Genomic DNA, 922,746 nt, shown 5'->3' on the forward strand with positions numbered 1-922,746 from the left:
TCCGCGATCGCTGACGCCGGGCTGACCTGCGCCGCTGGCGGTCGGGCTCGGCCACGAGACACCCGGCGGGCCCGGTCCCGCCAGGACGAGGCCTGCTCGCGCCGAAACGCGCTCACGCCGTGGAACCCCGAACAGGCCGTGGAACGCCGCTGCAGGCCCTGAGCGGTGAGCGGGCCCTGGTTGGTCCCGGCCGCGGGTGTCAGGCCCTCAGCGACGCCGTCGAGGGCTCGGCGCGGCCAGCGGTGCCATGGAGCCAGAGCGGGAGCGGGAGCTGGTGCGCGGGAGCGGGCGGGCGGGGAGGGTCATGCGCACGCCGGGTCGAGGGCAGAGGCCCGACGGCGCGGGGCAAGGCGGGCCGCCCAGGGGCCAGCCTTCCTGCCCGGAACGGGACTAGTTGCCGCGGGGGCCCACGTCATCTCGTCCCGTTCTCGTCAGCTCACGGACTCGGCTGCGGCCGGCGGTCGTCGGTCGGCAAGGACGAGGCGATGACGGGCGGGGGAGTGGGGCCCGGGGGAGCGGGGGCACAACGCCCAAGGGCCGGGGGGCGCCGCCTCAACGCCGAAGGGCCCGGCCGCTGGTGCGGCCGGACCCTCCGGGTGGTGCAGGTGGAGCTAGTGCTCGTCGTGGTGCGAGGCCTCGATCTCCGAGCGCTTCACCGGGGCGATGCGGTCCTCGAAGAAGAACGCGGACATCGACGCGCGGACGCGCTGCACGGGCGTGATCTGGCCGTTGGCGTTCGGACGGATCATGAGCGGCTCGTACTCGTTGAAGTTGAGCAGGCGCCAGCGCTCGTACTCGTCGAGCTGCTCGTGGACCTCGACGTACTCGCCGCCGGGGAGGCGGACGATGCGGCCCGACTCGTAACCGTGGAGCGCGATCTCGCGGTCCTTCTTCTGGAGCGCGAGGCAGACGCGCTTGGTGATCCAGAAGGCGATGAACGGTCCGAGGATGAGGCAGGCCTGGACGGCGTGGATCACGAAGTTCAGGGAGAGCCTGAAGTGCGTGGCCATGAGGTCCGAGCTGGCCGCCGCCCACAGCGCCGCGTACACGACGATGCCGGCGGCACCGATCGCGGTGCGGGTGGGGGCGTTGCGAGGACGGTCGAGGATGTGGTGCTCGCGCTTGTCGCCCGTGACCCACGCCTCGAGGAACGGGTACAGCAGCACGGCCAGGATGAAGACGACCAGGACCGCGATGGGAGCCAGGATGTTCATCGACACCGTGTACCCGAAGAACAGGAACTCCCAGCCCGGCGGGACGAGGCGCAGGGCGCCGTCCGCGAAGCCGATGTACCAGTCGGGCTGCGTGCCGGCGGAGACCGGCGACGGGTCGTACGGGCCGTAGTTCCAGATCGGGTTGATCGTGAACAGCGAGGCGATGAGCACCAGGACGCCGAAGACGATGAAGAAGAACCCGCCCGCCTTCGCGGCGAACACCGGCATGACGGGGACGCCGACGACGTTCTCGTTCGTCTTGCCCGGGCCGGCCCACTGCGTGTGCTTGTTGATGATCAGAAGCAGGAGGTGCACGCCGAGGAGCGCGATGAGCAGCGCCGGCAGCAGCATGATGTGCAGCGAGTAGAAGCGGGCCACCATGTCGGTGCCCGGGAACTCGCCGCCGAAGAGCAGGTACGAGATCCAGACGCCGATGAGGGGGATGCCCTTCACCATGCCGTCGATGATCCGCGCGCCGTTGCCGGAGAGCAGGTCGTCGGGCAGCGAGTACCCCGTGAAGCCCTCGGCCATCGCGAGCACCCACAGGGTGAAGCCGACGACCCAGTTGATCTCACGCGGCTTGCGGAACGCGCCCGTGAAGTACACGCGCAGCATGTGCAGCATGATCGAGGCCACGAACAGCAGGGCCGCCCAGTGGTGGATCTGCCGGAACAGGAGGCCGCCGCGGATGTCGAACGAGATGTCGAGCGTCGACGCCATGGCGGCCGACATGTTGAGGCCCTTGAGCGGCACGTACGAGCCGTTGTAGTTGACCTCGGCCATCGACGGCTGGAAGAAGAACGTCAGGAACGTGCCCGAGAGCAGGATCACGACGAACGAGTACAGCGCGACCTCGCCGAGCATGAACGACCAGTGGTCGGGGAAGATCTTGCGACCCACCTCGCGGACGAGGCCCGACATGCTCGTGCGCTCGTCGACGTAGTTCGCCGCGGCTCCGAACAGCTTGTTCGTCTTGGTGGGCGCGAACGCCGGTGCCGAGACGGTGGTGGTGCTGGTGCCGTGCGACGACGAGGCCGTCTCGGTACCCGGTGCAGGTGTGGTGGTGGTCACTTTGCGCGCTCCCAGAAGCTCGGGCCCACAGGTTCGTGGAAATCGCTCTGCGCGACGAGGTACCCGTCGGAGTCCACGGCGATGGGCAGCTGCGGGAGCGGCCGCTTGGCCGGTCCGAAGATCACTTCGCAGTTGTTCGTCACGTCGAAGGTCGACTGGTGGCAGGGGCAGAGCAGGTGGTGGGTCTGCTGCTCGTAGAGGGCCACGGGGCACCCGACGTGCGTGCAGATCTTGGAGTAGGCGACGATTCCGTCGTACTGCCATCCCTCGCGTCCTTCAGGGATGTTGAGGTCCTCGGGCTTCAGGCGCATGAGCAGCACGGCTGCCTTCGCCTTCTCCTCGAGGAGGTGCTCCGACTCGTTCAGGCTCTCGGGGATCACGTGGAACACCGAGCCCAGGGTGACGTCGGACGCCTTGATGCGCGAGCCGTCAGGATCGCGGGTGAGGTGCATGCCGTCTTCCCAGAGGGTGTGACGGAGGACCTCGTTCGGGTCCTCTGCGGGGGCGAGGTCACGGAAGATGACGACGGCCGGCAGGGGAGTGGCGACGAGCGCGCCGATGAGGCTGTTGCGGATGAGCGCCCGGCGACCGAAGCCCGACTCCTGGTTGCCCAGGGCGAAGACCTCGACGGCCTTCTCGCGCGTCTCGTCGGTGCCCCGCGTGCTGTGCCGCATCTCGGTGATCTCGCGGGCCGGCATCAAGGTCTTCGACCAGTGCACCGCGCCGATGCCCACCGACAGCAGGCCCAGGGCGATGCCCAGGCCGAGGAACAGGTTGTTCAGCCGCACGGAGTTCGAGTCGCCCGACGTGATCGGGAACGCGACGTAGGCGCCGATCGCGGCGATGCTGCCCACGATCGAGAGGAAGAACCAGATGCTGACCTGACGCTCGGCGCGCTTCTCGGCCCGAGGGTCGATGTCCGTGACGCGGTCGCGGTGGGGCGGCTCACCCGGGTTCTCGAAGACGTCCGTCGTGACGACGGCCGTGCCGGCCGACACCTGTCGAGGCTCATGCTTCTCGACAGCCGAGCCCGTGATCGGGGCCTCGTCGTCGTGCTGTGCCATGGTTGCTTGCCTTTCGTGGAGTGCGGGAGAGTCGCGGGTCAGTTGGACCGGGCGGTGAGCCAGATGGTCACCGCGACGATCGCGCCGAGGCCGAAGATCCAGATGAAGAGGCCCTCGGCGACGGGGCCGAGGCTCCCCAGCTCGAACCCGCCGGGGGACGGGTTCTTCTCCAGGTACTTGAGGTAGGTGATGACGTCGGCCTTGTCTTGGGGGGACAGGTTGAGGTCGTTGAAGACGGGCATGTTCTGCGGGCCGGTGAGCATGGCCTCGTAGATGTGCGCGCTGCTGACGCCGTCGAGGGCGGGGGCGTACTTGCCCTCGGTGAGGGCGCCTCCGGCACCGGCGACGTTGTGGCACATGGCGCAGTTGATGCGGAACAGCTCGGCGCCGTTCGTGGTGTCGCCGTCGGCCTGCAGGTACTCGTCGTCGGGGATCGCGGGCCCGGGGGCCAGCGAGGCGACGTAGGCGGCGAGGTCGTAGACCTGGTCGTCGGTGAACTGCGTCGGCTTCTCTTCAGCCTGGGGGCCGTTGGCCGCCATGGGCATGCGGCCCGTGCCGACCTGGAAGTCGACCGAGGCGGCGCCCACGCCGATGAGGCTGGGGCCCTCGCCGGTGCCGTCGGCGGCGAGGCCGTGGCAGGTGGCGCAGTTCGAGGCGAAGAGCTTCTGGCCCTCGTCGATGCTCTGCTGCGAGGCGGCGGAGGTGGTGCTCTCGTCGGCGGTGGCCGTGGACGAGAACAGGGCGTACGCCCCGCCCGTGGTCAGCAGGCCGACCAGGAGGAGCGAGGCGGTGGCCAGGGGGCTGCGGCGGCCGGTCTTGGCCGGGCGCCGCTTCGAGGCGCGGGCGTCGGACGAGGGCGAGGAGCTTTTGAGGAACATGCTGTGCGAGGGATCCAATGCCTATTTGAGGACGTAGACGACCATGAAGAGGCCGATCCACACCACGTCGACGAAGTGCCAGTAGTACGAGACCACGATGGCGGTCGTGGCCTCCTTGTGCCCGAAGTTCTTGACGGCGAAGGCACGGCCGATCGTGAGCAGGAACGCGATCAGGCCGCCGATGACGTGGGCCCCGTGGAACCCGGTCGTCATGTAGAAGGCGGAGCCGTACGCGCTCGAGCTCAGGGTGACGTGCTCGGAGATCAGGTGCGCGTACTCGAACACCTGCAGGCAGATGAACGCCGCGCCCATGGAGTAGGTGAGGAAGAACCACTCGACCATGCCCCAGGAGCCGACCTGGAAGAGCTTGCCGGTGCGCCGCGCCTGCATGCGCTCGGCCGCGAACACGCCGAACTGGCACGTGACGGACGACAGCACGAGCATGATCGTGTTCGTCAGCGCGAACGGCACGTCGAGCTTGGCGGTCTCGGCCGCCCACAGCCCGGGGGAGGTGCTGCGCAGCGTGAAGTAGATCGCGAAGAGGCCGGCGAAGAACATGACCTCGCTGCCGAGCCACACGATGGTGCCCACGGCAACCGTGCTCGGCCGGTTCACGACCGGTCCTGCAGAAGGTCTCGAGAGAGAGGTACTTGTCACGCGGTCCATTATGCCTGGTAAGTGGCCCAGGGTTTGCGCAGGAAACCCCGGGCGGTCGATTTTGCGTTGACGACGAGCTATGTCATGGGGCACCCTGTCCGCCGCTAGCCTTGGCGGCATGATGCACGACCTGACCTGGCCCTTCCTCATCGACCAGCTGCTCTCCGGGCGCGACCTCTCGATCAGCGAGGCGACGTGGGCGATGGAGCGCGTCATGGTCGGCGAGGCGTCCCCGGCGCAGCTCGGCGCGTTCCTCGTGGCGCTGCGCGCGAAGGGCGAGACGGTCGACGAGATCGTGGGCTTCCGCGACGCCGTGCTGGCCCACGCCGTGCCCCTCCCGGTCGACTCCATGGCCGTCGACATCGTCGGCACGGGCGGCGACCGGTTCGGCACCGTGAACGTGTCGACGATGGCGTCGATCGTGGTCGCCGCGACGGGCGTCCCGGTGATCAAGCACGGCAACCGGGCCGCGAGCTCGTCGTCGGGCTCGTCGGACGTCCTGGCGGCCCTCGGCATCGATCTCGGCCTGGGGGCGGACCGCGTCGCGGCCGTCCTGGAGGAGGTGGGCCTCACGTTCGCCTTCGCGGCCGCCTTCCACCCGGGGTTCGGCAACGCGGCAGCCGTCCGCCGTGAGATCGGCGTCCCGACCGTGTTCAACTTCCTCGGCCCGCTGGTCAACCCCGCGCGGCCCGAGGCCAGCGCGGTCGGCGTCGCCTCGCCCGAGAAGGTTGCCCTGATCGTCGGCGTGTTCCAGACCCGCGGGGCGACGGCGCTCGTGTTCCGCGGCGACGACGGGCTCGACGAGCTCACGACGACCGGCCACAGCCACATCTGGGAGGTCTCGGCGGGCTCCGTCACCGAGCACGACCTCGACCCCGTCGAGCTGGGCGTGCCGCGCGCCTCCATCGCCGACCTGGTCGGCGGCGACGCCGCGCACAACGCCGACGTCGCCCGACGCGTGCTGGCGGGCGAGACCGGCCCGGTGCGCGACATCGTGCTGCTGAACGCGGCGGCGGGCCTCGTGTCGTACCGGCTGGCCCGGGACCCTGCCCAGCGCGACCGCCCGATCCTCGCCCGCTTCCGCGAGCAGCTCGTCGTCGCGGCCGAGGCGGTCGACTCGGGCGCCGCCTCCCGCAAGCTGGACGCGTGGGTGGCCGCGACCCGTCGCTGAGTCGTGACGGCCGCCTCCTCGGCCTGGGGCCGGTGACCGGTGACCGGCCGGCGCCGGACACGACGGAGGGCCCGTTCCGGTCGGAACGGGCCCTCGTGCTGTCGCCTCGGGGAGGCAGGCGTCAGTTGACGTCCTCGTCGACCCAGTCGAAGGTCTTGGTCACGGCCTTCTTCCAGAGGCGGAGGGTGCGGTCGCGCTCGTCGGCCTCGATGGCCGGCGTCCAGCGCTTGTCCTCCTGCCAGTTGCTGCGCAGGTCGTCGAGCGTCTCCCAGAAGCCGACCGCGAGGCCGGCCGCGTAGGCGGCGCCCAGGGCCGTCGTCTCGGCGACGACCGGACGCACCACGGGCACGTTCAGGATGTCGGCCTGGAACTGCATGAGCGCGTCGTTCGCGGTCATGCCGCCGTCGACCTTGAGCTCGGTCAGGTCGACGCCCGAGTCGGCGTTGACGGCGTCGAGCACCTCGCGGGTCTGGAAAGCCGTCGCCTCGAGCGCCGCACGGGCGATGTGGCCCTTGTTGACGTAGCGCGTGAGGCCGACGAGGGCGCCACGGGCGTCGGAGCGCCAGTACGGCGCGAACAGGCCGGAGAACGCGGGGACGAAGTAGACGCCGCCGTTGTCCTCGACGCTCTTCGCGAGCTCCTCGACCTCGGCCGCGGACCCGATGAGCCCCAGGTTGTCGCGCAGCCACTGGATCAGCGAGCCGGTGACCGCGATCGAGCCCTCGAGCGCGTAGTGCGGCGCGGCGTCGCCGAGCTTGTAGCCCAGCGTCGTGAGCAGGCCGTTCTTCGAGTGGACGATCTCCTCGCCCGTGTTGAAGATGAGGAAGTTGCCGGTGCCGTAGGTGTTCTTGGACTCGCCCTGGTCGAAGGCGGCCTGGCCGAAGGTGGCGGCCTGCTGGTCGCCGAGGATGCCGGCGATCGGGACCTCGCGGAGGAGGCTGGACGCCTCGACCGTCCCGTAGACCTCGGACGAGCTCTTGATCTCGGGGAGCATCGAGCGGGGCACGTCGAAGGCCTCGAGGATGTCGTCGCGCCACTCGAGCGTCTCGAGGTCCATGAAGAGCGTGCGGGAGGCGTTGGTCACGTCGGTGACGTGGACGCCGCCGTCCGTGCCGCCGGTGAGGTTCCAGAGCACCCAGGTGTCGGTCGTGCCGAAGAGCAGGTCGCCGGCCTCCGCCTTCTCGCGGGCGCCCTCGACGTTCTCGAGGATCCAGACGACCTTGGTGCCCGAGAAGTACGTCGCGAGGGGCAGGCCGACGACGGGCTTGAAGCGCTCGACCCCGCCGTCCGCGGCGAGGCGGTCGACGATGGACTGCGTGCGGGTGTCCTGCCAGACGATCGCGTTGTAGACGGCCTTGCCGGTGGTCTTGTCCCAGACGACGGCGGTCTCGCGCTGGTTGGTGATGCCCACGGCCTTGATGTTGTGGCGCGTGATGTCGGCGCGCGACAGCGCCTGGCCGATGACCTCGCGGGTGTTCTCCCAGATCTCGGCGGGGTCGTGCTCGACCCAGCCGGCACGGGGGAAGATCTGCTCGTGCTCCTTCTGGCCGGTGGACACGATCGAGCCCGAGTGGTCGAAGATGATGGCTCGGGTGCTGGTGGTGCCCTGGTCGATCGCCAGGATGTAGTCGTCGCTCACGGGGTGTTCTCCTTCGTCGTTGATGGTGCGCACAGCAGAGGGCGGACACGCCCCGGCCTCGGCCGGGGCGCGTCCCGGGTGTCCCCGCGGTGCAGTCGTGGAACGGGTGTGGTGGTCCGCTGGCCCGAGGCCTGCTAGCCGTTGATGAGGGGGAGGAGCGGGTACGACAGCAGCGCCGCGAGCGCGCCGCCGACCAGGGGGCCCACGACGGGCACCCAGGCGTAGGACCAGTCGCTCGAGCCCTTGCCCTTGATGGGCAGGAAGGCGTGGGCGATGCGGGGGCCGAGGTCACGGGCCGGGTTGATGGCGTAGCCGGTCGGGCCGCCGAGGGAGGCGCCGATGCCGACCACCAGGAGGGCCACGGCCAGGCCGCCGAGGCCGCCGAGGTCGACGGGCGCCGCGCTGCCGTTCGTGAAGGCGATGATGACGAAGACGAGGACGAACGTGCCGATGATCTCGGTGACGAGGTTCCAGCCGTAGTTGCGGATCGCCGGGCCGGTCGAGAACACGCCGAGCTTCGAGGCCGGGTCGGGCTCCTCGTCGAAGTGGTTCTTGTAGGCCAGCCACACGATGACCGCACCGAGGATCGCACCGACCATCTGGGCGGCCACGTAGACCAGGAACTGCGGGAAGTCGATGTTGCCGAGGATCAGCTGCGCGATGCTGACCGCGGGGTTGAGGTGCGCTCCCGACTTGTACGAGACCGCGATGCCGGCGAAGACCGCGAGGCCCCAGCCGAAGTTCACCATCAGGGTGCCGCCGTTGAAGCCCTTCGACTTCGTGAGGGCCACGTTGGCGACCACGCCGCCACCGAGGGTGAGGAGCATGGCGGTGCCCACCAGCTCAGAGAGAAAAATCGTTCCCAGGTCCACGTCGACCTTCCTTAGTCGTCGGGCGGGGTGCCACTGTGCACCTCCGCGGTGAGCGTGTGGCATCACCATAGACCCGCGGAAGCACCCGTCCGCTAGCCGAATCACCCTGCGTGCACATATGTGCACGCGGCACGTCGCGAGACCCGCCTGCGCGTGCCCGCCCCGGAGTAGCTTCGAGTCGCGACGGTGCCGTCCGCGCACCGCGCCCGTTCCAGGGAGGGACTTCGATGAAGAAGCTCATCAACGATCCGAAGGACGTCGTCGAGGAGGCGGTGGCCGGCATGGGCGCCGCCCACCCCGACCTGCTGGTCGTCTCGCACGACCCGACCTTCGTGCGTCGCGCCTCCGGGCCCGTCGCAGGCAAGGTCGCGATCGTCAGCGGCGGAGGCAGCGGCCACGAGCCGCTGCACGCCGGGTTCGTCGGCCACGGGATGCTCAGCGCGGCCGTGCCCGGCCCCGTCTTCACGTCGCCGACCCCGGACCCGATCGTCGCCGCCACGCTGGCCGTCGACGGGGGAGCGGGCGTGCTCTACATCGTCAAGAACTACACGGGCGACGTGCTCAACTTCGAGACCGCCGCCGACCTGGCCGAGGCGGAGGGCGTCACCGTGGCGTCGGTGCTCGTCGACGACGACGTCGCCGTCAAGGACTCGCTCTACACGGCCGGTCGCCGGGGCGTGGCCGGGACGGTCGTCGTCGAGAAGACCGCGGGCGCCGCGGCCGAGCGGGGCGACTCGCTCGAGCAGGTGGCCGAGATCGCGCGTCGCACCAACGCCGCGACGCGGTCCATGGGCGTCGCGCTCACGGCGGGCGTCGTCCCGCACGCCGGCGAGCCGAGCTTCACCCTGGCCGACGACGAGGTCGAGATCGGCATCGGCATCCACGGCGAGCCAGGGCGCGAGCGCGTGCCGCTCGAGCCGGTCGACAGGATCGTGGACCGCCTGCTCGGCGCCGTCCTCGACGACCTGGGCACGGCGTCCGGCGACCGCGTGCTGCTGTTCGTCAACGGCATGGGCGGCACGCCGCTCGTCGAGCTGTACGTCGCGTTCCGTCGGGCCGCGGAGGTGCTGGCCGAGAAGGGCGTGGAGGTCGCCCGCACGCTCGTCGGCGACTACGTGACCTCGCTCGAGATGCAGGGCATGTCGATCACCGTCACCCGGCTCGACGACGAGCTCACCGAGCTGTGGGACGCCCCGGTCGAGACCGCCGCCCTGCGTCGGGGCCGCTGACCCGACCGCGGGCGGCGGCCGGCCGCCGGGGGAGCGGCACGGTGACGCATCCTGACACAGAGACCGACATCGACACCGACGAAGACACCGAAGAGAAGGACGACATGACACTGGACTCCACCTGGGCGCGCGACTTCATCGCGCGCGCGGCCGACACCGTCGCCGAGAACCGGACCGCGCTCATCGAGCTCGACCGCGAGATCGGCGACGGCGACCACGGCGAGAACCTCGAGCGCGGCTTCTCGGCGGTGCGCGCGAAGCTGGGGGACCAGCCGGTCGACGCGACCCCGGGCGCCCTGCTCAAGATGGTCGCCACGACCCTCATCTCCACCGTCGGCGGGGCCTCGGGCCCCCTGCTCGGCACGGCGTTCCTCAAGGGGGCGGGCGCCCTCGGCGACTCGGCCGAGGTCGACTCCGCGGGCGCCGCGGCCTTCGTCGCCGCGGCCCGGGACGGCGCGGTGCTCCGCGGCAAGGCCGAGGTCGGCGACAAGACGATGATCGACGCCTGGGCCCCGGCCGCCGACGCCGCGCAGGCCGCCGCCGACGCCGGCGACGACCCCGCCGCCGTGCTGCGGGCCGCCGCGGACGCCGCCGCCCAGGGGGCCGTGTCGACCGAGCCGCTCGTCGCCCGGAAGGGCCGCGCGAGCTACCTCGGAGAACGGGCGGTGGGCCACCGCGACCCGGGCGCCCAGTCGTCGGCCCTCATCCTGGCCGCGGCCGCCGACGCGGCATCCGCCGTCGCCCCGTCGGCCCGCACGACCTCCGGGGAGGCGTGACCATGGCCTCCGTCGGCATCGTGATCGTCTCCCACAGCTCCAAGATCGCCGAGGGCACCGTCGAGCTGGCCCGCCAGATGGCGCCCACCACCACCCTCGTGGCCGCCGGCGGCACGGACGCCGGCGGCATCGGCACGAGCTTCGACGCCGTCTCGGCCGCGCTCGGCACGGCCGGCCGGGGCGGCGGGGGAGTCGTCGTGCTCTGCGACCTGGGCTCTGCCGTGCTCACCTCGGAGACCGCGGTCGAGTTCCTCGACGACGCCGAGCGGGAGCGCGTCCTCGTCGTGGACGCCCCGGTCGTCGAGGGCGCGGTGGCCGCGGCCGTCGCGGCCGAGACCGGCGGCACCCTGGCCCAGGTGGCGGATGCGGCCCGCAGCGCGACGGGCGTCGCCGACCCGCACGCCGACGAGCGCGAGCTGCGCGGCGGGGACGCCGTCGAGCGCTCGGCCGTGCTGGTGAACGCCACGGGGCTGCACGCGCGACCGGCTGCCGAGCTCGTGACCCACGCCTCCCGGTTCCAGGCCGACGTCACGGTCAACGGCGTCGACGCCAAGAGCCTGCTCCGCATCATGGGCCTCGGGCTCGGCGTCGGGTCGACCGTGTCGCTCATGGCGACGGGGCCGGACGCGCAGCAGGCCGTCGACGACCTGGTCGAGCTGGTCGAGAGCGGGTTCGGCGAGGCGGGCCAGGCCTGATCTCGAGGGGACGCACGTCGCGGGCCCGGTCCGACCGGGCCTGCGACGGGGGAGCCCGCCTCAGGCGCCGGTCGTCACGCCGGACCGGTCGCGCACCGGCCGGGTGAGCGGTCCGGCCGAGGGGTCAGGCGTCGCCGTCCCCGGTCCCCACCAGGGCGATCGCTTCGGCCCGCGCGACGGGGTCGGCCAGGGCGCCGCGACTGGCCAAGGTGACCGTCGAGCTGCCGACCTGCCGCGGGCCGCGGGTCGTGACGCAGCCGTGCACGGCGTCGAGGACGACGAGCACGCCGGCGGGGGCCAGGCCCGTGACGAAGGCGTCGGCGATCTCCTCGCCGAGGCGCTCCTGCAGCTGCGGCCGGGAGGCGAGCGCGTCGACCACCCGGGGGACCGTGCCGAGTCCGACGATGCGGTCCGAGGGCACGTACGCGACGTGGGCCGTGCCGAGGAACGGCAGGAGGTGGTGCTCGCAGACCGACCGGAACGAGACGCCGCGGACGATCACCAGCTCGCCGAGCTGCCCGGGCCCGGACGGCACGGCGGACGATCGGACGAGCTCGACGGCATCGACGTCGAGCCCGGCGAAGAACTCGGCGTAGGCCTCGGCGACGCGCCGGGGGGTCGACTCGAGCCCGGGGCGGGACGCGTCCTCGCCGATCGCCGCGAGGATCTCGGAGACGGCCGCCTCGATGCGCGGGCGGTCGACGGGGGGCGGAGTCATCGAGCCAGTCTGCCAGGTGGGCCGGCGTGCCCCGGGCTGCCGGGGTCTGTCCGACGGCCTGGAGGAGGGGTCGCCGACAGATGAGTTGACATAATGTGCATTATCAGCGCCCGGCCAGGATGCCGAGAGGGGCAGCTCAGTCGCCCGTCAGGACCTCGCGCAGCAGCGCCGCCAGGTCGGCCGGCTCGACGGGGTCGTCGGTCGCCTCGAGCTCGGCGAGCGACCACCAGCGTGACTCGAGGATGTCGACGCGCTCGTCGTCGGTCCAGCCGTCGTCGACGACCTCGAAGTGCGGCAGCCGCACGACGAAGAACTCGGCGTGGCCGTGCGTGTGGTCGGCGTCGTCCCACGGGACGACGAAGTCGTCGACGCGGACGACCGGGCCCACGTCGGCGACGACCTGGCCGGTCTCCTCGAGCAGCTCGCGGACGGCCGCCTGCGGGTGGTCCTCGCCCGGGTCGACTCCCCCTCCGGGCGTGATCCAGCGGGCGGCGCCGCTCGTATCCGGCGCCTTCGTCATCATCAGCAGCAGCCGGTCGTGCTCGTCGAGCACGAGGAGGCGCGAGGTCGGTCGGACGATCCGCTCGGTCACGGGGCTCCCCCGTCTCAGCTCAGCGGGGCGAAGTCGCTCGTGTCGCCGACGTAGCGCGTGTGGTCGGCGGGAATCGGGTCGACGGCGGCGGAGGCGACCTCGGCGGCGAACTCGGCGACGTTGTAGAGCCTGCCGGCGCTCTCCTTGCGCGAGGAGATGGCGCCCGGGTTCGACCGCTCGAGCAGCGTCGCGGTGATGGTGCCCTCGATCATGTCGCCCGAGACGACGACGAACTCGACGCCCGCGGCCTCGAGCTGCGGGAGCATCTCGCGCAGGGCGTCCTCGCCGGCGCGCTTGCTCAGCGCCACGGGCAGGTACTCGGGCATCGTCTCGGTGGTGCGGATGAAGTGCGCCTGGTGGCTCGTGACGAACACGACCCGCGACCCCGGCGCCATCAGCGGCAGCGCGCTCGTGAGCAGCTGCACCTGCGCGTCGCGGTTGAGCTTCAGCGCGTAGTCCTCGGCCATGCCGCTCTCCATGCCGCCCGAGGCGTTCATGACGAGCACGTCCAGCCCGCCGAGGGACTCGCGCACCCGGGCGAACATGGCGTCCAGGCTCGCGGGGTCGGTCAGGTCGGCGCCCACGGCGATCGCCTCGCCGCCCGCGGCCTCGATCGCCGAGACGAGCTGCAGGGCGCGCTTCTCCTTGTTGCGGTAGTTGACGACCACGCGGGCCCCGGCCTCGGCGAGGTAGCGGACCGTGTCGGCCCCGATCCCCCGGGACGACCCGGTGACGAGGGCGCGCTTGCCGGTGAGCGATCCTGCGGCGAGGGGGTTGGACACGGTGGGCTCCAGACTGTGGTGAGGACGTGGTTCGGGCGGCCGTGAGGGGCCCCGTCGAGACTATCGGTCCCCGTCCCGCTGTCGGGTGCCCCTGGTAGCGTCACGACCACGGCGATCGAAGGAGGCCGACGTGGACGTCGTCACCCAGTGGGCGTGGCTGATCTGGATCGGGCTGCTGCTCGTGTTCGTGGTCGTCGAGGTCACGACGCTCGAGCTGACCTTCCTCATGCTCGCCGTGGGCAGCGTCGGCGGCCTCCTCGCGGGGCTCTTCGGGGCTCCCTGGTGGCTGCAGGTCATCGTCGCCGGCCTCATCGCCGTCCTGCTGCTCTTCACCGTCCGCCCTCCCCTGCTCCGGGCGCTGGGCAAGGGCGGAGACCCGACCCCGAGCAACCTCGACGCCCTCATGGGCATCCGCGGCACGGTCGTCGTGCCGATCGGTCCCGACGGGGGCCAGGTCAAGCTGACCAACGGCGAGACCTGGACCGCCCGCCTCCTCCCGCCTCCCCCGGCGACCGCCGGGATCGTGCTCGACACCGGCGCGCCGGTCGTCGTCACCGCCATCGAAGGGTCGACCGCCCTGGTCGTCCCCGCCTGAAGGGACTCTCCATGGACCCCGCCACCATCGTGACCGTCGTCGTCGTCGCGATCATCGTCGTCTTCGTGCTCGTCGTGCTGTTCCGAGCCGTGCGGATCATCCCGCAGGCCAGCGCCGGCGTCGTCGAGCGCCTCGGCAAGTACCACAAGACCCTCATGCCCGGCCTGAACCTGCTCGTGCCCTTCATCGACCGGGTGCGGCCGCTCATCGACATGCGCGAGCAGGTCGTGTCGTTCCCGCCCCAGCCGGTCATCACCGAGGACAACCTGGTCGTCTCGATCGACACCGTCGTCTACTTCCAGGTGACCGACGCCCGGGCGGCGACGTACGAGATCGCGAACTACCTCGGCGCCGTCGAGCAGCTGACCACCACGACCCTCCGCAACGTCGTCGGCGGCCTCAACCTCGAAGAGGCCCTGACCAGCCGCGACAACATCAACGGCCAGCTGCGCATCGTGCTCGACGAGGCCACCGGCAAGTGGGGCATCCGCGTCGGACGCGTCGAGCTCAAGGCCATCGACCCGCCCGTGTCGATCCAGGACTCCATGGAGCAGCAGATGCGCGCCGAGCGGAACCGTCGTGCCGCCATCCTCACCGCCGAGGGCACGAAGCAGTCCCAGATCCTCGAGGCCGAGGGCTCGCGCCAGTCGGCGATCCTCCGGGCCGAGGGCGACGCGCGCGCCCAGGTGCTCCGCGCGCAGGGCGAGGCCGAGGCGATCGAGACGGTCTTCAACGCCATCCACCTCGGCGACCCCGACCCGAAGCTGCTGGCCTACCAGTACCTGCAGACCCTGCCGAAGCTGGCCGACGGCACCGCGAACAAGCTCTGGATCATCCCGAGCGAGCTGACCGAGGCCCTCAAGGGCATCGGCTCGGGCTTCTTCGCCCCGAAGGACCCGTCGGCCCCCGGCTGGGTCGACCGCGGCACGACGAAGGTCTCCGAGACCGAGCAGACGCCCGACCTCGCCACCACGGTCGACCTCGGCAGCGAGCCCGACCTCGGCTTCCCGACGGTGACGCGACCCGGCTCGTCGGACGGACCGGCCGCCTCGGACGGCAGCACGGACGTGCCGCCCACCGCTCCCCCGGCTGCTCCCTAGTGGTGCCGGTCCGCGCCTCCGTCTGGTTCGACGGTCCGACGCCACGGGTGCTCGCGCACCGGGGGCTTGCCCTCGACGTGCCCGAGAACACGACCGCCGCCTTCGCGCAGGCGATCGCGTCGGGCGCCCGGTGGGTCGAGACCGACGTGCACGCCACCAGCGACGACGTGGCCGTGGTCAGCCACGACCCCGACCTCGGCCGGCTCGCGGGCCGCGACGCCTCGGTCCGTGACCTGACGCTCGCCGAGGTGAGCCTCGTGCGGCTCGAGGGCGGCTACGAGATGCCCACCCTCGAGGAGGCGCTGGCCGCGTTCCCCGAGACCTGCTTCAACATCGACGTCAAGGTCGCCGAGGCGGTGGGGCCGACCGTCGAGGCCGTCCGCCGCGCCGGGGCGGAGCACCGCGTGCTCGTCACCTCGTTCGGGCAGCGGATCCGACGGCGCGTCCTCGCCGGGCTGCCCGGCGCGGTGACGTCCGCGTCCTCGCTCGGCGTCGCCGTCGCGGTCGCCCTGGGCGTCGTGCCCGTCACGTGGCTGCGCCGACGGCTGCTGGCCCGCGTGCTCGTCGGCTGCCGCGCCGTCCAGGTGCCCGAGCGCCAAGGGCCCCTCCGGATCGTCACGAGGCGGCGCGTCCGCGACCTCGAGGCGATCGGCGTCGAGACCCACGTCTGGACCGTGAACGACCCCGTCGCGATGAGGCGCCTCCTCGACCTCGGCGTGCACGGCATCATCACCGACCGGGCCGACCTGGCCCTCGCGGAGGTGCGGGCGGCCACTGCCAGAGCACTGTGAGCGCACTGTGAATCCCGCCGGGACGAAACAGGCGAGGCCACCGTGACGTTACAACGGGAGATTGCAACGCGAGAGGAGACCACACAATGGCAGATCGCAGTTTGCGTGGAATGCGGCTCGGCAGTCAGAGCCTGCAGAGCGAAGAGGGCGTGGAGTTCTCGCCCCGGAAGCGGGCCGTCTACCAGACGGCAGACGGCCAGGAGTTCGACATGGTCTTCGCGGCCGACGCGGAGATCCCCGACATCTGGCAGTCGCCCAAGAGCGGCCAGGAGGGTCGTCTGCTCGCCGCCGACGGCAAGCCCGTCGAGATCGAGGCCGGCGACGTCAAGGTCCCGAGGAGCCACTGGGACATGCTGCTCGAGCGTCGCAGCCGTGACGAGCTCGAAGAGCTGCTCGAGGAACGTCTGACGTTCCTCCGGGCACGTCGAGGCAAGCAGGCCATCGGAGCCTGAGCCCCGGCACCGCTCCCCCACCATCGGCCCCGGTCGTCGTCGAGACGACCGGGGCCGATGTGCGTCCGGCTGCTCGGGCCGAGGGCTCAGCGCGAGCGGCGGCGGCGACGCGCGGCGTCGAACTGGCCGGGATCCGACAGCTCGTCCTCGACCGCCGTCGACCGCCGCGTCGCCGGCACGGTGGAGGAGAACTCGGCCCACGGCGCCTCGTCGAGGAGGCGACGCCGACGGCTGCGCCGGCCGCCGATGAGCACGCGCGACAGGACCAGCACCGCGAGCCCCAGGAACGAGACGAACAGCTCGACGGCCCGGCTGCCCACCGTGGCCGGCGTCGTGCCCGAGCCGAGCTCGACGGAGTGGACCATCGTGCCCGCGGTGAAGTCCCTGACCCCCGCCACGATGTGGCCCTGCGCGTCGATGACCCGGCTCGACGCGACGGTCGAGACGTTGACGACCGGGCGGGCGGTCTCGATCGCCCGGAGGCGGGCGATGGCGAGCTGCTGGGCGTTCTCGTCGGTGTCGCCGAAGTCGGCGTTGTTCGTCTGGGCGATGATGACCTGGGCGCCGTCGCGCATCATGTTCGTGACGAGCTGGTCGTCGACGATGTCGAAGCAGATCGAGATGCCGGCGGTGAAGTCGCCGATCGTCATCGCCTCCGGCCGGGTGCCGGGCGTGTAGTCGCGGGCGATGAGGTCGATCAGGTCGGGGGCGAACGGCCGCCAGAACGACCGGTCGGGCACGTACTCGCCGAACGGGATGGGGTGCTTCTTGTCGTACTGGCCCTGGACCTCGCCGTCCTGCCAGAGCACCGACGAGTTCCAGACGGTCTCGCCGTCGTCGCTCTGCGTGATGACGCCCGACAGCAGCGGGGCGTCGTAGCCGGTGGTGATCGCGTCGAAGACGTAGCGTCCGTAGGCGTCGCGGGTCGGGTCGCGGTCGCTGCCGCCCTCGGGCCAGACGATCAGGTCGAGGTCGTCGCCGGGCTGGATGCCGCTCATCGCCAGCACCTGCGAGTTGAGCAGGTCGCCCTGCTCGCGCTCGTCGAAGTAGCCGGCCGGACCGTTGCCCTGCACGCCCGCGATGCGCGCCGTGCCGCTCGACGAGGTCGGCCACGCGGGCACCGCGAGCACGGCGACGACGGCCACGGCGCCGGCCAGGACCCGGGTCGCCCGGGGCAGCGTCGCGAGCAGGGCGAGCTGGAGGAGGGCCGCGACCAGGGCGACCATGAGGAAGCTGAGGCCCGAGATGCCGACCCAGGCCACGAGGCCGGCGAACGGGCTCTGCGACTGGCTCAGGGCGAGGCGCCCCCAGGCGAAGCCGCCATAGGGCCAGTTGCCCCCGACGAACTCGCGCAGCGTCCAGAGGCCGGCGACGACGACCGGCACGACCACCGTCTGGCCGACGACGCCGGGCCAGACGCGCGGCACCCAGCGGTAGGCGAGGGCGATGAGCACGCCTCCCCCGCCGACGATCAGCGCCTCGAGCGTCGAGAGCGCGAGCCAGGGCACGAGCCCGAGGTAGAGCGTCGCCCAGAAGACGTGCACGAGGTAGAACGAGAGGCCCGCGACGAACGCCACGAGGAACGCTCCCCCGGCGCGTCGGCCGCGCAGCGACACGAGCACGAGCGCGATGCCGACGAACGCGAGCGGCCAGACGTCGCCGTCGGGGAAGCCCGCGTCGAGCACGACGCCCGAGCCCGCGGCGACGATCACGGCGGCCCAGAGCGGGAGGCGGAGATCGGTCACGCGGAGGGGCACCGTGCGATCCTACGGGGGCGAGGCTGGGAGGCGGGACGCGCCTCCTTCAGGTCGGGAGCCGTCACCGAGCCCGTCGCCTCAGACCGCCGAGTACGAGACGATGCCCCGTCGGACGGCGTCGAGCGCCCGGCGGGCGACGGGCCCGACCGGCAGGTCGGCGACCACCGAGAGCTGGTCGAGCAGGTCGATCGTCTGCTTCGTCCAGCGCACGAAGTCGCCCGCGGCCAGCTCGGCGTCCTCGAGGACGCTGTCGAGGTCGGCGCCCCGGGCCCAGCGGTGCATGGCGAGCGCGAGGCCGGGAGCCGGCGGGTTGCTGCCCGGCAGCCGGTGCTCCTGCTCGAGGTCGTCGAGCTCGGCCCACAGCTTCTGCGTCTCGTCGAGGGCCTCGCGGTACGCGCCGCGGGGCAGGAACCGTTCGCTGAGCTGCCCCTCGTCGCGTCGGGGCTCGTAGACCAGGGTGGCCGCCATGGCGGCCATCGACGGGACGTCGAGGGCGTCCCACAGGCCGAGCCGGAGGCTCTCGGCCACGAGCAGGTCGCGGTCGCCGTAGATGCGGCGGAGCGTCCGGCCCGTCGACGTGACCGCGACCTCGGCGGTGCGGTCGCCGCGACGGCCCGACGACGTGGGCGCGGCCGCGCCCGACGTCGACGACCGCGGGGCGGCCGGCTCGAGGTAGCCCCGGTCGAGCAGCACGTCGGTCACCCGGTCGAAGACCTTGGCCACGGCGCCCGTGCGGCCCCGGATCTGCGCCGAGAGCTGGTCGGTCTGCTTCTTGAGCTTCCACCAGCGCTCGGACCAGCGCGCGTGCTGCTCGCGCTCAGGGCACGCGTGGCAGGGGTGCTGGCGCAGCCGTCGACGCAGGTCGGCGAGCTGGCGCTGGCGACGGTCGTGCTCGGCCCGCGACTGCGAGTCCGCCCGGGCCGCGCCCTGCTTCTCGAGGTCGCCGAGCTCGCGGCGGATGGTCGTGTACTCGCCGAAGTCGCCGAGGTGGCACTGCATGCTGCGGGCGTAGCCGTCGAGGCTCTCTTGCTGGGTGCGGACCTTGCGCGCCAGGTCGACGACGGCACGGTCGGCCTGGAACTGCGCGAACGACGTCTCGAGGACCTCGCGCGTGCGGGACCGCCCGAACTGCTCGATGAGGTTGACGGCCATGTTGTACGTCGGCCGGAAGCTGGAGTTCATCGGGTAGGTGCGGCGGGAGGCGAGGCTCGCGACCGCCTGGGGGTCGAGGCCCTGCTGCCACTGGATCAGCGAGTGGCCCTCGACGTCGATGCCCCGGCGGCCGGCGCGGCCCGTGAGCTGCGTGTACTCCCCCGGCGTGATCGGCACCCGGGCCTCGCCGTTGAACTTCTCGAGCTTCTCGAGCACGACGGTGCGGGCCGGCATGTTGATGCCGAGGGCCAGGGTCTCGGTGGCGAAGACGACCTTGACGAGCTTCTTCTGGAAGAGCTCCTCGACCACCTCCTTGAAGGCGGGCAGCAGGCCCGCGTGGTGGGCGGCGACGCCGCGCTCGAGGCCGTCGAGCCACTGCCAGTAGCCGAGCACGGCGAGGTCCTCGTCGCGCAGGGTGCGGCACCGTGCCTCGACGATCTCGCGGATCTCCTGGCGCTGGTCGGCGGTGGTCAGTCGGATGCCCGACCGCAGCACCTGCTTGACGGCCTGGTCGCAGCCGACGCGGCTGAAGACGAAGAAGATCGCGGGCAGGAGGTTCTGGTCGTCGAGCATCTCGACGATCTTCCAGCGGTCGAGGCGGCCCTGGGCGTGCTGCGTGGGCGGCACGACGTGGCCGCGCGGGCCCCGACCGGAGAAACCGTCGCGACCGCCGCGCTCGCGCCGGCTGCCGCCTCCTCGGCGGGACAGCGACGTGGCGCGCAGCAGCTCGGGGTTGACCCGGTTCGTGGCTGCCTGGCCGCTCGAGTCGAAGAGGTCGAGGAACTTGCCGCCGACGAGCACGTGCTGGTCGAGGGGCACCGGGCGGTCCTCGGAGACGATGACGTCGGTGCCGCCGCGGACGGTCTGCAGCCAGTCGCCGAACTCCTCGGCGTTCGACACTGTGGCGCTGAGCGAGATGAGGCGGACGTCGAGGGGCAGGTGGATGATCACTTCTTCCCAGACGGCGCCGCGGAACCGGTCGGCCAGGAAGTGCACCTCGTCGAGCACGACGTAGCGGAGGTCGTCGAGCATCTCGGAGCCCGCGTAGATCATGTTGCGCAGCACCTCGGTCGTCATGACGACGATGCGGGCGCGGGAGTTCACGTTCGTGTCGCCCGTGAGCAGGCCGACCTCGGAGGCGCCGTACTCGGCCACCAGCTCTTGGAATTTCTGGTTGCTGAGCGCCTTCATCGGCGCCGTGTAGAAGACCTTGTCCCTCGGGTGCTGCATGGCGAGGTGGATGGCGAACTCGGCGACGAGGGTCTTGCCTGCCCCCGTCGGGGCCGCCACGAGCACGCTCGAGCCTTCTTCGACGGAGGCGCAGGCGGCCTCCTGGAAGGGGTCGAGCGAGAAGCCGAGCCGTGAGCGGAAGGACTGCAGCTGCGGCGTGCGCACCCGGGTCTTCGAGGCGGCGAAGCGGGCGGCCGGGCTGAGGTCGCTGCTGGTCATGGGGTCACCTTCCGGCGAGTTCGGCGTCGAGCGCGGCTGCTCGCTTGGCGACGCCGCGGTCGTGGATCCAGGCCACGCCCGCGGCGACGAAGTAGAGGACGACCATAGGGACGGCGAGGAGGAACATCGAGAAGATGTCGGCCGCGGGGGTCGCGATGGCCGTGAAGACGGTGATGAGGAGGATGGCGACGCGCCAGCCCTTGATGATGGCCTTCGCGCCGATGACGCCCACGAAGTTGAGCAGCACGAGGAACACGGGGAGCACGAAGGCGATGCCCACGGCGAGGATGAGCTTGAGGACGAAGTCGAAGTACTGCTTCGCGTCGATGATCGCGGCGTCCTGCTCGGAGACGAAGCCCGTGAGCACCCGCACGATGTTCGGGAGGACGTACACGCCGCTGAGGCAGCCCAGCAGGAACAGCGGGATCGCCGACCCGATGAACCCGACCGCGTAGAGCTTCTCGCGGCGGACGAGAGCCGGGACGATGAAGGCCCAGATCTGGTACAGCCACACGGGGCTGCTGAGGACGACGCCGACCGTGACGGCGATCTGCATGCGCAGGTCGAAGGAGCTCGTGATCTGGCCGTAGTTGAGCAGGGCCTCGTTCGCGTGGGCCCCGGCCATGGTGAGGACCGGGGCGCGGAGCAGGTCGAGCACCCACGTCGACACGAACCAGCCGGCGACGCTGGCGAGGATCAGCGCCAGGGCGGACCGGAAGAGGCGCTTGCGCAGCTCGACGAGGTGCGCGCCCAGGGACATGCGACCGTCGGCGGAGCGCTTCCTCGAGCCCCGCGGCGCCTGGTCGCCCTCGTCGGTGCCACGAGTCGTCGTCGTGGCCACGCGTCAGTTCTTCAGGTGGTCGTCGCCGCTGGTCGGGCGGACGGTCGGGGCGTCGGACGGACGGCGGGCGTCGTCGACCGACGTGGTGCGGTCGTGGACCGACGAGGAGCGCGTGACGTCGTCGTCGCCGGTCTTCTTGTCGTCGCTGATCTCGTTCTTGAAGATGCGCATCGACTGGGCGATGCTCTTCGCGAGGGCAGGCAGCTTGGGCGCGCCGAAGAGCAGCAGCACGATCGCCAGGACGAGGATCAGGTGCCAGCCGGTGAGGTTTCCGAGCATGAGGGGTGTCTCCTAGCGGGAAGGGGACGGCCAGTCTAACCCGCGGCCCGTCACCGGACCTGGTGACCCGGCCGACGTCGAACCACCGGGCCGCGCCCCGGGGACGCCCGCCCTCGGGTCAGCGCGCGTCAGTCGTCGTAGCGGGCCGCGGCCCCGGCGGCCCAGTCGGCCACGGCCTGCCGTGCCTCGTCGGGCGCCACCACGCGGGCGCGTCCGGGGAGCCCGCTCACGAGGCGCGCCACCGTGCCCACGTGGCCGACGCGGAGCGTCAGCCGGGCCCGGCCGTCGCCGGCGTCCTCGACGTCGACGGGACGGTAGTCGTCGAGCAGGGGCGCCGCGGCGGCGTCGATCTCGACCACGACGTCGAGGTCGTCGGGCGAGCCCTCGAAGAAGCCGTCGGGCAGCGAGAGGTCGGAGGCGCGGTGCGTGATGCGCACGTCGGTGAGGGCGGGCGACGCGATGCGGTCCAGGCGGAACGTGCGCAGCGCCTCCCTCAGGTGGTCCCAGCCGCGCAGGTACCAGTCGGCGTCGAGCGACTCGACCCGCAGCGGGTCGACCCGTCGACGCTCGACCAGGCCTCGGACCCCCGCGTAGTCGAACTCGAGCTGCACGCCGCGCTCGACGGCCTCCCGGACGAGCGCAAGGACCTCGCTGGTCTCGTCCTGCGCGACGGCCACCTGGCTGGGCTCGCCCGAGGCCCCGCGGGACAGCTTCGACATGAGGGAGGCGACCGCGCCCCGGTCGGCGTTCTCGGGCAGCGACGAGAGGTACTGCAGGCCGGCGATCAGCGCGGCGGCCTCGCGGGCCGAGAACCGTGGGGTGTCGTCGATGGCGACGAGGTTCGTGAGGACGATCACGTCGTTCTGCTCGAAGTCGTCCCAGGCGATGTCGAACAGGTCGGCGTGCTGGTACTGGGCGGTGTCGCCCGGGATGCCGGAGACCGCGATCAGCTCGACGGCGCGCCGGATGTCGGCGACGCCCACGCCGAAGTGCGCCGCGGCCTCGGCGACGCTCACCCGCTCGTGGTCGATGAGCCACGGCACGAGCGAGAGGAGGAACGCGAGCTTGTCGGTCGCGTGGAGCGACGGGCGGCGGTCGGTCACGAGGCGTCTCCCCCGATGCCGGAGCCGGAGGCGGCCGCGTGGTCGGAGGCCAGGTCGCGGAGGCGGTCGGCGACCAGGGCGCGGAGCTCGGCGGGCGCGAGCACGACGACCTCGGGACCGAATGCGGTCAGTTCTTCGGCGAGGACCTGGCGGTCGCTGTAGTGGACGACGAGCACGTCGTCGTCGCCGACCACGGTGCCGCGGCGCTTGCCGAGCCGGGTGCGGGCGTCCGAGCCCGGCACGGCGCGGACGGTGGCCGTGTTCTGCTCCCACAGGCGGTCGAGGCCCTCGAGGGCCGAGTCCGCCGTGGCGTCGGCGGGGCGCGGGAACGACCTCGAGGTCACCGTCACGGGGCCGACGATGCGCGACAGCAGGAAGTTCTTGCGCGACGAGGTGTCGGGCTCGACGACCGACACCATCCACCGGCCCATGTGCTGGACGAGGGCGAAGGGCGCCACCTCGCGGCGCCGGGGCGCGTCCTCGCCGGGCTTGAGGTAGTCGAACCGGACGACGACGCCGCGGTCGAGGGCGGTGCGGAGCGGCTCGAACGCCGCGTCGCGACTGCGCACGCGCGGCGCGTAGTCGAGCTCGGGGACGCTCGCGGCGCCTCCCAGGGACCGCAGCTTGAGCAGGGCCCGCCGGGACTCGGCCGACAGGGTGCCCTCGCGCCAGACCATGCCCGCGAGCGTCAGCAACGCCGTCTCCTCCGGCGAGAACGAGATGTCGAGCGGCAGCTCGTAGTCGCCCCGCAGGATGCGGTAGCGGAGGAGGTGGTTGTCGCCGGCCGCGGACGGGTCGTCCACCGTCTCGAGCGGGACGCCGAGCTCGCGGATGTCGTCCTTGTCGCGCTCGAACTGCCGCTCGAGGGCGGCGTTGTCTCCCCCGGAGACGTACTTCTGCCGGTAGCCCTGGACCGTGGACAGGATCTCGGTCTTGGTGAGGCCCGCATCGGTGGCGAGAAGGGCGAGGACCAGGCTGAACAGGCGTTCCTCGACGGGGATGCGCGGAGCGCGGACGGCGGCCACGGCTCGATCCTAGGACACGCCCGCGAGGCCGGCGGCCCCGCGGACGGGGAGCCGGGTCGACGCGGCGCGGCGGCTCAGAGGGCGCCCAGGAGGTCGAAGACGTAGACGAGGGGCGACGGGGTGCCCGCGGCCTCGTCGGCGGGCACGACGACCATCACCTGGGAGCCGATCGTCGCGCCCACCAGGGCGTCGCGGATCGAGTCGGGGATCTGGGCGTCGCCGAGCGGGAGGGACGTGGCCGCACCGCCGTTCGTCCACGACGAGGTCGCGACGGTCGACGGGGAGTCCCACGTGACGGCGGTGAACTGCACGACGGCCGTGTCGTCGGCGGTCAGCTCACGGCCGGAGCCGTCGAGGACGAGGTGCGACTCGGGCGACGTCGGGGCGGCGGACGCGGGCACGGTGATGCCCGGGGCGCCGTTCGGCGCGGTGACGACGGCGGGCATGCCCTGCTCGCCGAGCACGTGACGGCCGTTCGCCTTCGGCAGGAACGACTGGCGGATGTCGACGACGGCGACGTAGGCCGCGTCGGGCGAGTCGTCCGCCTCGCCGGCGCCGCCGTTGACCGACGCCGAGAGCTCGGAGGCCTTGATCGCCACGGCCACGCGCGAGCCGACCCGGGAGCACTCGAGGGCGGAGGCGAGCGGGGCCAGGGCGTTGCCGCCCACCGTGATGGGGCTGTTCAGGCTGCCGTCGTAGCCGCTGTCCTCGACCTCGGCGCCCGTGGTGCCGTCGTAGAGCGTGTAGTCGATGAGCACCGGCGTGCCCTCGACGACCTCGTCGCCGTCGCCCTCGATCAGGGTGGAGACCTGGGTCTCGGTCGTGACGATCGGGCTGGGCACCTTCGCGTCGGGCTTCTCGCCGAACGCGCCGGTCGCCGTGACGACGGAGGCCGCGTCGCCCGTGGGCGGGCAGCCGGCTGCTCCCGGTGCGGGGGTCGTCGCGCACGCCGTCAGCGAGGCGAGCAGGCCGACGGTCACGACGAGGGCGGAGATCTTGCGCACGGGGACTTCTTCCTGGGGCTGCGGCCGGGGCCGCGACTGGCGGGTCGCTGGTGATGCGGACGACAGCTTAGTGCGGGCCGTCCGTGGGGCCGGACAGCGGGCCGGGGCCCTGTGCGGCGCCGGGGGACTCGTCGGCAGCGGCGCCGTCGGCGAGGCTCTCGGTCGCGGCGATCGCGCTGTCGGCCGCGGACCGGGCCTGGCGGGCGGTCTTGCGGAGCTTCTTGTCGCTCGCCGTCCGGTCGCCGAGCGCGCCGGGCGTCCACAGCTCGACGTCCTCGTCCGAGAAGTCGGACTTCGACGGGCGGCGCTTGAGCTGGGGCAGCACGGCCCCGGGAGCCAGCCGACGCGCCGTGATGAGGAACCCGGTGTGCCCGATCATGCGGTGGTCGGGCCGGACGGCCAGGCCCTCGACGTGCCAGCCGCGGACGAGCGTCTCCGAGGCGTCGGGCTCGGTGAACTGGCCGGAGGCGCGCAGGGCCTCGGCCACGCGGGAGAGCTGCGTCGCCGTGGCGACGTAGCAGATCACGAGCCCGCCCGGCGTGAGGGCGGCGGCGGTCTCGTCGACGCACTCCCACGGGGCGAGCATGTCGAGCACGACGCGGTCGGCGGTGCCGTCGGGCACGACGGCGGCGAGCTCGTCGACGAGGTCGCCGACCGTGACCGTCCAGTTCTGCGGCTCGGCGCCGAAGAAGCTGGTGACGTTGCCCTGGGCGACGTCGGCGAACTCCTGGCGGCGCTCGAAGGAGGCGAGCCGCCCCTCCGGCCCGATCGCCCGCAGCAGCCACAGCGACAGGGCGCCCGAGCCCACGCCGGCCTCGACGACGGTCGCCCCGGGGAAGATGTCCGCGAACGCGACGATCTGCGCCGCGTCCTTCGGGTAGACGATGGCCGCGCCGCGGGGCATGGACATGACGAAGTCGCTGAGCAGGGGGCGGAGCGCCAGGTACTCGTCGCCGGTGGTGCTCGCGACGACCGACCCGTCGGGCAGGCCGACGAGGTCGTCGTGGGCGATCATGCCGCGGTGGGTGTGGAACACGGCGCCGGGGGTGAGCACGACGGTGTTCATCTTGCCCTTGGGCCCGGTGAGCTGGACCTTGTCGCCCTCGAGGAACGGGCCGGACTGTCGGCGGGTGGCGCTCATGGTGCTGCTGCTCTCTGTCGGAGCCCGGGGTCGGGCCTCGGTGCGGGCGGGGACGGCGCGGGGCGCCGCGGGTCAGGAATCGCTGGTGTGCGCCTCGCGGGCACGTCGGCCCGCGGCGTGCATCTCGCGCAGGTCGGCCAGGCCGACCCCGACGAGGGTGTCGCGGCGCACGTAGCCGGCGTCGTCGGCGAGCGGGGCCGCGTGCTCCACGCCGAGGGCCACGGCACCGGCGGCGACGGCCGACGCGAGGCCCGGCACGCTGTCCTCGATCGCGACGCAGTCGACGACGTCGACCCCGAGCAGCTCGGCGCCGCGCAGGTACGCCTCGGGGTGGGGCTTGCTGTGCTCGACCTCGTCGCCCGCCACGACCGCGTCGAAGGAGTCGTCGCCGATGGCGTCGACCATGAACTGGGCCATCCGGCGGATCGACATCGTGACGAGGGCGGTCGGCACCCCGGCCGCGCGGAGCTCGGCGAGGAGCTCGCGGGCCCCCGGGCGCCACGGCACGTGCTCGGCGCACCGCGTCAGCACCTCGGTGGTGAGGCGGTCGATGATGTCGTCCTCGGGCAGGTCGACCCCGTGCTGCTGCAGCACGCGGGCCGAGTGCCAGAGGCCGGAGCCGATGAGGGTGTCGCCCTGTTCCTTGGTCCAGGTGCCCCCGAAGGAGGCGACGAGGTCGACCTGGGACTCGAACCAGTAGGGCTCGGTGTCGACGAGGGTTCCGTCCATGTCCCAGAGGACGGCGGCAGGCAGGAGGTCGGTCACGGGGCACGAGTCTACGGGAGCGGTCCCGCGGTCCGTGCGGGCGCCTCCTCGGGTCGCCGGCCGTGCGGGGCCCCGCCGCCCGGGCGACGAGGGGCGGCTATCGTGGAGGACGAGACGCCGGGGACCGTGCCCGGCCGGTGAGGATCCCGTGTCCGGTGATGACGCAGTGCCCGACGAGGCCACGCCCGACGAGGCGACGCCCGACGAGGCGACGCCCGACGAGGCGACGCCCGACGAGTCGACGGCCCTAGGGGCGCGTCCCGACGGCGTGGGCGCTCCCGGCCCGGCGTCGGCGCGGCCGGCCCGGGCGTTCGGCGCGGGGCGACTGCTCGTGGTCGCCTTCGAGGGCTGGAACGACGCCGGCGAGGCCGCCAGCGGCGTCGCCCGCAGCATCGTCGACACCCTGGCGCTCGAGCCCGTGGCCGAGCTCGACGGCGAGCGGTACATCGACTACCAGTTCAACCGGCCCCAGGTCGGCTACGACGACGACGGCGAGCGGGCCCTGGTCTGGCCGCGCATCCAGCTGCACGCCTCCCCCGTGGTCGCCTCGACGCCGGCGGGTCCGCCGCTCGGCGGCGACCCCGACGTGCTCGTGCTGCTCGGGGCCGAGCCCTCGCGCAGCTGGCGGGGGTTCGCGGCGGAGGTCGTCGACCTCGTCGACGTGCACGACGTGTCGGCCGTGGTGTTCCTCGGCGCCATGCTCGCCGACGTGCCGCACACGCGCCCCATCTCGGTCTTCGTCAGCAGCGACGACGAGGAGGTGCGGGGCGAGCTGGGCCTGGAGCGCAGCACCTACGAGGGCCCCGTCGGCATCCTGTCCGTGCTGGGCGACGCCGTCGAGACGGCCGGCGTGCCGACGGTCTCGATCTGGGCCCAGGTGCCGCACTACGTGCACGCCGCGCCCTCGCCGAAGGCCACGCTCGCGCTCATCGAGAAGCTCGACGAGGTCGCCGGGGTGAGCATCCCCCGCGGCGACCTCGAGGCCGAGTCCGCGGCGTGGGAGCAGGGCATCGACGCCCTCGCCTCGGACGACGACGACATGGCCGGCTACATCGAGCAGCTCGAGCAGGCGCGCGACACCGTCGACTCCCCCGAGGCCAGCGGCGAGGCGATCGCCGAGGAGTTCGAGCGCTACCTCCGGCGCAACGACGGCAAGGGCCCGGACGACCCGAGGATGCCGCCCGCCCCCTAGGGGCGACGGAGCGGCCGCGCCGTCAACGACGGCGCCAGGCCTGGCCGAGCGACGTCGTGCCGCCGGTGCGGAGCAGCGACCCCTCGTAGAGCCGCGCCGCCGCGAGCACGACGACCACGGCGCACCCCGCGAGCAGGGCCAGCGCGACGAGGGGCTGCCAGACGGGCACGCCGCCCTCGACGACCATGCGCACCGGCATCGCCACCGGGGCGCTGAACGGGACGAACGACAGCGCCGTGAGGGCCGGCCCCGGCGCGTCGACGAAGACCGTGGCGAAGAACGGCAGCATGACGAGCAGCTGCACCGGCGTCGTGGTGGAGCCGAGGTCCTCGATGCGGGAGACGAGGGCGCCGGCGACGGCCCACAGCCCGGCAAGCAGGAGGAACCCGGCGACGAAGAACGGCACGTACCAGCCGACCGCGGCGGACAGCGCCGGGAGGAGGTCGGCGGGCAGCGCGTCGGCCCGCCCCGTCAGGGCCAGGCCGCCGAGCGCCACCGTCGCGAGCACCGCGGTCTGCGCGATCGCCAGGGCCCCGGCGCCGAGCACCTTGCCGGCGAGGAGGGTGCGCACGGGAACGGCCGCCACGAGGATCTCGACGACGCGGGTCTGCTTCTCCTCGACGACGCTCTGGGCGATGCTGAGGCCGAACAGCAGCGACGTCGTCATGAACAGGACGCCGAACGCCAGCGGCGCGAAGACCGTCACGAGGGGGTCGGCGTCGGCGGGCTCGAGCAGCTCGACGGGCGACGCCTGGCTGGTGCCGAGCACGAGCGAGGACGAGACCGACTCGAGCCCGACGACCCGCAGGCCCGTCGGCGACGCGTCGTCGGGGAGCACGGCGGCGTCGACGTCGCCCGAGCGGACGGCCGCGGTCGCGTCGTCGGCGGTGCCGACGGTGACGGCCTCGGCGCCGGCGGCCTCGACGGCGGCGGCCGAGGAGGCGTCGAGCACGGCCACCCGGTCGGGCCCGCCGGCGAGCAGCACCGGCACGACGAGCGCGGCGGCGATGAGCACGAGCATGACGACGCCGCTGACGACGAAGGCCCGGTCACGGAGCTTGACCGCCATCTCGCGCCGGGCGACCACCCAGACGAGGCCGCGCGCGGCGGGCCGGTCGGCGCCCGTCACCGCACGACCTCGTCGAAGATCTCGGCGAGCCGGGGCAGGACGGGGTGGAAGGCCCGCACGGGCCCGCGCCGCAGCCCGGCCGCCAGCACGGCCTGGTCGTCGACGCCGGGCGCCAGCTCGACGAGGGCCTCGGGCCCGTCGAGCTCGACGACGGTGACGCCGGGCTCGTCGCGCAGCCAGCCCGCGTCGTCGTCGACCACGACGCTCCACCGGGCCCGCGCGAAGCGGGCACGGAGCTCCTCTCGCGTGCCCGCCGCGCGGACCGTCCCCTCGGCGATGACCACGAGGTCGTCGCAGAGGCGCTCCACGACGTCGAGCTGGTGGCTCGAGAACAACACGGGCACGCCGGCGGCGGCCTGCTCGCGCAGCACGGCGACGACCACGTCGACGGCGAGGGGGTCGAGGCCCGAGAACGGCTCGTCGAGCACGAGCACGAGCGGCTCGTGCACGAGCGCGGCGGCGATCTGGACGCGCTGCTGGTTGCCGAGCGAGAGGGAGTCCAGCCGATCGCGGGCGCGGTCGCCGAGGCCCAGCCGGTCGAGCACCTCGAGGGCCCGGCGCCGCGCCGTCGCACGCCCGACCCCGTGCAGGCGTGCGAGGTAGACGAGCTGCGCGAGCACCGTCATCTTCGGGTACAGGCCCCTCTCCTCGGGCATGTAGCCGAAGCGGCGGCGGACGTCGTCGCCGAGCGGCCGGCCGTCCCACCGGACCTCGCCCGAGTCGGCCGCGAGCACGCCGAGCACGATCCGCATCGTCGTGGTCTTGCCGGCGCCGTTCGCGCCGACGAAGCCCGTCAGGCGCCCCTCGGCGACGCCGAACGAGACCCCGTCGAGGGCGGTGCGGTCGCCGAACGACCGACGGACCTGGTCGAGCTCGAGCACGGGGCCTCCCTCCGGGCGGCACCGGGGCGGCCCGTCGTCGACGGCGCGCGTCGGCCGTCGGCACCAGCGTAGGAGGCGGTGGTCGCGCCGTGCCTCCCGCCCACGGCCCGGCGCGTCCTCGCCCGCCCGGCGGAGGTCGACGGCGGGCTCCGGCGCACGGGCCTCGGCGCACCGGTGCCGTCAGCGCACCGCGTCCCCCGGGACGACCACCCCGTTCTCGTAGGCGAAGACCACGGCCGCCGTGCGGTCGCGGAGGTCGAGCTTGGCGAGGACGTTCGAGACGTGGGTCTTCACGGTCGCCTCGCCGAGGTACAGCTCACGGGCGATCTCGGCGTTCGAGCGACCCGCGGCCATGCGGTCGAGCACCTCGCGTTCGCGCTCGGTCAGGGCCGCCAGCCGCGGGCTCGGGACGATCGGCGACGCGGCGGCGTCGGCGAGGGCGGCCGAGACGACGCTGCGGGTCAGCTCCGGCGCGAGCAGGGCGTCGCCGCGGTGGACGACGGCGACGGCGGCGATCAGGTCCTCCGGGCTCGAGGTCTTGAGCAGGAAGCCGCTCGCGCCGGCGCGCAGGGCGCGGAACAGGTACTCGCCGCGGCCGAAGGTCGTCAGCACGAGCACGGCCGGGCCGCCCGGCGACGCGGCCTCGAGGATGCGGCGGGTGGCCTCGATGCCGTCGACGCCCGGCATCTCGACGTCCATCACGATGACGTCGGGCCGGGTCGCGGCGGCCGCGGCGACGGCCTCGAGGCCGTCGCGCGCCTCGCCGACGACCACGACGTCGGGGGCGGTGTCGAGGATGATGCGGAAGCCCGCCCGGACCAGGTCCTGGTCGTCGGCGAGGAGCACGCGCACCGGCCGACGCGCCGCCCGGTCGGCGGGGTCGCGCGTGGCGTCGACGGGGGCGTGCGGATCGTGCGGCACATCGGGCGCGTGGGGCACGTCGGGCAGGTCGTTCACGGCGTCGGGGCCTCTCCGTGGTCGGGACGACGGGCGTCGCCCGCCGGGTCGAGGGTGCGGGCGGCGGGGAGGACGGCCCGGACGCGGTAGCCGCCCCGACGACGGGGACCGACGTGCAGCTCGCCGCCGTGCAGGTCGACGCGCTCGCGCATGCCCCGCTGGCCGAGGCCGGAGCCCGTGGGCGCCCCGGCGGTCGAGCCCGTGCCGGAGCCCAGGCCGTCGTCCGTCACCTCGACCTCGACCGCCCGGTCGCGGAACCGCAGGCGGACCTCGGCGACGCCCGCCGACGCGTGCTTCAGGGTGTTGGTCAGCGCCTCCTGCGCGACGCGGAAGAGCGTGACGCCGACGCTGTCCGGGACGTCGAAGCGCTCGCCGTGGGTGCTGAAGCGCACGTCGAGCCCGAGGCGGCGGGTCTCGGCCACGAGCCCCGGCAGGGCGGCGAGCCCCGTCGGGCCGTGCGGTGCGGCGTCGTCGCGGTCGCGCAGCACGGTGACGAGGCGGTCGAGCTCGTCGACGGCGGTGCGCGCGGTCGACTCGACGGCGCTGAGCGCGCCGCTGGCGATCTCGGGCCGGTCGAGCGTGCGTCGTGCCGCGCCCGCCTGGATCCCGATGACGGCGACGTGGTGCGCGACGACGTCGTGCAGCTCGCGGGCGATGCGCGTGCGCTCCTCGCCGATGGCCCGGTCGGCCACGAGCTCCTGGGCCGCGCGGAGGTCGACCCCCGCGCGCTCGAGGGCGTGGCGGCGGACGGCCGAGACACGGGAGGCCCGGCCGGACCAGACGGCGGCGAGGAAGAACAGCAGGTTGAGGACGAACGAGTACACGACGTCGGCCACGGTCGCCACGGGCACCGGCTCGTCGAGCGGGAACTCCCCCAGCACGGCGACGCCGAGCCACGCGAGCACGGCGGCCGTGACGAGGGTGCTGCCGACCAGGGCGCGTCGGCCCGAGCGCGCCCAGGCGTTCGCCGTGTGGATGGCGAGGAACTCGACGACGGACGGCGTGAGCGCGTCCGGGTAGCCCCGCAGCTGGCTGAGGACGAACACGGCGCTGACGACGGCCATGACGGAGACCGGCGCCCGACGTCGGACCGCGAGGGGCGCGCACAGGGCGACGAGCCACGCGACCGACTCGGACAGCGGCGCGACGGGGGCGTCCGTGCCCTCGGCGGCCATCGACGCCAGCCAGAGCGTCAGCAGCCCGAGCCCGAACAGGCCGGCCGCGAGCCAGGCGTCGCCCCGGGCCTGCCGACGGGTCAGGGCGCCCCGGTGGGGCACGGTCTCGTCGTGGTCGGCGGGGCAGTCGGGGGCGGACACACCGATCAGTATGTCAGGAGCGACGTGTCGCGAGCCTTCGTCACGATCGAGGAGGCGGCGGTGCGTCAGCGCCGCAGGTCCACCCCCAGCAGCGCGTCCACCGCGTCCACGTCGACCCGCGTCGCCGGCCGTCCGGCCGCCACGTGGTCGTCGACGGCCCGGATCGCCCGCGGCGTGTCGAGGTCGTCGGCGAGGGCTCCGCGCAGGGCGGCCAGGAGGGGCGTCGCACTGCCGCCGGGCTCGTCCTCGGCCGCACCTGCGGCCCAGGCGGCCCAGCGGGCGAGGCGCGCCTCGGCGGCGGCGAGGTCGCCGTCGAGCCACTCCCAGTCGGACCGCCAGTGGTGGGCCGTGATGGCCAGCCGCACGGCCCGGGCGTCGTGGCCGGCCGAGACCAGCTCGCTCACCTTGACGAGGTTGCCGAGCGACTTGCTCATCTTCTCGCCCTGGTACGCCACCATGCCGCTGTGCGCCCACTGGCGGGCAGACGGCGCACCCGTGACGGACTCGGCGTGCGCCGTGCTCATCTCGTGGTGGGGGAACACCAGGTCGCTGCCGCCGCCCGCCACGGTCGCGGTCCCGCCGAGGTGCTGCTCGGCGATGACCGTGCACTCGATGTGCCACCCGGGCCGACCGGGGCCGACCGAGGTCGGCCAGGACGGCTCGTCGGCCCGGGCCGCGCGCCAGAGGAGCGGGTCGAGGGGATCGCGCTTGCCGGCTCGGCCGGGGTCTCCCCCGCGCTCGGCGAAGAACCGCGCCATGGTCTCGGCGTCGTACCGGCTCTCGAGGCCGAGGTGCCACGAGGTGTCCCGCTCGGCGCCGCGGACGTCGAAGTAGACGTCGTCGCCGTCCGTCGAGTCCGGGGTGTCGACCCGGTAGGCCACGCCGGCGTCGAGCAGGCCGGCGACCGCGTCGGCCACGTCGCCCACGACGTCGGTGACCGCGACGTAGTGCTCGGGCGGCACGACGGACAGGTGCTGCATGTCGGACCGGAACAGGTCGGTCTGCGAGGCCGCGAGGGCCCGCCAGTCGACCCCGGTCGCCGTGGCGCGCTCGAGCAGCGGGTCGTCGACGTCGGTGGTGTTCTGGGCGTACACGACCCGGAGGCCGGCGTCGCGCCAGACCCGGACGAGCGAGTCGAACGCGAGGTACGTCGACGCGTGCCCGAGGTGCGTCGCGTCGTAGGGCGTGATTCCGCACACGTACAGGGTCGCGACGCCGTCGACGGGCCGGGTCGTCACGAGGGAGGCGGTGGCCGTGTCCCACAGGACGGGCAGCGGACCGTCGCCCGGCAGCGCCGGGACCGCGGGCGCGTCCCAGGCCCTCACGCGGCCACCACGCCCGTGCCGAGCAGGACCAGCAGGACGCCGCCGAGCAGGATGCGGTACACGACGAAGGGCAGGAAGCTGCGCTTCGAGATGTAGTTCATGAAGAAGGCGATGACGACGAACCCGACGACGAAGGCGACCACCGTCGCCGCGAGGGTCTCGCCGAGCGAGTAGGGGCCCGGCTCGCTGAAGCTCTGGACGAGCTCGAAGAGGCCGCTCCCGAAGACCGCGGGCACGGCGAGCAGGAACGAGAACCGCGCCGCGGCCGGACGCGTGTAGCCGAGGCTCAGCGCGGCGGTCGTCGTGGCGCCCGACCGCGAGACGCCGGGGAACAGCGCCAGCACCTGGGCGACGCCGACGGCGATGCCGTGGCCGTAGGTCATCTCGTCGAAGCGGGCCTGCTTCTTGCCGAGACGGTCGGCGAGGCCGAGCAGCACGCCGAAGACGATCAGCACGATCGCGACGATCCAGAGCGAGCGGAAGACGGTGCGGATGTACTCCTGCGCGAAGTAGCCCACCAGGACGATCGGGACCGTCCCGATGATGACGAGCCAGCCCATGCGCACGTCGGGGTCGGTGCGCGGGATCCTGCCGGTGACGCCCTGGAACCAGCGCGTGACGATCCGCCTGATGTCGCCCCAGAAGTAGATGACGACGGCGAGCTCGGTGCCGAGCTGCGTGATCGCGGTGAACGTCGCCCCGGGGTCGAACGCCGCGGCGCCGTCGGGGTCGGAGAAGAACAGGCCGACGAGCCGCAGATGGGCGCTCGACGAGATGGGGAGGAACTCCGTCAGGCCCTGGACGAGGCCGAGCAGGAGTGCCTGGAGGAGATGCTCCACGCGTGGTGCCCTTCTGGTGGGGGTGTCAGTAGGTCGCCAGGAGGTCCCGGAGGACGCGACTGCCAAAGGCTAGTGCGTCGAGCGGGACCCGCTCGTCGACCCCGTGGAACATCGCCGGGAAGTCCATGTCCTGCCCCAGCCGCAGCGGGGCGAAGCCGTAGCCGGCGATCCCCAGCAGGCTCAGCGCCTTGTTGTCGGTGCCGCCCGACAGCAGGTACGGCAGGACGGGCGCACCCGGGTCGTGCCGCTGCAGGGTGGCCGTGATCGACTCGACGAGGTCGCCCGAGAAGGGCGTCTCGAGCCCGATGTCGGTGTGGACGGTCTCGATCTCGACGTCGTCGCCGACGAGCTCGCGCACCTGGGCGAGGACCGCTTCCTCCTGGCCGGGCATGCAGCGGATGTCGACCCGCGCCTCCGCCGTGTCGGGGACGACGTTGTGCTTGTAGCCCGCCGTCAGCATCGTCGGGTTCGTCGTCGTGCGCAGCGAGCCGCGGATGAACCCCTGCGCCGTCCCGGTGTGCAGCACGAGCTCGTCGGGCGCGGTCTGCGTCACGTCGACGTCGAGGATGCGCGCGACCTCGCCCAGCAGCGCCGTCGTCGTCTCGGTGAGGGCGATGGGCCACTCCTGACGGCCGAGGGCCGCGACGGCCTCGGCGAGCCGGGTCACCGCGTTGGCCCGGATCATCTGCGAGCCGTGGCCCGCGGTGCCGCGCGTGCGGAGCGTGATCCAGATCAGCGCCTTCTCGCCCGTCTGCAGCAGGTACGAGCGACGCCCGTCGATGTAGGTCGAGTAGCCGCCCACCTCGCTGATGGCCTCGGTCGCGCCCGCGAACAGCTCGGGGTGCTCCTTCACGAGGAAGTGCGAGCCGAGCACTCCCCCGGCCTCCTCGTCGGCGAAGAAGCCGACGACGAGGTCGCGGGCGGGGCGCTCGCCGGAGCGGAGGATGTCGCCGAGCGAGGTCAGCATCATCGCGTCCATGTTCTTCATGTCGACGGCGCCGCGGCCCCAGAGCATGTCGTCCTTCACGACGCCGGCGAACGGGTCGACCGACCAGTTCGCCGGGTCGGCGGGCACGACGTCGAGGTGGCCGTGGACGACGAGGCCCGGCTTCGCCCGGTCGGCGCCCTCGACGCGGGCGACCACGCTGACGCGGCCCGGCTCGGACTCGAAGAGCTGCGGCTCGAGGTCGAGCGCCCGCAGGGCCTCGGCCACGTACTCGGCCGCGTCCGCCTCGCCCTCGGACCGGCCGCCTCCGTAGTTGGAGGTGTCGAAGCGGATCAGGTCGCGCGCGATGACGGCCGTCTCGTCGAGGTCGTGGTGGTCCGGCTGCGATGCGCTCGTCGTCATGCCGTCCACGGTACCCGGCGTCCGCCTCCTGCCCGTGGTCGAGAGTGCCTCCGTGGTCGTGCTAGTGTTTCGCAGTCGGCTTCGGCAGGCACCATCCAGTCCGGGTGGCGGAAATGGCAGACGCGCTAGCTTGAGGTGCTAGTGCCCGTATAGGGCGTGGGGGTTCAAGTCCCCCCTCGGACACCGATCGTGAGATCGAGACATTGGTTGAGACAGTGTCAGACGAAGGCCCCGCTCCGGCGGGGCCTTTTCTCTGTCCCGTCGACCGGGCCGCCCCGTCGACCGGGCCGTAGGGTCGCCTCATGTCGCTCCTCATGGCCGCCACGCGCTCCCTGCTGTACCTGTTCCCCCGCACGACGCGGAGCGGACAGAGCGTGCGGCGCGAGATCGCGAGGCGAGGCACGGAGGCTGCTCCGTTCCCGCGCAGCCTGCACCGGGTCGCCGTCGTCACCGAGACCACGGTCGAGGGGCAGCGCGTCGTCCGGATCACCCCTCGCCGCGGCGCCACCGGCGCGCACCTGGTCTGGACGTGCGGCGGCGCCTACGTGTACCCGGCGCTGCGCACCCACTGGGCGCTCCTCGCCCGACTGGTCCGCGCCTCCGGCGTGACGGTGACGGTGCCGCTCTACGGCCTGGCGCCCGAGCACGACGTCGACGACGCCGTCCGGCTGCTCGACGCCGTGCACGACGGGCTCCGCTCCGAGGGCGTCGAGGTCGTCCACCTCGGGGGCGACTCGGCCGGGGGCGCGCTCGCCCTGGTCCAGGCCCTGCGGCACCGGGACGCCGGCAGGCCCGCGGCCGCGTCCCTGCTGCTCGTCTCGCCGTGGCTCGACGCGACCCTGAGCGACCCCGAGGTGCCCTGGCTCGCCGACCTCGACCCGATGCTCGGCCGTGACGGGCTCGTCGCCGCGGGCGCGTGGTGGGCCGGGGCGCACGACCGCCGCGACCCGCTGGTGAGCCCGCTCTTCGGCGAGCTCGGCGGCCTCCCTCCCGTCTTCGCCTACCAGGGCGACCGCGACCTGTTGGTCGCCGACGCGAAGGAGCTCGCCCGGCGCGTCTCGCGGGCCGGCGGCGACGTCGAGCTGCGCCTGTACCGCGGCGCGTTCCACGTCTTCGTCGGCGCCCCGTGGACGAGGGAGGCGCGGCGGGCCACCGCGCACCTGGCCGGCGTGCTGCGCGGCCGGGCCTGACCTCGCTCCCCCGCCCCGCCTCCCCACGGCCTCGACCGGGCCCGCGCCGACCGGCCCGACGTCGACCGGCATAGGGTCGGCGGCGACGAGAGGACACACACCATGGAGCACACGCGACTCGGCACGAGCGGCCTGCAGGTCTCGACGATCATCCTCGGCTGCATGAGCTTCGGCGTGCCCGACCGGGGCGCGCACGAGTGGACGCTGGACGAGGAGGCCTCGCGGCCGTTCATCCGACGTGCCCTCGAGCAGGGCATCACGACGTTCGACACCGCGGACGTCTACAGCGACGGCACCAGCGAGGAGATCGTCGGCCGGGCGCTGGCGGACTTCGCGCGCCGCGACGAGGTCGTCATCGCGACCAAGGTCAACGGGCGCATGCACCCCGGGCCCAACGGCGCCGGCCTGTCGAGGGCGCACGTCATGAGCGCGATCGACGACAGCCTGCGCCGGCTCGGCACCGACCACGTCGACCTGTACCAGATCCACCGCTGGGACCCCGAGACCCCGATCGAGGAGACCATGGAGGCCCTGCACGACGTCGTCCGCTCGGGCAAGGCGCGGTACATCGGAGCGTCGAGCATGTGGGCCTGGCAGTTCGCGAAGGCGCAGCACACCGCCGACCTCGGCGGCTGGACCCGCTTCGTCTCGATGCAGGACCAGTACAGCCTCGTGCAGCGTGAGGAGGAGCGCGAGATGCACCCGCTCTGCCTCGACCAGGGCGTGGGCGTCATCCCGTGGTCGCCCCTGGCCCGCGGCAAGCTCACCCGTGACTGGGACGCCACCACGGCGCGCACCGAGACCGACCGCTTCGGCCAGACCCTGTACCGGCAGCAGGAGGACGGCGACCGTCGCGTCGCCGCCGCGGTCGCCGAGGTCGCGGAGGCGCGGGGCGTGTCCCGGGCCCAGGTCGCCTTGGCCTGGGTGCGGCAGCAGGAGGTCGTCTCGGCGCCGATCGTCGGCGCCACGAAGATGCAGCACCTCGACGACGCGGTCGCCTCGGCCGACCTGTGGCTGACGGACGACGAGCTCGACCGGCTCGAGTCGCCCTACGTCACGCGGGAGAACGAGGGCTTCTGAGCCCTCGGGCGTCGAGCCCGTCTAGGGTGAGCCGCACGGGCGGCGAGGACGCCGACCGCCACGACGAAGACGGAGGCACCCCATGGGCACCGAGCACCACGGCACCGACGAGCACACCGAGCACGAGCACGCCGAGCACACCGAGCACCACGGCCACGACGAGACGCGGGTCACGAAGGACACCACGACCTCCAGCGAGTCGGACGGCTCGTACGTCGACAGCGACGTCCCCGAGGACGGCGGCACGACCGACGGACCGCACGACGGCGAGGCCGACGGCTCGTACACCGACTCGGACGTCCCCTCGGAGCGCTGACCCGACGGGCGACGCCGCCCGCACCGCCGACGCCCCGTGCCTGCCCAGGCCGGGGCGTCGTCTCGTCCGGCCCCCGCGGCCGGGCGTCTCGCCCCGCGTGGCCCCCGCAGAGTACGGTCGTCGCAGGGAGGAACACATCCATGACACAGCGAATCATCATCCTCGGCGGCGGTTCCGCCGGGCTCACCACCGCACTCGAGCTGCAGAAGCGTCGTCCGCCGCAGAGCGCCAGCATCACGCTGGTCGACCAGTCGCCGTACTACACGTACCAGCCGTTCCTGCCGGAGGTCGCCGGCGGGCACATCGCCCCGCGCGACGTGACCGTGCAGCTGCGCAAGGCGCTGCGCCGGACCACCGTCGTGGAGGCCGGGGTCACGGGCCTCGACTCGACGGCCAAGAAGGTCACGGTCACCACGGCCGACGGCCGTGAGCAGGAGCTGGCCTACGACCAGCTCGTCGTCGCCCTCGGCGCCGTCACGCGCACGTTCCCGACGCCCGGCCTCGCCGAGAACGGCGTCGGCTTCAAGAGCGTGGAGGAGGCGCAGTACGTCCGCGACCGCGTCCTCGGCAACATCTCGGAGGCCGCGTCGGTCACCGACGCCGCCACCCGCCGCAAGCTGATGACCGTCGTCTTCGTCGGCGGCGGCTACACCGGCGTCGAGGCGATGGCCGAGCTCGACGACGCCGCCAAGGCGGCCGTCGACCAGTTCCCGACGCTGTCCCGCGACGAGCTGCGCTTCGTGCTCGTCGAGGCCCTCGACCGCGTCGCCCCCGAGGTCGGCCCCGAGCTCTCGAAGTGGACGCTCGGCCACCTCCGCGGCCGCGGCATCGACGTGCGCCTCGGCACGACGATGCCTTCGTGCGTCGACGGCGACGTCGTCCTCAGCGACGGCGAGACCATCCCGGCCGGCACCATCGTCTGGACGGCCGGCGTCAAGCCCAACCCGGTCGTCGCCGACCTCGGCCTGCCGCTCGGCCCGAAGGGCCACGTCAACGTCAGCGCCACCCTGCAGGTCGAGACCGAGCAGGGCGAGAAGCTCGACGGCGTCTGGTCGCTCGGCGACGTCGCGCAGGTGCCGAACCTGCTGGCCGAGAAGCAGCCGGCCTACTACCCGCCGAACGCGCAGAACGCCGTCCGCCAGGCGGTCACCGTCGCGGACAACGTCATCGCCGCGCTCTCGGGCGCCCCGGCGAGCGAGTACCGCCACGAGTCGCTCGGCACCGTCGCGAGCTACGGCATCGGCAAGGGGGCGGGCGTGCTCAAGGGCGTGTCGGTCAAGAACGTGCCGGCGTGGCTCGCCCACCGCGGCTACCACCTCTACGCGATGCCGACGCTCAACCGGAAGTGGCGCATCCTCGCCGGCTGGGTCACGAACTTCGTGGGCGGCCGCGACCAGACCCCGCTCGTCGGCCTGAAGGACCCGCGTGCCGGGTTCCTCAAGGTGACCCCTGTCGTCCAGCCGAAGTCGGACCCGGCGACCGAGTCGAAGAGCGCGGCGAAGCCCGCGACGAAGACCGGCGCCGCGAAGAAGTAGCGCGACCGCCAGAGCAGAGGAGGCGCGTCCCGGGTCACCGGGGCGCGCCTCCTTCGTCGTCCCGTGCCGGGACGGGGCGGGCCGACCGGGCCGACCGGGCCTGCGGACCGCTAGGGCTGCGGGACGGGCACGCCCCGGGGCAGCCGCACGGCCACCAGGGCGCTGACCGCCAGCAGGGCCGCCGCCGTGCCGAAGGCGACCTCGAAGGACGCGACGTCGACGAGCAGCCCGGCCACCAGGGGCCCGGCGATCGCGCCCACGTCGGAGCACATCGAGAAGATCGCCACGGGACGTCCGCCGCGGGCGCCGGCCGCGTCGCCGACCAGCGCCGCCGGGGCCGTGCCCATGAAGGCCGTGGCGACGCCGTAGACGGCCAGGAGGGCGCCGAGCGAGACGAGCCCCGGAGCGAGGGGGACGAGCGCCAGCGAGACGGCGGCCACCGCGAACGACCCGATCACCGCGGGGCGGCGCCCGACGGTGTCGACGAAGCGCGAGGCCGGGGCGAGCGCGAGGGTCTGGGCGACCGCGGCGACGGCGAACAGGACGCCCGTCCACGACGTCGGCTGCAGCAGCACCTCGACGACGAGCACCGGCACGAGCGCGCTGCGGACCCCCAGCGACGACCAGCCCTGGGCGAAGCTCGCGACGCAGGCGGCCCGGAAGCGCACGTCGCGCAGCACGTCGGCGAGGGGCCGGGCGAGCTCGACGGCCGAGGCGCGCCCGCCGTCGACGCGGCGGGGCGGGCTCAGCAGCAGGATGCCGACCAGTCCCGCGACCGCGAGGGTCCCGGCGTAGAAGAAGAACGGGGCGGTGAGCGAGACGGTCGCGAGCAGCCCGCCGAGCGCCGGCCCGGCCATGCCGCCGACGAGGAACCCGCCCTGGTAGAAGCCGATCGAGCGCGCCCGCCGCTCGGGCGTGGTCGAGGCGAGCAGCAGGGTCATGGCCGAGATCGTGAACATCGCCGACCCGATGCCGCCGACCCCGCGCAGCACCAGCAGCTGCACGTAGTCGTGCGCGAGGCCGGCGAGGCCGCTCGACACGGCGACGATGCCGATGCCGACCGAGAGCACCACGCGCTCGCCCGCGACGTCGATCATGCGCCCGACGAACGGGCTCGCGACGAGGCGCATCAGGGCGAAGGCCGAGAGGACCGCGCCGACGGCCACGTAGCCGACGCCGAAGCTCGCGGCGTAGACGGGCAGCACCGGCACGACCACGCCGAAGCCGACCATGACGAAGAACGCGATCACGCCGAGGACGACGACGTCGCGCCCGAGCCGGACGCGAGGAGGGCGGGGCAGGGCTCGGCGGGTCACCGACCAAGACTAGGCGTCGCGTGTGACGCCGCGTTGCGCGGACGTGGCGGCGGTGCGGCGCGGCGGCGACGATGGCGCCATGACTCGACGCATCCGGTTCAACGCCTTCGACATGAACTGCGTGGGACACCAGTCCCCCGGTCTCTGGCGGCACCCCGACGACCGCTCGCCCGACTACACGAAGCTCAGCTACTGGACCTCCCTCGCGCACCTCCTCGAGCGGGGTCGCTTCGACGGCCTCTTCATCGCGGACGTGCTCGGCACGTACGACGTCTACGGGGGCGACCACGACGCCGCGCTCCGCAACGGCACGCAGACGCCCGTCGGAGACCCGATCCTGCTCGTCTCGGCCATGGCGGCCGCGACCGAGCACCTCGGCTTCGGCATCACCGCCGGCACGGCCTACGAGCACCCCGTGCCCTTCGCTCGTCGCATGTCGACCCTCGACCACCTCACCGACGGACGGGTCGGCTGGAACGTCGTCACCGGCTACCTGCCCAGCGCGGCCCGAAACATGGGCGCCGACGACCAGCTCGACCACGACGACCGCTACGACCAGGCCGACGAGTACCTCGAGGTGCTGTACAAGCTGTGGGAGGGGTCGTGGGAGGACGACGCCGTCGTGCGGGACCGCGAGAGCGGCGTCTTCACCGACCCGACGAAGGTGCACGAGATCGGGCACGAGGGCCGGTGGTACAAGGTGCCCGGCATCCACGTCTCGGAGCCGAGCCCGCAGCGCACCCCCGTCATCTACCAGGCGGGCGCGTCGCCGCGGGGCATCCGCTTCGCCGCCGGCAACGCCGAGTCGATCTTCGTCGCGGCCCCGACGAAGGAGCGGCTCGCCGCGACCGTGACGAAGCTCCGCGACGCGCTCGAGGAGGCGGGCCGCGACCGGCACTCCGCCCGCATCTACACGCTGCTGACGATCATCACCGACGCGACGCCCGAGGCCGCCGAGGCCAAGCACGAGGAGTACCGCCGCTGGGCGTCCCACGAGGGCGCGCTGACCCTGATGTCCGGCTGGATGGGCGTCGACCTGTCGACCTACTCGCTCGACGACCCCGTCGGCGACGTCGAGAGCAACGCGATCCAGTCGGCGCTCGCGAACTTCCAGGCGCAGGAGGGGGCCGACGAGAAGGTGTGGACCATCCGCGACATCGCCGAGGCGGCCAGCATCGGCGGCCTCGGGCCCCGCATCGTCGGGTCGGGCGAGCAGATCGCGGACCAGCTGCAGGAGTGGGTCGCCGAGACCGACGTCGACGGCTTCAACCTCGCCTACGCGATCACGCCGGGCACCTTCGAGGACATCGTCGAGCACGTCGTGCCGGTGCTGCAGGCACGCGGCGTCTACCCCACGGAGTACGAGCCGGGCACGCTGCGCCAGAAGCTGTTCGGCCGCGGCGACCGCCTGCCCGACGAGCACCACGGCGCCCGCCACAAGGTCACGGCGCCGGTGCCGCCGGCCTGACGGGAGCCCCTCGGGAGGCGCGGTGCGGGGGGCCGTGCACCGCGCCTCCGGCGTCTCGGCCGAGATCGTTACACACGGGCGGGGGCGATCGGCCCAGCCCGGCCCTGACCAGGGGTTCCCCGCCCCGGCGCAGGTAACGATCCGGGGCGCCCGGACCCCCTGACGACACCTGTCGCCTCGACAGGACCCGACGTGTCCTCGTTATGGTGGACGCCGATCGCCCGGCCAGGCCGGGCGTTCGTGCAGAGGGTCGACGAGCGTGTGACGAGGAACGGGGAACAGATGGCGTGGGACTACGTGTCGGGGCGGTGGGACCAGATCTGGTTCGCCGCGTGGCAGCACTTCTCGTTGGTGGTCCAGTGCCTCGTGCTGGCGGTCGTGATCGCCGTCGTGGTCGCCGCCCTGGTGCATCGCGTGCCCGGCCTCATCGCCCTCGCGAACGGCGTCTCGGCCGTCGGGCTCACGCTGCCGTCGTTCGCCGTCGTCGGGCTGCTCATCGTGCCCCTCGGCTTCGGCGTGGTGCCGGCCGTCGTCGTCGTGACCTTCTTCGCGACCCTGCCCGTGCTGCGCAACGCCGTCGTCGGGCTCACGCAGGTCGACCCCGCGCTGGTCGAGTCGGCCCGGGGCATCGGCATGAGCAGCTTCCGCACGCTCGTCCAGGTGCAGCTGCCGCTCGCCTGGCCGGTCATCCTCACCGGCGTGCGCGTCAGCGCGCAGATGGTGATGGGCATCGCCGCCGTGGCGGCGTACTCGCTGGGGCCCGGCCTCGGCGGCTTCATCTTCTCGGGCCTGTCCCGGGCCGGCGGCGCGAACGCGCTCGCCTCCGTGGTCACCGGGGTGGTCGGCGTCGTCGTCCTCGCCCTGGTGCTCGATCTCCTGCTCGTCGGCCTCGGCCGCCTGACCGTCTCGCGAGGCATCGTTGTCCAGAACTGACTCCCCCACCGTCCCCGACGCGACCGCCGAGGTCTCGGGCCGCAGCATCCTGCTCGACCAGGTGACGAAGCGCTACCCGGGCCAGTCCGCGCCCGCCGTGGACGGCATCACCCTCGAGATCCCCGCCGGCAAGATCGTCATGCTCGTGGGCCCCTCCGGCTGCGGCAAGACCACGACCCTCAAGATGATCAACCGGCTGATCGAGCCGACCGAGGGCCGTGTCGTGCTCGGCGGCGACGACGTCACCGACATCGACGGCGACGAGCTGCGCCGGCGCATCGGCTACGTGATCCAGGCCGGCGGGCTGTTCCCGCACATGACCGTGGCGGCCAACATCGCCATCGTGCCCAAGATGCTCGGCTGGGCCTCCGACCGCATCGCGGCCCGCGTCGACGAGCTGCTCGAGCTCGTCTCGCTCGACCCGGAGACCTACCGCGACCGGTTCCCCCGCGAGCTCTCGGGCGGGCAGCAGCAGCGCGTCGGCGTGGCCCGGGCCCTCGCGGCGGACCCGCCCGTGCTGCTGATGGACGAGCCGTTCGGGGCCGTCGACCCCATCACGCGCCAGCGCCTGCAGGACGAGCTGATCAACATCCAGCACGAGCTGCAGAAGACGATCGTCATCGTCACCCACGACTTCGACGAGGCGGTCAAGCTCGGCGACTGGATCGTCATCTTCTCCGAGGGCGCGCACATCGTGCAGTACGACACCCCCGAGCGGATCCTCGCCGAGCCCGCGAACGAGTTCGTCGAGAACTTCATCGGGTCGGGCGCGGGGCTGAAGCAGCTCACCCTCACCCGCGTGCGCGACGTCGACCTGGCGGAGGCGGTGGTCGCCCGTGCGGGCGAGACCGGCCGCGAGGTCGCCGCCCGCGTCGAGGCCGCGGGGCACGAGCACGCCGTCGTCGTCGACGACCGAGGCCGGCCGGCCCGCTGGCCGTCGCTGCGCCAGCTCTCGCGGCTCGACGTCGTGCCGGACGGCACCGACCCCGAGCTGCCCGTGATCGGCAGCGGCGCGACCCTCAACGACGCGCTCGACACGATGCTCGTCTCCAGCGCGGGCGCCGCCCTGGTGACGGGCCGCCGCGACGCCTTCGTCGGGGTCATCACGGTCGAGGTGGTCATGGAGGCCATCACCCGTGCCCGGCGGGCCGCGGCCGTGGCCCTGACCGACGCTCCCGTCGGCACCAACACGGGTCCGCTGCCCGTCGTGGGCACGACCCCGGCAGGGTCGGACGACGACGACGCCGACGACCTCGCCGCAGACGTCGACGACGAGCGCGTCGCCGACGGGGCCGGCCGGACCGGGGACCGACCGTGACGGCCGTCGCGGACGCGCCCGGCGCCTCCTCGGCACCCGCGCGCGCCCGGCGGGCCCGGCCGACGTGGCTCGGGCTCGTCGTGCAGCCGGCCGCCGTCGCCGTGGTGTTCGCCGCGTTCGCCGTGTGGCTGTCGACGGCGGACCTGACGACCGCCGAGCGCACGACCCTGAACCCGTCGGCCCTGCTGACCTACACGGGCGAGCACCTCGCGCTCACCTTCGCCTCGGCCGTCATCGTGCTCGTGCTGGCCGTGCCCCTGGGGGTCCTGCTCACCCGCCGGCCGTTCCGCCGCGCGGCGGGGCCGGTGCTCGTGCTGGCCAACGTCGGGCAGGCGGCCCCCGCGGTCGGCCTGATCGTGCTGCTGGCGCTGTGGCTCGGCTTCTCGTTCTGGACGGCCGTCGTCGCCCTCGTGCTGTACGCGGTCCTGCCCGTGCTCCGCAACACGATGATCGGCCTGCAGAGCGTCGACGCGCGCCTGGTCGAGGCGGGCCGGGGCATGGGGATGTCCGCCGTCTCCGTGCTGTTCCGCGTCGAGCTGCCCCTCGCCGTGCCCGTCATGCTCTCCGGCATCCGCACGGCCCTCGTGCTGCTCGTCGGCTCGGCGGCGCTCGCCACGTTCATCGGCGCCGGCGGCCTCGGGCTGCTCATCACGACCGGCGTCAACCTGTTCCTGCCGAAGGTGCTCGTCTCGGGCGCCCTGCTCGTCGCGCTCCTGGCGCTGCTGATCGACTGGCTCGGCCGCGTGGTCGAGCACGTCGCCCGACCGAAGGGCCTCCGATGACCCCCGCCCCCGCCTCGCGCCGCCTCCCCCGGGCGCTGCGCCGCGCCTCCCTGCTGGGCCTCGTGGCGGCCTCGTCCGCGGCCGTCCTCACGGGCTGCGGCCTGCAGCCCGCGACGGCCTTCGTGCCCGCGGTCGCCCCCGGGTCGATCGAGGCCCAGGACGACCTGCCCGACGACGCCGCGATCACCGTGACGGCGAAGAACTTCACCGAGCAGCTGATCCTCGGCAAGATCGCCGTGCTCGCCGCCCAGGCCGCCGGCTTCGAGGTGACGGACATGACCAACGTGCCGGGCAGCGTCGCCGTGCGGCAGCTCATGCTCGACGGCGGCGCCGACATGACCTACGAGTACACGGGCACCGCCTGGCTGACCTACCTGGGCCAGGAGGCGGGCATCCCGGACAAGGACGAGCAGTACACGGCCGTTCGCGACGCCGACGAGGAGAACGGCCTCGTCTGGCTCGAGCCGGCGCCGCTCAACAACACCTACGCGATGGCGGTCCGGTCGGAGGCGGTCGCCGAGCTGGGCGACGTGGCCACGCTCTCGCAGATCGCGGCCCTGCCCGTCGAGCAGCGCACGTTCTGCGTCGAGGCCGAGTTCAACTCGCGCGCCGACGGGTTCGCCCCGATGCTCGAGCGGTACGGCCTCGAGCTCGGCGCCGCCGACGGCGTGCCGACCGGCAACGTCAGCATCCTCGACACGGGCACCGTCTACGAGGCGACCGACCGGGGGCGCTGCAACTTCGGCGAGGTGTTCACGACGGACGGTCGGATCGACTCCCTCGACCTCACGGTCCTCGAGGACGACCAGGGGTTCTTCCCGGCGTACAACGTGGCACCCGTCCTCACGGACGACGTGCTGGCGCGCTACCCGCAGCTCGCCGGCGTCTACGACCAGATCTCCCCCGCCCTGACCGACGACGAGCTGCGCACGCTCAACCGACGCGTGGACGTCGAGGGCGAGGAGCCCGCGGACGTGGCCTTCGACTGGATGGTCGAGAAGGGGTTCGTGACACGCCCGTGACCCCTCGCCCGTGGGGTGATTAACACGGGCTATCCGCAGGGTGAACGGCAGGTGGGGACACCTGCCGTTCGTCGTCCCCCGTCCGTGGGGCAGGCGCCCAGGGTGACCCGTCTGTGCGACAGGTGTCGTCTAAAGGAGGGCGTGGCCCGGGGGTCGCCAGGCGGGTCGCCGCCCGCTCCGCATGCCGCTCTGACCGGCTGTTCTCGTGACAGGCGGGCAATGCGCGCCGCCTCGGCCACGGAGAGCCTGTCCGGACCTCGTGCGACTCGGGTCGAGGCCGCCCCGACGGGGGCGTCCGTACCCCGCCCGGGGTGAGTGCCCGACGTGTCCCACGTGCGGGGGGCAGCCGAGCCCCCGAACGGGGGGTCCCCTCCCGGGGGGTGCCCCGACTTAGAGTTCATACCACCGGAAGGCGGCACCCACCGCCCACGAGAGCCACACCCGAACCGCTCCACCCGAACTGCACGACCAAACCCGAACGGGCCCCGCCGACGAACCACCCGACGTCGGCGTCGCCCACGACGTCCGTCGACGCCGTGCTGCCGTACCCGCGGCAGCCGGACGACACGACGCCCGTCGACCCTCGTCGTCCGGACGAACCCGAAACTCGCCCGGACGGCTGTTCCGTTGCCCGACGCCGCCCGAAACGGCGCCGGTGTCATTCGTCGCCTACCCGAGCACGAGTCCCCATGCCCAGCAGCCCGTCGTCCCTCCGTACCCTCTCCCACTCCGGCCGCCCCGCCGGGACGGCCACCCCGGCCGCCCCTGCCCCGGTCGCACCCGCCCGTCCGGCCGGCGAGCCCGTCGACGCCGTCCGTGCCGTGCCCCGGGCGGTCGTCGCCGACCCGGCCCGCACCTCCTCCCCCCTCGTCGGCCGTGCCGCCGAGACGGTGACGGGTGCGCGCTGGGCGCTCCGCTACCGCCGTCGTCTCCGCGTGACGGACACCGCGGTCGTCCTCGCCAGCGTCGTGGCCGCCGCCGTGGTCGACGTCGTCGACGACCTCGTCTCGCAGGGCGCCGGGTCGCCGTCGGCCGTCGTCGACGGGGTGCTCGCCGCCCTCTGGCTGCCCCTCGTCGTCGCCGTCGTCTGGACGGCCGCGCTGGCCCTCTACCGCAGCCGCGACCTGGCCGTGGTCGGCAGCGGCGTGCTCGAGTACAAGCGGGTCGGCAGCGCCAGCGTCCTCGCGTTCGTCGTGGTGGCCGTCTGGTTCTCGGTCACCGGCCACGTGGGCGGCCAGGAGTACTTCCTCGTCGCGCTGCCCGTCGGCGGCGCCGGGCTCGTCGTCGGCCGCTGGGCCATGCGACGGTGGCTCGAGGCCCAGCGGGGCGCCGGCCACTACCTCTCGCGCGCCGTCGTCGTCGGCAGCCGCGAGGACATCGCCTACGTCGTCGACCGCATCGACGCCACCAGCGGGGCGGTCTACGACGTCGTGGGCGCCGTGCTCACGGATGACGAGCCCGACGCGTCCGGCGTGGTCATCGGCGACCGCGTCGTGCCCGTCGTGGCGGGGCTCGACGACGTGCCGCGGGCCGTCTGGCGGCTCAGCGCGGAGAGCGTCATCGTCGCCGGCGACGCCGGCCGCGGCCGCGACTGGCTGCGCGACCTGGGCTGGTCGCTCGAGGGCCGCGCCACCGAGCTGGTGCTCGCCTCGCGGCTGACCAACGTCGCCGGGCCGCGCATCCACTTCCGCCCCGTCGAGGGCCTGCCCCTGATGCACGTCGAGCTGCCCGAGTTCGACGGGCCGCGCCACGCGATGAAGCGTCTCTCGGACGTCGTCCTGGCCGGCAGCGCCCTGCTGGTGCTGGCACCGCTCCTCCTCGTGCTCGCCGTCGCCGTGCGCGTCGACAGCGCCGGCCCCGTGCTGTTCCGGCAGCGTCGCGTCGGCCGCGACGGCCGCACCTTCGAGATGCTCAAGTTCCGGTCGATGGTCGTCGACGCGGAGCAGCTGCTCGGCGGCCTGGGGACGGCCGACGAGGGCGCCGGACCGCTGTTCAAGATGCGCCACGACCCCCGGGTCACCCGCGTGGGCCGCGTGCTGCGCAAGTGGTCGCTCGACGAGCTGCCGCAGCTCTGGAACATCGTCCGCGGCGAGATGAGCGTCGTCGGCCCGCGTCCGCCCCTGCCCCGCGAGGTCGCCGACTACGAGCGCCACGTCCACCGCCGGCTGTACATCAAGCCGGGCCTGACCGGGATGTGGCAGATCAACGGCCGCAGCGACCTGAGCTGGGAGGACAGCGTCCGACTCGACCTGTACTACGTCGAGAACTGGTCGCTGACCGCCGACCTCGTCATCATGTGGCGCACCGTCCGGGTGCTGCTCCGTCACGAAGGGGCCTACTGATGCGCCGCCGCACCGCCCTGCTCTCCGGGGCCGGCGTCCTGGTCGTCGCGGCAGCCGCCGTCGTCGTGGGGGTCGTGGTCGCCACGAGCGCGCCCGACGCCGCGGCGACCGCCGGCGGCATCGACGCGCCCGCCTACGTCACCACCGAGACCGGGGCGCCCGTCGTCGAGCGCGACGGCGTCACCGCCCCCGACGACCGCGTCGCGGCCGACCCCGCGCCCTTCGGCGGCACCGTCGACTACGCGGACGGGCTGACCGTCCGCACGGAGGCGGTCGACCAGGGCACCGTCACCTCCACGGGCGCCGGCGTCGTCACCGGGGCCCCGTTCGTCGTCTTCTCGGTGACGGTGCACAACGGCACGGACGCCGACGTCGACCTGACGAGCGTCGTGCCGAGCCTCCGCGCCGGCTCCGACGTGGTCCCGGCCGCGCCGCTCTACGACGACGTCGACGTCGCCGACCTCGACAGCGTCGTCGCCGCGGGCGACGACGTCACGGCCCGCTACGCGTTCGTCGTCCCCGACGACCGCCGCGACGAGGCGACGCTGTACCTCGACCTGGACGGCGTCCACGCGCCGGCCACCTTCACGGGGAGCCTGCCCCGATGACCGCCACCACCCACGGCGGGCGCGGGCCCGCACGCACCGCGCCGCCGGTCGCGCCCCGTCCGCGTCGCCGCGTCCACGTGCTGGGCGCGCTCGGCGGACAGGGCACCCAGGCCCTGCTCGGGCTGGCCGGCCAGATCGTCGCGGCCCGCCTGCTCGCACCGTCCGACTTCGGCGTCTGGGCCGTGCTCTACGGCGTCGTCGTCGTGTTCGCCGCCCTCGCGAGCGGCTTCGTCGGCGACTCGCTCACCGTGCTCGACCGGGGCTCGGCCGACGTGCGACGCGGCCTCTGGGCCTGGGCCGCCGTCTGGTGCCTCGCGCCCCCGGCCGTCGCGGGCGTCGTCATCGGCCTGTCCGGCGTGCTCGAGCCCGTCGAGGCGGTGCTCTTCGCCCTCGCGGCCGGCGCCTTCGCCGCCGAGGAGGTCGCTCGTCGTCTGCTCATGGCGCAGCTGCGCTTCTGGCGCCTCGTCGTCGTCGACCTCTCCGGCCTCGGCGCGCTCCTGGCCGTCGCCGGCGTGCTCGCCGCGGGCGGCACGACCGGGCTGCCCCTCCCGCTCGGCGCCCTCGCGGCCGGCCAGGCCGTCGCGCTCGTCGTCGCCCTCCTCCTGGCCGGGCCGCGTCGCTCGGCGGCGCCCGCCCCGAGCTGGGCCACCGGCCACAGCGGGGTGCGCATCGTGGCGGCCTACGGCTCGCTGCGGGCCGCGCAGGCCGTGGTGCGACCGTCCCTGCTGACGGTCACGCGCCTCCTCGTCGTGCTCTTCGTCGGCACCGCCGCGACCGGCGACCTCGAGGCGGCCCGCGTCTTCGTGGCGCCCGTCCTGCTGCTCGTCGGCGGGCTGTCGACGTACCTGTTCGCGACCTTCGCGGTCGCCCACGCCGTGCCGACCCGGACGCTCGTGCGCCGGGCCGACCGCGCGGTCCTGCGGCTGCTCGTCGGCGCCCTCGCCGTCGGCGCCGTGGCCGTGCTGCTCGCACCGGTCGCGGGCGAGCTCGTGGCCGGGCGGCCCCTCGACACCGTCGCCGTCGCCGCGTGGGCCGCCTACGCCGTGAGCGTCGCCGCCGTCACGCCCTACGGGTCGCTCGCCGCCGTGCGCGGCGGCCAGGGGCGCGTGCTCGCCGTCCGCGTCGCGGACTCGTTCTTCTCGCTCGCCGCGGCCGTCGCCGTGCTCGGCGTCGGCGCCCCGCCGGCCGCGGTCCCGCTCGCGCTCTGCACGGGCAGCGTCCTCGGCGGCCTGCTCGTGCGGCGCGTCGTGCTCAGCCTCGGCGACGCCGTGCCGGCCCGCGACCGGCCGGGCTCGTCCGGCGCCGGGCCGGCGTCGTCGACCCGCGCCGACGACCTGGACGACGACCAGGACGACGACCGCCTCCTCGACGACCGGTCCTTCGCCCTGGCGAGCCGGCTCCGCCCCGAACACCCCTCATCCGAACACCCGACCCGAGAGACACGACCATGACCCCCACCCCTCGTCGAACGGCCCGCTCGGCCGTCGGCGTCCTCGCCCTCACGGCCCTCGTGGCCACGGGCCTCGCCTGGGCGCCCTCGGCCGCCTCGGCGGCGACGACGGCTGCCGTCCCCGGCATGACCGTCACCGGTGCCTACACCAGCAGCACCCCGGCCGGCAGCGCCGCCGCCGCGGGCACCGCCACCGTCAGCTCCGACGTCCTGCCGACCCCGCAGATCAACGGCGTCGTCTGGAGCACGGCCGTCGTCGGGAACACCGCCTACGCGGTGGGCGCCTTCACGTCCGCCCGCCCGTCGGGCAGCGCCCGGGGGCAGAACGAGGTCACGCGCAACAACGCGATGGCGTTCGACGTCCGGACCGGCGCGATCCTGCCCTGGAACCCGAACCTCAGCGCCCAGGCCCGGTCGGTCGAGGTGTCGCCGGACAAGGCGACGCTCTACGTGGGCGGCGACTTCTCGACCGTCGGCGGCGTCGCCAAGAGCAAGATCGCCGCGTTCACCGTCTCGACGGGCGCCCTGAAGACCTCGTTCTCGGGGTCCATCTCGGGGTCGGTCTGGGGCATCGCGCCCACCGCCACGACGGTCTACGTCGTCGGCTCGTTCGGCACCGCGAGCTCGAAGGCCCGCGCCAACGCCGCGGCCTTCACCGCCGCGTCCGGCGCCCTGACCGCCTGGAACCCGGGCACCGACAACATCACCCAGGCCGTCGTGGCCGCGCCCGACGACAGCCGCGTCGTCATCGGCGGCCGGTTCCAGACCCTCGGCGGACAGCCGATCGTCGGCATCGGCGCCGTCGACGGCTCGACCGGGGCGATCCAGCCCTTCGAGGCCAAGCCGATCACGCCCCAGCAGGGCACGAACCGCTCCTGGGTCACCGACATGACCCTCGTCGACGGCGTCGTCTACGCGACCGGGAACGGCGAGGGCGGCCACTGGTTCGACGGCCGCTTCGCGACCCGCTTCGACACCGGCGCCCTCGTCTGGCTCGACAACTGCTACGGCGCCAGCTACGGCACCGCGGTCATCGGCGAGGTCGCCTACGCGGTCTCCCACTCGCACGACTGCTCCTCGGTCGGGGCGTTCGCCGAGCAGTCGCCGAGCGTCTGGAAGCGCGCGACCGCCAACACGATCGCCGCGACCGGCACCGACCAGGCCGGGCCCAGCTCGGGCAGCATCTACTCGGGCCAGGCCACGCCGACCCAGCTGCCCTGGTACCCCGCCGTCAACTCCGGGTCGTACACGCGTCAGTTCCAGGGCGGCTGGTCGCTCGGCACGTCGTCGAGCACCGGGAAGTACCTCGTCATGGGCGGCGAGTTCACCCAGGTGAACGGCAAGGCCCAGGAGGGCCTCGCCACCTTCGCCACCCGCGACACGGCGCCGAACAAGGTGGCCCCGCAGTACGCGCCGATGAAGCCCACCGGGCTCTCGCTGGCCTCGGGCACCGTCCGCGTCTCGTTCCCCACCACCTGGGACTACGACGACGGCAGCCTGACCTACCAGCTGCTCCGCGACTCCGGCACGACGCCGATCGCGACGCAGGTGGCGGACTCCCGCTTCTGGCGCCTCCCGACCCTCGGCTTCGTCGACACGGGCGTCGCGCCCGGCAGCAGCCACACGTACCGCGTGTCGGTGACGGACGCGGCCGGCAACACGTTCACGGGCTCGCGCTCCGACGCGGTCACCGTGTCGTCGTCGGCCGGCGACCCCTACGAGAAGGCCGTGGCCGCCGACGGCGCCACGAGCCTGTGGACCCTCGGCGAGGCCTCCGGCTCCGCCGTGTACGACCACGTCGGGTTCGCGGACGCCACGGCCACGGACGCCGTGACGCGGGGCCGGTCGGGCCCGGTCAGCACCACCGCGGCCTCGTTCGGCGGCCAGCAGGACTCGACGGTCGCCGCGAACGCGTCGGTCGAGGGTCCGCAGACCTTCACCGTCGAGTCGTGGTTCCGCACGACGAGCACGTCGGGCGGCAAGATCGTCGGCTTCGGCGACCGCCAGACCGGCAACTCGTCGAGCTACGACCGTCACGTCTACATGGACGGCGCGGGACGCGTGACCTTCGGGGTCTACCCCGGCTACACGGCCACCGTGTCGAGCGGCCCCGGCCTCAACGACGGGCAGTGGCACCTCGCCACGGCCAGCCTCGGCTCGGCCGGCATGAGCCTGTCGATCGACGGCGTCAAGGTCGCCGCCCGCGGCGACGTGACGAGCGGCCAGGCCTACTCCGGCTACTGGCGGGTCGGCGGCGACTCCAACGGCGGCTGGCCGAACTCGGGCAGCGACTGGTTCACCGGCGACGTCGCCGACGTCGCGGTCTACCCGACCGTGCTCACGCCCGGCCAGGTCGACGGGCACTGGGTCGCCTCGGGACGCACCTCGAGCGTCCCCGCTCCCCCGACGGACGCCTACGGCAAGGCCGTGACGACCGACCAGCCGTCGCTCTACTGGCGCCTCGACGAGACCGGCACGGGCTCGACCGCCGTCTCGACGACGCCCTCGCCGGACGCGGGCCTGATCACCGGCGGCGTCACCAAGGGCGTCCCCGGCGCCCTCGGCGGCACCGGCACGGCCTTCGGCCTCGACGGCCAGCAGGGCCAGGTCGTGCAGGTGCAGGAGGCCCCGGCCCCCAGCACGTACAGCGCCGAGCTCTGGTTCTCGACGACCAGCACCTCCGGCGGCAAGCTGATCGGCTACGGCGACTCCGCCCAGGGGCTGTCGAGCAACTACGACCGGCACGTGTACCTGCAGGACGACGGCCGCATCGTGTTCGGCACCTGGACCGGCCAGGCCAACACGGTCACGACCGACCGCGCCTACAACGACGGCGCCTGGCACCAGGTCGTCGCCACGCAGTCGAGCGCGGGCATGGTGCTCTACGTCGACGGCGTCGCGGTCGGCACGAACCCGCAGGCGGGCGCCCAGGGCTACACGGGTCGCTGGCACGTCGGCGGAGACGTCACGTGGGGCTCGTCGAGCTCCTACGTGGCCGGCTCGATCGACGAGGTCTCGGTCTACCCGACGGCGCTCACCGCGGCCCAGGTCGCGGCGCACCACGACGCCGGCACCGGCGTCGTGACGCCGCCGCCCGCCCCGGCCAACGTCGCCCCGACGGCGTCCGGCTCGGCCACCTCGGCCGACCTGACCGCCAGCTTCGACGGCAGCGCGTCGTCCGACCCCGACGGGACCGTCGCCTCCTGGGCGTGGGACTTCGGGGACGGCTCGACGGGCACCGGCGCGACGGTGCAGCACGCCTACGCCGCGGCGGGGACCTACCAGGCCGTCCTCACCGTGACCGACGACGACGGCGCGACCGCCGGCACCACCGTGCCGGTGACCGTGACCGCCCCCGTGGTCGTGACGCCGCCGGTGGTCACGCCGCCGGCGACCACCGCCTACGCCGCCGACGCCTTCGAGCGCCAGACGACGGGCGGCTGGGGCACGGCGGACGCCGGAGGCGCGTGGACGACCCCGAACGCGGTCTCGTCGTTCTCGACCACCCAGGGCGCCGGCCAGATCAAGATGGCCGCCGCGGGCTCCGGGCCGCAGATCTACCTCGGCGGCGTGCAGGCCACCGACGCGGTCACCCGCGTCACCGTGGCCCTCGACAAGGTGCCCACCGGCGCCGGCGTGTACGCGTCGGTGATCGGCCGAGGCGTGACGGGCCAGGGCGACTACCGGGCCAAGGTCACGTTCCGCGCCAACGGCGCCGTCGCGGTCGCGCTGTTCCGCCAGGCGGCCGACGGCACGCAGACGGTCCTCGGCACCGAGAGCGTCGTCTCCGGCCTGACGTACGCGCCGGGCCAGAAGATCGCCGTCCTGCTCGAGGTCACCGGCACGTCGCCGACGACCGTCCGGGCGAAGGTCTGGTCCGCGGCGGGCTCCGAGCCCGCCACGTGGACCAAGACCGCGACCGACTCCACGGCCGGGCTCCAGGCGGCAGGGCGCGTGGGCTTCCACTCGTACCTGTCCGGCTCGGCCACCAACTCACCCGTCGTCTCCTCGTGGGACGACCTGACCATCACGAAGGCAGGCGACTGACCCATGACCCTCGACACCACCAGACCGACCGACCGGGGCGCGGGGGCGCCCGGGGCGTCGTCCGCGACCGCGGACGCCGCACCCGGACCCCGGCAGGCCGAGCAGTGGCTGCTCGACGTGGCGGACCTCCCGGAGACGCCCCCGCGTCGCCCCGGGGCCCGTCGCAGCAGGGTGCTCGTCGTGCACTCGTCCGACGAGATGTACGGCTCCGACCGGATCGTCCTCGAGGTCGTCGGCGAGCTCGCCGCCCGCGACGACCTCGACGTGACCGTGTGGCTGCCCACCGACGTGGCCGTCGGCCCCCTGGGGCCGCAGCTCCGGGAGCTCGGCGCCCGCGTCGAGCGCACCGCGCTGCCGATCCTCCGCCGGTCGCACCTCGGCCCGGTCGGCCTCGCGCGGCTCGCCCGCGACGCCGCACGGACCGCGGCGCGGCTCGCGGGCCGGCACTTCGACCTCGTCTACTGCGCCACCAGCGCGTGCCTCGTGGTCGCGCCCCTCGCCCGTCTCGCCGGCGTCCAGCACGTCGTCGGGCACCTGCAGGAGCCGTGGGGCGACACCGACCGCAAGGGGCTCCGTCCCCTCGCCCGGGCCTGCACCGCGCTCGTCGCCGTGTCGCGCTCGGTGCTCGGCAGCTCGGGGCTCGACGGCGACGACCGTGCCGTCGTCGTCCACAACGGCGTCCCGCGCCGGTCGCGCGACCTCGTCGCCGCTCCCGAGCACCGCCTCCCCCACTACCTGATGGCCAGCCGCTGGAACTCGCACAAGGGCCACAGCACCCTGCTGACCGCCTGGAACGCCGCGGGCTGCCCCGGCCAGCTCGTCGTCCTCGGCGGTCCGCCCGCCGTGGGCGCCGGCGTGGACGTGCCCGCCCTCGTGGCGGCGATCGTGTCCCGACCCGAGACGGTCACCGTCGTCGGCCAGGTCGCCGACGCCACCCCGTACGTGCGCGACGCCGACGCGATCGTGCTGCCCACCGACACGCTCGAGGGCTTCGGGCTCGTCGCGCTCGAGGCCTTCAGCGAGGGCCGTCCGGTCATCGCGAGCCGCAGCGGCGGACCGGAGGAGGTGGTGGTCGACGGCGAGACCGGCTGGCTGTTCGACCGCCAGGACGTCGACGCCCTCGCCGACATCTTCGCCGGCCTCGACGTCGACACCCTCGCGGCCGCCGGACGCCGCGCCCAGGCGACCTACCAGGAGCGCTACACGCCCGAGAAGATGCGGCGGCGCATCGGCGCCGTGGTGTCCCGCGAGCTGCACCGCGAGCACGGCCAGGACCTGGCGGTGGCCTCGTGACCCGGCTGGGGGCGACGCCCACGCGTCCCGAGCCGGCGACCGCCTCCTCGGCCGCGCCCCGGACGCCCGTGCCGCACGAGTTCCGGGCGGCCCTCTCGGCCCTCGCCTCGGCGCAGAAGTCGTCGAGCGGGGCGCCCGCCTACTCGCGCTACGTGAACCGGCGGCTCGGCCGCTGGGCCGCCGCCGCCGCGCACGTGCTGCGCGCGACGCCGAACCAGGTGACCGCGGTCAGCGCCGCGGCGACGTTCGCGGGCATCGCCGTGCTCGCGACCGTGCCCGCCGGCTGGCTGCCCGCCGTGCTGGTGCCCCTGCTGCTCGTCGTCGGCTACGCGCTCGACTCGGCCGACGGCCAGCTGGCCCGCCTCCGCGGCGGCGGCAGCCCGGCCGGCGAGTGGCTCGACCACGTCATCGACGCCACGAAGATCGCCGTGCTGCACCTCGTGGTCTTCGCGTCGTGGATCCGCGAGCCCGAGGGCAGGGAGGCGGTCCTCGCGCTGCCCCTCGCCTACCAGGTCGTCGCCACGGTCGCCTTCTTCGCCATCGTGCTCACCGAGCAGCTGCGGCGCGCCGAGTCGGTGGCCCAGGGGTCGCCCGTGCTGGTGCGCCGCCAGACGGGCACCCTCTACTCGCTCGCGGTCGTCCCGACCGACTACGGCCTGATGTGCCTCGTCTTCGTGCTGCTCGCGTGGCCCGGGGCGTTCACGGTGGCCTACCTCCTGCTCTTCGCGGCCAACGCCGCGTACCTCCTCCTCGCCCTGCCCAAGTGGTTCCGCGAGCTCCGCACCGACCCGATGAGGACCTCATGACCAGCACCGCCCGCGCCGTCGTCGTCGACGACCGCCTCGACCTCGGGGACTACCTCCGCTTCGTCGCCCAGCACCTCGTGGTCGTCGTCGTGGCCGCCGTCCTCGGCCTCGCCGCCGGGGTGGGGCTGTCCCAGGTGGCCCCTGCCTCGTACACCGCCCAGGCCACCGTGTTCGTCCGGGCCGACGCGCCCGGGTCGAACCTCGACGAGCGCTCGTCGTTCGCGCTCCGCCAGGTCGCGTCGTACGCCCAGCTCGGCACGAGCGCCCAGGTGCTCGGGCCCGTGGCCCAGGCCGAGGGCGTCTCGCTCGCCGACCTGGGCGAGCGAGTCGCCGTCACGAACCCCGTCGACACCGTGGTGCTGCTGGTCTCCGCGACCGACTCCACCGCCACCGGCGCGGCCGACCTCGCCGACACCGTCGCGGGCCGCCTCTCCGACACGGTCGACCAGATCGAGTCGTCCGAGGGCGCCGACGGCCAGACCGTCGCGCTCGACCTGACGGCGCCCGCCCCGGTGCCCACGTCGTCCACCGGCCCGAGCACGGTCGTGCTGGGCCTCCTCGGCCTGCTCGTCGGCCTCGGGGCGGGCGTCGCCCTCGCGATCGTCCTCGCCCGCACCCGCCCGCGCGTCAGCACGGTCGACGACGTGCGCCGCGCCACGGGCCTGCCCGTGGTCGGCCAGCTGCCGACCGTCGTGCGCCGCTCTGACGACCCCGACGGCCGCGGCGCCTCGGCGTCGACCCGGACGGCGCTCCGCGAGACGGTGCAGAACGTCCGTGCACTCCGCGGCGGCGAGCTCCCCCGCGTGCTGCTCCTGGCCCGCACCGACACGGTCGCCGAGGCGGCGGGCGTCGACGGCGGCCTCGCCCGGGCGGTCGTCGAGCTGGGCTCCACCTGCGCGCTGCTGCAGTCCGACTACGACACGCGCACCGTGTCGCGTCCGTCGACCGTGCCGGTCGACGCGCTGCCCGAGCTGACGGAGGCGGACCTCGCCGGCTACGACCGCGTGCCGGTCCCCGACGTGGTCGAGGCCTCGACCCGGTCGTTCGTGCGCTCCGGCGTGGAGCAGTTCTTCGCCCAGCTGCGCGGCACCTACGACGTGACCGTGGTGCAGTCGGCCTCGGACTCGCAGCCGCTCTCCCTGCGGACGGTCACCTCCGAGTCCGACGAGGTCGTGCTCGTGGTGCGGGCCGGGGCCACGCGCCTCGAGTCGCTCCGCAGCCTCGCCGCCGAGCTGATGAGCCTCGACGTCGAGCCGATCGGCGTCGTCCTGGCCGGCGTCCCCCGCTGGCGCCGCGTGCTGCTGCGCGCGACCTGGCGCGACGAGGACTTCCGCCACGTCGGCCGCACGGGCACCGCCCTCGCCGCCCCCGCCCGCACGACCGCCCCGACGAGCGACCGCGCGTCCGGCGAGCGTTCGACGGGCGAGCGCGTGACGGGCGACCGTCCGACGAGCATCGCCGGTCTGGTGCAGGACCCGTTCACGACGACCGCCCCGATCGTCCCCGCCGAGAAGGCGACGGAGGTGCGGGAGGCATCCGAGACGGCGTCGCCCGCCGAGGCCCCGGCCGCCGCCCCTGCCCGCAAGCCGCGCGGCAAGGGCCGTGTCCCGCGGCCGAGCCGCCCGGCGCGTCCTGCCCGCGGCACGGACGACGGCGCGGACGACGGCGAGTGACCGTGCCCTCCCCCTCGCGGCTCGCCTCCGCCCCCGTCGTCCTGCCCGCGGCCTCGCCGCGCGCGGCGGCGTGGCGGGGCGCGACCGCGCTCCACGACGACCTGCCGTCCGCACGACACCTGGTGCGCCCGGCGGTCGTCATGACCGTGCTGGTCGCCTCCGTCGTGCCGTGGCGCACCGGCGTGATCTACGACGGCGGCCTCGACCCGATCGTCGCGGCGAAGGCCGTGCTCGCGGCCGTCGCCCTCGTCCTGGCCCTCACGGGCTCGCCCGCGGGACGCGACGGCCGGCACCTCGCCAACCGGGTCGGACCCGTCGCCGTCGCGTTCCTGCTCGCCTACCTCGGGATCGCGTTCGTCGGCGGAGTCTCCGCCGGGCTGACCTCGTCGACCGCGGTGCTGGTCGTCCGGGTGCTCATGGTCGCGGCGACGATCGTCGCGGTCGTGCACCGCAGCGAGCCGCGCGTCGTGGTGCGGTCGCTGCTCCTCGCCCTGGGCATCGTCGGGGCCGTCTCGGCCCTGTCGGGGCTGCAGGTCTACCTGGCCGGGGGGCGCCTCGCCGGCACCCTGCCCGCCCTGAGCCCGAACGAGATCGCCCTGCTGCTCGGGCTGCCGCTCATCGGGGTCGTCCACCGCCTCCTCGTCGAGAAGGCGACGCCGGCGTCGCTGGCGCTCCTGGCCGTCCTCGTGGCGCTCTTCGTCACGACGGGGTCGCGCGCGGCGTTCCTCGCGGCGCTCGTCGCCGTCGCCGTGGCCGTCGTCGCGGCGCGGCGGGTCCGCCCGTCCGTGGCCGTCGTGGTCGCCCTCGGGGTGCCCGTCGTCGTCGCGGTCCTCGCGACCACCGACCTGCTGACCCGGGTCGTCGAGCGGGGCGGCGACAGCGCGAGCATCGCCACGCTCAACTCGCGCACGATCGCGTGGAACACCGTGCTGCAGGCCGATCCCGCCACCTGGGGCCGCTGGATCGGCTCCGGGCTCACCGTCAAGCAGGTGCCCGTCGCCGGCCAGTACTGGGCCGAGCAGGTGCTCGACAGCAGCTGGATCTCCGCGCTCGCGCAGGCGGGCGTCGTCGGCGCCGCCCTGCTCGCCGTCTGGGTCGTGGTCGGCCTCGTGACGGCGGGCCGTGCCAGCCTCCGCGTCGTCGGGTTCGGCGCCGTCCTGCCCGCGTTCGTCTTCATCGTCATCAGGAGCGTCGTCGAGAGCGGGCTGGTCGACTCCAGCAGCGCCTTCGTCGCCTTCTTCACCCTGGTCGTGCTCGCCGAGTCGGCCCCTCGTCCCCGGAGCGTGACCCCGTGACCTCGTCCCCCGAACTCCTCGACCCCGCCACCTCCCGACCGGGAGGCGCAGGCCGCGTCGGCTACGCGGCCGGTGCCTTCGACCTGTTCCACATCGGCCACCTCAACCTGCTGCGGCACGCCCGGCAGCACTGCGACCACCTCGTCGCGGGCGTCGTGTCCGACGAGATGCTCGCCCTGACGAAGGGCATCACGCCCGTGGTGCCCCTCGCCGAGCGGCTCGAGATCGTCGACCACATCGACGTCGTCGACACCGCGTACGCCGAGACCGTGCCCGACAAGCTCGACGTCTGGCGTGAGCTGCGCTTCGACGTCTTCTTCAAGGGCGACGACTGGCGCGGCACCGAGAAGGGGCTGCGACTCGAGCGCGAGTTCGCCGAGGTCGGGGTCGAGGTCGTGTACTTCCCCTACACGATGAGCACGTCGAGCACGGTCCTGCGCAGGGCGCTGCGGGCGCTCTCGGGCGGGGCGCCGGCGCAGGAGGCGGCGACCGCGGACCGAGGTCGCTGACGGTCCGCTCCCCCTCCTCCCCAGCGGGCCCGCTGGTGCCTCCTCCCCGACCTGGTCGACCTGGCCGGGGAGGCGCGCGGCACTGTGGACGACGTCCCGCGGCCCGGCCCGCGGCGACACGATCGACGCATGAAGAACGCCCCTGTCGTCCCCGACGCCGCGCCCCACGACCCCCATGCCCGCCTCTGCTCGACCGACGACCTGCTCGCCCGGGTCAGGCTCCTCGTGCCCGTCGCGGTGCGACGGCAGCTCTGGACGCTGTTCCTCGACGCCGACGACGTGCAGCTGCCGATGGTGGTGCCCCTCGACGGCGTCCCCGAGGTCCCCGACGGGCCGGCGGTGGAACGGTGGGGCGATGCTCTCGAAGAGGTCGCCGCCGAGTTCGGCGTCGCCTCGCTGGTCTTCGTGCTCGAGCGTCCCGGCCCCGTCGGCCCTGGGGGCCCCACGGCCTCCGACCGTGACTGGCAGGCGGCCCTTACGGGCCTGGCGGCACCGCGCCGCTACGAGGTGCGGGCCGTGTTCACGTGCGGCACCGACGGGGTGGAACTGCTCGCCGGGTCAGGCCCCGCGGGGGTGGTCGACGCCGCGCCGGCCTCGGCCTCGGCCACGGCCTCGGCCTCGGCCACGACCTCTACCGCGACCGCGTCGGCCAGGGAGGACCGCCTCGGCGCGGTGCGCCGGGCTCAGTCCTCGCCGAGGCGCCTGCGCATCTCGGACGCGCTCTCGGTCCGGTGACCCCGTCCCTGGTCGAGGTGCCGCCACCAGGCGGTCTCGGCCAGCTCGGCCGAGGTGTAGACGCCGAGCGACTCCTGCTCGACCGCGTCGAGCGACCAGCGTCGCAGGCGCCAGCCGCTGCCGAACGCCTCGACGACGGCCTCGGCAGGCCCGTCTGGCCCGGAGCGGACGAAGAGTCGGTCGACGGAGGCGCGGTCCAGCATCGTCCGATGCTAGCCGGGCCGCGTGCTGCCCGGCCTGCCCGCCGCGGTCAGCCTCGAGCCCGGGCGCGGTCCAGGGCGAGCGGGAACACCATCCTCGTGTCCTGGGCGAGCGCCGGGTCGGGCAGGTCGCGCCGAGCGACGACGCGTCCGTCCCACTCGACCCGCCGCAGCAGCACGGGTGCGCGGTCGTCGTCCTGGGCGGCCACGACGTCCCCGACGAGGCGCCCGGTCGAGAACGTGAGCTGGTCCGCGTCCGGGACGGCCACCTCCTGCCCCTCGGCGAGCTCCGAGAACGCGTCCCTCTGGGCGGTCCAGGCCGGGCCCGTCCGGCCCCGGGGCGAGGCCTCGGCGACGGTGACGACGCCGGCCCTCAGCCAGTCGTCGCCCGTCTCCGCGGATCGGGGCCGCACGACCCAGACCCGGTCGGCCGCCGCCAGGGCGTCGTCGTCGCTCGGCGCCTCGGTGCCGGGGTCGGCCCCCGGCCACGTGTAGTCGAGGTCGTCGGGAACGTCGGGGAACCTGCCGCGGTACCACTCCGGCTCTTTCTGCACGAGCTTCGACCGGTGGCTGCGGTGGACCTCGGCGTCGCCGAGCCACAGCGGCAGGTCGGCCTCGACGAGGGCGGCGGCCCGCGCGGCGGCCGCGCCGTCCGCACCGCCCAGGGCGTCGAGCGCCGGGGCGAACTCGAGCACCTGCGGCCGGACCGTGTCGGCGTGACCCTGCGCGATCCACTCGTCCGTGACGGCCAGGGCGTAGGCGGCGAGGGACGTCCGGTGCCCCCGCCACATGGCGATCGCGGGGTGGCTCTGCCACCCGTAGCCGGGCAGCGTCACCGCCCTCAGCACCTGCAGCGCCTCGACGCGCTGCTTGCCGAGGCGGGCCTGGTCGAGCACCTGGGCGCTCTCGGCGAAGTCCGGGTACGGGAGGAACGTCTGCACCCCTGCCAGGCTAGGCGCGTCGGCTAGCCGCGGTTGCCGATGCGCCCCCGGAGCACGTCGATCCGCTTCTGGATCTGGTCGGTGCTCGCCTGCGCCACCGACGGCCCCCCGCTCACCCGGCGGAGCTCGGCGTGGATGACCCCGTGCGGCTCGTTCGACACGCGGGACCAGATCGACACGAGGCGGCTCAGCTCTTGCCGCTGCTCTTTGATGGTCTGGTAGAGCGGCCTGGCCTCGGCCACGGGCGCGGCCACGGTCGGCATCCCGGTCTTGCGCGACCGCGTCGCCTGCTTGGCCTGCCGCTGGCGCAGCAGGTCCCGCACCTGGTCGGGCTCGAGCAGCCCGGGGATGCCGATGAAGTCGAGCTCTTCGAGGCTGCCGATCTCGCCGCCCGTGCCGAACTCGCCGCCGTCGTAGAGCACACGGTCGAACGAGGCCTGCGAGTCGAGCGCCTCGAAGGGCTGCTGCTCGAGCAGGCTGGAGGCCTTCTCCTCGCGGTTGGCCGCCGCCATCATGTCCTCCTCCGGCGCGAAGATGCCGTCGTCGGCGGTCTCCGGCCGGTCGAGGGCGTGGTCGCGCTCGAGCTCGAGCTGCCCCGCGAGGGCCATCAGGCTGGGGACGCTCGGGAGGAAGATCGACGCGGTCTCGCCGCGTCGGCGGGCCCGGACGAAGCGGCCGACCACCTGGGCGAAGAACAACGGCGTCGACGCCGAGGTCGCGTACACGCCCACGGCGAGCCTCGGCACGTCGACGCCCTCGGACACCATGCGGACGGCGACCATCCACCGGCTGTCGCCGTCGGAGAACGCCTGGATCCGGTCGGAGGCGGCCTTCTCGTCCGAGAGGACCACCGTCGGCCGCTCGCCGGTCAGCTTCTGCAGCACGGCCGCGTACTGCCGCGCCGCGGTGTGGTCGGTGGCGATGACGAGGCCGCCGGCGTCGGGGACGCCCCGTCGCACCTCGGTGAGGCGCTTGTCGGCCGCGGAGAGGACGGCGGGGATCCAGTCGCCCTGGGGCGACAGGGCCGTGCGCCAGGCCTGCGCCGTGATGTCCTTCGTGACGGCCTCGCCGAGGCTGGCGCTCATCTCGTCGCCCATGCGCGTGCGCCAGCGCATCTGCCCGGCGTACGCCATGAACAGCACGGGGCGCACCACGCCGTCGGCGAGGGCGCGCCCGTAGCCGTACGAGTAGTCGGCCCGGGACGTGCGGATGCCCTGCTCGTCGGGCTCGTAGGTGACGAACGGGATCGGCGCCGTGTCCGACCGGAACGGCGTCCCGGTCAGCGACAGCCGACGGGCGGCGCGACCGTAGGCCTCGCGGATGCCGTCGCCCCAGCTGAGGGCGTCGCCGCCGTGGTGGACCTCGTCGAGGATGACGAGGGTGCGCCCGGCGGCCGTGAGGTCGGCGTGCACCTGGGGGTTCATCCCGACCTGGGCGTAGGTGACCGCGACGCCGTGGTAGTGGCGGCCGAAGGTCACGTCGGCGTTCTTGAACATCGGGTCGAGCCGCAGGTTGACGCGGTCGGCGGCGTCGGCCCATTGGCGCTTGAGGTGCTCGGTGGGCGCCACGACGACGACGCGGTCGACCTCGCCCCGCGAGAGCAGCTCGGTCGCGAGCCGCAGGGCGAAGGTCGTCTTGCCGGCGCCCGGCGTGGCCGCGGCGAGGAAGTCCTGCGGCAGGGCCGCGAAGTACTGCTCGAGAGCCTCGGCCTGCCAGGCGCGGAGCTTGCTCGCGGTGCCCCAGGCGGCCCGCTCGGGGAACGCCGGGGAGAGGTGCTCGGCGGCCGAGTTGCCGGCCGTCGCGCCGACCTCGCCCAGGTCGAGCTGGTCGTCGGTGCCGGTGCCGTCACCCCCGGCCGGGTCGTGCTCGTTCGCTGTGCTCACTCGACCCGATCTTACTCGCCGGCGGCGGCCGGTCGGTCACGCCCCGGCCGGTCGCGGTCGTGTCGCGACCGACGCCGCTCGTCGGCGCCGCCGCCGCGCAGCAGCGAGGCGGGCGTCGGCGCCGCGGACCCGAAGCGGGCCCGCAGGGCGTCCATGGTCGACTCGGCCTCGCGCCACTCGGCGTCGTCGTCCCAGAGGCCGAGCGAGAGCCCGCCGTCGTCGCCCGCGCCGAGCTGCTCGACCCGGACGCCCACCAGGCGGATGCGCTCGTGCTGCTTGCCCGTCGCCTCGTAGACGGCCCGCACCTCGTCGTAGATGCGGCGGCCGAGGTCGGTGGGGTCGGCCAGGGTGCGCGACCGCGTGATGGTGACGAAGTCGCTCGTGCGGAGCTTGAGCACGACGGTGCGGCCGCTGAGGCCGGCGGCCCGCAGCCGGGCCCCCACCTTGTCGCTGAGCCGCAGCAGCTCGCGTCGGATGACGTCGGGGTCGACCACGTCGGTCGAGAAGGTCATCTCGTGGCCGACGCTCTTCTCCTCGGTCTCGGTGTGGACCCGTCGCGGGTCCCTGGCCCAGGCGAGGTCGTGCAGCTTGGCGCCGGCGGCCGGCCCGACCGCGCGCACGAGGGTGTCGAGCGACGCGGTGGCGACGTCGCCGACGGTGCGCAGGCCGAGCCGCGAGAGCACCTCCTCCGTCTTGCCGCCGACGCCCCAGAGGGCGCTGATCGGGCGCGGGTGCAGGAACTCGATGGTCTGCTCGTGCGGCACGACGAGCAGCCCGTCGGGCTTCGAGACGCTCGAGGCGAGCTTGGCGACGAACTTGGTCGAGGCGGCCCCGATGCTGCAGCGCAGGCCGGTCTCGGCGTGCACCCGTCGGCGCAGCTCGGTCGCGATGTGCCACGGCGGCCCCATCAGCCTGATCGCGCCCGACACGTCGAGGAACGCCTCGTCGATGCCGAGCCGCTCGACGAGGGGCGTGACGTCGTCGAACATCGACATGACCCTCGACGACCAGTGCCGGTACTTCTCGCCGTGCGGCTCGAGCACGACGGCCTGCGGGCAGCGCCGCAGCGCCAGGGCCATGGGCATCGCCGAGTTGACCCCGAACTTGCGCGCCTCGTAGGTGGCCGCCGTGACCACCGACCGGTCGGAACGGTGACCGATGACGACGGGCTTGCCCACGAGGTCGGGGCGGTCGAGCAGCTCGACCGACGCGAAGAAGGCGTCCATGTCGACGTGCAGGATGGGCGCCGACACGTCGTCGGTGGGGGTCGCGGTGACGAGGCGCCCGCTGCCGTCCTGTTTGCTCACCCGGTGATCCTCACACGGACCGCCGACATCCCCCGCGTCAGCGGTGCTCGTCGAGGGGCCCGAGCAGCCGTGCCGCGATCGTGGCGTGCGCCGAGTCCGTGCTCGACGGGTGGAACCGGGAGGCCAGGACGTCGCGCTGCAGCCGCCCCAGCTCCGACGACGCCCGGAACGAGCCGCCGCCGACGACGCCGACGGCCTGGTCGACGATCGCGCGCGCGGTCTCCGTCACCCGGGTCTTCAGGCCGACGAGCAGGGGCGGCCAGTCCGCCCCGTGGTCGACGAGCCCGTCGACGTCCCGCGCGACCGCGTCGACCTGGGGCTCGATCCCGTCGACCGCCATCCGCGCGTCCGCGACGCGCCAGCGGACCACCGGGTCCTGCGAGAGCAGCGCCCCGGTGCGGAGCGACGTCCGTCCCGCCGCCGAGTCGACGGCCAGCTCGACGGCCCGCCGTGCGACTCCGCGGTAGACGGCCGCGACCAGCGTCTCGAAGACGGCGAAGACCGCGAACACGAGCAGGTCGCCGCTCGGCCCGACCGGCAGCCGGCGCACGATGCGCGAGGCGGGCACCTCGACCCCGTCGAGGCGCGTGCTGTGGCTCTCCGTCGCCCGCATGCCGATCGTGTCCCAGTCGCCGAGCGACGACCAGCCGGGCTGCTCCCGGTGCACGAAGCCGTGCACGAGCTGCGGCGCCGCCGGGTCGGTGTCGTCCCGGCCGAAGACGCCGAGGCGGGTCCAGACGGGCGAGAGCGACGTCGCGGTCTTGGTGCCGGTGAACCGCCAGCCGCCGTCGCCCGTGGGCTCGGCGCGCGTCGTCGAGTCCTGCAGCACGAGGTCGTTGCCCGGCTCGCTCACGCCGAAGGCGAAGACCTCGCCCGCGGCCGCGTCCGCGAGCACGAGGTCGAGCGACCGGTCGCCGCGCGCCCGCAGCACCGCCGCGCACCCGGTCCAGACGAGGTGCATCCCCACGGCCAGCGCCGTGGCGGGGGCGGCCGTGGCCAGGCGGGACTGCAGGGCCGCGACCTGTTCGAGTCCCAGGCCCGCGCCTCCGTCGTCCTCGGGCACGAACAGCGTCAGGTAGCCCCGCTCGCGGAGCTCGGCGAGGTCGTCGTGCGGGAACGAGCCCTCCCGGTCGTGCCCGGCGGCCCGGGCGCGGAACCGCTCGAGGAGGTCGTCCGGCAGCACCGCGTCGGCGCTCCACGAGGAGGCGGGGGCTGGGCGGGCGCCGTCGGTCATGCCCCGAGGGTAGCCACGTCGGTCCTCGGCGGTAACGTGGAGGCCATGACTCAGCTGCACCCCTGGTCGCGGTACGTCGCCATCGGAGACTCGTTCACCGAGGGCATCGGAGACCCCGAGGAGCGCTCGCCCGGCGGCCACCGCGGGTGGGCCGACCGGGTCGCCGAGGTCCTCGGCTCGTCGGCGGACGACTTCGCCTACGCCAACCTCGCGGTGCGCGGCCGCCTGCTCCGCCAGATCATCGACGAGCAGGCCGACGCGGCCCTCGCGCTGCGGCCCGACCTCATCTCGGTGTCGGCCGGCGGCAACGACATCATCCGCCCCGGCACCGACCCCGACGAGGTCGCGGCGGGCTTCGACGGCCTCGTCGAGAAGCTGCGCAGAGACGGGGCCACCGTGGTCGTCTTCACCGGCCCCGACATCGGGCTGACCCCCGTGCTCGGCAGGCTGCGCGGCAAGGTGGCCATCTACAACGAGCACGTGCACGCCATCGCGCTGAAGCACGACGCCGTGGTCGCCGACATGTGGGCGCTCCGCCAGCTCGGCGACTCGCGCATGTGGGCCCCCGACCGGCTGCACTTCAGCCCCCTCGGGCACCACACGATCGCCCGGGCCGTGCTCGGCGCCCTCGCCGTCGAGAACGACCTCGAGCCCTGGCGTCCCGAGCCCCTCGAGCGCCGCCCCTGGCGCCAGGCGCGTGCGGAGGACGTGGGCTGGGCCCGCGAGTACCTCGTGCCCTGGGTGGTGCGTCGCATCCGCCACCAGTCGTCGGGCGACGGCCTGCAGCCGAAGCGCCCCGACGCCGTCACCGTCCTCTACCGCGACGGGCAGTAGCCCGGCCGAGGCCGCGGCCGAGGGCCGAGGGCCGAGGAGGCGGCGGCCGGCTCGCGCAGGCCGCCCGGCCTCCGGGTTCAGTCGCCCCGGCCCAGGACCTCACGGGGGTGCGTGAGCCGCCACCACGCGCCGGGCTCGGGGATGGCGGCGTCGAGCACGAGCGGCACCTCGACCTCGTCGCCCTCGACGTCGAAGCGCACCGTGCCGACCTCGCTGCCGGCCTCGGCGGGCCCGACCTCGTCCGTCTCGACCGACGAGGTGACCGCCGCGTCGCCCCAGACGAGCACCTCGGCGTCCTCGGCCGCGACCGCCTGGGCCGAGGCGCCCCAGGGCAGGTCGTACCGGGCCCAGACGTCGTCCCGGGTCGCGAGCTGCACGGTGCGGAACTGGCCCGTCACGCTCTGCAGCAGGCGCTGCACGTCCGCGTCGAGGGCGTCGTGGTCGACGCCGCCGAGCACCACGCCGACCACCGTGACCGTCCGCCCGGCGACCGTCTGGTCCGCGGCGAAGAGCAGGCAGGCGCCGGCCTCGTCGAGGGTGCCGGTCTTGATGCCCTTGACGCCGTCGAGCCCGAGCAGCTCGTTCGAGTTGTCGATGACGCCGACACCGGGCACGGTCGTCTCGTCGGTGCCGACGATCGCCGCCACGTCGGGATCGGCGAGGGCCAGCGCGCCGAGCGCCACGAGGTCGGTGGCGGTGCTCGTGTTCCGGGGCGACAGGCCGGTCGGCTCGACGATGGTCGTCTGGCCGAGCCCGTGCTCGGCGAGCCAGGCGGAGGCGGCGGCCACGAAGGCCTCGTCCGAGCCGAACGCCCAGCGCGCCAGGGTCGTCGCGTAGTTGTTGGCGGACTCGATCAGGGTCACCTCGAGCAGCTCCCGCTCGGTGAGCACGGTGCCCGCCGACATCGGCACGACCTTGCCGTCGACGGCGCGGTACGTGTCGTAGAGCGCGGCGTCCGCCGCGCTGAGGGTGACGGAGGGCCCGTCGCCGCCCGCGAGCGGCTTCGCGTCGAGGACGACCAGGGCCGTGACGACCTTGCTGATGCTGGCGATCGGCCTCGGCTGGGCGTCGCCGCTCGTCGTGAGGCTGTCGTCGAAGCCCAGCGCCTCGACCGCGGTCGCCCCGTACGCCGGGAACGAGAGGGCGGCGTCCGGCTGGGGAGGCGCCTCCCAGGTGGACGCGGAGGCGGCGGCGGGGGCCAGCGGACGAAGGAGCGTGAGCGGCAGGTACGTGCCGACGGCCAGCACCGCCACGACCACCAGCGCGACCGCCGCCCGTCGTCGGCGCAGAACGGCCCGGCGGCGCGCGGCCCGCGCGTCGGGTCCGTCGGTCACGAGCCCGCCCCTCCCCCGGTGCCGGACGCCGTGGGCGGCACCCGCAGCGCCCACAGGGCGACGGCGGAGGCGGCGGCCACGTTGAGGCTGTCGACGCCGTGGAGCATGGGGATCGTCACGACCCGGTCGGAGGCGCGCAGGGCGTCGCGGCTGAGGCCGTCGCCCTCGGTGCCGAGCAGCAGGGCGACGCGCTCGGGCGCCGACGCGGCGTACTCGTCGAGGGGCACCGCGTCGTCGGCCAGGGCCAGGGCCGCGACCTCGAAGCCGGCCTCGCGCAGCAGGTCGGCGCCCGCGGGCCACTCGGGCAGGCGGGTCCAGGGCACCTGCAGCACCGTGCCCATGCTGACGCGGACGCTGCGGCGGTAGAGCGGGTCGGCGCAGCGCGGCGTGACGAGCACGGCGTCGGCGCCGAGCCCGGCCACGGCACGGAAGATGGCGCCGACGTTCGTGTGGTCGACGATGTCCTCGAGCACGACCACCCGTCGCGCCCCGGCCAGGAGCGACTCGACGCTCGGCAGGGCGGGCCGGTGCATGGCCGCGAGGGCGCCCCGGTGCAGGTGGTAGCCCGTCAGGGTCTCGAGCAGGGCCGCGTCGCCGACGAAGATCTCGCCGTCGAGGTGGGCCACGAGCGGCTCGACGTCGGCCAGCCACCGCTCGGTCATCAGCACCGAGCGGGGCACGTGGCCGGCGCGCAGCGCGCGCTCGATCACCTTGCTCGACTCGGCGATGTACAGGCCGCCCTCGGGCTCCGAGACCCGGCGCAGGGCGACGTCGGTCAGGCGCGCGTAGTCCGCGAGGTCGGGGCGGTCGAGGTCGGTGATGCGGGTGATGCGCACGGCGCTCCAGGGCAGGACGTCCGGTCGGCGACGACGCGGGAGGGACGAGGTTCGGGACGGGGTCCAGGGTAACGTCCCTCCCGATCGGCCCCCGGGCCGCCGTGCCGCGGCCGCCCGGCGCGCCCGACGGATCGTCAGCCCCCGGCCCTAGGCTGACGTCGACCCGTCCCGAAGGAGACCCGATCGTGACCGACCCGGCCACCCCGCCGGCCGCAGCCGGCCCCGCCCAGCCGGCCCGCGCCTCCTCGGCCGGTCGCGGCGACACCGTCGAGGCGGCCGTCGACGTGCTCGGGGGCCGTCGCGTCGCCGTCCTCACCGGCGCCGGCATCAGCACCGACTCCGGCATCCCCGACTACCGCGGCGCGGGCGCCCCGCCCCGCAACCCCATGACGTTCCAGCAGTTCCTCTCGAGCGAGCGGTACCGCAAGCGCTACTGGGCCGGCAGCCACGTGGGCTGGAAGACCTTCAGCGCCTCCGCCCCGAACGCCGGTCACCGGGCGCTCGCCGAGCTCGAGCGGGCGGGCGTCGTCAACGGCGTCGTGACGCAGAACGTCGACGCCCTGCACGAACGTGCGGGGTCGCGTCGCGTCGTCGACCTGCACGGCACCGTCGACCGCGTCGTCTGCCTCACCTGCGGGCAGTCGTTCGCCCGCGACACCGTGGCCGCCCGGCTCGCCGCCGACAACCCGTGGATCGACGAGCCCGAGAGCGTCCGCCTCGCCCCCGACGGCGACGTCGAGGTCGCCGACATCGACGCGTTCGTCGTGCCCTCGTGCACGGTCTGCGGCGGCCTGCTCAAGCCGGACGTCGTCTTCTTCGGCGAGTTCGTGCCCGTCGAGCGCTTCGCCGAGGCCCGGTCGCTCGTCGTGGGCGCCGAGGCGCTGCTCGTGGTCGGGTCGTCCCTCGTCGTCAACTCGGGCATCCGGCTGCTCGACCAGGCGACCCGCCGGCGCCTGCCCGTCGTCATCGTCAACCGCGGCGACACGAACGGCGACTCGCGGGCGGCGGTGAAGATCGACGGCGGCACGTCCGAGACCCTCGGCGCCCTCGTCGAGCACCTCGTGCCCCTGGCGGCGGCCTCGGCGACGGCGGCGACCCTGCGTGCCGCCCCGGGCCCGACCCCGCCGTCGATCCCGACCGGCCCGCGGGGGCCCGCCGCCCCGGAGGCCTCGTGACGCTGCTGTACCTGGTCCGCCACGGCGAGACCGACTGGAACCGCGCCCGCCGCATCCAGGGGGCGACCGACATCCCCCTGAACGACCTCGGGCGGCGTCAGGCCGCCGAGGCCGGCGACCTGCTGGCCCGCCGCAGGGTCGAGCGCGTCCTGGCGAGTCCCCTCTCGCGGGCGGCCGAGACCGGCTCGATCATCGCGCGACGGCTCGGCCTGCCCGCGCCCGAGCTGGTGCCCGCGGTGGCCGAGCGCCGCTACGGCGACGCCGAGGGGCTGACGGGCTCCGAGGTCGAACGGCGCTTCCCCGCGGGCACGCCGGTGCCGGGCCGCGAGGGGCGGCGCGAGCTGCTCGCCCGCGTGCTGCCGGTGCTCGTCGACGTCGGGCGCTCGGCGGGCGAGGGGCCGGTCGTCGTCGCGACGCACGGCGCCGTCATCCGGGCGGTGGTCACGCACGTCGCCGGCGACGACGTCCTGCACCTCGGCGTCCCCATCCGGAACGGGTCGATCCACTCCTTCGACGTCCGCGACGACGCCCTCGTGCTCCGCGAGTTCGACGACCCGATCGAGCTCGAGTCCGAGCAGGCCGGGTCGGCCGCGTTCGACCGACAGAACGCGCTCGAGGGCCGCTCGCGCGACTAGCGGCCGCGCCTCCTCGGCGACCGTCCCGTCGCGAGCAGCAGCTCGAGCAGCACCTCGGCCGATCCCGCCCAGCTGAACTGCGACGCCTGCCGCACGGAGGCCGCGGAGCGCTCTGCCCACTCCCCCTCGAGGCGGCGCACGGCCGCCGCGATCGACGACGGCGACTCGGGATCGAAGTAGAGCGCGGCGTCGCCGCCGATCTCGCGGAAGATCGGGATGTCGCTCACCACGGCGGGCGTCCCGAGGGCCATGCCCTCGACGAGCGGGATGCCGAACCCCTCGGCGCGGCTGGCGGTGACGACTGCGGTCGCGCCCAGCAGCACGTCGCGGTACTCCTCGTCGGTCGCGCCGTCGTGGAACACGAGCGACCCGGCCGGTGCCAGGGCCGACAAGGAGGCGCGCTCCCGCTCCGACACGCGGCTCATCAGGTGCAGGCGGTGGCCGTCGAGCAGGGGCAGCGCCCTGACGAGGGCGGACACGTTCTTGTACGGCATGAACGAGCCCATGTAGACGAGGTCGCGGCCGTCCGGCGCCGTCCGGGGCACGGCGTCGACCACGGGGTCCGCCGCGTTCGACACGACGGTGACGGGGCGGCGGGTGAGCCGGTGCCGCGCCATCTCGTCGCGCGTGGTGCGGCTGACGGTGACCACCGCGTCGGCCCGGTCGAGCAGCAGCCGCTGCGGCCACCAGGCCAGGTGGTAGAGGCGCCACAGCAGGCGGAGCGGCAGGGCGAACTCGGGCGGCGGCGTCCGGTTCGTGTAGTAGATCAGGTCGTGCAGGGTCAGCACGAGCCGGTGTCGTCGGCCCCACGACCCCATCGTCTGCATCGGCGACCACACCACGTCCGGGCGGGCGGCGGCGACCTGCCGGGCCACGAGCGGCTCGAGCGGGCTGGTCGGGTCGCCCACGAGCAGGTGCGGCAGGTCCGGCAGCTTGTCGAGCTGCCGGGGGTCCGAGACGAGCATCGTCAGCTCGACGTCGTCGCCGTCGCGGGTCAGCTCGGCGAGGGCCCCGACCACGCCGGCCGTGAAGCGGCTGATGCCGTCGTGCCGGCCGGTGCGGACGTAGCGGCAGTCGACCGCGATCCTCACGCGACGAACCCCTGGACCGCGGCGGCCGCCTCCTGCGGCTTCTCGTAGTGGACGAGGTGGCCGACCCCCTCGATCACCGTGAGGCGTGCGTCGGCGAACACCCGCTGCAGGCGACGCTGCGCCGGCAGCGCCGTGATGTCGTCGCGGTCGGCGGCGATCAGCAGGGTGGGCACGCCGACGCGCGCCGCGTAGCTGCTGACGTCGCTCGACACGGAGGCGCGGAACGCGTCGAGCACCACGCGCCGGTCCGCGAACCGCGAGAAGTACGAGTCGTGCTGGTCGTGGATCCAGCGGCGGAGGGCACGGTCGCCGGTCTTGACCATGGCGAGGCTCGTGAACCGGACCACCGCGCCGTTCTGCAGCACCGACAGGCCGGCCGCCTCGGGCAGGGCCGCGCCCGCCCAGTAGTAGAAGACGGCCAGTCGCGTCACGACGCCGCGCGGCCCCGACAGCGCGGGAGCGGCGATCGGGTTGACGAGCACGAGCCGGGAGGCGCGCAGGCCGTCCGCCAGGGCGGCCGACGCCACGATCGAGCCGAACGAGTGCCCGAGCACGACCACCGACTCGTCGAGCCCGACGGCGGCGGCGAAGGCGGTCAGCCAGGTCGCGTAGGCGGCGACCGAGTGCTCGCCCTCGAGCGGGCCGGACTCGCCGAAGCCGGGCAGGTCGGGCATGACGACCCGGACGCCGGTCAGGTGGGCGACGACCGGCTCGAGCCCGTGGTGGTCGCCCCGGAACCCGTGCACGGCCAGCACGACCGGGCTGTCGTCGTCGGCTCCCGGCGTGTCGTAGGACCACCAGTGCGTGTCGCTGCCGGCGACCCGGACGACCTCCTCGCGGACTGCGACGGCCTCGAGGAGGCGGCGGTACGGCGACGGGACACGGGGCTCTCTGACGATCACGGGCCGAGTCTACGGAGCCGGTCGTGGCGAGGGGCGCGCGCTCGGCCCCGTGCGGTCCTAGAGTTGGCCGGGTGAGCTTCACTGCCCCGATCCAGCAGCCCGGTCTGACCCTCGATCCCGCGTGGCACCGTCGTGCCGTGTTCTACGAGGTGATGGTCCGCTCGTTCGTCGACAGCAACGGAGACGGGGCCGGCGACCTCCAGGGGCTGCTGTCGCGGCTCGACTACCTGCAGTGGCTCGGCGTCGACGCGCTGTGGCTGCCCCCGTTCTTCCAGTCGCCGCTGCGCGACGGCGGGTACGACATCCAGGACTACAAGGCGATCCTGCCCGAGTTCGGCACGCTCGACGAGTTCCGCGACCTCGTGACGAAGTCGCACGAGCGCAACATGCGCATCGTCATCGACATGGTGCTGAACCACACCTCCGACCAGCACGAGTGGTTCCAGCAGTCGCGGGAGGACCCGGAGGGCCCGTACGGCGACTTCTACGTCTGGCGCGACACCGACGAGGAGTACTCGAACATCCGGGTCATCTTCGTCGACACCGAGGAGTCCAACTGGACCTTCGACCCGGTCCGCCGCCAGTTCTTCTTCCACCGCTTCTTCTCGCACCAGCCCGACCTCAACTTCGAGAACCCGGCCGTGCAGGAGGCCGTCTTCGACGTCGTCCGCCACTGGCTCGACCTCGGCGTCGACGGGCTGCGGCTCGACGCCATCCCCTACCTCTTCGAGACCGAGGAGGGCAACGGCGAGGGCGAGCCCGCCACGCACGAGTTCATCAAGCGCCTGCGCCGGATGGTCGACGACGAGTTCCCCGGGCGGGTGCTCATCGCCGAGGCGAACCAGTGGCCCGCCGAGACGGCGGCGTTCTTCGGCACGGAAGACGAGCCCGAGTGCCACATGGCCTTCGACTTCCCGGTCATGCCGCGCATCTTCTACTCGCTCCGGGCGCAGAACGGCTCCGAGCTGAAGCGCATCCTGTCCGAGACCACCGAGGTGCCGCCGGGCGCCGCCTGGGCCGTGTTCCTGCGCAACCACGACGAGCTCACGCTCGAGATGGTCAGCGAGGAGTACCGGCAGGCGATGTACGGCTGGTACGCCTACGACCCGCGCATGCGCTCGAACATCGGCATCCGCCGTCGCCTCGCGCCCCTGCTCGACAACTCCCGCGCCGAGCTCGAGCTCGTGCACGCCCTGCTCTTCGCCCTGCCCGGCAGCCCGTTCCTGTACTACGGCGACGAGATCGGCATGGGCGACAACATCTGGCTGCCGGACCGCGACTCGTCGCGCACGCCGATGCAGTGGACGCCCGACCGCAACGCCGGGTTCTCGACGGCCGACCCGGGCAAGCTGTTCCTGCCCGTCGTGCAGTCGCTCGTCTACAACTACAACCTCGTCAACGTCGAGAGCCAGCTGGCCCAGTCGCGGTCGCTGCTGCACTGGGTGCGCAACGTCATCCACGTCCGCAAGGCCCACCCGGTCTTCGGCCTCGGCACGCTCGAGGTCGTCGAGACCGACCAGGAGTCGGTGCTCGCGTTCCTGAGGTCGTACGAGGGCGAGGGCACCCAGTTCGGCGCCTCGGCCGAGGACGTCCTGTGCGTGTTCTCGTTCGCGCACAACCCGTCGTCGGTGACCATCTCGGCGCCGCACCTCGCCGGGCGCACGCTCTTCGACCTCTTCGGCGGCGCGCAGTTCCCGTCGTTCGACGCCGAGGGCAAGGTCACGATCACGCTCGGCACGCAGCAGTTCTTCTGGCTCCACGTCGGCGACGTGCCCGTGGAGCAGCCGGCGGCTGTCGGCGGCGCCTCCTAGGCTCGGGGGCGTGAGCCAGATCGACCGCACCGACGCCGTTCCCCTCGTCCCCTCGTCCGAGGGCACCGACGAGGGCAGGGTCGGCGGCGCCGCCGCGGTGCCGGCGGGCGACGTCCCCGCGGCCTGGTGGAAGGCACTGGGCGTCTTCGACCTCGAGACGACGGGCATCGACGTCGAGACGGCCCGGATCGTCACGGCCCACGTGGGCCTGATCGACGCGTCCGGCGCCAGCATCGCGCACGGCGAGTGGCTCGCCGACCCGGGCGTCGAGATCCCCGAGCAGGCCAGCGCCGTGCACGGCATCTCCACCGAGCGGGCGCGGGCCGAGGGGCGACCCGCGGCCGAGGTCGTCGCCGAGATCGTGGCGGCGCTGCGGGCCGTCTTCGCGCGCGGCGTGCCCCTCGTGGTCTACAACGCCCCCTACGACCTCACCCTGCTCGACCGCGAGGCGCGGCGCCACGGCATCGAGCCGCTCGGCGACGTCGGCGAGATCGGCTGCGTCATCGACCCACTGGTGATCGACAAGGCCGTCGACCGCTTCCGCAAGGGCAAGCGCACCCTCGAGGCCGCCGCCTCCGTCTACGGCGTCGTCCTCGACGACGCGCACGACGCGGGGGCCGACGCCGTGGCGGCGGGGCGGGTGGCCCAGGCCATGGCCCGGCGCTATCCCGAGCAGCTCGACGTGCCGACCACCGACCTGCACGACCTGCAGATCGGCTGGTGCTCGACCCAGGCCGCGTCGTTCCAGGAGTACATGCGCCGCAAGGACCCGACGTTCACGACGTCGGGCGAGTGGCCCCACCGCTCGCTGCCCGGGGCCTGATCCGGCGACTGCCCGTTCCGGCGGTCGCCGAGACGCAGAAGAGGCGGCCCACCGTGGTGGACCGCCTCTGTCGACGTCGGGGCCGGAGCCCCTGCGCGCTCTGGCCCTCTGGGGGCTCTGGCCTACTTGCCGAAGTTCTTGTAGCGCGAGTTGAACTTCTCGACGCGACCGGCCGAGTCGAGGATGCGCTGCTTGCCCGTGTAGAACGGGTGCGACTCGGACGAGATCTCGACGTCGATGACCGGGTAGGTCTCACCGTCGAGCTCGATGGTCTTGTCGCTCGTCGTCGTGGAGCGCGTGAGGAACGTGGCGCCCGATGCGAGGTCGCGGAAGACGATCTGCTTGTACTCGGGGTGGATGTCGGTCTTCATGATCGTCCTAGGTCTAGCGGTGGATGGTGGTGTGAAGTTCGGGAGGCAGGTCGCACGAGTGCTCCGGGCCAGCTGTCAACGATACCAGACCACGGGGCCGGATCGAAGGAGGCGAGGGGTCAGCGAGCCGACCGTGCCGTGTAGCGGCCGTCCTCGGCCGTGACCTCGAGCTCGACGCCGAACGTGGCGCCGAGGGTCTCGGCCGTGACCACCTCGTCGATCGGACCGGAGGCGACGACGCGGCCGCGGTCGAGGAGCAGCGCGTGGGTGAAGCCCCGCGGGATCTCCTCGACGTGGTGGGTGACCATGACGATGGCGGGCGCGCCGTCCGACTGCGCGTACCCGGACAGCATGCGGAGCAGTTCTTCGCGGGCGCCGAGGTCGAGGCTGGCGGCGGGCTCGTCGAGCAGCAGCAGCTCGGGGTCGGTCATGACCGCGCGGGCGATCTGGACGCGCTTCTGCTCGCCGTCGCTGAGCTCGCCGAAGGTGCGCTCCGACAGGTGGTCGAGGCTCCACTCGTCGAGCACCCGGTGGGCCCGGCGCACGTCGACCGTCTCGTACTCCTCGTTCCAGCGGCCCGTGACGGAGTACGCGGCGGTGAGGACGACGTCGACGACCTTCTCCTTCGCGGGGATGCGTCGAGCGATGGTGGTCGAGGCGAACCCGATGCGCGGCCGCAGGTCGAAGAGGTCGACCTGGCCCAGGTCGCCGCCGAGCACCTCGGCGCGGCCGGAGCTCGGGTGGGTCTGGGCGGCGGCCACCTGCAGCAGCGACGACTTGCCCGCGCCGTTCGGGCCGAGGACGACCCAGCGCTCGTCCGAGTCGACGGTCCAGCTCAGCGAGTCGACGACGGGGACGCCGCCGCGGACGAGGGAGACATCGGTCAGCTGCAGGACGGTAGGCATGGTCGACAGCCTAGCGACGCAGGGTCTCGTAGACCTGGAGGGTGCGGCCCGCGATCCGCGACCAGGAGAACTCGCTCTCCGCGCGCATGCGCCCTGCCCGGCCCATCAGCCGGGCGAGCGCGGGGTCGGACACGACCTCGGTCAGCGTCCGGGCCAGGTCGGCGACGAACTTCTCGGGGTCGAGGGGCGTGCCGGTGCCGTCCTGCGCCTGCTCGAGGGGGACGATGCGGCCGGTGAGGCCGTCGGCCACGACCTCGGGGATGCCGCCCGTGTCGGAGCCGACGACGGGGACGCCGCAGGCCATCGCCTCGAGGTTGACGATGCCGAGGGGCTCGTACACGGACGGGCAGACGAAGGTCGTGGCGGCGCTGAGCACCGCGCTGAGCTCGTGACGGGGCAGGACGCGCTCGATCCAGACCACGCCGGTCCGCTCCTCCTGCAGCTCATGGACGAGGCCGCTCACCTCGGCCATGATCTCGGGGGTGTCGGGAGCGCCGGCGCAGAGCACGAGCTGCACGTCGGCGGGCAGCAGCTTCGCGGCGCGGAGCAGGTAGGGCAGGCCCTTCTGGCGGGTGATGCGGCCGACGAAGACGACCGACGGGCGATCGGGGTCGATGCCGAGCCCGCGCACGACCTCGGCGTCGTCGACGCGCTGCCAGGCCTCGAGGTCGATGCCGTTGTAGACGACGCTGACCTTCTGCTCGTCGATGCCCGGGTACGACCGCAGGATGTCGCGGCGCATGCCCTCGCTGACGGCGATGACGGCGTCCGCGGTCTCGTAGGCCTGTCGCTCGATCCAGCTCGAGACGCGGTAGCCGCCGCCGAGCTGCTCGGCCTTCCACGGGCGCAGGGGCTCGAGGCTGTGGGCGGTGAGCACGTGGGGGACGTCGTGCAGCATCTGGGCGAGCTGCCCCGCGGCGTTGGCGTACCAGGTGTGGCTGTGCACGATGTCGGCGCCCGCGACGTCCTGCGCGATGCGCACGTCGGTGCCGAGGGTGCGCAGGGCGCCGTTCGCGGCCGACAGCTCGGCCAGGTCGGGGTAGCCCGTCGTGTCGGGCTCGGGGTCGACGTCGCCGAAGGCACGGACCTGCACCTCGATCGACTGCCTCAGCGCCTTCGCGAGCTCGACGACGTGGACGCCGGCGCCTCCGTAGACGTTCGGCGGATATTCCTTGGTGATGACATCGACTCGCACGAGCATCACCGTAGTCGTGCGGCTCGGAAACGTGCCATTCTGGCCGCATGGCATCAAAGAAGATCTTCGGCATCGTCCTGGCGGGGGGCGAGGGCAAGCGCCTCATGCCGCTCACCGCCGACCGGGCCAAGCCCGCGGTCCCCTTCGGCGGCAACTACCGCCTCATCGACTTCGCGCTCTCGAACCTCATCAACTCGGGTCTGCGCCAGATCGTCGTCCTGACGCAGTACAAGTCGCACAGCCTCGACCGCCACGTCTCGCAGACCTGGTCGATCGAGGGGCTCCTGGGCGCGTACGTGGCCTCGGTGCCGGCCCAGCAGCGCCTCGGCAAGCGGTGGTTCGCCGGCAGCGCCGACGCCATCCTGCAGAGCCTCAACCTGCTGCGCGACGAGAAGCCCGACATCGTCGTCGTGGTCGGCGCCGACCACGTCTACCGGATGGACTTCGAGCAGATGGTGGAGGCGCACATCGCCTCGGGCGCCGGCGTCACCGTCGCGGCCATCCGCCAGCCGATCTCGCTCGCCGACCAGTTCGGCGTCATCGAGGTCGACGGCGACGACCCGACCCGCATCGGCCGGTTCCTCGAGAAGCCGACCGACGCGACCGGTCTGCCCGACTCCCCCGACGAGATCCTCGCCTCGATGGGCAACTACGTCTTCGACGCCGACGTGCTGATCGACGCCGTGCTGCGCGACGGCGAGAAGCCGGACTCGAACCACGACATGGGCGGCGACATCGTGCCGGACTTCGTCTCGCGGGGCGACGCGGCCGTCTACGACCTGAACCGCAACGACGTCCCGGGCTCGACCGAGCGCGACCGCTACTACTGGCGCGACGTCGGCACCATCGACTCGTTCTACGACGCGCACCGCGACCTCATCTCGGCGCTGCCGATCTTCAACCTCTACAACACCGACTGGCCGATCTTCAGCCAACAGCTCAACTCGCCGCCCGCCAAGTTCGTCCGCGACGGCCTGGGCAACCTGGGCACGACGATCGACTCGGTGGTCTCGCTCGGGTCGCTCCTCTCCGGCGCCCACGTCGAGCGCAGCGTGCTCGGCCCGTGGTGCACCCTCGACTCGGGCTCCCGCGTCGTCGACTCGATCGTCTTCGAGCGGGCGCACATCGGGCCGAACGCCACGGTCAACCGCGCGATCCTCGACAAGGACGTCGTCATCGCCGAGGGCGCCTCGGTCGGCGTCGACGCCGAGGCCGACCGGGCGCGAGGCTTCACCGTGACGCCGTCGGGCATCACCGTCGTGGGCAAGGGCGTCCGCGTCGACCGCTGACGCCGCCGGGCCCGCCTCGTCGCCGTGACGCACGGTGACGTCGCGGGCCGGTCGCGTCTCGGCCGGACGTTAGGGTGATCGCGTGCCCCGCTTCCTGACCGTCCTCGACGTCGACTCCACTCTCATCGAGGACGAGGTCATCGAGATCCTCGCCGAGGCCGCCGGCTCGCGCGACGAGGTCGCCGCGATCACCGAGCGGGCCATGGCGGGCGAGCTCGACTTCGCCGAGAGCCTGCACGCCCGGGTCGCCACGCTCGCCGGGCTGCCCTCGTCCGTGTTCGCGGACGCCGCCTCGCGCATCCGCGTCACCGCCGGCGTCCCCGAGCTGGTCGCCGGGCTGCACGCCCACGGCAGCGTCGTCGGCGTCGTCTCCGGCGGGTTCCACGAGGTGCTCGACCCCATCGCCGACGGTCTCGGCCTCGACTTCTGGCGGGCCAACCGGCTCGAGGTCGTCGACGGCACGCTGACCGGCCGCGTCGAGGGCCCCGTCGTCGACGCCGCGGGCAAGGCCGCGGCCCTCCGCGAGTGGGCCGAGGAGGCGGGGGTCGCCTCCGCCCACACGGTCGCCGTCGGCGACGGGGCCAACGACCTGCTGATGATGGAGGCCGCCGCGCTCTCCGTGGCCTTCAACGCCAAGCCCCGCGTGCGGGACAGGGCCGACGTCGTCGTCACGCACTGCGACCTGTCGCAGGTGCTGCCCCTCCTCGGCCTGCGCGGCTGAGGCGGCCGGGCCGACGGCCTGCCGGCGGGCTGCCGGCCTAGTGGCCCATGCCCAGGCCGCCGTCGACCGGGACGACCGCGCCCGAGATGTACCCGGCGTCGTCGCTCGCCAGCCAGGTGATCGCCTTGGCGACCTCGGCCGCGGTCCCGAAGCGGCCGGCCGGGATGCTCTTCTTGTAGTCGGCCTGCTGCTCCTCGGGGAGCACCGCCGTCATGTCGGTCTCGACGAACCCCGGGGCCACGACGTTCGCGGTGATGCCGCGGGCGCCCACCTCCCGCGTCAGCGACCGGGCGAAGCCGACGAGGGCCGCCTTCGACGCCGAGTAGTTGGCCTGTCCGGCCCCGCCGAGCAGCCCGACGACGCTCGACACGAGCACGATGCGGCCGAAGCGGGCCTTGAGCATCCCCTTCGAGGCGCGCTTCACGACGCGGAACGCGCCGCCCAGGTTGGTGTCGACGACCGAGGTGAAGTCGTCCTCCGTCATGCGCATGAGGAGGCCGTCCTTGGTGATGCCGGCGTTGGCCACGACCACCTCGACGGGACCGAGCTCGGCCTCGACGGCGGTGAATGCCGCGTCCACGCTCGCGGCGTCGGTCACGTCGGCGACGACCGTGAGGGTGCCCTCGGGGCCCTGTCCGCTGCGGGCGGTGACGGCCACGCGGTGTCCCTGGGCGACGAACTCCTCGGCGATGGCGAACCCGATGCCTCGGTTGCCGCCGGTGACGAGGACGGTGCGGGGGGTGGTCATGGTGGTGCTCCTCGGGATCGACGACGGGGGTGCTCTGGTCCGGGGACCGCGTGCCAGCCTACTGTCGGTCGTCGGAGTTACGATCGTGCTGCGCGCCGACCCTCGGCGTCCCGAGCCCGTGAGGCCATGAAGACATCGAACCCGATCACCACGCTCCCCCCGTCGCCTGCTGACGACCGTCACGCGCGCATGCGCCGTTACCTGCTGGCGACGGGCATCCGCATCGTGTGCATCGCCCTCTGCTTCGTCATCCCCCTCAGCTGGTGGACGCTGATCCCCGTCCTCGGCGCCGTCGTCATCCCCTACGTGGCCGTCGTGCTCGCGAACGTCGGCCACGAGACGGGCCAAGATGTCGAGCGCCCCGGCGGCGTCGAGGTCTGGCGCGCACCGCAGCAGCCGTGGTCGCCGCCCGCCCCGCACGACCCCGACGACGACCCCGTGGTCGGCGCCGACGGGGTGCCGCGGTGATGCTCGGCATCGGGCAGCCGGGCCCCGGCGACGTCCAGTGCTCCCGAGCGGGCTGCACCGAGGCGGCCGTGCACGCCGTCAACTGGCGCAACCCCAAGATCCACGGCCTCGAGCGCGTCAAGGTCTGGTCGGCCTGCGACGAGCACGTGGGCTACCTCGCCGAGTTCCTCCGTGCCCGCGACTTCCCCGTCGTCCTGACGCCCGCGGGCGAGACGGTCGAGCGGGTCGAGCAGGAGGCGCGGTGAGGGCGCCCGGGTCGGTCACGGCCCGCACCACCCCCGCCACGAAGTGGCTGGGGTACCTCGCGGTCGTCGTCGTCTTCGCGACGATCTGCGGCCTGCTCGCCCACTGGCAGTGGAGCAGGCACGAAGAGAAGGCCGCCGTCGTCCGCCAGCTCGAGCAGCGCTACGACGCGACGCCCGTCCCCCTGCAGGAGGCGCTGCCCGAGTTGTCCTCGTACGACCCGGCCCTCGAGTGGCAGCCCGTCTCGATGACCGGGCGCTACCTCGTCGACGACGAGCTGCTCGTCCGCAACAGGCCCCTCAACGGCCAGCCCGGCTTCGACGTCCTCGTGCCGTTCCAGGTGACCGGAGGCGACGTCTTCGTGGTCGACCGCGGCTGGGTGCCGACGGGCAACGACCAGGACGCCCCCGACGAGGTGCCGGCTCCCCCGACGGGCGAGGTGACCGTCACCGCCCGGCTCAAGCCGGGCGAGCCCGCCCTCGGCGACCGGACCGGCGTCCCGGGCACGAACCAGATCGCGACGATCCAGCTCAGCGAGGTGCAGAAGCGCGTCGACGGCGACATCTACCGGGCCGCGTACGGCGAGCTCGTCTCGGAGGACCCTGCCCCTGCCGAGGCGCCCGTCAAGGCCAGCGCGCCCGAGATCGACACGGGCCTGAACCTGTCGTACTTCGTGCAGTGGATCATGTTCGCGGTCGGTGCCTTCGGGTTCCTCTTCTACGTCTTCCGCCAGGAACGCCGCAACCGCCTGCTCGACGAGGCCGACGACGAGACCCCGGAGGAGGCGGCCGAGCGAGAGCGCCGACGAGCGTCGCGCCCCCGCGCCGACCACGAAGAAGAGGACGAGCTGCTCGACGCCGCCGGCCGCTGAGCCGCACCGAGGCCCGTGCACGACGACGCCGCCCGGAGGTGTCCGGGCGGCGTCGTCGTGTGCAGGCCCGCGTCAGGCCAGGTTGATGAGGTCGGAGTAGTCCTTCGTCCAGTGGTCCTCGGTGCCCTCGGGCATGATCAGCACGCGCTCGGGGTTCAGCGCCTCGACGGCGCCCTCGTCGTGGCTGACGAGCACGACGGCGCCCTCGTAGTTCGCCAGTGCGTCGAGGATCTCGAGGCGGCTGGCGGGGTCGAGGTTGTTCGTGGGCTCGTCGAGGAGGAGGACGTTCGCGCCCGAGACGACGATCATGGCCAGGGCCAGTCGTGTCTTCTCGCCGCCGGAGAGCACGCCCGCCGGCTTCGCGGAGTCGTCCCCGGTGAACAGGAACGAGCCCAGCACGCGGCGCGCCTCGGTCTCGGTGATGTTCGGGGACGACGAGACCATGTTCTCGAGCACGCTGCGCTTGACGTCGATCGTCTCGTGTTCCTGCGCGTAGTAGCCGACCCGGAGGCCGTGACCGGGCTCGAGCTGCCCGGTGTCGGGCTCGTCGACGCTGGCCAGGATGCGCAGCAGCGTGGTCTTGCCGGCGCCGTTGAGGCCCAGGATGACGACCTTCGAGCCGCGGTCGATGGCGAGGTCGACGGCCGTGAAGATCTCGAGCGAGCCGTAGCTCTTCGAGAGGTTCGAGGCCATCAGGGGCGTCTTGCCGCAGGCGGCGGGCGTCGGGAACCTCAGCTTGGCGACGCGGTCGACAGCACGCACCTCCTCGAGGCCGGACAGCAGCTTCTCGGCGCGGGCGACCATCTGGTGGGCGGCGGCGGCCTTCGAGGCCTTGGCCCCGAAGCGGGCGGCCTGCTTCTGCAGGGCGGAGGCCTGCTTCTCGGCGTTGCTGCGCTCCTTCTTGCGGCGTTCCTCGTCGGCGGCGCGCTGGCGCTGGTAGTTGCGCCAGCCCATGTTGTAGACGTCGATGGACTGGCGGTTCGCGTCGAGGTAGAAGACCCGGTTGACGACCTCCTCGACGAGCTCGATGTCGTGGCTGATGACGATGACGCCGCCCTGGTACGTCTTGAGGTACTCGCGCAGCCAGACGACGCTGTCCGCGTCGAGGTGGTTGGTGGGCTCGTCGAGGATCATCGTGTCGGCGGCCGAGAAGAGGATCCGCGCGAGCTCGATGCGTCGCCGCTGACCACCGGACAGGGTCGACAGGGGCTGGTCGAGGATGCGGTCGGGCAGGCTCAGGTTGCTCGCGATCGAGGCGGCCTCCGCCTCCGCGGCGTAGCCCCCGAGCGCGTTGAACTGATCGTCGAGGTCGCCGTAGCGCTTCATGGCCCGCGCCGCGACGTCGGGGTCGGGGTCGCCCATCGCGAGCGACGCCTCCTGGATGCCCAGCAGGAGCTGGCCGAGGCCGCGGGCGTCCAGGATGCGGGTGCGCGCAAGGTCTTCGGGGTTCCCGCTGCGCGGGTCCTGGGGCAGGTAGCCGATCTCGCCCGAGCGCTCGATCTTGCCGCCCGTCGGCATGGTCTCGCCGGCGAGCGTCTTGGTCATGGTCGTCTTGCCGGCGCCGTTGCGACCGACCAGACCGATCTTGTCGCCCTTGTCGACGCGGAAGCTCACGTCGGCCATGAGCAGGCGCGCTCCGACGCGGATCTCGAGGTCGTGCACGGAAAGCACAGCAGAAGTCCAATCGATTGGGGAGATGTCCACAACGGGGCCCGGTGGAGGGCCGCCTCTAGGATGAGGACGTCGCGTGGAGAGGGGTCGCAGCACTGCGCTGCCGACCAGCCGCTCGGCCGATCAACCTACCCATTCTAGGAGACTCGCATGACTGACACCGCCGCAACGATCTCGCGGCCGGTCCTCGCCGACCGGCTCGTGGCCCGCAGCTGGGCGACCGACGTGGCCCTGGTGCTCGGCGGGGTCGGCTTCACCGCGGCCCTGGCGCAGGTGCAGGTGCCGATGTGGCCCGTGCCCATCACGGGTCAGACCCTCGCGGTGATGCTCGTGGGCGCGACGCTCGGCGCCCGTCGGGGCGCCCTGTCCATGCTGACGTACCTCGTCCTCGGCGTCGCCGGGCTCCCGATCTTCGCCGAGTTCACCGGCGGCCCGCTCAGCGTCCTGCGCCCGAGCTTCGGGTTCGTCCTCGGATTCGTCCCCGCCGCCCTGGTCATCGGCTGGCTCTCGCAGCGCGACTGGGACAAGAAGTGGTGGCTGTCGGCGGTGGCGTTCTTCCTGGCGAGCCTCATCCCGTTCGCGACAGGTCTCCCCTACATGGCCGTCGTCCTCGCTCAGCTCGGCGTCGACGCGTCCCTCGGCAACGTCCTGGCCCTGGGCGTCTACCCGTTCATCGTGGGCGGCGTCGCCAAGTGGCTCATCGCCGCGTCGGCGCTGCCGCTGGCCTGGCGCGCCCTGGGGCGTCTCGGCCGCTGACGCCGCCTCCCCGCGCACGACGAGAGCCCCGGTCGATCCCGACCGGGGCTCTCGTCGTGCGTGCGGCGTCCTAGATGGAGAAGCCGATGGCCCGCATCATGTCCCGACCGTCGTCGGTGATGCGGTCCGGGCCCCACGGGGGCATCCAGACCCAGTTGATGCGGAACGCGTCGACGACGCCGTCGAGCGCGTTCGCCGTGTCGGCCTCGATCACGTCGGTGAGCGGGCAGCCCGCCGACGTCAGCGTCATGCTGATGATGAGGGCGTTCTCGTGCTCCTCGTCCATGGCGAGGTCGTAGATGAGGCCGAGGTCGACGATGTTCACCCCGAGCTCGGGGTCGACGACCTCCTTCAGGGCCTCGATGGTCGCGTCGAACTTCTCGGGGGCGAGAGCGACGGCCATGGTCAGCCGACCGCCGGGGTCGTCTCGCCGGCCGCGGCGGCCGCCGCGCTGACGTAGCGGTCGTAGCCCTCGTCCTCGAGACGGTCCGCGAGCTCGGGGCCGCCCTGCTCGGCGACGTGGCCGTCGACGAAGACGTGGACGAAGTCGGGCTTGATGTACCGGAGGATGCGCGTGTAGTGGGTGATCATCAGCAGACCGAGGCCCGTGTTGGCCTTGGCGCGGTTGACGCCCTCCGACACGATCTTCAGAGCGTCGACGTCGAGGCCGGAGTCCGTCTCGTCGAGGACGGCGAACTTGGGCTTCAGCAGCTCGAGCTGCATGATCTCGTGGCGCTTCTTCTCGCCGCCCGAGAAGCCCTCGTTGACGTTCCGCTCCGCGAAAGAGGCGTCCATCTTGAGGTCGCTCATGTGGGTGCGGAGGTCCTTGATCCAGGTGCGGATCGCGGGGGCCTCGCCGTCGAGGGCCGTCTTCGCCGTGCGCAGGAAGTTCGCCACGGTGACGCCGGGGATCTCGACGGGGTACTGCATGGCCAGGAACAGCCCGGCCTTCGCGCGCTCGTCGACCGACATGTCGAGCACCTCGCGCCCGTCGAGCAGGATGCTGCCTCCGTCGACGTTGTAGCGGGGGTGCCCGGCGATCGTGTACGCGAGGGTGGACTTGCCGGAGCCGTTCGGGCCCATGACGGCGTGGATCTCGCCCTCCTTGATGGTCAGGTCGACGCCCTTGAGGATGGGCTTGGTGCCCTGGTCGGTGTCGATGCTGACCTTGAGGTCGCGGATCTCGAGAGTGGACATGCGTTCTTTCCTTACTGTGCGACGTCGGCGGACGACGCGGCGGTGTCGACGTACACGTCACCGTCGACGACGGTGACACGGAAGACCGGGACAGGTTCGTAGGCGGGGAGGGTCTTCGGCGTGCCGGTCGTCAGCTCGAACTTCGAGCCGTGCGCCCAGCACTCGAGCGAGTCGTCCTCGACGAAGCCCTCGGAGAGCGAGATGTCGCCGTGCGTGCACGTGTCGCCGATGGCGTGGATGTCGCCCGCGCTGTCCTTGACGACGGCGACGGCGATGCCGTCGACGACGACCCTCTTGGCCTGGGCGGGCGCGACGTCGTCGACGCCGCAGACCCTGACGCCGGCCATCAGGCGACCGACCCGGCGGTGGGGAGGCCCTCGCCCGCGGTCAGCTCGACCTCGAGGGCGTCGATGAGGCGCTCCTGGAGCTCGGGCTCGCCGATCTTCTGCACGACCTCGCTGAGGAACCCGAGGACGACCAGACGCCGCGCCTCGTGCTCCGAGATGCCGCGCGACTGCAGGTAGAAGAGGTGCTCGTCGTCGAACCGGCCCGTGGCGCTGGCGTGGCCGGCACCGGCGATGTCGCCCGTCTCGATCTCGAGGTTCGGGATGGAGTCGGCGCGGGTGCCCTCGCTGAGCACGAGGTTGCGGTTCTGCTCGTAGCTGTCGGTGCCGGGCGCCGAGCGTGCGATGAGCACGTCGCCGATCCAGACGGTGCGGGCCCCCTCGCCCTGCAGGGCTCCCTTGTAGTTGACGCGGCTGCGGCTGTTCGGCGCGTCGTGGTGCACGTAGACCTGCTGCTCGAGGTGCTGGCCCGCGTCGGCGAAGTAGACGCCGTAGAGCTCGGCGTCCGAGCCCTGCCCCGCGAGGTGGGCGGACGGGTTGACGCGGACGACCGAGCCGCCGAGCGACACGACGAAGTGCTTGAGCTGCGCGTCACGGCCGATCGTGGCGAAGTGGCTCGCGAGGTGGATCGCGTCGTCGTCCCACTCCTGCAGGGTCACGACGGTGAGCTGTGCGCCGTCGTCGACGACGATCTCGACGTTCTCGACGAGCTGGGCGGATCCGGTGTTGCGGAGCACCACGAGCGAGCGGGTGTTCGCCGTCGCGTGGATCAGCGTGTGACCGGCCCGGGGTTCGCGGTCGAGACCGGAGCGACCGATGGTGACGGTCGACGGCTCGTCGCCGGTGAGGGTGACCGCCAGGACCTTCTCGGTGGCGGCCCACGCGTTCGAGGAGGCCTTGTCCTCGGGCGAGCCGGCCGTGCCGACGCGCGCGTCGTCCCGACCGACCCAGTCGACGGCCGCCCCGCCGGTCTCCCGGGCCAGGTAGGCGTACGGGGAACCGTCGAGGACGCCGTCGATGAGGGGACGGAGGCGGTCGACCGGACTGAGCTTCCAGTCGACCTCCCGGCCGGTCACGTCGGCGAAGGCCGCGGGGTCGGTGGAGCGGAAGCGGGCAGAGCGGGTCTGGACGGGCACGAGGCCCCATCCGCCGTCGCTGTGCGCCGCCGCGCCGTGCTGGACGCCCTGGGGCGCGGGATCTGTGGTGGTGGGTGCTGCGGCGGACATCTAGCCGACGGATCCTTCCATGCTCATCTCGATGAGCTTGTTGAGCTCGAGCGCGTACTCCATGGGCAGCTCGCGGGCGATGGGCTCGATGAACCCGCGCACGATCATGGCCATGGCCTCGTCCTCGGCCATGCCTCGCGACATCAGGTAGAAGAGCTGTTCCTCACTGACGCGCGAGACCGTGGCCTCGTGGCCGAGCTGCACGTCGTCGACGCGGATGTCGATCGCAGGGTAGGTGTCCGACCGCGAGACGGTGTCGACCAGCAGCGCGTCACAGCGCACCGTGTTGGCCGAGTGGTGCGCGGCGTCGTCGACTCGGACCTCGCCGCGGTAGCCGGCACGGCCGCCGCCTCGGGCGATCGACTTCGAGACGATCGACGACGTCGTGTACGGCGCCATGTGGATCATCTTCGCGCCGGCGTCCTGGTGCTGGCCGGGACCGGCGAAGGCGACGGACAGCGTCTCGCCCTTGGCGTGCTCGCCGACGAGGTAGATGGACGGGTACTTCATCGTCACCTTGGAGCCGATGTTGCCGTCGATCCACTCCATCGTTGCGCCCTCGTGGGCGATGGCCCGCTTGGTGACGAGGTTGTAGACGTTGTTCGACCAGTTCTGGATGGTCGTGTACCGCACGCGGGCGTTCTTCTTGACGATGATCTCGACGACGGCCGAGTGCAGCGAGTCGCTCTTGTAGATCGGCGCCGTGCAGCCCTCGATGTAGTGGACGTAGCTGCCCTCGTCCGCGATGATCAGCGTCCGCTCGAACTGGCCCATGTTCTCGGTGTTGATGCGGAAGTACGCCTGGAGGGGGATCTCGACGTGGACGCCCTTGGGCACGTACACGAACGACCCGCCCGACCACACCGCCGTGTTCAGCGCGGCGAACTTGTTGTCGCCGGCGGGGATGACGGTGCCGAAGTGCTCCTGGAAGAACTCGGGGTGCTCGCGCAGGGCCGTGTCCGTGTCCATGAAGATGACGCCCTGCTCCTCCAGGTCCTCGCGGATCTGGTGGTAGACGACCTCGGACTCGTACTGCGCGGCGACGCCGGCGACGAGGCGGTTGCGCTCGGCCTCGGGGATGCCCAGCTTCTCGTACGTGTTCTTGATGTCGTCGGGGAGCTCGTCCCACGTCGTCGCCTGCTTCTCGGTGGAGCGGACGAAGTACTTGATGTTGTCGAAGTCGATGCCGGAGAGGTCGGCGCCCCAGGTCGGCATCGGCTTGCGCTCGAAGAGCGCGAGGCCCTTGAGGCGGTTCTTGAGCATCCACTCGGGCTCGCTCTTCAGCGCCGAGATGTCGCTCACGACCTCGGGAGAGATGCCGCGGCGGGCGGATGCGCCCGCAGCGTCCGAGTCGGACCAGCCGAACTCGTACTGCCCCAGGCTCTCGAGCTCTGGTCGGTCGATCAACACGTCTGACATGACTACCTCTTTCTCTGCTGGGCCGAACACGGGTCGGGTCGTGACCATTCCCCGGTCGGATGGTGGCCCAGCCGCTCGCGCTGCGAGACGGACGCCCCGACGAGCCTCGACGACCTGCCTGCGTGGAGCGGAGGCGGAGCCGGCGTTGCTTAGGATGATGCGAGGTCCGCGCACCGCTTCTGCGGATCTCACGGCCCTCGGGCGTCGTCGTCGACGCCTGAGTCGGGTGTGTCCCTGAACTCCTCGATTCTACAGGGCCGAGCGGCGGATGTGACGAAAGGCAGCAACTCGTGAGCAACGCACAGGTGACCCGGCCCGGCCCCGCCACGCGCCTCTGGCGGTGGCTGCCGACCACGACCGACCGTCGCGTCCGCTTCGTCGCCTGGGCGTCGCTCGTCTGCCAGGTCCTGCTGATCGGCACGGGAGGCGCGGTGCGGCTCACCGGGTCCGGGCTGGGCTGCCCGACGTGGCCGCGCTGCACCGCCGACTCCTTCGTGAGCACTCCCGAGATGGGCGTGCACGGCGTCATCGAGTTCGGCAACCGCCTCCTCACGTTCGTGCTCACCGCGGTCGTCATCCTCGCGTTCCTCTTCGTCCTCCGCATGCGCGCGGTCCGCCGCGAGCTGTTCTGGCTCACCTTCGCGCAGGGCATGAGCATCCCCCTCCAGGCCGTGCTCGGGGGCATCACGGTCCTCACGGGCCTCAACCCGTACATCGTGGGCGCGCACTTCCTCGTGTCCATCGCGCTCGTCGCCCTCGCGACGACCTTCGTCTGGCGGGTGCTCCGCGGGCCTCGGGGCGGCCACGCGGCCACTCCCCGTGGCTACGCGCGCCTCGTCCACGTCCTCTCGGGCGTCGTGCTGGTGACGGTCGTCGTCGGGGTGCTGACGACCGGCTCGGGCCCGCACGCCGGCGACGCCGCCACGCCCCGCAACGGCCTCGACCCGGCGGTGATGGACCACGTGCACAGCTGGCCGGCCTACGCCACGCTCGCCCTCACCGTGGCGCTGGTCGCCTGGACGCTCCGCACGGGGCTCCCCCGGCGGTTCCCCCTGGCGCTCCTCGCCGTCGAGCTGGTCCAGATCGCGGTCGGCATCACGCAGGCGCGCACCGGTCTCCCGCCGCTCCTCGTGGGCAGCCACATGGTGCTCGCCGCGCTCCTGGTCGCCGCCACGACGGCCGTGGTGCTGTCCCTGCGCGAGGACCAGAGCCCCTCGGAGGCCCAGCTGCCGCTCGGCTCCCCCGAGGCCGTCCGCGCCTGAGGCGTCGTGCCGGCCGCGGGTCGGTGCGCGCCGGACCGTCGTCGAGGTCGAGGTCGAGGTCGAGGTCGTCGTCCCCGAGGGCGACGGACCCGTGACGTGCGTCGAGGTCGGTCAGCCGGCCGTCGACAGCCCGTCGCGGAGGAGCGGCTGCCGGTCGCACGAGCCGGACGCCTCGGGGGCAGGGGCGTCCAGGTCGACCCGACCCGCGCCTCCTCGGGCTCTCGGTCGGCCAGGGCCACGAGGTCCTCGGGCACGCCGATCCGCACGGACCTCGGCGGGGCCCGGCCCGACAGGGCCCCAGCCGCCCTGGGTGACCGCCCTAGAAGGGGAGGAGGGGGTCGATGCCGACGGCGAGGAAGAGCAGCGTCAGGTAGGTGATCGAGCTGTGGAAGACGCGCATGGGGCGCACCTCGGCGACCTGCTGGATGGCGCGGCTGTAGAGCCGGTGGGACTCCCACACGAACCACGTGCCGCTCGCCAGGGCGACGACGGTGTACAGCACGCCCATGTGGGCGACGGGCACGAGCAGGAGCGAGCAGGCGACCGTGGCCCAGGCGTAGAGGACCACCTGGAGGCCGACCAGCGAACGGCCCCGGACGACGGCCAGCATCGGGACGGAGGCCGCGGCGTAGTCGGCGCGGTACTTCATCGAGAGGGGCCAGTAGTGCGGCGGGGTCCAGAGGAAGATGACCATGAACAGGATGACCGGCGGCCAGCTCAGGTCGTTCGTCACGGCGGCCCAGCCGATGAGCACGGGCATGCAGCCGGCGATGCCGCCCCAGACGATGTTCTGAGGCGTGCGGCGCTTGAGCCACAGCGTGTAGACGAGCACGTAGAAGAGGATCGCGCCGAGGGACAGGGCGGCCGAGAGCAGGTTGACCGTGAGGGCCAGCCAGACGATCGACGCCAGGCCCACGATCCACGAGAAGGCGAGCGCCTCGCGGTCGGTCACCTCGCCGGTGACGAGGGGGCGCCCCTGGGTGCGCTTCATGATGCGGTCGATGTCGCGGTCGATGTAGCAGTTGAACGCCGACGCCGAGCCGGCGCTGAGGGCGCCGCCGATCAGGGTGGCGGCCACGAGCCACAGGTTCGGCACGCCGCCCTGGGCCAGGAACATGGTCGGGGCGGTGGTGACGAGCAGCAGCTCCATCACGCGGGGCTTCGTCAACGCGACGTAGGCGCGAGCCTTGCGACGGATGCCCCGGGGTCCGGCGGTGGGGCGGGTGTCGATGGCTGCGGTCATGGGTCCCTCTGACGAGATGTACGGTTCGGCCCGGAGAGTCTAGGCGAAGACCGGCGACGCTGACGGCGGAACGGGGCGCCTCCTGCGGGCGGGGCGACCCCTTTCGTCCCTATACTTGCAGGTGCTTGCCAGTCGCACGCCCGCACGGCGACGGAATCCTCGACATCGAACCATCCGCTCCCTGTCCTGTGGCCTCCACCTCGTGCCCGAGCGGCCGCAGCCGACGACGTCTCGGCAGGCGCACGTCAGCGCGGGAGCGAATCGACCCCGCGCAGTTCGCAACAAGAAGGGTCATCTTCCAGTGGCAGATCTGCAGTGGGAATCCATTGACAACAAGGCCGTCGACACGGTCCGCGTCCTCGCGGCCGACGCGGTCGAGAAGGTCGGGAACGGCCACCCGGGGACGGCGATGAGCCTCGCTCCCGCCGCGTACCTCCTCTTCCAGAAGGTCATGCGCCGTGACCCGAGCGACGCCGAGTGGATCGGTCGCGACCGCTTCGTGCTGTCCGTGGGCCACAGCTCGCTGACGCAGTACGTCCAGTTCTACCTCGGCGGCTACGGCCTCGAGCTCGACGACCTCAAGGCGCTCCGCACCTGGGGCTCCAAGACGCCCGGCCACCCCGAGTACGGCCACACCGACGGCGTCGAGATCACCACCGGCCCCCTCGGCCAGGGCCTCGCCTCCGCCGTGGGCATGGCCTACGCCGCCCGCTTCGAGCGCGGCCTCTTCGACCCCGAGGCCGCCGTGGGCACCTCGCCGTTCGACCACTTCGTCTACGTCATCGCCGGCGACGGCGACCTGCAGGAGGGCGTCACCAGCGAGGCCTCCTCGCTGGCCGGCCACCAGCAGCTCGGCAACCTCGTCGTGATCTACGACTCCAACCAGATCTCCATCGAGGACGACACCAACATCGCCTTCACCGAGGACGTCCAGAAGCGCTACGAGGCCTACGACTGGCAGGTCCAGGTCGTCGACTGGAAGAAGACCGGCGAGTACGTCGAGGACGTCGCCGCGCTGAACGACGCCGTCGAGGCGGCCAAGGCCGAGACGAGCAAGCCCTCGCTCATCATCCTCAAGACCATCATCGGCTGGCCCTCGCCGAAGAAGCAGAACTCCGGCAAGATCCACGGCTCGGCGCTCGGCGCCGAGGAGCTCGCGGGCCTGAAGGAGGTCCTCGGCTTCGACCCCGAGAAGACCTTCGACGTCGACCCCGAGGTCCTCGAGCACACCCGCAAGGCCGTCGAGCGCGGCCAGGTGCAGCACGCCGAGTGGCGCACCTCCTTCGACGAGTGGGCCGCGGCCAACCCCGAGAAGAAGACGCTCCTCGACCGCGTCCTCACCGGCGAGCTCCCCGAGGGCCTCGACGAGGCGCTGCCGGTCTTCCCGACCGACAAGGAGGTCTCGACCCGGGCCGCCTCGGGCAAGGTCATCAACGCCATCGCGGGCGTCGTCCCCGAGTTCTGGGGCGGATCGGCCGACCTGGCCGAGTCGAACCTCACGACCATCGCCGGCGGCGGCTCGTTCGTGCCGACCGAGTGGTCGACGCACGAGTGGCAGGGCAACCCCTACGGCCGGGTGCTGCACTTCGGCATCCGCGAGCACGCCATGGGCTCGATCATGAACGGCATCGCCCTGCACGGCAACACGCGCGTGTTCGGCGGCACGTTCCTCATCTTCAGCGACTACATGCGCCCCGCGGTGCGCCTCGCTGCGCTGATGAAGTCGCCGGTCACCTACGTCTGGACCCACGACTCCGTGGCCCTCGGCGAGGACGGCCCGACGCACCAGCCGATCGAGCAGCTGGCCGCCCTGCGTGCGATCCCCGACTTCGACGTGGTCCGTCCCGCCGACGCCAACGAGACCGCCTGGGCCTGGAAGACCATCCTCGACCGCCACAGCGGCCCCGCGGGCCTGGCCCTCAGCCGCCAGAACCTGCCCGTCTTCGAGCGTGGTGACGGCGACGCCGAGGGGGACGTCTTCGCCTCGGCGAAGAACGTCGCCAAGGGCGCCTACGTCCTGGCCGAGGCTCCCGGGGGCACGCCCGACGTGATCCTCGTGGCCACCGGCTCCGAGGTCCAGATCGCCGTCGAGGCCCGCGAGGTCCTGCGCGGCGAGGGCGTGAACGCCCGCGTCGTCTCGGCCCCGAGCCTCGAGTGGTTCGACGAGCAGAGCGCCGAGTACAAGGAGGCGGTCCTCCCGGCCGCCGTCAAGGCCCGCGTCTCGATCGAGGCCGGAGTCGCGCTGCCGTGGCGCGGCATCGTCGGCGACGCCGGACGCAGCATCTCCATCGAGCACTTCGGCGCCTCCGCCGACTACAAGACCCTCTACCGCGAGTTCGGCATCACGACCGAAGCCGCCGTGGCCGCCGCCAAGGACTCGCTGGCCGCTCTCTGAGCGCCGGCAAGAAAGAGAAGAACGACATGACCGACACCAACACCGCACAGCTCTCCGCCGCGGGCGTCAGCATCTGGCTCGACGACCTCTCGCGTGAGCGAATCAACGCCGGCGGCCTCGAGAAGCTGATCGCCGAGCGCAACGTCGTGGGCGTCACCACGAACCCGACGATCTTCGCCTCGGCCCTCGCCAAGGGCGAGGCCTACGACGACCAGGTCGCCCTGCTCGCCAAGACCGGCGTCAGCGTCACCGACGCGGTCTTCGAGATCACGACCGACGACGTCACCCGCGCCTGCGACATCTTCCGCGGCATCTACGACGACTCGAAGGGCTTCGACGGCCGCGTGTCGATCGAGGTCGAGCCGGGTCTCGCCCACGACGCGAAGGGCACCATCGACCAGGCGGTCAAGCTCGCCGCCAAGGTCGGCCGCCCCAACGCGCTCATCAAGATCCCCGCGACCGTCGAGGGCCTCGAGGCCATCACCGCGGTGATCGCCAAGGGCATCAGCGTCAACGTCACCCTCATCTTCAGCCTCGAGCGCTACCGCGCGGTCATCAACGCGTACCTCACCGGTCTCGAGCAGGCCAAGGCCGCGGGCATCGACATCAGCGAGATCCACTCGGTGGCCTCGTTCTTCGTGTCGCGCGTCGACAGCGAGATCGACAAGCGCCTCGAGGCCGTCGGCACCGACGAGGCCAAGGCGCTCAAGGGCAAGGCGGGCGTCGCGAACGCCCAGCTCGCCTACGAGGTCTACACGCAGGCCTTCGACACCGAGCGCGCCAAGGGCCTCCTGGCCGCCGGTGCGAACGTTCAGCGTCCGCTCTGGGCCTCGACCGGCGTCAAGGACCCGGCCGTGCTCGACACCACCTACGTGGTCGAGCTCGTCGCGGCCGACGTCGTCAACACCATGCCCGAGAAGACCCTCGAGGCGACCTTCGACCACGGCGAGGTCCGTGGCGACACGATCAGCTCCTCCTACGCCTCGGCCAACGAGGTCATGGACGCGGTCGCGGCCCAGGGCGTCTCGTACGACGAGGTCACCGAGCTGCTCGAGAAGGAGGGCGTCGAGAAGTTCATCGTGTCCTGGAACGAGCTGCTCGACACCGTCACCGCGGCCCTCGAGTCGTCCAAGCCCACCGCCGAGGACGCCAAGTGACCATCACGATCGCCGCGAGCGGCGACGCGGCCACGGCCGTCGAGACCGTCGTGCCCCAGCTGGTCAGCGACCTCGTCGCCTCCGGCATCACGGCGCAGAACCCCACGCTGTGGGGCCCGGACGCCGAGGAGGAGTCGGCCAAGCGGCTCGGCTGGACCGAGGCGGTCGTCGTCTCGACCCCCCTCCTCGACGAGATCGACGCGCTCCGCGAGGAGCTCGCCGCCAAGGGCGTCGACCACGTCGTCCTCGCCGGCATGGGCGGCTCGTCGCTCGCCCCCGAGGTCATCACCCGCACCTACGGCGTCGAGCTGACCGTGCTCGACGCGACGGAGCCGGGCCAGGTGCTCACCGCCCTGCACGACCGCCTCGAGCGCACCGTGCTCGTGGTGTCGTCGAAGTCGGGCTCGACCGTCGAGACCGCCAGCCAGCGGAAGACCTTCGAGAAGGCCTTCCGCGACGCGGGCATCGACCCCGTCGAGCGCATCGTCGTCGTCACCGACCCGGGCTCGCCCCTGGACGGCCAGGCGCGTGAGGCCGGCTACCGCGTCTTCAACGCCGACCCCAACATCGGCGGCCGCTACTCGGCCCTGTCGGCCTTCGGCCTCGTGCCGTCCGGCCTCGCCGGCGCCGACGTGCGCGAGCTGCTCGCCGAGGCCGACGCGGTCACGGTCGAGCTCTCGCAGGACAGCGCGGACAACCCCGGGCTCGTGCTCGGCGCCGTCCTCGCGGGCACCTCGCCCCTGCGCGACAAGATCGCCATCGTGGCCGACGGCACGCACATCATCGGGTTCCCCGACTGGGCCGAGCAGCTGATCGCCGAGTCGACCGGCAAGCAGGGCCGGGGTCTCCTCCCCGTCGTGCTCGGCACGGACGCGCCGGAGATCAGCCTCGGACTGCACGACGTGCAGGTCGTCCGCCTGGTCGCCAACGCCGCCGAGACCCGTGAGGTCGCTCCCGGCGAGGTCGAGATCTCCGGGTCGCTCGGCGGCCAGATCATGGTGTGGGAGTACGCGGTCGCCGTGGCGGGCCGTCTGCTCGACATCAACCCGTTCGACCAGCCCGACGTCGAGTCGGCCAAGGTCGCCACGCGTGCGCTGCTCGACGACCGTCCGGCCCCGACTCCCCCGGCGTTCACCGCCGAGGGCGTCGAGGTCCGCCAGGTCGGCGGCGTCGAGCTCGGCGACTCGCTCGAGTCGGCCGTCTCGGCCCTGCTGTCGGCCCTGACCGACGACGGCTACCTGTCGGTCCAGGCCTACGCCGACCGGGTCGCGTTCCCCCAGCTCGAGGAGATCCGCGACGTCCTCGCGGCGCGCACGCAGCGGCCCGTCACCTTCGGGTGGGGACCGCGGTTCCTGCACTCCACGGGTCAGTACCACAAGGGCGGTCCCGCCAACGGCGTGTTCCTGCAGATCACCCAGACGGCGTCCACCGACCTGGAGATCCCGGAGAGCCCGTTCACGTTCGGCCAGCTCGTCCAGGCGCAGGCCGCCGGAGACGCCGCCGTGCTGGCGGACCACGGCCGTCCGGTCCTGACGCTGACCGTGGCCGACGTCGCGGGCGTCCTGCCCGCGCTGCTCGCCGCGGTCCGCTGAGCCGGAGGGGGTCGGCGTCCGAGAGGACGCCGGCCCCCTTCGCCGTGGTCGGGGAATCCCGACCGCACCGAGAACGACCCGAAGGAACAACCACGATGCCTCCCGTCGAGATCACTCCGGAGCACAACCCGCTGCGCCTCCCCTCCGACCGACGCCTCAACCGCATCGCCGGACCGAGCGGCCTCATCATCTTCGGCGTGACCGGCGACCTGTCGCGCAAGAAGCTCATGCCCGCCGTGTACGACCTCGCTCACCGCGGTCTGCTCCCTCCCGGCTTCGCGCTCGTCGGCTTCGCCCGGCGCGAGTTCGAGGGCCAGGACTTCGAGCAGGTCGTCTACGAGGCCGTCAAGCAGCACGCCCGCACCCCCTTCGACGAGGACGTCTGGCGTCAGCTCAAGGAGGGGTTCCGCTTCGTGCAGGGCACCTTCGACGATGCCGAGGCCTTCACCCGCCTCAAGGACACGATCGAGGAGCTGGACCGGGAGCGGGGCACGATGGGCAACCACGCCTTCTACCTGTCCATCCCGCCGAAGGCGTTCCCGATGGTGACCGAGCAGCTCCGCTCGAGCGGGCTCGCCGAGGAGAAGGACGGCGCGTGGCGACGCGTCGTCATCGAGAAGCCCTTCGGGAGCGACCTGCGCACGGCCCGCGAGCTCAACGCCGTCGTCGAGAGCGTGTTCGAGCCCGACTCGGTGTTCCGCATCGACCACTACCTCGGCAAGGAGACGGTCCAGAACCTCCTGACGCTGCGCTTCGCCAACCAGATGTACGAGCCGCTCTGGAACAGCAACTACGTGGACCACGTGCAGATCACGATGGCCGAGGACATCGGCGTCGGCGGTCGCGCCGGCTACTACGACGGCATCGGAGCCGCTCGGGACGTCATCCAGAACCACCTCCTCCAGCTGCTGGCGCTGACCGCCATGGAGGAGCCCGTCACGTTCGCCGCCTCGCACCTGCGGGCCGAGAAGGAGAAGGTGCTCTCGGCCGTCCGCATCCCCGAGGACATCGCCGCCGGCACGGCCCGTGGCCAGTACTCCGGCGGCTGGCAGGGCGGGGAGAAGGTCCTCGGGTTCCTCGACGAGGAGGGCATGAACCCGCAGAGCGTCACCGAGACGTTCGCCGCGGTCAAGCTCGAGATCGCGACGCGACGCTGGGCGGGCGTGCCGTTCTACCTGCGCGCCGGCAAGCGCCTCGGGCGTCGGGTGACCGAGATCGCCGTCGTCTTCAAGCAGGTGCCGGAGAACATCTTCGGCACCCAGAGCTCCCTGGGCCAGAACGCCTTGGTGATCCGTGTGCAGCCCGACGAGGGCGTCACCCTGCGCTTCGGCTCGAAGGTGCCCGGCATCGGCACCCAGGTCCGCGACGTCACGATGGACTTCGGCTACGGGCACGCGTTCACCGAGGCCAGCCCCGAGGCCTACGAGCGTCTCATCCTCGACGTCCTGCTCGGCGACCCGCCCCTCTTCCCGCGTCACGAGGAGGTCGAGCTGTCCTGGAAGATCCTCGACCCGATCGAGGAGTTCTGGGCCACGCAGGGCCAGCCCGAGCAGTACCGCCCCGGGACCTGGGGCCCCCAGTCCGCCGATGAACTCATGGCCCGAGACGGCCGCACCTGGAGACGCCCGTGATCGTCGATCTGCCCGCCAGCACCATCAGCCGAGTCCAGAAGGCGCTCGTCACCATCCGCGAGGAGGGCGGCGCGGTCGCCCTCGGTCGCGTCCTCACCCTCGTCATCTCGACCCGGCACGGCGAGGAGGAGGAGGCCATCGAGGCGGCCAACGACGCCTCGCGCGAGCACCCCATGCGAGTCATCGTCGTCTCGACCGCCGACGACGACCAGGCCGAGGAGGCGCGGCTCGACGCCCAGATCCGCGTCGGCGGCGACGCCGGCGCGAGCGAGGTCATCCTCCTCCGTGCCTACGGCGACACCGCGAGCGACGAGGAGGGCCTGGTCACGGGGCTGCTGCTGCCCGACGCCCCCGTCGTCGTCTGGTGGCCGGGGACGGCGCCGGAGGTCGTGGCCGAGTCGGCCCTGGGTCGCATCGCCCAGCGGCGCATCACCGACGCTGCGAGCCAGTCCGATCCCCGCCAGACCATCGTCGACCTCGCCGACACCTACCAGCCCGGCGACACCGACTTCGCCTGGACGCGTCTGACCCTCTGGCGCACCCAGCTCGCCGCGGTGCTCGACCAGCCGCCGTACGAGCCCGTCACCGAGGTCCGCGTCGACGGGGCGCCCGACTCGCCGTCGACCCTGCTCCTGGCCGCCTGGCTCAGGCTGCAGCTGCAGGTGCCCGTCGTCTACGAGCTGACGACGGGCGGCACGGGGTCGAGCGGCATCCACGGCGTCCGTCTCGTGCGCCCCTCGGGTCCCATCGTGCTCGAGCGTGCCGTCGTCGACGTGGCGACGCTGACCCAGCCCGACCAGCCGACGCACGACCTGTCGCTGCCACGCCGGTCGCTCCGGGACTGCCTCGCCGAGGAACTCCGTAGACTCGACCCCGACGACCTCTTCGGTGACGTCGTGAAGCACGGGGTTCGCCAGCTGGCCGAACCCGTCGAGAGCAACTAAGGCAGACTGAGACAGTGAGCAACGAACGCCGGGTGCTGGTGCACCCCGACAAGGAATCGCTGGGCGCCTCGGTCGCCGCGCGCTTCATCACCAAGATCATCGACGTGCTCGAAGAGCAGAACTACGCGTCCGTCGTCGTCAGCGGGGGCTCCGTGAGCACCGTCGTGCTGGCGGCGATCAACGCCTCGCCGGCCCGCGACAGCGTCGACTGGTCGAAGGTCTCGTTCTGGTGGGCCGACGAGCGGTGGGTCGAGGCCGGTCACGCCGATCGCAACGACCGTCAGGCCGGGCTCGACCTGCTGTCGCACATCGGGGTCGACCCGCAGAACGTGCACCGGTTCGGCGCCGTGGGCGAGTTCGACGACGTCGAGGCGGCCGCCGTCTCCTACCGTGCCGAGCTCCTCGAGCACGCCCAGGGCGACGACGAGGCTCCCCGCTTCGACATCACCCTGCTCGGCGTCGGTCCCGACGGCCACGTGGCCTCGCTCTTCCCCGACGCCCCGCAGGTCCGCATGAGCGGCCCCACCGTCCTGACGGTGGACGACTCCCCCAAGCCGCCGCCCGTGCGCCTCACCCTGAGCCTGCCCGTCATCAACAACTCGCAGCGGGTCTGGATGATCCTCGCGGGTGCGGAGAAGGCCTCCTCCCTCGGGCTCGCCCTCGCCGGCGCCGGCGCCGACCAGGTGCCCGTGGCCGGGGTCAAGGGCCGCAAGCGGACCGTCTTCTTCGTCGATCGCGACGCCGCCGCCGAGGTGCCCGAGAACCTGATCGCCTCGACCTACTGAGCCCGTGGGCGTCGACTCCTGACGCACGGACGAGAGAAGCCCCGCAGCAGTGCTGCGGGGCTTCTCTGGTGCGGGGGCCGGTCGAGGCCGGCTCAGCCGTGACGCGGGGGTGCTACGCCTTGCCGCGCCGGACGCGCAGCTGCTGCAACGCCTCTTCGAGGAGCTGTGCCGCCTCCTCTTCGGAGCGACGCTCCTTCACGTAGGCGAGGTGCGTCTTGTAGGGCTCGAGCTTGGCGACGGTCGGCGGGTTGGCCTTGTCGCGACCGGCGGGCAGGCCGCTGGACGGCGAGTCGACGGTCTCGGGGATCTCTTCGTCGGGCACGTTGGCCGCGAAGTGGCGGACGACCTCGTTGCCGAGGGCGTCCCAGTACGAGATGGTCACGCGCTCGGCGTGGTACCCGCGGTCCTGCTCGCCCATCGGGCCGGCACCGACGCGGGAACCGCGGATGGCGCTGCCTCCCGAGGCCATCAGCTGACCGCCGAGAACTTGGTGATGAGGCCGAGGACCACGATGCACGTGATCCAGACCAGCCCGAGGAACACGGTGATGCGGTTCAGGTTGCGCTCGGCGACCCCGGACGCGCCCAGGTTGCTGGTCACACCGCCGCCGAACATGTCGGACAGACCGCCGCCGCGACCGCGGTGCAGGAGTATGAGGAGGGTCAGCAGGAGGCTCGTGATGCCGAGCAGCACCTGCAGGATGACCTGCAGAATTTCCAAGGGGGACCTTTCGATGCGGTGAGACCGTTGACGAGTATAACTGCCGGACGCGCCGACGGGTCCCTCACCCGCGGTGGAGGGAGGGACCCGTCGGACAGGCGGCGTCAGACGCCGACGTGGGACTCGAAGCGCACGATGCTGGCGAACTCGTCGACGTCGAGGCTCGCGCCGCCGACGAGCGCGCCGTCGACGTTCGGCTCGCGCATGAACGACGCGATGTTGGACGACTTGACCGAACCGCCGTAGAGGATGCGGGTCGCGGCCGCCCGGTCGGCCCCGACGATCTCGACGAGCGCCTCGCGGAGAGCGGCACAGACCTGCTCGGCCTGGTCGGCCGTCGCGGCCTTGCCGGAGCCGATGGCCCAGACGGGCTCGTACGCGACGACGATCTCGGCCGTGGCCGGGACGTCGGCGAGGGAGGCGCGGAGCTGGGCGACGGGGACGGCGCTCGGACCGTGCGTCTCCAGGTCGTCGGCCGTCTCGCCGACGCAGATCACGGGGACGAGGCCGTGGCGGTGGGCCGCCGCCACCTTGCTCGCGACGACGGAGTCGTCCTCGGCGTGCAGGGTGCGGCGCTCGGAGTGGCCGACGAGGACGTAGCGGACGTCGAGCTTCGCGAGCGACGCTCCGGAGACCTCGCCGGTGTACGCGCCGGAGTCGTGCGCCGACAGGTCCTGGGCGCCGAGCACGAGCGAGAGGCCGTCGGCGTCGAGCAGCGTCTGCACGCTGCGGAGGTCGGTGAAGGGCGGGAAGACCGCCGCCTCGACGGACGAGTGGTCGTGCTTCGCGTCCTTGAGGCTCCAGGCGAGCTTCTGCACGAAGGCGATCGCCTGCAGGTGGTCGAGGTTCATCTTCCAGTTGCCGGCGATGAGGGGCGTGCGTGTGGTCACCATCCGAGGACCTCCAGTCCGGGGAGTCGTTTGCCCTCGAGGAACTCGAGGCTGGCTCCACCACCGGTGGAGATGTGGCCGAACTGGTCGTCGTCGAAGCCGAGGGCACGGACGGCCGCGGCCGAGTCCCCTCCCCCGACGACGCCCAGTCCGTCGACGCGCGTCAGCGCGTCGGCGACCGTCTTCGTGCCGTGGGCGAAGGCGTCGAACTCGAAGACCCCCATGGGCCCGTTCCAGAAGACCGTCTTCGACGCCGCGACGATCTCGGCGAAGCGCGCCGCGGTGTCCGGGCCGATGTCGAGGCCGATGGCGCCCTCGCCGAGGTCGGACGTCTCGATGCCGTCGGCGGGGACGACGGCGTGGTCGGCGTCCGCGGAGAAGGCCGAGGCGACGACGACGTCGGTGGGCAGCACGATCTGGACCCCCCGGTCGGCGGCGTCGGCGAGGTACCCCTGCACCCGCTCGATCTGGTCCTTCTCGAGGAGGCTGCCCCCGACGGCGTGGCCCTGCGCGGCGAGGAACGTGAAGAGCATCCCGCCGCCGACGAGCAGCGAGTCGACGCGCGGCAGCAGGTGCTCGATGACCCCGAGCTTGTCGGACACCTTCGAGCCGCCGAGCACCACGGTGTACGGACGCTCGGGCGTCTCGGTGAGCTTCTCGAGGACGGCGAGCTCGGACTCGATCAGCGAGCCCGCGGCGCTCGGCAGCAGCTGCGGCAGCTCGTAGACGCTGGCCTGCTCCCGGTGGACGACGCCGAAGCCGTCGGAGACGAACAGGTCACCGTGGGCGGCGAGCTGCTCGGCGAACGCACGTCGCTCGTCCGCGTCCTTCGAGGTCTCGGCCGGGCTGAAGCGGAGGTTCTCGAGGACGACCACCTGTCCGTCGGCCAGGCCGGCCACCGCCTCCTCGGCCTCGTCGCCGACCGTCGACGGGAGGAACGAGACGTCGGCGTCGAGCAGCTCGCCGAGGCGCTCGGCGACGGGGCGGAGGCTGTACTCGGCCACGGGCTCGCCGTCGGGTCGCCCGAGGTGCGAGACGACCACGACGCGGGCGCCGTCGGCCACGAGGGACTGCAGGGTGCCGACGGAGGCGCGGACGCGGCCGTCGTCGGTGATCACGCCGTCCTTGAGCGGGACGTTGAGGTCGCACCGGACGATCACGCGCTTGCCCGACGTCGAGCCGAGGGACTCGAGGGTTCGGAGGGTCATGGCACTCATTTCTCTGGGGAGGGTCGTTGCAGTGACGAGGAGGCGGCCAGGCCGAGGGCCTGACCGCCTCCGGGGTCGATCGTGGTGCCGGTGCCTAGAGGCGGTCGGCGACGTACTTCGTCAGGTCGACGAGACGGTTGCTGTAGCCCCACTCGTTGTCGTACCACGAGGTGATCTTGACCATGTTGCCGATGACCTTCGTGAGCCCGGAGTCGTAGATCGACGAGTGCGGGTCGGTCGTGATGTCGGACGAGACCAGCGGGTCCTCCGAGTAGAGCAGGATGCCCTTGAGGTCGCCCTCGGACGCGGCCTTGTAGGCGGCGTTGATCTGCTCGACCGTGACGGGCGTGCTGGTCTCGAGGGTGACGTCCGTGATCGAGCCGGTCGGGACCGGGACGCGCAGCGCGTAGCCGTCGAGCTTGCCCGACAGCTCGGGGATGACCAGGCCGATGGCCTTGGCGGCGCCCGTCGAGGTGGGGACGATGTTGACGGCGGCGGCGCGGGCACGACGCGGGTCCTTGTGGGGGCCGTCCTGCAGGTTCTGGTCGGCGGTGTAGGCGTGCACCGTCGTCATGAGGCCGCGCTCGACGCCGAAGTTGTCGAGGAACACCTTCATCAGGGGCGCGAGGCTGTTCGTGGTGCACGACGCGTTCGAGATGATGTGGTGGTTCGCGGGGTCGTAGATGCCCTCGTTGACGCCGAGGACGATCGTGGCGTCGTCGCCCGTGGCCGGAGCCGAGATCAGGACCTTCTTCGCGCCGGCGTCGATGTGCTTGCGGGCGTCTTCTGCCTTCGTGAAGAAGCCGGTCGACTCGACGACGATGTCGACGCCGAGCTCGCCCCAGGGGAGGTTGGCGGGGTCGCGCTCGGCCAGCACCTTGATCGGCTTGCCGTCGACGACGATGGAGTCGCCGTCGAGCTCGACGGTCGCGTCGAGGCGCCCGGTGATCGAGTCGAACTTGAGCAGGTGCGCGAGGGCGGCGTTGTCGGTCAGGTCGTTGACGGCGACGATCTCGATGTCGGTGCCCTTGGCGAGCGCCGCACGGAAGTAGTTGCGGCCGATGCGACCGAAGCCGTTGATGCCGATCTTGACGGTCAAGGGAACTCCTGTTGATCAGGCGTCGCGGGGACGCGTGGAGGGGGCGGGCGACCAGGCCCGTGGCGCTCGATCCGGCCAGGGCGACCGGGCTTCGAGTCCGTCTACGACAGTACCAGCCGACCGCCTGGGTGACGCGGGTCCGCTCCCGCCGTGCGCGAGCTCAGTCGAGGTCGAGGTCGGACGGCAGGCTCGCCTCGGTGCCCGGCAGGCCGAGGTCGGACGCCTTCTTGTCGGCCATGGCGAGGAGGCGGCGGATGCGGCCGGCCACGGCGTCCTTCGTCATGGGCGGGTCGGCGTGGTGCCCGAGCTCGTCCAGGCTCGCGTCGCGGTGCGCGAGCCGGAGGTCGCCGGCGTACTTGAGGTGGTCGGGGATGTCGTCCCCGAGGAGCTCCATGGCGCGTTCGACCCGGGCGCACGCTGCGACCGCGGCCTGGGCGCTGCGGCGCAGGTTGGCGTCGTCGAAGTTGACGAGGCGGTTCGCGGTGGCCCGCACCTCGCGGCGCTGGCGCATCTCCTCCCACTCGCTCACGCTCTTGTGGGCGCCCATGACGGTCAGCATCGCGCTGATGGCCTCGCCCTCGCGGACGAGGACGCGGTGCACGCCGCGGACCTCGCGGGCCTTCGCCGAGATGCCGAGGCGGCCGGCGGCGCCGACGAGGGCCATGGCGGACTCGTTGCCCGGGCAGACCACCTCGAGCGAGGCGGACCGACCGGGGTCGGTCAAGGTGCCCTGGGCGAGGAAGGCGCCCCGCCAGATGGCGGCGAGGTCTTCTCGGGAGCCCGTCGTCAGCCGGTTGGGCAGGCCGCGGACCGGTCGGCGCCGCGCGTCCATGAGACCCGTCTGCCGGGCCAGGGTCTCGCCGGCCTCGTGCACCCGCACGAGGTACTGGGCCGTGCGGCGCGTGCCCGAGGCCGACACCATCGAGACGTCGCTGCGGGCGCCGTACAGCTCGGCGAGGTCCTTGCGGACGCGCCGGGCGATGACCGGGCTGTCGAGCTCGGCCTCGACCGCGATGCGCCCCGAGATGACGTGCAGACCGCCCGCGAAGCGCAGGATGGTCGCCACCTCGGCGGCCCGGACCGTCGTCCTGCTCACCTCGACGCGAGCGAGTTCTTCTTTGACGTCGGCCGTCTGTGCCACTGGTCGTTCCTCTTTCATCAGTCGTTGTCGGGCGTGCGGGACGAGGCCCCGCTCAGCCGGAGGGCGCACCCGTGCGACGGCCGGATCACTCCCGGCCCAGGTCGCGGTGCTTCACGGCGACGGCCACCCCGGGGAGCCCGCGCAGATGCGCCGCCAGCTCGCCGACCAGGGTGACGGAACGGTGCTTGCCGCCCGTGCAGCCGATGGCGATCGTAGCGTGTCTCTTGTTCTCGCGCTGGTACCCGGCGAGCACCGGCTCGCAGGCGGCGCCGAACGCCCGGACGAAGTCGTGCGCCCCGCTCTGGGCCATCACGTAGCTCGTCACCGGCTCGTCCAGCCCCGACTGCGCCCGCAGCTCGGGCACCCAGAACGGGTTCGGCAGGAAGCGCGCGTCGCCCACCATGTCGGCGTCCGCCGGCAGACCGTACTTGAAGCCGAAGCTCAGCACCGTCACCTGGACCCCCGCCCGCTCCGACTCGGCGAACTTCTCGGTGATGGTCGTGGCCAGCTGGTGGATGTTCAGCTCGGACGTGTCGATGATGACGTCGCTCGTCTCGCGGAGCTCCTCCATCCGGGAGCGCTCGGCGACGATGCCGTCGAGCAGCGTGCCGTCGCCCTGCAGCGGATGCGGCCGCCGCACCTGCTCGAACCGGCGCACGAGGGCCGCGTCGGTGGCGTCGAGGAACAGGACCCGCACCTTGCTCGGCATGCTCTCGCGGAGCGTGCGCACCGCCTCCTGGGCCTCGGAGAAGAGGCGGCCGCCCCGGACGTCGACGACGGCCGCGATCTTCGGCAGGGAGTCGCCGGCGCGCTCGGCCAGGTCGAGCAGGGGGCGCAGCATCTGGGCCGGGAGGTTGTCGACGACGTACCAGCCGAGGTCTTCGAGGGCGTTGCCCACCGTGGACCGGCCCGCGCCGGACATGCCGGTGACGATCATGACCTCTTGCTGCTCGTGTGCGTCGCTCATGGTGGCGTGGCCTTCGCTGGTGACGGGTCGGGACGGGACGGGCGGATCGATTCTAGGCGGGCGCCCGGGCGTCGTCGGCCTCGCGGTCGGACGCGGCGGCCTCAGCGGAGCCCAGCTGGCCCACGATGGCGGCGGCGAGGGTCGGCCCGATCCCACGGATCGAGGAGATCTCGTCCGGCGTCGCCTGCTTGAGGCGCTTCACCGAGCCGAACTCCTTGAGGAGACGGGCCACCCTCGACGGCCCGAGCCCCGGGATCTCCGCGAGCTGCGTGGTGATGTCGCGCTTGCGGCGCTGGCGCTGGTGCGTGATGGCAAAGCGGTGCGCCTCGTCGCGGATGCGCTGGATGAGGAACAGCGCGTCGGAGTTGCGGGGCAGGATCACCGGGAAGTCGTCGTCCGGGAGCCAGATCTCCTCGAGGCGCTTGGCGATGCCGCAGAGCGCGACGTCGGTGACGCCGGCGTCGTCGAGCGCGCGCCGCGCGGCGGCGACCTGGGGCTGCCCGCCGTCGACGATGAGCAGGTTCGGCCGGTACGCGAAGCGCTTGCGCTCCTCGCCGACCTCGGCCACGGGCGCGAGCTCGTCGTCGAGACGGGCGAGCCGACGGCTCAGCGTCTGGTAGATGGACTCGGTGTCGTCGGTGGACTGCGGGATGTTGAAGCGCCGGTACTGGTCCTTGCGGGGCAGGCCGTCCTCGAAGACGACCATCGACGCCACGATGTTCGTGCCGGAGAGGTGCGAGACGTCGTAGCACTCCATCCGGAGCGGGGCGTCCGTCATGCCCAGCGCCTCCTGGATGTCGGCGAGGGCCGTGGACCGCGTGGCGAAGTCGGCGCTGCGCCGCGTCTTGTAGAGCATGAGGGACTGCTGGGCGTTGAGGGTGGCGGTCTGCATGAGGGCGGCCTTCTCGCCGCGCTGGGCCGTCCGCACCTGGACGCGGCCCCTCCCCCGGATCTCGCTGAGCACCGCCTCGAGGGCGTCGTTGTCGTCGGGCACCGTGGTGACGACGATCTCCCGCGGGACCTCGGCGCCCGCGGTGTACCGGCCCTGGAGCACCTGCTCGACGAGGTCGCCCGTCGAGATGTCGATCTCCTTGTCGACGACCCACCCGCGGGATCCGCGGATGCGGCCGCCGCGCACGGTGAACAGCTGGACCGCCGCCGCCAGCTCGTCCTCGACGAGCGCGTAGAGGTCGAGGTCGACGGAGTCGCGGAGGACCACGGCGGACTTGTCGAGGACGGCCTCGAGGGCCTGCACCTGGTCGCGGTAGCGGGCGGCGTCCTCGTAGCGCTGCTCGAGGGCCGCCGTCTTCATGGCCTTCTGCTTGTCGGCGATGACCTTCTTGTCGTAGCTGCCCATGAACCGGACGAACTCGTCGACGACGACCCGGTGCTCCTCGATGGTGACCTTGTGCGAGCACGGCCCGCCGCAGCGCCCGATCTGCCCGGGGAAGCAGGGCTTGCCGGTCTCCATCGCCTTCTTGTAGCTGCTGTCGGAGCACGTCCTGATCGGGAACACCTTGATCATCTGGTCGATGGTGTCGTGCACGGCCCAGATCTTGGGGTACGGGCCGAAGTACTTGGCGCCCTTGATCTTGGGGTTGCGCGTGACCATCACCCGCGGTGCCTCGTCGCCGAGCGTGACGGCCATGAACGGGTAGGTCTTGTCGTCGCGGAACTTGACGTTGAAGGGCGGGTCGAATTCCTTGATCCAGGTGTACTCGAGCTGGAGGGCCTCGATGTCGCTGCCGACGACCGTCCACTCGACGCTCCGCGCGGTGAGGACCATGCGCCGCGTCCGCTCGTGCAGGGTCGGCAGCGGGGCGAAGTAGTTGCTCAGCCGGGCCCGGAGGTTCTTCGCCTTGCCGACGTAGAGGACCCGACCGCGCTCGTCGCGCCAGCGGTAGACGCCGGGGTCGGTCGGGATCTCGCGTGCCGGAGGTCGCCAGGAGACGGTGTTGCTCATCGAGCCTCGACGGCCTCCCGCCGCCGGGTGCCCGCCGCGCCGGCGCCCTTCTTCTTGCGGGCGGCCGCCGGACCGGGCGCCGCGTGTCCGGACTCGAGGATCTCGGCCAGGAACACGCCGGTGTGGCTCTCGGGCACCGTGGCGAGGTGCTCGGGCGTCCCCGTCGCGAGGACGGTGCCTCCCCCGGCGCCGCCCTCGGGCCCCATGTCGATCAGCCAGTCGGCCGACTTGATGACGTCGAGGTTGTGCTCGATGGTGATGACCGTGTTGCCCTTGTCGACGAGGCCGTCGAGGACGAGGAGGAGCTTGCGGACGTCCTCGAAGTGGAGGCCCGTCGTCGGCTCGTCGAGCACGTAGACGCTGCGCCCGTTCGAGCGCTTCTGCAGCTCGGTGGCCAGCTTGACGCGCTGGGCCTCGCCGCCGCTCAGCGTGGTCGCGCTCTGCCCGAGCCGCACGTAGCCGAGGCCGACGTCGACGAGGGTCTTCATGTATCGCGAGATCGCGGAGATCGGCTCGAAGAAGTCGGCCGCCTCGCTGATCGGCATGTCGAGCACCTCGGAGATGTTCTTGCCCTTGTAGTGCACGGCCAGCGTGTCGCGGTTGTAGCGCGCGCCGCCGCACACCTCGCAGGCGACGTAGACGTCGGGCAGGAAGTTCATCTCGATCTTGATGGTGCCGTCGCCCGCGCAGTTCTCGCAGCGACCGCCCTTGACGTTGAAGCTGAACCGGCCCGGCAGGTAGCCGCGCGCCTTGGCCTCGACGGTCTCGGCGAACAGGTTGCGGATGCGGTCGAAGACGCCCGTGTACGTGGCCGGGTTGGACCGCGGCGTGCGGCCGATGGGGGCCTGGTCGACGTGGACGACCTTGTCGAGGTGCTCGAGGCCCGTGACGCGGAGGTGCTTGCCAGGGATCTGCCGCGCCCCGTTGAGCTTGTTGGCCATCACCTTGTACAGGATGTCGTTGACGAGCGACGACTTGCCCGACCCGCTGACGCCCGTGACCGCGACGAAGACGCCGAGGGGGAAGTCGACGGTCACGTCGCGCAGGTTGTTCGCCTTCGCGCCGACCACGGAGACGACCCGGCCGCGGTCGACCGGCCGCCGGGTGGTCGGCGTCGCGATGGACCGCCGCCCGGCCAGGTAGTCGCCGGTGTACGACTCGGTGTTGGCCAAGAGGTCTTCGTAGCTGCCCGAGTGGACGACCTTGCCGCCGTTCACGCCGGCGCCCGGTCCGATGTCGACCACCCAGTCGGCGGTCTTGATGGTGTCCTCGTCGTGCTCGACGACGATGAGCGTGTTGCCGAGGTCGCGCAGCTTGACGAGGGTGTCGATCAGCCGTCGGTTGTCGCGCTGGTGCAGACCGATGCTGGGCTCGTCGAGGACGTAGAGCACGCCGGTCAGACCGGACCCGATCTGCGTGGCGAGCCGGATGCGCTGGGCCTCGCCGCCCGAGAGCGAACCGGCCGCCCGTCCGAGGGACAGGTAGGTGAGCCCGACCTCGAGCAGGAACTCGAGGCGCACGCGGATCTCGCGCAGCACCTGCGCGGCGATCCGCGCCTGACGCGGGGTCAGCGTCAGCCCGTCCATGAAGGCGAAGGCGTCGCTCAGGCTGAGCTCGGCGACGTCGGCGATGCTTCGGTCCGCGACCGTGACCGCCAGGACCTCGGGCTTGAGCCTCTTGCCGTCGCAGACGGAGCAGGGGATCTCGCGGAGGTACTCGGAGTAGCGCTGGCGCTGGGTGTCGGTCTCGGCCTCGGCGTACTTGCGCTCGATGTAGGGCATGACGCCCTCGAAGCCCGTCGAGTACTTCATCTCGCGGCCGAACCGGTTGCGCCACTTGACGGTGACCTCGAAGTCGTTGCCCTGAAGGACGGCCTGCTGGATGCGGGCGGGCAGGTCGCGCCACGGCGTCCTGAGGCTGAAGTCCAGATCGGCCGCGAGGCCCTCGAGCAGCTTCTGGAAGTAGTTGTAGAGCCCCTTGCCGGAGTTCGTCCACGGCAGGATGACGCCCTCGGACAGGCTGAGGTCGGGGTCGCCGAGCACGAGGTCGGTGTCGACGGACATGCGGGTGCCGAGCCCGGAGCACTCGGGGCACGCGCCGAACGGGGCGTTGAACGAGAAGGTCCGCGGCTCGATCTCCGTCAGCTGGACGGGGTGGCCGTTGGGGCAGGAGAGCTTCTCGGAGAACGTGCGGTACTTGCCGGCCGCGCCGGCGTCGGTGTCGACGAAGTCGACCGTGACGAGGCCGTCCGTCAGCCGGAGGGCGGTCTCGAGCGAGTCGGTGAGGCGCGTCAGGCCGTCGTCGGACGCCACGAGGCGGTCGACGACGACGGAGATGTCGTGCTTGACCTGCTTCTTGAGCTTGGGAGGCGAGCTCAGCTGGATCTGTTCGCCGTCGACGATGGCGCGTGAGTAGCCGCTCGACGCGAGCTCGGCGAAGAGGTCGACGAACTCGCCCTTCTTCTGCGAGACGACGGGGCTCAGCACCTGGAACCGGGTGCCCGACTCGAGGGTCATCAGCTGGTCGGCGATCTGCTGCACCGTCTGGCGGCTGATCACCTCGCCGCACACGGCGCAGTGCGCGGTGCCGATGCGGGCCCAGAGCAGGCGCATGTAGTCGTAGATCTCGGTGATCGTGCCCACGGTCGACCGCGGGTTGCGGTTCGTGGACTTCTGGTCGATCGACACCGCGGGGCTGAGGCCCTCGATGAAGTCGACGTCGGGCCGGTCGACCTGCCCGAGGAACTGCCGGGCGTAGGCGGACAGCGACTCGACGTAGCGCCGCTGCCCCTCGGCGAAGATCGTGTCGAAGGCCAGGGACGACTTGCCCGAGCCGGAGAGGCCGGTGAAGACGACCATCGAGTCGCGGGGGATCTCGAGGTCGACGTTGTCGAGGTTGTGGACACGGGCACCCCGGACGCTGAGCACGGAGGAACCTTCTACAGGTGAGATTGACACTCTTGCCATTCTACGGAGGCCTCCGACATCGAGGTCGGGCAGACGACGAGGTCGGAGGAAGCGTCCGCGCGCTAGAGGACGGGTTCGGTGGTGGTGAGGTCGGCGGAGACGGTCCACAGCCGCTCGGCCGCGGAGCGGTCGCGGGCGTGCGGCTTGGCCGCGACGACGGCCGGGGCGCCGGTCAGCTGGAACCATCCGGCCGGGCCCCAGTATTCCCCGCCCTGCACGGCGCCGTCGACCGTGGCGTGGACGAGCGGCTCGGCACCGGCCTCCTTGCCCTGCGAGAAGGTGTGGAGGGCCGAGGTGACGACGGCGGGCGGGCGGCGCGGCTCGACGACCGGAGGTCGGGGGTCGCTGAGCGACTCGAGGGACAGGCCCGGGTGGGCGACGACGCTGCGGACGGACGACCCTGCCGCCCGCAGCCGACGGTCGAGCTCGAAGCCGAAGGTCATGACGGCCAGCTTCGACCGCGCGTAGGCGACCGCGCCGGAGTAGCTCGCCACCATCATGGGGTCGTCGAGGTCGAGCCGGACGAATCGGTGGCTGATGCTGCCGAGGTGGACGACGCGGCCGCCAGGGGCGGCGGCGAGGGCCGGGAGCAGGTGCGAGACGAGGGCGAAGTGGCCCAGGTGGTTCGTGCCGAACTGGAGCTCGAAGCCGTCGGCGGTCGTCTGCCGCCGTCGCGAGCCGACGACCCCGGCGTTGAGGAGCACCGCGTCGACGCCCCCTGCCGCGGTGAGCGCGTCGGCGCCCGACCGGACCGAGGACAGGTCGGCGAGGTCGAGATCAACGGTGGAGACGTCGGCGCCGGCCACGCGGTCGCGCACGGCGTCCGCAGCCCGGACCGCGCGCTCGGGGCTGCGGGCCGCGATGACGACCTGATGGCCGAGCGAGGCGATGCGCTCGGCCGCGTAGTAGCCCAGCCCTGCGGTGGCGCCGGTGACGACGACCCGCAGCCGACGATCAGCGGGCATGGCCGGCGGCCTCCATCTGGCGCAGGTCCTTCTTGAGGTCGGCGACCTCGTCACGCAGTCGACCGGCGAGCTCGAACTTGAGCTCGGCAGCGGCCTGGAGCATCTGCTCGTTCAGGTCGGCGATGATCGACTCGAGGCCGTTCGCCGCGGCGGCGGCCTTGCCCTCGCGACGGAGGTTGGGCGTGGGCGCCCGCTTGCCGCCCTGACGGCCGGCCAGGAGCTCGGCCGTGTCGGCGCCCTCCCGGGCGAGGACCTCGGTGATGTCCGCGATCTTCTTGCGGAGCGGCTGCGGGTCGATGCCGCGCTCGAGGTTGTACGCGACCTGCTTCTCGCGGCGACGGTCCGTCTCTTCGAGGGCGTTGCGCATGGAGTCGGTCATCACGTCGGCGTACATGTGCACCTGCCCGGAGACGTTGCGGGCTGCGCGCCCGATCGTCTGGATGAGCGACGTCGACGAGCGGAGGAACCCCTCTTTGTCGGCGTCGAGGATGGCGACCAGGGAGACCTCGGGCAGGTCGAGGCCCTCGCGGAGCAGGTTGATGCCCACGAGCACGTCGTAGACGCCCTGCCGGAGCTCGGTCAGCAGCTCGACCCGGCGGAGGGTGTCGACGTCGGAGTGGAGGTAGCGGACGCGCACACCGGCCTCGGTCAGGAAGTCGGTCAGCTCTTCGGCCATCTTCTTGGTCAGGGTGGTCACGAGCACCCGCTCGTCCTTCTCGACGCGGACGCGGATCTCGTCGAGCAGGTCGTCGATCTGGCCCTCGGAGGGCTTGACGACGATCTCGGGGTCGACGAGGCCGGTCGGACGGATGATCTGCTCGACGACGCTGTCCGTGATGCCGAGCTCGTACTTGCCGGGGGTCGCCGACAGGTAGACCTTCTGGCCGACCCTGTTCAGGAACTCCTCGAACTTCAGCGGCCGGTTGTCGAGGGCGCTGGGCAGGCGGAAGCCGTGGTCGACGAGGGTGCGCTTGCGGGAGGCGTCGCCCTCGTACATCGCCCCGATCTGCGGCACGGTCACGTGGGACTCGTCGATGACGACGAGGAAGTCGTCGGCGAAGTAGTCGAGGAGGCAGTGCGGCGCCTCGCCGGGCCCCCGCCCGTCGATGTGGGCCGAGTAGTTCTCGATGCCGTTGCAGAAGCCGATCTGCTCCATCATCTCGAGGTCGAACGTGGTGCGCATGCGGAGCCGCTGGGACTCGAGCAGCTTGCCCTGCCGGTCGAGCTCGTCGAGCCGCGTGGCGAGCTCCTCCTTGATGGTGCCGATGGCGCGGTGCATCACGTCGGTGCCGGCGACGTAGTGCGACCCGGGGAACACGGAGACCGCGTCCATCGTGCGGACCACGTCTCCCGTCAGCGGGTGGAGGGCGTAGAGCGCCTCGATCTCGTCGCCGAACATCTCGATGCGGATGGCGAGCTCTTCGTACATCGGGATGATCTCGATGGTGTCGCCCCGCACGCGGAAGTTGCCGCGCGAGAAGTCGATGTCGTTGCGCTGGTACTGCATCGAGACGAAGCGGCGGATCAGGGTCTCACGGTCGATGCGCATGCCCACCTGCAGGGCGATCATGGCCTGCATGTAGCCCTCGGGGGTGCCCAGTCCGTAGATGCACGAGACCGTCGAGACGACGATGACGTCGCGACGGCTGAGGAGGGAGTTGGTGGTGGAGTGTCGCAGGCGCTCGACCTCGGCGTTGATCGAGCTGTCCTTCTCGATGAAGGTGTCGGTCTGCGGGACGTAGGCCTCTGGCTGGTAGTAGTCGTAGTACGAGACGAAGTACTCGACGGCGTTGTGGGGGAACATCTCGCGGAACTCGTTGGCCAGCTGGGCCGCGAGCGTCTTGTTGTGGGCGAGCACGAGGGTCGGGCGCTGGACCTGCTCGACGAGCCAGGCGGTCGTCGCGGACTTGCCGGTGCCGGTCGCGCCGAGCAGCACGACGTCGGTCTCGCCCGCGTTGATGCGCCCGGCGAGCTCGGCGATGGCCGCGGGCTGGTCGCCGCTGGGCTCGTACTCGCTGACGACTTCGAAGGGGCGGACGCTGCGGGTCGGTTCCATGTCGTCGAGTCTAGGAGCGACCCCTGACACTCTCCCCCGGCGAGCCCGCCGCCTTCGCCGCTGACAGCGAACGCAGCACCTCCCAGACCTCGTCGGCCCTCTCGAGCGTCGCCTCGAGCGAGCCCGAGGAGTCGACGACGAGGTCCGCCACGGCCAGGCGGGCGTCGTCGTCGGCCTGCGCGTCCACCCGCCGGACGGCCTCGTCGCGGGTCATCCCCCGCAGCCGGACGAGGCGGTCGACGCGCACCTCCCGGGGCGCGTGGACGACGACGACCACGTCGAACTCCCCCGCTCCCCGGGTCTCGACGAGCAGGGGGACGTCGTAGACGACGACGCGGGCGGGGTCGTCGGCCACCGCCTCCTCCATGCGACGGCGGGAGAGCTCCCGGACGGCAGGGTGCGTGATGGCCTCGAGGTCACGGCGTGCGGCCGGGTCGGAGAAGACCACGGCGCCGAGGGCCGGTCGGTCGAGCTCGCCGGCGGCCGTGAGCACGCCGTCGCCGAAGCGACGGCGGACCGCCTCGAGGCCCGGCGTGCCGAGCGCCACGACCTCGCGCGCCAGTCGGTCGGCGTCGACGTGGGCCGCGCCCCTCTCGGCCAGTCGACGGGACACGACGCTCTTGCCGGCGGCGATGCCGCCGGTCAGGCCACAGACGAACATGCGTCGAGGCTACCCGCCGCCGTGGACGGAGGGCCCCTCCTGACGGAGCCCGGGAACGCCGAACGGCGGCCCCTTCGAGGAAGGGACCGCCGTTCGGAGGGCGCGGCACCAGGGTGCCGACGACCTAGTTGCTGCTGGAGAGCTTCTCGCGCAGAGCCGCGAGCGACTCGTCGTCGGCGAGGGTGCCGGCGCCGGCGGTCTCGCTCGAGAAGGTCGAGCCCGACGGAGCCTCGAAGGAGGCCTCTTCGGTGAGGGACGCAGCGACCTGCTTCTTGTGCGCCTCCCAGCGAGCCTGGGCGGCAGCGTAGTCCTGCTCCCACTTCTCGCGCTGCGAGTCGAAGCCCTCGCGCCACTCGTTGGTCTCCGGGTCGAAGCCCTCGGGGTACTTGTAGTTGCCCTGGTCGTCGTACTCGGTGAGCATGCCGTAGAGCGCCGGGTCGAACTCGGTGCCCTCGGGGTCCACGCCCTCGTTGGCCTGCTTGAGGCTCAGCGAGATGCGGCGACGGTCGAGGTCGATGTCGATGACCTTGACGAACACCTCGTCGCCGACGGCGACGACCTGCTCGGCCAGCTCGACGTGCTTCGCCGACAGCTCGGAGATGTGCACGAGGCCCTCGATGCCGTCCGCGACGCGGACGAACGCGCCGAAGGGGACGAGCTTCGTGACCTTGCCCGGCGCGACCTGACCGATCGCGTGGGTACGGGCGAAGACCTGCCACGGGTCCTCCTGGGTGGCCTTGAGCGAGAGCGACACGCGCTCACGGTCGAGGTCGACCTCGAGGATCTCGACGGTGACTTCCTGACCGACCTCGACGACCTCGCTGGCGTGCTCGATGTGCTTCCAGCTGAGCTCGGAGACGTGCACGAGGCCGTCCACGCCGCCGAGGTCGACGAAGGCGCCGAAGTTGACGATCGAGGAGACGACGCCCTTGCGGACCTGGCCCTTGTGCAGGTTGTTGAGGAAGGTGGTGCGGCTCTCGGACTGCGTCTGCTCGAGGAGCGCACGGCGCGACAGGACCACGTTGTTGCGGTTCTTGTCGAGCTCGAGGATCTTGGCCTCGATCTCCTGGCCCAGGTAGGGCGTGAGGTCGCGGACGCGGCGCAGCTCGATGAGCGACGCGGGCAGGAAGCCACGGAGGCCGATGTCGACGATGAGGCCGCCCTTGACGACCTCGATGACCGTTCCGGTGACGACGCCGTCGGCGTCCTTGATCTTCTCCACGTCGCCCCAGGCACGCTCGTACTGGGCGCGCTTCTTGGACAGGATCAGACGGCCTTCCTTGTCCTCCTTCTGGAGGACGAGGGCCTCGACCGTGTCGCCGACCTCGACGACCTCGGTGGGGTCGACGTCGTGCTTGATCGAGAGCTCGCGCGAGGGGATGACGCCCTCGGTCTTGTAGCCGACGTCGAGGAGGACCTCGTCGCGGTCGATCTTCACGACGGTGCCCTCGATGAGGTCGCCGTCGTTGAAGAACTTCAGGGTCTTCTCGACCGCGGCCAGGAAGTCATCAGCGGATCCGATGTCGTTGATGGCGACCTGCTTGGGTGCCTTGGTCGTTACGGTTGTCATGTAGTTAGTGCTCCAGTGAAAGCATGTATCGGGCCGTGGTCGTCCGGAGGGCGGGCCTTCTCGGGGGTGTCGACCGCGGCGTGCGGACAGAACGGCGCAGATAGCGCTGGTACATAGTACCCACGCACCGGGCCCCCGGGCAACGATCAGGAGAGCAGGGCGCGGCGCAGCGTGTCGAGCCCGACTCCCCCGAGCTGGAGCGCCTCGCGGTGGAACGCCCTGAGGTCGAAGTCCGCCCCCTCGCGACGGCTGCGCTCGGCCCTGAGCTCCTCCCAGATGCGCTGCCCGACCTTGTAGGACGGCGCCTGGCCCGGCCAGCCGAGGTAGCGGTCCACCTCGAAGCGCACGAACTCGTCGTCCATGTTCACGTTGGCCCGCATGAACGGCAGGGCGTTGGCGTGGCTCCACGTCTCGGTCGAGCCCGGGAACCTCTTGCCCAGGTGGACGCCGATGTCGAGCACCACCCTGGCGGCGCGCATGCGCTGGCCGTCCAGCATGCCGAGACGGTCGCCCGGGTCGGAGAGCCAGCCGAGCTCGTCCATGAGCCGCTCGGCGTAGAGGGCCCACCCCTCGGCGTGCCCCGACGTCCCGGCCAGCTGTCGGCGCCACGTGTTGAGCAGGGCGCTGTTGTAGACGGCCTGTCCGAGCTGGAGGTGGTGCCCCGGCACCCCCTCGTGGAACACCGTCGTCGTCTCGCGCCACGTCCCGAACCGGGTGACCCCCTCGGGCACGGACCACCACATGCGCCCGGGGCGCGAGAAGTCGTCGCTGGGGCTCGTGTAGTAGATGCCGCCGTCCTTCGTCGGGGCGATCCGGCACTCGAGGCGGCGGACGGGCTCCGGCACGTCGAAGTGCGTCCCCGCCAGCTCGGCCACGGCCCGGTCGCTGAGCTGCTGCATCCACCGCTGCAGGGCGTCGGTGCCCTCGAGCTGTCGCGCGGGGTCGGCGTCGAGGACGGCGATGGCGCGCGCGACGTCAGCGCCCGGCTCGATCTGACGGGCCACCGCCTCCTGCTCGCTCGTCATGCGCGCGAGCTCGTCCAGGCCCCACTCGTAGGTCTCGTCGAGGTCGATCGTCGCGCCCAGGAACCGCCGCGAGTGCAGGGCGTAGGCGTCGCGCCCGACGCCGTCCTCGGCGGCCGCGGCGGGCAGGAGCTCGTCGAGCAGGAACCGCCGCGTCGCCAGGTAGCCCTCGCCGGCCGAGGAGGCGCCCCTCGCCAGGTCGGACGCCAGCGCCTCGGAGGGGGCCGACCCGTCGGCGAGGCGGGCCCCGGACGCGAGCTCGGCGAAGAACCCGTCGGGAGCCCCGATGCGGGCGCACTGCTCGGCGACGGCCTCGACCTGACGTCGGGCGGGGACGACGCCCTGCGCGATGCCCTCGCGGAGCGTCTCGACGAGCCCGTCCAGGGCACGGTCCACCCGGCCGAGCCGGGAGGCCACGTGCGTCCAGTCCTGTTCGGTGTCCGTGGGCATGAGGTCGTAGACGTCGCGGATCTCCTGCACCGGCGAGGCCAGCACGCTCAGGTCGCGCAGCTCGAGCCGCTGCTCGGCGTGCTCGAGGTCGAGCCGGAGCTCGGCGCCGAGGTCGTCCTGCGTGACGCGGTCGACGTCGTCCGTCGGCCGGGCGGCCTCCAGCTCGGCGAGGACGCGCCGCACCGCCTCGACGCGGCGTTCGTGGCCGGCGGGCGAATAGTCGCCGTACTCGCCCGTGCGGCCCTCACGGCCGATCCACGTCGCGACGGTCGGGTCGAGGTCGACCATCTCGTCGACCCAGCGCTCGGCGATGCCGTCGATCGGGGTCTGCGGGCGGACGGGAGGCGTGGTGGGCTCGTCGGTCATGCACCGAGGCTAGCGAGGGCGTCGGGTGCGCGCCTCCCCTGCCTGCCCGGACCGGCAGACGAGGGCCGGTCCCGCAGGCCGGGACGACGAACGGGGCGCCGCGTCGACCGGGGTCGACGCGGCGCCCCGCGGGACGGGACCGTGCTACTCGGCGTCGAGGTCGGTCTCGAGCAGCGTCGCGAGCTCGTCGAGGGCCGCGTCGGCGTTGTCGCCCTCGGTCGCGAGGACGACCTCGTCGCCGTGGCCGATGCCGAGCGAGAGCACGCCGAGGATGCTGGCGGCGTTGACGCTCTTGCCGGCGGGCGAGGTGAGCGTGACCTTCGCGCCGCTCTTGCCCGCTGCCTGGCTGAACAGCGAGGCGGGGCGCGCGTGCAGGCCGACGCTCGAGGCGATGGTGACGGTGCGTTCTGGCATTTCTTCTCCTTGGTCGGGACCGGTCTGGTCGGGGTGCGGGCCGGGGCCCGGGGCTGTGTCAGTCGTGCGCGTGCGGCTCGACGGTCACCTTGATGGCCTCGCCGCTGGCGATGGCCTCGAGGGCGTCGTGCAGGCGCTCGAGAGGGAAGCTGTGGGTGACGAGGTCGGCGACGACCACCTCGCCCGAGGCGATGAGCCGGAGGGCCTCGCGGTTGTGCGCCGGGCTCGACCCGTTCACGCCCACGACGGTCAGCTCACGGTAGTGCACGAGGTTCGAGTCGATGCTGATCATCGAGTCGCCGCGGGCCAGGCCCCCGAAGAGGCTGAGCCGCCCGCCCGGCGCGAGCAGGGCGAGCGCCCCCTCCTGGGCGGGGCGGGAGGCCGCGGCCGTGACGACGACGTCGACGCCGAGACCGCCGGAGGCGGCGCGGACCTGGTCGAGGACGCCCTGACGGTCCGTCCCCGCCTCCACCGCGATCGCCAGGTCGGGCCGGACCAGGGCGGCGGCCCGCTCGAGGCGCTCCGCGTTCGCGTCGAGGAGGAACACCTGCCGGGCTCCCCTCGCCCGGGCCAGCCGCACGTGCATGCAGCCGATCGGGCCGGAGCCGATCACGAGGACGCTGTCGCCCTCGCCGACCCGGGCGAGCTCCTGGCCGTTCAGGACGCAGGCGAGGGGCTCGACGAGCGATGCCTCGACGGACGTCACGTGGTCGGGGACGCGGTTGACGCCGTCGACGGCCAGGACGGCGGCGGGGACCACCATGTACTCGGCGAAGCCCCCGGGGTACTGGTAGCCGATGCTCGTCTGACGGGGGCACACGCTCGGTCGCCCGGCGAGGCACACCTCGCACGTGCCGCACGGGACCGCCGCGATGACCTGGACACGGTCGCCCGGGACCCAGCCGTCGACGTCCTCCCCGACCTCGACCACCGTCCCGGCGACCTCGTGGCCCATGACCTGCGGGCCCGTCATGTTGGGGTGGCCCGACCGGAGGATCTTGAGGTCGGTGCCGCAGGCGGAGCAGTTGTCGACACGGAGGAGCAGCTCACCGCGAGCGGCCCCGGGCGTCGTCACGTCGTCGAGACGCACGTCACCCGGGGCCCACCACTTCGCTGCTCTCACGCGGAGACCGTGCCGCCCGTCACTCGTCGTCGTCGGTCGACGCGAGCAGCTCGTACACCTCGGCGGTCGTCGTGGCGCCGCGCAGGGCGGCGGCCGCGTCCGGGTCCATGAGGATGCTGGCGAGCTGGCTGAGGATCGCGATGTGGCCGTTGCCGGCCGCGGCGATCCCCACGGCGACCGAGACCTCGTTGCCGTCCCAGTCGACCGGGGTCGGGAAGCGGAGCACGACGAGCGCGTCCTTCTTCACCGAGTCCTTGCCGGCGAGGGTGCCGTGCGGGATGGCCACGCCCTCGCCCACGTAGGTCGAGACCGAGTTCTCGCGCTCGAACATCGCGTCGACGTACGACTCGTCGATCGCGCCTGCCTCGATGAGCGCCTGGCCGGCGGCCCGGATGGCCTCGTCACGGCTGGCGGCCTTCTCGTCGAGGCGGATGGAGGACTCGGCGAGGAGAGCGGTCAGCTCGGGTGCCTGCTGGTCGGCCATCGTCAGACCTCGACCGTCGAGCCGTCCTGGATCGCCTTGACGACCTTGGCGACGGCGGGGTCGCCCATGAACAGCTGGAAGGGCACGACGGGGATGTTCGGCACGACGCCGCGGGCACGCTCGGCGAGGTTGTTCTGCGTGACGACCACGTCGGCGTCGGACGGGATGTCGGCGACGGGCGAGTGCTCGACGGTGACGCCGCTCTTCTTGAGCTGCTTCTTGAGGGTCGAGGCCAGCATCACGCTGCTGCCCATGCCCGCGTCGCACGCGACGATGAGCTTCTTGATCGAGGAACCGTCGAGGGTTGCCATGTCAGTCTCCTTGTGTCTCGGGGGTGGGGGGCCGACCGTGGTCGGCCCCCCGAGTCAATCAGTTGGACGCTGTGGGCGCGGCCGTGCCCTTGCTGGTCGCCTTGTTGGCCGCGGTGGCGGCCTGGGCGTCGGCGAGCTGGCGAGCGGCGTCGTCCTCGGCCGCGGCCTCGCGCTTCTCCTTGCGGCCGAAGCCCATGAGGAACGAGCAGACCACGAACGAGACGGCGGCGGACAGCAGGATGCCGACGAGGATCAGCGGGAAGTCGCCGGGGGCGGAGACCAGCGCGTAGGCGATGATGCTGCCGGGCGACGGGCTGGCGACCAGGCCGACGCCCGTGAGGAGGAAGAAGCCCACGCCCGTCGCGCCGCCGAGGACGGCGCCGATGAGGAGGATGGGCTTCATCAGCACGTACGGGAAGTAGATCTCGTGGATGCCGCCGAAGAACTGGACGATGATCGCCGCGGGCGCGGACGGACGGATGGCACGCGGTCCGAAGAACAGGAACGCGAGCAGGATGCCGAGGCCCGGACCGGGGTTCGACTCGAGCATGAAGAGGATCGACTTGCCCGAGTCCGCTGCCTGGTCGATGCCGAGCGGCGTGAGCACGCCCTGGTTGATGGCGTTGTTGAGGAACAGGATCTTCGCGGGCTCGATGAGCAGCGAGGCCAGCGGCAGCAGGCCGCGCTCGACCAGGAAGTCCACGCCGTTGCCGAGGATCGTCGTCAGGCCGGACGTCAGCGGCGCGATGCCGAAGTAGGCGCCGATGGCCATGGCCCCGCCGAAGATGCCGAGCGAGAAGTTGTTGACGAGCATCTCGAAGCCGGACTTGATGCGGCCGTCGAGGGCGCGGTCGAACTGCTTGAGCAGCAGCGCGGCCAGCGGGCCGACGATCATGGCGCCGAGGAACTGCGGCTTGTCGGTCGCGACGATGACGCCCATGACGGCGATCGAGGCGATGACGGCGCCGCGCTGCCCGTGGACCATGCGACCGCCGGTGTAGGCGATGAGGATCGGCAGCAGGTACAGGATGATCGGGTCGACCAGCGACGCGATCGTCTCGTTGGGGGTCCATCCGGTGGGGATGAACAGGGCCGTGATGAGGCCCCAGGCGATGAACGCGCCGATGTTCGGCATGACCATGCCGGCGAGGAAGCCGCCGAAGCGCTGGACGCGCGCGCGGGCACCGGTGCCGGTGACCGCGGGGGTGAATTCGGACATGAGAGCAGGTACTCCTTCGTACTCAGTGGTGAGTCTGGGTGAGGGGGGTGGGCAGGGACGTGGTGCGTCGGGTGGAGATCGAGGAGGCGGCGCCCGCGTCCCCGACGAGCGGGGCCGTCAGGTCGGGGTGCGCCACCAACGACGCCTCGGACGCGTCGAGGTCGTCGGGGCACGGGACGGTGGTGCCGGGCAGCCGGGTGGCGGCGGCACCCCAGGTGAGGGCGGCGAGGAGAGCGTCGCGAGGGGCGCCTCCTGCGGTCTCGCTCGCCAGGTAGCCGGCGAGGAAGCTGTCGCCGGCGCCGACGGTGCTGCGCGGCACGTCGACGCGGGAGGTGCCGACGACCACGCCGTCGGGACCCACGAGGACGCCGCCCTCGGCCCCGAGGCTCACCAGCACGGTCGGGACGCCGGCGGCACGGACGGCCTCGGCCGCGGAGACGACGTCGGCGAGGGTCGCGAGGGTGCGGCCTGCGAGCTCGGCCAGCTCGGCGAGGTTCGGCTTGAGGAGGTCGGGACGGGCCTCGACCGCCGCGGACAGGGCGTCGCCGCTGGTGTCGACCGCGAGCCGGGCACCGCTCCGCCGGACGTCGGCGACGAACCGGGCGAAGGTGGCGGTGCTGATCTCCGGCGGCAGGCTGCCCGACACGACGACCCACGTCGCCGCCTCGGCCGTCGCGCGGACGACGGCCGTGATCGCGGTCAGGTCGTCGTGCCCGAGCGCGAGCCCGGGCTCGTTCAGCTTGGTCACGGTGCCGCCGGGCTCGGCCACGGTGAGGTTCGAGCGCGTCCGGCCCGAGACGGGCACGTAGCGGGCGCTCACGCCGGCCGCGTCGAGGAGGGCGCTGAGCTCGGCGCCCTCGCGTCCGCCGACCGGCAGGACGGCGACGCTGTCCACGCCGTGCGCGGTCAGCGCGCGGGCGACGTTGACCCCCTTGCCTGCGGGCTCGAGGAGGGGCGCCCCCGTGCGCAGGACGTCGCCGCGGTCGAGGCGGTCGACCTCGACCGTGCGGTCGAGGCTGGGGTTGAGGGTGACGGTGACGATCACACGATCACCACCCGGGGGCCGGAGCGCTCGACGTCGTCGGCGAGGTCGGCGTCGACGCCGCTGTCGGTGACGACGGTGTCGACCTCGGACAGCGGGGCGACGCGGGCGAAGTCCTCGCGGCCGAACTTCGAGTGGTCGGTGAGGATGACGGTGCGCCGGGAGGCCGCCATGAGGGCCTTCTTGACCCGGGCCTCGGCGAGGTCGGGCGTGGTCAGGCCCCTCTCGGCCGAGAGGCCGTTCGTGCCCATGAAGGCGACGTCGGCGAAGACCTCGGCGATCTGCGTGCGCGTCCACTCCCCCACGGCGGCGAGCGTGCGACCGCGGACGACGCCCCCGAGGAGGTGCAGGGTCACGTTGGGCCGGGACACGAGCACGTTGGCCACGGGCAGCGAGTGCGTCACCACGGTGAGCTCACGGTCGACGGGCAGCAGCTCGGCGAACCGCACCGTGGTCGTGCCGGCGTCGACGATGATCGAGCCGCCGTCGGGCAGCTCGTCGAGGGCGGCTCGGGCGATGCGCTCCTTCTCGCCGGCGGCGGAGCTCTGTCGGTCGGCGACGTGCGGCTCGATGCCGAGGCGCTCGACCGCGATGGCACCGCCGTGCACCCGCCGGAGGACCCCGCGCCGCTCGAGCGCGGTCAGGTCGCGCCGCACCGTCTCGGGCGTGACCGACAGCTCACGGGCCAGCCCGGCGACCTCGACACGGCCGCGCGTGCGCGCCGAGTCCAGGATCTGCTGGTGGCGCTCGGGAGCGTACATGCGCGGAGACTCCGTCGTCAGTCGTGCGGCTCGCCCGGCCGCGAGGCCGGACGGGGAGAGCAGGGGGCGGGCAGTGCGGGAGATCGGGTGGTGCAGAACGGATGTTGTTCCGCGCTTATATAAGTCCGTTCCGTCCCGCCGGTCAAGTCGGGCGCGCGTGTCGCCCCCGTTCGTGCCCGTTCGGGGGTGGCGGACGCCGGCCCGCGTGCCCGTCCGTCTGCGTCCGGCGGTCAGGGCGCAGCGGTCAGTGCGCGGCGGTCAGTGCGCGGCGGCGTCCCAGCTCTCGCCGAGTCCGACGCTGACCTCGAGCGGCACGCGGAGGTCGGCGGCGCCGCTCATGCGGCGGCTCACGATGTCGCGGACGTCGTCCACCTCGCCGGGGGCGACCTCGACGATCATCTCGTCGTGCACCTGCAGCAGGACGCGACTGGCCATCTCGCGCTCGTCGAGCTCGCTGCGCACGCTGAGCATCGCCCGCTTCATGATGTCGGCGGCCGAGCCCTGGATGGGCGCGTTCAGCGCCGCCCGCTCGGCGTTCTCGCGGAGCACCCGGTTCGGCGACTTGAGATCGGCGAAGGGACGGCGACGGCCGAAGATGGTCTCGGTGTAGCCGTCCTCGCGCGCCTTCTCGACGACGTCGCGGAGGTACTGGCGGACCGCGCCGAACCGCTCGAAGTAGTCGGTCATCAGCTGCTTCGCCTCGGAGCTCTCGATGCGCAGCTGCTTCGACAGCCCGAACGCGCTGAGGCCGTAGGCGAGGCCGTAGGACATCGCCTTGACCTTGGTGCGCATCGCCGGGCTGACGTCGGCGGGCTCGACTCCGAAGATGCGGGCGCCCACGAACCGGTGCAGGTCCTCACCGACGTTGAACGCCTCGATGAGGCCGGCGTCGCCGGACAGGTGCGCCATGATGCGCATCTCGATCTGCGAGTAGTCGGCCGTCAGCAGCGTCTCGTACTCGGGGCCGTGGACGAACGCGGCGCGGATCTCGCGCCCCACCGCGGCCTTGACGGGGATGTTCTGCAGGTTCGGGTCGACGGACGAGATGCGGCCCGTCGTCGTGCCCGTCTGGTCGTACGTGGTGTGGATGCGCCCGTCGTCGGCGATCGACTTCTCGAGGGTGTCGATGATCTGACGGAGCTTGGTCGCGTCGCGGTGCTGCAGCAGCAGCCCGAGGAACGGGTGGGGATGCTTCTCCTGCAGGTCGGCCAGGGAGGCCGCGTCGGTGGAGAAGCCCGTCTTCGTCGCCCGCGTCCGCGGCATCTCGAGCTGGTCGAAGAGGACCTCCTGCAGCTGCTTCGGCGAGCCGAGGTTGACCTCGCGGCCGATCTCGGCGAAGGCGTCGGAGGCGAGCCCGGCCGCGGTCTCGCCGAGCCTGGTCGACAGCTCGGCCAGGGCGGGGCGCGCGGCGGCCACGCCCGTGAGCTCCATGTCGCCGAGCACGGGGACGAGCGGCAGCTCGAGGTCGACGAGCACCGACCGGGAGCCCTCGTCGAGCGCTTCCGTGAACGACTCGGAGAGCCGCAGCGTGTACCAGGCCTCCGTCGCGACCCCGACCTGCTCGTCGGCGGGGACGAGCTGGTTCGGGTCGGCCACGGGGAGGGTCTCGCCGAGCTGCTCGTAGACGAGGTCGGTCAGGGCGAACGACGTGCGGCCCGGTCGGAGCAGCCACGCGGCGACCCGCGTGTCGCCCACGATGCCCGTGAGCGCGAGGCCCGCCCGCGAGAGGGCCTTGTACGCGCGCTTGGCGTCGTGCAGCACCTTCGGGGAGTCGGCGTCGAGCCACGCCTCGAGGGCGACGTAGTCGCCGCGCCCGGTCGCCCAGGGGACGTAGGCCGACTCGTCGTGCGACGAGATGCCGAGGCCGACGACGCCGTCGGGGCCGTACTCGACGCTGAGGCCGACGGGCGACGCCGGGTCGGAGGCGTGCTTGCGCAGCCAGAACGCCAGCTCTTCGTCGACGAGGGTGCGCACGACGGGCAGGCCCTCGGGCGCGGCGACGACGGCGGCCTCGCCCGCCGCCTCGCCGGGCGCGGAGCCCCCGGCGTCGGCGAGCGTCAGCACGCGCTCGAGGAGGGTGCGGAACTGGAGCTTGTCGAACAGCTCGCGGACCGCGTCCTGGTCGACGGGGCGGCGCTCGAGGTCGCCGGGCGCGACCGGCAGCTCGACGTCGGTCACGAGGCGGTTGAGGCGACGGTTGCGGATCGCCCGCTCTTTCTGCTCGCGCAGGTTGCCGCCGACCACGCCCTTGATGTCGTCGGCGTGCGCGAGGACCTCGTCGAGGCTGCCGAACTGGGTGATCCACTTGACGGCCGTCTTCTCGCCGACCTTGTCGATGCCGATCAGGTTGTCGCTCGTCTCGCCGACGAGGGCGGCGATCTCGGGATACTGGTGGGGCTCGATGCCGTAGCGCTCGAAGACCTTGTCGCGGTCGTAGCGCGTGAGCTCGCTCACGCCCCTGGCCGACGGGTAGAGCAGCGTGACGTCGTCGTTCACCATCTGGATGGCGTCGCGGTCGCCCGACACGATCAGGACGCGGTAGCCGTCGGCCCGCCCCCGCACGGCCAGGGTCGCGAGGATGTCGTCGGCCTCGTAGTCCTCTTTGGTGATGGTCGTGATGCCCATCGCGTGGAGGGCCTCCTGCAGCAGGGGGATCTGCCCCACGAACTCGACCGGGGTCTCGGACCGCGTGCCCTTGTACTCGGGGTACTCGCGGGTGCGGAACGAGAACCGCGAGATGTCGAATGCGACGGCGAGGTGGGTCGGCTTCTCGTTCTTGACGAGGCTCAGCAGCATCGAGATGAAGCCGTGGATGGCGTTGGTGTGCTGCCCCTCCCGGTTCACGAAGCTGTCGACGGGCAGGGCGTAGAACGCCCGGAACGCGAGGGAATGGCCGTCGATGACCAGGAGGGTAGGCTTCGTTTCGTCCGACACCCCGTCAGCCTAGCGGGCGCCCCCGACAGTCGATCCGGAGCAGCGATGACCGACGCGACCACCCCCTCCTCGGCCCCGGCCGGCCCCGACGAGACGACGCCGGGCCCGGCTCCCGCCCCCTCCGACGACGCGGGACGGACGGTGCGGCCCGACGCGGTCCTGAGCGACGCCGCCGCCGAGCTCTTCGGGCGGCGCGGCGTCGGGGCGCTGGCCGAGAAGATGGGCATCGAGATCCTCGAGATGAGCGCCGAGCGCGCCGTCGGACGGATGCCGGTCGAGGGCAACACCCAGCCCGTCGGCATCCTGCACGGCGGGGCGCACGTCGTGCTGGCCGAGACGCTCGGCTCGGTCGCGGCCAACGTCCACGCCGGCGCCGGGCGCCTCGCGATGGGGATCGAGCTCAACGCGAGCCACAGCCGCTCGGCGGCGACGGGCTGGGTCACCGGCACCTGCACCGCCGTGCACCTCGGGCGGACCCTCGCCACGCACCAGGTGGTGATGACGGACGACCGGGGCCGGCTGCTCTCGACCGTCCGCATCACGAACTACCTCACCGACGCCCGCGGCTGACGACGGCGGCCGCGGCCTGGGGCCAGGGCCCAGACCTGACGCCGCACCCACCGGACGACGAGGAGAGGCCCGCCCCCACCGGGGACGGGCCTCTCTCTGGCGGTCTCGCTACTTCTTGACGCTGAGCTGCTCGATGATCGCCTGCGCGACGTCGTGCATGGTCAGGCGGCGGTCCATCGACGCCTTCTGGATCCAGCGGAAGGCCTCGGGCTCGGTCAGGCCCATCTTCTCGTTGAGCAGGCCCTTGGCCCGGTCGACGAGCTTGCGGGTCTCGAAGCGCTCGACGAGGTCGGCGACCTCGGCCTCGAGCGTGATGATCTGCGTGTAGCGCGAGAGGGCGATCTCGATCGCGGGCAGCAGGTCGTTCGGCGTGAACGGCTTGACGACGTAGGCCAGGGCGCCGGCCTCGCTGGCCCGCTCGACCAGTTCTTTCTGGCTGAAGGCGGTGAGCAGCACGACGGGGGCGATGTGGTTCTTGCTCAGGGTCTCGGCCGCGGAGATGCCGTCGAGCTTCGGCATCTTGACGTCCATGATGACGAGGTCGGGGCGGAGCTCGGTGGCGAGCGCGACGGCCGTCTCGCCGTCTCCGGCCTCGCCGACCACCTCGAACCCGTTGTCGCGGAGGATCTCGACGATGTCGAGACGGATGAGGGACTCATCCTCCGCGACGACGACGCGACGGGGTGCTGCTGGTGTTGCTTCCTGGTCACTCACGAAGCAGAGCCTACGGTATTCTCGCTGCGATCGTCGTGAGCCGGATTGGCGGAATGGCAGACGCGGGGCACTCAAAATGCTCTGTCCGAGAGGGCGTGTGGGTTCGAGTCCCACATCCGGCACGGTCGACCGTGGCTCCCCGGCGTGTGGGCCGTGCGGCCCCGTCAGGGAGGTCGTCCCGACGTGCCGCACCGAGCGGATCTCGACTTCCTGTGCCGAAACAGTGGACACGGGCCTCTCGTGCACTACGCTGGGGTGACTGGTTGTTGTGTTACGCATTTGTATCTCGCGACGTGCCAGGTCGGTGGTCCTCGGACCACGGGCCAGGGGGCGTCGTTCTCAGAGGGAGCGGACAAAAAGGCACCGCGACGAGCGATCTCGAAATCGAGATCGACAACTCTGATTGAAGGAACAAGAAAAATGGCAACAGGCACCGTTAAGTGGTTCAACTCCGAAAAGGGCTTCGGCTTCATCACCCCCGACGACGGATCCACTGACGTCTTCGCGCACTTCTCCGCGATCGCCGGCGACGGCTACCGCAACCTGGAGGAGAACCAGAAGGTCGAGTTCGACACGGCTCAGGGCAACAAGGGCCTCCAGGCCGAGAACATCCGCGTCATCTGACTCGGCGGCGTCCTCGAGACGCCGACAGGAGACGGTCTGACCGTCCCCGACCACAGGCCCCGATCTGCTCCGGCAGATCGGGGCTTCGTCATGTCCGGAGCGATCGGCGACCAGGCGCACCGGTCCGTCAGCGAGGACGAGGCAGGCCGAGGAGGCGCGCCACCGGTTCGTAGTCGGCCACCGCCTCCTGGTACTCACGGTCCGTCTCGTCGCCGAGCTCGCCGTCGGACAGCTCGGGCCCGGGGACCCGGGCGTCCCTCGCGGTGCGCGCCGCCCGCCACCGCACGGTCCTGCTCGACCACAGCGCGAGTTCGTCGCCCGTGGCGTCGTCGGGTGCCGACGCAGCCACGTCCCACGGCACGCGGACCGCGGGCAGCACCTCCCCCGGCTTGGGGGCGACGGTCCGGTCCGCGGCGGCCGCGTCGACGAAGAGGCGCCGGGTGCCGGCGGCCACGACCGCTCCGACCAGCCCGCCCGAGACGACGAAGGCCGCGAGGTCGACGAGGCCCTCCACGTGCCAGACCGCCCCGGCGACCGTGCCCATGAAGAAGGCGCCCGTCGCTCCCCCGGTCAGCGTCCACGCGTCGACGAGACGCGCCCGGCGCGAGGACCCGCCTCCGTCGTCTCGGACACGACTGCGCCGGGTGGCCTCGACGTCGTGGCCCGTGTCGCTGGGGACCACCCAGAGGACGCCGTCCACGACGAAGCAACGGGGGTGCGACGCGCCGACGGACATGCGGTGAGACTACGCCCGGCTCCCCGGGGCGAGCGCAGGGACGACGACGGCCGGGCCCCTCCGAGGAGGTGCCCGGCCGTCTGCCGCGCGGGGTGCCTGCTACTTGCTGGCGTAGGCGGGCGCCGCCTCGCCGTGGGCGTCGCCGACCCGGTGCACGCGCAGGTCGTTGGTCGACCCGGCGATGCCGGGAGGGGACCCGGCGATGACGATCACCTTCTCGCCCGAGAGGGCGAGGTCGTTGCCGAGCAGGATGTCGTCGACCTGCTCGAACATCGCGTCGGTGTGCGTGACGTTCTCGACCAGGAACGACTGCACGCCCCAGCTGACGGCCATGCGTCGGCGGGTCGCCTCGTTGGGCGTGAACGCCAGGATCGGGATGGAGTGGCGGAGGCGCGACATGCGTCGGACGGAGTCGCCCGACTCGGTGAACACGCAGAGGTAGCGCGCCTGGACGAACTCGGCCACGTCGGCGGCGGCCAGGGTGATGGCCCCGCCCTGCGTGCGGGGCTTCGTGCCGAGCGGGGGGATGCGCTCGAGACCGTGCTCTTCGGTGGAGGCGACGATGCGGGCCATGGTCTGCACCGTGACGACCGGGTACTCGCCCACGCTCGTCTCGCCGCTGAGCATGACCGCGTCGGCGCCGTCGAGGACGGCGTTGGCGACGTCGGACGTCTCGGCGCGCGTCGGGATCGGGCTCGAGATCATCGACTCGAGCATCTGCGTCGCGACGATGACGGGCTTGGCCATGCGACGGGAGAGCTCGACCGCGTGCTTCTGCACGATCGGGACCGCCTCGAGGGGCAGCTCGACGCCGAGGTCGCCGCGGGCGACCATGATGCCGTCGAACGCGTCGATGATGGCCTCGAGGTTGTCGACGGCCTGCGGCTTCTCGATCTTGGCGATGACGGGGACCCTGCGGCCCGCCTCGGCCATGATCTCGTGCACCCGCGTCACGTCGTCGGCGTCCCGCACGAACGAGAGGGCGATGAGGTCGGCGCCGAGGGCCAGGCCCCAGCGGAGGTCGGCCTCGTCCTTCTCGGAGAGGGCGGGGACGCTGACCGCGACGCCGGGCAGGTTGATGCCCTTGTTGTTCGAGACGGTGCCCGCCACGACGACCTCGGTCGTCACGGTCGTGCCGTCCGTCTCGAGCACGCGCAGCTTCACGCGGCCGTCGTCGATGAGGAGCGGGTCGCCCGCGGCGACGTCGCCGGGGAGGCCCTTGAAGGTCGTGCCGCAGATCTCGCGCGTGCCGAGCACGTCGTCGGTGGTGATCTTGAAGACGTCGCCGACGGCCAGGTCGTGCGGCCCGTCGGCGAACTTGCCGAGCCGGATCTTCGGCCCCTGCAGGTCGACCAGCACCGCGACGGGACGGGCCGCGTCGTCGGCCGCCTTGCGCACGTTGGCGTAGACGGACTCGTGCACGTCGTAGCTGCCGTGGCTGAGGTTCATCCTGGCCACGTCGACGCCGGCGTCGATGATGGCCCGGATGTCGTCGTAGCTCGACGTCGCCGGCCCGAGGGTGGCGACGATCTTTGCGCGTCTCATGTGTTCCTTACTGTGGGGATGAGGGTGGGACGGCTGAGCGCCTGTCCCGTCAGCCTATTCCCGGCGGGAGCCGGGTCAGACCGAAATCGCCCGATCCGTCGGCTTGACCGGGAAGGGCAGGATGGTCTCGCCCTCGAGCCAGGCGTCGACGGCGGACGCGGCGGCCCGCCCCTCGGCGATGGCCCACACGATCAGCGACTGCCCGCGGCCCGCGTCGCCAGTGACGAAGACGCCGGGCTCGGAGGTCTGGTAGTCGCCGCCGCGGTCGAGGTTGCCCCGCCCGTCGAACGGGACGCGCAGCTGCTGCTCGATGGCGTCGCGCTCGGGACCGGTGAAGCCGAGGGCCAGCAGCACGAGGTCGGCGGGGATTTCGCGCTCCGTGCCCGCCTTCGGCACGCGGCGGCCGTCGAGGTACTCGGTCTCGGCCACGCGCACGGCGCGGACCTCGCCGAACTCGTTCCGGAGGAACTCGACCGTGGAGGCGAGGTACATCCGCTCGCCGCCCTCCTCGTGGGCGCTCGCCACCTCGAAGAGCGTCGGGAAGGTGGGCCAGGGCTGGGACTCGGTCCGCTCCCCCGGGGGCTGCTGGCCGATCGCGAGGTTCGTGACGGACAGCGCGCCCTGACGGTGCGCGGTGCCGATGCAGTCGGCGCCGGTGTCGCCGCCGCCGAGGACGACGACGTGCTTGCCCTCGGCCGTGATCTGGTCGTCGACGCGGTCGCCCGCCCCGGCGCGGTTCTGCTGCACCAGGTACTCCATGGCGAAGTGGATGCCGGAGAGGTCGCGTCCGGGGATGTCGAGGTCACGGGGCACCGTGGCGCCCGTGGCGACGACGACGGCGTCGTAGCGGGCCCGGAGGTCGTCCCAGGCGATGTCGCGGCCGATCTCGACGCCGGCACGGAAGCGGGTGCCCTCCGCGCGCATCTGCGCGAGGCGCTGCTCGATCTGCTTCTTCTCCATCTTGAAGTCGGGGATGCCGTAGCGGAGCAGCCCGCCTATGCGGTCGTCGCGCTCGTACACGGCCACCGTGTGGCCGGCCCGGGTGAGCTGCTGGGCGGCGGCGAGGCCGGCCGGCCCGGACCCGACGACGGCGACGGTCTTGCCCGTCAGGCGCTCGGGAGGGTGGGGCGTGACCCAGCCCTGCTGGAAGGCCTGGTCGATGATGCTGACCTCGACCTGCTTGATGGTCACCGGCGGCTGGTTGATGCCCAGCACGCAGGACGCCTCGCAGGGCGCCGGGCACAGCCGTCCCGTGAACTCGGGGAAGTTGTTCGTCGCGTGCAGCCGCTCGCTCGCCTGTCGGCCCTCTCCCCGCCACATGAGGTCGTTCCACTCGGGGATGAGGTTGCCCAGCGGGCAGCCCTGGTGGCAGAACGGCACGCCGCAGTCCATGCACCGGCCCGCCTGCCGGCGGAGCTCGCCGCTCTCCTGCTGTTCGTAGACCTCCTTGTAGTCCATCAGTCGGACCGACACGGGACGTCGTCTCGGGAGCTCGCGCTTCTGGGTCTTCAGGAACCCCTTGGGATCAGCCACCGGTCACCTCCAGGATTCGCTTCCAGGTCTCGTCGCCATCGGGGTCGAGACCCTCGTCGACGGCCGTCTGCCGGGTGGCGAGGACGGCGGCGTAGTCGCGCGGCAGGACCTTGACGAACTCGGACGCCGCGGCGTCGAGGTCGGCGAGCAGGCGCTCGGCGACGGGCGAGCCCGTCTCGGCCAGGTGCCGCGACAGGAGGTCGGACAGGATCTCGACGTCGGCGCTGCCGAGCGGGTGCAGCTCGAGCTCGCCCGAGGCCAGCGACTCGGCGTTGACCCGCTCGCGGCGCAGCCGGTGCACGTAGGCGGTGCCGCCGGACATGCCTGCCCCGAGGTTGCGGCCCGTCTCGCCGAGCACGACGGCGAGCCCGCCCGTCATGTACTCGAGCGCGTGGTCGCCCACGCCCTCGACGACGGCGCTGGCCCCGGAGTTGCGCACCAGGAAGCGCTCCCCCACGATGCCGCGGATGAAGAGGCTGCCCTGCGTGGCGCCGTAGCCGATGACGTTGCCGGCGATGACGTTGTCCTCGGCGACGAAGGTGCTGTGCCGCGGGGGTCGCACGACGACGACGCCTCCGGAGAGCCCCTTGCCGACGTAGTCGTTGCTGTCGCCCTCGAGGCGGAGGGTGATGCCGGCGGGCAGGAAGGCGCCGAGCGACTGGCCGGCCGAGCCGGTCAGCGTGACGTCGATGCTGCCCTCGGGCAGTCCGTGCTCGCCGTGCCGCACGGTCACCTCGTGGCCGAGCATGGTGCCGACCGCGCGTTCGGTGTTGCGGATGGGCAGCGAGATGCGGACCGTGCCGCCGTTCTCGAGCGCGTCCGTGCTGCGGGCGATGAGCTGGACGTCGAAGTGCGACTCGAGGTCGTGGTCCTGCGCGCGACGGTTGCGACGGGGCTCGTCGTCGTCGAAGTGCGGGCCGACGAGGACAGGCGCCAGGTCGAGGCCGGACGCCTTCCAGTGCTCGAGCGCACGGTCGACGTCGAGCGCGTCGGTCCGGCCGACGGCCTCGTCGAGGCTGCGGAAGCCGAGGGACGCGAGGATCTCGCGCACCTCCTGCGCCAGGAACTCGAAGAAGTTGACCACGAACTCGGGCTTGCCCGAGAAGCGCGCCCGCAGCTCGGGGTTCTGCGTCGCGACGCCCACGGGGCAGGTGTCGAGGTGGCAGACGCGCATCATGATGCAGCCCTCGACGATGAGGGGCGCCGTGGCGAAGCCGAACTCCTCGCCTCCGAGCAGCGCGGCGATGACGACGTCGCGGCCCGTCTTCATCTGACCGTCGACCTGGACGACGACGCGGTCGCGCATGCCGTTGAGCATGAGGGTCTGCTGCGTCTCGGCCAGGCCGATCTCCCACGGGGTGCCCGCGTGCTTCAGCGAGTTGAGGGGGCTCGCGCCCGTGCCGCCGTCATGGCCCGAGACGAGCACGACGTCGGCGAGGGCCTTCGTCACGCCCGCCGCGACCGCGCCGATGCCCGACTGGCTGACCAGCTTCACGTGCACGCGGGCGGCGGGGTTCGCGCGCTTCACGTCGAAGATGAGCTGCTTCAGGTCTTCGATCGAGTAGATGTCGTGGTGGGGCGGGGGGCTGATCAGGCCCACGCCCGGCGTCGCGTGACGGGTGCGCGCGACCCAGGGGTAGACCTTCGTCGGGGGCAGCTGGCCGCCCTCGCCGGGCTTCGCGCCCTGGGCCATCTTGAGCTGGATGTCGGTGGCGTGCGTCAGGTACATGCTCGTGACGCCGAACCGGCCCGAGGCGACCTGCTTCACGGCGCTGCGCCGCTCCGGGTCGAGCAGACGGTCGACGTCCTCGCCGCCCTCGCCCGTGTTGGACTTGCCGCCCAGCCGGTTCATCGCGACGGCCAGCGTCTCGTGCGCCTCCTTCGAGATCGAGCCGTAGCTCATCGCGCCGGTCGAGAAGCGCTTGACGATCGCCTCGATCGGCTCGACCTCGTCGAGCGGCACGGGCTGGCGGACCCCGTGCCGGAACGAGAAGAGCCCGCGCAGGGTCATGAGGTCTTCGGACTGGTCGTCGACGAGCTTCGTGTACTCGCGGAAGATGTCGTAGCGGCGCGTGCGCGTCGCGTGCTGCAGCCGGAAGACCGTGTCGGGGTTGAACAGGTGCCGCGGGCCCTCTCGGCGCCACTGGTACTCGCCGCCGGTCGCCAGGCGCTCGTGCGCGACGACGGAGCCGTCGGTCGGGTAGGCGCTCGTGTGCCGCTGCTGGTTCTCGGCGGCGACGACGTCGATGCCCACGCCGCCCAGCACGCTCGACGTGCCGGTGAAGTACGTGTCGACGAACTCCTGGCTGAGGCCCACGGCCTCGAACGCCTGGGCCGCGGCGTAGCTCGACACGGTCGAGATGCCCATCTTCGACATGATCTTGAGCACGCCCTTGCCGAGCGCCTTGATCAGGTTGTGGACGGCGTCCTCCGGCGTGACGCCGGTGATCATGCCCGACCGGACGAGGTTCTCGCAGGTCTCCATGGCGAGGTACGGGTTGACGGCCGACGCGCCGTAGCCGATCAGCGTCGCGACGTGGTGCACCTCGCGGACGTCGCCGGCCTCGACGATGAGCCCGACCGACATGCGCTTCTCGGTGCGGATGAGGTGGTGGTGCACCGCGGCGAGCATGAGGAGGGAGGGGACGGGGGCGAAGTCCTGGTTGGAGTCGCGGTCCGACAGCACGATGAACTCGGCGCCGGCCTCGATGGCGTCGTCCACCTCGTTGCACATCGCCGCGATGCGCTTCTCGAGGGCCCGCGGGCCCTTGTCGGCGCGGTAGAGGCCGCGGATGGTCGACGTGACCCGCGAGCCGGGGCTGGGGTCGATGTGCTGGATCTTCGCGAGCTCGTCGTTGTCGATGACCGGGAAGTCGAGGACGACCTGTCGGGCGTGCTCCGGGGTCGCCGACAGGAGGTTACGCTCCGGGCCGAGCCCGAGCGAGAGCGACGTGACGACCTGTTCGCGGATGGAGTCGAGCGGCGGGTTCGTCACCTGGGCGAACTGCTGCGTGAAGTAGTCGAAGAGGAGGCGCGGGCGCTCGGACAGGACCGCGATCGGCGTGTCGCTGCCCATGGCGCCGAGCGGCTCCGCGCCGGTCTTCGCCATCGGCGTGAGCAGGATGCGGACTTCTTCTTCGGTGTAGCCGAAGGTGCGCTGACGACGGATGACCGAGGCGGGGGTGTGCACGATGTGCTCGCGCTCGGGCAGCTCGGAGAGCCGGATGCGGCCCTGGGCGAGCCACTCCCCGTAGGGCGCGGAGGCGGCGAGGTCGCGCTTGATCTCGTCGTCCTCGACGATGCGGCCCGCCTCGGTGTCGACGAGGAACATCTTGCCGGGGCGCAGCCGGCCCTTGCGCACGACCTTGGCCGGGTCGATGTCGGGCAGCACGCCGATCTCGCTGGCGAGCACGACGAGTCCGTCGTCGGTGACGAGGTAGCGCCCGGGGCGCAGGCCGTTGCGGTCGAGGGTGGCCCCGACGAGGCTGCCGTCCGTGAACGTGATGGCGGCAGGGCCGTCCCACGCCTCCATGAGCATCGAGTGGTACTCGTAGAAGTCGCGGAGGACGGGGTCGATGTCGACCTGGTTCTCCCACGCCTCCGGCACCATCATCATGATGGCGTGGGGCAGCGAGCGGCCGGTGAGGCTGAGCAGCTCGACGACCTCGTCGAAGGAGGCCGAGTCGCTCGCGCCGGGGCTGACCACGGGCAGCAGGGGCTTGAGGTCGCCCAGCAGCTCGGACTCGAGCTGCGACTGACGGGCCCGCATCCAGTTGCGGTTGCCGCGCACCGTGTTGATCTCGCCGTTGTGCGCGATCATCCGGAACGGCTGCGCCAGCGGCCACGAGGGGAACGTGTTCGTCGAGTAGCGCGAGTGGACGACCGCGAGCTTCGAGGCGAAGCGCTCGTCGCTGAGGTCGGGGTAGAAGGGCTCGAGCTGCAGCGTCGTGACCATGCCCTTGTAGACCATGGTGCGGCTGCCGAGCGAGGTGAAGTAGGCGCCCAGCTTCGACTCGGCGCGCTTGCGCAGCCGGTAGGCCTGGCGGTCGAGGGCGACGCCGGCCAGGAGCTCGCCCTCGGCGTCGCGACGACGGCTGCGGACGAAGAGCTGCTCGAAGGCGGGCATGGCGCCGCGTGCCAGCGAGCCGAGTTCGTCGGGGCGGACCGGGACCTCGCGCCAGCCGAGCACGTCGAGCTGCTCGAGGTCGGCGATGCGCTCGACGCCGGTCTTGAGCTCGGCGCGCTCCTGCTCGTCGACGGGCAGGTAGGCGATGCCCACCGCGTACCGGCCCGCCTCGGGCAGCTCGAAGTCGACGACCTCGCGGAGGAACGCGTCGGGGACCTGGCACAGGATGCCGGCGCCGTCGCCCGTGCCCGCGTCGGACCCGATGGCGCCGCGGTGCTCGAGGTTGCGCAGCGCGCCCAGGGCCGCGTCGATGATGTCGTGGCCCGGCGTCCCCCGGAGGGTGGCGACCATGGCGAGGCCGCAGGCGTCCTTCTCGTTGGCCGGGTCGTACAGGCCCGCAGCAGCGGGGACGGTGCTGAACTGCTGGTGAACTGGCGTGAGCGCCATGTGATCCGTCCTCAGGGGGAGATCCGATGGGGGTCGGGACGTCGTCGGCCCGTCGTCGTGTCGGCGGCGCCGGGGCGACCGTCGTCGGCAGGTGCTGTCCGGGCCGTGGTTCGGGGCCCGGGTGCGGCGCAGCGTGTCTTCCCGTGGCTGCTTGTGGCAGTCGTGAGGCGGTGCTCGTCGCGGAGGGAGCCCCTGGGTGACCGGGCCGATCCGTCGGTGCTGACGTCGGTGCCCGTCGGCCTCAGGGGCGAGGCGTGGTCTCGGTGTTGTGGTCCGATGATGCCACGGTGACGAGTTCGGGTTCGTCGTCCTCCGTGTACGTGTCGCGCGAGTCTACCTCAGCCGCGCGGTCCGACGGCGCACGGCCGGGGACGTACGGACCGGGCAGGAGGCCCGTGTGCCGACGCGACGCGACGACCCAGATGACGACACCCAGGACGATCGCCGCGAACGACGCCCACACGTTCGTGCGGATGCCCAGGAAGAGCAGGCTGGGGTCGGTGCGGATCGACTCGAAGACCGAGCGGCCGATGCCGTACCAGACGAGGTAGAAGGCCAGGGCGCGGCCCCACTGGAGCGGCGTCTTGCGCTCGATCAGCAGGAGCACGGCGACGCCGGCGAGCATCCAGACGATCTCGTACAGGAACGTCGGGTGGAAGAGCGTGCCCTCGGGCAGGCCGACGGGGTAGGCGGGGTTCGTGGACTCGATCTCGAGGCCCCACGGCAGGTCGGTCGGCAGGCCGAAGAGCTCGTGGTTGAACCAGTTGCCGAGACGACCGAAGGCCTGGGCGACGAGGAGACCGGGAGCCAGGGCGTCGGCGAACACCGAGAAGCGCAGGCCGGAGGCGCGGCAGCCGAGCCACACGCCGAGCGCGCCGAAGAGCAGGGCGCCGTAGATGGCGAGGCCGCCCTCCCAGATGAAGAGGATGTGGACCATGCGCTCGGCCGAGGAGAAGTAGTCGGCCGGGTGCGTGACGACGTGGAACAGGCGGCCCCCGACGATGCCCAGGGGCACGGCGAAGATGGCGACGTCGACGACGACCCACCGCTCGGCGCCACGGTCGACGAGACGCTTGTTCGTGAGGAGGACCGCGGCGACGATGCCCACCAGGATGCAGATCGCGTAGGCGTGGATGCGCAGCGACCCGGGCAGCTCGGCGCCGAACGTCGAGTTGATCCAGCTCGTCAGGTCGAAGTACTGCCAGTCGACGGAGGGGCTCGGGATGCTCAGGGGGACGAACACGGTCGGGGCGCCTTTCAGGGGGGACTACGGGACGCCGGCGGGCCGACGCGAGGACGACTCTAGCGCGGGCGGGTCGTCAGCTCGGGACGGCTGCGCCGGTCGACAGGTCGGCGGCGACCTCGGCCAGCCGCGGCAGCCCGCCCTCGGCGAGGGCACGCACGAAGGCCGAGCCGACGATCGCTCCGTCGGCGTACTCGAGCACCTCGCGGACCTGCTGGGCGGTCGAGATGCCGAGCCCCACGCAGGCGTGCTCGACGCCGACGGCCCGGAGGCGGTCGACCAGCGTGTGCGCGGCGGCGTCGACGTCGGTGCGGGCTCCGGTGATGCCCATCGTGGACACGGTGTACACGAAGCCCCGGCTGCGCTCGACCGACTGCCGGAGGCGGTCGTCGCTCGACGACGGAGCCGCGAGGAACACGCGGTCGAGACCGGCGGCCTCGGAGGCGGCCAGCCACGCGCCCGCCTCGTCGGGGATGAGGTCGGGCGTGATGAGGCCCGCTCCCCCGGCGGCGGAGAGGTCGTCGGCGAACCGCTGCACGCCGTACTGCTCGACCGGGTTCCAGTAGGTCATCACGACCACGGGGGCGGACGTGCGGGAGGTGATCTCGCGGACGGCCGTGAAGACGTCGCGCACGCGGAAGCCCTCGGCCAGCGCGCGCTGCGTCGCGGCCTGGATGACCGGGCCGTCCATCACCGGGTCGGAGTAGGGCAGGCCCAGCTCGATGACGTCGACGCCGTTCTCGGCGAGGGTCACGGCGGCGTCGATGCTCGTCGCGAGGTCGGGGAAGCCGACGGGGAGGTAGCCGATGAGGGCGCCGGTGCCGGCGTCTCGACGGGCGCGGATGGCCGCGGACACCTTGCTGGCGGCCTGCGGGGCGGGTGCGGTGTCGGTCACAGCTGCTGCGCCTCCTCGTCGAGGACCCCGAAGTAGCGGCTCGCGGTCGCGACGTCCTTGTCGCCGCGCCCGCTCATCGACACCAGGATCGTCCAGTCGGGGTGGCGCTGGCCGAGCTTGATGGTGCCCGCGAGGGCGTGCGCCGTCTCGATCGCCGGCAGGATGCCCTCCGTCTGGGTGAGCAGGCGGAACGCGGCCATGGCCTCGGCGTCGGTGACGGGCTCGTAGTGGGCGCGTCCGCTCTCGGCGAGCCAGGCGTGCTCGGGGCCGACGCTCGGGTAGTCGAGGCCGGCGGAGATGGAGTGGCTCTCGAGGGTCTGGCCGTCCTCGTCTTGCATGAGGTACGACTTCGTGCCCTGCAGGTTGCCGATGCGGCCCAGCGTGATCGAGGCCGCGTGACGGCCCGTCTCGACGCCGTCGCCGCCGGCCTCGTAGCCCCAGAGCTCGACGGTGGGGTCGTCGAGGAACGCGTGGAAGATGCCCATCGCGTTGGAGCCGCCGCCGACGCAGGCCGTCACGGCGTCGGGCAGGGCGCCGGTGAGGGCGAGGACCTGCTCCCGGGCCTCTTCGCCGATGATCTTGTGGAAGTCGCGCACCATGGCCGGGAAGGGGTGCGGCCCGGCGACCGTGCCGAGCACGTAGTGGGTCGTGTCGACGCTCGCCACCCAGTCGCGCATGGCGTCGTTGATGGCGTCCTTCAGCGTGCGCGAGCCGGTCGTCACGGAGACGACCTCGGCGCCGAGCAGGCGCATCCGCGCGACGTTGAGCGCCTGGCGCTCGGTGTCGACCTGGCCCATGTAGACCACGCACGACATGCCGAAGAGGGCGGCGGCCGTGGCCGTGGCGACGCCGTGCTGGCCCGCTCCGGTCTCGGCGATGAGGCGGGTCTTGCCCAGCTTGCGCGCGAGCAGGGCCTGGCCGAGCACGTTGTTGATCTTGTGCGAGCCGGTGTGGTTGAGGTCTTCGCGCTTGAGGAGGATCCGGGCTCCCCCGGCGTGCTCGGCGAACCGCGGCACCTCGGTCACGATCGACGGGCGACCGGTGTAGGTCGCGTGCAGGGCGGCCAGCTCGGCCTGGAACTCGGGGTCGACGGCGGCGGCCTTGTAGGCCGCGTCGAGCTCGTCCAGGGCCGCGACCAGCGACTCGGGGACGAAGCGCCCGCCGAAGGAGCCGAAGTACGGCCCGGTCTCGTCTCGCAGTGCCACGGTCAGACCTCCAGGAAGCGGGTGAGCGCGTCGACGGGGTCGCCGTGCGTGACGAGGGCCTCGCCCACGAGCACGACGTCGGCGCCGGCGCGACGGTAGTGCGCCACGTCGGCGGGCGACATGACGGAGGACTCGGCGACGCGGGTGACGCCGGTCGGGATGGAGTCGGCCAGACGCCCGAACAGGTCGGGGTCGAGCTCGAAGGTGGAGAGGTCGCGGGCGTTGACGCCGAGCAGCTCGGCCCCCGCGTCGAGCCCGCGCGACACCTCGTCGGCCGAGTGCGTCTCGACGAGGGCCGTCATGCCGAGCTGGCGCACGAGGTCGTGCAGCTCGACCAGGCGGGCCTGCTCGAGGCCGGCGACGATGAGGAGCACGAGGTCGGCGCCCGCGGCACGGGCCTCGAGGACCTGGTACGGGTCGGCGATGAAGTCCTTGCGCAGCACGGGCACCTCGACGGCGGCGCGGACGGCCTCGAGGTCGGCCAGGCTGCCCTTGAACCTGCGGCCCTCGGTCAGGACGCTGATGGCGCTGGCGCCGCCCGTCGCGTACGACGAGGCCAAGGAGGCGGGGTCCGGGATCGCGTGCAGGTCGCCTCGCGAGGGACTCGCCCGCTTCACCTCGGCGATGATCTTGACGCCCGCGGCCGGGGCCAGGGCGGCGCGGGCGTCGAGCGCCGGCGCACGGTCGAGGGCCGCGGCCTCGACCACGGCGGCGGGCACGACGGAGCGTCGGGCGTCGGCGTCGGCCAGGGCGCCCGCGTACAGGTCGTCGAGCACCTAGTTGTGCGCCTTCGGCACGTAGCGGTGGCCGCCGACGCCGTAGCCGGCGCGCTTGAGCACGAGGCCCACGACGAGGCCGACGAGCAGCAGCGCGGCGGAGGCCCACACGACCCAGACGACGGCGAAGAAGAACGCGACCGTGCCGATGGAGAACGCGACGAGCATGATCACGACGGCCGTCCAGGCCGCCGGGGAGTTGCCGTGGCCGAGGTCGTCGGCGGTCTCGGTCTCGGCGGCTTTCGTCATCTGCTGGCTCACGGTGCTCCTCGGATCAGTGCGGTACTGGCTGAGTCTACCGGCCGGGACGACCGTCGGCGTCCGAGAGCGGGTCCGTGCCCTCGACCGGCGGGGCGGGCTCGTCGGGGTCGGTCGGGTCGTCGCCGACGGAGAGGCTGTCCCAGGTGGCGCTCGGGTCGCTCGTCGGGTCGGCGGGCACCAGGCGGGTGCTGGTGTACTTGCGGCCGGCCTGCGGCCACGAGCCCGAGGTGACGACGATCGCGACGCCCAGGAGCGCGGCCAGGACGCCGACGACGAGGGCGAGCCACGGCCACGGCGTCGCCGCCGTCGACGAGACGAGGGCCCGCAGGCTGTCCTGTCCGTCGACGCCGGTCGCGTCGGTCACGACGCTCCCGGAGGCGCGGACGGGGTCGGCCAGGGCCGTGCCCGCCGTCAGCGCGACGCTGGCGCCGAGGGCCACCTGCAGCAGACCCAGCACGACCCGGAAGACCCGGCCCGCGATGGTGAGGGCGCCGACGAGGGCGAGGGCCGCCAGGGAGAGGGCGGACACGGGCGAGCCGGCCACGTCTCCCGCCGCCGTCAGGTCGAGCCGGCCGCCCTGGGGCGAGTCGACCACGACGCCGAACCAGGGCTGGGTCCAGGAGAGCAGCCCGAGGCCCGCGAGCACGACGCCCACCAGGATCGTGACGAGCTTGAGCCGGCGCGGCGTCATCGCCCGAGCCTCGTCATGGCGTTGGCCACGGCGACGGCGCGCAGGGGGGCCGCGGCCTTGTTGCGCGCCTCCTGCGCCTCGGCGACGGGGTCGCTGTCGGCCACGAGCCCGGCGCCGGCCTGCACGCGGGCGGTGCCGCCCTGGAGCAGCACGGTGCGGATCGCGATGGCGACGTCGGCCGAGCCGGCGAAGTCGAAGTAGCCGACCACTCCCCCGTAGACGCCGCGTTGGGCGGGCTCGAGCTCGTCGATGATCTCGAGGGCGCGGGGCTTCGGGGCCCCTGAGAGCGTGCCCGCCGGGAACGTCGCACGGAACGCGTCGATGGCGTTGCGCCCGGGGGCGAGGTCGCCCTCGACGCTCGACACGAGGTGCATGATGTGGCTGAAGCGCTCGACCTGCATGAACTCGGTGACCTCGACCGTGCCCGGCGTGCACACCTTCAGCAGGTCGTTGCGGGCGAGGTCGACGAGCATGAGGTGCTCGGCGCGCTCCTTCTCGTCGCCGAGCAGGCGGTCGGCGTGCAGGCCGTCCTCCTCGGGCGTGGCTCCGCGGGGGGCCGAGCCCGCGATGGGGTGCGTGAAGGCGCGCCGCCCGTCGACCTTGACCAGCGCCTCGGGCGACGAGCCGACGATCTGGTAGGGCTCGCCGTCGGCGTCCTCGAGGCTCACGAGGTACATGTACGGGCTGGGGTTGAGCGTGCGCAGCACCCGGTACACGTCGAGGGCGTCGGCGGTGACCTCGTGGTCGAACCGCTGTGACACGACGACCTGGAAGACGTCGCCGTCGCGGATGAAGCGCTTGGACCGCTCGATCGCGGCCGCGTAGTCGTCGACGGTCGTCCGGTCGACCGGTGTCGGCTGCACCCCGAGGTCGACGTCGGAGAGGTGGGCCTCGCTGGGCGCCGCCAGGTCGGACTGCAGCCGGTCGAGCCTGGCCTGGGCGTCGGCCCAGAGGGCGTCGCCGTCGTCGACGCCGTCGTTCAGCACGGTGGCGATGAGCATGACCGCCCCGGTGCGGTGGTCGAGGGCGACGAGCTCCGACACGAAGCTCAGGGCCTGCGAGGGGACGGAGAAGTCGGCGGGCGGGACCTCGGGCAGGTGCTCGAGCTCGCGCACCGCCTCCCAGCCGACGAAGCCGACCAGGCCGCCCGTGAGGGGCGGCAGGTCGGGGATGCGGGGCGTCGCCCACCGCTCGTGCAGGGCCGACAGCACCTCGAGGGGCCGGCCCGTGGCGCCGCCGAGGGCCCGGTCGGCCTCGAGCCCGTGGGCGAGCCAGCGCGCCTCGCCCTCGTGCGTCGTGAGCACGCCGAACGACGACACCCCGACGAACGACCAGCGCGACCAGATGCCGCCCTGGCCGGCCGACTCGAGCAGGAACGTGCCGGGACGGCCCGCGGCGAGCTTGCGGTAGATGCCGACCGGCGTCTCGCCGTCGGCGAAGAGGTCGCGCACGACCGGCACCACGCGGTGACCGGCGAGCAGGGCGTCGAACGCCGGGCGCGTCGTCGAGGAGCGGTCAGCCACGGCCGGCCTCCCCTGCGGTGTCGTCCCCGGCGTCGTCCGCCTCGGACGTCGCGTCCGCCGCGTCCGCCCCGACCGTCGCCGAGGAGGCGGTGGCCGGGCTGAGGGGGTCGACGTCGAAGCACGAGCGCGCCCCGGTGTGGCAGGCGGCGCCGATCTGCTCCACCGTCACCAGCAGCGCGTCGTCGTCGCAGTCGAGGGCGGCGGCCCGGACGAACTGGGCGTGGCCCGACGTGTCGCCCTTGCGCCAGTACTCCTGCCGGGACCGCGACCAGAAGGTCACCCGGCCCTCGGTCAGGGTGCGGCGGAGCGCCTCCTCGTCCATCCAGCCCATCATGAGGACGTCCTTCGTGACGACGTCCTGGATGACGGCCGGCAGCAGGCCGCTCGCGTCGAAGCGGGCGCGGGCGACCACGGGCTCGACGGTCTCGCGGGTCAGCGTCTGGTCGGTCACGGTGGGCTCCCTCGTCATCGGACGACGGCGCCGGACGCCGCCAGCTCGCGCTTCACGTCGGCGACGGTCAGCTCGCGGTTGTGGAACACGGAGGCGGCGAGCACGGCGTCGGCCCCCGCCGCGACGGCCGGGGCGAAGTGCTCGAGCGCGCCGGCGCCTCCCGACGCGACGACGGGCACCCGGCTGTTCTCGCGCATCAGGGCCACGAGCTCGAGGTCGAAGCCCTGCTTCGTGCCGTCCGCGTCGATGCTGTTGACGAGCAGCTCGCCCGCGCCCCGCTCGATGGCCTCTCGGGCCCACGCCACGGCGTCGACGTCGGTCTCGGTGCGGCCGCCGTGGGTCGTGACCACGAAGCCCGAGGGCATGCGCGTCGACCGCTTGACGTCGAGCGAGAGCACGACGCACTGGGCGCCGAAGCGGTCGGCGATCTCGCCCACGAGGGCCGGCCGGGCGATCGCGGCGCTGTTCACGCCGATCTTGTCGGCGCCGGCAGCCTGCAGGCGGGCGACGTCGTCGGTCGTGCGCACGCCGCCGCCGACGGTGAGCGGGATGAAGACCTGCTCGGCGGTCGCCCGGACCACGTCGTAGGTCGTCGCGCGGTCGTCGACGGTGGCCGTCACGTCGAGGAACGTGATCTCGTCGGCGCCCTGCTCGTAGTAGGTGCGCGCGAGCTCGACCGGGTCGCCGGCGTCGCGCAGGTCGAGGAAGTTGACGCCCTTGACGACGCGGCCGGCGGCCACGTCGAGGCAGGGGACGACCCGGACGGCGAGGGTCGCGTCGGCGGTCGTCACGGTCAGAGCCTCGCGGCGTGGATCGGGCTGACCAGGATGGCGCGGGCCCCGAGGTCGTAGAGGGCGTCCATCACCTGGTTCGTGTCGCCGCGGGGCACCATGACCCGGACGGCGGCCCAGTCGGCGTCGTGCAGGGGCGCGACCGTGGGCGACTCCATGCCCGGCGTGACGGCCGTCGCGGCCTCGAGGGCCGTCATCGGCACGTCGTAGTCCATCATCACGTAGCGGCGCGCGACGAGGACGCCCTGGAGGCGGCGGTGCAGCACGTCGATGCCGGCGGCGTGGGCGTCGGAAGCGATCAGCACGGCCGTCGACTGCAGGATGACCGGGCCGAAGACCTCGAGCCCCGCGGCCCGCAGGGTCGTGCCGGTCTCGACCACGTCGGCGATGGCGTCGGCGACGCCCAGCTTGACGGCGCTCTCGACGGCGCCGTCGAGCCCGACGAGTTCGGCCGTCACGCCCGCCTCGCGGAGGAACGCACCGACCAGGCCGACGTAGCTCGTCGCGACGCGCAGGCCCTCGAGGTCGGCCAGCTCGCGGAACCGGCCCGCGGGACCGGCGAAGCGGAAGGTGGAGGAGGCGAAGTCGAGCGGCGCGATCTCGCCGGCGGTCGAGCCCGAGTCGAGCAGCAGGTCGCGGCCGGTGATGCCGACGTCGAGCGCGCCCTGGCCGACGTAGGTCGCGATGTCGCGCGGGCGCAGGTAGAAGAACTCGACGCCGTTGCGCTCGTCGGCCTGGTACAGGGACTTGGGGTCGCGGCGGCCCTGGTAGCCCGCCTCGTGGAGCATCTGGCTGGCGGTCTCGCTGAGGGAGCCCTTGTTGGGCACTGCTACGCGGAGCATGGTGGGGAGCTGTCCGTTCTGGGGCCGCCGGTCGGCGGCGTCGCGTCGTGAGGTGGTGGAGACGGGCTCAGAGATGTCGCCACACGTCGTCGGGCGTCAGGCCCTTCGCGACCATGAGCACCTGCACGTGGTAGATCAGCTGCGAGATCTCTTCTGCCGTGGCGACGTCGCCCTCGTACTCGGCGGCCATCCACACCTCGGCGGCCTCCTCGACGATCTTCTTGCCGATCTGGTGGACGCCGGCGTCGAGCTCGGCGACGGTGCCGCTGCCCTCGGGACGGTCGCGGGCCTTGAGCTGGAGCTCGGAGAACAGCTGGTCGAAGGACTTCACGACGACAAGGCTACCGTCGCGGCGGCGGCCCGGAGCGCGGCGATGCGCTCGGCGGGCTCGCCGCCGTAGACGGCCGAGCCGGCGACGATCGTGTCCGCGCCGTTCGCGACCGCCGTCGTGATGGTGTCGGGGCCGATGCCGCCGTCGACCTCGAGCCAGACGTCGAGGCCGGAGGCGCGCACGGCCTCGCGGGCACGGGCCAGCTTGGGCATCGTCTCGGGCATGAAGGACTGCCCGCCGAACCCCGGCTCGACCGTCATGACGAGGATCATGTCGAACGCGTCGAGCGTGCGCAGGTACGGCTCGACGTCGGTGCCCGGCTTGACGGCGACGGAGGCGCGGGCGCCGTTGCTGCGGATCGCGCGCGCCGTGGCGACGGGGTCGGCGGCGGCCTCGGCCGAGAACGTGACCGAGAAGGCGCCGAGCTCGGCGTAGCGCGGGGCCCAGCGGTCGGCGTCGTCGACCATGAGGTGCACGTCGAGCGGCACCGGGCTGACCTGCTGGATGCGCTCCACGACCGGGAGGCCGAGCGTCAGGTTCGGCACGAAGTGCCCGTCCATGACGTCGACGTGGACGAGGTCGGCGTCGGCGATGCGGTTCAGGTCGCGCTCGAGGTTGGCGAAGTCGGCCGAGAGGATGCTGGGGCTGATGCGAACGGGCACCGGGCGATCCTACCGGCGACGCGCCTCCTCGATCCTCAGGCCCGCTTGCGCACCAGGGCGACGAACATCGCGTCTGTGCCCTGGCGGTGCGGCCACAGCTGCACGTACGGGCCGGACGCGAGGTCGACCTCGCCCAGGGCCACCCGCGAGACGGCGGCGGGCCCGTCGAGCAGCTCGGCGTCGTCGCGGCGACGCAGGCCCGACTCGACGATCGCCCGGGTCTCGGCCAGGTGCGGCGAGCAGGTGACGTAGGCCAGGAGGCCGCCCGGCGCGAGGGCGTCGAGGGCGCTCGCGAACAGGTCGGCCTGCAGGCGCGTCAGGTCGCCGACGTCGGCCGGCTTCTTGCGCCACCGGGCCTCGGGTCGTCGGCGGAGCGCGCCGAGCCCGGTGCAGGGGGCGTCGAGCAGGACGCGCTGGTAGGCGCCGGGCTCGTCGACGCCGAAGCGCACGGCGTCGCCCTCGCGGACGTCGACCTCGCCCGGGACCGCCTCGAGCGCCTGCCGGACGAGGCCGGCGCGCGCCGGGACGAGCTCGTTGGCCACGAGCCGGGCGCCCACGCGGGCCGCCTCCGCCGCGAGCAGGGCCGCCTTGCCGCCGGGACCGGCGCACATGTCGAGCCAGCGCTCGCCCGGTGCGGCCTCGTCGTGACGGCTGAGCAGCAGCGCGGCCAGCTGCGAGCCCTCGTCCTGCACGCGGGCGCGGCCCTGGCGGACGACGGGCTGCTGGGCGGGGTCTCCCCCCGAGCTGACCCGCGCCACGGGCGAGAGCAGGGCGTCGTCGCCGCCGAGCTCGGACGCGTCGGCCAGCCCGGGCAGCGCCACGAGGCTGACCCGCGGCGGCACGTTGTCGGCGGCGAGCAGCTGCACGAGCTCGTCCTGCCGGCCCTCGGCCGCGAGCGAGCGCCGCAGCGCGCGGATGACCCAGACGGGGTGGGACCACTCCGCGGCGAGGCGGTCGTCGTCGCTCGTCGCCGCGGCGAGGACGCGCTCGCGCCACTCGTCGGGCGTGGACCGGCCGACGGTGCGCAGGACGCCGTTGACGAAGCCCGTGCCGGCGCGGCTGCCGACCTGCCGGGCGAGCTCGACCGACTCGTCGACGGCGGCGTGGGCCGCGACCCGGGTCGAGAGCAGCTGGTGCACCCCGAGCCGGAGCACGTCGAGGAGCGCCGGATCGATCGCGTCGGCCGGGCGCCGGGCCGCGAGGGCGACGACGCGGTCGTAGTAGCCCGACATGCGCAGGGTGCCGTACGTCAGCTCGGTCGCCAGGGCGGCGTCCTGGGCGTCGAGGCCGGCGCGCACGATGCGGGCGGGCAGGAGCAGGTTCGCGTAGGCGTCGTCGTCCTGGACGGCGCGGAGCACGTCGAGGGCGACCTGCCGGGCGGGCTGGACGCGGCTCACGCGCCCGCCTCCCGGCCTGCGGCGGACAGGAGCGACAGGTCGTCGGCGTCGGCGAGCCCCCGGCTCCAGTCGGCGCCCGGCATGGGCCTCTTGCCCGGCGGCTGCACGACGACCAGCTCGAGCGGCTCGGTGCCGGTGCCCACGAGGAGGCGCCGGCCGCGGAGCTCGAGCCGGCCGGGCTGCAGGGGCGCCTCGCCGGCCTGTGCGGGGCGGAGCTCGAGCACCTTGAGGCGCCCGTCGCCGAGGGGCAGGTGGGCGCCCGGTTCCGGCGTCGTGCCGCGCCACCGGTCGAGGACCCGGCGGGCGGGCTGCCCGAGGTCGAGCGCGCCGTCCTCGAGCCCGAGCTTGGGCGCGAGCGTCACCTCGCCCGTCTGCACGACGGGCACCGCGCTGCCGGCGGCGATCCGGTCGATCGTCTCGCGCAGGAGGACCGCGCCGTCGACCGCGAGCTCGCCGAGGAGCGCGCCCGCGGTCTCGGTGCCGTCGAGGGGACGCTCGAGCAGGCCGAGCACGTCGCCGGCGTCGAGCTCGGGCACGAGCTGGAAGACGACGGCGCCCGTCAGGTCGTCGCCCGCCACGAGCGCGCGCTGCACCGGGGCGGCTCCACGCCACCGCGGGAGCAGCGAGAAGTGCAGGTTGACCCAGCCCAGCCGGGGAGCCGACAGCACGGGCTCGCGGAGGAGGGCCCCGAAGGCCACGACGACCCCGAGGTCGGCGTCGAGGCCCGCGATCTGCGCGGCGACGTCGTCGGTGACCCGGCGCGTCTTGACGACGGGCAGGCCGAGTCGCTCCGCCTCGACGGCGACGGGGGTCGGCGTGAGCACACGGCGCCGCCCCTGGGGCGTGTCGTCACGGGTGACGACGGCCACCACCTCGTGCTCGCTCGCGGCGAGGGCGGTCAGGGAGGGGACGGCGGCCGACGGGCTGCCGGCGAAGACGAGGCGCACGGGATTCCTGGGGGTCAGTCGGTGAAGGGCTCGACGTCGTCGAACCGCACCCTGAGTGTAGGCAGCCCCCGACCACGCCGTGAGCCGATCGCCCGGCGGCGTTCCGTGGCGGCACGGATCACCTGCGACCGCAGCACCTGGGCGACGTCGTGACCGCTCGCGTAGTCGAACCGGACGATCGCCCGCACGCCCGCGTCGGGCACGTCGACCGGGCCGAGCGTCTCGCGGCGCACGCCCTCGGGCAGCTCGTCGAGGGCGCGGGCCACGGTCTCGACGCCGCCCGTGACGGTGGCGACGCGCACGGCCGGCGGGAAGCGCAGCTCGCGTCGGTCGGCGAGCTCACCGGAGGCGTAGCGGGCGAGCTCCCACGTGGCGAGGGCGGAGGCGATGGCCCCGCCGACGCCGACGAGCACGACCGGCGCGCGTCGAGCCGCCAGGGCGGCGGCGTTGGCCCACCAGCGGAGGCAGTCCTCGGCCACGCGGAGGCTCTCCCGGGCGAGCATGCGTTCGCCGTCGAGCAGCAGCACCGCCCTGTAGCCCCCGGGCGCGAGGGGCTCGGCCCCCCGGGTGGCGACCACGATCGCGGGCTCGGCGTCGACGTGCGTGACCAGGCGCTGGCCGTCGGACACGATGACCCGCACCCCGGGGAACGCCTTTCCCAGCTCGTCGGCGGTGCGGGAGGCCCCGGTGCCGACGGCCTTGACGTGCGTCCCCTCGCAGGTCGAGCAGCGCCAGCCGACGGCGAGGGCGCCGCACCACGAGCAGGCCGGCTGGGCGCCCTGCGCGCGCTGCACGAGGGGCCCGCCGCACCGCGTGCACCGGGCCGTGTCGCCGCACTCGGTGCAGGCGAGACGGGGCGAGTAGCCCGGGTGCGCGACCTGGACGAGCACCGGGCCGTGCTCGACCGCCGCGCGCGCCTCCGTCCACGCGGTCGACGGGATGCGGGCCATCGCGGCGAAGCCGTCCTGGGCGGCCTGCTGGGAGGTGGGGACGACGTGCGGCTGGTACCGGGGGTCGGGACGCACCTCGGCCAGGAACCCGATCTCGACGAGCCGCTGCACGTCGGTGCTGCGGGCGTGCCCGAGGAACACGAGCGCCGTCTGCTGCTGCGACTGCCGCACGAGCGCCGTGTCGCGGGCGTGCACGTAAGGGCTGAGGGGCTCGCCCAGCAGGGGGTCGCCGTCGTCGAAGACGACGATCAGGCCGAGACGGGCGGAGGGGGCGAGCAGGACCGACCGGTTGCCGACGAGCACGAGGGGCTCATCGCCGCGGGCACGCAGGACCGACCGGTAGCGGTCGGCGTTCGACTGCTTCGAGTCGAGGCGCACGACGCTCTCGGGCGGGAGCAGCGCGGCCAGGGCGCGCAGGACCTGGTCTTCGTCGCGGTGGTCGGGGACGGCGACGATGGCGTTCTCGCCCGCCGCCAGGGCGACCGAGGCGAGCTGCGCCACGGTGAGGGCCCACCGGCCGACCCACGCGCCGTCCGGCAGCTCGACCAGGAGGGGGATCGCGTCGACGGCCGCACGGCCGCGCGCCGCGACGATGCCCGCCAGCTGGTCGGCCCGGTAGCCCGTCACCTCGCTGGCGACGACGGTCGGGGGCTCGACGGTCTCGCCCGACTCGGCCGCCGCGACCGCCGCCGCGAGCAGGGCCTTCTCGACCCGGGCCTGACGGGGCGGCACCGCCAGGCGCAGCACGTCGCTGGCGGAGCCGCCGGCACGGTCGGCCACGGCCCGGGCCAGCGCCCACACCTCGGGCGCGAGCACGGACGCCGTCGAGACGACCGCCTCGACCTCGCTGAGCTCGCCCCCGTGGGCCGACGACTCGACCACCTCGACGACGAAGCCGTCGGCGATGCGGCCGGCCGACCGGAGGGGCACCTTGACGCGGATGCCCGGCGCCACCTCGTCGCGGAGGGAGGCCGGCACGGCGTAGTCGAACAACCGGTCGAGCTGGGGCAGCGGCGACTCGACCAGCACCCGTGCCACGGCCCGGGCCGGGGTCCGTTCGCTCGGGACGGGCACGGTCATGCTCGCCGGGTCAGAGACCGGCGGCGGCCCGGAGCGCGTCGACGCGGTCGAGGGCCTCCCACGTGAACTCGGGCAGCTCGCGGCCGAAGTGGCCGTACGTCGACGTGGCGGCGTAGATCGGCCGGAGCAGGTCGAGGTCGCGGATGATGGCGGCCGGGCGCAGGTCGAAGACGCGGCCCACGGCCTCGATGATGACCTCGTCGGGCACGTGCCCCGTGCCGAACGTCTCGACGTACAGGCCGACGGGAGCCGCCCGGCCGATGGCGTAGGCCACCTGCAGCTCGATGCGGTCGGCGAGGCCCGCCGCGACGGCGTTCTTGGCGACCCAGCGCATCGCGTAGGCGGCCGACCGGTCGACCTTCGACGGGTCCTTGCCCGAGAAGGCGCCGCCGCCGTGCCGGCTCGCTCCCCCGTAGGTGTCGACGATGATCTTGCGGCCCGTGAGGCCCGCGTCGCCCTGGGGGCCGCCGATCTCGAAGCGGCCGGTGGGGTTGATGATGAACCGCGTGGCCGAGGAGTCGAGCCCCGCCTCGTCGAGGACGGGCCGCACGACGTGCGAGATGACGTCCGCCTCGAGCTGCTGGGACGAGACGCTCGGCGAGTGCTGGGTCGACACCACGACCGTGTCGACGGTCGTGGGGACGACGCCGTCGTAGCCGACCGTGACCTGGGTCTTGCCGTCGGGTCGGAGGTACTCGAGCTCGCCGCTCTTGCGGACGTGGGCCAGGCGCTCGGCCAGCCGGTGCGCCAGCCAGACGGGCAGCGGCATGTACTGGGGCGTCTCGTTCGTGGCGTAGCCGAACATGATGCCCTGGTCGCCGGCGCCCTGGCGGTCGAGGGCGTCGTCGGACGAGCCGCCCCGCGCCTCGAGCGCCGTGTCGACGCCCTGCGCGATGTCGGGCGACTGCGCCCCGATCGAGACCTCGACGCCGCAGGTGCGGCCGTCGAAGCTGACCGCGGACGAGTCGTAGCCGATGCCCACGATGAGGTCGCGGACGATCGTGGGGATGTCGACGTAGCCCTTGGTCGTGACCTCGCCGGCCACGTGGACGAGGCCGGTCGTGACCATCGTCTCGACCGCGACCCGGCTCTGCGGGTCGACCGCCAGCAGCGCGTCGAGGATGCCGTCCGAGATCTGGTCGCAGATCTTGTCGGGGTGGCCCTCGGTGACCGACTCGGACGTGAAGAGCCGCAGGCCCTTCGGGGTCGTCGCTCTGGGGGTGGGCGTCGTGTCGGTCGAGGTCACGTGTGCTCCGGGGTCGAGGGCGGGATGTCGCGGGAGGGCAGGCGTCGTCTGACGCGACGAGGCCCCGCGGGATGGACTCCCAGGGGGCCTCGGCCGATGGTACGGGCGACCACCGTCACCGGTGGTCGGGCGGGAGGAGCTACTCGGCGGTCGCCGCGAGGGGCTTGGCCTCGAGCTTGTCCTCGTTGATCTCGTGCATCGCGACGGAGAGCGGCTTGTCGTCGATGGTGCTGTCGACGAGCGGGCCCACGTTGTCGAAGAGGCTGCCCTCGTGCAGGTCGGCGTAGTAGTCGTTGATCTGGCGGGCGCGCTTCGACGCGAAGATGACGAGCGCGTACTTCGACTCGACCTTCGACAGCAGCTCGTCGATGGGCGGATCGATGATGCCCTTGTTCTTGTCGGCCATGGTCACTCCTCGTTGTGGGGTTCTGTCAGGCACCGGCAGGTGCAGAGCTCGGGGGCGCCGGTCACGCGCGGGGGCGTGCGTCCTCGGGCGCAGTCATCAATTCTACGACCTCTCGGGCCGCTTCGGGCACGTCGTGGTTCACGACCCTCACGTCGAACTCGTCCTGGGCGGCGAGCTCGACCTTCGCGGTCTCGAGTCGACGCTGCTGCTCGGCCGCGTCCTCCGTGCCCCGGCCGATGAGACGACGGACCAGCTCGTCCCACGTCGGCGGCAGCAGGAACACCAGGACGGCCTCGGGCATGGCGGTCCGGACGAGCCGTGCGCCCTGCAGGTCGATCTCGAGCAGCACGCTGCGGCCGGCCTGCAGCGCGGCGTCGATGGGCGGCCGCGGCGTGCCGTACCGGTAGGAGTTGTGCACCGTGGCCCACTCGAGCAGGTCGCGGTCGCGGATCATGCGGTCGAACTCGGCGTCGTCGACGAAGTAGTAGTGCACGCCGTCGACCTCGCCAGGACGCGGAGCCCGGGTCGTGGCCGAGATCGAGAGGTGGACGTCGGGGTAGTTCTCGCGGATGTAGGTCGAGACCGTCCCCTTGCCCACGGCGGTCGGCCCGGCGAGGACCACGAGACGCGAACGGAGGCGCCCCCTGGCCTCGCGCACGGCGAGCCAGTCGCCGAGGGTGCGACGCTGCCGCACCCCGAGCCCCCCGACCCGCTTGGACTCGGCGATGCCGAGGTCGGCCATGATGCGGGCCACGCGGGTGGGGCCGATCCCGGGGATGCTCGTCAGCAGCTCGCGGACGCGGAGGGTCGCCTCGGGGGCGGTGGGCTCGCCGGCCCAGGCGGCCTCGGCCACGTCGAGGGCCGTGCGGCGGCGTTCGGCCACGGACGACTTGACGGCGGCGCGGGCACGACGGGCGGCGACCGCGGCGCGCGCGGCGGCGGCCCGGTCGACCGGGGGCGGGGTCATGCGAGGCACGCCCGCACCTCCTCCGCCGCGTCGCGGACGGCCGAGGCCATGCCGTCGGGGCCGGCCGAGAGCACGCCGCGCGAGGTCGAGACGAGCACGTTGTGCGCCGCGGGGCCGTAGATCGACACCAGGTCGGACACGCGGGCGCCCTGGTGGCCGAAGCCGGGGGCCAGCACGGGGACGCCCGTCAGGGACGCCGTGTCGACGCCGTACGACCCGAGGTCCACGGTCGCCCCGAGCACCACGCCCACCGAGCCGAGTCGGGTCTCCCCCGCTGCCTGGTCGTCGTCTCGCACCTGGTCGACGATACCTGCCGCGAGGGTCCTCGACGTGCCGTCGGCCCCCGCGACACGCGCGGTCTGCCCGGCCCGCGCCTCCGGGTTGGACGTCGCGGCGAGCACGAAGACGCCCGCGCCCGCCCGTCGGGCCCGGTCGACGGTGCCCCGCAGCGAGCCGAAGCCCAGGTACGGGGACACCGTGAGCGCGTCGACCCGCAGGGGCGAGTCCGGGGAGAACCAGGCCTCGGCGTAGCCGTCCATCGTGCTGCCGACGTCGCCGCGCTTGGCGTCGCCGACCACGAGCAGGCCGGCGTCGCGGGCGGCCGCGAGGACGTCCTCGAGCGCGGCGAAGCCGGCGGAGCCCCAGCGCTCGAAGAACGCCACCTGGGGCTTGACGATCCCCGCCCAGCCCGCCGTCGCCTCGACCGCGCGCAGGCCCAGCTCGCGGACGCCGGAGGCGCTGGTCGGCAGCCCCCACTCGTCGAGCAGCCAGGGGTGCGGGTCGATGCCGACGCAGAGCCCGCCGGAGGTCGCGAGGACGGACTCGAGCCGTGCGCCGAACGACGACGCCGAGGGGGCCGGCGCCGCCGTCACCGGCGGGCCGCCCTGGCGAGCCCGTAGTCCTGCAGGCTCGTCACCTCGAAGGGCGCGTGGATGGCCTCGATGGAGGCGACCGCGGCGCCGAGCTGCGCGATGGTCGTGAACAGGGCCTTGTCCGCCGCGACGGTCGCCGCGCGGATCTCGTACCCGTCGGCACGGGCGCTCGAGCCGCTCGGCGTGTTGATGACGATGTCGACCTCGTCGCGGTTGATCAGGTCGACGACGCTCTCGCCGCCGGCGCTGAACTTCGCCACCGTGTCGGCAGCGATCCCGTTGCGGACGAGCACCGTGGCGGTGCCCTCGGTGGCGAGCACCCGGAAGCCGAGCTGCTGCAGCCGCAGCACGGGCAGCACGATGGCGCGCTTGTCGCGGTCGGCGACGCTCACGAACACCGTGCCCGTCGTGGGCAGGCCGCCGTACGCCGCGGTCTGGCTCTTGGCGAACGCGCGGGGGAAGTCGCGGTCGATGCCCATCACCTCGCCGGTCGAGCGCATCTCGGGGCTGAGGACGCTGTCGACGACCTGGCCCTCCTTCGTGCGGAACCGCTTGAACGGGAGCACCGCCTCCTTGACCGAGATCGGGGAGTCGAGCGGCACGTCCGAGCCGTCCTGGGCCGGCAGCAGGCCGCTCTCGACGAGCTCGCGGATGCTCTGGCCCACCATGACGAGCGAGGCCGCCTTGGCGAGCGGGATGCCGAGCGCCTTCGAGACGAACGGCACCGTGCGGCTCGCCCGCGGGTTGGCCTCGATGACGTAGAGCACGCCGGCCGCGATCGCGAACTGGACGTTGAGCAGCCCGCGCACGCCGACGCCCTCGGCGATGGCCAGCGTGGCCTCGCGGACGCGGTCGATCTCGCCCTTGCCCAGGGTGACCGGGGGCAGGGTGCAGCTCGAGTCGCCGGAGTGGATGCCGGCCTCCTCGATGTGCTCCATGACGCCGCCGACGTAGAGCTCGGTGCCGTCGTAGAGGGCGTCGACGTCGATCTCGACGGCGTCGTCCAGGAACCGGTCGACGAGCAGGGGCGCGTCCGGACCGATGATGGCCTGGTCGCCGACGCGCACGAAGTAGTCGGCGAGCGACGGGCTGTCGTAGACGATCTCCATGCCGCGGCCGCCGAGCACGTACGACGGACGCACGAGCACGGGGTAGCCGATCTCCTCCGCCACGGCGACGGCGCTGTCGTAGTCGGTGGCCGTGCCGTTGCGCGGCGCGAGCAGGCCGGCCTCGTCGAGGATGGCCGAGAACAGCCCGCGCTCCTCGGCGGAGTCGATGGCGTCGGGGGTCGTGCCGAGGATGGGCACCCCGGCCGCCTCGAGCCCCTTCGAGAGGCCGAGGGCGGTCTGGCCGCCGAGCTGGACCACGACGCCGACGAGCTCGCCGCTCGCCGACTCGGCGTGGACGACCTCGAGGACGTCCTCGAGGGTGAGCGGCTCGAAGTACAGCCGGTCGCTGGTGTCGTAGTCGGTCGAGACGGTCTCGGGGTTGCAGTTGACCATGATCGTCTCGTAGCCGGCGTCGCTCAGCGCGAAGCTCGCGTGCACGCACGAGTAGTCGAACTCGACGCCCTGGCCGATCCGGTTGGGGCCCGAGCCGAGGATGATCACCTTGCGCCGGTCGCTCGGCGCGACCTCGGTCTCGAGGTCGTAGCTCGAGTAGTGGTAGGGCGTCAGGGCCGGGAACTCGCCGGCGCAGGTGTCGACGGTCTTGTACACGGGGCGGACGCCGGCCGCCCAGCGCAGCTCGCGCACCTCCTGCTCGCCGAGGCCGCGCAGCTCGCCGATCTGGGCGTCGCTGAAGCCGTGGTCCTTGGCGTGGGCGAACAGCTCGGCGTCGAGGTCGGCCGCGGCCGCGATCTCGTCGGCGACCTCGTTGACGAGCACGACCTGGTCGATGAACCAGGGGTCGATGGCCGTCGAGGCGAAGACCTGCTCGGCCGTCGCGCCGGCCCGCAGGGCCTGCTGCACGGTGACGATGCGACCGTCGGTGGGCGTGTGCGCCAGCGCGAGCAGCGCCTCCGCGTCGCCCGGCTCGCCCTGCCAGTGGAAGCTCGAGCCGCGCTTCTCGAGCGAGCGCAGCGACTTCTGCAGGGCCTGGGCGAAGTTGCGGCCGATGGCCATCGCCTCGCCGACGCTCTTCATGGTCGTGCTGAGCGTCGTGTCGGCCGCCGGGAACTTCTCGAACGCGAACCGGGGCACCTTGACGACGACGTAGTCGAGGGTCGGCTCGAAGGAGGCGGGCGTCACCTTGGTGATGTCGTTCGGGATCTCGTCGAGGCGGTACCCGAGGGCGAGCTTCGCGGCGATCTTGGCGATCGGGAAGCCGGTCGCCTTCGACGCGAGCGCGCTCGAGCGCGAGACGCGGGGGTTCATCTCGATGACGATGACCCGGCCGTTCGACGGGTCGACGGCGAACTGGATGTTGCAGCCGCCGGTGTCGACGCCCACACGACGGATGATGTCGATCGAGATGTCGCGCAGGTTCTGGTACTCCCGGTCGGTGAGGGTCAGCGCCGGGGCGACGGTGATCGAGTCGCCCGTGTGGACGCCCACGGGGTCGACGTTCTCGATCGAGCAGACGACGACCGTGTTGTCGGCCGTGTCGCGCATCATCTCGAGCTCGTACTCCTTCCAGCCGAGGATGCTCTCCTCGAGCAGGACCTCGGTGGTGGGGCTCTGGTGCAGGCCGTCGGTGACCATGCGGACGAGCTCGTCGCGGGTGTACGCGAAGCCGGAGCCGAGGCCGCCCATCGTGAACGACGGCCGGATGACGAGCGGGTAGCCGAGGTCCTCGGCGAAGTCGATCGCCTCCTCGACGGTGTGCGCGATGTGGGAGCGCGCGACGTCCGCGCCGGACTCGAGCACCAGCTCCTTGAAGAGCTGGCGGTCCTCGCCCTTCTGGATGGCCTCGACCTTGGCGCCGATGAGCTCGACGCCGTGCTTCGCGAGGATGCCCTCCTCGTCCAGGGCGATGGCGGCGTTGAGCGCCGTCTGCCCGCCGAGGGTCGGGAGGATGGCGTCGGGGCGCTCCTTGACGATGATCGCCTCGAGCACCTCCGACGTGATGGGCTCGACGTAGGTCGCGTCGGCGAAGTCGGGGTCGGTCATGATCGTCGCCGGGTTCGGGTTGACGAGGATGACGCGCACCCCCTCTTCGCGGAGGACGCGGCACGCCTGGGTGCCGGAGTAGTCGAACTCGGCGGCCTGGCCGATGACGATCGGGCCGGAGCCGATCACGAGTACCGAGTTGATGTCGTCGCGCTTGGGCATCAGTTGCTGCTTTCGAGGTCGGAGCCGAAGTCGACGGGCTGGCCGGACTTGCGGGCCACGACCGCCTCGCGGAAGCGGTCGAAGAGGTGGTTGCTGTCGTGGGGGCCGGCCGCCGCCTCGGGGTGGTACTGCACGGAGAAGGCCGGGATGTCGAGGGCGCGGAGGCCCTCGACGACGTTGTCGTTGAGGCTGAAGTGGCTGACCTCGACGCGGCCGAAGCCGGCGGGCGAGTCGAGCACGCCCTCGACCGGGGCGTCGACCGCGAAGCCGTGGTTCTGGCTCGTGATCTCGACCCGCCCGGTCGTCTTGTCGAGGACGGGCTGGTTGATGCCGCGGTGGCCGAAGGGCAGCTTGTAGGTGTCGAAGCCGAGCGCGCGGCCGAACAGCTGGTTGCCGAAGCAGATGCCGAAGTAGGGCAGGCCGTCGCGCAGGGCGCCGCGGAGCAGCTCGACCTGGGCGTCGCTCGCCGCCGGGTCGCCGGGCCCGTTCGAGAAGAAGAGGGCGTCGGGCGCCAGCTCGCGGAGCTGCTCGGGGGTGGTGTCCTGGGGCAGCACGTGCACCCGGAAGCCGCGCTGCGCGAGGTAGCGGAGCGTCGAGGTCTTGACGCCGAGGTCGAGCACGGCGACCGAGCCGACGGGCTCGCCCTGGGCCTCGAGCACGTAGGGGTCGACCGTCGACACCTGGCTCGACAGGCTCAGCCCGCGCATGTCGGCGGAGCCGCGCACGAGGTCGAGCTGCTCGTCGTCGGCGAGCTCGGCGTCGGGGCCGCTGAAGACGCCGCCGCGCATCGAGCCGACGTCGCGCAGGCGGCGGGTCAGGGCGCGCGTGTCGATGCCGCGGATGCCCACGACGCCGTCGGCGACGAGCTGGTCGTCGAGGCTGCCCTGGGCGCGGTGGTTCGACACGACGCGGCTGGCGTCGCGCACGACGAAGCCCGAGACCCAGATGCGACGGGACTCGGGATCTTCGTCGTTGACGCCCGTGTTGCCGATGTGCGGGGCCGTCATGACGACGATCTGCCCGGCGTACGACGGGTCGGTCAGGGTCTCCTGGTAGCCGGTCATGCCGGTCGCGAAGACGGTCTCGCCGAGCGTGCGCCCGACGGCGCCGTAGGCGCGCCCGACGTAGCGGGTCCCGTCTTCGAGCACGAGGACGGCCCGGGTGGTGGTGGACGCGTCAGTCAATGGTCTGCTCTCCTGTGGTGGTGCCGGCCGAGGGGGCCGTGGTCGTGATGGTGCGGACGGCGTCGACGAGCGGGCGGGGGTCGTCCGTGACGCGCAGGTAGGTGTCGACGTCGGTGTCGCCGAGGCTCCAGGCGACGAGCACGAGCCCGTCGGTCTCGACCACGCGGTCGATGGTCCAGGTCGCGCGCCCGACGTCGCGGATCGAGGAGGCGCGGATCAGCTTGGCGGGCTCCCCCGCGATCTCGAGGCGCACGCCCTCGCGGTGGACCGACACGACGGCGCGGCCGCGGAAGCCGAGGCCGCCGACGACGATCCGGTCGAGGGGGTCGCCCGCCCGTGTGGTGGCGACGTAGAAGCCGTCGTGCTCGACGAGGGCGGGCGAGAGGCCGTCGGGCGCCGTCTCGGGCAGGGCGATGTCGGCCTGCCGACGGCCGCGGGCCCGCCAGGAGCGGACCATCAGCAGCACGAGGAGGACGAGCAGGACGAGGATGCCCGCTCCGATCACCCAGCGGTTCACGGGGCGGCCGCCGGCCGGGGCGCGGCGAGCACCGCGGTCGCCGCGACGCGCGCGGCACGGTCGGCGATCTCGTGCTCGTCGACGACCGCGCCGCCGAGCACCGTCGCGTAGCCCTGGTGGAACGTGGCGACGACCTGGCCCGGGAGCGCGCGCCCCAGGTAGGGCGAGTTGCGGCTGCGGCCCGCGAGGTGCTCGGTGCCGAAGGTCCTGCTCACCCCTCGATCGTAGAGGGTGAGCTCGGCGGGCTCCCCGACGGCGAGGGGCCGGCCGTGCCCGTGGACCCGGCCGATGCGGGCCGGGGCGCTCGAGAGCACCCGGGCCACGCCGGCCCAGTCGAGCAGCCCGGTCTCGACCATGGTCTGGTGGACGACCGAGAGCGCGCTCTCGAGGCCGACCATGCCGTTGGCGGCCGCGTCCCACTCGCAGTCCTTCGCCTCCGACGTGTGCGGGGCGTGGTCGGTGGCGACGATGTCGACCGTGCCGTCCGCCAGGGCCTCGCGCAGCGCCGCCACGTCCTCCGCCCGGCGCAGCGGGGGGTTCACCTTGTACCGGGAGTCGTAGCCCGCCACCAGGTCCTCCGTGAGGAGGAGGTGGTGCGGCGTGACCTCGGCGGTCACATCGATGCCGCGCGACTTCGCCCAGCGGACGACCTCGACGCTGCCCGCGGTCGAGACGTGGCAGACGTGGAGGCGGGCGCCGACGTGGTCGGCGAGCAGGACGTCGCGGGCGATCACCGATTCTTCGGCCACGGCGGGCCAGCCGCCCAGGCCGAGCTCGGCCGACAGCGCGCCCTCGTTCATCTGGGCGCCCTCGGTCAGCCGGGGCTCCTGCGCGTGCTGGGCGACGACTCCCCCGAAGCCCTTGACGTACTCGAGGGCTCGGCGCATGAGCAGCGGGTCGGAGACGCAGTGGCCGTCGTCGGAGAAGACCCGGACCGCCGCGCGGGAGCGCGCCATCGCGCCGATCTCGGAGAGCCGTCGGCCCTCGAGGCCCTGCGAGACGGCGCCGATCGGACGCACCGTGACGTAGCCGGCGCGGTCGCCGAGCGACTGCACCTGCTCGACCACCCCGGCCGTGTCGGCGACGGGCGACGAGTTCGCCATGGCGTTGACGGCCGTGAAGCCGCCCGCCGCGGCGGCGCGGGAGCCGGTGAGGACGGTCTCGGCGCCCTCGCCGCCCGGCTCGCGGAGGTGGGTGTGCAGGTCGACCAGGCCGGGCAGCGCGAGCAGCCCGTCGGCGTCGTGCACCTCGGCGCCCGCCGCGCTCAGGCCGGAGCCGAGCTCGACCACGACCCCGTCGCGGACGAGGACGTCGGTGCGGGTGCCGTCGATCGTCTCGACGGCGCGGATCAGGTGCGTGGTGGTCACAGGGAGTCCTCCCGGTCGCCGGCGAGTGTGAGGTAGAGCACGGCCATCCGGACGGCGACGCCGTTGCCGACCTGCTCCCGGACGGTGGAGCGGGGCGAGTCGGCGGCCTCGTCGCCGATCTCGAGCCCGCGGTTCATCGGGCCGGGGTGCATGACGAGCGCCCCCTCGGGAAGCGAGCGGAAGCGCGCCGCGCCCAGCCCCCAGGAGCGGGCGTACTCGCGCGCGTTGGGGAAGAACGCCTCGGCCATGCGCTCCTGCTGGATGCGCAGCATCATGACCACGTCGGGCCGCACCTGCGCGATGGCCTCGTCGAGGTCGTAGTGCACGTCGACGCCGAGGCGGCTGACGTCGACCGGCAGCAGCGTGGGAGGCGCCACCACCGTCACGTGGGCGCCCAGCGTCCGCAGCAGCCACGCGTTCGAGCGGGCCACGCGCGAGTGCAGGATGTCGCCGACGATCAGCACCTCGAGGCCGTCGAGGTCGCGACCGCGGCTGCCCGCGCCGTGGACGCGGCGGCGCATCGTGAAGGCGTCGAGCAGGGCCTGGGTGGGGTGCTCGTGCATGCCGTCGCCGGCGTTCACGATGCCCGCGTCGACCCAGCCGCTGTCGGCGAGGACGCGCGGCGCACCCGAGGCGGGGTGGCGGATGACGATGCCGTCCGCGCCCATCGCGGCCAGGGTCTGCGCCGTGTCCTTCAGGGACTCGCCCTTCGAGACGCTCGACCCCTTCGCGGCGAAGTTGATGACGTCGGCGCTGAGCCGCTTGGCGGCGGCCTCGAACGAGATGCGCGTGCGGGTGCTGTCCTCGTAGAAGAGGTTCACCACGGTGGTGCCGCGGAGCGTGGGGAGCTTCTTGACCTGCCGCGTGGAGACGTCGGCCATGTCCTCCGCCACGTCGAGGACCCGGACGGCCTCGTCGCGGCCGAGGTCGGCGGTGCTCAGGAGGTGCCTCACGAGCGGGTGCCCCCCGTCTCGTGGGCGGGACGGTCGCGGTCGTCGCCGGGGGCGCCTCCGTCGGCTCCGCCCTCGATGGCGACGAGCTCGTCGTCGTCCACGCCGTGCAGGCGGACGAAGATGCGCTCGGCCGCGGACGTGGGGAGGTTCTTGCCCACGAAGTCGGCGCGGATCGGCAGCTCGCGGTGGCCGCGGTCGACGAGCACCGCGAGGCGCACGGCGCGGGGCCGCCCCAGGGCGCTGAGGGCGTCGAGCGCCGCCCGGATGGTGCGCCCGGAGTAGAGCACGTCGTCGACGAGCACCACCGTGGCGCCGTCGATGCCGCCCTCGGGGAGGGTCGTCGGCCGGCTCGCGCGGGTGGGGTTCCGCCGGAGGTCGTCGCGGTACATGGTCACGTCGACGGCGCCGGTCGGGACGGTGACGCCCGCGATGGACGACAGCTGCGCGCCGATCCGCTCGGCGAGGACCACGCCGCGGGTGGGGATGCCGAGGACGACGAGGCCGTCGGGGCCCCGGTTCGACTCGAGGACCTCGTGGGAGATGCGCGTCAGGGCGCGCGCGATGTCAGCCTGACTCAGCACGGTGCGTGTGCTCAATCGGACCTCCTTCCCCGCCTCTCGGGACGGAACTTAAAGGACGTCGGTGGTGGTGCCGGCGGCGGGAGCACCCGCCGCCGGGATCGAGCCTAGCCGCTCGTGGCGATGCGCCCGAGCAGTCCGTTGACGAAGGGGGCCGAGTCGTCGGTGCTCAGCGACTGGGCCAGCTCGACCGCCTCGCTGATGGCGACGTGGTCGGGGATGTCGTCGGCGTGCAGCAGCTCGAACACGCCGATGCGGAGGATGCCGCGGTCGATCGTGGGCATGCGGGCGATGGTCCAGCCCTGGGCGTAGGTCTCGATGAGCTCGTCGATCTCGGCCTGGTGGTCGATGACGCCCTGGACGAGGTCGCGGGCGTAGCCCCAGCTCGAGCTGCGCTCGGGCTGCTGCTGTGCCCGGGCGGTCTCGGCGGCCAGGGCGTCGCCCATGCTGATCTGGCGGATGTCGGCGACGTAGAGGACGTCGAGGGCGCGCTTGCGCGCCTTGGTGCGTGCGCTCACTGTGCGGGGGGCCGCCGACTACTCGTTGACGCGGCCGAGGTAGCCGCCGTCGCGCGTGTCGACCTTGACCTTGGTGCCGGTCTCGAGGAACAGCGGCACCTGGATCTCGTAGCCGGTCTCGACGGTGGCGGCCTTGGTCCCGCCGGTCGAGCGGTCGCCCTGGAGGCCGGGCTCGGTGTAGGTGACCTCGAGGACGACGGAGGCGGGCAGCTCGATGTAGAGCGGGTTGCCGTCGTGCAGGGCCATCTGCACGTTCTGGTTCTCGAGCATGAAGTTCTTCGCGTCGCCGACGATGGTGGCGGGGACGTTGATCTGGTCGTAGTCGGTCGTGTCCATGAACACGTAGCCGTCGGCCTCGGCGTAGAGGTAGGTGTACTCGCGGCGGTCGACGTTGGCGAAGTCGATCTTGGTGCCGGCGTTGAACGTCTTGTCGACGACCTTGCCCGAGCGCACGTTCTTCATCTTGGTGCGGACGAAGGCGCCGCCCTTGCCCGGCTTGACGTGCTGGAACTCGATCACGTTCCAGAGCTGGCCGTCCAGGTCGAGGACGGCGCCGTTCTTGATGTCGTTGGTGGTCGCCATGCGTGCGAGGTCCGATCAGGAGTGGGGTGTGGGGGCCGGATCTGGCCGGGTTCGAGTGTAGCGGACGGGTCGCGCCGCCTCAGGAGCGTCCCTCGGGGACGCCGCGCCAGGAGCGTCCCCTTGGACGGTCCGTGCCTCAGCGCAGCCCGCGTCGGCGCCGTCGGGCCGGCCGGGACACGAGACTGCCGAGCACCGGCAGCCCGAGCCACGAGACCAGGGACAGGCCGAAGGCCGCGGCCGTGGCGACGCCCGCGACGACGTCCGCGGCATCGGCCGGGTCGGCGTCCGTGCCGGACGACCACGCCGCCGTCCAGGGCTGCACCGCGCACGCCAGGACGAGCAGGAGCAGGACAGTCGCCTGGAGCCCGAGCCAGCCGAGGTGCGCAGGGCTGACGTCTCGCAGCCGATCTCGCAGCGCGGAGGTCGTGAGCCCGGACCGCCCGGCGAAGCGCGCGACGAGGGCCCACCACCAGCAGGCGCCCGCGAGGGCCGCCGCGAGCAGCAGGAAGCGCAGGCCGAAGGGCACGACCGCCGACGAGCCCTCGTCCGAGGAGAAGGTGAGGCCGAGCAGGACGACGACGAGCCCCCACGGCAGCAGGGCCGGGAGCACGCCGAGGCTGGTGACGGCCTGGTGGACGACGGACCGGAGGTGCACGAGGGCCTCGGCGGACGTCGGCGCGTCGGCGAGCTGGGCCAGGGCGCCGAGAGCCGCCCTCTCCGGCCGTCCCGCCGTGATCTCGAGGTCGTCGATGCCTCGACGCGCCTGGACGTGCTCCGGGTCGAGGGCCAGGGCGGCGCGGTAGGCCGTCCGTGCGTCGGACAGGCGCCCGTCCTCGACGGCGACGGCGGCGGACACCAGGTGCGCGTCCGGGTCGTCCGGCGCCAGCCTGAGGCACTCGGCCGCGTGCCGTCTCGTCTCGTCCCGTGGGAAAAGCCCGAGGCGGACGGCCGTCGCGTGCACGTGCCAGTCGTCCGGGGCGAGGCGGAGCGACTCCCTCATCCCGGCCCTGGCGTCGTCGACGTCGCCCATGCGGAGGGACGCCTCGGCCCAGAGCCGCCAAGCCCACTCGGCACCGGGATCCAGCGCACGGGCGCGGAGGGCGGTCTCCCTGCCGGCCATGCGCCTGCCTGTCCGCAGCTGCGCGCAGGCGAGGAGCTGGAGGGCCCAGGGGTCGTCGGGCCGGGTCGCGAGGTGCAGGCGGACCGAGGCCGCCGCCTCCCCCGGTCGGCCGGCTGCCAGGTGCTCGGACGCGGCCGCGAGGTCGTCGGCGCTCACCGGCCGCGTCGCATCCCGAGGAACTCCCTCAGCTCGGCGAACGTCCCGTCGTCGACGCCGTAGGTCACGACGCTCCGCGCGCTGGCCGCCCACTCGCCGACCGAGGGGGTGACGGACGAGCGGGCGCGGCGCAGGTCCTTGTCCGTGACCGGGCGCGGCGTCCCCGTGGCGACGCTGTCGGCGAGGGCGCGTTGGAGGGCCAGGTCGCAGACGTAGCCCACGTCCGCCCCCGACATGCCGGACGTCGCGCGCGCGAGCGCGTCGAGGTCGACGTCGCCGACCGGCCGGCCCTCCAGTCGTGTGCGCGCGATCTCCCGACGGGCGGCCTCGTCCGGAGGCAGCACCAGGAGGGTGCGGTCGAGTCGGCCGGGCCGTCGGGCTGCCGGGTCGACCTCCCACGGCCGGTTGGTCGCCGCGAGCACGAACAGCCCGTCGTTCCGCGAGTCGACCCCGTCGAGCTCGACGAGCACCTGGTTCACGACGGCCCGCGCCCAGGCGCTGTCCGTCGACGACCGGCGGGGCGCGACGGCGTCGACCTCGTCGAGGAACAGCACGCAGGGCGCCGCGCGCCTCGCGGCCTCGAAGACGTCGGTGACGGCCCGGGCGGGCGAACCGCTCTCGTGGTCGAGCAGGTCGGCCTGCGAGACGCTCAGGAACGAGGCGCCGAGCTCGCCCGCGAGGGCTCGCGCGAGGTGGGTCTTGCCGCAGCCCGGCGGCCCGTAGAGCAGCAGGCCGCCCCGGAGGCTCGCCCCGTAGGCCTCGCGCAGCTCGGGGTTGCGCAGCGGGGCGAGGAACGCCTGCTCGAGCGCGGCCTTGACCCGCGACATGCCGCCCACGTCGGTCAGGCGCAGGTCAGGACGGTCGATGCGGAAGGAGGCGGCCCTGAGGTCGTCCTCGGCCGTCTCCCAGTCGAAGGCCGCGGCGTCGGCGGTCACGGCGGGGTGCGGGCCGGACCAGGACCCTGGGTCGTCGTCACCGGGCTCGCCGTCACGGGGCCCCTCTCGGGGCTCGGCCCCGCCGGAGGAGGGCCCGACGGCGGCCGACACCGGTGACGCGGCAGGGTCCGCGAGGGCGCGCGCCATCGCGGCCCGCGCCTCCTCGTGACGCGGATCGAGCACGAGCGCCGCCGCCAGCGAGCGGACGGCGGCGTCGACGTCGCCGTCGTCGAGCTCGAGCACGCCGAGGTGGACCCGCAGGGGGACGTCGTCCGGGGCCTGCTCGACGGCGAGCCGCAGCGACCGGATCAGGGATTCGCGCACGGACGGATCATAGTGATCCGTGAGGTCTCGTCAGGACCCGATCTCCTGGTAGGCGGCGAACAGGAGGCTCGAGTCCGGCCCGGTGAGGACAGTCGGCTTGCCGATGTCGTCGAGCACGATGAACCGCAGCATCCCCGCACGGGCCTTCTTGTCGCGCTGCATGGTGGCGAGCAGGGTGTTCCAACGGCCGAGCGGGTAGCTCGTCGGCAGCGTCAGCGACCCGAGGACGCGGCGGTGGCGGTCGACGGCCTCGTCCGAGAGCCGGCCCGTCAGCCGCGCGAGCTCGGCGGCGAAGACCATGCCGACGGACACCGCGGCGCCGTGGCGCCACTGGTACCGCTCGGCGTGCTCGACCGCGTGGCCCAGCGTGTGGCCGTAGTTGAGGATCTCGCGCAGGCCCTGTTCGGTGAAGTCCTGGCCGACGACGCGGGCCTTGAGGGCGATCGACAGCTCGACGACGCGACGGAACTCGGGGGTGGTCGGGTCGACGGCCCGGTCGACGTCCGCCTCGACGATGTCGAGGATCTCGGGCTCGGCGATGAACCCGGCCTTCACGATCTCGGCGAAGCCCGCCAGGATCTCGTTCCGCCCGAGCGTGTCGAGCACGTCGAGGTCGGCCACGACGGCCGTCGGCGCCCAGAACGCGCCCACGAGGTTCTTGCCCTCGGCGGTGTTGATGCCCGTCTTGCCGCCGACGCTCGCGTCGACCATGCCGAGCACCGTCGTCGGCACCTGGACGAGCTGGACGCCCCGGAGCCACGTCGCGGCGACGAACCCGGCGAGGTCGGTCACGGCTCCCCCGCCGAGCCCGACGACCGCGTCCGTCCGGGTGAAGTCGGCCTGGCCGAGGACCTGCCAGCAGAAGGCGGCGACCTCGACGCGCTTGGCGTCCTCGGAGTCGGGCACCTCGGCGATGAGGGCCTCGAGGCCCGCCTCGACCAGGGCGTCGCGGAGCTCGTTCGCCTTGCGGCCGAGGGTCGGCGCGTGGACGATCAGCACCTTCTTCGTCTGCGGCCCGAGCAGGGACGGGATGCGCGAGCGCACCCCGTGGCCTACGAGCACGTCGTAGGGCGCGTCGCCCTCGACGCGGATGGTGGTGACGTCGGTGGTCTCGTCGGTCATGAGTCGTCTGCCTCTCGGTGGCGGCGGTCGGTGGGCACGGGTGCGGGGGCGGCCTCGGGGGCGCGCGTGGACAGCCACGCCACCACGTCGTCGACCACGTGCGACACGGGTCGGCGCGAGGTGTCGACGACGAGGTCGGCGAGGCTGCGGTAGACGGGCTCGCGCTCTCGGGCTATCGCCCGCCAGGCGTCCATCCCGCCGTCGGCCAGGAGGGGCCGGGACGAGCCGGCGAGGCGGGCCGCGACGGCCTCCGGCGAGACGGTCAGGAGCACGACGTCGGCCTGCTGCAGGCGCGAGCGCGTCTGCAGGTCGAGCACCGCGCCTCCCCCGAGCGACACGACCCTCGCACCGGCCAGCGACTCGGCGACGACCTCTCGCTCGAGCTCGCGGAACCGCGGCTCGCCGTCCCGGGCGAAGATCTCGGCGACGGGTCCGTGCCGCTGCGCGAGCAGGCGGTCGGTGTCGACGAAGGGGACGCCGAGGCGCCGCGACAGCTTCTTGCCGATGCTCGACTTGCCGGCGCCCATCGGGCCGATCATGACCACGGGCCGGTCGAGCAGGGGCGGGACGTCGGCGCCCGGATCGGTCGAGGTCACTCGCCGGTCGCGGCCTGGGTGCGCAGGTTCTCGGGGATCGCCTCGAGGTAGGCGGCCAGGTTGCGGGCCGTCTCGGCGACGGAGTCGCCGCCGAACTTCTCGAGCACCGAGTTCGCGAGCACCAGGGCCACCATCGCCTCGGCGACGACCCCCGAGGCGGGGACGGCGCAGACGTCGGAGCGCTGGTGGTGAGCACGGCTCTCGTCGCCGGTCGCGACATCGATGGTCGCGAGGGCGTGCGGGACGGTGGCGATGGGCTTCATGCCGGCCCGCACGCGCAGCACGGTGCCGGTCGTCATGCCGCCCTCGGTGCCGCCGGCGCGGTCGGTCTGCCGCGAGATGACGCCGGCGTCGAGCCTGAGCTCGTCGTGGGCCACGGAGCCGCGACGCCGCGTGGTCTCGAAGCCGTCGCCGACCTCGACGCCCTTGATGGCCTGGATGCCCATGAGCGCCGCCGCGAGCTGGGAGTCGAGTCGGCGGTCCCAGTGGACGTACGAGCCGAGGCCGGGCGGGACTCCGTAGGCGAGCACCTCGACGACGCCGCCGAGGGTGTCGCCGTCCCGCTTCGCCGCGTCGACCTCGTCGACCATGAGGGCGGACGTCGCCGGGTCCGCGCAGCGCAGCGGGTCGGCGTCGAGCCGGTCGACGTCGGACGGCAGGGGCACCGGGGTGCCCTCGGGCACGCGGACGGGGCCGATCGACAGGGTGTGGCTGACCAGCTCGATGCCGAGCTCGCCGAGGAACGCCCGCGCGACGGCGCCGAGGGCGACACGGGCGGCGGTCTCCCGCGCGCTGGCGCGCTCGAGCACGGGGCGGGCCTCGTCGAAGCCGTACTTCTGCATGCCGACGAGGTCGGCGTGGCCCGGCCGGGGACGGGTCAGGGGCGCGCTGCGCCCGCGCGAGGCGTCGCTCACCTCGACCGGCTCGGAGCTCATCACCTCGGCCCACTTGGGCCACTCGGTGTTGCCCACGCGGAGGGCGACCGGGCCGCCCATCGACAGGCCGTGGCGGACGCCGCCGGAGAAGGCCAGCTCGTCCTGCTCGAACTTCATGCGCGAGCCCCGGCCGTAGCCGAGCTTGCGCCGGGCGAGGTCGGCACGGACGGTGTCGAGCGAGACGGGCACGCCCGCGGGCAGCCCCTCGAGGACGGCGATGAGCTCGGGGCCGTGAGATTCCCCTGCGGTCAACCAACGAAGCATGGGGTCGATCCTCCCACAGGACGACGGGCCGCTCCTGCGCGCGGCCCGTCGCCCGGTGGGCTACTGGTACTCGGGGTGCTCGCGCATCCAGGCCTGCCACACCCGGACGGCGGCCTCGTGCTCGGCGAGCGTCGTCGAGAAGGTCGTCTCGCCCGTGTCGAGGTTGGTCGTGACGAAGTAGAGCCAGGTGCCGTCGGCGGGGTGGAGCGCCGCGTTGATCGCGAGGTCGCCCGGGTTCGAGATGGGCCCGACCGGCAGCCCGACGTGCTGGTACGTGTTGTAGGGGTTCGACTCGTCGCCGCGCTCCTCGTCGGTCGTCGTCACCCGGTGGGTCTGGCCCGTGCCGTAGGCCACGGTCGCGTCGGACTGCAGCAGCATGCCGTCGTCGAGGCGGTTCTGGAACACCCGCGCCACCTTCGGGTAGTCGTCGGCCAGGCCGGCCTCGCGCTGGATGAGTGACGCGAACACGATGGTGTGCTGCTGGTCGGCCGGGGCGACCCCGGCGTCGACGAGGCGCTGCTTCATCGTGTCGACGAGCAGCTGCAGGTAGCCTCGCGCGTCGAGTCCGGGGTCGAGCTCGTAGGTCGCCGGGAACAGCCAGCCCTCGAGGGAGGTGGCCTCGGCGGGCAGGCCGAACGAGGCCACGTCCGCGGCGGCGGCCTGCACGTCGGGCTCCGGGATGCCGGTCGCCGACGAGACGAGGCTGTAGACGTCGGCCGCCGCCGTGCCCTCGGGGATGACGAGCTTGTCGGTGACCCGGTTGGCGCTGTCCTGCAGGGCGCTGACGGCCGAGGTCGCGCTCATCTCTTGCTGGAGCGTGTACGTGCCGGGCTGGAAGGTGAGGCTCGTGTCGGCCACGAGCATCGAGTAGACGGACTCGAAGCTCGCCGTCACCCCGCTGTCGACGAGGTTCGTCGCGATGTCCGAGCCGTTCTCGCCGCTGGTGATGGCGAACGAGACCTCGGTGCCGTTGCCCGTGCCGGGGTAGTCCTCCGGCGCGTCGTTCCCGCTGATCGCGGCGACGAGGGGCGCCACGGCGCCCCAGGCGGCGACCACGCCCGCCGTGCCGCCGGCGACGACCACGAGGGCGATGACGAGCAGGACGACGCCGCCCTTGCGGCTGCGGCGGGGACGGTCGCCGCCGTCGCCGCGGGAGGCGCGTCGCTCGGCACGTCGGGGCGAGCGCTCGCGTTCGCGGGTCTCGCGTCGCGACGCCGGAGCCTCCGCCGGCGCCGGGGCGCTCGGCCGACCGGCGTCACGGCTCGGGTCGGTGGGGGGCTGGGAGGCGAAGATGTCGTCCCAGTTCGGATCGTCGGCCACGCGTCAGCGTCCTTCGTCGGTGTCGGGTCGGTCACCGGCGCCGTCGTCGACGACCGGGGCGCTCACGAGGTGACCGGGCGGCAGGCCGCTCGATCGCTCGAGGTCGAGCGCGTGCTGGACGATGATAACAGCGGCCACTTGATCGATGACGGATCGTTGTCGCTTGCCCTTGCGCCCCGAGGCCCGGAGTGCAGTCTGAGCGCTGACCGTCGAGAGTCGCTCGTCGACCAGGCGCACCGGGACGGGCGACCGGGCCGCGATCGTCGCGGCGAAGTCGCGGGCGTCGCTCGTGGAGGGGGTGTCGCCGCCCGAGAGCGAGAGGGGCAGCCCGACCACCACCTCCATGGCGCCCAGCTCGGCCACGTGGCCGAGGATGGCGTCGACGTCGGCCGTGCCCGTGGCGGCCCTCGGCACGGTCTCGACGGGCGTCGCGATCATGCCCGACGGGTCGGTGCGGGCGACGCCGATGCGGGCCTTCCCCACGTCGACGCCGACGCGGACGCCGCTCCTCACGCGGCGCTCAGCCCTGGAGGGCGGCGACGATGCCCGTCAGCGCCGCCGGGATCGCCGCCACGTCCGAGCCGCCGCCCTGGGCGAGGTCGTCCTTGCCGCCGCCGCCGCCGCCGAGCACGCCCGCGGCCGCACGGGCCAGCTGCCCCGCCTTGACGCCGGCCGAGCGAGCGGGCTCGGTCGTGGCGACGATCACCGCGGGCTTGCCCGACACGTCGGCCGCGAGGGCGACCACCGAGGCGGACGCGCTGCCGAGGCGCTCACGCACCGAGAGCACGAGCGAGCGCAGCTCGTCGGTGGACTTCACCGTGCCCACGGACTCGGCGACGACCGTGAGCGACCCCACGGACGCGGCCTTCTCGACCAGCGACGGGACGCGCAGCGAGAGCTGTGCGGACTCGAACTCGGCGATCTTCTTCTCGGCCGCCCGGAGGCTGGACACGAGGTCGCCGATCCGCTCGGGGAGCTGTTCGCGGGGCGTCCGCAGCGACGACGTCAGCTGCGACACGATGGCGCGCTCGGCGGCGAAGTCGCGGAACGCGTCGAGGCCGACGAGCGACTCGACACGGCGGTTCGTCGACCCGACCGAAGTCTCGCTGACCAGGTTGATCAGGCCGATCTGCGCGCTCGTCGCGACGTGCGTGCCGGCGCAGAGCTCACGTGACCAGGGCCCGCCGATGTCGACCATCCGCACGGTCTCGCCGTACTTCTCGCCGAAGAGCGCCATGGCGCCCATCGAACGGGCCTCGTCGAGCGGCAGGACCCGGGTGGTGACCGCGAGGTCGTCCCGGACGGCGGCGTTGGCGACCTCTTCGACCTCGCTGCGCGTCGCCGGGCTCAGGGCCTGGCTCCAGTTGAAGTCGAGGCGGAGGTACCCGGCCTTGTTGTACGAGCCGGCCTGGTGCGCCTCCGGCCCGAGGACCTCGCGGAGCGCCGCGTGCACGAGGTGGGTGGCGGAGTGCGCCTGGGTCGCGCCCCGGCGGTAGGCGGGGTCGACCACGCTGGTCGCGGCGTCGCCGACGCCGACCTCGCCGGAGCGCACCTGGACGCGGTGGCTGACGAGGCCCTTGACGGGCTTCTGGACGTCGAGCACCTCGAGGTCGAAGCCCGTGCCGACGATGCTGCCGGCGTCGGCCTCCTGGCCGCCCGACTCGGCGTAGAGGGAGGTCTCGGCGAGGATGACCTCGGCGATGTCGCCCGCCACGGCGCGGTCGACGCTCGCGCCGTCGACGATGAGGCCGAGCACCGTGGTGTCCGTGTCGAGCAGCTCGTACCCGGTGAACACGGTCTCGCCCTGGGCGCGGAAGGCGCTGTAGACGCTGAGGTCGGCCAGGGCCACCTTGCGCGACTTCGCGTCGGCCTTCGCCCGTGCACGCTGCTCGCTCATGAGGCGGTCGAACGCCTCGCGGTCGACCGTCAGGCCGCTCTCCTCGGCGATCTCGAGGGTGAGGTCGATCGGGAACCCGAACGTGTCGTGCAGCAGGAACGCCGTGTCGCCGGCGAGCCGGGGCGCGGTGCCGGGCGCCGCCTCCTTGACGGTGTCGTCGACGGCGATGTCGAGGATGCTCGTGCCGGCCGCGAGCGTGCGGAGGAAGGTCTCCTCCTCGGCGAACGCGAGCTGCGAGATGCGGTCCCAGTCGCGCTCGACCTCGGGGTAGGCGGACTTCATGGCGTCGCGCGAGGCGGCGAAGAGCACGGGGAAGGTCGTCCCCTCGACCCCGAGCAGGCGCATCGAGCGGACCGAGCGGCGCAGCAGGCGACGCAGGATGTAGCCGCGGCCCTCGTTGGACGGCCGGACGCCGTCGCTCATGAGCATCAGGGCGCTGCGCACGTGGTCGGCGATGACCCGCATGCGGACGTCGTCGTCGTGCACGGCGCCGTAGCGGCGGCCCGACAGCTCGGACGCGGCGTCGAGGACCGGGCGGACCTGGTCGATCTCGTACATGTTGTCGACGCCCTGCTTGAGGAACGCGACGCGCTCGAGGCCCATGCCGGTGTCGATGTTCTTGTTCGGCAGCTCGCGGACGATGTCGAAGTCGACCTTCGAGCGGACGTTCTCGATCTGGTACTGCATGAACACGAGGTTCCAGATCTCGACGTACCGGTCGTCGTCGGTCGCCGGACCGCCGTCGGCGCCGTAGGCCGGGCCCCGGTCGAAGAAGATCTCGGAGCAGGGGCCCGCGGGGCCGGGCTGCCCCGTGTGCCAGTAGTTGGTGTCCTTGCCGAGTCGCTGGATCCGCTCGTCGGGCAGGCCGGCGACCTTCTTCCAGAGCGCGATGGCCTCGTCGTCCTCTTCGTAGACGGTGACCCAGAGGTCGTCGGGCGAGAAGGCGAGGCCGCCGTCGGCCTCGCTCGAGGTGAGGAGCTCCCAGGCGTAGCCGATCGCCTCCTCCTTGAAGTAGTCGCCGAACGAGAAGTTGCCGTTCATCTGGAAGAACGTGCCGTGACGCGGGGTCTTGCCGACCTCTTCGATGTCGTTCGTGCGGATGCACTTCTGCACGCTCGTCGCCCGGGCGTAGGGCGTCGGCACGAGGCCGGTGAGGTAGGGGATGAACGGCACCATGCCGGCCACGGTGAAGAGCAGCGACGGGTCGTCGCTCACGAGGGAGGCGGACGGGACGACGGTGTGGCCCCGCTCTCCGAAGTAGTCGAGCCAACGGCGGCGGATCTCGGCGGTCTGCATGGTTCTCCTGAGGGAGGGGTCGGTCGGTGGGGCTGCTGACGAGGAGGCGCGGGGGCCTCGCGCGGTCAGCTCGCGCTGGTCGTCCCGCCGGGGCGCGGCTCGGGGTCGCCCGTGCCCGCGTCGCCCGGCTCGGAGCCGCGCAGCTCGGCGTCCCGCGAGCGGTAGCCGTCGACGACGGCGGCGCGGAAGTGGTCGAGGCCGCCGTCGAGCTCGCCGAAGAAGCGGCGGCCGCGCGGCGTCGAGTTGAGCAGGTGCGCCCCGACGAGGCCGAGGACGACGCCGACGGACAACAGGACCAGGTTCTTCACGGGTGCTCCTCACGACCTGCCTCGTGACGAGCACACGAGACGACACGTCAGCTTACTTCGTCGCCGGCGCACGCCGCGGACGACGAAGGGAGCGCACCACGGGCGTGGTGCGCTCCCTCCGGGGCGGTGCAGGTGTCAGCGAGCCGCGTAGTACTCGACGACCAGCTGGACCTCGCAGGTCACGGGGACCTCGGCGCGCTTCGGGCGACGCACGAGGCGGGCCTGCAGCTTGTCGATCTCGACCTCGAGGTAGCCCGGGGTCTTGGGCAGCACGTCGACGTGGCCGCCGGCCGCGGCGACCTGGAAGGGCTCGGTCTTCTCGCTCTTGGCCTTGACGTGGATCATCTGACCGGGCTTGACGCGGAACGAGGGACGGTCGACGAGCTTGCCGTCGACCAGGATGTGACGGTGCACGACCATCTGGCGGGCCTGCGCCGTGGTGCGGGCGAAGCCGGCACGCAGGACGAGGGCGTCGAGACGGGTCTCGAGCAGCTCGACCAGGTTCTCACCGGTCAGGCCGGACGCCTTGCGGGCCTCGTTGAAGACGATCTTGAGCTGGGCCTCGCGGATGCCGTACTGGGCGCGCAGACGCTGCTTCTCGCGCAGACGGACGGCGTAGTCGCTGTCGGTCTTGCGCTTCGTGCGGCCGTGCTCGCCGGGAGCGTAGGGACGCTTCTCGAGGTAGCGGGCGGCCTTCGGGGTGAGGGCGATGCCCAGAGCGCGCGACAGGCGCGTCTTGCTCCGGGTGCGGGACTTGGTGGACATGTGTCTACTCTCAGGTTCTTGTCGGTGGTGGTGTCCGCCAGCCAGGCGCGCGAGCGCCGGCGAGCATGACAAGAGGGATGTGCGCCGCGGCGGCGACCGGCTACAGGTCGTCTCGCCTTGGTCGGGTCGTCGTCAGCAGCCGCGCGTCGACGCCCGAGTACAGGCAACCCCGCGAGCATACAGGAGAGGCGGCCGCACGGCGACCTCAGCCGCCCCGGGTGATGCGGCGCAGCTTCTCGAGCCGGGCCGCGACGTCGCGCTCGTTGCCGTTGGCGGTCGGGTCGTAGTAGGTGTGGCCGACCAGCTCGTCGGGCAGGTACTGCTGCTGGACGACGCCGAACTCGGAGTCGTGCGCGTACTTGTAGCCCTTGCCGTGGCCGAGGCGCTTGGCCCCCGGGTAGTGCGCGTCGCGCAGGTGCTTCGGCACGGGGCCGGCGGCACCGGCGCGCACGTCGGCGATCGCCGCGTCGAGGGCCCGGTACGCGCGGTTGGACTTGGGCGCCGTCGCGAGGTAGACGACGGCCTCGGCCATCGGGATGCGTCCCTCGGGCATGCCGATCATCTGGACGGCGGTCGCGGCGGAGACGGCCACGGTGAGCGCGTTCGGGTCGGCCATGCCGATGTCCTCGCCGGCGGACACGATGATGCGGCGACAGATGAACCGCGGGTCCTCGCCGGCCTCGATCATCCGGGCCAGGTAGTGCAGCGCGGCGTCGACGTCGGACCCCCGCACCGACTTGATGAAGGCGCTGATGACGTCGTAGTGCTCGTCGCCGTTGCGGTCGTAGCGCAGCAGCGCCCGGTCGACCGACTGCGCGACGGTCTCGGCCGTGATGACCGGTCGGTCGTCGGCGTCGGCCGGGTCGTCGTAGTCGGCGTCCGGGTCGTAGTCGGCGTCGGCGTCGGCAGAGGGGTCGTCCGGCCGGGCCGCCCGGGACTCGGCCGCCGTCGCCGCCGCGGACTGGGCGGAGGCCTCGAGGGCCGTGAGCGCCCGGCGCGCGTCGCCCGAGGCGAGCCGCACGATCGTCGCCAGCGCCTCGTCGTCGAGCACGACCCGGTCGGCGAGGCCGCGCGGGTCGACGACGGCCCGCCGGACGAGGTCGCCGAGGTCGTCGTCGCTGAGCTGCTCGAGGGTGAGCAGCAGGGACCGCGACAGGAGGGGCGTGATGACCGAGAACGACGGGTTCTCGGTCGTCGCCGCGATGAGGATGACCCAGCCGTTCTCGACGCCGGGCAGGAGGGCGTCCTGCTGCGCCTTGGTGAAGCGGTGGATCTCGTCGAGGAACAGCACGGTCGTGGTGCCGTAGAGGTCGCGGTTCGTCAGCGCCTTCTCCATCACCTGGCGGACGTCCTTCACGCCGGCGGTCACGGCGGACAGCTCGATGAACTGGCGGCCCGAGCTGTGCGCGATGGCCTGGGCGAGGGTCGTCTTGCCCGTGCCGGGCGGGCCCCAGAGGATGACGGAGACCGCGCCCTGTTCGCCCGACGTGTCGCTCGCGAGCGTCACGAGCGGGGACCCCGGTCTCAGCAGGTGCCGCTGGCCGGCGACCTCGTCGAGGCTGGTGGGGCGCATGCGGACCGCGAGAGGGGTCGAGCTCTGCGGCAGAGGGCTCATGGGGCTCCATGGTAGACCGGGCCACCGACACGGACGGCGGCTCGGATACAGTCGAGCGGGACATCACCGGCATGGAGGACACGTGGCACCGAGCAGGAACCAGGACCGTGAGGCACGCGACCGGCTGAGGGCGTACACGGCCCGGCAGAGGGTGCACGAGACGCAGGTTCGCCGTCGTCGGCGCGACAACCTGCTCGCCGCGGCGGGCGTCGTGGTCGTCGTCTCCCTGGCGGTCGTGACGCAGGTCGTGTGGGTCTCGGACGGCTCGGACGTCGAGGCCGCCGCCTCCGCCAGCCCGTCCCCGTCGGAGACGGCGTCGGCGAGCGGCTCCGTGCCGAGCGCCGACATCGCCGAGGGCCGCACCTGGACGGGGCAGCTCGACCTGAACGACGACGTGCAGCTCGGCGTCGAGCTCGACGGCGCCGCGGCCCCGCAGGCGACGTCGGTCATCGTCGACCTCGCGCGGCAGGGCTTCTACACCGACACGACGTGCCACCGCATGAGCGACGCCGAGACGGCGAAGTTCATCCAGTGCGGCTCCGCGAACGGCGACGGCACGGGCGACGCCGGCTTCACCTTCGGCCCCCTCGAGAACGTGCCCGAGGACGGCCTCTACCCGACGGGCACCATCGCGATGGCCCGCGGGGCGGCGCCCGACTCGCAGTCGACCCAGTTCTTCGTCACCTACGGCGACACCTACCTCGACGCCTCGACGGGCGGCTACACCGTCGTCGGCCGCGTCACCAGCGGTCTCGACCAGCTGACCTCGCGCATCACGGACGCCGGGCTGACCCCCTCGACGCCGGACGTGCCGAACGACGGCGCGCCGGTCGTCCCGACCACGATCAGCTCGCTCACCCTGCAGTAGTCCCTCCCGGGTGCTCGTGCAATAGGCTGGGGACCCATCGCCGGAACCCGTCCTGGGCTCCGCGACGAGCACCTCCAGCAAGGGATGACAGTGGCTACTGACGATCAGGCACCCTGGGGCCGCGTCGACGACGACGGAACCGTCTACGTTCGCGAGGGCGACGGCGAGAGGGCTGTGGGCCAGTACCCCGACGCCACCCCCGCCGAGGCCCTCGCCTACTACGAGCGCAAGTACACCGAGCTGAACGGGCAGGTCACCCTGCTCGAGCAGCGCGTGAAGCGGGGCGCCTCGGCGTCCGACGTCGCCAAGACGGTGGCGCACCTCAAGCAGCTGCTGGTCGAGCCCAGCGCCGTGGGCGACGTCGCGGCGCTCCGCACCCGGGTCGACGCCCTCGACAGCACGGTGGGCGAGCTCACCGAGAAGCAGAGCGCCGAGGCGCAGGAGGCGCTGGCCGAGGCCGTCGCGTACCGCACGTCCCTCGTCGTCGAGGCCGAGACCCTCGCCGCGCAGGATCCCGCCCGGGTGCAGTGGAAGCAGGTCACGGCGTCCGTCGACGACATCTTCGCCCGCTGGCAGAAGCACCAGTCCGAGGGGCCCCGCATCCCCAAGGGCGAGGGCAACGACCTCTGGAAGCGCTTCCGGGCCGCCCGCTCCACCATCGACCAGCACCGCAAGGCGTTCTACGCCGACCTCGACGCCACCCACCGCGAGGCACGCCAGCGCAAGCAGGCCCTCGTCGAGGCGGCGGACGGCCTCGCCGCCAAGGGCGCCGACGGCATCCCCGAGTACCGGCGGCTGCTCGACGACTGGAAGCGCGCCGGTCGTGCCGGCAAGAAGTACGACGACGCGCTGTGGGCCCGCTTCAAGCGCGCCGGCGACGTGCTCTACGCGGCCAAGGGCGAGATCGTCGCGCAGGACGACGCCGAGTACCAGGGCAACCTGACGCTCAAGCTCGAGCTGCTCGACGAGGCCGAGAAGATCCTCGCGAACGACGACCGGGTCTCCGCCCGCGAGGCGCTGACGACGATCCAGCTCCGCTGGGACGAGATCGGTCGCGTGCCCCGTGACCAGGTGCGTCCCGTCGAGGACCGGCTGCGCAAGGTCGAGTCGCACGTGCGGCAGCTCGACGAGACGCACTGGGAGAAGAACAACCCGGAGCGCAAGGCACGCTCCGAGGGCCTCGCCAGCCAGCTGCAGGACGCCATCACCAAGCTCGAGGACGAGCTGGCGGCGGCCGAGGCGGGCGGCGACGCACGCAAGGTGAAGGACGCCCGCGAGGCGCTCGACGCGCGTCGCGTGTGGCTGGACGCCCTCGGGTCCTGACCCGCTCCTCCCCCGGCACGCACCGCCCGTCGCTCTCCACAGGAGGCGGCGGGCGGTTCGTCGTCCCGGGCCGTCTCGGGCAAGCTGGGCCGGTGCCACCGACCCTGCCGCGCCTCCTCACCGCCCGCGACCTCCCCGAGGTCGAGCTGCAGGCGGCCGCGCTCGACGGCGAGCTCGTCCGGGTCGTCGACAGCTGGGCGTCGGTGGCCGACCCCGACGACCCGGTGCGCCGCGCCTCGGCCCTCGCCGACGCGTTGGGGACGACCGTCATCGCGGCCCGCGAGACGGCGGCGTGGATCTGGGGAGCGAGGGCCGCGCCTCCCCGTCGGCTCGACGCCGTCGTCCCCTCGTCGGCGCGCCACCACGACGCGGGGCCCGATGTCCGCGTGGGCGAGGTGCTCATCGACGACGACGAGACGATGCGACTCGGGGGTCTGCGGGTGACCTCCCCGACCCGGACGGTGCTCGACCTGCTGCGGGGCGACGACTGGTCTGCCGCCGCCGAGCGGCTCGTCCGCACCCTGATGGCCGACCACCAGGTCGACCCGAGGCGCGTCACGGGGCTCGTGCGGCGGCACGGGCGCCTGCCGCACCGTCGCCGGGCTGCGCTGCGCCTGCGGACCCTGGTCGATCCCCTCGTCAGCTGACAGGCCGACGAGGTCCGCCCCGCCGGTGTCAGCCCGCGCTGACCCGGTAGACGTCGTACACGGCGTCGATGCGACGGACGGCGTTGAGCACGCGGTCGAGGTGCGTGGTGTCGCCCATCTCGAAGACGAACCGGCTGATGGCCAGTCGCTCGTTCGACGTCGAGACGTTCGCCGAGAGGATGTTGACGTGGTGCTCGGAGAGGACGCGCGTCACGTCGGACAGCAGGCCGCTGCGGTCGAGGGCCTCGATCTGGATCTGCACCAGGAACACGCTCTTCGACGACGGGGCCCACTCGACCTCGATCATCCGCTCGGGCTCCTGCATCAGGCCCTGCACGTTGTGGCAGGTCGCCTGGTGGACGCTGACGCCCTGGCCGCGCGTGACGAACCCGACGATCTGGTCGCCCGGCACGGGAGTGCAGCACTTCGCCAGCTTGACGAGGATGTCGGGGGCGCCGCGCACGAGGACGCCCGAGTCGCTGTTCCGCAAGGGGCGCGAGACGCCCTTGCTCGGGAACTCGTACTCGCCCTCGACCTCGGTCTCCTGCTGGACGGACGCGACGACCTTCTCGATCACGGACTGGGTCGACAGGTGGCCCTCGCCGACCGCGGCGTACAGGCTCGAGACGTCGTCGTAGCGCAGCTGCGAGGCGACCTCGGTGATGCTGTCCTGGTTCATCAGCTTCTGCAGCGGCAGGTTCTGCTTGCGCATCGCCCGCGCGATCGCGTCCTTGCCCTGCTCGATGGCCTCGTCGCGACGCTCCTTCGTGAACCACTGGCGGATCTTGTTGCGCGCACGAGGGCTCTTGACGAAGCCCAGCCAGTCCTGGCTCGGCCCCGAGTCGGGGTTCTTCGACGTGAAGACCTCGACGACGTCGCCGCTGTTGAGCACGCTCTCGAGCGGGATGAGCCGGCCGTTCACCTTCGCGCCCATCGTCCGGTGGCCGACCTCGGTGTGCACGGCGTACGCGAAGTCCACCGGCGTCGCCCCGGACGGCAGCCCGATCACCTTGCCCTGGGGCGTGAAGACGTAGACCTCCTTCGCGCCGATCTCGAAGCGGAGGCTGTCGAGGAACTCCCCCGGGTCGGCAGTCTCGGCCTGCCAGTCCGAGATGTGGGCCAGCCACGCCATGTCGGTCTCGGTGCGGGCGCCCGTCGCGGGGTCGTCCCGACCGCCGTTCATCCGCTGCTTGTACTTCCAGTGCGCGGCGACGCCGAACTCGGCGCGCTGGTGCATCTCGTGGGTGCGGATCTGGATCTCGACCGGTCGTCCCTTCGGGCCGATCACGGTGGTGTGCAGCGACTGGTACAGGTTGAACTTCGGGGTGGCGATGTAGTCCTTGAAGCGGCCGGGGATGGGGTTCCAGCGCGCGTGGATCGACCCGAGGACGGCGTAGCAGTCCCGCAGCGAGCCGACGAGCACGCGGATGCCCACCAGGTCGTAGATCTCGTCGAACTCGCGCCCTCGCACGATCATCTTCTGGTAGATCGAGTAGTACTGCTTGGGCCGGCCGACGACCTCGCCGCGGATCTTCGTCGACTTGAGGTCGGACTTGACGGCGTCGATGACGTTCTGCACGAACTGCTCGCGCTGCGGCGTCCGCTGCCGCACGAGGTTGTCGATCTCGACGTACAGCTTCGGGTGCAGCACGGCGAACGAGAGGTCCTCGAGCTCCCACTTGATCGCCTGGATGCCGAGGCGGTGCGCCAGGGGCGCGTAGATCTCGAGGGTCTCGGTGGCCTTGCGCGACGCGGAGGCGGACTCGACGAAGCCCCACGTGCGGGCGTTGTGCAGGCGGTCGGCGAGCTTGATGACGAGCACGCGGATGTCCTTCGACATCGCCACGACCATCTTGCGGACCGTCTCGGCCTGGGCGCTGTCGCCGTACTTGAGCTTGTCGAGCTTCGTGACCCCGTCGACGAGCATCGCGATCTCGTCGCCGAAGTCGCCCTGCAGCATGGCCAGCGTGTAGTCGGTGTCCTCGACGGTGTCGTGCAGCAACGCGGCCGCGATCGTCTTGGAGCCGATGCCGAGGTCGGCGAGGATCTGCGCCACGGCGACCGGGTGGGTGATGTACGGCTCGCCGCTCTTGCGGAGCTGGCCGCGGTGCGCCTTCTCGGCGACGGTGTAGGCACGCTCGATCACGACGAGGTCGGCCTTGGGGTGGTGCATCCGGACGGTCTTGACCAGCCGGTCGACGGCGCCAGCGGGCTGGCTGCGGGAGAAGAGCCGCGGCAGCAACGTGCGCAGCGACGCCGTTCCGCCCTGCTCCGGCGTCGCGGGGGTCTCTCTCGTGGTGATCTCGGTCACGACCGCGCCTCCTCGTCCTCGCCCGTGCGGCACGCGCGTCCTCGGGGAGCGGACGTCGGTGCGTGCACGAGTCGGGACAACGCTACTCGCTCCTGGTCAGTCGACCGACGCCGGCCGTTCGCCGTCGCTGACGACGTCGCCCCGCGCGTCGCGCCAGGCCAGCATGCCGCCCTCGACGTTCACGGCCCGCAGGCCCGCCCGACGCAGCGCGGCCGTGGCGCGCATCGAGCGCATGCCCGAGTGGCACACCACGAGCACGTCGCGGTCGTCGGGGACCTCGTCGACCCGGTCGGCGAGCTCGGAGAGCGGCAGCAGCACCGCCTGCGGCGCGTGGCCCTCGTCCCACTCCGACTGCTCGCGCACGTCGAGGAGGTACGCGCCGTCGCCCACCAGGGCCACCGCCTCCTGCGCGGTCACCTCGGGCATCGAGGAGGCGTCGCCTCCGCCCAGGGGCGCACTCACGACGTCACCGCCGCGGCCTCGGCCTCGCGGGCACGGTCGGCCCGCTTGCGGTCGTCGCGCTTGGCGATGTCGCTCTCGCCGATGCGCAGGGTGGCGTAGAGCGGCGAGGCGATGAAGATCGTCGAGTACGTGCCGACGAGGATGCCGATGAACAGGGCCAGCGAGATGTCGCGCAGGGTGCCCGCGCCGAGCACGAAGGCACCGATGAAGAGGATCGCCGCGACTGGCAGCAGGGCGACCACCGAGGTGTTGATCGACCGGACGAGCGTCTGGTTGATGGCCAGGTTGATCGACTGCCCGAAGGTGCGCCTCGAGCCCTCGCCGTCCTCTGCGGTGTTCTCACGGATCTTGTCGAAGACCACGACGGTGTCGTAGAGCGAGTACCCGAGGATCGTCAGGAACCCGATCACGGCGGCCGGCGTGACCTCGAAGCCGACGATGCCGTAGATGCCGGCGGTCAGCACGAGGTCGTGCAGCAGGGCGGTCATGGCGGCGAGCGACATCTTCCAAGTGCGGAAGTAGAGGGTCATGCCGATGGCCGCGAGGATCAGGAAGATCACGAGGCCCTTGATCGCCTGCGCCGTGATGTCCGCGCCCCAGGAGGCGCCGATGAACGACGACGTCACACGGTCGGCCGGCACGTCGTAGGCGGTCGCCAGGGCGTCCGCCACGTCGTTCGTCTGCGCCGCCTCGAGCTGCGAGGTCTGGACGCGGATCGTGTCGGAGCCGACCTGGGTCACCCGCGGGTTCGAGCCCGGCGCGACCTCGTCGACCGTCTGGGACGCCACGTCCTGGTCGAGCTCGGCGGGCTGGGCCACCTGGAACTCGGAGCCGCCGGTGAACTCGATGCCGAAGTGGTACCCGCCGCGCAGGAACGGCACCGTGGCGCACAGCACGATCACGATCGCGGCGATCAGGTACCACGTGCGCCGTCGGCCCACGAAGTCGAACGAGCGCGCCCCCGTGTAGAGGTCGTTGCCGAACTTGGAGAAGCTGGCCATCAGCTGTCCTTCCCTTCACCGCGCGCGGAGTCGTCGACCCGTGTGCTCGCGCTCTCAGCCGCCTTGCGTTCGGCGATGGTCTGGCGCTTGGCCGCCTCGCGGCCGCCGGCGCCCTTGCGGGCCGCCGCGGCGACCGGGGTGCGGAACTGCGCACGCCCGCGGTAGACGGCGCCCAGCGCCTTCGGGTCGAGGCCGCTGAACGCGTGGCCCTCGCCGAAGAAGCGGGTGCGCGCGATGAGCTGCAGCATCGGGTGCGTGAAGAGCGCCACGACGATGAGGTCGATGACCGTCGTCAGGCCGAGGGTGAGCGCGAAGCCCTTGACGTTGCCGACCGCCAGGATGAACAGCGTGATCGCGGCGAGGAAGTTCACGGTGTCGGAGGCGATGATCGTGCGGATCGCGCGCTTCCAGCCCGACTCGACGGCGCTCTCGAGGATGCGTCCGTCGCGGAGCTCGTCGCGGATGCGCTCGAAGTAGACGATGAACGAGTCGGCCGTGATGCCGATGGCCACGATCAAGCCGGTCACCCCCGCGAGCGACAGGCGGTACCCCTCTCGCCACGAGAGGATCGCGATCACCAGGTAGGTGAGCAGCGCCGCGATGAGGAGCGACAGCACCGTCACGAAGGCGAGCGCACGGTACTGCACGAGCGAGTAGATGACCACGAGGATGAGGCCGATCAGGCCCGCGATCAGGCCGCTGACGAGCTGGGTCTGGCCCAGCGTCGCGGTGATGTTCTCGTTGCTCTGGACCGAGAAGCTGATCGGGAGGGCGCCGAACTTCAGCTGGTCGGCGAGGGTCTTCGACGAGTCCTGCGTGAACGACCCGGTGATCTGCGCCTGGCCGTCGGTGATGGCGGCGTTGGCCGACGGAGCCGTGATGACCTGGTTGTCGAGCGTCACGGCGAACTGGTTCTGGGGCGCCTGGAGCGCGACGAGCCGCGACGTCACGTCGCTGAACTGACGCGTGCCCTCGCGGTCGAACTCGAGGTTGACGGCCCAGGTGTTCGTGGAGTTGCCCTGGGAGTCGGTGGCGAGGCCGTTGGTGGCGTCGCTGATCTCGCTGCCCTGCACCTCGACGGGGCCCAGGATGAACTTCGACGTGCCGTCGGTGGAGCAGGTGACGAGGGGCTCGTCGTCCCGTGCCGTCGACAGGTCGTTGTCGGCCGCGCACTGGTAGTTCGTGTACTCGTCGGCGAGCTGCTCCGTGATCCAGGCGAGGTCGGAGGCGTTCGTCGGCGACGCGGTGGGCGTCGAGTTGAGGTCGGGGTTCGGCGTGTAGGGCGTGGCCGAGGGGCTCGCCGTCGCGTCGGCGTCGCCGCCGACGGCCGCGTTGCTCACGGCCTCGGTGTAGAGCACCGGGCGGAACGTCAGCTTGGCCGAGGCCTCGATGCGCTCGAGAGTCTCGTTGTCGGGACGGCCCGGGATGGACACGACGATGTTCTGGGCGCCCTGCCGCGTGATCTCCGACTCGGAGACGCCGGCGCTGTCGATGCGCTGGCGGATGATCGTCACGGCCTGGTCGAGCTGCTGGCTCGAGACGGATTGGCCGTTGTCGAGCTGCGCGGCCAGGGTGATCTGCGTGCCGCCCTGGAGGTCGAGGGCGAGCTCGGGGACCCAGCTGGCCCCGTCCCACCAGCCGTCACGACCGGAGTCGTTGAGCGCGGTGGCCGTGCCGTTCAGCGCGGCGAGGCCGGCGATGATGACGAGCAACCACGTCAGGGAACGGATGGCCTTCTTGACAGGCGTCGAACGTGCCACGGAGGATCTGCTTTCTCATGGGAGCGCGCGCCCCGTGGGGCGCGCGGCGGCGTCTGGGCCGGGGCGCCCGTCGGTGCCCCGGCTGTCGGCGGGTCAGGCCTTGCGGGGCTCGTCCGTGTCGGTGGCGGCGTCGAGGCGCGTCTCGTCGACCCGCTCGCCGTAGGCCGGCGAGGTGGTGTCGACCACCGTGTCGTCCGCGGTGCGGGCGTCGCCGGCACGGAGGGAGTCGACCTCGTCGGCGTCGGAGACGACGGCGTCGTCGTCGGCCACGACGGGCTCGACGACGCGGCCGAGGGTCTGGCGGTGGACGCGGATGACGGTGCCGGGGGCGACCTCGACCTCGGCGACGTTCGCCTCGTCGTCGATCGAGACGACGGTGCCGTAGACGCCGAAGCTCAGCATGACCTCGACGCCGGGGACGAGCTTCGACTGCAGGTCGGCCTGCTGGGCGTCGCGCTTGCGCTTGTTGCGGAACATGAAGAAGACGAGGACCACCAGGAGGAGGATCATCACGACTGTTGTGGCGTCCATGAGGAACTGCCTTTCGGAGCTAGAGGGATGGGCGGCTGAGGCGGGGGTGAGGGTGCCTCGTGCCGACTGGCCTGTCGGCGATCATAGTTCATCGCCGAAGAGGGTCCCCGTCGCCGGGTCGGCCAGGCCGAAGTGCCGCCACGCCTCGGGCGTCGCGACACGGCCCCGGGGCGTTCGGACGAGCAGCCCGATGCGCACGAGGAACGGCTCGACGACCGACTCGACCGTGTCGGCCTCCTCCCCGACCGAGACGGCCAGCGTGCTCAGGCCCACGGGGCCGCCCCCGAAGCGCTTCAGGACGGTGGAGAGCACCTCGCGGTCGAGCCGGTCGAGCCCCAGGTCGTCGACGTCGTAGAGGCTGAGGGCCGCGCGCACGGTCTCGAGGTCGGCGTCGCGTCCGTGCACGAGGGAGTAGTCGCGGACGCGGCGCAGCAGGCGGTTCGCGATGCGGGGGGTGCCGCGGCAGCGGCCCGCGATCTCGGCCAGCGCGTCGCCCGAGACGGGGATGCCGAGCAGGGAGGCGGCCCGCCGCAGCACCTCGGTGAGCTCGTCGGCGTCGTAGAACTCGAGGTTCGCGGTGAAGCCGAACCGGTCGCGGAGCGGGTTGGGCAGCATGCCGCTGCGCGTCGTCGCCCCGACCAGGGTGAACGGCGAGAGCTCGAGCGGGATGCTCGTCGCGCCGGCGCCCTTGCCGACCATGATGTCGATCCGGTAGTCCTCCATGGCGAGGTAGAGCATCTCCTCCGCCGAGCGCGCCATGCGGTGGATCTCGTCGATGAAGAGGACCTCGCCGGGCACCAGCGCCGAGAGCACGGCCGCGAGGTCGCCGGCGTGCTGGATCGCGGGGCCGGACGACATGCGGAGCGGGCGGCCGCTCTCGTGCGCGACGATCATCGCGAGCGTCGTCTTGCCCAGCCCGGGCGGCCCGGCCATGAGGATGTGGTCGGGGGTGCGGCCCTGCATCGAGGCCGCCTTGAGGAGCAGTTCGAGCTGGCCCCGCACCTTCTTCTGGCCGACGAACTCGTCGAGCGAGGTCGGTCGCAGCGCTCCCTCGAACGCCAGCTCCGCCTCGGACTCGACGACGGGCCGCGTGAGGTCGTCGCTCACGCGCGCGCGCCCAGCGACTTCTGCGGCCCGAGGTGGCCGAGGGCCGCCCGCAGCAGCAGCGGCACGGCGACGGCGACGTCGGGACCGCGGTCGGCGACGACCGAGTCGATGGCGGCCTGCGCCTCTTTCTCGGACCAGCCCAGCCCGACCAGGGCGGTCAGCACGTCGGCCGAGGTCGAGGAGGCGGCGGTCACCGTGGGCGCGGAGGCCCGGACGTCGAGCTTGCCCGTCAGCGACAGCACGATGAGCTTCGCGGTCTTCGGGCCGATGCCCGACACGCGCCGGAACGGGGCGTCGTCGTCGTCGGCGACGGCCTGCGCGACCTGGGCGGGCGTGAGCGTCGACAGGACGCCCTGCGCCGACTTGGGGCCGACGCCCGTGACGCTGCGGAGCAGGTCGAAGACCTCGAGCTCTTCGAGCTCGGCGAAGCCGAACAGCGAGAGGTCGTCCTCGCGGACGATCAGCGTGGTGAACAGCTGCAGGGTCGTGCCGGGCGACGCCGTGAGGGCGAGCTGCGGGGTGACGCCGACGCGCAGGCCCACTCCCCCGACCTCGACGACGACGCTCGTGCCGGAGGCGGACAGCACGGTGCCGCGGACGCTCGAGATCATCTGCCCAGCCTAGGAGTCCGCGCCGACTTCTCTGCCTCGCGCCACGCCTTCTGCGCGGCCGTGAGGCCTCCGCCGGAGGGAGCCGAGGGGACGCCGCCGCGACGCCACGCGTGGCAGATCGCGAGGGCCAGCGCGTCGGCCGCGTCCGCCGGCTTCGGCACCTCGGCGAGGCCGAGCAGCCGGGCGACCATGGCGCCGACCTGCGCCTTGTCGGCGGAGCCGTACCCGGTCACCGCCGCCTTGACCTCGGACGGTGTGTGCATGGCGACGGGCACGGACCGCTCGGCCGCGGCCCGCAGCGCGAGACCGCTCACCTGGGCCGTGCCCATGACGGTCGACAGGTTGTTCTGCGCGAACACCCGCTCGATCGCCATGGCGTCGGGCCGGTGCTCGTCGACGAGCTGCTCGATGCCGCGGCCGATGGTGAGGAGGCGCTGCTCGAGGGGCATGTCGGCGGGCGACCGCACGACCGTCACCGCGACGAGCGTGGCCCGGCGGGTGGCGTCGACCTCGACGACCCCGACCCCGCAGCGGGTCAGGCCGGGGTCGATGCCGAGCACCCGCAGCGTCACCGGGTCAGTCGTCGTCGTCGTCGAGCACGGCCTGGACGTCGGCGGGGACGTCGTAGTTCGCGTAGACGTTCTGGACGTCGTCGTCGTCGTCGAGCGCGTCGACCAGGCGGAACACCTTGCGGGCGGTGTCGGCGTCGACCTCGATCTTGAGGCCGGGGACGAACTCGACGTCGGCGGAGTCGTAGTCGATGCCCGCCTCCTGGAGGGCCGAGCGGGCCGGCACGAGGTCGGACGGCTCGGTCACGATCTCGAAGCCCTCGCCGCGGTCGGTGACCTCTTCGGCGCCCGCGTCGAGGACGGCCGAGAGGACGTCGTCCTCGGTGAGGCCGTCGGTCTTCATCACCGCGATGACGCCCTTGCGGCTGAAGTTGTAGGCCACGCTGCCCGGGTCGGCCATGGTGCCGCCGTTGCGCGACATGACCGTGCGGACGTTGGCCGCCGCCCGGTTCTTGTTGTCGGTGAGGCACTCGATGAGCAGGGCGACGCCGTTCGGGCCGTAGCCCTCGTACATGATGGTCTGGTAGTCGACGGACTCGCCGCTGAGGCCCGCCCCGCGCTTGATCGCGCGGTCGATGTTGTCGTTGGGGACCGAGGTCTTCTTGGCCTTCTGGACGGCGTCGACGAGCGTCGGGTTGCCGGACATGTCGGCCCCGCCCTGCTTCGCCGCGACCTCGATGTTCTTGATGAGCTTGGCGAACGACTTGGCGCGGCGGCTGTCGATGACGGCCTTCTTGTGCTTGGTCGTTGCCCACTTGGAATGCCCGGACACGGTGCTCCTCACTTCCGGTTGACGATCCGGACCATCCTACCGGCCGGGCCGCCGCCGGGCAGCCCGCCGGCGGCCGCCGCGCCGGGGACGGGCCCGCGGAGGCGCGGGTCGCGTCAGCGGGCCGCCCAGGCGCGCGCCTTGTCGAGGAACCGTGCGTGGAACCGCAGGTCGGCGGTCATCTCGGGGTGGAACGAGGTGCCCATGAGGTTGCCTTGCTCGACGGCGACGACCCGGCCGTCGTCGAGGACGCCCACGGCCGTCGCACGAGGGCCGACCTCGTCGACCACGGGGGCCCGGATGAAGACCGCGTGCACGGGAGGGCCGGCGAGGACGGGGACGTCGACGTCGGTCTCGAACGAGTCGTTCTGGTTGCCGAAGGCGTTGCGCCGCACGGCGACGTCGAGCCCGCCCAGGGTGCGCTGCCCGGCGGCGCCGTCGACGACGCGGTCGGCCAGCATGATGAGGCCGGCGCACGTGCCGTAGACGGGCAGGCCGTCGTCGATCGCGGCACGCAGCGGCCCCGCCATCCCGAAGGTGCGCGAGAGCTTGTCCATCACCGTCGACTCGCCGCCCGGGAGCACGATCCCGGACACGGCCGCGAGCTCGTCGGGCCGCCGCACCGGGACGGCGACCGCCCCGAGCGAGGTCAGCACCGCGAGGTGCTCGCGGAAGTCGCCCTGGAGGGCGAGCACCCCGACCCGCGGGACCTGCGCCTCCTGGTTACCAGCCACGCTCGGCGAGGCGGTGCGGTGCGGGCAGGTCGGGCACGTTGATGCCCACCATCGCCTCGCCCAGCCCCCGCGAGGCGTCGGCGACGACCTGCGGGTCGTCGTAGAACGTGGTCGCCTTGACGATCGCGGCGGCGCGCTCGGCCGGGTTGCCGGACTTGAAGATGCCGGAGCCGACGAACACGCCGTCGGCGCCGAGCTGCATCATGAGCGCGGCGTCGGCGGGGGTCGCGACGCCGCCGGCGGTGAAGAGGACGACGGGCAGCTTGCCGGTCTCGGCGATCTCCTTCACGAGCTCGAACGGCGCCTGCAGCTCTTTCGCGGCCACGTAGAGCTCGTCGGCCTTGAGCCCCTGCAGCTGCGCGATCTCCTTCGAGATGGTGCGGATGTGCTTGGTCGCCTCGGAGACGTCGCCCGTGCCGGCCTCGCCCTTGGAGCGGATCATGGCCGCGCCCTCGGTGATGCGACGGAGGGCCTCGCCCAGGTTCGTCGCGCCGCAGACGAAGGGCACGGTGAAGTTCCACTTGTCGATGTGGTTGACGTAGTCGGCGGGGCTCAGCACCTCGGACTCGTCGACGTAGTCGACGCCGAGGGTCTGCAGGATCTGTGCCTCGACGAAGTGGCCGATGCGGGCCTTGGCCATGACGGGGATCGACACGGCGGCGACGATCTCGTCGATCATGTCGGGGTCGCTCATCCGTGCGACGCCGCCCTGCGAGCGGATGTCGGCGGGCACGCGCTCGAGGGCCATGACCGCGACGGCCCCCGCCTCTTCAGCGATCTTCGCCTGCTCGACGTTGACGACGTCCATGATGACGCCGCCCTTGAGCATCTCGGCGAGACCGCGCTTGACGCGGTCCGATCCGGTCGTGGTGCCGGCGGACGGGACGGAGGTGGGGGTGCTGTCGCTCATGATGGCCTCAGTTTAGGCGCTGCCGGGAGGCGTGCGTCGCCGATGTGCCGCCGGTCACCGAGTGGCCTGGTCTCCCCCGTCGGGCCAGGCCGCCGCCAGCGCCTCCCGCACGTCGCCGAGCAGCTGGGTCACCGCCTTGGTCTGCGCGATGATCGGGAAGAAGTTCGAGTCGCCCCCGTAGCGCGGCACGACGTGCTGGTGCAGGTGCTCGGCGATCCCCGCGCCGCCGACCGCGCCCTGGTTCATGCCGAGGTTGAACCCCTGGGCGTGCGACACCTCGCGGGCGACCCGCATCGCGATCTGCGTGAGCGACCCGATCTCGGCGACCTCGTCGGGCGTGGCGAGGTCGTAGGTCGAGATGTGGCGGTAGGGGCAGACGAGCAGGTGGCCCGGGTTGTACGGGTACAGGTTGAGCAGCACGAAGGCGTGCCGGCCCCGGGCGACGATCAGGGCCTCGTCGTCCGGTCGCGACGGCGCCGCGCAGAACGGGCAGGCGTCGTCGAGCGCCCCCTGCCCCTGCCCGACGTACACGGCGCGGTGGGGCGTCCAGAGTCGCTGGAACGCGTCGGGCGACGCGGCGAACCCCTCCGCCGACTCGAGGCCGGCGGGCAGGTCGTCGTCGCCGACGGGCACGCTCAGACCTGGGCCTTCGTCTCGATGGCCTCGAGGATCTTGGCCACGGCGTCGGCGACGGGCACGCCGTTCTCCTGCGAGCCGTCCCGGTAGCGGAAGCTGACCGCTCCCGCCGCGCGGTCCTCCTCGCCGGCGATCAGCTGGAACGGCACCTTGGCCTTGGTGTGGGTGCGGATCTTCTTCGGGAACCGGTCGTCGCCGTGGTCGACCTGGGCGCGGACGCCCTTCTCGCGCAGCTGCGCCACGACGCCGTCGAGGTAGTCGCCGTACTCGTCGGCGACGGGGATCGCGACGACCTGCACCGGCGACAGCCAGACGGGGAACGCCCCGGCGTAGTGCTCGGTGAGGACGCCGAAGAACCGCTCGATCGTGCCGAAGAGGGCCCGGTGGATCATGACCGGCCGCTGGCGGGTGCCGTCGGCGGCGGCGTACTCGAGCTCGAAGCGCTCGGGCAGGTTGAAGTCGAGCTGCACGGTCGACATCTGCCAGGTGCGCCCGATGGCGTCGCGGGCCTGCACCGAGATCTTCGGCCCGTAGAACGCGGCTCCGCCCGGGTCGGGAACGAGCTCGAGGCCGGACTCCTCGGCCACCTCGCGCAGGGTCTGCGTCGCGGTGTCCCAGATGTCGTCGTCGCCGACGTACTTGACCGGGTCCTTCGTCGAGAGCTCGAGGTAGAAGTCGGTGAGGCCGTAGTCGCGGAGCAGGGACAGCACGAAGTTCAGGGTGCCGGTCAGCTCCTCCTTCATCTTCTCCCGCGTCGTGAAGATGTGCGCGTCGTCCTGGGTCATGCCGCGCACGCGCGTCAGGCCGTGGATGACGCCCGACTTCTCGTTGCGGTAGACCGTGCCGAACTCGAACAGGCGCATCGGCAGGTCGCGGTACGACCGGGGCTGCGAGCGGTAGGCGAGGATGTGCATCGGGCAGTTCATCGGCTTGAGGTAGTAGTCGGCGCCCTGGCGGGTCACCTCGCCCTCGTCGTTCCGGGCCTCGTCGAGCTTCATCGCCGGGAACATGCCGTCCTTGTACCAGCCCAGGTGCCCCGAGGTCTCGAACAGGCTGGCCTTGGTGATGTGCGGCGTGTAGACGAAGTCGTAGCCGGCGGCCTCGTGGCGACGCCGGGAGTAGTCCTCCATCTCGCGACGGATGATGCCGCCCTTGGGGTGGAAGATCGCGAGGCCCGAGCCGATCTCGTCGGGGAACGAGAACAGGTCGAGCTCGACGCCCAGCTTGCGGTGGTCGCGCTTGGCCGCTTCTTCGAGGCGGGCCTGGTACTCGCGCAGCTCGTCCTTCGTGGGCCAGGCGGTGCCGTAGATGCGCTGCAGCTGCGGGTTCTTCTCCGAGCCCCGCCAGTAGGCCGCGGCGACGCGCATGAGCTTGGTGGCGTTGCCGAGGACGCGGGTGCTGGGCACGTGGGGACCGCGGCAGAGGTCGGACCAGATCACGTCGCCGGTCTTGGGGTCGACGTTGTCGTAGACGGTGAGCTCGGCGCCGCCGACCTCGACGGACTCGCCGTCGTCGCCGATCTCGTCCGACGAGCCGCCTTTGAGGCCGATCAGCTCGAGCTTGTAGGGCTCGCCCGCGAGCTCGTCGCGGGCCTCCTGCTCGGTGACGACGCGGCGGCGGAAGCGCTGGCCCTGTCGGATGATGCGCTCCATGCCCTTCTCGATCGCCTTGAGGTCGTCGGGCGTGAAGGGCTCCGCGACGTCGAAGTCGTAGTAGAAGCCGTCGGTGACGGGCGGGCCGATGCCGAGCTTCGCCTCCGGGTTGATGGCCTGGACGGCCTGGGCCATGACGTGGGCGGCCGAGTGGCGCAGCACGGCGAGCCCGTCGGGAGACCCGACGGTGACGGCCTCGGCCACGTCGCCGGCCTGCAGCTCGGAGGCGAGGTCGCGCAGCTCGCCGTCGACGCGCATCGCGACGACGCCCCGGTCGGTGAACAGCTCGAGCCCCGTCGTGGTCTCGGCGGCCTCGATGGTCTGGGGGCCGTCGACGGCGGGGGCAGGCTGGTCTGACACGGTGGTGGGCTCCTGACGTTCGGGGACGCGGGCCAGTTTAGTGCCGACCGGACGGCGGTCGGGTGCCCGTCAGCGGGCGGCGAGCTCGGTCGCGCAGGCCTCGGCCGCGACCCAGGCGAGCATGCCGCACTTGACGCGCATGACGAACTTCGAGACCCCGTGCAGCGCGACCGCGTCGCCGAGCACCTCGTCGTCCGGCTCGCCCACGCCGCGGGACCGCATCATCGCGCGGAACTCGCCGACGAGCTCGGCGACCTCGGGCAGCGTGCGGCCCGGGGCGAGGCCGGAGAGGACGGACGCGGACGCCATCGAGATGCTGCAGCCCGCGCCCTGCCAGCGCAGGTCGGCCACGCGGTCGGTGCCCGGCTCGAGCCGGACGCGCACCGTGATCTCGTCGCCGCAGGTGGGGTTGCGCTCGAAGTGCTCGGCGTCGGCGTCGGGGAGCTCGCCGTCGCCGTGCCGGGCCTTCGCGTGGTCGAGGATCACCTGCTGGTAGAGCGAGTCGAGGGAGGCGCTCATCGGGCGTCCTCCGCCCCGAAGTAGCCGCGGACCCCGGCGACGCCGGCGACCAGACGGTCGACCTCGGCGGCGGTCGTGTACAGGTAGGTGCTCGCCCGCGTCGTCGCCGTCACGCCCAGCCGCCGGTGCAGGGGCTGAGCGCAGTGGTGGCCGACGCGCACGGCGATCCCCTGGGCGTCGAGGTACTGGCCGACGTCGTGCGCGTGCACGCCGTCGACGGCGAAGCTGGCGAGGCCTGATCGCGGCACGCCGGCCGGCGGGCCGACGACGCGGACGCCGGGGAGCGCGGACAGGCCGACCACCAGCTGCTCGGCCAGCGCCTCCTCGTGGTCGCGGACGCGCTCGAGGCCGACGGCCTCGAGGTAGCGCACGGCCTCGGCGAGGGCGACAGCTTGCGAGACCGGCTGCGTGCCGGCCTCGAAGCGCTGCGGCGCGGGCAGGTACTCGGCCGAGTCCACCGTGACGGTCGTGATCATCGAGCCGCCCGTGCGGAACGGCGGCAGGGCGTCGAGGAGCTCGCCGCGGCCGACGAGGACGCCGACGCCGGTCGGCCCGAGCATCTTGTGGCCGGAGAACGCCGCGAAGTCGACGCCGAGGGCCGCGAAGTCGAACGGCCGGTGCGGCACGGACTGGCACGCGTCGAGCACGACGAGCGCCCCGACGCCGTGGGCGAGCTCGACGAGCTGCTCGACGGGCGCCACGAGCCCGGTCACGTTCGACACGTGGGCGAAGGCGAGCACCCGCGTGCGCTCGGTGACGGCGGCACGGGCGTCGTCGAGAGTCCAGACGCCGTCGTCGTCGACCGGCACGACGCGGAGGACCGCGCCGGTGCTCGCCGCGACCTCCTGCCAGGGCACGAGGTTCGCGTGGTGCTCGGCCTCGGTGACGACGATCTCGTCGCCCGGGCGGAGCGCGAAGCGGCGGGCGGACTCGCCGCCGCGGCCGAGGGTCGCCGCCGTGAAGCCGTGCGCGACCAGGTTGATCGCGTCGGTCGCGTTCGCCGTCCAGACGACCTCGTGGGAGGCGGCGCCCACGAAGCGCGCGACGGTCTCGCGCGCCTCTTCGAACGCCTCGGTCGCGAGGGCCGCGAGCGTGTGGGCGCCGCGGTGCACCGCCGAGTTGTCGGCCTCGAGGAACCGGCGCTCGGCGTCGAGCACCTGTCGGGGACGCTGAGCCGTGGCCCCGGAGTCGAGGTAGGCGAGCTGCTCGCCGGAGACCTGCTGGGCGAGGATCGGGAAGTCGGCGCGGAGGCGCCCGACCTCGGCGTCGTCGAGCGGCGCGCGGGTGTCTGTCTGGGTCTGTGTCACGGTGTCCTTCCCCGGTCGGTGGTGGCCGGCGGGGCCGGCGGGCCTGGGCGGCACGGCCGGCGCCCTGCGTCGTGGGCGGTCAGTCGTCGAGCGGCTTGAGCACGCGGCGGAGGAACTGCTGCGTGCGCGGCTCGCGCGGGCGGTTCAGCACGTCGGCGGGCGCCCCTCGCTCGACCACGACGCCGTCGTCCATGAACACGACCTCGTCGGCGACGCGGCGGGCGAACTCGAGCTCGTGGGTGACGACGACCATCGTCCAGCCCTCGTCGGCGAGCTCCTTGACGACGGAGAGGACGTCTCCGACCAGCTCGGGGTCGAGCGCGCTCGTGGGCTCGTCGAAGAGCATCAGCTCCGGTCGCAGCGCCAGGGCACGGACGATGCCCACGCGCTGCTGCTGGCCGCCCGACAGCTCGACCGGCCAGGCGTCGGCGCGGGAGGCGAGGCCCACCCGGGTGAGCAGGTCGCGCGCCTCGGCCCGCGCCTCCTCGGGGTCACGGCCCTGGACGCGGATCGGCCCCTCGACCACGTTCTGCAGCACCGTCAGGTGCGGGAACAGGTTGAAGTGCTGGAACACCATCGACGACCGGTCGCGCAGGGCGAGCAGGTCGCGCTTGGCGACCTTGCCGGCGAAGTCGACGACCCGGCCGTCCGACAGCGTGACCGTGCCGCCGTCGGGCACCTCGAGGCTGTTCAGCGAGCGGAGGACGGTCGTCTTGCCCGAGCCGGACGGGCCGATGATCGCCACCACGCGGCCGCGTCGCACCTCGAGGTCGATGCCCTTGAGCACTTCGGTCGCGCCGAACGACTTGCGGAGGCCCTCGACGCGGAGGACGAGCTCGGCAGCCTGGCCGGGGCGGGCGGGACGGGAGGAGGCGCCGGACAGGGGCGGGTCAGCGGGCGACATGCCGGTCCAATCTCTTCTCGAGGGCGTCCTGGCCGAACGACAGGGCGAGGCAGATGATCCAGTAGATCAGGGCGGCCTCGAGGTAGATGAGCAGGAACTGGTTCGACACGGTCGCGATCTGCTGGGCCTGTCGGAACAGCTCGACGACGAGGATGACGCTGGCGAGCGAGGTGTCCTTGACGAGGCTGATGAACGTGTTCGACAGCGGGGGCACCGAGACGCGCGCCGCCTGCGGCAGGATGATGCGCCGCAGCGCCAGGGTGCGCGACATGCCGATCGTGTGCGCGGCCTCCCACTGGCCCTTGGGCACGGAGAGGATCGCGGCGCGGATCACCTCGGCCGCGTAGCCGCCCACGTTGAGCGAGAACGCGATGATGGCGCTCGGCCACGGGTCGATGCGCAGGCCGATCGAGGGCAGCCCGTAGAAGACGACGAAGAGCTGCACCAGCAGGGGCGTTCCGCGGATGACCGAGGTGTAGAACCGGGCCAGCCCGGACAGCCAGGCACGCCCCGACAGGCGCATCATCGCCACGACGAGCGCGATCACGAGGCCGATCGCCATGGAGGCGAGGGCCAGCGGGATCGAGGCCACCAGGGCACCCGACGCGATCGGCCAGAACGCCCGGCCGAAGAGGTCGAGTGAGGACTGCACGTTACTCGCTGACGTCCTGGCCGAAGTACTTGTCGGAGATCGTGGAGAGGGTCCCGTCCGCCGCGAGCTCGGCCAGCGCGTCGTCCATGGCCTGCACGAGGTCGTCGCTGCCCTTCGTCGTCACCAGCGCGGAGCGCGAGACGTCGTCCGTCGTCGCCGCGATCTTGATGGCGGCCGCCTGCTCGGGGTTGGTCTTCACGTAGTCGAGGAAGGTCAGCTCGTCGTTGACCGTGGCGTCGATGCGCCCCTGCTCGACGAGGGCGACCGACTGGGCCCAGCCCTCGACGACCTGCACGTCGGCTCCCGCGCCCTTCGCGGTGTCGTAGAAGTTGCTCGACTGCGACTGCGCGGTGGTCTTGCCCGCGAGGTCGGCCAGCGACGTGATCGAGGTGTCGTCGGCGGCCGTGACGACCACGCCGCGGCTCACCGTGTACGGGGTCGAGAAGTCGAAGGTGGCCTCGCGCTCGTCGGTGATCGAGATCTGGTTCGCGACGACGTCGAAGCGCCCCGCGTCGAGCCCCGCGAGGAGGGCGTCGAACTGGGTCTCCTGGAACCGCACCTCGACGCCGAGCTTCTCGGCCACCGCCGTCGCGACGTCGACGTCGTAGCCCGTGAGGGCCCCCGAGCCGCCCTCGTGGTAGGTGAAGGGCTGGTAGGTGCCCTCGGTCCCGACGACGAGCTCGCCCGCGTCCTGGATGTCGGACAGGCTCTTCGCGGCGCTCGTGTCGGCCGTCGCGTCGCCGGTCTGCGAGACGACGTCGTCGGTCGAGGCGGGCGCGCACCCCGTCAGCACGAGGGCCGCGGCGGAGGCGACGCCGACGGCGATGAGGCGGGTCGTGCGGGAGAGGCGGGGGGTGGAGAACGTCACGGGTGATCTTCCTGGTCGATGAGCTGCCCGGGTCTGCCGGGCCTCCGACCCTAACCGCGCGACCGCGGCGGTGATTCCCCGTGTCGCCCCGTGACGCGCCGGGCCCCCTGCGCGGGTCGTCAGCGGGCGGCCAGCGCCCCCGGCAGGTCGACGCCCGAGCCCGCGTCGAGCCGCAGGTGCTCGTGCGCGACGCGGTCGGCGGAGAGCGCCACGACGCTGAGCGACAGCGAGCCGAACCAGGTGCCCTGCAGCAGGTCGGCGCGGACCAGCGCCTCGTCGTCGGACAGCGCCAGCGCGCTGCTCTCGCGCAGCAGGTCGAGCCAGGGCCGCCAGCTGCCCTCGCGGTCGTCCGGGTCGGGCGCGCGGCCGTCGTGCCCGGGCCGGGCCGCCGGTGCGTCGAGCGACATCGGGCCGGGCAGCGGCCCGGTGGGGGCGGCGGCCGCCCGGAACCGCGGCGCCCACCGGGCCACGCGCGGCACCGACTCGTCGTCGGGCGCCCCGTGGGTGAGGACGTGGACGCCGGCCGCGAGCGGGGCGCTCGACAACCGCTCGCCGTCCCAGCTCGTGTGGACGGCCCCGGAGGCGTCCGCCGAGAGCAGGTTGAAGGTGCGGGTCAGGGGGCGGCCCGTCGGCAGCCGTCCGGCCGAGGCGGCGTCGAGGGGCAGGGACCCCCGGGTGTGCCAGCCCCCGGCCGGCGCCGCGGGCTGCTCGCGGCGGTTGAGCACGACGGCGGCGCGGGCCGGGCCGCTCGCGGTGGCCAGCCAGGCGCCGCCCGCCTCGCGGTCGTGCAGCCCCTCGACCCGGTCGCCGAGCTCGGGCCACCACGCGGCGGGCGGGTCCCACGGCCGGTCGGCCGACTCGTCGCGGAGCCCGAGGAACACCACGGGCCACTCCTGGCCCGGCGCGACGGACACGACGACGGTGCACACAGGGGCTGCCTCCTCCGCCACGATCCGCCGGGATGAGGCATCGTGGTGCGTGCAACGCTACCCGCCGCGGCGTCCCCGTCGGCGGCCGACCGACAGGGGCACCACCGTGACCGACACCGCCGACTCCCCCGCCGCCTCCCCGGCCCCCGCCGACCGGCGGCTCACCGTCGTCGTCGGCATCTGCGGCGGGATCGCCGCGTACAAGGCCGTCTCCGTCGTCCGCGAGCTCGTGCTGCGGGGCCACGACGTGCACGTCGTCCCCACGGAGGCGGCGCTGCGCTTCGTGGGCGCGCCCACGCTCGAGGCCATCAGCCGCAACCCCGTGCACACCTCCGTCTTCGACGACGTCGCCCAGGTGCGCCACGTCGCCCTCGGACAGCAGGCCGACCTCGTCGTCGTCGCGCCCGCCACCGCCCACACCCTCGCCAAGCTCGCCCACGGCCTCAGCGACGACCTGCTCGGCACCACCGTCCTCGCGAGCACCGCGCCGCTCGTCGTCGCCCCCGCCATGCACACGCAGATGTGGCAGGCGGCGTCGACCGTCGACAACGTCGCCCTGCTCCGGTCGCGCGGCGTGCTCGTCGTCGGCCCGGACGACGGGCCGCTCACCGGCGGCGACAGCGGACCGGGACGCCTCAGCGAGCCCGACGTCATCGTCGACGCGGCGCTCGCCGCGGTGGCCGCGAGCCCCGAGGAGGCGCCCGCCCGCGACCTCGCCGGCCGGGTCGTCGTCGTCACGGCCGGGGGCACGCGCGAGCCGATCGACCCCGTGCGCTGGATCGGCAACCGGTCGAGCGGCAAGCAGGGGCTGGCGATCGCGCAGGCGGCGACGGCACGCGGCGCCCGCGTCGTGTTCGTCGCGGCCCACGTCGACGACGACGTCGCGGCCGCCGTCCGCCGGCTGCCCGGCGTCGAGGTGCGACCGGCCCCCACGGCGGCGGACCTCGACGCCGTCACCACGGCGGCGGCCGAGACCGCGGACGTCGTGGTGATGGCGGCCGCCGTCGCGGACTGGGCCCCCGCCTCCGTGTCTCCGTCGAAGCTCAAGAAGGACGACGCCGGCGACCGCCTCGCCCTCGAGCTCGTCCGCACCGTCGACGTGCTCGCAGGACTCGTCGAGCGCCGCCGTCCGGGCCAGGTCGTCGTCGGCTTCGCCGCCGAGACGTCGACGGGCCGGGACGACCTGCTCGCCCTCGGCCGCCGCAAGCTCGCCCGCAAGCCCGCCGACCTGCTCGTCCTCAACCAGGTGGGCTGGACCGAGGGCTTCGGCCGGGACGAGTCGGTCGCGGTCGTGCTCGGCCGTGGCGGAGACGTCGTGGGCGAGTCGAGCGGCACGAAGTCCGACACCGCCCACGCCCTGCTCGACGCCGTCGTCAGGCTGCTCGGCTGACGGTCCCGTCCCGGTCTCCCCGCTGCTTCAGCCACAGCACCAGGGCGAAGCTGAAGACCACCAGCACCGTCCACGAGCCGATCTTGCTGGGGTGCACGAGCGACCACCCGTCCGCCTGCGAGGCGTAGGTCCACGCGCCCATCAGCGTCGCCGCGTTCTCGGCGACCCAGATGAACGACCCGATCAGGGCGAAGGCGACGAGCAGGGGCATCCGGCGGTCGCGGCCGCGCACGCGGTAGGTGACGCACGTCCGCCCGAGCAGCACGACCGCGACCCCGAGCAGCGCCCAGCGCAGGTCGACCACCCAGTGGTTCGTGAAGAAGTTCACGTAGAAGGCCACGGCCAGCGCGAGCGTGGGCAGCATCCGCAGGCGGTCGACCCGGAGGTCGAGACGACGCCAGGCCTGGCAGACGTAGCTGCCCACGGCCGCGTACATGAACCCGCTGTAGAGGGGCACGTCGCCGATCCGCAGCACGCCGGGCTCCGGGTACGACCACGAGCCCACGGCGACCTTGAACACCTCGAGGCCGAGCCCCAGCAGGTGGAACAGGCAGATGACGACCAGCTCGTCCCGCGTCTCGAGGCGCGTCGCCACGAAGACGACCTGCACCACGACGCACCAGACGAGCATCGCGTCGTAGCGGGGCAGGCCGAGGTCGACGACGGAGGTGACGGCGAGGCCGGCCAGGACGGCGACGGCGAAGGCGCACGAGAGCGCCTGCTGCACGCCGAACGCGACGAGGTCGCGACCGGCCTCGAGGAGGCGGGCGGCGCCTCCTGCGGGACTGCCCGCGACGATCCTGGCTCCGGTCACGACCGCCTCCCTCGGCGCCGGGGGTCGGCGCCCCGTCGACGCTACGAGCGGGGCAGGGCCGCGCGCGTCGTCCTCGGGGAGCACCCGGGTCGTCCGCCGTGGGGACATCGGCGCCGGACGGCGCCCGCCCGCCCGCGGGGAGCGACGGCTTGCGCGTTAACCTCCGTGCGCCACAATGCCCTCGTGAGCAAGAAGATCGACGCAGCCCTCAAGTCCCTCCTCAAGGCCCTCGAGCACCACGGCGAGGTGATGAGCGACCGTCCCGTCTCGGCCAAGCGCGCCGGCCGGGCGACCGAGAAGGTGCGCCAGGCCGCCTCGGCCTACTCGCAGGTCGTCGCCGACAAGACGGGCCAGCCCAACCCGTTCGTCGACTTCCTCGACCCGGAGACCGTCCAGTCGCTGCGCGGCGAGCGGGACGCCCTCGTCACCAAGACGTCGAAGAAGCACGCCGACTAGCGGGGGCGCCGGGGCGCGTCCGTCGTCGCGTCGTCGGCCGTCGACCCCGCGCCCCGCAGCCCGGCGACGGCGTCAGCCCCAGCCGCCGAGGTAGGCGGCGAGCGAGGGCTCGCCGAGCACGGGCTCGCACCACGCCGCCGGCCCGCGCCGGGTCTCGAAGAGGTCCTCGGTGCCGTGCCGGGCGGCACGGGCCTCGGCCCGGCTCGAGCGGACGCGCACGATCGCCCGCGCACCGGCCTCGTCCGTGACCTCGACCGTGCCGAGCACGCCGACCCCGACCGACGCCACCGCCTCGACGAGCGGCGCCGCGTCCCGCACCCGGACGGGCGACGGCAGGTCCACGGCGACCCGCGCCCGGCCCGCGGCGACGGACGCCGCCGGATCGGACGCGGCCACGACCCGGGCATCCGTCGCGAACAGCGCGAGGTGCTCGTCGGGCACGACGACGACGGACGCCGGGAGCGCCGCCAGCACCGTGTCGACGCAGAGCCACGCGGCCCCGGCCGAGTCGGCCGCGGCGAGCCGGACCACCGTGTCGGGGGCGCCGCCGATCAGTCCGCGCGGCCGCGAGCCCGCGACGGGCACCAGCCGGCTCAGCGCGACCGTCTCGTCGTTCTTCTGCCGCTGTCGGTCCTCGGGGTCGCGCCCGGCCCAGTCCGGGCCGTCGTGCCAGGCCACGGCCCGGGGCTCGTGGGCGAGCAGCGCGCCGCCGCGCCAGGCCCGCCAGGCCCACTCCCAGTCCTCGCCGCCGTAGGTCGTGAAGCCCTCGTCGAACCCGCCGACGGCCTCGAGCAACGACCGGCTGCAGGCGACCACGGCACCGATGAGGTGCCGGTACGAGCGGTCGTCGGCGTCGAGCAGGTCACGGCTCGCCCGGTAGGCGTCGTCGAGCCAGCCCGGGGAGGGCAGCTCGTGCCGGGGGCCCTCGTGCTCGACGGGCGCGTCGTGGGCGACCCCCGTGAAGTCCGCGTGGCGACGCGTGCCGACGACGACCGCCTCGGAGGCGAGCGCCGGCAGGCGCGTCATGGCGCTCACCCAGCCGGGCTCGGGCGCGGTGTCGGCGTCGAGGAAGCACACCACGTCGCCGGTCGACGACCGCACCCCGAGGTTCCGCGCCGCGGACAGCCGGAACCCTTCGTCGGCCTGGACGACCAGCCGCACGCCGTCCGGGACCGTGGGCGGCTCGGGCGAGCCGTCGTCGACGACGACGACCTCGAGCAGCTCGGCGGGGTGGTCCTGCCGGGCGAGCGCCGCGAGGGTCCGGTCGAGCTCGGCCTGTTGCCGGTAGTGGGCCACGACGACGGAGACCGTCGGCAGGGGGTCGGGGACGACGCCGTCGAGGAGGTCCCAGCGGTTGCCCGGGACCCCTCCCGTCGGCCGTGCCGGCGCCTCCTCGTGCCGTCCGCCGACGGTCACGACGCCGATCCCGTCCACCAGGCGAGGTAGGCGGCCGCGACGTCGTCGAGGTCGGGCGCCGTCACCGCGTCGGGGGCGAGCCAGGTCGACGCCGGGTCGGCGACGGCGCGGGCCAGCGCGGCCGCGAGGGCCTCGGGCCCGTCGTCGACCAGCGTCAGCGTGCCCGGCCGGAGCGCCGCCATCTCGCGCGAGTACCGGGTGTCGGGCACGATCGGGCGGCGCCCGGCGCCGATCCAGGTCGTGATCGACCCGGAGGCGGACACGTGGCGGTGCACCGCGACGGGAACGGAGGCGCGGCGACAGCGGTCGAGGAGCACCGCGTCGTCGAGGTAGCCGGTCACGTCGAGCACGACGCCCGCGGCGGCGGCGTCGGCCACGAGCTCGGCGGTCTCGGCCTCGTGCCCGGCGCTGGCGCGCCCCAGCGCCACGACGCCGAGGCCGCCGGCGGGTCCGTCGCCGCGCAGCCGCGCGACCGCGTCGACGACCTCGGCGTGGCCCTTGCCGGGGTAGACGAAGCCGATGACGGCGGCGGTGCCGTCGGGCTCGGGGCGCTGCCCCACGGGCGGCGCGGACTCGACGGGCAGGGGCACGACGGCCGGGTCGGCCCCGGCGACGGTGTGCTCGGCCAGCAGGAGCGCCTCGTGCGCGCTGTTCACGACGACGCCCGCCGCGGCCTCGACGACCCGGCGGTAGCAGTCGCCGCGCCGCCGCAGGTTGCGCTCGCCGTCGGACGGCTGGGGCAGGTCGTGCAGGGTGACGGTCAGCCGGGTGCGGCCGGCGAGGTCGACGAGGCGGTCGGCGGCGGCCTCCGGGGTCGGCCCCCAGAGCCGGTCCGTGAAGTGCAGGTGCGCGGCGGCGGGCGGCCGTGCCCCGGCCAGCTCGTCGGGCGTGGTCGTCAGGTCGCGCCCGACGCGGGAGGCGACGGCCTCGGCCACGTGTCGGGCGAGCCCGCTCACGCCGTGCTCGGCGTCGCCCGTGACGACCAGGGCCGGGACGCCGCGCGTGGCGGCGGTCACGCGAGCCCCAGCAGGGCCAGCGAGTCGGCGTGCCGGGCCAGCCCGGCGTCGACGACGGCGGGCTCCCGTTCGTACCACCGGAGGTGCGCCTCCCTGACCTCCTCGCCGGGCACGGGCGTGCCCCCGACGACCCAGTGGTCGGTCGGCGCGTCGTCGAGGTCGAACGCGTCCACGACGGCCTGCAGGCGGGGTGCGTGCACGCTGTCGAGCAGGGGCCGGCCCGGGTCGACGACGTGCTCGGGCAGGCCGAGCCGGTCGCGGACGCGCGAGGCGAGCGCCGTCCAGATCGGGTTGCCGGGGTGGTTCAGGGTGCGCATCTGGGCGAACGACGGGTCGTCGAACACGTCCGAGACGACGACCGCGTCGTGCGCCTCCTCGCGTCGGCGCAGCTCGTGCAGCGACAGCGCGGCGACGGCGCGGACGGCGTCGACGTCGAGCCGCGGCAGGGGCCGGGTCGTGCCGTCGCGCCGCGCGCCGGCCTCCGCCAGCACGACGAGGTCGTGGTACTCGACGACCGGCGGCACGAGCGACGGGTCGTGCGGCGGCCGCACGATCGCCGACGTCGGGTAGAGGCCCGCGAACCGGATGACGGGCACGGCGACGGCCCTCGCCCCGGGGCCGAGACGGGCGGCCAGCTGCCGCGAGCCGAGGGGCAGGTCGAGGTAGTCGTCGCGCACCGGCTGCGAGACGAGCAAGGAGGCGCGGGCCAGCCACCTGTCCAGGTGCGGCAGGTCGGCGGTGACGAGCTCGTGAACAGCAGGTGTCCTGACGGTGCGGAGGCCGCCCCCGTCGAGGGCGATCCGGAGGGACTCCGCCTGGCAGTTGCCGACGACGAGCGCGACCGGTCCGTCGCCCTCGGGCTCGTCGAGGCCGTAGAAATGCCCGTAGTGACGGGTGCGGCCGTCGACGGCCGGGGTGGGGTGGGTCATGCTGCCTCTCCGTCGGCCCCGCGGACGGCGGGCGCGACGACCCCATCGTGCTGGATGAGGCGTCCCGAGGGCCACCTCGGGCGACCGGGCACGACGGCCCGTCAGCTACTAGTGTGCAAGCAGGCCGCTCCCATCGGCCCCCTCCCTCGACGCGAACCGGTCACCCGGTCTCCCCAGGGTCACCCGAGTCGCCCCGGCTCACCCCTCGACGGTCCCCGGACCGTCGTGTCCCGACTGAGCCGAGGAGGCCCGATGACCCAGACCCCGCCGCCCCCCGGCGACGCCCTCCGCGTCGCCTCGGTGCCCGCCGGTCACCCCTACGTGCGCCACCTGCAGCCTGCGGACGAGTCCGCCGTCGCCCGCCCCGTCGTGCGCCTCGTCGATCCCCTGCCCGACCCCGCCGAGCCCGCCCGCTGGTGGCCGCCGGTCGTGCTCGACGCCGGCTGGCTCGCCGAGCACGCCGACGAGGTCGACCTGCTCCACGTCCACTTCGGCACCGAGTCGTACGACCTCGAGCACCTGCGCCGCGTCGTGGACGCCGCCCACGCCGCCGGCCTCCCGCTCGTGCACACCGTCCACGACCTCGTCAACCCGCAGCTCGTCGACCAGGGTCCGCACCGCTCCCACCTCCGCCTGCTCGTCACGGAGGCGGACGAGCTCCTCACCCTCACCGAGGGCGCGGCCGACGAGGTCGAGCGCACCTACGGACGCCGCCCGGTCGTCGTGCCGCACCCGCACCTCCTCCCCCTCGACGCGGACGCGCCCGTCGGGACGGCCCGTGACGGGGCCGTCGTGGGCGTCAGCCTCCGCGACCTGCGCCCGAACGTCGACGGCCCCGGCACGGTCGCGACCCTGCTCGCGGCCGCCGAGCTGCTCGCCGAGGCCGGCACGCCCGTCTCGGTGCGCGTCGACGTCAACGAGCGCGTCCGCGACGCCCCGGCGCTGGCCGAGGTGCGAGTGCTCGTCGCCGCCGCGCCCGGGCACCTCGCCGTGTCGCTGGTCGAGCACCCCCGGCTCGACGACGACGAGCTCGCGTCGGCCCTCGCCGACCTCGACGTCGTCGTGCTGCCCTACTCGCACGGCACGCACTCGGGCTGGGTCGAGCTGAGCTGGGACCTCGGGGTCCCCGTCGCCGCTCCCCGCGTCGGCCACGTCGCCGACCAGCACCCGGACCCCGCCGACACGGCGTCGTTCACGGCCGGGGACGCCGCCGACCTGGCCGCCGCCCTCGGCGGCCTCCTGACCGCCCGGGAGGGCACGTCGGCCCGTGCCGGCTCGGCCGAGCGCCGCGACCTCGTCGCCCGGCGACGGGACCTCCGTCGTGCGCAGCGCGACGAGATCGCCCGGGCCCACCTGGCCGCCTACGAGCGGGCGGCCTCCTCGGCGTCGGCTCGTCGGCCCGCCGGCCCGGCGGGGTCCGACGCGGTCGCGAGGCCCTCGGAGCTCGTCTCGTGACCGTCGTGACCGACCGCGCCGCCGCCTCCTCGTCCCCCTGGCCGGACGAGCCCGTGCGCACCGCCGAGCGCCCGCGCCGCATCGTCGTCGTGGCGCCCCTCCGCTACCCGATCGCCGAGCCGCACGCCGGCGGCCTCGAGTCGAGCGTGTGGCACCAGGTGCGCGTCCTCCGCGCCCGGGGCCACGAGGTGCTGCTCTGCGCCGTCGAGGGCAGCGACCACCTGCCCGGCGGCCCCGCCGAGTTCTCGCTGCCCGCCGTGCACTGGGACGACCCCGCCGACGCGACCGACTCGACCTACCCCGCCGGCTACCTCGAGACGGCGCTGCCCGCCCTGCACCGCGCCCTCGACTGGATCCGCGACCACGCCGACGAGATCGACGTCGTCGAGAACCACTCCCTCAGCGGCCACGTGCTCTCGCGGGCGGGCGAGCTCGGCGTGCCCGTCGTGTCGACGCTGCACACCCCGACGCTGCCCGACCTGCTCGAGCACCACCGCGCCGCCGTCGAGCCCCGGAGCGCGTTCCTCGCCGTGAGCGAGCACACCGCCGCCGTCTGGCGGGCCGAGGGCGTCGAGGCGCGGGTGCTGCCGAACGCCGTCGACACCGACCTGTGGCCGCTGGGCCCGGGCGGCGACGACCTCGTGTGGAGCGGCCGCATCGTCCCCGAGAAGGGTCCGCACCTGGCCATCCAGGCCGCGCGTCTCGCGGGGCGGCGCATCGTCCTCGCCGGCCGCGTGGGCGACGTCGACTACCACGAGTCCATGGTCGTGCCGTTGCTCGGGGCCGACGCCGAGCACGTCGGCCCGCTGCGTCAGCCCGAGCTGGCGGACCTCGTCGGGCGGAGCGCCTGCGCCCTCGTCACCCCCTGCTGGGAGGAGCCCTTCGGGCTCGTCATCGCCGAGGCCCTCTCGACCGGCACGCCCGTCGCGTCGTTCGCGACGGGCGGCGTGCCCGAGGTCGTCGGGTCGAGCATCGGCGCCGGGCTCGTCCCCCGCGACGACGTCGCCGGGCTGGCGCACCTGGCCGCGGGCCTCGCCGACGCCGCGTCGACGACGCCGGGGTTCCGTCGCCGGGTCCGGGCCGACGCGCTCGCCCGCTTCTCGCTGCACCGTCGCGCCGAGGTCGTCGAAGAGGTGCACGAGGCCCTCGTGGCGCGCCACCGGGCCGCCTCGCAGCGCGGGCGCCGACCTGCGCGGGCCGTGGTGTCGCCGGCACGGCCGTCGGCGACGACCGGTCCTCCGGCGCCCGCGGTGCCGGAGCCCGCGGCGTGAGCGCGCGCCCGGTCGTCGGCTGGTACGTGCACCACCACGGCGCCGGCCACCTGACGCGGCTGCTGGCCGTGCGTCCCCACCTCGACGCCGACGTCGTCGTCTTCAGCTCGCTCGCCCCGCCGGCCGCGCTGCCCGAGGCCACGACGTGGGTGGAGCTCCCCCGGGACGACCACGAGGTCGTCGCCGCCGACGGCACGTCGCGCCGCCCGGGCGATCCTGGCTCGGGCGCCGATCCGACGGTGCGCGGTCTCCTGCACTGGGCTCCGCTGCACCACGACGGCCACGCCGGACGCCTCGCGACCGTGGCCTCCTGGATCGCCGACGCGCGGCCGCGGGCCTTCGTGGTCGACGTGTCCGTCGAGGTCGCCCTGCTGGTGCGCCTCCTCGGCGTCCCCCCGGTGGTGGTCGCGCAGCCCGGCGACCGCTCCGACGGTCCGCACGCCCTCGGCTGGCACGCCGCCGAGCGCGTGCTCGCGCCCTGGGCGGGCGGCCTGCACGCGTCGCCCGCGCTCGACCGCGTCGGCGACCGCCTCCGCGCCGTAGGGGGCGTCTCGCGCCACGACGGCAGGGTCGACGGACCGGCGGTGCCCGAGCCGGGGACCGTGCTCGTCCTGGCCGGCGGCGGCGCCGAGGGCCGTGCCGGGCTGGCGCGCCGCGTGGCGGAGGCCGCCGCGGCGACGCCGACCGCGCGGTGGTCGGTGCTCGGCGCGTCGCCCGAGACCTGGACCGACGACCCCTGGCCGCTGATCCGCGCCGCCGAGGTCGTCGTGTCGGCCGCGGGGCAGAACAGCGTGGCCGACCTGGCCGCCGCCTCCTCCCGGGCCGTCGTCGTGCCGCAGCAGCGGCCGTTCGACGAGCAGCACTCCACCGCGCGCCTCCTCGCCGCTCACGGCCTCGCCGTCGTGCCCGGCACGGAGGGAGCCCCCGGAGGCGCCCCCGACGACGGCGGGTCGGCGACGTCCGCGGACGCCTGGCCCGCTGCCGAGGCCTGGCCCGGCCTCCTCGAGCGTGCCCGCGCGCTCTCCCCCGACTGGGACGTCTGGCAGGTCCGGGGCGCGGCCGCTCGTGCCGCCGCCGTCGTCGCCGAGGTGGCCCGGTGACCGCGGCCGGCGCGACCGTGGCCGTGACCCTGTGCTCCGCGGCCCGTCTCGACCACCTCCTGCCGCAGCGGGCTGCCCTGGCGCGCCTCCGTCCCGCGGTGCCGCACGTCGTCGTGTGGCTCGACCCCGAGCCCGCGCCGGACCTGCCCGAGCTGGCCGACGCCCACCTGCTGCACCTGCCCCCGGGACCGGACGGCCTGCGCCTCGCCGCGGGGCGGAACGCCGGGGCGGCCCGCGCCCTCGAGCTCGGGGCCTCCCTGGTGGTGTTCCTCGACGCGGACTGCGTGCCCGGACCGGAGCTCGTCGAGCGGTACGAGTCGGCGGCGGCCCGGCACCCCGGCGCGCTGCTCTGCGGGCCGGTGACCTACCTGCCCGAGGGGCACGACGACCTCGACCCTGCGGCGCTCGAGGCGGCCACGCGGCCGCACTCGGCCCGGCCCTCGCCGGCCGACGGCGAGACCGTCGTCGCCGGCCACGACGAGTACCCGCTGTTCTGGTCGCTGTCGTTCGCCCTGTCAGCCGAGACGTGGACGACGAGCGGCGGCTTCGAGCCCGGCTACGAGGGCTACGGCGGCGAGGACACGGACTTCGCCTTCACCGCCCGGTCGCTCGGCCTGCCGCTCGTCTGGGTCGGCGGCGCGCACGCGTACCACCAGTGGCACCCGACGACGTCGCCGCCGTGGCAGCACCTCGACGACATCCTGCGGAACGGCCGGCGCTTCGCCGAGCGGTGGGGCGAGTGGCCCATGGTCGGCTGGCTCGAGGCGTTCCGCCGAGGAGGCGGTGTCCGGCCGGCCGAGGACGGCGGCTGGGAGCGCGTCCCCGCCTGAGCGTCCGTGCCGCCGCGTCGACTGCCGTGCGACGGCGTCGTGGCCGGGTCGGGCGGTCGTGTCCCCCGCCGTCGGGTCCCCCGCGTGTACCCCCGTCCAGGGGGCACGGCGCAGGGTTGACGGAGGCCCGGGGCTCCCCCGGCCGCGACGCAAGGAGGAACCATGTACTTCCACGCACAGACCTGGATCAACGACATCGCCGACGGCGAGCCCGACCCCGCGGCGGCGAACGCCCTGCAGGAGGGACTCGGCGGACAGTTCGGCGAGATGCGCACGATGATGCAGTACCTCTTCCAGGCGATGAACTTCCGCGGGCCGGCGGCGAAGCCGTACCGCGACCTCATCCAGGGAGTCGGCACCGAGGAGATCAGCCACGTCGAGCTCATCGGCACCACGATCTCGCGCCTGCTCGACGGCAGCCCGCAGTACACGGGCAAGCTGACGGACCCGCTCGACACTCCTGGTGCGGGCGGCGCCACGCCGCTCAACATCGCCCTGGACACCGGCAACATCCACCACTACCTCGTGGGCGCCCAGGGCGCGCTGCCGGTCGACTCCGTCGGCAACCCGTGGAGCGGCAGCTACGTCTACAACTCGGGCAACCTGCCGCTCGACCTGCTCTACAACCTCATGCTCGAGTCGACGGGCCGACTGCAGAAGAGCCGCATCTACGAGATGACGGACAACCCCGTCGCCCGCAAGACCGTCGCGTACCTCATCGTGCGCGACCAGGCCCACGAGAACGCGTACGCAAAGGCGCTCGAGACCCTCGGGGTCGACTGGGGCAAGCTGCTGCCGATCCCGAAGACGAACGCCGAGTCGTTCCCCGAGGTGAAGGAGCTCCTGGACCTCGGTCTGCAGAGCAAGCAGTACACGTTCGACCTCGACGGCAAGTCGGAGGCCGGCAAGATCTTCCAGGGCGCCTCGCCCTCCGGCGACGGCACGGACCTCACGTCGACGGAGCAGGCGCCGAAGGGCACGCCGTCGACCATCTCGCCGGAGCGCCTCGAGGAGTTCTCCCCCGGCCTCGACAAGGACCTCCTGGCACTGATCCAGGAGACGGCCGAGATGGAGCTCGCCGACATCGAGGGCTTCTACGGTCCGACCGGCAAGTAGCGCGGGGCGTCGGATCGCGCAGGAGAGCCCCGGGGTGCGCCCCGGGGCTCTCTCGTACGGACGGGGCGGATGCTTCGCAGGACCCCGTCACGGCGCAGGCGCAGCCGGCGGCGGCACGAGGCACACGGTGAAGATGTAGACGGCGCCGTCGACGCCGGCGTGGGCGGAGCCGTCCTCGAACCAGGGGGCCTCGGCCTCGAGCAGTCCCTCGACGTCCGGCACCTCCTTCGCCGCGAACCCTCGGGCAGTCCAGGCGGCTCGGACCCCGTCGAGATCGCCCGTGGCCGTCGCGAGCTGGGTCTCGTCCTCGCCGAGGAGGGGCTGCCCGCCGATGTCCTGCAGGTACTGCGGGTCGAAGATGTATCGCCACGAGACGCCGTCGTCGGCGTTGCTGAGCTCGCAGTCGGTGGTCGTGACGACGTCGTCGGGGTCGACCGCGTCCGGGTCGCCTCCGAGCAGGCGCACGGTCTCGTCGCCGACTCGTCGCAGCTCGGCCCCGACGTCTCGGTCCTCGAACTGCCTCTCGGCGTCGGTGGGCGGCGCGGTCCGCCGTGCGGCGTCGGCGATCCCGGCCGGTGCGGCGCTGACGACCGCCGGCACCACCGCGGGCAGACCGAGCAGGACGACGACGATCGACGCCACCACGGCGTCGGGGATGCTGACGCCCGGTCGGCGGTGCCGCACGTGCGTCACGAGCACGGCGAGCGGGAGCGCCAGGCCGAGCACCCCGGCGCCGACGTACGTCGCCGCCAGCTGCAGCTCGCTCGATCGGCCGGCGGGGCCGGAGAAACCGTGGTCGAGGAACGTCCAGGCCGTGATGGCCAGGCAGACCAGGAGGAGGAGGATCACCAGGGCGACGACGCCGCCGCGGTCGATCCACAGCCGGTGCGGCGAGGGGGCAGCCTGCGGCTCGCCCTGTCCACTGCCCGTTCGCCCACCGTGCGGACGGGTCTCTTCCTCGTCGTCCTTCGTCATCGCTCAGCCCCCTCCGTCATCGATCCTCGCTCATCGTGCCGCGTCGACCTGATGGCTGGCGACCGAGCGCCGGGCTCCTCGAGGATCCGCGCACGGACGGGACCAGCGCGATCGGACGTCCCCGCAGGGACACCCTGGGTACGAAGAAAGCCCCGGAGGACCGGGGCTTGACTTGTGGGCGATACCGGACTCGAACCGATGACCTCTTCCGTGTGAAGGAAGCGCGCTACCAACTGCGCCAATCGCCCCTGATCGGGACTCGTCAACACTAGTGGATCGAGGGCCTCGGACGCCATTCGAGGGCCGCTCCGTCATCCGCGTCATCGCCCGCCAGAGGGGCTCGAAGACACGAACATCCCTCGATTTGTTTTCTGCCCGGTGTCTGGGTAGTGTTCTTTCTGTTCGCAGGAATGCGAAACGAAATGCGGATGTGGCGCAGTGGTAGCGCATCACCTTGCCAAGGTGAGGGTCGCGAGTTCGAATCTCGTCATCCGCTCGAGTGTAAAGCTCACCAGAGGGAGTCCACCGATGGTGGCTCCCTCTGGGAGTATCTCATGTGGTGGAGTGGCCGAGAGGCGAGGCACCGGCCTGCAAAGCCGTTCACGCGGGTTCAAATCCCGTCTCCACCTCCATGGACCACCCTCTGGGTCTATGATCGTCTTGCCTCATCGGCGAGCACGAAGACAAACTGAACAAGCATGAGCGATTGGCGCAGCGGTAGCGCGCTTCCCTGACACGGAAGAGGTCGCTGGTTCGATCCCAGTATCGCTCACACACACGAAGGCCCCCGAGAGATCGGGGGCCTTCGTCGTATCCGGGCTGAGCTCGATCCGGAGCCAGAGCCAGAGCCTGAGATCGAGCCCGAGCCCGAGCCCGAGCCCGAGGTGAGAGGCGCGGGGCCGGATCGATCTCGCGACCCGGCCCCGCCCCTGTGTGCACCCTCGGCGTGCGTCCTCCGGCGAGGTCAGCCGACGCGACGGCGCGACAGGCGCCGCAGGACGAGTCCGGCCGTCACGAGGCCGGCCGCAGCGAGCACGAGCACCCCGGCCCAGTCCGACCCGGTGAAGGCGAGCGGTCCGCTCGCGGTCGCGGAGGGGCGCGCCGGCCCGTTCCCGACCGAGCCGGCGTCTCCGGGCGTCGCGCCCGGAACCGTCCCGCCGGCCCCGGGGCCTGCCCCCGGGTCGGGCGCCGTGCCGCCACCGGGCACCGGCGCGGCGACCGCGGTCGTCGAGAACTCGACCCGGGTGGCCTGGCCGACGGACTTGCCGGCCACGGGGACGGTCACGCGACGTGTCGCCTCGTCGTAGGTCCAGGAGGCATCAGGCACGGGCTCGCCGTCCACCCGAACGGTGACGGGACGGTCGGCGTCGGTGAAGACGGCCGTCAGCGTGCGCTGCGCGACCTGGCCCGGGAACGAGCCCTCGACCGGCGCCACGTCGAGCGCGCCGCCGTCGACGGACTGCGTGAAGGTCACGGCCGTGGTGGCCGACGCCGTGGTGTCGGTGCTCTCGCCGTCGTCCTCGTAGAGCGAGAACGAGCCGTCAGCCCCGGTCGCCGTCGTGAGCGTCAGCTCCGACAGCGGAGCCGAGTCGTTGGCGACGTCGGAGCTGCGCGTGGCCACGATCCCGCCCGACCGGACGAAGACGGGCATGGCGTCGAGGCCGGTCGTCACGTCGGCGGTGCTGCCGCCGGCGTGGGTCTCGCCCGTGAACCAGTCCGTCCAGTCGCTGCCCGCCGGGAACCACACGCGGGTCGTCGCCGTGTCGCCGGGCTGCGTCGCGGGGGCGACGAGCACGTCCGGCCCGAAGAGGTACTCGTTGCCGGCGGTCGCGTACGCCTCCTGCTGGCCGGGCTCCTCGAGGTAGACGGGCCGGACGACGGGCACGCCCGTGCTCGTAGCCTCGGCGGCGAGCGTGTAGGTGGTGGGCATCAGCCGCTCACGGAGGTTGAGGAACGACGTCGCGGAGGCGTCGGCCGCCTCCCCGTACTGCCACGGCAGACGGTCGCTGTGGTTGCTGTGCAGCCGGTCGATCGGTTGGAACGTGCCGAACTGCACCCACCGTGCGTAGAGGTCGTCGTCGAGCTGCGTGCTCTCGGGCTCCGCGCCCGGGCTCGTGACGCCTCCCGTGTGCCCGCCGATGTCGTGGCTGACCGCCGAGAGCCCCGTCGAGGCGGACTCCCCCGGCGTGTAGCCGACCTGGGCCTGGAGCATCTGCCACGTCGACGTCGTGTCGCCCGTGAAGTGCAGCGTCGTGCGCTTGTCGGCCCAGGGCCCGGTGGGAACGGCCTGCGGGTTGCCGTAGCCGCCCGCGGTGAGGGCGCCGTAGGCCCGCGAGAACGCGAAGCCCCGGCCGTCGACGCGGTCGGCCATGCGCGTCGCGTACTCCTGGTTGATGAACGCGTCGGGGGTCACGCCGGGCAGCGAGTAGCGCGACTCGTCGCTGCAGCACCAGTCCAGCCAGAACGAGTCCACGCCCTGGTCGGCGATGTCGTCGTGCAGGTCGAAGTAGGCCTGCAGCTGGGCCGGGTCGGACCAGTCGAAGAGGAACCGGTCGTCGCCGTCGGGGATGAGCGCCCCGCCCGCGGTGGCCTCCGCCGCGTCGAGCGCGGGGTCGCCGCGGCTGATGCTCGGGTGCACGTTGAGCGTGTTGTGGACGCCCTGCGCCTCGAGGCCGGAGAGGAACCCCGCCATGTCGGGGAACCGGGTCGTGTCGACCGACCAGCCGTTCCACTTGTCGGGTGCCTTGTAGTCGGTGTCGACGGCGAGCACGTCGAGCGGGACGCCCTCCTCCGCGAAGCGGGGCACGATGACGTCCTCGAACTCCGCCTGCGTGCGGTCGTAGTACTCGCTGTACCAGACCCCGTACGCCCAGCGGGGCAGCAGCACCGACGGGCCGGTCAGCGTCGCCAGGTCGCCGAGGGCGGTGCGGGGGGTGTCGCCCGCGGCGAAGAGGTAGCCGTCCTGGCGGACGCCGTCGCCGGGGCGCGGCGACAGCGTCTCGGTGGCCTCGTCGTAGGTCGCCGACGCGCTGTCGTCGAGCAGCGACCAGCCGTCGGCGTACAGCAGCCCGGGGTTCGTGCGCACGGTGCCGTTCGCGGTGTCGAGGTCGCGCCGGTACCCGCCGAGGGCGGCGTGCGGCGCGAGCAGCGGGGTGCCGGGCTCGACGAGGGCGACGGTGTCGACGTTCACGGCGCAGCTCGCGTCGTCGGGGCAGCTGATCGTCACGTCGTCCTCGCCGGCGGCGAGCTGGACGGGCACCTCGACGGTGCGCCAGAAGTCCCAGCCGCTGGTCGGCTCCAGAGGCACGGAGACGGACCCGCCGGAGGCGGTGGTCACCGTCACGGGACGCGCGGTCGGCTGCCCGCTCGCGTACCGCACCTGCAGCACGTGCTCCCCCGCCGTCGGGACGCCCGTGACGTGGGTCGTCTGGGTCGCCCCGCGGACGAGCCCCGCCGCGAACGCCTCGCCCGAGGCGCCGTTGTGGTCGCCGGCGGCGTCGGCGCCGCCGGCGAGCCGGGTCGTCTCGGCCTCGCAGAGGGCGCCGAAGGCGCAGTCCACCGACGTGTCCGTCGCCGACGGCTCGGGGAACACGGCCCCCGGCGCGACGACCGCGACCCCGTCGAGGTTCACGTTGCCCGAGTCGTCGGGCCCGCGGGCGACGACGACGTCGTGCTCCCCGGCGGTGAGCTCGACGCTCGTGCGGGCGAGTGCCCAGTCGTCCCAGCCCGTGGTCGGCGGCAGGGTCACGGTCCGGGCGGCTCCCCCGTCGACGGTAACGCTGAGGGTCCGCGTCGTCACCTGCGCGTCGCCGCCCTGCGAGTTGGCGTAGCGCAGCACCACGTCGCGGGCGCCTGCCTCGTCCGCCGTCACGCGGAAGCTCGCCGCGTCGCCGACGCGCTCGTAGCCGGCGACGAAGCCGTCGCCGGTGGCGCCGGTGTGGTTCGTGGCCGGGGCGAGGCCCGCGAGGTCGAGGGTCTCCGCCTCGCACCGGACGCCGATCTCGCAGGTCGCGACCGCCGCCTCCTGCCAGGGCGCGGCCGTGACGCGCTGACCGGAGTCGAGCGCGAGGCCGAGGGTCAGGGAGTCGGCGTCGAAGCGGCCCGAGCCGATCTCGTAGCGGAGCTGCGCCTCCCCGGTGTCGATCGTGAGCCAGCCGTCCTCACGGGTCGTCGTGAACTCGGTGGGCGCGAACGCGTCGCGGCCCACCGCGTTGAAGGTCGCCTCGTCGGTGAAGTCGCCGTCGGGCGCCCACTCGGTGCGGACGAGCGTGGGCGACAGCACCTGGAACCGGGCGTCGCCCTCTACGACGGTCTGCGCGGCGGCGACCTCGCCGGCGGCCGGGGCGGCCTCGGCGGGCGGTGCGCTGCCCAGGGCGGCGAGCCCGGCGAGCAGGCCCGCCGAGAGGATCGAGGTGGTCGCGACGACTCGTCGTCGGGCAGGTGCGCGCATGCAGGGACTCCGTCGTCCGGGGATGGGGGATGCCCCTCCGGGGTACGTCGGGGTACGGATTGCAGCCTGGCGATCTTTGCGCACCCTGTCAAGCACGGGCTCGGCGACGTCCGGGCGCGCAGGACGGCCCCGGTCGAGGTGACCGGGGCCGTCCTGGCGGTGCGGGCGGCGGAGCCTAGGCGCGCGAGTTCTCGAGCACGTAGCCCTCCTCGCCGTGCAGGGCGAGGTCGATGCCGGCGACCTCGTCCTCGTTCTTGACGCGGAACCCGATCGTCTTGTCGATGACGAAGCCGATCACGAAGGCGAGGACGAACGAGTAGAGCATGACGGCCACGGCCGAGAGCGCCTGGATGCCGAGCTGGCGGAACGAGCCCGAGAAGAGCAGGCCGCTGCCCGTGGCGAAGAACCCGAGGTACAGGGTGCCGATGAGGCCGCCGACGAGGTGGATGCCGACCACGTCGAGCGAGTCGTCGAAGCCGAGCCGGAACTTGAGGTCGATCGCCAGGGCGCAGACGGCGCCGGCCACGACGCCCAGCACGATCGCCCAGAAGGGCGACAGGGCCGCGCAGGCGGGGGTGATGGCGACGAGGCCCGCCACGGCGCCGGAGGCGGCGCCGACCGACGTGGCCTTGCCGTCCTTGATCTTCTCGACGACGAGCCAGCCGAGGATGGCGGCGGCCGGGGCGGCGATCGTGTTGAGGAACGCGAGGGCGGCGACGCCGTCGGCGGCGAGCTCCGAGCCGGCGTTGAAGCCGAACCAGCCGAACCAGAGCAGCCCGGCGCCCAGCAGCACGAAGGGCGGGTTGTGGGGCTTGTCGGCGCCCTTGGCGAAGCCGACGCGCTTGCCGAGCACCAGCGCGAGGGCGAGGGCCGCCGCGCCGGCGTTGATGTGGACGGCCGTGCCGCCCGCGAAGTCGATCACGCCCATGCTCGCGATCCAGCCGCCGTCGACGACCGATCCGTCCTCGCCCAGGGTGAAGTTGAAGACCCAGCTGGCCACGGGGAAGTACACGACCGTCGCCCAGACGCCGGCGAAGACCATCCAGGCCCCGAACTTGGCCCGGTCGGCGATGGCGCCCGAGATCAGGGCCACGGTGATGATGGCGAACGTCGCCTGGAACGCCGCGAAGGCGATCGTCGGGTAGGCGCCCTGGGGGTCGGCGCTCTCGGCGAAGAGGGAGTCGAGGCTGAACATCGACGGGTCGAAGCCGAAGACGCCGTCCCAGCCGATGTAGGTGTCCGTGCCGGCCGGCCCGTCGGGGCCGTTCGAGAACGCGATCGAGTAGCCGTACAGCACCCAGAGGACGCCGATGAGGCCCATGGCCCCGAAGCTCAGCATCATCATGCTGATCACGCTCTTGGCCTTGACGAGGCCTCCGTAGAAGAACGCCAGGCCTGGCGTCATGAGCAGCACGAGCGCCGCGCAGATCAGCATGAAGGCGGTGTTGCCTTGATCCATGGGTGGTACCTCTCGAGTTCGGGAGCCAGGGGCGCACCGGTCCCGATCCGTCCGCGCGGGTGCACGGGCTGTGATCACGGTCCTCGGGCGGTGCGGTCCCCAGTGTCGCGGCGCCTCGTTTCCGACCGGGTGCACCCGTGTTTCGGCGATGTAACAGGACCGGGCCCCGTGTGAACAACGCGTTTCCCGAGCCCGGGGGCCCTGCCTCAGGACGCGGTGAGCGCCACGAGCCTCGACGTCGCCCGGAGGTACTTCTTGCGGTAGCCGCCCGCGAGCATGTCGGCGCCGAACACCTCGTCGAGGGGCGTGCCGTCGGCGATCACGGGGACCTGGGCGTCGTAGAGGCGGTCGACGAAGGCGACGAAGCGCAGGGCGTCGGTCTGGCTCGTGAGGGGCGCGACGCCGCGCAGCGCCACGGCGTCGAGGCCGGCGACGAGCTTGACGTACCGGCTGGGGTGCACGGTCGACAGGTGCTGGACGACGGCGGCGAAGTCGTCCGCCGACACCGTCCCGCCGTGTGCCGCCACGGCCGCGTCCAGGTCGTCGACGACGACGGCCCTCGCCTCGACCTCGCGACGGCGGTAGTCGTTCCCGTCGATGCGCAGGGTGCGGAACCGGTCGGAGAGCCCCTGGATCTCGCGCAGGAAGTCGGCCGCCGCGAACCGCCCCTCCCCCAGGGCCCCCGGCGGCGTGTTCGACGTGGCCGCGATGCGGGTGCCCGCGTCGGCGAGGTCGCCGAGCAGCCGGGTCATCATCATCGTGTCGCCCGGGTCGTCGAGCTCGAACTCGTCGATGCAGACCAGCGCCGCGCCCTCGAGCTGCCCCGCGGCCCCCGCGTAGCCGAGCGCGCCCACGAGCGCCGTGTACTCGATGAACGTGCCGAAGTAGCGGCGCCCGGCCGCGCGGTTGTACGTCGCGGCCAGCAGGTGCGTCTTGCCGACGCCGAAGCCGCCGTCGAGGTACAGGCCGGGAGGCGCCTCCTGCGCGTCGGGTCGACGCCGGAACAGGCCGCGGCGGGCCGGTCGCTCGGCGGCCGCCCAGAACCCGGCCACCGCCTCGACGGCCTCGGCCTGCGACGGGAAGGCGTCGTCCGGACGGTAGTTCTCGAGCGACGCCTCGGCGAACTGGCGGGGCGGGACGAGCTCGGCGACGATCTCCGCGCCCGTGATGGTGGGCGCACGGTCGAGGAGGGACACGACGGGACGGACGGGATCGGTGGGCATCGGTGCGACCTCGCAGGCGTCGGGACGGGCGCCCGCGGGAATGCCGGGGGCACGATGTGTGTCAGAGTCGGAGGGCACCCGGCCGGGGCGCACCGATGGTGCGTAGCCTCGACGGGGCCGCGCGGCGATCCTAGCCGCCGTCCCGACCGCACCGCCCGCACGCCCGCCACGGCACCGTCCGCCGTCGGCGGCGGCGGCACCTGCCCCTCGCGGGGCCGACCCAGGAGGTACAGCAATGGTCGTCGAGCACGACACGTCCGCACGGTTCAGCGAGTACGCGCACCCCGAGCGCCTCGTCAGCACCGACTGGCTGCAGGAGCACCTCGGCACCCCCGGCCTCGTCGTCGTCGAGTCCGACGAGGACGTCCTGCTCTGGGACACCGGCCACATCGCGGGCTCCGTCAAGATCGACTGGCATCTCGACCTCAACGACCCCGTGCAGCGCGACTACGTCGACGGCGAGGCGTTCGCCGCGCTCATGTCGCGCAGCGGCATCGCCCGCGACAGCACCGTCGTCATCTACGGCGACAAGAACAACTGGTGGGCCGCCTACGCGCTGTGGGTCTTCTCGCTCTTCGGCCACGAGGACGTCCGCCTGCTCGACGGCGGGCGAGCAGCCTGGGAGGCGGAGGGCCGCGAGTACACCACCGACGCCCCCGAGCCGGTCGCCACGGACTACCCCGTCGTCGAGCGCGACGACAGCCGCATCCGCGCCTACAAGGACGACGTGCTCGCCCACCTCGGCGCGCCCCTGATCGACGTGCGGTCGCCCGAGGAGTACTCGGGTGAGCGCACCACCGCGCCGGCCTACCCCGAGGAGGGCGCCCTGCGCGCCGGCCACATCCCGTCGGCGCAGAACGTGCCCTGGGGCCGGGCGGCGGCCGAGGACGGCCGGTTCCGCAGCCTGGGCGAGCTCGACGCGATCTACCGCGACGGCGCGGGCCTCGCCGAGGGCGACGACGTCGTCGCGTACTGCCGCATCGGCGAGCGGTCGAGCCACACCTGGTTCGTGCTGCACCACCTGATGGGGTTCGAGAACGTCCGCAACTACGACGGGTCGTGGACCGAGTGGGGCAGCGCCGTCCGCGTGCCGATCGTGCAGGGCTCGGAGCCCGGCACGGTCCCGGGGCGCTGAGCGCCGTGCCGGGCCCGCTGCCGCGCGCCCTCGCCGACACCCGCGAGGACTTCCTGGCGCTCGGCGTCAAGGACCGCCTGCAGCTGCTGCTCGAGTTCTCCGACGAGCTGCCGGCGCTCCCGGCCGAGTACGAGGGCCACCCCGACCTGCTCGAGCGCGTCGAGGAGTGCCAGTCCCCCGTCTTCATCTTCGTCGAGGTGGTCGACGGCGTCGTCACGATGCACGCCACGGCCCCGCGCGAGGCGCCGACGACGCGGGGCTTCGCCTCCATCCTCGCCCAGGGGCTCAGCGGCCTCTCCGTCGGCGAGGTGCTGGACGACGTCCCGGACGACTACCCGCAGACCATCGGCCTCGGCGAGGCCGTGAGCCCGCTCCGCGTGCGCGGCATGACGGCGCTGCTCGCCCGGGCGAAGCGCCAGGTCCGAGAGAAGTCCGCGGCGTGACCCTGCGGGTGCTGCACGGCGACGTGGCGGGCGACGCCGGCACGGGCTTCTCGGCCGAGACGGACGACGGGCGGGCGCTCCTGCGGGAGCTCTACGCGCCTCCGGCGGTCGACTGGCTGCGCCTCAACCTCATCGCGGCCGTCAGCGGCGACGCGGCCGGCGAGGACGGCACGTCCGACACGCTGAGCAACCCCGACGACCGCGCCGTGCTCGCCGCCATCCGCGACCTCGCGGACGGCGTGCTCGTCGGCGCCGCCAGCGTCCGGGCCGAGGGCTACCGCGTGCCGCGCTCGTCGAAGCTGGTCGTCCTCACCGCCGGGGGCGACCTCGGCGGACACCGCATCGACCCCGATCGCGCCGACCGGGTCGTCGTCGTCTGCCCCGCCGCGGCCGTCGACACGGCGACGGCGACCCTCGGCCCCGACGTCGCCCGGCGGGCGACCGTGCTCGTCGTGGACGACGTCGACGGGCGGGTCGCCCCGACGGCGCTCGTCGCCCGCCTCCGCGACCACGGCCTGCGCTCGCTCGTCTGCGAGGGCGGCCCGTCCCTGGCCGGTCAGCTGCTGCACGACGGCCTGGTCGACGAGCTCTGCCTCTCGACCTCGCCCGTCGTCATCGGCAGCGGCCTCCCGGTCTTCGGCCGCGAGCGGTTCGACCCCTCGCGCCTCTCGCTCACCCGGCTGATGATGGACGACCAGAGCGCCCTGTACGCGCGCTGGCTCGTGGCAGACGGCCCAGCCAGTCGCCGATGACGGCCTCGAAGCGCTCCGGGTCGTAGTTCCAGATCTTGGTGTGCCGCGCGACCTCGAAGACCTCGAGCTGCACGATGTCGGGCCGCGCCGCGGCGAGGGCGTGCGACGCCGTCGAGGGCACGAACCCGTCGTCGTCGCTGTGCAGCACGAGCACGGGCACCCGCAGCTGCCCGGCGCGCTCCACGAGGTCGAGCCGGTCGAGGTCGAGCGGCCCCTCGCGCCCGGTGAGCCGGGAGGCGCGGGGAGCCTGCAGGAGGCGCATCGCGAGTTCCTGCATCACCCGCGGCACGCGCATGGCCGCGCCCTGGTAGCGCAGGGTCGTGCGCCAGTCCACGACCGGCGACTCGAGGACGACCCCGACGACGTGGTCGCGGCCCTCGGCCCGCGTCACGGCCTGCAGCACGGCGGCGCCGCCCATCGACCACCCCATGAGCACGATCGAGGTGGCCCCGTGGTCGAGGGCCCAGCGCATCGCGGCCTCGACGTCGGCCCACTCGGCGTCGCCGAGCGCGTACCGGCCGTCGTCCGAGCGCGGCGCCTCGGTGTCGTTGCGGTACGAGACGAGCAGCGAGGTGACGCCGGCGCGGTGGAAGACGGGCGCGGCGCGGACCGTCTCGGCGCGCGTGACGCCGCGTCCGTGCACGCCGATCATCCACGGCCCGTCCGTGCCGTCGGGCCCGGGCACGAGCCAGGCCGGCGCGGGCCCCACGGGCGTCTCGACCTCGACGTCCTCGACGACGAGCCCCGCGTCGCGGGGCGTCCGCCACAGCCAGCCCCCGATGCGCCCGGCGCGGGCCGTGGCCAGGTCGCCCTCGTCGACGGACTCCACGCGGCGGACCACGCGGCGGCCGTCCGACTCCACGACCTCGCCCAGCCGGGCGTGGCCCCGGCCGTGGTCGAACCAGAAGCTGTACCGGCCCGGCAGCCGCGTGTCCGCGTTCGCCGAGAGGGCGACGGTGCCGGCGACCGGGTCGTGCCCCAGCACCCGCACGTCGTCCGAGCGCCGTCGCGCGGGGGTGACGACCTTGCGCGCCATCGTCACGGCCCCGGCGGCGAGGGCGACCGAGGCGGCCACGACGGTGCCGCCGACCGACACGGAGACGACGAGCCCGGCGACGGCGGCTCGGGGGCGACGGGGACGAGGGCTTCGGGACAACGGGACCTCCGGTGGGTCGGGGAGCGGCCGGTCGGCACCTGCGGCGTGCCGCCCGGCTGTCAGTCGGCTGGGAGCCTAGTCTGCTGAGGTGCCCGACACCTCCTCGCCGACGGTCCCGCCCGCGTTCGCCGCCGCGTGCGCCGCCGTGCGCGAGGCCATCTCGCGCGACGACCTGGCCGTGTCCGAGATCCCCGCGCCCGGCGGTCTGGCGCCGCACGCCCTGGCCTTGGCGGGCGACGTGGTGGGCGCCTCGGGCCGCGCCGACGCCGAGCTCGGCACCGGCCGGTTCGTCCTGCTGTACGACGAGAGCGCCCCGGAGGCCTGGGGCGGCGTGTTCCGCGTCGTCTGCTTCGCGCAGGCGCCCCTCGAGACCGACCTGGCCCTCGACCCCTTCGTCGCCGACGTCGCGTGGTCCTGGCTCGTCGACTCCCTCGACGCGGGAGGCGCCTCCCGGCACTCCGCGTCGGGCACCGCCACCAAGGTGCTCTCGACGGGCTACGGCGAGCTCGCCGCCCAGGGAGACGGCGCGCAGCTCGAGCTGCGCGCCTCCTGGACCCCCACCAGCACCGATCTCGCCCCCCACGTCGCGGCGTGGAGCGAGCTCGTCTGCACCCTCGCGGGCCTCCCGCCGACCGTCGAGGGCGTCACGCTCCTCGCCTCGCGTCGCGTGGGCCGCGACTGACCACACGGAACGACGGAGACATGACCGCCCCCACCACCGAGCCCACGCCGGCCGACGAGTCGTCGACCGCCCCCTCCGTGACGGTCGCGCCGACCGTCGTCGTGCCCCGCGCCGCGACCGCCGACTCGGTCCACGGCGAGGTGCACGTCATCGACGACCGCGACGAGTACCTCGCCGCCGTCGAGGCGATCGCGGCCGGCCACGGGCCCGTGTCGATCGACGCCGAACGAGCCTCCGGCTACCGGTACTCGCAGCGCGCCTACCTGATCCAGGTGTTCCGGCGGGGCAGCGGCGTGTTCCTCTTCGACCCGCCCGCCATCGGCTCGTTCGACGAGCTGCAGGCCGTGATCGGCCACGAGGAGTGGGTCCTGCACGCCGCCAGCCAAGACCTGGCCTGCCTCCGCGAGGTCGGCCTCGACCCCGACCTCGTCTTCGACACCGAGCTCGGGGCGCGCCTCGCGGGCCTGCCCAAGGTCGGCCTCGGCGCCGTCGTCGAGCAGCTCCTCGGGGTGCACCTCGCGAAGGAGCACTCGGCCGCCGACTGGTCGACGCGCCCCCTGCCCCAGAGCTGGCTCGTCTACGCCGCGCTCGACGTCGAGCTGCTCGTCGACCTCCGCGACGCGATGGCCGAGCTGCTCGAGGGCGCGGGCAAGCTCGACATCGCCCGGCAGGAGTTCGCCGCGACCGTGGCCCGGGACGCCAAGCCCCCCAAGGCCGAGCCCTGGCGGCGGCTGACCGGCCTGCACACGGTCCGCGGCGCCCGCTCGTTGGCCGTCGCCCGGGAGCTCTGGCTGGCGAGGGACGAGTACGCACGCCAGGTCGACACCGCGGCCGGGCGCCTCGTGCCCGACCAGTCGCTGGTGGCCGCGACGAAGGCGCAGCCCGCCGACAAGCGGGCCCTCGCCGGCCTCAAGGAGTTCGTCGGGCGGGCGAGCCGCAGCGAGCTCGACCGGTGGTGGGCCGCCATCGAGCGCGGGACGACCACGCGCGACCTGCCCTCGTCCCGCGGCCCCGCCAGCGACACGCTCCCCCCGCCCCGCAGCTGGGCGGACAAGAACCCGATGGCCGACGCCCGCCTCCGTCACGCCCGCCCCGTCGTCGCCGAGATCGCGGAGGGGCTCGACCTGCCCGTCGAGAACCTGCTCACGCCCGAGCTGCTCCGGCGACTCTGCTGGGAGCCGCCCATCCCGTTCGACACGGCGACCCTCGCGTCCGCCCTCGTCGAGCTGGGCGCCCGGCCGTGGCAGGTCGAGGCGGTCGCGGCCCGGCTCGCGGACGCCTTTGTCGACGCCCACCAAGAGCCCGAGAGCGACCCTGCCGACGCTTCGTAGCAATCCGCGAAGGATTCTCCCCCGAGGTGGCGCCTCCCTAGGATCGGACCAGTTCCGAGCACTGGAGGCACTGTGGCCGAGAGATCAGACGTCGTCTTCGTCGACGGGGTACGCACCCCGTTCGGCAGGGCGGGCGACAAGGGGATGTACTGGGGCACCAGGGCGGACGACCTCGTCGTCAAGGCCATGAAGGGGCTGCTCGAGCGCAACCCCTCGCTGCCCCTCGACCGCGTCGACGACGTCGCCGTCGCGGCGACCACCCAGCAGGGCGACCAGGGGCTGACGCTCGGCCGCACCACGGCCCTCCTCGCGGGGCTCCCCCGCTCGGTGCCGGGCTTCGCGGTCGACCGCATGTGCGCCGGCGCCATGACGAGCGTCACGACCCTCGCGGGCGGCATCGCCTTCGGCGCCTACGACGTCGTGGTCGCCGGCGGCGTCGAGCACCTGGGCCGGCACCCGATGGGCTTCGCCGCCGACCCGAACCCCCGGTTCCTCACCGAGAAGCTCGTGAGCGGCGACGCCCTCAACATGGGCTCGACGGCCGAGCGGATCCACGACCGGTTCCCCCGGCTCACCAAGGAGCGCTCCGACCGGTACGCGATGCGGTCGCAGCAGAAGCTGGCCGCCGCCTACGAGTCGGGCGACATCCAGCCCGACCTGGTGCCGGTCGCCGTCCAGACCCCCGAGGGCTGGGGGCTGGCCACCCGCGACGAGGCGCCGCGGCCGGAGACCACCATGGAGGGGCTGGCCGGGCTGCGCACGCCCTTCCGGCCTCACGGGCGAGTCACCGCGGGCAACTCGTCCGGGCTCAACGACGGCGCCACCGTCAGCCTGCTCGCCTCGCGCGAGGCGGCCGACGAGCTCGGGCTGGGCGTCAAGATGCGGCTGGTCAGCTTCGCGTACGCCGGCGTCGAGCCCGAGATCATGGGCATCGGCCCGGTGCCCTCGACCGAGAAGGCGCTGCGCAAGGCAGGGCTGACGATCGACGACATCGGCCTCTTCGAGCTGAACGAGGCCTTCGCCGTGCAGGTCCTGTCGCTGCTCGACCACTTCGGCATCGACGACGACGACCCGAGGGTCAACCCCTGGGGAGGCGCGATCGCGGTCGGCCACCCGCTCGCCTCGTCCGGCGTGCGGCTCATGATCCAGCTGGCGCGCCAGTTCGAGCAGCACCCCGAGGTCCGCTACGGCCTCACGGCGATGTGCGTCGGGCTCGGCCAGGGCGGCAGCGTCATCTGGGAGAACCCCCACCACACCAGGAAGGCGGGGCGCGCATGAGCACCGCACTCGACCAGCTCACCGCCCTCAGTGCCGACGAGGTCGTGACCCACTCGTTCGTCCGCGACGTGCCCCTGCCCTCGGGCGGCGTGCTCGCCCTCGTGACCCTCGACAACGGGCGCGACCACAAGCGGCCCAGCACCCTGGGGCCCGCGACGCTCGTCGAGCTCGGCGAGACCCTCGACGGGCTCCGCGGCCGTGCCGCCCGGGGCGAGGTCCAGGCGATCGCCGTCACCGGCAAGCCGTACTTCCTGGCCGCCGGGGCTGACCTCAGCAAGGTCAGCCAGATCCCGAGCCGCGACGTGGCGCGAGAGCTCGCCCGCCTCGGGCACGCGACGCTGGGAAAGCTGCACGAGGCCGGCGTGCCCACCTTCGTCTTCGTCAACGGGCTCGCCCTCGGGGGCGGGCTCGAGATCGCCCTGCACGCCGACTACCGCACCGTCGACTCCTCGGCGGCGGCCATCGCCCTGCCCGAGGTGTTCCTCGGCATCGTCCCCGCCTGGGGCGGGGCCTGGCTGCTGCCCAACCTGATCGGGATCGAGGGCGCCCTCCGGGTCGTCGTCGAGAACCCGCTCAAGAACAACCGCACGCTGAAGCCCGCCCAGGCGCTCGAGCTGGGCATCGTCGACGCACAGTTCGGCCCGGCCGCGTTCCTCGAGGACTCGATCCGCTGGGCCGACGGGGTCGTCGCGGGGCGGACGACCGTCTCCCGCCCGCACGTTCCCGGCAAGCTCGAGCGCGCCGTGAAGTGGGGCGCCGCGATCTCGATCGCGCGGAAGTCGCTCGAGTCGAGGGTGGGCACCGTGGCGCGCTCCCCCTGGGTCGCGCTCGACCTGCTCGAGGCGGCCCGGACGACCGACCGCGCGACGGGGTTCGCCGCCGAGGACGAGGCCCTCGCCGAGCTCGTGGCGGGCGACCAGTTCCACGCCAGCATGTACGCGTTCGACCTGGTGCAGAAGCGGGCGAAGAGGCCCGCCGGCGCTCCCCCCGCCGAGCTCGCCCGGACCGTCGGCAAGGTCGGCGTCGTCGGGGCCGGTCTCATGGCCAGCCAGTTCGCCCTGTTGTTCGTCCGGCGGCTGCAGGTCCCGGTCGTCATCACCGACGTCGACCAGGCCCGGGTCGACGCGGGCGTCGAGCGGATCCGGGGCGAGATCCTCCAGCTCGCCGAGAAGGGCCGCATCTTGGGCGACGAGTCGAACCGGCTCGTCGCGCTCGTGACGGGCACGACCGACCTCGCCGACTTCGCCGACGCGGACTGGGTGATCGAGGCCGTCTTCGAGGAGCTCGGCGTGAAGCAAGAGGTCTTCGCGAACGTCGAGGCGGTCGTCTCCGAGACCACCGTGCTCGCGACGAACACGTCGTCGCTGAGCGTCGAGCAGATCGGGGCCCGCCTCGCGCATCCCGAGCGCCTCGTCGGGTTCCACTTCTTCAACCCGGTCGCGGTCATGCCGCTCATCGAGGTGGTGAAGGCCCCGGCGACGGACGACGCCACCCTGAGCACCGCCATGGTGACCGCGGCCGCCCTGCGGAAGAACGCGGTCGTCACCGCCGACGCCCCGGGGTTCGTCGTCAACCGGGTGCTCGCGAAGCTGCTGGGCGAGGCCATGCACGCCGTCGAGACGGGCACTCCCCCCGAGACCGTAGAGCGCGCCACCGCGCCCTTCGGGCTGCCGATGACCCCGTTCGAGCTGCTCGAGCTCGTCGGCCTGACGGTCGGCGCGCACGTGCTCGACACCCACCACGCCGCGTTTCCCGATCGCTTCCACGCCAGCGAGGGCCTCCACCGCCTCGCCGAGCACGGGCGCGTCCTCGACCGCGACGCCAAGGGGCGTCGGAAGGGCTTCGACAAGAAGGCCGTGGCGCTCATGGCCGGCGAGGGCACCGCCCTGAGCGCGGACGAGCTGCGGCGGCGCATCGAGGACGGCCTCGCCGACGAGATCGGCCGCATGCTCGACGACGGCGTCGTGTCCGCCGCCGAGGACGTCGACCTGTGCCTCGTCCTCGGCGCCGGCTGGCCGTTCCAGATGGGCGGGGCCACTCCCTACCTCGACCGCGTCGGGGCGTCCCGGCGGGTCCGGGGTCGGCCGTTCCACGACCCCCTCGTGGTCGGCCCCGAGCACGAGGAGCCGACGACGGCCTAGACGTCGGACGAGGAGGCGCCCCCTGCGCCCGAGGGCCCCGGCGACCTGGTCGCCGGGGCCCTCGTTCGTCGCGGTGCGGGTCAGTCGTGCTGGGCGTCGACCCGTCGCGCCGTGCTCTCGTCGAGGGGCCGGGCGACCGGGATCTTGCTCCCGAGGACCTGGGCGACGACGTCGCGGGCGATGTGCTGGGGGGTGAGTCCCGCCTCCTCGAGGATCTCGGCACGCGATCCGTGCGCGAGGAACTCGTCGGGCAGGCCCAGCTCGGTGAGGGCGGTGTCGACGCCGGCCTCGCGCAGGTCCTGGCGGACGCGCGTGCCGATGCCGCCGACCCGGACGCCGTCCTCGATGGTCACCACGAGACGGTGCTCGGCGGCGAGCTCGACGATCGAACGCGGCACGGGCACGACCCATCGGGGGTCGACGACGGTGGCGCCGATGCCCTGGGCCGCGAGGCGCTCGGCGACGTCGAGGCCGACGGTCGCCATCGGCCCGACGCAGACGAGCAGCACGTCGCGACGCTCGTCGCTGGCGAGCACGTCGACGCCGTCGGCGAGGCGCTGCTCGGCCTCGTGCTCAGTGCCGACGCTCCCCTTCGAGAACCGGACCACGGTGGGCGCGTCGGTGACGGCCACGGCCTCCCGGAGCTCCTCGCGCAGGCGCGACGCGTCGCGCGGGGCGGCGAGTCGGATGTGCGGGACGATCTGGAGCAGCGCGAGATCCCACATGCCGTGGTGGCTCGGACCGTCGGGGCCCGTGACCCCGGCGCGGTCGAGGACGAACGTCACGCCCGCCTGGTGCAGGCCGACGTCCATCAGCACCTGGTCGAAGGCGCGGTTGACGAACGTGGCGTACAGGGCGACGACCGGGTGGAGGCCGCCGAAGGCGAGGCCGGCCGCGCTCGTGACCGCGTGCTGCTCGGCGATGCCGACGTCGAGCACGCGCGAGGGGAACCGCTCGGCGAGCTTGTGCAGCCCGACGGGGCGCAGCATGGCGGCCGTGATGCCCACGACGGTCTCGTCGGACTCCGCGATCGACACGATCTCGTCGGCGAAGACGCTCGTCCACGAGGGGGCGTTCGTGGTCTCGAGCGGCTCGCCGGTCTCGGGGTCGATCTGTCCGACGGCGTGGAACTGGTCGGCCACGTCGGCTCGGGCCGGGTCGTAGCCGCGGCCCTTCTCGGTGATGGCGTGGACGATGACGGGCGCGCCGTAGCTCCTCGCCTGCGTGAGCGCCTCCTCCATCGCTTTCTGGTCGTGCCCGTCGACGGGGCCGAGGTACTTGATGTCGAGGTTGGAGTACAGGGCCTCGTTGTTCGTGAAGCGGCTGAGGAACCCGTGCAGGCCCCCGCGAACGCCCCTGTAGACCGCCCGCCCCGGGTGTCCGAGGTGGTCGAAGACGGCCTTCGAGCCGCGGTGCATGTCGCGGTAGGTGCTGCGGGTGCGCACGGTGTTGAGGAACCGCGCCATGCCGCCGATGGTCGGCGCGTACGACCGGCCGTTGTCGTTGACGACGATGATGAGGCGACGGCCGTTGTCGTCGCTGATGTTGTTCAGGGCCTCCCACGTCATGCCGCCGGTGAGGGCGCCGTCGCCCACGACCGCGACGACGTGCCGGTCGGACTGGCCCGTGAGCTGGAAGGCGCGCGAGATGCCGTCCGCCCACGACAGGCTGCTCGACGCGTGCGAGCTCTCGACGATGTCGTGCTCGGACTCCGACCGCTGGGGGTAGCCGGCCAGGCCGCCGCGAAGGCGGAGGGCGCTGAAGTCCTGGCGCCCGGTGACGAGCTTGTGCACGTACGACTGGTGCCCGGTGTCGAACACGAAGGCGTCGCGGGGCGAGTCGAACACCCGGTGCATGGCCAGCGTCAGCTCGACGACGCCGAGGTTCGGCCCCAGGTGGCCGCCGGTCTTCGAGACCTCGGTGACGAGGAAGCGGCGGACCTCGGCGGCCAGGGCCACCATCTGCTGGTCGGTGAGGTGATCGAGGTCGCGGGGACCCTGGATCGTCTCGAGGATGCTCATCGGGATTTCCTTCCTGGCAGCCCGGAGGCGGCGTGCCTCAGTTTAGGCGTGCTCCGGGGAGAACGCCGGGAGGCCCCCGGCGCCGTGCGGACACGGTTCCGGGGGCCTCCCACGCAGGCTCAGACCAGGCTGCGCAGCACGTACTGCAGGATGCCGCCGTTGCGGTAGTAGTCCGCCTCGCCGGGGGTGTCGATGCGCACGACGGCGTCGAACTCGATCGTCGTCGCCCCGGCGGCCGAGTGCTCCGTCGGCTCGGCGGTGACCCGGACCGTCTTGGGCGTGGTGCCCTCGTTCAGCTGCTCGAGGCCGTGGATGCTGATCGACTCGGTGCCGTCGAGGCCCAGCGACTCCCAGGTCTCGCCCGCCGGGAACTGCAGCGGGACGACGCCCATGCCGATGAGGTTCGAGCGGTGGATCCGCTCGAAGCTCTCGGTGATGACCGCCTTGACGCCGAGCAGGCTCGTGCCCTTGGCCGCCCAGTCGCGCGACGACCCGGAGCCGTATTCCTTGCCGCCGAGGATGACGAGGGGCGTGCCCTGCTCCTGGTAGCGCGCGCTGGCGTCGTAGATGAACGACTGGGGAGCGTCGGCCTGGGTGAAGTCGCGCGTGTAGCCGCCCTCGACGCCGTCCAGCAGCTGGTTGCGCAGGCGGATGTTGGCGAAGGTGCCGCGGATCATGACCTCGTGGTTGCCCCGACGCGAGCCGTAGGAGTTGAAGTCCTTGCGGTCGACGCCGTGCTCGGCGAGGTAGTGGCCCGCGGGGCTGTCGACCTTGATCGAGCCGGCGGGGCTGATGTGGTCGGTCGTGACCGAGTCGCCCAGCTTCGCGAGCACGCGGGCGCCGACGATGTCCGTCACCGGCGTCGTCTCGAGGGTCATCCCCTCGAAGTACGGGGGCTTCCGCACGTAGGTCGACTCGGCGTCCCACTCGAAGGTGGCGCCCGTCGGCGTGGGCAGCGACCGCCAGCGCTCGTCGCCGTCGAAGACGCCGGCGTACTCGTGGGTGAACATGCCCGTGTCGATGGACGAGTCGATGGTCGACTGCACCTCGGCGGCGTCGGGCCAGATGTCGCGCAGGTAGACGTCCGACCCGTCGCTCGACGTGCCCAGGGCGTCGTTCTCGAAGTCGAAGTTCATCGAGCCGGCGAGGGCGTAGGCGATGACCAGCGGCGGGCTCGCCAGGTAGTTCATCTTGACGTCGGGGTTGATGCGGCCCTCGAAGTTGCGGTTGCCCGACAGGACGGCCGTGACGGCCAGGTCGGACTCCTGGACCGCCGACGAGATCTCGTCGAGCAGCGGCCCGGAGTTGCCGATGCAGGTGGTGCAGCCGTAGCCGACCGTGTAGAAGCCCAGGTCTTCGAGGTAGGTGGTGAGGCCGGCCTTCTCGTAGTAGTCGGTGACGACCTTCGACCCGGGGGCGAGCGTGGTCTTGACCCACGGCTTTGCCTTGAGGCCCTTCTGGCTGGCGTTGCGGGCCAGCAGCCCGGCGGCGAGCATGACGGACGGGTTCGACGTGTTCGTGCACGACGTGATCGCCGCGATGGCGACCGCGCCGTGGTCGAGCGTGAAGGACGAGCCGTCGTCGAGCGCCACGCGGGTGGGGTTCGAGACCTTGGCCGGCGCGTGCGACGTGTGCGAGTGCTCGTGGTCGAGCCCGTCGCCGTCGTCCTCGGCCGTGAAGCCGACCGGGTCGGAGGCGGGGAACGTGCCCTCGACCGCGACGTCGACCACCGAGTGGTCGGTCGTGGCGTAGTTCTCGAGGTCGACCTCGAACTGGGTCTTGGCCTGCGTCAGCTCGATGCGGTCCTGCGGGCGCTTCGGCCCGGCGATCGAGGGGACGACCGTCGCGAGGTCGAGCTCGAGGTACTCGCTGTAGACGGGCTCGACCGCGGGGTCGTGCCAGAGGCCCTGGAGCTTGGAGTAGGCCTCGACGAGCGCGATCTGCTCGTCGGAGCGGCCCGTGAGGCGCAGGTAGTCGAGGGTGACGTCGTCGATCGGGAAGATCGCCGCGGTCGAGCCGAACTCGGGGCTCATGTTGCCGATGGTGGCGCGGTTCGCGAGCGGGACCTCAGCCACGCCCTCGCCGTAGAACTCGACGAACTTGCCGACGACGCCGTGGGCGCGCAGCTGCTGCGTGATGGTGAGCACGACGTCGGTGGCCGTGACGCCGGTGGGGATGGAGCCGCGCAGCTTGAAGCCGACGACCTTGGGGATGAGCATCGACACGGGCTGGCCCAGCATCGCGGCCTCGGCCTCGATGCCGCCGACGCCCCAGCCGAGCACGCCGAGGCCGTTGACCATCGTCGTGTGCGAGTCGGTGCCCACGAGCGTGTCGGGGTAGGCCTGGAGGGCCCCGCCGACCTCTCGCGTGTAGGTCACGCGGGCCAGGTACTCGATGTTGACCTGGTGCACGATGCCTGTTCCCGGCGGGACGACCTTGAAGTCCTCGAAGGCCGTCTGGCCCCAGCGCAGGAACTGGTACCGCTCGCCGTTGCGCTCGTACTCGATCTCGACGTTGCGCTCGAGGGCGTTCGCGCTGCCGAAGAGGTCGGCGATGACCGAGTGGTCGATGACCAGCTCGGCCGGCGCGAGGGGGTTGATGCGCGTCGGGTCGCCGCCGAGCTCGGCCACGGCCTCGCGCATGGTGGCGAGGTCGACGATGCACGGGACCCCGGTGAAGTCCTGCATCACGACGCGCGCGGGCGTGAACTGGATCTCGGTGTCGGGCTCGGCGGTGGGGCGCCAGGACCCGAGCGCGGTGATCTGGTCGCTCGTGACGTTCGCGCCGTCCTCGGTGCGGAGCAGGTTCTCGAGCAGGACCTTGAGGCTGAACGGAAGGCTCTGGGAGCCGTCCACCGCGCCGATGCGGTAGACCTCGTAGTCGGTCCCGCCGACCGTGAGGACGTCCTTCGAGCCGAAGCTGTTGATTGCAGACACGTGCCGTCTCCCTTGCTGGACTACGCCCTCATCATGACCGGACGACGCAGGGCCGCACCAGCGAGGCCAGCCTAAGTCGTCGACCGCTCACGGGCGGAGGCAGTCGATCTCTCTTGATGTCGAGACAAACCTACCACCGGCGGAGGCGAGCTAGCTGACGGCGCCCTGCGCGTCGGGTGCGTCGCCCGACGCCGACCGAGCCCGGTAGACCGTGCGGACGAGCAGCCACGTGACCCAGAGGACGCCCGCGTAGAGGGGCACGCCCATGACGAGCTTGAGGGCGGCGAGGGCCGCCACCTGGCCGCTCAGCAGGAGGGGGACCTGCACCGCGAGCCGCGCCGCGAAGAGGCCGGCCCAGAGCCAGGTCACGAGCACGAGCACACGACGCTTGGCGCGGTCCTGCCGCCACGCGCCTCCTTCGTTGGTGAGGAGCCCGACGACGACGCCGACGAGGGGCCAGCGCACCGCGATGCTGACCACCATCGCGAGGAGCGAGACGGCGTTGATGACGACGCCCGGCACGAAGTTGCCCTCGGCACGGCCGCTGAGCAGGGCGATGCCCGCCGAGAGCGCGATGCCGAGCACCCCGGCCAGCGCCTGGGCCACCGGGCCGCGCTGGACGGCGCGGGCGACCACGAAGAGGACGGCGAGGACGACGGGGATGAGCACCGACGGCAGCAGCTCGCCCGTGAGCGTGTAGACCACGACGAACCCGAGGCCGGGCACGATGGACTCGACGAGGCCGCGCACGCCGCCGATGGCCGACAGGAGCGCGGAGGCGGTGGGCACCTCCCCCGGTGCGACCTGGCCGATGCCGGCCTTCTGGGCCGCCGCGCGCAGCTGCGCCGCCAGCGACACGCGAGGGTCGTCGAGCGGCGACTCGTCCCCGGGCTCGGGTCGACGGTCGTGCGGCGGCCCCGCAGGCTCGTCGTGCTGCACGAGCGGGTCAGGCCTGGTCGGGCGCGGCGGCGGGCGACTCGACGGCGCTGGGCTTGGGCATGCTCAGCGGGATGAGCTCGCGGGGCGGCATCGGGGTCGTGCCGCGCACGACGACGATGCTGCGGAAGAGCTCCTCGATCTTCTCGGCCGCCTCGTCGTCGACCGTGGCGTCGCCCGCGATGACGCCGCGGAGGAACCAGCGCGGGCCGTCGACGCCGATGAAGCGCGCGAGGCGCGTGCTGCCCGGGTCGCCGCCCATCAGGGGGATCTCGGCGCGGACCTCGGGCCCGAAGGGACCGTCCACCTCGGTGGTGGTGCCGCCCTGCTTCTCGATCTGCTCGCTGATCTGCTCGCGGATCTCGTTCCACAGCCCGGTCGTGCGGGGCGCCGCGAAGGGCTGCACCTGCAGGGTCGACTTGGCGAAGTCCAGCCCGACGGCGACCACGCGCTTGCTGCCCTCCTCGACCTCGAGGCGGAGGTGGAGCCCGTCCCGGGGGACGATCTTGACCCCGCCGAGGTCGACGTAGGGACGCACCGGGTTGGCCTCGGTCTCGTCGAGCGGACCCTCGTCGGCCCGGTCGGCGGGCGCCGACTTGGAGTCGTCGAACACCTCGACCTGGGCGTCGTCCAGGGCCTCGATGTCGACCTCGACGTCGGCCAGGTCGGCGGTCTCGACCTCGATCTCGGCCAGCTGCCGCGCCTCGCGCTTCGACTTCCTCATGATGCGGTGCCTCCGGTGGTGTGTGCGTAGCCGGTCGAGCCGAACCCCCCGGTGCCGCGGCTGCTCTCGGGCAGCTCGTCGATGGGCACGAAGCGCGCCCGGACGACGGGCACGACGACGAGCTGGGCGATCTTGTCGCCCACCTCGATCCGGTGGTCCGACTCGAGGTCGGTGTTCAGGAGCGTGACCTTGATCTCGCCGCGGTAGCCGGCGTCGACCGTGCCGGGGCTGTTGACGACGGTGATGCCGTGCCGGGCGGCGAGTCCGCTGCGCGGGACGACGAACGCCGCGTGCCCGTCGGGCAGGGCGATCGACACGCCGGTGCCCACGAGGGCGCGGTGCCCGGCCCGGAGGACGAGGGCCTCGGACGAGAGCAGGTCGGCGCCGGCGTCGCCCGGGTGCGCGTAGCGCGGGGCGAGGTCGTCCGGGGACGAGGAGGCGCCGGCTCGGTCGGCCGTGAAGAGGACGTCGAGGGTCGGGGTCACGTGTCGAGGGTAGTGCAGAAGTCTGGTCGAATGGACCCATGAACCCGTACCGCGAGCGGCTCACGCCGCCGGCCACCGTCTTCGTCGCGACCGCCCTGGTCGTCCCGGCGACCCTGCTGGTCTTCCTGCCCATCGACCAGCTCGTCGGCGTGGTCGTGGCCGTGCTCTTCTACGCGGCCGCCGTCCTCGCCCTGGTCTTCACGTCGCCGGTGCTGACGATCGACGACCAGGGCTTCACGGCCGGCCGGGCACGGCTGCACCCGCACGAGATCGGCGAGGTCCGGGCGTTCCGCGGGGCGGACGCCACACAGCAGAGAGGGCCCGGGCTCGACGCGCGAGCCTGGACCCTCTTCCGTGGCTGGGTGAAGCCGGTGGTGAGGATCGCCCTCACCGACGAGACGGATCCCGCACCCTATTGGTTGGTGTCGACGAGGCGACCCGACGAGGTCGTCCGTCTGTTGGAGGCGCTCAGGCAGCGCACTCCCGGCAGATAGCGCCGAGCTTCGTCTCGTGGTCGAGCTGCGAGCGGTGCTTGACGAGGAAGCACTCGACGCAGGTGAACTCGTCGACCTGCGGGGGCAGGACGACGACGTCGAGGTCGAGGTCGGAGAGGTCCTGACCGGCGAGCTCGAACGAGCCCGGGTTGTCCGCGTCGTCGTCGATGACGCCGGTGGTCTTGTCGGGGACCCGCTCCTTGAGGCCCTCGATCGACTCCGAGCCGTCGTCGTCGTTCTTGCGAGGTGCGTCGTAGTCGGTGGCCATGCCCATCCAGTTCTTCAATAGTTCGTGTACCAAATTCGGCGGGCACAGTTTGCATCACTCGTTGTCGAATAGCAAACCCGTCGAAGGGGCCTGTCGGCCGCCTCTGAGGAACTCGCGGCACGCCCGTTCCATTCCCGGGAACAGGCCTCTGACGTGGGACCCTTCTGGGCAGGACACGACGGCGGAAAGGCGTGCGACATGCAGGATCTGAGGGTCATCGGGGTCGAGGGCGGAGCGCTCCTCGTGGCCGCCGACGGCGGCGCGCAGTACCGGCTTCCGGTCACCCCGTCGCTGCGGTCGCAGCTCCGCGCCGCGGCGCCCGAGTCCGCCCCCGTCGAGCGCAAGGCGCCGCCCCGTGAGATCCAGTCGCTCATCCGCTCCGGCCTCTCGCCCGAGCAGGTCGCCGAGCGCACCGGGGCCGACCTCGCCTACGTCCGCCGGTTCGAGGGCCCCGTCCTCGCCGAGCGTGCGCACGCCCTGCGCAACGCCCTCGCCGTGGCCGTCACCGTCGCCTCCGACGTCCAGCCCGACGGCGACTCGTCGTCCTTCGGCGGGGTCATCGAGTCCCGTCTCGACACCGCGGCCGCGACCGACCGCCGCTGGACGAGCTACAAGGACGCCGAGCACGGCTGGCTCGTCTCCGTCTCCTACGTCACGCAGGACGTCGAGCGCGACGCCACCTGGCGCTTCGACCCGAAGGCGCTGTCGCTCGCCCCGCACGGCGGCGACGCCCTCGTGCTCTCCCAGCACTCCGAGGACGTCGGCCCCCTCGTGCCGCGGCTCCGTGCCGTGGGGCACCGGCCGGACGACTCCACGCCGGGCCGCTTCGACAGCGGCGCGTTCCTCGTCGACTCGTCGCCCGACGACGACGACGACCCGTGGGCCCGGCACGACCAGCGCGTCGAGGCTCCCGCCGACGCCCCTCGCCAGGACGTCCGCTCCCCCGCCTCCCTCGCCGCCACGAACCGCGACCCCGACTCGGCCGCCGTCGACCCGCACGCACAGACCGCCGACCTGCTCGAGGCGCTGCGGCGACGTCGAGGCGAGCGCGAGGCCGCCCGCTTCTCGGACGACACCTCCCGTGAGCAGCACCCGACCAGCTCCATCCGGGTGATCGACGTGCCGCTCGACGACTTCGGCCTGCCCGAGGGCGAGACGGCGTCCCCGCCCGCCGCGCCGGACCGACCCGCAGGAGGCGACCAGCGCCTCCGTCCGGCCGGCCCGGGTCGCGGCGGTCGACGCCCGATGCCGGGGCCCGACGGCGTCGTGCCCGGCCAGGCCGGCGCCAAGAAGCCGCGGGGCCGTGCGTCCATGCCGAGCTGGGACGAGATCGTCTTCGGCGCCCGGTCGGACGACGACCCGGCCTGACCGCCGCTCAGCCCGCGAAGGCGCCGAACCGCCGCAGGGGCACCTGCGTCTCGTCGCTCGACCACGAGCCGTGCTGGCCGACCATCGAGCCCGCCTGGCCCCCCGTCGACCGGCCGTCGTACCAGACGATCCCCTTGCGGGCGGCCACGACGACGTCGCCGATGCGCGGGGCCACGACGGGGTCGACCGGGCCGAACCAGCCTGCCTCGACCGCCTCCTGACGGGTGAGCACCCAGGCACGTCCGCTCTCGGCCGAGCGCCACGCGTCGAGCACCGCCCCCCGCACGGCCTCGGACGCGTCCGGCTCGAAGTGCAGCTGCAGGCACCTCGGCTCGCCCGCGACGTGCCGCACGCCGTCGACCAGCTCGGCACGGTGGCCGAAGACGACGCGGCCGCGCTCGCCCACGTCGAGGACGCCGTGGTCGGCCGTGACGACGAGCCCTTCGTCGCGACCCAGCGACGCAGCCAGCCTGCCCACCTCGCCGTCGACCTCCTCGAGGGCGTTCGTCCACTCGTCGCTCTGCCAGCCGAGGCGGTGGGCGATCATGTCGAGCTCGGGCACGTACAGGTAGACGAGGGAGCGGCCGGGAGCCGCCACGATCTCACGTGCCCGGCGGAACCGGTCGGCCACGGACTCGGCGGCCTCGTAGCTCGCGCCGCGGAGGATCGCCTCGGTGAGGCCCGACCGGGCGTAGCGGGCCGGACCGACGGCGACGCTGCGGACGTCGAGCGCGGCGGCCGCGGTGAACACCGTCTCGCTGCGCTGCCAGGTGTCGGGGCGCATGCCGTCGTCCCAGCCGGAGAGCTGCTTGACCACCCGGTCCCGGGCGGCGTCGAGCACCGAGTAGCCGACGAGCCCGTGCTCGCCGGGCAGGCGCCCCGTCGTGAAGGTGGTCAGGGCAGCAGCCGTGGTGGTCGGGAAGCCCGAGAACAGGGTGCCGGCGGCACCGGCCAGGTGGCGGGCGTGGCCGCGGCGCGCCCCGAGCACCGACGACCCGAGGCCGTCGACGAGGAGGACGATCGCCGACCTCGCCGGCGGGAGGGGCAGGGCTCCGACCGTGCCGGTCAGTGCGGCGAGCACGGACGGGAGCACGTCGGCCAGGCTCGCGGCGCCGGGGGGACGCGCCGGTACGATGGTCGTCATCGCCACCATCCTGGCACAGGGGCTCCCGAGGGACCCTGCCCCCGGCCGCTGACGCCCCCTCCCGAGAACCCCCGCCCGCCCAGGTGCCCTCCGCACCTCCTGCCCCCGAGAAGCGCATGACGACGACCGAGAACACGACCGGCTCCGACCACTCCGGAGAGCGCATCGAGGACATCGACGTCTCGCTCGAGATGCAGGGGTCGTTCCTCGAGTACGCCTACTCGGTCATCTACTCCCGGGCCCTCCCCGACGCCCGGGACGGCCTCAAGCCGGTGCAGCGGCGCATCCTCTACCAGATGTCCGAGATGGGCCTGCGGCCCGACCGCGGCCACGTCAAGAGCGCCCGCGTCGTCGGCGAGGTGATGGGCAAGCTGCACCCCCACGGCGACACGGCCATCTACGACGCCATGGTGCGCCAGGCCCAGGCGTTCACGATGCGGGTGCCCCTCATCGACGGCCACGGCAACTTCGGCTCGCTCGACGACGGGCCCGCGGCGCCGCGGTACACCGAGGCGCGGCTGGCCGAGGCGTCCCTGGCGATGACCCGCAGCCTCGACGAGGACGTCGTCGACTTCGTGCCCAACTACGACAACCAGCTGATGCAGCCCGAGGTCCTCCCGGCGGCCTTCCCCAACCTGCTCGTCAACGGCGCCAGCGGCATCGCCGTCGGCATGGCGACGAACATGGCCCCCCACAACCTCGTCGAGGTCGTCGGCGCCGCCCGCCACCTCATCGACCACCCCGACGCGAGCCTCGACGACCTCATGGCGTTCGTGCCCGGCCCCGACCTGCCCACGGGCGGGACGATCTCGGGCCTGGCGGGCGTGCGCGACGCCTACGCCACCGGTCGCGGCTCCTTCCGCACCCGTGCGCGCGTCCAGGTCGAGAGCATCACCGCCCGCAAGTCCGGGCTCGTGGTCACGGAGCTGCCCTACCTCGTCGGCCCCGAGAAGGTCATCGAGAAGATCAAGGACGGCGTCCAGGCCAAGAAGCTGACGGGCATCACCGACGTCACCGACCTGACCGACCGCACGCACGGGCTCCGCCTCGTCATCGGCGTCAAGACCGGCTTCAGCCCCGAGGCCGTGCTCGAGCAGCTCTACCGCTACACGCCCCTCGAGGACGGCTTCAGCATCAACAACGTGGCCCTCGTCGAGGGCCAGCCCCGGACCCTCGGCCTCAAGGAGATGCTGCAGGTCTACGTGGGGCACCGCGTCGAGGTCGTGACCCGTCGCACCCGCCACCGCCTCGGCAAGAAGGAGGCGCGCCTCCACCTGGTCGAGGGCCTCCTGATCGCCATCCTCGACATCGACGAGGTCATCCAGGTGATCCGCTCGAGCGACGACACGGCCGCGGCCAGGGCCCGGCTGCGCGAGGTGTTCGACCTGAGCGAGATCCAGGCGGAGTACATCCTCGACCTCCAGCTGCGCCGGTTGACGAAGTTCAGCCGCGTCGAGCTCGAGACCGAGCGCGACGAGCTGCGCGCCGCCATCGCCGAGCTGCAGGCGCTGCTGGCCGACCCGGCCCGGCTGCGCGCCCTCGTGTCCAGCGAACTGGCGGACATCGCCGAGCAGTTCGGCACGCCCCGCCGCACCCTCCTCACGGAGGCCGCCCCGAGCATCGCGAAGCAGGGGCGGGGCAAGAACGCGCCCGTGCTCGAGATCGCGGACACGCCGACGCGCGTGTTCCTCTCGACGACGGGGCGCCTCCTGCGGGTCGACCACCAGGATCCCTCGGCGGCGACGCCGGCTCCCCCGTCGCGGCGCACGGCGCACGACGCGGTCCTGTCGTCCATCGACACGACCACCCGCGCCGAGATCGGCGCGGTCACGACCACCGGCAGGCTGCTGCGCTTCACCCCCGTCGACCTGCCCGCCGTGCCGCCGACGTCGGTGCAGCTCGGGGCAGGGGTCCCCGTGCGCGACTACCTCGGCCTGGCCGACCGGACGGAGCGGGTCCTCGCCCTCGTCTCGCTCACGGCCGACCGTCCCATCGCGCTCGGCACGGCGCGCGGCGTCGTCAAGCGGGTGGCCACGGGGCAGTACCCGGCCAAGCCCGAGTTCTCCGTCATCACCCTCAAGAAGGGCGACAGCGTGGTCGGTGCGGCGCAGGGGGCCGACGACGACGAGCTCGTGTTCGTCACGTCGAGCACCCAGCTCCTGCGCTTCCCTGCGTCGTCCGTGCGCCCTCAGGGCCCCGCCGGCGGCGGCGTCGCGGGCATCTCGGTCGCCGACGACGCCCGTGTCGTGTTCTTCGGTGCCGTGCCCGAGGGGCAGGAGGCGGTGGTCACCACCATCTCGGCGGTCGCCGGCGCGCTCGAGGGCACCGACCCGGGCCGTGCGAAGACCAGCGCGTTCTCGGAGTTCCCTGCCAAGGGCCGCGCCACCGGCGGCGTGCGGTCGCACGCGCTGCTCAAGGGCGAGTCGGAGCTCTCGCTCGCCTGGGTCGGACCGGCCCCGGCACGGGCGGTCGCCGCGGACGGCGGTGTGCGGTCGCTCCCCGAGGCGCTCGTGCGTCGCGACGCCTCCGGCACGCCGCTCGAGGCCGTCGTCGGGAGCGTGGGGGCCTCGCTGGCGCACGTGACCGACGCGGCGACGGGAGAGCCCGCCGGCGCGGAGCCCGACCCGGCCGAGACCGCCTGAGCCACGGGCGTCGCGGGCGCGACGGGCACGCGCCCGATCGCCTCCGACACCCGACCCCGGGCGCCCGACCTCGGGGCGCCCGGGCTCGAGCGGTCAGACGTCGATGCGGTCCCGGCTGAGACCCGCTCCGTCGATGATGAACTCCTTGCGGGGAGCGACCTCGTTGCCCATGAGCAGCTCGAAGACGCGGGCGGCCGCCTCGGCGTCGTCGACGCGCACCCGGCGCAGCATGCGACCCGAACGGTCCATGGTGGTCGAGGCGAGCTGCTCGGCGTCCATCTCGCCGAGGCCCTTGTAGCGCTGGATCGGGTCCTGGAACTTCTTGTTCGACCGCCGCAGCTTGGCCAGGAGCGTCTGCAGCTCTTTCTCGGAGTACGTGTAGATGGTCTCGTTGGGCTTGCTGCCGGGGTTGACGACGACCACCCGGTGGAGGGGCGGCACGGCCGCGAAGACCCGGCCCTCCTCGATCATCGGGCGCATGTAGCGGAAGAACAACGTGAGCAGCAGCGTGCGGATGTGCGCCCCGTCGACGTCGGCGTCGCTCATGATGATCACCTTGCCGTAGCGCGCCGCGTCGAGGTCGAACGATCGACCCGACCCTGCCCCGAGCACCTGGATGATGGAGGCGCACTCGACGTTCGACAGCATGTCGCTGACCGACGCCTTCTGGACGTTGAGGATCTTGCCCCGGATCGGCAGGAGCGCCTGGTACTCGCTGTTGCGTGCCAGCTTGGCCGTGCCCAGGGCCGAGTCGCCCTCGACGATGAAGAGCTCGCTGTTCGCGACGTCGTTCGAGCGGCAGTCGACCAGCTTCGCGGGCAGGGACGAGTTCTCGAGCGCGTTCTTGCGGCGCTGCGTCTCCTTGTGGGCGCGCGCGGCGATGCGCGACTTCATCTCGGACACGACCTTGTCGAGCACGAGGGCGGTCTGTGCCTTGTCCTCCCGGCGCGTCGACGCGAAGAGCTCGCCGAACCGGGAGGCGACGACGTTCGCCACGATCGCCCGGACCGCCGGGGTCCCGAGGATCTCCTTGGTCTGGCCCTCGAACTGCGGCTCGGGGAGGCGCACCGTCAGCACGGCGGTCAGCCCGGCGAGGACGTCGTCCTTCTCGATCTTGTCGGTGCCGACCTTCAGCCGACGCGCGGCCAGCTCGACCTGCTGTCGCATGAACTTGAGCAGCCCCGCCTCGAAGCCGGCCTGGTGCGAGCCTCCCTTCGGGGTCGCGATGATGTTGACGTAGCTGCGCATCACGGTCTCGTAGCCGCCGCCCCAGCGAAGGGCGATGTCGACCTCGCACTCCCGCTCGAGCTCGGTCGCGACCATGGCGCCGCCCTCGGTCAGCACCGGGACGGTCTCGGTGTACGTGCCCGTTCCCGTCATCCGCCACGTGTCGGTGACGGGGGCGTCGGGCGCCAGGAACTCGACGAACTCGCTGATGCCGCCGTCGAAGCGGTAGGTGCTCTCGAGCGGGAAGCCGCCGTCGGTCAGCGAGCCGGGTCGTTCGTCGCGGATGCGGAGCGTCAGGCCGGGGATCAGGAAGGCCGTCTGGCGGGCCCGACCCGACAGCTCGTCGGGCTGGAACGAGGCGCCGCGCGTGAAGATCTGCCGGTCGGCCCAGTAGCGGATGCGGGTGCCCGTCACGCCCCGCTTGACCTTGCCGACCTCGCGCAGGACGCTGCCGGAGACGAAGGGCGTGAACGGCGCGTCGGGGGTCGGCTCGCCGTCGTCGGCGAACGTGCCGGGCTCGCCCCTCCGGAACGACATCGCCCAGGTCTTGCCGCCGCGGTCGACCTCGACGTCGAGGCGCTCGGACAGGGCGTTGACGACGGAGGCGCCCACGCCGTGCAGACCGCCGGACGACGCGTACGAGCCGCCGCCGAACTTGCCGCCCGCGTGGAGCTTCGTGAAGACCACCTCGACGCCGGTCAGGCCCGTCTTGGGCTCGATGTCGACGGGGATTCCCCGGGCCGTGTCGCGCACCTCGACGCTGTCGTCGGCGTGCAGGACCACGTCGATGGCGTCGCCGTGGCCGCCCAGGGCCTCGTCGACGGAGTTGTCGATGATCTCCCAGAGGCAGTGCATGAGGCCCCGGGAGTCGGTCGAGCCGATGTACATGCCGGGCCGCTTGCGCACGGCCTCGAGCCCCTCGAGCACGGACAGGTGGCGGGCCGAGTAGTCCGACGTGGCGATGGTGTTCTCCTGACGCGATGCGATCACGACCGGCGGGAATCCCCGAGCCGGTCGTCTGGTTCGATTCTACGAGGGTCCACGGACAGTCCCCGTGAGGCGCTCTCCCCTCCTCGTCGCTACGCGATGAGCGAAATCCGCGCGAATGCAGCCCGATCCGCGGGAGCGCGTGTTTTGATGAGGGACACACATCCACTGCACCACCGTTTGGAGGAGCATCACATGACTCAGATGGCCACCGACCACACCGCCGTCGACGAGCTCGGCTCCCGTTACCAGCTCACCGCGGCCGACCGTTGCGACAGCTGCGGGGCCCAGGCCTACGTCCGCGTCACCATGGCGAGCGGCGAGCTCCTCTTCTGCGCCCACCACGGCGCGAAGGTCAAGGACAAGCTGCAGCCGACCGCCGTCGAGTGGCTCGACGAGAGCTCGCGACTGCACCAGGACTGACGCCGGCGCCGGGCCTCGCCGCCCGGACCGGCCGAGACGAAGGGCCCGCATCCGTCGAGGATGCGGGCCCTTCGTCGGGCGGCCGCGAGGTCACATCGCCTTGAAGGCGCGCTCCAGGTTCTCGCGGATGACCCGCTGGGACTGCGCGGCGTACTCGTCGAGCTTCGCGTGCGCGGCTCCCGGGTGGTACGAGATGCTGCGCCGCGTCAGCGCGGCGCGCAGCACCCGGTCGCTGAGGGCCGGGTTGAGCGGCAGGAGCGGCCCCTTGAGCTGGGTGCCGAAGGAGGCGCCCCGCAGGACGCCCTCGGCGCCCGCGGTGCCGTTGCCCCCGCCGTGCACCACGTGGCCGAACGCCTGCACGCCGTCGCCGAGCTCGAGGTGGGCGGCGTGGTCCTCGAAGCCGAAGAGGGTCAGCTCGTCGCCGCCGTAGGAGGTCGTCACCTGGAAGTAGTTGGTGCGGCGGGGAGCGCCGCGTCGGACGAGCGCGTCGAAGAACCCGATGCCCGGGACGGTCTCGCCCTCGTCGGTCACGACGCCCTTCGTCAGCAGCTCCATGCCGCCGCCGACGCCCACGACCGGCACGCCGGAGGCCGCGAAGCCCTCGAGGGCGGGCAGCAGCCGCTGTGCGTCGGCGCTGACCGCGCGCACGCCCGAGAGCGGCCCGTGGCCCAGCAGCACGACGTCGGCGACCGTGGGCACGTCGTCCCCGACGCGGTACTCGACGACCTCGGTCTCGAGGCCGGCGCGGCCGGCCCGGGCCACGAGCGTCGACACGTTGCCGCGGTCGCCGCTGACGCCGAGCTGCTCGGGGTAGAGGTGGACGAGACGGAGGGTGTCGGCGCTCACGCGGTCTTCTCCAGGTCGGGGTGCCCGAGGATGCGGCGGGCCAGCATCATCTGCTCGTAGTTGGTGACGAAGTGCTTCGTACGGTCGCCGGGCGACGGCAGCGCGCGCATGAGCTTGATGGCCTTCGCGATGTCCTCCTCGATGACGTGCACCGGGATGCCCTCGTGCTCGAGCCGCAGCGCGAGCTGCCAGGCCTTGGCGCCGGCGAGCACGTCGACGTGGTCGAGGTGCGAGAAGTCGATGTCGTAGATCCACGAGATGTCGGGCGTGCCCTCGTCGATCGCCAGCATGACCTGCTCGACGTCCTGCGGCAGCGCGTCGAGGTTGAGCTGGAGGCTCGCGGCGTTCTTGAACATGATGAACTCCGCCTCGTCCGTGCCGAGGGACATGCGCTCGCCCCGGCCGTAGGCGGGCTTCATGGTCTCGAACGCCTCGGCGACCGACGCCGGGTCGACGGGACGGCCCAGGACGACGGAGGCCGTCTGCAGGGCGGCGGCCGCGTCGACCGCGTAGTGCAGGCCGCGCGCGGGCAGGCGCACGTCGACCTCCTCGTCGCCGACACGGATGCGTGCGCGGTCGCCCGTCAGGGAGACGACCTCGGACTCGGCCCGGCGGGTGCCGTCCGCCTCGCGGGTGAAGTCGTTCGCGTTCTGCAGCCCGTTGGGCGCGGCCGCGACGACGTCGGGCGCCGCGCCGAAGCGCGTGACGACCTGGCCCGGTCGCGCCTCGTAGGGCGCCAGGTGCTGGTCGTCGCGGTTCGTGACGACCGCCGCGGTCGCGAGGGCGGCCGTGTCCGTCATCATCGTGCCGACGCGCTCAGTCTCGAAGAACCGGTAGAGCTGGTCGACCTGCACGTTGAGCATGAGCACGGTCGACGGGTGCAGCGACCGGGTCAGCTCGACCGCGAAGGCCTCGTCGACCTCGATCACGCCGATGTCGTGCTTCACACGACCGAAGGGCGTGACCTCGCGGAGGAAAGCCGAGGCGATGCCCTGGGGCAGGTTCGCCCCCGTCGGGTTGGTGAAGACGCGGAGCCCATGGGCCCGGAGCGTCTCGGTGAGCATCATCGTCGTCGTGGACTTGCCGTTCGAGCCGAGGACGAAGACGACCCCCTGGTCGAACTGCGACGACACGTGCGTGAGGAAGTCGGGCGCCAGGGCGAGGACGGTGCGGCCCGGGTAGGCCGACCCGCCGCCGCGGAGGCGTGCGACGGCGCGGACGAGACGGCCCGCGAGGACGGGCACGAGGTACTTCACGGGCCTACTCGAGGTAGTCGCGGAGCGACTGCGACCGGGACGGGTGACGGAGCTTGGCCATCGTCTTCGACTCGATCTGGCGGATGCGCTCGCGCGTGACGCCGAACGTGTCGCCGATCTGGTCGAGCGTCTTGGGCATGCCGTCGCCCAGGCCGAAGCGCATGCGGATCACGCCCGCCTCGCGCTCGGACAGGCTGTCGAGCAGGGACTCGAGCTGCTTCTGCAGCATGGTGAAGCCGACCGCGTCGGCCGGGACCACCGCCTCCGTGTCCTCGATGAGGTCGCCGAACTCGCTGTCGCCGTCCTCGCCGAGCGGGGTGTGCAGCGAGATGGGCTCGCGACCGTACTTCTGGACCTCGACGACCTTCTCGGGCGTCATGTCGAGCTCGCGCGACAGCTCTTCGGGGGTGGGCTCGCGCCCCAGGTCCTGCAGCATCTGCCGCTGGACGCGGGCGAGCTTGTTGATGACCTCGACCATGTGCACGGGGATGCGGATCGTGCGGGCCTGGTCGGCCATGGCCCGGGTGATGGCCTGACGGATCCACCAGGTGGCGTAGGTGGAGAACTTGAAGCCCTTGGTGTAGTCGAACTTCTCGACGGCACGGATGAGGCCGAGGTTGCCCTCCTGGATGAGGTCGAGGAACTGCATGCCCCGGCCCGTGTAGCGCTTGGCCAGGCTCACGACGAGACGGAGGTTGGCGCCGAGCAGGTGGCTCTTGGCGCGCTGGCCGTCACGAGCGACCCAGCGGAGCTCGCGCTCCAGCTCTTTGCTGAGGCCCGTGCTGTTCGAGAGCTTGTCCTCGGCGAACAGGCCGGCCTCGATGCGCATCGCGAGCTCGACCTCCTCGGCCGCGTTGAGGAGGGCGACCTTGCCGATCTGCTTCAGGTAGTCCTTGACGGGGTCGGCCGTGGCGCCGGTGATGGTCGTCGAGTAGACGGGCATCTCGTCGTCGTCGTCCTGCGAGATGACGAGCGCACCGGTCGGGAGGACCTCGGGGACCGCGCCGGCCTTGTCGCCCTCGCCGTCGGACTCGGTGTCCGCCGCGTCGGCCTCGACGGGCTCGACCTCGTCGTCGCCCTCGGGCTCGGCGGCCTTGGTCGCCTTCGCGGCGGCGGCCTTCTTGGCGGCGGGCGCCTTCGCCGTCGCCGTCTTGGTCGCGGCCGCCTTCTTGGCGGGGGCGCGCTTCGCGGGCGCCTTGGCGGGCGCCGCCTCGGTCGTCGTGGGCTCGGTCTCGAGCGCCGCGCCGTCGGTCACGGCCTCGTCGGCCGTGGTCGCCTTGCTGCGAGTAGCCATGCGGACACCTTCCAGTTCGTCTTCGTGCACCTGTGTCGTCATCGTGCACCTGTGCGCCGGGTGACGCCGCCGGGGAGGCGGCACCGTCCCGAGGGCAGTACGAGGACCCATGTCAAGTCCTCGCAGCTGAGCGCGCCGACGAGGGTCGAGCACCTGCACGGGACATGAACGGGTCCGACTCCGATTATTGCACGTCCCGCCGGGAGCTCGGACCACCGGGGTCGGAGCCGCGGTCAGGACCGCCGCGGACGTCGGCGCTGCCAGCGCCTGTTCAGTGCAACCCACAAGGGGGCCACCTGGATTCCCTCTTCGAGGTGCAGCCGCCGTCTCGTCCGTCGGCGTTCGAGCAGCAGCCCGACGACGCCTCCCCCGACGATCACGTACTGCACGAGGAACGCGATGCGGAACGACTCGAACGAGAAGAGGTCGCCGGCCTGGCCGGAGGCGACGCGCGCCGCGTCGAGGTGGTCGAGCACGACGCCGATGAGGAACATCATGACGAAGCTGGCGAGGAAGCCCCCGACGTTCACGATGCCGTTGGCGACGCCCAGGCTGCGCATCGGGTTGAAGGACCGGGCGAAGTCGAACCCGATCAGGCTGCCGGGCCCGCCGACGCCCAGGACCACGACGAGGACGTAGGCCATCCAGTGCGGCGGCTGGCCCGGCCACGCCAGCAGCACGGTCCACGTGACGCCGAGGGCGGTCACGATGCCGAGCACCAGGTTGGAGCGGCGCAGCGGGAAGCGCGCCGTGAGGAGGCCGAGGACGGGCCCGGCCACGACGCCCGAGGCGACGAGCAGGGTCAGCATGCCGGAGGCCTCCGTCGGCGAGAAGCCGAGGGCGCCGACGAGGAACGGCACGCCCCACAGCAGGCTGAAGACGGTGCCCGACGACTGCGTGACGAAGTGGGACCAGAAGCCCAGGCGGGTGCCGGGCCGCCGGACGCTCTCGCCGAGCTGCCTCCCCGCCTCGCGCCACGTGGTGCCCGGCGACCCGGCGGCCCGCCCCAGGGGCGAGTCGCGCACGACCAGGAGGACGAGGACCGCCGCGACCACGGACAGGCCCGCCGCGCCCAGGAACGCGGGACGCCAGCCGCTGCCGTGGAGCACGAGGGACAGGGGCACGGCCGAGAGCACCTGGCCGAGCTGGCCCACGTTGCCGGTCCACTGCGAGATCTGCGGCAGGACGGGACCGCGGAACCAGGCCGGCAGCAGGCGGATGACGCTGATGAAGGTCATCGCGTCCCCCGCGCCGACGAGGACGCGGCCCACGATGGCGACGCCGATGTGGGGAGGAGCGAGGGCGACCACGGTCTGGCCCACCACGAGCAGCAGGCCGCCCGTCGCGATCAGCGCGCGCGGGCCGACCCGGTCGAGCAGCACGCCGACGGGGATCTGGAGCCCGGCGTACACCACCAGCTGGACGACGGCCAGCGTCGAGAGCGTGGAGGCGGAGATCCCGAAGATCTGCTGGGCCTCGACCCCCGAGACGCCCAGGGACGACCGTTGCAGGACGGCCACCACGTAGGCCGTGACGGCGACGCCCCAGACGATCCAGGCGCGCGACGAGTTCACCCGACGACCCTAGCCGCCCGGGCGGCCTCCACAGGACCCCGGGCGAGCCGTGCGACGCGGCCGGTCAGGACTCGTCGTCGGGACGCCGGCCGGCCAGGAACCGCTCCAGCTCGGCCGCGAGGACGTCGGCCGAGGGCACCTCGCCGTCCTGGTCGGTGAGCGGCGACGGGAGAGGGTTGCCCTCCATGTAGGTGTCGTGCCGTTCTTCGAGGGTGGAGACGAGACGGGAGAGCTCGTGGTTGCCGTGCACCTGCTCGTCGACCTTGGCCAGGAAGTCGCGGCCCTCGGACCGGAGCCGGTCGGTGGGGAAGATGAGGCCCGTCGCGGCGCTGATGCTCGAGAGCGCCGTGACGGCCGCGTCGGGGAACTCGGTGTCGGAGAGGTAGTGCGGCACGAGCAGCACGAAGCCCGCCGTCGGGTGCCCGGAGTCGCCGAGGCGCTGCTCGACGAGGTGCAGGGCGTTCGCGGGGGCCTGGGTCACCGGACGCCAGACGGAGAGCGACTCGACGAGGTCAGAGCGGTTGCCGCTGACCGTGACGCCGATGGGCCTGGTGTGCGGCACGGGCATGGGGATGGCGTGGACCCACGTGGTGGTCGACACGCGGTACCGCTCGACGAGCTGCACCACGGCCGCGGTGAAGCGCTGCCACTGGAAGTCGGGCTCGAAGCCCGACAGCAGCAGGAACGGCTGCCCGACGTCGTCGGTCACGAGGTGCAGCGACAGGGTGGCCGTCGCGACCTCGGAGATGTGGTCCTGGTCGAAGGTGAAGACGGGGCGTCGCGCCCGGTAGTCGAGCAGCTCGTCGGCGTCGAAGGAGGCGAGCAGCCGGTGGTCGAGCTCGCCGACGAGGAACTCGGCCAGCTGGCCGACCGCCCCTCCGGCGTCGGTCGAGCCGGTCAGCCCGGCGACCAGGGGCAGCCCCTCGGGGACGTCGGAGGCGTCGGGGGCGAGGTCGTAGAGTCCGGCGGGGTCGTGCATGCCCCAAGCCTAGGCAACGCCCCCGACGCCCGCCGACGGCGGCCGCATGCCCTGAGCGAACACCCGCACTGGCTACGATCGGTGCATGACCGAGCTCTTCCTGTCCACCACCCGCACCCCCGCCGCCGAGGTCGAGGCCGACGTCCTCGTGGTCGGCGTCCTCTCCGGGGCCGACGGTCCCTCGGTCACCCGCGACGTCCCCGGCCTGCCCGCCGACCTGGCGGTGCTCGGGGTGACCGGCGCCCGTGACGAGCTCGTGCGCCTCCCCGGCGCGGGCGCCGCGGCCGTCACCGCCCTCGTCGGCCTCGGCGGCTCCGTCGACGCCGAGTCGCTGCGCTACGCCGCGGGCGCGGCCGTCCGCCAGCTGACCGGCGTCGACCGGGTCGTGCTCGACCTCCCCGTCTCGACCGAGGCCGAGGCGCTGGCCGTCCTCGAGGGCGCGGGCCTCGCCTCCTACGAGTTCGACGCGTTCCGCGGCTCGTCGGCCTCCGAGTCGCGTCGCCACGCGCGCACCCTGGTCCTCTCCACCGAGCTCGACGTCGAGGAGGCGACGGTCGCGCAGGCGGCCGTGGTCGCCCAGGCGGTCCACACCGTCCGGGACCTCGCCAACACGCCCCCGCAGCAGATGTTCCCGCAGGCCCTCGCCGACCGGGCGGTCGAGCTCGCCGCCGACCTCCCGCTCGACGTGACGGTCCTCGCCGAGGACGAGCTGCGCGAGGGCGGCTTTGGCGGCATCCTCGGCGTCGGCCAGGGATCGAGCCGCGGGCCGCGCCTGGTCAAGGTCGCCTACGCCCCCGCCGGGGCCTCGAAGCACCTCGCCCTGGTCGGCAAGGGCATCACCTACGACACCGGCGGCCTCTCCCTGAAGCCCGCGGGCAGCATGCTCGGCATGAAGGACGACATGACCGGCGCGGCCACCGTGCTGGCCGTCGTGGTCGCCGCCGCCCGTCTCGAGCTGCCCGTGCGGCTCACGGCGTGGCTCTGCGTCGCCGAGAACATGCCCAGCGGCACGGCGATCCGCCCGGACGACGTCCTCACCATCCGCGGCGGCACCACCGTCGAGGTGACCAACACCGACGCCGAGGGCCGGCTCGTGATGGCCGACGGCCTCGTCGCGGCCAGCGAGGAGCAGCCCGACGCCGTCGTCGACGTGGCCACGCTCACCGGCGCCCAGGTCGTCGCGCTGGGCACCCGCACCGTCGGGGTCATGGGCAACGACGACCTCGCCACGCGCGTGGTCGAGCTCGCCGACCTCGCCGGCGAGGCCGCGTGGCGCATGCCCCTCCCGGGCGAGCTGCGCAGCCGCCTGTCGTCGGACGTCGCCGACCTGGTCAACGCGACGCCCGGCAACACCGCCGCGGGGATGCTCCTCGCCGGCGTCTTCCTCTCCGAGTTCGTCGGCGAGCAGGAGGGGACGGGGCGGCCCCTCCCCTGGGCCCACCTGGACATCGCGGGCCCGTCGAACAACAAGGGCGGCGGCTGGGGCTTCACCGGCAAGGGGTCGACCGGCGTTTCCGTGAGAACCCTGCTAGAGCTGGCCCGCGACTTTTCGGCCGCGTAGTAGGGTCGAGGAGGCGGGAGTGACCCGCCGAGATCGGTCCCCCGGGCGACGCCGCCTCCTCCTCACCGAGGTGGACGCGGACGCGACGCCGACGTCACCACGACGGCGCCTCCTCGCCTCGGCGGGTACCTCCGAACGCACGAGGGAGTTGCTGGGTGTCGGAACAGAATTTTGACCTGGTGGTGCTCGGCGGCGGCAGCGGCGGATACGCCGCCGCCCTGCGGGCCACCGAGCTGGGGCTGAGCGTCGCGCTCGTCGAGAAGGACAAGCTCGGGGGCACCTGCCTCCACCGGGGCTGCATCCCGACCAAGGCCCTGCTCCACTCGGCCGAGGTCGCCGACGTGTCCCGCGAGTCGGCCAAGTACGGCGTCTCCGCCGACTTCCACGGCATCGACGTCCCGGCCGTCACGGCGTACCGCGAGGGCGTCGTCGCCAGCAAGTACAAGGGCCTGCAGGGCCTCGTCAAGGCCCGCGGCATCACCGTCGTCGACGGCGAGGGCCGGCTCACGTCGCCCACGACGGTCCAGGTCGGCGACACGACGCTCACCGCCAAGAACGTCGTCCTCGCCACGGGCTCGTACTCGCGCAGCCTCCCCGGCCTCGAGATCGGCGGCCGGGTCATCACCAGCGAGGCCGCGCTCGCCCTCGACCACGTCCCCGAGCGGGTCGCCATCCTCGGCGGCGGCGTCATCGGCGTCGAGTTCGCCAGCGTCTGGAAGTCCTTCGGCGCCGACGTCACCATCGTCGAGGCCCTCCCCCACCTCGTCCCCAACGAGGAGGAGTCGATCTCGAAGCAGTTCGAGCGGGCGTTCCGCAAGCGCGGCATCGGCTTCTCGCTCGGCGTCCGGTTCCAGGGCGTGACCCAGGACGAGAACGGCGTCGTCGTCACCCTGGAGGACGGCAAGACCATCGAGGCCGACCTGCTGCTCGTCGCCGTCGGCCGCGGCCCGTCGACCCAGGGCCTGGGCTTCGAAGAGGTGGGCGTGACGGTCGACCGCGGCTTCGTCATCACCGACGAGCGCCTGCACACGAGCGTCCCCGGCGTCTTCGCCATCGGCGACATCGTCCCCGGCCTCCAGCTGGCGCACCGGAGCTTCCAGCACGGCATCTTCGTCGCCGAGGAGATCGCCGGCCTGGCGCCCCAGGTCATCGAGGACACCAACATCCCGAAGGTGACCTACTCCGACCCCGAGGTCGCGTCCGTCGGCCTCACCGAGGCCAAGGCCGTCGAGAAGCACGGTGCCGACAAGGTGACGAGCTACGACTACAACCTCGCGGGCAACGGCAAGAGCCACATCATCGGCACCAGCGGCTCCGTCAAGGTCGTCCGCGTGGTCGACGGCCCCGTGGTCGGCGTGCACATGATCGGCGCCCGCGTCGGCGAGCTCATCGGCGAGGCCCAGCTCGCCGTGAACTGGGAGGCCTACCCGGAGGACGTCGCGCCCCTGGTCCACGCCCATCCCACGCAGAACGAGGCGCTCGGCGAGGCGATGCTGGCCCTGGCCGGCAAGCCCCTCCACGCCATGTAGGCAGCACCCCGGGGGCCGTGCTCGCCGAGCACGGGAGCACGGCCCCCCCGGACCTCGGTCCGCCCACAGCACCACCCGATCACATCCGCAGCACACACAGACACACCATGTCGTCAAAGGAGTCCCCCGCATGAGCGAATCCGTCAACCTCCCGGCACTCGGAGAGAGTGTCACCGAGGGCACGGTCACCCGCTGGCTGAAGAACGTCGGCGACCGGGTCGAGGTCGACGAGCCCCTGCTCGAGGTCTCGACCGACAAGGTCGACACGGAGATCCCGTCGCCCGTCGCCGGCGTCGTCGAGGAGATCCTCGTGCCCGAGGACGAGACCGTCGAGGTCGGGACCCCCCTGGTGCGCATCGGCGACGGCAGCGCTCAGGGCGGCGACTCCGCCGACGGAGCACCGCAGGAGCAGCAGGCCGAGGCGTCCGCCGAGGGCCAGCAGGACGACGCGGACGACGCCGTCGTCGCCTCGTCCGCCGCGCCCGCGCCCGGCGAGGACGCCGACGCCGAGGCACCGGCCCCTGCCGAGGACGTCGACCCGGCGCCCGCCGCCGAGCAGCCTGCGCCCCCGGCGCCGGCAGCTGCGGCGCCCGCCGCCGCCGCTCCCCCTGCCGCGGCTCCGCCCGCGGCCGCTCCCGCCCAGGCGCAGGCGGCCCCGGCCGCCGCGGCGCCCGCCGCAGCCGCGCCTGCGGCCTCGGCCGCCCCGACGACCGCGTCGACCTCCGAGTCGTCCGCTCCCACGGGCTACGTCACGCCGCTCGTCCGCAAGCTCGCCAACGAGAAGGGCGTCGACATCTCGACGCTGACCGGGAGCGGCGTCGGCGGGCGCATCCGCAAGGAGGACGTCCTCGCCGCGGCCGAGGCTGCAGCGTCGACCACGTCCGCCCCGGCCTCCTCGTCGGCGACCCCCGTCGAGGTCTCGCCCCTGCGCGGCACCACCGTGCCGATGACCCGTCTGCGCAAGGTCGTCGCCGAGCGCGCCGTCCAGTCCATGCAGGCGATGGCCCAGCTGACCAGCGTGGTCGAGGTCGACGTCACGGCCGTCGCGACGTTCCGCGACGCCCACAAGGCCGCGTTCCTCGAGAAGACCGGCAACAAGCTGTCGTTCCTGCCGTTCTTCACGCTGGCCGCCGCCGAGGCGCTCAAGGCGCACCCGAAGCTGAACGCGACCGTCGACGGCGACTCGATCGTCTACCCGGACCACGAGAACGTCAGCATGGCCGTCGACACCGAACGCGGTCTGCTCACCCCGGTCATCAAGGACGCCTCCGAGCTCGACCTCGCCGGCATCGCCGCCCAGATCGCCGACCTGGCGCAGCGCACGCGCGACAACAAGCTCAAGCCCGACGAGCTGGCCGGCGGCACGTTCACCGTCACGAACACGGGTTCGCGCGGGGCGCTCTTCGACACCCCCGTCGTCTTCCTGCCCCAGGTCGCGATCCTCGGCACGGGCATCGTCGTCAAGCGTCCCGTGGTGGTCTCGGCCGGCGGGACCGACGCGATCGCCGTGCGGTCGATGGTCTACCTGGCCCTGTCGTACGACCACCGCATCGTCGACGGCGCCGACGCCGCGCGCTTCCTCGTCGCGGTCAAGGACCGCCTCGAGGGCGGCGACTTCGCCGGCGTGCTCGGCATCTGACCCTCCGCGTCACCGCGTCACCACCTCTCTGAGGCGCCAACCGGCCTCGGTCCTCGTCACGAGGACCGAGGCCGGTCCGTCGTCCACGGTGCTGCAGTCGAGCAGGACGCTCTCGCCGAGCCGCTGGACCTCGGCGACCACGTGCACGGGCAAGGCGAGCTCGGCCGTGACGGAGGGGTCGTCGAGCACACGGGCGTCGTCGAGGGCGACGGGCGAGCCCGCCTGGTCGACGGCCGCGAGGCACGATCTCGAGGGCTCGCGCAGGCACGCGACCCTCGCGGTGAGCAGGATCTCCGTCGCCGCCTGCGCATCGTCGCCCCGCACGGTGTCCGTCGCCTCGTCCCTCGACGTCGTGACCGGAGCCAGGGCCGACGCGTCCGAACCGCGCTCGGAGGCGACGGGCGTGGGGACCCTCGTGTCGGTCGACGCGGCGTCGGTCCCGCCCTCGGCAGCCTCCGAGGGCTCGGCGGACCGGGCTGACCGTGCGGACTCCGGCGGCGAGCCCGTCGGCAGGAGCACCAGACCGCCGACGACCGACAGCGACACCAGGCCCCCGAGCACCCAGAAGCGGGCCCGGACCTGTCGCACGCGGTCCCGCCAGGGCAGCGTCCGCGCCGCGTCCCACCAGTCCGCCAGGAGGTCCGCCACCGCCGACTCGGGCAGGACGGCGGTCCACCCCGCCCGCGGCGGCGGGACCGGGGGCGGCTGCCACGCGACCCGCACCTCCTCGGCCGGGTCCGCGCCGTCGGCGATCGTGGGCAGCGGCACGGCCCGCGCCAGGTCGTGCACCCGCTCGACGAGCTCGTCGAGGCTCGCGCCGTCGAGGGCCGTGCCGTCGACGCCCACCAGCCGCTCCCGGTCGGCCGTGGTCAGGTGCCGGGCGACGGCGAGCACGTACGACCGCGCCGTGCCCGACGCCACGTCGCGGCCGGGCCCGGGGCCGGGCCGGAGGTCGCCGCCCACGAGGACCGGAGCCCCGCGGTCGTCGAGCTCGACGTGCTCGAGGCCGACCGACGAGGGCACCGGTCCCCGTCGGGCCAGGTGCGCCAGGGCGGCGAGCACCGGCAGCAGGACGGTCACCGCCTCGCCCGTCGGGAGCGTCCCCCGACGGCGGAGCCAGGAGCCGAGCGACTCCCGGGCCGGCCCCGGGGTCACCAGCACCACCTCGCCGTCGTCGTCCGTCAGCACGTCGACGGGGCGCACGAGGTGCTCGTGGGCCGACCCGGCGAGGCCTGCGACGAGGCCGGCGGCCCGCTCGTGCCGGTCGCCGCCCTCGACGGCCGGCCGCCGGAGCACGACCCTGCCCCCGTCGGGACCGGTCGCCTCGGCCGTGCCGGCAGCGCCCGGCGGCCAGGACGAGCCGGGGGCGAGCACGTACGGGCCGACGGCGGAGCTGGTCATGCGGCCATGGTGACCGGGTCCGGCGTGCCGCACCGCCCCTCCTCGGGGTCCTGGGGACGGGCGACGCCGCCCCCGGCTCCGGGGAGGGCCCACGGACGCCGCGAGACCCCGTATCCTGGTCGACATGGCACGACGCACGTCACCGGAGAACACGTCCCCGAAGCCGCCCAAGGAACCGGGCCGCTTCTCGCAGATGTGGCAGGTGTTCACGATGACCCGCCGCGTCGACAAGTCGGCGCTGCCGCTGATGCTGCTGGCGCTGCTGCTGCCGATCGCGGCCGGCGTGCTGGCCGGCGTGTTCCTCACCGGCGGCAACGTCCTCGCGCTCGTGCTCTACATCGTCGTCGGCGTCATGCTCGGCGTCCTGCTGCTGCTGCTCGTGCTCGGCCGCAAGGCAGAGCGCGCCGCCTACTCGCAGATCGAGGGGCAGCCCGGCGCGGTCGGCGCCGTGATGAAGAGCGGCCTGCGTCGCTCGTGGCGCGCCGCCGAGATGCCCGTCGCCGTGCAGGCCCGCACGCAGGCGGCGGTCTACCGGGCCGTCGGCAAGGGCGGCGTCGTCCTGATCGGCGAGGGCTCGGCCACGCAGACCAAGCGGCTCGTCGACGAGGAGCGCCGCAAGGTCGCCCGCATCCTGCCCAACGTGCCCATCACGGTGCTGCACGTGGGCCCCGACGCCGACGCCGTGCCGCTGCACAAGGTCGCGGGCCGCATGAACAAGATCAAGTCGTCCCTCAACCGCAACGAGGTGCTCGCCGTCAGCAACCGCCTGCAGTCGCTCGGCAAGAACGGCCTGCCCATCCCCAAGGGCGTCGACCCCTTCAAGATGCGCGCGGGTCGACCGCGCTGAGCGCTGTCGCCCGATGACGGAGGCGCCCGTCCCCTCGAGGGGGACGGGCGCCTCCGTGCGTGGTGCGGTCGTGCCTCAGACCCGCACGAGCAGGGTCCCCGCCCCGCGGTCGTGCAGGCCGCGCTGGTCCTGGTCCCAGATGACGGCGGGCACGACGAGGGCGAGCAGCACGGTGCGGACGAGCGGGCGCCAGACGCCGAGTCGGCCGCCGGCCATCGGCACGAGGCGCATGCCGAGCGCGAGGTGCCCGACCGTGCCGCCGAGCGTGACGAGCGCCAGGGCCTGCACCAGCGCGAAGACCAGCGTGATGGCGAGGCCGCGGCCGTCGAAGAAGGCGAAGGCGACGACGTAGGCCAGGGCCCAGTCGATCGACACACCGGCGACGCGCCGCCCGACGCGGGCGACGGAGCGCGGCCCCGTGCGCGGCAGTCCGAGCCGCTGCCCGGGCCAGTCCTGGCGGGGACCCGGGCCGCCGTCGGAGGGGTCGGACGGGAGACGGGATCGGTCGTCGGGCATGGGACGAGCCTATCGACGCGGCACCCGTAACATCTCTGAAACAATGGGGACACCGCGACGAAACGGGTCCCCCCTAGCGTCGTGGGAGGCTGCGACCGGCAGTCTGACCGCTCAGAGCCCATTGGAGAGACACCTAGATGTTCACCGATTCTTCCGAGGTGCTGAAGTTCATCACGGACACCGACGTCAAGTTCCTCGACATCCGGTTCACGGACCTCCCCGGCGTCCAGCAGCACTTCAACATCCCCGCGTCCACCGTCGACGAGGAGTTCTTCTCCGTCGGCCAGCTCTTCGACGGCTCCTCGATCCGCGGCTTCGCCTCCATCCACGAGTCGGACATGCAGCTCATCCCCGACGTCACCACCGGCTACGTCGACCCGTTCCGCGCCGAGCGCACGCTCGTGCTCGTCTTCGACATCTTCAACCCGCGCAACGGCGAGCTCTACAGCCGCGACCCGCGCCAGGTGGCCAAGAAGGCCGAGAAGTACCTCGCCTCGACCGGCATCGCCGACACGGCGTTCTTCGCCCCCGAGGCCGAGTTCTACATCTTCGACGACGTGCGCTACGAGGTGAAGCAGAACGCCAGCTTCTACAGCGTCGACAGCGAGGAGGGCGCCTGGAACACCGGTCGCGTCGAGGAGGGCGGCAACCTCGCCAACAAGACCGCCTACAAGGGCGGCTACTTCCCCGTGAGCCCGGTCGACAAGACGGCCGACCTGCGCGACGACATCAGCCTCAAGCTGATCGACTCGGGCCTCGAGCTCGAGCGCGCGCACCACGAGGTGGGCACCGGCGGCCAGCAGGAGATCAACTACAAGTTCGACACGATGGTCCACGCGGCCGACGACATCCTCAAGTTCAAGTACATCGTCAAGAACACCGCCGAGCAGTGGGGCAAGGTCGCGACCTTCATGCCCAAGCCGCTCTTCGGCGACAACGGCTCGGGCATGCACACGCACCAGTCGCTGTGGAACGACGGCAAGCCCCTCTTCTACGACGAGAACGGCTACGGCGGCCTGTCCGACCTCGCCCGCTGGTACATCGGCGGCCTGCTCAAGCACGCCCCCGCCGTGCTGGCGTTCACCAACCCGTCGATCAACTCGTACCACCGTCTGATCCCCGGCTTCGAGGCCCCCGTCAACCTGGTCTACTCGGCCGGCAACCGCTCGGCTGCCATCCGCATCCCGATCACGGGCACGAACCCCAAGGCCAAGCGCATCGAGTTCCGCGTGCCGGACGCCGCGTCGAACCCGTACCTCGCGTTCGCCGCGCAGCTCATGGCCGGCCTCGACGGCATCCAGAACCGCATCGAGCCGCACGAGCCCGTCGACAAGGACCTCTACGAGCTCCCCCCCGAGGAGGCGAAGGGCATCCCCCAGGTGCCGGCGTCGCTCGAGGGCGCCCTCGACGCGCTCGAGGCCGACCACGAGTTCCTCACCAAGGGAAACGTCTTCACCGAGGACCTCATCGAGACCTGGATCGCGTACAAGCGCGAGAAGGAGATCCTGCCGATGGCCCAGCGCCCGCACCCGTTCGAGTTCGAGCTCTACTTCGGCGTCTAGCCGCTGCCGACCCGGTCGATCGACGGAAGGCCCGCACCCCTCGGGGTGCGGGCCTTCCGCCGTGCCGGGCGTGCCGTCTAGGCCGGGACGCTGCTCGGGGTGAGCACGCGACGCTGAGCCGGGACGCGGCGGCCGCCCAGGGGGCGCACCTCCCAGCCCGCGCTCGACCACACCTCGGCGTCGAGCGCGTTCCGCGCGTCGATGACGACGGGGTTCGCCGCCAGCTCGGCGAGGGCGGAGGGCTCGGCGCCGACGAACTCGGGCCACTCGGTGAGCAGCAGCACGGCGTCGGCGTCGGCCACCGCCTCCTCGATCGTGTCGGCGAACGAGAGCGTCGGGAAGCTGCGCTGGGCCGTCTGCGTCGCCTCGGGGTCGACCACGAGCACCTGGGCGCCGCGCAGGTGCAGCGCGGCCGCCACGTTCAGGGCGGGCGAGTCGCGGACGTCGTCGGTGTGCGGCTTGAACGCCGCCCCGAGGACGGCCACGCGCCGGTTGAGGACGGAGCCGCCGCAGGCGTCGATCGCCTGGTCGATGACGCGCTGCCGCTGAGCCATGTTGATCTCGTCGACCTGCTGCATGAGGCCGACGGCCCGGTGCGCGCCGAGCTCGTTCGCCCGGTACATGAGCGCACGGATGTCCTTCGGCAGGCAGCCGCCGCCGAAGCCGAGGCCGGCGTTGAGGAACTTCCGGCCGATGCGGTCGTCGAAGCCCAGGGCGTCCGCGAGCGTCGACACGTTCGCCCCCGCGGCCTCGCACAGCTCGCTGACGGCGTTGATGAACGAGATCTTCGTCGCGAGGAACGCGTTCGCGCTCACCTTGACGAGCTCGGCGGTGGGCAGGTCGCACGAGATGACGGGCGTGCCCGTGGCGATCGGCTCGGCGTACACCTCGCGCAGGATCGCCTCGCTGCGCACGTCCGTGCCGCCGAAGACGATCCGGTCGGGACGGAGCGTGTCCTCCACCGCGTGGCCCTCGCGCAGGAACTCGGGGTTCCAGACGACGTCGGCCGAGACGCCGTCGGGGAGCACCCCGGCGACGATCTCCCGGAGGCGCGCGGCCGTGCCGACCGGCACGGTCGACTTGCCGACGATGAGGCCGTCGTGGCTGAGCGACCGGGCGACCGCCCGGGTCGCCTCCTCGACGTAGGTGAGGTTGGCCGCGTGGCTCCCCCGACGCTGCGGGGTGCCGACGCAGATGAAGTGCACGTCGCTGAGGGCCACGGCCTCGGCGATGTCGGTCGTGAAGACCAGTCGGCCCGACTCGACGTGCCGCAGGATGAGCTCGGGCAGCCCGGGCTCGAAGAACGGCACCCGGCCCTGGCTGAGGGCCTCGACCTTCGCCGGGTCGGTGTCGACGCCGACGACGTCGAAGCCCATCTCGGCCATGGCCGCGGCGTGCGTGGCGCCGAGGTAGCCCGTGCCGATGACGCTGATGCGGGGCCGGGTCGAGGCCGGCCTCGTCGTGTCGCCGGTCGAGCGGGGGTCGGTGCCGAGGTCGTCGGCGTGGTCGGTGGTGTCGCTCATGATGCGCTCCTCGTGATCGGGGGTGCTGCCGTGGGGGATGCTGCCGTGGGGGGTGCCGCCGCAGGGCGGGCCAGGACGGCTGGGATCTGGTGACGGGGCGAGGCGGCGGCCCCGGTCACGGCGAGGACCTCAGGGCGAAGCCCGTGTCGGTCCTGGCGATCCCCGTGCGGAAGGCCTCGAGGGAGTCGCGCCGCGACACGATCCGCCAGTCGTTGGTCAGGTACGAGCCGCTCGACACGGTGGTGGCCGTCAGGTTGAACCAGGAGAACCCGACGATGTCGTCGTTCTCCGGCAGGGCCAGCTCGTCGAAGAGCGAGTCGATCCAGCGTGGCTTCTGGGCCTGCCCCGTCGTGCCGAGCTCGGCCGCGCCCATCTCGGCGAGGACGATCGGCTTCGTCGTGATCTGCCGCAGCTGGTCGAGGGTCTTGCCGAACGTGCCCCGGAAGTCGCCGCTCTGCGGCGTCTCCGGGCTGTTGCGCAGGTAGCCCGTCATGCCGACCCAGTCCACGTAGTCGTCTCCCGGGTACAGGCTCGCCGTGTACTCGAGGCTGCGGTTCTTCGTCGGCACGCCCTCGACCCGGGTCGGCGCCCACACCCAGGCCACGAGCTCGTTCGCGCCGCGGGCCTCGAAGAGGTCGTGGACGTGCTGCCACATCTGCACGTACTCGGTCTTCTCGTTGCCGTTGACCCCCTCCGCCCAGGGGTACCAGTTGCCGTTCATCTCATGGTCGAGGCGGATGGCCATCGGCAGGCCGTTGGCGACGAGCGCGTCGGCCCACCGCGTCAGGTAGGCGTCGAAGTCGCCGTCGATGATCTTGCTCAGCTCGTAGTCCGGGTCGACCACCGCGTCGTTGCCGGCCGCGATGGGGCGAGACTCCCAGGTGAGGAACGGCAGGTCGCCCTTCGCCCACGACCGGTTGACGGCCGTCGCGTTGAACTCCTGGTCGAAGCCCTGGAAGTAGCCGGCCATGTTCGGCTGCGCGCCGACTTTGGTGCTGACGTCGTCGAACTCGGACCAGCTGAAGGGGGACTGCGTCGTGTAGAGGCCGAAGTACCGCGACTCGGGCGAGACGATCTCGGCGAGGGACGGGGCCTGGATCGGCACCGGACCCGTCGCGCCGCCGCCGGAGCCGCCGCCGGAACCGCCGCCGGTGCCGTCGCCGTCGCCAGCACCGGCACCGCCGCCGGAGCCCTGGCCGCCGCCGCCGTTCCCGGCACCTGCGTCGCCCGACGTCCCGGGCGACACCGCCGCCGAGCCGCCTCCCCCGCCACCGGTGCCGGAGCCGCCGGCGGCCGACGAGCCGGCGCCCCCGCCGGTCGCGGAGCCGCCCCCGCCGCCGGTCGCGGCCTCGGCGTCGCGCAGCGCGTCCTGCGCCGACGCGAGGCGGGCCTGGGCGTCGGTCAGCTGCCCCTCCGACGTCCACGCCTGCTGCTGCACGTCGGCGAGCTGGGTCTTGCTCTCGGCCAGCTGCTCCTTGGCGGCGACGAGCTGGTCGAGCAGCGCCGACCGGTCCTGCTTCAGGGTCGCGACCTGGGCGGGCGAGGCGCCCACCACCTCCTGCACCGCGGTGCGGACGGGGTTCTCGGTGGGCGAGATCCAGATCAGCCACGAGATCATGGCCAGCAGGACGACCGTGGCCGTCGCGCCGAGTGCGGTGCGGCGGGCGTTGCCGTGGGACGAGGCCCACCAGGCTCCCGACTGCACGTGCAGCGGGGCGACGAAGGTCTGCGGCGACTCAGACAATGAACAGCACCTCCAGGGTGATGATGAGGGCACCGATCAGGTACGGGAACCCGGCTTTGGGGTTGAGGCGACGACGAGGAGGCGCGACCGCGGCGACGGGGGCCGATGCGGCCGCGTAGGCGGTCGCCGACGAGGTCGTGACGGTGTCGTCGGCGGGCGTGGCGTCGACCGTGGTCTCGGCACGGTGGCTCCGCACGAGCACCACGCCGGAGTCCTGGGCCCGGACGGTCGTGGCGTCCGAGGTCGGCCCGACCGGGGTCGTCGAGGGGCCGACGTCGAACAGGGCGTCCACGCCCGGGTCGGTCTCGTCGTCGAACTCCCGCTCGAGCACGCGCAGCGAGTCGTCCCCCGTCGCCTCGTGCGCCATCTGCTGCGCGGCGTCGTCGGCGGCTCCCCCGGCGTAGGCACCCGCCCGGGTGCCCCAGCCGCTCGCGTGGCCCATGCGGAAGAAGCCGATGACGCGGATGGGCATGAGGAAGAACGTCGACACGATGATGAAGACGGGCAGCCGGAAGAAGTCCGAGGGCTTCTCGGCGAGGTGGCGCATCTGACGGATGGCCATGCTCAGCACGGAGGACAGCACCATGAGCACCACGATGCTGACCATCCCGGTCGAGACGCCGTACTCGGCCAGGATCCCGCGGTAGAGGTTGATCCCCTGACCCGTGATGCCCCGGTAGATCCAGCCGCCGATCACGCCCATGAGCAGGAACGGGAGGATGATGTCCATCGCGAAGAAGAACGCGAGCAGGGGGGCGTGCCCGAGCATCCACGGCATCATGCGGAAGGTGTTGTACTGGCTGCCGCGAGCCCAGCGGAGCTGCTGCTTGAAGAGCTTCTTCACCTGCAGCGGGGCGTCCGTGTAGACCAGGCTGGTGTGCTGGTACACGGTGCGGTAGCCCTCCTTCAGCGTGAGGTTCGTCAGGGTGCGGTCGTCGCTGACCTCGAGGAACACCCCCATGAACTTCTCCGTCATGAAGCGGTCCATGACCCGGACGAGGATGTCGCGCCGGAACGCGATGGTCCGGCCCGGCAGGCAGCCGATCTGGCCCAGGACGCTCTGCGCGGGCATCGAGTACAGCGCCCGCGAGTTCTCGAGCCAGTCAGCCCAGCGCGTGATCCAGCTGCGCTCCGGCTCGAGGATGCGCTGGCGGGTCGTCACGCCGCCCACGTTCTCGTGGGCGAAGGGACGGACCAGCTCGGAGAGCGTGCCGGGCGTCCAGACGGTGTCCGAGTCGACGAGCACGGTGATGTCGCCCCGGCTGAGCTCGGTGCCGATCATGACCGCGTTGCGCTTGCCCGGGATGGGGGTGTGCACCCAGCGCACGAGCGGCGCGTACTCCTCGCAGACCGCGGCGAGCTCGGGGTTCGGCGCACCGTTGATGACCACGATGATCTCGCCCGGCCGCTGCTCGACCATGCGGCCGATGACGTCGCGGAACAGGTCGAGGGGCTCGTCGACCACCGGTACGACCACGCTCGTCGAGCCGGTGAACTCGCCCGTGAAGGGCCGGTAGCGGCGCGACAGCAGCACCTTGATGATCCAGAGGATCCAGATGAACGCCGAGTAGACCGCGAACAGGTACAGCTCGGCGTGGCCGCCTGCCATCGATCGGATCTGGAGGATGAAAGTCAACACGAGGGCCGCCTCACGGGGGTGGGAAAGGGAAGATTCCGCGTCGTCGAGGAAAGGGGGTCTGTCGGGTCGGTGCAATCTTGAGGCGATCTGGAGGTCGCTCACAACGGGTCACCCGGACGGGGGCAGGCGAGCTCGCCGAGGGGTACACGGGTGTCCTCCGTTCGGTGTCGCACGAAATGCCGACAGACCGAGGAGGCGCGGCGACGGCGGTCCGACCGGTCACGGATGGTCGTCAGCCTCTGGACGCGGACCCCGGCTGCTACCTGAGGAATATGCCGGTCACACCGTGAGTGCTGCGCCCGGGAAGGAGCACGTGCCCCGACCCGCAGGCGCTCGCCCTGCGACCGGCCACCGACCCGACGACCACCTGGTGGTCACGGCGCCGAAACACGCCCGTCACGCACCCCGGGGTACATGCCTCTTATTCGGGGTACGACAAAATCACCCGTGACCGATTCGGGCATCACCCGCCGGGTGATGTCGTCCCGGGCGTGTCGGGCGCGGGGAGGCCCCGGTCACGCCCTGGGACGCAGGGTCAGGCGGTGGGCTCGGGCGCCTCGTCGAGACCGTAGAAGCCCCGCTCGAAGACGGCCCGGGCCCGACGGGTGACGGCGAGGTAGTCCTCCTCGAGCCGGGTGGCCGAGCCGGGCGGGTACTCCATCAGACGCGCCACGCCCTCCAGCTGGCGGCGGTCGCTCGGGAGGACGTCGGAGGTGCGCGACGTCCACAGGACGACGGCGGAGCGGGCACGCGAGGCCATCAACCAGGCGTCGTGCAGCTTGGTCGCGTCGTCGGGGTCGACGAGCCCGGCGGTCGTCGCGGCCGCCAGGGCGTCGAGGGTCGAGGTCGTCCGGAGGCCGGGGACCCGGTGCGCGTGCTGGAGCTGGAGGAGCTGGACGAACCACTCCACGTCGCTGAGCGACCCGCGGCCGAGCTTCAGGTGCCGCGACGGCTCGGCGCCCTTCGGGAGCCGTTCCGCCTCGACGCGGGCCTTGATGCGCTTGACCTCGCGCACCTCCTGCTCCGACAGCGCCGTCGGGTAGCGGACCTCGTCCGCGAGGGTCGTGAAGTCCGCGCCGAGCGCCTCGTCGCCGGCGACGACCCGTGCGCGCAGCAGCGACTGCGCCTCCCACGTCAGCGACCACCGCGCGTAGTAGGCGCGGTACGAGGCGAGCGACCTCGTGACCGGCCCGTTGCCGCCCTCGGGGCGCAGGCCCGTGTCGAGGTCGAGGGGCACCAGGGCGTCCGACGTGAGCCGGCCCATCTCGGCCACCACGCCGGCCGCTCGTCGCTGCGCGGTGTCGTCGCCCTCGACGCCGCGGTGCACGAACAGGACGTCGGCGTCGGACCCGAAGCCCAGCTCGCGCCCCCCGTAGCGCCCCATGGCGACGACCGCCATCTCGACGTCCGGAACGTCCCTCCGGGCCAGGGCGAGCGCGCCCGTGATGGCCGCCGTCGTGACGTCGGTGAGGCCCCGGGCGAGCTGGTCGATGGAGACGAGCCCGAGGATGCCCGCGATGGCCAGCCGGAGGATCTCGCGTCGGCGCGCCTGCCTCAGCACGCCGGCCGCCCCCTCCTTCGACTCGTGCCTGCCCACCGTCGCGCGCGTCTCGTCGAGCAGGCTGGACAGCGTCCTCGGCTGCAGCTCGGCGTCGGACTCGAACCAGGCCGCCGCCTCCGGCGTCCGGTCGAGCAGGTCGGCGACGAACGTCGACGACGACAGCACGGTCGTGAGCCGGTGGGCGGCCCCCGACGAGTCCCGCAGCATGCGGAGGAACCAGTACGACTCGCCCAGGCCGTCGCTCAGGCGGCGGAACGCGAGCAGCCCCAGGTCGGGGTCGGTGCCGTCGGCGAACCACTGCAGCATGGCGGGCAGCAGGTGCCGCTGGATGCTCGCGCGGCGGGAGACTCCCCCGGTGAGCGCGGCGATGTGCCCGAGCGCGCCGCGGGGGTCGGCGAAGCCGATGGCGGCGAGCCGGGCGGCGGCCTGGTCGCTGCTGAGCGCCAGGTCCTCCTCGGGCCGGGCGGCGACGGCGGAGAGCAGGGGCCGGTAGAAGAGCCGCTCGTGCAGGGTGCGGACACGTCGCTTGACGGCGTGCCAGGTCTCGACGAGGCCGCCCCCCGACGTCGCCAGCCCGGTCGAGCGGGCCAGCACGCGCAGCGCGTTCTCGTCGGTCGGCATGAGGTGGGTGCGGCGCAGCCGGGTCAGCTGGACGCGGTGCTCGAGCACGCGCAGCACGCGGTAGTCGCGGTCGAACTCCGCCGCCTCGACGCGGCCGACGTAGCCGCGCCGGGCGAGCGCCGCCAGGGCGTCGAGCGTGCTCCGCTGCCGGACGCCGTCGTCGGCCTGGCCGTGCACGAGCTGGAGCAGCTGGATGGTGAACTCGACGTCGCGGAGCCCGCCGGGCCCGAGCTTGAGCTGCCGGTCGACCTCGTCGGCGGGCAGGAGGGCGGTGACCCGCTCGCGCATGGCCTGCACCGACTCGACGAAGGCCTCGCGCTGTGCCGCCGACCAGACGAACGGCGCGATGCGCTCGACGTAGCGCTCTCCGAGGTCGGCGTCGCCCGCCAGCGGGCGCGCCTTGAGCAGGGCCTGGAACTCCCACCCCTTCGCCCAGCGCTCGTAGTAGGCGACGTGGGACTCGAGGGTGCGCACCAGGGCGCCGTCCTTGCCCTCGGGCCGCAGGGCCGAGTCGACCTCCCAGAGCTCGGGCTCCGTGGCGAGGTCGGTGATCGTGCGGACCGTGTGCACGGCGAGGCGGGTGCCGATCTCGACGGCGCGCCCGTTCTCGAGGTCGTCGGCGCCCTCGGCGACCCAGACCACGTCGACGTCGCTGAGGTAGTTCAGCTCGCGCGCACCGGCCTTGCCCATGCCGATGACGGCGAGCCGGGTGCGGGCCACGTCGTCGGCGGGGAACGGCACCTCGCGCCGGGCCACGTCGAGCGCGGCGTGCAGGGCGGCGCCCGCGAGGTCGGCGAGGGCAGCGGCGACGACGGGCAGCGCCTCGACGGGGTCGGGGCGGGCGAGGTCCCAGGAGGCGATGCGGAGCAGGTGACGGCGGTAGCCCACACGGAGCGCGACCCGCGCCTGCTCGTCCACGAGACCGGCCACGTCGGCCGTCAGGTCGTCGACGTACTCCTGCCCGGACAGGGGCGAGGGCGCGGGCTCGGCGAGCAGCCCCAGCTCGGCCGGACGCCGCACGAGGAACTCGGCCAGCCCGGACGACGACCCCAGCAGCCGCAGCAGCCGTTCGCCGGCGCCGTGCTCCAGGAGCGACGCCACGCCCTCCGGCGACCGCTCGACGAGCCGCTCGAGGTGCAGCAGCGCCTCGTCGGGGTCGGGGCTGCGAGCGAAGGAGGCGACGGCCGACGCGAGGGACGGGGTCGCCTCGACGAGACGGTCGAGCCGGTCCCGCGCCGTGCCCAGCTCGGCGAACCCGAGCCGCGCCAGGTCGGACAGCGCTGTCGCGGCTCGGGGCATGACGGTGCCGGCTGCTAGAGGATCTCGAGGTTGGAGCGCAGCTCGAACGGCGTGACCTGGGCGCGGTAGGACTTCCACTCCTGGCGCTTGTTGAGCAGCACGTAGTTGAAGACCTGCTCGCCCAGGGTCTCGGCGACGAGCTCGCTGTCCTCCATGATCGAGAGGGCGTGGTCGAGGCTCGCGGGCAGCTGCTTGTAGCCGAGGGCGCGACGCTCGGCGTCGCTCATGCCCCAGACGTTGTCCTCGGCCTCTGCGGGGAGCTCGTAGCCCTCCTCGATGCCCTTGAGGCCGGCGGCAAGCATCAGCGAGAACGCCAGGTACGGGTTCGCGGCGGAGTCGATCGCGCGGTACTCGACGCGGCTCGAGTTGCCCTTGTTCGGCTTGTAGAGCGGCACGCGCACGAGGGCCGACCGGTTGTTGTGGCCCCAGGTGACGAAGCTGGGGGCCTCGTCCCCGCCCCAGAGGCGCTTGTAGCTGTTGACGAACTGGTTCGTGACCGCCGTGATCTCGGGCGCGTGGCGCAGGAGCCCGGCGATGAACTGGCGTCCGATCCGCGAGAGCTGGTACTCGGCGCCCGCCTCGTAGAAGGCGTTGCCGTCGCCCTCGAAGAGCGACATGTGGGTGTGCATGCCGGAGCCGGGGTGCTGGCTGAAGGGCTTGGGCATGAACGTGGCGTACACGCCCTGCTCGATCGCGACCTCCTTGATGACCGTGCGGAACGTCATGATGTTGTCCGCGGTCGTCAGCGCGTCGGCGTAGCGCAGGTCGATCTCGTTCTGGCCGGGGCCGGCCTCGTGGTGGCTGAACTCGACCGAGATGCCCAGGTCCTCGAGCATGCGCACGGACCGGCGACGGAAGTCGTGCGCCGTGCCGCCGGGCACGTTGTCGAAGTAGCCCGCCGAGTCGACGGGCTGCGGGCCGTCGGGGCCGCCCTGGGCGTCCTTGAGCAGGTAGAACTCGACCTCGGGGTGCGTGTAGAAGGTGAAGCCGCGTTCGCCGGCCCGGGCCAGCGTCCGCTTGAGCACGTTGCGCGGGTCGGCGACGGCGGGCTGGCCGTCCGGCGTCGTGATGTCGCAGAACATGCGGGCGGTGGGGTCGATCTCGCCGCGCCACGGGAGGATCTGGAAGGTCGTCGGGTCGGGCTGCGCGAGCACGTCGGCCTCGTACGACCGGGTCAGGCCCTCGATGGCCGAGCCGTCGAAGCCGATGCCCTCGGCGAAGGCGCCCTCGACCTCGGCTGGCGCGATGGCGACCGACTTCAGGGTGCCGATCACGTCGGTGAACCAGAGCCGGATGAACTTGATGCCGCGCTCTTCGATCGTCCGGAGGACGAAGTCCCTCTGCTTGTCCATCGACAGCCTTTCTGCTCAGCACCGAGGCTAGTGGACGTCAGTCGTCGGCGGCGTCCTCGGCGTCGAGGCGGGCGTTGCGCTCCTGGATGATCCGGATCGCGTCGGCGGCCTCCTCGCGCGTGGCGTACGGGCCGGCACGGTCGACCGCGGGCGACACCTTGCCCTCCTCGACCTCGTGCGTGCGGGTGTTGAACCAGAACTCAGCAGTCATGCGAGCAGGCTAGCCCCGCCTGCCCGGCGACCGCCGCGTGGCCCGGCGAGGCCGCCCTCCCCCTAAGCTGGACGGCATGCCCCGGGACCCTGACGGATCACTGACCCCGGGCCGGGTGTCCGCACTCCGCCCGGTCCCTTCGTCCATCGCCCGACCCGAGTACGTCGGCAAGGCGGCGCCGGCGCCCTACTCCGGCGGCGACGTCTACGACAGCGCCACGGTCGAGCTGATCCGCGAGAGCGGACGCATCGCCTCGCAGGCGATCGACGCCGTCGAGGCCGCCATCCGCCCGGGCGTGACGACCGACGAGCTCGACCGCGTGGCGCACGAGTTCCTCGTGGCGCACGAGGCCTACCCGTCGACCCTCGGGTACCGCGGCTTCCCGAAGTCGGTCTGCACCTCGGTCAACGAGGTCATCTGCCACGGCATCCCGGACGACACCGTCCTCGTCGAGGGCGACCTCGTCAACATCGACGTGACGGCGTTCAAGCACGGAGTGCACGGCGACCTCAACCGCACCGTGGTGGTGGGCGAGGCGGCCCAGGCGACCATCGACCTCGTCGACCGGACGCGCGAGGCCCTGCGACGGGGCATCAAGGCGGTCGCGCCCGGCCGCGAGGTCAACGTCATCGGCCGCGCGATCCAGTCGTACGCCGCGCGCTTCGGCTACGGCGTCGTGCGCGACTACACCGGCCACGGCGTGGGCCGCGCGTTCCACTCCGGCCTCGTCATCCCCCACTACGACGCCCCCCAGTTCGACGACGTCATGGTGCCCGGGATGGTCTTCACCATCGAGCCCATGCTGACCCTCGGCGGCGTCGAGGCGGACATCTGGGCCGACGGGTGGACGGTCACGACCCGTGACAAGTCCCTCACGGCCCAGTTCGAGCACACCCTCGTCGTCACCGAGCGCGGTGCCGACGTCCTCACCCTCAGTTGACGACGAGCAGCACCAGGAAGGCGGACGACCCGTGGCACAGAAGGCAGTGGGCATCGACATCGGCGGCACCGGCATCAAGGGGGCGATCGTCGACGTCGAGTCGGGCGAGCTCCTGACGGACCGCCTCAAGAAGGCCACCCCCGAGGGCGGCGAGCCCGACGACATCGTCGCGGTGGTGAAGCAGATCGTCGACGAGCTCGGGCTCGACGACGACGCGATCCCGGTGGGCGTCTGCTTCCCCGCCGCCATCATGGACGGCAAGACCCTCTCGGCGGCGAACGTCTCGAAGAAGTGGATCGGCTTCGAGGCCGAGGCCCTGTTCGAGCGCACGCTCGGGCGCTCGATCCACTTCGTCAACGACGCCGACGCCGCCGGCTACGCCGAGACCCGCTACGGCGCGGCGAAGGACGTCCCCGGGCTCGTCGTCATGACGACGCTCGGCACCGGCATCGGCACGGCGCTCATCAACGACGGCGTCCTCATCGTCAACGCCGAGCTCGGCCACCTCGAGATCGGCGGCAAGGACTACGAGACGAAGGCCTCGTACGCCGCCAAGGAGCGCGACGACCTGAGCTGGAAGCACTGGGCCAAGCGGCTCCAGAAGTACTACTCGCACCTCGAGGCCCTGCTCTACCCCCGTCGCATCATCGTGGGCGGCGGCGTGTCGAAGCACCACGAGGAGTTCCTGCCCCTGCTCGACCTCCGGGCCGAGATCGTGCCGGCCGTGCTGCGCAACAACGCGGGCATCCTCGGCGCGGCGGCCCTCGCCGCGGGCTCGCAGCCCTCGGCGTAGGCGCAGGGCAGACGACGAGAGGGACCCTGGGTCGGGAGGCGCGCCTCCTGACCCAGGGTCCCTCTCGTCGTGCGGTCAGCCGCGTGCACGGCTGAGGCGGATGGGCCGGCTGATACGCCGGGTTCTGTCCCGGTGCGTGAGCACCATGGACGGCCATCTCTCTCGGGACTGCGTCGCCGCAGCCCTCTAGCGGTCTACCCGAGGACTCGGCGAGCCGCCTCGACGTCCTCTGTCTGACCTTGCTCCGGGCGAGGTTTACATAGCCGGTCGGTCACCCGAACCGCTGGTGGTCTCTTACACCGCCGTTTCACCCTTACCCCGGCGCCGCCTCTCGGCGACGACCGTGGCGGTCTGCTCTCTGTTGCACTGTCTCGCGGGTCGCCCCGGGTGGGTGTTGCCCACCGCCCTGCTCTGTGGAGCCCGGACGTTCCTCGGCGCCGCGGGGCGGACCCCGTGGCGACGCGACCGTCTTGCCGACCCATCCGCGTCGACCATGCTAGCGCGCGACGGGCACCCGGCAGGTCGTGCCGCTCAGATGCCCGACTCGCCCGTCCGTACGAGGATCGCGTCGCTGTCCGGGCAGAGCACGACGTCGTACGCGGAGGCGGCGCGCACGGCCGCGAGGTCGCTGCCGGTCAGCGTGACCCCGCTCGCGCTCGAGACGCCGCCGCGCAGCAGGGAGGCGCCGACGCCGTAGCGCGAGCGCTGGCGCTCGTAGAGGGCCAGGAGCTCGTCGGGCACGCGCGCGGCGATGGCCGCCCGGTCGGCCTCGACCTCTCGGCGCTCGACCTCGAGGCGGCCGAGCCCCGCGTCGCGACCCTCGGCCGCCTCCTGGCGGCGGGTCTCGATCTGGTCGAGCTCGGACTTGGTCAGGGCGGCGACGGCGCCGAGCGACTCGACGCGGTCCATCACCTCGAGCTGGGCGTCCTCGAGGTCGCCCTGGCGGCGGGCCAGCGCGGCGAGCTCGCCCTCGAGGGCCGCGACGTCCTTGACGGACGAGGACGACGCCAGGCGGGTGCGGTCGCGCTCGGCACGGGCGACGACCACGGCCACGTCGGACTCGATGCGCCCCAGCTCGGCCTGGGCGTCCTCCCACGCTCCCTGCTCGGACGCGAGACGGCTGCGCAGGCGGGAGGCGTCGCCGTCGACGGTGGCGAGCACGGCGATCTCGGGGAGGTTGCGGGCACGGTGCGCGAGCTGCTGCAGCGTCGTGTCGAGGGCCTGGAGGTCGAGGAGGAGAGCCTGGTCGGCGGGGCTTGCTTGGAGGGCCATGGTGCCTGCTTCGTGGTCGTGGTGCTGCGGTCGTGGCGGCGTCGCCGGGCGGCCCGGCGGCGAGGAGGCGGGGGTCGGCTACTGCACGACCGTGAAGTCCCAGGGGTCGGTGCGCAGGTCGCTGAGGGTGACCTCGACGTCGTCGAGCTCGCGTCGCAGCTGGGCCGCGGCGGTGTCGAGCCAGAGCCACTCGCTCGCCCAGTGGGAGACGTCGACGAGGGCGGGGCCCCGCCCCAGGAGCATCAGGTCGCGGGCGTCGCTCGCGGGGTGGTGCCGGAGGTCGCTCGTCAGGTAGACGTCGGCCGCCCGCACGTCGGGGTGGTCGAGCAGGGAGTCGCCCGCCCCGGCGCAGAGCGCGACGGTCTCGACGACGCGCTCGGGGTCGCCGGCGACGCGGACGCCGGAGGCGGTGGGCGGCAGGAGCTCGCCCAGCTGGCGGGCGAACGAGACGAGGCTCGTCGGACGGGGCAGCCGGCCGAAGATGCCGAGGCCGGTCGACTCCGTGGCGCCTCGCGTGACGGGCCGCTGGTCGACGAGGCCGAGCTGGTGGGCGACGGCCCGGGACGTGCCCGTCTCGACGACGTCGGCGTTCGTGTGCGCGGCGATGAGGCCGCACCCCGCTCGCACGAGCCGGGACACCACGGCCCCCTTCGTGGTGCTCTCGGCCATCGTCGTGGCGCCGCGCAGCAGCAGGGGGTGGTGGACGAGCAGGAGGTCGGCCCCGATGTCGACGGCCTCGTCGACGACCTCGAGCACGGCGTCGACGGCGAGCCGGAGGTGCGTCACCGGCTGGTCGGGATCACCGACGACGAGACCGGGGGCGTCCCAGGACTCGGCGCCCGAGAGGGGCCAGAGCCGTTCGACGACGGCGTTGACGGAGGCGAGGGTGGACACCCCGCCAGCCTAGCGGCGGGAGCTCGACCGCAGGCCCGTCGCGAGCACGGCGACGACGAACGCGGCGACGGCGGCGACGAGCAGCGCCGCGACGACGGCGACCTCGGGCGTCATGCCCGTGAAGCCCACGAGACGGACGAGCCAGCCCTGCCAGGCCAGCGAGGAGGCGGTGGTCACGAGGACGCCGTAGCCGAGCACGGCCGCGACGACGACGCCCGCCACGACGGCGGCGGGGCCGCGCGACGCGACGCGCTCGAGGTCGGCGGGCCGGTGCGCGACGGCCGACAGGGCCGCGGCTCCCCCGAGGCCGCCCGCGACGGGGACGGCCACGGTGGCGAGCACCGCCGAGACGAGCAGGGCGGAGTCTACCAGGGTGAGCACGACGGCGGCGAGGACGACGAGGAGGGCGACGGCCAGGCCCGCGAGGACGAGCCGCCTCGGGAGTCGCCCCGCCGCGGGTGCCTCGCGGGGCCCGGGTGCGGACTCGGACGCGACCGGCCGGACCGGGGCCCCGGGCACGGCGTCGGTCGTCTCGGCGCGGGCCGTGGACTCGACGGCGGTCCCGTCCGCCTGGACGGGCACGGGGCGCGACACGGCGTCGGCCAGGACGCCGTCCTCCGGCGCGGGCGGCTCGACGAGGGCGGCCGGGACGCGTGCCGGGGGCGCGACACGCGCCTCCCGGTCGCTGCTCGGCGCCGACGCGGGCGAGTCGTCGTCGTCGAGGTCCCGATCCAGGTCGAGGTCGAGGGGCAGCACGACGTCGATGACGCCGGTGAAGCGGAGGCGGGTGCGCTCGAGGGCGTCGGCGGCCTCGTCGGTGCCGACGCGGTCCATCTCGCGCGCCCAGGAGGCGAACCGGGCGGCCTCGACGCGTCGGGCCTGCAGCTGGGCCTGCACGACGGCCATCAGGTCGACGGTCGCCGTGTCGTCCAGCCGCCGCTCGACCATGCGCACGAGGACGTCGTCGTCGAGCGTGACCCGCTCGGGCGGCTGAGGGAGGGAGGGGTCGACCTCGGGGGCGAAGACCGGGAGCGTGATCGCCGACGTGTCGACGGAGTGCCGGGCGACGCTGGCGGGCCGCGGCTCGGCCGGGTCGGTGGGCACGACGTCGGCGGCGGCGTCGGCTCGGTGCGTGGGCGCGGACACGGGCCGAGGGTCGAGGCGGGCGACGCGCGGGGCGACCGCGGCCTCCGGCGCGAGGATGGTTGTCACGGGGTGGTGCTCCTGCTCGCCCGCCGGCAGGAGCGGCGACGGGGTGGGGACGACGGGGGCGGGCGACGGCGTCCGGGCGGGCCCGGCGGGTCGCGGCGAGGGCAGGCTGTCGACGGGGAACAGGTGGGCGTCCCGCTCCGTCGTGCTCGTGCTCTCGCTCATGGTCGGATCGTACGTCGGCCGCGGGCCGGCGCCGGGCGGACTCGCCGGTGCGACCGGGACATCTGGCGCCGGAGCACCCCGCCGGACGCCCCGGGCCGACCGCGTGCGCCCCCTCCGGGGGACGTCGCGCCGGACCCCGCCCCCTCCTCCGGGTCGCTCAGGGGCGATCGCGTCGGTGGTCGCCCTCGCCGGGCGGCGTCTGCCGGTCCGCAGCGGACTCGGTGACCCGCCTCGGGGCCAGGCCCCGCGCCTCCTCGTCGAGCCGTTCCGCCTCGTCGCCCGACACCGCCTCGCCCCGGGCCACCATGCCCGCGACGTCGCTCAGCGCGATCTGGGGCAGGAACAGGGCGAGCACGAAGGCGGCGGCGATGAACGGGATGAGGTAGGCGAAGACGGGTGCGAGCGCGTCGGCGTAGCCCTCGACGACCTGGCGCCGGACCGCCTCGGGCAGCTCGCCCAGGGCGGCGGGGTCGAGCGTCGCGGTGGCCTGGGCCGCGTCGCCGTTCGTCGCCCCCGCCCCCGTGAACACGCTCGTGAGGTTCTCCGTGAGCCGGCTCGTGAAGAGGGCTCCGAAGATCGCGACGCCGAGGGCCGCGCCCACCTCGCGGAAGTAGTTGTTGGTGCTCGTCGCCGTGCCGACGTCGCGGGCGTCGACCGAGTTCTGCACGACGAGCACGACGACCTGCATGATGAGCCCGAGCCCCGCCCCGAAGACCAGCAGGAACACGCAGATCAGCCAGAGGGGCGTGTCCGCGGTCAGGGTGGTGAAGAGGGCCATGGCCACGCCCGTCAGCAGGGTCCCGACGATCGGGAACACGCGGTACCGACCCGTCTTCGTGATGAGGTTCCCGGACAGGATCGACGTGCCGATGAGGCCGGCCATCATCGGCAGCAGCAGCAGGCCCGACACCGCCGCGGAGGCGCCCGACGACATCTGCAGGAACGTCGGCACGAACGCGATGGCCGAGAACATGCCGATGCCGAGCACGAAGCCCACGGACGTCGCGATGACGAACACGCGGTTGCGGAAGAACGAGAGCGGGATGATCGGGTCCTCGGCGCGCGACTCGACGAGCACGAACAGGCTGACGGCGACGAGCGCGCCTGCGCCCCAGGCCCAGGTCTCGGGGGCGCCCCAGCCGTGGTCGGCCTGGCCGCCGAACTCCGTGAAGAAGATCAGGCAGGTCGTGGCCGCCGAGAGCAGGACGACGCCGAGCCAGTCGACGCGCTTCACCGCCTTCTTGCCGGGCAGGGTGAGGGCCGTCCAGGCGATCACGAACGCCGCGACGCCGACGGGCACGTTGATGTAGAACGCCCACTGCCAGGTCAGGTGGTCGACGAAGAACCCGCCGAGCAGCGGTCCGCCGATCGCCGAGAGGCCGAAGACGGCGCCGAGCGGGCCGAGGTACTTGCCGCGTTCCGACGCGGGCACGATGTCGGCGATGACGGCCTGCGACAGGATCATCAGGCCTCCCCCGCCCAGCCCCTGGACCGCCCGGAACACCACGAAGGTCCAGAAGTCGGTCGCGAACGCGCAGCCGATGCTCGCGAGCGTGAAGATCGCGATGGCGGCGAGGAACAGCCTGCGGCGGCCGAGCACGTCGCCGAACTTGCCGTAGATCGGCATCACGATCGTCGTGGCGAGCAGGTAGGCCGTGGTGATCCAGGCCTGGTGCTCGACCCCGCCGAGCTCGCCGACGATGGTCGGCATCGCCGTCGAGACGATCGTCTGGTCGAGGCTCGACAGCAGCATGCCCGCGACGAGCGCGCCGAAGATGATCCAGATCCGTCTCTGGGTGAGGAGGAACGGCGCGTCGGCCGTCGTCGTCGTGGTGGTCATGGGCAGGTCACGGGGCCTTCCGGTCGAGCGGGGGTGCGGGGAGGACGAGGGCCCGCACCGTGGCGAGCTCCTGGTCGAGGACGTCGTCGAAGCGGTCGCCGTCGGCGCCGTCCTCGACGAAGAAGCGCTCGCAGGCGCGGCCGACGACCGCGGTGAGCAGGCCGACGACCGAGTGGAGGCGCCGGTCGTCGGGGTCGAGCGACTCGTGCGCGGCGATCGCGGCGACGAGGCGGAGGCGGTGGGCCTCGCCCTGGCGCATGACGGCGGCGAGCAGCCGCGGCTCGCGCTCGAGGGCGGCTCGGAAGGCCGCGGCTCCCTCGCGGGTGAGCCCCACGTGCCGGATCTGCGCCACGGCCAGGCGGGCGAGGTCGTCGACGACGGTCGAGAGCGGGGGGAGGCGCGGGTCGCGCCGGGAGGCCGCGTAGGCCTCGAGCACGGCGTCGTCCTCGTCGACCGCGACCCCCACGACGACGTCGTCCTTCGAGGCGAAGTGGTTGAAGAACGTGCGGCGCGAGACCCCGACGGTCGTGCAGAGCTCGTCGACCGTGAAGCCGCCGAGGCCGGACTCGGCGGTGCGCCGACGCGCCTCGTCGACGAGCGCGGCGCGCGTGCGCCGGAGGCGGTCCGCGGTCTTGCCCGTGCGGGGGACGGGGGTGGTCTGCGTGCTCACGGGGCGCCTCCTCTGCTCGTCGCGCTGTGCGGCGACGTCGCCGGAGGAGCGTGCTGCCCCGCGACGATGATTGCACCATGGGCCGGATGGTGCAACTTCACGTGTCCGGGCTGCGAACCCCGGCGGCGGAGCGGCCCCCGGGCTGACAGGATCGACCCATGACGTGGCGCAAGATCTTGAAGGCATTCCCGACGGTGATCCTGGTCGTCGACATCGTGATCAGGGTGGTCGCCGTCGTGGCCGTGCCCCGCAACCGCCGCCCGAGCTCGGCGATGGCGTGGCTGCTCGCGATCTTCGTCTCGCCGATCCCGGGCAGCGTGCTGTTCGGCCTGCTGGGCAGCTCGAAGCTGCCCCAGGACCGCCGCGACAAGCAGCGCGAGATCAACGACCGCATCCTCGCCGCCACCAAGGGCATCGACGAGGCCCACGCGGTCACGAACCCGCGCCCGCCGTGGTTCGGCACCGTCGTCACCCTCAACCGCACCCTCGGCGCGATGCCCCTGCTGCCCGGCAACACGGCCACCCTGCTGCCCGACTACGCGGAGTCCATCGCGGCGATGGCCGAGGCCGTCGACCAGGCCCAGCGCTACGTGCACGTCGAGTTCTACATCTTCACCCGCGACGAGTCGACGTTCCTCTTCTTCGAGGCCCTCGAGCGCGCGCACGCCCGGGGCGTCGCCGTCCGGGTCCTCTACGACCACTGGGCCACGATGCGCAACCCGCAGGGGCGCGTCACGCGGCAGTGGCTGCGCGACACGGGCATCCGCTTCGAGGAGATGCTGCCGTTCCGGCCGTTCCAGGGCAACTGGCGCCGCCCCGATCTGCGCAACCACCGCAAGATCGTCGTCGTCGACGGCGACGTGGCCTTCACGGGCTCGCAGAACATGACCGACCCCAGCTACAACAAGCGCGGGAACATCAAGCGCGGCCTGCAGTGGAAGGACCTCATGGTCCGCCTCGAGGGCCCCGCCGCGGTCGGCCTCAACGCCCTCTTCATCACCGACTGGTACAGCGAGACCGACGAACTACCCACGGACGCCGAGGCCGAGCCCCTGATCGAGCAGCGCCAGGGCCCCGACAGCCTCGAGTGCCAGGTCGTGCCCAGCGGACCGGGCTTCGAGGGCGAGAACAACCTCCGCCTCTTCAACGCGCTCGTCTACGGCGCGCAGGAGAGACTGATCATCGCCAGCCCGTACTTCGTGCCCGACGACTCGATGCTCTACGCCATCACCACGGCGGCCGAGCGCGGCGTCGAGGTGCAGCTCTTCGCCTGCGAGGTGGCCGACCAGTTCATGGTGTACCACGCCCAGCGGTCGTACTACGAGACGCTGCTGCGCGCCGGCGTGCGGATCTTCCTCTACGAGCGTCCCATCGTGCTGCACTCGAAGCACTTCACGGTGGACGACACCGTGGCCGTCATCGGGTCGAGCAACATGGACATGCGCTCGTTCAGCCTCAACTTCGAGGTCTCGCTCATGGTGCACGGCAAGTCGTTCGTCGACGAGGTCCGCCTCATCGAGGACGACTACCGCCGCAAGTCGCGCGAGATCACGCTCGAAGGGTGGCTGTCCCGCCCCGCCGGCCTGCAGGTGCTCGACAACGTGGCACGCCTCACCGCCTCCGTGCAGTAGCGGCGCGCCGCCGCGCCGCCCCGCCGCCCCGCCGCAGGGACGGGGCGGCAGGCCGCCGCCCGGCTCAGAGCAGGCGCTTCTCCCCCGGCCTCACGACGCGCAGCCACCGGTGCCCGTAGCCCTCGAGCTCGATCTCGACGCCGCCGCCCTCGAGAGGTCGGGCGGACCCGTCGCCGCCGAGCACGTCGACGACCTGCCACTCGTCGCTCGCGCCCGCCAGCTCGACCCGGAACGCCCGGCCGTCCGGTGCGAAGTTGTGCGCGGCGACGAGCAGGCCGAGCTCGCTGTCGACGCTGTGCGCTAGGACGCACGAGTGCGGCTGGTCGAGCACGGTCAGCTCGCCCCAGCCGATCTCGGGTGCCGCCCGGTACGCCCGCGTCAGCGACGACACGAACGCCAGCAGCGAGCCGGGGTCGTGGCGCTGCTGGGAGACGTTGACGTGCTCGGGCCCGTTGCCGCCCGTGACCACCGCCGACACGAGGGCCTCGGGAGCGGCTCCCGAGAAGCCGCCGTTCGCCTCCGCGCTCCACTGCATGGGGGTGCGGACGGCGCCGCGGCTGCCCTCGACCCCCGGGTGCTCGCCCATGCCGATCTCCTCGCCGTAGTAGAGCACCGGAGCGCCGGGCAGCGAGAACAGGAGGCTGTAGACCATGCGGACGCGGCGGGGGTCGCCCTCGAGCATCGGCGGCAGGCGGCGCGTGATGCCGCGGCCGTGGATGCGCTGGCCCTCCCGTGGCGCGAACGCCGCGAAGACCTCGCCCCGCTCGGACTCGCTCAGCTGGTCGAGGGTGAGCTCGTCGTGGTTGCGGACGAAGTTGCCCCACTGGTTGCCGCGGGCCAGGGCAGGCCGCGCCAGCAGCGCCTCCCGCAGCGGCGTCGCGTCCTGGCGCGCGAGCGACAGGTAGAGCGCCTGGTTGCCGACGAAGTCGAACTGCATCGTCAGCTCGTCGCCGTCCTCGTCGCCGAAGAAGGCGAGCTGCTCGTCGTAGGGCAGGTTGACCTCGCCGAGCAGCACGCCGTGGCCGCTGCGTCGGGACACGAAGCGCCGCAGCGTCCGGAGGAAGTCGTGCTCCGGGCCGTCGTCGCCCTCGATCAGGTGCGGCACGGCGTCGACGCGGAACCCGTCGACGCCGAGCTGCAGCCAGAACCCGATGACCTTCGCGATCTCCTCGCGGACGACCGGGTCGTCGGTCGCGAGATCGGGCTGGTGCCGGTAGAAGGAGTGCTTGTAGTACTGACCCGCCTCGTCGTCGTGGCGCCAGACGCCGTCCTCCACGTCGGGGAACATGTTCTCGGGGGCGTCGTCCGGGACGTCGTCACGCCACTGGTAGAACCGTCGGTACCGGTTGTCGGGACTGCTCCGCGCCTCCCGGAACCAGGGATGCCGGTCGGACGTGTGGTTGACCACGAGGTCGACGATCACGCGCATGCCCCGGTCGTGGGCGGTGCGCACGACCTCGACGAGGTCGCCGAGGTGGCCGTAGCGGGGGTCGACACCGTAGTGGTCCTCGATGTCGTAGCCGTTGTCCCGCTGCGGAGACGGGTAGAAGGGCGCCAGCCACAGGCAGGTCACGCCGAGCTCGGCGAGGTGGTCGAGCCGGTGCGCCAGCCCGTCGAGGTCCCCCACGCCGTCGTCGTCGAGGTCGAAGTACGTCTCGACGTCGAGGTTGTAGAAGACCGCGGTCTTCCACCACAGGTCGCTCGTGTCCGTCAGCCTCATCGTGTCTCCCGTCGTCGTCGCGCCGGCGGGACGGCGCGGAGGTCGACGGTAGGGGCCGAGCGGACGGCCTCGCCTGGCAGGCCCCGGCGAGGACCCTGCACATCCGCCTGCTCGCTGCAGGCACTGCAGGAGGTGCGGGTGCGGTCAGAGCACCCGCGACGGCGGCGAGGCGCTACCCCTGGGCCGGCAGGGCGGCCGTCTCGTCGGCCTGCGGAGACACGGCCGGCGCCCGGTCGAGGGGCTGGCCGAACGGGCGGACGTCCGCCCCGAGCCGGGCGAACAACGCGGCGAGCTCGTCGATGCGCGGGCTGTCGGGGCCCGGCCGACGGCGCCGGACCAAGTCCTCGACGTGGGCCCTCAGCTGGGCCTGGCTGGCGATGACGACGGTGCTCGCGCCCTCGTCGTCGGCCCGGGGGTCCGCGTGCACGTCGGCGTCGGGGTGCGAGTAGAGCACGGCGGTGTCGAACCACGGCTTGCGGTGCGTCTCGGCCCGGACCAGGTCGGAGATCCGCTGGGCCTGGCGTCGGACCTGCTTGCGGGGGGCGTGGCCCTGGTCGTGCGTGCGCAGCTCGAGCGACGTCAGGGAGTCGCGCTTGACCTGGACCGCGAAGGGCGGCTCGAGCGTGAGGTCGCCGAGCAGGGTCGCGAACGACGAGCCCGCGTCGCGCGGGTGCACGCCGTCGAGCACGACGCCCTTCCACCCCTTGTTCTCGATCACGAGGGCGACCGTCGGCAGGAGGAGCACGTGGTCCACCTGGGCGACGAACCGACGGGTCTTCGTGGCGTCCACGGGGACGAACACGAGATTCGTCACGAGCACGCCGTCGAGGCCGAGGTCCGTGACCGCGTCGAGCACCATCCGCCGGGAGGTCTCCTCCCACTTCGCGCCGGCCGCCACGAGCGCGCGGCTCTGCTGGGCGGAGGTCTCGGCGTCGACCCGACGCGCCTCGAGCTCGGCGAGCTCGCGGGCGTGGGCATCGGCCGCGTCGCGCGCGGCACGCTCGCGCTCGGCCGCCGCCTCCTCGAGGGCCTTCCGGTGCGCGTCCTCGCGGGTCCGGAGCGCCTCCCGCGCCGCCGCCGCACGACGCCGGAGCAGCACCAGGAGCACGATCAGCACGATGAGGAGGACGGCGGCGACCGCCCAGGGCAGGTACGTGGTCAGCTCGCTCGTGTCAGGCATGCGCCCAGGAGAACACGGCCGACGGCGGGGACGGAGGAGGCGCACCGCACCCGGGCGAGGCGGCGGCGCCCGGCGCCTAGGGACCGCCGAGCCAGTGGTCGATGCGGTGGTGGTCGGGGCTGAAGCCGTTCTGCACGCCCCAGAGCACGGCCTGGGTGCGGCTCGTCGCGCCGATCCGGCGGTAGACCGAGCGGATGTACGACTTGACCGTGTTGGGGCTGAGGTACGTCAGGGCGGCGACCTCGGCGTTGCTCTTGCCCTGGGTGATGAGGGCCAGGATCTCCGACTCCCGGTCGGTGATGCCCTCCTGCCGGCCCGGCCAGTCGAGGCCGGGCGCGCTCGGCGCCCGGCCGCGCACGTCGCTGACGACGCGCTCGCCGCGGTGCACCGCCTCGAGCGCCTCGACGAGCTCGCGGGCGGCGAGGGTCTTCGACAGGTACCCCTGCACGCCCTGGGCGAGGGCCGCCTCCACCAACTCGGGATGGAAGTTCCAGGTGTAGACGACGACCTTGCCGGCCGCGGGGTTCGCCACGAGCTCGGCGAGCTCGTGGTGGTCGGACTCGGGCTGGGCGAAGGAGTCGTACAGGACGATGTCGACCGGGTCGGACAGCGGGGTCGTGGCGTCGATCTCGGCGACGACCACCCGGTCGCGGTGCCGGTCGAACATGTGGGCGAGGCCGGCGAGCACGACGTCGTAGTCGTCGACGAGCGCGACGGTGATCGACCGGGGAGGGGCGAGGGGCATGACGTCACCATCCCACCCCGAGGGGTGTGCCGCCACACCTCCAGGGGTGGTCTGCTGAGCTGTGCGACGCCGCGGCACCGACGGTGCCCGTCGCTCACCTCTCCCGGAAGAAGAACACCGTGATCGGTCTCATCATCAGCCTGCTCGTCGTCGGCCTCATCGCAGGTTTCGTCGCCCGCGCCGTCGTCCCGGGGCGCCAGGGCCTCTCGATCGCCATGACGATCCTGCTCGGCGTCATCGGGTCGTTCGTCGGCGGGTTCCTCGGCTTCCTGCTGTTCCAGCACGACCCGACCGACGGCTTCTTCCAGCCCGCCGGCATCATCGGCTCGATCATCGGCGCGATCGTGGTCCTCGCGATCTGGGTCGCCGTCTCGGGACGCCGCACCGCCAGCCGCCGCTGAGCCCCGCCGCCCCGGTGCGGCGCCGGTCGTCGGCGTCGCATGCCGGGGTGGGCCCTGCCGGGCTCGAACCGACGACATCCACGGTGTAAACGTGGCGCTCTACCAACTGAGCTAAAGGCCCTCGCGCCGGACGGGCCGGGCGAGCAGGAGACAGGATATCGGCACGGTGCCCGCACCGCGCCTCCCGCGGGCTCAGGCGGGGACGGAGACCAGCTGGTCGAGCGCCGCGCGGTAGTCGTCGAGCGACCGAGCCTGGCCCGGCTCCGTGAGGAAGTGCTCGCGGATGACCCCGTCGACGTCGATGAGGAACGTGGCCCGGGTCGCGAAGCCCTTGTGCTCGAGGAACACGCCGTATTCCTTCGACACCTCGCCGTGCGGCCAGAAGTCGGCGAGCAGGGTGAAGTCGTAGCCCTCCTCCTCGGCGAAGGCCCGCAGCGTCGCCTTCGAGTCGACCGAGACGCCGATCAGCTCGACGCGGGCGTCCTGGAACATGGCGAGGTTGTCGCGCAGCGTGCAGAGCTCGGCGGTGCAGGTGCTCGAGAACGCGAGCGGGAAGAACACGAGGGCGACGGGTCGCACGCCGCGGTAGTCCGCCAGGCGCACGTGCTCGCCGAACTGGTTCGGCAGATCGAAGTCGGGAGCCTGGATGTCGTTCTCCAGCGCCATGAGCACGTTCCTTCCGCGTCGGTCCGGGCGACCGACGACAACACGAGCACAGATGCTACGCCTCGCGAGGGGGTCCGCGAGGACGTTCTCCCAGGGCGTGCCGAGCCACCGCCTGCGGAGGCAACTAGACTCGGCGGGTCAGTCCGTGACGACGACCCGGGACCCGGACCGCGTCGGGCTGACCGTTGCCTGCCCTCGTGGGGCGGCAGCAGTTGTCCACCACACACGAGTGATAGAGGTCAAGGGTGACGGTAAACGATCAGGATCCTTACACGGTCGACACGACCGACCAGGATCCCGAGGAGACCGCCGAGTGGAGGGAGTCGCTCGACTCCCTCGTCGCGGCACAGGGCCACGAGCGCGCACGTCAGATCATGACGAGCCTGCTGTCTCGCTCCAGCGAGCTGCACCTCGGCGTCCCGATGGTCCCGAAGACCGACTACGTGAACACGATCGCCCCCGAGGACGAGCCCGCGTTCCCCGGCGACGAGGAGATCGAGCGGCGCTACCGCCGCTGGATCCGCTGGAACGCGGCGGTCACCGTGCACCGCGCCCAGCGCCCCGGCATCTCCGTCGGCGGCCACATCTCGACCTACGCGTCGTCCGCGGCGCTCTACGAGGTCGGCTACAACCACTTCTTCCGCGGGCAGGACCACGCCGGCGGCGGCGACCAGGTCTTCTTCCAGGGGCACGCCTCCCCCGGCATGTACGCCCGGGCGTTCCTCGAGGGCCGTCTCGGCACCGACCAGCTCGACGGCTTCCGCCAGGAGAAGTCGCACCCCACGGGCGGGCTCAGCTCGTACCCGCACCCCCGCCTCATGCCGCAGTTCTGGCAGTTCCCGACCGTGTCGATGGGCCTCGGCCCCATCAACGCGATCTACCAGGCCCAGGTCGCGAAGTACCTCACGAACCGCGGCATGAAGGACGCTTCCGACCAGCAGGTCTGGGCGTTCCTCGGCGACGGCGAGATGGACGAGGTCGAGAGCCGCGGACAGCTGCAGGTCGCGGCCAACGAGGGCCTCGACAACCTGAACTTCGTCATCAACTGCAACCTGCAGCGCCTCGACGGCCCCGTCCGCGGCAACGGCAAGATCATCCAGGAGCTCGAGAGCTTCTTCCGCGGCGCCGGCTGGAACGTCATCAAGGTCGTCTGGGGCCGCGAGTGGGACGACCTGCTCGCCCGCGACACCGAGGGTGCACTGCTCAACCTCATGAACACGACGCCCGACGGCGACTTCCAGACGTACAAGGCCGAGAGCGGCGCCTACGTCCGCGAGAACTTCTTCGGCCGGGACCCGCGCGCCCTCGAGCTCGTGAAGGACTTCACGGACGACCAGGTCTGGAACCTCAAGCGGGGCGGCCACGACTACGCGAAGGTCTACGCCGCGTTCAAGGCGGCCTCGGAGCACAAGGGCCAGCCGACCGTCATCCTCGCGAAGACCGTCAAGGGCTACGGCCTCGGCCCGGCCTTCGAGGGCCGCAACGCGACCCACCAGATGAAGAAGCTGACGCTCGACAACCTCAAGCAGTTCCGGGACGAGATGCGCATCCCGATCAGCGACGCGCAGCTCGACGAAGATCCCTACCTGCCGCCCTACTACCACCCGGGAGACGGCGACGACGCGATCCAGTACCTGCACGAGCGCCGCCGCGCGCTCGGCGGCTACGTGCCCGAGCGCCGTAGCAAGTACACCCAGGTCGCGGTGCCCGAGGCGAAGTCGTACGACGTCGTCCGCAAGGGCTCGGGCAAGCAGGAGGTGGCCACCACCATGGCCTTCGCCCGCCTGCTCAAGGACCTGCTGCGCTCCCCCGACTTCGGCCACCGCATCGTCCCGATCATCCCGGACGAGGCGCGCACGTTCGGCATGGACGCCTACTTCCCGACGTCGAAGATCTACAACCCGAACGGCCAGCACTACACGTCGGTCGACCGCGAGCTGCTGCTGGCCTACAAGGAGAGCCCCCAGGGCCAGCTCCTGCACGTCGGCATCAACGAGGCCGGCGCGTTCGCGGCCTTCACGGCCGTCGGCACGTCGTACTCGACGCAGGGCGAGCCGCTCATCCCGGTCTACGTCTTCTACTCGATGTTCGGGTTCCAGCGCACGGGCGACGCCATGTGGGCCGCGGGCGACCAGATGGCCCGCGGGTTCATCATCGGCGCGACCGCCGGCCGCACGACGCTGACCGGCGAGGGCCTGCAGCACGCCGACGGCCACTCGCTGCTGCTCGCGTCGACCAACCCCGCGGTCGTCTCGTACGACCCAGCGTACGGCTACGAGCTCGGCCACATCGTCAAGGCCGGCATGGACCGCATGTACGGGACGAACGAGGACGGCACGCCGGCCCACGACGACCCGAACGTCATGTACTACGTCACCGTCTACAACGAGCCGATGCAGCAGCCCGCCGAGCCGGAGGACCTCGACGTCGACGGCGTCGTGCGCGGCATCTACAAGCTCAAGGGCGCCGAGAACCTGGGCCCCCGCGCCCAGCTGCTCGCGTCCGGCGTGGGCGTCCGCTGGGCCCTCGAGGCCCAGCAGCTGCTCGCCGACGACTGGAACGTGGCCGCCGACGTGTGGAGCGTCACCTCGTGGAACGAGCTGCGCCGCGACGGCCTCGAGGCCGAGGAGCACAACTTCCTCAACCCGAGCGCCGAGCCCCGCACGCCCTACGTCACCGAGAAGCTGCGCGGCGCCGAGGGCCCCGTCGTCGCGACGAGCGACTTCATGGCCGCCGTGCCCGACCAGATCCGCGAGTTCGTGCCGGGCGACTACCTGACGCTGGGCGCCGACGGCTTCGGCTTCTCGGACACGCGTGCCGCCGCCCGTCGGTTCTTCAAGATCGACGGCCCCTCGATGGTGGTCCGCACGCTCCAGGCGCTCGCGCGTCGGGGCGACGTCGACCGTAGCGTCGTCCAGCAGGCGATCGATCGCTACCAGCTGCACGACGTGACGGCCGGCACCAGCGGCACCGCCGGCGGGGAGAGCTGACGACCGCGTGAGCGCAGAGCGGGTGCCCGCCTCGCCCATGGAGCCGTCCGCGGCCACGAAGGAGCGCACGCTCGCGTGGCTGCGGACGGTCTCGGGCGAGCTGTCGACGGCGACCATCAAGCGCCTCGAAGAGACGCTGCCCTGGTACGGCGACATGCCGCCCGGGCGGCGCTCCGCCGTGGGGCTGGTCGCACAGGCGGGCATCACGTCGTTCATCAGCTGGTTCGACGACCCGCGGTCGACCCCCTGGATCGCGGCCGACGTCTTCGGCGCCGCCCCCCGCGAGCTGCTCCGCTCGATCAGCCTGCAGCAGACCCTGCAGCTCATCCGGGTCACCGTGGAGGTGGTGGAGGAGCGGGTCAAGGACGGCGACGACAGCCTCCGCGAGGCGATCCTGCTGTACTCCCGCGAGATCGCATTCGCCTCGGCCGACGTGTACGCGCGGGCGGCCGAGGCCCGCGGGCTCTGGGACGCCCGTCTCGAGGCGCTCGTCGTCGACTCGATCCTCAGCGGCGAGTACGACGACGAGCTGCCGAGCCGCATCGCCGCTCTCGGCTGGCACGGGCACGGGGAGGTCTCCGTGCTGGTGGGGACGGCCCCGCGCATGCTCGACGTCGACCAGCTGCGGCGCACCGCCCGCCACCTCGACGCCGACGTGCTCATCGGGGTCCAGGGCAGCCGTCTCGTCCTCGTCATCGGGCGTGCCGAGCAGGAGACCGACGAGAACGGCCGGTCGACGTCACAGCCCCCGTTCACCGACATCGCGTCGGCCCTCGAGCCCGGCTTCGGCGAGGGGCACCTCGTCCTCGGCCACGAGGTGCCGAGCCTGGTCGAGGCGTCCCACAGCGCGAAGGCCGCCCTCGCGGGCTTCGCCGTGGCCCGGTCGTGGCGGAACGCGCCCCGGCCGGTGCTCGCCGACGACCTGCTCCCCGAGCGGGCCCTCGCCGGCGACCCCCTGGCCCGGTCGACGCTCGTCAACCGGATCTACAAGCCGCTCAAGACCCACTCGACCGAGCTGCTCACCACCCTGTGGTGCTACCTCGACAACGGCCGGTCGCTCGAGGCCACGGCCCGGGAGCTCTTCGTGCACCCCAACACCGTGCGCTACCGCCTCAAGCGCGTCTCCGACGTGATCGGGTGGGACGCCACCGGGTCGCGGGAGGCGATCGTGCTGCAGTCCGCCCTCATCCTCGGGTCGATCTCCGATCCCGACGGGCAGGCCACGCGACGACGCTAGGGGTCGCCCGACTGTGGTGACCGACAGTGTCCTCGACGATCTTTGGTCGAGTTGCTCCACACGACGGGCCCGGGTCGTTGGCATGATGGACCGGTGATCGTCGTCGTAGCGCCCGGACAGGGCTCCCAGTCCCCCGGATTCCTCGAGCCCTGGCTCGAGGACCCCGACCAGCGCCGACTCCTCGAGTCGCTCTCGGCCGCGGCGGGCGTCGACCTCGTCGCCCACGGCACGACGTCCGACGCCGACACCATCCGCGACACGGCCGTCGCTCAGCCCCTCATCGTCGCCGCGGGGGTCCTCACCGCGAACGCCCTCTTCTCGCGGGTCGACCGCGCCAGGGTCGGCGGTGTGGCCGGCCACTCCGTCGGCGAGTTCACCGCGGCGGCCGTCGCGGGCGTCCTCGCCGACGACGACGCCGTCCGGCTCGTCGCCGAGCGCGGCCGCGCCATGGCCGAGGCCGCCTCCGTCGTCGAGACCGGCATGAGCGCCGTCCTCGGCGGCGACGAGGCCGAGCTCACGGCCCGCCTCGAGGCGCTCGGCCTCACGGCCGCCAACCACAACGGCGGCGGCCAGGTCGTCGTCGCCGGCGAGCTCGAGGCGCTCCGTGCCCTCGCGGCCGACCCGCCCGCCAAGAGCCGCGTCGTGCCGTTGCAGGTCGCCGGCGCGTTCCACACCCGCTTCATGGAGCCGGCCGTCGAGCGCCTCCGCACCGCCGCCTCCTCGGTCACCGCCTCCGACCCGTCGCTGCGGCTGTGGACGAACGCCGACGGCGGACTCGTCGAGTCCGGCGACCGGTTCGTCGAGCTGCTCGTCGGACAGGTGTCGTCGCCCGTCCGCTGGGACGCCGTCATGGCCTCGTTCGCCGACGCCGGCGTCACCGGCATCGTCGAGCTCGCCCCCGCGGGCGCCCTCACCGGCCTCGCCAAGCGCGCGCTGCGCGGAGTCCCCTCCGTCGCCGTCAAGACACCCGACGACCTCCAGGCCGCCGTCGACCTCCTCGAGGGAGCAGAATGACCACCCCCCAGCTCAAGCAGAACCACGGCGCCGAGTACACGCGCATCCTCGGCATGGGAGCCGCACGCGGCGACCAGGTCGTGCCGAACGCCGACATCGTCGAGCCGATCGACTCGTCCGACGAGTGGATCCAGCAGCGCACCGGCGTCGTGACCCGGGTCCGTGCGTCGTCCGACGTGAAGGTCGTCGACCTCGCCGAGACCGCCGCCCGCGAGGCCATCGAGAAGGCCGGCATCCGGGCCGAGCAGATCGGCGCCGTCCTCGTGTCGACCGTCACCAGCGGCGTCGCGACCCCGTCCGTGGCCTCGCTGCTGGCCGAGAAGATCGGGGCGAAGCCCGCCGCGGCCTACGACATCTCGGCCGCGTGCGCCGGCTACGCCTACGGCATCGCGCAGGCCGACTCGTTCGTCAAGTCGGGTCTCGCCGAGTACGTGCTCGTCGTCGGCGCCGAGAAGCTCAGCGACTTCATCGACCCGACCGACCGCACCATCTCGTTCCTCCTCGGCGACGGCGCCGGGGCCGCGGTCGTCGGCCCGAGCGACACGCCCGGCATCGCCCCCACCGTCTGGGGCAGCGACGGGTCGAAGTGGGACGCGATCCGCATGACGAACACCATGCAGGAGTACCGCGCCGGTGCCGGCGACGTCGCCTGGCCCACCCTGCGGCAGGAGGGCCAGACGGTCTTCCGCTGGGCCGTGTGGGAGATGGTCAAGGTCGCCAAGGAGGCGCTCGACCGCGCCGGGGTCACGAGCGACCAGCTCGCCGCCTTCGTGCCCCACCAGGCGAACATGCGCATCGTCGACGAGTTCGCCAAGCAGCTCGGCCTGCCCGACACGGTCGTCATCGCGCGCGACATCGCGACCACCGGCAACACGTCGGCCGCCAGCATCCCGCTCGCGACCCACCGCCTGCTCGAGGAGCACCCCGAGCTGAGCGGCGGCCTGTCGCTGCAGATCGGCTTCGGCGCGGGCCTCGTCTTCGGCGCCCAGGTGGTCGTGCTCCCGTAGCGCGCCGCGACGGCCCGCCGCCACCGCCCTGTATAGGCTTTACCCCGGTCACCACGACACCCCCTCAAGGAGAACACACCATGGCACTGTCCACCGAAGAAGTCCTCGCCGGCCTGGCCGAGCTCGTCAACGACGAGACGGGCATCGCGACCGACACCGTCGAGATGGACAAGTCGTTCACGGACGACCTGGACATCGACTCCATCTCGATGATGACCATCGTGGTCAACGCCGAGGAGAAGTTCGACGTGAAGATCCCCGACGACGAGGTCAAGAACCTCAAGACCGTCGGCGACGCCGTCACCTTCATCACCAAGGCACAGGACTAGACGTCGGCGGCCCGGCCGCCCCTCGGGGCGGCCGGGCCCGTCCGTCCCCCTCGCGACGAGGTCCTGTCGCGGGACGTACCGTCTCTCCAGGAGAATCGTCATGACCAAGAAGATCGTCGTCACCGGCCTCGGTGGCACCTCACCCCTCGGCGGCACCGCCGCCGACAGCTGGACCGCCCTCCTCGCCGGCGAGTCGGGCATCACCACCCTCGAGCAAGAGTGGGTCGCGAAGTACGAGCTGCCCGTCACCATCGCCGGCCAGGCCCGCGTGCCGTCCGCCGACGTGCTCGACCGTCGCGAGACCAAGCGCCTCGACCCGTCGAGCCAGTTCGCCCTGACCGCGGCGCGCGAGGCCTGGGCCGACGCCGGGTCGCCCGACGTCGTGCCCGAGCGCTTCATCGTCGACTGGGCCACCGGCATCGGCGGCGTCTGGACGCTGCTCGACGCGTGGGACACCCTGCGCGAGAAGGGCCCGCGTCGCGTCCTGCCGATGACCGTCCCGATGCTCATGCCGAACGGCCCCGCCGCGGCCATCTCGATGGGGCTCGGCGCACGGGCCGGCGCCCGCACGGTCGTGTCGGCCTGCGCCTCCAGCACCGAATCCATCGCCATGGCCTACGAGCACCTGCAGTCCGGTCTCGCCGACATCGCCGTCGCCGGCGGCTCCGAGGCCGCCATCCACCCGATGCCGCTCGCGTCGTTCGCCGCCATGCAGGCGCTCTCGAAGCGGAACGACGACCCGGCCACCGCCTCCCGCCCGTACGACGTGACGCGCGACGGCTTCGTGCTCGGCGAAGGAGGCGCGGCGCTCGTCCTCGAGACCGAGGAGCACGCCCTCGCCCGCGGCGCCCGCATCTACGCCGAGCTGATCGGCGGAGCGGTCACGAGCGACTCGTACCACATCACGGCACCCGACCCCGAGGGCACCGGCGCCGCCCGGGCGGTCATCACGACCCTCGAGAACGCCGGGGTCGAGCGCGACCAGGTCGTGCACGTCAACGCCCACGCCACGAGCACCCCCGTCGGCGACATCGCCGAGTACCACGCCATCAAGCGCGTCTTCGGCGACCACACGTCGAAGCTCATCGTCTCGGCCACGAAGTCGTCCACGGGCCACCTGCTCGGCGGTGCCGGGGCCATCGAGGCGCTCTTCACCGTCAAGGCGCTGCACGAGCGCCTCGCCCCGCCCACGATCAACGTCACGCAGATGGACGACGAGATCGACCTCGACGTGGTCGTCGGCGAGCCCCGCCGTCTGCCCGACGGCGAGATCGTCGCGATCAGCAACTCGTTCGGCTTCGGCGGGCACAACGCCGTCGTCGCGTTCCGTTCGGTCTAGGTTCCGCGCGTCCTGGGCGACGCACGACGAAGGCCGGTGCCCCTCGGGGCACCGGCCTTCGTCGTCCGCCTTGGGCGCCGAGACGGGTGTCACCGTCCGGCCAGGCGGTCAGCCGACCTTGTGCAGCCAGACGACGGGGTTGCCCTCGCCGCTGTAGCGGAACGGCTCGAGCTCGTCGTCCCACGCCTGCCCGAGTGCCAGGCGCAGCTCGCGGTGCAGCTCGAGGGTGTTCGAGCCCGCGATGTCGAGCGCGTAGCGGATGCGGTCCTCGGGCACGACCGTGTTGCCGGCCGTGTCGGTCTGGGCGAAGAAGACGCCGAGGTCCGGGGTGTGCATCCACCGGCCGCCGTCGTTCGCGGGGCCGGGATCTTCGGTGACCTCGTAGCGGAGGTGCTCCCAGCCGCGCAGGGCCGAGGCGATGCGGGCGCCCGCGCCCTCGTCGCCCTGCCACGAGAACTCCGTGCGCTGGGCGCCGGACAGCACGGGCTGCGCCACCCAGGCGAAGTTCACGGCGTGCCCGAGGGCTCGACCGACAGCCCACTCGACATGCGGGCACAGTGCACGAGGGGACGAGTGCACGAAGAGCACTCCCCTAGCCGTTGCAGCAGCCACGATTCCTCCATCCGTTAGGTGCGACTTCCCCATCGACCTGTGGACACGTGGACCGTGTGCGTGCTCTCGTGCGTGTTCGGTTGTGGCAGACCTGGGCCTGCACCCTCGATCATGACAGACGCCACCTGGACGTCACAACCGTGCAACTGCTGTCAAAGGAGGCGGCGGCGCCTCCCCGAGGCCTGCCCGCCCTTCGTCACTTCGCCTGGGAGTAGTCGTCGACGACGGCGACCGTCAACGGGAACCGCACCGGGGCGTCGCCGAAGAGCATGCGACCGGCCGCCGCCGCGGCCTCGACGACGAGGACGGCGACCTCGTCGGCCGCGTCCGCCGGCGCGTGGACGACGACCTCGTCGTGCAGGAAGAACGTGAGGTGCGGCGCGTCGTCGCCACGCTCGCCCCAGCGGCGGTGCAGCGACTGGCGCAGCGCGCCCATCCAGCACAGCGCCCACTCGGCCGCGGTGCCCTGCACGACGAAGTTGCGCGTGAACCGCCCCCAGGAGCGCGCGTCGCGCCCCACCTCTGCCCGGGGCATCTCGGGCGGCAGGTCGCCCCGCGCGGCGTCGGCGGGCGACGGCGACGTGCGGCCCAGCAGCGTGCGCACCACCCCGCCCTGCTCGCCCGTGCGGGCGGCCTCTTCGACGAGCGCCATCGCCTGCGGGAACCGACGGGCCAGCCGGGGCACGAGACGACCGCTCTCGCCCTGCGTCGCCCCGTACATGGCGCCCAGCATGGCGACCTTGGCCTCGGCCCGCGTCGCGACGGCGCCGCTCGCGACGATCCCCTCGTACAGGTCGCCCTCGCCGGCGGCCGCCATGGCGCGGTCGCCGGACAGCCCGGTGAGGATGCGCGGCTCGAGCTGGGAGGCGTCGGCCACGACCAGCTTCCAGCCCGGGTCGGCGACGACGGCGGCCCGCACCGCGCGGGGCAGCTGCAGGGCACCGCCGCCGCTGGTCGCCCAGCGGCCCGTGACGCTGCCGGCGGGGACGTAGTCGGGGCGGAACCGGCCGTCGCGAACCCAGGCGTCGAGCCAGGCCCAGCCGTTCGCGACCAGCAGCCGCTGGCGCTTCTTGTACCGCAGCAGGGGCTCGACAACGGGGTGCTCGTGCCGCTGCAGCTCCCACTTGCTCGTCGACGTGACGAAGACCCCCGCCGAGTTGAGGGCCCGCACGAGCTCGGCGGGCGAGTCGGGGTTGAGGTCGGGCGCGTCGAGCAGGCCGCGGACCTCGTCGACGTCCTCGCGCATGCGGGCCGGACGCTCGCCGACCGGCGGGCGGGGGCCCAGCGCCTGCGCGAGCAGGTGGTCGTGCACGTCGGCGGACCACGGCACGCCGCGGTGCCGCATCTCGACCGCGATCAGCGCGCCCGTCGACTCCGCCGTCGTGAGCAGCTCGAGCCGGGCCCGCTCGGGGCTCGCCTCGATCGCGGCCCGCTGGCGCAGGAACTCGGCCCCCGGGTCGGGCAGCGACTCCGGCAGCACGTCGAAGAGGCCGTCACGCGGACCGTCCGCCCCCTGGGGGACGTCCCACGGGCCGGCGGGCGCCCCGTGCAGCTCGGAGCCGCCCGTCGACACGGCGGCCCGCAGCAGGGCGTGACAAAGCCGCAGGTCGACGCAGCGCGCCACGCGCACGCCCGCCTCGAGGAGGCGCGGGTACCACCGCGGGGTGTCGTCCCAGACCCAGCGGGGCCCGGACGCGCCCTCGGGGCCCGACTCGCGCCTCCGGACGGCCTCGACCAGGTCGGCGTCGCGGACGACCTCGCTCGCGACCACGGCCGGCAGGTGCTCGGGCCCCGGCCGTGACCAGGTCGTCAGCTCTACGTCGCCGTCGGGGAGGCGACGGACGAGCAGGAACATCCGTCGATCATCTCACCGACGACCGACGACCGACGCCGGTCCCCCGGCGGCCGCCCCTCAGTGGAGCAGGGCGCCCGTCGCGTCGAGCACGTTCTTCTCGCCGGCCTCGACGGGCACGGCGAGGCGGTTCTGCGGCGGCGGGATCGGGCAGTTGAACGCGTACGAGAACGCGCAGGGCGGCAGCACCGCCTGGTTGAAGTCGAGCACGATCGTGCCGTCGTCGCCCGGGGTCGGGAACAGGAACCGGCCGACCGAGTACGTGCTGTCACCGTTCGTGGCGTCGCCGAAGACGAGCTGGAGGCGGTCGCCGATGCCGCTCGGGAACGCCGCCAGCTCGTAGTCGGTGCCGTCGCGGGAGAAGCGGATGAGGCCCGGCAGGGGCTTCGGCCGGCTCAGGTCGAGGTCGGCCTGGTGGCGGACGTCCAGCTGGGCGCCCTCCTCGGTCGGGACGAAGTCGGCCGTGACCACCCAGCCCGGGTCGTGCTCGAAGGCGTCGATCGACCCGAAGCGCCGGATGCCCTCGGAGTCGGCGTCCCAGACGCGCAGGCCCCAGCTCGTGCGGTCGTCGTTGGCGATGACCGTGCCCGTGAGGGTCTCCGAGAAACGGACGGCACCCGGGGTCACCGCGTCGTCCCCGGCCACGAGGACGCTGCCGTCGACCAGCTCGCCGTCCACCGAGACGCCGTCCGCGGCCGCCGCGGTGACCATGAGGCCCGCGAGGCCGTCCGGGGCGGGCGCCCAGGTGCCGGGGACTCCCCAGACCGGCTGGGCGGAGTCGACCCACTGGGTGTTGACGAGCGCGAGCGGGCCGCGGGCGCTCACGGCGCGGGCGCGTCGGGCGTCGTGGAACCGGGCGAGCTCGTCGGCGGGGCGGCGGGTGTCGGTCATGGGGCCTCCTCGGGGTGCCTGCGGGTCGAGGCCCGGGGCCCGTCCATCATCTCCCTCCCGACGTCGCGACCGCCCGGGCCACGGGCCGGAGTGCGCATCCCGCTCCCCCGGGCCGTGCCGCTCGGTCGTGCCGCACCCGGTGCTCAGACGCCGTCGTCGGCGGCGAGGCGTCCGAGCTGCTCCTCGAACGAGACCACGTCGGCGAACGGGTCGCGCCGCGAGGTGCTGCGCAGAGCGACGAGGGCGGCGAACTCGTCGGCCGCCCGTGTCACGCGCTCGGGCAGCCCGGTCGTCGTGGCGTCCCCGGCGCCCCAGTCCTCGGCTGCGGCGAAGACGCCGGTCGGCACGACGACGGCGCGCAGGTACGAGAACAGCGGTCGCAGCTCGTGGTCGAGCACGAGCGAGTGCCGAGCCGTCCCCGCCGTGGCGCCGACCAGCACGGGCGTGCCCGTGAGGGCCGTGTTGTCGAGCACGTCGAAGAACGACTTGAACAGCCCGCTGTAGGAGGCGGTGAAGACCGGCGTCACGGCGATGACGCCGTCCGCCGACCCGACCGCCTCGAGCACGTCGGTCAGGGCCTCGGACGAGAAGCCGGTCAGCAGGGCGTCGGTGACGTCGTGGGCGAGGTCGCGCAGCTCGACGACGCGGAACTCGGCGGGCGTCCCGCCCTCGAGCAGCGCGCGGGCGCTCGCCTCGGCGAGACGGTCCGCGAGGAGTCGGGTGGAGGAGGGCTGACCCAGCCCTGCGGAGAGGACGACGACGGTCTTGGTGCTCACGGCGCGCCTCCTACAGGCTCGGGACGGACGCGGCGTCGGCCGTGACCGACGACGTGACGGACGAGGAGGCGGCGGCCACCAGGGACGCGTGCGTCGGCGCGTCGGGCACGCCCGCGGCGCGGCGCGACGCGAACTCGCGACGCAGCACCGGCACGACCTCCTCGCCGAGGATGTCGAGCTGGTCCAGGACGGTCTGCAGGGGCAGGCCGGCGTGGTCGATGAGGAACAGCTGGCGCTGGTAGTCGCCGACGTAGTCGCGGAAGCCGAGCGTGCGGTCGATGACCTCCTGCGGGCTGCCGACCGTGAGCGGCGTCTGGCTCGTGAAGTCCTCCATGCTCGGCCCGTGGCCGTAGACCGGGGCCTCGTCGAAGTAGGGGCGGAACGCGCGCTTGGCGTCCTGCGAGTTCTTCGCGAGGAACACCTGGCCGCCCAGCCCGACGATCGCCTGGTCGGCGCGGCCGTGGCCGTGGTGCTCGAAGCGGCTGCGGTAGAGCTCGACCATCTGCTTCGTGTGCGACGCAGGCCAGAAGATGTGGTTGGCGAAGAAGCCGTCGCCGTAGTACGCGGCCTGCTCGGCGATCTCGGGGCTGCGGATCGAGCCGTGCCAGACGAACGGCGCGACGCCGTCGAGCGGCCGGGGCGTGGCGGTGAAGCCCTGGAGGGGCGTGCGGAAGTGGCCCTTCCAGTCGACGACGTCCTCGTCCCAGAGGCGGCGCAGCAGCGCGTAGTTCTCGATGGCGAGGTTGATGCCCTGGCGGATGTCCTTGCCGAACCACGGGTAGACGGGACCGGTGTTGCCCCGGCCGAGCGTGAGGTCGACCCGGCCGTCGGCGAGGTGCTGCAGCATGGCGTAGTCCTCGGCGATCTTCACCGGGTCGTTCGTCGTGATGAGCGTCGTGGCCGTGCTCAGCTGGATGCGCTCGGTCGTCGCCGCGATCGTCGCGAGCAGGGTGGTCGGGCTGGAGTTCACGAAGGGCGGGTTGTGGTGCTCGCCGGCCGCGAAGACGTCGAGGCCGACCTCCTCGACCTTCTGGGCGATGGTCACCATCGCCTTGATGCGCTCGTGCTCGGTCGGCACCCGGCCGGTGGTCGGGTCGGCCGTGATGTCGCCGACGGAGAAGACTCCGAACTGCATGGTCTCACCTCAGATCTAGTTCATGCGTCTGCATGTAGTTGGGTGAACGACCTGCGGGGCGGATCCATTCCCGCCCGTCCTGAGGACGACCGTGCCGCGATCGGCGGGACGGGTTCAGCGAGGAGCGATCGGCGGCGCGAGCCGCAGGAACCGCTCGGCCACCTGCGCGCTCGCGACCGGGCCGTCGCCGTCGCGGTCGAGCTGCGGCGAGTCGAACTCGACCCACCAGGTCCGGGCGGAGCCCCCGATCGCCGAGACGCCCTGCCAGGCCGAGCCGCCCGCGCGGAGCACCACGCCGGTGGGGCCCCAGGGCCAGGGCGACGTCGGGTCCTCGTCGGAGTCGAGGACGTAGACCTGCGCGCCGACGCCCATCCGGGACTCGGCGCCGACGATGCCGGGCAGGTCGTCGCGGTCGTCGTCGCGGCCGCCGCCGGCGGCGCTGTCGCCGTCAGGGGCGTCGCCGCCGGGACGGGGGTTCCGCGTGAAGAACATGCGCACATCGTGCCAGACGGCGCTCGGCCCCTGCTGGGGACCGCGCCGCTGGGCCGGCCCGGGTCGGACCGCGTCGGCCGGGTGGCCGGGTCGGCCGGGCAGGCCTGGTCGGCCGTAGGGCGGACGGGACTTGAACCCGTGACCGATCGATTATGAGTCGACTGCTCTAACCGGCTGAGCTACCGCCCCGTGTCGCCCGACCGGCGCCCGGAGGCAGGGTCAGGAGGCGACGTCGGTGGTCGGAGCCACCGGCTGCCCACGATACAGGCCCTCGAAGACGTTGAGGGTGCGCTCGATGTCGTGCCCCTCGATCATGCGGAGGCTGACCCGCCGCATGGCCCGGTACTCGTCGTCGCCGGCCGCGAAGACCCGGGTGAGCTTCTCGGCGAGGTCGGCGCTGTCGCCCGGGCGGAACAGCCACCCGTTGCGCCCCTCGTCGACCAGGTGCGGCAGGGCCATGGCGTCGGCGGCCACGAGCGGCAGGCCCGAGGCCATCGCCTCGAGGCTCGCGATGCTCTGCAGCTCGGCGATGGACGGCATCGCGAAGACCGTCGCGTCGGTGAGGGTGCGGCGCAGCTCGACGTCCGAGAGGTAGCCCGCGAAGGTGACGCGGCCGGCGAGGCCCAGGTCGACGCTGAGCTGCTGCAGCTGGCGCATCAGGTCGCCGCCGCCGACGATCGTCAGGGTGCTCTCCCACGACGGGTCGATCATGGTCATCGCCCGCAGCAGCACGTCGATCTGCTTCTCGGCCGTCACGCGGCCGACGAACACGATGCGGTTGCCGGCCGGCCGGTCGTCCCGGGCCGAGTAGTTCGACGCCTGGATGCCGCAGGAGACCGCGAGCACCCCCTCGACGTCGATCGCCTTCTCGAGGAACCTCGCGGCCGACTCGGTCGGCGTCGTCATCGACTCGACCCGGTGGTAGGTGCGGCTGGCGTCGGCCCAGGCCATCTTGACCGCGGTGGCGCGCAGCGCGTGCGGCAGCCCCGTGTGCTCGAGCAGGTTCTCGGGCATGAAGTGGTTCGTCGCCACGGCCCGGATGCCGAGCTCGTTCGCGACCCGGACGACGGCGCGGCCGATCACGATGTGCGACTGGATGTGCACGACGTCGGGGCGGATCTGCCGGATCACCCGCTCCGCGTTCGCCTCGGCCCGCCAGGGCGTCGCGAAGCGCAGCCAGTCGTGCAGCGGCCACCGGGTCGAGTAGAGACGGTGCACCGTCAGCGTCACGCCCGCGTGCTGCTCGAGGAACGTGCCGTGCTTGCGGCTCGCCGCGGGCGCCAGCACGTGCACGTCGTGGCCGCGGGCGGCCATGCCGACGGCGAGCCGCTCGGCGAAGTTCGCGGCGCCGTTGACGTCGGGCGGGAAGGTGTCGGCCGCGATCAGCACGGTGAGGCGCGGGGCGTCCGCCCAGGCTGCGGTGTCGCTCGGGTCCGTCGGTCCGTCGGCGTCGGTCACTGGGTCTGTCCTTGTCGTGAGGGAGGGGCGGGCCGCGGGGGCCGGTGGTGCGGAGCGGGGCCGACCGGACAGCGGGGTCCGTGCGCCTCGCGACGACCACCGTAGCTCAGGAGACCCGCTTCTTCTGCGGCTGGTGCTTGGCGAGCTGGAACACGCCCGTCACGGCGACGGCCCCGGCGGCGAGGAACGCCACGACCGCCAGGGGCGGGGCCGTGGCGGCCTCGCCCAGCACGACGATGCCGATCGTGACGGCCACGATGGGGTCGACGACGGTGAGCCCCGCGATGACGAGGTCGGGCGACCCGGACGAGTAGGCGTTCTGCACGAAGTAGCCGCCGAGCACCGCCGCCGAGACGAGCATGACGATGCAGACCACCTCGAGCCAGTCGAACGTGCCCGAGGTGATGCGGTTCAGGACCACCTTGGCGAGCGTCGCGACGAACCCGTAGAGCGCGCCGGCGCCGATGACGTAGAAGAGCACGCTCCGCCGGTGGCGCAGCAGCGCGAAGGCCACCCCGAGCACCGCCCCCACGACGAGGAGGAGCACCAGCACGGTCACGAGCTGCCGGGTGCTGATGGGGGTCTCGGTCGCCGCGAAGGCCGCGACCGTGGCGAAGAGGCCGATGCCGCCGACGCACAGGGCGATCGCCCGCTTCACCTTGCCGCTGAGCCGCTGGCCCGTCACCCGGGCGTTGACGACCGCGGTGACGACGAGCGCCACCGCGCCCAGGGGCTGGACGACGAGCAGCGGCGCGATGTTGAGGCTGGTGAGCTGGAACACGACGGCCAGCCCGAGGAGGAGCGTGCCGGCCACCCACGACGGCCGACCTGCCAGCGCCAGCACCTGGCGCACGCTCATGCCCCGGTGGGCCGAGCCGAGCCGACGCTCGACCTTCTCGACGCCCCGGCTCTGCAGCTGCGCGCCGATCGAGAGGAACACCGCGCCGACGAGGGCGATGGGGATGCCGAGCGCCTGGTACGGGGTCAACGACACCTGGGCGGTCAGGTCCCCGAGGTCAGCGCTCACGGTGACACGGTAGCGGCAGCCCGCTGGATAGTCTGGGCGAATGGCCGTACGACCCATCACCATCACGGGGGAACCCGTCCTCCACCGCCCCGCCGCCGAGGTCACCGCCGTCGACGACGACCTTCGAGCCCTCGTCGCCGACATGTTCGAGACGATGGACGCCGCCCCGGGCGTCGGTCTCGCCGCCCCCCAGGTCGGCGTCGGGCTGCGGCTCTTCGTCTACTCGTGGGTCGACGACGAGGGCGAGTCCTGGCGGGGCGTGGCGATCAACCCCCAGCTGTGGCAGAGCCCCCTCGGCACCGAGCCCCTCGACGAGGACGACGAGTCGGAGGGCTGCCTCTCGATCCCGGGTGAACGATTCCCCCTGCGCCGGGCCGAGCACGCCCTGCTCCAGGCGACCGACCTCGACGGCGTCGACTACGAGATCGAGGCCCACGGCTGGCTGGCGCGGATCTTCCAGCACGAGTACGACCACCTCGACGGCGTCCTCTACGCCGACCGACTCGAGCACCCGCTGTACAAGGCGGCCGCGAAGAGCGTCAAGCGCTCGGGCTGGGGCGTCGCCGGCAAGACCTGGCTGCCGGGGGTCGACCACCTCGACGACTGACGCGGGCGGGGCCGGCCGGCCGGCCGATCGACCGACGGACAGAGAAAAGGCCCAGCGGGTGGAGCCGCTGGGCCTTCGCTCCCCGAGTTGGACTCGAACCAACAACCTGCCGGTTAACAGCCGGCTGCTCTGCCAATTGAGCTATCGAGGAATGGCAACTGCCCGGGACCGGAGTCCCTGACAGCGGACACAACTCTAGCGCATGTCACGGCCCTCCCCGAACACGAGGTGCCCGCCGGGCGCGTCGCGCGCCGTGAGCACGTGTGACGGTGCAGCCGGTCAGTACCCGGCGGCGGGGTCGACGACGCCGACGAAGTGGCCGTCGCCCGCGAGGGCGCGCACGTTGTGCCGGATGCGCTCCGCGAGCAGGGGGGCCGTCATCTCGGGCGTGTCCGCCTGGTGCGGCGTGACGACGACCCGCGGGTCCCGCCAGAGGGGGTGCCCGTCGGGCAGCGGCTCCGGGTCGGTGACGTCGAGGCCGACCCCCCAGAGCCGCTCTTCGCGGACGGCGTCCACGAGCGCGTCGGTGTCGACGAGGCTGCCCCGGGCGACGTTGACGACGACCGCACGCCTCGGCAGGAGCGCGAGACGCCGCGCGTCGAGCAGACGTGCCGTGCCCGGCGTCGCGGCCGCGGCGACCACGACGACGTCGGCGTCGGGGAGCACCTCGTCGAGCCTGTCGACGGTGACGGTGCGGTCGACGCCCGGCACGGGCTCGTCGGTGCGGCGCACGACGGTCACGCGCACGTCGAAGGGTGCCAGCAGCCGGACGAGCTCGCGGGCGATGCCCCCGGCGCCCACGACGACAACGTGTCGCCCGTACAGCGAGATGCCGCGCTGCTCGGTCTGCCACGAGGTCGCGAGCACCCGTGACGGCAGCACGCGCAGCAGCGACAGCAGCAGCACGAGCGCGTGCTCGGCGACGGGCTCGGCGTACGCGCCCTTCGCGCTCGTCCAGAGCGGGAGATCGCGACCCCGGTGCCGGTCGAGGACGCCCGCGAACGCGTCGACGCCGGCCCAGGGCAGCTGCACCCACTCGATGCCGGGGTGCGCCTCGAGGGCGGCCTCCAGGCCGGCCACGTCGCGGTACGACAGCCAGATGAGCCCCCGCGTCTCGTCGCCGAGCGGCACGAGCCGCCCGCCGGCCTGCTCGACGGCCTCGGCGAACACGGCCGAGCTGCGCGGGCCCAGGCTGACGGCGCCCGGGCGGGGGCGGCGCTCCGGGGGCAGGTCGACGGCCTCCGTCGCCGATCCCCGGTGGCCTCGCGCGCCTCCTGCGGTCACGGCCGGCGCTCCTCCGGCCGGATGATGTCGATGGGCGTGGTCGTCGACAGCACCTTGACGTAGGGGTCGACGCCGTCGCGGAGCACCTGGTCGATCTGGCCCAGGCCGACGAGGCGCCCGCCGCGCATGACGGCGACCCGGTCGGTGATGGCCCGCGCCTCGGAGACGCTCGACGTGACGACCAGGGCCGAGAACTGGCGGTCGGCGTGCAGGTTCTTGATGACGTCGAGCACCGCCTGCCGCACGAGGACGTCGACGCCGCGCGCCGGCTCGTCGGCCACGAGGAGGCGCGGCTCCAGCACGAGGGACCGCGCCAGGGCCACCCGCTGCCGCTGCCCCGAGCTGAGCTCCCAGGTCTGCTTGAGCATCGTGCCGAGCGGCAGGTGGACCGCGTCGACCAGGGCGGTGACGAGACGCCCCGCCTCGCGACGGTCGAAGTGCCGGTCGCGCAGGTAGATGGGCTCGGCGATGGCCTCGCCCACGGTGAGGTCGGGGCTGAGGGACTCGCCGTCGTCCTGGGCGAGGTACCCCACCACGGACGACAGCCGGCCGCGCCCGCGGGCCGAGGCGCGCGTGAGGTCGAGCCCGAAGACCCGGGCCGCTCCCCCGCTGATCTGCGGGCGCCCCTCGGGCGGACGGCCCTTGCCGACGAGCCCGGCCAGGGCCAGCGCCAGCGTGGACTTGCCCGAGCCGCTCTCGCCCAGCACGGCGATGATCTCGCCGGCCCGGACGTCGAGGGTGACCCCGTCGACGGCCCGCAGCGCCGGGTGGCCGGCTCGTGCCGGATAGGTCAGCGACAGGTCGTCGGTGACGACGGGGCGGTCGAGATCGAGGTCGGGGCTCACCCGGTCACGCTACCTCGCCCGCCGCGGCGCGCGCGTCGAGCTCGGCCAGACGACGGCGACGGGCCGCCTGCTCGGCCGGGTCGGGCACGGGCAGCGACGCGAGCAGCCGCTGCGTGTACGGGTGCTCCGGCGCGCCGAGCACCTGGTCGTTCGGGCCGTTCTCGACGAGGTCGCCGTGGTACAGCACGCCGATGCGGTCGGCCAGCATGTTCACGACGGCGAGGTCGTGGCTGATGAACAGCGCCGCGAAGCCGAGGTCGGTCTGCAGCTCGCGGAACAGCTCGAGCACCCGCGCCTGCACCGAGACGTCGAGCGCGCTCGTCGGCTCGTCGGCGATGAGCAGGGTCGGCTCGAGGGCCAGCGAACGAGCCAGGCTCGCACGCTGACGCTGACCGCCGCTGAGCTCGTGGGGATAGCGGTCGCCGAACGCCTTCGGCAGCTGGACGGCCTCCATCAGCTCGTCGACCCGTCCGCGAGCGGCGCGGGCGTCCCCGGCCCGACCGTGCACGATCAGGGGCTCCGCGACGCACTCGGCGATCGTGAGCAGCGGGTTGAAGCTCGACGCCGGGTCCTGGAACACGAAGCCGATGTCGGCGCGCAGCGGCTTGAAGTCCCGCTCGTGCACGCCGTTCATCTCGACGCCGAGCACCTCGAGCGAGCCGCCCGTGACCCTCGTCAGGCCCGCGATCGCGCGGCCGATGGTGGTCTTGCCCGACCCGCTCTCGCCGACGAGGCCGAGCACCTCGCCCTTGGCGATCGAGAAGTCGACGCCCTTGACGGCGCGGAACCCGCCGCGGCCGAGACGGCCGGGGTACTCGATCTCGAGCCCCGAGGCCCGGACGACGACGTCGCGGTCGGCCTCGACGGCCTGGACCTGGGCACCCCGCGGCTCGAGCACGGGCACGCTGCCGAGCAGCCGCTTCGTGTAGTCGTCCTGGGGCGCCGCGAAGAGCGCCGCGGAGGGCGCCTGCTCGACGACCTCGCCCTGGTACATGACGGCCACCCGGTCGGCGAGGTCGGCCACGACGCCCATGTTGTGCGTGATGAGCACGATGGCCGTGCCGAACTCGTCCCGGCAGCGACGCAGCAGGTCGAGGATCTCGGCCTGGACGGTGACGTCGAGGGCGGTGGTCGGCTCGTCGGCCACGATCACCGACGGGTTGAGCACGAGCGCCATGGCGATGACGACGCGCTGCTTCTGCCCGCCCGAGAACTGGTGCGGGTAGTAGTCGACGCGGGTCTCGGGATCGGGGATGCCCACCTTCCGCAGGATGTCGACGGCCCTGGCCCGCGCCTCCTTGCGTCCGATCTTGCCGTGCGCCCGGATGCCCTCCGCGATCTGCCAGCCCACCGTGTAGACGGGGTTGAGGGCGGTCGAGGGCTCCTGGAACACCATGGCGACCTCGGTGCCGCGCAGCTCGCGGACGGCCCCGCGGCCGATCTCGAGCACGTTCTGGCCCGAGAGCACGACCGCGCCCGTGGCGACGGCCGTCTCGGGCAGGAGGCGCAGGATCGTCTTCGCCGTGACGGACTTGCCGCTGCCGGACTCGCCGACGATGGCGAGGACCTCGCCCGCCCGGACGTCGAGCGTGACGCCGCGGACGGCCGGGACGTCGCCGCCGTCGGTCGCGAAGGTCACGCGCAGGTCGGTGATGCCGACGGCCACGTCGCGCTCGTCGCGCGGCACGTCGTGCGCCGCGTGGCGGACGGGGGACGCGCCCTGGTCCATGGGTCCTGCGGTCATGCTGTCGCCTCCTGCGGGTCGACGGGGGTTGTCGCCGTCGTGGTCGTCGTGCTGCCGGCGCCGCGACGGCCGGCCTTGCTGCGTCCGGCACGTCGACGCGTGCGGAGGCGCGGGTCGGCCAGGTCGTTCAGGCTCTCGCCGACGAGGGTGATGCCGAGCACCATGAGCACGATGGCCGCGCCGGGGAACACTCCCGTCCACCAGATGCCGCTCGCCGTGTCGCTGAGCGCCCGGTTCAGGTCGTAGCCCCACTCGGCGGCCGACGTCGGGCCGATGCCGAAGCCGAGGAACCCGAGGGCCGCCAGCGTCAGGATCGCCTCGGAGGCGTTCAGGGTGAGGATGAGGGGCAGGCTGCGCGTCGCGTTGCGGAGCACGTGCTTGAACATGATGCGGGGCGTGCTGCTGCCGACGACCTTGGCGGACTCGACGAACGCCTCGGACTTCAGCCGCACGGCCTCCGCGCGCACCACCCGGAAGTACTGCGGCACGAACACGACCGTGATCGAGATGCCGGCCGAGAGGATTCCGCCCCAGAGGCTCGACTGCCCGCCGCTGATCACGATCGAGACGACGATCGCGAGCAGCAGCGACGGGAACGCGTAGACGGCGTCGGCGACGACGACGAGCACGCGGTCGACCCAGCCGCCGAGGTAGCCCGAGACGAGCCCGAGCACGACGCCGATCGCGATCGAGAGCACGACCGCGACGACCACGACGGAGATGGCCGTGCGGGTGCCCCAGACGACACGGCTGAACACGTCGTAGCCGCCGACCGTGGTGCCCCAGAGGTGCTCGGCCGACGGCGCGGCCTGGCGGGCGAAGGTGCCGTCGTCGTCGCTGAGCTGGCCGTAGCCGTACGGGGCGATGAGCGGCGCGAAGACCGCGAGCACGACGAACGCGACGCAGATGACGATGCCGGCGACGAGCATGCCGCGCTGCAGGCCGACGGACCGGCGCACGTGGGCGATGATCGGCAGGCGCTTCCACAGGGGCTCGTGGCGGTCGGACAGGACGCCGGAGGTGGTGGTCGACACGGTCAGTACCTCACTCTCGGGTCGATGAGGGCCGCGATGACGTCGACCAGGAAGTTCGTGACGGCGACGATGACGGCGAGCACGGCGACGATGCCCTGCACGGCGACGAAGTCGCGCGCCGACAGGTACTGCTGCAGCTGGAAGCCGAGGCCGCGCCAGCCGAAGGTGGTCTCGGTCAGCACCGAGCCGCCGAGCAGCATGGCGATCTGCAGGCCCATCACCGTGATGATCGGGATGAGCGCGGGCTTCAGCGCGTGCTTGCGGACGAGCCGCAGCTCGGAGACGCCGCGCGACCGGGCCGCGTCGACGTACTCGCTGCCGAGCGTGCCGATGACGTTGGTGCGCACGAGGCGGAGGAAGATGCCCGCCGTCAGGAGGCCCAGTGTCAGGGCCGGCAGCACGGCGTGGCTGAGCACGTCGAGCGTGATGGTCGAGTTGCCGAGCCGGAGCGCGTCGAGGATGTAGATGCCCGTCGGGTTCTCGATGCGCCCGAGGGCGATCGCGATGCGGGTGTCGGCCCGGCCGCTGAGCGGCAGCCAGCCCAGCCAGACCGAGAAGGTCAGCTTGAGCAGCAGGCCCGCGAAGAACACGGGGGTGGCGTAGGCGAAGATCGCGAGGATGCGGAGCACCGCGTCGGGCCAGCGGTCGCGCACGTAGGCGGCGAGCATGCCGAGCGGGATGCCGATGACGAGGGCGACGATCAGCGCGTAGAAGACGAGCTCGAGCGTCGCGGCGCCGTACGTGACGATGATGTCGCTGATCTCGCGGTTGTCGGTCGCCGTCGTGCCGAAGTCGAGGCGCACGATCTGCCCGAGGTACTCGAGGTACTGGACGATGATCGGGCGGTCGTAGCCGGCCGCGGCGAGGCGCTCGGCGAGCTGCGCCTCCGTGAGGCGGTCGCCCACCGACGCCGTGATCGGGTTGCCGACCACGCGCATCAGGAAGAACACCAACGTGACGAGGATGAACACGGTGGGGATGATGAGCAGGGCCCGGACGACCAGGTAGCGACCGAGCCCGCCGCCGCCGCCGGAGCGTCGTCGTCGGGGGGCTGCCGGGGCGGGCGGCTCGGGGGCGATCTGGTCGCCGGTGAGCACTGTCACGTCGATGTGCCTTTCTGGGTGGTGCGAGGAGCGGACACGAGGAGGTGCCCCGCCCGTGGGCGGAGCACCCCTCGTCGTGCCGCGTGGCGGCGGTCGGGCCGACTAGCGGCTGAGCGCCCCGTAGCGGAACTTGAACGACGGGTCGAGCGTGTCGTCGACGCCCTGGACGTCGCTGGCCGAGACCACGATCTGCGTGCCCTGGAGCAGCGGCAGCGTCGGCAGGTCGGCCGCGACGGCGTCCTGGATCTGGCCGATCAGCGCGGTGCGCGCCGTCTCGTCGTCCTCGGCGATCTCCTGCGACAGGAGGGCCTGGACGGCCGCCGAGTCGTAGTGGTTGCCGACGAAGTTGTCCTTCACGAAGAACGGCGACAGGTAGTTGTCGGCGTCCGAGAAGTCGGGGAACCAGCCCAGCTGGTACACCGGGTAGGCGTCCTGACGGCGCTCGGTCGAGTAGGTGTCCCACAGGGTCGACTGCAGGTTGACCGTGAACAGGCCGGACGCCTCGAGCTGCGTCTTGATGAGGGCGTACTCCTCGTCGCTCGACGCGCCGTAGTGGTCGGGGCTGTACTGCAGGTCGATCTGCACGGGCACGCTGACGCCGGCGCTCGACAGGGTCGAGGTGGCCGCGTCGACGTCCGGGCCGCCCTCGCCGTCGCCGTAGAGCGACTCGAGCGGCTTGGTCGCACCGGTCAGGCCGTCGGGCACGACCGAGTAGAGGGGCGTGTAGGTGTCGTTGTAGACCTCCTTGGCGAGGGCCTCACGGTCGACGACGCCGGCCACGGCCTGGCGCACGGCGAGGGCCTTGGCCGCGTCGGCGTCGGGCTGGGTCGCGCCGTGGGGCATCGTGTCGAAGTTGAACACCATGTAGCGGGTCTCGCCGCCGGGGCCGTTGTGCACCGTCAGCGAGTCGTCCTTCGCCAGGTCGGCGAGGTCGGTGGGGCTCAGGCTGCGGTTCGCGACGTCGACGTCGCCCTCCTGCACGGCGAGCTTGAGGTCGGTCTCCTCCGTGTAGTACGTGGCGGTGACCGAGTCGGTCTTCGCCGCGCCGAGCACGCCGTCGTACGCGTCGTTGGCCGCGTACTGGATCGACTCGTTCTCGGAGTAGTCGGTGATCGTGTACTGGCCCGAGAAGGCGTTGCCCGAGACGATGTCGTCGGGCGAGGTCAGGCTCGTCGCCGAGAAGACGTCCTCGTCGACGATGGGGCCGGCCGGGCTCGAGAGGATCTGCGGCCAGGTCTGGTCGGCGCCCTTGAGCGTGAAGACGACCGTCTTGTCGTCGGGGGCCTCGGTGCTGGCCAGGTTGCCGAGCAGCGACGAGGGGCCGTTGTCGTCGGCGATCGCCAGCTGGCGGTCGAAGGTGAACTTGACGTCGCTCGAGGTGAGCGCGTTGCCGTTCGCGAACGTCAGCCCGTCCTTCAGCGTGACCGTGTACGTGGTCGGGTCGGTGAACTCGGCCGACTCGGCGAGGTCGGGCTCGACGTCCGGGCTGCCGTAGGGCGAGTTCATGAGGAACCCGAAGACCTGGTTCTGCACCGCGAACGAGCCGTTGTCGTACGACCCGGCGGGGTCGAGCGAGGTGATGACGTCGGTGGTGCCGACGCTGATGCCGTTGAGCGCGTCGTCGGCCGCGTCGCCGCCGGACGCGCAGCCGGCCAGGACGAGAGCCGTCGCGGCTGCTCCCCCCATGACGGCGAGGACGCGTCGGTTGAGCCTGGAGTCGGATGTCATTCCGGTTGCCTCTTTCTCTGTGTGCAGGGACCCCGAGGCCGCAGCTGTGGGTGCGACAGTGCACGGGGGTAGCTATTGGTAACACACAGACGCCGCTCAGTCGCAGCTGAGACGGCATCGTTTACAAAGTCGCAACGAAGTTTGCCACCTGGTCGTCGACCGTCCCGGCCCGCCGGGGCCCGCCCGGTCACTCGGCCGTCAGGGCCCGCCGCTCGGCCTCGAGCTCGGCCAGTCGCACCTGGATCTCGCGCCACGTGTCGGGATCGGTCTTGACGTCCGTGCGGAACGACCGGCCCATGACCTCGTTCTTCTCCCGGATGAGGTCGCGCTCGACGATCGACACGACGATGCCGCGGCAGTAGGTCGTGATGTCGCGGTCGGGGCGCTCGGGGATCGGGGCGACCGCGAGCTCCTTCGCGAGCCCGTCGAACGGCGACGGGGTCTGGCCGAGCACGACGTCGAGCCACGCGGCGTCGCCGAACCGGTCGAGGCTCGCCCCGATGGCGTCGCGGACGACGGCGAGCGACGACGTCTCGAGGCGGGCCTGCACGGCCCGGCGCAGCAGGTCGAAGCCGACCGCGTCGGGGTGCTGCAGCATCGCCATGACGGCGTCCCGCTCGGTTCGCGTCGTGAGGTCGGCCGGCAGCGTCATCAGGCTCGGCCCGGCCGGCTCCTCCGGCAGCGGGGGCAGGCTCGTGATCGACTGGCGGCCCTCGGACGCGTTGGCCGGCAGGGCCCGCGGCGCCGCCGCCACGGCCGAGGAGGCGCGCCTCGCGTCGTCGACGGCGGTCGCGACCTCGGACGGGTCGAGCCCCAGCCAGCCCGCGACGCTGCGCACGTAGCCCTGGGTCGTCGAGCGGTCGCGGATGCCCGCCACGACGGGTGCCGCCGCGCGCAGGGCGCCGACCCGCCCCTCCACGGTCTCGAGGTCGTAGGCGTCGAGCACCCGCTTGATCATGAACTCGAACATGGGGCGCTTCGTGTCGACCAGGCGCCGCACCGCGTCGTCGCCGCGGTTGAGCCGCAGGTCGCACGGGTCGAGGCCGTCGGGCGCGACGGCGACGAAGGTCTGCGCCGAGAAGCGGCCCTCCTCGGCGAAGGCCCGCGACGCCGCCCGCTGCCCGGCCTCGTCCGGGTCGAAGGTGAAGACGACCTCGCCGCCGGTGGACGTGTCGGCTCCCCCGACGTCGCCCAGCATGGGCCGCAGCAGCTTGATGTGGTCGACCCCGAACGACGTGCCGCAGGTCGCGACCGCCGTCGTCACCCCTGCGAGGTGGCACGCCATGACGTCGGTGTAGCCCTCGACGATGACGACCTGCTTGCCCTTGGCGATGTCCCGCCGGGCGAGGTCGAGGCCGTAGAGCACCTGCGACTTGTGGTAGATCGGCGTCTCGGGGGTGTTGAGGTACTTCGGCCCCTTGTCGTCGTCGAGCAGTCGTCGCGCGCCGAAGCCGATGGTGGAGCCCGTCACGTCGCGGATGGGCCAGACGAGCCGGCCGCGGAACCGGTCGTAGGGGCTGCGGTCGCCCTGGCTGAGCAGCCCCGCCGTCACCAGCTCGTCGTCGGTGAACCCGGCGGTCTTGAGGTGCGAGCGCAGGGCGTCGAACGACTTGGGCGCGAAGCCCACGCCGAAGCGCTGCGCCGCGGCGGGGTCGAAGCCCCGCTCGCCGAGGAACCGTCGCGCGGGCTCGGCGTCGGCCGCCGTGAGGTGCTCGACGAAGAACTCTCGGGCCGCCTCGTTCGCTGCGATGAGCCGGGCCCGGCCGCCGTGGTCGCTCGCCTGCCCGCCGTCCTCGTAGCGGAGGGTGAAGCCGATGCGGCCCGCAAGCCGTTCCACCGCCTCCTGGAAGGTCGTGTGGTCGGTCTTCATGACGAAGCTGTAGACGTCGCCGTCCTCGCCACAGCCGAAGCAGTGGTACCGGCCGACCTGGGGCCGCACGTGGAAGCTGGGGCTGCGCTCGTCGTGGAACGGGCAGAGGCCCTTCAGCGAGCCGACGCCGGCGCCCTTGAGCGTCACGTGGTCGCCGACGACGTCGGCGATGTTCGTGCGCGACCGCACCTCGTCGATGTCGTCGCGTCTGATCAGGCCGGGCACGGCACGATCCTAGGTCGGGCCCCCGACAGGGCGCCCCGACCGAGCGAACGGGCTGGACGCGGGCTGCGGCTCAGGCGCCGGCTCCGGCTCGGGCGCCAGCCCCGGCTCCGGCGGAGTGCCGGGGACGCGGACGCCGGGGCGGACGCAGACGCGGACGCGAACGTGGACGTGGACGTGGACGTGGACGTCGTCATCGGGCGCCGACGAGGCGGTCGTGCCAGGCCACGGCGCTCTGGTCGGTCAGGGACGCGACCTGGTCGACGACCACGCGCCTCCGGCCGGCGTCGTCGTCGGCGACGGCCCAGTCGGCGGCGAAGCCGGGGTCGAGCTCGGAGTCGCCGGCCTGCCACAGGGCGTCGGCGAGCGTGGTGAGCACCTCGCGCTGTCGCTCGTAGATGGGCTGACGGTGCCCCTGGGTCATCACGAAGGCCGCCGTGATGCCCTTGAGCACGGCGATCTCGCCGATGACGTCGGGCGAGATGACCATGCTGGCGCTGAAGCGGATGAGCGACTGCTCGGCGTACGACTCGCGCGTGGACTGCGTGGCGGAGCCCGCGAAGCGGCCGATGAGCTGGCTCGTCAGGTTCTTCAGGCGCGCCTGGTCGAGCCGGCCGCCGTCGTACGACCGCAGCCAGAACGGCTGCCGACGCAGGCGCTCGAAGGCCTCGACCAGCTCGTCGCGGCTCAGCTCGCCCCCGACCCACGCGTGCATCGCGGTGACGAGGGCCTCGTGGCCGTCGAGCGATCCGAGGCTCGAGACGTCGACGTAGCCGTTGACGACCGCGTCCTCGAAGTCGTGGACCGAGTACGCGATGTCGTCGCTGAGGTCCATCACCTGCGCCTCGATGCAGCGCCGTCGGCGGGGAGCGCCGGCACGCAGCCACTCGAAGGCGGCCGTGTCGTCGTCGTAGAAGCCGAACTTCATGCGCCCGCCCGGGTCGGGCACGCCCTGCGCGGCCGGCCAGGGGTACTTGCAGCTGGCGTCGAGGCTCGCCCGGGTCAGGTTCAGCCCGAAGCTGCGACCGGTGGCGTCGATCACCTTCGGCTCGATGCGGGTGAGCAGGCGCAGGGTCTGCGCGTTGCCCTCGAAGCCGCCGATGCCGGCGGCCCACTCGTTCAGCGCCCGTTCGCCGTTGTGCCCGAAGGGCGGGTGGCCCAGGTCGTGGGCCAGGCAGGCGGTGTCGACGACGTCGGGGTCGAGGCCGAGGCTCGTGGCCAGCTCGCGGCCCACCTGCGCGACCTCGAGCGAGTGCGTGAGCCGGTTGCGGGCGAAGTCGAGCCCGGCGGTGGGGCTCAGCACCTGCGTCTTCGCGGCGAGGCGCCGCAGCGCGCTGGAGTGCAGCAGCCGCGCCCGGTCGCGGGCGAAGTCGCTGCGCCGGTTCGAGTGCTGCTCGGGCAGCCAGCGCTCGGAGTCGGCGGGGGCGTAGTCGACGCCGACGCCCTGCAGGGAGGCAGTGGTCACCGGGGGCCTCTCGGGATGGCGGGGACGGACGAGATCGGGGAGGTGCGGCGCACGGAGGGCGGGACGGGCACCGCTCAGCCGCCGCTGTGGTGCAGCTCGGCCGCGACGAGCTCGCCGCGGAACGCCTCGTCGAGCTCGCGGCTCTCGAGCCAGCGGTCGGGCAGCGACGGGCGCTTGGGGCTGCCGGCGCGGCCGCGCGGGCCCTCGGCCGCGTCGCCGGGATAGGGCTGCTCGGCGTCGAGGGTGGCGAGGAGGTCGTCCATCTGCTGCAGCGACTCGACCGCGGCCAGCGCGGCCCGGGTGTCGCCGCCCACGGGGTAGCCCTTGAAGTACCACGCGACGTGCTTGCGGATGTCCCGGCAGGCGTGCGGCTCGTCGCCGTCGTAGAACTCGACCAGGAGCTCGGCGTGGCGGCGGAACGCCGCGGCCACCTCGCCCAGCGCGGGCTCGGCCTTCTGCTCCTCGCCGCGGAACGCGGCCGCCAGGTCGCCGAACAGCCACGGCCGCCCGAGGCAGCCGCGACCCACGACGACCCCGTCGCAGCCAGTCTCGTCGACCATGCGCAGCGCGTCGGCGGCCGACCAGATGTCGCCGTTGCCGAGCACGGGAACGCTCGTGACGGTCTGCTTCAGCTTCTCGATGGCCGACCAGTCGGCCTGGCCCGAGTAGTACTCGGAGGCGGTGCGGGCGTGCAGGGCGACGCTCGCGACGCCTGCCCCCTCGGCCGCCCGGCCGGCCTCGAGGTACGTGAGGTGGTCGTCGTCGATGCCCTTGCGCATCTTGACGGTCAGCGGGACGTCGCCGGCAGCCGCGACGGCGCGCTCCACGATCTCGCGGAACAGCCCTATCTTCCAGGGCAGGGCGGCGCCCCCGCCGCGGCGCGTGACCTTCGCCACGGGGCAGCCGAAGTTCAGGTCGATGTGGTCGGCGCGGTCCTCGGCCACGAGCATGGTGACCGCCTCGGCCACCGTGTTCGGCTCGACGCCGTAGAGCTGGATGCTGCGCGGGGTCTCGCTCTCGTGGTGCGTGATGAGGCGCATCGACTCGGGAGTGCGCTCGACGAGGGCGCGGCTGGTGATCATCTCGCTGACGTAGAGCCCGGCGCCGTGCTCTCGGCACAGCCGCCGGTACGCCGTGTTCGTGATGCCGGCCATGGGCGCGAGCACGACGGGCGACGCGACGTCGATCGGGCCGATCGAGAGGCCGCGGGAGGGCAGTGTGGTGGTGGTCATCGGTACGATTCTCCCATGAGCGACGCGCCCTCGTCAGACCCTGCCGGCCCGCCTGTGGACGACTCCGCGGACGAGGGCGAGGTGCAGGGACGAGGCACCGCGCGCCTCCTCGCCGACGCCTCCGCGCGCGGGCTCGCCGTCGAGGTCGTCGGACGCCCCGCGGCGGACAGCCTCGAGGCGGCGGCCGCGCTGCTCGGCGTCGAGGCGTCGTCCGTGGTCAAGAGCCTCGTCGTGAAGCGGCACGACGGCTCGTTCCTCTTCGCGCTCGTGCCGGGCGACCGGCAGATCTCCTGGAAGAAGCTGCGCGCCGTCGTCGGCGTCAACAAGTTGTCCCTGCCCAGCGCCGACGTCGCGCTCGAGGCCACGGGGTACGAACGGGGCACGATCACGCCCGTCGGCAGCACGACGGCCTGGCCCGTCGTGGTCGACGAGCGCATCGTCGGCCGCCGCGTCGCGATGGGCGCGGGCGGGCACGGGCTGAGCGCCTTCGTCGAGGCCGACGACCTCGTGGCCGCGTACGACGCGACCGTGGCGGACATCAGCGACTGACCCGCGCCTCCTGGGCTGCCGGCGCCTGCCGCGCCCGCGCCTCCTCGGGGTCGGGCGCCTCGGCGAGCTGGGCCCCCGCCGGGTCGGCGAGGCCGGGCAGCAGGCAGGAGTCGCCCTCGCAGGCGAGCGCGTCCGCATCGCCCAGCATCGAGAAGCCGCTCACCGGTCTCCCCCTGCCGGAGCGGCGGACGCGGCGAGCTCGGAGCGCACCTGCTCGAGCGCGGCCAGGAACGCCTCCGGCGCCTGGGCGCCCGAGATGCCGTACTTGCCCTCGAGCACGAAGAAGGGCACGCCGGTGATGCCGAAGGCCTGCGCCTGCTGCTGGTCGGCCCGGACGTCGGAGAGGTAGCGGTCGCTCTCGAGCGCCTCGACGACCTCGTCGTGGTCGAGCCCGACCTCCGCGGCCAGCTCGGCCAGGTCCGCGACCCGGCCGACGTGCCGCCCCTCGACGAAGTAGGCGGCGAGCAGGCGCTCGGTCATCTCGAGCTGCAGGCCGCGGGCCTTGGCGAAGTGCAGCAGCTGGTGCGCCAGCACCGTGTTCGTGTGGTGCAGCGAGCCGAAGTCGTAGGCGAGCCCCACCTCGGCGGCGATGCCGGTGACCTGGTCGAGCATGCCCCGCACCTGGTCGGCGGGCATGCCCTTGTGCCTCGACAGGAAGTCGACCTCGTCGCCCTCGAAGTCGACCGGGGTGTCGGGCGACAGCTCGAACGAGTGGTACTCGACCTCGACCTCGCCGTCGAAGCGCGACGCGGCGTCCTCGAACTTGCGCTTGCCGATGTAGCACCACGGGCAGGCGATGTCGCTCCACACGTCGATCTTGATCGGGGCGGCGGACGGGGCGGAGGCGGTGGTCGGGTCGGTCACGACAGGGCCAAGTCCCGCGCCCCCGGCGGCATTCCCGGCGGGCCGCCGAGCCGCCATCGCCGCCTGCCCCGCGGCCCGAGCACCCGGGGCAGGGGCGACGCCGGCGAGCGAGCCGCGCGCGGACCGCCGGCCAGCTCCACGAGCGCGACGACCGCCTCCTCGACGTCGCGCCACCGGTCGCGGACCTGCCGGTAGCTGACGCGGCACGGGACGTACCCGCAGGCGATCGTGAGCAGGTCCTTGCGGCGGTCGCGCTCGAAGTGGTCGGCGTGGTGCTCCCGGCCGTCGGTCTCCAGCGACGCCATGCCGTCGACGACGTGGTCGACGGCCTCCCCGCGCGGGCCGACGACGACCTGGCGCACGACGACGTGCCCAGCCAGGCGCAGGCGGGTGCCCGCCGCGCTCTCGAGGATGCTCTGGGCTCCGGGGTCGCTCCAGTCGGCCAGCCAGGCGGCGTCGGCACGGTGCCGGCCGAGCACGGCACGGTCGTCGTCCTCGGTGATGAGCCCCTCGGAGCGGGCCCAGTCGGCGAGGACGACCGCCTCCTCGAGATCACCGGCCTCGACGACCGCGCGGGCGAGGGCGTCCCGCGGGTCCACCGTGGCCGCTCCCCCGCGCTCGGCCACGTCGGGCCCGTCCCACACGACGCGGACCCCGAGCCGACGACGCAGCCTCGACGCCGTGCGCGGCACCGAGACGACCACCGGCGGAGGCCACCGCGACCACGACCACGCCCCGAGCCGGTGCAGGGCCGACGCCCCGGTCAGCCGCCCGCCGACGGCGACGGCAACGAAGCGGGGGTCGTCCGGCGGCCACGTCGAGTACCAGCCCCGGCGCGGACGCCGCACCCGGCCCGCACGGACTGCGACGGTCAGGTGCCGGTCGGTCGCGCCGAGGGCCACGAGGTCCCGCTTGTGCAGCAGCCCGCCTGCCCCTGACACCAGGTCGCCGATCGTCGTCATGCCCCGAGCGTGGCCGACCGGCCGCGGGCGTGCCGCGACCTGGCCACCCGCTGGGGAGGGCCCGAGGCGGCGGGGCGCCTGGGGAGGAGGCATCCGCCGCGCCCCGCCGCCCCGGGGGCGCGTCGGCGACGTGCGTCGTCGGCTGCGTCCGCCTCCCGGTCCCGCCCGCTCCCTCCGGTCGGCAACTCCTGACGGGTGCCACCGCCGCGGGTCGACGACGGCGTCCCCTCCCCCGCGTCGGGCACCCGTGAGGAGTTGCCGACGCCCTGACGCGCCGCCGGGCAGACGTCAGGACGCGCGGCCGAGCACGCGCCGGGACGCGCCGCCGGGCACGCGTCGGGACGCGCGGCCGGGCACGCGCCGCCCGGGCGTCGGCAACTCCTGCACGACGCAGCCCCGAGGAGGCGCCCACCAGCCCGCCGCGGAACGGTCGGCACACCCGTCAGGAGTTGCCGACGACGGGAGGCGCCGCCGAGCAAGCGCGGGAGGCGACGAGAGGCGCAGGACGCGGCGAGCGGCGCACGCGCTCGCGCACGCGCACGCGCACGAGCTCGAGCGAAGACAGCAGCAGGGCCCGGTGCTCGGCACCGGGCCCTGCGGCAGACGCCGGTGCTCGGCACCGGCCCCTGAACGTCTACGCCCCGAGCAGCTGCTCGGCGAGGTAGCCGCGCAGCGCGGAGAGCGGCATGCGCTCCTGCGCCATGGTGTCGCGCTCGCGCACGGTCACGGCGTCGTCCTCGAGCGAGTCGAAGTCGACGGTGACGCAGAACGGCGTGCCGATCTCGTCCTGTCGGCGGTACCGGCGGCCGATGGCGCCGGCGTCGTCGAAGTCGATGTTCCAGTACTTGCGCAGATCGGCGGCCAGGCCGCGGGCGAGCGGCGACAGCTGCTCGTTGCGGCTCAGCGGGAGCACGGCGACCTTGATGGGAGCGAGTCGGCGGTCGAGCTTGAGCACGGTCCGCTTGTCGACCCCGCCCTTGGCGTTGGGCGCCTCGTCCTCCGTGTAGGCGTCGACGAGGAACGCCATGAGCGACCGGGTGAGGCCCGCGGCGGGCTCGATCACGTAGGGCGTCCAGCGCTCGTTCTTGGCCTGGTCGAAGTACGAGAGGTCCTTGCCGGACGCGGCCGCGTGGGTCTTGAGGTCGTAGTCGGTGCGGTTCGCGATGCCCTCGAGCTCGCCGAACTCGCCGCCCGCGAACCGGAAGCGGTACTCGATGTCGACGGTGCGCTTGGAGTAGTGCGACAGCTTCTCGGCCGCGTGCTCGTAGAGGCGCAGGTTCTCGGGGTCGATGCCGAGGTCGACGTACCACTGCAGGCGCGCGTCGATCCAGTACTGGTGCCACTCTTCGTCGGTGCCGGGCTCGACGAAGAACTCCATCTCCATCTGCTCGAACTCGCGGGTGCGGAAGATGAAGTTGCCGGGCGTGATCTCGTTGCGGAAGCTCTTGCCGATCTGGCCGATGCCGAACGGGGGCTTGATGCGTGACGACTGCAGGATGTTGTCGAAGTTCGTGAAGATGCCCTGCGCCGTCTCGGGCCGCAGGTACGCCATGCCCTGTTCGTTGTCGACGGGGCCCAGGAACGTCTTGAGCAGGCCCGAGAAGTTCTGCGGCTCGGTCCACGAGCCCGGCTGGCCGGTCTCGGGATCGCGCACGTCGGCGAGGCCGTTCTCCGGCGGGTGGCCGTGCTTGGCCTCGTACGCCTCGAGCAGGTGGTCGGCACGGTAGCGCTTGTGCGTGTGCAGCGACTCGACGAGCGGGTCGCTGAACACCTCGACGTGCCCGGACGCCTCCCACACCTGGCGGGGCAGGATGACGGCGGAGTCGAGGCCCACGACGTCGTCCCGGCCCTGCACCATGGTCTGCCACCACTGGCGCTTGATGTTCTCCTTCAGCGCGACGCCGAGGGGACCGTAGTCCCAGGCCGACCGGGACCCGCCGTAGATCTCGCCCGACTGGAAGACGAACCCTCGGCGCTTGGCCAGGGCGATGACGGAATCGAGACGGTTGGGTGCTGCCACGTGGTGTGCTCCTGGGAGTCGGTCCGGGCCCGGGGCCCGGCGGTCGAGGTACCCGGCAACTCTAGCCGCGCCGCCGCGGCCCGCCGCCCCGGCCGTGCTCTCGGGGTCAGCGACCCGCGGAGGCGGCCACCGCCTCCACGTCCTCGCTCGTGTTCCAGAGGTGGAACGCCACGCGCACGCGACCGGCCCGCGCCGACACGGTCAGGCCGGCACGGCTCATCGCCGCGGCGGCGGCGCCGTCGGCGTCGGCCCACGTCACGACGGCCTGCCCCTGCGGCGGCAGGTCGAGCCGACGACAGAGCTCGTCGCCGAGGCCGGAGGCGTGGGCCCAGGTGTCGGCGGGGTCGAGTCGGGAGAAGGTGTCGAGCGCCGCGGCCGCGCCGGGCCACACGGGCCACGCGGGCGACACATCGAAGGCGCGGGCGTCGCCGGCGAGGTCCATCGCGGGCCCGTAGCACGACGCCCAGACGGACCGCCCCGCGTACCAGCCGGCCTGGACCGGACGCAGCTCGGCCAGGGCACGGTCGGAGAGGGTCATGAAGGCCGCGCCCCGGGGGCAGCAGAGCCACTTGTAGGCGTGCCCGACCGAGACGTCCCAGAGGGAGGCGTCGACCGGCAGGACACCGGCCGCCTGCGTCACGTCGCAGACGGTCAACGCCCCGTGCGCCGCCGCGGCCGCGCGCACGCCGGCGTCGTCGGCCACGACCCCGGTGGCCGACTGCACCGCGGACCAGGCCACGCACCACGTCGAGGGGCCGAGCGCCCCGGCGAGCTCGTCCACCGGCACGCTGCGCACCGTCACGCCGCGGTGCGCCTGCTGCAGGAACGGGAACACGACCGAGCTGAAGTCGCCGTCGACGCAGACGACCTCGGCCCCGTCGGGTGCGGCGGCGGCGACCACGGCCATCATCGCCGACGTCTGCGACCCGACCGCGACGCGTGACGCGGGCACGCCGACGAGCCTCGCGTACGACGCCCGCGCCTGCTCGACCACGTCGCCGTAGTCGACCGGCGACCGGGACCCGGTGGCCCACCGGTCGAGGTCGTCGCGCTGCGCGGAAAGGGTCTCGGCCAGGGGCAGGCCCATCGTGCACGCGGCCAGGTAGCCGGTGGCGGGCGCGAAGCGGGCGGCGACCTCGGCGACGGTCAGGCTCGGGCTCGTGAGGTCCATCCACCCAGCGTGGGCGCGGGTCGCCCGATCGACAAGACCAGGCTGGTGACCGGAGCCATAACCGCGGGTTATGGTTCCGGGATGACCGACGACCTCGATCTGCTCACGCTGCGCATCGTCCGCGCGGTCGCCGACACCGGGACGGTCACCGCGGCCGCCGCCGAGCTCGGCTACAGCCAGCCCGCCCTCAGCCAGCACCTGCGACGGGCCGAGGCACGGGTGGGCCACCCCCTCCTGCTGCGCGCCGGGCGCGGGGTCGAGCTGACCGAGGCCGGCCGACGCCTGGCCGAGCACGCGGTCCACGTGCAGGCCGCCCTCGACGCCGCCCGCCAGGAGCTCGACCACCTGGGCGGCGCCGCCTCGGGAAGGGTGCGGCTCGCGGGCTTCCCCAGCGCCTCCTCGACCCTCGTGCCCGACGTGCTGTCGCAGCTGCGCGCCAGCCACCCCGGGCTGCAGGTCGACTACGTGGAGGCCGAGCCGCCCGAGGCGCTCCTGCTGCTGCGCGACGGCGCGGTCGACGCGGCCGTCGTCTTCCGGCACGCCGGTCGCCCGGCGCACGACCAGGAACGCGTGCCGAGCCAGCTGCGGGAGCGCTCGCTGTTCGTCGACCGGACCGTGCTCGTGCTGCCGCGCGAGCACCCCTTCGTCGAGGGCGACGACTTCGCCGGCCTCCGCGCCGAGCGCTGGATCGGCGGCTGCCCTCGCTGCCGGGGCCATCTGCTGACCACGTGCGCCGCCGCCGACTTCGAGCCCGACGTCGTCCTCGAGACCGACAACGCGCTCGCCGTGCTCGGTCTCGTCGCCGCGGGCCTCGGCATCGCGCTGCTGCCGGGGCTGTCGCTGCAGTCGGCGGCGATCCCCGCCGAGGTGCGCGTCGTCACGCTGCCCCCGGCCGTCGCGCGCGTGATCGGCGTCGCGCACCGTCGCGGCGCGCGCCGCGTGCCGAGCATCCGGGTGCTGACGGAGGCGGTGGCGGCGGTCGACCCCGGTCGCCACGGTCTCGAGACGGCCGGGCTCGAGGCCGCCGGGGCCGAGGCCGTGTCGGCGGGCCCGGCTAGGCTGACCGGACCGTCCAGGAAGGTGCCTGCTCCGTGAGAAGACGACTGACCGTCGCCGGCCTCGCCGCCGTCGTGCTGGTGGGCGTGACCGCCTGCTTCCCCGACCTGACGACCCTCGAGCCCGTCGACGGCGCCGGGTCCGGGTCGGGCTCCGGCCAGGCGGGCGGCGCGACCCAGGCACCGCAGCCGCAGGTCACCGGCGCCCCCGGCACCGGCGGCTCGTCGCCCGACGAGCTCGCGCCGGGCGGCACGCTGCTGAACCAGGTCAACTACAAGGACCTGACGATCTACGTCTACAGCGTCGGCACGCTCACCACGTCGGCACCGTCCATCTACGCCCGCCCCGACGGCACCGACCCGTACCCGGCCGGCACCACCGTAGAGGCCACGGCCTACGTGCTCGCGAACAACTCGCAGCGCCGGCTCGACCTGACCGACCTCAGCGCCGACTACTCCGCGTACGGCAACGACCTCGCCCAGCAGGACGTGTTCGCCGGGCAGGACCTGCTGACCGACGCCGGCTACTCGACCACCCTCGAGTCGGCGTTCCCGGCCGACGCGACGACCTGGTACCTGCTGCCGGGCGAGTCCGCGGTCTTCGCGAACGCGTGGTTCCACCGTCCTGCCGACGGCCCGCTGACGCTGCAGTTCCTCTGGCCGGCCGAGCGCATCTTCCTCGGCGCCAACATCCAGTTCTAGGCGACGCCCCCGCCGTCCGACCCGACCTCGACGGGGTCGGGGGCAGCCGCGGAGGCGGTGGGCGCGTCGACCGCACCCCCGAACCGACGCGAGCGGCGTGCGTAGGTGACGACCGCCTCCCACAGGTCGGTCCGGGTGAAATCGGGCCAGAGCTGGTCGAGGAACACCATCTCGGCGTACGCCGACTGCCACAGCAGGAAGTTGCTCGTGCGCTGCTCGCCCGAGCTGCGGACGAAGAGGTCGACGTCGGGCAGCTCGGGCGCGTACAGGTGCCGCTGGATGAGCTTCTCGGTCACGCCCGACGGCTTCAGGCGGCCGGCGGCGACGTCGTCGGCGATGGCCCGCACGGCGTCGGCGATCTCGGTGCGGCCGCCGTAGTTGACGCACATGGTCAGGGTGAGGACGTCGTTGTGACGGGTCAGCTCTTCGGCGAACTGGAGCTCCTTGATCACCGACCCCCACAGGCGCGGCTTGCGGCCCGCCCAGCGGACGCGAACGCCCCAGGCGTTCAGCTGGTCGCGCCGCCGGTGCAGGACGTCGCGGTTGAAGCCCATCAGGAACTTGACCTCGTCGGGCGAGCGCTTCCAGTTCTCGGTCGAGAACGCGTAGACGCTGAGGTGCTTCACGCCGAGCTGGATGGCGCCCGCGACGACGTCGAGCAACGACGCCTCACCGCGCTTGTGGCCCTCGACGCGCGACAGCCCCCGGGCGTTGGCCCACCGGCCGTTGCCGTCCATGACGATCGCGACGTGCTCGGGCACGGCGCCCCGCGGCAGCTCGGGCGGGTACAGGCCCGTCCAGTCGACGGGGCGCCAGTCGACGGCGTCGCGGTGCGTCTTCTTCACGGGGTGCCTTCCCTGGAGGCGGCGGGCAGCGCCCGGCCGGGCTCGCGGTCGATGTGCTGCAGCGACCTGAGGCCGCGCTCGAGGTGCCACTGCGTGTAGGCCGCGACGACGCCGCTGGCCTGGTTGCGCGTCGCGTCCGGGGCCGCGTCCGCCGCCTCCCAGTCGCCCGTCAGCAGAGCCGACAGCAGCGCCAGGGCGGGAGGCGCCAGGCGGGGAGCGCCCGGAGGCGCCTGCGAGTCGGCCACCACTCCCCCGAGCTGGACGACGAACGCCGAGTGCGGGCCCGGTGCGCCGGTGACGGCGCAGTCGCCGAAGCTCGGCGACCAGCCGGCGATGCTGAGCGCCCGCAGCAGGTAGGAGTCGAGGGTCAGCTGGGGAGCGTGCTCGCGACGGCTCAGCGACCGGAGCGCACCGACGAGCAGGAGGTACTGCTGCAGGCCCGCCTCGGCGTCGGTCAGCTTGTCGGCCGTCTCGACCATGACGCTGCCGGCGGTGTAGCTCGCGTAGTCGGCCGCGATCAGGGCGCCGTAGGAACCCAGGGACTCCGCCTGCGTGACGACGTCGAGCGACCGTCCCTCCCAGAGCTGCACGTCGGCGACCATCATCGGCTCGAGCCGGGAGCCGAACTTCGAGCCGGTGCGGCGGACCCCCTTGGCCACGGCGCGGATCTTGCCGTGCTGGCGACTGAGCATCGTGAGGATGCGATCGGCCTCACCCAGCTTGTGGGTGCGCAGCACGACGCATTCATCACGGTAGACGGGCACCTGCCCATGATCCCACGCGTGGTACAAGTGCAGGATGCACGCCACGGCCCTCGCCATCCCCCTCTGGGCTGATCTGCTCGCGGTCGGCGTCGGCAGCCTGCAGGGCGCGATGTTCGCCTCCGAGTTCAAGGACCGCCGACTCGACCTGCTCGGCATCGCCATCATCGGCATCGCGACGGGCCTCGGCGGCGGCATCCTGCGCGACGTGCTGCTCGGCCAGGTGCCCCGGGCCATGTCGAGCAACTGGTACCTGCTCGTCGCGGTCGGGGCGGCGCTCGTGGGCATGGCGCTGCAGCGCCTGTTCCACCGCCTCGCGGGCGTGATCACCGCGCTCGACGCCCTGACCATCGGGCTGTTCGGCGCCATCGGGTCGACGAAGGCGCTGTCGTTGGGCCTGCCCGAGATCCCCGCGGTGTTCGTGGGCGTGATCTCGGCCGTGGGCGGCTCGGTGCTGCGCGACCTGCTGATGAACCTGACGATCGCCATGATGCACGTCGGGTCGTTGTACGCGGTGGCGGCAGGGGCGGGCACGGTCGTGCTCGTCGGCATGGTGACCTTCGGGGCGCCGGTCGCCGTCTCCGCGATCGTCGGCGTGTCGGTGACGCTCGTGATCCGGCTGCTCGCCGTGCGGTTCGGGTGGACGCTGCCGGAGCAGCGCGCGCTCAGCCGGCTGCCCCGCTGGCGTCGGCCGCGCTGACGCGGCCGGGCCCGGTCCGGTCCGGGACCCGGTGCGGGTCCAGCCCGGGATTTGGTGCGAGTGCGAATGCGGGTGCTGAGGCGCATGCGGGTGCCGGTTCGGCGCCCACGCCGCGTCGGCAACTCCTGATCCGCGTCGCGCCCGGTGTGCCGGCGCCGCACGCGAGCGCCCGCGACAGGGCGGTCATCAGGAGTTGCCGACAGGGCGGAGCAGGAGCGTCGACGGACACGCCGCACGTCGGCAACTCCTGAACAGCGGCGCGCCCGGTCCGGCCGCGGCGCGCAGCGCCGCTCGTGAGCGGGCACGAGCACGCAGGGTGCAGGAGTTTCTGACCGGGCGGAGCAGGAGCGTCGACGGACAGACCGCACGTCGGCAACTCCTGAACAGCGGCGCGCCCGGTCCGGCCGCGGCGCGCAGCGCCGCCCGGGGGCGGGCTCGGAACACGCAGGATGCAGGAGTTGTCGACAGGGCGGAGCCGGGCCGCCACGACAGGAGCAGGCGAGGAGGCGGGCGGGACGGCCGGGACGGGACGGCCGGGGCGGGCAGCGTGAGCCACCCGCCCCGGCGGCGCGCTAGGCGGTGGCCAGCTCGCGGACCTGCGAGGTGCGCCGCACGGCGCGGTTCACGGCCGAGACGATGGCCTTGAGCGACGCCGTCGAGATGTCGGCGTCGATGCCGACGCCCCAGAGCCGGGTGCCGTCGACGTCGAGCTCGACGTAGGCGGCCGCCTGGGCGTCGCCACCCTCGCTGAGCGTGTGCTCGACGTAGTCGTAGAGCTCGACCTGCACCCCGTGGTCGGCCAGCACCTGGATGAACGCGTCGACCGGGCCCTTGCCGCGGCCCGAGGTCGTCTCGACCGAGTCGCCGACGCGCAGGTCGACGTCGAGGGTCGTGACTCCGCTCATGTCGCTCGACGTGCCCGTGCGGGCGAGCTCGAAACGGCCCCACTTGTCGTCGTCGACCGGGGCCGGGAGGTACTCGTCCTGGAAGATGGACCAGATGTGCGAGCTCGACATCTCGCCGCCTTCGGCGTCGGTGCGGGCCTGGACGACGCCGCTGAACTCGATCTGCAGCTTGCGCGGCAGGTCGAGCGCGTGGTCGGCCTTGAGCAGGTACGCGACCCCGCCCTTGCCCGACTGCGAGTTGACCCGGATGACCGCCTCGTAGCTGCGCCCGAGGTCTTTCGGGTCGACCGGCAGGTACGGCACGGCCCAGACGAGGTCGTCCACGCTCGTGCCCGCCGCCTCGGCCTCGGCGGCCATGGCCTCGAAGCCCTTCTTGATGGCGTCCTGGTGCGAGCCGCTGAAGGCGGTGTAGACCAGGTCGCCGGCCCAGGGGCTGCGCTCGGGCACGGGCAGCTGGTTGCAGTGCTCGGCGGTGCGCTTGACCTTGTCGAGGTCGCTGAAGTCGATCTGGGGGTCGATGCCCTGGGTGAAGAGGTTGATGCCCAGCGCGACGAGGTCGACGTTGCCGGTGCGCTCCCCGTTGCCGAACAGGCAGCCCTCGATGCGGTCCGCGCCTGCCAGGTAGCCGAGCTCGGCGGCGGCGATGCCCGTGCCCCGGTCGTTGTGGGGGTGCAGCGAGAGGATCACGCTGTCGCGCCGGGCCAGTCGACGGTGCATCCACTCGATCGAGTCGGCGTACACGTTGGGCGTCGCCATCTCGACCGTCGCGGGCAGGTTGACGATGACCGGTCGCTCGGGCGTCGCGTCGAACGCCTCGATCACCTGGTTGCAGATGTCGAGGGCGAAGTCGAGCTCCGTGCCCGTGTAGCTCTCGGGCGAGTACTCGTAGAACACGGCCGTCTCGGGGACGGTCTTCTCGGCCTCGCGGCACAGCCGCACGCCCTCGAGGGCGACGTCGACGATGCCCTGCCGGTCGGTGCGGAAGACGACCTCGCGCTGCAGCACGCTGGTCGAGTTGTACAGGTGCACGATCGCCTGCTTCGCGCCGGCGATCGCCTCGTAGGTGCGGGCGATCAGGTGCTCGCGGGCCTGCGTCAGCACCTGGATGGTCACGTCGTCGGGGATCGCCCCCGTCTCGATGAGGCTGCGGACGAAGTCGAAGTCGGTCTGCGACGCGCTCGGGAACCCGACCTCGATCTCCTTGTAGCCCATGCCGACGAGCAGGTCGAACATGATGCGCTTGCGCTCGGGGCTCATCGGGTCGATCAGGGCCTGGTTGCCGTCGCGCAGGTCGACGGCGCACCAGCGCGGGGCCTGCTCGATGCGGCGGGAGGGCCACGTGCGGTCGGGCAGGTCGACGACGATCTGCTCGTGGAACGGGCGGTACTTGTGGATCGGCATCCCCGAGGGGGTCTGTGCGTTCTTCATGTCTCAGGTCTTCTCTGGCCCGGCGACGGGGCCTCAGCGCGTGGATGGTGTCGGCCGACGACGAACTCCGCGACGAGGGAGGCCTGGGTCAGGACTCGTCGCGGCAGCTAAGGAGGAGCAGACGGGACAGCACACGCCGAATCTAGCATCCGCGTCGGGTCCGTGACGGACGAGCGCCGAGGAGGCGGTGGTCGAGAGCCGAGGAGGCGCCGGTCGGGCGGTCAGGCCCGCTCGGCCTCCGCCCCGGTCGCGCCCGTCAGCGCGCGAGACCGTGCTCGTAGGCGAAGACGACCAGCTGCACCCTGTCGCGCAGGGACAACTTGGACAGCACCCGGCTGATGTGCGTCTTGACCGTGGCCTCGCTGAGGTACTCGAGACCGGCGATCTCGGAGTTGCTGAGGCCCCGGGCCGCGAGGTCGAAGATGTCGCGCTCCCGACTGGTCAGGGTCTCGAACGAGGCGGGCACCGTGGCCGCGCGCGCCGAGCGGCCGTCGAAGTGCTCGAAGAGCTCGCGCGTCGCGGAGGCGGCGATGACGGCGTTGCCCGCGTGCACCGTGCGGATCGCGGCGAGGAGGAACTCCGGGTCGGCGTCCTTGAGGACGAAGCCGCTCGCACCGCCCCGGATGGCCCGCGTCGCGGCCTCGTCGAGGTCGAACGTCGTCAGCACGATGATGCGGGGCGGGCGCCGTGCCGCGGCGTCGGCCTGCGCGAGGACGGCGCTCGTCGCCGCGATGCCGTCCATCACCGGCATGCGGATGTCCATCAGGACCACGTCGGGCTGGGTCGCGGCGACCACGGCCACGCCCTCTTCGCCGTTGCTGGCCTCGCCGACGAACTCGAGGTCGGGCTGGGATCCGACGAGCATCTTGATGCCGGCGCGGAACAGCGCCTGGTCGTCGACGAGCGCGACGCGGATGGTGGTGGTCATCGGATCATCCCTACTTCTTGCGTGAGCGCCAGTGTCGGCACGATGGCGTGGACGACGAAGCGGCCGTCGGCGTCCTGGGTGGTGAGCGACCCGCCCGCGAGGCTCGCGCGCTCGCGCATCCCGTCGAGGCCGTGCCCGCCGCCGCGCCGGAGCTCGCCGGTCGAGCGCGTGTCGACGGCCCCGGTCGCGGGCCGGACGATGTTCGAGACCACGAGGTGGAGCGCGTCGTAGCGCCAGTCGAACAACAGGTCGACGGGTGCCTCGCGCACGCCGTGTCGCAAGGCGTTCGTCAGCGACTCCTGGACGATGCGGAACACGGCGAGCTGCCGGTTCATCCCGAGCTGCTGGGGGTCGCCCTGGACCCGGTGCTCGATGACGAGGCCGGAGGCGCGCATCTGCTCGAGGAGGCGGTCGAGATCGCCCAGCGCCGGCTGCGGCGCCTCGCCCTGGCTGTGCCGGAGCTGGCCCAGCAGCACGCGCACGTCGCCGAGCGCCTCGCGAGCCGTGCCCGCGATGGTGACGAGCGCCTCGTCGACGCTGCTCGGGTCGACCCGTGCCGCGTAGCGGGCGCCGTCGGCCTGGGCGATCACGACGGCGAGGGAGTGAGCGACCACGTCGTGCATGTCGCGGGCGATGCGGTTGCGCTCCTGTTCGACGGCGATGTCGCGCTCGGCCCGGGCGGCGTCGCCCTCGGCCCGGGCGGTCTCGCGCTCGGCCCTCGCGGTCTCGCGCTCGGCCGTCAGCTGCGCCTCGCGGCTGACCCGCTCGGCGGAGCGCGCCCGCGTGAGGAGCCCGCCGGCCCAGGGCAGGCCGAGCAGGCCGAGGAACCCGAGGAACGTGATGCCCAGCTGCAGCATGATGCGGACCACGTCGGTGATGCCCGAGATGTCGTAGTCGATGCCGAAGAGCGTGGTCTGCACGACGGCGACGTAGAAGGTGCCGACCACCGCGCCGACCGCGACCGACGCGAGGCCGGCCCACTTGGCCCGGTCGCTGCCGTAGGCGGCCACCGTGTAGAGCACGGCGCAGATCGCGAGGTTGGCGACGCCGGGCGTCAGCCGGGCGGTCATCTCGCCGACGGCGACGAGCCAGGCGATCGTCAGGGCGAGGGACGGCGAGAGCCGACGCACGGCCGCGGCGCCGACCATGCCGAGGACGACGAGGAGGCTCGCGGCCCGTTCGTCGGGGAACAGCAGCGAGACGAACCCGAGGAGGAAGGCCGCCGACACGTCGACGACCACCTGGTAGGGGGCGAGGCGGCGGAAGCTCATCCGACGAGCGTAGAGCCCGGCAGGACCCCGCGGGGCGGCTCCTGCCGGGTCGACGACCACCGACCGACGCGGATCATCCTGTGGAGGGACGGCCCCGCCCGGGCCTCAGAAGCCGAGGCGCCCCAGCAACTTCGGGTCGCGCTGCCAGTCCTTCGCGACCTTGACGCGGATGGACAGGAACACCTGCTGGCCGACGAGCGGCTCGATCTGCGCCCGCGCCCGGGCCCCGACCTCGCGGAGCCGCGCGCCGCCCTTGCCGATGACGATCGCCTTCTGGCTGTCGCGCTCGACGAAGAGGTTGGCGTAGATCTCGAGGATGTCCTTGTCGTCGCGCTGCACCATGTCGTCGATGGTGACGGCCAGCGAGTGGGGCAGCTCGTCCTGCACGCCCTCGAGCGCGGCCTCGCGGACGAACTCGGACACCCTGTCCTCCAGGACCTCCTCGGTGACGGCGTCGGACGGGTAGAGGGCAGGCGAGAGGGGCATGAGGGCGATGAGCTCGTCGGCGAGCACGTCGAGCTGCTCGTCGCCGAGGGCCGAGATGGGGATGATCGACTCCCAGTCGCGCAGCCGGCTCACCGCGAGCAGCTGCTCGGCGACGGCGGGTCGCGAGATCGTGTCGGTCTTGGTGACGATCGCGACCTTCTTCGCGCGCGGGAACGCGTCGAGCTGCTCGTTGATGAACTTGTCGCCGGGCCCGATCTTCTCGTCGGCCGGGATGCAGAGGCCGATGACGTCGACGTCGCCGAGGGTGGTCTGGACGACGTCGTTGAGGCGCTCTCCCAGCAGGGTGCGAGGCCGGTGCATCCCCGGGGTGTCGACGAGCACGAGCTGGCCGGAGGGGTGGTGGACGATGCCGCGGATGGCCCGGCGGGTCGTCTGCGGCTTCGACGAGGTGATGGCGACCTTCTCGCCGACGAGCGCGTTCGTCAGGGTCGACTTGCCCACGTTCGGCCTGCCGACGAACGAGACGAAGCCCGCCCGGTGGTCGGGGCCGGCGGCGGGCGGGGTGGGCTGGACGGTGTCGTCGCCGGTGGCGGTCATGGTGCTTCTCTCGGGGAGGGGACGGGATCGGTGTCGGACAGGGCCGCCTGCGCGGAGACCAGGGCAGGGTCACGCTCGACGAGGACGGTCTGCAGGTCGCGACGTCGCCCCTCCGTGCGGTCGGCCGTGAGCACGAGACCGGAGACGGTGACGGTCGAGCCCTTCTCGGGCAGTCGGCCGAGCTGCTTCGTGAGCAGGCCGCCGACGGAGTCGACGTCGTCGTCCTCGAGCTCGATGCCGAACAGGTCGCCCAGCTCGTCGACGGCGAGGCGTGCGCTGACGCGGAACACGCCCGGCGAGATCTCGCGGTGCTCGGCGACCGTGCGGTCGTACTCGTCGCTGATGTCGCCGACCAGCTCTTCGATCAGGTCTTCGAGGGTGACGAGGCCGGCGATGCCGCCGTACTCGTCGACGACCATCGCGAGGTGGTTCTTGTCGAGCTGCATCTGGCGGAGGGCGTCGTCGGCCTTCTTGGACTCGGGCACGAAGACCGCGGGCCGGGCGAGGTCGGACACGGGCGCGTCGTCGTCGCCCGCGTGCTCGTGGAGGCGGCGGGCGAGGTCGCGCAGGTACACCACGCCGACCACGTCGTCGCTGTCGCGGCCGACGACGGGCACGCGCGAGACGCCCCGACCGAGGAACAGGCTCATCGCCGACCGCACCGAGGCCGTGGACTCGATCGTGACCATGTCCGTGCGGGGCACCATGACCTCGCGGACGACGGTGTCGCTGAACTCGAAGATGGAGTGGATGAGCTCGCGGTCGTCCTCTTCGAGGACGTCGAGCTCGGTCGCCTCGTCGACCATGCTCAGCAGCTGCTCCTCGGACGAGAAGGAGGCGCTGCGGGGTCGGCCCGGCGTCACCTTGTTGCCGACGGCGACGAGCAGGTCGGCCAACGGCCCGAGCACGACGCGGACGGCCCGCACGAGCCCGGCCGTCGCGACGACGAGGCCGCGTGCGTGGGCCCGGCCGACGCTGCGGGGGCTGGAGCCCACGAGGACGAACGAGACGAGCGTCATGATGAGCGCCGAGAGGAGGAGGGCGACCCACCACCGCTCGACCGTGAAGGCGAACGACAGCGACACGAGCACCGCGGCCGAGGTCTCGGCCACGATTCGCATGAAGTTGACGGCGTTGACGTGGGCGCCGACGTCGGCCGCCACGGCGAGCAGCGAGGCACTGCTGCGCGGCGAGGACTCGGCCTCTTCGTGCAGGTCGCCACGGCTCAGCACGCCCAGCGCGGAGTCGACCGCCGCGAGGAGTCCCCCGAAGACGACGAGCACGACGGCCACGATGACGAACACGGTGACCATCACGGCGTCACCGTCTCTCGTCGGCGCCGGCGAAGGCGGCGAGGATCTCGCGCTGCAGCCCGAACATCTCGCGTTCGTCGTCGGGCTCGGCGTGGTCGAAGCCGAGCAGGTGGAGGACCCCGTGGCACGTCAGCAACAGCATCTCGTCGAGCGGGCTGTGGCCCGCCGTCGCCGCCTGGGCGATCGCGACCTGGGGGCAGACGACGATGTCGCCGAGCAGGCCGGCCGGCGTGGGCTCGTCCTCCGTGCCCGGCCGGAGCTCGTCCATCGGGAAGCTGAGGACGTCGGTGGGCCCGGGCTCGTCCATCCACTGGACGTGCAGCTGCTCCATCGCCGACTCGTCGACGAGGACGATGGCGAGCTCGGCCTCGGGGTGCACGTGCATCTGGTCGAGGGCGAAGGTCGCCAGCCGCTGGATGGCGGCCTCGTCGACCTCGACGCTCGATTCGTTGTTGACCTCGATGCTCATCGGTGGCCCTTCTCCGGGAGGCCGTCCCGGTCCGTGGGCGGCCGTCGTCGTGCACGGTCGCCCCCCACGGCGGCCTCGGCCGCCTCCTGCCGCTCGGCCCGCAGTGCCTGCCGCTCGGCGTCGAAGGTCGTGTAGGCGTCGACGATGCGGCCGACGAGGGTGTGGCGGACGACGTCGTCGCTCGTCAGGCGGGCGAAGTGGATGTCGTCGATGTCGCCGAGCACCTTCGTCACGAGCTGCAGGCCGCTCGTGCCCGTGGGGAGGTCGACCTGCGTGACGTCGCCCGTCACCACCATCCGCGAGCCGAAGCCGAGCCGGGTGAGGAACATCTTCATCTGCTCGGGCGTCGTGTTCTGCGCCTCGTCGAGCACGACGAAGGAGTCGTTGAGGGTGCGCCCGCGCATGTAGGCCAGGGGCGCGACCTCGACCGTGCCCGCGGCCAGGAGCTTGGGGACGATCTCCGGGTCCATCATCTCGTTGAGCGCGTCGTAGAGCGGCCGCAGGTACGGGTCGATCTTGTCGGTGAGCGTGCCCGGCAGGAAGCCGAGCCGCTCGCCGGCCTCGACGGCGGGGCGCGTCAGGATGATGCGCTGCACCTCGCGGCGCTGCAGGGCCTGCACGGCCTTCGCCATGGCGAGGTACGTCTTGCCGGTGCCGGCGGGGCCGATGCCGAACGTGATCGTGTGCTCGTCGATGGCGTCGACGTACTGCTTCTGGCCCAGGGTCTTGGCGCGGACCGACTTGCCGCGGCTCGAGACGATGGGCTGCCCGAAGACGTCGGAGGGCGTGGCCGCCCCGGAGTCGAGCAGCTTGGCCGACGTCTCGACCTCGGCCGGCGCGAGGTCGTGACCGCCGCGCACGAGCTCGATCAGCTCGTCGACGAGCCCTCGGGCGCGGGCCACGGAGGCGGTGGGGCCCTCGAGGGCCACCTCGTTGCCGCGCACGAGCACCCGGACGTCGGGGTACTGCTTCTCAACGGCGCGCAGCAGGCGGTCCTGGGGACCGAGCAGCTGGACCATGGCGACGCCGTCGACGGTGAGGTCGACGCGCGACGTGCCCTCGCCGGTGGGCAGAGGGTCGGTGGAGCGGGTCTCGCTAGTGGGCAAGGGAGCCTTCCTCGAGGGGGCCTGCGAGCACGTGGGCGTGCACGTGGAACACGGTCTGGCCGGCGGACGCGCCGGTGTTGAAGATGAGGCGGAACTCGCCGGTGCCGCCCGACGCGGCGGCGACCTCGTCGCCGAGCACCGCGGGGTCGGACGCCAGCCGCGAGGCGGTGGCGACCATCTCGGCGAGCAGCGCCGGGTCGGCGGCCGCGAGCTCGACGACGTCGCGGTGCCGCTCGGTCTTGGGGACGACGAGCACGTGGAACGGGGCCTGCGGCGCGATGTCGCGGAACGCGATGAGCCGCTCGTCTTCGTAGACGACGTCGGCCGGGATCTCGCGGGCCACGATGCGGCTGAAGACGGAGGGCCCGGTCGCTGCGGGCTGTGTCTCGGACATGCACCCCATGGTAGTCGTGGCCCCCGACACCCGGCTGGCCGACGCCGGGCTCACCGACGCCGAGCCGGCCGGCACCGAGCCGGCCGCGGCCCGGCCTACCAGCGCCCGAGCCGCACGCTGAGGACGGCGAGGGCCGCGGGCCCCGCCGTCGAGGTGCGCAGCACCGAGTCGCCGAGCCGCACCGGCACGGCCCCGGCCGCCGCGAGCAGCTCGAGCTCGGCGGGCGAGACGCCGCCCTCGGGGCCGACCACCACCAGGATCGACGACGGGGCGCCTCCTCCGGTCTCGAGGTCGACCTCGGACAGGGCCCGCTCGGCCGTGGGCTCGAGCACGAGCACCGTCTCGGAGGACGCGCGCGCGGCGACGCGGGCGGTCGTGGCCAGCTCGGACACCTCGGGCGCCCAGGGGCGCACGGCCTGCTTCGTGGCCTCGCGGGTGATCGCCCGCCACCGAGCCGTGCCCTTCGCGACCTTCGCGCCCTCCCAGCGGGAGACGCTCCGCGACGCGGACCACGGCACGACCTCGTCGACGCCCAGCTCGGTCGCGGCCTGGACCGCGAGCTCGTCGCGGTCGCCCTTCGCCAGGGCCTGGACGAGCACGAGCCGGGTCGCCGGACGCTCGACCCGGGTGACCTCGGCCGCCACGAGCACGAGGCGGTCGGGGGCCGCCTCGACGACCTCGCCGCGCACGGACGTGCCCCGGCCGTCCCCGAGCGCCAGCGACTCGCCGGCCCGCACCCGGCTCACCGTCACGGCGTGCCGGGCCTCCTGCCCGCCGACGACCACGGTGCTGCCGACGGACGCGTCGGCGAGGTCGTCGACCAGGTAGAAGTGCGCCACGATCAGAGGTGGAGGAACCGGTCGCGCAGCTTGCCGAAGAGGCCCTGCTGGAACTGCGACAGCTCGGGTGCGGCCGAGCGGCGACCCGAGGCGAACTTCTCGATCAGCTCGCGCTCCTTGTGGCTGAGCTTGGTGGGCGTCACCACCTGCACGCCGATCTTGAGGTCGCCGCGGCCCGTGCCGCGGAGCTTCGTGATGCCGCGGTCGCGGATGGTGATGACGTCGGCGCTCTGCGTGCCCGCCTTCAGCTCGACCTCGACCTCGCCGTCCAGGGTCTGCAGGGTCGTCTCCGTGCCCAGGATGGCGTCGGCCATCTGCACCTCGAGCGTCGCGAGCAGGTCGTCGCCGTCGCGGCTGTAGATGTCGTGGTGGCGCACCTTGACCTCGAGGTAGAGGTCGCCGTTGGGGCCGCCGGCCTGGCCGACCTCGCCCTGGCCGGGCAGCTGCAGCCGGATGCCCGTGTCGACGCCCGCGGGGATGTCGACGGGGATGGTGCGGCGCGCGCGCACGCGGCCCTGCCCCTGGCACGTGGGGCAGGGGTTCGGGATGACCGTGCCGTATCCGCGGCAGGTGCCGCAGGGGCTCGACGTCATGACGTTGCCGAGCAGCGACCGGACGGTGCGCTGGATCTGCCCGGAGCCGTGGCAGATGTCACAGGTCTGGGGCGAGGTGCCCGGTGCGCAGCACGACCCGTTGCAGGTCTCGCACAGCACGGCCGTGTCGACCTCGATGTCCCGGGTGGTGCCGAAGACGATCTCCTCGAGGTCGACCTCGAGGCGCAGCAGGGCGTCCTGGCCGCGCTCGCGACGCGACCGGGGCCCCTGGCGCTGACCCCCGCCTCCTCCGCCGAAGAACGCGTCGAAGATGTCGCCGAACCCGGCGGCCCCGCCCCCGCCGCCGAAGCCGGCCTGCGGGCCGAGGTCGTAGCGCTCGCGCTGCTGCGGGTCGCTCAGCACGTCGTAGGCGTGCGTGACGTCCTTGAAGCGCTCGGAGGCCTCGGGGCTCGGGTTCACGTCGGGGTGCAGCTCGCGGGCGAGCCGGCGGTACGCCTTCTTGATCTCGTCGGTCGTCGCGGACTTGTCGACTCCGAGCACGTCGTAATGATCTGCCACTTGTTCTCGTCTGCCTCTGGTGTCTGGGGGGGGGTGGTGTCGTACGGGCTGGTCAGGGGGCGCGGGGGGCGCGGGTCGTCAGCGCTCGGAGAGCAGCGACGACAGGTAGCGGGCCACCGCGCGCACGGCGGCCATGTTGGTCGAGTAGTCCATGCGCATGGGGCCCAGCACGCCGAGGCGCGCGACCTCGCTGCCGCTCGAGGTGTAGCCGCTCGCGAGGACCGACGCCTGGGAGAGGCCGAAGGAGGCGTTCTCGCGTCCGATGCTCGCGGCCACGTCGACCGCGTCGAGCTGCATCTCGCCGAAGAGGCGCAGCAGGGCCACCTGCTGCTCGATCGCCTCGAGCACCGGGTACAGGTCGCCGCTGAAGTCGTCGCCCGTGCGGACGAGGTTGGCGGCGCCCGCCATGACGAGGCGTTCTTGCCGCCCCGCGGCGAGCTGCTCGACGAGGCTCGCGACGACGAGGCCGACGGCGACGGCGTGCTCGGGGCGGAACCCCTCGTGCAGGTCGGCCAGCAGGGCGGCCGCCGCGCTCAGCTCGGTGCCGCCGACCGCCGCGTTCAGGGCCCGGCGCAGCTCGGCGAGGAACTCGTCGTCGACCGCCACGGGCAGCTCGACGAGACGCTGCTCGACCTGCCCGGCGTCGGTGATGAGCACCGTCATCACCCGCTTCTCGGCCAGGCTGACGAGCTCGACGTGCCGGACGCGCGCCCGGGAGAACGACGGGTACTGCACCAGGGCGACCTGGTTGGTGAGCTGCGAGAGGAGGCGCACCGTGCGCCCGAGGACCTCGTCGAGGTCGGCGGAGTCGCCCAGGAACGTCTCGATCGCCTGGCGCTGCGCGCCGCTGAGGGGTCGCAGGTCGGCGAGCTGGTTGACGAAGAGGCGGTAGCCCTTGTCGGTGGGCACGCGGCCCGACGACGTGTGGGGCGCCGCGATGAGCTCTTCTTCTTCGAGCAGCGCCATGTCGTTGCGGATGGTGGCCGCGGACACGCCGAAGTGGTGCCGCTCGACGATCGACCGCGAGCCGACCGGCTCGCGGGACGCGACGTAGTCGTGCACGATGACGCGGAGCACCTCGAGACCACGTTCCGAGACCACGACGCACCTCCCTCTCGCACGACCGGCGGCGGGGCACGTCACGACGACGACCCCGGCCTGCTGGCACTCGTCCTGTCCGACTGCCAATCCTACGTCACGTCGCTGCCGAGGCCTACTCGACCCGCACCTCCTGCCCTAAGCTCGCCGTGACGCCCGCCGGACGACCTCGTCCGGCCGGGGCGGCCGACACCGACCGGCGCGACGCCCGCGCGTGCGACCCGGTCGGGCCCACGACGACGAACAGGTGAGCAGATGACCGACACCCCTCCCGCCCAGCCGAACGACCCGCAGGGCGCCGGCTGGGGCCAGCAGCCCGGCCAGCCCGGCCCGCAGCAGCCCGCCTGGGGCCAGCAGCAGCCCGGCCAGGGCCAGCAGCCCGGCTACGGCGCCCCGCAGGCGCCCCAGCAGATGCGTCCCGAGGACGAGAAGCTCTGGGCCACCCTCGTGCACGTCGGCGGCATCCTGCTCAGCTTCGTCGCGCCCCTGGTCGGCTACCTCGTGCTCAAGGACCGCGGCCCGTTCGTGCGCGAGCACACGCGCGTCGCCCTCAACTTCCAGCTGACGATGCTCATCGCGTACCTCGTCGGCGGGGCCACGTCGTGGCTCGGTATCGGCGTGCTCATCACGCTGGCCGCCGGCATCGTCGTGATCGTCTTCGGCATCATCGCCGCCCTCGCGGCCAACCGCGGCGAGTACTACAAGTACCCGCTGACGATCGAGTTCATCAAGGCGTAGCCCGCCGCCGCACGTCGCCGAGGCGCGTCTCCCCCACCAGGGAGGCGCGCCTCGCGTCGTGCGGGAGACCGCTCGTCGGGACGACGTCAGACGGGCAGCAGCCGGCGCACCACGGCGTCGGCCATGAGGCGGCCCGTGCGGGTGAGCACGACCCGCCCGGCGAGGGCGTCGCGGCCCTCGACCCAGCCGTCGGCGATGAGGCCCGCGACGGCGGCCCGGCCCTCGGCGTCGAGGTCGGCGGTCGGCAGGCCCTCGCGCATCCGGACCGCGAGCAGGACGCGCTCGACCCGGCGCGTCTCGGCGTCGAGGGTCTCGCGGCCCGCCCCCGGCGACTCCCCCGCGGCCATCCGCTGGCCGTAGGCGGCCGGGTGCTTGACGTTCCACCAGCGCACGCCGCCGACGTGGCTGTGCGCGCCGGGCCCGACGCCCCACCAGTCGTGGCCCTGCCAGTACGACAGGTTGTGCCGCGAGCGGTGCTGCTCGTCACGGGCCCAGTTGCTGACCTCGTACCAGCCGTATCCCGCGGCGGCGAGGCGGTCGTCGGCCAGCTCGTACATGTCGGCGGCCGTGTCGTCGTCGGGCTGGGCGACCTCGCCGCGACGGATCTGCCGCGCGAGCTTCGTGCCGTCCTCGACGATCAGCGAGTACGCCGACAAGTGGTCGGGCTGCTGCTCGAGCGCCACGTCGAGCGACCGCGACCAGTCGTCGAGCGTCTCGCCGGGCGTGCCGTAGATGAGGTCGAGGCTCACGTCGAGCCCGGCGTCGCGGGCCCACCGCACGACGAGCGGCACGCGCTCGGGGTCGTGGGTGCGCTCGAGGGTGGCCAGCACGCTCGGCACCGCGGACTGCATGCCGAAGCTGACACGGGTGAAGCCGGCCGCCGCCAGGGCCTCGAGGTAGGCCGCGTCGACCGAGTCGGGGTTGGCCTCCGTCGTCACCTCGGCGCCGGGGACGAGGCCCCACGTGTCGACGACCGACCCGAGCATGGCGGCGAGGTCGCCGTGCGGCAGCATCGTGGGCGTGCCGCCGCCGAAGAAGACGGTCGAGACGGGGCGAGGAGGCAGGCCGGCGCCCTCGAGGACGCGACCGGCCAGGTGCACCTCGGCCACCGCCTCCTGGGCGTAGTCGTCACGGCGGGCGCCGCGGAGCTCGTCGCCCGTGTACGTGTTGAAGTCGCAGTAGCCGCAGCGCACCCGGCAGAACGGCACGTGCAGGTAGACGCCGAGGTTGCGGTCGGCGACGCCGTCGACGACCGACGACGGCAGGGAGCCGTCGACGGGCGCGGGGTCGCCGAGGGGAAGGGCCCCGGGCACCGTCAGTCGCCCGACCGGCGCGAGCCCGGCTCGCGGATCTCGTCGTCGTGCGCGGCCTCGGCGGCGGCCTCGAGGTCGACGTCGCCCTCGGCGGGCACGTCGGGCTCGGCCAGGCTCAGCGCCCGCAGGTAGCGACGGGTGTACATCGCCTGCTGGCGGCGCATGAAGGGCTCGACGAGCTTCCAGCGCCAGTTGCTCGGCCGTGAGAACGACCGGATCGACAGCCAGACCGAGCCGTCGTCGGTCTGGTCGACGACCCAGCTCTCTTCGCCGCTCTCGGGGTGCCCCTCGAGCGTGCCGTAGGCGAAGCCCTTGCGACGCGGCTCGTCGACCACGTAGACGACGCGGACGGGCGCCTTGACGCTGCGGCCGTACGCCGAGATCGAGAGGGTCGCGGTCGTGCCGGCCGTGAGGAACGGGGTGCCGTCGGGGGCGAAGCGCGTCTCGTCGCGGCCCTGCTCCCAGTGCGCCGGGTCGACGGGCACGCCGTCGTCGTCGAACGTGACGGGGTGGTACGCGCCCTGCTCGACGGGAGGGACGGAGTCGACCCGCACCTCGATGCCGCTGCGCTCCTGGATCTTCCACGTCATCGTGGCCATCCACGCCGCCTCGAAGCGCGCGTCGCCGTGGCCGACGCGGGTGCGGTACTCGGCCGGTCGGAAGCCCGTCGGCGGGTACTGCATGAGGTCGGGCGCCTGGGTCGCGCCGACCTCGCCGTAGGTCGTGCGCGTCTCGGTGTAGGACGATCGGCGCATCGGCTACTTCTTCTCTTTCTTCGCCTCGGTGTCCCCGCTCAGGGCGGCGATGAACGCCTCCTGGGGCACCTCGACGCGGCCGATGGTCTTCATGCGCTTCTTGCCCTCCTTCTGCTTCTCGAGCAGCTTGCGCTTGCGGCTGATGTCGCCGCCGTAGCACTTGGCGAGGACGTCCTTGCGCATGGCGCGGATGCTCTCGCGGGCGATGATGCGCGCGCCGATGGCGGCCTGGATGGGCACCTCGAACTGCTGGCGCGGGATCAGCTCGCGCAGGCGGCCCGTCATCAGCACGCCGTAGGCGTAGGCCTTGTCGCGGTGCACGATGGCACTGAAGGCGTCGACCTGCTCGCCCTGCAGCAGGATGTCGACCTTGACGAGGTCGGCCTCCTGGTCGCCGACGGGCTCGTAGTCGAGGCTCGCGTAGCCGGCCGTCTTCGACTTGAGGCTGTCGAAGAAGTCGAAGACGATCTCGCCGAGGGGCATCGCGTAGCGGATCTCGACCCGGTCCTCGCCGAGGTACTCCATGCCGAGGAGGTTGCCGCGCCGCTGCTGGCAGAGCTCCATGATGACGCCGACGTAGTCCTTCGGGGCGAGGATCGCCGCCTTGACCATGGGCTCGCTGACGCTGGCGATCTTGCCGCCGGGGAACTCGCTCGGGTTCGTCACCGTGACGGTCTTCTTGTCGTCGGTCGTGACCTCGTAGACCACGCTGGGCGCGGTCGTGATCAGGTCGAGGCCGAACTCGCGCTCGAGGCGCTCGGTGATGATCTCGAGGTGCAGCAGGCCGAGGAACCCGCAGCGGAAGCCGAAGCCCAGCGCCACGCTGGTCTCGGGCTCGTAGACGAGGGCCGCGTCGGACAGCTTGAGCTTGTCGAGGGCCTCGCGCAGGTCGGGGTAGTCGCTGCCGTCGATCGGGTACAGGCCCGAGTAGACCATCGGGAGCGGCTCGACGTAGCCGGGCAGCGCCTCCGTCGCGGGCTTGGCGGCCGTGGTGACCGTGTCGCCGACCTTCGAGAGCCGGACGTCCTTCACGCCGGTGATGAGGTAGCCGACCTCGCCGACGGAGAGGCCGCCGCTGGGCGTGGGCTCGGGCGACGAGACGCCGATCTCGAGGATGTCGTGCGTCGACTTCGTCGACATCATCTGGACCTTCTCGCGAGGGTGCAAGGTGCCGTCGATCATGCGGATGTACGTCACGACGCCGCGGTAGCTGTCGTAGACCGAGTCGAAGATCATCGCCCGGGGCGAGGCGTCGAAGTCGCCCGTCGGCGACGGGATGCGGTCGACGACGCGGTCGAGCAGCTCGGTGACGCCGACGCCCGTCTTGCCGCTCACCCGGAGCACGTCGGCCGGGTCGCCGCCGATGAGGCTCGCGAGCTCGGCCGCGTACTTCTCGGGGTCGGCCGCGGGCAGGTCGATCTTGTTGAGCACGGGGATGATCTCGAGGTCGTTCTCGAGGGCGAGGTAGAGGTTCGCCAGGGTCTGGGCCTCGATGCCCTGCGCGGCGTCGACGAGCAGGATGGCGCCCTCGCAGGCGGCCAGCGACCGGCTGACCTCGTAGCTGAAGTCGACGTGGCCCGGCGTGTCGATCATGTTGAGCGCGAAGGTCTGGCCCTCGCGCTCCCACGGCATGCGCACGGCCTGGCTCTTGATGGTGATGCCGCGCTCGCGCTCGATGTCCATGCGGTCGAGGTACTGGGCGCGCATCGCCCTGTCCTCGACGACGCCGGTGATGCCCAGCATGCGATCGGCGAGCGTCGACTTGCCGTGGTCGATGTGCGCGATGATGCAGAAGTTGCGGATGTGCTCGGGCGCGGTCTTCGCCGGCTCGAGTGCACGGGGTGCTTGGGGGCTCACACGGTCCTCTGGGGGTGGCGGGCGGTTGTCGAGACGATTCTCCCACGCCGCGCCCGCCGACCGCGTCCCCGTCAGCCGAGGAGGTGCAGGAGACCGACCGGGACGGCCACGACCAGGCCGACCAGCAGCACCGCGAGGCTGCCGAGCAGCATCACGGCCGACGAGATCACGCCGACGAGCGCCATCGTGCGGCCGTCGGGCTCGCGCCGGCGTGCGACGAGGCCGAGGACGAGGCCGACGACGGGGACGACCAGCGTGAAGCCGAGCGCCACGGACGCGATGCCGAGCACGAGGCTCGTGACGCTGAGCGGCGAGTGGAGCCCGCCGGTCGCGGCGGGGGCGGTGGTGGGGAGCGGTGCCTGGTTCGTCATGTCGTCGAGCCTACGAAGGAGGCGGCGGGCGGCTGAAGGGGGCTGGCCCCCGGATCGGGACGGGGGCGTCCCCGACGGCCGGCCCGGCCCCGGGCGTCAGTCGGCGGTGACGACGGTGGAGGCGGGAGCCGGCGACGCGGCCTCGCCGGGGGCGGGCAGCGCGCGCAGGCCCCGCTCGATCACCTCGGGAGCCGCGGCCAGGCAGATGCGGATCCAGCCCTCGCCGGAGCGGCCGAAGGCGCTGCCCGGCGCGACTGCGACCCTCTCCTCGAGGAGGAACCGCTCGGCCCAGCCCGCCACGTCGCCCTGGGAGGCGTGGCTCACGTCGATCCACAGGTAGAAGGCGCCCTGCGGGTCGAGGTGGGCGATGCCCCGCTCGGCCAGCAGCGCCGTCGCGAGCTCGAGGTTGCGCCGGTAGTGCTCGCGCGCCTCCGAGACCGGTCCGTGGTCGCCCGTGACGGCGGCGAGGGCCGCGTGCTGGTCGGGCTCGGCGACGCAGCTGATCATCGCCTCCTGGACGGTGCGCATCGTCGGCGCCAGCCCCCGGGGCGTGACCAGGTAGCCGACGCGGACCCCGGTCATGGCGTACGTCTTGCTCAGGGAGAACGCGCTGAAGACCCGGTCGTCGGCGTCGAGCGACGCGATGCTCACGTGGGGCGTGCCGTAGGTGAAGTACTCGTAGACCTCGTCGCTGATCACCCAGAGGTCGTGCCGCGCCGCGAGGTCGAGCAGGCCCTGGAGCACCTCGCGCGGCCAGACCACGCCGAGGGGGTTCGAGGGCGAGTTGACGACGACCGCACGGGTGCGCTCGGTGACCGACGCCTCCAGCTGCTCGAGATCGGGGAGGAACCCGCGGTCGGGCGACAGGGCGTAGGGCACGGGCACCGCGTCGAGCATGTGCGCGTTCATCGAGAAGGTCGTGTAGCCGGGGTCGGGCACGAGCACCTCGTCGCCCTTCGCCAGGACGAGGCCCATGGCCTGGTACAGCGCCTGCGTCGCGCCCACCGTGACCCAGACCTGCTCGACGTCGACGTGCATGTCGTTCTCGCGGGCCAGCTTGGCCACGAGCGCCTCGCGAAGGGGCGCGATGCCGCCGTTCGGCGTGTAGCCGGTGCGGTCCTCGCTCCAGGCCCGGCGGGCGGCGTCGCCGACGTGGCGCGGGACGGGGACGTCGGGCTCGCCGATGACGAGCATGGCGACGTCGTCCAGGCCGGCGGCGATCTCGAACACCCGTCGGATGCCCGAGGCGGGGACGGACGCGATGTGCGGGGCGAGCGAGGGCATGACGGCACCGTACTACGGGCGACACGCCAGCCCGCCGGGGGTCGGGAGCGCCCGGCCGGGACGCCCTATCATTGAGAGTCGGGCGACGTGCTGGTACCGTTGCCTGTTGGCTTGCGCGGAACGTCTGTCGTGACGGATCGCGAACGCAGCCGAGAGCCGCTCCGGTGGCACCACCGGCGGCAGTCCGGGCAGGGTCCGTCCCTCCCGGTCGGCTCGCAGCACCACCTCACAGAACCGTCCCCCGGGCGGGCGCGGCACCAGAGCGCCCCACGCCCCGACACACGAAACAGGAAGTAGCGAACGTGGCGAACATCAAGTCGCAGATCAAGCGCATCGGCACCAACAAGAAGGCCCAGGACCGCAACAAGGCCGTCAAGAGCGAGCTCAAGACCGCGATCCGCGCCGCCCGCGAGGCCATCGTCGCCGGCGACAAGGAGAAGGCCACCTCGACGCTGGCCCTCGCCTCGAAGAAGCTCGACAAGGCCGCCAGCAAGGGCGTCATCCACAAGAACCAGGCCGCGAACCGCAAGTCGGCGATCGCGAAGCAGGTCGGCGCTCTCTGAGTCCCGACACCCGAGCGCTCTGCGCTCACCGCGAAGGGCCCCGTCTCGATCGAGACGGGGCCCTTCGCGTCGTGGCCGGCCGCGCGCCGGTCAGCGGCCGACGGCGCCGCGGGTGGCGACGGTCGTGACCATGCGCTCGAGGGCGTAGATCGCGTCGCGCTGCGCGCCCTTGACGGCGGCGTCCGTCTCGGCGAGCAGCTCGATGCAGCGGCCGAGGCCGTCCTCGCTCCAGCCGCGCACGTCGCGCTGGGCCCGCTCGACCTGCCACGGTGCCATGCCCAGCCGCGACGCGAGCTGGCCCGACGGGCCGTAGACGCCCTGGACCTTGGCCATGGTGCGGATCTTCATGGCGAAGGCCGCCACGACGGGCACGGGGTCGGCCCCCGACGACAGCGCGTGCCGCAGCAGCACGAGCGCCTCGCCCTGCCGCCCCGCGATCGCCGCGTCGGCGACCTTGAAGGCGTTGGTCTCGACCCGGCCGGCGTAGTACTTCTCGACCGTCGCCTCCGTGATCTCGTCCGCCGCGTCGGAGATGAGCTGCTGGCAGGCGCTGGCGAGCTCGGCGAGGTCGTCCGAGAACGCGGTCACGAGGGCGCGCAGGGCGCCGCCGGTGACGCGTCGGCGCGCGGCGGAGAACTCGCCCGCGGCGAACTCGTGCTTCTCGGTGTCCTTCTTGAGCTCGGTGCAGACGACCTCGACGCCGCCGCCGACGCCCGCGCGGACGGTGTCGAGCAGCTTCTTGCCGCGGACTCCCCCGCCGTGGCGGAGCACGAGGTACGTGTCGTCGGCGGGCGCCTCGAGGTAGCGCAGCGTCTCGGTGAGGAACGCGTCGGTGCACTTCTCGACCGAGACCACCCGCAGGAGGCGCGGCTCGGCGAACAGGGACGGGCTCGCCAGCGTGATGAGCTCGCCCGGCTGGTAGTGGTCGGCCTCGAGGTCGTGCACCTCGAGGCTCGGGTCCTCTGCGACGAGCTGGTCGCGGAGCTGCCGCACGGCCCGGTCGGCGAGGAACTGCTCGGGACCGCTGACGAGCACGACCGGCGCGGGGCGGACGGCGTGCCAGGCGACCTGGTCGATCGCGACGCTCGTCTTCTTCGCGGTGGTCTTGCCGGTGGTTCTCGCGGCCACGGTGCTCCTCGTGTCGGGGGCTGACGCCCGACGGCCAGACTACCGGCCAGCTCCGACGCCGCCGCCGGGCACCGGCGGGTGCGTGCCGACGCCAGAGCCGGAGCCCGTCGTCGTCGGACGAGACCGCGGCGTCGCCGTCGAGGTCGGTCCTCGTGACCGTCGCCCCCGCCTCCTCGACCAGGTCGAGCGTCTCGCGTCTCGGGTGCCCGTAGCCGTTGTCCGCCCCGACCCCGACGAGGGCGACCCGGGCGCCGGCGGCCCGGTAGAGGGCGGCGTGCTGGTCCGCCGAGCCGTGGTGCGACACCTTGACGACGTCGACGCCGGTCAGCTCGGCGCCCGCGGCGGACAGGAGCCGCCGCTGCGGCGACTCGGCGAGGTCGCCGAGGTCGAGGAGGGACAGGCACCCCGCGGCGCACCCGGCCCGCGGCCGCCAGAGGGTCACGACGCTCGCGTCGTTGCCGGCCGTGACGCCGGCCGCCGACCCGGACGGCCAGAGGACCGTCCAGCCGAGGTCGCCCAGGACGCCGCCGAGGCCCGCACGGGCGTCGACCACCTCGGCCCCTGCCGCGGCGAGGGAGTCGACGAGCCGCTCGTCGGCCGGCCGGCCGGTCGGGCCGACGAGCACGCGGTCGACCCGGCCCACCACGACGGCGGCGGCGCCCACGTGGTCGGCGTCGAAGTGGGTGAGCACCAGCAGGTCGACGCGGTCGACGCCGAACCGGCGCAGGCAGCCGCGGAGCGCCTCCTCGTCGTCGCCGACGTCGACGAGCGCCGTCCGTCCCGCGCTGCGGACCAGCACCGCGTCGCCCTGCCCGACGTCGCACTGGGCGACCGCCCAGTCGTCGGGCACGGCGGCGCGCTCGCCCGCGCGCACCCCGGCGACCCCGCCTCCGGCGACCACGAGGCCCCCGGCCAGCAGGAGCGCCAGCACCCGCCGGGTCGGGCCCGCCGACCGGGCCAGCACCGCCCCGGCCGCCAGCACGGACAGCCCGACCAGCACGGCGACGCCGAGCGCTCCCCCGGGCCACTCCACCCGGGCCAGGGGCCAGGAGGCGACCGACCGGGCGACGGCCCCGATCCACGACGCGGGCACCCACGCCGCGCGGGCGGCGAGCTCGGCGAGCCCCGGTGCCCAGGGCGCGGTCGCGCAGACGACCAACCCGCCGACGGTGGCGAGGGGCGCGGCCGGCTCGGCCAGGACGTTGGCGACCACCCCGTGCACCGCCAGGTGGGGGTCGAGCAGCAGGAGCACCGGCTGGCACGCGAGCTGTGCCGCGGCGGGCACGGCGAGCACCGCCGCGAGCGGCCGGGGCAGCACGCGGCCGAGCAGGTCGGCCGTCGGCCGGGCGAGCACGACCAGGCCCGCCGTCGCCAGGACCGACAGGGCGAACGCGAGGTCGCGCGCCAGCCACGGGTCGACGACGAGGAGACCGGTGACGGCCAGCGCGACGACGGGCAGCCCGGACACGGGCCTGGCCGCGGCGAGGTGCCCCAGCACGACCAGCGCCATGACCGTGGCACGGACGATGCTCGGCTCGGGGGTGACCAGCACGACGAAGGCGACCAGGAGGACAGCCGCCGACACGAGCCGGAGCAGGCGCGGGACGCCGAGGGCCCCGCCGACCAGCATCACGAGGGCCACCAGGACGGCGCAGTTCGAGCCCGACACGGCCGTGAGGTGCGAGAGGGACGATGCCTTCATCGCCTCGTCGAGGCCCTCGTCGACGGCGGAGGTGTCGCCGACGGCGAGGCCGGGCAGGAGCCGCCCCCCGTCGCCGGGCAGCTCGGCGGCGACCGCCCGGAACCCTGCGCGCACCGAGTCGGCCAGGCCTGCGGCACCCGTGGGGAGCTCGCCCGGCTCGACCTCGCCGCGCGCCGCCGCGACGAACGCGACGTCGTCGCCCGGCTCGACGGGCAGCACCGAGACCCTGGCCGTCAGCAGCTGCCCGACCTCGATCGTCGTGCCCTCGGGCACGCGCGGGCCGAGCAGGAGGAACGACGCCCGCCCCCGCCAGACGACGGCACCGCCCACCACGACCTCGCGCACCGTGACGGGCACCGCCGTCGTGTCGCCGACGACCCGACCCCGGGCCTCGCCGCGCACCTCGGCCGCGTGGCCGGCGAGCCTGACGAGAACGTCCGGGTAGCGGACCTGCTGCCGCACGGCCGCCCCGGCGAGCACGAGTCCGGCGACCAGGGCGGCCAACGCGACGAGCGCGGCCAGGGACGCGACGGCGGGGACGGACCTCTCGGCCCGGCGTGCCCGACCGCCCGTGACGACCGCCCCGGCGGCTGCCCCGGCGCCCGCCACGAGGAGGGCGGCGACCAGGACGCCGTGCAGCCCGGGCCGCGGCAGGGCGAGGACGAGCACCAGCCACGACGCGCCTGCGGGGAGGGCCCAGCGGAGGTCGACCGGCGTCGGCGGTCTCACACCGTGACCAGGGGCCGGAGGGTCTCGAGCGTCTTCTCGCCGATCCCGCTGACGTCGAGCAGGTCGTCGACCGACCGGAAGGAGCCGTTCCGGCGCCGCCAGTCGAGGATGGCCGCCGAGGTGGCGGGGCCGACCCCCGGCAGAGCCTCGAGCTGAGCCGCGTCGGCGGCGTTGAGGTCGACGAGGCCGCCCGTCCCGCCCGCGGCCCCCGACCCCTGGGCGGCGGCCCCGCCTGCCCCCGGCGATCCCTGCCCGACGACACCCGGCACCGTCTCCCCCGCCGCGGGCACGTAGAGCTGCTCGCCGTCGACGAGCGGCCGCGCGAGGTTGACCGCACCCTGGTCGGCGTCGGCGGCGAAGCCGCCCGCGGCCGCGACGACGTCGACGACGCGGGCCCCGGGCGCCAGCTCGTAGAGCCCGGGCAGGGCCACCCGGCCGTGGACGTGCACGAACACCGCGGGCCCCGGCGTCGCGGCCTGGTCGCCGGCCGCGCCTCCGACGACGCCCTCGGCCCCCGACGACGGTGAGGGGCCCGACGTGACGGCGACCTCGCCCGCGCCGCCCCGGGTCGCGACCGCGGAGACGGCCACGACGACGACGAGCACCACCAGCACGAGCACGACCACGGCGCCGATCCCGACGCGCCAGCGGGGCCCGCGCGGCGCCGCCGGGTCGGGCGCGGAGCGGAAGTCGACGACCATGCCCCGACGGTAGGAGGCGCGGTGCGGGAACCGCAGACGACGACGGCCGCCCTGGGGAACCAGGACGGCCGGTCGGCGATGGGGAGGAGCGCTACTTCACCGCGATGTTGACGAGGCGCGGCGCCCGCACGATGACGTTCACGATCTGCTTGTCGCCGATCGCGCGCTGCACCGCGGCGGAGTCGCGCGCGAGGGCCTCGAGCTCGTCGGACGAGATCTTCGGCGAGACCTCGAGGCGGTCGCGGACCTTGCCGTTGACCTGCACGACGGCCGTGGTGCTCGTCTCGACGAGCAGCGTCGGGTCGGCCCGGCGCCAGCCGTGGTGGGCGACGCCCACGCCGTCGTAGCCGAGCAGCTCCCACATCTCGGACGCCGTGTACGGCGCGAAGAGGGAGAGCCCGAGGGCCACCGTCTCGGTCGCCTCGCGGACCGCCGGGTCGGAGGCGCCGGCACCGGTGTCGATCGTCTTGCGGACGGCGTTGACCAGCTCCATCAGGCGGGCGACGACGACGTTGTACTTGAACGCCTCGCTGAGCCCGGGCGCCTCGGCCAGGAACCGGTGCGTGACCCGGCGGAGGGCCTGGTCGCCGTCGGCCCAGACCACGTCGCGGGGGCTGTCGACGTCGGTCGCCAGGCGGTACGCGCGGGCCAGGAACTTCGCCGACCCGGCCGGCGACACGTCGGCCCAGTCGATGTCGTCCTCGGGCGGCCCCGCGAAGGCCATCGTGAGGCGGATCGCGTCGACGCCGTGCTTCGCGATCTCGTCGGACAGGCTGACGACGTTGCCCTTGCTCTTGCTCATCTTCGCGCCGTCCTGCAGCACCATGCCCTGGTTGAGCAGGGCGCTGAAGGGCTCGGTGAAGTCGACGTGGCCGAGGTCGAAGAGGACCTTGGTGATGAAGCGCGCGTAGAGCAGGTGCAGGATGGCGTGCTCGACGCCGCCCACGTACTGGTCGACGGGGGCCCACTTGCTCGCCTGGGCCGGGTCGAAGGCGCGCTCGGAGTCGGTCGGGTCGAGGAACCGCAGGAAGTACCACGAGCTGTCGACGAAGGTGTCCATCGTGTCCGCGTCGCGGCGGGCGGGCGAGCCGTCGCGCGGGTCGGGCACGTTCACCCAGTCGGTCGCCGCGCCGAGGGGCGAGCTGCCCTTCGGCTTGAGGTCGAGCCCCTCGGTCGAGGGCAGCAGCACGGGCAGCTGGTCTACGGGCACGGGCACCTCGACGCCGTCGGCGCCGTGCACGATCGGGATGGGCGTGCCCCAGAAGCGCTGGCGCGAGATCAGCCAGTCGCGCAGGCGGTAGGTCTTCGCGGCCTTGCCGGCGCCGGTCTGCTCGAGCAGCTCGATCACGCGCTTGATCGCGTTCGACTTGCTGAGCCCCGTCAGCGGCCCCGAGTTCATGAGGCGGCCCTCGCCGGTCAGCGCGACGCCGGTCGTCGCCGGGTCGAGGTCGGGCAGGTCGTCGGGCAGGATCGCCTGGCCGTCGTCGTCGAGCTGCAGCTTCGGGATGACGCCCGTCACGGGCGCGTTCGTGTCGACGACCACGCGCACCGGCAGGTCGTACTTGCGGGCGAAGTCGAGGTCGCGCTGGTCGTGCGCCGGGACGGCCATGACCGCGCCGTGGCCATAGTCGGCGAGCACGTAGTCGGCCGCCCAGACCGGCATGGGGTCCCCCGTGACCGGGTTCACGGCGACACGGCCGAGGGGCACGCCCGTCTTGGGCCGCTCGCTCGACTGGCGCTCGATCTCGGTGGCCTTCTGCACCTCGACGAGGTACGAGGCGAACGCCTCCTTGACGTCGTCCGTCGCCTCGGCGACGAGCTCGGCCGCGAGGTCCGAGTCGGGCGCGACGACCATGAACGTGGCGCCCCAGAGGGTGTCGGGCCGGGTCGTGAACACCGTCACCGGCTCGTCGCGCCCCTCGATCTCGAAGCGAACGTCGGCGCCGATCGACCGGCCGATCCAGTTGCGCTGCATGTTCAGCACCTTGGTCGGCCAGCGGCCCTCGAGCTGGTTGAGGTCGTCGAGCAGGCGGTCGGCGTAGTCGGTGATCTTGAAGTACCACTGCGTCAGCTTCTTCTTGACGACGACCGCGCCCGAGCGGTCCGAGGTGCCGTCGGCCAGCACCTGCTCGTTCGCGAGCACGGTCTGGTCGACCGGGTCCCAGTTGACCCAGCTGTCCTTGCGGTAGGCCAAGCCCTTGTCGTACATCTGCAGGAACAGCCACTGGTTCCACTTGTAGTACTCGGGGTCGCTGGTGTGCAGCACGCGGTCCCAGTCGAACGAGGGCGCGTAGAGCTTCATGCTCGACTTCTGCTGCTCGATGTTCGCGTAGGTCCACTCGCGCGGGTCGACGCCGCGCTTGATGGCGGCGTTCTCGGCGGGCAGGCCGAAGCTGTCCCAGCCGATCGGGTGCAGCACGTTGAAGCCCTGCTGGCGCCAGTAGCGCGTGACCATGTCGCCGAGCGCGTACTGCTCGGCGTGCCCCATGTGCAGGTCGCCCGAGGGGTACGGGAACATGTCGAGGATGTACTTGCGCGGCCGCACGTCGTCGGGGTCGACGGCGAAGGGCTTCGCCTCCTCCCAGATGGCCTGCCACTTCTGCTGCAGGCGCGCGGGGTCGTACGCGTGCTCCGTCTCGCCGTCGCCGGGCACCGGCGCGGTGGGCGCCGGCGACTCGGGCGCCGGGGTGGTGGGCGCCTGGTCGGCGGACGGTGTCGTGTCGTGCTCGTGGGCCACGGGACTCTCAATCGCTGCGGTGGGGAGGAGGACGCCCGAGGCGCCCCGAGGGGGACGCGCGCGCGGTCCGTCGTCCAGGGTAGCGGGCGACCGAGCCCGCCACGGCACGGTCGCCGGCGTGACGACGGGAGCCGAGGAGGCGCGTCACGGGACCGCGTCGAGCACCCGCAGCAGGGCGGCCGCCTTGAGCAGCGCCTCCTCGAGCTCGTGCGACGGCACCGACGACGCCGTGACACCGCCGCCCACGCCGACCGTGGCCCGGGCGGGCCGTCGCGGCGTCGCCCGCTCGACCACCACGGAGCGGATGGCCATCGCCAGCGAGGCGCTGCCGTCGAGCCCGAACCGCCCGACCGCGCCGGCGTAGACCCCTCGGGGCCTGCCCTCCCATCCCGCCAGCAGCTCGACGGCCCGGCGCTTCGGCGCACCCGTCATCGAGCCGGCGGGGAACGTCGTCTCGACGGCGTCGAGCGCGGTACGGCCGGGGGCGAGGACGGCGCTCACCGTGCTGACGAGCTGGTGCACGTGGCGGTACGACCGCACCGCGAACAGCTCGGTGACGGCGACCGTGCCGGGCGCCGCCACCCGGGTGAGGTCGTTGCGGACGAGGTCGACGATCATCAGGTTCTCGGCGAGCTCCTTCTCGTTCGCCCGCAGCTCCGCGGCGGCCGCCGCGTCCGTGCCCGGGTCGCTCGACCGGGGCCGCGTCCCCTTGATCGGCGAGGACGAGACCGCCCCGTCGACGTCGACCCGGAGGAACGACTCGGGCGACGCCCCCAGCACCGCCGTCGGGCCGACGCGGACGAAGGAGGCGTGGGGCGCCGGCGACGATCGCCGCAGCCGCCGGTAGACCGCGAGGTCGTCGAGGTCGCCCTCGACCGTCATGGTGGTCGTGAGGCACAGCACGTACGCGTCGCCGTCGGCGATCGCCCGCTGGCACCGGGCGACGAGCGCGAGGTACGCGGCGTCGTCGTGCTGGCGTCGGGCCCGGCGCGGGCCGTCCAGTGACGGCGCGGACGCCGACGCGTCGGCATCGACGGCCACGACCTCGGCCACGTCGTGCCAGGCCCGCGCGACGTCCGACAGCCACCGGTCGTCGCCCAGGACCACCGCCTCCACCGTCCGCGCGCCGTGGTCGAAGACCAGGGCCCGGTCGGCGAGCAGCAGGGCGAGGTCGGCCGGCCCGTCGGGGTCGACGACGAGCCCGGCCGTGACCGAGGGAGGCGCGCCCCGGCCCGCCCCGACGGTCGCGTCCCGGTCGAGCAGCCAGGTGCCGACGCCGTAGCCGAGCCAGCCGGTCGGCCCGAGCGGGTCGGCGTCCGTGCGGCCGTCGGCGAGCACGGCACGGAGCTCGGCCCACGCGGCGGGCAGCTCGTCCGGGCCCGACGCGGTCAGGGCCGGCCCCCACGCGACCACCGACCGGCCGGTCGAGGCGCCCGGCCCCGCGTCGTCCCACGACACGTCGCCCTGGCCGCCGAGGGCGACGACGACGGCCTCGGGGTCACGCCACGGCAGCGGACGACGGTGGACCGGGAGGCGCATACCCTGAGTGTATGAGCCGTGGCGAGACCCTCCGGTGGCGCGAGGGCGCCCTGACCGACCCGATCGACGACGAGGCCGCGGCCGAGGGCGACCGGCTGCTCGTCGCCGACTCGTGGCTCGTGCTCGACGGCGCCGTCCGGGCCCTCGACGTGCACCGCGACCGCTTCGTCTCGTCCGTGGCCGCGACCGGCCTCGCCGACGACGCCGAGGCGTTCTGGGACGCGGTCGTGGACCGGCTGCCGCGGGACGGCGCCTGGTTCCCCCGCGTCGAGCTCGTGCGCCCCGGCGGCTCGGACCGGCCGGAGCTGCGGGCGAGGCTGCGGCCCGCGCCCGAGCGCACGAGGTCGGTGCGCGTCGCGACCGCCGGGCACGACCCCCGCACGACGCCCGGGGTGAAGGGGCCCGACCTCGGGGCCCTCGCCGGGCTCCGGGCCGACGCCGCGGCCCGCGGCGCGGAGGAGGCGGTCATCCTCTCCCCCGAGGGCCACGTCGTCGAGGGCGCCTGGAGCTCGCTCGTCTGGTGGCGCGGCGACTCGCTCTGCACCCCCGCCGACGACCTGCCGCGGCTGCCCGGCGTCACGTCGCGCACCGTCCTCACGCTGGCCGCCGTCCTCGGCGTCGACGTGCTCCACGACCGCACCACGCCCGACGAGCTCGACGGCGCCGAGGTCTGGTCGCTGAGCGCGCTGCACGGGGCCCGCATCGTCACGGGCTGGGTCGACGGTCCCGCCACGGCGGAGCAGCCCGGGCGCCTGGCCGTCTGGCAGGGCCGGCTCGACGCCCTGCGGCGGCCGTTGCCCGCCGTGCGCTGACCGACCAGCCGCCTGCCGGGCGACGGTCGATAGGCTCGCGCGGATGAACGACCTGCTCACCGGACTGCTCGACCTCGTGCAGTCGGTCGACCCGCTCCTCCGGACCCTGCTCGCCGGGCTCGCGATGGTGCTCGAGACGAGCGTGCTGCTCGGGCTGCTCGTCCCCGGCGACACGGTGGCCGTCGTGTCGGCGACCGCCGTCGTCGGCCCGCTCGAGTTCGCGGCCCTCGTGGTCGCGCTGGTGCTCGGCGCGCTCACCGGCGAGAGCATCGGCTTCGCCCTAGGCAGGCACTTCGGGCCCGCGATCCGGCGCAGCAGGCTCGGCCGGCGCCTGGGCGAGGCCAACTGGGTCCGGGCCGAGACCTACCTCGCGCGACGGGGCGGCGTCGCCGTCTTCGTGTCGCGGTTCCTGCCCGTGCTGCACTCGCTCATCCCGCTGACGGTGGGCACGAGCCCCATGCGCTACCGGACGTTCCTCGCCTGGACCGCCCCCGCATGCCTGCTCTGGGCCCTCGCCTACGTCTCCGTCGGCGCCGCGGCCGCCGGCAGCTACCGCGAGCTCGCCGACCGCCTGCACGGCGCCGGGTACGTCTTCGTCGGCATCGTCGTCGCGTTCGCGGTCGTCGTCCTGCTCGTCAAGCGGCTCGTGCACCGCCGCGAGGAGAGGCACATGGGCGAGCACCCGGCCGACGACGAGGCCTGAGCCCGGTCGCGTCGCCCGGGACGACGGAGGGGCCGGGCACGTCGTGCCCGGCCCCTCCTGTGCTCGTCGTCGGTCAGCCGACGAGGCCCTTGCTCTCGAGGAAGTCCTTGGCGATGCTGCCCTCGGACTCCTTGTCGGTCTGGCTCTTCGAGTTCATCTCCTGCAGGTCGGCCGAGGTCAGCGCCGCGTCGACCGCGTCGATGATGTCCTGGGCGCCCTGGTCGACCTTGTCGGAGACGATCGGCACCACGTTCTGCGGCAGGATCATGTTCTCCGGGTCGTCGAGGGTGACGAAGTCGTTCTCGACGATCAGCGGGCTGGCCGAGTAGAGGTCGGCGATCTGCACGCTGCCGTCGGACAGCGCCTTGGCCGTCAGCGGGCCGCCTCCGTCGTCGATCGGGGTCGACGTCACGTCGACGCCGTAGATGCTCTTCAGGCCGGGAGGGCCGTACGGGCGGTCGACGTTCTCGGGCGGGGCGCCGAGGGCGATGGTGCCCGAGTAGTCCTTGAGGTCGGCGAGGCTCGTGATGCCGTTCTGCTCGGAGAACTCCTTCGTCACGTTGTAGCTGTCCTGGTCGGTGGCCTCGGCCGCGGTCAGGCTGGTGAGGCCGTCGGGCAGCGCGTCGGCGAGGGCCGACTCGACTTCGTCGGGCGTCTTGGCCGTCGTCTCGGCGTCGTAGAACTGCAGCAGGTTGCCGCTGTACTCGGGGAACACGTCGATGCTGCCGCTCTCGAGCTCGGGCAGGTACACCTCGCGCTGGCCGATGTCGTACTGGCGGTCGACCGTGTAGCCGCCGTCCTCGAGCGCCTGCGCGTAGAGCTCGGCGATGATCTTGTTCGAGTAGTACTGCTGCGACCCGATCACGAGTGCGTCGGACGACGACGCCGTGTCGTCGGACCCGCTGCTGAGAGGGTCGCTCGACGAGCACCCTGCCAGGGCCACCACGGCCCCGATCGCGACTGCACCGAGAACGGTGAACCGGCCTTTCTTCGCTGTGTTGATCACTGTGTTCCTTCCTGGAGGGGTGTTGCGGTGCCCGGGGCGCGTCGGGTGACGCGCGCGCGGGAGTCGGTGGGGCGCCCGGCGGTGACGCCGGCGGGCACGACGAGTCGCTGGACGACCGAGAAGGCGAGCTCGAGCACGACGGCCAGGGCGATCACGAGGATCGAGCCGGCGAGCATGGTGCCGTAGTCGTTCGAGCGGAGGCCGGTGATGATGTAGCTGCCGAGGCCGCCCGAGCCGACGATGGTGGCGAGGGTCGCCGTGGCCACGACCTGCAGCACGGCCGACCGGATGCCGCCGATGAGCAGGGGCAGGCCCAGCGGCACCTCGACCTGCGTGACGATCTGCCACTCCGTCATGCCGACGGCGCGGGCGGCGTCGACCGTGCGCCGGTCGACCGCCTCGAACCCCGCGTAGGCGCCGGCCAGCACGGACGGGACGGCGAGGATGACGAACGAGACCATGGGCGCCGTCAGGCCGATGCCGACCCAGCCGGCGATGAGCGTGATGACGCCGAAGGTCGGCAGGGCACGGGCGCCGCCCGAGACGGCGACCGCGATCGCGCGCCCCCGGCCGGTGTGGCCGATGGCGAAGCCGACGGGCACGGCCACGACGGACGCGAGCGCGACGGCGACCACGGAGTACCAGAGGTGCTCGCCCAGGCGGGTCGGGATGCCGTTCGAGCCGGCCCAGTGGGCCGGGTCGAGGACGAAGGCGAAGGCGTCGGCGAAGAAGTTCACGACCGGACCGCCTCTCGGGGCGCCGAGGCCGCGTCGGTCGAGGCGGCGCGGGCCGACGACCGCCTCGAGGAGGCGCGGCGCGGCCGTCCGGGACGGCTCCAGGGCATGAGGGCGCGGCCCAGCAGCACGAGCAGCCCGTCGAGCACGAGGGCCATGACGATGGTGAGTACGATGCCCGCGAGGATCTCCTCCGGGATGTCGCGCTGGAACCCGTCGATGAAGAGCAGCCCGAGGCCGTTGACGCCGAGCACGCCGCCGACCGTGGCGAGGCTGACCGTGCTGACGACCACGACGCGGAGGCCGGCGAGCATGACCGGGCCCGCCAAGGGGAACTCGACGCGCCAGAACCGCTGCCAGCTCGAGTAGCCGACCGCGGTCGCCGACTGTCGGACGTCGGCCTCGACGGACCCGAGGGCGTCGGCGACCGACCGGACCATGAGGGCGATCCCGTACAGCGTCAGGCCGATGACGATGTTGACCGGGCTGCGGAGCGACGTGCCGACGATCGCCGGCAGCGCGACGAACAGCGGCAGCGACGGGATCGCGTAGAACAGCCCGGCCACCGTGAGGATGCCCCGCGACGCCCGGTAGCGCGCGGCCAGCCAGCCGACGGGCAGCGACACGACGAAGGCGAGGATGACGGGCGGCACGCTCAGTGCCAGGTGCACGAGCGTCTTGTCCCAGATGTAGTCGGCGTTCGACCAGATCCAGTTCACGACGCGTGCCCACCCTGCGCCGGGGCACCCGGCGCCGTGACGGCGCCGGCCTCGCTCGGGGTGGCCTGCGGCACCGTGACCGGGCCGGTCAGCACGCCCGTCGTGCGCCCCTCCTCGTCGACGACGACCTGGCCGGTCGCGGTCTGCTCGATGTGCAGGGCCCGCTTGCCGCGGTTCGACCCGACGAAGTCGGCGACGAAGTCGCTGGCCGGGGCGGACAGGATCTCGGCGGGCGAGCCCTTCTGGGCGATCTTGCCGCCCTTCTCGAGGATGACGACCTGGTCGCCGAGCAGGAACGCCTCGTCGATGTCGTGCGTGACGAACACGACCGTCTTGTCGAGGTCGCGCTGCAGCCGGACCAGCTCGCGCTGCAGGTCGGCGCGGACGAGCGGGTCGACGGCGCCGAAGGGCTCGTCCATCAGCAGGATGTTCGGGTCGACGGCGAGGCCGCGGGCGACGCCGACGCGCTGCTGCTGGCCTCCGCTGAGCTGGCTCGGCCAGCGCTCGGCGAGCGACCGGTCGAGGCCGACCGTGTCCATGAGCTCGAGGGCGCGCGCCCGTGCCTCCCGCTTGGGGACGCCCTTGAGGACGGGCACCGTCGCGATGTTGTCGACGACGCGGCGGTGCGGCAGCAGGCCCGAGTTCTGCATGACGTAGCCGATGCTGCGCCGCAGCGCGACGGGCTCGAGCCCGCCGATCTCGTCGCCGTCGATCTCGATCGAGCCGCTCGTCGCGTCGACCATGCGGTTGACCATGCGGAGGATCGTGGTCTTGCCGCAGCCGCTCGACCCCACGAACACCGTGGTCTGGCGGGAGGGGATGACGAGGCTGAAGTCGTCGACGGCCAGGGTGCCGTCCGGGTACTGCTTGGTCACCGAGCGGAACTCGATCATGGGTGGCTCATTCCTCGTGGGCAGCACGAATCGACACTTGCCAGTCACGACATCGAACCACAAAGCCCCCCGCGGGGCCTGCCCCCGGTGGTCGGCCGTTCGCAGAACGGCCTGCCGCCGGGTCGGGAGCCGTCAGCGGACGGTGAGGTGCGCCTCGAGGTAGGCCTTCGAGACGCGCCGGCACTCGTCGACGAAGCGCTCGTCGCCGGCGCCGCCGGAGAGGAACGCCCGCGCCAGGAGCGACACGCCGATCTCGACGACGACCTGGACGGCCAGCTCGGACTCGGCGTCGCGGACCACGCCGAAGCGCTGCTCGAAGAGGCCGAGCACCGCCTCGGCGAACGGGCTGAGGGTCGACGTGGCCTGGGGCGAGCCCGCGTCGGGCGCGTCGCTGAACCGGATCGCCCGGAAGCCGGGCTCGTCGCGGTAGAGCGCCACCTTGGCGTCGACGACGAGGTCGACGGCGCGGCGCCAGTCGTCGACGTCCTCCGCCTCGAGGGCCTCGGCGACGCGGTTCGTGAGCCGCTGGACGCAGCGCAGCGCGAGGGCGTCGACGACCGCGATGCGGTCGGGGAAGTACCGGTAGACGGTCCCGATCGACGCGCCGGCGCGCTCGGCGACCATGGCCGTCGTCAGTCGCTCGTAGCCGATCTCGTCGATGATCGCCGCGGCCGCGTCGAGCAGGCCGGTGAGGCGCGCCGAGCTGCGCGCCTGGACCGGCTCGTTCCTGAGCAGAGACGAGCCCCCGGGCAGTGCGTCGTGGACGTCGGTGACGAGCAAGGGGTTCTCCTTCGTGGGGCGTCGCCGTGGCGACGTGGTGCGGGCGGCGCCGGTCGTGTCAGGGCGTCGCTGCCGACCGATGACGGTCGCAGCCGGGAGAATGGGTCGCATGTGCGGACGATTCGTGATGGCTCGTGCCTCGAGCGACCTGGTGGCCCTGTTCGACGTCGACGTCTCGGGCGACAGTCTCCCAGACCCTTCCTGGAACATCCCTCCGACCCGCCCGGTGACCGTGCTGATCGACGCAGCCCCGCGCGGCGACGACGCGGGCGGCCCGCCCGTGCGCCGTCTCGCGGCGGCCCGGTGGGGCCTCGTCCCCTCGGGCTCGGACGGCCCGTCGGCTCCCCCGGTGTTCAACGCGCGCTCCGAGACGGCGGCCGAGAAGCCGATGTTCCGCGAGGCGCTCGCCTCGCGGCGGGCCCTCGTGCCCGCCACGGGGTGGTACGAGTGGCAGACCCTGCCCGACGGGGGCAGGCGACCGGTGGCGGTGCGCCTGCCCGACGACGAGGTCCTGCTGTTCGCCGCCCTCTACGAGTGGTGGCGCGACCCCCGGGCCGAGGTGGGGTCGCCGTCCCGGTGGCTGTTGTCGACCACGGTGCTGACCCGCGCCTCCTCGGGTCCCGTCGCCGAGGTGCACGACCGCATGCCGGTGCTCGTGGGCGCCGACGTCATGGACGACTGGCTCGACCCGGAGGCCGAGGGCGACGACGACCTGCTGCAGGGCGTCGCCGGGCTGTCCGACGAGATCGCCTCGCGCCTCGTCGTGCACGAGGTCTCGCCCGACGTCGGGTCGGTGTCGAACGACTCGCCGTCGCTGCTGCTGCCGGTCTGAGGTCGCCCGCCCACGACGCCCGCGGAGACGCGGCCGGGCGACCGTGGGAGGATGACGGAATGCCCGACCCCCGAAAGCCGGCCCCCGCCGCTGTCGAGCCCCTCCTGCACCGGGCGGCGCGCATCGAGAACTCCGTCCACCGGTTCCGCGAGAAGCGTGCGCGCAAGCGCGGGCTCCTCCCCACGATCGTCCCGTACACGGGCTACGGCTCGAGCGGGTGGGTGCGGGTGCTGTCGCGCGTGCTCCTCACCCGGACCGGCACCCTCGACGGGGCCGACCGGTCGAACGTGCGCGGCTGGCGCAGCTTCACGAGCGTCCCGGTCGAGCACGCCGTCGTCGAGGTCACGATCGGGGGCCGCACGCAGTCGGTGACCACCGACCGCGGCGGCGTCCTCGACGTCCGGCTCGAGTCGGACCTCGCCCCCGGCTGGCACGTCGTGACGATCACGACCGAGGGCTCGCTGCCCGTGGAGGCGCCGGTGGCCGTGATCGACCCGGACGCGCGGTTCGGCATCGTCTCCGACATCGACGACACGGTGATGGTGACGTCGCTGCCCCGCCCGCTCCTCGCCGCCTGGAACACCTTCGTGCTCAACGAGCACGCCCGCCGCCCGGTGCCCGGCATGGCGGTGCTGTACGAGCGCCTCCACGCCTCGGCCGCGGGGTGCCCGGTGGTGTACCTGTCGACGGGCGCCTGGAACGTCGCGCCCACCCTCTCGCGGTTCCTGTCGCGCAACCTCTACCCGCGGGGCCCGCTGCTGCTCACCGACTGGGGGCCCACGCACGACCGGTTCTTCCGCAGCGGACGGCTGCACAAGCAGGGGTCGCTCGACCGCCTGGCCGAGGAGTTCCCCGGGCTGCGCTGGCTGCTCGTCGGCGACGACGGCCAGCACGACGAGGAGCTCTACGGCCGGTTCCTCCGCGACCACCCCGAGAACGTGGCCGCCGTCGCGATCCGCGAGCTGTCGCCGAGCGAGGCCGTGCTCGCCGGCGGGCGCTCCCGTTCCGAGCACGCGCTCGGCACCGACGTCGCCTGGGTGTCCGCGCCCGACGGGGCCGGCCTCTGGGACCAGCTGACGACCGCCGGCGTCGTGACGGCCCGCCGCGACTGAGCACCACCGGCAGCGTCGTCGCCCTCCTCTGACGGGAAATCCGGTTGCCAGAGGCTCGTGAGCCTCTTATCATCGGATATCCACGTACAGGAGGATCATGACCGGATCAGCAGCCCGCGACGGAGCCGTGCGGTCCACCGACGAGTGGGAGGCGCGGATCGGCGACCAGGTCAGGGCCCTGCGCCTCGACGAGGGCCTCGACCAGATCTCGCTCGCACGCCGGGCCGACGTCTCGACGAGCACGCTCCAGTCGCTCGAGAACGGGCGCGGCAGCACCGTCCGGACCCTCGTCCGGGTCCTGCGCGCCCTCGACGCCGAGGACGCGCTCGACGCCCTGGCCCCGGCGAGCGCCGTGAGCCCCGTCGACGTGCTGCGGTCGTCGGCCGTGGCCCCGCGGCGGCGGGTCTACCGACCGCGGGCCCCGCGCGGGGACGACGCCTCGTGAGCTGGGTGCCGGTCCAGGCGGTCGAGGTGACCGCCTGGGGCGAGCGGGTCGGCGCGGTCGCCCTCGACCCGTCGCTGGGGGCGTACGTGTTCGAGTACTACCCGGACTGGGTCGCGCGGGGCGTGGAGCTCGCGCCGCTGACCATGCCGGTGCGTCGTCGGCGCCACGTGTTCCCGCAGCTGCCGGAGGCGACGTTCCACCGGCTGCCCGCCGTGCTGGCCGACGCCCTGCCGGACGACTTCGGCAACGCGGTGATCGACGCGTGGCTGGCGCGCCAGGGCGTGGGCCGGGGGGCCGTGACGCCGCTCGACCGGCTGGCGTACATGGCGGACCGCGCGATGGGGGCGCTGGAGTTCCGTCCGTCGCGGGGGCCTCGGCACCGCACGACGAGCGCGGTCGAGCTGAGCGACCTGGTGGCGGGGGCGCGGAGCGTGCTCGACGCGGAGTTCACGAGCGACCGGGAGACCGAGTCGGCGATCCGTTCGCTGATCCAGGTGGGCACGTCCGCGGGCGGGGCCCGGGCGAAGGCGGTGATCGCGTGGGACCGCGCGACCGGGGAGGTGCGCTCGGGCCAGCTGCCGGCTCCCGAGGGCTTCGAGCACTGGCTGCTCAAGCTCGACGGCATGGGCGGCGGCTCGGAGCTCGGGCAGGGCGACTCGTCGGGCCGGGTGGAGCTGGCGTACTCGGCGATGGCGGGCGCGGCGGGCGTCGACATGACCGAGTGCCGGCTGCTCGAGGAGGGCGACCGGGCGCACTTCATGACCCGTCGCTTCGACCGGCTCGAGTCGGGCAAGGCGCACTCGGTGACCCTGTGCGGCACGGCGCACCTCGACTACCGGCAGCGTCAGGTGCACGACTACGGGCAGCTGTTCGACGTGGTGTCCCGCGTCGCGGGGCGGGAGGCGCTGCCGCAGGCGTTCCGGCGGATGGTCTTCAACGTGCTGGCGGCGAACAACGACGACCACACGAAGAACACGTCGTTCCTGCTGCGGTCGCCGGGGTCGGCGTGGGAGCTGGCCCCGGCCTACGACGTCACGTTCGCGCACAACCCGACGGGCCGGTTCACCGACCAGCACCTGATGGGGGTCGACGGCGTGTGGCGCGATCCGGGCCGGGACGACGTGATGCGGCTCGCCGACCGGCACCTCGTGCCGGGCGCGTCGGACATCGTCGCCGAGGTGCACGACGCGGTCGCCGGGTGGCGCGGCTTCGCGGACGAGGCCGGGGTGCCCGACCGGGTCGTGCGGCACGTGGAGGAGAGCCTGCTGCCCTGGTGACGCGGCCCAGGGGCCGGCGCCCCTGGCCGATGTCGGGGGCGCTGCCTACACTCGTGTTCGAACACAGTTTCGAACGAGGAGGCGGCATGAGGGTCGACGAAGAGGTGCCGGTCGAGACGACCGAGAACGGGGCGCCGCTGCGGTTCGAGTGGCGCGGGGTGGTCTACGGCGTGGTGAGCCCGCCCGAGCGGTGGGTCACGCGGCGCGAGTGGTGGCGGTCGGCCGCCAGGGCGCCGCGCGGTGCCGGCGAGGGGCTGCTCGAGCTGCCGGTCTGGCGGGTGGACGCCCTGCCGCTGACCGACGGGGCGCACCGGGTCGACGGCACGTTCGACCTAGCCCGCGACGCGGCCGACGGCTCGTGGCTGCTGCTCGGGGTGTTCGACGACAGGGTCGAGCAGCAGCTGTTCGCGTGACGCCGCGAGACGGGCGGCGCCGAGGGGAATGCCCGTGGTGCCAGACTCGTTCCCCCGAGTGCTTCGCGGCGCCGTCACCGCGAGAGAGGGCTCCATGACACTGATCCGCTGGCTGTTCGACGCCCAGCTCGTGCTGGGCGACCAGACCATCCTGTGGCGCGAGGTGGTCGGCAACGTCTTCGGCCTGCTCAGCGCCCTGGGCGGCATGCGCCGCAAGGTGTGGGCCTGGCCGGTCGGCATCGTGGGCAACGCGCTGCTGTTCACCGTGTTCCTCGGCGCGGTGTTCGACACCCCGAACCCGGTGAACCTCCTGGGCCAGGCCGGGCGTCAGGTGATGTTCATCGCGGTGTCGATCTGGGGCTGGTACCGCTGGTCGCGCTCCCGTGACGGCTCGGCGGGCTCGGCCGTCGAGCCCCGCTGGGCGGGGTGGAAGAACCGGGTCGTGCTCGTCGTGGCCCTGTTCGGCGGCACGGCCGTGCTGACGCCGGTCTTCAGCGCCCTCGGCTCGTACGAGCCCGTCTGGGCCGACGCCTGGATCTTCACGGGCTCGCTGCTCGCGACCTGGGGCATGGCCAGGGGCTGGGTCGAGTTCTGGCTGATCTGGGTCGCCGTCGACCTGGTCGGCACGCCGCTGCTCTTCAGCGCCGGCTACTACGCCTCCGGGCTCATGTACGTCTTCTACGGCGCGTTCACCCTCGTCGGCTTCTTCGTCTGGGCGCGCACGCGCCGGCAGAAGCCCCTCGTCGAGACGGTCTGGCCCGACCCGACCCTGCAGCGCTGACCCGCGACGGGCAGGGCGGGGGCCGAGCCGCCGCTGGTTGGATGAGGGCATGCCCCTGCCCATCGAGAACTACGCGCTCATCGGCGACCTGCACACCGGATGCCTCGTGGGCACCGACGGCAGCATCGACTGGCTCTGCCTGCCCCGCTTCGACTCCGCCTCGACCTTCGGCGCGCTGCTCGGCGACCACGACTCCGGCCGCTGGCTGATCGCCCCCCGCGACGCCGCCGCCACGTCGACCCGCCGCTACGTCGACGGCACCTTCGTGCTCGTCACCACCTGGACGACGCCCACCGGCGTGGTCGAGGTCACGGACCTGATGCCCTGGGGCGACCGACGGGCCGACGTGGTCCGTCGCGTGACCGGCGTCTCGGGCACGGTCGAGGTGCACGTCGACCTGGCCATCCGGTTCGGCTACGGCACGGCCGTGCCCTGGGTGCGGCAGGTGCGCGAGGGGGACGACACGGCCCTGGTCGCCACCGCCGGTCCGGACGCCGTCGTCGTCCGGGGGCCCCGCCTGACCGCCACCGACCACACCCACGAGGCGTTCGTCACGGTCGCCGAGGGCGAGACGGTCGACTTCAGCCTGACCTGGTACCCCTCGCACCGGGAGCCGCCGACGTCGGTCGACGTCTCCGAGCGGATCGACGAGACCGTCCGCCGGTGGCAGGAGTGGGCCGACCGCTGCGCCGTCCCGGCCGCGTACGAGCGCGAGGTGCGCCGGTCCCTGCTCATCCTGCGCGCCCTCACGAACGAGGACACCGGCGGCATCGTGGCGGCGGCGACGACGAGCCTGCCCGAGCAGCCCGGCGGGTCGCGCAACTGGGACTACCGCTACGTCTGGCTGCGCGACGCCTCCATGACGCTGCAGGCGCTCATCCTGCACGGGTACGCCGAGGAGGCCGACCGGTGGCGAGGCTGGCTGCTGCGGGCCATCGCGGGCGACCCCGCCGACGTGCAGATCATGTACGGGCTGGCCGGAGAGCGCTACCTGCACGAGAGCGAGCTGGCCCAGCTGCCCGGCTACGGGGGCGCCTCCCCCGTGCGCGTCGGGAACGCCGCGTACAAGCAGTACCAGGGCGACATCTTCGGCGAGGTCATGGTGGCGCTGCACGAGGCCCGCCTGCTCGGCGTCGAGGAGACGGAGTACTCCTGGCCGCTGCAGCGTGCCCTGATGCAGTACGTCGAGGACAACGGGACCCGTCCGGACAACGGCATCTGGGAGATCCGCGGCGAGCTGCGGCACTTCACGCACTCGCGGGCGATGATCTGGGCGGCCCTCGACCGGGCGATCCAGGGGGTCGAGCAGTTCGGCCTCGACGGGCCCGTCGACCGCTGGCGTGCCCTGCGCGACGAGGTCCGCGCCGAGATCGAGACGAAGGGCTGGGACGCCGACCGGGGCACCTTCACCCAGTACTACGGCACCGCGGAGGTCGACGCCTCGCTGCTGCAGCTCGCCCAGGTGGGCTTCGTCGCCCCCGACGACCCGCGGATGCTGGGCACCGTCGCCGCGATCGAGCAGGACCTGCTGCACGACGGCCTGCTGCTGCGCTACCGCACCGAGAGCGGCGTGGACGGGCTGAGCGGGGCCGAGAACCCGTTCCTCACCTGCTCGTTCTGGCTCGCCGAGCAGTACGCGGCGTCCGGACGGGTGGACGACGCCGTCGCCCTGATGGACCGCCTGGTCGGGTACTGCAACGACGTCGGCATGCTGTCCGAGGAGATCGAGGTCGCCACGGGCCGGCACCTGGGCAACACGCCCCAGGCGCTCTCGCACCTCGCGCTCGTGCGCGCCGCCGACGCGATCGGCGCGGCCCGGGACCGCCGGGACGCGGCGCCGTCGGAGGCCGTCCCCGGCTGAGACGGCGACGGCTGAGACGGCGACGGCCGCCCTGCTCGGTGAGCGGGGCGGCCGTCGACGGTCCGGGGGCTGCGGGTCAGGCAGGCCACTCCGACGGGCCGGTCGAGCCCGCGGCGTAGGTGTCGAGCGGCACGTCGCCGGCCTTCCAGGAGTCGATGACCGGGGCGACGATCGCCCAGCAGCGCTCGGCGACGTCGCCGCGGATCGACAGCGTGGGGTCGTCGTGGAAGATGCCGCTGAGCACCTCGCCGTAGGGGGTGAGCTCGGGCTTGCCGAGGGTCACCTGGAACGTCGACTTCTCGAGGTCGAAGGGGTTGCCGACGCCGTTGGTGGTGACGCCGAGCTCCATCGTCTCGGGGCTGATCTCGATGCGCAGGGTGTCGGGGGTCGACGAGCCGCGCAGCCCCTCGGGGAGCGCGGGCACCGGCTTGAAGGTGATCAGCACCTCCTTGCGGATCTTCGTCATGCCCTTGCCCGAGCGGAGGATGAACGGCACGCCGGCCCAGCGGCGCGTCTTGACCTCGAACTCGACCTCGGCCAGCGTCTCGGTCTGGCGCTCGTTGTCGACACCGTCCTCGTCGGCGTAGGAGGGGACGTCCTTGCCGTCGATCGTGCCGGCCGTGTACTGCGCCCGGCGGCTCGACGCGACGGGGTCGCCGCCCTTGACCCAGGTCGCGCGCAGCACGCGCGCGATCTCGCTGCGGAGCTCGACCGAGTCGATGCTCGACGGGGCGTCCATCGCGATGACGGCGAGCACCTGCAGCAGGTGGCTCTGGATCATGTCGATCAGCGCGCCGGCCTTGTCGTAGTACTGCGCACGGCCCTCGAGGCCGAGGACCTCGTCGTAGAAGATCTCGACCTTCTCGATGTTGTCGCCGTTCCAGACGGGCTCGAACAGGCGGTTGGCGAAGCGGAGGCCGATCATGTTCAGCACGGTGGCGCGGCCGAGGAAGTGGTCGGTGCGGTGGATGCGCTCCTCCGGCACGATCTTCAGCAGCTCGGCGTTGAGCTCGCGGGCGCTCTGCTCGTCGGAGCCGAAGGGCTTCTCGAGGGCGAGGCGGAGGCCGTCGGGCAGGTCGATCTCGGCGAGCGCCTGGATCACCTTGGTGCTGATGGCGGGCGGCAGGGCGAAGTACATGACGGGGGTGCCCTCGGAGGCGGCGAAGAGGGCCTTCAGGTGCTCGACCGTCGTGGGGTCGCCCTGGATGTACCGGCTCGACGCCAGCGTCTTCTTCGCGAGGTCGCTGCCGGCGTCGCCGTTGAACGCGGTCTTGACGACGTCGTCCCATTCTTCGGGGCTGCGCTCGCTGCGGCCGGTGCCGATCAGCTGGACGTCGACCCCGCGGTCGCTCTTGAGCAGGCTCGCGAGGCCGGGCAGCAGGAGGCGCTCGGTGAGGTCTCCCGATGCTCCGAGGATGATGAGGGTGGTGGTGTCTGTCACAGGTACGGCTTCCGTGAAGGCGGCGACGGGTCGCCGCTCGGTGTGTGAGGGGTACGGGCTGCCGCGCCGGGGAGGGGCCGCGGCGCTCGTGACGGGCGTCCGCGGGCCCGGCGCAGGGCGCGACAGGGCGTTCGGCGACGATGCCTCGTCCACCGTACTGCCCGCGGGCGCCGACCGCCGTCAGCGTTCGCGGGGAGCGTCCTCGGCCTCGCCGTCGGCGGCCGGGCCTTGTGCCTCCTGGCGTCGCTCGCTGTCGCGCGGGGCGGTGTCGCGGGGCGCCGCGGGGTCGTCGACCGGGTCGCCCGCCGAGCCCGCGCCCTCGGCGTCCTCGTCGTCGTCGGGCCGGGGCGCCGTGGCGTCGTCGGGGTCGAGCGCGGCGATGATCCGCCCGAGGGAGACGGCGACCGAGACGCCGCCGCTCGTGGCGACGGTCGGCAGCTCTCGGTGCTCGTCGATCGCCTGCCAGAGCTCCTCGACGTCGCGGCGGGCCGTGACGAAGACGTCCCGGTCGTCGCCGCCGCGCCTCCTCACGACCTCGCCGACGCTGCGCACGGCGCGGGCCACGACGGGGGCGAGGTCGTCGACGATGCCGATCTGGCGGCCGATGCGGCGGCCGAGGATGCCGGAGACCTCGGCGATGTCCTGCAGGTGGAACCCGACCCGCTCGAACACGACGAGGTCGGCGTACTCGGAGCCGAGGTCGCGGCGGCGCAGCACCCCGCGCGGGTTGAGGCGGCGGGACTCGTCGGCGTACTGGACGGTGTCGCGGACGTGTCGCAGGGTGCTCGGCAGCACGGCGACGCGCCGCTCCCAGTCGTCGTCCTCGATCGGCCACTCGGCCTCGAACACGGTGGCGACGTCGTCGGCGCGGTCGGCGAGCGACGCCTGGACGCGCCGCAGCCGCTGCTCGGCCCGCCCGGTGTAGAGCGGCGGGACGATCAGGAGGTTGACGGCGACGCCCACCACGACGCCCACGCCGACCTGCACGACGTAGCCGGTCGAGTAGTCGCCCGCCTCGCCTCCCCCGAGCAGCAGGACGAACAGGCCGGCGGTGAGGACCCAGTCCCGCCCCGCCCCGAGCCAGCGGATCCCCGCGATGAGCGTCCCGAGGCCGACGACGAGCGCGACGGCGAGGACGCCGGGCCTGCCCTCCTGCAGCGAGAAGACCGTCGAGGCCAGCCCGACGCCGATCACGAGGCCGAGCAGCGTCTGCAGGCCCTGCTTGAGCGAGGTCCGGATCGTCGGCCACATCGCCAGCACGGCCCCGAGGGGCGCGTAGTAGGGGTACTCGGCGGCGACGCCCGGCACGTGGGGCGCGATCCAGTAGGCGAGGCCCGCGGCGAGCGCGCCCTTCGCCGCCATGAGGAGGCGGGGCTGCGCGAGCAGCGTGCGCGTCCACCGGGTGGCCGTGCGCGCGGAGCCGTGCGCGGCGGCGGGGCGGTCGGACATGTGCCGATGATGGCACCCGGCCGCGGTCGTCGGCTGGGTCGTCGTACCCCGTCCTGCGGCCGGAGGCCGGACGGTGTCGCCCGGGCCCGTCGTCGTCGTACACTGGTCGAACACACGTTCGAACCGACCTCGGCCGGGAGGTCCGACGAGAGAAGCACCGAGGCAGCCCGATGCGTTTCACCCACCTGCACGTGGCGTCGTCGTTCAGCGCGCACTACGGCACGACTCCCCCGGCCCAGCTGGTCGAGCGCGCCGCGGCGCAGGGCGCCGACGCGCTGGCGGTCACCGACCGCGACGGCCTCTACGGGGCGATCCGGCACATCGGCGCCTGCCGGGCGGCGGGCATCGACCCGGTCGTCGGCGTCGAGCTCGGCTGCCTCGACGACACCGCCGAGGAGGCGGGGGGCGCGACGGCCGCGGCCGGTCCCGGGGGCGGGGCCCGCACCTCCTCGGTCGACCGGATCGTGGTGCTCGCGCACGGGGCGGGCGGCGGCCGTGCGGGGGCGGGCTGGGCCTCCCTCTGCCGGGTGATCAGCGCGGCGCACGGCCGGGCGACGCGACGGGTGAGCGGCAGCGCCAACAGCGTCGCGACGATCCCGCGGTCGCGGCTGCGGTCGTTCCTGCGCGGCGACGAGGGCGCCGACGCGACGGTGCTGCTCGGCCCCGACTCCGACGTGGGCCGCCTCGTGGCCGAGGGGCGGCACACGGCCGCGGCGGCGTCCCTGGCCGCGTGGGCCCGCGAGCTGCCCGGCGGGGTGGTGGTCGAGGTGGTCTGCCACCTCACCGAGCCCGGCGAGAGCCGCAGCGTGCGGCACGCCGCACGGATGCTCGAGCTCGCCGAGCACGTCGGGGTGCCCGCCGTGCTCACGAACGCGGTCCGGTACCTCGACGCCGACGGGGCCGTCACGGCCGACGTGCTCGACTCGGCGGGCCACCTGGCGCCGCTGGGGGCGTTCACGCCGCAGCCGAACGCCCAGGCGTCGCTCAAGCCGGGCGACGAGATGCGGGCGCTGGCGATGCTCGTGGCCGACGCCTCGACGTGCCCCCGCCGGGCGGCGGAGGAGATGCTGGCCGAGACCGAGCGCCTCGCCGACCGGTGCCGCCTCGACCCCGAGGCCGACCTGCGCTGGCGACGGCCGAAGACGCCCGAGCTGAGCGCGATCGGCGTCGAGGGCGACCCCGACCAGGTGCTGTTCCGGCGGGCCGAGGCGGGCGTCACCGAGCGCTTCGGGCACGCCGACCAGGCGCTGCGCCGCACCGTCGACGAGCGGATGCGCTACGAGCTCGGCATCATCACGGGGTTCGGCTTCGCCAGCTACTTCCTCACCGTGGCCGACGTCTCGGCGCTCATGCGCGACATGCGGGTGCGCAACGCGGCCCGCGGCTCGGGCGCCGGCAGCCTCGTCACCTACCTGCTGCGCATCTCGAACGTCGACCCGATCGAGCACGACCTGCTGTTCGAGCGGTTCCTCGGCAACAAGCGCGAGACCCTCCCCGACATCGACATCGACGTCGAGTCGGCCCGGCGGCACGAGATCTACCGGGCGATCTTCGACCGCTACGGCAGCAACCGCGTCACGCTGATGTCGATGCAGTCGACCTACCGGGGCCGGGGCGCGGTCCGCGACGCCGGCCAGGCGCTGGGGCTCGACGACGACCAGATCGACCTCGTGGCGAACAACGTCTGGCGCTCGAACGCGCGCGACCTGCGCACCGCGATGGCCGAGAAGCCCGAGCTGCGCGCCATCGCCGACCTCGCCCGGCAGAACGGCCAGATCGACCTGCTCGTCGACCTCACCGAGCGGCTCGACCGGCTGCCGCGGCACATCTCGATGCACCCGTGCGGGGTGATCCTCGGCGACGCCGACCTGCTCAGCACCACCCCGGTGCAGCCGAGCGGCATCGGCCTGCCGATGAGCCAGTTCGACAAGCACGACATGAACGACGCCGGGCTGCTGAAGCTCGACGTGCTCGGCGTGCGGATGCAGAGCTCGATGGCCTACGCGCTCGACGAGATCGAGCGCGTGAACGGCGCCCGGGCGGCCCTGGCGGGCGGGCTCGCCGTCGACGTGCCCTACGTCGACCGGCGGGGCCGGGTCGAGCTCGACGAGATCCCGCACGACGACGAGCCGACCTTCGAGGCGATCCGCACCACGCACACCCTGGGCATGTTCCAGATCGAGAGCCCGGGCCAGCGCGAGCTGATCGGCAAGATGCAGCCCGACCGCTACAGCGACCTCATCGCCGACATCTCGCTGTTCCGGCCCGGCCCGATGAAGGGCAACATGGTCGCCCCGTTCCTCGACACGAAGCACGGGTTCCAGCGGCCCGACTACCTGCACCCGAGCTTCGCGCCGTTCCTCGACGACAGCTACGGGGTGGTGATCTACCACGAGCACGTGCTGCGCATCCTCGAGGCGACGATGGAGGTCACCCTCGCCGAGGCCGACGAGATCCGCCGGCACATGGGCAAGGGCGACGACGACGCCCTCGAGGTCGAGTTCCGCCGACGCACGACGGCGAACGTCGACGACGACGGCCGGAGGCGCTTCACCGACGCGCAGGTCGACAAGATCTGGGCGGTGCTCAAGGGGTTCGGGTCGTTCGGCTTCTGCAAGGCGCACGGCGCCGCCTTCGCGCTGCCGACGTACCAGACCGCATGGCTGAAGACCCACTACCCGGCCGAGTTCCTCGCCGGGGTGCTCACCCACGACCCCGGCATGTACCCGAAGCGCCTGCTGCTGACCGAGGCGCGGCGGATGGGCGTGCCCGTGCTGCCCCTCGACGTGAACGCGTCGACCGACGTCTACCGGGTCGAGCGGGTGCGGGCGCCCGCGACGCCGATCGCGCCGAGCCGGCCGGGCGACCTCGGCATCCGCCTGTCGCTGTCCGACGTGCACGGCATCACCGACTCCGAGCTCGCGCGCATCGTCGTGGGCCGGCCGTACGAGTCGATCACCGACTTCTGGCAGCGGGCGACGCCCTCGCGGCGGCTGATCGAGCGGCTGGCGCAGGTCGGCGCGCTCGACTCGCTCGCCGGTCCCGGCCGCACCCGCGGCGACGTGCTCGCCCGCGTCCGGTCGCTGACGCAGCGCACCGCCCGGCCACGCGCCTCCGACGTGCAGAACCAGCTCGACTTCTCGGTCGACGACTCCGCCGAGGTGCCCACGGGCACCCCCGACGTGAGCGTGCGCGACCGGGTCGGCGACGAGCTCGACATCCTGTCGATGGAGGTCACCGAGCACGTGGTCGAGAGCTACCGGCCGATGCTCGACGACCTCGGGGTCGTCCGGGCGGCCGACCTGCGCGACCACTGGAACGGCACGACCGTGCTCGTCGCCGGCATCCGCATCGCCACCCAGACCCCGCCGATGCGCAGCGGCAAGCGGGTCGTGTTCATCAGCGTCGACGACGGGACCGGCTGCGCGGACGCGACCTTCTTCGAGGAGGCGCAGGCGCGGTCCGGCCCCCTCCTGTTCGGCACGAAGCTGCTGCTGATCCAGGGGCGGACCCGCCGCACCGGCGAGCGCGGCATCTCGCTCGAGGCCGAGGCCGCGTGGGACCTGAAGGCGATGTGGCGCGACTGGCAGGCGGGCCGCGCCGCGGCGGGGGCGACCGAGGGCCACGGGCTGCCCGACCTCTCGGACGCGTCTGCGTAGGGTGGCGGGCATGAGCGACGACCAGCAGGCGAAGGGCACGTACGTCGAGCCCGGCCAGGAGTACACCCGCGACACGAACTACATCGAGGACCGCGTGACGCGCGACGCCGTCGACGGCTGGCCCGTCGAGGCCGGCCGCTACCGGCTCGTCGCCGCCCGCGCCTGCCCCTGGGCGAACCGCACCGTCATCTCCCGCCGCCTGCTGGGCCTCGAGGGCGCGATCTCGCTCGGCCTGCCCGGCCCCACCCACGACGCCCGCAGCTGGACCTTCGACCTCGACCCCGACGGCCGCGACCCGGTGCTCGGCATCGAGCGCCTGCAGGAGGCCTTCTTCGCCCGCACGCCCGACTACCCGCGCGGCATCACGGTGCCCGCGCTCGTCGACGTGCCGAGCGGCAAGGTCGTCACGAACGACTTCCCGCAGATCACCCTCGACTTCGCCACCGAGTGGACCGCACACCACCGCGAGGGCGCGCCCGACCTCTACCCCGAGCACCTGCGGGCCGAGATCGACGAGGTGAACGCGGTGGTGTTCCGCGACGTGAACAACGGCGTCTACCGCGCCGGTTTCGCCGGGTCACAGAAGAGCTACGAGCGGGCCTACCGCACGCTCTTCGAGCGCCTCGACCAGCTCTCCGACCGCCTGGCCGACCAGCGGTTCCTCGTCGGCGACACCATCACCGAGGCCGACATCCGGCTGTTCACCACGCTGGCCCGATTCGACGCGGTGTACCACGGCCACTTCAAGTGCAACCGGTCGAAGCTCACCGAGATGCCGGTGCTCTGGGCCTACGCCCGCGACCTGTTCCAGACGCCGGGCTTCGGCGACACCATCGACTTCGCCCAGATCAAGGCGCACTACTACGTCGTGCACAGCGACATCAACCCGACCGGCATCGTCCCCGCCGGCCCCGACCCGTCGGGCTGGCTGACCGAGCACGGCCGCGAGCAGCTCGGCGGCCGCCCCTTCGGCGACGGCACTCCCCCGGCCGCCCCGCCCGAGGGCGAGCGGGTGCCGCCGCTCGTCGCGTGATCGACCCGAGCGACCGGCTGCGCAGCACGCGCGACGAGGCGGTCGCGCTGGCCGCCCGCCTGCTGCGCGACATGGAGGCGGTGGCCGAGGCCCGCGAGGGCGCGAACGTCGACGACGAGCACGACCCCGAGGGCTCGACCATCGCCTACGAGCGGTCGCAGCTCGACGCGGTCCGGCGCTCGGCGCTCGACCGCGCCGCCGACGCCGAGGCGGCGCTCGCCCGGCTCGCCGCCGGCACGTTCGGGCGGTGCGAGCGCTGCGCCGCGCGCATCGGCGAGGCGCGGCTCGAGGCCCGGCCCACCGCCCGGCTCTGCATCGACTGCGCGACCTGACCCGCGCCTCCTCGGCTCTCGGCCCCGGGCCGGCCGTGCGCCGTCGTCAGGAGGCCGGTGTCGCCCCGGCCCCGTCGCCCTCGCCCGGAGCGGGCGGGAGGGCGTAGACGCCGTGGCCCGTCCGTGCGATGACCTGCTGGCGCGCCAGCACCGAGAGGGTCGACAGGACGCTCGAGCGCCGGTAGCCGGGCAGGGCCGCGACGATCTCGGTCGTGCGCAGCGCCCCCGCCCGCAGCACCTCGGGGATGCGCTCCGCGAGCGAGTCGCCCGGCGCACTGCCCTCGGCGGTGCCCGCGACGCCGTCGGCCGGCACGGCCGCGCCCACCTCGGCGGCGTACTCGGCGCGGGCCTGCGCGAGGCCCTCGGCCGTCACGCGCGTGGTCGCGCCGTCCGGCCCGGCCGGCTGCGCGTACGGCGCCAGGGTCAGCGAGCGGCCGACGCGACCGTGCACGGCGGACGCGCTGGTGCCCTGGTGCTCGGCGATCTCCGGGTAGGAGGCGCCCCCCAGCAGCAGGACCGCCTCGCCCTCCAGCCCCAGCCACTGACCGAGGCTCGCGATCTCCCAGCCCGCGGCCGTGACGGCGGAGCCCCACACCTCGATGTCGTCCGCGTGCTCGGTGGTGAGGACGCGGAGGTCGTCGAGCAGCTCGAGCAGGCGCCCGCGCGCGTCGTCGACGATCTCGGCCGTGAACTGCGGCGGGCGTCGAAGTTTGATCGGTCGTGACATCTGTGAAAGACTATCCAAGTTGTCCGAGCGGCAACGCGACGTCGTCCGGCGATCCGGGCGTCACATCCCCCATTCTTCCCAGGAGTTCCCATGGCATTCGCAATCGTGCGCGCCGGCGGCCGTCAGGAGAAGGTCGAGGTCGGGACGATCCTGACCGTCGACCGCCTCAAGGCCTCGGCTTCCGACACCGTCTCGTTCGTCCCCGTCCTTCACGTCGACGGCGACACGATCCTCACCGGCGACGACCTCGCGAAGGTCACCGTCGAGGGCGAGGTCCTGAACGACCTCCGCGGCCCGAAGATCGTCATCCAGAACTACAAGAACAAGACCGGCTACAAGCGTCGCATGGGCTTCCGTGCCGACCTCACCCGCGTCAAGATCACCTCGATCACCACCAAGTAAGGGAGCTGAGCACTCATGGCACACAAGAAGGGCGCATCGTCCACCCGCAACGGTCGTGACTCGAACGCACAGCGCCTCGGCGTGAAGCGCTTCGGCGGCCAGGTCGTCCTCGCCGGCGAGATCCTCGTCCGCCAGCGCGGCACCCACTTCCACCCCGGCGCCAACGTCGGTCGTGGCGGTGACGACACCCTGTTCGCCCTCGCCCCCGGCGCGGTCGAGTTCGGCAACAAGGGCGGCCGCAAGGTCGTCAACATCGTCGCGACCCAGGTCGCGGTCGACGCGTAGCACCCGGTCCGCGCCCCGCGCGGCCCGTCCGACGGCGGTCGTCCCCTCACGGGGGCGACCGCCGTCGTCGTCCCCGGGGCCTCCGACGCCGCCCTCGGGCCCGTGACGGCGGCCGGGTCCCCCGCCGATGTACCCCGCCCGGTCCAGGCCGCTCCCTGGGCCCCGGCGTAGACGGGATACATGAAGGCTCTCACCTACCAGTCCATCGCCGACGTCGCCGTCACCGAGGTCCCCGACGCCGCCGTCGTCGACCCCACCGACGCCGTCATCAAGGTGACCTCCGCCGCCATCTGCGGCAGCGACCTGCACCTCTACGACGTCCTCGACTCCTACCTCGACAAGGGCGACGTGCTCGGCCACGAGACCATGGGCGTCGTCACCGCCGTGGGCTCCGAGGTCACGCGCATCCAGGTGGGCGACCGCGTCGTCGTCCCCTTCGTCATCGCCTGCCGCGAGTGCTACATGTGCCAGCGCGGGCTGTTCTCGCAGTGCGAGACCACGCAGGTCACCGAGTACGACTCGGGCGCCACCCTGTACGGCTTCTCGAAGCTCTACGGCCAGGTCCCCGGCGGCCAGGCCGAGCAGCTCCGCATCCGTCGCGCCGACGCCAACCTCGTCAAGGTCGGCCACGAACTGCCCGACGAGCGCTACCTGTTCCTCAGCGACATCCTCCCCACCGCCTGGCAGGGCGTCGAGTACGCCCAGGTGCCCGAGGGCGGCACCCTCGTCGTGCTCGGCCTGGGCCCCGTCGGCCAGTTCGCCAGCCGCATCGGCGTGCACCGCGGCTACCGCGTCATCGGCGTCGACCCCGTCCCCGAGCGTCGCGCCATGGCCGAGCGCCACGGCGTCGAGGTCGTCGACCTCACCAAGGACGTCACCGAGGTGCTGCTCGGCATGACGGACGACCGCGGACCCGACTCGGTCCTCGACGCCGTCGGCATGGAGGCGCACGACCACGGCGGCGTGAGCATGGTGCAGAAGTTCGCCGCCGCCCTGCCCGACAAGATCGGCCAGGCCGTGATGGAGAAGACCGGCATCGACGCCCTCGGCGCCATGCACCTCGCCTTCGACGTCGTCCGCCGCGGCGGCACCGTCTCGCTCAGCGGCGTCTACGGCGGCACGGCCGACCCGACCCCGTTCATGATGCTGTTCGACAAGCAGATCACCATCAAGATGGGCCAGTGCAACGTCCACAAGTGGATGGACACCCTGATGCCCCTCGTCGAGGACCCGGCCGACCCGCTCGGCACCGAGGACCTCGTCACGCACCCCGTGCCGCTCGACCGTGCACCCGAGATGTACGAGCTGTTCAAGAAGAAGGAGGACGGCTGCATCAAGGTCGTCCTCAAGCCCTGACCGGGCTGCACCACCTGCTCACCGGGCCGGTCCCGGGGTCGACGTCCGCGCCTCCTGCGCCCCGTCACCTCGGGACCGGCCCTGAGTTCGCCCAGCGTTCACCGGAACACGCAGGTCCGTTCACCCCACGAAGGGCAACCGGATGATGGACTGGTGTCGAATCAACAACGAGGGTCCCGGTCCCGGGGCCCACGTCGGTGACATCGAATGAGAGAACCCATGGATCTCCGGACGGCCGAGCACCCTCGGCCCGACCACGTCGTCCTGCACCTGAGCGACACGCACCTCGTCGGGGGCGATCGTCCCCTGTACGGCGCCGTCGACAGCGAGGCCCGCCTCGCCCAGATCGTCCGCGAGATCGAGGCCTCCGGGGTCCGCCCCGAGGCCATCGTCGTCACGGGCGACCTGACCGACAAGGGCGAGCCGGAGGCGTACCGCAAGCTGCGCGCGCTGCTCGAGCCGGTCGCCGACCGCCTCGGCGCCCAGGTCATCTGGGCCATGGGCAACCACGACGAGCGCGGCGCGTTCCGCGAGCAGCTCTTCGGCCAGCTGCCCTCCGACCGCCCCGTCGACCTCGTCTACGACGTCGACGGCCTCCGCGTGATCACGCTCGACACGAGCGTCCCGGGCCACCACCACGGCGAGCTGACCAGCGCCCAGCTCGACTGGCTGGCCGAGGAGCTCAGCACCCCCGCCCCGGACGGCACGATCATCGCCATGCACCACCCGCCGGTGCCCTCGGTGCAGGACCTGAGCGTCCTCGTCGAGCTGCGTGACCAGGCCGCGCTGGCCGAGGTGATCGAGGGCAGCGACGTGCGCGGCATCATCGCCGGGCACCTGCACTACTCGACCATGGCCACCTTCGCCGGGGTCCCCGTCAGCGTGGCCTCGGCCACCTGCTACACGCAGGACCTCAACGCGCGGCTCGGCGGCACCCGCGGCCGCGACGGGGCGCAGTCGTTCAACCTCGTGCACGTGTACCGCGACACCGTCGTGCACTCGGTCGTGCCGATCGGCACCTACGACACCGTCGGCGAGCCGGTCTCGGCCGAGTCGACCGCCGAGCGGCTCGCCGTGGCGGGCGTCCGCATCGAGCCCGCCGCCCCCCGGCGTCGACGCACCGACACGGCCCCCGTGCCGGTCGTGCGCGACCTCGCGCTGACGGGACCGATCGACACGCTCTGACCGGTCGCCGGGCCCGCCTCCGCGGCGCCGCGACGACCTGGCCGACACGACGACGCCGCCCCCGGGAGACCCGGGGGCGGCGTCCTCGTCGGTGCCGTCGTCAGCGCACGGTCGACCGTCGACGTCGGGTCGCGCGAGCGACGAGCACCGACCCGAGGAGGAGCGCCGTCAGCGCCGCCGCCACGAGCGCCGCGAGGGGGCCGGCTCCCGTGAAGGCCAGAGCGTCCCGGTCGCCGTTCGCCGCGGGTGCGGCGCCGTCGTCCGGTCCGCCGCCGGGGACCGTCGGGCCCGCTCCCGGAGCGGTGCCGCCCGGAGCGGTGCCGCCGGTGCCCGGGCCGGCCGGGTCGGCCGCGACGGCGACGGGCACCACCAGGGACTGCGCCGCGAAGGGCACGGGGGCGAAGGCCGGCAGGTCCGCCGCGCTCGTCACCGTCACGGTGGCCGCGCGGTCGCCGGCCGTGTCGAAGGACCGGGTCGTCTCGACCACCCAGGCGTCGCCGTCGGGGACGACCGTGGCCGGGGCGCTCGTGCCGTCGTCCCACTCGACCTGCGCCTCCATCGCTGTCGACTCGGGCGCGAGCACCGTCGGGGTGGGCGTCACGCCCGACGACGCGGGGAAGGCGGGGGTGACCGGGGCCAGGGACGCGCGCGCCAGCCGCAGCTCGACCGGGGCGCCGACCCGGGCCGCGACGGGCAGCCCGCCCGCGGGCTCGAGGGAGAGGTCGGCCTGGTCGGGCGAGGACACGCTCGGGACGGCGTCGCCGGGTGCAGTGCCCCAGGTCAGCCCCTCGGGCGAGTCGGCCAGGTCGAAGACGAGCTCCGCCCCGTCCTGCAGGTCGGTCGCGTCGAACCAGGTGCGCGTCTGCGCCACCCCGTCGATGCTCATGCCCCGCACGTAGCGCGGCGCGTCGCCGGACGCCGCCGGTGCGGACACCGACACCTCGGCGCCGCCGTCGAGGGCGATCGTGGCCGAGAGCACGCGCGGTGCGTTGACGGCCATGATGCCCGAGCCGGGCTCGACCGGCATCATGCCGAGCGAGGCCAGCACGTACCAGGACGACAGGGTGCCGAGGTCGTCGTTGCCGACTCCTCCCCCGGGCGTGTTCGGGAACCGGTTCAGGTTGGCCGCCAGCACGTCGTTGACCTTCGCCGGCTCGCCGACGAAGTCGTAGAGCCACGGGTCGATCAGCATGGGCTCGTTGCCCGGGTTGTAGCCGATGCTCGAGTAGTAGTCGCTGCCGCCGGCGGCCCAGCTGTCGGGCGAGACGCCCGGCTCGGCGCGGAGCGCGGCGATGTCCGTGTACTGGTCGAGGCGCTCGACGAACGCCTCGCGGCCGCCCATCGCGTCGACGAGGCCGGGCACGTCCTGCGGGGCCATCCACTGGTAGTGCCACGGGGTGCCCTCGTGGAACCCGGACTGCTGGACCTCGGCGAGCTCGGGCGCCGAGTTGAAGGCGCCGTCCGGGCCGACCGCGTTGACGATGCCGGTGAAGCCGCCCGTCAGCTCGACGTCCGGGTTCCACAGGGTGCGCCAGTTGCGGCCCCGGTCGAGGAACGGCGCCGCCTCGTCGTCCTTGCCCAGCCGCTGGGCGGCCGCGCCGATCGCCGCGTCGGCGAGGGCGAACTCCATGGTCGCGGAGCCGCCGTGGCGGTACTCCTCGAACTGGCCGCCGAGTCCGCCGCCGTCCTCGGCGTACCACGGCACGTGGCCGTTCTCGAGGTAGTACGCGGCGCTCTGGCGACCCACGGAGGCGACGCCTGCGGGAGGCGCGGTGGTCGCGTTCTCGGTCAGGTAGCCCCAGAGCTCGTCGGAGATGTCGTCGGGGACGGTGCCGAGCGCGAAGTTCTCGGCCAGCCACGGCGACACGGGGTCGCCGGCCATGATGTTCGTCTCGAGCGCCCCGAGCGACCAGCGCGGCAGCCAGCCGCCCTCGACGCGGGCGCGGTACATCGAACGCACGACGTCCTCGGCCCGGTCGTGCTCGAACAGCGCGTGCAGGGTGGCCTGCGTGCGGTAGGTGTCCCAGAGCGAGAAGCGCTGGTAGTACGTCCAGCCGTCGGCGACGTGCTGCTGCAGGTCGAGGCCGAGGTACCGGCCGTCGACGTCGCTGCCGACGGTCGGCGACAGGAGGCTCTTGTAGAGCTGCGTGTAGAAGACCCGCAGCTGCTCGTCGGTCTGCGTCGTCACGTCGAAGCGGCCGAGGGCCTCGTCCCACTCGGCCTCGGTCGCCGCGCGGACGGCGTCGAAGCCGACGGGCGCGCCGTCCGCCGTCGTCTCGGCGACCCGGTTGCCCCGGGCGCCGTCGAGGTCGACGAACGAGACGCCGACGCTGACCTCGACGGTGTCGTCGGCGGTGGTGTCGAATGTCGCCGCCGCGCCGTTCAGGCCGGTCTCGACCTCGCTCGCCAGCGAGCCCGGCACCCAGGTGCCGTCGTCGCCCCACGTGCCGCGGGTCGCGGCGGGCCGGTCGAACTCGGCGCTGAAGAAGTACCGGACGGAGTCGTCGGTGCCGCCGCAGAAGCCGCCGTTGTCGACCCAGCCCTCGAGGGTCCGGTCGTCGACCCAGGTGACGCTGCTGGCACCCGCGTCGCGCAGGGTCTGCCCCACGTTGAACGACACGTTGCCCGTGTCCGCCCCCGCGGGGAACGTGTACCGGTGCTCGCCCACGCGCGTGGACGCGGTGAGCTCGACCGTCACGTCGTCGTCGAGCAGCGCGGTGTAGTAGCCGGCCGAGGCACGCTCCGTCGTCGCCTGGTCCTTGAGGGCGATCGTCGTGCGCTCGGTGACCGGGGTCGTGCTCGTGCTCGGGGTGACGAGCACCTCGCCCGCGGCCGGGCAGCCGGCGCTGTTGACGTGCTGGTGGCTGAAGCCCCAGACCTCGCCGGCGTCCTTGCTGTACGACGTCGACGCGTAGGAGTTCGTGTTGTCGGGGCTGAGCTGCACCATCCCGAACGGGGCGGTCGCGCCCGGGAACGCGTTGCCCTCGCTCTCGGTGCCCACGAACGGGTTCACGAGCGCGGCCAGGCCGCTCTCGGGGGCGGCGACCCCCGCCGCCGGGGCTGCCTGGGCGGGGCCGGCCGCGAGGCCGGTGAGGGCGCCTCCGCCGACCGCGACGGCCAGGGCGGTGAGGGCCGCGGCGACGCGGCGGCCGCGCGGGCGACCCTGACGTCGCTCGGCGGCGGGTGTGATCTGGTGGGGCATGGGGGCGTTGTCCTCCTCGACGAACGGTCCGCGCCTCCTGCTCGCCCGGGCGCACGTCGGCGTGCGCCCGACCGGACGACGACGTCACGGTGCGGCAGGGTGCCGAGAGCGGGAGGGCAGGACTTGTCTACCATGATCCGTACCCCGGACGACACTCGTCGGGGTACGGCAGGGCCGTCCGTCGAGCCCGCGACGGCGGGTGCGCAGCCCGGCGGACCGGCCGGGACGGGCGCGCTCAGCCCCGCGCGAGCCAGGCCCGGAGCCGCCTCAGGTAGTGGTCGCGGAGCACGTGCCGCAGCCGGGCCGGCAGCCGGGGCACCACGATCCGGCAGAGCAGCAGCACGGCCCGGAACGCCGCGGCCCGCACCGGCCCCCACGGCAGCCGGAACGCCGTGCGCAGGGGCGCGGGCAGGAGTCCCGTCGTCACGAGCCGCGCCAGCGGCATGGCGAGGCGCAGCGCGACCGGGACGGCCGTCGGGTGCAGCAGCCGGTGCGCCACGTCGCGCGTGACGTCGTCGACGACGAGCTCGTCGAGCCGAGCGTCCCACCACCGGCGGAACGCCGCCCGGTCGGCGGGCCAGGCACCGGCCGGCACCTGCAGCGCCGTGCCCACGAGCTCGTAGTCGCGGTAGACGGCCTCCGGCGCGCCCACGGCCCCGTAGACGCGCTCGTAGAGGTCGATCGCCGAGTCGTACAGGGTGGCGGCCACCCAGAGCTGCAGACGCGGGTCCCGTGCGTCGTAGGCCACGGACGAGGAGGCGTCGCTGCGGACCGGCGCGTGCGCCCGGTCGACGAGATCCCGCACGGCACGGGCCTCGGCGGGGCTGCCGTAGACGATCGCGTAGAGGTACGTCATGGTGCCGTGCAGCCGCTGCAGCGGGCGGTGCACGAAGTCGCTGTGCTCCGCCACGCCGTGGCCCACCCCGGGACATGCGAGCTGGAGGAGGATCGCCCGCCCGCCGGCGCCGAGCAGCAGGGCCTCGGCGGCCATGTCGCGCATGCCGCGGACGTCACGGCCCCGTCTCACGTCGTCCTCGCGCACGCGGTCAGCCTAGGACGCGCGCCTGGGTAGGCTCGGCTGCGTGTCCGCCCCCGAGTTCGTCCTCGCCCTCCGCCGAGCCGTCGGCACCGCCCCGCTCTGGTTGTCCGGCGTCACCGCGGTCGTGACGAAGGGCGACGACGTGCTCATGGTCCGCCGGTCGGACACGGGCGCCTGGACGCCGGTCACCGGGATCATCGACCCCGGCGAGCACCCGGCCGACGCCGCGGTCCGCGAGGTGCTCGAGGAGGCGGACGTCACCGCCGAGCCCGTCCGCCTCGCCGTCGTCGGGGTCACCGACCTCGTCGTCTACGGCAACGGCGACCAGGCGAGCTACCTCGACCACACCTTCGCGCTGCGCTGGGTGTCGGGCGAGCCGTTCCCCGCCGACGGCGAGAACACCGAGGCCCGGTGGTTCGCACGGGACGCGCTCCCCGAGATGACCGCCGAGATGCGCGCGCGCGTCGAGGCCGGGCTCTCGGACGAGGCAGCCGCCCGCTTCACGGCCGGCGGCGAGCAGCGGAGCTAGGACTCGATGCTGCCCTGGCCGCCGCCTGCCCGCAGCGTGCGGCGGTCCTGCTCGGCGGTCTCGCGCGCGACCCGGTCGATCTCCGCCTGCTCCCACGGGGCGGCGAAGGGGAAGTAGCGCTCGAGGAAGTCCGTGACCGTGTCCGTGCGCTCCTCGTCGGAGACCTCGGGGAAGCTGCCGTCGTTCAGGCAGAAGAAGTCGACCGACCGCTTCTTGAGCAGCTCCGACAGCGAGGCGAGGCCCGACACCATCGTGGTGTCGATGTAGCTCACCTTCGCGTTCTCCTGCACGATCGCCCGGCCCGTCATCAGCGAGTAGTAGTGGTACAGCGAGTTCGTGACCGAGATGTTCTCCTTGGCCCGGAACGGGCTGGCGCCGGTCGCGGCGAACTCGTCGGCGAACTCGTGCTCCATCTCGAACATCACGCTGCGCCGCAGGGGGGCGGCCGTGTGCTCGAGGTGCCGGGTCGTGACGCGGCCGAAGCGCTGCTGCAGCAGCCGGCGGTTCACCCGGGCGGCGTTCTCGAAGCCGCTGCGCTCGGGGTTGTTGAGCCCGAGGCCGATCCTCGTGTCGGCCTCGATGAACTTCGTGACCGAGCCCGGGGAGAAGAACATCGACGGCGCGACCGGACGACCGAAGAACATGTCGTCGTTCGAGTACAGGAAGTGCTCGCTGAGCCCCTCGATGTGGTGCAGCTGCGACTCGACGGCCTGGGAGTTGTGGGTCGGCAGCCACGACAGGTCGGAGAAGAACTGCTCGCTGCGCACGACGCGCACCCGCGGGTGGTCGCCGAGCCACTCGGGAACGGGCGAGTCGGTGGCGATGTAGATGTTCCGCACCCACGGCGCGAACATGTAGACCGAGCGCAGGGCGTACTTGAGCTCGTCGATCTGCCGGAAGCGCGCCGGGGCGTCGTCGCCCTCGCCGACGACGTGGTTCGCCGCCCGGGCGGCCCTCGCGCGCTGGTACTCGACGGAGTTGCCGTCGACCCACGAGAAGACGATGTCGACGTCGAAGGTGATGTCGGTGGCGTGGTCGTCGAACATGTGGGCCAACGTGGGCCACTGCATGCCGAAGCGCTCCACGGTCTCCTCGACGGCCTCGGACCGAGGCAGGTCGGTGCGCATCAGGGCGTTCTCGACCGGCACGAGCACCTGGTCGTCGGTGAGGATCCAGAACTCGACCTGGACCGCCGTGCCGGCCCCGTACCGCAGGCGGCCGATCGGCTCGACGCGGGGCCGGAAGAGACGGAAGACGCGCTCGTCGTCCGCCTCGAGGCCGCCCTCGGAGACGAGCACGGCCTGGCCCTTGGGCGGCTTGGCGTAGAACGGCTCGGCGGCCGACGCCGCGGCCATCGCCTGGGTGAAGGCCGCGCGGTGCACGGTGTCGACGGCGATGACGGGACGGACGTCGTTGCCCCGGACGAGGAGGAACGGCACCTCGGCCTCGTCGAGCACCCGGCGGATGAACAACAGGTCCTCGATCATCGACTGCTGCGGGGTGAGGTGGCCGTTGAGGAGGGTGAACTGGCCCTTGCGGACCACGACGTCGTCGCGGTCCAGACCACCGGCTCGCGGACGGGGGGTCAGGAGGGGACTCTCCGTCGTTCCGGTGATCTCGGTGACCATTCAGGCTCTGCTCCCTGTGCTCGCCTCTCGCAGGCTCCGTGCACGTCGCGTCCAATTTAGCGGTCCCGAGGAGGGACCGCGTGCCGCCCGGGTCAGCGGCGGCGGCCGCCCGCGGGCACACGGCCGCCCGAGCCGCGTCCGGCCTCGGCGTTCGGCACCTTGATGCGCACCCCTGCCACGACGAAGACGACGGCCGCGGCGAACTGCATCGCCGCCCAGGGCTGCCCGTCCAGGGGCACGACGACGACCGGGTTCCAGAGCACGGCCACGGCCGCGAGCAGGGGCAGCGCCCACCACGTGCGACCGCGCCACGCGAACACGAGCACGATCAACGCGAGGATCGAGACGGCGTAGCGCACCACGGTGAAGCCGCCGGAGTCGAGCAGGAACGCGCCCACGCTGAGCACGACCGCCCCCAGGAGACCGGGCGCGAGGGCCGGTCGGAGGAACTCGGGAGCCTGGGGCGTGGGCACGGGAGCCGCCTCTCGTCGTCGCGGAGGGCCACGGTCGCGGCCCCGGGAGAGCCTAGCGGCGGACGAGCGCGCTCCCCTGGGCGTCGTCGCCCGCCCGGTCGCCGTGCCTCAGTCGATGTCGTAGGGCACGTGCAGCACCGTGAGCGGACGGCTCATGGGGGGCTCGCCGCGCAGGCGCTCGAGGCCCGGTCCGAGCTCTGCCGCCCAGGCCTTGTACCCCTCGTCGCTGAGGTGCACGCCGTCGGTGGTGAACTCGGGCCGCATCGCCTCGCCCGCGTCGTCGGCGAGGGCCGGCCACAGGTCGAGCCACTGCGCCCGGACCGTCGACGAGAACTGGCGCAGGTGCCGGTTGGCGTCCTGGATGCGCGGGGCCTGGTCGGCCGTGCGGGGCAGGATCGACTGCAGCAGGAGCCGCGTGCCCGGGAGCTCGCGGCGCATGGTCACCATGAGCGACTCGACGCCCCGCACGACCTGCTCGACGGAGCGGCGCGTCGCGAAGTCCTCGTTGCCGACGAGCAGGACCACCGAGTCGGGCTGCGCGGCCACGATCTCGTCGAGCCGCTCGGTCACGGTGGCGGTGGTGTCGCCGTCGCGGCCCAGGACGACGACGTCGTCGTCCGGGAACCAGGCGGCCCAGTCGCCGCCTGCCGTCGTGCTGTCTCCGACGAATACGAGCTTCTCGCCGTGCGCCATGGGTACCTCCGGGTGGTGTCGATGTGCCGCGGGGCCGGACGGCCCCCGGCGTGTCGTCTGCAGGGAAGCGTACCGCCCCGCTCCTGCGGGCGGTCAGACGGCTCGGCCCGCCCCGCTCCTGCGGGCGGTCGGGACGCGGCTCAGCGCCGGAAGCGCCGGGGCCGCCGGGCCGCGATCCGGTCGAGCGCGTGCCGCACGCTCGGCAGCAGCACCACGAACGACGCCACGACGACGAGCACGCCGAACGCGACGCCGAGCCAGAGGGGCACGGGCGACGAGGCGCCCGCCTCGGCGGGGTAGAGCGGGGCGGGCGTCGCGGCGAGCAGCAGGGCGAGCGTCACGACCGGGCGGCGGTGGCCGTGATGCGGCGGAGCATCCCGCTGAAGATGACGCCGTGGAACGGCAGGATCGCGAACCAGTAGAGCCGACCGCCGAGGCCGTGCGGGAAGAACACGGCCCGCTGGCGGTAGTGCGACCCGCCGCCCTCGCGGGGCGTCACGGTCATCTCGAGCCACGCGCCTCCCGGAGCCTTCATCTCGGCCCGCAGGCGCAGCAGGCGGCCGCGCTCGAGGGTCTCGACCCGCCACCAGTCCAGGGCGTCACCGACGCGCAGCGAGGTGGCGCTGCGACGGCCGCGACGCAGGCCCACTCCCCCGACGAGCCGGTCCATCCAGCCTCGGGCCGCCCACGCGAGCGGGAACGAGTACCAGCCGTTCTCGCCCCCGATGCCCTCGACGACGCGCCAGAGGGCCTCCGGCGAGGCGCTCGAGTCGGTCTCCCGGTCGTCGGTGTAGACGGTGTGGCCCGACCAGTCGGGGTCGCTCGGCAGCAGGTCGCTGGGGGCGCCGGCGACGGCGGAGTCCTGCCAGCTCGTCTCGACCTCGCCGTCCTTCTCGCGCTGCAGGGCGAGTCGCACGGCCGCGCGGTACCGCAGCAGCCCCTCGGCGGGCGGCGGCACGACCTCGTCGATGTCGTGCTCGCTGACGACGCAGTCGTACTGCAGCGACGCGATGATGGGCACGGCCAGGGCGCGCGGGATGGGCGTCACGAGGTTGACCCACTGCGAGGCGAGCCAGGGCGTGAAGACGGGGAGGGAGGCGATCGGACGCTGCGCGAGGCCCGCCTCCAGCGCGTAGCCGTTCATCATCTGGCCGTAGCGGAGCACGTCCGGGCCGCCGATGTCGAAGGTGCGGTTGACGTCGGCGGGCACGTCCGCCGCGCCGATCAGGTAGTGCAGCACGTCGCGCACGGCGATGGGCTGGATGTGGTTGCGCACCCACTTGGGCGCGGGCATGTAGGGCAGGACGTCGGTGAGGTGGCGGATCATCTCGAACGAGGCCGACCCGGACCCGATGACGACGCCCGCCTGCAGAGCCACCGTGGGCACGCCGCTCGCCAGCAGCACGTCGCCGACGTCCCGCCGGCTGCGGAGGTGCTTCGAGAGCTCGCCGTCGGGGTGCAGGCCGCCCAGGTAGACGATGCGCTCTACGCCGGCCTCGCGGGCCGCGTCCGCGAAGACGTGGGCGGCGTCGGCCTCGGCCCGCTCGAAGTCGCCCTTGCTGCCCATCGCGTGCGCGAGGTAGTAGGCCACGTCCACGCCCTCGACCGCACGGCGGACCGAGTCGCGGTCGGTCAGGTCGCCCTGGACGACCTCGACGTCGCCCGCCCAAGGCACGTCGACGAGCTTCTCGGGCGAGCGCACGAGCACCCGCACGTCCGCCCCCGCCTCGACGAGGCGCGGGGTGAGGCGTCCGCCGATGTAGCCGGTGGCGCCGGTGACGAGCACGCGGCGGCGGGTCACGGCCTGGTCGGTGTCCCGCGTCGTCTCGGACGTCGGGGTCGTCGGGTCGTTCTCAGGAGCCATGCCGTCGACCGTACGCCGCCGGGCTCACGCCAGGCCGAGCACCTCGCGCGTGCGGACCACGTCGGCGCGGATGTGCTCGACCAGCGCGTCGATGCCCTCGAACGCCACGTTGCCGCGCACCCAGTCGACGAACATCACCGTGATCTCCTGGCCGTAGAGGTCCATCGTCACGTCGAGCAGGTGCGCCTCGACCTGCTTCGCGGGCACGCCCTCGAAGGTCGGGTTGTGGCCCACCGAGACGGCGGCCGGGAACACCCGGTCGCCGACGAGCACGCGGGCGGCGTAGACGCCGTCGGCCGGCACGTGCCCCTCGCTGTCGCGGGCGAGGTTGGCGGTCGGGAACCCGAGCTCGCGCCCCCGTTGCTCGCCGTGCACGACGATGCCGCGCACGGCCGGCTCCCGGCCGAGCAGCTCGCCCGCCCGGCGTACGTCGCCGGCCTCGAGCAGCTCACGGATCCAGGTCGAGGAGGCGCGGCGTCCGCCCCCGAGGCGCACGTCGTCGATCGACACCACCTCGAGGCCGCGCTCGGCGCCGAGCTCGCGGAGCGTGTCGACCGTGCCGCTCCCCCGCACGCCGAAGCGGAAGTCGTCGCCGACGAAGACGACCCGGGCGTGCAGGGCGCCCACCAGGATGCGGTCGACGAAGTCGGTCGGCGACAGGCTGCGCAGCTCGTCGTCGAAGGTGAGCATGAGCGTCGCGGCCACCCCGGCCGCCTCGAGCAGCTCGCGCTTCTGGCGGTTGCTCACCAGCGAGGGAGGCACGGAGCCGGGCCGCAGCACGGCGAGCGGGTGGCGGTCGAACGTGACGACGGTGGGGGTGAGGCCGCGCTCGGCCGCGACCTCCTCGAGCAGGCCGATCACGGCACGGTGGCCGACGTGCACGCCGTCGAACTTGCCGATCGTCACCGCGCTCGGGCCCACGTCGGCGGGCACGTCGGCGAGGGCGTCCCAGAACTCCACGACGCCTACTCGACCCGGTCGGCGGAGCCGGCCTCGCGCGCGACCGCCGGCCGCGTGCGCAGGAGCCACACGATGCCGAGCACGGGCAGGACGAGCGGGACGAAGCCGTAGCCGCGCCCGAACCACGACCACACGGTGTCGTCGGGGAACAGCTCGGGGTCGAGCACGGTCACGAGGCCGACGATCAGCACGCCGGCGAGCTCGAACGAGATGGTGGCCCAGGCGACGGCGTACGAGGTGCGGCCGCGGGTGATCAGCGAGGCGGTGGCCACGATGTAGACGACCGCCGCCAGCGCGCTCAGCGTGTAGGCGAGCGGCGCCTCGTCGAACTGCTCGAGGATCTGGAACACGGACCGACCGGTCGCCGCCAGGGCGAGCACGGCGTACACCGCGATCAGGACCCGGCCGACGCCGACCGCGCGAGAAGACTTCTGAGTGACCATCACCGACAAGGATATGGCGCGTGGCTGTGCGCCGCCGCCAGCGCCGAGGAGGCGGTGGTCACGCGACCTGGACGGTCCAGATCTGCAGCATGCGGTAGACCATGACCGCGACGGCGAAGACCGCCGCCGCGAGCACCAGGTTGCTCCAGCGGGTGCGGTCGACGAGGGCCCACACGACGGCCAGCGGCGGCAGCAGGATCGCCGACACGAGGTAGATGTAGAACTCGACCACGTTGCCGGTCGGCGGGTTGCCCGTGAAGGGCGCGACGATCGCGACGACGAGCTGCACGAGCAGGAGCAGCAGCACCAGGGCCACGGCGCCCACCGTGATGTCGTTGGGCAGCTTGCCCGAGAACCCGGCCACGAGGCAGACGAGCCCGGCGACGCAGGCGACGACGACCTGCGCCCAGGTGAACCACTCGATCACGCGCGCACCTCGTCCGTCGGGAAGTTGACGATCGGCTTCGCCCGGCCGCCGCGGACCGAGACGAGCCCGGCGAGGTCGCCCGCCGGGGTGACCGCGGCCACCGGGCCGTCGGTGTCGGCCAGCTCGACGGCGGGCCGCTTGCCGTGGCCGAGGTCGGTCGTCTCGTCGGCCGTCATCGACCAGACGGGGAACAGCGAGGAGGCGACGGTCGTGGGGGCGAGCAGGGCCGGGCCCACCTCGACGCCCTCGAGCACCGCCGCGTCGGCGACGTCGAACGAGCCCACCCGGGTGCGCCGCAGCGCCGTGAGGTGGCCGCCGACGCCGAGGGCCGCGCCGAGGTCGCGGGCGAGCGCCCGCACGTAGGTGCCCGACGTGCAGCTGACGCGCACGTCGAGGTCGCGCACCGTCACGCCGTCGACGACGGCGTCTCGCCGGTCGAGCACGACGAACTCGGAGACGACGACGTCGCGGGCCGCCAGCTCGACCTCGACGCCCTCGCGGGCCAGGTCGTAGGCCCGGCGCCCGTCGACCTTGATGGCGCTGACCGTGGTCGGCACCTGGCTGATCGGGCCGGTGAGCGCGGCGACCCCGGCGTCGATCGCGGCGTCCGTGACGCCGGAGGCGTCGGCGGTCGCCGTCACCGCGCCGTCGGAGTCGTCGGAGGCGGTCGAGACGCCCAGCCGGACGGTGGCCTCGTAGGTCTTGTCGAGGCCGACGAGGAACGTCAGCAGACGGGTCGACGAGTTCAGCCCGAGCACGAGCAGCCCGGTGGCCAGCGGGTCGAGCGTGCCGGCGTGGCCGACCTTGCGCGTGCCCGCGGCCCGTCGCACCCGGGCGACGACGTCGTGGCTGGTGATGCCCTGCGGCTTGTCGACGAGGAGGATGCCGCTGTTCACGCGACGACGCTACCGCACCGTGTCGGGGACGAGGCTCAGCACGCGTCGTCGAAGACGCGCCGCGGGTGCTCGGCGTCGGTGACGTCGACGACGGCGGTCGCGCCGGCCCTGAGGCCGCCACGGGCCCCGCCCGCGGTCACCCAGACCGTGTAGTTCCAGAGGCCGGCGAGCTCGGGCCGGCCGAGGGCCTCGCCGTCGACGACGAGCAGGGCGTCGTCGGGGCCGGTGACCCAGCGCGGCTCGACCTCGCGCTGGCGCTCGCTGTCGAACGCCGCGGGCACCCACGCGGTGCTGCCGCCGAGCCGGAACGGCTCGACGAGCGCACGGCGCAGCAGGGACCCGTCGACGGGGGCGGGCCCCGAGGCCGCCCCGGCGCCTGCGTCGGCCCTGGGCAGGAGGAAGTCGCCGACCGAGGCCCGGAACGCCGGGTGCCCCGCCTCGACGAGGGCGGCGGCGAGGTCGTCGGCGAGGGCCGCCTGCCCGGCGTCGGCGAGGCCGTCGACGGCGACGAACGCCCGCCCCTTCGCGTAGTTGTGCAGGATCTCGGTCGCGAGAGCGCGCAGGGTGTCTTTCTTGGCGGGGGCCCAACGAGTCGTCATGCGCTCACGATAGGCCGGGCCGCCGACAGCGGGCCGGGCGCGGCGCAGGCGTCTGCGTGCCGTCCGGACGGCCGACGGGAGGCGGTCGTCGGCGCCCGTAGGATCGTCCGGTGACCATCGCCCCCGCCGTCTCGTCGTGGTTCCGCGAGCACGGGCGCGACCTGCCCTGGCGCCGGCCCGGCTTCACGGCGTGGGGCACGCTCGTCAGCGAGGTCATGCTGCAGCAGACGCCCGTGGTGCGCGTCGTGCCCCGGCTGGAGCAGTGGCTCGAGCGCTGGCCGACGCCGGCCGACCTGGCCGCCTCCCCGGCGTCGGAGGCGGTCCGCGCGTGGGACCGTCTCGGGTACCCGCGCCGGGCCCTCGCCCTGCACGCCGCCGCCGTCGTGATCACGGAGCGGCACGGCGGCGTCGTCCCGGAGACCGTCCCCGAGCTGCTCGCCCTGCCCGGCGTCGGCGACTACACGGCGCGGGCCGTCGCGGTCTTCGCCTACGGCCACCGGCACCCGGTCGTCGACACCAACGTGCGCCGGGTGCTCGCCCGCGCCGTCGAGGGCCTCGCCGAGCCGTGGGCGCCGAGCGCCCGGCGCGACCTGCCGCTGATGGAGTCGCAGCTGCCGACGGACCTGCCGGGCGCGCGCGTCGCCAGCGCGGCCGTCATGGAGCTCGGGGCCCTCGTGTGCACGGCTCGGTCGCCGCGGTGCGACGAGTGCCCCCTCGTCGACCGGTGCGCGTGGGTGCTGGCGGGGAGGCCCGAGCACGACGGCCCTCCCGTGCGTCGCCAGGCGGCCTTCGCCGGCTCGGACCGCCAGGTGCGCGGGCTCGTGATGGCCGAGCTGCGCGCGAGCGACGTGCCGGTCTCGAGCGACGAGGTCGCCGCCCTCTGGCCGGACGCCGACCAGCGCGAGAGAGCCCTCGCCGGCCTCCTCCGCGACGGGCTGGTCACGGGATCGGCCGACGAGGGCTGGTCGCTGCCGAGCTAGGTCAGCGAGTCGGTCCGTCGCCCTGCGCCGGGCCCTCGTCGACGGCGCCCGACTCCACGTCGGCCTCGTCGACCGTCGGCTCGTCGTCGAGGTCGTCGACCTCGTCGTCGAAGTCGTCCTCGTCGCGCGGCTTGACGTAGGGGTCGGCGTCCCCGGCGTACTCCGCCGTGGCGGCGATGGACTGGCTGTCCTGGTCGCGCTGACGCGCCTCCTGCAGGAGGCGGTCGATGGACGCCGCGTTCTCGGGCAGCGCGTCGAGGATGAACTCGAGGCTCGGGGTGAGGCGGGCCGTGATGTTCTTGCCCACCTCGCTGCGCAGCATGCCGGTCGCCGACTTGAGGGCGGCGCCGGTGTCGCGTCGCTCCTCGTCGGTGCCGTACACGGTGTAGAAGACGGACGCGTGCTGCAGGTCGCCCGTGACCTTCACGTCGGTGATGGTGACGAACCCGAGGCGGGGATCCTTGATGCCGCGCTCGAGTCGTCGCGCGACGATCTCGTGGATGCGGTCTGCCATCTTGCGGGCGCGCTGTGCGTCGACCATGGGGTGCTCCTTCAGTCTGGGGGCCCGGAGGCGAGAGGGGTGGGGCCCCGCCTCGACCGTGGTCGTGGCGGGGCCCCTGACGATGCGTCGCCGGGCGTCAGCCCCGCGGCTTCTCGACCATCTCGATGGTCTCGATCTCGTCGCCGATCTGGATGTCGTTGAACTTGCCGAGGCCGATGCCGGCCTCGAAGTCCGTGCGCACCTCGGTGACGTCGTCCTTGAAGCGACGCAGCGAGTCGATGGCGAGGTTGTCGCCGACCACCACGCCTTCGCGGATGACCCGGGCCCGGGCGTTCCGCGTGATCGTTCCCGACCGCACGATGACACCGGCGATGTTGCCGACCTTCGACGAGCGGAAGATCTCGCGGATCTCGGCGACACCGGACTGCTTCTCCTCGAACTCGGGCTTGAGCATGCCCGTGAGCGAGTTCTCGATGTCCTCGAGGGCGGCGTAGATGACCGAGTAGAAGCGCACGTCGACGCCTTCTCGTGCAGCACGCTCGCGCGCCTTCGTGTCCGGTCGGACGTTGAACCCGATGATGACCGCGTTGTCGACGGTCGCCAGGTTGACGTCGCTCTCGGTGACGGCGCCCACGCCGCGGTGGATGATGCGCAGCTGCACGCTGTCGTCCACCTCGATCTTGAGCAGCGACTCCTCGAGCGCCTCGACGGCACCCGACACGTCGCCCTTGATGATGATGTTGAGCGCCTCGACCTTGCCCTCTTCGAGAGCACGGGTGAAGTCCTCGAGCGAGATGCGCTTGCGGGCCTTGGCCAGCGACGCGTTGCGCTCGACGGCCTCGCGCTTCTCGGCGATCTGACGGGCCGTGCGGTCCTCCTCGGTGACGAGGAAGGTGTCGCCGGCACGGGGCACGCTCGAGAGCCCCTGCACGAGCACGGGGCGGCTCGGGAAGGCCTCGTCGACGGTGTCGCCGTTCTCGTCCATCATCGCGCGGACACGGCCGTAGGCCGTTCCCGCCACGATCGCGTCGCCCACCCGCAGGGTGCCCGACTGGATGAGCACGGTCGCGACGGCGCCGCGGCCCTTGTCGAGGCGCGCCTCGATGGCGACTCCACGAGCGTCCTTGTCCGGGTTCGCCCGCAGGTCGAGACCGGCGTCGGCCGTGAGGAGGACGGCCTCGAGCAGCGCGTCGATGTTCTTGTTGTCGCGTGCGGACACGTCGACGAACATGACGTCTCCGCCGTACTCCTCAGCGACGAGGCCGTACTCGGTCAGCTGCTGACGCACCTTGGCCGGGTTCGCGCCCTCCTTGTCGATCTTGTTGACCGCGACGACGATCGGCACGTTGGCCGCCTGGGCGTGGTTCAGCGCCTCGACCGTCTGCGGCATGATGCCGTCGTCCGCCGCGACCACGAGGATCGCGATGTCGGTGACCTGCGCACCGCGGGCACGCATGGCGGTGAACGCCTCGTGGCCCGGGGTGTCGATGAAGGTGATGGCGCGCTCGACGCCCTCGTGGGGCGCCCAGACCTGGTAGGCACCGATGTGCTGCGTGATGCCGCCCGCCTCGCCGGCGACGACGTTGGCGTTGCGGATCGCGTCGAGCAGGCGGGTCTTTCCGTGGTCGACGTGGCCCATGACCGTGACGACGGGCGGACGGACCTGCAGCACGTCCTCGTCCTCGTCCTCGAGCTCCTGCTCGAGGTCGATGTCGAAGCCCTCGAGCAGCTCCTTGTCCTCGTCCTCGGGAGAGACGACGAGGATGCGGTAGCCGAGCTCTTCGCCGAGCACCTGGAACGTGGCGTCGTCGAGCGACTCCGTGGCGGTCGCCATCTCTCCCAGGTGGAAGAGGACGGTCACCAGGTTGCCGGGGCTGGCGTCGATCTTGTCGGCGAAGTCGCTGATGGACGCGCCACGACGCAGACGGACGATCGTGCTGCCGTCGCCGCGGGGGACGCTGACGCCGCCCAGCGACGGGGCGGAGCGCATCTCGAACTCGGCCCTCTTGGTCCGCTTCGACTTGCGTGCCTTGCTCTTGCCGCCGCCGCGACCGAACGCGCCGGCCGTGCCGCCGCCGGGTCCACGACCGCGGCCACCGCCGCCGCCCGCGGGGCGGGGAGCGCCGAAGCCGGGACGGAAGCCGCCGGCCGCGCCGGGAGCACCGCCGCCGGGACGCTGGAAGCCGCCGCCGGCACCGCCGGGACGACCGCCGGCACCGGCCGGGCGCTGGCCGAAGCCGTTGGGGCGCGGACCGGCGCCGACGCCGGGACGCGGAGCGCCCGGACGGGGAGCACCGGGACGCGGAGCCATCGGGCGCGGCCCGGCTGCTCCGCCGGGGCGGGGCATGCTGGTCGCGGCGCCGGAGCCGCCGGGACGGGGCGCGCTCGGGCGGCCCATGCCCTGGTTGCTGGCGAAGGGGTTGTTGCCGGGGCGCGGGGCACCGGGACGAGGACCGCCGGGCTTCGGCGCGGACGCGCCGGCCTCGGCGGGAGCGTCGGCCTTGGCGGGCGTCGTGCCCGACTCCTTGGCGGCCGCGGCCGCGGCGCGCTCCGCCTCGGCCTTGGCCTGGCGCTCGGCCACGGTGAGCGGCGCGACGGGGGCGGGTGCCGCCTCCGTGTCGTCAGCGGCGGCCGGCGCCTCGACGGGAGCAGCGGGCTGCTCGGCGACGGGAGGCTTGGGCGCCGCAGGACGGGGCCCGCCGGGCTTCGGTGCGGAGGAGGCGGCGGGAGCCGACGCCTTCGGGGCGGCGGCGGGAGCCGCGCCTGCCTTGGGGGCCGCCGCGGCGCCGGCGAACGCCTGGCGCAGCTTGCGGGCCACGGGGGGCTCGACGCTGGAGGACGGTCCCTTGACGAACTCGCCCATCTCCTTGAGCTTCTCTAGTGCGGTCTTGCTGTCGATCCCCAGCTCGCTGGCGATCTCGTGTACGCGTGGTTTAGCCACAGTTCTCCTGTCTCGGGCCCCTTCCCGGTCAGGAGGGAGCCGTCAGTTCTGGACGGGTCTCATTTCGAGCCGCTCATTAGTTGTCCATGTGCCTGTCAGCCTGTTCTGTCGTGGCCAGTGGTCGTGGTGGGACTCGGGGTTCGTGCGCATCGGACAGCAACCGCGTCAGGTGGTCGCGGAGCTGCTCGGGGTCGGGCTCGGAGTCGAGGCGGAGCGCACGGCGGAAGGCCCTGCGTTTCACTGCCGACTCGAACGCGTCCATCGAAGGCGTCAACCACGCACCCCGCCCGGGGAGCGTGGCGGTCTCGTCGACCACCAGGCGTCCGTCACGGGCGACGACCCTCACGAGTGAGGACCGCGGAGCGCGCGCTCGAGTACCGATGCACGTTCTTACGGGTACCACTCTACCCCCTCGGGTCGCGGGCGCGTGGATCGACATCCAGGCTCGTGCCTCGAGGGTCGGATCAGTCCTCGAGGATCGAATCGGGCTGGATGGGTCATCCCTGAGACCGGGCCGCCGACGCTGGCGCGTCGTCGACCCGGCGCGCGGATCGACATCCAGGCTCAGTCCTCGAGGATCGAGTCCGGCTGGATGTCGATCCGCGCGCCCGTCAGCTTCGCGGCGAGGCGGGCGTTCTGGCCCTCCTTGCCGATGGCGAGCGAGAGCTGGTAGTCGGGCACGAGGGCGCGGACGGCCTTCGTCGCCTGGTCGATGACGAACGACGACGACACCTTCGCGGGCGACAGCGCGCTCGCGACGAACACGGGCAGGTCGCTCGAGTAGTCGACGATGTCGATCTTCTCGTCGCCCAGCTCGGTCTGCACGGCACGGACGCGCGCGCCCATCTCGCCGATGCAGGCGCCCTTGGCGTTCACGCCCGGCTCGGTGGCGCGCACGGCGATCTTCGTGCGGTGACCGGCCTCGCGGGCCAGCGAGACGATCTCGACGACGCCGCTGGCGATCTCGGGCACCTCGAGGGCGAAGAGCTTGCGGACGAGCGACGGGTGGGTGCGCGAGACCGTGATCTGCGGCCCCTTCGTGCCCTTGCTGACGCCGGTCACGTACACGCGGATGCGCGTGCCGTGGGCGTACTTCTCGCCGGGCACCTGCTCTTCGGGGGGAAGGATCGCCTCGACGGTGCCGAGGTCGACGTGCACCATGCGCGGGTTCGGCCCCTGCTGGATGACGCCGGCGACGATGTCGCCCTCGCGCCCCTTGAACTGGCCGAGCACCTTGTCGTCGCCGATGTCGCGGAGGCGCTGGTTGATCACCTGCTTCGCGGCGAACGCGGCGATGCGGCCGAAGTCGCTGGGGCTGTCGACGGACTCGCCGACGACCTCGCCCTCGTCGTCGCGCTCGATGGCGAACACGGAGACGTGGCCGGTCTTGCGGTCGAGCTCGACGCGGGCCGCCGGGACCCTGCTCTCGGGCTGGTTCGTGTGCTTGAGGTAGGCCGTGAGGATGGCCTGCTCGATGATGCGGACGAGTTCGTCGAAGGGGATCTCGCGCTCGCGCTCCATGAGCCGCAGCACACTCAGGTCGATGTCCACTGAGGGCCTCCACTGTTCAGATCTTCAGGCTGCGCGCACGGTGGCGCGCACAGCATCCCCCTACGGTACCCGAGTGCGACGGGGGCGGAGCACCGGACGCGACCCGCGCCTCCTGCGCCCCGACGGGCTCGAGGAGGCGCGGGTCGGCGCCGTCAGGAGGCGCGCGGTGCCGACAGGGCCGCGACGGCCTCGGCCACCGGGACGGGGGTGCGCTCGCCCGTGCGGCGGTCCCAGAGCTCGACGACGCCCTCGCCCGCGGAGCGGCCGACGACGACGATCTGCGGCACGCCGAGCAGCTCGGCGTCGCCGAACTTGACCCCCGGGGAGACCTTCGGGCGGTCGTCGTAGAGCACGTCGAGGCGGTGCGCCTCGAGCTCGGCGGTGAGCGCCTCGGCCACCTCGAAGACGACCGGGTCCTTGCCCGTGGCGACGACGTGCACGTCGAAGGGCGCGACGTTCTCGGGCCAGACGAGGCCCTTCTCGTCGTTGTTCGCCTCGGCGATGACGGCGAGGATGCGCGTCACGCCGATGCCGTACGAGCCCATCGTGACCGTGACCTGCTTGCCGTTCTCGTCGAGCACCTTGAGGCCGAGGGCCTCGGCGTACTTGCGGCCGAGCTGGAACACGTGGCCGATCTCCATGCCGCGGGCGGTCTCGATCGGGCCGGAGCCGTCGGGGGCAGGGTCGCCCTCGCGGACCTGGGCGGCCTCGATGACGGCGTCCGCCACGAAGTCGCGACCGGAGACGAGGCCGGACACGTGGTGCCGCGGCGCGTTGGCCCCGGTGACCCAGGCCGACCCCTCGACGACGCGCGGGTCGACGACGTACCGGATGCCCGAGTCGGACTCCGAGCCGAGCACCTGCGGGCCGATGTAGCCCTTGACGAGCACGGGGTGGCGGGCGAAGTCGGCGTCCCCCGCGGCCTCGACCTCGGCCGGGGCGAACGCCACCTCGAGGCGCTTCATGTCGACGTCGCGGTCGCCCGGCAGGCCGACGACGACGACCTCGCGGGTGCCGTCGAGGTGGGTCAGGGCGACGACGACGTTCTTGAGGGTGTCGGCGGCGGTCCACGGACGGCCGTCGGCGCGCGGGTGCGACTCGTTCACCTGGTCGACGAGGGTGGCGATCGTGGGAGTGTCAGCCGGCTCGAGCGCGACCGCCTCGGCCAGGCCCTCGAGCGGGATCGGCTCCGGGACGACCGTGGTGAAGGCCTCGACGTTGGCGGCGTAGCCGCCAGCCGTGCGGACGAAGGTGTCCTCGCCGACCTCGGTCGGGTGCAGGAACTCCTCGGAGCGCGAGCCGCCCATGGCCCCGGCGTCGGCCTGGACGATGACGTACTCGAGGCCGAGGCGCGTGAAGATGCGCTCGTAGGCGTCGCGCTGCAGCTGGTAGCTGGCCTCCAGGCCGGCGTCGTTCGCGTCGAACGAGTAGGCGTCCTTCATCGTGAACTCGCGGCCGCGCAGCAGGCCCGCACGGGGCCGCGCCTCGTCGCGGTACTTGTCCTGGATCTGGAACAGCGTGAGGGGCAGGTCCTTGTACGACGAGTACAGGTCCTTCACCAGCAGGGTGAAGGCCTCCTCGTGCGTGGGCGCGAGCAGGTAGTCGGCGTCCTTGCGGTCCTTCAGGCGGAACATGCCCTCGCCGTACTCGGTCCAGCGGCCCGTGGCCTCGTAGGGCTCGCGCGGCAGCAGGGCCGGGAAGTGAACCTCCTGGGCACCCGCGGCGGTCATCTCGTCGCGGATGACGGCCTCGATCTTGGCCTTGACCCGGAGGCCGAGGGGCAGCCAGGCGAAGACGCCCGGCGCCTGGCGCCGGATGTAGCCGGCCCGGACGAGGAGGCGGTGGCTGGTCACCTCCGCGTCGGAGGGATCTTCACGGAGGGTGCGGACGAAGAGCTGGGAGAGGCGCGTGGACACCCGCCCAGCATAGGGGCGCGCCCGCGGACCCCGGGGCCGGGCCTCACCAGGGCCGGCCGTCGTACTCCCCCGGGGCCTGCTCGTAGTAGCGCTCGCGGTCGGTGTCCTGCTGGCGCTCCTGCTGGCTGTCGTCGCCCTGCTGGCGGAGCTGGTCGAGGGGGTCCTGGCCGCCGGCCCCGCCCTCGCCCTCGTCCTCGCCGCCGCCCTGCCCGGGCTCCGAGCCGTCGCCGCCCGAGGGATCGCCCTGGTCGCCGCCCTGGGCCTGCTGCTCCTTCTCGTCGAGTCGCTCGCGGGCGTCGTCGAGGGGCTGCGACGTGTCGGGCTGCTGCGGGTCGTCGGGTGGCTGGAAGCAGCCCTCCGGCGCCTCGTCGACCGTCGTCCGTCCGAGCTCGTAGAGCTGCTCGGCGTCGGCGTACCTCAGCTCGAGCAGGGCCGCGTCGCCCTGGGCCTCGATGACCAGCACGAGGTCGGTGCGGACGACGCACGAGATCGTCTCGTCGCCCTCGGGGACCAGGTCGAGCGCCGTGAGGAACTCGGCGCGGGCCACGTCGAGCACGCCGACCCGCGCGTACGCGGTGCCGCGGTCGAAGTGGTGCACCCACGGCTCGACCAGGTTCGCGACGCCGAGCGGCTCGCTCAGCGACGCGGCACGCTCGAACGCGCGGTCGTCGTACGCGTGCTGGGTCAGCGCCGCGAACAGCGGCAGGCTCAGCAGCTTGAGCGCCACGAGCAGTACGACGAGCACCACCGGCGCGGACCAGAGGAACAGCCGGCGACGCAGACGGCGGCGGTACTGCTCGAGGCTCGGCTCGGCCGCGGGCGCGCGGTCGGCCTCGTCGACGGGCGGCGGCACCAGGGTGTCGGTCACGAGGGCGTCCTTCCTGACGGCGGGGCGGCCGCGCCGGCCGGGCCGCGACGGGCCCCGGGCCCGTCGTCACGCCGGGGCCGCACCCGGATGTCGGCGAGGGCCCGGGCGACGAGGCCGACCTCGAGCAGCGCGAGCAGGAACAACGGCACGGCCGCGATCCAGTAGAGGTCGACGACGGCCTCGGCCCGCCCCTCGTCGGACGCCACCGCGCCGTCCCGCGCGTCGGCGACCACGGCCTCGACCCCGGTGTCGGCGTCGCGGTGCAGGTAGTCGACGCCGAGCTCGGCGGCGACGGTGCGCAGCGCGTCCTCGTCGATGACCGACAGCGCGTCGGGCTCCCCCGGCTGCGTGCGGTCCTTGATGTACTCGGTGCTGCTGTAGGCGTCGCCGTAGCCGTCGAAGACCTTCATGCGCCCGCCGGCGGACGTGCCGTAGCCGAGCACGGCGCCTCCGTCGACGTCGCCGGCGGCCGCGGCGAAGGAGCCGACGGGCTCGTCCGACGTCTGCTCCCCGTCGCCGAGGTAGTAGACGACGTTGGCCCTCTCGGGATCCGCGTCGCGCGCCTCCTGCAGGCGCTCGGCGAGCAGGTCGGACGCCTCGGTGATGCTGCTGCCGCCCGAGTAGTAGGTGATCTCCTGGTTCATCACCGCGGCCGCCGTCACCACGGCGGCGGCGTCGTCGGTCAGCGGGGTGCGCAGCACGGCCGTGCTGTCGAACGAGATGAGCGAGAACCGGGCGCCGGCGAGCTCGCCGGCGATCGCGTCGACGTCGGCGCGCACGCCCTCGAGCCGGGGCCGGTCGCCGTCCCAGTCCTCTGCGGCGATGCTCGACGTCGTGTCGACGACGAAGAAGACGTTCAGCGCCGCGACCGAGGCCTGGGCGCTGCCGCCCGGCACGCCGGGCCGCACGGCCACCACGAGCAGCAGCGCGACGACGACGAGGCGGCGGACCCAGCTGCGCAGGAGGCGGCGGTCGCCCCGCTCGGCGACGACCCGCCACGCGGTGAAGGCGAGCAGCGCGACCCCGACGACGCCGAGCAGCCACCACGGCAGCACGGGCTGCGTCACGATCGCCGCGGGCAGCGCGACGGCGGCGGGCGTCACAGCCGCACCCGCCAGAGCAGGACGAGCGACGCGGCGGCCGCGAGCAGGGCGAGGACGACGGCGACCTGGGGGGCGTCCGTGACGACGAGGCGACGGGTGCCGGTGAAGAGCCCCGCCTCCTGTTCGTCGATGCTCTGCACGATCTCGGTCACGGTCGTCGCGCCGTCGAGCGCGTAGTAGGCGCCGCCCGTCGACTCGGCGACGGTGCGCAGCTCGCCCGCGACCTCGTCGGCGACCGCGTCGGCCGAGTAGTCGGCGGGGTTGAGGGCGTACACCCGGACCCCGCGGTCGACCGCCAGCTGGCCGGCGTCGTCGAGCGTCAGCAGGGCCGCGCCGTTGACGTAGTTGTCGGTCGCGAGCACGATCGACTTCGGCCGCGTGCTCTCGCTGCCCCCGTCGAAGCTGAGGACGCAGGACGCGAGGCCGTCGCCGATCAGGGAGGCGCCCTGCCCGAGGTCGGTGCCCGTCCAGTAGCGCGTGCCGTCCTCGCCGGCGCTGTCGAACGAGTCCCGGTACGAGCTCAGCTGGTCGGCCACGAAGTCGTAGTCGTCGGTGAGCGGGAACGCCTGCACGGACGAGCTGTCGAACAGCGTCAGCCCGATCCGCTCGCCGTCGAGCCCGGACGCGAGCTCGGCGAACCGGGCCACGATCTGCGAGTCGACCTCGGTCATCGAGCCCGACACGTCGAGGCAGAGCACGATGTCGCGCTTGTACGAGGGCGGCTCGACGACCTGCACCGAGCCCGGGCGGGCGACGAGCAGCGCACCGAGCCCCGTGAGGGCCACCACCAGCACGAGCGTGCCCACGAGCGCGGTGCGGTACCGGGCCACGAGGCGGCGGTAGACCGGCAGCTCGGTGAGCCGCTCGCTGTGGGCGACCGGCGTGCCCGCCCGTCGCAGACGGGCCCGCTCGCGCCGCCGCAGGACGATCCACAGCCACGCCCCCAGGCCGGCGACGACGAGGGCGGCCAGGAGGGCCCACCACCAGATCAGGACCACGAGCGCACGACCTCTCGAGCGGTGTCGACGGCACGTCGGGGGTCGCCCGGGTGCTGCGCCGCGAAGGCCGGCGGGTACCACTGCTCGACGGCGTCGGCCACCCGGGGCAGGTCGGCCTCGCGCAGGTCGGCCAGCGTCATCACGTGGGTGTCCGCCCCGGCCGTCTCGTGCACGAAGAAGCGGAGCAGGAGGCTCAGCCGGCTGTGGACCGCCCGCTCGCCGAGCCGGCCGGCGTCGGACTCGGCCTGGACCTCGTCGATGAGGCCGAGGTAGCGGAGCCGCACCGACGGCAGGTCGACCGCGGCGGCCGCCGCCGCACGGCGCGCCGACGGCGGCAGGCGCCGGGCGGAGAAGCGCAGCACGAAGACGACCCAGGCCACGACGAGGGCGAGGAGCAGGAGGCCGAGGGCGAGCCAGAGCACCCAGAGCTGGTACTGGTACGGCCCGAAGAAGCCGGTGTCGTCAAGCACGGCGGTGCTTCTCCATCAGGGTGAACAGGCCGGCCACGACGCCGGCCTGGCTCGACAGCCGCTCGCTGCTGATGCCGAGCGCCTGCAGCTGGCGGCCCGCGTCGTCGGCGCGTCGCTCCGAGGCGTCGTCGAACGCGCGCCTCAGCGCCGCGTTCTCGCGCAGGTACGCCGGGAGGGCCGTCACCTCTTGCACGTCGTAGACCTCTCTCGCGTGGCCGGAGCGCGTCATGAGGTCGGCGTCGCCGACCGTCACCCACACGACCTCGTGCTGGGCGCGGAGCCGACGCAGCAGGCGGACGAGCTCGGCGTCGACGACCACGTCGTCGGTGACGACCACGAGGATCGACCGTCGGCGCACCCCGCGGGCCACCCAGTCGAGGACGCCCCGCAGGTCGCTGCGCGGCGAGTCGAGGGAGACCCGGCGGTCGACCGCGCGGAGGAGGCGCTCGAGGTGCGCCTCGGTCGAGCCGGCCGGCAGGGCGACGGTGCCGCCCTCGTCGCCGGCCACGAGCGAGACGACGTCGCCGTGACGGGAGGCGACGTAGCCGAGGGCGCCCGCGGCCATGATCGCGATGTCCTTCTTGGTCTCGCCGCTGGCGGCCGTCGCGGCCATGTTGCGACCGGTGTCGACGACGAGGACGACCGACCGCCTCCTGCTCGCGACGTAGCGCTTGACCAGGGGCTCGCCGTGGCGGGCGGTGGCCTTCCAGTCGATGTCCTTCACCTCGTCGCCCGGCACGTACGCGCGCAGGTCGTCGAAGTCGTGGCTGCGTCCGTGGTGGACGGACGCCCACCCGCCCTCGAGCAGGTCGAGGGTGCGACGGTGCGCGAACAGGGACATCTTCGTGCGCACCCGGAGGAGGAGGCTCGCCACGGTCGTCAGGGGGTCTGCACGGAGGCGAAGACGGCGTCGATGATCGTCTCGGGGGCCACGTCGTCGGCCGTCGCCTCGTAGCCCAGGACGACGCGGTGCCGCAGCACGCCGTGCCGGAGGTGCTTCACGTCTTCGGGGATGACGTAGTCGCGGCCGTGCAGCAGCGCCAGGGCGCGGGCGGCCTGGGTGAAGGCGATGCTCGCCCGCGGGCTCGCGCCGAACCGCACGTAGTCGGCCAGGCTGCCCGGGATGTACTGCTGCGGGTGCCGCGTCACGTAGATCAGCTGCACGACGTAGTTGACGATCGACGCGTCGACGTAGACGCGCTTGGCCAGGCCCTGCAGCCACACGACGTCGTCGAGCGAGACGCCGGTCGGCGCGTCGACCCGCTGCTCGTCGTAGACGCCGGCGTCGATGCGCCGGATGACCTCGGCCTCTTCGGCGGGCGACGGGTAGTCGAGCACCTCTTTGAGGAGGAACCGGTCGAGCTGTGCCTCGGGCAGCTGGTAGGTGCCCTCTTGCTCGATCGGGTTCTGCGTGGCCAGGACGAGGAACGGCTTGGGCAGCGGGTAGACCGTGCCGCCGATGCTCGTCTGGCGCTCTTGCATGGCCTCGAGCATGGCGCTCTGCGTCTTGGCGCTCGACCGGTTGATCTCGTCGAGCAGCACGAAGTTGGCGTGGACCGGACCGAGCTGGGTGACGAACGTGGACTTCTGGGCGTCGTAGATCTGCGTGCCCGTGATGTCGCTCGGCAGCAGGTCGGGGGTGCACTGGATGCGCGTGAAGCTCGCCTCGACCGACTGCGCGAGCGTCTGCGCCGCCGTCGTCTTGGCCAGCCCGGGGACGCTCTCGAGCAGCACGTGCCCGCCCGTGAGCAGGGCGATCAGCAGGGTGTCGCGCAGCGAGGTCTGCCCGACGACCTTGCTCGAGAACGCGTGCGACACCGCGCCCACGATGCGCGCCGCGCGGTCGAGGTCGGCGGGGCTGATCGGGCCGCCCGTCGCGGCCGCGGGCGGAGGCGTCGTCGAGATGTCGGTCACGCGGCCCACTGTAACCGAGGCGTCCGACGTCACCGCCGGAGCGCCCTCCTCGCGAGGTGGTTGCCCAGGAACTGGACCAGCTGCACGAGCACGATGATGAGCAGCACCGCGCCCCAGGTCACCACGGGGTCGAACTGCCGGTAGCCGTAGAGCAGGGCGAAGGCGCCGAGCCCGCCGCCGCCGACGTAGCCGGCGACCGCCGACATGTCGACGAGCGCGACGAAGATGAACGTGTACCCGAGGATCAACGGGCCGAGGGCCTCCGGCAGCACCACGCTGCGGATGATGCGGAACGGCCCGGCACCGGCCGCCCGCGCCGCCTCGACGACGCTCGGCTGCACCGTCAGGAGGTTCTGCTCCACGATGCGCGAGATGGCGAACGAGGCCGCGAGCGACAGCGTGAAGATGATGGCCGTGTTGCCGACGCCGGTGCCCACCACGGCCCGCGCCAGCGGCTGGGCCGCCGCGAGGAAGATGATGAACGGGATCGGGCGGAAGACGTTGACGACGACGTTGAGGACGCCGAAGACGACGCGGTTCGCGAAGAGGGCCCCCTCGCGGGTCAGGTAGAGGGCGAGTCCGAGCACGAGCCCGCCCAGCCCGCCGAAGAGCAGGGTGAGCGCGACGATGTAGACCGTCTCGTAGGCGGCCTTCCAGAGCTGGGGCTGCAGGGCGATCAGGGAGTCCATGGTCAGCGCGCCTCCGCGTCCGGGGTCGTGGTCTCGGCGGGCAGCTCGGTCGCGGCGGTGCCGAGCTCGGCGACGGCGGCAGAGACGTCGCCGGGGGCGCCCGTGAGGGCGAGGGTGAGCGTGCCGAAGGTCCGGCCGCCGATCTCGTCGATGCCGCCGAAGACGATCTCGAAGCGGACGTCGTGCCGCGCGAGGACGCCGAACACGTGCTGCTGGTCGACGCCTCCCTCGGACACCCGGACGGTCACGAGTCGACCCTCGTGGCGGCGGCGCAGAGCCGCCAGGTCCTCCCCCGCCGGCGCGCCCGCGACGACGGTCGACACGAAGCGCCGCGTCGACTCCTCGCGCGGGGCGGAGAAGACGTCGAACGTGCGGCCGATCTCGACGACCCGTCCGCGGTCCATCACGGCGACGCGGTCCGCGATCGACTTGATCACGTCCATCTCGTGGGTGATGACGACGATGGTGATGCCGAGCTCGGCGTTGACGCGCCGCAGCAGCGCCAGCACCTCCTGCGTCGTCTCGGGGTCGAGCGCGCTCGTCGCCTCGTCGGCGAGCAGCACGCCGGGCGACGTGGCGAGGGCACGGGCGATGCCGACCCGCTGCTTCTGTCCGCCCGAGAGCTGGTCCGGGCGGACGTGCGCCTTGTCGGCGAGGCCGACGAAGTGCAGCAGTTCGCTGATGCGGCGTTGGTGGTCGGCCTTGGGCACGCCGGCCGCCTTGAGGGGGAACTCCACGTTGCCCCAGACGGTCTTCGACGAGAACAACGCGAACTGCTGGAACACCATCCCGATGCCGGCACGCACGCCGCGCAGCTCGCGCTCGCGCAGCCCGGTGACGGCGCGGCCGTCGATCTCGATGCGGCCGCTCGTCGTCTGCTCGAGCGCGTTGATGAGCCGCACGAGCGTGCTCTTGCCTGCGCCCGAGTAGCCGATGATGCCGAAGATCTCGCCGTCGGCGATGTCGAGGCTGACGCCGTCGACGGCGGTCAGCGGCGCGGCGCCCTTCTCTCGGGGCGGGTACGTCTTGACGACGTCGGTCAGGGTGATGGCGGGCATGGTCTCCTCGTCACGGGCGGAGGGCCCGGTCACGCGCCCTCGGGCGTGCGGCCGGGCCCGGTCAGGGCGGCAGGGGGCGTCAGCCCTCCTGGCCGACGAGCTCCTTGGTCTGGTCCAGCGACTCGCGCAGGTCGGCCACGGGCACCTTCGTCGTGAGGGCGGTGCCGCCCGAGTTCTCGACGACGCCGTCGGTCACGGCCTTCGTGTCCTGGTAGATCTCGACGAGCTTCGCGTACCGCTCGTCGTCCGCGTCGTCGGCGCGGGCCGCGAACACGTTGACGTAGGGCAGCGCCGCCGGGTCGGACGGGTCGTCCTGGGCGATGATCGAGTCGGGCGAGAGCCCCGCCTTGGTCGCGTACTCGTTGTTGATGATCGCGCCGTCGAAGTCCGGCAGCGAGGTGGCCGCCAGGTCGGCGGCGACGGGGCTGACCGTGACGGTCGACGCGTCGGTGTCGATGTCGTCGAGGCCGGAGAAGGCGTTGCCGCCGTCCTTCAGCTCGATCAGGCCGTTCGACTGGAGCACGAGCAGCGAGCGGGCCAGGTTGCTGGCGTCGTCGGGCACGGCGACCGTGTCGCCCTTGCTGAACTGCGAGAGCGAGGTGTGCTCCTGCGAGTAGAGCGGCAGGGGGTAGATCGCCGTCGAGCCGATGGGCACGAGGTCGGCGCCCGCCGAGACGTCGTACTGGGCCAGGTAGACGATGTGCTGGAACTGGTTGAGGTCGAGCTCGCCCTCGGTCAGCGCCGGGTTCGGCTGCTCGTAGCTCGCGAAGTCGACGATCTCGACGTCGATCCCCTCGTCGGCGGCGGCCTGCGTGAAGGTCGCCCAGTAGGGGTCGCTGGCGCCGACGACGCCGATGCGGACGGGGTCGCCGCCGCGGTTGGCCACCGCGATGCCGACGCCGACGGCCGCGAGCACGACGACGATCGCGACGACGAGTGCCACGAGGCGGCCTCGGCTCTTCTTCGGGGCCTCGATCAGGGGTGTTGCCTCGGACATGCGGTTCCTCTCAGACGGTGCGGCGCACGTCGCCGGCTGCTGCCGCCGGCACCACGACCGTGCACCCCACCATCGTGACGGGGCCGGGGGCCGGGCTCACAATCGGGGCGTCACACGGCGACACACCTGTCACGGCCCTGGTGCCGACCGCGTCGGTCGACCCCGGCGCACCGGGCCGGGACGCGCAGGAGGCGCGGTGCGGCCGGAGCCTGCACCGCGCCTCCTCGACGGGCCGGGGTGGTCGCTAGACGGTCAGCACCTGCGGCGAGCCGACCTCGCCCGGGGGCATCTCGGCGGCGAGGCGGTTCGCCTCGTCGATGAGGGTCTGGACGATCTCGGCCTCGGGCACGGTCTTGATGACCTCGCCCTTGACGAAGATCTGGCCCTTGCCGTTGCCCGACGCGACGCCGAGGTCGGCCTCGCGGGCCTCGCCGGGGCCGTTCACGACGCAGCCCATGACCGCGACGCGCAGCGGCACCGTCATGCCCTCGAGGCCGTCGGTGACGTCGTTCGCGAGCTTGTAGACGTCGACCTGGGCGCGACCGCAGCTGGGGCAGCTGACGATCTCGAGCTTGCGCTCGCGCAGGTTCAGCGACTGGAGGATCTGCAGGCCGACCTTGACCTCCTGCGCGGGAGGCGCGCTGAGGCTGACGCGGATCGTGTCGCCGATGCCCTCGCCCAGCAGGATGCCGAAGGCGGTGGCCGACTTGATCGTGCCCTGGAACTCGGGGCCGGCCTCGGTCACGCCGAGGTGCAGCGGCCAGTCGCCGCGCTCGGCGAGCTGACGGTAGGCCTTGACCATGATGACCGGGTCGTTGTGCTTGACCGAGATCTTGAAGTCGTGGAAGTCGTGCTCCTCGAAGAGCGAGGCCTCCCACACGGCGGACTCGACGAGCGCCTCGGGCGTGGCCTTGCCGTACTTCTGCAGCAGGCTCGGCTCGAGCGACCCGGCGTTGACGCCGATGCGGATCGAGACGCCCGCCGCCTTCGCGGCGGCCGCGATCTTGCCGACCTGGTCGTCGAACTTGCGGATGTTGCCGGGGTTGACGCGCACGGCCGCGCAGCCGGCGTCGATCGCCTGGAACACGTAGTTCGGCTGGAAATGGATGTCGGCGATCACCGGGATCTGGCTCTTCTTGGCGATGATCGGCAGCGCCTCGGCGTCGTCGCGGCTGGGCACGGCGACGCGGACGATGTCGCAGCCGGAGGCGGTGAGCTCGGCGATCTGCTGGAGGGTCGCGTTGATGTTCGGGGTGGGCGTGGTCGTCATCGACTGGACGCTCACGGGAGCGTCCCCTCCGACGAGGACCTTGCCGACCTTGATCTGCCGCGACTTGCGTCGCGGGGCAAGGGTCTCTGGGACCTTCGGCATTCCGAGATTGACTGCAGGCACGTCCCCGATCGTAGACCCGTGTGCTGGGCGCCCGATGTCGGGACCGCCGACGCTCAGCGGATCAGCGAGATCGGGTTGACGATGTCGGCGTACGCGAGCAGCAGGCCCATGCCGCCGAGGACGATCACGACGGCGAAGGTGAGCGGGATCACCTTGGCGGTGTCGACCGGCCCCGGGTCGGGCCGACGGAACAGCTTCGCGAAGCCCCGGCGGACGGCCTCGATCAGGGCACCGGCCACGTGGCCGCCGTCGAGGGGCATCAGCGGCACGAGGTTGAAGACGAAGAGGGCGACGTTGAGGCTCGCCAGCAGGCTGACGATGAACGCGGCCCGGTCGACGATCGGGACGGTGTCGAGGCTGACGACCTCGCCGGCCATCCGGCCCACCCCGACGACGCTCACGGGGCCGTCGGCGTCGCGCTCTCCCCCGCCGAACGCCGCCTGCGCGACGGCCACCATGCGCTGCGGCAGGTGGACGATCACGTTCGCGACGTTGCCGATGTTCTGCCCGACCGTGGGCAGCACGGCCGTGACCGGCTGGCGCACCGACACCGTGGCGAAGCCGATGCCGACGAAGCCGACCTCCTGGGTGACGGGGGCTCCGTCGTCGTCGACGACGGGCACGCCGGACGCGTCGACGACCTGACGGGCGGACAGGGCCGGGGTGACCTGCAGCGTCTGCTCGGCGCCGTCACGCTCGACGACGACCGCGAGGGTCTCGTCGGCGGCGGCGCGGAAGGCGCTCGTGACCTGGTCGCCGTCCTCCATCGCGACGCCGTCGATCGAGACGATGCGGTCGCCGTTCTCCATGCCGGCCGCGTAGGCGGGTGCCGGCGTCGCGTCGGCGGGGCACGAGGTCTCGGTCGAGCCGGCCGGCAGCACGCACTGGTTGACGAGCCCGACGGTGGTGCTCGACTGCGCGGTGCCGAAGCCGCAGAGCAGCACGGTGAAGAGCACGATCGCGATGAGCAGGTTCATGGTCGGCCCGCCGAGCATGATGATGACCCGCTTGTAGACGGGCAGTCGGTAGAAGGTGCGGTGCTCGTCGCCCTGGTCGACCGTCTCGGCGCTGGCCGTGCGCGCGTCCTGCACGAGGGTCTGGAAGAAGCCCGTGCTGGCCGTGCGGCCCTTCTGCCCCTCCCGGGCGGGCGGGTACATGCCCGACATCGAGATGTAGCCGCCGAGCGGGAGCGCCTTGACGCCGTACTCGGTCTCGCCGCGGCGCCGCGAGAAGATCGTCGGGCCGAAGCCGATCATGTACTGGCCGACCTTGACCCCGAACTTCTTCGCCGGCACCAGGTGCCCTATCTCGTGCAACGCGATCGAGGCGGCGAGCCCGATGACGACGACGACGATGCCGAGCAGGTAGAGCAGGACGGTTTCCACCGGGCAAGGGTAGCCGTCCGAGACGGAGAGCCGGCCCCGCACCGGCCATGGCGAGGCTGTGAGCCTGCCCGGCCCGCGCCTCCTGGGCCCGCGCCTCCGCAGCCCGCGCTCCCGGTCGTGGGCCCCGCCGGGCGTCGCCGACTAGTGCGCGAGCAGCGAGTCGGCCTCGGCTCGCGCCCAGCGCTCGGCCTCGAGCACCCCCTCGAGGGTGGCGGGCCCGGCCGTGTGCCGGTCGACGACCTCGCGCACGGTGTCGAGGATGCCGAGATAGCCGACGCGACCGTCGTGGAACGCGTGCACGGCCTGCTCGTTCGCGGCGTTGAACACGGCCGGGTAGGTCGCCCCGGCCCGGCCGACCTGCTTCGCGAGCAGCACCGAGGGGAACGCCTCGTCGTCGAGGGGCTCGAAGGTCCAGGTGGAGGCGGTGGTCCAGTCGAGGGGCACGCCCACCCCGGCGACGCGGTCGGGCCACGCCATGCCGAGCGAGATCGGCAGCCGCATGTCGGGCGGCGATGCCTGGGCGATCGTCGACCCGTCGACGAACTCGACCATCGAGTGCACGATCGACTGCGGGTGCACCGTCACGTCGATGTGGTCGTAGTCGACGTCGAAGAGCAGGTGCGCCTCGATCACCTCGAGGCCCTTGTTGACCAGGGTGGACGAGTTGGTCGTCACGACGCGGCCCATGTCCCAGGTGGGGTGGGCGAGCGCCTCGGCCGGCGTGACGCCCTCGAGCGACGCTCGCGTGCGCCCGCGGAACGGACCGCCGGAGGCGGTGAGCACGAGCCGGCGCACCTCGCCCCGGTCGCCGGAGCGCAGCGCCTGCGCGATGGCGGAGTGCTCGGAGTCGACGGGCACGATCTGCCCCGGCGCGGCGCGCTCGCGCACGAGGTCGCCGCCGACGATCAGGCTCTCTTTGTTGGCCAGGGCCAGGGTGGCCCCCGAGTCGAGCACGGCGAGCGTCGGGGCGAGGCCCACGCTGCCCGTGATGCCGTTCACGACGACGTCGGCCTGGACGTCGCGCACGAGGGCCACCGACTCGTCGGTGCCGAGGGCCGTGTGCTCGACGCCGAAGCGCCGGGCCTGCTCGGCGAGCAGGGCGGCGTTCGAGCCGGCGGACAGGCCGACGACGGTGAACAGGTCGGGGTTCGCGGCCACCACGTCGAGCGCCTGCACGCCGATGGAGCCAGTGGAGCCGAGGAGGATGACGCGACGCATGCCGCCAGCCTAGGCGGGGCCTACGCCACCGCGAGCAGGTCGATGACGAAGACGAGCGTGTCCCCGCCCTCGATGCCGGCGCTCGGCTGGCCGCCGTCGCCGTACCCCTCGGCGGGCGGCACGACGACGAGCACCTGCGAGCCGACGGTCTGCCCGATCATGGCGGCGGCGAAGCCCGGCACGACCTGCGCGGTCGAGAACGGGGTGGGCGTGCCCTTCCCCCAGCTCTCGTCGAAGACCTCGCCGTCGCGCCAGTTCACGCCCTGGTACTGCACGGTCACGTTCGCGGGGTCGGGCACGACCTCGCCGTCGCCCTTCTTGAGCACCTCGATCCGAAGCTCGGTCGGGGGGTCGGCGTCCGGGATCGTCACCGTCGGCCGGCCGTCGTCGGCGAGCTCGACCTCGGGGAACCCGGGCTGGGCGGGCTGGTCGGCCCCGGTCGCGCGGGTCGGCACGATCGAGAACGTGTCGACGACGATCACCGCGGCGGCGTTCGGCGGCGCCGTGCCCGCCTGGGCCGGCTGCATGTCGGCCGCGCTCGCCACCGTGACCGAGCGCGAGCCGGCCTGGTTGCAGAGCAGCGCGGCCTCGAGGCCGGGCACGTAGTAGTCGGCGCTGATGGTGAGCTGCTCGCCGCTGCCCCGCTCGTAGCCGGCCGAGCTGACCTTCGCCCCCGTGGTCGCGTCGAAGACCGTGACCGCGACCTGGACGACGTCGCCCGTGGTCGTCTCCGGGCCGCTGCCGGGGGTGACGACCGTCCGCTGGCTCGTCACGGCCGAGAGCGGCGCGGGCAGCGTGACGGTCGGTTCGCGCCCGACGTCGCCCGTGACCTGCACGGAGTCCGACTCCGCGCCTCCCTCGAGGCAGGCCGTCGCGGCCGCCGTCGTCGGCGCCGCCGTCGGCCCGGGCGCGGCGTCGTCCGTGCAGCCGACCAGGGCGATCGCGAGCAGGGGGACGCCCGCGAGCCCGAGGAGGCGCGCGCCGCGACGAGCAGCGGTCACGGTCAGTTCGCGGCGAGGATGTCGATCACGAAGACGAGCGTGTCGTCGCCCGCGATGCCGGCCTGCGGCTGGCCCTGCGCGCCGTAGCCCTCGGCGGGCGGGATCACGACGACGGTCTGCGAGCCCACGGTCTGGCCGACGATGCCGGCGGCGAAGCCGGGGATGACCTGGCCGGTGCCGAAGGTCGCCGGCTCGCCGCGCTTCCAGCTCTCGTCGAAGATCGTGCCGTCCTTCCAGAGCAGGCCCTGGTACTGGACGGTCACGTTCGCGCCGTCCTCGACGACGGGGCCGTCGCCCTTGATCAGGGTCTCGACCTGCAGCTCGGAGGGCGCCTCGGCGTCGGGCACGGTGACGGTCGGACGGCCGTCGGCGTCGAGCTCGACGGTCGGGAACCCGGCCTGCGGCTCCTGGGCCTCGCCGGTGGCGCGCAGGGGGCCGTCGGACGCGGCCGAGCCGGAGCTGGCGGACGTCGAGGGGGCAGGGGTCGCCGTGTCGCCCGAGCCGGACTCGGAGGCGCACGCGGCGAGGCCGAGGACGAGGACGGGGACGGCGAGCAGGGAGAGGGAGCGGCGCATGGTGGTCTCTCGGTCGAGGGTCGGTGGCGGCACGGGGCCGGGACGGCGCACGCGGCGCCGGGTGCCGTCATTCTGCCGCACTCCGTCGGAGGAGCGGCTGAGCGGTCAGGCGGCCGGGGCCACCAGCGTCGTGGGCTCGTGGCCGACGGGGAACGCGACCGAGGCCGCGATGAAGCACTTCTTCGCCGCCTCGGCGTGCAGGGTGCCCGCGAGCTCGACCATCGACTCGTCCGCCACCGTGACCACGGGACGGAGCGTCGCCGACGTGAAGCGGCCGCCGCCGTCGGCGGTCTGCGTCATCGACCCCTCGGCGGAGTCGCTGTAGGCGGTGACCACCACGCCGGCCGAGGCCGCGACGTGCAGGTAGCTGAGCAGGTGGCACTCGGCGAGGGCGGAGAGCAGCAGCTCCTCCGGGTTCCAGCGGTCGGCGTCGCCGTGGAACGTGCGGTCGGCGGATCCGCTGATGTCGTGCAGCTTGCCGGCCGCGGCGATGGTCGCGTCGCGCCCGTAGCTGCGGTACGACGTCGTGCCGACGCCCCGGTCGCCCGTCCAGTCGAGGGACACGGCGTAGTGGTGGTCGAGCACGGGATCCTCCTCGGCGGGGCGTCGATACACTCCCCATCATGACCCACCTGAGCCCTGTCGTCGCCCGCCGCCCCCTCACCGCCGAGGGCAGCACGGAGCTCGCGGTGCTGGTCCGCTCGGGGCTGGAGGAGAGCCGCCACCTCGGCGCCGGCGTGGTCGTCGGCCCCGACGGCTCGGTGCTGCGGGCCGTGGGCGACGCGGACGCCACGATCTACCCGCGGTCGTGCCTCAAGCCGCTGCAGGCGATCACCGTGCTGCGGACGGGCGTCGACCTGCAGGGCCCCCAGGCGGTGCTGTCGACGGCCAGCCACGCGGGCACGCCCGCCCACCTCGAGGTGGTCGAGGCGATGCTCGCCCGCGGCGGCCACGACGAGCACGACCTGCTCTGCCCGCCCGACTGGCCCGGCGACCGCCGCAGCGCGCGCCTGCTCGACGAGCCGCGGCGCGCGGCGATGAACTGCTCGGGCAAGCACGCCGCGTTCCTGCTGGCCTGCGACGAGGCCGGATGGGACCCGGCGACCTACACCGCCCAGGACCATCCCCTGCAGGCCGCCGTGCGCGAGACCGTCGCCGAGTTCACCGGCGAGGTCGTCGACCACGCCGGCACCGACGGCTGCGGGGCGCCCGTGTTCGCCACGACGGTCGCCGGCCTGGCGCGGGCCATCGCGCGGGTCGCCGGGTCGGCGGGCGACGTCCGGGCCGACCGCGACCCGGACGCGGCCCACCTCGTGGGGTCCGTCCTCGCGGACGCCTGGGCCATCGACGGCCCGGGACGCGACAACACGGTCACGATCGACGAGCTGGGCGTCTTCGCGAAGCTCGGCGCCGAGGGCGTCATGGTCATGGGCACGACCGACGGCGTCGGCGTGGCCGTCAAGGTGCTCGACGGCAACGTCCGTGCCGGCACGCTCGTGGCCCTGCACCTGCTCGTCGAGCAGGGCGCCGTCGACGCGGCGGCCGCCGACCGCGTCACCGAGCAGACCCTCGAGAAGGTGCTCGGCGGGGGCGTCCCCGTGGGGTCGCTGCGGCTCGGCGCGGGGCTCACGGGCCCCCGGGGCTGACCGGCCGCCCCGCGGGGGCGTCGTGCGACGAGGTCCACGACGGCCTGAGGGGCACCGCGCACGGGACCCCGTCGCGGCGCACCACCGCCACGGCGCCCGCGGCGGACACCTCGACGACGCAGGCGGCCCCGTCGTCGAGAGGCGCGCCTCCCCCGGGGTCGTCGCCCGCCCCGACCCGTAGCCACGTGACGAGGTCGACCGAGGCGCCCCGGTGCCGGAGCTGGGCCCGGTAGCCGCCCGCGAGCGACTCGACGAGCAGGGCGGGTCCGACGACGTGGACGCCCCGCGCCGCGTCGACGCACAACGGTCCGTCGTCGAGGGTCGCGAGGCGGGCACGGAGGGCCTCGACCCTCGGGTCACGGTCGCCCCTGGACGGCCCGTCGCCGGCGAGCACGAGCCCGCTCGCGACCGCTCCGGTGCCGAGGACGACGAGGGTGCGGGCGCCCGTCACCGGCGGGCGGTCACCGTGCCGCAGCCTCTCGACGAGGTCGGCCGACGTCGGCCAGCGGTGCCGCAGCGACACGAGCCGTGACTCGAGCCTGCGACCGCAGGCCGCCTCCGTCTCGTCGAGGGCCGCCCGCCAGCGGAACGCGGCGGACCGGGACCGCCGTCGCAGTGCGACCCCCGCGACGCCGTGGGCGACGAGGGCCGCGACCGCGGCGGCCAGGGCCGGGACCAGGGCGGGTCGCCCCTGGGCCGAGCTCGCCGCGACCGCCCCAAGCAGGGCGGCGGCGGGCGCGCCCGCGTCGACCCAGCGCGGGCGAGTGGGCCGAGGCGGCTCGGGAAGGGCGAGGGCCGGAGCAGAGGAGGCGGCGGGGGCGGGAGGCGGGGCGGTCACGCTGCCCAGGTCACCACGCCCACCGCCCGCCCCGCAGGGTCTCCCCCGACGTCGGTGGACCGGCCGGCCCGGTCGACGACCTGGGGAGGGATCAGCTCACGACGAAGAACTGCTCGCCGATCTCGACCCGGGTGCCGCGCGCCACGCGGACGCGCGTGCCGGGCTCGACCCGCCGGGCCGGCTGCTCCGGCGGCCGCACCACGGTGCCGTTGCCCGACCAGCGGTCGCTGACCCACAGGGCCCCGAGCTCCTGGCCGAACTCGAGGTGCGTCTTCGAGACCGACTTGCCAGGGTCGACGATCCGGACGAGGTGGACGAAGCGCTCCCCGGGCTGGGGCGAGGGCGCCCGGCCCACGAGGCCCGAGCCGTCGACCGTGACGCTCTCGCCGGTGCTGAACTGCAGCAGGTACTCGGTGCCGGCGGGGCCCCGCCGCACGAGGCGCGTCTCGTCCACGTCGTCGTCGGTGGCGAGCCGGGCGCGGGCGTCCTGCGCGAGCAGGCCCGACAGGGCGGAGGCGGCCGGCGCCGCGGGCATCGGCGGCAGGACGGGCGGCGCGACGGCCTCGCGGGAGGCGGCCGAGGCGGCCGGGCCGCTCGGGTCGCCGCCGCGGCCCGGGACCGCGTCCCGGCCGAGCGGAGGACGGCCTTCGCGGCCTGCGGAGTCGTTCCCCGGGGAGTCGTCGGCATGGCCGTCGTCGGAGGGGGCGGCCTGCGCCCCGGCCACGGAACGGGGACGCCAGGCGTCGGCCTCGTCCGGCGCGGACGCGGAGGCGGGGGCGGGGGCTCGCTCGGCCGGGGCCGGATCGGGTGCGGGTGTCGGCGCCGGTGCAGCCGCGGGCGCGGGTGCGGTGGCCGCGGCGGTCGGCGCGGGCGGCGCCTGGGCTGCGGGGCGCCACTCGGGCGGCAGGGGGGCCACCGGGCCGGTGAACGACAGGGCGACGGACTGCACGACCGCGCCGCACTCGGGGCAGAAGATGTCGTCCTCGTGCAGCTGGGCGCCGCAGTGGGTGCAGTGCTCGACGGCCTTCTGCTGGCCAGGCTCGACCAGCGGCGCCGGCGCCGGCGTGAGCCCCTCGCCGCGCTCGGCCCGGGACACGGGCGTGACGGGTGCGGTGTCGCCCGCGACGGGCTCGCTCGCACGGCCGGGAGCCCGCAGGGGCACGGGCGTCGCCGGCCCGTCGACGACGGACGACTGGGCGTCGCGACCCGGGGCCACGGAGTGGGCGGCGTCGCCGTGGGCGTGGGCGTGGGCGCCTCGCGCGGACCCGCCGTCGTCGGCGGCGTCGTGCCCGTGATCGGCGCGGTGGGCGACCGGCGACGCTGACGGCGCCTCGGACGCGCCCTCCGGTGAGCCCGCGGGCGCCTCGTCGTCGTGGCGCTCGTCGAGAGCGTGCTCCGGAGGAGCCACCGGACCGCCGGCTGCGCCGGTCTGCGACTCGACGTCTGCGGAGTCGGTCGCGCGGTCGGGCGAGGGGGCCGCGGCACCGTGCGCGGGGTCGGGCGACGCCGCCGGGCGGGCCGCGTCGGACGACTCCCCCGCGGGCGTGGCGGTCTCGTCGCTCGCCGGCTCGTCGAGCGTCGGCGTCGCCTCGCTCGCGGAAGCGGCAGCGGGATCGTCCTGCTCGGTCGGCAGCGGCGCCAGGGATGCCGTCCACAACGGGGCGGACGTGGGCCGGGGCCCGTTGTCGGCGTGCGCCCCGGGTTCGCGCAGGGGCGCAGGCCGCGGCGGCACGGGGGCCGAGCCAGGCACGGAGGCGCCCGTGACGGTCGCCGAGGACGACTCGCCGACGGGTGCCGAGCTCGTCGTCGCGGCGGCGGACGCCGCTCTCGAGGAGCGCTCCCGCGCCTCGGCCTCACGGTCGGCGATCGGAGCCGCCGGTGCCGTGGAGGCCGCGGGCGGCTCGACGGTCGCTGCGTCGCCGCCGGGAGGCGCGGTCGTCACCGGGGCGACCCACGCGGGGGGCGCCTCCTCGACGGGCTGGTCGTCGTGCGGCGCGCCGGACGGCGTGGGCTCGTCGGACCGGGGCTCGGGCGTACCCGCGTCGACCCGGCGCTCACGCACCCACCACGGGGCCTCGCCCGTCGTCGTGGGGCGGGGCGGCTGTCGCAGCTGCCACGCCGGCGGCTCGCTGCCCGCCTCCGCGACGCTGCCCTCGTCGTCGCGACGAGCCGCCGCGGCGGCGACGTCGGCGGCGGTGACGGCACGGCCGCACACTCCGCAGAACATGGCGCCGACGGGCAGCGGGCTGGCACAGGTGGGGCAGTGCATCGGGGACCTCTAACGCTCGGGACGTGTCCCGCCATGGTATCCACGGAGCGAGCGCAGCGAGACCGCGGCCCTGGCCCGCTGCCACCGGGTCAGGCCGACGTCGAGCGACCGGCGCATCTCGCCGACGGCGACCCAGACGCGGTCCGCGTCCTCGGGCGGGGGCGGCGTCGGGGCGAAGACGGCACGGTCGGCGACGCGCGCCAGCACGGCGGGGCGCGACCCGCCGACGGCACGGGCGACCTCGCTGCGCGTGCCGGACCGGGGCGTCGCGATGCCGTGGTCGACGACCGCGTCCTCGAACTCGCGCCAGCCTCCCGTGATGCGGGCGGCCGGGTCCGCGGCCCGGCGGCGTGCACGGCGGCGACGCAGCTTGAGCGCCACGACCGTGAGGAACGGGGCGGCGAGGACGCCAGCGACGAGCGCTGCCCAGCCGACCACGCGGACGACGACGAGCAGGACGGCGAGCCAGGCCGGGGGCGTGTCCGGGTCCTCCTGCTCGGACTGCGGCGGGGTCTGGTCGTCGCGCACCTGCGGCTCCTGGGGCGGCGGCTGGACGACCGACTCCGGGCGCGAGACCTGGCTCGGGTCCTGCACGACGTCCTCGGGGATGGGCCGCTCGGCGGGGACGGGGTCGAGCGCGACCCAGCCCGCCTGGGCCGTGTCGACCTCGATCCAGGCCGTCACGTCGCCGCCGCGGACGGGCACGGGCCCGGCGGCGTCGGCGAGCTCGTCGGGGTCCGGTACGAAGCCCATGACGACGCGCGAGGGGAACCCGAGGTCGTCGGCCATGAGCGCGGCGGCGGTCGCGTACTGCTCGGCGTCGCCGACCATGACGGGGTCGGTGAAGAGCTGGGCGATGCGGTCCGACCCGTGCCCCGAGAGGCTGACCGGCTCGTCGGCGCCGACGCCGTGGCTGATGTAGCCGTCCTGGGCCAGCAGGTCGAGCACGGCCTGCAGGCGGGCGCCCTGCCCGTCGACGCCCTCGACGGCCTCCTGCACCGCGGCGGTGAGCTCCTCCGGCACGGCGCGGGGCGTCGGCACGCGCGCCGTCCCCGGCGTCAGCCCGTCGAGCCCGCCCTCGGCGGGCTGCTCGGGGAGCACGGCCTCGAGCCGGTAGCGGTCGCCCTCCTCGAGCCCGCCGACGACGGCGGCGGTGCCGCTCGTGTCGTTGTAGAAGAACGCGTCGCGCCGCTCGGTGGCGGTCGCGCCGCCGAACCGGACGGACTCGAGCTTGCCGACGGTGGGCAGCCACACGCCGCGGTAGCCCTCGACCGCGACGGAGATCGACGTCTGGTCGCCGTCGACGGCGGACTGGTCGAAGACGGACGGGACCCGGTCGAACGACCCGGACTCGCTCGTCACGCGGTCGCTGCCGACCGTGTAGGCGACGCCGTCGTAGGTGTCGAGCGTGGCCAGGCGGAGCAGCTGCCCCGACCGGAGGCCCTCGACCTCGAACAGCGTCTCGTCGACCGTGGGCTCCTGCTCGTAGACCCGGTAGCGGGTGAGCGGGCTGACGACGTCCCGAGGGTCGAACGGCTGCTCGACGACCGTGCGGGCCACGGTGCGCTCCTGGCTCGGCGGCAGCACGACGGCGGCCCCCGCGGCGGCGGCCCCGGCCACGACGAGCGTGACGACGGTGCCCGCGACGGCGCGGCGGGCCACCGAGCCGTGCCCGTGCGCCCGGGAGGTCGCCGCGGCGCCGCCGAGCGCGTCGACGGCGAGCCGCCGGCGACGCAGGCGCCACCAGACGACCCACGCGATCGAGACCGCGAGCAGGGCGAGCCCCGAGGCCACGGGCAGGAACGCCTGCGCCGGCCCGAGGACGATGCCGACCAGCCACACGACGACGGGCGCCAGGGCCGCGAGCTCGCCCCGTCGTGAGCGGAGCGCCGTGGTCAGCCCGACCACCGAGGCGAGCAGCAGCAGCACGAAGGCGGGGACGAGCAAGGACTCGTAGCTGCCCACGGGCAGGGTGACCGTGACGAGCTGCTTCCAGGCGAGCGCCGTCCCGGCGACGAGCTGGCCGAGGCCGCCCAGGGTCGGGACGACGCCCCAGAGCGCCTGCGACGGGACGGCGAGCGGCACCCCCAGGAGCAGGTAGGCCACGACCGTGAGCAGCATCACCGACGAGCTCGACAGCCGCAGCACGGCGCCGGCGATCGCCACGACGACGCCGACGGCGACGGTGACGACGGCCAGCACGACGAACTCGGCGCTCTGGTAGATCGGCCAGAACACGGCGGCGGCGACGGCCAGGGCGAGGACGTGCAGCCCCGTGGCGATCAGGACGAAGGAGGCGCGGAGCCGGGGCCGACGCACCCGCGTCCGCAGGTCGCCCGGTCGCGCCCCGGCGCCCTGCTGCGAGCCGCTCATGTCGAGGCCGCCCGGGCGAGGGACTTCTGGAGGTCCTCGAGGTAGCCGATCGTGAGGACGGTCAGGTCGCTGATGCGGGTCATGCCGGGCACGGCCTCGGGGTCGCAGACGATCGCGACGGCCTCGACCCCGAGGGGGAAGTGCAGGCCGGCGGACCGCAGCTGGGTGAGGGTGGCGGTGCTGCCGACGACGAGGAAGGCGACGGACACGCCCGCGACCCGGTCGCCCGCGACGCGCGCCACGTCGACGATGCCGAGCGCGGACTCGTCGTGCTCGACGACGGCGAGGTCGTCGAGGAGGCGCGTGCGCGTCAGGGTGCTCAGCGACCTGACCTCGAGGTTCTTGCGCTTGGCGAACTCGGGCGTGCGTTCGCTGACCACCACGCTGACCTCGCGGGCGTCGCGGACGGCCCGGGCGCCGATCGACCCCGCGACGCTCACGGCCAGCTCGAACTCGTCGTCGGTGGCGAAGTCGGCGGTGGCGAGGCTCAGCGCGATGACGATGTGGCTGCGGCGGCTCTCCTCGAACTGCCGCACCATGTAGGTGCCGGTCTTCGCGGTCGACTTCCAGTGGATGTTGCGACGCTCGTCGCCCGGCTGGTACTCGCGCAGGGCGTGGAACGAGATGTCGCTCGGCGAGAGGTCGCGGGTCGGGTTGCCCTCGAGGTCGCGGATGAGCCCGGTGCTCGTGCTCGGGATGCCGATGGTGCGGGGGTGGACGAACATCTCGGTGACGCCCGTCCAGTCGAGCTCCCGGCGCACGAGGCCGACGGCGTCGCCGCGGACCGTGCGGACGGGGCCGACGCGGACCACTCCGCGCCGCTGCGTCGGGACCGAGAACGTCTCGGTGACGCTCTCGCCCCCGCGCAGGCCGGGGAGGCCGATCTCGGCGAGGCCGGCGCCCACGGGGATCTCGACGGAGACGCCCAGGATGCGCCGCTTGGTCGGGTTCTCGACCACCACGCTGCCGGATGCCGGCTCGCCCACGACGACCCGTTCGTGCGGGATCGCGAGGGAGACGCGGAACGCGTTCCGGCCGACGAGGCTGAGGCCCGCCACCAGGAGCACGACGACCGCGGCCCAGGCGACGACGACGAGCTCGAGCCAGCCGAGCAGGTAGCCGACGACGAACCCGACGGGCACGACGGCGAGCATCGCCCAGCCGACCGGGGTGACGACCCCCGAGACGACCCCGTAGGCGCGCCGCAGCCAGGCCCGCGCCGAGCGGGCGAGGCGGACGACGAGCACCAGCAGGTCGGCCACCGGCCCGGTGCGGTCGCCGACGATGCGGGTGCGGGCGTTCGTGAGGCCCTGCGTGCCGGTCGCGAACGAGCCGTCGAAGCCGGACCGCGTCTGGGTGCGGCCGCCGCCCCGGGTCTGGGTGCGGCCGCGGGCCTGGTCGCGGCCACGGGCCGTGTCGGCACCACGACGCGCGCGGCTGTCGGTGGGGCCGGGTGCGGCGCCGCTCACACGGCGATCCGCTCGGACGGCGGCGGGGTCTCGATGAGCAGCTGGCTCACGATGCTCGACGGCGTGACGCCGTCGAACTCCGCCTCGGGGTCGAGCACGAGCCGGTGCGCGAGCACGGGCTCGGCGAGGGCCTTGACGTCGTCGGGGACGACGTAGTGGCGCCCCTGGGAGGCGGCGTAGGTCTTGGCGGTGCGGACGAGCGCCAGGGCGCCGCGCACGCTCACGCCGAGCCGCACCTCCTCGGCGGTCCGGGTCGCCTCGACGAGCCGGGCGACGTAGTCGCTGATGGTCGACTCGACGTGCACGGTCCGGGCGAGCTGGGCCATCTCGGTGACGACGCCGGCCTGGACGATGGGGCTGAGGCTGCCCTCGTGCACCCGCGTGGCCGACCCCTCGAGGATCCGCACGGTGGCGGCGTGGTCGGGGTAGCCGATCGAGGTCTTCATCACGAACCGGTCGAGCTGCGCCTCGGGCAGACGGTAGGTGCCCGCCTGCTCGACGGGGTTCTGCGTGGCGATGACCATGAACGGGCTGCCGACGTCGTGGCTCACGCCGTCGACGGTGACGCGGTTCTCCTCCATGACCTCGAGCAGGGCCGACTGCGTCTTGGGGCTCGCCCGGTTGATCTCGTCGGCGAGCACGATGTTGGAGAAGATCGGGCCGCGGTGGAACTCGAACTCGCCGGCCTTCTGGTCGTAGATGCTGACGCCGGTGATGTCGCCCGGCAGCAGGTCGGGCGTGAACTGGACCCGGTTGCTCGTGCCCTGCACGCTCTGCGCGATCGCCCGGGCGAGCGACGTCTTGCCCGTCCCCGGGAAGTCCTCGAGCAGGAGGTGCCCCTCGCTGAGCAGCGCCGTGAACGACAGCCGCACGACGAACGTCTTGCCCAGGAGAACCTGGTCGACGTTCGCGACGAGGCGCCCGAAGATCTCGGAGAACCAGGTCGCCTGCTCGGGGGTCATGCTCATGCGGTGTTCGTCTCTCTCGTGGGGGTGTCAGGGGGTTTCGGGATCAGCGTCGGGTGCGGGCGTGCATTCGTATCCGATGTCTAGGAGCCTGCCTGCAGGGCGCCAATTGACATCGCTCTCCGCTCCGGCATGCCCGCGGACCTGCACGTAGCGTGCGTCGTCCGGAACCTCGATCGACTCACCGAAAGTCGTTGACGTGGCTGGCCCCCAAGCAATGCTGAGCGCGGCCCTGAATTGGACCTCGACGGAGTCGATGTTCCTCCCGCCGAGAGCTGCGCTCAAGGCAAGCACCTGTCCTACCTGGCACGCGGTGACGTCGACGCGCGTGTCCTCCGGTGTCACGGTCGTGGGATCCGAAGCCGGGCCGCACTCGACACGATCGGTCTGGGTGCACGCCCGGAACCTGACGTCCACGGCCTTGCCATCAGCCTGGTCCAGGAGATAGTCGCCGAAAGAGACAGCCTTCCAAGGACCATCCCCATCAACTTGGTACTGATACCGATACTGGGCGCCCTGTGGCGGATTGGTCGTTCCGAGCTGCGTCACCTTGGGCGCGAATCTCCCTTCGTCGCCATAGGCGACGACACCCACCGTGACGGTGCCCTTCGTCGGCGGCGTGACGCTTTCCGCCTTCGCCGTCGCCGCTGAACAGAACAGCCCGTTGGAGGCGACGACAGTGTACGTGTACGTGCCCTCGGGCGATGAGTCGTCGATCGCCGTCGCCGTGGTGCTCTCGACGATGCGCTGGCCGGACGTCGCACAGGCCTGCACGGGTGCGCCGCCGCCGGGCTGGCGGTAGACCGAGTACCGCAGGAACGAGCCGCCCGCCGCGTCGGGCGCGTCCCACCGGACGGTGGCCTTGTTGGCCGCGGCCGTCGCGGTGACCGAGAACGCGCCCGGGGTCCCGACGGCGGTGCCCCGTGCGACGCCGCTGCGCGCCCAGTCGGCCTCGCTCGAGACCTGGGCCCGGTTCTTCGCGTAGACGCGCACGTCGTAGGTGGCGCCGGGCGTGCCCGCGAAGGACGCCGCCGTCCCCGACGCGGTGATCGCCCCGGGGGCGTCGGCCGGCCCGGTGACCTCGACCACGTAGCCGCCCGCGCCCAGCACCGAGGTGCCGCGGTCGGGCTTCGGAACGGCGTTCCAGCGCACCACGAGCTCATTCGGCGTCGTGGTCGAGGGCGAGACGGAGACGCCCGTGGGGGCTGCCGGCACGAAGTCGGCGCTGTACGAGTCGCTCGCCGCGCTCGGCGCCGAGTCGCCCAGGCCGTTCGTCGCCACGACCGAGAGACGGAAGGTCTGCTCGGGGTCGAGGTCGGTCAGGGTGCAGACCGTCGACAGGCCGCAGTCCTTCGAGTACGAGCTGCCGGCGCTGCCCGTGCCGGTGAGGCGGAAGCGCGTGATGGGCGAGTTGTTGGCCTGGGGTGCCGCGTAGCTCAGCGTGAGCTGCCCGCCGGTGAAGGTGCCGGTGCGCACCGGGGCGGCCGGGGCGTCGGGGACGTCCTGCACCGAGATGGTGACGTTGCCCCAGACCTGGCGCTCGGGGTCGCCCGTGACGTCCGCGACGCGGTACTGCAGGTTGGTGTCGCCGGGCTGGGCGTTCTGCCCGACCGAGACCGCCAGGGTGCGGTTGTCGGCGCTCGGCGTGACGGACACGCCGGCGGGCAGGCCGCCTCCGCCGAGGCCGCGGATGTCGACGACGCTCAGCGGCTGGCCGGGGAACGGGTTCGTCGCCTGGTCGTTGGCGAGCACGTCGATCGACGCGGAGGTGCCCCGTCGGACGGCCTGGGTGTCGGCGGCCGGCTGGGCCAGGGGACGGGTCGAGCCGACCACGGACAACCGGATGGCGCCGGACTGGCCGGTCGCCACGGCGTCGGAGACGTTGACGGGCAGCGCCTGCGTCGTGCCCCTCGGCGTCGCGGAACCGGCGGTGACCGTGACCTCGCGGCCCGAGACGTCGACGGCGAAGCCGGGCGCGGACGCCGCGTCGGCGCTCCAGCGGAGCTCGGAGACGTCGTCGGGGTAGGGGTAGGTCGTCAGCCGCTGCAGGTCGAGCGTCCGGGATTCTCCCGGCTCGAGCTCGACCGACGCGCCGTTGAACGTGGGCGGCTGGTTCTCGCGGGGCGTGACCGTGATGGGCAGCACGAGCGTCGCCGTCCGCCCCGCCGGGTCGTCGGCCGACGAGCCGTCCGTCACCTCGAACGACACCGAGGCCGTGCCGAAGTAGAGATCCTCCGACGTGTAGGCGAGCGTCGTCGGGTCGACGACGAGCTCGCCGCCGTCGGCGTGCGTGGCGCGCACGGCGCTCGCGTCGGTGAGCCGGATGCTCTTGCCGCCGGCCGCGATGACGTAGCGGTTCAGGTCGATCGTGAGGCGGTCGCCGCTGACCACCGTGAGCGGCCGGGCGGTCTTGTCCAGCTGCGGCAGGGCGTCGCCGAACCCGGGCACGCGCACGAAGGCGTACGTGCGCACGGCCGGGTCGTCGGGGTGCGAGACGAAGAAGGGGATGATCTGGCTCGTGTCGGTGATCGTCACCCGCACCCGACGGTCGGGCGTCACCTGCGAGGTGCCGTCGTAGCCCGGCTCGATGCCGAGTCCGAGCGACGAGACGGGACCGTCGGCGAAGAAGACGTTCGTCAGCACGTTGACGTCGACCGACTCACGACCGGCGATGTCGCTGAGGTCGAGCACGGTGTCGTCGACCACGGGGTGGTTCAGCGGCGCCTCGGCGTCGACGGTCACCGTCACGAAGCTCGAGCTCGACCCGCCCTGCTCGTTCTCGACCGTGTAGACGAGACCGTACGAGCCCTCGGCGGCAGGCGGCCGCACCGCGATCATCGTGCCGTCCACGACCTCGGCGGTCGTGCCCTCGTCGTTGGCCTCCACCCCCGCCACGGACAGGGCGCCGCCGTCGGGGTCGGAGTCGTTGTCGAGCACGCGGACGGTGATCGTGCCGCCCGGTCGCATGGTCACGTCGTCGGCGACGGCGATGGGGTTGCGCGAGCCGTCGGCCCGCGCCGAGATGCCGATCCGCACCTTGCCGCTCGCACGGGCCCCGAGGCCGTCGACGACCGTGTACGTGAAGGTGTCGGTGCCGGCGCTCGTCCCGTTGGCCTGGTACTCGATCGAGTCGGCGCCGACGCTCGTGACGCTGCCCTTCTCGGGGTTGGTGCCCACGCCGAGCAACGAGACGCTGTCCCCGTCGGGGTCGACGCCGTCGAGCGGCACGGTCACGCGCACGGACTCCCCCGCGACGACGCGGGCGGTGACCGTCTGCGGCACCGGCGGGTTGTTCGTGGCGACGTCCGCCTCGCGCACGGCGATCGTCACCTGAGCCGTGTCGCGCTGGCCGTCACGGCCCTCGACCGCGTACACGGCGGTGACGTTGCCGGGCGTCGCGGGAGCCAGGAACCGGAGGATCGAGCCCGAGGCGAAGAGCAGCCCGCCGTCGCCGGGGACGCCCTGGACGAGGTCGGGGACGAGCGAGATGTCGTCGCCGTCCGGCTGCTCGTCGTTCGCGAGGACGTCGATGTCGATCGCGTCGCCGACGCGGACCGTCGCCTGGTCGTCCGTGGCGACGGGCGGCTGCGTCTGCGACCGCCGCGGGGTCTCGATCACCGTCACGGTGCCCTCCGCCGAGGCGAGCCCGTTCGTCACGGTGTACGTGAAGGTGACGGGACCGTCGTCGAGCGGCGCGGCCAGCGTGACGCGCAGGTAGCGCTGGTCGAGCGTCTCGACCCGCACGCCCGACGAGAGGGGCACCTCGGAGGTCGACGTCACCATGAGCACGTTGCCGGCGGGGTCGTCGTCCGTCGCCACCACGTCGACCGTCTGCGTGCTCAGCGTCTCGATGAAGACGGTCTTGGGCGTCGTGACGGGCGGGCTCGACGGGTCGGGCGGCGACTGCACGTCGACCCGGATGGTGCCTGTCGCGGTCTGGTCGCCGTCGGTGACCGAGTACTCGAGGTTGTGCGTGCGCACCTCGTCGCTCACGAAGCGGAAGGTGCCCGCCTCGTAGCTCGGCGTGACGGTCGAGCCGTTCTTGGCCGGCACGCTGTTGAGGCGGATCGAGCCCGACCCGCCGCTGGCGTAGGGCAGGGGCCGCACGGTCAGCTGCTGGCCGGCGTAGGCCTGGACGGAGAACGACGAGGCCGTCAGCGGCGAGGACCCGGCCACCCGCACGGTCATGGTGCCGCGCCCCTCGGCCTGGCCGTCGGAGACGACGAGGCCGACGTCGAGCGTCGTCGCCCCCGCACCGGCGTCCTGGTAGACGACGTCGCCCGCGGGCTTGTACGAGATGCCCTCGCCGCCCGAGGCGCTGACGAGGTAGAAAGCGTCGCCGTCCGGGTCGACCCAGTCGCCGAGGACGGGCGTCGTGACCCGACCGGCTGACGACACGTCGGCCGAGGTGCGGCGCACCTGCACGGGCGGGCTGTTCTCGCCGGGAGACCGCACCGTGACGGTGACCGTGGCGCTGGAGGTGCCGCCGCGGCCGTCGCTGATCGAGTAGTCGAACGCGACGGGGCCGCTCGCCTCGTCGGTCAGCGTGAGCAGCACCTGCTGACGGTCGTTGACGATGTCGAGGCGGCCGATCGACGGGTCGAGGGACGAGACCTGGTCGACGACCACGGGGTCGCCGTTCGGGTCGTAGTCGTTGAGGAGCACCGAGAGGGTGCTGGCCGTGCCGGGCCGGGCCCCGAGGTCGTCGTCGACCGCGACCGGCGGCTTCTGGTCGGGGTCGAGCTCGGGCGGCTCGTCCGTGGTGTCGGTCTCTTCCTGCTGCTGCTCGTCGTCCCGGTCGAGCAGCTCGTCCCAGTTGTCGATCAGCTGGCCACGGCTCTGCACGGCCCAGCTGCTGCCCCCCACGGGGTCGCTCAGGACCGTCCGTCGACCGTCGACCGCGAAGACGAGCCGCGCCGTCGCCGGCACGCCCTCGAGCTCGACGACACCGCCGCGCGCGGCGGAGCAGTCGCTCCAGGCGGAGCCTCCGGACCACGCCGCGTAGGTGCAGCTGCCGACGACCACGGGCCTCGCGGGCAGTCCCGACCGGTCGGCCACGACCTCGGTCGGCTCGCCGCCGTCGAAGGGGACCCGGATGAGGGCCGTGCTCGTCGACACGAGGACGCCGTCGCCGTCGTCGCTCGCCTGCTGCAGGGCGAGACCGCCGTCGGCGGAGTCGGACAGGTCGACCTCGGCGCCGTCGACGACGAGTCGCCCGGCGTCGACGTCGAGCACGGCCCAGTGCGTGCCGACGCTCGTGACCTGGTGCTCGCCCGAGCCCGAGAGGGACGTCGAGCGCGTGGACTCGACCTCGAACGAGTCGCCGGGCTCGACGCGGGACACGTCGCCGCTCGCCCCGGAGAAGACGGTGATCGTGCCGTCGGGCGCGACGCTCGTGACGGCGTCCTCGCCGAGGCTGAGGTCGGCGTCGACCTCGGCGCTGAACGACGAGAGCTCGGAGACGGGCTGGCTCCACAGCTCGCCCGTGCCGCCGGAGACGACGACCGCCCGGTCGCCCGAGAGGAGGACGTCCGGGGACTCGGGCGGCAGGGGCACGCTGTCGCCGACGGTGGCGGTCGCGGGGTCGACGATGCCCACCGTCGCGCTGCTCCGGTCGATCATCAGCACGGCGTCGGCCGACTGGGCCACCGACAGGTCGCCGCCCGTGCTCCGCACCGCCGAGTTGAGCTCGGCGACGTCGGTGTTCGCGCGGCCGACGGCCGTGCGCGACCCGTTCGCGACCCACACCGTGCCGTCGTCGAGGTCGAGGCGCTGCGCCTCGTAGCCGCTGCTCGCGATCGCGACCGTCGCGACGAGTGCGACGACGACCGTCGCGCTCACGCCCGTGGCCACGGCGGACCGGCGCGAGCGCGCCCAGGTGCCGAGGCGGCTCACTCGCCGCCCCCGGCCACGGAGCACTCCTCGGCGCTCGGCTCACCGCTCTGGCCGGCCCGGTTGACGCTCACGGTGATGCAGAGCCGCTCGCCCGTCTCGGACGCGCTCGCGACGAAGCGGTTGGAGGTCTGCTGGCTCGTGTCCGACCCCGTCGAGATGATGTAGGCGTCGCCGGACCGGAGGCCGGGGTCGGCCCAGGTGAACACCACCGACGACCCGTCGACGGTGGCCGACACGTCGGTGACCCTCGGGATCTCGGTCGACGTGGCCCGCACCAGCACGAGGGTCGCCGTCGCCCCCAGGCCGATGGCCACGACCGCCGCGGCGACGAGCGACCATACGAGCACCAGGGCGCGGCGGCTGCGCGGGGCCGGCCTGGTGCCGGTGCTGCGCGGCACGGCGCGGCTGTGGCTGAGCCCCGACCCGTGCACGGCGGCGGCCTGCGCCTCGGTCACGCGCCGACGGCGCCGGCGTCGTCGCGTCGACTGCACCGGGGCGGCGCCGCGGAGGCGCGTGCGGTCCTCGAGGTCGGCCACGGTGGCCAGTGCCCAGTCGTCGACCGCCACCTCGATGGGCGTCTGCCCCACGCCGAGCTCGGACTCGACCTGCTGCAGCTCGCGCAGCAGCTCGAGCACGCTCGCCTGCCGCTGCTCCGGCCGCCGCGACATCGCCCGCGCGAGCACGCGCTCGAGGGTCGCCGGCACGTCGGTGCGCCCGGTCGGGGCGAGCTTGGCCTTGTCGATGCGGCCGATCAGGTCGGAGGCGCCGTTCTTGTCGCTGCCGAGGATCTCGAACGGGCTGCGGCCCGCGAGCAGCGAGTAGACGGTGGCGCCGAGCGACCACACCTCGGACTCGATCGTGCCGTTCGTCTCGTCGAGCAGCACCTCGGGCGCCGACCACGGGATCGACATGCCGACGACCTCTTGCGGCTCGCTCTCGGTGAGGGAGGCGGCGATGCCGAAGTCGGACAGCACCGGGTGCCCGTAGGCCGTCATGAGGATGTTCGACGGCTTGATGTCGCGGTGCAGGACGCCCTGCCGGTGCGCGGTCTCGACCGCGCTGCCGATCTTGACGCCGATGCGGAGGACGTCGGCGACCGGGATGCGGTCCCGGCGGTACCGGTCGCTGAGCGACGACGAGCAGAGCTCCATGACGAGGTAGGGCCGGCCGTCGGCGGACACGCTCGCCTGGTAGACGGTGAGGATCGAGGGGTGGGCGCTCAGCTGCGCCATGAGGTTCGCCTCGGCCTGGAACATCTGCCGCACCTGGTCGTTGACGACCTCGCTCAGCATCACCTTGACGGCGACCTGTCGCCGGGGCATGTTCTGTTCGTACAGGAACACGTCGGCGAAGCCGCCGGAGCCGAGCACGTGGACGTGCGAGAACCCGGGCAGCACGGGCGGCGGGGACGGCAGTCGTCGCGCCACGTCACCCTCCTCCACGGTGTCCGGTCCGCGCCCCGGAGGGCGCACCGACGCACTGTCGGCCCTCGTCATCGTAGCTGGGACCCCCGTCGGCTGTGCCCCGAGGGCGCCGGACGGGGGACGGCCCCCCGGCCCCCACTTCGGGGGAGGGAGCACGGCCCCGTGCCTGGGGACGACCGACCGGGCCGGGCCCCGGACGAGCGGGGCGCCCCGGCCGGTCGCCGGGCGGCCTAGGCCTCGACGGGCTCGTCCGCCGCGCCTCGGACGTCGACCACGACGGCGGTGACGTTGTCGCGGCCGCCGGCCTCGACGGCCGCCCGCACGAGGGCCGAGGCCGCCGCCAGCGTCTCGGGCTGCTCGCCGAGCAGCCGCTCCATGTCGGCGCCCGACAGCTCCTTGGTGAGGCCGTCGGAGCAGACGAGGAGGCGGAGGCCGGCCCGGGCGGGGACGCGCCAGTAGTCGGGCCGCTGGTCGACGTCGAAGCCGACGGCCCGGGTGATGACGTTGCTGTCCGGGTGGGACTCGGCGTCCTCGGCGCGGATGAGGCCGGCGTCGACCATCTCCTGCACGACGGAGTGGTCGACGGTCACCTGCCGCAACGTGCCCTCGTCGACGAGGTAGACCCGCGAGTCGCCGACGTTGAAGATCGTGAACTCGGGGTCCCCGTCGTCGTCGGAGAGGAACGCGCCGGTCGCGGTGGTGCCGACGCCGAGCTCGGTGTCGGCGGCCGCGACGGCGATGTCGGCGGTGGCGCGACGGAGCGCCTCCTCGATGTCGTCGGTGGTGAGGCGGTCCCGCACCGCCGCCTCGGCCATGCGCCGCACGACGGCGTCGCTCGCGACGTCGCCGGCGCTGTGCCCGCCCATGCCGTCGGCCACGACGAACAGGGGCGCCTCGGCGACGTAGCTGTCCTCGTTGTGGGCGCGGCGCAGGCCCACGTCGGTGACCCCCGCCCAGTCGAGCGAGAGACCGGTCGCGCCGGAGGCGAGGGGGTGGGCGGTCGTGGGGCGGCCGAGCTCTGTCACGGGCGACGTCCTTCTTGGGCGGCGGGTCGGGGAGGCGGGAGGACCTCGAGGAGGTTGCCGTCGCCGACGTCAACTATGGTGCCTGCCAGCGCGACGGTCGACTCGCCCTGCCGGAGAGTCACGGGATGCCGCCCCGGCAGGGTGACGACGGTGCCGTTCGTCGACCTCAGGTCGATCACCACGACGGTCGAGCCGACCTGCTCGACCCGGACGTGGCTGCTCGACACCTCGCTGGTGGGCGAGGGCACGGCGACCAGCACGGCGGGCGCGCCGGTCGAGACCCGTGGCGCCGACGGGCGGCGACCGACGACGACCGGTGCGTCGAGCCGGTGCGCGGCACTGCCCACGCGCAGCAGGTGGACGCGCGCCGCCGGGGCCGGCGGCGCACCCGGCGAAGGAGGGGCCGACCCCGTCACGGCCACGGGCGGCACGGGTCGGACACGGACGACCGTGTCGTCCTCGGGCACGGCCCGCGGCGCCCCCGGCCGGCGGACCAGCACGGTGTCGTCGTCGACGCGCGCCTCGGTCGCCGGAGCATGGCGACCACGGCGCACGAGCACCGTGTCGTCGAGCTCGTCCGGCTCGTCGGGTCTGGTCACGGGGTCCTCACGGAGGCGGTGGTCGAGGAGGCGGGACTCGCCTCGCGGACAACGCTACCGGTCCCACGCGGTGCACCGCCCCTCCTCGTCGCTCCTCCCCCGCACGGCCTCGACGCGCTCCGTCCACAGGCTCACCGACGCACGCCGACAGGGCGTCCCGGACTGCCTAGCGTGGCGCCATGCCCGATCTCGCCCTCGTCCCCCCGCTGCCGCCGGGCACCCGCGACGACCCGGGCGACCTCCGGTTCGTGCGGCTGCACTCCCCCATCGGCCGGATCGAGATCCACAGTCGCCTCCGGGCCGTCGAGCGCGTCGTCGTCGACGACGGGACCGGGCTGCCGCACGACGGTCGGGAGGAGCACCAGGACGACCTGCTCGAGGCGGCGCGGCGTCAGGTGCACGACTACTTCGACGGACGCCGCCGCCAGTTCGACCTGCCCGTCCGGCTGGTGGGCACGGCGTTCCAGCAGAGCGTCTGGTCGGCGCTCGGCGAGGTCGCCTGGGGCGCCACCACGACCTACGGGCGACTGGGGGCGGCGGTCGGCAGCCCGCAGGCCGGCAGGGCCGTGGGCGGCGCCGTCGCGACGAACCCCCTGCCCCTGCTCGTGCCCTGCCACCGTGTGCTCGGCCGCACCGGCGGCGTGACCGGCTACACGGTCGGCGAGGGAGTGCCCACGAAGCAGTGGCTGCTGCGGCACGAGGGCATCGTCTACCGGGCGGGCCCCGTGCCGGTCGGCTGAGCGCCCTCGCCGAGGACCGTCTCGGACACGAGCACGAGCTCGCCGTCGGGCGACACGTCGAGGACGATGCCCTGCGCCGCGGCCCAGTCGACGAGGTCGGCCCGATCGGTCAGTTCGGGCCGGTCGGTCACGAGTCGACGGACGAGGGCGCCCTTCGACTTCTTGTTGAAGTGGTTCAGGGCCCGGCGGTGCCCGGACGCCTCGGACACGACGCGGACGTAGGCGGACCCGGGACGGGGAGCAGGTCCGAGGGCCGCGTAGCCCTCGGACCTCAGGTCGACGATGAACTCCCCCGAGTCGGAGAGGTCGGCCAGCACGGACGACACCGTGGCGGCCCAGGTCGCCCTGAGCGGCGCGCCCGGCAGACGCGAGTCGTGCGACAGCCGGTACGCCGGGATCGGGTCCGAGGCCCGGACGAGGCCGAACAGGGCCGAGTGCACGACGACGTGCCGGTGGGCCCACGAGCGCTGGGCGGCGTCAAGCTCGGGCGCGCGCACCGGGTCGAAGAGCACGCCGGTGTAGCGCGAGAGCGCCGGCATGGTCGGGGACCGTTCGAGCAGACGGTTCCGCTCGACCTCGCCGGCCAGGCGCGGACCGAGCTTGAGCCGGGCCATCGCCTCGACGGGATCCGCGGACAGCTCGAGGAGGCGGTCGGCGACCCGACGGCGCACCGCGCCCAGCGACGGGAACGAGAGGGCGTCCAGGTCGAGCCCGGACATGCCGCTGCCCCCGTCGAGCTTGGTCTCGGACGGGGGCAGCAGGAACAGCACGGTGGTTCGGGAAGAGCGTTCGACGAGGAGTCGGTCAGGCCAGCTGCGCGTTGCGCGCGACGACCGTCACGGTGTCGTTCTCGACGGACAGGAACCCGTCGTCCGCCGTCGCCTCGACGGTGGAGCCGTCGGTCAGGCGGACACGGACCTTGCCCGTGGCCAGGATCGCCAGGAGAGGCTCGTGACCCGGGAGGATCCCGATCTCACCCTCGGCGGTGCGGGCGACGATGGACGACGCCTCGCCCGACCACACCTCGTGGTCGGCCGAGACGACGCTCACGGTGAGAGCAGCCACGATCAGCCGTTCTCCTTCTGGATCTGAGCCCACTTCTCTTCGACGTCGGAGATCGAGCCGACGTTGAAGAACGCCTGCGTCGCGACGTGGTCGAACTCGCCGTCGGCGATCGCGGTGAAGGACTCGATGGTGTCCTTCAGCGGGACGGTCGAGCCCTCGACACCGGTGAACTTCTTCGCCATGTAGGTGTTCTGCGAGAGGAACTGCTGGATGCGACGGGCGCGGGCGACCGTGATCTTGTCCTCTTCGGAGAGCTCGTCGACACCGAGGATGGCGATGATCTCCTGCAGTTCCTTGTTCTTCTGCAGGATCGCCTTGACGCGGATGGCCGTGTTGTAGTGCGCCTCGCCCAGGTACCGGGGGTCGAGGATGCGGCTCGTCGAGGTCAGCGGGTCGATCGCGGGGTAGAGACCCTGCGACGCGATCTCGCGCGACAGCTCGGTCGTCGCGTCGAGGTGCGCGAAGGTCGTGGCCGGCGCCGGGTCGGTGTAGTCGTCGGCGGGGACGTAGATCGCCTGCAGCGAGGTGATCGAGTGGCCACGGGTCGACGTGATGCGCTCCTGGAGGACGCCCATCTCGTCGGCGAGGTTCGGCTGGTAGCCCACGGCGGAGGGCATGCGGCCCAGCAGCGTGGAGACCTCGGAGCCGGCCTGCGTGAAGCGGAAGATGTTGTCGATGAAGAGCAGGACGTCCTGCTTCTGCACGTCACGGAAGTACTCCGCCATCGTCAGCGCCGACAGGGCCACGCGGAGACGCGTTCCCGGCGGCTCGTCCATCTGGCCGAAGACGAGGGCGGTCTTGTCGAACACGCCCGCCTCGTCCATCTCGGCGATGAGGTCGTTGCCCTCACGGGTGCGCTCGCCGACACCGGCGAACACGGAGACGCCACCGTGGTCCTGCGCGACGCGCTGGATCATCTCCTGGATGAGGACCGTCTTGCCGACGCCCGCACCGCCGAAGAGGCCGATCTTGCCGCCCTGCACGTAGGGCGTGAGCAGGTCGATGGACTTGATGCCCGTCTCGAACAGCTGGGTCTTCGACTCGAGCTGGTCGAACTGCGGGGGCTTGCGGTGGATCGGCCAGCGCTCGGTGATCTCCACCTTCTCGTCGCCCTCGAGGTTGAGGATCTCGCCGGTGACGCTGAAGACCTTGCCCTTGGTCACGTCGCCGACGGGCACCGAGATGGGCGCGCCGGTGTCGGTGACCTCCTGCCCGCGGACGAGGCCGTCCGTGGGCTTGAGGGCGATCGCGCGGACCAGGTCGTCGCCGAGGTGCTGGGCGACCTCGAGGGTCAGCTCGCTCTTCGTGTCGCCGATCGTGATCGTCGTGTGGAGCGCGTTGTACACGCCGGGGATGGCGTCGTGCGGGAACTCGATGTCGACGACGGGGCCCGTGACGCGGGCGACCCGCCCGACGCCGGGAGCCGACGCGGTCGCGACCGGCGCGGTTGCGGTGTCAGTCATGGCTTCTCTCTCTTCGGATGATGATGCTGGGGTGCAGATCTACTTGGCCGAGCTCAGGGCGTCAGCGCCGCCCACGATCTCGGAGATCTGCTGCGTGATCTCGGCCTGGCGAGCGTTGTTCGCCAGACGGGTGAAGTCCCGGATGAGGGTGTCCGCGTTGTCGCTGGCGGCCTTCATGGCCTTCTGGCGAGCAGCGTGCTCGGACGCCGCCGACTGCAGCATCGCGTTGAAGATGCGGCTCTCGATGTAGACCGGAAGGAGCGAGTCGAGCACCTCGGTGGCGTCGGGCTCGAAGTCGTACAGCGGCAGGACCTCGTCGTCGGCGGGCGCCTCGACGCCCTCCACGACCTCGAGGGGCAGCAGCCGGACGACCTCGGGGACCTGGCTCACCATGTTCACGAAGCGGTTGTAGACGATGTGGATCTCGTCCACCCCGCCCTCGGCCGCCGGCGTGAGGAACTTCGAGACGACGGCGTCGCCGATCTCCTTCGCGGTGCCGAACTCGGGCTGGTCGGTGTTGCCCGTCCAGATCTGCTCCGAGTCGCGCTTGCGGAACGCGAAGTAGTTCTGCGCCTTCCGGCCGACGAGGTAGAACACGACGTCCTTGCCCTGGCCGCGCAGCAGCGTGGACAGCTGCTCGGCCTCCTTCAGCGTGTTCGAGCTGAAGGCGCCGTTGAGGCCGCGGTCGGACGTGAAGACCACGACCGCGGCACGCTCGACCGTGGCCGGCTCGGTGGTGAGGATGTGGTCGACGTCCGAGAACGTCGCCACGGCCGAGACGGCCCGCGTGATCGCACGCGAGTACGGCCCGGAGGCCTTCATCCGGGCCTGCGCCTTCTGGATGCGCGAGGCCGAGATGAGCTCCATCGCCCGCGTGACCTTCTTGGTGGTCTGCGCGGAGCGGATCCGCTGGCGGTAGACCCGTAGTTGGGCTCCCATGACTCTCCTGTTGTCTCGTCAGTCGTGAACGTCGGTCGAGCGCGTCAGCGCTTGGCCTTGACGATCTTCTCCTGGTTGACGTCGCCGGCGTCCGTGGCCTCGAACTGCTCGTTGCCGACCGAGGCGAGGGGCTTGCCCTCTCCGGTCTGGAACTCCTGCTTGAAGGCGTCGACGCCCGAGTCGAGCGCCGAGACGATCTCGTCGGTGAGGACGTTCTTCTCGCGCAGGTCGGAGAGGACGGACGTGTTGCGACCCAGGTAGTCGAGCAGCTCGCGCTCGAAGCGGAGCACGTCGGGGACGGGCACCTCGTCGAGCTTGCCGTTCGTGCCGGCCCAGATCGAGACGACCTGGTCCTCGACCGGGTACGGCGAGTACTGCGGCTGCTTGAGCAGCTCGGTGAGGCGTGCGCCGCGAGCCAGCTGGCGACGGCTCGCCGCGTCGAGGTCGGACGCGAACATCGCGAAGGCCTCGAGCGAGCGGTACTGGGCCAGCTCGAGCTTGAGCGTGCCGGAGACCTTCTTGATCGACTTCACCTGGGCGTCGCCGCCGACGCGGGACACCGAGATGCCGACGTCGACCGCCGGACGCTGGTTCGCGTTGAACAGGTCGGACTGGAGGAAGATCTGGCCGTCGGTGATCGAGATCACGTTGGTGGGGATGTACGCCGAGACGTCGTTGGCCTTGGTCTCGATGATCGGCAGACCGGTCATCGAGCCCGCGCCCAGCTCGTCGGAGAGCTTCGCGCAGCGCTCGAGCAGACGCGAGTGCAGGTAGAACACGTCGCCGGGGTAGGCCTCGCGGCCCGGCGGGCGACGCAGGAGCAGGGAGACGGCACGGTAGGCCTCGGCCTGCTTCGACAGGTCGTCGAAGATGATGAGGACGTGCTTGCCGCCGTACATCCAGTGCTGGCCGATGGCCGAGCCGGTGTAGGGGGCCAGGTACTTGAAGCCGGCGGGGTCGGAGGCCGGAGCGGCGACGATGGTCGTGTACTCCATGGCGCCGGACTCTTCGAGGGCGCCCTTGACCGAGGCGATCGTCGAGCCCTTCTGGCCGATGGCGACGTAGATGCAGCGGACCTGCTTGTCGACGTCGCCGGACTCCCAGTTGGCCTTCTGGTTGATGATCGTGTCGATCGCGATGGCCGTCTTGCCGGTCTGGCGGTCGCCGATGATCAGCTGACGCTGACCGCGGCCGACGGGGATCATCGCGTCGATGGCCTTGATGCCGGTCTGCATGGGCTCGTGCACCGACTTGCGCTGCATGACGCCGGGCGCCTGGAGCTCGAGGGCACGACGACCCTCGGACGCGATCTCGCCGAGACCGTCGATGGGCGCGCCCAGCGGGTCGACCACGCGGCCGAGGAAGCCGTCGCCGACCGGGACGGAGAGGACCTCGCCGGTGCGGGTCACCTCCATGCCCTCTTCGATGCCCGAGAACTCGCCGAGCACGATGGCGCCGATCTCGTCCTCGTCGAGGTTCTGGGCCAGGCCCTGGGTGCCGTCCGCGAAGCGGATGAGCTCGTTCGCCATCACGCCGGGGAGACCCTGGACGTGGGCGATGCCGTCGGCGGCGTCCGTGACGTAGCCGACCTCGGTCGTCGAGGCCTTGGACGGGTCGTACGACGAGACGAAGTCCTTCAGCGCGTCGCGAATCTCATCGGGGCTGATCTTGATGTCTGCCATTGTGATTCCTATTCGTAGCGAGGCTTCAGGAGGCCTCGAGTCTGTGTGGGGTGCGTGCCTAGCCGGCGAGCTGGAGGCGGAGCGCGCTGAGCTTGGTGGCGACGGTCCCGTCGATGACCTCGTCGCCGACCTGCACGCGCAGACCGCCGATGACGGCGGGGTCGACGACCTGGTTGATGCGGAGGCTACGCCCGAACTGGCGGGACAGACCCTGCTCGAGGCGCGCGGCGTGCGCGTCGTCGAGGACCTTGGCCGTCGTGACCGTGGCGACGAGCTGGTCCGACTGGTCGGACACGATCTCGGCTGCGGTGCGCAGCAGCTCCCCTATGCGACGGCCGCGGGGCTGGCGCACGAGGTGGCTGACGATGGTGATCGTCTGCTGGCTCGCCCGGCCGCCCAGGAGGCGCTGGACCAGGCCTGCCTTGGCCTCGGGGTCGCTCAGCTTGGTGCCGATCGCCAGTTCGAGGGAGGAGTCGGACCGGACGGCCGCATCGAAGGCGAACAGCTCGTTCGCGATCGTGCTGCCGTCGGACAGCGTGGAGGCGACGACACGGATGCTGATCTCCTCCATGCCTGCGAGCAGGTCGCGCTTCGAGGACCACCGGCTGCCGACGACGGAGAGCACCAGCGCACGCGCCGACTCGGTGAACGCGCCGAAGACGCGGTCGACGAGCTGCTTCTTCGTGGCGGCATCGACGGCGGGGTCCGCGAAGTAGGCCTGCAGCTGGACGTTGCCGCCGATGACGCGACCCGCGTCGAGCAGCTGCTCGCCCGTGGTCAGGTCGGCAGCAGCGCCCAGGTCGGCGAGGACGGACCTCGCCGAGCTGAGGGCCTCTCGGGACATGGAACCCATCGTCAGTTGCCTGCCTTCGAGTTCTGGTCGGCCTCGAGGTCGGCCAGGAAGCGGTCGACGACTGCCGACGCCTTGGCGTCGTCGGCCAGGGACTCGCCGATGACGCCCGACGCGAGGTCGATGGCCAGCGAGCCGACCTCGGCACGGAGCGACGCGACGGCCGCGGCACGCTCGGCCTCGATCTGGACGTGGGCGTTCGCGGTGACGCGATCCGCCTCGGCCTGGGCCTGCTGCTTCAGGTCGGCGAGGATCTCGGCGCCCTCGGCACGAGCAGCCTCGCGGATGCGAGCCGCCTCGGCGCGGGCGTCGGCCAGCTGCTTCTTGTACTCGTCGAGGGCCTTCGCGGCCTCGGCCTGGGCGGCCTCGGCGTGGGCGATGCCGCCCTCGATGCGCTCGGCACGCTCGTCGAGGATCTTGCGGAACCGCGGGATCGCGAAGATCCCGAAGAACGCAGCGATGACCACGAAGACGACGAAGGACCAGAGGATGTCGTAACCGGCGGGGAAGAAGACGGCTGCTCCCTCAGGAGCACCGCCCTCGGCCGCGAGGATCGTCTCGATCATCGGTGTGTCGTCCTAACTGATCAGGAGAAGATGAAGCCGGCGGCGAGGCCGATGAAGCCCAGCAGCTCGGTGAACGCGATGCCGAGGAACATCGTGACCTGGAGGCGGCCGGCGAGCTCGGGCTGACGGGCCATCGCCTCGACGGTCTTGCCCGCGACGATGCCGATGCCGATGCCGGGGCCGATCGCAGCGAGGCCGTAGCCGACGGTCGCGATGTTGCCGTTGATCTCAGCGAGGATCGTGGTGGTGTCCACTTGGGTTTCCTTCCGGTTGGGCGGGGCTCGTCGGGCGACGGTCCCCGTCGTTCATAGTGTTCGTTCGACGCTCAGTGTTCGGTCGCCGCGGCCTGTTGGATGTAGACCGAGGCGAGGAGCGTGAAGACGTAGGCCTGCAGCACGGCGACGGCCATCTCGACGATGGTCATGACGAACCCGCCGATGAGGGTCAGGGCGCCGAACGCCATGAACCCGCCGCTCATGCTGAAGAAGAAGAAGTGCGTCGCCGCGAAGCAGAGCACGAGGAGGAGGTGGCCGACCATCATGTTCAGCAGCAGTCGCAGCGCCAGCGAGATGGGGCGCACGATGAAGATGTTGATGAACTCGATGGGCGTCAAGAGGATGTACATGTACCACGGCACACCGGCCGGGAACAGTGCGTTCCGGAAGAACGTCGCTCCGCCCACCTCGCGGAAGCCCGCGTAGATGAACATGACGTAGGCGACGACGCCGAGCAGCAGCGGCATGGCGACCACGGACGTGCCGGCGATGTTGAGGCCGGGGACGATGCCCGTGATGTTCATGGCGAAGATGCCGAAGAACATCGCGGCCAGCAGGGGCAGGTACTTGCGCCCGAGCCGCTCGCCGAGGATCTCCTCGACGATCTGGACACGGACGAAGTCGAGTCCGAGCTCGGCGATGCTCTGGCCGCGGGTCGGCACGAGCCGGCCCTTGCGCAGGGCGAGCCAGAAGAGCAGCAGCATGACGGCGATCGCGAAGAGGCGGACCAGCATGATGCGGTTCAGCTCGAAGGGCGTGCCCTCGAAGAAGATCGCGGACGGGAAGAACTCGTCAAGAGTCGGGGCGTGGAATCCCCCGTCTCCGTGGCCGGTCTCGGCGGCGGAGAGCAGGTTCACAGCGTTCGCTATCAGCGCTATCTCCTGTGTCGGGGCGAGCACCCTGAAGTGTCGCGACGATTGGTGGGGTTGTCATCCGAACCCGCAGAGAATCGCGGCCGGGGTACGGTGTCCACCCTATCAAGGTAAACCTCGCGGGCACGAATCGGCAGGGCTCTTTTCACGCCCTGCAAGGAAGGTCGTCCCCCGCGACGACGACGGGGCGGGACGTGGGCGGCCCGGCGCCCGCGCCCGGACGTCAGTCCTGGGGAGCGGGCGGCAGGACGGCGTCGCTGACGTTGCCCAGACGACCGCGCACGACGACGAGCGCGTCGATGGCCAGGGTGCCGATGATCGACACCACGAGCGCCAGGAAGAGCACCACGTCGTTCACGAACGGCTGGTCCTTCACGAGCACCAGCAGCACGACGAAGATCACGAGCTTGAGCAGCCAGGCGCCCATCACGATGCCGAAGAACGCGGCCAGTCGGAACCGGATCGCGATCAGCATGCTGGCGGCGGTGATGCCGGCGAAGACGACGGCCAGGGCCACGCCCACGAGGGCGCTCCAGAGACCGTCCGTGCCGGCGAGGGCCCAGCCGAGCCCGCCCCCGACCACGGCGATCACGAGGGCCAGGAGACCGGTGTACGTCAGGATCTTGGTGAAGATCGATCGGGCGTTCATGGGCGTTCCTCCGGGTGGGTCAGTTCGGGCACCACGGCGGTCTGGGCCGTGTCGGTGTCGGACGGGTCGAGTGCGTCGGCGGCCTCGTCGAGCGGGTCGAATCGCCCGGACTCGCTCGCGGCCAGGTCGGCGCTGCGGGTGCTCTGCACGGCGACCTCGACGCGCTTGCGCCGGCTGAGGGGCGCCAGGGTGAGGACGGCGCAGGCGACGAGGCCCAGCCCGAGGAACGTCACGACGAGCCACGACGGCTTGACGAACAGGAACATGAGGCAGCCGACGGAGACCACGAGGGTCCAGGAGTAGAAGATCAGCACCGCCTGGAAGTGCGTGTGCCCCATGTCGAGGAGGCGGTGGTGGAGGTGCTTGCGGTCGGCCGTGAAGGGCGATTTGCCGGCGCTGACACGGCGGAGCACCGCGAGGCCGAAGTCGAGCAGGGGCACGACGAGGACCGCGAAGGGCAGCAGGATCGGGATGAAGGCCGGCAGCAGGGCCGACCGGGAGATGGTCGCCGGGTCGATCTGCCCGGTGACGGAGATCGCGCTCGTCGCCATGATCAGGCCGGTGAGCAGCGCGCCCGCGTCGCCCATGAAGAGACGGGCGGGGTGCCAGTTGAGGGGCAGGAACCCGAGGCAGGCCCCGATCAGGACCGCGGTCAGCAGGGCCGCGAGGTTGAAGTACTCGGTCTGCCCGATGGTGATCGAGATGACGAAGCTGTAGACGAAGAAGACGCCGTTCGCGATGATCGTCACGCCGGCGACGAGGCCGTCCAGGCCGTCGATGAAGTTGACCGCGTTCATCACGAGCACCACCGCGAGGATGGTGAGGATCAGCGACATGTAGGGCGACCCGATGGCGAGGCTGCCCCCGATGGGCAGCGAGACGAGCTGCACGCCCTGCCAGGCGAGCACGCCAGCGGCGATGATCTGACCGGCGAGCTTCGTCATCCAGTCGAGGTCGTACAGGTCGTCGACGACCCCGATGACGACGATGATGGTCGCCGCGCCGAGGATGGCGAGCGGCGGCCCGGGGTCGGCGAACACGAGCCGGAAGTAGTCGACGCCCGAGATCAGCGGGAAGACGAACCAGGCCGCGAGCAGGGCCACGACGACCCCGGCCCACATCGCCACTCCCCCGAGCCTCGGCGTGGGCGTCTTGTGGACGTCCCGCTCGCGGATGGTCGGGTACAGCTTGAAGCGGAGGCCGAGGCGCCAGACCACGACGGACAGCACGAAGCTCACGGCTGCCGCGATGACCATCGCGAGCAGGTAGTACCTCACGCGACGGCGTCGACCCCGACGACGCGCGTGATCTCGGAGTCGGGCAGCACACCGTGCCGCACGATGCGCAGCACGCCGTCGCCGGCACCCGTCGCGTCGACGATCGTCGACCCGGTGTTCGCGCCCGGGCGCCGCTCGTAGCCGGTGCCGACCGGGCCGGCGTCGAGGTAGACCGAGACGGACTCGCCCAGCATGTCGAGCGCGGCCTGCGCCGTCTCGGCGGCCGGCTGCCCCGTGAGGTTCGCGCTCGAGACGGCGAGCGGCCCGGTCTCCTCCAGGAGCTCGAGGGTCAGCGGGTGGCTCGGCATGCGCAGCGCCACGGTGCCGCGGGTGTCGCCGAGATCCCAGCTGAGGGAGGGCTGCGCCCGGAAGATGACCGTGAGCGGACCGGGCCAGAACTCGTCGAGCAGCGGTCGCACGAGGTCGGGCACGGTGGAGGTCAGCGCCGCCAGGGTGTCCTGGCCCTTGATGAGCACGGGCGGGGGCGACTGGCGCCCGCGGCCCTTGGCGTCGAGGAGCCGCTGCACCGCGGCCGGGTCGAAGGCGTCGGCGGCGACCCCGTAGACCGTGTCGGTGGGCAGGACGACGAGCTCGCCGCGCCCGACGGCGCCGCGCGCCCGGCGCAGGCCGGCGAGCAGCTCGGAGTCGACGGAGAGGTCGTAGAGGGAGGCCATGACCTGACGATGATAGTGCGGACGACCTGGAGGGGGCGTCAGCGCACCGCCGTGGTCGTCCGGTCCCGACCGGTGAGATCGGGGTGCGTGGCGGTGGACCGCCAGCCGTCGGCGTCCAGCAGGTCGCGGATGGCGCCTCCTTGCTCTTCGCCGTGCTCGACGACGAGGACGCCGTCGGGTCGCAGGAGGCGGAGGGCCGTCGCCGAGAGGTCGCGCACGACGTCGAGGCCGTCCGCTCCCCCGTAGAGGGCGAGGGCCGGGTCGTGCAGGCGCACCTCGGGATCGCGCGGGACCATGCCGACGGGGATGTACGGCGGGTTCGACGCCACGACGGAGACGGCCCCGTCGAGCTCGGGCAGGGCGTGGGCGAGGTCGCCCTCGACCAGCCTCACGTTGGCGGCACCCACGGCGTCGATGTTGCGCCGCGTCCAGACCGCCGCCTCGGGCGACAGCTCGACGGCGACCACGGACGCCCTCGGCACCTCGGTGGCCATGGCGAGGGCGATGGCGCCGCTGCCCGTGCCGAGGTCGACCGCGACGGGCTCGGCGTCGGGCGAGGCGCGGAGGGCGTCGATCGCGTGCTGCGCGACGCCCTCCGTCTCGGGACGCGGCACGAAGACGCCGGGGCCGACGTGCAGCTGCATCGACCGGAAGGCCGCCGTCCCGGTGATGTGCTGCAGGGGCTCCCGGGCGGCGCGACGGCCGACCAGGACCGCGTAGGCGGCGGCGTCGGCGTCGGAGATCACCGACCGGGTGACGGAGCGTGCCCGCACGACGCCGCGCCCGAGGTCGAGCACGTGGGCCAGCAGCAGCTCGGCGTCGACGTCGGGCGTCGGGACCCCCGACGACGACAGCACGGCCGACGCCGCCGCGAGGGCGGTGTCGACCGTGCGGGGCTGCCCGAGGGCGGCGACGACGTCCGTCACGACGCGGTGTCGCCGATCTCGGCGAGCCGGGCCTCTTCGTCGGCCTGGATGCACGACTCGACGACGGGCTGCAGGGCGCCGTCCATCACGGCGTCCAGGTTGTACGCCTTGTAGCCGGTGCGGTGGTCGGCGATGCGGTTCTCGGGGAAGTTGTAGGTGCGGATGCGCTCCGACCTGTCCATCCCCCGGATCTGGCTCTTGCGGGCGTCCGACGCGATCGCCGCCTGCTCCTCCTGCTGGCGCGCGAGGATCCGGGCGCGCAGCACGCGCATGCCGGCCTCGCGGTTCTGCAGCTGGCTCTTCTCGTTCTGCATCGCGACCACGATGCCCGTGGGCAGGTGGGTGATGCGCACGGCGGAGTCGGTCGTGTTGACCGACTGGCCGCCGGGGCCGGACGAGCGGTAGACGTCGATCTTGAGGTCGTTCTGGTTGATGTCGACCTCCTCCGGCTCGTCGACCTCGGGGAACACGAGGACGCCGGTGGTGGAGGTGTGGATGCGACCCTGGGACTCCGTGGCGGGCACGCGCTGGACGCGGTGCACGCCTCCTTCGTACTTCAGGTGGGCCCAGACGCCCTGCGACGGGTCGGTCGCGTTCGACTTGATGGCCACCTGGACGTTCTTGTAGCCGCCCAGGTCGCTGTCGTCGCTCTGGATCATCTCGGACTTCCAGCCCATGGACTCCGCGTAGTGGAGGTACATGCGCAGGAGGTCGGCGGCGAAGAGGGCGCTCTCCGCGCCTCCCTCGCCTCCCTTGATCTCCATGATCACGTCACGGCCGTCGTCGGGGTCGCGAGGGATGAGGAGGCGACGCAGCCTCTCTTGCGCCTCGTCGAGGCCCTGCTCGAGGGCGGGCACCTCGTCGGCGAACGCCTCGTCCTCCTTGGCCAGCTCACGAGCGGCGTCCAGGTCGTCGACCGCCTGCTGCCACGCCGAGTGGGCAGCCACGATGCGGCTGAGCTCGGCGTAGCGACGGTTGATCTTCTTGGCGCGCGCCGCGTCCGCGTGGACCGCGGGGTCGCTGAGCTGCGTCTGGAGGTCGTCGTGCTCCGCGAGGAGCACGGACACCGACTCGAACATCAGTGCTCTTTGTGGCCGGCGTCGTGGCCGTTCGCGGGCATCGACTTCTGGATCTGCACGAGGAACTCGACGTTCGACTGCGTCTCCTTGAGGTTGCCGAGGACGATCTCGAGAGCCTTCTGCTGCTCGAGCCCGGCCAGGGCACGGCGCAGGCGCCAGGTGATCTTGACCTCGTCGGCGCTGAGGAGCATCTCTTCGCGACGGGTGCCCGACGCGTTGACGTCGACGGCCGGGAAGATGCGCTTGTCGGCGAGGTGGCGCGAGAGGCGGAGCTCCATGTTGCCGGTGCCCTTGAACTCCTCGAAGATCACCTCGTCCATCTTCGAGCCGGTCTCGACCAGCGCGGTGGCGAGGATGGTCAGCGAGCCGCCGTTCTCGATGTTGCGCGCCGCGCCGAAGAAGCGCTTCGGCGGGTAGAGCGCCGACGAGTCGACGCCGCCGGACAGCACGCGGCCCGAGGCCGGGGCCGACAGGTTGTAGGCGCGACCGAGGCGGGTGATCGAGTCGAGCAGCACGACGACGTCGTGGCCCAGCTCGACGAGGCGCTTCGCGCGCTCGATGGCGAGCTCGGCGACCGTGGTGTGGTCCTCGGCGGGGCGGTCGAAGGTGGAGGCGATGACCTCGCCCTTCACCGTGCGCTGCATGTCGGTGACCTCTTCGGGACGCTCGTCGACGAGCACGACCATGAGGTGCACCTCGGGGTTGTTCACCGCGATGGCGTTCGCGATCGCCTGGAGCACGAGGGTCTTGCCTGCCTTCGGCGGCGACACGATGAGGCCGCGCTGGCCCTTGCCGATCGGCGACACGAGGTCGATGATGCGGGTCGAGAGCTTCTGCTGCTCGGTCTCGAGGCGGAGGCGCTCCTGCGGGTAGAGCGGGGTCAGCTTGCCGAACTCGACGCGCTTGGCCGCCTCCTCGACGGGCTGGCCGTTGATCGAGTCGATGCGGACGATGGCGTTGTACTTCTGGCGCCCCTGGCCCTGGTCGCCCTCGCGCGGCTGGCGGATGGCGCCGACGACGGCGTCGCCCTTGCGGAGGTGGTACTTCTTCACCTGGCCGAGCGAGACGTAGACGTCGCTCGCACCGGGCAGGTAGCCGGTCGTGCGGACGAACGCGTAGTTCTCGAGCACGTCGAGGATGCCCGCGACGGGGATGAGCACGTCGTCCTCGGAGATCTCGGGCTCGAACTCGTCGGTCTGCACGCCGCGGCCGCGCTTGCGGTCACGCTGACGGCCCCGGCCCTGTCGGCCGTTCTCGTCCTGCTGCTGCGGACCCGTGCCCTGCTGACGGTCCTGCTGCTGGCGGTCGCCCTGCTGGCGGTCCTGCTGCTGACGGTCCTGCTGCTGGTCCGCCTTCTGGCCGCCCTGCTGCTGGCGGTCGCCCTGCTGGCGGTCGCCCTGCTGACGGTCCTGCTGCTGCTCGGCCTTCTGGCCGCCCTGCTGCTGGCCGCCCTGCTGGTCGCCGGCCTGGCCCTGCTGGCCGGACTGGCCGTTCTTGCGGTCGCCACGGCCGCGGCTGCGGCTGCGACGGCTGCCGCCCTGCTGGCCGGACTGGTCGCCCTGGCCCTGGTCGCCCTGCGACTGGTCGCCCTGGCCCTGGTCGGCCTGGCCCTGGTCGGCCTGCGCCGCGCCCTGGTCGGCCTGCTGGGCGCCCTGGTCGTCGGCGACGACGGCCTCGGGCGCGGCGGTGGCGTCCTGGGCCGCGGCCTGGGCCTCGGCGACGGTCGCGTCGGTGGCGCGGCGCGAGCCACGGCGGCTGCGCGACGGGCGCTCGGAGGCGACGGGCGCCTCCTGCGGGGTCTCGGTCGAGGCGGTCTCGGTCGGGGCGGCCTCGACCGGGGCGGCCTGCTCGGCGACGGCCTGGTCGGCCGCGGGCGCCTCGGCGGGCGTCGTCGCGGGGACCTCGAGGACGGGCGAGACGCCCGACTCGGCGCCGTTCACGTGCTCCCCGGCGCCGCGCTGGGCGGGGGCCCCGGCGGCGGAGGTGGCACGACGCGAGCCGCGACGCGCACGGGTCGGTGCGGCGGCGGCCTCGTCGGCCTCGCCCGCGGCGGCGGCGGGCTGCGCGTCGGTCGCCTCGGGGGCGACGTCGAGGGTGGGCTGCGCGACGACGGGCTCGGCGAGCTCGACCGGGGCGGCGGCGCCCTCGGTCGACTGCGCCTGCACGGCGGCGATGGCGGCGACGAGGTCGCCCTTGCGGAGCTTGGAGAGGCCGCTGATGCCGAGCGAGGAGGCGAGGGCCTGGAGCTGCGGGAGGCGCATGGCGCTGAGTTCGGCGGTGGTGGCCGCGGGCGTGCGGCTGTCGACGTCTGACACTGGTGTTGGGTTCCTTCCGCTCCCCCGCGAGAGCCGCGAGGCTGAGCTGGTCACACCTCGTGGCCCGGGGACTGCCCTGTGGCAGGCCCTGCGCGGGTGCGCGCTGCGCGGGATGCGCAGACGAGCTCACGGAGGTGCGGCGCGCGTACGCCAGATAGGCGGACGAGCGCTGCGAGATGTGCACTACGGGATGTGCGACCCGGGGGAAGTCGAGGAGCCTGAGGACTCGTCGTGCCCACTCGAGAACCGAGGAGGCGCTGCTAGATGCCCAGGGGACCTGATTTCACAGCCGGGTGCGGCCTCACTGTAGCACCTCGGAGGTCGACGGCGAGCATCAGGGCACGCCAGTCGGACACGGAGTGCTCGGCCACGATCTCGGCCGCCAGGAGGCGCTGGCCGGGGTCGCTGCCGAGCACGAGCAGCGAGGGGCCGGCGCCGGACACGACGGCCGCGAGGCCCGCGTCGCGCAGCATCGTGATCAGCGCGTCGGTCTCGGGCATCGCGCTGGCGCGGTAGCTCTGGTGGAGGCGGTCCTCGGTCGCGGCGAGCAGCAGCTCGGGGCTCTGGATCAGCGCCGCGACGAGGAGGGCCGACCGCGAGACGTTGAACGTGGCGTCCTCGTGGGGCACCGAGGCCGGCTGCAGGCTGCGGGCCAGCTTGGTCGACAGCGTGGTGCGGGGCACGAACACGACCGGCGAGACGCCGCGGTGCACCAGGAGGCGCTTGTGCGACGGGCCGGTGGACGTCATCCACGCGATGGTGAGGCCGCCGAAGAGCGCCGGGGCGACGTTGTCGGGGTGCCCCTCCATCTCGGTGGCGATGCGGAGCAGATCGGCCGACGAGAAGTCGACGACGCCCTCGAGCAGGCCCTTGGCCGCCACGACGCCGGACACGATGGCGGCGGCCGACGACCCGAGGCCGCGACCGTGCGGGATGACGTTGCGGGCCTCGAGCCGGAGGCCGGGCAGCGGCTGCCCCGCCGAGGCGAAGGCGGCGGCGATCGCCCGCACCACGAGGTTGGAGGCGTCGGTCGGGACCTCGCCGGCCCCGACCCCGTCGACGTGCACCTCGACGCCCGGGGCGTCGGTCGCCGTCACGACGAGCTCGTCGTAGAGCGAGACCGCGAGGCCCAGCGTGTCGAAGCCCGGGCCGAGGTTGGCCGACGTGGCCGGCACCCTCACGAGCACCGACCGCCCGGCCGCCCCTGTGGTCATGCAGACGCCGGGACGAGCCCGAGCACCTCGGCGACGCGCGCGGTGTCGCTGGCGACGACCGTCGGCGCCACCTCGGAGCCGTCGGCGCGGCGGAGGGCCCACTGGGGATCCTTCAGGCCGTGGCCGGTCACCGTGAGGACGACCGTCGCGCCGGCCGGGACGACGCCCGCGTCGGCCCGCTCGAGCAGGCCGGCGACGCTGATCGCCGAGGCGGGCTCGACGAAGACGCCGACCTCGGCCGACAGGATCTTCTGGGCCGCGAGGATGGCCTCGTCGGTGATGGCGCCGAACCAGCCGTTCGTCAGGTCGCGGGCCTCGAGGGCCAGCTGCCAGGACGCCGGGTTGCCGATGCGGATGGCGCTGGCGATGGTCTCGGGGTGCTTGACGACCTCGCCGGCGACGATCGGCGCGGAGCCGGACGCCTGGAACCCGAACATGCGCGGCAGACGGGTCGCGCGGCCGGCCTCGAGGTCTTCTCGGTAGCCGCGCGTGTAGGCGGTGTAGTTGCCGGCGTTGCCCACGGGCAGGAAGTGGAAGTCGGGGGCGTCGCCGAGCACGTCGACGACCTCGAAGGCGGCGGTCTTCTGGCCCTCGATGCGGTCGTTGTTGACCGAGTTGACGAGGTGCACCGGGTAGTTATCGGCGAGGTCGCGGGCGATGTCGAGGCAGTCGTCGAAGTTGCCCTGGATCTGCAGCAGCTGGCCGTCGTGCGCGACGGCCTGGCTGAGCTTGCCCATGGCGATCTTGCCCTCGGGCACGAGCACCGCCGCCGTGATGCCGGCGTGCGCCGCGTAGGCGGCCGCCGACGCCGACGTGTTGCCGGTCGAGGCGCAGATGACGGCCTTCGCGCCGTGCTCGACGGCCTTCGAGATCGCCATGGTCATGCCGCGGTCCTTGAACGAGCCCGTCGGGTTCATCCCCTCGTACTTCACGAAGACCTTCGCCCCCGTGCGCGCGGACAGCGCGGGCGCCGGGATGAGGGGCGTGCCGCCCTCGCCGAGCGTGACGACGGGGGTCGCCTCGGTCACGTCGAGACGGTCGGCGTACTCGCGCAGGACACCCTGCCACTGGTGGGCCATCAGGCTCCTTCGACTCTCAGCACGCTCGTGACCGAGTTCACGACCGTGGTGTTGCGGAGGGCGACGACCGTGGCGGCGAGATCCGACTCGCGGGCACGGTGCGTGCCGATGATCAGGGTAGCGGTCGCGGGGGCCGCCTCCGCGTCGCGCGACGCGCCGGGCTCGAGGCCCCCGGTCTGCTCGACGCTGTGCACGCTCACGCCGTGCTGGCTCAGCACGGTGGCGACCTCGGCGAGCACGCCGGGCTGGTCGGCCACGTCGAGGGTGATCTGGTAGCGCGTGACGACGTGCCCGACGGGCAGCACCGCGAGGTCGGCCTGCGTCGACTCGGCGACGCCGGGGCCACCGACGACGTGGCGACGGGCCGCCGAGACGAGGTCGCCGAGCACCGCGGAGGCGGTCTCGACCCCTCCGGCGCCGGCGCCGTAGAACATGAGGTCGCCCGCCGCCTCCGCCTCGACGAACACGGCGTTCTTGGCCCCGTGCACCGCGGCGAGCGGGTGGTCGAGCGGCACCAGGGCCGGGTACACGCGGGCGCTGACCCCGTCGACGCCGTCGGCGTCCGTCAGCCGCTCGCAGATCGCCAGGATCTTCACGACGTAGCCCGCCTTGCGCGCGGCCTGCACCTGCTCGTGGGTGACCGACGTGATGCCCTCGCGGTGGACCGCCGAGAGCGGGACGGTGGTGTGGAACGCGAGGCTGGCGAGGATGGCCGCCTTCTGCGCGGCGTCGTAGCCCTCGATGTCGGCCGTCGGGTCGGCCTCGGCGTAGCCGAGCTCGGTCGCCGTCGCCAGGGCGTCCTCGAGCGTGTCGCCGTCGGTGTCCATGCGGTCGAGGATGAAGTTGGTGGTGCCGTTGACGATGCCCATGATGCGGCGGATGCGGTCGCCGGCAAGGCTGTCGCGCAGGGGCCGGATGATCGGGATCGCCCCGGCGACTGCCGCCTCGTAGTAGAGCTGCGCGCCGACCTGCTCCGCCGCGGCGAAGAGCTCGGGGCCGTGGTGCGCGAGCAGGGCCTTGTTGCCGGTGACCACGTCGGCGCCCGAGAGCAGCGCCTGCAGCACGTGGTGCCGTGCGGGCTCGAGGCCGCCCATGAGCTCGACGACGATGTCGGCCCCGAGGATCAGCGACTCGAGGTCGGTGGTGAGCAGCTCGCGCGGCAGGTCGACGTCGCGGGGGGCGTCGAGGTCGCGCACGCCGATGCCCACGAGCTGGAGCCCGGCACCGGCGCGGCCGGCGAGCTCGTCGCCGTGCTCGAGGAGCAGGCGGGCGACCTGCGACCCGACCGACCCGGCGCCGAGCAGGGCGACCCTCACGTCGCGGTATTCGTCCATGGTGTTCCGTTCTGTGGTGGCGTCCCGGCGGGGCGCCGTGGGCTGTCGGGCAGGAAGGGGTCGACCGTCGTCGTCCGGTGCGGCGGGCGGGCCGTCGTCAGTCGAGGCCGGCGTCGCGGGCCAGCAGGTCGGCCTCGGTCTCGCCGCGGACGATGACCCGCGAGGCCCCGTCGCGCACGGCGACGACCGGCGGCCGCCCGACGTGGTTGTAGTTGCTCGCGAGGCTCCAGCAGTACGCGCCCGTGGCGGGCACGCCCAGCAGGTCGCCCGGGGCCACGTCGGCGGGGAGGTACTCGGCGAGGACGACGAGGTCGCCGCTCTCGCAGTGCTTGCCCGCGACCCGCGCGAGGGCAGGCCCCGCCGAGGAGGCGCGGCTGACGACGCGCGCGCTGTAGTCGGCCTCGTAGAGGGCCGGCCGGGCGTTGTCGCTCATGCCCCCGTCGACGCTGACGTAGCGCCGCACGGCGGTCTCGCCCGTCTGCTCGTCGACGGTGACCGCCACGTCCTTGACCGTGCCGACCGTGTAGAGGGTCGTGCCGGCCGGGCCCGCGATCACGCGTCCCGGCTCGACGGCCACGACGGGCAGCGGGATGCCCAGCCGGGCGCACTCGCCGGCGACGATGTCGGCCAGGGCCGCGGCGAGCTCGTCGAGCGGACGGGCGTCGTCGACCGACGTGTAGGCGATGCCGAAGCCGCCGCCCAGGTTGAGCTCGGGCACGGGGCCGTCGGCCAGCAGCTCGGCGTGCAGCGCCAGCAGGCGCCGCGCGGCCTCGCCGAACCCGTCCGAGCCGAAGATCTGCGACCCGATGTGCGAGTGCAGCCCGAGGAGCCGCAGCGAGGGGCTGCGACGGATCTGGGCGACGACGCCGGGGGCGTCGGCCAGGGTGATGCCGAACTTCTGGTCCTCCCGCGCCGTGGCGAGGTAGTCGTGCGTCGACGCGTGCACGCCGCTGTTGACGCGGACCCGCACCGCCTGGACCACCCCGTGGCGTGCGGCGGCCTCCGCGACCCGGTCGACCTCGTCGGCGTTGTCGACGACGATGTTGCCGATGCCGGCCGCGACGGTGCGGTCGATCTCGGCGAGCGACTTGTTGTTGCCGTGGAACGCCATCCGTGCCGGGTCGACGCCGGCGGCCGCGGCGACCGCGAACTCGCCGCCGGTGCAGATGTCGACCCGCAGGCCCGCGTCGGCCACCCACCGGGCGACCTCGACCGAGAGGAACGCCTTGGCGGCGTAGTAGACGATCGCGCTGGTGCCGACGCGTCCCAGCTCGCGGTCGAACGCCTCCTTCGCGCCGCGGGCACGCCCTCGGAAGTCGTCCTCGTCGACGACGTAGAGCGGGCTGCCGTGCCGTGCGACGAGCTCGGGGGCGGCGACGCCGGCGACGGAGACGACGCCGTCGTCGGCGCGGTGCGCGCCGTGGGACCACACCGAGGGGGCGAGCGCGTCGACGTCGTCGGGCTCGAGCAGCCAGTCGGGGGCGAGGGGGTTGGGCGACACGGGGACCTCGGGGGTGGTGGGGAGGAGCGGGACGACGACGAGCCTAGCGACAGCCGGCGACGGTGACGGCGACCGCGACGGCGGCGACGGCGGTGACGGCGACGCATCCGGGACGCGTGGCGCCGGGGATCAGCTGCAGGCGCCCTTCGCGGCGAGGCCGGACGAGGTGAGGGGCAGGCCGTCCGACCGGAGCCCGAGCCGCACCCGGTCGGGCTGGACGTCGACCGAGGTGAGCACGACGCCCTGGGGCAGCTGCTCGGCGACGCAGACGGTCTGGGCGAAGTCGCCGAGGAACCTCGTGAGGTCGACCGAGAGCGAGGTGTCGGGCAGCGAGGCCCGGGTCGGGGCGAACGAGAGCGCCCGGCCGTCGTCGACGATCGACGGGGTCGCGGTCACGTCGACGGGCACGGCGCCCAGCACGGGCACGTCGAACGAGCGGGCGTAGGTGACCTCGCCGTCGCCGAGTGCGACGGTGGCGCCCTCGGACGAGACGCCCTCGAGCGAGCTGACGGTCGCGGAGTCGGCCGAGAGCGTGCCCGTCACCGGACCGGAGGTGCCCTCGAGGTCGGTCGGCACGTCGCTGACGTCGACGCGGAACGACACCGGGTCGGCGGCGGAGCCGGACGAGACCGTCACGTCGTCGAGCGACCCCTGCACGATCTGCCAGAGCACGGAGAGGCCGTGGACGTCGACCGTGACGTCGTCGATCCCCGTCGCGGTCTCGAGCTCGGCCGCGGCACGCTGCTCGACGAGCCCGCGGGTCACGACGTCGGCGACGACCGCGAGCAGCAGGAGCACGACGAGCAGGCCGACGACCACGAAGAGCCCGGCCGCCGCGCCCCGGGCGCGGCGACGCGGCACGGCCCGCTCGGAGAAGAAGTCGTCGTCCACGTCGCTCACGGGGTCGTCACATCCTGTCGGGCGCGGAGACGCCGAGCAGGCCGAGGCCGTTGCGGATGACCTGGCCCGCCGCGTCGTTCAGCCAGAGGCGCGTGCGGTGCAGGTCGGTCACCTCCTCGTCGCCCAGCGGGGTGACGCGGCAGCTGTCGTACCACCGGTGGTAGGTGCCGGCCAGTTCTTCGACGTACCGGGCGACGCGGTGCGGCTCGCGCAGCTCGGCGGCCTGCACGACGACGCGCGGCAGCTCGGCGAGGGCGCCGAGCAGGGCGCTCTCGGTCTCGTGCACGAGCAGGGAGGCGTCGAACGCGTCGCGCCGGACGCCCGCGGCCTCGGCGTTGCGGGCCACCGACCGGGTGCGGGCGTGGGCGTACTGCACGTAGAAGACGGGGTTGTCGTTCGTGCGCCGCGTCCAGAGGTCGAGGTCGATGTCGATCGAGCTGTTCACGGGGCTGCGGACCAGGGCGTAGCGACCGGCGTCGACGCCGACCGCGTCGACGAGGTCCTCCATCGTGACGACGGTGCCGGCGCGCTTGGACATGCGGACCGGCTCGCCGTCGCGGAGCAGGTTGACCATCTGGCCGATGAGGATCTCGAGGTTCACGCCCGGCTCGTCGCCGAAGGCGGCGCACATCGCCATCATGCGGCCCACGTAGCCGTGGTGGTCGGCGCCCAGCATGATGAGGTTGCGCTCGAAGCCGCGCTCGCGCTTGTCGAGGTAGTAGGCGAGGTCGCCCGCGATGTAGGCCGCCTCGCCGTCGCTCTTGACGACGACGCGGTCGCGGTCGTCGCCGAACGTCGTCGTGCGCAGCCAGGTGGCGCCCTCGGACTCGTACACGTGGCCCAGCTCGCGGAGGCGGGCGACGGCGCGCTCGACGGCCTTCGACTCGTGAAGGGCGTTCTCGTGGAAGTACACGTCGAAGTCGACGCCGAAGTCGTGCAGCGACGCCTTGATGTCGTCGAACATGAAGTCGACGCCGGCCGAGCGGAACGCCTCCTGCGCCTCGTCACGGGGCAGGGCGAGCACGTCGACGTCGGTCGCGGCGAGGACGCGGTCGGCGATGTCGGTGATGTACTGCCCGCCGTAGCCGTCCTCGGGCGCGGGCTCGCCCAGCGCGCGGGCCAGCAGGCTGCGGGCGAAGCGGTCGATCTGCCCGCCGTGGTCGTTGAAGTAGTACTCGCGGGTGACGAGCGCGCCCTGGGCCTGGAACACCCGCGCGAGGCTGTCGCCGACGGCCGCCCAGCGGACGCCGCCCATGTGGATGGGCCCGGTTGGGTTGGCCGAGACGAACTCGAGGTCGATGGTGACGCCGTCGTAGTAGGTGCCACGGCCGAAGTCGGCGCCCTGCTCGACGATCGTCTTCGCGAGCAGCCCGGCGGCGGCGGCGTCGAGCCGCACGTTGACGAACCCGGGGCCCGCGACGTCGACGTCGGACACGCCGTCGACCTCGGCGAGCTCGGCCGCGATCTCGCTCGCCAGGTCGCGGGGCGAGGCCCCGACGCGCTTGGCGAACTTCATCGCCACGTTGGTCGTCCAGTCGCCGTGGTCGCGGTTGCGCGGGCGCTCGAGCACAACGTCGGCGGGGGTCACGACGACGTCGTCGGCGACGCCTCGTCGCCGGAGCACCCCGTCGACGACGGCGAGCAGGGACGTGGAGAGTTCGGCGGGGGTCACGGTGGTCGATCCTACCGGCTGGGGCGCGGGCGTCCGGCGGGGCCCGGCGGGGCTCGACGCGCGGTCGTCAGGCCGCGCGGGCGGCGGCGCCGGCCTGCTCGGCGAGCAGCGACAGCAGCAGCGGGAGCTGGCCGCGGTCGGCGCCGCGGTCCTCGGGGTGCCACTGCACGCCCGTGATCGGGGCCGTCTCGTGCTCGACCGCCTCTACTTCCCCGTCGGCGGTCCGGGCGACGACCCGCAGGCCCTCGCCGAGGCGGTCGACGGCCTGGTGGTGAGCGCTGCGGACCCGCGCCGTCGTGGCGCCGAGGGCCGCCGCCACGCGGCTGCCGGGCTCGAGCACGACGTCGTGGTCGACCATGAGGCTCTCGACCGGACCCGAGCCGCGGTGCACCCCGTGGGCGTCGTCGAGGTGGGGCACCAGGGTGCCGCCGAGGGCCACGTCGATCACCTGGTGACCGCGGCAGATGCCGAGCAGCGGGGTGGACCGGGCCAGCGCCCGACGCACGAGGGCCACCTGGCCGGCGTCCGCCTCCTCGTCGTGGCGTCCCTCGCCCTCGTAGCCGCGACGGCCGCCCCAGGTCGCCGGGTCGAGGTCCTCGCCGCCGGCGACGACGACGGCCGCGGCGCCGTCCGTCGCCCGCAGCAGCTCGGCGGCCCCGAGGTCGCCCGCGGCGAAGCGCCGGGCGTCCCAGCCGAGCTCGGCCGCGGCCTCGACCAGCCGCTCGTTGAGCGTCTGCACGTACGCGTGGTACCGCGGCGCTTGGGGCCTGCGCCGCGTCACCTCGACCACGGCCAGCATCGGGGCCGCGGCGACGACGGCAGCGGACCCGGGGCGGACGAGAGAGGAAGTCATGCCCCCATGGTCGTCCGCGCCCGCCGGGGTCGCCAGCCGTGTGTCGCTCGGTTACGCCGCAGCCGCCGCGCGGGCGCGGGCCCGGACCCGGACCCGGGTCGGGGTCGTCAGGGCCAGAGGGAGGCGCGGCGCCAGTCGTCGCCGACGCGGTCGTACCGCACGCGCACCTGGTCGCGGCCGATCGTGGCCTGCCAGAACTCGACCGACACGGGCAGCACGCGGTAGGCGGTCCAGTCGTCGGGCACGAGCTCGTCGTCGGCCTCGACGCGGCTCCGCGCACGGTCGAGCGCCGCCTCGGCGGCTGCCTCGTCGTCGACCTCGGTGCTCTGCGGCACGGCGATCGCCACAGCGCGGGAGTCGGGGTGCCGGTGACGGAAGTCCTGCTCGGCGACCTCGCGCGGGCCGGCGACGGCGGACCCCGTCACGCGCACCTGGCGCCCCTGGGCGGCCCAGAGGAAGGTCAGGGCCACGCGCTCGTCCTCGGCGATCTGCCGGCCCTTCGGGCTGAGCGACGACGAGGTGAACCAGAAGGCCTCGTCGACGTCCTTGAGCAGGAGCGTGCGCGCGGTAGGACCCGACGCCGACGACGCCGTCGACAGGACGAAGGCGTGGGGCTGCACCACGCCCGCGTCGACCGCGGCGTCGAGCCAGTCGAGGAACAGCCCGACGGGCTCGGCCGGCGACGACCGCACGTCGAGCTCGGTCACGTCGGGGCGAGGCGACGCGGCGGAGCGGACACGGTCGCGGAACGACGACGAGGACGAGGAGGCGCTGGGCGCGGAGTCGGGAGGGGTCACCCGCCCAGCCTGCTCCCGTCCCGTCGTCGCGTCCGTCGGGCCGCCGAATCGCTGCTAGCCTTGTCGACGTCCCTGGCCCCCATAGCTCAGGGGATAGAGCACTGCCCTCCGGAGGCAGGGGCGAAGGTTCGAATCCTTCTGGGGGCACCGCACCTCCTGGTCGTCTGATCGGGAGCACCGCGCCTCCCGCCGCTCGGCGAGGGGCGACACGACGAAGGCCCCGCAGCTGCGGGGCCTTCGTCGTGGTGGCGGCGTCTCGTCACGCCCTGCCTGCCGAGGGAACGGCGTGACCGGCTCACGACATCGTCGTCGCGGGGACGGTCACGGACCGGGTCTCAGCTGTAGGTCAGCGCGATCACGGCGACGTCGAGCGTGCGGTACACGCCCTCGGCGCGGGTCGCCGTGCGGACGCGGCCGCGCAGCACCTCGAAACGGTCGTCGGCCTCGTGCACGAAGCCGATGACTCCTGCCGTCGGCGTCGAGACGCGGTGGAAGCCGTCGCCGAGCGGCACGACCTCCGCTCGCGAGGTCTTCTCAAGAACAGCACCCATGATGTCCTCCTCTGGTCGGGGCGGCCTCGGGTAGGCCGGTCACCGGACAGTACCCCGCGAATCCGGAGGGACGGGGTACACGACGTCCAGCCTGGCTCATGACGACGACGGGTCGACGCCCCGACGATCCGGCCCGTCAGGGTACAGCGTCAGGTCGGCGGAGCCTCGGCGACGGGATCGGCACGACGTGGCCGTCGAGCGGTCGCGGTGACGCCGACGCTCGCCGCCGTGACGAGGGCGAGGGCGAGCAGCTCCCGGGCGCCCAGCGCCTGGCCGAGCACGACCAGCCCCGCCACCGCGGCGGTGGCCGGGCCGAGGCTCGACAGCACCCCGAACACGCGCGTCGGCAGGCGGCGCAGGGCGACCATCTCGAGGGAGTAAGGCAAGGCGCTCGTGAGCACGGCGACGAGCAGGAACACGAGCAGGAGGCTCGGGTCGGCCGAGACGGCCACGGCCGCGTCGCGAGCGCCCAGCGGCACCACGATGACGGCGGCCACGGTCATCGCCACGGCGAGGCCGCCGAGGGAGTCGTCGCCCCGGCCGAGGCTCGCGTTGGCGACGATGTAGCCGGCCCAGAACGCCCCCGCCCCGAGCGCGAGCAGGATGCCGACGAGCGGCGTGGCCCCGGTCGAGTCGAGCCCGAGCACGACGACGCCGCCCAGGGCGAGGACCGCCCACGCGGCGTCGACGACGCGACGCGTCTGCACGAGCGCCACCACCAGGGGCCCGAGGAACTCGAGCGTCACGGCCACCCCGAGGGGCACGACGTCGATCGCGAGGTAGATGAGCAGGTTCATGCCGGCCAGGGCGGCGCCGAGGAGCACGACGCCCAGCCAGGTGCGACCCGACCAGCCGCGGACGCGGGGACGGAACACGGCGAGCAGGACGAGGGCGCCGAAGCCGAGGCGCAGCGCCGCGGCCCCGTGCGGGCCCAGGGCGTCGAAGTGCGTCCGCGCCAGGGCCGCGCCGAACTGCACGGACACGATGGCCGCGACGGCGAGCAGCGGGGCGGGGACGCGCTCGAGCGCTGGGGGGCGGGTCACGGTCGGCGGTCTCCGGGGTCGTCGGGGCTGGTCGAGTCTAGGACGGTCCGTGCACCGGCACCCGTCACAGTACGATCGAGCGGTGTCCGATGCCCTCTCCGTCGTCTCCCCCGTCGTGGAGCTGTTCGGCTGGTTCGGCTTCGTCGTCGGCACCCCCTTCGTGCTCGCGGGCACGCTCATGCGCGCCTCCGCCCGTCGGTGGGAGGAGACCGTGGGCGTCGTCATCCCCCCGCCCGGCTGGGCACACGCCGCCACCGCGCGCTGGATGGACTCGTCGGGCGAGCTGCACGAGACGGAGTTCGCCGACCTCCCGATCGACACCCCGGTCGAGACCGAGCTGACCGTGCACTACGACCCCGTGCGTCCTTCCCGTCCCCGGCTCGACCCGCCGCACGAGGACGGACGGGCGCTGCGCATCGTCGGCCGGGTGCTGCTCGGGGTCGGCGCCGTCTGCGCGCTCGCCTCGATCGTGCTGCTGTTCGTCGACTGAGACCCCTCCCCAGGGGCGCACCTCGGGGGCTCGGTCCCCGGGCGGCGCCGTCCCGGGCTCGGGGCAGGGCCCCGTGGCTAGACTCCAGCCATCACACCGAGGGGAGAACCGTGGTCGTCAGCGCGAGGGGTCGACGAGGCCGACGACGGGTGCGCGGCGTGGTCGCCGCCGCTGTGATCGGGCTGCTCTCGGCCGCCGTGGGCGCGGGCCTCGTGGCGTCGCCCGCCGCCGCCGCCCCGCCGGTCGACCTCGCCGGGGCGTACGTCCTCGACGAGGCGGGCGTCCTGTCGACGGCCGAGGCCTCGCAGGTGCAGGACAGCCTCGACCGGCTGTCGGCCGACGCGGGCATCGACCTCTTCGTCGTCTACGTCGACTCGTTCGACTCCCCGGCAGACAGCGCGGCCTGGGGGCTCGCGACGGCCGAGCGGAACCAGCTCGGCACCGACGACGTGCTGCTCAGCGTCGCCGTCGACGACCGCGTGTACGACCTCTCCGTGTCGTCCAGCTCGACCATCACGGCCGGCCAGCAGGAGGCCCTGCAGTCGGACGTGCTCGAGCCCGAGCTGCGCGACTCGGACTGGGCCGGCGCCGCCGTCGCCCTGGCCGACGGCATCGCGGCCGACGCCGCGGGCCCCGACCTCTCATGGCTGCTCTGGGCCCTCCTCGCCCTCGTCGTCGTCGCGGCCGCCGGGGCCGTGGTCTTCGCGGTGGTGCGGTCGCGCGCCCGACGCCGCGCGTTCCGCTCGGCCGAGGCGGCGCAGCTCCAGCTCGACCGGCGGGCGGCGGCCCTGCTCGTGGCACTGGACGACGAGCTCACCGCCGGCGCCCAGGAGGTCGGCTTCGCCGCCGCGCAGTTCGGCGACGAGGCGGTCGCCCCGTTCGCGTCCGCCCTCTCGCAGGCCCGGGAGAAGGCGCGCGAGGCCTTCGAGCTGCAGCAGCGCCTCGACGACTCGGTGCCCGACTCGCCCGAGCAGCGTCGGGAGTGGACCGAGCGGATCGTGCAGCTCTGCGACGAGGCCGGACGGTCCCTCGACGAGCAGTCGGCCGCCTTCGACGCCCTGCGGGCCGACGAGGAGCGCGCCCCGCGCGACGCCGCGGCCCTGCCCGGCGAGGTGTCGTCCCGGCGGGAGAAGGTGCAGGCGGCGCGCGCCCGTGTCGCCCAGCTGCAGCAGACCTACTCGGCCCGGGCCGTGGCCACCGTCGCCGACGACCCCGACCAGGCCGACCGACTGCTCGTCTTCGCGGACGAGTCGGCCGCGACCGCGACCGCCGCGCTGGCGCGGGACGACGCCGGCGAGGCGGTGGGCGCCGTCCGCGCCGCCCGCCAGGCGCTCGGCCAGGTCGACCAGCTCGTCACGTCCGTCGACCAGGCGGCCGAGGCCCTGCGCACCGCCGCGACGACGATCGCCGCGCTCTCGGCCGAGCTGCGGCAGGACGTTGCCACGGCCGAGTCCCTGCCCGCGGACCGTGCGCCCGAGGGCGTCGACGTCCCCGGCTCGGTGGCTGCTGCGCGGGCCGCCGTCGCCCTGGCCGAGACGCAGACCGACGACCCCCTCGCCGTCCTCGCCGGGCTCGAGGCCGCGAACGTGCGCATCGACGCCGTCCTCGCCGCGCTCCGCGACGCCGCTCAGCGCGACCGGCGGGCACAGGCGGCCCTCGACCAGGCGCTGCTCACCGCCCGCAGCCAGATCAGCGCGGCGCGCGACTTCATCGAGACACGGCGCGGGGCGGTCGGCCCGCAGCCCCGCACCCGCCTGTCGGAGGCGGAGCGGCACCTCGCGACCTCGGTCTCCCTCGCGACGACCGACCGCGACCAGGCCCTCGGCGAGGCGCACCTCGCCGTCCAGCTGGCCGGCACCGCCGCCTCCGAGGCCCAGGCCGAGGTCTCGTCGTACCAGCAGGGCATGCCGTTCGGCGGGGGCGGCGGCGGCGGCGGGCGCGGCGGCGCGGACCTCAGCGGCATCGTGACCGGCCTCGTGCTCGGCGGGCTGCTCGGCGGGGGCGGCCGCGGCGGGGGCGGCGGCGGATTCGGGGGCGGCGGCTTCGGCGGAGGCGGCGGCCTCGGCGGCCTCGGCGGCTTCGGCGGACGCAGCGGCGGAGGCGGCGGCTTCGGCGGCGGAGGCGGCGGCGGGGGCGGCGGACGCCGTTCCGGCGGCGGACGCTTCTAGGCGACGACCGGAGCTCGCAGCAGGCCTGCCCCTCCGACGGACACGGCATCACGACATCACGACACAACCCTCCGGCGGGCGCCGCCCGTCGGGACCCACGCACCACCCCACGAGAGGACACCACCATGGCGAAGCAGTCCATCTTCGGCCGGATCGCGCAGCTGACGCGGGCCAACATCAACGCCCTGCTCGACCAGGCGGAGGACCCCGCCCTGATGCTCGACCAGATGGTGCGCGACTACACGAACAGCATCGCCGAGGCCGAGTCGGCGGTCGCGCAGACCATCGGCAACCTGCGCCTGCTCGAGCAGGACCACGCCGAGGACGTCGCCGCGGCCGCCGACTGGGAGCGCAAGGCCCTGGCCGCCAGCAACAAGGCGGACCAGCTGCGGACCGCGGGCAACGCCGCCGACGCCGACAAGTTCGACGCGCTCGCCAAGGTCGCCCTCGGCAAGCAGATCTCGGCCGAGAAGGAGGCGAAGGACGCCGAGCCGACGATCGCGTCGCAGACCGTCGTCGTCGACAAGCTCAAGGCCGGCCTCACGGGGATGCGCTCGAAGCTGGACCAGCTCGACGCGAAGCGCAACGAGCTCGTCGCGCGGTCGAAGACGGCCGCCGCGCAGTCCCAGGTCGCCGACGCCCTCGGCAGCATGGACGTGCTCGACCCGACGAGCGAGATCGGCCGCTTCGAGGACAAGGTCCGGCGGGAGGAGGCCAAGGTGCTCGGCCAGCAGGAGCTCGCCGCCTCCAGCCTCGACGCACAGTTCGAGGGCCTCGAGGACCTCGACCAGCAGACCGAGGTCGAGGCCCGGCTGGCCGCCCTGAAGCTGGGCGCGCTCGACGCGTGACGACCGCCTCCGGGTCGCTCGCCCCGCCCTCCGCCGCTCCCCCGGCGGACGGCGGGGCGTCCCGCGTCGTCGCCGTCGACGTCGCCCGGGGCCTGGCCGTGCTCGGCATGTTCGCCGCGCACATGTGGCCCCGGGTCGAGCTCGACGAGCGCGTCTTCGACGGCCGGTCGGCGATCCTCTTCGCGACCCTGGCCGGCGTGTCCCTGGGCCTGTCGTCGGGCGGCGCCCGGCCGGTCGCCCGGGGCCGGCGCTCGCGGGTGGTGGGCTCGGTGCTGATCCGCGCGGCGGTCCTCGTGCTGCTCGGCCTCGTGCTGCAGGCGTGGAACGAGTACGTCCTCGTGATCCTCCCGTACTACGGGGTCATGTTCGCCCTGCTGGCGGTCGTCCTGTTCGCGCCCCGGCCCGTGCTGCTCGGGCTCGCCGCGGTGCTCGCCGTCGTCGCCCCCTGGCTGGCCGACCAGGTGCCCGTCACGACGCTGGGCAGCCCCCTGGCGGGCGGCCTCCCGGGCCTCGCGCAGGACGCGCTGCTCGTCGGGTCGTACCCGGCCCTGGTCTGGCTGCCGTTCCTGCTCGTCGGGCTCGTCGCCGCGCGGAGCGACCTGCGTCGGACCCGGACCGCCGTGCTGCTGCTGGTCGGGGGCGTCGTGGCGGCGGTCGTCGGGTACGGGTCCCGGTGGCTGCCGGGCGCCTCCTCGTGGCCTGCCCTCGACCCGGCGGCGCACGAGGGCGCCCCGGCCGAGATCGTCGGCTCGGGCGGGACGGCCCTCGCCGTCCTCGGCCTGCTGCTGCTCGCCACGCGACCCGCCTGGGCCCCGGGCAGGGTCCTCTCGGTGGCCCTGTCGCCGTTGGCCGCCGTGGGCAGCCAGCCGCTGACCGTCTACTCCGCGCACCTCGTGCTGACGGCGCCGCTCTTCACCCTGTACCGCCTCGACGGCGGACGCTACGGCCTGCCCCTCGGCTGGCTGCTCGCAGCCGTCGTGCTCACCCTCGTCTACGCCGTGCTGTGGCGCCGCTTCGTCGGTCGCGGCCCCCTCGAGCGCGTCGTCGCCCGCGTGAGCCGGCCCTGGTCCGCGCCGGTCGCCCCTGTGCCAGACTCACGCGCATGAGGTTCGTCGTGGTCCCCCAGTGGCAGGGTTCTCCGTCGTCGAGGGCCATGCGGCTCTCGGAGGGCGCCTTCGCGGTGCTGGGCGACCTGCCGGCGAAGTCGACCACGCTCGTCGAGGTCCCCGTGGGCGCCGGCGACTCGCTCGGCACGCGGGTGCACCGCCTCTCGTCGGTCGTGGGCGTCGCCCGGTCGCTGCGGCGCGAGCTCGAGGCCGAGGCGTCCCCCGCCCTCGTCGTCGGCGGCGACTGCGGGGTCGAGTACGCCGCCGTCGGGCACGCGCTCGGTCCCGACACCGCCGTCGTGTGGTTCGACGCGCACCCCGACCTGCACACCCCCCGCTCGAGCGAGAGCGGCGCCTTCAGCGGCATGGTGCTGCGGGCCCTGACCGGCGAGGGCACCGACGAGCTGGCCGCCCTCGACGACGGAGCCGAGCCCGCCCGCCTCTCCCCCGGCCGCATCGTGCTCGCCGGGACGCGCACGTACGACGACGCCGAGGACACCTGGGTCGAGAGCCGCCACGTGCGCTCGGTGTCGTCGCTCGACCTCACCCCGGAGGAGGTCGTCGAGGCGGTGGCCGCGACCGGTGCGACCGAGGTGTACGTGCACGTCGACCTCGACGTGCTCGACCCCGGGTCCGTCGACGGCCTGCTCGACCCCCAGCCCTTCGGCCTCGACCCTGCCGTGCTGGTCGCGAGCATCGCGGCCCTGAAGGAGCGGTTCACGCTCGTCGGCGCCGGCCTGTGCTCGTTCGCGCCGGTCGACGCGACGGCCGCGGCCGACGACATGGGCACGATCCTCCGCGTCGTCGGGGCGCTCGCGCGATGACCGTCGACCCGACGACCGGCGAGCGGCCCCGCGTCTCGGTCGAGCGCGACGGGCACGTGCTGGTCATCGGCCTCGACCGCCCCGAGAAGCGGAACGCGGCCGACCTGCGCATGCTGCGCGAGCTCTCGCTGGCCTACGGGCTGCTCGACCGCGACCCCGACCTGAGGGTCGGCCTGCTCGTCGGCCACGGCGACCACTTCACGGCGGGCCTCGACCTCGCCGACGTCGCCCCGGCCGTGGGCGACACGGGACTCGACGTCGTGCCCGAGGGCGGGCTGCACCCGTGGCAGGTCGACGGCCGTCAGCTGACGAAGCCGGTCGTCGCGGCCGTGCAGGGCACCTGCCTGACCCTCGGCGTCGAGCTCGCCCTCGCGAGCGACGTCGTGATCGCCGAGGCGGGCACCCGCTTCGGCCAGATCGAGGTCGGCCGGGCCATCCTGCCGTTCGGGGGCGCCACCCTGCGGCTGCCCCGTCGGGTCGGCTGGGGCGACGCGATGCGCTGGATGCTCACGGGCGACCTCTTCGACGCCGAGGAGGCGCGGCGCATCGGGCTCGTGCAGGAGGTCGTCCCCGAGGGCGAGGCCCGCACCCGCGGCCTCGAGCTCGCGCGTCGGATCGCGGCCCAGGCGCCCCTCGCCGTGCAGGCGACCCTGGCGAACGCCCGGCTCGCCGTGCGGGAGGGCGACGCGGCCGCCGAGGCGGAGCTGCAGCCGGAGCTCGTGCGGCTGATGCGCACCGACGACGCCCGCCGCGGGATGGAGGCGTTCCTCTCGAGGACGCAGGCGGAGTTCGAGGGTCGCTGACCGCCTCCTCGTGTCGACCTGACCGGCACGGCCGACCGCGGGCGCACGCAAGAGCCCGCCTCCCCGAGGGGGAGACGGGCTCGTGGAGAACGAGGCGGATCGACCTACTTGAAGACGTCCTTGACGTCCTCGCCGACCTTCTTGGCGGACGCGCCGGCCTGGTCCTTCTGACCTTCGGCCTTGAGGCTGTCGTCGCCCTTGCGGTCTCCGATGGCCTCCTTCGCCTTGCCGGCGATGTCCTGAGCGGCGTTCTTGATCTTGTCGTCGAGTCCCATGGTGACCTCCTCGCTACGGGCGCCGTCTGCGCCTTTTCCAGCACCGTACGCCCCAACCCCGCCCCCGTCCCGCGGCTCCCACCGCCCGCTCAGGAAACGGCCAGCGGCTGTCCGGGTCGTCCGCGGGACGCCGCCTGACGGGACACCGGCGCTCGACAGGGGCCCAGGACTACGGTCTGAGCCATGACGACTTATGACCTCATCGTGATCGGAGCCGGCGCGGTCGGCGAGAACGTGGCGGACTACGCCACCCGCAGCGGTCTGGAGGTGGCACTCGTCGAGGCGGAGCTCGTCGGCGGCGAGTGCTCGTACTGGGCCTGCATGCCGTCGAAGGCGCTGCTCCGGTCGACCTCCGTGCTGCGGGCCGCCAAGTCGGTCGGCGGCGCCGCGCAGGCCGTGACGGGCGACGTCGACGTCGCCGCCGTCCTGCGACGCCGCGACTCGTTCACCAGCGGCTGGGACGACTCCGGCCAGGCCGACTGGGTGGGGTCGGCGGGCATCGACCTGATCCGCGGCCACGCCACCATCACCGGCGTCAAGGAGGTCACGGTCGACGGGACGGTCCACACCGCCCGCCACGCCGTCGTGGCCGCCACCGGCTCCTCCGCCCTGCTGCCCGACGTCCCCGGCCTGGCCGAGGCCCGCCCGTGGACCAGCCGCGAGGCCACCAGCGCCCAGACCGTGCCGCAGAGCCTCGTCATCGTCGGCGGCGGCGTCGTCGCCCTCGAGATGGCGACGGCCTACCGCGGCCTCGGGTCGACGGTCACCGTGCTGGCCCGGAGCGGCCTGCTCGGCGGCCAGGAGCCCTTCGCGGGCGAGCTGGTCGGCGACTCCCTGCGCGAGATGGGCGTCGACGTCCGCGTCGGGTCGTCTCCCGCCTCGGTGCTGCGCACCGAGCACGACACCGTCGAGGTGACCCTCGACGACGGCGGCGTCGTCGTCGCCGACGAGATCCTCGTCGCCACCGGGCGGGTGCCCCGCACGTCCGACCTCGGCCTCGAGAACGTCGGCATCGAGCCGGGCGACTGGCTGCAGGTCGACGACACCCTGCTCGTGCACGGCACCGACTGGCTCTACGGCGTCGGCGACGTCAACCACCGGGCCCTGCTCACCCACCAGGGCAAGTACCAGGCGCGGGCCGCCGGCGAGGTCATCGCCGCCCGCGCGCTCGGCCGCGAGCTCCGCACCGAGCCCTGGGGCGCCCACGTCGCCACCGCGGACGACGCCGCGGTGCCGCAGGTGACCTTCACCGACCCCGAGGTGGCGAGCGTCGGCCTCACCGCCGACGCCGCGGAGAAGCGCGGCATCGACGTCAAGGTGGTCGACTACGACCTCGCCGCCGTCGCGGGCTCGGCCCTCCACTCGGACGACTACGCGGGCAAGGCCCGCATCGTGGTCGACGAGGCGCGCAAGGTCATCGTCGGCGCGACGTTCGTCGGGCCCGACGTGGCCGAGCTGCTGCAGGCCGCGACCATCGCCGTCGTGGGCGAGGTGCCGATCGACCGCCTGTGGCACGCCGTCCCCGCCTACCCGACCGTGAGCGAGATCTGGCTGCGCCTGCTCGACGCCTACGGCCGTCCGTGAGGAACCCGTTCCTCGACTCCCCCGTGTCGCGGCTCGGCTGCGCCTGGGCCACCGCCGTCGGCCTCGCCGTCGGCGTGCCGCTCAGCGTCGGCCGGGTCCGCGTCGTCGGCGACCTGATCGTCTGCCGGGGGCTCCCCCGGTGGGCGTTCAGGCGCGGAGGCACGTGCGTCGGCCGGGTCTACCTGACCCGCGACAACGACGGCCCCCGCGTGCTGCAGCACGAAGCCGTGCACGTGAGGCAGTGGCAGAAGTACGGCATGCTGATGCCGTTCCTGTACTTCCTGGCCGGCAGCGACCCGCTGACGAACAGGTTCGAGATCGAGGCTGGCCTCGAGGAAGGCGGATATCGATGACCCGCACCGTGATCATCACCGGAGCGAGCAGCGGCATCGGCCGGGAGGCCGCCGTCGAGCTCGCGCAGAACGGCGCACAGGTCGCCGTCGTGGGCCGCAACGCCGAGCGCACCCGCGCGGTCGCCGACCAGGTCGGCGGCCGGGCCTTCGTGGCCGACTACGACCGCCTCGACGACGTCCGCCGCCTCGCCGACGAGCTGCTCGAGGCGTACCCGCGCATCGACGTGCTCGCGAACAACGCCGGCGGCCTGGTGAGCGAGCGCTCGCTGAGCCACGACGGGCACGAGCGCATCCTGCAGTCGAACCACCTGGCTCCGTTCCTGCTGACGCGCCTCCTGCTGCCCCGTCTGCTCGAGAGCTCGGGCCGCGTCGTCTCGACGGCCAGCGTGGCGAACCTGTTCGGCAGCGTGCGCCTCGACGACCTCGACTGGGCGAAGCGGCCGTGGCTCGGCGGCTGGCGGCAGTACGGCACGAGCAAGATCGAGACGATCCTGTTCGTCCGTGAGCTCGCCCGGCGCACCGGCCTCGAGGCCTTCTCGTTCCACCCGGGCATCGTCAAGACGTCGTTCGGCTCGTCGTCGCCGATGTGGCGCATGGCGAACGTGCTCTCGAACGGCAACTACGGCATCTCGGCCCACGCCGGCGCGGTCCCGCTGATCCAGCTGGCCGGGCCCAGCTCGGTGAGCGTCGAGAACGGCACCTACTTCGAGCAGCTCAAGCCCCACGGGCGGCTGCACCGGCACGCCCAGGACGACCTGCTGGCCGAGGCGCTCTGGGACAGGACGAGCGAGATCGTCGGGCTCGACCCCGAGGCGTGAGGCCGCGCTACATCTCGGCGCGGCCGAGCCGCCAGTAGCCCATGAAGGCGACCTGGCGGCGGTCGACGCCGACCTCGCTGACGAGGAACCGACGCAGGGCCTTGATCGCCCCGGCCTCGCCGGCCAGCCACGCGTAGAAGTCGCCCTGCAGGGCTGCGCCGTGGGGCGCCTCGCCCTGCGGGACGTCCCAGAGCACGTCGTGCTCGATGTCGACCTCGTCGAGCTCGACGCCGCGGTGCCACGCGGTCATGTAGCGAGCGGTCCAGCCGCGCACGGCCGTCTGCAGGCGGGCGCCGAAGGCGGCGTCGCGCCCGTGGTCGGGGTCGCCCGACCGGGGCAGCCAGTGCACCGTGACGCCGGCGGGCGCCGACAACGGCAGCACGTCGTCGGCGGTCGGCACCTCGAGGAACACGCAGCCCCGGGCGTCGGCCGGCAGGGACTCGACGATGGAGCTGATCGCGGGCACGGCGGTCTCGTCGCCGGCGATCATGACCGTCGACGCGCCTCCGGGGGCCCACTCGACGCCGCTGCCCGTGACCCCGCTCGTGGCGTCGGGGCCGATCAGCATCGCCTCGTCGCCGACCCGGGTGCGGGCGAGCCAGGCGGCTGCGGCGCCCTGGTCGCCGTGGCTGACGAAGTCGACGTCCACCTCGCGCCGGTGGGGCCGGACGGCCCTGGCCGTGTAGGTGCGGAAGGCGTTCTGCTCGTGCGCGGGCAGCGCCCGCCACGACGGCCACCAGTCGTCGACGGGGAACGTGTCGTAGCCCGTCGCCTCGAGGGGCAGCACCAGCTTGATGCGCTGGTCGAGGCCGTCGACCCCGAAGTCGCCCAGGTCGTCGCCGGTGAACGTGACGCGCACGAAGTGGGGGCTGAGGGCGCGCAGCGCCGCGACGCGCACCCGGTAGGGGCGGTGGGCGGGCTTCGGGCGGGCCTGGGGCCGAGCCGGTGCGGTGATCGTCACACCAGCAGCCTAAGGCATGCCTTACCTAACCCGACCAGGGCCGTCTCGACGTCGAGCCACACCGGGCCGACGACCGTCGCCGAGGAGGGCGGAGGAGGCGCGCCTCAGACCGCGGTCGCGCCCCGGTCGCGAGAGAACACGTCGTGCAGGTCGCGGCGCAGGCCCCACGCGAACGCCTCGGGCCCGCCGATCCAGATGAGGTGCTCGGCCTCGGCGAGGGCGTCGGCGTCGACGTACATCTCGGCGAGCCAGGCCCGCACGGCACGCTCGACGGCCTCGCCGGGCGCGCACGACAGGCCGCTGCCGGGGACGCCCGACCGGCGGTCGCGGGCCAGCCACGTGACGGTCACCCGGCCGGGCGACGTCAGGGGCTCGACGTCTGCCTCGGAGGCCACCTCGACGAAGACCTGGCCGCGAGCGCACAACGGCAGCGACGCGAGCATGGCGCGGAGCGTGGGGACCGAGGAGGCGTCGCCCGCGAACAGCACGCGGATCGCGTCGTGCGGCAGGGGCGGGTCGGCGAAGTCGAGGAACATGTCCTGCCCAATGTAGGTGAGCCTCACCTCATCCGCCACTCCGGGGCGGACCTCGCGGCGGGCACACAGGAGCGGCCGCCGCCTCCGTCCCCGCGGGCAGGCCGTGTAGTAGATTCTCTGACGTCCACGGGTCCGGCAGCGACCCGGGGGCGAGGGGCGGCACGTCAGTCCGGCAGCGACGACGAGCCAGCCGCGGTCCGACGTCCACAAGCGACGACGGTCCTCCTTCGACCGGGGTGAGCAGGTCGCCACGAGCGACGACGCCCACCGACCCGAACCGCTCCCGAAAGGCACCTCCACCGCCATGCGCCCCTCCCGCCTCCTCGTCCCCGTGGTCGCCGCCGCCGCCTCCCTCGCCCTGCTCGCCGGGTGCAGCTCGGGGGGCTCCGACCAGCAGGGCACCGGCGCCGACGCGACGGTCACCGTCGGCCTCGTGCTCGAGCCGACCGACCTCGACGTGCGCACCACCTCCGGCATCGCCCTCGACCAGGTGCTGATCGACAACGTCTACCAGGGGCTCGTCGGCCGCACGCAGGACAACGAGATCGTCGACGTGCTCGCGTCGCAGCACTCCGTCAGCGACGACGGCCTGACCTACACGTTCACGCTGCACGACGACGTGGTGTTCCACGACGGGCAGCCGATGACCGCCGACGACGTGGTCTGGTCGCTGCAGCAGGTCGCCGACGACGAGTCGGTCCCCGGCCACGCCGACCTCGCGTCGGTCGCCGACATCAGCTCCCCCGCCGCCGACACGGTGCAGCTCACGCTCTCGCAGCCCGACTCGGCGCTGCTGTTCGCCCTGACCGGACGGGCCGGGCTCGTGCTCGAGCAGGCCGCCACGAACGACCTCTCGACCACGGCCAACGGCACCGGCCCGTTCCGCCTCGCGTCGTGGACGCAGGGCGACAGCCTCCGCCTCGAGCGCAACGACGACTACTGGGGCGACGCGGCCGGCGTGGCCGGCGTCGTGTTCCGCTACGTGACCGACAGCTCGGCCGCGATCAACGCGACGCTCTCGGGCGACCTCGACGTGCAGACCGCGGTCGACGCGACGCTGGCCTCGCAGCTCGACGGCGTCGACGGCATCTCGGTCGAGAAGGGCCAGACGACCGACAAGTACACGCTCGCCTTCAACAACGCGGTCGAGCCGTTCACCGACCCGCGGGTGCGGCAGGCGATCCGGATGGCGGTCGACAACGACGCGCTCATCGCCGCCGTCGGCGGCTCGGCCGTCGACCAGGGCGGGCCGATCCCCGAGCTCGACCCCGGCTACGAGGACCTCACCGACGTCGACGCCTACGACCCCGACCAGGCCCGGCAGCTGCTGGCGGAGGCGGGCCACGCCGACGACCTCGACCTCACGCTCGAGTACGCGAACTTCTACCCCGCGGCCATCGGCGACGTGCTCACCACCCAGCTCGCGGACGTCGGGGTGACCCTGAGCGTGCAGCAGGTCGACTTCACCACGTGGCTCAACGACGTGCTGGCACCGCCCGCCGACGGCGGCACGCGCGACTTCCAGCTGAGCATGGTGAACCACGCCGAGACGCACGACTTCTCGAACTGGGCCGACCCGACGTACTACTGGGGCTACGACTCCGCGCCGGTGCAGCAGCTCTACGCCGAGTCGCTCGCCGCGACCGACCCCGAGGTCGCGGCCGAGAAGCTCGCCGAGGCGGCCCGCATCGTGTCGGAGGACGCCCCGGCCGAGTGGCTGTACACGGCCACGACGCTGACCGCCGTCCGCGACGGGGTGACCGGGTTCCCGACCTCGTCGACCAGCACCCGCCTCGACCTGTCCGAGCTGGCCGTCTCGGAGTGACGAGGTTCCTGCTCGGACGGACGGCCCTCTTCGCCCTGGGGCTGGTCGTCGCGAGCGTGCTGGTCTTCGCGACCCTGCGCCTCCTGCCCGGTGACGTGGCGCAGGCCATCGCCGGCACGACGGGCTCGCCGGCCCAGGTGGCGGCGCTCCGCGAGCAGCTCGGCCTCGACCGCCCGGTCGCTGCCCAGTACCTCGACTGGGCCGGCGGGCTGCTGCGCCTCGATCTCGGGGAGTCGCTCGTCACCGGCACGCCCGTCGCCGGCGAGATCGCCGAGAAGCTCGGCGTGACCCTGCCGCTGGCAGGACTCTCGCTGGTCTTCGGGCTGCTGATCGGGGTCCCGGCGGGCGTCTGGGCGGCAGCCCGCCAGCGGCGCCCGTCCGGCCTCGTCGTCGGCATCGGGGCGCAGGTGCTCGCGGCCGTGCCCGCGGTCTGGCTCGGCATGCTGCTCATCGCCCTCTTCGCCGTCACGCTCGGCTGGCTGCCGACCCAGGGCTGGCCGCTCGACGGCTGGCAGGAGCCCGGACGCGCCCTTCGCTCGCTCGTGCTCCCGGCGCTCACCATCGGCGTCATCGAGGGAGCCGTGCTGCTGCGGTTCACCCGCTCGGCCACGCTCTCCGCCCTCGACCAGGACTACGTCCGCGCCGCCGCGGCCAAGGGGACGACCCTCGACCGTGCGCTGCTGCGCCACGGACTGCCCAACGTCGCGCTCAGCGTCGTGAGCGTCCTCGGCCTGCAGGTCGTGGGCCTCGTCGTCGGCGCGGTCGTCGTCGAGCAGCTGTTCACCCTGCCCGGGCTCGGCCGCATGCTCGTCACCGACGTCGGCCGGCGCGACCTGACCAAGGTGCAGGGCGAGCTCATGGCCCTCACGGCGATCGTGCTGTTCGTCGGGCTGCTCGTCGACGTGCTGCACCGGCGGCTCGACCCCCGGCTGCGCGAGGTGGAGCGATGAGGCGCGGGTCGTTCGTGCGTGCCCTGCTGCGTCGACCCCAGGGCGCCGCGGCCGTCGCGTGGCTCGCCCTCGTGGCCCTCGCCGCCGCGGTCAGCCGGGTCTGGACGCCCGCCGACCCGTTCCGCACGGATCCCTACTCGGCCTGGCTGCCTCCCTCGGGCTCGCACCTCTTCGGCACCGACGCGGTCGGTCGCGACATCGCGAGCTACGTGATGGCCGCGAGCGGCACGACCGTGCTCGTCGCGGTCTGCTCGGGGGCGCTCGCCCTGGTCGTCGGGCTCGGTCTCGCCGCCCTCGGGTCGCTGACGGCCCGGGCCGTGCGCGAGTCGGTCGCCGTGCTCATCGACGTGCTGGTGGCGTTCCCGACGATCCTCGTCGCGATGGCCCTCGCCGCGGCGTTCGGCGGGTCGCTCGGCGTCGTGGTCGTCGCCTCCGGCCTCGGCTACGGGGTGACGATTGCCCGGGTGTCGCGCAGCGAGATCCGCCGCGTGGCCCGCGAGGACTACGTCACGGCCGCCCGCGCCTCGGGCGCCGGCACGGCCCAGGTGCTGCTGCGGCACGTGCTGCCGAACATCGCCCCGGTCTTCGTCGTCCAGCTGTCGCTCGCGATGGCGACGTCGATCCTCGCCGAGGCGGGGCTGTCGTTCCTCGGCTACGGGGCGTCGGCCGAGACCGCGTCGTGGGGGCGCCTCCTCGCCGACCTGCAGAAGTTCCTCGGCGTGCACCCGTGGACGATCGTCTGGCCGGGCCTCGCCATCACCCTCACCGTCCTCGCCCTCAACCTGCTCGGCGACGCCGTGCGCGACGCGGCCGACCCGAGGCTGCGGCCGAGCGGCCGCGTGGCCGAGACCGGGCCCGCGGCCGCTGCCGGACCGGTCGCCGCCGTCGACCCCGCGCCCGGAGTGACCTCGTGACCCTCGACGTCGACGACCTCACCGTCACGATCGGCGGCCGCCGCGTCGTCGACGGCCTCTCGCTGCACCTCGCCGACGGCGCCCGCCTCGGGCTCATCGGCGAGTCGGGCTCCGGCAAGTCGATGACGACGCTCGCCGTGCTCGGGCTGCTGCCGCCCCAGGCCGTCGTGACGGGCAGCATCCGGCTCGACGGCCGTGAGCTCGTGGGGCTGTCCGATCGCCAGCTGGCCCCGCTGCGCGGCGCGACGATCGCGGCCGTGTTCCAGGATCCCCGCAGCGCCCTCGACCCGGTCATGACCATCGGACGCCAGGTCGCCGAGCCGCTGCGCCTGCACGGGCGCGTGAGCCGGTCCGAGGCGCGTCGACGCGCCGTCGAGGCGCTGGCCGAGGTCGGGCTCGACGAGTCGGTCGCCGGCTCGTGGCCTCACCAGCTGTCGGGAGGCCAGCGCCAGCGGGCCGTCATCGCCACGGCCCTGATCGCCCGGCCGGCCGTGCTGCTCGCCGACGAGCCGACGACCGCGCTCGACGTCACGACCCAGGCCGAGGTGCTCGAGCTGTTCCGCCGCCTCGTCGACGAGCGCGGGGCCTCGTTGCTCTTCGTGACCCACGACCTCGCGGTGCTCGCCCAGGTGGCCGAGGAGGCGTCGGTGCTGTCCCGGGGACGCGTGGTCGAGAGCGGGCCGGTCGGCCGCCTCCTCGGCTCTCCGGTCCACCCCGTGACGCGCGACCTCGTCGAGGCCACCCGCGCGACGACCTGGAGGGCCCCGTGACCGACCTCGACCCCACCCGCGCCGACGCGCCCCTGCTCAGCGGGCGCGGGCTCTCGCGCACCTTCACGCTCCCCCGACGGTCGCCGTTCCAGCCGGGGCCGGTGCGGCACGCCCTCGTCGACGCCGACCTCGACGTCGGCCGGGGCGAGAGCGTCGCCCTGATCGGCGAGTCGGGCTCGGGCAAGTCGACCCTGGTGCGCCTGCTGCTCGCCCTCGACCGTCCCACCGCGGGCACGGTGACGTTCGACGGGCGGGAGGTGCGGCCCGACCGCGCGTCGCGCCTCCGCTGGTTCCGCCGGCGCACCGGGGTCGTCCTGCAGGACCCGTACAGCTCGCTCGACCCCCGCATGCGCGTCGGCGACGTCGTGGCCGAGCCGCTGCGCCTGCTGCACCTGCCGGGCGACCACCCGGGGATGGTCGCCGAGGTGCTCGAGCGGGTCGGCCTCGACCGACGCGACGTCGACGCCTGGCCGCACGAGCTGAGCGGAGGCCAGCGCCAGCGCGTCGCCCTGGCGCGCGCCGTCGTGCACGGCCCCGAGCTGCTCGTCGGCGACGAGCCGATGAGCGCGCTCGACGTCACCGTGCGCGCCCAGGTGCTCGCCCTGCTCGCCGAGCTGCGCGACGACCTCGGGCTGTCGCTGCTGATCGTGTCGCACGACGTCGGCCTCGTGCAGCACCTCAGCGACCGCGTCGCCGTGCTGCAGGGCGGGCGCATCGTCGAGCAGGGCGTCACGGCCGAGGTGCTGGCGCGGCCGCGGCACGACTACACGCGGCGGCTCATCGCCTCGGTGCCGACGCTCGACTGACCGCGGCGCTCGTGCCCGGCCGGTGCCGGTGCCGGGTCCCGGGCCGGTGCCGTTACGGAGCGCGGGTCCCGGGCCGGGACCGCGCGTGCCTCACCAGCAGTCGGGGTGCCGCCGCTGCCAGCGCAGCCGACGTTCGAGCTGGGCGCCGATCGCGAGCAGCACGTCCTCGCGGCCAGGCCGGCCGATCAGCTGCACGCCGGCGGGGAGCCCGTCGACCTCGGCCACGGGCAGCGAGATCGCGGGGAGGCCGGCCACGTTGACGAACGACGTGAACGGCGACACGAGGCACTGCTGCTCGAACGCCCGCTCGGGGTCGTCGGCGTCGTGCCAGCCGAGCTCGGGCGGCAGCAGGGCGAGCGAGGGCGTGAGCACGGCGTCGAAGCGGTCGAAGGCCGCGATGACGGTCTGCTCGAAGGCGCTGAGGCCGGCGAGGGCCGCGCCGAGCTCGCGGGCGCCGAGCTCGCGGCCGCGCCGCACGAGCCACGCCGTCATCGGCTCGAGCAGGGCGAGGTCGTCGTCGGTCTCGGCCGGGATGCCCGCGGCCCCGGCCTGCCAGATGGTGCGGAACAGCGTCGGGTAGTCCGAGCCCGGCAACGCGGCCTCCTCGACGCCGTGGCCCATGGTCGCGAGCTGGTCGGCGGTGTCGCGGAGCACCCCGAGGAGGCGCGGGTCGACCCGGACGTCGTAGGCGTCGTCCCACGGGCTGGCCGTGAGCACGCCGAGCTGGAAGCGTCCCTCGCCCCGCACGGCCGTGCCGAGCCACGCACCGTCCGGCGACGCCGCCGCGCGGAGCGCGAAGTGGTCGCGGGGCGGCCTGCCGTCGGGCGAGACCATCGCGTCGAGCAGCATGGCGGCGTCGGCGACGCTGCGGGCGATCGGCCCGCCGACCGCGAGCCCGCCCAGGCTCGTGATGCCCGACTGGGCGGGCACCCGGCCCCGTGACGGCTTCAGCCCGACGAGCCCGGTCATCGCCGCGGGGATCCGGATGGACCCGCCGCCGTCGGAGCCGGGCGCGAACGGCAGCAGACCCGCGGCGACGGCGGCCGCCGCTCCCCCGCTCGAGCCGCCGGCGCCGAGGTCGCGCCGCCACGGGTTGCGGGTGACCGGGCCGACGAGGGGCTCGGTGTAGCCGGTGAGGCCGAACTCGGGCGTCGCCGTCTTGCCGAGGCTCACGGCGCCGGCCTCCGTCAGCACGGCCGAGATCTCGGAGTCCTGCTGGGCGACCCGCCCGCGGCTGAGCCGGGAGCCGAGACCGGTCGGCAGCCCGGCCCGGTCGGTGAGGTCCTTGTCGGCGAGGGGCAGGCCCCACAGCGGCGCGGTGCTGCGCCCGCCGCGGCCCAGCTCGTCGGCGCGGTCGCGGGCCGCCTCGGCGCCCACGGCGACGAACGCGCCGACTCCCTCGTCGCCGCCGTCGAGCCGCTCGATGCGGGCGAGGTAGTGGTCGGTCAGCTCGCGGGGCGTGACCTCGCCGCGGCGGAGCCAGTCCCACTGCTCCTGGGCGCTGAGGTGGTGGAGTTCGAACACGCCCCCGAGCCTAGGCTCGACGGCGACGCTTCTTCAGCGACTTCTGCATCGTGACCGTGCCGAGCCAGCGGCCGAACTTGAAGCCGACGCGCCCCATGCGGCCGACCTCGACGAAGCCCAGCCGGGCGTGCAGCGCGATCGAGGCGTCGGCCTTCGCGTCCGCGATCACCGCGATCATCTCGCGGATGCCGGCGTCCCTGCAGGCCTCGACCAGCGCCTCCAGCAGGGCTCGGCCCAGCCCGCGACCGGTCGCCGCCGCCCGCAGGAAGATCGACGTCTCGACCGTGTACCGGTACGCGGCCTTGCCGCCCCAGGGCGTCGCGTGGGCGTAGCCGAGCACCTCGCCGGCCGGGCTGACGGCGACGAGGAACGGCATGCCCAGCTTCTGACCGACGGCGACCTTGCGGCGCCACTCGGCGAGGGTCGTCGCCCGCTCGTCGAAGGTCACGCTCGAGTTCGCGACGTAGTGCGCGTGGATCTCGCGGACGTAGGGCAGGTCGGCGGGCTCGACGGGCCGGACGGTGAACGCGAAGGGCGCCTCGGGGACGGGCGCAGGGCGGAGCCGTCGCGGCAGCTGCCGCCTCTGCTGGTATTCCTCCTCGAGCACGGGCCCACTCTGGCACGGCCGGGCCCGCCCCGGCGAGGAGGCGCGGCGCATTCCCCCGAGGCAGGGCACTCTCCGTTCAGGACGACGAGTCCTGATCCGTGCGGCCGCAGGACCGCGGGTCCTGAGCCGTGTACGACTCAGGACCCGACGGGCGCGAGTTCCTGAACGACGACGTGCGGGTCGCGCCGACTCAGGGCTGGTCGGGCAGGCGCCAGTCGACGGGCGTGCCGCCCTGCTGCACGAGCAGCTCGTCGACGCGGCTGAACGGCTTCGAGCCGAAGAAGCCGCGCGACGCCGACAGCGGGCTCGGGTGCGCCGACTGCACGGTCGGGACGTCGCCGAGGAGGGGCGCGAGGGAGGCCGCGTCGCGTCCCCACAGCAGCCCGACGAGCGGTCCGCCGCGGGCGGCGAGCACCTCGACCGCGCGTTGCGTCACGGGCTCCCAGCCCTTGCCGCGGTGCGATCCCGCTTCTCCGGGACGCACCGTCAGCACGCGGTTGAGCAGCATGACGCCGTTCCGCTGCCACGACGTGAGGTCGCCGTGGGCGACGGGAGGGTGGCCGAGGTCGTCGTGTAGCTCGCGGTAGATGTTGGCGAGGCTGCGCGGCACGGGGCGCACGTCGGGCGCGGTGGCGAACGACAGCCCGATCGGGTGCCCCGGCGTCGGGTACGGGTCCTGTCCGACGACGAGCACCTTCACCTCGTCGAGCGGCGTCGTGAACACGCGCAGCACGGCGTCGCCGGCCGGCAGGTAGCCGCGACCGGCCCGGACCTCGGCGCGGAGGTACTCGCCCATGTCGGCGACGAGCGGCGCGACGGGCTCGAGGGCCTCGGCCCAGCTCGGGTGCACCAGCTCGGACAGCGGGCGCGCGTTCACTCCGCGCCCAGCGAGCCGACCGAGACGCCGACGACGTCGCCCTGCTCGTCGACCTGCGGCTCGACGCGCCAGACGCTGCCGCGGCCGAGCACGGTCAGCGCGCCCTCCCCGACGACGAGCGCGGTGTGCTCGTCGATGGCGACGCCTCCGCGGACCATCCCGGCCTCGGTGGCCGCGACGAGGCGGGTGAGGGTGCCCCACTGGGCCGCGTGCACGTCGACGGCGAGGTCGACGAGGCCGAGTCCCTCGCCGAGCTCGACCTCGTCGAGGTCCTCCGAGGCGTCCTGCGGGCAGACGGGCACGTCGCCGATCAGCCAGCCGCCGAGCAGGGCCCGGTCGGCGGCGATGGCGGCACCGGCGGAGAAGCCGACGTACGGCAGGCCGTCGCTGACGAGGAGGCGCACCTGGTCGACCAGCGGAGCCACCGCCTCCAGGTAGGCCGGCGTGAGCCCGCCGCCGACGACGAGCCCGTCGACGTCGCTGAGCACACGGGTGTCGAACGCCTCGCCGGCCTCGACGACGGTCGTGACGACCTCGCAGCGGCCGCCCGCGGCGATCAGCGCGGGGAAGCCCGTGCGCCACTCCTCGGAGGGCGAGTCGTCGGCGACGACCACGAGCACGCCGACGCGGGGCACGGCACGGCCGACCGCGCGGCCGCGCACGGCGGCCTCGGCGACGAAGAGGTCGTACAGGCCGGGCTCGTCGGGCGACCAGCCGCCGCCCACCAGGTGGATGCTCACGACGCGTCCCCCTGACCGGCGTCGCGCGTCACGGGAGGCAGGGCGCTCCACGGGAACGTGATCCACTGGTCGGTGCGCTTCCAGGTGAAGTCGGGCTCGAGGATCGTCTGCGGCTTCGTGTAGAGGCACACCGTGCGGACCTCGGAGGCGACCTCGGCGAGCAGGTCGCGGACGAGCGCGAGGGTGCGGCCCGAGTCGGAGACGTCGTCGACGACGAGCACGCGCTTGCCGGCGAGCGCCGGGGCGTCGAGGGTCGGCGGCAGCAGGACGGGCTCGGGCAGGCGCTCGTCGACGCCGGTGTAGAACTCGACGTTGATCGAGCCGCACATCTTGGTGTCCAGCGCGTACGAGATGGCGCCGGCGAGCACGAGGCCGCCCCGGGCGACGGCGACGATGACGTCGGGCGCGAAGTCGGCCGCGACCACGTCGCGGGCGAGGTGGCGTGCAGCCTCGCCGAACTCGAGCCAGCCGAGCACCTCACGGTCGGACGAGGAGGCGGGGGCCGCGGCGTCGGGATCGCCCGCCACGTCGTCCTCCAGAGCCACGCCCGTCCCGGTGGCCGACGAGGGGTCGAGGTCGGACGGGGCGTCGGGTGAGGAGACCATCCCGCAACCGTACCGGCCCGCGGCGCGCTCGGCGACGCCCGTCGGCCGCCCTGCGAGTGACGGCCGCCGGGCGGCGGTGCCGCCGGTGTCGTCAGCTCACGTCGTGACGGGCTTGCTGAAGAGGTTGACGACGTTCCCGTCGGGGTCGCGGACCAGCGCGGACCGGTTGCCCCACGGCATCGTCGTCGGTTCGAGGAGCACGTACCCTGCCCCGAGGCGGAGCCGGTCGACGTCGCCGTCGACGTCGGCGACCTCGAACTCGATCACCACGGATCGGTTCGTCGCGGGCCGCAGAGCTCCGTCGAGCATCGCGACGGTGGCGGAATCGGCGATCGCGAGGGTCCCGCCCGGGCCGCTGAACTGGGCGAAGACCGGCGCGGGACGCTCGGCCTGTCGACCGGTGACCCGTTCGTAGAAGGCGACGAGACCCTCGAGGTCGTCGGTGACGATGCGGATGGAGGTTAACGACATGGGGGTTCCTTCGGTGACGTCGGCGAGTGGAGAGCGCCAGCTTCTCGGGTCGTCGCGACACCGTCCTGTCGGTGTTTCCGCAGGTCGGCCGCAACGGCTCAGTCGTCGATGACCGGCCGCAGCCGTCCGTAGGGGATCGCGAGGTCCTCCGATCGGAGAGTGCGCCGCGGGGGCCGTTCGTCGGTCACCTCGACCGAGAGCATCCGGTCTCCCCGGAACGCCCGCACCCCGTCGCGCAGTCGGCACCAGGCGATCAGGTACCACTGCCCGTCCTTCCCGATCGACCCCAGGGGCTCCACGTCCCGGGTGGTCTCCGCACCGCCGGCGGCCGCGTAGCGCAGCCGCACCACGCGATCCCCGCGGAGGGCCGCCGCGAACTCGACCGGCACGACCGCGTCGTCCTCGCTCTCCAGGAAGTGCACGCGGGAGGCCAGCCCGACGGCACGCGCAGCGTCCCCGTCGGGCATCACCGCGAGCATCTTGCGGGCAGCGGTCCGGGCAGACAGCCGGAACGGTCCGCTCCGGAGGCTCCCGAGCCCGATGAGGACGGCGAGCGCCTCGTCCAGCGTGAAGCCGGCCGGTCCGAGCGACGCCGACGCGTCGATGACGTACCCACCCGTCCGGCCGGGTTCCGCCCAGATCGGCAGCCCCGACTGCTGCAACGCGGCGAGGTCGCGCTCGATGGTCCGCACCGACACCTCGAACCGCTCTGCGAGGCGTCGCGCACTCCGCGGTCGCGGCGCGACAGCCCTCAGCTCCTCCACGATGCCGTAGAGACGATCGGTGCGATTCACGGACCCATCATCCGTCAGGTCGCCGTCTCTGCCGCGCTGGACGGCCCCGCCCCGTCGACCTGCGCCTCCTCGTCAGCCGGCGCGCACGGCGGCGGGCTGGTCGATGGCCGGCGCGGATGACGTGATCGACGTGATCTCCTCTGCCGGGAGCCGTGGACGCGTCAGACCGTCGCAGGGGCCGACCGTGCTCGCCTGGAGACGCGTCGCTCAGGACGCGACCGGGACCGCGATCTCGGTCTCCGCCTCCTCAGCTGCCGGTGATGACGACACGAGTTCCAGGTGCCCGTCCGAGCGTCGACGGAACACCGGCCTGGGCTCGGCCGTGGACGTGTCTCGCTGTGGACTCGCGGCGCTCTTCGTGGGGACGCGCTCTGTCCGAAGGGAGCGGTCGTCGACGACGGCCTCCGCTGCGTGGTCGCCGGCCATGGTCGTGGTCGCGGAGACCGCGTCAGGGGCGAGGGCGCGTCCGATGATGGCCCGGGGATCGTACCGGCGCGGGTCGAGCTTCTTCCAGTCGTCCACGTCGATGTCGACGCCGAGTTCATCACGCATGCGCTGTTCGGTGCTCGTCAGGTGATGACGGAACGCCCGAACGGTGCTGCCGAGGCGCTCGGCGAGGTGGGGCAGCCGCTCGGGGCCGAAGAGGATCGCGACGAGCACGGCGATGAGCAGCAGTTTGTCTGCGGTGAGTCCGATCACGGGGGCGCTCCTTGACGAGGGTGGGTTCGGGGGGGTCAGGCCAGGTCAGCCGCCCACGACGCTGCGCGTGTCGTCGGCACGGGTCGGGGCGGGCGCACGGGTCGTGGCGGCGGCTCGCCGGGCGGCGGCACGGTCGTGGACGAGGGCGACACCGGCTGCGCAGGCGAAGAGCAGGCACAGGGGCACCGCGAGCAGGAACATCGAGGCGACGTCGGCCGACGGGGTCGCGACGGCAGAGAAGACGACGACCGCGACGATGACGACCCGCCAGCTCCGCACGATCGTGCGTCCGGACAGGACGCCGATCACGTTGAGCAGCACCACGAAGACGGGCGAGACGAACGCCACGCCTGAGACGAGCACGAGCTTGACGACGAAGTCGACGTAGTAGGCGGCGTCGAGGACGGTGCTGTCCTCGACGGGTGCGAAGCCCGCGAGCACCGAGACGATGTGCGGGAAGACGGACGACCCGGCAGCGCATCCTGCGGCGAAGAGAGGCACCGCCGTGACGGTGAAGCCGACGACCCACCGTCGCTCCGTGCGGGTCAGTCCCGGCAGGGCGAAGGCGAGTGCCTGCCAGAGCACGACGGGCCCGGCGAGGGCGACCCCGCAGTAGAGGGCGATGCGGAGCCTCAGGTCGAACGCGCTGCTGACGCTGGCGTAGTTCAACGTCGCTTCACGAGAGGTCGCGAGCGCCTCGATCGGCGCTCGGACCAGGTCGAGGACCGTGCCGGAGAGGAACCACCCGACGACGACGCCGACGACGACCGCGAGACCGGCGCGGACCAGCCGCGATCGGAGTTCGAGCAGGTGGGCGGCTGCGGGCATCGACCCTGCGGCCGCGTCCGCTCTAGGACTGTGGGTCACGTGCCGCGACGACATGCGGTTCTCCCGCGACGGGCTGGTCGTCCTTGAGCTCGGCCTTGACGATCTTCATGGACTGGCCGATGCTCCGTGCCAGGTCCGGCAGCTTCGCGGCGCCGAACAGGAGCAGGACGACGGCCAGGATGACGAGGGCGTGCCAGCCGGTGAGGTTCTGGAGGAGTCCCATGGGGTTCTTCTTTCTGGTGGGTGGTGTGCTGAGGGCCAGGTCAGGGTGCGGTGGGGGGCGTGCCCCCGGCGCCGCCCCCGGGCGGAGTGCCGCCGCCGCCGGAGGGCGCGGCACCGGCCGACGGCGTCGTGCTCGTGTCGACGCGGACGGTGAGGGACACCTGGTACCCCGAGGTCGCGTCCCCGGTGACGGTGGCGAGCTGCAGGGCACCGCTGTCGTCGCTGAAGACGTTGTCGCTGTCGAGGCTCACCTGGTCGAGGTTCGAGGTCGATCCGTCGTAGGCGTCGAGGGCGTAGACGATGCGGCTGACGTCCTCGGGCAGGGCGACCTGCGATGTCGCGACGGCGTTCGTGGAGTCGGTGATCGAGGCGACGTCGGGGTAGACCTCGAAGTGGATGTGAGGCCACCGGCCGCTGTAGCAGGCGGGGAAGATCGAGGTGAAGCCGACGACGCCCGTCGCGTCGGCGACCTGGACGCCCCGGAGGTAGGTCTCGTCCTCGATGCCGTCGGAGTACATCGAATATCCCCCGGCGGCGTCGCAGTGCCACACGTACACGGCGACGCCCTGGAAGGGCGCGTCGTCGCCGGCCGTGTCGAGGATGGTCAGCTGCAGGGCCATGGGCACGCCCTCCGCCGTCGCGCCCCCGCCGATGCTCGACCGGATGTCGCTGCGGACGATGCCGGACTGCTCGAGGACGTCGACCCCGTTCGAGCCGTCACCGGGATAGGGGCCGGCGGTCTCGTCCGGGATCTCCCCCGTTGCCGTCGTGGCGGGATCCGTCCCCGACGTGGCGGTGCCCGAGGAGGCGCCGGTCGCGGTGGTGCAGGCAGCCAAGGCCAGTGAGCCCGCCCCGATACCGATCAGACCGAGCACCGTGCGACGAGAGAGGAGAGTCCGGACGTCGAACGAGACTCCCTGGTCGACCACCTCCTCGTCGGCGCGGTCGAGCAGGCGCCCCTCGTAGGCGGGCCCGTCGGGGGTGGTCTCGGGTTCGGGGATGCGGCTCATGATGTCCTCTCGAGGTGTGGAGCTCGTGCTCTGGTCACACCCTGCAGGGAGCTCCTTTGCGCTCCCTTTGCCGTTCCGATGAGACGTCGATGAACCTTGCGGAGTGCGCGGCAGGAGGCAGCGATCGTCCGCTTCCTCTTACCGGAAGGGGGTGATGCCTGCCGGTTCGTCCTTCGGTCACGAAAGGTCCGGGCTGCCCGGGCAGGTGCTCGACGCCGACGAGTCAGACGACGATCGCCTATCGCACCGACGGGTGGGCCATCGGTCCGCCTGTGCTCTCGGTCACCGAGGGCAAGACGAGAAGGATCGCCAGCACGGCGTTGCCCAGAGGCACGGCGGCCAGGAGCGCCCACCACCCCGATCTGCCCGTGTCGTGCAGGCGTCGGACGGTGATCGCGATCCACGGCATGAGCGACGCGAGCGACAGGACCGCGACGACGCCCAGGGCGATCTGCGCCACGGGAGGCAGAGCTGAGAGGAGATAGCCCCACACCGGGAACGGGTCGAAGGCTTCGAGGGCCTGCTCGACCTGAGGCGGCGGTGCGGCGGGGCCGGACGGGTCCGTGAACGACGTCAGCACACCTGCCCCGAAAGCGATGTTGACCAGGAGGCTGATGAGGAACCACCACAGTGCCCAGAACCAGAACTCAGCCCGGGCTGCCCGCCCTCGGAAGACGGCGTAGCCACGCCAGAACCTGACGAAGGAGGCACCGAAGGTCGCCTCGTGCCACGGCGTGCCTACGGGTGGCTGGGCAGCAGCGTCGAAGTCCATGGGTCCTTCCTACCGACATCGACCACCGCAGGCTCTGCCCAGCTCTGTGGGACCCACGGCCGGATCGGCCGTCGGGCACATGGACACGGGGCCCGGAGCTACTGTGCAGTCATGACCGCGACGTCCCTCGGCACCCTGCTCGCCATCGTCGGCGCATTCGTCGTCGTCGGTGGCGTCGTGCTCCTGATCACGTCTCGCGATCTCGCCGGTGTGCCTGCTTCCTCGAGTGCCGCTGAGTGGTGCATCATCATCGCCGGCGTCTCGAACGTGGCGTCCGGCGTGATCCTGCGCCGACAGGTCTGGGCGCGAGACAGGCGCAACTCCGACGGCTGACCGGTCCCCCAGCCGGACGCGCAGGACGAGGCTCCGGTCGGAGCTCAGTCCAGCTCAGTGCTCCCGAGCGCGGCTTGCAGAGCGCGGATCGTGTCTCCCAGCACGCCAGATGCCAAGAGCCCGGAACCGAGAGGGCCCGACGGGTCCTCGCCGAGAAGGGGCAGGGATCGAAGGGCGGCTCGTACTGAGCTGCTCATGTGCTGCACCTGCCACCGGACCTCGGTCTCGCCTCGCCCCGGCGACGCCGACTCGGCCGCTCTCGCCGCGTAGGCGGCTGCGCCCAGAGCGTGCGCGCCCATGTGCGCGACACCAGACGCCTGTCCCGCGGACCACGCGGCGGCCCTCGCCGCCGGGGACGTCGCCGATCCTGCTGCCCGTCCCGCGACGAAGCGGCGCCGGATCTCTCCTGCCGCATCCAGCTCGCCTCGCGAGAAGGCTCTCGCCCGGACGATGCCGTCCCGTGGTCGGTCGTCATCGGGAACTTCCGCCTCGAAGAGGAGCAGGACCCTCTCAGCGCAGTCAGCAGCCCACGCTGCGACGAGTCGTCGATCGTTCTCGGACAGCGACTGCGGAGAGAGCATGCCAGCACTCTGGCAGACGGTCAGGTCGTCGTTCGTCCGCCCACCGCCGGGCGTGGCAGCAGCCGATGGAAGGAGATGGGACGCTCGGTCGGCCGGTCTCCGGCCTCACGGGACTTCCTCCTGGAAGGCCAAGAGCGACCACGGCGCCAACCCGTCCGTCTCGAGGTCGGGAGCGGGGATCGACCGGGTGGTTCCGAACTCGCGGGCCACGTAGTCGAGCAGATCGATGCCGTAGATGACGACGTCCGTCTGGTGGACGGAGAAGACCGGGGCCCCTGGACCGAAGGGCGCTGCCGGCAGATAGCGGTGGCCGTACAGCGGGACGAGCTGCGGCCAGGTGCCGACCTGACGCTCGACGATGTCCAGGCGCGCCGCGGCGGAGCCTGGGCGCCCGCCCCACGACCGAGGCCAGAAGACGTCGTTCTCGACGTCGAACAGGACGCCCTCGAGAGGCCAACGAACCGCTCTGCGGACGCCCTTGTCCGCTCTCGCCCGCCAGTCGTACCAGCCATCACCCACGGGGAGCGCGAGGGCCAGCAGCTCCCGGTGGTCTCGGGCGAACCGGACGCCATGTCGACGTTCAGCCCGAGCCAGCTCTGCCTCGGACAGGCCTCCTTCGAGGACGACACGTCGTTCTCGAAGGAGCTGGACGACCTCGGCAGCAGACACGTCGTCAGCATAGATTGACCTCTCGGCTGACCGGTCATGAGACCGACCAGGTGCAAGGGTGAGATCGTGCACGTGCTCAGCCCCGACGAAGCTCTCCTGATGCTGCTCGCCGACGATGCCGACGAGCAGGCCGGAGAGCCGCTGAACGAGGACCGCGAGATCGTCGTCGCCTTGTCGGCTCAGGACCTCCTCCTGATGGAGCTGTCCCTGCGCGACGTGGTCGCAGGCATGGACCGTCGAGAGTTCACCGACCACATGCCGCTCGACGTCGATGCAGCGCTGTCCTGGGCCGACGACCTCCGCCTCCTCCGGCGAGGCATCTTCGGGGAGGAGGAGAGTGCGACTCCACTGTCTCTGCCTGCGGTCCGTGCACGACGCATCGACTGGGCGGCCTGGGCCCGAGAGGACACCGGCGGCGGTGCACCGCGACAGGACGAGGCCCTGTTCCGAGTCTCCGGGGTCGACCTCGGGGTCGTCTCGTCGGCTGTCCGGCATGCGACCGACCGCGACCCGGCGGTCATGGAACAAGTCGACGAGCGCCACATGACCGACGACACGGTAGGCAGGGCACTCGACGCTTCACTCCGGAGCATCGCCTGGAACCTGCACGAGCGTGCCTGATCTGATCCGCCACGCGATCCAGCCCGTGACGTGCACGGGACAGGGCCCCAGCACGCAGGCACCACGGCGAGGCGACTCGTGCTCGCGTCGGGGACGAGCCGGGCGGCCACGGCGCTCGTTCCCGGCTCGAGCCACGTCGGCCTACGCGAAGAGCGCGAGGGGCAGCGACACCACGAAGCACATGGGCGGCACGACGGCGATGCCGCCGCAGACGCCGGCCCACCGGCCTGCGCGGCCGCCCAGGGCCCCGGCGACGACGGCGAGCACGATCGAGCAGACCAGGAGGAACGGCACGGCGAACCACGACACCGAGGTCCAGTCGGCGGCCGAGAACCAGAGCCACGAGCCCTCGGCGCAGGCCGTGACGAAGCAGACGACGAGGGTCAGCGGAGCGAGCAGCCGAGCCCGGCCAGTCGGCTCGGACTCGGCGGCGGGGCGGGGAGCGGGGTCGGCGAGAGGGTCGCGGTAGGGCAGCGCTGCCACCTCGGCCTCGGCCCGTCGGAGGAGTTCGCGGTCGGCCTCGTCCATGTCCTGACCCTAGCGGCGACGCGGCCGACGCCCGAGATACGGCCGCGCGGACCCGACGGGTCTCAGGACCAACTACAACTTTCCCGTAGACGGCGATCGGCCACCAGCCGCTCGAGCTGCGACGTCGACACCGAGCGAGGCGGACGACAGCAGCACCGGCCCCGCCCCGCACGCGACCCGGCCGACGACCGCCCTCTCAGCTCCCCGGCGCCTCCCACCGCCCGCCAGGAGGCGCGAACACCGTGTCGACCCCGTCCGACCACAGCAGCGAGTCCGGCGCCCGGTCCGTCACGCCGGGCAGGCCCGAGTCGGCGACGAGCTCGTCGTCGAGGTCGACCAGCTCGGCCCGTCGCAGCGGCCACGACGGGTGCTCGTTCGGCCAGAAGCGGGTGCGCCCGCCCCGCTCGACGTGCATGCCCCACCGCGCGGTGAGGAAGTCCGCGAGGGGGTCGCCGACCACCTCGTCGGCGAGCGGGCGCACGGCGAGCCGGCTCGACGGGCGTGGCCCGGGGCCGTGGCGGCGGGAGGCGTACTCGACGACGCCTCCTCGCTCCTCACGGGTCATCGTCGCCCAGCGGTAGGGCAGCGCGAGTCCTGCCCGGGCCGCCATGACGGGCAGCAGCTTCTGCGCCTCGAGGGTGCGGAACACGACCCCCCGGCGCCCGAGGTCGTCGACCGAGTACAGCCGCACGTTCGTCTCGAGGAACGACCCGGCCCACGGCACGGCGGGCAGCGGACCGAACGCGCTGCCCGAGAGCCGGAACGGGATCAGCCCCACCCAGGTCGCCCCGTCGTGCACGTCGGGCCGGGTGCCGGGCGGCAGCAGCGGCGCGACGCGCTCGGGCTCGACGCGCCAGTGGGCGAACGCGAGGCCGCCCCAGTGCTGACGCACGAAGGGGCGGCGCAGCAGAGGAGGCGCGGCGGCGGACACCGGGGAGGCGTCGGCCGGCCGGGCGGCGCCGACGGGCGACGAGGAGGCGGTCATGACGCCACCGTAGACAGAGCCCCGGTGCGCGGTCACAGCCTCCCGCGCGAGTGGCTAGCCTGGTGCGCGTCCACCCCGTCGTCCGTCGCTCTCGGCGCAGTCACACCAGGAGGCCGATCGTGCCCCACGGCCCAGGACGCCGTCGCCGCGCCGAGCGGAGCGCCCTCGAGCGGTCCGTCGACGAGGGGCTCCTGATCGTCCGTTCGGCCCTCGTCGTCTCGGCGACGAACCACGTCATCCGGCGAGCGCTGCAGGAGGCGCTGCCCTTCGACGTCGACGTCGCCACGCAGGTCGTCCGCGACGACATGGCCCGCCTCGCCGAGCAGCAGCTCGCCGGGGCCGCCCGCGTGCGTCGCCTGCGTCGCCAGACGGGGCGGTCGTACGGGCAGTCCCGGCACCAGTTCGACTACCGCACCGACGACGCCGGGGCGCTCAAGCTGCGCGAGGCGACCGCGAAGGCGCTCGCGGCCGAGCTGACGAGGAGGCGCGAGGACGACGCGTTCGTCGGCGGCGTCGTCGAGGCGGCCCGGTCGCGCGCCTGGGACGACGTCGGCAGCACCGTGGTCGACCGCCTCGGCTGGGCGGCCTCGCCGGCGCCCGACTACGACGACGGCCGCGAGGAGCGCATCCGCGGGCTCGTCGAGGACGACCTCGCCGCGCTGCTGCGCTCCCCCGGGCACGAGTCCGAGTCCGGCTCCGAACCCCGCCCCGAGCCCCGCCGGGCCCCCGGCGACGCCTCCGGCCTCAGCCGCGGCTGACCCGCAGCGGCCCCTTCGCGACCTTGTGCGGGGCGGCCTGCGCCACCGGCTTGATGGTCACGAGGTCGAGGTTGACGTGGGCGGGCAGCTCGACGGAGTGCACGATCGCCTCGGCCACGTCGTCGGCGACGAGCGGGGCCTCGACGGCCGAGTAGACGGCGTCGGCCCGCTCCCGGTCGCCGCCGAAGCGCACGAGCGAGAACTCCTCCGTGTGCACCATGCCCGGGGCGATCTCCACGACGCGGATCGGCTCCCCCGCGAGCTCGAGCCGCAGCACGGCCACGAGCGCGTGCTCGGCGAACTTGGCGGCGTTGTAGCCGCCGCCGCCCTCGTACGCGACGTGGCCGGCGATGGAGGTGACGGTCACGACGTCCGCGCCGCCCGCCTCCTCGGCTCCCCGGCGCAGCGCGGGCAGCAGCGCCGACACGGCGCGCTTCGTGCCGAGCACGTTGACCTCGAACATGCGGCGCCAGTCGTCGACCGAGCCCGACTCGACCGAGTCGAGCCCGAACGCGCCGCCGGCGTTGTTGACCAGCACGTGCAGGGGGCCGGTCTCGTCGACGTGCGCGCGCAGGGCGGCCACGTCGTCGTCGCTCGTCAGGTCGGCCCGGAACCAGCTCGCCCCCGTCTCGGCGGCGAGCGCCCGGAGGCGGTCCTCGCGCCGGGCGACCGCCAGCACGTCCCAGCCGTGGTCGCGGAACAGGCGGACCGTCGCCGCCCCGATGCCCGAGCTCGCTCCCGTGACCAGTGCGCGCTTCGCCATGTGCTGCCTTCTTCCGTCGTCGGTGTCGCCGTGGCGCCCCTCCTGGGCGGCCGTCGCCCACGCTAGCGCGGCGCGGGGCGCGGGCCCGTTACGCCGCGAGTCCGTGCCCGTGGACACCTGCCCCCGCCCTCCGTACCGTGGCCCGCAGCCGCACCACCCCCGACCCGGACGAGGAGCACACCGTGAGCGACGAGACGCCCGACTGGAAGTTCGAGACCCAGCAGATCCACGCCGGGGCGCGCCCCGACCCGACGACCCACGCCCGGGCGACGCCGATCTACAAGACGACGTCGTACGTGTTCCGCGACTCGCAGCACGCGCAGGACCTCTTCGCGCTCGCCGAGAACGGCAACATCTACTCGCGCATCATGAACCCGACGCACGACGTCGTCGAGCAGCGCATCGCCGCCCTCGAGGGCGGGGTCGGCGCGCTGCTCGTCTCGTCGGGCCAGGCGGCCACGACCTTCGCGGTGCTCAACGTCGCCCAGGCGGGCGACCACGTCGTGTCGTCGTCGTCGATCTACGGCGGCACCTACAACCTGTTCCGCTACACGCTCGCGAAGCTCGGCATCGAGACCACCTTCGTCGAGGACCAGGACGACGCCGACGAGTGGCGGCGCGCGGTCAGGCCGAACACCAGGCTCTTCTTCGCCGAGACCATCGGCAACCCGAAGATCAACGTGCTCGACATCGAGAAGGTGTCGGCGGTCGCCCACGCCGAGGGCGTGCCCCTGATCGTCGACAACACCATCGCGACGCCGTACCTGATCCGGCCGCTCGAGCACGGCGCCGACGTCGTGGTGCACTCGGCGACGAAGTTCCTCGGCGGGCACGGCACGGTCATCGGCGGGTTCATCGTCGACGGCGGTCGGTTCGCGTGGAGCGAGCACGCCGAGCGGTTCCCCGGCCTGACGCAGCCCGACCCGTCGTACCACGGAGCCGTCTACACCGAGGCCGTGGGCGACGCGCTCGCGTACGTGATCAAGGCGCGGGTGCAGCTGCTGCGCGACCTCGGGGCGTCGAACAGCGCCGACAGCGCCTTCTCGCTGATCCAGGGCATCGAGACCCTCAGCCTGCGGATCGAGCGGCACGTGCAGAACGCCCAGGAGATCGCCGAGTGGCTCGACGCCCGGGACGACGTCGCGACCGTCTGGTACGCGGGCCTGCCGACGAGCCCCTGGTACGCGGCGGCGAACAAGTACGCGCCGCGGGGCGTCGGGGCGGTGCTCTCGTTCGAGCTCAAGGGCGGCGTCGACGCCGGCCGTGCCCTCGTCGACGGGCTCCGCCTGTTCAGCCACCTCGCGAACATCGGCGACGTGCGCAGCCTCGTCATCCACCCGGCCTCGACGACGCACTCGCAGCTCACCCCCGAGCAGCAGCTCACGACGGGCGTGACGCCCGGGCTCGTGCGGCTGTCGGTGGGCCTCGAGAACGTCGACGACCTCAAGGCCGACCTCGACGCCGGGTTCGCGGCGGCCCGGGCGGTCACGCAGGAGGCGCTCCGCAGCTCCTGACACCGCCTCGGGGAGGCGCGGCGTCCGTAACAAAGGCACGGCGCCTCCTCGGTCCGGGCAGGATGAGCAGCACATGGACTGGCAGAGCACCCCCGAGGACACCGTCCCGTCGAGCGTCGTCAGCGAGCGCCGACGGCTCGCGATGCTGGCCCGCCCCCCCGTCACGGGCGCCTGGCGCGACGGCGACGACCCGGGCGACCGCTCGTTCGTCGCCCTCGACCGGCTCGGCCTCGAGAGCGGACAGGTGCTGGACCGCGTCCGCGTGGCCTACGAGACGTGGGGCGAGCTCTCCCCCGCGCGCGACAACGCCGTGCTCGTGCTGCACGCCCTCACCGGGGACAGCCACGTGGTCGGCCGCGCCGGCCCCGGCCACCGCACGGCCGGCTGGTGGGGCGGCATCGTCGGCCCCGGCCTCGCGATCGACACTGACCGCTGGTTCGTCGTCGCCCCCAACATGCTCGGCGGCTGCCAGGGCAGCACCGGGCCGGCGTCGTTCGGGCCCGACGCCGTCGAGTGGGGCTCGCGGTTCCCCCACCTCACCGTGCGCGACCAGGTCGCCGCCCAGGCCGCCTTCTCGGACGAGTTCGGCATCGAGCGGTGGGCCGCGGTCGTCGGCGGCTCGATGGGCGGGATGCACGCCCTCGAGTGGGGCGTGACGCACCCGGAGCGCGTCGAGCGCCTGGCCGTGCTGGCCGCGCCCGCGCTCACGAGCGCCGACCAGATCGCCCTGAACACCGTGCAGACCGAGGCGATCCTGATGGACTCCGCCTGGGCGGGCGGCGACTACCACGACGCGACCGACGGCGAGGGCCCCTGGCGCGGGCTCGCGCTGGCGCGCCGCATGGCGCTGCTCAACTACCGCTCGCCCGAGGAGCTCGCGGGCCGGTTCGGCCGTGCCTGGCAGAGCGACATCTCGCCGCTCGGCGGGCGCGGGCGGTTCCAGGTCGAGAGCTGGCTCGACTTCCACGGCGCGAAGTTCACCCGCCGGTTCGACGCCGGCAGCTACGTCGCCCTGCTCGGGGCCATGAACTCGCACGACGTCGGGCGCGGCCGCGGCGGCGTCGAGGTGGCGCTCGGCCGCGTGACGGCCCGGACCCTCGTGCTCGGCGTCGACAGCGACCGGCTGTTCCCGGTGCGCGACCAGCAGCTGATCGCCCGGCACCTGCCGAACGGCCTCGACGGCGACGAGGCCGTCGTCGTCGAGAGCGAGTACGGCCACGACGGGTTCCTCATCGAGGACGAGGCCGTGGGCCGCCACCTGCGCCGCCTGCTCGCCGGGTGAGGCGACGCGCCCGGGGCGCCCCGCGTCCCCCGTTCCGCGGCTGTCCCGGAAGCGAGGGATCCGCGAGTGCTCGGCGCGTCGCGCACGGTCGTGGGCTTCTCCTGGCCCCTACCTGTGAAAGCATGGGGCGTCGCTGTCACCCGACAGACACGTACCACTCGTCCGTACACGTTGGATCACCATGGACATCTTCGCCCAGGAGCGGGATCGGCTGCTGAGCACCACCACCCGCACGCTGGGGATCGCCTGCGCGGGGGTCACCCTCGTGGCGCTCGCGTACCCCGGGGTCACCGAGCCCGCGCACCTCGCCGTGGTCGTCGTGCTCCTCGCCGCCATGGTGGCCGCCCTCGTCGTCGTCGGCCGGAGCGGCTCGCGCTGGGCGGTGCTCGGCGGGATGGCCGCCGGCCTCGCCGCGACCGTCGTCGCTCTCCTGCCCTCCGGGGGTCCTGCCGACGCCGCCGTCGCGACCGCCGTCATCCCGCTCGCCGGCGGCGCGAACGCCTCGTTCGCCTTCGTCCTGTCGACGAGCCGCATCCGCGTCGTCACCGCCGCCGTCGCGTTCGTCGTCTCCGTGGTCTGCGTCTCGCTCGCCACGGGCTCGCTGCTGACCTTCCCCGTGGCCGCCGTCGTGCTCGGCTGGGTGCTCGTCTTCGTGGTCGGCGTCTGGCTCGGCCGGGCCGTGCCGCTGGCGGCCCGTCGCATCTACAGCATCGGCAACGCGCACCGGGCCGAGCGTCAGGCGAGCGAGACCGAGGCGCAGCGCCGACAGGGGGCGCGCCTCCTGCACGACACCGTGCTCGCGACCCTGACGCTCCTCGCCCACTCGGGCGTCGGCGTCACGGCCCAGGCCCTGCAGGACCAGGCGGCCGAGGACGCCCGTCTGCTCCGCCACCTGCGCCTCGGCGGCACGCCCCAGCCGCAGGCGTCGGGCGAGTACAGCCTCGAGACCGTCGAGGAGTCGCCGCTCGGCCAGACCCTCGAGTCGGTCAAGCAGCGCTTCGGCCGCATGGGCCTCGAGGTCAGCTGGCACGGCACCGGCCAGGTGCTCCTGCCCACCCACGTGCTCGACGCTTTCTTGCTCGCCCTCGCCGAGTGCCTCGAGAACGTCCGGCGCCACGCAGGCGTCACCGAGGCCCACGTCACGATCATCCACGACGACTCGATGGTGCGGGCGATGGTGACCGACGCCGGGGTCGGCTTCGAGCTGAACGGCGTGAGCGAGGAGCGCCTCGGCTTCAAGGAGTCCGTCGTCGGCCGGCTGCGCGAGGTGGGCGGCAGCGCCCGCCTCTTCTCGTCGCCCGGGGCCGGCACCACCGTCGTGCTGGAGGCGCCGCGATGAGCATCGACGAGAACACCCTCGGGGTCCAGCGCGGACGCCGCGCGGCACGCGGCCTGCCGATCGGCTCGACCGGCGCGCGGTCGCTGCGCCAGGCCCGCGCGGCCGGCGCGACCCTCGGCACGGGGTACCTCGGGCTGGGCGCGGCGGTCGTCGCCGGCGTCCAGGCCGTCTACGGCCTCGTGTTCTTCCTCAGCCACCTCGAGGACTACCCGATGGTCGCCCCCGCCCTGGTGGCGTGGCTGCTCTACATCGCCGCGTTCGTCGGCACCGCCGCCCTCGTGACGATCCGGGGCGAACGCCTCACGGGCGGCGTCTTCGCGGTGATCGGCGGCATCATGGTGCTCGTCGTGGCGCTCGACTTCGTCGCCATCTGGCCGCTGCACGACGTCGGCGCCTACGCCACCGCCAGCGTCGCGGTGGGCTTCGGGCTGCTGCCCGTCGTCACCCTCCGCCCGGCGCGCGAGATCGTGGTCGCCGTCGCCCTGCTGCTCGGCGCGTTCGTCGCCTTCGTCGTGGTCTCGACCCCGCTGTCGGCCGACTCCGTGCCCCAGCAGATCTCGATCATCGCGCTGGCCGTGCTGCCGAGCGCGGTGGCCGTGTCGGTGGTGCAGCGGTTCCGGCGCATGGTGCAGGTCGAGCTCGACCGCGTGCTCGTGCAGAGCAACGTGTCGCAGCCCCGCTTCGCCGTCGGCATGCTCGCGAGCGACGAGCTGGCCCGCCTCGACCTCGCCGCCGAGAAGCTGCTCGACGGCGTGGCGGGCGGCGACGTGCCCCTGCCCCTCGCGCCGAAGGTCGCCTCCCAGGCCGCCTCGCTCGCGACCGAGCTGCGCCTGCACCTCATCGAGGGCCGTCGCGAGACCTGGCTGCACCACGCCGTCACCGAGTCCGAGTACCTCGGGCGGTCGGTGACGCTCGTCGACCCGTCGTCGCTGGCCGGCCTCCTGGCGCCGCCGCAGCGCGACGGGCTGCTGCAGGCCGTCTGGCTGCTGCTCGGCGACTCGAAGACCCGCGCGCCCAGCGCCGCGATCACCCTCACCCTCGGTCCCGTGGCCGCCGTGCAGCAGTCCGTCGCGTCGCTCGCCGGCCGCCGCGTCGAGGTGCCGATCGTCGTCTCGACGACGGGCATCCGCCGCAACCGGGTGACCCCGGCCACCTGGAGCGCCCTCGAGCGGGTCGGCGAGTACTCCGCCTCGACGCACGAGTCGAGCCTCCGCCTCCGCGTCCACTGCGTCGTCGACAACCCCGCCGAGTCGTGACGCCCCTGGACGGGGCTGTCTGCCTCCCGATCCGTCCGTCTAGCATGGACCCCACCTCCTACGAAAGAAGGACCGCCCCGTGACGACACCCGACGACCGCATCCGTCTGGCCCTGGTCGACGACCACAAGATGCTGCTCGGCGCCCTGAGCGAGTGGATCCGGGGCGCCGCCAGCGACATCTCGATGGTCGCGGCCGTCGCGTCGTGGCCCGAGCTGCTGACCCACCCCGAGTTCCCCGTCGACGTCGTGCTGCTCGACCTCGACCTCAAGGACAGCATCCCGATCTCGCTCAAGATCAACACGCTCAAGACGACCGGCGTCAAGACCGTGCTGATGAGCACCTACTCCGAGCCCAACGTCGTGCGCGAGGCCCTCGCGGCCGGCGCCCTCGGCTACCTCGTCAAGAGCGAGGACGCCGAGATGATCGTCGAGGCCATCCGCTCCGCCGCCAAGGGCGAGTCGTACATCTCGGCCGAGCTCGACCTGGCCCTCAACGCCGCCGAGATCGGCGGGGTGCCCAAGCTCAGCGCGCAGGAGCGCCGGGTGATGGCGCTCTACGGCGGCGGCGAGCCCGTCAAGGCCGTGGCGTACCAGCTCGGCATCAGCGAAGAGACGGCGAAGAGCTACCTCAAGCGCATCCGCGAGAAGTACCGCGTCGCGGGCTACGACGTCGGCACGAAGGTCGCGCTGCGGAAGCGCGCCATCCAGGACGGCATCCTGCTGCAGACCGACGCACCGGCCCAGACCAGCTTCTAGCGGCGGCACGACGACGGCCCGGCACCCCTCGCGGGGTGGCCGGGCCGTCGTCGTCGGCGCCACCGGGGCTAGCGCTGCTGCACGACGAAGACCGACCCGGTGTCGGTGTCCTCCTGGTGGTCCGCCTCGCTCGCGGCGGCGCAGAGCGCGGCCTGGCGGGCGTCGCCGGTCGCCTGCAGCCGGAAGCTCACCACGGTGAGCACGACGCCCGCGAGCGCGAGGCCGACGCCCACCCAGCCCGGGGCGGCGAAGCCGAAGCCCGCCGCGATGACGGCGCCGCCGAGGTACGCCCCGGCGCTGTTGCCGAGGTTCATCGACGAGTGGTTCAGGGCGGCACCGATGACCTGGCTCTCGCCGGCCACCTCCATCAGGCGCGACTGCACCGACGGCCCGATCATCGAGCTCATGAGGCCGAGGAAGAACGTGGTCGCGAAGATCCCGACGATCCCGTCGACGAGCAGCGCGTAGGCGACGAGCGCGGCGATCAGGCCGACGAAGCCGACCGTGAGCGCGGCCTTGAGGTTCTTGTCGCTCGCCCAGCCGCCGACGACGTTGCCGATCGTCATGCCGAGGCCGACGCCCACGAGCACCCACGGCACGACGCCCTCGTCGACGCCCGCGCCCTCGGTGACCGCGTTGGCGATGTAGCTGTAGACCGCGAAGAACCCGCCGAAGCCGATGGCCCCGACGCCCATGACGAGCCAGACCTGCGGCTTGCGGAACGCGCTGAGCTCGCGCCGCATCGACGCCGACGAGTCGCCCTCCATGCGGGGCACGGCGAGCCAGACGGCCACGAAGGTGAGGGCGAAGATCGCCGCGACGGCGAGGTAGGCGGCGCGCCAGCCCTGCGCCTGGCCCAGGGCCGTGATGGCCGGCACCCCGACCACGTTCGCGATGGTGAGGCCGCTGAGCACGAGGGCGACGCCCTTGCCGCGGTTGCCCGGGCCCATGATGGTGGCCGCCACGATCGAGGCGATGCCGAAGTAGGCGCCGTGCGGCAGGCCCGCGAAGAAGCGCGCCCCGAGCACCCAGCCGAACGACGGCAGCACGGCCGACAGCACCGTGCCGACGACGAAGAGAGACAGCAGCCCCATGAGCAGCTTCTTCTTCGGCAGGTGCGACGACATGGCGGCGATGGTGGGCGCGCCGACGACCACACCGAGCGCGTAGGCGCTGACCAGCCAGCCGGCCCGCGCGATGCCCTCGTCGGACGACTGCGCGTACAGGCCGGGCAGCAGGTCCTGGGCGATGTTCGGCAGCAGGCCCATGGCGACGAACTCGGTCGAGCCGATGCCGAAGCCGCCGAGGGCGAGCGCGACGAGGGCGAGGGTCTTGCGGCGGGTGGTGAGGACGATCACGGGCGGCTGCCTCCGAGGTCGGTGGGGCGAGGTGCGGATGCGGTAGGGCAGGGTGCTCGCCGTCGAGCTCGTGCGCGGGAGGCAGCGCGCCGCGATCGGATCGATTCGATGACCACGGACGAGCGCCTGGGGGACGAGTCTACGGGCAGGAGGCGCGCGCTGCTCCTCCGGGCCGCCTGCGTCCTCGAGGCCCCCGTCCGTACCTCGCGGTATCGATAAGGACACGACCGCCTCGTGCCGCCCCACGGAGCCGGTCCGCTCCCCTAGTGTCTGAGCGTCCCACCACGGCGCGGATCGGCGATCGCGGGCGGACGACACCCCGACCCTCCTCACCCGAACGGACACCGTGAAGATCACGAAGCCCCTCGCCCTCGTCGTGGCGACCCTCGCCGCCGGCAGCTCGCTCCTCCTCTCGTCCGGCGCCGCTCTCGCCGCCGCGGACGCGGACCCGACGACGCAGTACGTCAACACGCCCGCACAGCTCACGCCCCTGGACGGCGAGTTCGCCCCCGGCACCTGGCAGTACGTCTCGGAACGGCCCACGACCGACTGGGGCCTCACCTTCGGCCCCGAGGGGCTGCGCGCCGACGGCAGCTCCGGCGCGTTCCTGCTCACGGGCACCGCCACCGCCGTCCCCGTGGCGTCGCTCACCGAACTCATCGCCTCGGCCGACTTCGTGACCACCGGCAACGCGAAGTTCGGCTTCGTCCTGGAGAACGTCCGGTTCAGCACGGAGACCGGCGCGACGGGCCTCGAGCCCGACGCCACCTACGGCCAGGACGTCACGGGACGCGGCCCGCAGACCGCCGAGCAGATCGAGGCCGACTTCGCGGGCACGGACGCCACGGTCAGCGCCTACGGCTTCCTGCTGAGCTTCCCCGAGCGGGAGCCCGCGACGGTGTCGAGCATCACGGTCGACGGCGTCACGACGCGCTTCACGCCCACCCCGACGATCGCCGTCGCTCCGGGCACCGTCTCGGCCGACGCGATCCGCACCCAGGGCGTCACCGTCTCGGCGACCGGCTTCCTGCCCGGCGAGACCGTCACCACGGGCTACGGCACCGGCAGCACCACGGACGACCTCGCCACGACCTTCGTCGCCGACGAGGACGGCGCGGTAACCGGTACCCTCGTGGTGCCCGCCGACGACGCGGGCGGCGACTACACGCTGACGCTGACCGGCACCACCTCGGCCCTGCGCCTGCAGGCCGCGGTCGCCGTCACCGCCATCGCCGCCGCCCCGGCGCCCGCCCCGGCCCCGGCTCCCGCGCCGGCGCCGGCCGGCGGCAGCGCCCCCACGGCCGTCGCTCCGGTCGCGACGCCCGTCCGCGCCGCGGCGGCGTTCGCCGGCTGACGCAGCACGCCCCGCAGACGAGACCCCCTGCTCCTCCGGTCGGAGGGGCAGGGGGTCTCGTCGTGCACGGGCGCGCGGCGGGTCAGCCCTGCTCGCCGAGCGCCTGCTCCAGCCGCGCCACCTTGCCGTCGAGCTCGCCGGTCCGCCCCGGTCGGATGTCGGCCTTGAGCACCAGCGAGACGCGCGTGCCGTACCGGCCCACCGCCTCCGTGGCCCGCTTGACGACGTCCATGACCTCGTCCCACTCGCCCTCGACCTCGGTGAACATCGAGGAGGTGCGGTTCGGCAGCCCGGACGCGCGCACCACCGCGACGGCCGCGGCCACGGCCTCATGGACGGAGTCGCCGTGCGCCTCTGGGTCGAGCGAGCCGGCGGACGGGCCGCCGCTGGGTGAGACGGAGAAGGCGACGATCATGCGGTCATCCTCGCACCGGCGGCCTGCGGCCGCACCGCCCCTGCCCGCCAGAGCTGCACGAGGGCGACGACGAGCAGCACCGCCTCGGCGGCGTTGCGCACGGTGATCACGACGAGCATCCACGGCTCGACGCCGAGCAGCGCCTGGTACTCCCACGGGTAGATGAGCTGGGTCAGCCCGGCGATCCCCAGCGCGAGGACGGCGGGCAGGGCCGCGGACGGTCCGCCCCGGCGGGCGAGCACGAGCCCGAGCACGACGGGCGGCGCGAGCCAGGCGACGAACTGGGGCGAGCCGACCTTGTTCGTGACGATGAGCGCCGTGACGAACGCCAGCGACAGCGGCGCGAGGAGGCGAGTCGCGGACGCGCCCCTCGTCACGGCCCGCACCCCCAGCAGCACCACGAGCAGCACGACGAGCGCCATGAGCACCGTCGTCAGCCGGGCGGCGACGCCGACGCCGTCGCCCTCGACCTGGTAGGTGAGGATGTCGTGGTCGTAGTACACGAATGTGCCGGGGACCCCGGCGTCGGCGCGCCACAGCCACGCGGTGGCCGTGGGCGACTCGACCTGGAGGCCCCGCCCCGCCTGCTCCCCCACGAACCCGAGCACGGTGGCGCCGCTGCCGAGCACGAGCGAGATCGCGACGACGGTGACCGTGGTCGCGACGGCGCCGACGACGACGTCGCGGCGGGCCCGGCCCCGCAGCGCCACGACGGCCGCGACGACGAGGGCGGCCGGCCAGACCTTGACCCAGGCGGCGACGGTGAGCAGCACCGAGGCCGCCCGCGGCCGGGACCCGAGCAGCAGCAGCCCCACGATCGCGAAGGGCACCGTGACGGCGTCGATGCGGCCGAGGGCGATCGGGCCGAGCGCGAGCAGGAACGCGAGCCACCACCAGGCCGCCCCGGCCCGGCGCCCCCGGTCCGCGAGCACGGCGAAGGCACCGGCGTCCAGCAGCAGCACGATCGTCAGCCACGCCTGGCCGTAGTGCTCGTCGCCGCCGACCCGCGCGAGCAGCATCGGCACGGCGGCCAGCAGCGGGTAGACCCACGGGCGGTCGACGCCCACCCAGTCGCCGCCTCCCACGCCCTGCTGCATCCAGGTGCGGTAGACGCTCCAGACGTCGCCCATCGGCTGGTTCGGCCCGGTCAGGGCCGCGTGCCCGACCACCAGGTGCACCAGCACGAAGGCCGACCAGAGCACGACCGGGTGCGCCGCGACGCGGGCGGTCAGCCGCCGGGGGCCGCCGTCCGCGCCGGGGGCACGAGGAGGCGCGGCGACGGTCATGCGGGCAAGGCTAGCCGCCCGGCGTCACACGGCGCCTCGCAGGCGGCCCTCGCGCGCGCGGACGGATATCCTGCCCCTCATGCCCCGCACCCGTCTCCGTCTCGCGGCCGCCGCCGTCTCCGTCGTCGCCGCCGTCGCCTCCCTGTCGGCCTGCGCCCCCACCTCCGGCTCGGGCGGGTCCGGCGACGGCCTCGTCACCGAGGGCAAGCTGACCGTCGCGACCGGCGAGCCGGCCTACAGCCCCTGGGTCGAGGACGACGACCCGACCACCGGCGAGGGCTTCGAGGCGGCGCTCGCCTACGCCGTCGCCGACCAGCTGGGCTACGCCGAGGACGACGTCGTCTGGGTGCGCTCGACCTTCGACGAGGCCATCGCCCCCGGCCCGAAGACGTTCGACCTGAACCTGCAGCAGTTCTCGATCACGGAGCAGCGAGCCAAGGCCGTCGACTTCTCGGCCCCCTACTACGAGACCCGCCAGGCGGTCGTCACGCTGCCCGGCAGCGCCGCCGAGGGCGCCACGAGCGTCGCCGACCTGGCCGACCTGGCGATCGGCGCGCAGAGCGGCACCACGAGCTTCACCGCAGCCGAGACGGTCATCGACCCCGAGGGCGGCGTGCAGGCCTACAACTCGAACGACGACGCCAAGGCGGCGCTCGAGGCGGGCCAGGTCGACGCCATCGTGCTCGACGTGCCGACCGCCACCTACTTCGTCGAGGGCGGCGTCGTGCTCGGCCAGCTCGCCGCCGAGGACGGCGCGAGCGACGAGCTCGGCATCGTGCTGCCCCTCGGCAGCGCCCTCACCGACGACGTGACCGACGCCGTCGAGGCCCTGCGCGCCGACGGCACCCTCGACCGGCTGCAGCAGCAGTGGCTGGCCGACTACGACCTGACGGAGCTCTCGTAGCCCCCACGGCGGTCGCCGTCGACGGCCCGCCCGTCAGCGACCTCGAGCTCGGCCGCCGCGCGTACCGCCGGCGACAGTCGGCGCGGTCGATCGCGATCGCCGCCGTCAGCACCGTCGCGTTCGCCGCGCTCGCCTGGTGGGCCGTGACGAGCACGCCCGGCTGGGACAGGGTCCGCTTCAGCTTCTTCGACGGCCCCACCCTGGTGGCGGCGTGGCCGCGCGTGCTCGAGGGCCTCTGGCTCAACGTGCGCGTGCTCCTCGTCGCCCTCGTGGGCGTGGCCGTGCTCTCCACGGTGCTGTCGGCGCTCCGCACGCTGCGCGGTCCCGTGTTCTTCCCCGTGCGTGCCCTCGTGCGCGGCTACACCGACCTGTTCCGCGGCCTGCCGCTGATCATCGTGCTCTACCTCGTCGGCTTCGGCGTGCCGGGGCTGGGCCTCGGCATCCCCCGGCTGCCGGCGGAGGTGTGGGGCACGGTCGCGCTCGTGCTCACCTACTCGGCCTACGTCAGCGAGGTCATCCGCGCCGGGCTCGACGCGGTGCACCCGTCCCAGCGGCTCGCGGCCCGCTCGCTCGGCCTCAGCCACGCCGCGACGCTGCGGCTCGTCGTGTTCCCCCAGGCGATCCGCAAGGTGACCCCGGCCCTGATGAACGACGTCGTCTCGATGCAGAAGGACGTGGGGCTCATCTCGGTGCTCGGCGCCGTCGACGCCGTGCGCGCCGCGCAGATCGAGACCGCGACGGCGGCGAACTTCACCCCGTACGTGCTCGCCGGGCTGCTCTTCGTGCTCCTGGCGCTGCCGACCGTCTGGCTGACCGACTGGCTGTCGGCCCGCCTCCGTCGTCGCGAGCAGGCAGGGAGCGTCGTGTGACCGAGCAGGGAGCCGAGCCCGGCACGACCGCAGGAGGCGCGGCGCACGACGCCGAGGTCGTGCTGCGCCTCGAGGGCGTCCGCAAGTCGTTCGGCGGCACGACCGTGCTCGACGGCGTCGACCTCGACGTGGCCCGCGACGAGGTCGTCGCGCTGATCGGCGCCAGCGGGTCGGGCAAGTCGACGCTGCTGCGCACCGTGAACCTGCTCGAGCAGGTCGACGACGGGCGCATCGTGCTCGACGGCCAGGACGTCACCGACCCGCGCGTGCGGGTCGACGCCGTGCGCGCCCGCATCGGCGTCGTGTTCCAGCACTACAACCTGTTCCCCCACCTCACGGTGCTCGACAACGTGTCGCTCGCGAGCCGGCACGTGCTGCGCCGCCCCCGGGCCGAGGCCGAGGCGCGCGCCCTCGAGCTGCTCGAGCGCGTCGGGCTCGGCGACAAGGCCCGGGCGTACCCGGACCGTCTGTCGGGCGGTCAGCAGCAGCGCGTCGCCATCGCGCGGGCGCTCGCGCCGAGGCCCACGGTGCTGCTGCTCGACGAGATCACGAGCGCCCTCGACCCCGAGCTCGTGGGCGAGGTCCTCGACCTCGTGCGCACGCTGAAGCAGGTGGGCACGACCATCCTCATGGCGACGCACGAGATGGCGTTCGCCCGCGACGTCGCCGACCGGGTGGTGTTCCTCGACGCCGGGCGCATCGCCGAGCAGGGGCCGCCCGCCCAGCTCTTCGCCGCGCCGCGCACGGAGCGGGCCCGCGAGTTCCTGTCGCGCGTCTCGGGCTGACGCCCGCCGCCTCCTCGGCCCCTCGACCGGCCGACGACGGGACGGGGCCCGGGGCGCCGTCGCGAGACGACTCCCCGGGCCCCGTGCCGCGCCGGCGCCGGGCTCAGCGGCGACGGCGCTTGCTGTAGACGTCGAAGGCGACGGCGAGCAGCAGCACCAGGCCCTTGATCACCTGCTGCCAGGCCGCGTCGACCGAGAGGATCGAGAGCCCCTGGTTGAGCACGCCCATGACGAGGCCGCCGATGACGGCGCCCACCACGGTGCCGATTCCGCCCTGCACCGCGGCGCCGCCGATGAACACCGCGGCGATGGCGTCGAGCTCGAAGCTCTGGCCGGCCGACGCGACGGCGCTGCCGGCGCGCGCCGTGCTGACGACGCCGGCGAGGCCGGCGAGCAGGCCCATGTTGACGAAGATGCCGAAGGTCACCCACTTCGTCTTCACGCCCGACATCATGGCGGCGTAGAGGTTGCCGCCCATCGCGTAGACGTGCCGTCCGAAGACCGTGCGCGTCAGCAGGAACGAGTACAGCAGCACGAGCGTCGCGAGGACGATGAGGATGATCGGCGTCCCGCGGTTGTAGGCCAGCAGGTAGCAGAGGTACATGATCGCGGCCACGGCGATGGCGATCTTGAGCACGAACGAGACGAGCCGCTCGCGGGGCAGCTCGAGCCGGCGCAGGTTCGCCCGGGCCCGCAGCTGCTGCGCGACGAGGCCCGCCGAGGCGAGCAGGCCGATGCCGAGCGTGAACAGGTCGGGCTGGCCCGTCGTCGGCAGGGTGCCCGAGCCGATCGAGTTGAACGCGCGGGGCAGGCCGCTGATCGTGCCGCCCGTGAGCAGCACGAGGGCGATGCCGCGGAACACGAGCATGCCCGCCAGCGTCACGATGAACGCCGGGATGCCGACGAACGCGACCCAGAAGCCCTGCCACGCGCCGATCAGCGCGCCGACGAGCAGCGCGAGCGCGACGGCGACGCCCCACGGCAGGCCCCAGTCGTTCATGGCGAGGGCGGCGACCGCGCCGACCGTGGCGACCACGGAGCCGACCGAGAGGTCGATGTGGCCCGCGATGATGACGATCACCATGCCGATGGCGAGGATCAGCACGTAGGCGTTCTGCTGGATCAGGTTGCTCACGTTGCCCGGGTAGAGCAGGCGGCCCTCCGTCAGCACCTGGAACAGCAGCACGATCACGAGCAGGGCGGCGAGGATGCCGTACTGGCGCATGTCGATGCGCAGCCGCCGCTTGGCCCCCGGCATCGGCTGCGGTGCGGGCGGCGGGGCGGACGGACGAGGAGGTGCGGTGGTGGTCACGAGGCTTCTGCTCCTAGGTTCCTGGTCGCGGTCATGTGGCGCATCAGCTCTTCCTGGCTGGCGTCGGCGCGCGAGAGCTCGGCCGTGAGCCGCCCCTCGGCGATGGTGTAGATGCGGTCGGAGAGGCCGATCAGCTCGGGCAGCTCGCTCGAGATGACGATGACGGCCTTCCCCTGGGCGGCCATCTCGGCGATGATCCCGTAGATCTCGTACTTCGCCCCGACGTCGATGCCCCGGGTGGGCTCGTCGAGGATCAGCACGTCGGGTCCCGAGTAGATCCACTTGCTGAGGACGACCTTCTGCTGGTTTCCGCCCGAGAGGTTCCCCACGACGGACGAGACCGACGGGGTCTTGATGTTCATCTGACGGCGGTAGTCGTCCGCGACCGCGTACTCGCGGTTCCGGTCGATGACGCCGAGCCGGGCGAGCTTGCCCAGCGCGGCCGCCGAGACGTTGACCGTGATGCTGCCGATGAGGTTGAGGCCGTAGCGCTTGCGGTCCTCCGTGACGTAGGCGATGCCGTTGCGGATCGCCTCCCCCACCGTGCGGGTCTGGATCTCGACGCCGTCCTTGTAGACGCGGCCCGAGATGTCGCTGCCGTAGGAGCGGCCGAAGAGGCTCATCGCGAGCTCGGTCCGCCCTGCCCCCATCAGCCCGGCGAAGCCGACGATCTCGCCGGCCCGCACCGTGAACGACGCGTGGTCGACGACGACGCGGTCGGCGTCGACGGGGTGGTGCACGGTCCAGTCCTCGACGCGCAGCTTCTCGGCGCCGATGTCGGGCACCCGCGGGGGGAACTGGGCGTCGAGCGGCCGGCCGACCATGGCGCGGATGATGCGCGTCTCGATCTCCGGGGTGTCCGCGACGGCGAACGCCTCGATGGTCCTGCCGTCGCGGATGACGGTGACCGTGTCGGCGATCGCGCGGATCTCGCCCAGCTTGTGGCTGATGATGATGGAGGTGATGCCCTGGTCGCGCAGCTGGTCGATCAGCCCCAGCAGGTGCGCCGAGTCATCGTCGTTGAGGGCGGCCGTCGGCTCGTCGAGGATGAGCAGCTTCACCTCCTTCGACAGGGCCTTGGCGATCTCGACGAGCTGCTGCTTGCCGACGCCGAGCTCGAGCACCTTGGTGACCGGGCTCTCGGCGAGGCCCACCCTGGCCAGCAGGGCCGTGGCCTCGAGGTTGGTGCGGTTCCAGTCGATGACGCCGCCGCGCTGCACCTCGTTGCCGAGGAAGATGTTCTCGGCGATCGACAGGAACGGGCTGAGCGCGAGCTCCTGGTGGATGATCACCACGCCGTCGCGCTCGCTGTCGTTGATCGACGAGTAGCGCACGGGCTCGCCGTCGAGCTCGATGACGCCGTCGAAGCTGCCGTGCGGGTAGACGCCCGACAGCACCTTCATCAGCGTCGACTTGCCGGCGCCGTTCTCGCCGCAGATCGCGTGCACCTCGCCGCGGCGCACGCTGACGGAGACGCCGTCGAGCGCGCGGACGCCGCTGAACTCCTTGACGATGTCGGTCATCTTGAGGATGACGTCGTCCATGTGGTCCTCGTTCCGGGTCGGGGAGCCGGCGGCGGCCCCGAGGGGGCCGCCGCCGGCACGGGGAGGTGGGATCAGAGACCGACGTCGGAGGCGTCGACGAACCCGGAGTCGACGAGGACCGACTGGACGTCGTCCTTCGTCACGACGACGGGGTCGAGCAGGTACGCCGGGACGACCTTGACGCCGTTGTCGTACGTCTCGGTGTCGTTCGTCTCGGGCTCGTCGCCCGCCACGATCGACGCGATCATCGCCTGCACCTGGGTGCCGAGCTCACGGGTGTCCTTCCAGACGGTCATCGACTGCTGGTCGGCGAGGATCGCCTTGACGTTGGCGACGTCGGCGTCCTGGCCCGTGATGATGGGCCAGTCCGACCCGGCCTGGTAGCCGGCGGCGTCGAGGCTGGCCTCGATGCCGAGGGCGAGGCTGTCGTTGGGCGAGAGGACGACGTCGACCTTCTCGCCGCCCGTGTAGAACGACTGGAGGCGGTTGTCCATCTCGGCCTGGGCGTCGTCCGAGCCCCAGCCGAGGATGCCGATGGCCTTCCAGCCGTCGTCGTCGGCCGGTGCCTTGCCGCTCGGCACCGTGAGGACGCCGCTCTCGACGTAGGGCTGCAGGACGTCCCACGCACCGGCGAAGAAGAAGCCGGCGTTGTTGTCGTCGGGGCTGCCGGCGAAGGGCTCCATCGTGAAGGGCCCCTTCTCGCCGTCGGCCAGGCCGAGCTGGTCGACGATGTACTCGCCCTGCAGCTGGCCGACCTTGTAGTTGTCGAAGGTGGCGTAGTAGTCGACCGCCTCCGTGCCGTTGATGAGACGGTCGTAGGCGATGACCTTCACGTCCTGCGAGGCGGCGTCCTCGAGCACGGGCCCGAGGGTCTGGCCGTCGATGGCGGCGACGACGAGGATCTTCGCACCGCCCGCGACCTGGTTCTGGATCTGGCTGATCTGCTGGTCGGTCTTGTTGTCGGCGTACTGCAGGTCGACGGTGCAGTCGTCGCCCTCCAGCTTCTCCTTCAGGCCCTCGCCGTCGTTGATCCAGCGCTCGAGGCTGCGGGTCGGCATGCTGATGCCGACGTTGCAGTCGGCGCCGGAGGCGTCGCCGCCGCCCGAGCCTCCGCCGGACGAGCCGGCGGGGGCACACGCGGCGAGACCGGCGACGAGGCCGACCGTGAGGGCCGCGACGGAGATCTTTCGTGCTGTGGTCATGGTGCGGATCCTTTCGATGGGATCTGCCCGGGCGACACCGGCCGCGGCTCCCCCGGGTGTCCGGGGAGCGTGGCGGCCGTGGTTCATCGTCGAACCGGTCCAGATCGAGCTGTACTGCGCTGTCCTGCTCGAGGCCGACGTGGGTGCGTCGGCTATTTGTTGGCCCTCGGAACATATAGCCGGGAGGCGGTCGACACCAGGGGTCGACGGCCTCGTTACCCAATCGAGATGAACGATGCTCGGGTCGGTGCAGATGCGAGATCTTCTGCCCGCTCTGCAATTTCACAGGCTTCGTTTAAGGTGTCGCGGGACGCTGCCCCTGGCACGCCGTGCCGACCCACGCCCAGCGCCGCAGACCGACCAGGAGACAGACCATGAAGAAGAAGACCGGGATCGTGCTCGGAGTGGCGGCCGTCGTCGTGGTGGGCGTCGGCGTCACCGCCGCCGTCGCCGGGCCCGCGTTCTACCGCGACGTGATCGTGGGCGAGCCCGAGGCCGCGCCCACCGTGTCCGTGACGCCCGGCGCCACGACCATCGACACCAGCGACCTCTCCGGCACCTGGGCCGTCGGCGACGGCAGCACGGCGGGCTACCGCGTGGACGAGGTGCTGAACGGCACCGACGTCACCGTCGTCGGCAGCACCGACCAGGTGACCGGCTCGGTCACGGTCGACGGCGACGCCGTGACCGCGGCGACCGTCGAGGTCGACGTGGCGAGCATCGCCACCGACAGCGCGAACCGCGACGGCTACTTCCGGGACGACGCGATGGAGGCGTCGACGTACCCCACGGCGACCTTCGTCCTCTCCGAGCCCATCGACGCGGGCGTGCCCGCCGACGGCGAGGTCGAGACCGTCGAGGCGACGGGCGACCTCACGATGCACGGCGTGACGAAGAGCGTGACCGTCTCGCTGCAGGCCGCCCTCTCCGGCGACGGCGTCCAGGTCAGCGGGTCGGTCCCGGTGACGTTCAGCGACTTCGGCGTCGAGGCGCCCAGCTTCGGCTTCGTCCAGGTCGAGGACTCGGGCACGGTCGAGTTCCTCGTGTCGGCGACGCCCGCCTCCTAGGTCCGGCGCAGCAGCCCCGCGATCGTCGCCGGCAGCGCGTCGACGAGACCCAGCACCGTCAGCGGCCCTCCCCCGCTCGCCCTCTCGGCGGCGAGGCCGTGCACGACGGCCGCGGTCGCGGCGAGACGGGCGAGGGCGTCCTCCTGCTCGAGCGCGACGTCCGCGTGGGTCGCGACGAGCGCGCCCAGCACGCCGCCGAGGGCGTCGCCCGCACCGGCCGTCGCGAGCCACGAGGGGGCGCTCTCCGCGACGAGCCGCGTGCCCCCGGCCGACGCCACGTGGGTGCGGTGGCCCTTCACGAGCACCGTGCAGCCCCACTCGCCCGCCGCCCGCGCCGCCGCCTCGGCCGGGTCGGCGGCGACGTCGTCGACCGACCGGCCCGTGGCCCGCGCGAGCTCGCGGAAGTGCGGCGTGACGACGACCCGCCCCGTCGCCCGCTCGCGCAAGCCGATCGCGCCCGCGTCGAGCACCAGGGGCAGCCCCGAGGAGGCGGCGGTCTCGAATCCGTCGGAGGTCTCGTCGTCGAGGTGGTCCGGGTCCACCCCGGAGCCGAGCAGCCAGGCCTGCACCCGGCCCGGGCTCGTGACGGCCTCCGGGCGGCGGTGCAGCACGAAGTCCGAGGCCCGGGCGGGCCCGAGGTAGCGGAGCATGCCGACCCCCGTGTGCAGCGCCGCCTCTACGCCGAGCACCGCGGCGCCCGGGTAGGCCGTCGAGCCGGTCACGACGCCGAGCACGCCGCGGCTGTACTTGTCGTCGTCCGCGGCGGGCACGGCGATCCAGTCGGCGGCGTCGGCGGGGGTCCAGGGGGCAGGGCGGGAGTCGGTGGTCACGCCCCGACGCTAGTCGACCGCACCGCGGCGACGTCCACGGCGCCGATACGGTGGAGCGATGAGCATCTCCCTCCCCGGCCGCACCGTCGTCTTCGACTACGGCGAGGTGATCTCCCGGTTCCCGGACGACGCCTCGCGACGCCGCATCGAGGACCTCGCGGGCGTCGACCCCGCCGCGCTGTGGGCCAGCTACGGAGCCCACCGGCACGCCCTCGACCACGGCCGCCTCACCGCGACCGCGTACTGGCGCGCGGTCGAGGCCGACACCGGCGCCTCCTGGTCGCGCACGCGCGTCCACGAGCTGTGGGCCGCGGACTTCCCGTCGTGGTTCGTGCCCGAGCCCGGCACGCTCGACGTGATCGCCGACCTGTCCGACGGCGGCACCCGCCTGGCGATCCTCTCGAACGCCGGCCTCGACTTCTCGTCGCCGTTCCGGCACTCGCCCCTCGGCGACCTGTTCGAGCACGTCTTCGTCAGCGCCGAGCTCGACGATCTCAAGCCCTCGGCCTCGATCTTCCGCCACGTCCTCGCCGAGCTCGGAACAACCGCGGCCGACACGGTGTTCATCGACAACAGGTCCGACAACGTCGAGGCCGCCCGGGCGCTCGGCATCACCGGGCACCTGTTCACCGGCCCCGAGCCGCTCCGGCTCTTCGTCGAGGGCCTCGCGGGCCACCCCACCGAAAGGCGATGACCGCTCTCGTGACCCAGACGGACGCAGCACCCACCACCTCCTCCGCCCCCTCCTCGACGACGGGCGCGGCCGCCGCGCACCTCTTCGACCCGATCAGCCTGCGCGGCACGACGTTCCGCAACCGGCTCTGGGTCGCGCCGATGTGCCAGTACTCGGCCGACGAGCAGGACGGCGTCGCCACCGACTGGCACCTCGTGCACCTCGGCTCGCTCGCCCGGGGAGGCGCGGGCGCGGTCATCTCGGAGGCCGCGGCCGTGACGCCCGAGGGCCGCATCTCGCCCCAGGACCTCGGCATCTGGAACGACGAGCAGGTCGCCGCACTCGCGCCGATCACCGCGTTCGTCCGGGCCCAGGGCTCGGTCCCCGGCATCCAGCTCGCCCACGCCGGACGCAAGGCGTCGACCTTCCGCCCGTGGAGCGAGACGCAGGGCAGCGTGCCCGAGAGCGAGGGCGGCTGGCCGACGGTCGCCCCCTCCGCCGTCGCCTTCGAGGGCTACGCCGAGCCCCGGGCCATGACGCACGACGAGGTCGTCGAGACCGTCGAGGCGTTCCGGGTCGCCGCCCGCCGCTCGGTCGAGGCCGGCTTCGGGCTCATCGAGCTGCACGCCGCCCACGGCTACCTGCTGCACCAGTTCCTGTCGCCGCTCAGCAACCGGCGCACCGACGAGTACGGCGGCTCCCTCGAGAACCGGGCGCGCCTCCTCGTCGACGTGGTCCGCGCCGTCCGGGCCGAGGTCGGCGACGACCTGCCCCTGCTGGTCCGCTTCTCGGCCACCGACTGGGCCGAGGGCGGGTGGGACGAGCAGGAGACCGCGACCGTCGCCGCCTGGTCGCGCGACGCCGGCGCCGACCTGTTCGACATCTCGACCGGCGGCCTCGTCGCCGGGGTGACCATCCCCGTCGGGCTCGGCTACCAGGTGCCCTTCGCCCAGCACGTCCGCGAGACGGCCGAGGTCGACACGGGGGCCGTCGGGCTCATCGTCTCGGCCCGCCAGGCGGAGGACGTCGTCGCCGAGGGCCGGGCCGACGTCGTGCTCATGGCGCGGGAGTTCCTCCGCGACCCGCACTTCCCGCTGCGCGCCGCGGCCGAGCTGGGCGTCGAGCTCGACTACTGGCCCGCCCAGTACCAGCGCGCCCCGTTCCGCACGGCCTAGCGGGCACACGACGACGACGGCCGCGTCGCCCCTCGGGGCGGCGCGGCCGTCGTCGTGTGCACGACCCGCACCGTGCGGCGCTACGAGCGCCGGGTCGCGTCCTGGACCTCGCCGATGAGCTCCTCGAGGATGTCCTCGAGGAACAGCACCCCGCGGGTGTCGCCCCGCTCGTCGAACGACCGGGCGACGTGCACGCCGCTGCGGCGCATGGTCGCGAGGGCGTCCTCGAGCTCGGTGCCCTGGTAGATCGAGATCAGCTGGCGGATGCGCTTCGGCGGCACCGGGTCGCCGAACTCGTCCTCGTCGAGGTCGATGACGTCCTTCAGGTGCAGGTACCCCGTGGGGTCGCCCGCGTCGTCCACGAGCACGTAGCGCGAGAAGCCGTTGACCGCCACGGCCCGCTCGACGTCGCCGGGCGTGGCGTCCTCGGGCAGGGTGACGAGGCCCGACATCGGCACGGCCACGTCGTCGACCGTCTTCTCGGTGAACTCGAACGCCGCCTGCAGCGTGCCGCTGCCGTCGCGCAGGGTGCCCTCGCGCTGCGACTGCGCCACGATCGTGGCCACCTCGTCGACCGTGTAGGCGCTGGCCGCCTCGTCCTTCGGCTCGACGCGGAACGCCCGCAGGACGGCGTTCGCCGACCAGTTGAGCGACACCACGACGACGTGCAGGAGGCGCGCCACGGCCACCAGCGGAGGCGCGAGCAGCAGCGCCGCCCGGTCCGGCAGCGAGAACGAGATGTTCTTCGGCACCATCTCGCCGAGCACCACGTGCAGGAACGACACGAGCAGCAGCGTGATGACGAACCCGACGACGCTCACGAGCTCCTCGCTGAGGCCGGTCAGGCCGAGCGGGCCCTCGAGGAGGTGGTGGATCGAGGGCTCGGAGACGTTGAGGATGAGCAGCGAGCAGATGGTGATGCCGAGCTGGGTCGTCGCCAGCATCATCGTCGCGTGCTCCATGGCCCACAACGTGGTCTTCGCGGCCCGGCTGCCTGCCTCGGCCCGCGGCTCGATCTGCGACCGCCTGGCCGAGATGACGGCGAACTCGGCCGCCACGAAGAACGCGTTGCCCATGAGCAGCACGACGAGCCAGACGATGCCCCACCAGTCGCTCATCGGGTCGCCTCCTTCGCGCGGGCGTCGGAGTCGCGCATCGACGACGGCGCCCCCGAGCGACCGGTGCGCTCGGAGCGACCGCCGCGCTCGGACCGACCGCCGCCGGCCGCGACCTCGTCGGCGACCTCGTCCTCGGGCGTCGGGGTGAACCGGACCCGGTCGATCCGGCGGCCGTCGAGGCGCTCGACGCGGAACGTGCCCGCCTCGGCCTCGACGACGTCGCCGACGACGGGCAGGCGCCCGAGCTCGCTCATGACCCAGCCGCCCACGGTCTCCCACGGGCCCTCGTCGGGGACCTTGACCGAGGCGCGCTCGAGCAGCTCGTCCGGGCGCAGCAGCCCGGGGAACGTGAGCCAGTTGCGCGAGCGGACCACGTCGACCCGGCTGCGGTCGTGCTCGTCGGAGACCTCGCCCACGAGCTCCTCGATGAGGTCCTCGAGGGTGACGACTCCGGCCGTGCCGCCGTACTCGTCGACGACGACGGCCATCTGGTAGCCGCGGCCGCGGACCTCGCCCAGCAGGTTGTCGAGGGTCATGGTCTCGGGCACGCGAACGGCGTCGGTGAGCAGGGCTGAAACGGGCACGTCGGCGCGCTTCTCCCGGGGCACCGAGACGGCCTGCTTCACGTGGACGAGGCCGACGACGTCGTCGATGCCGTCGTCGGTGACCGGGAACCGGGACAGGCCGGTGCGCCGAGCCAGCTGCAGCACGGTCTCGGCCGAGTCGGTCCGGGTGACGGTCGACAGCCGCGGCCGCGGCGTCATCACGTCGGAGGCGGTGTGGTCGCTGAAGGCCAGGGTGCGGGCCAGCAGGGTGGCGGTGTCGAGGTCGAGGCTTCCCTCGAAGGCGGACCGGCGCACCAGCGACGACAGCTCCTCGGCGGTGCGGGCCCCCGAGAGCTCTTCTTTCGGCTCGATGCCGACGCCGCGCAGGATCGCGTTGGCCGTGTTGTTGAGCAGCGCGACGGCCGGCTTGAACACGGTCGTGAAGCCGACCTGGAACGGGATCACGAGCTTCGCCGTGCGCAGCGGCAGCGCGAGCGCGAAGTTCTTCGGCACGAGCTCGCCGACGATCATCGAGAGCAGCGTGGCGACGACGATGGCGACCACGGGCCCGCCCACCGTGACGACGGGCTCGGGCACGCCGACCGCGAGGAGGGGCGGCGCGAGCAGCCGGGAGATCGCCGGCTCCATCGTGTAGCCGGTCAGCAGGGTCGTCAGCGTGATGCCGAGCTGCGCGCTCGACAGGTGCGTGGACGTGATGCGGAGGGCGCCGATCGTGGGCGCGAGGCCCTTCTCGCCCTTCGACTGTCGGGCTTCGAGGTCCGAGCGGTCGAGGTTGACCAGCGAGAACTCGCTGGCCACGAAGAGACCGGTGCCGATCGTGAGGACGATGCCGATGGCGAGCAGGATCCACTCGTTCACGACGACGGAGCACCGCCCTCGGTCGTCCGGACGGCGGACGGGGCCGGATGGTGAGGGGGCACGGCGGGCTGAGACGGAGGGTCATCCATAGGGAGGTGATCCTATCCGCTGACCGGCCCCTCCGTCACTCGTCTCGAGGTCCCGGTCACCAGCTGACGGGGAGCGCCTTGCCCTCTTCGTAGCCGGCCGCCGACTGCACGCCGACGAGGGCCCGCTCGGCGAACTCGGGCAGCGTGCGGGCGCCGGCGTAGGTGAACGAGCTGCGGACGCCCGAGGTGATCATGTCGAGCAGGTCCTCGACGCCGGGCCGCAGCGGGTCGAGGTAGATCCGCGACGACGAGATCCCCTCGGCGAACAGCGTCTTGCGGGCCAGCTCGAACGGGTCGAGCCGCCCGAACCTGCCCTGGACCGCCTTGGTCGAGGCCATGCCCCAGCTCTCCTTGTACAGGCCGCGCTCGTCGCTCGCGAGCTCGCCGGGCGCCTCGACGGTGCCGGCGAACCACGAGCCGATCATGACCGACGACGCCCCGGCCGCGAGGGCCAGCGCCACGTCGCGCGGGTAGCGGACTCCCCCGTCGGCCCAGACGTGCGCGCCCAGCGCGCGTGCCGTGGCGGCCGTCTCGAGCACGGCCGAGAACTGGGGACGGCCCACGGCGGTCATCATGCGGGTGGTGCACATCGCGCCGGGGCCGACGCCGACCTTGACGACGTCCGCGCCCGCACCGACCAGGTGGCGCACCGCCTCCTCGGTGACGACGTTGCCCGCGACGATCGGCAGGCCCAGCCGCGCACCCGCCACGGTCTTGACCGCGGCCACCATGCCGTCCTGGTCGCCGTGGGCCGTGTCGAGCACGAGCACGTCGACGCCGGCGGCGGCCAGTGCCCGGGCCTTCTGCTCGACGTCGCCGTTGATGCCGACGGCGGCGGCGACCCGGAGGCGCCCGTCGCGGTCGACCGCGGGCTGGTAGATCGTCGACCGCAGGGCGCCCTTGCGGCTCACCGTGCCCACGACCCGGCCGTGCCGCAGCACCGGCGCGAAGTCGATCTCGGCGGCGACCATGCGGTCGAAGGCCGCCCGCGGCGAGTCGACGTCGTCGGCGTCGAGCGAGGTGAGGGCGCCGTGCAGCAGGTCGCCGAGCACGGCGTCGCGCGGGGCGGTGGCGAGCCGGGAGGCGGCGATGCAGCCGAGGAACGAGCCGTCGGAGTCGTGCAGCACGATGCCGTGGCCCTCGACGGCGGGCACGCGCGTGAGGGCCGACGCGACGGTCTCGCCCGGGTCGAGCGACCAGGGCGTGTCCCACTCGACGGGCTGCGACTTGACCCAGCGGATGGCCGCGTCCAGCTCTTGCAGGGGCATGTCCTGCGGCAGCACGCCGAGGCCGCCGCGGCGGGCCAGGGTCGCGGCGAGGCGGGGGCCGGTGACGGAGTTCATGTTCGCCGAGACGATCGGCACCGTCGCGCCCGTGCCGTCGCCCGGCGCGAGCGACACGTCCAGGCGGCTGGTGACCGACGAGCGGCTCGGGACCAGGAAGACGTCGGAGTACGTCAGGTCGTGGGTCGGCGTCGTCTCGTAGAACCTCATGGCCCCCACGGTAATCCCTGCGGGTCGTCCAGACGCGGCCCGGCGGACCTTGTTAAGCTGTCTCCCGGCGGGCGCCGCTGCCCGCCGCGACATCGAACGATCAACGGAGAGTGGGCGATCGGCTGTGACGAGCCACGTGACGGGAACGACCGACGAGGGCGCCTTCGGGGCCAACGAGTGGCTGGTCGACGAGCTCTACGAGCAGTGGGTGGTCGACAAGAACTCGGTCGACGAGTCGTGGTGGCCCGTGCTCGAGGCGTACACGCCCTCCGACGGAGGCGCGGGCGCTGCCCCCGCGACCTCCTCCGCTCCCGAGGGCGCCGCCTCCTCGGCCCCCGCCCCTGAGCCCTCGTCCACCGAGGGCGGCCAGGCGCAGATCCCCGACGAGGTGACCGGCGCGCCCGGCCAGAACGAGCCCGCGGCGCCCGCCCCGGCCCCCGCCGCGCCCGCCGGCAAGAAGGCCGCCAAGACGACGTCGGTCGAGCCGTCGGAGAAGCCCATCCCCGCCGACTCTCCGGCCAAGGCCCCCGAGAAGCCCCGCACCAGCGCCGAGCCCACGCCGGAGCCCGAGGCCACCGTCGCCCCCCTGCGCGGCATGGCGAAGTCGCTCGCGACGAACATGGACGCCAGCCTCAGCGTGCCGACGGCCACCAGCGTCCGCACCGTCGCGGCGAAGCTGATGATCGACAACCGCATCGTCATCAACAACCACCTCAAGCGCGCCCGGGGCGGCAAGGTGTCGTTCACGCACCTCATCGGCTGGGCGCTCGTGCAGGCCCTGAAGGAGTTCCCGAGCCAGAACGTCTTCTACGACGAGGTCGACGGCAAGCCCTCGGTCGTCACCCCGGCGCACATCAACCTCGGCCTCGCGATCGACATCCCCAAGCCCGACGGCACGCGGGCGCTGCTCGTGCCCGGCATCAAGAAGGCCGACGAGATGACCTTCGCCGACTTCCTGTCGGCCTACGAGGACGTCGTCCGCCGGGCCCGTGACAACAAGCTCACCGCCGCCGACTTCCAGGGCAACACGATCTCGCTGACGAACCCCGGCGGCATCGGCACGGTGCACAGCGTGCCGCGTCTCATGAAGGGCGCGGGGTCGATCATCGGCGCCGGCGCGCTCGACTACCCGGCCGAGTTCCAGGGCACGTCGGCGAAGACGCTCGTCGAGCTCGGCATCGGCAAGACCGTCACCCTGACGAGCACCTACGACCACCGCGTCATCCAGGGCGCCGGCTCGGGCGAGTTCCTCAAGAAGGTCAACGAGCTGCTCATCGGCCAGCGCCGCTTCTACGAGGACATCTTCTCGGCGCTCCGCATCCCCTACGAGCCCATCCACTGGAACCCCGACATCAACGTCAACCTCGCCGAGCGCGTGGGCAAGACGGCCCGCGTGCAGGAGCTCATCAACAGCTACCGCGTGCGCGGCCACCTCATGGCCGACATCGACCCGCTGCAGTACCGCCAGCGCTCGCACCCCGACCTGGCGATCGAGAGCCACGGCCTGACCTTCTGGGACCTCGACCGCGAGTTCGTCACCGGCGGCCTCGGCGGGCACACCTCCGCGCTGCTGCGCGACATCCTCGGCATCCTGCGCGACTCGTACTGCCGCACCATCGGCGTCGAGTACATGCACATCCAGGACCCGGCCCAGCGCGCCTGGGTGCAGCAGCACGTCGAGGTGCCCTACGTGAAGCCCTCGCACGACGAGCAGATGCGCATCCTCGCGAAGCTCAACGAAGCCGAGGCGTTCGAGACGTTCCTGCAGACGAAGTACGTCGGCCAGAAGCGCTTCAGCCTCGAGGGCGGCGAGTCGACCATCGCCCTGCTCGACACGGTCATCCAGCAGGCCGCCCGCGAGGGTCTGGACGAGGTCGCCATCGGCATGGCGCACCGCGGCCGCCTGAACGTGCTCACGAACATCGCCGGCAAGACCTACGGCCAGATCTTCCGCGAGTTCGAGGGCACCCAGGACCCGAAGACCGTGCAGGGCTCGGGCGACGTCAAGTACCACCTCGGCACGGAGGGCGAGTTCACCAGCGCCACCGGCGAGACCATCCCCGTCTACCTCGCGGCGAACCCGTCGCACCTCGAGGCCGGCGACGGCGTGCTCGAGGGCATCGTCCGGGCCAAGCAGGACCGCGGCCCCCGCGGCGCCTTCAACACGCTGCCGATCCTCATCCACGGCGACGCGGCCATGGCCGGCCAGGGCGTCGTCGTCGAGACGCTGCAGATGTCGATGCTGCGCGGCTACCGCGTCGGCGGCACCGTCCACGTCGTCATCAACAACCAGGTCGGGTTCACGACTCCCCCGACCGAGTCGCGCTCGTCGATCTACTCGACCGACGTCGCCAAGACGATCCAGGCGCCGGTGTTCCACGTCAACGGCGACGACCCCGAGGCCGTCGCCCGCGTCGCCGAGCTGGCGTTCTCGTACCGCCAGCAGTTCAAGCGCGACGTCGTCGTCGACCTCATCTGCTACCGCCGCCGCGGGCACAACGAGGGCGACGACCCCTCGATGACGCAGCCGCTGATGTACAACCTGATCGAGGCGAAGCGCAGCGTGCGCACGCTCTACACCGAGGCCCTCGTGGGCCGCGGCGACATCACCCAAGATGAATACGACGGCGCGCACCGCGACTTCCAGGATCGCCTCGAGCGCGCCTTCGCCGAGACCCACGCGGCGCAGACCGGCTCGATGCCGGTCGTCACCGACGACGCGGGCGACGTCGAAGACCTGGAGCGACCCCAGTCGCAGCGCGACGACCGCTCGGGCGAGCCCGAGACCACGGGCGTCGACCTCGAGCTCGTCCACGCGATCGGCGACGCGCACGACAACCCGCCCGAGGGCTTCTCCGTGCACCCGAAGCTCTCGCAGCTGCTCAAGAAGCGCGTCGACATGAGCCGCAACGGCGGCATCGACTGGGCCTTCGCCGAGCTGCTCGCCATGGGCTCCGTGCTCACCGAGGGCACGCCGGTGCGCCTCGCCGGCCAGGACAGCCGCCGCGGCACCTTCGTGCAGCGCCACTCGGTGCTGCACGACCGCGAGAACGGCCAGGAGTGGCTGCCCCTGCAGAACATCTCCGACGACCAGGCGAACCTCTGGATCTACGACTCGCTGCTCAGCGAGTACGCGGCCATGGCGTTCGAGTACGGCTACTCGGTCGAGCGGGCCGACGCGCTCGTCATGTGGGAGGCGCAGTTCGGCGACTTCAGCAACGGCGCCCAGACCGTCATCGACGAGTTCATCTCGAGCGCCGAGCAGAAGTGGGGCCAGCGCTCCAGCGTGGTGCTGCTGCTGCCGCACGGCTACGAGGGCCAGGGCCCCGACCACTCGTCGGCCCGCATGGAGCGGTTCCTGCAGCTGTGCGCCGAGGACAACATGACCATCGCGCGTCCCTCGACCCCCGCCTCCTACTTCCACCTGCTGCGCCGCCAGGCCTACGCCCGTCCGCGTCGACCGCTCGTCGTGTTCACGCCCAAGGCGATGCTGCGCCTCCGCGGCGCGACGAGCGGGGTGGAGGCCTTCACGAGCGGCCGCTTCGAGCCCGTGCTCGACTGCACCCGCGTGCAGGACCCGTCGGCGACGAAGCGCATCGTGCTGCACTCCGGCAAGATCCACTACGACCTGACCGCCGAGCTGGACAAGCGCGGCGTGCAGGACGACATCGCGCTCGTCCGTCTCGAGCAGCTCTACCCGCTGCCGCTCGAGCGCATCCGTGAGGTGCTGTCGCGCTACCCCTCCGCCGAGCTCGTCTGGGCCCAGGAGGAGCCGGAGAACCAGGGCGCCTGGCCGTTCGTCGTGCTCGAGCTGCAGAAGCACCTCGACCGGCCGATCACGGTCGCCTCGCGCCCGGCGTCCGCCTCGCCCGCGGCCGGCTCGACCAAGGCCAGCGCCGCGCAGCAGGCCGACCTGATCGCCCGGGCGCTGACGCTCTAGCCCCGGCGCCGACGACGGCCGCCCCCTCCTCGCGGAGCGGGCGGCCGTCGTCGTCCCGGCGCACGGTCGGGAGGGTCGCACCACGTGGGTGAGCGCGCGTCAGGTGACGCGACGCGGGCGTCAGGCGCACGTCGAACCCCGCCCCGCGCCACCTGAGGTCGACTCAGCCCGGGACGAGCGAGTGAGGGCGCGTCATGTGCCGCGGCGAGGGCGCCGTCTGCACCTCGCGGCCCGTCACGCGACACATGAGCCCGACTCGCGCGGTCGTGAGAGGTCGGGTGCGCGACGGGGCGAGCGGACGCCGTCGGGGTGAGGGGGCGCTGTCGGGGCGCCGGGGCTCAGACGAGCTTCGAGTAGCGCACGCCCGCCTCGTGGTAGCCGCGCTTGCGGTAGAAGCGGTGCGCCGAGTCCGTGGCCGCGGCGGAGACGGCCTCGAGGGTGCGGGCGCCGTGCCCGCGCGACCAGTCCTCGAAGTGCTGCAGCAGGTGCGAGCCCGTGCCGTCGCGGCGGGCCGTCTCGCCGACGACGAGCAGCAGCAGCTGTGCCGTCGGCGCGTCGGCGTTGTAGGCCCAGCGCACGTGGCCGCCCGCGACGGCCGTCACGCGCCCGTCGGCGCCGCGCACGACCCAGGTCTCGTGGCCGGCGGCGGCCGTCAGGTGCCCGAGCCGGGCCGAGAGCACCTCGGCGTCGAGCGAGTGGCCGAGCAGCCCGATGAGGGCGACCAGGTCGTCGAGGTCGTCGGCGGTCGGGTTGGCGAGGACTTCCACCGTGGCGGTCATGCGACGACGCTAGCGCAGCTCGACGCCCCGTGACGTCGGCAGATAGGGTCGAGGACCATGGGTCTCTTCACACGGAACTCGACGCCCGAGCAGCAGGTCGCCGACGAGGCCGCCCGCTTCGTGCGGTCGGTCGGCAAGGGCGGGCACCGCGACGACGCGGCCGCCCTCGACTTCAGCCCGGCCTCGGTCGACTCGCTCGACGGCGTCCTCGCCCGCCACCGGGGCGACGTCGACGCCGACGGAGTGCCCGACGCGGTGTCGTTCGGCGCCGCGTGCTACTTCTTCGAGACGGTCCGCCGCGAGTACGGCGGCCGGCTCTGCTCCGGCACGGGCGACGACCCCCTGGTGCTGGTCGTCGGCGAGCCCGACTTCCGCCTCTGCGTGCCGGCCGTGTCGAAGGTCGTCCAGCGCACGGGCGACGCGGGCGACCCCTCGCTGCGGCTGCTCTGGGACGACGTCGTCGAGCACGCACGCCGCCGCGAGGACGCGACCCTGGCCTGATCCGCGCGGCCGGCCTCCCGACCGCCCGCCAGGCTCCGGGGCCTGGCGCCTAGTGCGACGCCTGCAGGTCGCGCAGGCGTGCCAGCACGGTCGAGCGCAGGTCCTCCGGCGCGGTCTCCTTGCAGGCACGCTGCACGGCCTCGGTGAGGACGACGCCCACGTGGTGCTCGCCCGAGCAGTCGGCGCAGGTGCGCATGTGCTCTCGGATGTCGGCGGCGTCCTCGCGGCAGAGCTCGTCGTGCAGGAACTCCTCGAGCTCGGCCTTCGCCTTGTCGCAACCGCAGTCGGTCATTTGTCGCTGCCCTTCGTCGTCGTGCCGGCCGGCACCGCGATCCCTCGGTCGCGGGCATAGTCGGCGAGTAGTCCCCGCAGGAGTCGGCGACCGCGGTGCAGGCGGCTCATCACCGTGCCCACGGGCGTCTTCATGATGTCGGCGATCTCCTGGTACGAGAAGCCCTCGACGTCGGCGAAGTAGACCGCCATGCGGAAGTCTTCGGGGACCTTCTGCAGCGCGTCCTTGACGGCGCTGTCGGGGAGGTGGTCGATCGCCTCGGCCTCGGCGGAGCGCGTGGACCCGGAGGCGCGGGTCGCCGACTCGGCGCCGCCCATCTGCCAGTCCTCGAGCTCGTCGATCGTGCCCTGGTAGGGGTCGCGCTGCTTCTTGCGGTACGTGTTGATGAACGTGTTGGTCTGGATCCGGTAGAGCCAGGCCTTGAGGTTCGTGCCCTGCTGGAACTGCCGGAACGCCGCGAACGCCTTGACGAACGTCTCCTGCACGAGGTCGGAGGCGTCGGCCGGGTTGCGCGTCATCCGCATCGCCGCCGCGTAGAGCTGGTCCATGAACGGCAGGGCCTGCTCCTCGAAGAGGGCCCGCAGGTCGGGCTCGCCCTCGTCCGACGCCTCGACGGCCTCGACGACGGCGGCCTCCGCCTCGTCGACGGCAGGGGCGGTCGCGCTGGTCGCGGGGGTGGGCTCGTGGCCCTCGGGGGTGCTCATCACGGCCGATTCTAGTTCGGCCACGGTGATCCGCCTCGGTGCAAGTGCTGTGGGCACGCGTCCTCCAGGTCGTCGCTGCATTACCCTGGTGAACCGATGCAGGTGTACAGGTATTCCGGGCCCGAGTTCTCTCCCTACGACGACGGCGGCGTGCCCCCGGAGGTCGACGACGGGCGCTGGGTCGCGCCCCGTGCCGCCGGCCCGCTGCGCGCCTCCTTGTCGCTGCCCGGGTCGAAGTCGCTGACGAACCGCGAGCTGGTGCTCTCGGCCCTCGCCGACTCCCCCTCGACCCTGCACGCGCCGCTCCACTCGCGCGACACCGCGCTGATGATCGCCGCCCTGCGGGCCCTCGGCACGACGATCGACGAGCTCGAGTCGGGCGAGCCGTTCGGCCCCGACCTCGTCGTCACGCCCGGCGAGCTCGCCGGCGGCGCCACCGTCGACTGCGGCCTCGCCGGCACCGTGATGCGGTTCCTGCCGCCGGTCGCGGCGCTCGCCCTCGGGCCGGTGACCTTCGACGGCGACGAGGCCGCCCGACGGCGCCCCATGCGCGCCACCCTCGACTCGCTCCGCGCCCTGGGCGTCGACGTGTCGGACGACGGCCGGGGCTCGCTGCCGTTCAGCCTCTACGGCACCGGCGAGGTCGAGGGCGGCGAGGTCGAGATCGACGCGTCGGCCTCGAGCCAGTTCGTCTCGGGCCTGCTGCTCTCGGCGCCGCGCTTCGCCCGCGGGCTGACGCTGCGGCACACCGGCGACGTGCTCCCCAGCACCCCGCACATCGAGATGACGATCGACGCGCTGGCCCGGCGCGGAGTGACGGTCGCGACGCCCGAGCCGGGCGTGTGGGACGTCGCGCCGGCCCCGATCGCCGGGCGCGAGCTCACGATCGAGCCCGACCTGTCGAACGCCGCGCCGTTCCTCGTCGGGGCCCTCGTGGCCGGCGGCACCGTCTCGATCGCGCACTGGCCCGTCGAGACGACGCAGGTCGGGGCCGACCTGATCGAGCTGCTGCCGCTCTGGGGCGCGACCGTCTCGCTCGACGGCGACGTGCTCACGGTCGACGGCGGGGTCGGCCTCGTCGGCGGCGGCTCGCTGCCCGGCGTCGACGTCGACCTGTCGCGCGGGGGCGAGCTGGCCCCCGCCCTCGTCGCCCTCGCGGCCCTCGCCTCCGGGCCGAGCACCCTGACGGGCATCGGGCACCTCCGCGGGCACGAGACCGACCGCCTCGCCGCGCTGGCGAGCGAGATCTCGGCGCTCGGCGGGCTCGTCACCGAGCTCGACGACGGCCTCCGGGTCGAGCCTGCGCCCCTGCACGCCGGCCAGTGGCGCACCTACGGCGACCACCGCATGGCCCACGCGGCCGCGATCATCGGCCTGGCCGTCGACGGCGTCGAGCTCGACGACGTGCGGGTCGTCTCGAAGACGCTGCCGCAGTTCGTCGACCTCTGGGACGATCTGCTCGGGCGTCGGGTCGTCGAGCGACCCGCCGACATCGACCTGCTCGGGTTCCTGTAGGCCCCCGGTGAGCTGGTGGAGCGACGGCGACGACGCCGCGGACGACGAGGCCTGGGGCCAGTACGACGAGAGCTCGGTGCGACAGCGCCCGAACCCGAAGGCGAACCGCCCCCGCACCAAGCAGCGGCCCGCCTACGCGGACGCCGAGGAGGGGGTGGTCTGGACCGTCGACCGCGGTCGCTACGGCGTGCTGATGGACGCCGGCACCCCCGACGAGCGCGAGATCACGACAGCCCGCGCCCGAGAGCTGGGCAAGAAGAGCGTCGTCACCGGTGACCGGGTGGGGGTCGTCGGCGACACGAGCGGGTCCGAGGGGTCCCTGGCGCGCATCGTCAAGGTGCACGAGAGAACGACGCTGCTGCGTCGCAGTGCCGACGACAGCGACGCCGTCGAGCGGGTCATCGTCGCGAACGCCGACCAGATGCTGATCGTCGTCGCGGCCGCCGACCCCGAGCCGCGCCCGAGGCTCGTCGACCGCTACATGGTCGCCGCCTTCGACGCCGGCGTCGAGCCGGTCCTCTGCATCACGAAGACCGACCTCGCCGACCCGGCCCCGTTCGCGGCGCACTTCGCGTGCCTCGACCTGCGCATCGTGACCACCACCTCCACGTCGTTCGACGCCCAGGCCGACGGCTCGCCGTCGCCCGTGCTCGACGAGCTGCGCGAGCTGCTCGACGGGCACGTGACCGTCACCGTCGGGCACTCGGGGGTCGGCAAGTCGACCCTCGTCAACGCCCTCACCGGTGCTCAGCGCGAGGTCGGCGTCGTCAACGCGGTGACCGGACGCGGGCGGCACACCTCGTCGTCGACCGTGTCGTTCAAGGTCCCGAGCGGCGGCTGGATCGTCGACACCCCCGGCGTGCGCTCGTTCGGGCTGGGGCACGTCGACCCGGAGAACATCCTCCGCTCGTTCGCCCGGCACGCCCGCCCCTCCGAGAAGCCCTCCCGCGACGGCATCCCGCTGGCCGAGGCGCACGACTGGGAGATCGTCGACCGGGTCGAGGCCGGCGAGCTCGGCGACGTCGGCCGCGAGCGGCTCGCCTCGCTGCAGACGCTGCTCGCCTCGAAGGGCGGCGTCAGCGGCCGCGAGCAGGCCGCCCGCGACGAGGACGCCCGCTCGGACGAGCAGCCCTAGCCCGCGGCACGGGGCCCGGACGAGACGAGGAGGCGCGGTGTCGGCCGGGCGCGCTCGGTACGCTGGCGAGGTGACCGACCCGACGCGCGCCTCCTCGTCCGACGCCGACCCGAGCGGGGCCGCCGACCCGAGCGGTGCCGTCGAACCGGGCGAGGCTGTGCCCGCCGGTGCGCCGTGGGCGGCCGACCTGCGGCTCGCCCTCACGCTCGCCGACGCGGCGGACGCGATCAGCACCGAGCGCTACCGCTCGGCCGACCTGCACGTGTCGCTCAAGCCCGACCGCACGCACGTGACCGACGCCGACCAGGCCGTCGAGCGGGCGATCCGGGCGGGCATCGAGTCCGAGCGCCCCGGCGACTCGTTCTACGGCGAGGAGTTCGGGGACGACTCCGCCGGGGACGACGCCGGCGACGACGCGGCCGTTCGCCGCCAGTGGATCGTGGACCCGATCGACGGCACGGCGAACTTCCTGCGCGGGGTGCCCGTCTGGGCGACGTTGATCTCGCTCGTCGTCGACGGGGTGCCCGTGCTCGGCGTCGTCAGCGCGCCGGCCCTGGGCCGCCGCTGGTGGGCCAGCACGGGCGGCGGAGCGTTCTCGACCGAGCACGGCACCGCTCCCCTGCGCGTCTCGGGCGTCCGCGAGCTCGCCGACGCGTCGCTGAGCTACAACGGCCTCGAGTACTGGCGCGAGGCCGGCCGGCTCGAGCCGCTGCTGGCCCTCACGGAGCAGGTCTGGCGCACGCGCGCCTACGGCGAGTTCTGGTCGTACCTGCTCGTCGCCGAGGGGGCGCTCGACGTCGCCGGCGAGCTCGGCCTGCAGCCGTACGACATGGCGGCCGTCATCCCGATCGTCGAGGAGGCGGGCGGCCGGTTCACGAGCGTCGACGGCGACCCGGGCCCCTGGCACGGCAGCGCCCTCGCGAGCAACGGCCTGCTGCACGACGCCGTGCTCGCGGTCGTGGCGGAGCGCGCCCCCGGGGCCTGACCGGCCCACCCGCCGCCGTGGGCAGACGCAGGAGGACGATCTGCCCCGGATGGTCGCTCCGCGCGGCACCGCCCGGCCGTCCGGGGCACATCGTCCGCCCCCGGCGTGCTCGGGCCGGCGACGCCCCACCTCATCCGCTCGGTGTAGGGCGTGTGTCGTGAACCGGTCCCTTCGGGCGATGCCGGCGAAACACCCCGTCCACTTGACTGGCCGCAGGTGGTCGCCGTGCCCCGCAGGGGTCCCGTCACGAGACGGGTCGGCGCACCAGGAGCCCCGCGGCCCGTCGCTCGACGGCGGGCCGCGCGGGCTCCGTCAACTCGACCGTCCCCCAGAGGAGAACACCATGCCCGTCGTCACCGCCGCCTCCCTCGTCGCCGCCCCCGCCGCCTCCTCCTCCACCCGCGTCGACCCCGCCGCCGTCGACCTCGCCGGCACCCACGCCGTCGACATCACGGCCTGGCTCGCGGTCGCGGCCGCGCAGTCCCCCGCCGCCTGACGCCCGGCTGCGCCGGGGCCTCGAGAGCCTAGGAGGCGTCGGCCGCCTCGCCCACCCGCCCCTGCCTGCGCGCCCGCAGGTCGAGCAGCGCCAGCACGAGCGCTCCCGCCACCAGGGCGATCGTCACGAGGAACCCGCTGCGGTACGCCTCGTGGTAGATGTCGAGGGTCGACCCCTCGCTGCGGCCGGCGATGACCGAGTAGAAGGTCGACACCGCCGCGGCCGTGCCGATGGCCGTGCCGGCGCGTTGGCCGACCTGGCCCATGGAGCCGGCGACGCCGCCCATCTCGACCGGCACCTCCGCCAGGGTCAGGGTCTGGTTCGGCGAGATCACGAAGCCGCCGCCGGTCCCGGCGACGAGCATGCCGCCTCCCATCGCCCACGGGGTGATCTCGGGCGGGGTGAGCGTCGCGGCGAGCAGCAGCACGACGAAGCCCACGCCGACGAGCACGAGGCCGAGCACGACGAGGCTGCGGCCGTACTTCTCGACGATGCGCCCGCCGTAGAAGGCCGCGACGGCGCTCGTGAGCGCGAAGGGGATGGTCACCATGCCGGCGAAGACCGGCTCGAGCCCGAGGCCCTGCTGCAGGAACAGCGTCGTCAGCAGGAACGTCGCGGGGAGGGCGCAGAAGTACACCGTCGCGATCAGGGTGCCGTTGCGGTACGACGCGACCGAGAACAGCGAGAAGTGCACGACGGGCGACTTGCCCCGGGCCTTGTAGCGCTGCTCCCACCAGACGAAGAGCGCGCCGAAGCCGACGAAGCCGACGAGGAACAGCCAGCGCAGGGGGTCGTCGCCCTGCCCGGTCGTGAGGACGAACGGGAGCATGAGCGTGAGGATCGTGAGGCCGAGCAGCACGATGCCCATGAGGTCGAGCTCGTTGTGGCCGCTGGGCGCCGTCGAGGTGCGCGGCAGCAGCTTGAGGGCGAAGACGATGGCGACGATGCCGAGCGGCACGTTCATCCAGAAGAGCAGGCGCCAGCCGTCCTGCGCCCCGCCGACGGCGATGAGGAGTCCGCCGATCGTGGGGCCGAAGGCCGTCGCGACGCCGATGACGGCGCCGAACAGGCCGAAGGCACGGCCCCGCTCGCGGCCCTGGAACAACTGCTGGATCAGGCCGAGCACCTGCGGCATCTGGATGCCCGCGGCGACGCCCTGCAGGATCCGCGCGGCGACGAGCAGCTCGATGGTGGGCGCGATCGCGCAGAGCACGCTCGCCACCGTGAACGAGCTGAGGCCCACGACGAACATCAGACGTCGCGACTTGAGGTCGCCGAGTCGGCCCGACGGCACGAGCGACAGGCCGAAGGCGAGCGCGTAGCCCGCGACGATCAGCTGCAGCGCGGTCGGTCCGGCCCCGAGCGACGCCTCGATGCTCGGCAGCCCCACGTTGACCTTCGAGAGGTCGAGGATGGTCAGGGCGGCCACGCCGACGCAGACCCAGAACGCCTGCCACTTCTGGCGTTCGGCGTCGGGCCCGTGATCAGCGGGAGTGGTGGGCACGGAGGAGGTGTCGGGCGCGTTCGTCATGGAGGTTCCGTCTTACACCTGCACGGTCTGCACGTCCTCGCCGGCATGTCCCCCGCGGCGGACGGAGCACCCTCGCGCACGACGAAGGCCCCCACCCGGAGAGGGAGGGGGCCTTCGTCGCGAGCGACGATCGAACGGAGTGTGACGACGGCCCGGTGGTGGAGATGGGGGGAATTGAACCCCCGTCCATCGCTGAGATTGCACGCATTCTACGGGCGTAGCCAGATGAGACGTTCTGCTCGGCTCCGACCTTCGCTACTGGCTTCTAGGTCGACGAGCCCAGCCCGAGTTCGAGTCCCGCGTGACCCTCAGGCGTAGTCACGCAGCGAGCCCTCTAGATGACGTCAGGCTCTGGTTAGAAGGCGGTCACCAGACTGACGGACTCCATGTGGCTCTACTGCTTACGCAGCGAGAGCGAAGTCAGTGCGCTTGTTATTGGCACTTATTGTTTTCCAGGGATCGTTCACGAGATGACCCTGGATCCTCGGCCCGCTTCTCGTTCGCACACAGGCGATGTCGAAACCGATCATCCCCATGAGGGGGCCGTCGTCACACTCTGTTGAATTGTCGTCGGTCTCAGTCTACCTGCCCGACGGCTCCGGGGCGCTACTCGCCCAGGTGCTTCCGAGCCGACATGGCGGCCTGCGCCTCGCGGGTCGCGGTGCGCTCGCGCAGGGTCTGCCGCTTGTCGTACTCGCGCTTGCCCTTGGCGACCGCGATCTCGACCTTCGCCCGGCCGTCGCTGAAGTAGATCTTGAGCGGGATGACGGTGAACCCGCCCTCCTTCGTCTTCTGCCCGATCTTGACGATCTGCTGCTTGTGCAGCAGCAGCTTGCGCTTGCGCCGCGGCGCGTGGTTGTTCCACGTGCCCTCGGTGTACTCGGGGATGTGCACCGCGTCGAGCCAGGCCTCGCCGGCGTCGACGAAGGCGTAGCCGTCGACGAGCGACGCCCGCCCCTGCCGCAGAGACTTCACCTCGGTGCCGCTCAGCACGATGCCGGCCTCGTAGGTGTCCTCGATCAGGTAGTCGTGGCGCGCCCGTCGGTTGGTGGCCACGACCTTCTCGCCGCGTTCTCTCGCCACGCTGTGCCTCCGGTCGTTCGTGGGTTGGTGCGCCTGCGATCAGGCAGCCTGTCAGTCTACACGAGGCGAGAGACCGAAGGAGGCGCGGTGCAGGGACGACCTGCACCGCGCCTCCTCGGGGCGCCCGCCCCGCGACGCCGGGGCGTCGCTACACCTTGAGGTACCGCCGGATCGCGACGTTGGCCGACAGCGCCGCCAGGGCGATGCCGATGACGATCACCAGGGGCACGACGATCGCGGTCTCGCGCAGCCCGATGAACGGGGTCGAGGCGAACGTCGTCACGAGGTAGCCCTTGACGAAGAAGTTGACGATGGCGATCAGCGCCCCGCCGGCGAGTACCGACCCCACCAGGGCGGCGATCACCCCCTCGAGGATGAACGGCGTCTGGATGAACCGGTTCGACGCTCCCACCAGCCGCATGATGCCGAGTTCGCGCCGTCGGCTGAACGCGCTCAGCCGGATCGTGGTCGCGATGAGCAGCACGGCGGCGATGAGCATCAGGACGGCGATGCCGATGGCGGTGTAGCTCGCCGCGTTGAGCACGGAGAAGATCGGGTCGAGGTAGCCGCGCTGGTCGACGACGCTCTGCACCCCCGCCAGGCTCGACAGGCTCTCGGTGAGGACGTCCGACTGCGTCGGGTCCTTGAGGTTCACCCAGAAGGTCTCGTTGAGGTACGACGGCTGCACGAACTCGGTCGCCGGGCTGTCGGCGAACTGGGTCGTGAAGCGCTGGTACGCCTCGTCCTGCGTCTCGAAGTACGAGCGGTCGACGAACGGGGCGAGCACCTGGCTGCTGAGCTGGGCCTCGACGCCGTCGATCTGGTCCTGTGTGGCCTTGGCGCCCGTGCAGTTGCCGGTCGTGTCGGTCTCGGTGCAGAGGTAGACGGCCACCTGGGCCTTGTCGTACCAGTAGCCCTTCATCTGGTTGATCTGCAGCTGCAGCAGGGCCGCCGTGCCGACGAAGGTGAGCGAGATGAAGGTGACGAGCACGACGGCGACGACCATCGAGACGTTGCGGCGGAGGCCGCTGCCGACCTCGCCCAGGACCAGTCCGAGCCTCATTCGTCCGCTCCCCTCAGGCTGAGGTCCTCGACCCCGATGGCCTGGATCGGCACCGCCTGCGTCTGGTAGCCGCCGTGGCGCTCGTCGCGGAGGATGTTGCCCGCGCTCAGCTCGATGACGCGGCGCTGCATCTGGTCGACGATCCCCGCGTCGTGCGTGGCCATGATCACCGTGGTGCCGCCCGCGTTGATGCGCTCGAGCAGCGTCATGATGCCGGCGCTGGTCGAGGGGTCGAGGTTGCCCGTGGGCTCGTCGGCGAGCAGGATCGACGGCTTGTTGACGATGGCGCGGGCGATGGCCACGCGCTGCTGCTCACCGCCCGAGAGCTCGTGCGGCAGCCGCTGCTGCTTGCCCACGAGGCCGACCATCTTGAGGACATCGGGCACCGCCTCCTGGATGAAGCCCTTGCTCTTGCCGATCACCTGGAGGCTGAAGGCGACGTTGTCGAAGACGCTCTTCTGCGGCAGCAGGCGGAAGTCCTGGAACACCACCCCGAGGTTGCGACGGAAGTAGGGCACCTTGCGGCTCGACAGCGTGCCGAGCTTCTGCCCGAGCACGTGGATCTGCCCCTTCGAGGGCTTCTCCTCCTTGAGCACGAGGCGCAGGAAGCTGGACTTGCCGGAGCCGGAGGCGCCGACGAGGAACACGAACTCGCCCTTGAGGATCTCGAGGGTGACCGAGTTCAGCGCCGGCCGGGGGTTGCCGGAATACACCTTGGTGACTTCATCAAAACGGATCATGACGGGGATCACCCTAAGCGCGCCCCGCCCCGATCGCGGGCGCGACTCGCCCCCCGAGCGGGCCTATGGAACCGCTGGGAGGACGACAGGAGGCGCGGTGCCGTCGTGCACCGCGCCTCCTCGGCCTCGGGTCTCGCCCGGCCTAGTCGTCGTCGCGCTTGCGCCAGCGGATGCCCGCCGAGATGAAGCCGTCGAGGTCGCCGTCGAAGACGTTCGACGGGTTGTTGACCTCGTGCTCGCTGCGCAGGTCTTTCACCATCTGGTACGGGGCGAGGACGTAGCTGCGGATCTGGTCGCCCCAGCTGGCCGTGATGGTGCCGGCGAGCTCTTTCTTCTTGGCGTTCTCGGCCTCCTTCTGCAGCAGGAGGAGGCGGGACTGCAGCACCCGCATCGCCGCGGCCCGGTTCTGGATCTGGCTCTTCTCGTTCTGCATCGAGACGACGGTGCCGGTCGGGATGTGCGTGAGGCGGACCGCGGAGTCGGTCGTGTTGACGCTCTGGCCGCCGGGGCCCGACGAACGGAAGACGTCGACCCGGATGTCGTTCTCGGGGATGTCGATCGACTCCGTCTCTTCCATCAGCGGGATGACCTCGACGGCGGCGAAGCTGGTCTGGCGCTTGCCCGCGGCGCCGAACGGGCTCATCCGCACGAGGCGGTGGGTGCCGGCCTCGACGCTCAGGGTGCCGAACGCGTAGGGCGCGTCGATCTCGAAGGTCGCGCTCTTGATGCCAGCCTCTTCTGCGTAGCTCGTGTCCATGACCGTGGCCGACATGCCGTGCTTCTCGGCGTAGCGCAGGTACATGCGCAGCAGCATCTCGGCGAAGTCGGCCGCGTCGACGCCGCCGGCCCCGGCCCGGATCGTGATGACAGCGGGGCGGGGGTCGTACTCGCCGTCGAGCAGGGTCTGCACCTCGAGCGTGTCCATCATCGCCTGCAGGCTCTTCAGCTCGGCCTGGGCCTCGTCGGCGCTCTCCTGGTCGTCGCCGTCGTTGGCCATCTCGACGAGCACCTCGAGGTCGTCGAGGCGCTGCTCGGTCGTCTCGAGCTTCTCGAGCTCGGACTGACGGTGGCTGAGGGCGCTCGTGACCTTCTGCGCGTTCTCGGTGTCGTCCCACAGGTCGGGGGCGGACGCCTGCTCGCTGAGCTGGGCGATCTCGGCGACGAGGCGCTCCTGCCCGATCACGGCCCGGATGTCCTCGAACGTGGCCCGGAGGGCGGCAATCTGCTCAGAGAAGTCCAGTGCGATCATGGTGCCCGAGCTTACCGGGCCGGGCCGGGCGGGGGCTGCGCGCCCGGGGGCGGGGTCGGCGGGGTCGGCGGCTCGGGCTCGGGCTCGGGCTCGGGCCGATCGGGGTCAGCGGGGCTGGGCGGCACGCGGCCGGGCGACGCCGGACTCGCGGAGGGCCACGTCGGCGAGCCGCCGCACGACCTCCGGGTCGCCCGCGCGCCAGGCGGCCACCGCCTCGGGCGACACGGCGAGCGCCGCGCGGGCGTCGGGGCCGGCGAGCGCGCGGAGGGCGAGCAGGTCGTCGCCGCCGGGCAGAGCGAGCAGGCCCCTGACCGAGGAGGCGCGGCGCACGAACGCGACGCGCCCGCGCAGCCAGACCCACAGCACCACCACGCTCGGCAGCCCGCCGACGAGCAGCCCGGCCACCACGGCGGCGCGCGCCACGTCGTCCTGCTGCCGGCGTCCGGCGTCGACGAGCGCCTGCCCCGCCCCGGACGCCCCGTCGAACGGGGCCGACGCGGCGCCGCCCAGCAGCGGGATGCCGCCCAGGACGCGCGAGGCGTCGTCCATGGTCCCCTGGAACCCGGCGCCCGCCTCCTCGATCTGTCGCCCGAGCTCGGCGAGGCCGCCGACGAAGGCGGCGACGGCCAGGCCCAGCGCGACGAACACGACGACGAGCGCCACGGCGACGACGTCGCCGGCGACCTGGCGGGCACGGACGGCGGACGACGCCGAGTAGATCTGCATCCCGCCAGTCTGCCCTCTCCCCCGTCGCGCCCTGTCTCCTTGTTGTCGGCTCGTCTTCCGCGCGAGCTCACCGTCGACGACGATCGCCGGGAGCGCCCAGCTCTCGGTCGAGACGGGCGAGGAAACGACCCCACTGCGGCGGGCGCAGGTGCCGGTCGGTCACCCGGAGGTACGCCCATCCGTCGTCGACGAACCGCTCGCGGCGGTCGACGTCCGCCTCCCACTGGCGGCGGTCGGTCCGGTGGGCGTCGCCCTCGAAGTCGACGGCGACCTTCTCGTCGGGGTAGCTCAGGTCGGGCCGGCCGAGCACGGAACCGTCGCCGGCCCGGCGCCTCACGTTGACCTCGGGCTCAGGGCGGCCCGCCCGCACGATGGCGAGGCGCAGGACGGTCTCGCGCGGGGAGTCGACCCGTTCCCGGACGTGCGTCATCGCCTCGCCCAGGAGCACGGCTCCCGGTCGGCGACGTGCTCGGGCGATCCGCACCGTGTCGGCCAGCACGGCCAGGGGCACTCGCCGCGCGGCGGCGTGCGGTGACCAACGGCCGGCCAGCGCGTCGCCGACCTGGATCAGCTCGTCCAGCCCGAGGAGACGCGCTGACTCGACCCACGCCTGGACCGGCGAGGACACCGGCATCCCCCGCACGGACCCGCGGGGCGGCTGCCGCACAGGCCTATGCCCGACGATGCCGGGACGACGGAGCTGTCGCCGGACCGTGCCGGCAACGTGCAGATCGGCGGACTCCCACCGGGTCGAGAGCGGGAGCCCCCAGAGCTGGAGCGCGGTGACGTGGCTGAACCACTCGCCCTGCTGCAGCAGGGGAAGCGCGTCGGCCGCACGCCCGGCGATCGAGGAGGTGCTGGTCGTCGATCGCACGCCGCGGTGCGGCACGAGGAGGTCGCCCGCGCGCAGCCTGTCCGGCGTGACACCGAGCTCGAGGGCACGCCGCCGGCTGAACGGCAAGGTGAGGAGTTCGCGGGGCAGGGGTCGGGGGCGCATGCCCACCACCATCGCGGACCGGGCCGTCGAGGGGGCGCGTGTGGCTGGCGGGCCTGGGGACACCTCCTCTCCCCCTCCGCCCGTGGGGGGGCCCACCGTCACCACGGCTGTGGACCGCGGCCGAGGCGAGAAGGAGTCATGTGCCGCGTCAGAGCCTCTCAGGCGCCCGCGCAACCCACGTCACGCCACATGAGTGGCCGTCAGCCCGACGGCGCCGGGCGGCGGCGCCGGGCGCCGGGCGCCGGGCGCCGGGCGCCGGGCGCCGGGCGAGGAAGCGTCACATGACGAGACGCGGGGCGTTCCGACGAAGGAGGCGCCACCACGCGACACATGACCATTCGTCATCGTGCATGGGCCCGCTGAGGACGCGTCAGGTGACGAGACTCGGGGTGCCCACACCGAAGAGGGCCCGCGACGCGACACATGAGCCGCCCTCGTGCAGGAACGCGGGGGCGCGGCACGGGCGAGGGCGCACGCCACGGGCGCGGGCGCGGGCACGCGGTGCGGGCACGCGGCGCGGGTTAGCGGCGCGCGCGGCGCGGGCTAGCGGGCGCCGAGGGTGGGCGTGCGGGCGGCGTAGCCGGCGCGGGCCGCGCGGGCCACCGCGTCGGGCAGCGCGGCGAGGAGGGCGTCGACGTCGGCCTCGGTGCTCGTGTGGCCCACGGTCATGCGGAGCGCGCCCCGCGCCTCGTCGTCGGTCAGCCCCATGGCGAGCAGCACGTGCGACGGCTCGGGGATGCCCGCCTGGCAGGCCGACCCGGTCGAGACGGCGACGCCGGCCGCGTCGAGGAGGAACAGCAACGAGTCGCCCTCGCACCCGGGGAACGTGAAGTGCGCGTTGCCGGGCAGCCGGTCGACGGGGTCGCCGCGCAGCACGGCCGACGGCACGGCGGCGCGCACGCCGGCGACGAGACGGTCGCGGAGGGGCTCGTACGCGGGGTGCGGCTGCTCGGCCGCGACGGCGAACGCGACGGCGGCGGGGGCGTCCTGCGTGCCCGAGCGGACCTGGCGCTGCTGCCCGCCCCCGTGGATCAGCGGCTCGACGGTCGCGGTGCGCGCGAGCACGAGCGCCCCGATGCCGAGGGGCCCGCCGATCTTGTGCGCGCTCACGCTCAGCGCGGCGAGCCCGCTGGCCCGGAAGTCGATCGGCACCTGCCCGTAGGCCGCCACCGCGTCGCAGTGCACGGGCACGCCGTGCGCGGCGGCGAGCGCGACGACCTCGTCGACGGGCTGCATCGTGCCGACCTCGTTGTTGGCCCAGAGCAGGCTGACGAGGGCGACGTCGTCGTGCTCGTCGAGGGCCGCGGCGAGCGCGTCGACCCGCAGGCGGCCGTGCTCGTCGAGGGGCAGCCAGGTGACGACGGCCCCGTCGTGCCGCTCGAGCCACTCGACGGCGTCGACGGTGGCGTGGTGCTCGCCGGCGGGCACGAGGAGGCGCGGGCGCGGCCGGTCGGCCTGCCTCGCCCACCAGAGGCCCTTGACCCCGAGGTTGACCGACTCGGTGCCGCCGGAGGTGAAGACGACCTCGATCGCGTCGCAGCCGAGGGAGGCGGCGACGCGCTCCCGGGCCTGCTCTAGCACGCGCTTGGCGCCCTGCCCGGCGGAGTGGATCGACGAGGGGTTGCCCACGCCGGCGAGCGCGTCGGCGTACGCGGCGATGGCCGCGGGGTGCATCGGCGTCGTCGCGGCGTGGTCGAGGTAGACGACCATGGGTGCGCCTCCTGACTCGTCCGTCTGCGTCACGGGCCCGTCTCGGCCCTCATCTACTGTAGGTGCCGTGTCCGACATCGATCCCCTCGCCGACCTCGGCGTGCGCCCGACGTCGGCGGGTCCGACCCTCCGCGTGTTCTCGTCCTCGGCCGAGCGCCTCGAGCTCGTGGTCGACGACGCCCCGCGCCCCCGCGTCGTCGAGATGACCCGTGACGAGCACTCCGTGTGGAGCGCCGTCGACCCCGCCCTGACGCCCGGGCGCCGCTACTGGCTGCGGGTCGACGGCGACGACCGACAGGCCCTGCTCGACCCCTGGGCCCGGGGCCTCGGCCGCACGGGCCGCGGCGAGCACCGGGCGACCGTCGTCGACGAGTCGTTCGACTGGGGCGGCGTCGAGAAGCCGCGCACCCCGCTCGACCGCGTCGTCGTCTACGAGGCGCACGTGCGCGGCCTCACCCGCCTCGCCCCGTTCGTGCCCGACGAGCTGCGCGGCACCTACGCGGGCCTGGCCGCCGACACGACCATCGCGTACCTGAAGGAGCTCGGCGTCACGGCCGTCCAGCTGCTGCCGGTGCACCAGCACGTCGACGAGCAGCGGCTCGTCGCGCAGGGCATCGAGAACTACTGGGGCTACAACACGCTGTCGTTCTTCGCCCCCCACGCGGCGTACGCGAGCCGGGACGCCCAGCTGGCGGGCGCCTCCGCCGTCGTGCGCGAGTTCAAGGGCATGGTGCGCCTGCTGCACGAGGCGGGCATCGAGGTCTGGCTCGACGTCGTCTACAACCACACCGCCGAGGAGGGCGAGGACGGCGGGCCGGTGACGAGCCTGCGCGGGCTCGACTCGTCGGCCTACTACCGGCACGACGCCGAGGGCCGCCCCGTCGACGTCACCGGCTGCGGCAACTCGCTCGACACGAGCCACCCCGCCGCGCACCGGCTCGTCATGGACTCGCTGCGCTACTGGGCGACCGAGATGCAGATCGACGGCTTCCGCTTCGACCTCGCGGCGACCCTCGGCCGCGACGCGGGCCACGTCTTCGACCCGGAGCACCCGCTGCTGCACGAGATCGTGAACGACCCGGCGCTGGCCGGGGTGAAGATGGTCGCCGAGCCGTGGGACGTGGGCGCCGGCGGCTGGCAGACCGGGGCATTCCCCGACGGGTGGATCGAGTGGAACGACCGGTTCCGCAACCGGGCCCGCGACTTCTGGCTGACCGACGTCGCCACGGCCCGCTCGCACGGCACGCCGCCCACCGGCGTGGGCAGCCTCGCCTCGAAGCTCAGCGGGTCGAGCAACGTCTTCGCCCACCGCCGCGGCCCCCTCGCCGGCCTCAACTTCGTCACCGCCCACGACGGCTTCACGCTGCTCGACCTCGTCTCGCACGACGCCAAGCACAACCTCAGCAACGGCGAGCAGAACCGCGACGGCACCGACGACAACCGGTCGTTCAACCACGGCGTCGAGGGCCACAGCGACAACCCGTGGATCAGCGACGCCCGCCGCCGCTCGATGCGGAACCTGCTCGGCACCCTGTTCACGTCGTCGGGCGTGCCCATGCTCACCGCCGGCGACGAACGCGGCCGCACCCAGCGCGGCAACAACAACGGCTACTGCACCGACAGCGAGCTGACCTGGGTCGACTGGGCGACGGAGCCCTGGCAGCAGGGCCTGCACGACGACGTCGCGACCCTCGCCCGCATCCGGCGGGAGAACCCCGCGCTCCGCCCCGTGCGCTTCGGCCTCGACGGCGCCTGCACCCTCAGCGCGAACGAGATCAGCTGGGCGGACGCGGCGGGCGAGGACATGCGCCCCGACGAGTGGGACGACCCGCACGTGCGCACCGTCCAGTACGTCGCCCGCTCGACGCCCGAGCACGAGGGGCCGAACACCGTGCTGGTGCTCGTGCACGGCGCCGAGACGACCGCCGCCGTCGCGCTCGCCTCCCTCGAGGGAGTGGCCCGGTGGGAGCCGCTCTGGACGAGCGACGACTCCGCCGAGCTCGTCGCGCTCGAGCCGGGCGCCGAGGTGCTCGTGTCGGGGCCCACGGTCGCCGTCTGGCGGGCCGCCTCGTGAACGCCCGCAGGTCCGGCAGCGGCGGCGGCCGGCCGGGCGACGCCGGACCGGGCACGCCCGCGACGCTGGCGCTGACCCGAGCGGGCGTCCCGTTCACGGCGCACGCCTACGAGCACCACGACACCGCGACGAACTTCGGCGAGGAGGCGGCGGCCGAGCTGGGCCTGTCGGAGGACCGCGTCTTCAAGACGCTCGTGGTCGCTGCGGACGACGCCCTCGTCGTCGCCGTCGTGCCCGTCTCCCGGCGCCTCGACCTCAAGGCCCTCGCGGCCGCCGTCGGCGCCAAGAAGGCCCAGCTCGCCGACCCCGCCGTGGCCGAGCGGCGCACGGGCTACGTCGTCGGGGGCATCAGCCCGGTGGGGCAGCGCACGACGCTCGAGACCGTCGTGGACGCGAGCGCCGCCTCCTTCGCCACCGTGTTCGTCAGCGGAGGGAGGCGCGGCGTCGACCTCGAGATCGCCCCCGACGACCTGCTCCGCGCCACCGGAGGACGGCTGTCGCCGATCGCCCGTGACTGACCCGACGACCGCGTGGGCCGTGGCGGCCGTGGTCGCCGCGGCGCTGGCCCTGAACGGCCTCACCGTGCTCGCCTACGCCCTCGACAAGCGGGCGGCCCGCCGCGGTCGTCGGCGCGTGTCGGAACGGACCCTGCTGACGCTCGGCCTGGCCGGCGGCTGGCCCGGCGCGCTCGTCGCGCAGCGCCGGCTGCGGCACAAGACGCGCAAGCAGTCGTTCCAGCGGTCGTTCCGCCTCTCGGTGGTGCTCAACCTGGCCGTGGTCGCGGTCGTCGTGCTGGTCGTGCTGTCGCCGCTCGGCTGACGCCAGGGGCGCCCCGCCGCTCGTCCGACGCCAGGGGCGCCCCGCCGCGCGGCCGATGCCAGGGGCGCCCCCCGCCGCTCAGGCCGGCACGCTCTCCTCGGCCCAGTGGCACGCCGCCGTGTGGTCCTCGCCCTCGCGGCCGTGCGGCAGCATGGCGGGGACGTCCTCGACGCAGGCGCGCTTCTTGTCGTCCGGCAGCAGCGCGAACAGCGGGCACCGGCTGCGGAACCGGCAGCCGGTCTGCTGCACGGTCGGGCTCGGCGGGTCGCCGGGCAGCAGGATGTGCTGCCGTGCCCGCTCGACGACGGGGTCGGGCACGGGCACGGCCGACAGCAGCGCCCGCGTGTACGGGTGCAGAGGGTGCTCGAAGAGCTCGTCGACGGGACCGGTCTCGACCGTGCGGCCGAGGTACATCACGGTGACGCGGTCGGCGACGTGCCGGATGACGGCGAGGTCGTGCGAGACGAAGAGGTACGACAGGTCGAGCGTCGCCTTGAGCTCGGCGAGCAGGTTGAGCACGCCGGCCTGGATCGAGACGTCGAGGGCCGAGACGGGCTCGTCGAGCACGACGAGGGCAGGGTCGGCGGCGAGCGCCCGGGCGATCGAGATGCGCTGGCGCTGGCCGCCCGAGAACTCGTGCGGGTACCGGGTCGCCGCCGCCGGCTCGAGCCCCACCATGCGCATCAGCTCGGGCACCCGGCGGCCGATCTCGTCGGACGACCGGCCGGCCGCCCGCAGCGGCTCGGCGACGATGTCGCTGACCGGCTGACGGGGGTCGAGGCTCGCCATCGGGTCCTGGAACACCATCGAGACGGTGCTCCGGAGGCGCGCGACCGTCGAGCGGTCGAGCGCGCCTCCCGAGAGGTCGGTGCCCAGCAGCTCGACGGTGCCGCCCTCGGGCGGCCGCAGGTCCATGATCTCGTGCAGGGTCGTGCTCTTGCCCGAGCCGGACTCCCCCACGAGCCCGAGGGTCTCGCCCCGGCGCACGTCGAGGTCGACCCCGTCGACGGCCCACACGGTGCCGACGCGGCGCTTGAAGACCGCGCCCTTCGTGATCGGGAACGTCTTGACGAGCCCCTCGACGTGCAGCACGCGCTCCCGGTCGCCGCGGGGCACGCCCGCGAGCGCCGTCCGCGGCGCGTCGGGCAGGTCGTAGACCTCCTCCGGCTCGGTGCCCTCGCCGACGAGCTCGTCGGCGTGCAGGCAGGCCGCCGCGTGGCCCGCCTCGACGGCGGGCGCCTGCTCGAGGGCAGGCTCGACGGCGCGGCAGTCGTCACGGACGAGGGGGCAGCGCGCGGCGAACGGGCAGCCGGGAGCGAGCGACAGCAGCGACGGGGGCGTGCCCGGGATGGGGACGAGCGGCTGGTCGCTCCGCTGGTCGAGCCGCGGCAGCGCGCCGATCAGGCCGACCGTGTACGGCATGCGCGGGTGCGCGAAGAGATCCTCGGCGGTGGCCGTCTCGACGACGCGTCCGGCGTACATCACGGCGATCCGGTCGGCGAAGCCCGCGATCACGCCGAGGTCGTGGCTGACGAAGACGAGGGCGGCGCCCGTCTCGCGCTGGGCCGTCCGCAGCACCGAGATGACCTGTGCCTGGATGGTCACGTCGAGGGCCGTGGTGGGCTCGTCGGCGAGGATCACGTCGGGGTCGTTCGCGATCGCCATGGCGATCATGGCGCGCTGGCGCATGCCGCCCGAGAACTCGTGCGGGAACGAGTCGACGCGTCGCTCGGGCTCGGGGATGCCGACGAGGCCGAGCAGCTCGACGGCCCGCGCCCGCGCGTCCCGCTTGCTGCCGCCGCGGTGGATCAGCACCGTCTCCGCGATCTGCTGGCCGACCGTGTACACCGGCGTGAACGCCGACAGCGGGTCCTGGAACACCATCGCGACGCGCGCCCCGCGGATGGCCGACATGGCCTTGTCGCCCTTGCCGAGCAGCTCTTCGCCGTCGAGCCGGATCGAGCCCGACACCTGGGCGGTCGCCGGCAGCAGGCCGAGGATCGCGGTGCTGGTCACCGACTTGCCCGAGCCGGACTCGCCGACGATGCCGAGCACCTCCCCCCGCCGCAGCGTCAGGTCGATGCCCCGCACCGCCCGGACGGGGCCGTCGGGCGTCGGGAACGTCACGTGCAGGTCGGTCACCTCGAGCACCGGGGCTCCGGAGGCGCGGGTCGGGACGACGGGATCGGCGAGGGTCATCGGGTCTCCCCCGTGGGTCGGGTCGGGACGGGTGCGGAGGCGGCGTCCTCGGACAGGGCGGCGGCGCGGCCGACGGGCGCCGCGCCTCCTCGTCCTCGACCGCCCGCGCGCAGACGGCGACGGCGACCGGTGCGACCGGCCGTCGAGGTCGGGTCGAGGGCGTCGCGGAGGCCGTCGCCGAGCAGGTTGCTGGCGAGGGCGAAGACGATGAGGGCGCCCGCGGCGAAGAAGAACAACCAGGGCTTCGTCGTCGCGACGTTCTGGTTCTGGGCGATCAGCGTGCCCAGCGAGACGTCGGGCGGCTGCACGCCGAAGCCGAAGTACGACAGCCCGGACTCGGTCAGCACCGCGGCGCCGATGGCGATCGTCGCGTCGATGACGAGGAACGAGGCCACGTTGGGGAGGATGTGCCGCGTGATGATGGTGAAGTGGCCGATGCCCATGTAGCGGGCGGCGCGGATGAACTCGCGCTCCTTGATGCTCAGGGTGAGCGAGCGCACGACGCGGGCCGTGATCATCCAGCCGAAGAGGGCGAGCAGGGCGACCAGGATCAGCCAGCCGAACTGCTTGAGCCGCGGCGACAGGATCGCGATGATGAGGAACGACGGCAGCACGAGCAGCAGGTCGACGAAGATCATGACGAGCCGGTCGACCCAGCCGCCGAAGTAGCCGGCCATGGCGCCGAGGAACCCGGCGATCGCGGTCGAGAACAGCGCCACGAGCAGGCCGATCAGCAGCGACTTCTGCATGCCGCGGGCCGTCTGCGCGAAGACGTCCTGGCCGATGTTGTTGGTGCCGAACCAGTGGGCGCCGGTCGGGGGCGACGACAGGGCGGTGTAGTCGATGTAGTCGTACGACCACGGCGACACGAGCGGGCCGAGGAACGCGAAGGCGAACAGCAGCAGCACGGTGACGAGGCCCACGGAGGCGCCCCGGTTGGCGAAGAGCCGGCGCACGGTGAGCACGAGGCGGTTCGGCGAGCTCGTCGCCGTCTCCTCGCGCGTGGCGGGCAGCACGTCGTCGGCGCCGCCGTCGAGCAGCTCGGGACTGAACCTGGTCATGGTGGCTCCCCTTACTTCTGGCTGCGCACGCGCGGGTCGAGGACGGCGTTCAGCACGTCGCTGACGAAGCCGGCGAAGAGCACGACGACGGCGCTGTAGAGCGTGTAGGCCACGACGACGTTGACGTCGTTGCCCTGGACGGCGTCGATGAACCAGGCGCCGAGGCCGTTCCAGCCGAAGATCTTCTCGGTGAAGGTCGCGCCGGTGAGCACCCCGAGGAACGCGAAGGCGAACAGGGTCGTCATCGGGATGAGGGCGGTGCGCAGGCCGTGCTTGACGATGGCGGGGCGCCTCCTCAGGCCCTTCGCCCGCGCGGTGCGGATGAAGTCGGCCTGGAGCACGTCGAGCATCGTGGACCGCTGGTACCGGCTGTAGATGGCGATCAGGCCGACCGCGATCGAGATGGTGGGCAGCAGGAGGTGCACGGCACGGTCGCCGACGACGGTCGCGAAGCCGCCCCCGAGGCCGGGCGTCGCCTCGCCCGTGAAGCTGATCAGCTGGAACCCGAGCACGCTGTTGAGCTGCGTGGCGCCGATCTTGAGCAATACCGCCGACAGGAACACCGGCGTCGAGATCAGGATGAACGACAGCACCGCGGAGACCCGGTCGGACAGCTTGTACTGGCGGATCGCGTTCCACGTGCCGACCGCGATCGCGAGCACGATGCCGATGACCGAGCCGGCGAGGAGGAGGCGGAGGCTGACCCCGAGGCGAGGCCAGAACTCGGCGTCCACCGGCTTGTCCTGGATGGTCTGCCCCAGGTCGCCGGTCACGGCGCCGCCGAGCCAGGTGGCGTAGCGCTCGACCACGGGGACCTTGTCGTTCACGCCGATCGAGTCGAGCTTCGCGTCGATCACCTGCTCGGTGGGGCGCGGGTTGCGCTCGGCGTACGCGGACCGGGGGGTGAACGTCGCCGACGCCAGGAAGTACGTCAGCGACGTGGCGATGAAGACGAGAGCGACGTAGTACACCAGCCGCCGCGCGAGATAGCGGGCCATGGAAGAACAACATAGACGTACCCCGGGGGCCGACCGTCACGTGACGTTTCGGGCGTGTAACGAAGTGGCAGAAAAGTTTGTACCGACTGCACACATCCGTAGCGTGGCACTCGTCGGTCCCGGAACAGGGGGACCCCGGCTCGTGATCACCAGCCGGGAACGCACCTCGGACACCTGGGATGACCGGCGTTTTTCACACCATCTAGTTCGGAGTGCCATGAAGAACACGAAGAAGGCCGGCGTCGTCGCGGGCCTCGCCGCACTCGCTCTCGTCGTCACGGCGTGCAGCAGCGGCGGCGGCCAGGGCGGCGACAGCGCACCCAAGGACGGCGTGCTGTCCCCCACCGGCGACATCAACGCCACGGCGGCCGCCGACGTGCAGCAGGGCGGCACGCTCACGCTGCCGCTCACCCAGCTGCCCTCGCAGTGGAACTACGGCCAGCTCGACGGCGCGCTCGTCGACGCGAACCTCGTCGAGACGGCGATCCTGCCGCAGCCGTTCCGCATCGACGAGGACGGCGTGCCGCAGCTCGACGAGGACTTCGTCACGAGCGCCGAGGCGACGAGCGACGACCCCCTGGTCGTCACCTACGACATCAACCCCGACGCCACCTGGAACGACGGCACGCCGATCACCGTCGCCGACTTCCAGGCGTGGTGGACGGCCCTCAAGGGCACGAACGCCGAGTACCTCGTCGGCAGCACGCTCGGCCCCGACCGCATGGCCAGCGTCGAGCCCGGCACGAGCGACAAGCAGGTCGTCGTGACGTACTCCGAGCCCTTCTCCGACTGGAAGTCGATGTTCGCGCCGCTCTACCCGGCGAAGATCTACAACGACCCGACGGCCTTCAACACCGCCTACGTCGACGCGGTGCCGATCTCGGCCGGCCCGTACAAGATCGACGCCATCGACCAGACGGCCCAGACCGTCACGATGGTGCCCGACGAGAACTGGTGGGGCGACGCCCCCAAGCTCGACAAGGTGATCTTCCGAGCCCTCGACGGCGACGCCGACATCGACGCCTACCTGAACGGCGAGATCGACCAGGTCTACGCGAACTCGTCCGACCGCTACGACCGCGTCAAGAACGCGGACGGCAGCGAGCTGCGCGCCGCGCCCTCGGCCCGCTACACGCACGTCGACTTCAGCACCAAGGGCCTGTTGGCCGACGAGTCGGTGCGCCAGGCGATCCAGCACGCGGTCGACCGGGACGCCCTCGGCAAGGTCATCACAGGCACCCTGCCCTACGAGGTCACGACCCTGAACAACCACCTGTACCTCAGCACCGACGGCGCGTACAAGGACAACGCGGGCGAGTACGGGAACTACGACGTCGACGAGGCAGGCAAGATCCTCGACGACGCGGGCTGGGAGATGGACGGCGACGTCCGCGCGAAGGACGGCGAGCAGCTCGCCATCTCGGTCACCATCCCGTCGTCGGCGCCCGTGTCGCAGCAGCTGGCCGAGGTCATGCAGAGCCAGCTGGCCGCGGTCGGCATCAAGCTCGACATCAACGCGGTCGGCACCGACGCCTTCTTCGAGGACAACGTCACGCCCGGCAACTACGACATGACGATCTTCGTCTGGGCCGGCACCGGCTACCAGGCGTCCGCCGTCAGCATCTACAACCAGGACGAGCAGGGCCAGAACTACGGCCGCGTCTCGAACGACGAGATCAGCTCGCTGCTCGACGAGGCCGTGGCCGAGGGCGACCCCGACACCGCCGCCGACCTGTACAACCAGGCCGACGAGGCCATCTGGCAGATCGGGCACTCCATGCCGATCATCCAGCAGCCCCTCGTCTCGGCGCAGAGCCCGGAGCTGGCGAACTACGGCGCCCGCGCCGGGGCCACCGACCTCGACTGGACGATCGTCGGCTTCACGAAGTAGCACCGTCGCCCCTCGGGGCACGACCACGAGCCCCGCTCGGACCGCGCCACGGCGCGGGACGGGCGGGGCTCCGTGCTGTCGGGCCGACGCTCTTGCCTGACCGACGTCCGCCGGGAGCCGACGATCTCCACCGGCCGGCGTTCGGCTCGAACCGTCGCGGGCACCATGCCGGGCCACGGTGGCCCCTGCTCGCGACCGGACCCGTTCGGGCCGGGTCCGGGCGCGCTGCAGCAGAGTCCCGGGGTCGGCCCCGCGGCGATCGACCGCGGGGACGGCAGGACGGTGTCCGTCCGAGGGACGAGCGTGTCGAGGGCGCCGGGCTCTCGGGGCGGATCGCACCCCGGGCGGGCAGGCCGCGTCGACGTCTCCGACACTACCGGTCCCCCACCTGGCGGACAAGACATCTCCATGCGAGTGCATGCACCCAGTTGGAGGGGCATCCGGCCCGACCGGGCTCGGCCTCAGCCCGACGGAGCCGGCGGGCTCAGGCCGAGGAGGCGGCCGACCGGCGGCCGTGACCGGTCCCGCCCTCGTGCCCGCGCCTCCTGCGTCGCAGCCCCGCCGCGAGCGCCCACACCGCGTAGAGGCAGAGGCCGACGCCCGCGGCGCTGGCGACCCAGCCGCGCCCCTCGCCCCCGACGGCCTGCGCCGCCCAGCCCACCAGCGGCAGGCTGTACCAGACGGCGCCCCGCACCTGGACGGGCATGACCGCCTCGGCGTCCGCGGCGTCGTTGGCGTCGCCCCGCATGACGAACGCGCGCGTGCCGTCGGACGACGACACGACCTGGACGACCCGGTGGGTGACGACGGCGGCCTCGCCCGACTCGAGCTGGTAGGTGAGGACGTCGCCCGGCTCGACGCGGTCGGTGTCGACCGGCCGCACGACGAGCAGGGTCCCCGGCGGGAAGGTGGGCTCCATCGAGCTCGTCAGCACCGTGAGCGGCGTCGAGCCCGTCGCCTTGGGCACGACGACGAGCAGGGCCGCGAGGCCCAGGACGAGTCCGAGCACGCCCACGCTCAGGCCGAGCGACACGGCCCGCAGGAGTCCCCCGCGGCCGGACGCGCGCGCCTCGCGACGCGAGGGCTCCCGGCCGACCCTCGCCGCGCCTCCCCCGTCGCTCACGCGCACGACACCTGACGCTGGCCGGACGCGCTCGGCCCGACGACGACGGCGCCCGTCCAGGCGACGGGACCCGGCTCGGCGCCGGCCACCGACCGGACGTCGACGGTCACCCGGCCGTCGGGCACGAGCGACGCGGGCACCATGTCGCGCGTCACGTCGTGGGACTTCGTGGGCGCCTGGCCCGACACGGTGTTGCCGACGCGTCGCCCGCCGACGAAGATCCCCCACTGGTCGGAGTCGACCGGGGCGTCCCACGAGACCGTGGCGTACGACGTGCCGTCGCCCGTGTCGACGGTCCGGCAGCTGAGCGCCCGGGCCGTGGGCGTCGTGGGGGCGGCCGTCGTGTACCGGGTGTTCTGGTAGAAGTCCTCGATGCTGGCCCAGTCGGTCCAGCCGTGCGAGCCTCCCGAGACCTCGAAGACCGGGTTGACGGTGACCCCGTCGGGCGCCGAGGAGGCGGCGGTCGACCGCCAGCACCAGGTCACCCGGGACGAGGCGGGCGCGCTGCCGGCCGCGACGGGGGGCGAGGCCCAGGTGCCGCCGGGCGAGCCCGCGGGCACGTCGGAGTCGCAGGAGGCGGTCGTCGTCGGCCACACGCGGACGTCGACCCGCTCGGAGAGCTCGCGCGAGACGGCGCCGGTCGTGCCGGCGGCGGCGGTGAGCCGGTAGTCGACGGGCACGGTGCTGCCGTTGAAGACGGTGATCGCGGTCGTGAACGACTGCCCGGGCGCCGTGTAGTCCACGGCGCGCGGGCTCGAGGACTCGAGCTCGAGGTCCACCTTGGCGAGGATCGTCCGGGCCGGCGCCTCCGCGGAGGCCGTCCAGAGCGCCCAGCCCGTGCCGGTGCCCGTGCCCACGAGGGCGACGACCAGGGCCACGAGCGCGGCCGTCCTGCCGAGCCCGCGAGCGCGCCGCGACGAGGCCGCCCCGGTCACGACGCCACCTGCGTGCCCTCGAGGCGCACGGACCAGTCGCCGACCCCGCCCTGGACCGTCTGGGGCGCGTCGGCGTCGAGCAGCACCTCGACGCACACCGTCGCCGAGGAGCCCGGCTCGAGCCGCGGCAGCACGTCGGCCCGGAACCCGACGAGGCGGGAGGGCGCGACGTCGGCGAGGGCGGACGCGCACGACCCGCCGGCAGGGAGGGGCGCGACCCTGAGCCGCAGCTCGTCGAGCGAGGCCCCGGCCGTCGGCCCGTCGAAGGCGGCGCTGACGTCGTCCGTCGTCGCCGCGACCGAGAGCGGGACGACGCCGGTGTTCCTCAGGACGAACGACCCGGCGGCGCCCGTGCCCGGGAGCAGGCCCCGGGAGCTGAGCCCCGTCGCCTGCGAGACGGCGAGCGCCGCCGTGCCGGTGGTCACGACGCCGCCGACGCGAGCCGGCGCCGACGAGCTCCAGAGGGCGTACGACCCGCCGGTGGCGACCAGGCCGAGGGCGACGGCGCCGACCACGACGGCCGTGGCCGCCCAGACACGGCGGAGGGCGCCGCGCCGCAGGGCGGCGTGGCGTGCTCCGGGGTGCGGGCGGCGCGACACGGGTGGGGCCCCGCTACTCGACCTGGGTCAGGGTGAAGACGACCTTGGTCAGGTCGAGCGTCTTGTCCTGCGTGCTGTTGTCCGCGTCGGTCGGCACCGACACCCCGAGCCGGGCGACGGCCGTCGTGCTCGAGGTGGACGGCGTCACCGAGAAGGCGTTCGCGCGGCCCGAGACGGGGGCGAAGCCGGCGGGCGACGCCGTGTCGGTCCGGCTGGTCTGGACCGTGAGGACCGGGACCACGCTGGTCAGCGTGCTCGTGGTCGCGCCGAGGTCGTACGAGAAGACGGCCTTGAGGCCGGTGCCCGAGGCGGTGACCGTGACGGGGACGGTGTACTCGAGCTGGGTTCCGGGGATCATCCGGTACGACGACAGCTCGGCGTCGCTGAGCAGGGAGCCGGTCCGCAGGTCCTTCCACTGCCCGGTGCCGGGCGTGGTCGCGAGGCTGAGCTGTCCGGTGCGCAGCACGCCCGCCGAGGCGGAGGCCGAGCTGTTCCAGACGGCGAAGGTGCCGGCGCCCCCCAGCAGGAGGGCGATGCCGGCGGCGCCGGCGACGGCGCTCTTGACGAAGGCGTTCATGATCTGTCCTGTCCGCGCTCGGGCGCGTCGAACGTCGCCCGGGTCGCCGTGGGATGCCGCCGGCTCGGGTGACGCGTGTCGGGTGCAGTGCCGCGTCGGGGAGTTCGGGCCCGCGACGCCGCCGACGGGCGCCGGGCTCGCGGGGTTCGGGTCCCGCGGCGGGCTGGCCTGTCGACTCGTGCGACGGTACCCGGTCCTCCGAAATGCCGACAGGGTTCTCATGCATCCGCATGCACCCAATCCGGGGGGCACCGGCACGGCCGACCGCTCGAGGAGCCTCCCGAGGCGGCCACCACGGGCTCCGAGCCCGAGGAGGCGGTACGCCGGGCCCGGAGACCGGGTAGCGTCGCCACCGTGGCGACAGCATACGAACCCAGAGTCGGGCGGATCCCCGTCACGGCGCTCTCCCCGACCACCCCCGACCGGGACTTCCCGACGAAGGCCTTCGCCGGAGAGGTCGTGCCGTTCGGCGCGACCGTCTTCCGCGAGGGGCACGACGTCGTCGGCGCGGACCTGGTCCTGACCGACCCCTCCGGCACCGAGTCGCGACACCCGCTCGCGGCCGGCCTCCCCGGCACCGACCGCTGGACGACGGAGGTGCAGCTCGAGACGGAGGGCGACTGGACCTGGCAGGTCGAGGCGTACACCGACGACTGGGCGACCTGGCTGCACACCGCCGAGATCAAGGTGCCCGCCGAGCAGGACGTCGAGGTGACGTTCGCCCTCGGCAGCCGCCTCCTCACGGCCGCCGCCCCCGGCTACCCGGACACGACGCTGGTGCGCGACGCCGCCAAGGCGCTGTCGAACGAGGCCCTCTCGCCCGGCTCCCGCCTGCGCGTGGCCACCGACCCGCGCCTGGCCGCCGTCTTCGCGGCGAAGCCGATGGCCAGCCTCGTCACGCGGAGCGCCCCGGAGGAGCTGCGCGTCGAGCGCACGCGCGCCGCCGTCGGCAGCTGGTACGAGTTCTTCCCCCGCAGCGAGGGCGCGAAGAAGCAGCCCGACGGCACGTGGAAGAGCGGCACGTTCCGCACCGCCGCCCGGCGACTGCCCGCCATCGCACGGATGGGCTTCGACGTGGTCTACATCCCGCCGGTGCACCCCATCGGCACGACGTTCCGCAAGGGCCCCAACAACACGCTCACCGCGGGCCCCGACGACCCGGGGTCGCCCTACGCGATCGGCTCGCCGGACGGCGGCCACGACGCGGTGCACCCCGACCTCGGCACGCTCGCGGACTTCCGCTGGTTCGTCGACACGGCCAAGAACACCGGCCTCGAGCTGGCGCTCGACCTGGCGCTGCAGTGCTCGCCCGACCACCCCTGGGTCACCGAGCACCCCGAGTGGTTCACGACGCTCCCGGACGGCACCATCGCCTACGCCGAGAACCCGCCGAAGAAGTACCAGGACATCTACCCCCTGAACTTCGACGACGACTACGAGGGCGTCAGCCGCGAGGTGCTGCGCATCGTGCGGCACTGGATCGAGCTCGGCGTCACGATCTTCAGGGTCGACAACCCGCACACGAAGCCGGTGCGCTTCTGGGAGTGGCTGCTGCACGAGGTGCGCGAGACGAACCCCGAGGTGGTGTTCCTCTCGGAGGCCTTCACGAAGCCCGCCATGATGCAGGCGCTGGCCCGCGTCGGGTTCCACCAGTCGTACACGTACTTCACCTGGCGCAACGAGAAGTGGGAGCTCGAGGAGTACCTGCACGAGCTCTCGAAGGAGACGAGCGCCTGGCTGCGCCCGAACCTCTTCGTGAACACGCACGACATCCTCACGCCGTACCTGCAGTACGGCGGCCGACCCGCCTACAAGGTGCGCGCCGCGATCGCCGCCACGGCGTCGCCGACCTGGGGCGTCTACTCGGGCTACGAGCTCTTCGAGGACGTCGCGCGGCCGGGCTCCGAGGAGAACATCGACAACGAGAAGTACGAGTACAAGCCGCGCGACTGGGCCGGGGCGGAGGCGGAGGGCGCCACCCTCGCGCCGTACCTGACCCAGCTCAACCGCATCCGTGCCTCGCACCCGGCGCTCCGCCAGCTGCGCAACCTCGACCTGCACTCGAGCGACGACGACGCCGTCCTCGTCTACTCGAAGTACCTCTCGCGGGCGCACACCCGCAGCGGCCGGGCCGACGCGATCATCGTCGTGGCCAACGTCGACCCGCACTCGGCCCGCGAGACCACCGTCCACCTCGACGTCACGAAGTTCGGCCTCGCGCCGGGCGGCACGTACACGGTGCGCGACCTCGTCACGGGCCAGTCGTGGACCTGGGGCGACGACAACTACGTCCGCCTCGACGCCTTCGTCGAGCCCGTCCACGTGCTGTCCGTCGACCTCACCCGAGCGCCGTAGGAAGGCGACCACCATGAGCATCTTCTCCCGCCACGGCGCCTCGCGCGACGAACCCGCCCGCGAGCCCGCCGCCCCGCAGCCCCCCGTCGAGGCCGACGCGGCCGTCGAGGCCGATGCGGCCGTGGAGCGCCCCGACGAGCAGCGCCCCGTCGAGCAGCCGCCCGTCGAGCAGCCGCCCGTCGTCCTCGACGAGGCCGACCCGCCGGTGACGGCCGAGCCGCCCCTCCCGGCCGACGTCCCGGCGACGACCGACGAGCCGACCACGGCCGACGAGCCGACCACGGCCGACGCCCCGACCACGACCGACGAGCCGACCACGGCCGACGGGCCGGACGAGGGCACCGACCCCGCCGAGGCCGACGAGCCCGCCGACGTCGCCCCCGTGCGGCACGAGGACCCGACGCCTCCCGACGTCCGCCGCGACCCCGTCGTCACGGCGCCGTCTCTGCCCGGCCTCGACGACGCCGAGGTCCAGGCCGCGGCCGAGGGCCGGCACTCCCACCCTCACGCGCTGCTCGGCGAGCACACGGCCGACGGCGTCACCGTCGTGCGCGTCGTCCGGCCCCTGGCCGGTGCCGTCTCGGTCACCGGCGCCTCGGGCGAGAGCGTCGTCCTCGAGCACCTCGCGCACGGCCTCTGGCAGGGCGCCGCGTCGTCGCCCCTCGGCGGCTACCAGGTCACGGCCGAGTACGAAGGAGGCGCCCCCTGGGTCGCCGACGACCCGTACCGGTTCTCCCCCACCGTCGGCGACCTCGACCTGTACCTCTTCGGCGAGGGCCGCCACGAGCAGCTCTGGACGGTGCTGGGCTCCCACGTGCGCGAGCACGAGGGCGCGAGGGGAACCTCCTTCGCGGTCTGGGCGCCGCACGCGCAGGCCGTCCGCGTCGTCGGCGACCTCAACGGCTGGTGGGGCGAGCGGCACGCGATGCGCCGCCTGGACGGCAACGGCGTGTGGGAGCTCTTCGTGCCCGGGCTCGACGAGGGCTCGTACAAGTACCAGATCCTCACGCCCGACGGCGAGTGGGTGGAGCGGGCCGACCCGATGGCGCGCCGTTCCGAGGTGCCGCCGGCCACCGCCTCCGTCATCACCGAGGCCGGCCACGACTGGAGCGACGACGCCTGGCTCGAGCGCCGCGCGGCGTCCGACCAGCACGCCGGCCCGATGAGCGTCTACGAGCTGCACGTCGGCTCGTGGCGTCCGGGCCTCGGCTACCGCGAGCTCGCCGACCCGCTCGTCGACTACGTGACCGCGCTCGGCTTCACGCACGTCGAGTTCATGCCCCTGGCCCAGCACCCGTTCGGCGGCTCGTGGGGCTACCAGGTCACCGGCTACTACGCGCCGCAGAGCACCTGGGGCTCCCCCGACGACCTGCGCTACCTGATCGACCGCCTGCACCAGGCCGGCATCGGCGTCATCGTCGACTGGGTGCCCGGGCACTTCCCCAAGGACGAGTGGGCACTCGGCCGGTTCGACGGGCGCAGCGTCTACGAGCACTCCGACCCGCGCCGGGGCGAGCAGCCCGACTGGGGCACCTACGTGTTCAACTTCGGCGACTCGCAGGTGCGCAACTTCCTCGTCGCGAACGCGCTGTACTGGTTCGAGGAGTTCCACGTCGACGGGCTGCGGGTCGACGCGGTCGCCTCGATGCTCTACCTCGACTACAGCCGCAACGACGGCGAGTGGCTGCCCAACGAGCACGGCGGCCGCGAGGCGACCGAGGCGATCTCGTTCCTGCAGGAGACCAACGCGACGGCCTACCGCCGCAACCCCGGCATCGTCATGATCGCCGAGGAGTCGACCAGCTGGCCGGGCGTCTCGCGGCCGACCAGCGAGGGCGGCCTCGGGTTCGGCCTCAAGTGGAACATGGGCTGGATGCACGACACCCTCGACTACGTCGAGAAGGACCCGCTGTACCGCTCGTACCACCACGGCGAGATCACCTTCTCGTTCCACTACGCGTGGAGCGAGAACTTCATGCTGCCGATCAGCCACGACGAGGTCGTGTACGGCAAGGGCTCGCTCTTCGAGAAGATGCCCGGCGACGACTGGCAGAAGCGGGCCAACCTGCGCGCCTACCTCGCGTACATGTGGGGGCACCCCGGCAAGCAGCTGCTGTTCATGGGCTCCGAGTTCGGCCAGCCCACCGAGTGGAGCCAGGAGCTCGGGCTCGACTGGTCGGTGCTCGACCGGCCGCAGCACCAGCAGGTCTTCGACCTCGTCAGCCGCCTCAACCAGGTCTACCGGTCGGAGAGCGCCCTCTGGGCGCACGACTTCGACACCGACGGCTTCGAGTGGATCGACGGGGGCGCCGCCGAGCAGAGCGTCGTCGCGTTCCTGCGCAAGTCGGGGTCGGGCGACTCGGTCGCCGTGCTGGCGAACTTCTCGGGGCAGCCGCAGCGCATGCGCTTCGGCCTGCCCGAGGCCGGCACGTGGGACGAGGTGCTCAACACCGACGCGACGATCTACGGCGGGTCGGGCGTGGGCAACTTCGGGGCCGTCACGGCCGTCGACAGCCCCTGGGCCGGTCGGCCTGCCTCGGCCGACGTGCAGCTGCCGCCGCTGGGCGTCGTCTGGCTCAAGCTCCGCCGCTGAGCCGCTGAGCCGCCCGCCCCGGCGGGCGGACACGGAGAGGGCCCCGACGACCAGGTCGTCGGGGCCCTCTGCTCGTGGCCGGCGTGGCCGGCGGACTCAGTAGAGCAGCATCGTGAGCCGACGACGGGCCGCCGCCACGCGGGGGTCGTCGAGGCCGACGATCTCGAAGTAGTCGAGCAGGCGCGTGCGGGCGGCGTCCTTGCCCGCGGCGTCGAGGGACGGGAACACCGTGAGGACCCGGTCGAAGGCGTCGTCGACGTGGCCGCCGCTGACGTCGAGATCGGCAACGGCGAGCTGCGCCTCGACGTCGGTCGGCGCGGCGGCCGCCGCGCCCCGCACGTCGGCGATCGTCACGCCCTGCAGCCGCGCGATGAGCGAGACCTGGGCGAGGCCCGCGACGGCCAGCTGGTCGCGCGGATCCTGCGCGATCGCCGTGCGGTACGCCGTGATCGCGGCGTCGTAGTCGCCGCGGTCGATGGCGTCGTAGGCGTCCTGGTGGTGAGGGGGCAGCGGCTCGGGCTCGGGCTCGGCCTGCTCGCCGTCGACCTCGGGAGCGCCGTCGACGACCGCGCGCCCGGTGACGCCGTTCTGGGCCGCGAGCTCGAGCACCTGCTCGAAGACGTCGCGCACCTGGGCCTCGGGGAGCGCCCCGACGAACAGCTGCACGGGGCGACCGCCGATGACGGCGGCCACGGCCGGGATCGACTGCGCCTGGAAGGCCTGGGTCAGCTGCGGGTTCGCGTCGACGTCGACCTTGACGAGCAGCAGCCGGCCCGCGTACTCGGACACGAGCTTGTCGAGCACGGGCGAGAGCTGCTTGCACGGCCCGCACCACTCGGCCCACAGGTCGACGATCACGGGGACCGTGTTGCTGAGCTCGAGCACCTGCGAGAACGTCGCGTCGGTCGCGTCGACGACCAGCGCGGGCACGGCGACGTCGCCGGGCTGCGAGCCCGCGGCCGCGGGCGGCTGCCCGGGCTCGCCGGGCGCGGCCGCGGGGGCGGGCGGGGCCGGCCGGTTCACGAGCGACGACAGGTCGACGGCCCCTCGCAGGCCGGCGGGGACGGGGGGAAGGCCGGTCACGGCAGCTCCTTCGCATTGATGAGTGCCTGGCTGAAGCCGAGCAGGACGATCTTGTCGTCGCTGCCCACGGGAGGCACCTGGAACAACAACTGGACACCGTACGTCGCCTCGATGCCCTTGGTCGACGTGTCGAGCCCGAGCAGCGACTTGACGACGCCCTGGGGCTCGACGCTGGCACCGGCGGCGGTGGGCTTGACGGTCTCGACCTCGTTCAGCGCCACCGAGACCAGGGCCCCGGCGTCGTTGGTCGCGAAGGCCACGGCCTCGTCCTCGACCGGGGTCGACGTGAAGTCGATGGAGGCGGTGGTCGGCAGCGCCGCGCGCTTGCCGTCCTTGTAGGCCTTGCCGATCTTCTCCCGCAGGGTGTCGCCCTCGGACTGGAACTGCGGGGCCCACTGGCTCTCGTCGCCGTTGCGCAGGATGTCGCCGTAGGCCTCGGCCAGCTGGTCGGGTCGCAGGGTCAGCAGCTTGACGTCGGGCGCGAGGCGCGCGGCCCCGACGGACGCGGGGGCGACCGTCGGCAGAGTGGCCTGGGCCTCGAGCGACTGCGCGTACTCGACGCGGTACGGGTCGCGCGCGGTCTCCTGCAGCAGGGTCAGCGCCACGGGGGCCTTCGTCGCGTCGGCGTCCTGCACGACGACGAAGACCGTCCGCGGCCACGTGTCGGACTGCTGGGGCAGGGTCAGCGTGACGTCGCCCGCCGGGATCGCCAGGGGCCCCGCGGCCGCGGCGTCCTTCGCGCGGATCACGTAGGCCGCCTGGCGCTGCTGCAGGGCAGGGCCGGTGAAGCGCGTCTCGGCGAGGGTCGCGTCGAGCGCGCCGTCGGCCTGGGAGGCGACCGCCGAGATGCGCTCGACGATGCGGGCGGCCTGGGCCTGCGTCACGACGGGAGGCTGCACGCTGGGCGCCTCGGCGTCGTCGGCCCCCTCGGTCGACGTGGGCGTCGGGGTGGCCGTCGCGGAGGCGTCGGCCCCCTCGGCGGGCGCGGGCCAGTAGTCGGAGGAGCAGCCCGCGAGGGCGAGGGAGCCCACCAGCAGGACGGGCAGCACGGCCACGGACCGTCGCGCCCTGCCCCGGCGGGGGCCGGAGCCGCCCTGGGGAGCGTCGATCGACGCCGGGGTGCCCGCCTTGAGCGCCCGACGGCGGGGCGGACGCGGCAGCTTCGGACGCGACCCGTCGCTCGAGGTGCGGCGGGGGCCGCGCGTGCGGCGGTGGTGGAGGATCGCCCAGACGTAGAGGAGGACCCCGATCAGCAGGACGACGAGGCCGCCCACGATCAGGGGGCCGGCGGCGGGCGTGGCGGTGGAGAGCGGCCAGGTCACCGTGATGTCGGACGGGGCCGCGGCGGTGCCGTCGGAGACGACGAGCAGCGACACCTCGTCGGGAGCGTCGAGCGAGAAGGTGAGCGGGCTGCCCGTGTACTGGTCGTACCAGAGGTCGGACTCGGCGGGGTCGGGCACGGTCGTCTCGTCGCCCGACACGGTGCGGGAGACGAGCTCGCCGGCGTCGGCGTCCCACTCGACGAGGTTGTAGTCGGCGTCGCCGACCCAGCCGAGCACGTCGGAGGTGCGACCGGTCGCCGCGAACACGGTGTCGGCCCCGTCGACCGAGACCGCCTGCCTGCCCTCGTGCCCGTGCAGCGCGCTGGCCGGGACCACGGTGACGGTCGCCTCGGACGAGCTCGTGGAGACCGACGACGACACGCTCGACGGCGGCGCGAAGACGGTGCGCTGCGCGAACCCGAGGGCCACCATCACCGCCGCGAGCACGACGACGACGACCGCGATGATGAAACGCACGTTGCTTCTCCCTCCGTGCCGCCATCCCGGTCGGGTGGGAACGCCGCGGCAGACGCCGACGGCGCTCGCGCGGGCCTGGCCGGGAGGCCGGGCACGGCGGCAGGTATTTAAGACGGCTCAGCGTATCCGACCAGGCTGGGAGCCGCACCCTGGTCCCCGAGGCGGAGGCTGCGGGGGTCCGGCGGCCGCTAAAATCGGCGCTCCGGGCACGTCGGACGTGCCCGCCACCGACGTGAAGGAGACACAGTGGCTGCTGACGAGGCGGAATTCGGGACCGAGCTGCGCGGCTACCGCAAGGACGACGTCGACCGGGCCCTCGGCGACCTGCGGCGCGAGCTCATCAAGGCCAACGCCGACCGCGCCGAGATGGCCGGCTCGGTGAAGCAGCTGCAGTCCCGCCTCGACGACCTGCAGAGCGAGCTCGAGGAGGCGGGCACACCCACCTACTCCGGCCTCGGCAGCAAGCTCGAGCGGACCCTCCGCCTCGCCGAGGAGCAGGCGACGGCCCTCGTCAGCAAGGCCGACATCGACGCAGAAGAGCTCCGCACCTCGTCGACCGCCCAGGCCCGCGAGCTGCTGTCGGACTCCCGGGAGCGCGCCGACGCGATCCTCGAGGACGCACGGGGACGCGCCGCCGCCCAGGTCGCCGAGAGCACCGGCGAGGCGGACCGGATGGTGGCCCGCGCACGCGCGGAGGCACGGGCCCTGCTCCAGGAGGCCCAGCGCGACTCCAGCGCCATGCGCGGCGCGGCCGCCACCGAGTCGGCCGAGAACGTCAGCACGGCCCGGCACGAGGTCGCGGCCCTGCACGCCACGGCCGAGCGCGAGGTCGCCGAGCTGCGCGCCCAGGTCGAGCGCGAGGTCGCCGACGCCCGCGACGGCGCCGCCGCCCTCGCCCGCGACACCGAACAGGCCCGGGCCGAGTTCGTCGCCGAGGACGAGCGGGTGCGCGCCGACCTGGCGCGCGAGTCCGAGACCGTCCGGGCAGAGCTCGCCCGCCTCGACGAGACCACGCGGGCCGACCTCGAGCTCGAGGTCGCCACGCGCCGCGACGACCTGGCCCGCGAGGTCGAGGCCGCCCGCGCCGACCTCGACGACGACGTCGAGAACGGCCGGGCCGAGCTCGCGGAGCACGTCGAGCGCACCAGGGCCGAGCTGGACGCCCACGTCGTGTCCACCCGCGCGGCCCTCGAGCGCGAGGTCGACGAGGCGCGTCGAGCCGCCCAGCACGACGTCGACGCCGCCCGGGCCGAGCTCGAGCTCGAGCTGGGCGCCGCGCGCGACGCCCTCGCGGCCGAGGTCGCGGCGACGCGCGAGCGACTCGACCGCGACGTCGAGCAGCAGCGCGACCGGCTCGACCGCGAGGCGGAGGAGGCGCGTGCGGTCGTCGAGGCCGAGACCGCGAACGCCCGCGCCGACCTCGACGCCGAGGTCGCCGAGAGCCAGGCCCAGCTGGTCGACGACGAGGAGGCCCAGCGGGTCCGGCTCGCCGCCGAGGCGGCGACGCAGCACGCCCGGCTCGTCGCGGAGCGCGAGGCCGCCGTCTCCGAGCTCGCCCGCGAGCTCGAGCAGGGCCGCAGCGACGCGGAGGTCGAGCTGCGCACGCGTCGCGACGAGGCCGAGCGCGAGCTCGTGCAGCGCCACCACGCAGCCGTGGCCGAGACGCAGGGCTACCTCGACGACGCGGCGGGGCAGCTCGAGGAGGCGCGCCAGCGGGCGGTCGAGACCCGACGCGAGGCCGACGAGCTCGAGCGCACCTCGCACGAGCACGCCCGCCGGGTCCGCTCCGAGGCCGACGCGACCGCGCACGAGGTGCTCACGAACGCCGAGGAGCGCTCCTCGAGCCTCGTCGCCGACGCGGAGCGCCGGTCGGCGGAGCTCACCGACGACGCCGAGCGACGCCTCGCCGAGATCCGCGAAGAGCGCGACGCCGTGGCCGGGTACCTCGAGAACCTGCGCGCCGTGCTGGCCCCGCAGGCGCAGGGTGCGTCAGAGTAGGCAGTCGGTGGCGCCGAGCTGAACGGCTCACCGGATCCCGACAGGAGCCGCCCGAGTGAAGATCCACGACCCGTTCCGCCTCGGCCTGCTCGCGGGCCTCGGCGTGATCGCCGCCCTCGTCATCGGCGGGGCGCTCAGCGAGCTCTCGACCATCCTCACCTACGTGGGCGCGGCGATCTTCATCGCCCTCGGCCTCGACCCCGTCGTCTCGTGGCTCGAGAACCGGTCCGTGCCGCGCTGGCTCGCCATCGTCATCGTCTTCACCGTCGCGCTCGGCGCCTTCGTGGGGGTCGTCTTCGCCATCGTGCCGGTGATCGTCAGCCAGGCCACCGCGCTGATCACGAACCTCGTCACCTACCTGCAGAGCGTCACCACCCAGGAGTTCGTCGACAACCTGCAGGCGCTCGTGCCGCAGAACGTCTTCGACGTGCAGCAGGCCCTCGACGCGGTGCTCGACTTCCTCACCAACCCCGACAACGTCGTCACCATCGGCGGAGGGGTGCTCGCGGTCGGCGTCGCCATCGGCAACGGCGTCTTCGCCACGATCGTCGTGCTGATCCTGGTGCTCTACTTCACCTCGTCGATCAACACCTTCAAGGCCGGCGTGTACCAGCTCGTCCCGGCCTCCAAGCGGGTGGCGTTCGCCGACATCGCCGAGCAGATCAGCCAGAGCGTCGGACGATACGTCATCGGCCAGTTCACGCTCGCGGCCACGAACGGCGTGCTGAGCTTCGTGTTCCTCAGCTCGATCGGCGCGCAGCAGCCGGCGGTCTTCGCGTTCATCGCGTTCCTCGGGTCGATCATCCCCCTGGTCGGCACCATCAGCGGGTCGGCGATCATCGTGCTGGCGCAGATCGTGCTGCTGCCCGACTCCCCCGCCACGTGGATCACGGCGGCGATCTGGTACCTCGTCTACATGCAGGTCGAGGCGTACGTGCTGAGCCCCCGCATCATGCGCCGTGCCGTCAAGGTCCCGGGCGTGGTGGTCGTCATCGCGGCGCTGACCGGGGGCACCCTGCTCGGCGTGCTCGGCGCGCTCATCGCCATCCCCGTGGCCGCGGCGGTGCTGCTCGTCATCCGCCAGGTCGTCGTGCCCCGGCAGAACGCCCGCTAGACGGTCGTGGCGCCGTCCGCCACGGGCGGCCAGGTGACGGGCAGCGGCAGGGCCTGCGGCGCCGCCCGCGTCACGATCTCGTCCAGCACCCGGGAGGTCTGCTTCTCGCCGACCCAGAGGTGCTTGCCTCCCTCGACCGCGACGACCTCGGCCCGAGGCACGACCGAGAACCGGGCCCGCGCCTCCTCGGGCTGCAGGTAGTCGTCGTGCTCGGGCACGACGGCGACGATCGGCACGTCCGACCCGTTCCAGGCGGCGAGCTCGGCGTCCGAGGTGCGGTGCAGCGGCGGGGACAGCAGGAGGAGCCCCGCCGTGTCGACGCTGCGCCCGTGCTTCAGGGCGACCTCGGTGCCGAACGACCAGCCGAGCAGCCACGGACGGGGCAGTCCGGCCGCCCGGACCAGGTCGACCGCCGCGCGGAGGTCGGCCGCCTCGGCCTCGCCCTCGCCGAACGACCCCTCGGACCGGCCCCGGGGCGAGGACACGCCCCGGAAGTTGAAGCGGAGCACGGCCACGTCGGCGAGGGCCGGGAGGCGCGCGGCCGCCTTGCGGATAACGTGCGAGTCCATGAACCCGCCCGCCGTCGGCAGGGGGTGCAGGGTGACGAGCGTCGCGACCGGGTCGCGGTCCAGGGGCAGGGCGAGCTCGCCGACGAGGGCGAGGCCGTCGGAGGTGTGCAGCTCGACGTCGGACCGGCGGGCCGGGAGCTCGACCCCGCCTCGGACGTCGACGGGTGCGGCGGGGGGCAGGGTCATGAGATCCTCCAGCAATGCGTGTGCCAGTGTCGGCGGGCGGCGAGGTCGTCCTGCTCGCCGAACAGGCCGTCTGCCCGCCAGACGACGACGTGCGGGGTGCCGGGCGACACGACGAGCGCGCAGCCGGGGCAGGTGTACTCCTTCAGGGCCGCCGACGCCGAGACGGTCTGGACGACGAACTCGCGCCCCCGACGGGTCTCGGTGCGGGGACCGCCGAAGATCGACCGGGCGAGGTCGCGCTCGTCACGAGCGTCTTCCGCTCGGTCGCGGGGACGACGCGGGCGGTTGCTGCGGGGCATGTCGACCAGCGTAGCCGTGACCCGGAGGTCGGGGGCTCAGTACCAGCCGGAGGACTGCGAATGGCCCCAGGCACCGCAGGGCGTGGAGTAACGACCCTGGATGTAGCCCAGGCCCCAGGTGATCTGGGTCGCCGGGTTGGTCTGCCAGTCGGCGCCGGCCGAGGCCATCTTGCTGCCGGGCAGGGCCTGCGGGATGCCGTGGGCACCGCTCGAGGCGTTGTGGGCGTTGATGTTCCAGCCCGACTCCCTGTTCCAGAGCGAGACCAGGCAGTCGTACTCGCCGGTGCCCCAGCCGCGGGCCGCCACCATCTCGGCGGCGATGGCCTTGGCGGTGCCCGGGTCGGGGACGCCCGCCACCGGCGCGGCCGCGGTGCTCTTCTTGGTCGAGGTGCCCGAGGTGTCCGACGTGGCGGTCGCGTCGTCGGCGGCCTCCTCGACGACCGGCGCGGGCGGCGGAGGAGGCGGGGGCAGGGTCACGCCGTACTGGTCGCGGTCGGCTGCGAGCACGACGCCGGCGCCGACCACGAAGGTCTGGCCCGGGGCGACCAGCGCGGCGGCGCCGCCGACGCCCGTGGTCGCGGCCTCGGCGCCCGACAGGGGGTTGACCAGGGACGCCGACAGGAACGCGAAGGTGGTGGCGAAGCCCAGCAGCGGCAGGACGTGGCGTCGACCGACTGAGGGCCGAGGACGAGGAGCGGGAGCTGCCGGGCGCACGAGCTGCGACGCCGGGACGCGGCGGCGGGCCACCGTGCGGGGTCGACTGACGACCGCCCGCTGCTCGGAGAGAGTGGAGCCCGTGGTCGAGTTCGCTGAGTGCCTGCCCATGAGTCCGTCCAGGGTAACGGATCCGTCACGGAACGGCCAGGGTCCGCCTCCTGCGTGTCGCGGGCGCGGCAGGACGGGACGTGCCGCGGACCGCCCCGGAGCGGAGCGTCAGCGGACGGCGAGCATGACGTCGACGACCGCGTCGAGCAGCACGTCGACCTGCGCCTCGCGGTACCCGCCGCGCTTCGGCCGGAAGACCGACCCACGGACGTCGTCGATGCTGAGGGGCTTGCCGTCGGTGAAGTAGCCCTGCAGGCGCCGGGCCAGCCGGTCGACGTCCTTGGGGTGGTAGCCGACGGTGAGGACGCTCACGCGGTCGAAGCGGTGGCCGAGCGGACGGTCGAGCCGGGAGACGATCTCCTCCGCCGCGCTGCGGGCCTCGCCGTACCAGCCCTCGTCGCCGGACCGCGAGACGGCCTTGTCGCGCTCTCGGCTCGCGAACGCGTCCTCGAGCCGCTCCAGCGCCTGGTCGACGTGGGCCGTCGAGTACCCGCCCTTGCGCATGGTGAAGGCCGTGCGCCGGATGCGGGCCGCGTCGATCGACGACGAGCCGTCCGCTCCGCCCGTGTAGGCGGCACGTGCCTCGGCGAGGAAGTCCTCGACCTCGGACACGTCGTAGCCGCGTCGACCCTTGGGCACCGTCGGGAATGTTGAGCTCACGGCGTCCATCATGCCGCATGCACCGGGGACCCCTGCGGCGACGCGGCCCGAGGGCCCGCCGACCGGCCTGCCCCGCAGGGCGCGGCGGGCGGGCGCGTCAGGTGACGACGAGGTACAGGGCGTACGCGGCCGCGGCCGACGGCAACGTGCTGTCGAGCCGGTCGAGGAACCCGCCGTGGCCCGGCAGCCAGGTGCTGATGTCCTTGATGCCGAGGTCGCGCTTGATGAGCGACTCGGACAGGTCGCCGATCGTGGCCGTGACGATGATGACGCCGCCCAGCACGAAGCCGAACCACCAGGGCTCGTCGAGCATCAGCCACGACGTGAGGACGGCGGCGATCAAGCTGGCCGCCACCGACCCTGCGAAGCCCTCCCAGGTCTTCTTCGGGCTGATGCGCGGGGCCATCGGGTGCTTGCCGAAGTTCAGGCCCGTCGCGTAGGCGCCCGTGTCGACCGCGATGACGATGATCAGCGTCGCCAGGGTCCAGTTCGCACCGTTGGGCTCGGCCGCGAGGACGAGCATGAAGCTGCCGAGGAACGAGCAGTAGATCTGCACGAACGCGCCGGCGCCGATGTCGCGCCAGACCACGGAGGCGGGCTTGCGGTGCGAGGGACGCACCAGCTCGACGACCCGCCACGCCGACACGAGGACGACTCCCCCGACGAGCGCCAGCCACTGGCCCTGGGCGCCGAAGTAGAAAGCCGCGGGCACCATGGCCAGGCCCACGAGCACGCTCGGCAGGCGCGGGACGTCACGCCCCGCGAAGCGGAGCGCGCTGGTCAGCTCGAAGCAGAGGGAGCCGATGAGGGCACCCGCGACGATCATGAAGAACGCCGGCTCGAAGATCAGGCTGAGCAGCACGGCCGCGCCGAGCCCGACGCCCACGGCGATGGCGGCCGGCAGGTTGCGCCCCGTCCGGGCCGTCAGCGCCTCGTTCCGGGCGCCGAGCTGGGCCCGTCGACTGCGGATCTGGCTCTCGAGGTCGTGCCGAGCGGCCTGGGCCCGGGCGTCGAAGTCGGCGCGACGGCTGCCGGGGGTGGTCTTGGGTGTCGGCACCGACTCGTCGGGACGTGCGCCGTCGGGTGCGTCGCTCATCTAGACCTCGAGCAGCTCGGCTTCCTTCTTCTTCAGGGCGTCGTCGATCTGGTCGATGTAGCCCTTCGTGACCGCCTCGAGCTCCTTCTCGCCGCGCGCCACCTCGTCGTCGCCGACCTCGGTCTTGAGCGCGTCGAGGGACTCCTTCGACTTGCGACGGATGTTGCGGATCTGCACCTTGGCGTCCTCGCCCTTGCCGCGGACGATCTTGACGAACTCCTTGCGGCGGTCCTGGGTGAGCTCGGGGATCGTGACACGGACGAGCGTGCCGTCGTTCGTGGGGCTCGCGCCGAGGTTCGGGAACGTGGCGATGGCCCGCTCGATCTCCTTCAGGGCCGACTTGTCGTAGGGCGTCACGATCATCGTGCGCGCCTCGGGCACCTGCAGCGACGCGAGCTGCGCGAGCGGCGTCGGGGTGCCGTAGTAGTCGACCGGGATCTTCTGGAACAGCGCCGGGTTGATGCGCCCCGTCCGCACCTGCCCGAAGTCCGTCTTGGCCGAGTCGAGCGCCCGGTCCATCTTCTCGCGTGTCTCGGTCAGTACGTCAGTGATCGTCACGATGCTCCCTTGGTTCGTCGTCGAGCTTAGTCGTCAGTTGCTGACGAGGGTCCCGATGCGCTCGCCCCGGATGGCGCGAGCGATGTTGCCCTCCCCCTCCATGCCGAACACGTGCATGGGCATGCCGTTGTCCATGCAGAGGCTGAAGGCGGTGGAGTCGACCACCTTGAGGCCCTGCACGAGCGCCTCCTGGTAGGTCAGGCGGTCGAGCTTGACGGCCGACGGGTCGTGGCGCGGGTCGGCCGAGTAGACGCCGTCGACGCCGTTCTTCGCGACGAGCACCTCGGCCGCGCCGATCTCGAGCGCCCGCTGGGCGGAGACCGTGTCCGTCGAGAAGTAGGGCAGTCCGGCGCCGGCGCCGAAGATGACGACGCGGCCCTTCTCGAGGTGGCGCTCGGCGCGACGCGGGATGTACGGCTCGGCGACCTGGGTCATCTCGATGGCCGACTGCACGCGGGTGGCGGCACCGGCCTGCTCGAGGAAGTCCTGCAGGGCGAGCGCGTTCATGACGGTGCCCAGCATGCCCATGTAGTCGGCCCGCCCGCGGTCCATGCCGCGCTGGCTGAGCTCGGCGCCGCGGAAGAAGTTGCCGCCGCCGACGACGATGGCGATCTCGACGTCCTTCGCCGCGTCCGCGATCTCGCGGGCGATGGCGCCCACCACGTCGGGGTTCACGCCGAGCTGGCCGCCCCCGAACGCCTCTCCCGAGAGCTTGAGCAGGACGCGTCGTCGGGTGGTCGTGTCTGTCGTCATGCGTGGTCTCCCTCGTGTCGTGGCCGTAGCCAGGGTATCGAGTCGCGGCGGACGTGCCGCTCCTCGGGGTGCCCGCCGCGCCTCCTCGACGGGGCCCCGCGCGCCGTGACGGTCAGGCGGGGACGGGGGCGGGCACACGAACGGGGCCCGGGACGCGTGCGTCCCGGACCCCGTCCTGTGGCTGGCTAGGCGCCGACCTTGATCCGGGCGAAGCCCTGGATCTCGATGCCGGCCTGCTCGACGACCTTGGCGACGGACAGCTTGCTGTCCTTCGCGTAGGCCTGGTCGAGCAGCGCGATCTCCTTGAAGAAGCCGGTGAGGCGACCCTCGATGATCTTCGGCAGGGCGGCCTCGGGCTTGCCCTCGTTCTTCGCGGTCTCCTCGACGATGGCGCGCTCCTTGGCGACGTCCTCGGCCGGGACCTCGTCGCGCGACAGGTACGTCGGCGCGGCGAAGGCCACGTGCTGGGCGATCGAGCGGGCGGTCTCGGCGTCGGAGCCGGTGTAGCCCACGACCACGCCGACCTGCGGGGGCAGGTCCTTCGAGGTCTTGTGCAGGTAGATCGCGAACTCGGAGCCCTCGACACGGGCGACCGTGCGGAGCTCGACCTTCTCGCCCATGAGGGCGGCCTCGTCGTTGACGAAGGCCTCGACGGTCTGGCTGCCGATGGCGGCCGCGTTGCCCTCGGCGGCGTCCTTCGCGCCGGAGGCCGCGACGGCCTCGAGCACGGAGTCGGCCAGCGCGATGAACTTCTCGTTCTTCGCGACGAAGTCGGTCTCGCTGGCGAGCTCGATCAGGGTGGCGTAGCCGCCCGACGCCTTGGCGGCGACGAGGCCCGCGGTGGTCTGACGGCCCTCGCGCTTGGCGACGCCCTTCAGGCCCTTGACGCGGAGGATCTCGACGGCCTTCTCGATGTCGCCGTCGGCCTCGACGAGCGCGTTCTTGCTGTCCATCATGCCCGCGCCGAGGCGGTCACGGAGGGTCTTGACGTCAGCGGCGGTGAAATTCGCCATGGTCTGACTTCCTTTCGTGGAGTCGGAAGGGGGGTGGGGTCTTACTTCGAGTCGGCGGCGGCGTCGGCGTCGGCCGGCTCCGCAGCGGTCTCGTCGCGGGGCTCGGCGACGGGCTCGGCGACCGGCTCGCCCAGGGGCTTGGCGGCGACCTGCGCGTCGGCGTCGTTCTCCTCGACCGGGGCCTCGGCGACGGGCGCCGACTCGGCGGGAGCGGACTCGGCGGCCTTGGCCTCGCCCTGCGCGAGCAGCTCGGCCTCCCACTCGGCGAGGGGCTCGACGGGGGCGTCGGCGTCCTCGGGCTTCTGGTGACGCTGCACCAGGCCCTCGGCGGCGGCGTCGGCGACGATGCGGGTCAGCAGGCCGACGGAGCGGATGGCGTCGTCGTTGCCGGGGATCGGGAAGTTGATCTCGTCGGGGTCGCAGTTCGTGTCGAGGATGCCGATGACCGGGATGCCCAGCTTCTTGGCCTCGTCGATCGCGAGGTGCTCCTTCTTGGTGTCGACGACCCAGAGGGCCGACGGCGTCTTCGTGAGGTTCCGGATGCCGCCGAGCGTCTTGTGCAGCTTGTCGAGCTCGCGCTTCTTGATCAGGAGCTCTTTCTTGGTGAAGCCCTGGGTCGTGTCGTCGAAGTCGATGTCCTCGAGCTCCTTCATGCGGGCGAGGCGCTTCGAGACCGTCTGGAAGTTGGTCAGGAGGCCGCCGAGCCAGCGCTGGTTCACGAAGGGCTGGCCGACGCGGTTCGCCTGCTCGGCGATGGAGCCCTGGGCCTGCTTCTTGGTGCCGACGAAAAGGACCGTGCCGCCGTGGGCGACCGTCTCCTTGACGAAGTCGTAGGCCTGGTCGATGTAGCCCAGCGACTGCTGCAGGTCGATGATGTGGATGCCCGAGCGCTCGGCGAGGATGAAGCGCTTCACCTTCGGGTTCCAGCGGCGGGTCTGGTGTCCGAAGTGGACGCCGCTGTCGAGCAGCTGGCGGATGGTGACGACGGCCATGGTCGTTCTCCTTGTTCTGTGGCGCGCGCGGAGGCGCACCCGGTGTCGGTTGTCCAGGACGACCGGTCGGTCGTCCGTGCCTGGTGCCCGGGCGCGCATCCGCCGCCCGTGCCGGAGCACGGTCGGACCGAGTGGATGCGGAGGCCGGTGTCACGCCGCGGGCAGCGAGGCTGCGAGGGCGAGGTGCGTCGAGACGCACGGGCACGCGAAGTCAGCCTGCTGGGCAGGCTGCGTGCTCATGGTAGCACCGACGAGGGGCGCCCCGGAGGTGCGGGACGCCCCGGTGGGTCGGGCGGCGGGGCGGGTCGTCGCCCCCGCCGGTCAGCGTGGGCGGCGCCTCGGGAAGCCGAGCGGGCCGCGGCGCGGGCGGACCGCCTCCTCGAGTCCGAAGTGGTCGCCGATGCTGTCGCGGAACTGTCGACGCTGCGCCCGCAGGAACCGCCGGTGCTCGGTGTCGAAGGCCCGGAACGTGGCGACGCAGATGCCGATCATGACGACGCTGAACGGCAGTGCCGTGATGATCGCCGCCGTCTTGAGGGCGTCCAGGCCGCCGGTGAGCAGGAGCGCGATCGCGACGAGGGCCGTGACGACGGCCCAGAACACGCGGACCCAGGCCTTCGGCTCGGTGTCGCCGCCGGTCGAGATCATGCCGAGCACCAGGGAGCCGGAGTCGGACGAGGTGATGAAGAAGAGGCCGATCAGGAGGATCGCCCCGAAGACAGCCACCGACCCGCCCGGCAGCCCCTGCAGCATCTCGAACAGGGCGCCCTCGGTGTCGACCGACCCGTCGGACGAGACCAGGCCTCCCCCGCCGAACACCTCGCGGTACAGGGCCGCGCCGCCCATCACGCTGAACCAGAGGAACGTGAGGACCGTGGGCACGACGAGCACGCCGACGACGAACTCGCGCACCGTGCGCCCCTTGGAGATGCGCGCGATGAAGATGCCGACGAACGGCGCCCAGGACATCCACCAGCCCCAGTAGAAGGTCGTCCAGCTGCCCTGCCAGGCCTCGCCCTCCGCCCCGGAGAAGGCGCTGACCGTGAAGGTCAGGCCGACGACGTTCTGCAGGTAGGCCCCGAGCGACTGCACGAAGTCGCGCAGGAGGAACAGGGTCGGCCCGCTGACGAGCACGAAGACGAGCAGCAGGGCGGCGAGCACGATGTTCGTGTTCGACAGCCACTTCATGCCCTTGGTCACGCCGCTGACGAGCGAGAAGATCGTGACGCCGGTGATGGCGGCGATGAGGACGACCTGCACCACGATGGTGGGCTCCGCGATGCCGGTGGCGGCGAGGCCGGCCGAGATCTGCAGCACGCCGAGGCCCAGCGAGGTGGCGACGCCGAAGAGCGTGCCGACGACCGACACGACGTCGATGACGTTGCCCCAGACGCCCTTGACCCGGTCGCCGAGGAGCGGCTCGAGGGCCCAGCGGATCGACACCGGCCGGCCGCGGCGGTGGATCGCGTAGGCCATGCCCAGCCCCACGACGATGTAGATGGACCAGGCGTGGACGCCCCAGTGCAGGTAGGTCTGGCTGAGCGCCTGGCCGGCGAGCTCGCTGTCGTCGCCCGTGACGCCGGGCCGGGGGCTGGCGTAGTGGCTGAGCGGCTCGGCGACGCCGTAGAAGACGAGGCCGATGCCCATCCCCGCGGCGAAGAGCATCGACAGCCACGACCCGCGGGAGAACTCGGGGTCGTCGTCGTCCTTGCCGAGCTTGATGTCGCCGTACCGGCTCAGGCCCATCCAGAGCGCGAAGACGACGAAGACCGCGGCGAGCAGCACGTAGTACCAGCCGAAGGCCCCGACGATGCCGGCCTGCACGGCGCCGAACAGGCCCTCGGCGACCGTCGGGAACGCCATGGCGAAGGCCACGAACGCGAGGATCACCCCGGCCGCGGGCCAGAAGACCCACGGGGCGAACGCGTGCCTCCTCGGGGAGGCGGCGGCCGCCTCCTCGTCCCGGGTCGCGACCGAGGTCGTGCCCTCCGTCGCGGGTCCGTCGGCAGGCTCGACCGGGGTCGAGTCGTCGGCGTGGCTCATGAGTTCGTCCTTCCACAGCGCGAACGCCCCGCCCGGGAGCCGGACAGGGCGTTCGTCGATGGTGCCACAGATCAGGCGCGGGCGCCCCCGGAGCGCCCGCCGGGCGTCGCCCCGACGGCGGAGACGCCCATCTCCTCGAGGCTGCGGCCCTTGGTCTCGGGGATCTTCGCCAGCACGAAGAAGAACGAGATCAGGGCGAAGGCCGCGAAGATGCCGTACGACAGCGTGAGGCTGTAGGCGGCCAGCGACGGGAACGACACCGTCACGACGAAGTTCGCGATCCAGTTGGCCATGCTGCCGACGCCGAGGGCGGTCGCACGGATGCTGTTCGGGAACATCTCGCCGAGCAGCACCCACATGAGCGGGCCCCACGTGGCGCCGAACGACACGACGAAGAGGTTGGCCGCGACGAGGGCGACGGGGCCCCACGCGCCGGGCAGCTGCGGGTCGCCGTTCGCGCCCGGGACGGACTGGCTGAAGGACAGCGCCGTGACGGCGAGGCTGACGAACATGCCGATCGAGCCGGCGAGCAGCAGCGGCCGGCGGCCGACCTTGTCGACGAGGCCGATGGCGACGAAGGTGACGACGACGTTGACGATGGCAGTGATCGTCGAGATGGTGAACGAGTCGCTCTCCTGGAAGCCGACGGCCTGCCAGAGCGTGGTCGAGTAGTAGAAGATCACGTTGATGCCGACGAACTGCTGCAGCACGGCGAGGATGATGCCGACCCAGACGATGGGCTGCAGGCCGAAGCGGTCGCCGCGGATGGTCGACTTCTTGTCGAGGGCGGCCTCGGTGGCGATCGAGTCGGTGATCTCCTTGAGGCTCGTGTCGACGGTGTCGGCGGGCACGATGCTCTTGAGCACGTCCTTCGCCTCGTCCTCCCGCCCCTCGCCGGCGAGGTAGCGCGGCGACTCGGGCAGGCGCCACGCGAGGAACCCGTAGACGACCGAGGGCACGATGCCGACGAGGAACATCCAGCGCCAGGCGTCGAGGCCGAAGAGCGAGGGCTCGGAGGCGCCGCCGGCCGTGCTGGCGAAGAGCTGGTCGGAGAGCAGCGCGGCGAAGATGCCGAGCGTGATGGCGAGCTGCTGGAACGACGCGAGCCGGCCGCGGATCGCCTTGGGCGAGACCTCCGAGATGTAGGCCGGGGCGATCACCGAGGCGATGCCGATGCCGAGGCCGCCGATGACGCGCCAGAGCACGAGGTCCCAGACGGCAAAGGCGAACGCGGCGCCGATCGAGCTGATGAGGAACAGGGCCGCGCCGAGCAGCATGACCTTGATGCGGCCCATCTTGTCGGCGAGACGGCCGGCGACGTAGGCGCCGATCGCGCAGCCGATCAGGGCCGAGGCGACGGCGAAGCCCGAGGCGAACTCGGTCAGCCCGAACTCGTCGGTGATGCTCTGGACCGCCCCGTTGATGACGGACGAGTCGAAGCCGAAGAGGAAGCCGCCGACGGCCGCGGCCACCGCCAGGCCCGTCACCCGTCTGTTCAGGCTCTTGGTCGTCTCTGTTGATCGCGCCGCGTTCGACACTGTGTCTCCATTCCACTGCTCGGGGAGCCGGCTCGTGTCCTCGCTCCCCCACATACGTCGTGCACAGGTGTTCGTGCACGCGTGAACAGTACGCCCGGTCCGGGATCGCTGCACACCCGGCAGAGTCGCCCCATGGACACCGCCCTCGCGCCCCGCCGGCCGACGCTCCCCGGGCGGCGGGCGCCGGCCTCACGCCGCTCCGCCCGACGTCGCGCCCGGGCCGTCTCGCGCGCCGTCGTCGGGGCGCTGTTGACGACCGGGGTGCTGGTCTCCGTGCCGACGCCCGCCTGGCCCGCCCCCGCTCCCGGCGTCGGCGCCCGCGGGTCCGTCCCGGCCGTCCCGTGGTCGTGGCCGGTCGGGGCGCCGCACCCGGTGGTGCGCGGGTTCACGGCGCCGGAGCACCCGTGGTCGCCCGGGCACCGCGGCGTCGACGTCGGCACCCCGGCGGGCTCGCCGGTGACGGCCCCGGACGACGGGGTCGTGCACTTCGCGGGCGTCGTGGTCGACCGTCCCGTGCTGTCGATGCGCCACGCCGACGGCGTCCTCAGCAGCCTCGAGCCCGTCTCGAGCGACCTGGTCGCCGGCGACGTCGTCGTGCGGGGGCAGACCGTCGGCACGGTCCTGCCGGGGCACTGCGCCGAGCTCGACTGCGTGCACCTCGGGGCGAGGATCGACGGCGAGTACGTCTCGCCCCTGCTGGCGCTCGGGCTCGGTCGACCGGCCGTGCTGCTGCCCACGCGCCGGTCGGGGTGACCGGTCGGGCGGGCGACCGCGGCGCCGTCCGGCCACGGCGCGGGTCGTCAGGCCAGGGCGCCGTCAGGCCCGGGGGTGCGCCGTGCGGTAGCTCTCGCGAAGCCGCTCGGTCGAGACGTGGGTGTAGATCTGCGTGGTGCCGAGGCTCGCGTGGCCGAGCAGCTCCTGCACGGCGCGGAGGTCGGCCCCGCCGTCGAGAAGGTGCGTCGCCGCGGTGTGGCGCAGGGCGTGCGGGCCTGCAGGGCCGCTGCCCGGCAGGTCGACGAGCAGGCCCGCCACCAGCCGGTGGACGGCCCGCGTGCCGAGCCGCGCCCCGCCCGACCCGAGGAAGAACGCGCGGCGTGCGTCGCCGTCGCCGACGCCGTCGGTGGTCGTCAGCGCGGCGAAGGCGGGCCTCGCGAGGGTGACCCAGCGGTCGAGAGCCTCGGCCGCCGGGACCCCGAAGGGCACGACGCGCTGCTTGCCGCCCTTGCCGGTGACGCGGACGGTCAGCCGCTCGAGGTCGACGTCGCCGAGGTCGGTGCCCACGAGCTCGGACACCCGCAGCCCCGACCCGTAGAGCAGCTCGACCACGGCGAGGTCGCGCCGGGCCGACGGCTCGCCCGTGTCGGCCCGGACGACGAGCGACCGGAGCAGCCCGTCGACCTGCGGCGAGGTGAGGACCCGGGGCAGGTGGCTCTCGGCCTTCGGCGCCCGCAGCCGGACCCCGACGTCGTCGGTGGTGCGGCCCGTCTCGTCGAGCCAGCGGGTGAAGGCGCGGGCGCTCGAGGCGCGGCGGGCGAGCGTGGTGCGGGCGAGGCCCGACTCCGTCGACCGCCAGAGCCAGTCGCGGAGCAGCTCGAGGTCGAGGTCGGCGGTGACCGGCGGCCTGCCCGCCCGCTCGGCCGCGTGGGCGTCGAGGGCGTCGAGGTCGGAGGCGTACGCGCGGACGGAGTGGTCGCTGAGCCCGCGGGCGTCGCGCAGGTGCGCCAGGAACCGCTCGACGTCGCCGAGGAGGCGCGTCACGGTCGTGCCTGCCTGCCCCGGTCGTCGGCGGCCGGGCTCGGCGCCCCGGGGTCGCTCGTCGTCGCTCGCACGTGGCCAGGCTACCCACGCCCCGACCGGGCTCGCCGTCGCCACCCGGCGGGCCGCCGCTCGACGAGCCCGTCGGCGTCCAGCTCGGCGAGGACCGTCCGCACCGTCGCGAGCGACAGCCCGGACGCGGCCGCCACTTCGTCGGTGCTGCGGTCGACCCTGGTGCTGAGGGCGTCGGAGACGCGGACGGCGTGGACGTCCTCCTCCGCCTGCCACGCCTGGTCGACGAGGTCGTCCTGGCCGCCGAGCAGCTCGACGACGTCGGCCGGGCTCGTGACGCACGCCGCGAGCTGAGACCGCAGGAGCGCGTGGCACCCCGCCGACATCGGCGACGTGACCGGGCCCGGCACCACCCCGACGGGACGGCCGAGCGCGTTCGCGTGGGCCGCCGTGTTGAGCGAGCCGGAACGACGACCGGCCTCGACCACGACCACTGCCCCGCTCAGGGCCGCGATCAACCGGTTGCGCGACAGGAACCGGAAACGGTGGGGCATCGTGCCGCACGGCGACTCGGAGACCATCGCCCCGTCGCGGAGGACGGCCCGCAGGAGGTCGTCGTGCCCGGTCGGGTAGAAGCGGTCCACCCCTCCCGCCATCACGGCGACGGTGCTCGCGGCCGAGGCCACGGCCGCCCGGTGGGCCATGCCGTCGACGCCGTAGGCACCGCCCGACACGACGACCAGGCCCCGGTCCGACAACCCGCTCGAGAGGTCGGCGGCGACCTGCTCGCCGTACGACGTGGCCGCGCGTGCCCCGACGATCGCGACGCCGCCGCCCTGGCGGGGCAGCCCGCCGCCTCCCCTCACCCAGAGCGCAGGAGGCGCGTGGTCGCCGAGGTCGTCGATCGCCGTCGGCCAGGACGCGTCGCCGGGCACCACGACCCGGACGCCCAGCGCCGTCGCCGACCGGAACCAGCCGGTGACCGTCCCGGACGCGACGCGAGGCGCCCACCGGCTCAGCGCCGCGTGCAGCTCGAGCCGTTCCACGTCGGGCACCCCGGCCGCGACCATCCGCTCGGCCAGGACCCCGCCGTCGGACTCCGAGCGACGGGCGGCCACCGACTCCATCACGAGGCGCAGCGAGACCGCGGGGCCGAGCGCCCGACGGCACGCCCCGGCGGCGGCGTCGCCGTCGGAGGCGACGCCGCTCCAGGCCGCGAGGCCGAAGGCGTCGATCGGGTCGCAGCGGGACGGCTCGTCGGCCCGCACGCCGGCGGCCAGGTCGACGAGGTCGGCCGTCGAGGCCCTCAGCAACGCGTTCACAGCGACCGCCTGAGGCCGAGGGCGCGCGCCACGTGTCCGTGGCCGGGCACGGGCACGTCGTCGAGGTCGGCGAGCGTCCAGGCGACCTTGAGCACCCGGTCGTAGCCCCGCATCGTCAGCGCGCCCGACTCGAGCGCCCGGTCGACGGAGCGCGTGACGGACACGGGCAGACGTCGTTCGGGCGACCGCAGCCAGGTGCCCGAGACCTCGGAGTTGAGCCGCCACGAGGTGTCCGCGAGCCGCGCGGCCGACCGACGCCGCGCCTCCTCGACCCGGGCTCTCGCCGAGGCCGTGGTCACCGCCGCGGCGGTGTCGGCGAGCCGGAACTGCGCCGAGCTGATGCGTGCCACCTGCAGCTGGACGTCGATGCGGTCGACGAGCGGCCCGGACAGCTTCGCGTGGTAGCGGCGTCGCTGGATCGGCGTGCACACGCAGTCGCCGTCGCGCGTGCCGTGCTGACCGCACGGACACGGGTTCGCGGCGGCCACGAGCTGGAACCGGGCCGGGAACCGCGCGACGGCGCGCGACCGGTGGATGACGACCTGGCCCGACTCGAGCGGCTGGCGCAGGCAGTCGAGGACCGACTGCGAGAACTCGGGCGCCTCGTCGAGGAACAGCACGCCCCGGCTGGCACGCGAGACGGCGCCCGGACGGATGACGCTGCTGCCGCCGCCGACGAGGGCCGCCGCGCTCGACGTGTGGTGAGGGTCCTCGAAGGGCGGGCGGCGCTCGAGCTCGCCGGCCACGGGGCGGCCCGAGAGGGAGCGCACCGAGCTGACCTCGAGGGCCTCGTCGACGCCGAGGTCGGGCAGCAGGCCGGGGAGGCGGGCGGCCAGCATGCTCTTGCCAGCGCCGGGCGGACCGACCATGAGCAGGTGGTGACCGCCCGCCGCCGCGACCACCAGCGCCTCGACCGCGTCGGAGTTGCCGATGACGTCGCTGAGGTCGGCGTCGTCGTGCACCGGCTCGGCCGCCCGCGGCCGACGGATCGGCTCGACGGGCTCGGGGAGCAGGTCCGCGCCGTGACGGATGGCCGCCTCGCGGAGGCTCGCGACGCCCACCACCCGGATGCCCGGCACGAGCGACGCCTCGTCGACGGCGTCCACCGGCACGACGACGGTCTCGACGCCGGCCCGCCGGGCCGCGAGCACGGCGGGCAGCACCCCGTCGACGGGGCGGACCCGGCCGTCGAGCCCGAGCTCGCCCAGGTGCACGGCCTCGGCGACCGACTCGGCCGACACCAGACCCGACGCGGCCAGGGACGCGACCGCGATCGCCAGGTCGAAGGACGACCCGTGCTTGGGCAGCGACGCCGGCGACAGGTTCACGGTGAGCTTGCGCGCGGGCAGGGCGCACCCGGCGTTGGTCGCCGCGGCACGCACCCGGTCACGGGCCTCGCCGAGCGACGTGTCGGGCAGGCCGATGATGACGAAGGCCGGGAGCCCGGGGCCGATGTCGGCCTCGACCTCGACGAGCGCGCCCTCGAGCCCGAGCAACGAGACGGACCGCGTCCGCCCGACGCTCACGCGCCCGCTCCCCGGACGTGCGAGACGACGTCGTCGGCCGGGGACCGGCCGAGCACGACGCCCACGGCGTCGATGCGGACCCGCCGCCCCGTGCCGGGATGGGCTTCGAGCCAGGCACCGGCCAGCCGCCGCAGCCGGTTCAGCTTGACCGGGGTCACCGCCTCGAGCGGGTGGCCCCATCCGGTGCCGCGTCGCGTCTTGACCTCGACCACGACCACCTCGTCGCCGTCGAGCGCGACGACGTCGATCTCGCCCTCGCGGCACCGCCAGTTCACGTCGAGCACGCGCAGTCCGCGTGCCTCGAGCCACCGGGCGGCCAGAGCCTCGCCGTGCCTGCCCGTCTCGTCCTTCTTCGCCATCTCGACCTCCTGCACGGACTGTGCCGCAGGCAGGCGCCACGACGCAGGCCACGATCGGGGACCGGTGGACGACGGGGCCGTCGCGCCCCGCCGGGGAGGGACGACGCCCGTCGACACGGGCAGACGGTGGGGACTACTCGTCGAGCGCGAGCTCCTTGGGGAGCTCGAGATCGCGAGCCGTGAGCTCCTCGACGTTGACGTCCTTGAAGGTGAGCACGCGCACGGACTTCACGAACCGGTCGGACCGGTAGACGTCCCACACCCAGACGTCGGTCATGGTCAGCTCGAAGTAGAAGTCGTGCTCGGTGTCGCGCCTGACGAGCTCCACCTCGTTCGCCAGGTAGAAGCGCCGCTCCGTCTCGACGACGTAGCGGAACTGCGACACCACGTCCCGGTACTCGCGGTACAACGCGAGCTCGACCTCGCGGTCGTAGTCTTCGAACTCGTCCTCGTCCATCGAGAGGTCATCCTACGCGGCCCCGGGCCCAGGGCGCGCCGCGTCGGCGACGACGGGTCAGTGCAGCCAGGTCAGCCGGTGCAGGGGCGAGGGACCGAGCTCGCCCAGAGCGGCGTAGTGCGCCCCCGAGCCGTAGCCCTTGTTGCCCGCCCAGCCGTAGCCGGGGTGCTCCTCGTCGGCGGCGATCATCATGCGGTCGCGGTGCACCTTGGCGATGACGGAGGCGGCCGCGACGGACGCGCAGTCGCGGTCGGCCTTCACCCGGGTGGTGATGCGCGGCGCCGTGCTCAGGGCGGGCGACAGGTAGTCGTGGTTCCCGTCGAGCACGACGACGGAGCTCATGATGCCCACCCCCGCCTCGTGCAGGGCCGTGAGCGCCCGCCGCCCGGCCAGGCCGAGCGCGGCGACGATGCCGACACGGTCGACCTCGTGGGCCTCGGCGAGACCCACGGCGTGCGCCTGGACCCACTCGGTCGCCACGGGGTAGAGCGCCTCGCGCCGCTTCTCGCTGAGCAGCTTGCTGTCGCGGAGCCCCGCGGGCATCTCGCCGCACTCCACGTGCACGGCGCTGAGGCCGACGGCGACCGGGCCCGCGATCGCGCCGCGACCGACCTCGTCGCAGCCGATCACCCAGGTGGCGCCGGCCGCGTGCAGGGCGCGTTCGACGTCGAGGGTGGGGTCGACGACCGCCATCACTCGCCGTCGCGCTCGGTGCCGCGGAACACGTCCGGGTAGTCGTCGAGCCAGGTCCACCGCGGCGAGGGCCAGCTGATGACGAAGGCCCGGCCGACGACGTCGGACATCGGCACGAAGCCCTGGCTCGGGGTCTCGCGGTTGTAGCGGCTGTCCTTCGAGTTGTAGCGGTTGTCGCCCATGACCCAGAGCGAGCCCTCGGGCACCGTGACGGAGAAGTCGTCGCCCGACACCCGGGACTCCCCCGCGGGCAGCTTGACGTAGGGCTCGGTGATCGGCACGCCGTTGACCGACATCTGGCCGTAGTCGTTGCAGCACTCGACCGTGTCGCCGGGCAGGCCGATGACGCGCTTGATGAGGTGGTCGTTGCTGTCTTGTGCGCCGAGGCCGACCTGCGTGAGGAACCACGAGAGGCCGTCGGAGAGGGCGCCGCCCGACGCCGGGGCCACGGGGGCCGTGCCCGCGAGCCAGCCGCCCGGGTCGGTGAAGACGACGACGTCACCGCGCTTGACGTCGACCAGGTCGGGCACCAGCTCGTTCACGATGATGCGGTCGTTGATCTGCAGCGTGTCCTCCATCGACCCGCTGGGGATGTAGAACGACCGGATCAGGAACGTCTTGATGAGGAACGAGATGAGCAGCGCCGCGAGGAAGATGACGACCACGTCGCGGAGGAACGTGCCGAGGCCGCGCTTGCGGTCGTCGTCACGACGGGGGCGGCGCAGACGGCGCCGCAGGGATGCATTTGTCATTTAACCGCCCGAGCTCCCTGCCATCGTATACGGCAGGGAGCTCGGTGAAGATCGTGCGACGGGGTCAGTTGTCGCGCTTCTCCTTGATCTTGGCCTTCTTGCCGCGGAGCTCGCGGAGGTAGTACAGCTTGGCGCGACGGACGGCGCCGCGGCTGACGACCTCGATGTGGTCGATGACCGGCGAGTGGACCGGGAAGGTGCGCTCGACGCCGACCTGGAAGCTGACCTTGCGGACCGTGAAGGTCTCGCGGATGCCCTCGTTCTGCTTGCCGATGACGACGCCCTGGAAGACCTGGACGCGCGAGCGCGTGCCCTCGATGATGTTCACGTGCACCTTGACGGTGTCGCCGGCGCGGAAGTCGGGGACGTCCGAGCGGAGGTTGGCGGAGTCAACCGCGTCGAGGATGTGCATAGTCGTTCGCTCTCTGCAGCCGCCACAGGTCGACTGCCGTTCGTGGTGGTGGTCCACCATCTGGTGATGAAGAAGACGTGCTCTGGTGAGGCAGACTCCCCTGAGGCAGAGTCGTGCGCAGGCACAAGCGTCAATGATGCCACAGGCTCGACCCCTCGCGCCACCGGACGACGCGCCCGGGCGACGGCACGCCGCGCCGTCAGGCTCGCGGGGTGATGCGGATGACCCGGGCCGGATCGCCGGCCGCGACGCCGCCTGCGCGGGCGTCGACCCGCGCCGCCGTGGCGACCCGGTCGAGGTCGGCCAGCGACGCGGCCACCCGACGCCGCGCCTCCGTCAGGAACTGCCAGACGGCGGCCGCGAGCAGCGCGACTCCCCCGGCGACCGTGACCACGGCGGAGAGGCCGAAGAGCGCGCTGGAGAGGTCGAGGTCGCCGCCGGGCACCACGCGGGTGAAGGCCGAGGAGGCCGCCGTCGCGGCCGAGCCGTCGACGAGGAAGAAGCCGAGCGCCAGCTGCGCGACCCAGGTCAGCGAGAGCAGCCCAGCGTCCAGCCAGGACACCGCCCGACGGTCACGGACGCTGCGCCGCGCCGTCACGACGCCGGCGGCCAGGGCCTGGGCGAGGAACAGCAGCGGGACGAGCACGAGCTGCCCCAGCACCTGCAGGCCCAGGGGGACGCCGAAGAACGCGCGACCTGCGAGGACCCAGAGGGGCAGTACGAAGGCCGCGGGCCACAGGAGGCGGTACAGGACTCGACGGATCGCCATGCGTCGAGCGTACGGGCGCCCGGCGGAGAACTGGCTGCGAGACCGCGGCCGCGGGTCGGGCCGCCGGAGCCTCAGTCGAGGAGGTCGGGACGGACGCGACGGGTGCGCTCGAGCTGCTGCTCGCGACGCCACGCGGCGATCGCGCCGTGGTTGCCGCCCAGGAGCACGGGCGGCACCTCGAGCCCGCGCCACGACGAGGGCTTGGTGTAGCTCGGGTACTCGAGGAGGCCGTCCTCGTGGCTCTCTTCCGTGAGGCTCTCGGGGTTGCCGACGACCCCCGGGACGAGCCGGCCGACGGCCTCGATGATCGCCGTGACGGCGACCTCGCCGCCGTTCAGCACGTAGTCGCCGAGGCTGACCTCGAGCACCCTGACCCGCGACGAGGCGTGGTCGACGACGCGCTGGTCGATGCCCTCGTAGCGGCCGCACGGGAAGACCAGGTGCGGCACCGCGGCGAGCTCGCGCGCCAGGGCCTGCGTGAAGGGCACGCCGGCAGGCGAGGGCACGACCATCGTCGTGGCCGCGGGGTCGGCGTCGTCGCCCAGCACGTGGTCGAGCGCCTCGCCCCACGGCTCCGGCTTCATGACCATGCCCGCGCCGCCGCCGTACGGGGTGTCGTCGACGGTGCGGTGCCGGTCGTGGGTGAAGTCGCGGAGGTCGTGCACCGCGACGTCGAGCAGCCCCTGCTGCCGGGCCTTGCCGAGCAGCGAGATGTCGAGCACGGAGAAGAACTCCGGGAAGATCGACACGATGTCGATGCGCACCGCGCCGCCGTCAGCTCTCGTCGTCGGGACGGGCAGGCGCGTCGGCCTCGACGGCCTCGGTCGACGCCTCGGCCTCGACGGCCTCGGTCGACGCCTCGGCCTCGGTCGACGCCTCAGCCTCGGTCGACGCCTCGGGCGCCTCGTCGGCCAGCTCCTCGAAGAGTCCGGCCGGAGGTGTCACCGTGACCACGCCCGCCTCGATGTCGACGGAGGGCACGAGGGCGCTGACGAAGGGCACGAGCACCTCGCCGCGCTCGGTGTCGACGGCGAGCAGATCTTGAGCGGGGAGGTGGTCGACACGGGCCACCGTGCCGACGACGACGCCGTCGCGCTCGACCCGCAGGCCGACGAGCTGGTGGTGGTACCACGCGTCGTCCTCGTCGGGGAGCTCGTCGAGGTCCTGGTCGACCCAGAGGATCGCCTTCACGAGCGACTCGGCGGCCGTGCGGTCGTCGACGCCCTCGAAGAAGCCGACGGGGTGGCCGTTGTACCAGCGCAGCTCGGCGAGGGTGAGGAGCTTGCCGTTCCACTCGCTGGTCTCGGGGACCTGGAGGGTGAAGGACGCCCCGGGGGTGAAGCGCTGCTCAGGCGTGTCGGTGAAGAGCTCGAGCTTGAGCGCGCCCTTCAGGCCGTGGGCCTTGGTGAGCCGCCCCACGCGGAGCTGGGTCTTGTCGGAGGACGCCACGGCTCAGGAATCGCTGTCGACGACGTCGACGCGCACTCGCTTGCCGTCGGCGATGGCCGTCACGAGCGTGCGCAGCGCCTTCGCGGTGCGGCCGGACCGGCCGATGACCCGCCCGAGGTCGTCGGGGTGGACGTGCACCTCGAGCACGTCGCCGCGCGGCGACGACGACTCGACGACCTGCACCTCGTCCGGGTGATCGACGATCCCCCGGACGAGGTGTTCGAGTGCAGGTGCGAGCACTGACTACGCCTCGGTGGTCTCGGCGTCGTCAGCAGCCTCGGCCGGGGCCTCGGCGGGCTCGGCCTTGGCGGGCTTGTCCGACTTCGGGACGAGCACGGGCTTCTTCTTCTCGTCGGCGACGAAGGCCTCCTTGGCGGCCTTGGTCTTGACGGTGCTGACGGCGTCGGCGTCGCCCTTGAAGCGGCCCCAGTCGCCCGTGAGCTTCAGGATGGCGGCGACCTGCTCGGACGGCTGGGCGCCCACGCCGAGCCAGTACTGCGCACGCTCGGAGTCGACCTCGATGAACGAGGGCTCCTCGGTGGGGTGGTACTTGCCGATCTCCTCGATGACGCGACCGTCGCGCTTGGTGCGCGAGTCGGCGACGACGATGCGGTAGTACGGAGCACGGATCTTGCCCATGCGCTTGAGACGGATCTTGACAGCCACAATTCTCCTGTGTGATGTGATGTGGGCGAGTTGCTAGCCGTGAGCGTGGGGGCACACTCGGCTCGAAAGCTCTATGAGGTCTGGCGGCCGCCTGATTAGAGGGTCGGACGACCGAAGACTCGACCCACCATTGTTGCAGACCCGACGCCGTATCTGCCAATCCCCCGAGATCGTGTCCGAGCCGCCGGCGCCCTCGGCTGTCAGGATGGAGCCGCCGGGACCCCCGCCCCCGTCCGACGAGAGAACAGGCACCATGCGAATCGACTTCACGAGCTCCGAGCCCTCGACCCTCGGCGTCGAGTGGGAGCTGGCCCTCGTCGACCAGCGCAGCGGCGAGCTCGCCCCGCACGCCCCCGCCGTGCTCGCCGACCTCGCGCACCTGAACGAGGGCGGGCCGGAGCGCCTGACCACCGAGCTGCTCACCAACACGGTCGAGGTCGTGTCGGGCGTGCACCGCCGCGTGGCCGACGCCGTCGACGACCTGCGCGGCACGATCGACCACGTGCAGGCCAGCGCCGAGCTGCTCGGCACCGACCTGATGTGCGCGGGCACGCACCCCTTCAGCCGCTGGGCCGACCAGGACGTCACCCCCGACAAGGAGCGGTACGCGACCCTCATCGACCGCACCCGCTGGTGGGGCCGCCAGATGATGATCTGGGGGGTGCACGTGCACGTGGGCATCGACTCGCGCGACAAGGTGCTGCCCATCCTCAACGGGCTGCTGACCTGGCTGCCGCACTTCCAGGCGCTCACCGCCTCGAGCCCGTTCTGGGTCGGCGAGGAGACGGGCTACGCGTCCAACCGCGCGCTCATGTTCCAGCAGCTGCCGACCGCGGGGCTCCCGCCCCAGTTCGGCGCCTGGGCGAACTACGAGGAGATGGTCTCGGACATGACGCGCACCGGCGTCGTCGACGACCACAGCGAGCTCCGCTGGGACATCCGCCCCTCGCCGAAGTGGGGCACCCTCGAGACCCGCGTCTTCGACGGCATCTCGACCTTCGAGGAGGTCGGCGCGATGGCCGCGCTGGTGCAGTGCCTCGTCGACGACATGTCGACGAAGCTCGACCGGGGCCACGAGCCCGCCCAGATGCAGCCCTGGTTCGTCCGCGAGAACAAGTGGCGCGCCGCCCGCTACGGGATGGAGGCGATCGTCATCCTCGACGCCGCCGGCGACGAGCGCCTCGTCACGGACGACCTGCGCGACCTGCTCGTCGACCTCGAGCCCGTGGCCGAGCGCCTCGGCTGCCTCGACCAGCTGCGCGGCATCGACACGATCGTCGAGCGCGGGGCCAGCTACCAGCGGCAGCTCACGGTCTCGGCGCAGCACGGCGGCGACCTGCGACCCGTCGTCTCGTCGCTCGTGCGCGAGCTCCGCGAGGGGATCGCGCCCGCCTCGTGAACCGCAGGAGGCGCGGGTCGGCCGACCCGCGCCTCCTCGACTCTCGACGCGCCGCGTCGCGGACTAGCCGCGGCCGAGCATCTTCTGCAGCGACGCCAGTTCGTCCTCGGTCGGGGCCTTGCCGGCACCGGCACCGGCGCCGCCGCCCAGGCCGAAGCCCGAGCCGCCGCCGGCCGCCGCGCCGCGGGGCGCCGCGCCCGTCGCGAGGGCCGCGTTCTGCGCCGCGCGCTTGGCGGGGTTGCCCGCCTTCGAGCCCTTCTTCTTGGGCTGCTGCTTCTTGCCGCCGTACGACGCGCCGGGGATCGGGCCCATGCCGGGCACCTGGGGCACGCCGCCCTTGGCGACCGTCTTCATCATCTTCGACGCCTGCTCGAAGCGCTGTACGAGCTGGTTGACGTCGGTGACGGTCATGCCCGAGCCCCGTGCGATGCGGAGCCGACGCGAGCCGTTGAGGAGCTTGGGCAGCGCCCTCTCTTGTGGGGTCATCGACTGGATGATCGCCTCGGTGCGCACGATCTCGCGCTCGTCGAAGTTCTCGAGCTGCTCGCGCATGCCCTTGGCGCCCGGCAGCATGCCGAGCATGCCCTTGATCGACCCCATCTTGCGCAGCTGCTGCATCTGCTTGAGGAAGTCGTCGAGCGTGAAGTTGTCGGTCGCGATCTTCTCGGCGACGGCGCGCGCCTCGTCCTCGTCGAAGGCCTGCTGGGCCTGCTCGATGAGCGAGAGGATGTCGCCGAGGTCGAGGATGCGGCTCGCCATGCGGTCGGGGTGGAACGGCTCGAAGGCGTCGAGGGTCTCGCCGGTGGAGGCGAACATGATCGGGCGCCCGGTGATCGACGCGACGCTCAGCGCCGCACCGCCCCGCGCGTCGCCGTCGAGCTTCGACAGCACGACGCCGGTGAAGTCGACGCCGGCCTGGAAGGCCTTCGCCGTGGCGACGGCGTCCTGTCCGATCATGGCGTCGATGACGAAGAGCACCTCGTCGGGGTCGACGGCCTTGCGGATGTTCGCGGCCTGCTTCATCAGCTCGGCGTCGACGCCGAGACGGCCGGCGGTGTCGACGATGACGGTGTCGTAGACCTTGTCCTTCGCGAACTTGATCGCCTGCTTGGCGACCTTGACGGGGTCGCCCACGCCGTTGCCGGGCTCGGGGGCGAAGACCGCCGCACCCGCCTGCTCGCCGACGACCTGCAGCTGCTGCACGGCGTTCGGGCGCTGGAGGTCGCAGGCCACGAGCAAGGGCGTGTGGCCGTCCTTCGCGAGCCACTTCGCGAGCTTGCCCGCGAGGGTCGTCTTGCCCGCGCCCTGGAGGCCGGCGAGCATGATCACGGTGGGCGGGTTCTTCGCGAACTCGAGGCGGCGCTGCTGGCCGCCGAGGATGCCGATCAGCTCTTCGTTGACGATCTGCACGACCTGCTGGGCCGGGTTCAGGGCCTTGTTGACCTCGTCGCCGAGGGCACGGTCGCGGACCGTGTTCGTGAACGCCTTGACGACCTCGAAGGCGACGTCGGCGTCGAGCAGCGCACGGCGGATCTCGCGGACTGTGCCGTCGACGTCGGCGGGCGTGAGCTTGCCCTTGTTGCGGAGGTTCTTGAACGTGTCCGCGAGGCGGTCAGAGAGGGTTCCGAATGTGGCCATGGTGCGGCCAGCTTAACCGATGCGGACCCCGGGGCGGGCAGCGGCCGCCGGGACGTCAGCCGATCAGGTTCTGCACGAAGACGTGCGGCGTGAAGCCGGTGAGGTCGCCGATGCCCTCGCCCTGGCCGACGAGCTTGATCGGGATGCCCGTCTGCTCCTGCACCGCGAGGACGAACCCGCCGCGGGCCGAGCCGTCGAGCTTGGTGAGCACGAGGCCGGTGACCCCGGCGTGCTCGATGAAGGCCTGCGCCTGGGCGAGGCCGTTCTGGCCCGTGGTCGCGTCGAGCACGAGCAGCACCTCGGCGATCTCGGTCTGCTTCTCGACGACGCGCTTGATCTTGCCGAGCTCGTCCATGAGGCCCGACTTCGTCTGCAGGCGGCCCGCGGTGTCGATCAGGACGATCTCGACGCCGGTCCGCATCGCGAACTCGACGGTCTGGAACGCGACGGAGGCAGGGTCCTGGCCCTGCTGCTGGGGCCGGACGATCTGGGCGCCCGCGCGCTCGGCCCAGGTCGCGACCTGCTCGACCGCGGCGGCGCGGAATGTGTCGGCCGCCCCGACCACGACCGACCGGTCGAAGTTGCGCAGGAACTTCGCGAACTTGCCGATCGTGGTGGTCTTGCCGACGCCGTTGACCCCGACCATGAGCACGACCGCGGGCCGCGCGCTGAGCTTGAGGGTCGAGTCGAGCCGCGACAGGCGCTCCTCGAGGGTCTCGCGCAGCATCCGACGGAGGTCGGCCGGGTCGGTGGTCGAGTAGCGCTGCACCTTCTGGCGCAGGTCGTCGACGACCTGCTCGGTGACGTCGGGGCCGAAGTCGGCGCCGATCAGCGCCTCCTCGAGCTCGTCCCACGTGGTGTCGTCGATCGTCTTCTTCGCGAACATGCCGCGCAGTGCGCCGGAGAGGGACCAGGGGGAAGCCATGCGCCCCAGCCTAACGAGCCGCGGAACCGTCGCGGACCGTGCAGGGGATGTAAGATCAGCGGGTTGAAGGGGAGTACTCCCTCGCGGTGCCATCGTCAATACGGAAGAGACCGATCTCGACCCGGTGCGCCGGTCCTCGACCGACCAGCTGGGCTGGACGGCCGCCGGGCGGAAGAGACCTTCAGTACCCGTCGCGTACTGGAGGTACACCATGGACGTCCACTTCATCACCTGGGCGATCACCATCGCCGGCATCCTCGGCCTGCTGGTCTTCGACTTCTACAGCCACGTGCGCACGCCGCACGAGCCCACGATCCGCGAGTCGGCCTTCTGGTCGATCGTCTACATCGGCATCGCGATCCTCTTCGGCGTCGGCGTCGGCGTCTTCTCGAACTGGACCTACGGCGGCGAGTACTTCGCCGGCTGGATCACCGAGAAGGCCCTCTCGGTCGACAACCTCTTCGTGTTCCTCATCATCATGACGAGCTTCGCCGTGCCGCGGATCTACCAGCAGAAGGTCCTGCTGGTCGGCATCGCGATCGCGCTGGTCTCGCGCGGCCTCTTCATCGCCGCCGGCGTCGCGATCATCGACAACTTCTCGTGGGTCTTCTACCTCTTCGGCGCCCTGCTGTTCTGGCTCGCCTTCAGCCAGGTCCGCGGCGGCCACGACGAGGGCGACCAGGCCGACAGCCGGCTCATCCGCATCCTGCGCCGCATCGTGCCGACCTCGGACGACTACGTCGAGGACCGCCTCACGACGAAGGTCGACGGCAAGCGCCTCTTCACCCCGCTGTTCCTCGTCATGCTCGCCATCGGCCTCACCGACGTGCTCTTCGCGCTCGACTCGATCCCCGCGATCTTCGGCCTCACCCAGGAGGCCTACATCGTCTTCACGGCGAACGCCTTCTCGCTGCTCGGCCTGCGCCAGCTGTACTTCCTCATCTCGGGCCTGCTCGAGCGCCTCGTCTACCTCGCCCAGGGCCTCGCGGTCATCCTCGCCTTCATCGGCGTGAAGCTGGTGTTCCACGCCCTGCACGTCAACGAGGTGCCGTTCATCAACGGCGGCCGGCCGATCGAGTGGATCCCCGAGATCCCGATCTGGTTCTCGCTCGGCTTCATCCTCCTGACGATCGCCGTGGCGACCGTCCTGAGCCTGCGCAAGACGAAGCGCGACGGCGTCCCCCACACGCTGCCGGCGTCGACCGCCGAGGCCGAGGCCGACGAGCGGTAGGGCGCAGGAGGCGGCGGGCGCGTCCCCGGGACGCACCCGCCGCCTCCTCGTCCCGCCGGCACCACGACGGCGCCGCAGCACCGCGCCGCAGCTCCACCACCACCGCGACACCAGGACGGAACCACACGCACCATGCGACTCGAACTCATCCGACACGGCCAGACCGACTGGAACAGCCAGGACAAGCTGCAGGGCTCGTCGGACGTCCCCCTCAACGACACGGGCCGCGGCCAGGCCCTCGAGGCGGCGCGCGTGCTGGCGGGCTCGCAGTGGTCGGCCATCGTCTCGTCGCCGCTGATGCGGGCCCGTGAGACGGCCGAGATCATCGCCGCCGAGCTCGGCATCGAGCTGGGCGACGCGTACGACGAGCTGATCGAGCGCGACTACGCGTCGCACGAGGGCCTCGTCGCCGACGGCGAGATCCCCGACGAGCCGAACGAGGCCTGGCCCGACATCGAGCCGCGCGAGTCGGTCGCGGCGCGGGGCATGGGCGCGCTCGAGATGATCCGCGACACCCGCCTTCCCCTCGACGGCCCCGACGCGCACATCGTCGTCGTCTGCCACGGCACGATCATCCGCTTCACCCTGTCGCAGATCATGGGCCGGGAGGCGCCGCACATCGAGAACGCGGCCGCCAACACGGTCGAGTGGGACGGCACCGCCTGGCGGGTCGTCTCGATCAACGACCGGACGGTCTAGGCGCTCTCCGCCACGGGGGCCGCGGCGCCGCCGCCGGCCGCGGGGTCGTCCGCACCCGTCGTCGCGCGCTCCGCGACGACGCGCTGGCCGACCACGGCGCTCACGCCGTCCTGGCGCATCGAGACGCCGTAGAGCGCGTCGGCGATCTCCATCGTCCGCTTCTGGTGGGTGATGACGATGAGCTGGCTGGTCTCGCGCAGGTCCTCGAAGATGGCGAGGAGCCGGCCGAGGTTCGCGTCGTCGAGCGCCGCCTCCACCTCGTCCATGATGTAGAACGGGCTCGGCCGCGCCTTGAAGATGGCGATGAGCAGCGCCACGGCCGCGAGCGAGCGCTCCCCGCCCGACAACAGCGACAGGCGCTCGATCTTCTTGCCGGCCGGCCGCACCGTGACCTCGATGCCCGTCGCGAGCAGGTCGTCGGGGTCGGTGAGGTGCAGCGAGCCGCTGCCCCCCGGGAACAGGATCGGGAACACCCGGTCGAACGCGGCCTGCGTGTCGTCGAAGGCGCTCGCGAAGACGGTCTGCATCTTCTCGTCGATCTCGTCGATGATGGCCAGCAGGTCGCGCCGGGTGCCGGTCAGGTCGGCGAGCTGCTCGGTGAGGAACGCGTGCCGCTGCTCGAGGGCCGAGAACTCCTCGAGGGCGAGGGGGTTCACGCGGCCGAGCTGCGCGAGCTTGCGGCTCGCCGCCTCGAGCCGGGCCGTCTGGGCGGCGCGGTCGTAGGGCGTGCCCGCAGGAGGCGCGGTGCGCGAGGCCTCGTCGGTCGCGTCCCCGGGGCCGGGACCGGGACCGGGGGCGGCCTCCCCCGCCGCCGCCTGGGCGTCGACCCCGGTCGGCGCGGCGCGGTCGTCCGGCACGAGCACGTCGGGCCCGTACTCGGCGACGAGCACCTCGTCGTCGAGCCCGAGCTCGGACGCCGCGCGCTCGAGCAGCTGGCCGAGGTGGAGCTTCGTCTCGTAGATCTCCATCTCGAGGCCGTGCACGGTCTCGGTGACGCCGTGCAGCCGTTCGCGCAGGGCGCGCTCGTCGCGCCGCAGCGCGGCGAGCTCGTCGTTCTGCCGCGTGCGCGCCGCCTCCTGCTCGGCGAGCCGGGCCCGTGCCTCGGCCAGCGACCGCCCGACGGCGTCGAGCACGGCGGGCAGGGCCTCGAGCACGGCCGAGGTACGGCCCATCTCGCGCTGCCGGACGACCGTGCGCCGGGCGTGCTCCTCGGCGGCGGCGCGCTGCTCGTCGAGCTGGCGCTGCAGGTCGCCGGCCCGGGCGACCTCGGCGCGCACCCGCTCGCGGACCGTCTCGAGCTGGACCCGGCGCTCGATCTCGACGGCCCGCGCCTGCTCGACCTCGGCGAGGAGCCCGTCCCGGGCGGAGGCGTCGAGGATCGGCCTCGGCCGGGCGGCGTGCTCGTCGTGCGCCGCGCGGGCCTCGTCGACGGCCCGGACGGCGGCCACGGCGCCCTCCTCCGCGGCGGCCAGCGACGCGCCGAGGCGGGCCTCCTCCGCCTCGGCGGCGTCGACCTGCGCCCGGAGGCGCCCGAGCCGCTGCTCGTGGGCGGCCGTGGCGGCCTGCTGCTCGCGGGCCGCGCGCGCGGCCTGCGCGACCTGTTCGCGGGACGCGGCCAGCGCCTCCTCGGCCTCGGCGCGCTCGTCGGCCAGGCGAGCCGCCTCGGCCTCGACCTCGCCGAGCCGCTCGGCCGCCGCGTCGCGCTCGGCGACGAGCTCGAGGCGCGACCGTTCGGCCCCGGACCCGCCGCGCAGGACGAAGTCGGTGAGCACCTCGCCCGAGCGCGTGATGACGGTGACGGGCGACGGGTGGCCGGACGCGGCGGCCCAGGCGGCCCGGGCCGTGGGCAGGTCGTCGGCGACGACGGTGCTCGCGAGCAGGCCGAGAACCCCGGCCGGGGCGTCGACGACGCTCGTCGCGAGGACGGCGCCGTCGGGCAGCTCGACGTCGAGGGCGGGGAGCACGCGCTCGGGCGCGGCCACGACCACCTCGACCCGGCCGAGCTCGGCCTCGGTCGCGTGGGCCAGCGCGCCGAAGCCGGCGTCGGGGTCGTCGACGAGCACCGAGTCGACCACGCTGCCGAGGGCCGCGGCCACGGCGGCCTCGTAGCCGGGACGCACCTGGACGTGCTCGGCGACGGGGCCGCGCACGCCGGGCCGCCCGGCGGCGACGAGGGCCGTCGTGCCGTCGGCCCGGTCGAGGGCCAGGGACAGGGCCCCGCGGCGGGCGGCGAGGGCGTCGCGCTCGCGCTCGGCGGCGTGGAGGCGGTCGCGCAGGTCGTCGACGGCCGCCTGCCGCTCGAGGGCGGCTCGCTCGGCCTCGGCTCGTCGGGCGTCGTGGTCGACGGCGTCGTCGCCCTCGTCGCCCGCGCCGCCACGGGGGGCCGCCTGCTCGAGCTCGGCCAGCTCGGCCCGGCCGGCGTCCCGGCGCGCGACCGCCGCCTCCCGGGCCGTGCCCTGTCGAAGCACCTCGCCGCGCACGGCCGCGAGACGCGACTGCGCGACGTCGAGCTCGCCCCGCAGCTGGCCCAGCACGAGGTCGTGACGCGAGACCAGGGCGCTCTGGGCCGCGATCTCCTCGTCGAGGGCGTCGAGGGAGGCGCGGGCGGTCACGACCGCGGCTCGGGCCTCGGCGAGGCCCTGCTCGGCCTGCGCCACTCCCCCCTGCAGCCGCTCCGCCTCGTCCCGGGCGTCGGCGACCATGCCGGCGCTGACGGTGCTCGGCGCCGCCGGCCCGTCCGCCTGCTGGGCGAGCAGCTGGAGGCGCTGCTGCGCGAGGCTCGCCGTCCCGCGGAGGCGCTCCTGAACCGACTCGAGCCCGAAGGCCACCCGCCGGGCCTCGTCGACGGCGTCGCCGACCATCTGCTGCTCGAGCCTGTGCTCGCGCGCCTTGGCCTGGTCGAGCTGCTCCTGGAGGACGTTCCGCTCGCTGCGGCGCTCGGCCTCGGTGCTCGACCGGCGCGCCAGCCCGTCGCGCAGCCCGACGACCTCGTCGGCGAGGAGGCGCGCCTTGGCGTCGCGGACGACCGCCGCGATGGTCTGCGCCTCGCGGGCCACCTCGGCCTGTCGGCCGAGCGGCTTGAGCTGTCGCCGGATCTCGCCGGCGAGGTCGCTCAGCCTCGTGAGGTTCGCCTGCATGGCGTCGAGCTTGCGGAGGGTCTTCTCCTTGCGGCGCCGGTGCTTGAGGATGCCCGCCGCCTCCTCGACGAAGCCGCGCCGCTCCTCCGGCGTGGCCCGCAGCACCGCGTCGAGCTGCCCCTGCCCGACGATGACGTGCATCTCGCGGCCGAGGCCCGAGTCGCTGAGCAGCTCTTGCACGTCGAGCAGGCGGCAGCCCTCGCCGTTGATCGCGTACTCGCTGCCGCCGTTGCGGAACAACGTGCGGCTGATCGTGACCTCGGCGTAGTCGATCGGCAGGGCGCCGTCGGCGTTGTCGATGGTGAGCACCACCTGCGCACGCCCGAGCGGGCCGCGGGTGGAGGTGCCCGCGAAGATGACGTCGGCCATCGTGCCGCCGCGCAGCGACTTCGCGCCCTGCTCGCCCATCACCCAGGCGAGCGCGTCGACGACGTTGCTCTTGCCCGACCCGTTCGGGCCGACGACGCACGTGACGCCCGGCTCGAAGGCGAACGTGGTCGGCGAGGCGAACGACTTGAAGCCCTTGAGGGTGAGGCTCTTCAGGTGCACGCGCGCCTCCTCACCGGTCTCGGGTGCCGTGTCCGTCCTCCGAGGATAGGCGAGCAGGGGCCTCGCCCCCGGGAGGCGCGGGCCGGGTCAGGCGACGCGCACCCGCTGGCAGCGGGGGCAGAAGTGGCTCGACCGGTTCATGAACGCCTCGCGCACGATCGCCGTGCCGCAGCGGGGGCACGGCCGGCCCTGCTGCCCGTAGGCGGCCAGGCTGTGGCTGAAGTAGCCCGACTGCCCGTTCACGTTGACGTACTGCGCGTCGAAGCTCGTGCCGCCCTCGCCGAGCGCCTTGAGCAGCACGGCGCGCACCTCGGCCACGAGGAGGCGCGCGCGGGCCCGCGAGAGGGCCTCGGTCGGCTGCTCGGGGTGGAGGCGCGCGGCCCAGAGGCTCTCGTCGGCGTAGATGTTGCCCACGCCGCTGAGCAGGCCCTGGTCGAGCAGGGCGCGCTTGACGCCCGTGCGACGGGCCAGGAGGCGGGTGACGACCGCGGCCTCGTCGAAGGCGGGGTCGAGGGGGTCGCGGGCGATGTGGGCGACCTGCTGCGGCACGCGCGTCGCCCAGTCGGCGACGGGACGGGCGGCCGCGGGGACGCCGCCGCGAGCCCGGGCGTCGGTGCCGTCGTCCGCGAGCTCGGCGTCGGCGTCGGCCGACCCCAGCAGGTGCGCGCCCGAGTAGCCCGCGGCCCGCCCGTCGGGCGTCGGCACGGTCTCGTCGAGCGCCATCGAGCCGAAGATGCGCTGGTCGACGAACGCCAGGCGGACGGCGCCGTGGCTCGGGCTGTCGACGTCGAGCCGGATGCGCATCAGGCGGTCGCCCGGGTGGTCGGAGCTGCGCAGCAGCACCTGGCCGCTCATGCCGAGGTGCGCGACGAGGGCGAGCGGGTGGTCGTGCGGCTCGGCGGGCTCGAACGGGAACCAGAGGAACTTGCCCCGTCGCACCGCCGCGTCGACCGTGCCGCCGACGAGCCGGTCGACGAAGTCGACCGACGGGCCGCGGTGCCGCTTGAGCGAGCGGTCGTCGAGCACGGTGACGCCGGTGACGACGGCGCCGGCCACGACCGGCGCCAGACCGGCGCGGACGACCTCGACCTCGGGCAGCTCGGGCACGGGGTCAGCGGTCGCCGCTCGAGAGCCGCGTCCAGGCCTCGAGCGCCGCGGCCATCTCGGCCTGCTTCTTGCTGCTGCCCGTGCCCAGGGCGACGTCGTCGGGCGAGTCGCCGAGGCGCACGGCCGCGTGGAAGCGCTTGTCGTGGTCGGGGCCGCTGTCGGTCACGTGGTAGGTCGGGGTGCCCCGACCACGGGCCGCGGCGAGCTCTTGCAGGCTCGTCTTCGGGTCCATCGCGGCGCCGAAGCGCGCGGGGTCGTCGAGCAGCGGGGCCACGAGGCGCAGCACGAAGGCGGTGGCCGCCTCGCCGCCGGCGTCGAGGTAGGTCGCGCCGATGATCGCCTCGACGGTGTCGGCGAGGATCGACGGCTTGTCGCGGCCGCCCGTCAGCTCTTCGCCGCGGCCGAGGCGCAGGTGCGCGCCGAGCCCGATGTTGCGGGCCACCTCGGCCAGGGCGACGGTGCTGACGAGGCTGGCCCGGCGCTTGGCGAGCTCGCCCTCGTCGAGGTCGGGGTTCTCGGTGAAGAGCATCACCGTGACGGCCTGCCCGAGGATCGAGTCGCCGAGGAACTCGAGCCGCTCGTTGTTCGCGATGCCGCCGTGCTCGTAGGCGTACGAGCGGTGCGTGAGCGCCAGCTCGATCAGGTCGTCGCGCACCTCGATGCCGAGCTGCACCAACAGATCAGCCCGGTCGGCACGAGGGCTCGACGCGGGCTGATCAGGGAGTGACGTGGTCACGGGAGACGGGTTCAGACGTCGGCGACCTTGCGGCCCTTGTACTCCATGTACAGGGCGGTGCCGGCGCTGTCCTCGACGACCTTGGCGCGGTGCGGGAGGCAATAGGTGACCTTGCCGTTCTCGACGGTCTTCACCAGCTGGACGGGAGTGGCCTTCCACTGCGACCGGCGGGCGTGGGTGTTCGAGCGTGACTGCTTCCTCTTGGGAACGGCCATGAGGTTCTCTTCTCTGTTGCGGCCCCCTCGCGGGGACCTGGTCTGACGTGGGTGGGTGACGCGGTGGTCTCAGCGCTGCTCGTCGTCTGCACCGGGCTCACGGGGAGCCTGGACAGGTGACTCGTCGCGCTGCGACGCGCCGTCGGCAGGTGCCGATTCAGCCTGGAACCCCGCGAGGGCCGACCACCGGGGATCGACGTCTTCACGAGGCTGGTAGTCGGGGATGTCCTCGACTCGTTCGCCCGTCACCGGGTCGAGTCCAGGGCAGTCCGGACGACAGACCGGCTGGAAGGGCAGTGACAGGACCACTGCGTCTCTGACCACTGGTTCAAGATCCACGTGATCGTCTTGAACCTGGTAGTCAAAAGCTTCGTCGACAGCGTACGCGAAAAGCTCGGCGAAATCGACTTCGACAGGCACGCTGATCGCCTTGAGGCAGCGGCTGCACTCGCCGGTCGCGGTGCCGGACACGTGCGACGACACGAGGATGCCGTCGTGCAGGCCCTCGAGCCGCACGTCGAGCTCGAGCACGTCGCCCGCCTGGACGGCGACCTGCCCCTCGCCGAGGCGCTCGGGCACCACGACCTCGATCGAGTGCTCGCGCATCTCGCCCGCACGGTGCAGGAGGTCGTAGACCGACAGCGTCCAGGGGGTCTTGGTGTAGTGAGGCACGAGGGGAGAGTCTACGCACCTGCGGCGCGTCGCGCCTCCGTGGTCGCCACGAGCGAACGGGGCGCAAGCAGGGCCGCCGCCCGTCGGCCCCGGGACGAGGAGGCGCGGAGGCCGCGGAGCACCCGGCGCGCGTCGTCCGCGACGTGCCCGCCCGCGGGGTCGGCGCCGAAGCGTTCGCCCTCGAGGGCCGCGGCCAGCGAGGCCAGGGCGACGCGCGCCTCCTCGTCCGGACGCGGCGCCGAGCGCAGCACCTCGTCGAGCGCGGCCGCCCCCGAGGCCGGCGTCGCCCCGGACGGAGGCGCGAGCCCGAGGTCGAGCGCCGTGTCGAGCACCTCGCGCCAGGCGGCCAGCGCGCGGTCGGGCGGGTCGGCGGTCAGCCGACGGCGTCGCCGGGCGCCGCGCAGTCCCGAGGGGACCACGAGCAGGGCGGCGAGGACGGCGAGCCCGAGGGCCCCGCCGACCACGGGGGCCGGGCCGGCCCCGCCCTGCTGCGCGGACGCGTCCTGCGACTCGTCGGCGCCGGGCGTCGGTCCGCCCGCGGAGGGGGCCGTCGAGGGCTCGTCGGCCGTGGGCTCGGGCGTGGCCGCGTCGGAGGCGCTCGGCGCGGCGGAGGGCTCGACGCCGGTCTCCTGCAGGTACGACTGCGGCGTGCCCAGCCCGACCGTCGGCTCGAACGGCACCCAGCCGAGGCCCTCGAAGTACAGCTCGGGCCAGGTGTGCAGGTCGTCGCTGCTCACGGCGCGGGCGGTCTCGTCGCCGAAGCCCGTCGGCGTGCCCGGCAGGAACCCGACCGCCATGCGCGAGGGGATGCCCAGCGTGCGGGCCATCACGGCCATCGCCGAGGCGAAGTGGACGCAGTAGCCGCTCTTGACCTCGAGGAACCGCTCGACCGCGTCCAGGCCGTTCCCGTCGTAGCCCTCGTCGACGGGCGTCTCCTCCGAGTAGGTGAAGTCGCCGTCGCGGAACCAGTCCTGCAGCGCGACCGCGGCGTCGAAGGGGTTGGCCGCGTCGGCCGTGACCTCGGCGGCGAGGTCGCTGACCGTGCGCGGGACGCCGTCGACCGAGAGGTAGGCCGACATGTCGGCGCCCTGGTCGCCCAGGGCGGCCACGACCTGCTCGGGGCTGGGGTCGACCGGGCGGCTCTCGACCGTGTAGTCGAGGCCCTGGGTGCTCTCGGTCGTGCTGCGCACCGTGACGCCCGACTGGTCCACGTACGACCAGCCGTCGTCGAGGCCGGTGATCGTCTGCGGCGGCACGGGCACGGGCAGGTACGGGCTCCGCAGCGCGCCGATGCTGACCTCGGTGCTGACGACGCGACGAGAGGTGCCCTCGGCGATGCCGGGGGCGTCGGGCAGGGCCTCGACGTCCAGGTCGGGGTCGACGTCGGCGTCGGCCGGGCTCCAGGTGCGGCCGCTGAAGTCGACGAGGTCGACGAGCTTGAGGTAGGTGCCGTCGGTGTCGGACGAGCGGTACGTGAGCACCGTGAGGGGCGCGCCGCGGCGCAGGTCGTCGCCGAGGTCGACGACGGGGTTGACGCCCGTCGCGAGCCCCGTCCCGGTGCCGACGCCGCTGAGCGGGGCGACGCCGCCGAACGGCACGACCGCGGTCAGGAGCGCCGCCACGCCGACGGCCGCGACTCCCCCGACGGCGGCGGACCGCGTCGGACGGCGCCCGGTGGAGACCGCGAGGAGCGCGAGCCAGAGCAGCACCGCCAGGACCACCCACGGCCAGCGGACCGCCGTGCCGGGCACGAAGGACGGCACGGCGAGCACCACGGCGGGGAACGCCCCGGTGAGCCCGGGCAGGCGGCCCACCGTGGCCACCAGGTCGCTGACGACGGCCACGCCGAGCACGGCCGCGACGACGACGGCGAGCAGGCCGTCCTGCACCTCGACGGGGGCCGTGCCCTCGACGATCGTCGTGGTGGCCTGGTCGGCGAGGTCGCGGAGGCGCTGCACGGTCGCGGCCGTCGGCACGACGCCGAGCACGGCCGTCCCGCCCGAGACGAGGGCGGAGGTGACGAGCAGGCCGGAGACGAGCCCGGCGAGCCAGCCGCCGAGCGGGCCCGCGCCGAGCGCCCTGACCCCGAGGGAGGCGCCCAGCACGACGGCCGAGACGCCGGCGCCCGCGACCCACCAGCCGACGCCCTGGAACAGCGACGAGAGGCTCGCGAGCGACGCGACGAGGGTGAGCCAGACGAGCAGGCTCACCGCCCAGCCGGTCGGCGCGGCCGCCCGCGGACGCGGCGACGGCCGGCGGTCGGCGGCGGCAGCGGGGGCGAGGGCGCGGGCGCGGTCAGCCATCGAGCAGCCCTGCCCCTCGGACGACGTCGGCGACGGCCTCGTCGGAGCCCGCCTCGACGACCCGCCAGCGCGAGCCGCGCAGCAGCTCGGCCACCTCGGCAGGGCGGAGGGGCGCGTCGCCTGCGTCGGCGGCGGACGGGCGACCCGTGTGCGTGAAGTCGAGCGCGGGCGAGACCACCACGGCGACCGCGGAGGCGCCGACCGCCCGGGACCGCACGAGGACGTCGAGGTCACGGCGGCGGAGCCCGGAGACGACGGCGACGACGGGCTCCCGCGCCGCCGCGGACGGGGCGGGGACGCCGGCGGGGTCGTCGAGGACCACGTCGGCGAGAGCCTCGAGGAACGCCCCGGTCGACTCGGGGTCGTGCCGGGCCACGAGGTCGCCGTCGGGCGTCGTGACGACCGCGACCGAGCCGGCGTGGCCCCACTCGACGGCGAGCGTGGCCACGAGCGACAGGGCCCACTCGAACGAGTCGCTGTGCCGGCCTGCTCCCCCGGGGCCGGTGGTCGCGTCGTCCCACGCCCCGAGCGCCGTCGGCAGGACGAGGCGGACGTGGGGCAGGCCGTGCTGCTCCTCCTGGCGCACCATGAGGTCGTCGTGCCGGGCCGTCGCCTTCCAGTGGACGCGCCGCATGGGGTCGCCCCGGCGGTACTCGCGCGTGACGGGGTCGTCCTCGGCGCCCGTCAGGCTCTGGCCCCGCTGGCGACGGGCGCCGTCGCCGAGCGCCCGTGACTCGCGGGCGAGGCCGAGGTCGAGCACCTCGGGCACGACGACGAGCTCGTGCATGCCGGGCACGGACGTGCGGCGGCGCCCGACCCCGAACGACTCGACGAGGTCGACGGTGAGCGGCCCCAGACGGTGACGGCCGCGGACGAGGTCGTCGTGACGGAACACGGCCGAGGAGGTGCGGCCCGGCTCGAGCGCCACGGTCGCGGACTCGGCCGACGGGCCGCCCTGCCAGGGCAGGCCCTCGCGCAGCACGACGACCTGGCCACGGCCCCTCGGGACGAGCGAGAGGGTCTCGACGACGGACCGGCCCGCGACGCCGCGGTCGGGGCCGAAGCGCCGGGCGACGTCGAGGTCGGCGCGCCGGAACACGAGGGACACGAGCACGGCCGCGACGAGCAGCACGAGCACGAGGCCCGCGAAGACCAGGGGCGTCGAGTCGAGCAGCACGCCGGCCACGACGGCGACCGCGCCCGCGCCGACCACGCCCGCCCCGCGCGCCGTGGGGCGCGGCGCCTGCCCGAGCGCCACGGTCAGCGGGCGTCGGCGGGGTCGCCGAGCGGCACGTCGGTCGCGGCGACGACGTCGGCGACGAGGTCGTAGGCCGCCGTCACCGCCCCGGCGCCGGCGCGGCCGGCCAGGATGATGCGGTGCCCGAGCACGGGGCCGCTGAGCGCGTCGACGTCGTCGGGCACCACGAACGAGCGGCCATTCAGCGCCGCCCACGACTTGGCCGCGCGCATCAGCTGCAGCGTCGCACGGGGGCTGGCGCCGAGCCGCACCTCGGGGTGCACGCGCGTGGCCTGGACGATGCGGACCGCGTAGCGCTCCACCGCCTCGGCCGTGTAGACGCCCCGGACGGCCGCGATCATGCGGGTCAGGTCGTCGAGCGAGACGAGCGGCCGGAGCACGTCGAGGGGGCTGGTGCGCTCGCGCTGGCGGAGCATGCGCAGCTCGCTCTCGGCGTCGGGGTAGCCGAGCGAGATGCGGGCCATGAAGCGGTCGCGCTGCGCCTCGGGCAGCGCGTAGGTGCCCTCCATCTCGACCGGGTTCTGCGTCGCGACGACGAGGAACGGGTCGGGCAGCGGGTGGGTCACGCCGTCGACGGTGACCTGGCGCTCCTCCAGGCTCTCGAGCAGGGCCGACTGGGTCTTGGGCGAGGCCCGGTTGATCTCGTCGCCGATGACGACGTTGGCGAACACGGGGCCGGGCACGAACTGGAAGCCGCCCCGCTCGCGGTCGTAGACCGAGACGCCCGTGATGTCGCTCGGCAGCAGGTCGGGCGTGAACTGGATGCGGGTCACCGTGGCGTCGACGGCCTTCGCGAGGGCCCGGGCGAGCTGCGTCTTGCCCACGCCGGGGACGTCCTCGATGAGGAGGTGCCCCTCGGCGAGCAGGACCGTGAGGGCCGTGCTGATGGCCCCGTCCTTGCCGTCGATCACCGTGGCGACGGCCTCGAGCACGCCACGGGCCTTCTGCTGCACCTCGTCCAGCTCCATGGGCGGCAGGGCCGGGGCGGCCTCGGGCCGACGGCGCTCTCGGCGGGCCTCGCTGCTGGGGGTGGTCGTCGTCGTCATCGTCGTCTCTCGGGTGCCGGGCGGGGTCGTGGTCGGGCCGTGCTGCGGTGCGGGATCGTCTGCTGTCGTCGTCTGTCGTCGTGGTTCGGAGCCGGGGGCCCGGCGGGCGGGGTCAGGTCGTGGCGAGGTGGTCGGCGACGGCCGCGGGCACGTAGGGCCGCACGTCGCCGCCGAGCGAGGCAACCTGGCGCACGAGCGAGCTCGAGACGTGGGCGTGTGCCGGGTCCGGCAGCAGGAACACGGTCTCGACGCCGGCCAGGCTGCGGTTCATGATCGCCATGGGGGTCTCGTAGGCGACGTCGACCTGCGACCGGATGCCCTTGACGAGCACCGACGCGCCGACCTCGGTGCAGTAGTCGACGAGCAGGCCGACGCTCCAGCTGTGCACGGAGACCGTGTCGGGCAGGCCCGCGTCGCGGAGCGACCTCTCGAGCAGGGCGACCCGCTGCGGGAGGGGCAGCAGGGCCGACTTGTCGGGGTTGTGCACGACCAGCACGTGCACCTCGTCGAAGATCACGGCGGCCCGCGCGATGACGTCGACGTGGCCCAGGGTGACCGGGTCGAACGACCCCGGGACGACGGCGATCCTGCTCATCCGGCCACCCTAGCCCGACGTCGCCCCGCCGCAGGCGACGCCTCGGCGAACTCGGAGACAGGTGCCGCGAGGAGCCCGGAGGCGCCGGTCGGGTCGGCCGGGACCGGCCGCGTGACGGGACCGGCCGGCTCAGCCCGCCGCCATGAAGTCGCGGCTCGAGTCGTCGACGCGCCGGGCGATGGCGGCGGCGAGCGCCGGGTGGCCGGCCAGGGAGGGGTCGGACTGGAGCAGCTCGGCGGCGTGCTCGCGGGCGGTGCCGATGAGGTCGCCGTCGGTCGTGACGCGGAGCAGCCGCAGGGACGACCGGCCGCCCGACTGGAGGCTGCTGAGCACGTCGCCCTCGCGTCGCAGCTCGAGGTCGACCTGGGCGAGCTCGAAGCCGTCGAGGGTCGCGGCGACGGCGTCGACGCGTTCGCGGGCCGGCGAGTCGACCGGCGCGTGCGTGACGAGCAGGCAGAGACCGGGGTGCCCGCCCCGGCCGACCCGTCCCCGCAGCTGGTGCAGCTGCGAGATGCCGAAGCGGTCGGCGTCGAGCACCACCATCGTCGACGCGTTCGGCACGTCGACCCCGACCTCGATGACGGTCGTCGCGACGAGCACGTCGATCTCGCCCCGGGCGAAGCGCTGCATCACCGCGTCCTTCTCGTCGGACGGCATGCGGCCGTGCAGCGGCTCGACCCGGACGCCGTCGAGCACGGGCAGCGACCGGGCGAGGGCCGTGACGGCCTCGACGCTGGCGCGCTCGGGGACGTGGGGCGCGGCGCCCTCCGGCGCGTCGTCGGAGCCGGCCGCCGCACCGTCGGCGGGCGCGGTCGCCTCGCCCTGCTCGACGCTGGCGGCGTCGATGGCCGGGCACACGACGAACACCTGCCGGCCCTTCGCCACCTCTTCGGCGGAGCGCTGCCAGATGCGGTCGGCCCAGCCGGGCCGCTCGGCGAGCGGCACCACGAACGACTCGATGGGCTGCCGCCCGGCCGGCAGCTCGGTGATCGTCGACACGTCGAGGTCGCCGAAGACCGTCATGGCGACGGTGCGCGGGATGGGCGTCGCGGTGAGCACGAGCACGTGCGGCGGCGCGGCGCCCTTGCGGCGGAGCGCCTCGCGCTGCTCGACGCCGAACCGGTGCTGCTCGTCGACGACGACCAGGCCGAGGTCGTAGAACTCGACGGCCTCGCTGATCAGGGCGTGCGTGCCGACGACGATCCGCGCCTGGCCGCTGACGATCGCGAGGGTCGCCCGGCGGCGCTCGGCGGTGCTCATCTGCCCGGTGAGCAGCACGGGGCGCAGCTCGGCCGCGAGGTCGGGCCCCAGCGAGCGCACGATCGAGCGGAGGTGCTGCCCGGCGAGCACCTCGGTCGGGGCCAGCAGCGCCGACTGCCCGCCGCTCTCGGCGACGGCCAGCATCGCCCGCAGCGCGACGAGGGTCTTGCCCGAGCCGACCTCGCCCTGCACCAGGCGGTTCATCGGCACGTCGGCCCCGAGGTCGCGGTCGATCTCGGACCCGACGAGCACCTGGTCGGACGTGCGCGCGAACGGCAGTGCCGCGTCGAAGCGCTCGAGCAGCCCCGCGGGCCGTGCCGTGCGCGCCGTCGCCGTGGTCGTGCGCAGCTCGGCCCGCTGCTGCAGCAGGGCGCTCTGCAGCACGAAGGCCTCCTGGAAGCGCAGGGCGTCGCGGCCGCGCAGGTGGTCGCGGTCCTTCTCGGGGCGGTGCACCAGCTCGAGGGCCTCGCGGAGCGGCACGAGCTCGAGCTCGGACCGGACGGACGCGGGCACCGGGTCGTCGACGGGCGGCAGCGTGTCGAGCACGACCTCGACCGAGCGCTGCACCTGCCACGAGGCGACGGAGGCGCTGGCCGGGTAGATCGGGATCGGCTGCCGGGCCCAGGCCTGCGCCTCGGCGTCGCCGACCCCGGCGACGGCCTCGTGCGAGGCGTCGAACAGCTCGTAGTCGGGGTGGGCCAGCTGTCGCAGGCCGCGGTAGTCGCCCACCTTGCCGGCGAAGATGCCCCGGGCGCCCGGCACCAGGTCTCGCGCGCGCCAGGCCTGGTTGAAGAAGGTGAGGGTGAGGATGCCCTCGCCGTCGCCGATGCGGACCTCGAGGATCGACCCCCGGCGTGCGCGCATCGTGCGCTCGCGCACGTCGAGCACCTCGGCGACGATCGTGACGCTCTCGCCCAGCGGCAGCGAGTCGAGCGCGGTCAGCTCGCCCCGTCGGGCGTACCGCCGCGGGTAGTGGGCCAGCAGGTCGCCGACGGTGCGCAGCCCGAAGGCCTTCTGCATCGCCTGCGCCGTGCGGCCGCCCAGCGCGCTCGACAGCGAGGCGTCGAGCGGCGACGGGTCGGGCAGGGGCGCGGGCACCTCACCACGCTACTGCGCGCCCCCGACACGGGTCGACGGGCCCGGCCTCAGAGCCGGAACGAGTACCCGCCGGAGGCGCGGGTCGCCGCCGCGAGCGCGGTCACGTGCCGGTCGTCGTCGACCTCGAGGGCCCGGAGCTGCCGCGCGACCTGACGGGCGGACTGCTTGCAGAACCCGACGGCCAGGTGACGCTCGGCGTCCGAGTCGGCCCGCGCCTCCTCGAGGGCGACCGAGGCACGCGAGAGGACGGCCGTCTGCGCGTAGATGCCGGAAGCCGCCTCGGCCAGGCGCTTCTGCACCAGCTGCGCCTCCTGCACCCGCTTGCCGTGCTTGCGGAGCGCCCCCTCGGCCCGCTCGCGCAGCCGGGAGACCTGCTCGCCGACCTCGGCGGCGGCCCGCGACAGCTGCGGGTGCACGCCCACGGGACGCTCGGGCGCGATCCGGCGCTGCACGCGGCCCGCCACGTACGGCGCCAGCACGCCGATCGCACGGCCGGGGTCGCCGAGGCTCAGGGACGACACGTCGGGCAGCTCCTCGCTGAGCGCCTTGAGCCCGTTCAGCGCGACGAAGGCCCGCATCACGTCGTTGGCCCCCTCGAAGATCGGGAAGATGCGGAAGTCGCGCAGGGCCTTCGACAGCGGGTGGGCCGCCATGAAGGCCTCCCCGCCGTGCAGCTGCACGGCGCGGTTGAGGGCGAACCAGCCGGTGTCGCTCGCCACGACCTTGGTCATGGCCGACTCGAGCGCGAAGTCGGTGTCGCCCCGGTCGACGAACCCCGTGGTCATGTACGACATCGACTCGACCCCGTAGATCTGCTGCGTCATCCAGGCGAGCTTGTCGCCGACCATCTCGAAGTCGGCGAGGGGCCTGCCGAACTGGCGGCGCGCCTCCGTGTGCTCGACCGACCAGGCGAGGAACTGCTTCATGCCGCCCGCGATCGCGGTGCCCATCGACATGCGGCCGTTGTTGAGCGTGGCCATGGCGATGCGGAACCCGTCGCCGGGCTCGCCGAGCAGGTTCTCGGCCGGCACGCGGACGTCGGTGAAGTGGACCCGCTGCAGGTCGTTGGCCCGCAGGCCGAGGGTCTCGAAGCGCGGGCCGGTGGTCAGGCCCTCGGTGCCCTTCTCGACCACGAGCGCGACGTGGCCGAGCTCGCTGCGGGCGAAGACCGTGAGGACGTCCTTGTCGCCGTTGCCGATCCAGCGCTTCTCGCCGTTGAGCACCCAGCTGCCGTCGCTCTGGCGCTCGGCCGTCGTCTCGAGGTTCCACGCGTCGCTGCCCACGTTCGGCTCGGTCAGGGCGAACGCGGCCAGCCTGCGCCCGCTCGCGAGGTCGGGCAGCCAGCGCGCCTTCTGGTCGTCGGTGCCGAACAGGTGCAGGGGCTTCGTGCCGATCGACTGGTGCACGCCCATCACCGTCGCGAGCGTGCCGTCGACCCGGCCGAACTCCTCCATGACGCGGCAGTAGGCGCTCTGGCCCAGCCCGAGGCCGCCGTACTCCTCGGCGACGAACAGGCCGGTCAGCCGGCGTTCGCCCAGGGCCCGGATCGTGTCGTCGCCCACCCAGCCCTCGCGCTCGGCCCGCAGCGGGTCGTAGTCGGCGAGGACCTCGCGGGCCGACGCGGCGATCGTCTCGACCCTGGCGGCCTCGGCGGCCGACATGTGCGGGAACGGGAAGACGAGCTCCGAGGCGATCCGCCCCGCGAACAGCGACTTGGTGAAGGAGGGCCGGACAGTACGATCCACGCTGGTCATGGGGGTGATCGTGCCCCTCGCCGAGCCGGCCGCCAACTCGCTTGTGCGGGTCCCACGACCGGGCGGGCGCCTCCTCGGCCGGGCCTTGTCGACTTGCTCGAACGGCCGCGTCGATGGGCCAGGATGGGGGCGTGTCCCGCATCATCTCCGGCTTCGCCGACAACCTGACCCTCGCCGTCCCCAAGACGGGCACGCGTCCGACGAGCGACCGGGTGCGGGAGGCGCTGTTCTCGTCGCTCGACTCCCGAGACGAGATCGCCGGCCGCCGCGTGCTCGATCTCTACGCGGGCGCCGGCGGGCTGGGTCTCGAGGCCGCGTCGCGCGGGGCCGCCACCGTCGTGCTCGTCGAGAAGGGGCCGGCCGCCGCGAAGGTGCTCCGCCGGAACGTCGAGGCCGTCGTCCGGCGGGCGCCCGTCGGCCGGGCGCCGCGCGTCGACGTCGTCGTGCAGCCCGTGCGCTCGTACCTGTCGGGCGGCGCGGGGCCCGTCGACCTCGTCTTCTTCGACCCGCCCTACGAGCTGACCGGCGCCGAGCTCGCCGCCGACCTCGAGGCGCTGCTGCCGGCGCTGGCCGAGCAGGCGCTCGTCGTCGTCGAGCGCGCCTCCCGCGACGGCGAGCCCGCCTGGCCCGCCGGGGTCACCCTCGACGCCCGCAGGTCGTACGGCGACACGACGGTCTGGTTCGCGACCCGCGACGACTGAGCGGGGCGCGGGCAGGGCCGAGGAGGCGCGGGCCGGGTCAGCCCTGTCGGCCGGACCAGAGGCGGTACGGGTCCCACCCGCCCGGCTCGCCGAGGTCACGGCCGTCGACCGCGACGCGGGGCTCGCCGCCGTCGACGTCGCGCACCGAGCCGAGCGGCCGGAAGCCCCCCGGCAGGTCGGCGCCGGCGGGGAACGTCGCGAGCAGCGAGTGGTCCTCTCCCCCGGCCAGGGCCGCGTGCGGGTCGTCGCCGAGAGCGGCGGCGTCGAGGTCGACGACGACCCCGGAGGCGCGGGCCAGGCGGGTCGCGTCGAGGGCGAGGCCGTCGGACAGGTCGAGCATCGCCGTCGCGCCGGCGAGGGCCGCCGCCGGGCCGTCGGCGATCGGCGGCGTCGGCGCCAGCTGCCAGCCGACGTCGGCGTCGCGCTCACGGACCGCACGGGCGAGGGCCGCGTCGGGCTCGCCGTCGTGGTCGACGCCGAGCCGGAAGAGCAGGTCGAGGCCCCGGGCCGCCCGGCCGAGGGGCCCGGAGACGGCGACCACGTCGCCGGGTCGCGCGCCGTCGCGGCGCACGGGCGCGTGGCCGTCGAGGTCGCCGAAGGCGGTCACGGCGACGGTGAAGACGGCCGAGACCGAGAGGTCGCCCCCGACGACGCCGCAGCCCGGCGCCATCGCCGCACAGGCGTCGCGGAGGCCGTCGGCGAACCGCTCCAGGTCGCCGACCGGCGTGTCGCCCGGCACCGCGAGGGCCACGACGAGGGCCGTGGGACGCGCGCCCATGGCGGCGACGTCGGACAGGTTGGAGGCGGCGGCCTTCCATCCGAGGTCGTGCGGGGTCGACCAGGCCCGACGGAAGTCGGGGCCGTGCACCATGAGGTCGGTCGTCACGACGAACCGGCCGTCGGGCGCCGCGACCACGGCGGCGTCGTCGCCCGGGCCGAGCTGCGTGTCGAGCCCGCGCGGCAGGCGCGGCAGGATGCGCGCGAGGGTGGCGAGCTCGCCGACGGCCGCGACCGTGTCGGCGGCAGGGGCCGCGGGCCCTGCGGTGTCGGCAGCGTCGAGAGACCCGGATGATCGTTCCATGGGGTCGACGGTAGCCTGGCGGGGATGTCCGCCCCCTCCCGCCGCCTGCGCCCCTCCCTCCTCGTCGCCCTCGGCGTCGTCGTCGCGTCCGTCCTCTCGGGCTGCACCGCCGCCGTGCCGATGGAGCCCGCCGACGCCTCGAACGACCCTGCCTGCGCCCAGGTCGTCGTGCACCTGCCCGACACCGTCGGTCCCGACCAGTCGCCCCAGCAGCGCCGCGAGACCGACGCCCAGGCCACCGGCGCCTGGGGCACGCCCGCCACGGTGCTGCTGCGCTGCGGGGTCGAGTCCCCCGCGATCTCCGACCTGCCGTGCAACAACGTCCAGGGCGTCGACTGGCTGTCGGACGACGGCCCCCAGGACGGCGACGCGTTCACCTTCACGACCTACGGCCGCACCCCCGCCGTCCAGGTCGTCGTCAGCGCGGACGTCGGCACCACGGCCCTGTTCGACCTGGCCGACGCCGTCGGCTACCTGCCGGAGGACGGTCGCGCGTGCGTCGGCGTCGACGACCTGCCGAGCACCGGGGACCCGACCGGCTCCCCGTCCGAGTCGCCCGCGTCCTGACGCGCGCCCGCGCGCTCAGCGCTCGGTCGCGAGGCCGAGCTCGATCAGCTCGGTGATGAGCTCGGGGTAGCTCAGGCCGCTGGCCAGCCAGCAGGCCGGGAACATCGAGATCGGCGTGAAGCCCGGCATCGTGTTGACCTCGTTGACGACCCAGCCGGCGTCGGTGAGGAAGAAGTCGACCCGGGCCAGGCCGCTGCCGTCGATCGACCGGAAGGCGAGCGCCGCGAGGCGCTGCATCTCGGCCAGCTCGTCGTCCGACAGCGGGGCCGGGCAGAGCAGGTCGGCCCCGGCACCGCCGAGGTACTTCGACTCGAAGTCGTAGAAGGTCTCGTCGCTCAGCACGATCTCGCCCGCGACCGAGGTGCGCGGGGCGCCCCCGTCGCGGCCGCCGAGCACCGCGCACTCGATCTCGCGGCCGACGACCCCGGCCTCGACGAGCACCTTGCCGTCCTCGGCGAAGCCCGTCTCCATCGCCGCGGCGAGCTGCTCGGGGCCGTCGACGCGCGAGACGCCCACGCTCGACCCGGCCCGGGCCGGCTTGACGAACAGCGGGTAGCCGAGCGGCGCGACGTCCGCCGCCACCTGGTCGGGCGAGGCCTGCCACCGGTCGCGGCGGACCGTGCGCCACGGCGCCACCGCGATGCCGGCCTCTCGCAGCACGGTCTTCGTGAAGTGCTTGTCCATGCCGACGGCCGAGGCCAGCAGCCCCGCGCCGACGTAGGGCAGCCCGACGAGCTCGAGGAGTCCCTGCACCGTGCCGTCCTCGCCGAAGCGCCCGTGCAGGATCGGGAACACGACGTCGACCTCGCCCAGCAGGCGCACGCCGCCGTCGGGCTCGACGACGCTCAGCTCGCGGCTCGTGGCGGTCTCTGGCCAGCGCACGCGGGTGCCGTTGTCGCGCACCTCGGGCAGCGCGTCGGCGTCGAGGGCGAAGAGCGCCGCGTCGTCGGGCTGCAGGGTGAAGGCCCCGTCGCGGGTGATGCCGACGGGCAGCACGTCGAAGCGGTCCCGGTCGATCGCGGCGAGCACGCCCCCCGCGGTGGCGCAGCTGATCGAGTGCTCGCTGGACCGGCCGCCGAAGAGGACGACGACGGTCTGCTTCTCGGCCGAGGTGGGGATCTGGGTGGTCATCGGGGGCCTTCCGGGGTGGTTCGGCGCCGGCGCCGGACGAGCGGGCAGGAGGCGCGGGTCGCGTCCGTGACGGACACCGCGCCTCCTGCCCGCTACTCGCCCTGGGGCTCGTCGGTCTCGGTCAGGTGCGGTGCGATGTTCCGCGGGTCGAGCGTACCGGCGAGCACCTCGGCGACCTGCTGCACGATGGGCATGTCGACGCCCCGCGAGCGGGCGAGCTCGAGGATGGGCGCGACGGAGGCCAGCCCCTCGGCCGTCTGGTTCATCTGGCGCACGACGTCGCCGAAGGCGTAGCCCTGCCCGAGCAGGCGGCCGGCCGTGTTGTTGCGCGACAGCGGCGACTCGCACGTGGCGATGAGGTCGCCGAGCCCGGCGAGCCCGGCGAGGGTCTCGGCCTTCGCCCCGAACGAGACCGCGAACGAGGTCATCTCAGCGAGCCCGCGGGTGATGATCGACGCCTTCGTGTTCTCGCCGTAGCCGACGCCGTCGACGATCCCGATCGCGACGGCGATGAGGTTCTTGAGCACGCCGCCGAACTCGGTGCCGATCACGTCGGTGTTGACGAACGACCGGAAGTACGGGTTGGTCGCGGTCGCGGCGACCGCCGTCGCCGTCTCGAGGCTGCGCGACGAGACGACGGCCGCGGTCGGCTGCCGCTTCGCGATCTCGAGGGCGAGGTTCGGGCCGGACGCCACGGCGATCAGGTCGGGGTCGATGTCGAGCTCCTGCTCGATGACCTGGCTCATCCGCAGCCCGGTCGCCTTCTCGACGCCCTTCATCAGGCTCACGACGGGCACGCCGGCCGGCACGAGCTCGCGCACGGCGGCGAGGTTCTCGCGGAGCGTCTGGCTGGGCACCGAGAGGTAGACCTGCTCGGCGCCGCGCAGGGCCGCGGCGACGTCGGGGGTCGCCCGGAGGGTGCGGGGCAGGTTGATGCCCGGCAGGTAGTCGCTGTTGCGCTTGCTCTCGGTGATCTCGCGCGCGAGCTCGGGCCGCCGCGCCCAGAGGGTCACGTCGGCCCCGCCCTCGGCGAGCACCTTGGCGAAGGTGGTGCCCCAGCTGCCGGAGCCGAGCACGGCCACGGTGCGCGGCACGGCGCTGCGCATGACGACGGAGATCGCCTCGGTCGTGACGGCGCCCTCCCCCAGCGCGCCGATCGCGTCCTCGCGGCTCCCGGCCGCCCGCTCGTCGGGACTGCTCACGGCGATCAGGCCTCTCTCTGGTGCTTCGTCTGGGGGTCCCACGGCACGGCGGGCGCGGGCTCGTCGCGGAGCCCGGCCAGCAGCTCGGTGATGCGCTGCATGACGAGGGCGGTGGCGGCGGCGTACTCGGCCTGGTCGAGGTGCCTCCCTCGCCACGGCGACAGGTCGACCGGGTCGCCGATCGCGGCGACGATGCGCTTGCGGGGGAACAGGCTGAGCTTCGTCGACCCGCGCCCCATCACGTGCTGGCTGCCCCAGTGGGCGACGGGGATCAGCGGCACCCCCGCCTGCAGCGCGAGGCGGACCGCGCCGCTCTTGCCCTTCATTGGCCAGAGGTCGGGGTCGCCCGTCAGCGTGCCCTCGGGGTAGATGACGACTCCCCCGCCGCTGGTCGCGAGCGCCCGACCGGCCTGCAGCGGGTCGCCGGCGTGCGTGCGCCCGCCGCGCTCGACGGGGACGTGCCCCATGGCCCGCATGAGCGACCCGAAGACGGGCACCCGGAACAGCGACGCCTTGGCGAGGAACCGCGGCACGCGCCCCAGCGTCCACATCAGGCGCGCCACGACCACGGGGTCGATGTTCGTGTAGTGGTTCGGCGTGAGCACGAACGCGCCCTCGGCCGGCAGCTTCTCGCCGCCCCGCACCTCGATCCGGGCGAGCCGGTCGAAGAGCGGGGCGCCGACGGCGGCCACGCCGCGGAACACGGCGCTCTTCTCCTTGCCGCGGCCGAACCGTCCCACGTGGCGGGACGTCTGGACGAGGGGCGCGTCGACTCCGCCGGCCGGCGGGGTCGGCGAGGAGGCGTCGCTCACGTCGCGATCAGCCCTGGAAGTCGAAGTCGGCGCCCAGCTTGCGCAGCTTCGCGATGAAGTGCTCGTAGCCGCGGCTGATGATGCCGACGTTGCTGATCTTCGACTCGCCCTCGGCCGTGAGGGCCGCGATGAGGTGGCTGAAGCCGCCGCGCAGGTCGGGCACGCGGATGTCGGCGCCGTGCAGGGCGGTCGGTCCGTTGATCACGGCCGCCTGCTCGAACTCGCGACGGGCGACGCGGCGGTCGTGGCCGGGCAGGCCGTCCTTGTGCACGGTGATGTCGGCGCCCATGTCGTTGAGCGCCTCGGTGAACTGGAACCGGTTCTCGTAGACCGTCTCGTGCACGATCGACGTGCCCTGCGCCTGCGTCAGGGCGACGATCAGCGGCTGCTGCCAGTCGGTCATGAAGCCGGGGTGCACGTCGGTCTCGACGACGACGGGCTTGAGCTCGCCGCCGGGGTGGAAGAAGCGGATGCCGTCCTCGTGGACGTCGAAGTCGCCGCCGACCTTGCGGAAGACGTTGAGGAACGTCATGAGGTCTTTCTGGTCGGCGCCCTCGACGAAGATGTCGCCCTTGGTGGCGAGCGCGGCGCTGGCCCAGCTCGCGGCCTCGTTGCGGTCGTTGATGGCGCGGTGCTGGTAGCCGCGAAGGGTCTTGACGCCCTCGATGAAGATCACGCGGTTGGGCTCGACCGAGACGACCGCGCCCATCTTCTGGAGGATGGCGATGAGGTCCATGATCTCGGGCTCGATCGCCGCGTTGCGGAGCTCGGTGACGCCGTCGGCCAGCACGGCCGTGAGCAGCACCTGCTCGGTCGCGCCGACGCTCGGGTAGGGCAGCTCGATGTTCGCGCCGCGCAGCCCGTCGGGCGCCGTGAGGTGGATGCCGTTGTACGACTTGTCGACGACGGCGCCGAACGCCCGCAGGGCGTCGAGGTGGAAGTCGATCGGCCGGTCGCCGATGCGGCAGCCGCCCAGGTCGGGGATGAAGGCCTCGCCGAGACGGTGCAGGAGGGGGCCGCAGAACAGGATCGGGATTCGGCTCGAGCCGGCGTGGGCGTCGATCTCGGCGAAGTGCGCCGACTCGACGTTGGCGGGGTCGAGGATCATCTCGCCGCGCGCCGGGTCGGTGATGCGGACGCCGTGGACCTCGAGCAGGCCACGCACGACCTGCACGTCGCTGATGTCGGGCACGTCGCGGAGGATGCTCGGGGTGTCGCCGAGCAGGGACGCGACCATCGCCTTGGTGGCGAGGTTCTTCGCGCCGCGCACCTCGATGCGGCCGATGAGCGGCTTGCCGCCGCGGATGACGATCTCGTCGGAGGTGAGGCCCACCCGGGCACCTGCTGCTGCTGCGTCTTGGACGAGGGAGTTCACTACTTCACCGGCAATGTCTTGGGGCGCCAGGCGGCGCGGCGGGTTTCGAATTCTGTGATGGCGGCCTCGTCGCGGAGAGTGAGTCCGATGTCGTCGAGTCCTTCGAGGAGGCGCCACTTAGTGTAGGCATCGACCTCGAACGAGACCGTGAGGTCGCCGACCGTGGCGGTCTGCGCCTCGAGGTCGACCGTGATCTCGATGCCGGGGCTGGCCTCGACGACGGCCCAGATGCGCTCGACGTCCTGCTCGGCGACGACGGCGCTGAGCAGGCCCTGCTTGCCCGAGTTGCCCCGGAAGATGTCGCCGAAGCGCGAACTGAGCACGACGTCGAAGCCGAAGTCGCGCAGGGCCCAGACCGCGTGCTCGCGGCTCGAGCCCGTGCCGAAGTCGGGGCCGGCCACGAGCACGCGGGCGCCCTGGTACTCCGGTCGGTTCAGCACGAAGTCCGGGTCTTGCCGCGCCGAGAAGAACAGGGCGTCCTCGAAGCCGGTCTTGGTGACCCGCTTGAGGAACTCGGCCGGGATGATCTGGTCGGTGTCGACGTTCGAGCGCTTCAGGGGCGCGGCCACGCCGGTGACGACGGTGAACTTCTGCACTAGCGCGCGCCTCCTGCGGTCTGGTCGGCGAGCTCGCCGGCCACCTGGTCGAAGATCGGGGTCTCGGCGGAGGCGGCGCCCCCGTCGGCCTCGTCGGCCTCGAGATCCCACGGGGAGGAGAGCGTGCCGCGCACGGCCGTGGCCGCGGCGACGAGGGGCGACACGAGGTGCGTGCGCCCGCCCTTGCCCTGGCGGCCCTCGAAGTTGCGGTTCGAGGTCGAGGCGCAGCGTTCGCCGGGGGCGAGCTGGTCGGGGTTCATGCCGAGGCACATCGAGCAGCCCGCGAAGCGCCACTCGGCCCCGAAGTCGGTGAAGACCTTGTCGAGCCCCTCGGCCTCGGCCTCGAGGCGCACCCGCGCCGAGCCCGGGACGACCATGACGCGGACGCCCTCGGCCTTGGTGCGGCCCCGGACGATCGAGGCGAACGCCCTGAGGTCTTCGATGCGGCTGTTGGTGCACGAGCCCATGAACACGGCGTCGACGGGGATCTGCTTCATCGGCGTGCCGGCCTCGAGGGCCATGTACTCGAGGGCGCGCTCGGCGGCGGCCCGCTCGTTCGCGTCGGAGACCGTCGCGGGGTCGGGCACGGCGTCGCTCAGCGAGACGCCCTGGCCGGGGTTCGTGCCCCAGGTCACGAACGGCTCGAGCTCGTCGGCGTCGAGGAACACCTCGGCGTCGAACACGGCGTCGTCGTCGGTGGGGAGGGTCTTCCAGTAGGCGACGGCCTCGTCCCAGTCGGCGCCGGTCGGGGCGTGGTCGCGGCCCTCGAGGTAGTCGAACGTCGTCTGGTCGGGGGCGACCATGCCGGCGCGGGCGCCCGCCTCGATCGACATGTTGCAGATCGTCATGCGCCCCTCCATCGAGAGGGCGCGGATCGCGCTGCCGCGGTACTCGAGCACGTAGCCCTGGCCGCCGCCGGTGCCGATCTGCGCGATCACGGCCAGGATGATGTCCTTCGCCGTGACGCCGGGCCGCAGCGTGCCCTCGACCGTGACCGCCATCGTCTTGAACGGCTTGAGCGGCAGGGTCTGCGTCGCCATGACGTGCTCGACCTCGCTCGTGCCGATGCCGAAGGCCATCGCGCCGAACGCGCCGTGCGTCGAGGTGTGCGAGTCGCCGCAGACGACCGTGATGCCCGGCATGGTGAGGCCGAGCTGGGGACCGACGACGTGCACGATGCCCTGCTCGGCGTCGCCGAGGGGGTGCAGGCGGACGCCGAACTCGGCCGTGTTGCGGCGCAGCGTCTCGATCTGGGTGCGGCTCGTCAGGTCGGCGATCGGCTTGTCGATGGCCAGCGTGGGGGTGTTGTGGTCTTCGGTGGCGATGGTCAGGTCGACGCGCCGCAGCGGGCGCCCCGCCTGGCGCAGGCCGTCGAACGCCTGGGGGCTCGTGACCTCGTGGAGGAGGTGGAGGTCGATGTAGAGGAGGTCGGGGGCGCCGTCCTCGCCCTTGACGACGACGTGGTCGTCCCACACTTTCTCGGCAAGCGTCCTGCCCACGGGCACGCCCCTCTCTCGCGGTGTCTCGGTCGGGATGATCGTCGAAGTCTACGCCAGCGCCTTCCCGGCCCGGCCCGGCGCGCTGAGGGGTGCAACGCCCTCGGGGAGGCGGCATTCCCGCTCCCGACGACCGCCCCGCGCCCCCCTGCCGAACGGACCGGCCCCGGGCTCCGAACACCCTCACGACGCCGGTCCACGACGTCGGTCCCGCGGCGACCCGGGCGTCCCCCGGACGCCCCGCCCCCGCCGGGTCGGACGCCACGGGGCCGGGTACCCTGACGGCACCCGCGGCACGCGGGGCCCCTCGACGAGGAGGTCGACCGAGCATGGCGCGAGACGACCGACCGTGGAGCCCGGCCCGACCGGGCGCGGGTCGGCGCGGCGACTCGTCCGCCGAGCGCCAGCCGCTCCCTGCTCACGTCGGACGCCCGGGCGGCCCCGCCTCCGACCCCACCGCGGCCGACGACGGCGACCCCGTCGGGCCGGCCGGGCGCCCCGAGGGCGCGACCCGTCGTCGTCTCCGGGCCCCCGCCTCCTCGTCCGGCCGGCTGCGCGCGGCGTACGGCGTGCTCGCCGCCGCGACCGCGCTCGTCGTCGTCGCCGGCTTCGCGGTGCTGCCCGGCTACGGCGCCTCCCCCGCGGAGGGCCCGCGGGTCGACGAGCTGCGGCGGTCGCCGTCGGAGGCCGCCTGGACCCTCGACCTCGCCGCCGCCCTCGCCCCCGACGTGCCCCCGCGGTGCGTGCACGTCTGGCCCTCGGCCGCGTCGGACGGCCTCGTCGCGGTGGGCACCTCGGTCGACCTCGAGGTCGACGACGCGGGATCCGCCCCGGACTGTCGGCGCGCCGCGGTCGCCGGGCGCACCAGCCGCATCGCCCTGGTGGAGGCCGCGACCGGCCGGGTCCGGTGGGTCCACGACCTCGCCGCCGACGTCCCCGACGCGGACGCCCTCGCGATCCCGGCGACGCAGGTCGTCCCCGACGCGCACCGCGTGCTCGTGCAGGTGCAGACCACGGGAGGCGCCGCCCAGGTGGCGCTGGACCTGGCCGACGGCAGCTCGGAGGAGGTAGCACGCGGCCGCCGTGACCTGCCCGCCGTGAGCGTCGCCGCGGTCGGACGCCTCCAGCTGCGGGCGGTCGGCGGCTCCGACGACGCGTCCCGGCGGTTCTCGCTCGTCGACGCCGCCGACCTCACGGAACCCGTCTGGCAGGGCCGCGCCGACGTCGGCACCACGCCCCAGCTGCTGCGCACGGGCGTGGTCGTGACGGCGGGCGGCGGCTCGTCGTTCGTCGACGGCCGCACGGGCACCGCCCGGCCGCTCGACCTCGGGCGCGGCACGACGGTCCAGACGGCGGCGGCCGGCCCGTCCGGCGACGCCTCGCTGTACGTCGTCGAGCGCCCCCGAAGCGGACCGCCCGCGGTCTCGGCCCTGGGCGGCGACGGCGAGCACCGCTGGACGACGCCCGCCGAGGCGGCGGCCCTGGTGGTCACGGACCGGTGCGTCCTCGCGGTCGCGCCCGACGCCTCCTCGACCACCTGCCTCGACCCGCGGGACGGCCTGCCGCGCTGGAGCCGTGACCTCGGCGGCCCCTCGCGCGTGGCCGCGGTGCCCGGGCAGTCGCCCGACGACGTCTGGGTCGTGGTGCAGCGCGCCGACGGCCCCGAGCTGACCGCCCTCGACGCCGCGGACGGCACGCGTCGCCTCGCCGTGCCGCTCGGCTCGTCCGACGAGGTCGTGGCCGCCTCGCGCACCGCGGTCTACGTCGAGACCGACGACTCCGGCACCCTGCCGCACGCGGTGACCGCCTACGACGCGTCGAGCGGACGCCGCCTCTGGACCACCGCCTCCACCGGCAGCGTGTCGTTCTGGGCCGGGTCGCTCGTCGTCGTCGACGACCGCGCCGCCGCCTCCCGGCTCGTCGACCGCACCCGCGTCGGGAGGACCTCGTGACCGCGCCCGACGACCGCTGGCTGCCTGCACGCCCCGGCGCCTCGATCGTGTGGGAGCGACCGGCCACGCCGCCGTCGGGCGTCCCCCGCGAGGGGCGGGCCCCCGAGGAGGCGCGGGCCGGGCACCCGGACGAGCCCGCCTCGCCTGCGGCGTCGCGCGCGGTCCCGGGGCGCGTCGCTCGCCGGTGGCGACGGCTCTCCCCCGGCCGCCGCCTCGGCGTCGGCTACCTCGCGCTGCTCGCCGTCGCCGCGCTCGTCGCCGGGGCCCTCGCACCCGGCCAGCCGGTCTACGGCGGCCTGTCGCCCTGGCAGGGCGCGGGGACGGTCGACCTGCGGGAGGCGCCCACCGCCTCCGGCTGGACCGCCGACCTCGCCGGCGCGCTCGCCCCCGGCGCCCCCGCGCTCTGCCTGCGGTTCCCGTCGCGGCCCGTCGGCGACGACGGGCTCGTGCTCGTGCGCGCCGCGGCGGCCTGGACGTACGGCTTCGCCAACGACGCGGGCTGCGGCAGCGACACCCGGTCGGTGGGCTCCCGGATCGGCCTGCTCGACACCCGGGACGGACGCATGGTGTGGGTGCACGACGTACGGGACGACCTCGACGGGCTCGACGACCTCGACGGGGCGGAGGTCGCGTCGGCCTCGGTCGTGGACGACGGCGGCGCGCCCGAGCGCGTGCTGCTGCGCGCCGCCGGGGGCGGGCGGGCTCGGCTCGTCGCCCTCGACCCCGCGACGGGCGCCGTCGTCGACGCGTCGGCCCCCTGGACGACCACCGACGCCGAGCAGTTCCAGGCGGAGGGGCAGGTCGTCCTCACCGGTCGGCAGCCGTCCGCGGGCGGGGCGTGGCGGTGGGAGGTGCGCGCGGCCGACGACCTCGGACAGGTCAGCTGGCGCGGCGCCGGCACCACCACGGGCGTGGTCCTGGCCCTGCCCGACCGGGCGCTCGTGTCGACCCCCGAGGGCACGCTCCAGGTCGACCCGGGCACGGGCCGGGCGCGCGCCTGGGGCGCGCGGCTCGACGCCCTCGCGGCGCCGGTCGTCCACGACGACCTGATCGTCTCGACGACCGGACGGGCGGGCGGGTTCACGGCCGTCGACCACGAGGGGCGCACCCGCTGGGTCTCGGACCCGTCGGTGCGCGGGGCGGCGAGCGCCGCCCGCTCGTGCCTCGCCGTGACCGACGCGGCGGACGACCGGGTGAGCTGCGTCGACTGGCGCACCGGGGCCACGCGCTGGACCCGGACGGGGCTGGGGGCCGTCGGGGTCGACGGGCTGCCCGGGCAGACCGACGAGGCCGTCTTCGCCTCCGGGTCGGCGGGCGACGACGGGACCACGACGCTGCGGGTGCTCGACGGCGAGGACGGGGCGGCCACCGCCGTGGCCCGGCTGCCGCGCGGGGCCGTGCCGGTCGCGACCGGGCGCACGGTCGGCTACGCCCTCGCCTACGGCAGCTCGGGAGGCCGCTCGACCGTGGTGGCGTTCGACCGCTCCTCCGGCGACCGGCTGTGGGTCTACGCGGGCCGGCTGCAGGTGTCGTTCTGGGGCGGGGTGCTCGTCGACGTCGACGTCGACGGAGTGGCGCACGAGCTGACCGGGCCTCCCCCGCCCGACGTCGTGGCCGCGACCGGCTGACCACCGTCGTTCGAACACGTGTTCGATCCGTGGGCTAGGCTCGGGAGCATGAGCACCACGTTCACCGCCTCCCTCTTCGACGGGCTCGACGACGCGGGCACCGAGCTGCGGCCCCTCGACGGGGCGGTGCAGCACCTGCCGCTCGACGACGGCGCCTGGCTCGACGTCGTGCCGGGCTGGGCCACCGGCAGCGACGCCCTGTTCGAGCGGCTCGTCACCGAGGTGCCCTGGCAGGCCGACCGCCGCACCATGTACGACCGGGTCGTCGAGGTGCCGCGGCTCGTGTCGTCGTACGGCGAGCACGACCTGCTGCCCGACTCCGTGCTCGGCACGGCGCGCGACGAGCTGAACCGCTGGTACTCCACCCGCCGCGGCGCGCCCGACGAGCAGTTGTTCCGCCGCGCGGGGCTGTGCTTCTACCGCACCGGCGACGACAGCATCGCCTGGCACGGCGACCGGGTCGGGCGCACCGTCGACCGCGACACGATGGTGGGCATCCTCTCGCTGGGCGCCCCGCGCACGCTGGCCGTCCGGTCGCGGCGCACGGGCCGGGTGCAGCGGTTCCCCCTCGGCCACGGCGACCTGCTCGTCATGGGCGGCAGCTGCCAGCGCACCCACGAGCACGCCATCGCCAAGACCCGCAAGGCCGTCGGCCCGCGCATCTCGGTGCAGTTCAGACCGGTGTGGCCCGCGTAGGCCGCCCACGGCCGCAGCGGGGCACATCGGTCTGAGCCAGACGGACGCTGCGACCGGTGTGGCCCGCCTAGGACGTCTCCTGTACGACGCGCGTCGTCTGACGCGGCCTGCGCTCGTATGCTGTGCGCACGACCGACGACGAGGTGGACGAGCATGGCAGCGACCCGCGACGACGTGGCGCGCCTCGCGGGCGTCTCGTCGAGCACCGTCTCGTACGCCATCAGCGGGCGCCGCACGATCTCCGTCGCGACCCGGCGTCGGGTCGAGGCGGCCATGGCCGAGCTGAACTACACGCCCAACGCCTTCGCCCGCGGCCTGGCCGGCTCGCGGGGCGGGATCCTCGCCCTGCACTACCCGTCGGGCAGCCGCGGCGTGACCTCCTCGGAGTACGAGTACGTGGCCGCGGCCACCGACCGGGCCCGGGAACGCGGCTACCACCTCCTGCTCTGGTCGACCCCGGTCGACGACGTCGAGGGGCTCGCGAGCCTGGTCAGCGAGGGGCTGGTCGACGGGGTGGTGCTGATGGAGCTGACCGCCGTCGACGACCGGGTGCCGGTGCTGACGGAGGCGCGGGTCCCGTTCACGAACATCGGGCGGCCGGACGACGTGGACGGCCTCTGGTTCGTCGACGCCGACTACGAGGCGCTCGGCCGGCTCGCGGTCGGGCACCTCGTCGACCTCGGGCACCGGCGCGCCTTCTTCCTCAGCCAGCGCGTCGGGCCGCGGGAGCGGGGCTCGGGGCCGCTCGCCCGGGCGTACCGCGCCCTGCACGGGGCCGCGGCCGAGCAGGGGCTCGCCCTCGACGTGCACGAGGCGGTCGTCACGGTCGCGGGCGGCCGCCGGGCCTTCGACTCGTTCTGGGCCTCGTCGTCCCGGCCCACGGCGGTGGTCGCCTTCAACGAGACCGCCCTGGCGGGGTTCGTACAGGGCGCCGCCCTGGCCGGGTGCGCCGTGCCCCGGGACGTCTCGGTGGTCGCCCTGAGCATCGGCGACCTCGCCGCGGACATGACCTCCCCGCCCCTGACGACGGTGTCGCCTCCCGGCGTGGAGCTCGCCTCCGCGGCCGTGGACCACCTGGTCGACCGGCTGGAGGGGCTCCGACACGACGCACCGCACCTCCTCGTCGCCCCTCAGCTCGTGGTGCGCGGCAGCTCCGCGGCCGCCGTGTCGACCACGGCGCGCCGCTAGCACGGGTTGTTGCGCGGCCCCTGTGCCTGTGTGACACTCATCGTCGACGCGCGTCGACGATGACGGGCGTTGCAGTGGCCGGGCTCGGCAGCACGAGCAGGCCACGTGCGTCGCAACTCGATGAGGAGAACACCATGCGAGCATCCCTGCACCGCAGATTCACGGGCCCCCTGGCGATCCTGGCGGCCTCGAGCTTCCTGATGGTCGGCTGCTCCGGCACCGCGGACCCGAACGACCCGAACGCGGGCGGCGGCTCCGGCGGATCGGTCGGCACGGCCGACGGCGTCGTCAACGTCTACGGCACCATCAACGGCGACGAGGCGACCCTGCTCGAGGAGTCCTGGGCCGACTGGGAGAAGCAGAACGACATCGACATCAAGTACACGGGCGACAAGGAGTTCGAGAAGCAGATCGGCATCAAGGTCCAGGGCGGCGACACCCCCGACCTCGCGATCTTCCCGCAGCCCGGCCTGCTGGCCGACACGGTCGCGTCCGGCAAGGTGCAGGAGCTCCCCGCCGACGCCCTCGCCAACGTCAAGGAGGGGTGGTCGGAGGACTGGCAGAAGTACGGCCAGGTCGACGGCACCCAGTACGGCGCCCCCCTGATGGCCAGCGTCAAGGGCTACATCTGGTACTCCCCCGCGAAGTTCGCGGAGTGGGGCGTCGAGATCCCGAAGACCTACGACGAGCTCGTCGAGGTCTCGAAGACCATCCAGGAGAAGACCGGCACGGCCCCGTGGTGCGCCGGCTTCAACTCGGGCGAGGCCTCGGGCTGGCCCGGCACGGACTGGATCGAGGACCTCGTGCTGCGCGGCGCCGGCCCCGACGCCTACGACTCGTGGGTGGCGGGCGACACCGAGTTCACCGACCCCGACGTGAAGGCCGCCTTCGACTCGGTCGGCACGATCCTCCAGGACCCGTCGATGGTCAACGCCGGCTACGGCGACGTGAAGTCGATCAACTCGACGGCCTTCGGCGACGTCGCGACGAACGTCGCGAACGGCAGCTGCGCGCTGACGCACCAGGCCTCGTTCTTCGAGGGCTTCCTGACCGCCGCGAACAACGCGGACGGCCAGCCCGCCACGGTCGCCGAGGACGGCGACGTCTGGGCGTTCCTCACCCCGCCGATGGAGGAGGGCGACCCCGCGGCCGTCACCGGAGGCGGCGAGTTCGTCGCCGCGTTCTCGAACGACGACGACACCGCGAAGGTGCAGGCGTACCTCGCCAGCGCCGACTGGGCCAACAGCCGCGTCTCGCTCGGCGGCGTCATCAGCGCCAACAAGGGCCTCGACCCCGAGAACGCCGGCAGCGACCTGCTGAAGAGCGCCGTCGAGATCCTGCAGGGCTCCGACACGACGTTCCGCTTCGACGGCTCGGACCTGATGCCCAAGTCGGTCGGCTCGGACAGCTTCTGGAAGGGCATGGTCGACTGGATCGACGGGACGGACACCGACTCCGTCCTGGAGGAGATCCAGGCCGGCTACACCAGCTAGCCGCAGACCCGATCGTGAGGGGCCGTCGCCGTCGGCGGCGGCCCCTCACGCCTCCCCGGCCGTCCGCCCCGGCCTCGGTCCGGCGCGCCCGCAGCCGCACCTCCCCCTGCACCTGAACGTGAAAGGGACAGCGATGTCCAGTTTCTTCCAGTGGTTGGCGGGCATCCCGCCCCTGGCCCAGATCCCCCTGATCCTGCTCGCCTTCGCGGCCCTGGTCGGCGTCGTGCTGGTCTTCGTCGAGTTCGCCCCTCGCCGTGGCCGGCTGTACACGGTCCTCCGGCTCGCGGTCTGCGTCGTCGTGCCCGTCGTGGTGCTGCTCGCCTTCGGCCTGTACAACTCCGTCATCTGGGTCGCCGCGATCGCCGCCGTCCTCGGCGGGGCGCTGTTCCTGCTCGACTACCGGTCGAAGCGGGGCGCGGGCTACTCGCTGCAGCTCATCGCGTTCATGGCCCCCGCGGTGTTCTTCCTGCTGATCGGCCTGATCTACCCGACGATCACGACCGCCGGGCAGGCGTTCATGAAGAACGACGGGTCGGGCTTCGCCGGCCTCGACAACTTCGTCTGGGTCTTCACCAGCCCGGACGGCCTCACCGCCTTCGGCAACACCCTGGTCTGGGTGCTGCTCGCGCCGATCACCGCCACGGCCATCGGCCTCGCCTACGCGGTCTTCATCGACAAGAGCCGCGGCGAGAAGTTCCTCAAGCTGCTCGTCTTCATGCCGATGGCGATCTCGTTCGTCGGCGCGTCGATCATCTTCAAGTTCTTCTACGACATCCGCCAGGGCGACCAGATCGGCCTGCTGAACGGAGTGCTCGTGGCCTTCGGCGGACAGCCCGTCGACTGGCTCGGACTCGAGCCGTGGAACACGCTGCTGCTCGTGGTCGTGCTCATCTGGACCCAGGCGGGCTTCGCCATGACCGTGCTCTCCGCCGCCATCAAGGGCGTCCCCGCCGAGCAGCTCGAGGCGGCCTCGCTCGACGGCACGAACGGCTTCCAGGCGTTCCGCCACATCACCGTGCCCGGCATCCGCACCACGATCATCGTCGTTCTCACGACGATCTCGATCGCGTCGCTCAAGGTCTACGACATCGTCTCGGCGATGACCGGCGGCCGGAACGACACGACGATCCTCGCCTTCGAGATGGTGCGCCAGTTCCAGCTCGGCAGCCGGACCGGCTACAGCTCGGCGCTCGCCGTCATCCTGTTCGTCCTCGTGCTGCCGATCGTCATCTACAACGCCCGCCAGATCCAGAAGCAGAGGGAGATCCGATGACCGCCACCCCGACCCCCATCGCGGTCCCGGTCTCGTCGGGCGCCGAGCGTCAGCTCAAGCGCGGCGCGGCCCGGATCGAGCACTCGAGCGGCAAGCTCAGGCGCGGCACCACGAGCCGGGGCGCGACCATCGCGGCCCTCGTCATCGCGGTCGTCTGGACCCTGCCCACGGCGGGCCTGTTCATCTCGTCGTTCCGCCCCGCGAACGACATCAAGACGACCGGGTGGTGGACGGTCTTCGCGAACCCGGGCTTCACGCTGGACAACTACGTGAACGCGCTGAACTCGGGCGACAGCCTCACCCTCGGCAAGGCGTTCCTCAACTCGCTGGTGATCACGCTGCCCGCGGCGCTGATCCCCATCACCATCGCGAGCCTCGCCGCGTACGCGTTCGCCTGGATCGACTTCAAGGGCCGCAACACGATGTTCGTGCTGGTCTTCGCCCTGCAGATCGTGCCGATCCAGATGGCCCTCGTGCCCCTCCTCCGCCTCTTCTCGGACGGGCTGCGCGTCGGCGGGCTGTACATCCTGCCGGGACTCGGCGTGAACGGGCTCGACGGGTCGTTCGCCAAGGTCTGGATCGCGCACACGATCTTCGCCCTGCCGCTGGCGATCTTCATGCTGCACAACTTCATCTCCGAGATCCCCGCGGAGGTGATCGAGGCGGCGCGCATGGACGGCGCGGGACACGGACAGGTGTTCTTCCGCATCGTGCTGCCGCTGTCGATGCCGGCCATCGCCTCCTTCGGCATCTTCCAGTTCCTCTGGGTGTGGAACGACCTGCTCGTGGCGACCGTCTTCACCTCGGGGCAGGGGCTGCCGATCACCAAGGCGCTGCAGGACCTCTCTGGGTCGTACGGCCAGTCGTGGGAGCTGCTCACGGCCGGCGCGTTCATCTCGATCATCGTGCCGCTGATCGTGTTCTTCGCCCTGCAGCGCTTCTTCGTGCGCGGCCTGCTCGCGGGGGCGACCAAGGGCTGAGGCCCGGTGCCGGGCCGGCCCCGGCGACGTCTGGACGACGTCGCCGGGGCCGCTCTCGTCCGCGCGTCGACGAGGTCGCGGAACGGGCGCTCCCCCGGAACGACGAAACCGCCCGGCGAGTGCCGGGCGGTGTCGTTCGGTGCTGGTGACCCCAACGGGATTCGAACCCGTGTTACCGCCGTGAGAGGGCGACGTACTAGGCCGCTATACGATGGGGCCGTATTTGCAACTCGTCGAGTATGCCACAGCTGTCGAGCCGGTCACAAATCGAGCCCGCCCCGCGTGTCGCGGCGGGCCGCGCGGGTGCCTCCGCACCGCCCCGGGGCCCCGGGCCCCCGGGCCCGACGCGCCCCGCCCGGCCGCCGACGAGCGCCCCCGCGGGCGTACAGTCGGCCCCATGCGCCTCACGAAACTGGAACACGCCTGCCTCGTCGTCGAGAAGGACGGCCGCAAGCTCGTCGTCGACCCGGGCTCGTTCACGAGCCCCCTCGTGGACCTCCACGCCGTCGACGCCGTCGTCGTCACCCACGAGCACGCGGACCACTGGACGCCCGACCAGCTCGGCCACCTGCGCGACACGAACCCGGACGCGGTCTTCTACGGCCCCCAGGGCGTCGCGGACGCGGCGGACGGCCACGAGTTCCACGTCGTCACCGACGGCGACGCCGTCCAGGCGGGGCCGTTCGCCCTGTCGTTCCACGGCACCCGGCACGCGGTGATCCACGAGAGCATCCCCGTCGTCGACAACGTCGGCGTGATGGTGGACGGCAGCCTGTTCTACCCGGGCGACCAGTTCACGGTCCCCGGCGTGCCCGTGACGACCCTCGCGGCGCCCGTGGGGGCGCCCTGGCTCAAGGTGGGCGAGGTCATCGACTACGTCGCGGCCGTGGCGCCCTCCCTGGCGTTCCCCACCCACGAGCAGACGCTGTCGGGAGCCGGCCTCGGCATGCACTTCGACCGGATGAAGGCGAGCGCGCAGGCCGCCGGCGGCGACGCCGTGCAGCTCGCGGCGCACGAGTCGATCGAGATCTAGGGCCGCCCCTCCCCCGCACGCAGCACGACGCCCCGGCGCCGGTCCCAAGGTCCGATGTCGGGGCGTCGTGGCGTCTCGCGGCGCCTACAGCGTGACGTCGATCTCGCGCAGCAGCTCGGCGTCGATGGCGGTGCGCACCTTCTCGAGCAGCTCGTCGGGCGCGGGGCTGTCGATCGTGAGCACGCTCAGCGCCTGCCCGCCCGCGCTGCGGCGGGCGATCTGCATGCCGGCGATGTTGATGCCCGCGTCGCCGAACTCCTTGCCGTAGACGGCGACGATGCCGGGGCGGTCGCCGTAGACCATGACGAGGTGGTGGGCCGCGATGGGCACCTCGACGTCGTAGCCGTTGATCTCGACGATCTTCTCGACCTGCTTCGTGCCCGTCAGGGTGCCGGAGACCGAGATCTGGCCGCCGTCGGCCAGCGACCCGCGCACGGTGAGGACGTTGCGGTACTCCTCGCTCGTCGGGTCGGTGAGGAGCCGCACGGTGATGCCGCGCTGCTCGGCGAGAAGCGGCGCGTTCACGTAGCTGACCGACTCGCTGACGATGTTCGTGAAGATGCCCTTGAGCGCCGCGAGCTTGAGGACGCTGACGTCGTGCTCGACCAGGTCGCCGCGCACCTCGACGTCGACGCTGGTGAGGGGCGAGTCGGCCAGGCCCGCGAAGACCTGCCCGATCTTCTCGAGCAGGGGGATGCCGGGTCGCACGTAGGGGTCGATGACCCCGCCGGCGACGTTGACCGCGTCGGGCACGAGCTCGCCGCCGAGCGCCAGGCGCACGGACCGCGCGACCGAGACGCCCGCCTTCTCCTGTGCCTCGTCGGTCGAGGCGCCCAGGTGCGGCGTGACCACGACGTTCTCGAGGCCGAGCAGCGCCAGGTCGACCGGGGGCTCGGAGACGAACACGTCGAGGCCCGCACCGGCGATCTCGCCCGTGGTGAGCGCCGTGTAGAGGTCGGCCTCGTCGACGAGGCCGCCCCGGGCCACGTTCACGACGTAGGCCGTCGGCTTCATGGCCTTCATCTGCGCGAGGCCGATCATGCCCGTCGTCTCCGGGGTCTTCGGCATGTGGATCGTGACGAAGTCGGCCGTCGCGAGCAGCTCGTCGAGCGAGAGCAGCGTGACGCCGAGCTGCTGGGCGCGCGCCGGGGTGACGTAGGGGTCGTAGGCGACCACGTTCACCCCGAAGGCCTGCAGGCGTGCCGTGATGAGCGCGCCGATGCGGCCGAGGCCCACGATGCCGACCGTCTTCTCGAACAGCTCGACGCCCGTGTACTTCGAGCGCTTCCACTGCCCCTGCGACAGGGCGGAGTGCGCCGCCGGGATGTGCCGCGCGAGGCTGAGGATGTGGCCGACCGTGAGCTCGGCCGCCGAGATGATGTTCGAGGTGGGCGCGTTGACGACCATCACGCCCGCCGTCGTCGCCGCCTTGATGTCGACGTTGTCGAGCCCGACGCCCGCGCGCGCGATCACCTTGAGGCCGGGAGCCGCGGCGATGGCCTCGGCGTCGACCTGCGTGGCCGAGCGCACGAGCACCGCGTCGGCCTCCGCGAGGGCCGTCAGGAGGGCGGGCCGGTCGGTGCCGTCCACCGAACGGACGTCGAAGTCGGGGCCCAGGGCCTCGACGGTGGCGGGTGAGAGTTCTTCTGCGATCAGCACGACGGGCTTGGCCACGGAGACGATGTCCTAACGAGAGAGGTCGGGGTGGGCGCCGCGACGCGCCGTGGGCGCGGCTGCTGTGCACTCTATCGACTCGTGCGGGCCGCGACGCGCAGATGACGCCCGCCCCGCGACCGGAGGTGCGCTCAGATGCTCAGCACGTACGCCGTGAGGGTCAGCGACACCGATCCGACCAGCGCCAGCGCCGCCAGGAACGCGAGCGCGCCCTGCCACAGCGGGCGCCGACGCGCCACGAGCAGGGCCCCGACGAACGCGACGACGGGCAGCAGCACGTTCGCCACGAGGGCCGCCCACGGCGGCGACGCGGCGAGACCGCCGACCCCCACCTCGCTGAAGAAGTCGTTGTTCTGGTAGCGCACGTCCTGCGGCACGAGCACGAGGTTCGTGACCGCCTCGTACAGGTCGTAGCCGAGGAGGAGGACGGCCAGGGCGACGAGCACGACGAACCCGGCACGCGGCCGACGCCGGGTCGAGGTGCCCTGTGCGCCGGTGCCGTTGCCGGGACGGACCCCGCCGGCCGTCACGCGCCGGCTCCGATGACGAGGGGCCACGGCGCGAGGGCGACGGCGCCGACGGCGAAGACGAGGAGGCGCCTCGACGACCGCGTCTGCGGCACCAGCAGGATCGTGGTCACGAACCACAGAGCGGGCGCCACGAGCGCGAGGCCGACGCCGAGCAGCCACAGGGCGGTCTGCACGTGGTCGACGGCCGAGCCCCCGAACGAGATCAGGAACTGGTCGCGGGAGACGAGCCAGCCCACGCTCGAGAGCAGCGCGACGCCGCCGAACACGCCGTGGCCCACGAGGGAGGCGCTGCTCATGGCCCCGGGGAGCCCGTCGTCGTCGTCGACGACCTCGGCACGGGACGGACCCTCGAGGTGGCTGGCGTCGCGCTCGTCGCCCCAGCTCAGGGCGGCGTCGTCGGCGTCGTGCTCGTCGGCCTCGACCTCGGGGTCGTCGTCCGCCGGACGCGACCCGCGGGCGCCGCCCGGGTCGGTCATGCCGACGTCTTCGACGAGACCGCCTCCAGCAGGGCCGGGTACAGCGGGTGGTCGCTCTCGACGCCGGTGAGGGTGACGGTCAGCTCGGAGTCGGGCAGGCCCGAGGTGAGCAGCGCCTGCAGCTCGACGCTCTCGGCGTCGTCGGCCACGTCGAAGTCGAGGGCGGCGCGGACCGCGCGGACGAGGGCGTCGTGGCCGAGGCCGCGCTCGGCGAGCTGCGTCGCGGGACCGACGAAGCGCTCGTGCCGGCTGAGCTTGCGCAGGGGGTTGCGCCCCACGCGCTCGGTCGTGTCGGGCAGGTGCGGGTTCGCGATGCGCACGAGGTTCTTCTCGACGTAGGCCTGCTGCTCGTCGAGGTCGAGGTCGTGCTTGGCCACGAGCAGCTCGGTGGTCTCGCGCAGGGCGCCGCGCACCTCGGCGAGCACGGCCTCGTCGGCGAGCGCCTCGCGGATGCTCGTCAGCCCGCGCGAGAAGCCGTGGTAGGCGGCGGCCGCGTGGGCGGTGTTCACCGTGAAGAGCTTGCGCTCGATGAAGGGCTCGAGGTCGTCGACCCAGGTGACGCCGACGATGTCGGGGCGGTCGCCGCCGAAGGGGCCGCTCTCGACGACCCACTCGAAGAACGACTCGATGGTGACGTCGAGCGAGCCCGCGGCTTGCTCGGGCACGATGCGGTCGATGGCGCAGTTGGCGAAGACGGCGTTGTCGGCCGGGTCGGCCTGACGGACGGCCTCGGCGAGGGAGTCGGTGGCATTGATGGCGTTCTCGCAGGCGATGACCGCCAGCGGCGCCAGGGACGCGTCGCGCGCGGCGAGCCCGCGGGCGATCACCGGGGCGACGAACGGGAGGATGCGGGCGCCCACGGCCGTGGTGACGACGTCGGCGGTCGCGATCTCGGCGACCAGCGCCTCCTCGTGGGTGCGGCTGTTGATCGCCCGGTACCCGTCGACGACGTTGGTGCGGTTCTCTTCGCCGACCTCGTGGACCTCGAACGACGGCTGCGTCTGCAGCATGCCGATCAGGTCGTCGTTCACGTCGGCGAACACGACCTCGTACCCGCTCGCGTGCAGAAACTGCGCCACGAATCCCCGACCGATGTTCCCCGCACCGAAGTGCACTGCCTTCTTGCTCGTCGCCATGTCGTAGATCATGCCACGACCGGCTGACGGCCCCTGACGGCCGAGGGGCCCCTCTCCGGGTGGAGAGGGGCCCCTGCGGGCGGTGCGGGCGGTGCGGGTCAGCGCGCGGCGCTGCCGTCGACGTAGTCCTCGTCGGTCTGCTTCCAGGCGAAGAGGGCGCGGAGCTCCTGGCCCGTGGCCTCGATGGGGTGCTCCTCGCCCTTCTTGCGCAGCTCGGCGAACTCGGGCGCACCGGCGTCCTGGTCGTCGATGAAGCGCTTGGCGAAGGCGCCGGACTGGATGTCGGCGAGGACGGCCTTCATGTTGTCCTTGACGTCGGGCGTGATGACGCGGGGGCCCGAGACGTAGTCGCCGTACTCGGCCGTGTCGGAGACGCTCCAGCGCTGCTTGGCGAGGCCGCCCTCCCAGATGAGGTCGACGATCAGCTTGAGCTCGTGCAGCACCTCGAAGTAGGCGATCTGCGGCTGGTAGCCGGCCTCGGTGAGGGTCTCGAAGCCGTACTGGATCAGCTGCGAGGTGCCGCCGCAGAGCACGGCCTGCTCGCCGAAGAGGTCGGTCTCGGTCTCTTCGGTGAAGGTGGTCTTGATGCCGCCGGCGCGGAGGCCGCCGATGCCCTTCGAGTACGACCAGGCGAGGTCCCACGCCGAGCCGGAGGCGTCGTTCTCGACGGCGACGATGACGGGGACGCCGCGGCCGGCCTCGAACTCGCGACGGACGGTGTGGCCGGGGCCCTTGGGCGCGACGAGGAGCACGTCGACGTTCTCGGGCGCCTCGATGTAGCCGAAGCGGATGTTGAAGCCGTGGCCGAAGACCAGGGCCTTGCCCTCGCTGAGGTTCGGGGCGATGTCGTCGGCGTAGACGTGGCGCTGCACCTGGTCGGGCGCGAGGACGACGATGACGTCGCCCCAGGCCGCGGCGTCGGCCGGGGTGTGGACCGTGAAGCCGGCCTCCTCGGCCTTGGCGCGGCTCTTCGAGCCCTCCTTCAGGCCGATGACGACCTCGACGCCGCTGTCGCGCAGGTTGAGCGCGTGGGCGTGGCCCTGCGAGCCGTAGCCGATGACGGCGACCTTCTTGCCCTGGATGATCGACAGGTCTGCGTCGGTGTCGTACACGATCTCAGTCACGGTGGTGGTTCTCCTTGTGTAGGGCGGTGGGATGGGACGTGGAGGCGGCGGGCGCGGCCCGCGCCGGTCACTGGGCCCTGGGGACCCGGTCGGTGATCGCCTTCGAGCCGCGGCCGATGGCCAGCAGGCCGGACTGCGAGATCTCGCGGATGCCGTAGGGCTCGAGCACCCGCAGCAGGGCGGTGGTCTTGCCGGTGTCGCCCGTGACCTCGATGACGAGCGAGTCGGTCGACACGTCGACGACGGACGCCCGGAACAGGGTCACGGCCTCGAGCACCTGCGAGCGGGTCGTGTTGTCCACCCGCACCTTGATGAGCATGTGCTCGCGCTGCACCGACTGCGAGTAGTCGAGCTCGACGATCTTGATCACGTTGACGAGCTTGTTCAGCTGCTTGGTGACCTGCTCGAGCGGCAGTTCTTCGACGTCGACGACGACGGTGATGCGGCTGAGGCCCTCGACCTCGCTCGCGCCGACCGCGAGGCTCTCGATGTTGAACCCGCGCCGGGCGAAGAGGCCGGCGACGCGGGTCAGCAGACCGGGCTTGTCCTCGACGAGGAGGCTCAGGACGTGGCTCATGCGTGCTCTCCTGTCATGTCTCCGTCACGGGTCGTGTCGGAGGCGCTGCTGCCGGGGGCCTCGTCGTCCCACTCCGGCGCGAGGGCGCGGGCGTGCTGGATCTCGGAGTTCGAGACGCCCTGCGGCACCATGGGCCAGACCATCGCGTCGCGGCTGACCACGAAGTCGATGACGACGGGGCGGTCGTTCGTCTCGAGCGCCAGCTGGATGGCGGCGTCGACCTCGTCCTCGCGCGTGACGCGGATGCCGAGGGCGCCGTAGGCGTCGGCGAGCTTGACGAAGTCGGGCACCATCCGCGTCTCGTGGCCCGTGTTGAGGTCGGTGAACGAGTGGCGGCCCTCGTAGAACAGGGTCTGCCACTGGCGCACCATGCCGAGCGACGAGTTGTTGATGATCGCGACCTTGATGGGGATGTCGTTGATGACGCAGGTCGCCAGTTCTTGGTTGGTCATCTGGAAGCAGCCGTCGCCGTCGATGGCCCAGACGACGCGGTCGGGCTGCGCCACCTTCGCGCCCATGGCGGCCGGGACGGAGTAGCCCATCGTGCCCGCGCCTCCCGAGTTCAGCCAGGCGTGCGGGCGCTCGTACTCGATGAACTGGGCGGCCCACATCTGGTGCTGGCCGACGCCCGAGGCGTAGATCGCCTCGGGACCCGACAGCTGGCCGATGCGCTGGATGACGGCCTGCGGCGAGAGCAGCCCGTCGTCGGGCTGCGTGTAGCCCAGGGGGAACTGCTCGCGCAGGCCGGACAGCTGCTGCCACCACGCCGAGATGTCGGCCCGGTCGGCGGCGGGGATCTCGGCGAAGGCCGCGGTCAGGTCGGGGATGACGACCTTGGCGTCGCCCACGATCGGCACGTCGGCGATGCGGATCTTGCTGATCTCGGCCGGGTCGATGTCGACGTGCACGACCTTGGCCCCGGGGGCGAACAGGTCGGCCTTGCCGGTGACGCGGTCGTCGAAGCGGGCGCCGAGGGCGACGATGAGGTCGCTCTCCTGCAGGCCGAGCACGGCCGGGACCGTGCCGTGCATGCCGGGCATGCCGAGGTGCTGCTCGTGCGTGTCGGGGAACGCGCCGCGCGCCATCAGCGTCGTGACGACGGGCGCTCCCGTGAGCTCGACGAGGGTCTTGAGCTCGTCGGAGGCGCCGGCGCGGATCACGCCGCCGCCCACGTAGAAGACGGGCTGCTTCGCCTCGGCGATCATCTGCGCCGCCGCCGCGATCTGCTTGCCGTGGGCCTTGGTGACCGGACGGTAGCCCGGCAGGTCGACCACGGGGGGCCAGACGAAGGGGGCGGAGTTCTGCTGGGCGTCCTTCGTGATGTCGACGAGGACCGGGCCGGGACGGCCGGTGCTCGCGATCTGGTACGCGGCGGCGAGCGTCGCGGGGATGTCCTCGGGCTTCGTCACGAGGAACGAGTGCTTCGTGATCGGCATCGTGATGCCGACGATGTCGGCCTCCTGGAACGCGTCCGTGCCCATCAGGGTCGAGAAGACCTGGCCGGTGATGGCGAGCAGCGGCATGCTGTCCATGTAGGCGTCGGCGATGGCCGTCACGAGGTTGGTGGCACCGGGACCGGAGGTGGCGATCGCGACGCCCACCCGACCCGAGGCCGCCGCGTAGCCCTCGGCCGCGTGGCCGGCGCCCTGCTCGTGCCGGACGAGGATGTGCCGGATCGCCGTCGACGCCATGAGCTCGTCGTAGAACGGGATGATGGCGCCGCCGGGCAGGCCGAAGACGTCGGTGACCCCGAGGTTCTCGAGCGACGCGAGGATCGCGCCCGAGCCGGTCATGACGACCGGCTGCGACGGCGTGCCCGACGGGGCAGGGGCGGCGGCGGGGCGGGCGCCGGGGCGCACGGGTGCGCCGGGCTGGGGTGTCGTTTCGTTGGGCATCAGTGCCGATTCCCTCTTCGTGGTGGTGGTGCGGTGACGACGGTGCCGGTCGGCGGCGCACGACGCGGGCGGGGTGCGGACGTCGAGGCCGGGTCGGACTCGTGGTGCGGTGCCGCACCGGGCCCCGGCGTCCCGGTCGGGACGACGGGTGACCCGGTGCCGGGCGGACCGTGCCGGTCGGGCGGTGCCGACCGGACGACGCGTGTCAGTACGTGACCGCGCCCTCGGCCGCGGAGCGGACCTGGCGCGCGTACTTGGCGAGGACACCGCGGGTGTAGCGCGGAGGGAGGGGGGCCCAGCCTTCTCGGCGGGACTCGAGCTCAGCGGCGTCGACGAGTAGGTCGATCGAGCGAGCTGCGATGTCGACCCGAATCAGATCGCCATCGCGCACGAAGGCGATGGGACCGGAGTCCACCGCTTCGGGTGCTATGTGTCCGATGCACAGGCCGGTTGTGCCGCCTGAGAATCGTCCGTCCGTCAAGAGTAGTACATCCTTGCCGAGGCCAGCGCCCTTGATGGCGGCCGTGATCGCGAGCATCTCGCGCATGCCGGGCCCGCCCTTGGGGCCCTCGTACCGGATGACGACGACGTCGCCGGCCTCGATGCGACCCGCGGTCAGGGCGTCCATGGCCCCGCGCTCGCGCTCGAAGACCTTCGCGGGCCCCTCGAACACGGAGGCGTCGAACCCGGCCGTCTTGACGACCGCGCCCTCGGGCGCGAACGAGCCGCTCAGCACGGTGAGGCCGCCGGTGGCGTGGATGGGGTCGTCGAGCGTGCGGAGCACCTCGCCGTCGAGCGGGGCCGGAGCGATGGCCGCGAGGTTCTCGGCCACCGTCTTGCCGGTCACCGTCAGGCAGTCGCCGTGCAGCAGCCCGGCGTCGAGCAGCGCCTTCATGACCACGGGCACCCCGCCCATGCGGTCGACGTCGTTCATGACGTACTTGCCGAAGGGCTTGAGGTCGCCGATGTGCGGCACGCGGTCGCCGATGCGGTTGAAGTCGTCGATGGTGAGGTCGACCTCGGCCTCGTACGCGATCGCCAGCAGGTGCAGCACGACGTTGGTCGACCCGCCGAACGCCATGGCCACGGCGATGGCGTTCTCGAACGCCTCCTTCGTGAGGATGTCGCGCGTGGTGATGCCGAGCCGCAGCAGGTTGACGACGGCTTCGCCCGAGCGGTGCGCGAAGTAGTCGCGGCGGCGGTCGGCCGAGGGCGGCGACGCCGAGCCGGGCAGGCTCATGCCGAGGGCCTCGGCGACGCTCGCCATGGTGTTGGCGGTGTACATGCCGCCGCAGGCGCCCTCGCCGGGGACGATCGCGCACTCGATGGCCTTGAGGTCGGCGTCGCTGATCGTGCCGGCCTTGTGCGCGCCGACGGCCTCGAACGAGTCGATGATCGTGACGTTCTTCTCGGTGCCGTCGCTGAGCTTGACCCAGCCGGGGGCGACGCTGCCCGCGTAGAGGAACACGCTGGCGAGGTCGAGGCGCGCGGCGGCCATGAGCATGCCGGGCAGCGACTTGTCGCAGCCGGCCAGCAGCACCGACCCGTCGAGCCGCTCGGCGTTCATGACGACCTCGACGCTGTCGGCGATGACCTCGCGCGAGACGAGCGAGAAGTGCATGCCCTCGTGGCCCATCGAGATGCCGTCGGACACCGAGACGGTGCCGAACTGCAGCGGGTACCCCCCGCCGCCGTGCACGCCCTCTTTGGCGCCCTGGGCGAGCCTGTCGAGCGACAGGTTGCACGGCGTGATCTCGTTCCAGCTGCTGGCGATGCCGATCTGCGGCTTGTCCCAGTCTTCGTCGCCCATGCCGACGGCGCGGAGCATGCCGCGCGAGGTCGTGGCCTCGACCCCGTCGGTGACGACGCGGCTGCGGGGCTTGATGTCGATGGGGGCCCGGTCGACCGGGGCCGCGGCGTCGCGGGGGGCTGCGTCCGACGACTGGCTGTCATTCACTGGCATGGGTCGAGTTTAGGGTCTGCCGCCGACGGTCGAGCCCACCGCGCGCGCAGGCCCCGTCACCCGCCTTGTCGCCGGCCGGGTGCTGCTCCCCCGGTCAGCCGAGGCCGGGGTCGGCCGGGTGGTGGTGGGCGCCCTTGACGTGCCGGGGCGCGTCGTGCTCCCGCTCGCGGGCGTCGTCGTCGTGCGCGTCGTCGTCGCCCTCCGAGTCGTCGAGGCCGTCCGCCCGCTCGAGCTCGACGGCGAGGGCGTCGGCCGAGCCGACCGGCAGCGTCGAGGGGTCGACGTCGGCCAGCGATCCCCCGTCGGCGACCAGCTCTTCGCCGGCCCGCGCCACGGCGTCGTCGAGCTCGTCGACGACGAGCATGTCGCGCCGCAGGTCGCCGTTCCGGTAGCCCGCCCGACCGATCATGTGCGCCGAGATCGGGGCGGTCAGCATCTGGAACACGAGGACGACCAGCAGCGAGGCGATCGTGCCGAGCGTGTGCTGGTCGAGGGCGATCGCCGACAGCATGAGCACGAGCCCGAAGATCTGGGGCTTCGTCGCCGCGTGCATGCGGCTCAGCGCGTCCGGGAACCGCAGGAGGCCCACGCCCGCCGCGGCCGACAGGGCCGCCCCGGCGACGAGCAGCACCGCGCTCGAGATCGTGTAGAAGGCGTCGCTCACGAGGGATCCTGCCTCGACACGTAGCGCGCGACGGTGATCGAGCCGAACACGGCCGTCAGCGCCAGCACGATGATGACCGGGAGCGTGCGGGTGTGGTGCCCGAGCACCATGTCGGCCGCGAGCACGCAGATCAGCGTGGTGAGGAGCATGTCGCTCGCGATCATGCGGTCGAGGATCGACGGCCCGCGCACGATGCGGAGCACCGAGGCGAGCGCGGCGAAGGCGAACAGCGCGCCCACGACCCAGGAGACGATCGTCACGAGGCGACCCCCTTGTCCTTCTCGTTCACGGGCACCTCGCCGGAGTGCCGGTCGGTGGGGGCGTCCTCGGTGGCCGGCGTGCCGTCGGCGATCCGGCGGAGGTCGTCGGCGCTGCCCAGGGCGCGCGCGATGCGCTCCTCGAAGCCGAGCACGCTGCGGCGGACCTCCTCGACGCCGTCGGCGTCCTCGACGGCCAGGGCGTGCATGTAGAGGATCGACCGCTCGCGGTCGGCCTCGACGACGAGCGACCCGGGCACGAGCGACACGGCCTCGGCGACCAGCGTCATGATGAAGTCCGAGCGCGTGTGCAGCTGCACGGCGACGATCGCGTTGCTCTGCACGCCGCGGGGCCGCACGGCCTTCCAGGCGACCTCGACCGACGCGACGACCAGGTCGAACACGAAGCGCCCCAGGAACACGAGGGCCCAGCCCGGGTTGAACCGGCCGCTCAGCTCGACCGGCGGCAGGAAGAACACGCGGGTCACGAGCAGCGCGACGAGCACGCCCGTCACGACCGAGAGGACGGTGACCTGGTTCCAGAGGAACATCCAGAGCACGACGAGGCCGACGAGGAGGGGCAGCTGGCGCAGCAGGCTGCGGCCGACCTCGTGGGCGGAGGGACGGGGCGTCACGGCGCGCTCCCCTCGTTCTCGGCGGTGTCGCCCTCGCCCGTCGGGAAGACGAGCTGGACGTAGGCGTTCGAGCCGTAGACCTTGCCGGCGGCCCGCTCGGCCACGCCGTAGAGCGGGCCCGCGAACACGGTGAGGGCGAGCGAGACGGCGACCATGCCCACGGTGGCGCCGATCATGGTGCGCGGGTTCGCGCGCCGGGCCTGGACCGCGGTGCGGCCGGGCGCCTCCTCGAGGCGTTCCGTGAGGGGCGACTCGTGGTCCTCGACGTCGCTGCCGGGCCGCCAGAAAGCGAGGTTCCACGCGCGCATCAGCGCGTACAGGGTGAGCAACGACGTCACCGCACCGGCTCCGATGAGCACGTAGACGAGCGGGTCGTCGAGGCGGGCCCCGGCGTCGAACAGGGCGACCTTGCCGATGAAGCCCGAGAACGGCGGGATGCCGCCGAGGTTCAGGGCGGGGATGAAGAACAGCACCGCGACCACCGGCGCGGCCTTGAGCAGGCCCCCGAGCCGCAGCACCGACGCCGTGCCGCCCCGTCGCTCGATGAGCCCGGCGGCGAGGAACAGCGTCGTCTGCACCGTGATGTGGTGCACGACGTAGTAGATGGTCGCCGCCAGCCCCGCGACGGTGCCCAGGGCGATGCCGAAGATCATGTAGCCGATGTGGCTCACGAGGGTGAACGAGAGGAGGCGCTTGATGTCCGCCTGCGCCACCGCGCCCAGGATGCCGATCACCATCGTCAGCAGCGAGATGATCAACAGGTAGACGTTGACGTTGCTCTCGACGAACAGCACCGTCTCGGTGCGGATGATGGCGTACACGCCGACCTTCGTCAGCAGGCCCGCGAAGACCGCAGTGACCGGCGCCGGGGCCGTCGGGTACGAGTCGGGCAGCCAGAACGACAGCGGGAACACGGCGGCCTTGATGCCGAACGCCGTGAGCAGCATCACGTGGATGATCGTCTGGACGTCGGCCGGGATCGTGTCCATCTTCTGCGCGATGTCGGCGATGTTGACCGTGCCGAGGGCGCCGTAGATCATCGCGATCGACGCGAGGAACAGCACGCTCGAGAGCAGGCTGACCACGATGTACGTGACCCCGGCGCGGATGCGCTGCTCGGTGCCGCCGAGCGTGATCAAGACGTAGCTCGCGATGAGCAGCATCTCGAAGCCCACGTAGAGGTTGAACAGGTCGCCCGCTGCGAACGCGTCGAAGACGCCCGCCGCCAAGATCAGGTAGGTGGGGTTGTAGATCGAGACGGGGGCGTCGCCGTCGCCGTCGGCCGAGCCCTGGCCGACGGAGAAGACGAAGACCGCCAGCAGCACCACCGACGAGATGGTGAGCATGAGCGCCGCGAGGCGGTCGACCACGAGGAGGATGCCGAAGGGCGCCTCCCAGCCGCCGATCTGGACGGCGATCGCGCCGTCGCGGTCGACCACGACGAGCAGCACGGCGCTGATCGCGACGACGACCGCGAGGGCGGCGATCGTGAGGACGGCCTGGAGCCGCGGACGGCGCGTGGCGACGAGGGCGGCGCCGGCGCCGATCAGCGGCACGAGGACGACGAGGGGAACGAGGACGTCGAAGTTCACGATCGGCCTCCTCTCGGGTCGTCTCGGTAGGTGCCGCGGTCACGGTCTCGTCGGGGGTGGGCAGGGTCGTGGTCGGGCGCGTGCTCGGGGTCGGCCACCGGGATGGTCTCGCTCGGGGCGTGGTCCCACGAGTCGTCGTCGTCGTCGAAGGTGGACTTCGGGACGGCGGCCTCGGCGGACGCGCCGAACTCGGTGTCGCCGTCGCTCTCGTCGTCGCCGTCGCCCTGGGTCTCGTCCTCGGCCGGCACCCCCCGGATGCCGATCTCGAGGTCTTCGAGGTCGTCGGCGACGTCGTCCTCCTGCGCCAGGCGCCAGGAGCGGTAGATGAGCGCGAGCAGGAACGCCGAGACGCCGAAGGTGATGACGATCGCGGTGAGGACGAGGGCCTGCGGCAGCGGATCGGCGAAGGACGGCTCGGGCACCTGCCCGTCGGCGATCGGCGCCTCGCCGCTGCGGCCGGACATGACGAGGATGAGGATGTTCGTCGCGTTCCCCACGAGCAGGAACCCGAGCAGCACCCTCGTCATGCTGCGCTCGAGCATGAGGTAGATGCCGCACGCGTAGAGCGCCGCCATCACGACGATCAACACCAGCGAGGCGCTCATGCGGGACCCTCCGCCTTGGTGGTTGCCGTGACCGAGGCGTCGCCGCGGTCGTCCTCTTCTTCTTGCCGGTCGACCTCGGCGCCGAGGCTCCGCAGCACGTCGAGCACGAGCCCGACGACCACGAGGTAGACCCCGATGTCGAAGAAGGTCGACGTGACGAACTCGACGTGCCCGAGCAGGGGCAGCTCGCCCTCGACCCAGGTCGAGGTGAGCGCGTCGGCGCCGAAGAAGAGAGGGGTGACGGCCGTGGCCACGACGATCAGCAGACCGGCGCCGAGCACCTTGCCCGCGTCGAGCGGGGCCGCGGCGCCGAGCTCGAAGCGGCCGCCCGCGAGGTAGCGCGCCACGAAGGCCATGCCCGCGACGAGGCCGCCCGCGAAGCCGCCGCCGGGCAGGTTGTGGCCGGCGAAGAGCAGGTAGATCGAGACGACCACGATCGCGTGGAACAGCAGGCGGACGACGACCTCGAGCAGGATCGAACGGTTCTGCGGCGCCAGCTTGCGCCCGGCGAGCAGCCACGCACGGCGGTCGCCCTCGGCCTCGGCGCCGACGGCCGGGCCGGACACGGCGTCGGCACGGTCGGGCTGGGCGCCGCCCCCGTCGGAGCCGGGCACGAGGGGCGCGGGCTCCAGGGCCGGGCGGACGCGGGCCAGGAAGCGCTGGGCCCGGGTGCGGCGCGCGGGACGGGGCAGCATGTCGGTGCGCGAGGTGAGGAACACGAGGCTCGCGACACCGGTGGCGGCGGCGATCAGCACGCTGATCTCGCCCATGGTGTCCCAGCCGCGGATGTCGACCAGCGTCACGTTGACGACGTTCTTGCCGTGCCCGCCGACGACGGCGAGCTCGGGGAACGCCGTCGAGATGGTGGAGCCGGAGCGGGCCCCGAGCGCGACGACGGCGATGGTGGCCATGACGCACGCGACGGAGACCGCGATGACGGCCCGCAGGGCGCGGTGCGAGCGCCCGTTGCGGTCGCCGAGGCGCGCTGGCAGGCGACGAAGCACGAGCACGAACGCGATGAGGGTGATGGTCTCGATCAGCGCCTGCGTGAGCGCCAGGTCGGGGGCGCCGTGCAGCGCGAACAGCGCCGCCATGCCGTAGCCGGTCACGCCGACCAGCACGACCGCCTGGAACCGTTTGTTCGACCGCGCCGCGGCGACGGCGCCGACGATCATGAGGCCGCCGACGGCGAGCTGCGCCGGGTAGTCCCAGATGACGGCGGCGTCGGGCCAGCTGCGGTTGGACGACAGGGTGACGACGCTCGACACCACGAAGACGACCAGGATGGTGCCGAGGTAGAACGGCAGGGAGCCGCGCTGCGTCGTCGCGGTGGTGCGCGAGGCCGTCTTGTCGATGCCCGTCATGATGCGCACGTAGCCGTCGGAGGCGCGGGGCAGGAACGAGGCCGCCTTCTGCACGGCCGAGACCCGGTCGCGCTGCCAGAACATCACGGCGCCCAGCAGGAGCGACAGCGCCGTCAGGCCGAGCGCGGGCTCGAAGCCGTGCCAGAGGGCCAGGTGGTACGGGCCGTGCTCGCCCTCGACGTGGGGCAGGGTGTCGGCGTACCGCGCGAGGACGCCGTCGAGCGGCGACGCCGCGAAGCCGAGGCCGAGGCTCAGCACGGCGAGCACGGCCGGCGCGGCGAGGAAGTCGATGTGCTCGCGGACGAAGTCGACCGGGGCCACGTCGCGCTTGCGGGCGAACGCCCCCCAGAGGAACCGCAGGCTGTAGGCGGTCGTGAGCACCGACCCGACGACGACGCCCGCCAGGGCGACGACGCCCCAGGCGCTGCCGTGCTCGGCGTCGGCGAGCAGGGCCGAGAGCACTGCCTCTTTCGCGACGAAGCCGAACGTCGGCGGCACCCCCGCCATCGAGGCGAGCGCGACGACGGTGATGACGACCAGCACGGGCGCCTGCCGCCCCAGGCCGCTGAGCTTGCGCAGGTCACGCGTGCCGGTGCGGTGGTCGACGACGCCGACGACGAGGAACAGGGTGGCCTTGAACAGGGCGTGCGCGACGAGCAGGGCGAGGGCGGCGAGCCCGGCGTCGCGGGTGCCGTAGCCGGCGACGATCGTCAGGAAGCCCAGCTGGCTGACGGTGCCGTAGGCGAGCACGAGCTTGAGGTCGTGCTGGCGCAGCGCCCGGTAGCCGCCGAGCAGCATGGTGACGACGCCGACGGTGACGACGACCTCTTGCCAGCCGGGCGAGTCGTGGTAGCCGGGCGCGAAGCGCGCGACGAGGTAGATGCCCGCCTTGACCATCGCGGCGGCGTGCAGGTACGCGCTGACCGGGGTGGGGGCGGCCATGGCCGCGGGCAGCCAGAAGTGGAACGGCACGAGCGCCGACTTCGAGAGGGCGCCCACGAGGACGAGGATCACCGCGACGGTCACCGCCGTGCCCTGCGGCGGCGACGCGACCAGCGCCTCGATCGAGGAGGTGCCCCCCTGCACGCTGAGGACGACGAGCCCGACCAGCATGGCCAGCCCGCCCGCCGTGGTGACGATCAGTGCCTGCAGGGCGGCGCCGCGGCTCGCCTGCTTGTTCGTGTAGTGGCCGATCAGCAGGTACGAGAAGACGCTGGTCGCCTCCCAGAAGACGAAGAGCACGAAGACGTCGTCGCTGGTGACGAGGCCGTACATGGCGCCGGCGAACGCGACGAGCACGGCGGCGAAGCGGGCGAGGCTCTTCTCGCCGGCCGCGAAGTACCGCGAGCAGTAGACGAGCACGAGGCCGCCCACGCCGGTGACGACGAGCGCGAGCACCCACGACAGCACGTCGAGGCGCAGGGTCAGGGTGATGCCGAGCTGCGGGATCCACGGCACCGACTCGACGAGCTGGCCCTGCGACAGCACCTGGGGGCCTTGGAGGGCGGTCATGACCATCGCCGCGAACGGCACCGCCGACGCCCAGAGGAACAGCGACGGCCCGAGGCGACGGCCGAGTGCGGCGACGACGATCGAGGCGACCGCGAAGGCCGCGAGAGCAGCGATCATCATGGTGCACCTCCGTCGGCTGGCGAGTTCGTCGGTCGTTCAGGCTGATCGGCGACGAGGAGTCGGGCGGAGAGGCCAGTTTACCTTGCGGTCACCTGAGAGGCCCGTGCGCCGGCCGGGCCGGTCGGGGGACGCATTCCCGCTCAGGCATGGCCGAGGTGCTCGCGCAGGTCGGCGAGGTCGCCGAGCAGCCGCCCGATCGCCGCCGGGTCGGCGACCCGGTGGTGCGCCGCGGTCTCTCCCGGCCCGACGCGGACGCCCACGTCGCCCTCGCCGAGCGAGCGCAGCGCGTCCTCATCGGTGACGTCGTCGCCCGCGAAGAGCACCGCCGTGGCGCCCACGGCCTCGCGCAGCCGTGCCACGCCGTCGTCCTTGCCGGTCGGGCGGACGGCGTACTCGCGCACGTTCTTGCCCTCGCGGGCGTGCACCCCCGGCTCGTCCGAGAGGCGGCGACGGACCGCCTCGCGCACCTCGGTCGTGGTCGCCTCGTCGGCGAGCCGCGTGTGCAGGGCGAGCCCGGCCGGCTTCTCCTCGACGAAGACGCCGTCGCGGCCGTCGGCCGCCGTGTGCAGGGCCTCGGAGATGACCGCCCGTCGGGCTAGCTCGTCGTCGGTGAGCGAGGTGACCTCGCCGCCGATGCGCACCTCGATGCCGTGCGAGCCCACGAGCAGCACCTCGTCGGGCATCTCGCTGATGCGGTCCAGCGACGCGAGGTCGCGCCCGGACACCAGGGCGACCGAGGTGCCCTCCATCGCCAGGAGGCGGCGGATCGCCTCCTTCGACTCCGGCAGCGGTCGGGCCGCCATCGGCTGGTCGACCTCGGGCGCCAGGGTGCCGTCGAAGTCGAGGGCGACGAGGAGGCGCGGGGTCGTGGCGAGACGGCCGAGCGCGTCCGAGAGGGCGCGGGCGTCGGCGTCGTCGCCGGGGGCGGTCGTCTGCGGGTCGGTCGTGGTCACGATGCGTCCTCCTCCTCGTCGGGGGCCTGGATCTGCTGGCCGGGTCGTACGTTCTCGAGCGCCTGCAGGAACGACGCCGACCAGCTGGCCACGTCGTTCTCGAGCACCCGCCGGCGGAGGGCGCGCATCCGGGTGGTGCGGTCCCGGCGGGGCATCTCGATGGCCCGCATGATCGTGTTCTTGAGCCCGCCGATGTCGTGCGGGTTGATGAGCAGCGCCGTCTTGAGCTCGTCGGCCGCGCCGGCGAACTCGCTGAGCACGAGCACGCCGTCGTTGTCGCGCCGCACGGCGACGTACTCTTTCGCGACGAGGTTCATCCCGTCGCGCAGCGCGGTCACGAGCATGATGTCGGCGGCGAGGTAGAGGGCCACCATCTCTTCTCGCGGGTAGCCGTGGTGGTGGTAGCTGATCGCCGTGTGGCTCATCGTCGCGTAGTCGCCGTTGATGCGCCCGACGGTCAGCTCGATCTCGTCGCGGAGGGTCTTGTAGGTCTCGACCCGCTCGCGGCTGGGGCTCGCCACCTGCACGAGCGTGGCGTCCTCCACGCTGAGGCGGCCGTCGGCCAGCAGCTCGCCGAAGGCCTTCATGCGGTGGCGGATGCCCTTGGTGTAGTCGAGGCGGTCGACGCCGAGCATGACCGTCTTCGGGTTGCCGAGGCCGGCCCGGATCTCGGCCGCCCGAGCCTGGATGTCGGGCCTGGCCGCCAGCTCTTCGTAGCTGGCCGCGTCGATGGAGATCGGGAAGTGCTTGGCGAGGACACGGCGCACCTTCGCCCCGCGGCGCGAGACGTGCGACGCCCCGGTCGGCGCGTCGTCGTCGAGGGGGACCTCGACCCAGGGCCGCGTCGTCGAGTAGCCGAGCAGGTGGCGGACCGCCCGCGAGAAGTTCGAGGCGTCGTCGCCGCGCTGGAACCCGATGACGTCGGCGCCGAGCAGCCCCTCGAGGATCTGCCGGCGCCAGGGCAGCTGCGAGAAGATGCCGAGCGGCGGGAACGGGATGTGGTTGAAGAAGCCGATCGTGACGTCGGGGCGGGCCTCGCGGAGCATCTTCGGCACGAGCTGCAGCTGGTAGTCCTGCACCCAGATGGTGCCGCCCGGCTCGGTGATCTCGGCCGCGCGGTCGGCGAAGCGCTGGTTGACCTGCACGTAGGCCTCCCACCACAGGCGGTGGTAGGTGGGCGCCGCGATGACGTCGTGGTAGAGCGGCCAGAGCGTGTCGTTGCTGAAGCCCTCGTAGTACCGCTGCACCTCCTCCGCGCTGAGCGGCACGGGCACGATGTGGATGCCCTCGTCGACGAAGGGCTCGAACTCGAGGTCGGGCTGCCCGGCCCAGCCGACCCACGCGCCGTCGTTGGCCTTCATGACCGGCTCGAGGGCGGTCACGAGGCCGCCGGGCGAGTGCTGCCACGAGGCCGAGCCGTCGTCGGCGACGACGCGGTCGACGGGCAGGCGGTTGGAGACGACGACGAATCCGTAGCGGTCAGCGGTGTCAGGCATGGCGGGTGATCAGCTCCGTTCGCCCCCGCGGAGACGGGGGACGCCCAGATTATCAGCGCGCCCGTCACGGCCCCGGCGGGAGCTGTCCCCCGGCCCGGGCCGGCCCGCGCCGCCCCGGGGGCACGGCCGCGACCTCAGGCCAGGTGCAGCACCCGGGCCGCCGCGTCGGCGAGCGCCGTGCCGTAGGCGCGCCCGTGCCCGGCGGCGTGCACGGCGAGGGGGTGCAGCTGGTGCAGGGGGACGCGGTCCTGCCAGCCGTCGCGCAGGGGCGAGCGCTGCTGGTAGCCGGCCAGCACCTCTTCGAGGAACGGGCAGCCGAACAGCTGCAGCATGGCGAGGTCGGTCTCGGGGTGTCCGCCGTGCGCCGCCGGGTCGATGAGCACGACGCCCTCGGGGCCGAAGAGCACGTTGCCGCTCCAGAGGTCGCCGTGCAGGCGGGCGGGCGGCCGGTCGTCGTCGAGCGCGCCGCCGGCGACGAGCTCGCAGGCCCGCTCGACGACCGCGAGCTCGGCGCCGGTCAGCGACCCGGCCTCGACGGCGAGGCGCGCGAAGGGCAGCACCCGCTGGGCGGCGTAGAAGGCGCCCCAGCGGGGCTCGGGGGTGCACGCCTGGCGTCGACGGCCGATGAAGACGGGGCCGTGCCAGCCCGTGGGAGGCGCCCCGAACGCGTCCGCGCCGGTCGCGTGGGTCTCAGCGAGCGCCTCGCCGAACCGCCGCGCGGCACCGGGCGTGGGGCGTGTGCCGGGCACGGCCTCGAGGACGATGCGCCGCGGGCCGACTGACTCCACGCGCACGACGCGGGCACCGCCGCGAGGCGTCGCCTCGGCCAGCCAGGCGAGGCCGGCGGCCTCGGCCTCGAAGAACCCGTCGGGGGCGTCGGCGCGCTGCTTCACGTGCGGGGTCACGTGGATAGCATGCCCCCATGAGCCAGGCCCCGACCGCCACCCGCACCCCGACGCAGACCCGGGCCTACCGCGAGGGACGGCTGGTGGCGCAGGGGTTCCCGCTCGCCGACGTCAGCGACCACCTCGCGTCCGACGGGTGCACCGTGTGGGTCGACCTCACCGACCCGACCGACGCGGACCTCGCCGAGCTCGAGGACGAGCTGGGGCTGCACGAGCTCGCCGTCGAGGACGCCCTGCAGGACGGCCAGCGGCCGAAGGTCGACCGCTACGAGAACCACCTCTTCACGGCCCTCTACGACGTGTCGTTCGACGCCGCCTCGGGCGAGCTGACCACGAGCGAGGTCAAGGCGTTCCTCACGGCCAGGGCCCTCGTCACGGTCCACCACCCGGAGTTCGACGCCTCGCGTCTCGAGCGGGCCTTCGACCAGAGCCCCGACCTCGCGGCGCACGGGGCCTCGTTCCTGCTCTGGGCCGTGCTCGACGTCGTCGTCGACCGGCACTTCGCCGCCGTCGACGCCCTCGACGACGAGATCGAGGGCATCGCCGACGACCTCTTCGACCCGACGCCGCGGACCCTGGACGTGCAGAAGCGCTCCTTCGCGCTGCGGAAGAGCCTCGTGCGGCTGCGCCGGGTCGCCTCCCCCATGCGCGAGGTGCTCACGACGCTGCTGCGCCGCGACCTGCACGACCTCGACCCCGTGATGCAGCCGTACTTCCAGGACGTGCACGACCACGTGATCCGCGTGGCCGAGCAGAACGACTCGCTGCGCGACCTGGTGTCGACCGTCCTCGACACGAACCTCAACCTGCAGTCGAACCGGATGAACTCGATCATGAAGAAGGTGACGAGCTGGGCGGCCATCATCGCCGTGCCGACCGCCATCACCGGCTTCTACGGCCAGAACGTCCCCTACCCCGGCAACGGCACGGTCGGCGGGTTCGTCACGTCGTGCGTGCTCATCGTCGCGGTGGGCGGCGTGCTCTGGTGGCAGTTCCGCAAGCGGGACTGGCTGTAGGAGGCGCGGTGCGCGGCGGCCCGACGGCGTTCGCCGGCCGTTCGCGCGACGTTCACGCCCGACCGGCTCCCCCGGCGCCGGCCCGGTCGTAGCCTGGCCGCGTGATCACGGTCGGAACGAGCACGTCCTGCGTCTTCCCCCTCCCCGTCGACGAGGCCTTCCGCCTCGCGCGGACGACCGGCTACGACGGCGTCGAGGTGATGGTGACCGCCGACCGGGCGAGCCGCGACGCCCGGCTGCTCCGCGCCTCCTCGGCTCGCTGGGGGCTGCCGGTGGTGTCGGTGCACGCGCCGGTGCTGCCGCTGGCCCACTTCGCCCTGGGCCGCGACCAGGGCGAGAAGCTGCGTCGCTCAGCGGAGCTCGCGGCCGACCTCGGCGCGCCGACCGTCGTCGTGCACCCGCCGTTCCGCTGGCAGGTGCGGCACGCCGCCCGGTTCCTCGACCTGGTGCGCGAGGTGTCCGTCCGCACGGGCGTCGAGGTCGCCGTCGAGAACATGTTCCCCTGGCGCGTCGGCCCGCTCGTCGCGGACGTCTACTCCCCCGGCCACGACCCCGTCGACCTCGACGTGGACGCCGCCGTGCTCGACTTCTCGCACGCCGCCGTCGCCGGGCGGGACGCCCTCGAACTGGCCCTCGCGCTCGGCCCGCGGCTGCGGCACGTGCACCTCTGCGACGGCGTCGTGTCGCCGAGGCCCGGCGGCCTGGTCGACCAGCACCTCGAGCCGGGCACGGGCGACCAGCCCGTGCGCGAGGTGCTCGCCCACCTGGCGGGCTCGGGCTGGTCGGGCTCCGTCGTCGCCGAGGTGCGCGCTCCCGGGCGAGGGACGGACGAGGAGGCGCTGGCCGGCCTGCTGCGCCGCACCCTGTCCCACGCCCGTGCGGCCCTCGCCCCGGAGGGCGCGACCCCGTCCGGCGAGGGTGCGACGGCCCGCCTCCGGGCGCCCGGCCGCTAGGCCGCGACGAGCACCGTCGCGACGACGGCCAGGGGCACGGCGACGACGGCCACGCCGAGGCCGCCGAGCACGACCCGGCCCCAGCGCACCTCGACGCCCATCGACGTCAGCCGGCCGTGCCAGAGCAGCGTGGCGAGCGACGCCCAGGGCGCGACGAGGCAGCCGACGTTGACGCCGACCAGCACGGCGACCAGCCGCAGCGGCGACCCGGCGACCGGCTCGAGGGCGAGGTAGGCCGGCAGGTTGTTCGCGACGTTGGCGGCGGCGGCGCTGCCGGCGGCGAGGCGCAGCAGGTCGGGCAGCCCGTCGCCCGAGCCGACGAGCACGGCGAGCGCGTCGGCCAGGCCCAGCGAGTGGGCCGCCTCGACCACGACGAACAGGCCGCTCGCGAACACGATCGTGCCCCACGGCACGAGACCGAGCCGCAGCGTCGACGGTCGGCGCACCGCGGTGGCGACGACGAGCACGAGGGCTGCGACGGCGGCGGGGATCCACACCTCGACGCCGCTGACGAGCGCCGGCACGAGCAGGGCGACGGCCGCCGCCGCCACGACGAAGAGCACCCGGTCGCCGGCCTCCTCGCGCGCCGGCGCCTCGAACCGACCGCTCAGCTCGCGGCGGTAGCGGAGCCCGACGGCGGCGACGGGCACGACGGCCGCGACGACGGCGGCCGGCGCGACGAGGGCGGCGAAGGAGGCGGGCGACGGCGACCCGAGGGCGTCCAGCGCCAGCAGGTTGGTGAGGTTCGAGACCGGCAGCAGCATCGAGCCGCAGTTGGCGAGCCACACCGTGGTCAGCGCGAAGGGCATGGGCGGCAGCCCGACCCGGCGGGCGACGAGCACGACCACCGGCGTGAGGAGCACGGCCGTCGTGTCGAGCGAGAGGAACACGGTGCAGCCGAGCGCGAGCACCACCACGAAGGCCCAGAGCACGACGACGCGCCCCCGGGCCGCCCGCGCCGCGAACCCTGCCAGCCACGAGAACAGGCCGGCCTCGGCCGCGAGCTCGGACACGACGGTCAGCGCGACGACGAAGCCGAGCACGGGCGCGACGCGCTCGACGAGGGCTCCGAGCTCGTCGAGGGTGAGCACCCCGGCCAGCAGGGCGACCGCCCCGACGACGAGCAACGCTGCTCCGAGCACGGCAGTGCGCACCAGGTCTCCTCCGGCCGACGAGCCCGGACCGGGCGAGCCGGGCAGCTCACCCTACGACCGCTCGGCCTGCACGGTCTGCACTCTCCCGTGCCGGTGCGCGGAGCGGCCTGGCGAGTACGGTGGAGCCACCGATCACCAGGAGAGAACCGTGCGCAAATTCCTTTTCAACGGAGCGATCATCAGCTCGCTCTTCTCGGGCGTCAGCCTGCTCAAGAGCCTCAGCGCGGGGCCCCGCGACTGGCGACTGCTGCTCACCGCCGTCGCGTGGGCGGCGACGACCGCGATCGCGGTCGGCAACGTCGTCGAGGCCGCGAACCAGGACGACTGACCGCGGTCCCCTCGTCGGCCTCCGGGCCGGCGGCCGGCACGAAGGAGGCGCGTCCCCGGACAGGGGGCGCGCCTCCTTCGTCTGCCGGGGCCCGTGCCGGTGAGGGCGACGGCACCGGGCACGGTCCGACGAGCAGGGCTCAGCGGTCGCCTCCACCGCCCCGTCCGCCGTCGAAGCCCTCGTCGACGCGGGGGTCGCTCTCGTGCTCGGCGCCCATCGTCGCCGCGTAGGGCCGCGGCTCGGGCGCGGCGTCGCGCTGGATCGGGATGGCCTGCGTGAACAGCTGCGTGCGCTCCGACCCGGCGTTCTCGCCCGAGAAGAGGCCGCCCGAGTCCGACGTCGAGCGGGCGGGGCGACGCGTCTCGGGCTCGGCCTCGACCGTCTGCACCCGCGTGCGGGGCACGGCCTGGGGCGAGACGCGGTGCAGCCACGAGACCAGGTCCTCGCGCACCAGGCAGCGCAGGTCGAAGAGCGTGCCGGCGTCCTTCGCCGTGACCAGCACGCGCACGCGGACCCATCCCCCGGTGGCGTCCGTGACCTGCAGCACCTTCGTGCGCCGGTCCCACAGGTCGGTGCCGGCGAGGATCCGGTCGAGCTCGGCGCGCATCGCGCCCGGGTCGACGCGCCAGTCGAGGTCGAGCTCGACCGCGCCCAGCAGCTCGCTGTTGCGGCGGGTCCAGTTCTCGAACGGCGTGGTGGTGAAGTAGGTCGAGGGCAGCACGAGACGGCGGTCGTCCCAGATGTGCACGACGACGTACGACAGCGTGATCTCCTCGATCAGGCCCCACTGGCCCTCCACCACCACGACGTCGTCGATGCGGATGGCGTCGCTGAAGGCGAGCTGGATCCCGGCGAACACGTTGGCGAGGGTCGACTGCGCGGCGAGGCCCGCCACGACGGAGACGAGGCCGGCGCTCGCGAGCACGCTCGCCCCCACCGCCTCGACGCCGGGGAACCCGAGCAGGACGGCCCCGGCGGCGATGACCACGACGACGACCATCGTCAGGCGGCGCAGGATCAGCACCTGCGTGCGCACGCGCCTCGCCACGCGGTTGTCGGCGGTGTCGACCCGGTAGCGGGCGAGCCCCAGGTCCTCGAAGAAGAGCGCGAGGGCGCCGACGAACCAGGCGACGACGACGATGACGGCACACCGGAACAGCTGCGAGACCGCTTCTTCACCCGCCCACGGCGAGCCGAGCAGGGCAGGCAGGGAGGTGCGGAGCGCGATCGTGAGGAGCACGACGAGCAGCGTCCACCGGAACGGGCGGCGCATGCGCTCGACGAGCGCCTTCGCCCAGTCCTTCCTCTTGGCGACGATGCCGACGACGAGGCCGACCACGGCCGAGACGACGAAGGTGAGCAGGACCGCCGCGGCGACCGAGACGAGCAACTGGATCCAGGGCATCCGTCCACCCTGTCGCACGAGGTGCACGCGCGTCCGGCCCCGGCGGCGTCAGACTGGGACCGTGAGTCGATCCACAGGTTCCCGTCACGACGACGCCACGTCCGCGTCACCTGCCCGACGCCGGGCGTCGCCCCGCAGCCGCACGCGTCGGGTGCTGAAGGGCGTCGCCCTCGGCCTCTTCGCCGTCGTGGTGCTGGCCGCGACCGGCTTCTTCACGTGGGCGAAGACGCCCATGGCGGCCACCGCCTCCTCGCTCGCCGCCGTCGCGGACGATCCCCGGGTCGCCGTCGTCGACCGGCCCGACGTCGTGGTCATGCGGCCGGCACGGACCGTGGCCCTCGACCAGGGCCTCGTCTTCGTGGCCGGCGCGCGCGTCGACCCTCAGGCGTACGAGCAGGTGCTCGCCGGGCTCGTCGCGACCGGCGTGACGGTCGTCGTCGAGCGCCCGGTGCTCGGCTTCGGGATCCTCGACCCGCGTCCGCTCGACCACTTCACCGACCTCGCGCCCGAGGTGACGACCTGGGCCGTCGGCGGGCACTCCCTCGGCGGGGTGCGTGCCTGTCGCTACGCCGCGGACGACCCTGCCGTCGACGGCCTCGTGCTCTTCGGCTCGTACTGCGCGACGACCGACCTCTCCGGTCGCGACGACCTGCCGGTGCTGAGCCTCGGCGGCGGCGAGGACGGCCTGAGCACGCCCGCCGACCTCGAGCGGCACCGCGACATGCTGCCGGCGGACGCGACGGTCGTCGAGATCCCCGGCCTCGCCCACGCCCAGTTCGGCAGCTACGGAGAGCAGCCGGGCGACGGCCGGCCGACCATCGACGACGAGGAGGCGCGGGCCCGGATCGACCGGGAGCTCACGTCGTTCTTCGCCGGCGTGGGCGGGTGACGCCGGCTCAGACGGGCGCCCGGTCAGACGGGGTGCTCGCTCAGACGGAGCGCTTGCGGAGGCGCAGCGCCTCGAGCGCCATGCCCTGCGTGGCGTAGCGACCGACCTCGTCGCCCCAGGCGGGGTTCGGGCCCTTGATCGCGACGTGCACGCCGCCCTCGTCGCGGACGTGACCGAGCACCCGGTCGGGCGTCGAGACCTGGACGAGTCCGGCCGAGACGACACGAGTGGTGATGCGCGTGCTGCGGCGGAGGGGCTCGAGGGCGATCGTGGTCACGGGGTGGTGCCTTTCGTGGGGGACATGCGAGATTGACGGTACCCGCGCCTCCCCTGTCTTCTCCTGGGGCTCCGCCGTGCGTCCCCGGTGGTCTGACTGTGGGGACGCCTGCGTCGGGGTACGCGGACGCCCCGCCCGGCAGAGCCGGACGGGGCGAGACAGCGCCCGCGGCAGGCGGGACACAGGGGCGCGGGTCAGCGGGTGAGGCCGTCCACGTAGTCCTGGTTGTCGGCGATCCACGCGTCGACGACCTCGGTGTAGTCGCTGCCGTCGACGCCGCTGTTGAACATGGCGTTCTCGAGCGACGAGAGCGTCTCGGTGTCCATCTCGAAAGCCTCGAGCCACTCGGTCAGCTGCGGGAAGTCCGTCGTGAAGCTCTTGCCGCCGAACGAGTGGATGCCCTCGGCGTCGCCCAGGGTGCCCTTCGGGTCGGCGAGGTCCTTGATCGGGAACGCGTCGTAGGCCCAGTGCGGGCTCCACAGCGTCACGGCGATGTCCTCGCCGGCCTCGGTCGCGCTCTTCAGCTCGGTGAGCATGGCGGCGGTGGACGACGTCTGCAGCTCGAGGGCGTCGATGCCGTAGCCGGGGATGGTCGCGTCCTGCACGGCCGTCGTCAGGCCGGCACCGGGCTCGATGCCGACGATCGAGCCGCCGAAGAGGTCGGCGTTCGCGTTCAGCTCCTCGATCGAGTCGATCGGGGCGTCGGCGTTCACGGCGACGGCGAGCTTCGCGTCCTCGTTCCAGGCGCCGAGGTCGGTGAGGTCGTCGCCGTACTCCTCGACGTAGTCCGCGTGGGTGGTCGGCAGCCAGGTGTCGAGCACGACGTCGTAGTCGTCGGTGGTGAGGCCCGAGTAGACGGGGGCGACGTCGGCCATCTGCAGGTTGACCGTGTACCCCTCGTCCTCGAGCACCGACTTCCAGAGCCAGGAGGCGGCGATGCCCTCGTCCCAGCCGTTGAAGACGGCGAGCTCGACGACCCCCTGGTCGCCGTTGTCGAGGGTCTCGGCCGACGACGAGCTGCCGGGGGGCGAGCAGGCCGCGAGGCCGAGGACGGCGGTGGTGCCGAGGGCGAGGGAGGCGGCGATGGTGCGCTTCTTCATGGGTGTCCTTCCGGGGACGATGGGTGAGTTCGAGGTGCTGCTGCTGGTGGCGGCCGTGCGGGGGCCGAGGGGCCGCGGGCTCACGCGCCGGCGCCCACGGGGACGGGCCGCTCGGCGTCGGCGGTGCGCGCCTCCTGGGTGCTCGGCGTCGGCGGGGGAGCGTCGTCCCGGCCGGCGGCGCCGCGGACCGGGCGTCGCCGTGCCCGGCGGTCTGCGCCGAGGGCGGCCGTCATCCGGTCGAGGATGATGGCGAGCACGACCACGGAGACGCCGGCCTCCGCCCCGAGCGCGATGTCGATCCGGTTGAGGCTCGCGACGATGTCGCCGCCGAGCCCGCCCGCACCGACCATGCCTGCGATCACGACCATCGAGAGCGACAGCATGATGACCTGGTTGACGCCCGCCATGATGCTCGGCTTCGCGAGCGGCAGCTGGATCTGGCGGAGGATGCGCCACGGCGACGAGCCGAACGCGTGGCCCGCCTCCACCACCTCCGTGTCGACGCCGCGGATGCCGAGCTCGGTCAGGCGGACGCCGGGGGCCATCGCGAACACGACGGTCGCGACGATGCCGGGGACGACGCCGATGCGGAACAGCAGCAGCGCCGGGATCAGGTAGACGAAGGCGGGCGTCGTCTGCATGAAGTCGAGCACGGGCCGGATGATCTGAGAGGCCAGCGACGACTTCGCGGCGAGCACACCGAGCGGGATGCTGAGCACGATGGCCACGGCGCCGGCGACGAGCACCAGGGCGAGGGTCGACATGGCGTTCTCCCACTGCCCGAGGGTGCCGATGAACAGCAGGCCGACCGCCGTGCCGAGGCCGAACTTCCAGCCCTTCGCGACGAAGGCCAGGGCCGCGACCACGACGACGACCGCCCAGAAGGGAGGCGCGCTGAGGAAGTACTCGACCCACTCGTAGAAGAAGGTCACGATCGCGCGGACGACGGAGAAGAAGCCGCCGAGGTGGGTGGTGACCCAGTCGACGACGACGGCGACCGCGTCGCCGAACGGGATGCGCAGGTACTCGTTCATCGGAGGGCTCCCTCGGTGGTGGCGGTCGGGACCCCGGCAGGCGCGGCGAGCGTCTCGTCGAGCTCGCTCTCGGAGTACCGGGTGACGGGCTCGAGCACGGGCACCGGCGAGGTCGACGTGTCGACCCCGCCGAGCGCGGCGAGGAGCGTGACGCGCGGGACGACGCCGACGAGGCGGTCCCGGTCGTCGACGACGGCGATGGGCAGCGGGCTCTCGACCGCCAGCTCGAAGAGGTCGACGAGGGCGGCGTCGGGGCCCACCTTGGCGAACTCCGCGTCGACGATCGACGCGAGGTCCGTGTCGGCCGTCTTCACCTGGCGCATGACGTGGCGGTCGCTCACCCAGCCGAGCAGGGTGCGGTCGCGGCCGAGCACGAACAGCGCCGCGGTCTGCAGGTCGCGCAAGGTGCGCAGGGCGCCTCGCGGGCCGGCCGTCAGCTGCACGACGGCGCGGGCGGGCTCCATCACGCTCGCCGCGGTGAGCACGCGGGCGCGGTCGACGTCCTGCACGAACTGGGCGACGTAGTCGTTGGCGGGATCCGTGAGGATCTCCTCCGGCGTGCCGATCTGCACGATGCGGCCGTCGCGCATGACGGCGATCCGGTCGCCGAGGAACATCGCCTCGTTGAGGTCGTGCGTGATGAAGACGATCGTCTTGCCGAGCGTCGCCTGCAGCTCGAGCAGCTGCTCCTGCATCTCCCGGCGGATGAGCGGGTCGAGCGCGCTGAACGCCTCGTCCATCAGCAGGATGTCCGTCTCGGCGGCGAGGGCGCGGGCGAGGCCGACGCGCTGCTGCATGCCGCCCGACAGCTCGGACGGCAGCTTGTCCTCCCAGCCCCCGAGGCCGACGACGGCCGTCATCTCGCGGGCCTTCGCGAGGCGGTCCGCCTTGCCGACGCCCTGCACCTCGAGTCCGTAGGCGACGTTGTCGAGCACGGTCCGGTGCGGCAGCAGGGCGAAGTGCTGGAACACCATCGACACGCTCGCCCGGCGCACCTCGCGGAGGCGCGCGGGCGACACGTCGGAGATGTCGGCCCCCGAGATCTCCACCGAGCCGGCGGTGGGCTCGAGCAGGCCGTTGAGCATCCGGATGAGCGTCGACTTGCCCGAGCCGGACAGGCCCATCACGACGAAGATCTCGCCCGGCTGCACGTCGAACGACGCGTCGATGACGGCGGCGGTGCCGAGGGAGGCCGCCTCGGCTCGGGTGGCGCCCGCCTCCAGGCGGGTCACGGCGTCCTGGGGTCGGCGGCCGAACACCTTGTACAGGTTCCGGGCGCGCACGGCTGGTCTGGTGGTCACGATGTCTCCATGCGCACGCCGACACGGGCGTCCGGCCGCTCGGGCCGGAGCCGTCGGCGGCGTCCAGGTCGGGCGGACGGGTCGACGGCGCGTGCGGGACGGACGGGCTCAAGCGGCGCGTGACCGGCGTCGTGCCTGGTCTGCCTCGCGAACCCGTACCCTGCTGGGCCGGTCACGGGACCGGCACCGGCGCCACCAGACCGTACGACGGCCGGGCCCGTGGCGGGAGCCGGCGGACGTCGCGTCCTGATGATGACGGACCCGAGCTAACGGGTCGCCCCGACGGTAGCGCGGACGACACGTGACGACCAACTCGGGACCCCCTCGCCGGGCCCGGCCGCCGACCCGCGTGACGGCGTGTCGCCCGGACCTGCGGGGTTCTCGATCGAGACGCCATCGTTACAGAGCCTGCACGGCCGGGCCGGCGCCTCCTCGGTCTGCGCGCACCGGCCACGGGAGGTGCGCATCGTGCACCGAGAGGTCTACGGTCGGTCCATGACGAGTCCCTCGAACGAGGGCGGCCGCGGCGCCGCCCCCGACCACGTCCCCCAGGATTTCTCGCACGAGCAGGAGGGGTTCCACCAGGGCCTCAAGCCGCGCCAGCTGCAGATGATCGCGATCGGCGGGGCCATCGGCACCGGGTTGTTCCTCGGCGCCGGCGGCCGTCTCGCCTCGGCGGGCCCGGCCCTCGCGATCGTCTTCGCCGTGTGCGGCGTGTTCGCCTTCTTCATCCTCCGCGCGCTCGGCGAGCTCGTGCTGCACCGCCCCTCCTCGGGGTCGTTCGTGTCGTACGCGCGCGAGTTCTTCGGCGAGAAGGCCGCCTACGCCGCCGGCTGGATGTACTTCCTGAACTGGGCGATGACGGCCATCGTCGACGTCACCGCGGTGGCGCTCTACCTGCACTACTGGAGCGCGTTCACCTCGGCGCCCGACTGGCTGCTCGCCCTCGTGGCCCTCGCCGTCGTCCTGTCGGTGAACCTGCTCGCGGTCAAGGTGTTCGGCGAGATGGAGTTCTGGTTCGCCATCATCAAGGTGGCGGCCCTCGTGGTCTTCCTCGTGGTGGGGGTCGTCTGGCTGGCGGCCTCGTTCCCCGTCACGAGCGGCGGCGAGGCCGTCGAGACCGGCTGGTCGCTCGTGGCGGCGTCGGGCATCCTGCCGAACGGCCTCCTGCCGGCGGTCATCGTCGTGCAGGGCGTGGTCTTCGCCTACGCCGCGATCGAGCTGGTCGGCACCGCCTCCGGCGAGACGCAGCACCCCGAGAAGGTTGTGCCCCGCGCCATCAACACCGTCATCATCCGCATCGCCGTGTTCTACGTCGGCAGCCTCGTGCTGCTGTCGCTGCTGCTGCCCTACACCTCGTACGAGGCGGGCCAGAGCCCGTTCGTCACGTTCTTCAGCAGCATCGGCAACCCGCAGGTCGGCGAGGTCGCCGGCTCGATCATGAACTTCGTCGTCGTCACCGCCGCGCTGTCGAGCCTGAACGCCGGGCTGTACTCGACGGGCCGGGTGCTGCACTCGATGGGCATGAACGGCTCGGCGCCGACCTTCACCACGAAGATGTCCAAGGGCGGCGTGCCGTTCGGCGGCATCCTGCTCACGGCGAGCATCACCCTGCTCGGCGTCGGGCTCAACGCCGTCGTCGGGGCGACCACCGCCTTCGAGATCGTGCTGAACATCGCGTCGCTCGGCATCCTCACCGCGTGGGGCACGATCATCCTCTGCCAGATGCGCCTGCGCCGGTGGGCGAAGGAGGGCAAGGCCGAGGAGCCCTCGTTCCGGCTCCCGGGCGCACCCGTGACGAGCTACCTGACGCTGGCGTTCCTGCTCGCGGTCGTGGTGCTGATGGCCGTCGACTGGCCGATCGGCTCGATCACGGTCATGTCGCTCGTCGTCATCATCCCGCTGCTCGTGCTCGGCTGGCACCTGCAGCGCGACCGCATCCTGGCCGCGGCGCGCCTGCGCGAGGGCATGACGGGCCCGTACCCGGTGACGGGTCGCGACCCGTCGTCGCAGCGGCCGCGCGACGACGGCCCGCGCAGCTAGGTCGGGGTCAGGAGCCGAGGAGGCGCGTCCGCGGTCAGAAGAGCGGCCACGGCACGGCGGGCGCCCGCCCCTCGGGCTCGGGGAACACGCCCCGCGTCCGCAGGCGCTCGCAGCGGGCGGCGAGCGCCGTGAGCTCGGCCTCGGTGACGAGCGGGGCGAGCGCCGCGCCGAGGTCGCCCGTGAGCCGCTGCTCGACACGGGCCACCCCGTCGAGCTCGTCGGCGCTCAGCGGCTCGCCCGCCCAGCCCCAGAGCACGGTGCGGAGCTTGTGCTCGGCGTGGAGGGTGAGGCCGTGGTCGACCCCGTGGCGGTGCCCGCCCGGCATGGCGAGCACGTGGGCGCCCTTGCGGTCGGCGTTGTTGACGAGCACGTCGAAGACCGCCATGCGCCGCAGCGCCGTCGTGTCCTCGTGCACGAGCGCCACCGGCTCGTCGTCCTCGTCGAGCCCCTCGAGCACCGTGCGCCAGCCCTCGTCGGGCACGTCGGCGGAGGGCAGCAGGTCGACCGCGTCCTGGTCGGGGTCGACGTCGCACCAGAGCTGGACCATGCCCCGGCCGAGCGGGCCGTCGCGCAGCCAGGTGCGGGGCACGACGTCCCAGCCGAGGGCCTCGGACACGTGCCAGGCGGCGACCTCACGCGACGCGAGGTCGCCGTCGGGGAAGTCCCAGAGCGGGCGTTCGCCGTCGACGGGCTTGTAGACGACGACCACGCCGTCGACCTCGCCGACGAAGGTCGCGTTGGAGGCGGTGGTCACCCGGCCCGTGAGCGTCAGCTCCCCCGTCACCAGGTCGGGCGCGGGCCCCGTGGTCACCAGGAGTCGCCGGGCCCGGCGCAGACGTGGCCCTCGGGGTCCATCGGCGCGCCGCAGAGGGGGCAGAGCGGGCGGCCGGCGCCGACGACCTCGAGGGTGCGCGCGGCGAAGGCACGCGCGGTGCCGACGGGCAGCCGCAGCGACATCATCTCGACGGGCTCGTCGTCGTCGGAGCCGTCGACGGGGTCGTCGCCGTCGGGGTCGACGAGCGGGTACGCCTCGACGACCACCTGCGAGGTCGACGGGTCCCAGCCGAGGCTGAGGGCGCCGACGCGGAACTCGGCCTCGACGGGCTGGTCGAGCGGGGCGTCGTCGACGAGCTCGACCGGGGTCGTCTCGGGCACGCTGGCGGGGTTGCCGTCGACGCTGCGCACCTCGTCGAGGATCTCGTCGATCTTGCGGGCGAGCACGGCGGACTGTTCTTTCTCGAGGGCGACGCTGACGACCCGACGGCCGTCTCGGGCCTGCAGGTAGAAGGTGCGTGCTCCCGGGCGGCCGACGGTGCCGACGACGACGCGGTCGGGCCAGTCGAACCCGTGGACGATGGTGGCCATGTCGTCATCCTACGAGCGGCGGGGGCAGGTGTCCGGGGGCGCCTCTCAGGCGGTGCCCGCGCCTCCCCCGACGGCGGCGTCGGCGACCGGTGCGGAGCCGCGGAGCCAGCTGAGGTCGCCTCCGTCGGTGTTGGTGGCGAGCACGTCGGTGCGGTGCGTGCCGTAGCGGACGATCGACACGGAGGCCGGCCCGACGGAGATGCGCTGGAACAGGTCGAGGTGCACGCCGAGGGCGTCGGCGAGCACCGACTTGACGACGTCGCCGTGGCTGACGGCGAGCCAGACGGCGCCGGCCCCGTGCTCGCGCTCGACGGCGGCGTCGTGGGCTCGGATCGCGCTGACGGCACGGTGCTGCATGCCCGACATGGTCTCGCCTCCGGGGAACGTCACGGCGCTGGGCTGCCGCTGGACGACCTGCCAGAGGTCCTCGCCGGAGAGCTCGGAGAGCGGGCGGCCCTGCCAGTCGCCGTAGTCGCACTCGGTGATGGCGTCGTCGACGACGACGTCGAACGCGGCGTCGGCCGCCTGCTGGGCGACGATCGCCTCGGTGGTCTCCCGGCACCGCTCGAGCGGCGAGGTGACGACGCGGGCGAACGGAACGACGGCCAGCCGGGCTCCGGTCGCGGCGGCCTGGCCGCGGCCCACCTCGTCGAGCAGCACCCCGGGCGTGCGCCCTGCCAGCACCCCGGTCGCGTTCGCGGTCGTCCGTCCGTGCCTGACCAGCACCACCGTACCCATGCGCCCACCCTAAGCCCCGCCCCCCAGCACCCCTCATCGCCGAAGGGGCCAGCGAACCGCCGCCCCACCGGGGCCAGCGAAGCGCCGCCCCCACCGGGCCAGCGAAGCGTCGCCCGACCGGGCCAGCGAAGCGTCGCCCCCACCGTCGCCGAAGGGGGCCAGCGAAGCGTCGCCCGACCGGGCCAGCGAAGCGTCGCCCCCACGAGCGACCAGCACCTGGCGGGCCCGCACCCCAGCCCCGAACGACGAGAGCCGCACGTCGCCGGAGGCGACGAACGGCTCGAAGAACGAATCCCCCGCGAAGAAGCGAAGCTTCGAGCACGGGGGATGAATTCGTTCGTGCACCCCCTCGGACTTGAACCGAGAACCCACTGATTAAGAGTCAGTTGCTCTGCCAATTGAGCTAGAGGTGCGCGCTGCGGGCGGTGCCGCAACGAGGAATGACTCTAGCATGAGATCCGACCCCCTGAGAACCACCGGCCGCCTGTGCGCGGCGAGATCGGAGCACCATGTCCACGAAGCTCGAGAAGGGCGCCGCGGCGCCTGCGTTCACCCTCGACGACGAGTCGGGCAGCCCGGTGTCGTTGTCGGACTTCGCGGGCCGCAGGGTGATCGTGTACTTCTACCCGGCGGCGTCGACGCCGGGCTGCACGACGCAGGCGTGCGACTTCCGGGACAACATCAACTCGTTGGCGTCGTCGGGCTACCAGGTGCTGGGGGTGTCGAAGGACGCCCCGGAGGCGCTGCGCCGGTTCAAGGACGAGCAGGGCCTGAACTTCCCGCTGCTGTCCGACCCTGAGCTGACGGTGCACGAGGCGTACGGCGCCTGGGGCGAGAAGAACAACTACGGGCGGGTCGTGACGGGGACGATCCGTTCGACGTTCGTGCTCGACGAGTCGGGTGCGGTCGAGCTGCCGCTGTACAACGTCAAGGCGACGGGCCACGTGGCCTCGCTGCGGAAGAAGCTGGGCCTGGACTGACCCGGCGGGTGGACGCCCCGCCCTGCCTCGTCAGTAGGTGCGGGGCGGGGCGTCGTCGCGGGCCGAGGTGACGGCGACGACGCTCGGGACGAGCAGCAGGACGACGACGAGCACGGCGGGCACGATGAGCCAGAGGCCGACGGACGGGTTGGCGAAGGTGCCCTGGAGGCTGCCGACGCCGACCGCGATCTGCAGCACCTGCCAGACGATCGCGGCGCCCCGGATCCAGCCGCGGCCGCGCAGCGCGCCGACGACGATGGCCCCGAGCCACACGGTCGCGATGAGCGTGAGGACGAGGATCGCGGCGGCCGAGGCGTAGGAGTCGGGACGGACCGTGAGGATCTCGACGAGCAGGTAGGCCGTGGCCACGGCGAGCAGCGTCGCCTCGGCGGCGAGCAGCAGGACGAGCAGCCAGTACAGGGCGGGCCGACGCCCGGAGGCAGACCGATCGGTCGCCGCCACGGGGGGCTCTCCGTGCTGTCCGGTCACGCTCGATCCTCTCTGGGAATCCTTGATCTGGCGGTTCCAGTATGCGACCATATTCGAGGTCGAAGTGACGCGTACGTCGTGGTGCGCGCCTCCCAATGATTCGAAGTCTTCTGGCTTTCTTCCCCCCATCCGGAACCTGGCGCTTCGCTGTGCCCGGTTCAGCATCCTAAGGAGTACCCATCGATGGATTGGCGTGACAAAGCCGCCTGCCTGACCGCTGACCCGGAGCTGTTCTTCCCTGTCGGCAACACGGGCCCCGCTGTCGACCAGATCGACAAGGCCAAGACCGTCTGCGGTCGGTGCACGGTGACCGAGACCTGCCTGCAGTACGCCCTCGAGACCAGCCAGGACTCGGGCGTGTGGGGCGGCCTCAGCGAGGACGAGCGCCGCGCGCTCAAGCGCCGCGCCGCTCGCGCTCGTCGCGCCAGCTAGGCGTCACCAGGACCTCTCGACGAGGCCGGTCTCCTTCGGGAGCCGGCCTCGTCGTCGTTCAGGCGACCGACGCGTCGGCCGCCCCTGCCCGGCCACCGCCCCCGCCGGTGGCCACCGCAGCGATCAGGCCTGGGTGAGCCAGCGGAACGGGATCTCGATGGTGACCTCGGTGCCGTTGCCGACCAGGGTGTGCCAGTCGATGGTGCCGCCGAGCTCGCCCTGGATGAGGGTGCGGACGATCTGGGTGCCGAGCCCCGAGCCGACCTTGCCCTCGGGCAGCCCGACGCCGTCGTCGCGCACCTTGACGGTGAGCTGCTCGTCGTCGCGCTCGGCCGAGATCTCGACCACGCCGTCGCGGCCGTCGAGCCCGTGCTCGACGGCGTTGGTCACCAGCTCGGTGAGCGCGAGGGCGAGCGGGGTGGCGTACTCGCTCGGCAGCGCGCCGAAGCTGCCGGTCATCGTCGGGCGGACGGTGGTCGCGTGGCTCGACGCGACCTCGGTGATGAGCATGAGCACCCGGTCGAAGACGGTGTCGAAGTCGACGTTCTGGCTGAGGCCCTCGGAGAGGGTGTCGTGCACGACCGCGATCGAGGCCACACGGCGCATGGCCTGGGTCAGCGCCTCGCGGGCGACGTCGGTGTGGGTGCGTCGCGCCTGGATGCGCAGCAGGGAGGCGACCGTCTGCAGGTTGTTCTTGACCCGGTGGTGGATCTCGCGGATCGTCGCGTCCTTCGTGATGAGCTCGCGCTCCTGGTGCCGGAGCTCGGTGACGTCGCGGCAGAGCACGACGGCCCCGACGCGCTCGCCCCGGTCGCGCAGGGGGATGGCGCGGAGGGAGACGGTCACGCCGCGCGCCTCGATGTCGGTGCGCCAGGGCGCGCGGCCCGTGACGACGAGCGGGAGGGACTCGTCGATGACGAGCTTGCCCTGCAGGAGGCCGGTGGTGACCTCGGCCAGCGACTCGCCCTCGAGCTCGCCGGCGAAGCCCATGCGGTTGAACGCCGAGAGGCCGTTCGGGCTGGCGAAGGTGACCGTGCCGTCGACGTCGAGCCTCAGCAGGCCGTCGGAGGCGCGCGGGGCCCCACGCCGGGGCCCGGTCGGGGCCCCGAGGTCGGGGAAGTCGCCCGCGGCGATCATCGAGAACAGGTCGTTGCTGCACTGGTTGAAGGTGAGTTCTTGGCGGCTGGGCGTGCGCGCCTCGCTGAGGTTCGTGTGCCGCGTGATGACGGCGATCGGCGACGCGGTGACGTCGGGGCTGTTGGCCCCGAGGCGACGGAGCACCGGGACGGCCCGGACGCGCGTCGGGGTCTCTTCGTACCAGTCGGGCGCCGCGGAGTCGACGATGCGCGTCGTCTCGAAGGCCTGCTGGATCTGCGAGCGCCACTCGGCGCGCACCTCCTGGCCGACGAAGTCGCGGTAGAAGAGGGTGGCCGAGCTGGACGGGCGCGCGTGCGCGACGGCCACGTAGCTGCCCGAGTCGGTCGGGACCCAGAGGACCATGTCGGCGAAGGCGAGGTCGGCGAGGAGCTGCCAGTCTCCGACGAGGAGGTGGAGCCACTCGACGTCCGCCTCGCTGGAGCGGCCCTGGGCGAGAACGAGATCACTGAGCGTCGACACGCGCCCAGTCTAGGTCGGCCCCCTGACGCCGCCGGACGACCCCCGGCGCCCTCCCCCGGGACCCGACTTGTCCACAGACCGATCAGCGACCCACAGACAAGTCTGAGCATGTCATATGTTGGATTCACCACGTTCCCTCACGGAAGTCCGAGCAGCATGACTCCCTCACTCGCCCGAGCGACCCCGTCCGAGCCCCGCGACCCCGAAGGGCACGGCGCACGCCCCGCCCCGGCCGCCGACCGTCCGCGCCGCCAGCCGCAGCTCGTCCTCGTCGGTGCGCCCGTGCCCGACGACCCCGCGCCCGTCCCCCGGCCGTCGTCGCCGCCCGAGCCCGCGCTCGACCCCGCCAAGGCCGCCGAGGGCCTGGCCCGGTCGGTGCTCGAGGTCCTCGCCGGGGCACGCGACCTCCAGCAGCTCACGCGCTGGGTGTCGACCGAGGTGCACGCCGTGCTCAGCGCCCGGGTGCAGGTGGCGACCCGCGCCCGCAACGTCGTCACCGCGAGGCCGATCCGGCCGGTGCTCCGCATCAGCACGGTGAAGATCGCCCGCCCGGTGCCGGGCGTCGTCGAGGCGGTCGTCGTCGTCCACGGTCGCGGCCGGGCCCGTGCGGTCGCCGTGCGCCTCGAGGTCGTCGGCACGCGGTGGCAGGCGAGCGCCCTGCACATCCTCTGAGCGGGTCGCTCGCGACGCCCGGGCCCGACACCAGGACGACGACGGGCCGCCCACCGAGGTGGACGGCCCGTCGTCGTCGTGTCGTGCTGTGCGTCAGCCGTTCTTCTTGCCGGCAGCCCGTCGCTCGGCCCGGTTCACGGGCGCGCCGCCCGTCGACTGCCCGAAGGCGCCGCGCCCCGCCGGCTTGGTCGGCGTCGTGGCCTGTGCCGCGGCGACCTCGGGCTCGTCGTCGCCGCGCTCGGCGTCGTCCTGGGCCTTCTGGGCCTTGGCGGTCGCCGCCTGCTCGAGACGGCCGCGCTGGTCGCGCACCTCGACCTCGCCGGCGATGTTCGGGGCCGAGTACTCGAGCTTCGGCTGCTGCTTCTCGCCGTCGAGCCCCTTGGCCGCGATGACCGGGGTCTCGGCCGCGCCCACCTGCGACTGGACCTCGACCTCGAGGTTGAACAGGAACCCGACCGACTCCTCGCGGATCTGGCCCATCATGCTCTGGAACAGCGCGAAGCCCTCACGCTGGTACTCGACCAGCGGGTCGCGCTGGGCCATGGCCCGGAGGCCGATGCCGTCCTTGAGGTAGTCCATCTCGTAGAGGTGGTCGCGCCAACGACGGTCGATGACCGACAGCACGACGCGGCGCTCGAGCTCGCGCATGGCCGGCTCGCCGAGGGCCTCCTCGCGGGCGGCGTAGGCGACCTTGGCGTCGGAGAGCAGCTCCTGGCCGAGGAAGTCACGGGTGGCCTTGCCCTTGGACCCGGCCTCGGTGATGACCTCGTCGATGGTGATCGACACGGGCCAGAGGGTGCGGAGCTCGGTCCAGAGCGCGTCGAGATCCCAGTCGTCGGGGCTGCCCTCGCCGGTGTGCTGGTCGATGACCTCGTTCACGACGTCCTCGAGGAACCGCTGCGAGCGGTCCTGCAGGTCGTCGCCCTCGAGGATGTGACGGCGGTCGCCGTAGATCGCCTCGCGCTGGCGGTTGAGGACGTCGTCGTACTTGAGCACGTTCTTGCGGATCTCGGCGTTGCGCGACTCGACCTGCGACTGCGCCGAGCGGATGGCACGGCCGACGATCTTGTTCTCGATGGCGAGGTCGTCGGGCACGTTGCCGCGTCCCATGAGCGACTCGGCCGCCCCGGAGTTGAACAGGCGCATCAGGTCGTCGGTCAGCGACAGGTAGAAGCGGCTCTCGCCGGGGTCGCCCTGACGACCGCTGCGACCTCGCAGCTGGTTGTCGATGCGGCGGGACTCGTGGCGCTCGGTGCCGAGGACGTAGAGCCCCCCGGCCTCGATGACCTTCTCCGCCTCGACGGCGACGTCGGCCTTCTTGGCGGCGAAGACGTCGTCCCAGGCGGCCTCGTACTCGTCGGGGGTGTCCGAGGGGCTGAGGCCCTTCGAGTTCATCTCGGCCACGGCGAGGAACTCGGCGTTGCCGCCGAGCATGATGTCGGTGCCTCGACCGGCCATGTTCGTCGCGACGGTCACCGAGCCGAAGCGACCGGCCTGGGCGACGATCGCCGCCTCCCGTGCGTGGTTCTTGGCGTTGAGCACCTCGTGCTTGACCCCGCGCTTGGCGAGGAGGCGCGAGAGGTACTCGCTCTTCTCCACGCTGGTCGTGCCGACGAGGACGGGCTGGCCCTTCTCGTGGCGCTCGACGATGTCCTCGGCGACCTGCTCGAACTTCGCGGTCTCGTTCTTGTAGACGAGGTCGGTCTGGTCGATGCGCTGCATCGGCTTGTTGGTCGGGATGGGGACCACGCCGAGCTTGTAGGTGCTCATGAACTCGGCGGCCTCGGTCTCGGCCGTTCCCGTCATGCCGGAGAGCTTCTTGTAGAGGCGGAAGTAGTTCTGCAGGGTCACGGTCGCGAGGGTCTGGTTCTCGGCCTTGACCTCGACGCCCTCCTTGGCCTCGATCGCCTGGTGGATGCCCTCGTTGTACCGGCGCCCGCTGAGGATGCGGCCGGTGTGCTCGTCGACGATCAGCACCTCGCCGTTGATGACGACGTAGTCCTTGTCGCGCTTGAAGAGGGCGTCGGCCTTGATGGAGTTGTTGAGGAACGAGATGAGGGGCGTGTTCGCCGACTCGTAGAGGTTGTCGATGCCGAGGTAGTCCTCGACCTTCTCGATGCCGGGCTCGAGGACGCCGACGGTGCGCTTCTTCTCGTCGACCTCGTAGTCGGTGCCGGCGACGAGGCGCTTCGCGATGGTCGCGAACTCGGCGAACCAGCGGTTGGCCTCGCCCGAGGCGGGGCCGGAGATGATGAGCGGCGTGCGGGCCTCGTCGATGAGGATCGAGTCGACCTCGTCGACCACGGCGAAGAAGTGGCCGCGCTGGACCATGTCCTGCGACTGCCAGGCCATGTTGTCGCGCAGGTAGTCGAAGCCGAACTCGTTGTTCGTGCCGTACGTGATGTCGGCGGCGTACTGCTCGCGGCGCTCGGCCGGGGTCTGCCCGGCGAGGATGCAGCCGGTCGACATGCCCAGGGCGCGGAAGACGCGGCCCATCAGCTCGGACTGGTAGCTCGCGAGGAAGTCGTTGACGGTGATGACGTGCACGCCCCGCGAGGCGATCGCGTTGAGGTACGCGGCGGTCGTCGCGACGAGGGTCTTGCCCTCGCCCGTCTTCATCTCGGCGATGTTGCCGAGGTGCAGGGCCGCGCCGCCCATCAGCTGGACGTCGAAGTGGCGCATGCCGAGCGTGCGCTTCGAGGCCTCGCGCACGGCCGCGAACGCCTCGGGCAGCAGGTCGTCGAGCGACTCGCCGCCGGCGTAGCGCTCGCGGAGCTCGGCGGTCTCGTTCTTGAGCTCGTCGTCCGTGAGGGTGGTGAAGTCGTCCTCGAGCTCGTTCACGGCGGCGGCGTAGGCCTTGAGCCTGCGGAGTGTGCGGCCTTCACCGACGCGGAGGACCTTCTCTAGGACGTTGGCCAACGGATGCTCCCTGGTTCTGGACGTGACCGCCCCCTCGCGGGACGGGCACGGAATGGTAACAAGACTAGCGGCCGCGGCCCTGGGAGGAGGAGGAGGGACCGGCGTGGTCCCGCCTCCTCCTCCCCGGGGCACGCGGCCGCCGGGTCGTCGGGCGTCAGCCCGCGAAGCCCGCCCTCAGCGCGGTCGCCGCCTCCTGCAGCTCGGGCGCGCTCTGGTCGAGGCCGATGACGCCGTAGTCCCAGCCCTTCCGGCGGTAGACGACGCTCGGGCGGTCCGTCTCCGAGTCGATGAAGAGGTAGAAGTCGTGGCCGACGAGCTCCATGTAGTAGAGCGCGTCGTCGACGGTCATCGGCGTCGACGCGAACACCTTCTTGCGGATGACGACGGGCGTGTAGACCTCGTCCTCCTCGTCGGCCGTCGCGTCCTGCACCGTGGGGACGCTGCCCGTGCGGACCGCGTCGAGGGTCTCGGCGGCGGCCGGGACGACCCCGAGCGCGCTGAAGTCGGCGCTCGACGCCTCGTGCAGCGACGTCGGCCGGTGCTGGCCGCGGTGCACCTTCTTGCGGTCCTTCGCCCGGCGTATCCGCTCGAGCAGCCGCGCGACGGCGAGGTCGAAGGCGACGTACTTGTCGCCTCCGGTCGACTCCGCGCGCACGAGCGGGCCGGGGCCGATGAGGGTGAGCTCGACGCGGTCGTCGCCGGCCTGCCCGCTGGCCTTCTCGTTGTGGCGCGAGACCTTGACCTCGAGCGCCAGCGCCTTGGTGGCGAGCTGCGCCACCTTGTCGGCCTTGTCAGTGGCGTAGTCGCGGAAACGATCGGTGATGCCGACGTTTCGACCCGTGACGGAAATTTCCATGACGACCTCCTATGGCTATCGACGTGCCGCCTGTCAGCCAGGCGGATGTCCGTTCACGCCTTTCGCCCCACCGTAGCCAGGTCGACACCCCCGTGTCACGTCCCGTCCACCCGCGCGTCGCCGTCCCGGGCGTCCGCGGCGGCGCCCCGGGAGGCCAGCGGCGTGGCCGCCAGGCAGACCGCGGCGACGACGACCGCGCCCGCCTCCTCGAGGGCCCGACGCGCCTCCTGCACCGTGCTGCCGGTGGTGAGGACGTCGTCGAGCACGACCACCCGGCGCCCCGCGAGCTCGCCCCGCGCGCGCATGCTGCCGTCACGGGACCGGGCGCGCTGGGCCCGGTCGAGGTGCTTCTGCGTCGGGGACCGGCCTGGCCGGACGGACAGCGCCCCGGTCGAGACCGCGACGCCCGCGGTCCGGGCCAGGACGGTCACCGGGTCCCAGCCGCGCCGGCGTCGGCCCGCGGGCGACGGCGGCACGGCCACGAGGGCCGTCGGCGGGGCGTCCCGGGGCAGCGCGACGTCGACGGCGGCCCGGAGGGCGGGCCCGAGGGCCGCGGCGAGCCGCAGGCGGCCCCGCTGCTTGTAGGCCAGCACGACCTCGCGCACCTCGAACTCGTAGCGGAGCGCCGTGACGACCGGCAGCCCCGCCTGGACGGTCTCGACCGGTCGGGGGCGCAGGAGGCGGCGGCAGCGGTCGCAGAGCTCGCGGTCGGGCTCGCCGCAGCCCGCGCAGTCGACGGGCGAGAGCACGGCGAGCGCCTCGCGCAGCGCGCGGGCGAACGACGGAGGGCAGGAGGCGGTCACGGCCCCAGCGTGCGTGCCCGTCCCCGGGGCGGCACCGCCGGGGCACAGCGGTGGGGACGAGTCCGGCCCGTGACCGCCCGGGGAGGGACGACGACGGCCCGCCGCTCCCCGCTCAGCGCTGGGTCGCGAGCAACTGCGCCGTGACGCCCGTGTCCTGCCAGCTGCTCCCCCGCGGCTCGAGCACCGAGCCCTCCGCGGTCAGCACCTCGAGGTTCGAGGTGCCGTTGCCGCCGACGATGGTCGTGGCGCTGCCCGAGGGCCGGCCGGAGCCCTCCGACGTGCCGCCGACCTCGGCCAGGGTGACGAGCGACCCGTCGCCCGTGTCGGTCAGGGAGGCGACCGTCAGCTGGTCGGCCCAGGTCGCGTCGACGGGACGTCCGGTGGGGGCCGACAGCTCGACGGGCGGTCCGAGCGCCGTCGGGACGCCGCGGGAGTCGCGCAGCAGGGCGACGACGAGGAGACGGGACTCCCCCTCGTCGTCGAGGAGGGCCAGGGCCCGGGCGCCGTCGCGCGAGACGCGGAACGACACGACGGTCGCCCCGGTCGGCAGCGTGGAGGTCACGGCGTGGGCGGTGCCGTCGGCGCTCGTCGCGACGACGGCGCCGGGGTCGTCGCGGGGCACGGTCCACACGGAGCCCGAGTCGTCCAGCGACGGCGGCGCCAGGCCCGGTCGCCCGTCGACGAGCAGGGTCGTCCCGTCGGACGAGACGAGCACGGCGCCGCGGTCCGTGCCGACCACGACCGACGCCTGGTCGTCGGCCAGCTCGGCCGACGTGGGGGCGAGGGCGGCCGCGACGGGGCCGAGGCCGGGCACGGGGCCGACGGTCGACCGGGACGCGAAGCCCAGGGTGCCGTCGGCCACCACGAGGGGGCGGGCGTCGACCGTGGGGTCGCGGAGCGGCGCCTCGCCGCCGAGGTCGGGGACGTCGAGCACCGACGACTCGACGCTGAGCTCGACGGCCGTGATGGTCGAGAGCGTCGAGAAGCTGGCGAGCAGCTGGGCCTGCATGCGGGCCCTGGCCGTCGACGACGCGGACAGCGCGTCGCTGGTGAGGTCGACCCTGGCGGTGCCGTCCTCGACCGTGATGGCGGTCAGCGAGAGCTGCGTTCCCTCGGGGAACGCCGAGACCACGGCCCCGGTCAGCCAGGTCGACGGCCCGTCGAGCAGGGCGGACGCGATGCGCGTGCTCGTCGAGGACCGGGCGAGGAACCAGCGCTGGTCGGGCACCAGGTAGCGGAACGTGGCGTCGTAGAAGTAGACCGCGTGGGCCCGGAAGATCGACTGGAACGTCGCCGGGTTCAGCACCGTCCCGTCGGGGGCGTCGCTGATGCGCCACTGCCCGTCCTCCTGCACGAACGAGTAGCTGAGGCTCGTGGGCACGGAGCTGGTGGCCGGCACGTAGTGGCCGCCCCCGTCGAGCGTGGCGGTCGCGGTGAAGGTGTACTCGAGCTGGTCGACGCCGACCCGCGTCGTGGCGCCACCGCCGGGGCGCACCGTGACGCTGGCGCGCGCGTCCCAGGCGTCGGCGAAGCCCGACGAGAGGTACTCCCGGGCCACCGCGTAGTTGTCCTGCGGGCCCGTGCCGGCCGAGACGAAGTCGCGCAGGATCCTCTCCTGCGAGCTGTCGGCCACGGGGCCCTTCGGCGTGTAGACCACCTCGGACGGCGCGTCGGCCGTGATCGGGTCGCCCTCCTGCACCGGGCCGCTGTCGGGGATGGACGCGCAGCCCGTCAGAACGAGCGCCGCGACGAGGAGGCCGCCCAACAGGGCGCGCAGGCGGACCGGGTCACGCACGGGGCGCCTCCTCGTGGCCGTCGCCGGCCGGTCGGGTCGGGGACCGGTCGGGCAGGGCGCCCGACCAGGGCTCGGCGCCGCGCTCGGCGTCGTGGTCGGCGTCGCGAGGGACCACGGGCAGGGGCGAGGAGGTGGTGGCCGCGCCCGCGACGCGGGGCAGCGTCACGACGAACCGGCTGCCCTCGCCGAGGCGCGACCAGACCTCGAGCCGGCCGCCGTGCAGCACGGCGTCCTCGAGGCTGATGGCGAGGCCGAGGCCCGTGCCGCCGATGGTGCGCCGGCGGGACGGGTCGGCCCGCCAGAAGCGGTCGAAGACCCGCTCGGCGTCGCCCGGGCTCATGCCGATGCCGTGGTCGCGCACGGCGACGGCGACGGACTCGGCGTCGCTGTCGACCTCGACCTCGATGGGCCGGCCCTCGCCGTGCTCGATGGCGTTGCCGAGCAGGTTGCGCAGGATGCGGCGCAGCCGGCGCGGGTCGACCTCGGCCTCGAGGTAGCCGCCGCGCGCGTCGATCACCACGGTGCTGCCGGCCTCGGCGGCGAGGGGCTCGAACTCGGCGACGCCGTCCTCGACCAGCGACGCCACGGTGGTGCTCTCGACGTCGAGCTCGACCGCGCCGGCGTCGAAGCGCGAGATCTCGAGCAGGTCGGCGAGCAGCAGCTCGAAGCGGTCGACCTGTGTGTGGAGCAGCTCGGCGGTCCGCGCGGTCGACGGGGCGAACGACCGACGCTGGTCGTAGAGGACGTCGCCGGCGAGGCGGATCGTCGTCAGGGGCGTCCGGAGCTCGTGCGAGACGTCGCTGACGAACCGCTGCTGCACGCGCGAGAGCTCGGCCAGCTGCGAGATCTGCCGCTGCATGCCGTCGGCCATGCCGTTGAACGACCGGCCGAGGGTCGCCACGACGTCCTGCCCCTTCTCGGGGATGCGCTGGTCGAGGTCGCCGGCCGCGATGGCCTGGCTCGTCTCGGCGGCGACGCGCACCGGCCGGACGACGGTGCGCACCACGACGTAGGTGATGACCCCGATGAGCACGACGAGCGCCAGCGAGCCCAGCGCGAGGGTGCGCTGCATCAGCGCCAGGGTCGCGGCGGCGTCGCCGAGGTCGTAGACGAGGTAGAGCTCGTACTGCCCGGCCGTCGGCACCTGCAGCGTGCTGCCGACGACGATGCCGGGCACCGACCCGCCGTCGGCCCGGGCCAGGGCGACCGGCTGCATCGACAGGGCGCCCGTGTCCGACGCGACCCGCTCGCGGAGCTCGCTCGTCAGCTGGCCGCTCGGGAAGTCGGGGCTCGCGATGTCCTGCACGGTCTGGGCCGTCGACTGCCCGGGGGTGCGGAGGATCGCGATGCTCGTGCCGCCGGGGCTCGACGTCGAGCCGAGGATGGTGCTCTGCGCCTCGTTCTGCAACGAGTCGAGCTCGACCTGGTCGGCGTCCTCCGTCGCCGTCGCCGAGTCGAAGATGGACTGCGCGAGGATGGTCGCCCGCTGCGACTCGGACTGCACCTGGTCGCGGCGCTGGTCGTAGAGGTTCGCCCCGAGGCTCACCGAGATCGTGGTGGCGATGATCGACGCACCCGCCCCGGCGAGGACGACGGTGAGGGCGACCGTGCGGAACTCGAGCGAGCGCCGCCACGCCGACAGCACCCTGGGCCCGACGTCGCGCCAGGCGCCCCGCCGGCGCCACCAGGCACCCGGTCCGAGCGCCCGGCGCAGGCCGTCGCGGGCCGCCGCGCCGTCGGCCTGCGCGACCACGGCGGGCTGCTAGGCCCCGCCGCCGGCGCGGTACCCGACGCCGCGGACGGTGGTGACGATGCGCGGGGCGTCCGGGTCGTGCTCGACCTTGGCGCGGAGCCGCTGCACGTGGACGTTGACCAGTCGGGTGTCGGCCTTGTAGTGGTAGCCCCAGACCTGCTCGAGCAGCATCTCGCGGGTGAAGACCTGCTGGGGCTTCGAGGCGAGGGCGAGCAACAGCTCGAACTCGAGGGGAGTCAGGGCGATGACGGCGTCGCCACGTCGCACCTCGTGCGCCGCCACGTCGAGGCGCAGGTCGCCGACCGTCAGCACGTCGTTCGTCGGCTCGGTCGCGGGCCGCAGGCGCGTGCGGATGCGCGCCACGAGCTCCTTCGGGTTGAACGGCTTCACGACGTAGTCGTCGGCGCCGCTCTCGAGGCCCCGCACGACGTCGACCGTGTCGCCCTTCGCCGTCAGCATGATGATCGGCACGCCGCTCTCGGCCCGGATCGCCTCGCACACGGCGAGGCCGTCCTGCCCCGGCAGCATGAGGTCGAGCAGCACCAGGTCGGGCGCGGACTCGCGGAACGCGTCGAGGGCCTCGTCGCCGTCGGCGCAGAAGTGCGGCTCGAACTCGTCGGCCCGGAGCACGATGCCGATCATCTCGGCGAGCGCGGGGTCGTCGTCCACCACCAGGATGCGCGGGGTCATGGTCTCCGTCTTCGGCTGGGCCGCTCGGGTCGCGGCACGTCGACCCAGATTAGTGCAGGAGGCGCGGATCGGCCGAGCAGGAGGCGCGGGTCGACGGACGGGACCGGCGCGCGTCGGCTGGCACCCCCGCCGCGCCTGTGGAAACATGGGCGCACGCGCGAGGACGACCTCGTCAGCGGACCACCGGGGGACGACATGACCGATCCGAACGACTGGGCGGCCCCCGGGTCGCAGGACGCACCGCGCTGGGGAGAGCGGGTCCCGCCTGCCCAGCCCGCGCCTCCTGCGTCGGCGCCCCCGGCGTCCGGGGCCCCGGCCCCGCAGCCGTGGGGCCACCAGCCCCCGCCGGCACAGCAGCCCTGGGGGCAGCAGCCCCAGCCCGCGCAGCAGCCCTGGGGGCAGCAGCCCGCAGCCCCGGCCCCCGGCACGGGCTGGACGCCTCCCCCGCGACCGGGCCTGCTGCCGTTGCGGCCGTTCACGTTCGGCGAGATCCTCTCCGGCTCGTTCCAGGTCTTCCGCCGCAACCCGCGCACGACCTTCGGCACGGCGCTGCTGGCGCAGGTCGTGCTGCTGCTCGTCACGGTCGGCGCCGCCGGCGGCAGCGCCTTCTTCGCGTTCTCGCGGGTCGAGTCGGCGCTGCCGCAGGACCGCGACGCCGTGACCGCGGGGGCCGTCGCCACGGTGGCGCTCGCCACCCTCGTGCCCGTGCTGCTCACCGTCGTGGTGAGCGCCCTGCTGCAGGGCCTGTTCGTGCTCGAGACCTCGCGGCAGCTGCTCGGCGAGCGGCTCCGCCTCGGCGGCCTCTGGACGCTCGCCCGCGGCCGGATCGGCGCGCTGGTCGGCTGGTCCGCCCTGCTGACGCTCGCGTACCTCGTCGCCGCCGGCGTCGTGGTCGGCGTGATCGCGATCGGGGTCGTCGTCGGCACCGGTCCGAGCGTGGGCGTCGGCATCGCGGTCGGCGTGCTGCTGGGGCTGGGCCTGCTCGTGCTCGGCGCCTGGCTCACGATCAAGCTCAGCCTGGTGCCCAGCGCGCTCGTGCTCGAGCGGATGCCGCTGCGCGCGGCCGTCGCCCGCTCGTGGTCGCTCGTGCGCGGCTCGTTCTGGCGCACCTTCGGCGTCGTGGCGCTCGTGTTCGTCATGATCCAGGTCGCCACGCAGGTGGTGACCGCCCCGTTCTCGCTGCTGTTCGGCGTGTTCGGCAGCCTCATCTCGCCCACCGGCGACCTCGACGGCAGCGCGATCGCCGTGGCGGCCGTTGCGTACGTGCTCACCATCGCGGTCAGCGCCGTCGTGACGGCCATCGGCTCCGTCGTGCAGGCGGCGTCCGTGGGCCTCGTCTACGTCGACCGCCGCATGCGCGCCGAGGGCCTCGACCTCGAGCTCGTGCGCCACGTCGAGGCCCGGGGCCGGGGCCAGGTCGACCTGCCCGACCCGTGGCGCTCCCCCGAGCAGCACCCGCAGCACGGCCAGCAGGCGCAGCACCCGCATCACGGCCAGCAGGCGCAGCACCCGCAGCACGGCCAGCACCCGCAGCACCCGCAGCAGGGACACGACCCGCAGGGCGGGGCACCCCGGCAGTGACCCCGACGACGACCGCGCTGGCGGCCGCCCCCCTCGATCCCGACCCCGACGAGGCGCGCGGCCTGCTGCTGCGCGAGCTCACGGGACGCGACTACGTCGCGGCGCAGCCGACGTGGCTCGACCGCGCCGCCGACGCGTTCTGGTCGTGGCTGAACGGCATCCGCTTCGGCGGCGTCGAGGGGGCCCCCGCCGTGGCGCTCGTCGTGCTGCTGGTCGTCGTGGTCGTCGCGCTGGTCGTCGTCCTCGCCGTGTACGGCGTCCCCCGTCTCAACCGGCGGTCCGCCCGCGGGCCCGAGCTCTTCGGCGAGGGCGACGACCGCGACGCCGACCGGCTCCGCCGCGCCGCGACCGCGGCCGCCGCCTCCGGCGACCTCGTGCTCGCCGTCACCGAATCGTTCCGTGCCCTGGCGAGGGCCCTCGTCGAGCGGGACGCGCTCGCCACGACCCCCGGCACGACCGCCCGCACGGTGGGCGACCGCGCCGGCCGTCGGTTCCCCGAGCTCGCCGACCGCCTCGCCGCCGCGGCCGCCTCGTTCGACGGGGTCCGCTACCTCGACCGACCCGGCACCGAGGCGGCGTGGCGCGAGATCGTCGAGCTCGACGCCGAGCTCGAGCAGAAGACCCCCGTGGCGGCGTCGTGACCGCCACCACGCCCACCGTCCGCGCGTCCGCCCGCCGGGCCCGCCCCTGGGTCGCCCTCGCCGTCGTCGCGCTGCTGGGCGCGGTGGCCGCCGTGCTGCTGAGCGGCTCGGACGCGACGGGGGGACGCGCGCTCGGACCGGAGAACGCCGCCCCCGCCGGCGCGAAGGCCCTCGTCGAGGTGCTCCGCGACCAGGGGATCGACGTCCGCGTCGTGTCGACCCTGGACGACGCCCGGTCCGCCGCCGCGCGACCCGACACGACGGTGCTCGTCGACGACGCGGGCTCGTACCTCGTCGCCGACCAGTGGGGCGAGCTCGGCGACGCGGCCTCGTCGCTCGTGCTGCTCGCACCCGGGGCGGTCGCCCTCGACGCGCTCGTCCCCGGCGTCGGCCTCGCCGCCCAGGTCGACGACGGGGTCCGTGACCTCGACTGCGACCTCCCCCCGCTCTCCCGGGTCGAGCGCGTCCACGCGGCCGGCCTCGCCTACTCGGTCGACGACGTCGACCCCGGCGCCGACGTCGTCGCGTGCGTCCGCGACCCCGAGTCGGACGCGGCGGGGCTCGTCGTCGTCGACGACGGCGACCGTCGCGTCGTCGTCGTCGGCACCACGACCGCCCTCAGCAACGGCACCGTCACCACTGCGGGGGCGGACGACGCCGCCTACGGCCTCGCCCTGCTCGGCCAGACGGACACGCTCGTCTGGTACCTGCCCGGCGTCGACGACGTGCCCGAGGGCGCCGGCACCCTCGCCACGCTCACGCCCGGCTGGGTCACGCCCGTGCTCCTCCTCCTGACCGCCACGGCCGTCGCCGCCATGGTCTGGCGCGGACGCCGTCTCGGCCCCCTCGTCGTCGAGCGGATGCCCGTCGTCGTGCGCGCCTCCGAGACGACGGAGGGGCGGGCACGCCTCTACGAGCGGTCCGGTCAGCGTCGCCACGCCCTCGACCAGCTCCGCATCGGCACGCTCGGCCGCCTCGCCCGGCTCACCGGGCTGGCGTCGACGTCGTCGGTCGACGAGGTCGTCGACCGCGTCGCAGGGCTGCTGCAGGCCGACCCGCGCGGCCTCCGCCACGTGCTGGTCGACGCCGACCCCGCCGACGACGCCGAGCTCGTGGGCCTCAGCGACAGCCTGCTCGACCTCGAGCGCGCCGTCGCCCGGGCGGCGGCTCCCTCGTGACCGGCGCCGCGCCTCCTCTCGTCCCCACGCCCTCCACCGACCCCCGCCCAGAGACCACCCCCGGGAGACCCGCCGCATGACCACCGAACTCCAGCAGACCTTCGCCCGCGTGCGCACCGAGGTCGGCAAGGCCGTCGTCGCCCAGGACGGGGCCGTCACCGGCCTCATCGTCACGCTGCTCGCCCAGGGCCACGCCCTGCTCGAGGGCGTGCCGGGCGTGGCGAAGACCCTGCTCGTCCGCGCCCTCAGCCACGCGGTCTCGCTCGACACGAACCGCGTCCAGTTCACGCCCGACCTCATGCCCGGCGACATCACGGGGTCGCTGGTCTACGACGCGAAGGTCGGCGAGTTCGAGTTCCGCGCGGGGCCGGTGTTCACGAACATCCTCCTCGCCGACGAGATCAACCGGACGCCGCCCAAGACGCAGTCGGCCCTGCTCGAGGCGATGGAGGAGCGCCAGGTCTCGGTCGACGGCGTCTCGCGCCCCCTGCCGACGCCGTTCCTCGTCGCCGCGACCATGAACCCCGTCGAGTACGAGGGCACCTACACGCTGCCCGAGGCGCAGCTCGACCGGTTCCTCATGAAGCTCACGCTGGACCTGCCGCCCCGCGACGCCGAGGTCGAGGTGCTCACCCGCCACGCGGCCGGCTTCTCGCCCCGCGACCTGCGCGCCGCGGGCGTCACGCCCGTGCTCGGCCCCGTCGAGTTGGCCCAGGCCCAGGCCGAGGTCGCCCGCGTCGGCGCCTCGCCCGACGTGCTGGCCTACGTCGTCGACCTCGCGAGGGCGACCCGCGAGAGCGCGTCGGTCAAGATCGGCGTCAGCCCCCGCGGGTCGACGGCGCTGCTGTCGGCGAGCAAGGCCTGGGCCTGGCTCACCGGCTTCGACCGCATCACGCCCGACCACGTCCAGGCCATGGCCCTGCCCGTGCTGCGGCACCGCCTGCAGCTGCGTCCGGAGGCCGAGCTCGAGGGCGTCGACGCCGACGCGGTGCTGCGCTCGGTGCTGCAGCAGGTGCGGGTGCCGATCTGATCATGGCGGTCACCGGGTGGTTCGTCCTGCTCGTCGCGCTCGGCGTCGTGCCGATCGTCGCGACGGGCAGCGCCTGGGCGCTCGTGGGGTGGCTCGTGCTCGTGCTCGCCCTCGGGGGCCTGGACGTCGCGCTGGCGGCCTCGCCGCGCCTCCTGCGGGTCCGACGTGAGCTGCCCGGACCCGTGCGCCTCGGCGAGACGACGTCGGCGCGGCTCGTCGTCGTGAACGAGGGGCGTCGCACCCTCCGCGGCGTCGTCCGCGACGCGTGGCAGCCGTCGGCCGGCGCGGCGACGACGAGACGGGCCCTCGTGGTGCGCCCCGGCCGCGCGTGGAGCGCCGAGACCTCGCTGACCCCGTTCCGGCGCGGCGAACGGCGAGCCGAGGAGGTGACGGTCCGGTCGATCGGGCCCCTGCGGCTCGCGGGTCGCCAGGCCGGGCACGCCGTCCCCGGCGTCGTGCGCGTGCTCCCCCGGTTCTCGTCCCGCCGCCACCTGCCGTCGCGCCTCGCCCGCCTGCGCGAGCTCGACGGCCGCACCAGCGTGATGGTCCGCGGCCAGGGCACCGAGTTCGACAGCCTGCGCGAGTACGTGCGGGGCGACGACGTGCGGTCGATCGACTGGCGGGCGACGGCCCGGCGCAGCGACCTGGTCGTCCGCACCTGGCGGCCCGAGCGCGACCGGCGGGTCGTCATCGTCGTCGACAGCGGCCGCACGTCGGCCGCCCGCATCGACGACGAGCCCCGGCTCGACACCGCGTTCGAGTCCGCGCTGCTGCTCGGCGCCCTCGCCTCCCGCGCCGGCGACCACGTCGACCTCCTCGTCGTCGACCGCCGCGTGCGCGGACGCGTGCAGGGGACGACCGGCGCGGCCCTGCTGTCGACCATGGTCGACACGATGGCGCCGATCGAGCCCGAGCTCGTCGAGACCGACTGGTCGACCGTGCCGGGCCTCGTCCGGACCGTGACGACCCAGCGCTCGCTCGTCGTGCTGGTCACGCCCGTCGACTCCCCCGGCGCGGCGCGCAGCCTGCTCGCGGCCGTGCCGCAGCTGAGCCGACGGCACCTCGTCGTGGTGGCGTCCGTGACCGATCCCGACCTCGACCGCGACGCCGTGACCCGCACGACCCGCGACGAGGTCTACCGGGCTGCCTCGGCGGAGCGCGCCCGGCTCGACGCGGCCCGGGTCGCCGCCGCCCTCGGCCAGGTGGGCGCCGACGTCGTGTCCGGCGCCCCGGCCGACCTGCCGCCGGCCCTGGCCGACCGGTACCTCGCCTACAAGGCCGCCGGACGGCTCTAGGCCCTCGCCCGACGCCGACTAGCCGGCGACGAGCTCCGTCGCGCCCGCCTCGAACTCGTCGAGGTCGCCGGTCTCGCCCGCCCGGTGCGCCCGGCCGCCGAGGATCCACTGGTAGGCGAGGAACCCCGCGAGCGCGACCGTGCCGATGCCGATCTTGATCGGCCAGGGCCACGGCTGCCGCGTGACGAAGCCCTCGATGACGCCCGAGACGAGCAGGGCGAGCATCAGCCCGACCGCGATCGTGATGAGCGCCCGGCCGTCCTGGGCGAGCGCCTGCCCGCGGGTGCGCGCCCCGGGGGCCACCCACGACCAGAAGATCAGCAGCCCCGCGCCGCCGGCCACGAAGATGCTGTACAGCTCGAGCTGGCCGTGCGGGAGGATGTACAGGAAGAAGTACTCGAGGCGACCCTGCTCGGCCATGAGGCCCGCCGAGATGCCCACGTTCATCGCGTTGTTGAGCACGACGTAGGGCACCCAGACGCCGGTGATGCCGAAGGCCACGCACTGGGCGGCGATGAAGGCGTTGTTCGTCCACACCTGTCCCGTGAACGACGAGGGGGCGCTCTCCGAGTAGTAGTCGACGAAGTCCTCGGTCGCGAACTGCCGCCGGAACTCCTCCGAGCCGAACGACGCGAGCACGGCGGGCGTGTTCGCCGCCCACACCGCGAACGAGGTCGCCACGACGACGGTGACGAGCAGCACGGCGACGGACAGCCACCGCACCCGCCACAGGGCGGCGGGCAGCTGGGCGACGAAGAACGTGGGCAGCTGCGAGGCGATGTTGCGCCCCGCGCCGGTGAACCGCAGCCGGGCCCGCGACAGCGTCAGCGAGAGGCGGTCGGCGACGACGGACGGGCCCGCGGCCGTCTGCAGGGCCGACAGCTCGGCGGCCCCCGACTGGTACAGGGTGACGAGCCGGTCGGCCTCGGGGCCGGTCAGGCGCCGACGGCGCGCCAGGGCCTCGAGTTCGGTCCACTCGTGACCGTGGGCGGCGGCGTAGGCGTCGAGATCCATTCTGCTTAGATACTAGGCATGTCCCGCCCGAAGACGCGTCACGCGTCGACGCCGACCCTGCGCCCCGACCAGGTCGAGTTCTTCGACGGCGCCGACGACCAGCTCGTCACCGGCGAGGCGGTCGGCCTCGACCGCCGCCCGACGGGCTTCGTCCTGCGCGTCGCGGGGGCGCTCATCGACTACCTGGCCTACGTGGTCGCCCTCGTCGGGCTCGTGCTCCTCGTCGTCTCGCTGAACGAGCGCGGCGTCGTCGACGACGCCACGTCGCAGGCGCTCACGGTCGCGTCGATCGTCGTGTGCCTGGTCGTCCTCCCGACCGTGGTCGAGACCGCGTCGCACGGCCGTTCGCTCGGCAAGCTCGCCACCGGCGCCCGCATCGTCCGGACCGACGGAGGCGCGATCGGGCTCCGCCACGCGCTCACCCGGTCGCTCGTCGGCATGCTCGAGATCGTGATGACCACGGGCGGGCTCGCGGTGGTCGTCGCCCTCCTCAACCGGTCCTCGCGCCGCCTCGGCGACCTCATGGCCGGCACCTACAGCCGCAACGAGCGGGCGCCGCACACGGGTCGCGTCGTCGTCCAGGTGCCGCCGCACCTGCTCGGGTGGGCTCCCCTGGCCGACGTCGCGCGCCTCCCCGACCCGCTCGCCCGTCGGGTCTCGTCGTACCTGCAGCAGGCGCCCGCCCTGCGGCCCGAGAGCCGGCGGCGCATCGCCGAGTCGCTCGCGGCCGAGGTCGCGCCGTTCGTGTCGCCGTTGCCCGCCACCGACCCCGAGTCGCTGCTCTGCGCCGTGTCCGCCCTCCGGCGCGAGCGCGAGGGCGTCGCCCTGGCCCGGGAGGCGGCCCTGCTGCGGCGCCTGGAGCCCGCCCTCACGGGCACGGTGCGCGGGTTCCCCCGCCGCTGACGGCCCGACCGGACGCACGGACGCCCCGACGCCCCCGTGAGGGAGCGCCGGGGCGTCCGTGTCGGACCGCTCAGTAGCGGTAGTGGTCGACCTTGTAGGGGCCGTCGACGCTGACGCCGATGTACGACGCCTGCGCCTCGGTGAGGGTCGTCAGCTCGACGCCGAGGGCGTCGAGGTGCAGGCGCGCCACCTTCTCGTCGAGGTGCTTGGGCAGCACGTAGACCTGGGTCTCGTAGTTCTCGCGGTGCGCCCACAGCTCGATCTGGGCCAGCACCTGGTTCGTGAACGAGTTGCTCATGACGAACGACGGGTGCCCGGTCGCGTTGCCGAGGTTCATGAGACGGCCCTCGCTGAGGACGAGGACGCTGCGACCGGTGGGGAGGCGCCACTCGTGCACCTGGGGCTTGATCTCGATGCGCTCGGCACCGGCGAGCGACTCGAGCCCGGCCATGTCGATCTCGTTGTCGAAGTGGCCCACGTTCGCCACGATCGCGAGGTGCTTCAGGGCGAGCAGGTGGTCGACGGTGACGACGTCGAGGTTGCCCGTGCCGGTGACGAGGATGTCGACGGTCTCGACGACCGACTCGAGGCGGGCGACCTGGTAGCCGTCCATCGCGGCCTGCAGGGCGTTGATCGGGTCGACCTCGCTGACGATGACCCGTGCGCCCTGGCCGCGCAGCGCCTCCGCGGCGCCCTTGCCGACGTCGCCGTAGCCGGCGACGAAGGCGACCTTGCCGCCGATCAGCACGTCGGTCGCCCGCATCAGCCCGTCGGGCAGCGAGTGGCGGATGCCGTACTTGTTGTCGAACTTCGACTTCGTGACGGAGTCGTTGACGTTGATGGCGGGGAACAGCAGCTCGCCGGCGCGCGACAGCTCGTAGAGGCGGTGCACGCCCGTCGTGGTCTCTTCGGTGACGCCCTGCAGCTCGGCGCCGATGGTCGTCCAGCGGTCGCCGGACTCGGCCAGCGAGCCGCGCAGCACCTCGAGGATCACCCGCCACTCGTGGCTGTCGCCGGGGGCGGCGTCGGGCACGGCGCCCGCGAGCTCGTACTCGCGGCCCTTGTGCACGAGCATCGTGGCGTCGCCGCCGTCGTCGAGGATCATGTTCGGGCCGGCGAAGGACTCGCCCGCCGCGGCGGCCTCGGCCGACCAGTCGAAGATCTGGGAGGTGCACCACCAGTACTCGTCGAGGGTCTCGCCCTTCCAGGCGAAGACGGGCACGCCGGCGGGCTGCTCGGGCGTGCCGGTCGGGCCGACGACGATCGCCGCCGCCGCCTCGTCCTGCGTCGAGAAGATGTTGCAGCTGGCCCAGCGGACCTGCGCGCCCAAGGCGGTGAGGGTCTCGATGAGGACGGCTGTCTGCACCGTCATGTGCAGCGAGCCGGCGATGCGCGCTCCGGCGAGCGGCTGGGTCGGACCGAACTCCTCGCGGAGCGCCATCAGGCCGGGCATCTCGTTCTCGGCGAGCCGGAGCTGGTGTCGGCCGGCCTCGGCGAGGGTCAGGTCGGCGACCTTGTAGGGCAGCGTGGTCGTGTCAGTGGGCATGTCGACCATTCTCGCCCACCCGTGCCCGTGTGTCGCCCAGGCTCAGGAACGCACCAGGCGCGCGATGGCGGCCGACGCCTCCGCGATCTTCGCGTCGGCGACGGCGCCGCCCTCGCGGGCGGCCTCGGCGACGCAGTGCGCGAGGTGGTCCTCGAGCAGCTGCAGCGCCACCGTCTCGAGCGCCTTCGTGGCGGCGCTCACCTGCGTCAGCACGTCGATGCAGTAGACGTCGTCCTCGACCATGCGCTGGATGCCGCGCACCTGGCCCTCGGCCCGGCGCAGCCGGGTGACGATCTGCTGCTTCGAGGCACCGTAGCCGGGAGGGGCGGCGCCGTCGGCGCCGTCGGCGGCACCGGTCACCGCGACTCCCGGATGAGGCCCAGCACCTCGTCGCGCACGGCCTCCATGCCGGAGCGGGTCGCCGCCTCGGCGTTGAGCCGCAGCAGCGGCTCGGTGTTCGACGGGCGCACGTTGAACCACCAGAACGCGCCGTCCTCCGACGCGCCCGTGATCGTCAGGCCGTCGAGCTCGTCGAGCTCGCCGCGCCCGGCGAAGGCCTCGACGATGCGCGTGTAGGCGGCCGGCACGTCGGTCACCGTGGAGTTGATCTCGCCGCTGGCCGAGTAGGGCGTGTAGCGGTCGGTGAGCGTCGAGAGGGGCTCGTCCTGGTGGCCCAGCTCGGCGAGCACGTGCATGGCCGCGAGCATGCCGTTGTCGGCACCCCAGAAGTCGCGGAAGTAGTAGTGCGCCGAGTGCTCGCCGCCGAAGATCGCGCCCGTGCTCGCCATCTCGTCCTTGATGAGCGAGTGGCCGACGCGGGTGCGGACGGGGACGGCGCCCGCGGCGACGATGGCCTCGGGCACGGCGCGCGACGTGATGAGGTTGTGGATGACCGAGATGCGGGCGTCCGGCTCGGCCGCGCGCACGCGGGCGATCTCGCGGACGGCGACGATGGCGGCGACGGCCGACGGGGTGACGGCGTCGCCCTTCTCGTCGACGACGAAGCAGCGGTCCGCGTCGCCGTCGAAGGCGAGGCCGAGGTCGGCCCCGTGCTCGACGACGGCGGCCTGCAGGTCGACGAGGTTGGCCGGCTCGAGCGGGTTGGCCTCGTGGTTGGGGAACGTGCCGTCGAGCTCGAAGTACAGCGGCACGATCTCGAGCGGCAGGCCGGGCAGGCCGGCGGCCTCGCCGAGCACCGCGGGGACGGTCATCCCGCCCATGCCGTTGCCCGCGTCGACGACGACCTTGAGGGGGCGCACGCCCGAGAGGTCGACGAGGCCCCGCAGGTGGGCGGCGTAGCCCGGCAGGGCGTCGTGCTCGCGCAGCGAGCCCGGCTCGGCCACGGCGGCCACGCCGTCGGCGAGGTAGGCCGCCGCCCGGTCGCGGATCGACGACAGGCCCGTGTCGAGGCTGATGCCCTGCGCGCCGGCGCGGCTCATCTTGATGCCGTTGTAGGTCGCGGGGTTGTGGCTGGCCGTGAACATGGCCGCCGGGGCGTCGAGGGAGCCGGACGCGAAGTAGGACTCGTCGGTCGAGCAGAGGCCGAGGGCCACCACGTCGGCGCCCCGGGCCTGCGCGCCGCGCGCGAAGGCGGCGGCGAACGCGGGCGACGAGTCGCGCATGTCGTGGCCGACGACGAGCTCGCTGCCCGCCGCCTCGACCTCGTCCGCGAAGGCGGCTCCGAAGGCCTCGACGACCTCCTCGGTCAGCTGCGTCCCCACCAGGCCGCGCACGTCGTAGGTCTTGACGAAGGCGGTCAGGTCGGGGGTGTTCTCAGTTGTCATGCCCCAAAACTACCCGGCGGAGCACCTGCCAGCCCTGCGGGACCGACAACGACGACGCGTGTCGGGCGCACAGGTCGTACCCGTGCGGCTCCACCCGGTCGCTGAGGGGGCCGACGACCACCGTCGAGTCGGCGTACACGTAGGTGAGGGTGGACACCGCCTCCTCGTGGCAGGCGACCTTGGTGCAGGGGCGAGCGTTCATCGTCCGCCACGATACCGCCGGACTACGATGGCCTGATGCCGAGGTCCCGCCGTGTGCGCGTCACCGACCGGTCGCGTCGCCGCGACCGTCACGGGCGCGGCCTGCGCTCCTCGGCCGCCGGCCCCCACCTGCCGTTCCTGCGTACCCGGGTCGAGCTCTTCGACGACCTGGTCGCCGAGACCGCCGACCACCTCCGCGAGCTCTGGCCCGACGAGCTGGCCGACGTGGCCTTCGAGGTCGCGGGCCTGCCCGCGGCCCCCGACGCCTCCTCGGTCGAGCGGTGGCGCGTCGACCGGACGGCCCGCACCGTCGTCCTCTACCGGCTGCCGATCGAGCGCCTCTCGCACGTGCCCGAGGCGCGTCGGGCGGCCGACCCCGAGTGGCAGCACCGGGTGCTCGTCGAGGGCTGGGTGCTGCAGGCGGTCGGCGACCTTCTCGGCAAGGACCCGTGGGACCTCTCCCCCGACCGCTGGCGCGACCGCTGAGCCCGGGCGGCCGACCGGCCCCGTGACGGTGGCCGCCGGCCCCGTGACGGTGCCCGCCCGCCGCGCGTGCGCGGCTACGGGTAGACGGTGACCGGGGTCGAGGCCGGCAGGGGCGACGTCACGGGCCACGACGCGAGCGCGCCGGCCGCCGACCAGCTGACGGCGGCACGGAGCCCGTCGGCGTCCGTCAGGGAGACCACGTCGCCGGCCGCGACCGCGACGTCGACGGTGCTGCCCGCCGGCACGGACACCTGCTGCGGCTCGGCGTCGCCGACCCCCACGGTCGCCGTGGCCGCCTCGGTGCCCGGGTTGGCGACGGAGAGCGTCGGCCCCTCGCCCTGGGGCACCTGGACGAGCGTGTCGCCCCGCAGGGCCGGGGCGGCCGAGGCCCAGGCGAGGTCGACCGCGCCCTCGGGCGAGATCGTGGAGGTGCGGGCGCCGGCGAGGACGGGGACCTGGGAGACCAGCGTCGCCGTCCAGGTGCCGTCGCCGAGGCCGTCGACCGGGACGTCGGTGACGCGCCCGGCCTCGGCACGGGTCTGGAACTGCACGGAGGTGCCGTCCGCGGTCGACAGGGTCACCGAGACCTGGGCGGCCTCGTCGCCGGGCACGTAGACGCGCACGACGCTCTGCAGGTCGGCCGACGAGGGCTCGGAGACGGCGCCCTCGAGCGACGCCGAGTCGCGCACGACGATGCCCGGGACGACGACCTGGCGCGCCGGGGCCGCGCCGCCGCTGACGACGTCCACCCCGCCGGGGTCGAGGGTCCGCACGACGCTCTGCTGCAGCGAGGCGACGATCCGGCCGCCCCGGCTCTGCACGTGCACCACGGGCGAGACGAGCCCCGTGGCGAAGCCCGAGAGCGGGACGACCTTCTGGCTGCGGGGCGCGACGACGATGCCGTCGATCCCGGGCCCCTGGACGCGGCCCTCCTCGGCGGCGATGCCGAGGTCGACGGTCGCGTTGACGTCGGTCGGGTTGACGAGCACCACGAGCGACACCCGACCGGTCTCGGTCGAGCCCCCGACGAGCCAGGTCGAGCTCGTCGGCTCGGCGCACGGGGCGGAGGCGAAGCCCACGAGGTCGCCCTCGGACACGGCCTGGCTCTGCGCGGCCGCGACGAGGGGCACATCGTCGCCCTGGACGGGCGTGGTCCAGACGACCGGGTCGGAGTCGCTGCCGTCGGCGCCGGCGAGCGAGTCGCTCTCGTCGTCGCCCGAGCTCGAGGTCGAGGCCACCTGGGCGCGGCCGACCGAGCTGGCGGTCGTGGCCTGCTGGCCCTCGGCGTCGGAGAGCTGGAGCAGGCTGCCGGCGCAGACGCGCTGCTGGTCGACCGGGACGGGCGTGACGACCTGCCCGGCGGGCACGGTCTGCAGGGTCGGGAGCGGCAGCACGCCGGCGGCCCCGACGACCACGGCCGCGACGGCGAGGCCGGCCGCGCCGAGGGCGACGCGGCGGGTCCTCGCGATCAGGGGGCGCTCAGTCATCTCTCTCCTCGTCGAAGGTGGTGGCGGGCTGCTCGGACTCGGGCACGCCGGTGCGCGAGCGACGTCGGCGCGGCGTCGTGGGCACCGCGAGCAGCAGGGCCGAGCCGAAGACGAGGGCCCAGCTGATCAGCACGATCGGGCGGAGCGGACCGGCGTCGTCCCGTGCGGGCTCGATGCCGGAGGCGTCGACCCAGCGCCAGAGCAGGCCGTTCGACGTCTCGCCCACGGGCTGGAACGCGGCGGTGCCGTCGAGCGCCTCGCTGGCGCGGCGCTCGAGGTCCTCGGCGTCGTCGTCGCCGTCCGCGGCCTCGCCGAGCAGAACGAAGCCCACCCCGAGCCGGTCGAGGTCGGCCGACGGGTCGAACCCGCTGATGCTCACGAGGTTGCCGGCGAGCACCGTCAGGTCGGCGTTGGTCGAGCTCAGCCGCTGCGCCGTGGCGTCCAGCGTCGACTGGTCGTCGAGGGTCGCGCCCTGCCCGTGCTCGAGCGACACCGCGAGGGAGCCGTCGGGCTGGGGCGTGAGCACGAGGGTGCCGACCTCGGGCGACGCCTCGGCCTCGGCGGTCACGTAGGCCGAGAGGATGCGCCCCGAGCTGGGGCGGATGTCGGCCGTGCCCACGTACGAGGCCACGACGAGCGGGAACGCCGCCGCGACGCTGACGACGGCCGTGACGACTCCCGCGGGCGGGGCGACGCGCGGCAGGCGGTCGAGCGTGACCGCGGCGGCGCCGACGAGACCGAGCAGGTAGAGGCTGAGGCCGCTGCCCGCCCACACCGACGTCGTCTCGCTGCCGACGCCCGAGACGGAGAGGTGGGTGGCCGCGACGGCGGTGACGAACCCGAACAGGGCGAGCGACAGGGCGGGCACCGCACGACGGGCCTGGCCGACGACCGGCGCGGCGACGGCCAGCAGCCCCAGGGGCAGGAACGCGACGGCGACCGCGATCGCGGTCGTGCCGCCCGTCACGCCGAGGCCCGAGAGCATCGACGTCCAGCCGTTCAGCCCGGTCTCGGGCGAGGCGACGAGCAGCTGCCACGGCGACGCGGGCTCGATGCGCGACGGCACGCCGGGGTCGGCGACGAGGCCCCACCAGGTGCCGCGCGAGACCTGGGCGACGGCCAGCGGCACGAAGAGGGCGACGGCGGGCAGCGGCACGGCCAGCATGCGGTGGATCCCGCGAGGGCGGGTGGCCAGCGACCCGAGCCAGATGACGACCAGGGCGGGCCAGAGCGACGGCGCCGAGGCCGCCACGAGCGCGAAGAGCAAGGAGGCGGTGGCTCCGGCCGCCCAGGACCGGGCCGACCCGATCAGGGCCCAGACGAGGAACGGCAGGGCGACGTGCGCGAGGACGGCGCCGATGTGCCCCGACTGCAACGCGGACAGGAGGGGCGACGAGATGGCGTAGACGGCGGCCACCACCGCGGGCACCCAGGCCCGGCTCGTGACACGGCGCACGGCGAACCAGGCGCCGAGGGCCGAGGCGGGCAGGGCGACGAGCCAGAGGGCCAGCACGGCCGTGGAGGGCGACCAGGCCGTGATCGTCCCCAGCACGGCGAGGACGGCGGTGAAGGGGTCGCTCGGCCCGACGAACCCGGTGCCGATCTCGTGCCGGCCCCAGCCGACGTTGTCCCAGAGCTCGGGCACGGACGTGCTCAGCGGCAGGAGGCCTCCCCCGGTGAGGGCAGGCTGCGGCAGGAACTCGAGGAAAGCCACGACGCCGACGACGGCGGCGAGGAGCACGACCCAGAGCCCGCCCGACCCGATGAAGCTCGCCCGGGGGTCGGCGGCGTCCTCGCCGTGGGCGACGAGGGCGTCGCGGTCGCTGACCCGCCGCTCGCGGACGAGGGCGAACGAGGCCCGCAGCGGCTCGACGGCCGACCAGCCGGCGGTGCGCGTGCGGGCCAGCGCCCGGCGGGCGGGCAGCACCCGGGACCCGCCGAAGGCCGCCGAGAGGGCGGTCGCGAACTCGCCGGCGACGGCCCCGGGGTTCTTGGTGAGGAGGTGCCAGATCGAGCGCACGATCGCCAGCGGCAGCAGCGAGAGCCAGTGCAGCGGCAGCGCGGCGGCGGGCGCGTAGACGAGCCGGCGGTGCAGCTGGGCCGCTCGGTGCAGGCGCGCCGCCCTGGCGTGGCCGCCGGGGGCCTGGCCGAAGTCCTCGGGCTGCCCGGCGCTCGACACGCGGGCGTCGGGCACGAGCACGACGCGGTGCCCCGCGAGGCGGGCCCGCACCGAGAAATCGAGGGCCGCGTCGACGTGCGGCAGTCCGGGGTCGAAGCCCCCGAGGGCCGCCCAGACGCTCCGCCGCACGAGCATGCCGGCGGCGGCGACGCCGAGGACGTCCTCGTGGTGGTCGTGCTGGCCCTGGTCGAGCTGGCTCTCGACGAGGGGCATCGACGCCCCGTACCGCGTCATCGTCTCGCCGAACTCGGCGATCAGCGTGGGGTCGTCGAGGCGCATCAGCTTGGGCCCGGCGACGGCGACGGAGGGCGACACCTCGACCTGCGAGAGGAGGCGGTCGAGGGCGTCGGGAGTCGGCACGTTGTCGTGCCCGAGGAACCAGAGCCACTCGTCGGGGTCGACGGCGCCGTCGCGCGGGGAGTCGCCCGGGCCGGAGACCCGGACGCCCTGCGCGAGGGCCTGGACGAGGGTGGTGCCCGCGGGGACGCTGGTCAGCTGGGCGGCGCCGCTGAGCGACAGGCGACCGGCGGCGCTGTCCTTGCCGCCCGCGTCGACGACCACGAGGGCCTCGGGCGGCCGCACCTGCCGCGACAACGCGTCGAGGGTTCGGTCGAGGTAGGTCGCTCCACCAGGGGCGACGAGGATCGCTGTGACTCTCGGCTGCATGACCTGAGCAGCCTAGGTCGGGCCCCTCGCCGGCCGCGCCGCGCCGCGCCGGTCCGCGCCTACCTGTGAGCCCCCGATGTGACGCCCCCGGGACGACGACGGCGCCCGGTCCCGTGCGGGGACCGGGCGCCGTCGGCACGTCGGGAGGAGCGGGTCAGGCCCGTTTGCGGAGCTTGCGGCGCTCGCGCTCGGACAGACCGCCCCAGATGCCGAACCGCTCGTCGTTCTGCAGCGCGTACTCGAGGCACTGGGCCCGCACGTCGCACGAGGCGCAGATCTTCTTGGCGTCGCGGGTCGATCCGCCCTTCTCGGGGAAGAACGCCTCGGGGTCGGTCTGCGCGCAGAGGGAGTCGGCCTGCCACGACAGCTGGACCTCGCCGTCCTCGCCGGACCGGCGGACACCGGGGACGCCCAGCAGGACCGGGTCCACGTGCCAGTCGTCCGGCACGCCTGCCCGGACGGGTGCGACGGGGTCTCGGTCGTCACGGCTCTCGTCGATCGCCACAGCACATCTCCCCTCGTCTCACTCGCTCCTGGACGGCTGCGATGTGCCAATTACACCGGTGTAGTTCGGCCACGTCAAGTCGGACCCCATAAACCCTGCACCCCTCATCGAGGGTCAACCGGGCTCCGGCGTGTCGCGGAAGGTCGCGCGGACCCCCGTGACGGTCACCGAGGAGGCGCCGGCCGGGTCAGGCGCGAGGGGCCGCCTCCCAGGCGCTGGTCACCATCTCGAGCAGGGTGTGGCGCATCCGCCAGTCGAGGTCGCGGGCCGCGAGGCCGCCGTCGGCGACGATGCGGTCGGGGTCGCCCGGGCGACGAGGTCCGATCTCGGGCGTGAAGTCGATCCCGGTGCCCTCGCGCATGGCGGCCATGATCTCGGCGACGGACACGCCGCCTCCCGAGCCGAGGTTGTAGGCCGCCTCGACCGGCTCGCCCGCGTCGAGCCGACGGGCCGCCGCGACGTGCGAGACGGCGAGGTCGGCGACGTGCACGTAGTCGCGCACGCAGGTGCCGTCGGGGGTGTCGTAGTCGTCGCCGTTGATGCGCGGGGCGCGGCCCTCGGCGAGCGCCGCGAACACCAGCGGGAACAGGTTGTGCGGGCTGGCGTCCCAGAGGTCGGGCGATCCCGACCCGACGACGTTGAAGTAGCGCAGGCTCGTGTGCCGCAGCCCGACGGCGGTCGCCTGGTCGCGGAGCAGCCACTCGCCGACCAGCTTGCTCTCGCCGTACGGCGAGGCCGGCGCCTTCGGCGTGTCCTCGGTGACGACGTCGGTCGGCGGCGTGCCGTAGACGGCCGCGCTCGACGAGAACACGACGGCGTCGACCCCGGCGTCGGCCATCGCGCCGAGCAGCACCTGCGTGCCCGTGACGTTCTGCTCGTAGGTGTGCAGCGGTCGCTGCACCGAGACGCCGGCGTACTTGTAGCCGGCCACGTGCACGACGCCCGTCACCCCGTGCTGCTCGAGGGCGCCCGCGACCGCGTCGCGGTCGAGGATGCTGGCCCGGACGAACGGGACGTCGTCGGGCACGAAGGCCTCGAGGCCGGACGAGAGGTCGTCGAGCACGACGGCGTCGATGCCCGCCTCGGTGAACTCGCGGACGACGTGGGACCCGATGTACCCGGCACCGCCGGTGACCAACCATGACATGTCGTCAGCCTAGCGACGCGGAGGGGCCGCCCCCGCGACGCCGGGGAGGCGCCTCAGGCGGGGGTCGCCACCCACAGCTGCCCGCCGCCGCTGACCGCGAGACGGACCTCGTCCGGGGTGACGAAGGCCGACTCGCCCCTGGCCAGGTGGATCGAGCCGTCCTGGCCCTTGACGTCGACCTCGCCGTCGGTGACGAGGAGGATGCTCGGCCCGCCGATCTCGACGACCGCACCGGCGCCTCCGGCGTGCACGCGCAGCAGCGCGAAGCCGGTGCCCTCCGGCGCGAAGCGCTCCACGCCGCGGGCGACCTCGACGGGACGCAGCCAGGGGACGGGCAGCGGCGTGAACTCGAGGACACGCAGCAGCTCGGGGACGTCGACGTGCTTGGGCGTCAGGCCCCCGCGCAGCACGTTGTCCGAGGGCGCCATCAGCTCGATGCCGAGGCCGCCGAGGTAGGCGTGCACGTTGCCCGCGGGCAGGAACAGCGCCTCGCCGGCCCGCAGCGACACGCGGTTGAGCAGCAGGGAGACGACCACGCCCGGGTCGCCGGGGTAGAGCCGGTCGAGCTCGACGACCGTGGCCGTGCTCGGGCCGGGGTCGACGACCGCCCTCGCCAGCTCGGCGACGTCGGCGACGACGCGGCGCGACTCGTCCGAGCCGTCGAAGAGCCAGGCCAGCGTCGACTCGAGCGACGCCTGGACGCTGCCGCGGAGGGGCGTCAGGCGGCCGGTGCCCGCGTCGATGACGTCGATGTCGGCGAGGGTGTCGGCGGGGTCGCGGAACCCGCACAGGGCGTCGAAGCGCTCGCTCAGCGCGACGATGATCTCGGGCTTGGGGAACCTGTCCTTGTAGTTGCGGTGCGGCGCGTCCAGGGGGACGCCCGCCGCCTCCTCGCGGGCGAAGCCCTCCTCGGCCTGCTCGGGCGTGGGGTGCGCCTGGATCGACAGGGGCTGGTCGGCGGCGAGCACCTTGAGCAGGAACGGCAGCTCGGCGCGGCCGCGGCCGAGTGCCCTGGCCGGCTCCGCCGCGAACCAGTCGGCGAGGGTGTCGGCGCCGTCGACGACGGCGGGGGCGACGACGATGCTCGGCGACCCCGGGTGCGCCCCGAGCCAGAGCTCGGCCTCCGGGCGGCCCGTCGGCGTGCGCCCGAGCAGCTCGGAGATGGCGCTGCGGGAGCCCCACGCGTAGTCGCGCGGCGTGTTGGTGATGGCGAGGAACATGGTTCTCCGAGCGTGTCGTGGATCGTGCCGCCGGGCGGTGTGCGCGACGTCCGGTCGGCGGTGCTTGGGCCCCCTCTACAAAGGAGCGAGCGGCCCGACCGGGGGGCCTTGGCCAAAACTACCAAGCCCGTTGCCGCTCCCCGTGCTCGTGCCTAGGCTCGCGGCGTCTCACCAGGGACGACGGCGCGCGGGCGCCGGTCGTCGCCACCACGACACGGAGCAACGGAGCCACCTGATGTCCACACCGACCCTCACCTCGTTCACCTCGCTCACCAGCGACTTCTACGGGTACGAAGACCTGCTCACCGACCGGGAGAAGTCGGTGCTGGCCGACCTGCGCCGGTACCTCGAGACCGAGGTGAAGCCCCTCGTCAACGACCACTGGGCCCGGGCGGAGTTCCCGCAGCGCATCGTGCGGGGCCTGGCCGACCTCGGCATCTTCGCGCTCCCGTGGGAGGAGACGCGGACGTTCGAGAACTCGGCGGTGTTCCGCGGGTGGGTGGCGCTCGAGCTCGCCCGGGTCGACGCCTCGGTCGCCACCTTCGTCGGCGTGCAGAACGGGCTCGCCATGGGCTCGATCAGCGTCGGCGGCTCCCCCGAGCAGCGGGCCGAGTGGCTGCCCCGCCTCGCGAGCGGCGAGCTCGTCGGCGCCTTCGGGCTGACCGAGCCGCTGTCCGGCTCCGACTCGGCCCAGGGCCTCCGCACCGTGGCGACCCGCGACGGCGACGACTGGGTGCTGAACGGCTCGAAGCGCTGGATCGGCAACGCGACGTTCAGCGACGTCACGATCATCTGGGCCAAGAGCGCGGAGGACGGCCAGGTGAAGGGCTTCATCGTGCCGACCTCGACGCCGGGCTACACCGCGACCAAGATCGAGGACAAGCAGAGCCTCCGCATCGTGCAGAACGCCGACATCGTGCTCGACGGCGTCCGCGTGCCCGAGAGCCTGCGCCTGCAGCAGGCGAACTCGTTCCGGGACACCGCCTCCGTGCTCCGGCTGACGCGCGCCGAGGTGGCGTGGGCCGCGGTCGGCAACTCGATCGGCGCCTACGAGGCCGCGCTCGCCTACGCCGGCGAGCGCGTCCAGTTCGGCAAGCCGATCGCGGCGCACCAGCTGGTCCAGGACCTGCTGGTCAAGTGCATCGGCAACATCACCGCCTCGCTCGGCATGGTTGTGCGGGTGTCGCAGATGCTCGACGACGGCACGCAGCGGGACGAGCACGCGTCGCTGGCCAAGGCCTACACGACGGCCCGCATGCGCGAGACGGTGGCCCACGCCCGCGAGGTGCTCGGCGGCAACGGCATCGTGCTCGACTACGACGTCGCCCGGCACTTCGCCGACGCCGAGGCCCTGTACAGCTACGAGGGCACGCGCGAGATGAACACGCTCATCGTCGGGCGCAGCATCACCGGCCAGGCGGCCTTCGTCTGAGCGACGCAGGGGTGCGGGGCCGCCGTCGTCTAGCCTGGTCCGCATGACGACGACGCTCCCCGCTCGCCGTGCCGCGCCGGCGCCTCCCGAGCGTGCCCGCACGCTCTTCGCCACGCTCGTGTTCGTCGTGCTGCTCGGCGGCGACGTGCTGCGCAACGCGACGAGCTTCTGGGGCTGGGGCGCGGTCTGCGGCGCCATGGTGGTCGCGGCCGCCGTCGTCGTGGTGCGGCACCCGCCCCGGGTGCGGACGCTCCCGCGCCTCCTCGTGCTCTGGCTGCTCTTCGCCGTCGTGTCGCTGGCCTGGTCGCAGTACCCCGCCGCCTCGGCGATCGGCATCGGGGCGACCCTCGCGACGACCCTGGGGGCCGTGGCCGTCACCTCCACCCTGCCGTGGCCGTCGATCGTGGTCGCCCTCGGCCGGGCGCTGCGCCTGCACGTGGTGCTCTCGCTGCTGTTCGAGCTCGTCGTCGGGGTGTTCGTGCGCCGGCCCGTCTGCCCCGTCTACCTCGACTGCTCGGGCGGCGTGCCCGACGCCTTCTTCTGGTCGCGCGCCGAGCTGTTCACGGGCGGGCGGATCCAGGGGCTGCAGGGCAACAGCAACATCCTCGCCGTGTTCGCCCTGCTGGCCCTCGTCGTGACGGCCGTCCAGGCGTCGGCGCGCCAGGTCACGACGAACACGGCCCGCGTCGGCATCGCCGCGTCCGTCGTCGCCCTCGTGCTCACCCGCTCGGCCACCACCGTCGCCTGCGCCGTCGCCGTGGCCCTCGTGCTCCTGCTCGTCGTGACGCTCCGACGCACCCCGCACGAGCGTCGGGGCAGGGTCTACGGCGTCGCCGGGCTGCTCGCCGTGCTCGCCGTCGGGGCCGTCGTCCTCGCGCGACAGCCGCTGCTCGCCCTCGGCGGGCGCAGCGGCGACCTGACCGGACGCACCGACATCTGGGCGGCCGTGCTCGACCTCGGCGTGCAGCACCCCGTGGTCGGCTGGGGCTGGGTCAGCTACTGGATCCCCATCTCCGAGCCCTTCATCGACCTCGCCGAGCGCAACGGCGTCGTCTACCTGCAGGCCCACGACGCGTACCTCGACGTGTGGTTCCAGCTCGGCTGGGTCGGCCTGGCGCTGTTCCTGCTCGTGGTGGTCGGGGTCGTGCTCCGCGCCTGGTCGTGGGCCACCGACCGCCGCGTGCTCGGCCGCCGGTCGGAGGCACCGTGGTCGGCCCTCGACCTGCTGCCCGTCCTGCTGCTGGCCCTCCTGCTCGTGCACGGGCTCGCGGAGTCCCGGCTGATCGTCGAGTGGGGCTGGGCCCTGTTAGTCGTCCTGGTCGTGGTGACGCGGCGCGACCCGTACGGCTGGACCGACCACGACCGGCCGCCCCCGCGTGTGGCGCGCGGAGAGGGACAGGACGGTCGATAGGGTCGACGCGATGTCCTCCTCCGCACCGTCGCCCGTCCGTCGTCGCCTCATCGACCTCGGGGGCGCGGTGGCGGCGGCGGTCGTCAGCGTCGCCGTCGCCGTCGTCGCCTTCAAGATCAGCCCGGCCGACCTGTCGCAGCGCTGGCAGGCCGGCGGTGACGACGCGATCCTGCATTACACGCTCTTCACCTCCGCGACCCAGTCGTTCTCGTTCGCCGAGAACCCCGCTCTGGGGTTCCCCGACGGCCTGAACGTGTTCTTCAGCAGCCAGGTCGACGTCGCCTCGGCACTGGTGATGGCCGCCATGGCGACGGTGCTCGACGGCGGCCTGCTGATGCTCAACCTGTACTACCTCCTCACCTTCGCGGCGACCGCCGTGACCGGGTACGCGTTCTTCCGGGCGGTCCGCGTCCGCCCGGCGGTCGCCGTCCTGTTCGCCGTCCTGTTCAGCGTCGCGCCGTACCACTTCTTCCGCATCGCGGCAGGGCACGCGTTCCTGGCCGCCTACTGGGCGATCCCCCTGGCCGGCATCCTCGTCCTCGTCGCCGCCGGGCCGTCGACGGACCCGTTCCGGCGGTGGGGGGCCCGCTTCGCCTCGCCGGTCGCCCGCCGGCTGGCCCACGGCACGCCCGTCGTCCTCCTGAGCCTCCTGATCGCCACCACGGGCGCCTACTACTTCGTCTTCGCGGCCATCGTGGTCGCGGGCACCTGGGCGGCCCGCGTCGTGACGGTGCTCGTGCGCCGCGAGGGGCTCCGGGAGCTCGCCTGGCCGACCCTCGCCTTCGGGTCGCTCGCCGCGTCCGTGGGCACCGCGCTCGTCGTCCTGGGGCTGGGCTTCGGAGAGCGGTACGCGCCCTACGTGAACGACCGGCTCGTCGGCGAGTCGGAGTACTACGCGGGCAAGCTGCTCACGCTGCTCACGCCGTGGGCGGGCTCGGACCTCAGCTTCTTCGACGAGTACGCCGCCGAGTACGCCAAGGGCAACGCGATCTCGACCACGGAGCCGCCCGGGGCCCCGGTGATCGCCTCGATCGGCCTCGTCGTGCTCTTCGCCGTCGTGTTCGTCGCCACCGCCACGTCGGGGCGCGGCCTGCAGGCCACCGCCGTCGGGCGCTTCGTGTCGCGACCGCAGGTCAGGGCCCTGGCCTTCGCGACCGCCTGGACCTTCGCGTTCTACATCGTCTCGGGGCTCGGCGTGTTCGTCGCGCTCGTCGTCGGGCCGCAGATCCGCGCCTGGAGCCGGCTGAGCATCTTCCTGATCCTGTTCGGCCTCGCCGCGATGGCGCTCCTCGTCGACGCCGTGCCCCGCAGGTACGGCCTCAAGCTCGCGGCCGTCGCGGCCGTCGTCGCGATCGCCGTCCCCGACCAGGTGACCGGGGTGGACCGGGCGTACCCGATCAGCCCGACCGACGGCACGCAGACGGCGGTCTTCGTCGAGGCCGCGGAGGAGGCGCTGCCCGACGGCTGCGGCGTCGTGCAGCTGCCCCTCAAGAGCTTCCCCGACAGCGGCAAGATCGGCCAGCTGAACGACTATGACGAGGCCCTGCCGTACCTCTACTCGACACCCGGTCAGCTCGAGTGGAGCTACGGCTCGGTCCGGGGCACGACGGGCTGGGACGTGTGGGCCGACGTCACGACCCCGCGCTCGTTCGCGTCGACGGTCGACGAGACCGAGGCCTGCGCCGTCCTCGTCGACACGGCCGGCTACAGCGACGCGCCGCAGGGCTGGCGCCCGTTCGTCGAGGCCGCCACGGGCGACGTCGACGCCGAGGTCGAGTCGGTCGACGGCCGGTACCTGCTGTTCGAGGTCGGCCGCTAGCCGTCGGTCGGCGCCGGGGCGCCGATCGTCGGGTCAGCGCCCGACGAGTCCGCGGAGGGCGGCGAGGCGGCGCCCGACGCCCCACTGCGTCACGCGCAGCATGGCCTCCACCACGATCGCCTGGCTCATCTTCGACTCGCCCCGCTCGCGCTCGCGGAACTCGATCGGCACCTCGACGACGCGGTGCCCCTGGTCGAGCACGCGCAGGGTCATGTCGACCTGGAAGCAGTAGCCCTTGGAGTCGATGTGGCTGAGGTCCATGGCCCGCACCGTCTCGGCGCGGTAGGCGCGGAAGCCGGCTGTGACGTCCTTCAGCGACAGTCCCAGGACGATGCGCGCGTAGGCGTTGCCCCCGCGGCTCAGCACCTGACGGCTCAGCGGCCAGTTGACCACGCTGCCGCCGGGCACCCAGCGGGAGCCGATGGCGAGGGACGGGGCGTCCGGCGCCTGCGAGGCGACGCGGGCGAGCATGGCCGGGAGGCGCTCCGGCGGGTGCGACCCGTCGGCGTCCATCTCGACGAGGAACTCGTAGCCGTGCTCGAGCCCCCAGCCGAAGCCGAAGACGTACGCGGCGCCCAGGCCGAGCTTGCCCGTGCGGTGCTGCACGTGGACGCGCTCGTCCGCGGCGGCCATCCGCTCGGCGAGCTCGCCGGTCCCGTCGGGGCTGGCGTCGTCGACGACGAGCACGTGCGCCTCGGGCGCGGCGGCCAGGAGCCGCCCGACGATGCTCTCGATGTTCTCGACCTCGTCGTAGGTGGGGATGACGACGAGGGCACCGCGACCGGTGTGGACTGAGGCGTTCGAGGGCAGCACGGCACGACTCTAGCCCAGGCCGCACGGCCCGTCAGGGAGGCGCGGGCTGACATGATGGTCCGATGGCACACCCGGCACGAGCGCACGAGCCCGTGCGGCGCTACGTCTCGGCGTGGATCGGGTTCTCGGCCGGCGGGCACTTGAGCCAGGCGCTCGCCGTCGCCGTCGTCCTGTACGCGTTCTCGGCCCACGCCGTCCGCGCCCTGATCGGCTGGCCGGGCTCCCTCGCCGTCCTCGTGTCGCTCGTCGCCCTCGCGGCGTGCTCCCTGCTCGGCCAGCGCCACCACATCGAGTGGCACGGCATCCTGCCCGTGTCGCTCATCGCGCTGTTCGGCTGGTGGGGCGTCTCCGTGTTCTGGAGCGACTACACGTGGGCGACGATCGGGGGCGTCGCCTACGCGGTCGCCTTCGGCGCACTCGGCCTGTACCTGGCGCTCGGCCGCGACCTGGTGCAGGTGGTCCGGGCCTCGGGCGACGCCCTCCGCATCCTGCTCGTCACCTCCCTGGCCCTCGAGGTGTTCAGCGGCCTGCTGATCGACCAGCCCATCCGGTTCCTCGGCATCGCCGGCGACCTGGCGGTCGGCGGGCCGATCCAGGGCATCGCGGGCACGCGGAACTACCTTGGGTTCCTCGCCGCGCTCGGTCTCGTCACCTTCGCGGTCGAGTACCTGACGCGCTCGGTGTCCCGGGGACTCGGCCTCGCCTCCTGCACGCTGGCCGCCCTCTGCGTCCTCTTCTCCCGCTCCCCCGTCACCGCCGCCGCGGTGCTCGCCCTCGTCGTGGCGGGCCTGGCGCTCCGATCGCTGCGGGGGGCTCCTCCGGCACGGCGCCCCGTCATCCAGGGCGTGCTGGCCGGGCTCGTCTCGCTGGGCGGCGTCGTCGCCTGGCTCAGCCGGGAGCGGATCTTCCCCGCCGTCGACGCCACGGGCGACGTCGACGTCCGCGTGGCGCTCTGGGCGCGGCTCCGCCAGCTGATCGAGGTCAACTCGCTGCAGGGCTGGGGCTTCGTCGGGCAGTGGCCCACCGAGGTGTTCCCCTTCTCGACCTTGCTGACCTCGGCGGGGCGCCCCTCCGCCACCGGCCTGGGCGCCCTCTTCGACACCTGGTTCCAGGTGGGCCTCGTCGGCGTGCTCCTGCTCGTGGCGGCAGGCGGCCTGGCCTTCGTCCGGGCCTGGACGACCGCCTCCTCGCACCCCATCGTCGCCTACGCCTGGCCTGCGCTCGTGCTGGTGCTGATCGGGGTCGTGTCGATCGCCGAGAGCTACGCGCTCTTCGAGGGCACGCTCATGTTCGTCGTGGCGGCGTCCACGATCGCCGCGCGGAAGCGCTCGTGGCGCTCACGCCTCGAGGCGCGCCCCGCCGTCGACCGACGCTGACGTCGCCGCCGACGCTCGGCGGACGGACCACGCCGCGAGCACCGTCGCGGCCGCGGCGGTCGTCGCGGTCCCGGCCACCATCGAGACGGCCACGGCCGTGCCCAGGTCGGCCGGCGAGAGCAGGTACACCGCGAGCAGGACGACGAGGCCCACGGGCCAGACGACCGTGGCGAGTCGCTCCCGGTGCAGGGCCAGCAGGGCCTGGGTGACGACCATGGTCACGATCTGCAGCACGCACGACACGGCGAGCAGCACGAGGTCGCCGGTGGCGATCTCATAGTCCTCGCCGAACCACGACACCACGAGGGCGCCCGTCAGCCAGACCAGCACCACCCAGACGACGCCGAGCCCGAGCACGGCGACGTTCCACCCGGCCAGGGACCGCACGAGGGCCGCGAACCGCCCGCGCTGCACGTCGACCGTGAACCGCGTCAGCATGAGCGACTGGACCGCGTTGAAGAGGAACAAGGGCACGCGGGCGACGGCGAGGGCGGCGACGAGGCTCGCCGTGTAGGCGGTCGCCTCTCCGCTGACGGCCACCTGCGCCAGGATCACCCCGACGTTGACGAACAGCTGCAGCAGGAGGGACCCCGTCGTGAGCGCGGCGTAGGCGGCCAGGTCGGCCGACCGGGGCGTCGGCGGCGCGGCGGGTGCCTGGCTCGCGGGGGCCGCCCGACGGACGCCGGCCAGCGCGACGGCGGCCGCGACGATCGGGGCCACGACGAGGGCAGAGCCCAGGAGGCGCGGGTCGGTCGCACCGCCCGCGGCGAGGGCCAGGACGCCCAGCACCTTGAGCACGCCCTCGAGCGACATCTCGAGCCCGTAGCGACCGAACCGGCCCGTGCCCGCCAGCCAGCCGCGCGCGGCGAACAGCGCCGTCGAGGCCACGAGGCCGACGCCGAAGAGGTGCACGAACTCGGTCTGCCCCGAGAAGAGGAGCCGCCCGATCGGGTCGGCGAAGACGAGCAGCAGCACGAGGGCCGCCGCCAGCACGACGCCGGCGAGGGCGAGCGTCCGCACCACGATCGGCCGGGTCGACGCGCCGGTGTCCCGGGCGCGGGCGATGCCGCGCGAGAGCATCTGCTCGACCGGCTGGAACAGCCCCACCGCGATGCCGGCCATCATCGTCCAGAGGACCGACACGGGCGCGCTCGCCACCCCGCCCACGATGTTCCCGACGAGGGCCAGGTACAGGTAGTTGCAGCCGCCCAGCAGCACGGTGCCGGTGCCCAGCGCGATCAGCGGGCTGCGCCCGCCGCCGCTCGCCGCGGCCTCGGCCGGCACCTCGGCAGGCGGCAGGCCGCCGGGAGCCGTCGACGCGGCGGCGGACAGCCCGTCGTCGGGCGTCGTCCCGTCCCGCCTCGTCACGCTACGCGAAGTCCCGTCGGAGGGCGGCCACGCCCTCGACCGGGTCGCCGTCGAAGATGACCTGGCCGTGCGAGAGCACCACGGCGCGGTCGCACATGTTCTCGACCGTCCCGAGGTCGTGCGTGACGATGACGATCGTGCGCCCCTCTCGTTGGAACTGCGCGATCTTGTCGAGGCACTTGCGCTGGAACGGCTCGTCGCCGACGGCCAGCACCTCGTCGACCAGCAGCACGTCGGGATCGACGTGGATCGCGATGGCGAAGGCGAGCCGCACGTACATGCCGGACGAGTAGAACTTGACCTGCGTGTCGATGAACTCGCCGATCTCGCTGAAGTCGACGATCGAGTCGAAGAACCCGGCGATCTGCTGCTGCGTCAGCCCCAGGATCGACCCGTTGAGGAACACGTTCTCGCGGCCCGTCAGGTCGGGGTGGAACCCCGCCCCGAGCTCGAGCAGCGCCGCGAGCTGGCCGCGACGGCGCACCTCGCCGGTCGACGGCTGCAGGATGCCGCCGATGACCTTCAGCAGCGTGCTCTTGCCCGAGCCGTTGGCGCCGATGAGGCCGACGGTCGTGCCGGCCTCGATGTCGAGCGAGATGCCGCGGAGCGCCCAGAAGTCGTCCTTGTGCTTGTTCGACCGGGCGAGGTTGACGATGCGCTCCTTGAGCGACTTCTCCTTGCGGATGACGAAGCGCTTCGAGACGTCGGTCATGGTGACGACGGGGACGGCGGGCGTCGAGGATGCGGGGCTCACGGGTCAGATCTCCTGGGCGAAGTTGCCCTGCAGGCGGGCGAAGACGCGCTGCGCGACGAGCAGCAGGGCGAGGCCGACGACGGCGAGGACGAGGAGGCGGAAGTCGAGGTCGACGGGGAACGGCTGCGGCGGGACCACGGTGCCGTCGGCCATCGTCGTGGTCTCGCTCCCGGCGCGCCAGATGCCCTTCTGGAACGCGAGGATGATGTCGGTCATCGGGTTGAGCTGGTACAGCGTCACGATCCACTCCTGGCCGCGGGCGGCGGCGCGGTCGACGACCATGCCGAACGAGTAGACGATCGGCGAGGCCCAGAAGAGGATGAGCAGGGCCACCTCGACGAGGTACTGGACGTCGCGCAGGTAGACGTTGACCGCCGAGAGGAACAGCCCCAGGGCGAGCCCGTAGATCACCGTGAGCACGACGGCCACCGGCACGTAGAGCAGGTTCCACGAGAGCGGGAACTGCCCCAGCACGACGACGGCGGCGAGCAGGACCACGAACTGCACCGCGAAGTTGAACAGCGCGGACCCGAGCGACGCCAGCGGGAACAGCTCCCGTGGCACGTACACCTTCTTGATCAGGCCGGCGTTGGCGAGGATCGACGTCGTGCCGCCGGCGATGACCTCGTTGTACAGCCCCCACAGCGTCAGGCCCGCGAAGACGTAGATCGCGAACTGCGGCACCGAGCGGGCGGCGCCCAGCACCTGGCCCACGGCGAAGTAGTAGATGGCCAGCATGGTGAGCGGCCGGATGAAGCTCCAGACGAAGCCCAGGGCGCTGTCCTTGTAGCGGGCCTTGAGCTCGCGCCGGATCAGCAGGTCGAGCAGGGCGCGGTGGCCCCAGATGTCACGGACGGCCGGTGCGATGCCGCTCACCAGGCCGCCCTCGGGCGCCCCCGCCTTCTCGAACGGCAGGGTCGCGATGCGCTGGATGCGCGCCTCGGATTCAGTACTCACGGATCTCCATGCCTCGCGCCTTCCGCGGCGACAGTCCAGCCGCCGGGGCGACGACGTCGCCCGGCAGGCGACGAATCATCATCACACATCGTCCCGACAGCCCGCGCGACGCTCGCCGCCCCGTCGTCGACCGCCAGTACACTGGCTCACTGATCGAGCCAGAGAGCAGCGTGCATGTCCCCCCGTCTCACCGTCGTCATCCCGTCCTACAACAACGCCGAGTTCATCGACGAGACGGTGCGCTCCGTCCTGTCGCAGGACTTCTACGACTTCGAGCTGGTCGTCGCCGACCACTCGTCGACCGACGAGACCTGGGCCCGCCTCCAGGCCTACGCCGACGACCCCCGGGTGCGACTGCTGCAGACGCCCGCAGGAGGCGGGGCACCGGCGAACTGGACGCGCGTGACCGAGGCCGCCACCGGCGAGTACCTCCGGCTCGTGCCCGGCGACGACGTCCTCCACCCGGGCACGCTCCGCGACCACGTCGAGGCGCTCGACGAACAGCCCACGGCCGTGCTCGCCTCCTCCCCCCGGTCGCTGATCGACGCGTCGAGCGCGACCGTCCTGCGCCGTCGAGGCCGCGACTGGGGCCGTCGGCTCGTCCCCGGCACGGAGGCGGTCCGCGCCACCGTGCGCGCGGGCACCAACGTCTTCGGCGAGCCGTTCTGCGTGACCTTCCGACGCTCGGCGCTCCTCGAGGCCGGGGGCTGGTACCCGGCGTTCCCTTACCTGATCGACCAGGCGAGCTACTGCCGCACCCTGCTCCGGGGCGACCTGGTCGCGGTGCCCGGGCTCGCGGGCGGCTTCCGCCTCAGCTCCACGCAGTGGAGCGTGGCCCTCTCGGCCGAGCAGTCCCGCCAGGCACGCGGCTACCACGCCGAGCTGCACCGCGAGCACCCCGACGTCGTCCGCACGGCCGACCGCCGCCTCGGCGACCTGCGGGCCCGTGTCGCCGCGCAGTCCCGACGACTGGTGTACCTCCTCCTCAAGCGCCGGATGCAGGCCGGCGAGCGCGTCGCGGGCCGTCCCTGATGACGGCGAGCCGCGGGGCGGCGGCCTCCGGGCCGGAGCGCGGCGGCCTCCTCGGTCGTGCGGCGGCCCGGTGGGGCACGACCTACCTCGTCTCCGCGCTGCTCGCCGCCGCCGGGGTCGCGTTCGCCATGAAGCTCTGGCGGGCCGACTGGTCCGTGCCGTTCTTCGACCGGAACGACGCGCTGGCCGTGTCGGCGCACTTCAAGACCGTGTCCGAGACCGGCTGGTACGAGTCGCAGCCGTTGCTCGGAGCCCCCTACGGGCAGCAGTACCACGACTTCCCGACCGCCGACAACCTGCAGTTCATGGCGGCCCGCGTCCTCTCGGCCGTGCTCGGCGACTGGGCGGCCGCCCTCAACATCTGGTACGTGCTCGGGTTCGTCCTCGTCGCGGTCACCGCCACCTTCTTCTTCCTCCGGATCGGCATGTCGCGCATCCTCGCGGTCGTGCTCGCCGTCCTGTTCGCCCTCGCCCCTTACCACTTCATCCGCAACGAGAACCACCTGGCCCTGTCGAGCTACTTCACGCTGCCCCTGGCGTTCTGGGTGGTGCACCTCATCGCGACGGGCCGCCCGCTGTGGCTGCGGCGCGCCGGGGCGCGGAACCCGGTGCTCGCGGTCGTGACCGGTCGGGGGGCCGCGGTCGCCGCCTCCTTGGCACTGGTCGTCACGGGAGCCACCTACTACGGGTTCTTCACGGTCGTCTTCGTCGCCCTGGTCGGCGTCGCGTCGTGGTGGCGCGTGCGCGACCTGCGCCGGCTCGGCGGCGCGGTCGTCGCGGGGCTGGTCGTCGTCGTGACGGCCGTCCTCAACATGCTGCCCGACCTGCTCTGGTCGTGGCGCAACGGCTCGGACGGCGGCGCCCTCGTGCGCACGCCCGTCGAGACCGAGTACTACTCGCTCAAGCTGACGCAGCTGCTGCTGCCGATGCCGGGGCACCGGGTGACGTTCCTCGCGAACCTCCGCGACTACTACGACGACTACTTCCCGTACCGGTCCGAGACCCCCGTCCTCGGCGCCGTGGCGGCGGCCGGGTTCGTGCTGCTCGTCGTGGTCGCCGTGTCGTCGCTGCTCGGACGTCGGCGACCGGTCGCCGGCTCGGCGCCCGCGAACGCGGAGCGGTTCCGGACCGTCCGCCTCATGGCCGGCCTCGCGCTCGTCGCCTTCCTGTTCGGCACGCTCGGCGGGCTGTCGAGCCTCTTCTCGTTCGTCACGAGCTCGCTGCGCGGCGCGAACCGGATGTCGATCGTGATCGCCCTCCTCTCCCTGGCGGGCCTCGGGCTCGCGCTCGACGCCGCGGTCGCCCGCGTCGTGACGTGGCGACCGCACCTGCGCCTCGCGCCGGCCACCGCGACCCTCGCCGTGGGGGCGGTGCTGCTCGTCGGCGGCACCTGGGACCAGACCAGCGCCGAGGCCGTCCCCGACTACGCCGAGCTCGACGCGAGCTGGGCCGCGCGCCAGGCCTTCTTCTCGCAGGTGCAGACCGAGGTCGGCGACGGCGCCCAGGTGCTCCAGCTGCCGTACTCGGACTTCCCGGAGGCGAGCGCGTCGACCGGCCACGACTTCGAGACGGGCCTCGACTACGCCGAGCTGCTCGTCCCCTACCTGCACACGACGACCGTCCGGTGGTCGGGCGGCGGCATCAAGGGCCGCACGGCGGCCGAGTGGCCGGCCGCGGTGCAGGACTACGACCCGGCCTCCGTCGCCGACCAGCTCGCCGTCGTCGGCTTCGACGGGGTCCTCGTCGACCGCGACGGGCTCTCCGACCGGGGCGCCGAGCTCGAGTCCGGCCTCGACGGCGCGCTCGGCGCGCCCGCGCTCACCTCGACCGACGGCCGGTGGGTGCTCTACACGGTGCCCCGCGCCCTCCGCGACGCCGCGACCGACCTGCCCGCGGCCGAGCTCGACGACCTCCGCGAGGCCGTCGAGCAGCCCCTCGTGGCGACGCCGGGCAGCACCGACCCGACCGTCGGCGGCGACAACACGATCAACAGCGTCGACGTGCAGAACGACCGCGACGTGTCGATCCCGGGCACCCTCCGGGTCGAGCTGACGACCCAGGTCGGGGTCGACGCCGTCGTCGTCACCACGCCCGACGGCGCCCGGACGGTCGTGCCCGTGTCCGGGCCGGACACCGTCGTCGAGCTGCCCGCGGACTTCGCCCCCGGCACGACCCACGTCATCCTGGCCGGCTCGGTCGACGGAGGCGCGACCACGATGGCCACGTCGCTGGCCATCGGCATCGAGCACGCCGCCGTCCTGCAGGACGACGTCGCGAGATTGGACCTCACACCGTGACGAGCGCCACGACCTCCCCGCCCACGCAGGGCCCTCGCGACACGGCCGCCCGGCCGCCGGCGAGGTCGCGGGCGACCGAGATCGCGGCCCGACGGCCGGTCCGTGCCGGGCTGGCCGCCCTGGTCGCGGTCGTCGCCGCGATCGCCCACCTGTGGCTGCAGGCAGGGGCCCTGCTCACCCGTCCCGACTTCGCGTGGAGCTCGTTCCGCGACTACTTCCCCTACGACCAGCTGTCGTACATGTCGATGGTCGTGAACACGGCCGAGGGCAAGTCGGACGCCTTCGAGCCCTTCACCGAGACGGGCGTGAACAACTACCCCCACCTCTGGTACGTCGTGCTGGGACACGTCTCGCGCCTCACCGGCCTCGATCCCCTCCAGGCATGGGCCATCTGCGGCATCGGGGTGCAGCTGGTCTTCGTGGCCGTGCTGGCCCTCGCGATCGTGGTGCTGTCCGGTCGGCTCTGGGCGGGCCTGCTCGCGCCCCTGCCCTTCCTCGTGGGCACGTTCTCGTCGTTCTCCGGCTCGCCCGACGGCTGGTTCCAGCGCCTCGACGCGCACGCGGTGCTCTGGGGCGCCTTCGGCACCCTCTTCACGATCAACGGCGAGACGGCGTCGCTCTGCCTGGGCGGCACCGCCCTGCTCGTGCTGCTCGTCACCTGGACCCGCGTCCGGACCCCGTGGGTCCGGACGGTCCTGACGGTCGTCGCGGCCGCGATGATCGGCCTGATGGCCAACATCCAGACGTACTCGTTCCTCGTCACGATCTACCTGGTGGCGTTCGTGGTCGCCGCGTACTGGCTCGTCGTGGTCGGCCGACGGTGGCTGTGGCTCGTCTCGGGCGCCGGCGTCCTCGCGGTCTTCGTGTTCGGGCCCGGCATCGCCGACTCCGCCGGCCCCCTCGTGACGCTGATGTTCGGGCTCGTGCCCGCGCTCCCCGGGCTCGTCGTCGCCCTCGTCCGCAGCCGCGGCCTCCTCGCGGTGTACGGCGTCGTCGCCCTGGCCGCGGCCGCCCCCCAGCTGACCGCGACGCTGGGCGGGGTCGCCTCGGGCGACCCGTTCCTCACCTACCGGGTCGAGTCGAGCGCGAACCTCGGCGTCGACTGGCGCGGCGTCGTGGCCGCCGCCGCGCTGTGGCTGCCGCTGCTCGGCATCGCGGCGGCCGGCGTCGCCCGGCGCCGCCCCCTCTGGGTCGCCTACCCCGTCGGCGTGCTCGTGGCCTGGTTCCTCGCCGCGTCCAACGACATCTGGGGCGCCAACCAGGAGCCCTACCGCTTCTGGCTCGACACGTTCGTGCTCGTCTGCATGACCGTCCTCCCCGTCGGCGCGATCGTGCTGCGCGACCTCCTCGCGGACGGCCCCGCGCTCGCGCCGCTCGCGCGGCGCGCCGTGGGCGCCGTGGTGACCGTGGCGGTCGGGCTCGCCGCCCTGTCGGCGGTCGACTTCGTCCGCTTCACGCAGGACGACGACTACCACCGGCTGATCGACTACAACACGACCCGCGACCAGGCGATGACGGCCGCGACGAGGTCGATCGAGGACACGCCCGGCGGCTCCGGCGACGCCACGGGCCTGCTGGTGGGCGACCCGTGCACCGAGCCGATGCAGCTCAAGATCGCCGCGGGCGTCCCCGTCGTCAACTACAACCTCGGCATGGCCTGGCCCGAGGACCGCGCGGCGATCGACCAGGTCTCGGCCGACCGGACGGCCGGCGTGCTCGACCTCGGACACCTGCGCCAGGCGAACGTCCGCTGGGTGCTCACCGACAGCGCGTGCACGGTCAACTGGGAGTCGGCGTACGGCGACCAGCTCGAGCGCGTCGACGCGGCCGGCTTCGAGCTGCCGGGCATCACCGGCACGATGACGTTGTGGCGGGTCCCCTCGTGAGCACCCCGCGGCCCGTGGTCGCCGCCGCCGGGCAGCCCGGCGAGCCCCGGCCCGGCGAAGCCGCCGTGCTAATGTCACATCCCGTGTCGAGACCTGCCGAACTCCCCGTCTCGCCCGCGCACGGCATCTCCGTGGTCGTCCCCGTCTACCAGGGCGAGACCACCCTCCCGGCCCTCGTGGACGAGATCCTGGCCCTCGCTCCCGAGCGGCTGACGCCTGACGGCCACCTGCGCCGCATCACCGAGATCCTGCTGGTGCACGACAACGGCCCCGACGCCTCCGACGCCGTCATCCGCGACCTCGAGGCTCGGCACGAGCTCGTCCGGGGCGTCTGGCTCAGCCGCAACTTCGGCCAGCACGCCGCGACCCTGGCCGGCATGGCCTCGACCGGCGGCGACTGGATCGCGACCATCGACGAGGACGGCCAGCACGACCCGGCCTACCTCGACTCGATGCTCGACACGGCCATGCGCGAGCAGGCCGCTCTCGTCTACGCGAAGCCGACGAACGCCGCGCCCCACGGCCCGTTCCGCAACGCCGCCTCCAAGGGCGCCAAGATCGTCCTCCGCACCGTCATGGGCGGGGGCGACGCGTCGCAGTTCCAGAGCTACCGGCTCGTGCTCGGCGACGTCGGCCGCAGCGTGTCGGCCTACGCCGGCTCGGGCGTGTACCTCGACGTCGCGATCGGCTGGATCACCCGGCGCATCACGACCAGCCCGGTCGAGCTGCGCGAAGAAGGCGGCCGTCAGAGCGGCTACTCGCTGCGCAAGCTGCTCTCGCACTTCTGGAAGATGGTCCTCACCTCGGGCACCCGGGGGCTCCGTCTGGTCAGCGTGCTCGGCATCGCCCTCGCGGCGGTCGGCCTGCTCTTCGCCCTCTACGTCGTCATCTCCGCCGTCGCCGGCACGCAGCTCGCCGCCGGCTGGTCGTCCACCATCGTCGTGGTGCTGCTCTCGTCGGGCGCGATCCTGTTCTCCCTCGGGGTGGTCGCCGAGTACGTCGGCGTCGCGGTGAACATGGCGATGGGCCGCCCCTCCTACCTCATCGTCAGCGACCCGGGGCGCGGCCCGCTCGGCCGCCGTCGCCCGCACGACTCCTGACGTGGTCGTGACGGGGCAGCGTCGCCACCTGGTCGTCGGAGCGGGCGGTCTGCTCGGGGGCGCCGTCTCGGCCGCGCTCGAGGCCGACGGCCGACTCGTGACGCGGGCCCGCGTGCCCTGGCGCGACCCGGGCGCCTCGGTCAGCGTGCTGTCCTCCCTCGTCCGCGACCTGATGATCGACGGAGCCCCGTGGTCGCTCGTCTGGACGGCGGGCGCCGGGGTCGTCGCGAGCGGCGCCGACGCCCTCGCCGAGGAGCGGTCGGTGATCGCCCGCGTGCTGGCCGAGGTGGCCGCAGCCGTCGCGGTCGACCCGGCCCGCGCCTCCCGCGGCTCGGTCTTCGTCGCGTCGTCCGCCGGCGGCACCTTCGCCGGCTCGAGCGGCGCCCCGTTCGACGAGACGACCGAGGCCCGCCCCTTGGCGCCCTACGGGTGGAGCAAGCTCCGCATCGAGGAGCTGTTCCGCGAGTGGTCGGCGAAGACGGGGGTGCCGGTCGTGATCGGCCGCTACAGCAACCTGTACGGCCCCGGGCAAGACCTGAGCAAGGCGCAGGGGCTGGTCTCCCAGCTCTGCCTCGCCCACCTCGAGGGGCGGCCGTCGTCGATCTACGTGCCCATCGACACCATCCGCGACTACCTCTACGTCGACGACGCCGCGGCGATGACCGTCGCCGCGGTCGACCGTGCCGCCGCCCTGCCCCCTGCCACCGTGGCGCTCAAGATCCTCGCCTCGCAGCAGGGCGTCACCATCGGCTCGCTCATCAGCGAGCTGCAGCGGATCGCCAAGAGGAAGCCCCGCATCGTGATGGGCAGCCACTTCACCGCCTCCGTCCAGGCCCCCGACCTGCGGTTCCGGTCGGTGGTCTGGCCCGACATCGACCGCCGCATGCTCACGCCCCTGCCGTCCGGCATCCACCGGACCCTCCTCGCGCTCCAGGAGGGCCGCCGATGACCGCTCCCCGCATCTCCGTGATCGTCCTCGCCTGGAAGCTCGTCGACGAGCTCCGGGCGTGCCTCGCCGCGCTCGAGGCCCAGGTCGACGCCCCCGACTTCGAGGTGGTCGTGGTCGAGAACGGCGCCCTCCCTGCGGTGCGCCGGGCGCTCGACGCCGTCGACCACGTCGTCCGGGTCGACCTCCCCGAGAACGCGGGCTTCGGCGGCGGCTGCGACGCCGGCGCCGCCGCCGCGTCCGGCTCGGCCCTGGTGTTCCTCAACGACGACGCCCTGCCCCGCCCCACCTGGCTCGCCGCCCTCGCCGCGCGTGCCGACCGGCCCGACTCCCCCGTCGCGGTGGGCAGCCTCCTCGTCGACCAGGACGACGTCGTGCAGGAGAGCGGCAGCCGCCTCCGGTCCGACGCCGGCACGGTCCAGCTCGGCTCGGGCACCGCGCACTCCGACGCGGGCCGCGACGGCCTCCTCGCGTCCCGGCCCGTCGACTACTGCTCGGCGGCCGCTCTCTGGGTCGACGCGGCGGCCTTCGACGCCGTCGGCGGCTTCGACGAGCTCTTCACCCCCGCCTACTACGAGGACGTCGACCTGCAGTTGCGGCTGCGGCTCGCCGGCGGGCTCGTCGTCGTCGAGCCGGCCGCCGTCGTGCGACACGAGTCGGGGACGTCCACCGACGACGTGCCCGACTACCGTGCGTTCCTGGGACAGCGGAACGGCCGGCGCTTCGCTGCTCGGTGGTCGGCCACCCTCGCGACCGCTCCCCCGGCCGACGCGCCCCTCGCGCAGCTCTGCACCGTCACGGCCCCCGCCCCGGTCGTGCTCGACGACGGCGGGCTCGACGCCCCGCACCCGGCCGTCGCGGCCGAGTACGTCGCGTCGCTGCTCGAGAGGGCGACGAGGGCCGAGGAGGCGGAGGAGACCCTCGCACACCGCTTCGCCGACCTGCAGCACACCCACCACGAGTCGCAGCAGGCCACGCACGCGCTGAAGCTGCGCTTCGACGAGCTGCAGCTGCGGGTCGACGAACTGGAGTCCGCGACGCTCGCGGACCAGGTCCGCGCGCGCGTGTCAGCTCGTCTCGGCCGTCGCTGACCCCGACGCGGCAGCCTCGCTCGTGCCCGTGTCCGGGCCGACGACGAGCTGCCACAGCTGAGCCGCGTAGTCGTCCCAGCTGGGGCGCGGCAGCGAGTCGCTGAGGGCGACGAGCTCGGCGTGCAGCTCGTCGTCGGTGAGGAGCCGCTCGAGCGCGTCGGACATCGCCGTCGGGTCGTGCGGGTCGACGACGAGGGCGCCGTGGCCCTCGCCGAGCTCGCGCATGCTGCCGAAGTCGCTCGTGATGACCGGCACCGAGCTGACGAGCGACTCGACGACGGGCAGGCCGAAGCCCTCGTTGACGCTGCAGAAGACCGTGCAGCGCGCGGATCGGTAGAGGCTCCACACGACGTCGTCGTCCACGCCCGAGAGCATGGTCACGGCACGCCCCTTGCGGCGCAGGGTGGCGACCATCGCCTGGAACTCGCCGTCGCCCCAGGCGTTGCCGCCGACGAGGACGAGGGAGAACTCGTGCCCCCGTCGCCAGTTCAGCTCGGCCGCGACCAGCAGGTTCAGGTGGTTCTTGCGGGGCTCGTGGCTGCCGACGGACAGCACGACGGGCGTGTCCGCCAGGCCCAGCTGTGCGCGCACGCGGGCGACGGTCGCGTCGTCGACGCTGCCCACCTGGCTCGGCAGGCCGACGGTCTCGATCCGCGGCGGCGTGAGGCCGGCGCCGGGCAGCATGGCCGCCCACCCGCTGTACTCGGTGAAGGCCGCGCTCGAGATCGGCGCGACGACGTCGGTCAGCGACAGCATCGCGAGGTACTCCGAGAACGCGCCCGGCATGCCCGGTCCGCTCGTCTCGGAGGTCGTCACCGGGATGCAGTCGAAGCCGATGGCGGCCGAGCGTCGCGTCCCGAAGCGGACCACCGAGCGCAGGGACGCCGTCCGGGCCGCGGCGACGGTGATCTCGGGCAGCACGAAGGTCGCGTCGAAGGGGATGAGGGCGGCCCCCGGCGGGACGGGGGCGACCGCGCCGGCGTCGGCGAGCAGCACGCGTCCCGTCTCGTCGTCGGTGAGGCCGTGCAGCGTCCGGCCCGACGGGTCCCAGGCGGCGAGGGTCACCTCGGCGTCCCGGGTCCAGCGCGTGACCGTCTCGCGGGCGACGCGCTGGATGCCCGTCGTGAAGCGGCTGCGGCTGGTGTCCGTCACGTCGACGACGACGCCGCCCACGATCGCCAGGGGGCGGGCACGTCGGGGCAGCGAGCGCGCGAGCCGCGCGTACTCGGCGGTCAGGGGCGTCACGAGGCCGTCGATCCGCCACTGCCGGGTGAACTCGACGACCGAGGACGCGAGGGGCACGCGCCGTTCGAGGACCGAGAGCAGCAGGTACGACAGCCGGTGGCTGGGCTCGCCGAGGTGGCGCGAGAGCGCCTCGACGAGCTGCGCCCCCGAGAGGGCGTCCCAGTCGAGCGAGGCCGAGGAGGCGGTGCGGGCGGCGAGCCGGAGGCCCTGGTCGTGGACGGGTCGCGTGATCACGCGGCCACCCCCTGCCAGATCTCGTCGGCGTAGGCACGCCAGGTCTTGGGTCGTTGACGGGCGATGTCGGCGACGAGCGAGTCGTGCAGCGCGTCGTCGGTGAGGAGGCGGCGCATCGCGTCGACGATGGCCGTGTCGTCCCGGGGGTCGACCTGCAGGCAGCCGCCGACCCGGGCGATCTCGTCCAGGCTGCCGAAGTCGCTGGTGACGACGGGCGCGCCGAGGGCGAGCGACTCGGCCACCGGCAGGCCGAAGCCCTCGTGCAGCGAGACGAAGACGCTGAAGCGGGCCCGGCCGAAGAGGCCCCAGAGGTCGTCGTCGCCCAGGCGCCGGTGGGACTCGACGTGCATTCCCTGCTTGGAGAGCGCCGCGACGCGCTTGTCGAAGTGCATGGTCGCGGTGCGGCTGCCCCCGCCGACGAAGACGATGCGGAACCGGTGGCCCTCCCGGTGCAGCAGCTCGGCGGCGAAGAGCACGGCGTCCTGGTTCTTGCGAGGCTCGTGGCTGCCCACGCAGAGGATGACGGGGTCGGCGGAGCGATCGCGCACGACGCGTCCGGCGGCCGCCCGGGCGACGGCCGAGACCTCGGTGGCGAGGCTGGTCGTGACGACCTCGGGGCCCGTCAGGCCCTGGCTCGGCAGGGCGCTCACGAAGCCGCGGAACTCGTTCGCGGCCGACTCGCTGATGCCGTGCACCCGGCGCGAGTGCTTGACCAGGGTCAGGTAGTGGGCGAAGCGCTCCGACTCGGCGTTCGGCAGGGTGTCGGCCATCACGAGAGGGATGGCGTCGTACCCGATCACGTCGACGCGGTTGCCCGAGAACCGGGCGATCGACGTGAGGGTGTCGCAGACGTGGAACGCCGGGACCTCGGCGACCAGCAGCACGCTGTCCCACGGGACGAGCACGTGCTCGACCGCGAGCTGCGCGTCGGTCAGGACGGGGTCGTCGGCCTTGGGCAGACGGCGGTCGCTCCAGTGCAGCACGCGGTCGCGCTGCAGCTCGGTGAGCTCGCGGTAGCCCGTGCTGTCCTGGTTCCAGGCGACGAGGCGGTGGGCCCGCTCGGGGTCGTCCTGCCACTCGGGCACCGTGTGCCGGACGACCCGCTGGATGCCCGTGTTGTGCTCGTACTTGGCGCAGAAGTCGACGTCGACGAGCACCGTGTCGCGGACGAGCTCGATGGTGCGCAGGCCGGAGTGCGTGCGCGACTGCACGTCGAGCGTCGTCTGCAGCACGCCGATCAGGGCCGTGGCGGGCGTCGACAGGAGCAGTGCCCGCGTCAGCTTGCCCATCTCGGCGACCGACGGGAACGTGCCCGTCAGGCCGACGTAGAGCAGCCACCGCGAGCGGTCGTCCGAGGAGGCGCGGGCGACGCGGGCGAGCGCGTCCAGCGTCCGAGAGGGGCTGAGACCGTCGACCTCGACGCCGAGCGCGTCGGCCACGACCGCGAGCCGGGCGGCGAGCGCGCGGCGCAGGTCGTCGACCTCGCCGCCGACGACCTCCGGGTCGATCGGGACGACGGTGGTCACCGGCGCACCAGGCGACGGGCCACCTCGACGGCCGCCAGTCGACCGGCGGGGACGAACCCCACCTCCTTGGCCTTGTTGGAGAAGAGCTTCGCCGACCGGAGCGGACGGGTGACGCGCCAGGACACGGTCTGCTGGATCGCCTGCAGGGCGTCGGTCACGTTCGAGGTGACCGTCAGCCAGTCGTCGAGCACGGCGTCGCGCAGTTCGTCGAGGTCGCGCTCGGCGTCCGTCCGGTCGTGGTCCATCTGTGCTTCCTCCGAGGTCGTGCCTGCTCGTCGCCCGCGTCGACGGGACGACGACGGCGTGCCCACGTGGGCGCTTGTCCCCCGAAAGGGACGGTACGGATCGCTCCAGAACGCCCTGCCCGGTCTGTCGCGCCGTTAGCATATCGTCTAACCCATCAGGCTCGGAGCAGGGTCCGTGCCGGAACGAGTGATCACATGAAGAGAGCCTCCATCATCACGTGGAGCATCGTCGGGGGCGTCGTCGTCGTGGGCGGGATCGTCACCGCCGTGGCCGTCGCGGCCTCCGACGGAGGTCCGGACGCGCAGCCGTCCGTGTCCCCCACGGCGAGCGCGGACGCCACCCCGAGCACCACGCCCTCCCCCACCGTCGAGCCGAGCGCCGAGCCGTCCGACCCCGCGGACGACGGGTCGGCGGCCCCTGCGCCCTCCCCGTCGCCCACGAGCGCGGCGCCCGTCGGCCCCGGCCAGCAGACCACCCAGGTGCCCGCGCCCCCCGCGGCGGGCACGACCCCCGTCTCGGTCACGCCGTTCGTGACCTTCGACCAGTGGTCCGCGGCCGACGGCACCCTGACGGTCGGGGCGACGGTGCCCGAGGTCGTCGAGCAGGGCGGCGTCTGCACCCTCACCGCCACCATGGGCACGGCGTCCGTCTCCGGGTCGTTCACGGCCCTCCCCTCCGCGTCGAGCACCGACTGCGGCTCCATGGCTCTGACGAGCCCCTCCTTCAGCGCCGGGACGTGGACGGTGAGCGTCGCGTACGCGTCGCCCACCGCAGCCGGCACCCTCTCCGACTACGAGGTCACCATCCCATGAGACGACACTCCCGCTTCCTCGCCCTGGCCACCTCCGTGGCCGTCGCCGCCGGGCTCCTCACCGGGGTCTCGAGCCTCGTGCCGGCATCGCCGGCGACGGCTGCGGAAGCCGCGGAGTCCGCCTCCACGGCGGACGCGCGCAACTTCGACGCCGGCAACATCGTCAGCGACGCCACCTTCTACAACGCGGCGGCCATGACGGCCGACGGCGTGCAGGCGTTCCTCAACTCCCGGGTCGTGACCTGCAAGGGCTCGAACGGGCAGGCGTGCCTCAAGGACTACCGCTCGGCGACGCCCGCCCGGGCCGCCGACGCCTACTGCGGCGCCCTCGGCGGCAGCTCGAACGAGACCGCCGCGTCGGTCGTGCACCGAGTGGGCCAGGCCTGCGGCATCAACCCGCAGGTGCTGCTCGTGATGCTGCAGAAGGAGCAGGGCCTCGTCACCTCGACGGCGCCCACCGCCACGGCCTACAAGATCGCGATGGGCTACGGCTGCCCCGACACCGCGGCCTGCGACACCCGCTACTACGGCTTCGCCAACCAGGTCTACAACGCCGCCCACCAGTTCCAGCGGTACACGAAGACGAGCTCGTCGTGGAGCTACCAGCCCGGCCGCACGAGCAACGTCCTGTACAACCCCAACGCGGCGTGCGGCACGAAGAGCGTGCGCATCGCCAACCAGGCGACGGCGAACCTCTACATCTACACGCCGTACACGCCCAACCCGGCCGCGCTGGCCGCGGGCTACGGCACGGGCGACGGCTGCAGCGCGTACGGCAACCGCAACTTCTACCTCTACTTCACCGACTGGTTCGGCAGCCCCTCCAACTGGCTGCAGGCGCCGTCCTTCGAGGGCGGCTCGGTGTCCGGCTGGCAGTGGAGCAACGGCTTCATCAACCGCGTGGCGGTGAACAACGCCGGCCAGGCGCAGTCGGGCAACTACTTCCTCGCCACGAACACGAGCGTGGGGAGCCGGGCCGTCACGCAGGACGTCCGGCGCACGACCAACGTGGGCGAGCAGGCGACGGCGACGGTGTGGCTGCGTTCCGGCGCGGCGAAGGAGTTCAAGGGCAAGGTCGTCGTCTGGGGCCTCGGCGGCACCCAGGAGGTGGCCGAGAAGTCGTTCACGGTCGGCCAGACCTGGACCAAGGTGCAGGTCGCCCTCCCCGTCCGCGCGAGCTCGCACAGCACCATCCGGCTAGACGTCTACATGGGGACCACCGGCTCCGACCTCTGGATGGACAACACCTCGCTCGCGTTCGGCCGCGCGCCGGAGCAGCAGAACGTCATGATCGACCCGTCGTTCGAGCGCGGCTCGTTCGGGGCGTGGACGCCGGGCAACGGCAACATCAACCGGCAGGTCTACAACGACCCCTCCCTCGCGCAGAACGGCTCGTGGTTCGCCGCCGCCAACACGCCCGTCGCCGGCCGCAGCTTCGCCCAGGAGGTGCCCGTGCAGGCGGGACCGGACCAGACGTGGACGGCCACGGTGTGGCTCCGCTCGACCTCGAGCACGCCCTACAAGGGCACCTTCGCCCTCTGGGGCCTCGGCGGGTCGCGCAACGTCGTCGGGCAGGCCGACTTCTCGGTGGGCTCGAGCTGGCAGAGGTTCCAGGTGAACCTCGGCACCGGGAACGTCACGCCGAAGTCGCTCAAGCTCGAGGTCTACATGAAGACCGCGAACGGCCAGACCCTCTGGCTCGACAACGGCAGCATCAGCAAGCAGCTGCTCGCGAACCCCGGGTTCGAGGGCGGCCAGACCGCGGGCTGGGTGACGAGCGGCCGCGGCATGAACTTCGCCACGTACACGAAGGCCACCAGCGGCGTCGCGCCGGCGTCGGGCACGCACTTCGCGGCGACCAACACCACCACGGCCGGGACCTCGCTGTCCCAGACGGTGGCCCGGCAGACGGCGCCCGGCGAGACCTACACGGCCGTCGTCTACGTCAAGAGCGGCACCGCCGCTCCCTTCTCGGGCCGGCTGGCGCTGTGGGGCCTCGGCGGCACCGCCGAGGCGGCGAGCACGTCGTTCACCACGACGGGTCAGTGGACACGGGTGGAGGTGGCGCTGCCGACGAGGTCGGCGCACAGCCAGCTGAAGTTCGAGGTCTACGAGGACTCCGTGAACAACACGATGTTCCTCGACGCGGGCTCCCTGTACTGATCCCCTCCGCCGGCCCCGGTGCCGCGCCGGGGGCCCGTGACACGGGTCCGCGACGCGGCACCTGGCTAGAATGTCGTGTCGGCCGGAACGAACGATAGGAACAACAATGACCAAGCGCGCCCTCATCACCGGGATCACGGGACAGGACGGCATGTACCTCAGCCGCCTCCTCCTCTCGAAGGGATACGAGGTCTACGGACTCGTCCGTGGCCAGAACAACCCGAAGATCCCCGTGATCGCCGAGTGGGCGCCCGAGGTCAAGATCCTGACGGGCGACCTGCTCGACCAGTCCAGCCTGCTGCGCGCCCTCAACAGCGCCAAGCCCGACGAGGTCTACAACCTCGGCGCCATCTCGTTCGTCGCCTACTCGTGGGAGAACGCACAGCTCACCAGCCAGGTCACCGGCCTCGGCGTGCTGAACATGCTCGAGGCGATCCGTCTCTACGCGGGCGACGACATCGGCAAGGTCCGCTTCTACCAGGCGTCCTCGTCCGAGATGTTCGGCCGCGTGCAGGAGGTCCCCCAGAAGGAGACCACCCTGCTGTGGCCCCGCTCGCCCTACGGCGTCGCGAAGGTCTTCGGCCACTACATGACCATCAACTACCGCGAGTCGTACGGCATGCACGCCTCGTCGGGCGTGCTGTTCAACCACGAGTCGCCGCTCCGCGGACCGGAGTTCGTCACCCGCAAGATCAGCATCGCCGTCGCCCGCATAGCGCTCGGCCTGCAGGACCAGCTCAGCCTCGGCAACCTCGACGCCAAGCGCGACTGGGGCTTCGCGGGCGACTACGTCGAGGCCATGTGGCGCATGCTGCAGCAGGACGAGGCCGACGACTACGTCATCTCGACGGGCGAGACCTACTCGGTCCGCCAGTTCCTCGACATCGCGTTCAACCACGTCGGCATCTCCGACTGGGAGAAGCACGTCTTCCAGGACCCGCAGTTCTTCCGCCCCGCCGAGGTCGACCTCCTCATCGGCGACTCGGCCAAGGCCCGCGAGACCCTCGGCTGGACCCCGGCCACGAAGTTCGAGACGCTCGTGACGATGATGGTCGACGCCGACATGGAGCGCGAGAAGGCCGCGCAGGGCAAGTAAGGCATGTCCCGCGCGCTCGTCACCGGGATCGCCGGTCAGACCGGAAGCTACCTCGCCGAGCACCTCGTGGCCCAGGGCCACGAGGTGCACGGCGTGGTCCGTGACGCGGGAGGCGCGGACCACGCGCCCCTCGTCGAGAACGGCGTCCCCGCCGAGGCCGTCCTGCACGTCGGCGACCTCACCGACCACGAGCGGATGCGCGCCCTGGTGCTCGACGTGCGGCCGGACGTCGTCGTCAACCTCGCCGCCCTGAGCAGCGTCGCGCAGTCGTGGCGCAGGCCGGTCGAGACGAGCCTGCTCAACGGGACCGCCGTCGCGGCGCTCCTCGCGGCGGTGGCCGAGCTCAACGCCGACGGCGGCGACGCCGGCTTCGTCCAGGCCTCGAGCGCCGAGATCTTCGGGCAGGCGGCCGAGTCGCCGCAGACCGAGTCGACCCGTGTCGCCCCCGTCAACCCGTACGGGGCCGCGAAGGCCTACGCGCACCTCCTCGTCGGCGCCTACCGCGCCGCCGGCATGCGGGCCTCGGGAGTCGTGCTCTACAACCACGAGTCGCCCCGCCGACCCGAGCAGTTCGTGACGCGCAAGATCACGGCGTCGGCCGCCCGCATCGCCCGGGGCGAGCAGGACGAGCTCGTGCTCGGCGACCTCACGGTGCGGCGCGACTGGGGCTGGGCGCCCGACTACGCCGAGGCGCTCGCCCGCGTCGCGACGTCCGACGTCGCGGACGACTTCGTCGTGGCGACGGGCGAGTCGCACAGCATCCAGGACTTCGTCGACGCGGCCTTCGCCCGCGTCGGCATCGACGACACGACGGGCCTCGTGCGCAGCGACGCCGAGTTCGTCCGGCCCGTCGACGCGACGGAGCTCCGCGGCGACGCCACCCGCATCCGCGAGGCGCTGGGCTGGGCGCCGACCCGGTCGTTCACCGAGATCGTCTCGGCCATGGTCGACGCCGACCGCTGACCCCGCAGCACCGTCGCGGTGCGACCCGCCGCGCCACCGACCGACCCGAGGAGCACCACCCGTGAGCACCACCGTCCTCCTCGACGCGACCTCGATCCCCGCCGACTCCGGCGGGGTCGGACGCTACCTCCGTGAGCTGGTGCCCGAGCTGGCGCGCCGGGACGACCTCGTGCTGCACGTCGCGTGCCAGCGGCGCGACGTCGCGTGGCTCGAGCACGACGCCCCGTCCGCCGTGCTGCACCCCGTGCCCGAGTCGACCACCTCGGTCGCGCGTCGGCTGCTCTGGGAGCAGACCGCCCTCCCCCGCCTCGCGCGCCGCGTCCGGGCCGACGTCGTCCACTCCCCGCACTACACGATGCCCCTGCTGGTGCGCGCCGCCCGGGTGGTCACGCTGCACGACGCGACGTTCTTCTCGCACCCCGAGCTGCACGGGCGCCTCAAGGGCCCGTTCTTCCGACGCTGGATCCGCGTCGCCGCCCGGCACGCCGACCGCTGCATCGCCCCGAGCCGGGCCACGGCCGACGAGGTCGGTCGCTGGGCGGGCACGCCGTCGCACCCCGTCGCCGTGTCGTTCCACGGCGTCGACACGGAGCGCTACAGCCCCGCCGGCCGCCGGCTCGAGGCCGAGATGCGTCGCGAGCTCGGCCTCGGCGACGCCCCCTACCTCGCCTTCGTCGGCACGATCGAGCCGCGCAAGAACGTGGGCCCGCTGCTCGACGCGGTGACCCGGCTGGCGGAGCGACGGCCGGATCTGGCACCGCGCCTCCTGCTGGCCGGAGGCCGCGGGTGGGACGACGCGGCGGTGGCGCGCCTCGAGGGCGCGACGCCCGACGACCCCTGGCGCTGGCTCGGCTACGTCGACGAGCGCCTGCTGCCCGCGTTCCTGGCCTCGTCGGCCCTGGTCGCCTACCCCAGCGTGGCCGAGGGCTTCGGCCTGCCGGTGCTCGAGGCCCTCGCGAGCGGCGTCCCCGTCGTGACGACCGACCGACTCGCCGCGCCCGAGGTCGGCGGCGACGTGGCCGTGTACTGCGAGCCCGACGCGGACTCGCTCGGGCGCACGCTCGAGGCGCTGCTCGACGACGAGCCGCGACGCACCGAGCTCGGCGCCCGAGGTCGCGACCGCGCGCTCACCTTCACCTGGCGCCGCACGGCGGCCGAGCACGCCGACGTCTACACGGCCGCGGCACGGAGCGCCTCGTGACGGGCGTCCTCTGCGTCACGGTGACGTACAACCCCGGCGACACCCTCGCCGCCTTCGTCGACTCCCTGCTGCCCGCGGGGTTCCCGCCCGGCCGCCTCCTCGTGGTCGACAACGGCTCGACCGACGGGGCCCCGGAGGCGGTCAGCGGCTCCCACGAGCACGTCACCCTGGTGCGCGCCCCCGGCAACGTGGGCTACGGCAGCGCGGCCAACATCGGCGCCGCCCGTGCCCAGGACGACGAGCAGTGGCTGCTCGTCTGCAACCCGGACACGATCGCGACCCCGGAGACGGTGACGCGCCTCCTCGAGGCCGCCCGGGACGCGCCGCGCGCCGGAGTGCTCGGACCGCGCATCCTCGACCCCGACGGCACCGTGTACCCGTCGGCGCGCGCCCTGCCCTCGATCCGGACGGGGATCGGGCACGCGCTGCTGTCGGGCGTGTGGCCGGCGAACCCGTGGACGCGGCGCTACCAACAGCGCGACGTCTCGTCGTCCGCCGAGACCTCGACGGTCGGCTGGCTGTCGGGGGCGTTCCTGCTCGTGCGCCGCGAGGCCTTCGAGCAGGTCGGCGGCTTCGACGACGACTTCTTCATGTACTTCGAGGACGTCGACCTCGGTCGGCGCATGGCCGCGGCCGGCTGGTCGAACCTGTTCGTGCCCTCGGCCGAGGTGATGCACATCGGCGGCGAGAGCACCGCGAGGGCGGCCGACGTCATGGTGCGGGCGCACCACGCCTCCGCCCACCGCTACATCGCGAAGACGCACCCGGGCCTGCTCTGGCGGCCCGTGGTCGCCGCCGTGGGCGTCGGCCTGCGGGTGCGGGCGGCCCTCAGCATCGCCGCCGGTCGCCGGCACGGCTGACGCGGACGCGGCCCGTCCGGGTCGAGACGGACCTGTCGGGACGGGCCGCCGTCGTCAGCGACCGGACCAGTCGGCCCCGGTCTTCAGCGCGCTCCGCGGGATCGAGAGGGAGCTCAGCGCGGCGTAGAAGCCGGACGCGTTGAGGTTCTTGTACTGCACGCCGACGGCCTGCATGGCGTTGACCATGTCCATGGTCGTCATGTGGCGCAGGCTGCGGACGCCCACCATGCAGACGTAGCCTCCGCCCACCTCGGGCAGGTTGTCGGTGCATCGGATGATCAGCATTGTCGTGTCTCCAGGGGTCGTGTGGTCGAGGACGGCGTCAGCGACGCCAGTAGTCGGCGTTCTGGGTGAGGGAGGCGCGGGGCAGGCCCAGCGAGTTGATGACGGCGTAGAACTGGTTGCGGTTGATCTCGTAGTACGGCACCCCGAGCACGCGCATCGAGTTGATCATGTCGATGGAGTTCAGGTGCCGCAGGCTCCGGACGCCGACGAGGGCCGTGTAGCCGATCGCCTGCTCGTTGAGGGCCTGCGTCGTCCGGATGATGAGGACGTCGGAGTCCTTGTCGACGCCGGTGCTCGTCGGCTTGCCCGCGTAGGAGCCGACGTAGTCGAAGTGCCACGGCTCGGGCCGGCTGAAGCCGTTCCCTGTGGGGTTCCAGCCGTAGGAGGGGGCGTTCGCGTCCATCCAGCGCTTGGCGGCGCTGCCCGCCTGGTCGACGCCGGCGCCGAAGTCGCACGAGATGCCCCAGCCGTGGTTGGACGTGCCGGGGTAGGCGGCGAGGTTGCCCGTGCCGGCCTGGTACTTGTTCCAGTACTCGACCTGGCGGGCGTAGCTGCGGTAGCCCTCGGTGATGGCGAGGGGACGGCCCACCGCGTTCGAGAACGCCAGGCTCATCGAGAGGTACTGGCGGGCGGCGTCGTCGCGGAGGTAGCCCGACCCGGCGACCGAGGCGACGACCGGGATGAGGTACGACGACGGGATCTGGCCGTTCGAGAGGCCGCCCCAGGCGTTCACCTTCGCGGCCTCGAGCGCCTCGGCGACGCTCGCGACGGAGGTGCTCGTCTCGGCGAGGGTGGTGGCGGCGCGGGCGCTTTCGGGTCGCAGGGCGAGGGCGGTGCCGGCGGTCGCCGCACCGACAGCCGCGATCGACAGCAGCTGGCGTCGGCCGAAGCCGCTCACCGCCGTGTCCCCCGGCTCTGCCTGACCAACAGAGGAGTCCATGCTCCCAACATCGCACGGACCCCCGGGGGGACACCACCCCCCGACCGGGGACCGGCAAGAAGGGGGACTAGCCCAGGAGCCCCTGCAGGTACGTGCCGTAGCCGCTCTTGACGAGCGGCGCGGCGAGGGCACGCAGCTGCTCGTCGTCGATCCAGCCGCGACGCCAGGCGAGCTCCTCGATGCAGCCGATCTTGTACCCCTGGCGCTGCTCGATGACCCGGACGTACTCGGACGCCTGCATCATCGACTCGTGGGTGCCCGTGTCGAGCCAGGCCGTGCCGCGGTCGAGCACCTGCACCTGCAGCTTGCCCGCCTTGAGGTACTCCTCGTTGATGGTCGTGATCTCGAGCTCGCCCCGGGGGCTGGGCTCGATGCGCTTCGCGATCTCGACGACGGAGTTGTCGTAGAAGTAGAGGCCGGGCACCGCGTAGTTGCTCTTGGGGTGCTCGGGCTTCTCCTCGATGGACTGCGCCGTGAAGGTCTCGTCGAAGTCGACGACGCCGTAGGCCCGCGGGTTGGCCACGTGGTAGGCGAAGATCACGCCGCCGTCGGGGTCGGTGTTCGCCCGGAGGCTCGAGCCGAGGCCGACGCCGTGGAAGATGTTGTCGCCGAGCACGAGGGCGACCTTCTCGTCGCCGATGAACTCCTCGCCGATGACGAACGCCTGCGCCAGGCCGTCGGGCGAGGGCTGCACGGCGTAGGTCAGCTCGATGCCGAGGTCGCTGCCGTCGCCGAGCAAGCGCTGGAACTGCGGTGCGTCGTCGGGCGTCGTGATGATGAGGATCTCGCGGATGCCCGCGGAGAGCAGCGTCGACAAGGGGTAGTAGACCATCGGCTTGTCGTAGATCGGCATCAGCTGCTTCGAGATGCCCTTGGTGATGGGGTAGAGACGTGTGCCGGACCCGCCGGCGAGGATGATTCCGCGCATACCTGCCTAGTTCGCAGCTCGGAGCTGCTGGTAGAGGTCCTGGCATTCCTGCCAGGTGGGCAACAGCCCGAGGGACTCGGCCTCGGCCAGCGTCGGCGCCGACGTGTCCTTGGGCGAGAGGAGGATCTCCCCGACGTCGTCGGGGAACACGAGCCCGACGTCGGGGTCGAGGACGCTCAGGCCCTTCTCCCGCTCGGGGTTGAAGGTCTCGGTGACCAGGTAGTTGACGGTGGCGCCCTCGGTGAGGGCGACGATGGCGTGCCCGAGGCCCTCGGAGAGGTAGACGGCCTTGCGGTCGACGTCGTCGATGACCACGCTGTCCCACTGCCCGAAGGTGGGCGAGCCGACCCGGATGTCGATCACGAAGTCGATGAAGGCGCCCTTGGGCGCCGAGACGTACTTCGCCTGGCTCGGCGGCACCAGGGCGTAGTGGATGCCCCGGGCGACGCCGCGGGCCGACACGGACGTGTTCGTCTGCTTCAGGGCGAGCGGGTGGCCCACCGCCTCCTGCAGGACGTCGTGGCGGTACTGCTCGAAGAAGACGCCGCGGTCGTCGCCGTGCTGCTTCGGCGTGAACTCCCAGGCCCCGGGTATGGTCAGTTCTCTCGTCTGCACCCCGAGAGTCTAGCAACGGCGGCCCCCGGGTCCGTCGGGCCCCGGACGCCGCCCGCTAGGATCGTCGGGACCGAGCGCGCGGAGGCGCGCACGACGAGCGATGGGGAGCACCGCCCGAGCATGGACGCCGCCAAGATCCGCCATCTGCTGACCGACCTGGCCCGGGTGAACTCGCGGTACGTGCGGGACGGCGACTACCGGAACACCGTCCGGGAACGGCTCGTGGCGATCGACCGCTCCCCCACCGCCGAGGCCGAGCTCGCGGCCTCGGACGCCGCCGCACGGCCCTGGGCCCAGCTGGTCGAGACGAGCACGGCGCTGGCCGGCATCCGCCTCGACCCTGCCGCCGTGCGCCACCTCGACCTGGTGGTCGGCGAGATCCGCGCCGACGCCACCTTCGCGGGCATCTCGACCGCGGTCGTCGCGGGTCGTGCGCTCGCGGACGAGCTCGGGCTGCCCCTGCGCATCGTCATGGTCGGCCACACCACGGGCGGCAACAGCGGCAGCGCCGCCGAGGCCTACGTGACCTCGCGGTTCCCCGGCATCGAGGCCCGCGTCGTGCCCCGCGAGGCCCTGCTCGACGTCGGCTTCTCCCCGGACGACACGTGGCTGGCCACCCACTGGAAGACGGCCCACGCCGTCGACGTCGCCGTCCGTGCCGGGCGCGTCGACGCCCGTCGGGTCGCCTACCTGGTGCAGGACTACGAACCCGGCTTCAGCCCGTGGTCGACGGAGTACGCCGTCGCGGCGTCCACGTACCAGCGGGGCTTCCAGCCGATCGTGAACTCGTCGCCGCTGCACGCGTACCTCCGCGAGCACCAGGGCCTCGACATCGACCCCGAGCTCGTCTTCGCCCCCGACCTCGACCTCGACCTCCTGCGGCGCGTGGCCGCGGGGCGACGCAGCGACGACGTGACCCGGGTCCTCTTCTACGGGCGTCCGAGCAAGCACCGCAACCTCTACCGGCTCGGGCTCACCGCCCTCAAGATCGCCGCCGTCCGGCTCGCCGACTCCGGCCGTCGGGTCGAGTTCGTCTCGGCGGGCGAGGCCCACGGCGACGTCGACCTCGGCTCAGGGCACGTGCTGCGCAGCCGGGGCACGCTGCCGTGGGACGACTACTTCGAGCTGCTCGCGTCGACGAACGTCGTCCTGTCGCTGCAGTACAGCCCCCACCCGAGCCATCCGCCCTTCGACGCGGCGATCTCGGGCGCCTACGCCGTGACCAACGACTTCGGCGGCACGCGGGGCGGCCTGCACGACCGCATCTCCGCCGTCGCTGCCGAGCCCGACGCCCTCGCCGACGCGCTCGTCGCGGCGGTCCGCCGCGACGCCGCGGACGGCCCCGGCGAGTTCCTCGACGTCGCCCCGGGCCTGCTCGGCGGCGACCTCCGTTCCGCCGTCGCGGCGGCCGCCGTCCGTCTGACGGCCGCCGCCGCGCCCGAGAGAGACCTCGACCGATGACCTCGTCCCGCACCGACCGCCCCGGCGTCACCGTCGTCGTCCCCGTCTACGGCGACCTGCCGTCCCTCCTCGACTGCGTCGCGTCGCTCGTCGAGCACGTCGACGTCGACCGCCATTCGGTGCTGCTCGTCAACGACTGCGGCCCGGACGCCGACGTCATCGAGCGGGCGCTGCTGCAGGCCGTCGAGGGCCTCCGCGGGTTCCGGTACGAGCGCAACGACCACAACCTCGGCTTCGTCGGCACCTGCAACCGTGCCGTCACCGAGCTCGACACGTCCGACCGCGACGTCCTCCTGCTCAACAGCGACACGGTCGTCACGGCGGGGTTCCTCGACGAGATGCACGACGTGCTGTGGGCCGAGCCGCACCACGGGGTCGTCTGCGCCCGGAGCAACAACGCCACGATCGCGAGCCTGCCGTTCCGCCAGGTCCGGCCCGCCGAGCGCACCACGGAGCGCACGCTCGAGGTCTTCGAGCAGATCTCGCCCCTGCTCCCCCGCTGGTACGTCACGCCCGTGGCGATGGGCTTCTGCTTCCTCACCCGCCGGAGCCTCATCCGCGAGTTCGGCCTCTTCGACGACGAGTTCGCCCCCGGCTACGGCGAGGAGAACGACTACTGCCTCCGCGTCAACGCCCACGGCTGGTCGTCCGTCATGGCGAACCGCGCGCTCGTGCTGCACGCGGGGTCCAAGAGCTTCGTCGGCGCGCGCCGCAACGCCCTGCGGGACGCGCACCAGAAGAAGCTGGAGGCGCGCTACCCGTTCTACGGGCAGGCCACCGGCGCCTTCCTTCGTCACGACGTGCACCCGGCCGACCGCTTCGCCGACGCCCTCGTCGACCGGCCGGGCCCGGTCTCGGTCACGCTCGACCTGAGGGGAGCCGCGGCCGCGGGCCTCGACGACGCGACCCGGGACGCCGTGGTGGCTCGCGCCTCCTCGGCCCTGGCCGCCGACGCGACGCTCGAGGTGCTCGCCGACGACGATGCCGTCGACCGGGTCTCGGCCCTGAGCCCGGGTGCGGTCGTGCGGACCGACGCCTCCGACGACCAGATCGTCGCGCTCGGGGTCCTCGTCCCGGGCCTCGTCGACGGCCACCGGCTGCTGCAGGCGAACAGGCGCTACGCAGGCTGGGCGTGCCTGGACCTCGGCCTCGTGCCCGCGGCGACCGCGTGGTCGAGCGAAGGACCCGCCGCCGGGCGCTCGGTCGTCTCGGCGGCCGTCCGCGAGCACGCCGACGTCGACGTCGCCCTCGACGGAACGGGGCGGAGCGTGGCCCTCGACGACCTCGCCGGTGCGTGGCGAGCCCACGAGGGCACGAGCCTGAGGGACCGGGTCGCCGCCCTCGAGCGGCGCACGGACAGGCTCGGGCTGGCGGACGCGGTCTCGCGGCTCACCGCCGCGCCGGACGCACGCGCCCAGGCCCTCCGCCGTGACGAGCTGGCCGCGCTCAAGGAGAGCCGGGCCTACCGCCTGTCTCTCGCCCTCGGGCGCGTCGCCCGCCGGACCGGCCTGGCGCGTCGCTGACGTACCCCGGCGCCCCGTCGTGTCCCCCGAAAGAGGAACAGCGGCGGGGGCGCAGGACACCTAGGCTCGCCGTCATGCTCGGCACCGCACGGACCCGTCTCTCCTCCGCCTCGGTCGTGGCCGCGGCCATCGCCGCCACGGCCCTGCTCGGCCCCGCGGGCGCCGCCCACGCGGCCGCCCCGGCCAGCCAGGCCGAGATCCAGCGGGCCCTCGCCGCCGCCCGCCCCGGCTCGACCGTCGTCGTCGCCGCCGGCACGATCGACGCCCAGACCCTCCGCGTCCCCGCCGGCGTGACGCTGGCCGGCCAGGACACGAACGGCGACGGCCGGAGCGACACCGTCCTCCGGCTCCCCCGTGGCGCGAGCGGCTTCGCCGATCCCGACGACTCCCGGTGGGCCAGCTCGTACGTCGTGCGGCTCGACGGCGCCGGGGCGCGCCTCGACCTCGTCGTCGTCGACGGCAACAAGGCCGGCCAGGGAGCGCTCCGGCCGAGGAGCGCCACGGAGGCGCTGCCGACGTCGCGCGTGCTCGCCCCGGTCCAGGTCCACTGCGACGGCTGCAGCGTCACCCGGTCGGTCGTCGGGAACGCGATCTACGACGGCATCGAGGTGCGCGACGACGACGTCACCGTCAGCGACACCACCGTGCACACCCCGGGCGGCACCGGCATCGTGCTGGACGGCGTGGGGACGACGCCGGTCGTCGGGACCCGTCTCACCCGGGTGCAGGTCGACCGGACGGGCCAGTGGTACCCGACCGTCGGCGCCACGGCCCCCGGCCCCGGGCCGGGCGTGGGAGGCGACTACGTCGTCGGCACCGTCATCGACGGCCTGAAGGCGACCAGGACCAACGGCGACGGCGTCGCCCTCTACACGAACACGTCGAGCAACCACGTGACGGTGTCGAACAGCACGTTCTCCGGCAACCTCAACCACTGCGTGCACCTCGGGGGCGACTACTCGGTCATGCTCTCGAACACGTGCGCGTCGCCGGGCAACCACGGGTTCTTCCTCCGCAGCAACCAGCGCGTCGCCCTGCACCCGACGACCGGCGGACGGATCGTCGGCAACGTCGTGACCGCACCGCGCAACATCGGCGTCGTGGTGCAGGGCGCCGCCTCCGACACGGTCGTCAACCGGAACGTCCTCACGGGCGGTACCTACATCGCGCTCTTCACCGACATCGCGTCCGGTGCGCTCTCGGTCGGGGGGAACACCTTCGCGGAGGGTCCAGGCAAGACCCGCTGCCAGATAGCCACCGCAGCCGTCGTGGCCAAGAGCGTCAGCTACTCGTCCGCGAACCCGAACCGCTTCGACGACGCCAACGCGACTCGGATGTGCACGGACGAACGGCAGGCGGTCGCGGGCTGAGGCGGGCGCGCTCCTTCACCTCGCTGGGCGACACGGCCCACGGCCCGTCGGCGGGTCAGACCGTCTCGGTGTAGGCGGCGATGACCTCGTCGGCGGGGCCGGTCGCGCGCAGGCGGCCCGCGTCCAGCCACGCGACCTCGTCGCAGAGGTCGCGGACGGTGCCCATCGAGTGCGAGACCAGGATGACCGTCTGCCCCTCGCGCTTCATCTCGCGGAACTTGCGGCGGCAGCGCTTCTGGAAGGTGGCGTCGCCGACGCTGAGGACCTCGTCGACGACGAGGATGTCGGGGGTCACGCTCACGGCCACCGAGAAGCCGAGCCGGACGTACATGCCCGACGAGTAGTTCTTCACGGGCTGGTCGATGAACTTCTCGACCCCGCTGAACGCCACGATCTCGTCGAACTTGCCGGTGATCTCCTTGCGGGACATGCCGAGGATCGACCCGTTCAGGAAGATGTTCTCGCGGCCGGACAGCTCGGGGTGGAACCCGGAGCCCACCTCGAGCATCGACGCCTGGCGTCCGTTCGCGGTGATGGAGCCCGAGCTCGGCTGGAGGATGCGGGCGAGGCACTTGAGGAGGGTCGACTTGCCCGAGCCGTTGCGGCCGATGAGGCCGAAGGTGGTGCCGCTGGGCACCTCGAACGAGACGTCGTTCAGGGCCCAGAAGTCCTCGTGGACGGAGCGTCGGCCCCGCATCAGGGCCGACTTCAGCGAGTTGTTGTGCTCGTGGTACATGCGGAAGCGCTTGGAGACGTCGTCGACGATCACGGCGGGTGTGGTCACAGGAGTTCTGCCAGATTCTTGTCGTTGCGGGAGAACACGAGGAACCCCAGGGCGAAGACGACCGCGGCGGCCAGGAAGCAGAAGACGAAGTCCGTCGGGTCGGGCCACCGATTGTCGTACAGGAAGTTGCGGAACACCTCGACGAAGCGCTCCATCGGGTTGAGGCGGTACACCGTGAGGATCCAGGCGCCGTGCTTCGCCGCGGCCTCCTCGACGAGCGAGATCGGGTAGATGATCGGCGTGAGGTACATCCACATCTGCAGCACGATCGCCATCAGGTGCTGCATGTCGCGGAAGTGGACGTTGATGATCGCCAGCAGCATGGCCATCCCCGCGGCGAAGAGGGCGAGCAGGACCATCATGCCGATCACCAGGGGCAGCCAGGGCAGGAGGCGCGACCCGAAGATCAGCAGGGCGACCGACAGGACGCCCATCTCGATGAGCCAGGTGAAGCCCGTGGCCCCCACCGCCGACAGGGGCAGGCTGATCCGGGGGAAGTACACCTTCTTGATCAGCGACCCGTTCGACGTGATCGAGGCCATGCCCTGGTTCACGACGCGCGTGAAGAACATCCAGGGCAGCAGGCCGGACATCAGCCACAGCGGGTAGATCGTGATGCCGCTCGGATCGCCCGTGACGATGCGAGCCCGGAAGATCACGGAGAAGACGATCGTGTAGACGAGCATCGTCGCGAGCGGGTTGATCATCGACCAGAGCTGGCCGAAGACGGTGCGACGGTATTTTCCCTTGACCTCTCTCATGGTGAGGTTCACGAGGAGCTCACGCGACGAGACGAGTTCAGAGATGTAGGTCATGCGTTCCGATTCCGGCGTGGAGGTCGTCCGAGCCGGCAGCGACTCGAGGGGTTCGGGCCCCTGAGGGTCGGGCTCCCGTGTGCTGAGACCGAGTCAGGTGAGAACACGCGAGCCTGGCCATCACTTGTAGAGTAAGCCGGTGCGCGTATTCTTCTCCAACCACAGTACCGCGCCCATCAACCTCGGAGGCGCGGAGCGGTCGCTCCTCCGTCTCGTCGAGGACTGGTCGGTGTCCCGTCCCGACCTCGAGCCCGTGTTCCTCACGAAGGCCCCCGCGGGCAAGTTCATCGAGTCCCTGCGACGCCGCGGCTGGCCGTACCACGCGTTCCGCTTCCGCGGCTGGGCGCTGCCCAGCCCGCAGCCGGCGCCCACGAGCGAGCGCACCGCCTTCGCGGCGGTCGACTACGCCGCGGTCGGCGCCATGATCGCCCTCCTCGAGCGAGAGCGGCCCGACCTCGTCGTGACCAACACCCTCGTGGCCCCCTGGGCGGCCTTCGCAGCCGCCGTCGTGGGGATCCCGCACGCCTGGTTCGTGCGCGAGTACGGCGACCTCGACCACGGGCTGCACTTCCAGATGGGCCGCGACGCCACGTTCCACGACATCGGCCTGCTCTCCGGAGCGGTCGTCACGAACTCCCACGCCGTGGCACGCCACCTCGCGGGCTCGATCGACCCCGCGAAGATCACCGTGGCCTACCCGCAGATCGATCTCGACGAGGTGCTCGCCTCGAGTCTCGAGCCGCCGAAGGCCGAGCCGTTCCCGCAGGCCGACCCAGGTCTGCGCATCACGGTCGTCGGCCGGGTCGAGGACGGCAAGGGCCAGCACCGGGTCGTCCGGGCCCTCGGCGAGCTCCGTCGCCGGGGCGTCACGGCGTCCGTCGCCCTCGTCGGCGCCTGGAAGGAGCCCGGCTACGACCTGACGCTCCGCCGGCTCGCCCGCGAGCTCGGCGTCGAGGGGAACCTGACCCTGCTCGGCGAGCTCGAGAACCCCTTCAGCGTCGCCCGGGCCGCCGACGTCTGCGTCACCCCGTCGACGATCGAGGCGTTCGGCCGCTCCACCCTCGAGTACATGGCGGTGGGGCGCCCCGTCGTCGCGAGCAGCACGGGCGGCAGCGCCGAGCTGGTCGAGCCCGGCCGCACCGGGGCCCTCTTCGACCCCGACGACATCGGCGCGCTGGCGGACGCCCTCCAGGCCTACGCGACCGCTCCGGAGCTCGTCGACGAGCACGGCAGGGCCGCCCGCGCCCGGGCCGTGGACATCGCCGCGGCCAGCTCGGGCAACGCCGCCGTCATCGACCGGCTGGAGGCGCTGGTGGGCTCGGACGCCTACCGTCTGCCCGAGATGGCCCGTTACTGGTTCGCCCTCCCCTCGGCCTACGCCTCGATGGGCGCCACGACCCCGCGCATGGTCCTCGGCCTGGTCTGGTCGCGGCTGCGGACACGCTCCGGCCTCGTCGGGCGGGTCCTGCGCCGTCCCGGCGTCGCGGTGTCCCGGCTGAGGAGGCGGTGAACGCCCCCGGGGCCCGGCGCCCCGTGACGATCGTCGTCCCCGTCTACGACGACATGGCCGGACTCGAGGCGTGCGTGTCGTCCCTGCTCGAGCACGTGGACTTCTCGATCGACCGCGTCATCCTCAGCAACGACGTGGGCCCGCAGGCCGACGACATCGAGGCGCGCCTCCTCGAGCTCGTGGGGCACCACGCAGGGTTCACGTACCACCGCAACGCGTCGAACCTCGGGTTCGTCGGCAACTGCAACCACGTGGTGTTCGACGTCGACACCACGGACAACGACGTGCTGCTGCTCAACAGCGACACCATCGTGACCGCGGGCTTCCTCGACGAGATGGCGTCCGTGCTGGCGCTCAGCGGATCCCACGGCATCGTCACGACCCGCAGCAACAACGCCACGATCGCGAGCATGCCCCTCGCCCAGCGGAACACGAACGTGGCGCGCTCGCCCGAGCGGACGCTCGCGGTCTGGACCGCGGTCTCCCCCCTCCTCCCCCGCTTCACCGTGGCCCCGGTGGCGATGGGCTTCTGCTACCTGGTGCGGCGCGAGGTCATCGACGCCGTCGGCTTCTTCGACGAGGCGTTCGCGCCGGGCTACGGCGAGGAGAACGACCTCTGCCTCCGGGCCGCCGAGGCGGGGTGGTCCTCGATCATCGCGAACCATGCGCTCGTGTACCACGTCGGCTCGACGAGCTTCAGCGGCGACCGAGGGCCCCGGCTCCGGTTCGCCCACGAGAAGGTCCTGGTCGAGCGGTACCCGCACTACGTCGCCGCCCTCCAGATCTTCCTCCAGCACGACCGCGACCCCCTCGACGCGTTCGCCGACGCCGTCGCGCCGGGCGACGACCTCGTCCGGGTCGCCGTCACGGGACCCTGGTCCGAGACGCAGTCCGACACCCTCGACCTGGCGCTGGCGCTCCGCGAGCACCTCAGCGACGCCGGCGTCGTCACGCTCGTCGTGCCCAGGCGTCGGCTCTCGGCGATCCGGCGGTCGGCCGAGGGGCTCCCCGTCGTGCCCGACACGGACCGTCGACGCGTCTGGGACGTCGCGGTGCACGCGGACGGCAGCCCCGACCTCTCCCAGCTCCTCACCATGAACTACCTGAGCCCGAGGTGGCTCGTCGCCTCGGCGCCTGCCCGCGGCGCACGGCTGACCTCGCGGACCCGGCAGCAGCGGTCTCGCGTCCTGGCCGGCCTGGCGACCTCGTTGACGACCGCCAGCTACCCTGCCGACGCCTCCTCCGCGGACGTCGCGGACGCCGTCCGCGCCGCCGCCGCTCGCCCCGTCGACGCGACCGCCCTCCGGCTCCGGTGGTCCACGGTGCTGCAGACCGCCGTGGCCGCCGGCCTCGTCACCTACCCTCGCCGGGCCAGCTGGCGCAGCCGCGTGAGCCTCGCCCTGGCAGCGCGGTCCCCGCGCACGGTGGACCGGCTCCGCGCCGGCCTGCACCGCTGACGCCCCTCAGACAGCCCCCGAGTCCCCGATCCGCGCGCACCCGCGTCGCACCACAGAGAGAGCAGAGAACTGCCCCATGGTCGATCCCCGACTGAGCAAGCTCGTCCGGAAGCTCGCGGCGGTGCGCCCCGGCGCCCGAGGCGCCGCCCCCGTGGGGACGGCCCCGGCCGAGTGGCCCTACAACATCCGCGACCTCGTCGACTCCCACTACGTCGGGCTGCAGGTCGGCCAGCTCTTCGAGAGCCGGACCGACGCCCTGCGCCGCGTCCTGGCCAGCCGCCCGCACCACGCCGTCACCATCCACCCGCTCATCGAGCCGCGCTGGATGGTGGGCCGCACGCCCCGGTCGGTGGCCCAGTGGCTCACGCTCCTCAAGACGCCCGGGTCCGTCGACGAGCTGGGGCCGTTCTTCTCGCTCGCCCGCGCCGGTCAGATCGAGGGCGAGAAGCCGTTCGACACCTTCCGTCGCTTCGTCCGGCAGATGGACGACGACACCGTGCTCCCGACGGTCGACGGCCAGGACGTCACCTGGCGGGAGGCCCGTGAGCTGCTCGAGCACCGGACCCGCCTGTTCAGCGCCCAGAACCTCCGCACGCAGCGCCGCGCCCGCGACGAGTGGGACGACGAGGTCGAGGCCGCGTTCCGGGCCGAGCTCGCCGCCTCGCCCGTCCAGCCGGCCCCGGGCCGCACGCCGGGCGACGCGCCCTTCATCTCGGTCGTCATGCCCGCCTACAACCGCGCCCACGTCATCGTCGCCGCCGTCGAGAGCGTCGTCGCCCAGACGCTCGAGGACTGGGAGCTCGTGGTCGTCGACGACGGCTCGACCGACGAGACCGCGGCCGTGGTCCGGCAGCTGGCCGAGGCGGACCCGAGGATCCGCCTGGTCTCGCAGCCGAAGTCCGGCGTCTCGGTCGCGCGCAACGCGGGCATCGCGGCCAGCCGCGGAGAGCTCGTCGCCTTCATCGACTCCGACAACGAGTGGCGCGCGGACTACCTGGAGGTGTCCTCGGCCGGGATGGCGCACTACGGCGTGCCCGTCACCTACACGGGGATCAAGCGCTACGAGGACCACGGCCGCATCCAGTACGTCGGCGTGCAGGCGGGTCGCGACTACCTCCTCGACGGTCTGAGCTTCGTCGACCTCAACGTGCTCATGGTCCGGCGCGACCTGCTCGTCGAGGTCGGCGGGTTCGACGAGTCGCTGCGGCGTTGGGTCGACTACGACCTCGTCCTGCGCCTGATGCTCGAGCACGACGCGCGGTACCTGCCGATCATCGGCGTCGACTACGAGCACGAGGAGGCGACGGTCGGACGCATCACGACGTCGGAGCGCTCCACCTGGCGCGAGGTCGTCCTGTCCAAGTACCTCGTCGACTGGGACGCCGTGGACGCGGCCGCCCCCGACAGGGTCGACGGCCGGACGTCCGTCCTGCTGAACGCCCGCGACGGCTGGCAGGACGTCGTCCCGGCCGTCCGCTCGCTGCTGACGGAGGCGGACCGTGACGGCCTCGACGTCGAGGTCGTCATCGTCGACAAGGCGTCCACCCGCGACTTCTCTGCGGTCGTGGCGGCGGTCTTCGCCCGGGACCCTCGCGTCGTCCTGGTCCGGGAGGCGAACGACCGCAAGCCCGCCCTCTCCCTGGACATCGCGTTCGCCCTCTCCACGGGGAGCCACGTCCTCGTCATGAGCCCGACGGCCGTCGGGCGCCGAGGGTGGCTGAGCGCCCTGCTCGGCGGCCTCACGCCCGAGGTGAGCGGAGCCCTCGCCGTCGTCCTCGACGCGGAGGGCGCGGTCGGGGCGTCCGGCGTCGTCTTCGCCGGCGACCGGGCCGTGCCCCGGTCGTTCCTCCGCGGCCAGCCCCTCGAGGACCTCCTCCGGTCGGGCCGCCGCGACTTCTCCGCCGGAACCGCCTCGGCGCTCCTCCTCCGGGCGGACGACCTGCGGCGCGTCCGGGGCTTCCGGCCCCACTTCGGCGGCGCCCTCTACGACGTCGACCTGTGCCTGCGCCTCGGCGGCGGCGAGAGGTCGTTCCGCCTCGTGCACGAGGCCGTCCTCCAGGACGGCGCGCTCCGCGACGACAGCCGACTCGCCGTCGACGCCGAGGCCTCCTCGGCGTTCGCCGAGTTCTGGGCGGGTCGACAGCCGGCGGCCGACCACGAGGACGGGCTGGCCGCGGCCGGCCTGACGGCGACCAGCTGGCGGGTCGACACGCAGGTCGGCCTCGACCCGCCGGCGCGCCGGCTGGTCCGCTTCGCCCCCCTGCGGGAGAGCGTCCCGCTGCTGGGCCGCCTGCCCGGCGCCCCGAGGCGGTGGGCGATCAAGATCTCCTCCCCCGCCGCTCCGCGCGGGGACGCGTGGGGCGACACGTTCTTCGCCGACGACCTCCGCCGGGCGCTGGAGGCGATGGGGAACGAGGTGGTCGTCGACCGCGTCGAGGGGCACTTCCGTCGGTCCCGCGACGTGGACGACGTCGTCCTGACGATCCGCGGACTCGCCAAGGTGCCGCCGCAGCCCGGAGCCGTGAACGTGCTCTGGGTCATCAGCCACCCGGACCTGGTCTCCGACGACGAGATCCGCAGCTACGACCTCGTCTACGCGGCCGGGGCCGAGTGGGCGCGACGAGCGGCGGACCGCACGGGCGTCGACGTCCGGCCGCTCCTCCAGGCCACCGACCCGTCGCGGTTCTCGCCCGACTCGGCCCTCCCCGGCTCCGGAGCGGACGTGGTCTTCGTGGGCACGCCCCGCAAGGCGATGCGCCCCGTCGTGGCCGATGCCCTGTCCGTCGGCGTCGAGCCCTCGATCTACGGACACGGCTGGGAGGGCTACGTCGACCCGCGGCTCGTCAAGGCCGACTTCGTCGGGCCCGCCGAGGTGGGCGCCCTGTACCGCGGCGCCGGCGTGGTGCTCAACGACCACTGGGCGGACATGGCGCGCTACGGCTTCCTGTCGAACCGCCTCTTCGATGCCGTCGCGGCCGGGGCACGGGTCGTGTCGGACGACGTCGTGGGCCTGCGGGACGTCTTCGGCGACGCCGTCTCGACCTACTCGGACGCCGCCGACCTGGGAGCGCTGCTCACGGGGGTCCGGCCCCTGCCCACCGAGCAGGAGCTGATGGCGGCCTCGGAGCTCGTCCGGGCGGAGCACAGCTTCGCCGCCCGCGCGGCGACGCTCGACGCCGACGTCAGCGAGTTCCTCTCGCGCTGACCCGGCCGCCGCGGCTCTGCGGGACGCTCAGCGGCGGAGGGCACGGAGCGGCCGGGTGACCCGCCACGACAGCGACGACCGGACGTCGGCCAGGGACGTCTGGAGCGTGCGGATGCGCGCCCGCTCGCGCCGGAGCTCGTCCTCGACGACGGCGGCCTCGCGACGGCCGCGGTCGTTCTCGGCTTCCGAGCGCGCGAGGGCCGCCTCCGCGTCGTCCAGGGACCGGCGGGCCGCGGCCAGGTCGTCCCGGAGGGCGTCGGCCTCCGAGCGCGTGCGGTCGAGCTCCCCGACGCGCTGCTCCGCCTCCGCCTCGGCGCGTCGGAGCGCACGGCGGAGCTCGGTCGACTCGACCACGTGGGACACCGCCTCGGCTCGCTGGTGGGCGACGAGGGAGGCGAGGCCGTCGACCACGTCGTCGTCACGCATGGGCTGCCACCAAGGCGCCCGTCGACTCTCGGGCCTGGTCGGCGAGACGCCGCCCCGTGCCGTCGTCGTCGCCCCGGAGACCGAGGGCGGCCTCGACCGCGGCGGGCACGTCGGGCACCGTCGCCCCGAACGGCATCCCCGCGTCCCACGTGGCCGCGTAGGCGCTCACCTTCGCGTTCTCGAGGCTGACCCGGGGAACGCCGAACGCCGACGCCACCACGCGACCGTGCAACGACGATCCGAGCCACGCGGCGGCCGACCGGACGACGCCGCAGAGGACGAGCGGATCGCGGTCGGGGACGACCTGGACGTCGACGTCGGGCGCCGCCTCCGCGAGCAGCCGGCGCGCCTCGTCGTAGGAGTCGTAGGAGTCGTGCAGGTGGGCCGTGCCGGCGGCGAACAGGGTGACCCCGAGCCCGGTCCGCCTCGCCGCCTCGGCCACCGACAGCCAGAAGGCCGTGGCGCCCACCTTCGCGAGGTGACGGACGGAGGCCTGGACGACGAGCGTGCCCGCCCACGTCTCGACGGTCGGCACGTCGGGCCGGTCGACGATCGTCTGCACGAGATCGGGGGCGAGCCGCGAGCGCACCCCGGACTCGTCCAGGAAGGCCTGGGAGTCGCGGTCGCGCACGACGACGTCGTCGGCGGCCGCCACCCGGGCGAGCAACGCGTCGCGGCGCCGCGGCTCCGTGCCCCTGAGGCCCGCGACCCCGACGCTGTTGAGGACGAGCGGCGTCCCGGACGCCAGCGGGTAGGCGCCGAGGTCGGGCACGTAGGCCGACGAGTCGAGGTCCGGGGCGCCCAGCAGTCGTCGGAGCCGGTCGCGCCCTGCCGGGTCCGCCGCCGACCAGGCCTCCCGCTCGGCCTCGGGCATGCTGAACCCGAGCGCGAGCTCGGTCGTGGTGGCTCCGACCTCGCCGCCGACGACCCACACCAGGTCGAACGACCGTCTCGCCAGCTCGGTCTCGTAGGGCACGACGTAGCGCCCGGTCAGCTCTCGCATGTCGGCGGCGATCAGCGACGCCGCGGTCGGGCCGGGGAGGAGGTCCTCGGTCAGGCGCAGGAAGAGGAGGTCGCCGAAGTTGTCGCGCTCGTAGGCGCCGATCAGCAGGCTCGTCTTCTCCGTCATCCCGCCCATTAACCCACGCCGTCCGCGGGAGACGGCTGAACGCCCCGGCGCCCGGGCCGTCGGTCCCACCGCACCCGCTACCATCGACTGACCCTTCCGAGACCGACACCCAAGGAACCAGCGTGAAAATCCTCGTCACCGGCGGAGCCGGCTTCATCGGCTCCAACTTCGTCCGACGCACCCTCGAAGACGCCTACCCGGGCCTGGAGGGCGCCGAGGTGGTCGTGCTCGACGCGCTCACCTACTCGGGCAACGAGGCGAACCTGGCGAGCGTCGCCGACTCCCCGCGGTACCGCTTCGTGAAGGGCGACATCCGCGACGGCGCCCTGCTCGACACGCTCATCCCCGAGGTCGACGCCGTCGTCCACTTCGCCGCCGAGTCGCACGTCGACCGCTCCGTCCGCGACGCCTCGATCTTCGTCGAGACCAACGTCCTCGGCACGCAGCAGCTGCTCGACGCCGCGCTCCGGCACGACCTGGCGCGCTTCGTGCACGTGTCGACCGACGAGGTCTACGGCTCGATCGCCGAGGGCTCGTGGGCCGAGGACCGCCCGCTCGAGCCGAACTCGCCCTACTCCGCGTCGAAGGCCGGCAGCGACCTGCTCGCCCGCAGCTACCACCGAACGCACGGGCTGAACATCTCGATCACCCGCTGCAGCAACAACTACGGGCCGTACCACTTCCCCGAGAAGGTCATCCCGCTCTTCGTCACGAACCTCATCGACGACGTGCACGTGCCCCTCTACGGCGAGGGGAACAACATCCGCGACTGGCTGCACGTCGACGACCACACCCGCGGCATCGCCATGGTCCTCGTCGGCGGCCGCGCCGGCGAGATCTACAACATCGGCGGCGGCACCGAGCTCACCAACAAAGAACTGACCGAGATGCTCCTCGAGGCCACGGGCAAGGACTGGTCGTACGTCGACCGCGTGCAGGACCGCCTGGGCCACGACCTCCGCTACTCGGTCGAGATCTCGAAGATCCGCGCCGAGCTCGGCTACGAGCCGCAGGTGCCGTTCGCCCAGGGCCTCGCCGAGGTCGTGCAGTGGTACCGCGACAACCGTGAGTGGTGGCAGCCCCTCAAGGAGCGCGCGGCCCTCGCATGAGCGACGCCACGACCGCCGGCCGCAGTCGCTGGCTCGTCACCGGCGCCCGCGGCATGCTCGGCTCCGACCTGCTCGAGGCGCTCTTCGGCCGTGACGTGACCGTGCTCGGCCGCGCCGACCTCGACGTCACCGACCGCGACGCCGTCTTCGCGGCCGTGCAGGGCCACGACGTCGTCGTCAACGCAGCCGCCTACACCGCGGTCGACGCGGCCGAGACAGACGAGGAGGCGGCACTCGCCGTCAACGGGACCGCCGCCGGCCTGCTCGCCGAGGCCGCCGCCTCCGTCGGTGCCGTCCTCGTGCAGGTGTCGACCGACTACGTCTTCGACGGCACGGCCACGACCCCCTACGCCGAAGACGCGCCCCTCGCCCCGGTCAGCGCCTACGGCCGCACCAAGGCGGAGGGCGAGCGCCTCGCGCTCGCCGCCAACCCCGACCGCACGTACGTCGTGCGGACGGCCTGGCTCTACGGCCAGCACGGTCCCAACTTCGCCAGGACCATGCTCAAGCTGGCCGCGTCGCGCGACACCGTCAGCGTCGTCGACGACCAGGTGGGGCAGCCGACCTGGACCCTCGACCTCGCCCACCAGATCGTCGCGCTCGTGGACTCCGGGGCCCCCGCGGGCGTCTACCACGGCACGAACTCGGGCACGGCGAGCTGGTACGACTTCGCCCGCGCGGTGTTCCAGGCCGCCGGGCTCGACGCTGCTAGGGTCGAGCCGACCGACAGCTCGACCTTCGTCCGCCCCGCACCACGACCGAGCTACAGCGTGCTCGGTCACGACGCCTGGGATCGAGCCGGTCTGGCTCCCCTGCGCCATTGGACCGAAGCCTTGACCGAGGCCGCCACCAGGGGAGTCTTGGAGAACGATGACAACGCTTCGAGTGGTCGTTGACCAGATCCTCGCACCCGTCCCCGGCGGCATCGGTCGCTACACGGAAGAGATCACCCGGGGCCTGATCGCCACCGCCCCCCGCGGCTGCGACGTCGAGGCCGTCGTCGCGGCTCACCCGCAGACGGCGTACGACGACCTCGCGGCCCGGCTCCCGGGGCTCTCGCACATCACGAAGGCTCCCATCGGCCGCCGCGAGCTCTCCCTCGCCTGGCAGCTGGGCGTCCTCGGCCTGCCCGGTGGGGGGATGGTGCACGCCACCAGCCTGCTCGCCCCGCTGCACCGCCACGACCGGCTCAACGCGCCGGGAAACCAGACCGTGGCGACCATCCACGACACGGTGCCGTGGACGAACCCCGACACCCTCACCCCCCGCGGCGTGCAGTGGCACAAGGCCATGACGAAGCGCGCCCACAAGTACGCGGACGCGGTCGTCGTGCCCACGCACGCCGTGGCCGCCGACCTCGAGGAGCACTTCCGGTTCGGCGACCGCATCCGCGTCATCGGCGGGGCCGTCAGCGACGCCCTCGTCGTTCCTGCCGATCCCGACACGGTCGCCGACGAGCTCGGCCTGCCCGAGCGCTACGCGCTGAGCGTGGGCACCGTCGAGCCGCGCAAGGGCATCGAGCCGCTCATCAAGGCGCTCGCCCACCCCGACGCCCCCGACCTGCCGCTGCTCATCGTCGGCCCGGAGGGCTGGGGCGACGTCCGCGTCACCGACATCGTCGAGCAGGCCGGCCTGCCCGCCGACCGCGTGCGCACCCTCGGCTTCGTCAGCGACGCCCAGCTCGCCGTCCTGCTGCAGCGCGCCTCCGTCTTCGTCTTCCCCAGCCTCGCCGAGGGCTTCGGCCTGCCCGTCGTCGAGGCCCTGAGCCTCGGGACGCCCTCCGTCATCTCCGACGCCCCTGCCCTCGTCGAGGTGGCGGACGACGCCGCCGTGATCGTCCCGCGGGAGGACGCCGAGGGCTACCCGGCGCGCCTCGCGCAGGCCATGTACCAGGTCGTCAACGACCTCGAGCTCTCGACCCGCCTCGGCATCGCCGGCCTCGACCGCGCACGGGCGTTCAGCTGGCGCGACTCCGCCGACAAGGTCTGGCAGCTGCACGCCGACCTCTGACGGTCGGCGCTCCCCCGTGACGAAGGCCCCGGTCGCACAGCGATCGGGGCCTCGTCGTGGTCGGCGACGCCACCGCTGCTCCGGGGCGCGTCGGACCCCCCGCCCCGTCAGTCGGTCGGGGCGACCGTGCAGACGACGAAGCCGTCCTGGCTGTAGAGGACGTCGACGCAGTCGTCCTCGAGCGCCTCGCGGTACTGGTCCGGGATCAGCTGCTGGTGCAGGGGCGAGAGCACCAGCGGTCGGCTGTCGTCCTGCGCCGGGAAGGGCACGGAGTCGACGCCCGCCAGGAACGTCAGCTCGGGGTTCTGCCAGTAGTCGAGGCTCTGGATGCCCTGCGGGAAGTTCTCTTCGATGAAGTCGGCCGCGGCGATCTGCTCGCCCCGCGTGTACGACTCGTCCGAGAACGACTTCTCGACGTGCCGGTAGGCCTGGGTCACGGCCACGACGCCCCAGGCGGCGATCAGCCCGACCGCCGCGATGCGCCCGACGAGGTGCCGGGACCGCCAGGCGACGCCCGCGGCGACGCACACGAAGGCCGCGGTGATGGGTCCGCCGAGCAACATGCCGGGGAACGACTGACGGGCGAAGAGGCTGTTCGCGAGGAAGATCCACCAGATCATGTACCCGAGGAAGATCGCGGCCACCGCGAACTCCGGCGGGCCGACCCGCCCCGGCAGGGAGGTGCCCCGACGCCACGAGACCACCGCGAGCACCAGCAGGCCGACGACGATCACGGCGGTGCCCACGAAGATGAGGGTCGCGAGCCACGACGGGATGAACCACGACAGCTGGTACTTGTCGATGCGCCCGCTGTAGTCGGTCACCCGTGTGCCGGTCACGCCGGAGCCGCTGCGGCCGAAGAAGGCGAGGTTGCCCTTGAGGTTCTGCTTGTAGGCCGGCCAGTGCAGGCCGATCAGCTTCACGACCTCCCACAGGCCGACGGGCACGATGACCCACAGCCCGAGCACGACGGCGCTGGCGAACCGACGGGCGAGCTCGGGGCCGCGGCCGATGCGCAGCCACAGGACGCCCCAGGTGTCGCGCGGCACGAAGAGCAGGGCGACGGCGAGGACGGGCACGGCGAGCAGCGCGGCGAGCTTCGCCATGGCGGCGAGGCCGAGCGCGAGACCGGCGAGCTGCGGACGGCTCCGGAGCAGCAGGATGGCGAGCAGGATCAGCGAGACGGCGGGGATCTCGCCCAGCACCTCGGCCGGGCCGAAGATGACCGAGCTGGGGAAGTCGACCCGCGTGTTGAGGGCGAGGGTCGCGAGGGCGACGGCGAGCCCGGCCCAGCGGCCGGCCATCCGGTGGCCGAGCGTCCACGCCCCGCCGACGAAGAGCCCGTACCAGAGCAGCATGACCCAGCGGGCCTGCTCGATGCCCACCCCGAAGAGGGCGAAGGAGGCGGCGACCGGCACGAGCGCGGTCGGCCCGGTCGAGGTGATCGGGTCGAACAGGACGATCGGCCCGCCGGTCTGCCAGTCGAAGGAGCCCCAGCCCCGGCCCTGCACGAAGTTGGCGGGCGACTGCAGCACGTAGGCCTCGTCGAAGTTGACCGGCGAGGCGTACAGGCCGGCGAGGAAGATCGCGACGTGGACGGACACGACCGCGACGGCCGCGAGGCAGAAGAGGACCCCCTGACGGGCGAGGAACGACCGGATGTCCGGGAGCCGGCGACGTCCGTCGTGGGGCACGGTTGTCACGCGGGGTCCTCCTCAGGGAACGGGGATGGTGCCCTCGTCCGAGCACCGCAACATTCTACTGGCCGGTCCCGGCGCGCGGGCCGCCTGCCCTCATCCGCTGGGATGAACCTGGCGCGTCGCCCTACTCCGCGGTGGCCGGCACCGTGGCGGCGGCCACCGCCGCGTGGATCGCGTCGTAGTCCGGGTACACGTTGTCGAACGTCGGGGGCACGATCTCGAGCGAGGTGATCGGCTGCCCCTTCGCCTCCAGGGCCAGCTGCACGAAGGCGGTCAGGGCGCCCTGCGGGATGTCGGTGTCGACCGTCTCGGCGCCGGCGTCGGCGACCGACTGGAACTTGGCGAGCACGGTCGCCGGCTGGAACTGCGAGAGCAGGGCGGTCTGTACCTCGCGCTGGCGGGCCATCCGGTGGTAGTCGTCGGAGCCGTGCCGGGCACGGGCGTACCAGAGGGCGTGGTACCCGTCGAGGGTCTGCTCGCCGGGCTCGATCCAGCCGTCCACGTTCGTGGGCTGGCCGTTCGCGTCGACGCCGCCGTTGATGGGGAGCCGCCCCTCGGTGTTGTCGACCTGGATGCCGCCCAGTGCGTCGATCAGGTCGACGAAGCCCTGCATGTCGATGAGCACGTAGTACTGGATGGTCAGGCCGGTGACGCCCTCGACGGCGTCGCGCATCGCCTCGACGCCGGGGTTGCTGCTGGCGGCCTCGGCGTCCGGGTAGAGGTCGGGGTGCTCTTCGCCGTAGGTGTAGAGGTAGCTGACGAGGCAGTCGTCGCCGCAGTCGTAGCCCGTCGGGAACGGGCCCGAGAGAGGCGAGCCCTCGGAGAACGGGGCGTTGTAGAGGTTGCGCGGCACGCCGACGATGGTCGTGGCGCCGGTCTCGGCGTCGATGCTCGCGACCGAGATGCTGTCGGGGCGCAGGCCCGTCCGGTCGGAGCCGGCGTCGCCGCCGAGCAGCATGATGTTGTACCGGCCGTCGACCGGGTCGGCCGCGGCCGCCTGCGACGTGAAGAGGCTGTTCAGCAGGCCGTGCTGCACGCTCGACAGGTACGCGCCGTAGGCGGCGGGCCCGACCGTCGCGACGAGCAGCAGCGCCATGACGCCGGCGATGAAGCCCCGGGCCGTCGGCAGCGTCCGCACGATCCTGACCAGGCGCAGGGTGTCCAGGGTGAGGACGAGCCAGAGCACGGCGTAGTAGACGAGGAACACCTGCACGACGGTGAGGGCCACGACGCTCGTCGCCACGGTCAGCAACGGGGTCTGCCAGAAGAGCGCGAGGGCGCCGGTGACGAGCGCGACGCCCCAGAAGACGAGGGTGGAGGCGAGGCCCCAGCGACCGAGACGGCGGCTGCCCGCGAGCACCTGGGCCGACCCCGGCACGAGCACGTTGAGCAGCACGAGCGCCCAGGCGCGCCTCGTCATGAAGGACGGCGAGCCGAGGTCCGGGTTCCGGACCGGCAGCGACGCGCTCACAGGGACCGCCGGAGGGCGGCGTTCTTCTCCTCGACGAGCTCGCCGAGGCTGGTGGCGTAGTCGGCGAGCCGCTGCGTGAGGACCGGATCAGAGGACCCGAGGATGCGAGCCGCGAGGAGCCCCGCGTTGGCGGCGCCGCCGATGGAGACGGTGGCCACGGGGATGCCCGCGGGCATCTGCACGATCGAGAGGAGCGAGTCGAGGCCGTCGAGCTTCGCGAGGGCCACCGGAACGCCGATGACGGGCAGGGTGGTGACGGAGGCGACCATGCCCGGGAGGTGCGCCGCGCCTCCTGCGCCCGCGATCACCACGCGGACGCCGCGGCCCTGCGCCTCCTTGCCGAAGCGGATCATCTTGTCGGGGGTGCGGTGGGCCGAGACGACCTCGACCTCGTGGGGCACCCCGAACTCGGAGAGGATCTCGGACGCGCTGCGGAGCGTCGGCCAGTCGCTGTCGGAGCCCATGACGATCGAGACGAGCGGCGGGGTCGACGGGTCGTTGGGCGTCGACCGCGGGCTCGGGTCGGCGCTCGTCGAGGACGCGCTCGACGGCTCGCCGTCCACGGGGTCGGCGGTCGTCGGGGCGGCGCTGTTCGGGTCGGACACGGACTAGAGGATAGCCTCAGCCCTCGAAGAACGCCGCCGCGGCACGCGCTCGTGCCGTCACGCCCGGCAGCTCGCCGCCGGTGACGGTGACGTGGCCGACCTTGCGGCCCGGCCGCGGGTCCTTGCCGTAGTCGTGGACCTTCGCCCCCGGCTCGGCGGCCATGAGGGCGGGCAGCCGGTCGGCGAGCGTGCCCGCGGCCGGGCCGCCCAGCACGTTGACCATGACGCTCCAGTCGGCGTGCGCGTCGGTGAGCCCGAGGGGCAGGTCGAGGACGGCGCGCAGGTGCTGCTCGAACTGGCTCGTGACGGCTCCGTCGATGCTCCAGTGCCCGGTGTTGTGGGGGCGCATCGCCAGCTCGTTGACCAGCAGGCGGCCGTCCGTCGTCTCGAAGAGCTCGACGGCCAGGACGCCGGTCACGCCGAGCTCGTCGGCGACCCGCACCGCGATCCGCCCGGCCTCGTCGACCAGCGGGCCGGCGTCGGGGGCGGGGGCGACGACCTCGGCGCAGACGCCGTCGCGCTGCACGGTCTCGACCAGCGGCCAGGCGACCACCTGGCCGGACGGCCGACGGGCCACGAGCTGGGCGAGCTCACGGCGGAACTCGACGAGCTCCTCGACGAGGAGGGCGCCTCCTCGGTCGTCCGCCGCCGCCGCCGCGAACCAGTCGTCGGCCTCGTGCGACGAACGGACGACGCGGACGCCCTTGCCGTCGTAGCCGCCGCGGGGCGTCTTGACGACCGCGCTGCCGCCGTGCGCGTCGAGGAACGCGCCCAGCTCGTCGGCGGTGCGGACCTCGGCCCAGTCGGGGACGGGCAGGTCGAGCTCGGTGAGACGGCGACGCATGACGATCTTGTCCTGCGTGACGGCCAGGGCCTCGGGCGCCGGGTGGACGGCGACCCCGGCCTCGACGAGGGCCCGCAGCACCGGCTGGGGGACGTGCTCGTGGTCGAAGGTGACGACGTCGACGCGGCGCGCGAAGGCGAGGACCGTCTCGACGTCGTGGTAGTCGCCGACCTGGCTCGCGGCGAGCCGGGCGGACGACCCCTCGGCCTCGGCGAGCACCTCGATCTCGACGCCCAGGTGCACCGCCGGCGGCACCATCATGCGGGCCAGCTGGCCGCCCCCGATCACTCCGACGCGGAAGGCCATCTCGTCTCCTTGACTGTGTGCGCTGCGGGTCGGGCCGTGACGCGGCCCGGACGTGGTGGTGGCCGGCTCGGGCTACGGGCGGCCGAGCCCGCGGTACTCGAAGCCGGCGGCGCGCCAGGCGGCGGGGTCGAGGACGTTGCGGCCGTCGACGACCCGCCGGGCGCCGACGAGCTCGGCCACCGCCGACGGGACGAGCTGCCGGAACTCGGCCCACTCCGTGAGCACGAGCACGAGGTCGGCGTCGCGGAGGGCGCTCGCCGCGTCGTCGACGTAGTCGAGGTCGGGGGCGACCCGGGCGGCCGTGGCGTTCGCCTCGGGGTCGAAGACAGAGACGTGCGCCCCGCCCTCGTGCAGGCGGCGGGCCACGTCGAGCGCCGGCGAGTCGCGCACGTCGTCGCTGTTCGGCTTGAAGGCCACGCCGAGCACGGCGACGCGGGCGCCGTCGACGCCGCCGAGCAGCTCGTCGGCGAGGGCGACCACGCGGTCGCGACGACGCAGGTTCACCGCGTCGACGTCGGCGAGGAACGCGAGCGAGTCGAGGCCCAGCTCGTCGGCCCTGGCCTGGAACGCCCGGATGTCCTTGGGCAGGCAGCCGCCGCCGAACCCGAGCCCGGCGTTGAGGAACTTGCGGCCGATGCGGGCGTCGTGCCCGATCGCGTCGGCGAGCTGCGTGACGTCGGCACCCGTCGCCTCGGCGATCTCGGCCATGGCGTTGATGAACGAGATCTTGGTCGCGAGGAACGCGTTGGCCGACACCTTGACGAGCTCGGCGGTGGCGTAGTCCATGACGAGGCGGGGCGTGCCCGTCGTCAGGGCGGTGGCGTAGACCTCGTCGAGCAGGGCCGTCGCCCGGTCGCCCGCGTCGCCCGCCGGCACGCCGTACACGAAGCGGTCGGGCGCGACCGTGTCCTGGACGGCGAAGCCCTCGCGGAGGAACTCGGGGTTCCACGCGAGGTCGGCCCCGGACGAGGAGGCGCGGACCAGCTCGGCCAGACGGGCGGCGGTCCCGACGGGCACCGTCGACTTGCCGACGACCAGGTCGCCCTCGGAGAGGTGCGGCAGGAGCCCCGCCACGGCCGCGTCGACGTAGGTGAGGTCGGCCGCGTGGCTGCCGGCGGTCTGGGGAGTGCCCACGGCGACGAAGTGCACCTGCGCGCCTGCCGCCTCCGCCATGTCCGTGGTGAAGCGCAGGCGGCCGCTCGCGGTCGCGCGCTCGAGCACCTCGGGCAGGCCGGGCTCGAAGAACGGCGCACGGCCGGCCGAGAGCTCGGCCACCTTGCGGGCGTCGACGTCGATGCCGACGACGTCGTGGCCCAGCTCAGCCATGCACGCGGCGTGGACCGCTCCGAGGTAACCGCATCCGACGACAGAGATTCGCATGCGGCCATCTTGTCGCCTCACGGGCCGTGAGGAAAAATCGAGCGGGTCGACCTAGACGGCGTCGTGGTGCGGGCCGGTGCCCCCGGCGCCCGGCCCGGGAGCGGACGGCCCGGCCCGCCACTGCTGGGCCGCCGACCTCGCCTCGGCCTCCATGAGGTCGTGCAGGGTCGCCTGCACGAGGTCGGCCCCCGGCACGTCCCAGAGCACGGCGGGGCGGTCGCGCCCGGTGTGCACGAGGACGTCCCCGCTGCGGAAGAGGCTCTGCACCGCGTTCTTGCGCACGGTGAGGTCGTAGCCGCGGCTGTGCATCAGCTCGTGGCGGGTCCGCACCAGGAACCCCTGCCGCAGGACGACCCGCCGCGTGGTGACGACGTACTGGCGGCCGAGCCAGACCAGCAGGGGCACGAGCCACAGCAGCACCCCGAGCAGGACGGCCGCGCCGCGGACGGCCCAGTTCTGCCACTCGACGTCGGACCAGCTGCCGAAGTACCCGCCGGCCGCGCACACGGCCACGAGGGCCACAGACGGCCAGAAGAGCGCGCGCGAGTGCGGGTGGAGGCGTGCGACCACCTCTTCGCGCGGCTGCGGGTCGGTGGTGCTCACGGGGTCATTCCTACCCTCAGGTGGGTCACGTCGGCGGAGGACACGGCGACGGCGTCGCCGGTCGCCGGCTGCACGACGAGCCGCCCCTCGAGGTCGACCGAGGTCGCCGTGCCGACGACGACCTCGCCGGAGGGCAGCTCCGCCCCGACCGGCCGGCCGAGGGTCGTGCACTCGTCGAGCACGCGGCCCCGGAGGCCGGACGCCTCGGCGTCGCCGCCCGCGTCGGACAGCGCCTCGACGAGGGCGGCGAAGTCGGCGAGCCAGGCCGACAGCACCTGGTCGGCCACCGCCTCCGTGGGCCCCTCGACGCCGTGCAGCGACAGCGACGTCGAGACGGGGGTCGGCAGCTCGTCGCGGGTCAGGGCGAGGTTCACGCCCGCGCCCACGACGACGGCCGACGAGTCGGGCCGCAGCTGCGCGAGGACGCCGGACACCTTCAGCCCGTCGACCTGCACGTCGTTCGGCCACTTGAGCCCGACCTCGCCCGAGCGGACCAGCGAGGCGACGGAGGCGCGCATCGCGACCCCGGCGGCGAGCGGCAGCCAGCCCAGGGCGGACACGGGCAGGGTGCGGCGCTCGACGAGCACGCTGGCCGCGAGCGTGCGCCCCGGGGGCGCCGTCCAGGTGCGGCCGAGGCGCCCTCGGCCGGCGGTCTGCGAGAGCGTCGCGAGCACCGCGAGGTGGGGCGCGTCGAGGTCGGCGAGCAGGTCGGCGTTGGTCGACCCGGTCTCGGCCACGTGCACCAGACGGGGGCTGTGAGCCGAGCTCACGGGGAAGGCTGTGCTCTCGAGGTCGTCCACGGCGCAAGCCTAGGCGTTGGGGCTTTCCCACCAGCCGCGAGCCGTCGCGCGCGAGGGAACCTCCAACGGCGGGCGGCAGGGCCCTCGGTAGAGTGAACGGCGTGACCTCCGAACCCGCGCCCACCGACGGCGCCCCGCAGCCCGACCTCCGCACCACGGCCGGCAAGCTCGCCGACCTGACGTCGAGGTACCACGAGGCCGTGACGGCCAGCGGCGAGGCCGCGATCGCGAAGCAGCACGCCAAGGGCAAGATGACCGCCCGCGAGCGCATCGACGGCCTGCTCGACCCCGGCTCGTTCGTCGAGCTCGACGAGTTCGTGCGGCACCGCACGCACGCCTTCGGCATGGAGGCCAAGCGGCCCTACGGCGACGCGGTCGTGACCGGCACCGGCACGATCCACGGCCGCCAGGTGGCGGTCTACTCGCAGGACTTCACCATCTTCGGCGGCTCGCTGGGCGAGGTCGCCGGCGAGAAGATCATCAAGGTGATGGAGCTCGCGCTCAAGACGGGCGTGCCGATCATCGGCATCCTCGACTCCGGCGGGGCCCGCATCCAGGAGGGGGTGGTCGCGCTCGGCAAGTACGGCGAGATCTTCCGCCTCAACACCCGCGCCTCCGGCGTCATCCCCCAGATCTCGCTGATCATGGGGCCGGCGGCGGGCGGGGCCGTCTACTCCCCCGCGCTCACCGACTTCGTCATCATGGTCGACAAGACCAGCCACATGTTCGTCACGGGCCCCGACGTCATCAAGACGGTCACGGGCGAGGACGTCGGCTTCGAGGAGCTCGGCGGCGCCCTGACGCACAACAAGGTCAGCGGCGTCTCGCACTACCTGGCGAGCGACGAGGAGGACGCCCTCGACTACGCCCGGTCGCTGCTGTCGTACCTGCCCGACAACAACCTCTCCGAGCCCCACGTGTTCGAGCAGGCCGTCGAGCTCGAGACGACCGACGACGACCGTCAGCTGAATACGCTGATCCCCGACAGCCCCAACCAGCCCTACGACGTCATGACCGTCATCGAGCACGTCGTCGACGACGGCGAGTTCCTCGAGGTCCAGCCGCTGTTCGCGCCCAACATCGTCGTCGGCTTCGGCCGGGTCGAGGGCCGGTCGGTGGGCGTCATCGCGAACCAGCCCTCGGCCATGGCCGGGACGCTCAACATCGAGGCCGGCGAGAAGGCCAGCCGCTTCGTGCGGTTCTGCGACGCCTTCGGCATCCCGATCCTCACCCTCGTCGACGTGCCCGGCTACCTGCCGGGCACCGACCAGGAGTGGACCGGCGTCATCCGCCGCGGCGCGAAGCTGCTCTACGCGTACGCCGAGGCCACGGTGCCGCTCGTCACCGTCATCACCCGCAAGGCGTACGGCGGGGCCTACATCGTCATGGGCTCGAAGCAGCTCGGGGCCGACATCAACCTGGCCTGGCCGACCGCCGAGATCGCCGTCATGGGCGGCCAGGGCGCGGTCAACATCCTGTACCGCAACGAGATCAAGGCGGCCGAGGCCGCCGGCGAGGACGTCGCCGAGGTGCGCGCACGGCTCGCCAGCGAGTACACGTACAACGTCGCGAGCCCGTTCCTCGCTGCCGAGCGGGGAGAGCTCGACGGGGTCATCGAGCCGGCGGCCACCCGGGTCGCCGTGGTCAAGGCCCTGCGGGCCCTGCGCACGAAGCGCGCCGACCTGCCCCCGAAGAAGCACGGGAACATCCCCCTGTGAGCGGCCGCCACGCCGCCCGGGACGGCGACCCCGAGGGCGCGTCGCTGCGCGTCGTCACGGGCTCGCCCACGCCGGAGGAGCTCGCGGCGGTCACCGCCGTGCTGACCGCCCTCGAGGCCGAGACCGCCGACCGGGCGCGCTCGACCCCTCGGAGCGCACCGACGACGCTGTGGTCGGCGCCGGCCGCCCGCCTCCGACGGCCGCTCGAGCGCGGCGCGGGGCGCTGGCGGGGCTTCTCGGGCTGACCGGGCTGACCCGGCGCCGGGCCGCGCCCCTACGTGGCGCGCCCGGTTGTACCCCGGCGCGTACCCCGGCCACCTCGCCGCCGACGGCGTGAAGCCCGGACTGACGGCACCCGAACGGGGGTAGACGACGTCATAGACCCCTGACTGTCCCCCTAAATGACGACTGTGCACTCCTGACGGGGCGCGCCATACTCGTTCTTGCTAGGTGCCTCTCCTTGAGTCGCACCACCGATCGAGAGCTGACTAGGGTAAGCGAGTTCTCGGTCGTGGGCAGACCACGGCGGCATTCGGGTTGCCGCCCTGGTCGGGGATTCCTCCCATGAGGGCCAGACGGGTGTCTGGCCCTCTTCCCGTTCCCGGGGGCGAGCCGGGCCGCATCCGCGGGCGCGCCTCCGTGCGGAGCTCAGCCGACGAGCGGCCGACCGCCGTCGGCGACGTCGCGCTCGTCGCCTGCGCGTCCGTGGCGCTCGTCCTCGTCCGCCCCGTCGAGCCGGTCGGGCCCGTCGTGCGCTCCCCCGCCGTCGTCGCCGTGCCCGTCGTCGCCGTGCCCCTCCGCACCCGGCGCGTGCCGCGGGATCTGCAGCCAGAGCAGCACCTCGTCGTCGTCGTCGTCCTCGTCGGCCTCCGCCGCGACGCCGCGTCCCAGGGCGCTCGAGCTGAGGTCGGGCGACCCGAGCCCGACGACGGAGACGGCGTGCTCGCCGCCCCCCACCGTGCGGACGATCAGCTTGTCGGCCTGCGAGCCGTGCAGGGCGGCCGCGAGGGCCTGGTGGATGCGCCGCAGCTCGTCGGCAGGGACGTCGTCGATGCCGCCCTCGTCGAGCAGGCTGACCTCGGCCCCCCGCCGCCGTGCGGCCATGACCTCGCGACGGACGTCGTCGTCGAGGAGGCGCCGGCCGCGGATCTCGTCCCGGATCGCGCCCTCGAGGTGGAGGCTCTCCCGCCGCTGCTCGGGCGTCAGGTCGCCCGCCTGCGAGACGATCGCCTGGAGCATGGGGCGTGCGGTGCGACCGGTCTGCAGGAGGCGGTACTGCCGTTCGTTGACATGCGCCTCCTGGGCCGCCTGCCAGTCGGCCGCCTCGTGCTCGGCCAGGATGAACTCCCGCGTCTCGCGACCCGCCCGGGTGAGGGTCGACGAGATCGCGTGCGCGAACGCCACCCAGCTCACGCTGCCGACGATGCCGAGGTCGGCGATCTCGGAGACGCCCGCCCACGAGACGCCGTGCACGGCCATGAAGCCGACCCCGAGCCAGGCGAAGCCCTGGCGCCGCCGGGTCGAGACGATGACCATCAGGGTGCCGACCGCCGCGACGTACCAGGTCGCGTAGCCGTTCTCGGCCGTGGGGTCGAGCACCGACGTGACGACGAGCGGCACGACGATGCTCACGGCGAGGGCGAACGCGGCGGCCCAGACGGGCATGACGGGCTGGCGCGTGGGCCAGAGGACGACGGTCGTCACGACCGCGTACAGGACGAGGCACGCCACGACCGGCACCGGGTCGGTCACCTGCCCGAGCGACACGGTGCCGAGCACCAGGTGGTAGGCGGAGAAGACGGCGGCGAGGGAGACGATCAGCCACCGGGGGACGGTGATCCTCACGAGTCCTCCTCCGTCGGCGGGCCGACGACGAGCCGGCTCGGCCACATGACCCTGACCACCGTGCCCTGGCCGGGCCGCGAGTCGATGCACGCCCTGCCGCCCGCGTTCGCGACGCGCTCGACGATGGACACGCGGACGCCGAGGCGCTCCTCGGGGACGCCCGCGGGGTCGAAGCCCACCCCGTCGTCGCCGACCTCGAGCAGGACGCCGTCGTCGCCCGACCGCTCGACGGTCACCCAGCGGCGCACGGGGCCGGGCCCCGCGTGCTGCGAGCTGTTGACGAGGGCCTGGGCCGCGGCACTCACGAGCGCCTCCGCGGCCGTCGCGGGCAGCACCCGGTCGTCGGCCTCGTCGGCCCGCAGCTCGATGACGACGCCCGTGGCCTCCACGGCGTCCACGAGGCGGCGGCGCAGGCTGCCGAGCGTGGTCGTCGACTCGTCGAACGGCGTGGTGGCCGCGGCGGAGGTGAGGTGGGCCATCGCGTTCCTGGCCATGGTCGTGGCCAGCACCCGCTCCTCCGGCGTGTAGGCCCGCGCGGCCTGGATGAACGTCGTGAGGACGCTGTCGTGCACGATCGCGTCGACCTGCACGCGCTCGAGCTCGGTCGCGTGCTCGCGGATGGCGCCCGAGTAGCGGGCGACGGCCGTGGCCTGGGCCGCGTCGACCGCGGCGCTCGCCTGGCGCAGGATGAGCACGAGCACCAGCACGGCGCCGCCGAGGAGGATGGCGTAGGTCGAGTCGAGGGCCGCGCGGGTCAGCGACTCCCCGCCGCCGGACGGGGTCAGCCGGATGAGGCCGTAGACGAGCGGCACGGCCACCGAGTAGCCGATGGCGATCCACGCCGAGAACGCGTACGCCGCGGCCGCGGTCGCGACCGTGCACAGGTACCAGAGCCACGGGACGCCGCGCAGCACCTGCTCGGGGTCGACGACGGCGAGAGGCCAGGTGATGAGCGCCACCAGGTACGACACGGCGAGGATCGCGCAGGTCGTCTCCACCCCGCGCACGACGACGCTCGCCACGCCGACCGCGACGAGGGCGCCCAGCATCCCCACCCCGATCAGCCAGGCCCAGGCGACCTGCATGACCCCGATCTGCTGCATCGTCGTCGGCAGCGCCTGGAGGCCGAAGATCAGCCCGGCGAGCGCGATGACGCGGCCGAGCACCTTGTCGAAGAGCGCCCGGCTGATCGGGTTGCGCGTCGACCGCGGAGGCGGCGCCGGCCCGGCCGGGACCGGGAGGGGGTCAGCGGCCATCGCCGCCGTCCGCGTCGAGGCCGGGCAGGATGCCGTCCTCGACGGCGCGACGGAGCAGGTCGACCTTGGTCGGCGCGGGGCGGCCGACCTCGACGTACTTGACGCGGATGCGGTCCAGGTACTCGCGGGCGGTCGAGTACCCGATGCCGAGCTGCTGCGCGGCCAGCTTGAGCGGCAGCCCCGACGCGTAGAGGTGCAGGATCTCGCGCTCGCGCCGGCCGAGCTGCGCCTTGGCGAAGTCGCGGTCGGCGTCGATGGCGCTGGCCCACTCGAGGTTGTTCAGCACGTCGCCGCGGGCCACCGTCGCCACGGCGGCCATGACGGTCTTCGTCGCCGACGACTTGGGGATGACCCCCGCCGCGCCCGCGGCGAGCGCCTCGCGGACGCTGGCGACGCGGTCGGCGATGCTGTGCACGAGCACGGCCGAGCCGGTGGCCTGGACGCGCTTGACGTTCTCGGTGACCGTCGACCCGTCGCCGAGCGAGAGGTCGAGCACGACGACGTCGACCTCGCGGCCGGCGAGCGACTCGACGAGCTCCTGCACCCCGGCGGCGGTGAGGACGACGTCGAAGCCCTCGTTCTGGCAGGCGGCCTGGATGCCCAGGCGGACGGACTCGTGGTCGTCGACGATGGCGACGCGGACGGGTGCGGAGGTGGTCGGCGCCGAGGCGTCCGTCGAGGTGTCGGTCACGAGTGGTCCATTCGAGGTCGCGTGCGACCCGGTCCCTGAATTCCGGGTCGTCAACGTGGTCATCGTAACGTGACGACAGGTCAACGACGGATCAGGCGGACCACCGTCTCGACGTGGTGGGTGCTCGGGAACAGGTCGAAGGCGCGGAGCGCGTCGACGTCGTACCCGCGGTCGCGGAACAGGGCGAGGTCACGGGCCAGGGCGACCGGGTCGCAGGCCACGTAGACGACCTGGGCCGGAGCGAGGTCGGCCAGGCCGTCGACCACCGGGCGACCGGCGCCCGAACGGGGCGGGTCGAGCACGACGGTCGCCGCGCGGGACCGGTCGCGCTCGGCGGACGTCGCCTGCGCGACGGCCTGCCGCACCCAGCGGTCGACCCTGGCGGTGACGGCGGAGGCGCCCAGCCAGTCGGCGAGGTTCTCCGAGGCGTGCTCGGTCGCGCGCTCGTCGCTCTCGACGCTCGTGATGCGCACCCGGCTGCCGAAGGCGTCGCCCACGGCCGCGGCGAGCAGGCCGACCCCGCCGTAGAGGTCGAGGTTGGCGGCGCCGGGCTCGAAGCGGGCGGGGTCGATCATCTGCTGCACGGCCGAGGTGAGGGTCTCGGCGGCGTGGCGGTGGACCTGCCAGAAGCCGCCGTCGTCGAGCTGGAACGTGCGCTCGCCCACCTGCTCGGTGACCGTGCTGGGGGCCTGCTTCCCGATGATCAGCCGGGCGCCTCCCGTGCTCGGCGCGAGCACGTCGACGTGCTCCTCGCCGGGGAACGCCTCGCCCAGGGGCGCCGCCTCGGCGACCTCCGGGGTCGCGAGGGGCAGGTCGGCGACGTGGACGACGCGGTGCGAGCGGGCGGCGTACTGGCCGGGTCGCCCCTCGGCGTCGAGGTGCAGGCGCACCCGCGTGCGCCAGCCGGCGCCGCCCCGCTCGTCGTCGCCCGGCAGTGCCTCGACGCGCACCGTGGCCTGGTCGGGGTCGAGGCCGCCCGTGCGGGTCAGGGCGTCGCGGACGACCTGCGACTTGAGCTCGCGCTGGTGGGCGAGCTCGATGTGGCCGAACTCGGCGCCGCCGGCGCGGTCCTCGGGGCTGCGGTCGACCGAGGCGGCCGACCACACGTGCTCGCGTCGGTGCGGGCTCGCCTCGACCACCGACACCGTCTCGGCGCGCCAGAACGACTTCTTGCGGTCGTCGGTCACCCGCGCCCGCACCGTCTCGCCCGGCAGGGTGTCCGAGACGAACACGACCCGCCCGTCGAGCCGGGCCACCGAGATGCCCCCGTGTGCGATGCCCGTCACGTCCAGTTCGACCTCGCGGCCCAGCATGTCTCCCATGCTCCGAGTCTGACAGGCTGGCGGACATGACCGTTCCCCTCTACCTGGCCAGCACCTCCCCCGCCCGCCTCGCGCTGCTGCGCGCCGCGGGCATCGAGCCCGTGCTGATCAGCCCGGGCGTCGACGAGGAGGCGGCGGTCGCCTCGGCCGAGGAGGCGGCGGGTCGGCGCCTGACCGCGTCCGAGACCGTCTCGCTGCTCGCCCGGGCGAAGGCCGAGGCCGTGCTCGACGTGAGGATCGACGGCGCGCCCCTCGACGGCCTCGTGCTCGGCGGCGACAGCGCCTTCGAGTTCGACGGCGAGGTGCACGGCAAGCCGCACGAGCCCGCCCTGGCCCTCGACCGCTGGCGCCGGATGGCCGAGGTCGGCCGGGGCGTGCTCTGGTCGGGACACTGGCTCGTCGACCACCGCGGCGGCGCGCCCCGGGCCGACGGCGCCTTCGAGGCCGGGGGCGCCGGCGCCGTCGCCAGCGCCGCGCTCACCTTCGCCGACGACCTCGAGCCGGCCGAGCTGGCCGCGTACGTCGGGACGGGCGAGCCCCTCGAGGTCGCGGGCGCCTTCACGATCGACGGCCGCGCCGCGGCGTTCATCACGCACATCGAGGGCACGCCGAGCGCCGTGGTGGGCCTCTCGGTGCCCGTGCTGCGGTCGCTGGTTCGCGGGTTCGGCGTGCCGTGGCACGAGCTGTGGACGACGCCGACCTCCGGCGCCTTGTAGGAATCGTCACGCGCCTCCTGCGGGTTTTCGTGCACGTCAGCCAAAGACGGGTGCGGGCGGCGCAATAGGGTGGGGAACTATGCCGTCCATCAGCAAGGTCCTCATCGCCAACCGTGGAGAGATCGCGGTCCGGGTCGTCCGCGCCGCTCGCGACAGCGGCATCGGCAGCGTCGCCGTCTACGCCGACCAGGACAGGGACGCGCAGCACGCCCGCCTCGCCGACGAGGCCTACGCGCTCGGCGGCACGACGAGCGCCGAGACGTACCTCGTCATCGACAAGATCCTCTCGGTCGCCCGCCGCTCCGGCGCCGACGCCGTGCACCCGGGCTACGGGTTCCTCGCCGAGAACGCCGACTTCGCCCGCGCGGTCACGGCCGCCGGCCTCGTCTGGATCGGCCCGTCGCCGGAGGCCATCGAGCAGCTGGGCGACAAGGTCAGCGCCCGCCACATCGCCGAGCGCGTCGGCGCCCCCCTCGCGCCCGGCACCCTCAACCCCGTCTCGGGCGCCGACGAGGTGCTCGAGTTCGTCGACCAGCACGGCCTGCCCGTCGCCATCAAGGCGGCCTTCGGCGGCGGCGGACGCGGCCTCAAGGTCGCCCGCACCCGCGACGAGGTGCCCGAGCTCTTCGACTCGGCGACCCGCGAGGCCGTCGCCGCCTTCGGCCGCGGCGAGTGCTTCGTCGAGAAGTACCTCGACCAGCCCCGCCACGTCGAGACCCAGTGCCTCGCCGACGCGCACGGCAACGTCGTGGTCGTCTCGACCCGCGACTGCTCGCTGCAGCGCCGCCACCAGAAGCTGGTCGAGGAGGCGCCCGCCCCGTTCCTGACGCCTGAGCAGACCACCGCCCTCTACGAGTCGTCGAAGGCGATCCTCCGCGAGGTCGGCTACGTCGGCGCCGGCACCTGCGAGTTCCTGATCGGCAAGGACGGCACGGTGTCGTTCCTCGAGGTCAACACGCGCCTGCAGGTCGAGCACCCCGTCTCCGAAGAGGTGACGGGCATCGACCTCGTCCGCGAGCAGTTCCGCCTCGCCGAGGGCGGCGTGCTCTACTACGGCGACCCCGAGCCCCGCGGCCACTCGTTCGAGTTCCGCATCAACGGCGAGGACGCCGGCCGGGGCTTCATGCCCGCCCCCGGCCCGGTGCACGTCTTCAAGGCTCCCGGCGGCCCCGGCGTCCGCGTCGACAGCGGCGTGCAGGCCGGCGACGAGATCAGCGGGTCGTTCGACTCGCTGCTCGCCAAGCTGATCGTGACCGGCTCGTCGCGCGAGGACGCCCTCGAGCGCTCCCGTCGCGCCCTCGACGAGTTCGAGGTCGCCGGCCTGCCGACGGTGCTGCCGTTCCACCGCGCGATCGTGCGCGACCCCGCCTTCGCCCCCGAGGGCGACGCGCCGTTCTCGATCTACACCCGCTGGATCGAGACCGAGTTCGTCAACGACATCCCCGCGTGGAGCGGCGAGGCCGAGGCGCCCCGTCCCGACGACGAGCGCACCACCGTCGTGGTCGAGGTCGGCGGCAAGCGCGTCGAGGTCTCGCTGCCGGCCGGTCTCGGCGCGCGCACCGCGCCTCCCGCGGCCGCCCCTCGCCGTCGCGGCGCCGGCCGAGGCGCCGTGGTCACGGCCACCGGCGCCGAGGTCAAGTCGCCGATGCAGGCCACCGTCGTCAAGCTCGCCGTCGAGGAGGGCCAGCAGGTCGTCAAGGGCGACCTCGTGCTCGTGCTCGAGGCCATGAAGATGGAGCAGCCCGTCGCGGCGCACCGCGACGGCGTCGTCTCGGGCATCTCGGCGACCGTCGGCGAGACCGTGTCGTCGGGCCACGTGCTGCTCAGCATCGACTAGCCGCCCCTCCCCCGTTCAGGAACCTCGGTCCTGATCCCCGCGAGGGCGGGAACGAGGTTCCTGGAGGCGGGGCGGGGGCGGGAGGCGGGGGTGCGGGACCTAGAGTGGACGCCATGTCCGAGACACCCACGCACCCCCTCGACGGTGCCGCCGACCCCTTCGAGGTCGCCCGCACCGCCGCCGCCGAAATCGCCGCCGCGACCGGCGTCGCCCACCACGACATCGCCCTCACGCTCGGCAGCGGCTGGGCGAAGGCCGCCGACCTGATCGGCGAGACGACCGCCGAGGTGCCCGCGACCGAGATCACCGGCTTCAGCGCCTCCGCCGTCGTCGGCCACACGGGCTCGATCCGCAGCATCGCCCTGCCCGGCGGCAAGGCCGCCCTGGTCATCGGCGCGCGCACGCACTACTACGAGGGCCACGGCGTGCGCCGGGTCGTCCACAGCGTGCGCACGGCCGCCGCCACGGGCGCCCGCACGATGATCCTCACGAACGGCGCCGGGGGCATCAAGGAGACGTGGACCCCGGGCAGCCCCGTGCTGATCAGCGACCACATCAACCTCACCGCCGACAGCCCCCTCGAGGGCGCGACGTTCATCGACCTGACCGACCTCTACTCGGCTCGGCTCCGCGCGATCGCGAAGGGCATCGACCCGAGCCTCGACGAGGGCGTCTACACGCAGTTCCGCGGCCCGCACTACGAGACCCCCGCCGAGGTCCAGATGGCGAAGGCCATGGGCGGCCACATCGTCGGCATGTCCACGGCGCTCGAGGCCATCGCGGCCCGCGAGGCCGGCATGGAGGTGCTCGGCATGTCGCTCATCACGAACCTCGCGGCCGGCATCCAGGACGAGCCCCTCAGCCACCAGGAGGTGCTGCAGGCCGGCAAGGACGCCGAGGGCGCCATCAGCCAGCTGCTGGCCCGCATCGTGGCGGCCCTGTGACCGGCGACGACGCACTGGTCGCCGCGGCACGGGCCTGGCGCGACCAGGACCCGGACGTCGAGACGCGGGACGAGCTCGACGCCGTCGTCGCGGCCGCCGAGACGGGCGACGCCGACGCGGTCGCCGACCTGCACGACCGCTTCGACACCCGCCTCGCCTTCGGCACGGCCGGCCTGCGCGGAGCCCTCGGCGCGGGCTCGGCGCGGATGAACCGCGTGCTCGTGGCCCAGGCCGCGGCGGGGTTCGCCGCGTTCCTCACCGGCCGCGAGGAGGCGCCGTCCATCGTCATCGGCTACGACGGCCGCAAGAACAGCGCCGTCTTCGCCCGCGACACGGCCGAGATCATGGCCGCCGCCGGCGTGCGCACGACGATCCTGCCCCGCGCCCTCCCCACGCCCGTGCTCGCCTTCGCCGTGCGCCACCTCGACGTCAGCGCCGGCGTCATGGTCACCGCCAGCCACAACCCCGCCCGCGACAACGGCTACAAGGTCTACCTGGGCGGCGTCGACGCCGGGTCGCAGATCGTCTCGCCCGTCGACGCCGAGATCGCGGCCCGCATCGACGACGCCGCGACCCGTCCCGTCTCCGAGCTGCCCCGGTCCGACGACTGGACCGAGTCCGGCGACGAGGTCGTCGACGAGTACGTCCGCCGCACGGCGGCCCTCGCCGGCACGGCCGCGGCGGGCTCCGCGTCGGGCCGTCAGCCCCGCGTCGTCTACACCGCGATGCACGGCGTCGGGTGGGAGGTCGCCCGGCGGGTGTTCGCCCAGGCGGGCTTCGTCGAGCCGATCCCGGTGGCCGAGCAGTCGGCGCCCGACCCCGAGTTCCCCACGGTGGCGTTCCCGAACCCCGAGGAGCCCGGCGCGCTCGACCTCGCCTTCGCCACCGCCGACCGCGTCTCGGCCGACCTGGTCATCGCGAACGACCCCGACGCCGACCGCCTCGCCGTCGCCGTGCCCACGACCGACGGCTGGCGTCGGCTCTCGGGCAACGAGGTCGGCGCCCTGCTCGGCTGGCGCGCCGCCGAGCGTGCGCGCCGTGACGACGTCGACGGCACGCTCGCCGCGAGCATCGTCTCGTCCCCCGCACTTCGCGAGGTCGCACGCCGCTACGGCCTCGACTACGCGGACACCCTCACGGGCTTCAAGTGGGTGTCCCGCGTCGGCGGCCTCCTGTTCGGCTACGAGGAGGCGCTGGGCTACCTCGTCGACCCGCAGAAGATCCGCGACAAGGACGGCATCTCGGCCGCGGTCGACTTCCTCGCCCTCGCGGCGGAGCTGGCCGCCGAGGGCTCGACCGTCGCCGAGCACCTGACGGCCTTCGACGAGCGGTTCGGCGCCTACGCGTCGTCGCAGATCTCGCTGCGCGTCGACGACCTGTCCGACATCGCCAGGCTGACCGGCCGACTGCGGGAGGCGCCCCCCGCGACCGTGGGATCCCGTCGGGTCGACCGCATCGACGACTTCCGCGACGGCTTCGGCGCGTTCCCCCCGGGCGACGTGCTGCGCCTGTGGTTCACCGACGGGTCGCGCGTGATCGTGCGCCCCAGCGGGACCGAGCCGAAGCTCAAGGTCTACGTCGACGCCTCGAGCACCGAGGGCGACGCCGCGTCCCGGCGGGCCGCGGCCGAGGCGGCCGTCGCCGACCTCGACGCCGGCATGCGCGAGCTGCTCCACTAGGGGCAGGACACGCCGAGAGGGCCGGGGCGCACGTCGCGCCCCGGCCCTCGTCGTGCCGCCGGGGCGGCGACGCCGCGTGGCGTCTAGCCCAGCGACCGCTGGAGCTTCTCGGTCAGCTCGGCCTGGTCGAAGTGGTTCTGGATGACGATCACGTCCGCGAAGGTGCGCCCGATCGCCTCGACGAACTCCTGGGACGTGAGGATCACCTGAGCGTCCTCGGCCACGGTCGCGATCGACGCGACGTCGGCGGCCACGACCTCAGCCTCGATGTCGAGCCGCGCGAGGACGCGCTCCGCGTTCACCTTCAGGATCCCGCTGCTGCCGATGCCGGCACCACAGATGGTCACGATCTTCACGCGCTCGTCCCCATCAGCCGACGGACCTCGTCGGCGCTCGTCGCGGCCGCCAGCGCCGGGATGACGGAGGCGTCGTTGAACACGTTGGCCAGGTCGGCGATCGACTCGAGGTGCCCGCCCACCGACTCGACCGCCAGGCCCAGCACGACGCTCACGGGGTCGTTGTGCGGGTGGCCGAACGGCACGGGCTCGGCGAGGGTCACGACCGCGAGACCGTCGTGCAGCACGCTCTCGTCGGGTCGGGCGTGTGCGAGCACGAGCCCCGGGGCGATGACGACGTAGGGCCCGTGCTGCTCGATCATGCGGACCATCTCGTCGCCGTAGCCCTCGCGCGTCGAGCCCGACGCGACGAGCGCGTCGCCGGCGCGGAGCACGGCCGAGCGCCAGTCGGGCGCGTCGGCCGCGATCACGACCGCGCTGTCGGGGAGGGACGGGAGGGGCACGGTCAGACCGCCCCGAAGCCCGCCGTGATGCGGTCGGCCAGGGCCTCGCGGTCCTCGAGGGGCAGGAAGCTCGACGCCGCCGCGTTCAGCTGGAACGTCTCGAGGTCGGACAGGCCGTAGTCGAACGCCTGCGCGAGCAGCGCGAGCTCTTTCGTGAGGCTCGTGTCGCTCATGAGGCGGTTGTCGGTGTTGACCGTGACGCAGTACCCGAGCTGGTAGAGCAGGTCGAACGGGTGGTCGTCGAGGTCGCGGCCCCAGGCCGCGATGGCCCCCGTCTGCAGGTTCGACTGCGGCGCGAGCTCGAGGGCGATCTCGCGGTCGCGCACCCAGGCGGCGATCGGGCCGAGCTCGACGGTCGTCTGGTCGCCGGCGGAGGCCACCACGCGGATGTCCTCGGCGAGGCGGACGCCGTGGCCGAGGCGAAGGGCGCGACCGTCGAGCAGGGCGCTGCGGATGCTGTCGAGGCCGTCGGCCTCGCCGGCGTGCACCGTCACGGGCAGGAACTCGCGCGCGAGCAGGTCGAAGGCCGGGCGCTGGTTCGAGGCCGGGAACCCGGCCTCGGCGCCGGCGATGTCGAAGCCGAGCACGCCGGCCTCGCGGTACTTGACCGCCAGCTGGGCGATCTCGAGGCCGCGGTCGGCGTGGCGCATGGCCGTGACGAGCTGCCCGGCGGAGATGACGTGGCCCTCGCCGTCGAGCTGGTCGACGGCCTCGTCGATGCCGCGCTGCACGGCCTCGACGGTCTGCTCGAGGCTCAGGCCCTTCTGCAGGTGCTGCTCGGGCGCCCAGCGGATCTCGCCGTGGACGACGCCGTCCGCCGCGAGGTCGAGCACGAACTCGCGCGCCACGCGCTCGAGGCCCGCCTCGGTCTGCATGACCGCGGTCGTCACGTCGAAGGTGGCGAGGTAGTCGGGCAGGTTGCCCGAGTCGGCGCTGTCGACGAACCAGCGGGCGAGCTCGTCGGCCCCGCCGCCGACGGGGAGCTCGTAGCCGATCTCGTCGGCCAGCTCGACGATGGTCTGGGGTCGCAGCCCGCCGTCGAGGTGGTCGTGCAACGACACCTTCGGCAGGGGGGCGATGCGGGGTCCGCCGTCAGGCAGGCGGTAGTCCTTGTCCGGTGCGCTCATGGCACAAGGCTACCGCCGCGGACCGTCACGCCGCTGGGCGGCGACCCGGAGGCGACCGGACCCGTGCCGGAGACGCGCTGGGCGCCTCCTGCACGGCCGAGGGCCGCCGCCGGCACGGCCGGCGACGGCCCGGGGGGGCTCAGGAGACGCGCTCGGCCACGAGCGGGCCGCGCTCGACCTGCTCGTCGCCGATGGCCCAGGCGCCCTCGACGGCCTCGAGCGCGCGCTCGAACCGGGCGGGCTCGTCGGCGTGCAGGGTGAAGAGCGGCTGGCCCTCGACGACGGCGTCGCCGAGCTTCGCGTGCAGCTCGATGCCCGCGGCGGCCTGCACCGGGTCCTGCTTGCGGGCCCGGCCCGCGCCGAGGCGCCAGGCCCCGATGCCGAACGGCAGCGCCTGCTGCTCGGTCAGCCACCCGCTGCGCGCGGCGGTCACGACGTGCGTCTCGCGGGCGGTGGGCAGCGCCGCGTCGGGGTCGCCGCCCTGCGCGCGGATCATGGTCTTCCAGGCGTCCATCGCCCGCCCGTCGTCGAGCGCCGCCTCGACGTCGGCGTCCGGCTGGCCGGCGAGCGTGAGCATCTCGCGGGCGAGCGCGACCGTGAGCTCGCGGATGTCGGCGGGTCCGCCGCCCGCGAGGGTCTCGACCGACTCGCGGACCTCGAGGGCGTTGCCGATGGTGAGCCCGAGGGGCACGTTCATGTCGGTGAGCAGGGCCGTCGTCGCCACCCCCGCGTCCTTGCCGAGGTCGACCATCGTCTGCGCCAGGAGGCGCGACTGCTCGATGTCCTGGATGAAGGCCCCCGAGCCGAACTTGACGTCGAGCACGAGCGCCGCCGTGCCCTCGGCGATCTTCTTGCTCATGATCGACGAGGCGATCAGCGGGATGCACTCGACGGTGCCGGTGATGTCGCGCAGAGCGTAGAGCTTGCCGTCGGCGGGCGCCAGGCCGGAGCCCGCCGCGCAGACGACCGCGCCCGAGTCGGCCATGATCTCGCGCATCCGCTCGTTCGAGATCGAGGCCTGCCAGCCCGGGATCGACTCGAGCTTGTCGAGCGTGCCGCCCGTGTGCCCGAGTCCGCGGCCCGACAGCTGCGGCACGGCCACCCCGAAGGAGGCGACCAGCGGCGCCAGGGGGAGGGTGATCTTGTCGCCCACTCCCCCGGTCGAGTGCTTGTCGACCGTCGTCTTGCCGAGGCCGGCGAAGTCCATCGTCTCGCCGCTGCGGATCATCGCCAGGGTCATGTCGCGGATCTCGCGGCGCTCCATCCCGTTGAGGAAGATCGCCATGGTCAGGGCCGACATCTGCTCGTCGGCGACGTAGCCGCGCGTGTAGGCGTCGATCAGCCAGTCGATCTGGGCGGTGCCGAGGGCGTCGCCGCGTCGCTTGACGCGGATGAGGTCGACGGTGTCGAAGGGCTCGACGGAGGGAGGGGTGGTGCTCATGGTGGTGCTCCTCGCTACGACTGTGAGTCGCGGTACTGCTCGAGTTGACGGGGCCCGAACGCGTCCGGGATCACCTCGTCGATGGTCTTGTGGCCCGACACGGTGTCGAGCACCATGTCGGCGTCGGAGTGCTCGTACAGCAGCTGACGGCAGCGCCCGCACGGCATGAGGACGCCCCCGTTGCCGTCGACGCAGGCGAACGCGACGAGCGTGCCGCCGCCTCCCATGACGAGGTCGGTGACGAGCGAGCACTCGGCGCAGAGCGTGATGCCGTACGAGGCGTTCTCGATGTTGCAGCCCGTGACCAGGCGGCCGTCCGACGTGAGCGCCGCGGCGCCGACGGGGAACCGCGAGTACGGCACGTAGGCCTTGGCCATGGCCTCGCGCGCCGCCTGGCGGAGGGCCTCCCAGTCAGTCGTCTCGACGACGCGGCGGGGCCCGTCCGCCTCGACGCCGGCGGGCGCGGTCACGACTTCACGTAGGGCTTGCCGGACGCGGCCGGGCCCCGGGACTGGCCGACGAGGCCGGCGACGGCGAAGATCGTGACGACGTACGGCAGCATCAGCATGAACTCGCTCGGCACGGGAGAGCCGATGGCGCCGAGCACGTTCTGCAGGTTCGACGCGAAGCCGAAGAGCAGCGCGGCGAGGGTGGCCCGGATCGGGTCCCACCGGCCGAAGATGACCGCGGCCAGGGCGATGAAGCCCGCCCCCGCCGTCATCTCCTTCTGGAAGTTGCCGAGCGAGCCCAGCGTGAAGTACGCGCCGCCGAGGCCGGCGACGGCGCCCGCGAGCGAGACGTTCCAGAACCGGGTCGCGTTCACCTTGATGCCGACCGTGTCGGCGGCCTGCGGGTGCTCGCCCACCGCGCGGAGGCGCAGGCCCCACCGGGTGCGGAACAGACCGTAGAAGACGACCGCGATGGCGATGTACATGAGGTAGACGATGATCGTCTGGCGGAAGAACACGGGCCCGACGATCGGGATCTGGCTGAGGCCCGGGATCGGCAGCTGCGGGAACCGGATGCCCTGGTTCAGCCCCTCCGACTTCGTCAGCACCTGCGAGTACAGGAAGCTCGTCAGGCCCGTCACCAGGACGTTCAGCACGACGCCGACGATGACCTGGTCGACGATGTAGCGGATGCTGAAGACGGCGAGCACCATCGAGACGAGCACGCCGGCGACCATGGCGGAGGCGAGGCCCACGTACGCGGACCCGGTGGCGGAGGCGACGACCGCCGACACGAAGGCGCCGGCCAGCAGCTGCCCCTCGATGGCGACGTTGACGACGCCGACCCGCTCGCTGATCACGCCGCCGAGGGCGCCGAAGATCAGCGGCGTGCTGAGGGCGAGGGCCCCGAGCAGGAGCCCGGGCACGGGGATCGTCGCGCCGGCGCTGGTCCACGCGAGGAACGCGACGAGGAACAGGACGCCGAAGACCGCGACCAGCCAGATCGGGACGGGACGGGCACGCCGGGCCAGCAGGACGGCGAGGACGGTGACGACCGCGAGGACGACCGTGAGCACCACGCCCGTCGCCGCCGAGGGCAGGACCGCGTCGGGCAGGGCGAAGAAGTCGGTCGCCGTGGCCAGGCGGAAGGTGCTGGACCCCTCGCGCGGGTTCAGGACGAACAGCACGACCGCGATGACCGTGAAGACGGCGAACGCGATGGGCGCCTTGTAGCTGCGTCGGGCGACGTGGCCGAGACCGGGGGTCGGCGCGACGGGCGCGACCGTGTCGGGGGTGAGGGTGCTCACTTGGTGACCACCGCCTCCTTCTTCGAGCCGCGGGGCACCCGGCGGGCGCCCGGCGCGGGCAGACGGAAGATGCTGCGGACGAGCGGCGGGGCCGCCACGAACAGCACGATCAGGGACTGGACGACGAGGACGATGTCGATCGGCACGCCGTTCGCCGCCTGCATGGAGTAGCCGCCGGCCTTGAGCGCCCCGAACAGGACGCCGGCGCCGAAGACGCCCCAGGGGCGGGAACGGCCGAGCAGGGCGACCGTGATGGCGTCGAAGCCGATGCCGGCGTCGATGCCCGAGGTGAAGCCGGTCGTCAGCGTGCCGAGCACCTGCGTCGAGCCGGCGACGCCGGCCAGGGCGCCCGAGATGAGCATCGCGTAGAGGTAGATGTTCTTGACGTTCATGCCGGCCGTGCGGGCCGCGTGCGGGTTCTCACCGACCGCGCGGAACCGGAAGCCGAGCGTCGAGCGGTTGATCAGCCACCAGACGACGGCGGTGATGGCGATGACGAGCAGGAAGCCCCAGTTGAGGTTGTAGCTCGGGCCGAACAGGTCGGGCAGGACGGCGCTGGGCAGCGTCGCCGGGGACTTCGGGTTCGGGCTGCCCGGCGCCTGCAGGAGGCCCGGCGTGCGCAGGGCGTACGAGATCAGGTAGAACGCGACGTAGTTGAGCATGATCGTGAGGATCACCTCGTGCGCGCCCGTCCGGGCCTTGAGCAGGCCGACGAGGCCGCCCCAGATCGCGCCGCCCGCGATGCCGGCCAGGAGGGCCAGCGGCAGGTGGACGGCGAGCGGCAGGTCGAACGAGAAGCCGACCCAGCCCGCGGCCCCGGCCGCGATGAGCATCTGGCCGCGCGCGCCGATGTTGAACAGGCCGACGCGGAATGCCAGGGCGACGCCGAGGCCGGCCGCGATGAGCGGGACCGCGTAGTTGAGCGTCTCGGTGAGGGGCCGGATGCCCGCCGCGAAGCCGTCGACGCGGAAGTTGTACACGGCGCCCTGGAACAGCGACGAGTACGAGCCGCCCACCGACGCCCAGAAGGCCTGGAAGAAGTCCGAGGGCCGCGAGAAGAAGTACCCCGTGGTCTGCTGCACGTCGGGGTCGGTGAAGCCGATCAGCAGCCCGGACACGACGAGCGCCAGCACGACGGCGAGCACCGAGATGGCCGCGTTGCCCGTCGTGATCTCGCGGAGCAGTCGCTGCCCGCGCGAGTCGGCCGTGTCGACCGGGCCGCCCGTCGGGGCCCCCTGGGGGGCCGGGGTGGTCGTGGTGGTCGCGTCGCTCACGCCGCGTGCTCCTTCGCCTGGGGTGCCTCGCCGGCCATCATGAGCCCGAGCACGTCGCGCGGGGTGTCGGCGGGGACGATGCCGATGATCGCGCCGCGGTACATCACGGCGATGCGGTCGGCGAGGGCGACGACCTCGTCGAGCTCGGTGGACACGACGATGACCGGCACGCCCGAGTCGCGGGTCGCGACGATGCGCTTGTGCACGAACTCGATCGAGCCGACGTCGATGCCCCGCGTGGGCTGGGCCGCGACGAAGAGGCGCAGGTCGCGGCTCAGCTCGCGGGCGAGCACGACCTTCTGCTGGTTGCCGCCCGAGAGGCGGCCCGCCGGGGTCGCGATGCCCTGGGTGCGGATGTCGAACTCGCGCACCTTCTCGACGGCGAAGGCCGCGAGCTCGGCGAGGCGGAGGGACCCGCGACGCACGAACGGTCCGGACTGCGACCGGTCGAGCATGAGGTTCTCGGCGACGGTGAACTCGCCGACCAGGCCGTCCTCGTTGCGGTCCTCGGGCACGAAGCCGACGCCCGCGTCGAGCACGCGTCGGACGCTGTGCCCCGTGATGTCGCGGCCGTCGAGCGAGACCCGGCCCTCGACCCGGGGCTGCAGGCCCAGGATCGCCTCGGTCAGCTCGGTCTGGCCGTTGCCCTGCACGCCGGCGATGGCGAGGACCTCGCCGCGGCGCACCTCGAACGACACGTCGTCCACGACGACCTGGCCGATCGGGTCGACGACGCGGAGCGACTCGACGACGAGGGCGGCCTCGCCGGGCTCGGCGGGCCCCTTCTGCACGGTGAGCTCGACGGCGCGGCCGACCATGAGCGAGGCGAGCTCGGCGTTGCTGGCGGTCGGCTCGGCCTCGCCGACGACCTTGCCGAGGCGGATGACGGTGATGCGCGAGGCGACCTCGCGGACCTCACGGAGCTTGTGGGTGATGAAGACGATGCCCGTGCCGGCGTCGCGGAGCTGGCGCATGATGCCCATCAGCTCGTCCGTCTCCTGAGGGGTGAGCACGGCGGTGGGCTCGTCGAAGACGAGCACCTTCGCGTCGCGCGACAGGGCCTTGACGATCTCGACCCGCTGCTGCACGCCGACGGGCAGCTCTTCGACGACGGCGTCGGGGTCGATGTCGAAGCCGAAGCGGCGAGAGATCTCGCGCACCTTGGCCCGGGCGGCGGCCAGGTCGAGCCTGCCCCCGCCCCGCGTCTCTTCGTGGCCCAGCATGACGTTCTCGGCGACGGTGAAGACGGGCACGAGCATGAAGTGCTGGTGCACCATGCCGATGCCGGCCGCCATGGCCTCGCCGGGGCCGGAGAACCGCTGGACGACGTCGTCCAGCAGGATCTCGCCCTCGTCGGCCTGGTACAGGCCGTAGAGCACGTTCATCAGGGTCGACTTGCCGGCCCCGTTCTCGCCGAGCAGGGCGTGGATCTCGCCGGGCTCGACGGTCAGGCTGATGTGGTCGTTGGCGGTCAGTGCGCCGAATCGCTTGGTGATGCCCTTGAGCTCGAGCTTCATCTCGTCAATCTACCTCGGTGTAGGCGTGGGGAAGGGCCCGGGACGGACGGTGGAGACCGTCCGCCCGGGCCCTCGATCAGGCAATGCTAATCGATGCCTGAGGTGGTGCCGACAGGCGTCAGTTCGTCAGCGACGAGGGCGACTCGACGGGGATGGAGCCGTCGATGATGCCCGCCTTGATGGTGTCCAGCTCGTCGGACAGGCCGGCGTCGACCTTGTCCTCGTAGTCGTGGAACGGCGCGATGCCGACGCCGTCGTTCTCGAGCGTGCCGACGTAGGGCTCGTTGGAGAAGTCGCCCGAGGAGGCCTGCGTCGTGACGTCGTCCGTGGCCTGCTTGATGCCCTTGAGCACCGAGGTGAGGAAGAGGTCCTTGTTGTCGGCGTCGGTCTCGTAGGTGTCGGAGTCGGCACCGATGAGCACGATGTCGGAGTCGGCGTCGCGGATGGCCGCGGCGGCGCTCTGGTAGATCGGGCCGCCGACCGGCAGGATCACGTCGGCACCCTGGTCGATCAGGGTCTGCGCGCTCTGCTTGGCGACCGTGCCGGCCTCGAAGCCGCCGGTGAAGGTGCCGGTCTGCGACGCGACGTCCCAGCCGACGACCTTGACGTCGGCGCTCTTCTGCTCGTTGTAGTACTCGACGCCGTCGGCGAAGCCGTCCATGAAGATGGTGACGGTCGGGAACTGCTGGCCGCCGAAGGTGCCGACGGTGCCGGTCTTCGAGTAGCTGGCGGCCGCGTAGCCGGCGAGGAACGCCGCCTCGGACGTGTTGAAGGTGATCGGCTTGACGTTGTCCGCCGTGATCGACGCGTCGTCGATGGTCGCGTAGTCGATCTCGGGGTTCGACTCGGCCGCGGCCTTGGTCGCGTCGGCGAGCGCGAAGCCCACGGTCACGATCAGGTTGCAGCCCTGGCCGGCGAGGTTCGACAGGTTGGCGTCGTAGACCGTCTCGTCGGCCGACTCGACCGTCTTGGCCTCGGCGCCCTCGGCCTCGGCGGCCTCGGTGAGGCCCTCGTAGCCGAGCTGGTTGAACGACTTGTCGTCGAAGCCGCCCGCGTCCGAGACCATGCAGGGCACGAAGTCGCTGCCGCCGGAGCCGCCGGCCGCGTCGCCGTCGCTCTCGGGGGCCGAGGCACAGCCGGCCAGGATGGCGACGCTGCTCGCCAGGGCGAGGCCGCTGAAGACGGCCTTCCGCGCAGTTGTAGTCAAGATGTCCTCCAAGGTGCTGCCCGACACGAGACGTCGGGCACGTCTGGCTGTGATGTTACCTACTGTGTCGGGCGCCCGACGACGAGCAGGTGTACCGCCGCAGAGGCGTTACACGAACGGGACCGACCCGAAACCGAGCCGTAACACCGTCGGGTCAGAGGACGTCGCTGCGGCCGCTCAGCTTCAGCGCGTCGACGACGCTCTTGACCCGCTGGGCGTTCGCCGTCGTCGTGACGAGCAGGGCGTCGGGGGTGTCGACGACGATGATGTCGTTGACGCCGATCAGCGAGATGAGCCGGCCGCTGTGGCCGACCACGATGCCGCTCGACGCGTCGGCCAGCACCCGGGCGTTCTCGCCGAGGATGGCGAGGTCGCTCTTGCGGCCGCCGGCGTGCAGCTTGGCGATCGAGGCGAAGTCGCCCACGTCGTCCCAGTCGAAGTCGCCCGGCACGACGGCGAGGCGGCCCGCCGCGGCGGCGGGCTCGGCCACGGTGTAGTCGATCGCGATCTTCTCGAGGCCCGGCCACACGGCGTCGACGACGGCGCCGCGACGGCTGGTGTCCCACGCCTCGGCGAGCTCTTCGATGCCGGCGAGCAGCTCGGGTCGCGTCTCGCCCAGCTGCTCGAGGAGGCGGTCGGCACGCGAGATGAACATGCCCCCGTTCCAGAGGTGGTCGCCCCCGGCGACGTAGCCCTCGGCGGTCGCCAGGTCGGGCTTCTCGACGAACGCCTCGACCCGGCGCGCGCTGGGCGCGCCCGCCACGTCGAGGCCCTCGCCGACGTGGATGTAGCCGAACCCGATCGCGGGCTCGGTCGGGGTGATGCCGATGGTCGCGATCCAGCCGGCGTCCGCGAGCGCGATCGCCTCCTTGACCGCCCGGCCGAAGCCCCGCACGTCGGCGATGACGTGGTCGGCGGCGAACGAGCCGACGATGACGTCCGGCTCGCGGCGGCGGAGGATCGCCGCGGCAAGACCGATGGCGGCGGTCGAGTCCTTGGGCTCGCTCTCGAGCACGACGTTGTGGTCGGCGAGGGCGGGCAGCTGCGACTCGACGGCGGCCCGGTGCGAGCGACCCGTGACGACCATGATGCGCTGCTCCCCCGCGAGGGGCGCGAGGCGGTCCCAGGTGCCGCGCAGCAGGGTCGACCCGCTGCCGGTGAGGTCGTGCAGGAACTTGGGCGCGTCCGCACGGCTCAGGGGCCAGAGGCGAGAGCCGATGCCGCCCGCGGGGATGATGCTGTAGAAGCGGTCGAGGCCGTCCGTGCTGGTCATGACCGCCACCCTACCGAGCGGACCCGTGGCGGCCGGGACGACCGGCCCCTGCTCCCCCACCGGCCGTTCACCCGCCCGCCACCGCGGCGCCACGACGCCGGCTCCGACCGGACACGCCCTCCCGGCAGCCTGGGACGACGCCGAGTCGAGGAGTGCCCATGCGGGTCGCCATCGTGACCGAGAGTTTCCTGCCCACCGTCAACGGCGTCACGACGAGCGTGCTGCGGGTGCTCGACCACCTGGCGCGCCGCGGCCACGAGGCCCTCGTGATCGCGCCGGCGGGGCGCGGGCACGACGAGTACGCCGGAGCGCGCGTGCACCGCGTCCCCTCCGTGGCGTACCGGCAGTTCCCCGTGGGCCTGCCCGGGCCCCAGGTCGCCGGCGCCCTCGCGGCGTTCGCCCCGGACGTCGTGCACGTGGCCTCGCCGTTCCTGCTCGGGGCGCAGGCGATCTCGGCCGCCGCCCGGCTCGGGCTGCCGAGCGTCGCCGTGTTCCAGACCGACGTCGCCCGCTACGCCGCCGCGAGCGGCCTCGGCCCGGTCACCGAGGCCGTCGCCTGGAAGCTCGTCCGACGCATCCACGAGCAGGCGACCGTCACCCTGGTGCCCTCCACCGCCTCCCTGCGCGACCTCGAGCGCGCCGGGGTGCGGCGCCTGGCGACGTGGGGCCGCGGCGTCGACGCGCAGCGGTACCACCCGAACCGCCGCCCCGGCGAGGGCGCGGCCCGCGTGCGCGCCCTCGCCGGGGCGGGGCCCGACGACGTGCTGGTCGGCTACGTCGGCCGTCTCGCGGCGGAGAAGCAGGTCGAGCGCCTCGCCGCCCTGCGTCGTGCCGACGGCGTGCGCCTGCTGGTCGTCGGCGGCGGCCCGTCGCTGCCGTCCCTGCGCCGACGGCTGCGGCACCTCGACCCCGTCTTCACCGGGCCCCTGCACGGCGACGAGCTCGCCGACGCCTACGCCGCGCTCGACGTCTTCGTGCACACCGGCACGACCGAGACGTTCGGCCAGACCGTGCAGGAGGCGCACGCGGCCGGGGTGCCGGTGGTCGCGCCGGCCGCGGGCGGGCCCCTCGACCTCGTGCGGCACGGGGTCGACGGGTTCCTGTTCGACCCGCGGCACGACCACTCGCTCCGACGGTCGGTCGGCGCGCTCGTCGGCGACGCCGCCCTGCGCGCCCGGTTCGGCGAGGCCGGCCGACGGGCCGTCGTCGGGCGCACCTGGGAGACCGTGGGCGACGCGCTGCTCGACCACTACGCCGACGCCCGTCGGGCAGTGCTCGGAGGGGCGCCGGCGACGCGCACGCGGACGCCGGGGCTTCTCTCGACATCGAAGTAGATCGACCGTTCTTAGGCGGGCCTAAGCGGCGGGAGCGACGACCCCGCTCGTATGCTGGGACAGTTCTATGAACGCACACGGCGGACGCGGCTGTCCCCACCCGGATCGCAGCCGACCGCCTCGTCCGCGAGGAGGGCCGCTCATGGCCGAGCAGTCGACGGGAACACTGGCGACACCGACGGGCGGGTCGCGCGGCACGTCGCCCCGGGTGCCCGAGCCCCGCAAGGGCCAGCGCTTCGCCGGCACGCTCTACCGCGGCCGTGAGGGCATGTGGTCGTGGGTCCTCCACCGCATCACCGGCGTGAGCATCTACTTCTTCCTGCTCGTGCACATCCTCGACACCGCGCTCGTGCGCATCAGCCCCGAGGCCTACGACGCCGTCATCGGCACGTACAAGAACCCCGTGATGGGCCTGGGCGAGACCGGCCTGGTGGCCGCCATCCTGTTCCACGCGCTGAACGGCCTGCGCATCATCCTCATCGACTTCTGGGCCCCCGCCACGAAGCACCAGCGCCTCCTCTTCTGGATCGTGATCGGCGTCGCGGTCGTCCTCTTCGCCGGCTTCGCCCCCCGCCACCTGATGAACGTCTTCTCGGAGTAACGCGATGACCACTGAGACCGTCGAGGCCCCGCGCAGCGCGCGCACCGCCCGCCGCAGCACCAACTGGGAGAAGTGGGGCTGGATCTACATGCGCGTCAGCGGCGCCGTGCTGGTGGTGCTGGTCTTCGGCCACCTGTTCGTCAACCTCCTCGCCGGCGAGGGCGGGGTCAAGGCGATCGACTGGGGCTTCGTCGCCGGCAAGTGGGCGAACCCGTTCTGGCAGGTCTACGACACGCTGCTGCTCTGGCTCGCGCTGATCCACGGGTCGAACGGCATGCGCACGATCGTCAACGACTACGTCGGCCGCCCCGCGGTGCGCCGCGTGCTGCTCGGCACGCTCGTCGTCTCTGCCGCGGTCCTGCTCCTCCTCGGCACGCTCGTCGTGTGGACGTTCGACCCGTGCCCGGCCAACGCGCCGGCCGACATGCTGCCGTCCATCTGCTCGGCCTGACCGCGCCGGGCGTGACGACCACCGCCTCCTCGACCCGTTCCGCCGCCCGCACCACCGTCCCACTGAGAGAACCGTGACCACTCCCTCCGCACCTGCCCCGTCCGACCAGGACACCGTCGTCGACGGCGTCCACTACCACCAGCACGACGTCGTCATCGTCGGGGCCGGGGGCGCCGGCATGCGCGCCGCGATCGAGGCGGGCCCGAACGCCCGCACGGCCGTCATCTCGAAGCTCTACCCGACGCGCTCGCACACGGGCGCCGCCCAGGGCGGCATGGCGGCCGCGCTCGCCAACGTCGAGGACGACAACTGGGAGTGGCACACCTTCGACACGGTCAAGGGAGGCGACTACCTGGTCGACCAGGACGCCGCCGAGATCCTGGCGAAGGAGGCGATCGACGCCGTCCTCGACCTCGAGAACATGGGCCTGCCGTTCAACCGCACGCCCGAGGGCAAGATCGACCAGCGCCGGTTCGGCGGCCACACCGCCGAGCACGGCAAGAACCCCGTCCGTCGCGCCTGCTACGCCGCCGACCGAACGGGCCACATGATCCTGCAGACGCTGTACCAGAACTGCGTCAAGCACGGCATCGAGTTCTTCAACGAGTTCTACGTGCTCGACCTGATCATGGGCGAGGTCGACGGCGTCCGTCGCCCGGCCGGCGTCGTCGCGCTCGAGCTGTCGACGGGCGAGCTGCACGTGTTCCAGGGCAAGGCCGTGGTCTTCGCGACCGGCGGCTTCGGCAAGATCTACAAGACCACCTCGAACGCCCACACCCTGACGGGCGACGGCGTCGGCATCATCTGGCGCAAGGGCCTCCCGCTCGAGGACATGGAGTTCTTCCAGTTCCACCCGACCGGGCTCGCCGGCCTGGGCATCCTGCTCTCGGAGGCGGCCCGCGGCGAGGGCGCGATCCTGCGCAACAGCGAGGGCGAGCGCTTCATGGAGCGCTACGCCCCCACCATCAAGGACCTGGCGCCGCGCGACATCGTCGCGCGCTGCATGGCGACCGAGATCCGCGAGGGGCGCGGCGGCGGCCCGCACAAGGAGTACGTCTACCTCGACATCACGCACCTCGACCCGGCCGTGATCGACGCCAAGCTGCCCGACATCACCGAGTTCGCGCGCACCTACCTGGGCGTCGAGCCGTACACCGAGCCGGTGCCCGTGCTGCCGACGGCCCACTACGCCATGGGCGGCATCCCCACCAACGTCCACGCCGAGGTGCTGAGCGACAACACGACCGTCGTGCCGGGCCTCTACGCCGCCGGCGAGTGCGCCTGTGTCAGCGTGCACGGGTCGAACCGCCTCGGCACCAACTCGCTGCTCGACATCAACGTGTTCGGCAAGCGCGCCGGCAACAACGCCGTCGAGTTCGCCCGCACGGCCGAGTTCGTGCCGCTGCCCGACGACCCGGCCGGCTTCGTGCGCGGCCTCGTCGCCGACGTCCGCAACGCGACCGGCACCGAGCGCATCGCGACCCTGCGCAAGGAGCTGCAGGACAGCATGGACCGCAACGCGCAGGTCTTCCGCACGGAGGAGACGCTCGACGAGGTCACCCACGTCATCGCCGACCTGCGCGAGCGGTTCAAGAACATCTCGGTGCAGGACAAGGGCAAGCGCTTCAACACCGACCTGCTCGAGGCGATCGAGCTCGGGTTCCTGCTCGACCTCGCCGAGGTCGTCGTCTACTCGGCGCGCTCGCGCCAGGAGAGCCGCGGCGGCCACTTCCGCGAGGACTACCCGACCCGCGACGACGAGAACTGGCTGGTCCACACGATGGCCTACCTCACGGGCGACGCGCACTCCTCGCTCGCCGGGGACCACATCCGACTCGACACCAAGCCCGTCGTGATCACGAACTACACGCCGATGGAACGGAAGTACTGACCATGAGCACCGCTGTCCTGACCCAGGAGACGCCGACCGCGGCCTCGGCCGTGCCGACCTTCACCGCCACCCTGATCATCCGGCGCTTCGACCCCGAGGTGGACGACGAGCCGCGCTGGCAGGACTTCGACGTGCAGGTGCTGCCCACCGACCGCGTGCTCGACGCGCTGCACCAGATCAAGTGGGAACAGGACGGCTCGCTCACGTTCCGTCGCTCGTGCGCCCACGGCGTCTGCGGCTCGGACGCCATGCGCATCAACGGCCGCAACCGCCTTGCCTGCAAGACCCTCATCAAGGACCTCGACCTCTCGCAGCCCATCTACGTCGAGGCCATCAAGGGCCTGCCGCTCGAGAAGGACCTCGTCGTCGACATGGAGCCGTTCTTCCAGTCGTACCGCGAGATCCAGCCGTTCCTCATGGCCTCGTCCAAGCCCGAGAAGGAGCGCCTGCAGAGCGCCACGCAGCGCGAGCGCTTCGACGACACCACGAAGTGCATCCTCTGCGCGGCGTGCACGTCGAGCTGCCCCGTGTTCTGGACCGACGGCCAGTACTTCGGCCCCGCCGCGATCGTCAACGCGCACCGCTTCATCTTCGACTCGCGTGACGAGGGCGCCCAGGTGCGTCTCGACATCCTCAACGACAAGGAGGGCGTGTGGCGTTGCCGCACGACCTTCAACTGCACCGAGGCGTGCCCTCGCGGCATCCAGGTGACCAAGGCCATCGCCGAGGTCAAGAACGCCGTGCTGCGCGGCAGCGCCTGACGCGACCCCCGCGACGCGGACGGGCCCGGCTCCACCTCGGTGAGGCCGGGCCCGTCGGCGTCCAGGCCGGGAAGAGCAGAGGAGGCGCCTCAGTCGTCCTCGACGATGCAGACGGCGTCGAGGCCGAGTGCCAGGTGCAGGGCCACGGAGACGCCCTGCTCGCCCTCGGCGCCGTGCGGGGCGACGGCGTCGACCCACCAGACCGGCAGACCGAGGGCCGGCGGGTCGGGCAGCAGGCGCTCGATCTCGCCCGCGACCGTGACCTGCTCGGAGCCGAACACGGTGAGCACCGCCTCGCCCGAGCCGCCGAAGACCTGGAACGCCGCCCCGCCGTCGATCTCGCGCACGCCGAGCGACTCGTCGACCGTCCGGGCGGCGGTGGCGAGGTCGAGGGCGTCGACGCCGTGGGGACTCAGGATCGTGATGTCACGGGGCACCGGGGCGCGCCTCCTCGGGGCTGTCGGGGTCGTCGAGGTCGTCGTGCCACGACTCGGGCGGGCCGCCCGAGACCATGTCGGCCACGCGGTCGGGGCCGACGGCCTCGAGCGTGTCGTGCAGGGCCTCCCACCCGGAGGTCGACGCGTCGCCCAGGGGGACGACCAGGGCGGGGAGGCGCGGCCGACCCACGACCGAGACGCCGCGGGGCACGGGGATCGACGTCGCCTCGATGCCGAGGCGCGCGACGGACGGCGCCCCGATCAGCAGGAGGACGGGGTTCGGCTGCGGGTAGGTGACGGCCCGGACGCTGCGGTCGGGCTCGCCGCGCCGGGCCACGACGAGGGCGAAGGTCGGCAAGGAGGTGCGGGCGATGTCCGAGAGGGCGGCGGCGAGCCTCGAGACGGCCGCGTCCACGGCGTCCCCGTCGCGCCCGTCGACCTCGCCCTCGCCCTCGGTGGGGACGGAGAGGGTCAGCGCGGTCGTCTCCTCGATGCCGTGCTCGGTCACGCGCGCGGTCACCGTGCCGGAGAGATGAGGCCCCTCGACGACGATCCGCACCAGCTCGGGGGCCGCGTGCCGCGCGTGCTGCGTGAGCACCCAGCGGTCCCACGGTCGACGGAGCGGCTCGGTCTCGCCCCAGCGGTCCGGCTGCGAGGCCGCGACGGCCTCGGCGAGAAGCTCGACGGCGCCGCCGAGGCTCGTGTCGTGGCTGGCACGGTGCAGGACGGTGAGGTCGACGGAGAGCTGCGCGGCGGTGCCCACCGCCTCCTGCACGACGGCGGCGCGGCCGGCCTCGGCGGCCTGGTCGCCGACGTCGGGCTCGGCCGACGTGCCCGCGGAGTCGAGGTCGGCCCAGGGCGAGCCGGTCAGCCCGTCACGGAGGCCGCCGTGGTCGTCGTGGACGGCCCAGGCGGCACCGGCGCCGACGAGCGCGGCGCGGGCGCCGACCGTCAGGCGCGACGCCTCGCCCGTCACGAGCACGATCCGGCGTCGGCTGCGACCACGGCCGAGGAGGTCGGCGAGCGGTGCGCTCAGCCTGACGACGCGGGCCCGGCTGTCGACCCTGACGACGTGGGAGGTCACGTCGTCGATCAACGGGTGTCGGATAGGGGTGCCCACGTCGACCAGTCTGCTCCCCCGGCCCTGCGCGTCGACCGGATCGCCGCCTCCTCGTGCGGAACAGGGCGGGAGACCGGCCGGACGCATAGTCTGTCGATGCCGTCCGCGTGGCCCGCGACGCCGGCACCGCTCCCGATCCCCGACCACGACCGAGAGGCCCCGACGTGGACGTCGCCCGACAGCAGCACCTCCAGGACCAGATCGCCGCCCGCGTCGCCGGGTCGCTGGCCGACGTCGACTGGGCGGAGGCCACCCTCTTCGTGCTCCAGGTCGCCGGCGTCCGCCGCGCCTGGGTCGACGCCCTCGACGCCGTCGGCAGCGCGAAGCCCGACCTCCCGACGCCCGACGTCGACGACCTCGCGGCCGAGCTGAGGGAGGTCATGGCCGACCCCGAGCGCGGCACCTGGTTCTCGCTCGTGCTCACGCTCACCGCGGCGGGCTCGTTCACGGCGCGCTTCAACGGCGACCGCCGAGTGTTCGACGACCCGGCGTCGCCCTTCGAGGCGACGGGCGACGAGGTCGTGCCGAGCGACGCGGACTACGCGGCCGACCTGGCGCGGTTCCCGCGTACGGAGAAGTACCGGCCCGACTGGTTGCCCGCCGCCGGCCCGGCCCCGGCCGGGTCCGCGGACCCGGCGACCGCGGGGCCTGCCGCCGACGCCGCATCCCCCGCCGGTGCGGTGCCGCCCGCCGCGCTCCCCTCCTCGCTGGCGGGGCTCGACGGTCGGTGGGGCTGGTCGGGGGTGCTCACGAGCGTGGCACGGCAGACGGCCACGTCCCCCGTCTCCTCCTCCCCCGCCGGGGCGCCGACCGACGAGCCCGACGCCCCCGAGCTCACGCTCACCCAGCTCGAGCGCCGCGTCCGCGACGCGGTCGTGCTCGACGTGATCGCGCCCCACCGCGTCGGGACGCTGCTGCGTCTGCACGCCGAGGCCGTCGACGCCGGCGTGCTCCCCGCGGTCGACGCGGTCGGGTCCGTCGACACCGACCTGGGCCTCGAGGAGGCGCGGGTCGCCCACCCCGAGGTCGTCCCGGTCGTCGAGGCGGCCGTCGCGAGCGTCGTCGACGTGGTCGTCGCCGAGCACGTGCAGGCGGTCGTCGCCGACTGACCCGTCGGCTCGGGCGCGCTGCGGCGAGGCGCGGGCGGTGCGATCGCGCTCGGCCGGCCTGCCGGTCTCAGGCCAGGCGGACGAGGACCGGGCGGTCGACGGGCGGCCGCCAGGAGGGGTCGGCCACCGGGTCGGACCCCCGGCGGACGTCGACCACCTGGCTGCGTGCCGCCCGGTCGTGCCAGCCCCTCCGCCGGCCTGAGGGGTCGAGGGACGTCGCGGAGATCAGCAGGAGCAGCAGCCAGATCCACGCCAGCCCGAGCGGGAACACGACGAGCCCACGCAGGAGCGCCCTGCCGACGCCCACCGTGCGACGCGGGTCGGAGTCGTGCACGACGCGGAGACCGAGCAGCAGCTTGCCCGGCGTGCGCCCGAGCAGGCCGACGGCCACGCCCAGGCCGACGAGCCACGCGAGCTCCGCCGAGAAGAACGCCGTCGGCACGGCCCAGGCCTCGACGGCGGGGTCGGGCACGACGAGGACGGCGGCGAAGAGGGTGCCGTAGAGCACCGCCACCGAGAGGACGACGTCGATCGCGAGCGCCGCGATGCGCCGCCCGAGGCCGGCGACCACGATGCCCGGCCACTGCTCGCCGGGCCCCAGCCGGACCAGGGGCACGGGGGCGACGATCGTTCCCCCGGCGGAGGTGGGCGGGGCATCGGTCGCGGGCACCCACGGGCTCGTCGCCCCCGGCTCCTGCCGCTCGGGCTGTCCCCCACGCGCAGGCGAGCCCGCGGCCGGCGGCACGCCGCCCACCCTGCGGGGCGCGTCGGGGTCCAGCACGAGGGCGACGATGTCGTCCGCACCGAGCCTGAGCACGTGCGCGGCGCCCACGGCAGCGCGACGAGCGTCCGAGCCGGGGAACGAGACCCGCTCGTCGCCGGCGTCCGAGCGCCACGACACCGTGACCGCACGGGCGCCCTGCTCGACGTGGACACCGGCGGGGACCGAGCCGAGGTCGTCGCCCACGGCGATCCGCTCGAGGCCGAGGACGGCGCGGACGGGGACGCGCAGCTCCCAGAGCAGCAGGCGCAGAGCGAGGTCGAGCGTGCCGGCCGTGGCCCGGACGCGCGTTCGGCCCCGCTCCGTGCTCGCGACGTCGAACGTCGCGCCGGACGCGGTGACCTGGAACCCCGTGTCGCCGCCGCCGACCGCCAGCTCCGCCCCCGGCTGCTCGACGACGCGGAGGCGGCCGCGCTCCGCGAGGGCCACGACGAGATCGCGGACGTCGACGTCCGCGTCGCCGCCGACCGGGTCGGGCTCGTCGGCCGGCCGGTCGACAGCGGCGAGCCTCGCGTCGAGGGCGGCCTCGACCAAGGTGTCGACGACGTCGCCGAGGTCCTGGAGCACGAGGTCGAGCGGCGACCCCGGGACGAGGTGGGCGCGGACGTCGGACCGAGGATCGACCGCTGCGCCGAGTGACGGGTCACGCCCCGTGGCTCGGGCCCACGGCTCCCAGAGCCCGAGGACTCCTCCGGCGTCGTGCGACAGGACCCGCTCGCCCCAGACGGCCGACCAGGCGGCTCCGACGACGTCGTCGGTCTCGGGCATCCGCGCGCGCTCGCGCGCGGACTCCGACGCGAGGAGTCGGGCCGTCTCGGGACGGAGCGCCCGGTCGAGATGCGACACCACGCTCTCCCAGACGCCCTCCCACCCAGGCAGGGCCGCGATGTCGGCCACGGAGGCCGGTGGGGGCAGAGGGCCGGCGGCCCGCTCGGGCTCGGCGACGACCGGCCGCGGCTCGACCGCCGGGAGCGCGACCGGGTACCAGGCAGGGAGCGCCTCGGGGCGTCGAGGGTGCCGCTCGAGGTCGGCGACCAGGGCGGCGTCGCCGGGCCAGCCGTCGGGGTGCACGTCGTCGCGGTGACCGTCGAGAGGGTCACCGGTGGGGGACCACGACGGTCGGCGGTCCCAGTTGTACTCAAACGTCGAGCGCCCGTCTGCCGTCACGGTGAGGAAGACGCTGAACCAGGCGCCCTCACCCGGTCGCTCCGTCTCACGGCGGAGCTCCCTCATCAGCGCGTCGACCTCGCGCGGCACGCGGATGCTCGACATTGTGCCCTCGGCGTCCCAGATCTCGAGGAACGTCTGGCTGGTGCCGGCGATCTCGGACCAGAACACGCGGACTCGCACCCACGGGCCACGAGCGGACCGCGACACGGCACGGAACACGGCGAGCGCCGCCTCCTCCTGCTTCGCCTCGACGACGGCGACGTCCATGACCCTCCCCTGTGCCGAGGCCCGGCTCCGGGCGCGTCCGACCTGTCCATCCTGGCCCATGGAGGACGAGGTGGGTGGTAAGCCAGCGCTCGGCCGACGTCAGCCGGACGACCTGGAGGGTGCTGGTGCCGGGCGCCCGGCCCGGGCCCTCAGCCGGCGGCGACGGCCTCGGCCGCCTCGCGGGCGCCGGAGGCGGTGGTCGCGGCGATCGCGGCGGTCGCGAGGGCGCGCGCCTGCTCGAGCGTGTGCTGGCCGAGCTCGAGGCGGACGTCGGCGAGGGCCGCCGGCGTCATCGACAAGGTGGTCGCGCCGAGGCCGACGAGCACGACGGCGAGCAGCGGGTCGGCCGCGGCCTCGCCGCAGATGCCGACGGGCTTGCCGGCCGCGGCGCCGGCGTCGCCGAGCGCCTTCACCAGGCGCAGCACCGCGGGGTGCCAGGGATCCTGGTAGCTGGCGACCGACCCGAGCATGCGGTCGGCGGCGAGCGTGTACTGCGTCAGGTCGTTCGTGCCGACGCTGACGAAGTCGGCCGACGAGAAGATCTGGTCGGCGAGGACGGCGAGCGACGGCACCTCGGCCATGACGCCGACGGTCTTGAGCCCGAGCTCGCGGCCGAGTGCGACGAAGTACTCGGTCTCCTCGGCGTCGCTGACCATGGGCGCCATGACCCAGAGGTCGGCGGTCGTCGCGGCCTGGGCGGCGGCGAGGGCGGTCAGCTGGTCGCGGAGGATCTGCTCCTTGACGCGGAGGGCGCGGAGGCCGCGCAGGCCCAGGGCCGGGTTCTCCTCGTGGGCGTCGTTGAGGAAGCTGAGGGGCTTGTCGGCACCGGCGTCGAGCGCGCGCACGACGACCTTGCGGCCGGGGAACGCCTCGAGCAGGGCCGTGTAGCTGGCGGTCTGGCTCTCGACCGTGGGCGCCGAGCTGTTGCCGAGGAACAGGAACTCGGTGCGGAACAGGCCCACGCCCTCGGCACCGAGCGCGACGGCGCCCGCCGCCTCGTCAGGCGAGCCGAGGTTCGCGAGCAGGGGCACCGCGTGGCCGTCGGCGAGCGCGCCGTCGGTCAGCGGGGCCGCGGCCGCGGCGGCGCGGTCGGCGATGCGCTTCTCGGCGTCGGCGACCTCGTCGGCCGAGGGGTCGACGGTGACGACGCCGGTCGCGGCGTCGGCCACGACGACGGTGCCGTCGGCGAGGTCGAGCGCGCCGGTGACGCCCACGATGGCGGGGATCGACTTCGACCGGGCGAGGATCGCGGTGTGCGAGGTCGGGCCGCCGTCGCGGGTGACGAGGGCGAGCACCTTCTCGAGGTCGAGCAGCGCGGTGTCGGCGGGGGCGAGGTCGGGGGCGACGAGCACGAAGGGCGTGTCGCTCTCGGGGACTCCGGGCGCGGGGACGCCGCGCAGCGAGGCGATGACGCGCTGGGCGACGTCGCCGAGGTCGGTGGCGCGCTCGGCCATGTAGCCGCCCATGCCGACCAGCAGCTCCTGGAACGCGGCGAAGGCGTCGAAGACCGCCCGCTCGCCCGTGGCGCCGTCGGCGATGCGCTGGTCGACGTCGTCGACGAGCGTCGGGTCCTGGGCCATGAGGGCCTGGGCGTCGAGGACGTCCTTCGCCTCGCCGCCCGCCTTCTCGCCGCGCGCCGTCAGGTCGGCGGCCACGGCGGCGAGCGCCTGCGCCACGGCGGCCGACTCGGCGGCCGCGTCGGCGGTGCGCCCCTCGGTGCCGGGCTCGGGAAGAGGCTCGGGCATCCTCAGGACCGGGCCGACGGCCACTCCACGTCCGACGCCAACGCCCTGTAGTGCCACTGTGTACCTCTTCGTGCTCGCGGTGTCTGCGGCGGGCGCGCTGATCGGCGGCGCCGCGGGGTCGACGCCATCGTACGCGAGCGGCGGCGCTCGCCCCCCGCACGCCCGTACCCTGGGTCCATGCGCCGCCGACCCGACGACGCCGAGCCCGGCGGCCCCGCCGTCCCTCGGTCCCCCGCCCCGCGGTCCGAGGCCCCGCCCCGGGCCGCCCGGGCCGCGGCGCTCGGCTCACGCGTGGCGTCGTGGCGGCCCGTCCGGGTGCTCGGGCGGCACGTCGTGCAGAAGGGCCCGCTGCTCGCGGCGGGCCTCACCTACCAGGCGCTGTTCGCCCTCTTCTCCGCCCTGTGGGTGGGCTTCAGCGTCGCCGGCTTCGTCGTCGCCGGCAACGAGGTGGTGCGCGACGAGCTCATCGCGTTCATCCAGTCGGCCGTCCCGGGCGTCATCGCCGACGAGACCGGCGCGGGCGTCGTCGAGCCCGGCGCCCTGGCGAACGCCTCCGTCTTCGGCTGGACGGGCACAGTGGCCCTCGTCGGCCTGGTCTTCTCGTCGATCCGCCTCTTCGGCAGCATGCGCGACTCGGTGCGCACCGTGTTCCGCGCACCCCAGCCCGCGACGCCGCTCCTCCTCCTCGTGGTGCGCGACCTGGTGCTCGCGCTCGCCTTCGGGGCGACGGTGCTCGTCTCCGCGTCGATCTCGCTGCTGAGCACGACGGCGGTGACCTGGGGCCTCCGGCTCGTGGGGCTGTCGACCGACTCCGACGCGTCGGCGGCCCTGCTGCGGCTCGTCGGGCTCGTGCTCGTCTTCGCGTTCGACACCGCGGTGCTCGCCGTGCTGTTCCGGGTGCTGGCGGGCCTGCACATCCCGACCCGGCGCCTCCTCGCGGGGTCGGCGATCGGCGGCGCGGGCTTCGTGCTCATCACCTTCGTCGGCGGCACCCTGCTGCGCGCCGCGGGGTCGAACCCCCTGCTGGCGTCGTTCGCGGCGATCGTCGGGCTCCTGCTCGTCATCAACCTGCTCTGCCAGGTGCTGCTGCTCGCGGCCGGGTGGATCGCCGTCGGCATGGACGACATCGGCGTGCTCGCCGACCCGCACGCCGAGGCGGAGCGGCTGCGGCTGCTCGAGGAGGCGCGACGAGCCGAGGAGGCGCGGGCCGCCACCCGCAGGACGCGTGCGGCCGAGCGGCTGCGCGGCCTGGCGTCGCGCATGCCGCGGGCGCTGCGCGGTCGCGGCGACCGCGCCGGGCACGGCGCCGGGGAGGCCGACGAGGACGGCTCGGGCGTCGGTCGCCGCCGCTAGTCTCTCTGGCATGGGTTCTCGTCTCCGTCTCGCCTCGGTCAACGTCAACGGCATCCGCGCCGCGTACCGCAAGGGCATGGGCGACTGGCTCGCCGACCGCGACGTCGACGTCCTCACCCTGCAAGAGGTGCGGGCCTCGACCGACGACCTCGAGGGGCTGCTCGGCCCCGAGTGGAACGTGCTGCACCACCCGGCCACGGCCAAGGGCCGCGCGGGGGTGGCGATCGCGTCGCGGGGCGCCGCGCAGATCCACCGGGTCGAGCTCGGCCCCGACGACTTCGACAGCGCCGGCCGCTGGATCGAGGCCGACTACGACGTCGACGGCACGATCGTCACCGTCGTCAGCACCTACGTGCACTCCGGCGAGGTCGGCACCGAGAAGCAAGACGAGAAATGGCGGTTCCTCGACGCGATGACCGAGCGCCTGCCCGAGATCGCCGCGCACTCCGAGCTCGCCGTCGTCACGGGCGACCTCAACGTCGGGCACCGCGAGCTCGACATCAAGAACTGGAAGGGCAACGTCAAGCGCGCCGGCTTCCTGCCCCGCGAACGGGCCTACTTCGACCGCTTCTTCGGGCCCGCCGGCGAGCCGGTCGAGGGCGCCGACGGCAGCACGGGCCCCGGGCTCGGCTGGGTCGACGTCGGTCGGCGTCTGGCGGGCGAGGTCGAGGGGCCGTACACGTGGTGGTCCTGGCGCGGCCAGGCCTTCGACAACGACACCGGGTGGCGCATCGACTACCACGCGGCCACCCCGGCCCTCGCCGAGCGGGCCTCCGGCCTCGTCGTCGACCGTGCCGCCTCCTACGACAAGCGATGGTCCGACCACGCCCCCGTCGTCGTCGACTACGACATCTGACCTGCCCCTTCCCTCCTGAGGACACCATGACCAGCACCACCCCCGCCGCCTCCGCCCCCACGACCGCCGCCGAGCGCCCCCGGCTCTTCTCCGGCATGCAGCCCACGTCCGACTCCCTGCACGTGGGCAACTACGTCGGGGCGCTGCTGCAGTGGCGCGAGCTCCAGACGAGCCACGACGCCCTGTTCTGCGTCGTCGACATGCACGCCATCACCGTGCCGCAGGACCCGGCCACGCTGCGCGAGCAGACGCGCCGTACCGCCGCCCAGTACATCGCCGCGGGCATCGACCCCGAGCGCTCGACGCTGTTCATCCAGTCGCACGTGCCGGCCCACGCGCAGCTGGCCTGGGTGCTCAACACCCTCACCGGCTTCGGCGAGGCCAGCCGCATGACCCAGTTCAAGGACAAGTCGGCGAAGCAGGGGGCCGACGCGGCGACGCTGGGGCTCTTCGCCTACCCGACCCTGATGGCCGCGGACATCCTGCTCTACCAGGCCGAGTCCGTGCCGGTCGGCGACGACCAGCGCCAGCACGTCGAGCTGACCCGCGACCTGGCCGGCCGGTTCAACTCGCGCTACGGCGCCACCTTCGTCGTGCCCGAGGCGGCCATCCTCAAGGAGACCGCGCGCATCTACGACCTGCAGACGCCCGAGTCGAAGATGAGCAAGTCCGCGGCGACCGACTCCGGCATCGTCTGGATGCTCGACGAGCCGTCGCGCACCGCGAAGAAGATCAAGTCGGCCGTCACCGACACCGAGCGCGAGATCCGCTTCGACCGCGGCGCCAAGGCGGGCGTGTCGAACCTCCTGACGATCCTGTCGGCCTTCTCGGGCACCGCCGTCGCGACCCTCGAAGAGCAGTACGCGGGGCGCGGCTACGGCGACCTGAAGAAAGACGTGGCCGAGGTGGTCGTCGAGACCTTCACGCCGATCCGGGCCCGCACCCTCGAGCTGCTCGACGACCCGGCCGAGCTCGACCGGGTGCTCGCGGGCAACGCCGAGCGGGCCGACGCCATCGCGCAGGCCACGCTCGACACGGTGTACGACCGCATCGGGTTCGTCCGCAGGGCCTGACCGTGCAGCCCTTCGTGCTCGAGTCGCCGGTCCTCCGGCTCGAGGTGCCGGGCCCGGCCGACGTCGAGGCGATCGTCGACGCGTGCCAGGACCCGGTGCTGCAGCGGTTCACGACCGTGCCGACGCCCTACGACCGCTCCGACGCCCGGTTCTTCCTCGACCGGATCGTGCGCCACGGCTGGTCGACCGGTCGTGAGGCGACCTGGGGCCTGCGCGGTCCCGGCTCGTCGCTGCTGCTCGGCATCGTGAGCGTGCGGCTCGGCACCCGGGACGTCGGCTTCTGGACGGTGCCGGCCGCCCGGGGCCGGGGCCTGATGACCGAGGCGCTCCGTCTCGTCGCCGACTGGGCGCTCGGCGAGGGCGGCGTCGACCAGCTGCACTGGGAGGGCTACGTCGGCAACGACGCCTCCGCCGCGGTGGCCCGCAAGGCGGGCTTCCGCTACGCCGGCGTCGGCCCGGGCATGCACCCGGGCCGGGACGGCGGCCGGCCCCTCTGCTGGAAGGCCCGCCTGCGCGCCGACGACGACCGGTCGCCCAAGGCGGGCTGGCCCGACCTCGGCGGCGGCGCCGTCCGGGAATGCCCGCCCGCCGACGACGTTGACGACAGCAGGCCGCAGACGCGCGGCGTGCCCCGCTCCCCGGAGGACTCGTGACCGACCAGACCAGCACCGGCGCCACGACGGTCGACGACGCGACCGTCGAGGCGGCCATGCGCCGAGCGCTCGAGCTCGCCGCACGGGGTCCCGCGCGCGGGGTCAACCCGCAGGTGGGCTGCGTGCTCCTCGCTCCCGACGGCCGCACCGTGGCCGAGGGGTGGCACCGCGGGGCGGGCACCCCGCACGCCGAGGTCGACGCGCTCTCCCGGCTCGGCGCGGACGAGGCCCGCGGGCTCACCGCGGTCGTCACCCTCGAGCCGTGCGACCACACCGGCCGCACCGGGCCGTGCAGCGAGGCGCTGCTCGCGGCGGGCGTCGCGCGGGTCGTGTACGCGGTCGACGACCCCGGCGACGAGTCCTCGGGGGGCGGGGCGCGCCTCCTCGGGGCCGGCGTCGCCGTCGAGCGGGGCGTCCTCGCCGACGAGGCCGCCGAGCTCGTCCGCCGCTGGCTCGTCCCCGCGCGCACCGGCCGGCCCTTCGTCACCGTCAAGTGGGCGTCGAGCCTCGACGGCCGGGCGGCGGCCGCGGACGGCAGCAGCCGCTGGATCACGGGCACGGCCGCGCGTCAGCACGTGCACGAGGTGCGGGCCGACCACGACGCGATCCTCGTCGGCACGGGCACCGTGCTGGCCGACGACCCGAGCCTCACGGCCCGCGGCGACGCCGGCGAGCTGCTCGCCGACCAGCCCGTGCCGGTCGTCGTGGGCGACCGCCCCGTGCCCGCCGACGCCCGGCTGCACCGCCACCCCCGCGAGCTCGTGCAGGTCGCCGGGCACGACCCCGCGGCGGCGCTCGACGAGCTGTGGCGGCGGGGAGTCCGCAGCGTGCTCGTCGAGGGCGGCCCGACGACCGCGAGCGCGTTCGTCCGCGCCGGGCTCGTCGACGACTACCTCGTCTACCTCGCACCGACCCTGATCGGCGGACCGCGCACCGCGCTCGACGACCTCGGGGTCGCGTCCGTCGACGACCAGCGACGCCTCCGCGTCGCCTCCGTCACCCCGCTCGGCACCGACCTCCTGATCGTGGCCCGCGACGACACCGGGAGCACCCCATGACCGAGTCCCACGTCACCTTCGAGGTCGAGACCACCGTCCCCACCACGCACGGCACGTTCCGCGTGCGCGCCTACACCGACGTCGAGACCGGCGCCGACCACCTCGCGATCGTCGCCTCGCGCCCCGACGGCACCGCCCCGGGGCCGGGCTCGCTCGTCCGCGTGCACTCCGAGTGCCTCACGGGCGAGGCCTTCGGGTCGCTCAAGTGCGAGTGCGGTCCGCAGCTCGACGCGGCGCTCGACACCATCCACGAGCACGGGGGCGTCGTCGTGTACCTCCGCGGGCACGAGGGCCGCGGCATCGGCCTGATCAACAAGCTGCGGGCCTACCGCCTGCAGGAGGACGGCCTCGACACCCTCGACGCCAACCTGGCGCTGGGGCTGCCCGCCGACTCGCGCCAGTACGGCGCCGCGGCCGACATGCTGCGCGACCTCGGCGTGACGTCGGTCCACCTGCTCAGCAACAACCCCGACAAGCGTCGCCAGCTCGTGCAGCACGGCATCGAGGTGCTCGACTCCGTGCCCCTCGTCGTCGGCGTCGGCGCGTTCAACGAGGGGTACCTCGACACCAAGCGCGACCGCATGGGGCACGAGCTGCCCGACCGGCTGCACGACGCCGGCTGACCCGGCGGCGGGCCCCCGCGACGACGGCGCCGACGAGGGGGCACCGGCGACGACGGCACCGACGAGGGCGGCACCGACGAGAGGGCATCGGCGAGGCTGCACCGGCGAGGTACGATGGGCGACGGCCGTCACGAGCGGCCGCCCCTCGCACCACGCACCACGGCCCCCGCGCGACCTGCCGATCACGGCCGACGCGTCCTCGCCTCCGACTCCCCCGTGCCCATCTCGCACCGGACTCGTCGAGGCCGCCGACCCTCGTCCGCTCCCCGCCGCCCGGAGTCCCCGCATGTCCCGCAGCACCGTCGCCTCGTCGACCTCCTCCGCCCCTCCCGTCAACAAGCGCTCGCGCGTCGTCGTCGCGAGCCTCGTCGGCACCTCCATCGAGTTCTACGACTTCTACGTCTACGCGACGGCGGCCGTGCTCGTGTTCCCGACCATCTTCTTCGCGAACGACGACCCGGCCGTCGCTCGTCTCGCCTCCTTCGCGGTCTTCGGCGTCGCGTTCATCGCGCGCCCGGTCGGCTCGATCGTGTTCGGCCACTTCGGCGACCGCATCGGCCGCAAGGGCACCCTCGTGGCGTCGCTGCTCACGATGGGCGTCGCCACCGTGCTGATCGGCTGCGTCCCCGCCGGCACCACGCCCGGCTGGGCCGTCGCGGGCCCCGCGTGCCTCGTCGTGCTGCGCTTCTGCCAGGGCCTCGGCCTCGGCGGCGAGTGGAGCGGCGCCGCGCTGCTCGCGACCGAGAACGCCCCCGCGGGACGCCGTGCCATCTGGGGCACGTTCCCGCAGCTGGGCGCCCCCATCGGCTTCATCATCGCCAACCTCGTGTTCATCGTCCTGGGCGCGAACCTGACCGACGAGCAGTTCCTCAGCTGGGGCTGGCGCGTGCCGTTCCTGGCCAGCGCCCTGCTCGTGATCATCGGCCTCTACGTGCGCTTCAAGCTCATCGAGACGCCCGCGTTCCAGGCCGTGGTCGACTCCGGCAACGTCGCGAAGCTGCCCCTGGCGCGCGTCTTCTCGACCAGCTGGCGCCCGCTGATCCTCGGCACGTTCATCATGCTGGCCACCTACACGCTCTTCTACCTGATGACCACCTTCACGCTCACCTACGGCACCGCCGAGGCGTCGGGCGACGCCCCCGGGCTCGGGATCGAGCGCACCGAGTTCCTGCTCATGCTGATCTTCGGCTGCGTGTTCTTCGGCGTCTTCACGCTGGTGTCGGGGCCCCTGGCGGAGCGATTCGGCCGCCGCGCGCTGCTGATCGGCGTGACGACCGCGATCCTGCTCTTCGGCTTCTCGTTCGCCCCGTTCTTCGCGGCCGGCCAGCTGGGGGCGCAGGCGCTGCTCATCGTCGGGTTCACCCTGATGGGCCTCACCTTCGGGCCGATGGGCGCGGTGCTCCCCGAGCTGTTCCCGACGAGCGTGCGCTACACCGGCTCGGCGATCAGCTACAACGTCGCCAGCATCCTCGGCGCGGCCGTCGCCCCCTTCATCGCCGTCGCCCTGTGGCAGGCGGCCGGCGGCAGCACGTGGCTCGTCGGCCTCTACCTGTCGTCGATGGCCGTGCTGACCCTGGTGGCGCTGCTCCTCAGCCGCGAGACGAAGCACGTGGAGTACGACACGGCCGGCTGACCCGACGCTTGCCAGCCGGGGCGCAGCCTGCCCGGGGCGGGACGAAGTACCGTGGTCGAGGCGATCCGCCACGACCTGTCCCGAGAGGCACCATGAGCTCCGACACGAGCACTCGATCCGCGTCGTCCCCCGCCCCCGAGGAGGCGCCCGGCGGCTCCCCGGCACCGGGCGCGAAGGGCGACGGGCCGGCCGGGGCCACGGGGCGGGGTCCGCGCGGCGGTGCGGGTCTCCGCGGCGGCCGCGGCGGCCGCGGCGGCCGGTCCGGACGTGGTCGCGGCGAGCCCGACGGGCCGCGCGCCACGTTCCGCCAGCTGGTCCCCTACCTCGTCGAGCACAAGGGCGTGATGGCCGTCATCATCGTGCTCAGCGTGCTCGGCGCCGCCGCCTCCCTGGGGCAGCCCCTGCTCGTCAGCCGCGTCATCACCCTCGTCCAGCAGGGCGAGACGCTCGGCCGGCTCGTCTGGGCCCTCGTCGCCCTCGTCGTGGTGGCCGGCCTGCTCAGCGGGTTCCAGCACTACCTGCTGCAGCGCACCGGAGAGGGCGTCGTGCTCTCGAGCCGGCGCCGTCTCGTCGCACAGCTGCTGCACCTCCCCGTCAGCGAGTTCGACCGTCGGCGCACCGGCGACCTGGTCTCGCGGGTCGGCAGCGACACGACGCTGCTCCGCGCCGTGCTGACGCAGGGCCTCGTCGAGGCCATCGGCGGCTCGCTCACCTTCGTCGGGGCGCTCGTCGGCATGTTCCTCATCGACCCCGTGCTGCTCGGCCTGACCGTGCTCGTGGTCGCCGTGTCGGTGGCCGTCGTCGTGCTGCTCTCGGGCCGCATCCGCGTCGCCAGCCGCCGGGCTCAGGAGAAGGTCGGCGACCTGACCGCCGCCGTCGAGCGCTCGATCAGCTCGGTGCGCACCATCCGGGCCAGCGGCGCCGCCGAGCGCGAGATCGTCGGCGTCCAGGCCGACGCCGAGGGCGCCTACCGGCGCGGCCTCGAGGTCGCCCGCATCTCGGCGCTCGTCGTGCCCATCGCCTCCGTCGCCCTTCAGGCGTCGTTCCTGGTGGTGCTCGGCGTGGGCGGGTTCCGCGTCGCCAGCGGCACCATCACCATCGCCTCGCTCGTGTCGTTCATCCTGTTCCTGTTCCTCATGATCATGCCGCTCGGGCAGGCGATGGGCGCCGTGCTCAGCGTCAACCAGGCCCTCGGCGCGCTGGGCCGCATCCAGGAGATCCTCGACCTCCCCCGCGAGACCGACGGCGACGCCGCGACGGCCGCGGGGCTCGGCGACGACGCCCGCGTCGAGACCGACGCGGCGATCCGGTTCGACGACGTGCACTTCCGCTACCCCGACGCACCGGCCGTCGCCGAGGGCGGCGCGACGCGGCCCCGGGGCGACGCCGACGACGACCTCACCGTGCTGCGCGGGGTGACGTTCTCGGCCCCGGCGGGCAAGCGCACCGCCCTGGTCGGCCCGTCCGGCGCCGGCAAGAGCACCATCCTCGCCCTGATCGAGCGCTTCTACGACCCGACCTCGGGCGTCGTCCGGCTCGGCGGCGTCGACGTGCGGGCGCTGGACCGCGTCGACCTGCGCTCGCAGATCGGCTACGTCGAGCAGGACGCCGCGGTGCTCGCCGGCACCATCAGGGACAACCTGACGCTCGGGTCGCCCGAGGCCACGGACGACGACTGCCGCCGCGTGCTCGAGGCCGTGAACCTCACCGCCGTGCTCGAGCGGGGCGAGCTCGGCCTCGACGCCCAGGTCGGCGAGGACGGCGTGCTGCTCTCGGGCGGCGAGCGCCAGCGGCTGGCGATCGCCCGCACGCTGCTGTCGGCCCCGCCGCTGCTGCTGCTCGACGAGTCGACCTCGAGCCTCGACGGCCTCAACGAGCAGCGCCTGCGCGAGGCCATCGACGCCGTGGCCGAGGGGCGCACGCTGATCGTCATCGCACACCGGCTCTCGACGGTGGTCGACAGCGACCAGATCGTCGTCGTCGACGGCGGTCGCGTCGTCGGCGTCGGCACGCACTCCGAGCTGGTCGAGAGCACCCCGCTGTACAAGGACCTCGCCAAGCACCAGCTGCTCGTCTAGCCCTCGCGGCGGCGCGCGCGGGTCAGGAGGCGCAGGTCAGGAGGCGCGGGTCAGGAGGCGCGCGCCGCCTCCCGCGCCGCCTCGATCACCTCGAGCGCCGCCACGGCGTCGCGCGGGTCGACCGGCAGCGGCCCGTCGCCGTGCAGCGCCCGGGCGAGCTGCTCGTAGAAGAGCGGGTACCGCCCCGGATCGGTGGGCTCGGGCCGCGCGTCGGCGCCCACGCCGACGAGGCCGTGCCGCCCGTCGGGGACCCGGCCGTAGCCGGGATCGCGAGGCGACGTGCCCGAGGCGAGCTGCGCCTCCTGCGGGTCGAGGCCGTCGACGACGTAGGCGCCCGCCGTGCCCAGCACCCGCAGGCGCGGACCGGGCTGCGCGTCGACGTGGCTCATCCAGAGCCGCGAGCGGACGCCGCCGGCGTGCCGCAGCGACAGGAACACGTCGTCGTCCGCGGCGCCCGAGGGCCGGCGCCGGGCGATCTCGGCGTGCACGTCGACCACGGGGCCGAAGAGCTGCAGCGCCTGGTCGACCAGGTGCGGGCCGAGGTCGAAGAGCACCCCGCCGCCCTGCTCGCTCGTCGCCTCCGACTTCCAGCCCGCGCGGTTCGCGGTCTTCCACGGCGTGAACCGCGACTCGAAGGTGTGCACGTCGCCCAGCACGCCGATGCTCACCAGGCGCGAGGCCGTGAGGAAGTCGCCGTCCCACCGACGGTTCTGGTAGACGGTGAGGGGCCGGCCGAGGGACTCGGCCAGCTCGACCAGCTGACGGGCGGAGGAGGCGGTGGTCGCCACGGGCTTGTCGACCACCACCGCGGACCCGGCGCGCAGGGCGTCGGCCGCGACGTCGGCGTGCGTCGCGTTCGGCGTCGCCACGACGACGAGGTCGAGGCCGAGGCCGTCGAGGTCGCGGGCCGACGGCACGACCTCGACCCCGGAGTGGGCCGCCCGGGCCTGCTCGGCACGGTCGGCGTCGCGGGTGACGACGGCGGCGAGCTCCCACGCGTCGTCGGCGGCCAGGAGCGGGGCGTGGAAGACGCGGCCGGCGAGGCCGTAGCCGACGACGCCCGCGCGGAGGCGGGGCCGGTCGGACGGCGTGCTCGACCGCAGCTGCTCGGCGCTCATGCGGCGAACGGGTCGGGGGTCATGAGGTAGACGGTCTCGAGGTACTCCTGGATGCCCTCCAGGCCGCCCTCGCGACCGAGGCCCGACGCCTTGACGCCGCCGAACGGCGCCGACGCGTTCGAGACGACGCCGACGTTGAGCCCGAGCATGCCGGTCTCCAGCGTCTCGGCGAGACGCTGGCCCCGGGCCAGGTCGCGGGTGAAGGCGTAGGCCACGAGGCCGAACTCGGTGTCGTTCGCCTGCCGCACCGCCTCCTCCTCGTCGGCGAAGGTGCTCACCGCGAGCACCGGGCCGAAGATCTCGGCGGTGAGCAGCTCGCTGCCGGGCTGCACCCCGTCGAGCACGGTGGGCTCGAAGAACGTGCCGGTGCCGCCCCCGCGGGAGCCGCCGGTGCGCACCACGGCGCCCCGCGACACGGCGTCGGCGACGAGGTGCTCGGCCTTGGCCACGGCCCGGTCGTCGATGAGCGGCCCGACGTCGACGCCGTCGTCGGTGCCGCGGCCGAGCGTCATGGCCTCGACGCGGTCGGTGACGCGCCGGACGAACTCGTCGGACACGGCCTCGTGCACGAGGAACCGGTTGGCGGCGGTGCACGCCTGGCCGACGTTGCGGAACTTCGCCAGCAGGGCGCCCTCGACCGCGGCGTCGAGGTCGGCGTCGTCGAAGACGAGGAACGGCGCGTTGCCGCCGAGCTCCATCGAGGTGCGGAGCACCCGCTCGGACGCCTGCGCCAGCAGCGTGGAGCCGACCGGCGTCGAGCCCGTGAAGCTCAGCTTGCGCAGCCGCGGGTCGCGGATGATCGGCTCGCACACCTCGCCGGCCGAGGTCGTCGTCACGACGTTGACGACCCCGTCGGGCACCCCCGCCTCCGCGAGGATCGCGACGAAGGCGAGGGTGGTCAGCGGCGTGAGGTCGGCGGGCTTCACCACGACGGTGCAGCCGGCGGCCAGCGCCGGGGCGATCTTGCGCGTCGCCATCGCGAGGGGGAAGTTCCACGGCGTGATGAGCAGGCAGGGGCCCACGGGGCGCTTGAGCACGATCGTGCGACCGGTGCCCTCGGGGTTCGTGCCGTACCGGCCCGAGACGCGCACCGCCTCCTCGCTGGCCCAGCGGACGAACTCGGAGCCGTAGGCGACCTCGCCGCGCGACTCGGCGAGCAGCTTGCCCATCTCGAGCGTCATGAGCAGCGCGAGGTCGTCGGCGCGCTCGCGCAGCAGGTCGAAGGCCCGGCGCAGCACGTCGGACCTCGTGCGGGGCGGGATCGCCGCCCAGGCGGCCTGCGCGGCCGCGGCGGCGTCGAGCGCCCGCAGGCCGTCGGAGGCGTCCGCGTCGGCCACGGAGGCGACGACCTCGCCGGTGGACGGGTCGCGCACGTCGAAGGTGCGGCCCGACGCGGCGGGCCCCCACTCGCCGTCGACGAACAGCCCGGTCGGGACGGCCGCGAGGACGCGCGCCTCGTCGGCGGCGCTCACGAGCGCACCGTTTCGACGCCGGCGGCCCGCAGCTCGTCGAGGGCGGCCTCGCTCGGCCCCTCGGCGACGCCGGCGACGAGGTCGGTGAGGACCCGGACGTGCAGGCCGGCACGGGCCGCGTCGAGGGCCGAGGCCCGCACGCAGTGGTCGGTGGCCAGGCCGACGACGTCGACGTCGGTGACGCCGCGGCGCGCCACGAGGTCGGCGAGCGACTCGCCCGACCCGGTGGCGGCCTCGAAAATCGAGTACGCGGGGCTGCCCGTGCCCTTGAGCACGTGCTCGTCGACGAGCGACGCGTCGAGGTCGGGGTGGTACTCGGCCCCCGTCGTGCCCCGGACGCAGTGCGGCGGCCAGCTGTCCACGTAGTCGGGCGAGGGCGAGAAGTGCCCGCCGTTGTCGCCCTCGTCGTCGTGCCAGTCGCGGCTCGCGACGACCACGTCGTAGCGACCCGCGTGCTGCCTCAAGTGCTCGGTGACCCGGGCGGCGACGCTCGCTCCCCCGGTGACGGCGAGGGCGCCTCCCTCGGTGAAGTCGTTCTGGACGTCGATGACGAAGAGCGCGGTGGTCATGCCTCCATCTTCGTCGATCGACCCCCGACGCGCCCGGCGGGTCAGCTGTTCGAGAGGGAGTTCCCGCAGCGCCGGACCGACGCGGTGAGGGTGTCGAGCGCGCTGCGCGCGTTGTCCTGCACCGGCCCGATCGCGTAGAACGCGAAGGTCAGGGGCGTGCCGTCGGCCGAGTCGATCGACCCGGCGAGGGTGTAGGCGGTGTCGATCCAGCCGGTCTTGGCGTGCACCGCGCCGCGCGCGTCGGCGTTCGACCCCGTGAAGCGGGAGGCCAGGGTGCCGGTGCGGCCCGAGATCGGCAGCGCGTCGTAGACGACCCCCAGCCCCTGGGCCCGGTCGCGCACCTGGACCATGAGCCGGGCCACGAACGTCGACGGCACGGCGTCGTTCTCGCTGAGCCCCGAGCCGTCGACGATCGTGACGGACGAGGCGTCGAGGCCGTAGGTGCCGCCGAGGACGGACCGGTACAGGGCCGTCAAGGAGGCGGCGGACCCGTCCGCGCCCGACTCGCGCGACGAGGCCCGCGCCAGCATCTCGGCCAGGGTGTTGTCGGAGGTCGGGAGCATCTGCCCGATCAGGGTCGAGACGGGCTGCGACCGCACCGAGCCCAGCACGGTGGCGCTGCTCGAGCTGCCCTGGCTCATCGACGCGGTCGCGGCGCCGGACACCCCGGCGGCGACGAGCGCCGACCGGAACGCCTCACCGGCCCGGTTCACCGGGTCGGTGCTGCGCGGGCTGGTCGCGGCCGCCGGGTCGGCCCGGTCGCCGTCGACCATCAGCGCCGTCACCTCGCTGTGGTAGCCGATGGTCTGCTCGGTGCGCTTCCACGACGGGTCCCACTTGTCGGCCTGGCTCCACCAGGTCGCGTCGAGGGTGATCTGCGAGACGGGCTGGCCGCCCAGGGAGGCCGCGACCTGGCCGGCGAGGTCGCCCAGGGTGGGCGCGCCCGCGTAGACGCTGCGACCGGTCGCGCTGAGCGTCGGGTCGCCCCCGCCCACCAGCGCGATCGAGCCGCTGCCCGGGTCGCCGGTGACCTGCGTCGTGAGGCGGTGGTCGGCGCCCAGGACGGACAGCGCGACGGCGCTCGTGAGCGTCTTGAGCACACTGCCGGTGCGGGCCGGGGTGGAGCCGTCGCGGTCGAAGAGGACCTCGCCGGTCGCGGCGTTGACGACCGTGCCCTCGAACTGCGCGAGCCGGGGGTCGGCCGCCGCCGCCGCGACGGAGCAGGTGCGCAGCTTGACGGCGGGCGGCACGGCCGCGGGGGCGGCGCGCTGCGGATCCGGGGCGGCGGTGGGGTCGGGCGTGACCGTGACGACGACCTCGGGCACGTCGTCGGCCTCGGCGGTCGGGCCCGCGACCGGTGCCCCGGCGGGCGCCGTCGCCGCGCCAGCGGCCACGGCGCCGCCGCCGAGCAGGGCGAGGACCAGCACGCCGGCCGTCACGAGGGTCGTCCGCGGGCGGTCGCGGAGGAGGCGGCCGACCGAGCCGCGGAGGCCGCGCGGCTGCCCGGTGTCGTCCTGCCGGCTCGGGTCGGGGGTCGCGTCCTGCTCGCTCATCCAGGACATCCTACGAAACGCGGGCCCGCCCCGGGGCCGCGCCCGCGCCTCCTCAGCTCTCGGGGTAGTGCACGCCGACCTGTCGACGGACCTCGTCCATGGTGGCCATCACGGCCACGACGTCGGCCGAGGTGAGCACGGGGCTCTCGGTCTCGCCGGCCTCGACGACGCGGGCGAGCTCGAGCGCCTGATGGTGCATGCCGCGCAGGCCGTCCTCGGGCGAGTCCCAGCGCTCGACGACGCCGCCGTCGGCATCGAGGACGGTGAAGCCGCCGGGCGAGTAGAAGGTCGCGTCGATCTCGATGCGGCCCTCGCTGCCGTGCAGCACCGCGTCGTTGTGCCCCGCCGTGTCCAGCGCGCAGAACAGGGCGGAGGTCGCGCCGTTCGCGTGCCACAGCGTGACGCCGGTGCGCACGTCGACGCCCTGGTCGCTCAGCACCGCGGTCGCGGCGACGGCGTCGACGGGGCCGAGCAGGTCGTGCGCGAACGACACGGGGTAGACGCCGAGGTCGAGCAGGGCGCCGCCGCCCAGGGCGGGGTCGTTGAGGCGGTGCCGGGGGTCGGTCGGCAGCGACTGCATGTGGGCCGCGGTGAGCAGGCGCAGCTCGCCGACGACGCCGCTCGCCACGACCTCGCGGAGCCGCACCTGCTGCGGCAGGTAGCGGGTCCACATGGCCTCGAGCACGACCACGCCGGCCTCGCGGGCGGCGGACAGCACGCGCTCGGCCTCGCCGACGTCGACCGTGAAGGGCTTCTCGACGAGCACGTGCTTGCCCGCCCGGATCGCCAGGAGGGCGTGCTGCTCGTGGAACACGTGCGGGGTCGCCACGTAGACGGCGTCGACCTCGGGGTCGGCCACGAGGTCGTCGTAGCTGCCGTGCGCCGTCGGCACGCCGTGCTCGTCGGCGAAGCCGCGGGCCTTGGCCAGGTCGCGCGACCCGACGGCCGTGACCGTCAGGCCCGCCCCGGTCAGGTCGTCGACGAAGGTGCCAGCGATGCTGCCGGCGCCGAGGATGCCCCATCGGATGCTCATGGTGCCTGTCTACCAGGTGGCCGGGCAGGCGGTGCGGGACGGGATGCGCGTGCCGCGACGGGAGAAGGCCCGGTCCGTGGGGACCGGGCCTTCGTGGGAGCCGCTTTGGGGAATCGAACCCCAGACCTTCTCATTACGAGTGAGACGCTCTGCCGACTGAGCTAAAGCGGCGGATCTCGACGATCTCGAGAACCCGTGCCTCGCGGCACGATCACCTACTGTAGCGGATTCTCAGACCTGTCGCGTCACGACGCGGCCGAGCTCGGCGAACGAGCCCTCCATGCGCGCGCGGAGGCCGTAGCGGTGGTCGGTGGCGTGGTCCACGTCGTCGTCGTCGATCCACTCGCCCCACGCGTGCCGCAGCGCCGCGATGGCCACCAGGGTGAGCAGGTGCGCGCTGCTGAGGTCGGACTCCTCCGTCGCGTCGGCGGCCCGGCCGGGTGCCGACGCGAGACGGCGCGCGACGATGCCGGTGAGGCGGTCCTCCAGCACACGGGTCGAGGCGATCCGGCGCGCGAGCAGGTCGGGGTGGCTGCGGAGCACCACGCGGCGTCGCTGCACGAGCTCGCGGTCGAACGTCGCCGTCACCACGGCCTCGTCGAGGAGGCGGATGAGACCGTCGAGGACGGGCTCGTCGTGCGCGCCGAGGAACCGGTCGACCGATTCGCCCTCGGGCAGCTCGGGGAGGTCGCCGACGACGGCCTCCTCCTTCGACGTGAAGTAGTTGAAGAACGTGCGCGGCGACACGTCGGCCCGTCGGCTGATCATGTCGACGGTGACGGCGTCCAGCCCCTCCTCGCTGATCAGGTCGAGGACGGAGAGCTGGATGGCCCGTCGGGTGGCCAGGCGCTTGCGCTCACGCAAGCCCGGGGCGGCAGTCGGGTCGGTCATGCCGCCATCTTGCCTCACCTGACCGCGTGTCGGCTGACGGCGACGAGCATGGCCTCGAGCGCGAGGGCCGGGGCGACGTTCGACTCGATGCGGCGACGGGCGACGGCGACCGCGTCCATCACGGCGAGCGTGCTCGCGGGCGTCGAGGTGGCCGTGGCCTCGTCGAGCCGCGGCCGGATGCTCTGGTTGATCGGCTCCTCGCCGACCCCGAGGTGCAGCAGCAGGACGTCGCGGTAGAGCGAGAGCAGGTCGACGAGGATGCGGTCGATGCCGTCGCGGAGGCTGCGGGTCGCCCGGCGCTTCTGGTCGTCCTCGAGGGCGCGGAGCTGGCTGCGGAGCGCCGGGGGCACGGTGCCGCCGGGCTCGACGCCGAGCGAGCGCAGGGCGCTCGCCCGCTCGTGGGCGTCGCGTTGCTCGGTGATCGCCTTGGCGTCGTCGCCCGCGACGGCCAGCATCGTCGTCGCCGCGTTCACCGCGTCCGACACGCTGCGGATGCCGAGGGCCGTCTCGAGGGTCCGTCGACGGCGCTCGCGCGCCTCCGCGTCCGTCGCCAGCCGATGCGCCATGCCGATGTGGCTCTGCGCCTCGCGCGCCGCCGTGAGCGCGACCTCGTGGTCGATGCCGTCCCGGCGCTCGAGCAGGTCGGCCACGTCGGCGACGCTGGGCGTGCGGAGGCGGACGCTGCGGACCCGGGAGCGGATCGTGGGGATGAGGTCGGCCTCGCTCGGGGCGCAGAGGATCCAGACCGTGCGGGGCGGGGGCTCCTCGAGGGCCTTGAGCAACAGGTTGCTCGTGCGCTCCGTCATGCGGTCGGCGTCCTCGATGACGACGACGCGGTACCGGCCGACCGACGGCGAGAACTGCGAGGACGCCACGAGGGTGCGCACCTCGTCGATGGTGATGATGATGCGCTCGGTGCTCAGCACCGCGAGGTCCGGGTGCGAGCGCGCGTCGACCTGGCGGCTCGTCGCCTCCTCGTCGTGGCCGCGCGACAGCAGCGCCGTCGCGAAGGCGTAGGCGAGGTTCGAGCGGCCGGACCCGGGCGGGCCCGTGATCAGCCACGAGTGGGTCATCGCCGACCGCGACGGGTCGGCCGACGCGGCCGCCTTGAGCAGCTCGACGGCGTCGGCCTGGCCCGTGAGGCCGTCCCAGCCGCTCACGACGCGGAGAGCAGGCCGGCGGCGCGCGAACGGACGGCGGCGGCGACCTCGGCCACCGGCAGGGTGGCGTCGACCACCAGGAACCGGTCGGGCTCGGCGCGCGCGATGTCGAGGTAGGCGTCGCGGACGCGGCCGTGGAACGCCGCGGCCTCGGCCTCGAGCCTGTCCCAGGTGGTCCGCGCCGCGTCGAGGCGCGAGCGGCCGACCTGCGGGTCGAGGTCGAGCAGGACGGTGAGGTCGGGCGTCAGCCCGTCCGTCGCCCAGGCCGAGAGCTCGCGGACCTCGTCGCCGCCGAGCACCCGACCCGCGCCCTGGTAGGCCACGGACGAGTCGACGTACCTGTCCTGGAGCACGACCTCGCCCCGGTCGAGCGCCGGCCGGACCAGCGTCTCGACGTGGTGGGCCCGGTCGGCCGCGTAGAGGAGCGCCTCGGCCCGCGGCGCGATGTGGCCGCGCCGGTGCAGCACGATCTGCCGCAGCTCGAGGCCGAGGTCGGTGCCCCCGGGCTCGCGCGTGCGCACGACGACGCGGCCCTGCTCGACGAGCCACTGCTCGAGCAGTGCCGCCTGCGTCGTCTTGCCCGATCCGTCGCCGCCCTCGAGGGTGATGAACAGACCGGCCACTACGGCGTCCCCGAGGCGTCGCCGTCCGGCGTCGCAGCAGGCGCGGCCTTGCTGCCGGCTGCGGGCTTGCGCGCCGCGGCCGGCTTCTTCGCGGCGGCGGGCTTCGCGGCGGCGGCAGCCGTCGTGCTCTTGGCCGCGGCCGGCTTCGCGGCGGCCGGCTTCTTGACCGCCGGCTTCTTGGCGGCGGGCTTCTTCGCGGCCGGCTTCTTGGCGGCGGGCTTCTTGGCCGGCCCCTTCGCCCGCTTGTCGGCGAGCAGCTGCACCGCACGCTCGAAGTCGACCTCCTCGACCGTCTCGCCGCGCGGGATGGTCGCGTTCGTCTCGCCGTCGGTGACGTAGGCGCCGAAACGGCCGTCCTTGATCTTGATCGGCTTGCCGCTGACCGGGTCGGCCTCGAACTCGGCGAGGGCGCTGCTGGCGCGCTTGGCGCCGTACTTGGGCTGCGCGTACAGCTCGAGGGCGCCGGGCAGGTCGATCTCGAAGATCTGGTCCTCGCTCGTGAGCGACCGGGTGTCCGTGCCCTTCCTCAGGTACGGGCCGTAGCGGCCGTTCTGGGCCTGGATCTCGTCGCCCGTCTCGGGGTCGACTCCCACGGTCCGGGGCAGGTCGAGCAACGCGAGGGCCGTCTCGAGGTCGATGGTGTCGACGCTCATGCTCTTGAACAGCGACGCGGTGCGCTCCTTGGGGGCCGCCTTCTTGGCCGGCGCCTTCTTGGCCGGGGCCTTCGTCGTGCCGGACGCGGCGGCAGCGGCGGGGGCGGCCTCGACGACCTCGCCCGTGGCCGGGTCGGCCTCGATCGCCTCCGGGGTGCGCTCGGTCACGTACGGGCCGAAGCGGCCGTCCTTGGCGAGCACCTCCTTGCCCGACTCGGGGTTGACGCCGACGACGCGGTCGCCGATGACGGGTGCGTCGATCAGCTCGCGCGCACGGGCCGGGGTCAGCTCGTCGGGGGCCATGTCCTCGGGCACGTTGACCCGCCGCGGCGTCTCGGGGTCGTCGCCGGGCGCCTCGAGGTAGGGGCCGTAGCGCCCGATGCGCAGGGTGAGCCCCTCGCCGAGCGGGATGGAGTTGATGTCGCGCGCGTCGATCTCGCCCAGGTTGTCGATGACCTTGCGCAGGCCCCGGTGCGTGTCGTTGCCGAAGTAGAAGCCGTTCAGCCAGTCGACGCGGTCGGCGTCACCCCCCGCGATGAGGTCGAGGTCGTCCTCCATGCTCGCCGTGAAGTCGTACTGCACGAGGTCGCCGAAGTACTCCTCGAGCAGGCGCACGACCGAGAACGCGATCCAGTTGGGCACGAGGGCGGTGCCGCGCGGCGTGACGTAGCCGCGGTCGACGATCGTCGACATGATCGCCGCGTACGTCGACGGGCGACCGATGCCGAGCTCCTCGAGCGTCTTGACGAGGCTCGCCTCGGTGTAGCGCGGCGGGGCGCTGGTGTCGTGGCCCTTGGCCTCGACCTCGTCGAGGGCGAGCTGCTGCCCCTCGGTGAGCGGGGGCAGCTTGGCCTCGCCCGCCTCGGCGGCACCGTGCCGGTCTTCGTCCCGGCCCTCCTCGTAGGCGTTGAGGAACCCGCGGAAGGTGATGACGGTGCCGGTCGCGACGAACTCGGCCGCGGTGCGCTCGACGCCCTCGGCGGAGACGCCCGCCACGGCCTGCGCGGTCGTGGCCGTGACGACGACGGACGCCGTCGAGCCCTTGGCGTCCGCCATCTGCGAGGCGACCGTCCGCTTCCAGATGAGGTCGTAGAGCTTCCAGTCGTTGCCCCGCAGGGTCGACTGCATGTCGCTCGGCGTGCGGAAGGTGTCGCCGGAGGGGCGGATGGCCTCGTGCGCCTCCTGCGCGTTCTTGCTCTTGCCCGTGTAGACGCGGGGCTTCTCGGGCACCGTGTCGGCGCCGTAGAGGGACGCGGCCTGCGAACGAGCCGCGTTGGTCGCCTGCTGCGAGAGCGACGGCGAGTCGGTCCGCATGTAGGTGATGTGGCCGTTCTCGTAGAGCGACTGCGCGACGCTCATCGTCTGGCGGGCGGAGAACCGGAGCTTGCGCGCCGCCTCCTGCTGCAGGGTCGAGGTGGTGAAGGGCGCCGCTGGGCGGCGCGTGTAGGGCTTGGACTCGACGGACGAGACGACGACGTCGACCCCGGCCGACTCGAGCGCCCGCGAGAGCGCGCCGGCCGAGGCCTCGTCGAGGGCGACGGCCTGGCCCTTGAGCTGTCCGCGGTCGTCGAAGTCGCGCCCGCTGGCGACGCGGGTGCCGTCGACGCGCACGAGGCGCGAGACGAACGGCACGGCGTCGCCCGTGGGCTCGAAGGTGGCGGTGAGGTCCCAGTAGGAGGCGGACACGAACGCCAGGCGCTCGCGCTCGCGGTCGACGACGAGGCGGGTCGCGGCGGACTGCACGCGACCGGCGGAGAGCCCGGGCCCGACCTTGCGCCAGAGCACCGGCGAGACCTCGTAGCCGTACAGGCGGTCGAGGATGCGGCGGGTCTCCTGCGCGTCGACGAGGGCCGTGTCGAGCTCGCGCGTGTTCTCCTGCGCCTTCTGGATCGCGTCCTTGGTGATCTCGTGGAACACCATCCGCTTGACGGGGACCTTCGGCTTGAGCTCCTGCAGCAGGTGCCACGCGATGGCCTCGCCCTCGCGGTCCTCATCCGTCGCGAGGTAGAGCTCGTCGGCGCCCTTGAGGGCGCGCTTCAGCTCGGTGACCGTCTTCTTCTTGGCGTCGGAGACGACGTAGTAGGGCTCGAAGCCGTTCTCGACGTCGACGGAGAACTTGCCGAGCGACCCCTTCTTGAGGTCGGCGGGCAGGTTCTTCGGCTCGACGAGGTCACGGATGTGCCCGACGGAGGCGAGCACCTCGTAGCCGCTGCCGAGGTACTGCCCGATCGTCTTGGCCTTCGCGGGCGACTCGACGATGACCAGTTTCTTCGTGCCTGGCACGGGACTCCTTGCTTCGGGGAACGTCTTGACCCGGTCGCGAGGACCGGTCAGGTGGGCGGTGGCGGGCGGTTCTCGTGGCGTCCCAGGAGAAGGACCGACGGATCGTGCGCTGCCGACAGGCACACCATACACACACCCTCCGGCGGTCCGGCTCACGGCCCGGGGGCGTCCCGGCCCGGGCCGGACGAGGGCGGGCCCGCCGTCGACGCGGCCCGGACGGCGACGCCGAGCAGGGGCGACGAACCCCTCGCGACGACCGTCGCGACGGGCCCGTCGAGCTCGCAGGAGTCGAGCTGCACGGCGTTCGCGCGAGCCAGCGACTCGGCGAGCGCGCAGGGCCCGACGCCCCCCGGCACCAGGCCGGCGGCGGCGTCGGCCGCGGCCAGGGCCGACGCGTCCGCGGCCCCCGCGACCCGGCTGCGCTCCGCCAGCGCCTGCGCCCCGGCGAGCGCCGCGACCGCGAGGACGGCCGTCACGACCAGCACCGAGACCGAGGCGAGGGAGGCGCTGCCCTCGTCGCCGGGACGGGACCGGCTCGGCCGCCGCCCTCCTCCTTCTCCTCTCATCCCCCGGCCGTCGGCGCGCAGCTGCGGGCGCTCAGCGTGACGACGCCGGACAGCGGGCCGAGCGAGACGGGCCTCGTGAGGGAGAGGCAGAGGACGGCTCCGTCGACCGAGGAGGCGACCCGGGCTCCCGGGGCCAGGGCCGCGACGGTGACGGGCACGGCCCCCGCGTCGCCCCGGGCGGTCTGCCTCGCCGCCACGGCCGCCGCGTCCGCCAGCCGGACCGACTGGGACGCGGCGCCCACGGCGCCGACCGCGAGCGCGACCACGGCGAGGACGGCGGGCAGGACGACCGCGAACTCGGCCGCGACGCTGCCGTCGTCGCGCCGCACGCCGGCTCGCACGGCTATCCCACCGTCAGGGCGGAGCGGACCAGGTCGCTGAGCACGCCGCGCACCTCGTCGGACCGCATGATGACGACGAGCAGGCCGGCGAAGCCGACCGCGGCCATGATGACGATCGCGTACTCGGCGGTGGCGGCGCCCTCGTCGTCCCGCCACCTGCGCGCGAGGGCGCCGACGGCCGAGCGTGCCCGGGCCGGGAGGGAGCGGTGTCCCGTCGCGTCGGCGGCCGTCGCCGTGGGCGGGAGGGAGGGGGCGGTGCTCGTGAGGGTGCTCATGGTCTTCTTCTCTCTCGGTGGTGGCGACCACGGGCTCGTGGTCGAGAGCGAGTCTCGGTGTCCCGGGCAGCCGGGCGCTCGTCGAGTCCCGCCGCCTGGGCACGGACGCTCAGAGGGCGACCGCTGTGGAGGAGACGAGCGACACGACGAGGGGGACGACGCCCACGACGAGGAACGCCGGCAGCACGCAGACCCCGAGGGGCAGCATGAGCGTCGATCCCAGGCGCGCGGCCGCGGACCTCGCCCTCGTCGTCGCCTCGAGGCGCCGCTCGGCCGCGGCGGCCCGCAGCAGCGCCCCCGCGGGGGCGCCCGCGCGGCGCGACAGGTCGAGCACCGACCGGCCGTCGTCGTCGTGCACGTCGCCCGCGCCGGCGTCCTCGAGGTGCGCCCGGCAGGCCTCGTCGACGAGGTCGAGCCCGGCCTGCCAGGACCCTCCCCCCGAGACCGCCACGGCGAGCAGCTCGAGCCTCAGCCCCGGCACGGAGGCGCCGGGGACGGCCGACCGCACGAGCCGGGCGTTCCACGCACGGGCGGCGGCCACGAGGCCGACGCCCACGACGAGGCAGCCCCAGCCCACCGGGCTGCCGAAGAGCACGGCGGCGGTGTCGAAGCCCAGCCCCAGGGAGAAGAGGAGACCCACCGGGGGCAGGGCGAGCACGATCCGCCCCGTCGAGCGCGGCCCGCTGAGCGCCACCTCCACCTCGCGGCGAGCGGCGTCGGCCTCGCGCAGCGCGGCGACGAACGTCCCGAGGCAGTCGGCGAGCGGAGCGCCGCTCCGTTCGGCGACGTGCCAGGCGCAGGCGACCTGGTTCCACTCCGTCGCGTGACGGCGGCCGTCCGTCGTCGCGGGGAAGGGGTCGTGCGAGAGCGCCTGCCGCAGGGAGACGGAGACCGGCACGCCCAGGGTCGCGGACCGGCCGACGTGGGTCGTCACCGCCCGCACGGGCCCCTCGGGCTCGCCGTCCCCGACGTGCAGCCACGCCGAGGCCGGGGCGACGCCGGCGGCGAGCAGCACCGCGAGTCGCTCCACCACCGTGGCCGCGGGCGTGGGCGGCGCCCGTCGGCGCCCTCGCCCGCCGGCGTCCGTCACGACGCCCCCCGCGCGGCGCGGCCCGCCCCGAGGCCCGGCTGCGCGGCCAGCTCCCCCTCCGACGTCGTGCCCAGCGAGCCGATGCAGGCGAGACGACGGCGACCCGCGACGCGCTCGAGGTGGAACACGGCGTCGAGGGCGCTGACGGCCTGTCGGGCGAGGGCCGCGGGCGTCAGCCCGGCGACGGCCCCGAGCGCCTCGAGGCGTGCCGGCACGTCGCGCAGCCCGTTGGCGTGGAGGGTGCCCGCGCCGCCGTCGTGGCCCGTGTTGAGCGCCGACAGGAGCTCGCGCACCTCCACCCCGCGGCACTCCCCGACGACGAGGCGGTCGGGCCGCATGCGGAGGGCCTCGCGCAGCAGGCGGGCGAGGTCGATCCCGCCGACGCCCTCGAGGTTGGGCTGCCGGGCCTCGAGGGAGACCACGTGGGGGTGCACGACCCGGAGCTCGGCGACGTCCTCCACGGTGACGATCCGGTCGCCGGGCGCCGCGGCCGACAGCATCGCCGCGAGGAACGTGGTCTTGCCGGTGCCGCCCGCCCCCGTGACGAGCACGTTCGCCCGCCGCTCGACGCACGCCCGCACGACGGCCTCGTCGACCTCCGAGAAGAAGCCGGTCTGGGCGAGGTCGTCGAGGGTCGGCGGCACGGCCCGGGGGAACCGGATGGACAGGGCCGTGCCGGAGGTCGACACCGGCGGCAGGACGGCGTGCACGCGGACGCCGCCCGGCAGGCGCACGTCGACGCACGGACTCGCCTCGTCGACGTGCCGGCCGCCCCGGGCGACGAGACGGACGGCCAGGTCGCGGACCGCCGCCTCAGAGAGGTGCACCCTCGGGTCGGGCGTCGCTCCGCCGCCTCGGTCGACCCAGGTGCCCGAGTCGCCCGTGACGAAGACGTCGGTGACCGAAGGGTCCTCGAGGAGCGGGGCCAGGGGCCCGAGCCACGTCCGGTCGAGCTGCGCCATCTGTACCCCGTTCTGTGCACCTGTACCCCAGTGCGTCGCGGCGCCCGGCGGAGCCGACGGGACGAACCGGCCGAGGGGTGACTCGCGGGTGACGGGCAGGTGAGGGGCCTCGGGTCCGAGGGGGGCGTCGGTCATGGGTCGGACCGTAGCCGCGACGACCCCGTCGTCACAGACAGGGCTGTCCACACCGGGGATCGAGGGGCACGATCCGAGCACCTGGGGAGGGATCACCCGGGTGGCCGCGCGCAGGAAGCGGGGTTAAACGAGAGGGGCGGCACCAGTTGGGGGGAACTGGTGCCGCCACGGCAGCGCGGGATCGGGGGGAATCGCTCGCGCTGCACACCGGGGATGAACCCGGACTCGTCGAGTGTACCCCAGACGAGTCGACGAGTGCCAGCACAGGGCCTCGGCACGGGCCGGCCACTTCGCTCTCCGGACAAGCGCCCGCCGGGGGCGCCGCCGCGAGCCGCCCTCGTGGCCCGTTGTAGTCTCGCTGGCGGGCGAAGGCGCCCGTCAACCGCAACGACGCGAGAGGACGACGATGGTCGACCGCCAGGACACCCCCACCAGGCCCGTGGCCGAGCACGAGCGAGGCGCGGACTCGCCCGCAGCCGTGTTCCCCCCGTCCGCCGACTTCGCCGCCCGCGCCGTGGCCGGGACCGACTTCGTCGAGTCCGCCGCGGCCGACCGCCTGCGCTTCTGGGGGGACCAGGCCCGGCAGCGGCTGTCCTGGCACGTCGAGCCCACCGAGACCCTCGACTGGTCGGGGGCGCCGGTCGCCCGCTGGTTCGCCGACGGCCGCCTCAACGTCGCCTACAACTGCCTCGACCGCCACGTCGAGGCAGGCCACGGCGACCGCGTCGCCCTGCACTGGGAGGGCGAGCCGGGCGACAGCCGCTCGGTGACCTACGCGGAGCTGACGCGCGACGTCAGCCGTGCCGCCAACCTGCTCGCGTCGATGGGCGTGGTCGCCGGCGACCGCGTCGTGATCTACCTGCCCCAGGTGCCGGAGGCGGTCGTCGCCATGCTCGCCGTGGCCCGGCTGGGCGCCGTGCACAGCGTCGTCTTCGGCGGCTTCAGCGGCGAGAGCCTGCGCGCCCGCATCGACGACGCCCAGGCCGTGCTCGTCGTCACGGCCGACGGCGGGTGGCGCAAGGGCGCCGTGGCCCCCCTCAAGCCGGCCGTCGACGCCGCCCTCGCCGTCGGCGGCGAGTCGAGCGTCCGGGACGTGCTCGTCGTCCGACGCGGCGGCAACGACGTCGACTGGACCGAGGGACGCGACCACTGGTGGCACGAGGCGCTCGAGGGCGTGTCCGACGTGCACGAGCCCGAGGCCTTCGAGGCGGAGCACCCGCTGTTCATCCTGTACACGAGCGGCACCACCGGCAAGCCCAAGGGGATCCTGCACACCTCCGGCGGGTACCTCACGCAGGTCGCCACCACCCACGCGACGGTCTTCGACCTGCGGCCGGAGAGCGACGTGTGGTGGTGCACGGCCGACGTCGGCTGGATCACGGGCCACAGCTACGTCGTCTACGGCCCGCTCGCCAACGGCGCCACGCAGGTGCTCTACGAGGGCACGCCCGACTCCCCCGCGCCCGGTCGCTGGTGGGACGTCGTCGAGAAGTACGGCGTCACGGTGCTCTACACGGCGCCCACCGCCATCCGGGGCTTCATGAAGGCCGGCCGCGAGATCCCCCAGGCGCGCGACCTGTCGTCGCTCCGGCTGCTGGGCTCCGTCGGCGAGCCGATCAACCCCGAGGCGTGGCTCTGGTACCGCGAGGTCGTCGGCGGCGGTCGCACGCCGATCGTCGACACGTGGTGGCAGACCGAGACCGGGGCGATCATGATCTCGCCGCTGCCGGGCGTCACCGCGACGAAGCCGGGCGCGGCCCAGACGCCGCTGCCGGGGATCGCGGTCGACGTGGTCGACGACCTCGGCACGCCGGTCGCCGACGGGGAGAGCGGGCTGCTCGTCGTGTCCGAGCCCTGGCCGTCGATGCTGCGCGGCATCTGGGGCGACCCCGACCGGTACGCCGAGACGTACTGGAGCCGCTTCGGCGACCGCTACTTCGCCGGCGACGGCGCCCGCCGCGACGAGGACGGCGACGTCTGGCTGCTGGGCCGCGTCGACGACGTCATGAACGTGTCGGGCCACCGCCTGTCGACGGCGGAGATCGAGTCGGCGCTCGTCTCCCACCCGATCGTCGCCGAGTCCGCGGTCGTCGGCGCCGCCGACGAGACCACGGGCCAGGCCGTCGTCGCCTTCGTATGTATCCGCGATTCTGTGACCCTTCAACCTGAAGGCAAGGAAGCGATGGTGCGCGAGTTGCGGGCGTGGGTCACAAGGTCCATCGGTGCCATTGCCCGTCCGCGGGACATCTACATCGTCGGCGAACTTCCAAAGACACGATCGGGCAAGATCATGCGTCGGCTCCTACGCGACGTTGCGGAAGGTCGCGAGGTCGGGGACACCACGACGTTGGCGGACACCATGGTCATGAGCAAGTTGGAGGCTCAAGTGCGTGGCAATTGAGCCCGTCTGCGGCGAGTCCTCTACCGTGGCCAAAAAGTTCAAGGCGGCGGGACGCGCGGCCATGAGCTTCACAGCCGTCACGTAGAGGCTTTGCACGGCTGAGAGAAGACTGTCATCGCGAAGCAGTTAGTGCAAGTGGCTCATGGCCCCTCAAGTGCCTTTAGGCGTCCGAGACTTTTGAGGCTTCTTTTTTCCACTCCGGTCAGTGGCGTCCGGAACCATCTGCACTCCTACGTCAACTCGCATGGCCTCCAAAGCGCGCAGGGCGCGCCGCAAAGAGATTCTCGAGAAAATAGGCAGATTGTCGGACTTTTTCTCAGGTGTGCGCTTGTGACTAACAATGGCGATGGCGATCGAGAAACGGTCCTCCTTGACAGCGGCCGATACTTTCGCCGCCGTACTGGTATCAGATTTCTTCTCAACTAGTTTGTGGAGCTTCTCGCGAGCTTCAGGGGTTGTACGCAACAGTTCTGCCGAGTTCGCAGCCTGATTGAACAGATGGCTCAAGTTCGCCGAACTCGTTCCGATTTTGACATGGATGAATTCGGGGACGTCTCCAGTTACCCTTAAAATGTCGCACGGCTCAATAGCTGACTGCCCCTTGGGACTGACATTTGTCTTGTCGAGACAGACAGACTTGGTCAGCCCACTTACCTTCTCGTTGTACGCACCCTCCGAGGACCATTTGTGCTCAGGTAGGTTCGCATCGATGAAAAAGGGATCGATGTATTCCCGCAGAGAAACAAGTAGATCAGCGGCCACCTTGAACCAGGAGCCGTCACTAAAGTGGTACGTGTAGTCCTCGTTATCGGAAACCTCAAAAACGAGCGACCTGTATATCGACCAACGTTGGCGCTGCTTCATATCTCCATCGAGAAGTACTAAGTAGTCGTGTTTGAGACCATCAACCGTTAGAGAATCCTTATCGACTTGGTGCGACTCTAGGTACTCTCGATAGTGCTTGACGTAGACGTCATCGTGGACATCGCTTCGACCTTGACCTGCAAACTGCACAAACGTCTCATCGCGGTAGTCCAAAATGTCCGGCACCGTCAAAACTACAGGCGCAGTCACGTCAAAAATTGCTTCCGCAAGCTTCATGTCCAGAGCAGATATCGTTTGAGGATCCGTGACTGGGCGAATCTTTGCCACACCAGGAAAAGTCTTCAAGTATGCATCTGACTTGTACAGTTTGTGCAACCTTGAGAGAAGCTTTGCGACATCCTCTGGTTGCGCTGGGGTCGTGATGCGCAAGCTACTCGATCCAGTCACGCTCCGAACTAGATCATTGTATTTCGGTCGAGCCTTACCGGTAAGGCTCTTCAATACGGACGCATCTCCCGCAAAGCTTAAGAGAGCCAAGTCGCCGTCGTATGGAATCTGGGTACGGCGCCTCTGAGAAGAATCTGGGTCGAGGGTTTCAGTACTCTTCAGCTTGCGTGGGTCAACAGCATTCAGGACAACTCGAGTTCCAAAGTCATGTTCATAAGCCTCATCCCGGAGCAAGAATTGACCGGAACCAAACGTCAAAACCATTAGACGCTTCCCGGACGGAACAAAGGCAGCTGCCGAATTGGAACCTTGAAGGAGCTTCGCGTCTAGGGACAGGTAGTCCTTCCACCAGGGGGCGTCCTGCGTCGCGGGCTTGATGAACACCCTAAGACCCGGAATCGAGCTGGAATGTTCTGTTGTCTCCTGATAGTCATGATCTGATCGAAGGGCCCCCTCGACCGTCATGCCGGACTTTAAGGCGTAGATAGACATCGACCTTGTTGCCACTTTTCCCCCGTTAGCTTGGATGGACTCGTGAGGGCAACGTCAACGCCTTCGCGAGGCCAGACATGGCGCCCCGTTCACCCTCGATATCCAGCGTCTGCCTCATCATGACAGGGTCATAGTGGGCGGCGATAGTGCAGAATTGGCCGATGGCGGGTCAGCAAGCAAACGGGGCACCACCGCATCAGCGCGGAAGCCGGAAACCTCCACTAGAGCGCCGAATCCCCCTCGCAACCTGGGCTTGGGGTTTCGTCCTGTATTTTCCTCAGCTCGTCTTCGTGAAGGACGGCGATGCTGGCGACTTGGATGGGCATGTCCGGGCCACGTCCACCTACGATCCTTCGGCTAAGTCTCCGGCCATAAACGAATAGCTTGTGATCCCAGAGGTCCGAGATGGCCTCATCCAGGACGCGCTGAGCATCCCGAATAACGCCGAAGCCCGCCTCCTGAACCGTGTCGGCGATCTCCCCGTAATCCTTCGCAAGCGACAGAAATTTATCGGCAGCATCTGAAGCAGCTCTATCATCGTCGCCCTCGGCAGAACGCATCATGAACATGTGCGCGCTGGCTACGACGCTCCAGACGGCCTCGCCCGTAATCAGCGGAACCATAGAAATGGAGCTTTCATCATCGTTGGCCACTACGCGCTGACGACCTTCGGACAATTTGTCCTCCGCCCATTTTTCGTGAGCGGCCTTCTTGGCTAGAAGCCACGCAACAGGGTACCGAGTCGGAAGTGAATCTATGCGCTTGTGGTCCGTTGCGCAGAGCAGAATCAGGTTCTCGTACCCGTCCACGTTCTCCCGTGATCCATCTGCACCCCGAGGCCCGTTGATGCTCCGCGCGACGATGTGCGCTTCCTCACCCAGGACGAGGCCACCACGCTCGTCCGATTCGGTCAGGGGCTGCTTGCACATGGCACATCTGTCATGAGCTCTACCCCACAACATCTTCCGGGACTGATCCGTAATTGTCACACCGTGATGGTCTCACGCGCCACGCGTCCCGTGTCCCGCGCGTCGGAGTAGCCACAGTGAATCCCTCTGGGCCGCTACAGTCCTGTCATGACCCTCAGCGCTGACCAGGCCATGGCGAAGCACGCCTTTAACGACTACCGCAAGGCAAACTACCCTGCCCTCTCAGAAGATAAAGCCTTCGAGTACTACGCGACTCACCTCGTCACGAAGCAGCTGGGGGTAAGTGCGGAGGTAGTTAGACAGAGCATTGTGGGCGAGGGGGGTGACGGCGGCCTCGACTCGGTCATGATCCTGCTGAACAAGACTGAGTTCGTGGGCAGCGGGTCCGTTCGCCTGACAAATCGCAAGGCCAGCTTGGATGGCCTTCAAAAAGGTGTTCCTCTCGACATCGTTGTGGTGCAGTCCAAGAATGTGGATAAATGGGACAGCGAAGTGTTCCCTAAGATTCGGGACGCGCTCCAACTAATGATGGACGCGTCCGTATCTGTGCAAAAGCTTCGCGAGTTTCCGCTCAATGAGGACGTTATCGAGGCGGCGCAGACCCTTCGAAAGCTCCAGCGGAAGCTGGTTCCGCTGACCCCGGATGTCACCTTTGAAGTCAGCTACGTGTGCTTTGCCAAGAAGAAAGACATCGACCAGTACCGCGTTACGAAGCGTGGTCTGCTCGAAAAATTCCTGAAAGACAAGCTGCCAACTAGAACCAAAGTCAAGGTTGAATACGTCGGCGCGGAGCGCATCAATGATTTGGACGCGCAGAGCAGTGACTTTGATGTAACCCTGGAGTTTGCTAAGGCTCCAGTTAGAGATGGACACGCGCTGGTCGGGCTGGTGCGCGTGCGTGACTACGCCAAGTTCTTGCGCCGCCCCCGGTCTGAGGCAATCCGCGAGGAGATGTTCGCGGTCAACGTGCGGGACTTCGCCGGTAAAACCGCCCGGGTCAACGCGGCGATCGGTGAGACTCTGGCCGCCGACGATAAGTCAGCCTTTTGGTGGCTGAACAACGGAATCACCATCATCGCCGACGAAACCAGCGATCCGAGCGAGACGAAATGGGTTCTGACTAACCCTCTGATTGTCAACGGCTTACAGACCTCAAACGTGGTGCATGCCTTCGCGGTTGAAAAGAAGATAACGAAGAAACGACTCAGTCAGTCGCTTTTAGTCAGGGTCATTAAGGCGCCTGAACCGGAAATCAGAGAAGCTGTTATAACTGGAACCAACAATCAGACGACGGTGAATAGCCTCCAGCTGCACGCAAATGACGACCTGCAAATACGTCTTGAGCGATACCTCCGTTCGAAGGGTTGGTACTACGAGCGTCGGCGTTACCAGTACAGGAACACCCAGCCGAAACCCCCCGCGAGCAAGGTGCGCAGCGTAACGGAACTCGCGCAAGCCATGATGGCTGTTCATCTGTTGGTTCCCGATACGGCGAGGGCGCGGCCGGCTACGCAATTGTCAACGAAAGCTGGCTTTGGCAGAGTTTTCGACCAGCAACTCCCAGAGCTGCTCTACGAAAAGTCGCTCACCGTTTTGGAGGCTGTGGAGTCTTACCTGCAAAGCGGTACCGGCAAAAGTCATGCTGACACCGCTACAAATGCACGATTCTATTTGGCCTCCGGGCACGTCATTCGCTCGGTCGGCCTCAAGTCACTGTCGACTTTTTCCGCGGCCGTGAGTGTAAAGCAGATCAAGGCAAGGCCGACCATTGTTGAGCTGGACATGCTCCACAGCATGCTCGATGCCGCGGTCGCGTCCCTCGACGACGGTAAGACTGCTCGTGATCAGATTTTCAAAGGCTCAGAGTTGAAGAAAGTCTTCTTCGATGCCATTTTGAAGCTGAACGGCCAACCTTAATCGTGCTCCATCAGGCCGCTAATTATGGGCAAAGTGTCGCCTTGACAAATTGCCGCCGATTATCGGGCACTATGGCCCATACAGACCACTCGCTTTTGCCAATCAGGTCAAGTGTCAATGCCGTGTTCTTGCGCAAACGAGACGATAACGAGACGGTCGTAGGCGTCCTCGAGGATAGCGTTAGGCCCGTGTGAGCGTCCCTCCTGCCAATCTCGATGGGCGATGAAGTTCCTGGGGTCGGTGAACTCAGACGCTGATCCGACGAGGGCTGCGAGTTCTTCGCGTTCAGTGGTGGCGACGGATTCAACGAAGTGAGACGGAACAATGGCAAGCGGGAAATCAGCCGGGGGCAGGAGATCCTTTACAAAATTCTGATCGACCAGATCAAACATTCCCAGCGTCACGAGGAGCCCAATGATTGGGCGATCTCGCGGAAGGAACTGTACGGCAGGATGTCTTTTCGCGACCAAGCTGTAGGTCGCGTTAAGTTGTCGAACTCCCTTCATCAGGGCTTGCTCGTGCGCTTCCTCGTGAGCGTATAACCCTTCCTTGATTGCCTGACTCGGGAGGACGCTCTTGCACTCGATCAAGAACACCGCCTCCGGCGTGACCACGAACCAGTCGATGGTCTTCTTTTCTTCCTTGCCGTAGGTGATCTCTGGGCGGACAACGAAATCTTTGCCTTGTCGCAGTTGGCGTCCGATGTACTGCTCAAACAGGTAGCCGAGGTCGTGAAAAAACCCTGTCGACCACTTGGCGACGCCCGCATAAACGATGCCCGCCGGCGAGACCTTTAGATTCAGGGCCGGGGGGCAGGGAGCGATCCATTCGCCGGGGAGGACACCACCGACAAGGGGTGTAGCTAGAAGCGGATTATAGGCAAACGGTTCCCTGATGAACTGGCTCCCCGGGCTGTCTTTTCCTTGAGCGAGCGCCGCAATTCGCGCCTTCTTGAATCCCGAGATGTCGGTGGCGAAGTTTCTCACAACGACTGCATCAAACTGCTTTTGGCCACCGAGCAAGTCCCGCATTCTTGCGAGCTCGTCTGACCACGGAAATGGGAAGCGAGAGCCTCGGTTCGTAGCCGCCCACAGAATTGCCCCGACGGACACGAAGGTCTCAATGGTGGTACCAAAGAGTTCTTCTTGCCACCCCGGCTTCATCGCCTCGGGTGTGTAGTTGATCGGAAGGTCTGTATCGACGAAGAGAGCGACGCACCTTGCCCAGTCGTGCTTACTGATGCGGTTGTAGGGCCACTGCTCGTACGCCCACCTCAACATTAACCCGAACGTGCCCTGCAGTTCGTCGAGTTGCTGAGGAGTCTGGATACGAGAGAACTCATGGGTAATGCGCTTGACGTCCGTTAACGTGGGGCGCTTACCACCTCTAGTGCCACGCGTTATGGCCACGGCAGCTGCACCGGCCACGTTCCACGGCAAAACTTCTTTTGCGACCGTTTCCGCGTCCTCCTCGAAAGGGCTACCATCCCAGCCCAGACAACTCTGTGACAGACCGTAAAGCAGTTCATCTCGGTCGTAGCGCCGAATCAGCGAGATGTAATCCTGATACCGCTTTAGACCTTTTGTCATCTCTTTACCAACTGACGCAACGAGTTGAGTGCACGCAGGCGCAACACGCCGCCCCCCGAGCCCAGCATCAGGCGCCAAGTGGGCGGTCGCTAGGCTCGGACACTTCGTTGAGGGCTATGCGAACGACCGCCAGGTCGACCTTGTGGTCCTGCACGATGAACCGCCCTTCAACCGTGAAGTCACTTATCGGGATGACTACGAGCGTAAGGCCATGCTTGGGCATCAGGTCGCGGCGTCGGTCGTCGTAGATCCTGCGCTGCACGCCCCGATGGACGCCGGAAACGGTCATGCGGTGCGGCTTGTCAAAGTGGGCGACGGCCTCAGTGTGCTGTTTCTCGTGGAATTCAACAACGAGCCCAAGCGTCGGCCTATAGGCGTCCACCGGGAGCGGCATGCGACGACCTGTCTTCGCGGATTCGTCACCGAGCAACCAGTCGAAGGTTCGCTGCCGTTCGCCCGCGACACCCAGGGCCTCGTTACACAGGGCAAGTACATACCGCTCGTTCTCTAGTGCCACGACGTCAGCCTAACGACCGTCCACCAGTCGGCCTGTCGCAGCCTGACGGCCGAAAGGCTGCGGGACACACGACGACCGTACCGACCGACGATGTGGCTCACATCAAATCGACGCCGCTTGAAACGCACTTCGAGCTGCCTAACCCAACGGAAGCACACCCATGTCAATTACAAACTCAGCCCCTCACGGCAGTCTTGTTCTTGCCGCTCGACGCCTACCCCGTCTCCTTCTCGATCATCACTGATGCGTGCGTAGATGGCAGCCTTCTGCGTCACGACCATGACAATTGCTCCTATTTGTCGACCCAATGCTTACACATAGTGCAACAGCAACGTGCCAGGCCGTCGTCGCCTTCGTCGTGCTCCGCGACAAGAAGAAGGGGAGCGTCACCCCCGAGGAGGCGGCGGTCGCCCTGAAGGCGCACGTCGCGCAGCAGATCGGCGCCATCGCCCGGCCCCGGTCGATCGTGCTCGTGGACGAGCTGCCCAAGACGCGCTCCGGCAAGATCCTGCGGCGACTGCTCCGCGACGTCGCGGAGGGCCGCGAGGTCGGCGACACGACGACGCTCGCCGACTCGGCCGTCATGACCGTCATCTCGGCCGAGGTGCGCTGAGCCGCCCGGAGGGGCGTCAGGCGAGCGGCGACACCTCGAGCACGAGCTCGACCTCGACGGGAGAGTCGAGGGGGAGCACGGCCACGCCCACGGCGCTGCGCGCGTGGACGCCCGAGTCGCCGAAGACCTCGCCGAGCAGCTCGGAGGCGCCGTTGAGGACCCCGGGCTGGCCGGAGAAGGCAGGGTCGGAGGCGACGAACCCCGTCACCTTCACGACGCGGACCACGTCGTCGAGCGACCCGAGCACGCCGGCCGCCGCCGCCAGGGCGTTGAGGACGCAGGTCGCGGCGAGCTCCCGTGCCCGGGCGGGGGCGACGAGCCCCTCGCCCTCGCCGACCTTGCCGGTCTCGGGCAGCACCCCCTCGACGAAGGGCAGCTGGCCCGCGGTCCAGACGGTCGTCCCGACGCGCACGGCAGGCACGTAGACGCCCGCGGGCGCGGCGACGGCGGGCAGCGCGAGCCCGAGCTCGGCGAGCCGGTCGGCGACGCGGGGCACTAGGCCTCCTGCCGGGGGCGCTTGAGCCAGGCGACCGGGCCGCCCTCCGGCCCCTGCGTGACCTGCACCAGCTCCCAGCCCTCGCTCCCCCAGTTGTTCAGGATCGCGGTGCTGTTGTGCACCAAGAGCGGCGTGGTCGTGTACTCCCAAAGGACCATTTGTGTTTCCTGTCAGCTCGGATGTCAGCGGTGTCACTTACCCTGATCCTATGTCTGCCCAAAAATCGAAGCCCACGTCCGTCCTCGGGGCGCTCTTCGGGTTCATCGGCTTCAGCGTCCTGGCCGGCCTCCTGGTCACCATCGGGGTCACCCCGGCCATCGCCGTCGCCGGCATGACGGCGTCGAGCACCATCGGGGTCTTCGAGTCGATCCCCGAGTACATCGAGATCGGCAAGCTCCAGCAGCGCAACACGCTGTACGCCAAGCAGGGCGGGCAGGACGTCCCCTTCGCGACGCTCTACAGCGAGAACCGCGTCGAGCTCGAGTGGGACCAGGTCTCCCAGTCCCTGAAGGACGCCGTGGTCGCGGGCGAGGACCGCCGCTTCTACGAGCACGGCGGGGTCGACGTCACCTCGCTCGTCCGCGCGGCGGTCGGCTCCGTCGGCGGCGGCGAGCTCGGCGCCAGCGGCGGCGGCTCGACGCTGACCATGCAGCTGGTGCGCAACATCCGCATCGCGCAGTCGCAGCTCATCGCCGACCCGGCCGAGAAGGAGGCGGCCTACGACGAGGCGATCAAGACCACGATCGACCGCAAGCTCGAAGAGATGAAGTTCGCCATCGGGCTCGAGAAGAAGTACACGAAGGACGAGATCCTCCTCGCGTACCTCAACATCGCCTACTTCGGCGACCAGACCTACGGCGTGCAGGCCGCGTCGCAGCACTACTTCAACAAGAACGCCTCCGACCTCACGACCGAAGAGGCCGCGAGCCTCATCGCGATCGTGCAGTACCCGGACACCCGCAACCTCTCGACCCCTGAGAAGTACGAGGGCAACAAGGCCCGGCGCGACGTCATCCTCAAGGCGATGTACGCCGAGGGCTTCATCGACCAGGCCCAGGAGCAGGCGTCGCTGGCGACCGACATCGCGGGCTACGTCCACCTGACGCCCCCGACCCAGGGCTGCGCCGCCGTCACGGCCTCGGGCGCCCAGTACTTCTGCGACTTCGTCAAGAAGAACATCAAGAACCTCACCGTGCTCGGCGCCACCGAAGAAGAGCGGACCGCCCGCTGGAACACCGGCGGGCTCAACGTCTACACGACGCTCAACCTCGACCTGACCGCCAACGCCAAGCTGCAGCTCGACAAGTGGGCTCCGGCCACCGAGACGCGCCTGAAGCTCGGCAGCGCCGTCGACTCCGTCGAGGCGGGCACCGGCCGGGTCGTCGTCATGACGCAGAACACCACGTTCTCCGAGATCGACACGGGAGACCGCACGCAGACCTCGATCAACTTCAGCACCGACAAGGACTACGGCGGGTCCGGCGGGTTCCAGCCCGGCTCGACCTACAAGCCGTTCACCCTCATCGACTGGATCGAGCAGGGGCACGGCATCTACGAGTCGGTCAACGCGACGCCGCGCACGTTCTACCTCACCGCCGGCGGCGACCGCACGGGCGGATGGGCGCCCAAGAACGACGCGGGCGAGAGGCCGGGCAACATGCAGGTCACGACCGCGACCGCCAAGTCGATGAACACCGCGTACGCGGCCATGGCGTCCAAGCTCGACCTGAAGGACATCGCCGGGGTCGCCCAGCGTCTCGGCTTCCACCGTGCCGACGGTCGCGAGGTCGAGTACATCAACCCGTCGTCGATCCTCGGGTCGAACGAGGTCGCGCCGCTCACGATGGCGACCGCCTACGCCGCCATCGCCGCCGGGGGCAAGTACTGCTCGCCCATCGTGGTCGACAACATCGTCGACGACGACGGCAACCAGCTCGGCGGACAGCCGCAGCAGTGCACCCAGGCCATCGAGCCCCAGGTCGCCGCGGCCGCCGCCGTGGCCATGTCCGGCCTGTGGACGGTGGGCACCGCCCCGAACGCGCTCCCCCGTGACGGCTACCCCGAGATCGGCAAGACGGGCACGACCGACGACAAGGACCAGATCTGGATCGTCGGGGCGACCACGAAGCTCGCGACGGCCGTCTGGCAGGGCAACTGGGACGGCAAGAAGGTCAGCCTGCGCAGCTACGGGTCGCCGAACACCGGCGGCCGCTACGCCACCACGCGTGCCGACCTGTTCAAGGCCGTGCAGACCGTCAACAACACCGTCTACCCGGGCACGGCCTTCCCCAAGCCCGACTCCTCGATCGCGCGTGGCTCAGGCGTCTCCGTGCCCGAGCTGGGCGGCAGCAGCGTCGAGGCCGCGCAGACGATGCTCGACAACCTGAAGCTCGACTACGCCGACGGCGGCACCCAGGCCTCGTCACTGCCGGCGGGCCAGGTCGTCGGCACCGACCCCACGCCGGGCACGGTCGTCTCGAAGGGCTCCACCGTGAAGGTCTTCACGAGCGACGGCTCCGGCGCCGCCGCCGTGCCGGACGTCAGCGGGCAGACCGTCGCCAACGCCAAGACGGCGATCGCCGCGGCCGGGTTCTCGCCGGACAAGGTGGGCATCGCCGGCTTCGCCCCGGGCGACGGCAAGAACCAGTGCCGCGTCGCCGGCACCGATCCCGCTCCGGGCACGAGCGCCGCGAAGGACTCCGCCGTCGGGCTGACCCTCTACGGCGACGAGCAGGGCGGCGACCCCGGGAACTGCAAGTGACGCCCCTCCCCCTCGGCAGGGCCACGGCCGCGACCGCTCTGGCGGGCGCGGCCGTCGGCCTGGGTGCCCTCGCCTGGGGCACCATGGTCGAGCGGAACCGGTTCACCGTGCGGCACGAGGTCCTCAGCGTCCTCGAGGCCGGGTCCCGTCCCCTCACGATCCTGCACCTCAGCGACCTCCACCTCGCCCCGTGGCAGACCGAGAAGCAGGAGTGGATCCGGGGCCTCGCGGTCTACGAGCCCGACCTGATCGTGAACACCGGCGACAACATCGGCCACGTCGATGCCCACGGGGCCCTCGAGCGCACGCTCGAGCCGTTCCGCGGCATCCCCGGGGTGTTCGTCAACGGGTCCAACGACTACTACGGCCCCGTCCCGAAGAACCCGTTCACGTACTTCGGCGGCCCCAGCACGATCCGACAGGCGCCGACCCCGCTCGACATCGGCCGCATGGAGTCCTTCTTCGCCGACCTCGGCTGGCTCGACCTCAACAACACGGCCCGGGCCATCGAGATGCGGGGATCCCGCCTCGAGCTCTTCGGCGTCAACGACGCTCACCGGGGCTGGGACCGCCTCGACCGCCTCCCCGGCGCCCTCGACGACCTCCGCGAGAACGTCCGGTGGCACGACGACCGTCGCGGGCCCGACCCCATCAGCATCGGGGTCACGCACGCGCCCTACCAGAGGGTCCTCAACTCGTTCGTGAACAACGGGGCCGACATCATCTTCGGCGGCCACACCCACGGCGGGCAGGTGCGCGTGCCCGGCTACGGAGCCCTCGTCACCAACTGCGACGTGCCCCGGGGCAAGGTCAGCGGGCTCAGCTCGTGGAGCCACGCCCGCAAGACGGCGCACCTCGAGATCTCCGCCGGCCTGGGCACGTCGATCTACGCGCCCGTCAGGTTCGACTGCCGCCCCGAGGCCGTGCTGGTGACCCTCACCGCCTGACCGCAGGCTGGCGGCCAGGTGGTGCGAGCGGGGCGAAACATCCGCTATCCTTGTCAGGTTGCTCCACTCGGCCCCCGGGCCGGGCGACACCTCGGGGTGTGGCGCAGCTTGGTAGCGCGCCTCGTTCGGGACGAGGAGGTCGTGGGTTCGAATCCCGCTACCCCGACGAGAAATGGCCGGACCTTTGGGTCCGGCCATTTCTCTTGTGTCCTTTGGCGGGGCGGTCCCCGCCCGCCCCGCGCCAAATGGCCGGACCCTTGGGTCCGGCCATTTTTCTTGTGCTTGTCGGCGGGGCGGTCCCCGCCCGCCCCGCACCGATGGCTGGACCCTACGGGTCCGGCCATTTCTCTTGTGCTTGTCGGCGGGGCGGTCCCTGCCGGCCCCGCGAAAATGGCCGGTCCCTCGGGTCCGGCCATTTCTCTCGTGCCTGTCGGCAGGGCGGTCCCCGCCCGCCCCCGCGAACGTGTGCCTGTCGGCGGGGTGGTTCCCGCCCGGACCGCAGGGCACGGCCGGAGAGGGGCCAGGGCGGCCGTGGCGGGCCTGGGGTCAGGCCAGGCGGCCGTCGCTCTCGGCGAGGTAGCAGGCGCCGCAGAGCGACTCGTAGGTGACCTCACGACCGTCGATCGCGACCTGGTCACCGTCGAACACGAACCTGTCGCCCACCTTGCGGGCGTTGAACACCGCCTTGCGACCGCACCGGCAGATGGTCTTGAGCTCCTCGAGCGAGTGGGCCACCTCGAGCAGCCGGCGGCTGCCGGGGAACGCCACCGTCCTGAAGTCGGTGCGGATGCCGTAGGCCAGCACGGGGACGCCCTCGAGCACCGCGATGCGGAGCAGGTCGTCGACCTGGCCCGGCGTCAGGAACTGCACCTCGTCGACCAAGAGGCACGAGAGGTCGGTGCCGGTCTCGTCGAGCACCCGACGCCGCGAGGCGCAGAACACCTCACGGACGTCGTCGTCGGGGCCGAAGGTCACGTCGACGGGACGCGTGACGCCGAGCCGGGACACGACGGCGTCGTCGCCCTTCGTGTCGACCTGCGGCTTCGCCAGCAGCACCCGCTGCCCGCGCTCCTCGTAGTTGTAGGCGGCCTGCAGCAGGGCCGTGCTCTTGCCGCTGTTCATGGCCCCGTAGCGGAAGTACAGCTTCGCCACTACTGCAGGTAGCCGTCCTCCGCCGCACGACGGATCAGCTCGGACTTCTTGCTCGCGGGCCGGTTCGCCTTGGCGTACTTCTCGCGCACCCGACGCAGGTACGTCTTCGCGGTCTCGTACTGCACGTTCATCTGCGCCGCGACCTCGTTCGTGCTGAAGCCGGACACGTAGAGCCGGAACGCCTCCGACTCCCCCGCGCTCAGCTTCGGCCGGCTCTGGTTCGCCGCGCCCACGGGCAGGGGGCGCCAGTCGCGCTGCGGCGACGCGTCACGGGCGACGCCCATCACCTGTCGTGCCGCGTCCATCACCTCGCGCATGGGCAGCGCCTTCGAGAGGAACGCGGACGCCCCGGCGTCGAGGGCGCGCTCGCGCGACTCGCGGGTGTCGAGGCTCGACAGGACGACCACCTTCGCGCCGGCGGCACGGCAGGTGCGGACCCGGGCCTCGATCGACACCGGCTCCTTCAGCTGGAAGTCGAGGAACACGAGGTCGGTCGGGAAGTTGTCGCTGTGCACCAGCTGCAGCCACGTGTGGGCCGTCAGCACGAGGTCGAAGTCGTACGCGTTGACGTTGATCCAGCTCGAGAGGCTGTCGAGCAGCACCTCGTGGTCGTCGAGGATCGCCAGACGCACCCGGCGGGTGGCGGGGCCCTCGGCGCCCGGCCCCACGGTGCTCCACGAGGGGGCGGCGGGACGCCCGGGGCCCGAGCGCAGGGACGAGCGACCGGTCGGTTCAGTGCTGGTCATAAGAAAACCTTAGTGTCAGGAGGGGCGGGGCCGGATCGACCTGCAGGTCGTCGAAGACGATCCGCACGACGGCGAAATAGGGGGCGAGACGGTGCCGGACGGCGGTCTCGGAGGAGGCGGTCGCGACGCTGATGCGCGCCTCGACCCGCTCCTCCTCGGTGTCGAGCTCGACCCGGACGGTGTCGGCCCGGACGGCGTCGGTCTCGCCGAACGCCACGAGCAGCGCCCGGAGCGAGGTGCGGTGAGCGGCGGTCATGCGGCCGGCCGCGCGGTCGGGGTCGACGACGACGCCGGACACCCGGGTGACCGGGTCGGCCAGCACCTGCTCGAGCCAGCTGCGGTCGGCCTCCGCCACCATCGTGCCGCGCAGGTCGGCGCTGATGCGGCGGGCCCGCTCGACGTCGGCCTCGGTGACCACGCCGGCGGCGACCACCTGCCCGAAGAACGGCACGACGTCGCGGTTGAGGATGGTCACCCTGTCCTGCTGCACGCTGCGGACCACGCTCGAGCGGAACTCCTCCGCGCTCGCCTGACGAGCCGAGGAGGCGCCTGCGATCCAGCGCTCGACCAGCGTCGTGAAGGCGGCCGAGAACGAGGCGCCGGCCAGCGACAGGGCCACGACGGGCGTGACGGCGACCACGACGAACGCCAGGACCGGGACGTGGGTGACGAACGACGCGCTCTCCGCGACGACGACCGCGGCCACGACGACAGAGGTCACGGCGCCGGCTGCGACGATGTCGACCGCGGGACGGTAGGGGGCCAAGCCGACGAGGACGAGACCGACGGCGAGCGGCGCCCAGTCGTCGCGCACCATCGAGTTCGCACCCGCCGTGCCGACCGCGGCCAGCACGACTGCGACAGAGCCCAGGAGCACCACCGCGACGACGGAGACGCGGCTGAAGGGAGCCCGGAGCGGGCTGGACGCGAGCACGAGCACGACGCCCGCGGCCGCCAGCGCCGCGAGGGCGCCCACCGCGGCGGGCGCCGACGTGATCTCGTCCCGCGTCGCGAGCGTGGACACGCCGGCGTAGACGACCGCGGCCAGGGCGGCCAGGGCGGTGACGGGCCGCGAGCTCAGGGCACCGAGCGGATCGACCTGTTGGGGGCTGCGGCGGGTCACGAGGTCGCACCCCCGGCCTGGGTGCGTTCCGGGCCCTCGGCGGCGTCGGGCAGGTCGAGCACCACCGGGGCACCCGCGGACGGCCCGGTCAGCGGGGTCCCGTCGGCGACCTGGACGGCCTCTGCCCCGCCGACCGGGACGCGGATCATCACCGAGGTGCCGCTGCCCGGCGACGACCAGACCTGCGCCGATCCGCCGACGCGGGCCGTCCGGGCCTCGACCGAGTTCTTGAGGCCGAGCCGGTCGGGGCCGGTGGCGCCGACGTCGAAGCCCACGCCGTCGTCGATGACCATGACCGTGAGGTCGGTGCCGTCGCCGTAGACGACGACCTCGGCGCGGTCGACGCCGCTGTGCACGGCGACGTTCGTGAGGCACTGCCCGACGGCGAGGCCGAGGGCACGACAGACCGCGGGGCTCAGGCCCACGAGGGCCCGGACGTCGCCCGTCACGCCGACCTCGAGCCCGCCCTGTCTCGCCCGCTCGACCGCGAGGCCGAGCTCGGTGCCGGACCAGTCGCCTCCGTCGTCCGGACCGGCGCCCGCGGCCACGGCCTCGTCGCTGAGCCATTCCTGCCCCACCAGGACCTCGAGGTCTGCGGCCATCGACGCCGCGGCCGCAGGGCTCAGCCGGCCCGGGCCACCCGCGGCGATCGACGAGAGGTGGTTCAGCACGGTGTCGTGCAGCAGGGCGGCGGCCTGCTGCTCGACGTCGTGGCGGATCGCCTGCTTCTGCTGGTCGAAGGCCGCCCGGTGCAGGCTCGGCTGGGCCCGGCGCACCCGCCCGCGCGCCAGCAGCGAGGCCGCCACGGTGCCCGACACGAGCAGCCACGCGAACGCGACGGCGACGTCGACCCGCGGCGAGGCACCGGTCTGCCACGTGGCGAGCTGCGTGACGACCTCGCCGAGCGCGAAGCCCGCCGTGGCCCAGAGCAGGCTGCCGCGGGAGCGCAGGCCGCTGCCCCCCACCATGACGAGGGCGATCTTGGGCAGGGAGAGGGAGAAGGCGTCCGACGCCTGCACGGAGGGGATCTGGGCGAACAGGGTGACGGCGTACCAGTACAGGCAGGCGGAGCCGATGGCGAGGTACGCGACGACGGCGGTGGTCGACCGGGACCGCTCGACCACGAAGAGCATGCCGAGCATCGGCAGCAGGGCCGCCAGAGCGGGCCAGAGGAGGTAGGTGGGCTCGACGACCTGGTTGACGATGAGCAGCAGACCTGCGCTCGCGAGCACCACGCTCGCAATGACGTGACAGGCCCGGGACAGGGCCCGGCCGACCGTCTGGGGGACGAGGTGCGCGGGGAGGCCGAGCAGCATAGCGGCCCCCTCTCGATCGACGTGTCGGGCACGACGATCATGGCAGAACGGGGACCGCGTCTGTACCCCGTTATGTGGGGCCACCTCGACGGAGGCGAGTGGCACGACCGGCGGGTTGTGCCCCGACCGGCGGGACGACGCGACGGCCACCGGCCGGGCGCTCAGAAGAGGCGCGGCTGCGGCGACCGCGCACCCCCCGGCAGCTCGTGCGCGATGAGCGACCGCGGCCGGCCGTCGACGCCGAAGCCCAGCGTGCCCCGGGCGGTCGCGGCGTCGTCGAGCGCGCTCGACCGGGTCGAGCCGGTGGCCGGATCGGCCGTGCCGTGCTCGAGGCCGTGCTCGGCGAGGAGGGGCCGCATGCGGGCCGCGAGCCACTTGCGGTACCCCAGCGGCGCGTAGGTGCTCGAGGCGTACATGTCGCGGTAGCGGACGACGAGCTCGGGGTGCTCGCGCTCGAGCCAGGCGAACCACCATTCCTTGACGCCGGGCTTGAGGTGCAGGGCGCTGTAGAGCAGGCTCGTCGCCCCGGAGGCGCGCACCGCCTCGAGGGCCCGGTGCAGGTGGTCGAGGTCGTCGGTGAGCCAGGGCAGCACCGGCATCATGAACACGGAGCAGCGGAGCCCCGCGTCGGTCGCCGCGCGGACGGTGGCGAGGCGCGCCGCGGTCGTCGGGGTGCCGGGCTCGACCGACTGCTGCAGCTCGTCGTCGTGGATCGCGATCGACATCGCGATGTCGACGGGCACGTGCTCGGCCGCCTCGACGAGCAGCGGCAGGTCGCGCCGCAGCAACGTGCCCTTGGTGAGGATGCTGAAGGGCGTGCCGGAGTCGGCGAGGGCCGCGATGATGCCCGGCATGAGGCGGTACTTGCCCTCGGCCCGCTGGTAGGGGTCGGTGTTGGTGCCGAGCGCGACCGGGTGGCCCTGCCAGCTGGGCCGGTGCAGCTCTCGGGCGAGCACCTCGGCCACGTTCACCTTGACGACGATCTGCTTGTCGAAGTCGTCGCCCCCGTCGAGGTCGAGGTACTCGTGCGTGGGCCGCGCGAAGCAGTAGACGCAGGCGTGGCTGCAGCCGCGATAGGGGTTGATCGTCCAGCCGAAGGGCAGCGCGGAGTCGCTACCCGGCACCCGGTTGAGCGCGCTCTTGGCGAGGATCTCGTGGAACGTCACGCCCGCGAACTCGGGCGTCGTGACCGACGCGACGAGGTTCGACAGCTTCGCGAGACCGGGCAGCGCGGCCGGGTCCGCCGTCGTCGTCGCCTGTTCGCTCCATCTCATGGAGACAGTCGAACACATGTTCGACCGGGCGTCAAACGGAGGCGACCGCTACGCGTGGATGTGCAGCGCCTCCGCGGTCGCCCCGAGGGTCGCGGCCGCCCGGGCCTCGTCGTCGGCGAGCTGATCGCCGTAGGTCGGCACCATGCGCCGCAGGGTCGGCGTCCAGCTGGCGATGCGCTCGGGGAAGCAGCGCTCGAGCACCGACAGCATGATCGGCACCGCGGTCGAGGCGCCGGGCGAGGCGCCGAGCAGGCCGGCGATCGTGCCGTCGGCCGCGGAGACGACCTCCGTGCCGAACTGCAGCACGCCGCCCTTCTTAGCGTCGCGCTTGATGACCTGCACGCGCTGGCCCGCGGTGATGCGGTACCAGTCGGCCGGGTCGGCGTCGGGCATGAACTCGCGCAGCGACTCGAACTTCGTCTCCTTGCTGGCGGCCAGCTGGCCCAGCAGGTACTTCACGAGCGAGAGGTTCGCGAGACCTGCCCGGATCATCGGGTACAGGTTGTGCGGCCGGATCGAGGCGAACAGGTCGAACCACGACCCGTTCTTGAGGAACTTCGGGCTGAAGCCGGCGTAGGGGCCGAACATGAGGCTCGCCTGACCGTCGACGACCCGGGTGTCGAGGTGCGGCACCGACATGGGCGGCGAACCGACGGCCGCCTTGCCGTACACCTTTGCGCTGTGCTTGGCGACGACGGCGGGGTCGTCCGTGCGCAGGAACTCGCCGCTGACGGGGAACCCGCCGAAGCCCTTGATCTCGTCGATGCCCGACTTCTGCAGCAGGTGCAGGGCACCTCCGCCGGCGCCCACGAAGACGAAGCGCGCGTCGACGCTCGTCGGGGTGCCGCCCACCTGGCGACGCATCTTGACGCGCCAGGTGCCGTCGGCGAGCTTGGTCAGCCCCGTCACGCGGTGGTCGAGCTCGATCCGCGCCTCGTTCTCCTCGAGGTAGGTGAGCAGCAGGCGGGTCAGGCTGCCGAAGTCGACGTCGGTGCCCGCGGCGATGCGCGTCGCCGCGATGGGCTGGTCCTTCGCGCGGCCGACGATGAGCGCCGGCGCCCACGTGCGGATGACGGAGGCGTCGGTGCTGAACTCGATGCCCGCGAACAGCGGGTGGTCGCGCAGCGCCTCGTGCCGCTTGCGCAGGTACTCGACGTTCGCCTCGCCCCAGACGAAGCTCATGTGCGGCGTGGAGTTGATGAAGGCGGAGGGCTCGGGCAGGGCGCCCTCGGCGACGAGGAACGACCAGAACTGCCGCGACACCTGGAACTGCTCGTTGACCTTCACGGCGCTGCTGGTGTCGATCGAGCCGTCGGCGCGCTCGGGCGTGTAGTTGAGCTCGCAGAGGGCCGAGTGGCCCGTGCCCGCGTTGTTCCACGGGTTGCTCGACTCTTGTGCCACGTCGCCGAGCGCCTCGTAGACCTGGATCGTCCACGTCGGCTCGAGCTGCTTGATCATGGCGCCCAGGGTGGCGCTCATGACGCCGGCCCCGATGAGGGCGACGTCGACGGGCTTCGTTGCCTTCGATGCTTCGGTCACGAGGAGCAGTCTAGGCGTCGCGTCTGGGTGCCGGACGGCCGAGCCGTCCGGTGCGTCACAGCCCGAGCGTGGTCAGCTCGGCGTCCATGCGCCGGGCCATCTCCGCGTAGCCGTCGTCGTTCGGGTGCAGCCCGTCGGCGGCCATCCACTCGGGGTGCCCCTCGAGCCAGCGCGAGGCCCCGGGCACCCAGTCCGCGCCCACGTCGAGCGCGGCGTCGTGGACCCAGCCCGCGATGACGTCGACGCTCTCGGGGCGCTCGTCGGTGTACCAGAACGGCTCGACGACGACGAGGCGCGCGTCGGGCAGGGCGCCCGCGATCCGGTCGAGGTCGGCGCCGATCTGGTCGTGGATCTCGTCGGCCCGGGCGTCGTACGAGAAGGAGTCGTTCAGCCCCATCGTGACGACCACGATGTCCGGGTCGGCGGCGACGACGAGGCCGGGCAGGTCCCCGCCCTCGAACGACGTGCGGTGGTTGACGAAGCCGAGGCCGTTGACGCTCGGGTTGTACTCCCGCCAGCCGCGCTCCTCGCTGATGATCGTCGACCAGCGCAGCGACGGGTCGGAGGCGCCCGTCCCGAGCGTGTACGAGTCGCCGTAGAACGCGACGAGCGGACCGTCCCCCGCGGGCACGGACTGCGACGCGGCGGGCTGCTCCGCCGCCGGGGCGGCACAGCCCGTCAGCACGGCGACGGAGGCGACGAGGGCGGCGAGGCCGGACGTGAGACGGGTCATGCCGGGGGTTCGGAGCCACGCCGGGCGCGGTTCGGGAGCCGCCTGTCTCGACGACCGAGGAGGCGCCGGTCGCCGACCCGCGCCTCCTCGGTCGCGGTCGCGACCCTAGGCCGTCGCGAGACGGCGGGCCGCGACGATCTCCGCGATCTGCACCGCGTTCAGGGCCGCGCCCTTGCGCAGGTTGTCGTTGCTGATGAAGAGGGCGATGCCGCGGTCGTCGGGCACGCCTTCGTCCTGCCGGACGCGCCCGACGAACGACGGGTCCTTGCCGGCGGCCTCGAGCGGGGTGGGCACGTCGGTCAGGACGACGCCGGGCGCGTCGGCGAGCAGCTCGCGGGCGCGGGCCGCGGTCAGCGGCGAGGCGAACTCGGCGTTGATCGACAGCGAGTGGCCCGTGAAGACGGGCACGCGCACGCAGGTGCCGCTGACGAGCAGGTCGGGACGCTCGAGGATCTTGCGGCTCTCGTTGCGGAGCTTCTTCTCCTCGTCGGTCTCGTCGAGGCCGTCGTCGACGATCGAGCCGGCGAGCGGGATGACGTCGAAGGCGATGGGGCGCACGTAGACGGCGGGCTCCGGCATCTCGACCGCGCCTCCGTCGTGGACGAGGCCCGCCGCGTCGCCGGCGAGGGCGGCGCGCGCCTGGCCGAGCAGCTCGTCGGCGCCCGCGAGCCCGCTGCCGCTGACGGCCTGGTAGGTGCTGACGACGAGCCGCTGCAGGCCGGCCTCGGCGTCGAGCACCTTCAGCACGGGCATCGCGGCCATCGTGGTGCAGTTCGGGTTGGCGACGATGCCCTTGACCGCCTCGTCGATGGCGTGCGGGTTGACCTCGCTCACGACGAGCGGGACCTCGGGGTCCATCCGCCAGGCGCTCGAGTTGTCGATGACGAGCGCGCCGGCCGCGGCGAAGCGGGGGGCCTGGGCGCGGCTGCCCGTGGCGCCGGCCGAGAAGAGGGCGATGTCGAGGCCGGCCGGGTCGGCCGTCTCGACGTCCTCGACGACGACGTCGACACCGCGGAACGGCAGCGTCGTGCCGGCCGAACGGGCCGTCGCGAAGAAGCGGATCTCGGCGATCGGGAACTCCCGCTCGTCGAGCAGCCGCCGCATGACCTTGCCGACCTGGCCGGTGGCGCCGACCACGCCGACGCGCAGACCTTCAGACATCTCGTGCTCCTGGGTGGTGGTGGGTGGTGGGGACTCGTCGTCGGGCGCGTCGCCGGTCAGCGACCGGTGCCGCCCCAGACGACCGCCTCGACGTCGGCGTCGAGGTCGAAGGCCGTGTGCACGACCCGCAGGGCCTCGGCCAGGGTGTCGGCGCGGGTGACGACCGAGATGCGGATCTCGCTCGTCGAGATCATCTCGATGTTGATGCCGGCCTCGAAGAGGGCCGTGAAGAGGCGCGCCGAGACCCCGGCGTTGGTGCGCATGCCGGCGCCGACGAGGGCGAGCTTGCCGATCTGGTCGTCGTACTGCAGCGACTCGAAGCCGATCTCGGCGCGGTCCGACTCGAGGGCGTTGAGGACGACCGAGCCCTCGGACTTGGGCAGCGTGAACGAGATGTCGGTGCGGCTGGTCGAGGCGGCCGAGACGTTCTGGACGATCATGTCGATGTTCGCGCCCGTCTTCGCGACGGTGCGGAAGATCTGCGCGGCCTTGCCGGGCACGTCGGGCACGCCGACCACGGTCACCTTCGCCTCGCTCAGGTCGCCGGCGACGCCGCTGATGATGGGCTCTTCCACGTTCTCTCCCTCTTTCGGGTTGACGACCAGCGTGCCCTCGCCGTTGTGGAACGACGAGCGGACGTGCAGGGTGACGCCGTGGCGTCGGGCGTACTCGACGGCTCGGATGTAGAGCACCTTCGAGCCGGCCGCGGCGAGCTCGAGCATCTCCTCGCTGGTGATGCGGTCGAGCTTGCGGGCCCGCGGCACGACGCGGGGGTCGGCGGTGAAGACGCCGTCGACGTCGGTGTAGATCTCGCAGACGTCGGCGTCGAGGGCGGCGGCGAGCGCCACCGCCGTCGTGTCGGACCCGCCGCGGCCGAGCGTGGTGATGTCGCCCGTCGTGCGGTTGAAGCCCTGGAACCCCGCGACGATCGCGACCGAGCCGGCGTCGAGGGCCTCGCGGATGCGCCCCGGGGTGACGTCGACGATGCGCGCCCGGCCGTGCTGGGCGTCGGTGATCATGCCCGCCTGGCTGCCGGTGTACGAGCGCGCCTCGACGCCCTGGCTGCGGATGGCCATGGCGAGCAGGGCCATGCTGATGCGCTCGCCCGCGGTGAGCAACATGTCGAGCTCGCGGCCGCCGGGCATCGGCGTGACCTCGGCGGCGAGGTCGAGCAGCTCGTCGGTGGTGTCGCCCATGGCGCTGACCGCGACGACGACGTCGTTGCCGGCCTTGCGCGTCTCGACGATCCGCTTCGCGACGCGCTTGATGCTCTCGGCGTCGGCGACCGAGGACCCGCCGAATTTCTGCACGATGAGGCTCACGGTGGCGACTCCAGGAGGTGGGTGGCAGGAGGTGCGGGCGCGTCGGGCTGGCGGCGCCTGCGTCCGATGATCCTACGAGGTGACCGGGGCGTGTGACGACCGGGCCGGACCTGCCGGGCGACGACCGCCTCCTCGGCGCCGGGGCCGCCCGGGCCGGAGGCGCCGCGGACCTCTAGCGTGGGGGCATGACCGACGCCGCCGCGGACGCCCGCGGATCCGCCAGCCGCCTCCAGGACAGCCGTCCCCTCCGCACGCTCGCCCGCGTGGGGTTCGCGATGAACGGCCTGCTCCACGTCCTGATCGGCGGGATCGCCCTCGGCGTCGCGACCGGTGGGGGCGGCGAGGCCGACCAGGGCGGCGCGCTCGGCCAGCTCGCGTCGCGCCCCGGCGGCGCCGCGGTGCTCTGGGTGGTCGTCGTCGGCCTGTGGGCCCTCGGACTGTTCCAGCTGCTCGAGGCCGCCCTGGTGCGGGGCACCGACAAGGAGGCGTGGGCCGAGCGCGCGAAGGAGGGCGGCAAGGGCGTCGCCTACGTCGCCGTCGGGGTGACGGCCTTCACGTTCGCCCGGGGCGGCTCGTCGGACAGCTCGGACCAGACGCAGAGCCTCAGCTCGCGCCTGATCGGCACGCCGGGCGGGGTGGTGCTGCTCGTGGCGCTCGCCCTCGCCGTCGTCGCGATCGGGGTCTACTTCGTGGTCAAGGGGGTGCGGCAGAAGTTCCGCGAGGACCTCGTCGTGCCGTCCGGCACGGCCGGCCGCGCCACCGTGGCCCTCGGGGTCGTCGGCTACGTGGCCAAGGGCGTCGCGATCGCGGTGGTCGGCGTGCTGTTCGCGGTGGCGGCGTTCACCGCCGACCCGGACGAGGCCACCGGCCTCGACGGCGCGCTCAAGGCGCTGGCGGGCCTGCCTGCCGGCGTGGTGGTGCTGTCGGTCGTCGCGGCCGGGCTGATCGCCTTCGGCCTCTACAGCGTCGTCCGGGCCCGGCGCGCCCGGCTCTGACGCTGGGCCAGGTCGGGCCGGCGGCTACTCGGAGACGAGGCGCCGCCCCTCGAACGCCCGCCCGAGGGTGACCTCGTCGGCGTACTCGAGGTCGCCGCCGACGGGCAGTCCCGACGCGAGTCGGGTGACGCGGAGCCCGAACGGGGCGAGCATGCGCGACAGGTACGTCGCGGTCGCCTCGCCCTCGAGGTTCGGGTCGGTCGCGATGATGACCTCCTGCACCGTGTCGTCGGCCAGCCGCTGCACGAGCTGGCGGATGCGCAGGTCGTCCGGGCCGATGCCGTCGATGGGGCTGATCGCCCCGCCGAGCACGTGGTACAGGCCCCTGAACTCGCGGGTGCGCTCGATGGCCTGGACGTCTTTCGCCTCCTCGACCACGCAGATCGTGGCCGGCGACCGTCGGGGGTCGCGGCAGATGCCGCAGGTCTCCTGTTCGGTCACGTTGCCGCAGATCTCGCAGAAGCGCACCTTCGTGCGCACGTCGACGAGCAGCTCGGACAGCCGGGTGGTGTCGTACGTCTCGGTCTGCAGGATGTGGAAGGCGATGCGCTGCGCCGACTTCGGGCCGATGCCGGGGAGCCGGCCGAACTCGTCGATCAGCTCCTGGACGATTCCCTCGTACACGGACTACTCGCTTCCCTGAGGCGTGACGCGGGGTGCGATCGTCTCTTCTTCGATGAACTGGGCGCCGAGGATCTCGCGCACGACGGCCTCGCCGTAGCGGGAACCGGCGGGGATGCCCCGTCGGGGGTCGCCGGCCGCGGCACGGCGCTGCCCGGCGCTCGCCCCGGTGGAGGGCGCGGCGGCGGGCTGGCCCGCCCCGCCGGTCGGGGCCGACGAGCCGGGCCGCGTCGCCGGGGTCGACGGCGCCGGCGGCGCCACGTCGACGGGCGGCGGGGCCGCGTCGACCGTGGGAGCCCCGCCGGGGGGCTCCTCGGTGATGTACTCGGGCTCGTCGGGCTCGGGGGGCGGGGTCTGCGGGATCGTCGCGACGTCCCAGCCGGTCACCGGCCCCGAGGAGGCGGGGGTCGACCCGGCGGGACGCGCCGACCTGCCGGAGGAGGAGGCGGGCGCCCGGGTCGGCGCCGCGGCGGGCGCTCGCTCGGACGTGGGCTCGGGTGCGGCCGGGCTCGCGGGCCGCGGCTCGGCCGACACGGGCTGCGGCTCGGGAGCCGACGTCGGTCGGGCGGCCGAGGACGACTCGGTCGGGGCGACCGCGGCGGCCGCCGCGGGGGCAGGGCCGTCGCCGGCGCCCTCGACGCGGGCGATGTACTTGACGCGGACGCCCAGTACCTGCTGGATGGCCCGTCGGAGGTGCTCGCTGACGCCCTCGCCGGCGCCCTCGGGCTTCTTGAACGCCTCGACGTCGTGGGCGCTCGGGAACGTCAGCGTGAGCACGTCGTCGGCGTAGCCCTGCACGCTGGCCGTGACGACCACCATCCAGGCCGTGCGACGGGCCTTCTCGACGACCTCGACGATCTCGGGCCAGGCGTCGCGCATCTGCTGCAGCGACACGGGGCCGACCGGGGACGCGGAGGCGCCCGCCGGCGGGACGGCGCCCTCGACGGGAGGCGTCCGGGCCCAGGCGGCCGAGTGCGCCGCGGTCGGGGTGGCGGGCTCCGAGGCGGAGGACCCGTCGTCGGGCGCGGCCGACGCTGGCGTCGTCGCCTGCGCGGAGACGGCCCCCGGCGCCGAGTCGCGGCCGGGCGTCGAGACGCTCTCGGCGGCGGCCGGACGCGACGGCGCGACGGCGCCCCACGCCGCCGAGGCCGCGGCGGGGTCGGACGTGCTCGTCGTCGTGGCACGGGCGGCGTCGGAGCCGGGGCTCGAGCCGGCCCCCGCGCCGGCGCGGCCGGCGGCCCCGGCCTGCGGCTGAGCGCCGGATCGCGGAGCGGCCGTCGACGTGCTCGCCGGGGCGGCGGACGCCGCCGGCAGCGGGTGGACGGTGTCGCCCGCGGCGCCGTCGACGCCGACGCGGCGCTCGAGCCGCTCGACGCGGGCGAGCGCGCCGCGCGTGGTCTCGTCGGCCTCGGGCACGAGGACGCGCGCGATCATCAGCTCGAGGTGCAGTCGGGGCGACGTCGCGCCCGTCATGTCGGTCAGGGCCCGGTTGACGACGTCGGCGGAGCGCGAGAGCTCGGCGGCGCCGAACGCGTGCGACTGCTGCACGAGCCGGTCGAGCTCTTCGGGCGTGATGCCGCGGAGCACCGCGGAGGCGCCCTCGACGGTCGCGCCGACGACGATGAGGTCGCGGAGGCGCTCGAGCAGGTCCTCCACGAAGCGACGAGGGTCTTGACCGGTCTGGACGACGCGGTCGACGGCCGCGAAGGCCGCCGCGCCGTCGCGCTGCCCGAGGGCGACGACGACGTCGTCGAGGAGGGCGGCGTGCGTGTAGCCGAGCAGGGCCACGGCGCGCTCGTACTCGATGCCGTCGTCGTCGCTGCCGGCCATCAGCTGGTCGAGCAGCGAGAGGGTGTCGCGGACGGACCCGCCGCCCGCCCGGACGACCAGCGGCAGGACGCCGGGGGCCGCGGCGACGCCCTCGCTCTCGCTGAGCTGCTGCACGTACTCGAGCATCTGCGCCGGGGGCACGAGACGGAACGGGTAGTGGTGCGTGCGGGAGCGGATGGTGCCGATGACCTTGTCGGGCTCGGTCGTCGCGAAGATGAACTTGACGTGCTCGGGCGGCTCTTCGACGACCTTGAGCAGGGCGTTGAACCCCTGCGGCGTGACCATGTGGGCCTCGTCGAGGATGAAGATCTTGAAGCGGTCGCGCGCGGGGGCGAAGACGGCGCGGTCGCGGATGTCGCGGGCGTCGTCGACGCCGTTGTGGCTGGCGGCGTCGATCTCGATGACGTCGAGCGAGCCGCCGCCGTCGCGCGCGAGCTCGACGCACGAGGGGCAGACGCCGCACGGGGTGTCGGTCGGGCCCTCGGCGCAGTTCAGGCAGCGGGCGAGGATGCGGGCCGACGTGGTCTTGCCGCAGCCCCTCGGACCGCTGAACAGGTACGCGTGGTTGACCCGGTCGGCTCGCAGTGCGGTGCGGAGCGGATCGGTCACCTGCGACTGTCCGATCAGCTCGGCGAAGTTCTCTGGCCGGTAACGGCGATACAGGGCGGTGACCACGGGACAAGAGTAGTCGGGGCCGCCGACGTCCGTGCCGGAGGACGCCCGACGCGACCCCCCATCGGGGGTGGGCGGCACCCCTGGCGCACGTCGCGACTCCGCGGTATCTTCATCGCACCGGGCGTGCCTCACCACCACGCGCCGACCCGCCTCACCAGCGGGGACGCCCCGGTCGCGACCCACCCTCGCGGCCCACCGGCCAGGATCAGGATCAGGAGACACCCGCATGTCCGCAGCCACGGCGTCCTCGCGCGCCCACCGCCTCTCCGTCTCGGGCAAGGTCAGGGCCGTGCTGGCCCTGGGCACCGTGCTCGGGCTCGGCACCGTCGCCACCCTCGCGGCGTTCACCGACACCGTCACCGCGACCGGCAGCTTCAGCACCGGCGTCCTCGACCTCAAGCTCAACGACCAGGACTCGACGACGGCCCTCACCGGCCTGACGATGACGGCCGCGAAGCCCGGGGACACGACCTACGCGCTCCTCACGGTCAAGAACGCCGGCTCGCTCCCGTTCGGCTACACGTACGCGACGACGAGCACGACGGGCACCGACCCCCAGGTGCTCGCCGCGGCGCTCAACTTCGGCGTCGCCAGCCTCGGCACGGCCGCCGACACCAGCACGGCGCCGACCTGCAACGCGGGCGCCTTCACGGCGGCGACCACGGTGGTCACCGCGGCGACGACGAAGCTCAGCGCTGGCCCGGCGACCGCCGCGCCCCGCCCCCTGGGCGTCGGCCAGGTCGAGTACCTCTGCGTCCGCGCGGAGGTCGCCCCCGACGCCGGCAACGCGGTGCAGGCCAAGAGCGTGACCGCGACCATGACGGTCACCGCCACCCAGCAGTAGCCCTCGGCCCCCGCCTCCCAGGGCGGGCGTCCCGGAGCCCCCGCCTCCCTAGGCGGACGCGGCCCGGACAGGGAGCGGCGGAGTCCGGCGTCGGGTGCCCGACTCCGCCGTTCCCCCCACGATCCACCTGCCCGACGCTCGACGAGGGGAGCCACCGATGGCGTCCTCCCCCGGGCGCGCGCGGCACGACCGGCCGCCGCTCGACCACGCCCGCCGGTCGGCACGGGCGCGCTTCGTCGCGCGCGAGGTCGTCCTGTGGGCCGGCGCCCTGACGGGAGTGGTCTGCCTGACCGCCGCGGCCCTCGCGGTCGTCGCCGGGGTGACGCCCCTCGTGTTCCGCTCGGGGTCGATGTCGCCGGGCATCCCCACCGGCGCGCTCGCCCTGGCGAAGACCGTCCCGGCCTCGGAGGTGCGCCCGGGCGACGTCGTGAGCGTCCCGCGCGCGGACGGCGTCCGGGTGACCCACCGCGTGGTCGAGGCGGACGACGCGGGCGGCGCCTCCCGCTCGCTCGTGCTCAAGGGCGACGCGAACCCGGTCACCGACCCCGAGCCCGTCGTCGTCGCGGAGGCGGACCGCGTCTTCTGGTCGACGCCGCGGCTCGGCGAGTGGGTCGACCAGGCGCTGCGTCCGGGCTGGGTGTTCGTCGTCGGGACGCTCTTCGGCATGCTGGCGATGATCGGCTTCCGGCGCCCGGGCCCCGACGAGCTCGCGGCGACCGCGCGCGACGTGCCGCCCGGAGCCGACGAGGGAGCCGAGGAGGCGCCCGCCGGTCGCGAGGACGGGCCGCGCCACGCTGCCGGCCGGCACCGGACCTCCGGCGCCGCCGTGGTCTCGGGCGTCGTCGCCCTGGCTCTCGCGGCCGCGCTCGCCGCCGCTCCCCCGGAGCCGACCCTCGCCGCCTTCGCGGACACCTCGCGCGGCACCTCGACCCTCAAGACCGGCAGCCTGGTGGCCGCGTCGACCCTGACCTGCACGGGCGGCGGGGCGCTGGGTTCCCCGACCCTGACCTGGTCGGCCCCCGCGAGCTCCGGGGGCGTCGCCCCCTCAGGGTGGCGGATCCTCAAGGACGGCGCGACGGTCGCCACGACGTCGACCGGGACGGCGACGTCGTACCCCCTGTCGGGGTCGCTGCTGGGCGGGGGCACCTCCACCTATCGCGTGCAGGCGATCGTGGGGACGGCGCCCTGGACGTCGCCGCAGTCTCCCGGGTACTCGGTGACGCTCGTGACCCTGGGCCTCGGCTCGGTCTGCAACGCCCCCGTCACCTGACCCGCAGCGCCGCAGCGCCCGTGCAGAGGCGGCGCCTCCCTCGAGTACGCGACCGGCCAACCCTGTCTCGACCAGGCAGGAGGCCACGCCGCAGTGCCGCAGGGGCGGCGGCACGTCAAAAAGAAGCAGCTCCTCACGCACCCGCCAGAGCCCGGTTGCCCTTGCTGCGTTTCCGCCCTGGGGGAGTTGGCCTGGATGGCGCCACGTGAGGAGCCTCGAGAAGTTTAGCGGGTGCTGGGCGCCTCGCGCGACCCGGGGTGTTGCCTGGGTGCATGAGAATCGTCATCGCCGGAGGACACGGCAAGATCGCCCAGCTCCTCGAACGCCGACTCGCCGACGCCGGGCACGACCCGGTGGGCATCGTCCGCAACCCCGACCACACGTCCGACCTCGAGGCGGCGGGTGCCCGTGCGCTCGTGCTCGACCTGGAGCAGACCGACGTCGAGACCCTCGCGGGCCACCTCGACGGCGCCGACGCCGTGGTGTTCGCGGCCGGCGGCGGGGGCGGCAGCGGCGCGGAGCGCAAGCTCACGATCGACCGCGACGGGGCGATCCTGTTGGCCGACGCCGCCGAGAAGGCCGGCGTCTCGCGCTACGTGATGGTGTCCGCGTTCGGCACGGACGACTTCGACCCCGAGGCGGCCCAGCTGCCCGCCGAGGACGACGACGCCGTCTACCAGGTCTACATGCGCGCGAAGAGCGAGGCCGACGCCGACCTGCGTGCCCGTGACGGCCTCGACTGGACGATCGTCCGCCCCGGCGGCCTCACGGACGACGCCGGCACCGGCCAGGTGACGGTCGGCCAGAAGGTCGAGCGCGGCACGGTCCCCCGTGCCGACGTCGCCGAGGTCATCGCGACGGCGATCGTCGAGGGCACGGCCGTCCGGACGCAGTTCGAGCTGATCTCGGGCGAGACCGGCGTCTCGGACGCGCTCGCCACCATCAAGTACTAGAGGTCGGACCGGGGCCTGCCCCGCCGTCGACGAGAGAGGCCCCGGAGGCGCGACGTGCGCCTCCGGGGCCTCTCTCGTCCCGTGACGGCCGGGTCAGCTGAGCGCCGCAGCCTGTCGCGCGATCTCGAGCTCCTCGTTCGTCGGGACGACGAGCACCTCGACGGACGCGCCCTCGGGCGAGATGCGGCGGGCGTCGCGGGAGGCGAGTTCGTTGCGGTCGTCGTCGACGCGGATGCCGAAGAAGTCGAGCCCGGCGAGGGTGCGACGACGCAGCAGCGCGTTGTTCTCGCCGACGCCGGCGGTGAACACGACGGCGTCGAGGCCGCCGAGCTGCGCGACGTACGCGCCGACGTAGTGGCGGATCCTGTGGCGGTAGACGGCGAGCGCCGACTCGGAGACGGCGTCGCCGCGCGAGGCGCTGTCCTGCACGTCGCGCATGTCGCCGCTGCCGGTGAGCCCGAGCAGGCCGCTGCCCTTGTTGAGCAGGGTCTCGAGCTCGTCGAAGCCGAGGCCGGCCTCGCGGTGCAGGTGGAACACGGCGGCGGGGTCGATGTCGCCCGAGCGGGTGCCCATGACGAGGCCCTCGAGCGGGGTCATGCCCATGCTCGTCTCGATCGAGCGGCCGCCGTCGATCGCGGCGGCCGACGCCCCGTTGCCGAGGTGCAGCACGATGATCTTGAGCTCGGCGAGCGGGCGTCCGAGGAACTCGGCGGTCTTCTCCGAGACGTACTTGTGCGACGTGCCGTGGAACCCGAAGCGGCGCACGTGGTGCTTCGCCGCCAGCTCGGCGTCGATCGCGTAGGTGTACGCGGCGGGGGCCAGGGTCTGGTGGAACGCCGTGTCGAAGACGGCCACGTGGGGCACGTCGGCGAACGCCTCCTTGGCGGCCCGGATGCCCTGCAGGTTGGCCGGGTTGTGCAGCGGGGCGAGTGCCGAGAGCCGGTCGATGGCCGCCTCGACGTCGTCGGTGACGACGGTGGCGCGGTCGAACTCGACTCCCCCGTGCACGACGCGGTGGCCGACGGCGACGGGCGGGTGCTCGTCGAACGACGGGCCCTGGGCGGCGAACGCGGTCATCATCGCCTCGAAGCCCGCGGCGTGGTCGGCGATCGGCTGCGAGTCGTTGCTGCTCTCGTCGCCGGTGAGGTGGTTGCGGTGCCGGGTCTGGCCCACCGCCTCCCCGATCCGCTCGACGAGCCCCGAGGCGAGCGTCGTCTCGCCGTCGAGCTCGATCAGCTGGTACTTGAACGACGACGAGCCGGAGTTGACGACGAGCACTGCGCTCACGGGGTGGTCCCTTCGGTGGTGGTGGTCTCGGTGCCGGCCTGGATGGCGGTGATGGCGACCGTGTTGACGATGTCGCCGACGAGGGCGCCGCGCGAGAGGTCGTTGATCGGCTTGCGGAGGCCCTGCAGGATGGGCCCGATCGCGACCGCGCCGGCGCTGCGCTGCACGGCCTTGTACGTGTTGTTGCCGGTGTTGAGGTCCGGGAAGATGAACACGGTGGCCCGCCCGGCGACCTCCGAGTCGGGCATCTTCGCCGCGGCGACGACCGGGTCGGCCGCGGCGTCGTACTGGATCGGCCCCTCGACCAGCAGGTCGGGCCGTCGCTCGCGCACGAGCGCGGTCGCGGCGCGCACCTTCTCGACGTCGGCGCCCGAGCCGCTGTCGCCGGTGCTGTAGCTGAGCATGGCGACGCGCGGCTCGATGCCGAACTGCACGGCGGTCTCGGCCGACGAGATGGCGATGTCGGCGAGCTGCTCGGCGGTGGGGTCGGGGATGACGGCGCAGTCGCCGTAGACGAGCACGCGGTCGGCGAGCGCCATGAGGAACACGCTCGACACGACGCCGACGCCGGGCACCGTCTTGATCACCTCGAAGGCGGGGCGGATGGTGTGGGCCGTCGTGTGCGCGGCGCCGGACACCATGCCGTCGGCGAGGCCCAGCTTGACCATCATCGTGCCGAAGTACGAGACGTCGGTGACGGTGTCCATCGCCATCGACGCCGAGATGCCCTTGTGGGCGCGCAGCTTGGCGTACTCGGCGGCGAACCGGACCTGCAGGCTGGCGTCGAAGGGATCGAGCACGCGGGCGTCGGCGAGGTCGAGGCCGAGCTCGGCGCCGCGGGCCCGCACGACCGTCTCGTCGCCGAGCAGGGTCAGGTCGGCGACGCCGCGCTGCAGCAGCGTCGACGCGGCACGGAGGATGCGGTCGTCGTCGCCCTCGGGCAGCACGATGTGCTTCTTCACGCTGCGGGCGCGCTCGAGCAGCTGGTGCTCGAACATCAGCGGCGTGACGACGCCGGACGGGCTGACCTCGAGCAGGCGCAGCAGCTCGGCGCCGTCGACGTGGGTCTCGAACAGCGACAGCGCCAGGTCGTACTTGCGGGGCGAGTCGGCGGCGAGGCGGCCCCGCGTCTGCGTGATCGCGAGGGCCGTGTCGTAGGTGCCGAGCTCGCTGCGGGCGATGGGCAGGGTGCTGCCGAGGCCCTCGACGAGGCGGTCGACCTGGGGCGCGAGCTCGAAGCCGCCGTTGAGCACGACGGCGGCGAGCGACGGGAACGTCTCGGAGGCGTGGGCCAGCACCGTCGCGACGAGCACGTCGGACCGGTCGCCGGGCACCACGACGACCGCGCCCTCGATGAGGCGGGGCAGCACGTTCTCCATCGACATGGCCGCCACGACGACGCCCTCGACCTCGCGGTCGAGCAGCGCCTCGTCGCCGCGCACGAAGGTCGACCCGGTCGCGTCGAGCACGGCGCGCACGGTCGGGGCCACGAGGAGGCGGTCCTCCGGCAGGGCCCAGACGGGCACGGCACCCGAGGGGCTCGCCGCCAGCGCCTGGCCGATGCCGTCGACCACGTCGTCGAGGTGCTCGGGCTCGACGCGGTTCGCGACGACGGCGAGCAGGCTGGCGTGCTCCGACCGGAGCTCGGCGGTGGTGACCTCGGCCACCTGCCGCATGTCGGCGCCGGTGCGGGCGGTCGTGCCGTCGGCGGCGCTGCGGCCGCCGAGAACGAGCAGCACGGGGGCGCCGAGGTTGGCGGCCACCCGGGCGTTGAACGACAGCTCGGTGGGGCTGCCGACGTCGGTGTAGTCGGAGCCGATGACGACGACGGCGTCGCACTGCCGCTCGACCGCCGAGAACCGGCTGACGATGGCGGCGAGCGCCTCGTCGGGGTCGCGGTGCACGTCGTCGTAGGTGACGCCGACGCACTCGTCGTAGTCGAGGTCGACGCTGTCGTGCGCGAGCAGCAGCTCGAGCACGTAGTCGCGCTCGCGCGTCGACCGCGCGACGGGCCGGAACACCCCCACCCGGCCGACCTCGTGGCTCAGGGTGTCGAGCACGCCGAGGGCGATGGTCGACTTGCCGGTGTGGCCTTCTGCGGACGTGATGTAGATGCGGGTGGACACGTCGTCCAGCCTACGTCCGGCGGGCTCCGAGGTGCCGGGGAGGGGGCGTCAGGAGTAGTCGTGCTGCGCGACGCCGAGCGACCGGTAGACGGCCTTGTCGCCGGTGGAGCTGTCGGTGTCGAGCTCCCAGTTGACGTCGTCGCCGCCGTCGGCCGCGGGGCGGACGAGGCTCTTCTGCGGCTCGCCGCCGATCGACTCGAGCTGCTCGGTGCGGGCCTCCTGGCCGTCGTCGCCGAGGAAGGATGCGGTGTAGGTGTCGTCGCTCATGCCCCGACGCTACGCGCCGAGCACGGGCCCGCGTCCAGGAGCGGACTGCGCGGCCGGCGCCGCTCCTCCTAGGCTCGGTCCATGCTGATCCGTCCTGCCGTCGAGTCCGACCTGCCCGGGGTCCTCGAGATCCACGCCGACGCGGTCGCGCACTCGACCGCCATCTGGACCGACGTCGTGCCCGACCTGCAGGGCCGCCGCGACTGGCTCGCCGCGCACAGCCGGCCCGGCACCGCCGCCCTCGTCGCCGTCGAGGGCGACCTCGTCGTCGGGTACGCGAGCTTCGGACCCTTCCACGCGAAGGACGGCTACCGGCACACCGTCGAGAACAGCGTCTACGTGCGCGAGGGCCACCAGGGCGCCGGCATCGGCCGCAGCCTGCTGGAGGCGCTGGTCGCCGGAGCCACGGAGGCGGGCCACCACGTCATGGTCGCCCTGGTCGAGGCCGGCAACGAGGGCTCGGTGCGGCTGCACCGGTCGCTGGGCTTCGAGGACGCGGGCCTGCTGCGCGAGGTCGGCGTCAAGTTCGGGCGCTGGCTCGACCTGCGGTACATGACCCTGTCGCTCGACGCGACCGCCGCCTCCTAGCCGGGAACGAGCGATGGCCCTCCCGCAGGGACGGGCCATCGCGATCGCGGCGCAGCCGCCGCGCCGCGAGGCGCCAGACGGGCACAGAGCACGAATGGCCCCTCCCGAAGGGAAGAGCCATTCTCGTGCGGAGGATAGGGGATTCGAACCCCTGAGGGCTTGCACCCAACACGCTTTCCAAGCGTGCGCCATAGGCCACTAGGCGAATCCTCCAGGGCGGGCGACGGCATGACCGGCGCTCGACCTCGTCCATGGTAGCGGACGCCGCGGGCCCTCGCGGACGCGTCCGTCGACGTAGCATCGTCGGATGGACTCCCCCGCCTCCGCCCGCGTCGACAGCTGGCTGTGGGCCGTGCGCGTCTACAAGACGCGGTCGGCGGCGACCAGCGGCTGCCGCGCCGGGCACGTGCGGGTCAACGGCGAGCGGGTCAAGGCGTCGCAGTCGGTGCGCCCGGGCGACGAGGTGCGCGTGCGGGTGGCCGGGTTCGACCGGATCCTCGTCGTGCGCACCTGCCTCGTGAAGCGGGTGGGCGCCTCCGTCGCGGCCGAGGCGATGACCGACCTGACTCCCCCGCCGCCGCCCCGCGAGGAGGCCGCCGCGGTGCCGGTGCGCGACCGCGGCGCGGGTCGCCCGACGAAGCGCGAGCGGCGCGACCTCGAGAAGCTCCGCGACCGGTGACGCGGCGCCTCCGACGCCCTCACGGGGTCGGCGGCGAGCCCGACTTTCGCGGACCGGACAGAGCGGTCGGGGCCGGGCACCGCCTCCCCTATGATCAGCGACGGCAGGTCGTCGGGGTGACGACCGTCCTCTCTGAGGGGGGAGGCAGCCGACGGCCGAGGGGGCTGACATGATGACCCGCGTCCCGCGCGACGACTTCGAGGTGATCGCCGTGCCCCGGCACACGATCGCCCGCAGCGCCGTGCTCACGGGCGTCTTCAGCCTCGCGCCCGTGCTCGTCGCCCTGCTGTGGCTCACGTGGTCGACCGGCCGCTGGCCCGCCGTGCTCTGGGTCGCCGACGTGGCGGTCGTCGCGGGCCTGCTCATGTACTGGCGGTTCCGGGTGTCGTACGCCGCCGTCACCGCGACCGAGTTCTTCAAGCGCGGCTGGTTGCCGGGCACCGTCCGGCTGCCCCGCGACTCCGTCGCGACCGTGCTCGTGGCCCACACCTACCGCGGCGCGTCGACCGAGACCGTGCCCCAGCTCGTCGCCCTCGACGACGACGGCCAGGTGCTGTTCCGGATGCGGGGCGGCTACTGGTCGGAAGAGGCGATCGCCGCGGTGACCGAGGCGCTCGGCAGCGCCGTCACCACCGTCTCGCGCCCCATGTCGGCCGCCGAGTTCTACCGCACCTGGCCCGAGAGCCGGTCGTGGTACGAGGGGCGTCGCTGGCTCAGCACGAGCCTCGTCGTGCTGGCCTTCGCCGCCGCGTCGGGCGTGCTCGTGCTCGTCTGGCGCGCCTTCACCGGCTGAGGGCCGGCGGCTGGCCACCTGGGCCGCGGCCGCAGCACCCCGCTCTCAGCGCCGGCGCAGCGTCCCGAAGATGCCCTTGACGACCTCGCGCACGATCGTCTTGCCCGCGGCCGAGCCGAGCACGTCGCCGAGCACGTCGCCGGAGCCCCGCCCCCGCGACGACGAGGACGACCGGGTCGAGCCCGCCCGACGGGCACGCGTCTGCGCGGCGGCCCGCTCGGCCTTCTCGAACTCGCGTTGCTGCCGCTCGTACTCGGCCTGGGCCGCCCGGCGCTCCTTCTCGGCCGCCTTCAGGGCCGCGGCGTCGGCCTTCTCGCGGGCCGCCGCCTCCTTCGCCTCGAGGAGGAGCGCCTCCTGACGGGCGGTGGCCTCGTCGAGCTCGCGCCGGCGCAGGGCGGCCGCCTCGAGCTTGCGGGCGAGCATCTCGCGCGCCGAGTCACGGTCGACGGGCGTGCCGTAGACCGGCCAGAGGGGCGACGCCGCGACGCGCGCGGCCATCTCGTCGGCGGGCAACGGCGACATCGAGCCCTGCGGGGCGCGCACGCGGGTCCAGGCGACCGGGCTGGGGGCGCCCTTCTCGGTCATCACGGTGACCACCGCCTCCCCCGTGCCCAGGCCGGTCAGCACCGCGCCGAGGTCGTACTCGCTGGTGGGGTACGTCGAGACCGTCGCCCGCAGCGCCTTCGCGTCGTCGGGCGTGAAGGCCCGCAGCTGGTGCTGGATGCGCGAGCCGAGCTGGGCGAGCACGTCGGCGGGGACGTCCTTCGGGGTCTGCGTCACGAACACGATGCCGACGCCCTTCGAGCGGATCAGGCGCACCGTGCGGGTGACCTGCTCGAGGAAAGCGTCGGAGGCGCCCGCGAACAGCAGGTGCGCCTCGTCGAAGAAGAAGACGAGCTTCGGCCGCTCGAGGTCGCCCACCTCGGGCAGGTCGTTGTAGAGGTCGGCGAGCAGCCACATCAGGAACGTCGAGAACACCGCCGGCCGGTCGATCACGCCCGGCAGCTCGAGCAGGCTCACGATGCCCCGGCCGTCGGCGGCCGTGCGGAGGAACACCGCCGTGTCGATCTCGGGCTCGCCGAAGAAGCGGTCGGCGCCCTGGTCGGCGAAGCCGATCAGCTCGCGCAGCACGACCCCCACCGTCGCCTTGCTCAGCCCGCCGAGGCCCGCGAGCTCGGCCTTGCCGTCGTCGCTGGTGAGGAACGTCAGCACGCTGCGCAGGTCGGCCAGGTCGAGCAGCGGCAGCCCCGCCTGCTCGGCGTAGTGGAACACGAGGCCGAGGCTGGATTCTTGCGTGTCGTTGAGGCCGAGGACCTTGCTCAGCAGCACCGGGCCGAAGCCGCTCACGGTCGCCCGCACCGGGATGCCCCCGCCGCCGTCGCCGAGGCCGAAGAACTCGGCCGGCGCCGCGAGCGGTGCCCAGTCCTGTCCGATGCCCCGGGTGCGCGCCAGCAGCTTCTCGCTCGACTCGCCCGGCGCCGCGAGGCCGGAGAGGTCGCCCTTGACGTCGGCGGCGAAGACCGGCACCCCGGCCGCCGAGAGCTGCTCGGCGAGCACCTGCAGCGTCTTGGTCTTGCCCGTGCCCGTCGCCCCCGCGATCAGGCCGTGCCGGTTGAGCATGCCGAGGGGGATGCGCACGGGCACGTCGGCGAGCGCGTCGCCGTCGACGAGCGCGCCGATCTCGAGGGCCGGGCCCTCGGTGGCGTAGCCGGCGCGCACGGCATCGACCGCCGCGGGCGACAGCAGCCCCGAGGAGGCGGTGGCCGGGGCGACGGGAGCGGGGGCGTCCTGCACCGCCTCCGCCGCCTCCTTCGCCGCGGCCTGCGCCTCGGCGGCGAGCTGCTCGGCACGGGCGAGCGCCGCCTCCGCGTCGCGCTTCGCCTGCTCCGCGGCGGCGACCGCGGCGGCGGCCTCCGCCCTGGCCTGCTCGAGGGGGTCCGTCATGGGGTCAGCCTAGGCACCCGCACCGTCACGCGTCTGCCACGCCCAGCCGCGGCCCCGCACGCGTTCCTGCTCGGCGAGCAGCCGGTGCGCCACCGGCGCCCACAGCACGACGGCGACGCCCGCTCCGATCAGCAGCCCGCCGATCGTGTCCGTGAGCCAGTGCGCGCCCAGGTAGGTGCGGCTGAGCAACATGAGCACGGTCCAGACGACGCCCGCGGCCCAGACCCACACCCGGCGCAGCACGACGCCGAGCACGACGGCGAGCGTCGCGGCGTTCGCGGTGTGGCCCGACGGGAACGAGCCGTAGTCGCTCACCACGAGGATCTCGGTCGGCCGCGCCCGGCCGAACGTGTGCTTGATCACCTGCACCACGCCGGCGCTCAGGGCGCACGCGGCGATCCAGTACAGGGCGGCCCAGGGCCGACGCCGCAGCAGGAACACGACCGCGACCCCGATCGGCACGACGAACACGCCGATCAGCCCTGCGCCGACGGTGTCGAAGACGAGGGCGGGCGCGATCCAGAAGGCGCTGCGGTGCTCGACGAGCTCGTTCATGAACCGCTCGTCGATGCCGAGCCGGCCCGCACGGGCCGTCACGACGACGCCGATCAGCAGCACGACTCCGATCGCACCGAGGGCGCTGAAGACCCACCAGCGGCGCTGCACCCGGCGGGCGACCGCCGCCTCGCGGACCGTGGGCTGCTTGGGGGCGAGGGGCGAGGCGTCCATCCGCCGACAGTACCGACGGAGGCGCGGGTCGGCCCACGCAGGTCGGCCGGGGCCTCCTGCGGTCCGGTCGCGCGCCTCCTCGTGGCCGGTCGGGCCCCGTGGCGTGCCCGGTCCGCGACCGGTCGTCGCCGGCTGCGCCCGCTGCGCGCGCTGCGCCCGCTGCGCCTATGCCTAGTGGGCGAGGGCGGGCACCGTGCGTGGACGCACCAGCAGCCACAGGCTGAGGATGGCGACCGACGAGGTGACCATCATCACGCTGCCCATCGGCACCGCCGAGTCGATGCCGAGGAACCCCACGACCGGCGAGATCAGCCCGGCCAGCCCGAAGTTGAGGGCGCCGAGCAGGGAGGCGGCGGTGCCGGCCTCCTTGCCGTGGTTCGCGAGGCCCAGCACCTGCACCTGCGGAAAAGTGAACCCGCACGCGGCGATGAAGAACCAGAGCGGCACGAGGATGCCGAGCAGCCCCACGTGCAACGAGTCGAGCAGCACGATGAGGCCGGCGGTGACGAAGAGCACCGTGGTCGAGGCGGCGATGATGTAGGCGGGCGGCACGCGGCGGGCCAGGCGCGAGCTCACCTGGACGCCCACGACGATGCCGAGCGAGTTCACCGCGAAGAGGTAGCCGTACTGCTGGGCGTCGAGGCCGTAGACGTCCTGGAACAGGAACGACGAGGCCGACAGGTACGTGAACAGGCCCGAGAAGACCATCGCGCCGATGAGCGCGACGCCGACGAAGACGCGGTCGCTGAAGAGCGCCTTGTAGCGCTGCCGGAGGGTCGTGTGGCCGGCGCCGTGGCGGGCCGACTCGGGCAGGGTCTCGACGATGAGGAACACCGCGGCGAGCAGGATCAGCACCCCGTAGGCGACGAGGAACCAGAAGATGCCCCGCCAGTCGGTGAACCGGAGCAGCTGCGACCCGATGACCGGGGCGAGCACGGGCGCGAGGCCGGTGACGAGCGCCAGGCGGGACAGCATGCGCACGAGCGGCAGCCCGCCGAAGAGGTCGCGCACCGTCGCCATGGCGACGACGCCGCCGGCCGCCGCTCCCATGCCCTGCAGCACGCGGAAGACGCCGAGCCAGGCGATGTCGGGCGCCGCGGCGGCGCCGATGCTCGCGGCGATGTGCACCGCCGTGGCCACGATGAGGGGCAGTCGCCGACCGACCTTGTCGCTCCACGGGCCGACGAGCAGCTGCCCGACGCCGAAGCCGATGGTCGTCGCCGTGAGCGTGAGCTGCACGAGGCCCGCCGAGACCGCGAGGTCGTCCTCGAGCGACGGGAACGCGGGGAGGTACAGGTCGATGGTGAGCGGGCCGAGCGCGGTCAGGGCGCCCAGCACGACCACGTAGACCAGGCGCTGACGACGGGTCAGGGCGTCTCCGGGGTGGACGACGATGCTCACGGGGTTTCCTCACGGCGGGCTGCCCGGGCGCGCTCGAATCGGTTCGATCCGACGTCGCGCACCCAGGAGGCGATGGTGGGTGGGAGGGGTGACGACACCCGACGGTGGGCGCGCTCGACGACGATCGTAGCCCCGAGGCGGCCGCTCGCGACAGGGCCGGCGTCGGCGACGCGCCTCGACACGGCCTGGTCGAGACCGACGCGTCTCGAGCGCCGCTAGGCTCAGCAGAGCTGCCGGCTCACCGTCCGGCCCGCACCGTTCCACACCGCACGACACCGAGGAGGCCTCCATGGTCGACGCCCGCATCGTCCAGACGACGAAGGCCCTGCACGGCGCCGTCGTCGAGCTCGCCTCGAAGCAGGCCGTGTCGTCGATCACGGTCGCCGACGTCACCCGCGCGGCGGGCATCAACCGCGCGACGTTCTACAGCCACGCGACCTCGCCCGGCGGGCTGCTCACCGACGTCATCACGCCCGAGCTCGACCAGATCCGGCTCGACGACCAGGCCGCCCGGGCCGCGTCGACCGGCGACGACGGCGCCGAGATCACCCGCCGCGCGGTCGAGCGGGTCGTCGACCACGTCGTCCGCTACCGCGACATGTACCGCCTCGCCCTGCCCGACGCGCTCGACGCCTCCATCCACAAGGCCCTCGCGACGCACTTCGAGACGTCGTCGTTGCAGCACATCGAGCGCCTGCCCGAGGGGTCGCTGCCCGAGGGCGTGTCGGTGCACATCGCGGCCGGCTACTTCGCACACGCCCTGGTCGGCGCCATCGAGGCCTGGCTGTGCGGCAAGCGCACGAGCCGCAAGGCCCTGCTCGACACGATCACGGCGATGACGCCGAGCTGGTGGCAGTGACGCCCGTCGCAGGCTAGCGCGCGCCGGTCGGGTCGGGCGCGCCGGTCACGGACTGGCTCGCGCCGGTGGCGGCGTCGCCCTCGGCGTCGAGCTCGACCACGGCCGGGCCGAGACGCAGCACCCCGTCGGTGAGCGGCTCGCAGCGCATGCCGCCGAGACCGCGCAGCGCCCGGAACGCGCCCGGGGCGAGCACGTGGTCCATCCACGCGCACGGGTTCGCCGGGCGGGTCGCCCGCAGCAGCACGGGGCCGTCTCCGGTGTCGAGGCTGATCACGCGGCCGCGCAGCGAGTCGACGTCGAGCCCGCGCGTCACGACGTTGCGCCGTGCCGCGACGGCGTCGAGGGGGCGGTCGAGGCCGAGGAGGCGCGCCGCCGTCTCGAGGGACTCCGCCGCGAGCAGCGTCACCGACGCGCCCCGGTGCGCGGGCTTGGCGAAGTAGCGGTCGCCGACGATGCCGAGGCCGGCGCGGACCTCGACGCTCTCGTGCAGCTCGGGGCCGGCCGGGTGCGGCTCGGGGCCGTCGGCGGGGCGGCCGACGTAGCGGGAGCGGGGCGACGCGAGCAGCAGCTCGATCGTGACCGGGGGCGCGGTCCGCACCGTCGCCTCCTCGTCCTGCTCGCTCACGGCACCACCGTACCGGCCTCGACGGCGGGTGTTCCGGGCCGAGGGCGGGTCGCCGACGACCCGCCCTCGAACAGGAACACCCGCCCTCGGCGGGGACGGCGCGCGTCTCGTGGCGCCTCCACAGGACGGCGTGGACGCCGCACGCCCCACAGTCGCCCCGCAGCGTGGCCCCACCCGGTGACGATCTCGTCGACCATCCGACGATGGACACGACGCCCCACTCCTCCCCCGCCACGCTCACCCGGGTCCACGACTTCGACCGCCGCGACCGACGGCGGGCGTCCGCCGAGGGCGTGTTGACCCGACTACGGCGGGGAAGCTACGTCGACTCCCACGAGTGGGTCGGGCTGCGCCGTGACGAGCAGGCACGCGCGTTCGTCCGGGAGGTGGTGCTGCGGCGGCCGGGCGACGTCCTGGTGAGCCACGTCTCCGCAGCCGTCCTGTACGGACTGCCCCTCGTCGGGCGTGTGGTCGAACAGGTCGATTCGCTGCGCTTCGACGTCAGCGGCGGGCGGTCGGAGTCCTCCTTGCGGGCTCACCGCAGCCGGCTCGTGTGCTCGGCGGTCGACCTCGACGGGGTGCACGTCACCCCGGCGGTCCGGACGCTCGTGGACGTCGCCCTCACCGAGCCCCTCGTGACCAGCGTCGCCGCCATCGACGCGGCGCTCGCGCGCGGCCTGGTCGACGCCGAGGAGCTGGCCGTCGAGCTGGCTCGACACGGCCGAGCACGTGGGCTCGTGCGGGCCCGCGCGGCGATGACCGTGTCCTCCTCGGGGTCGCTCTCGCCCCTCGAGTCGCTCAGCGCGGTCCGCATGTACCAGGGGCACCTGCTGAGACCGGCACAGCAGGTGCGGTTCCCGTCGCGCTGCGACGGCCACTACGAGGTCGACTTCTTCTGGCGGCGCCTACGGCTCATCGGCGAGGCCGACGGCGACGAGAAGTACTTCCTCGACGGGACCGACCGAGCCAGGGAGGCGGTGCTCGCCGAGAAGGGACGCGAGGACGACCTGCGCGATCTGGGCAACGATGTCGTCCGCTGGGGGTGGGACGAGGCGTGGCGCCCCGGTGCCCTCTGCCGGAAGCTCGAGGCCCGCGGCGTCCCGGTGGGTGCGCCGTGGTGAGCACGAGGTCGAGGGCGGGTGTTCCGGGCCGAGGGCGGGTCGCCACGGACCCGCCCTCGAACCGGAACACCCGCCCTCGGCGAGGGGTGCGCTCGGGTGGGCGGGTGCGGGCGGGGACGGCGAGAGCCGACCGCCCTGGTGCAGGGCGATCGGCTCTCGTGTTGGTGCTGGTGGTGCGGGTGGCGCTACTTCGTCAGCGGGCCCAGGGTGGGGTCGTTGGCGTACGCCTCGGCGGCGTTCTCCTTGGTGACGATCTGCGGGGGCAGCAGGTAGGCCGGGACGATCTTCGAGCCGTTGTCGTACGACTCGTCGTCGTTGGTCTCGGCCTTGTCGCCCTCGGACAGCGAGGTCACCATGGCGATGGCCTGCTTGACCAGGTTGCGGGTGTCCTTGTTGATGGTGGAGTACTGCACGCCCTCCATGATCGACTTGACCGACTCGACCTCGGAGTCCTGACCAGTGACGACCGGGACGGTCTTGCCGGCGGTCTGCACCGACGTGATGATGGCGCGGGCCAGCGTGTCGTTGGGGCTCAGGACGCCGTCGAGCTCAGCCGAGCTGTAGGTGCTGGTGAGCAGCGAGTCCATGCGGCGCTGGGCGTTCTCGGCCTTCCAGCCGTCGGTCGCCGTCTGCTTGATGTCGGTCTGGCCGGACGCGACGACGACGGTGCCGTCGTCGATGGCCGGCTGCAGGACGCTCATGGCGCCGTCGAAGAACACGGCGGAGTTGGCGTCGTCCGACGAGCCGGAGAACAGCTCGATGTTGTACGGGCCCTCGGCCTTCTTGGCCTTCATGCCGTCGAGCAGGGCCTGGCCCTGGAGCTCGCCGACCTTGAAGTTGTCGTAGGCGACGTAGTAGTCGACGTCCTCGGTGTTGAGGATGAGACGGTCGTAGGCGATGACGACGGCGCCGGCGTCGTGCGCCGCCTTGACCTGGGTGCCGAGCTGGGCACCGTCGGTCGCACCGATGATGATCACCTTCGCGCCCTTGGTCACCATCGACTGGATCTCTTCCTGCTGGTTCGCGACGGTGCCGGAGGCGGCCGCGTACTGCACGTCGGGCTTGAAGCCCGCCTCGGTGAGGCCGTCGGTGAACAGGTCGCCGGCGAGGACCCAGTTCTCGCTGGTCTTCGCGGGCAGGGCCACGCCGATGGTCGAGCCCTGCTCGAAGCCCGAGGCCGCGTCGGACGAACCGGCGTCGGTGCGAGCCGAGTTCGAGCAGCCGCTCAGGATCAGCGTCGTTGCTGCGGCGACCGCCATGGTCGCCAGCGCGATTTTGCGCATGCTGTGTCTACTTTCTTGTAGGGGGGATTGCAGGTGGGAGCGGGTGCTCCCGGGGAATGCGCGCCCGGCCGTCGGTGGACGGGCGCACGGAGGTGCGGGTCTAGTTGGGCGTGGTCGACTTGGGTCGCTGCACGTCGGTCAGGTCGCCGTTCGGCTGGACGGCGCCGGCGGGGGCGTCCGTCGTCGAGCCGACGCCGGACTGGCGCCCGGCGGTCGAGGTCTCGACCGAGGCGGCCGGGGCCGCGACGCCGTCCTTGTCGCGACGGAGGCCGCGGGTCAGGAAGCCCGTGATGGACGGGCGGCCCTGGCTCTTGTTGTAGACGTCGACGGCGACGGCGATCAGCAGCACGAGGCCCTTGATCATCTGCACCTTGTCGGAGCCGACGCCCATCAGCTGGAGGCCGTTGTTGAGCACGGCGATGACGAAGCCACCGACGATCGACCCGGTCACGGTGCCGATGCCGCCGGCGACGGCCGCGCCGCCGATGAAGACCGACGCGATCGCGTCGAGCTCCCAGTTCAGGCCGTCCTGGGGGCCGGAGGCGCCGGCGCGGGCGACGTAGATCATGCCCGCGAGAGCGGCCAGGACCGACATGTTCATCATCACGAAGAAGTTGACGCGCTTCGCGTTCACGCCCGACAGCTCGGCGGCGTGCGAGTTGCCGCCGACCGCGTAGATGTGGCGGCCGAAGATCGTGTTCTGGGTGACGAAGCCGTAGACCAGCACCAGCACGCCCAGGATGATGCCCGAGATGGGGAACGAGGTGCCGACGCGGCCGCCGCCGAAGAGCGTGGCTGCGTAGAGGATGATCGCGACGAGCACGGCGAGCTTGACGAAGCTGACCCACAGGGGCGCCATCTCGGAGCCCATGGTGCGCTGCACCCGGCGGAGGCGGAACTCGCGCCAGACGACGACCGCGGCCAGCAGGAGGCCGAGCAGCAGCGTCGCGTTGTTGTAGCCCGTGTTCGGCCCGAACTCGGGCAGGTAGCCGGCGCCGATGACGGTGTAGCCCTCGGGCACGGGCAGCGTGGTCGCGTTGCCGACGAACTGGTTCGCACCGCGGAACAGCAGCATGCCCGCCAGGGTCACGATGAAGGCGGGGACGCCCACGTAGGCGACCCAGAAGCCCTGCCAGGCGCCGATCGCCGCGCCGACGACGAGGCCGAAGACGATGGCGACGGGCCACGGGAAGTTCCACGTCGTCATGGAGGTCGCGACCATGATGCCGACGAAGGCGGCGACGGAGCCGACCGAGAGGTCGATGTGCCCGGCGACGATGACCATCACCATGCCGATGGCGAGGATCAGGATGTACGAGTACTGGCTGACCAGGGCGATCAGGTTCGTCGGCTCGAGCGTCAGCCCGCCGGTGAGGAACTGGAAGATCACGATGGCGACGACGAGCGTCGCGATCATGCCGAACTGGCGAGCGTTCGAGGTGTTGCCGCCGAACACCTTCTTCAGGTCTTTGATTCCGCTCATGCGGCCTGCTCCTTCTTCTTCGACGTCATGGTGCGCATGAGCGTCTCGGCGTCGGCGTCCGCCGCGTCGATCTCGTTGGTGACGGTGCCCTCGAAGATCGTGTAGATCCGGTCGGAGAGCCCCAGCAGCTCGGGCAGCTCGGACGAGATGACGATCACGCCTTTGCCCTGGGCTGCGAGCTGGTTGATGATGTTGTAGATCTCGAACTTGGCGCCCACGTCGATGCCGCGGGTCGGCTCGTCGAGGATGAGCAGGTCGGGGTCGGTGAACATCCACTTCGCCAGCACGACCTTCTGCTGGTTGCCGCCCGAGAGCTTGGCGACGCCCTCGTCGACGGTGGGCGTCTTGACCCGGAGGCTCTTGCGGTAGTCCTCGGCGATCGAGTGCTCTTCGTAGGTGTTCACCACGGAGGCGCGCGAGATCTTGCTGAGCTTGGCCGCCACGGTCGAGCGCTTGATGTCGTCGAGCAGGTTGAGGCCGAGCACCTTGCGGTCCTCGGAGACGTACGCGAGCCCGTGGTCGATGGCGTCGCGGACGTTCTTGATCTCGATCCGCTCGCCGTCCTTGACGATCTCGCCGGACACGAACTGACCGTAGGAGCGTCCGAAGATGCTCATGGCGAGCTCGGTGCGCCCGGCGCCCATCAGGCCGGCGAGGCCGACGATCTCGCCCTTGCGCACGGTGATCGACGAGCCCTTGCAGACGAACCGCTCGGCGGTCTGCGGGTGGCGGACCCACCAGTCCTTGACCTCGAAGAAGACCTCGCCGATCGACGGGGTGCGGTCGGGGAACCGGCTCGCGAGGTTGCGGCCGACCATGCCGCGGATGATGCGGTCCTCGTTCACGCCGTCAGCCTTGACGTCGAGGGTCTCGATCGTCTTGCCGTCGCGGATGATGGTGATCGAGTCGGCGATCGCCTCGATCTCGTTGAGCTTGTGGCTGATCATGATCGACGAGATGCCGCGGCCCTTGAGCCCGCGGATCAGGTCGAGCAGGTGCTGCGAGTCGGCCTCGTTGAGAGCCGCGGTGGGCTCGTCGAGGATGAGCAGCTTCACGTTCTTGTTCAGCGCCTTGGCGATCTCGACCAGCTGCTGCTTGCCGACGCCGAGGTTCTTGATGGCCGTGTCGGGGTCGTCCTTGAGGCCCACCCGGGCGAGCAGGTCGACGGAGCGCGTCTTCGCGGCCTGCCAGTCGATGGCGCCGAAGCGCGTCGGCTCGTTGCCGAGGAAGATGTTCTCGGTGATGCTCAGCTCGGGGATGAGCGCCAGCTCCTGGTGGATGATGACGATGCCGGCGGACTCGCTCGACTTGATGTCGCGGAACTTCTGCACCTCGCCCTGGTAGACGATGTCGCCGGCGTAGGTGCCGAACGGGTAGACCCCGGAGAGCACCTTCATCAGCGTCGACTTGCCGGCGCCGTTCTCGCCGCAGATCGCGTGCACCTCGCCCGCGCGCACCTGCATCGACACGTCGTCGAGCGCCTTGACGCCGGGGAACTCCTTGGTGATGGAGCGCATCTCGAGGATAACGGGTGAGTCAACGGCCACGGCCGGCACCCCCGCGGTTCCCGCTCATCGTGATCTGTGCTGCGCGCACGCTGACCTCCATGTATCGACCTCGTCGTCGTCACCGTCGGCCGGGGCCGTCGGGAACCTTCGTCTTCTCTCGTCGCCCTGGGCCCGAGCCCTTCGAGAGGGCCCGTGGCGCGCAGGATGTGACCGTTCACACCGCGACTGGAGCAAAGCTAATCCCGGCGGGGGTCGCTGTCAAATGCCCCGGTCCACCGCGTGTCGGCTAGAGGAACCAGGGTCGCGCGGTCGAGCCGCGGACGACCAGCTCGGGGGCGATCAGGGTGCGTCCCTGCACCGCCTCGCCCCCGAGCTCGGCGAGGACGAGCTCGACCGCCCGGCGGCCGATCAGAGCGAAGTCCTGGCGCACCGTCGTCAGCGGCGGCCAGAGGTGCGGGGCCGTGGGCGAGTCGTCGAAGCCGACGACGCTGACCTCGCGCGGCACGTCGACGCCGGCCTCCCTGAAGGCGTGCAGCAGGCCGACGGCCATCAGGTCGTTCGCCGAGAACACGGCGGTGAAGTCGCGTCGCCGCAGCAGCTCGCGGCCGGCCAGGTAGCCGAAGTCGGCCGTCAGGTCGCCCAGGATGGGCGGCTCGACGGGCAGGTCGGCCTCGGCCATCTCGAAGAGGAACCCCTGCATGCGCTCGTCCGCCTCGATCCAGTCCTGCGGACCGGCCACGTGGACGATGTGCTTGTGCCCGAGGTCGATGAGGTGACGGGTGGCCAGCCGGGCGCCGGCGTGCTGGTCGACGGCGAGGCTGCGGGCGCCGGTGCGCGGCGACGAGTCGAGCGCGACGATCGGCACCCGGAGCTCGAGCTCGTCGAGCACGGCGAAGAACTTGCGCTGGGGGGCGATGACGATGATCGCCTCCACGGCCTGGTTGCTCAGCAGCTCGATGCTGGCGCGGACGTCGTCGTCGGCCCTCGAGGTGCTGGCGATGCTCAGCCGGTACCCCGCGGCCCGCGCCTCGACCTCGATCGCGTTGACCATGGTCTGCGGCCCGAAGTGGACGTTCTGCAGCGTCAGCACGCCGATCGCCTTCGACCGGCTCGTCGAGAGGGCCCGCGCGGCCTGGTTCGGCCGGTAGCCGATCTGCTCGATCACGTCGAGGACGCGCTGCCGGGTGGCGGGCCGGATGCTGGGGCTGTCGTTGAGCACGCGCGACACGGTCTGGTACGAGACGCCGGCCAGGGCCGCGACGTCGCGGATGTTGGGAGCGCGCACCTTCTCGACCTCGTGCTTCACATCGCTCCATCGCTGATCGGCGATGTGACCGTACACATCGCGCGCTGCAGACCATTATGCAGACTCGCGCGGGTGCCCCTCGACCGAGGCACGAGGAGGCGCGCTCAGCGACCGCGCGGAGCTCCCCGACCGCTGACCAGCAGCGCCGTGAGGGCGACGACCGCCGCGACGGCGAAGCACGCGACGAAGGCGCGCGGCTCGTCGGCACCGCCCAGCTGGAGGAACGCCGCGCCCGTCACGGCCAGGGCGATCGCCGAGCCCGACGAGTCGGCGATGGTCAGCGCCGAGCTGTTGAAGCCCTTCTCGTCGTCGCCCGACCAGCGCAGCACGAGCACCGAGAAGCGCGGGTACATGAAGCCCATCCCCGCGCCGGCGAGGGCCCACCCCGCGATGACGACGGCCGGGTGGAGGTGCCACAGGGCGGAGCCGCCCGCCGAGAGCACGCCCACCAGCACGAGGACGATGCCGACGCGGATGCCGGTGCGCTGCGCGACCCGGTCGCCGAGCCTGCCCTGGGCCCAGCTGGCACCCGCCCAGGCGACGGCCCCGAGCGTCAGGGTGATGCCCGAGGCGGCCGGCGCGAAGCCGTACTGGGCCGACAGCATGTAGGGCAGGTAGACGTCGCTGCCGAGGAACGCCGCCCCGACGAGGCCGCGGAGCAGCACGAGCGCGGGCACCCCGGCCGCGGCCACGAGGGCGCCCCGGGGCAGCAGCGGGCGCAGGGCCACCACGAGCACGACGACGGCGGCCGCGAGGACGGCCGCCGCGGCGGCCAGGGGCAGCTCGGAGAGCAGGTTGAGGGCCATGACGGCCGCGGCGGCGGCCACCGACCAGGCGATGCGCCCGAGGCTCCAGGGCACGCGCCGACCGCCCTCGCCGGGCAGGGTGGGCGGGATGCGCCTGAGGCTCGGCAGGATCATCGCGAAGGCGGGCACGGCGACCACCAGCGCGCCGAGGAACACCCAGTGCCAGCTCGCGGCCTCGGCCACGGTGCCCGCGACGACGGGGCCGACGAGCCCCGGCACCACCCACGCCGCGGCGAAGCCCGCGAAGATCGACGGGTGCAGGGCGGGCGGGTAGAGCCGCGACACCATCACGTACAGGCCCACGATGACGGCACCGCTGCCGAGGCCCTGCACGAGTCGGCCGAGCAGCAGCACGGTCATGTCGGGCGCGGTGCCCACGATGCCGAGGCCCACCGCGAACAGCAGCATGGAGGCGGTGACCACGACCCGGGGGCCGCTGCGGTCGGCCCAGTTGCCGGCCACGACCATCCCGACGACGCCGGAGGCGAGGGGCGCCGCGAAGGCGACCGAGTAGAGCGCCTCGCCGTCGAGCTCGCGCGCGATGACCGGCATCACCGTCGTGATCGCCAGCGACTCGAACGCCGCGATGCCGATCAGCGCCACCATGCCGAGCGTCGCCAGCCGGTAGGCCGGCGAGAGCACGCCGCCGTCGGGCAGCGTGCTCTCGCGGGCGGTGGTCATGCCCTCACCCTAGGCGGGGCCTCCGACGTCCGAGGCGCGGCCGGGTCAGCCTTGGGCGCGGTCGAGCGCCTGCCGCACGTCGGCCAGCAGGTCGGCGACGTCCTCGATGCCGACCGACAGGCGCACCACGGTGTCGGGGACCTCGAGCTCGGTGCCGCGCACCGAGGCGTGGGTCATCTCGGTCGGGTAGCCGATCAGCGACTCGACGCCGCCGAGCGACTCGGCGAGCTGGAACAGCTCGGTCGACTCGGCGAACCGGCGGGCCGCCGCGGCGCCGGCCGAGAGCGACACGGAGAGCATGCCGCCGAAGGCGCTCATCTGGCGGGCAGCGAGCTCGTGCCCCGGGTGCGACTCGAGGCCCGGGTAGAAGACGCGCTCGATCGCGGGGTGCCCCTCGAGGGCCCGGGCGATCTCGAGGGCGTTCGACGAGTGGCGCTCGACCCGGACGGCGAGGGTCTTGATGCCCCGCACGGTGAGCCACGCCTCCATGGGGGCCGAGACCGCCCCCGCCCCGAACTGGACGAAGCCGATCTTCTCGGCGAGCTCGGCGTCGCGGACGACGACCGCGCCGCCCACCACGTCGGAGTGCCCGCCGATGTACTTCGTGGTCGAGTGCACGACGACGTCGGCGCCGAGCGACAGCGGCCGCTGCAGGGCGGGCGACGCGAAGGTGTTGTCGACGACGACGAGGGCGCCGGCGGCGTGGCCGATCTCGGCGAGCGCCGTGACGTCGCTGATCTTCATCAGCGGGTTGCTCGGGGTCTCGACCCAGAGCACGTCGGTCTCGCCGGGGCGCACGGCCGCGCGCACGGCGTCGAGGTCGGTCATCTCGACGGTCTCGAGCGTGACGCCCCAGGGCGTCCAGACTCGGTTCACGAGCCGGTGCGTACCGCCGTAGACGTCGTTGCCCATGACCACCCGCGACCCGGGGCGCAGCACGGAGCGCAGCAGCGCGTCCTCCGCCGCGAGGCCGGAGGCGAAGCTGTAGGCGGCGGTGCCGCCCTCGAGCGAGGCCAGCAGCTCCTGCAGGGAGTCGCGGGTCGGGTTCGCCGAGCGCGCGTACTCGTAGCCGTCGCGGAACCCGCCGATGCCGTCCTGCACGAAGGTGGACGACTGGTAGATGGGCTGCACGACGGCGCCGGTGCGGGAGTCGGGCTCCTGCCCGGCGTGGATGGCCCTGGTCGAGAAGCCGTGGTCGGGGGTGCTCATGGTGGTGTCCTTCGGTGGGGCCGGGTCGCGCGCGGCGCGCGGGTCAGGAGGAGCGGCGCAGGTCGGGAGGAGCGGCGCGGGTCAGGAGGAGAGGAACGCCAGCACGTCGTGCCGGGTGACCACGCCGGCGGGCTTGCCGTCGTCGGTGACGAGCAGCGCGTCCGTCGTCTCGAGCGCGGTGCGCGCCACGGCCACGGAGTCGTTGATGCCGATCAGCGGCAGCGGGGCGCCGACGACGGTCGACAGGGCGTCGCCCATGCTCGCTCCCCCGGCGAAGACGGCCTCGAGCAGCGTCTTCTCCTCGACGGCGCCGACGACCTCGCCGATGACGACGGGCGGCTCGGCGGAGAGGACGGGCATCTGCGAGACGCCGTACGTCGTCATGATGTCGATGACGTCGTGCAGGGTGTCGGACGGGTGGGCGTGCACCAGGTCGGGCAGCGCGCCCGTCTTCGAGGCGAGCAGGTCGCGCACGGTGCGCTCGTCGACCTTGTCGGCGAAGCCGTACGAGCGCATCCACGCGTCGTTGAAGATCTTGCCGAGGTAGCCGCGGCCGCCGTCGGGCAGCAGCACGACGACGACGTCGTCCGGGCCGAGCTCGCGGGCGACGTCGAGGGCAGCGGCGACGGCGAGGCCGGACGAGCCGCCGACGAGCAGTCCCTCCTCGCGGGCGAGGCGTCGGGTCAGCTCGAACGAGCGGGCGTCGGAGGCGGCGATGATGCGGTCGACGACGCTCGGGTCGTAGGCCGACGGCCAGAAGTCCTCGCCGACGCCCTCGACGAGGTACGGGCGGCCGGTGCCGCCGCTGTAGACGCTGCCCTCGGGGTCGGCGCCGATGATCTGCACGCTGCCGCCGGACACCTCCTTGAGGTAGCGGCCGGTGCCGCTGATGGTGCCGCCGGTGCCGACGCCCGCGACGAAGTGCGTCACGCGGCCGTCGGTGTCGCGCCAGATCTCGGGCCCGGTCGTCTCGTAGTGGCTCTGCGGCCCGGCGGGGTTGGCGTACTGGTTCGGCTTGAACGCACCGGGGATCTCGCGGACGAGGCGGTCGCTGACGCTGTAGTACGACTCGGGGCTCGACGGCTCGACGGCCGTCGGGGTGACGACGATCTCGGCACCGTAGGCCTTGAGCACGTTGCGCTTGTCGTCGCCGACCTTGTCGGGCAGCACGAAGACGCAGCGGTAGCCGCGCTGCTGGGCGACCAGCGCCAGGCCGACGCCGGTGTTGCCGCTCGTCGGCTCGACGATCGTGCCGCCGGGGAGCAGCAGGCCGTCGCGCTCGGCGGCGTCGACGATGCGGGTCGCGATCCTGTCCTTCGACGAGCCGCCGGGGTTGAGGTACTCGACCTTGACCAGCACCGTGGCCGTTATGCCCTCGGTGACCTTGTTGAGCTTGACGAGCGGGGTGTCGCCCACCAGGTCGAGGACTGTCTCGGCGTACTTCACGGGTGCTCCTTCACGGCTGTCCCGGTCGAGTCCGGCGCCGTCGTGGGGCGCGCGGACCGGGTGTCGGGCGGGGGTGCGGGGACTCGTCTCCCTGCCCACCCGAGTCTACCGGCGGCCCCGTCGTGTGACGGGGCGAGTCCGGCCGCCGCTCGCGACGGCCGCTCGACGTCGAGCCGGCTGTGACGGGCTTCCCAGACATGTGTGGGACAAATCGGTGACACATCCACGATGTCCGCCGCCGCACGGCGCGCGCTCTCCCCCCGGACGCGCCGACGAGGCAGACTGAGCGGGCACCGTCAGACCCCGAGATCCCCGACACCAGAGGACCCACCCGTGGCCAGCAGCGAGAAGAAGAACAAGGGCGCGACGCCCGACCCGAGCTCGATGACCGTCAAGCAGCAGCGGGACGCGCGCCGGCAGGAGAAGGTCGCCGCGCTCAAGCGCGAGCAGGCCAGGTCGAAGCGCAACCGGACCATCGGCATCGTCACCGCCTCCGTGGCGGGCGCCGCGGCGATCGCGCTCATCGTCACCGTCGTGGTGACGAGCGGCACGCCCCGGGCCGACCGCGGCGACATCGACGTCGCCGGCGTGCAGACCTGGGACGACCTCACCGCGAACCACGTCCAGGGCACCGTCGACTACGAGATGACTCCCCCGGCCGGCGGCGACCACGCCGCCGTCTGGATGAACTGCGGCGTCTACACCGAGCCCGTGCCGAACGAGAACGCGGTGCACGACCTCGAGCACGGCGCCATCTGGTTCACCTACGACCCGGCCCAGGTCACCGACGAGCAGATCGAGCAGATCACCGACCTCGCCCCGTCCACCTACTCGGTCGTGTCGCCCTACGAGGGCATGGACTCCCCCATGGCCGTCAGCGCCTGGGGTGCCCAGCTGGCCTTCGACGATCCCGAGGACGACGCCGTCTCCGACTTCGTCACGAAGTACTGGAAGTCGTCGGACGCCCCCGAGCCCGGCGCCCCCTGCACGAACGGCGTCGACGGCCCCGGCAAGGTGTCGTGACGGACGACCTCGACGACGTGACGGCCGAGGCGGGCGCGACGGGCGCCTCCTCGGGTCGTCGTCTGCGGCTGGTGCTGGCCGCCGCCGTGGCGCTGCTGCTCGTGCTCGGCACGGGCGTCGCCGTGGGCCGCCTCACCTCGTCGGCCCCCGTCGTGCCCGGCACGAACAGCGTCGAGGCCGGCTTCGCCCGCGACATGCAGGTGCACCACGAGCAGGCGGTCGAGATGTCGTTCGCCGTCCGCGACCGGTCGACCTCGGACGACGTGCGCACCATCGCCTACGACATCGCGGCGACCCAGTCGCAGCAGGCGGGCCAGATGTACGCCTGGCTCGAGGTGTGGGGCGTGCCGCAGGCCCCCTCGCAGCCGACCATGACGTGGATGACGCAGCCGACGCTCGACGGCCAGCTCTCGGGCCACGAGCACGGCGGCGGCACGTCCGGCTCGCCCGCGCCGAGCCACGTGCCGGGCGACCCGATGCCCGGGCTCGCCAGCCCCGAGCAGATGGCGCGGCTGCGCGCGGCCGACGGCGTCGACGCCGAACGGCTCTACCTGACGCTCATGATCGACCACCACCTCGGCGGCATCGAGATGGCGGAGGCCGTGCTCGCGCGCAGCGACGACCCGCAGGTCGACGCCTTCGCCACCGGCATGATCGCGACCCAGCGCAGCGACGTCGACGCGATGCGGGCCATGCTCGCGCTGCGCGGCTGAGCGGGGCACACAGTCGAGGAGGCGCGGCGCCGGCGACGAGCACCGGTCGCCTCGCCCTCGCTCAGGCCCCCAGGCGACCCAGCCCCGTCGGCGCCCCGCCGGCCGCCTCGACGACGTCCCGCGCGGCAGCCCGTCGGCGGTCGATGACCTGGCCGAGCTCGCGGGCCAGCCGCGGCCGCGCCCGGACCAGGGCGTCGAGCGTGTCGCCGGGGACGACGAGCACCGCGACCTCCGAGACCGCCACGGCCCGGGTGGTCGTGGGCTCGCGCGTGAGGGCGGTCTGGCCGACGAAGTCGCCCTGCTCGACGCGCGTCACGGGCAGCACGGCCCCGTCCGGCCGGGGCACGCCGAGCGCCACGGCGCCGCTCAGCACGAACCGCAGCGCCTCGGGCACGACGCCGAGCGGCAGCAGGACCTCGCCCGCCGCGTACCGCTCGAGCCGCACCGACGGCACGAGCGCCGGGACGTCGTCGCTGGTCAGCTGCAGGGTCGGCGCGACGGCCGCCACGGCCTGCTCGACGCGCTCCGGCGTGGGGAACGCGTCGGTGGTGTCGCCGTCGAGGCCGAGGCCCGCGCGGCGTGCGGCGTACCAGAGCCAGCCGCGCAGGGTCGCCAGAGACGACGCCTCCTGGGCGGGTCCGCGCACCTCGTACGAGACCTCGTAGGCCGCGCCGCCCAGCGGCACGGCGACGGGCGACGTGCCCGGCCAGAGCTCGGGCAGGCCGCCCGCGACCCGCTGCAGCAGCCCGACCACCTCGGCGGGGGCGTCGTCGGTGGTGAAGGTGACCGGCGCTGTGACGGTGTAGCTGCCGTCGCCCCGGCTGAGGTTCGTGAACGACGAGCCGGCGAGCGCGGCGTTCGGCGTGATCTGCACGCCGTTGCCCGTGTCGATGTGCACGGCCCGCCAGTTGACCTGGACCACCCGCCCCCGGACGCCGCCGGCGTCGAGCCAGTCGCCGAGCCGGAACGGCTGCTCGAAGAGCAGCAGCAGGCCGGAGACGACGCTGCCGACGGCGCCCTGCAGGGCGAGGCCGAGCACGATCGAGGTGACGCCGAGGGCGGTGAACAGCCCGGCGACGTCGGTGCCCCACACCGTGCTGAACAACACGGCCAGCCCGATGGCGATGAGCACGATCCGGCCGATGTCGACGAAGATCGACGGGAGGCGGTCGCGCCAGCTGCCCTTCTCGGCGTTGGTGAAGAGCGCGAGGTTCACCGCGTTCAGCACGGCCACGATGACGAGGAACCCGAAGGCGGTCGCCGCGACGCGCGTCCAGGTGAAGTCGTCCGAGTCGACCGCGAGGGTCACCTGGGCGAGCAGCACCGCGACCGCGGCCGTCGGCACGACGTAGGTGCGCAGCAGCCGGACGACGCGCGCGGCCGGGGAGCCCCGCCGCTGCAGTCCGCTCGCGACCTCGGTGAGCACGATGAGCAGCACCGGCAGACCCACCACCACGGCGAGGACGGGCCCGAACCAGGGCTGCTGCCAGAGCGGGGTCATCAGGCGGCCGGCCGCTCGAGGCGGTAGACGCGCTGCTCGCCCGTCTGGGTGGTCACGGTGCCCGAGTCGGTCGCCGGGACCGCGTCGCCGATCTTCTGCACGACGCGTTCGGTCGCGTAGATGCCCGCCTGCGACGAGACGTCCTGCACCCGGTGGGCCAGGGTGACGGCGTCGCCCCACATGTCGTAGACCATGCTCGTGCGCCCGACGAGACCGCTCGTCACCTCCCCGGTGTCGAGGCCGGCCCGGAGCGCGACGCGCGACCCGTTCGTCGCGTTGAAGCGCTCGATGATCGACTGCAGCTCGAGCGTGAAGTCGACCACGCGCCGGGCGTTGTCGATGCGAGGCACGGCCAGGCCGCAGCTGGCCAGGTAGCCGCGCTGGCTGCTGCGCACCTTCTCGACGCCGAGACGCTCGGCGGCCTCGTCGAACGACCGCCAGAGGCCGTCGAGCAACGCGAGCGTCTCGCCCGTGCGGAGGCCGCGGCTGAAGTCGTCGAACCCGACGACGTCCGCGTAGACCACGGCCACGTCGGTGTGGTCCTCGGCGATCGTCTCCTCGCCCTCCTTGTAGCGCTTGGCCAGCGCCTCCGGCATGAGGGTCAGCAGCAGGCGGTCGTTCTCGCGTCGCTGCTCGTCGATCAGGTCCTGCTTGACCTTCAGGCTGCGGCTCATGTCGTTGAAGGCGGTGCCCAGCTCGCTGAACTCGTCGTGTCCCCTGACCGGCACCTCGACGCCGATCTCGCCGCCGCTGACCCGGTTGACGGCGCCCTGGAGGCGGCGCACCGGTCGCACGAACACCTGCGCGAGCAGCAGCGAGAGCAGCGAGACGACGAGGATGATCGCCGCCGTCGACAGCAGCAGGTTCCGGGTGAAGACGTCGACCGGGGCGAACGCCTCCGAGGTGTCGACCTTGGCGACGATGACCCAGTCGAGGCCGTCGACGTCGATCGGCGCGTAGGCGGCGAGCACCTCGTTCCCGAGGTAGTCCCGGTTCACCGTGGTGCCGGTGCGTCCCTGCAGCGCGGCCTCGACGGCGGTCGTCGCGACGGGCTGCAGCAGCACCGAGCTGCCCGTGGCGACCTGCCGCTCGACGACGTCGGTCGACGTGCCCTGCGCCACGGCGTCGTCGGCGAAGTCCTCGGGCCGCTGGATCAGCTCGCGCGACGTCGAGCGCATCGTCTCGTCCGGCCCCGCGAGGTAGGCCTCGCCGGTCGAGCCGAGCCCCTGGTCGGCCCAGCCCTCGTCGCCGGTCATCACCGAGTCGATGGTGTCGGTGGGCACCTGCACCGCGAGCACGCCCGTCACGTCGGCCCCCGACCCCACCGGGGACGCGATCCAGGCCGTGGGCACGCCGAGCGAGGGGGCGTACGGCTGGAAGTCCGTGGTGAACGACGAGTCGACCGTGTTCGACTCGAGGGCCGTGGCCCAGACGTCGGCGAGCGCCGTCCGCGAGTACGGGCCGTCCTCGACGTTCGTGCCGAGGTCGACGCCCGAGTACGCCGAGTAGACGACGTTCCCGTCGAGGTCGAGCAGCAGCACGTCCTCGTAGCCGAGCTGGTCGACCATCTCGCGGAAGTAGTCGTGGTGCGCGGCCCTGGCCTGCGACCAGGCGCTGCCGTCGTCGGCCGTGTCGAGGGCGAGCGAGGCGTCGAAGTCGTCGTCGAAGGGCACCGTGTAGAGCGACTGCAGGTAGGTCTGCGCCGCAGACGTCGGCTCGAGCAGCGACGGGTCGGTCTGGCTGCCCGTGGCCTCGTCGAGGCGGGGCACGAAGGTGTCGGCGTAGTAGTCGACGACGGCCTGACGGCGCGCGTCGTCGACGGGCTGCGCGTCGAGGGCCGCGAAGCCCGCGTTGAACTCGGCCGAGGCGCTGAGCGCGCTGTCGTTGCGGCTGTCGAGCACCACGGCCTGCTGCACACCCGCGAGGGTGCGCTCGACGTCGCGGGCCCGCGACTCGCGGATGCTCGTGACCTGGTCGAAGGCCGCCGCGCGGAGCGAGTCGCGGCCGTTCACGTAGCCGACGGCGCCGATGACGATCGCCGCGAGGAAGCTCACGGCGAGCAGCATGACGAGCAGGGTCGACTGGATGTCGAGCGAGCCCCGGCCGAGGGCCCGCAGCGGCGAGCGGCGTCGTGTCGTGGTGGTCTCGTCGGTGCTGCTGGTCGACACGCGTGGCCCCGTTCCCCCGGCGTCGGTCGCGCTGGCGACCTGACGCAGTCTCAACTCGTCCCCCAGGGATACCACGAGGGCGCCACCCCGTGCACGATCCGTCACGAGTTCGTCACACGCGATGTCCCCCGAGCGAGTCCCGAGCCGCCGAGGAGGCGCCCGTCACGTCGTCGAGGCCACCTGCTGCCCGTAGAGGTCGGCGTACACGCCGCCGAGGGCGACGAGCTCGTCGTGCGTGCCGCGCTCGACGATGCGGCCGGCCGCGACGACGAAGACGACGTCCGCGTGGCGCACCGTCGAGAGGCGGTGGGCGATGGCGATCGTCGTACGCCCCCTCGCGGCCGTGTCCAGCGCCTCCTGCACGACCCGCTCGGACACGGTGTCGAGCGCGCTCGTCGCCTCGTCGAGCACGAGCACCGCCGGGTCCTTCAGCAGCACGCGCGCGATCGCGATGCGCTGCTTCTCGCCGCCCGACAGGCGGTAGCCCCGCTCGCCGACGACCGTGTCGTAGCCGTCGGGGAACGACGCGATGGTCTCGTGGATGTTGGCCTGCCGTGCCGCCTCGAACAGCTGCTCGTCCGTGGCGTCGGGCCGCGCGTACCGCAGGTTGTCGCCGATGGTGGCGTGGAACAGGTAGGTCTCCTGGCTGACGATCCCGATGTTCTCGATCAGCGACTCCTGCCGCAGGTCGCGGACGTCGGTGCCGGCGAACCGGACGCTGCCGCCCGTCGCCTCGTAGAACCGCGGGATGAGGTACGACACCGTGGTCTTGCCCGCGCCGCTCGGCCCGACGAACGCCGCGAACTGGCCGGGCTCGATGTCGAACGAGACCCCGCGCAGGGTGCGCTGGCCGGGCTCGGCGTCGGGGTAGGCGAACTCGACCTCGTCGAACTCGACGCGGCCGAGCTGCGCCTCGTCGACGGGACGCGACCCCCCGCTGTCGGTGATCGCGGGGCGCAGGTCGAGGTACTCGAAGATGCGGGCGAAGAGCGCCCCCGAGGTCTGCAGGTCGAGGGCCACCCGGAGGAGCCCCATCAGCGGGAACGTCAGTCGCGCCTGCACCGTGGTGAAGGCCACGATGGTGCCGGCCGTGACGGGCACGTCGCGCAGGATGAGCCAGGCGGCCACGAGGTAGATCAGGGCCGGGATGACCGAGAGGAAGATCTGCACGACGGCGAAGAACCACTGCCCGCTCATCTGCTGGCGCACCTGCAGCCCGATCTGGGTGCGGTTCTCGGCCGAGTAGCGCTCGACCTCGCTGCGCTGCTGGTTGAAGCTCTTGGCGAGCAGGATGCCGCTGACGCTCAGGGCCTCCTGGGTGATCGCCGTCATGTCCGACAGCGACTCCTGCGTCTTCGTGGCGATGCGCGCCCTGACCTGGCCGACGCGGCGCTGGGCGACGACGAGCAGCGGCAGCAGGACGACCGTGACGACGGTCATCTGCCAGCTGAGCACGAGCATCGACACGAACGCCGCGATGACGGTGACCGTGTTGCCGAGCACGCTCGAGATCGTGTTGCTGAGCACGTTGGCCACGCCGCCGACGTCGTTCTGCAGTCGTGACTGGATGACCCCGGTCTTCGTCCGGGTGAAGAAGGCGAGCTCCATGCGCTGCAGGTGCCCGAACAGCCGGATGCGGAGCGCGCCCATGACGCTGTTGCCGACCGTGGCCGTGAGGTACGTCTGCCAGACGCCGATCCCGGCCGAGAGCACCCAGAGGCCGATCATCGCGCCGACGAGCTCGAGCAGCACCGGCACGTCCGGCCCGCCCGCGGGGAACAGGCCGCGGTCGAAGGCCTGCTTCGTCAGCAGCGGGGGCGCCACGCTGACGGCCGCCCCGACGAGCACGAGCACGACCGTGACGACGAGCGCACGACGGTGCGGCGAGAAGAGCCCACGGATTCGCCGCAGCAGGTCGGGCACCTTCGGGGCCGCCGCGTTGGCGGCGCGCTGGGCCGCCGCGTCGCCGCTGGACACCCGGCCGCCGCGACCGCCCACGGGGGCGCCGCCCCCGCCGCCCGATCCCCCCCGACCACCGCCTCCTGCGCCGCCGCCCCGCATGCCGCCGCCCGACGCGACGGAGTCCATCCTGCTCATGCACCGAGGCTACGCCCGCGGCGTGTCCCCCCACTCCTGGGGCAATCTGTCCGGCAGGCGGGCAGACGGGAACAACGCTCATTTATGCTGGGTCCAGGGTGGCTGACCACACCCTGACGCCGCATTCCCCTACCCGACAGGGGAACTACCCGATGCGGCAGAGGTAGGACCGTGCGCACCCTAGACGATGCATCACCCGACCCGACCGGGGTCGAGCTCCAGCCCGCCGACGCGCGGGCCTCACTCGACGCCATCGAGCAGGCCTGGACGCAGATAGCCCCGCTGCAGGGCGCCCGCCTGCGCGAGGCCGTCCGCTCGACCCCCGAAGAACAGTGGAGCGGCCGGCCGCTCATCCTGCTGGCCCTGGCCGCGAGCTACCGCTCCGTCGGCTCCCGGTCGCGCAGCGCCGCCCTGCCGTGGTTCCGCGGCGTGGCCAAGGCCATCGACGCCGACCCCGACCTCTCGCTCGAGGTGCGCGCCGGCTACCACGTGCACCTCGGCGCCGCCCTGCGCACCCTGGGCAACCTCGTCGTCGCCCACGAGCACCTCGAGGTCGCGCGCACCCTCATCGAGAACGACCTCTCGGAGTCGATCACGGCGCGCATCGGGCTGAGCGCCTCCTTCTCGCTGCAGATCGGGCTGATCCGGCTGCACTACGGCGAGTACGACCAGGCGCAGTTCGCCCTCGGCCTCGCGTCCGGCCTCGCCGAGGAGCACCTCAGCATCGCCGAGCGCGTCGAGTGCCTCTCGGCGCTCGCCTACGTCGCCGTCCTGCTCGGCGAGTTCACGCTCGCCGACGAGCACCTCGAGCGCGTCGGCGAGCTGGCCGAGGGGACCGAGCTGCTGACGAGCTCGTTCGGCGCGCTCGGCAGGATCGCCCGGCTGCACCTCGCGCTCGAGCGCGACGAGTCGCCCGGGGGCCACGACGCCCTCCTCGCCGACGTGCACCTCGCCGCCCGGGGCAGCGACTGGGAGGCGCTCGGCTGGTTCGCCGAGGCGGCCGTGCTGCTCGCCCAGGGCCGCTCGATCGAGGTGCTCGACCACCTCGGCCGCATCTCGCGCCTCGTGCGCGGGTTCACGGGCGAGGTCGTCGTCGCCCGGGCCGCCACGACGGTCCGCGCCGAGACCATGCTCCAGCTCGGCCAGCCGCAGGAGGCGCGGCGACTCGCCCAGCCCCTCTCGCCCGGCGACCGCCACATCGAGTGCCCCGCCCGCGTGCTCGCCCTCATCCACCTGTCCACCGGCGAGGCCCAGGCGGCGCTCGCCGACCTCGAGCCCTGCCTCGCCCTCGGCGACCTGCACTCGGAGCGGACCGTCGGGCACGTGCACGCCGTCGCCGCAGCCTCGCACCTCGCCCTCGGCGACACCGCCCAGGCCGACATCGCCTTCGACCGCGCGCTGCTCGAGGCAGGGACCTCGGGCGCCGCCTGGGTGTTCCGCACCCTGCCCGAGCCCCTGCTCGACCACCTCGTGGCACGCGCCGTGCAGCGCGAGCAGCCGCCCCTCTCCCAGGGCGTGCTGGCCCGGCTGCACTCGGTCGACGGACCGGGCGTGCCCCCGTTGGCCGAGCCGCTCAGCGACCGGGAGCTCGTCATCGTGCGGCACCTGGCGACCGGCCAGACGCTCGGCCAGATCGGCGGCCAGCTGTTCATCTCGGTGAACACGGTGAAGAGCCACGTGCGGAGCATCTACCGCAAGCTGCAGGCCTCGTCCCGACGCGAGGCGATCGCCCGGGTGCGCCAGCTCGGGCTGCACGTCGACGACGACTGACCCGGCCGGTCGGCGAGGGGCCGCGGCCGGTCGGCCCGCGGAGTCGGCCGGACGGGCGACCGGGTCGGCCGGACGGCCTGCGACCGCGGCCGGTTGGCCGTCGGGGGTGGCCGACCGATAGCCTCTCGCGGTGCACGACGACCTCTCCCCTGCCCCCTCCCGCCCCTCGCTCGGCACCCAGCTGCTGCGTCGCAAGCCGCTCGAGGCGTTCGCCCGCGAGGCCGAGGCGGGCGACGGCCGGGGCCTGCGCCGCACCCTCGGCGTCTGGCACCTGACGGCCATCAGCATCGGGGCGACGCTCGGCACCGGCATCCTCGTCGTGCTCGGCACGGCCGTCCCCCTCGCGGGCCCCGCCGTCTGGATGGCCTTCGTGCTCGCCGGCGTCGCCGCCCTGCTGTCGGCGCTCTCGTACGCCGAGATGGCCGGCAGCGTGCCGGTGTCCGGCTCGAGCTACAGCTACGCCTACGCGACCCTCGGCGAGGGCGTCGCCTGGGTCTGCGGCTGGTGCCTCGTGCTCGAGTACGCGGTGTCCGTCGCCGCCGTCGCGGTGGGCGCCGGGCAGTACGTCGACGAGGCGCTGCGGGTCTTCGGCCTGTCGCTGCCCGACGTCGTGGCCGGGCCTCCCGCCGAGGGCGGCCTGCTCAACCTGCCGGCCGCGGCCCTCGTCGTGCTCGCCACGCTCGTCCTCGTGCCCGGCGCCCGCGAGAGCGCGTGGGTGAACACCGTGCTCGTCGTCGTCAAGGTCGGCCTGCTGGTGTTCTTCGTCGCCGTCGCGTTCACGGCCTTCAGCTCGGGCAACTTCGAGCCCCTCGCCCCGATGGGCGCGGCAGGGGTGTCGGCCGCCGCCTCCCGCCTGTTCTTCTCGTACATCGGCTTCGACGCCGCGTCCACCGCCGGCGAGGAGGCGCGGGACGCCAAGCGGGACCTGCCCCGGGCGATCGTCGCCTCGATCGTCATCATCACGGTGCTGTACATCCTGGTGGCCGTGGCCGCGGTCGGCGCACGGCCGTGGCAGGACTTCACCGACGGCGAGGCGACCCTCGTCACGATCGTGGCCGACATCACCGGCCAGCCGTGGGTGGCGTTCCTCTTCGCGGTGACGGCCGTCGCGGCCATCGCCTCCGTCGTGCTCACCGTGCTCTACGGGCAGACGCGCATCTTCCTGTCGATGGCCCGCGACGGGCTCGTGCCGTCGGTGCTGGGCCGGGTGTCGCCGCGGACGCACACGCCGGTGGCCGGCACGCTGATCGTCGGCGGCGCGGTCGCCGTGACGGCGGCGTTCATCCCGCTCGGCGCCCTGGCCGACGCCACGAGCATCGGCACGCTCTTCGCGTTCGCGCTCGTCAACCTCGCGGTGATCTGGCTGCGCCGCAACCGGCCCGAGCTCGAGCGCACGTTCCGCGTGCCGCTGTACCCGGTGGTGCCGCTGCTCGGCTTCGCGACCTGCGTGCTGCTGATGGTGACGCTCGGCTGGGTGACTTGGGCCGCGTTCGCCGTGTGGATGGTCGTCGGCGTGGCCGTCTACGCCTTCTACGGACGCCGCCACTCGGTCGTCGCCCGCGGCTGACGCCGCCCTCGGGCCCGTCGCCGTGCGGCGAGCACCGCCCGCCGCGCCTCGCGGGCCCGTTGCCGTGCGGCGGGCACCGCCCCCGGGAACGACGAAGGCGCCGCTCCCCGTGGGGAGCAGCGCCTCCGGCGTACTGTGCGACCGAGGTCGCGTGGGGCCTGCGGCCCCGGGGACTACTTGAGGGTGACGGTGGCGCCGGCGGCCTCGAGCTGGGCCTTGGCCTTCTCGGCGGCCTCCTTGTTGGCGCCCTCGAGGACGGTGCTGGGGGCACCGTCGACGACGGCCTTCGCCTCGCCGAGGCCGAGGCTCGTGAGCGCGCGGACCTCCTTGATGACCTGGATCTTCTTGTCGCCGGCGGCCTCGAGGACGACGTCGAAGCTGTCCTTCTCCTCGACCTCCTCGGCGGGGGCGGCGGGGCCGGCGGCACCGGCAGCGGCCACGGGGGCAGCAGCGGTGACCTCGAAGACCTCTTCGAACTTCTTCACGAAGTCGCTGAGCTCGATGAGCGTGAGCTCCTTGAAGGCCTCGATCAGTTCGTCCTGCGTGAGCTTCGCCATGGTGTTCTCCTTGTTGTGTTCTGTAAGTGGTGGTGGTTGCTGCGACAGCTGTTAGCTGTCGGCTTCCTGCTTCGCGCGCAGCGCCTCGACCGTGCGGACGGCCTGCGACAGCGGAGCGTTGAACAGGTAAGCAGCGCCGAACAGCGAGGCCTTGAAGGCGCCGGCCAGCTTGCCCAGCAGCACCTCCCGCGACTCGAGGTCGGCGAGCTTGGTGACCTCGGCCGCGGTCAGGGCGTTACCGTCGAAGTAACCGCCCTTCACGATCAGCGCGGGGTGTGCCTTGGCGAAGTCACGCATGCTCTTGGCGACGGCGACAGGGTCTCCGTGCACGAAGGCGATCGCAGAAGGTCCGACGAGCTCGTCGTCGAACGAGCTGATGCCGGCGTTGTTCGCCGCGATCTTGCTGAGCGTGTTCTTCACCACGGCGTACGTCGCGTCTGCACTGATGGAGGTGCGGAGCTCCTTGAGCTCTGCCACAGTGAGACCGCGGTACTCGGTGAGCAGAACGGCGGTCGAGCTACGGAAGTTCTCCGTGAGCTCGGCGACCGATGCTTCCTTGTTCGCCATGGCTCTCCTAAAACGTGGGTGTGCCGGCAGCCCCCGGGCACTCGCTCACGTCTCGTCCGAGGACGGGGCATGGAAAAAGCTCCGGCGCTGGCGCACGGAGCTGGATCTCGCAGAAGCGAGGAACGACTTCACACACCTGCGCTGGTCGCTCTCTCTCGAGAACCTTCGGTCTCTGTCGTCGGCACGTGAGTGCGAGCAGACAGGGACAACCGGCGGTCTTGGGCTGGGATCAGACTAGACGCAGGAGGCGCGCGCGCGCAAGTCGCGCCTCCTGCGGTCGTCCCGCCCCTCACCTCCCGCGCACCGCCCCTCCCCTGCTCCCCGTCTCTGCGCCCCGTCCCCGTGCCCCGTGCGTCTTCCCTCGCACCCCGGAGTGGGGGGGGGGGCCCCCCCCCACCCGGGGGGGGGGGGGGCGCCCGGGGGGGGGGGGGGGGGGGGGGGGGCGGGCCCCCCCCCCCCCCCCCCGCCCCCCCCCCCCCCCCCCACTCCGGGGTGCGGGGGTGGGGACGAGCCCGGCTCGCCTCTCCCCCCGAGGCGGGCCCGCGACCGTCTCGGCCCACAGGAGGCGCCCCGCTCCCCCGCAGGACGACCTGCCTCGACGATCGTGGCGGCATGGCAGATCCCGATCCCCTCACCGTCCCGTTGCTCTTCGCCGCCACGCACGGTGCGCAGTCGCACGAGGCCCGCGCCCTCCGCCGGGCCGTCGCCGCCGGCGCCGTCGTCCGGGTGCGCCGGGGCGTGTTCACGGCGGTGCCGGTCTGGGGCGCGCTCGACGCCCGCGGCCGACTCGTCGTGCGGACGCGGGCCGTGGTGCTCGGCTCCGCCCGCGTGGTGGCGTCGCACGGGAGCGCCGTGGCGCTGCACGACCTGCCCGCCGTCCGGCAGGCCGCGGACCGGGTCAGCGTCGTCGACCCCGGTCGGACGACGACGAAGGTCACGCCGACGCTGCGGACCCGTCCCGGCCCGCTCCGCGACGAGGAGGTGGTGGCCCTGTCGGGCGTCCGGGTCACCGGCCTCGAGCGCACCGCCGTCGACGTCGCCGGGACCGCGCCGTTCGCCGACGCCGTGATGTGCGTCGACGCGGTGCTCCGTCGACTGGTCCTGCCGCGGGGCCACCGGACCGGGGTCGAGGTCGACGCCGAGCTCGACCGGCACCGCGCTCGCCTCCTCGCCGCGGTCGGCGAGGGACACGGGCCGGGCCAGGTGGCCGCCCGTCGTGCGATCGCCTTCGCGTCGCCGTGGGCCGAGAACGGCGGGGAGTCGCTGGTCCGCGTCGCGCTGCACGAGCTGGGCGTCCCGGCTCCCGAGCTGCAGCGCGAGTTCGTCGTCGCCTCGGGCACCGTCCGGTGCGACTTCTACGATCCCTCCCGCCTGGCCGTGTTCGAGTTCGACGGCTTCGTGAAGTACGCGGACGCCGCCCTGCGGGGCGGGCGGACGCCGGCCGAGGTGGTGCGCGACGAGAAGCGTCGTGAGGCCGAGCTGCTCGAACGGCCCGACGTGCGGACGGTCGTGCGCGTCGAGTACCGCGACGTGGTCGATCCGCGTCGGCTGGCCCGGCTGCTGGGCCGGGCTGGCGTCCCCGTCGACCCGCGGCGCGTGACGGCGGCGGCGCGGGCCGCGCGCCTCCGCTTCGCGGCCTGACGCCGCCCCGCACCCCGCGCGCGCCAGCCCCGCACCCCGCGCGCGCTCGCCCCGCACCCCGAAGTGGACGATGAACCCCGAAACGACGGGGTGCATCGTCCACTTCGGGGTTCATGAGCAGCGCGCAGGTGCCGCGGCCGCACGCAGGGGCGGCAGCCCCGGGCGGGTGCGGCGGCGGGCGGGAGCGGGGAGGGGCGGGCGGGCGGGCGCGGCGGGAGCGGGGAGGGGCGGCAGGTGCGGCGGCAGCCGGGGGCACGTCAGGCGCGGTCGAGGGGCAGCCGCACGGTGAACACGGCCCCGGCGTCGCTGCTGTCGACCGAGACGGAGCCCCCGTGGGCGTGCGCCACGGCCTCGACGATGGCGAGCCCGAGCCCGGTCGAGCCGGCCTTGCGCGACCGCGAGCTGTCGGCCCGGGCGAAGCGCTCGAACAGCACCGGCAGCACCGCGGGGTCGATGCCCGGGCCCTCGTCGGCGACGGTGACGACGGCGCAGCGCGCCGCCTCGTCGACCGAGAGGCCCACGTGCACCGGGGTGCGCTCGGGCGTGTGCGTGCGCGAGTTGGTGAGCAGGTTGGCGACGATCTGGTGCAGGCGCATGGCGTCGCCCGGCACGACGACGGGCTCGTCGGGCAGGACGACGTCGACGTCGTGGGTCGGGTCGGCGACAGCCGCGTCGTTGACCGCGTCGAGCACCACCCGGGTCAGGTCGACGTCGGCCACGACGACGTCGCGGCCCTCGTCGAGGCGGGCGAGCAGCAGCAGGTCCTCGACGAGCGAGGTCATGCGCACCGACTCCGACTCGATGCGGCCCATCGCGTAGACCACGTCGTCGGGCAGGCCCGCGCCCATCCGGCGCGTCAGCTCGGCGTAGCCGCGCACCGACGCCAGGGGCGTGCGCAGCTCGTGCGAGGCGTCCGCGACGAACTGCCGCACCTTGTTCTCGCTCCGCTGCCGCGCCTCCAGCGCCGCCGCGACGTGGCCGAGCATGTGGTTGAGCGACGCGCCCACCCGGCCGACCTCGGTGCGCGTGTCGGTGTCCTGGTCGTCGACCCGTTCGGCGAGGGCGACCTCGCCGCGGTCGAGCGGCAGCTCGGCGACGCGCAGCGCCGTGTCGGACATGCGCTCGAGGGGCAGCAGGGCACGGCGCACGACCGCGTAGGCGATGAGGATGGCGACGACGAGGCCGAGCAGCGTCACGAGGGCGATCGACACGATCATGCCGGTGACCGTGCGGGTCACGCTGTCGGTCGGCAGGCCGACGACGAGGTAGCCGGACGAGACGGTGCCGCCGCTCGGCGACGTGAGCGTCACGGGGACGGCCTCGACGCGGTAGCCGCCGAGGTCGGAGCCGAGCGACACCGTGACCGGCCCGCCCGCGTCGGGCACGGTCGCCAGCGCCGAGGTGATCTCGTCGGTCAGCGGATCCTCGAGCTCGCCGGCCTCGGTCACCGTGAAGGCCTGCTGCACGACGTCGCCGACGAGCACGGCGGTGAACGTGCCCGGCGCCTGGCGGGGAGCGCCGAGGTCGTCCGCGTCGGGGCTCAGGCTCGGCCGCCCCGACGAGCCGCCGACGGAGGCGGCGGCCACGGCCCGCCCGGTCGCGCTCGCGAGGTCGTCGTCGAGCTGGCGCATCAGCGACCCGCGGAGCGCCACCACGCTCACCGTGCCGATGACGACGGTGAGCAGCACGACGATGGCCACGATGCTGAGGATCAGCCGGTTGCGCAGCGTGAGGGGGGCGGAGGCGCGGGGCACGCGCCCGAGGAGCCCGCCCGGGCGGGACCGGCCGGGAGCGGCCGCGCTCACGACGTGGGCTTGATGACGTAGCCCACGCCGCGCACGGTGTGGATCATCGCCTCTTCTCCCGCGTCGATCTTCTTGCGGAGGTACGAGATGTAGATCTCGACGACGCTCGACTTGCCGCCGAAGTCGTAGCTCCAGACCCGGTCGAGGATCTGCGCCTTGCTCAGCACCCGTCGCGGGTTGCGCATCAGGAACCGCAGCAGCTCGAACTCGGTCGCGGTGAGCTCGACCTCGCGGCCGCCGCGGTGCACCTCGTAGCTCTCCTCGTCGAGCACGAGGTCGCCCACGACGATGCGGCTGTCCCCGGCCTCGCTGACGGCCGAGGCTGAGCGGCGGATGAGCCCGCGCAGCCGCGCGACGACCTCCTCGAGGGAGAACGGCTTCGTCACGTAGTCGTCGCCGCCGGCCGTGAGGCCCGAGACCCTGTCCTCGACGGAGTCCTTGGCGGTGAGGAACAGGATGGGCGTGTCGTCGCCGCCGGCACGCAGCCGGCCCAGCACCTGGATGCCGTCGATGTCGGGCAGCATCCAGTCGAGCACGATGGCGTCGGGCTGGAACTCACGGGCCAGCGCGAGCGCCCCCTGACCGTCGGCGGCGGCCTTGACGTCCCACCCCTCGTAGCGCAGGGCCATCGAGAGGAGGTCGGTGAGGCTGTTCTCGTCGTCGACGACGAGGACGCGGAGGGGCGAGCCGTCGGCCCGGGTGAGTCGGGGAGCCGGTGCGGGGGTGGGGGTCGTCGTGGTCACGCACTCAGCTTCGAGCCGGTTCCTATGAACGGACTGTGCCGCACCGATGCGTCAGCTGCGGATGCCTCATAGGGACTTCATCGACGGCCCATCGGCTGCTGCGAGGACGCCTCCCTAGCGTCGCCTCCGTCCCGATCCCCCGGATCCCCCCTGCACCGAGGAGACCCCCTTGTTCCTGACCTACCTGTTCCGAGAGCTGAGCAACAGACGCAGGCAGACCGTCGTCGTCGCGGCGGGCATCGCCCTCGCCATCGCCCTCGTCATCGTCGTGAGCGGCGTCGCGGCCGGCGTGCGGAACGCCCAGTCGTCCGTGCTCCAGTCCGTCTACGGCGTCGGCACCGACATCACGATCACCCAGGCCGCCGAGCCCGGCGACGGCGGGCCCGGCCAGCAGTTCGCCTTCGGCTCGGGCGACGGCACCACCACCGACGACGGCAGCACCGAGGTCGCCCAGAGCACCCTCACGGCCGCCCGCGGCACGGCGACGTTCGACTCGTCCGCCCTGGCCACGGTGCAGGGCGTCGACGGCGTCTCCGCCGCGACGGCCACCCTGAGCCTGCAGTCCTCGACCTTCTCGGGCACGCTGCCCGACTTCTCCCAGGGCACAGGAGGCGCGGGCACCGACGGCGCGACCGGCGACGGCACCGGCACGGGCACCCCGCCCGCGCCTCCCACCGGCGGTGCCGACGGCGCCGGCGGCAGCTCGTTCGACGTCGACCAGTTCTCGGTCACGGGCCTCGACCCCGCCGCCGACGCCGTCGGTCCGCTGACCAGCGCGTCGGTCGTCGACGGCCGCGGCCTCGCCGCGGACGACGCCGGCGCCGACGTGGTCGTGCTCGACCAGACGTACGCGACCGGGGCCGACCTCGCCGTCGGCGACACCCTCGCCGTCGGCGGCACCGACCTCTCGGTCGTGGGGATCGTCGCGTCCACCTCGTCCGACGCGGCCACCGCCTCCGACGCCTACGTGCCCCTCGACCCGGCGCAGGCCCTCAGCGGGCTGACCGACCAGGTCAGCGACGTGTACGTCACCGCGGCGAGCGCGAGCGACGTCGACGCCCTCGCGGCGGACCTCGAGACGGCGCTGCCCGACGCCACGGTGAGCACGCAGTCCGAGCTCGCGTCGAGCGTGTCCGGGTCGCTGTCGACCGCCTCCGACCTGGTCGCGAAGCTCGGCACCTGGCTGTCGGTGATCGTGCTCGCCGCGGCGTTCCTCATCGCGATCCTGTTCACCGTGTCCGGCGTCGGCCGACGCACCCGCGAGTTCGGCACCCTCAAGGCCCTCGGCTGGAGCGACGGCCGCATCTCCCGCCAGGTGGCCGGCGAGTCGCTCGTGCAGGGCCTCGTGGGCGGTCTCGTCGGCGTGGCCGTCGGCCTCGTCGGCCTGCTCGTCGTCAACGCGGTCGCGCCGACCCTGACCGCGGCGGCGACCACCGCGGCGGCCGGGCCGGGAGCCGCCGGTGCGGGCGCGGCCGCCGGCGCAGGAGGCGGCGCCCCGACCGGGGGCGGCCCCGGCCAGCAGATGGTGCAGGCCACGACGGACGTCGTGCTGCACGCGCCCGTGACGGTCTCGGTCGTGCTGCTCGCCGTCGGGCTGGCGCTCGTCGGCGGACTGCTCGCCGGCGCCGTGGGCAGCTGGCGCGCGTCGCGCCTCCGCCCGGCCGAGGCGCTGCGGAGCGTCGCGTGACCGGGGCGGACGCCGCCGCGACCCACCCGACCACCGCGACCGACACCACCCACCCGACCACCGCCTCCGGAGGCAGCTCCCCCATGTACACGCTCACCGCCGTCACCAAGACCTACGCCCAGAAGAAGCGCACCGTGACCGCCCTCGACGGGGTCGACCTCGAGATCCCGGCCGGGCAGATGGTCGCGATCCAGGGGCCGACCGGCGGGGGCAAGTCGACGCTGCTGCAGATGCTCGGCGCGCTCGACCGGCCGACGAGCGGCACCGTGCGGCTCGGCGACGCCGACCTCTCGACGGCGGGCGACCGCGCGCTGGCCGCCGTGCGGGCCCGCGAGATCGGCTTCGTGTTCCAGGGGTTCAACCTGATCCCGACGCTCACGGCGGCCGAGAACGTCGAGACCGCGTTCGCCGACGCGTCGACCCCCCGGGCCGAGCGGCGGTCACGGGCGACGGAGGCGCTGGCCGCGGTCGGGCTCGCGGAGCGGGCGGACCACCTGCCGGGCGAGCTCTCCGGGGGCCAGCAGCAGCGGGTCGCGATCGCGCGCGCCCTGGTCGGGCAGCCGACGGTGCTGCTCGCCGACGAGCCCACCGGGTCGCTCGACGAGGCCACGCGCGACGAGATCATGGACCTGCTCGAGTCCGTCTGGCGCGACCGCGGGCTCACGCTCGTGATCGTCACCCACGACTCGGCCGTGGCCCGGCGCGCCCAGCGCCGCCTGCGGATCGCGGGCGGCACGGTGACCGAGCTGCAGCCCGCCGCGTGACGACCGGGCCGGGCTCGACGCGTGCCGATCAGCCGCGCGGGTAGTCGACGCAGGCGAAGCGCGTCGAGTCCGGCGCCCAGCACGGCACGTTGACGGTGCCCTGCCCGCCGAGCAGCCGCAGCACGTCGCGCGGCCGCTCGCCCGGCGTCGGCAGCCCGTCGGCGCCGAGCGGCAGGGTGCGCAGCACGACGTCGTGGTCCTCGGGGTGGCCGAGGGTGCCCGCCGGGTAGGCCAGCCAGAGCAGGGTCGACCCGTCGGGCGACACGTGCGGGAACCAGTCGACGAACTCGTCGTCGGTCACCTGCACGAGCCCCTCGCCGTCGACCCCGACGCGGAACAGCTGCGCGTGGCCCGCGACCCCGCCGGAGGCCCGCTCCGAGTTGAACCACAGCCACCGCCCGTCGGGCGAGAACTCGGCGCCGTCGTCGGGGTGCCCGTCGGCGGTGACGTCGGTGGCGGTGCCGTCGGCCACCGAGACCAGCGCGACGTTCGTCCGCCACCGGGCCCGCGCCTCCTCGGATCCGGGGTCGGCGACCGGGTCGGGCAGGGCGCCGACGACGACGCTGAGCGTCGCGCCGTCGGGCGAGACGCCGTGCAGGTAGTTCTTGTGGGCGCGGCCCTCGGGGTGCGGGCGCGTCACGCGGCGGGCGGCTCCCCCGGTCTCGACGCCGTCCCACGGCACCTCGTAGAGGTGGCCGTCGCGGCCGCTCACGAACACGCTGCCCTGGTCGGGCGCGACGACGTGGTCGTTGTTGATCTCGGGCACGTCGCCCATCGGCACCGGCACGAGGGCGGTCTCGTCGACGCCGCGGGCGTCGGCGGGCAAGCGCCAGAGCAGCCCGTCGGCGTTGACGACGAGCCACCGGCCGTCGGGGCTCCAGTTCGGCGCCTCGACGAGCACCGTCGCGCTCTCGAGCACGACCTCGGCGGTGCCGGCGGCAGGGTCGACGACGAGCAGGCGGCTCGTCTGTCCGGGCTGGAGGGTGCGGGGCACGGGGGTCTCTCTTCTCGTCGTCCAGGAACGGGGGCGGGCTGGTTCCTGACCGGTGCACGGTTCAGGACGCCGCCTCCTCGCCTCGCGCCGCCTCAGGACGGATGTTCCTGAACGGGGAGAGCAGCGGGGCGGGGGGCAGGGCGGGGGCTACTGGTTCGAGAAGGCGGAGTCGAAGGAGGCGGCGGGCCGCGGCCAGAGCAGCGAGCGCACGTGCGCCAGCGCCTCGGGCGCACCGTGCAGGCGGTCCATGCCGGCGTCCTCCCACTCGATCGAGATCGGGCCGTCGTAGCCGATCGAGTCGAGGGTGCGGAACGCGGACTCCCAGTCGACGTCGCCGTGGCCGGTCGAGACGAAGTCCCAGCCGCGCCGCGGGTCGCCCCAGGGCAGGTGCGAGCCGAGCACGCCGGCCCGGCCGCCGCCCGGGCGGATGCGCGTGTCCTTGCAGTCGACGTGGTAGATGCGGTCGGCGAAGTCGACGATGAAGCCGATCGTGTCGACGCCCTGCCAGAGCATGTGCGACGGGTCCCAGTTGAAGCCGAAGGAGGCGCGGTGCCCGATGGCCTCGACGGCCCGGACGCTCGTCCAGTGGTCGTAGGCGATCTCGGACGGGTGCACCTCGTGGGCGAAGCGCACCCCCTCGCCGTCGAACACGTCGAGGATCGGGTCCCAGCGGCGGGCGAAGTCCTCGTAGCCGGCGTCGATGACGCTCTCGGGCACGGGCGGGAACATCGCCACGTAGGGCCAGATCGACGAGCCGGTGAACCCGACGACCGTGTCGACGCCCATGCGGCGGGCGACCCGGGCGGCCCGCTTCATGTCCTCCGCGGCGCGCCGACGGACGCCCTCGGGGTCGCCGTCGCCCCACGTGCTCGGCCGCACGATCGCCTGGTGCCGGAAGTCGATGGGGTCGTCGCAGACCGCCTGCCCGGTGAGGTGGTTCGAGATGGCCCAGACGCCGAGCCCGTGGCGGTCGAGCACGTCGAGGCGGCTGCGCAGGTACGCGTCGTCCTCGTCGGCCCGCTCGAGGTCGAGGTGGTCGCCCGACGCGGCGATCTCGAGGCCGTCGTAGCCCCACCCCGCGGCGAGCGCCGCGACCTCCTCGAACGGCAGGTCGGCCCACTGGCCGGTGAACAGCGTGACGGGGTGCGAGCTCTCGCCCATGCGTGCCTCTCTCGTCGGCGGTGCGCCGGAGCCCGGCGCACCTCCATCCTGTCCCACGCGGCGGTCGCTCACGTGGGCACGTCGACCCAGCGCCGCTCGGCGGCGGCGAGCAGGACACTCTCGGTGACGACGACGGCCCGGCGACCGTCGTCGAAGCGGGGCAGCCCCTCCGGCTCGCCGCCGCGCACGGCGTCGTGCACGTCGCGGACGAACGCGGTGAAGGCGTCGAGGTAGCCCATCGGGTGGCCGGCGGGCAGCGTCGACAGGCGGGCGGCGTCGGGGGCGAGCAGCGCGGCGTCCCGCGGCACGACCACCGAGCCGAGCCGACGCCCGACCCAGAGCCGGTCGGGCTCCTCCTGCGAGAACTCGAGGCTCTCGGCCGTGCCGGCGACGTCGACGAGGAGGCGGTTCTTGCGTCCCGGCGCCACCTGCGACACGAAGACGGTCCCGATCGCCCCCGCGGTCGTGCGGAAGACGACGCCCGCCTCGTCCTCGGTGTCGACGGCCCGGCCGCCGCGCACGTCGTGGACGCGGTCGAGGACGGCCGACACGCTCGCGATCCGGTCGCCGAGCACGAACTCGAGCAGGTCGACGAGGTGGCTGCCGATGTCGGCGAAGGCCCGCGAGGGCCCGCCCGCGGCCGAGTCGACGCGCCAGTCGACGTCGTCGACCTCGAGCAGCCAGTCCTGCAGGTAGCTGCCGCGGACGCTGAGCACGCGGCCGGTGGCTCCCGAGGCCACCCTGGCCCGCGCCTCCCGCACCATCGGGTGGTACCGGTAGACGAAGGGCACCGCGGCGACCGTGCCCGCGGCGGCGGCCGCCCGGACGAGGGCGTCCGCCTCGACGGCCGAGACCGCGAGGGGCTTCTCGCAGACGACGTGCTTGCCCGCGGCCAGCGCGGCGAGGGCCAGCTCGGCGTGCACAGAGTTCGGGGCGCAGACGTGCACGACGTCGACGCCGGGGTCGTCGAGCAGGTCCTGCACGCTCTCGTGCGCGGTGGCGACGCCGAGGGCGTCCGCCGCGCGGGCGGCGCTGTCCGGGCCGGACGACGCCACCGCGACCACGTGGGCCCCCGCGGCCCGCGCGGCGGCGGTGTGCACGCGGCCCATGAAGCCGCCGCCCACGACGCCGACGCGGAGGGGCGCGACCCGGGCCGCGCCTCCCCCGGTCGTGGCCGAGGAGGCGCGCCTGCGGTCGGGCGCCACGGTCGCGGTCCCGGGCGGCGCCTCCCCCACGTCGGTCACGGCGATCCCGTCACTGCACCCGGTCCGGCGTCGTCACTTGACGGCGCCGGAGGACAGGCCGGTGATGAGGTGCTTCTGCACGAGCATGAACCCGATCAGCACCGGCAGCGACACGACGACCGAGGCGGCCATCAGCTGGTTCCAGTAGACGTCCTGCTGCGACGCGTAGGCCCGGAGCCCGATCGACAGGGTGCGGGTGTCCTTGCTCGTGAGCACCGAGGCGAAGAGCACCTCGCCCCAGGCCGTGATGAACGCGTAGACCGCGACGGCGATGATGCCGGGCTTGGCCACGGGGATGATCACGCGGAACAGGGCGCCGAGGCGGCCGGTGCCGTCGATCATCGAGGCCTCCTCGAGCTCCTTCGGGATCGAGGCGAAGTAGCCCGTCAGCATCCAGATCGAGAACGGCAGGCTGAACGTCATGTACGTGATGATCAGGCCCAGGTAGCTGCCCGTGAGCTGCACCCCGACCGTGCGCTGGATCTGCACGAAGATGAGGAACAGCGGCAGCAGGAACAGGATGCCGGGGAACATCTGGGTCGACAGCACGACCAGGCTGAAGCTGCGCTGCCCCCGGAACCGCAGGCGGGCCAGCGAGTACGCGGCCAGCACGGCCATCGCCACCGACAGGATCGTCGCCGACACCGTCACGATCAGGCTGTTCTTGAAGTACGACGCCAGGGGCACGGTCTGCCAGATCTGCACGTACGGCTCGAGGGTGACGCGCGAGGGGATCCAGGTGAAGAGCCCCTGCACGTCGGCCAGCGGCTTGATCGACGTCGTGAGCACCACGTACAGCGGCACGATCACGACGAGCGACAGGAACGCCAGCCCGAAGAAGCGGAAGACCTTGAAGCCACGTGTCTCAATCATCGTTCTGTTGCCCCTTCGGGAGGACCATGCGGATGTAGAACGCCGACGCGATCAGCAGCACGACCAGGAGCATCACGCTCATGGCGCCGCCGAGGCCGAAGTTCCAGTTGTTGAAGCTCTGCTGGTAGATCAACGGCGAGATGAGCGTCGCCTGCTCGGGCGACGCCGGGCCGAAGAGCACGTAGGGCACGTTGAACTGGTTGAAGATCCACAGGCTCATGATCAGCAGCAGCACCGCATTGGCCGGCTTGACCATCGGCAGGGTGATCTGCGTGAACTGCTTCCAGAGGCTGGCGCCGTCGAGGCTCGCGGCCTCGTAGACGTCGCCCGGGATGTTCTGCAGCGCGGCCAGCAGCATGAGGAACGCGAACGGCCAGAACTGCCACGCCGTGACGATGACGATGGCCCAGAACGAGTTGCCGCCGAGGAGCCAGAACGGACGGTCCTGGAGGATCCCCAGGTCGTCGACGAGGAACCGGTTGATGGCGCCGTCGCGCTGGTTGAACATGAAGGCCCAGGCGATCGTCCCGACGTAGGACGGCAGGGCGTACGGCACGAGGAACAGGGTGCGCAGCAGGCCGCGTCCCTTGAACGAGCTCGTGAGCAGCACCGCGCCGAGCATGCCCATGCTCCAGGCGATGGCGACGACGATGACGGTGAAGAGCAGGGTGCGGCCGAGGGCCCCGTAGAGCTGGCCGGCGATCGGCGAGCTCGGGTCGAGGGCCGTGACGAAGTTGCGCAGGCCCACGAAGGGCGCGTTGACCCAGTTGGCGATGCTGAGCTGGTTGAGCGTGATGAAGGCGATCCAGACGCCCAGCACCATCGGGACGATGTGGACGAGCAGCTCGGCCAGGGCCGCGGGCGCGACCAGGAAGTACGGCAGGAACGAGCGGTGCTTCTTGCGGGTCGCCGGCTCGAGCGGCGCCTGCTGGTGCGGGTCGGGCGCCGATTCCTTCTCGGCGGTGGCGGGGGGCAGAACGTTGACGGTCATGACGGTCCTCTCGGGCGGGGCAGGGGGGCCCGCCCGGCCGACAGCAGTGGGGCTGTCGACCGGACGGGTCCCCGCACGGTGGGACGGGCTACTGACCCGAGCTCATCTGGCTGTTCGCGTCCTCGAGGGCCGACTTCACGTCGGCCTCGCTGACGGAGCCGCCCTGGGCTGCGGTGGCGAGGAGGTCCTTGATCGCGGTGCCGACCAGGGTCTCCATCTGTCCCTCGGAGGGGTAGAGGGGCATGGGCTGGGCGTGGTCCTCGAGGATCGTCTGCTTCAGCTTGATGACGTCGGTCTGGAACGCCGGGTCGTCGTAGGCGGCCGTGACCACCGGCAGCGAGCCGAACGACTCGTTGAGGTACTTCTGCTCGTCGTCGCTCGTGAGGTGCTTGACGAAGTCGATCGCCGCCTCCTTGTTGCCCGAGTTCTCGAACACGCTGACGTTGATGCCGGCGACGTGGCTCTGCGTGCCCTCGAGGCCGGTGGCGTCGGCGGTCTCCATCGGCACGGGCGCGGCGGCGTAGTCGGTGAAGTCGCGCGACTTGAGGTTGTCGCCGGGGGCCTGGTCGAAGAACATCGCGGCCTGGCCGTCGGCGAACGTGGCGGCCATGTCGGCGCCGTTGACGCTCTCGGCGTCGGAGGGCGAGACCACCTTGTCGACGGCCATCAGGTCGACCCACTCCTTGACGCCGGCGACCACGCCGTCGTTGCCGAAGTCGGGGTTCCCGTCGTCGTCGTAGAGCGAGCCGCCGTTCTGCAGGCCGCGGACGAAGGCCTGGTGGGCGTTGTTCGAGATGCTCGACCCGGCCATGGTGACGCCCCACTGGTCGATCTGGCCGTCGCCGTCGGTGTCGACGGTCAGCTTCTTCGCGTCCTCGACGAACTCGTCCCAGGTCGCCGGGGGCTCGGCGATGCCCGCCGCCTCGAACATCGCGGTGTTGTAGTACAGCGAGTACGACAGGCCGTAGATCGGCACGGAGGTCGGGGCCTGGCCCTCGGCGCCGCCCGTGGCGAAGCTCGACTGGACGAAGCGGTCCTGGCCGCCGATCTGCTCGAGGGCGTCGCCCTCCCACGGCACGAACGCGCCGCTGGACTGCAGCGACACCGCCCACGTGTTGCCGATGTTGAGCACGTCGGGGCCCTCGCCGCTCGAGACGGCGGTGAGGATGCGGTTGTAGAGGTCGGACCACGGGATGACCTCGAGGTCGACCTCGATGCCCGTCTCGTCGGTGTAGCGGTCGATCGACTCCTGCAGGATCTCTGCGTCGCGCTCGACGGTCGGTGCCTGGTTGCTGGCCCAGTAGGTGATGGTCTGGTCGTCGCCGCTGCCGCCGGAGGCGGAACAGGCGGTCATCGACCCGACCGCGACGACGCCTGTGGCGAGGGCGGCGACCCAGCGGAACTTCTTCGTGTTCATGTCTTCTCCTGGTGTCTCTTCTTCGAGAGGTCTCTTCTTCGAGCGGGGGAAGTGCTGTCGTGCGGTGCTGCTGTGGTGGTGCGGTGCTGCGGGTGGTGCGGTGGGCGGGACGGGGAGGGGCGCGGGGCCCCGCGGCGGGCCGGCTCGTCGTCGAGGCCGGCCCGCCGACGGATCAGCGGAGGGTGGCGACCGACGGGTCCCAGTCCTCCGGCAGCTCGGGGGTCGCCTCGAGCGACGACTCGACCGCGACCGACTCGCCGCGCTCGGCGGACTCGGCCAGCGAGACCATGACGTCGAGCACGTGGAACGCCAGCTCGCCGGGGACCCGCTCGCGACGGCCCTCGCGGATCGCCTGGGCGAGCTCGGCCACGCCGGTGCCGCGGGTGAAGGTCGACCCCGAGGCGGGCACGACGGTCGGCTGCTCGCCGCCGGTGTGCACGACCGTGTCGCCCTCGAACTCGTTCGGGTCGGGGAACACGGCGGTGCCCTCGGTGCCCGCGATCTCGACGAAGCCGGCGCGGGCCAGCTTCGAGTCGAAGCTGAAGACGGCCTGCGCGCTCGCGCCGCTCTCGAACTGGATCAGCGCGCTGATGTGCGTCGGCACCTCGACCGGGAACTCGGTGCCCGCCTTCGGGCCCGAGCCGATGACGCGCGTCTCGCGGGCCTTCGAGGAGGTGGCGGTCACCTTCGCGACCGGGCCGAAGACCTGCACGAGGGTCGTGAGGTAGTACGGGCCCACGTCGAACATCGGCCCGGCGCCGTGGGCGAAGAGGAACTCGGGGCTCGGGTGCCACGACTCGGGCCCGGGCACCTGGAACAGGGCCAGGCCGGTGAGGGGCGTGCCGACGTCGCCGCGGCGGACGACGCGGAGCCCCGTCTGGATGCCCGCTCCGAGGAACGTGTCGGGAGCGACGGCGACCCGGACCCCCGCCTCCTCCGCGGCCCGGAGCAGCCGGGCGCCGCTCTCGCGGTCGAGCGCGTAGGGCTTCTCGCCCCAGACGTGCTTGCCCGCCGCGACGGCCTGCAGCGCGACGTCGACGTGGGCGGCCGGGATGGTCAGGTTGACGACGATCTCGACGCCGTCGTGGGCGAGCAGCTCGGCGACCGACCCGCTGCCGGGCACGCCCCACTTCTCGGCCTGCGCGGCGGCGCGGGGCTCGTCGATGTCGGCGACGAACAGCACCTCGAGGTCGGGGAACTGCGTGAGGTTGCCGAGGTACTGGTCGCTGATCACGCCGGCGCCGATGACGCCGACCCCGACCGGGCCGGTGCGGGCGTCGCGGGCGGCGACGGCGTCGGTGGTGACGCCGGTGGTGGTGTCGGTCATGCGCGGACTCCCTGGAGGTACTCGAAGCTGTCGGCGAGGGCGGTGAAGACGTCGCCGCGCGTGTCGTCGAGCTCGACGACGGCGAGGGCCTGCGGCGCGGCACGGAGGATGTCGCGCACCGGCATCACGCCCTTGCCGACGGCGACCTGCTCGGCGTCGTCCTTGCTCTTGGGGCCGTCCTTGACGTGCAGGAAGCGCACCTGGTCGCCCAGGCGGGCCAGCAGCTCGGCGGCGTCGACGCCGCCGACCTCGACCCAGTAGGTGTCGACCTCGAGCACGACGCCGGCCGGCAGGGCCGCGGCGAAGACCTCGAGGGCGGGGGTGCCGTCGATGACGGACTCGAGCTCGAACTCGTGGTTGTGGTAGCCGACGGTGAGCCCGTGCGCCGCGGCGGCGTCCGAGATGGCGACGAACTCGGCGGCGACGGCCTCGACGTCCTCGCGGGTGACCCAGCGGGTCTCGTCGACGTGCGGGTCGATGACGGTGCCGACGCCCAGGCGGACGGCCGCCTCGAAGATCGGCTCGAGGTCCTGGCCGACGAGCTTCGCGTGGGCGCTCGGCGCGGTGAGCCCCGCGGCGGCCAGCGCCTCGGCGTACTCGTCGACGCGCTCGACGAAGCCCCACGGCTCGACCTGCGTGTAGCCGATGTCGGCGAGCCGCTGGAGGGTGCCGGGCAGGTCGGCCGCGATGGCGTCCCTGACCGTGTAGAGCTGGACCGAGATCGGTGATGTCACCTGGGGGACTCCTCTTCGAGTGGGCGGACGCGGTGTCGCCGCCCCTCGCTCGGGGGTCGATCACCGCTGATCGTGACCGACCATAGGACCACTTCTGTCGGAGCGCAAGCAAAAGTCGTCACAGATCGGCGCCCTTGTCTCGGACGTCGCCCCGGGCTGTGCTTTACTGCTCCCATGTCCGACACGACGCGGCCCTCCGCGCTCGGCGGCACGGGGGCCAGCGAGCTCTTCCAGCTGCTGCGCGACGGTCGCCCGCGCACCCGGGCCGAGCTCGCCGCGATGACGGGCCTCGCCCGCTCGACCGTCGGCCTGCGCCTGGACGCCCTCACCGGGCTCGGCCTCGTCGGCCCCTTCGCCGACGCCGTCTCGACCGGCGGTCGCCCGCCCTCCCGCGTCGCGCTCGTGCCCTCGGCCCGGGTCGTGCTCGGGGCCGACTTCGGGGCCGGGCACCTCAACCTCGTGCTCACCGACCTCGTGGGCGAGGCCCTGACCGGGCGCCGCTCGCTGCTCGACATCGCCGACGGCCCCGAGGCCGTGCTGACGACCATGGTCGCCGAGGCCGACGCCCTCCTCGCCGAGCTGGGCCGCACCCGCCGCGACCTCATCGGCGTCGGGATCGGGCTGCCGGGCCCGGTGCAGTTCAGCACCGGCCGGCCCGTCGCGCCGCCGATCATGCCCGGCTGGGACGGCTTCGACGTGCCCGGCTGGGTGCGCGGCCACCTCGACGTCCCCGTGCTCGTCGACAACGACGTCAACATCATGGCCCTAGGCGAGCGCAGCTTCGCGTGGCCCGACGTCGACCACTTCCTCTTCGTCAAGGTGGCCACCGGCATCGGCTCCGGCATCATCTCGGGCGGTCGCCTGCAGCGCGGCGCGCAGGGCATCGCCGGCGACATCGGCCACGTGCAGGTGCCCCGCGGCGCGGGCATCCCCTGCCACTGCGGCAACGTCGGCTGCCTCGAGGCCGTCGCCTCGGGCCCGGCGATCGCCGCCGCCCTGCGCCGCGAGGGGATCGACGTGCCCGGCGGCGCCGAGGTCGTCGACCTCGTCCGCGCCGGCGACATCGCGGCCATCCAGGCCGTGCGCCAGGCCGGCCGCGACATCGGCGAGGTGCTCACGGCCTGCGTCAACATGATCAACCCCTCGACGATCGCCATCGGCGGCTCGATGGCCCAGGCCGGCGAGCACCTCATCGCGGGCGTGCGCGAGGTCGTCTACTCGCGGTCGATGCCCCTCGCCACCGAGCACCTCAGCATCGTGCAGTCGCGCTCGGGCGAGAAGGCCGCCGTGATCGGGGCGAGCATGCTGGCGATCCACCACGCCCTCTCCCCCGCGGCCATCGACGAGCTCGCCGCCGCGGTCTGACCCGTCGTCGCCCGGCCCGGGTCCGGCCCCCGGCCCCGGCCCCGGCCCCGGCACCGACAGGCACCGGCACCGGCCCCTTCACCGAGCCGACACGAGGAGGCGCCCTGTCGCGACCAGCCCCGCTCACGAGGGACAATGGAGGCATGTCCGTCGTCCAGCCCATGCTCTCGCTCTGGGACGACGACGAGACCCCCGCCGCGCCTCCCGTGCCTCGCCGTCCCGCGCACGAGCTGAGGGTGCTCGCCGACTCGACCGACCGCATCGCCTGGCTGCGGGCCCGCAGCCGCGGCATCACCGCCACCGACGTCGCCCGCCTCTCGAGCCCCCGTGCCGTCCAGGCCGTCGTGCTCGACAAGATGTACGGCAACGGCTTCGGCGGCAACGCGTACACCGACCACGGCCGTGCCCGCGAGCCCGAGATCGCCCGCTGGGTGCTGTCCGAGCACCGCATCGCGCCCAGCTCGAAGCTGTTCCACGCCCACGAGCAGCAGCGCCACCTCGCGACCCCCGACGGCGTCGCGGTCCGCGACGACGGCACCGTCGAGCTGTGCGAGATCAAGACCACGAAGAAGGCCTGGTCGAGCATCCCCCGCTCGTACCTGCGGCAGGTCTTCTGGCAGCAGTACGTCCTCGGGGCCGAGCGCACCCTCGTCGTGTGGGAGCAGCACCTCGACTTCGTGCCGCTCGACGCCGTGCCGCAGTGCCGCTGGGTCGACCGTGACGACGACGAGATCCACCGCCTCGTGGGGCTCGCCGACACCGTCCTCGACACGCTCGCCCGCCAGGCCCCCGTCGATCCGTTCGCGCCCGGCGTGCGGGCGTACGAGCCGCCGCCCTACGACCCGCTGCGCTGACGCCCCGCGGCCGCCTGCGCGGGCTCCGGCACGTCGACCCGCAGCACCCGGAGGCGGCTGACCGCGATCGCCCCCGCGCCGAGCGCCGCGATCACGACGGCGATCACCACGCACCAGATCGCCGCCCCGCCCGCACCGAGGCGCTCGACGTCGAGGAACGGGTACGGCACGAACGACGAGCCCCGCAGCAGCACGACGACGAGCCAGACGAGCGGGTACACGAGCAGCACCCCGAGGCGCCTCCACGCGACGGGCCGTCGGTCGCCGACGACGACCCAGTCGAGCAGCGCGAACAGCGGGACCCACCGGTGCAGCACGTCGTTCGACCACGCGACGTTGAACGAGTTGGCGAGCGCCGCGTCGACGAGCAACGTGTTGTAGACGATGCCCGTCGTGACCATGTACGTCGCGGCGGCCGCGCGCAGCAGGACGCTCCACCCGGGAGCGGGCCGACGGCGCAGCAGGAACACGGCGCCGACGACGAAGGCGACGGCGGCGACGAGGTTCGACTGGATCGTGAAGTAGCCGAAGAAGTTCGCGAACTGGTAGGTCGGGCTCTGCACGCTGCGCGCCAGCTGGGCCACGACGGCGACGACCACGGCGAGGGCCGCGAGCAGGCGCAGCACGGCGGGCACGACGGCGGGGACGGTTCTCATGCCGACACCGTAGCGAGGTTTCGCCAGACGGTGACACCCGTGAAACACGTGCGAATCATCCGCTGTCGACACTGGGGGGACGGTCGTCCCTGACGGACGACGCGGACGGACAGGGGAGCCCGATGACGCACACGACGATGCGTGCCATGGTGATCGAGAAGACGGGCGGGCCGGAGGTGCTGGTCGCGGCCGACGTGCCGAGGCCGTGCCGGGTGGGCTCGGACGTGCTGGTGAAGGTGCACGCGGCCGGAGTCGCCCGCGTCGACGCCGAGGCCCGCGCCGGCCGTGCCGACAGCGGCGGCGTCCGCTCCTGGCCCGCCGTGCTCGGCCACGACTTCAGCGGCGTCGTGGTCGAGGCGCCGTACGCGGCGCACCCGCTGCGCCCGGGCGACGAGGTGTTCGGCATGGCCGCGTTCCCGCACACGAACGGCACCTACGCCGAGTACATCAGCGTCCCGGCCACGTCGGTGGCCCGCAAGCCGGCGTCGCTCTCGCACGTCGAGGCGGCCGGCGTGCCGCTCGCCGCCCTGACGGCGTGGGGCATGGTCGTCGAGGTGGCCAAGGTGCACGAGGGCCAACGCGTGCTCGTGCAGGCGGGCGCCGGCGGCGTGGGCCACTTCGCCGTCCAGCTCGCCTCGTACTTCGGGGCGCACGTCGTCGCGACGGGCTCGCAGCGCAACAGCGGCTGGCTGCGCGACCTGGGCGCCGACGAGGTCGTCGACTACGGCTCGGCCGAGCTGGCGCGGTCCGTGCGCGACGTCGACGTCGTCATCGGCCTCGTGGACGACGACGACGTCGCCGAGCAGTCCCTGGCGGTCCTGCGACCGGGCGGGCTGGCCGTGCACGCGCCCACGCGGTCGTGGCGGACCTTCGCCGCGAAGGCCGAGGCGAGGGGCGTGCGCTCGACCGGCTTCGCGGTCTGCCCCGACGCCTCCACCCTCGGGGTCCTCTCGCGCCTGATCGAGTCGGGCGACCTGCGGGTGCACGTCGACGACATCTACGACCTCGCCGACGTCGCCGACGCGCACAGCCGGCTCGAGCAGAGCCACACCCGGGGCAAGCTCGTGCTGCGGGTCGCCGACGAGTGACCCCCGCGGCCGGCCCGGTGCGGTCGCCGGGCTAGAGGGCGCGGGCGAGCACGAAGTCGTCGTGCGTCTCGGCGCCCACGGTGAAGCGCTTCGTGCCGACGCGCTCGAACCCGTGCTTGGCGTAGAACCCCTGGGCGCGGGCGTTGAGCTGGTTGACGCCGAGCCAGATCGAGGAGGCGCCGGTCGCCTCGGCCGTCGCCAGCGTGGCCTCCATGAGCACCCGCGCCGCACCCTGCCCGTGGGCGGCCGGCACGACGTAGAACTTGCTCAGCTCCACCGTGGGGCGGGCCTCGACGGCGGCGGCCACGTCGGCGTCCGCGGGCTCGCCCGTGACGAGCAGGGCGTACCCGAGCAGCGCGTCGTCGGACCCGGCCTCGTCGTCGACGAGCACGAGCACGTGCCGCGCCGGGTCGGCGAGGTGCTCGTCGAAGCGCGCCTCGCTCAGCACCGTGGTGACGAACCGCGCGATGTCGACCAGCGACGTGCCGGGCGGGCAGGCGAGGGGGAACGTCAGGGCGGCGACGGAGGCGAGCGCCGGGGCGTCGGAGGCGGTGGCGGGGCGTGCGGTGACGGTCACCTGCCCATCGTGCCGCACCGGGGACGACGAAGGCCGCCCCGCTCGAGAGCGGGACGGCCTGTCGTGACGATCAGGTGATCGAGGCTGCTGCCTAGAAGACGTTGATGTCGAGGGGGATGCCGGGACCGAAGGTCGTCGACAGCGTGCCCTTGGTGATGTAGCGGCCCTTCGAGGAGGACGGCTTGAGGCGGACGACCTCGTCGAGGGCGGCGTCGAGGTTGGTGTTCAGCTGCTCTTCCGAGAAGCCAGCCTTGCCGATGACGAAGTGCACGTTGGCGTGCTTGTCGACGCGGAACTCGATCTTGCCGCCCTTGATGTCGTTGACGGCCTGCGCGACGTTCGGGGTCACGGTGCCGGTCTTCGGGTTGGGCATGAGGCCGCGGGGGCCGAGCACCTTTCCGAGACGGCCGACCTTGCCCATGAGCTCGGGGGTCGAGACGGCGGAGTCGAACGACGTGTAGCCGCCCGCGACCTTCTCGATGAGCTCGTCGCCGCCGACCTCGTCCGCACCGGCGGCGATGGCGGCCTCGGCCGCTGCGCCCGTGGCGAAGACGATGACGCGGGCGGTCTTGCCCGTGCCGTGCGGCAGGATGACGGTGCCGCGCACCATCTGGTCGGCCTTGCGGGGGTCGACGCCGAGCTTCAGCGCGACCTCGACGGTGGAGTCGAACTTCTTGGAGCCGGTCTCACGAGCGACGGCGACGGCCTCGCTGGTGCTGTAGAACTTGCCGGCCTCGATCTTCTCGGCGGCGGCGCGGTACGCCTTGGACTTCTGAGCCATGTTGGACCTCTTCGTGCTGGGGACGTGGTAGCGAGCCTGGCCGGCTCTCCCACTGGTGTCTGGGGCGTGCAGGCGGGTCGCCTGCACGAGGGGGGTGCGACTACGCGTCGACCGTGATGCCCATGGAGCGGGCGGTGCCGGCGATGATCTTCGCCGCGGCGTCGATGTCGTTGGCGTTCAGGTCGGCCTGCTTGGTCGTGGCGATCTCGCGGACCTGGTCCATGGTGAGCTTGCCGACCTTGTCGGTGTGCGGGGTCGACGAGCCCTTGGCGACGCCGGCGGCCTTCTTGATGAGCTCGGCGGCGGGCGGGGTCTTGAGGACGAACGTGAACGAGCGGTCCTCGTAGACGGTGATCTCGACCGGCACGACGTTGCCGCGCTGCGACTCGGTGGCCGCGTTGTACGCCTTGCAGAACTCCATGATGTTCACGCCGTGCTGACCCAGGGCCGGGCCGATGGGCGGGGCGGGGTTCGCGGCGCCGGCGTTGATCTGAAGCTTGATCAGACCCGTGACCTTCTTTTTCGGTGCCATTGTTCTTTTCCTTCTCGTGGGGTTCGAGCCGGCCGCGGTCGCGGTCCGCTCTCCCGGTGGTCCGCGGTGCGGACTCCGGTGATCTGGGGGAGCTCCGGGCTAGAGCTTGGTGACCTGGTCGAAGCTGAGCTCGACCGGGGTCTCGCGCTCGAAGAGGGAGACGAGCACCGTGAGCTTGCCGCTCTCGGGCTTGATCTCGTTGATCGTACCGGGAAGACCGGCGAACGAGCCCTCCTTGATGGTGATCGTCTCGCCGATCTCGAAGTCGACCTCGGCCGGGATGACCCGTTGGGCCTGCTTGCCGCCCTTGGCCGAGCCCTTGGCGGCCGGGGCCGCCTCCTGCACCTGGACGAGGCTCTTCAGCATCTGGAAGGCCTCCTCGAAGCGGAGGGGCGTCGGGTTGTGGGCGTTGCCCACGAAGCCCGTGACGCCGGGCGTGTGGCGCACGACCGACCAGCTGTCCTCGTTGAGGTCCATGCGGACGAGCACGTAGCCGGGGATCCGCACGCGGGTGACCAGCTTGCGCTGCCCGTTCTTGATCTCGACGACGTCCTCCATCGGGACCTCGACCTGGTAGATGTAGTCCTCCATGGTCATGGAGACCATGCGGTTCTCGATGTTCTGCTTCACGCGGCGCTCGAAGCCCGCGTAGCTGTGGATGACGTACCACTTGCCCGGCTTGCCGCGCAGGTCGTAGCGGAACGCCTCGTAGGGGTCGACCTCGTCGGCCTCGGCCTCGTCGTCGGCCTGCTCGGTGACCACGTCGAGGTCGACACCGTCCTGGGCGACCTCGGCGTCGGCGTCCTGGACGGACTGCTCGGCCTCGGCGATGACCGCGTCGGCGCCGGCGGCGTCGCCCTCGTCGGCGAGCTGCTCGGCCTCGGAGTCGGCCTCGTCGTCGGTCGCCTCGACGGCGGCCTCGGCCTCGGCGGCGTCGTCGATGTCGAGCGCGTCGTCGACGACGGCGTCGGCCTCGGGGTCGCTGGCCTCGGCCAGCGTGTCGAGCAGGCCGTCGATGTCGTCGGTGTCGGTGGTGCCCTCGTCGCCCTCGTCGACGACGGTGATCGCGGCCTCCTCGGCGGAGCCCTGGTCGCCGTCGGCGTCGACGTCCATCAGGTCGCCCTCCTGGGTCTCGGCGACCTCGGAGGACTGCTCGGCGGCGGGGGCGAGATCGATGTCGTCGCGCTCGTTGTCAGGCACTGGGGTTCTTCTTCCGTTGAGAGGCTCTGGGAGCTCAGGGGGTCTGGCCGTCCGCAGGGGCGGAGGGACGACCGCAGAGGATCGTGGGGCGGCGCGGACGAGACGGCCCGGCGCCGCGGCGGGTCAGCTGCCGGTGGGGCCGTTGCCGAAGACGTAGCCGACGACGAGGCCGAACAGCGAGTCGAGGCCGGTGACCAGCGCCATCATGATGACGACGAAGACGAGCACGACGCCCGTGTAGCTCAGCAGCTCTTTGCGGGTCGGGGTGACGACCTTCTTGAGCTCGGCGATCACCTGGCGGATGAACAGCGCGATGCGGGCGAAGGGGCTTCGACGCGCTGCGCTGTCGGCCTTCGCCTTGTCGACGACGTCCTCACTGGGGACGTCGAGGTCTTTTCTCGCCACTGTCGTACTACCTTCCGAGGTCGACCCGAGGGCCAGTGTCCGTGATCCGGGCCGCCCCGCTGGTCTCTGGTGGACCAGTCGGGACGCCCCGGCCGGGCTGCAGGGCGGACAGGACTCGAACCTGCAACCTGCGGTTTTGGAGACCGCTGCTCTACCAATTGAGCCACCGCCCTATGGGACCTGGGGCCCCGGGCCGGACGACGTGCCGTGCACGCCCTGGGGCGCACGCCGGCTCCGCGGTGTCCGACCGCCTCGACAAGTGTAGGTGAGGGCCCGCGGTGTTGCAAAGCCGGGACGCGTCCGGGCACCCCGCCGGGCCGTCGTGCACCCTGTCGGGCAGGGAGGCCGCCGGATAGGCTGACCGGCGTGACCCAGCCTGCCCGCCGCCTCTCGTCCCGCATCGCCTCCATCGCCGAGTCGGCCACCCTCAAGGTGGACGCCAAGGCCAAGTCGCTCCTGGCCCAGGGCCGGCCGATCATCAGCTACGGCCCGGGCGAGCCCGACTTCCCGACCCCCGACCACATCGTCGAGGCGGCCGTCGCGGCGGCGCGCGACCCGCGCAACCACCGCTACTCGGCCGGCGCCGGCCTGCCCGAGCTGCGCGAGGCGATCGCCGAGAAGACCCTGCGCGACAGCGGCACCGAGGTGCGGCCGGCCCAGGTCGTCGTCACCAACGGCGGCAAGCAGGCGGTCTACCAGGCGTTCCAGGCGCTGCTCGACCCGGGTGACGAGGTCCTGCTGCCCGCCCCGTACTGGACGACCTACCCCGAGGCGATCTCGCTCGCGGGCGGCGTCTCCGTCGAGGTCTTCGCCGGCGCCGACCAGGGCTACAAGGTCACGGTCGAGCAGCTCGAGGCCGCCCGCACGCCCCGCACGAAGGTGCTGCTGTTCTGCTCGCCCTCGAACCCGACGGGCGCCGTCTACTCCCCCGACGAGGTCGAGGCCATCGGCCGCTGGGCGCTCGAGACCGGCACCTGGGTCATCAGCGACGAGATCTACCAGAGCCTCGTCTACGACGGCGTCCGCGCGGTGTCGATCACCGAGGCCGTGCCCGAGCTGGCCGACCAGACGATCCTCGTCAACGGCGTCGCGAAGACCTACGCGATGACCGGCTGGCGCGTGGGCTGGATGGTGGGCCCGGCCGATGTCGTCGCCGGCGCCTCCAACCTGCAGTCGCACCTCACGTCGAACGTGTCCAACGTCTCGCAGCGCGCGGCGCTGGCGGCCCTCACCGGCCCGCAGGACGAGGTCGAGTCGATGCGCCGGGCCTTCGACGCCCGCCGCACCCGCATCGTGGCCGAGCTGAACGCCATCGACGGCGTGGTCGCCCCGACCCCCGAGGGCGCCTTCTACGTCTACCCCGACGTCAGCGGCCTGCTCGGCCGCGAGTGGGGCGGCGTGACGCCGACGACCTCGCTCGAGCTCGCCGACCTCGTGCTCGAGCAGGCCGACGTCGCCACCGTGCCCGGCGAGGCCTTCGGCCCGAGCGGCTACCTGCGCCTGTCGTACGCCCTCGGCGACGACCAGCTGCTCGAGGGCGTGCAGCGCCTCCAGCGCCTCTTCTCGTAGGAGGCGCGGGCCGGGTCCCGCAGACCCGGCCCGGCCCACGGCCCCACGGCCTGCTCCCCCCTCCGTGTTCCCCCGACGGGGTCCACCGACGGGGTCCACCGATCGGGGGATGCCGGGTCGACCGGTCCACGGTGCCGCGCCCGCGCCTCCTGCCCGAGGCTCGGAGCATGACCCCACCACCCGTCGTGCGCGTGCGCGACCTCACGAAGCAGTACGGACGGACGACCGTCCTGCACGGCGTCTCGTTCGACCTCGAGCCGGGCGAGACCCTCGGCCTGCTCGGGCCGAACGGCGCCGGCAAGTCGACGACCGTCGAGATCCTCGAGGGGCACCGCGACCGCTCGGGCGGCGAGGCGAGCGTGCTCGGCGCCGACCCCCGCGACGCGGGGCGCGACTGGCGGGCGCGCCTCGGCATCGTGCTGCAGACCTCGGCCGAGCAGGGCACGTCGACCGTGCGAGAGCAGGTCGCCCACGTCGCAGCCCTCTACCCGCGACCCCGCGACGTCGACGAGGTCGTCGCCGCCGTCGGCCTCGAGGCGCAGGCCGGCACCCGCGTGCGCGCCCTCTCGGGCGGCCAGCGCCGCCGGGTGGACGTCGCCCTCGGCATCGTCGGCCGCCCCGAGCTGTTGTTCCTCGACGAGCCGACGACCGGCTTCGACCCCGAGGCGCGGCGCGCGTTCTGGCAGCTGATCCGGTCGCTCTCCGACGACGGCACGAGCATCCTGCTCACCACCCACTACCTCGACGAGGCCGCGCACCTCAGCGACCGGGTGGCCGTGATCACCGAGGGCCGGGTCGTCGCCGAGGGCCGTCCCGACGAGATCGGCAGCGTCGAGGCCCGCACGCCGCGGGTGCGGTGGTCGGACGACCGCGGCCGACACGACGAGCGCACGGCCGACCCGGGCGGCCTCGTGGCGCGCCTGCACGGCGCGGGCTCCGAGCTGCGCGACCTGGAGGTGGTGCGCCCCTCGCTCGAGGACGTCTACCTCGAGCTCGTCGCCGGGGCGGCGTCGTGAGCGCCCGCGTGCCGGTCGCCGCCCCCGGGGGCCGGACCGCCGCCTCCTCGACCTCGGGCCTGCGGCACGTGCTCGCCCTCGGCGCCGTCCAGGTGCGGCACGAGGTGCGGACCTACTTCCGGGCGGGGGACACGGTGTTCTTCACGTTCCTGTTCCCGGTCGTGATGCTCGCGATCTTCTCGACGGCGTTCAGCGCGTCCGGCTCGTACGGGGTCAGGGCCGACGGCTCGGCCGTCGACGCGGCGGCGTACTACCTGCCCGGCATGGTCGCGGCGGGCGTGCTGCTCTCCGGCGTGCAGGCGCTCGGCGTCGACATCGCCGTCGAGCGCTCGGACGGCACCCTCAAGCGCCTGGCGGGGACGCCGCTGCCCGTCGCCTCGTGGTTCCTCGGCAAGCTGGGGCAGGTGGTCGTGACGAGCCTGCTGCAGGTGGCGCTCCTCCTCGCGGTGGCCGGTGTGCTGTTCCGGGTGCCGCTGCCCGCCTCGGCCGCGTCGTGGGCGACGCTCGGCTGGGTGTGGCTGCTCGGCCTCGCGGGCTCGGCGATGCTCGGGATCGCCCTGTCGCGCGTGCCGCGCACCGGGCGCAGCGCCACGGCCGTCATCGTGCCCGTCGTGCTCGTGCTGCAGTTCGTCAGCGGCGTCTACCTGCCGTTCGCCCAGCTGCCGACGTGGCTGCAGCAGGTCGCCTCGGCGTTCCCGCTGAAGTGGCTCGCGCAGGGCATGCGCAGCGTGTTCCTGCCCGGGTCGTCGGCGGCGGCCGAGGTGGGCGGCACCTGGGACCTCGCGGGCGTGGCCCTGTGGCTCGCCGTGTGGCTCGTCGTCGGGGCGGTCGCCGCCCGGCTGACGTTCCGGTGGGGCCGACGGGACGCCTGACGGCGGCCGCACGGGACGGTACGGTGACGGACATGACCGCGACGGCAGCCGAGGGCCCGCGCCCCGCCGGACGCCCCGCCACGCTCTGGTGGGACGTCGGCGCCGGGGCGACCGTCGTGGTCCTCACGGTGCTCGCCGTCGCCTCCGGCCCGGGCTCCCCCGGCTCCCTCGGCTCCCCCGACGGGGGCCGGGGCCTCGCCCTGCTCGCCACGGGGCTCTTCGCCCTCTCGTGGCTGCTCGTCGCGCGACCGGCCGTCCGCCGCGACGACGACCGGCTCGGCCGCGCCGAGGTCGCCGTGGTCGGCGCCTCGGCGCTCGTCGGCGGCCTCGCGGTGGCCGGCGCCCCGCAGCTCGCCGTGGTGCAGGCGTTCCTCATGCCGCTGCTCTGGACGGTGCTGCCGACCGTCCGCGCGGCGGTCGTCGCCAACGTCGTGCTCTGCCTCGCGATCTGCGCGGGCTTCGTGGCGAGCCTCGGCTGGTCGCGGGAGGCCCTCGCGACGGCCGCGACCAGCGAGGGGCTGTCGTTGGCCTTCAGCGTCGCCCTCGGGCTCTGGATCACCACCATCGCCCGCACCGGCGCCGAGCGCGGCCGCCTGCTCGACGAGCTGCGGCGCGCACAGGACGAGCTCGCCGTGCACCACCGCGAGGCCGGCACGGTGGCCGAGCGCGAGCGCCTCGCCCGCGAGATCCACGACACGGTGGCCCAGAGCCTCACCGGGCTCGTCATGCTCAGCCAGCAGGCGCGGGCGTCGCTGGCGGCCGGCGACCCGGCGGCCGGCCTCGCGCGGCTCGAGCTGATCGAGGGCTCGGCGCGCGACGCGCTCACGGACGCCCGCACGCTCGTCGCGGCCACCGCCTCCTCGGGGCTCGACGGCGGCGACCTCGCCGACGCCCTGCGGCGCCTCGGCGGACGGTTCGCGCGCGAGAGCGGCGTCGACGTGGTCGTCGAGGTCGAGCCGGGCGTCGAGCTGCCGCGCGACCAGCAGGTCGTCGTCGTGCGGACCGCCCAGGAGGCGCTGGCCAACGTCCGCAAGCACAGCGGGTCGCGCTCGGCGCACGTCACGCTCGCCCGGGTCGACGACTCGTCCTCGCACGGCTCCCCTCGGGGCCCCGCGGTCGCCCTCGCAGTGCGCGACGAGGGGGTCGGCTTCGACGTCGCGGACGCGCGCGAGGGCTTCGGCCTCGACGGCCTCGCCGAGCGGCTGCGGCTGGCCGGCGGACGCCTCGACGTGGCCAGCGGCCCGGACGGCACGGTCGTGACCGCCGTCCTTCCCGGGGAGCCGGTCTCGTGACCACCCGGACGCTCGTCGTCGACGACCACCCCGTCGTCCGCCAGGGCCTCGCCGCGATGCTCGGGGCGACGGACGACTTCGAGGTGGTCGGGCAGGCGCCCGACGGCGTGGAGGCCGTGCGCCTCGCGGCCGAGCTGCGCCCCGACCTCGTGCTGATGGACCTGCGCATGCCGCGGCTCGACGGCGTCGCCGCCACGGAGGCGGTGCTGCGGGACGTCCCGACCGCACGCGTCGTCGTCCTCACGACCTACGAGTCGGACGACAGCATCCTCGGCGCGATCGAGGCGGGCGCGAGCGGCTACCTGCTCAAGGCCGCGCCCGAGGACGAGCTCCTCGCCGGGCTCCGCTCGGTGGTCGGCGGGCAGGTCGCGCTCGCCCCGTCGATGGCCGCGCTGCTCGTCGGACGGGCACGGGGGACGACGGCCGGGGCCGCCGCGGACGACGGCGGCGGCCCGGGCGGCAGGGACGGGGCCGCCGGGCCGAGCCCGCTCAGCCCCCGGGAGACCCAGGTGCTCGCCCTCGTGGCCGAGGGCTGCTCGAACCGCGAGGTCGGGCTGCGGCTGTACGTCGGCGAGGCGACCGTGAAGACGCACCTGCTGCACGTGTTCGAGAAGCTCGGCGTCGGCGACCGCACCCGCGCCGTGACCCTCGCGATGGAGCGCGGCTGGCTGCCGCGCGGGCGAGGCTGACGGGTCGGCCCGGCTCCGACGGCGGGCCCGACCCGGCTCGGGTCGGACCGGATCAGCTCGGCTCGGCCCGGCTCTGGGTGCTCGCTGCAGGGCTCGCCCCGGGGGCTCGCCTAGAGGTCGAGCCCCAGCAGCACGGGCTCGGGCCGCAGCAGCACGCCGAACTCGGCGGAGACCCGCTGCTGCACGAAGCGGGCGAGCTCGACGACGTCGGAGGCGGAGGCGCCGCCCCGGTTCGTCAGGGCGAGCGTGTGCTTGGTCGACACCGACGCCCCCGAGCCCGGCAGCCGGAACCCGCGCGAGACGCCGGCGTGCTCGATCAGCCAGGCGGCGCTGAGCTTGACCGCGCCGCTCGTGGCGGGGGGCGGCGGGGCGGGCTCCTCGCCGAGCGGGACGACCCGTGCCTCGGGCTCGGGGTCGACCTGCCAGCGCGGCGCGTCGGCGGGCAGCACCGAGGCCGCCTGACGGGAGACGACGGGGTTGGTGAAGAACGACCCGCTCGACCAGGTGTCGTGGTCGTCGGCGTCGAGCACCATCCCCTTGGAGGCGCGGAGCGCGAGCACGCTCGACCGCACGTCGGCGACCGAGACGCGCGCCCCGAGGTCGACGGCCAGCGCGCCGGCCAGCTGCGGGTAGGCGACCTGCTCGCTCGCGCCTCCCTCGTCGCGGAGCGCGAACTCGACGGCGGTCACCACGCCCTGGCGGCCCTGCTTGAAGACGCTCGTGCGGTAGCCGAGGCCGAGGTTCGCGGCCGGCACCCGGACGAACTCGCCCGTCTCGGCGTCGACGAAGTCGACGGAGACGACGGTCGAGGCGACCTCCTGCCCGTAGGCGCCGATGTTCTGGATCGGCGACGCGCCGGTCGAGCCCGGGATGCCGCTGAGCGCCTCGAGGCCGGACCACCCCTCGTCGACGGTGCGGGCGACGAGGTCGTCCCAGGGCTCGCCGGCGGCGACCCGCAGGCGCACGCGACCGTCGACGTCGTCGAGGCGCTCGACGCCGCGGGTGCGGACGTGCACGACGGTGCCGTCGAACGGCTCGTCGGAGGCGACCGTGTTCGACCCGCCGCCGAGCACGAACCACGGCTCGTCGTCGGCCCAGACGGCCCGCACGGCCTCGATCAGCTCGTCGGTCTCGTCGGCGACGACGAGGCGCGCCGGCTCGGCGCCGACCCTCGTCGTCGTCAGCTCGGAGAAGGCGGTCACGCCAGGGTCACCACGACCTGGGCCTTGCCGAGCACGGTCTTGTCGTCGACGGCCACCGTGAGGTCGACCCGGACGGTGCCGGCCTCGTCGTCGAGGGCCGCGACCTTGGCCGTGACGACGATCTCGGCGCCGTCGACCGGGTGCACCACGACCGGGCGCGTGAAGCGCACCTGGTAGTCGGAGACCCAGCCGATGACGCCTGCGTCGTCGCCCGAGCCGTCGAGCCACTCGACGACCGGCTGCACGGCGGTGCCCATGGTGAGCATGCCGTGCGCGAGCACGCCGGGCAGCCCGACCGACTCGGCCACGTCGTCGCGGTAGTGGATGGGGTTGAAGTCGCCCGAGGCGCCCGCGTAGCGCACGAGCGAGTCGCGGGTGAGCGGGTACGTCTTCTGGGCGACCACCTGGCCGAGCTCGAGGGCGCTCACGCGTCGTCCCCCCGCACCACGAGGGTCGACACGGCGGTGACGACGTGCGCCCCCGTCTGGTCGACCATGTCGGAGGAGGCGGTCACCATCGAGTTGCCGCCCAGCGCCTTGACGGCGGTGACGGTGAGCGTGGCGGTGAGCTCGTCGCCCGCGACGACGGGGCGGCTGTATCGGAAGCGCTGCTCGCCGTGCACGACGCGCGAGAAGTCGATGCCCGCGTCGGGCTCGGCGAGGAGCTGCGCGAGGGTCGCCTCCTGCACCACGACCGGGAACGTCGGGGGCGCGACGACGTCGGCGTGGCCCGCGGCGCGCGCGGCCTCGGGGTCGAGCGACAGCGCGCTGGTCGAGCCGGTGGCGCGGGCGAACTCGCGCACCTTCTCGCGGCCGACGAGGTAGGCGGGGGCCGGCGGGAGGACCCGCCCTTGCAGATCGGGGTTCACTGGCACGGCGTCGAGTCTAGCCACGCCGTCGCTGCGTGCCGATGTCGGGGGCGCGGCGTACGTTCTCCCCATGAGCGACTCGAACATCGACCCTGACATCACGCCCGTCGACCCCGCAGCACCCGAGGGCGGCGGGGCCCCGGCCTCCGGCGCCGACGCCGGCTCCGGCGAGACCCTGGGCGGCGAGCGCCCCGACCCCTCGAACACCGCCTCGAAAGACCCCGAGCAGTGGGTCACCGGTGACGAGCCCATGACCGGCCCGCAGAAGAGCTACCTCGACACCCTGGCCCGCGAGGCCGGCGAAGAGCTGCCCGCCGACCTCAACAAGGCCCAGGCGAGCGAGCACATCGACCGCCTGCAGGCCAAGACCGGTCGCGGCCAGTAGCCGAGCCCGCTCCGTGGTCGTCCCGCCCCGAGGGCTCGTGCCCCCGGGGCGTGGGCGGCCTCAGCCCGTCCCTCCCCCCGCATCGGTGCCCGGCACCGTGAGGGGGCCCCTCCCCGTCGTCGCCGCCCTGGCCCGCTCGACGCACCCGGGCCCGACCGTCGCCGTCACCGTGTTGTCCGTCGTGCTCGCCGCCGCCGTGGGCCTCGGCCCGGGCCGCACCGTCGTGCTCGCCCTCGCGGTGCTCGCCGGCCAGATCTCGATCGGCTTGTCGAACGACCTGGTCGACGCCGGCCGTGACCGCCAGGTGGGCCGCACCGACAAGCCCCTGGCCCTCGGCCTCGTCTCTCCGACGACGGCCGCCGTGACCACGGGCGTCGTCTCCGTCGTGGCCGTCGGCCTCACGTTCGCCCTCGGCCCCGCGGCCGGCCTCGCGCACCTCGTCTTCCTCGTCTCCGGCTGGGCCTACAACCTCGGCCTCAAGCGCACGGCGTGGTCCGCCGTGCCGTTCCTCGTGGGGTTCGGCGCCCTGCCGGCGGTGGTCACCCTGGCCTCCGCTCCCCCGGCCCCGCCCGCGGCGTGGGCGCTCGTGGTCGGCGCCGCGTTCGGCGTGGCCGTCCACTTCACCAACGTGCTGCCCGACCTCGACGACGACGCCCGGACGGGCGTCGTCGGCCTGCCGCACCGGTTGGGGCGCCTCCGCGCCGGCCTGGCGGCCTTCGCCGCCCTCGGGGTCGCCGCCGTCGTCACGGCCGCGGGGCTGCTGCTCGACGACTCGCTCTCGGTGCTGCGCACGGGGCTCGGCCTCGGCGGGGCGACGGCGACGCTCGGCCTCTCCGTCGCCGGTGCGGTCGTCGTGCTCCGGGGCGGAGCGACACGGGGGCTGTTCCGTCTCGTCATCGCCGCGGCACTCGTGCTCGTCGCGTCGCTCGCGCTCGCCGGCACGGCGCTCGTCGCCTGAGCCGGCCGAACCGGCCGGCTGGGTCGGGTCGACTGGCCCGAGCGGTCCGCCCGGCCTGCCTGGCCCGGCCGCGTCGCGCCAGCCGGGTCGGCCTCTGACGGAGTCGATCTGACCTACCAGCCTCAGCACGTGCCGGACAGACCCTGCCGCACCACGTCGGAGCGGCTCAGACCCACCGCATCGCGTACACGGATCCGAGCAGGTGGCGGGTGGGCAGGCGCAGCGCCGCCGAGAGGCCGGCCCGCCGCGCGGCCAGCGCGACGGCGCCGACCGGGCGCCCGAGCGCCATGTTGATCTCCGCCTGCCGGGCCGAGCGGACCGCCGACCGGCGTCGCGCCTCCTCGTACGGCCGGAACGTCGTCGGGTCCAGGCGGCGGCCTCCCGCCGACCTCAGCGCCCGTGCCACGACGGGCGCCAGGGCCGCGGCGTCGAGCCAGCCGAGGTTCATGCCCTGGCCGCCGATCGGGCTGATCTCGTGGGCGGCGTCGCCGATGAGCACCACGCGGCCGGCGACCGTGCGGCCGGCGAGTCGCCGCTGCACCCCGAACGCGCTCGTCATCGACGCGGTGCCGGGGTCGACCTCGACGCCGGTGCGCTCGGCGACGAGACGGGCGACGAGACCGGCGTCGGGATCGCCGCCGCGGGCGTCGACGGCGGCGTCCTCGCCGAGCAGCACGACGAAGCGCCGCACGCCGCCCGGCAGCGGGAACGACTCGACCACGCCCCGTCGCTCGAGGTGCACCACCGCGTCCGCGCCGTGCCGCGAGTCGTCGGCGACGTCGCACATGACGTAGCGGTCGGGGTAGCGGCGCAGGGGCGCGTCGATGCCGAGCGCGTCGCGCACGGGACTGCGGGCGCCGTCGGCCGCGAGCACGAAGCGCGCCGCCGCCTCCACCGGGCCGCCGGGGCCCTCGCCGCGGAGCAGGACGCGCTCGGGCTCCTGCTCCAGCTCGACGAGGGCGGTGCCGCGACGCAGCGCCCCGGGGGCCAGCGTCTCGAGCCGGCCCCGCAGCAGGCGCTCCGTGCGGTGCTGGGGCAGGGCCGCGACGAACGGCCAGCGGCGGTGCACCCGGTCGAAGCTCACCGACCCGAGGGTGCGTCCGCCGCTGCGGGCGACGCCCCGTCGCACCCGGACGGCCTCGGCCACGAGCTCGTCGGCGACGTCGACCTCGTCGAGCACGTCGAGGGAGGGCGCGTGCACGCCGATGGCTCGCGAGAGGGCGGGCTCGTCCGTGCGGCGCTCCCACACCGCCACGTCGAGCCCGCGCCGGGCGAGCAGGGCGGCGGCGAGCACGCCGACCGATCCCCCGCCGACGACGACCACGTCGTGGGTGATCACGGGCGCGTCCTGCCCGGGCCGGCGGCGTCGCCGTCGACCCGCCCGGCGCCGTCCGCCCCCGGCGCAGCGCGGTCGAGCAGCGCCCACACGCGGAACGGCGGCCGACGGAGCGCTGCCCAGCCCTCGGGCAGCTCGCGCCGCAGCTCGGCGTCGGTCCAGCTGCGGCGGATCGACCTCAGCCCGTCGACCCGGACGAAGGAGGTGCCGGCCAGGGGCAGCGTGCCGACCCAGTACCCGGCGTAGGCCGCGGGCGACCGACGGATGTCGCTGTGCAGCACGAGGCGCCCGGCGAGCGCCGCGCTGTCGGCGAGCACGCCGGCGCGGGCGTCGTCGTCGAGGTGGTGCAGCACGTGGTTCGAGACGACGACGTCGAACCGCTCGCCGGCCGCTACGAGGTCGCCGCTCGAGGCGCACCGGTACCGGACGCCGTCGTCGGGCCGGGCCCGGGCGAAGTCGTGGGCGCGTCGGTCGGGGTCGACCGCGGTGACGGTCAGCTGCACGCCGTCACGGCGCGCCCAGCGCGCGAGCGACCGCGCGAGGTCGCCGCCGCCCGACCCCAGGTCGAGCAGGGTCGTGGGCTCGTCGGCCGAGAGCAGCGGCCGGATGCGCTCCCGCCAGGCCCGCCGCCAGCCGGCCACGAGGCCGTTCACGACGGGGAACACGGCGTAGGTGCGACGCAGCAGGCCCAGGTCGCACCCGGGGTCGTCCATCAGCTCGCGCAGCTCGACGGCGCGGCGGCGCACGTCGACCAACGGCCCGCGCGGGTCGGGCGAGGCGCTCGTCGCCGTCCCGGACACGGTCAGGCGCCGACCCGCCGGGTGAGCAGGGCGCTCTCGACCGTGAGCCCGGGCCCGAAGGCCATCGCGCACACGCGCCGGACCGCAGGAGGTGCCGGGTCGCCGTCCGCGCCTCCTGCGCCCTCGAGGTGCTCGCGCAGGATGAACAGGACGGTCGCGCTCGACATGTTGCCGTACTCGCGGAGCACCCGGCGCGACGGCGCCATCGCGACCTCGTCCAGGCCCACCTGCGACTCGACCCGGTCGAGGATGCTGCGCCCGCCGGGGTGCACGGCCCAGCCGTCGACGTCGCCGACGCCGATGCCGCCTGCCTCGAGCAGGGTCGCGAGGGCGGAGTCGATGTTCTCCTCGACGATGTGCGGCACGTAGCTGCTCAGCACCATGTCGAAGCCCTGGTCGCCGATGCTCCAGGCCATGTCGCCCTCGCCCACCGGCGTGAGCACCGTCTCGAGCACGTCGAGGTCGAGCACGGGCGAGCCCGGGGCCGCGGGCCGGGACGAGACGACCGCCGCGGCCGCGCCGTCGGCGAACACCGAGGAGGCGACGATCGCGTCGGGGTCGTCGGAGCTGCGCAGGTGCAGGGTGCAGAGCTCGGCGCAGACGACGAGCACGACGGCGTCGGGCTCGGCGAGGCACGTGTCGCGGGCGGCGCGCAGCGCGGGGAACGCTCCGTAGCAGCCCATGAAGCCGATGTGCAGGCGTCGGGTCGACGGCGCCAGCCCGAGGCGGCGCACGAGCAGGTAGTCGGGGCCGGGCGCGAAGAAGCCGGTGCACGAGACGGTGACGACGTGGGTGACGTCGGCGGCGGTGATCCCCGGGGCGCCGGCCAGCGCCTCCTCGGCCGCCCGGACGAAGAGGTCGGGGCTGCGGGCGACGTAGACGTCGTTGCGGGCCCCCGTGCCCGGGCGCAGGATGCGGCCCTCGGCACGGTCGTAGAACACCGGGGCGTCGGTCTGCGGGGTCGACGCGTCCGGCTCGGCGGCGAGCTCGTCGATCACGGTGTGCCGGGTGTCGATGGCGGCGCCGTCGAACACGGCGCCGATGAGGCGCGGGGCGAGGCGACCGAGACCCGGCTGACCGCGGAAGACGTCACGGATGTGGTCCTGCCCGATGATCGTCGACGGGACGGCGGTGCCGATGCTGAGGATGCTCGGGGACATCCCTAGAGCGTATGCGCCGCGGGAGGCGACCGGTCAGGAACGGCGGCCGAGCACCCGAGAACGGGCGGTGCCCCGGGGACAGGAGGGGCTCGAGGAGCCCAGGGACGAGAAGCGCCCTGGGAACGCGAGAGGCCCCGCTCGTGCTGTGCACGTTCAGGGCCTGCGGTAGCGAGGGCGGGACTCGAACCCGCGACACCACGATTATGAGCCGTGTGCTCTAACCAACTGAGCTACCCCGCCGCAAGCTGTCGGCACGAGAGACCGTGCCCAGCCGGAGCCCCGAGTCAGGATTGAACTGACGACCCCTTCCTTACCATGGAAGTGCTCTACCACTGAGCTATCGGGGCGTGACCACCGTCAGCCAGACCCTGGGGCCCGCTGCCGTTTGGCACCAGACAAGGGTAGCAGAGCCGAGGGGCTCCCGAGGACACCCTCGACCGGGCGGCCGGACCGGCGTCGCGCGCGACCGTCGAGGCCCGGTCGGACGCCGCGACGCCGGGCCATCATCGACGGGTGCACAGCATCGAACTCCTGCTCGACGGCCCCGCCGACGCCGCCGTCCGGGCCCAGTGGGCGGCCCTCACCGACGCCGGCCTGCCGTCGCAGGCCGACCACGCCAGCAGCTCGAACGCGCCGCACGTGACCCTGCTGGCGAGGCGTCGGATCGACGACACGACCGACCCCGCCCTGACGGCCCTGTTCGACGGCGCGTTGCCCGCCGCGGTCGAGCTGGGCGCCCCGCTCGTCTTCGGCGGGGGCCGCGGGCACGTGCTGGTCCGCTCGATCGTCGCGACCCGTGAGCTGCTCGACCTGCACGCGGCCGTCCACGAGATCGTCGGCGGCGACCAGGACGTGCCGCACTCGTCGCCCGGGCGCTGGGTGCCGCACGTCACGCTCGCGAGCCGGCTCGACGCCGAGGGCGTGGGCCGGGCCCTCGCCGCGCTCGGGGCGTTCGCCGACGAGGAGGCGCGCGAGGCCCCCGAGGACGCTGCGGCCCCTGCGGCCCCCGGCGCGGCCCCGGCCGCGGGCACGACCCGCCTGGTCGCAGGACGCCGCTGGGACCCGAGCCGGCGGACGATCGTGGTGCTAGGGCGCTGACGAGGCAGCGGCCGACGGGTCGGCCGGTGCCGTCGAGGCCGTCGGGGCCGACGCCGCCTCGAGCGCGGCGAGGTCGCCCTCGTCGAGCACCACGGACGCCGCACCGAGCAGGTCGTCGAGCTGGGACGTCGTGCGCGCGCTCGCGAGGGCGCCCACGACGCCGGGCCGCGAGGCCAGCCAGGCGACGGCCACGGCCGCCGGGGCCACCCCGTGCCTCTCGGCCACCTCGGCCACGACCTCGACGACGCCGAGCGCCTGGGGCGTGGAGTAGCTCGCGGCCCGGCCCCCGCGCGGCGACGAGCCCTGCTCCTCGCCCGAGCGGTACTTGCCCGTGAGCAGGCCGCTCGCCAGCGACGAGTGCGGCAGCACGGCCAGGCCGTGGTGGTCGACGACCGGGGCGATCTCGTTCTCGTACTCGCCCCTCCTCACCAGGTTGTAGGCGTGCTGCACGGCGACGAACGGGTGCAGGCCGTCGCTGTCGGCGATGGCGAGGGCCTGGCGCAGCCGGGCGGGCGAGTAGTTCGAGGCCCCGGCGAAGCGGATCTTGCCCTCGTCGACCAGCTCGCTGAGCGCGGTGACGGTCTCGCGCAGGGGCGTCTCGTCGTCGTCGAAGTGCGCCGAGTAGAGGTCGATGCGGTCGGTGCGCAGTCGCGTCAGGGAGCCCTCGACGGCGGCGCGGATGCTCGCGCGCGAAAGACCGGGGGCGTCGGGGTGCTGGCCGCACTTGGTGCTCACGACGACCCGGTCGCGGTTGCCGGGGCGCGCGAGCCACCGGCCGATGATCGCCTCCGACTCGCCTCCCGAGTTGCCGGGCAGCCAGGCCGAGTAGACGTCGGCCGTGTCGACGACGCGGCCGCCGTCGCCGACGAAGAGGTCGAGCAGCTCGAGCGCCGTGGGCGCGCCCACCGTCCAGCCGAAGACGTTCGTGCCGAGGGCCAGGGGGAACGGGCGTCGACCGTCGGTCCAGTCGCTGCTCGCGAGGTCGGTCAGGGTGTCCAGGGGTGCGCCGATCCGTGTCGTGGGAGCCCCAGGCTACCGGGCGGACGCCCCCCGGCGCTGCCGTATCGTGGCCGCATGTCCTCACACGAGACCACGGGCGACACGCTCGACTCCCCCTCCGAGACCGACACCACGACCGTCGCCGACGTCGAGTCCGCTCCGTCGTCCGGCGCCGAGCGCGGCGGCGAGTGGTGGCGCACCGCCGTCATCTACCAGGTGTACCCGCGGTCGTTCGCCGACGCGGACGGCGACGGCGTCGGCGACCTGCCGGGCATCACCTCGCGGCTCGACGCCCTGGCCGACCTCGGCGTCGACGCCGTCTGGCTCTCGCCGTTCTACACGTCGCCCCAGCGCGACGCCGGCTACGACGTCGCCGACTACACCGACGTCGACCCGCTGTTCGGCACCCTCGACGACTTCGACGCGCTGCGCGCCCGGGCCTCCGAGCTCGGCCTGCGCCTCATCGTCGACCTCGTGCCCAACCACACGTCGTCCGAGCACGCGTGGTTCCGCGCCGCCCTCGCCGCCGGGCCCGGCTCCCCCGAGCGCGCCCGCTACATGTTCCGCGACGGCAAGGGGGCCGACGGCGAGCTGCCGCCCAACAACTGGGAGGCGGTCTTCGGCGGAGCAGCCTGGACGCGCGTCGTCGAGCCCGACGGCCAGCCCGGCCAGTGGTACCTGCACCTCTTCGACACGTCGCAGCCGGACCTCGACTGGACGAACCCCGCGGTGCGCTCCGACTTCGTCGACGTGCTGCGCTTCTGGCTCGACCGCGGGGTCGACGGGTTCCGCGTCGACGTGGCCCACGGGATGATCAAGGCCGACGGCCTGCCCGACTACACCCCGCCCGCCGACGCCGGCAGCATGGGCGGCGGCGCGACCTCGGACACCACCCCGCCGTACTGGGCCCAGGACGGCGTGCACGAGATCTACCGCGACTGGCACCGCGTGCTCGCCGAGTACCCCGGCGACCGCGTCCTGGTCGCCGAGGCCTGGGTCGAGCCCCTCGCGAAGCTGGCGAACTGGGTGCGCCCCGACGAGATGCAGCAGGCCTTCAACTTCGCCTACCTCGAGACGGGCTGGTCGGCGGCCGAGATCCGTCGCGTGGTCGACCAGTCGATCGAGGTCTTCTCGAGCGTGGGCGCCCCCAGCACCTGGGTGCTCAGCAACCACGACGTCGTGCGGCACGCCAGCCGGCTCGCCCTCACCGCCGACAACCCGCAGGGCTGGGGCATCGGCCCGAAGAGCCCGGGCCTGCCCGTCCCCGAGCTGGGCCTCGCGCGAGCCCGGGCGGCCTCTGCCGTCATGCTCGCCCTGCCCGGCAGCGCCTACCTCTACCAGGGCGAGGAGCTGGGACTGCCGGAGGCGATCGACCTGCCCGACGACAGCCGCCAGGACCCGACGTGGTTCCGCACCGCAGGCGAGCGCTACGGGCGCGACGGCTGCCGCGTGCCCCTGCCGTGGGAGTCGGGAGCGCCGGCCTTCGGCTTCAGCGCGACCGGCGCCTCCTGGCTGCCCCAGCCCGAGGACTGGTCGACCTACGCCCGGGACGAGCAGCAGGGCGTGGCGGGCTCCACGCTCGAGCTCTACCGCACGGCCCTGGCGCTCCGTTCCGAGCACGAGCTGGGATCGGCCGAGCTGGCCTGGGTCGACGGCTACGGCGAGGCCGTGGTGGCGTTCCGCACGGGCGCCGTCACCGTGATCGCGAACACGGGTGACGTCGCCGTCGAGCTGCCGGTCGGCGACGTCCTGCTGGCGACCATGGCCCTCGACGGGCCCGCGCTGCCGCCGAACGCTGCCGTCTGGCTGGCCTCGGTCGACGACGAGGGCTGAGGCCGCGCGGGGCCGGCCGGGCCCGTCGGGCCTGGGCCCACGTCGGGCTGGGCCCGCAAGGCTGAGGCCCCGCCGGGCTCAGGCCCCGCCGGGCTCAGGCCCCGCCGGGCTCAGGCCCCGCACGACGAAGCCCCCGACCGCGGTCGGGGGCTTCGTCGTGCTGGGGGGCGATCGCGGCGGCGGCCGGGCCTGCCGCTCGCCCCTCCGGGCGTCAGTTCGTGTTGGCGGTCAGCCAGGGGTAGGGGTCGACCGGGACGCCGCCGAGGTGGATCTCGAAGTGCAGGTGGGCGCCCGTGCTGTTGCCGGTGCTGCCGACCTTGCCGACGAGCTGCCCCACGGTGACCTGCTCGCCGACCGAGACCTGCACCGAGCCGGTCTGCATGTGCGAGTAGGTCGAGGTGACCTTCTGGCCGTTGATGACGTGCTCGATCTCGACGTGGTTGCCGAAGGCGCCGCCGGGGCCGGTCACGGCGCTGACCGTGCCGTCGGCGATGGCCTGGATGGGCGAGCCGGAGCCGGGGATGAAGTCGAGGCCGTTGTGGAACGTGCTGCAGAAGCCGCAGTTCGAGACGTGACGCGCGCCGAAGCCGCTGCTGATCGGCACGCCGGTGGCGAACGGCCACTGCACCGTGCCCGCGACGTCGTTGGTGAAGGTGCTCGCGCTCGTCGAGGCGTACTCGCTGACGGGGGCGACCTTCATCTCGGTCACGGAGTAGCCGTCGCGCGTCGCCGCGTCCTCGGCGGCGGCGCCGGCGACGAAGGTCTGGGCGGCGGCGGCCTTCTTGGCCACCGTGCGCTCGTCGGTGTCGACGAAGAAGGCGTTGGCCGGGACGGAGGTGGACACGAGCATGGCGCCCGCGAAGAGCATGGCGCCGACGACCGTGACGCGCTTGCCCGCGCCGGCGAAGGACGCGCCTGTGCCCTGGCGACGGGCGGTGCTCGCCGTGGCGGCGGCGGGGCCGGTGCGCACGGGGGACGCGGCCGGGCTGGCCGACGGGCGCTGCTGCGACCGGCTGGCCGACCGGTTCGCGCGCGGCGTGGCGGCGACCTCGGCGACGGCGGGGCGACGACCGCGACGGCGCGTGGCCTCCGCCTCGGCGGCCCGACGGGCGGCACGCGTGGCGTGGGCCGGGGCGACGGACGCGGCGGCACGGTCGGCGGAGGCCGAGGCGACGGACGGGGCGGGGAGGACGCGGGGGGCCGGGTCGGTCACGGGGACGGCCACGGACACGGGAGCGGCGACGGAGGCGTCGGACGACGTGGCGGCGGGGGCCACGGCGGGCGCGGCCGCGAGGGCTGCGCGACGCTCGGCCTCACGGGCCTCTCGTCGAGTCGCGTACACCGGCAGGGCCGGGGTTCCGGGGGCGTCGTCCCGCTGATCGACGGGTGCGCGATGCGACCGGAGGTCGCCCTCGAGCTCGGCGATGGGGTGGGACTTCGACACGTGTAGTTGATCCTCGGGGTGCTCGGGGAAGAGGGCTGATCGGCCCTCGAGGTCAGGGTCGCGGCTGCACCGGACGAAGGTCACGGTGAAGTAACGAACCTGTCCAGGGTAGCCGCTCGTTCACCGGATGGCTACCCGCCTTCGGGTGCCACGCCCGTCCCCAGCGGCGACGGCCGACAGGAAATGCTGGTCAGCGGGCATACGACGCCGGTTCAGAACCCGGCGTCCGCCAGGAGGGCGTCCGCGTCGGCGGCGATGCCCGGAGCGGCCGCCACGACGAGCTCGCCGCTCGCGGCCGCTCCCGCCTCGCCGTGGACCACGACGCCCGCCTCCTGGGCGATCAGCACGCCGGCTGCGTGGTCCCACGGCTTGAGGCCGCGTTCGGCGTAGACGTCGAGACGGCCTGCCGCGACCGCGCAGAGGTCGAGGGAGGCGGCGCCCAGGCGGCGCAGGTCGCGCACCCGGCCGATCAGCCGGCCGAGCACCGCCGCCTGCTCGACGCGGCGGCCGGAGTCGTACGAGAAGCCGGTGGCGAAGAGCGACTGGGCCAGGGAGGCGGGGGCAGAGGGGACGAGAGGAGCCTCGCCGAGCCGGGCACCGCCTCCTCGGCTCGCGGTGAAGACCTCGCCGGAGAGCGGGTTCACGACGCAGGCGGCGAGCGCCGTCCAGGTCAGCGGGTCCGGGCCGCCCTCGACGACCGCGACGCTGACCGCCCACTGCGGGATGCCGTACAGGAAGTTGACGGTGCCGTCGATCGGGTCGACGACCCAGGTGAGGCCGGTGGACGAGTCGTCGGGGTCGCCCTCCTCGCCGAAGAAGCCGTCGCCGGGGCGCAGCTCGGCCAGCCGGTCGCGCAGGAACGCCTCGACCTCGCGGTCGGTGTGCGTCACGACGTCGACGACGCTGCTCTTCGTGTCGGCGACCTCGACGCCCTCGGCGCGGCGTGCGGCGGCCAGGCGCGCCGCCTCGGTCGTCACCCGGAGAGCGACCGCAAGCAGCGCGGCGACGTCGTGCGTCGAGTCGCGGCGGTCGTCGGCGGCGCGGTCGCCGTCGGTGCGGTCGCCGTCGCCGGCGGTGCGCTGCGGGTCGGTGCGGTCGTCGTCGCTGTCGGCGCGCTGCGGGTCAGTGCGGTCGCCGTCGCTGTCGGCGCGTTGCGGGTCGGTGCGGTCGTCGTGCACGGGGCCTCCTCGCGGCGGTGCCGGGAGCGCCGGCACGGCCTGCTCGTCTCGTCGGCGCCCGTGCTCGCACCGGAGCCGTCGCCGGCCGGGCGCGGCGTCACGGCTGCGGCGTGTGCCGCCGCCCCGACGACGAACGGACCCGATCTCTCGAGTCCGTCGCGGTGCCGCCCGCCCCGGGAGGGGCTGGGCACCTGTGGCAAGTGAGGGATTCGAACCCCCGAAGGCTACGCCAGCTGATTTACAGTCAGATCCCTTTGGCCGCTTGGGTAACTTGCCATGCACGCCCGACCCATGTGATCACCGACCGGAGGCGCCAGACAAATATACAGCCTCCCGGACCTCCCGCTGACCACCCCGCCCCTCCCCCACCTCCCTGACCGCAAATGCCGACCTGCTCGGCCACAAAAACGGGATTTCCCGTCAGGGAACGGTCGCTCGGGCGCCTCCCGGTCGGCATTTGCGGAGAGAAGTCGGAGGAGAGCCTCGGTGCCGTAGTTCCACCATGTCGACCCGGGGCGACTCCTCCCCAGCAGCACGTGCCGCGGGGAACGTCCACAGGGGCGCGCCCTCAGCTGATGTCTGACCCGAGCGACGAGGAACGTCGTCCGACATGGAACAGCCAGTCGCAGACATCGTCCGTTCACGCCACCAGGGCCTGGCCCGTCGCCGCGAGTTGCTCGAGGCCGGCTGCAGCCGGCACGACATCGACCTCGCGTGGCGGCAGGGTGACCTGCAGCGGGTCCGGCACGGGCTCTACGCCGTGCCGGGCCTGGCGGAGCCGATCGTGCGCGCTGCCAGGGTGGGAGGCGTGCTCGCGGGCGTCAGCGCCCTCACGCAGCGCGGCGCGTGGACACCGCCCGCCGAGCGCCTCGTCGTGAGCGTGCCCCACAACGCCCGAGACCTGAGAGACCCTGATGACGCTGGCCGTCGACTGGGCGACGTGCATCCCCACGTCCTCGTCCTCCGGGACGGAGCACAGCTCGCACCGGGCGAGCGCCTGTCGGTCTCCCCGAGCCGCGCCGCCGCCCAGGCCCTGCTCCACGAGCCCGTGGACACGGCCGTCGCCGTGATCGACTCCGCCCTGCGCCTGCGACGGGACGCGCGTCCGCGCATCCCGTCGGTCAGCGCCCTCCTCGACCGGCGGACCGCTTCGGGTCTCCTCCTGCTGGTCGACGCCCGCGCCGAGTCGGGCACCGAGTCGGTCGTCCGTGTCCGCTTGGTCGAACGGGGGCTGCGCCCGAGGATCCAGGTGTGGCTCACCGAGGACATCCGTGTCGACGTCCTCGTGGACGACTGGCTCGTCATCGAGTGCACGAGCCATGAGTTCCATGCATCGCCGCGGCAGTACACGAAGGACCGGACCCGCATCGCGGCTCTCACGGCTCTCGGCTACGTGGTGCTCGAGGTGTCCTACCACCAGGTCTTCGACGACTGGGAGTCGGTCTGGGAGGCCATCGCGCGCCTCCTCGCCCGCGGGCGGCCGCAGAACCCGACACACGCTGCTAGAACAACGGGAAATGCAACTACAGGACGGGCGGGCTAGGTCGTCTTGTCGGCATTTGCAGCACCGTGACCAGCGGGGGCGTCGGGCAGGAGGGCTGGGCCCGGTTGCCCGGCGCGCAGCGGCCGGGGCTAGCGGAAGTTGACGAACTGGAGGTCGACGTCGAGGTCGGCCGTCTTCAGCAGCGCCATCGTGGCCTGCAGGTCGTCGCGGCTCTTCGACTGCACGCGCAGCTCATCGCCCTGGATCTGGCTCTTGACGCTCTTGGGCGCCTCGTCGCGGATGATCTTGCCGATCTTCTTCGCGGCGTCCTGCTCGATGCCCTGCTTGAGGTCGGCCTCGATGCGGTACTCCTTGCCGCTGGCGTAGGGCTCGCCGGCGTCGAGGTGCTTCAGGCTGATGCTGCGCTTGATGAACTTCGACTCGAGCACGTCGAGGACCGCCTTGACGCGCTCCTCCGTCGACGCCTTGAGCAGCAGCTTCTCGCCGCTCCAGTCGACCGAGGCGCCCACGCCCTTGAAGTCGTAGCGCTGCTCGATCTCCTTCTGCGCCTGGTGGAGGGCGTTGTCCGCCTCCATCTTGTCGACCTTGCTGACCACGTCGAAAGAGCTGTCTGCCATGCCCACCAGCTTAGCCACGAGCTCGGACGCCGGTGACGCCCGGCCGCCACCTGCCCTTCAGACGACGACGCGCCTCCTGCGGTCAGGACGCAGGAGGCGCGGGTCGGCCCCCGAGAGGAGGCGGAGGTCGGTCAGACCGTCGCGGTCGCGCCGTCGGCGGGCTCGCGGGCGTCGCGCGAGACGCGCACCATCTCGTCGCGGGGCACGACCTTGACGCGGACGCGCTCGTGCTCGTGCTGGGCGCCGAGCGACTGCTCGTGCTCGTCGAGGCGGTGCCAGCCCTCGAGGTCGGTGTACTCGACGCCGCGCTGCTCGAGCAGGGCCGGGATCGCGCCCTCGGACGGGTCGGCCGGCTGCCACCAGCTCGCCTGGTCGTTGATGACGTGCTTGACGGTCTCCATGGCGTCGGACTTCGTGTGGCCGATGAGGCCGACGGGGCCGCGCTTGATCCAGCCGGTGGCGTAGACGCCGGGGACGATCTGGTTGTCGTCGTCCATGACCTGGCCCTCGTGGTTCGGGATGACGCCGCGACGCTCGTCGAACGGGATGCCGTCGAGGGGCGAGCCGAAGTAGCCGACCGCCCGGTAGATCGCCTGCACCGGGACCTCGCGGACCTCGCCGGTGCCCTCGACGCCGCCCTGGCCGTCGGGCCGGGTGCGCTCGTACCGGAACGCGGCGACGCGCCCCTGCTCGTCGCCGACGACCTCGAGCGGCTTCGCGTAGAAGTGCAGGTGCAGCCGACGCGACGCCGTGCCGACCTCGCGCTCGCGCCACTGGTTCAGCACCTTGTCGATGACGAACACCTGCTTGTTGGTGGCGATCGCCGTCTTGCTGGCCTCGTCGTGGTCGAAGTCCTCGTCGTGGACGATCATGTCGACGTCGCGCACCTCGCCGAGCTCGCGCAGCTCGAGCGGCGTGAACTTGACCTGCGCCGGCCCGCGACGGCCGAAGACGTGCACGTCGGTGATCGACGACTGCTTGAGCCCCGCGTAGACGTTGTCGGGGATCTCGGTCGGCAGGAGGTCGTCGGCGTGCTTCGCGAGGATCCGCGAGACGTCGAGCGCGACGTTGCCGACGCCCACCACGGCGACCGACTGCGCGTCGAGCGGCCACGTGCGGGGGAAGTCGGGGTGCCCGTCGAACCAGCTGACGAAGTCGGCCGCGCCGTAGCTGCCCTCGAGCTCGATGCCGGGGATGTCGAGGTCGGCGTCCTTGATGGCGCCCGTCGAGAAGATCACGGCGTTGTAGTGCTGGCGGAGGTCGTCGAGGGTGATGTCCTCGCCGTACCGCACGTTGCCGAAGACGCGGATGTCGCCGCTGTCGAGCACGTCGCGCAGCGCGTTCACGATGCCCTTGATGCGCGGGTGGTCGGGCGCGACGCCGTAGCGGACGAGGCCGTAGGGCGCGGGCAGCTGCTCGAAGAGGTCGATCGACACGTCGAAGGCCTTCTCGGCCTTGAGCAGGATGTCGGCGGCGTAGATGCCGGCGGGGCCGGCTCCGACGATGGCCAGTCGCAGGGTGGTCACGAGTTGTCTCTCTCCTGGTGTGCGGCTCGGCGGTGCCGGCCGTGCGGGCGGTGCGGTGTCTGTGGTGCTCGGGGCTCGGGGGGCCGTCGCGCCCGGCGGGCGGGGCAGGGCCGAGGAGGCGCGTCGCCGGTCAGGCGGACCGCTCGACGACGCGGTCGGCGAAGCGGGTGAGCGCCTTCTTGACCGGCCCGGCCGGCAGGGCGTCGAGGGCGGCCAGCGCCTCCGAGGCCCAGCGGTGCGCCTCGCGGCGCGTGCGGTCGGTCACCTCGTGCTCGCGCAGGCGGCGGACGATGTCGGCGAACTCGGCCTCGTCGACCGGGTCGCCTCCGTCGTCGACGGCACGCGTGGCGGCGACGACCTGGTCGATGACCCCCAGCAGGGCCGCCGCCTCCATGTCGGTCCGCGCCTCCTGGCGCAGGTAGAGCAGGGGCAGCGTCACGACGCCGGCGCGCAGATCGGTGCCGGCGCGCTTGCCCGTCTCCTCCGCCTGGTCGGAGAGGTCGATGACGTCGTCGATCAGCTGGAACGCGATGCCGATCTTCTCGCCGAACTCGGCCACCGGGGCGAGGTACTCGCGGGGCGCGCCCGAGAACATGACCCCGGCGCGGGCCGCGGTCGAGATGAGCGAGCCGGTCTTGTCGCCGAGCACGTCGATGTAGTGCGCGATGGGGTCGTCGTCGTCGCGGGGGCCGACGGTCTCGTGCAGCTGCCCGAGGCAGAGGCGCTCGAAGGTCTCGGCCTGCAGCAGGATCGCCTCTTGCCCGAGGCCGGACACGATGGTGCTCGCCCGGGCGAAGAGCAGGTCGCCGGCGAGGATGGCGACGTTGTTGCCCCACACCGTCTGGGCGCTGGGCACGCCGCGGCGCATCTGCGCCTCGTCCATCACGTCGTCGTGGTACAGCGACGCCAGGTGCGTGATCTCGGTCGCCTGGGCCGACGCCACGATGCCGGGGGTCGCCCCGTCGCCGAGCTGCGCGATGAGCAGGGTCAGGGTCGGGCGGACGCGCTTGCCGCCCGCGGCGAGCAGGTAGCGCGTCGTCGCGTCGGCGATCTCGTCGGCGAAGGCGATCTCGCGCAGCAGGCCCTGCTCGACGAGCTCGAGGCCGTCGTCGACCGACTGCACGAAGCGTCGCTCGGAGGGCGTGGCGAAGAGCTTCTCGCCGAGGCCGAGCGACGAGCTCAGGGAGCTGCTGCGGCGGGTGAGCGGCACACTCGGGTTCACGGGGTCACCTTTGTCTGGTCTGGTCGACCGCCCGGGGGCGGGGGCTACTTCTTCTTCGCCGCGGAGTCGCGGGTCGACTGGTCGACCGGCTTGCGGCCCCGGTGCAGGGCCACGATGCCCATCGTCAGGTCGCGGTGCGCCACCCGGGTGAACCCGGCGCCGCGCAGCCACTGGCTCAGCACCTGCTGCTCGGGCCACGCGTCGATCGAGTCGGCGAGGTACGAGTAGGCGGGCGTGTTGCTGCTGACCGCCCGGGCGAGCACCGGCATGCCGAAGCGCAGGTACGCACGGTAGGCGGCGCGCAGCGGGGCGAACGGCGGGGTCGAGAACTCGCAGATGACGAGCCGGCCGCCGGGCTTGAGCACGCGGTGCATCTCGGCGAGCGCCTGCTTGGGGCGGTTCACGTTGCGGAGGCCGAACGAGATGGTGACGGCGTCGAAGGTCGCGTCGTCGAACGGCAGCTGCTCGGCGTCGCCCTCGACGAACTCGATCTCGGGGTGGCGCTCGCGGCCCACCTCGACCATGCCGTGCGAGAAGTCGAGCGCGACCACCTCGGCGCCCCGCTTCGCGATCGCGACGGAGCTGGTGCCGGTGCCCGCGGCGATGTCGAGCACGCGGTCGGCGGGCCCCGCTCCGATCGCCTTCACGGTCGCCACGCGCCACAGGACGGCGTTGCCCGCGGAGAGCACGTCGTTCGTGCGGTCGTAGTGGCGGGCGACGCCGTCGAACATGGACGCGACCTCGTCGGGTTGCTTGTTCATATCGGCCTTGGTCACGATGGTCGATCCTACAGGCGACCCCGGGACGAACGCCGAGTGCCGAGTAGGGTCGACCAGTGGAATCCCCGATGTCCCGCACCCCGTCCCTCTCGGTCCGCACCACGCGGATCGACCACATCAGCCCGCTGCTCGACGTCGTCGACCCGCGCAGGCCCCTCGTCTTCGTCCGGGGCGGCGCCGGCATGGCGGGCATCGGCGAGGCCCTGCGGCTCGAGTTCCGCGGGCCGGACAGGATGCGCGACGCCGCCGAGGCCTGGCGCGAGGTCGCGGCCCGCGCCTCCGTCGACGACGAGGTCGGCGTCCCGGGCACGGGCCTCGTCGCCTTCGGCTCGTTCGCGTTCGACGACGAGTCGGCCGACACCAGCGTCCTGATCGTCCCGCGCATCGTGCTCGGCCGCCGCGGCGGCACCGCCTGGATCACCCGGGTCGACGGCGCCGAGCTGCCGCCGGCGTCGCCCGTGGGGGCGTCCGCCACGGTGCGCCTCGTCGACGGCGAGCTGCCGGGGCCCGCCTACGCGGCCGCCGTCGCCGAGGCCGTCCAGGCGATCCGCCTCGGCGAGGTGAGCAAGGTCGTCCTGGCCCGCGACCTCGTCGGCCGGCTGCCCGCCGAGGCCGACCTGCGCCTCGTCGCCGCCACGCTGCTCACCGCCTACCCCGACTGCTACGCCTTCGCGGTCGACGGCCTGGTCGGCGCCAGCCCGGAGACGCTCGTCCGCACCGAGCACGGCGAGGTCAGCGCACGAGTGCTCGCGGGCAGCGGCGCCCGGGGCGTCGACGCCGCGAGCGACGAGGCCGCGGCCCACGCCCTCGCCACCTCGACGAAGGACCTGGACGAGCACGCCTTCGCCCTGCGCAGCCTGCTGCTCTCGCTCGCGCCGCACGCCGACGACGTCGTCACCGGCGAGCAGCCGTTCACGCTGAAGCTGCCGAACCTGTGGCACCTCGCCAGCGACGTCCGGGGCAGGCTCACCGACGGCTCGTCGTCGCTCGACCTCATCGCCGCGCTGCACCCCACCGCCGCCGTCGCGGGGACTCCCACCGCGCGGGCGCTCGAGCTGATCCGCCGGCTCGAGCCCTTCGACCGGGGCCGCTACGCCGGGCCGGTCGGCTGGGTGGGCGCCGACGGCGACGGCGAGTGGGCCATCGCCCTGCGCTGCGCCCAGGTGCACGACGACGGCACGGTCCGGGCCTTCGCCGGCGCGGGCGTCGTGGCCGAGTCGGTGCCCGAGCGCGAGGTCGCCGAGACGACCATGAAGTTCCAGCCCGTCGTCGGCGCCTTCTCGTCGTGACCTCGTCCGCGGCGCCCGGGGCCGAGGAGGCGGCGGCCGCGCCGCGCTGGTCGCGACCGGTGGCGCTGGTGGTCGCCGCCGCGTTCTTCATGGAGAACCTCGACGCCACGATCCTGTCGACGGCCACCGCCTCCGTCGCCCGCGACTTCGACGTGCAGCCGGCCCAGCTCGGCATCGCGGTGACCGGCTACCTCGTTGCGGTGGCCGCGTTCATCCCGCTCGGGGCGTGGCTGGCCGAGCGGTGGGGCGCGCGGCGGGTGTTCCTCGCCGCGGTCGTGCTCTTCACGCTCGCCTCCGTCGCCTGCGCGCTGAGCCCCGACCTCGTCGCGCTGACGACCGCCCGGGTCGTGCAGGGCGCGGCGGGCGCGATGATGGTGCCGATCGGCCGCCTCATCGTGCTGCGCAGCACCGAGAAGTCCGAGCTGGTGCGGGCGATCGCGTACCTGACCTGGCCGGCCCTCGTCGCGCCGGTGGTCGCCCCGCTGCTCGGCGGGCTGCTCACCGAGCAGCTCGGCTGGGAGTGGGTGTTCCTCGTCAACGTGCCGATCGGCGCGCTGTTGCTCGTCGCCGCGTGGCGGGTCGTGCCGTCGCCCGAGCCGGGCGACCGCCACCCGCTCGACTGGCCGGGGCTGCTGCTGGTCGTCGGGGCGATCGTGGCCCTCGTCGTGGCCTTCGAGCTGCTGGGCGAGCCGACGACGTGGTTCCCGGGGGCGCTCCTCGTCGTCGTCGCGGGCCTGCTCGGCGTGGCGGCGGGGCGGTGGTTCCGCCGGGCCCGGCACCCGCTGCTCGACCTCGCCCCGTTCCGCGTCGCGACGTTCCGCGTGACGACCCTGAGCGGCTCGCTGTACCGGGCGGTCGTCAACGGCGTCCCGTTCGTCGTCCCGCTGTTGCTGCAGGACGGCTTCGGCTGGTCGCCGGTCGAGGCGGGGCTGATGCTGATGTGGGTCTTCGTCGGCAACCTCGGCGTCAAGCCGTTCACCACGCCCCTGATGCGCCGGTTCCGCATCGTGCCGATCGTCGTCGTCGCGACGGTCGGCCTCGCGGCGACCTTCGTCGCGGCCGCCCTCGTCGGCCCGCAGACGTCGCCGGTGCTCGTCGCGGGCGTGCTGCTCGTCAGCGGGGTGTTCCGCTCGGTCGGGTTCACCGCCTACAACACCCTGCAGTTCGCCGACGTGCCCGCGGCCCAGATCGCCCCGGCGAACGCGATCGCGTCGATCACGGGCCAGCTCGCGATCGGCCTCGGCGTCGCCCTCACGGCCCTGGCCGTCCGCGTGGCGGACGGGCTGGCCGGGGCCGGCGGCTCCCCCGCCACGGGCTACCAGGTCGCCCTCGTCGTGCTCGCGGTGCTGGCCCTGCTGAGCCTGCCCGAGGGGCTGCGCCTGCCGCGGGGCGCGGGCGAGGTGCTGCGGTCCCGCTCCTAGGTCGAGGCGAGGCGCGTGCGCTCGAGGTCGACGTCGAAGGAGGCGGCGGGCCAGTCGAGCCCGCGGGCCGACAGGGCGTCGACGAGGAGGCGCTGGACGGCCACCCTCGCGTACCACTTGCGGTCGGCCGGGACGACCCACCACGGCGCCGCGTCCGTCGACGTGCGCCGCAGCATGGTCTGGTAGGCGTCCTGGTAGTCGTCCCAGACCAGGCGCTCCTCGACGTCGCCGGGGTTGAACTTCCAGTGCTTGTCGGGGCGGTCGAGCCGCTCGAGCAGGCGATGCTCCTGCTCGTCACGGGAGAGGTGCAGCATCACCTTGACGATGGTCGTGCCGGCCTCGACGAGCTCCTGCTCGAACTCGACGATGGCGCCGTAGCGCCGCTCGATCTCCTCGGGCGGCGCGAGGCGGCGGACCTTGCCGATGAGCACGTCCTCGTAGTGCGACCGGTCGAAGACGCCGATCATGCCCGGCCCGGGCAGCTCGCGGCGGACGCGCCAGAGGAAGTCGTGGGCGAGCTCCTCCTCGGTCGGCGCCTTGAAGGCGTGGTGGGCGACGCCCTGCGGGTCGACCGCGCCGACGACGTGGCGGACGATGCCGCCCTTGCCCGCGGTGTCGGTGCCCTGGACCACGAGCAGGACGTTGCCCTGCGAGCCGCCCGACCGGCTGACGGCGAACAGCTTCTCCTGCAGCTCGGCGAGGGCGTCGCGCCCCGACTCGAGCACCTGCGCGGCGTAGCGCTTGTCGCCGGGGAACCCGGGCGTCGAGCGCGGGTCGACGTCGGCGAGGCGCACGTCCGGTCCGGCGCGCAGGATCTCGGTGGGCTGGGTCGTCCAGGTCTTGGCCATGGGGCCGAGCCTACGGCCGCGACGGGAACGCCGCCCGGGCGCCGCACGCCCTGGCCGGGCCGCACGCCCTGCACGACCCGGGCGCCGCGGCGGACGCCCTCGGGTCGCTCAGCGCGAGAGCGGCACCTCGATCAGCACCGGGGCGTCCCACGCGCGGGCGAGCGCCTGGTCGAGCTCGGCCCGGGTCGCCGCCAGCACGTGGTGCCAGCCGTACGCCGCGGCCAACCCGGCGAGCTGCACGGAGTGGGGCGTGAACTGCACGCGCCGCATGGCGTCGGCCGGTGCCGTCGCCGCGACCTCGAGGCCGTCGAAGATCGTGCCGCCGCCGTCGTTGCCGACGACGACCTGCAGCCGGGGCCGCGCCTCGCCGTCGCCGAACAGCAGCGAGCCGACGTCGTGCAGCAGCGTGAGGTCGCCCACGAGCACGCGGGTGACGCCGGGGGCCCTGTCGTCGACCTGGCTGGCGAGCGCGACGCCCGCAGCCGTGGCGACGGTGCCGTCGATGCCGGCGAGGCCCCGGTTGGCGTGCACCCGGATCCTCTTGCCCGGCACGACCTCGTCGACCTCGCGGATGAGCCGGGAGGCGCCGAGCACGAGGCGGTCGTGCGGCCACGTCACCCGCCACAGCGTCTCGGCCAGGGCGCGGCGCGTGACCGACCGCCGCAGCAGGGCGACCTCGCCGCGGAGGAACTCGGCCCGGGCCGCGCCGTCGTCGCTGGTGGCCGCGTCGAGGTCGGGGGCGGACTCCTCGTCGCCGACGAGGCGACGGCCGGCGTGGACCCAGCGCCCCACCCAGGCGCGGTGCGCGCGGTCGTCGGGCGCGCCTCCTCCTGTCTCGACCACCTCGACGGCGTCGACCACGGTGGCGGACCGACCGGGGTCGTACGCCTCGGCGGCGGCGCCGCGGACGACGAGCACCTCGACGTCGCGGCGAGCCAGCAGGGCGGGCACCTGACGGGTGAGGGTGGGGTGCCCCAGCACGACCACGCGCCGGACGGCGCCGCCGAAGTCGGTCTGGCCGAGCAGCGTGCGGTAGCCCAGAGCCAGGTTCGGCCCGAAGTGGGCGCCGCTCGAGACCTCGGCGACCAGGGGCGCGCCGAGGGCGCGGGCCAGCGCCTCGGCCTCGACACCCGCGGCGTGGCCGGCCACGACGACCGTGCCCGGCTCGTCGTCGACCTCGACGCGGACGGCCGCGGCCCGGGCCGCGGCGGACCACGACCCGGCGTCGACGTGCTCGGGGCGCGGAGCAGGCAGGGCGCCGGCCGCGGCCGACAGCGGCTCGCGGAGTGCCACGTTCAGGTGCACCGGGCCCGGCACCGCGGGGGCTCCCTCGTCACGCGCAGCGTCGGGGCCGCCGAGGGCGGTCGCCACCGCGGCGCGGGCGACGTCGCGGACGGCGGCGGGGTCGACCGGACCGTCGAGCGGGGCCTCGAGATCACGGGTGAGCCGCGCGGCCACGCCGAACATGCCGGGCTGCCGCGTGGTCTGGTTGGCGCCGATGCCGCGCAGCTCGACCGGCCGGTCGGCCGTCAGCACGATCATCGGGACGCCGGAGTGGTGCGCCTCGAGCACCGCGGGGTGCAGGTTGGCGACGGCCGTGCCCGAGGTGGTCACGACGACGGCGGGGACGCCCGACTCGACGGCGAGGCCGAGGGCGAGGAACCCCGCCGAGCGCTCGTCGATGCGGACGTGGAGCCGCAGCCGCCCGGCCCGCTCGAACTCGGCGGCGGCGAGGGCGAGGGCCTGCGAGCGCGACCCGGGGCAGAGCACGACCTCGCGCACGCCCGCGTCGGCGAGGGCGGCCAGGGCGGCGACGGCCCAGTCGGTGGCAACGCTGCCGGACGAGCCGCCGGGGGCGGCGGCGGTCGACGACGAGTCGGCCCCGCCGGGGAGCTCGGACTCGGCCGCGTCGGGCGCTGGGGGGCCGGTCAGACCCGAGCCCGCGTCGTCAGGCGTTGTTCTTGTCGTTCGTGTCGTCGCCGTCGAGCTCGGCGAGTTCTTGTTCGAGGCGTCGGATGCGTTCGTCGGTCGTCTCCCGGTCGAGGTCGCTGACGGTCGAGCCCCGGCGGCCCGAGAACTCGGGGTCGTCGTCGGGGGCGACGAAGCGTCGCGCGTCGGGCTGGCCGCTCTTGCGGGCACGGCCCAACAGGAACCAGAGCACCGCGCCGATCACGGGCAGCACGACGATGATGAGCGCCCAGAGGGGCTTGTTGAGGGCCCTGAACCGCGACGACTCGGCGAGGAGGCAGTCGATTAGGGCGTAGATGACGAAGGCAGACGCTGCGACGATCGCCACGAGCAGGAACTTCACCATGGACCGAGCATAGGCGGGCCACCAGGACGTCGCCTGATGGTCGGCCGGGAGGGCTCCCGCGACGTCGGGGAGGCGCGGGCGCCGCGCGTAGACTCGCCGGGTGAAACCCTGGGTCAAGTACACGATCGTCCGCCTCGGCGTGTTCCTCGTCGCGCTGGTCGTGCTCGTGCTCCTGCTGCCGAACCCCTACCTCGCCACGCTCGTCGCGGCGCTCGTGGCGTTCTGCGTGTCGTACCTCTTCTTCGCCCCGCTGCGGCGCCGCGTCGCCCTCGACCTGGCCGAGCGCCGGTCGCGGCCCGAGCCGCTCGACGGCGACAGCCTCGCCGAGGACGCCGAGCTGGCCGAGCGCGACGCCCGTGACGAGCGCGACGCCCGTGACGAGCGCGACGCGGGGCGCGCCTCCTAGGCCCCTCGCACCCCGGTCAGGCGAAGAGCGCGGCCCCGAGGCTGAGGCCGAACACGAGGGCCGTCAGCGACGAGAGCTGCAGCGCCAGGATCAGCTCGCGCGGCGTGCGGCCCGTGACGCCGATGACGGCCGCGGGCACCGCCGCGATCAACGTGAAGTACACGTAGGGCGCGTAGAGGTACAGCAGCCCGAAGTACGCCAGCAGCAGGAACGGCAGCAGCAGGAACAGGGCGTACAGGGCCCTCGCCACCGTGTCGCCCACGACGACGGCGAGCGTGCGCTTGCCGGCCGCCGCGTCCTGCGGGATGTCGCGGATGTTGTTGACCATCAGCACGGCGCAGGCGAACAGGCCCGCCGCGACGCCCGCGACCCACGCGTCGGCGGGGAACCGGTGCACCTGCACGAAGGCGGTGCCGACGGTGGCCACGAGGCCGAAGAAGACGAAGACGAAGACCTCGCCGAGGGCGTTGTAGCCGTAGGGCCGCTTGCCGCCCGTGTAGTACCAGGCGGCGACGACGGCGGCCGCGCCGACCGCGAGCATCCACCAGTAGCCGGTGGTGACGACGACGACGAGGCCCGCCACGGCGGCCAGGCCGAAGAAGACGAGGGCGACGCGCAGCACCGTGCGGGGCCGCACGCTGCCCGAGCCCGTCAGCCGCGCCGGGCCGACCCGGTGCGCGTCGGTGCCGCGGATGCCGTCGGAGTAGTCGTTGGCGAAGTTGACGCCGATCTGCAGGAACACCGCGACGGCGAGGCAGAGCAGCGCCAGCGGGAGGTCCCAGCTGCCGTTCGCCCGGGCGACGCCGGTGCCGAGGGCGACCGGGGCGACGCCGAGCGGCAGGGTGCGCAGGCGCGCGCCGCCGATCCAGTCGCGAGCGGTCACGCGGCGCGCCGGCTGACGCCCCGGTCGGCCGCCCGGGCGGCCGCTGCGCTTGGTGTTCTTCTTCTGGGATGTCGTCGATCGTGCCACGGCACCGATCCTAGTTCCGGGCCGCGCCGTCGCCCGCGACGAGGGCCGTGAGGGCGCGGCGGTCAGGCTTGCCGCTCGGCAGCAGCGGCAGCTCGGGCACGACGACGAGCCGGTCGGGCGCCGCGGCCCGGCCCAGCACGGCGGCCACCGCGGCCCGCAGGTCGACGAGCTCGACGCCGGCGGCGGACCGGCCGCCCGCGACGACCACCGGCACCTCGCCCCACCGGTCGTGCGGGGCACGGACGACCACCGCCTCCTCGAGTCCCGGCCGGTCGCGGACGACGCGCTCGACCAGGCCGAGCGACACCTTCTCGCCGCCCGAGACGACGACGTCGTCGAGGCGCCCGGTCACGGTGAGCACCCCCTGCTCGGAGACGCCGCCCGCGTCGCCGGTGCGGTACCAGCGCTCGCCGTCGCGCTCGACGAACGCCGCCGCGGTGCGCGCCTCGTCGCCGAGGTAGCCCACGGCCAGCGACGGGCCCGACAGCTCGACCTGGCCGTCGACGACCGCCACCCGCGTGCGCCCCACGGGCACGCCGTCGTACACGCAGCCGCCGCTCGTCTCGCTCGACCCGTAGGTGCGGACCACCCGGACGCCGGAGGCGCGGGCCCGGTCGACGAGGGACGCCGACGTCGCCTGCCCGCCCACCAGCAGCGCCGTGAACGACCGGACGGCCTCGGCCACGCCGCCGTCGCGGTCGGCGGCGTCGAGCACCGCCGCCAGCTGGGCGGGCACGAGCGAGGCGTAGCGCACGGGGTGGTCGAGCCGGCGCGCGGCGGCGGCGAAGGCGTCGGGGTCGAAGTGGCCCGGCGGCAGCAGCACCGGCTCCGTGCCCGCGGCGATGCTGCGCACGAGCACGTTGGTGCCCGCCACGTAGTGCGCCGGCAGCGCGAGCACCCACCGGCCGGGACCGCCGAGCGCCCCGTCGGCCGCGGCCGCCCCGGCGAGCAGGGCGTCGGCGCCGAGCATCACCCGCTTGGGCACGCCGCTCGACCCGCTCGTCTCGACGACGAGCGCGACCGGCTGCGGCACGGCGGCGGGCAGGTCGGCCGGCACGTGGTCGTCGGTGCGGGGCGCGACGGCAGGGCCGCCCGCCAGGGCGTCGCGCAGGGCGTCGAGCACGGCGCCCGGGCGTCGCGCGTCGACGGGGAGGAGGGGGCGGGTCACGCGCCGCGCCTCCTCGGGGCGGTCGCGGGCGCCGGGGCCGTCTCGCCCGGTGCGGCCGCCCGGGACGCCGGGGTCAGTACTGCCACGGGAACGGCGACCAGTCGGGCTCGCGCTTCTCGAGGAACGAGTCACGCCCCTCGACGGCCTCGTCGGTGCCGTAGGCGAGGCGCGTGGCCTCGCCGGCGAAGACCTGCTGGCCCACGATGCCGTCGTCGGTCGCGTTGAACGCGAACTTGAGCATGCGGATCGCGGTGGGCGACTTCGTGAGGACGACGCGGGCCATGGCCAGCGCCTCCTCCTCGAGGTCGGCGTGCGGCACGACCCGGTTCACGGCGCCCATCTCGTGGGCGCGGTCGGCGCTGTACTCCTCGGCGAGGAAGAACACCTCACGGGCGAGCTTCTGCCCGATCTGCTTGGCGAAGTAGGCGCTGCCGTAGCCGGCGTCGAACGAGCCGACGTCGGCGTCGGTCTGCTTGAACCGACCGTGCTCGCGGCTCGCGATCGTGAGGTCGCAGACGACGTGCAGCGAGTGCCCGCCGCCGGCCGCCCAGCCCGGCACGACCGCGATGACGACCTTGGGCATGAAGCGGATCAGGCGCTGCACCTCGAGGATGTGCAGGCGGCCGGCCGAGGCCGGGTCGGCGACGTTCGCCTCGGCGCCCTCGGCCTTGTAGCCGTCGCGGCCGCGGATGCGCTGGTCGCCGCCGCTGCAGAAGGCCCAGCCGCCGTCCTTCGGGCTGGGGCCGTTGCCCGTCAGCAGGACGACGCCGACGCGGCTCTGCTGCCGGGCGTGGTCGAGCACGCGGTACAGCTCGTCGACCGTGCGCGGCCGGAACGCGTTGCGCACCTCGGGCCGGTCGATCGCGACGCGGGCCACGCGCCCGTCGACGTCGAGGTGGTACGTGACGTCGGTCAGGCCGTCGAAGCCCGGCACCTCGCGCCACTCGGCAGGGTCGAACAGGTCGGAGACGGCGCGGGACATGCGCCCAGCCTACGACCGGGCGGGGCCCCGAGGAGGCGCGGCGTCAGAGCGAGGGGACGAGCCGACCCAGCAGCCAGACGAACACGAACGGGTTCGCCAGCACGCTGAGGAGCACCGCCGCGACGGCGGGCCACCGCCCCCGCCGGGTGGCCACGGCGACGAGGGCGACGACGCCCACGCCGATCGAGGCGAGCATCGTCACGAGCGCGATCGAGGCGGCGGCCGTCACGGCGTCGCCCGCGAGCAGGGCGATCGCGAGGCCGTCGAGCGCGACGAGCACGACGGCGAGCACGAGCACGACGATCCCGAGGCGCGGGCTGCGGGCCGGGACGTCGGCGTCGTCGTGGGTCTGCTCGTCGAAGATGGCGAGCCCCTCGGCGGCGTCGGGGGCGGCGGTGTCCGGGCGGGCGCCGGCGTCGGTGCCGGTGCCGGTGCCGGTGCCGGTGCCGGTGCCGGTGCCGGTGCCGGTGCCGGTGCCGGTGCCGGTGCCGGTGCCGGTGCCGGTGCCGGTGCCGTCCCGGCTCGCGCCGTCCGGGCCGTCGGCCCGCAGGGCCTCGCCCTCGGGACCGGCCCCGTCGACGTCGCGGCGGGCGCGCACCGGGGCGTGGTCGGAGTCGTCCGGGCGGGGCAGATCGGGGGCGGCCATGGGCACCGACCCTACCGGGCGCGGTGCGAGACTGACGAGGTGACGAACCCCGCCGATCCCCTCCGCCCGGCCGCCGGCTCCCCCGTCGCCGGCCCGCCCGTCGCCGACCTGCCGCCGCTCGACCTGCCGCCGCTCGACCTGCCGCCGCTCGACGAGGTGCTGGCGGGCGCGCACGTCGTGCAGCTGCCGCTGCGCACCCGGTTCCGCGGCATCGACGTCCGTGAGGCGCTGCTCGTCGAGGGCCCCCGCGGGTGGACCGAGTTCAGCCCCTTCGTCGAGTACGGCCCCGACGAGGCCGCCGCCTGGCTGGCGGCCGCCGTCGAGTTCGGCTGGGGTCCCGAGCTCGTGGCCCGCACCTCCCGCGTGGCCGTGAACGCGACCCTGCCCGCCGTCGGGCCCGACGCCGTCGCGGGGGTGCTGGCCCGGTTCCCCGGGTGCCGCACCGTCAAGGTCAAGGTCGCCGAGCGGGGCCAGGAGCTCGCGGACGACGTCGCCCGCGTCGCCGCCGCCCGCGAGCACGTGGGACCTGAGGGCCGCGTGCGCGTCGACGCCAACGGCGGCTGGACCGTCGACCAGGCCGAGGAGGCGCTGCGAGCCCTGGCGCCGTTCGGTCTCGAGTACGCGGAGCAGCCCTGTGCCACGGTGCCCGAGCTCGCCGAGCTGCGACGCCGCACGGCCGGCCTCGGGGTGCCCGTGGCCGCCGACGAGAGCGTGCGCAAGGCCGCCGACCCGCTCGCCGTCGCCCGGGCGGGCGCCGCCGACGTGCTCGTCGTCAAGGCTCAGCCGCTCGGCGGGGTGCGGGCCGCCCTCGCGATCACGGCGGCGGCGGGGCTGCCCGTGGTCGTCTCGAGCGCCCTCGACACCTCGGTCGGGCTCAGCATGGGGGCGCACCTCGCGGCCGCCCTGCCCGAGCTGCACCACGACTGCGGGCTCGGGACGGCGGCCCTGCTGGCGGCCGACGTGACGCGCGACCCGCTCGTCCCCGTCGACGGGGCGATCGACGTGCGCCGGGTCGACGTCGACGTCGACCTGCTGCGGCAGCACGCGGTGGCCGACGATCGACGCGAGTGGTGGCTGGGTCGGGTCCGCACCTCCTGGGCTGTGCTCGAGGCCCGCTGACCGGGCTCCGCTCGCTGCCCGCTGAGCGGGCTCGGCTCGCTGCACGATGAGCGGCTCGGCTCGCGGCACGCTGAGCGGGCTCGGCTCGCTGCACGGCTCAGGAAGCTGCCGACGCCGGTTCCTGAGTCGTGCACGACTCAGGACCGCGCGTCCCCCCGGTGCGCAGACTCAGGAACCCCGTTCCTGAACGAGGGAGGAGGGGTCAGAGGCCCGAGTAGGCGTGGAGGCCCTTGAAGAAGACGTTGACGACGCCGAAGTTGAACAGCACAGCGCCGAAGCCGATGATCGACAGCCAGGACGACCGGGCGCCTCGCCAGCCGCGGGTGGCCCGGGCGTGGATGTAGCCGGCGTAGAGCACCCAGATGATGAAGGTCCAGACCTCCTTGGTGTCCCAGCCCCAGTAGCGGCCCCAGGCGCGCTCGGCCCAGACGGCGCCCGCGATGAGGGTGAAGGTCCACAGCACGAAGCCGACGAGGGCGACGCGGTAGGCCAGGTCTTCGAGGCGGTCGGCCCCGGGCAGGGTGTCCATGAACCGCAGGCCGGTCAGCCGGGCCTGCTCGCGCTTCGTCTGGATGAGCTGGGCGATCGAGAGACCCGCCGCGATGGCGAAGAACCCCGTGCCGAGGATGGCCACCAGCACGTGGATGACGAGCCAGGCCGACTGCAGCGCCGGCTGCAGCGGCACGACCTCGACGTAGTAGTTGACGCTGCCGATGGCGAGCAGCACGAGGTTGAGCCCCATGACGTACGCCCCGAGGAACGACAGGTCGACGAACCGGCCGACGACCAGGTAGACCGCGACGATGATGGCGGTGCCGGTCAGCGAGAACTCGAACATGTTCGCCCACGGCACGCGGTCGGCGGCGAGGCCGCGGGTCACGACGCTGGAGACGTGGACGAGCAGGCCGAGCACCATCATGGCGGTGGCCACGCGCTCGAAGGCCGAGCCGCGACGGCGACCGGAGGTGCCTCGGCCCGACGACGCGTCGCCGCGGCCCACGCCCGGGCCGACCGTCGTCGTGCTCGTCGCCGCGCGGTCGAGCACGATCGTGCTGCCGCCCGACGCCCCGCTCGAGGCGCGGGTCGCGCCGCGCACGGCGGCCCCGCCCGTGCCCGTCGTCGCCGTGGCGGACGGGGCCGGGGCCTGCTGGGCGTCGCCGGAGCGCTTGGCCAGGTCGAGGGCGAAGGCCACGAACGAGATCGTGTAGATCGCCATCGCCGAGTACACGGCGACGAGCGAGAAGTTGGCGAGGTCTTCGGTCACGGTCAGATCCTACGTCCGGCGCGGCCCGGCGCCTCCGTCGAGGGGGCCGGGTCGTTCGAGGTCGAACCGGTGGGTCGCGCGGAGGGGCCGGCGCCGCGTGCGGCGGGGCCGCCGCCCGTCGGCCCGTCGTCGGCCGGGTCGTCGTCGCTCGTCGCGTCGCGGGCGACGTCGGCCGGGACGCCGAGGCCGGCCAGGTGGGTGCGCGCGATGTCGCGCACGGCCCGGGCGAGCGTCGGGTCCTCGCCGCGCGCGAGCCCGGCGTACTCGAGCCGGACTCCCCCGTCGGTCTCGGTCGCCTTGACCCAGATGCGCCGGCGCGGCACGAACAGCGCCGTGAGCAGGCCTGCGAAGACGAGGCCCGCGAAGAGCAGCACCCAGAGCTGCGACGGGTCGTGGTGCACGTCGAGCGACGCGAACCGCTTGACCTCCGACAAGGTGACGGTGCCGAGGCCGTCGGGCAGGTCGACCGTGTCGCCGGGCGACAGCTGCAGCGCGGGCTGGTCGGCCGAGGCGCCCGCGATCTCGGTCATGCCGTCGGTCGTGAGGGAGTAGACCGACTGCGGCACCCCGGCGTCGAGCCCGAGGTCGCCCTGGTAGACGTTGAGGCTGAGCACCGGGTTCAGCAGGTCGGGGTAGCTCGAGGCGAGGATGCCCGAGCCGTCGCCGGTCTCGACGGCCGACGGGTAGAAGAAGCCGATCATGCCGATCTGGTCGGACAGGCCGTCGGGCACCTTGATCACGCCCTGCGAGGTGAGGTCGGCGTTCTGCGGCAGGAACGGCACGGTGTCCCGGAACGCGGCCGTGCCGTCGGGCGCCGTGACGGTCACGTCGACCGCGTACCCGTTGCCGAGCAGGTAGACGTTCGAGCCGCCGATCGACAGCGGGCTGTTGACCTTGATCTCGTGCTCGCTGGTGTCGCCCGACTGCGTCGTCGCGGTGACGTCGGCCGTGTAGTCGAGGGGCTGCCCCAGGGCGTCGGTGTTCGTCTCCTCGTACGTGGTGGTGAAGCGGTCGAGGGTCAGGTTGAACGGCGAGAGCTGGGAGTCCTGGAACCAGCGGCCGGGGTTGAAAGAGTCGTACGAGACGAGGGCGTTGGTGAAGGTCTGCCCCTCGACGACCACGCGCTGGCCCGTGTAGCCGAAGCCGCCGCCCACGCCGACCGTGACGAGCACGCCGACGAGCGCCGTGTGGAACACGAGGTTGCCGGTCTCGCGCAGGTAGCCGCGCTCGGCGCTCACCGAGTCGCCGAACACCTGCGTGCGGTACCCGGCGCGCCTCAGCTGCGCGCGGGCCCGCTCGACGGCGGAGGCGGGGGCGAGCGCCGAGTCGGTGTCGCCTCCTGCGGTCTGCAGCGTCACGGACCGGTAGCCCGCGAGCCGCGAGAGGCGGGCCGGGGTCTTGGGCGGCCGCGACCGCAGGGCGTCGAAGTGGTGCTTCGTGCGCGGCACGATGCAGCCGATCAGCGAGATGAACAGCAGCAGGTAGACGGCCGAGAACCAGGGCGACGAGTAGGTGTCGAAGACGCCGAGCTTGTCGAGCACCGGGAACAGGTCGGGGTGCTCGGCGCGGTACTGCACGACGCCGTTGGGGTCGGAGGTGCGCTGCGGCACGAGCGAGCCGGGGATCGCGGCGACGGCGAGCAGCATCAGCAGGAACAGCGCCGTCTTCATGCTCGTGAGCTGCCGCCAGAAGAACCGCAGGTAGCCGACGAGGCCGAGCCGCGGCTGCACGACGTCGGCCGACCCCGCGCCCAGGTCGCCCGGCGTGCGGGCGGGGGCCGAGTCGTAGTGGTCGCTCGGACGCAGCGGGTCGGCCGAGACGTCCGTGACGTCGGCGGCGTCGTCGGCGACCGGGCCGCGGCCCTCGGGCTCAGACGACCGTGCCATAGCCCGCGATCACCGCCCCCAGGTGCGACATCAGCGAGGACCAGAGGCCCGTGACCATGAGCAGACCGATGGCGATCAGGATCGACCCTCCGACGATGTTGACGACGCGCATGTGGCGCTTGACGAACGAGATGGAGCGCGCCGCCCAGCCGAAGCCGAGGGCCACGAGCAGGAACGGCACGCCGAGGCCGACGCAGTACGCCAGCCCGAGCAGCACGCTCTGCGCCGCCGAGCCGCTCGTGAACGAGAGCGCGTAGATGGCGGTCAGGGTCGGGCCGATGCACGGGGTCCAGCCGATGCCGAACACGATGCCGAGCAGGGGCGCCCCGGCCAGGCCGGTCGCCGGGACGAAGCCGGGCTTGACCGTGCGCTGCAGGAACGTGAACTGCCCCACGAAGACCAGGCCGAGCGCGATCACCACGAGGCCCATCAGCCGCACGATGAGGTCGCGCCACTGGATCAGCCAGAACCCGGCCGCCGAGAACGCGATGCTGCCGCCGACGAAGACGAGCGAGAAGCCGGCGATGAAGAGCAGGACGCCGACGACGACGCGGCGACGGTCGTGCTGAGGAGGCGCGGCCCCGGGGGCCTGACCCGTCCCGCCCGCGCGACGGCCGCCTCCTGCGAGGCCCCCCACGTAGCCCAGGTAGCCCGGCACGAGCGGGAGGACACAAGGAGAGAGGAACGAGATGAGGCCCGCGAGCAGCGCCACCGGCAGGGCGACGGCGAGCTGGCCGCCCGCGACCGCCTCGAAGAAGGGGTTGCCCTGGTACACCTCTAGGCCTGCTCGGCGACGGCGTCGCTGATCAGCGTCTTGAGGGTGCTGGGCCCGTCGAGCCCGCCGAGCACGCGGGCGGCGATGCGGCCCTGCTTGTCGAGGACGATCGTGGTCGGCACCGCGTTGGGGGCGATCGTGCCGGCCAGCGCGAGCTGCACGGCGCCGTCGTTCGTGTCGACGATGGAGGGGTAGGTCACGTCGAACTTCTCGGCGAAGGCACGCGCCGTGTCGGCCTGGTCGCGGACGTTGACCCCGACGAACTGGACGCCCTGGTCGGCGAAGTCCTCGCTGAGCTGCTGCAGGTCGGGCGCCTCCTTGCGGCAGGGCGGGCAGCTGGCGTACCAGAAGTTGAGCACGACGACCTCGCCGTCGTGGTCGGCGCGGGAGAACTCGTCGCCCTCGTCGGTCGTGCCGGAGAACTCGACCGGCTCTTCGCGGTCCGCCGCGGGCACCTCGGTGACCGTGCCGGCCCCGCTGATGTAGTTCTCGGTGCCGCCGGCCCGGTACTGCTCGGCGAGGGGGTCGGACTGCGACGTGCAGCCCGTCAGGACCAGCGCGAGCGCCGAGGCCGCGGCCAGCGCGCCGACGGCGAAGGAGGCGCGGCGCATCAGACGGCGCCCAGGTCGACGGCCCGCTCGAGCAGGTCGGCGGCCGGGTCCTGGTAGCCGACCTCGACGAAGCGGCCGCCGTGGCGCTCGAGCGTCGTGACGCTCGACAGCGAGCACCGACGGCGGCGCGGGTCGTGGAACAGGCGGGCGCCGGTGACGCTGCGGTGCACCATCCAGATCGGCAGCTGGTGGCTGACGAGCACGACGTCGCCCGAGTCGACGCTCGACCACGCCTCGTCGACGGCGGAGAGCATGCGCGCGGCGATGCTGACGTACGCCTCGCCCCAGCTGGGCTTGAGGGGGTTGACGATCCAGGGCCACTCGGCCGGGACGGCGAGCTGCTTGGCGACGGTGAAGTCGGAGCGGCGGCCCTCGTACTTGTTCGTGGGCTCGATCAGTCGCTCGTCGACCTGCACGTCGAGGCCGTAGGCGGCGGCCCAGGGCGCGGCGCTCTCGCGGGTGCGCTGCAGCGGGCTGGCGACCACCGCGGCGACGGGGGCGCCCTGCGCCTGCAGCATCGCGGCCGAGGAGGCGGCCATGCGGTGCCCGAGCTCGCTGAGCCCGAAGCCCTCGAGTCGGCCGTAGAGCACGTGGTCGGGGTTGTGCACCTCGCCGTGGCGCACGAGGTGGATCTGCTGGGCGGGCATGGGCCCCAGTCTAGGTCGGGCCCGCGGCGGCGCCTCCCCCGCGGGCCCCGGAAAGCTCGACGTCGCGGTAAAGTCTCGCCCTGTGATCGAACGCACCCTCATCAGCGACCTCTCGCCCCTCCCCGACGGCCCCGTGACGGTGTCCGGTTGGGTCGACACGGTCCGCGACCAGAAGAAGGTGCAGTTCGTCGTCCTCCGCGACGAGTCCGGCGCCGTCCAGCTCGTGCGGCCCCGCACCGCCGCCGACGTGCTCGCCGAGGCCGGCGAGACCGACGAGATCGCCGACGCCATCTCGGGCCTCTCGCAGGGCAGCTTCGTCACCGTGACCGGGCGCCTCAAGCACGACGAGCGCGTCAAGCTCGGCGGCATCGAGGTCGCGATCGACGGCCTCGTCGTCGACAGCCTGGCCGACCCCGAGACGCCCATCGCCGCCGACAGCGGCATCGACAAGCGCATGGACTGGCGGTTCCTCGACCTGCGCGTGCCGCGCAACGCCCTGATCTTCCGCGTGCAGACCACGTTCGAGCACGCCATGCGCACCTACTGGGTCGAGCGCGGCTACGTCGAGGTGCACACCCCGAAGATCATGGCGTCGGCGAGCGAGTCGAACGCCGAGCTGTTCAAGGTCGAGTACTTCGAGGGCAGCGCGTTCCTCGCCCAGAGCCCGCAGTTCTTCAAGCAGATGGCCCAGTCGGCCGGCTTCGGGAAGATCTTCGAGATCGCCCCGGTGTTCCGCGCCGACCCGTCGTTCACCTCGCGCCACGCGACGGAGTACACGAGCGTCGACGCCGAGATCAGCTACGTCGACAGCCACGAAGACGTCATGCAGATGCAGGAGGAGCTGCTCGTCGCCGCGTTCACGGCGGTCGTCGAGAAGCACGGCGCCGCGATCAAGGAGCTCTTCGACGTCGACCTCACGGTGCCGACGACGCCGTTCCCGCGCATCCCCCTGGCCGAGGCGAAGCAGATCGTCGCCGACCGCGGCTACGTCGTGCCCCGCGCCGACGCCGACATGGACCCCGAGGGCGAGCGCCAGATCGCGTCCTACGTCAAGGAGACGTTCGACCACGACTTCGTGTTCCTCACCGACTACGACGCCTCGATCCGGCCGTTCTACCACATGCGCCACGAGGACGACCCGCAGCTCACGAAGAGCTACGACCTCATCTACAACGGCACCGAGATCACGACGGGCGCCCAGCGCGAGCACCGTGTCGACGTGCTCGAGGCGCAGATCCGCGAGAAGGGCATGAAGCCCGAGGAGCTCGGCGGCTACCTCGACTTCTTCCGCTACGGCGCCCCGTCGCACGGCGGCTTCGGCATGGGACTGGCACGCGTGCTGATGCTCATGCTGCACCAGCCGAACCTGCGCGAGGTGACGTTCCTGTTCCGCGGGCCGACCCGCCTCACCCCGTAGGGCGCAGGCCCTTCAGCGCCCGGTCGACGGGCGAACGAGGAGGCGCGGTGCAGGTCTGACCTGCACCGCGCCTCCGTCGTCCGTGCGCCGGTGAGCGGGGCGTCAGCCCAGCGCGCTGCGCAGGGCGGTGCGGAGCCGCTCGGGCTCGACGCGCCAGATGGTGTGCACGCGGTCGTCGAGGAGGACGACCGGGATCTCTTCCGCGTACTCGGCGCGCAGGGCCTCGTCGCCGAGGATGTCGGTCTCGGTGTACCCGAGGCGGGCGGCAGCGAACTCGGGCTCGGCGAGCACGGCGTCGAGGGCCGCTCGGGCGTCGTCGCAGAGGTGGCAGCCGGGCTTCGTCAACAGCGAGATGCGGGGACCAGTCACGCCCCCGACCCTACCCCGCACCCGCACACCCCCCCTGCCCGCACCGGGCGAAGCGAAGCGACGCCCCCGGGCGCGCAGCGCCCGCGCGCCCGGCAGGGCGCCAGAGGCACGGAAGTGGTCGGCGAAAAGAAAGCGGCCCCTGACCCGGCAGGGTCAGGGGCACGCGGAGTCTCGCGACTACTTCTTGTTGCGACGCTGGTGACGAGTCTTGCGGAGCAGCTTGCGGTGCTTCTTCTTCGCCATGCGCTTGCGACGCTTCTTGATGACAGAACCCATAGAGGACCTCACTGATTCATGGATCGGACGACCGGGTCCGAAACAGAACCGCGGAAAAATGCCTCGGGTCAGTGTACTAGGGCGACCCGTGATTGTCGAAGTGAGTCAGCCGACGTCGGCGACGCCGTTCTGCAGCACGGCCGCGACGGCCGACTCGGGCACGCGGAACGAGCGGCCGAAGCGGATCGCGGGCAGCTCGCCCGAGTGCACCATCCGGTAGACGGTCATCTTCGACACGCGCATCATGCCGGCCACCTCGGCGACGGTGAGGAACCTCACGTCCGAGAGATCGTGGGTCACGTCGCCTCCTGCGGCTGTCGGGTCGGCCGGTCGGGCCAGGCGCCCGACGGTGCCGTCGGGACGGGCGAGCCGGGAGGTGCTCCTGTGACTCGTGGTCACTCTAGGGGCGCGTGGGCCGCGGGGCAACGGTCGGCCGCCCCGCCCGCAGCCGCTCGTCGCTCAGCGCCCGAGGCGCTTGCGGACCGGCTCGATGACGCGCTCGTCGAGGGCGCTCTGCGCGTCGTGCAGGGCCGAGGAGGCGCGGTGCTGCGCGTCGGCCGCGGCACGACCCAGCCCGCTCGCGAGGCCGGTCGCGTCGGGCAGCACCTCGGCGGCCCGGCGGATCGGCGCGGGCATGCTCGCGCCCGCCCAGGCGGCGAAGGCGCCGGAGGCGGCGGCGTCGCCGACCGCGTCGGCCCCGAGGAACGGGATGAGCCAGTCGTCGACGACCTCGAGCGGGCCGGTCTCGATGCCGTAGTAGCGGTGCTGCCCCTCTTCGCGCACGTGCACGAGGCCGGCGTCGCGGAGCACGCGGAGGTGCTTGGAGACCGTCGGCTGGCTGAGCCCGAGGGCCGTGACCATTTCGCCGACGCTCACGTCACCGGTGCGCGAGTCGGCGGAGACGTGGGCGTCGAGCAGGACCGAGAGCAGGTCCCGCCGCGTGCCGTCGGCGATCACGGCGAAGATGTCGGGCATGCAGCCACAGTAGTGACGACGGGCCGGATGTACCATGACGACCGTGACGCGCGCCTCCGTCGCGCCTCGGCGCGGACCTGCACCTGCGCCGACGAGCGTGTTCCGGCGCCTGTCGGACTGGGTCGACGACATCGGTCGGAAGTCGCCCGCGCGCTTCGCCATCCTCATCTTCACCGGGCTGATCCTCGTCTTCACGGTGGTGTTCTCGCTGCCGGTCTCGTCGGCGGAGCGCGCGGTCACGCCGCTCGCCGACTCGCTCTTCACCGCGGTCTCGGTGATCTGCGTCACGGGCCTGGCGACCGTCGACATGGCGACCCACTGGTCGCTCTTCGGCCACGTCGTGATCTTCGTCGGCGTGCAGATCGGCGCGATCGGCGTGCTGACCCTGGCGTCGATCATGGGCCTCGTCGTCTCGCGCAAGCTCGGCCTGCGCGCCCGCCTGATGGCCGCCGGCGACAGCAACCCGCTGCGCGCGCACGCCGGCCCGGTGCCCGAGGGGCAGGCGGTGCGCCTCGGCGAGATCGGCGGCCTGCTCACGACCGTGGCGCTCAGCTCGTTCGTGATCCAGCTCGTCATCGCCCTGCTGATGATCCCGCGCATGCTCGTCGACGGCA

General features: G+C 73.1%; 826 protein-coding genes, 19 tRNA genes, 3 other RNA genes and 3 pseudogenes (1 of these 851 cut by a window edge). 275 read left to right on the plus strand and 576 right to left on the minus strand.

Going from position 1 to position 922,746, the window contains the following annotated elements:
* Window positions 1-611 precede the first annotated feature (611 nt).
* From qcrB to ctaE, 4 genes are read right to left on the minus strand one after another with little or no spacing between them, the layout of a single operon-like run.
* A complete protein-coding gene (gene qcrB, locus FHR78_RS00280) occupies window positions 612-2,285 on the minus strand; it encodes a cytochrome bc1 complex cytochrome b subunit (RefSeq protein ID WP_432207133.1) in 1,674 nt (557 codons plus the stop codon).
* On the minus strand, window positions 2,282-3,349 hold the full coding sequence (gene qcrA, locus FHR78_RS00285; RefSeq protein ID WP_166758557.1) for a cytochrome bc1 complex Rieske iron-sulfur subunit: 1,068 nt from the start codon (window positions 3,347-3,349) through the stop codon (window positions 2,282-2,284). Before qcrA ends, qcrB begins: the two co-directional genes overlap by 4 nt.
* 38 nt (window positions 3,350-3,387) lie before the next feature.
* Window positions 3,388-4,227 carry a cytochrome bc1 complex diheme cytochrome c subunit gene (gene qcrC / locus FHR78_RS00290; protein WP_166758558.1) on the minus strand — a complete coding sequence of 280 codons (840 nt, stop codon included), beginning with the start codon at window positions 4,225-4,227 and terminating at the stop codon, window positions 3,388-3,390.
* Window positions 4,228-4,248: 21 nt separating this feature from the next.
* A complete protein-coding gene (gene ctaE / locus FHR78_RS00295; protein WP_166758559.1) occupies window positions 4,249-4,893 on the minus strand; it encodes an aa3-type cytochrome oxidase subunit III in 645 nt (214 codons plus the stop codon).
* A 109-nt stretch (window positions 4,894-5,002) separates the two neighbouring features.
* On the opposite strand from ctaE, the gene trpD reads away from it, so the two are divergent.
* Window positions 5,003-6,055, plus strand: a complete 1,053-nt coding sequence (gene trpD, locus FHR78_RS00300; RefSeq protein ID WP_166758560.1) for an anthranilate phosphoribosyltransferase — start codon at window positions 5,003-5,005, stop codon at window positions 6,053-6,055.
* Window positions 6,056-6,176: 121 nt separating this feature from the next.
* Here trpD and glpK read toward each other — a convergent pair whose 3' ends face one another.
* Both glpK and FHR78_RS00310 read right to left on the minus strand, forming a co-directional pair.
* On the minus strand, window positions 6,177-7,694 hold the full coding sequence (glpK, locus tag FHR78_RS00305) for a glycerol kinase GlpK (RefSeq protein WP_166758561.1): 1,518 nt from the start codon (window positions 7,692-7,694) through the stop codon (window positions 6,177-6,179).
* Between the two features lie 134 nt (window positions 7,695-7,828).
* Window positions 7,829-8,521 carry an MIP/aquaporin family protein gene (locus FHR78_RS00310; RefSeq protein ID WP_243862027.1) on the minus strand — a complete coding sequence of 231 codons (693 nt, stop codon included), beginning with the start codon at window positions 8,519-8,521 and terminating at the stop codon, window positions 7,829-7,831.
* Window positions 8,522-8,793: 272 nt separating this feature from the next.
* Here FHR78_RS00310 and dhaK point away from each other — a divergent pair, with 272 nt between their 5' ends.
* From dhaK to dhaM, 3 genes are all read left to right on the plus strand, one after another.
* Window positions 8,794-9,795, plus strand: a complete 1,002-nt coding sequence (gene dhaK / locus FHR78_RS00315; RefSeq protein ID WP_166758563.1) for a dihydroxyacetone kinase subunit DhaK — start codon at window positions 8,794-8,796, stop codon at window positions 9,793-9,795.
* A 104-nt stretch (window positions 9,796-9,899) separates the two neighbouring features.
* Window positions 9,900-10,571, plus strand: coding sequence for a dihydroxyacetone kinase subunit DhaL (gene dhaL / locus FHR78_RS00320; protein ID WP_166758564.1), 672 nt, complete (start codon window positions 9,900-9,902; stop codon window positions 10,569-10,571).
* 2 nt (window positions 10,572-10,573) lie between these two features.
* A complete protein-coding gene (gene dhaM, locus FHR78_RS00325) occupies window positions 10,574-11,266 on the plus strand; it encodes a dihydroxyacetone kinase phosphoryl donor subunit DhaM (protein WP_166758565.1) in 693 nt (230 codons plus the stop codon).
* 124 nt (window positions 11,267-11,390) lie between these two features.
* On the opposite strand, the gene folE is transcribed toward dhaM, so the two are convergent.
* From folE to FHR78_RS00340, 3 genes are all read right to left on the minus strand, one after another.
* Complete coding sequence (folE, locus tag FHR78_RS00330) at window positions 11,391-11,984, minus strand: GTP cyclohydrolase I (protein ID WP_166758566.1); 594 nt, start codon at window positions 11,982-11,984, stop codon at window positions 11,391-11,393.
* 136 nt (window positions 11,985-12,120) lie between these two features.
* The gene (locus FHR78_RS00335; RefSeq protein WP_347877980.1) at window positions 12,121-12,576 is read right to left on the minus strand and encodes an NUDIX hydrolase; all 456 of its coding nucleotides are present in this window, start codon (window positions 12,574-12,576) and stop codon (window positions 12,121-12,123) included.
* Window positions 12,577-12,590: 14 nt separating this feature from the next.
* The gene (locus FHR78_RS00340; RefSeq protein WP_166758567.1) at window positions 12,591-13,358 is read right to left on the minus strand and encodes an SDR family oxidoreductase; all 768 of its coding nucleotides are present in this window, start codon (window positions 13,356-13,358) and stop codon (window positions 12,591-12,593) included.
* Between the two features lie 130 nt (window positions 13,359-13,488).
* Between FHR78_RS00340 and FHR78_RS00345 the strand changes: the two genes are divergently transcribed.
* The 4 genes from FHR78_RS00345 (at window position 13,489) to FHR78_RS00360 (ending at window position 16,296) form a co-directional block, all read left to right on the plus strand.
* Entirely contained in the window at window positions 13,489-13,953 is a 465-nt protein-coding gene (locus FHR78_RS00345) for an NfeD family protein (RefSeq protein ID WP_166758568.1), read from the plus strand.
* An 11-nt stretch (window positions 13,954-13,964) separates the two neighbouring features.
* The gene (locus tag FHR78_RS00350; protein WP_166758569.1) at window positions 13,965-15,053 is read left to right on the plus strand and encodes an SPFH domain-containing protein; all 1,089 of its coding nucleotides are present in this window, start codon (window positions 13,965-13,967) and stop codon (window positions 15,051-15,053) included.
* Window positions 15,054-15,100: 47 nt separating this feature from the next.
* Window positions 15,101-15,844: a glycerophosphodiester phosphodiesterase family protein gene (locus FHR78_RS00355; RefSeq protein ID WP_347877981.1), complete on the plus strand. Its 744-nt coding sequence runs from the start codon at window positions 15,101-15,103 to the stop codon at window positions 15,842-15,844.
* A gap of 86 nt (window positions 15,845-15,930) precedes the next feature.
* The gene (locus tag FHR78_RS00360; RefSeq protein ID WP_166758570.1) at window positions 15,931-16,296 is read left to right on the plus strand and encodes an RNA polymerase-binding protein RbpA; all 366 of its coding nucleotides are present in this window, start codon (window positions 15,931-15,933) and stop codon (window positions 16,294-16,296) included.
* Window positions 16,297-16,382: 86 nt separating this feature from the next.
* Here the strand turns inward: FHR78_RS00360 and lnt are convergent, their stop codons facing one another.
* The 9 genes from lnt to FHR78_RS00405 form a co-directional block, all read right to left on the minus strand.
* Window positions 16,383-18,053 (minus strand): apolipoprotein N-acyltransferase, encoded by a 1,671-nt coding sequence (gene lnt, locus FHR78_RS00365; RefSeq protein WP_347877982.1) that lies wholly within the window; start codon window positions 18,051-18,053, stop codon window positions 16,383-16,385.
* Between the two features lie 78 nt (window positions 18,054-18,131).
* Window positions 18,132-20,654 carry a DEAD/DEAH box helicase gene (locus FHR78_RS00370; protein WP_166758571.1) on the minus strand — a complete coding sequence of 841 codons (2,523 nt, stop codon included), beginning with the start codon at window positions 20,652-20,654 and terminating at the stop codon, window positions 18,132-18,134.
* 4 nt (window positions 20,655-20,658) lie between these two features.
* Window positions 20,659-21,495, minus strand: coding sequence for a twin-arginine translocase subunit TatC (gene tatC, locus FHR78_RS00375; RefSeq protein WP_347877983.1), 837 nt, complete (start codon window positions 21,493-21,495; stop codon window positions 20,659-20,661).
* A gap of 3 nt (window positions 21,496-21,498) precedes the next feature.
* A complete protein-coding gene (tatA, locus tag FHR78_RS00380; RefSeq protein WP_166758572.1) occupies window positions 21,499-21,774 on the minus strand; it encodes a twin-arginine translocase TatA/TatE family subunit in 276 nt (91 codons plus the stop codon).
* A gap of 128 nt (window positions 21,775-21,902) precedes the next feature.
* Window positions 21,903-22,877 carry a WYL domain-containing protein gene (locus FHR78_RS00385; protein WP_166758573.1) on the minus strand — a complete coding sequence of 325 codons (975 nt, stop codon included), beginning with the start codon at window positions 22,875-22,877 and terminating at the stop codon, window positions 21,903-21,905.
* Window positions 22,874-23,902 carry a helix-turn-helix transcriptional regulator gene (locus tag FHR78_RS00390; RefSeq protein ID WP_347877984.1) on the minus strand — a complete coding sequence of 343 codons (1,029 nt, stop codon included), beginning with the start codon at window positions 23,900-23,902 and terminating at the stop codon, window positions 22,874-22,876. The genes FHR78_RS00385 and FHR78_RS00390 overlap by 4 nt, the downstream gene beginning before the upstream one ends.
* A gap of 74 nt (window positions 23,903-23,976) precedes the next feature.
* A complete protein-coding gene (locus FHR78_RS00395) occupies window positions 23,977-24,906 on the minus strand; it encodes an FKBP-type peptidyl-prolyl cis-trans isomerase (protein ID WP_166758574.1) in 930 nt (309 codons plus the stop codon).
* A gap of 67 nt (window positions 24,907-24,973) precedes the next feature.
* A complete protein-coding gene (locus FHR78_RS00400) occupies window positions 24,974-26,047 on the minus strand; it encodes a tRNA (adenine-N1)-methyltransferase (RefSeq protein WP_166758575.1) in 1,074 nt (357 codons plus the stop codon).
* 72 nt (window positions 26,048-26,119) lie between these two features.
* Entirely contained in the window at window positions 26,120-26,812 is a 693-nt protein-coding gene (locus FHR78_RS00405; RefSeq protein WP_347877985.1) for an HAD family hydrolase, read from the minus strand.
* Window positions 26,813-27,080: 268 nt separating this feature from the next.
* On the opposite strand from FHR78_RS00405, the gene FHR78_RS00410 reads away from it, so the two are divergent.
* Entirely contained in the window at window positions 27,081-28,004 is a 924-nt protein-coding gene (locus tag FHR78_RS00410) for a PAC2 family protein (protein ID WP_166759625.1), read from the plus strand.
* A 22-nt stretch (window positions 28,005-28,026) separates the two neighbouring features.
* On the opposite strand, the gene FHR78_RS00415 is transcribed toward FHR78_RS00410, so the two are convergent.
* From FHR78_RS00415 to FHR78_RS00445, 7 genes are all read right to left on the minus strand, one after another.
* Window positions 28,027-29,133 carry an ABC transporter permease gene (locus FHR78_RS00415; protein WP_208392731.1) on the minus strand — a complete coding sequence of 369 codons (1,107 nt, stop codon included), beginning with the start codon at window positions 29,131-29,133 and terminating at the stop codon, window positions 28,027-28,029.
* Entirely contained in the window at window positions 29,130-30,014 is an 885-nt protein-coding gene (locus tag FHR78_RS00420; RefSeq protein WP_166758576.1) for an ATP-binding cassette domain-containing protein, read from the minus strand. Before FHR78_RS00420 ends, FHR78_RS00415 begins: the two co-directional genes overlap by 4 nt.
* Before the next feature lie 180 nt (window positions 30,015-30,194).
* On the minus strand, window positions 30,195-30,866 hold the full coding sequence (locus tag FHR78_RS00425; RefSeq protein WP_347878078.1) for a response regulator transcription factor: 672 nt from the start codon (window positions 30,864-30,866) through the stop codon (window positions 30,195-30,197).
* 101 nt (window positions 30,867-30,967) lie between these two features.
* Window positions 30,968-32,287, minus strand: coding sequence for a histidine kinase (locus FHR78_RS00430; RefSeq protein ID WP_166758577.1), 1,320 nt, complete (start codon window positions 32,285-32,287; stop codon window positions 30,968-30,970).
* Window positions 32,288-32,352: 65 nt separating this feature from the next.
* On the minus strand, window positions 32,353-33,612 hold the full coding sequence (gene mshC / locus FHR78_RS00435; protein WP_166758578.1) for a cysteine--1-D-myo-inosityl 2-amino-2-deoxy-alpha-D-glucopyranoside ligase: 1,260 nt from the start codon (window positions 33,610-33,612) through the stop codon (window positions 32,353-32,355).
* Window positions 33,609-34,451: an undecaprenyl-diphosphate phosphatase gene (locus FHR78_RS00440; RefSeq protein ID WP_166758579.1), complete on the minus strand. Its 843-nt coding sequence runs from the start codon at window positions 34,449-34,451 to the stop codon at window positions 33,609-33,611. The genes mshC and FHR78_RS00440 overlap by 4 nt, the downstream gene beginning before the upstream one ends.
* Before the next feature lie 25 nt (window positions 34,452-34,476).
* Window positions 34,477-35,799 (minus strand): M20/M25/M40 family metallo-hydrolase, encoded by a 1,323-nt coding sequence (locus FHR78_RS00445; RefSeq protein WP_166758580.1) that lies wholly within the window; start codon window positions 35,797-35,799, stop codon window positions 34,477-34,479.
* Between the two features lie 98 nt (window positions 35,800-35,897).
* On the opposite strand from FHR78_RS00445, the gene FHR78_RS00450 reads away from it, so the two are divergent.
* The 5 genes from FHR78_RS00450 to FHR78_RS00470 all read left to right on the plus strand — a co-directional run bounded on the left by FHR78_RS00450 (window position 35,898) and on the right by FHR78_RS00470 (window position 39,920).
* Window positions 35,898-35,982 (plus strand) — tRNA-Leu (locus FHR78_RS00450).
* A gap of 119 nt (window positions 35,983-36,101) precedes the next feature.
* A complete protein-coding gene (locus tag FHR78_RS00455; protein ID WP_166758581.1) occupies window positions 36,102-36,989 on the plus strand; it encodes an alpha/beta hydrolase in 888 nt (295 codons plus the stop codon).
* Between the two features lie 102 nt (window positions 36,990-37,091).
* Window positions 37,092-38,069: an aldo/keto reductase gene (locus FHR78_RS00460; RefSeq protein WP_166758582.1), complete on the plus strand. Its 978-nt coding sequence runs from the start codon at window positions 37,092-37,094 to the stop codon at window positions 38,067-38,069.
* A gap of 82 nt (window positions 38,070-38,151) precedes the next feature.
* Complete coding sequence (locus FHR78_RS00465; RefSeq protein ID WP_166758583.1) at window positions 38,152-38,385, plus strand: hypothetical protein; 234 nt, start codon at window positions 38,152-38,154, stop codon at window positions 38,383-38,385.
* A gap of 140 nt (window positions 38,386-38,525) precedes the next feature.
* Window positions 38,526-39,920, plus strand: a complete 1,395-nt coding sequence (locus tag FHR78_RS00470; RefSeq protein WP_166758584.1) for an NAD(P)/FAD-dependent oxidoreductase — start codon at window positions 38,526-38,528, stop codon at window positions 39,918-39,920.
* 110 nt (window positions 39,921-40,030) lie between these two features.
* On the opposite strand, the gene FHR78_RS00475 is transcribed toward FHR78_RS00470, so the two are convergent.
* Window positions 40,031-41,236 carry an MFS transporter gene (locus FHR78_RS00475; RefSeq protein WP_347877986.1) on the minus strand — a complete coding sequence of 402 codons (1,206 nt, stop codon included), beginning with the start codon at window positions 41,234-41,236 and terminating at the stop codon, window positions 40,031-40,033.
* A 79-nt stretch (window positions 41,237-41,315) separates the two neighbouring features.
* Between FHR78_RS00475 and FHR78_RS00480 the strand changes: the two genes are divergently transcribed.
* The 15 genes from FHR78_RS00480 (at window position 41,316) to FHR78_RS00550 (ending at window position 61,517) form a co-directional block, all read left to right on the plus strand.
* Window positions 41,316-42,704, plus strand: coding sequence for an LLM class flavin-dependent oxidoreductase (locus FHR78_RS00480; RefSeq protein ID WP_166758585.1), 1,389 nt, complete (start codon window positions 41,316-41,318; stop codon window positions 42,702-42,704).
* A gap of 282 nt (window positions 42,705-42,986) precedes the next feature.
* A complete protein-coding gene (locus FHR78_RS00485) occupies window positions 42,987-43,637 on the plus strand; it encodes an ABC transporter permease (protein ID WP_166758586.1) in 651 nt (216 codons plus the stop codon).
* A complete protein-coding gene (locus tag FHR78_RS00490; RefSeq protein ID WP_166758587.1) occupies window positions 43,624-44,955 on the plus strand; it encodes an ABC transporter ATP-binding protein in 1,332 nt (443 codons plus the stop codon). The genes FHR78_RS00485 and FHR78_RS00490 overlap by 14 nt, the downstream gene beginning before the upstream one ends.
* Complete coding sequence (locus FHR78_RS00495) at window positions 44,952-45,737, plus strand: ABC transporter permease (protein WP_166758588.1); 786 nt, start codon at window positions 44,952-44,954, stop codon at window positions 45,735-45,737. Before FHR78_RS00490 ends, FHR78_RS00495 begins: the two co-directional genes overlap by 4 nt.
* A complete protein-coding gene (locus FHR78_RS00500; RefSeq protein WP_166758589.1) occupies window positions 45,734-46,759 on the plus strand; it encodes a glycine betaine ABC transporter substrate-binding protein in 1,026 nt (341 codons plus the stop codon). The genes FHR78_RS00495 and FHR78_RS00500 overlap by 4 nt, the downstream gene beginning before the upstream one ends.
* Before the next feature lie 689 nt (window positions 46,760-47,448).
* Window positions 47,449-49,101, plus strand: coding sequence for a sugar transferase (locus FHR78_RS00505; protein ID WP_166758590.1), 1,653 nt, complete (start codon window positions 47,449-47,451; stop codon window positions 49,099-49,101).
* Window positions 49,101-49,709, plus strand: a complete 609-nt coding sequence (locus tag FHR78_RS00510; protein ID WP_166758591.1) for a hypothetical protein — start codon at window positions 49,101-49,103, stop codon at window positions 49,707-49,709. The genes FHR78_RS00505 and FHR78_RS00510 overlap by 1 nt, the downstream gene beginning before the upstream one ends.
* Window positions 49,706-51,160, plus strand: coding sequence for a hypothetical protein (locus tag FHR78_RS00515; protein WP_166758592.1), 1,455 nt, complete (start codon window positions 49,706-49,708; stop codon window positions 51,158-51,160). The genes FHR78_RS00510 and FHR78_RS00515 overlap by 4 nt, the downstream gene beginning before the upstream one ends.
* Complete coding sequence (locus FHR78_RS00520; protein ID WP_166758593.1) at window positions 51,157-55,206, plus strand: LamG-like jellyroll fold domain-containing protein; 4,050 nt, start codon at window positions 51,157-51,159, stop codon at window positions 55,204-55,206. The genes FHR78_RS00515 and FHR78_RS00520 overlap by 4 nt, the downstream gene beginning before the upstream one ends.
* Window positions 55,207-55,209: 3 nt before the next feature.
* Window positions 55,210-56,499 carry a glycosyltransferase family 4 protein gene (locus FHR78_RS00525; protein WP_166758594.1) on the plus strand — a complete coding sequence of 430 codons (1,290 nt, stop codon included), beginning with the start codon at window positions 55,210-55,212 and terminating at the stop codon, window positions 56,497-56,499.
* Window positions 56,496-57,305: a CDP-alcohol phosphatidyltransferase family protein gene (locus tag FHR78_RS00530; protein ID WP_347877987.1), complete on the plus strand. Its 810-nt coding sequence runs from the start codon at window positions 56,496-56,498 to the stop codon at window positions 57,303-57,305. The genes FHR78_RS00525 and FHR78_RS00530 overlap by 4 nt, the downstream gene beginning before the upstream one ends.
* Entirely contained in the window at window positions 57,302-58,978 is a 1,677-nt protein-coding gene (locus tag FHR78_RS00535) for a Wzz/FepE/Etk N-terminal domain-containing protein (protein ID WP_166758595.1), read from the plus strand. Before FHR78_RS00530 ends, FHR78_RS00535 begins: the two co-directional genes overlap by 4 nt.
* Complete coding sequence (locus FHR78_RS00540; RefSeq protein WP_166758596.1) at window positions 58,975-60,273, plus strand: hypothetical protein; 1,299 nt, start codon at window positions 58,975-58,977, stop codon at window positions 60,271-60,273. Before FHR78_RS00535 ends, FHR78_RS00540 begins: the two co-directional genes overlap by 4 nt.
* Window positions 60,270-60,782, plus strand: coding sequence for an adenylyltransferase/cytidyltransferase family protein (locus tag FHR78_RS00545; protein WP_166758597.1), 513 nt, complete (start codon window positions 60,270-60,272; stop codon window positions 60,780-60,782). Before FHR78_RS00540 ends, FHR78_RS00545 begins: the two co-directional genes overlap by 4 nt.
* A gap of 129 nt (window positions 60,783-60,911) precedes the next feature.
* On the plus strand, window positions 60,912-61,517 hold the full coding sequence (locus tag FHR78_RS00550; protein ID WP_166758598.1) for a hypothetical protein: 606 nt from the start codon (window positions 60,912-60,914) through the stop codon (window positions 61,515-61,517).
* Here the strand turns inward: FHR78_RS00550 and FHR78_RS00555 are convergent.
* From FHR78_RS00555 to FHR78_RS00575, 5 genes are all read right to left on the minus strand, one after another.
* Complete coding sequence (locus tag FHR78_RS00555) at window positions 61,466-61,720, minus strand: hypothetical protein (RefSeq protein WP_166758599.1); 255 nt, start codon at window positions 61,718-61,720, stop codon at window positions 61,466-61,468. The two genes, FHR78_RS00550 and FHR78_RS00555, sit on opposite strands and share 52 nt — an antisense overlap.
* A gap of 47 nt (window positions 61,721-61,767) precedes the next feature.
* Entirely contained in the window at window positions 61,768-62,658 is an 891-nt protein-coding gene (locus FHR78_RS00560; protein WP_166758600.1) for an MSMEG_6728 family protein, read from the minus strand.
* A 23-nt stretch (window positions 62,659-62,681) separates the two neighbouring features.
* Window positions 62,682-64,475 carry a DEAD/DEAH box helicase gene (locus tag FHR78_RS00565; RefSeq protein WP_166759630.1) on the minus strand — a complete coding sequence of 598 codons (1,794 nt, stop codon included), beginning with the start codon at window positions 64,473-64,475 and terminating at the stop codon, window positions 62,682-62,684.
* A gap of 77 nt (window positions 64,476-64,552) precedes the next feature.
* Complete coding sequence (gene dinB / locus FHR78_RS00570; RefSeq protein ID WP_166758601.1) at window positions 64,553-65,848, minus strand: DNA polymerase IV; 1,296 nt, start codon at window positions 65,846-65,848, stop codon at window positions 64,553-64,555.
* 37 nt (window positions 65,849-65,885) lie between these two features.
* Window positions 65,886-67,082: an acyl-CoA dehydrogenase family protein gene (locus FHR78_RS00575; protein WP_166758602.1), complete on the minus strand. Its 1,197-nt coding sequence runs from the start codon at window positions 67,080-67,082 to the stop codon at window positions 65,886-65,888.
* Between the two features lie 45 nt (window positions 67,083-67,127).
* Between FHR78_RS00575 and FHR78_RS00580 the strand changes: the two genes are divergently transcribed.
* The gene (locus FHR78_RS00580) at window positions 67,128-67,916 is read left to right on the plus strand and encodes an SGNH/GDSL hydrolase family protein (protein WP_166758603.1); all 789 of its coding nucleotides are present in this window, start codon (window positions 67,128-67,130) and stop codon (window positions 67,914-67,916) included.
* 77 nt (window positions 67,917-67,993) lie between these two features.
* Here FHR78_RS00580 and FHR78_RS00585 read toward each other — a convergent pair whose 3' ends face one another.
* Both FHR78_RS00585 and FHR78_RS00590 read right to left on the minus strand, forming a co-directional pair.
* Window positions 67,994-69,250 carry a D-alanyl-D-alanine carboxypeptidase family protein gene (locus tag FHR78_RS00585; protein ID WP_347877988.1) on the minus strand — a complete coding sequence of 419 codons (1,257 nt, stop codon included), beginning with the start codon at window positions 69,248-69,250 and terminating at the stop codon, window positions 67,994-67,996.
* On the minus strand, window positions 69,247-70,086 hold the full coding sequence (locus tag FHR78_RS00590; protein ID WP_166758604.1) for a TrmH family RNA methyltransferase: 840 nt from the start codon (window positions 70,084-70,086) through the stop codon (window positions 69,247-69,249). Before FHR78_RS00590 ends, FHR78_RS00585 begins: the two co-directional genes overlap by 4 nt.
* A 284-nt stretch (window positions 70,087-70,370) precedes the next feature.
* Here FHR78_RS00590 and FHR78_RS00595 point away from each other — a divergent pair, with 284 nt between their 5' ends.
* A complete protein-coding gene (locus FHR78_RS00595; protein ID WP_347878080.1) occupies window positions 70,371-71,261 on the plus strand; it encodes a Sir2 family NAD-dependent protein deacetylase in 891 nt (296 codons plus the stop codon).
* Window positions 71,258-71,896 carry a histidine phosphatase family protein gene (locus tag FHR78_RS00600; RefSeq protein ID WP_166758605.1) on the plus strand — a complete coding sequence of 213 codons (639 nt, stop codon included), beginning with the start codon at window positions 71,258-71,260 and terminating at the stop codon, window positions 71,894-71,896. Before FHR78_RS00595 ends, FHR78_RS00600 begins: the two co-directional genes overlap by 4 nt.
* Here FHR78_RS00600 and FHR78_RS00605 read toward each other — a convergent pair.
* Window positions 71,893-72,987, minus strand: a complete 1,095-nt coding sequence (locus FHR78_RS00605; RefSeq protein ID WP_166758606.1) for a glycosyltransferase — start codon at window positions 72,985-72,987, stop codon at window positions 71,893-71,895. The genes FHR78_RS00600 and FHR78_RS00605 overlap by 4 nt on opposite strands.
* Window positions 72,984-73,889, minus strand: coding sequence for an alpha/beta fold hydrolase (locus tag FHR78_RS00610; RefSeq protein WP_347877989.1), 906 nt, complete (start codon window positions 73,887-73,889; stop codon window positions 72,984-72,986). Before FHR78_RS00610 ends, FHR78_RS00605 begins: the two co-directional genes overlap by 4 nt.
* 71 nt (window positions 73,890-73,960) lie before the next feature.
* Here FHR78_RS00610 and treS point away from each other — a divergent pair, with 71 nt between their 5' ends.
* Window positions 73,961-75,700 carry a maltose alpha-D-glucosyltransferase gene (treS, locus tag FHR78_RS00615; RefSeq protein WP_166758607.1) on the plus strand — a complete coding sequence of 580 codons (1,740 nt, stop codon included), beginning with the start codon at window positions 73,961-73,963 and terminating at the stop codon, window positions 75,698-75,700.
* 97 nt (window positions 75,701-75,797) lie between these two features.
* Entirely contained in the window at window positions 75,798-76,523 is a 726-nt protein-coding gene (locus tag FHR78_RS00620) for an exonuclease domain-containing protein (protein WP_166759634.1), read from the plus strand.
* 122 nt (window positions 76,524-76,645) lie between these two features.
* On the opposite strand, the gene FHR78_RS00625 is transcribed toward FHR78_RS00620, so the two are convergent.
* The 3 genes from FHR78_RS00625 to glgA form a co-directional block, all read right to left on the minus strand.
* Window positions 76,646-76,894 (minus strand): type B 50S ribosomal protein L31, encoded by a 249-nt coding sequence (locus FHR78_RS00625; protein ID WP_043594989.1) that lies wholly within the window; start codon window positions 76,892-76,894, stop codon window positions 76,646-76,648.
* Window positions 76,895-77,013: 119 nt separating this feature from the next.
* The gene (locus tag FHR78_RS00630) at window positions 77,014-77,799 is read right to left on the minus strand and encodes an ABC transporter ATP-binding protein (RefSeq protein ID WP_166758608.1); all 786 of its coding nucleotides are present in this window, start codon (window positions 77,797-77,799) and stop codon (window positions 77,014-77,016) included.
* Window positions 77,800-77,809: 10 nt separating this feature from the next.
* Entirely contained in the window at window positions 77,810-78,994 is a 1,185-nt protein-coding gene (gene glgA, locus FHR78_RS00635; RefSeq protein WP_166758609.1) for a glycogen synthase, read from the minus strand.
* Between the two features lie 47 nt (window positions 78,995-79,041).
* Here glgA and FHR78_RS00640 point away from each other — a divergent pair, with 47 nt between their 5' ends.
* Complete coding sequence (locus FHR78_RS00640; RefSeq protein WP_166758610.1) at window positions 79,042-80,283, plus strand: glucose-1-phosphate adenylyltransferase; 1,242 nt, start codon at window positions 79,042-79,044, stop codon at window positions 80,281-80,283.
* A gap of 82 nt (window positions 80,284-80,365) precedes the next feature.
* Window positions 80,366-81,004: a phosphoserine phosphatase SerB gene (serB, locus tag FHR78_RS00645; protein ID WP_166758611.1), complete on the plus strand. Its 639-nt coding sequence runs from the start codon at window positions 80,366-80,368 to the stop codon at window positions 81,002-81,004.
* A 37-nt stretch (window positions 81,005-81,041) separates the two neighbouring features.
* Here serB and fabG read toward each other — a convergent pair whose 3' ends face one another.
* Window positions 81,042-81,752, minus strand: a complete 711-nt coding sequence (fabG, locus tag FHR78_RS00650) for a 3-oxoacyl-ACP reductase FabG (protein WP_166758612.1) — start codon at window positions 81,750-81,752, stop codon at window positions 81,042-81,044.
* A gap of 126 nt (window positions 81,753-81,878) precedes the next feature.
* Between fabG and FHR78_RS00655 the strand changes: the two genes are divergently transcribed.
* Genes FHR78_RS00655 through FHR78_RS00660 form a run of 3 tightly spaced genes read left to right on the plus strand, consistent with a single transcriptional unit; the run spans window position 81,879 to window position 83,334 of the window.
* A complete protein-coding gene (locus FHR78_RS00655; RefSeq protein ID WP_166758613.1) occupies window positions 81,879-82,220 on the plus strand; it encodes a DUF3099 domain-containing protein in 342 nt (113 codons plus the stop codon).
* Entirely contained in the window at window positions 82,220-82,465 is a 246-nt protein-coding gene (locus FHR78_RS14805) for a hypothetical protein (RefSeq protein ID WP_208392805.1), read from the plus strand. The genes FHR78_RS00655 and FHR78_RS14805 overlap by 1 nt, the downstream gene beginning before the upstream one ends.
* Entirely contained in the window at window positions 82,462-83,334 is an 873-nt protein-coding gene (locus FHR78_RS00660; protein ID WP_347877990.1) for an SURF1 family cytochrome oxidase biogenesis protein, read from the plus strand. The genes FHR78_RS14805 and FHR78_RS00660 overlap by 4 nt, the downstream gene beginning before the upstream one ends.
* 72 nt (window positions 83,335-83,406) lie before the next feature.
* On the opposite strand, the gene FHR78_RS00665 is transcribed toward FHR78_RS00660, so the two are convergent.
* Entirely contained in the window at window positions 83,407-85,005 is a 1,599-nt protein-coding gene (locus FHR78_RS00665; protein ID WP_166758615.1) for an ATP-binding cassette domain-containing protein, read from the minus strand.
* A 150-nt stretch (window positions 85,006-85,155) separates the two neighbouring features.
* Between FHR78_RS00665 and FHR78_RS00670 the strand changes: the two genes are divergently transcribed.
* Window positions 85,156-85,761, plus strand: coding sequence for a biotin transporter BioY (locus tag FHR78_RS00670; protein ID WP_166758616.1), 606 nt, complete (start codon window positions 85,156-85,158; stop codon window positions 85,759-85,761).
* Between the two features lie 70 nt (window positions 85,762-85,831).
* On the opposite strand, the gene FHR78_RS00675 is transcribed toward FHR78_RS00670, so the two are convergent.
* From FHR78_RS00675 to sufB, 5 genes are read right to left on the minus strand one after another with little or no spacing between them, the layout of a single operon-like run.
* A complete protein-coding gene (locus FHR78_RS00675; RefSeq protein ID WP_146900878.1) occupies window positions 85,832-86,164 on the minus strand; it encodes a metal-sulfur cluster assembly factor in 333 nt (110 codons plus the stop codon).
* Window positions 86,165-86,166: 2 nt separating this feature from the next.
* Complete coding sequence (gene sufC / locus FHR78_RS00680; protein ID WP_166758617.1) at window positions 86,167-86,958, minus strand: Fe-S cluster assembly ATPase SufC; 792 nt, start codon at window positions 86,956-86,958, stop codon at window positions 86,167-86,169.
* 11 nt (window positions 86,959-86,969) lie between these two features.
* Window positions 86,970-87,305: a non-heme iron oxygenase ferredoxin subunit gene (locus FHR78_RS00685; protein ID WP_166758618.1), complete on the minus strand. Its 336-nt coding sequence runs from the start codon at window positions 87,303-87,305 to the stop codon at window positions 86,970-86,972.
* Entirely contained in the window at window positions 87,305-88,528 is a 1,224-nt protein-coding gene (gene sufD / locus FHR78_RS00690; protein WP_166758619.1) for a Fe-S cluster assembly protein SufD, read from the minus strand. Before sufD ends, FHR78_RS00685 begins: the two co-directional genes overlap by 1 nt.
* A complete protein-coding gene (gene sufB / locus FHR78_RS00695) occupies window positions 88,529-89,947 on the minus strand; it encodes a Fe-S cluster assembly protein SufB (protein WP_166758620.1) in 1,419 nt (472 codons plus the stop codon).
* Window positions 89,948-90,237: 290 nt separating this feature from the next.
* On the opposite strand from sufB, the gene FHR78_RS00700 reads away from it, so the two are divergent.
* Window positions 90,238-91,209: a COX15/CtaA family protein gene (locus FHR78_RS00700; RefSeq protein WP_166758621.1), complete on the plus strand. Its 972-nt coding sequence runs from the start codon at window positions 90,238-90,240 to the stop codon at window positions 91,207-91,209.
* 319 nt (window positions 91,210-91,528) lie between these two features.
* Here the strand turns inward: FHR78_RS00700 and FHR78_RS00705 are convergent, their stop codons facing one another.
* Entirely contained in the window at window positions 91,529-92,452 is a 924-nt protein-coding gene (locus FHR78_RS00705) for a heme o synthase (protein ID WP_166758622.1), read from the minus strand.
* Between the two features lie 301 nt (window positions 92,453-92,753).
* On the opposite strand from FHR78_RS00705, the gene tkt reads away from it, so the two are divergent.
* The 6 genes from tkt to pgl all read left to right on the plus strand — a co-directional run bounded on the left by tkt (window position 92,754) and on the right by pgl (window position 100,956).
* Window positions 92,754-94,847 carry a transketolase gene (tkt, locus tag FHR78_RS00710; RefSeq protein ID WP_166758623.1) on the plus strand — a complete coding sequence of 698 codons (2,094 nt, stop codon included), beginning with the start codon at window positions 92,754-92,756 and terminating at the stop codon, window positions 94,845-94,847.
* Window positions 94,848-94,873: 26 nt separating this feature from the next.
* The gene (gene tal / locus FHR78_RS00715; protein WP_166758624.1) at window positions 94,874-96,004 is read left to right on the plus strand and encodes a transaldolase; all 1,131 of its coding nucleotides are present in this window, start codon (window positions 94,874-94,876) and stop codon (window positions 96,002-96,004) included.
* Entirely contained in the window at window positions 96,001-97,596 is a 1,596-nt protein-coding gene (locus FHR78_RS00720) for a glucose-6-phosphate isomerase (protein WP_166758625.1), read from the plus strand. The genes tal and FHR78_RS00720 overlap by 4 nt, the downstream gene beginning before the upstream one ends.
* 95 nt (window positions 97,597-97,691) lie before the next feature.
* Window positions 97,692-99,227 (plus strand): glucose-6-phosphate dehydrogenase, encoded by a 1,536-nt coding sequence (gene zwf / locus FHR78_RS00725; protein ID WP_166758626.1) that lies wholly within the window; start codon window positions 97,692-97,694, stop codon window positions 99,225-99,227.
* The gene (locus FHR78_RS00730) at window positions 99,224-100,171 is read left to right on the plus strand and encodes a glucose-6-phosphate dehydrogenase assembly protein OpcA (RefSeq protein WP_166758627.1); all 948 of its coding nucleotides are present in this window, start codon (window positions 99,224-99,226) and stop codon (window positions 100,169-100,171) included. The genes zwf and FHR78_RS00730 overlap by 4 nt, the downstream gene beginning before the upstream one ends.
* A 14-nt stretch (window positions 100,172-100,185) precedes the next feature.
* Window positions 100,186-100,956 (plus strand): 6-phosphogluconolactonase, encoded by a 771-nt coding sequence (gene pgl / locus FHR78_RS00735; protein ID WP_166758628.1) that lies wholly within the window; start codon window positions 100,186-100,188, stop codon window positions 100,954-100,956.
* 112 nt (window positions 100,957-101,068) lie between these two features.
* Here pgl and FHR78_RS00740 read toward each other — a convergent pair whose 3' ends face one another.
* The 22 genes from FHR78_RS00740 to polA all read right to left on the minus strand — a co-directional run bounded on the left by FHR78_RS00740 (window position 101,069) and on the right by polA (window position 127,288).
* Window positions 101,069-101,425: an RNA polymerase-binding protein RbpA gene (locus FHR78_RS00740; protein WP_123545816.1), complete on the minus strand. Its 357-nt coding sequence runs from the start codon at window positions 101,423-101,425 to the stop codon at window positions 101,069-101,071.
* Entirely contained in the window at window positions 101,425-101,676 is a 252-nt protein-coding gene (gene secG, locus FHR78_RS00745; protein WP_056054823.1) for a preprotein translocase subunit SecG, read from the minus strand. The genes FHR78_RS00740 and secG overlap by 1 nt, the downstream gene beginning before the upstream one ends.
* A 104-nt stretch (window positions 101,677-101,780) precedes the next feature.
* Window positions 101,781-102,569 carry a triose-phosphate isomerase gene (tpiA, locus tag FHR78_RS00750; protein ID WP_166758629.1) on the minus strand — a complete coding sequence of 263 codons (789 nt, stop codon included), beginning with the start codon at window positions 102,567-102,569 and terminating at the stop codon, window positions 101,781-101,783.
* Entirely contained in the window at window positions 102,563-103,774 is a 1,212-nt protein-coding gene (locus FHR78_RS00755; protein WP_166758630.1) for a phosphoglycerate kinase, read from the minus strand. Before FHR78_RS00755 ends, tpiA begins: the two co-directional genes overlap by 7 nt.
* 94 nt (window positions 103,775-103,868) lie before the next feature.
* Window positions 103,869-104,873 (minus strand): type I glyceraldehyde-3-phosphate dehydrogenase, encoded by a 1,005-nt coding sequence (gene gap, locus FHR78_RS00760; protein WP_166758631.1) that lies wholly within the window; start codon window positions 104,871-104,873, stop codon window positions 103,869-103,871.
* A 160-nt stretch (window positions 104,874-105,033) separates the two neighbouring features.
* Window positions 105,034-106,014 (minus strand): DNA-binding protein WhiA, encoded by a 981-nt coding sequence (gene whiA / locus FHR78_RS00765; RefSeq protein ID WP_166758632.1) that lies wholly within the window; start codon window positions 106,012-106,014, stop codon window positions 105,034-105,036.
* A gap of 85 nt (window positions 106,015-106,099) precedes the next feature.
* Complete coding sequence (gene rapZ, locus FHR78_RS00770; RefSeq protein ID WP_166758633.1) at window positions 106,100-106,981, minus strand: RNase adapter RapZ; 882 nt, start codon at window positions 106,979-106,981, stop codon at window positions 106,100-106,102.
* 52 nt (window positions 106,982-107,033) lie between these two features.
* A complete protein-coding gene (gene uvrC / locus FHR78_RS00775; protein ID WP_166758634.1) occupies window positions 107,034-108,944 on the minus strand; it encodes an excinuclease ABC subunit UvrC in 1,911 nt (636 codons plus the stop codon).
* Complete coding sequence (gene uvrA, locus FHR78_RS00780) at window positions 108,941-111,910, minus strand: excinuclease ABC subunit UvrA (RefSeq protein WP_166758635.1); 2,970 nt, start codon at window positions 111,908-111,910, stop codon at window positions 108,941-108,943. Before uvrA ends, uvrC begins: the two co-directional genes overlap by 4 nt.
* 62 nt (window positions 111,911-111,972) lie before the next feature.
* Complete coding sequence (locus tag FHR78_RS00785) at window positions 111,973-112,875, minus strand: SDR family NAD(P)-dependent oxidoreductase (protein WP_166758636.1); 903 nt, start codon at window positions 112,873-112,875, stop codon at window positions 111,973-111,975.
* A complete protein-coding gene (gene uvrB, locus FHR78_RS00790; RefSeq protein ID WP_166758637.1) occupies window positions 112,865-114,931 on the minus strand; it encodes an excinuclease ABC subunit UvrB in 2,067 nt (688 codons plus the stop codon). Before uvrB ends, FHR78_RS00785 begins: the two co-directional genes overlap by 11 nt.
* 10 nt (window positions 114,932-114,941) lie before the next feature.
* On the minus strand, window positions 114,942-115,592 hold the full coding sequence (gene coaE / locus FHR78_RS00795; RefSeq protein WP_166758638.1) for a dephospho-CoA kinase: 651 nt from the start codon (window positions 115,590-115,592) through the stop codon (window positions 114,942-114,944).
* A 124-nt stretch (window positions 115,593-115,716) separates the two neighbouring features.
* Window positions 115,717-117,162, minus strand: coding sequence for a 30S ribosomal protein S1 (rpsA, locus tag FHR78_RS00800; RefSeq protein ID WP_123354655.1), 1,446 nt, complete (start codon window positions 117,160-117,162; stop codon window positions 115,717-115,719).
* Between the two features lie 146 nt (window positions 117,163-117,308).
* Window positions 117,309-119,000 (minus strand): DUF885 domain-containing protein, encoded by a 1,692-nt coding sequence (locus tag FHR78_RS00805; RefSeq protein WP_166758639.1) that lies wholly within the window; start codon window positions 118,998-119,000, stop codon window positions 117,309-117,311.
* A 144-nt stretch (window positions 119,001-119,144) separates the two neighbouring features.
* Complete coding sequence (locus tag FHR78_RS00810) at window positions 119,145-119,414, minus strand: HPr family phosphocarrier protein (RefSeq protein WP_166758640.1); 270 nt, start codon at window positions 119,412-119,414, stop codon at window positions 119,145-119,147.
* A gap of 58 nt (window positions 119,415-119,472) precedes the next feature.
* Entirely contained in the window at window positions 119,473-120,537 is a 1,065-nt protein-coding gene (locus FHR78_RS00815) for an alcohol dehydrogenase catalytic domain-containing protein (RefSeq protein ID WP_166758641.1), read from the minus strand.
* A 19-nt stretch (window positions 120,538-120,556) separates the two neighbouring features.
* Complete coding sequence (locus FHR78_RS00820; RefSeq protein ID WP_166758642.1) at window positions 120,557-121,021, minus strand: PTS sugar transporter subunit IIA; 465 nt, start codon at window positions 121,019-121,021, stop codon at window positions 120,557-120,559.
* A gap of 2 nt (window positions 121,022-121,023) precedes the next feature.
* Entirely contained in the window at window positions 121,024-121,332 is a 309-nt protein-coding gene (locus FHR78_RS00825; protein WP_166758643.1) for a PTS lactose transporter subunit IIB, read from the minus strand.
* A 58-nt stretch (window positions 121,333-121,390) separates the two neighbouring features.
* Window positions 121,391-122,551, minus strand: a complete 1,161-nt coding sequence (locus FHR78_RS00830; RefSeq protein WP_166758644.1) for a PTS mannitol transporter subunit IICB — start codon at window positions 122,549-122,551, stop codon at window positions 121,391-121,393.
* 22 nt (window positions 122,552-122,573) lie between these two features.
* Window positions 122,574-123,596, minus strand: a complete 1,023-nt coding sequence (locus tag FHR78_RS00835; protein ID WP_166758645.1) for a hexose kinase — start codon at window positions 123,594-123,596, stop codon at window positions 122,574-122,576.
* Window positions 123,593-124,354, minus strand: coding sequence for a DeoR/GlpR family DNA-binding transcription regulator (locus FHR78_RS00840; protein WP_166758646.1), 762 nt, complete (start codon window positions 124,352-124,354; stop codon window positions 123,593-123,595). The genes FHR78_RS00835 and FHR78_RS00840 overlap by 4 nt, the downstream gene beginning before the upstream one ends.
* 258 nt (window positions 124,355-124,612) lie before the next feature.
* Window positions 124,613-127,288 (minus strand): DNA polymerase I, encoded by a 2,676-nt coding sequence (gene polA, locus FHR78_RS00845; RefSeq protein WP_166758647.1) that lies wholly within the window; start codon window positions 127,286-127,288, stop codon window positions 124,613-124,615.
* Between the two features lie 45 nt (window positions 127,289-127,333).
* On the opposite strand from polA, the gene FHR78_RS00850 reads away from it, so the two are divergent.
* Window positions 127,334-127,858, plus strand: a complete 525-nt coding sequence (locus FHR78_RS00850) for a PaaI family thioesterase (RefSeq protein WP_166758648.1) — start codon at window positions 127,334-127,336, stop codon at window positions 127,856-127,858.
* Between the two features lie 108 nt (window positions 127,859-127,966).
* On the opposite strand, the gene FHR78_RS00855 is transcribed toward FHR78_RS00850, so the two are convergent.
* Window positions 127,967-128,572, minus strand: a complete 606-nt coding sequence (locus tag FHR78_RS00855; RefSeq protein WP_146900783.1) for an ANTAR domain-containing response regulator — start codon at window positions 128,570-128,572, stop codon at window positions 127,967-127,969.
* A 39-nt stretch (window positions 128,573-128,611) separates the two neighbouring features.
* On the opposite strand from FHR78_RS00855, the gene FHR78_RS00860 reads away from it, so the two are divergent.
* Together FHR78_RS00860 and FHR78_RS00865 are read left to right on the plus strand one after the other, a co-directional pair.
* Window positions 128,612-128,694, plus strand: a tRNA-Leu gene (locus tag FHR78_RS00860).
* A 298-nt stretch (window positions 128,695-128,992) separates the two neighbouring features.
* Window positions 128,993-129,196, plus strand: a complete 204-nt coding sequence (locus FHR78_RS00865; RefSeq protein ID WP_055797427.1) for a cold-shock protein — start codon at window positions 128,993-128,995, stop codon at window positions 129,194-129,196.
* Window positions 129,197-129,323: 127 nt separating this feature from the next.
* Here FHR78_RS00865 and FHR78_RS00870 read toward each other — a convergent pair whose 3' ends face one another.
* The 42 genes from FHR78_RS00870 to FHR78_RS01075 form a co-directional block, all read right to left on the minus strand.
* Entirely contained in the window at window positions 129,324-129,932 is a 609-nt protein-coding gene (locus FHR78_RS00870) for a hypothetical protein (RefSeq protein ID WP_166758649.1), read from the minus strand.
* 99 nt (window positions 129,933-130,031) lie between these two features.
* The gene (pyk, locus tag FHR78_RS00875; protein ID WP_166758650.1) at window positions 130,032-131,477 is read right to left on the minus strand and encodes a pyruvate kinase; all 1,446 of its coding nucleotides are present in this window, start codon (window positions 131,475-131,477) and stop codon (window positions 130,032-130,034) included.
* Between the two features lie 75 nt (window positions 131,478-131,552).
* Window positions 131,553-133,010, minus strand: coding sequence for a glutamate synthase small subunit (locus FHR78_RS00880; RefSeq protein ID WP_166758651.1), 1,458 nt, complete (start codon window positions 133,008-133,010; stop codon window positions 131,553-131,555).
* Window positions 133,003-137,583, minus strand: a complete 4,581-nt coding sequence (gene gltB, locus FHR78_RS00885) for a glutamate synthase large subunit (protein ID WP_166758652.1) — start codon at window positions 137,581-137,583, stop codon at window positions 133,003-133,005. The genes FHR78_RS00880 and gltB overlap by 8 nt, the downstream gene beginning before the upstream one ends.
* Window positions 137,584-137,824: 241 nt before the next feature.
* Window positions 137,825-138,826: a prolipoprotein diacylglyceryl transferase gene (gene lgt / locus FHR78_RS00890; protein ID WP_166758653.1), complete on the minus strand. Its 1,002-nt coding sequence runs from the start codon at window positions 138,824-138,826 to the stop codon at window positions 137,825-137,827.
* Window positions 138,827-138,902: 76 nt separating this feature from the next.
* Window positions 138,903-139,721: a tryptophan synthase subunit alpha gene (gene trpA, locus FHR78_RS00895; protein ID WP_166758654.1), complete on the minus strand. Its 819-nt coding sequence runs from the start codon at window positions 139,719-139,721 to the stop codon at window positions 138,903-138,905.
* A complete protein-coding gene (gene trpB / locus FHR78_RS00900) occupies window positions 139,718-140,926 on the minus strand; it encodes a tryptophan synthase subunit beta (RefSeq protein WP_166758655.1) in 1,209 nt (402 codons plus the stop codon). Before trpB ends, trpA begins: the two co-directional genes overlap by 4 nt.
* A 2-nt stretch (window positions 140,927-140,928) precedes the next feature.
* Window positions 140,929-141,702, minus strand: coding sequence for an indole-3-glycerol phosphate synthase TrpC (gene trpC, locus FHR78_RS00905; protein ID WP_166758656.1), 774 nt, complete (start codon window positions 141,700-141,702; stop codon window positions 140,929-140,931).
* Window positions 141,703-141,951 carry a DUF6704 family protein gene (locus FHR78_RS00910; protein ID WP_123547220.1) on the minus strand — a complete coding sequence of 83 codons (249 nt, stop codon included), beginning with the start codon at window positions 141,949-141,951 and terminating at the stop codon, window positions 141,703-141,705.
* A 46-nt stretch (window positions 141,952-141,997) separates the two neighbouring features.
* Entirely contained in the window at window positions 141,998-142,654 is a 657-nt protein-coding gene (locus FHR78_RS00915) for a Trp biosynthesis-associated membrane protein (RefSeq protein ID WP_166758657.1), read from the minus strand.
* Entirely contained in the window at window positions 142,651-144,177 is a 1,527-nt protein-coding gene (locus FHR78_RS00920; RefSeq protein ID WP_166758658.1) for an anthranilate synthase component I, read from the minus strand. Before FHR78_RS00920 ends, FHR78_RS00915 begins: the two co-directional genes overlap by 4 nt.
* Window positions 144,170-144,646, minus strand: a complete 477-nt coding sequence (gene hisI, locus FHR78_RS00925; protein ID WP_208392735.1) for a phosphoribosyl-AMP cyclohydrolase — start codon at window positions 144,644-144,646, stop codon at window positions 144,170-144,172. Before hisI ends, FHR78_RS00920 begins: the two co-directional genes overlap by 8 nt.
* Window positions 144,643-145,419: an imidazole glycerol phosphate synthase subunit HisF gene (gene hisF / locus FHR78_RS00930; RefSeq protein WP_166758659.1), complete on the minus strand. Its 777-nt coding sequence runs from the start codon at window positions 145,417-145,419 to the stop codon at window positions 144,643-144,645. The genes hisI and hisF overlap by 4 nt, the downstream gene beginning before the upstream one ends.
* 2 nt (window positions 145,420-145,421) lie before the next feature.
* Window positions 145,422-146,261, minus strand: coding sequence for an ATP phosphoribosyltransferase (hisG, locus tag FHR78_RS00935; protein WP_166758660.1), 840 nt, complete (start codon window positions 146,259-146,261; stop codon window positions 145,422-145,424).
* Between the two features lie 67 nt (window positions 146,262-146,328).
* Window positions 146,329-146,592 (minus strand): phosphoribosyl-ATP diphosphatase, encoded by a 264-nt coding sequence (locus FHR78_RS00940; RefSeq protein ID WP_166758661.1) that lies wholly within the window; start codon window positions 146,590-146,592, stop codon window positions 146,329-146,331.
* Window positions 146,589-147,254, minus strand: a complete 666-nt coding sequence (rpe, locus tag FHR78_RS00945; protein WP_166758662.1) for a ribulose-phosphate 3-epimerase — start codon at window positions 147,252-147,254, stop codon at window positions 146,589-146,591. Before rpe ends, FHR78_RS00940 begins: the two co-directional genes overlap by 4 nt.
* A gap of 35 nt (window positions 147,255-147,289) precedes the next feature.
* Window positions 147,290-148,651, minus strand: a complete 1,362-nt coding sequence (locus FHR78_RS00950; RefSeq protein ID WP_166758663.1) for a transcription antitermination factor NusB — start codon at window positions 148,649-148,651, stop codon at window positions 147,290-147,292.
* On the minus strand, window positions 148,648-149,598 hold the full coding sequence (locus FHR78_RS00955; RefSeq protein ID WP_166758664.1) for a formyltransferase family protein: 951 nt from the start codon (window positions 149,596-149,598) through the stop codon (window positions 148,648-148,650). The genes FHR78_RS00950 and FHR78_RS00955 overlap by 4 nt, the downstream gene beginning before the upstream one ends.
* A gap of 14 nt (window positions 149,599-149,612) precedes the next feature.
* On the minus strand, window positions 149,613-151,628 hold the full coding sequence (locus tag FHR78_RS00960; protein ID WP_166758665.1) for a primosomal protein N': 2,016 nt from the start codon (window positions 151,626-151,628) through the stop codon (window positions 149,613-149,615).
* Window positions 151,629-151,638: 10 nt separating this feature from the next.
* Window positions 151,639-152,823 (minus strand): methionine adenosyltransferase, encoded by a 1,185-nt coding sequence (gene metK, locus FHR78_RS00965; RefSeq protein WP_166759636.1) that lies wholly within the window; start codon window positions 152,821-152,823, stop codon window positions 151,639-151,641.
* Between the two features lie 190 nt (window positions 152,824-153,013).
* Window positions 153,014-153,280 (minus strand): DNA-directed RNA polymerase subunit omega, encoded by a 267-nt coding sequence (gene rpoZ, locus FHR78_RS00970; RefSeq protein WP_166758666.1) that lies wholly within the window; start codon window positions 153,278-153,280, stop codon window positions 153,014-153,016.
* Window positions 153,281-153,341: 61 nt separating this feature from the next.
* Window positions 153,342-154,247: a guanylate kinase gene (gmk, locus tag FHR78_RS00975; RefSeq protein ID WP_166759637.1), complete on the minus strand. Its 906-nt coding sequence runs from the start codon at window positions 154,245-154,247 to the stop codon at window positions 153,342-153,344.
* The gene (pyrF, locus tag FHR78_RS00980; RefSeq protein WP_166758667.1) at window positions 154,244-155,119 is read right to left on the minus strand and encodes an orotidine-5'-phosphate decarboxylase; all 876 of its coding nucleotides are present in this window, start codon (window positions 155,117-155,119) and stop codon (window positions 154,244-154,246) included. Before pyrF ends, gmk begins: the two co-directional genes overlap by 4 nt.
* Complete coding sequence (gene carB, locus FHR78_RS00985; protein WP_166758668.1) at window positions 155,116-158,391, minus strand: carbamoyl-phosphate synthase large subunit; 3,276 nt, start codon at window positions 158,389-158,391, stop codon at window positions 155,116-155,118. Before carB ends, pyrF begins: the two co-directional genes overlap by 4 nt.
* The gene (carA, locus tag FHR78_RS00990) at window positions 158,391-159,575 is read right to left on the minus strand and encodes a glutamine-hydrolyzing carbamoyl-phosphate synthase small subunit (protein WP_166758669.1); all 1,185 of its coding nucleotides are present in this window, start codon (window positions 159,573-159,575) and stop codon (window positions 158,391-158,393) included. The genes carB and carA overlap by 1 nt, the downstream gene beginning before the upstream one ends.
* A complete protein-coding gene (locus FHR78_RS00995; protein WP_166758670.1) occupies window positions 159,568-160,092 on the minus strand; it encodes a hypothetical protein in 525 nt (174 codons plus the stop codon). The genes carA and FHR78_RS00995 overlap by 8 nt, the downstream gene beginning before the upstream one ends.
* The gene (locus FHR78_RS01000) at window positions 160,089-161,459 is read right to left on the minus strand and encodes a dihydroorotase (RefSeq protein ID WP_166758671.1); all 1,371 of its coding nucleotides are present in this window, start codon (window positions 161,457-161,459) and stop codon (window positions 160,089-160,091) included. Before FHR78_RS01000 ends, FHR78_RS00995 begins: the two co-directional genes overlap by 4 nt.
* On the minus strand, window positions 161,456-162,412 hold the full coding sequence (locus FHR78_RS01005; RefSeq protein WP_166758672.1) for an aspartate carbamoyltransferase catalytic subunit: 957 nt from the start codon (window positions 162,410-162,412) through the stop codon (window positions 161,456-161,458). Before FHR78_RS01005 ends, FHR78_RS01000 begins: the two co-directional genes overlap by 4 nt.
* Window positions 162,409-163,008, minus strand: a complete 600-nt coding sequence (pyrR, locus tag FHR78_RS01010; protein WP_166758673.1) for a bifunctional pyr operon transcriptional regulator/uracil phosphoribosyltransferase PyrR — start codon at window positions 163,006-163,008, stop codon at window positions 162,409-162,411. The genes FHR78_RS01005 and pyrR overlap by 4 nt, the downstream gene beginning before the upstream one ends.
* Window positions 163,009-163,097: 89 nt before the next feature.
* Window positions 163,098-163,508, minus strand: a complete 411-nt coding sequence (gene nusB / locus FHR78_RS01015) for a transcription antitermination factor NusB (protein WP_166758674.1) — start codon at window positions 163,506-163,508, stop codon at window positions 163,098-163,100.
* Window positions 163,509-163,526: 18 nt separating this feature from the next.
* Window positions 163,527-164,090: an elongation factor P gene (gene efp / locus FHR78_RS01020; protein WP_166758675.1), complete on the minus strand. Its 564-nt coding sequence runs from the start codon at window positions 164,088-164,090 to the stop codon at window positions 163,527-163,529.
* Window positions 164,091-164,226: 136 nt separating this feature from the next.
* Complete coding sequence (locus FHR78_RS01025) at window positions 164,227-165,366, minus strand: tetratricopeptide repeat protein (protein ID WP_166758676.1); 1,140 nt, start codon at window positions 165,364-165,366, stop codon at window positions 164,227-164,229.
* On the minus strand, window positions 165,363-166,625 hold the full coding sequence (locus tag FHR78_RS01030; RefSeq protein WP_166758677.1) for an AAA family ATPase: 1,263 nt from the start codon (window positions 166,623-166,625) through the stop codon (window positions 165,363-165,365). Before FHR78_RS01030 ends, FHR78_RS01025 begins: the two co-directional genes overlap by 4 nt.
* 30 nt (window positions 166,626-166,655) lie before the next feature.
* Window positions 166,656-167,747: a 3-dehydroquinate synthase gene (gene aroB, locus FHR78_RS01035; RefSeq protein ID WP_166758678.1), complete on the minus strand. Its 1,092-nt coding sequence runs from the start codon at window positions 167,745-167,747 to the stop codon at window positions 166,656-166,658.
* Window positions 167,744-168,343 carry a shikimate kinase gene (locus FHR78_RS01040; RefSeq protein WP_347877991.1) on the minus strand — a complete coding sequence of 200 codons (600 nt, stop codon included), beginning with the start codon at window positions 168,341-168,343 and terminating at the stop codon, window positions 167,744-167,746. Before FHR78_RS01040 ends, aroB begins: the two co-directional genes overlap by 4 nt.
* On the minus strand, window positions 168,340-169,542 hold the full coding sequence (gene aroC, locus FHR78_RS01045) for a chorismate synthase (protein WP_166758679.1): 1,203 nt from the start codon (window positions 169,540-169,542) through the stop codon (window positions 168,340-168,342). The genes FHR78_RS01040 and aroC overlap by 4 nt, the downstream gene beginning before the upstream one ends.
* Window positions 169,543-169,602: 60 nt before the next feature.
* The gene (gene mltG / locus FHR78_RS01050) at window positions 169,603-170,862 is read right to left on the minus strand and encodes an endolytic transglycosylase MltG (protein ID WP_166758680.1); all 1,260 of its coding nucleotides are present in this window, start codon (window positions 170,860-170,862) and stop codon (window positions 169,603-169,605) included.
* Window positions 170,863-170,865: 3 nt separating this feature from the next.
* Window positions 170,866-171,375, minus strand: coding sequence for a Holliday junction resolvase RuvX (ruvX, locus tag FHR78_RS01055; RefSeq protein WP_166758681.1), 510 nt, complete (start codon window positions 171,373-171,375; stop codon window positions 170,866-170,868).
* A 7-nt stretch (window positions 171,376-171,382) separates the two neighbouring features.
* Window positions 171,383-174,055, minus strand: a complete 2,673-nt coding sequence (gene alaS, locus FHR78_RS01060; RefSeq protein WP_166758682.1) for an alanine--tRNA ligase — start codon at window positions 174,053-174,055, stop codon at window positions 171,383-171,385.
* Between the two features lie 65 nt (window positions 174,056-174,120).
* Window positions 174,121-174,363, minus strand: coding sequence for a hypothetical protein (locus FHR78_RS01065; protein ID WP_166758683.1), 243 nt, complete (start codon window positions 174,361-174,363; stop codon window positions 174,121-174,123).
* Between the two features lie 135 nt (window positions 174,364-174,498).
* The gene (rpsD, locus tag FHR78_RS01070) at window positions 174,499-175,128 is read right to left on the minus strand and encodes a 30S ribosomal protein S4 (protein ID WP_166758684.1); all 630 of its coding nucleotides are present in this window, start codon (window positions 175,126-175,128) and stop codon (window positions 174,499-174,501) included.
* A 205-nt stretch (window positions 175,129-175,333) separates the two neighbouring features.
* On the minus strand, window positions 175,334-176,743 hold the full coding sequence (locus tag FHR78_RS01075) for a replication-associated recombination protein A (protein ID WP_166758685.1): 1,410 nt from the start codon (window positions 176,741-176,743) through the stop codon (window positions 175,334-175,336).
* An 82-nt stretch (window positions 176,744-176,825) separates the two neighbouring features.
* Here FHR78_RS01075 and FHR78_RS01080 point away from each other — a divergent pair, with 82 nt between their 5' ends.
* The 3 genes from FHR78_RS01080 to FHR78_RS01090 all read left to right on the plus strand — a co-directional run bounded on the left by FHR78_RS01080 (window position 176,826) and on the right by FHR78_RS01090 (window position 179,581).
* Window positions 176,826-177,611, plus strand: coding sequence for a peptidylprolyl isomerase (locus FHR78_RS01080; RefSeq protein WP_166758686.1), 786 nt, complete (start codon window positions 176,826-176,828; stop codon window positions 177,609-177,611).
* Window positions 177,612-177,695: 84 nt separating this feature from the next.
* Window positions 177,696-178,934, plus strand: a complete 1,239-nt coding sequence (locus FHR78_RS01085) for a DUF349 domain-containing protein (RefSeq protein ID WP_166758687.1) — start codon at window positions 177,696-177,698, stop codon at window positions 178,932-178,934.
* A gap of 92 nt (window positions 178,935-179,026) precedes the next feature.
* Complete coding sequence (locus FHR78_RS01090) at window positions 179,027-179,581, plus strand: type IV toxin-antitoxin system AbiEi family antitoxin (protein WP_166758688.1); 555 nt, start codon at window positions 179,027-179,029, stop codon at window positions 179,579-179,581.
* A 28-nt stretch (window positions 179,582-179,609) separates the two neighbouring features.
* Here FHR78_RS01090 and FHR78_RS01095 read toward each other — a convergent pair whose 3' ends face one another.
* The 19 genes from FHR78_RS01095 to FHR78_RS01185 form a co-directional block, all read right to left on the minus strand.
* Complete coding sequence (locus FHR78_RS01095) at window positions 179,610-181,892, minus strand: RelA/SpoT family protein (protein ID WP_347877992.1); 2,283 nt, start codon at window positions 181,890-181,892, stop codon at window positions 179,610-179,612.
* A gap of 96 nt (window positions 181,893-181,988) precedes the next feature.
* A complete protein-coding gene (locus FHR78_RS01100) occupies window positions 181,989-182,354 on the minus strand; it encodes a rhodanese-like domain-containing protein (protein WP_347877993.1) in 366 nt (121 codons plus the stop codon).
* A complete protein-coding gene (gene secF / locus FHR78_RS01105) occupies window positions 182,351-183,355 on the minus strand; it encodes a protein translocase subunit SecF (protein WP_166758689.1) in 1,005 nt (334 codons plus the stop codon). Before secF ends, FHR78_RS01100 begins: the two co-directional genes overlap by 4 nt.
* The gene (secD, locus tag FHR78_RS01110; protein WP_166758690.1) at window positions 183,355-185,115 is read right to left on the minus strand and encodes a protein translocase subunit SecD; all 1,761 of its coding nucleotides are present in this window, start codon (window positions 185,113-185,115) and stop codon (window positions 183,355-183,357) included. Before secD ends, secF begins: the two co-directional genes overlap by 1 nt.
* 93 nt (window positions 185,116-185,208) lie before the next feature.
* Complete coding sequence (gene yajC / locus FHR78_RS01115) at window positions 185,209-185,646, minus strand: preprotein translocase subunit YajC (protein ID WP_166758691.1); 438 nt, start codon at window positions 185,644-185,646, stop codon at window positions 185,209-185,211.
* An 81-nt stretch (window positions 185,647-185,727) separates the two neighbouring features.
* Complete coding sequence (gene ruvB / locus FHR78_RS01120) at window positions 185,728-186,753, minus strand: Holliday junction branch migration DNA helicase RuvB (protein ID WP_166758692.1); 1,026 nt, start codon at window positions 186,751-186,753, stop codon at window positions 185,728-185,730.
* Window positions 186,750-187,364: a Holliday junction branch migration protein RuvA gene (gene ruvA, locus FHR78_RS01125; protein ID WP_166758693.1), complete on the minus strand. Its 615-nt coding sequence runs from the start codon at window positions 187,362-187,364 to the stop codon at window positions 186,750-186,752. Before ruvA ends, ruvB begins: the two co-directional genes overlap by 4 nt.
* Window positions 187,361-187,936 (minus strand): crossover junction endodeoxyribonuclease RuvC, encoded by a 576-nt coding sequence (ruvC, locus tag FHR78_RS01130; RefSeq protein WP_166758694.1) that lies wholly within the window; start codon window positions 187,934-187,936, stop codon window positions 187,361-187,363. Before ruvC ends, ruvA begins: the two co-directional genes overlap by 4 nt.
* 4 nt (window positions 187,937-187,940) lie before the next feature.
* On the minus strand, window positions 187,941-188,705 hold the full coding sequence (locus FHR78_RS01135; RefSeq protein ID WP_166758695.1) for a YebC/PmpR family DNA-binding transcriptional regulator: 765 nt from the start codon (window positions 188,703-188,705) through the stop codon (window positions 187,941-187,943).
* Between the two features lie 113 nt (window positions 188,706-188,818).
* A complete protein-coding gene (gene pdxT, locus FHR78_RS01140; protein WP_347877994.1) occupies window positions 188,819-189,436 on the minus strand; it encodes a pyridoxal 5'-phosphate synthase glutaminase subunit PdxT in 618 nt (205 codons plus the stop codon).
* Entirely contained in the window at window positions 189,426-190,346 is a 921-nt protein-coding gene (pdxS, locus tag FHR78_RS01145) for a pyridoxal 5'-phosphate synthase lyase subunit PdxS (protein WP_166758696.1), read from the minus strand. The genes pdxT and pdxS overlap by 11 nt, the downstream gene beginning before the upstream one ends.
* Before the next feature lie 54 nt (window positions 190,347-190,400).
* Window positions 190,401-190,985: an HIT family protein gene (locus tag FHR78_RS01150; protein WP_208392834.1), complete on the minus strand. Its 585-nt coding sequence runs from the start codon at window positions 190,983-190,985 to the stop codon at window positions 190,401-190,403.
* On the minus strand, window positions 190,982-192,892 hold the full coding sequence (gene thrS, locus FHR78_RS01155; RefSeq protein WP_243862048.1) for a threonine--tRNA ligase: 1,911 nt from the start codon (window positions 192,890-192,892) through the stop codon (window positions 190,982-190,984). Before thrS ends, FHR78_RS01150 begins: the two co-directional genes overlap by 4 nt.
* A 171-nt stretch (window positions 192,893-193,063) precedes the next feature.
* Window positions 193,064-193,513, minus strand: coding sequence for a Fe-S cluster assembly sulfur transfer protein SufU (gene sufU, locus FHR78_RS01160; protein ID WP_166758697.1), 450 nt, complete (start codon window positions 193,511-193,513; stop codon window positions 193,064-193,066).
* Window positions 193,510-194,820 (minus strand): SufS family cysteine desulfurase, encoded by a 1,311-nt coding sequence (locus FHR78_RS01165; RefSeq protein ID WP_166758698.1) that lies wholly within the window; start codon window positions 194,818-194,820, stop codon window positions 193,510-193,512. Before FHR78_RS01165 ends, sufU begins: the two co-directional genes overlap by 4 nt.
* 79 nt (window positions 194,821-194,899) lie before the next feature.
* Window positions 194,900-195,724 (minus strand): amino acid ABC transporter ATP-binding protein, encoded by an 825-nt coding sequence (locus FHR78_RS01170; protein ID WP_166758699.1) that lies wholly within the window; start codon window positions 195,722-195,724, stop codon window positions 194,900-194,902.
* Window positions 195,711-196,376: an amino acid ABC transporter permease gene (locus tag FHR78_RS01175; RefSeq protein ID WP_347877995.1), complete on the minus strand. Its 666-nt coding sequence runs from the start codon at window positions 196,374-196,376 to the stop codon at window positions 195,711-195,713. Before FHR78_RS01175 ends, FHR78_RS01170 begins: the two co-directional genes overlap by 14 nt.
* A 1-nt stretch (window position 196,377) precedes the next feature.
* Entirely contained in the window at window positions 196,378-197,244 is an 867-nt protein-coding gene (locus FHR78_RS01180; protein ID WP_166758700.1) for a transporter substrate-binding domain-containing protein, read from the minus strand.
* Window positions 197,245-197,363: 119 nt separating this feature from the next.
* A complete protein-coding gene (locus FHR78_RS01185; protein ID WP_166758701.1) occupies window positions 197,364-198,173 on the minus strand; it encodes an NRDE family protein in 810 nt (269 codons plus the stop codon).
* Window positions 198,174-198,279: 106 nt separating this feature from the next.
* On the opposite strand from FHR78_RS01185, the gene coaBC reads away from it, so the two are divergent.
* Window positions 198,280-199,563: a bifunctional phosphopantothenoylcysteine decarboxylase/phosphopantothenate--cysteine ligase CoaBC gene (gene coaBC, locus FHR78_RS01190; protein ID WP_166758702.1), complete on the plus strand. Its 1,284-nt coding sequence runs from the start codon at window positions 198,280-198,282 to the stop codon at window positions 199,561-199,563.
* Here coaBC and FHR78_RS01195 read toward each other — a convergent pair.
* Window positions 199,547-200,377 carry a DUF817 family protein gene (locus tag FHR78_RS01195; protein ID WP_208392737.1) on the minus strand — a complete coding sequence of 277 codons (831 nt, stop codon included), beginning with the start codon at window positions 200,375-200,377 and terminating at the stop codon, window positions 199,547-199,549. The two genes, coaBC and FHR78_RS01195, sit on opposite strands and share 17 nt — an antisense overlap.
* Before the next feature lie 183 nt (window positions 200,378-200,560).
* Here FHR78_RS01195 and FHR78_RS01200 point away from each other — a divergent pair, with 183 nt between their 5' ends.
* Window positions 200,561-200,833, plus strand: coding sequence for a hypothetical protein (locus tag FHR78_RS01200; protein WP_166758704.1), 273 nt, complete (start codon window positions 200,561-200,563; stop codon window positions 200,831-200,833).
* A 72-nt stretch (window positions 200,834-200,905) separates the two neighbouring features.
* Here FHR78_RS01200 and FHR78_RS01205 read toward each other — a convergent pair whose 3' ends face one another.
* From FHR78_RS01205 to FHR78_RS01215, 3 genes are read right to left on the minus strand one after another with little or no spacing between them, the layout of a single operon-like run.
* Complete coding sequence (locus FHR78_RS01205) at window positions 200,906-202,249, minus strand: glycosyltransferase (protein WP_166758705.1); 1,344 nt, start codon at window positions 202,247-202,249, stop codon at window positions 200,906-200,908.
* Window positions 202,246-203,265 (minus strand): hypothetical protein, encoded by a 1,020-nt coding sequence (locus FHR78_RS01210; RefSeq protein ID WP_166758706.1) that lies wholly within the window; start codon window positions 203,263-203,265, stop codon window positions 202,246-202,248. The genes FHR78_RS01205 and FHR78_RS01210 overlap by 4 nt, the downstream gene beginning before the upstream one ends.
* Window positions 203,262-204,194 carry a WcbI family polysaccharide biosynthesis putative acetyltransferase gene (locus FHR78_RS01215; RefSeq protein ID WP_166758707.1) on the minus strand — a complete coding sequence of 311 codons (933 nt, stop codon included), beginning with the start codon at window positions 204,192-204,194 and terminating at the stop codon, window positions 203,262-203,264. Before FHR78_RS01215 ends, FHR78_RS01210 begins: the two co-directional genes overlap by 4 nt.
* 252 nt (window positions 204,195-204,446) lie before the next feature.
* On the opposite strand from FHR78_RS01215, the gene FHR78_RS01220 reads away from it, so the two are divergent.
* From FHR78_RS01220 to FHR78_RS01240, 5 genes are all read left to right on the plus strand, one after another.
* Window positions 204,447-205,649, plus strand: coding sequence for a glycosyltransferase (locus FHR78_RS01220; RefSeq protein WP_166758708.1), 1,203 nt, complete (start codon window positions 204,447-204,449; stop codon window positions 205,647-205,649).
* Window positions 205,646-206,920, plus strand: a complete 1,275-nt coding sequence (locus FHR78_RS15495; protein ID WP_166758709.1) for a glycosyltransferase — start codon at window positions 205,646-205,648, stop codon at window positions 206,918-206,920. The genes FHR78_RS01220 and FHR78_RS15495 overlap by 4 nt, the downstream gene beginning before the upstream one ends.
* Window positions 206,917-208,020, plus strand: coding sequence for a glycosyltransferase (locus tag FHR78_RS01230; protein ID WP_166758710.1), 1,104 nt, complete (start codon window positions 206,917-206,919; stop codon window positions 208,018-208,020). The genes FHR78_RS15495 and FHR78_RS01230 overlap by 4 nt, the downstream gene beginning before the upstream one ends.
* A complete protein-coding gene (locus FHR78_RS01235; protein ID WP_347877996.1) occupies window positions 208,017-208,850 on the plus strand; it encodes a glycosyltransferase family 2 protein in 834 nt (277 codons plus the stop codon). The genes FHR78_RS01230 and FHR78_RS01235 overlap by 4 nt, the downstream gene beginning before the upstream one ends.
* Window positions 208,851-209,012: 162 nt before the next feature.
* On the plus strand, window positions 209,013-209,966 hold the full coding sequence (locus FHR78_RS01240; protein ID WP_166758711.1) for a manganese catalase family protein: 954 nt from the start codon (window positions 209,013-209,015) through the stop codon (window positions 209,964-209,966).
* 87 nt (window positions 209,967-210,053) lie between these two features.
* On the opposite strand, the gene FHR78_RS01245 is transcribed toward FHR78_RS01240, so the two are convergent.
* Together FHR78_RS01245 and FHR78_RS01250 are read right to left on the minus strand one after the other, a co-directional pair.
* Complete coding sequence (locus FHR78_RS01245) at window positions 210,054-210,941, minus strand: hypothetical protein (protein WP_166758712.1); 888 nt, start codon at window positions 210,939-210,941, stop codon at window positions 210,054-210,056.
* 175 nt (window positions 210,942-211,116) lie between these two features.
* Window positions 211,117-211,189, minus strand: a tRNA-Val gene (locus FHR78_RS01250).
* 176 nt (window positions 211,190-211,365) lie between these two features.
* Between FHR78_RS01250 and FHR78_RS01255 the strand changes: the two genes are divergently transcribed.
* The 3 genes from FHR78_RS01255 to FHR78_RS01265 all read left to right on the plus strand — a co-directional run bounded on the left by FHR78_RS01255 (window position 211,366) and on the right by FHR78_RS01265 (window position 211,713).
* Window positions 211,366-211,437, plus strand: a tRNA-Gly gene (locus FHR78_RS01255).
* A gap of 62 nt (window positions 211,438-211,499) precedes the next feature.
* Window positions 211,500-211,573 (plus strand) — tRNA-Cys (locus tag FHR78_RS01260).
* 68 nt (window positions 211,574-211,641) lie between these two features.
* Window positions 211,642-211,713, plus strand: a tRNA-Val gene (locus FHR78_RS01265).
* A gap of 192 nt (window positions 211,714-211,905) precedes the next feature.
* Here the strand turns inward: FHR78_RS01265 and FHR78_RS01270 are convergent.
* The 3 genes from FHR78_RS01270 to zapE form a co-directional block, all read right to left on the minus strand.
* Window positions 211,906-215,391, minus strand: a complete 3,486-nt coding sequence (locus tag FHR78_RS01270) for a TIM-barrel domain-containing protein (RefSeq protein ID WP_208392738.1) — start codon at window positions 215,389-215,391, stop codon at window positions 211,906-211,908.
* Window positions 215,392-215,566: 175 nt separating this feature from the next.
* Window positions 215,567-216,850 carry an ammonium transporter gene (locus FHR78_RS01275; RefSeq protein WP_166758713.1) on the minus strand — a complete coding sequence of 428 codons (1,284 nt, stop codon included), beginning with the start codon at window positions 216,848-216,850 and terminating at the stop codon, window positions 215,567-215,569.
* Window positions 216,851-217,056: 206 nt separating this feature from the next.
* The gene (gene zapE / locus FHR78_RS01280; protein WP_166758714.1) at window positions 217,057-218,073 is read right to left on the minus strand and encodes a cell division protein ZapE; all 1,017 of its coding nucleotides are present in this window, start codon (window positions 218,071-218,073) and stop codon (window positions 217,057-217,059) included.
* 235 nt (window positions 218,074-218,308) lie between these two features.
* Here zapE and FHR78_RS01285 point away from each other — a divergent pair, with 235 nt between their 5' ends.
* Genes FHR78_RS01285 through FHR78_RS01295 form a run of 3 tightly spaced genes read left to right on the plus strand, consistent with a single transcriptional unit; the run spans window position 218,309 to window position 220,403 of the window.
* Entirely contained in the window at window positions 218,309-219,208 is a 900-nt protein-coding gene (locus FHR78_RS01285) for a sulfurtransferase (RefSeq protein WP_166758715.1), read from the plus strand.
* Window positions 219,209-219,213: 5 nt separating this feature from the next.
* Window positions 219,214-219,651 (plus strand): SufE family protein, encoded by a 438-nt coding sequence (locus FHR78_RS01290; RefSeq protein WP_347877997.1) that lies wholly within the window; start codon window positions 219,214-219,216, stop codon window positions 219,649-219,651.
* Window positions 219,648-220,403 (plus strand): dihydrofolate reductase family protein, encoded by a 756-nt coding sequence (locus FHR78_RS01295; protein WP_166758716.1) that lies wholly within the window; start codon window positions 219,648-219,650, stop codon window positions 220,401-220,403. Before FHR78_RS01290 ends, FHR78_RS01295 begins: the two co-directional genes overlap by 4 nt.
* On the opposite strand, the gene FHR78_RS01300 is transcribed toward FHR78_RS01295, so the two are convergent.
* Window positions 220,324-221,559, minus strand: coding sequence for an alpha/beta hydrolase family protein (locus FHR78_RS01300; protein ID WP_243861995.1), 1,236 nt, complete (start codon window positions 221,557-221,559; stop codon window positions 220,324-220,326). The genes FHR78_RS01295 and FHR78_RS01300 overlap by 80 nt on opposite strands.
* An 88-nt stretch (window positions 221,560-221,647) precedes the next feature.
* Between FHR78_RS01300 and FHR78_RS01305 the strand changes: the two genes are divergently transcribed.
* From FHR78_RS01305 to FHR78_RS01320, 4 genes are all read left to right on the plus strand, one after another.
* Window positions 221,648-222,241 carry a DUF3000 family protein gene (locus tag FHR78_RS01305; protein WP_166758717.1) on the plus strand — a complete coding sequence of 198 codons (594 nt, stop codon included), beginning with the start codon at window positions 221,648-221,650 and terminating at the stop codon, window positions 222,239-222,241.
* 20 nt (window positions 222,242-222,261) lie between these two features.
* Entirely contained in the window at window positions 222,262-223,572 is a 1,311-nt protein-coding gene (locus FHR78_RS01310) for an HRDC domain-containing protein (RefSeq protein WP_166758718.1), read from the plus strand.
* 72 nt (window positions 223,573-223,644) lie between these two features.
* Window positions 223,645-224,850, plus strand: a complete 1,206-nt coding sequence (locus FHR78_RS01315; protein WP_166758719.1) for an acetyl-CoA C-acyltransferase — start codon at window positions 223,645-223,647, stop codon at window positions 224,848-224,850.
* A complete protein-coding gene (locus tag FHR78_RS01320) occupies window positions 224,847-226,991 on the plus strand; it encodes a 3-hydroxyacyl-CoA dehydrogenase NAD-binding domain-containing protein (RefSeq protein WP_166758720.1) in 2,145 nt (714 codons plus the stop codon). The genes FHR78_RS01315 and FHR78_RS01320 overlap by 4 nt, the downstream gene beginning before the upstream one ends.
* Window positions 226,992-227,071: 80 nt before the next feature.
* On the opposite strand, the gene dxs is transcribed toward FHR78_RS01320, so the two are convergent.
* From dxs to dut, 5 genes are all read right to left on the minus strand, one after another.
* Window positions 227,072-229,012: a 1-deoxy-D-xylulose-5-phosphate synthase gene (gene dxs, locus FHR78_RS01325; RefSeq protein ID WP_166758721.1), complete on the minus strand. Its 1,941-nt coding sequence runs from the start codon at window positions 229,010-229,012 to the stop codon at window positions 227,072-227,074.
* A 119-nt stretch (window positions 229,013-229,131) separates the two neighbouring features.
* Complete coding sequence (acnA, locus tag FHR78_RS01330) at window positions 229,132-231,948, minus strand: aconitate hydratase AcnA (RefSeq protein WP_166758722.1); 2,817 nt, start codon at window positions 231,946-231,948, stop codon at window positions 229,132-229,134.
* A 150-nt stretch (window positions 231,949-232,098) separates the two neighbouring features.
* Window positions 232,099-232,806 (minus strand): DUF3159 domain-containing protein, encoded by a 708-nt coding sequence (locus tag FHR78_RS01335; RefSeq protein ID WP_347877998.1) that lies wholly within the window; start codon window positions 232,804-232,806, stop codon window positions 232,099-232,101.
* 88 nt (window positions 232,807-232,894) lie between these two features.
* Window positions 232,895-233,608, minus strand: a complete 714-nt coding sequence (locus FHR78_RS01340) for a DUF3710 domain-containing protein (RefSeq protein ID WP_166758724.1) — start codon at window positions 233,606-233,608, stop codon at window positions 232,895-232,897.
* Complete coding sequence (dut, locus tag FHR78_RS01345) at window positions 233,605-234,093, minus strand: dUTP diphosphatase (protein WP_166758725.1); 489 nt, start codon at window positions 234,091-234,093, stop codon at window positions 233,605-233,607. The genes FHR78_RS01340 and dut overlap by 4 nt, the downstream gene beginning before the upstream one ends.
* Window positions 234,094-234,131: 38 nt before the next feature.
* On the opposite strand from dut, the gene FHR78_RS01350 reads away from it, so the two are divergent.
* Complete coding sequence (locus FHR78_RS01350) at window positions 234,132-234,587, plus strand: DUF3093 domain-containing protein (RefSeq protein ID WP_166758726.1); 456 nt, start codon at window positions 234,132-234,134, stop codon at window positions 234,585-234,587.
* On the opposite strand, the gene FHR78_RS01355 is transcribed toward FHR78_RS01350, so the two are convergent.
* Window positions 234,562-234,855, minus strand: coding sequence for a DUF4193 domain-containing protein (locus FHR78_RS01355; protein ID WP_166759648.1), 294 nt, complete (start codon window positions 234,853-234,855; stop codon window positions 234,562-234,564). The two genes, FHR78_RS01350 and FHR78_RS01355, sit on opposite strands and share 26 nt — an antisense overlap.
* A gap of 198 nt (window positions 234,856-235,053) precedes the next feature.
* On the opposite strand from FHR78_RS01355, the gene sepH reads away from it, so the two are divergent.
* Window positions 235,054-236,223: a septation protein SepH gene (gene sepH / locus FHR78_RS01360; protein WP_166758727.1), complete on the plus strand. Its 1,170-nt coding sequence runs from the start codon at window positions 235,054-235,056 to the stop codon at window positions 236,221-236,223.
* Window positions 236,224-236,230: 7 nt separating this feature from the next.
* Here the strand turns inward: sepH and FHR78_RS01365 are convergent, their stop codons facing one another.
* The gene (locus FHR78_RS01365; RefSeq protein ID WP_166758728.1) at window positions 236,231-237,367 is read right to left on the minus strand and encodes an alkaline phosphatase family protein; all 1,137 of its coding nucleotides are present in this window, start codon (window positions 237,365-237,367) and stop codon (window positions 236,231-236,233) included.
* A gap of 116 nt (window positions 237,368-237,483) precedes the next feature.
* Here FHR78_RS01365 and FHR78_RS01370 point away from each other — a divergent pair, with 116 nt between their 5' ends.
* Window positions 237,484-240,009: a DNA gyrase/topoisomerase IV subunit A gene (locus tag FHR78_RS01370; protein ID WP_166758729.1), complete on the plus strand. Its 2,526-nt coding sequence runs from the start codon at window positions 237,484-237,486 to the stop codon at window positions 240,007-240,009.
* 93 nt (window positions 240,010-240,102) lie between these two features.
* Here the strand turns inward: FHR78_RS01370 and FHR78_RS01375 are convergent, their stop codons facing one another.
* Window positions 240,103-242,199 carry a toprim domain-containing protein gene (locus FHR78_RS01375; RefSeq protein WP_166759649.1) on the minus strand — a complete coding sequence of 699 codons (2,097 nt, stop codon included), beginning with the start codon at window positions 242,197-242,199 and terminating at the stop codon, window positions 240,103-240,105.
* Between the two features lie 219 nt (window positions 242,200-242,418).
* Here FHR78_RS01375 and FHR78_RS01380 point away from each other — a divergent pair, with 219 nt between their 5' ends.
* Window positions 242,419-242,646 (plus strand): DUF7455 domain-containing protein, encoded by a 228-nt coding sequence (locus FHR78_RS01380; protein ID WP_166758730.1) that lies wholly within the window; start codon window positions 242,419-242,421, stop codon window positions 242,644-242,646.
* Window positions 242,647-242,736: 90 nt separating this feature from the next.
* Here FHR78_RS01380 and FHR78_RS01385 read toward each other — a convergent pair whose 3' ends face one another.
* From FHR78_RS01385 to FHR78_RS01405, 5 genes are all read right to left on the minus strand, one after another.
* Window positions 242,737-243,492, minus strand: a complete 756-nt coding sequence (locus FHR78_RS01385) for a cobyric acid synthase (protein WP_166758731.1) — start codon at window positions 243,490-243,492, stop codon at window positions 242,737-242,739.
* Window positions 243,489-244,748 carry a MurT ligase domain-containing protein gene (locus FHR78_RS01390; RefSeq protein WP_166758732.1) on the minus strand — a complete coding sequence of 420 codons (1,260 nt, stop codon included), beginning with the start codon at window positions 244,746-244,748 and terminating at the stop codon, window positions 243,489-243,491. The genes FHR78_RS01385 and FHR78_RS01390 overlap by 4 nt, the downstream gene beginning before the upstream one ends.
* Before the next feature lie 4 nt (window positions 244,749-244,752).
* Window positions 244,753-246,084 (minus strand): RNA polymerase sigma factor, encoded by a 1,332-nt coding sequence (locus FHR78_RS01395; RefSeq protein WP_166758733.1) that lies wholly within the window; start codon window positions 246,082-246,084, stop codon window positions 244,753-244,755.
* 191 nt (window positions 246,085-246,275) lie between these two features.
* Window positions 246,276-247,616 (minus strand): MFS transporter, encoded by a 1,341-nt coding sequence (locus tag FHR78_RS01400; protein ID WP_166758734.1) that lies wholly within the window; start codon window positions 247,614-247,616, stop codon window positions 246,276-246,278.
* Between the two features lie 64 nt (window positions 247,617-247,680).
* Entirely contained in the window at window positions 247,681-248,595 is a 915-nt protein-coding gene (locus FHR78_RS01405) for a proteasome assembly chaperone family protein (protein WP_166758735.1), read from the minus strand.
* A gap of 85 nt (window positions 248,596-248,680) precedes the next feature.
* Here FHR78_RS01405 and FHR78_RS01410 point away from each other — a divergent pair, with 85 nt between their 5' ends.
* From FHR78_RS01410 to sucB, 3 genes are all read left to right on the plus strand, one after another.
* Entirely contained in the window at window positions 248,681-250,156 is a 1,476-nt protein-coding gene (locus tag FHR78_RS01410) for a leucyl aminopeptidase (protein WP_166758736.1), read from the plus strand.
* Window positions 250,157-250,311: 155 nt separating this feature from the next.
* Window positions 250,312-251,685 carry a dihydrolipoyl dehydrogenase gene (gene lpdA / locus FHR78_RS01415; RefSeq protein ID WP_166758737.1) on the plus strand — a complete coding sequence of 458 codons (1,374 nt, stop codon included), beginning with the start codon at window positions 250,312-250,314 and terminating at the stop codon, window positions 251,683-251,685.
* Between the two features lie 130 nt (window positions 251,686-251,815).
* Window positions 251,816-253,324 (plus strand): 2-oxoglutarate dehydrogenase, E2 component, dihydrolipoamide succinyltransferase, encoded by a 1,509-nt coding sequence (sucB, locus tag FHR78_RS01420; protein WP_166758738.1) that lies wholly within the window; start codon window positions 251,816-251,818, stop codon window positions 253,322-253,324.
* A gap of 9 nt (window positions 253,325-253,333) precedes the next feature.
* On the opposite strand, the gene FHR78_RS01425 is transcribed toward sucB, so the two are convergent.
* Complete coding sequence (locus tag FHR78_RS01425) at window positions 253,334-254,725, minus strand: hypothetical protein (RefSeq protein ID WP_166758739.1); 1,392 nt, start codon at window positions 254,723-254,725, stop codon at window positions 253,334-253,336.
* A 124-nt stretch (window positions 254,726-254,849) separates the two neighbouring features.
* Between FHR78_RS01425 and FHR78_RS01430 the strand changes: the two genes are divergently transcribed.
* On the plus strand, window positions 254,850-255,572 hold the full coding sequence (locus tag FHR78_RS01430; protein WP_166758740.1) for a DUF4191 family protein: 723 nt from the start codon (window positions 254,850-254,852) through the stop codon (window positions 255,570-255,572).
* Window positions 255,573-255,647: 75 nt separating this feature from the next.
* Here FHR78_RS01430 and FHR78_RS01435 read toward each other — a convergent pair whose 3' ends face one another.
* A complete protein-coding gene (locus tag FHR78_RS01435) occupies window positions 255,648-256,088 on the minus strand; it encodes an RDD family protein (protein ID WP_208392739.1) in 441 nt (146 codons plus the stop codon).
* Between the two features lie 137 nt (window positions 256,089-256,225).
* On the opposite strand from FHR78_RS01435, the gene glnA reads away from it, so the two are divergent.
* Window positions 256,226-257,650 carry a type I glutamate--ammonia ligase gene (gene glnA, locus FHR78_RS01440; protein ID WP_166758741.1) on the plus strand — a complete coding sequence of 475 codons (1,425 nt, stop codon included), beginning with the start codon at window positions 256,226-256,228 and terminating at the stop codon, window positions 257,648-257,650.
* A 77-nt stretch (window positions 257,651-257,727) separates the two neighbouring features.
* Here glnA and FHR78_RS01445 read toward each other — a convergent pair whose 3' ends face one another.
* The 6 genes from FHR78_RS01445 to FHR78_RS01470 form a co-directional block, all read right to left on the minus strand.
* Entirely contained in the window at window positions 257,728-259,173 is a 1,446-nt protein-coding gene (locus FHR78_RS01445) for a UDP-glucose dehydrogenase family protein (RefSeq protein ID WP_166758742.1), read from the minus strand.
* Window positions 259,174-259,288: 115 nt separating this feature from the next.
* Window positions 259,289-260,917: a glycosyl hydrolase gene (locus FHR78_RS01450; RefSeq protein ID WP_243861997.1), complete on the minus strand. Its 1,629-nt coding sequence runs from the start codon at window positions 260,915-260,917 to the stop codon at window positions 259,289-259,291.
* Entirely contained in the window at window positions 260,910-262,556 is a 1,647-nt protein-coding gene (locus FHR78_RS01455) for a glycosyltransferase (protein ID WP_166758743.1), read from the minus strand. Before FHR78_RS01455 ends, FHR78_RS01450 begins: the two co-directional genes overlap by 8 nt.
* 535 nt (window positions 262,557-263,091) lie before the next feature.
* Complete coding sequence (locus tag FHR78_RS01460; protein ID WP_166758744.1) at window positions 263,092-266,037, minus strand: bifunctional [glutamine synthetase] adenylyltransferase/[glutamine synthetase]-adenylyl-L-tyrosine phosphorylase; 2,946 nt, start codon at window positions 266,035-266,037, stop codon at window positions 263,092-263,094.
* Between the two features lie 14 nt (window positions 266,038-266,051).
* Window positions 266,052-267,389: a glutamine synthetase family protein gene (locus FHR78_RS01465; RefSeq protein ID WP_123546050.1), complete on the minus strand. Its 1,338-nt coding sequence runs from the start codon at window positions 267,387-267,389 to the stop codon at window positions 266,052-266,054.
* Window positions 267,390-267,426: 37 nt separating this feature from the next.
* Window positions 267,427-267,600, minus strand: a complete 174-nt coding sequence (locus FHR78_RS01470) for an SPOR domain-containing protein (protein ID WP_166758745.1) — start codon at window positions 267,598-267,600, stop codon at window positions 267,427-267,429.
* A 76-nt stretch (window positions 267,601-267,676) separates the two neighbouring features.
* Between FHR78_RS01470 and map the strand changes: the two genes are divergently transcribed.
* Window positions 267,677-268,540: a type I methionyl aminopeptidase gene (map, locus tag FHR78_RS01475; protein WP_166758746.1), complete on the plus strand. Its 864-nt coding sequence runs from the start codon at window positions 267,677-267,679 to the stop codon at window positions 268,538-268,540.
* Window positions 268,541-268,571: 31 nt separating this feature from the next.
* Window positions 268,572-269,333: a polyphosphate--glucose phosphotransferase gene (gene ppgK / locus FHR78_RS01480; RefSeq protein ID WP_166758747.1), complete on the plus strand. Its 762-nt coding sequence runs from the start codon at window positions 268,572-268,574 to the stop codon at window positions 269,331-269,333.
* A 97-nt stretch (window positions 269,334-269,430) separates the two neighbouring features.
* On the opposite strand, the gene rnpB is transcribed toward ppgK, so the two are convergent.
* The 6 genes from rnpB to FHR78_RS01510 all read right to left on the minus strand — a co-directional run bounded on the left by rnpB (window position 269,431) and on the right by FHR78_RS01510 (window position 275,383).
* Window positions 269,431-269,814, minus strand: an RNA gene (gene rnpB / locus FHR78_RS01485) — RNase P RNA component class A.
* A 50-nt stretch (window positions 269,815-269,864) separates the two neighbouring features.
* Window positions 269,865-270,605 carry a zinc ribbon domain-containing protein gene (locus FHR78_RS01490; RefSeq protein WP_166758748.1) on the minus strand — a complete coding sequence of 247 codons (741 nt, stop codon included), beginning with the start codon at window positions 270,603-270,605 and terminating at the stop codon, window positions 269,865-269,867.
* Between the two features lie 78 nt (window positions 270,606-270,683).
* Complete coding sequence (locus FHR78_RS01495) at window positions 270,684-271,499, minus strand: Nif3-like dinuclear metal center hexameric protein (protein ID WP_166758749.1); 816 nt, start codon at window positions 271,497-271,499, stop codon at window positions 270,684-270,686.
* Between the two features lie 9 nt (window positions 271,500-271,508).
* Complete coding sequence (locus tag FHR78_RS01500) at window positions 271,509-272,873, minus strand: hypothetical protein (protein WP_166758750.1); 1,365 nt, start codon at window positions 272,871-272,873, stop codon at window positions 271,509-271,511.
* A 157-nt stretch (window positions 272,874-273,030) separates the two neighbouring features.
* Window positions 273,031-274,713, minus strand: coding sequence for an MDR family MFS transporter (locus tag FHR78_RS01505; protein ID WP_166758751.1), 1,683 nt, complete (start codon window positions 274,711-274,713; stop codon window positions 273,031-273,033).
* Window positions 274,714-274,720: 7 nt separating this feature from the next.
* Entirely contained in the window at window positions 274,721-275,383 is a 663-nt protein-coding gene (locus FHR78_RS01510; protein ID WP_347877999.1) for a TetR/AcrR family transcriptional regulator, read from the minus strand.
* A gap of 158 nt (window positions 275,384-275,541) precedes the next feature.
* Here FHR78_RS01510 and cls point away from each other — a divergent pair, with 158 nt between their 5' ends.
* Window positions 275,542-277,014, plus strand: a complete 1,473-nt coding sequence (cls, locus tag FHR78_RS01515; protein WP_166758753.1) for a cardiolipin synthase — start codon at window positions 275,542-275,544, stop codon at window positions 277,012-277,014.
* A 64-nt stretch (window positions 277,015-277,078) separates the two neighbouring features.
* Here cls and FHR78_RS01520 read toward each other — a convergent pair whose 3' ends face one another.
* From FHR78_RS01520 to FHR78_RS01530, 3 genes are all read right to left on the minus strand, one after another.
* Complete coding sequence (locus tag FHR78_RS01520) at window positions 277,079-278,734, minus strand: alpha-amylase family protein (protein WP_166758754.1); 1,656 nt, start codon at window positions 278,732-278,734, stop codon at window positions 277,079-277,081.
* Between the two features lie 172 nt (window positions 278,735-278,906).
* Window positions 278,907-279,914, minus strand: coding sequence for a nuclease-related domain-containing protein (locus tag FHR78_RS01525; RefSeq protein WP_166758755.1), 1,008 nt, complete (start codon window positions 279,912-279,914; stop codon window positions 278,907-278,909).
* Between the two features lie 76 nt (window positions 279,915-279,990).
* On the minus strand, window positions 279,991-280,659 hold the full coding sequence (locus FHR78_RS01530; protein ID WP_166758756.1) for a response regulator transcription factor: 669 nt from the start codon (window positions 280,657-280,659) through the stop codon (window positions 279,991-279,993).
* Window positions 280,660-280,778: 119 nt separating this feature from the next.
* Here FHR78_RS01530 and FHR78_RS01535 point away from each other — a divergent pair, with 119 nt between their 5' ends.
* Window positions 280,779-281,060: a GlsB/YeaQ/YmgE family stress response membrane protein gene (locus FHR78_RS01535; RefSeq protein ID WP_166758757.1), complete on the plus strand. Its 282-nt coding sequence runs from the start codon at window positions 280,779-280,781 to the stop codon at window positions 281,058-281,060.
* A 48-nt stretch (window positions 281,061-281,108) separates the two neighbouring features.
* Here FHR78_RS01535 and FHR78_RS01540 read toward each other — a convergent pair.
* Window positions 281,109-281,181 (minus strand) — tRNA-Val (locus FHR78_RS01540).
* A 71-nt stretch (window positions 281,182-281,252) separates the two neighbouring features.
* Window positions 281,253-281,726, minus strand: a complete 474-nt coding sequence (locus FHR78_RS01545) for a peroxiredoxin (RefSeq protein ID WP_166758758.1) — start codon at window positions 281,724-281,726, stop codon at window positions 281,253-281,255.
* A gap of 245 nt (window positions 281,727-281,971) precedes the next feature.
* Here FHR78_RS01545 and aceE point away from each other — a divergent pair, with 245 nt between their 5' ends.
* The 6 genes from aceE to FHR78_RS01575 all read left to right on the plus strand — a co-directional run bounded on the left by aceE (window position 281,972) and on the right by FHR78_RS01575 (window position 289,642).
* The gene (gene aceE, locus FHR78_RS01550; protein WP_166758759.1) at window positions 281,972-284,716 is read left to right on the plus strand and encodes a pyruvate dehydrogenase (acetyl-transferring), homodimeric type; all 2,745 of its coding nucleotides are present in this window, start codon (window positions 281,972-281,974) and stop codon (window positions 284,714-284,716) included.
* Window positions 284,717-284,753: 37 nt separating this feature from the next.
* Window positions 284,754-285,953: a PucR family transcriptional regulator gene (locus FHR78_RS01555; protein WP_166759652.1), complete on the plus strand. Its 1,200-nt coding sequence runs from the start codon at window positions 284,754-284,756 to the stop codon at window positions 285,951-285,953.
* A 93-nt stretch (window positions 285,954-286,046) separates the two neighbouring features.
* A complete protein-coding gene (locus FHR78_RS01560) occupies window positions 286,047-286,967 on the plus strand; it encodes an acyltransferase domain-containing protein (RefSeq protein WP_166758760.1) in 921 nt (306 codons plus the stop codon).
* The gene (locus tag FHR78_RS01565) at window positions 286,964-287,974 is read left to right on the plus strand and encodes a beta-ketoacyl-ACP synthase III (protein WP_166758761.1); all 1,011 of its coding nucleotides are present in this window, start codon (window positions 286,964-286,966) and stop codon (window positions 287,972-287,974) included. The genes FHR78_RS01560 and FHR78_RS01565 overlap by 4 nt, the downstream gene beginning before the upstream one ends.
* Window positions 287,975-288,054: 80 nt before the next feature.
* A complete protein-coding gene (locus FHR78_RS01570) occupies window positions 288,055-288,303 on the plus strand; it encodes an acyl carrier protein (RefSeq protein WP_166758762.1) in 249 nt (82 codons plus the stop codon).
* A gap of 100 nt (window positions 288,304-288,403) precedes the next feature.
* Window positions 288,404-289,642: a beta-ketoacyl-[acyl-carrier-protein] synthase family protein gene (locus FHR78_RS01575; RefSeq protein ID WP_166758763.1), complete on the plus strand. Its 1,239-nt coding sequence runs from the start codon at window positions 288,404-288,406 to the stop codon at window positions 289,640-289,642.
* Window positions 289,643-289,750: 108 nt separating this feature from the next.
* Here the strand turns inward: FHR78_RS01575 and FHR78_RS01580 are convergent, their stop codons facing one another.
* The 9 genes from FHR78_RS01580 to FHR78_RS01620 form a co-directional block, all read right to left on the minus strand.
* Window positions 289,751-290,287 (minus strand): DUF3145 domain-containing protein, encoded by a 537-nt coding sequence (locus FHR78_RS01580; protein WP_166758764.1) that lies wholly within the window; start codon window positions 290,285-290,287, stop codon window positions 289,751-289,753.
* A gap of 163 nt (window positions 290,288-290,450) precedes the next feature.
* On the minus strand, window positions 290,451-292,109 hold the full coding sequence (locus tag FHR78_RS01585) for a bifunctional 3'-5' exonuclease/DNA polymerase (RefSeq protein WP_166758765.1): 1,659 nt from the start codon (window positions 292,107-292,109) through the stop codon (window positions 290,451-290,453).
* Window positions 292,110-292,166: 57 nt separating this feature from the next.
* Entirely contained in the window at window positions 292,167-292,997 is an 831-nt protein-coding gene (locus FHR78_RS01590; RefSeq protein ID WP_166758766.1) for a DUF1684 domain-containing protein, read from the minus strand.
* A gap of 143 nt (window positions 292,998-293,140) precedes the next feature.
* Window positions 293,141-293,773 (minus strand): CE1759 family FMN reductase, encoded by a 633-nt coding sequence (locus FHR78_RS01595; RefSeq protein ID WP_166758767.1) that lies wholly within the window; start codon window positions 293,771-293,773, stop codon window positions 293,141-293,143.
* A 10-nt stretch (window positions 293,774-293,783) separates the two neighbouring features.
* Window positions 293,784-294,908, minus strand: coding sequence for an LLM class flavin-dependent oxidoreductase (locus tag FHR78_RS01600; RefSeq protein ID WP_166758768.1), 1,125 nt, complete (start codon window positions 294,906-294,908; stop codon window positions 293,784-293,786).
* Between the two features lie 114 nt (window positions 294,909-295,022).
* Window positions 295,023-295,400, minus strand: a complete 378-nt coding sequence (locus tag FHR78_RS01605) for a hypothetical protein (protein ID WP_166758769.1) — start codon at window positions 295,398-295,400, stop codon at window positions 295,023-295,025.
* A 115-nt stretch (window positions 295,401-295,515) separates the two neighbouring features.
* Window positions 295,516-295,589 (minus strand) — tRNA-Ile (locus FHR78_RS01610).
* Window positions 295,590-295,619: 30 nt separating this feature from the next.
* Window positions 295,620-296,858, minus strand: a complete 1,239-nt coding sequence (locus tag FHR78_RS01615; protein ID WP_347878000.1) for a glycosyltransferase — start codon at window positions 296,856-296,858, stop codon at window positions 295,620-295,622.
* 106 nt (window positions 296,859-296,964) lie between these two features.
* Window positions 296,965-297,885, minus strand: coding sequence for a DMT family transporter (locus FHR78_RS01620; RefSeq protein WP_347878001.1), 921 nt, complete (start codon window positions 297,883-297,885; stop codon window positions 296,965-296,967).
* Window positions 297,886-297,925: 40 nt separating this feature from the next.
* On the opposite strand from FHR78_RS01620, the gene def reads away from it, so the two are divergent.
* The gene (gene def / locus FHR78_RS01625; RefSeq protein ID WP_166758771.1) at window positions 297,926-298,492 is read left to right on the plus strand and encodes a peptide deformylase; all 567 of its coding nucleotides are present in this window, start codon (window positions 297,926-297,928) and stop codon (window positions 298,490-298,492) included.
* A 78-nt stretch (window positions 298,493-298,570) separates the two neighbouring features.
* Here the strand turns inward: def and FHR78_RS01630 are convergent.
* From FHR78_RS01630 to dusB, 10 genes are all read right to left on the minus strand, one after another.
* Window positions 298,571-298,643: transfer RNA gene (locus tag FHR78_RS01630), tRNA-Asn, on the minus strand.
* A gap of 128 nt (window positions 298,644-298,771) precedes the next feature.
* On the minus strand, window positions 298,772-299,776 hold the full coding sequence (locus FHR78_RS01635) for an NAD(P)-dependent oxidoreductase (RefSeq protein ID WP_347878002.1): 1,005 nt from the start codon (window positions 299,774-299,776) through the stop codon (window positions 298,772-298,774).
* On the minus strand, window positions 299,773-300,621 hold the full coding sequence (locus tag FHR78_RS01640; protein ID WP_166758772.1) for an ATP-binding cassette domain-containing protein: 849 nt from the start codon (window positions 300,619-300,621) through the stop codon (window positions 299,773-299,775). The genes FHR78_RS01635 and FHR78_RS01640 overlap by 4 nt, the downstream gene beginning before the upstream one ends.
* A gap of 4 nt (window positions 300,622-300,625) precedes the next feature.
* On the minus strand, window positions 300,626-302,365 hold the full coding sequence (locus tag FHR78_RS01645) for an ABC transporter ATP-binding protein (protein WP_166758773.1): 1,740 nt from the start codon (window positions 302,363-302,365) through the stop codon (window positions 300,626-300,628).
* Complete coding sequence (locus tag FHR78_RS01650) at window positions 302,362-303,399, minus strand: ABC transporter permease subunit (protein WP_166758774.1); 1,038 nt, start codon at window positions 303,397-303,399, stop codon at window positions 302,362-302,364. Before FHR78_RS01650 ends, FHR78_RS01645 begins: the two co-directional genes overlap by 4 nt.
* A gap of 2 nt (window positions 303,400-303,401) precedes the next feature.
* Window positions 303,402-304,478, minus strand: a complete 1,077-nt coding sequence (locus FHR78_RS01655; RefSeq protein WP_347878082.1) for an ABC transporter permease — start codon at window positions 304,476-304,478, stop codon at window positions 303,402-303,404.
* 126 nt (window positions 304,479-304,604) lie between these two features.
* The gene (locus tag FHR78_RS01660; protein WP_166758775.1) at window positions 304,605-306,230 is read right to left on the minus strand and encodes an ABC transporter substrate-binding protein; all 1,626 of its coding nucleotides are present in this window, start codon (window positions 306,228-306,230) and stop codon (window positions 304,605-304,607) included.
* A 187-nt stretch (window positions 306,231-306,417) separates the two neighbouring features.
* Window positions 306,418-308,325: a DNA primase gene (dnaG, locus tag FHR78_RS01665; protein WP_166758776.1), complete on the minus strand. Its 1,908-nt coding sequence runs from the start codon at window positions 308,323-308,325 to the stop codon at window positions 306,418-306,420.
* A 190-nt stretch (window positions 308,326-308,515) separates the two neighbouring features.
* Entirely contained in the window at window positions 308,516-309,787 is a 1,272-nt protein-coding gene (locus FHR78_RS01670; protein WP_166758777.1) for a deoxyguanosinetriphosphate triphosphohydrolase, read from the minus strand.
* A gap of 74 nt (window positions 309,788-309,861) precedes the next feature.
* Entirely contained in the window at window positions 309,862-311,019 is a 1,158-nt protein-coding gene (dusB, locus tag FHR78_RS01675; RefSeq protein ID WP_166758778.1) for a tRNA dihydrouridine synthase DusB, read from the minus strand.
* Window positions 311,020-311,034: 15 nt separating this feature from the next.
* On the opposite strand from dusB, the gene FHR78_RS01680 reads away from it, so the two are divergent.
* Entirely contained in the window at window positions 311,035-311,568 is a 534-nt protein-coding gene (locus FHR78_RS01680) for an aminoacyl-tRNA deacylase (protein ID WP_166758779.1), read from the plus strand.
* On the opposite strand, the gene FHR78_RS01685 is transcribed toward FHR78_RS01680, so the two are convergent.
* The 5 genes from FHR78_RS01685 to FHR78_RS01705 form a co-directional block, all read right to left on the minus strand.
* On the minus strand, window positions 311,558-311,731 hold the full coding sequence (locus FHR78_RS01685) for a hypothetical protein (protein WP_166758780.1): 174 nt from the start codon (window positions 311,729-311,731) through the stop codon (window positions 311,558-311,560). The two genes, FHR78_RS01680 and FHR78_RS01685, sit on opposite strands and share 11 nt — an antisense overlap.
* On the minus strand, window positions 311,728-312,432 hold the full coding sequence (locus FHR78_RS01690) for a DsbA family oxidoreductase (protein ID WP_347878003.1): 705 nt from the start codon (window positions 312,430-312,432) through the stop codon (window positions 311,728-311,730). Before FHR78_RS01690 ends, FHR78_RS01685 begins: the two co-directional genes overlap by 4 nt.
* Window positions 312,429-313,394: a glycyl-tRNA synthetase gene (locus FHR78_RS01695; protein WP_166758782.1), complete on the minus strand. Its 966-nt coding sequence runs from the start codon at window positions 313,392-313,394 to the stop codon at window positions 312,429-312,431. Before FHR78_RS01695 ends, FHR78_RS01690 begins: the two co-directional genes overlap by 4 nt.
* A gap of 634 nt (window positions 313,395-314,028) precedes the next feature.
* Complete coding sequence (locus tag FHR78_RS01700) at window positions 314,029-315,414, minus strand: glycine--tRNA ligase (RefSeq protein WP_166758783.1); 1,386 nt, start codon at window positions 315,412-315,414, stop codon at window positions 314,029-314,031.
* 106 nt (window positions 315,415-315,520) lie between these two features.
* A complete protein-coding gene (locus FHR78_RS01705; RefSeq protein WP_166758784.1) occupies window positions 315,521-316,585 on the minus strand; it encodes an aminotransferase class V-fold PLP-dependent enzyme in 1,065 nt (354 codons plus the stop codon).
* 81 nt (window positions 316,586-316,666) lie between these two features.
* Between FHR78_RS01705 and FHR78_RS01710 the strand changes: the two genes are divergently transcribed.
* The gene (locus tag FHR78_RS01710; RefSeq protein WP_166758785.1) at window positions 316,667-317,680 is read left to right on the plus strand and encodes a LysR family transcriptional regulator; all 1,014 of its coding nucleotides are present in this window, start codon (window positions 316,667-316,669) and stop codon (window positions 317,678-317,680) included.
* A complete protein-coding gene (locus FHR78_RS01715) occupies window positions 317,677-318,342 on the plus strand; it encodes a hypothetical protein (protein WP_166758786.1) in 666 nt (221 codons plus the stop codon). The genes FHR78_RS01710 and FHR78_RS01715 overlap by 4 nt, the downstream gene beginning before the upstream one ends.
* Here the strand turns inward: FHR78_RS01715 and FHR78_RS01720 are convergent.
* Entirely contained in the window at window positions 318,339-319,187 is an 849-nt protein-coding gene (locus tag FHR78_RS01720; RefSeq protein WP_166758787.1) for an isoprenyl transferase, read from the minus strand. The two genes, FHR78_RS01715 and FHR78_RS01720, sit on opposite strands and share 4 nt — an antisense overlap.
* On the minus strand, window positions 319,184-319,951 hold the full coding sequence (recO, locus tag FHR78_RS01725) for a DNA repair protein RecO (protein WP_166758788.1): 768 nt from the start codon (window positions 319,949-319,951) through the stop codon (window positions 319,184-319,186). Before recO ends, FHR78_RS01720 begins: the two co-directional genes overlap by 4 nt.
* A 34-nt stretch (window positions 319,952-319,985) precedes the next feature.
* Here recO and FHR78_RS01730 point away from each other — a divergent pair, with 34 nt between their 5' ends.
* Complete coding sequence (locus tag FHR78_RS01730) at window positions 319,986-320,648, plus strand: trimeric intracellular cation channel family protein (protein ID WP_166758789.1); 663 nt, start codon at window positions 319,986-319,988, stop codon at window positions 320,646-320,648.
* A 572-nt stretch (window positions 320,649-321,220) separates the two neighbouring features.
* On the opposite strand, the gene leuA is transcribed toward FHR78_RS01730, so the two are convergent.
* From leuA to hrcA, 11 genes are all read right to left on the minus strand, one after another.
* Entirely contained in the window at window positions 321,221-322,981 is a 1,761-nt protein-coding gene (leuA, locus tag FHR78_RS01735) for a 2-isopropylmalate synthase (protein WP_166758790.1), read from the minus strand.
* Window positions 322,982-323,237: 256 nt separating this feature from the next.
* On the minus strand, window positions 323,238-323,909 hold the full coding sequence (locus FHR78_RS01740; RefSeq protein ID WP_166758791.1) for a response regulator: 672 nt from the start codon (window positions 323,907-323,909) through the stop codon (window positions 323,238-323,240).
* A complete protein-coding gene (locus FHR78_RS01745; protein ID WP_166758792.1) occupies window positions 323,906-325,180 on the minus strand; it encodes a sensor histidine kinase in 1,275 nt (424 codons plus the stop codon). The genes FHR78_RS01740 and FHR78_RS01745 overlap by 4 nt, the downstream gene beginning before the upstream one ends.
* 105 nt (window positions 325,181-325,285) lie before the next feature.
* Window positions 325,286-326,224: a GTPase Era gene (gene era / locus FHR78_RS01750; RefSeq protein WP_166758793.1), complete on the minus strand. Its 939-nt coding sequence runs from the start codon at window positions 326,222-326,224 to the stop codon at window positions 325,286-325,288.
* A complete protein-coding gene (locus FHR78_RS01755) occupies window positions 326,221-327,537 on the minus strand; it encodes a hemolysin family protein (RefSeq protein ID WP_208392856.1) in 1,317 nt (438 codons plus the stop codon). Before FHR78_RS01755 ends, era begins: the two co-directional genes overlap by 4 nt.
* 7 nt (window positions 327,538-327,544) lie before the next feature.
* Window positions 327,545-328,006: an rRNA maturation RNase YbeY gene (gene ybeY / locus FHR78_RS01760; protein WP_166758795.1), complete on the minus strand. Its 462-nt coding sequence runs from the start codon at window positions 328,004-328,006 to the stop codon at window positions 327,545-327,547.
* Window positions 328,003-329,025 (minus strand): PhoH family protein, encoded by a 1,023-nt coding sequence (locus FHR78_RS01765; RefSeq protein ID WP_208392857.1) that lies wholly within the window; start codon window positions 329,023-329,025, stop codon window positions 328,003-328,005. Before FHR78_RS01765 ends, ybeY begins: the two co-directional genes overlap by 4 nt.
* Before the next feature lie 76 nt (window positions 329,026-329,101).
* Window positions 329,102-329,506, minus strand: a complete 405-nt coding sequence (locus tag FHR78_RS01770) for an HIT domain-containing protein (protein WP_166758797.1) — start codon at window positions 329,504-329,506, stop codon at window positions 329,102-329,104.
* Between the two features lie 95 nt (window positions 329,507-329,601).
* Window positions 329,602-330,345 carry a 16S rRNA (uracil(1498)-N(3))-methyltransferase gene (locus tag FHR78_RS01775; RefSeq protein ID WP_166758798.1) on the minus strand — a complete coding sequence of 248 codons (744 nt, stop codon included), beginning with the start codon at window positions 330,343-330,345 and terminating at the stop codon, window positions 329,602-329,604.
* A gap of 2 nt (window positions 330,346-330,347) precedes the next feature.
* On the minus strand, window positions 330,348-331,457 hold the full coding sequence (gene dnaJ, locus FHR78_RS01780) for a molecular chaperone DnaJ (RefSeq protein ID WP_166758799.1): 1,110 nt from the start codon (window positions 331,455-331,457) through the stop codon (window positions 330,348-330,350).
* 78 nt (window positions 331,458-331,535) lie between these two features.
* Entirely contained in the window at window positions 331,536-332,558 is a 1,023-nt protein-coding gene (hrcA, locus tag FHR78_RS01785; RefSeq protein WP_166758800.1) for a heat-inducible transcriptional repressor HrcA, read from the minus strand.
* A 252-nt stretch (window positions 332,559-332,810) separates the two neighbouring features.
* Between hrcA and FHR78_RS01790 the strand changes: the two genes are divergently transcribed.
* Window positions 332,811-333,293 (plus strand): DUF4870 domain-containing protein, encoded by a 483-nt coding sequence (locus FHR78_RS01790; RefSeq protein ID WP_243861998.1) that lies wholly within the window; start codon window positions 332,811-332,813, stop codon window positions 333,291-333,293.
* 86 nt (window positions 333,294-333,379) lie between these two features.
* Here FHR78_RS01790 and hemW read toward each other — a convergent pair whose 3' ends face one another.
* The 5 genes from hemW to FHR78_RS01815 all read right to left on the minus strand — a co-directional run bounded on the left by hemW (window position 333,380) and on the right by FHR78_RS01815 (window position 338,873).
* The gene (gene hemW, locus FHR78_RS01795; RefSeq protein ID WP_166758801.1) at window positions 333,380-334,606 is read right to left on the minus strand and encodes a radical SAM family heme chaperone HemW; all 1,227 of its coding nucleotides are present in this window, start codon (window positions 334,604-334,606) and stop codon (window positions 333,380-333,382) included.
* A gap of 2 nt (window positions 334,607-334,608) precedes the next feature.
* Window positions 334,609-335,361 carry a DUF1990 family protein gene (locus FHR78_RS01800; RefSeq protein WP_166758802.1) on the minus strand — a complete coding sequence of 251 codons (753 nt, stop codon included), beginning with the start codon at window positions 335,359-335,361 and terminating at the stop codon, window positions 334,609-334,611.
* 3 nt (window positions 335,362-335,364) lie between these two features.
* Window positions 335,365-337,218, minus strand: a complete 1,854-nt coding sequence (gene lepA, locus FHR78_RS01805; protein WP_166758803.1) for a translation elongation factor 4 — start codon at window positions 337,216-337,218, stop codon at window positions 335,365-335,367.
* 71 nt (window positions 337,219-337,289) lie between these two features.
* Window positions 337,290-337,589: a DUF4190 domain-containing protein gene (locus FHR78_RS01810; RefSeq protein ID WP_166758804.1), complete on the minus strand. Its 300-nt coding sequence runs from the start codon at window positions 337,587-337,589 to the stop codon at window positions 337,290-337,292.
* Between the two features lie 96 nt (window positions 337,590-337,685).
* Entirely contained in the window at window positions 337,686-338,873 is a 1,188-nt protein-coding gene (locus tag FHR78_RS01815) for a pyridoxal phosphate-dependent aminotransferase (protein ID WP_166758805.1), read from the minus strand.
* A 302-nt stretch (window positions 338,874-339,175) separates the two neighbouring features.
* Here FHR78_RS01815 and rpsT point away from each other — a divergent pair, with 302 nt between their 5' ends.
* Window positions 339,176-339,436, plus strand: a complete 261-nt coding sequence (gene rpsT / locus FHR78_RS01820; protein WP_166758806.1) for a 30S ribosomal protein S20 — start codon at window positions 339,176-339,178, stop codon at window positions 339,434-339,436.
* Window positions 339,437-339,526: 90 nt separating this feature from the next.
* Here the strand turns inward: rpsT and holA are convergent, their stop codons facing one another.
* From holA to FHR78_RS01845, 5 genes and pseudogenes are all read right to left on the minus strand, one after another.
* Window positions 339,527-340,564 (minus strand): DNA polymerase III subunit delta, encoded by a 1,038-nt coding sequence (holA, locus tag FHR78_RS01825; RefSeq protein ID WP_166758807.1) that lies wholly within the window; start codon window positions 340,562-340,564, stop codon window positions 339,527-339,529.
* Window positions 340,565-341,204: 640 nt separating this feature from the next.
* Window positions 341,205-342,995, minus strand: a pseudogene (locus FHR78_RS15715) (ComEC/Rec2 family competence protein); the annotation flags it as partial.
* Entirely contained in the window at window positions 342,992-343,696 is a 705-nt protein-coding gene (locus tag FHR78_RS01835; protein WP_166758808.1) for a ComEA family DNA-binding protein, read from the minus strand. The gene FHR78_RS01835 and the pseudogene FHR78_RS15715, both read right to left, overlap by 4 nt.
* A gap of 91 nt (window positions 343,697-343,787) precedes the next feature.
* A complete protein-coding gene (leuS, locus tag FHR78_RS01840; protein WP_166759657.1) occupies window positions 343,788-346,349 on the minus strand; it encodes a leucine--tRNA ligase in 2,562 nt (853 codons plus the stop codon).
* A 228-nt stretch (window positions 346,350-346,577) separates the two neighbouring features.
* Window positions 346,578-347,972 carry an anthranilate synthase component I family protein gene (locus FHR78_RS01845; protein WP_166758809.1) on the minus strand — a complete coding sequence of 465 codons (1,395 nt, stop codon included), beginning with the start codon at window positions 347,970-347,972 and terminating at the stop codon, window positions 346,578-346,580.
* An 11-nt stretch (window positions 347,973-347,983) separates the two neighbouring features.
* On the opposite strand from FHR78_RS01845, the gene FHR78_RS01850 reads away from it, so the two are divergent.
* Both FHR78_RS01850 and FHR78_RS01855 read left to right on the plus strand, forming a co-directional pair.
* Entirely contained in the window at window positions 347,984-348,784 is an 801-nt protein-coding gene (locus tag FHR78_RS01850) for an aminotransferase class IV (RefSeq protein WP_166758810.1), read from the plus strand.
* A 43-nt stretch (window positions 348,785-348,827) separates the two neighbouring features.
* Window positions 348,828-349,487 carry a DedA family protein gene (locus tag FHR78_RS01855; protein ID WP_166758811.1) on the plus strand — a complete coding sequence of 220 codons (660 nt, stop codon included), beginning with the start codon at window positions 348,828-348,830 and terminating at the stop codon, window positions 349,485-349,487.
* A 73-nt stretch (window positions 349,488-349,560) separates the two neighbouring features.
* Here FHR78_RS01855 and FHR78_RS01860 read toward each other — a convergent pair whose 3' ends face one another.
* The 5 genes from FHR78_RS01860 to FHR78_RS01880 form a co-directional block, all read right to left on the minus strand.
* Window positions 349,561-350,493, minus strand: coding sequence for an ABC transporter substrate-binding protein (locus tag FHR78_RS01860; protein ID WP_347878004.1), 933 nt, complete (start codon window positions 350,491-350,493; stop codon window positions 349,561-349,563).
* On the minus strand, window positions 350,490-351,230 hold the full coding sequence (locus FHR78_RS01865) for an ABC transporter permease subunit (protein ID WP_166758812.1): 741 nt from the start codon (window positions 351,228-351,230) through the stop codon (window positions 350,490-350,492). The genes FHR78_RS01860 and FHR78_RS01865 overlap by 4 nt, the downstream gene beginning before the upstream one ends.
* Window positions 351,227-351,946, minus strand: coding sequence for an ABC transporter permease subunit (locus FHR78_RS01870; protein WP_166758813.1), 720 nt, complete (start codon window positions 351,944-351,946; stop codon window positions 351,227-351,229). The genes FHR78_RS01865 and FHR78_RS01870 overlap by 4 nt, the downstream gene beginning before the upstream one ends.
* On the minus strand, window positions 351,943-352,839 hold the full coding sequence (locus FHR78_RS01875) for an ABC transporter ATP-binding protein (RefSeq protein ID WP_166758814.1): 897 nt from the start codon (window positions 352,837-352,839) through the stop codon (window positions 351,943-351,945). The genes FHR78_RS01870 and FHR78_RS01875 overlap by 4 nt, the downstream gene beginning before the upstream one ends.
* Window positions 352,840-352,971: 132 nt before the next feature.
* On the minus strand, window positions 352,972-353,619 hold the full coding sequence (locus FHR78_RS01880; RefSeq protein ID WP_243861999.1) for a TetR/AcrR family transcriptional regulator: 648 nt from the start codon (window positions 353,617-353,619) through the stop codon (window positions 352,972-352,974).
* A gap of 109 nt (window positions 353,620-353,728) precedes the next feature.
* Here FHR78_RS01880 and FHR78_RS01885 point away from each other — a divergent pair, with 109 nt between their 5' ends.
* The 7 genes from FHR78_RS01885 to FHR78_RS01915 all read left to right on the plus strand — a co-directional run bounded on the left by FHR78_RS01885 (window position 353,729) and on the right by FHR78_RS01915 (window position 360,340).
* On the plus strand, window positions 353,729-354,451 hold the full coding sequence (locus FHR78_RS01885) for an SOS response-associated peptidase (RefSeq protein WP_166758816.1): 723 nt from the start codon (window positions 353,729-353,731) through the stop codon (window positions 354,449-354,451).
* Window positions 354,452-354,510: 59 nt separating this feature from the next.
* A complete protein-coding gene (locus FHR78_RS01890) occupies window positions 354,511-355,563 on the plus strand; it encodes an App1 family protein (RefSeq protein WP_166758817.1) in 1,053 nt (350 codons plus the stop codon).
* Window positions 355,564-355,660: 97 nt separating this feature from the next.
* Window positions 355,661-356,008 carry a helix-turn-helix domain-containing protein gene (locus FHR78_RS01895; RefSeq protein ID WP_166758818.1) on the plus strand — a complete coding sequence of 116 codons (348 nt, stop codon included), beginning with the start codon at window positions 355,661-355,663 and terminating at the stop codon, window positions 356,006-356,008.
* Complete coding sequence (locus FHR78_RS01900; RefSeq protein ID WP_166758819.1) at window positions 356,005-357,285, plus strand: HipA domain-containing protein; 1,281 nt, start codon at window positions 356,005-356,007, stop codon at window positions 357,283-357,285. Before FHR78_RS01895 ends, FHR78_RS01900 begins: the two co-directional genes overlap by 4 nt.
* 86 nt (window positions 357,286-357,371) lie before the next feature.
* Window positions 357,372-357,698 carry a DUF6504 family protein gene (locus FHR78_RS01905; RefSeq protein WP_166758820.1) on the plus strand — a complete coding sequence of 109 codons (327 nt, stop codon included), beginning with the start codon at window positions 357,372-357,374 and terminating at the stop codon, window positions 357,696-357,698.
* Between the two features lie 94 nt (window positions 357,699-357,792).
* Complete coding sequence (pnuC, locus tag FHR78_RS01910; RefSeq protein ID WP_166758821.1) at window positions 357,793-358,479, plus strand: nicotinamide riboside transporter PnuC; 687 nt, start codon at window positions 357,793-357,795, stop codon at window positions 358,477-358,479.
* Between the two features lie 37 nt (window positions 358,480-358,516).
* Window positions 358,517-360,340 carry a glycoside hydrolase family 15 protein gene (locus tag FHR78_RS01915; protein ID WP_279589838.1) on the plus strand — a complete coding sequence of 608 codons (1,824 nt, stop codon included), beginning with the start codon at window positions 358,517-358,519 and terminating at the stop codon, window positions 360,338-360,340.
* Between the two features lie 76 nt (window positions 360,341-360,416).
* Here the strand turns inward: FHR78_RS01915 and FHR78_RS01920 are convergent, their stop codons facing one another.
* Window positions 360,417-361,781 carry a glucose-6-phosphate dehydrogenase gene (locus tag FHR78_RS01920; RefSeq protein ID WP_166758823.1) on the minus strand — a complete coding sequence of 455 codons (1,365 nt, stop codon included), beginning with the start codon at window positions 361,779-361,781 and terminating at the stop codon, window positions 360,417-360,419.
* A 180-nt stretch (window positions 361,782-361,961) separates the two neighbouring features.
* Window positions 361,962-363,230 (minus strand): aromatic acid exporter family protein, encoded by a 1,269-nt coding sequence (locus FHR78_RS01925; protein WP_166758824.1) that lies wholly within the window; start codon window positions 363,228-363,230, stop codon window positions 361,962-361,964.
* A 170-nt stretch (window positions 363,231-363,400) separates the two neighbouring features.
* Between FHR78_RS01925 and FHR78_RS01930 the strand changes: the two genes are divergently transcribed.
* From FHR78_RS01930 to FHR78_RS01940, 3 genes are read left to right on the plus strand one after another with little or no spacing between them, the layout of a single operon-like run.
* Entirely contained in the window at window positions 363,401-366,889 is a 3,489-nt protein-coding gene (locus FHR78_RS01930) for a DNA polymerase III subunit alpha (RefSeq protein ID WP_166758825.1), read from the plus strand.
* Between the two features lie 10 nt (window positions 366,890-366,899).
* Window positions 366,900-367,922 carry a glutathione S-transferase family protein gene (locus tag FHR78_RS01935; protein WP_166758826.1) on the plus strand — a complete coding sequence of 341 codons (1,023 nt, stop codon included), beginning with the start codon at window positions 366,900-366,902 and terminating at the stop codon, window positions 367,920-367,922.
* Entirely contained in the window at window positions 367,919-368,254 is a 336-nt protein-coding gene (locus FHR78_RS01940) for a TraR/DksA family transcriptional regulator (RefSeq protein WP_347878005.1), read from the plus strand. The genes FHR78_RS01935 and FHR78_RS01940 overlap by 4 nt, the downstream gene beginning before the upstream one ends.
* A 46-nt stretch (window positions 368,255-368,300) precedes the next feature.
* Here the strand turns inward: FHR78_RS01940 and FHR78_RS01945 are convergent, their stop codons facing one another.
* Window positions 368,301-368,981 carry a hypothetical protein gene (locus FHR78_RS01945; RefSeq protein ID WP_166758827.1) on the minus strand — a complete coding sequence of 227 codons (681 nt, stop codon included), beginning with the start codon at window positions 368,979-368,981 and terminating at the stop codon, window positions 368,301-368,303.
* A gap of 90 nt (window positions 368,982-369,071) precedes the next feature.
* Here FHR78_RS01945 and rplU point away from each other — a divergent pair, with 90 nt between their 5' ends.
* The 4 genes from rplU to FHR78_RS01965 all read left to right on the plus strand — a co-directional run bounded on the left by rplU (window position 369,072) and on the right by FHR78_RS01965 (window position 372,209).
* Window positions 369,072-369,383 (plus strand): 50S ribosomal protein L21, encoded by a 312-nt coding sequence (gene rplU, locus FHR78_RS01950; RefSeq protein WP_123546218.1) that lies wholly within the window; start codon window positions 369,072-369,074, stop codon window positions 369,381-369,383.
* Between the two features lie 15 nt (window positions 369,384-369,398).
* Window positions 369,399-369,668: a 50S ribosomal protein L27 gene (gene rpmA / locus FHR78_RS01955; RefSeq protein WP_166758828.1), complete on the plus strand. Its 270-nt coding sequence runs from the start codon at window positions 369,399-369,401 to the stop codon at window positions 369,666-369,668.
* A gap of 180 nt (window positions 369,669-369,848) precedes the next feature.
* Window positions 369,849-371,024: an alcohol dehydrogenase catalytic domain-containing protein gene (locus tag FHR78_RS01960; protein ID WP_166758829.1), complete on the plus strand. Its 1,176-nt coding sequence runs from the start codon at window positions 369,849-369,851 to the stop codon at window positions 371,022-371,024.
* Between the two features lie 219 nt (window positions 371,025-371,243).
* Window positions 371,244-372,209: a phosphodiesterase gene (locus tag FHR78_RS01965; RefSeq protein WP_166758830.1), complete on the plus strand. Its 966-nt coding sequence runs from the start codon at window positions 371,244-371,246 to the stop codon at window positions 372,207-372,209.
* A 100-nt stretch (window positions 372,210-372,309) separates the two neighbouring features.
* Here the strand turns inward: FHR78_RS01965 and FHR78_RS01970 are convergent, their stop codons facing one another.
* Together FHR78_RS01970 and FHR78_RS01975 are read right to left on the minus strand one after the other, a co-directional pair.
* Complete coding sequence (locus FHR78_RS01970) at window positions 372,310-375,411, minus strand: GH92 family glycosyl hydrolase (RefSeq protein ID WP_166758831.1); 3,102 nt, start codon at window positions 375,409-375,411, stop codon at window positions 372,310-372,312.
* 235 nt (window positions 375,412-375,646) lie between these two features.
* On the minus strand, window positions 375,647-376,453 hold the full coding sequence (locus FHR78_RS01975) for an oxygenase MpaB family protein (protein ID WP_347878006.1): 807 nt from the start codon (window positions 376,451-376,453) through the stop codon (window positions 375,647-375,649).
* A gap of 40 nt (window positions 376,454-376,493) precedes the next feature.
* On the opposite strand from FHR78_RS01975, the gene FHR78_RS01980 reads away from it, so the two are divergent.
* Complete coding sequence (locus tag FHR78_RS01980) at window positions 376,494-376,979, plus strand: NUDIX domain-containing protein (protein WP_166758832.1); 486 nt, start codon at window positions 376,494-376,496, stop codon at window positions 376,977-376,979.
* Here FHR78_RS01980 and FHR78_RS01985 read toward each other — a convergent pair.
* The 10 genes from FHR78_RS01985 to FHR78_RS02030 form a co-directional block, all read right to left on the minus strand.
* Window positions 376,976-378,607, minus strand: a complete 1,632-nt coding sequence (locus tag FHR78_RS01985; RefSeq protein ID WP_166758833.1) for a stealth conserved region 3 domain-containing protein — start codon at window positions 378,605-378,607, stop codon at window positions 376,976-376,978. The two genes, FHR78_RS01980 and FHR78_RS01985, sit on opposite strands and share 4 nt — an antisense overlap.
* 92 nt (window positions 378,608-378,699) lie before the next feature.
* The gene (locus FHR78_RS01990) at window positions 378,700-379,080 is read right to left on the minus strand and encodes a DUF6804 family protein (RefSeq protein WP_166758834.1); all 381 of its coding nucleotides are present in this window, start codon (window positions 379,078-379,080) and stop codon (window positions 378,700-378,702) included.
* 108 nt (window positions 379,081-379,188) lie between these two features.
* The gene (locus tag FHR78_RS01995) at window positions 379,189-379,773 is read right to left on the minus strand and encodes a GDSL-type esterase/lipase family protein (protein WP_166758835.1); all 585 of its coding nucleotides are present in this window, start codon (window positions 379,771-379,773) and stop codon (window positions 379,189-379,191) included.
* Window positions 379,774-379,913: 140 nt separating this feature from the next.
* Window positions 379,914-380,114, minus strand: a complete 201-nt coding sequence (locus tag FHR78_RS02000; RefSeq protein ID WP_166758836.1) for a hypothetical protein — start codon at window positions 380,112-380,114, stop codon at window positions 379,914-379,916.
* Window positions 380,111-381,637, minus strand: coding sequence for an SDR family oxidoreductase (locus FHR78_RS02005; RefSeq protein ID WP_166758837.1), 1,527 nt, complete (start codon window positions 381,635-381,637; stop codon window positions 380,111-380,113). The genes FHR78_RS02000 and FHR78_RS02005 overlap by 4 nt, the downstream gene beginning before the upstream one ends.
* Before the next feature lie 24 nt (window positions 381,638-381,661).
* A complete protein-coding gene (locus FHR78_RS02010) occupies window positions 381,662-382,597 on the minus strand; it encodes a bifunctional riboflavin kinase/FAD synthetase (protein WP_166758838.1) in 936 nt (311 codons plus the stop codon).
* Between the two features lie 5 nt (window positions 382,598-382,602).
* The gene (locus FHR78_RS02015) at window positions 382,603-383,040 is read right to left on the minus strand and encodes a hypothetical protein (protein ID WP_166758839.1); all 438 of its coding nucleotides are present in this window, start codon (window positions 383,038-383,040) and stop codon (window positions 382,603-382,605) included.
* A 58-nt stretch (window positions 383,041-383,098) separates the two neighbouring features.
* Window positions 383,099-383,467 (minus strand): hypothetical protein, encoded by a 369-nt coding sequence (locus tag FHR78_RS02020; protein ID WP_166758840.1) that lies wholly within the window; start codon window positions 383,465-383,467, stop codon window positions 383,099-383,101.
* Window positions 383,464-384,363: a tRNA pseudouridine(55) synthase TruB gene (truB, locus tag FHR78_RS02025; RefSeq protein ID WP_166758841.1), complete on the minus strand. Its 900-nt coding sequence runs from the start codon at window positions 384,361-384,363 to the stop codon at window positions 383,464-383,466. The genes FHR78_RS02020 and truB overlap by 4 nt, the downstream gene beginning before the upstream one ends.
* A 35-nt stretch (window positions 384,364-384,398) precedes the next feature.
* On the minus strand, window positions 384,399-384,962 hold the full coding sequence (locus tag FHR78_RS02030; RefSeq protein WP_166758842.1) for a hypothetical protein: 564 nt from the start codon (window positions 384,960-384,962) through the stop codon (window positions 384,399-384,401).
* 110 nt (window positions 384,963-385,072) lie between these two features.
* Between FHR78_RS02030 and FHR78_RS02035 the strand changes: the two genes are divergently transcribed.
* Window positions 385,073-385,942, plus strand: coding sequence for an A/G-specific adenine glycosylase (locus FHR78_RS02035; RefSeq protein WP_347878007.1), 870 nt, complete (start codon window positions 385,073-385,075; stop codon window positions 385,940-385,942).
* A 1-nt stretch (window position 385,943) separates the two neighbouring features.
* Here the strand turns inward: FHR78_RS02035 and rbfA are convergent, their stop codons facing one another.
* From rbfA to FHR78_RS02135, 20 genes are all read right to left on the minus strand, one after another.
* Complete coding sequence (rbfA, locus tag FHR78_RS02040) at window positions 385,944-386,483, minus strand: 30S ribosome-binding factor RbfA (protein ID WP_166758843.1); 540 nt, start codon at window positions 386,481-386,483, stop codon at window positions 385,944-385,946.
* 97 nt (window positions 386,484-386,580) lie between these two features.
* Complete coding sequence (infB, locus tag FHR78_RS02045) at window positions 386,581-389,385, minus strand: translation initiation factor IF-2 (RefSeq protein ID WP_166758844.1); 2,805 nt, start codon at window positions 389,383-389,385, stop codon at window positions 386,581-386,583.
* 76 nt (window positions 389,386-389,461) lie between these two features.
* Window positions 389,462-389,824, minus strand: a complete 363-nt coding sequence (locus FHR78_RS02050; RefSeq protein ID WP_166758845.1) for a YlxR family protein — start codon at window positions 389,822-389,824, stop codon at window positions 389,462-389,464.
* Window positions 389,825-389,949: 125 nt separating this feature from the next.
* Complete coding sequence (nusA, locus tag FHR78_RS02055; RefSeq protein ID WP_166758846.1) at window positions 389,950-390,936, minus strand: transcription termination factor NusA; 987 nt, start codon at window positions 390,934-390,936, stop codon at window positions 389,950-389,952.
* Window positions 390,937-391,088: 152 nt separating this feature from the next.
* A complete protein-coding gene (locus FHR78_RS02060) occupies window positions 391,089-392,852 on the minus strand; it encodes a proline--tRNA ligase (RefSeq protein WP_166758847.1) in 1,764 nt (587 codons plus the stop codon).
* 43 nt (window positions 392,853-392,895) lie between these two features.
* Window positions 392,896-393,720 (minus strand): hypothetical protein, encoded by an 825-nt coding sequence (locus FHR78_RS02065; protein ID WP_166758848.1) that lies wholly within the window; start codon window positions 393,718-393,720, stop codon window positions 392,896-392,898.
* Window positions 393,717-394,823, minus strand: coding sequence for a vWA domain-containing protein (locus tag FHR78_RS02070; RefSeq protein ID WP_347878008.1), 1,107 nt, complete (start codon window positions 394,821-394,823; stop codon window positions 393,717-393,719). Before FHR78_RS02070 ends, FHR78_RS02065 begins: the two co-directional genes overlap by 4 nt.
* Complete coding sequence (locus tag FHR78_RS02075) at window positions 394,820-395,821, minus strand: VWA domain-containing protein (RefSeq protein WP_166758849.1); 1,002 nt, start codon at window positions 395,819-395,821, stop codon at window positions 394,820-394,822. Before FHR78_RS02075 ends, FHR78_RS02070 begins: the two co-directional genes overlap by 4 nt.
* Window positions 395,812-396,291 carry a hypothetical protein gene (locus FHR78_RS02080; protein WP_166758850.1) on the minus strand — a complete coding sequence of 160 codons (480 nt, stop codon included), beginning with the start codon at window positions 396,289-396,291 and terminating at the stop codon, window positions 395,812-395,814. Before FHR78_RS02080 ends, FHR78_RS02075 begins: the two co-directional genes overlap by 10 nt.
* Window positions 396,284-397,165, minus strand: coding sequence for a DUF58 domain-containing protein (locus FHR78_RS02085; protein WP_166758851.1), 882 nt, complete (start codon window positions 397,163-397,165; stop codon window positions 396,284-396,286). Before FHR78_RS02085 ends, FHR78_RS02080 begins: the two co-directional genes overlap by 8 nt.
* A 5-nt stretch (window positions 397,166-397,170) precedes the next feature.
* Window positions 397,171-398,205 carry an AAA family ATPase gene (locus tag FHR78_RS02090; protein ID WP_432207134.1) on the minus strand — a complete coding sequence of 345 codons (1,035 nt, stop codon included), beginning with the start codon at window positions 398,203-398,205 and terminating at the stop codon, window positions 397,171-397,173.
* Between the two features lie 29 nt (window positions 398,206-398,234).
* Window positions 398,235-398,894 carry a methionine ABC transporter permease gene (locus tag FHR78_RS02095; RefSeq protein ID WP_166758852.1) on the minus strand — a complete coding sequence of 220 codons (660 nt, stop codon included), beginning with the start codon at window positions 398,892-398,894 and terminating at the stop codon, window positions 398,235-398,237.
* Window positions 398,895-398,896: 2 nt separating this feature from the next.
* Complete coding sequence (locus tag FHR78_RS02100) at window positions 398,897-399,952, minus strand: methionine ABC transporter ATP-binding protein (RefSeq protein ID WP_166758853.1); 1,056 nt, start codon at window positions 399,950-399,952, stop codon at window positions 398,897-398,899.
* Window positions 399,953-400,031: 79 nt separating this feature from the next.
* Window positions 400,032-400,949 (minus strand): MetQ/NlpA family ABC transporter substrate-binding protein, encoded by a 918-nt coding sequence (locus tag FHR78_RS02105; RefSeq protein ID WP_166758854.1) that lies wholly within the window; start codon window positions 400,947-400,949, stop codon window positions 400,032-400,034.
* A gap of 244 nt (window positions 400,950-401,193) precedes the next feature.
* Window positions 401,194-402,342: a flavodoxin-dependent (E)-4-hydroxy-3-methylbut-2-enyl-diphosphate synthase gene (gene ispG / locus FHR78_RS02110; RefSeq protein WP_347878009.1), complete on the minus strand. Its 1,149-nt coding sequence runs from the start codon at window positions 402,340-402,342 to the stop codon at window positions 401,194-401,196.
* Window positions 402,343-402,395: 53 nt separating this feature from the next.
* Complete coding sequence (locus FHR78_RS02115; RefSeq protein ID WP_166758856.1) at window positions 402,396-403,727, minus strand: site-2 protease family protein; 1,332 nt, start codon at window positions 403,725-403,727, stop codon at window positions 402,396-402,398.
* Window positions 403,728-403,868: 141 nt separating this feature from the next.
* Entirely contained in the window at window positions 403,869-404,945 is a 1,077-nt protein-coding gene (locus FHR78_RS02120; protein ID WP_166758857.1) for a 1-deoxy-D-xylulose-5-phosphate reductoisomerase, read from the minus strand.
* Window positions 404,946-404,965: 20 nt separating this feature from the next.
* Window positions 404,966-405,946 carry an FKBP-type peptidyl-prolyl cis-trans isomerase gene (locus FHR78_RS15500; protein WP_166758858.1) on the minus strand — a complete coding sequence of 327 codons (981 nt, stop codon included), beginning with the start codon at window positions 405,944-405,946 and terminating at the stop codon, window positions 404,966-404,968.
* Between the two features lie 2 nt (window positions 405,947-405,948).
* Complete coding sequence (locus FHR78_RS02130) at window positions 405,949-406,521, minus strand: FKBP-type peptidyl-prolyl cis-trans isomerase (protein WP_166758859.1); 573 nt, start codon at window positions 406,519-406,521, stop codon at window positions 405,949-405,951.
* Between the two features lie 105 nt (window positions 406,522-406,626).
* The gene (locus FHR78_RS02135) at window positions 406,627-407,136 is read right to left on the minus strand and encodes an OsmC family protein (RefSeq protein ID WP_347878010.1); all 510 of its coding nucleotides are present in this window, start codon (window positions 407,134-407,136) and stop codon (window positions 406,627-406,629) included.
* An 8-nt stretch (window positions 407,137-407,144) separates the two neighbouring features.
* Between FHR78_RS02135 and FHR78_RS02140 the strand changes: the two genes are divergently transcribed.
* Window positions 407,145-408,167, plus strand: a complete 1,023-nt coding sequence (locus FHR78_RS02140) for an asparaginase (protein WP_166758860.1) — start codon at window positions 407,145-407,147, stop codon at window positions 408,165-408,167.
* Here the strand turns inward: FHR78_RS02140 and FHR78_RS02145 are convergent.
* The 9 genes from FHR78_RS02145 to FHR78_RS15505 form a co-directional block, all read right to left on the minus strand.
* Window positions 408,148-409,005 carry a hypothetical protein gene (locus FHR78_RS02145; RefSeq protein ID WP_166758861.1) on the minus strand — a complete coding sequence of 286 codons (858 nt, stop codon included), beginning with the start codon at window positions 409,003-409,005 and terminating at the stop codon, window positions 408,148-408,150. The genes FHR78_RS02140 and FHR78_RS02145 overlap by 20 nt on opposite strands.
* 91 nt (window positions 409,006-409,096) lie before the next feature.
* Window positions 409,097-411,274: a zinc-ribbon domain-containing protein gene (locus FHR78_RS02150; RefSeq protein ID WP_166758862.1), complete on the minus strand. Its 2,178-nt coding sequence runs from the start codon at window positions 411,272-411,274 to the stop codon at window positions 409,097-409,099.
* 9 nt (window positions 411,275-411,283) lie between these two features.
* Window positions 411,284-413,647, minus strand: a complete 2,364-nt coding sequence (locus tag FHR78_RS02155) for a DUF3488 and transglutaminase-like domain-containing protein (protein ID WP_166758863.1) — start codon at window positions 413,645-413,647, stop codon at window positions 411,284-411,286.
* On the minus strand, window positions 413,644-415,116 hold the full coding sequence (locus FHR78_RS02160; RefSeq protein ID WP_166758864.1) for a DUF58 domain-containing protein: 1,473 nt from the start codon (window positions 415,114-415,116) through the stop codon (window positions 413,644-413,646). Before FHR78_RS02160 ends, FHR78_RS02155 begins: the two co-directional genes overlap by 4 nt.
* Window positions 415,113-416,084: an AAA family ATPase gene (locus tag FHR78_RS02165; protein ID WP_166758865.1), complete on the minus strand. Its 972-nt coding sequence runs from the start codon at window positions 416,082-416,084 to the stop codon at window positions 415,113-415,115. Before FHR78_RS02165 ends, FHR78_RS02160 begins: the two co-directional genes overlap by 4 nt.
* A gap of 27 nt (window positions 416,085-416,111) precedes the next feature.
* Window positions 416,112-421,976, minus strand: coding sequence for an Ig-like domain-containing protein (locus FHR78_RS02170; RefSeq protein ID WP_166758866.1), 5,865 nt, complete (start codon window positions 421,974-421,976; stop codon window positions 416,112-416,114).
* Window positions 421,973-423,403, minus strand: a complete 1,431-nt coding sequence (locus FHR78_RS02175; protein WP_347878011.1) for a serine/threonine-protein kinase — start codon at window positions 423,401-423,403, stop codon at window positions 421,973-421,975. Before FHR78_RS02175 ends, FHR78_RS02170 begins: the two co-directional genes overlap by 4 nt.
* Window positions 423,404-423,630: 227 nt before the next feature.
* Entirely contained in the window at window positions 423,631-424,425 is a 795-nt protein-coding gene (locus tag FHR78_RS02180; protein ID WP_166758868.1) for a protein phosphatase 2C domain-containing protein, read from the minus strand.
* Window positions 424,422-425,024: an FHA domain-containing protein gene (locus tag FHR78_RS15505; protein WP_166758869.1), complete on the minus strand. Its 603-nt coding sequence runs from the start codon at window positions 425,022-425,024 to the stop codon at window positions 424,422-424,424. Before FHR78_RS15505 ends, FHR78_RS02180 begins: the two co-directional genes overlap by 4 nt.
* Window positions 425,025-425,203: 179 nt before the next feature.
* Between FHR78_RS15505 and FHR78_RS02190 the strand changes: the two genes are divergently transcribed.
* The gene (locus FHR78_RS02190) at window positions 425,204-425,764 is read left to right on the plus strand and encodes a methylated-DNA--[protein]-cysteine S-methyltransferase (protein WP_166758870.1); all 561 of its coding nucleotides are present in this window, start codon (window positions 425,204-425,206) and stop codon (window positions 425,762-425,764) included.
* Here the strand turns inward: FHR78_RS02190 and FHR78_RS02195 are convergent.
* The 23 genes from FHR78_RS02195 to FHR78_RS02305 all read right to left on the minus strand — a co-directional run bounded on the left by FHR78_RS02195 (window position 425,734) and on the right by FHR78_RS02305 (window position 449,746).
* Window positions 425,734-426,534 carry a peroxide stress protein YaaA gene (locus FHR78_RS02195; protein ID WP_166758871.1) on the minus strand — a complete coding sequence of 267 codons (801 nt, stop codon included), beginning with the start codon at window positions 426,532-426,534 and terminating at the stop codon, window positions 425,734-425,736. The two genes, FHR78_RS02190 and FHR78_RS02195, sit on opposite strands and share 31 nt — an antisense overlap.
* Before the next feature lie 34 nt (window positions 426,535-426,568).
* Window positions 426,569-426,829 (minus strand): F0F1 ATP synthase subunit epsilon, encoded by a 261-nt coding sequence (locus FHR78_RS02200; protein WP_123546308.1) that lies wholly within the window; start codon window positions 426,827-426,829, stop codon window positions 426,569-426,571.
* Between the two features lie 2 nt (window positions 426,830-426,831).
* Window positions 426,832-428,292 carry a F0F1 ATP synthase subunit beta gene (gene atpD, locus FHR78_RS02205; protein ID WP_166758872.1) on the minus strand — a complete coding sequence of 487 codons (1,461 nt, stop codon included), beginning with the start codon at window positions 428,290-428,292 and terminating at the stop codon, window positions 426,832-426,834.
* 39 nt (window positions 428,293-428,331) lie between these two features.
* Window positions 428,332-429,231, minus strand: a complete 900-nt coding sequence (locus FHR78_RS02210; RefSeq protein WP_166758873.1) for a F0F1 ATP synthase subunit gamma — start codon at window positions 429,229-429,231, stop codon at window positions 428,332-428,334.
* Window positions 429,232-429,275: 44 nt separating this feature from the next.
* A complete protein-coding gene (atpA, locus tag FHR78_RS02215; protein ID WP_166758874.1) occupies window positions 429,276-430,913 on the minus strand; it encodes a F0F1 ATP synthase subunit alpha in 1,638 nt (545 codons plus the stop codon).
* Window positions 430,914-430,971: 58 nt separating this feature from the next.
* Window positions 430,972-431,766, minus strand: a complete 795-nt coding sequence (locus FHR78_RS02220; RefSeq protein WP_166758875.1) for a F0F1 ATP synthase subunit delta — start codon at window positions 431,764-431,766, stop codon at window positions 430,972-430,974.
* A 2-nt stretch (window positions 431,767-431,768) separates the two neighbouring features.
* Window positions 431,769-432,329, minus strand: a complete 561-nt coding sequence (locus FHR78_RS02225) for a F0F1 ATP synthase subunit B (protein ID WP_166758876.1) — start codon at window positions 432,327-432,329, stop codon at window positions 431,769-431,771.
* Window positions 432,330-432,349: 20 nt separating this feature from the next.
* Window positions 432,350-432,583, minus strand: a complete 234-nt coding sequence (gene atpE, locus FHR78_RS02230; protein WP_043594505.1) for an ATP synthase F0 subunit C — start codon at window positions 432,581-432,583, stop codon at window positions 432,350-432,352.
* A 71-nt stretch (window positions 432,584-432,654) separates the two neighbouring features.
* Window positions 432,655-433,461 (minus strand): F0F1 ATP synthase subunit A, encoded by an 807-nt coding sequence (gene atpB / locus FHR78_RS02235; RefSeq protein WP_166758877.1) that lies wholly within the window; start codon window positions 433,459-433,461, stop codon window positions 432,655-432,657.
* Between the two features lie 238 nt (window positions 433,462-433,699).
* Entirely contained in the window at window positions 433,700-434,125 is a 426-nt protein-coding gene (locus FHR78_RS02240; RefSeq protein WP_166758878.1) for a hypothetical protein, read from the minus strand.
* Entirely contained in the window at window positions 434,122-435,402 is a 1,281-nt protein-coding gene (locus FHR78_RS02245) for an MraY family glycosyltransferase (protein WP_432207135.1), read from the minus strand. Before FHR78_RS02245 ends, FHR78_RS02240 begins: the two co-directional genes overlap by 4 nt.
* Complete coding sequence (locus FHR78_RS02250) at window positions 435,399-436,076, minus strand: L-threonylcarbamoyladenylate synthase (RefSeq protein ID WP_166758879.1); 678 nt, start codon at window positions 436,074-436,076, stop codon at window positions 435,399-435,401. Before FHR78_RS02250 ends, FHR78_RS02245 begins: the two co-directional genes overlap by 4 nt.
* A 38-nt stretch (window positions 436,077-436,114) precedes the next feature.
* Entirely contained in the window at window positions 436,115-437,002 is an 888-nt protein-coding gene (gene prmC / locus FHR78_RS14940; RefSeq protein ID WP_166758880.1) for a peptide chain release factor N(5)-glutamine methyltransferase, read from the minus strand.
* Entirely contained in the window at window positions 436,999-438,081 is a 1,083-nt protein-coding gene (gene prfA, locus FHR78_RS14945) for a peptide chain release factor 1 (RefSeq protein WP_166758881.1), read from the minus strand. The genes prmC and prfA overlap by 4 nt, the downstream gene beginning before the upstream one ends.
* Complete coding sequence (gene rho, locus FHR78_RS02265) at window positions 438,081-440,342, minus strand: transcription termination factor Rho (protein ID WP_243862076.1); 2,262 nt, start codon at window positions 440,340-440,342, stop codon at window positions 438,081-438,083. Before rho ends, prfA begins: the two co-directional genes overlap by 1 nt.
* A 314-nt stretch (window positions 440,343-440,656) precedes the next feature.
* Complete coding sequence (thrB, locus tag FHR78_RS02270; protein WP_166758883.1) at window positions 440,657-441,610, minus strand: homoserine kinase; 954 nt, start codon at window positions 441,608-441,610, stop codon at window positions 440,657-440,659.
* Complete coding sequence (gene thrC, locus FHR78_RS02275; RefSeq protein WP_166758884.1) at window positions 441,607-442,689, minus strand: threonine synthase; 1,083 nt, start codon at window positions 442,687-442,689, stop codon at window positions 441,607-441,609. Before thrC ends, thrB begins: the two co-directional genes overlap by 4 nt.
* Complete coding sequence (locus FHR78_RS02280) at window positions 442,689-444,023, minus strand: homoserine dehydrogenase (protein ID WP_166758885.1); 1,335 nt, start codon at window positions 444,021-444,023, stop codon at window positions 442,689-442,691. The genes thrC and FHR78_RS02280 overlap by 1 nt, the downstream gene beginning before the upstream one ends.
* 97 nt (window positions 444,024-444,120) lie before the next feature.
* Window positions 444,121-445,524 (minus strand): diaminopimelate decarboxylase, encoded by a 1,404-nt coding sequence (lysA, locus tag FHR78_RS02285; RefSeq protein WP_166758886.1) that lies wholly within the window; start codon window positions 445,522-445,524, stop codon window positions 444,121-444,123.
* A gap of 129 nt (window positions 445,525-445,653) precedes the next feature.
* Window positions 445,654-446,424, minus strand: a complete 771-nt coding sequence (locus tag FHR78_RS02290) for an LmeA family phospholipid-binding protein (protein ID WP_166758887.1) — start codon at window positions 446,422-446,424, stop codon at window positions 445,654-445,656.
* A 7-nt stretch (window positions 446,425-446,431) separates the two neighbouring features.
* Complete coding sequence (gene argS / locus FHR78_RS02295; protein WP_166758888.1) at window positions 446,432-448,096, minus strand: arginine--tRNA ligase; 1,665 nt, start codon at window positions 448,094-448,096, stop codon at window positions 446,432-446,434.
* Window positions 448,097-448,163: 67 nt separating this feature from the next.
* Complete coding sequence (locus FHR78_RS02300) at window positions 448,164-448,949, minus strand: gamma-glutamyl-gamma-aminobutyrate hydrolase family protein (RefSeq protein WP_166758889.1); 786 nt, start codon at window positions 448,947-448,949, stop codon at window positions 448,164-448,166.
* A 107-nt stretch (window positions 448,950-449,056) separates the two neighbouring features.
* On the minus strand, window positions 449,057-449,746 hold the full coding sequence (locus FHR78_RS02305) for a pyridoxal 5'-phosphate synthase (protein ID WP_166758890.1): 690 nt from the start codon (window positions 449,744-449,746) through the stop codon (window positions 449,057-449,059).
* A gap of 75 nt (window positions 449,747-449,821) precedes the next feature.
* Between FHR78_RS02305 and FHR78_RS02310 the strand changes: the two genes are divergently transcribed.
* A tRNA-Arg gene (locus tag FHR78_RS02310) sits at window positions 449,822-449,893 on the plus strand.
* A 188-nt stretch (window positions 449,894-450,081) separates the two neighbouring features.
* Here the strand turns inward: FHR78_RS02310 and FHR78_RS02315 are convergent.
* On the minus strand, window positions 450,082-450,297 hold the full coding sequence (locus FHR78_RS02315) for a hypothetical protein (RefSeq protein ID WP_166758891.1): 216 nt from the start codon (window positions 450,295-450,297) through the stop codon (window positions 450,082-450,084).
* Between the two features lie 149 nt (window positions 450,298-450,446).
* Entirely contained in the window at window positions 450,447-451,340 is an 894-nt protein-coding gene (locus FHR78_RS02320; RefSeq protein ID WP_347878012.1) for an EamA family transporter, read from the minus strand.
* 82 nt (window positions 451,341-451,422) lie between these two features.
* Between FHR78_RS02320 and FHR78_RS02325 the strand changes: the two genes are divergently transcribed.
* From FHR78_RS02325 to FHR78_RS02350, 6 genes are all read left to right on the plus strand, one after another.
* Window positions 451,423-451,830, plus strand: a complete 408-nt coding sequence (locus tag FHR78_RS02325; RefSeq protein ID WP_166758513.1) for a hypothetical protein — start codon at window positions 451,423-451,425, stop codon at window positions 451,828-451,830.
* Between the two features lie 158 nt (window positions 451,831-451,988).
* Window positions 451,989-453,998 carry a TPM domain-containing protein gene (locus tag FHR78_RS02330; protein WP_166758893.1) on the plus strand — a complete coding sequence of 670 codons (2,010 nt, stop codon included), beginning with the start codon at window positions 451,989-451,991 and terminating at the stop codon, window positions 453,996-453,998.
* Between the two features lie 125 nt (window positions 453,999-454,123).
* Complete coding sequence (locus FHR78_RS02335; protein WP_166758894.1) at window positions 454,124-454,846, plus strand: PspA/IM30 family protein; 723 nt, start codon at window positions 454,124-454,126, stop codon at window positions 454,844-454,846.
* The gene (locus tag FHR78_RS02340) at window positions 454,843-455,952 is read left to right on the plus strand and encodes a DUF418 domain-containing protein (protein WP_166758895.1); all 1,110 of its coding nucleotides are present in this window, start codon (window positions 454,843-454,845) and stop codon (window positions 455,950-455,952) included. The genes FHR78_RS02335 and FHR78_RS02340 overlap by 4 nt, the downstream gene beginning before the upstream one ends.
* Window positions 455,949-456,776 carry an arginase family protein gene (locus FHR78_RS02345; protein WP_166758896.1) on the plus strand — a complete coding sequence of 276 codons (828 nt, stop codon included), beginning with the start codon at window positions 455,949-455,951 and terminating at the stop codon, window positions 456,774-456,776. The genes FHR78_RS02340 and FHR78_RS02345 overlap by 4 nt, the downstream gene beginning before the upstream one ends.
* On the plus strand, window positions 456,773-457,579 hold the full coding sequence (locus FHR78_RS02350) for a crotonase/enoyl-CoA hydratase family protein (protein ID WP_166758897.1): 807 nt from the start codon (window positions 456,773-456,775) through the stop codon (window positions 457,577-457,579). The genes FHR78_RS02345 and FHR78_RS02350 overlap by 4 nt, the downstream gene beginning before the upstream one ends.
* 104 nt (window positions 457,580-457,683) lie before the next feature.
* On the opposite strand, the gene FHR78_RS02355 is transcribed toward FHR78_RS02350, so the two are convergent.
* Window positions 457,684-457,854 carry a CsbD family protein gene (locus FHR78_RS02355; RefSeq protein ID WP_123546355.1) on the minus strand — a complete coding sequence of 57 codons (171 nt, stop codon included), beginning with the start codon at window positions 457,852-457,854 and terminating at the stop codon, window positions 457,684-457,686.
* A 183-nt stretch (window positions 457,855-458,037) separates the two neighbouring features.
* Here FHR78_RS02355 and FHR78_RS02360 point away from each other — a divergent pair, with 183 nt between their 5' ends.
* From FHR78_RS02360 to FHR78_RS02370, 3 genes are read left to right on the plus strand one after another with little or no spacing between them, the layout of a single operon-like run.
* Window positions 458,038-459,438 (plus strand): dihydrolipoyl dehydrogenase family protein, encoded by a 1,401-nt coding sequence (locus tag FHR78_RS02360; RefSeq protein ID WP_166758898.1) that lies wholly within the window; start codon window positions 458,038-458,040, stop codon window positions 459,436-459,438.
* A complete protein-coding gene (locus FHR78_RS02365) occupies window positions 459,435-459,791 on the plus strand; it encodes a Fe-S oxidoreductase (protein WP_347878013.1) in 357 nt (118 codons plus the stop codon). Before FHR78_RS02360 ends, FHR78_RS02365 begins: the two co-directional genes overlap by 4 nt.
* On the plus strand, window positions 459,788-460,609 hold the full coding sequence (locus tag FHR78_RS02370; protein WP_166758899.1) for an SDR family NAD(P)-dependent oxidoreductase: 822 nt from the start codon (window positions 459,788-459,790) through the stop codon (window positions 460,607-460,609). Before FHR78_RS02365 ends, FHR78_RS02370 begins: the two co-directional genes overlap by 4 nt.
* 7 nt (window positions 460,610-460,616) lie before the next feature.
* Here FHR78_RS02370 and FHR78_RS02375 read toward each other — a convergent pair whose 3' ends face one another.
* Together FHR78_RS02375 and FHR78_RS02380 are read right to left on the minus strand one after the other, a co-directional pair.
* The gene (locus FHR78_RS02375; RefSeq protein WP_166758900.1) at window positions 460,617-461,570 is read right to left on the minus strand and encodes an SIP domain-containing protein; all 954 of its coding nucleotides are present in this window, start codon (window positions 461,568-461,570) and stop codon (window positions 460,617-460,619) included.
* A gap of 104 nt (window positions 461,571-461,674) precedes the next feature.
* Window positions 461,675-462,133 (minus strand): SIP domain-containing protein, encoded by a 459-nt coding sequence (locus tag FHR78_RS02380; protein ID WP_347878014.1) that lies wholly within the window; start codon window positions 462,131-462,133, stop codon window positions 461,675-461,677.
* Window positions 462,134-462,410: 277 nt separating this feature from the next.
* Between FHR78_RS02380 and FHR78_RS02385 the strand changes: the two genes are divergently transcribed.
* The 5 genes from FHR78_RS02385 to FHR78_RS02405 are packed head-to-tail and all read left to right on the plus strand — an operon-like array spanning window position 462,411 to window position 467,371.
* A complete protein-coding gene (locus tag FHR78_RS02385) occupies window positions 462,411-463,931 on the plus strand; it encodes an ABC transporter substrate-binding protein (RefSeq protein WP_166758901.1) in 1,521 nt (506 codons plus the stop codon).
* Window positions 463,928-464,881 carry an ABC transporter permease subunit gene (locus FHR78_RS02390; protein ID WP_166758902.1) on the plus strand — a complete coding sequence of 318 codons (954 nt, stop codon included), beginning with the start codon at window positions 463,928-463,930 and terminating at the stop codon, window positions 464,879-464,881. Before FHR78_RS02385 ends, FHR78_RS02390 begins: the two co-directional genes overlap by 4 nt.
* Window positions 464,878-465,795 (plus strand): ABC transporter permease, encoded by a 918-nt coding sequence (locus FHR78_RS02395; RefSeq protein WP_166758903.1) that lies wholly within the window; start codon window positions 464,878-464,880, stop codon window positions 465,793-465,795. Before FHR78_RS02390 ends, FHR78_RS02395 begins: the two co-directional genes overlap by 4 nt.
* Window positions 465,792-466,565, plus strand: a complete 774-nt coding sequence (locus FHR78_RS02400) for an ATP-binding cassette domain-containing protein (protein WP_166758904.1) — start codon at window positions 465,792-465,794, stop codon at window positions 466,563-466,565. The genes FHR78_RS02395 and FHR78_RS02400 overlap by 4 nt, the downstream gene beginning before the upstream one ends.
* The gene (locus FHR78_RS02405; RefSeq protein ID WP_347878015.1) at window positions 466,562-467,371 is read left to right on the plus strand and encodes an ABC transporter ATP-binding protein; all 810 of its coding nucleotides are present in this window, start codon (window positions 466,562-466,564) and stop codon (window positions 467,369-467,371) included. Before FHR78_RS02400 ends, FHR78_RS02405 begins: the two co-directional genes overlap by 4 nt.
* A 90-nt stretch (window positions 467,372-467,461) precedes the next feature.
* On the opposite strand, the gene FHR78_RS02410 is transcribed toward FHR78_RS02405, so the two are convergent.
* The 12 genes from FHR78_RS02410 to FHR78_RS02465 all read right to left on the minus strand — a co-directional run bounded on the left by FHR78_RS02410 (window position 467,462) and on the right by FHR78_RS02465 (window position 476,520).
* On the minus strand, window positions 467,462-468,895 hold the full coding sequence (locus tag FHR78_RS02410; RefSeq protein ID WP_166758905.1) for an amidase family protein: 1,434 nt from the start codon (window positions 468,893-468,895) through the stop codon (window positions 467,462-467,464).
* Between the two features lie 10 nt (window positions 468,896-468,905).
* A complete protein-coding gene (locus FHR78_RS02415) occupies window positions 468,906-469,502 on the minus strand; it encodes a GNAT family N-acetyltransferase (RefSeq protein WP_166758906.1) in 597 nt (198 codons plus the stop codon).
* Window positions 469,503-469,692: 190 nt separating this feature from the next.
* On the minus strand, window positions 469,693-470,379 hold the full coding sequence (locus FHR78_RS02420; RefSeq protein ID WP_166758907.1) for a uracil-DNA glycosylase: 687 nt from the start codon (window positions 470,377-470,379) through the stop codon (window positions 469,693-469,695).
* Window positions 470,376-471,119, minus strand: a complete 744-nt coding sequence (locus tag FHR78_RS02425) for a Type 1 glutamine amidotransferase-like domain-containing protein (RefSeq protein ID WP_347878016.1) — start codon at window positions 471,117-471,119, stop codon at window positions 470,376-470,378. Before FHR78_RS02425 ends, FHR78_RS02420 begins: the two co-directional genes overlap by 4 nt.
* Window positions 471,116-471,724, minus strand: coding sequence for a phosphoribosyltransferase (locus FHR78_RS02430; protein WP_166758908.1), 609 nt, complete (start codon window positions 471,722-471,724; stop codon window positions 471,116-471,118). Before FHR78_RS02430 ends, FHR78_RS02425 begins: the two co-directional genes overlap by 4 nt.
* Before the next feature lie 96 nt (window positions 471,725-471,820).
* A complete protein-coding gene (locus FHR78_RS02435) occupies window positions 471,821-472,195 on the minus strand; it encodes a VOC family protein (protein ID WP_166758909.1) in 375 nt (124 codons plus the stop codon).
* A 98-nt stretch (window positions 472,196-472,293) separates the two neighbouring features.
* A complete protein-coding gene (locus FHR78_RS02440; protein ID WP_166758910.1) occupies window positions 472,294-472,989 on the minus strand; it encodes a WYL domain-containing protein in 696 nt (231 codons plus the stop codon).
* Between the two features lie 207 nt (window positions 472,990-473,196).
* On the minus strand, window positions 473,197-473,688 hold the full coding sequence (locus FHR78_RS02445; RefSeq protein ID WP_166758911.1) for a twin-arginine translocase TatA/TatE family subunit: 492 nt from the start codon (window positions 473,686-473,688) through the stop codon (window positions 473,197-473,199).
* A 45-nt stretch (window positions 473,689-473,733) separates the two neighbouring features.
* A complete protein-coding gene (gene tatC / locus FHR78_RS02450) occupies window positions 473,734-474,516 on the minus strand; it encodes a twin-arginine translocase subunit TatC (protein WP_166758912.1) in 783 nt (260 codons plus the stop codon).
* 22 nt (window positions 474,517-474,538) lie between these two features.
* Window positions 474,539-474,739 (minus strand): twin-arginine translocase TatA/TatE family subunit, encoded by a 201-nt coding sequence (tatA, locus tag FHR78_RS02455; RefSeq protein ID WP_166758913.1) that lies wholly within the window; start codon window positions 474,737-474,739, stop codon window positions 474,539-474,541.
* A gap of 40 nt (window positions 474,740-474,779) precedes the next feature.
* Window positions 474,780-475,748 (minus strand): intradiol ring-cleavage dioxygenase, encoded by a 969-nt coding sequence (locus FHR78_RS02460; protein ID WP_166758914.1) that lies wholly within the window; start codon window positions 475,746-475,748, stop codon window positions 474,780-474,782.
* A 238-nt stretch (window positions 475,749-475,986) separates the two neighbouring features.
* Window positions 475,987-476,520: a DUF805 domain-containing protein gene (locus FHR78_RS02465; RefSeq protein WP_166758915.1), complete on the minus strand. Its 534-nt coding sequence runs from the start codon at window positions 476,518-476,520 to the stop codon at window positions 475,987-475,989.
* 111 nt (window positions 476,521-476,631) lie between these two features.
* Here FHR78_RS02465 and FHR78_RS02470 point away from each other — a divergent pair, with 111 nt between their 5' ends.
* Window positions 476,632-476,853 (plus strand): hypothetical protein, encoded by a 222-nt coding sequence (locus FHR78_RS02470; RefSeq protein ID WP_166758916.1) that lies wholly within the window; start codon window positions 476,632-476,634, stop codon window positions 476,851-476,853.
* 44 nt (window positions 476,854-476,897) lie between these two features.
* Here the strand turns inward: FHR78_RS02470 and FHR78_RS14950 are convergent, their stop codons facing one another.
* Both FHR78_RS14950 and FHR78_RS02475 read right to left on the minus strand, forming a co-directional pair.
* Window positions 476,898-477,434, minus strand: a complete 537-nt coding sequence (locus tag FHR78_RS14950; protein WP_243862001.1) for a putative immunity protein — start codon at window positions 477,432-477,434, stop codon at window positions 476,898-476,900.
* Between the two features lie 105 nt (window positions 477,435-477,539).
* Window positions 477,540-478,103 (minus strand): hypothetical protein, encoded by a 564-nt coding sequence (locus tag FHR78_RS02475; RefSeq protein ID WP_166758917.1) that lies wholly within the window; start codon window positions 478,101-478,103, stop codon window positions 477,540-477,542.
* A gap of 66 nt (window positions 478,104-478,169) precedes the next feature.
* On the opposite strand from FHR78_RS02475, the gene FHR78_RS02480 reads away from it, so the two are divergent.
* Window positions 478,170-478,724: a hypothetical protein gene (locus FHR78_RS02480; protein WP_166758918.1), complete on the plus strand. Its 555-nt coding sequence runs from the start codon at window positions 478,170-478,172 to the stop codon at window positions 478,722-478,724.
* Window positions 478,725-478,865: 141 nt separating this feature from the next.
* On the opposite strand, the gene FHR78_RS02485 is transcribed toward FHR78_RS02480, so the two are convergent.
* Window positions 478,866-479,252, minus strand: a complete 387-nt coding sequence (locus FHR78_RS02485; RefSeq protein ID WP_166758919.1) for a hypothetical protein — start codon at window positions 479,250-479,252, stop codon at window positions 478,866-478,868.
* A 196-nt stretch (window positions 479,253-479,448) separates the two neighbouring features.
* Window positions 479,449-480,237 carry a YqjF family protein gene (locus tag FHR78_RS02490; RefSeq protein WP_166758920.1) on the minus strand — a complete coding sequence of 263 codons (789 nt, stop codon included), beginning with the start codon at window positions 480,235-480,237 and terminating at the stop codon, window positions 479,449-479,451.
* A 119-nt stretch (window positions 480,238-480,356) separates the two neighbouring features.
* Here FHR78_RS02490 and FHR78_RS02495 point away from each other — a divergent pair, with 119 nt between their 5' ends.
* The gene (locus FHR78_RS02495; RefSeq protein WP_166758921.1) at window positions 480,357-480,995 is read left to right on the plus strand and encodes a hypothetical protein; all 639 of its coding nucleotides are present in this window, start codon (window positions 480,357-480,359) and stop codon (window positions 480,993-480,995) included.
* On the opposite strand, the gene FHR78_RS02500 is transcribed toward FHR78_RS02495, so the two are convergent.
* A complete protein-coding gene (locus FHR78_RS02500) occupies window positions 480,982-481,758 on the minus strand; it encodes an SDR family oxidoreductase (RefSeq protein ID WP_166758922.1) in 777 nt (258 codons plus the stop codon). The two genes, FHR78_RS02495 and FHR78_RS02500, sit on opposite strands and share 14 nt — an antisense overlap.
* Before the next feature lie 182 nt (window positions 481,759-481,940).
* Between FHR78_RS02500 and FHR78_RS02505 the strand changes: the two genes are divergently transcribed.
* The 5 genes from FHR78_RS02505 to FHR78_RS02525 all read left to right on the plus strand — a co-directional run bounded on the left by FHR78_RS02505 (window position 481,941) and on the right by FHR78_RS02525 (window position 487,906).
* The gene (locus FHR78_RS02505; protein WP_347878017.1) at window positions 481,941-483,272 is read left to right on the plus strand and encodes a bifunctional o-acetylhomoserine/o-acetylserine sulfhydrylase; all 1,332 of its coding nucleotides are present in this window, start codon (window positions 481,941-481,943) and stop codon (window positions 483,270-483,272) included.
* Window positions 483,273-483,345: 73 nt separating this feature from the next.
* A complete protein-coding gene (gene metX / locus FHR78_RS02510) occupies window positions 483,346-484,554 on the plus strand; it encodes a homoserine O-acetyltransferase MetX (RefSeq protein WP_166758924.1) in 1,209 nt (402 codons plus the stop codon).
* A 181-nt stretch (window positions 484,555-484,735) separates the two neighbouring features.
* Window positions 484,736-485,893 (plus strand): sensor histidine kinase, encoded by a 1,158-nt coding sequence (locus FHR78_RS02515; RefSeq protein WP_166758925.1) that lies wholly within the window; start codon window positions 484,736-484,738, stop codon window positions 485,891-485,893.
* Complete coding sequence (locus FHR78_RS02520) at window positions 485,890-487,149, plus strand: hypothetical protein (RefSeq protein WP_166758926.1); 1,260 nt, start codon at window positions 485,890-485,892, stop codon at window positions 487,147-487,149. Before FHR78_RS02515 ends, FHR78_RS02520 begins: the two co-directional genes overlap by 4 nt.
* A gap of 79 nt (window positions 487,150-487,228) precedes the next feature.
* A complete protein-coding gene (locus FHR78_RS02525) occupies window positions 487,229-487,906 on the plus strand; it encodes a response regulator (protein WP_166758927.1) in 678 nt (225 codons plus the stop codon).
* 68 nt (window positions 487,907-487,974) lie between these two features.
* Here the strand turns inward: FHR78_RS02525 and FHR78_RS14955 are convergent, their stop codons facing one another.
* Window positions 487,975-489,264 carry an MFS transporter gene (locus FHR78_RS14955; protein WP_166758928.1) on the minus strand — a complete coding sequence of 430 codons (1,290 nt, stop codon included), beginning with the start codon at window positions 489,262-489,264 and terminating at the stop codon, window positions 487,975-487,977.
* A 346-nt stretch (window positions 489,265-489,610) separates the two neighbouring features.
* On the opposite strand from FHR78_RS14955, the gene FHR78_RS02535 reads away from it, so the two are divergent.
* On the plus strand, window positions 489,611-490,618 hold the full coding sequence (locus FHR78_RS02535; RefSeq protein ID WP_166758514.1) for a hypothetical protein: 1,008 nt from the start codon (window positions 489,611-489,613) through the stop codon (window positions 490,616-490,618).
* A gap of 82 nt (window positions 490,619-490,700) precedes the next feature.
* Here the strand turns inward: FHR78_RS02535 and FHR78_RS02540 are convergent, their stop codons facing one another.
* Both FHR78_RS02540 and FHR78_RS02545 read right to left on the minus strand, forming a co-directional pair.
* Window positions 490,701-491,033 carry a thiamine-binding protein gene (locus FHR78_RS02540; RefSeq protein WP_166758929.1) on the minus strand — a complete coding sequence of 111 codons (333 nt, stop codon included), beginning with the start codon at window positions 491,031-491,033 and terminating at the stop codon, window positions 490,701-490,703.
* Window positions 491,030-492,319 carry a glycosyltransferase 87 family protein gene (locus FHR78_RS02545; protein ID WP_166758930.1) on the minus strand — a complete coding sequence of 430 codons (1,290 nt, stop codon included), beginning with the start codon at window positions 492,317-492,319 and terminating at the stop codon, window positions 491,030-491,032. The genes FHR78_RS02540 and FHR78_RS02545 overlap by 4 nt, the downstream gene beginning before the upstream one ends.
* Before the next feature lie 79 nt (window positions 492,320-492,398).
* On the opposite strand from FHR78_RS02545, the gene FHR78_RS02550 reads away from it, so the two are divergent.
* Genes FHR78_RS02550 through FHR78_RS02560 form a run of 3 tightly spaced genes read left to right on the plus strand, consistent with a single transcriptional unit; the run spans window position 492,399 to window position 494,877 of the window.
* Entirely contained in the window at window positions 492,399-493,223 is an 825-nt protein-coding gene (locus FHR78_RS02550) for an ABC transporter substrate-binding protein (protein ID WP_166758931.1), read from the plus strand.
* A complete protein-coding gene (locus FHR78_RS02555; protein ID WP_166758932.1) occupies window positions 493,187-494,092 on the plus strand; it encodes an ABC transporter permease subunit in 906 nt (301 codons plus the stop codon). Before FHR78_RS02550 ends, FHR78_RS02555 begins: the two co-directional genes overlap by 37 nt.
* Before the next feature lie 59 nt (window positions 494,093-494,151).
* Entirely contained in the window at window positions 494,152-494,877 is a 726-nt protein-coding gene (locus FHR78_RS02560; protein WP_347878084.1) for an amino acid ABC transporter ATP-binding protein, read from the plus strand.
* 103 nt (window positions 494,878-494,980) lie between these two features.
* On the opposite strand, the gene mmsB (FHR78_RS02565) is transcribed toward FHR78_RS02560, so the two are convergent.
* From mmsB (FHR78_RS02565) to chvE, 3 genes are all read right to left on the minus strand, one after another.
* Window positions 494,981-496,135 (minus strand): multiple monosaccharide ABC transporter permease, encoded by a 1,155-nt coding sequence (gene mmsB, locus FHR78_RS02565; protein ID WP_166759670.1) that lies wholly within the window; start codon window positions 496,133-496,135, stop codon window positions 494,981-494,983.
* Between the two features lie 50 nt (window positions 496,136-496,185).
* Entirely contained in the window at window positions 496,186-497,733 is a 1,548-nt protein-coding gene (gene mmsA / locus FHR78_RS02570) for a multiple monosaccharide ABC transporter ATP-binding protein (protein ID WP_166758934.1), read from the minus strand.
* Between the two features lie 71 nt (window positions 497,734-497,804).
* Entirely contained in the window at window positions 497,805-498,935 is a 1,131-nt protein-coding gene (gene chvE, locus FHR78_RS02575; RefSeq protein ID WP_166758935.1) for a multiple monosaccharide ABC transporter substrate-binding protein, read from the minus strand.
* A gap of 374 nt (window positions 498,936-499,309) precedes the next feature.
* Here chvE and FHR78_RS02580 point away from each other — a divergent pair, with 374 nt between their 5' ends.
* Window positions 499,310-500,002, plus strand: coding sequence for a YceI family protein (locus tag FHR78_RS02580; protein WP_166758936.1), 693 nt, complete (start codon window positions 499,310-499,312; stop codon window positions 500,000-500,002).
* Here the strand turns inward: FHR78_RS02580 and FHR78_RS02585 are convergent.
* Complete coding sequence (locus FHR78_RS02585; protein WP_166758937.1) at window positions 499,999-500,832, minus strand: NAD(P)H-hydrate dehydratase; 834 nt, start codon at window positions 500,830-500,832, stop codon at window positions 499,999-500,001. The genes FHR78_RS02580 and FHR78_RS02585 overlap by 4 nt on opposite strands.
* A gap of 58 nt (window positions 500,833-500,890) precedes the next feature.
* Between FHR78_RS02585 and FHR78_RS02590 the strand changes: the two genes are divergently transcribed.
* Both FHR78_RS02590 and FHR78_RS02595 read left to right on the plus strand, forming a co-directional pair.
* A complete protein-coding gene (locus FHR78_RS02590) occupies window positions 500,891-501,526 on the plus strand; it encodes an HAD family hydrolase (RefSeq protein WP_166758938.1) in 636 nt (211 codons plus the stop codon).
* Window positions 501,527-501,618: 92 nt separating this feature from the next.
* On the plus strand, window positions 501,619-502,680 hold the full coding sequence (locus FHR78_RS02595; RefSeq protein ID WP_347878085.1) for an NADH:flavin oxidoreductase/NADH oxidase: 1,062 nt from the start codon (window positions 501,619-501,621) through the stop codon (window positions 502,678-502,680).
* Window positions 502,681-502,760: 80 nt separating this feature from the next.
* Here the strand turns inward: FHR78_RS02595 and FHR78_RS02600 are convergent, their stop codons facing one another.
* The 3 genes from FHR78_RS02600 to FHR78_RS02610 form a co-directional block, all read right to left on the minus strand.
* Window positions 502,761-503,798 (minus strand): hemolysin family protein, encoded by a 1,038-nt coding sequence (locus FHR78_RS02600; protein WP_166758940.1) that lies wholly within the window; start codon window positions 503,796-503,798, stop codon window positions 502,761-502,763.
* Window positions 503,795-505,222, minus strand: coding sequence for a CNNM domain-containing protein (locus tag FHR78_RS02605; protein ID WP_166758941.1), 1,428 nt, complete (start codon window positions 505,220-505,222; stop codon window positions 503,795-503,797). Before FHR78_RS02605 ends, FHR78_RS02600 begins: the two co-directional genes overlap by 4 nt.
* 145 nt (window positions 505,223-505,367) lie before the next feature.
* Window positions 505,368-506,804: a GuaB1 family IMP dehydrogenase-related protein gene (locus FHR78_RS02610; protein WP_166758942.1), complete on the minus strand. Its 1,437-nt coding sequence runs from the start codon at window positions 506,802-506,804 to the stop codon at window positions 505,368-505,370.
* 124 nt (window positions 506,805-506,928) lie between these two features.
* On the opposite strand from FHR78_RS02610, the gene FHR78_RS02615 reads away from it, so the two are divergent.
* Window positions 506,929-510,744 (plus strand): multifunctional oxoglutarate decarboxylase/oxoglutarate dehydrogenase thiamine pyrophosphate-binding subunit/dihydrolipoyllysine-residue succinyltransferase subunit, encoded by a 3,816-nt coding sequence (locus FHR78_RS02615; protein ID WP_347878018.1) that lies wholly within the window; start codon window positions 506,929-506,931, stop codon window positions 510,742-510,744.
* 338 nt (window positions 510,745-511,082) lie between these two features.
* On the opposite strand, the gene FHR78_RS02620 is transcribed toward FHR78_RS02615, so the two are convergent.
* Window positions 511,083-511,523, minus strand: coding sequence for a GNAT family N-acetyltransferase (locus FHR78_RS02620; RefSeq protein WP_166758944.1), 441 nt, complete (start codon window positions 511,521-511,523; stop codon window positions 511,083-511,085).
* Between the two features lie 57 nt (window positions 511,524-511,580).
* Between FHR78_RS02620 and FHR78_RS02625 the strand changes: the two genes are divergently transcribed.
* Entirely contained in the window at window positions 511,581-512,024 is a 444-nt protein-coding gene (locus FHR78_RS02625) for a hypothetical protein (RefSeq protein WP_166758945.1), read from the plus strand.
* A gap of 49 nt (window positions 512,025-512,073) precedes the next feature.
* Here FHR78_RS02625 and FHR78_RS02630 read toward each other — a convergent pair whose 3' ends face one another.
* Complete coding sequence (locus FHR78_RS02630) at window positions 512,074-512,316, minus strand: zf-HC2 domain-containing protein (protein WP_166758946.1); 243 nt, start codon at window positions 512,314-512,316, stop codon at window positions 512,074-512,076.
* Complete coding sequence (locus FHR78_RS02635) at window positions 512,313-513,020, minus strand: sigma-70 family RNA polymerase sigma factor (RefSeq protein WP_166758947.1); 708 nt, start codon at window positions 513,018-513,020, stop codon at window positions 512,313-512,315. Before FHR78_RS02635 ends, FHR78_RS02630 begins: the two co-directional genes overlap by 4 nt.
* Before the next feature lie 96 nt (window positions 513,021-513,116).
* Between FHR78_RS02635 and aroA the strand changes: the two genes are divergently transcribed.
* From aroA to FHR78_RS02655, 4 genes are all read left to right on the plus strand, one after another.
* On the plus strand, window positions 513,117-514,535 hold the full coding sequence (aroA, locus tag FHR78_RS02640; RefSeq protein ID WP_166758948.1) for a 3-phosphoshikimate 1-carboxyvinyltransferase: 1,419 nt from the start codon (window positions 513,117-513,119) through the stop codon (window positions 514,533-514,535).
* A 7-nt stretch (window positions 514,536-514,542) separates the two neighbouring features.
* Window positions 514,543-515,670, plus strand: a complete 1,128-nt coding sequence (gene rsgA, locus FHR78_RS02645) for a ribosome small subunit-dependent GTPase A (protein ID WP_166758949.1) — start codon at window positions 514,543-514,545, stop codon at window positions 515,668-515,670.
* Window positions 515,671-515,827: 157 nt separating this feature from the next.
* Window positions 515,828-516,655: an inositol monophosphatase family protein gene (locus tag FHR78_RS02650; RefSeq protein WP_347878086.1), complete on the plus strand. Its 828-nt coding sequence runs from the start codon at window positions 515,828-515,830 to the stop codon at window positions 516,653-516,655.
* Between the two features lie 343 nt (window positions 516,656-516,998).
* Entirely contained in the window at window positions 516,999-517,151 is a 153-nt protein-coding gene (locus FHR78_RS02655) for a hypothetical protein (protein WP_166758951.1), read from the plus strand.
* Between the two features lie 28 nt (window positions 517,152-517,179).
* Here the strand turns inward: FHR78_RS02655 and FHR78_RS02660 are convergent, their stop codons facing one another.
* The 9 genes from FHR78_RS02660 to FHR78_RS02700 form a co-directional block, all read right to left on the minus strand.
* Entirely contained in the window at window positions 517,180-518,682 is a 1,503-nt protein-coding gene (locus FHR78_RS02660) for an MFS transporter (protein ID WP_166758952.1), read from the minus strand.
* Between the two features lie 156 nt (window positions 518,683-518,838).
* Window positions 518,839-519,216: a transfer-messenger RNA gene (ssrA, locus tag FHR78_RS02665) on the minus strand.
* 72 nt (window positions 519,217-519,288) lie between these two features.
* The gene (smpB, locus tag FHR78_RS02670) at window positions 519,289-519,765 is read right to left on the minus strand and encodes an SsrA-binding protein SmpB (protein ID WP_166758953.1); all 477 of its coding nucleotides are present in this window, start codon (window positions 519,763-519,765) and stop codon (window positions 519,289-519,291) included.
* A gap of 148 nt (window positions 519,766-519,913) precedes the next feature.
* On the minus strand, window positions 519,914-520,828 hold the full coding sequence (gene ftsX, locus FHR78_RS02675; protein ID WP_166758954.1) for a permease-like cell division protein FtsX: 915 nt from the start codon (window positions 520,826-520,828) through the stop codon (window positions 519,914-519,916).
* Window positions 520,825-521,568: a cell division ATP-binding protein FtsE gene (gene ftsE, locus FHR78_RS02680; protein WP_166758955.1), complete on the minus strand. Its 744-nt coding sequence runs from the start codon at window positions 521,566-521,568 to the stop codon at window positions 520,825-520,827. The genes ftsX and ftsE overlap by 4 nt, the downstream gene beginning before the upstream one ends.
* Before the next feature lie 142 nt (window positions 521,569-521,710).
* On the minus strand, window positions 521,711-522,817 hold the full coding sequence (gene prfB / locus FHR78_RS02685; protein WP_166758956.1) for a peptide chain release factor 2: 1,107 nt from the start codon (window positions 522,815-522,817) through the stop codon (window positions 521,711-521,713).
* A 105-nt stretch (window positions 522,818-522,922) separates the two neighbouring features.
* Window positions 522,923-523,543: a hypothetical protein gene (locus FHR78_RS02690; RefSeq protein ID WP_166758957.1), complete on the minus strand. Its 621-nt coding sequence runs from the start codon at window positions 523,541-523,543 to the stop codon at window positions 522,923-522,925.
* A 67-nt stretch (window positions 523,544-523,610) separates the two neighbouring features.
* Window positions 523,611-524,540, minus strand: coding sequence for a hypothetical protein (locus tag FHR78_RS02695; protein WP_166758958.1), 930 nt, complete (start codon window positions 524,538-524,540; stop codon window positions 523,611-523,613).
* A gap of 543 nt (window positions 524,541-525,083) precedes the next feature.
* On the minus strand, window positions 525,084-526,250 hold the full coding sequence (locus FHR78_RS02700) for a cysteine desulfurase family protein (RefSeq protein ID WP_166759671.1): 1,167 nt from the start codon (window positions 526,248-526,250) through the stop codon (window positions 525,084-525,086).
* Window positions 526,251-526,317: 67 nt separating this feature from the next.
* On the opposite strand from FHR78_RS02700, the gene glgX reads away from it, so the two are divergent.
* From glgX to FHR78_RS02715, 3 genes are read left to right on the plus strand one after another with little or no spacing between them, the layout of a single operon-like run.
* The gene (gene glgX / locus FHR78_RS02705) at window positions 526,318-528,324 is read left to right on the plus strand and encodes a glycogen debranching protein GlgX (RefSeq protein ID WP_347878019.1); all 2,007 of its coding nucleotides are present in this window, start codon (window positions 526,318-526,320) and stop codon (window positions 528,322-528,324) included.
* A complete protein-coding gene (gene ybaK / locus FHR78_RS02710) occupies window positions 528,321-528,842 on the plus strand; it encodes a Cys-tRNA(Pro) deacylase (RefSeq protein ID WP_166758960.1) in 522 nt (173 codons plus the stop codon). The genes glgX and ybaK overlap by 4 nt, the downstream gene beginning before the upstream one ends.
* Window positions 528,835-529,143: a DUF1294 domain-containing protein gene (locus FHR78_RS02715; RefSeq protein ID WP_166758961.1), complete on the plus strand. Its 309-nt coding sequence runs from the start codon at window positions 528,835-528,837 to the stop codon at window positions 529,141-529,143. The genes ybaK and FHR78_RS02715 overlap by 8 nt, the downstream gene beginning before the upstream one ends.
* A 78-nt stretch (window positions 529,144-529,221) precedes the next feature.
* On the opposite strand, the gene FHR78_RS02720 is transcribed toward FHR78_RS02715, so the two are convergent.
* From FHR78_RS02720 to FHR78_RS02730, 3 genes are read right to left on the minus strand one after another with little or no spacing between them, the layout of a single operon-like run.
* Window positions 529,222-531,342, minus strand: a complete 2,121-nt coding sequence (locus FHR78_RS02720; protein WP_166758962.1) for a dipeptide ABC transporter ATP-binding protein — start codon at window positions 531,340-531,342, stop codon at window positions 529,222-529,224.
* Window positions 531,339-532,403: an ABC transporter permease gene (locus tag FHR78_RS02725; RefSeq protein ID WP_166758963.1), complete on the minus strand. Its 1,065-nt coding sequence runs from the start codon at window positions 532,401-532,403 to the stop codon at window positions 531,339-531,341. Before FHR78_RS02725 ends, FHR78_RS02720 begins: the two co-directional genes overlap by 4 nt.
* A gap of 11 nt (window positions 532,404-532,414) precedes the next feature.
* Complete coding sequence (locus FHR78_RS02730; protein ID WP_166758964.1) at window positions 532,415-533,401, minus strand: ABC transporter permease; 987 nt, start codon at window positions 533,399-533,401, stop codon at window positions 532,415-532,417.
* Between the two features lie 217 nt (window positions 533,402-533,618).
* On the opposite strand from FHR78_RS02730, the gene FHR78_RS02735 reads away from it, so the two are divergent.
* Window positions 533,619-535,292, plus strand: a complete 1,674-nt coding sequence (locus FHR78_RS02735) for an ABC transporter family substrate-binding protein (protein ID WP_166758965.1) — start codon at window positions 533,619-533,621, stop codon at window positions 535,290-535,292.
* 484 nt (window positions 535,293-535,776) lie between these two features.
* Here the strand turns inward: FHR78_RS02735 and FHR78_RS02740 are convergent, their stop codons facing one another.
* The 4 genes from FHR78_RS02740 to FHR78_RS02755 are packed head-to-tail and all read right to left on the minus strand — an operon-like array spanning window position 535,777 to window position 538,526.
* Window positions 535,777-536,421, minus strand: coding sequence for a signal peptidase I (locus FHR78_RS02740; protein WP_347878020.1), 645 nt, complete (start codon window positions 536,419-536,421; stop codon window positions 535,777-535,779).
* Window positions 536,412-537,350, minus strand: a complete 939-nt coding sequence (locus tag FHR78_RS02745; protein WP_166758966.1) for a hypothetical protein — start codon at window positions 537,348-537,350, stop codon at window positions 536,412-536,414. Before FHR78_RS02745 ends, FHR78_RS02740 begins: the two co-directional genes overlap by 10 nt.
* Window positions 537,347-537,949 carry a hypothetical protein gene (locus FHR78_RS02750; RefSeq protein ID WP_166758967.1) on the minus strand — a complete coding sequence of 201 codons (603 nt, stop codon included), beginning with the start codon at window positions 537,947-537,949 and terminating at the stop codon, window positions 537,347-537,349. The genes FHR78_RS02745 and FHR78_RS02750 overlap by 4 nt, the downstream gene beginning before the upstream one ends.
* A 13-nt stretch (window positions 537,950-537,962) precedes the next feature.
* Window positions 537,963-538,526: an alternate-type signal peptide domain-containing protein gene (locus tag FHR78_RS02755; protein ID WP_166758968.1), complete on the minus strand. Its 564-nt coding sequence runs from the start codon at window positions 538,524-538,526 to the stop codon at window positions 537,963-537,965.
* 354 nt (window positions 538,527-538,880) lie between these two features.
* Here FHR78_RS02755 and FHR78_RS02760 point away from each other — a divergent pair, with 354 nt between their 5' ends.
* Both FHR78_RS02760 and glgB read left to right on the plus strand, forming a co-directional pair.
* A complete protein-coding gene (locus FHR78_RS02760) occupies window positions 538,881-540,881 on the plus strand; it encodes an alpha-1,4-glucan--maltose-1-phosphate maltosyltransferase (protein WP_166758969.1) in 2,001 nt (666 codons plus the stop codon).
* A 13-nt stretch (window positions 540,882-540,894) separates the two neighbouring features.
* Window positions 540,895-543,474 (plus strand): 1,4-alpha-glucan branching protein GlgB, encoded by a 2,580-nt coding sequence (gene glgB / locus FHR78_RS02765; RefSeq protein ID WP_166758970.1) that lies wholly within the window; start codon window positions 540,895-540,897, stop codon window positions 543,472-543,474.
* Window positions 543,475-543,570: 96 nt separating this feature from the next.
* On the opposite strand, the gene FHR78_RS02770 is transcribed toward glgB, so the two are convergent.
* Both FHR78_RS02770 and FHR78_RS02775 read right to left on the minus strand, forming a co-directional pair.
* Window positions 543,571-544,557 carry a tetratricopeptide repeat protein gene (locus tag FHR78_RS02770; RefSeq protein ID WP_166758971.1) on the minus strand — a complete coding sequence of 329 codons (987 nt, stop codon included), beginning with the start codon at window positions 544,555-544,557 and terminating at the stop codon, window positions 543,571-543,573.
* The gene (locus FHR78_RS02775) at window positions 544,554-546,356 is read right to left on the minus strand and encodes a hypothetical protein (RefSeq protein WP_166758972.1); all 1,803 of its coding nucleotides are present in this window, start codon (window positions 546,354-546,356) and stop codon (window positions 544,554-544,556) included. Before FHR78_RS02775 ends, FHR78_RS02770 begins: the two co-directional genes overlap by 4 nt.
* A gap of 246 nt (window positions 546,357-546,602) precedes the next feature.
* Here FHR78_RS02775 and FHR78_RS02780 point away from each other — a divergent pair, with 246 nt between their 5' ends.
* On the plus strand, window positions 546,603-548,354 hold the full coding sequence (locus tag FHR78_RS02780; protein WP_166758973.1) for a DivIVA domain-containing protein: 1,752 nt from the start codon (window positions 546,603-546,605) through the stop codon (window positions 548,352-548,354).
* Between the two features lie 55 nt (window positions 548,355-548,409).
* On the plus strand, window positions 548,410-549,468 hold the full coding sequence (locus FHR78_RS02785) for an AI-2E family transporter (RefSeq protein ID WP_166758974.1): 1,059 nt from the start codon (window positions 548,410-548,412) through the stop codon (window positions 549,466-549,468).
* Here the strand turns inward: FHR78_RS02785 and FHR78_RS02790 are convergent.
* The 11 genes from FHR78_RS02790 to FHR78_RS02840 all read right to left on the minus strand — a co-directional run bounded on the left by FHR78_RS02790 (window position 549,465) and on the right by FHR78_RS02840 (window position 560,054).
* Window positions 549,465-550,223, minus strand: coding sequence for an alpha/beta hydrolase (locus FHR78_RS02790; RefSeq protein ID WP_166758975.1), 759 nt, complete (start codon window positions 550,221-550,223; stop codon window positions 549,465-549,467). The two genes, FHR78_RS02785 and FHR78_RS02790, sit on opposite strands and share 4 nt — an antisense overlap.
* A complete protein-coding gene (locus tag FHR78_RS02795; protein WP_166758976.1) occupies window positions 550,220-550,522 on the minus strand; it encodes a hypothetical protein in 303 nt (100 codons plus the stop codon). The genes FHR78_RS02790 and FHR78_RS02795 overlap by 4 nt, the downstream gene beginning before the upstream one ends.
* A 36-nt stretch (window positions 550,523-550,558) precedes the next feature.
* A complete protein-coding gene (locus tag FHR78_RS14960) occupies window positions 550,559-551,347 on the minus strand; it encodes a lytic transglycosylase domain-containing protein (RefSeq protein WP_243862002.1) in 789 nt (262 codons plus the stop codon).
* A 108-nt stretch (window positions 551,348-551,455) separates the two neighbouring features.
* On the minus strand, window positions 551,456-552,016 hold the full coding sequence (locus FHR78_RS02805) for a DivIVA domain-containing protein (RefSeq protein WP_166759673.1): 561 nt from the start codon (window positions 552,014-552,016) through the stop codon (window positions 551,456-551,458).
* 88 nt (window positions 552,017-552,104) lie between these two features.
* A complete protein-coding gene (locus tag FHR78_RS02810) occupies window positions 552,105-553,103 on the minus strand; it encodes a phosphatidate cytidylyltransferase (protein WP_166758977.1) in 999 nt (332 codons plus the stop codon).
* Window positions 553,104-553,622 carry a ribosome recycling factor gene (gene frr, locus FHR78_RS02815; protein ID WP_208392901.1) on the minus strand — a complete coding sequence of 173 codons (519 nt, stop codon included), beginning with the start codon at window positions 553,620-553,622 and terminating at the stop codon, window positions 553,104-553,106.
* A 72-nt stretch (window positions 553,623-553,694) separates the two neighbouring features.
* Window positions 553,695-554,414, minus strand: coding sequence for a UMP kinase (pyrH, locus tag FHR78_RS02820; RefSeq protein ID WP_166758979.1), 720 nt, complete (start codon window positions 554,412-554,414; stop codon window positions 553,695-553,697).
* A gap of 185 nt (window positions 554,415-554,599) precedes the next feature.
* Window positions 554,600-555,427: a translation elongation factor Ts gene (gene tsf, locus FHR78_RS02825; protein ID WP_166758980.1), complete on the minus strand. Its 828-nt coding sequence runs from the start codon at window positions 555,425-555,427 to the stop codon at window positions 554,600-554,602.
* A gap of 41 nt (window positions 555,428-555,468) precedes the next feature.
* Window positions 555,469-556,419 carry a 30S ribosomal protein S2 gene (rpsB, locus tag FHR78_RS02830; protein WP_166758981.1) on the minus strand — a complete coding sequence of 317 codons (951 nt, stop codon included), beginning with the start codon at window positions 556,417-556,419 and terminating at the stop codon, window positions 555,469-555,471.
* Window positions 556,420-556,740: 321 nt separating this feature from the next.
* The gene (locus FHR78_RS02835) at window positions 556,741-558,462 is read right to left on the minus strand and encodes a BCCT family transporter (RefSeq protein WP_166758982.1); all 1,722 of its coding nucleotides are present in this window, start codon (window positions 558,460-558,462) and stop codon (window positions 556,741-556,743) included.
* 71 nt (window positions 558,463-558,533) lie between these two features.
* Window positions 558,534-560,054: a sugar porter family MFS transporter gene (locus FHR78_RS02840; RefSeq protein ID WP_166758983.1), complete on the minus strand. Its 1,521-nt coding sequence runs from the start codon at window positions 560,052-560,054 to the stop codon at window positions 558,534-558,536.
* 78 nt (window positions 560,055-560,132) lie between these two features.
* Here FHR78_RS02840 and FHR78_RS02845 point away from each other — a divergent pair, with 78 nt between their 5' ends.
* A complete protein-coding gene (locus FHR78_RS02845) occupies window positions 560,133-560,753 on the plus strand; it encodes a M23 family metallopeptidase (protein ID WP_166758984.1) in 621 nt (206 codons plus the stop codon).
* Between the two features lie 63 nt (window positions 560,754-560,816).
* Here the strand turns inward: FHR78_RS02845 and FHR78_RS02850 are convergent, their stop codons facing one another.
* The 13 genes from FHR78_RS02850 to rpsP all read right to left on the minus strand — a co-directional run bounded on the left by FHR78_RS02850 (window position 560,817) and on the right by rpsP (window position 570,172).
* Window positions 560,817-561,758, minus strand: a complete 942-nt coding sequence (locus FHR78_RS02850) for a tyrosine-type recombinase/integrase (protein WP_166758985.1) — start codon at window positions 561,756-561,758, stop codon at window positions 560,817-560,819.
* A gap of 80 nt (window positions 561,759-561,838) precedes the next feature.
* Complete coding sequence (gene dprA / locus FHR78_RS02855; protein ID WP_166758986.1) at window positions 561,839-563,089, minus strand: DNA-processing protein DprA; 1,251 nt, start codon at window positions 563,087-563,089, stop codon at window positions 561,839-561,841.
* Window positions 563,086-564,615: a YifB family Mg chelatase-like AAA ATPase gene (locus tag FHR78_RS02860; protein ID WP_166758987.1), complete on the minus strand. Its 1,530-nt coding sequence runs from the start codon at window positions 564,613-564,615 to the stop codon at window positions 563,086-563,088. The genes dprA and FHR78_RS02860 overlap by 4 nt, the downstream gene beginning before the upstream one ends.
* Window positions 564,612-564,974, minus strand: a complete 363-nt coding sequence (locus tag FHR78_RS02865) for a YraN family protein (RefSeq protein WP_166758988.1) — start codon at window positions 564,972-564,974, stop codon at window positions 564,612-564,614. Before FHR78_RS02865 ends, FHR78_RS02860 begins: the two co-directional genes overlap by 4 nt.
* 133 nt (window positions 564,975-565,107) lie before the next feature.
* The gene (locus FHR78_RS02870) at window positions 565,108-565,431 is read right to left on the minus strand and encodes a DUF2469 family protein (RefSeq protein ID WP_146899814.1); all 324 of its coding nucleotides are present in this window, start codon (window positions 565,429-565,431) and stop codon (window positions 565,108-565,110) included.
* A 57-nt stretch (window positions 565,432-565,488) separates the two neighbouring features.
* Window positions 565,489-566,124 carry a ribonuclease HII gene (locus FHR78_RS02875; RefSeq protein ID WP_166758989.1) on the minus strand — a complete coding sequence of 212 codons (636 nt, stop codon included), beginning with the start codon at window positions 566,122-566,124 and terminating at the stop codon, window positions 565,489-565,491.
* Window positions 566,124-566,876, minus strand: coding sequence for a signal peptidase I (gene lepB / locus FHR78_RS02880; RefSeq protein WP_166758990.1), 753 nt, complete (start codon window positions 566,874-566,876; stop codon window positions 566,124-566,126). The genes FHR78_RS02875 and lepB overlap by 1 nt, the downstream gene beginning before the upstream one ends.
* Window positions 566,877-566,940: 64 nt before the next feature.
* Window positions 566,941-567,288, minus strand: a complete 348-nt coding sequence (rplS, locus tag FHR78_RS02885) for a 50S ribosomal protein L19 (protein WP_043596315.1) — start codon at window positions 567,286-567,288, stop codon at window positions 566,941-566,943.
* A 199-nt stretch (window positions 567,289-567,487) separates the two neighbouring features.
* A complete protein-coding gene (locus FHR78_RS02890; RefSeq protein ID WP_166758991.1) occupies window positions 567,488-568,057 on the minus strand; it encodes a hypothetical protein in 570 nt (189 codons plus the stop codon).
* A gap of 71 nt (window positions 568,058-568,128) precedes the next feature.
* Entirely contained in the window at window positions 568,129-568,821 is a 693-nt protein-coding gene (trmD, locus tag FHR78_RS02895) for a tRNA (guanosine(37)-N1)-methyltransferase TrmD (RefSeq protein ID WP_166758992.1), read from the minus strand.
* Window positions 568,822-568,831: 10 nt separating this feature from the next.
* Window positions 568,832-569,506 carry a ribosome maturation factor RimM gene (rimM, locus tag FHR78_RS02900; RefSeq protein ID WP_347878022.1) on the minus strand — a complete coding sequence of 225 codons (675 nt, stop codon included), beginning with the start codon at window positions 569,504-569,506 and terminating at the stop codon, window positions 568,832-568,834.
* 3 nt (window positions 569,507-569,509) lie between these two features.
* Complete coding sequence (locus tag FHR78_RS02905; RefSeq protein ID WP_123546439.1) at window positions 569,510-569,746, minus strand: RNA-binding protein; 237 nt, start codon at window positions 569,744-569,746, stop codon at window positions 569,510-569,512.
* 3 nt (window positions 569,747-569,749) lie between these two features.
* On the minus strand, window positions 569,750-570,172 hold the full coding sequence (rpsP, locus tag FHR78_RS02910; RefSeq protein WP_166758993.1) for a 30S ribosomal protein S16: 423 nt from the start codon (window positions 570,170-570,172) through the stop codon (window positions 569,750-569,752).
* Between the two features lie 253 nt (window positions 570,173-570,425).
* Between rpsP and FHR78_RS02915 the strand changes: the two genes are divergently transcribed.
* Window positions 570,426-571,571 carry a glutamate--cysteine ligase gene (locus FHR78_RS02915; RefSeq protein ID WP_166758994.1) on the plus strand — a complete coding sequence of 382 codons (1,146 nt, stop codon included), beginning with the start codon at window positions 570,426-570,428 and terminating at the stop codon, window positions 571,569-571,571.
* A 63-nt stretch (window positions 571,572-571,634) separates the two neighbouring features.
* On the opposite strand, the gene ffh is transcribed toward FHR78_RS02915, so the two are convergent.
* Together ffh and ftsY are read right to left on the minus strand one after the other, a co-directional pair.
* Window positions 571,635-573,209, minus strand: coding sequence for a signal recognition particle protein (gene ffh / locus FHR78_RS02920; RefSeq protein ID WP_166758995.1), 1,575 nt, complete (start codon window positions 573,207-573,209; stop codon window positions 571,635-571,637).
* 55 nt (window positions 573,210-573,264) lie between these two features.
* Window positions 573,265-574,134, minus strand: coding sequence for a signal recognition particle-docking protein FtsY (gene ftsY, locus FHR78_RS02925; protein ID WP_166758996.1), 870 nt, complete (start codon window positions 574,132-574,134; stop codon window positions 573,265-573,267).
* Between the two features lie 211 nt (window positions 574,135-574,345).
* Here ftsY and FHR78_RS02930 point away from each other — a divergent pair, with 211 nt between their 5' ends.
* Both FHR78_RS02930 and FHR78_RS02935 read left to right on the plus strand, forming a co-directional pair.
* Window positions 574,346-575,365, plus strand: coding sequence for a TerC family protein (locus FHR78_RS02930; protein ID WP_166758997.1), 1,020 nt, complete (start codon window positions 574,346-574,348; stop codon window positions 575,363-575,365).
* Window positions 575,366-575,497: 132 nt separating this feature from the next.
* The gene (locus FHR78_RS02935; protein WP_166758998.1) at window positions 575,498-576,064 is read left to right on the plus strand and encodes a histidine phosphatase family protein; all 567 of its coding nucleotides are present in this window, start codon (window positions 575,498-575,500) and stop codon (window positions 576,062-576,064) included.
* On the opposite strand, the gene smc is transcribed toward FHR78_RS02935, so the two are convergent.
* From smc to FHR78_RS02990, 11 genes are all read right to left on the minus strand, one after another.
* Window positions 576,061-579,750 (minus strand): chromosome segregation protein SMC, encoded by a 3,690-nt coding sequence (gene smc / locus FHR78_RS02940; protein WP_166758999.1) that lies wholly within the window; start codon window positions 579,748-579,750, stop codon window positions 576,061-576,063. The genes FHR78_RS02935 and smc overlap by 4 nt on opposite strands.
* A gap of 87 nt (window positions 579,751-579,837) precedes the next feature.
* Entirely contained in the window at window positions 579,838-580,857 is a 1,020-nt protein-coding gene (gene mutM, locus FHR78_RS02945) for a bifunctional DNA-formamidopyrimidine glycosylase/DNA-(apurinic or apyrimidinic site) lyase (protein WP_166759000.1), read from the minus strand.
* Between the two features lie 4 nt (window positions 580,858-580,861).
* Window positions 580,862-581,536 (minus strand): ribonuclease III, encoded by a 675-nt coding sequence (rnc, locus tag FHR78_RS02950; protein WP_243862099.1) that lies wholly within the window; start codon window positions 581,534-581,536, stop codon window positions 580,862-580,864.
* A gap of 68 nt (window positions 581,537-581,604) precedes the next feature.
* Complete coding sequence (rpmF, locus tag FHR78_RS02955) at window positions 581,605-581,808, minus strand: 50S ribosomal protein L32 (protein ID WP_166759002.1); 204 nt, start codon at window positions 581,806-581,808, stop codon at window positions 581,605-581,607.
* Window positions 581,809-581,877: 69 nt separating this feature from the next.
* Window positions 581,878-582,480 carry a YceD family protein gene (locus FHR78_RS02960; protein ID WP_347878023.1) on the minus strand — a complete coding sequence of 201 codons (603 nt, stop codon included), beginning with the start codon at window positions 582,478-582,480 and terminating at the stop codon, window positions 581,878-581,880.
* Between the two features lie 11 nt (window positions 582,481-582,491).
* Window positions 582,492-584,783 carry a transglutaminaseTgpA domain-containing protein gene (locus tag FHR78_RS02965; RefSeq protein ID WP_166759003.1) on the minus strand — a complete coding sequence of 764 codons (2,292 nt, stop codon included), beginning with the start codon at window positions 584,781-584,783 and terminating at the stop codon, window positions 582,492-582,494.
* The gene (locus FHR78_RS15510; RefSeq protein ID WP_166759004.1) at window positions 584,776-586,041 is read right to left on the minus strand and encodes a DUF58 domain-containing protein; all 1,266 of its coding nucleotides are present in this window, start codon (window positions 586,039-586,041) and stop codon (window positions 584,776-584,778) included. The genes FHR78_RS02965 and FHR78_RS15510 overlap by 8 nt, the downstream gene beginning before the upstream one ends.
* Before the next feature lie 2 nt (window positions 586,042-586,043).
* Window positions 586,044-587,009, minus strand: a complete 966-nt coding sequence (locus FHR78_RS02975; RefSeq protein ID WP_166759676.1) for an AAA family ATPase — start codon at window positions 587,007-587,009, stop codon at window positions 586,044-586,046.
* Between the two features lie 190 nt (window positions 587,010-587,199).
* Window positions 587,200-587,682: a pantetheine-phosphate adenylyltransferase gene (gene coaD, locus FHR78_RS02980; protein ID WP_166759005.1), complete on the minus strand. Its 483-nt coding sequence runs from the start codon at window positions 587,680-587,682 to the stop codon at window positions 587,200-587,202.
* 129 nt (window positions 587,683-587,811) lie between these two features.
* Window positions 587,812-590,040 (minus strand): ATP-dependent DNA helicase RecG, encoded by a 2,229-nt coding sequence (locus FHR78_RS02985; RefSeq protein WP_347878024.1) that lies wholly within the window; start codon window positions 590,038-590,040, stop codon window positions 587,812-587,814.
* Window positions 590,041-590,087: 47 nt separating this feature from the next.
* Window positions 590,088-591,794 carry an acyl-CoA dehydrogenase family protein gene (locus FHR78_RS02990; RefSeq protein ID WP_166759006.1) on the minus strand — a complete coding sequence of 569 codons (1,707 nt, stop codon included), beginning with the start codon at window positions 591,792-591,794 and terminating at the stop codon, window positions 590,088-590,090.
* Between the two features lie 131 nt (window positions 591,795-591,925).
* On the opposite strand from FHR78_RS02990, the gene rsmD reads away from it, so the two are divergent.
* Window positions 591,926-592,495 carry a 16S rRNA (guanine(966)-N(2))-methyltransferase RsmD gene (gene rsmD, locus FHR78_RS02995; RefSeq protein ID WP_347878025.1) on the plus strand — a complete coding sequence of 190 codons (570 nt, stop codon included), beginning with the start codon at window positions 591,926-591,928 and terminating at the stop codon, window positions 592,493-592,495.
* A 37-nt stretch (window positions 592,496-592,532) separates the two neighbouring features.
* On the opposite strand, the gene thiL is transcribed toward rsmD, so the two are convergent.
* Window positions 592,533-593,576: a thiamine-phosphate kinase gene (gene thiL, locus FHR78_RS03000; RefSeq protein ID WP_166759008.1), complete on the minus strand. Its 1,044-nt coding sequence runs from the start codon at window positions 593,574-593,576 to the stop codon at window positions 592,533-592,535.
* Between the two features lie 24 nt (window positions 593,577-593,600).
* Here thiL and FHR78_RS03005 point away from each other — a divergent pair, with 24 nt between their 5' ends.
* A complete protein-coding gene (locus FHR78_RS03005; RefSeq protein WP_166759009.1) occupies window positions 593,601-594,143 on the plus strand; it encodes a DUF3515 domain-containing protein in 543 nt (180 codons plus the stop codon).
* A gap of 15 nt (window positions 594,144-594,158) precedes the next feature.
* Here the strand turns inward: FHR78_RS03005 and FHR78_RS03010 are convergent, their stop codons facing one another.
* From FHR78_RS03010 to leuC, 6 genes are all read right to left on the minus strand, one after another.
* A complete protein-coding gene (locus FHR78_RS03010) occupies window positions 594,159-595,274 on the minus strand; it encodes a D-alanine--D-alanine ligase family protein (protein ID WP_166759010.1) in 1,116 nt (371 codons plus the stop codon).
* A gap of 92 nt (window positions 595,275-595,366) precedes the next feature.
* The gene (locus tag FHR78_RS03015) at window positions 595,367-596,380 is read right to left on the minus strand and encodes an NAD(P)H-dependent glycerol-3-phosphate dehydrogenase (protein ID WP_166759678.1); all 1,014 of its coding nucleotides are present in this window, start codon (window positions 596,378-596,380) and stop codon (window positions 595,367-595,369) included.
* Between the two features lie 101 nt (window positions 596,381-596,481).
* Window positions 596,482-597,288 carry a lysophospholipid acyltransferase family protein gene (locus FHR78_RS03020; protein ID WP_347878026.1) on the minus strand — a complete coding sequence of 269 codons (807 nt, stop codon included), beginning with the start codon at window positions 597,286-597,288 and terminating at the stop codon, window positions 596,482-596,484.
* Between the two features lie 7 nt (window positions 597,289-597,295).
* A complete protein-coding gene (murA, locus tag FHR78_RS03025) occupies window positions 597,296-598,663 on the minus strand; it encodes a UDP-N-acetylglucosamine 1-carboxyvinyltransferase (RefSeq protein ID WP_166759011.1) in 1,368 nt (455 codons plus the stop codon).
* Window positions 598,663-599,259: a 3-isopropylmalate dehydratase small subunit gene (gene leuD / locus FHR78_RS03030; RefSeq protein ID WP_166759012.1), complete on the minus strand. Its 597-nt coding sequence runs from the start codon at window positions 599,257-599,259 to the stop codon at window positions 598,663-598,665. The genes murA and leuD overlap by 1 nt, the downstream gene beginning before the upstream one ends.
* A complete protein-coding gene (gene leuC, locus FHR78_RS03035; RefSeq protein WP_166759013.1) occupies window positions 599,259-600,758 on the minus strand; it encodes a 3-isopropylmalate dehydratase large subunit in 1,500 nt (499 codons plus the stop codon). The genes leuD and leuC overlap by 1 nt, the downstream gene beginning before the upstream one ends.
* 326 nt (window positions 600,759-601,084) lie before the next feature.
* Between leuC and FHR78_RS03040 the strand changes: the two genes are divergently transcribed.
* The 7 genes from FHR78_RS03040 (at window position 601,085) to FHR78_RS03070 (ending at window position 609,965) form a co-directional block, all read left to right on the plus strand.
* On the plus strand, window positions 601,085-602,707 hold the full coding sequence (locus FHR78_RS03040; protein ID WP_166759014.1) for a PQQ-binding-like beta-propeller repeat protein: 1,623 nt from the start codon (window positions 601,085-601,087) through the stop codon (window positions 602,705-602,707).
* Window positions 602,704-604,335: a hypothetical protein gene (locus FHR78_RS03045; RefSeq protein ID WP_166759015.1), complete on the plus strand. Its 1,632-nt coding sequence runs from the start codon at window positions 602,704-602,706 to the stop codon at window positions 604,333-604,335. The genes FHR78_RS03040 and FHR78_RS03045 overlap by 4 nt, the downstream gene beginning before the upstream one ends.
* 48 nt (window positions 604,336-604,383) lie before the next feature.
* Window positions 604,384-605,031, plus strand: a complete 648-nt coding sequence (locus tag FHR78_RS03050; protein WP_166759016.1) for an alpha-ketoglutarate-dependent dioxygenase AlkB — start codon at window positions 604,384-604,386, stop codon at window positions 605,029-605,031.
* Between the two features lie 153 nt (window positions 605,032-605,184).
* Window positions 605,185-606,219, plus strand: a complete 1,035-nt coding sequence (locus FHR78_RS03055) for a LacI family DNA-binding transcriptional regulator (RefSeq protein WP_166759017.1) — start codon at window positions 605,185-605,187, stop codon at window positions 606,217-606,219.
* A 134-nt stretch (window positions 606,220-606,353) separates the two neighbouring features.
* Window positions 606,354-607,712 (plus strand): ABC transporter substrate-binding protein, encoded by a 1,359-nt coding sequence (locus FHR78_RS03060; RefSeq protein WP_166759018.1) that lies wholly within the window; start codon window positions 606,354-606,356, stop codon window positions 607,710-607,712.
* A gap of 133 nt (window positions 607,713-607,845) precedes the next feature.
* On the plus strand, window positions 607,846-608,985 hold the full coding sequence (locus FHR78_RS03065; RefSeq protein ID WP_166759019.1) for a carbohydrate ABC transporter permease: 1,140 nt from the start codon (window positions 607,846-607,848) through the stop codon (window positions 608,983-608,985).
* On the plus strand, window positions 608,982-609,965 hold the full coding sequence (locus FHR78_RS03070; RefSeq protein ID WP_166759020.1) for a carbohydrate ABC transporter permease: 984 nt from the start codon (window positions 608,982-608,984) through the stop codon (window positions 609,963-609,965). The genes FHR78_RS03065 and FHR78_RS03070 overlap by 4 nt, the downstream gene beginning before the upstream one ends.
* Before the next feature lie 143 nt (window positions 609,966-610,108).
* On the opposite strand, the gene FHR78_RS03075 is transcribed toward FHR78_RS03070, so the two are convergent.
* Window positions 610,109-610,184, minus strand: a tRNA-Glu gene (locus FHR78_RS03075).
* Between the two features lie 178 nt (window positions 610,185-610,362).
* On the opposite strand from FHR78_RS03075, the gene FHR78_RS03080 reads away from it, so the two are divergent.
* Complete coding sequence (locus tag FHR78_RS03080; RefSeq protein WP_166759021.1) at window positions 610,363-610,998, plus strand: MBL fold metallo-hydrolase; 636 nt, start codon at window positions 610,363-610,365, stop codon at window positions 610,996-610,998.
* A gap of 84 nt (window positions 610,999-611,082) precedes the next feature.
* Here FHR78_RS03080 and serA read toward each other — a convergent pair whose 3' ends face one another.
* From serA to FHR78_RS03165, 17 genes are all read right to left on the minus strand, one after another.
* Window positions 611,083-612,672, minus strand: coding sequence for a phosphoglycerate dehydrogenase (serA, locus tag FHR78_RS03085; RefSeq protein WP_166759022.1), 1,590 nt, complete (start codon window positions 612,670-612,672; stop codon window positions 611,083-611,085).
* A 131-nt stretch (window positions 612,673-612,803) separates the two neighbouring features.
* Window positions 612,804-613,202 carry a hypothetical protein gene (locus tag FHR78_RS03090; protein WP_166759023.1) on the minus strand — a complete coding sequence of 133 codons (399 nt, stop codon included), beginning with the start codon at window positions 613,200-613,202 and terminating at the stop codon, window positions 612,804-612,806.
* A complete protein-coding gene (locus FHR78_RS03095; RefSeq protein WP_166759024.1) occupies window positions 613,199-613,678 on the minus strand; it encodes a hypothetical protein in 480 nt (159 codons plus the stop codon). The genes FHR78_RS03090 and FHR78_RS03095 overlap by 4 nt, the downstream gene beginning before the upstream one ends.
* Window positions 613,675-614,814, minus strand: a complete 1,140-nt coding sequence (locus FHR78_RS03100; protein WP_166759025.1) for a mannitol-1-phosphate 5-dehydrogenase — start codon at window positions 614,812-614,814, stop codon at window positions 613,675-613,677. Before FHR78_RS03100 ends, FHR78_RS03095 begins: the two co-directional genes overlap by 4 nt.
* 98 nt (window positions 614,815-614,912) lie before the next feature.
* Entirely contained in the window at window positions 614,913-615,938 is a 1,026-nt protein-coding gene (gene ilvC, locus FHR78_RS03105; RefSeq protein WP_166759026.1) for a ketol-acid reductoisomerase, read from the minus strand.
* 67 nt (window positions 615,939-616,005) lie between these two features.
* Window positions 616,006-616,515, minus strand: a complete 510-nt coding sequence (gene ilvN, locus FHR78_RS03110; RefSeq protein WP_166759027.1) for an acetolactate synthase small subunit — start codon at window positions 616,513-616,515, stop codon at window positions 616,006-616,008.
* Complete coding sequence (locus FHR78_RS03115; protein ID WP_166759028.1) at window positions 616,512-618,410, minus strand: acetolactate synthase large subunit; 1,899 nt, start codon at window positions 618,408-618,410, stop codon at window positions 616,512-616,514. Before FHR78_RS03115 ends, ilvN begins: the two co-directional genes overlap by 4 nt.
* A gap of 205 nt (window positions 618,411-618,615) precedes the next feature.
* The gene (gene ilvD, locus FHR78_RS03120; protein ID WP_166759029.1) at window positions 618,616-620,373 is read right to left on the minus strand and encodes a dihydroxy-acid dehydratase; all 1,758 of its coding nucleotides are present in this window, start codon (window positions 620,371-620,373) and stop codon (window positions 618,616-618,618) included.
* 94 nt (window positions 620,374-620,467) lie between these two features.
* Entirely contained in the window at window positions 620,468-621,037 is a 570-nt protein-coding gene (mnhG, locus tag FHR78_RS03125; protein ID WP_166759030.1) for a monovalent cation/H(+) antiporter subunit G, read from the minus strand.
* A complete protein-coding gene (locus FHR78_RS14970) occupies window positions 621,034-621,297 on the minus strand; it encodes a monovalent cation/H+ antiporter complex subunit F (RefSeq protein WP_166759031.1) in 264 nt (87 codons plus the stop codon). The genes mnhG and FHR78_RS14970 overlap by 4 nt, the downstream gene beginning before the upstream one ends.
* Window positions 621,294-621,929 (minus strand): Na+/H+ antiporter subunit E, encoded by a 636-nt coding sequence (locus FHR78_RS03135; protein ID WP_166759032.1) that lies wholly within the window; start codon window positions 621,927-621,929, stop codon window positions 621,294-621,296. The genes FHR78_RS14970 and FHR78_RS03135 overlap by 4 nt, the downstream gene beginning before the upstream one ends.
* A complete protein-coding gene (locus FHR78_RS03140) occupies window positions 621,926-623,524 on the minus strand; it encodes a Na+/H+ antiporter subunit D (protein WP_432207140.1) in 1,599 nt (532 codons plus the stop codon). Before FHR78_RS03140 ends, FHR78_RS03135 begins: the two co-directional genes overlap by 4 nt.
* Window positions 623,518-624,126: a Na(+)/H(+) antiporter subunit C gene (locus tag FHR78_RS03145; RefSeq protein WP_166759034.1), complete on the minus strand. Its 609-nt coding sequence runs from the start codon at window positions 624,124-624,126 to the stop codon at window positions 623,518-623,520. Before FHR78_RS03145 ends, FHR78_RS03140 begins: the two co-directional genes overlap by 7 nt.
* Entirely contained in the window at window positions 624,123-627,119 is a 2,997-nt protein-coding gene (locus FHR78_RS03150) for a Na+/H+ antiporter subunit A (RefSeq protein ID WP_166759680.1), read from the minus strand. The genes FHR78_RS03145 and FHR78_RS03150 overlap by 4 nt, the downstream gene beginning before the upstream one ends.
* Before the next feature lie 143 nt (window positions 627,120-627,262).
* Entirely contained in the window at window positions 627,263-628,075 is an 813-nt protein-coding gene (gene otsB, locus FHR78_RS03155) for a trehalose-phosphatase (protein WP_166759035.1), read from the minus strand.
* The gene (locus FHR78_RS03160; protein WP_166759036.1) at window positions 628,072-629,571 is read right to left on the minus strand and encodes an alpha,alpha-trehalose-phosphate synthase (UDP-forming); all 1,500 of its coding nucleotides are present in this window, start codon (window positions 629,569-629,571) and stop codon (window positions 628,072-628,074) included. Before FHR78_RS03160 ends, otsB begins: the two co-directional genes overlap by 4 nt.
* 134 nt (window positions 629,572-629,705) lie before the next feature.
* Window positions 629,706-630,476 carry a fructosamine kinase family protein gene (locus FHR78_RS03165; protein ID WP_166759037.1) on the minus strand — a complete coding sequence of 257 codons (771 nt, stop codon included), beginning with the start codon at window positions 630,474-630,476 and terminating at the stop codon, window positions 629,706-629,708.
* Between the two features lie 17 nt (window positions 630,477-630,493).
* Between FHR78_RS03165 and FHR78_RS03170 the strand changes: the two genes are divergently transcribed.
* Window positions 630,494-631,492, plus strand: coding sequence for a magnesium transporter CorA family protein (locus FHR78_RS03170; RefSeq protein ID WP_166759038.1), 999 nt, complete (start codon window positions 630,494-630,496; stop codon window positions 631,490-631,492).
* Between the two features lie 101 nt (window positions 631,493-631,593).
* Window positions 631,594-632,445: a TIM barrel protein gene (locus tag FHR78_RS03175; RefSeq protein WP_166759039.1), complete on the plus strand. Its 852-nt coding sequence runs from the start codon at window positions 631,594-631,596 to the stop codon at window positions 632,443-632,445.
* Here FHR78_RS03175 and FHR78_RS03180 read toward each other — a convergent pair.
* Complete coding sequence (locus FHR78_RS03180; protein WP_166759040.1) at window positions 632,442-633,599, minus strand: SLC13 family permease; 1,158 nt, start codon at window positions 633,597-633,599, stop codon at window positions 632,442-632,444. The genes FHR78_RS03175 and FHR78_RS03180 overlap by 4 nt on opposite strands.
* 148 nt (window positions 633,600-633,747) lie before the next feature.
* On the opposite strand from FHR78_RS03180, the gene FHR78_RS03185 reads away from it, so the two are divergent.
* Window positions 633,748-633,927 carry a hypothetical protein gene (locus FHR78_RS03185; protein ID WP_166759041.1) on the plus strand — a complete coding sequence of 60 codons (180 nt, stop codon included), beginning with the start codon at window positions 633,748-633,750 and terminating at the stop codon, window positions 633,925-633,927.
* 139 nt (window positions 633,928-634,066) lie between these two features.
* Here FHR78_RS03185 and FHR78_RS03190 read toward each other — a convergent pair whose 3' ends face one another.
* Entirely contained in the window at window positions 634,067-635,332 is a 1,266-nt protein-coding gene (locus tag FHR78_RS03190) for a mechanosensitive ion channel family protein (RefSeq protein ID WP_166759042.1), read from the minus strand.
* Window positions 635,333-635,393: 61 nt separating this feature from the next.
* Here FHR78_RS03190 and FHR78_RS03195 point away from each other — a divergent pair, with 61 nt between their 5' ends.
* Window positions 635,394-636,221, plus strand: a complete 828-nt coding sequence (locus tag FHR78_RS03195) for an alpha/beta hydrolase (protein ID WP_347878027.1) — start codon at window positions 635,394-635,396, stop codon at window positions 636,219-636,221.
* A gap of 40 nt (window positions 636,222-636,261) precedes the next feature.
* On the opposite strand, the gene FHR78_RS03200 is transcribed toward FHR78_RS03195, so the two are convergent.
* From FHR78_RS03200 to FHR78_RS03215, 4 genes are all read right to left on the minus strand, one after another.
* Window positions 636,262-636,498 carry a hypothetical protein gene (locus FHR78_RS03200; RefSeq protein ID WP_166759044.1) on the minus strand — a complete coding sequence of 79 codons (237 nt, stop codon included), beginning with the start codon at window positions 636,496-636,498 and terminating at the stop codon, window positions 636,262-636,264.
* 194 nt (window positions 636,499-636,692) lie between these two features.
* Window positions 636,693-637,598, minus strand: a complete 906-nt coding sequence (locus FHR78_RS03205; protein ID WP_166759045.1) for a glycine betaine ABC transporter substrate-binding protein — start codon at window positions 637,596-637,598, stop codon at window positions 636,693-636,695.
* An 80-nt stretch (window positions 637,599-637,678) separates the two neighbouring features.
* The gene (locus FHR78_RS03210; protein WP_166759046.1) at window positions 637,679-638,632 is read right to left on the minus strand and encodes an ABC transporter permease; all 954 of its coding nucleotides are present in this window, start codon (window positions 638,630-638,632) and stop codon (window positions 637,679-637,681) included.
* Window positions 638,629-639,933, minus strand: a complete 1,305-nt coding sequence (locus FHR78_RS03215) for a betaine/proline/choline family ABC transporter ATP-binding protein (protein WP_166759047.1) — start codon at window positions 639,931-639,933, stop codon at window positions 638,629-638,631. The genes FHR78_RS03210 and FHR78_RS03215 overlap by 4 nt, the downstream gene beginning before the upstream one ends.
* A gap of 495 nt (window positions 639,934-640,428) precedes the next feature.
* On the opposite strand from FHR78_RS03215, the gene FHR78_RS03220 reads away from it, so the two are divergent.
* On the plus strand, window positions 640,429-641,976 hold the full coding sequence (locus FHR78_RS03220) for an amino acid permease (RefSeq protein WP_166759048.1): 1,548 nt from the start codon (window positions 640,429-640,431) through the stop codon (window positions 641,974-641,976).
* Window positions 641,977-642,010: 34 nt separating this feature from the next.
* Here the strand turns inward: FHR78_RS03220 and FHR78_RS03225 are convergent, their stop codons facing one another.
* The 4 genes from FHR78_RS03225 to FHR78_RS03240 all read right to left on the minus strand — a co-directional run bounded on the left by FHR78_RS03225 (window position 642,011) and on the right by FHR78_RS03240 (window position 644,492).
* Window positions 642,011-642,787 carry an SCO1664 family protein gene (locus FHR78_RS03225; protein WP_166759049.1) on the minus strand — a complete coding sequence of 259 codons (777 nt, stop codon included), beginning with the start codon at window positions 642,785-642,787 and terminating at the stop codon, window positions 642,011-642,013.
* The gene (locus tag FHR78_RS03230; protein ID WP_166759050.1) at window positions 642,784-643,341 is read right to left on the minus strand and encodes a DUF3090 domain-containing protein; all 558 of its coding nucleotides are present in this window, start codon (window positions 643,339-643,341) and stop codon (window positions 642,784-642,786) included. The genes FHR78_RS03225 and FHR78_RS03230 overlap by 4 nt, the downstream gene beginning before the upstream one ends.
* 45 nt (window positions 643,342-643,386) lie before the next feature.
* Window positions 643,387-644,079, minus strand: a complete 693-nt coding sequence (locus FHR78_RS03235; protein WP_166759051.1) for an MSMEG_4193 family putative phosphomutase — start codon at window positions 644,077-644,079, stop codon at window positions 643,387-643,389.
* 340 nt (window positions 644,080-644,419) lie between these two features.
* Window positions 644,420-644,492 (minus strand) — tRNA-Lys (locus FHR78_RS03240).
* Between the two features lie 96 nt (window positions 644,493-644,588).
* Between FHR78_RS03240 and bcp the strand changes: the two genes are divergently transcribed.
* Window positions 644,589-645,059, plus strand: coding sequence for a thioredoxin-dependent thiol peroxidase (gene bcp, locus FHR78_RS03245; protein ID WP_166759052.1), 471 nt, complete (start codon window positions 644,589-644,591; stop codon window positions 645,057-645,059).
* 30 nt (window positions 645,060-645,089) lie between these two features.
* On the opposite strand, the gene FHR78_RS03250 is transcribed toward bcp, so the two are convergent.
* Window positions 645,090-645,548: a hypothetical protein gene (locus FHR78_RS03250; RefSeq protein ID WP_347878028.1), complete on the minus strand. Its 459-nt coding sequence runs from the start codon at window positions 645,546-645,548 to the stop codon at window positions 645,090-645,092.
* Window positions 645,549-645,731: 183 nt separating this feature from the next.
* On the opposite strand from FHR78_RS03250, the gene FHR78_RS03255 reads away from it, so the two are divergent.
* Window positions 645,732-645,980, plus strand: coding sequence for a WhiB family transcriptional regulator (locus FHR78_RS03255; protein ID WP_055796236.1), 249 nt, complete (start codon window positions 645,732-645,734; stop codon window positions 645,978-645,980).
* Window positions 645,981-646,103: 123 nt separating this feature from the next.
* Here the strand turns inward: FHR78_RS03255 and FHR78_RS03260 are convergent, their stop codons facing one another.
* The gene (locus FHR78_RS03260; protein ID WP_166759053.1) at window positions 646,104-647,597 is read right to left on the minus strand and encodes a histidine kinase N-terminal domain-containing protein; all 1,494 of its coding nucleotides are present in this window, start codon (window positions 647,595-647,597) and stop codon (window positions 646,104-646,106) included.
* A gap of 156 nt (window positions 647,598-647,753) precedes the next feature.
* On the opposite strand from FHR78_RS03260, the gene FHR78_RS03265 reads away from it, so the two are divergent.
* Window positions 647,754-648,269, plus strand: coding sequence for an Rv3235 family protein (locus FHR78_RS03265; RefSeq protein ID WP_166759054.1), 516 nt, complete (start codon window positions 647,754-647,756; stop codon window positions 648,267-648,269).
* Between the two features lie 93 nt (window positions 648,270-648,362).
* On the opposite strand, the gene secA is transcribed toward FHR78_RS03265, so the two are convergent.
* The 6 genes from secA to mtrA form a co-directional block, all read right to left on the minus strand.
* Window positions 648,363-651,188, minus strand: a complete 2,826-nt coding sequence (gene secA / locus FHR78_RS03270) for a preprotein translocase subunit SecA (protein WP_166759055.1) — start codon at window positions 651,186-651,188, stop codon at window positions 648,363-648,365.
* Window positions 651,189-651,342: 154 nt separating this feature from the next.
* Complete coding sequence (gene hpf / locus FHR78_RS03275) at window positions 651,343-652,044, minus strand: ribosome hibernation-promoting factor, HPF/YfiA family (RefSeq protein WP_166759056.1); 702 nt, start codon at window positions 652,042-652,044, stop codon at window positions 651,343-651,345.
* Window positions 652,045-652,139: 95 nt separating this feature from the next.
* The gene (locus tag FHR78_RS15515) at window positions 652,140-652,847 is read right to left on the minus strand and encodes a phosphoribosyltransferase family protein (protein ID WP_166759057.1); all 708 of its coding nucleotides are present in this window, start codon (window positions 652,845-652,847) and stop codon (window positions 652,140-652,142) included.
* Between the two features lie 112 nt (window positions 652,848-652,959).
* Window positions 652,960-654,642 carry an LpqB family beta-propeller domain-containing protein gene (locus FHR78_RS03285; protein ID WP_166759058.1) on the minus strand — a complete coding sequence of 561 codons (1,683 nt, stop codon included), beginning with the start codon at window positions 654,640-654,642 and terminating at the stop codon, window positions 652,960-652,962.
* Window positions 654,635-656,395, minus strand: coding sequence for an MtrAB system histidine kinase MtrB (gene mtrB / locus FHR78_RS03290; protein WP_166759059.1), 1,761 nt, complete (start codon window positions 656,393-656,395; stop codon window positions 654,635-654,637). Before mtrB ends, FHR78_RS03285 begins: the two co-directional genes overlap by 8 nt.
* A gap of 9 nt (window positions 656,396-656,404) precedes the next feature.
* Complete coding sequence (gene mtrA / locus FHR78_RS03295) at window positions 656,405-657,085, minus strand: MtrAB system response regulator MtrA (RefSeq protein ID WP_166759060.1); 681 nt, start codon at window positions 657,083-657,085, stop codon at window positions 656,405-656,407.
* A gap of 195 nt (window positions 657,086-657,280) precedes the next feature.
* Between mtrA and FHR78_RS03300 the strand changes: the two genes are divergently transcribed.
* The 5 genes from FHR78_RS03300 (at window position 657,281) to FHR78_RS03320 (ending at window position 662,810) form a co-directional block, all read left to right on the plus strand.
* Window positions 657,281-658,666, plus strand: coding sequence for a glycerophosphoryl diester phosphodiesterase membrane domain-containing protein (locus FHR78_RS03300; RefSeq protein WP_166759061.1), 1,386 nt, complete (start codon window positions 657,281-657,283; stop codon window positions 658,664-658,666).
* Window positions 658,663-659,307, plus strand: coding sequence for a DUF4129 domain-containing protein (locus FHR78_RS03305; RefSeq protein WP_166759062.1), 645 nt, complete (start codon window positions 658,663-658,665; stop codon window positions 659,305-659,307). Before FHR78_RS03300 ends, FHR78_RS03305 begins: the two co-directional genes overlap by 4 nt.
* Window positions 659,304-660,485 carry a DUF4350 domain-containing protein gene (locus FHR78_RS03310; RefSeq protein ID WP_166759063.1) on the plus strand — a complete coding sequence of 394 codons (1,182 nt, stop codon included), beginning with the start codon at window positions 659,304-659,306 and terminating at the stop codon, window positions 660,483-660,485. Before FHR78_RS03305 ends, FHR78_RS03310 begins: the two co-directional genes overlap by 4 nt.
* 76 nt (window positions 660,486-660,561) lie before the next feature.
* A complete protein-coding gene (locus tag FHR78_RS03315; RefSeq protein WP_166759064.1) occupies window positions 660,562-661,515 on the plus strand; it encodes an AAA family ATPase in 954 nt (317 codons plus the stop codon).
* Between the two features lie 2 nt (window positions 661,516-661,517).
* Window positions 661,518-662,810: a DUF58 domain-containing protein gene (locus FHR78_RS03320; RefSeq protein ID WP_166759065.1), complete on the plus strand. Its 1,293-nt coding sequence runs from the start codon at window positions 661,518-661,520 to the stop codon at window positions 662,808-662,810.
* 18 nt (window positions 662,811-662,828) lie between these two features.
* Here FHR78_RS03320 and FHR78_RS03325 read toward each other — a convergent pair whose 3' ends face one another.
* Window positions 662,829-663,824 carry a stage II sporulation protein M gene (locus FHR78_RS03325; protein ID WP_166759066.1) on the minus strand — a complete coding sequence of 332 codons (996 nt, stop codon included), beginning with the start codon at window positions 663,822-663,824 and terminating at the stop codon, window positions 662,829-662,831.
* An 18-nt stretch (window positions 663,825-663,842) separates the two neighbouring features.
* Between FHR78_RS03325 and FHR78_RS03330 the strand changes: the two genes are divergently transcribed.
* A complete protein-coding gene (locus FHR78_RS03330) occupies window positions 663,843-664,727 on the plus strand; it encodes an RDD family protein (protein WP_166759067.1) in 885 nt (294 codons plus the stop codon).
* Between the two features lie 70 nt (window positions 664,728-664,797).
* On the opposite strand, the gene ahcY is transcribed toward FHR78_RS03330, so the two are convergent.
* From ahcY to FHR78_RS03350, 4 genes are all read right to left on the minus strand, one after another.
* Entirely contained in the window at window positions 664,798-666,273 is a 1,476-nt protein-coding gene (ahcY, locus tag FHR78_RS03335; RefSeq protein WP_166759068.1) for an adenosylhomocysteinase, read from the minus strand.
* A 42-nt stretch (window positions 666,274-666,315) separates the two neighbouring features.
* Complete coding sequence (locus tag FHR78_RS03340; RefSeq protein WP_233569053.1) at window positions 666,316-666,567, minus strand: metal-sensitive transcriptional regulator; 252 nt, start codon at window positions 666,565-666,567, stop codon at window positions 666,316-666,318.
* A gap of 62 nt (window positions 666,568-666,629) precedes the next feature.
* The gene (locus FHR78_RS03345) at window positions 666,630-668,057 is read right to left on the minus strand and encodes a phosphomannomutase/phosphoglucomutase (protein ID WP_166759070.1); all 1,428 of its coding nucleotides are present in this window, start codon (window positions 668,055-668,057) and stop codon (window positions 666,630-666,632) included.
* A complete protein-coding gene (locus tag FHR78_RS03350) occupies window positions 668,047-668,259 on the minus strand; it encodes a DUF3499 family protein (protein ID WP_166759071.1) in 213 nt (70 codons plus the stop codon). Before FHR78_RS03350 ends, FHR78_RS03345 begins: the two co-directional genes overlap by 11 nt.
* A gap of 35 nt (window positions 668,260-668,294) precedes the next feature.
* Here FHR78_RS03350 and FHR78_RS03355 point away from each other — a divergent pair, with 35 nt between their 5' ends.
* Window positions 668,295-668,744, plus strand: a complete 450-nt coding sequence (locus tag FHR78_RS03355) for a hypothetical protein (RefSeq protein ID WP_166759072.1) — start codon at window positions 668,295-668,297, stop codon at window positions 668,742-668,744.
* A 74-nt stretch (window positions 668,745-668,818) separates the two neighbouring features.
* Here FHR78_RS03355 and FHR78_RS03360 read toward each other — a convergent pair whose 3' ends face one another.
* From FHR78_RS03360 to manA, 5 genes are all read right to left on the minus strand, one after another.
* Window positions 668,819-670,231 carry a DUF5719 family protein gene (locus FHR78_RS03360; RefSeq protein ID WP_166759073.1) on the minus strand — a complete coding sequence of 471 codons (1,413 nt, stop codon included), beginning with the start codon at window positions 670,229-670,231 and terminating at the stop codon, window positions 668,819-668,821.
* Window positions 670,224-673,076, minus strand: a complete 2,853-nt coding sequence (locus FHR78_RS03365; RefSeq protein WP_166759074.1) for a glycosyltransferase — start codon at window positions 673,074-673,076, stop codon at window positions 670,224-670,226. Before FHR78_RS03365 ends, FHR78_RS03360 begins: the two co-directional genes overlap by 8 nt.
* Before the next feature lie 154 nt (window positions 673,077-673,230).
* The gene (locus FHR78_RS03370) at window positions 673,231-673,506 is read right to left on the minus strand and encodes a WhiB family transcriptional regulator (RefSeq protein WP_347878029.1); all 276 of its coding nucleotides are present in this window, start codon (window positions 673,504-673,506) and stop codon (window positions 673,231-673,233) included.
* A 262-nt stretch (window positions 673,507-673,768) separates the two neighbouring features.
* Window positions 673,769-674,728 carry a UDP-glucose 4-epimerase GalE gene (gene galE, locus FHR78_RS03375; RefSeq protein WP_166759075.1) on the minus strand — a complete coding sequence of 320 codons (960 nt, stop codon included), beginning with the start codon at window positions 674,726-674,728 and terminating at the stop codon, window positions 673,769-673,771.
* 53 nt (window positions 674,729-674,781) lie between these two features.
* Window positions 674,782-675,948, minus strand: coding sequence for a mannose-6-phosphate isomerase, class I (manA, locus tag FHR78_RS03380; protein ID WP_166759076.1), 1,167 nt, complete (start codon window positions 675,946-675,948; stop codon window positions 674,782-674,784).
* A 235-nt stretch (window positions 675,949-676,183) separates the two neighbouring features.
* On the opposite strand from manA, the gene FHR78_RS03385 reads away from it, so the two are divergent.
* Genes FHR78_RS03385 through FHR78_RS03395 form a run of 3 tightly spaced genes read left to right on the plus strand, consistent with a single transcriptional unit; the run spans window position 676,184 to window position 680,610 of the window.
* Window positions 676,184-677,380 carry an acyl-CoA dehydrogenase family protein gene (locus FHR78_RS03385; RefSeq protein WP_166759077.1) on the plus strand — a complete coding sequence of 399 codons (1,197 nt, stop codon included), beginning with the start codon at window positions 676,184-676,186 and terminating at the stop codon, window positions 677,378-677,380.
* 43 nt (window positions 677,381-677,423) lie between these two features.
* Window positions 677,424-678,791, plus strand: a complete 1,368-nt coding sequence (locus FHR78_RS03390) for an O-antigen ligase family protein (protein WP_166759078.1) — start codon at window positions 677,424-677,426, stop codon at window positions 678,789-678,791.
* A gap of 10 nt (window positions 678,792-678,801) precedes the next feature.
* On the plus strand, window positions 678,802-680,610 hold the full coding sequence (locus FHR78_RS03395; RefSeq protein WP_166759079.1) for a hypothetical protein: 1,809 nt from the start codon (window positions 678,802-678,804) through the stop codon (window positions 680,608-680,610).
* 33 nt (window positions 680,611-680,643) lie between these two features.
* Here the strand turns inward: FHR78_RS03395 and FHR78_RS03400 are convergent, their stop codons facing one another.
* Window positions 680,644-681,423 carry a glycosyltransferase gene (locus FHR78_RS03400; protein ID WP_166759080.1) on the minus strand — a complete coding sequence of 260 codons (780 nt, stop codon included), beginning with the start codon at window positions 681,421-681,423 and terminating at the stop codon, window positions 680,644-680,646.
* A gap of 62 nt (window positions 681,424-681,485) precedes the next feature.
* Between FHR78_RS03400 and FHR78_RS03405 the strand changes: the two genes are divergently transcribed.
* Window positions 681,486-682,799 carry an exopolysaccharide production protein gene (locus tag FHR78_RS03405; RefSeq protein WP_166759081.1) on the plus strand — a complete coding sequence of 438 codons (1,314 nt, stop codon included), beginning with the start codon at window positions 681,486-681,488 and terminating at the stop codon, window positions 682,797-682,799.
* Here the strand turns inward: FHR78_RS03405 and FHR78_RS03410 are convergent.
* Genes FHR78_RS03410 through FHR78_RS03420 form a run of 3 tightly spaced genes read right to left on the minus strand, consistent with a single transcriptional unit; the run spans window position 682,761 to window position 685,878 of the window.
* A complete protein-coding gene (locus tag FHR78_RS03410; RefSeq protein WP_166759082.1) occupies window positions 682,761-684,167 on the minus strand; it encodes a hypothetical protein in 1,407 nt (468 codons plus the stop codon). The two genes, FHR78_RS03405 and FHR78_RS03410, sit on opposite strands and share 39 nt — an antisense overlap.
* Before the next feature lies 1 nt (window position 684,168).
* Complete coding sequence (locus tag FHR78_RS03415; protein ID WP_432207136.1) at window positions 684,169-684,921, minus strand: ABC transporter ATP-binding protein; 753 nt, start codon at window positions 684,919-684,921, stop codon at window positions 684,169-684,171.
* A gap of 3 nt (window positions 684,922-684,924) precedes the next feature.
* The gene (locus FHR78_RS03420; protein WP_166759083.1) at window positions 684,925-685,878 is read right to left on the minus strand and encodes an ABC transporter permease; all 954 of its coding nucleotides are present in this window, start codon (window positions 685,876-685,878) and stop codon (window positions 684,925-684,927) included.
* 174 nt (window positions 685,879-686,052) lie between these two features.
* Between FHR78_RS03420 and FHR78_RS03425 the strand changes: the two genes are divergently transcribed.
* The 6 genes from FHR78_RS03425 (at window position 686,053) to FHR78_RS03450 (ending at window position 694,230) form a co-directional block, all read left to right on the plus strand.
* A complete protein-coding gene (locus FHR78_RS03425) occupies window positions 686,053-686,910 on the plus strand; it encodes a glycosyltransferase family 2 protein (RefSeq protein ID WP_166759084.1) in 858 nt (285 codons plus the stop codon).
* The gene (locus FHR78_RS03430; RefSeq protein WP_166759085.1) at window positions 686,910-689,207 is read left to right on the plus strand and encodes a hypothetical protein; all 2,298 of its coding nucleotides are present in this window, start codon (window positions 686,910-686,912) and stop codon (window positions 689,205-689,207) included. Before FHR78_RS03425 ends, FHR78_RS03430 begins: the two co-directional genes overlap by 1 nt.
* The gene (locus FHR78_RS03435; RefSeq protein ID WP_166759086.1) at window positions 689,204-691,093 is read left to right on the plus strand and encodes a hypothetical protein; all 1,890 of its coding nucleotides are present in this window, start codon (window positions 689,204-689,206) and stop codon (window positions 691,091-691,093) included. Before FHR78_RS03430 ends, FHR78_RS03435 begins: the two co-directional genes overlap by 4 nt.
* A gap of 83 nt (window positions 691,094-691,176) precedes the next feature.
* Entirely contained in the window at window positions 691,177-692,193 is a 1,017-nt protein-coding gene (locus FHR78_RS03440) for a glycosyltransferase (RefSeq protein ID WP_347878030.1), read from the plus strand.
* 1 nt (window position 692,194) lies between these two features.
* Entirely contained in the window at window positions 692,195-693,142 is a 948-nt protein-coding gene (locus tag FHR78_RS03445) for an NAD-dependent epimerase/dehydratase family protein (protein ID WP_166759087.1), read from the plus strand.
* Window positions 693,139-694,230, plus strand: a complete 1,092-nt coding sequence (locus FHR78_RS03450) for a glycosyltransferase family 2 protein (RefSeq protein ID WP_166759088.1) — start codon at window positions 693,139-693,141, stop codon at window positions 694,228-694,230. The genes FHR78_RS03445 and FHR78_RS03450 overlap by 4 nt, the downstream gene beginning before the upstream one ends.
* On the opposite strand, the gene FHR78_RS15520 is transcribed toward FHR78_RS03450, so the two are convergent.
* The 3 genes from FHR78_RS15520 to FHR78_RS03465 are packed head-to-tail and all read right to left on the minus strand — an operon-like array spanning window position 694,207 to window position 697,480.
* Entirely contained in the window at window positions 694,207-695,709 is a 1,503-nt protein-coding gene (locus FHR78_RS15520; RefSeq protein WP_166759089.1) for a glycosyltransferase, read from the minus strand. The two genes, FHR78_RS03450 and FHR78_RS15520, sit on opposite strands and share 24 nt — an antisense overlap.
* The gene (locus FHR78_RS15525) at window positions 695,706-697,235 is read right to left on the minus strand and encodes a glycosyltransferase (RefSeq protein ID WP_166759090.1); all 1,530 of its coding nucleotides are present in this window, start codon (window positions 697,233-697,235) and stop codon (window positions 695,706-695,708) included. Before FHR78_RS15525 ends, FHR78_RS15520 begins: the two co-directional genes overlap by 4 nt.
* Window positions 697,232-697,480, minus strand: coding sequence for a hypothetical protein (locus FHR78_RS03465; protein WP_166759091.1), 249 nt, complete (start codon window positions 697,478-697,480; stop codon window positions 697,232-697,234). Before FHR78_RS03465 ends, FHR78_RS15525 begins: the two co-directional genes overlap by 4 nt.
* Window positions 697,481-697,675: 195 nt before the next feature.
* Between FHR78_RS03465 and FHR78_RS03470 the strand changes: the two genes are divergently transcribed.
* The 6 genes from FHR78_RS03470 (at window position 697,676) to FHR78_RS03495 (ending at window position 704,575) form a co-directional block, all read left to right on the plus strand.
* Window positions 697,676-698,293 carry a hypothetical protein gene (locus tag FHR78_RS03470; RefSeq protein ID WP_166759092.1) on the plus strand — a complete coding sequence of 206 codons (618 nt, stop codon included), beginning with the start codon at window positions 697,676-697,678 and terminating at the stop codon, window positions 698,291-698,293.
* The gene (locus FHR78_RS03475) at window positions 698,290-700,455 is read left to right on the plus strand and encodes a carbohydrate binding domain-containing protein (protein WP_166759093.1); all 2,166 of its coding nucleotides are present in this window, start codon (window positions 698,290-698,292) and stop codon (window positions 700,453-700,455) included. Before FHR78_RS03470 ends, FHR78_RS03475 begins: the two co-directional genes overlap by 4 nt.
* A gap of 106 nt (window positions 700,456-700,561) precedes the next feature.
* On the plus strand, window positions 700,562-701,551 hold the full coding sequence (locus tag FHR78_RS03480) for a GDP-mannose 4,6-dehydratase (protein WP_166759094.1): 990 nt from the start codon (window positions 700,562-700,564) through the stop codon (window positions 701,549-701,551).
* A 3-nt stretch (window positions 701,552-701,554) separates the two neighbouring features.
* Window positions 701,555-702,514, plus strand: a complete 960-nt coding sequence (locus FHR78_RS03485) for a GDP-mannose 4,6-dehydratase (protein WP_166759095.1) — start codon at window positions 701,555-701,557, stop codon at window positions 702,512-702,514.
* Between the two features lie 61 nt (window positions 702,515-702,575).
* The gene (locus tag FHR78_RS15530; protein ID WP_166759096.1) at window positions 702,576-703,715 is read left to right on the plus strand and encodes a glycosyltransferase; all 1,140 of its coding nucleotides are present in this window, start codon (window positions 702,576-702,578) and stop codon (window positions 703,713-703,715) included.
* Window positions 703,712-704,575 (plus strand): glycosyltransferase, encoded by an 864-nt coding sequence (locus FHR78_RS03495; RefSeq protein WP_166759097.1) that lies wholly within the window; start codon window positions 703,712-703,714, stop codon window positions 704,573-704,575. Before FHR78_RS15530 ends, FHR78_RS03495 begins: the two co-directional genes overlap by 4 nt.
* Before the next feature lie 54 nt (window positions 704,576-704,629).
* On the opposite strand, the gene FHR78_RS03500 is transcribed toward FHR78_RS03495, so the two are convergent.
* The 4 genes from FHR78_RS03500 to FHR78_RS03515 all read right to left on the minus strand — a co-directional run bounded on the left by FHR78_RS03500 (window position 704,630) and on the right by FHR78_RS03515 (window position 707,343).
* A complete protein-coding gene (locus FHR78_RS03500; RefSeq protein WP_166759098.1) occupies window positions 704,630-704,860 on the minus strand; it encodes a hypothetical protein in 231 nt (76 codons plus the stop codon).
* Window positions 704,861-704,897: 37 nt separating this feature from the next.
* A complete protein-coding gene (locus tag FHR78_RS03505) occupies window positions 704,898-705,800 on the minus strand; it encodes a M15 family metallopeptidase (RefSeq protein WP_166759099.1) in 903 nt (300 codons plus the stop codon).
* 67 nt (window positions 705,801-705,867) lie between these two features.
* Window positions 705,868-706,728, minus strand: a complete 861-nt coding sequence (gene rfbA / locus FHR78_RS03510; RefSeq protein ID WP_166759100.1) for a glucose-1-phosphate thymidylyltransferase RfbA — start codon at window positions 706,726-706,728, stop codon at window positions 705,868-705,870.
* A 6-nt stretch (window positions 706,729-706,734) separates the two neighbouring features.
* Window positions 706,735-707,343: a dTDP-4-dehydrorhamnose 3,5-epimerase family protein gene (locus tag FHR78_RS03515; protein ID WP_166759101.1), complete on the minus strand. Its 609-nt coding sequence runs from the start codon at window positions 707,341-707,343 to the stop codon at window positions 706,735-706,737.
* Window positions 707,344-707,463: 120 nt separating this feature from the next.
* On the opposite strand from FHR78_RS03515, the gene FHR78_RS03520 reads away from it, so the two are divergent.
* The 3 genes from FHR78_RS03520 to FHR78_RS03530 all read left to right on the plus strand — a co-directional run bounded on the left by FHR78_RS03520 (window position 707,464) and on the right by FHR78_RS03530 (window position 711,697).
* The gene (locus FHR78_RS03520; RefSeq protein ID WP_166759102.1) at window positions 707,464-708,804 is read left to right on the plus strand and encodes a glycosyltransferase; all 1,341 of its coding nucleotides are present in this window, start codon (window positions 707,464-707,466) and stop codon (window positions 708,802-708,804) included.
* Window positions 708,801-710,327, plus strand: a complete 1,527-nt coding sequence (locus FHR78_RS03525) for a glycosyltransferase family 2 protein (RefSeq protein ID WP_166759103.1) — start codon at window positions 708,801-708,803, stop codon at window positions 710,325-710,327. The genes FHR78_RS03520 and FHR78_RS03525 overlap by 4 nt, the downstream gene beginning before the upstream one ends.
* A gap of 74 nt (window positions 710,328-710,401) precedes the next feature.
* Window positions 710,402-711,697 (plus strand): right-handed parallel beta-helix repeat-containing protein, encoded by a 1,296-nt coding sequence (locus FHR78_RS03530; RefSeq protein ID WP_166759104.1) that lies wholly within the window; start codon window positions 710,402-710,404, stop codon window positions 711,695-711,697.
* 55 nt (window positions 711,698-711,752) lie between these two features.
* Here the strand turns inward: FHR78_RS03530 and FHR78_RS03535 are convergent, their stop codons facing one another.
* Together FHR78_RS03535 and FHR78_RS03540 are read right to left on the minus strand one after the other, a co-directional pair.
* Window positions 711,753-712,481, minus strand: coding sequence for an ABC transporter ATP-binding protein (locus FHR78_RS03535; RefSeq protein WP_347878031.1), 729 nt, complete (start codon window positions 712,479-712,481; stop codon window positions 711,753-711,755).
* Complete coding sequence (locus FHR78_RS03540; protein WP_166759105.1) at window positions 712,478-713,296, minus strand: ABC transporter permease; 819 nt, start codon at window positions 713,294-713,296, stop codon at window positions 712,478-712,480. The genes FHR78_RS03535 and FHR78_RS03540 overlap by 4 nt, the downstream gene beginning before the upstream one ends.
* Window positions 713,297-713,435: 139 nt before the next feature.
* Between FHR78_RS03540 and FHR78_RS15535 the strand changes: the two genes are divergently transcribed.
* The 3 genes from FHR78_RS15535 to FHR78_RS03555 all read left to right on the plus strand — a co-directional run bounded on the left by FHR78_RS15535 (window position 713,436) and on the right by FHR78_RS03555 (window position 719,468).
* A complete protein-coding gene (locus tag FHR78_RS15535; RefSeq protein ID WP_166759106.1) occupies window positions 713,436-714,806 on the plus strand; it encodes a glycosyltransferase in 1,371 nt (456 codons plus the stop codon).
* On the plus strand, window positions 714,803-716,263 hold the full coding sequence (locus FHR78_RS15340) for a glycosyltransferase (RefSeq protein ID WP_166759107.1): 1,461 nt from the start codon (window positions 714,803-714,805) through the stop codon (window positions 716,261-716,263). Before FHR78_RS15535 ends, FHR78_RS15340 begins: the two co-directional genes overlap by 4 nt.
* 76 nt (window positions 716,264-716,339) lie before the next feature.
* Complete coding sequence (locus tag FHR78_RS03555) at window positions 716,340-719,468, plus strand: glycosyltransferase (RefSeq protein ID WP_166759108.1); 3,129 nt, start codon at window positions 716,340-716,342, stop codon at window positions 719,466-719,468.
* Window positions 719,469-719,495: 27 nt separating this feature from the next.
* Here FHR78_RS03555 and FHR78_RS03560 read toward each other — a convergent pair whose 3' ends face one another.
* Window positions 719,496-719,894: a hypothetical protein gene (locus tag FHR78_RS03560; protein WP_166759109.1), complete on the minus strand. Its 399-nt coding sequence runs from the start codon at window positions 719,892-719,894 to the stop codon at window positions 719,496-719,498.
* Window positions 719,887-721,023, minus strand: a complete 1,137-nt coding sequence (locus FHR78_RS03565) for a polysaccharide pyruvyl transferase family protein (protein ID WP_166759110.1) — start codon at window positions 721,021-721,023, stop codon at window positions 719,887-719,889. Before FHR78_RS03565 ends, FHR78_RS03560 begins: the two co-directional genes overlap by 8 nt.
* Before the next feature lie 122 nt (window positions 721,024-721,145).
* Between FHR78_RS03565 and rfbB the strand changes: the two genes are divergently transcribed.
* From rfbB to FHR78_RS03580, 3 genes are read left to right on the plus strand one after another with little or no spacing between them, the layout of a single operon-like run.
* Entirely contained in the window at window positions 721,146-722,132 is a 987-nt protein-coding gene (gene rfbB / locus FHR78_RS03570) for a dTDP-glucose 4,6-dehydratase (RefSeq protein WP_166759111.1), read from the plus strand.
* Window positions 722,129-723,028 (plus strand): dTDP-4-dehydrorhamnose reductase, encoded by a 900-nt coding sequence (gene rfbD, locus FHR78_RS03575; RefSeq protein WP_166759112.1) that lies wholly within the window; start codon window positions 722,129-722,131, stop codon window positions 723,026-723,028. The genes rfbB and rfbD overlap by 4 nt, the downstream gene beginning before the upstream one ends.
* Complete coding sequence (locus tag FHR78_RS03580) at window positions 723,003-724,142, plus strand: glycosyltransferase family 4 protein (protein WP_166759113.1); 1,140 nt, start codon at window positions 723,003-723,005, stop codon at window positions 724,140-724,142. Before rfbD ends, FHR78_RS03580 begins: the two co-directional genes overlap by 26 nt.
* Window positions 724,143-724,249: 107 nt before the next feature.
* Here the strand turns inward: FHR78_RS03580 and FHR78_RS03585 are convergent, their stop codons facing one another.
* The 7 genes from FHR78_RS03585 to FHR78_RS03615 all read right to left on the minus strand — a co-directional run bounded on the left by FHR78_RS03585 (window position 724,250) and on the right by FHR78_RS03615 (window position 731,851).
* On the minus strand, window positions 724,250-725,845 hold the full coding sequence (locus tag FHR78_RS03585) for a hypothetical protein (protein WP_166759114.1): 1,596 nt from the start codon (window positions 725,843-725,845) through the stop codon (window positions 724,250-724,252).
* 121 nt (window positions 725,846-725,966) lie between these two features.
* On the minus strand, window positions 725,967-727,262 hold the full coding sequence (locus tag FHR78_RS03590; protein WP_208392747.1) for an LCP family protein: 1,296 nt from the start codon (window positions 727,260-727,262) through the stop codon (window positions 725,967-725,969).
* Window positions 727,263-727,309: 47 nt separating this feature from the next.
* On the minus strand, window positions 727,310-727,777 hold the full coding sequence (gene purE, locus FHR78_RS03595; RefSeq protein WP_166759686.1) for a 5-(carboxyamino)imidazole ribonucleotide mutase: 468 nt from the start codon (window positions 727,775-727,777) through the stop codon (window positions 727,310-727,312).
* Between the two features lie 157 nt (window positions 727,778-727,934).
* Complete coding sequence (locus tag FHR78_RS03600; RefSeq protein WP_166759116.1) at window positions 727,935-729,068, minus strand: 5-(carboxyamino)imidazole ribonucleotide synthase; 1,134 nt, start codon at window positions 729,066-729,068, stop codon at window positions 727,935-727,937.
* 72 nt (window positions 729,069-729,140) lie between these two features.
* Window positions 729,141-730,448, minus strand: a complete 1,308-nt coding sequence (locus FHR78_RS03605; RefSeq protein WP_166759117.1) for a UDP-glucose dehydrogenase family protein — start codon at window positions 730,446-730,448, stop codon at window positions 729,141-729,143.
* 51 nt (window positions 730,449-730,499) lie between these two features.
* Window positions 730,500-731,051: a PH domain-containing protein gene (locus FHR78_RS03610; RefSeq protein ID WP_166759118.1), complete on the minus strand. Its 552-nt coding sequence runs from the start codon at window positions 731,049-731,051 to the stop codon at window positions 730,500-730,502.
* Window positions 731,048-731,851 (minus strand): biotin--[acetyl-CoA-carboxylase] ligase, encoded by an 804-nt coding sequence (locus FHR78_RS03615; RefSeq protein WP_347878032.1) that lies wholly within the window; start codon window positions 731,849-731,851, stop codon window positions 731,048-731,050. Before FHR78_RS03615 ends, FHR78_RS03610 begins: the two co-directional genes overlap by 4 nt.
* Window positions 731,852-731,943: 92 nt before the next feature.
* On the opposite strand from FHR78_RS03615, the gene FHR78_RS03620 reads away from it, so the two are divergent.
* Both FHR78_RS03620 and FHR78_RS15010 read left to right on the plus strand, forming a co-directional pair.
* On the plus strand, window positions 731,944-733,569 hold the full coding sequence (locus tag FHR78_RS03620) for a carboxyl transferase domain-containing protein (protein WP_166759119.1): 1,626 nt from the start codon (window positions 731,944-731,946) through the stop codon (window positions 733,567-733,569).
* A complete protein-coding gene (locus FHR78_RS15010) occupies window positions 733,566-733,814 on the plus strand; it encodes an acyl-CoA carboxylase epsilon subunit (RefSeq protein ID WP_166759120.1) in 249 nt (82 codons plus the stop codon). Before FHR78_RS03620 ends, FHR78_RS15010 begins: the two co-directional genes overlap by 4 nt.
* A 403-nt stretch (window positions 733,815-734,217) precedes the next feature.
* On the opposite strand, the gene FHR78_RS03630 is transcribed toward FHR78_RS15010, so the two are convergent.
* The 4 genes from FHR78_RS03630 to FHR78_RS03645 all read right to left on the minus strand — a co-directional run bounded on the left by FHR78_RS03630 (window position 734,218) and on the right by FHR78_RS03645 (window position 738,683).
* A complete protein-coding gene (locus FHR78_RS03630; protein WP_347878033.1) occupies window positions 734,218-735,414 on the minus strand; it encodes a hypothetical protein in 1,197 nt (398 codons plus the stop codon).
* Window positions 735,411-736,670 (minus strand): sensor histidine kinase, encoded by a 1,260-nt coding sequence (locus FHR78_RS03635; RefSeq protein WP_166759121.1) that lies wholly within the window; start codon window positions 736,668-736,670, stop codon window positions 735,411-735,413. The genes FHR78_RS03630 and FHR78_RS03635 overlap by 4 nt, the downstream gene beginning before the upstream one ends.
* Complete coding sequence (locus FHR78_RS03640) at window positions 736,660-737,361, minus strand: response regulator (RefSeq protein ID WP_166759122.1); 702 nt, start codon at window positions 737,359-737,361, stop codon at window positions 736,660-736,662. Before FHR78_RS03640 ends, FHR78_RS03635 begins: the two co-directional genes overlap by 11 nt.
* Window positions 737,362-737,441: 80 nt before the next feature.
* Window positions 737,442-738,683: a class I SAM-dependent RNA methyltransferase gene (locus FHR78_RS03645; protein ID WP_166759123.1), complete on the minus strand. Its 1,242-nt coding sequence runs from the start codon at window positions 738,681-738,683 to the stop codon at window positions 737,442-737,444.
* A 26-nt stretch (window positions 738,684-738,709) separates the two neighbouring features.
* Here FHR78_RS03645 and FHR78_RS03650 point away from each other — a divergent pair, with 26 nt between their 5' ends.
* The 4 genes from FHR78_RS03650 (at window position 738,710) to FHR78_RS03665 (ending at window position 743,859) form a co-directional block, all read left to right on the plus strand.
* Window positions 738,710-739,399, plus strand: coding sequence for a Maf family protein (locus FHR78_RS03650; protein ID WP_166759124.1), 690 nt, complete (start codon window positions 738,710-738,712; stop codon window positions 739,397-739,399).
* Window positions 739,400-739,478: 79 nt separating this feature from the next.
* Window positions 739,479-741,236 carry an acetyl/propionyl/methylcrotonyl-CoA carboxylase subunit alpha gene (locus tag FHR78_RS03655; RefSeq protein ID WP_166759125.1) on the plus strand — a complete coding sequence of 586 codons (1,758 nt, stop codon included), beginning with the start codon at window positions 739,479-739,481 and terminating at the stop codon, window positions 741,234-741,236.
* A gap of 113 nt (window positions 741,237-741,349) precedes the next feature.
* Window positions 741,350-742,180, plus strand: a complete 831-nt coding sequence (locus FHR78_RS03660; RefSeq protein WP_166759126.1) for a purine-nucleoside phosphorylase — start codon at window positions 741,350-741,352, stop codon at window positions 742,178-742,180.
* A complete protein-coding gene (locus FHR78_RS03665; protein ID WP_166759127.1) occupies window positions 742,177-743,859 on the plus strand; it encodes a phospho-sugar mutase in 1,683 nt (560 codons plus the stop codon). Before FHR78_RS03660 ends, FHR78_RS03665 begins: the two co-directional genes overlap by 4 nt.
* Before the next feature lie 83 nt (window positions 743,860-743,942).
* Here the strand turns inward: FHR78_RS03665 and FHR78_RS03670 are convergent, their stop codons facing one another.
* The 10 genes from FHR78_RS03670 to FHR78_RS03715 form a co-directional block, all read right to left on the minus strand.
* The gene (locus FHR78_RS03670) at window positions 743,943-744,215 is read right to left on the minus strand and encodes a PTS sugar transporter subunit IIB (RefSeq protein ID WP_166759128.1); all 273 of its coding nucleotides are present in this window, start codon (window positions 744,213-744,215) and stop codon (window positions 743,943-743,945) included.
* Window positions 744,212-744,658: a PTS sugar transporter subunit IIA gene (locus FHR78_RS03675; RefSeq protein ID WP_166759129.1), complete on the minus strand. Its 447-nt coding sequence runs from the start codon at window positions 744,656-744,658 to the stop codon at window positions 744,212-744,214. The genes FHR78_RS03670 and FHR78_RS03675 overlap by 4 nt, the downstream gene beginning before the upstream one ends.
* 2 nt (window positions 744,659-744,660) lie before the next feature.
* The gene (locus FHR78_RS03680; protein ID WP_166759130.1) at window positions 744,661-745,785 is read right to left on the minus strand and encodes an adenosine deaminase; all 1,125 of its coding nucleotides are present in this window, start codon (window positions 745,783-745,785) and stop codon (window positions 744,661-744,663) included.
* 139 nt (window positions 745,786-745,924) lie between these two features.
* Window positions 745,925-747,226 carry a thymidine phosphorylase gene (locus FHR78_RS03685; protein ID WP_166759131.1) on the minus strand — a complete coding sequence of 434 codons (1,302 nt, stop codon included), beginning with the start codon at window positions 747,224-747,226 and terminating at the stop codon, window positions 745,925-745,927.
* Window positions 747,227-747,240: 14 nt separating this feature from the next.
* Entirely contained in the window at window positions 747,241-747,696 is a 456-nt protein-coding gene (locus tag FHR78_RS03690; protein ID WP_347878034.1) for a cytidine deaminase, read from the minus strand.
* Window positions 747,693-748,982 carry an ABC transporter permease subunit gene (locus tag FHR78_RS03695; RefSeq protein ID WP_166759132.1) on the minus strand — a complete coding sequence of 430 codons (1,290 nt, stop codon included), beginning with the start codon at window positions 748,980-748,982 and terminating at the stop codon, window positions 747,693-747,695. Before FHR78_RS03695 ends, FHR78_RS03690 begins: the two co-directional genes overlap by 4 nt.
* Entirely contained in the window at window positions 748,979-750,256 is a 1,278-nt protein-coding gene (locus FHR78_RS03700; RefSeq protein WP_166759133.1) for an ABC transporter permease subunit, read from the minus strand. Before FHR78_RS03700 ends, FHR78_RS03695 begins: the two co-directional genes overlap by 4 nt.
* The gene (locus FHR78_RS03705) at window positions 750,253-751,773 is read right to left on the minus strand and encodes an ABC transporter ATP-binding protein (protein ID WP_166759134.1); all 1,521 of its coding nucleotides are present in this window, start codon (window positions 751,771-751,773) and stop codon (window positions 750,253-750,255) included. The genes FHR78_RS03700 and FHR78_RS03705 overlap by 4 nt, the downstream gene beginning before the upstream one ends.
* Before the next feature lie 118 nt (window positions 751,774-751,891).
* The gene (locus FHR78_RS03710) at window positions 751,892-752,980 is read right to left on the minus strand and encodes a BMP family lipoprotein (RefSeq protein WP_166759689.1); all 1,089 of its coding nucleotides are present in this window, start codon (window positions 752,978-752,980) and stop codon (window positions 751,892-751,894) included.
* A gap of 154 nt (window positions 752,981-753,134) precedes the next feature.
* Window positions 753,135-754,253: a mannose-1-phosphate guanylyltransferase gene (locus FHR78_RS03715; RefSeq protein ID WP_166759135.1), complete on the minus strand. Its 1,119-nt coding sequence runs from the start codon at window positions 754,251-754,253 to the stop codon at window positions 753,135-753,137.
* Between the two features lie 158 nt (window positions 754,254-754,411).
* Between FHR78_RS03715 and FHR78_RS03720 the strand changes: the two genes are divergently transcribed.
* The 5 genes from FHR78_RS03720 (at window position 754,412) to FHR78_RS03740 (ending at window position 759,291) form a co-directional block, all read left to right on the plus strand.
* Entirely contained in the window at window positions 754,412-755,587 is a 1,176-nt protein-coding gene (locus tag FHR78_RS03720; RefSeq protein ID WP_166759136.1) for a glycosyltransferase family 4 protein, read from the plus strand.
* A gap of 142 nt (window positions 755,588-755,729) precedes the next feature.
* Window positions 755,730-756,188 (plus strand): succinate dehydrogenase, cytochrome b556 subunit, encoded by a 459-nt coding sequence (gene sdhC, locus FHR78_RS03725; RefSeq protein ID WP_166759137.1) that lies wholly within the window; start codon window positions 755,730-755,732, stop codon window positions 756,186-756,188.
* Window positions 756,189-756,192: 4 nt separating this feature from the next.
* A complete protein-coding gene (gene sdhD / locus FHR78_RS03730) occupies window positions 756,193-756,639 on the plus strand; it encodes a succinate dehydrogenase, hydrophobic membrane anchor protein (protein ID WP_166759138.1) in 447 nt (148 codons plus the stop codon).
* Between the two features lie 73 nt (window positions 756,640-756,712).
* Window positions 756,713-758,530 carry a succinate dehydrogenase flavoprotein subunit gene (sdhA, locus tag FHR78_RS03735; RefSeq protein WP_166759139.1) on the plus strand — a complete coding sequence of 606 codons (1,818 nt, stop codon included), beginning with the start codon at window positions 756,713-756,715 and terminating at the stop codon, window positions 758,528-758,530.
* Between the two features lie 2 nt (window positions 758,531-758,532).
* Complete coding sequence (locus FHR78_RS03740) at window positions 758,533-759,291, plus strand: succinate dehydrogenase iron-sulfur subunit (RefSeq protein ID WP_166759140.1); 759 nt, start codon at window positions 758,533-758,535, stop codon at window positions 759,289-759,291.
* A gap of 89 nt (window positions 759,292-759,380) precedes the next feature.
* On the opposite strand, the gene FHR78_RS03745 is transcribed toward FHR78_RS03740, so the two are convergent.
* Together FHR78_RS03745 and FHR78_RS03750 are read right to left on the minus strand one after the other, a co-directional pair.
* Complete coding sequence (locus tag FHR78_RS03745) at window positions 759,381-759,728, minus strand: hypothetical protein (RefSeq protein WP_166759141.1); 348 nt, start codon at window positions 759,726-759,728, stop codon at window positions 759,381-759,383.
* Window positions 759,718-760,935: a DUF6177 family protein gene (locus FHR78_RS03750; RefSeq protein ID WP_243862003.1), complete on the minus strand. Its 1,218-nt coding sequence runs from the start codon at window positions 760,933-760,935 to the stop codon at window positions 759,718-759,720. The genes FHR78_RS03745 and FHR78_RS03750 overlap by 11 nt, the downstream gene beginning before the upstream one ends.
* 77 nt (window positions 760,936-761,012) lie before the next feature.
* On the opposite strand from FHR78_RS03750, the gene FHR78_RS03755 reads away from it, so the two are divergent.
* Window positions 761,013-761,957, plus strand: coding sequence for a hypothetical protein (locus FHR78_RS03755; protein ID WP_166759143.1), 945 nt, complete (start codon window positions 761,013-761,015; stop codon window positions 761,955-761,957).
* A gap of 67 nt (window positions 761,958-762,024) precedes the next feature.
* Here the strand turns inward: FHR78_RS03755 and FHR78_RS03760 are convergent, their stop codons facing one another.
* Window positions 762,025-764,175 (minus strand): RDD family protein, encoded by a 2,151-nt coding sequence (locus FHR78_RS03760; RefSeq protein ID WP_166759144.1) that lies wholly within the window; start codon window positions 764,173-764,175, stop codon window positions 762,025-762,027.
* A gap of 149 nt (window positions 764,176-764,324) precedes the next feature.
* Window positions 764,325-765,977, minus strand: a complete 1,653-nt coding sequence (ptsP, locus tag FHR78_RS03765) for a phosphoenolpyruvate--protein phosphotransferase (protein ID WP_166759145.1) — start codon at window positions 765,975-765,977, stop codon at window positions 764,325-764,327.
* Between the two features lie 120 nt (window positions 765,978-766,097).
* Here ptsP and FHR78_RS03770 point away from each other — a divergent pair, with 120 nt between their 5' ends.
* The 8 genes and pseudogenes from FHR78_RS03770 (at window position 766,098) to FHR78_RS03805 (ending at window position 775,247) form a co-directional block, all read left to right on the plus strand.
* Complete coding sequence (locus FHR78_RS03770; RefSeq protein ID WP_166759146.1) at window positions 766,098-767,273, plus strand: YihY/virulence factor BrkB family protein; 1,176 nt, start codon at window positions 766,098-766,100, stop codon at window positions 767,271-767,273.
* Window positions 767,274-767,283: 10 nt separating this feature from the next.
* Window positions 767,284-768,129: an exodeoxyribonuclease III gene (locus tag FHR78_RS03775; protein WP_166759147.1), complete on the plus strand. Its 846-nt coding sequence runs from the start codon at window positions 767,284-767,286 to the stop codon at window positions 768,127-768,129.
* A 26-nt stretch (window positions 768,130-768,155) separates the two neighbouring features.
* A complete protein-coding gene (gene trpS, locus FHR78_RS03780) occupies window positions 768,156-769,202 on the plus strand; it encodes a tryptophan--tRNA ligase (protein WP_208392748.1) in 1,047 nt (348 codons plus the stop codon).
* A gap of 2 nt (window positions 769,203-769,204) precedes the next feature.
* A complete protein-coding gene (locus FHR78_RS03785; protein ID WP_166759149.1) occupies window positions 769,205-769,855 on the plus strand; it encodes a GNAT family N-acetyltransferase in 651 nt (216 codons plus the stop codon).
* Window positions 769,856-769,911: 56 nt separating this feature from the next.
* On the plus strand, window positions 769,912-770,913 hold the full coding sequence (ribD, locus tag FHR78_RS03790; RefSeq protein WP_166759690.1) for a bifunctional diaminohydroxyphosphoribosylaminopyrimidine deaminase/5-amino-6-(5-phosphoribosylamino)uracil reductase RibD: 1,002 nt from the start codon (window positions 769,912-769,914) through the stop codon (window positions 770,911-770,913).
* Between the two features lie 5 nt (window positions 770,914-770,918).
* Window positions 770,919-771,536: pseudogene (gene ribA / locus FHR78_RS03795) on the plus strand (GTP cyclohydrolase II); the annotation flags it as partial.
* Window positions 771,537-771,822: 286 nt separating this feature from the next.
* Entirely contained in the window at window positions 771,823-773,169 is a 1,347-nt protein-coding gene (locus tag FHR78_RS03800; RefSeq protein WP_166759151.1) for an MFS transporter, read from the plus strand.
* Between the two features lie 92 nt (window positions 773,170-773,261).
* Window positions 773,262-775,247 (plus strand): ABC transporter ATP-binding protein, encoded by a 1,986-nt coding sequence (locus FHR78_RS03805; protein ID WP_166759152.1) that lies wholly within the window; start codon window positions 773,262-773,264, stop codon window positions 775,245-775,247.
* Window positions 775,248-775,297: 50 nt separating this feature from the next.
* Here the strand turns inward: FHR78_RS03805 and FHR78_RS03810 are convergent, their stop codons facing one another.
* The 15 genes from FHR78_RS03810 to FHR78_RS03880 form a co-directional block, all read right to left on the minus strand.
* Window positions 775,298-776,365 (minus strand): Gfo/Idh/MocA family oxidoreductase, encoded by a 1,068-nt coding sequence (locus FHR78_RS03810; protein ID WP_166759153.1) that lies wholly within the window; start codon window positions 776,363-776,365, stop codon window positions 775,298-775,300.
* Window positions 776,362-777,837 (minus strand): aldehyde dehydrogenase family protein, encoded by a 1,476-nt coding sequence (locus FHR78_RS03815; protein WP_166759154.1) that lies wholly within the window; start codon window positions 777,835-777,837, stop codon window positions 776,362-776,364. Before FHR78_RS03815 ends, FHR78_RS03810 begins: the two co-directional genes overlap by 4 nt.
* Window positions 777,834-778,406 carry an isochorismatase family protein gene (locus tag FHR78_RS03820; RefSeq protein ID WP_166759155.1) on the minus strand — a complete coding sequence of 191 codons (573 nt, stop codon included), beginning with the start codon at window positions 778,404-778,406 and terminating at the stop codon, window positions 777,834-777,836. Before FHR78_RS03820 ends, FHR78_RS03815 begins: the two co-directional genes overlap by 4 nt.
* A 41-nt stretch (window positions 778,407-778,447) precedes the next feature.
* Window positions 778,448-779,959 (minus strand): D-alanyl-D-alanine carboxypeptidase/D-alanyl-D-alanine endopeptidase, encoded by a 1,512-nt coding sequence (gene dacB, locus FHR78_RS03825; protein ID WP_166759156.1) that lies wholly within the window; start codon window positions 779,957-779,959, stop codon window positions 778,448-778,450.
* 52 nt (window positions 779,960-780,011) lie between these two features.
* On the minus strand, window positions 780,012-780,992 hold the full coding sequence (locus tag FHR78_RS03830; protein ID WP_166759157.1) for a Gfo/Idh/MocA family protein: 981 nt from the start codon (window positions 780,990-780,992) through the stop codon (window positions 780,012-780,014).
* A 98-nt stretch (window positions 780,993-781,090) separates the two neighbouring features.
* Window positions 781,091-781,163: transfer RNA gene (locus FHR78_RS03835), tRNA-Thr, on the minus strand.
* Between the two features lie 60 nt (window positions 781,164-781,223).
* Window positions 781,224-781,883, minus strand: coding sequence for a TetR/AcrR family transcriptional regulator (locus FHR78_RS03840; protein ID WP_166759158.1), 660 nt, complete (start codon window positions 781,881-781,883; stop codon window positions 781,224-781,226).
* 14 nt (window positions 781,884-781,897) lie between these two features.
* Complete coding sequence (locus FHR78_RS03845; protein WP_166759159.1) at window positions 781,898-783,043, minus strand: DNA polymerase III subunit delta'; 1,146 nt, start codon at window positions 783,041-783,043, stop codon at window positions 781,898-781,900.
* Window positions 783,040-783,666, minus strand: a complete 627-nt coding sequence (tmk, locus tag FHR78_RS03850; RefSeq protein WP_166759160.1) for a dTMP kinase — start codon at window positions 783,664-783,666, stop codon at window positions 783,040-783,042. Before tmk ends, FHR78_RS03845 begins: the two co-directional genes overlap by 4 nt.
* A complete protein-coding gene (gene topA / locus FHR78_RS03855) occupies window positions 783,666-786,602 on the minus strand; it encodes a type I DNA topoisomerase (protein ID WP_166759161.1) in 2,937 nt (978 codons plus the stop codon). The genes tmk and topA overlap by 1 nt, the downstream gene beginning before the upstream one ends.
* 152 nt (window positions 786,603-786,754) lie before the next feature.
* Entirely contained in the window at window positions 786,755-787,168 is a 414-nt protein-coding gene (locus FHR78_RS03860) for an Rv3654c family TadE-like protein (RefSeq protein ID WP_166759162.1), read from the minus strand.
* Window positions 787,165-787,509 carry a TadE family type IV pilus minor pilin gene (locus FHR78_RS03865; protein WP_208392749.1) on the minus strand — a complete coding sequence of 115 codons (345 nt, stop codon included), beginning with the start codon at window positions 787,507-787,509 and terminating at the stop codon, window positions 787,165-787,167. Before FHR78_RS03865 ends, FHR78_RS03860 begins: the two co-directional genes overlap by 4 nt.
* Window positions 787,510-787,511: 2 nt before the next feature.
* Window positions 787,512-787,784: a DUF4244 domain-containing protein gene (locus FHR78_RS03870; protein WP_166759163.1), complete on the minus strand. Its 273-nt coding sequence runs from the start codon at window positions 787,782-787,784 to the stop codon at window positions 787,512-787,514.
* 109 nt (window positions 787,785-787,893) lie between these two features.
* Window positions 787,894-788,799, minus strand: coding sequence for a type II secretion system F family protein (locus FHR78_RS03875; RefSeq protein WP_347878036.1), 906 nt, complete (start codon window positions 788,797-788,799; stop codon window positions 787,894-787,896).
* A gap of 71 nt (window positions 788,800-788,870) precedes the next feature.
* The gene (locus tag FHR78_RS03880; RefSeq protein WP_208392943.1) at window positions 788,871-789,836 is read right to left on the minus strand and encodes a TadA family conjugal transfer-associated ATPase; all 966 of its coding nucleotides are present in this window, start codon (window positions 789,834-789,836) and stop codon (window positions 788,871-788,873) included.
* Window positions 789,837-790,377: 541 nt separating this feature from the next.
* Here FHR78_RS03880 and acs point away from each other — a divergent pair.
* Window positions 790,378-792,372, plus strand: coding sequence for an acetate--CoA ligase (gene acs, locus FHR78_RS03885; RefSeq protein ID WP_166759166.1), 1,995 nt, complete (start codon window positions 790,378-790,380; stop codon window positions 792,370-792,372).
* Window positions 792,373-792,522: 150 nt separating this feature from the next.
* On the opposite strand, the gene FHR78_RS03890 is transcribed toward acs, so the two are convergent.
* Both FHR78_RS03890 and FHR78_RS03895 read right to left on the minus strand, forming a co-directional pair.
* Complete coding sequence (locus FHR78_RS03890) at window positions 792,523-794,136, minus strand: DUF6119 family protein (protein WP_166759167.1); 1,614 nt, start codon at window positions 794,134-794,136, stop codon at window positions 792,523-792,525.
* Between the two features lie 221 nt (window positions 794,137-794,357).
* The gene (locus FHR78_RS03895; protein ID WP_166759168.1) at window positions 794,358-795,065 is read right to left on the minus strand and encodes an HNH endonuclease; all 708 of its coding nucleotides are present in this window, start codon (window positions 795,063-795,065) and stop codon (window positions 794,358-794,360) included.
* Window positions 795,066-795,212: 147 nt separating this feature from the next.
* Between FHR78_RS03895 and FHR78_RS03900 the strand changes: the two genes are divergently transcribed.
* The gene (locus FHR78_RS03900; RefSeq protein WP_166759169.1) at window positions 795,213-796,982 is read left to right on the plus strand and encodes an AIPR family protein; all 1,770 of its coding nucleotides are present in this window, start codon (window positions 795,213-795,215) and stop codon (window positions 796,980-796,982) included.
* 107 nt (window positions 796,983-797,089) lie between these two features.
* On the opposite strand, the gene FHR78_RS03905 is transcribed toward FHR78_RS03900, so the two are convergent.
* Both FHR78_RS03905 and FHR78_RS03910 read right to left on the minus strand, forming a co-directional pair.
* A complete protein-coding gene (locus tag FHR78_RS03905; protein WP_166759170.1) occupies window positions 797,090-798,571 on the minus strand; it encodes a hypothetical protein in 1,482 nt (493 codons plus the stop codon).
* Between the two features lie 67 nt (window positions 798,572-798,638).
* Window positions 798,639-799,088: a hypothetical protein gene (locus tag FHR78_RS03910; RefSeq protein ID WP_166759171.1), complete on the minus strand. Its 450-nt coding sequence runs from the start codon at window positions 799,086-799,088 to the stop codon at window positions 798,639-798,641.
* Between the two features lie 328 nt (window positions 799,089-799,416).
* Between FHR78_RS03910 and FHR78_RS03915 the strand changes: the two are divergent.
* A pseudogene (locus tag FHR78_RS03915) lies at window positions 799,417-799,701 on the plus strand (AMP-binding enzyme); the annotation flags it as partial.
* Between the two features lie 16 nt (window positions 799,702-799,717).
* Here the strand turns inward: FHR78_RS03915 and FHR78_RS03920 are convergent.
* Window positions 799,718-800,197 (minus strand): Atu1372/SO_1960 family protein, encoded by a 480-nt coding sequence (locus tag FHR78_RS03920; RefSeq protein WP_166759173.1) that lies wholly within the window; start codon window positions 800,195-800,197, stop codon window positions 799,718-799,720.
* Window positions 800,197-800,355 (minus strand): hypothetical protein, encoded by a 159-nt coding sequence (locus tag FHR78_RS03925; protein WP_166759174.1) that lies wholly within the window; start codon window positions 800,353-800,355, stop codon window positions 800,197-800,199. The genes FHR78_RS03920 and FHR78_RS03925 overlap by 1 nt, the downstream gene beginning before the upstream one ends.
* Before the next feature lie 50 nt (window positions 800,356-800,405).
* On the opposite strand from FHR78_RS03925, the gene FHR78_RS03930 reads away from it, so the two are divergent.
* The 3 genes from FHR78_RS03930 to FHR78_RS03940 all read left to right on the plus strand — a co-directional run bounded on the left by FHR78_RS03930 (window position 800,406) and on the right by FHR78_RS03940 (window position 804,071).
* The gene (locus FHR78_RS03930) at window positions 800,406-802,958 is read left to right on the plus strand and encodes a transglycosylase domain-containing protein (RefSeq protein ID WP_166759175.1); all 2,553 of its coding nucleotides are present in this window, start codon (window positions 800,406-800,408) and stop codon (window positions 802,956-802,958) included.
* Window positions 802,955-803,905 (plus strand): metallophosphoesterase, encoded by a 951-nt coding sequence (locus FHR78_RS03935; RefSeq protein WP_347878037.1) that lies wholly within the window; start codon window positions 802,955-802,957, stop codon window positions 803,903-803,905. The genes FHR78_RS03930 and FHR78_RS03935 overlap by 4 nt, the downstream gene beginning before the upstream one ends.
* Before the next feature lie 92 nt (window positions 803,906-803,997).
* Window positions 803,998-804,071: transfer RNA gene (locus FHR78_RS03940), tRNA-Pro, on the plus strand.
* 380 nt (window positions 804,072-804,451) lie between these two features.
* Here the strand turns inward: FHR78_RS03940 and FHR78_RS03945 are convergent.
* The 9 genes from FHR78_RS03945 to FHR78_RS03985 form a co-directional block, all read right to left on the minus strand.
* Complete coding sequence (locus tag FHR78_RS03945) at window positions 804,452-805,057, minus strand: thymidine kinase (RefSeq protein WP_166759176.1); 606 nt, start codon at window positions 805,055-805,057, stop codon at window positions 804,452-804,454.
* Entirely contained in the window at window positions 805,057-805,803 is a 747-nt protein-coding gene (locus tag FHR78_RS03950; RefSeq protein WP_166759177.1) for a response regulator transcription factor, read from the minus strand. Before FHR78_RS03950 ends, FHR78_RS03945 begins: the two co-directional genes overlap by 1 nt.
* Window positions 805,790-806,926: a hypothetical protein gene (locus tag FHR78_RS03955; protein WP_166759178.1), complete on the minus strand. Its 1,137-nt coding sequence runs from the start codon at window positions 806,924-806,926 to the stop codon at window positions 805,790-805,792. The genes FHR78_RS03950 and FHR78_RS03955 overlap by 14 nt, the downstream gene beginning before the upstream one ends.
* Window positions 806,923-808,242, minus strand: a complete 1,320-nt coding sequence (locus FHR78_RS03960; protein WP_166759179.1) for a sensor histidine kinase — start codon at window positions 808,240-808,242, stop codon at window positions 806,923-806,925. The genes FHR78_RS03955 and FHR78_RS03960 overlap by 4 nt, the downstream gene beginning before the upstream one ends.
* A 161-nt stretch (window positions 808,243-808,403) precedes the next feature.
* The gene (locus FHR78_RS03965) at window positions 808,404-809,516 is read right to left on the minus strand and encodes an Rv2578c family radical SAM protein (RefSeq protein WP_166759180.1); all 1,113 of its coding nucleotides are present in this window, start codon (window positions 809,514-809,516) and stop codon (window positions 808,404-808,406) included.
* Window positions 809,517-809,564: 48 nt separating this feature from the next.
* Window positions 809,565-810,995, minus strand: coding sequence for a malate:quinone oxidoreductase (locus FHR78_RS03970; protein WP_243862137.1), 1,431 nt, complete (start codon window positions 810,993-810,995; stop codon window positions 809,565-809,567).
* 115 nt (window positions 810,996-811,110) lie between these two features.
* A complete protein-coding gene (locus tag FHR78_RS03975; RefSeq protein ID WP_166759182.1) occupies window positions 811,111-811,788 on the minus strand; it encodes an SGNH/GDSL hydrolase family protein in 678 nt (225 codons plus the stop codon).
* 105 nt (window positions 811,789-811,893) lie between these two features.
* Window positions 811,894-812,949, minus strand: coding sequence for an aspartate-semialdehyde dehydrogenase (locus tag FHR78_RS03980; protein WP_166759183.1), 1,056 nt, complete (start codon window positions 812,947-812,949; stop codon window positions 811,894-811,896).
* A 56-nt stretch (window positions 812,950-813,005) separates the two neighbouring features.
* A complete protein-coding gene (locus tag FHR78_RS03985) occupies window positions 813,006-814,271 on the minus strand; it encodes an aspartate kinase (RefSeq protein ID WP_166759184.1) in 1,266 nt (421 codons plus the stop codon).
* 185 nt (window positions 814,272-814,456) lie between these two features.
* Between FHR78_RS03985 and FHR78_RS03990 the strand changes: the two genes are divergently transcribed.
* A complete protein-coding gene (locus FHR78_RS03990; RefSeq protein WP_166759185.1) occupies window positions 814,457-815,266 on the plus strand; it encodes a DUF1206 domain-containing protein in 810 nt (269 codons plus the stop codon).
* 24 nt (window positions 815,267-815,290) lie between these two features.
* Here the strand turns inward: FHR78_RS03990 and recR are convergent, their stop codons facing one another.
* Both recR and FHR78_RS04000 read right to left on the minus strand, forming a co-directional pair.
* The gene (gene recR, locus FHR78_RS03995; protein ID WP_166759186.1) at window positions 815,291-815,890 is read right to left on the minus strand and encodes a recombination mediator RecR; all 600 of its coding nucleotides are present in this window, start codon (window positions 815,888-815,890) and stop codon (window positions 815,291-815,293) included.
* Between the two features lie 3 nt (window positions 815,891-815,893).
* Complete coding sequence (locus tag FHR78_RS04000; RefSeq protein ID WP_166759187.1) at window positions 815,894-818,392, minus strand: DNA polymerase III subunit gamma and tau; 2,499 nt, start codon at window positions 818,390-818,392, stop codon at window positions 815,894-815,896.
* 226 nt (window positions 818,393-818,618) lie between these two features.
* On the opposite strand from FHR78_RS04000, the gene FHR78_RS04005 reads away from it, so the two are divergent.
* Together FHR78_RS04005 and FHR78_RS04010 are read left to right on the plus strand one after the other, a co-directional pair.
* Window positions 818,619-819,236, plus strand: coding sequence for a TasA family protein (locus tag FHR78_RS04005; protein ID WP_166759188.1), 618 nt, complete (start codon window positions 818,619-818,621; stop codon window positions 819,234-819,236).
* A 157-nt stretch (window positions 819,237-819,393) separates the two neighbouring features.
* On the plus strand, window positions 819,394-820,506 hold the full coding sequence (locus FHR78_RS04010; protein ID WP_166759189.1) for a signal peptidase I: 1,113 nt from the start codon (window positions 819,394-819,396) through the stop codon (window positions 820,504-820,506).
* Window positions 820,507-820,627: 121 nt separating this feature from the next.
* On the opposite strand, the gene ffs is transcribed toward FHR78_RS04010, so the two are convergent.
* An RNA gene (gene ffs, locus FHR78_RS04015) (signal recognition particle sRNA small type) lies at window positions 820,628-820,724 on the minus strand.
* A gap of 54 nt (window positions 820,725-820,778) precedes the next feature.
* Here ffs and FHR78_RS04020 point away from each other — a divergent pair.
* The gene (locus FHR78_RS04020) at window positions 820,779-821,459 is read left to right on the plus strand and encodes an SDR family oxidoreductase (RefSeq protein WP_166759190.1); all 681 of its coding nucleotides are present in this window, start codon (window positions 820,779-820,781) and stop codon (window positions 821,457-821,459) included.
* A 93-nt stretch (window positions 821,460-821,552) separates the two neighbouring features.
* Here FHR78_RS04020 and FHR78_RS04025 read toward each other — a convergent pair whose 3' ends face one another.
* From FHR78_RS04025 to FHR78_RS04035, 3 genes are read right to left on the minus strand one after another with little or no spacing between them, the layout of a single operon-like run.
* A complete protein-coding gene (locus FHR78_RS04025) occupies window positions 821,553-822,746 on the minus strand; it encodes an acetate/propionate family kinase (RefSeq protein ID WP_166759191.1) in 1,194 nt (397 codons plus the stop codon).
* Window positions 822,743-824,872, minus strand: coding sequence for a phosphate acetyltransferase (pta, locus tag FHR78_RS04030; protein WP_166759192.1), 2,130 nt, complete (start codon window positions 824,870-824,872; stop codon window positions 822,743-822,745). The genes FHR78_RS04025 and pta overlap by 4 nt, the downstream gene beginning before the upstream one ends.
* 48 nt (window positions 824,873-824,920) lie before the next feature.
* Window positions 824,921-825,139 (minus strand): hypothetical protein, encoded by a 219-nt coding sequence (locus FHR78_RS04035; protein WP_166759193.1) that lies wholly within the window; start codon window positions 825,137-825,139, stop codon window positions 824,921-824,923.
* 81 nt (window positions 825,140-825,220) lie between these two features.
* Here FHR78_RS04035 and FHR78_RS04040 point away from each other — a divergent pair, with 81 nt between their 5' ends.
* A complete protein-coding gene (locus FHR78_RS04040) occupies window positions 825,221-825,727 on the plus strand; it encodes a GNAT family N-acetyltransferase (RefSeq protein ID WP_166759194.1) in 507 nt (168 codons plus the stop codon).
* Window positions 825,728-825,855: 128 nt separating this feature from the next.
* Here the strand turns inward: FHR78_RS04040 and FHR78_RS04045 are convergent.
* Window positions 825,856-825,940, minus strand: a tRNA-Ser gene (locus tag FHR78_RS04045).
* 94 nt (window positions 825,941-826,034) lie between these two features.
* Here FHR78_RS04045 and FHR78_RS04050 point away from each other — a divergent pair.
* Both FHR78_RS04050 and FHR78_RS04055 read left to right on the plus strand, forming a co-directional pair.
* Window positions 826,035-826,406 carry an RNA-binding S4 domain-containing protein gene (locus FHR78_RS04050; RefSeq protein ID WP_166759195.1) on the plus strand — a complete coding sequence of 124 codons (372 nt, stop codon included), beginning with the start codon at window positions 826,035-826,037 and terminating at the stop codon, window positions 826,404-826,406.
* Window positions 826,407-826,575: 169 nt separating this feature from the next.
* A complete protein-coding gene (locus FHR78_RS04055; protein WP_166759196.1) occupies window positions 826,576-827,199 on the plus strand; it encodes a hypothetical protein in 624 nt (207 codons plus the stop codon).
* A 45-nt stretch (window positions 827,200-827,244) separates the two neighbouring features.
* Here the strand turns inward: FHR78_RS04055 and FHR78_RS04060 are convergent, their stop codons facing one another.
* From FHR78_RS04060 to FHR78_RS04070, 3 genes are all read right to left on the minus strand, one after another.
* Window positions 827,245-829,143 (minus strand): helicase HerA-like domain-containing protein, encoded by a 1,899-nt coding sequence (locus FHR78_RS04060; RefSeq protein WP_166759197.1) that lies wholly within the window; start codon window positions 829,141-829,143, stop codon window positions 827,245-827,247.
* A 9-nt stretch (window positions 829,144-829,152) separates the two neighbouring features.
* On the minus strand, window positions 829,153-829,872 hold the full coding sequence (locus FHR78_RS04065; protein ID WP_166759198.1) for a phosphatase PAP2 family protein: 720 nt from the start codon (window positions 829,870-829,872) through the stop codon (window positions 829,153-829,155).
* Between the two features lie 171 nt (window positions 829,873-830,043).
* A complete protein-coding gene (locus tag FHR78_RS04070) occupies window positions 830,044-831,273 on the minus strand; it encodes a Bcr/CflA family efflux MFS transporter (RefSeq protein WP_166759199.1) in 1,230 nt (409 codons plus the stop codon).
* A 289-nt stretch (window positions 831,274-831,562) separates the two neighbouring features.
* Here FHR78_RS04070 and FHR78_RS04075 point away from each other — a divergent pair, with 289 nt between their 5' ends.
* Window positions 831,563-832,132: a TetR/AcrR family transcriptional regulator gene (locus tag FHR78_RS04075; protein WP_166759200.1), complete on the plus strand. Its 570-nt coding sequence runs from the start codon at window positions 831,563-831,565 to the stop codon at window positions 832,130-832,132.
* 13 nt (window positions 832,133-832,145) lie between these two features.
* Here the strand turns inward: FHR78_RS04075 and FHR78_RS04080 are convergent, their stop codons facing one another.
* Window positions 832,146-832,757 carry an MOSC domain-containing protein gene (locus FHR78_RS04080; protein ID WP_347878038.1) on the minus strand — a complete coding sequence of 204 codons (612 nt, stop codon included), beginning with the start codon at window positions 832,755-832,757 and terminating at the stop codon, window positions 832,146-832,148.
* Window positions 832,758-832,960: 203 nt separating this feature from the next.
* On the opposite strand from FHR78_RS04080, the gene FHR78_RS04085 reads away from it, so the two are divergent.
* On the plus strand, window positions 832,961-833,878 hold the full coding sequence (locus FHR78_RS04085) for a hypothetical protein (RefSeq protein ID WP_166759201.1): 918 nt from the start codon (window positions 832,961-832,963) through the stop codon (window positions 833,876-833,878).
* Window positions 833,879-834,063: 185 nt separating this feature from the next.
* Here FHR78_RS04085 and FHR78_RS04090 read toward each other — a convergent pair whose 3' ends face one another.
* The 7 genes from FHR78_RS04090 to FHR78_RS04120 all read right to left on the minus strand — a co-directional run bounded on the left by FHR78_RS04090 (window position 834,064) and on the right by FHR78_RS04120 (window position 843,600).
* Window positions 834,064-835,161, minus strand: coding sequence for a substrate-binding domain-containing protein (locus FHR78_RS04090; RefSeq protein ID WP_166759202.1), 1,098 nt, complete (start codon window positions 835,159-835,161; stop codon window positions 834,064-834,066).
* Window positions 835,162-835,261: 100 nt separating this feature from the next.
* Window positions 835,262-836,635, minus strand: coding sequence for a multiple monosaccharide ABC transporter permease (mmsB, locus tag FHR78_RS04095; RefSeq protein ID WP_347878088.1), 1,374 nt, complete (start codon window positions 836,633-836,635; stop codon window positions 835,262-835,264).
* Between the two features lie 5 nt (window positions 836,636-836,640).
* Window positions 836,641-838,161: a multiple monosaccharide ABC transporter ATP-binding protein gene (gene mmsA, locus FHR78_RS04100; RefSeq protein WP_166759204.1), complete on the minus strand. Its 1,521-nt coding sequence runs from the start codon at window positions 838,159-838,161 to the stop codon at window positions 836,641-836,643.
* Between the two features lie 277 nt (window positions 838,162-838,438).
* Window positions 838,439-839,458, minus strand: coding sequence for a substrate-binding domain-containing protein (locus FHR78_RS04105; RefSeq protein WP_166759205.1), 1,020 nt, complete (start codon window positions 839,456-839,458; stop codon window positions 838,439-838,441).
* 104 nt (window positions 839,459-839,562) lie between these two features.
* Window positions 839,563-840,945: an MFS transporter gene (locus FHR78_RS04110; protein WP_166759206.1), complete on the minus strand. Its 1,383-nt coding sequence runs from the start codon at window positions 840,943-840,945 to the stop codon at window positions 839,563-839,565.
* Between the two features lie 45 nt (window positions 840,946-840,990).
* Window positions 840,991-842,154, minus strand: coding sequence for a cystathionine gamma-synthase (locus tag FHR78_RS04115; RefSeq protein WP_166759207.1), 1,164 nt, complete (start codon window positions 842,152-842,154; stop codon window positions 840,991-840,993).
* Between the two features lie 81 nt (window positions 842,155-842,235).
* On the minus strand, window positions 842,236-843,600 hold the full coding sequence (locus tag FHR78_RS04120; protein ID WP_166759208.1) for a cystathionine beta-synthase: 1,365 nt from the start codon (window positions 843,598-843,600) through the stop codon (window positions 842,236-842,238).
* Between the two features lie 333 nt (window positions 843,601-843,933).
* Here FHR78_RS04120 and FHR78_RS15345 point away from each other — a divergent pair, with 333 nt between their 5' ends.
* The gene (locus tag FHR78_RS15345; RefSeq protein ID WP_208392750.1) at window positions 843,934-844,623 is read left to right on the plus strand and encodes a DUF3105 domain-containing protein; all 690 of its coding nucleotides are present in this window, start codon (window positions 843,934-843,936) and stop codon (window positions 844,621-844,623) included.
* On the plus strand, window positions 844,620-845,336 hold the full coding sequence (locus tag FHR78_RS04130) for a DUF305 domain-containing protein (protein WP_347878039.1): 717 nt from the start codon (window positions 844,620-844,622) through the stop codon (window positions 845,334-845,336). The genes FHR78_RS15345 and FHR78_RS04130 overlap by 4 nt, the downstream gene beginning before the upstream one ends.
* A gap of 61 nt (window positions 845,337-845,397) precedes the next feature.
* Here FHR78_RS04130 and FHR78_RS04135 read toward each other — a convergent pair whose 3' ends face one another.
* From FHR78_RS04135 to FHR78_RS04145, 3 genes are all read right to left on the minus strand, one after another.
* Entirely contained in the window at window positions 845,398-846,837 is a 1,440-nt protein-coding gene (locus FHR78_RS04135; RefSeq protein ID WP_166759209.1) for a mechanosensitive ion channel domain-containing protein, read from the minus strand.
* Complete coding sequence (locus tag FHR78_RS15540; RefSeq protein WP_166759210.1) at window positions 846,837-849,005, minus strand: adenylate/guanylate cyclase domain-containing protein; 2,169 nt, start codon at window positions 849,003-849,005, stop codon at window positions 846,837-846,839. The genes FHR78_RS04135 and FHR78_RS15540 overlap by 1 nt, the downstream gene beginning before the upstream one ends.
* 162 nt (window positions 849,006-849,167) lie before the next feature.
* Window positions 849,168-851,093 (minus strand): ABC transporter ATP-binding protein, encoded by a 1,926-nt coding sequence (locus FHR78_RS04145; RefSeq protein ID WP_166759695.1) that lies wholly within the window; start codon window positions 851,091-851,093, stop codon window positions 849,168-849,170.
* A gap of 180 nt (window positions 851,094-851,273) precedes the next feature.
* Between FHR78_RS04145 and FHR78_RS15545 the strand changes: the two genes are divergently transcribed.
* Both FHR78_RS15545 and FHR78_RS04155 read left to right on the plus strand, forming a co-directional pair.
* A complete protein-coding gene (locus FHR78_RS15545; protein WP_166759211.1) occupies window positions 851,274-852,872 on the plus strand; it encodes a LuxR C-terminal-related transcriptional regulator in 1,599 nt (532 codons plus the stop codon).
* Window positions 852,873-853,002: 130 nt separating this feature from the next.
* Window positions 853,003-854,439 (plus strand): amino acid permease, encoded by a 1,437-nt coding sequence (locus FHR78_RS04155; protein ID WP_166759212.1) that lies wholly within the window; start codon window positions 853,003-853,005, stop codon window positions 854,437-854,439.
* Window positions 854,440-854,612: 173 nt separating this feature from the next.
* On the opposite strand, the gene rplL is transcribed toward FHR78_RS04155, so the two are convergent.
* Window positions 854,613-854,996 carry a 50S ribosomal protein L7/L12 gene (gene rplL, locus FHR78_RS04160; protein WP_166759213.1) on the minus strand — a complete coding sequence of 128 codons (384 nt, stop codon included), beginning with the start codon at window positions 854,994-854,996 and terminating at the stop codon, window positions 854,613-854,615.
* 51 nt (window positions 854,997-855,047) lie between these two features.
* Window positions 855,048-855,563 carry a 50S ribosomal protein L10 gene (gene rplJ, locus FHR78_RS04165; protein WP_166759214.1) on the minus strand — a complete coding sequence of 172 codons (516 nt, stop codon included), beginning with the start codon at window positions 855,561-855,563 and terminating at the stop codon, window positions 855,048-855,050.
* A 612-nt stretch (window positions 855,564-856,175) separates the two neighbouring features.
* On the opposite strand from rplJ, the gene FHR78_RS04170 reads away from it, so the two are divergent.
* Window positions 856,176-857,204: a hypothetical protein gene (locus tag FHR78_RS04170; protein WP_166759215.1), complete on the plus strand. Its 1,029-nt coding sequence runs from the start codon at window positions 856,176-856,178 to the stop codon at window positions 857,202-857,204.
* Window positions 857,205-857,461: 257 nt separating this feature from the next.
* Here FHR78_RS04170 and FHR78_RS15550 read toward each other — a convergent pair whose 3' ends face one another.
* Entirely contained in the window at window positions 857,462-859,009 is a 1,548-nt protein-coding gene (locus tag FHR78_RS15550; protein ID WP_347878040.1) for a sensor histidine kinase, read from the minus strand.
* Complete coding sequence (locus FHR78_RS04180) at window positions 859,006-859,752, minus strand: response regulator (RefSeq protein WP_166759216.1); 747 nt, start codon at window positions 859,750-859,752, stop codon at window positions 859,006-859,008. The genes FHR78_RS15550 and FHR78_RS04180 overlap by 4 nt, the downstream gene beginning before the upstream one ends.
* Window positions 859,753-859,921: 169 nt before the next feature.
* On the opposite strand from FHR78_RS04180, the gene FHR78_RS04185 reads away from it, so the two are divergent.
* Together FHR78_RS04185 and FHR78_RS04190 are read left to right on the plus strand one after the other, a co-directional pair.
* Window positions 859,922-861,439 carry an ABC transporter permease gene (locus FHR78_RS04185; protein ID WP_166759217.1) on the plus strand — a complete coding sequence of 506 codons (1,518 nt, stop codon included), beginning with the start codon at window positions 859,922-859,924 and terminating at the stop codon, window positions 861,437-861,439.
* A gap of 83 nt (window positions 861,440-861,522) precedes the next feature.
* The gene (locus FHR78_RS04190) at window positions 861,523-862,203 is read left to right on the plus strand and encodes an ABC transporter ATP-binding protein (RefSeq protein WP_166759697.1); all 681 of its coding nucleotides are present in this window, start codon (window positions 861,523-861,525) and stop codon (window positions 862,201-862,203) included.
* Between the two features lie 28 nt (window positions 862,204-862,231).
* Here the strand turns inward: FHR78_RS04190 and FHR78_RS04195 are convergent, their stop codons facing one another.
* The 8 genes from FHR78_RS04195 to FHR78_RS04230 all read right to left on the minus strand — a co-directional run bounded on the left by FHR78_RS04195 (window position 862,232) and on the right by FHR78_RS04230 (window position 870,944).
* Window positions 862,232-863,197 (minus strand): PD40 domain-containing protein, encoded by a 966-nt coding sequence (locus tag FHR78_RS04195; protein ID WP_166759218.1) that lies wholly within the window; start codon window positions 863,195-863,197, stop codon window positions 862,232-862,234.
* Window positions 863,198-863,344: 147 nt separating this feature from the next.
* Complete coding sequence (locus FHR78_RS04200) at window positions 863,345-864,358, minus strand: sugar phosphate isomerase/epimerase family protein (RefSeq protein ID WP_166759219.1); 1,014 nt, start codon at window positions 864,356-864,358, stop codon at window positions 863,345-863,347.
* A 68-nt stretch (window positions 864,359-864,426) separates the two neighbouring features.
* Window positions 864,427-865,593, minus strand: coding sequence for a Gfo/Idh/MocA family protein (locus FHR78_RS04205; protein ID WP_432207141.1), 1,167 nt, complete (start codon window positions 865,591-865,593; stop codon window positions 864,427-864,429).
* Between the two features lie 42 nt (window positions 865,594-865,635).
* Entirely contained in the window at window positions 865,636-866,475 is an 840-nt protein-coding gene (locus FHR78_RS04210; RefSeq protein WP_166759220.1) for a carbohydrate ABC transporter permease, read from the minus strand.
* Window positions 866,468-867,466, minus strand: a complete 999-nt coding sequence (locus FHR78_RS04215; protein WP_166759221.1) for a carbohydrate ABC transporter permease — start codon at window positions 867,464-867,466, stop codon at window positions 866,468-866,470. The genes FHR78_RS04210 and FHR78_RS04215 overlap by 8 nt, the downstream gene beginning before the upstream one ends.
* A gap of 88 nt (window positions 867,467-867,554) precedes the next feature.
* A complete protein-coding gene (locus FHR78_RS04220; protein WP_166759222.1) occupies window positions 867,555-868,883 on the minus strand; it encodes an ABC transporter substrate-binding protein in 1,329 nt (442 codons plus the stop codon).
* 172 nt (window positions 868,884-869,055) lie between these two features.
* A complete protein-coding gene (locus FHR78_RS04225) occupies window positions 869,056-870,210 on the minus strand; it encodes a Gfo/Idh/MocA family protein (protein WP_166759223.1) in 1,155 nt (384 codons plus the stop codon).
* The gene (locus FHR78_RS04230) at window positions 870,207-870,944 is read right to left on the minus strand and encodes a TIM barrel protein (protein ID WP_166759224.1); all 738 of its coding nucleotides are present in this window, start codon (window positions 870,942-870,944) and stop codon (window positions 870,207-870,209) included. The genes FHR78_RS04225 and FHR78_RS04230 overlap by 4 nt, the downstream gene beginning before the upstream one ends.
* Window positions 870,945-871,118: 174 nt before the next feature.
* Here FHR78_RS04230 and FHR78_RS04235 point away from each other — a divergent pair, with 174 nt between their 5' ends.
* Window positions 871,119-872,309 carry an ROK family transcriptional regulator gene (locus FHR78_RS04235; protein ID WP_166759225.1) on the plus strand — a complete coding sequence of 397 codons (1,191 nt, stop codon included), beginning with the start codon at window positions 871,119-871,121 and terminating at the stop codon, window positions 872,307-872,309.
* A 143-nt stretch (window positions 872,310-872,452) separates the two neighbouring features.
* Window positions 872,453-873,163, plus strand: a complete 711-nt coding sequence (locus FHR78_RS04240; protein WP_243862005.1) for a YqaJ viral recombinase family protein — start codon at window positions 872,453-872,455, stop codon at window positions 873,161-873,163.
* Here the strand turns inward: FHR78_RS04240 and FHR78_RS04245 are convergent.
* Window positions 873,145-873,819, minus strand: coding sequence for a Pr6Pr family membrane protein (locus FHR78_RS04245; protein ID WP_166759226.1), 675 nt, complete (start codon window positions 873,817-873,819; stop codon window positions 873,145-873,147). The genes FHR78_RS04240 and FHR78_RS04245 overlap by 19 nt on opposite strands.
* 122 nt (window positions 873,820-873,941) lie before the next feature.
* Here FHR78_RS04245 and FHR78_RS04250 point away from each other — a divergent pair, with 122 nt between their 5' ends.
* Window positions 873,942-874,907, plus strand: a complete 966-nt coding sequence (locus FHR78_RS04250; RefSeq protein ID WP_243862006.1) for an NADP-dependent oxidoreductase — start codon at window positions 873,942-873,944, stop codon at window positions 874,905-874,907.
* A gap of 31 nt (window positions 874,908-874,938) precedes the next feature.
* Here FHR78_RS04250 and FHR78_RS04255 read toward each other — a convergent pair whose 3' ends face one another.
* The 6 genes from FHR78_RS04255 to FHR78_RS04280 form a co-directional block, all read right to left on the minus strand.
* On the minus strand, window positions 874,939-875,484 hold the full coding sequence (locus FHR78_RS04255) for a GNAT family N-acetyltransferase (RefSeq protein ID WP_166759227.1): 546 nt from the start codon (window positions 875,482-875,484) through the stop codon (window positions 874,939-874,941).
* Between the two features lie 91 nt (window positions 875,485-875,575).
* Complete coding sequence (gene rplA / locus FHR78_RS04260; protein ID WP_123546697.1) at window positions 875,576-876,265, minus strand: 50S ribosomal protein L1; 690 nt, start codon at window positions 876,263-876,265, stop codon at window positions 875,576-875,578.
* A 100-nt stretch (window positions 876,266-876,365) separates the two neighbouring features.
* A complete protein-coding gene (rplK, locus tag FHR78_RS04265) occupies window positions 876,366-876,797 on the minus strand; it encodes a 50S ribosomal protein L11 (RefSeq protein WP_123546698.1) in 432 nt (143 codons plus the stop codon).
* 99 nt (window positions 876,798-876,896) lie between these two features.
* The gene (gene nusG / locus FHR78_RS04270; RefSeq protein WP_166759228.1) at window positions 876,897-877,997 is read right to left on the minus strand and encodes a transcription termination/antitermination protein NusG; all 1,101 of its coding nucleotides are present in this window, start codon (window positions 877,995-877,997) and stop codon (window positions 876,897-876,899) included.
* A gap of 123 nt (window positions 877,998-878,120) precedes the next feature.
* Entirely contained in the window at window positions 878,121-878,402 is a 282-nt protein-coding gene (gene secE / locus FHR78_RS04275; RefSeq protein ID WP_166759229.1) for a preprotein translocase subunit SecE, read from the minus strand.
* 100 nt (window positions 878,403-878,502) lie between these two features.
* Window positions 878,503-878,575, minus strand: a tRNA-Trp gene (locus tag FHR78_RS04280).
* Window positions 878,576-878,768: 193 nt separating this feature from the next.
* Here FHR78_RS04280 and FHR78_RS04285 point away from each other — a divergent pair.
* From FHR78_RS04285 to FHR78_RS04305, 5 genes are all read left to right on the plus strand, one after another.
* Window positions 878,769-879,971 carry an aminotransferase class I/II-fold pyridoxal phosphate-dependent enzyme gene (locus tag FHR78_RS04285; protein ID WP_166759230.1) on the plus strand — a complete coding sequence of 401 codons (1,203 nt, stop codon included), beginning with the start codon at window positions 878,769-878,771 and terminating at the stop codon, window positions 879,969-879,971.
* A gap of 167 nt (window positions 879,972-880,138) precedes the next feature.
* Window positions 880,139-880,987 (plus strand): ABC transporter ATP-binding protein, encoded by an 849-nt coding sequence (locus FHR78_RS04290; RefSeq protein ID WP_166759231.1) that lies wholly within the window; start codon window positions 880,139-880,141, stop codon window positions 880,985-880,987.
* Between the two features lie 59 nt (window positions 880,988-881,046).
* Window positions 881,047-881,859, plus strand: a complete 813-nt coding sequence (locus tag FHR78_RS04295) for an ABC transporter permease (protein WP_166759701.1) — start codon at window positions 881,047-881,049, stop codon at window positions 881,857-881,859.
* Window positions 881,860-881,891: 32 nt separating this feature from the next.
* Window positions 881,892-883,151 (plus strand): sensor histidine kinase, encoded by a 1,260-nt coding sequence (locus FHR78_RS04300; RefSeq protein ID WP_166759232.1) that lies wholly within the window; start codon window positions 881,892-881,894, stop codon window positions 883,149-883,151.
* Complete coding sequence (locus tag FHR78_RS04305; RefSeq protein WP_166759233.1) at window positions 883,148-883,840, plus strand: response regulator; 693 nt, start codon at window positions 883,148-883,150, stop codon at window positions 883,838-883,840. The genes FHR78_RS04300 and FHR78_RS04305 overlap by 4 nt, the downstream gene beginning before the upstream one ends.
* A 110-nt stretch (window positions 883,841-883,950) precedes the next feature.
* Here FHR78_RS04305 and FHR78_RS04310 read toward each other — a convergent pair whose 3' ends face one another.
* The 3 genes from FHR78_RS04310 to FHR78_RS04320 are packed head-to-tail and all read right to left on the minus strand — an operon-like array spanning window position 883,951 to window position 885,916.
* Window positions 883,951-885,042 carry a UDP-N-acetylmuramate dehydrogenase gene (locus tag FHR78_RS04310; protein WP_166759234.1) on the minus strand — a complete coding sequence of 364 codons (1,092 nt, stop codon included), beginning with the start codon at window positions 885,040-885,042 and terminating at the stop codon, window positions 883,951-883,953.
* Window positions 885,039-885,470, minus strand: a complete 432-nt coding sequence (locus FHR78_RS04315) for a MaoC/PaaZ C-terminal domain-containing protein (RefSeq protein WP_166759235.1) — start codon at window positions 885,468-885,470, stop codon at window positions 885,039-885,041. The genes FHR78_RS04310 and FHR78_RS04315 overlap by 4 nt, the downstream gene beginning before the upstream one ends.
* On the minus strand, window positions 885,467-885,916 hold the full coding sequence (locus FHR78_RS04320) for an FAS1-like dehydratase domain-containing protein (RefSeq protein WP_166759236.1): 450 nt from the start codon (window positions 885,914-885,916) through the stop codon (window positions 885,467-885,469). Before FHR78_RS04320 ends, FHR78_RS04315 begins: the two co-directional genes overlap by 4 nt.
* Window positions 885,917-885,980: 64 nt before the next feature.
* On the opposite strand from FHR78_RS04320, the gene FHR78_RS04325 reads away from it, so the two are divergent.
* Complete coding sequence (locus FHR78_RS04325) at window positions 885,981-886,295, plus strand: DUF3072 domain-containing protein (RefSeq protein ID WP_432207137.1); 315 nt, start codon at window positions 885,981-885,983, stop codon at window positions 886,293-886,295.
* Window positions 886,296-886,392: 97 nt separating this feature from the next.
* Entirely contained in the window at window positions 886,393-887,253 is an 861-nt protein-coding gene (locus FHR78_RS04330) for a UbiA family prenyltransferase (RefSeq protein ID WP_166759237.1), read from the plus strand.
* Window positions 887,254-887,419: 166 nt separating this feature from the next.
* Here FHR78_RS04330 and FHR78_RS04335 read toward each other — a convergent pair whose 3' ends face one another.
* The 5 genes from FHR78_RS04335 to FHR78_RS04355 all read right to left on the minus strand — a co-directional run bounded on the left by FHR78_RS04335 (window position 887,420) and on the right by FHR78_RS04355 (window position 890,896).
* Window positions 887,420-888,592: an FAD-dependent oxidoreductase gene (locus FHR78_RS04335; protein ID WP_166759238.1), complete on the minus strand. Its 1,173-nt coding sequence runs from the start codon at window positions 888,590-888,592 to the stop codon at window positions 887,420-887,422.
* Window positions 888,589-889,389 carry a class I SAM-dependent methyltransferase gene (locus tag FHR78_RS04340; protein WP_347878042.1) on the minus strand — a complete coding sequence of 267 codons (801 nt, stop codon included), beginning with the start codon at window positions 889,387-889,389 and terminating at the stop codon, window positions 888,589-888,591. Before FHR78_RS04340 ends, FHR78_RS04335 begins: the two co-directional genes overlap by 4 nt.
* Window positions 889,390-889,391: 2 nt before the next feature.
* A complete protein-coding gene (locus tag FHR78_RS04345) occupies window positions 889,392-890,549 on the minus strand; it encodes a type III polyketide synthase (RefSeq protein ID WP_166759239.1) in 1,158 nt (385 codons plus the stop codon).
* 166 nt (window positions 890,550-890,715) lie between these two features.
* A tRNA-Met gene (locus tag FHR78_RS04350) sits at window positions 890,716-890,789 on the minus strand.
* Window positions 890,790-890,824: 35 nt separating this feature from the next.
* Window positions 890,825-890,896, minus strand: a tRNA-Thr gene (locus FHR78_RS04355).
* A 166-nt stretch (window positions 890,897-891,062) separates the two neighbouring features.
* On the opposite strand from FHR78_RS04355, the gene FHR78_RS04360 reads away from it, so the two are divergent.
* On the plus strand, window positions 891,063-891,647 hold the full coding sequence (locus tag FHR78_RS04360) for a 2'-5' RNA ligase family protein (RefSeq protein ID WP_166759240.1): 585 nt from the start codon (window positions 891,063-891,065) through the stop codon (window positions 891,645-891,647).
* Here FHR78_RS04360 and FHR78_RS04365 read toward each other — a convergent pair.
* The gene (locus tag FHR78_RS04365; protein ID WP_347878089.1) at window positions 891,636-892,658 is read right to left on the minus strand and encodes an aldo/keto reductase; all 1,023 of its coding nucleotides are present in this window, start codon (window positions 892,656-892,658) and stop codon (window positions 891,636-891,638) included. The two genes, FHR78_RS04360 and FHR78_RS04365, sit on opposite strands and share 12 nt — an antisense overlap.
* 63 nt (window positions 892,659-892,721) lie before the next feature.
* On the opposite strand from FHR78_RS04365, the gene FHR78_RS04370 reads away from it, so the two are divergent.
* Window positions 892,722-894,479 carry a glycoside hydrolase family 13 protein gene (locus FHR78_RS04370; protein ID WP_166759241.1) on the plus strand — a complete coding sequence of 586 codons (1,758 nt, stop codon included), beginning with the start codon at window positions 892,722-892,724 and terminating at the stop codon, window positions 894,477-894,479.
* Between the two features lie 211 nt (window positions 894,480-894,690).
* Here the strand turns inward: FHR78_RS04370 and FHR78_RS15555 are convergent, their stop codons facing one another.
* The 3 genes from FHR78_RS15555 to FHR78_RS04385 all read right to left on the minus strand — a co-directional run bounded on the left by FHR78_RS15555 (window position 894,691) and on the right by FHR78_RS04385 (window position 897,377).
* Window positions 894,691-895,923 carry a peptidoglycan DD-metalloendopeptidase family protein gene (locus tag FHR78_RS15555; RefSeq protein WP_166759242.1) on the minus strand — a complete coding sequence of 411 codons (1,233 nt, stop codon included), beginning with the start codon at window positions 895,921-895,923 and terminating at the stop codon, window positions 894,691-894,693.
* A 212-nt stretch (window positions 895,924-896,135) separates the two neighbouring features.
* The gene (locus FHR78_RS04380) at window positions 896,136-896,921 is read right to left on the minus strand and encodes an inositol monophosphatase family protein (RefSeq protein WP_166759705.1); all 786 of its coding nucleotides are present in this window, start codon (window positions 896,919-896,921) and stop codon (window positions 896,136-896,138) included.
* 374 nt (window positions 896,922-897,295) lie between these two features.
* Window positions 897,296-897,377 (minus strand) — tRNA-Tyr (locus tag FHR78_RS04385).
* 334 nt (window positions 897,378-897,711) lie between these two features.
* On the opposite strand from FHR78_RS04385, the gene FHR78_RS04390 reads away from it, so the two are divergent.
* Window positions 897,712-898,644 carry a type IV toxin-antitoxin system AbiEi family antitoxin domain-containing protein gene (locus FHR78_RS04390; RefSeq protein ID WP_166759243.1) on the plus strand — a complete coding sequence of 311 codons (933 nt, stop codon included), beginning with the start codon at window positions 897,712-897,714 and terminating at the stop codon, window positions 898,642-898,644.
* Between the two features lie 89 nt (window positions 898,645-898,733).
* Here FHR78_RS04390 and FHR78_RS04395 read toward each other — a convergent pair whose 3' ends face one another.
* The 4 genes from FHR78_RS04395 to ubiE all read right to left on the minus strand — a co-directional run bounded on the left by FHR78_RS04395 (window position 898,734) and on the right by ubiE (window position 902,746).
* Window positions 898,734-899,222 (minus strand): YajQ family cyclic di-GMP-binding protein, encoded by a 489-nt coding sequence (locus FHR78_RS04395; protein ID WP_166759244.1) that lies wholly within the window; start codon window positions 899,220-899,222, stop codon window positions 898,734-898,736.
* A gap of 131 nt (window positions 899,223-899,353) precedes the next feature.
* A complete protein-coding gene (locus tag FHR78_RS04400) occupies window positions 899,354-900,748 on the minus strand; it encodes an FAD-dependent oxidoreductase (protein ID WP_166759245.1) in 1,395 nt (464 codons plus the stop codon).
* A 130-nt stretch (window positions 900,749-900,878) separates the two neighbouring features.
* Entirely contained in the window at window positions 900,879-901,970 is a 1,092-nt protein-coding gene (locus FHR78_RS04405) for a polyprenyl synthetase family protein (RefSeq protein ID WP_166759246.1), read from the minus strand.
* Window positions 901,971-902,014: 44 nt separating this feature from the next.
* Window positions 902,015-902,746, minus strand: coding sequence for a bifunctional demethylmenaquinone methyltransferase/2-methoxy-6-polyprenyl-1,4-benzoquinol methylase UbiE (ubiE, locus tag FHR78_RS04410; RefSeq protein WP_166759247.1), 732 nt, complete (start codon window positions 902,744-902,746; stop codon window positions 902,015-902,017).
* Between the two features lie 71 nt (window positions 902,747-902,817).
* Between ubiE and FHR78_RS04415 the strand changes: the two genes are divergently transcribed.
* Window positions 902,818-904,038, plus strand: coding sequence for an isochorismate synthase (locus FHR78_RS04415; RefSeq protein WP_166759706.1), 1,221 nt, complete (start codon window positions 902,818-902,820; stop codon window positions 904,036-904,038).
* Entirely contained in the window at window positions 904,035-905,459 is a 1,425-nt protein-coding gene (locus tag FHR78_RS04420) for an MFS transporter (RefSeq protein ID WP_347878045.1), read from the plus strand. The genes FHR78_RS04415 and FHR78_RS04420 overlap by 4 nt, the downstream gene beginning before the upstream one ends.
* On the opposite strand, the gene FHR78_RS04425 is transcribed toward FHR78_RS04420, so the two are convergent.
* From FHR78_RS04425 to FHR78_RS04435, 3 genes are all read right to left on the minus strand, one after another.
* Window positions 905,456-906,307, minus strand: a complete 852-nt coding sequence (locus FHR78_RS04425; RefSeq protein WP_166759248.1) for a PPK2 family polyphosphate kinase — start codon at window positions 906,305-906,307, stop codon at window positions 905,456-905,458. The two genes, FHR78_RS04420 and FHR78_RS04425, sit on opposite strands and share 4 nt — an antisense overlap.
* Before the next feature lie 108 nt (window positions 906,308-906,415).
* Window positions 906,416-908,089, minus strand: a complete 1,674-nt coding sequence (gene menD / locus FHR78_RS04430; protein ID WP_432207138.1) for a 2-succinyl-5-enolpyruvyl-6-hydroxy-3-cyclohexene-1-carboxylic-acid synthase — start codon at window positions 908,087-908,089, stop codon at window positions 906,416-906,418.
* Window positions 908,090-908,255: 166 nt separating this feature from the next.
* Window positions 908,256-908,621 (minus strand): PLD nuclease N-terminal domain-containing protein, encoded by a 366-nt coding sequence (locus tag FHR78_RS04435; protein ID WP_166759249.1) that lies wholly within the window; start codon window positions 908,619-908,621, stop codon window positions 908,256-908,258.
* Between the two features lie 100 nt (window positions 908,622-908,721).
* Here FHR78_RS04435 and FHR78_RS04440 point away from each other — a divergent pair, with 100 nt between their 5' ends.
* Window positions 908,722-909,027: a DUF4229 domain-containing protein gene (locus tag FHR78_RS04440; RefSeq protein WP_166759250.1), complete on the plus strand. Its 306-nt coding sequence runs from the start codon at window positions 908,722-908,724 to the stop codon at window positions 909,025-909,027.
* A gap of 16 nt (window positions 909,028-909,043) precedes the next feature.
* On the opposite strand, the gene FHR78_RS04445 is transcribed toward FHR78_RS04440, so the two are convergent.
* The 4 genes from FHR78_RS04445 to FHR78_RS14815 all read right to left on the minus strand — a co-directional run bounded on the left by FHR78_RS04445 (window position 909,044) and on the right by FHR78_RS14815 (window position 912,793).
* Window positions 909,044-909,997 carry a 1,4-dihydroxy-2-naphthoate polyprenyltransferase gene (locus tag FHR78_RS04445; RefSeq protein WP_166759251.1) on the minus strand — a complete coding sequence of 318 codons (954 nt, stop codon included), beginning with the start codon at window positions 909,995-909,997 and terminating at the stop codon, window positions 909,044-909,046.
* A gap of 10 nt (window positions 909,998-910,007) precedes the next feature.
* Window positions 910,008-911,165 (minus strand): AMP-binding protein, encoded by a 1,158-nt coding sequence (locus FHR78_RS04450; protein WP_166759252.1) that lies wholly within the window; start codon window positions 911,163-911,165, stop codon window positions 910,008-910,010.
* 73 nt (window positions 911,166-911,238) lie between these two features.
* Window positions 911,239-912,147 carry a 1,4-dihydroxy-2-naphthoyl-CoA synthase gene (locus tag FHR78_RS04455; RefSeq protein WP_166759253.1) on the minus strand — a complete coding sequence of 303 codons (909 nt, stop codon included), beginning with the start codon at window positions 912,145-912,147 and terminating at the stop codon, window positions 911,239-911,241.
* Window positions 912,148-912,190: 43 nt separating this feature from the next.
* Window positions 912,191-912,793: a hypothetical protein gene (locus tag FHR78_RS14815; protein WP_208392752.1), complete on the minus strand. Its 603-nt coding sequence runs from the start codon at window positions 912,791-912,793 to the stop codon at window positions 912,191-912,193.
* A 123-nt stretch (window positions 912,794-912,916) separates the two neighbouring features.
* Here FHR78_RS14815 and FHR78_RS04465 point away from each other — a divergent pair, with 123 nt between their 5' ends.
* A complete protein-coding gene (locus FHR78_RS04465) occupies window positions 912,917-913,912 on the plus strand; it encodes an o-succinylbenzoate synthase (protein ID WP_166759709.1) in 996 nt (331 codons plus the stop codon).
* A gap of 202 nt (window positions 913,913-914,114) precedes the next feature.
* On the opposite strand, the gene ccsB is transcribed toward FHR78_RS04465, so the two are convergent.
* Genes ccsB through FHR78_RS04490 form a run of 5 tightly spaced genes read right to left on the minus strand, consistent with a single transcriptional unit; the run spans window position 914,115 to window position 919,095 of the window.
* Window positions 914,115-915,176, minus strand: coding sequence for a c-type cytochrome biogenesis protein CcsB (gene ccsB, locus FHR78_RS04470; RefSeq protein ID WP_347878046.1), 1,062 nt, complete (start codon window positions 915,174-915,176; stop codon window positions 914,115-914,117).
* A gap of 2 nt (window positions 915,177-915,178) precedes the next feature.
* Entirely contained in the window at window positions 915,179-917,062 is a 1,884-nt protein-coding gene (gene resB, locus FHR78_RS04475; protein ID WP_166759254.1) for a cytochrome c biogenesis protein ResB, read from the minus strand.
* On the minus strand, window positions 917,046-917,780 hold the full coding sequence (locus FHR78_RS04480; RefSeq protein WP_208392971.1) for a cytochrome c biogenesis CcdA family protein: 735 nt from the start codon (window positions 917,778-917,780) through the stop codon (window positions 917,046-917,048). The genes resB and FHR78_RS04480 overlap by 17 nt, the downstream gene beginning before the upstream one ends.
* 59 nt (window positions 917,781-917,839) lie before the next feature.
* A complete protein-coding gene (locus tag FHR78_RS04485) occupies window positions 917,840-918,448 on the minus strand; it encodes a TlpA family protein disulfide reductase (RefSeq protein WP_166759256.1) in 609 nt (202 codons plus the stop codon).
* Window positions 918,448-919,095, minus strand: a complete 648-nt coding sequence (locus FHR78_RS04490; RefSeq protein WP_166759257.1) for a histidine phosphatase family protein — start codon at window positions 919,093-919,095, stop codon at window positions 918,448-918,450. The genes FHR78_RS04485 and FHR78_RS04490 overlap by 1 nt, the downstream gene beginning before the upstream one ends.
* 82 nt (window positions 919,096-919,177) lie before the next feature.
* Between FHR78_RS04490 and aspS the strand changes: the two genes are divergently transcribed.
* Window positions 919,178-920,512, plus strand: coding sequence for an aspartate--tRNA(Asn) ligase (gene aspS / locus FHR78_RS04495; protein WP_166759258.1), 1,335 nt, complete (start codon window positions 919,178-919,180; stop codon window positions 920,510-920,512).
* A gap of 102 nt (window positions 920,513-920,614) precedes the next feature.
* Here aspS and FHR78_RS04500 read toward each other — a convergent pair whose 3' ends face one another.
* The 4 genes from FHR78_RS04500 to FHR78_RS04515 form a co-directional block, all read right to left on the minus strand.
* Window positions 920,615-920,881 (minus strand): glutaredoxin family protein, encoded by a 267-nt coding sequence (locus FHR78_RS04500; protein WP_166759259.1) that lies wholly within the window; start codon window positions 920,879-920,881, stop codon window positions 920,615-920,617.
* A gap of 177 nt (window positions 920,882-921,058) precedes the next feature.
* Window positions 921,059-921,157: a 30S ribosomal protein bS22 gene (locus FHR78_RS04505; RefSeq protein WP_003792170.1), complete on the minus strand. Its 99-nt coding sequence runs from the start codon at window positions 921,155-921,157 to the stop codon at window positions 921,059-921,061.
* A gap of 105 nt (window positions 921,158-921,262) precedes the next feature.
* Complete coding sequence (locus FHR78_RS15040; protein WP_123546729.1) at window positions 921,263-921,457, minus strand: helix-turn-helix domain-containing protein; 195 nt, start codon at window positions 921,455-921,457, stop codon at window positions 921,263-921,265.
* A gap of 159 nt (window positions 921,458-921,616) precedes the next feature.
* A complete protein-coding gene (locus tag FHR78_RS04515) occupies window positions 921,617-922,132 on the minus strand; it encodes an ArsR/SmtB family transcription factor (protein WP_166759260.1) in 516 nt (171 codons plus the stop codon).
* A 34-nt stretch (window positions 922,133-922,166) separates the two neighbouring features.
* Between FHR78_RS04515 and FHR78_RS04520 the strand changes: the two genes are divergently transcribed.
* Window positions 922,167-922,746, plus strand: the 5' portion of a protein-coding gene (locus tag FHR78_RS04520; RefSeq protein WP_166759261.1) for a TrkH family potassium uptake protein. The gene runs 878 nt beyond the window's last position; 580 of the gene's 1,458 nt are visible here — the first part of the coding sequence; its start codon is at window positions 922,167-922,169; the stop codon falls past the right edge of the window.

This window comes from Frigoribacterium faeni, from assembly GCF_011761235.1.
GTDB classification, from domain to species: domain Bacteria; phylum Actinomycetota; class Actinomycetes; order Actinomycetales; family Microbacteriaceae; genus Frigoribacterium; species Frigoribacterium faeni_A.

Bases quoted from the DNA above. Each gene is read 5' to 3' on its own strand.
- FHR78_RS03465 (WP_166759091.1), bottom strand. From the start codon at position 697,480: ATGGACCACGACCGGACGGACGCCGAGCGCGACCTCGACGAACTGCGC.
- FHR78_RS03050 (WP_166759016.1), top strand. From the start codon at position 604,384: ATGAGCACCACGTTCACCGCCTCCCTCTTCGACGGGCTCGACGACGCG.
- FHR78_RS02620 (WP_166758944.1), bottom strand. From the start codon at position 511,523: ATGACCGCCACGGTGGAAGTCCTCGCCAACCCGACCGCCGACGACCTC.
- FHR78_RS04435 (WP_166759249.1), bottom strand. From the start codon at position 908,621: ATGGTGAAGTTCCTGCTCGTGGCGATCGTCGCAGCGTCTGCCTTCGTC.
- FHR78_RS01875 (WP_166758814.1), bottom strand. From the start codon at position 352,839: ATGATCGAGTTCCGCTCGGTGACCAAGCAGTACCCGGACGGCACCCTG.
- FHR78_RS04055 (WP_166759196.1), top strand. From the start codon at position 826,576: ATGATGACCCGCGTCCCGCGCGACGACTTCGAGGTGATCGCCGTGCCC.
- FHR78_RS01935 (WP_166758826.1), top strand. From the start codon at position 366,900: ATGAGCGACGACCAGCAGGCGAAGGGCACGTACGTCGAGCCCGGCCAG.
- FHR78_RS03770 (WP_166759146.1), top strand. From the start codon at position 766,098: ATGCGCCGCCGACCCGACGACGCCGAGCCCGGCGGCCCCGCCGTCCCT.
- FHR78_RS01965 (WP_166758830.1), top strand. From the start codon at position 371,244: ATGGATCTCCGGACGGCCGAGCACCCTCGGCCCGACCACGTCGTCCTG.
- FHR78_RS04060 (WP_166759197.1), bottom strand. From the start codon at position 829,143: ATGACGGACCCCCTCGAGCAGGCCAGGGCGGAGGCCGCCGCCGCGGTC.
- FHR78_RS00870 (WP_166758649.1), bottom strand. From the start codon at position 129,932: ATGTCCGTCGGCGCGTCGCACCCCCGTTGCTTCGTCGTGGACGGCGTC.
- FHR78_RS01240 (WP_166758711.1), top strand. From the start codon at position 209,013: ATGTACTTCCACGCACAGACCTGGATCAACGACATCGCCGACGGCGAG.
- FHR78_RS03565 (WP_166759110.1), bottom strand. From the start codon at position 721,023: ATGACGGAGAAGACGAGCCTGCTGATCGGCGCCTACGAGCGCGACAAC.
- FHR78_RS00485 (WP_166758586.1), top strand. From the start codon at position 42,987: ATGGCGTGGGACTACGTGTCGGGGCGGTGGGACCAGATCTGGTTCGCC.
- FHR78_RS01570 (WP_166758762.1), top strand. From the start codon at position 288,055: ATGGCACTGTCCACCGAAGAAGTCCTCGCCGGCCTGGCCGAGCTCGTC.
- sucB (WP_166758738.1), top strand. From the start codon at position 251,816: ATGAGCGAATCCGTCAACCTCCCGGCACTCGGAGAGAGTGTCACCGAG.
- ffh (WP_166758995.1), bottom strand. From the start codon at position 573,209: ATGGCCACATTCGGAACCCTCTCTGACCGCCTCGCGGACACGTTCAAG.
- FHR78_RS03300 (WP_166759061.1), top strand. From the start codon at position 657,281: ATGACCGATCCGAACGACTGGGCGGCCCCCGGGTCGCAGGACGCACCG.
- FHR78_RS01320 (WP_166758720.1), top strand. From the start codon at position 224,847: ATGAGCACCGCACTCGACCAGCTCACCGCCCTCAGTGCCGACGAGGTC.
- FHR78_RS03230 (WP_166759050.1), bottom strand. From the start codon at position 643,341: ATGGCCACCATCGTCCACGGGTTCGACTGGCCCGACCGCGTCGTCGTC.
- FHR78_RS14960 (WP_243862002.1), bottom strand. From the start codon at position 551,347: ATGGGCAGGCACTCAGCGAACTCGACCACGGGCTCCACTCTCTCCGAG.
- FHR78_RS02030 (WP_166758842.1), bottom strand. From the start codon at position 384,962: ATGACGACTCGTTGGGCCCCCGCCAAGAAAGACACCCTGCGCGCTCTC.
- sufU (WP_166758697.1), bottom strand. From the start codon at position 193,513: ATGAGCGCCTCCCTCGACTCGCTCTACCAGCAGGTGATCCTCGACCAC.
- FHR78_RS00480 (WP_166758585.1), top strand. From the start codon at position 41,316: ATGACTCGACGCATCCGGTTCAACGCCTTCGACATGAACTGCGTGGGA.
- FHR78_RS02590 (WP_166758938.1), top strand. From the start codon at position 500,891: ATGAGCATCTCCCTCCCCGGCCGCACCGTCGTCTTCGACTACGGCGAG.
- FHR78_RS01985 (WP_166758833.1), bottom strand. From the start codon at position 378,607: ATGGTCACCGAGATCACCGGAACGACGGAGAGTCCCCTCCTGACCCCC.
- FHR78_RS00555 (WP_166758599.1), bottom strand. From the start codon at position 61,720: ATGCTGGACCGCGCCTCCGTCGACCGACTCTTCGTCCGCTCCGGGCCA.
- glgB (WP_166758970.1), top strand. From the start codon at position 540,895: ATGAGCATCTTCTCCCGCCACGGCGCCTCGCGCGACGAACCCGCCCGC.
- FHR78_RS03010 (WP_166759010.1), bottom strand. From the start codon at position 595,274: ATGACCACCCAGATCCCCACCTCGGCCGAGAAGCAGACCGTCGTCGTC.
- FHR78_RS01855 (WP_166758811.1), top strand. From the start codon at position 348,828: ATGAACGACCTGCTCACCGGACTGCTCGACCTCGTGCAGTCGGTCGAC.
- FHR78_RS03645 (WP_166759123.1), bottom strand. From the start codon at position 738,683: ATGGGAGACATGCTGGGCCGCGAGGTCGAACTGGACGTGACGGGCATC.
- FHR78_RS00805 (WP_166758639.1), bottom strand. From the start codon at position 119,000: ATGACCGACGAGCCCACCACGCCTCCCGTCCGCCCGCAGACCCCGATC.
- FHR78_RS04290 (WP_166759231.1), top strand. From the start codon at position 880,139: ATGACCCCACCACCCGTCGTGCGCGTGCGCGACCTCACGAAGCAGTAC.
- FHR78_RS00360 (WP_166758570.1), top strand. From the start codon at position 15,931: ATGGCAGATCGCAGTTTGCGTGGAATGCGGCTCGGCAGTCAGAGCCTG.
- FHR78_RS02130 (WP_166758859.1), bottom strand. From the start codon at position 406,521: ATGCGCCGCTCCCTCTCCCTGCTCGCCGTCCCCGTCCTCGTCCTCGGC.
- uvrB (WP_166758637.1), bottom strand. From the start codon at position 114,931: ATGGAACCGACCCGCAGCGTCCGCCCCTTCGAAGTCGTCAGCGAGTAC.
- FHR78_RS01520 (WP_166758754.1), bottom strand. From the start codon at position 278,734: ATGAGGCTGACGGACACGAGCGACCTGTGGTGGAAGACCGCGGTCTTC.
- FHR78_RS01490 (WP_166758748.1), bottom strand. From the start codon at position 270,605: ATGGCCCTCCAAGCAAGCCCCGCCGACCAGGCTCTCCTCCTCGACCTC.
- FHR78_RS14805 (WP_208392805.1), top strand. From the start codon at position 82,220: ATGCTCGGCATCGGGCAGCCGGGCCCCGGCGACGTCCAGTGCTCCCGA.
- FHR78_RS02490 (WP_166758920.1), bottom strand. From the start codon at position 480,237: ATGACCGCCTCCTCGTCGCCCGTCGGCGCCGCCCGGCCGGCCGACGCC.
- FHR78_RS04110 (WP_166759206.1), bottom strand. From the start codon at position 840,945: ATGACCACCGCCCGCGAGAGCACGCTGCCCGACGGCGGCGTGCTCTCG.
- FHR78_RS00370 (WP_166758571.1), bottom strand. From the start codon at position 20,654: ATGACCAGCAGCGACCTCAGCCCGGCCGCCCGCTTCGCCGCCTCGAAG.
- FHR78_RS03580 (WP_166759113.1), top strand. From the start codon at position 723,003: ATGACAACGCTTCGAGTGGTCGTTGACCAGATCCTCGCACCCGTCCCC.
- FHR78_RS00465 (WP_166758583.1), top strand. From the start codon at position 38,152: ATGGGCACCGAGCACCACGGCACCGACGAGCACACCGAGCACGAGCAC.
- FHR78_RS03220 (WP_166759048.1), top strand. From the start codon at position 640,429: ATGACGAGTCCCTCGAACGAGGGCGGCCGCGGCGCCGCCCCCGACCAC.
- FHR78_RS00500 (WP_166758589.1), top strand. From the start codon at position 45,734: ATGACCCCCGCCCCCGCCTCGCGCCGCCTCCCCCGGGCGCTGCGCCGC.
- FHR78_RS01765 (WP_208392857.1), bottom strand. From the start codon at position 329,025: ATGGTCCAGCTGCTCGGTCCCCAGGACCGCCTGCTGCGCGCCGTTGAG.
- FHR78_RS02005 (WP_166758837.1), bottom strand. From the start codon at position 381,637: ATGGCTCCTGAGAACGACCCGACGACCCCGACGTCCGAGACGACGCGG.
- FHR78_RS04035 (WP_166759193.1), bottom strand. From the start codon at position 825,139: ATGAGCGACGACACCTACACCGCATCCTTCCTCGGCGACGACGGCCAG.
- mmsA (WP_166759204.1), bottom strand. From the start codon at position 838,161: ATGCGCTCCATCACCAAGGAGTTCCCCGGCGTCAAGGCGCTCGACGAC.
- FHR78_RS03235 (WP_166759051.1), bottom strand. From the start codon at position 644,079: ATGGGTACGGTGGTGCTGGTCAGGCACGGACGGACGACCGCGAACGCG.
- trpS (WP_208392748.1), top strand. From the start codon at position 768,156: ATGACCAGCACCACCCCCGCCGCCTCCGCCCCCACGACCGCCGCCGAG.
- FHR78_RS01075 (WP_166758685.1), bottom strand. From the start codon at position 176,743: ATGAGCCCTCTGCCGCAGAGCTCGACCCCTCTCGCGGTCCGCATGCGC.
- FHR78_RS04325 (WP_432207137.1), top strand. From the start codon at position 885,981: ATGAGCGACTCGAACATCGACCCTGACATCACGCCCGTCGACCCCGCA.
- ftsY (WP_166758996.1), bottom strand. From the start codon at position 574,134: ATGGCTTCCCCCTGGTCCCTCTCCGGCGCACTGCGCGGCATGTTCGCG.
- ftsX (WP_166758954.1), bottom strand. From the start codon at position 520,828: ATGAGGCTCGGACTGGTCCTGGGCGAGGTCGGCAGCGGCCTCCGCCGC.
- thiL (WP_166759008.1), bottom strand. From the start codon at position 593,576: ATGGAACGATCATCCGGGTCTCTCGACGCTGCCGACACCGCAGGGCCC.
- ftsE (WP_166758955.1), bottom strand. From the start codon at position 521,568: ATGATCCGTTTTGATGAAGTCACCAAGGTGTATTCCGGCAACCCCCGG.
- FHR78_RS00580 (WP_166758603.1), top strand. From the start codon at position 67,128: ATGACTCAGCTGCACCCCTGGTCGCGGTACGTCGCCATCGGAGACTCG.
- FHR78_RS02610 (WP_166758942.1), bottom strand. From the start codon at position 506,804: ATGAGGTTCTACGAGACGACGCCGACCCACGACCTGACGTACTCCGAC.
- FHR78_RS03060 (WP_166759018.1), top strand. From the start codon at position 606,354: ATGCGAGCATCCCTGCACCGCAGATTCACGGGCCCCCTGGCGATCCTG.
- FHR78_RS03210 (WP_166759046.1), bottom strand. From the start codon at position 638,632: ATGAACGAGTACCTGCGCATCCCGTTCGGCGACGCGGTCGCCGTCGTC.
- FHR78_RS01705 (WP_166758784.1), bottom strand. From the start codon at position 316,585: ATGGACCTCACGAGCCCGAGCCTGACCGTCGCCGAGGTCGCCGCCCGC.
- tatA (WP_166758572.1), bottom strand. From the start codon at position 21,774: ATGCTCGGAAACCTCACCGGCTGGCACCTGATCCTCGTCCTGGCGATC.
- FHR78_RS01170 (WP_166758699.1), bottom strand. From the start codon at position 195,724: ATGTCGCCCGCTGACCCGCCCCTGTCCGGCGCCTCCTCCCGTCCCGCC.
- FHR78_RS02485 (WP_166758919.1), bottom strand. From the start codon at position 479,252: ATGGACGAGGCCGACCGCGAACTCCTCCGACGGGCCGAGGCCGAGGTG.
- tsf (WP_166758980.1), bottom strand. From the start codon at position 555,427: ATGGCGAATTTCACCGCCGCTGACGTCAAGACCCTCCGTGACCGCCTC.
- rpoZ (WP_166758666.1), bottom strand. From the start codon at position 153,280: ATGGCCGACAAGAACAAGGGCATCATCGATCCGCCCATCGACGAGCTG.
- dusB (WP_166758778.1), bottom strand. From the start codon at position 311,019: ATGACCACCACCACACTGCCCTCCCGCGGCCTCTCGATCGGCCCGATC.
- sepH (WP_166758727.1), top strand. From the start codon at position 235,054: ATGCAGGATCTGAGGGTCATCGGGGTCGAGGGCGGAGCGCTCCTCGTG.
- ilvD (WP_166759029.1), bottom strand. From the start codon at position 620,373: ATGCCAGTGAATGACAGCCAGTCGTCGGACGCAGCCCCCCGCGACGCC.
- FHR78_RS01590 (WP_166758766.1), bottom strand. From the start codon at position 292,997: ATGACCGACACCCGCCGCCCCGCCGACGAGCTCGCCCGGTTCCACGAC.
- FHR78_RS03860 (WP_166759162.1), bottom strand. From the start codon at position 787,168: ATGAGAGGAGAAGGAGGAGGGCGGCGGCCGAGCCGGTCCCGTCCCGGC.
- FHR78_RS04485 (WP_166759256.1), bottom strand. From the start codon at position 918,448: ATGCGCCGCGCCTCCTTCGCCGTCGGCGCGCTGGCCGCGGCCTCGGCG.
- FHR78_RS02805 (WP_166759673.1), bottom strand. From the start codon at position 552,016: ATGGACGCCGTGAGCTCAACATTCCCGACGGTGCCCAAGGGTCGACGC.
- FHR78_RS02140 (WP_166758860.1), top strand. From the start codon at position 407,145: ATGACCCACCTGAGCCCTGTCGTCGCCCGCCGCCCCCTCACCGCCGAG.
- FHR78_RS03760 (WP_166759144.1), bottom strand. From the start codon at position 764,175: ATGGACGTCGCCGTCGTCGAGGCGAAGCAGGAGGAGGCGGCGCTCGCC.
- manA (WP_166759076.1), bottom strand. From the start codon at position 675,948: ATGTTCCTCGCCATCACCAACACGCCGCGCGACTACGCGTGGGGCTCC.
- FHR78_RS03100 (WP_166759025.1), bottom strand. From the start codon at position 614,814: ATGGCGACGAGCAAGAAGGCAGTGCACTTCGGTGCGGGGAACATCGGT.
- ybeY (WP_166758795.1), bottom strand. From the start codon at position 328,006: ATGAGCATCGAGGTCAACAACGAATCGAGCGTCGAGGTCGACGAGGCC.
- FHR78_RS04020 (WP_166759190.1), top strand. From the start codon at position 820,779: ATGAGAATCGTCATCGCCGGAGGACACGGCAAGATCGCCCAGCTCCTC.
- FHR78_RS01645 (WP_166758773.1), bottom strand. From the start codon at position 302,365: ATGACCGCAGGACCCATGGACCAGGGCGCGTCCCCCGTCCGCCACGCG.
- FHR78_RS04170 (WP_166759215.1), top strand. From the start codon at position 856,176: ATGGCAGATCCCGATCCCCTCACCGTCCCGTTGCTCTTCGCCGCCACG.
- FHR78_RS03930 (WP_166759175.1), top strand. From the start codon at position 800,406: ATGTCTGCCCAAAAATCGAAGCCCACGTCCGTCCTCGGGGCGCTCTTC.
- FHR78_RS00575 (WP_166758602.1), bottom strand. From the start codon at position 67,082: ATGACCGACGGCGCCCGCCCAGCCCCCGCCTCCTCGTGGAGCGCCGAC.
- FHR78_RS01425 (WP_166758739.1), bottom strand. From the start codon at position 254,725: ATGACCAGCTCCGCCGTCGGCCCGTACGTGCTCGCCCCCGGCTCGTCC.
- atpD (WP_166758872.1), bottom strand. From the start codon at position 428,292: ATGACTGACACCGCAACCGCGCCGGTCGCGACCGCGTCGGCTCCCGGC.
- FHR78_RS04395 (WP_166759244.1), bottom strand. From the start codon at position 899,222: ATGGCAGACAGCTCTTTCGACGTGGTCAGCAAGGTCGACAAGATGGAG.
- FHR78_RS02915 (WP_166758994.1), top strand. From the start codon at position 570,426: ATGCGAATCGACTTCACGAGCTCCGAGCCCTCGACCCTCGGCGTCGAG.
- FHR78_RS03740 (WP_166759140.1), top strand. From the start codon at position 758,533: ATGAGCACCGCTGTCCTGACCCAGGAGACGCCGACCGCGGCCTCGGCC.
- FHR78_RS00505 (WP_166758590.1), top strand. From the start codon at position 47,449: ATGCCCAGCAGCCCGTCGTCCCTCCGTACCCTCTCCCACTCCGGCCGC.
- thrS (WP_243862048.1), bottom strand. From the start codon at position 192,892: ATGCGCGTCGACGGCGAGCTGCGCGACCTCGCCTCCGAGCTGCAGGCC.
- rplA (WP_123546697.1), bottom strand. From the start codon at position 876,265: ATGGCTCAGAAGTCCAAGGCGTACCGCGCCGCCGCCGAGAAGATCGAG.
- FHR78_RS03505 (WP_166759099.1), bottom strand. From the start codon at position 705,800: ATGGACTCCTCTGTTGGTCAGGCAGAGCCGGGGGACACGGCGGTGAGC.
- FHR78_RS01370 (WP_166758729.1), top strand. From the start codon at position 237,484: ATGACGACGACCGAGAACACGACCGGCTCCGACCACTCCGGAGAGCGC.
- FHR78_RS04145 (WP_166759695.1), bottom strand. From the start codon at position 851,093: ATGGACTCCGTCGCGTCGGGCGGCGGCATGCGGGGCGGCGGCGCAGGA.
- FHR78_RS02845 (WP_166758984.1), top strand. From the start codon at position 560,133: ATGGACACCGCCCTCGCGCCCCGCCGGCCGACGCTCCCCGGGCGGCGG.
- FHR78_RS03365 (WP_166759074.1), bottom strand. From the start codon at position 673,076: ATGCAGCCGAGAGTCACAGCGATCCTCGTCGCCCCTGGTGGAGCGACC.
- rpmF (WP_166759002.1), bottom strand. From the start codon at position 581,808: ATGGCCGTTCCCAAGAGGAAGCAGTCACGCTCGAACACCCACGCCCGC.
- FHR78_RS02700 (WP_166759671.1), bottom strand. From the start codon at position 526,250: ATGGTCGTCTACCTCGACCACGCCGCGACGACGCCGATGCACCCCGCG.
- FHR78_RS03560 (WP_166759109.1), bottom strand. From the start codon at position 719,894: ATGCGTGACGACGACGTGGTCGACGGCCTCGCCTCCCTCGTCGCCCAC.
- FHR78_RS00630 (WP_166758608.1), bottom strand. From the start codon at position 77,799: ATGCCTACCGTCCTGCAGCTGACCGATGTCTCCCTCGTCCGCGGCGGC.
- gltB (WP_166758652.1), bottom strand. From the start codon at position 137,583: ATGGCGCTCACGCCAGTTCACCAGCAGTTCAGCACCGTCCCCGCTGCT.
- FHR78_RS00755 (WP_166758630.1), bottom strand. From the start codon at position 103,774: ATGACCCTCCGAACCCTCGAGTCCCTCGGCTCGACGTCGGGCAAGCGC.
- FHR78_RS01885 (WP_166758816.1), top strand. From the start codon at position 353,729: ATGTGCGGACGATTCGTGATGGCTCGTGCCTCGAGCGACCTGGTGGCC.
- FHR78_RS02095 (WP_166758852.1), bottom strand. From the start codon at position 398,894: ATGGACTCCCTGATCGCCCTGCAGCCCCAGCTCTGGAAGGCCGCCTAC.
- FHR78_RS01575 (WP_166758763.1), top strand. From the start codon at position 288,404: ATGACCAAGAAGATCGTCGTCACCGGCCTCGGTGGCACCTCACCCCTC.
- FHR78_RS04005 (WP_166759188.1), top strand. From the start codon at position 818,619: ATGTCCGCAGCCACGGCGTCCTCGCGCGCCCACCGCCTCTCCGTCTCG.
- FHR78_RS03715 (WP_166759135.1), bottom strand. From the start codon at position 754,253: ATGACCAGCACGGACGGCCTCGACCGCTTCTACAGCATCATCCCCGCG.
- FHR78_RS04010 (WP_166759189.1), top strand. From the start codon at position 819,394: ATGGCGTCCTCCCCCGGGCGCGCGCGGCACGACCGGCCGCCGCTCGAC.
- FHR78_RS03055 (WP_166759017.1), top strand. From the start codon at position 605,185: ATGGCAGCGACCCGCGACGACGTGGCGCGCCTCGCGGGCGTCTCGTCG.
- FHR78_RS02315 (WP_166758891.1), bottom strand. From the start codon at position 450,297: ATGGGTGCTGTTCTTGAGAAGACCTCGCGAGCGGAGGTCGTGCCGCTC.
- FHR78_RS02430 (WP_166758908.1), bottom strand. From the start codon at position 471,724: ATGGTCTCCTCACCCGACGCCCCGTCCGACCTCGACCCCTCGTCGGCC.
- ribD (WP_166759690.1), top strand. From the start codon at position 769,912: ATGCGCCGAGCGCTCGAGCTCGCCGCACGGGGTCCCGCGCGCGGGGTC.
- FHR78_RS03950 (WP_166759177.1), bottom strand. From the start codon at position 805,803: ATGACCAGCACTGAACCGACCGGTCGCTCGTCCCTGCGCTCGGGCCCC.
- prfA (WP_166758881.1), bottom strand. From the start codon at position 438,081: ATGTTCGAGTCGGTGTCCGTGCTCCTCGCGGAGCACGACGACCTCCAG.
- acs (WP_166759166.1), top strand. From the start codon at position 790,378: ATGGTCGACCGCCAGGACACCCCCACCAGGCCCGTGGCCGAGCACGAG.
- galE (WP_166759075.1), bottom strand. From the start codon at position 674,728: ATGTCATGGTTGGTCACCGGCGGTGCCGGGTACATCGGGTCCCACGTC.
- FHR78_RS03485 (WP_166759095.1), top strand. From the start codon at position 701,555: ATGTCCCGCGCGCTCGTCACCGGGATCGCCGGTCAGACCGGAAGCTAC.
- sufD (WP_166758619.1), bottom strand. From the start codon at position 88,528: ATGTCCGCCGCAGCACCCACCACCACAGATCCCGCGCCCCAGGGCGTC.
- FHR78_RS02540 (WP_166758929.1), bottom strand. From the start codon at position 491,033: ATGATCGTCGCCTTCTCCGTCTCACCCAGCGGCGGCCCGTCCGCCGGC.
- FHR78_RS02105 (WP_166758854.1), bottom strand. From the start codon at position 400,949: ATGTCCGAGGCAACACCCCTGATCGAGGCCCCGAAGAAGAGCCGAGGC.
- FHR78_RS01905 (WP_166758820.1), top strand. From the start codon at position 357,372: ATGAGGGTCGACGAAGAGGTGCCGGTCGAGACGACCGAGAACGGGGCG.
- FHR78_RS03190 (WP_166759042.1), bottom strand. From the start codon at position 635,332: ATGCCCTGGATCCAGTTGCTCGTCTCGGTCGCCGCGGCGGTCCTGCTC.
- FHR78_RS03330 (WP_166759067.1), top strand. From the start codon at position 663,843: ATGTCCCGCCCGAAGACGCGTCACGCGTCGACGCCGACCCTGCGCCCC.
- dacB (WP_166759156.1), bottom strand. From the start codon at position 779,959: ATGAGCGAGCAGGACGCGACCCCCGACCCGAGCCGGCAGGACGACACC.
- rpsD (WP_166758684.1), bottom strand. From the start codon at position 175,128: ATGTCCACCAAGTCCCGCACCCGGAGCAAGACGCGCCTGTCGCGCGCT.
- ruvA (WP_166758693.1), bottom strand. From the start codon at position 187,364: ATGATCTCGAGCGTCCGCGGCACCGTGCTGTCCGCCTCCGGCACGAGC.
- FHR78_RS03590 (WP_208392747.1), bottom strand. From the start codon at position 727,262: ATGACGAGGCGCGCCTGGGCGCTCGTGCTGCTCAACGTGCTCGTGCCG.
- FHR78_RS00400 (WP_166758575.1), bottom strand. From the start codon at position 26,047: ATGAGCGCCACCCGCCGACAGTCCGGCCCGTTCCTCGAGGGCGACAAG.
- FHR78_RS01970 (WP_166758831.1), bottom strand. From the start codon at position 375,411: ATGCCCCACCAGATCACACCCGCCGCCGAGCGACGTCAGGGTCGCCCG.
- FHR78_RS02435 (WP_166758909.1), bottom strand. From the start codon at position 472,195: ATGTCGTTAACCTCCATCCGCATCGTCACCGACGACCTCGAGGGTCTC.
- FHR78_RS03810 (WP_166759153.1), bottom strand. From the start codon at position 776,365: ATGAGCGCCGAGCAGCTGCGGTCGAGCACGCCGTCCGACCGGCCCCGC.
- FHR78_RS03360 (WP_166759073.1), bottom strand. From the start codon at position 670,231: ATGACTGAGCGCCCCCTGATCGCGAGGACCCGCCGCGTCGCCCTCGGC.
- FHR78_RS00785 (WP_166758636.1), bottom strand. From the start codon at position 112,875: ATGCCCGCTGATCGTCGGCTGCGGGTCGTCGTCACCGGCGCCACCGCA.
- FHR78_RS03425 (WP_166759084.1), top strand. From the start codon at position 686,053: ATGTCCCCCCGTCTCACCGTCGTCATCCCGTCCTACAACAACGCCGAG.
- rpsB (WP_166758981.1), bottom strand. From the start codon at position 556,419: ATGGCCGTCGTCACCATCCGCCAGCTGCTCGACAGCGGCGTCCACTTC.
- FHR78_RS03635 (WP_166759121.1), bottom strand. From the start codon at position 736,670: ATGGCCGCTGACCCCCTCCCGGTCCCGGCCGGGCCGGCGCCGCCTCCG.
- metX (WP_166758924.1), top strand. From the start codon at position 483,346: ATGGACTGGCAGAGCACCCCCGAGGACACCGTCCCGTCGAGCGTCGTC.
- FHR78_RS03720 (WP_166759136.1), top strand. From the start codon at position 754,412: ATGCGGGTCGCCATCGTGACCGAGAGTTTCCTGCCCACCGTCAACGGC.
- qcrC (WP_166758558.1), bottom strand. From the start codon at position 4,227: ATGTTCCTCAAAAGCTCCTCGCCCTCGTCCGACGCCCGCGCCTCGAAG.
- efp (WP_166758675.1), bottom strand. From the start codon at position 164,090: ATGGCGACCACCAACGACATCAAGAACGGCGCCGTCCTCGACCTGGAC.
- aroA (WP_166758948.1), top strand. From the start codon at position 513,117: ATGCAGGTGTACAGGTATTCCGGGCCCGAGTTCTCTCCCTACGACGAC.
- FHR78_RS03150 (WP_166759680.1), bottom strand. From the start codon at position 627,119: ATGATCGCTGCTCTCGCGGCCTTCGCGGTCGCCTCGATCGTCGTCGCC.
- FHR78_RS02155 (WP_166758863.1), bottom strand. From the start codon at position 413,647: ATGAGCGGCTCGCAGCAGGGCGCCGGGGCGCGACCGGGCGACCTGCGG.
- FHR78_RS04215 (WP_166759221.1), bottom strand. From the start codon at position 867,466: ATGACCGTCAACGTTCTGCCCCCCGCCACCGCCGAGAAGGAATCGGCG.
- rbfA (WP_166758843.1), bottom strand. From the start codon at position 386,483: ATGGTCGACGCACAGCGCGCCCGCAAGATGGCAGACCGCATCCACGAG.
- FHR78_RS00455 (WP_166758581.1), top strand. From the start codon at position 36,102: ATGTCGCTCCTCATGGCCGCCACGCGCTCCCTGCTGTACCTGTTCCCC.
- FHR78_RS00460 (WP_166758582.1), top strand. From the start codon at position 37,092: ATGGAGCACACGCGACTCGGCACGAGCGGCCTGCAGGTCTCGACGATC.
- FHR78_RS14815 (WP_208392752.1), bottom strand. From the start codon at position 912,793: ATGGCCGCCCCCGATCTGCCCCGCCCGGACGACTCCGACCACGCCCCG.
- FHR78_RS02990 (WP_166759006.1), bottom strand. From the start codon at position 591,794: ATGACCAGCGTGGATCGTACTGTCCGGCCCTCCTTCACCAAGTCGCTG.
- FHR78_RS03160 (WP_166759036.1), bottom strand. From the start codon at position 629,571: ATGCCTGACACCGCTGACCGCTACGGATTCGTCGTCGTCTCCAACCGC.
- FHR78_RS00850 (WP_166758648.1), top strand. From the start codon at position 127,334: ATGACCGACGCGACCACCCCCTCCTCGGCCCCGGCCGGCCCCGACGAG.
- FHR78_RS02470 (WP_166758916.1), top strand. From the start codon at position 476,632: ATGACCGCGACGTCCCTCGGCACCCTGCTCGCCATCGTCGGCGCATTC.
- FHR78_RS01850 (WP_166758810.1), top strand. From the start codon at position 347,984: ATGAGCCGTGGCGAGACCCTCCGGTGGCGCGAGGGCGCCCTGACCGAC.
- FHR78_RS03395 (WP_166759079.1), top strand. From the start codon at position 678,802: ATGTCCTCCTCCGCACCGTCGCCCGTCCGTCGTCGCCTCATCGACCTC.
- yajC (WP_166758691.1), bottom strand. From the start codon at position 185,646: ATGGACGCCACAACAGTCGTGATGATCCTCCTCCTGGTGGTCCTCGTC.
- pyrH (WP_166758979.1), bottom strand. From the start codon at position 554,414: ATGACGACAGACACGACCACCCGACGACGCGTCCTGCTCAAGCTCTCG.
- FHR78_RS01605 (WP_166758769.1), bottom strand. From the start codon at position 295,400: ATGTTCTTCACGCGGAACCCCCGTCCCGGCGGCGACGCCCCTGACGGC.
- FHR78_RS03805 (WP_166759152.1), top strand. From the start codon at position 773,262: ATGAGCTCCGACACGAGCACTCGATCCGCGTCGTCCCCCGCCCCCGAG.
- FHR78_RS03095 (WP_166759024.1), bottom strand. From the start codon at position 613,678: ATGACCGACCCGGGCGGCGCCCGCGGGTCGCGTCCGGCGGACGACGAC.
- FHR78_RS03990 (WP_166759185.1), top strand. From the start codon at position 814,457: ATGACCGACGCCGCCGCGGACGCCCGCGGATCCGCCAGCCGCCTCCAG.
- FHR78_RS01310 (WP_166758718.1), top strand. From the start codon at position 222,262: ATGACCGCCCCCACCACCGAGCCCACGCCGGCCGACGAGTCGTCGACC.
- FHR78_RS01085 (WP_166758687.1), top strand. From the start codon at position 177,696: ATGACAGTGGCTACTGACGATCAGGCACCCTGGGGCCGCGTCGACGAC.
- FHR78_RS00675 (WP_146900878.1), bottom strand. From the start codon at position 86,164: ATGGCCGTCGCTCTCGCCCCCGAGAAGTTCGACGCGACCATCGAGGCC.
- FHR78_RS01845 (WP_166758809.1), bottom strand. From the start codon at position 347,972: ATGCGCCTCCCGGTCCACCGTCGTCCGCTGCCGTGGCGTGACCCCGAG.
- FHR78_RS02360 (WP_166758898.1), top strand. From the start codon at position 458,038: ATGACGACTTATGACCTCATCGTGATCGGAGCCGGCGCGGTCGGCGAG.
- FHR78_RS02655 (WP_166758951.1), top strand. From the start codon at position 516,999: ATGCCCGTCGTCACCGCCGCCTCCCTCGTCGCCGCCCCCGCCGCCTCC.
- FHR78_RS02520 (WP_166758926.1), top strand. From the start codon at position 485,890: ATGAGCATCGACGAGAACACCCTCGGGGTCCAGCGCGGACGCCGCGCG.
- ahcY (WP_166759068.1), bottom strand. From the start codon at position 666,273: ATGCCCACTGACACGACCACGCTGCCCTACAAGGTCGCCGACCTGACC.
- FHR78_RS02730 (WP_166758964.1), bottom strand. From the start codon at position 533,401: ATGGCCCGCTATCTCGCGCGGCGGCTGGTGTACTACGTCGCTCTCGTC.
- pdxS (WP_166758696.1), bottom strand. From the start codon at position 190,346: ATGAGCGACAGCACCCCCACCTCCGTCCCGTCCGCCGGCACCACGACC.
- mtrA (WP_166759060.1), bottom strand. From the start codon at position 657,085: ATGACCCCGCGCATCCTGGTGGTGGACGACGACCCCGCGCTCGCCGAG.
- FHR78_RS03350 (WP_166759071.1), bottom strand. From the start codon at position 668,259: ATGAACGCTCGCCCCTGCACCAAGGTCGCCTGCCACGAGGAGGCGGTG.
- FHR78_RS04245 (WP_166759226.1), bottom strand. From the start codon at position 873,819: ATGAGAACCGTCCCCGCCGTCGTGCCCGCCGTGCTGCGCCTGCTCGCG.
- aroB (WP_166758678.1), bottom strand. From the start codon at position 167,747: ATGACCGACGAGACCACCGACGTCACCACCATCCGCGTCGAGGGCGAC.
- FHR78_RS01565 (WP_166758761.1), top strand. From the start codon at position 286,964: ATGACCACCCCCCAGCTCAAGCAGAACCACGGCGCCGAGTACACGCGC.
- FHR78_RS01930 (WP_166758825.1), top strand. From the start codon at position 363,401: ATGCGTTTCACCCACCTGCACGTGGCGTCGTCGTTCAGCGCGCACTAC.
- FHR78_RS04370 (WP_166759241.1), top strand. From the start codon at position 892,722: ATGTCCTCACACGAGACCACGGGCGACACGCTCGACTCCCCCTCCGAG.
- uvrC (WP_166758634.1), bottom strand. From the start codon at position 108,944: ATGAGCAACACCGTCTCCTGGCGACCTCCGGCACGCGAGATCCCGACC.
- FHR78_RS03775 (WP_166759147.1), top strand. From the start codon at position 767,284: ATGGGTTCTCGTCTCCGTCTCGCCTCGGTCAACGTCAACGGCATCCGC.
- FHR78_RS02580 (WP_166758936.1), top strand. From the start codon at position 499,310: ATGAAGAAGAAGACCGGGATCGTGCTCGGAGTGGCGGCCGTCGTCGTG.
- ctaE (WP_166758559.1), bottom strand. From the start codon at position 4,893: ATGGACCGCGTGACAAGTACCTCTCTCTCGAGACCTTCTGCAGGACCG.
- FHR78_RS01545 (WP_166758758.1), bottom strand. From the start codon at position 281,726: ATGGCGCTGGAGAACGACATCCAGGCTCCCGACTTCGATCTGCCGAAC.
- FHR78_RS01580 (WP_166758764.1), bottom strand. From the start codon at position 290,287: ATGGGGAAGTCGCACCTAACGGATGGAGGAATCGTGGCTGCTGCAACG.
- rplK (WP_123546698.1), bottom strand. From the start codon at position 876,797: ATGGCACCGAAAAAGAAGGTCACGGGTCTGATCAAGCTTCAGATCAAC.
- FHR78_RS03880 (WP_208392943.1), bottom strand. From the start codon at position 789,836: ATGGCGCAGCTCGACCGGACGTGGCTCGGGCCCCTGGCCCCGCTCCTC.
- FHR78_RS02165 (WP_166758865.1), bottom strand. From the start codon at position 416,084: ATGAGCATGACCCCCGAGCAGGCGACCTGGTTCTCCGAGATCTTCGGG.
- leuA (WP_166758790.1), bottom strand. From the start codon at position 322,981: ATGAAGAACGCACAGACCCCCTCGGGGATGCCGATCCACAAGTACCGC.
- FHR78_RS02385 (WP_166758901.1), top strand. From the start codon at position 462,411: ATGCGCCCCTCCCGCCTCCTCGTCCCCGTGGTCGCCGCCGCCGCCTCC.
- FHR78_RS03680 (WP_166759130.1), bottom strand. From the start codon at position 745,785: ATGAGCGCACCGGACAAGGACTACCGCCTGCCTGACGGCGGACCCCGC.
- FHR78_RS01960 (WP_166758829.1), top strand. From the start codon at position 369,849: ATGAAGGCTCTCACCTACCAGTCCATCGCCGACGTCGCCGTCACCGAG.
- qcrA (WP_166758557.1), bottom strand. From the start codon at position 3,349: ATGGCACAGCACGACGACGAGGCCCCGATCACGGGCTCGGCTGTCGAG.
- FHR78_RS01275 (WP_166758713.1), bottom strand. From the start codon at position 216,850: ATGGATCAAGGCAACACCGCCTTCATGCTGATCTGCGCGGCGCTCGTG.
- FHR78_RS02015 (WP_166758839.1), bottom strand. From the start codon at position 383,040: ATGGTCACTCAGAAGTCTTCTCGCGCGGTCGGCGTCGGCCGGGTCCTG.
- carB (WP_166758668.1), bottom strand. From the start codon at position 158,391: ATGCCCAAGCGCGACGACATCAACTCGGTACTCGTGATCGGCTCCGGC.
- FHR78_RS03345 (WP_166759070.1), bottom strand. From the start codon at position 668,057: ATGACAACTGAGAACACCCCCGACCTGACCGCCTTCGTCAAGACCTAC.
- FHR78_RS04200 (WP_166759219.1), bottom strand. From the start codon at position 864,358: ATGGGCGAGAGCTCGCACCCCGTCACGCTGTTCACCGGCCAGTGGGCC.
- tal (WP_166758624.1), top strand. From the start codon at position 94,874: ATGACCGACACCAACACCGCACAGCTCTCCGCCGCGGGCGTCAGCATC.
- FHR78_RS03525 (WP_166759103.1), top strand. From the start codon at position 708,801: ATGACCTCGTCCCGCACCGACCGCCCCGGCGTCACCGTCGTCGTCCCC.
- FHR78_RS01470 (WP_166758745.1), bottom strand. From the start codon at position 267,600: ATGACTGCTGAGTTCTGGTTCAACACCCGCACGCACGAGGTCGAGGAG.
- pnuC (WP_166758821.1), top strand. From the start codon at position 357,793: ATGACACTGATCCGCTGGCTGTTCGACGCCCAGCTCGTGCTGGGCGAC.
- FHR78_RS03390 (WP_166759078.1), top strand. From the start codon at position 677,424: ATGACGACGACGCTCCCCGCTCGCCGTGCCGCGCCGGCGCCTCCCGAG.
- FHR78_RS01995 (WP_166758835.1), bottom strand. From the start codon at position 379,773: ATGGCGCACGGCGAGAAGCTCGTATTCGTCGGAGACAGCACGACGGCA.
- FHR78_RS00310 (WP_243862027.1), bottom strand. From the start codon at position 8,521: ATGCTCCTCACCCTCGGTGGCGGCGTGGTCGCCAACGTGGCCCTCACG.
- FHR78_RS00350 (WP_166758569.1), top strand. From the start codon at position 13,965: ATGGACCCCGCCACCATCGTGACCGTCGTCGTCGTCGCGATCATCGTC.
- FHR78_RS03405 (WP_166759081.1), top strand. From the start codon at position 681,486: ATGGCACACCCGGCACGAGCGCACGAGCCCGTGCGGCGCTACGTCTCG.
- FHR78_RS04040 (WP_166759194.1), top strand. From the start codon at position 825,221: ATGCTGATCCGTCCTGCCGTCGAGTCCGACCTGCCCGGGGTCCTCGAG.
- FHR78_RS00825 (WP_166758643.1), bottom strand. From the start codon at position 121,332: ATGGCAACCCTCGACGGTTCCTCGATCAAGAAGCTCATCGTCGCGTGC.
- FHR78_RS03315 (WP_166759064.1), top strand. From the start codon at position 660,562: ATGACCACCGAACTCCAGCAGACCTTCGCCCGCGTGCGCACCGAGGTC.
- gmk (WP_166759637.1), bottom strand. From the start codon at position 154,247: ATGACCCCGCCCCCGGTCGACCGGGCCGCCGCCGCGCGCGCCGCGGTC.
- secF (WP_166758689.1), bottom strand. From the start codon at position 183,355: ATGGCCAGCTTCTCCAAGTTCGGCAACGACCTCTACACGGGGGCGCGC.
- FHR78_RS01445 (WP_166758742.1), bottom strand. From the start codon at position 259,173: ATGAGCGACACCACCGACCACGCCGACGACCTCGGCACCGACCCCCGC.
- folE (WP_166758566.1), bottom strand. From the start codon at position 11,984: ATGACTCCGCCCCCCGTCGACCGCCCGCGCATCGAGGCGGCCGTCTCC.
- FHR78_RS02790 (WP_166758975.1), bottom strand. From the start codon at position 550,223: ATGACCCTGCCCCCCGCCGCACCCGTCGACGTCCGAGGCGGGGTCGAG.
- hisI (WP_208392735.1), bottom strand. From the start codon at position 144,646: ATGACGAGGGAGCCCACCGTGACCGACCAGACGCTGACCCGCGAGACC.
- FHR78_RS04225 (WP_166759223.1), bottom strand. From the start codon at position 870,210: ATGACCGACACCACCACCGGCGTCACCACCGACGCCGTCGCCGCCCGC.
- FHR78_RS03750 (WP_243862003.1), bottom strand. From the start codon at position 760,935: ATGCGTCCGGCCGGTCTCCCGCCCTGTTCCGCACGAGGAGGCGGCGAT.
- FHR78_RS02635 (WP_166758947.1), bottom strand. From the start codon at position 513,020: ATGAGCACCCCCGAGGGCCACGAGCCCACCCCCGCGACCAGCGCGACC.
- coaE (WP_166758638.1), bottom strand. From the start codon at position 115,592: ATGTTCGTCTGTGGCCTGACCGGCGGCATCGCCGCCGGCAAGAGCGTC.
- FHR78_RS03500 (WP_166759098.1), bottom strand. From the start codon at position 704,860: ATGCTGATCATCCGATGCACCGACAACCTGCCCGAGGTGGGCGGAGGC.
- FHR78_RS03070 (WP_166759020.1), top strand. From the start codon at position 608,982: ATGACCGCCACCCCGACCCCCATCGCGGTCCCGGTCTCGTCGGGCGCC.
- mmsB (WP_166759670.1), bottom strand. From the start codon at position 496,135: ATGCCGGGGGCCAAGCGGCGGCTGCGCATCGACATGCGCCAGTACGGC.
- FHR78_RS03015 (WP_166759678.1), bottom strand. From the start codon at position 596,380: ATGCGCAGCGCCGTGCCGCGCACCGTGGCCGTGCTCGGCTCCGGCAGC.
- rplS (WP_043596315.1), bottom strand. From the start codon at position 567,288: ATGCACATCCTCGACGCGGTTGACTCCGCCAACCTCCGCTCGGACGTC.
- FHR78_RS02720 (WP_166758962.1), bottom strand. From the start codon at position 531,342: ATGACCCTCGCCGATCCCGTCGTCCCGACCCGCGCCTCCGGAGCCCCG.
- FHR78_RS01745 (WP_166758792.1), bottom strand. From the start codon at position 325,180: ATGAGCTTCCGCCGCCTCGCCCCCTACCAGGTGGTCGTCGACGTGTCG.
- FHR78_RS02840 (WP_166758983.1), bottom strand. From the start codon at position 560,054: ATGTGGGGGAGCGAGGACACGAGCCGGCTCCCCGAGCAGTGGAATGGA.
- FHR78_RS02460 (WP_166758914.1), bottom strand. From the start codon at position 475,748: ATGAGCCGCATCCCCGAACCCGAGACCACCCCCGACGGGCCCGCCTAC.
- FHR78_RS02240 (WP_166758878.1), bottom strand. From the start codon at position 434,125: ATGAACGCCCGATCGATCTTCACCAAGATCCTGACGTACACCGGTCTC.
- prfB (WP_166758956.1), bottom strand. From the start codon at position 522,817: ATGATCGCACTGGACTTCTCTGAGCAGATTGCCGCCCTCCGGGCCACG.
- FHR78_RS02795 (WP_166758976.1), bottom strand. From the start codon at position 550,522: ATGCCCCGCAGCAACCGCCCGCGTCGTCCCCGCGACCGAGCGGAAGAC.
- FHR78_RS01215 (WP_166758707.1), bottom strand. From the start codon at position 204,194: ATGACCCACCCCACCCCGGCCGTCGACGGCCGCACCCGTCACTACGGG.
- FHR78_RS00705 (WP_166758622.1), bottom strand. From the start codon at position 92,452: ATGACCGCAGCCATCGACACCCGCCCCACCGCCGGACCCCGGGGCATC.
- pyk (WP_166758650.1), bottom strand. From the start codon at position 131,477: ATGAGACGCGCAAAGATCGTCGCCACCCTCGGGCCGGCGACGTCGAGC.
- FHR78_RS01245 (WP_166758712.1), bottom strand. From the start codon at position 210,941: ATGACGAAGGACGACGAGGAAGAGACCCGTCCGCACGGTGGGCGAACG.
- FHR78_RS01355 (WP_166759648.1), bottom strand. From the start codon at position 234,855: ATGGCCACCGACTACGACGCACCTCGCAAGAACGACGACGACGGCTCG.
- FHR78_RS04090 (WP_166759202.1), bottom strand. From the start codon at position 835,161: ATGCGCAAAATCGCGCTGGCGACCATGGCGGTCGCCGCAGCAACGACG.
- FHR78_RS02190 (WP_166758870.1), top strand. From the start codon at position 425,204: ATGCCCGATCTCGCCCTCGTCCCCCCGCTGCCGCCGGGCACCCGCGAC.
- FHR78_RS03605 (WP_166759117.1), bottom strand. From the start codon at position 730,448: ATGCGAATCTCTGTCGTCGGATGCGGTTACCTCGGAGCGGTCCACGCC.
- FHR78_RS04115 (WP_166759207.1), bottom strand. From the start codon at position 842,154: ATGAGCACCCCCGACCACGGCTTCTCGACCAGGGCCATCCACGCCGGG.
- FHR78_RS02050 (WP_166758845.1), bottom strand. From the start codon at position 389,824: ATGTCGATCCACGCGCCCGCGACCCGAGGGGGTAGAGTGGTACCCGTA.
- ilvN (WP_166759027.1), bottom strand. From the start codon at position 616,515: ATGAGCCACGTCCTGAGCCTCCTCGTCGAGGACAAGCCCGGTCTGCTG.
- FHR78_RS03555 (WP_166759108.1), top strand. From the start codon at position 716,340: ATGGTCGATCCCCGACTGAGCAAGCTCGTCCGGAAGCTCGCGGCGGTG.
- FHR78_RS03530 (WP_166759104.1), top strand. From the start codon at position 710,402: ATGCTCGGCACCGCACGGACCCGTCTCTCCTCCGCCTCGGTCGTGGCC.
- FHR78_RS04235 (WP_166759225.1), top strand. From the start codon at position 871,119: ATGTCCGACACGACGCGGCCCTCCGCGCTCGGCGGCACGGGGGCCAGC.
- rplJ (WP_166759214.1), bottom strand. From the start codon at position 855,563: ATGGCGAACAAGGAAGCATCGGTCGCCGAGCTCACGGAGAACTTCCGT.
- FHR78_RS03820 (WP_166759155.1), bottom strand. From the start codon at position 778,406: ATGACCACCGCGCTCTTCGTCATCGACGTCCAGAACGACTTCACCGAG.
- FHR78_RS00910 (WP_123547220.1), bottom strand. From the start codon at position 141,951: ATGACGAAAGCCGCCGAGACCGAGACCGCCGACGACCTCGGCCACGGC.
- FHR78_RS04425 (WP_166759248.1), bottom strand. From the start codon at position 906,307: ATGGCCAAGACCTGGACGACCCAGCCCACCGAGATCCTGCGCGCCGGA.
- FHR78_RS02735 (WP_166758965.1), top strand. From the start codon at position 533,619: ATGAAGAACACGAAGAAGGCCGGCGTCGTCGCGGGCCTCGCCGCACTC.
- FHR78_RS03475 (WP_166759093.1), top strand. From the start codon at position 698,290: ATGAGACGACACTCCCGCTTCCTCGCCCTGGCCACCTCCGTGGCCGTC.
- FHR78_RS00625 (WP_043594989.1), bottom strand. From the start codon at position 76,894: ATGAAGACCGACATCCACCCCGAGTACAAGCAGATCGTCTTCCGCGAC.
- hisG (WP_166758660.1), bottom strand. From the start codon at position 146,261: ATGCTCCGCGTAGCAGTGCCCAACAAGGGCTCCCTCAGCGAGACCGCC.
- FHR78_RS03685 (WP_166759131.1), bottom strand. From the start codon at position 747,226: ATGAGCACCACCCCTCCCTCCGTCGAGCCCTTCGACACCGTCGACCTC.
- FHR78_RS00670 (WP_166758616.1), top strand. From the start codon at position 85,156: ATGACTGACACCGCCGCAACGATCTCGCGGCCGGTCCTCGCCGACCGG.
- FHR78_RS04415 (WP_166759706.1), top strand. From the start codon at position 902,818: ATGTCCCGCACCCCGTCCCTCTCGGTCCGCACCACGCGGATCGACCAC.
- FHR78_RS02810 (WP_166758977.1), bottom strand. From the start codon at position 553,103: ATGAGCGACGCACCCGACGGCGCACGTCCCGACGAGTCGGTGCCGACA.
- FHR78_RS03925 (WP_166759174.1), bottom strand. From the start codon at position 800,355: ATGGTCCTTTGGGAGTACACGACCACGCCGCTCTTGGTGCACAACAGC.
- FHR78_RS03960 (WP_166759179.1), bottom strand. From the start codon at position 808,242: ATGCTGCTCGGCCTCCCCGCGCACCTCGTCCCCCAGACGGTCGGCCGG.
- FHR78_RS00550 (WP_166758598.1), top strand. From the start codon at position 60,912: ATGAAGAACGCCCCTGTCGTCCCCGACGCCGCGCCCCACGACCCCCAT.
- FHR78_RS01430 (WP_166758740.1), top strand. From the start codon at position 254,850: ATGGCACGACGCACGTCACCGGAGAACACGTCCCCGAAGCCGCCCAAG.
- FHR78_RS00470 (WP_166758584.1), top strand. From the start codon at position 38,526: ATGACACAGCGAATCATCATCCTCGGCGGCGGTTCCGCCGGGCTCACC.
- FHR78_RS03840 (WP_166759158.1), bottom strand. From the start codon at position 781,883: ATGACCGACCCGACTGCCGCCCCGGGCTTGCGTGAGCGCAAGCGCCTG.
- FHR78_RS03385 (WP_166759077.1), top strand. From the start codon at position 676,184: ATGTCCACACCGACCCTCACCTCGTTCACCTCGCTCACCAGCGACTTC.
- FHR78_RS01365 (WP_166758728.1), bottom strand. From the start codon at position 237,367: ATGACGACCATCGTACCGGCGCGTCCCCCCGGCGCCGCGAGCCTGGCC.
- rho (WP_243862076.1), bottom strand. From the start codon at position 440,342: ATGCGCCTCCCGCAGCTCCAGGCCCTCGCCTCCTCGCTCGGCATCAGC.
- FHR78_RS02395 (WP_166758903.1), top strand. From the start codon at position 464,878: ATGAGGCGCGGGTCGTTCGTGCGTGCCCTGCTGCGTCGACCCCAGGGC.
- FHR78_RS04085 (WP_166759201.1), top strand. From the start codon at position 832,961: ATGGACACGACGCCCCACTCCTCCCCCGCCACGCTCACCCGGGTCCAC.
- sdhD (WP_166759138.1), top strand. From the start codon at position 756,193: ATGACCACTGAGACCGTCGAGGCCCCGCGCAGCGCGCGCACCGCCCGC.
- FHR78_RS02890 (WP_166758991.1), bottom strand. From the start codon at position 568,057: ATGGCGATCCGTCGAGTCCTGTACCGCCTCCTGTGGCCCGCGGCCTTC.
- FHR78_RS00520 (WP_166758593.1), top strand. From the start codon at position 51,157: ATGACCCCCACCCCTCGTCGAACGGCCCGCTCGGCCGTCGGCGTCCTC.
- FHR78_RS01695 (WP_166758782.1), bottom strand. From the start codon at position 313,394: ATGACGACGATCGGCGACCTGGTGTCAGGGGCAGGCGGGCTGCTGCAC.
- FHR78_RS02150 (WP_166758862.1), bottom strand. From the start codon at position 411,274: ATGCACTGCCCCACCTGTGCCAGCCCGCTGCCCGTCGGCGCCATGTTC.
- FHR78_RS03800 (WP_166759151.1), top strand. From the start codon at position 771,823: ATGTCCCGCAGCACCGTCGCCTCGTCGACCTCCTCCGCCCCTCCCGTC.
- FHR78_RS02660 (WP_166758952.1), bottom strand. From the start codon at position 518,682: ATGACGAACGCGCCCGACACCTCCTCCGTGCCCACCACTCCCGCTGAT.
- FHR78_RS03080 (WP_166759021.1), top strand. From the start codon at position 610,363: ATGCGCCTCACGAAACTGGAACACGCCTGCCTCGTCGTCGAGAAGGAC.
- FHR78_RS01925 (WP_166758824.1), bottom strand. From the start codon at position 363,230: ATGTCCGACCGCCCCGCCGCCGCGCACGGCTCCGCGCGCACGGCCACC.
- FHR78_RS03255 (WP_055796236.1), top strand. From the start codon at position 645,732: ATGGATTGGCGTGACAAAGCCGCCTGCCTGACCGCTGACCCGGAGCTG.
- FHR78_RS04220 (WP_166759222.1), bottom strand. From the start codon at position 868,883: ATGAACACGAAGAAGTTCCGCTGGGTCGCCGCCCTCGCCACAGGCGTC.
- FHR78_RS04210 (WP_166759220.1), bottom strand. From the start codon at position 866,475: ATGATTGAGACACGTGGCTTCAAGGTCTTCCGCTTCTTCGGGCTGGCG.
- zwf (WP_166758626.1), top strand. From the start codon at position 97,692: ATGCCTCCCGTCGAGATCACTCCGGAGCACAACCCGCTGCGCCTCCCC.
- FHR78_RS02220 (WP_166758875.1), bottom strand. From the start codon at position 431,766: ATGGGTTCCATGTCCCGAGAGGCCCTCAGCTCGGCGAGGTCCGTCCTC.
- FHR78_RS02695 (WP_166758958.1), bottom strand. From the start codon at position 524,540: ATGCGCCCCCGACCCCTGCCCCGCGAACTCCTCACCTTGCCGTTCAGC.
- FHR78_RS01835 (WP_166758808.1), bottom strand. From the start codon at position 343,696: ATGGTCGTCGACTTCCGCTCCGCGCCCGACCCGGCGGCGCCGCGCGGG.
- FHR78_RS03430 (WP_166759085.1), top strand. From the start codon at position 686,910: ATGACGGCGAGCCGCGGGGCGGCGGCCTCCGGGCCGGAGCGCGGCGGC.
- FHR78_RS04135 (WP_166759209.1), bottom strand. From the start codon at position 846,837: ATGACCCCGCTCTGGCAGCAGCCCTGGTTCGGGCCCGTCCTCGCCGTG.
- FHR78_RS01660 (WP_166758775.1), bottom strand. From the start codon at position 306,230: ATGACATCCGACTCCAGGCTCAACCGACGCGTCCTCGCCGTCATGGGG.
- FHR78_RS02975 (WP_166759676.1), bottom strand. From the start codon at position 587,009: ATGGAGCTGGACGAGGTGCAGCAGAAGGCCCGTGGCGTGCTCGAGGCC.
- FHR78_RS04190 (WP_166759697.1), top strand. From the start codon at position 861,523: ATGTACACGCTCACCGCCGTCACCAAGACCTACGCCCAGAAGAAGCGC.
- FHR78_RS01740 (WP_166758791.1), bottom strand. From the start codon at position 323,909: ATGACCACCACCATCCGCGTCGCGCTCGTCGACGACCAGGCGCTGTTC.
- FHR78_RS02630 (WP_166758946.1), bottom strand. From the start codon at position 512,316: ATGACCGACTGCGGTTGCGACAAGGCGAAGGCCGAGCTCGAGGAGTTC.
- FHR78_RS03905 (WP_166759170.1), bottom strand. From the start codon at position 798,571: ATGACAAAAGGTCTAAAGCGGTATCAGGATTACATCTCGCTGATTCGG.
- FHR78_RS04250 (WP_243862006.1), top strand. From the start codon at position 873,942: ATGACGCACACGACGATGCGTGCCATGGTGATCGAGAAGACGGGCGGG.
- FHR78_RS00640 (WP_166758610.1), top strand. From the start codon at position 79,042: ATGGCATCAAAGAAGATCTTCGGCATCGTCCTGGCGGGGGGCGAGGGC.
- FHR78_RS03040 (WP_166759014.1), top strand. From the start codon at position 601,085: ATGGCGCGAGACGACCGACCGTGGAGCCCGGCCCGACCGGGCGCGGGT.
- FHR78_RS01530 (WP_166758756.1), bottom strand. From the start codon at position 280,659: ATGCCCCTCGCCCCTCCCCGGTCGATCACCGTCGCGCTCGTCGACGAC.
- dhaL (WP_166758564.1), top strand. From the start codon at position 9,900: ATGACACTGGACTCCACCTGGGCGCGCGACTTCATCGCGCGCGCGGCC.
- FHR78_RS04240 (WP_243862005.1), top strand. From the start codon at position 872,453: ATGTCCGTCGTCCAGCCCATGCTCTCGCTCTGGGACGACGACGAGACC.
- zapE (WP_166758714.1), bottom strand. From the start codon at position 218,073: ATGCCCACCGATCCCGTCCGTCCCGTCGTGTCCCTCCTCGACCGTGCG.
- FHR78_RS00830 (WP_166758644.1), bottom strand. From the start codon at position 122,551: ATGTCCGAATTCACCCCCGCGGTCACCGGCACCGGTGCCCGCGCGCGC.
- FHR78_RS02355 (WP_123546355.1), bottom strand. From the start codon at position 457,854: ATGGGACTCGACGACAAGATCAAGAACGCCGCTCAGGACATCGCCGGC.
- tpiA (WP_166758629.1), bottom strand. From the start codon at position 102,569: ATGGTGACCACACGCACGCCCCTCATCGCCGGCAACTGGAAGATGAAC.
- FHR78_RS02210 (WP_166758873.1), bottom strand. From the start codon at position 429,231: ATGGGAGCCCAACTACGGGTCTACCGCCAGCGGATCCGCTCCGCGCAG.
- FHR78_RS01500 (WP_166758750.1), bottom strand. From the start codon at position 272,873: ATGAGCGAGAGCACGAGCACGACGGAGCGGGACGCCCACCTGTTCCCC.
- FHR78_RS03540 (WP_166759105.1), bottom strand. From the start codon at position 713,296: ATGACCTACATCTCTGAACTCGTCTCGTCGCGTGAGCTCCTCGTGAAC.
- tatA (WP_166758913.1), bottom strand. From the start codon at position 474,739: ATGGGACTCCTCCAGAACCTCACCGGCTGGCACGCCCTCGTCATCCTG.
- FHR78_RS01945 (WP_166758827.1), bottom strand. From the start codon at position 368,981: ATGTCACGACCGATCAAACTTCGACGCCCGCCGCAGTTCACGGCCGAG.
- FHR78_RS02500 (WP_166758922.1), bottom strand. From the start codon at position 481,758: ATGGCGAAGCGCGCACTGGTCACGGGAGCGAGCTCGGGCATCGGGGCG.
- FHR78_RS01405 (WP_166758735.1), bottom strand. From the start codon at position 248,595: ATGCACGACCCCGCCGGACTCTACGACCTCGCCCCCGACGCCTCCGAC.
- FHR78_RS01505 (WP_166758751.1), bottom strand. From the start codon at position 274,713: ATGACCACCACGACGACGACGGCCGACGCGCCGTTCCTCCTCACCCAG.
- FHR78_RS02280 (WP_166758885.1), bottom strand. From the start codon at position 444,023: ATGGACGAATACCGCGACGTGAGGGTCGCCCTGCTCGGCGCCGGGTCG.
- FHR78_RS02625 (WP_166758945.1), top strand. From the start codon at position 511,581: ATGGGTCTCTTCACACGGAACTCGACGCCCGAGCAGCAGGTCGCCGAC.
- FHR78_RS00510 (WP_166758591.1), top strand. From the start codon at position 49,101: ATGCGCCGCCGCACCGCCCTGCTCTCCGGGGCCGGCGTCCTGGTCGTC.
- bcp (WP_166759052.1), top strand. From the start codon at position 644,589: ATGTCCACGAAGCTCGAGAAGGGCGCCGCGGCGCCTGCGTTCACCCTC.
- glnA (WP_166758741.1), top strand. From the start codon at position 256,226: ATGTTCACCGATTCTTCCGAGGTGCTGAAGTTCATCACGGACACCGAC.
- FHR78_RS00840 (WP_166758646.1), bottom strand. From the start codon at position 124,354: ATGTACGCTCCCGAGCGCCACCAGCAGATCCTGGACTCGGCGCGCACG.
- purE (WP_166759686.1), bottom strand. From the start codon at position 727,777: ATGGGCTCCGACAGCGACTGGCCGACGCTCCGCAGCGCGTCCGAGATC.
- FHR78_RS02870 (WP_146899814.1), bottom strand. From the start codon at position 565,431: ATGGACGAGGACGAGTTCGAAGACTACGACCGCGAGGTCGAGCTCGCG.
- FHR78_RS02225 (WP_166758876.1), bottom strand. From the start codon at position 432,329: ATGATCGAGACGATCCTCGCGGCCGAGGGCGGTGCTCCTGAGGGAGCA.
- thrC (WP_166758884.1), bottom strand. From the start codon at position 442,689: ATGGCCCACCAGTGGCAGGGTGTCCTGCGCGAGTACGCCGACCGTCTC.
- FHR78_RS03705 (WP_166759134.1), bottom strand. From the start codon at position 751,773: ATGAAGCTCGAGCTCAAGGGCATCACCAAGCGATTCGGCGCACTGACC.
- FHR78_RS03325 (WP_166759066.1), bottom strand. From the start codon at position 663,824: ATGGATCTCGACGCCTACGCCGCCGCCCACGGTCACGAGTGGACCGAA.
- FHR78_RS03870 (WP_166759163.1), bottom strand. From the start codon at position 787,784: ATGAGCACCCTCACGAGCACCGCCCCCTCCCTCCCGCCCACGGCGACG.
- atpA (WP_166758874.1), bottom strand. From the start codon at position 430,913: ATGGCAGACATCAAGATCAGCCCCGATGAGATTCGCGACGCGCTGAAG.
- FHR78_RS02545 (WP_166758930.1), bottom strand. From the start codon at position 492,319: ATGACCGTCGCCGCGCCTCCTCGTGCCCCCGGCGCGGACGGCGGCCCC.
- lepB (WP_166758990.1), bottom strand. From the start codon at position 566,876: ATGACAAATGCATCCCTGCGGCGCCGTCTGCGCCGCCCCCGTCGTGAC.
- FHR78_RS03890 (WP_166759167.1), bottom strand. From the start codon at position 794,136: ATGTCTATCTACGCCTTAAAGTCCGGCATGACGGTCGAGGGGGCCCTT.
- FHR78_RS02725 (WP_166758963.1), bottom strand. From the start codon at position 532,403: ATGACCAGGTTCAGTCCCGAGCTGCTCGACGGCGGCGCCGACGACGTG.
- fabG (WP_166758612.1), bottom strand. From the start codon at position 81,752: ATGACCACCCCCCGCACCGTCCTCGTCACCGGCGGCAACCGAGGCATC.
- hpf (WP_166759056.1), bottom strand. From the start codon at position 652,044: ATGGAAATTTCCGTCACGGGTCGAAACGTCGGCATCACCGATCGTTTC.
- FHR78_RS03660 (WP_166759126.1), top strand. From the start codon at position 741,350: ATGTCCGAGACACCCACGCACCCCCTCGACGGTGCCGCCGACCCCTTC.
- thrB (WP_166758883.1), bottom strand. From the start codon at position 441,610: ATGACCACAGGGGCGGCCGGGCGGTCGGTGCTCGTGAGGGTGCCGGCC.
- FHR78_RS02465 (WP_166758915.1), bottom strand. From the start codon at position 476,520: ATGGACTTCGACGCTGCTGCCCAGCCACCCGTAGGCACGCCGTGGCAC.
- FHR78_RS01410 (WP_166758736.1), top strand. From the start codon at position 248,681: ATGACCGAGCTCTTCCTGTCCACCACCCGCACCCCCGCCGCCGAGGTC.
- FHR78_RS04050 (WP_166759195.1), top strand. From the start codon at position 826,035: ATGGACTCCCCCGCCTCCGCCCGCGTCGACAGCTGGCTGTGGGCCGTG.
- FHR78_RS04390 (WP_166759243.1), top strand. From the start codon at position 897,712: ATGGAACAGCCAGTCGCAGACATCGTCCGTTCACGCCACCAGGGCCTG.
- rplU (WP_123546218.1), top strand. From the start codon at position 369,072: ATGGCATTCGCAATCGTGCGCGCCGGCGGCCGTCAGGAGAAGGTCGAG.
- FHR78_RS04075 (WP_166759200.1), top strand. From the start codon at position 831,563: ATGGTCGACGCCCGCATCGTCCAGACGACGAAGGCCCTGCACGGCGCC.
- FHR78_RS00960 (WP_166758665.1), bottom strand. From the start codon at position 151,628: ATGACCGTGCCCGTCCCGAGCGAACGGACCCCGGCCCGGGCCGTGGCA.
- FHR78_RS01895 (WP_166758818.1), top strand. From the start codon at position 355,661: ATGACCGGATCAGCAGCCCGCGACGGAGCCGTGCGGTCCACCGACGAG.
- FHR78_RS02345 (WP_166758896.1), top strand. From the start codon at position 455,949: ATGAGGTTCGTCGTGGTCCCCCAGTGGCAGGGTTCTCCGTCGTCGAGG.
- FHR78_RS01710 (WP_166758785.1), top strand. From the start codon at position 316,667: ATGACCGACGACCTCGATCTGCTCACGCTGCGCATCGTCCGCGCGGTC.
- FHR78_RS01755 (WP_208392856.1), bottom strand. From the start codon at position 327,537: ATGGTCACCGTGTTCGTCATCGTGGCCGTCGTGCTCGTCGTCTTCGGG.
- FHR78_RS03450 (WP_166759088.1), top strand. From the start codon at position 693,139: ATGACCGCTCCCCGCATCTCCGTGATCGTCCTCGCCTGGAAGCTCGTC.
- def (WP_166758771.1), top strand. From the start codon at position 297,926: ATGGCCGTACGACCCATCACCATCACGGGGGAACCCGTCCTCCACCGC.
- FHR78_RS02965 (WP_166759003.1), bottom strand. From the start codon at position 584,783: ATGGCTGACCGCGCCCGCGCCCTCGCCCCCGCTGCCGCCGCCGACCGC.
- dxs (WP_166758721.1), bottom strand. From the start codon at position 229,012: ATGAGCATCCTCGAGACGATCCAGGGTCCCCGCGACCTCGATCACCTC.
- era (WP_166758793.1), bottom strand. From the start codon at position 326,224: ATGACCGCCACCGGCGACGACACCGTCCAGCCCACCCCGCCCGCCGCC.
- FHR78_RS04345 (WP_166759239.1), bottom strand. From the start codon at position 890,549: ATGTCCCCGAGCATCCTCAGCATCGGCACCGCCGTCCCGTCGACGATC.
- FHR78_RS01380 (WP_166758730.1), top strand. From the start codon at position 242,419: ATGACTCAGATGGCCACCGACCACACCGCCGTCGACGAGCTCGGCTCC.
- FHR78_RS03520 (WP_166759102.1), top strand. From the start codon at position 707,464: ATGGACGCCGCCAAGATCCGCCATCTGCTGACCGACCTGGCCCGGGTG.
- FHR78_RS01600 (WP_166758768.1), bottom strand. From the start codon at position 294,908: ATGCAGTTCGGAGTCTTCTCCGTCGGCGACATCACGGCCGACCCGACC.
- FHR78_RS01770 (WP_166758797.1), bottom strand. From the start codon at position 329,506: ATGTCCGAGACACAGCCCGCAGCGACCGGGCCCTCCGTCTTCAGCCGC.
- FHR78_RS02335 (WP_166758894.1), top strand. From the start codon at position 454,124: ATGGCGAAGCAGTCCATCTTCGGCCGGATCGCGCAGCTGACGCGGGCC.
- FHR78_RS01810 (WP_166758804.1), bottom strand. From the start codon at position 337,589: ATGACGAACCAGGCACCGCTCCCCACCACCGCCCCCGCCGCGACCGGC.
- FHR78_RS03480 (WP_166759094.1), top strand. From the start codon at position 700,562: ATGACCAAGCGCGCCCTCATCACCGGGATCACGGGACAGGACGGCATG.
- FHR78_RS00685 (WP_166758618.1), bottom strand. From the start codon at position 87,305: ATGGCCGGCGTCAGGGTCTGCGGCGTCGACGACGTCGCGCCCGCCCAG.
- FHR78_RS01800 (WP_166758802.1), bottom strand. From the start codon at position 335,361: ATGCGCCGATCGTCCTACACCGAGACGCGCACGACCTACGGCGAGGTC.
- FHR78_RS03965 (WP_166759180.1), bottom strand. From the start codon at position 809,516: ATGAGATGGAGCGAACAGGCGACGACGACGGCGGACCCGGCCGCGCTG.
- FHR78_RS02120 (WP_166758857.1), bottom strand. From the start codon at position 404,945: ATGCGTCGCGTCATCCTCCTCGGCTCCACTGGCTCCATCGGCGTGCAG.
- FHR78_RS02835 (WP_166758982.1), bottom strand. From the start codon at position 558,462: ATGAGCCACGCCGACGACTCGACCCCGGTCGAGCCTGCCGACGGACCC.
- FHR78_RS02550 (WP_166758931.1), top strand. From the start codon at position 492,399: ATGCCCCGCACCCGTCTCCGTCTCGCGGCCGCCGCCGTCTCCGTCGTC.
- FHR78_RS03980 (WP_166759183.1), bottom strand. From the start codon at position 812,949: ATGTCTGAAGGTCTGCGCGTCGGCGTGGTCGGCGCCACCGGCCAGGTC.
- FHR78_RS03320 (WP_166759065.1), top strand. From the start codon at position 661,518: ATGGCGGTCACCGGGTGGTTCGTCCTGCTCGTCGCGCTCGGCGTCGTG.
- FHR78_RS14950 (WP_243862001.1), bottom strand. From the start codon at position 477,434: ATGCTCTCTCCGCAGTCGCTGTCCGAGAACGATCGACGACTCGTCGCA.
- resB (WP_166759254.1), bottom strand. From the start codon at position 917,062: ATGGCACGGTCGTCTGAGCCCGAGGGCCGCGGCCCGGTCGCCGACGAC.
- FHR78_RS02875 (WP_166758989.1), bottom strand. From the start codon at position 566,124: ATGGCGGTCGTCGACCCCACCCTCGACGTCGAACGCGCCCTGCACGCG.
- FHR78_RS00525 (WP_166758594.1), top strand. From the start codon at position 55,210: ATGACCCTCGACACCACCAGACCGACCGACCGGGGCGCGGGGGCGCCC.
- FHR78_RS02100 (WP_166758853.1), bottom strand. From the start codon at position 399,952: ATGCCCGCCATCACCCTGACCGACGTCGTCAAGACGTACCCGCCCCGA.
- FHR78_RS03170 (WP_166759038.1), top strand. From the start codon at position 630,494: ATGAGCCAGGCCCCGACCGCCACCCGCACCCCGACGCAGACCCGGGCC.
- FHR78_RS02300 (WP_166758889.1), bottom strand. From the start codon at position 448,949: ATGACTTCCTCTCTCGTCCGCCCCGGGTCCGCTGCCGTCGTCGCCGCG.
- rfbA (WP_166759100.1), bottom strand. From the start codon at position 706,728: ATGCGCGGAATCATCCTCGCCGGCGGGTCCGGCACACGTCTCTACCCC.
- FHR78_RS04065 (WP_166759198.1), bottom strand. From the start codon at position 829,872: ATGGACGCCTCGCCCCTCGCCCCCAAGCAGCCCACGGTCCGCGAGGCG.
- FHR78_RS00865 (WP_055797427.1), top strand. From the start codon at position 128,993: ATGGCAACAGGCACCGTTAAGTGGTTCAACTCCGAAAAGGGCTTCGGC.
- FHR78_RS02350 (WP_166758897.1), top strand. From the start codon at position 456,773: ATGACCGTCGACCCGACGACCGGCGAGCGGCCCCGCGTCTCGGTCGAG.
- FHR78_RS03145 (WP_166759034.1), bottom strand. From the start codon at position 624,126: ATGAGCGCCTCGCTGGTGTTGATCGTCGTGATGGCGGCGCTCTACGCG.
- aroC (WP_166758679.1), bottom strand. From the start codon at position 169,542: ATGCTTCGTTGGTTGACCGCAGGGGAATCTCACGGCCCCGAGCTCATC.
- FHR78_RS01790 (WP_243861998.1), top strand. From the start codon at position 332,811: ATGACCGACACCCCTCCCGCCCAGCCGAACGACCCGCAGGGCGCCGGC.
- FHR78_RS00655 (WP_166758613.1), top strand. From the start codon at position 81,879: ATGAAGACATCGAACCCGATCACCACGCTCCCCCCGTCGCCTGCTGAC.
- rpmA (WP_166758828.1), top strand. From the start codon at position 369,399: ATGGCACACAAGAAGGGCGCATCGTCCACCCGCAACGGTCGTGACTCG.
- mmsA (WP_166758934.1), bottom strand. From the start codon at position 497,733: ATGGACGACGTCATCCTCAAGATGACCGACATCGTCAAGGAGTTCAGC.
- FHR78_RS03065 (WP_166759019.1), top strand. From the start codon at position 607,846: ATGTCCAGTTTCTTCCAGTGGTTGGCGGGCATCCCGCCCCTGGCCCAG.
- FHR78_RS01220 (WP_166758708.1), top strand. From the start codon at position 204,447: ATGACCCAGACCCCGCCGCCCCCCGGCGACGCCCTCCGCGTCGCCTCG.
- FHR78_RS03970 (WP_243862137.1), bottom strand. From the start codon at position 810,995: ATGAGCGCCACCCTGGGCGCCATGATCAAGCAGCTCGAGCCGACGTGG.
- FHR78_RS01350 (WP_166758726.1), top strand. From the start codon at position 234,132: ATGAACCCGTACCGCGAGCGGCTCACGCCGCCGGCCACCGTCTTCGTC.
- FHR78_RS03205 (WP_166759045.1), bottom strand. From the start codon at position 637,598: ATGAAGAAGCGCACCATCGCCGCCTCCCTCGCCCTCGGCACCACCGCC.
- FHR78_RS01395 (WP_166758733.1), bottom strand. From the start codon at position 246,084: ATGACGACACAGGTGCACGAAGACGAACTGGAAGGTGTCCGCATGGCT.
- map (WP_166758746.1), top strand. From the start codon at position 267,677: ATGCCCCGGGACCCTGACGGATCACTGACCCCGGGCCGGGTGTCCGCA.
- FHR78_RS00820 (WP_166758642.1), bottom strand. From the start codon at position 121,021: ATGGCCGACCAGCAGGCACCCGAGCTGACCGCTCTCCTCGCCGAGTCC.
- FHR78_RS02600 (WP_166758940.1), bottom strand. From the start codon at position 503,798: ATGAGCGACTGGTGGGGCATCGTCTGGCTCGTCGTGCTGCTCATGGGC.
- FHR78_RS01730 (WP_166758789.1), top strand. From the start codon at position 319,986: ATGCACGCCACGGCCCTCGCCATCCCCCTCTGGGCTGATCTGCTCGCG.
- FHR78_RS04455 (WP_166759253.1), bottom strand. From the start codon at position 912,147: ATGTCCCGCGCCGTCTCCGACCTGTTCGACCCTGCCGAGTGGCGCGAG.
- FHR78_RS03470 (WP_166759092.1), top strand. From the start codon at position 697,676: ATGAAGAGAGCCTCCATCATCACGTGGAGCATCGTCGGGGGCGTCGTC.
- frr (WP_208392901.1), bottom strand. From the start codon at position 553,622: ATGGACCGGGCGCTCGACTCGGCCAAGACGGACTTCGGGCAGGTGCGG.
- FHR78_RS02690 (WP_166758957.1), bottom strand. From the start codon at position 523,543: ATGCAGATCTACTCGGCGTCGTCCGCCGTCCGTGCCCGCCAGGTCGCC.
- FHR78_RS03355 (WP_166759072.1), top strand. From the start codon at position 668,295: ATGCCGAGGTCCCGCCGTGTGCGCGTCACCGACCGGTCGCGTCGCCGC.
- sufC (WP_166758617.1), bottom strand. From the start codon at position 86,958: ATGTCCACTCTCGAGATCCGCGACCTCAAGGTCAGCATCGACACCGAC.
- rfbD (WP_166759112.1), top strand. From the start codon at position 722,129: ATGAGCGACGCCACGACCGCCGGCCGCAGTCGCTGGCTCGTCACCGGC.
- FHR78_RS01525 (WP_166758755.1), bottom strand. From the start codon at position 279,914: ATGCCTGACACGAGCGAGCTGACCACGTACCTGCCCTGGGCGGTCGCC.
- FHR78_RS00515 (WP_166758592.1), top strand. From the start codon at position 49,706: ATGACCGCCACCACCCACGGCGGGCGCGGGCCCGCACGCACCGCGCCG.
- cls (WP_166758753.1), top strand. From the start codon at position 275,542: ATGACGTGGCGCAAGATCTTGAAGGCATTCCCGACGGTGATCCTGGTC.
- FHR78_RS01465 (WP_123546050.1), bottom strand. From the start codon at position 267,389: ATGGACAAGCAGAGGGACTTCGTCCTCCGGACGATCGAAGAGCGCGGC.
- tatC (WP_166758912.1), bottom strand. From the start codon at position 474,516: ATGCCCGCAGCCGCCCACCTGCTCGAACTCCGATCGCGGCTGGTCCGC.
- FHR78_RS01555 (WP_166759652.1), top strand. From the start codon at position 284,754: ATGGAGCCGTCCGCGGCCACGAAGGAGCGCACGCTCGCGTGGCTGCGG.
- FHR78_RS02755 (WP_166758968.1), bottom strand. From the start codon at position 538,526: ATGAACGCCTTCGTCAAGAGCGCCGTCGCCGGCGCCGCCGGCATCGCC.
- FHR78_RS04505 (WP_003792170.1), bottom strand. From the start codon at position 921,157: ATGGGTTCTGTCATCAAGAAGCGTCGCAAGCGCATGGCGAAGAAGAAG.
- FHR78_RS03900 (WP_166759169.1), top strand. From the start codon at position 795,213: ATGACCCTCAGCGCTGACCAGGCCATGGCGAAGCACGCCTTTAACGAC.
- FHR78_RS01340 (WP_166758724.1), bottom strand. From the start codon at position 233,608: ATGAGGAAGTCGAAGCGCGAGGCGCGGCAGCTGGCCGAGATCGAGGTC.
- dhaM (WP_166758565.1), top strand. From the start codon at position 10,574: ATGGCCTCCGTCGGCATCGTGATCGTCTCCCACAGCTCCAAGATCGCC.
- dhaK (WP_166758563.1), top strand. From the start codon at position 8,794: ATGAAGAAGCTCATCAACGATCCGAAGGACGTCGTCGAGGAGGCGGTG.
- FHR78_RS01890 (WP_166758817.1), top strand. From the start codon at position 354,511: ATGCCCGACCCCCGAAAGCCGGCCCCCGCCGCTGTCGAGCCCCTCCTG.
- FHR78_RS04515 (WP_166759260.1), bottom strand. From the start codon at position 922,132: ATGCCCGACATCTTCGCCGTGATCGCCGACGGCACGCGGCGGGACCTG.
- alaS (WP_166758682.1), bottom strand. From the start codon at position 174,055: ATGCAGACCGCCGAGATCCGCCGCCGTTGGCTCGACTACTTCGGAGAG.
- FHR78_RS02250 (WP_166758879.1), bottom strand. From the start codon at position 436,076: ATGGCCTCCCTCTACGACCTCTCCGTCGACTCCGAGCTGCTCGCCGGC.
- FHR78_RS04490 (WP_166759257.1), bottom strand. From the start codon at position 919,095: ATGCCCGCCCAGCAGATCCACCTCGTGCGCCACGGCGAGGTGCACAAC.
- FHR78_RS03655 (WP_166759125.1), top strand. From the start codon at position 739,479: ATGCCGTCCATCAGCAAGGTCCTCATCGCCAACCGTGGAGAGATCGCG.
- FHR78_RS00445 (WP_166758580.1), bottom strand. From the start codon at position 35,799: ATGACGACGAGCGCATCGCAGCCGGACCACCACGACCTCGACGAGACG.
- FHR78_RS04300 (WP_166759232.1), top strand. From the start codon at position 881,892: ATGACCGCGACGGCAGCCGAGGGCCCGCGCCCCGCCGGACGCCCCGCC.
- FHR78_RS03650 (WP_166759124.1), top strand. From the start codon at position 738,710: ATGACCGTTCCCCTCTACCTGGCCAGCACCTCCCCCGCCCGCCTCGCG.
- FHR78_RS03895 (WP_166759168.1), bottom strand. From the start codon at position 795,065: ATGTGCAAGCAGCCCCTGACCGAATCGGACGAGCGTGGTGGCCTCGTC.
- FHR78_RS03830 (WP_166759157.1), bottom strand. From the start codon at position 780,992: ATGAGCATCCGATGGGGCATCCTCGGCGCCGGCAGCATCGCTGGCACC.
- FHR78_RS03115 (WP_166759028.1), bottom strand. From the start codon at position 618,410: ATGCCCAACGAAACGACACCCCAGCCCGGCGCACCCGTGCGCCCCGGC.
- FHR78_RS00810 (WP_166758640.1), bottom strand. From the start codon at position 119,414: ATGCCAGAACGCACCGTCACCATCGCCTCGAGCGTCGGCCTGCACGCG.
- FHR78_RS02935 (WP_166758998.1), top strand. From the start codon at position 575,498: ATGCGACTCGAACTCATCCGACACGGCCAGACCGACTGGAACAGCCAG.
- rapZ (WP_166758633.1), bottom strand. From the start codon at position 106,981: ATGAGCGACGCACACGAGCAGCAAGAGGTCATGATCGTCACCGGCATG.
- FHR78_RS03600 (WP_166759116.1), bottom strand. From the start codon at position 729,068: ATGGCCTTCCGCGTCGGAGTGATCGGGGGCGGCCAGCTGGCCCGCATG.
- trpD (WP_166758560.1), top strand. From the start codon at position 5,003: ATGATGCACGACCTGACCTGGCCCTTCCTCATCGACCAGCTGCTCTCC.
- FHR78_RS01585 (WP_166758765.1), bottom strand. From the start codon at position 292,109: ATGTTCCTGCTCGTCCGTCGCCTCCCCGACGGCGACGTAGAGCTGACG.
- FHR78_RS01285 (WP_166758715.1), top strand. From the start codon at position 218,309: ATGGTCGTCGAGCACGACACGTCCGCACGGTTCAGCGAGTACGCGCAC.
- sdhC (WP_166759137.1), top strand. From the start codon at position 755,730: ATGGCCGAGCAGTCGACGGGAACACTGGCGACACCGACGGGCGGGTCG.
- rplL (WP_166759213.1), bottom strand. From the start codon at position 854,996: ATGGCGAAGCTCACGCAGGACGAACTGATCGAGGCCTTCAAGGAGCTC.
- rpsA (WP_123354655.1), bottom strand. From the start codon at position 117,162: ATGACAACCGTAACGACCAAGGCACCCAAGCAGGTCGCCATCAACGAC.
- FHR78_RS02865 (WP_166758988.1), bottom strand. From the start codon at position 564,974: ATGGCGAAGAAGGACGAGACGGGCAGGCACGGCGAGGCTCTGGCCGCC.
- FHR78_RS03005 (WP_166759009.1), top strand. From the start codon at position 593,601: ATGTCCGCCCCCTCCCGCCGCCTGCGCCCCTCCCTCCTCGTCGCCCTC.
- FHR78_RS00740 (WP_123545816.1), bottom strand. From the start codon at position 101,425: ATGGCCTCGGGAGGCAGCGCCATCCGCGGTTCCCGCGTCGGTGCCGGC.
- FHR78_RS01460 (WP_166758744.1), bottom strand. From the start codon at position 266,037: ATGCCCCGAGCCGCGACAGCGCTGTCCGACCTGGCGCGGCTCGGGTTC.
- FHR78_RS00915 (WP_166758657.1), bottom strand. From the start codon at position 142,654: ATGACGCCGCGCCGGCTCAAGCTCGTCACGATCCTGGTGGGCGTCGTG.
- uvrA (WP_166758635.1), bottom strand. From the start codon at position 111,910: ATGGCAAGAGTGTCAATCTCACCTGTAGAAGGTTCCTCCGTGCTCAGC.
- FHR78_RS01815 (WP_166758805.1), bottom strand. From the start codon at position 338,873: ATGCCCTCGCTCGCCCCGCACATCGCGTCCGTCCCCGCCTCGGGCATC.
- FHR78_RS03975 (WP_166759182.1), bottom strand. From the start codon at position 811,788: ATGACCCGTCTCACGTCCGGCCTCGCCGCCCTCGTCGCCTCCGTCGCC.
- FHR78_RS01435 (WP_208392739.1), bottom strand. From the start codon at position 256,088: ATGCCCGACGACCGATCCCGTCTCCCGTCCGACCCCTCCGACGGCGGC.
- FHR78_RS01680 (WP_166758779.1), top strand. From the start codon at position 311,035: ATGAGCGACGCGCCCTCGTCAGACCCTGCCGGCCCGCCTGTGGACGAC.
- chvE (WP_166758935.1), bottom strand. From the start codon at position 498,935: ATGACCACAGCACGAAAGATCTCCGTCGCGGCCCTCACGGTCGGCCTC.
- FHR78_RS02930 (WP_166758997.1), top strand. From the start codon at position 574,346: ATGGACGTCCACTTCATCACCTGGGCGATCACCATCGCCGGCATCCTC.
- sufB (WP_166758620.1), bottom strand. From the start codon at position 89,947: ATGTCAGACGTGTTGATCGACCGACCAGAGCTCGAGAGCCTGGGGCAG.
- FHR78_RS02515 (WP_166758925.1), top strand. From the start codon at position 484,736: ATGGACATCTTCGCCCAGGAGCGGGATCGGCTGCTGAGCACCACCACC.
- coaD (WP_166759005.1), bottom strand. From the start codon at position 587,682: ATGAGCAGGATCGCCGTCGTCCCGGGGTCGTTCGACCCGGTCACCCTG.
- FHR78_RS01270 (WP_208392738.1), bottom strand. From the start codon at position 215,391: ATGCGCGCACCTGCCCGACGACGAGTCGTCGCGACCACCTCGATCCTC.
- FHR78_RS02370 (WP_166758899.1), top strand. From the start codon at position 459,788: ATGACCCGCACCGTGATCATCACCGGAGCGAGCAGCGGCATCGGCCGG.
- FHR78_RS03265 (WP_166759054.1), top strand. From the start codon at position 647,754: ATGACTCCCTCACTCGCCCGAGCGACCCCGTCCGAGCCCCGCGACCCC.
- FHR78_RS00535 (WP_166758595.1), top strand. From the start codon at position 57,302: ATGACCAGCACCGCCCGCGCCGTCGTCGTCGACGACCGCCTCGACCTC.